The organism is Pantoea phytostimulans, from assembly GCF_046118715.1.
In the GTDB taxonomy this organism is placed as follows: Bacteria; Pseudomonadota; Gammaproteobacteria; order Enterobacterales; family Enterobacteriaceae; genus Pantoea; species Pantoea phytostimulans.
The window spans coordinates 1,152,908-2,075,653 of record NZ_CP173698.1 but is presented as its reverse complement, the minus strand read 5'-3'; the positions used below and the strand labels follow the sequence as shown (position 1 = coordinate 2,075,653).

At 51.3% G+C, this 922,746-nt stretch carries 806 protein-coding genes, 14 tRNA genes, 2 other RNA genes, 7 pseudogenes, 1 riboswitch and 2 other annotated features (2 of these 832 only partly in view); of the genes and pseudogenes, 492 read left to right on the top strand and 337 right to left on the bottom strand.

The genetic code is table 11. The features are described 5' to 3' along the window. From bamB to ACF2G4_RS09605, 4 genes are all read left to right on the top strand, one after another. Positions 1-770 carry the 3' portion of an outer membrane protein assembly factor BamB gene (gene bamB / locus ACF2G4_RS09620; RefSeq protein WP_243077407.1) on the top strand. 412 nt of this gene lie to the left of the window's left edge, so 770 of the gene's 1,182 nt are visible here — the last part of the coding sequence; the start codon falls outside the window, past its left edge; it ends in the stop codon at positions 768-770. A gap of 172 nt (positions 771-942) precedes the next feature. Beyond that, positions 943-2,430, top strand: coding sequence for a ribosome biogenesis GTPase Der (gene der, locus ACF2G4_RS09615; RefSeq protein WP_215845870.1), 1,488 nt, complete (start codon positions 943-945; stop codon positions 2,428-2,430). A 73-nt stretch (positions 2,431-2,503) separates the two neighbouring features. Next, entirely contained in the window at positions 2,504-2,701 is a 198-nt protein-coding gene (locus tag ACF2G4_RS09610) for a zinc ribbon domain-containing protein (protein ID WP_409074738.1), read from the top strand. 359 nt (positions 2,702-3,060) lie between these two features. Next, positions 3,061-5,502 (top strand): glucose/quinate/shikimate family membrane-bound PQQ-dependent dehydrogenase, encoded by a 2,442-nt coding sequence (locus ACF2G4_RS09605; RefSeq protein ID WP_409074737.1) that lies wholly within the window; start codon positions 3,061-3,063, stop codon positions 5,500-5,502. Between the two features lie 47 nt (positions 5,503-5,549). On the opposite strand, the gene ACF2G4_RS09600 is transcribed toward ACF2G4_RS09605, so the two are convergent. From ACF2G4_RS09600 to xseA, 3 genes are read right to left on the bottom strand one after another with little or no spacing between them, the layout of a single operon-like run. After that, positions 5,550-5,882, bottom strand: coding sequence for a protealysin inhibitor emfourin (locus ACF2G4_RS09600; RefSeq protein ID WP_243077410.1), 333 nt, complete (start codon positions 5,880-5,882; stop codon positions 5,550-5,552). After that, positions 5,879-6,892: a M4 family metallopeptidase gene (locus ACF2G4_RS09595; RefSeq protein WP_409074736.1), complete on the bottom strand. Its 1,014-nt coding sequence runs from the start codon at positions 6,890-6,892 to the stop codon at positions 5,879-5,881. Before ACF2G4_RS09595 ends, ACF2G4_RS09600 begins: the two co-directional genes overlap by 4 nt. Positions 6,893-6,940: 48 nt before the next feature. Then, positions 6,941-8,314 (bottom strand): exodeoxyribonuclease VII large subunit, encoded by a 1,374-nt coding sequence (xseA, locus tag ACF2G4_RS09590; protein WP_409074735.1) that lies wholly within the window; start codon positions 8,312-8,314, stop codon positions 6,941-6,943. A gap of 168 nt (positions 8,315-8,482) precedes the next feature. Here xseA and guaB point away from each other — a divergent pair, with 168 nt between their 5' ends. The 3 genes from guaB (at position 8,483) to ACF2G4_RS09575 (ending at position 12,478) form a co-directional block, all read left to right on the top strand. After that, on the top strand, positions 8,483-9,949 hold the full coding sequence (gene guaB / locus ACF2G4_RS09585) for an IMP dehydrogenase (protein WP_215845877.1): 1,467 nt from the start codon (positions 8,483-8,485) through the stop codon (positions 9,947-9,949). Positions 9,950-10,020: 71 nt separating this feature from the next. Then, positions 10,021-11,601 (top strand): glutamine-hydrolyzing GMP synthase, encoded by a 1,581-nt coding sequence (gene guaA / locus ACF2G4_RS09580; protein WP_215845878.1) that lies wholly within the window; start codon positions 10,021-10,023, stop codon positions 11,599-11,601. 103 nt (positions 11,602-11,704) lie between these two features. Beyond that, a complete protein-coding gene (locus ACF2G4_RS09575; RefSeq protein WP_243077414.1) occupies positions 11,705-12,478 on the top strand; it encodes a DUF3750 domain-containing protein in 774 nt (257 codons plus the stop codon). Positions 12,479-12,512: 34 nt separating this feature from the next. On the opposite strand, the gene ACF2G4_RS09570 is transcribed toward ACF2G4_RS09575, so the two are convergent. The 6 genes from ACF2G4_RS09570 to ppk1 all read right to left on the bottom strand — a co-directional run bounded on the left by ACF2G4_RS09570 (position 12,513) and on the right by ppk1 (position 18,790). Continuing rightward, complete coding sequence (locus ACF2G4_RS09570) at positions 12,513-12,692, bottom strand: DUF2158 domain-containing protein (protein ID WP_215848229.1); 180 nt, start codon at positions 12,690-12,692, stop codon at positions 12,513-12,515. Between the two features lie 27 nt (positions 12,693-12,719). After that, entirely contained in the window at positions 12,720-14,153 is a 1,434-nt protein-coding gene (gene mgtE, locus ACF2G4_RS09565; RefSeq protein WP_409074734.1) for a magnesium transporter, read from the bottom strand. A gap of 123 nt (positions 14,154-14,276) precedes the next feature. Continuing rightward, positions 14,277-14,462: a YfgG family protein gene (locus tag ACF2G4_RS09560; protein WP_409074733.1), complete on the bottom strand. Its 186-nt coding sequence runs from the start codon at positions 14,460-14,462 to the stop codon at positions 14,277-14,279. A gap of 97 nt (positions 14,463-14,559) precedes the next feature. Next, on the bottom strand, positions 14,560-15,159 hold the full coding sequence (gene tehB / locus ACF2G4_RS09555) for a tellurite resistance methyltransferase TehB (protein ID WP_370661482.1): 600 nt from the start codon (positions 15,157-15,159) through the stop codon (positions 14,560-14,562). A gap of 41 nt (positions 15,160-15,200) precedes the next feature. Continuing rightward, positions 15,201-16,724, bottom strand: a complete 1,524-nt coding sequence (gene ppx / locus ACF2G4_RS09550; protein ID WP_215845882.1) for an exopolyphosphatase — start codon at positions 16,722-16,724, stop codon at positions 15,201-15,203. Positions 16,725-16,729: 5 nt separating this feature from the next. Next, positions 16,730-18,790 carry a polyphosphate kinase 1 gene (ppk1, locus tag ACF2G4_RS09545; protein ID WP_243077416.1) on the bottom strand — a complete coding sequence of 687 codons (2,061 nt, stop codon included), beginning with the start codon at positions 18,788-18,790 and terminating at the stop codon, positions 16,730-16,732. Positions 18,791-18,940: 150 nt separating this feature from the next. On the opposite strand from ppk1, the gene ACF2G4_RS09540 reads away from it, so the two are divergent. Genes ACF2G4_RS09540 through pstB form a run of 3 tightly spaced genes read left to right on the top strand, consistent with a single transcriptional unit; the run spans position 18,941 to position 23,448 of the window. Beyond that, entirely contained in the window at positions 18,941-21,037 is a 2,097-nt protein-coding gene (locus tag ACF2G4_RS09540) for an ABC transporter permease subunit (protein WP_409074732.1), read from the top strand. Beyond that, the gene (gene pstA, locus ACF2G4_RS09535) at positions 21,034-22,668 is read left to right on the top strand and encodes a phosphate ABC transporter permease PstA (protein WP_409074731.1); all 1,635 of its coding nucleotides are present in this window, start codon (positions 21,034-21,036) and stop codon (positions 22,666-22,668) included. The genes ACF2G4_RS09540 and pstA overlap by 4 nt, the downstream gene beginning before the upstream one ends. Before the next feature lie 12 nt (positions 22,669-22,680). Further along, a complete protein-coding gene (gene pstB / locus ACF2G4_RS09530; RefSeq protein ID WP_332625176.1) occupies positions 22,681-23,448 on the top strand; it encodes a phosphate ABC transporter ATP-binding protein PstB in 768 nt (255 codons plus the stop codon). Between the two features lie 39 nt (positions 23,449-23,487). Here the strand turns inward: pstB and purN are convergent, their stop codons facing one another. Both purN and purM read right to left on the bottom strand, forming a co-directional pair. Continuing rightward, positions 23,488-24,126 (bottom strand): phosphoribosylglycinamide formyltransferase, encoded by a 639-nt coding sequence (purN, locus tag ACF2G4_RS09525; RefSeq protein ID WP_215845887.1) that lies wholly within the window; start codon positions 24,124-24,126, stop codon positions 23,488-23,490. After that, positions 24,123-25,163, bottom strand: a complete 1,041-nt coding sequence (purM, locus tag ACF2G4_RS09520) for a phosphoribosylformylglycinamidine cyclo-ligase (RefSeq protein ID WP_243077420.1) — start codon at positions 25,161-25,163, stop codon at positions 24,123-24,125. Before purM ends, purN begins: the two co-directional genes overlap by 4 nt. 229 nt (positions 25,164-25,392) lie before the next feature. Here purM and upp point away from each other — a divergent pair, with 229 nt between their 5' ends. From upp to hda, 3 genes are all read left to right on the top strand, one after another. Beyond that, positions 25,393-26,019 (top strand): uracil phosphoribosyltransferase, encoded by a 627-nt coding sequence (gene upp / locus ACF2G4_RS09515; RefSeq protein ID WP_215845890.1) that lies wholly within the window; start codon positions 25,393-25,395, stop codon positions 26,017-26,019. Positions 26,020-26,209: 190 nt separating this feature from the next. Continuing rightward, positions 26,210-27,493 (top strand): uracil permease, encoded by a 1,284-nt coding sequence (gene uraA, locus ACF2G4_RS09510; RefSeq protein ID WP_243077421.1) that lies wholly within the window; start codon positions 26,210-26,212, stop codon positions 27,491-27,493. A 93-nt stretch (positions 27,494-27,586) separates the two neighbouring features. Beyond that, positions 27,587-28,288 carry a DnaA inactivator Hda gene (gene hda / locus ACF2G4_RS09505; protein WP_243078467.1) on the top strand — a complete coding sequence of 234 codons (702 nt, stop codon included), beginning with the start codon at positions 27,587-27,589 and terminating at the stop codon, positions 28,286-28,288. Between the two features lie 10 nt (positions 28,289-28,298). On the opposite strand, the gene arsC is transcribed toward hda, so the two are convergent. Together arsC and ACF2G4_RS09495 are read right to left on the bottom strand one after the other, a co-directional pair. Next, entirely contained in the window at positions 28,299-28,646 is a 348-nt protein-coding gene (gene arsC, locus ACF2G4_RS09500) for an arsenate reductase (glutaredoxin) (RefSeq protein ID WP_409074730.1), read from the bottom strand. 5 nt (positions 28,647-28,651) lie between these two features. Continuing rightward, a complete protein-coding gene (locus ACF2G4_RS09495; RefSeq protein WP_215845894.1) occupies positions 28,652-30,115 on the bottom strand; it encodes a M48 family metallopeptidase in 1,464 nt (487 codons plus the stop codon). 754 nt (positions 30,116-30,869) lie between these two features. On the opposite strand from ACF2G4_RS09495, the gene ACF2G4_RS09490 reads away from it, so the two are divergent. From ACF2G4_RS09490 to ACF2G4_RS09475, 4 genes are all read left to right on the top strand, one after another. Further along, a complete protein-coding gene (locus ACF2G4_RS09490; protein WP_215845896.1) occupies positions 30,870-31,475 on the top strand; it encodes a DsrE family protein in 606 nt (201 codons plus the stop codon). Positions 31,476-31,495: 20 nt separating this feature from the next. After that, complete coding sequence (locus ACF2G4_RS09485; protein ID WP_215845898.1) at positions 31,496-32,104, top strand: DsrE family protein; 609 nt, start codon at positions 31,496-31,498, stop codon at positions 32,102-32,104. Positions 32,105-32,378: 274 nt separating this feature from the next. Beyond that, on the top strand, positions 32,379-33,977 hold the full coding sequence (locus tag ACF2G4_RS09480; RefSeq protein WP_409074729.1) for a sensor domain-containing diguanylate cyclase: 1,599 nt from the start codon (positions 32,379-32,381) through the stop codon (positions 33,975-33,977). Positions 33,978-34,043: 66 nt separating this feature from the next. Continuing rightward, on the top strand, positions 34,044-35,111 hold the full coding sequence (locus tag ACF2G4_RS09475; RefSeq protein WP_215845899.1) for an AI-2E family transporter: 1,068 nt from the start codon (positions 34,044-34,046) through the stop codon (positions 35,109-35,111). A 42-nt stretch (positions 35,112-35,153) separates the two neighbouring features. On the opposite strand, the gene bcp is transcribed toward ACF2G4_RS09475, so the two are convergent. Together bcp and ACF2G4_RS09465 are read right to left on the bottom strand one after the other, a co-directional pair. Continuing rightward, positions 35,154-35,621, bottom strand: a complete 468-nt coding sequence (gene bcp / locus ACF2G4_RS09470; RefSeq protein WP_215845901.1) for a thioredoxin-dependent thiol peroxidase — start codon at positions 35,619-35,621, stop codon at positions 35,154-35,156. Between the two features lie 157 nt (positions 35,622-35,778). Next, a complete protein-coding gene (locus ACF2G4_RS09465) occupies positions 35,779-36,360 on the bottom strand; it encodes a glycine cleavage system transcriptional repressor (RefSeq protein WP_215845903.1) in 582 nt (193 codons plus the stop codon). Positions 36,361-36,503: 143 nt separating this feature from the next. Here ACF2G4_RS09465 and dapA point away from each other — a divergent pair, with 143 nt between their 5' ends. From dapA to ypfH, 6 genes are all read left to right on the top strand, one after another. After that, positions 36,504-37,382 carry a 4-hydroxy-tetrahydrodipicolinate synthase gene (dapA, locus tag ACF2G4_RS09460; RefSeq protein WP_215845905.1) on the top strand — a complete coding sequence of 293 codons (879 nt, stop codon included), beginning with the start codon at positions 36,504-36,506 and terminating at the stop codon, positions 37,380-37,382. A gap of 14 nt (positions 37,383-37,396) precedes the next feature. Beyond that, the gene (bamC, locus tag ACF2G4_RS09455; RefSeq protein WP_215845907.1) at positions 37,397-38,428 is read left to right on the top strand and encodes an outer membrane protein assembly factor BamC; all 1,032 of its coding nucleotides are present in this window, start codon (positions 37,397-37,399) and stop codon (positions 38,426-38,428) included. Positions 38,429-38,572: 144 nt separating this feature from the next. Next, positions 38,573-39,286: a phosphoribosylaminoimidazolesuccinocarboxamide synthase gene (gene purC, locus ACF2G4_RS09450; RefSeq protein ID WP_215845909.1), complete on the top strand. Its 714-nt coding sequence runs from the start codon at positions 38,573-38,575 to the stop codon at positions 39,284-39,286. Between the two features lie 130 nt (positions 39,287-39,416). After that, complete coding sequence (locus tag ACF2G4_RS09445; protein WP_215845911.1) at positions 39,417-40,283, top strand: neutral zinc metallopeptidase; 867 nt, start codon at positions 39,417-39,419, stop codon at positions 40,281-40,283. Beyond that, positions 40,280-42,256, top strand: coding sequence for a tRNA(Met) cytidine acetyltransferase TmcA (locus ACF2G4_RS09440; RefSeq protein ID WP_409074728.1), 1,977 nt, complete (start codon positions 40,280-40,282; stop codon positions 42,254-42,256). Before ACF2G4_RS09445 ends, ACF2G4_RS09440 begins: the two co-directional genes overlap by 4 nt. A gap of 73 nt (positions 42,257-42,329) precedes the next feature. After that, the gene (gene ypfH, locus ACF2G4_RS09435; RefSeq protein ID WP_409074727.1) at positions 42,330-43,010 is read left to right on the top strand and encodes an esterase; all 681 of its coding nucleotides are present in this window, start codon (positions 42,330-42,332) and stop codon (positions 43,008-43,010) included. 31 nt (positions 43,011-43,041) lie between these two features. Here ypfH and ACF2G4_RS09430 read toward each other — a convergent pair whose 3' ends face one another. The 3 genes from ACF2G4_RS09430 to ACF2G4_RS09420 are packed head-to-tail and all read right to left on the bottom strand — an operon-like array spanning position 43,042 to position 44,748. Further along, positions 43,042-43,227, bottom strand: coding sequence for a YpfN family protein (locus ACF2G4_RS09430; RefSeq protein ID WP_047715355.1), 186 nt, complete (start codon positions 43,225-43,227; stop codon positions 43,042-43,044). 23 nt (positions 43,228-43,250) lie between these two features. Then, complete coding sequence (dapE, locus tag ACF2G4_RS09425; protein WP_409074726.1) at positions 43,251-44,378, bottom strand: succinyl-diaminopimelate desuccinylase; 1,128 nt, start codon at positions 44,376-44,378, stop codon at positions 43,251-43,253. 1 nt (position 44,379) lies between these two features. Beyond that, positions 44,380-44,748, bottom strand: coding sequence for an ArsC family reductase (locus tag ACF2G4_RS09420; protein WP_215845917.1), 369 nt, complete (start codon positions 44,746-44,748; stop codon positions 44,380-44,382). Positions 44,749-45,118: 370 nt separating this feature from the next. Here ACF2G4_RS09420 and ypfM point away from each other — a divergent pair, with 370 nt between their 5' ends. After that, positions 45,119-45,181: a protein YpfM gene (gene ypfM, locus ACF2G4_RS09415; RefSeq protein WP_215848231.1), complete on the top strand. Its 63-nt coding sequence runs from the start codon at positions 45,119-45,121 to the stop codon at positions 45,179-45,181. 180 nt (positions 45,182-45,361) lie between these two features. Here ypfM and acrD read toward each other — a convergent pair whose 3' ends face one another. From acrD to narQ, 3 genes are all read right to left on the bottom strand, one after another. Further along, on the bottom strand, positions 45,362-48,478 hold the full coding sequence (acrD, locus tag ACF2G4_RS09410; protein WP_215845919.1) for a multidrug efflux RND transporter permease AcrD: 3,117 nt from the start codon (positions 48,476-48,478) through the stop codon (positions 45,362-45,364). Between the two features lie 184 nt (positions 48,479-48,662). Further along, the gene (locus tag ACF2G4_RS09405) at positions 48,663-49,283 is read right to left on the bottom strand and encodes a response regulator (protein ID WP_215845921.1); all 621 of its coding nucleotides are present in this window, start codon (positions 49,281-49,283) and stop codon (positions 48,663-48,665) included. A gap of 68 nt (positions 49,284-49,351) precedes the next feature. After that, on the bottom strand, positions 49,352-51,040 hold the full coding sequence (gene narQ, locus ACF2G4_RS09400; RefSeq protein WP_409074725.1) for a nitrate/nitrite two-component system sensor histidine kinase NarQ: 1,689 nt from the start codon (positions 51,038-51,040) through the stop codon (positions 49,352-49,354). Positions 51,041-51,287: 247 nt separating this feature from the next. On the opposite strand from narQ, the gene ACF2G4_RS09395 reads away from it, so the two are divergent. The 8 genes from ACF2G4_RS09395 (at position 51,288) to nudK (ending at position 58,474) form a co-directional block, all read left to right on the top strand. Next, complete coding sequence (locus tag ACF2G4_RS09395) at positions 51,288-51,560, top strand: YdgH/BhsA/McbA-like domain containing protein (protein ID WP_409074724.1); 273 nt, start codon at positions 51,288-51,290, stop codon at positions 51,558-51,560. 273 nt (positions 51,561-51,833) lie between these two features. Continuing rightward, positions 51,834-53,339 (top strand): L-asparagine permease, encoded by a 1,506-nt coding sequence (ansP, locus tag ACF2G4_RS09390; protein WP_243077431.1) that lies wholly within the window; start codon positions 51,834-51,836, stop codon positions 53,337-53,339. Positions 53,340-53,513: 174 nt separating this feature from the next. After that, positions 53,514-53,984 (top strand): ferredoxin-type protein NapF, encoded by a 471-nt coding sequence (gene napF, locus ACF2G4_RS09385; protein WP_409074723.1) that lies wholly within the window; start codon positions 53,514-53,516, stop codon positions 53,982-53,984. After that, positions 53,977-54,255 carry a chaperone NapD gene (locus ACF2G4_RS09380; protein WP_215845928.1) on the top strand — a complete coding sequence of 93 codons (279 nt, stop codon included), beginning with the start codon at positions 53,977-53,979 and terminating at the stop codon, positions 54,253-54,255. Before napF ends, ACF2G4_RS09380 begins: the two co-directional genes overlap by 8 nt. Further along, positions 54,252-56,738 (top strand): nitrate reductase catalytic subunit NapA, encoded by a 2,487-nt coding sequence (napA, locus tag ACF2G4_RS09375; RefSeq protein ID WP_409074722.1) that lies wholly within the window; start codon positions 54,252-54,254, stop codon positions 56,736-56,738. The genes ACF2G4_RS09380 and napA overlap by 4 nt, the downstream gene beginning before the upstream one ends. An 11-nt stretch (positions 56,739-56,749) precedes the next feature. Next, on the top strand, positions 56,750-57,181 hold the full coding sequence (gene napB / locus ACF2G4_RS09370; RefSeq protein ID WP_243077434.1) for a nitrate reductase cytochrome c-type subunit: 432 nt from the start codon (positions 56,750-56,752) through the stop codon (positions 57,179-57,181). 7 nt (positions 57,182-57,188) lie between these two features. Further along, positions 57,189-57,773, top strand: a complete 585-nt coding sequence (napC, locus tag ACF2G4_RS09365; protein WP_215845933.1) for a cytochrome c-type protein NapC — start codon at positions 57,189-57,191, stop codon at positions 57,771-57,773. A 122-nt stretch (positions 57,774-57,895) separates the two neighbouring features. After that, on the top strand, positions 57,896-58,474 hold the full coding sequence (gene nudK, locus ACF2G4_RS09360) for a GDP-mannose pyrophosphatase NudK (RefSeq protein WP_215845934.1): 579 nt from the start codon (positions 57,896-57,898) through the stop codon (positions 58,472-58,474). On the opposite strand, the gene ACF2G4_RS09355 is transcribed toward nudK, so the two are convergent. The 8 genes from ACF2G4_RS09355 to ACF2G4_RS09320 are packed head-to-tail and all read right to left on the bottom strand — an operon-like array spanning position 58,464 to position 66,405. Continuing rightward, positions 58,464-59,429 carry a ribokinase gene (locus ACF2G4_RS09355; RefSeq protein WP_409074721.1) on the bottom strand — a complete coding sequence of 322 codons (966 nt, stop codon included), beginning with the start codon at positions 59,427-59,429 and terminating at the stop codon, positions 58,464-58,466. The genes nudK and ACF2G4_RS09355 overlap by 11 nt on opposite strands. Continuing rightward, the gene (alsK, locus tag ACF2G4_RS09350; protein ID WP_409074720.1) at positions 59,426-60,322 is read right to left on the bottom strand and encodes an allose kinase; all 897 of its coding nucleotides are present in this window, start codon (positions 60,320-60,322) and stop codon (positions 59,426-59,428) included. The genes ACF2G4_RS09355 and alsK overlap by 4 nt, the downstream gene beginning before the upstream one ends. Next, positions 60,319-61,011, bottom strand: coding sequence for a D-allulose 6-phosphate 3-epimerase (gene alsE / locus ACF2G4_RS09345; protein WP_243077437.1), 693 nt, complete (start codon positions 61,009-61,011; stop codon positions 60,319-60,321). Before alsE ends, alsK begins: the two co-directional genes overlap by 4 nt. Beyond that, positions 61,011-62,075 carry an ABC transporter permease gene (locus tag ACF2G4_RS09340; RefSeq protein WP_243077438.1) on the bottom strand — a complete coding sequence of 355 codons (1,065 nt, stop codon included), beginning with the start codon at positions 62,073-62,075 and terminating at the stop codon, positions 61,011-61,013. Before ACF2G4_RS09340 ends, alsE begins: the two co-directional genes overlap by 1 nt. Before the next feature lie 14 nt (positions 62,076-62,089). Continuing rightward, the gene (locus ACF2G4_RS09335) at positions 62,090-63,079 is read right to left on the bottom strand and encodes an ABC transporter permease (RefSeq protein WP_243077439.1); all 990 of its coding nucleotides are present in this window, start codon (positions 63,077-63,079) and stop codon (positions 62,090-62,092) included. Beyond that, positions 63,072-64,580, bottom strand: coding sequence for a sugar ABC transporter ATP-binding protein (locus tag ACF2G4_RS09330; RefSeq protein WP_215845940.1), 1,509 nt, complete (start codon positions 64,578-64,580; stop codon positions 63,072-63,074). Before ACF2G4_RS09330 ends, ACF2G4_RS09335 begins: the two co-directional genes overlap by 8 nt. A 2-nt stretch (positions 64,581-64,582) precedes the next feature. Further along, positions 64,583-65,563: a substrate-binding domain-containing protein gene (locus tag ACF2G4_RS09325; protein WP_243077441.1), complete on the bottom strand. Its 981-nt coding sequence runs from the start codon at positions 65,561-65,563 to the stop codon at positions 64,583-64,585. An 11-nt stretch (positions 65,564-65,574) separates the two neighbouring features. Next, a complete protein-coding gene (locus ACF2G4_RS09320; protein ID WP_243077442.1) occupies positions 65,575-66,405 on the bottom strand; it encodes a DeoR/GlpR family DNA-binding transcription regulator in 831 nt (276 codons plus the stop codon). Between the two features lie 491 nt (positions 66,406-66,896). Here ACF2G4_RS09320 and ACF2G4_RS09315 point away from each other — a divergent pair, with 491 nt between their 5' ends. Then, a complete protein-coding gene (locus ACF2G4_RS09315) occupies positions 66,897-67,970 on the top strand; it encodes a DUF1176 domain-containing protein (RefSeq protein ID WP_243077443.1) in 1,074 nt (357 codons plus the stop codon). Here ACF2G4_RS09315 and ampH read toward each other — a convergent pair. The 3 genes from ampH to tal all read right to left on the bottom strand — a co-directional run bounded on the left by ampH (position 67,967) and on the right by tal (position 72,295). Further along, a complete protein-coding gene (ampH, locus tag ACF2G4_RS09310; RefSeq protein WP_243077444.1) occupies positions 67,967-69,130 on the bottom strand; it encodes a D-alanyl-D-alanine-carboxypeptidase/endopeptidase AmpH in 1,164 nt (387 codons plus the stop codon). The genes ACF2G4_RS09315 and ampH overlap by 4 nt on opposite strands. 150 nt (positions 69,131-69,280) lie before the next feature. Further along, positions 69,281-71,281, bottom strand: coding sequence for a transketolase (gene tkt, locus ACF2G4_RS09305; RefSeq protein WP_215845943.1), 2,001 nt, complete (start codon positions 71,279-71,281; stop codon positions 69,281-69,283). 63 nt (positions 71,282-71,344) lie between these two features. Continuing rightward, complete coding sequence (gene tal / locus ACF2G4_RS09300) at positions 71,345-72,295, bottom strand: transaldolase (RefSeq protein ID WP_215845944.1); 951 nt, start codon at positions 72,293-72,295, stop codon at positions 71,345-71,347. A 350-nt stretch (positions 72,296-72,645) separates the two neighbouring features. Here tal and maeB point away from each other — a divergent pair, with 350 nt between their 5' ends. Further along, on the top strand, positions 72,646-74,925 hold the full coding sequence (maeB, locus tag ACF2G4_RS09295; RefSeq protein ID WP_409074719.1) for an NADP-dependent oxaloacetate-decarboxylating malate dehydrogenase: 2,280 nt from the start codon (positions 72,646-72,648) through the stop codon (positions 74,923-74,925). Positions 74,926-75,091: 166 nt separating this feature from the next. On the opposite strand, the gene hemF is transcribed toward maeB, so the two are convergent. Together hemF and amiA are read right to left on the bottom strand one after the other, a co-directional pair. Next, positions 75,092-76,012 (bottom strand): oxygen-dependent coproporphyrinogen oxidase, encoded by a 921-nt coding sequence (gene hemF, locus ACF2G4_RS09290; RefSeq protein ID WP_243077446.1) that lies wholly within the window; start codon positions 76,010-76,012, stop codon positions 75,092-75,094. 39 nt (positions 76,013-76,051) lie between these two features. Continuing rightward, positions 76,052-76,903 (bottom strand): N-acetylmuramoyl-L-alanine amidase AmiA, encoded by an 852-nt coding sequence (gene amiA / locus ACF2G4_RS09285; RefSeq protein WP_215845949.1) that lies wholly within the window; start codon positions 76,901-76,903, stop codon positions 76,052-76,054. A 223-nt stretch (positions 76,904-77,126) separates the two neighbouring features. Between amiA and ACF2G4_RS09280 the strand changes: the two genes are divergently transcribed. From ACF2G4_RS09280 to ACF2G4_RS09235, 10 genes are all read left to right on the top strand, one after another. Beyond that, positions 77,127-77,552 (top strand): GNAT family acetyltransferase, encoded by a 426-nt coding sequence (locus tag ACF2G4_RS09280; RefSeq protein ID WP_243077447.1) that lies wholly within the window; start codon positions 77,127-77,129, stop codon positions 77,550-77,552. Next, entirely contained in the window at positions 77,548-78,006 is a 459-nt protein-coding gene (locus ACF2G4_RS09275) for a DUF2919 family protein (protein WP_409075969.1), read from the top strand. Before ACF2G4_RS09280 ends, ACF2G4_RS09275 begins: the two co-directional genes overlap by 5 nt. Positions 78,007-78,086: 80 nt before the next feature. Next, positions 78,087-78,704 (top strand): RpoE-regulated lipoprotein, encoded by a 618-nt coding sequence (locus tag ACF2G4_RS09270; protein ID WP_409074718.1) that lies wholly within the window; start codon positions 78,087-78,089, stop codon positions 78,702-78,704. Between the two features lie 282 nt (positions 78,705-78,986). Next, the gene (locus tag ACF2G4_RS09265) at positions 78,987-80,003 is read left to right on the top strand and encodes a sulfate ABC transporter substrate-binding protein (protein WP_243077450.1); all 1,017 of its coding nucleotides are present in this window, start codon (positions 78,987-78,989) and stop codon (positions 80,001-80,003) included. After that, a complete protein-coding gene (cysT, locus tag ACF2G4_RS09260; RefSeq protein WP_409074717.1) occupies positions 80,003-80,836 on the top strand; it encodes a sulfate/thiosulfate ABC transporter permease CysT in 834 nt (277 codons plus the stop codon). Before ACF2G4_RS09265 ends, cysT begins: the two co-directional genes overlap by 1 nt. After that, positions 80,836-81,711, top strand: a complete 876-nt coding sequence (gene cysW / locus ACF2G4_RS09255) for a sulfate/thiosulfate ABC transporter permease CysW (RefSeq protein WP_215845955.1) — start codon at positions 80,836-80,838, stop codon at positions 81,709-81,711. Before cysT ends, cysW begins: the two co-directional genes overlap by 1 nt. Further along, positions 81,701-82,789, top strand: a complete 1,089-nt coding sequence (gene cysA, locus ACF2G4_RS09250; RefSeq protein ID WP_409075921.1) for a sulfate/thiosulfate ABC transporter ATP-binding protein CysA — start codon at positions 81,701-81,703, stop codon at positions 82,787-82,789. The genes cysW and cysA overlap by 11 nt, the downstream gene beginning before the upstream one ends. A gap of 190 nt (positions 82,790-82,979) precedes the next feature. After that, positions 82,980-83,861, top strand: a complete 882-nt coding sequence (gene cysM / locus ACF2G4_RS09245; protein ID WP_409075920.1) for a cysteine synthase CysM — start codon at positions 82,980-82,982, stop codon at positions 83,859-83,861. Positions 83,862-84,031: 170 nt separating this feature from the next. Further along, complete coding sequence (locus ACF2G4_RS09240) at positions 84,032-84,712, top strand: response regulator transcription factor (protein ID WP_215845960.1); 681 nt, start codon at positions 84,032-84,034, stop codon at positions 84,710-84,712. Further along, the gene (locus ACF2G4_RS09235) at positions 84,709-86,055 is read left to right on the top strand and encodes an ATP-binding protein (protein ID WP_409075919.1); all 1,347 of its coding nucleotides are present in this window, start codon (positions 84,709-84,711) and stop codon (positions 86,053-86,055) included. Before ACF2G4_RS09240 ends, ACF2G4_RS09235 begins: the two co-directional genes overlap by 4 nt. A gap of 98 nt (positions 86,056-86,153) precedes the next feature. Here the strand turns inward: ACF2G4_RS09235 and crr are convergent, their stop codons facing one another. The 5 genes from crr to cysZ form a co-directional block, all read right to left on the bottom strand. Further along, a complete protein-coding gene (gene crr / locus ACF2G4_RS09230) occupies positions 86,154-86,654 on the bottom strand; it encodes a PTS glucose transporter subunit IIA (RefSeq protein WP_215845963.1) in 501 nt (166 codons plus the stop codon). Positions 86,655-86,696: 42 nt separating this feature from the next. Further along, positions 86,697-88,424, bottom strand: coding sequence for a phosphoenolpyruvate-protein phosphotransferase PtsI (gene ptsI / locus ACF2G4_RS09225; protein WP_215845965.1), 1,728 nt, complete (start codon positions 88,422-88,424; stop codon positions 86,697-86,699). Between the two features lie 159 nt (positions 88,425-88,583). Then, positions 88,584-88,841 (bottom strand): phosphocarrier protein Hpr, encoded by a 258-nt coding sequence (gene ptsH / locus ACF2G4_RS09220; RefSeq protein ID WP_003848868.1) that lies wholly within the window; start codon positions 88,839-88,841, stop codon positions 88,584-88,586. A gap of 389 nt (positions 88,842-89,230) precedes the next feature. Beyond that, positions 89,231-90,202, bottom strand: a complete 972-nt coding sequence (cysK, locus tag ACF2G4_RS09215; RefSeq protein WP_409075918.1) for a cysteine synthase A — start codon at positions 90,200-90,202, stop codon at positions 89,231-89,233. Between the two features lie 141 nt (positions 90,203-90,343). Beyond that, on the bottom strand, positions 90,344-91,111 hold the full coding sequence (cysZ, locus tag ACF2G4_RS09210; protein WP_243077453.1) for a sulfate transporter CysZ: 768 nt from the start codon (positions 91,109-91,111) through the stop codon (positions 90,344-90,346). 217 nt (positions 91,112-91,328) lie between these two features. Here cysZ and zipA point away from each other — a divergent pair, with 217 nt between their 5' ends. The 3 genes from zipA (at position 91,329) to ACF2G4_RS09195 (ending at position 94,628) form a co-directional block, all read left to right on the top strand. Continuing rightward, the gene (gene zipA / locus ACF2G4_RS09205; protein WP_215845966.1) at positions 91,329-92,315 is read left to right on the top strand and encodes a cell division protein ZipA; all 987 of its coding nucleotides are present in this window, start codon (positions 91,329-91,331) and stop codon (positions 92,313-92,315) included. A gap of 74 nt (positions 92,316-92,389) precedes the next feature. After that, the gene (gene ligA / locus ACF2G4_RS09200) at positions 92,390-94,408 is read left to right on the top strand and encodes an NAD-dependent DNA ligase LigA (protein WP_215845968.1); all 2,019 of its coding nucleotides are present in this window, start codon (positions 92,390-92,392) and stop codon (positions 94,406-94,408) included. Between the two features lies 1 nt (position 94,409). After that, the gene (locus tag ACF2G4_RS09195) at positions 94,410-94,628 is read left to right on the top strand and encodes a DUF3820 family protein (RefSeq protein ID WP_215845970.1); all 219 of its coding nucleotides are present in this window, start codon (positions 94,410-94,412) and stop codon (positions 94,626-94,628) included. 36 nt (positions 94,629-94,664) lie between these two features. On the opposite strand, the gene ACF2G4_RS09190 is transcribed toward ACF2G4_RS09195, so the two are convergent. Further along, positions 94,665-95,675 (bottom strand): bile acid:sodium symporter family protein, encoded by a 1,011-nt coding sequence (locus ACF2G4_RS09190; protein WP_243077454.1) that lies wholly within the window; start codon positions 95,673-95,675, stop codon positions 94,665-94,667. Between the two features lie 95 nt (positions 95,676-95,770). On the opposite strand from ACF2G4_RS09190, the gene ACF2G4_RS09185 reads away from it, so the two are divergent. Next, complete coding sequence (locus ACF2G4_RS09185; RefSeq protein ID WP_215845972.1) at positions 95,771-96,691, top strand: LysR family transcriptional regulator; 921 nt, start codon at positions 95,771-95,773, stop codon at positions 96,689-96,691. Here the strand turns inward: ACF2G4_RS09185 and ACF2G4_RS09180 are convergent. From ACF2G4_RS09180 to ACF2G4_RS09160, 5 genes are all read right to left on the bottom strand, one after another. Then, positions 96,688-97,032, bottom strand: a complete 345-nt coding sequence (locus ACF2G4_RS09180) for a FlxA-like family protein (protein ID WP_243077455.1) — start codon at positions 97,030-97,032, stop codon at positions 96,688-96,690. The genes ACF2G4_RS09185 and ACF2G4_RS09180 overlap by 4 nt on opposite strands. Before the next feature lie 173 nt (positions 97,033-97,205). After that, positions 97,206-97,281: transfer RNA gene (locus tag ACF2G4_RS09175), tRNA-Lys, on the bottom strand. A gap of 4 nt (positions 97,282-97,285) precedes the next feature. Beyond that, positions 97,286-97,361: transfer RNA gene (locus tag ACF2G4_RS09170), tRNA-Val, on the bottom strand. Positions 97,362-97,402: 41 nt separating this feature from the next. Next, positions 97,403-97,478 (bottom strand) — tRNA-Val (locus ACF2G4_RS09165). Between the two features lie 51 nt (positions 97,479-97,529). Beyond that, positions 97,530-97,605 (bottom strand) — tRNA-Val (locus ACF2G4_RS09160). 271 nt (positions 97,606-97,876) lie between these two features. Between ACF2G4_RS09160 and gltX the strand changes: the two genes are divergently transcribed. After that, the gene (gltX, locus tag ACF2G4_RS09155; RefSeq protein WP_215845974.1) at positions 97,877-99,292 is read left to right on the top strand and encodes a glutamate--tRNA ligase; all 1,416 of its coding nucleotides are present in this window, start codon (positions 97,877-97,879) and stop codon (positions 99,290-99,292) included. Positions 99,293-99,327: 35 nt separating this feature from the next. On the opposite strand, the gene ACF2G4_RS09150 is transcribed toward gltX, so the two are convergent. Both ACF2G4_RS09150 and ACF2G4_RS09145 read right to left on the bottom strand, forming a co-directional pair. Further along, a complete protein-coding gene (locus tag ACF2G4_RS09150; protein ID WP_215845975.1) occupies positions 99,328-99,681 on the bottom strand; it encodes a YfeC-like transcriptional regulator in 354 nt (117 codons plus the stop codon). A 110-nt stretch (positions 99,682-99,791) separates the two neighbouring features. Continuing rightward, complete coding sequence (locus ACF2G4_RS09145) at positions 99,792-100,580, bottom strand: formate/nitrite transporter family protein (protein WP_215845976.1); 789 nt, start codon at positions 100,578-100,580, stop codon at positions 99,792-99,794. A 372-nt stretch (positions 100,581-100,952) separates the two neighbouring features. Here ACF2G4_RS09145 and ACF2G4_RS09140 point away from each other — a divergent pair. Both ACF2G4_RS09140 and ACF2G4_RS09135 read left to right on the top strand, forming a co-directional pair. Then, a tRNA-Ala gene (locus tag ACF2G4_RS09140) sits at positions 100,953-101,028 on the top strand. Positions 101,029-101,074: 46 nt separating this feature from the next. Next, positions 101,075-101,150: transfer RNA gene (locus tag ACF2G4_RS09135), tRNA-Ala, on the top strand. Positions 101,151-101,251: 101 nt separating this feature from the next. Here the strand turns inward: ACF2G4_RS09135 and ACF2G4_RS09130 are convergent. The 5 genes from ACF2G4_RS09130 to ACF2G4_RS09110 form a co-directional block, all read right to left on the bottom strand. After that, complete coding sequence (locus ACF2G4_RS09130; protein ID WP_243077456.1) at positions 101,252-102,865, bottom strand: rhodanese homology domain-containing protein; 1,614 nt, start codon at positions 102,863-102,865, stop codon at positions 101,252-101,254. Further along, on the bottom strand, positions 102,858-103,448 hold the full coding sequence (locus ACF2G4_RS09125; protein ID WP_332627317.1) for a cysteine dioxygenase: 591 nt from the start codon (positions 103,446-103,448) through the stop codon (positions 102,858-102,860). The genes ACF2G4_RS09130 and ACF2G4_RS09125 overlap by 8 nt, the downstream gene beginning before the upstream one ends. Then, the gene (locus ACF2G4_RS09120) at positions 103,445-104,425 is read right to left on the bottom strand and encodes an ABC transporter substrate-binding protein (RefSeq protein WP_409075917.1); all 981 of its coding nucleotides are present in this window, start codon (positions 104,423-104,425) and stop codon (positions 103,445-103,447) included. The genes ACF2G4_RS09125 and ACF2G4_RS09120 overlap by 4 nt, the downstream gene beginning before the upstream one ends. Further along, the gene (locus ACF2G4_RS09115; RefSeq protein WP_243077458.1) at positions 104,425-105,510 is read right to left on the bottom strand and encodes an LLM class flavin-dependent oxidoreductase; all 1,086 of its coding nucleotides are present in this window, start codon (positions 105,508-105,510) and stop codon (positions 104,425-104,427) included. The genes ACF2G4_RS09120 and ACF2G4_RS09115 overlap by 1 nt, the downstream gene beginning before the upstream one ends. 205 nt (positions 105,511-105,715) lie before the next feature. Next, positions 105,716-106,909, bottom strand: a complete 1,194-nt coding sequence (locus ACF2G4_RS09110; RefSeq protein WP_243077459.1) for a NupC/NupG family nucleoside CNT transporter — start codon at positions 106,907-106,909, stop codon at positions 105,716-105,718. Between the two features lie 367 nt (positions 106,910-107,276). On the opposite strand from ACF2G4_RS09110, the gene ACF2G4_RS09105 reads away from it, so the two are divergent. Next, entirely contained in the window at positions 107,277-108,518 is a 1,242-nt protein-coding gene (locus tag ACF2G4_RS09105) for an Nramp family divalent metal transporter (RefSeq protein ID WP_215845981.1), read from the top strand. A gap of 51 nt (positions 108,519-108,569) precedes the next feature. Here ACF2G4_RS09105 and ACF2G4_RS09100 read toward each other — a convergent pair whose 3' ends face one another. Beyond that, positions 108,570-108,941 (bottom strand): DUF2502 domain-containing protein, encoded by a 372-nt coding sequence (locus ACF2G4_RS09100; protein WP_243077460.1) that lies wholly within the window; start codon positions 108,939-108,941, stop codon positions 108,570-108,572. A 175-nt stretch (positions 108,942-109,116) separates the two neighbouring features. After that, complete coding sequence (mgrA, locus tag ACF2G4_RS09095) at positions 109,117-110,106, bottom strand: L-glyceraldehyde 3-phosphate reductase (protein WP_243077461.1); 990 nt, start codon at positions 110,104-110,106, stop codon at positions 109,117-109,119. Positions 110,107-110,324: 218 nt separating this feature from the next. Here mgrA and ACF2G4_RS09090 point away from each other — a divergent pair, with 218 nt between their 5' ends. Both ACF2G4_RS09090 and glk read left to right on the top strand, forming a co-directional pair. Next, the gene (locus ACF2G4_RS09090) at positions 110,325-111,974 is read left to right on the top strand and encodes a thiamine pyrophosphate-binding protein (RefSeq protein ID WP_409075916.1); all 1,650 of its coding nucleotides are present in this window, start codon (positions 110,325-110,327) and stop codon (positions 111,972-111,974) included. A 162-nt stretch (positions 111,975-112,136) separates the two neighbouring features. Further along, complete coding sequence (glk, locus tag ACF2G4_RS09085; RefSeq protein ID WP_215845987.1) at positions 112,137-113,102, top strand: glucokinase; 966 nt, start codon at positions 112,137-112,139, stop codon at positions 113,100-113,102. A gap of 34 nt (positions 113,103-113,136) precedes the next feature. On the opposite strand, the gene ACF2G4_RS09080 is transcribed toward glk, so the two are convergent. Together ACF2G4_RS09080 and ACF2G4_RS09075 are read right to left on the bottom strand one after the other, a co-directional pair. Then, the gene (locus tag ACF2G4_RS09080; protein ID WP_215845988.1) at positions 113,137-113,859 is read right to left on the bottom strand and encodes a LytTR family DNA-binding domain-containing protein; all 723 of its coding nucleotides are present in this window, start codon (positions 113,857-113,859) and stop codon (positions 113,137-113,139) included. Beyond that, entirely contained in the window at positions 113,856-115,526 is a 1,671-nt protein-coding gene (locus ACF2G4_RS09075; RefSeq protein ID WP_332627350.1) for a sensor histidine kinase, read from the bottom strand. The genes ACF2G4_RS09080 and ACF2G4_RS09075 overlap by 4 nt, the downstream gene beginning before the upstream one ends. Before the next feature lie 278 nt (positions 115,527-115,804). Here ACF2G4_RS09075 and ACF2G4_RS09070 point away from each other — a divergent pair, with 278 nt between their 5' ends. Then, positions 115,805-116,329: a GNAT family N-acetyltransferase gene (locus tag ACF2G4_RS09070; RefSeq protein WP_215845990.1), complete on the top strand. Its 525-nt coding sequence runs from the start codon at positions 115,805-115,807 to the stop codon at positions 116,327-116,329. Between the two features lie 118 nt (positions 116,330-116,447). Further along, positions 116,448-117,683 carry an alanine transaminase gene (alaC, locus tag ACF2G4_RS09065; protein WP_215845992.1) on the top strand — a complete coding sequence of 412 codons (1,236 nt, stop codon included), beginning with the start codon at positions 116,448-116,450 and terminating at the stop codon, positions 117,681-117,683. A 39-nt stretch (positions 117,684-117,722) separates the two neighbouring features. Here alaC and ypdK read toward each other — a convergent pair whose 3' ends face one another. The 3 genes from ypdK to ACF2G4_RS09050 form a co-directional block, all read right to left on the bottom strand. Beyond that, a complete protein-coding gene (ypdK, locus tag ACF2G4_RS09060) occupies positions 117,723-117,794 on the bottom strand; it encodes a membrane protein YpdK (RefSeq protein ID WP_006120362.1) in 72 nt (23 codons plus the stop codon). A gap of 202 nt (positions 117,795-117,996) precedes the next feature. Continuing rightward, positions 117,997-119,025, bottom strand: coding sequence for an efflux RND transporter periplasmic adaptor subunit (locus ACF2G4_RS09055; protein ID WP_409075915.1), 1,029 nt, complete (start codon positions 119,023-119,025; stop codon positions 117,997-117,999). A 6-nt stretch (positions 119,026-119,031) separates the two neighbouring features. Beyond that, positions 119,032-120,633 (bottom strand): MFS transporter, encoded by a 1,602-nt coding sequence (locus ACF2G4_RS09050; protein WP_409075914.1) that lies wholly within the window; start codon positions 120,631-120,633, stop codon positions 119,032-119,034. A 151-nt stretch (positions 120,634-120,784) separates the two neighbouring features. On the opposite strand from ACF2G4_RS09050, the gene ACF2G4_RS09045 reads away from it, so the two are divergent. The 4 genes from ACF2G4_RS09045 (at position 120,785) to ACF2G4_RS09030 (ending at position 123,378) form a co-directional block, all read left to right on the top strand. Beyond that, a complete protein-coding gene (locus ACF2G4_RS09045; protein ID WP_243077466.1) occupies positions 120,785-121,570 on the top strand; it encodes an IclR family transcriptional regulator in 786 nt (261 codons plus the stop codon). A gap of 7 nt (positions 121,571-121,577) precedes the next feature. Beyond that, entirely contained in the window at positions 121,578-122,030 is a 453-nt protein-coding gene (locus ACF2G4_RS09040; protein WP_409075913.1) for a universal stress protein, read from the top strand. 9 nt (positions 122,031-122,039) lie between these two features. Continuing rightward, positions 122,040-122,843, top strand: coding sequence for a hypothetical protein (locus tag ACF2G4_RS09035; protein WP_409075912.1), 804 nt, complete (start codon positions 122,040-122,042; stop codon positions 122,841-122,843). Between the two features lie 253 nt (positions 122,844-123,096). Further along, a complete protein-coding gene (locus ACF2G4_RS09030; protein ID WP_215846001.1) occupies positions 123,097-123,378 on the top strand; it encodes a hypothetical protein in 282 nt (93 codons plus the stop codon). Between the two features lie 72 nt (positions 123,379-123,450). Here ACF2G4_RS09030 and ACF2G4_RS09025 read toward each other — a convergent pair whose 3' ends face one another. Then, positions 123,451-123,618 (bottom strand): hypothetical protein, encoded by a 168-nt coding sequence (locus ACF2G4_RS09025; RefSeq protein WP_215846003.1) that lies wholly within the window; start codon positions 123,616-123,618, stop codon positions 123,451-123,453. 263 nt (positions 123,619-123,881) lie between these two features. Between ACF2G4_RS09025 and ACF2G4_RS09020 the strand changes: the two genes are divergently transcribed. Then, positions 123,882-124,757: an SMP-30/gluconolactonase/LRE family protein gene (locus ACF2G4_RS09020; protein ID WP_409075911.1), complete on the top strand. Its 876-nt coding sequence runs from the start codon at positions 123,882-123,884 to the stop codon at positions 124,755-124,757. 67 nt (positions 124,758-124,824) lie between these two features. Here ACF2G4_RS09020 and ACF2G4_RS09015 read toward each other — a convergent pair whose 3' ends face one another. Further along, positions 124,825-126,045 (bottom strand): MFS transporter, encoded by a 1,221-nt coding sequence (locus ACF2G4_RS09015; RefSeq protein WP_215846008.1) that lies wholly within the window; start codon positions 126,043-126,045, stop codon positions 124,825-124,827. A 268-nt stretch (positions 126,046-126,313) separates the two neighbouring features. On the opposite strand from ACF2G4_RS09015, the gene ACF2G4_RS09010 reads away from it, so the two are divergent. Then, the gene (locus ACF2G4_RS09010) at positions 126,314-126,553 is read left to right on the top strand and encodes a hypothetical protein (protein WP_215846009.1); all 240 of its coding nucleotides are present in this window, start codon (positions 126,314-126,316) and stop codon (positions 126,551-126,553) included. Between the two features lie 36 nt (positions 126,554-126,589). Here ACF2G4_RS09010 and ACF2G4_RS09005 read toward each other — a convergent pair whose 3' ends face one another. Then, positions 126,590-127,489 (bottom strand): DMT family transporter, encoded by a 900-nt coding sequence (locus ACF2G4_RS09005; RefSeq protein ID WP_215848233.1) that lies wholly within the window; start codon positions 127,487-127,489, stop codon positions 126,590-126,592. 178 nt (positions 127,490-127,667) lie between these two features. Between ACF2G4_RS09005 and ACF2G4_RS09000 the strand changes: the two genes are divergently transcribed. The 27 genes and pseudogenes from ACF2G4_RS09000 (at position 127,668) to ACF2G4_RS08870 (ending at position 159,716) form a co-directional block, all read left to right on the top strand. Beyond that, a complete protein-coding gene (locus ACF2G4_RS09000; RefSeq protein WP_409075910.1) occupies positions 127,668-128,537 on the top strand; it encodes a helix-turn-helix domain-containing protein in 870 nt (289 codons plus the stop codon). Positions 128,538-129,207: 670 nt separating this feature from the next. After that, positions 129,208-129,705: a type VI secretion system contractile sheath small subunit gene (gene tssB, locus ACF2G4_RS08995; protein ID WP_243077470.1), complete on the top strand. Its 498-nt coding sequence runs from the start codon at positions 129,208-129,210 to the stop codon at positions 129,703-129,705. A gap of 34 nt (positions 129,706-129,739) precedes the next feature. Continuing rightward, entirely contained in the window at positions 129,740-131,287 is a 1,548-nt protein-coding gene (gene tssC / locus ACF2G4_RS08990; protein ID WP_409075909.1) for a type VI secretion system contractile sheath large subunit, read from the top strand. A 10-nt stretch (positions 131,288-131,297) separates the two neighbouring features. After that, positions 131,298-132,635 (top strand): type VI secretion system baseplate subunit TssK, encoded by a 1,338-nt coding sequence (gene tssK / locus ACF2G4_RS08985; RefSeq protein ID WP_409075908.1) that lies wholly within the window; start codon positions 131,298-131,300, stop codon positions 132,633-132,635. Continuing rightward, positions 132,632-133,285 (top strand): type VI secretion system protein TssL, short form, encoded by a 654-nt coding sequence (tssL, locus tag ACF2G4_RS08980; protein WP_409075907.1) that lies wholly within the window; start codon positions 132,632-132,634, stop codon positions 133,283-133,285. The genes tssK and tssL overlap by 4 nt, the downstream gene beginning before the upstream one ends. 3 nt (positions 133,286-133,288) lie before the next feature. Continuing rightward, on the top strand, positions 133,289-135,004 hold the full coding sequence (locus ACF2G4_RS08975; protein ID WP_409075906.1) for an OmpA family protein: 1,716 nt from the start codon (positions 133,289-133,291) through the stop codon (positions 135,002-135,004). Positions 135,005-135,019: 15 nt separating this feature from the next. After that, positions 135,020-135,511 (top strand): type VI secretion system effector Hcp, encoded by a 492-nt coding sequence (gene hcp, locus ACF2G4_RS08970; protein WP_215846017.1) that lies wholly within the window; start codon positions 135,020-135,022, stop codon positions 135,509-135,511. A 301-nt stretch (positions 135,512-135,812) separates the two neighbouring features. Continuing rightward, positions 135,813-138,452 (top strand): type VI secretion system ATPase TssH, encoded by a 2,640-nt coding sequence (tssH, locus tag ACF2G4_RS08965; RefSeq protein WP_409075905.1) that lies wholly within the window; start codon positions 135,813-135,815, stop codon positions 138,450-138,452. Further along, a pseudogene (locus ACF2G4_RS08960) lies at positions 138,445-138,994 on the top strand (type IV secretion protein Rhs). The gene tssH and the pseudogene ACF2G4_RS08960 overlap by 8 nt, the downstream one beginning before the upstream one ends. Beyond that, complete coding sequence (locus ACF2G4_RS08955; RefSeq protein WP_409075904.1) at positions 138,988-139,455, top strand: putative T6SS immunity periplasmic lipoprotein; 468 nt, start codon at positions 138,988-138,990, stop codon at positions 139,453-139,455. Before ACF2G4_RS08960 ends, ACF2G4_RS08955 begins: the two are co-directional and overlap by 7 nt. 337 nt (positions 139,456-139,792) lie before the next feature. Next, complete coding sequence (locus tag ACF2G4_RS08950; protein ID WP_409075903.1) at positions 139,793-142,339, top strand: type VI secretion system Vgr family protein; 2,547 nt, start codon at positions 139,793-139,795, stop codon at positions 142,337-142,339. Next, positions 142,336-144,213, top strand: a complete 1,878-nt coding sequence (locus ACF2G4_RS08945) for a lipase family protein (RefSeq protein ID WP_409075902.1) — start codon at positions 142,336-142,338, stop codon at positions 144,211-144,213. The genes ACF2G4_RS08950 and ACF2G4_RS08945 overlap by 4 nt, the downstream gene beginning before the upstream one ends. Further along, positions 144,210-144,956 carry a hypothetical protein gene (locus ACF2G4_RS08940; RefSeq protein ID WP_409075901.1) on the top strand — a complete coding sequence of 249 codons (747 nt, stop codon included), beginning with the start codon at positions 144,210-144,212 and terminating at the stop codon, positions 144,954-144,956. Before ACF2G4_RS08945 ends, ACF2G4_RS08940 begins: the two co-directional genes overlap by 4 nt. Positions 144,957-145,103: 147 nt before the next feature. Next, positions 145,104-145,850 carry a hypothetical protein gene (locus ACF2G4_RS08935; RefSeq protein WP_409075900.1) on the top strand — a complete coding sequence of 249 codons (747 nt, stop codon included), beginning with the start codon at positions 145,104-145,106 and terminating at the stop codon, positions 145,848-145,850. Positions 145,851-146,053: 203 nt separating this feature from the next. Next, the gene (locus tag ACF2G4_RS08930; protein ID WP_409075899.1) at positions 146,054-146,809 is read left to right on the top strand and encodes a hypothetical protein; all 756 of its coding nucleotides are present in this window, start codon (positions 146,054-146,056) and stop codon (positions 146,807-146,809) included. Between the two features lie 35 nt (positions 146,810-146,844). Next, on the top strand, positions 146,845-147,111 hold the full coding sequence (locus ACF2G4_RS08925; RefSeq protein ID WP_409075898.1) for a PAAR domain-containing protein: 267 nt from the start codon (positions 146,845-146,847) through the stop codon (positions 147,109-147,111). A gap of 3 nt (positions 147,112-147,114) precedes the next feature. Continuing rightward, positions 147,115-148,272, top strand: a complete 1,158-nt coding sequence (locus ACF2G4_RS08920; RefSeq protein ID WP_409075897.1) for a hypothetical protein — start codon at positions 147,115-147,117, stop codon at positions 148,270-148,272. Further along, complete coding sequence (locus ACF2G4_RS08915; RefSeq protein WP_409075896.1) at positions 148,259-151,672, top strand: ImcF-related family protein; 3,414 nt, start codon at positions 148,259-148,261, stop codon at positions 151,670-151,672. Before ACF2G4_RS08920 ends, ACF2G4_RS08915 begins: the two co-directional genes overlap by 14 nt. Further along, positions 151,672-153,267, top strand: coding sequence for a type VI secretion system protein TssA (gene tssA / locus ACF2G4_RS08910; protein WP_409075895.1), 1,596 nt, complete (start codon positions 151,672-151,674; stop codon positions 153,265-153,267). Before ACF2G4_RS08915 ends, tssA begins: the two co-directional genes overlap by 1 nt. 51 nt (positions 153,268-153,318) lie before the next feature. After that, complete coding sequence (locus ACF2G4_RS08905; protein ID WP_409075894.1) at positions 153,319-154,059, top strand: hypothetical protein; 741 nt, start codon at positions 153,319-153,321, stop codon at positions 154,057-154,059. Between the two features lie 13 nt (positions 154,060-154,072). After that, positions 154,073-155,836 carry a type VI secretion system baseplate subunit TssF gene (gene tssF / locus ACF2G4_RS08900; RefSeq protein WP_409075893.1) on the top strand — a complete coding sequence of 588 codons (1,764 nt, stop codon included), beginning with the start codon at positions 154,073-154,075 and terminating at the stop codon, positions 155,834-155,836. Further along, positions 155,791-156,891 (top strand): type VI secretion system baseplate subunit TssG, encoded by a 1,101-nt coding sequence (gene tssG / locus ACF2G4_RS08895; protein ID WP_409075892.1) that lies wholly within the window; start codon positions 155,791-155,793, stop codon positions 156,889-156,891. Before tssF ends, tssG begins: the two co-directional genes overlap by 46 nt. After that, the gene (tssJ, locus tag ACF2G4_RS08890; protein ID WP_409075968.1) at positions 156,872-157,408 is read left to right on the top strand and encodes a type VI secretion system lipoprotein TssJ; all 537 of its coding nucleotides are present in this window, start codon (positions 156,872-156,874) and stop codon (positions 157,406-157,408) included. Before tssG ends, tssJ begins: the two co-directional genes overlap by 20 nt. Next, a complete protein-coding gene (tssE, locus tag ACF2G4_RS08885; RefSeq protein WP_409075891.1) occupies positions 157,401-157,850 on the top strand; it encodes a type VI secretion system baseplate subunit TssE in 450 nt (149 codons plus the stop codon). Before tssJ ends, tssE begins: the two co-directional genes overlap by 8 nt. A gap of 64 nt (positions 157,851-157,914) precedes the next feature. Next, complete coding sequence (locus tag ACF2G4_RS08880; RefSeq protein ID WP_409075992.1) at positions 157,915-158,139, top strand: hypothetical protein; 225 nt, start codon at positions 157,915-157,917, stop codon at positions 158,137-158,139. Next, a pseudogene (locus ACF2G4_RS08875) lies at positions 158,078-158,284 on the top strand (GIY-YIG nuclease family protein); the annotation flags it as partial. The gene ACF2G4_RS08880 and the pseudogene ACF2G4_RS08875, both read left to right, overlap by 62 nt. Before the next feature lie 46 nt (positions 158,285-158,330). Then, complete coding sequence (locus tag ACF2G4_RS08870; protein WP_409075890.1) at positions 158,331-159,716, top strand: VasL domain-containing protein; 1,386 nt, start codon at positions 158,331-158,333, stop codon at positions 159,714-159,716. A 35-nt stretch (positions 159,717-159,751) separates the two neighbouring features. On the opposite strand, the pseudogene ACF2G4_RS08865 reads toward ACF2G4_RS08870, so the two are convergent. The 3 genes and pseudogenes from ACF2G4_RS08865 to ACF2G4_RS08855 all read right to left on the bottom strand — a co-directional run. Next, positions 159,752-159,859, bottom strand: a pseudogene (locus ACF2G4_RS08865) (integrase); the annotation flags it as partial. A 138-nt stretch (positions 159,860-159,997) separates the two neighbouring features. After that, positions 159,998-160,072 (bottom strand) — tRNA-Arg (locus ACF2G4_RS08860). A gap of 73 nt (positions 160,073-160,145) precedes the next feature. Continuing rightward, on the bottom strand, positions 160,146-161,075 hold the full coding sequence (locus ACF2G4_RS08855; RefSeq protein ID WP_409075889.1) for a formate/nitrite transporter family protein: 930 nt from the start codon (positions 161,073-161,075) through the stop codon (positions 160,146-160,148). 242 nt (positions 161,076-161,317) lie between these two features. Here ACF2G4_RS08855 and ccmA point away from each other — a divergent pair, with 242 nt between their 5' ends. From ccmA to mlaA, 10 genes are read left to right on the top strand one after another with little or no spacing between them, the layout of a single operon-like run. Further along, complete coding sequence (gene ccmA / locus ACF2G4_RS08850) at positions 161,318-161,929, top strand: cytochrome c biogenesis heme-transporting ATPase CcmA (protein WP_409075967.1); 612 nt, start codon at positions 161,318-161,320, stop codon at positions 161,927-161,929. A gap of 4 nt (positions 161,930-161,933) precedes the next feature. Then, positions 161,934-162,593: a heme exporter protein CcmB gene (gene ccmB, locus ACF2G4_RS08845; RefSeq protein ID WP_243077490.1), complete on the top strand. Its 660-nt coding sequence runs from the start codon at positions 161,934-161,936 to the stop codon at positions 162,591-162,593. A 58-nt stretch (positions 162,594-162,651) separates the two neighbouring features. After that, positions 162,652-163,392 carry a heme ABC transporter permease gene (locus ACF2G4_RS08840; protein ID WP_215846031.1) on the top strand — a complete coding sequence of 247 codons (741 nt, stop codon included), beginning with the start codon at positions 162,652-162,654 and terminating at the stop codon, positions 163,390-163,392. Further along, entirely contained in the window at positions 163,389-163,622 is a 234-nt protein-coding gene (ccmD, locus tag ACF2G4_RS08835) for a heme exporter protein CcmD (RefSeq protein ID WP_409075888.1), read from the top strand. Before ACF2G4_RS08840 ends, ccmD begins: the two co-directional genes overlap by 4 nt. Further along, entirely contained in the window at positions 163,619-164,104 is a 486-nt protein-coding gene (gene ccmE, locus ACF2G4_RS08830; protein WP_215846035.1) for a cytochrome c maturation protein CcmE, read from the top strand. The genes ccmD and ccmE overlap by 4 nt, the downstream gene beginning before the upstream one ends. Beyond that, complete coding sequence (locus tag ACF2G4_RS08825) at positions 164,101-166,059, top strand: heme lyase CcmF/NrfE family subunit (RefSeq protein ID WP_409075887.1); 1,959 nt, start codon at positions 164,101-164,103, stop codon at positions 166,057-166,059. The genes ccmE and ACF2G4_RS08825 overlap by 4 nt, the downstream gene beginning before the upstream one ends. Beyond that, positions 166,056-166,613 (top strand): DsbE family thiol:disulfide interchange protein, encoded by a 558-nt coding sequence (locus tag ACF2G4_RS08820; RefSeq protein ID WP_215846038.1) that lies wholly within the window; start codon positions 166,056-166,058, stop codon positions 166,611-166,613. Before ACF2G4_RS08825 ends, ACF2G4_RS08820 begins: the two co-directional genes overlap by 4 nt. Then, the gene (locus ACF2G4_RS08815) at positions 166,610-167,074 is read left to right on the top strand and encodes a cytochrome c-type biogenesis protein (protein WP_215846039.1); all 465 of its coding nucleotides are present in this window, start codon (positions 166,610-166,612) and stop codon (positions 167,072-167,074) included. Before ACF2G4_RS08820 ends, ACF2G4_RS08815 begins: the two co-directional genes overlap by 4 nt. Further along, positions 167,071-168,282, top strand: coding sequence for a c-type cytochrome biogenesis protein CcmI (gene ccmI, locus ACF2G4_RS08810; protein ID WP_215846040.1), 1,212 nt, complete (start codon positions 167,071-167,073; stop codon positions 168,280-168,282). Before ACF2G4_RS08815 ends, ccmI begins: the two co-directional genes overlap by 4 nt. A gap of 35 nt (positions 168,283-168,317) precedes the next feature. Further along, positions 168,318-169,085 (top strand): phospholipid-binding lipoprotein MlaA, encoded by a 768-nt coding sequence (gene mlaA / locus ACF2G4_RS08805; protein ID WP_215846041.1) that lies wholly within the window; start codon positions 168,318-168,320, stop codon positions 169,083-169,085. 101 nt (positions 169,086-169,186) lie between these two features. On the opposite strand, the gene fadL is transcribed toward mlaA, so the two are convergent. Beyond that, on the bottom strand, positions 169,187-170,470 hold the full coding sequence (gene fadL, locus ACF2G4_RS08800) for a long-chain fatty acid transporter FadL (RefSeq protein ID WP_243077493.1): 1,284 nt from the start codon (positions 170,468-170,470) through the stop codon (positions 169,187-169,189). A gap of 358 nt (positions 170,471-170,828) precedes the next feature. Here fadL and ACF2G4_RS08795 point away from each other — a divergent pair, with 358 nt between their 5' ends. From ACF2G4_RS08795 to sixA, 4 genes are all read left to right on the top strand, one after another. Further along, the gene (locus ACF2G4_RS08795; protein WP_215846045.1) at positions 170,829-171,125 is read left to right on the top strand and encodes a YfcZ/YiiS family protein; all 297 of its coding nucleotides are present in this window, start codon (positions 170,829-170,831) and stop codon (positions 171,123-171,125) included. A gap of 164 nt (positions 171,126-171,289) precedes the next feature. Beyond that, on the top strand, positions 171,290-172,600 hold the full coding sequence (gene fadI, locus ACF2G4_RS08790; RefSeq protein WP_409075886.1) for an acetyl-CoA C-acyltransferase FadI: 1,311 nt from the start codon (positions 171,290-171,292) through the stop codon (positions 172,598-172,600). Continuing rightward, entirely contained in the window at positions 172,600-174,717 is a 2,118-nt protein-coding gene (gene fadJ / locus ACF2G4_RS08785) for a fatty acid oxidation complex subunit alpha FadJ (RefSeq protein WP_409075885.1), read from the top strand. Before fadI ends, fadJ begins: the two co-directional genes overlap by 1 nt. Positions 174,718-174,917: 200 nt before the next feature. Continuing rightward, the gene (sixA, locus tag ACF2G4_RS08780; RefSeq protein WP_215846050.1) at positions 174,918-175,400 is read left to right on the top strand and encodes a phosphohistidine phosphatase SixA; all 483 of its coding nucleotides are present in this window, start codon (positions 174,918-174,920) and stop codon (positions 175,398-175,400) included. A gap of 34 nt (positions 175,401-175,434) precedes the next feature. Here sixA and smrB read toward each other — a convergent pair whose 3' ends face one another. After that, complete coding sequence (smrB, locus tag ACF2G4_RS08775) at positions 175,435-175,983, bottom strand: endonuclease SmrB (protein ID WP_215846051.1); 549 nt, start codon at positions 175,981-175,983, stop codon at positions 175,435-175,437. A 159-nt stretch (positions 175,984-176,142) separates the two neighbouring features. Between smrB and prmB the strand changes: the two genes are divergently transcribed. The 6 genes from prmB to ACF2G4_RS08745 are packed head-to-tail and all read left to right on the top strand — an operon-like array spanning position 176,143 to position 180,747. After that, on the top strand, positions 176,143-177,075 hold the full coding sequence (gene prmB / locus ACF2G4_RS08770) for a 50S ribosomal protein L3 N(5)-glutamine methyltransferase (RefSeq protein ID WP_215846053.1): 933 nt from the start codon (positions 176,143-176,145) through the stop codon (positions 177,073-177,075). A 45-nt stretch (positions 177,076-177,120) separates the two neighbouring features. After that, positions 177,121-178,206, top strand: a complete 1,086-nt coding sequence (gene aroC, locus ACF2G4_RS08765; protein WP_215846055.1) for a chorismate synthase — start codon at positions 177,121-177,123, stop codon at positions 178,204-178,206. 4 nt (positions 178,207-178,210) lie between these two features. After that, a complete protein-coding gene (gene mepA / locus ACF2G4_RS08760) occupies positions 178,211-179,032 on the top strand; it encodes a penicillin-insensitive murein endopeptidase (protein WP_409075884.1) in 822 nt (273 codons plus the stop codon). An 8-nt stretch (positions 179,033-179,040) separates the two neighbouring features. After that, the gene (locus tag ACF2G4_RS08755; RefSeq protein ID WP_243077495.1) at positions 179,041-179,844 is read left to right on the top strand and encodes a sulfite exporter TauE/SafE family protein; all 804 of its coding nucleotides are present in this window, start codon (positions 179,041-179,043) and stop codon (positions 179,842-179,844) included. A gap of 43 nt (positions 179,845-179,887) precedes the next feature. Then, positions 179,888-180,433, top strand: coding sequence for an elongation factor P hydroxylase (locus ACF2G4_RS08750; RefSeq protein ID WP_243078470.1), 546 nt, complete (start codon positions 179,888-179,890; stop codon positions 180,431-180,433). A 32-nt stretch (positions 180,434-180,465) separates the two neighbouring features. Continuing rightward, on the top strand, positions 180,466-180,747 hold the full coding sequence (locus ACF2G4_RS08745; protein WP_215846060.1) for a YfcL family protein: 282 nt from the start codon (positions 180,466-180,468) through the stop codon (positions 180,745-180,747). 23 nt (positions 180,748-180,770) lie between these two features. Here the strand turns inward: ACF2G4_RS08745 and mnmC are convergent, their stop codons facing one another. After that, complete coding sequence (gene mnmC, locus ACF2G4_RS08740; RefSeq protein ID WP_409075883.1) at positions 180,771-182,780, bottom strand: bifunctional tRNA (5-methylaminomethyl-2-thiouridine)(34)-methyltransferase MnmD/FAD-dependent 5-carboxymethylaminomethyl-2-thiouridine(34) oxidoreductase MnmC; 2,010 nt, start codon at positions 182,778-182,780, stop codon at positions 180,771-180,773. Positions 182,781-182,934: 154 nt separating this feature from the next. On the opposite strand from mnmC, the gene fabB reads away from it, so the two are divergent. Together fabB and ACF2G4_RS08730 are read left to right on the top strand one after the other, a co-directional pair. Then, the gene (fabB, locus tag ACF2G4_RS08735) at positions 182,935-184,155 is read left to right on the top strand and encodes a beta-ketoacyl-ACP synthase I (protein WP_215846062.1); all 1,221 of its coding nucleotides are present in this window, start codon (positions 182,935-182,937) and stop codon (positions 184,153-184,155) included. A gap of 235 nt (positions 184,156-184,390) precedes the next feature. Further along, positions 184,391-185,575 carry an MFS transporter gene (locus tag ACF2G4_RS08730; protein ID WP_243077497.1) on the top strand — a complete coding sequence of 395 codons (1,185 nt, stop codon included), beginning with the start codon at positions 184,391-184,393 and terminating at the stop codon, positions 185,573-185,575. Here ACF2G4_RS08730 and ACF2G4_RS08725 read toward each other — a convergent pair. Then, positions 185,538-186,974 (bottom strand): PLP-dependent aminotransferase family protein, encoded by a 1,437-nt coding sequence (locus tag ACF2G4_RS08725; RefSeq protein WP_409075882.1) that lies wholly within the window; start codon positions 186,972-186,974, stop codon positions 185,538-185,540. The two genes, ACF2G4_RS08730 and ACF2G4_RS08725, sit on opposite strands and share 38 nt — an antisense overlap. Before the next feature lie 87 nt (positions 186,975-187,061). On the opposite strand from ACF2G4_RS08725, the gene ACF2G4_RS08720 reads away from it, so the two are divergent. Further along, the gene (locus ACF2G4_RS08720; RefSeq protein WP_409075881.1) at positions 187,062-187,517 is read left to right on the top strand and encodes a rhodanese-like domain-containing protein; all 456 of its coding nucleotides are present in this window, start codon (positions 187,062-187,064) and stop codon (positions 187,515-187,517) included. A gap of 10 nt (positions 187,518-187,527) precedes the next feature. Here the strand turns inward: ACF2G4_RS08720 and flk are convergent, their stop codons facing one another. The 4 genes from flk to ACF2G4_RS08700 all read right to left on the bottom strand — a co-directional run bounded on the left by flk (position 187,528) and on the right by ACF2G4_RS08700 (position 191,620). Next, the gene (flk, locus tag ACF2G4_RS08715) at positions 187,528-188,568 is read right to left on the bottom strand and encodes a flagella biosynthesis regulator Flk (RefSeq protein ID WP_332627267.1); all 1,041 of its coding nucleotides are present in this window, start codon (positions 188,566-188,568) and stop codon (positions 187,528-187,530) included. Between the two features lie 111 nt (positions 188,569-188,679). Further along, complete coding sequence (locus ACF2G4_RS08710; protein WP_243077501.1) at positions 188,680-190,185, bottom strand: tripartite tricarboxylate transporter permease; 1,506 nt, start codon at positions 190,183-190,185, stop codon at positions 188,680-188,682. A 10-nt stretch (positions 190,186-190,195) separates the two neighbouring features. Next, positions 190,196-190,627 (bottom strand): tripartite tricarboxylate transporter TctB family protein, encoded by a 432-nt coding sequence (locus tag ACF2G4_RS08705; protein ID WP_243077502.1) that lies wholly within the window; start codon positions 190,625-190,627, stop codon positions 190,196-190,198. Positions 190,628-190,639: 12 nt separating this feature from the next. Next, positions 190,640-191,620 carry a tripartite tricarboxylate transporter substrate binding protein gene (locus tag ACF2G4_RS08700; protein WP_243077503.1) on the bottom strand — a complete coding sequence of 327 codons (981 nt, stop codon included), beginning with the start codon at positions 191,618-191,620 and terminating at the stop codon, positions 190,640-190,642. 119 nt (positions 191,621-191,739) lie between these two features. On the opposite strand from ACF2G4_RS08700, the gene tctD reads away from it, so the two are divergent. Together tctD and ACF2G4_RS08690 are read left to right on the top strand one after the other, a co-directional pair. After that, on the top strand, positions 191,740-192,411 hold the full coding sequence (gene tctD, locus ACF2G4_RS08695; RefSeq protein WP_409075880.1) for a transcriptional regulator TctD: 672 nt from the start codon (positions 191,740-191,742) through the stop codon (positions 192,409-192,411). Further along, complete coding sequence (locus ACF2G4_RS08690; protein ID WP_409075879.1) at positions 192,402-193,784, top strand: sensor histidine kinase; 1,383 nt, start codon at positions 192,402-192,404, stop codon at positions 193,782-193,784. The genes tctD and ACF2G4_RS08690 overlap by 10 nt, the downstream gene beginning before the upstream one ends. On the opposite strand, the gene ACF2G4_RS08685 is transcribed toward ACF2G4_RS08690, so the two are convergent. After that, a complete protein-coding gene (locus ACF2G4_RS08685; RefSeq protein WP_409075878.1) occupies positions 193,771-194,670 on the bottom strand; it encodes a DMT family transporter in 900 nt (299 codons plus the stop codon). The two genes, ACF2G4_RS08690 and ACF2G4_RS08685, sit on opposite strands and share 14 nt — an antisense overlap. A gap of 94 nt (positions 194,671-194,764) precedes the next feature. On the opposite strand from ACF2G4_RS08685, the gene ACF2G4_RS08680 reads away from it, so the two are divergent. The 16 genes and pseudogenes from ACF2G4_RS08680 to ACF2G4_RS08605 form a co-directional block, all read left to right on the top strand. Further along, a complete protein-coding gene (locus ACF2G4_RS08680) occupies positions 194,765-195,544 on the top strand; it encodes a helix-turn-helix domain-containing protein (RefSeq protein ID WP_409075877.1) in 780 nt (259 codons plus the stop codon). 55 nt (positions 195,545-195,599) lie between these two features. After that, positions 195,600-196,733 (top strand): 4-phosphoerythronate dehydrogenase PdxB, encoded by a 1,134-nt coding sequence (gene pdxB, locus ACF2G4_RS08675; protein ID WP_215846072.1) that lies wholly within the window; start codon positions 195,600-195,602, stop codon positions 196,731-196,733. A 196-nt stretch (positions 196,734-196,929) separates the two neighbouring features. Continuing rightward, positions 196,930-197,940 carry an aspartate-semialdehyde dehydrogenase gene (locus ACF2G4_RS08670; protein WP_215846073.1) on the top strand — a complete coding sequence of 337 codons (1,011 nt, stop codon included), beginning with the start codon at positions 196,930-196,932 and terminating at the stop codon, positions 197,938-197,940. Then, positions 197,940-198,743 carry a tRNA pseudouridine(38-40) synthase TruA gene (gene truA / locus ACF2G4_RS08665; RefSeq protein WP_243077506.1) on the top strand — a complete coding sequence of 268 codons (804 nt, stop codon included), beginning with the start codon at positions 197,940-197,942 and terminating at the stop codon, positions 198,741-198,743. The genes ACF2G4_RS08670 and truA overlap by 1 nt, the downstream gene beginning before the upstream one ends. Before the next feature lie 29 nt (positions 198,744-198,772). Continuing rightward, positions 198,773-199,435 carry a DedA family protein gene (locus ACF2G4_RS08660; protein ID WP_215846074.1) on the top strand — a complete coding sequence of 221 codons (663 nt, stop codon included), beginning with the start codon at positions 198,773-198,775 and terminating at the stop codon, positions 199,433-199,435. 148 nt (positions 199,436-199,583) lie between these two features. Continuing rightward, complete coding sequence (gene accD, locus ACF2G4_RS08655) at positions 199,584-200,495, top strand: acetyl-CoA carboxylase, carboxyltransferase subunit beta (RefSeq protein ID WP_215846076.1); 912 nt, start codon at positions 199,584-199,586, stop codon at positions 200,493-200,495. A gap of 95 nt (positions 200,496-200,590) precedes the next feature. Next, positions 200,591-201,862, top strand: a complete 1,272-nt coding sequence (folC, locus tag ACF2G4_RS08650) for a bifunctional tetrahydrofolate synthase/dihydrofolate synthase (protein ID WP_215846077.1) — start codon at positions 200,591-200,593, stop codon at positions 201,860-201,862. Next, entirely contained in the window at positions 201,852-202,592 is a 741-nt protein-coding gene (dedD, locus tag ACF2G4_RS08645) for a cell division protein DedD (protein WP_243077507.1), read from the top strand. Before folC ends, dedD begins: the two co-directional genes overlap by 11 nt. A gap of 259 nt (positions 202,593-202,851) precedes the next feature. Beyond that, entirely contained in the window at positions 202,852-203,337 is a 486-nt protein-coding gene (gene cvpA / locus ACF2G4_RS08640) for a colicin V production protein (RefSeq protein ID WP_243077508.1), read from the top strand. 37 nt (positions 203,338-203,374) lie between these two features. Next, complete coding sequence (gene purF, locus ACF2G4_RS08635; RefSeq protein WP_215846080.1) at positions 203,375-204,892, top strand: amidophosphoribosyltransferase; 1,518 nt, start codon at positions 203,375-203,377, stop codon at positions 204,890-204,892. A gap of 106 nt (positions 204,893-204,998) precedes the next feature. Continuing rightward, on the top strand, positions 204,999-205,568 hold the full coding sequence (locus ACF2G4_RS08630; RefSeq protein ID WP_409075876.1) for a UbiX family flavin prenyltransferase: 570 nt from the start codon (positions 204,999-205,001) through the stop codon (positions 205,566-205,568). 259 nt (positions 205,569-205,827) lie between these two features. Next, entirely contained in the window at positions 205,828-206,610 is a 783-nt protein-coding gene (argT, locus tag ACF2G4_RS08625) for a lysine/arginine/ornithine ABC transporter substrate-binding protein ArgT (RefSeq protein ID WP_243077510.1), read from the top strand. 181 nt (positions 206,611-206,791) lie between these two features. After that, positions 206,792-207,478, top strand: a complete 687-nt coding sequence (locus ACF2G4_RS08620; RefSeq protein ID WP_215846081.1) for a histidine ABC transporter permease HisQ — start codon at positions 206,792-206,794, stop codon at positions 207,476-207,478. Next, positions 207,475-208,191, top strand: coding sequence for an ABC transporter permease (locus ACF2G4_RS08615; RefSeq protein ID WP_409075875.1), 717 nt, complete (start codon positions 207,475-207,477; stop codon positions 208,189-208,191). The genes ACF2G4_RS08620 and ACF2G4_RS08615 overlap by 4 nt, the downstream gene beginning before the upstream one ends. A gap of 9 nt (positions 208,192-208,200) precedes the next feature. Next, positions 208,201-208,974: a histidine ABC transporter ATP-binding protein HisP gene (hisP, locus tag ACF2G4_RS08610; protein WP_243077512.1), complete on the top strand. Its 774-nt coding sequence runs from the start codon at positions 208,201-208,203 to the stop codon at positions 208,972-208,974. 32 nt (positions 208,975-209,006) lie between these two features. Next, a pseudogene (locus ACF2G4_RS08605) lies at positions 209,007-209,210 on the top strand (cytochrome C biogenesis protein CcdA); the annotation flags it as partial. Between the two features lie 30 nt (positions 209,211-209,240). Here the strand turns inward: ACF2G4_RS08605 and ACF2G4_RS08600 are convergent. Next, positions 209,241-210,140 carry a TIGR01777 family oxidoreductase gene (locus ACF2G4_RS08600; protein ID WP_215846084.1) on the bottom strand — a complete coding sequence of 300 codons (900 nt, stop codon included), beginning with the start codon at positions 210,138-210,140 and terminating at the stop codon, positions 209,241-209,243. A gap of 181 nt (positions 210,141-210,321) precedes the next feature. Here ACF2G4_RS08600 and yfcF point away from each other — a divergent pair, with 181 nt between their 5' ends. Together yfcF and yfcD are read left to right on the top strand one after the other, a co-directional pair. Further along, complete coding sequence (gene yfcF, locus ACF2G4_RS08595; RefSeq protein WP_215846086.1) at positions 210,322-210,963, top strand: glutathione transferase; 642 nt, start codon at positions 210,322-210,324, stop codon at positions 210,961-210,963. A 112-nt stretch (positions 210,964-211,075) separates the two neighbouring features. After that, positions 211,076-211,591 (top strand): NUDIX hydrolase YfcD, encoded by a 516-nt coding sequence (gene yfcD / locus ACF2G4_RS08590; protein ID WP_215846088.1) that lies wholly within the window; start codon positions 211,076-211,078, stop codon positions 211,589-211,591. 127 nt (positions 211,592-211,718) lie between these two features. Here the strand turns inward: yfcD and ACF2G4_RS08585 are convergent, their stop codons facing one another. The 3 genes from ACF2G4_RS08585 to ackA all read right to left on the bottom strand — a co-directional run bounded on the left by ACF2G4_RS08585 (position 211,719) and on the right by ackA (position 216,809). Further along, positions 211,719-212,981: a 4-aminobutyrate--2-oxoglutarate transaminase gene (locus ACF2G4_RS08585; protein WP_409075874.1), complete on the bottom strand. Its 1,263-nt coding sequence runs from the start codon at positions 212,979-212,981 to the stop codon at positions 211,719-211,721. A gap of 411 nt (positions 212,982-213,392) precedes the next feature. Next, complete coding sequence (pta, locus tag ACF2G4_RS08580; RefSeq protein WP_215846091.1) at positions 213,393-215,537, bottom strand: phosphate acetyltransferase; 2,145 nt, start codon at positions 215,535-215,537, stop codon at positions 213,393-213,395. A gap of 69 nt (positions 215,538-215,606) precedes the next feature. Further along, positions 215,607-216,809, bottom strand: coding sequence for an acetate kinase (ackA, locus tag ACF2G4_RS08575; protein ID WP_332627251.1), 1,203 nt, complete (start codon positions 216,807-216,809; stop codon positions 215,607-215,609). A 335-nt stretch (positions 216,810-217,144) separates the two neighbouring features. On the opposite strand from ackA, the gene yfbV reads away from it, so the two are divergent. From yfbV to ACF2G4_RS08560, 3 genes are all read left to right on the top strand, one after another. Then, positions 217,145-217,597 (top strand): terminus macrodomain insulation protein YfbV, encoded by a 453-nt coding sequence (gene yfbV / locus ACF2G4_RS08570; protein ID WP_215846095.1) that lies wholly within the window; start codon positions 217,145-217,147, stop codon positions 217,595-217,597. A 150-nt stretch (positions 217,598-217,747) separates the two neighbouring features. Next, positions 217,748-218,242, top strand: a complete 495-nt coding sequence (locus tag ACF2G4_RS08565; RefSeq protein ID WP_215848236.1) for a YfbU family protein — start codon at positions 217,748-217,750, stop codon at positions 218,240-218,242. 13 nt (positions 218,243-218,255) lie between these two features. Then, positions 218,256-218,915 carry a sugar phosphatase gene (locus ACF2G4_RS08560; protein ID WP_409075873.1) on the top strand — a complete coding sequence of 220 codons (660 nt, stop codon included), beginning with the start codon at positions 218,256-218,258 and terminating at the stop codon, positions 218,913-218,915. 22 nt (positions 218,916-218,937) lie between these two features. Here ACF2G4_RS08560 and yfbR read toward each other — a convergent pair whose 3' ends face one another. Next, a complete protein-coding gene (gene yfbR, locus ACF2G4_RS08555; protein WP_409075872.1) occupies positions 218,938-219,537 on the bottom strand; it encodes a 5'-deoxynucleotidase in 600 nt (199 codons plus the stop codon). 70 nt (positions 219,538-219,607) lie between these two features. Continuing rightward, positions 219,608-220,825 carry a pyridoxal phosphate-dependent aminotransferase gene (locus ACF2G4_RS08550; RefSeq protein WP_215846100.1) on the bottom strand — a complete coding sequence of 406 codons (1,218 nt, stop codon included), beginning with the start codon at positions 220,823-220,825 and terminating at the stop codon, positions 219,608-219,610. A gap of 963 nt (positions 220,826-221,788) precedes the next feature. Here ACF2G4_RS08550 and lrhA point away from each other — a divergent pair. From lrhA to ACF2G4_RS08470, 16 genes are all read left to right on the top strand, one after another. Beyond that, positions 221,789-222,712, top strand: a complete 924-nt coding sequence (lrhA, locus tag ACF2G4_RS08545) for a transcriptional regulator LrhA (protein WP_215846102.1) — start codon at positions 221,789-221,791, stop codon at positions 222,710-222,712. Between the two features lie 658 nt (positions 222,713-223,370). After that, on the top strand, positions 223,371-223,808 hold the full coding sequence (locus tag ACF2G4_RS08540) for an NADH-quinone oxidoreductase subunit A (RefSeq protein ID WP_332627244.1): 438 nt from the start codon (positions 223,371-223,373) through the stop codon (positions 223,806-223,808). A gap of 15 nt (positions 223,809-223,823) precedes the next feature. Further along, positions 223,824-224,501, top strand: coding sequence for an NADH-quinone oxidoreductase subunit B family protein (locus ACF2G4_RS08535; protein ID WP_215846106.1), 678 nt, complete (start codon positions 223,824-223,826; stop codon positions 224,499-224,501). 117 nt (positions 224,502-224,618) lie between these two features. Then, entirely contained in the window at positions 224,619-226,418 is a 1,800-nt protein-coding gene (nuoC, locus tag ACF2G4_RS08530; RefSeq protein ID WP_215846108.1) for an NADH-quinone oxidoreductase subunit C/D, read from the top strand. A 2-nt stretch (positions 226,419-226,420) separates the two neighbouring features. Then, complete coding sequence (gene nuoE / locus ACF2G4_RS08525; RefSeq protein WP_243077517.1) at positions 226,421-226,936, top strand: NADH-quinone oxidoreductase subunit NuoE; 516 nt, start codon at positions 226,421-226,423, stop codon at positions 226,934-226,936. A gap of 2 nt (positions 226,937-226,938) precedes the next feature. After that, positions 226,939-228,279, top strand: a complete 1,341-nt coding sequence (nuoF, locus tag ACF2G4_RS08520; protein WP_215848237.1) for an NADH-quinone oxidoreductase subunit NuoF — start codon at positions 226,939-226,941, stop codon at positions 228,277-228,279. A gap of 109 nt (positions 228,280-228,388) precedes the next feature. Then, the gene (nuoG, locus tag ACF2G4_RS08515) at positions 228,389-231,112 is read left to right on the top strand and encodes an NADH-quinone oxidoreductase subunit NuoG (protein ID WP_332627238.1); all 2,724 of its coding nucleotides are present in this window, start codon (positions 228,389-228,391) and stop codon (positions 231,110-231,112) included. Continuing rightward, positions 231,109-232,086 (top strand): NADH-quinone oxidoreductase subunit NuoH, encoded by a 978-nt coding sequence (nuoH, locus tag ACF2G4_RS08510; RefSeq protein WP_215846110.1) that lies wholly within the window; start codon positions 231,109-231,111, stop codon positions 232,084-232,086. Before nuoG ends, nuoH begins: the two co-directional genes overlap by 4 nt. Before the next feature lie 11 nt (positions 232,087-232,097). Then, a complete protein-coding gene (nuoI, locus tag ACF2G4_RS08505) occupies positions 232,098-232,640 on the top strand; it encodes an NADH-quinone oxidoreductase subunit NuoI (protein WP_215846111.1) in 543 nt (180 codons plus the stop codon). A gap of 10 nt (positions 232,641-232,650) precedes the next feature. Then, on the top strand, positions 232,651-233,202 hold the full coding sequence (nuoJ, locus tag ACF2G4_RS08500) for an NADH-quinone oxidoreductase subunit J (RefSeq protein ID WP_215846113.1): 552 nt from the start codon (positions 232,651-232,653) through the stop codon (positions 233,200-233,202). Further along, entirely contained in the window at positions 233,199-233,501 is a 303-nt protein-coding gene (gene nuoK, locus ACF2G4_RS08495; RefSeq protein WP_013509877.1) for an NADH-quinone oxidoreductase subunit NuoK, read from the top strand. Before nuoJ ends, nuoK begins: the two co-directional genes overlap by 4 nt. Continuing rightward, entirely contained in the window at positions 233,498-235,333 is a 1,836-nt protein-coding gene (gene nuoL / locus ACF2G4_RS08490; RefSeq protein ID WP_215846115.1) for an NADH-quinone oxidoreductase subunit L, read from the top strand. The genes nuoK and nuoL overlap by 4 nt, the downstream gene beginning before the upstream one ends. Positions 235,334-235,546: 213 nt before the next feature. Continuing rightward, positions 235,547-237,067, top strand: coding sequence for an NADH-quinone oxidoreductase subunit M (gene nuoM / locus ACF2G4_RS08485; protein ID WP_409075871.1), 1,521 nt, complete (start codon positions 235,547-235,549; stop codon positions 237,065-237,067). Between the two features lie 6 nt (positions 237,068-237,073). After that, a complete protein-coding gene (gene nuoN / locus ACF2G4_RS08480) occupies positions 237,074-238,531 on the top strand; it encodes an NADH-quinone oxidoreductase subunit NuoN (RefSeq protein ID WP_409075870.1) in 1,458 nt (485 codons plus the stop codon). A gap of 122 nt (positions 238,532-238,653) precedes the next feature. Further along, entirely contained in the window at positions 238,654-240,000 is a 1,347-nt protein-coding gene (locus ACF2G4_RS08475; protein ID WP_409075869.1) for an HdeD family acid-resistance protein, read from the top strand. 34 nt (positions 240,001-240,034) lie between these two features. Next, a complete protein-coding gene (locus ACF2G4_RS08470; protein WP_215846122.1) occupies positions 240,035-240,484 on the top strand; it encodes a GNAT family N-acetyltransferase in 450 nt (149 codons plus the stop codon). Positions 240,485-240,541: 57 nt separating this feature from the next. On the opposite strand, the gene ACF2G4_RS08465 is transcribed toward ACF2G4_RS08470, so the two are convergent. Further along, positions 240,542-242,200 carry a glucan biosynthesis protein D gene (locus ACF2G4_RS08465; protein WP_215846124.1) on the bottom strand — a complete coding sequence of 553 codons (1,659 nt, stop codon included), beginning with the start codon at positions 242,198-242,200 and terminating at the stop codon, positions 240,542-240,544. A 335-nt stretch (positions 242,201-242,535) separates the two neighbouring features. On the opposite strand from ACF2G4_RS08465, the gene elaB reads away from it, so the two are divergent. Further along, positions 242,536-242,847 (top strand): stress response protein ElaB, encoded by a 312-nt coding sequence (gene elaB, locus ACF2G4_RS08460; RefSeq protein ID WP_215846125.1) that lies wholly within the window; start codon positions 242,536-242,538, stop codon positions 242,845-242,847. A gap of 252 nt (positions 242,848-243,099) precedes the next feature. Continuing rightward, the gene (locus tag ACF2G4_RS08455) at positions 243,100-244,296 is read left to right on the top strand and encodes a nicotinamide mononucleotide deamidase-related protein YfaY (RefSeq protein ID WP_243077520.1); all 1,197 of its coding nucleotides are present in this window, start codon (positions 243,100-243,102) and stop codon (positions 244,294-244,296) included. Between the two features lie 53 nt (positions 244,297-244,349). Here the strand turns inward: ACF2G4_RS08455 and yfaE are convergent, their stop codons facing one another. The 4 genes from yfaE to ubiG form a co-directional block, all read right to left on the bottom strand. Then, positions 244,350-244,610, bottom strand: a complete 261-nt coding sequence (yfaE, locus tag ACF2G4_RS08450; protein WP_215846126.1) for a class I ribonucleotide reductase maintenance protein YfaE — start codon at positions 244,608-244,610, stop codon at positions 244,350-244,352. Between the two features lie 2 nt (positions 244,611-244,612). Beyond that, entirely contained in the window at positions 244,613-245,743 is a 1,131-nt protein-coding gene (gene nrdB, locus ACF2G4_RS08445) for a class Ia ribonucleoside-diphosphate reductase subunit beta (RefSeq protein ID WP_215846127.1), read from the bottom strand. Positions 245,744-245,820: 77 nt separating this feature from the next. Then, positions 245,821-248,106 (bottom strand): class 1a ribonucleoside-diphosphate reductase subunit alpha, encoded by a 2,286-nt coding sequence (gene nrdA / locus ACF2G4_RS08440; protein ID WP_243077521.1) that lies wholly within the window; start codon positions 248,104-248,106, stop codon positions 245,821-245,823. Between the two features lie 468 nt (positions 248,107-248,574). Next, on the bottom strand, positions 248,575-249,303 hold the full coding sequence (ubiG, locus tag ACF2G4_RS08435) for a bifunctional 2-polyprenyl-6-hydroxyphenol methylase/3-demethylubiquinol 3-O-methyltransferase UbiG (RefSeq protein WP_243077522.1): 729 nt from the start codon (positions 249,301-249,303) through the stop codon (positions 248,575-248,577). 177 nt (positions 249,304-249,480) lie between these two features. Here ubiG and gyrA point away from each other — a divergent pair, with 177 nt between their 5' ends. Together gyrA and rcsC are read left to right on the top strand one after the other, a co-directional pair. After that, the gene (gene gyrA, locus ACF2G4_RS08430) at positions 249,481-252,156 is read left to right on the top strand and encodes a DNA topoisomerase (ATP-hydrolyzing) subunit A (protein ID WP_243077523.1); all 2,676 of its coding nucleotides are present in this window, start codon (positions 249,481-249,483) and stop codon (positions 252,154-252,156) included. Positions 252,157-252,490: 334 nt separating this feature from the next. Further along, positions 252,491-255,343: a two-component system sensor histidine kinase RcsC gene (gene rcsC / locus ACF2G4_RS08425; RefSeq protein WP_409075868.1), complete on the top strand. Its 2,853-nt coding sequence runs from the start codon at positions 252,491-252,493 to the stop codon at positions 255,341-255,343. Positions 255,344-255,397: 54 nt separating this feature from the next. Here rcsC and rcsB read toward each other — a convergent pair whose 3' ends face one another. The 3 genes from rcsB to ACF2G4_RS08410 are packed head-to-tail and all read right to left on the bottom strand — an operon-like array spanning position 255,398 to position 259,878. After that, positions 255,398-256,048, bottom strand: a complete 651-nt coding sequence (rcsB, locus tag ACF2G4_RS08420; protein ID WP_215846130.1) for a response regulator transcription factor RcsB — start codon at positions 256,046-256,048, stop codon at positions 255,398-255,400. A gap of 1 nt (position 256,049) precedes the next feature. Further along, positions 256,050-258,704, bottom strand: a complete 2,655-nt coding sequence (rcsD, locus tag ACF2G4_RS08415; protein WP_243077525.1) for a phosphotransferase RcsD — start codon at positions 258,702-258,704, stop codon at positions 256,050-256,052. Between the two features lie 19 nt (positions 258,705-258,723). Continuing rightward, the gene (locus ACF2G4_RS08410) at positions 258,724-259,878 is read right to left on the bottom strand and encodes an MFS transporter (RefSeq protein ID WP_409075867.1); all 1,155 of its coding nucleotides are present in this window, start codon (positions 259,876-259,878) and stop codon (positions 258,724-258,726) included. Positions 259,879-260,614: 736 nt separating this feature from the next. On the opposite strand from ACF2G4_RS08410, the gene ACF2G4_RS08405 reads away from it, so the two are divergent. The 6 genes from ACF2G4_RS08405 to ompC all read left to right on the top strand — a co-directional run bounded on the left by ACF2G4_RS08405 (position 260,615) and on the right by ompC (position 287,874). Next, a complete protein-coding gene (locus tag ACF2G4_RS08405) occupies positions 260,615-278,851 on the top strand; it encodes an Ig-like domain-containing protein (protein WP_409075866.1) in 18,237 nt (6,078 codons plus the stop codon). Between the two features lie 364 nt (positions 278,852-279,215). After that, positions 279,216-281,132: an Ig-like domain-containing protein gene (locus ACF2G4_RS08400; RefSeq protein ID WP_409075865.1), complete on the top strand. Its 1,917-nt coding sequence runs from the start codon at positions 279,216-279,218 to the stop codon at positions 281,130-281,132. A gap of 309 nt (positions 281,133-281,441) precedes the next feature. Next, the gene (locus ACF2G4_RS08395; protein WP_409075864.1) at positions 281,442-282,797 is read left to right on the top strand and encodes a TolC family outer membrane protein; all 1,356 of its coding nucleotides are present in this window, start codon (positions 281,442-281,444) and stop codon (positions 282,795-282,797) included. Between the two features lie 26 nt (positions 282,798-282,823). Next, entirely contained in the window at positions 282,824-284,989 is a 2,166-nt protein-coding gene (locus ACF2G4_RS08390; RefSeq protein ID WP_409075863.1) for a type I secretion system permease/ATPase, read from the top strand. Next, positions 284,986-286,155, top strand: a complete 1,170-nt coding sequence (locus tag ACF2G4_RS08385) for an HlyD family efflux transporter periplasmic adaptor subunit (protein WP_332627217.1) — start codon at positions 284,986-284,988, stop codon at positions 286,153-286,155. The genes ACF2G4_RS08390 and ACF2G4_RS08385 overlap by 4 nt, the downstream gene beginning before the upstream one ends. Before the next feature lie 597 nt (positions 286,156-286,752). Then, positions 286,753-287,874, top strand: coding sequence for a porin OmpC (gene ompC / locus ACF2G4_RS08380; protein ID WP_215846143.1), 1,122 nt, complete (start codon positions 286,753-286,755; stop codon positions 287,872-287,874). Positions 287,875-287,939: 65 nt separating this feature from the next. Here ompC and ACF2G4_RS08375 read toward each other — a convergent pair whose 3' ends face one another. Continuing rightward, positions 287,940-288,083: a hypothetical protein gene (locus ACF2G4_RS08375; RefSeq protein WP_243077530.1), complete on the bottom strand. Its 144-nt coding sequence runs from the start codon at positions 288,081-288,083 to the stop codon at positions 287,940-287,942. Between the two features lie 177 nt (positions 288,084-288,260). Here ACF2G4_RS08375 and ACF2G4_RS08370 point away from each other — a divergent pair, with 177 nt between their 5' ends. The 4 genes from ACF2G4_RS08370 to ACF2G4_RS08355 all read left to right on the top strand — a co-directional run bounded on the left by ACF2G4_RS08370 (position 288,261) and on the right by ACF2G4_RS08355 (position 291,931). Continuing rightward, a complete protein-coding gene (locus ACF2G4_RS08370; RefSeq protein ID WP_409075862.1) occupies positions 288,261-288,509 on the top strand; it encodes a hypothetical protein in 249 nt (82 codons plus the stop codon). Next, positions 288,490-289,527, top strand: a complete 1,038-nt coding sequence (apbE, locus tag ACF2G4_RS08365; protein WP_409075861.1) for an FAD:protein FMN transferase ApbE — start codon at positions 288,490-288,492, stop codon at positions 289,525-289,527. Before ACF2G4_RS08370 ends, apbE begins: the two co-directional genes overlap by 20 nt. A gap of 17 nt (positions 289,528-289,544) precedes the next feature. Then, on the top strand, positions 289,545-290,186 hold the full coding sequence (gene alkB / locus ACF2G4_RS08360) for a DNA oxidative demethylase AlkB (RefSeq protein WP_409075860.1): 642 nt from the start codon (positions 289,545-289,547) through the stop codon (positions 290,184-290,186). Positions 290,187-290,278: 92 nt separating this feature from the next. Then, positions 290,279-291,931, top strand: coding sequence for a multidrug ABC transporter permease/ATP-binding protein (locus ACF2G4_RS08355; RefSeq protein ID WP_409075859.1), 1,653 nt, complete (start codon positions 290,279-290,281; stop codon positions 291,929-291,931). Between the two features lie 141 nt (positions 291,932-292,072). Here ACF2G4_RS08355 and ACF2G4_RS08350 read toward each other — a convergent pair whose 3' ends face one another. Together ACF2G4_RS08350 and ACF2G4_RS08345 are read right to left on the bottom strand one after the other, a co-directional pair. Then, complete coding sequence (locus tag ACF2G4_RS08350; RefSeq protein WP_409075858.1) at positions 292,073-292,801, bottom strand: 4'-phosphopantetheinyl transferase; 729 nt, start codon at positions 292,799-292,801, stop codon at positions 292,073-292,075. A gap of 71 nt (positions 292,802-292,872) precedes the next feature. Continuing rightward, entirely contained in the window at positions 292,873-293,076 is a 204-nt protein-coding gene (locus ACF2G4_RS08345; protein WP_215846155.1) for a hypothetical protein, read from the bottom strand. A gap of 206 nt (positions 293,077-293,282) precedes the next feature. Between ACF2G4_RS08345 and ACF2G4_RS08340 the strand changes: the two genes are divergently transcribed. Continuing rightward, a complete protein-coding gene (locus ACF2G4_RS08340; RefSeq protein WP_409075857.1) occupies positions 293,283-293,831 on the top strand; it encodes a GNAT family N-acetyltransferase in 549 nt (182 codons plus the stop codon). 40 nt (positions 293,832-293,871) lie between these two features. Here the strand turns inward: ACF2G4_RS08340 and ACF2G4_RS08335 are convergent, their stop codons facing one another. From ACF2G4_RS08335 to ACF2G4_RS08320, 4 genes are all read right to left on the bottom strand, one after another. Further along, the gene (locus tag ACF2G4_RS08335; protein WP_243078471.1) at positions 293,872-293,949 is read right to left on the bottom strand and encodes a hypothetical protein; all 78 of its coding nucleotides are present in this window, start codon (positions 293,947-293,949) and stop codon (positions 293,872-293,874) included. 176 nt (positions 293,950-294,125) lie between these two features. Beyond that, positions 294,126-294,202: transfer RNA gene (locus ACF2G4_RS08330), tRNA-Pro, on the bottom strand. 73 nt (positions 294,203-294,275) lie between these two features. Next, on the bottom strand, positions 294,276-296,030 hold the full coding sequence (gene yejM / locus ACF2G4_RS08325) for an LPS biosynthesis-modulating metalloenzyme YejM (protein WP_215846159.1): 1,755 nt from the start codon (positions 296,028-296,030) through the stop codon (positions 294,276-294,278). A 14-nt stretch (positions 296,031-296,044) separates the two neighbouring features. Beyond that, positions 296,045-296,272: a YejL family protein gene (locus ACF2G4_RS08320; RefSeq protein WP_215846161.1), complete on the bottom strand. Its 228-nt coding sequence runs from the start codon at positions 296,270-296,272 to the stop codon at positions 296,045-296,047. 158 nt (positions 296,273-296,430) lie between these two features. Between ACF2G4_RS08320 and yejK the strand changes: the two genes are divergently transcribed. Then, on the top strand, positions 296,431-297,435 hold the full coding sequence (gene yejK / locus ACF2G4_RS08315; RefSeq protein ID WP_215846163.1) for a nucleoid-associated protein YejK: 1,005 nt from the start codon (positions 296,431-296,433) through the stop codon (positions 297,433-297,435). Between the two features lie 116 nt (positions 297,436-297,551). Here the strand turns inward: yejK and ACF2G4_RS08310 are convergent, their stop codons facing one another. Beyond that, positions 297,552-298,460, bottom strand: coding sequence for a LysR family transcriptional regulator (locus ACF2G4_RS08310; RefSeq protein WP_215846165.1), 909 nt, complete (start codon positions 298,458-298,460; stop codon positions 297,552-297,554). Positions 298,461-298,590: 130 nt separating this feature from the next. Between ACF2G4_RS08310 and ACF2G4_RS08305 the strand changes: the two genes are divergently transcribed. After that, positions 298,591-299,916, top strand: coding sequence for an MFS transporter (locus tag ACF2G4_RS08305; RefSeq protein ID WP_243077537.1), 1,326 nt, complete (start codon positions 298,591-298,593; stop codon positions 299,914-299,916). An 18-nt stretch (positions 299,917-299,934) separates the two neighbouring features. Then, on the top strand, positions 299,935-301,023 hold the full coding sequence (locus ACF2G4_RS08300) for a tartrate dehydrogenase (protein ID WP_243077538.1): 1,089 nt from the start codon (positions 299,935-299,937) through the stop codon (positions 301,021-301,023). A gap of 85 nt (positions 301,024-301,108) precedes the next feature. On the opposite strand, the gene rplY is transcribed toward ACF2G4_RS08300, so the two are convergent. Both rplY and ACF2G4_RS08290 read right to left on the bottom strand, forming a co-directional pair. Beyond that, complete coding sequence (gene rplY, locus ACF2G4_RS08295) at positions 301,109-301,393, bottom strand: 50S ribosomal protein L25 (RefSeq protein WP_215846167.1); 285 nt, start codon at positions 301,391-301,393, stop codon at positions 301,109-301,111. A gap of 122 nt (positions 301,394-301,515) precedes the next feature. After that, a complete protein-coding gene (locus tag ACF2G4_RS08290; protein ID WP_215846168.1) occupies positions 301,516-303,270 on the bottom strand; it encodes a DEAD/DEAH box helicase in 1,755 nt (584 codons plus the stop codon). 155 nt (positions 303,271-303,425) lie between these two features. On the opposite strand from ACF2G4_RS08290, the gene rsuA reads away from it, so the two are divergent. The 3 genes from rsuA to ACF2G4_RS08275 all read left to right on the top strand — a co-directional run bounded on the left by rsuA (position 303,426) and on the right by ACF2G4_RS08275 (position 305,995). Beyond that, positions 303,426-304,145: a 16S rRNA pseudouridine(516) synthase RsuA gene (gene rsuA / locus ACF2G4_RS08285; protein ID WP_215846169.1), complete on the top strand. Its 720-nt coding sequence runs from the start codon at positions 303,426-303,428 to the stop codon at positions 304,143-304,145. 11 nt (positions 304,146-304,156) lie between these two features. After that, positions 304,157-305,350: a Bcr/CflA family multidrug efflux MFS transporter gene (locus ACF2G4_RS08280; protein ID WP_243077539.1), complete on the top strand. Its 1,194-nt coding sequence runs from the start codon at positions 304,157-304,159 to the stop codon at positions 305,348-305,350. A gap of 324 nt (positions 305,351-305,674) precedes the next feature. Then, entirely contained in the window at positions 305,675-305,995 is a 321-nt protein-coding gene (locus tag ACF2G4_RS08275; protein WP_332627210.1) for a hypothetical protein, read from the top strand. A gap of 13 nt (positions 305,996-306,008) precedes the next feature. On the opposite strand, the gene yejF is transcribed toward ACF2G4_RS08275, so the two are convergent. The 9 genes from yejF to yeiP form a co-directional block, all read right to left on the bottom strand. After that, complete coding sequence (yejF, locus tag ACF2G4_RS08270; RefSeq protein ID WP_409075856.1) at positions 306,009-307,613, bottom strand: microcin C ABC transporter ATP-binding protein YejF; 1,605 nt, start codon at positions 307,611-307,613, stop codon at positions 306,009-306,011. Further along, a complete protein-coding gene (locus ACF2G4_RS08265; RefSeq protein WP_409075855.1) occupies positions 307,614-308,636 on the bottom strand; it encodes an ABC transporter permease in 1,023 nt (340 codons plus the stop codon). After that, a complete protein-coding gene (locus tag ACF2G4_RS08260; RefSeq protein WP_215846173.1) occupies positions 308,636-309,727 on the bottom strand; it encodes a microcin C ABC transporter permease YejB in 1,092 nt (363 codons plus the stop codon). Before ACF2G4_RS08260 ends, ACF2G4_RS08265 begins: the two co-directional genes overlap by 1 nt. An 11-nt stretch (positions 309,728-309,738) precedes the next feature. After that, positions 309,739-311,544 carry an extracellular solute-binding protein gene (locus ACF2G4_RS08255; RefSeq protein ID WP_409075966.1) on the bottom strand — a complete coding sequence of 602 codons (1,806 nt, stop codon included), beginning with the start codon at positions 311,542-311,544 and terminating at the stop codon, positions 309,739-309,741. Between the two features lie 65 nt (positions 311,545-311,609). Then, a complete protein-coding gene (locus ACF2G4_RS08250) occupies positions 311,610-313,172 on the bottom strand; it encodes a cyclic di-GMP phosphodiesterase (protein WP_243077543.1) in 1,563 nt (520 codons plus the stop codon). Between the two features lie 224 nt (positions 313,173-313,396). Further along, entirely contained in the window at positions 313,397-313,972 is a 576-nt protein-coding gene (mepS, locus tag ACF2G4_RS08245) for a bifunctional murein DD-endopeptidase/murein LD-carboxypeptidase (RefSeq protein WP_409075854.1), read from the bottom strand. A 516-nt stretch (positions 313,973-314,488) separates the two neighbouring features. Then, positions 314,489-315,196 carry a phosphatase PAP2 family protein gene (locus ACF2G4_RS08240; protein WP_215846179.1) on the bottom strand — a complete coding sequence of 236 codons (708 nt, stop codon included), beginning with the start codon at positions 315,194-315,196 and terminating at the stop codon, positions 314,489-314,491. A gap of 44 nt (positions 315,197-315,240) precedes the next feature. Beyond that, positions 315,241-316,218 carry a CobW family GTP-binding protein gene (locus tag ACF2G4_RS08235; protein ID WP_409075853.1) on the bottom strand — a complete coding sequence of 326 codons (978 nt, stop codon included), beginning with the start codon at positions 316,216-316,218 and terminating at the stop codon, positions 315,241-315,243. 81 nt (positions 316,219-316,299) lie between these two features. Further along, on the bottom strand, positions 316,300-316,872 hold the full coding sequence (gene yeiP / locus ACF2G4_RS08230) for an elongation factor P-like protein YeiP (RefSeq protein ID WP_215846182.1): 573 nt from the start codon (positions 316,870-316,872) through the stop codon (positions 316,300-316,302). Positions 316,873-317,035: 163 nt separating this feature from the next. On the opposite strand from yeiP, the gene ACF2G4_RS08225 reads away from it, so the two are divergent. From ACF2G4_RS08225 to fruA, 4 genes are all read left to right on the top strand, one after another. Next, on the top strand, positions 317,036-317,290 hold the full coding sequence (locus tag ACF2G4_RS08225) for a YkgJ family cysteine cluster protein (protein WP_243077546.1): 255 nt from the start codon (positions 317,036-317,038) through the stop codon (positions 317,288-317,290). 273 nt (positions 317,291-317,563) lie between these two features. Continuing rightward, positions 317,564-318,694: a fused PTS fructose transporter subunit IIA/HPr protein gene (fruB, locus tag ACF2G4_RS08220; RefSeq protein ID WP_409075852.1), complete on the top strand. Its 1,131-nt coding sequence runs from the start codon at positions 317,564-317,566 to the stop codon at positions 318,692-318,694. Further along, the gene (fruK, locus tag ACF2G4_RS08215; protein WP_215846185.1) at positions 318,691-319,629 is read left to right on the top strand and encodes a 1-phosphofructokinase; all 939 of its coding nucleotides are present in this window, start codon (positions 318,691-318,693) and stop codon (positions 319,627-319,629) included. Before fruB ends, fruK begins: the two co-directional genes overlap by 4 nt. Before the next feature lie 16 nt (positions 319,630-319,645). Beyond that, positions 319,646-321,343 carry a PTS fructose transporter subunit IIBC gene (gene fruA, locus ACF2G4_RS08210; protein ID WP_243077548.1) on the top strand — a complete coding sequence of 566 codons (1,698 nt, stop codon included), beginning with the start codon at positions 319,646-319,648 and terminating at the stop codon, positions 321,341-321,343. Positions 321,344-321,400: 57 nt separating this feature from the next. Here the strand turns inward: fruA and nfo are convergent, their stop codons facing one another. Both nfo and ACF2G4_RS08200 read right to left on the bottom strand, forming a co-directional pair. Then, on the bottom strand, positions 321,401-322,246 hold the full coding sequence (nfo, locus tag ACF2G4_RS08205) for a deoxyribonuclease IV (RefSeq protein WP_409075851.1): 846 nt from the start codon (positions 322,244-322,246) through the stop codon (positions 321,401-321,403). A gap of 54 nt (positions 322,247-322,300) precedes the next feature. After that, complete coding sequence (locus ACF2G4_RS08200) at positions 322,301-323,356, bottom strand: YeiH family putative sulfate export transporter (RefSeq protein ID WP_409075965.1); 1,056 nt, start codon at positions 323,354-323,356, stop codon at positions 322,301-322,303. Positions 323,357-323,459: 103 nt separating this feature from the next. Between ACF2G4_RS08200 and ACF2G4_RS08195 the strand changes: the two genes are divergently transcribed. From ACF2G4_RS08195 to ACF2G4_RS08175, 5 genes are all read left to right on the top strand, one after another. Further along, positions 323,460-323,840: a YkvA family protein gene (locus ACF2G4_RS08195; RefSeq protein WP_215846187.1), complete on the top strand. Its 381-nt coding sequence runs from the start codon at positions 323,460-323,462 to the stop codon at positions 323,838-323,840. Between the two features lie 9 nt (positions 323,841-323,849). Further along, positions 323,850-324,716, top strand: coding sequence for a DNA-binding transcriptional regulator YeiE (yieE, locus tag ACF2G4_RS08190; protein ID WP_332627204.1), 867 nt, complete (start codon positions 323,850-323,852; stop codon positions 324,714-324,716). A 209-nt stretch (positions 324,717-324,925) separates the two neighbouring features. Continuing rightward, positions 324,926-326,392, top strand: a complete 1,467-nt coding sequence (locus tag ACF2G4_RS08185) for an amino acid permease (RefSeq protein ID WP_215846188.1) — start codon at positions 324,926-324,928, stop codon at positions 326,390-326,392. 189 nt (positions 326,393-326,581) lie between these two features. Continuing rightward, positions 326,582-327,655 (top strand): iron ABC transporter permease, encoded by a 1,074-nt coding sequence (locus tag ACF2G4_RS08180; RefSeq protein ID WP_215846189.1) that lies wholly within the window; start codon positions 326,582-326,584, stop codon positions 327,653-327,655. Next, the gene (locus ACF2G4_RS08175; protein WP_409075850.1) at positions 327,652-328,440 is read left to right on the top strand and encodes an ABC transporter ATP-binding protein; all 789 of its coding nucleotides are present in this window, start codon (positions 327,652-327,654) and stop codon (positions 328,438-328,440) included. Before ACF2G4_RS08180 ends, ACF2G4_RS08175 begins: the two co-directional genes overlap by 4 nt. A gap of 205 nt (positions 328,441-328,645) precedes the next feature. On the opposite strand, the gene fghA is transcribed toward ACF2G4_RS08175, so the two are convergent. The 3 genes from fghA to ptrR form a co-directional block, all read right to left on the bottom strand. Further along, on the bottom strand, positions 328,646-329,488 hold the full coding sequence (fghA, locus tag ACF2G4_RS08170; RefSeq protein ID WP_243077551.1) for an S-formylglutathione hydrolase: 843 nt from the start codon (positions 329,486-329,488) through the stop codon (positions 328,646-328,648). A 12-nt stretch (positions 329,489-329,500) separates the two neighbouring features. Next, entirely contained in the window at positions 329,501-330,625 is a 1,125-nt protein-coding gene (locus tag ACF2G4_RS08165; protein WP_215846191.1) for an S-(hydroxymethyl)glutathione dehydrogenase/class III alcohol dehydrogenase, read from the bottom strand. A gap of 84 nt (positions 330,626-330,709) precedes the next feature. Next, positions 330,710-331,621, bottom strand: a complete 912-nt coding sequence (ptrR, locus tag ACF2G4_RS08160; protein ID WP_215846193.1) for a putrescine utilization regulator PtrR — start codon at positions 331,619-331,621, stop codon at positions 330,710-330,712. Between the two features lie 105 nt (positions 331,622-331,726). On the opposite strand from ptrR, the gene ACF2G4_RS08155 reads away from it, so the two are divergent. The 7 genes from ACF2G4_RS08155 (at position 331,727) to mglC (ending at position 339,973) form a co-directional block, all read left to right on the top strand. Further along, on the top strand, positions 331,727-332,854 hold the full coding sequence (locus tag ACF2G4_RS08155; RefSeq protein WP_409075849.1) for a YbfB/YjiJ family MFS transporter: 1,128 nt from the start codon (positions 331,727-331,729) through the stop codon (positions 332,852-332,854). A gap of 125 nt (positions 332,855-332,979) precedes the next feature. After that, positions 332,980-333,645 carry a GTP cyclohydrolase I FolE gene (gene folE, locus ACF2G4_RS08150; protein WP_215846194.1) on the top strand — a complete coding sequence of 222 codons (666 nt, stop codon included), beginning with the start codon at positions 332,980-332,982 and terminating at the stop codon, positions 333,643-333,645. A gap of 49 nt (positions 333,646-333,694) precedes the next feature. After that, positions 333,695-334,855 (top strand): DUF418 domain-containing protein YeiB, encoded by a 1,161-nt coding sequence (yeiB, locus tag ACF2G4_RS08145; RefSeq protein ID WP_409075848.1) that lies wholly within the window; start codon positions 333,695-333,697, stop codon positions 334,853-334,855. Positions 334,856-335,002: 147 nt separating this feature from the next. After that, entirely contained in the window at positions 335,003-336,043 is a 1,041-nt protein-coding gene (gene galS, locus ACF2G4_RS08140) for an HTH-type transcriptional regulator GalS (protein ID WP_409075847.1), read from the top strand. Between the two features lie 313 nt (positions 336,044-336,356). Beyond that, entirely contained in the window at positions 336,357-337,352 is a 996-nt protein-coding gene (gene mglB / locus ACF2G4_RS08135) for a galactose/glucose ABC transporter substrate-binding protein MglB (protein WP_215846198.1), read from the top strand. A 70-nt stretch (positions 337,353-337,422) separates the two neighbouring features. Next, positions 337,423-338,943 (top strand): galactose/methyl galactoside ABC transporter ATP-binding protein MglA, encoded by a 1,521-nt coding sequence (mglA, locus tag ACF2G4_RS08130; protein ID WP_243077555.1) that lies wholly within the window; start codon positions 337,423-337,425, stop codon positions 338,941-338,943. Positions 338,944-338,962: 19 nt separating this feature from the next. After that, positions 338,963-339,973, top strand: a complete 1,011-nt coding sequence (gene mglC, locus ACF2G4_RS08125; protein ID WP_215846199.1) for a galactose/methyl galactoside ABC transporter permease MglC — start codon at positions 338,963-338,965, stop codon at positions 339,971-339,973. A 39-nt stretch (positions 339,974-340,012) separates the two neighbouring features. Here mglC and sanA read toward each other — a convergent pair whose 3' ends face one another. From sanA to metG, 6 genes are all read right to left on the bottom strand, one after another. Further along, positions 340,013-340,738 (bottom strand): outer membrane permeability protein SanA, encoded by a 726-nt coding sequence (sanA, locus tag ACF2G4_RS08120; protein WP_243077556.1) that lies wholly within the window; start codon positions 340,736-340,738, stop codon positions 340,013-340,015. A 135-nt stretch (positions 340,739-340,873) separates the two neighbouring features. Then, entirely contained in the window at positions 340,874-342,571 is a 1,698-nt protein-coding gene (locus tag ACF2G4_RS08115) for an NAD-dependent malic enzyme (protein WP_215846201.1), read from the bottom strand. A gap of 292 nt (positions 342,572-342,863) precedes the next feature. Beyond that, positions 342,864-343,754, bottom strand: coding sequence for a cytidine deaminase (gene cdd / locus ACF2G4_RS08110; RefSeq protein ID WP_215846202.1), 891 nt, complete (start codon positions 343,752-343,754; stop codon positions 342,864-342,866). 117 nt (positions 343,755-343,871) lie between these two features. Next, a complete protein-coding gene (locus ACF2G4_RS08105; RefSeq protein WP_215846203.1) occupies positions 343,872-344,564 on the bottom strand; it encodes a CidB/LrgB family autolysis modulator in 693 nt (230 codons plus the stop codon). Next, positions 344,557-344,946, bottom strand: a complete 390-nt coding sequence (locus tag ACF2G4_RS08100) for a CidA/LrgA family protein (RefSeq protein WP_409075846.1) — start codon at positions 344,944-344,946, stop codon at positions 344,557-344,559. The genes ACF2G4_RS08105 and ACF2G4_RS08100 overlap by 8 nt, the downstream gene beginning before the upstream one ends. Before the next feature lie 160 nt (positions 344,947-345,106). Beyond that, on the bottom strand, positions 345,107-347,140 hold the full coding sequence (metG, locus tag ACF2G4_RS08095) for a methionine--tRNA ligase (protein ID WP_409075845.1): 2,034 nt from the start codon (positions 347,138-347,140) through the stop codon (positions 345,107-345,109). Between the two features lie 163 nt (positions 347,141-347,303). Between metG and apbC the strand changes: the two genes are divergently transcribed. Continuing rightward, positions 347,304-348,416 carry an iron-sulfur cluster carrier protein ApbC gene (gene apbC, locus ACF2G4_RS08090; RefSeq protein WP_243077559.1) on the top strand — a complete coding sequence of 371 codons (1,113 nt, stop codon included), beginning with the start codon at positions 347,304-347,306 and terminating at the stop codon, positions 348,414-348,416. Here apbC and ACF2G4_RS08085 read toward each other — a convergent pair. Further along, positions 348,413-348,868 (bottom strand): GNAT family N-acetyltransferase, encoded by a 456-nt coding sequence (locus ACF2G4_RS08085; protein ID WP_409075844.1) that lies wholly within the window; start codon positions 348,866-348,868, stop codon positions 348,413-348,415. The two genes, apbC and ACF2G4_RS08085, sit on opposite strands and share 4 nt — an antisense overlap. Positions 348,869-349,207: 339 nt before the next feature. Here ACF2G4_RS08085 and ahpC point away from each other — a divergent pair, with 339 nt between their 5' ends. Both ahpC and ahpF read left to right on the top strand, forming a co-directional pair. Further along, complete coding sequence (ahpC, locus tag ACF2G4_RS08080; protein ID WP_215846206.1) at positions 349,208-349,771, top strand: alkyl hydroperoxide reductase subunit C; 564 nt, start codon at positions 349,208-349,210, stop codon at positions 349,769-349,771. A 71-nt stretch (positions 349,772-349,842) separates the two neighbouring features. After that, on the top strand, positions 349,843-351,411 hold the full coding sequence (ahpF, locus tag ACF2G4_RS08075) for an alkyl hydroperoxide reductase subunit F (protein WP_409075843.1): 1,569 nt from the start codon (positions 349,843-349,845) through the stop codon (positions 351,409-351,411). 51 nt (positions 351,412-351,462) lie between these two features. Here the strand turns inward: ahpF and ACF2G4_RS08070 are convergent, their stop codons facing one another. Both ACF2G4_RS08070 and ACF2G4_RS08065 read right to left on the bottom strand, forming a co-directional pair. Beyond that, on the bottom strand, positions 351,463-352,422 hold the full coding sequence (locus ACF2G4_RS08070; RefSeq protein ID WP_243077562.1) for an AEC family transporter: 960 nt from the start codon (positions 352,420-352,422) through the stop codon (positions 351,463-351,465). A 119-nt stretch (positions 352,423-352,541) separates the two neighbouring features. Further along, the gene (locus ACF2G4_RS08065; protein ID WP_243078474.1) at positions 352,542-352,739 is read right to left on the bottom strand and encodes a yippee family protein; all 198 of its coding nucleotides are present in this window, start codon (positions 352,737-352,739) and stop codon (positions 352,542-352,544) included. A 361-nt stretch (positions 352,740-353,100) separates the two neighbouring features. Here ACF2G4_RS08065 and ACF2G4_RS08060 point away from each other — a divergent pair, with 361 nt between their 5' ends. Beyond that, positions 353,101-353,580, top strand: a complete 480-nt coding sequence (locus tag ACF2G4_RS08060) for an Hcp family type VI secretion system effector (RefSeq protein ID WP_215846209.1) — start codon at positions 353,101-353,103, stop codon at positions 353,578-353,580. A 264-nt stretch (positions 353,581-353,844) separates the two neighbouring features. Here ACF2G4_RS08060 and ACF2G4_RS08055 read toward each other — a convergent pair whose 3' ends face one another. Further along, positions 353,845-354,372, bottom strand: a complete 528-nt coding sequence (locus tag ACF2G4_RS08055; RefSeq protein ID WP_409075842.1) for a DUF2778 domain-containing protein — start codon at positions 354,370-354,372, stop codon at positions 353,845-353,847. Positions 354,373-355,363: 991 nt separating this feature from the next. Next, positions 355,364-355,454: riboswitch (TPP riboswitch) on the top strand. A 31-nt stretch (positions 355,455-355,485) separates the two neighbouring features. On the opposite strand from ACF2G4_RS08055, the gene thiM reads away from it, so the two are divergent. The 3 genes from thiM to fbaB all read left to right on the top strand — a co-directional run bounded on the left by thiM (position 355,486) and on the right by fbaB (position 358,272). Beyond that, positions 355,486-356,277: a hydroxyethylthiazole kinase gene (gene thiM, locus ACF2G4_RS08050; protein ID WP_409075841.1), complete on the top strand. Its 792-nt coding sequence runs from the start codon at positions 355,486-355,488 to the stop codon at positions 356,275-356,277. Further along, positions 356,274-357,074: a bifunctional hydroxymethylpyrimidine kinase/phosphomethylpyrimidine kinase gene (thiD, locus tag ACF2G4_RS08045; protein WP_409075840.1), complete on the top strand. Its 801-nt coding sequence runs from the start codon at positions 356,274-356,276 to the stop codon at positions 357,072-357,074. The genes thiM and thiD overlap by 4 nt, the downstream gene beginning before the upstream one ends. 145 nt (positions 357,075-357,219) lie before the next feature. After that, the gene (gene fbaB / locus ACF2G4_RS08040; RefSeq protein ID WP_215846217.1) at positions 357,220-358,272 is read left to right on the top strand and encodes a class I fructose-bisphosphate aldolase; all 1,053 of its coding nucleotides are present in this window, start codon (positions 357,220-357,222) and stop codon (positions 358,270-358,272) included. Between the two features lie 219 nt (positions 358,273-358,491). Here the strand turns inward: fbaB and ACF2G4_RS08035 are convergent, their stop codons facing one another. From ACF2G4_RS08035 to ACF2G4_RS07975, 13 genes are all read right to left on the bottom strand, one after another. Next, entirely contained in the window at positions 358,492-359,178 is a 687-nt protein-coding gene (locus tag ACF2G4_RS08035) for a GntR family transcriptional regulator (RefSeq protein WP_243077566.1), read from the bottom strand. 101 nt (positions 359,179-359,279) lie between these two features. Then, entirely contained in the window at positions 359,280-360,740 is a 1,461-nt protein-coding gene (locus ACF2G4_RS08030; RefSeq protein ID WP_409075839.1) for a mannitol dehydrogenase family protein, read from the bottom strand. Positions 360,741-360,807: 67 nt separating this feature from the next. Next, entirely contained in the window at positions 360,808-362,091 is a 1,284-nt protein-coding gene (locus ACF2G4_RS08025) for an MFS transporter (protein ID WP_409075838.1), read from the bottom strand. An 80-nt stretch (positions 362,092-362,171) separates the two neighbouring features. Continuing rightward, entirely contained in the window at positions 362,172-363,182 is a 1,011-nt protein-coding gene (locus ACF2G4_RS08020; RefSeq protein ID WP_215846222.1) for a Zn-dependent oxidoreductase, read from the bottom strand. 10 nt (positions 363,183-363,192) lie between these two features. Next, on the bottom strand, positions 363,193-364,407 hold the full coding sequence (gene manD / locus ACF2G4_RS08015) for a D-mannonate dehydratase ManD (protein ID WP_215846223.1): 1,215 nt from the start codon (positions 364,405-364,407) through the stop codon (positions 363,193-363,195). 161 nt (positions 364,408-364,568) lie between these two features. Beyond that, complete coding sequence (yegS, locus tag ACF2G4_RS08010) at positions 364,569-365,468, bottom strand: lipid kinase YegS (RefSeq protein ID WP_215846225.1); 900 nt, start codon at positions 365,466-365,468, stop codon at positions 364,569-364,571. A 216-nt stretch (positions 365,469-365,684) separates the two neighbouring features. After that, positions 365,685-367,067, bottom strand: a complete 1,383-nt coding sequence (gene yegQ / locus ACF2G4_RS08005; protein WP_409075837.1) for a tRNA 5-hydroxyuridine modification protein YegQ — start codon at positions 367,065-367,067, stop codon at positions 365,685-365,687. A 132-nt stretch (positions 367,068-367,199) separates the two neighbouring features. Further along, positions 367,200-367,907, bottom strand: coding sequence for a two-component system response regulator BaeR (baeR, locus tag ACF2G4_RS08000; protein ID WP_409075836.1), 708 nt, complete (start codon positions 367,905-367,907; stop codon positions 367,200-367,202). A 6-nt stretch (positions 367,908-367,913) separates the two neighbouring features. Beyond that, a complete protein-coding gene (gene baeS / locus ACF2G4_RS07995; protein WP_243077569.1) occupies positions 367,914-369,302 on the bottom strand; it encodes a two-component system sensor histidine kinase BaeS in 1,389 nt (462 codons plus the stop codon). Further along, the gene (locus ACF2G4_RS07990; protein ID WP_215846229.1) at positions 369,299-370,705 is read right to left on the bottom strand and encodes an MFS transporter; all 1,407 of its coding nucleotides are present in this window, start codon (positions 370,703-370,705) and stop codon (positions 369,299-369,301) included. Before ACF2G4_RS07990 ends, baeS begins: the two co-directional genes overlap by 4 nt. 11 nt (positions 370,706-370,716) lie before the next feature. Next, positions 370,717-373,794, bottom strand: a complete 3,078-nt coding sequence (gene mdtC / locus ACF2G4_RS07985) for a multidrug efflux RND transporter permease subunit MdtC (RefSeq protein WP_409075835.1) — start codon at positions 373,792-373,794, stop codon at positions 370,717-370,719. Continuing rightward, complete coding sequence (locus ACF2G4_RS07980) at positions 373,791-376,913, bottom strand: MdtB/MuxB family multidrug efflux RND transporter permease subunit (RefSeq protein WP_243077570.1); 3,123 nt, start codon at positions 376,911-376,913, stop codon at positions 373,791-373,793. The genes mdtC and ACF2G4_RS07980 overlap by 4 nt, the downstream gene beginning before the upstream one ends. Beyond that, positions 376,913-378,145 carry an MdtA/MuxA family multidrug efflux RND transporter periplasmic adaptor subunit gene (locus ACF2G4_RS07975; RefSeq protein WP_409075834.1) on the bottom strand — a complete coding sequence of 411 codons (1,233 nt, stop codon included), beginning with the start codon at positions 378,143-378,145 and terminating at the stop codon, positions 376,913-376,915. The genes ACF2G4_RS07980 and ACF2G4_RS07975 overlap by 1 nt, the downstream gene beginning before the upstream one ends. 365 nt (positions 378,146-378,510) lie before the next feature. Here ACF2G4_RS07975 and ACF2G4_RS07970 point away from each other — a divergent pair, with 365 nt between their 5' ends. Together ACF2G4_RS07970 and ACF2G4_RS07965 are read left to right on the top strand one after the other, a co-directional pair. Continuing rightward, entirely contained in the window at positions 378,511-379,473 is a 963-nt protein-coding gene (locus ACF2G4_RS07970) for an aldo/keto reductase (protein ID WP_332627185.1), read from the top strand. Between the two features lie 238 nt (positions 379,474-379,711). Beyond that, positions 379,712-381,055 (top strand): carbohydrate porin, encoded by a 1,344-nt coding sequence (locus ACF2G4_RS07965; protein ID WP_215846242.1) that lies wholly within the window; start codon positions 379,712-379,714, stop codon positions 381,053-381,055. A gap of 197 nt (positions 381,056-381,252) precedes the next feature. Here the strand turns inward: ACF2G4_RS07965 and yegD are convergent, their stop codons facing one another. The 3 genes from yegD to ACF2G4_RS07950 form a co-directional block, all read right to left on the bottom strand. Beyond that, a complete protein-coding gene (yegD, locus tag ACF2G4_RS07960; protein WP_332627184.1) occupies positions 381,253-382,605 on the bottom strand; it encodes a molecular chaperone in 1,353 nt (450 codons plus the stop codon). A 71-nt stretch (positions 382,606-382,676) separates the two neighbouring features. Continuing rightward, positions 382,677-386,015, bottom strand: coding sequence for a diguanylate cyclase (locus tag ACF2G4_RS07955; RefSeq protein WP_332627183.1), 3,339 nt, complete (start codon positions 386,013-386,015; stop codon positions 382,677-382,679). A 165-nt stretch (positions 386,016-386,180) separates the two neighbouring features. Continuing rightward, on the bottom strand, positions 386,181-386,795 hold the full coding sequence (locus tag ACF2G4_RS07950) for a phosphatase PAP2 family protein (RefSeq protein ID WP_215846246.1): 615 nt from the start codon (positions 386,793-386,795) through the stop codon (positions 386,181-386,183). Positions 386,796-387,079: 284 nt separating this feature from the next. Between ACF2G4_RS07950 and udk the strand changes: the two genes are divergently transcribed. The 3 genes from udk to asmA all read left to right on the top strand — a co-directional run bounded on the left by udk (position 387,080) and on the right by asmA (position 390,220). Beyond that, positions 387,080-387,721 (top strand): uridine kinase, encoded by a 642-nt coding sequence (udk, locus tag ACF2G4_RS07945; RefSeq protein WP_243077574.1) that lies wholly within the window; start codon positions 387,080-387,082, stop codon positions 387,719-387,721. A 77-nt stretch (positions 387,722-387,798) separates the two neighbouring features. Further along, a complete protein-coding gene (gene dcd / locus ACF2G4_RS07940) occupies positions 387,799-388,380 on the top strand; it encodes a dCTP deaminase (RefSeq protein ID WP_243077575.1) in 582 nt (193 codons plus the stop codon). 16 nt (positions 388,381-388,396) lie between these two features. After that, positions 388,397-390,220 carry an outer membrane assembly protein AsmA gene (gene asmA / locus ACF2G4_RS07935; protein ID WP_409075833.1) on the top strand — a complete coding sequence of 608 codons (1,824 nt, stop codon included), beginning with the start codon at positions 388,397-388,399 and terminating at the stop codon, positions 390,218-390,220. Positions 390,221-390,232: 12 nt separating this feature from the next. Here the strand turns inward: asmA and ACF2G4_RS07930 are convergent, their stop codons facing one another. Next, complete coding sequence (locus ACF2G4_RS07930) at positions 390,233-391,807, bottom strand: TerC family protein (RefSeq protein WP_243077577.1); 1,575 nt, start codon at positions 391,805-391,807, stop codon at positions 390,233-390,235. Positions 391,808-392,597: 790 nt separating this feature from the next. Here ACF2G4_RS07930 and wbaP (ACF2G4_RS07925) point away from each other — a divergent pair. The 31 genes from wbaP (ACF2G4_RS07925) (at position 392,598) to ACF2G4_RS07775 (ending at position 432,113) form a co-directional block, all read left to right on the top strand. Beyond that, entirely contained in the window at positions 392,598-394,031 is a 1,434-nt protein-coding gene (gene wbaP / locus ACF2G4_RS07925; protein WP_332627181.1) for an undecaprenyl-phosphate galactose phosphotransferase WbaP, read from the top strand. 285 nt (positions 394,032-394,316) lie between these two features. Further along, a complete protein-coding gene (locus ACF2G4_RS07920; protein WP_215846252.1) occupies positions 394,317-395,456 on the top strand; it encodes a polysaccharide export protein in 1,140 nt (379 codons plus the stop codon). An 8-nt stretch (positions 395,457-395,464) separates the two neighbouring features. Beyond that, positions 395,465-395,899 carry a protein tyrosine phosphatase gene (locus ACF2G4_RS07915; RefSeq protein WP_215846254.1) on the top strand — a complete coding sequence of 145 codons (435 nt, stop codon included), beginning with the start codon at positions 395,465-395,467 and terminating at the stop codon, positions 395,897-395,899. Between the two features lie 12 nt (positions 395,900-395,911). Next, positions 395,912-398,089 carry a tyrosine-protein kinase Wzc gene (gene wzc, locus ACF2G4_RS07910; protein WP_332627180.1) on the top strand — a complete coding sequence of 726 codons (2,178 nt, stop codon included), beginning with the start codon at positions 395,912-395,914 and terminating at the stop codon, positions 398,087-398,089. Between the two features lie 353 nt (positions 398,090-398,442). Then, positions 398,443-399,360 (top strand): glycosyltransferase family 2 protein, encoded by a 918-nt coding sequence (locus tag ACF2G4_RS07905; RefSeq protein WP_215846260.1) that lies wholly within the window; start codon positions 398,443-398,445, stop codon positions 399,358-399,360. A gap of 78 nt (positions 399,361-399,438) precedes the next feature. Further along, on the top strand, positions 399,439-400,191 hold the full coding sequence (locus ACF2G4_RS07900) for a glycosyltransferase family 2 protein (protein WP_243077582.1): 753 nt from the start codon (positions 399,439-399,441) through the stop codon (positions 400,189-400,191). A 49-nt stretch (positions 400,192-400,240) separates the two neighbouring features. Next, positions 400,241-401,275 (top strand): glycosyltransferase family 4 protein, encoded by a 1,035-nt coding sequence (locus ACF2G4_RS07895; RefSeq protein ID WP_243077583.1) that lies wholly within the window; start codon positions 400,241-400,243, stop codon positions 401,273-401,275. Between the two features lie 88 nt (positions 401,276-401,363). After that, positions 401,364-403,580: a phage tailspike protein gene (locus tag ACF2G4_RS07890; RefSeq protein ID WP_409075832.1), complete on the top strand. Its 2,217-nt coding sequence runs from the start codon at positions 401,364-401,366 to the stop codon at positions 403,578-403,580. A gap of 152 nt (positions 403,581-403,732) precedes the next feature. Further along, positions 403,733-404,995, top strand: coding sequence for a colanic acid biosynthesis pyruvyl transferase WcaK (gene wcaK, locus ACF2G4_RS07885; protein WP_215846263.1), 1,263 nt, complete (start codon positions 403,733-403,735; stop codon positions 404,993-404,995). Between the two features lie 4 nt (positions 404,996-404,999). Then, positions 405,000-406,223 (top strand): glycosyltransferase, encoded by a 1,224-nt coding sequence (locus ACF2G4_RS07880; RefSeq protein WP_243077585.1) that lies wholly within the window; start codon positions 405,000-405,002, stop codon positions 406,221-406,223. Then, the gene (locus ACF2G4_RS07875) at positions 406,220-407,560 is read left to right on the top strand and encodes a lipopolysaccharide biosynthesis protein (protein ID WP_243077586.1); all 1,341 of its coding nucleotides are present in this window, start codon (positions 406,220-406,222) and stop codon (positions 407,558-407,560) included. The genes ACF2G4_RS07880 and ACF2G4_RS07875 overlap by 4 nt, the downstream gene beginning before the upstream one ends. Positions 407,561-407,963: 403 nt before the next feature. Further along, positions 407,964-408,860 (top strand): UTP--glucose-1-phosphate uridylyltransferase GalF, encoded by an 897-nt coding sequence (gene galF / locus ACF2G4_RS07870; RefSeq protein WP_215846269.1) that lies wholly within the window; start codon positions 407,964-407,966, stop codon positions 408,858-408,860. Between the two features lie 52 nt (positions 408,861-408,912). Next, positions 408,913-409,926, top strand: a complete 1,014-nt coding sequence (gene galE / locus ACF2G4_RS07865) for a UDP-glucose 4-epimerase GalE (protein ID WP_409075831.1) — start codon at positions 408,913-408,915, stop codon at positions 409,924-409,926. A 544-nt stretch (positions 409,927-410,470) separates the two neighbouring features. After that, on the top strand, positions 410,471-411,886 hold the full coding sequence (locus ACF2G4_RS07860) for a mannose-1-phosphate guanylyltransferase/mannose-6-phosphate isomerase (protein ID WP_409075830.1): 1,416 nt from the start codon (positions 410,471-410,473) through the stop codon (positions 411,884-411,886). Between the two features lie 14 nt (positions 411,887-411,900). Beyond that, on the top strand, positions 411,901-413,280 hold the full coding sequence (gene cpsG / locus ACF2G4_RS07855) for a phosphomannomutase CpsG (protein ID WP_409075829.1): 1,380 nt from the start codon (positions 411,901-411,903) through the stop codon (positions 413,278-413,280). Between the two features lie 23 nt (positions 413,281-413,303). Continuing rightward, the gene (gene gmd / locus ACF2G4_RS07850; protein WP_409075828.1) at positions 413,304-414,344 is read left to right on the top strand and encodes a GDP-mannose 4,6-dehydratase; all 1,041 of its coding nucleotides are present in this window, start codon (positions 413,304-413,306) and stop codon (positions 414,342-414,344) included. Position 414,345: 1 nt separating this feature from the next. Next, positions 414,346-415,248 (top strand): NAD-dependent epimerase/dehydratase family protein, encoded by a 903-nt coding sequence (locus ACF2G4_RS07845; protein WP_409075827.1) that lies wholly within the window; start codon positions 414,346-414,348, stop codon positions 415,246-415,248. After that, on the top strand, positions 415,224-416,390 hold the full coding sequence (locus ACF2G4_RS07840) for a glycosyltransferase family 4 protein (RefSeq protein ID WP_409075826.1): 1,167 nt from the start codon (positions 415,224-415,226) through the stop codon (positions 416,388-416,390). The genes ACF2G4_RS07845 and ACF2G4_RS07840 overlap by 25 nt, the downstream gene beginning before the upstream one ends. Continuing rightward, a complete protein-coding gene (locus ACF2G4_RS07835) occupies positions 416,387-417,499 on the top strand; it encodes a glycosyltransferase family 4 protein (protein WP_409075825.1) in 1,113 nt (370 codons plus the stop codon). The genes ACF2G4_RS07840 and ACF2G4_RS07835 overlap by 4 nt, the downstream gene beginning before the upstream one ends. Positions 417,500-417,635: 136 nt before the next feature. Beyond that, complete coding sequence (gene gndA, locus ACF2G4_RS07830; protein WP_409075964.1) at positions 417,636-419,042, top strand: NADP-dependent phosphogluconate dehydrogenase; 1,407 nt, start codon at positions 417,636-417,638, stop codon at positions 419,040-419,042. Positions 419,043-419,230: 188 nt separating this feature from the next. Continuing rightward, on the top strand, positions 419,231-420,610 hold the full coding sequence (locus ACF2G4_RS07825; RefSeq protein ID WP_409075824.1) for a glycosyltransferase: 1,380 nt from the start codon (positions 419,231-419,233) through the stop codon (positions 420,608-420,610). After that, on the top strand, positions 420,607-421,803 hold the full coding sequence (locus ACF2G4_RS07820; protein ID WP_409075823.1) for a hypothetical protein: 1,197 nt from the start codon (positions 420,607-420,609) through the stop codon (positions 421,801-421,803). Before ACF2G4_RS07825 ends, ACF2G4_RS07820 begins: the two co-directional genes overlap by 4 nt. 165 nt (positions 421,804-421,968) lie before the next feature. Further along, on the top strand, positions 421,969-422,721 hold the full coding sequence (locus ACF2G4_RS07815) for a glycosyltransferase family 2 protein (RefSeq protein WP_409075822.1): 753 nt from the start codon (positions 421,969-421,971) through the stop codon (positions 422,719-422,721). Between the two features lies 1 nt (position 422,722). Then, a complete protein-coding gene (locus ACF2G4_RS07810; RefSeq protein WP_409075821.1) occupies positions 422,723-423,358 on the top strand; it encodes a phosphodiesterase in 636 nt (211 codons plus the stop codon). Further along, positions 423,355-423,984: an HAD family hydrolase gene (locus tag ACF2G4_RS07805; RefSeq protein ID WP_409075820.1), complete on the top strand. Its 630-nt coding sequence runs from the start codon at positions 423,355-423,357 to the stop codon at positions 423,982-423,984. Before ACF2G4_RS07810 ends, ACF2G4_RS07805 begins: the two co-directional genes overlap by 4 nt. After that, entirely contained in the window at positions 423,981-424,703 is a 723-nt protein-coding gene (locus tag ACF2G4_RS07800) for a sugar phosphate nucleotidyltransferase (RefSeq protein WP_409075819.1), read from the top strand. Before ACF2G4_RS07805 ends, ACF2G4_RS07800 begins: the two co-directional genes overlap by 4 nt. Continuing rightward, the gene (locus tag ACF2G4_RS07795) at positions 424,690-425,010 is read left to right on the top strand and encodes a hypothetical protein (protein ID WP_409075818.1); all 321 of its coding nucleotides are present in this window, start codon (positions 424,690-424,692) and stop codon (positions 425,008-425,010) included. Before ACF2G4_RS07800 ends, ACF2G4_RS07795 begins: the two co-directional genes overlap by 14 nt. A gap of 311 nt (positions 425,011-425,321) precedes the next feature. Continuing rightward, entirely contained in the window at positions 425,322-426,122 is an 801-nt protein-coding gene (locus tag ACF2G4_RS07790) for an ABC transporter permease (protein WP_409075817.1), read from the top strand. 11 nt (positions 426,123-426,133) lie between these two features. Then, positions 426,134-426,877 (top strand): ABC transporter ATP-binding protein, encoded by a 744-nt coding sequence (locus tag ACF2G4_RS07785; protein ID WP_409075816.1) that lies wholly within the window; start codon positions 426,134-426,136, stop codon positions 426,875-426,877. A 22-nt stretch (positions 426,878-426,899) separates the two neighbouring features. Further along, on the top strand, positions 426,900-428,174 hold the full coding sequence (locus ACF2G4_RS07780) for a class I SAM-dependent methyltransferase (RefSeq protein ID WP_409075815.1): 1,275 nt from the start codon (positions 426,900-426,902) through the stop codon (positions 428,172-428,174). Positions 428,175-428,297: 123 nt separating this feature from the next. Then, positions 428,298-432,113 carry a glycosyltransferase gene (locus ACF2G4_RS07775; protein ID WP_409075814.1) on the top strand — a complete coding sequence of 1,272 codons (3,816 nt, stop codon included), beginning with the start codon at positions 428,298-428,300 and terminating at the stop codon, positions 432,111-432,113. Positions 432,114-432,240: 127 nt separating this feature from the next. Here the strand turns inward: ACF2G4_RS07775 and ACF2G4_RS07770 are convergent, their stop codons facing one another. From ACF2G4_RS07770 to hisL, 13 genes are all read right to left on the bottom strand, one after another. Then, positions 432,241-433,539 carry a succinylglutamate desuccinylase/aspartoacylase family protein gene (locus ACF2G4_RS07770; RefSeq protein WP_332627171.1) on the bottom strand — a complete coding sequence of 433 codons (1,299 nt, stop codon included), beginning with the start codon at positions 433,537-433,539 and terminating at the stop codon, positions 432,241-432,243. Between the two features lie 110 nt (positions 433,540-433,649). Beyond that, a complete protein-coding gene (locus tag ACF2G4_RS07765) occupies positions 433,650-434,447 on the bottom strand; it encodes an ABC transporter substrate-binding protein (RefSeq protein WP_243077602.1) in 798 nt (265 codons plus the stop codon). A 65-nt stretch (positions 434,448-434,512) separates the two neighbouring features. Continuing rightward, positions 434,513-434,989 carry a YbaK/prolyl-tRNA synthetase associated domain-containing protein gene (locus tag ACF2G4_RS07760; RefSeq protein ID WP_409075813.1) on the bottom strand — a complete coding sequence of 159 codons (477 nt, stop codon included), beginning with the start codon at positions 434,987-434,989 and terminating at the stop codon, positions 434,513-434,515. Further along, on the bottom strand, positions 434,976-435,311 hold the full coding sequence (locus ACF2G4_RS07755) for a helix-turn-helix domain-containing protein (protein WP_409075812.1): 336 nt from the start codon (positions 435,309-435,311) through the stop codon (positions 434,976-434,978). The genes ACF2G4_RS07760 and ACF2G4_RS07755 overlap by 14 nt, the downstream gene beginning before the upstream one ends. A 365-nt stretch (positions 435,312-435,676) precedes the next feature. After that, positions 435,677-436,288 (bottom strand): bifunctional phosphoribosyl-AMP cyclohydrolase/phosphoribosyl-ATP diphosphatase HisIE, encoded by a 612-nt coding sequence (gene hisIE / locus ACF2G4_RS07750; RefSeq protein ID WP_409075811.1) that lies wholly within the window; start codon positions 436,286-436,288, stop codon positions 435,677-435,679. Further along, positions 436,282-437,058 carry an imidazole glycerol phosphate synthase subunit HisF gene (gene hisF, locus ACF2G4_RS07745; RefSeq protein WP_215846291.1) on the bottom strand — a complete coding sequence of 259 codons (777 nt, stop codon included), beginning with the start codon at positions 437,056-437,058 and terminating at the stop codon, positions 436,282-436,284. Before hisF ends, hisIE begins: the two co-directional genes overlap by 7 nt. Next, positions 437,040-437,777: a 1-(5-phosphoribosyl)-5-[(5-phosphoribosylamino)methylideneamino]imidazole-4-carboxamide isomerase gene (hisA, locus tag ACF2G4_RS07740; protein ID WP_332627167.1), complete on the bottom strand. Its 738-nt coding sequence runs from the start codon at positions 437,775-437,777 to the stop codon at positions 437,040-437,042. Before hisA ends, hisF begins: the two co-directional genes overlap by 19 nt. Then, entirely contained in the window at positions 437,777-438,367 is a 591-nt protein-coding gene (gene hisH / locus ACF2G4_RS07735) for an imidazole glycerol phosphate synthase subunit HisH (RefSeq protein ID WP_215846293.1), read from the bottom strand. The genes hisA and hisH overlap by 1 nt, the downstream gene beginning before the upstream one ends. Then, a complete protein-coding gene (gene hisB, locus ACF2G4_RS07730) occupies positions 438,367-439,434 on the bottom strand; it encodes a bifunctional histidinol-phosphatase/imidazoleglycerol-phosphate dehydratase HisB (protein ID WP_215846295.1) in 1,068 nt (355 codons plus the stop codon). The genes hisH and hisB overlap by 1 nt, the downstream gene beginning before the upstream one ends. Then, entirely contained in the window at positions 439,431-440,507 is a 1,077-nt protein-coding gene (hisC, locus tag ACF2G4_RS07725) for a histidinol-phosphate transaminase (protein WP_409075810.1), read from the bottom strand. The genes hisB and hisC overlap by 4 nt, the downstream gene beginning before the upstream one ends. After that, positions 440,504-441,808: a histidinol dehydrogenase gene (gene hisD, locus ACF2G4_RS07720; protein WP_409075809.1), complete on the bottom strand. Its 1,305-nt coding sequence runs from the start codon at positions 441,806-441,808 to the stop codon at positions 440,504-440,506. The genes hisC and hisD overlap by 4 nt, the downstream gene beginning before the upstream one ends. 3 nt (positions 441,809-441,811) lie before the next feature. Beyond that, the gene (hisG, locus tag ACF2G4_RS07715) at positions 441,812-442,711 is read right to left on the bottom strand and encodes an ATP phosphoribosyltransferase (protein ID WP_215846300.1); all 900 of its coding nucleotides are present in this window, start codon (positions 442,709-442,711) and stop codon (positions 441,812-441,814) included. A 49-nt stretch (positions 442,712-442,760) separates the two neighbouring features. Then, positions 442,761-442,881, bottom strand: a sequence feature (His leader region). Next, the gene (gene hisL / locus ACF2G4_RS07710; protein WP_100396937.1) at positions 442,857-442,904 is read right to left on the bottom strand and encodes a his operon leader peptide; all 48 of its coding nucleotides are present in this window, start codon (positions 442,902-442,904) and stop codon (positions 442,857-442,859) included. (Overlaps the previous feature by 25 nt.) Positions 442,905-443,097: 193 nt before the next feature. On the opposite strand from hisL, the gene ACF2G4_RS07705 reads away from it, so the two are divergent. Next, positions 443,098-443,925, top strand: coding sequence for an SDR family oxidoreductase (locus ACF2G4_RS07705; RefSeq protein WP_215846302.1), 828 nt, complete (start codon positions 443,098-443,100; stop codon positions 443,923-443,925). Between the two features lie 164 nt (positions 443,926-444,089). Here ACF2G4_RS07705 and ACF2G4_RS07700 read toward each other — a convergent pair whose 3' ends face one another. Genes ACF2G4_RS07700 through puuD form a run of 3 tightly spaced genes read right to left on the bottom strand, consistent with a single transcriptional unit; the run spans position 444,090 to position 446,710 of the window. Next, positions 444,090-445,367, bottom strand: a complete 1,278-nt coding sequence (locus ACF2G4_RS07700; protein ID WP_409075808.1) for an NAD(P)/FAD-dependent oxidoreductase — start codon at positions 445,365-445,367, stop codon at positions 444,090-444,092. A 27-nt stretch (positions 445,368-445,394) separates the two neighbouring features. Next, positions 445,395-445,952, bottom strand: a complete 558-nt coding sequence (gene puuR, locus ACF2G4_RS07695; protein ID WP_215846329.1) for an HTH-type transcriptional regulator PuuR — start codon at positions 445,950-445,952, stop codon at positions 445,395-445,397. Beyond that, entirely contained in the window at positions 445,949-446,710 is a 762-nt protein-coding gene (puuD, locus tag ACF2G4_RS07690) for a gamma-glutamyl-gamma-aminobutyrate hydrolase (protein WP_409075807.1), read from the bottom strand. Before puuD ends, puuR begins: the two co-directional genes overlap by 4 nt. Positions 446,711-446,913: 203 nt before the next feature. Here puuD and ACF2G4_RS07685 point away from each other — a divergent pair, with 203 nt between their 5' ends. Beyond that, complete coding sequence (locus tag ACF2G4_RS07685) at positions 446,914-448,329, top strand: glutamine synthetase family protein (protein WP_252515248.1); 1,416 nt, start codon at positions 446,914-446,916, stop codon at positions 448,327-448,329. Between the two features lie 378 nt (positions 448,330-448,707). Further along, positions 448,708-450,066 (top strand): APC family permease, encoded by a 1,359-nt coding sequence (locus ACF2G4_RS07680; RefSeq protein ID WP_409075806.1) that lies wholly within the window; start codon positions 448,708-448,710, stop codon positions 450,064-450,066. Between the two features lie 122 nt (positions 450,067-450,188). On the opposite strand, the gene ygbI is transcribed toward ACF2G4_RS07680, so the two are convergent. Further along, on the bottom strand, positions 450,189-450,950 hold the full coding sequence (gene ygbI / locus ACF2G4_RS07675; RefSeq protein WP_409075805.1) for a DNA-binding transcriptional repressor YgbI: 762 nt from the start codon (positions 450,948-450,950) through the stop codon (positions 450,189-450,191). Positions 450,951-451,219: 269 nt separating this feature from the next. On the opposite strand from ygbI, the gene ltnD reads away from it, so the two are divergent. From ltnD to ACF2G4_RS07650, 5 genes are all read left to right on the top strand, one after another. Further along, entirely contained in the window at positions 451,220-452,125 is a 906-nt protein-coding gene (ltnD, locus tag ACF2G4_RS07670; protein ID WP_409075804.1) for an L-threonate dehydrogenase, read from the top strand. Continuing rightward, positions 452,125-453,390 (top strand): 3-oxo-tetronate kinase, encoded by a 1,266-nt coding sequence (gene otnK, locus ACF2G4_RS07665; RefSeq protein ID WP_409075963.1) that lies wholly within the window; start codon positions 452,125-452,127, stop codon positions 453,388-453,390. Before ltnD ends, otnK begins: the two co-directional genes overlap by 1 nt. Beyond that, complete coding sequence (locus ACF2G4_RS07660; protein WP_409075803.1) at positions 453,383-454,027, top strand: aldolase; 645 nt, start codon at positions 453,383-453,385, stop codon at positions 454,025-454,027. The genes otnK and ACF2G4_RS07660 overlap by 8 nt, the downstream gene beginning before the upstream one ends. Beyond that, positions 454,027-454,812 (top strand): HPr family phosphocarrier protein, encoded by a 786-nt coding sequence (locus ACF2G4_RS07655; protein ID WP_409075802.1) that lies wholly within the window; start codon positions 454,027-454,029, stop codon positions 454,810-454,812. The genes ACF2G4_RS07660 and ACF2G4_RS07655 overlap by 1 nt, the downstream gene beginning before the upstream one ends. A gap of 128 nt (positions 454,813-454,940) precedes the next feature. After that, entirely contained in the window at positions 454,941-456,299 is a 1,359-nt protein-coding gene (locus ACF2G4_RS07650; RefSeq protein ID WP_409075801.1) for a GntP family transporter, read from the top strand. A gap of 115 nt (positions 456,300-456,414) precedes the next feature. Here ACF2G4_RS07650 and sbcB read toward each other — a convergent pair whose 3' ends face one another. Further along, positions 456,415-457,833, bottom strand: a complete 1,419-nt coding sequence (gene sbcB, locus ACF2G4_RS07645) for an exodeoxyribonuclease I (protein WP_409075800.1) — start codon at positions 457,831-457,833, stop codon at positions 456,415-456,417. A gap of 200 nt (positions 457,834-458,033) precedes the next feature. Here sbcB and dacD point away from each other — a divergent pair, with 200 nt between their 5' ends. Together dacD and ACF2G4_RS07635 are read left to right on the top strand one after the other, a co-directional pair. Beyond that, the gene (dacD, locus tag ACF2G4_RS07640) at positions 458,034-459,197 is read left to right on the top strand and encodes a serine-type D-Ala-D-Ala carboxypeptidase DacD (RefSeq protein ID WP_215846425.1); all 1,164 of its coding nucleotides are present in this window, start codon (positions 458,034-458,036) and stop codon (positions 459,195-459,197) included. 85 nt (positions 459,198-459,282) lie between these two features. Further along, positions 459,283-459,747: a GyrI-like domain-containing protein gene (locus ACF2G4_RS07635; protein ID WP_409075799.1), complete on the top strand. Its 465-nt coding sequence runs from the start codon at positions 459,283-459,285 to the stop codon at positions 459,745-459,747. Positions 459,748-459,822: 75 nt separating this feature from the next. Here ACF2G4_RS07635 and ACF2G4_RS07630 read toward each other — a convergent pair whose 3' ends face one another. The 3 genes from ACF2G4_RS07630 to ACF2G4_RS07620 are packed head-to-tail and all read right to left on the bottom strand — an operon-like array spanning position 459,823 to position 463,547. Continuing rightward, positions 459,823-461,037 carry a c-type cytochrome gene (locus ACF2G4_RS07630; protein WP_409075798.1) on the bottom strand — a complete coding sequence of 405 codons (1,215 nt, stop codon included), beginning with the start codon at positions 461,035-461,037 and terminating at the stop codon, positions 459,823-459,825. Further along, positions 461,034-462,800 carry a GMC family oxidoreductase gene (locus tag ACF2G4_RS07625; protein WP_409075962.1) on the bottom strand — a complete coding sequence of 589 codons (1,767 nt, stop codon included), beginning with the start codon at positions 462,798-462,800 and terminating at the stop codon, positions 461,034-461,036. Before ACF2G4_RS07625 ends, ACF2G4_RS07630 begins: the two co-directional genes overlap by 4 nt. Further along, positions 462,801-463,547 carry a gluconate 2-dehydrogenase subunit 3 family protein gene (locus ACF2G4_RS07620; RefSeq protein WP_332627159.1) on the bottom strand — a complete coding sequence of 249 codons (747 nt, stop codon included), beginning with the start codon at positions 463,545-463,547 and terminating at the stop codon, positions 462,801-462,803. 208 nt (positions 463,548-463,755) lie between these two features. Between ACF2G4_RS07620 and ACF2G4_RS07615 the strand changes: the two genes are divergently transcribed. Then, a complete protein-coding gene (locus tag ACF2G4_RS07615; RefSeq protein WP_409075797.1) occupies positions 463,756-464,814 on the top strand; it encodes an FUSC family protein in 1,059 nt (352 codons plus the stop codon). A 160-nt stretch (positions 464,815-464,974) separates the two neighbouring features. After that, the gene (tmaR, locus tag ACF2G4_RS07610) at positions 464,975-465,295 is read left to right on the top strand and encodes a PTS system regulator TmaR (protein WP_215846430.1); all 321 of its coding nucleotides are present in this window, start codon (positions 464,975-464,977) and stop codon (positions 465,293-465,295) included. Positions 465,296-465,349: 54 nt separating this feature from the next. On the opposite strand, the gene ACF2G4_RS07605 is transcribed toward tmaR, so the two are convergent. Beyond that, positions 465,350-466,417 (bottom strand): LacI family DNA-binding transcriptional regulator, encoded by a 1,068-nt coding sequence (locus ACF2G4_RS07605; protein ID WP_409075796.1) that lies wholly within the window; start codon positions 466,415-466,417, stop codon positions 465,350-465,352. A 94-nt stretch (positions 466,418-466,511) separates the two neighbouring features. Here ACF2G4_RS07605 and ACF2G4_RS07600 point away from each other — a divergent pair, with 94 nt between their 5' ends. Beyond that, on the top strand, positions 466,512-467,285 hold the full coding sequence (locus tag ACF2G4_RS07600; RefSeq protein ID WP_243077622.1) for a YdcF family protein: 774 nt from the start codon (positions 466,512-466,514) through the stop codon (positions 467,283-467,285). Positions 467,286-467,303: 18 nt separating this feature from the next. Here the strand turns inward: ACF2G4_RS07600 and ACF2G4_RS07595 are convergent, their stop codons facing one another. Both ACF2G4_RS07595 and ACF2G4_RS07590 read right to left on the bottom strand, forming a co-directional pair. Further along, entirely contained in the window at positions 467,304-468,230 is a 927-nt protein-coding gene (locus ACF2G4_RS07595) for a ketopantoate reductase family protein (protein ID WP_332627156.1), read from the bottom strand. A gap of 68 nt (positions 468,231-468,298) precedes the next feature. Next, positions 468,299-468,604 (bottom strand): helix-turn-helix transcriptional regulator, encoded by a 306-nt coding sequence (locus ACF2G4_RS07590; protein WP_215846435.1) that lies wholly within the window; start codon positions 468,602-468,604, stop codon positions 468,299-468,301. A 141-nt stretch (positions 468,605-468,745) separates the two neighbouring features. Here ACF2G4_RS07590 and fusA point away from each other — a divergent pair, with 141 nt between their 5' ends. Then, on the top strand, positions 468,746-470,842 hold the full coding sequence (fusA, locus tag ACF2G4_RS07585; protein WP_332627155.1) for an elongation factor G: 2,097 nt from the start codon (positions 468,746-468,748) through the stop codon (positions 470,840-470,842). Positions 470,843-470,866: 24 nt separating this feature from the next. Here the strand turns inward: fusA and ACF2G4_RS07580 are convergent, their stop codons facing one another. Together ACF2G4_RS07580 and ACF2G4_RS07575 are read right to left on the bottom strand one after the other, a co-directional pair. Further along, on the bottom strand, positions 470,867-471,646 hold the full coding sequence (locus ACF2G4_RS07580) for a phosphate/phosphite/phosphonate ABC transporter substrate-binding protein (RefSeq protein WP_409075795.1): 780 nt from the start codon (positions 471,644-471,646) through the stop codon (positions 470,867-470,869). Beyond that, positions 471,639-472,607 carry a fatty acid desaturase gene (locus ACF2G4_RS07575; protein ID WP_409075794.1) on the bottom strand — a complete coding sequence of 323 codons (969 nt, stop codon included), beginning with the start codon at positions 472,605-472,607 and terminating at the stop codon, positions 471,639-471,641. Before ACF2G4_RS07575 ends, ACF2G4_RS07580 begins: the two co-directional genes overlap by 8 nt. A 214-nt stretch (positions 472,608-472,821) precedes the next feature. On the opposite strand from ACF2G4_RS07575, the gene ACF2G4_RS07570 reads away from it, so the two are divergent. Continuing rightward, positions 472,822-473,844, top strand: coding sequence for an LLM class flavin-dependent oxidoreductase (locus ACF2G4_RS07570; protein ID WP_243077627.1), 1,023 nt, complete (start codon positions 472,822-472,824; stop codon positions 473,842-473,844). Between the two features lie 111 nt (positions 473,845-473,955). Here the strand turns inward: ACF2G4_RS07570 and ACF2G4_RS07565 are convergent. Then, positions 473,956-474,031, bottom strand: a tRNA-Asn gene (locus ACF2G4_RS07565). Positions 474,032-474,397: 366 nt separating this feature from the next. Here ACF2G4_RS07565 and ACF2G4_RS07560 point away from each other — a divergent pair. Beyond that, positions 474,398-475,519 carry a Gfo/Idh/MocA family protein gene (locus ACF2G4_RS07560; protein WP_215846440.1) on the top strand — a complete coding sequence of 374 codons (1,122 nt, stop codon included), beginning with the start codon at positions 474,398-474,400 and terminating at the stop codon, positions 475,517-475,519. Between the two features lie 53 nt (positions 475,520-475,572). On the opposite strand, the gene ACF2G4_RS07555 is transcribed toward ACF2G4_RS07560, so the two are convergent. From ACF2G4_RS07555 to ACF2G4_RS07540, 4 genes are all read right to left on the bottom strand, one after another. Continuing rightward, positions 475,573-476,403, bottom strand: a complete 831-nt coding sequence (locus ACF2G4_RS07555; protein WP_215846441.1) for a glycosyltransferase family 8 protein — start codon at positions 476,401-476,403, stop codon at positions 475,573-475,575. 17 nt (positions 476,404-476,420) lie between these two features. After that, positions 476,421-477,803, bottom strand: coding sequence for a D-arabinono-1,4-lactone oxidase (locus ACF2G4_RS07550; protein ID WP_409075793.1), 1,383 nt, complete (start codon positions 477,801-477,803; stop codon positions 476,421-476,423). A 75-nt stretch (positions 477,804-477,878) separates the two neighbouring features. Beyond that, complete coding sequence (locus ACF2G4_RS07545) at positions 477,879-478,517, bottom strand: TetR family transcriptional regulator (protein ID WP_243077629.1); 639 nt, start codon at positions 478,515-478,517, stop codon at positions 477,879-477,881. A gap of 190 nt (positions 478,518-478,707) precedes the next feature. Further along, a tRNA-Asn gene (locus ACF2G4_RS07540) sits at positions 478,708-478,783 on the bottom strand. 506 nt (positions 478,784-479,289) lie between these two features. On the opposite strand from ACF2G4_RS07540, the gene ACF2G4_RS07535 reads away from it, so the two are divergent. The 27 genes from ACF2G4_RS07535 to ACF2G4_RS07405 all read left to right on the top strand — a co-directional run bounded on the left by ACF2G4_RS07535 (position 479,290) and on the right by ACF2G4_RS07405 (position 515,419). Beyond that, complete coding sequence (locus tag ACF2G4_RS07535) at positions 479,290-480,213, top strand: sugar ABC transporter substrate-binding protein (RefSeq protein WP_409075792.1); 924 nt, start codon at positions 479,290-479,292, stop codon at positions 480,211-480,213. A 32-nt stretch (positions 480,214-480,245) separates the two neighbouring features. Continuing rightward, positions 480,246-481,730, top strand: coding sequence for a sugar ABC transporter ATP-binding protein (locus ACF2G4_RS07530; protein ID WP_409075791.1), 1,485 nt, complete (start codon positions 480,246-480,248; stop codon positions 481,728-481,730). Positions 481,731-481,753: 23 nt separating this feature from the next. Beyond that, positions 481,754-482,779: an ABC transporter permease gene (locus ACF2G4_RS07525; protein ID WP_243078480.1), complete on the top strand. Its 1,026-nt coding sequence runs from the start codon at positions 481,754-481,756 to the stop codon at positions 482,777-482,779. A gap of 836 nt (positions 482,780-483,615) precedes the next feature. Then, positions 483,616-484,533 carry a nitrogen assimilation transcriptional regulator NAC gene (nac, locus tag ACF2G4_RS07520; RefSeq protein WP_215848252.1) on the top strand — a complete coding sequence of 306 codons (918 nt, stop codon included), beginning with the start codon at positions 483,616-483,618 and terminating at the stop codon, positions 484,531-484,533. A 1,033-nt stretch (positions 484,534-485,566) separates the two neighbouring features. Beyond that, positions 485,567-486,526, top strand: coding sequence for an HTH-type transcriptional regulator Cbl (gene cbl, locus ACF2G4_RS07515; RefSeq protein WP_243077631.1), 960 nt, complete (start codon positions 485,567-485,569; stop codon positions 486,524-486,526). Between the two features lie 153 nt (positions 486,527-486,679). Then, positions 486,680-488,137, top strand: coding sequence for an NAD-dependent succinate-semialdehyde dehydrogenase (locus ACF2G4_RS07510; protein WP_243077632.1), 1,458 nt, complete (start codon positions 486,680-486,682; stop codon positions 488,135-488,137). Between the two features lie 676 nt (positions 488,138-488,813). After that, positions 488,814-490,283, top strand: coding sequence for an aldehyde dehydrogenase family protein (locus tag ACF2G4_RS07505; RefSeq protein WP_409075790.1), 1,470 nt, complete (start codon positions 488,814-488,816; stop codon positions 490,281-490,283). Between the two features lie 31 nt (positions 490,284-490,314). Next, entirely contained in the window at positions 490,315-490,983 is a 669-nt protein-coding gene (locus ACF2G4_RS07500) for a haloacid dehalogenase type II (protein ID WP_409075789.1), read from the top strand. A gap of 10 nt (positions 490,984-490,993) precedes the next feature. Then, positions 490,994-492,271 carry an NAD(P)/FAD-dependent oxidoreductase gene (locus tag ACF2G4_RS07495; RefSeq protein WP_409075788.1) on the top strand — a complete coding sequence of 426 codons (1,278 nt, stop codon included), beginning with the start codon at positions 490,994-490,996 and terminating at the stop codon, positions 492,269-492,271. 167 nt (positions 492,272-492,438) lie between these two features. Further along, on the top strand, positions 492,439-494,043 hold the full coding sequence (locus ACF2G4_RS07490; protein WP_243077636.1) for an ABC transporter substrate-binding protein: 1,605 nt from the start codon (positions 492,439-492,441) through the stop codon (positions 494,041-494,043). Between the two features lie 34 nt (positions 494,044-494,077). Further along, positions 494,078-495,031, top strand: a complete 954-nt coding sequence (locus tag ACF2G4_RS07485) for an ABC transporter permease (protein WP_243077637.1) — start codon at positions 494,078-494,080, stop codon at positions 495,029-495,031. After that, on the top strand, positions 495,031-495,882 hold the full coding sequence (locus ACF2G4_RS07480) for an ABC transporter permease (protein WP_243077638.1): 852 nt from the start codon (positions 495,031-495,033) through the stop codon (positions 495,880-495,882). Before ACF2G4_RS07485 ends, ACF2G4_RS07480 begins: the two co-directional genes overlap by 1 nt. Next, a complete protein-coding gene (locus ACF2G4_RS07475) occupies positions 495,879-497,543 on the top strand; it encodes an ABC transporter ATP-binding protein (protein ID WP_215846456.1) in 1,665 nt (554 codons plus the stop codon). The genes ACF2G4_RS07480 and ACF2G4_RS07475 overlap by 4 nt, the downstream gene beginning before the upstream one ends. A 256-nt stretch (positions 497,544-497,799) precedes the next feature. Continuing rightward, entirely contained in the window at positions 497,800-499,131 is a 1,332-nt protein-coding gene (locus tag ACF2G4_RS07470) for an NAD(P)/FAD-dependent oxidoreductase (RefSeq protein ID WP_409075787.1), read from the top strand. Between the two features lie 10 nt (positions 499,132-499,141). Then, entirely contained in the window at positions 499,142-499,984 is an 843-nt protein-coding gene (locus ACF2G4_RS07465) for a GNAT family N-acetyltransferase (RefSeq protein WP_409075786.1), read from the top strand. Further along, positions 499,984-500,910 carry a 2-hydroxyacid dehydrogenase gene (locus tag ACF2G4_RS07460; RefSeq protein ID WP_409075785.1) on the top strand — a complete coding sequence of 309 codons (927 nt, stop codon included), beginning with the start codon at positions 499,984-499,986 and terminating at the stop codon, positions 500,908-500,910. The genes ACF2G4_RS07465 and ACF2G4_RS07460 overlap by 1 nt, the downstream gene beginning before the upstream one ends. A 19-nt stretch (positions 500,911-500,929) precedes the next feature. Continuing rightward, positions 500,930-502,063 carry a M20 aminoacylase family protein gene (locus ACF2G4_RS07455; protein ID WP_243078482.1) on the top strand — a complete coding sequence of 378 codons (1,134 nt, stop codon included), beginning with the start codon at positions 500,930-500,932 and terminating at the stop codon, positions 502,061-502,063. 113 nt (positions 502,064-502,176) lie between these two features. Beyond that, entirely contained in the window at positions 502,177-503,490 is a 1,314-nt protein-coding gene (gabT, locus tag ACF2G4_RS07450) for a 4-aminobutyrate--2-oxoglutarate transaminase (RefSeq protein ID WP_215846462.1), read from the top strand. Between the two features lie 139 nt (positions 503,491-503,629). Beyond that, a complete protein-coding gene (locus tag ACF2G4_RS07445) occupies positions 503,630-504,142 on the top strand; it encodes an Lrp/AsnC family transcriptional regulator (protein ID WP_243077642.1) in 513 nt (170 codons plus the stop codon). Between the two features lie 203 nt (positions 504,143-504,345). Continuing rightward, positions 504,346-504,804 (top strand): GNAT family N-acetyltransferase, encoded by a 459-nt coding sequence (locus tag ACF2G4_RS07440; protein WP_215846463.1) that lies wholly within the window; start codon positions 504,346-504,348, stop codon positions 504,802-504,804. An 18-nt stretch (positions 504,805-504,822) separates the two neighbouring features. Then, the gene (locus tag ACF2G4_RS07435) at positions 504,823-506,868 is read left to right on the top strand and encodes a hydantoinase/oxoprolinase family protein (protein WP_409075784.1); all 2,046 of its coding nucleotides are present in this window, start codon (positions 504,823-504,825) and stop codon (positions 506,866-506,868) included. A gap of 1 nt (position 506,869) precedes the next feature. Then, positions 506,870-508,831: a hydantoinase B/oxoprolinase family protein gene (locus ACF2G4_RS07430; protein ID WP_409075783.1), complete on the top strand. Its 1,962-nt coding sequence runs from the start codon at positions 506,870-506,872 to the stop codon at positions 508,829-508,831. Between the two features lie 64 nt (positions 508,832-508,895). Continuing rightward, the gene (locus ACF2G4_RS07425; RefSeq protein WP_243077644.1) at positions 508,896-510,677 is read left to right on the top strand and encodes a thiamine pyrophosphate-requiring protein; all 1,782 of its coding nucleotides are present in this window, start codon (positions 508,896-508,898) and stop codon (positions 510,675-510,677) included. A 119-nt stretch (positions 510,678-510,796) separates the two neighbouring features. Then, on the top strand, positions 510,797-511,639 hold the full coding sequence (locus ACF2G4_RS07420) for an oxidoreductase (RefSeq protein WP_215846469.1): 843 nt from the start codon (positions 510,797-510,799) through the stop codon (positions 511,637-511,639). A 345-nt stretch (positions 511,640-511,984) separates the two neighbouring features. Further along, a complete protein-coding gene (locus ACF2G4_RS07415) occupies positions 511,985-513,427 on the top strand; it encodes an amidase (RefSeq protein WP_409075782.1) in 1,443 nt (480 codons plus the stop codon). After that, positions 513,427-514,737: a purine-cytosine permease family protein gene (locus ACF2G4_RS07410; protein WP_409075781.1), complete on the top strand. Its 1,311-nt coding sequence runs from the start codon at positions 513,427-513,429 to the stop codon at positions 514,735-514,737. Before ACF2G4_RS07415 ends, ACF2G4_RS07410 begins: the two co-directional genes overlap by 1 nt. After that, positions 514,730-515,419, top strand: a complete 690-nt coding sequence (locus tag ACF2G4_RS07405) for a cysteine hydrolase family protein (RefSeq protein WP_409075780.1) — start codon at positions 514,730-514,732, stop codon at positions 515,417-515,419. Before ACF2G4_RS07410 ends, ACF2G4_RS07405 begins: the two co-directional genes overlap by 8 nt. Positions 515,420-515,732: 313 nt before the next feature. Here ACF2G4_RS07405 and ACF2G4_RS07400 read toward each other — a convergent pair whose 3' ends face one another. Then, entirely contained in the window at positions 515,733-517,898 is a 2,166-nt protein-coding gene (locus ACF2G4_RS07400) for a putative bifunctional diguanylate cyclase/phosphodiesterase (protein ID WP_409075961.1), read from the bottom strand. 314 nt (positions 517,899-518,212) lie between these two features. On the opposite strand from ACF2G4_RS07400, the gene phnF reads away from it, so the two are divergent. From phnF to phnE (ACF2G4_RS07330), 14 genes are all read left to right on the top strand, one after another. Further along, on the top strand, positions 518,213-518,926 hold the full coding sequence (gene phnF / locus ACF2G4_RS07395; RefSeq protein WP_409075960.1) for a phosphonate metabolism transcriptional regulator PhnF: 714 nt from the start codon (positions 518,213-518,215) through the stop codon (positions 518,924-518,926). Then, positions 518,926-519,375: a phosphonate C-P lyase system protein PhnG gene (phnG, locus tag ACF2G4_RS07390; protein WP_409075779.1), complete on the top strand. Its 450-nt coding sequence runs from the start codon at positions 518,926-518,928 to the stop codon at positions 519,373-519,375. The genes phnF and phnG overlap by 1 nt, the downstream gene beginning before the upstream one ends. Continuing rightward, positions 519,372-519,947, top strand: a complete 576-nt coding sequence (gene phnH / locus ACF2G4_RS07385) for a phosphonate C-P lyase system protein PhnH (RefSeq protein ID WP_409075778.1) — start codon at positions 519,372-519,374, stop codon at positions 519,945-519,947. Before phnG ends, phnH begins: the two co-directional genes overlap by 4 nt. Continuing rightward, positions 519,947-521,023 (top strand): carbon-phosphorus lyase complex subunit PhnI, encoded by a 1,077-nt coding sequence (locus tag ACF2G4_RS07380; protein ID WP_409075777.1) that lies wholly within the window; start codon positions 519,947-519,949, stop codon positions 521,021-521,023. The genes phnH and ACF2G4_RS07380 overlap by 1 nt, the downstream gene beginning before the upstream one ends. Beyond that, on the top strand, positions 521,016-521,864 hold the full coding sequence (locus ACF2G4_RS07375; protein ID WP_409075776.1) for an alpha-D-ribose 1-methylphosphonate 5-phosphate C-P-lyase PhnJ: 849 nt from the start codon (positions 521,016-521,018) through the stop codon (positions 521,862-521,864). The genes ACF2G4_RS07380 and ACF2G4_RS07375 overlap by 8 nt, the downstream gene beginning before the upstream one ends. Continuing rightward, a complete protein-coding gene (phnK, locus tag ACF2G4_RS07370) occupies positions 521,854-522,615 on the top strand; it encodes a phosphonate C-P lyase system protein PhnK (RefSeq protein ID WP_409075775.1) in 762 nt (253 codons plus the stop codon). The genes ACF2G4_RS07375 and phnK overlap by 11 nt, the downstream gene beginning before the upstream one ends. Positions 522,616-522,625: 10 nt before the next feature. Next, positions 522,626-523,330 carry a phosphonate C-P lyase system protein PhnL gene (phnL, locus tag ACF2G4_RS07365; protein WP_332627132.1) on the top strand — a complete coding sequence of 235 codons (705 nt, stop codon included), beginning with the start codon at positions 522,626-522,628 and terminating at the stop codon, positions 523,328-523,330. Continuing rightward, on the top strand, positions 523,327-524,463 hold the full coding sequence (gene phnM / locus ACF2G4_RS07360; RefSeq protein ID WP_409075774.1) for an alpha-D-ribose 1-methylphosphonate 5-triphosphate diphosphatase: 1,137 nt from the start codon (positions 523,327-523,329) through the stop codon (positions 524,461-524,463). The genes phnL and phnM overlap by 4 nt, the downstream gene beginning before the upstream one ends. 11 nt (positions 524,464-524,474) lie before the next feature. After that, complete coding sequence (gene phnN, locus ACF2G4_RS07355; RefSeq protein WP_332627130.1) at positions 524,475-525,026, top strand: ribose 1,5-bisphosphokinase; 552 nt, start codon at positions 524,475-524,477, stop codon at positions 525,024-525,026. Further along, positions 525,023-525,793, top strand: a complete 771-nt coding sequence (phnP, locus tag ACF2G4_RS07350; protein ID WP_409075773.1) for a phosphonate metabolism protein PhnP — start codon at positions 525,023-525,025, stop codon at positions 525,791-525,793. The genes phnN and phnP overlap by 4 nt, the downstream gene beginning before the upstream one ends. 80 nt (positions 525,794-525,873) lie before the next feature. Continuing rightward, a complete protein-coding gene (phnC, locus tag ACF2G4_RS07345; protein WP_409075772.1) occupies positions 525,874-526,704 on the top strand; it encodes a phosphonate ABC transporter ATP-binding protein in 831 nt (276 codons plus the stop codon). A gap of 26 nt (positions 526,705-526,730) precedes the next feature. After that, on the top strand, positions 526,731-527,660 hold the full coding sequence (gene phnD, locus ACF2G4_RS07340) for a phosphonate ABC transporter substrate-binding protein (protein WP_332627128.1): 930 nt from the start codon (positions 526,731-526,733) through the stop codon (positions 527,658-527,660). A 251-nt stretch (positions 527,661-527,911) separates the two neighbouring features. Next, complete coding sequence (gene phnE, locus ACF2G4_RS07335) at positions 527,912-528,772, top strand: phosphonate ABC transporter, permease protein PhnE (protein WP_409075771.1); 861 nt, start codon at positions 527,912-527,914, stop codon at positions 528,770-528,772. Then, the gene (gene phnE, locus ACF2G4_RS07330; RefSeq protein WP_409075770.1) at positions 528,769-529,653 is read left to right on the top strand and encodes a phosphonate ABC transporter, permease protein PhnE; all 885 of its coding nucleotides are present in this window, start codon (positions 528,769-528,771) and stop codon (positions 529,651-529,653) included. The genes phnE (ACF2G4_RS07335) and phnE (ACF2G4_RS07330) overlap by 4 nt, the downstream gene beginning before the upstream one ends. Here phnE (ACF2G4_RS07330) and ACF2G4_RS07325 read toward each other — a convergent pair. Then, complete coding sequence (locus ACF2G4_RS07325; RefSeq protein WP_409075769.1) at positions 529,607-532,204, bottom strand: ATP-binding protein; 2,598 nt, start codon at positions 532,202-532,204, stop codon at positions 529,607-529,609. The genes phnE (ACF2G4_RS07330) and ACF2G4_RS07325 overlap by 47 nt on opposite strands. A gap of 143 nt (positions 532,205-532,347) precedes the next feature. Here ACF2G4_RS07325 and ACF2G4_RS07320 point away from each other — a divergent pair, with 143 nt between their 5' ends. The 6 genes from ACF2G4_RS07320 to ACF2G4_RS07295 all read left to right on the top strand — a co-directional run bounded on the left by ACF2G4_RS07320 (position 532,348) and on the right by ACF2G4_RS07295 (position 538,847). Next, complete coding sequence (locus ACF2G4_RS07320; protein WP_409075768.1) at positions 532,348-533,862, top strand: sugar ABC transporter ATP-binding protein; 1,515 nt, start codon at positions 532,348-532,350, stop codon at positions 533,860-533,862. A gap of 10 nt (positions 533,863-533,872) precedes the next feature. Continuing rightward, positions 533,873-534,856 (top strand): ABC transporter permease subunit, encoded by a 984-nt coding sequence (locus ACF2G4_RS07315; protein WP_215846489.1) that lies wholly within the window; start codon positions 533,873-533,875, stop codon positions 534,854-534,856. Between the two features lie 396 nt (positions 534,857-535,252). After that, on the top strand, positions 535,253-536,191 hold the full coding sequence (locus ACF2G4_RS07310) for an ABC transporter substrate-binding protein (RefSeq protein WP_215846491.1): 939 nt from the start codon (positions 535,253-535,255) through the stop codon (positions 536,189-536,191). Between the two features lie 46 nt (positions 536,192-536,237). Continuing rightward, a complete protein-coding gene (locus tag ACF2G4_RS07305) occupies positions 536,238-536,921 on the top strand; it encodes a D-lyxose/D-mannose family sugar isomerase (protein WP_215846493.1) in 684 nt (227 codons plus the stop codon). Between the two features lie 11 nt (positions 536,922-536,932). Then, on the top strand, positions 536,933-537,793 hold the full coding sequence (locus ACF2G4_RS07300; RefSeq protein WP_215846494.1) for a ketose 1,6-bisphosphate aldolase: 861 nt from the start codon (positions 536,933-536,935) through the stop codon (positions 537,791-537,793). Between the two features lies 1 nt (position 537,794). Continuing rightward, positions 537,795-538,847 (top strand): carbohydrate kinase family protein, encoded by a 1,053-nt coding sequence (locus ACF2G4_RS07295; RefSeq protein WP_215846496.1) that lies wholly within the window; start codon positions 537,795-537,797, stop codon positions 538,845-538,847. On the opposite strand, the gene ACF2G4_RS07290 is transcribed toward ACF2G4_RS07295, so the two are convergent. Further along, positions 538,784-539,527, bottom strand: coding sequence for a response regulator (locus ACF2G4_RS07290; protein ID WP_215846498.1), 744 nt, complete (start codon positions 539,525-539,527; stop codon positions 538,784-538,786). The two genes, ACF2G4_RS07295 and ACF2G4_RS07290, sit on opposite strands and share 64 nt — an antisense overlap. A 428-nt stretch (positions 539,528-539,955) precedes the next feature. On the opposite strand from ACF2G4_RS07290, the gene ACF2G4_RS07285 reads away from it, so the two are divergent. Together ACF2G4_RS07285 and ACF2G4_RS07280 are read left to right on the top strand one after the other, a co-directional pair. After that, positions 539,956-541,254: an NCS2 family permease gene (locus tag ACF2G4_RS07285; RefSeq protein ID WP_243077662.1), complete on the top strand. Its 1,299-nt coding sequence runs from the start codon at positions 539,956-539,958 to the stop codon at positions 541,252-541,254. Positions 541,255-541,572: 318 nt separating this feature from the next. Beyond that, a complete protein-coding gene (locus tag ACF2G4_RS07280) occupies positions 541,573-541,998 on the top strand; it encodes a hypothetical protein (protein ID WP_409075767.1) in 426 nt (141 codons plus the stop codon). A gap of 86 nt (positions 541,999-542,084) precedes the next feature. Here the strand turns inward: ACF2G4_RS07280 and ACF2G4_RS07275 are convergent, their stop codons facing one another. Then, positions 542,085-543,539 carry an AMP nucleosidase gene (locus tag ACF2G4_RS07275; protein WP_215846499.1) on the bottom strand — a complete coding sequence of 485 codons (1,455 nt, stop codon included), beginning with the start codon at positions 543,537-543,539 and terminating at the stop codon, positions 542,085-542,087. A gap of 353 nt (positions 543,540-543,892) precedes the next feature. Here ACF2G4_RS07275 and ACF2G4_RS07270 point away from each other — a divergent pair, with 353 nt between their 5' ends. The 16 genes and pseudogenes from ACF2G4_RS07270 to ACF2G4_RS07195 all read left to right on the top strand — a co-directional run bounded on the left by ACF2G4_RS07270 (position 543,893) and on the right by ACF2G4_RS07195 (position 560,102). Beyond that, on the top strand, positions 543,893-545,008 hold the full coding sequence (locus tag ACF2G4_RS07270; RefSeq protein WP_215846500.1) for a branched-chain amino acid ABC transporter substrate-binding protein: 1,116 nt from the start codon (positions 543,893-543,895) through the stop codon (positions 545,006-545,008). A gap of 203 nt (positions 545,009-545,211) precedes the next feature. Next, positions 545,212-546,126: an ABC transporter permease subunit gene (locus tag ACF2G4_RS07265; protein ID WP_243077664.1), complete on the top strand. Its 915-nt coding sequence runs from the start codon at positions 545,212-545,214 to the stop codon at positions 546,124-546,126. A gap of 10 nt (positions 546,127-546,136) precedes the next feature. Continuing rightward, entirely contained in the window at positions 546,137-547,420 is a 1,284-nt protein-coding gene (livM, locus tag ACF2G4_RS07260; protein WP_215846504.1) for a high-affinity branched-chain amino acid ABC transporter permease LivM, read from the top strand. Then, a complete protein-coding gene (locus ACF2G4_RS07255; RefSeq protein ID WP_215846506.1) occupies positions 547,413-548,291 on the top strand; it encodes an ABC transporter ATP-binding protein in 879 nt (292 codons plus the stop codon). Before livM ends, ACF2G4_RS07255 begins: the two co-directional genes overlap by 8 nt. Next, a complete protein-coding gene (locus ACF2G4_RS07250; protein WP_409075766.1) occupies positions 548,284-549,030 on the top strand; it encodes an ABC transporter ATP-binding protein in 747 nt (248 codons plus the stop codon). Before ACF2G4_RS07255 ends, ACF2G4_RS07250 begins: the two co-directional genes overlap by 8 nt. Before the next feature lie 119 nt (positions 549,031-549,149). Continuing rightward, positions 549,150-550,559 carry an EmmdR/YeeO family multidrug/toxin efflux MATE transporter gene (locus ACF2G4_RS07245; RefSeq protein ID WP_243077666.1) on the top strand — a complete coding sequence of 470 codons (1,410 nt, stop codon included), beginning with the start codon at positions 549,150-549,152 and terminating at the stop codon, positions 550,557-550,559. 194 nt (positions 550,560-550,753) lie between these two features. Then, on the top strand, positions 550,754-551,866 hold the full coding sequence (locus ACF2G4_RS07240) for a lactonase family protein (protein ID WP_409075765.1): 1,113 nt from the start codon (positions 550,754-550,756) through the stop codon (positions 551,864-551,866). A 270-nt stretch (positions 551,867-552,136) separates the two neighbouring features. Beyond that, positions 552,137-553,771, top strand: coding sequence for an ABC transporter ATP-binding protein (locus tag ACF2G4_RS07235; RefSeq protein WP_409075764.1), 1,635 nt, complete (start codon positions 552,137-552,139; stop codon positions 553,769-553,771). A 138-nt stretch (positions 553,772-553,909) separates the two neighbouring features. Continuing rightward, entirely contained in the window at positions 553,910-554,383 is a 474-nt protein-coding gene (locus tag ACF2G4_RS07230) for a MarR family winged helix-turn-helix transcriptional regulator (RefSeq protein WP_409075763.1), read from the top strand. Positions 554,384-554,517: 134 nt separating this feature from the next. Then, complete coding sequence (locus ACF2G4_RS07225) at positions 554,518-555,849, top strand: NAD(P)/FAD-dependent oxidoreductase (protein ID WP_409075762.1); 1,332 nt, start codon at positions 554,518-554,520, stop codon at positions 555,847-555,849. A 51-nt stretch (positions 555,850-555,900) separates the two neighbouring features. Next, the gene (locus ACF2G4_RS07220; protein WP_409075761.1) at positions 555,901-557,574 is read left to right on the top strand and encodes a peptide ABC transporter substrate-binding protein; all 1,674 of its coding nucleotides are present in this window, start codon (positions 555,901-555,903) and stop codon (positions 557,572-557,574) included. Between the two features lie 98 nt (positions 557,575-557,672). Next, positions 557,673-558,623, top strand: coding sequence for an ABC transporter permease (locus ACF2G4_RS07215; RefSeq protein ID WP_409075760.1), 951 nt, complete (start codon positions 557,673-557,675; stop codon positions 558,621-558,623). Positions 558,624-558,632: 9 nt separating this feature from the next. Further along, positions 558,633-559,517, top strand: coding sequence for an ABC transporter permease (locus ACF2G4_RS07210; protein ID WP_409075759.1), 885 nt, complete (start codon positions 558,633-558,635; stop codon positions 559,515-559,517). Between the two features lie 106 nt (positions 559,518-559,623). After that, positions 559,624-559,785 (top strand): hypothetical protein, encoded by a 162-nt coding sequence (locus ACF2G4_RS07205; protein WP_215846517.1) that lies wholly within the window; start codon positions 559,624-559,626, stop codon positions 559,783-559,785. A 73-nt stretch (positions 559,786-559,858) separates the two neighbouring features. Continuing rightward, positions 559,859-560,023, top strand: a pseudogene (locus ACF2G4_RS07200) (PKHD-type hydroxylase); the annotation flags it as partial. Further along, positions 559,959-560,102, top strand: a complete 144-nt coding sequence (locus ACF2G4_RS07195) for a hypothetical protein (RefSeq protein ID WP_409075959.1) — start codon at positions 559,959-559,961, stop codon at positions 560,100-560,102. The pseudogene ACF2G4_RS07200 and the gene ACF2G4_RS07195, both read left to right, overlap by 65 nt. A gap of 135 nt (positions 560,103-560,237) precedes the next feature. Here ACF2G4_RS07195 and ACF2G4_RS07190 read toward each other — a convergent pair. The 3 genes from ACF2G4_RS07190 to ACF2G4_RS07180 all read right to left on the bottom strand — a co-directional run bounded on the left by ACF2G4_RS07190 (position 560,238) and on the right by ACF2G4_RS07180 (position 562,041). Next, positions 560,238-560,313, bottom strand: a tRNA-Asn gene (locus ACF2G4_RS07190). Between the two features lie 103 nt (positions 560,314-560,416). Continuing rightward, entirely contained in the window at positions 560,417-561,193 is a 777-nt protein-coding gene (gene mtfA / locus ACF2G4_RS07185) for a DgsA anti-repressor MtfA (protein WP_409075758.1), read from the bottom strand. 170 nt (positions 561,194-561,363) lie between these two features. Next, positions 561,364-562,041 (bottom strand): hypothetical protein, encoded by a 678-nt coding sequence (locus ACF2G4_RS07180; protein WP_409075757.1) that lies wholly within the window; start codon positions 562,039-562,041, stop codon positions 561,364-561,366. Positions 562,042-562,647: 606 nt separating this feature from the next. Here ACF2G4_RS07180 and ACF2G4_RS07175 point away from each other — a divergent pair. After that, positions 562,648-563,346: a phosphohydrolase gene (locus ACF2G4_RS07175; protein ID WP_215846520.1), complete on the top strand. Its 699-nt coding sequence runs from the start codon at positions 562,648-562,650 to the stop codon at positions 563,344-563,346. 78 nt (positions 563,347-563,424) lie between these two features. Then, the gene (locus ACF2G4_RS07170; RefSeq protein WP_243077674.1) at positions 563,425-563,676 is read left to right on the top strand and encodes a hypothetical protein; all 252 of its coding nucleotides are present in this window, start codon (positions 563,425-563,427) and stop codon (positions 563,674-563,676) included. A gap of 89 nt (positions 563,677-563,765) precedes the next feature. On the opposite strand, the gene dcm is transcribed toward ACF2G4_RS07170, so the two are convergent. Continuing rightward, positions 563,766-565,145 carry a DNA (cytosine-5-)-methyltransferase gene (gene dcm / locus ACF2G4_RS07165; RefSeq protein ID WP_409075756.1) on the bottom strand — a complete coding sequence of 460 codons (1,380 nt, stop codon included), beginning with the start codon at positions 565,143-565,145 and terminating at the stop codon, positions 563,766-563,768. Between the two features lie 82 nt (positions 565,146-565,227). Beyond that, a complete protein-coding gene (locus ACF2G4_RS07160) occupies positions 565,228-567,105 on the bottom strand; it encodes a hypothetical protein (protein WP_409075755.1) in 1,878 nt (625 codons plus the stop codon). Between the two features lie 385 nt (positions 567,106-567,490). Here ACF2G4_RS07160 and ACF2G4_RS07155 point away from each other — a divergent pair, with 385 nt between their 5' ends. The 5 genes from ACF2G4_RS07155 to ACF2G4_RS07135 all read left to right on the top strand — a co-directional run bounded on the left by ACF2G4_RS07155 (position 567,491) and on the right by ACF2G4_RS07135 (position 569,767). Continuing rightward, positions 567,491-567,967, top strand: a complete 477-nt coding sequence (locus ACF2G4_RS07155; protein WP_243077676.1) for a very short patch repair endonuclease — start codon at positions 567,491-567,493, stop codon at positions 567,965-567,967. A 67-nt stretch (positions 567,968-568,034) separates the two neighbouring features. Next, on the top strand, positions 568,035-568,310 hold the full coding sequence (locus ACF2G4_RS07150) for a hypothetical protein (protein ID WP_215846524.1): 276 nt from the start codon (positions 568,035-568,037) through the stop codon (positions 568,308-568,310). Between the two features lie 21 nt (positions 568,311-568,331). Continuing rightward, positions 568,332-569,243, top strand: a complete 912-nt coding sequence (locus ACF2G4_RS07145; RefSeq protein ID WP_243077677.1) for a DUF808 domain-containing protein — start codon at positions 568,332-568,334, stop codon at positions 569,241-569,243. A gap of 33 nt (positions 569,244-569,276) precedes the next feature. Beyond that, the gene (locus ACF2G4_RS07140; RefSeq protein WP_256449269.1) at positions 569,277-569,408 is read left to right on the top strand and encodes a hypothetical protein; all 132 of its coding nucleotides are present in this window, start codon (positions 569,277-569,279) and stop codon (positions 569,406-569,408) included. A gap of 179 nt (positions 569,409-569,587) precedes the next feature. Then, positions 569,588-569,767: a YodC family protein gene (locus ACF2G4_RS07135; RefSeq protein ID WP_215846525.1), complete on the top strand. Its 180-nt coding sequence runs from the start codon at positions 569,588-569,590 to the stop codon at positions 569,765-569,767. A gap of 85 nt (positions 569,768-569,852) precedes the next feature. Here the strand turns inward: ACF2G4_RS07135 and ACF2G4_RS07130 are convergent, their stop codons facing one another. From ACF2G4_RS07130 to ACF2G4_RS07120, 3 genes are all read right to left on the bottom strand, one after another. Beyond that, positions 569,853-571,073, bottom strand: a complete 1,221-nt coding sequence (locus ACF2G4_RS07130) for a glycosyl transferase (RefSeq protein WP_215846526.1) — start codon at positions 571,071-571,073, stop codon at positions 569,853-569,855. A 42-nt stretch (positions 571,074-571,115) separates the two neighbouring features. Further along, the gene (locus ACF2G4_RS07125; RefSeq protein WP_243077678.1) at positions 571,116-571,898 is read right to left on the bottom strand and encodes a mannosyl-3-phosphoglycerate phosphatase-related protein; all 783 of its coding nucleotides are present in this window, start codon (positions 571,896-571,898) and stop codon (positions 571,116-571,118) included. 491 nt (positions 571,899-572,389) lie between these two features. Next, on the bottom strand, positions 572,390-572,626 hold the full coding sequence (locus ACF2G4_RS07120; protein ID WP_215846528.1) for a DUF2525 domain-containing protein: 237 nt from the start codon (positions 572,624-572,626) through the stop codon (positions 572,390-572,392). A 316-nt stretch (positions 572,627-572,942) separates the two neighbouring features. Here ACF2G4_RS07120 and ACF2G4_RS07115 point away from each other — a divergent pair, with 316 nt between their 5' ends. Next, positions 572,943-573,101 carry a YqaE/Pmp3 family membrane protein gene (locus tag ACF2G4_RS07115; protein WP_215846529.1) on the top strand — a complete coding sequence of 53 codons (159 nt, stop codon included), beginning with the start codon at positions 572,943-572,945 and terminating at the stop codon, positions 573,099-573,101. A 63-nt stretch (positions 573,102-573,164) separates the two neighbouring features. Continuing rightward, positions 573,165-573,359 carry a protein DsrB gene (gene dsrB, locus ACF2G4_RS07110; RefSeq protein ID WP_215846530.1) on the top strand — a complete coding sequence of 65 codons (195 nt, stop codon included), beginning with the start codon at positions 573,165-573,167 and terminating at the stop codon, positions 573,357-573,359. Between the two features lie 77 nt (positions 573,360-573,436). Here the strand turns inward: dsrB and ACF2G4_RS07105 are convergent, their stop codons facing one another. From ACF2G4_RS07105 to fliF, 15 genes are all read right to left on the bottom strand, one after another. Beyond that, a complete protein-coding gene (locus ACF2G4_RS07105; protein ID WP_409075754.1) occupies positions 573,437-575,143 on the bottom strand; it encodes a methyl-accepting chemotaxis protein in 1,707 nt (568 codons plus the stop codon). Between the two features lie 152 nt (positions 575,144-575,295). After that, positions 575,296-575,931 (bottom strand): transcriptional regulator RcsA, encoded by a 636-nt coding sequence (gene rcsA / locus ACF2G4_RS07100; protein WP_215846532.1) that lies wholly within the window; start codon positions 575,929-575,931, stop codon positions 575,296-575,298. A 632-nt stretch (positions 575,932-576,563) separates the two neighbouring features. Beyond that, positions 576,564-577,349: a flagellar biosynthetic protein FliR gene (gene fliR, locus ACF2G4_RS07095; protein WP_243077679.1), complete on the bottom strand. Its 786-nt coding sequence runs from the start codon at positions 577,347-577,349 to the stop codon at positions 576,564-576,566. Next, positions 577,349-577,618: a flagellar biosynthesis protein FliQ gene (gene fliQ / locus ACF2G4_RS07090; RefSeq protein WP_215846533.1), complete on the bottom strand. Its 270-nt coding sequence runs from the start codon at positions 577,616-577,618 to the stop codon at positions 577,349-577,351. Before fliQ ends, fliR begins: the two co-directional genes overlap by 1 nt. A gap of 26 nt (positions 577,619-577,644) precedes the next feature. Next, positions 577,645-578,376, bottom strand: coding sequence for a flagellar type III secretion system pore protein FliP (gene fliP, locus ACF2G4_RS07085; protein ID WP_243078486.1), 732 nt, complete (start codon positions 578,374-578,376; stop codon positions 577,645-577,647). Next, positions 578,376-578,774: a flagellar biosynthetic protein FliO gene (fliO, locus tag ACF2G4_RS07080; protein WP_215846534.1), complete on the bottom strand. Its 399-nt coding sequence runs from the start codon at positions 578,772-578,774 to the stop codon at positions 578,376-578,378. Before fliO ends, fliP begins: the two co-directional genes overlap by 1 nt. Before the next feature lie 2 nt (positions 578,775-578,776). Continuing rightward, a complete protein-coding gene (gene fliN / locus ACF2G4_RS07075; protein WP_215846535.1) occupies positions 578,777-579,184 on the bottom strand; it encodes a flagellar motor switch protein FliN in 408 nt (135 codons plus the stop codon). After that, entirely contained in the window at positions 579,177-580,184 is a 1,008-nt protein-coding gene (gene fliM / locus ACF2G4_RS07070) for a flagellar motor switch protein FliM (protein WP_215846536.1), read from the bottom strand. Before fliM ends, fliN begins: the two co-directional genes overlap by 8 nt. Before the next feature lie 4 nt (positions 580,185-580,188). Further along, positions 580,189-580,674, bottom strand: coding sequence for a flagellar basal body-associated protein FliL (gene fliL / locus ACF2G4_RS07065; RefSeq protein ID WP_215846537.1), 486 nt, complete (start codon positions 580,672-580,674; stop codon positions 580,189-580,191). A gap of 129 nt (positions 580,675-580,803) precedes the next feature. Further along, positions 580,804-582,063, bottom strand: coding sequence for a flagellar hook-length control protein FliK (locus tag ACF2G4_RS07060; RefSeq protein ID WP_409075753.1), 1,260 nt, complete (start codon positions 582,061-582,063; stop codon positions 580,804-580,806). Then, complete coding sequence (gene fliJ / locus ACF2G4_RS07055; RefSeq protein WP_215846539.1) at positions 582,060-582,503, bottom strand: flagellar export protein FliJ; 444 nt, start codon at positions 582,501-582,503, stop codon at positions 582,060-582,062. Before fliJ ends, ACF2G4_RS07060 begins: the two co-directional genes overlap by 4 nt. A 32-nt stretch (positions 582,504-582,535) precedes the next feature. Continuing rightward, positions 582,536-583,897 carry a flagellar protein export ATPase FliI gene (gene fliI, locus ACF2G4_RS07050; protein WP_215846540.1) on the bottom strand — a complete coding sequence of 454 codons (1,362 nt, stop codon included), beginning with the start codon at positions 583,895-583,897 and terminating at the stop codon, positions 582,536-582,538. Then, the gene (fliH, locus tag ACF2G4_RS07045; RefSeq protein ID WP_215846541.1) at positions 583,897-584,589 is read right to left on the bottom strand and encodes a flagellar assembly protein FliH; all 693 of its coding nucleotides are present in this window, start codon (positions 584,587-584,589) and stop codon (positions 583,897-583,899) included. The genes fliI and fliH overlap by 1 nt, the downstream gene beginning before the upstream one ends. Next, entirely contained in the window at positions 584,582-585,574 is a 993-nt protein-coding gene (gene fliG, locus ACF2G4_RS07040; protein ID WP_215846542.1) for a flagellar motor switch protein FliG, read from the bottom strand. Before fliG ends, fliH begins: the two co-directional genes overlap by 8 nt. Further along, the gene (fliF, locus tag ACF2G4_RS07035; protein WP_243077681.1) at positions 585,571-587,301 is read right to left on the bottom strand and encodes a flagellar basal-body MS-ring/collar protein FliF; all 1,731 of its coding nucleotides are present in this window, start codon (positions 587,299-587,301) and stop codon (positions 585,571-585,573) included. Before fliF ends, fliG begins: the two co-directional genes overlap by 4 nt. A 233-nt stretch (positions 587,302-587,534) precedes the next feature. Between fliF and fliE the strand changes: the two genes are divergently transcribed. The 3 genes from fliE (at position 587,535) to ACF2G4_RS07020 (ending at position 590,136) form a co-directional block, all read left to right on the top strand. Beyond that, positions 587,535-587,846 carry a flagellar hook-basal body complex protein FliE gene (fliE, locus tag ACF2G4_RS07030; protein WP_215846543.1) on the top strand — a complete coding sequence of 104 codons (312 nt, stop codon included), beginning with the start codon at positions 587,535-587,537 and terminating at the stop codon, positions 587,844-587,846. Between the two features lie 567 nt (positions 587,847-588,413). Continuing rightward, positions 588,414-588,575, top strand: a complete 162-nt coding sequence (locus ACF2G4_RS07025) for a YnfU family zinc-binding protein (protein WP_215846544.1) — start codon at positions 588,414-588,416, stop codon at positions 588,573-588,575. Positions 588,576-589,917: 1,342 nt separating this feature from the next. Next, a complete protein-coding gene (locus ACF2G4_RS07020) occupies positions 589,918-590,136 on the top strand; it encodes a hypothetical protein (protein ID WP_409075752.1) in 219 nt (72 codons plus the stop codon). 32 nt (positions 590,137-590,168) lie between these two features. Here ACF2G4_RS07020 and ACF2G4_RS07015 read toward each other — a convergent pair whose 3' ends face one another. Beyond that, the gene (locus ACF2G4_RS07015) at positions 590,169-590,369 is read right to left on the bottom strand and encodes a hypothetical protein (RefSeq protein ID WP_243077683.1); all 201 of its coding nucleotides are present in this window, start codon (positions 590,367-590,369) and stop codon (positions 590,169-590,171) included. 320 nt (positions 590,370-590,689) lie between these two features. On the opposite strand from ACF2G4_RS07015, the gene ACF2G4_RS07010 reads away from it, so the two are divergent. After that, the gene (locus tag ACF2G4_RS07010; RefSeq protein WP_215846547.1) at positions 590,690-590,938 is read left to right on the top strand and encodes a hypothetical protein; all 249 of its coding nucleotides are present in this window, start codon (positions 590,690-590,692) and stop codon (positions 590,936-590,938) included. Positions 590,939-591,002: 64 nt separating this feature from the next. Here ACF2G4_RS07010 and ACF2G4_RS07005 read toward each other — a convergent pair whose 3' ends face one another. Continuing rightward, positions 591,003-591,635, bottom strand: a complete 633-nt coding sequence (locus ACF2G4_RS07005) for a helix-turn-helix domain-containing protein (protein ID WP_409075751.1) — start codon at positions 591,633-591,635, stop codon at positions 591,003-591,005. Positions 591,636-591,771: 136 nt separating this feature from the next. Here ACF2G4_RS07005 and ACF2G4_RS07000 point away from each other — a divergent pair, with 136 nt between their 5' ends. The 3 genes from ACF2G4_RS07000 (at position 591,772) to ACF2G4_RS06990 (ending at position 592,860) form a co-directional block, all read left to right on the top strand. Beyond that, complete coding sequence (locus tag ACF2G4_RS07000; protein WP_215846549.1) at positions 591,772-592,158, top strand: hypothetical protein; 387 nt, start codon at positions 591,772-591,774, stop codon at positions 592,156-592,158. Then, entirely contained in the window at positions 592,139-592,480 is a 342-nt protein-coding gene (locus tag ACF2G4_RS06995; RefSeq protein ID WP_347568896.1) for a hypothetical protein, read from the top strand. The genes ACF2G4_RS07000 and ACF2G4_RS06995 overlap by 20 nt, the downstream gene beginning before the upstream one ends. A 113-nt stretch (positions 592,481-592,593) precedes the next feature. Further along, on the top strand, positions 592,594-592,860 hold the full coding sequence (locus ACF2G4_RS06990; protein ID WP_215846550.1) for a hypothetical protein: 267 nt from the start codon (positions 592,594-592,596) through the stop codon (positions 592,858-592,860). 36 nt (positions 592,861-592,896) lie between these two features. On the opposite strand, the gene ACF2G4_RS06985 is transcribed toward ACF2G4_RS06990, so the two are convergent. After that, positions 592,897-593,136 carry a DinI-like family protein gene (locus ACF2G4_RS06985; protein WP_215846551.1) on the bottom strand — a complete coding sequence of 80 codons (240 nt, stop codon included), beginning with the start codon at positions 593,134-593,136 and terminating at the stop codon, positions 592,897-592,899. Between the two features lie 179 nt (positions 593,137-593,315). Between ACF2G4_RS06985 and iraP (ACF2G4_RS06980) the strand changes: the two genes are divergently transcribed. Next, positions 593,316-593,615, top strand: coding sequence for an anti-adapter protein IraP (gene iraP, locus ACF2G4_RS06980; RefSeq protein ID WP_215846552.1), 300 nt, complete (start codon positions 593,316-593,318; stop codon positions 593,613-593,615). A gap of 192 nt (positions 593,616-593,807) precedes the next feature. On the opposite strand, the gene ACF2G4_RS06975 is transcribed toward iraP (ACF2G4_RS06980), so the two are convergent. Further along, the gene (locus ACF2G4_RS06975) at positions 593,808-594,131 is read right to left on the bottom strand and encodes a DUF6388 family protein (RefSeq protein ID WP_332627327.1); all 324 of its coding nucleotides are present in this window, start codon (positions 594,129-594,131) and stop codon (positions 593,808-593,810) included. A 322-nt stretch (positions 594,132-594,453) separates the two neighbouring features. On the opposite strand from ACF2G4_RS06975, the gene yedD reads away from it, so the two are divergent. Then, the gene (gene yedD / locus ACF2G4_RS06970) at positions 594,454-594,924 is read left to right on the top strand and encodes a lipoprotein YedD (protein WP_243077686.1); all 471 of its coding nucleotides are present in this window, start codon (positions 594,454-594,456) and stop codon (positions 594,922-594,924) included. Between the two features lie 393 nt (positions 594,925-595,317). Here yedD and amyA read toward each other — a convergent pair whose 3' ends face one another. The 4 genes from amyA to fliD form a co-directional block, all read right to left on the bottom strand. Then, positions 595,318-596,802 carry an alpha-amylase gene (gene amyA, locus ACF2G4_RS06965; protein WP_243077687.1) on the bottom strand — a complete coding sequence of 495 codons (1,485 nt, stop codon included), beginning with the start codon at positions 596,800-596,802 and terminating at the stop codon, positions 595,318-595,320. Positions 596,803-596,906: 104 nt separating this feature from the next. Next, positions 596,907-597,272 carry a flagella biosynthesis regulatory protein FliT gene (gene fliT / locus ACF2G4_RS06960; RefSeq protein ID WP_409075750.1) on the bottom strand — a complete coding sequence of 122 codons (366 nt, stop codon included), beginning with the start codon at positions 597,270-597,272 and terminating at the stop codon, positions 596,907-596,909. After that, a complete protein-coding gene (gene fliS, locus ACF2G4_RS06955; protein WP_409075749.1) occupies positions 597,272-597,682 on the bottom strand; it encodes a flagellar export chaperone FliS in 411 nt (136 codons plus the stop codon). The genes fliT and fliS overlap by 1 nt, the downstream gene beginning before the upstream one ends. Before the next feature lie 12 nt (positions 597,683-597,694). Continuing rightward, positions 597,695-599,116 carry a flagellar filament capping protein FliD gene (gene fliD / locus ACF2G4_RS06950; protein WP_409075748.1) on the bottom strand — a complete coding sequence of 474 codons (1,422 nt, stop codon included), beginning with the start codon at positions 599,114-599,116 and terminating at the stop codon, positions 597,695-597,697. Positions 599,117-599,455: 339 nt separating this feature from the next. Between fliD and ACF2G4_RS06945 the strand changes: the two genes are divergently transcribed. The 10 genes from ACF2G4_RS06945 (at position 599,456) to ACF2G4_RS06900 (ending at position 609,588) form a co-directional block, all read left to right on the top strand. Next, positions 599,456-600,739, top strand: coding sequence for a FliC/FljB family flagellin (locus ACF2G4_RS06945; protein ID WP_409075747.1), 1,284 nt, complete (start codon positions 599,456-599,458; stop codon positions 600,737-600,739). A gap of 165 nt (positions 600,740-600,904) precedes the next feature. Beyond that, the gene (locus ACF2G4_RS06940; protein WP_409075746.1) at positions 600,905-601,873 is read left to right on the top strand and encodes an HNH endonuclease signature motif containing protein; all 969 of its coding nucleotides are present in this window, start codon (positions 600,905-600,907) and stop codon (positions 601,871-601,873) included. Between the two features lie 143 nt (positions 601,874-602,016). Next, a complete protein-coding gene (locus ACF2G4_RS06935; RefSeq protein WP_215846557.1) occupies positions 602,017-602,739 on the top strand; it encodes an RNA polymerase sigma factor FliA in 723 nt (240 codons plus the stop codon). Positions 602,740-602,789: 50 nt separating this feature from the next. After that, complete coding sequence (fliZ, locus tag ACF2G4_RS06930) at positions 602,790-603,293, top strand: flagella biosynthesis regulatory protein FliZ (protein WP_409075745.1); 504 nt, start codon at positions 602,790-602,792, stop codon at positions 603,291-603,293. Between the two features lie 139 nt (positions 603,294-603,432). Further along, entirely contained in the window at positions 603,433-604,419 is a 987-nt protein-coding gene (locus ACF2G4_RS06925) for a D-cysteine desulfhydrase (protein WP_409075744.1), read from the top strand. Positions 604,420-604,523: 104 nt separating this feature from the next. Continuing rightward, the gene (tcyJ, locus tag ACF2G4_RS06920; RefSeq protein WP_409075743.1) at positions 604,524-605,324 is read left to right on the top strand and encodes a cystine ABC transporter substrate-binding protein; all 801 of its coding nucleotides are present in this window, start codon (positions 604,524-604,526) and stop codon (positions 605,322-605,324) included. Further along, positions 605,324-605,992, top strand: a complete 669-nt coding sequence (gene tcyL / locus ACF2G4_RS06915) for a cystine ABC transporter permease (protein WP_215846561.1) — start codon at positions 605,324-605,326, stop codon at positions 605,990-605,992. The genes tcyJ and tcyL overlap by 1 nt, the downstream gene beginning before the upstream one ends. Then, positions 605,989-606,741 (top strand): L-cystine ABC transporter ATP-binding protein TcyN, encoded by a 753-nt coding sequence (gene tcyN, locus ACF2G4_RS06910; RefSeq protein ID WP_243077692.1) that lies wholly within the window; start codon positions 605,989-605,991, stop codon positions 606,739-606,741. The genes tcyL and tcyN overlap by 4 nt, the downstream gene beginning before the upstream one ends. A gap of 228 nt (positions 606,742-606,969) precedes the next feature. Then, positions 606,970-608,061: an acyltransferase family protein gene (locus tag ACF2G4_RS06905; protein ID WP_409075742.1), complete on the top strand. Its 1,092-nt coding sequence runs from the start codon at positions 606,970-606,972 to the stop codon at positions 608,059-608,061. A 441-nt stretch (positions 608,062-608,502) separates the two neighbouring features. Continuing rightward, the gene (locus ACF2G4_RS06900) at positions 608,503-609,588 is read left to right on the top strand and encodes an acyltransferase family protein (protein ID WP_409075741.1); all 1,086 of its coding nucleotides are present in this window, start codon (positions 608,503-608,505) and stop codon (positions 609,586-609,588) included. 2,686 nt (positions 609,589-612,274) lie between these two features. Here ACF2G4_RS06900 and putA read toward each other — a convergent pair. Beyond that, positions 612,275-616,222 (bottom strand): trifunctional transcriptional regulator/proline dehydrogenase/L-glutamate gamma-semialdehyde dehydrogenase, encoded by a 3,948-nt coding sequence (gene putA, locus ACF2G4_RS06895; protein ID WP_409075740.1) that lies wholly within the window; start codon positions 616,220-616,222, stop codon positions 612,275-612,277. Between the two features lie 449 nt (positions 616,223-616,671). On the opposite strand from putA, the gene putP reads away from it, so the two are divergent. From putP to phoH, 5 genes are all read left to right on the top strand, one after another. Beyond that, positions 616,672-618,156 (top strand): sodium/proline symporter PutP, encoded by a 1,485-nt coding sequence (gene putP / locus ACF2G4_RS06890; RefSeq protein WP_215846564.1) that lies wholly within the window; start codon positions 616,672-616,674, stop codon positions 618,154-618,156. A gap of 195 nt (positions 618,157-618,351) precedes the next feature. Continuing rightward, complete coding sequence (gene efeU, locus ACF2G4_RS06885; RefSeq protein WP_409075739.1) at positions 618,352-619,179, top strand: iron uptake transporter permease EfeU; 828 nt, start codon at positions 618,352-618,354, stop codon at positions 619,177-619,179. Between the two features lie 54 nt (positions 619,180-619,233). Next, positions 619,234-620,352: an iron uptake system protein EfeO gene (gene efeO, locus ACF2G4_RS06880; protein ID WP_409075738.1), complete on the top strand. Its 1,119-nt coding sequence runs from the start codon at positions 619,234-619,236 to the stop codon at positions 620,350-620,352. Between the two features lie 2 nt (positions 620,353-620,354). Next, the gene (efeB, locus tag ACF2G4_RS06875) at positions 620,355-621,629 is read left to right on the top strand and encodes an iron uptake transporter deferrochelatase/peroxidase subunit (RefSeq protein ID WP_409075737.1); all 1,275 of its coding nucleotides are present in this window, start codon (positions 620,355-620,357) and stop codon (positions 621,627-621,629) included. Between the two features lie 576 nt (positions 621,630-622,205). Beyond that, positions 622,206-622,994: a phosphate starvation-inducible protein PhoH gene (gene phoH, locus ACF2G4_RS06870; protein ID WP_215846568.1), complete on the top strand. Its 789-nt coding sequence runs from the start codon at positions 622,206-622,208 to the stop codon at positions 622,992-622,994. A 138-nt stretch (positions 622,995-623,132) separates the two neighbouring features. On the opposite strand, the gene ACF2G4_RS06865 is transcribed toward phoH, so the two are convergent. Continuing rightward, positions 623,133-623,220, bottom strand: a tRNA-Ser gene (locus ACF2G4_RS06865). Between the two features lie 11 nt (positions 623,221-623,231). After that, the gene (locus ACF2G4_RS06860) at positions 623,232-623,450 is read right to left on the bottom strand and encodes a hypothetical protein (protein WP_243077699.1); all 219 of its coding nucleotides are present in this window, start codon (positions 623,448-623,450) and stop codon (positions 623,232-623,234) included. Between the two features lie 13 nt (positions 623,451-623,463). Between ACF2G4_RS06860 and phoA the strand changes: the two genes are divergently transcribed. Beyond that, complete coding sequence (gene phoA / locus ACF2G4_RS06855) at positions 623,464-624,870, top strand: alkaline phosphatase (RefSeq protein WP_409075736.1); 1,407 nt, start codon at positions 623,464-623,466, stop codon at positions 624,868-624,870. A gap of 147 nt (positions 624,871-625,017) precedes the next feature. Here the strand turns inward: phoA and msrA are convergent, their stop codons facing one another. From msrA to eptA, 5 genes are all read right to left on the bottom strand, one after another. Next, the gene (gene msrA / locus ACF2G4_RS06850; RefSeq protein ID WP_215846570.1) at positions 625,018-625,551 is read right to left on the bottom strand and encodes a peptide-methionine (S)-S-oxide reductase MsrA; all 534 of its coding nucleotides are present in this window, start codon (positions 625,549-625,551) and stop codon (positions 625,018-625,020) included. Between the two features lie 60 nt (positions 625,552-625,611). After that, on the bottom strand, positions 625,612-626,178 hold the full coding sequence (locus ACF2G4_RS06845; RefSeq protein WP_215846571.1) for a flavin reductase family protein: 567 nt from the start codon (positions 626,176-626,178) through the stop codon (positions 625,612-625,614). Positions 626,179-626,515: 337 nt separating this feature from the next. Next, complete coding sequence (pmrB, locus tag ACF2G4_RS06840) at positions 626,516-627,607, bottom strand: two-component system sensor histidine kinase PmrB (RefSeq protein ID WP_215846572.1); 1,092 nt, start codon at positions 627,605-627,607, stop codon at positions 626,516-626,518. Then, a complete protein-coding gene (gene pmrA / locus ACF2G4_RS06835) occupies positions 627,604-628,284 on the bottom strand; it encodes a two-component system response regulator PmrA (RefSeq protein WP_243077701.1) in 681 nt (226 codons plus the stop codon). The genes pmrB and pmrA overlap by 4 nt, the downstream gene beginning before the upstream one ends. Next, positions 628,281-629,921 carry a phosphoethanolamine transferase EptA gene (gene eptA / locus ACF2G4_RS06830; RefSeq protein ID WP_243077702.1) on the bottom strand — a complete coding sequence of 547 codons (1,641 nt, stop codon included), beginning with the start codon at positions 629,919-629,921 and terminating at the stop codon, positions 628,281-628,283. Before eptA ends, pmrA begins: the two co-directional genes overlap by 4 nt. Positions 629,922-630,441: 520 nt before the next feature. On the opposite strand from eptA, the gene otsB reads away from it, so the two are divergent. From otsB to ACF2G4_RS06740, 18 genes are all read left to right on the top strand, one after another. Beyond that, positions 630,442-631,230: a trehalose-phosphatase gene (gene otsB, locus ACF2G4_RS06825; RefSeq protein WP_332627103.1), complete on the top strand. Its 789-nt coding sequence runs from the start codon at positions 630,442-630,444 to the stop codon at positions 631,228-631,230. Then, on the top strand, positions 631,227-632,663 hold the full coding sequence (gene otsA / locus ACF2G4_RS06820) for an alpha,alpha-trehalose-phosphate synthase (RefSeq protein ID WP_215846574.1): 1,437 nt from the start codon (positions 631,227-631,229) through the stop codon (positions 632,661-632,663). The genes otsB and otsA overlap by 4 nt, the downstream gene beginning before the upstream one ends. 1,007 nt (positions 632,664-633,670) lie before the next feature. After that, positions 633,671-634,021 (top strand): flagellar transcriptional regulator FlhD, encoded by a 351-nt coding sequence (gene flhD / locus ACF2G4_RS06815; RefSeq protein ID WP_215846575.1) that lies wholly within the window; start codon positions 633,671-633,673, stop codon positions 634,019-634,021. Continuing rightward, positions 634,021-634,599 carry a flagellar transcriptional regulator FlhC gene (gene flhC / locus ACF2G4_RS06810; protein WP_215846576.1) on the top strand — a complete coding sequence of 193 codons (579 nt, stop codon included), beginning with the start codon at positions 634,021-634,023 and terminating at the stop codon, positions 634,597-634,599. The genes flhD and flhC overlap by 1 nt, the downstream gene beginning before the upstream one ends. Before the next feature lie 131 nt (positions 634,600-634,730). Beyond that, positions 634,731-635,618: a flagellar motor stator protein MotA gene (gene motA, locus ACF2G4_RS06805; RefSeq protein ID WP_215846577.1), complete on the top strand. Its 888-nt coding sequence runs from the start codon at positions 634,731-634,733 to the stop codon at positions 635,616-635,618. After that, entirely contained in the window at positions 635,615-636,559 is a 945-nt protein-coding gene (motB, locus tag ACF2G4_RS06800) for a flagellar motor protein MotB (protein WP_215846578.1), read from the top strand. The genes motA and motB overlap by 4 nt, the downstream gene beginning before the upstream one ends. 10 nt (positions 636,560-636,569) lie before the next feature. Further along, positions 636,570-638,552 carry a chemotaxis protein CheA gene (gene cheA / locus ACF2G4_RS06795; protein ID WP_409075958.1) on the top strand — a complete coding sequence of 661 codons (1,983 nt, stop codon included), beginning with the start codon at positions 636,570-636,572 and terminating at the stop codon, positions 638,550-638,552. A gap of 23 nt (positions 638,553-638,575) precedes the next feature. Then, on the top strand, positions 638,576-639,070 hold the full coding sequence (cheW, locus tag ACF2G4_RS06790; RefSeq protein WP_215846579.1) for a chemotaxis protein CheW: 495 nt from the start codon (positions 638,576-638,578) through the stop codon (positions 639,068-639,070). Between the two features lie 282 nt (positions 639,071-639,352). After that, positions 639,353-641,020 (top strand): methyl-accepting chemotaxis protein, encoded by a 1,668-nt coding sequence (locus ACF2G4_RS06785; RefSeq protein ID WP_409075735.1) that lies wholly within the window; start codon positions 639,353-639,355, stop codon positions 641,018-641,020. Positions 641,021-641,386: 366 nt separating this feature from the next. Beyond that, entirely contained in the window at positions 641,387-642,949 is a 1,563-nt protein-coding gene (locus ACF2G4_RS06780) for a methyl-accepting chemotaxis protein (RefSeq protein ID WP_409075734.1), read from the top strand. 108 nt (positions 642,950-643,057) lie between these two features. Further along, complete coding sequence (locus ACF2G4_RS06775; protein WP_215846582.1) at positions 643,058-644,734, top strand: methyl-accepting chemotaxis protein; 1,677 nt, start codon at positions 643,058-643,060, stop codon at positions 644,732-644,734. An 82-nt stretch (positions 644,735-644,816) separates the two neighbouring features. Beyond that, positions 644,817-645,689: a protein-glutamate O-methyltransferase CheR gene (gene cheR, locus ACF2G4_RS06770; protein ID WP_215846583.1), complete on the top strand. Its 873-nt coding sequence runs from the start codon at positions 644,817-644,819 to the stop codon at positions 645,687-645,689. Further along, on the top strand, positions 645,689-646,738 hold the full coding sequence (locus ACF2G4_RS06765) for a chemotaxis response regulator protein-glutamate methylesterase (protein ID WP_215848260.1): 1,050 nt from the start codon (positions 645,689-645,691) through the stop codon (positions 646,736-646,738). Before cheR ends, ACF2G4_RS06765 begins: the two co-directional genes overlap by 1 nt. 39 nt (positions 646,739-646,777) lie before the next feature. Then, positions 646,778-647,167 (top strand): chemotaxis response regulator CheY, encoded by a 390-nt coding sequence (gene cheY, locus ACF2G4_RS06760; protein WP_215846584.1) that lies wholly within the window; start codon positions 646,778-646,780, stop codon positions 647,165-647,167. Between the two features lie 9 nt (positions 647,168-647,176). Then, complete coding sequence (cheZ, locus tag ACF2G4_RS06755) at positions 647,177-647,818, top strand: protein phosphatase CheZ (protein ID WP_215846585.1); 642 nt, start codon at positions 647,177-647,179, stop codon at positions 647,816-647,818. 212 nt (positions 647,819-648,030) lie between these two features. Continuing rightward, positions 648,031-649,179, top strand: a complete 1,149-nt coding sequence (gene flhB, locus ACF2G4_RS06750) for a flagellar biosynthesis protein FlhB (protein ID WP_243077707.1) — start codon at positions 648,031-648,033, stop codon at positions 649,177-649,179. Next, a complete protein-coding gene (flhA, locus tag ACF2G4_RS06745) occupies positions 649,172-651,271 on the top strand; it encodes a flagellar biosynthesis protein FlhA (RefSeq protein ID WP_215846586.1) in 2,100 nt (699 codons plus the stop codon). Before flhB ends, flhA begins: the two co-directional genes overlap by 8 nt. Beyond that, a complete protein-coding gene (locus tag ACF2G4_RS06740; RefSeq protein WP_215846587.1) occupies positions 651,271-651,663 on the top strand; it encodes a flagellar protein FlhE in 393 nt (130 codons plus the stop codon). The genes flhA and ACF2G4_RS06740 overlap by 1 nt, the downstream gene beginning before the upstream one ends. Positions 651,664-651,713: 50 nt before the next feature. Here the strand turns inward: ACF2G4_RS06740 and argS are convergent, their stop codons facing one another. Together argS and ACF2G4_RS06730 are read right to left on the bottom strand one after the other, a co-directional pair. Further along, positions 651,714-653,444, bottom strand: a complete 1,731-nt coding sequence (gene argS, locus ACF2G4_RS06735; RefSeq protein WP_409075957.1) for an arginine--tRNA ligase — start codon at positions 653,442-653,444, stop codon at positions 651,714-651,716. 186 nt (positions 653,445-653,630) lie between these two features. After that, the gene (locus tag ACF2G4_RS06730; RefSeq protein WP_256449270.1) at positions 653,631-653,753 is read right to left on the bottom strand and encodes a hypothetical protein; all 123 of its coding nucleotides are present in this window, start codon (positions 653,751-653,753) and stop codon (positions 653,631-653,633) included. A gap of 314 nt (positions 653,754-654,067) precedes the next feature. Between ACF2G4_RS06730 and ACF2G4_RS06725 the strand changes: the two genes are divergently transcribed. Next, positions 654,068-654,628, top strand: a complete 561-nt coding sequence (locus tag ACF2G4_RS06725; RefSeq protein ID WP_243077708.1) for a VOC family protein — start codon at positions 654,068-654,070, stop codon at positions 654,626-654,628. Here ACF2G4_RS06725 and ACF2G4_RS06720 read toward each other — a convergent pair. Beyond that, positions 654,625-655,770: a MalY/PatB family protein gene (locus ACF2G4_RS06720; protein WP_409075733.1), complete on the bottom strand. Its 1,146-nt coding sequence runs from the start codon at positions 655,768-655,770 to the stop codon at positions 654,625-654,627. The genes ACF2G4_RS06725 and ACF2G4_RS06720 overlap by 4 nt on opposite strands. Positions 655,771-655,856: 86 nt before the next feature. Here ACF2G4_RS06720 and cutC point away from each other — a divergent pair, with 86 nt between their 5' ends. Then, complete coding sequence (gene cutC / locus ACF2G4_RS06715; protein WP_215846590.1) at positions 655,857-656,609, top strand: copper homeostasis protein CutC; 753 nt, start codon at positions 655,857-655,859, stop codon at positions 656,607-656,609. A 167-nt stretch (positions 656,610-656,776) separates the two neighbouring features. After that, entirely contained in the window at positions 656,777-657,628 is an 852-nt protein-coding gene (locus tag ACF2G4_RS06710) for a hypothetical protein (RefSeq protein ID WP_215846591.1), read from the top strand. A 27-nt stretch (positions 657,629-657,655) separates the two neighbouring features. Here the strand turns inward: ACF2G4_RS06710 and ACF2G4_RS06705 are convergent, their stop codons facing one another. Next, entirely contained in the window at positions 657,656-658,753 is a 1,098-nt protein-coding gene (locus ACF2G4_RS06705) for a glycerol dehydrogenase (RefSeq protein WP_215846592.1), read from the bottom strand. Positions 658,754-658,922: 169 nt separating this feature from the next. Between ACF2G4_RS06705 and ACF2G4_RS06700 the strand changes: the two genes are divergently transcribed. After that, entirely contained in the window at positions 658,923-659,546 is a 624-nt protein-coding gene (locus tag ACF2G4_RS06700; RefSeq protein ID WP_409075732.1) for a LysE family translocator, read from the top strand. A gap of 18 nt (positions 659,547-659,564) precedes the next feature. Here the strand turns inward: ACF2G4_RS06700 and cmoB are convergent, their stop codons facing one another. The 4 genes from cmoB to ACF2G4_RS06680 form a co-directional block, all read right to left on the bottom strand. Further along, a complete protein-coding gene (cmoB, locus tag ACF2G4_RS06695) occupies positions 659,565-660,533 on the bottom strand; it encodes a tRNA 5-methoxyuridine(34)/uridine 5-oxyacetic acid(34) synthase CmoB (protein WP_332627098.1) in 969 nt (322 codons plus the stop codon). After that, positions 660,530-661,258 (bottom strand): carboxy-S-adenosyl-L-methionine synthase CmoA, encoded by a 729-nt coding sequence (gene cmoA / locus ACF2G4_RS06690; RefSeq protein WP_215846595.1) that lies wholly within the window; start codon positions 661,256-661,258, stop codon positions 660,530-660,532. The genes cmoB and cmoA overlap by 4 nt, the downstream gene beginning before the upstream one ends. An 82-nt stretch (positions 661,259-661,340) precedes the next feature. Then, the gene (locus tag ACF2G4_RS06685; RefSeq protein WP_332627097.1) at positions 661,341-661,736 is read right to left on the bottom strand and encodes an MAPEG family protein; all 396 of its coding nucleotides are present in this window, start codon (positions 661,734-661,736) and stop codon (positions 661,341-661,343) included. Between the two features lie 68 nt (positions 661,737-661,804). Beyond that, a complete protein-coding gene (locus ACF2G4_RS06680) occupies positions 661,805-662,626 on the bottom strand; it encodes a DUF72 domain-containing protein (protein WP_215846597.1) in 822 nt (273 codons plus the stop codon). A gap of 220 nt (positions 662,627-662,846) precedes the next feature. On the opposite strand from ACF2G4_RS06680, the gene aspS reads away from it, so the two are divergent. From aspS to ruvB, 6 genes are all read left to right on the top strand, one after another. Then, complete coding sequence (gene aspS / locus ACF2G4_RS06675) at positions 662,847-664,625, top strand: aspartate--tRNA ligase (protein ID WP_215846598.1); 1,779 nt, start codon at positions 662,847-662,849, stop codon at positions 664,623-664,625. Then, positions 664,625-665,056, top strand: coding sequence for a dihydroneopterin triphosphate diphosphatase (gene nudB / locus ACF2G4_RS06670; protein ID WP_215846599.1), 432 nt, complete (start codon positions 664,625-664,627; stop codon positions 665,054-665,056). The genes aspS and nudB overlap by 1 nt, the downstream gene beginning before the upstream one ends. Before the next feature lie 241 nt (positions 665,057-665,297). Then, positions 665,298-666,041 carry a YebC/PmpR family DNA-binding transcriptional regulator gene (locus ACF2G4_RS06665; RefSeq protein WP_243077766.1) on the top strand — a complete coding sequence of 248 codons (744 nt, stop codon included), beginning with the start codon at positions 665,298-665,300 and terminating at the stop codon, positions 666,039-666,041. 37 nt (positions 666,042-666,078) lie between these two features. Next, positions 666,079-666,606, top strand: coding sequence for a crossover junction endodeoxyribonuclease RuvC (gene ruvC, locus ACF2G4_RS06660; protein WP_409075731.1), 528 nt, complete (start codon positions 666,079-666,081; stop codon positions 666,604-666,606). 97 nt (positions 666,607-666,703) lie between these two features. After that, entirely contained in the window at positions 666,704-667,318 is a 615-nt protein-coding gene (gene ruvA, locus ACF2G4_RS06655) for a Holliday junction branch migration protein RuvA (RefSeq protein ID WP_215846602.1), read from the top strand. A gap of 8 nt (positions 667,319-667,326) precedes the next feature. Further along, positions 667,327-668,331: a Holliday junction branch migration DNA helicase RuvB gene (gene ruvB / locus ACF2G4_RS06650; RefSeq protein ID WP_243077767.1), complete on the top strand. Its 1,005-nt coding sequence runs from the start codon at positions 667,327-667,329 to the stop codon at positions 668,329-668,331. Here ruvB and znuB read toward each other — a convergent pair whose 3' ends face one another. Further along, positions 668,332-669,117: a zinc ABC transporter permease subunit ZnuB gene (gene znuB / locus ACF2G4_RS06645; protein WP_215846603.1), complete on the bottom strand. Its 786-nt coding sequence runs from the start codon at positions 669,115-669,117 to the stop codon at positions 668,332-668,334. After that, positions 669,114-669,869 (bottom strand): zinc ABC transporter ATP-binding protein ZnuC, encoded by a 756-nt coding sequence (znuC, locus tag ACF2G4_RS06640; RefSeq protein ID WP_409075730.1) that lies wholly within the window; start codon positions 669,867-669,869, stop codon positions 669,114-669,116. The genes znuB and znuC overlap by 4 nt, the downstream gene beginning before the upstream one ends. 77 nt (positions 669,870-669,946) lie before the next feature. Here znuC and znuA point away from each other — a divergent pair, with 77 nt between their 5' ends. The 3 genes from znuA (at position 669,947) to lpxM (ending at position 673,351) form a co-directional block, all read left to right on the top strand. After that, positions 669,947-670,894, top strand: a complete 948-nt coding sequence (gene znuA / locus ACF2G4_RS06635; protein WP_243077768.1) for a zinc ABC transporter substrate-binding protein ZnuA — start codon at positions 669,947-669,949, stop codon at positions 670,892-670,894. 15 nt (positions 670,895-670,909) lie between these two features. Beyond that, a complete protein-coding gene (gene mepM / locus ACF2G4_RS06630; protein WP_215846605.1) occupies positions 670,910-672,241 on the top strand; it encodes a murein DD-endopeptidase MepM in 1,332 nt (443 codons plus the stop codon). Positions 672,242-672,367: 126 nt separating this feature from the next. After that, positions 672,368-673,351 (top strand): lauroyl-Kdo(2)-lipid IV(A) myristoyltransferase, encoded by a 984-nt coding sequence (gene lpxM, locus ACF2G4_RS06625; protein WP_409075729.1) that lies wholly within the window; start codon positions 672,368-672,370, stop codon positions 673,349-673,351. Positions 673,352-673,388: 37 nt separating this feature from the next. Here lpxM and ACF2G4_RS06620 read toward each other — a convergent pair whose 3' ends face one another. After that, positions 673,389-674,621: an MFS transporter gene (locus ACF2G4_RS06620; RefSeq protein ID WP_409075728.1), complete on the bottom strand. Its 1,233-nt coding sequence runs from the start codon at positions 674,619-674,621 to the stop codon at positions 673,389-673,391. An 86-nt stretch (positions 674,622-674,707) separates the two neighbouring features. Continuing rightward, positions 674,708-676,150: a pyruvate kinase gene (gene pyk / locus ACF2G4_RS06615; RefSeq protein WP_215846607.1), complete on the bottom strand. Its 1,443-nt coding sequence runs from the start codon at positions 676,148-676,150 to the stop codon at positions 674,708-674,710. Between the two features lie 330 nt (positions 676,151-676,480). On the opposite strand from pyk, the gene ACF2G4_RS06610 reads away from it, so the two are divergent. From ACF2G4_RS06610 to ACF2G4_RS06590, 5 genes are all read left to right on the top strand, one after another. After that, entirely contained in the window at positions 676,481-677,800 is a 1,320-nt protein-coding gene (locus ACF2G4_RS06610) for a tyrosine-type recombinase/integrase (RefSeq protein ID WP_409075727.1), read from the top strand. A gap of 150 nt (positions 677,801-677,950) precedes the next feature. Continuing rightward, complete coding sequence (locus tag ACF2G4_RS06605) at positions 677,951-678,235, top strand: hypothetical protein (RefSeq protein WP_409075726.1); 285 nt, start codon at positions 677,951-677,953, stop codon at positions 678,233-678,235. 1,332 nt (positions 678,236-679,567) lie between these two features. Then, a complete protein-coding gene (locus ACF2G4_RS06600) occupies positions 679,568-680,056 on the top strand; it encodes a hypothetical protein (RefSeq protein WP_409075725.1) in 489 nt (162 codons plus the stop codon). Between the two features lie 745 nt (positions 680,057-680,801). Beyond that, positions 680,802-683,321, top strand: coding sequence for an AAA family ATPase (locus ACF2G4_RS06595; RefSeq protein WP_409075724.1), 2,520 nt, complete (start codon positions 680,802-680,804; stop codon positions 683,319-683,321). Next, positions 683,318-685,138 (top strand): hypothetical protein, encoded by a 1,821-nt coding sequence (locus tag ACF2G4_RS06590; RefSeq protein WP_409075723.1) that lies wholly within the window; start codon positions 683,318-683,320, stop codon positions 685,136-685,138. The genes ACF2G4_RS06595 and ACF2G4_RS06590 overlap by 4 nt, the downstream gene beginning before the upstream one ends. 833 nt (positions 685,139-685,971) lie before the next feature. Here ACF2G4_RS06590 and ACF2G4_RS06585 read toward each other — a convergent pair. After that, positions 685,972-686,841, bottom strand: coding sequence for a MurR/RpiR family transcriptional regulator (locus ACF2G4_RS06585; protein WP_409075722.1), 870 nt, complete (start codon positions 686,839-686,841; stop codon positions 685,972-685,974). A 370-nt stretch (positions 686,842-687,211) separates the two neighbouring features. Here ACF2G4_RS06585 and zwf point away from each other — a divergent pair, with 370 nt between their 5' ends. Next, the gene (gene zwf, locus ACF2G4_RS06580) at positions 687,212-688,687 is read left to right on the top strand and encodes a glucose-6-phosphate dehydrogenase (protein WP_243077772.1); all 1,476 of its coding nucleotides are present in this window, start codon (positions 687,212-687,214) and stop codon (positions 688,685-688,687) included. A gap of 191 nt (positions 688,688-688,878) precedes the next feature. Then, entirely contained in the window at positions 688,879-689,517 is a 639-nt protein-coding gene (locus tag ACF2G4_RS06575) for a bifunctional 4-hydroxy-2-oxoglutarate aldolase/2-dehydro-3-deoxy-phosphogluconate aldolase (protein ID WP_215846609.1), read from the top strand. A gap of 36 nt (positions 689,518-689,553) precedes the next feature. Here ACF2G4_RS06575 and purT read toward each other — a convergent pair whose 3' ends face one another. Next, positions 689,554-690,732, bottom strand: a complete 1,179-nt coding sequence (gene purT / locus ACF2G4_RS06570) for a formate-dependent phosphoribosylglycinamide formyltransferase (RefSeq protein WP_243077773.1) — start codon at positions 690,730-690,732, stop codon at positions 689,554-689,556. A gap of 165 nt (positions 690,733-690,897) precedes the next feature. On the opposite strand from purT, the gene ACF2G4_RS06565 reads away from it, so the two are divergent. Then, a complete protein-coding gene (locus ACF2G4_RS06565; RefSeq protein WP_409075956.1) occupies positions 690,898-691,554 on the top strand; it encodes a tellurite resistance TerB family protein in 657 nt (218 codons plus the stop codon). A 115-nt stretch (positions 691,555-691,669) separates the two neighbouring features. After that, the gene (locus ACF2G4_RS06560; RefSeq protein WP_409075721.1) at positions 691,670-693,733 is read left to right on the top strand and encodes a prolyl oligopeptidase family serine peptidase; all 2,064 of its coding nucleotides are present in this window, start codon (positions 691,670-691,672) and stop codon (positions 693,731-693,733) included. Here ACF2G4_RS06560 and exoX read toward each other — a convergent pair. Beyond that, positions 693,727-694,395, bottom strand: a complete 669-nt coding sequence (gene exoX, locus ACF2G4_RS06555) for an exodeoxyribonuclease X (protein WP_243077775.1) — start codon at positions 694,393-694,395, stop codon at positions 693,727-693,729. The genes ACF2G4_RS06560 and exoX overlap by 7 nt on opposite strands. A gap of 2 nt (positions 694,396-694,397) precedes the next feature. Continuing rightward, a complete protein-coding gene (locus ACF2G4_RS06550) occupies positions 694,398-694,628 on the bottom strand; it encodes a DNA polymerase III subunit theta (RefSeq protein ID WP_215846612.1) in 231 nt (76 codons plus the stop codon). A 151-nt stretch (positions 694,629-694,779) separates the two neighbouring features. Between ACF2G4_RS06550 and copC the strand changes: the two genes are divergently transcribed. Genes copC through ACF2G4_RS06535 form a run of 3 tightly spaced genes read left to right on the top strand, consistent with a single transcriptional unit; the run spans position 694,780 to position 696,417 of the window. Then, positions 694,780-695,157, top strand: a complete 378-nt coding sequence (gene copC / locus ACF2G4_RS06545) for a copper homeostasis periplasmic binding protein CopC (RefSeq protein ID WP_409075720.1) — start codon at positions 694,780-694,782, stop codon at positions 695,155-695,157. Positions 695,158-695,160: 3 nt separating this feature from the next. Then, positions 695,161-696,036, top strand: a complete 876-nt coding sequence (gene copD / locus ACF2G4_RS06540) for a copper homeostasis membrane protein CopD (protein ID WP_409075719.1) — start codon at positions 695,161-695,163, stop codon at positions 696,034-696,036. Positions 696,037-696,069: 33 nt separating this feature from the next. Beyond that, positions 696,070-696,417, top strand: coding sequence for a YebY family protein (locus ACF2G4_RS06535; protein WP_215848264.1), 348 nt, complete (start codon positions 696,070-696,072; stop codon positions 696,415-696,417). 376 nt (positions 696,418-696,793) lie between these two features. On the opposite strand, the pseudogene ACF2G4_RS06530 reads toward ACF2G4_RS06535, so the two are convergent. The 3 genes and pseudogenes from ACF2G4_RS06530 to ACF2G4_RS06520 all read right to left on the bottom strand — a co-directional run. Next, positions 696,794-697,178, bottom strand: a pseudogene (locus ACF2G4_RS06530) (transposase); the annotation flags it as partial. Positions 697,179-697,369: 191 nt separating this feature from the next. Next, positions 697,370-699,301, bottom strand: coding sequence for an acyltransferase family protein (locus ACF2G4_RS06525; protein ID WP_409075718.1), 1,932 nt, complete (start codon positions 699,299-699,301; stop codon positions 697,370-697,372). A gap of 886 nt (positions 699,302-700,187) precedes the next feature. Beyond that, entirely contained in the window at positions 700,188-700,484 is a 297-nt protein-coding gene (locus ACF2G4_RS06520) for a tyrosine-type recombinase/integrase (protein ID WP_409075717.1), read from the bottom strand. A 453-nt stretch (positions 700,485-700,937) separates the two neighbouring features. Between ACF2G4_RS06520 and ACF2G4_RS06515 the strand changes: the two genes are divergently transcribed. After that, positions 700,938-702,023 (top strand): acyltransferase, encoded by a 1,086-nt coding sequence (locus ACF2G4_RS06515; protein WP_332627073.1) that lies wholly within the window; start codon positions 700,938-700,940, stop codon positions 702,021-702,023. A 631-nt stretch (positions 702,024-702,654) separates the two neighbouring features. On the opposite strand, the gene ACF2G4_RS06510 is transcribed toward ACF2G4_RS06515, so the two are convergent. Both ACF2G4_RS06510 and ACF2G4_RS06505 read right to left on the bottom strand, forming a co-directional pair. Next, positions 702,655-702,885, bottom strand: a complete 231-nt coding sequence (locus tag ACF2G4_RS06510; protein ID WP_243077777.1) for a hypothetical protein — start codon at positions 702,883-702,885, stop codon at positions 702,655-702,657. A 281-nt stretch (positions 702,886-703,166) separates the two neighbouring features. Continuing rightward, positions 703,167-703,931: an SDR family NAD(P)-dependent oxidoreductase gene (locus tag ACF2G4_RS06505; RefSeq protein ID WP_243077778.1), complete on the bottom strand. Its 765-nt coding sequence runs from the start codon at positions 703,929-703,931 to the stop codon at positions 703,167-703,169. Between the two features lie 321 nt (positions 703,932-704,252). Between ACF2G4_RS06505 and ACF2G4_RS06500 the strand changes: the two genes are divergently transcribed. The 3 genes from ACF2G4_RS06500 to ACF2G4_RS06490 all read left to right on the top strand — a co-directional run bounded on the left by ACF2G4_RS06500 (position 704,253) and on the right by ACF2G4_RS06490 (position 705,149). Continuing rightward, positions 704,253-704,495, top strand: a complete 243-nt coding sequence (locus ACF2G4_RS06500; protein WP_243077779.1) for a hypothetical protein — start codon at positions 704,253-704,255, stop codon at positions 704,493-704,495. Between the two features lie 3 nt (positions 704,496-704,498). After that, entirely contained in the window at positions 704,499-704,819 is a 321-nt protein-coding gene (locus ACF2G4_RS06495) for a phage repressor protein (protein ID WP_215846617.1), read from the top strand. 117 nt (positions 704,820-704,936) lie between these two features. Continuing rightward, a complete protein-coding gene (locus ACF2G4_RS06490) occupies positions 704,937-705,149 on the top strand; it encodes a DUF1272 domain-containing protein (RefSeq protein WP_243077780.1) in 213 nt (70 codons plus the stop codon). A 237-nt stretch (positions 705,150-705,386) separates the two neighbouring features. Here the strand turns inward: ACF2G4_RS06490 and ACF2G4_RS06485 are convergent, their stop codons facing one another. Beyond that, entirely contained in the window at positions 705,387-706,121 is a 735-nt protein-coding gene (locus ACF2G4_RS06485; RefSeq protein WP_409075716.1) for a class I SAM-dependent methyltransferase, read from the bottom strand. A gap of 134 nt (positions 706,122-706,255) precedes the next feature. On the opposite strand from ACF2G4_RS06485, the gene ACF2G4_RS06480 reads away from it, so the two are divergent. Then, positions 706,256-706,903: a metallophosphoesterase gene (locus ACF2G4_RS06480; protein ID WP_332627069.1), complete on the top strand. Its 648-nt coding sequence runs from the start codon at positions 706,256-706,258 to the stop codon at positions 706,901-706,903. 3 nt (positions 706,904-706,906) lie between these two features. On the opposite strand, the gene rsmF is transcribed toward ACF2G4_RS06480, so the two are convergent. The 3 genes from rsmF to yebS all read right to left on the bottom strand — a co-directional run bounded on the left by rsmF (position 706,907) and on the right by yebS (position 712,264). Beyond that, the gene (rsmF, locus tag ACF2G4_RS06475) at positions 706,907-708,340 is read right to left on the bottom strand and encodes a 16S rRNA (cytosine(1407)-C(5))-methyltransferase RsmF (RefSeq protein ID WP_252515264.1); all 1,434 of its coding nucleotides are present in this window, start codon (positions 708,338-708,340) and stop codon (positions 706,907-706,909) included. Positions 708,341-708,411: 71 nt separating this feature from the next. Then, positions 708,412-711,051, bottom strand: coding sequence for a PqiB family protein (locus tag ACF2G4_RS06470; RefSeq protein WP_243077783.1), 2,640 nt, complete (start codon positions 711,049-711,051; stop codon positions 708,412-708,414). Next, the gene (yebS, locus tag ACF2G4_RS06465) at positions 711,020-712,264 is read right to left on the bottom strand and encodes a membrane integrity lipid transport subunit YebS (RefSeq protein ID WP_243077784.1); all 1,245 of its coding nucleotides are present in this window, start codon (positions 712,262-712,264) and stop codon (positions 711,020-711,022) included. Before yebS ends, ACF2G4_RS06470 begins: the two co-directional genes overlap by 32 nt. Before the next feature lie 211 nt (positions 712,265-712,475). On the opposite strand from yebS, the gene ACF2G4_RS06460 reads away from it, so the two are divergent. From ACF2G4_RS06460 to htpX, 4 genes are all read left to right on the top strand, one after another. Beyond that, the gene (locus ACF2G4_RS06460; RefSeq protein WP_243077785.1) at positions 712,476-712,976 is read left to right on the top strand and encodes a GAF domain-containing protein; all 501 of its coding nucleotides are present in this window, start codon (positions 712,476-712,478) and stop codon (positions 712,974-712,976) included. 96 nt (positions 712,977-713,072) lie between these two features. Beyond that, the gene (proQ, locus tag ACF2G4_RS06455) at positions 713,073-713,765 is read left to right on the top strand and encodes an RNA chaperone ProQ (protein ID WP_243077786.1); all 693 of its coding nucleotides are present in this window, start codon (positions 713,073-713,075) and stop codon (positions 713,763-713,765) included. Positions 713,766-713,784: 19 nt separating this feature from the next. Next, positions 713,785-715,830, top strand: coding sequence for a carboxy terminal-processing peptidase (gene prc, locus ACF2G4_RS06450; protein WP_409075715.1), 2,046 nt, complete (start codon positions 713,785-713,787; stop codon positions 715,828-715,830). Positions 715,831-716,073: 243 nt separating this feature from the next. Beyond that, positions 716,074-716,955 (top strand): protease HtpX, encoded by an 882-nt coding sequence (htpX, locus tag ACF2G4_RS06445; RefSeq protein WP_215846625.1) that lies wholly within the window; start codon positions 716,074-716,076, stop codon positions 716,953-716,955. A 52-nt stretch (positions 716,956-717,007) separates the two neighbouring features. Here the strand turns inward: htpX and ACF2G4_RS06440 are convergent, their stop codons facing one another. After that, the gene (locus ACF2G4_RS06440; protein WP_243077788.1) at positions 717,008-718,384 is read right to left on the bottom strand and encodes an MFS transporter; all 1,377 of its coding nucleotides are present in this window, start codon (positions 718,382-718,384) and stop codon (positions 717,008-717,010) included. A gap of 197 nt (positions 718,385-718,581) precedes the next feature. Here ACF2G4_RS06440 and kdgR point away from each other — a divergent pair, with 197 nt between their 5' ends. Further along, positions 718,582-719,373: a DNA-binding transcriptional regulator KdgR gene (gene kdgR, locus ACF2G4_RS06435; protein ID WP_215846626.1), complete on the top strand. Its 792-nt coding sequence runs from the start codon at positions 718,582-718,584 to the stop codon at positions 719,371-719,373. 30 nt (positions 719,374-719,403) lie between these two features. Here kdgR and ACF2G4_RS06430 read toward each other — a convergent pair whose 3' ends face one another. Beyond that, on the bottom strand, positions 719,404-719,640 hold the full coding sequence (locus ACF2G4_RS06430; protein ID WP_215846627.1) for a YobH family protein: 237 nt from the start codon (positions 719,638-719,640) through the stop codon (positions 719,404-719,406). A gap of 213 nt (positions 719,641-719,853) precedes the next feature. Here ACF2G4_RS06430 and ACF2G4_RS06425 point away from each other — a divergent pair, with 213 nt between their 5' ends. The 5 genes from ACF2G4_RS06425 to rlmA all read left to right on the top strand — a co-directional run bounded on the left by ACF2G4_RS06425 (position 719,854) and on the right by rlmA (position 722,983). Continuing rightward, positions 719,854-720,126, top strand: coding sequence for a YebO family protein (locus ACF2G4_RS06425; protein WP_215846628.1), 273 nt, complete (start codon positions 719,854-719,856; stop codon positions 720,124-720,126). Between the two features lie 17 nt (positions 720,127-720,143). Continuing rightward, entirely contained in the window at positions 720,144-721,154 is a 1,011-nt protein-coding gene (locus tag ACF2G4_RS06420; RefSeq protein WP_409075714.1) for an MBL fold metallo-hydrolase, read from the top strand. 520 nt (positions 721,155-721,674) lie between these two features. Beyond that, positions 721,675-721,749 carry a DUF2627 domain-containing protein gene (locus ACF2G4_RS06415; RefSeq protein ID WP_110866451.1) on the top strand — a complete coding sequence of 25 codons (75 nt, stop codon included), beginning with the start codon at positions 721,675-721,677 and terminating at the stop codon, positions 721,747-721,749. Between the two features lie 81 nt (positions 721,750-721,830). After that, entirely contained in the window at positions 721,831-722,040 is a 210-nt protein-coding gene (gene cspE / locus ACF2G4_RS06410) for a transcription antiterminator/RNA stability regulator CspE (RefSeq protein WP_003852684.1), read from the top strand. 139 nt (positions 722,041-722,179) lie between these two features. Then, the gene (gene rlmA / locus ACF2G4_RS06405; RefSeq protein ID WP_243077790.1) at positions 722,180-722,983 is read left to right on the top strand and encodes a 23S rRNA (guanine(745)-N(1))-methyltransferase; all 804 of its coding nucleotides are present in this window, start codon (positions 722,180-722,182) and stop codon (positions 722,981-722,983) included. On the opposite strand, the gene ACF2G4_RS06400 is transcribed toward rlmA, so the two are convergent. The 4 genes from ACF2G4_RS06400 to manX form a co-directional block, all read right to left on the bottom strand. Beyond that, positions 722,980-723,438: a DUF986 family protein gene (locus ACF2G4_RS06400; protein WP_215846630.1), complete on the bottom strand. Its 459-nt coding sequence runs from the start codon at positions 723,436-723,438 to the stop codon at positions 722,980-722,982. The two genes, rlmA and ACF2G4_RS06400, sit on opposite strands and share 4 nt — an antisense overlap. An 89-nt stretch (positions 723,439-723,527) precedes the next feature. After that, entirely contained in the window at positions 723,528-724,373 is an 846-nt protein-coding gene (locus ACF2G4_RS06395) for a PTS mannose transporter subunit IID (protein WP_243077791.1), read from the bottom strand. Between the two features lie 15 nt (positions 724,374-724,388). Continuing rightward, positions 724,389-725,189, bottom strand: coding sequence for a PTS mannose/fructose/sorbose transporter subunit IIC (locus tag ACF2G4_RS06390; protein WP_409075955.1), 801 nt, complete (start codon positions 725,187-725,189; stop codon positions 724,389-724,391). 66 nt (positions 725,190-725,255) lie between these two features. Continuing rightward, positions 725,256-726,215, bottom strand: a complete 960-nt coding sequence (manX, locus tag ACF2G4_RS06385) for a PTS mannose transporter subunit IIAB (RefSeq protein ID WP_332627066.1) — start codon at positions 726,213-726,215, stop codon at positions 725,256-725,258. 508 nt (positions 726,216-726,723) lie between these two features. On the opposite strand from manX, the gene ACF2G4_RS06380 reads away from it, so the two are divergent. Further along, positions 726,724-728,292 (top strand): TerC family protein, encoded by a 1,569-nt coding sequence (locus ACF2G4_RS06380; protein WP_409075713.1) that lies wholly within the window; start codon positions 726,724-726,726, stop codon positions 728,290-728,292. Positions 728,293-728,384: 92 nt separating this feature from the next. Here ACF2G4_RS06380 and ACF2G4_RS06375 read toward each other — a convergent pair whose 3' ends face one another. The 5 genes from ACF2G4_RS06375 to pabB form a co-directional block, all read right to left on the bottom strand. Further along, on the bottom strand, positions 728,385-729,947 hold the full coding sequence (locus ACF2G4_RS06375) for an EAL domain-containing protein (protein WP_409075712.1): 1,563 nt from the start codon (positions 729,945-729,947) through the stop codon (positions 728,385-728,387). Between the two features lie 240 nt (positions 729,948-730,187). After that, positions 730,188-731,552, bottom strand: coding sequence for an L-serine ammonia-lyase (locus ACF2G4_RS06370; RefSeq protein WP_215846635.1), 1,365 nt, complete (start codon positions 731,550-731,552; stop codon positions 730,188-730,190). Positions 731,553-731,794: 242 nt separating this feature from the next. Then, positions 731,795-733,024 carry an MFS transporter gene (locus ACF2G4_RS06365; RefSeq protein ID WP_409075711.1) on the bottom strand — a complete coding sequence of 410 codons (1,230 nt, stop codon included), beginning with the start codon at positions 733,022-733,024 and terminating at the stop codon, positions 731,795-731,797. An 88-nt stretch (positions 733,025-733,112) separates the two neighbouring features. Next, positions 733,113-733,682, bottom strand: a complete 570-nt coding sequence (locus ACF2G4_RS06360) for a CoA pyrophosphatase (RefSeq protein WP_409075710.1) — start codon at positions 733,680-733,682, stop codon at positions 733,113-733,115. Then, a complete protein-coding gene (gene pabB, locus ACF2G4_RS06355) occupies positions 733,683-735,041 on the bottom strand; it encodes an aminodeoxychorismate synthase component 1 (RefSeq protein WP_409075709.1) in 1,359 nt (452 codons plus the stop codon). A 109-nt stretch (positions 735,042-735,150) separates the two neighbouring features. Here pabB and ACF2G4_RS06350 point away from each other — a divergent pair, with 109 nt between their 5' ends. Then, complete coding sequence (locus ACF2G4_RS06350; RefSeq protein ID WP_215846638.1) at positions 735,151-735,342, top strand: YoaH family protein; 192 nt, start codon at positions 735,151-735,153, stop codon at positions 735,340-735,342. Positions 735,343-735,387: 45 nt separating this feature from the next. Here ACF2G4_RS06350 and ACF2G4_RS06345 read toward each other — a convergent pair whose 3' ends face one another. Next, complete coding sequence (locus ACF2G4_RS06345; RefSeq protein ID WP_243077795.1) at positions 735,388-735,732, bottom strand: RidA family protein; 345 nt, start codon at positions 735,730-735,732, stop codon at positions 735,388-735,390. A gap of 274 nt (positions 735,733-736,006) precedes the next feature. On the opposite strand from ACF2G4_RS06345, the gene ACF2G4_RS06340 reads away from it, so the two are divergent. Then, on the top strand, positions 736,007-736,870 hold the full coding sequence (locus ACF2G4_RS06340) for a manganese catalase family protein (RefSeq protein WP_332627063.1): 864 nt from the start codon (positions 736,007-736,009) through the stop codon (positions 736,868-736,870). A gap of 75 nt (positions 736,871-736,945) precedes the next feature. Here ACF2G4_RS06340 and ACF2G4_RS06335 read toward each other — a convergent pair whose 3' ends face one another. The 3 genes from ACF2G4_RS06335 to ACF2G4_RS06325 all read right to left on the bottom strand — a co-directional run bounded on the left by ACF2G4_RS06335 (position 736,946) and on the right by ACF2G4_RS06325 (position 738,336). Next, entirely contained in the window at positions 736,946-737,299 is a 354-nt protein-coding gene (locus ACF2G4_RS06335; RefSeq protein ID WP_409075708.1) for a biofilm development regulator YmgB/AriR family protein, read from the bottom strand. 211 nt (positions 737,300-737,510) lie between these two features. Next, entirely contained in the window at positions 737,511-737,750 is a 240-nt protein-coding gene (ycgZ, locus tag ACF2G4_RS06330; protein ID WP_215846639.1) for a regulatory protein YcgZ, read from the bottom strand. A 277-nt stretch (positions 737,751-738,027) separates the two neighbouring features. Further along, positions 738,028-738,336 (bottom strand): hypothetical protein, encoded by a 309-nt coding sequence (locus tag ACF2G4_RS06325; protein WP_332627061.1) that lies wholly within the window; start codon positions 738,334-738,336, stop codon positions 738,028-738,030. Positions 738,337-738,898: 562 nt separating this feature from the next. Between ACF2G4_RS06325 and ACF2G4_RS06320 the strand changes: the two genes are divergently transcribed. From ACF2G4_RS06320 to rnd, 5 genes are all read left to right on the top strand, one after another. Continuing rightward, a complete protein-coding gene (locus ACF2G4_RS06320; RefSeq protein WP_409075707.1) occupies positions 738,899-740,809 on the top strand; it encodes an ATP-dependent DNA helicase in 1,911 nt (636 codons plus the stop codon). Positions 740,810-740,854: 45 nt separating this feature from the next. After that, positions 740,855-741,556, top strand: a complete 702-nt coding sequence (tsaB, locus tag ACF2G4_RS06315; protein ID WP_243077799.1) for a tRNA (adenosine(37)-N6)-threonylcarbamoyltransferase complex dimerization subunit type 1 TsaB — start codon at positions 740,855-740,857, stop codon at positions 741,554-741,556. Positions 741,557-741,612: 56 nt separating this feature from the next. Then, positions 741,613-742,206, top strand: a complete 594-nt coding sequence (locus ACF2G4_RS06310) for a Slp family lipoprotein (RefSeq protein WP_215846642.1) — start codon at positions 741,613-741,615, stop codon at positions 742,204-742,206. A gap of 208 nt (positions 742,207-742,414) precedes the next feature. Continuing rightward, the gene (gene fadD / locus ACF2G4_RS06305; RefSeq protein WP_409075954.1) at positions 742,415-744,088 is read left to right on the top strand and encodes a long-chain-fatty-acid--CoA ligase FadD; all 1,674 of its coding nucleotides are present in this window, start codon (positions 742,415-742,417) and stop codon (positions 744,086-744,088) included. 103 nt (positions 744,089-744,191) lie between these two features. After that, a complete protein-coding gene (rnd, locus tag ACF2G4_RS06300) occupies positions 744,192-745,313 on the top strand; it encodes a ribonuclease D (RefSeq protein WP_409075706.1) in 1,122 nt (373 codons plus the stop codon). Between the two features lie 54 nt (positions 745,314-745,367). Here rnd and minE read toward each other — a convergent pair whose 3' ends face one another. Genes minE through minC form a run of 3 tightly spaced genes read right to left on the bottom strand, consistent with a single transcriptional unit; the run spans position 745,368 to position 747,188 of the window. Next, positions 745,368-745,637, bottom strand: coding sequence for a cell division topological specificity factor MinE (gene minE / locus ACF2G4_RS06295; protein ID WP_031374622.1), 270 nt, complete (start codon positions 745,635-745,637; stop codon positions 745,368-745,370). Between the two features lie 3 nt (positions 745,638-745,640). After that, positions 745,641-746,453 (bottom strand): septum site-determining protein MinD, encoded by an 813-nt coding sequence (gene minD / locus ACF2G4_RS06290; protein ID WP_243077802.1) that lies wholly within the window; start codon positions 746,451-746,453, stop codon positions 745,641-745,643. A 33-nt stretch (positions 746,454-746,486) separates the two neighbouring features. Continuing rightward, entirely contained in the window at positions 746,487-747,188 is a 702-nt protein-coding gene (minC, locus tag ACF2G4_RS06285; protein ID WP_215846645.1) for a septum site-determining protein MinC, read from the bottom strand. A gap of 154 nt (positions 747,189-747,342) precedes the next feature. Here minC and ACF2G4_RS06280 point away from each other — a divergent pair, with 154 nt between their 5' ends. From ACF2G4_RS06280 to ACF2G4_RS06270, 3 genes are all read left to right on the top strand, one after another. Beyond that, positions 747,343-747,618, top strand: a complete 276-nt coding sequence (locus tag ACF2G4_RS06280) for a YcgL domain-containing protein (RefSeq protein WP_215846646.1) — start codon at positions 747,343-747,345, stop codon at positions 747,616-747,618. A gap of 313 nt (positions 747,619-747,931) precedes the next feature. Further along, on the top strand, positions 747,932-748,588 hold the full coding sequence (locus tag ACF2G4_RS06275; protein WP_215846647.1) for a fumarylacetoacetate hydrolase family protein: 657 nt from the start codon (positions 747,932-747,934) through the stop codon (positions 748,586-748,588). A gap of 64 nt (positions 748,589-748,652) precedes the next feature. Then, positions 748,653-749,099, top strand: coding sequence for a YcgN family cysteine cluster protein (locus tag ACF2G4_RS06270; protein WP_243077803.1), 447 nt, complete (start codon positions 748,653-748,655; stop codon positions 749,097-749,099). An 81-nt stretch (positions 749,100-749,180) separates the two neighbouring features. On the opposite strand, the gene dsbB is transcribed toward ACF2G4_RS06270, so the two are convergent. Next, on the bottom strand, positions 749,181-749,711 hold the full coding sequence (gene dsbB / locus ACF2G4_RS06265; protein ID WP_215846648.1) for a disulfide bond formation protein DsbB: 531 nt from the start codon (positions 749,709-749,711) through the stop codon (positions 749,181-749,183). 448 nt (positions 749,712-750,159) lie between these two features. Between dsbB and fadR the strand changes: the two genes are divergently transcribed. Beyond that, the gene (fadR, locus tag ACF2G4_RS06260; protein ID WP_243077804.1) at positions 750,160-750,879 is read left to right on the top strand and encodes a fatty acid metabolism transcriptional regulator FadR; all 720 of its coding nucleotides are present in this window, start codon (positions 750,160-750,162) and stop codon (positions 750,877-750,879) included. A 48-nt stretch (positions 750,880-750,927) separates the two neighbouring features. On the opposite strand, the gene ACF2G4_RS06255 is transcribed toward fadR, so the two are convergent. Then, positions 750,928-752,463, bottom strand: a complete 1,536-nt coding sequence (locus tag ACF2G4_RS06255) for a SpoVR family protein (RefSeq protein WP_215846649.1) — start codon at positions 752,461-752,463, stop codon at positions 750,928-750,930. Between the two features lie 507 nt (positions 752,464-752,970). Here ACF2G4_RS06255 and ACF2G4_RS06250 point away from each other — a divergent pair. Further along, on the top strand, positions 752,971-754,272 hold the full coding sequence (locus ACF2G4_RS06250; RefSeq protein WP_215848269.1) for a D-amino acid dehydrogenase: 1,302 nt from the start codon (positions 752,971-752,973) through the stop codon (positions 754,270-754,272). 19 nt (positions 754,273-754,291) lie between these two features. After that, entirely contained in the window at positions 754,292-755,362 is a 1,071-nt protein-coding gene (dadX, locus tag ACF2G4_RS06245) for a catabolic alanine racemase DadX (protein WP_409075705.1), read from the top strand. Here the strand turns inward: dadX and ACF2G4_RS06240 are convergent. The 6 genes from ACF2G4_RS06240 to yeaG form a co-directional block, all read right to left on the bottom strand. Then, entirely contained in the window at positions 755,355-756,548 is a 1,194-nt protein-coding gene (locus ACF2G4_RS06240) for a multidrug effflux MFS transporter (protein WP_215846650.1), read from the bottom strand. The genes dadX and ACF2G4_RS06240 overlap by 8 nt on opposite strands. 139 nt (positions 756,549-756,687) lie before the next feature. Continuing rightward, positions 756,688-758,154 carry an undecaprenyl-phosphate galactose phosphotransferase WbaP gene (gene wbaP, locus ACF2G4_RS06235; protein WP_215846651.1) on the bottom strand — a complete coding sequence of 489 codons (1,467 nt, stop codon included), beginning with the start codon at positions 758,152-758,154 and terminating at the stop codon, positions 756,688-756,690. A gap of 377 nt (positions 758,155-758,531) precedes the next feature. Beyond that, on the bottom strand, positions 758,532-758,765 hold the full coding sequence (locus tag ACF2G4_RS06230) for a DUF1480 family protein (RefSeq protein WP_215846652.1): 234 nt from the start codon (positions 758,763-758,765) through the stop codon (positions 758,532-758,534). A 77-nt stretch (positions 758,766-758,842) separates the two neighbouring features. Beyond that, entirely contained in the window at positions 758,843-760,570 is a 1,728-nt protein-coding gene (locus ACF2G4_RS06225; RefSeq protein ID WP_215846653.1) for a potassium/proton antiporter, read from the bottom strand. 372 nt (positions 760,571-760,942) lie between these two features. Further along, a complete protein-coding gene (locus ACF2G4_RS06220) occupies positions 760,943-762,217 on the bottom strand; it encodes a YeaH/YhbH family protein (protein ID WP_409075704.1) in 1,275 nt (424 codons plus the stop codon). A gap of 93 nt (positions 762,218-762,310) precedes the next feature. Continuing rightward, the gene (gene yeaG / locus ACF2G4_RS06215; protein ID WP_215846655.1) at positions 762,311-764,245 is read right to left on the bottom strand and encodes a protein kinase YeaG; all 1,935 of its coding nucleotides are present in this window, start codon (positions 764,243-764,245) and stop codon (positions 762,311-762,313) included. A 424-nt stretch (positions 764,246-764,669) separates the two neighbouring features. Between yeaG and ACF2G4_RS06210 the strand changes: the two genes are divergently transcribed. Continuing rightward, positions 764,670-765,419 carry a MipA/OmpV family protein gene (locus ACF2G4_RS06210; RefSeq protein WP_243077806.1) on the top strand — a complete coding sequence of 250 codons (750 nt, stop codon included), beginning with the start codon at positions 764,670-764,672 and terminating at the stop codon, positions 765,417-765,419. Between the two features lie 72 nt (positions 765,420-765,491). Then, the gene (locus ACF2G4_RS06205) at positions 765,492-766,343 is read left to right on the top strand and encodes an aldo/keto reductase (protein WP_409075703.1); all 852 of its coding nucleotides are present in this window, start codon (positions 765,492-765,494) and stop codon (positions 766,341-766,343) included. A 27-nt stretch (positions 766,344-766,370) separates the two neighbouring features. On the opposite strand, the gene ACF2G4_RS06200 is transcribed toward ACF2G4_RS06205, so the two are convergent. Then, positions 766,371-767,246: a D-hexose-6-phosphate mutarotase gene (locus tag ACF2G4_RS06200; protein WP_409075702.1), complete on the bottom strand. Its 876-nt coding sequence runs from the start codon at positions 767,244-767,246 to the stop codon at positions 766,371-766,373. A 76-nt stretch (positions 767,247-767,322) separates the two neighbouring features. Then, complete coding sequence (gene gapA / locus ACF2G4_RS06195; RefSeq protein WP_215846659.1) at positions 767,323-768,321, bottom strand: glyceraldehyde-3-phosphate dehydrogenase; 999 nt, start codon at positions 768,319-768,321, stop codon at positions 767,323-767,325. A gap of 342 nt (positions 768,322-768,663) precedes the next feature. On the opposite strand from gapA, the gene msrB reads away from it, so the two are divergent. Both msrB and ACF2G4_RS06185 read left to right on the top strand, forming a co-directional pair. Further along, the gene (gene msrB / locus ACF2G4_RS06190) at positions 768,664-769,074 is read left to right on the top strand and encodes a peptide-methionine (R)-S-oxide reductase MsrB (RefSeq protein WP_215846660.1); all 411 of its coding nucleotides are present in this window, start codon (positions 768,664-768,666) and stop codon (positions 769,072-769,074) included. Between the two features lie 5 nt (positions 769,075-769,079). After that, positions 769,080-769,361, top strand: a complete 282-nt coding sequence (locus ACF2G4_RS06185) for a YeaC family protein (protein ID WP_243077808.1) — start codon at positions 769,080-769,082, stop codon at positions 769,359-769,361. Between the two features lie 48 nt (positions 769,362-769,409). On the opposite strand, the gene pncA is transcribed toward ACF2G4_RS06185, so the two are convergent. The 3 genes from pncA to sppA all read right to left on the bottom strand — a co-directional run bounded on the left by pncA (position 769,410) and on the right by sppA (position 772,996). Continuing rightward, positions 769,410-770,018 carry a bifunctional nicotinamidase/pyrazinamidase gene (gene pncA / locus ACF2G4_RS06180; RefSeq protein WP_215846662.1) on the bottom strand — a complete coding sequence of 203 codons (609 nt, stop codon included), beginning with the start codon at positions 770,016-770,018 and terminating at the stop codon, positions 769,410-769,412. A 16-nt stretch (positions 770,019-770,034) separates the two neighbouring features. Continuing rightward, positions 770,035-771,048 (bottom strand): asparaginase, encoded by a 1,014-nt coding sequence (gene ansA / locus ACF2G4_RS06175; protein ID WP_215846663.1) that lies wholly within the window; start codon positions 771,046-771,048, stop codon positions 770,035-770,037. A gap of 85 nt (positions 771,049-771,133) precedes the next feature. Next, positions 771,134-772,996: a signal peptide peptidase SppA gene (gene sppA / locus ACF2G4_RS06170; protein WP_215846664.1), complete on the bottom strand. Its 1,863-nt coding sequence runs from the start codon at positions 772,994-772,996 to the stop codon at positions 771,134-771,136. A 174-nt stretch (positions 772,997-773,170) separates the two neighbouring features. Here sppA and ACF2G4_RS06165 point away from each other — a divergent pair, with 174 nt between their 5' ends. The 4 genes from ACF2G4_RS06165 (at position 773,171) to ACF2G4_RS06150 (ending at position 776,632) form a co-directional block, all read left to right on the top strand. Further along, complete coding sequence (locus ACF2G4_RS06165; protein ID WP_215846665.1) at positions 773,171-773,722, top strand: NAD(P)H nitroreductase; 552 nt, start codon at positions 773,171-773,173, stop codon at positions 773,720-773,722. A gap of 319 nt (positions 773,723-774,041) precedes the next feature. Further along, positions 774,042-774,377, top strand: coding sequence for an AIR synthase-related protein (locus tag ACF2G4_RS06160; protein WP_409075953.1), 336 nt, complete (start codon positions 774,042-774,044; stop codon positions 774,375-774,377). Between the two features lie 21 nt (positions 774,378-774,398). Beyond that, entirely contained in the window at positions 774,399-776,321 is a 1,923-nt protein-coding gene (locus tag ACF2G4_RS06155) for a DNA topoisomerase III (protein WP_243077811.1), read from the top strand. Next, on the top strand, positions 776,318-776,632 hold the full coding sequence (locus ACF2G4_RS06150; protein WP_409075701.1) for a DUF1496 domain-containing protein: 315 nt from the start codon (positions 776,318-776,320) through the stop codon (positions 776,630-776,632). The genes ACF2G4_RS06155 and ACF2G4_RS06150 overlap by 4 nt, the downstream gene beginning before the upstream one ends. 27 nt (positions 776,633-776,659) lie before the next feature. Here ACF2G4_RS06150 and xthA read toward each other — a convergent pair whose 3' ends face one another. The 7 genes from xthA to ACF2G4_RS06115 form a co-directional block, all read right to left on the bottom strand. Continuing rightward, positions 776,660-777,466, bottom strand: coding sequence for an exodeoxyribonuclease III (xthA, locus tag ACF2G4_RS06145; protein WP_215846668.1), 807 nt, complete (start codon positions 777,464-777,466; stop codon positions 776,660-776,662). Positions 777,467-777,684: 218 nt separating this feature from the next. Further along, positions 777,685-777,812, bottom strand: a non-coding RNA gene (locus ACF2G4_RS06140) — RtT sRNA. Between the two features lie 37 nt (positions 777,813-777,849). After that, positions 777,850-777,977: non-coding RNA, RtT sRNA (locus ACF2G4_RS06135), on the bottom strand. A 37-nt stretch (positions 777,978-778,014) separates the two neighbouring features. After that, positions 778,015-778,099: transfer RNA gene (locus tag ACF2G4_RS06130), tRNA-Tyr, on the bottom strand. Between the two features lie 42 nt (positions 778,100-778,141). Then, a tRNA-Tyr gene (locus tag ACF2G4_RS06125) sits at positions 778,142-778,226 on the bottom strand. 143 nt (positions 778,227-778,369) lie between these two features. Further along, positions 778,370-779,218 (bottom strand): formyltetrahydrofolate deformylase, encoded by an 849-nt coding sequence (gene purU, locus ACF2G4_RS06120; RefSeq protein ID WP_243077812.1) that lies wholly within the window; start codon positions 779,216-779,218, stop codon positions 778,370-778,372. Positions 779,219-779,274: 56 nt separating this feature from the next. Beyond that, positions 779,275-779,730, bottom strand: a complete 456-nt coding sequence (locus ACF2G4_RS06115) for a YchJ family protein (RefSeq protein ID WP_243077813.1) — start codon at positions 779,728-779,730, stop codon at positions 779,275-779,277. Between the two features lie 97 nt (positions 779,731-779,827). Between ACF2G4_RS06115 and rssA the strand changes: the two genes are divergently transcribed. The 5 genes from rssA to ACF2G4_RS06090 all read left to right on the top strand — a co-directional run bounded on the left by rssA (position 779,828) and on the right by ACF2G4_RS06090 (position 785,335). After that, complete coding sequence (gene rssA, locus ACF2G4_RS06110) at positions 779,828-780,733, top strand: patatin-like phospholipase RssA (RefSeq protein ID WP_243077814.1); 906 nt, start codon at positions 779,828-779,830, stop codon at positions 780,731-780,733. A gap of 99 nt (positions 780,734-780,832) precedes the next feature. Next, entirely contained in the window at positions 780,833-781,849 is a 1,017-nt protein-coding gene (rssB, locus tag ACF2G4_RS06105) for a two-component system response regulator RssB (RefSeq protein WP_215846669.1), read from the top strand. Between the two features lie 192 nt (positions 781,850-782,041). After that, positions 782,042-782,950: a UTP--glucose-1-phosphate uridylyltransferase GalU gene (gene galU, locus ACF2G4_RS06100; RefSeq protein WP_215846670.1), complete on the top strand. Its 909-nt coding sequence runs from the start codon at positions 782,042-782,044 to the stop codon at positions 782,948-782,950. Positions 782,951-782,972: 22 nt separating this feature from the next. Further along, a complete protein-coding gene (locus tag ACF2G4_RS06095) occupies positions 782,973-784,313 on the top strand; it encodes a UDP-glucose/GDP-mannose dehydrogenase family protein (protein ID WP_243077815.1) in 1,341 nt (446 codons plus the stop codon). A 14-nt stretch (positions 784,314-784,327) separates the two neighbouring features. Then, positions 784,328-785,335, top strand: a complete 1,008-nt coding sequence (locus ACF2G4_RS06090) for an NAD-dependent epimerase (protein WP_215846672.1) — start codon at positions 784,328-784,330, stop codon at positions 785,333-785,335. Between the two features lie 101 nt (positions 785,336-785,436). Here ACF2G4_RS06090 and hns read toward each other — a convergent pair whose 3' ends face one another. Further along, complete coding sequence (gene hns, locus ACF2G4_RS06085) at positions 785,437-785,844, bottom strand: histone-like nucleoid-structuring protein H-NS (protein WP_409075952.1); 408 nt, start codon at positions 785,842-785,844, stop codon at positions 785,437-785,439. Positions 785,845-786,270: 426 nt separating this feature from the next. On the opposite strand from hns, the gene tdk reads away from it, so the two are divergent. Continuing rightward, a complete protein-coding gene (gene tdk, locus ACF2G4_RS06080) occupies positions 786,271-786,891 on the top strand; it encodes a thymidine kinase (RefSeq protein ID WP_215846673.1) in 621 nt (206 codons plus the stop codon). Between the two features lie 56 nt (positions 786,892-786,947). Here the strand turns inward: tdk and adhE are convergent, their stop codons facing one another. Further along, entirely contained in the window at positions 786,948-789,635 is a 2,688-nt protein-coding gene (adhE, locus tag ACF2G4_RS06075) for a bifunctional acetaldehyde-CoA/alcohol dehydrogenase (RefSeq protein WP_332628220.1), read from the bottom strand. A gap of 460 nt (positions 789,636-790,095) precedes the next feature. On the opposite strand from adhE, the gene ACF2G4_RS06070 reads away from it, so the two are divergent. From ACF2G4_RS06070 to oppF, 7 genes are all read left to right on the top strand, one after another. Then, the gene (locus ACF2G4_RS06070; RefSeq protein WP_370661485.1) at positions 790,096-790,743 is read left to right on the top strand and encodes a YchE family NAAT transporter; all 648 of its coding nucleotides are present in this window, start codon (positions 790,096-790,098) and stop codon (positions 790,741-790,743) included. A 578-nt stretch (positions 790,744-791,321) separates the two neighbouring features. Continuing rightward, complete coding sequence (locus ACF2G4_RS06065; RefSeq protein WP_409075700.1) at positions 791,322-792,944, top strand: ABC transporter substrate-binding protein; 1,623 nt, start codon at positions 791,322-791,324, stop codon at positions 792,942-792,944. 161 nt (positions 792,945-793,105) lie between these two features. Then, positions 793,106-794,746 (top strand): oligopeptide ABC transporter substrate-binding protein OppA, encoded by a 1,641-nt coding sequence (oppA, locus tag ACF2G4_RS06060; protein WP_243077818.1) that lies wholly within the window; start codon positions 793,106-793,108, stop codon positions 794,744-794,746. Positions 794,747-794,837: 91 nt separating this feature from the next. Continuing rightward, entirely contained in the window at positions 794,838-795,758 is a 921-nt protein-coding gene (oppB, locus tag ACF2G4_RS06055) for an oligopeptide ABC transporter permease OppB (protein ID WP_215846676.1), read from the top strand. Between the two features lie 14 nt (positions 795,759-795,772). After that, the gene (gene oppC / locus ACF2G4_RS06050; protein ID WP_243077819.1) at positions 795,773-796,681 is read left to right on the top strand and encodes an oligopeptide ABC transporter permease OppC; all 909 of its coding nucleotides are present in this window, start codon (positions 795,773-795,775) and stop codon (positions 796,679-796,681) included. Between the two features lie 11 nt (positions 796,682-796,692). After that, positions 796,693-797,706, top strand: coding sequence for an ABC transporter ATP-binding protein (locus tag ACF2G4_RS06045; RefSeq protein WP_215846678.1), 1,014 nt, complete (start codon positions 796,693-796,695; stop codon positions 797,704-797,706). After that, positions 797,703-798,704, top strand: coding sequence for a murein tripeptide/oligopeptide ABC transporter ATP binding protein OppF (gene oppF / locus ACF2G4_RS06040; RefSeq protein WP_243077820.1), 1,002 nt, complete (start codon positions 797,703-797,705; stop codon positions 798,702-798,704). Before ACF2G4_RS06045 ends, oppF begins: the two co-directional genes overlap by 4 nt. 45 nt (positions 798,705-798,749) lie before the next feature. Here the strand turns inward: oppF and ACF2G4_RS06035 are convergent, their stop codons facing one another. Both ACF2G4_RS06035 and cls read right to left on the bottom strand, forming a co-directional pair. Continuing rightward, the gene (locus ACF2G4_RS06035) at positions 798,750-799,073 is read right to left on the bottom strand and encodes an HI1450 family dsDNA-mimic protein (protein ID WP_215846680.1); all 324 of its coding nucleotides are present in this window, start codon (positions 799,071-799,073) and stop codon (positions 798,750-798,752) included. A gap of 44 nt (positions 799,074-799,117) precedes the next feature. Further along, positions 799,118-800,578, bottom strand: coding sequence for a cardiolipin synthase (gene cls / locus ACF2G4_RS06030; protein ID WP_215846681.1), 1,461 nt, complete (start codon positions 800,576-800,578; stop codon positions 799,118-799,120). Between the two features lie 162 nt (positions 800,579-800,740). On the opposite strand from cls, the gene ACF2G4_RS06025 reads away from it, so the two are divergent. Continuing rightward, positions 800,741-800,914, top strand: coding sequence for a YciY family protein (locus ACF2G4_RS06025; RefSeq protein ID WP_215846682.1), 174 nt, complete (start codon positions 800,741-800,743; stop codon positions 800,912-800,914). Between the two features lie 31 nt (positions 800,915-800,945). Here the strand turns inward: ACF2G4_RS06025 and ACF2G4_RS06020 are convergent, their stop codons facing one another. Both ACF2G4_RS06020 and ACF2G4_RS06015 read right to left on the bottom strand, forming a co-directional pair. Next, positions 800,946-801,119 (bottom strand): hypothetical protein, encoded by a 174-nt coding sequence (locus ACF2G4_RS06020; RefSeq protein ID WP_215846683.1) that lies wholly within the window; start codon positions 801,117-801,119, stop codon positions 800,946-800,948. A 71-nt stretch (positions 801,120-801,190) separates the two neighbouring features. After that, positions 801,191-801,487 (bottom strand): YciI family protein, encoded by a 297-nt coding sequence (locus ACF2G4_RS06015; protein ID WP_215846684.1) that lies wholly within the window; start codon positions 801,485-801,487, stop codon positions 801,191-801,193. Positions 801,488-801,690: 203 nt separating this feature from the next. Between ACF2G4_RS06015 and tonB the strand changes: the two genes are divergently transcribed. Continuing rightward, positions 801,691-802,446, top strand: a complete 756-nt coding sequence (gene tonB / locus ACF2G4_RS06010) for a TonB system transport protein TonB (protein ID WP_243078493.1) — start codon at positions 801,691-801,693, stop codon at positions 802,444-802,446. A gap of 151 nt (positions 802,447-802,597) precedes the next feature. Here the strand turns inward: tonB and yciA are convergent, their stop codons facing one another. The 4 genes from yciA to ACF2G4_RS05990 form a co-directional block, all read right to left on the bottom strand. Next, the gene (gene yciA / locus ACF2G4_RS06005; RefSeq protein WP_215846685.1) at positions 802,598-803,020 is read right to left on the bottom strand and encodes an acyl-CoA thioester hydrolase YciA; all 423 of its coding nucleotides are present in this window, start codon (positions 803,018-803,020) and stop codon (positions 802,598-802,600) included. 69 nt (positions 803,021-803,089) lie between these two features. Then, entirely contained in the window at positions 803,090-803,626 is a 537-nt protein-coding gene (locus ACF2G4_RS06000; RefSeq protein WP_409075699.1) for a septation protein A, read from the bottom strand. A 56-nt stretch (positions 803,627-803,682) separates the two neighbouring features. Further along, positions 803,683-804,417, bottom strand: a complete 735-nt coding sequence (locus ACF2G4_RS05995) for a YciC family protein (RefSeq protein ID WP_243077823.1) — start codon at positions 804,415-804,417, stop codon at positions 803,683-803,685. A 27-nt stretch (positions 804,418-804,444) separates the two neighbouring features. After that, on the bottom strand, positions 804,445-804,861 hold the full coding sequence (locus tag ACF2G4_RS05990) for a YkgJ family cysteine cluster protein (protein ID WP_215846687.1): 417 nt from the start codon (positions 804,859-804,861) through the stop codon (positions 804,445-804,447). A 254-nt stretch (positions 804,862-805,115) separates the two neighbouring features. Here ACF2G4_RS05990 and ompW point away from each other — a divergent pair, with 254 nt between their 5' ends. Next, complete coding sequence (ompW, locus tag ACF2G4_RS05985) at positions 805,116-805,748, top strand: outer membrane protein OmpW (protein WP_243077824.1); 633 nt, start codon at positions 805,116-805,118, stop codon at positions 805,746-805,748. Between the two features lie 53 nt (positions 805,749-805,801). On the opposite strand, the gene ACF2G4_RS05980 is transcribed toward ompW, so the two are convergent. From ACF2G4_RS05980 to ACF2G4_RS05955, 6 genes and pseudogenes are all read right to left on the bottom strand, one after another. Beyond that, entirely contained in the window at positions 805,802-806,116 is a 315-nt protein-coding gene (locus tag ACF2G4_RS05980) for a BON domain-containing protein (protein ID WP_215846688.1), read from the bottom strand. A 144-nt stretch (positions 806,117-806,260) separates the two neighbouring features. Beyond that, a complete protein-coding gene (gene trpA, locus ACF2G4_RS05975; RefSeq protein WP_243077825.1) occupies positions 806,261-807,064 on the bottom strand; it encodes a tryptophan synthase subunit alpha in 804 nt (267 codons plus the stop codon). Then, positions 807,064-808,254 (bottom strand): tryptophan synthase subunit beta, encoded by a 1,191-nt coding sequence (trpB, locus tag ACF2G4_RS05970; RefSeq protein ID WP_215846690.1) that lies wholly within the window; start codon positions 808,252-808,254, stop codon positions 807,064-807,066. The genes trpA and trpB overlap by 1 nt, the downstream gene beginning before the upstream one ends. Before the next feature lie 47 nt (positions 808,255-808,301). Continuing rightward, a complete protein-coding gene (trpCF, locus tag ACF2G4_RS05965) occupies positions 808,302-809,663 on the bottom strand; it encodes a bifunctional indole-3-glycerol-phosphate synthase TrpC/phosphoribosylanthranilate isomerase TrpF (protein ID WP_409075698.1) in 1,362 nt (453 codons plus the stop codon). Positions 809,664-809,665: 2 nt separating this feature from the next. Beyond that, a pseudogene (gene trpD, locus ACF2G4_RS05960) lies at positions 809,666-811,259 on the bottom strand (bifunctional anthranilate synthase glutamate amidotransferase component TrpG/anthranilate phosphoribosyltransferase TrpD). Continuing rightward, positions 811,259-812,821 (bottom strand): anthranilate synthase component 1, encoded by a 1,563-nt coding sequence (locus ACF2G4_RS05955; RefSeq protein ID WP_332628205.1) that lies wholly within the window; start codon positions 812,819-812,821, stop codon positions 811,259-811,261. The pseudogene trpD and the gene ACF2G4_RS05955 overlap by 1 nt, the downstream one beginning before the upstream one ends. A gap of 23 nt (positions 812,822-812,844) precedes the next feature. Further along, positions 812,845-812,949: a sequence feature (Trp leader region), on the bottom strand. A 154-nt stretch (positions 812,950-813,103) separates the two neighbouring features. On the opposite strand from ACF2G4_RS05955, the gene rnm reads away from it, so the two are divergent. Beyond that, complete coding sequence (gene rnm / locus ACF2G4_RS05950; protein ID WP_215846695.1) at positions 813,104-813,988, top strand: RNase RNM; 885 nt, start codon at positions 813,104-813,106, stop codon at positions 813,986-813,988. A 12-nt stretch (positions 813,989-814,000) separates the two neighbouring features. Beyond that, a complete protein-coding gene (locus ACF2G4_RS05945) occupies positions 814,001-814,621 on the top strand; it encodes an L-threonylcarbamoyladenylate synthase (protein WP_215846696.1) in 621 nt (206 codons plus the stop codon). A gap of 5 nt (positions 814,622-814,626) precedes the next feature. Here ACF2G4_RS05945 and ACF2G4_RS05940 read toward each other — a convergent pair whose 3' ends face one another. After that, the gene (locus tag ACF2G4_RS05940) at positions 814,627-815,274 is read right to left on the bottom strand and encodes a serine protease (RefSeq protein ID WP_409075697.1); all 648 of its coding nucleotides are present in this window, start codon (positions 815,272-815,274) and stop codon (positions 814,627-814,629) included. 765 nt (positions 815,275-816,039) lie between these two features. Here ACF2G4_RS05940 and rluB point away from each other — a divergent pair. Then, on the top strand, positions 816,040-816,930 hold the full coding sequence (rluB, locus tag ACF2G4_RS05935; protein WP_215846698.1) for a 23S rRNA pseudouridine(2605) synthase RluB: 891 nt from the start codon (positions 816,040-816,042) through the stop codon (positions 816,928-816,930). A 64-nt stretch (positions 816,931-816,994) separates the two neighbouring features. Here the strand turns inward: rluB and cobO are convergent, their stop codons facing one another. Next, complete coding sequence (gene cobO / locus ACF2G4_RS05930; RefSeq protein WP_409075696.1) at positions 816,995-817,585, bottom strand: cob(I)yrinic acid a,c-diamide adenosyltransferase; 591 nt, start codon at positions 817,583-817,585, stop codon at positions 816,995-816,997. Beyond that, positions 817,585-818,346, bottom strand: a complete 762-nt coding sequence (locus tag ACF2G4_RS05925) for a YciK family oxidoreductase (RefSeq protein ID WP_409075695.1) — start codon at positions 818,344-818,346, stop codon at positions 817,585-817,587. Before ACF2G4_RS05925 ends, cobO begins: the two co-directional genes overlap by 1 nt. Before the next feature lie 175 nt (positions 818,347-818,521). On the opposite strand from ACF2G4_RS05925, the gene sohB reads away from it, so the two are divergent. After that, on the top strand, positions 818,522-819,568 hold the full coding sequence (gene sohB, locus ACF2G4_RS05920) for a protease SohB (protein ID WP_215846701.1): 1,047 nt from the start codon (positions 818,522-818,524) through the stop codon (positions 819,566-819,568). A gap of 41 nt (positions 819,569-819,609) precedes the next feature. On the opposite strand, the gene ACF2G4_RS05915 is transcribed toward sohB, so the two are convergent. Beyond that, positions 819,610-819,858: a DUF2498 family protein gene (locus tag ACF2G4_RS05915; RefSeq protein WP_215846702.1), complete on the bottom strand. Its 249-nt coding sequence runs from the start codon at positions 819,856-819,858 to the stop codon at positions 819,610-819,612. Between the two features lie 371 nt (positions 819,859-820,229). Here ACF2G4_RS05915 and topA point away from each other — a divergent pair, with 371 nt between their 5' ends. The 4 genes from topA to acnA all read left to right on the top strand — a co-directional run bounded on the left by topA (position 820,230) and on the right by acnA (position 827,934). Next, a complete protein-coding gene (topA, locus tag ACF2G4_RS05910) occupies positions 820,230-822,827 on the top strand; it encodes a type I DNA topoisomerase (protein WP_409075694.1) in 2,598 nt (865 codons plus the stop codon). Between the two features lie 189 nt (positions 822,828-823,016). Beyond that, positions 823,017-823,991 carry an HTH-type transcriptional regulator CysB gene (gene cysB / locus ACF2G4_RS05905; protein WP_215846703.1) on the top strand — a complete coding sequence of 325 codons (975 nt, stop codon included), beginning with the start codon at positions 823,017-823,019 and terminating at the stop codon, positions 823,989-823,991. A 494-nt stretch (positions 823,992-824,485) separates the two neighbouring features. Beyond that, positions 824,486-824,644 carry a YmiA family putative membrane protein gene (locus ACF2G4_RS05900; protein WP_215846704.1) on the top strand — a complete coding sequence of 53 codons (159 nt, stop codon included), beginning with the start codon at positions 824,486-824,488 and terminating at the stop codon, positions 824,642-824,644. Between the two features lie 608 nt (positions 824,645-825,252). After that, positions 825,253-827,934: an aconitate hydratase AcnA gene (gene acnA / locus ACF2G4_RS05895; RefSeq protein WP_409075693.1), complete on the top strand. Its 2,682-nt coding sequence runs from the start codon at positions 825,253-825,255 to the stop codon at positions 827,932-827,934. 31 nt (positions 827,935-827,965) lie between these two features. On the opposite strand, the gene ribA is transcribed toward acnA, so the two are convergent. Further along, positions 827,966-828,559, bottom strand: coding sequence for a GTP cyclohydrolase II (ribA, locus tag ACF2G4_RS05890; protein WP_215846705.1), 594 nt, complete (start codon positions 828,557-828,559; stop codon positions 827,966-827,968). Positions 828,560-828,786: 227 nt separating this feature from the next. Between ribA and pgpB the strand changes: the two genes are divergently transcribed. The 5 genes from pgpB to yciH all read left to right on the top strand — a co-directional run bounded on the left by pgpB (position 828,787) and on the right by yciH (position 832,404). Continuing rightward, positions 828,787-829,551 carry a phosphatidylglycerophosphatase B gene (gene pgpB / locus ACF2G4_RS05885; protein ID WP_409075692.1) on the top strand — a complete coding sequence of 255 codons (765 nt, stop codon included), beginning with the start codon at positions 828,787-828,789 and terminating at the stop codon, positions 829,549-829,551. Between the two features lie 128 nt (positions 829,552-829,679). Then, positions 829,680-829,988: a LapA family protein gene (locus ACF2G4_RS05880; protein WP_215846707.1), complete on the top strand. Its 309-nt coding sequence runs from the start codon at positions 829,680-829,682 to the stop codon at positions 829,986-829,988. Positions 829,989-829,994: 6 nt separating this feature from the next. Beyond that, positions 829,995-831,164, top strand: a complete 1,170-nt coding sequence (gene lapB, locus ACF2G4_RS05875; RefSeq protein ID WP_215846708.1) for a lipopolysaccharide assembly protein LapB — start codon at positions 829,995-829,997, stop codon at positions 831,162-831,164. A 197-nt stretch (positions 831,165-831,361) separates the two neighbouring features. Then, entirely contained in the window at positions 831,362-832,084 is a 723-nt protein-coding gene (pyrF, locus tag ACF2G4_RS05870) for an orotidine-5'-phosphate decarboxylase (protein WP_409075691.1), read from the top strand. Next, entirely contained in the window at positions 832,081-832,404 is a 324-nt protein-coding gene (yciH, locus tag ACF2G4_RS05865) for a stress response translation initiation inhibitor YciH (RefSeq protein ID WP_332628196.1), read from the top strand. The genes pyrF and yciH overlap by 4 nt, the downstream gene beginning before the upstream one ends. Positions 832,405-832,485: 81 nt before the next feature. Here yciH and osmB read toward each other — a convergent pair whose 3' ends face one another. Further along, on the bottom strand, positions 832,486-832,701 hold the full coding sequence (gene osmB / locus ACF2G4_RS05860) for an osmotically-inducible lipoprotein OsmB (RefSeq protein WP_031374546.1): 216 nt from the start codon (positions 832,699-832,701) through the stop codon (positions 832,486-832,488). 338 nt (positions 832,702-833,039) lie between these two features. On the opposite strand from osmB, the gene araD reads away from it, so the two are divergent. The 3 genes from araD (at position 833,040) to ACF2G4_RS05845 (ending at position 835,959) form a co-directional block, all read left to right on the top strand. Then, positions 833,040-833,738, top strand: coding sequence for an L-ribulose-5-phosphate 4-epimerase (gene araD / locus ACF2G4_RS05855; protein ID WP_409075690.1), 699 nt, complete (start codon positions 833,040-833,042; stop codon positions 833,736-833,738). 229 nt (positions 833,739-833,967) lie between these two features. Beyond that, entirely contained in the window at positions 833,968-834,951 is a 984-nt protein-coding gene (gene kdgT, locus ACF2G4_RS05850) for a 2-keto-3-deoxygluconate transporter (protein ID WP_215848272.1), read from the top strand. Positions 834,952-835,092: 141 nt separating this feature from the next. Next, positions 835,093-835,959 (top strand): crotonase/enoyl-CoA hydratase family protein, encoded by an 867-nt coding sequence (locus ACF2G4_RS05845; RefSeq protein ID WP_215846711.1) that lies wholly within the window; start codon positions 835,093-835,095, stop codon positions 835,957-835,959. Between the two features lie 15 nt (positions 835,960-835,974). Here the strand turns inward: ACF2G4_RS05845 and pdeR are convergent, their stop codons facing one another. The 5 genes from pdeR to ACF2G4_RS05820 all read right to left on the bottom strand — a co-directional run bounded on the left by pdeR (position 835,975) and on the right by ACF2G4_RS05820 (position 845,003). Further along, positions 835,975-837,960, bottom strand: coding sequence for a cyclic di-GMP phosphodiesterase (gene pdeR, locus ACF2G4_RS05840; protein WP_409075689.1), 1,986 nt, complete (start codon positions 837,958-837,960; stop codon positions 835,975-835,977). 158 nt (positions 837,961-838,118) lie between these two features. Then, positions 838,119-838,409: a YbdD/YjiX family protein gene (locus ACF2G4_RS05835; RefSeq protein ID WP_215846713.1), complete on the bottom strand. Its 291-nt coding sequence runs from the start codon at positions 838,407-838,409 to the stop codon at positions 838,119-838,121. After that, positions 838,402-840,468, bottom strand: coding sequence for a carbon starvation CstA family protein (locus tag ACF2G4_RS05830; RefSeq protein ID WP_215846714.1), 2,067 nt, complete (start codon positions 840,466-840,468; stop codon positions 838,402-838,404). Before ACF2G4_RS05830 ends, ACF2G4_RS05835 begins: the two co-directional genes overlap by 8 nt. Positions 840,469-840,650: 182 nt before the next feature. Then, a complete protein-coding gene (locus ACF2G4_RS05825; RefSeq protein ID WP_243077841.1) occupies positions 840,651-842,585 on the bottom strand; it encodes an exoribonuclease II in 1,935 nt (644 codons plus the stop codon). Positions 842,586-842,699: 114 nt separating this feature from the next. Further along, positions 842,700-845,003 carry an FdhF/YdeP family oxidoreductase gene (locus ACF2G4_RS05820; RefSeq protein ID WP_409075688.1) on the bottom strand — a complete coding sequence of 768 codons (2,304 nt, stop codon included), beginning with the start codon at positions 845,001-845,003 and terminating at the stop codon, positions 842,700-842,702. A 262-nt stretch (positions 845,004-845,265) separates the two neighbouring features. Between ACF2G4_RS05820 and ACF2G4_RS05815 the strand changes: the two genes are divergently transcribed. Then, positions 845,266-846,852, top strand: coding sequence for a PTS transporter subunit EIIC (locus tag ACF2G4_RS05815; protein ID WP_243077843.1), 1,587 nt, complete (start codon positions 845,266-845,268; stop codon positions 846,850-846,852). Between the two features lie 279 nt (positions 846,853-847,131). Beyond that, the gene (gene iraP / locus ACF2G4_RS05810; protein WP_215846716.1) at positions 847,132-847,461 is read left to right on the top strand and encodes an anti-adapter protein IraP; all 330 of its coding nucleotides are present in this window, start codon (positions 847,132-847,134) and stop codon (positions 847,459-847,461) included. 88 nt (positions 847,462-847,549) lie between these two features. On the opposite strand, the gene ACF2G4_RS05805 is transcribed toward iraP (ACF2G4_RS05810), so the two are convergent. The 3 genes from ACF2G4_RS05805 to ACF2G4_RS05795 form a co-directional block, all read right to left on the bottom strand. After that, positions 847,550-847,876, bottom strand: a complete 327-nt coding sequence (locus ACF2G4_RS05805; protein ID WP_243077844.1) for a four-helix bundle copper-binding protein — start codon at positions 847,874-847,876, stop codon at positions 847,550-847,552. 180 nt (positions 847,877-848,056) lie between these two features. Continuing rightward, complete coding sequence (locus tag ACF2G4_RS05800; RefSeq protein WP_409075687.1) at positions 848,057-850,468, bottom strand: membrane-bound PQQ-dependent dehydrogenase, glucose/quinate/shikimate family; 2,412 nt, start codon at positions 850,466-850,468, stop codon at positions 848,057-848,059. Positions 850,469-850,652: 184 nt separating this feature from the next. After that, positions 850,653-851,714 carry an FUSC family protein gene (locus tag ACF2G4_RS05795; RefSeq protein ID WP_409075686.1) on the bottom strand — a complete coding sequence of 354 codons (1,062 nt, stop codon included), beginning with the start codon at positions 851,712-851,714 and terminating at the stop codon, positions 850,653-850,655. A gap of 95 nt (positions 851,715-851,809) precedes the next feature. Here ACF2G4_RS05795 and aroD point away from each other — a divergent pair, with 95 nt between their 5' ends. Next, the gene (gene aroD, locus ACF2G4_RS05790) at positions 851,810-852,676 is read left to right on the top strand and encodes a type I 3-dehydroquinate dehydratase (RefSeq protein ID WP_409075685.1); all 867 of its coding nucleotides are present in this window, start codon (positions 851,810-851,812) and stop codon (positions 852,674-852,676) included. Between the two features lie 70 nt (positions 852,677-852,746). Here aroD and betA read toward each other — a convergent pair whose 3' ends face one another. From betA to betI, 3 genes are read right to left on the bottom strand one after another with little or no spacing between them, the layout of a single operon-like run. After that, complete coding sequence (gene betA / locus ACF2G4_RS05785; RefSeq protein WP_243077848.1) at positions 852,747-854,435, bottom strand: choline dehydrogenase; 1,689 nt, start codon at positions 854,433-854,435, stop codon at positions 852,747-852,749. A gap of 24 nt (positions 854,436-854,459) precedes the next feature. Then, complete coding sequence (betB, locus tag ACF2G4_RS05780; RefSeq protein WP_409075684.1) at positions 854,460-855,932, bottom strand: betaine-aldehyde dehydrogenase; 1,473 nt, start codon at positions 855,930-855,932, stop codon at positions 854,460-854,462. A gap of 14 nt (positions 855,933-855,946) precedes the next feature. Further along, a complete protein-coding gene (gene betI, locus ACF2G4_RS05775) occupies positions 855,947-856,540 on the bottom strand; it encodes a transcriptional regulator BetI (protein ID WP_243077849.1) in 594 nt (197 codons plus the stop codon). A gap of 246 nt (positions 856,541-856,786) precedes the next feature. Between betI and ACF2G4_RS05770 the strand changes: the two genes are divergently transcribed. From ACF2G4_RS05770 to ACF2G4_RS05760, 3 genes are all read left to right on the top strand, one after another. Further along, positions 856,787-858,817 carry a choline transporter gene (locus ACF2G4_RS05770; protein WP_243077850.1) on the top strand — a complete coding sequence of 677 codons (2,031 nt, stop codon included), beginning with the start codon at positions 856,787-856,789 and terminating at the stop codon, positions 858,815-858,817. A 121-nt stretch (positions 858,818-858,938) separates the two neighbouring features. Beyond that, positions 858,939-860,252, top strand: coding sequence for an MFS transporter (locus tag ACF2G4_RS05765; RefSeq protein WP_409075683.1), 1,314 nt, complete (start codon positions 858,939-858,941; stop codon positions 860,250-860,252). A 136-nt stretch (positions 860,253-860,388) separates the two neighbouring features. Then, complete coding sequence (locus ACF2G4_RS05760) at positions 860,389-861,285, top strand: LysR family transcriptional regulator (protein WP_215848275.1); 897 nt, start codon at positions 860,389-860,391, stop codon at positions 861,283-861,285. Here ACF2G4_RS05760 and ACF2G4_RS05755 read toward each other — a convergent pair. The 7 genes from ACF2G4_RS05755 to sapA all read right to left on the bottom strand — a co-directional run bounded on the left by ACF2G4_RS05755 (position 861,282) and on the right by sapA (position 868,938). Then, positions 861,282-862,400, bottom strand: coding sequence for a CMD domain-containing protein (locus ACF2G4_RS05755; RefSeq protein ID WP_409075682.1), 1,119 nt, complete (start codon positions 862,398-862,400; stop codon positions 861,282-861,284). The two genes, ACF2G4_RS05760 and ACF2G4_RS05755, sit on opposite strands and share 4 nt — an antisense overlap. A gap of 341 nt (positions 862,401-862,741) precedes the next feature. Beyond that, positions 862,742-863,530: an enoyl-ACP reductase FabI gene (gene fabI, locus ACF2G4_RS05750; RefSeq protein WP_215846734.1), complete on the bottom strand. Its 789-nt coding sequence runs from the start codon at positions 863,528-863,530 to the stop codon at positions 862,742-862,744. A gap of 142 nt (positions 863,531-863,672) precedes the next feature. Beyond that, on the bottom strand, positions 863,673-864,476 hold the full coding sequence (gene sapF, locus ACF2G4_RS05745) for a putrescine export ABC transporter ATP-binding protein SapF (protein WP_243077862.1): 804 nt from the start codon (positions 864,474-864,476) through the stop codon (positions 863,673-863,675). Between the two features lies 1 nt (position 864,477). Next, a complete protein-coding gene (sapD, locus tag ACF2G4_RS05740; RefSeq protein WP_215846735.1) occupies positions 864,478-865,473 on the bottom strand; it encodes a putrescine export ABC transporter ATP-binding protein SapD in 996 nt (331 codons plus the stop codon). Next, positions 865,473-866,363, bottom strand: coding sequence for a putrescine export ABC transporter permease SapC (gene sapC / locus ACF2G4_RS05735; RefSeq protein WP_243077863.1), 891 nt, complete (start codon positions 866,361-866,363; stop codon positions 865,473-865,475). Before sapC ends, sapD begins: the two co-directional genes overlap by 1 nt. Continuing rightward, positions 866,350-867,315, bottom strand: coding sequence for a putrescine export ABC transporter permease SapB (sapB, locus tag ACF2G4_RS05730; protein ID WP_215846736.1), 966 nt, complete (start codon positions 867,313-867,315; stop codon positions 866,350-866,352). The genes sapC and sapB overlap by 14 nt, the downstream gene beginning before the upstream one ends. Continuing rightward, complete coding sequence (gene sapA / locus ACF2G4_RS05725) at positions 867,316-868,938, bottom strand: ABC transporter substrate-binding protein SapA (protein ID WP_332628158.1); 1,623 nt, start codon at positions 868,936-868,938, stop codon at positions 867,316-867,318. It abuts the gene before it with no gap. A 171-nt stretch (positions 868,939-869,109) separates the two neighbouring features. On the opposite strand from sapA, the gene ACF2G4_RS05720 reads away from it, so the two are divergent. Further along, positions 869,110-869,298, top strand: a complete 189-nt coding sequence (locus ACF2G4_RS05720) for a hypothetical protein (protein ID WP_409075681.1) — start codon at positions 869,110-869,112, stop codon at positions 869,296-869,298. On the opposite strand, the gene pspF is transcribed toward ACF2G4_RS05720, so the two are convergent. Further along, positions 869,295-870,299, bottom strand: a complete 1,005-nt coding sequence (pspF, locus tag ACF2G4_RS05715) for a phage shock protein operon transcriptional activator (protein WP_409075680.1) — start codon at positions 870,297-870,299, stop codon at positions 869,295-869,297. The genes ACF2G4_RS05720 and pspF overlap by 4 nt on opposite strands. 164 nt (positions 870,300-870,463) lie before the next feature. Here pspF and pspA point away from each other — a divergent pair, with 164 nt between their 5' ends. From pspA to tyrR, 7 genes are all read left to right on the top strand, one after another. Next, a complete protein-coding gene (gene pspA / locus ACF2G4_RS05710; RefSeq protein ID WP_215846738.1) occupies positions 870,464-871,129 on the top strand; it encodes a phage shock protein PspA in 666 nt (221 codons plus the stop codon). A 36-nt stretch (positions 871,130-871,165) separates the two neighbouring features. Continuing rightward, positions 871,166-871,393 carry an envelope stress response membrane protein PspB gene (gene pspB, locus ACF2G4_RS05705; protein ID WP_215846739.1) on the top strand — a complete coding sequence of 76 codons (228 nt, stop codon included), beginning with the start codon at positions 871,166-871,168 and terminating at the stop codon, positions 871,391-871,393. After that, complete coding sequence (gene pspC / locus ACF2G4_RS05700; RefSeq protein ID WP_215846740.1) at positions 871,390-871,740, top strand: envelope stress response membrane protein PspC; 351 nt, start codon at positions 871,390-871,392, stop codon at positions 871,738-871,740. Before pspB ends, pspC begins: the two co-directional genes overlap by 4 nt. A 56-nt stretch (positions 871,741-871,796) precedes the next feature. Next, on the top strand, positions 871,797-872,042 hold the full coding sequence (gene pspD / locus ACF2G4_RS05695) for a phage shock protein PspD (protein WP_215846741.1): 246 nt from the start codon (positions 871,797-871,799) through the stop codon (positions 872,040-872,042). Further along, complete coding sequence (locus ACF2G4_RS05690) at positions 872,023-873,420, top strand: YcjX family protein (protein WP_409075679.1); 1,398 nt, start codon at positions 872,023-872,025, stop codon at positions 873,418-873,420. The genes pspD and ACF2G4_RS05690 overlap by 20 nt, the downstream gene beginning before the upstream one ends. After that, positions 873,417-874,469 (top strand): YcjF family protein, encoded by a 1,053-nt coding sequence (locus ACF2G4_RS05685; RefSeq protein ID WP_409075678.1) that lies wholly within the window; start codon positions 873,417-873,419, stop codon positions 874,467-874,469. The genes ACF2G4_RS05690 and ACF2G4_RS05685 overlap by 4 nt, the downstream gene beginning before the upstream one ends. A 169-nt stretch (positions 874,470-874,638) precedes the next feature. Continuing rightward, on the top strand, positions 874,639-876,204 hold the full coding sequence (gene tyrR / locus ACF2G4_RS05680; RefSeq protein WP_243077868.1) for a transcriptional regulator TyrR: 1,566 nt from the start codon (positions 874,639-874,641) through the stop codon (positions 876,202-876,204). Positions 876,205-876,283: 79 nt separating this feature from the next. On the opposite strand, the gene tpx is transcribed toward tyrR, so the two are convergent. After that, on the bottom strand, positions 876,284-876,787 hold the full coding sequence (gene tpx / locus ACF2G4_RS05675; protein WP_215846743.1) for a thiol peroxidase: 504 nt from the start codon (positions 876,785-876,787) through the stop codon (positions 876,284-876,286). Positions 876,788-876,939: 152 nt separating this feature from the next. On the opposite strand from tpx, the gene ycjG reads away from it, so the two are divergent. Further along, entirely contained in the window at positions 876,940-877,923 is a 984-nt protein-coding gene (gene ycjG / locus ACF2G4_RS05670) for an L-Ala-D/L-Glu epimerase (protein WP_409075677.1), read from the top strand. Here the strand turns inward: ycjG and mpaA are convergent. Continuing rightward, a complete protein-coding gene (gene mpaA / locus ACF2G4_RS05665) occupies positions 877,898-878,605 on the bottom strand; it encodes a murein tripeptide amidase MpaA (RefSeq protein WP_409075676.1) in 708 nt (235 codons plus the stop codon). The two genes, ycjG and mpaA, sit on opposite strands and share 26 nt — an antisense overlap. A gap of 156 nt (positions 878,606-878,761) precedes the next feature. Between mpaA and ACF2G4_RS05660 the strand changes: the two genes are divergently transcribed. The 3 genes from ACF2G4_RS05660 to ACF2G4_RS05650 all read left to right on the top strand — a co-directional run bounded on the left by ACF2G4_RS05660 (position 878,762) and on the right by ACF2G4_RS05650 (position 881,975). Then, positions 878,762-880,381, top strand: a complete 1,620-nt coding sequence (locus ACF2G4_RS05660; protein ID WP_409075951.1) for an ABC transporter substrate-binding protein — start codon at positions 878,762-878,764, stop codon at positions 880,379-880,381. 118 nt (positions 880,382-880,499) lie between these two features. Continuing rightward, positions 880,500-881,483, top strand: a complete 984-nt coding sequence (zntB, locus tag ACF2G4_RS05655) for a zinc transporter ZntB (RefSeq protein ID WP_215846746.1) — start codon at positions 880,500-880,502, stop codon at positions 881,481-881,483. A gap of 354 nt (positions 881,484-881,837) precedes the next feature. Further along, complete coding sequence (locus tag ACF2G4_RS05650) at positions 881,838-881,975, top strand: hypothetical protein (protein WP_243077870.1); 138 nt, start codon at positions 881,838-881,840, stop codon at positions 881,973-881,975. A gap of 50 nt (positions 881,976-882,025) precedes the next feature. On the opposite strand, the gene ttcA is transcribed toward ACF2G4_RS05650, so the two are convergent. The 3 genes from ttcA to ACF2G4_RS05635 form a co-directional block, all read right to left on the bottom strand. After that, positions 882,026-882,961 carry a tRNA 2-thiocytidine(32) synthetase TtcA gene (gene ttcA / locus ACF2G4_RS05645; RefSeq protein ID WP_215846748.1) on the bottom strand — a complete coding sequence of 312 codons (936 nt, stop codon included), beginning with the start codon at positions 882,959-882,961 and terminating at the stop codon, positions 882,026-882,028. A 256-nt stretch (positions 882,962-883,217) separates the two neighbouring features. Further along, positions 883,218-884,636, bottom strand: a complete 1,419-nt coding sequence (locus ACF2G4_RS05640; RefSeq protein WP_409075675.1) for an amidohydrolase family protein — start codon at positions 884,634-884,636, stop codon at positions 883,218-883,220. A gap of 9 nt (positions 884,637-884,645) precedes the next feature. Further along, positions 884,646-885,608 (bottom strand): ABC transporter substrate-binding protein, encoded by a 963-nt coding sequence (locus tag ACF2G4_RS05635; protein WP_409075950.1) that lies wholly within the window; start codon positions 885,606-885,608, stop codon positions 884,646-884,648. A gap of 537 nt (positions 885,609-886,145) precedes the next feature. On the opposite strand from ACF2G4_RS05635, the gene ACF2G4_RS05630 reads away from it, so the two are divergent. Further along, on the top strand, positions 886,146-887,126 hold the full coding sequence (locus ACF2G4_RS05630) for an isopenicillin N synthase family dioxygenase (RefSeq protein ID WP_409075674.1): 981 nt from the start codon (positions 886,146-886,148) through the stop codon (positions 887,124-887,126). A 399-nt stretch (positions 887,127-887,525) separates the two neighbouring features. Here the strand turns inward: ACF2G4_RS05630 and ACF2G4_RS05625 are convergent, their stop codons facing one another. Next, positions 887,526-888,182, bottom strand: a complete 657-nt coding sequence (locus ACF2G4_RS05625; protein WP_409075673.1) for an MgtC/SapB family protein — start codon at positions 888,180-888,182, stop codon at positions 887,526-887,528. A gap of 183 nt (positions 888,183-888,365) precedes the next feature. Between ACF2G4_RS05625 and ACF2G4_RS05620 the strand changes: the two genes are divergently transcribed. Then, the gene (locus ACF2G4_RS05620; RefSeq protein WP_215846752.1) at positions 888,366-888,641 is read left to right on the top strand and encodes a DUF333 domain-containing protein; all 276 of its coding nucleotides are present in this window, start codon (positions 888,366-888,368) and stop codon (positions 888,639-888,641) included. A 32-nt stretch (positions 888,642-888,673) separates the two neighbouring features. On the opposite strand, the gene ACF2G4_RS05615 is transcribed toward ACF2G4_RS05620, so the two are convergent. Beyond that, positions 888,674-889,666 (bottom strand): 2-hydroxyacid dehydrogenase, encoded by a 993-nt coding sequence (locus ACF2G4_RS05615; protein WP_332628140.1) that lies wholly within the window; start codon positions 889,664-889,666, stop codon positions 888,674-888,676. Between the two features lie 156 nt (positions 889,667-889,822). On the opposite strand from ACF2G4_RS05615, the gene ACF2G4_RS05610 reads away from it, so the two are divergent. Genes ACF2G4_RS05610 through ACF2G4_RS05600 form a run of 3 tightly spaced genes read left to right on the top strand, consistent with a single transcriptional unit; the run spans position 889,823 to position 892,961 of the window. Further along, a complete protein-coding gene (locus tag ACF2G4_RS05610; protein WP_409075672.1) occupies positions 889,823-892,444 on the top strand; it encodes a YdbH family protein in 2,622 nt (873 codons plus the stop codon). Then, positions 892,441-892,629: a YnbE family lipoprotein gene (locus ACF2G4_RS05605; protein ID WP_215846753.1), complete on the top strand. Its 189-nt coding sequence runs from the start codon at positions 892,441-892,443 to the stop codon at positions 892,627-892,629. Before ACF2G4_RS05610 ends, ACF2G4_RS05605 begins: the two co-directional genes overlap by 4 nt. Positions 892,630-892,640: 11 nt before the next feature. Further along, the gene (locus ACF2G4_RS05600; RefSeq protein ID WP_215846754.1) at positions 892,641-892,961 is read left to right on the top strand and encodes a YdbL family protein; all 321 of its coding nucleotides are present in this window, start codon (positions 892,641-892,643) and stop codon (positions 892,959-892,961) included. 84 nt (positions 892,962-893,045) lie between these two features. On the opposite strand, the gene azoR is transcribed toward ACF2G4_RS05600, so the two are convergent. Then, a complete protein-coding gene (gene azoR, locus ACF2G4_RS05595) occupies positions 893,046-893,645 on the bottom strand; it encodes an FMN-dependent NADH-azoreductase (RefSeq protein ID WP_215846755.1) in 600 nt (199 codons plus the stop codon). Positions 893,646-893,902: 257 nt separating this feature from the next. On the opposite strand from azoR, the gene hrpA reads away from it, so the two are divergent. Continuing rightward, positions 893,903-897,805, top strand: a complete 3,903-nt coding sequence (gene hrpA, locus ACF2G4_RS05590; RefSeq protein ID WP_409075671.1) for an ATP-dependent RNA helicase HrpA — start codon at positions 893,903-893,905, stop codon at positions 897,803-897,805. Between the two features lie 130 nt (positions 897,806-897,935). Here hrpA and ACF2G4_RS05585 read toward each other — a convergent pair whose 3' ends face one another. From ACF2G4_RS05585 to rstA, 5 genes are all read right to left on the bottom strand, one after another. Next, entirely contained in the window at positions 897,936-898,745 is an 810-nt protein-coding gene (locus tag ACF2G4_RS05585) for a serine protease (protein ID WP_243077877.1), read from the bottom strand. 269 nt (positions 898,746-899,014) lie between these two features. Then, a complete protein-coding gene (gene asr / locus ACF2G4_RS05580; RefSeq protein WP_215846757.1) occupies positions 899,015-899,431 on the bottom strand; it encodes an acid resistance repetitive basic protein Asr in 417 nt (138 codons plus the stop codon). A gap of 171 nt (positions 899,432-899,602) precedes the next feature. Beyond that, on the bottom strand, positions 899,603-901,090 hold the full coding sequence (locus tag ACF2G4_RS05575) for a carboxypeptidase M32 (protein ID WP_243077879.1): 1,488 nt from the start codon (positions 901,088-901,090) through the stop codon (positions 899,603-899,605). A gap of 21 nt (positions 901,091-901,111) precedes the next feature. Then, entirely contained in the window at positions 901,112-902,413 is a 1,302-nt protein-coding gene (gene rstB, locus ACF2G4_RS05570; RefSeq protein WP_243077880.1) for a two-component system sensor histidine kinase RstB, read from the bottom strand. Further along, positions 902,410-903,135 (bottom strand): two-component system response regulator RstA, encoded by a 726-nt coding sequence (gene rstA / locus ACF2G4_RS05565; RefSeq protein ID WP_409075670.1) that lies wholly within the window; start codon positions 903,133-903,135, stop codon positions 902,410-902,412. Before rstA ends, rstB begins: the two co-directional genes overlap by 4 nt. Positions 903,136-903,316: 181 nt before the next feature. On the opposite strand from rstA, the gene ACF2G4_RS05560 reads away from it, so the two are divergent. Continuing rightward, positions 903,317-903,730: a hypothetical protein gene (locus ACF2G4_RS05560; protein WP_215846761.1), complete on the top strand. Its 414-nt coding sequence runs from the start codon at positions 903,317-903,319 to the stop codon at positions 903,728-903,730. Here ACF2G4_RS05560 and ACF2G4_RS05555 read toward each other — a convergent pair. Continuing rightward, positions 903,727-905,118: an amino acid permease gene (locus tag ACF2G4_RS05555; RefSeq protein ID WP_243077881.1), complete on the bottom strand. Its 1,392-nt coding sequence runs from the start codon at positions 905,116-905,118 to the stop codon at positions 903,727-903,729. The genes ACF2G4_RS05560 and ACF2G4_RS05555 overlap by 4 nt on opposite strands. 204 nt (positions 905,119-905,322) lie before the next feature. Then, positions 905,323-906,279 carry a DUF1471 family protein YdgH gene (ydgH, locus tag ACF2G4_RS05550; protein ID WP_215846763.1) on the bottom strand — a complete coding sequence of 319 codons (957 nt, stop codon included), beginning with the start codon at positions 906,277-906,279 and terminating at the stop codon, positions 905,323-905,325. 542 nt (positions 906,280-906,821) lie between these two features. Between ydgH and pntA the strand changes: the two genes are divergently transcribed. Beyond that, complete coding sequence (gene pntA, locus ACF2G4_RS05545; RefSeq protein ID WP_243077882.1) at positions 906,822-908,351, top strand: Re/Si-specific NAD(P)(+) transhydrogenase subunit alpha; 1,530 nt, start codon at positions 906,822-906,824, stop codon at positions 908,349-908,351. Between the two features lie 3 nt (positions 908,352-908,354). Continuing rightward, positions 908,355-909,743 (top strand): Re/Si-specific NAD(P)(+) transhydrogenase subunit beta, encoded by a 1,389-nt coding sequence (pntB, locus tag ACF2G4_RS05540; RefSeq protein WP_409075669.1) that lies wholly within the window; start codon positions 908,355-908,357, stop codon positions 909,741-909,743. Positions 909,744-909,803: 60 nt separating this feature from the next. Here pntB and uspE read toward each other — a convergent pair whose 3' ends face one another. Both uspE and ACF2G4_RS05530 read right to left on the bottom strand, forming a co-directional pair. Next, positions 909,804-910,760, bottom strand: a complete 957-nt coding sequence (gene uspE, locus ACF2G4_RS05535) for a universal stress protein UspE (RefSeq protein WP_215846766.1) — start codon at positions 910,758-910,760, stop codon at positions 909,804-909,806. 118 nt (positions 910,761-910,878) lie between these two features. Further along, on the bottom strand, positions 910,879-911,631 hold the full coding sequence (locus ACF2G4_RS05530; RefSeq protein WP_409075668.1) for an FNR family transcription factor: 753 nt from the start codon (positions 911,629-911,631) through the stop codon (positions 910,879-910,881). Positions 911,632-911,944: 313 nt separating this feature from the next. On the opposite strand from ACF2G4_RS05530, the gene smrA reads away from it, so the two are divergent. After that, positions 911,945-912,511 carry a DNA endonuclease SmrA gene (smrA, locus tag ACF2G4_RS05525; protein WP_243077883.1) on the top strand — a complete coding sequence of 189 codons (567 nt, stop codon included), beginning with the start codon at positions 911,945-911,947 and terminating at the stop codon, positions 912,509-912,511. On the opposite strand, the gene ACF2G4_RS05520 is transcribed toward smrA, so the two are convergent. Further along, positions 912,508-913,428 carry a LysR substrate-binding domain-containing protein gene (locus ACF2G4_RS05520; RefSeq protein WP_243077884.1) on the bottom strand — a complete coding sequence of 307 codons (921 nt, stop codon included), beginning with the start codon at positions 913,426-913,428 and terminating at the stop codon, positions 912,508-912,510. The genes smrA and ACF2G4_RS05520 overlap by 4 nt on opposite strands. A gap of 328 nt (positions 913,429-913,756) precedes the next feature. Here ACF2G4_RS05520 and ACF2G4_RS05515 point away from each other — a divergent pair, with 328 nt between their 5' ends. Next, positions 913,757-915,091 carry an aromatic acid/H+ symport family MFS transporter gene (locus tag ACF2G4_RS05515; protein ID WP_243077885.1) on the top strand — a complete coding sequence of 445 codons (1,335 nt, stop codon included), beginning with the start codon at positions 913,757-913,759 and terminating at the stop codon, positions 915,089-915,091. Positions 915,092-915,158: 67 nt separating this feature from the next. Beyond that, positions 915,159-916,499 carry a VOC family protein gene (locus tag ACF2G4_RS05510; protein WP_243077886.1) on the top strand — a complete coding sequence of 447 codons (1,341 nt, stop codon included), beginning with the start codon at positions 915,159-915,161 and terminating at the stop codon, positions 916,497-916,499. 41 nt (positions 916,500-916,540) lie between these two features. Here the strand turns inward: ACF2G4_RS05510 and ACF2G4_RS05505 are convergent, their stop codons facing one another. Then, positions 916,541-916,975 carry a DoxX family protein gene (locus ACF2G4_RS05505; protein WP_409075667.1) on the bottom strand — a complete coding sequence of 145 codons (435 nt, stop codon included), beginning with the start codon at positions 916,973-916,975 and terminating at the stop codon, positions 916,541-916,543. Positions 916,976-917,166: 191 nt separating this feature from the next. Between ACF2G4_RS05505 and ACF2G4_RS05500 the strand changes: the two genes are divergently transcribed. Further along, positions 917,167-918,687: a carboxylesterase/lipase family protein gene (locus ACF2G4_RS05500; protein WP_409075666.1), complete on the top strand. Its 1,521-nt coding sequence runs from the start codon at positions 917,167-917,169 to the stop codon at positions 918,685-918,687. A 214-nt stretch (positions 918,688-918,901) separates the two neighbouring features. After that, positions 918,902-920,563, top strand: a complete 1,662-nt coding sequence (locus tag ACF2G4_RS05495; RefSeq protein WP_409075665.1) for a methyl-accepting chemotaxis protein — start codon at positions 918,902-918,904, stop codon at positions 920,561-920,563. Here the strand turns inward: ACF2G4_RS05495 and ACF2G4_RS05490 are convergent. Beyond that, positions 920,512-921,402, bottom strand: a complete 891-nt coding sequence (locus ACF2G4_RS05490) for a LysR substrate-binding domain-containing protein (RefSeq protein WP_409075664.1) — start codon at positions 921,400-921,402, stop codon at positions 920,512-920,514. The genes ACF2G4_RS05495 and ACF2G4_RS05490 overlap by 52 nt on opposite strands. A 126-nt stretch (positions 921,403-921,528) precedes the next feature. Between ACF2G4_RS05490 and ACF2G4_RS05485 the strand changes: the two genes are divergently transcribed. Together ACF2G4_RS05485 and ACF2G4_RS05480 are read left to right on the top strand one after the other, a co-directional pair. After that, complete coding sequence (locus tag ACF2G4_RS05485) at positions 921,529-922,695, top strand: methionine aminotransferase (RefSeq protein ID WP_409075663.1); 1,167 nt, start codon at positions 921,529-921,531, stop codon at positions 922,693-922,695. Between the two features lie 13 nt (positions 922,696-922,708). Beyond that, positions 922,709-922,746 carry the beginning of a transporter substrate-binding domain-containing protein gene (locus ACF2G4_RS05480; RefSeq protein WP_243077892.1) on the top strand. The gene runs 742 nt beyond the window's last position, so the window shows 38 of its 780 coding nt (coding positions 1-38); its start codon is at positions 922,709-922,711; its stop codon lies beyond the right edge, outside the window.

Genomic DNA, 922,746 nt, shown 5'->3' with positions numbered 1-922,746 from the left:
GCGACGGCGCGGTTGCCTGGCAAACTAAAGTGGCTGGCGAAGCGCTATCACGTCCGGTTGTCAGCGATGGTTTAGTGCTGGTTCATACCAGCAACGGCATGTTGCAGGGTCTGGATCAGAGCAGCGGCGCAATCAAGTGGAGCGTCAACCTTGATATGCCTGCACTCTCTCTGCGTGGTGAATCTGCGCCAGCCGTGGCGTTCGGCGGTGCGATTGTTGGCGGTGATAATGGCCGCGTCAGCGCAGTGATCTTGAATCAGGGGCAGTTGATTTGGCAGCAACGTATTTCGCAGCCAAGTGGCGCAACTGAAATTGATCGTCTCAACGATGTTGATACTACGCCAGTTGTCGCTAACGGTGTGGTTTATGCCCTGGCTTACAACGGTGATTTAACGGCGTTAGATCTGCGTTCAGGTCAGATTTTGTGGAAACGTGAAATCGGCGGTGTGAAAGATCTGATTGTTGATGCGGGTCGCATTTACCTGGTTGATCAGGATGACCGCGTTATTGCGTTGAACACAGATGGTGGCGTAGCGATTTGGCGTCAAAGCGATCTGCTGCACCGTAACCTAACGTCGCCAGTTTTGTACAACGGCTACATCGTTGTGGGTGACAGCGAAGGTTATCTGCATTGGATGAATACCACGGATGGCCGCTTTGTTGCCCAGCAGAAGCTGGACAGCTCTGGCTTCCAGACAGAACCCGTGGTGGCCAGCGACAAGTTACTGATCCAGTCAAAAGATGGTGAGGTTTATGCGATTACCCGCTAAAGGGTAAGCGTCAGGTAGGTGAAATCCTTCCATGAAAACGGCTCCTGACTGATCAGGGGCCGTTTCGTTTTTAGTCAGGCATGGTATTCTTTGCGCCTTAAGCCTGAACTTAGCGGCAAGAACCGTTATAATCACGCCATTCAGGCGATTAATTATTTATTGAGGCATTGTTATGGTACCTGTGGTCGCGCTAGTTGGGCGTCCCAATGTGGGAAAATCTACGCTATTTAACCGTTTAACCCGCACACGTGATGCGCTGGTAGCGGATTTTCCTGGACTGACTCGCGATCGCAAATATGGTCGCGCCGAAGTGGAAGGGCGCGAATTTATTGTCATCGATACCGGCGGTATTGACGGTACTGAAGATGGTGTCGAAGTGCGTATGGCGGGGCAATCGTTGCTCGCGATTGAAGAAGCTGACGTCGTATTTTTTATGGTGGATGCACGTGCAGGCATGATGCCAGCTGATCAACAGATCGCAAATCATCTGCGTTCACGTCGCAAAGCCACTTTCGTGGTCGCTAACAAAACTGACGGACTCGATCCTGATTCAGCCGTTGTCGATTTCTACTCGATGGGTTTGGGTGAGATTCACGCTATCGCTGCTTCCCATGGCCGCGGCGTCACCAGCCTGTTAGAAACCGCGCTGTTGCCGTGGATGGAGCAGGTTGAGCCAGTTGAAGTCACGGAAGAGGAAGAAAACGAAGCTTACTGGGCAGCATTGGCGGCGAAAGAGAGCGATGAGCTGGCGGAAGAGGAAGAGGAAGAATTCGACCCAACCGGTTTGCCAATCAAGCTGGCTATTGTTGGCCGTCCTAACGTCGGTAAATCAACCCTGACTAACCGTATCCTCGGCGAAGATCGCGTGGTGGTATACGATATGCCGGGCACGACGCGAGACAGCATTTATATCCCAATGGAGCGTGATGGGCGCGAATACGTACTCATCGATACTGCAGGTGTGCGTAAGCGCGCCAGAATCTCCGATACCGTTGAGAAATTTTCAGTCATTAAAACGCTGCAAGCGATTGAAGACGCTAACGTGGTGATGTTGGTGATCGATGCGCGTACCGGTATTTCTGATCAGGATCTTTCCCTGCTGGGCTTCATTCTGAACAGTGGGCGTTCATTGGTGATCGTAGTCAATAAATGGGATGGCCTGTCACAGGAAGTGCGTGACGAAGTGAAAGAGACGCTCGATTTCCGTTTGGGCTTCATCGATTTTGCTCGCATCCACTTTATTTCTGCGCTGCATGGCAGCGGCGTGGGTAATCTGTTTGAATCGATTACCGAAGCTTACGACTGTTCGACTAAACGTGTTAACACCTCGTTGCTGACGCGTATCATGAACATGGCTGCTGAAGATCATCAGCCGCCGTTAGTACGTGGTCGTCGCGTGAAACTCAAGTATGCGCATGCTGGTGGTTATAATCCGCCAATCGTCGTGATCCACGGTAATCAGGTGAAAGACCTGGCAGACTCTTACAAGCGCTACCTGATGAACTACTTCCGTCGTTCTCTGAATGTGATGGGAACGCCGATTCGTATTCAGTTCAAAGAGGGTGATAACCCGTACGAAGGTAAACGTAACCTGCTTAATCCAACGCAGATGCGTAAACGTAAACGTTTGATGGCGCACCTCAAGAAAAATAAAAAATAAGCGTTAATAAAAGAGGGCCAATTGGCCCTCTTTTTTTGGCTTGAGCAGCCAACTCATAAGGCGAGGTGCGGTTATGAATGTAACGTGTGAAAAATGTCAGCAGACGCTAACGCTGAGAGAAGGTGTGTTTATCTGTGAAGCATGCGGCTTCCATTTGCCGGCACAAGCGGTCTGTCCAGATTGTCTCCAGCCACTGAACGTACTAAAAGCGTGCGGTGCAGTGGATTACTTTTGCCCTCAGGGTCATGGATTAATTTCCAAAAAAGAGTGAAATTTATACCCCTTAGCGCGTGACACATTTTTTTACTTCTATAAACAAAACGCTGCCATTGGCGGGAAGCGTGTAATTTTAAACACTTAACCTCATCTTTGTAGCAAAAATGCTATTGCATCGTAACTACCGCGTTATAGATGTTCACCTCTTAATGTACCAAGTGGTACAATCCTGCCGCTTTGTGAGGCAGAGCCAGACGATTCTTTATGTCTACTGGCTCACATAGCCTGCATCACGGACGCGAGTCCGTTCAAATTCGATTTAAAATAAAGTGATATCCAATGCATTAGCCTCAGTTACGTCTTCATTCGTTTACTGAGGCGCGGGTGCTTTATTTTTTCAGGAGAGTTAGTGTTATGGCTGAAACATCGTCCCGCTCCGGCAAAGGATTGGGAATATGGTCTGTACTGCTCGGACTGGTGCTGCTTGCCATCGGTCTGTTCTTCGCTATCGGCGGCGGTAAACTCGTCGGTCTTGGCGGAAGCTGGTACTTCTTAATTGCGGGTATCGTCACGATTTTGTCGGCGATTCAGTTCTTCCGCCGTAAATCTTCCGCAGTGACGCTGTTTCTGCTGATGTTTGTCGGCACCTTGATTTGGTCGCTTTTTGACGCTGGTTTAGTGTTCTGGCCGCTGGTTTCGCGTCTAATGGTACCAACAGGGCTGATGATCCTGGCCTTTTTAACGTGGCCTGCGCTGCGTAAACGTGAAGGCAAAGCCTCGCTGGCTAAAATTTCTTATGTGCTGTCTGCCGTGTTAGCTGTGGGTATGGTGGTGACATTTGTTCAAATGTTCCAGCCTCATCCGACTGTCGCCGCCACTGGCGAGCAGTTGCCGCTTATCCCTGTTGATAAAGCGAAACAACAGAAAGACTGGGATAATTATGGCAATACGCCGGAAGGCAGCCGCTTTGTTGCATTGGATCAGATCACCCGCGACAACGTAAAAGACCTTCAGGTTGCCTGGACTTTCCGCACGGGTGATATTCCAGACAGTCCAACCGGTAACGGTGCAGAAGATCAGGAAACGCCGTTGCAGGTAGGAAACACGGTTTATATCTGTACTCCGCATAACAACGTCATTGCAGTAGAAGCAGACAGCGGTAAGCAGATTTGGAAACGTGAGATCAATGCACAGGCTGAAGTATGGCCTCGCTGCCGCGGTCTGGCGTACTTTGATGCGACCAAACCTTTGACCCAGCCGTCAAAACCGGACTCAACACCAGTGACTGCGGTGAATTTGCCAGCCGGCGATACCTGTCAGCGCCGTATCCTGATGAATACGATCGATGCGCGCCTGATTGCTATCAATGCTGACAATGGCGAATTGTGCCAGGGCTTTGGCAACAACGGTCAGGTCGATCTGAAAGCGGGTCTGGGCCAGGCGCCTGATCCACAATATCAGCTGACTTCTGCCCCGACGCTTGCGGGCACCACCGTTGTCGTTGGTGGTCGCGTGGCGGATAACGTTCAAACCGATATGCCTGGTGGCGTACTGCGTGGATTTGACGTTATCACCGGTAAAATGCGTTGGGCGTTCGATCCAGGTAATGTGGATCCGAATGCGATCCTGATGCCAGGTAAAGATTTTGCACGCAGCACGCCGAACTCTTGGGCACCTATGTCCTATGATCCGGCTATGAACACCGTGTTTATCCCAATGGGCAGTTCGTCAGTGGATTTGTGGGGGGCTAACCGTAACGAGCTTGATCACAAATATGGCGCTTCTGTGCTGGCACTGGATGCGACTACCGGTAAAGAGAAGTGGGTTTATCAGACCGTTCATAACGATCTGTGGGACTTTGACTTACCGATGCAGCCTAGCCTGATCGATTTCCCGATGAAGGACGGTAGCACGAAACCTGCTGTGGTTATCGGTGGTAAGACTGGCATGATTTTCGTGCTGGATCGCATGACAGGTAAGCCGTTGACCAAGGTCGAAGAGCTGCCAATGCCGCAGGGCCACATCCCGAACGAGCAATACACCAAAACTCAGCCTCATTCGACCGGTATGCCACAGATTGGCAACCAGACGCTGAAAGAGTCTGACATGTGGGGTGCAACGCCGTTTGATCAGCTGGTGTGCCGTATCGGCTTTAAATCAATGCGTTATAACGGGCTGTTTACTGTACCAGATACGGATAAATCCCTGAGCTTCCCAGGTTCACTGGGTGGGATGAACTGGGGCAGCATGTCGACCGATCCGAATAACAATCTGTTGTTCGTTAACGATATGCGTCTGGGCCTGTGGGTGCAGATGATCCCAGCTGATACCAGTAAGATTTCACGCGGTAGCAACGGCGGTGAGGCCATCAATACGGGTATGGGCGCGGTTCCGCTGAAAGGCACGCCATATGCGGTTAACAAAAACCGCTTCATGTCACCGCTGGGCATTCCTTGCCAGGCTCCGCCATTCGGTACGCTCTCTGCGATTGACATGAAAACGCAGAAAATTGTTTGGCAGGTGCCAGTGGGTACCGTGCAGGATACCGGTCCATTTGGCATCAAAATGCGCGTGAAAATGCCAGTCGGTATGCCAACGCTGGGTGGTACGCTGGCGACGCAGGGCGGGCTGGTGTTTATCGCCGGTACGCAGGATTACTATCTGCGCGCTTTCGACAGCTCAACCGGTAAAGAAGTATGGAAAGCACGTCTGCCAGTGGGCAGCCAAGGCGGCCCAATGAGCTACGTTTCACCGAAAACCGGTAAGCAGTACATCCTCATCTCGGCCGGTGGCGCACGCCAGTCGCCAGATCGTGGTGATTACGTAATTGCTTACGCATTACCTGATAACAAGTAATGTGAAGTAATGAAAAGGCCGACAGCAATGTCGGCCTTTTTTTATGGCTATTCGCCGTCACGCCAGAGCGATTCGAGTTCGGGTGGCGCAACCTGTTCCGGTATCAACAGGACCAGGGTACCGACCTCTTGATGCGTGGCATAGTGAATTTGAATACGAAAATAGCGCTGATCCCCGCGCCCAACCTGAGCGGCTTTCTCCTCCGGCTCGCCCAATGGCATTGCCTGTTCAAGCACATGACACACGCGCTGCTTTTGCGGATCAGGAAGCTGGCCTAGCGTGAAACGTCGCTCACCGCGTAGACCCGGGAAAAAAGCGATGCCGCCTTCACGTGCCACGACAATGACCGCATCGTCGGTGAGTGGGGGAAGATCACTCATAATATGCCAACCTCTTTCCATGCATTCTCAATTGCGCTGCCAACTGAACGATTGAAACGCTTTTCAGCGTGCTTCACAGTAAATTGAGCAAAGGTTTTAAAATCGGCATCCTGTGGCAGCTCTTTATCGCACAAGGTGTCGTACCAAGCCTGACCAGCCAGTTCCCATGCATAACCACCCAGCGCTTTTGCCGCGAGATAAAAAGCGCGATTAGGGATACCAGAATTGAGGTGCACGCCGCCGTTATCATCGCGGGTCTGAATGTAACCATTCATATGTGCGGGTTGCGGGTCTTTGCCAAGCATCGGATCGTCATAAGCCGTGCCGGGTTCTGACATGGAACGTAATCCACGACCCTTGATGCCCTCTGCCAACAAGCCTTCACCGATAATCCAGTCAGCCTGATCGGCGCTCTGCTTCTTGCTGAACTGTTTGACCAGTGAGCCGAACACGTCTGAAAGTGACTCATTCAGTGCGCCAGCCTGCTCAAAATAGATTAACCCGGCTTCATTTTCAGTCACGCCGTGCGCCAGTTCATGGGCGACCACATCAATAGCGATAGTGAAACGATTAAAAATCTCACCGTCGCCATCACCAAACACCATTTGCTGACCATTCCAGAAGGCGTTCTGATAATTTTTGCCGTAATGAATGGTGCCTGGCAGCTTAAGCCCTTGGTTATCGAGGGAGTTACGCTTATAAACCTGCCAGAAAAAATCATAGGTGGTGCCAAGATAATTCCAGGCTTCTTCAGCCGCAATGTCACCATTTGACGACTGACCTTCCTGACGAATCAGTTTGCCTGGCAGCGTTTGCTCATTTTGCGCGTCGTAAATTTCACGTTCGACCTGACCGCCTACAGCGGTTTTTACCCCAGTGGGTTTATGCCAGGGTTCAGCCATCAAATGTTGGACATGGGTTAATGTACGGCGCGCTTCTTCCTGCTGATGGCCAGAACCGTGCGCAATGATTTTGCTTAAGATGTAAGGGGGAATAACACTGAAAGCCATTTCCAACTCCTTGGCACGATGAATGTGCCAAAAAGTATAGTAACGACCTCAGGAAGTTGTTTTGAGGCGACGCGGTTTTTCGGGCAGAAGCTTTGTGACCTGGCTTTCTACCCAACCATCATCGAGTCGGGTGCGAAGCAAATCGCCTTCATGAAGCTGACCACGGTTTTTTACTACCTGGCCGGCGGTATCGGTGGTGACGCTAAAACCACGTGCCAGCGTGGCTAAAGGGCTAACGCCTTCAAGCTGAGCGGCTAAGGTGCCGAAGCGCTGTTTATCGCGGTTCAGCAATTTTTCCATGCTTTGTTGCAGACGATAATGGCAGTTTTGCAGTGATTGCTGCGCATGAAACAGACGCTGCTGAGGTTGCTGCGCATTTAACCGCTGCGTTAAGCGATCTTGCTGGCGCGTCGCCGTACGCAGACGTGTGTCAATGGCATCATCCAAACGCTGCTGGAGGCGATACAGGGCCGTTTGCTGACGCGCCAGACGCAACTGTGGATGTTGCTGCTGCAAGCGATGATCCAGCCGACTAAACAGGCGCTGCTGACGAGCCAGATAATAATCCATGGCCATTTCCATCCGCTGCTGCTGAGCCTGCAACTGACGCAGCAGTTCAATCTGATTGCGGCTGACAATTTCTGCGGCAGCAGAAGGCGTTGGCGCTCGCAGATCGGCAACAAAATCGGCAATGGTCACGTCAGTTTCATGGCCTACTGCGCTGACGATAGGAATGCGACTGGCAAAAATAGCGCGTGCGACACGCTCATCGTTGAAACTCCATAAATCTTCCAGTGAGCCACCGCCGCGGCCCACGATCAAGACATCACATTCGTTGCGCAGGTTTGCTACTTCAATCGCACGAACAATCGCGGCGGGGGCATCTACACCCTGAACGACGGTCGGATAAATCACAATGGGCAAGGAAGGGTCGCGGCGATGCAACACACGCAGCACATCATGCAGCGCTGCGCCGGTGGAAGAGGTGATCACGCCAACCTGTTTCGCCGGGTCCGGCAAGGCTTGTTTATGCTGTGGCTCAAACAGGCCTTCACTCGCTAGCTTGGTTTTCAGCAGCTCAAATTGCTGCTGCAACAAACCTTCACCTGCGGGATGCATGCTTTCGATAATGAGCTGATAGTCGCCGCGTGGTTCATACAGCGTGATATTGGCGCGGACTAAAACCTGCTGTCCGTGTTGCGGACGAAAGGTAACGCGACGATTACTGTTACGGAACATGGCGCAGCGTACTTGGGCGCCGTCATCTTTAAGCGTGAAGTACCAGTGACCCGAAGCGGGTTGAGTGAAGTTTGAGATCTCCGCGCTCAGCCAAACCAGGCCCATCTCTTTTTCCAGTAGCTGACGCACCGTGGTATTGAGGCGGCTGACAGTAAAAATATTGGCAGTTGGAGGTAGCGACATGTGACGAAGATCAAATTCCAAATCAGCAGGTTAATTAGTCGATACTACAGGGCTGATACAGCGGATCAAGACTTTTTCTTAAATAAAGCTGGAGGCAATCGATTACGCCCTGTATAATGCCGCGGCAATATTTTATCTATTCTCATTCACCCGAGGTGGAGTATTGCCATGTTAAGAATCGCTAAAGAAGCACTCACTTTCGACGACGTTTTGCTCGTTCCTGCACACTCCACCGTCTTGCCAAATACGGCTGACCTCAGCACTCAGCTGACCAAAAATATCCGTTTAAACATTCCTATGCTTTCCGCTGCCATGGATACCGTGACTGAAGCGGGCTTGGCCATCGCGCTGGCGCAGGAAGGTGGTCTGGGCTTCATTCACAAAAATATGTCGATTGAACGCCAGGCGGATGAAGTTCGCAAAGTTAAAAAACATGAAAGCGGCGTAGTAACCGAACCACAAACCGTGCTGCCAACTACCCCGCTGGCAGACGTGAAGGCGTTGACTGAGCGCAATGGCTTTGCAGGCTACCCGGTTGTAAACACCCGCAACGAACTGGTCGGTATTATTACCGGTCGTGACGTTCGCTTTGTGACTGATTTAACGCAGCCTGTTTCTGCGGTCATGACGCCGAAAGAGCGTTTAGTGACGGTGAAAGAGGGCGAAGCGCGTGACGTTGTTCTGCAAAAAATGCATGAAAAACGTGTTGAGAAAGCGCTGGTGGTGGATGATAGCTTCCACCTGCTGGGCATGATCACTGTCAAAGACTTCCAGAAAGCGGAACGTAAACCAAACGCCTGTAAAGACGCTCAAGGCCGTCTGCGTGTGGGTGCTGCTGTTGGTGCCGGTGCTGGCAACGAAGAGCGTGTTGATGCGCTAGTAGCGGCAGGTGTTGACGTGCTGCTTATCGACTCCTCCCATGGACACTCTGAAGGGGTACTTCAGCGTATTCGCGAAACCCGCGCAAAATACCCAGATCTCGAAATCCTTGGCGGTAACGTGGCAACCGGAGCGGGCGCATTAGCGCTGGTAGAAGCAGGTGTGAGCGCAGTAAAAGTCGGTATCGGCCCTGGCTCAATCTGTACTACGCGTATCGTTACCGGTGTGGGTGTACCTCAGATCACTGCAGTTTCCGACGCAGTAGAAGCCCTGGAAGGGACCGGCATTCCTGTTATTGCTGATGGAGGCATTCGCTTCTCAGGCGACATTGCAAAAGCTATCGCAGCGGGCGCATCTTGTGTGATGGTCGGCTCCATGCTGGCGGGTACTGAAGAATCACCTGGTGAAATCGAGCTGTATCAAGGCCGTTCATTCAAATCTTATCGTGGTATGGGTTCACTGGGTGCGATGTCTAAAGGCTCATCTGACCGTTACTTCCAGACTGACAATGCCGCAGACAAACTGGTGCCGGAAGGTATCGAAGGTCGCGTAGCCTATAAAGGTCGTCTGAAAGAGATCGTTCATCAGCAAATGGGCGGCTTGCGCTCTTGCATGGGTTTGACCGGCTGCCCAACCATTGACGATCTGCGTACCAAAGCTGAATTTGTTCGCATCAGCGGCGCGGGCATCAATGAAAGCCACGTACATGATGTGACCATCACCAAAGAGTCACCGAACTACCGCATGGGTTCATAATCCCGTAAGATTTCCCGCCCGGCTCAACCCGGGCGCTTTTATTATCAAGTCACCGTTCTGGAAACACCTCAATGACGACGGAAAATATCCATAAGCATCGCATTCTGATTCTCGATTTTGGTTCTCAATATACTCAACTGGTTGCACGCCGCGTACGTGAACTGGGTGTGTACTGCGAACTCTGGGCATGGGATGTCACCGAAGAGCAGATCCGCCAGTTCAATCCCAGCGGCATCATCCTTTCCGGCGGCCCGGAAAGCACCACCGAACTCAACAGCCCACGCGCACCTGAATATGTCTTCACCGCTGGCGTACCGGTGCTGGGCGTTTGCTACGGCATGCAGACCATGGCGATTCAGCTGGGTGGCAAAGTTGAAGGGTCTAACGAGCGTGAATTTGGTTATGCTCAGGTTGAAGTGACCACCAAAAGTGCCTTGGTTCGCGACATCGAAGATGCGATCAGCGCCACAGGCAAGCCGCTGTTGGATGTGTGGATGAGCCACGGTGACAAAGTCACGGCAATCCCCGCTGACTTCGTGACCGTTGCCAGCACTGAAACCTGTCCGTTTGCCATCATGGCCAATGAAGAGAAACGTTTTTACGGCGTGCAGTTCCATCCAGAAGTGACGCACACGCGTCAGGGTCTGCGTATGCTTGAGCGTTTCATTATCGATATCTGTGCATGTGAAGCGCTGTGGACACCGGCAAAAATCATCGAAGACGCTGTTGAACGTCTACGTGTGCAGATTGGTGACGATAAAGTCATTCTTGGCTTATCAGGTGGCGTGGATTCTTCCGTTACCGCTATGCTGCTGCACCGCGCTATTGGCGAGCGCCTGACCTGCGTATTTGTCGACAACGGTTTGCTGCGCCTCAATGAAGCAGAGCAGGTAATGGATATGTTTGGTGACCACTTCGGTCTGAACATCATTCACGTACCGGCTGAGATGCGCTTCCTTGACGCGCTGGCAGGTATTGACGAGCCAGAAGCTAAACGCAAAACCATTGGCCGCGTGTTCGTTGAAGTGTTTGACGAAGAAGCGACCAAGCTGACTGAAGTGAAATGGTTGGCGCAGGGTACCATTTATCCTGATGTTATCGAGTCTGCTGCTTCTGCTACCGGTAAAGCCCATGTGATTAAATCACACCATAATGTGGGTGGCCTGCCGAAAGAGATGAAGCTGGGTCTGGTTGAGCCGCTGAAAGAGCTGTTCAAAGACGAAGTGCGCAAAATTGGTCTGGAGTTGGGCCTGCCTTACGACATGCTTTACCGCCATCCGTTCCCGGGTCCAGGTTTGGGCGTGCGCGTACTGGGCGAAGTGAAGAAAGAGTATTGCGATCTGCTGCGTCGTGCCGATGCGATCTTCATCGAAGAGCTGCACAAAGCCGATCTCTACAACAAAGTCAGCCAGGCCTTTACCGTGTTCCTGCCGGTACGTTCAGTGGGTGTGATGGGCGATGGCCGTAAATATGATTGGGTTGTTTCACTGCGTGCTGTTGAAACCATCGACTTCATGACCGCACATTGGGCGCACCTGCCTTATGAGTTCCTTGGCCGCGTTTCCAACCGCATTATCAATGAAGTTAACGGTATTTCCCGCGTCGTTTACGATATTAGCGGCAAACCACCGGCGACCATTGAATGGGAATAAGTTTCTGACTTATCCTGAGATGCGTTGATGATTAAATCGCCAGTTCAATCGCCAGATTGACTGGCGATTTTCTTTCTCTGCCTTTACTTACCGGGATAACCACATGCTTCCACTAAAAGTGTTCAGTCTCTGTTTTCTTGCTGTATTGCTGCTATCACTGGGTGCAAGTATTGCGCAGGCGACACGGCATAGTGATGCGCCAAGCCAGGGCGGCTGGTGGTCTGCACGACGTGATTCTGCCGGGATTGCGCCCGATCCACGTGCTTACGCCAACTTAGCGATTGTGCAGGTTTATGCTGCGCCGACCTATGGCTGGAAGGGCGCGGTGGCGGTGCATCCATGGATTATCTTTAAACGTGCCGGGGAAACGCAATACAACCGCTACGAGGTGATCAGTTGGGGCAGCGGGGATAAAGTACGACGCAACACCAATATCGCCGATGGATACTGGTACGGTGCGAAACCGCGCTTGCTGGTAAATCATCGCGGACCTGAGGCTGAAGCGATGATTCCTCAGATTGAAGCAGCCATTAAATCGTATCCCTGGCCGCAGACATATCATGCGTGGCCTGGTCCCAACAGCAACACTTTTCTGGCGCACATTGGCCGCGACGTTCCTGCGCTAAAACTGGATCTGCCCGCTAATGCGTTGGGAAAAGATTACCGTCCGCTGTGGCGCCCAATTGGCTTGCCGCCGTCTGGCAGAGGTGTGCAAGTCTCTGTTTTGGGCGTGGCGGGCATTACGCTTGGTGCGGAAGAGGGCTTTGAACTTAACATTTTAGGCTTGAATATGGGGCTGGATTTTACGCCATTTCGCCTGCGTTTGCCGTTCATTGGCGGGATAGGTAATGACAACCTTCAGCAAGATAATCCGTAATGCAAAAAACCCCGTAAAAGCGGGGCTTTTTTGATTAACAGACGCCGAAATCACCGTCTTCGTGATACACATTCACGCTGTCGGCCTTTACTTCAATTTCCTTTTTTGTCGCGTCGTCTACGCGTGCGCACCATAACGTATCGCCTTCCACTCGCAGAACTAACATCTTTGGTCCGCCGGTTTTTGCTTGTACAAAATCATCAATATTAAACATCATTTCTCCATCCTGTTGTTATGTGAATCAATGCTTTATTAAGAAAACGGTTGCCAGGCCAAGGAAGATAAAGAAGCCGCCTGTATCGGTGATAGCGGTAATCAACACGCTGGAACCAATCGCCGGATCGCGCTTCATTTTGGTCATCACCAAGGGCACCAGCACGCCCATTAATGCTGCAAGCAGCAGGTTAAGCACCATCGCCAGCATCATCACGCCACCCAGCGCAACATTGTCATACATCAGCCACGTTACCAGGCCCATGATGCCACCCCAGAAAAGACCGTTAATCAAGGCAACGCCCAATTCACGGACAATCAGAAAAGAGAAGTTACCAGGCTCAACCTGGTGCAGAGCAAGGGCGCGAACAATCATGGTAATGGTCTGATTACCGGTATTGCCGCCAATGCCGGCAACAATTGGCATCAACGTTGCCAACGCAACCAGTTGTGAAATAGTTGACTCAAACAAGCCGATAACGCGTGAGGCGACAAAGGCGGTACACAGATTAAGTGCCAGCCACGCCCAGCGATTGCGAACAGATTTACGCACCGGCGCGAAAACGTCTTCTTCCTGGCTGATACCGCCCATTTTACGGATATTGCTTTCGTTCTCTTCGTTCACCAAATCGATAACGTCTTCGATGGTGACGCGGCCAATAAGCTTGCCTTTGGCGTCGATGACCGCTGCGGATATTAAATTATAGCGTTCAAAGGCGCTGGCAGCGTCTTCGGCTTTGTCATTGAGTTGAAAGGTCGTGGGGCGCGTGTTCATCACTTCAAAAACACGTTTTTGCGGTTGATTAAGCAGAATATCAGTTAGTGGCAACTCGCCTAGTAACTGATTTTCTTTGGTCGTGATAAACAGTTTATCGGTACCGGTCGGCATGCTCTTACGATGACGTAAGAAACGCTGCACGGTGGCTAAAGTGACATCGGCACGTACCGTCAGGATATTGAAATCCATGACTCGCCCGACGCGATCGCGGTCAAACTGCACCACGTTGAGCATGCGAGCGCGCAATCCGGGTTCCAGCTTGGTGAGCAGGCGTCCAGTGAGATCGCGCGGCAGATAGCGTGCCAGCCAGACTTGATCATCAATATCCAGCGGCTCAATGGCGCGCAGAATATCGTGATCGCTCATCTCTTCGGTCAGGCTGGCCCAGACCGTTTCGGAGGCTTCAACTAACACATGACCGCGTCGTTCATTCGGCACTAAACGCCACAACGCCTGGCGTTCTTCTTCAGGTAACGCTTCAAGAATATCGGCCAAATCTGCGGCATGCAGTTGGATAATATCCTGTTCGAGCTTTTCGCGTTGAATCGAATTTTCACGTTGCTGTTCAGGGCTGAAGTCGCTGGATTTCTCCAGCAGCGCATCAACCAGATCGTGCTCACTGAGCAGCAGCGTCAGAATACGATGACGTATTTCACTTAAAAGTTGAGAGTGAGAGGCAGACATATTGAGTCCCTTTTGTCTGAAAGCACCAGCACGAAGTGTAGCGTTTCGTTTGCAAAAGGGATGCAAAAAATCACACTGTCATTTGGACAGCGTTTTACTTATTCATGTGAAAAACACGTTTAGCTAACGGGAATTGTTGACGCTAAGGCTTACCGGTTCATGCATGGATTTTTTTTGCTGATGATGTTCGAAAGCAGCAGGCATGAGAAAAATCAGGCGACTAACAAGGATGATAAAACTGATCAACAGAACAATCCGGGTCATGGTACCGGTTTTCTGACGTCTTCGAGGGGATAAAGCGCTGTTCACGCGGGTGGTTCCTGTAATGACCCAAATGGGCGATTGCAATATTTAGTCACAGTCGCCGGATGAAATCAATCGCTGTCTAAAAAAACAGCGAAAATAATCAGTAGCTGGCTTTTTGTGCCAGCAGCGTAGCGAAACGGCAGTTAATGCGATTGCCATTTTCGTCAGTACGATGCAACTGTCCGAGGTTTTCGTTGTACTTAAGAATGTGCCAGTTGCGGTAATAATTGCTGAGTTCACCCGATTTAAAGGCAAAGGAAAAATCAGCCGGGCAGGGCGTATCATCAGTATTCATGGCTGCCACAATCAGATTGAAGCCATATTTTACCGTGCTGGCCTGCATGTCTGCGATCAACTGCGGAATGGTTTCTGGTTGAAGGAACATCATCACCACCGTAGACAGCACAAAGTCGTAGCCGCCATTAAAACGCGTGTTGTTGAGATCGCGCTGTTCGGTATGAATCCCCTGTAAACCCTCTTCCGCGATGATGCTATTCAGGCGCGCCAGACTCTGCGGATTATGATCCCAGGCGGTGACATCAAAGCCTTGCTGATTGAGAAACAGCGTGTTGCGGCCATTGCCACAGCCAAGATCCAACGCTTTACCCACCTTGAGCTGAGGAAAGGCTTCCAGCACTTCGGAGTGGGTTGGCGTCAGGCCATATTTTTCAGTAAAAATGTTCTGTTTTAATGTCGTCATAGTCATTATTTCAGTGTTGTGGGCGCTAAACGCCCACATCATCAGGCTTCTTCGAGAATCAGCTTCCAGCCGGTTACATCATTCCAGTAAATCTGTTCGCGCTCTAAATCGAGCTGTACCAGATTATTTTGGCTAAGGAAGCCCGTCGGGAACGTTAAGGTCCAGTGTCCATCATCACAGCGTAGTTTGAGTGAATCTGGGCGGGTTGTCGCCTGGCGCTGATTGTTCAGCAGCGTGCCCAGGCGCAGCAGAAAGATAAGCGGAACAAACTGCTTTTTCTTAAACAGCGTCACCCGTGGCAGTTCATCCACCTTGACGGCTTTGCGATGAAACCTTACCAGCGCCGCCAGCAGCATTTGTTGATCCTGATTAAAACCCGGCATGTTGGTGTTTTGCAGAATATAGGCCGAATGGCGCTGCAAGCCGCTGTGGTTGATGGTTAACCCGACTTCATGCAGCATCGCCGCCCATTTCAGCAGCGCAGCTAATTGTGGATTAGCCAGCTTGGGATGCTGATCGCGCCATTGCAGATAAAGCTGCTCGGTGGTTTCCAGTACGCGACGGGCTTGATCGCTATCTATTGCATAGTGATTAGCCAGACTTTGCGCTGTGCGGCTGCGAATATCCTGGTGACGGAAGCGTCCTTCCATTTCATACAGTACGCCTTCACGCAGCGCACCATCAGAAAGGCGTAATTCGCGGATCGCCAGCGCATCAAACACACCACAAATAATCGCCAGTCCCGGTACGAAAACGCTTTTACGCTCTTCGGATAAACCGGGCAGGCTCAAGGCTGCAAAAGATTTATGCTTCATGACTTCGTCATAAAGCATTTCAAGGCGTTCAGGCGTAATCAATTTCTCTTTCTCGCCCATCTCTTGCAGCACTTCACAGGCAGCTTTTATGGTGCCAGATGCGCCCAGCGCATACTGCCAACCGTGCAAGCGATATTGCCACGCCAGCGTTTCAAGCTTTTGCGCCGCCGCTAAACGCGCACGGCGGAAATTGTCGCGATTGATCTCCCCTTTAGGGAAATAGAGTTGAGAAAAACTGACGCAACCCATGCGGCGGCTTTCCACCAACTGTGGTTCGAAATCTTCACCGATCACCAGTTCTGTTGAACCACCGCCGATGTCTATCACCAGCTTGCGGCCTTTTTCCGGCTGGGTATGTTCCACGCCCATGAAAATCAGACGCGCCTCTTCGTGGCCGGAAATCACTTCAATCGGATAAGGGATCACGTCTGCAGCGCGCTGCAAGAAGGTTTCCGCATTGACGGCCTGACGCAGCGTGTGGGTGCCGACAATGGTGACATTGCTGGCTCTGAAGCCCTGTAAACGCTCAGCAAACAGCGCCAGACAGCTCAGGCCGCGCTCCATTGCCTCTTCGCTCAGACGATTATTCGCGTCAAGCCCGTCAGCCAGATGCACGCGCTGCTTCAGGCGGCCCAGCACCTGCATAGCGCCATCAACCACACGGGCAATAACCATGTGGAAACTGTTCGAACCGAGGTCAATCGCCGCAAACTCTTGAGGTTTAGGCGTACTCTTCTGGGAAATTGGCATAGGATTTATTCAGGTTGTTCCAGTTTCTTGATGTAATCATAGATCGCCAGCTGCGAGCGCACTTTACGACGGTTGCCGCGCGAAACGTATTGGTTACTTAATTCTTTATCAATAATGCGCGCTTTCACCGTATCACTTAACTGAAGAGCAATGATATCGAGGATGCGCTGCTTAATTTGCGGGTCGAGAATCGCCACCGCCACTTCAATTCGGTAATCGATGTTACGCGTCATCCAGTCCGCAGAAGAGAGGAACACTTTCTTATCGCCGTTGTTCTCAAAAATATAAACGCGATCGTGTTCCAGGTAACGATCAACAATACTGGTGACGCGAATATTTTCGCTGATGCCGGGCAGATCAGGGATCAGCGAGCACATTCCGCGCACCAGCAAGTTGACTTTAACCCCAACGCTGGACGCTGTATAAAGCCGATCAACCAGTCCTTTGTCCACCAGATTATTAATTTTCAGAGTAATGCCGGACGGCAATTTTTGCTGCGCGTTAGCGATCTCTTCATCGATCAACTGATACAACATCCGACGTGAGTTTTGCGGGGAAACCATCAAATGCTCAAACGTCACCGGACGATAGGGATTCTCAATAAAGTTAAACACGCGACGCACTTCATTCGTGATGCGCGCATCTGCCGTCAGTAAAGAATAATCAGTATAAAGACGGGCTGTTTTCTCATTAAAGTTGCCGGTGCCGATGTGCGCATAACGCACAATATCTTCACCCTCACGGCGCGAGATCAAGAAGAGCTTGGCGTGGATTTTCAGGCCCGGCGCTGAGAAGATCACATGTACACCCGCTTCAGTCAGGCGCTTTGCCCAGTAGATGTTGGCTTCTTCATCAAAACGCGCTTGCAGCTCAACCACCACCGTGACTTTTTTACCGTTATAAGCAGCGTGAATCATCGCATCCATAATGCGTGAGTGTTTTGCGACGCGATAGATATTGATTTTTATCGCCAGCACGCTGGGATCAAACGAAGCCTGACGCAGCAATTCCAGGACATGCTCAAAGGTGTGATACGGATAATAGAGCAGGACATCGCGGTTACGAATCGCATCAAAGCCGTTGCGGAATCCATCAAAGCCAATATGGCGAATTTGCGGCAACGGTCGGTTGACTAAATTGTTTTTACCGACATTGGGGAAACTGATGAAGTCTTTGAAATTGTGATAGCGGCCGCCCGGTAGCACGGAGTCAAAGTTGGTAATCGACAGTTTATGACACAGCAGTTCTACCATGGTATCGGGCATGTCGCGCTGGTAAACGAAACGCACCGGTTCTGCTGTTAAACGCTGTTTCAGGCTTGAAGACATCAGCTCCAGCAAGCTGGATTCCATCTCTGTCACCAGATCATATTCCGCATCACGCGTCATCTTCATCGAATAGGCGTTGAGCGCATCGTAGTCATAAAAGCCTTTGAAAATATCATCCAGGCAATAACGCAGGATGTTATCTAAAAGAATCATGGGTTTGCGTCGGCGCGGTGATTCAGCAGGCAAGTTAACGAAGCGCGGTACTTTATCTGATGGAATTTCTAACAGCGCATAGCGAATGTTCTCGCCACGAATAATTTCAACCGCCAAATAGGTGTAATCGTCTTTAAGGAATTCGGTCAGATCAGTTTCATGGGTAATTAAAATCGGGGAAATGTGCTGGCGAAGTTCGTGTTTGAAGTAGTGGCGCAGCCAGACTTGTTGATTCGGTGAAAGCTGACGTTCATTGATCAGGAATATTTGATTACGTGCCATTTCCAGCAGCAGATCGTTATAAAGCGTATCAAACTCTTGGTCAGATTTAAGCACTCGCTGTTGGATTTTTTTGAATAAATGACGCGGCGTGCTGGCGGAACCTTGCTCTTCACCAATAAGAATGCGGCGCTTGAGATCGGCGAAACGCACTTTATAGAATTCATCAAGATTGTTGGAGTAAATGCCCAAAAACCGCATGCGTTCGATCAGTGGATTGCTTTTGTCCGCTGCTTCCTGCAAGACACGTTCATTGAAGGATAACCAGCTTAATTCTTTTTCAATATATAGCTTTACCTGACCCATTCTTACTCCGTATCGCGGTTGCAGGACTGAAGATCCAGTATCCACCATCATTATGGCGAGAGTATGGCAAGCTTGTCCAACGTCAATAGTTGTCTTATCAACCAGCTACGGGCAACATAGCGGCTTATTTTCCGCTGCATTTAGGACCGCATGAGCGTAAACCACATTCCCGTCCAGTTTAGCGACCGCCGACGTCGTGCGATCGACCGTTTAACGCGGCGACTGGTCACGTCTTGTGGCATCGCAATCCTGTTGCTGATGTTGCTGCTGTTCTTTTGGCTGATTTGGGTGGTGACGCCGCTGTTCAGCGCGCCCAGCATGCAGTCGGCTAATACGCAACAGTTGTGGGATCGTGCGCCTGCGTTGGCGATAGGTAATGATGGCAGCAATGGTTGGCGTATCAGTACTTCAGGCACCGCCCGTTTTATTCCGCTCAATGGGCAACCCGCCGATCATGCTTTGACATTGACGCCTGCGCCGCGTGACGTGGTATCCAGCGCCGATCGTCAAACACTATTGCTCAACCTGCAAGGCGATTTATTGCTGCTGCAACCGACCAGGCAAAGCGGCGAGGCGCAATGGCGTTTCCCGCTGGGTGATAAACCCTTTCATCTGCCGCAGGGCGCGGTAAAAAAAATGTCGCTGGCGTCGCTGAATCAAGGCCAATGGCGTATTGCGGCCCTGACCGAAAATGGGCTGAGCATCCTGACGCTAGGCACCGATCGTCAGGCAAATGCCATCAATTTGCCGCTGCCCCATGTCGATCAATTTATTCTCTCGCCGCAAGGCGATCTGCTGTACACCAGCGAAGGCAATGTCCTGCGCGTCTGGCAACTGGATAATCAGCAAGCGCTGCTGCGTGAAACCCAAACGCTGTCGCAGATGCCGCAGAGCCTGCACATATTAACCGGCGGAAAAACATTGCTGATTCAGGATGAAACGGGAATTACTCAATGGTTTGCAATTGCGGGGGAACAAGGCCCGCGTCTGCATCAAATTCGCACCTTTGAGCACAGCGCAGGCAACACGCAGATCATTACCGAATCTCAGCGCCGTGTATTCGCCACCTACTCAGAAACGGGCAGGGTGAAGCTGTTTGCCAGCAAGCAGAATGGCCCCATTTTGCAGCGTCAGCTTGAACCCGGAATTCTGCACGCGCAATTCTCGCCGAGTGGCAACAGTTTACTGATAGAACGCAAAGGCAGTTGGCAGACCGTTAAGCTGGATAATCCCTGGCCCGATGTCACCTGGCGGAGTTTCTGGCAGAAAATTTGGTACGAAAACTATCCGAAAGCTGATTGGGTATGGCAATCCACCGCCGCAGGCGACAGTTATCAAGCCAAGTTCAGCATAATGCCGATGGTAGTTGGTACTTTAAAAGCGGCCAGCCTGGCGTTGGTGTTTGCCACACCGCTGGCCTTAGCCGCTGCGATGTACACCGCCTGGTTTATGGCGCCGGGTCTACGCCGCTGGGTTAAACCCGCCATTGAGATGATGGGCGCGCTGCCAAGCGTGGTGATTGGGTTGATTGCCGGTTTATGGCTGGCACCGCATATCAGCCAGGCGCTGATTGGCGTACTGTTGCTGCCGCTTACCTTAGCCGCCAGCCTGCTGCTGTGTGGCGTGCTCAGCGCGCGTCTACCCGCGCGTTGGCGTCAACCGGGACGTGAAGTCTTGCTGCTGCTGCCGTTGTTGCTGCTTGTCACCTTGCTGACGCTGTGGCTGCCGACCTTGGTAATGCGTGATGCAGGCGAGTGGATGCCGCATTACGAGCAGCGCAATTTGCTGGTCGCCGCATTAGCCATGGGTTTTGCGCTGGTGCCGCTGATCTTCACACTCGCCGAAGATGCGTTGTTCAGCGTGCCCGCTCAGCTCGGGCAGGGCTCGCTAGCGTTAGGCGCAACGCCATGGCAAACCTTAACCCGCGTGGTCTTACCGGGTGCCTCAGCCGGTATTTTTGCCGCGCTGATGATCGGCTTTGGGCGTGCGGTTGGCGAAACCATGATTCTGCTGATGGCAACGGGTAATACGCCGCAAAGCGAGGGTGGCTTATTCAGCGGCCTGCGCGCCTTATCCGCCAATATTGCTATTGAAATGCCTGAAGCGGCGGTGGGCAGCGCGCATTATCGTATTCTGTTTTTAAGTGCGTTGATGCTATTGATTTTTACCTTAGTGATTAACACCATCGCCGAGCTGATCCGCCAGCGTTTGCGTCAGCGTTACAGCCAGCATGAGGAACAAGCATGAGGGCGATAAGACAAAATAACCGCTGGCGCTGGCTAACCGCAGGCGCTGTCACGGTTTGTCTGTTGGCGTTCGCGCTCCTGATTGCCTTGCTGGCATGGCAGGGCGCACGCGTTTTTTGGCCGCAGCCTGTGGATCTTTACACCTTCACTCAGCCTGATGGCAGCGAAAGCCGCTTACTGGGCGAAACCGTGGAACATCAAAAGCAGTTTCCGGCCCCCGCGGATGAGCAGGGCAATAGCGCAGGCCATGTGAATCGTTATCTGATAAAAACCGGTAACCGCGATTGGGATGCGCCCGATTTTCGCGTTGCCTACAGCCGCGAACCGGCTGAGGTGAGCAGACCTAAAGATATTTTGGTATTGCAACGCCGCAGCCACGGCAATGCTTACGGCTGGTTAGTTGGCCTGCGTGAAGATAATGAAGTGCTTACTGCGCAGAACATCCATGCGCTGCTGCGTCAGCGTTTGGCTCAGGTTCATACCATGATTCGTGAGATAAACCAGATTCGGCGCATCGATATGGCGCGGCTCAACAAGCAATTAGACATGTTGGATGAACAAGCTGAGCGCCAGCGACAGGCTAATCAGTTTGATATGCAGGTGCAGTCAGAATATCAGGCTAATCAGGCGGCATTACAGCGGCGCTTTGACCACCTCAGCGCGACGCTGGGGAGATTGCAGCATGAAAGTCAGCGCGACGTGCTGATCCTGCGTGATGTGGAAGGCAATAATCATGTGATTCCGTTGACGCAGATTGTTGACGTATGGACACCCAATGCCCTCAACCTTAATGAAAAGCTGCTGCATTTTGTGCAACAGCTCTGGCATTTTGTCAGCGATTCAGCCGCAGACGGCGAAAGTGAAACCGGCGCATTTCCCGCTATTTTTGGCACGGTATTAATGGTGCTGTTGATGTCAGTGGTGGTGATGCCGTTCGGGGTGGTTGCTGCCGTCTGGCTGCATGAATATGCCGGACGTAATGCGCTGACGCGTCTGGTGCGTATTGCGGTGGTGAATCTCGCGGGTGTGCCTTCAATTGTCTATGGCGTATTCGGCCTCGGCTTCTTTGTCTGGGGCGTTGGCGGCACGCTCGATCAGCTGTTTTACAGTAACGCATTACCCAATCCAACCTTTGGTACGCCAGGTTTGTTGTGGGCAGCATTAACGCTGGCGCTGCTGACATTGCCGGTGGTGATCGTCGCGACCGAAGAGGGCTTGTCGCGCATTCCAAACAGCCTGCGCCAAGGTTCGCTGGCATTGGGTGCCTCGCAGGCCGAAACCTTGTGGCATGTGGTCTTGCCGATGGCGATTCCGGCAATGCTCACCGGTTTGATTTTAGCGGTGGCGCGCGCTGCCGGTGAAACGGCACCGCTGATGCTGGTGGGCGTCGTAAAAATGGTGCCTGAACTGCCGGTAGATGCTGTTTTCCCCTATCTGCATCTTGACCGCAAGTTCATGCACCTCGGTTTTCAGATTTACGATTTAGCGTTTCAAAGTCCAAACATCGAAGCCGATCGGCCAGTAGTGTTTGCTACCGCACTGCTGCTGGTGCTGATCATTCTGTCGCTAAATCTGCTGGCAATGGGCCTGCGTCACCGTCTGCGTGAGCGCTATCGCCTTATGACTCAATAACAGGCTATAACTATGACGCCCGAAACTGACATTGCGCTGCGTGTAAACCATCTTTCGCTGTGGTACGGCGAGCGCCAGGCGCTGCAAGATATCTCGCTGCAGGTGCCTAAAAATCGCATCACCGCGCTGATTGGTCCCTCTGGCTGCGGTAAATCAACGCTGCTGCGCTGCTTCAACCGCATGAATGATGTGATCGATAACTGCCGAATTGAGGGCGAAATCTTGCTCGACCAATGGGCGATTATGAATCCTAACCAGGATCTTTCTGCCTTACGTCGGCGGGTCGGCATGGTGTTTCAGCGGCCTAATCCTTTCCCTAAATCGATCTATGAAAACGTGGTGTATGGCTTGCGCTTGCAGGGCGTGCGCGATAAGCGCGTGTTGAATGAAGCCTGCGAACGCGCGCTGCGAGCGGCGGCACTGTGGAGTGAAGTGAAAGATCAGCTGGGCCAAAATGCGCTAAAGCTTTCTACCGGTCAGCAGCAGCGATTGGTGATTGCCCGGGCGATTGCTATCGAGCCAGAAGTGTTGTTGCTGGATGAACCGACTTCCGCGCTGGACCCGATCTCCACGTTGGTGATTGAAGAGCTGATGACCACGCTAAAGCAGCACTTCACGCTGGTGTTGGTAACACACAACATGCAGCAGGCTTCGCGCGTATCTGATTACACAGCCTTTATGCACAACGGCGCATTAGTAGAGTTTGATGAAACCGATCGGATTTTCACTACGCCGAAAGAGCGTCGCACGGAAGATTACATTACCGGGCGCTACGGTTGAGGAAACCAAAAGGAGAAGCCTGGGCTTCTCCTTGGAAAATCATTCGTGGGCGTGCCCTTGTGGCGGAAGCTGTTCGCCATCCAGCCAGGCTTTTCCGTCGCGCATCGTCAATCGTCCTTCGATAAACCAGTTAATCACCAGCGGATAAATGGCGTGTTCCTGATGCTGAACGCGTTGCGTAATCTCTTGCTCACTGTCTTCAGCAAACACCGGCACTTTGGCTTGCAAAATAACCGGGCCGCCATCCAGTTCATCAGTAACGAAATGCACTGACGTACCGTGCTCGGCATCACCATTTTCCAGCGCCTGACGATGCGTATGCAGGCCGGGATATTTCGGCAGAAGGGAAGGGTGAATGTTCAGCAGGCGATCGTGATAACGCGCCACAAAAGCGCTGCTTAAAATACGCATGTAGCCGGCTAACACCACCAGATCGGGTGCGTAAGCATCGATCTCTGTCATCAGCTGGCGATCAAAAGCTTCACGATCGGCGAAGTCGCTGGCGGCTAACGCATGTGTCGGCACGCCGGCTTCTTTAGCCCGTACTAAACCAAAGGCAGAGGCTTTGTTGCTGAACACGGCAGCGACACTGCCGTGAACACGCCCGCTTGCGCAGGCGTCAAGGAGGGACTGAAGATTACTTCCGTTACCGGAAATCAGCACAACCAGTTTTTTCATCCGTTAATAACCACACGCTCTTCAGAGTCAGAGGCGTTAATCACACCGATTTTCCACGCTTTCTCACCGGCTGCGCTCATCAGTTCAACCGCTTTGTCAGCATCAGCTGGGCTCAGCGCAATCAGCATGCCCACACCGCAGTTAAAGGTGCGGTACATTTCGTGACGGCTAACGTTACCCGCCTGCTGCATCCAGGTGAACACAGAAGGCCACTGCCAGCTCTTCTCGTCAATCACCGCTTGCGTATTGTCAGGCAACACGCGAGGAATGTTTTCCCAGAAGCCGCCACCGGTCAGGTGACAGATAGCATGCACGTCAATCTGCTCGATCAGGCTGAGGATATTTTTCACGTAGATGCGGGTCGGTTCGAGCAGGTGGTCAGCCAGCGGTTTGCCATCCAGCTGTTCAACCAGCGGATCGGTGTTGCTGACTTCAAGAATCTTGCGCACCAGCGAGTAACCATTGGAGTGCGGACCGCTAGAGCCCAGCGCAACCAGCACATCGCCATCTTGCACTTTGCTGCCGTCAATTATTTCGGACTTCTCAACCACGCCGACGCAGAAACCCGCAACGTCGTAGTCTTCTCCGTGATACATGCCTGGCATTTCAGCGGTTTCACCGCCAACCAGCGCACAACCCGATTGCAGACAGCCTTCGGCGATACCGGTGATCACGGCAGATGCGGTTTCCACATCCAGCTTGCCGGTCGCGTAGTAATCCAGGAAGAACAGCGGCTCAGCGCCTTGCACAATCAGATCATTAACGCACATTGCAACCAGATCAATGCCGATAGCATCGTGGCGCTTGAGATCCATCGCCAGACGCAGCTTGGTACCTACGCCATCGGTGCCGGAGACCAGCACGGGTTCACGGTATTTTTGCGGCAGCGCACAAAGCGCACCGAAACCGCCCAATCCACCCATTACTTCCGGGCGACGAGTCTTTTTCACTACGCCTTTAATACGGTCAACCAGAGCGTTACCAGCATCAATATCAACACCGGCGTCTTTATAGCTGAGAGAGGTCTTGTCGGTCACTGCGAGGTCCCCACGCGAGTTGCGGTTGGTGGTTAAAATAAAGCGCGGCAATTCTAACAGCGCAGGCAAACGTTTGCGAGTCTCAGATTGCGCGCCATGCGATTTTAATCAATCCTTATTTTATTGCGGTAAAACTTTCCTCTTTGCGCAAGGGCATATGGCGCAAACAAGAAAAGGCGGTATAATCCCGCGATTTTTTTTTAGCTCAACTCATTCCGGGAGAACACCAATGAAGATCGTGGAAGTCAAACACCCGCTGGTCAAACATAAACTGGGCTTGATGCGTGAGCACGATATCAGCACGAAGCGTTTCCGCGAGTTGGCCTCGGAAGTAGGCAGCTTGCTGACCTACGAAGCCACCGCAGATTTGGAAACCGAAAGCGTGACCATTGAGGGCTGGAATGGCCCGGTGCAAGTCGATCAAATCAAAGGTAAAAAAATTACCGTAGTGCCAATTCTGCGTGCCGGCCTCGGTATGATGGAAGGCGTGCTAGAGCATGTTCCGAGCGCGCGTATCAGCGTAGTGGGTGTCTACCGTGATGAAGAGACGCTGGAGCCAGTGCCGTATTTCCAGAAGCTGGTTTCTAATATTGAAGAGCGTCTGGCACTGGTGGTTGATCCCATGCTCGCCACCGGCGGTTCGATGATTGCCACCATCGACCTGTTAAAGAAAGCGGGCTGTAGCAGCATCAAGGTGTTGGTCTTGGTCGCCGCACCAGAAGGGATTGCCGCACTGGAAAAAGCGCATCCTGATGTTGAGCTGTACACCGCGTCTATCGATCAGGGATTAAACGAAAAGGGATATATCATTCCTGGACTCGGCGATGCCGGAGACAAGATTTTCGGAACCAAATAAAGAAAGCAGCCGGCGAGAGAGTCGGCTTTTTTTTGGCAAAAATAAAACAACATCATCTCCAAATATCTCGCGCTGCAGCAAGGCGGCAAACGATCTCAAACCGTTGAGCTTACTTAAGTAAGTGGGTCGGGTGAGCGAGAGCAGCCATCGCAACGGCAATGCGCGGTATACAGGAGACAGGGGATTACTGATGACACGTCGCGCCATTGGCGTTAGCGAACGACCGCCGCTACTGCAAACTATTCCACTCAGCCTGCAACATCTGTTCGCCATGTTTGGCGCAACGGTTTTGGTGCCTATTTTGTTTCACATCAACCCGGCTACGGTGTTGCTGTTCAATGGTATTGGCACGCTGATTTATCTGTTCATCTGTAAAGGTAAAATCCCCGCCTATTTAGGATCGAGCTTTGCTTTTATTTCACCGGTGCTGCTGCTGTTACCGTTGGGTTATGAAGTGGCGCTTGGCGGTTTTATTCTGTGTGGCCTGTTATTCTGCCTGGTGGCGTTGATCGTCAAAAAAGCAGGAACCGGCTGGCTCGATGTGATGTTTCCGCCCGCAGCCATGGGCGCTATTGTTGCGGTCATCGGCCTTGAGCTGGCGGGCGTAGCGGCGAATATGGCGGGATTGTTACCTGCTGAAGGCAGTTCGCCAGACAGCAAGACGGTAATCATCTCCTTGGTTACGCTGGCCGTCACGGTTTTTGGTTCGGTGCTGTTTCGCGGTTTTCTCGCCATTATCCCGATTCTGGTGGGTGTGCTGGTGGGCTACGCGCTCTCCTTTTTTATGGGCATTGTCGACTGGACCAGCGTTTACAACGCGCCATGGTTTGCGTTGCCGACCTTTTATACCCCACGATTCGAATGGGTGGCGATGCTGACAATTCTACCGGCTGCGCTGGTGGTCATTGCTGAGCACGTTGGGCATCTGGTGGTGACAGCGAATATCGTGAAAAAGGATTTGATCCGCGATCCCGGTTTACACCGTTCAATGTTCGCCAACGGTTTATCGACCATGATTTCCGGCTTCTTTGGTTCTACGCCTAACACTACTTATGGCGAAAACATCGGCGTGATGGCGATTACGCGTGTTTACAGCACATGGGTCATTGGCGGCGCAGCTATCTTTGCCATCTTGCTCTCATGCGTTGGCAAACTTGCGGCAGCGATTCAGGCAGTGCCAGTACCGGTAATGGGCGGCGTATCGTTACTGCTTTATGGTGTTATCGGTGCTTCAGGTATCCGCGTGTTGATCGAATCCAAAGTGGATTACAACAAAGCGCAAAACTTGATCCTCACCTCGGTGATTCTGATCATTGGCGTGAGCGGCGCGAAAGTGCACATCGGCGCGGCTGAGTTGAAAGGCATGGCATTAGCGACGCTGGTTGGTGTTGGGCTGGCGTTGATTTTCCGCGTCATCTCACTACTGCGACCGGAAGAAGTGGTGCTGGACGCCGAAGAAAAAAGCGGCCATTAAGACCAAAGCGGGGCAGGGAAGCCTCATTCATCTCTTTTTAAAAACTGTGGTAGACTTCCCCGGTTTTTAGCTTGTTCGCTTGCTGAGGTGCTTCTGAACACGCCGGCACAATTATCATTGCCACTTTATTTACCTGACGACGAAACCTTTGCCAGCTTCTGGCCAGGGGAAAACCCGTCGCTGATTGCTGCGTTAAAGGGTGCTCTCACTCAACATCATGGCAGCTATCTCTATTTCTGGTCACGCGAAGGCGGAGGACGCAGTCATTTGCTGCACGCCGCGTGCGCTGAAATGTCTGCGCGTGGTGAAGCGGTTGGCTACGTTCCGCTGGATAAACGCACCTGGTTTGTACCGGAAGTCTTAGACGGCATGGAACAGTTGGCGCTGGTCTGTATCGATAATATTGAATGCATTGCAGGTGAAGCTGAATGGGAAATGGCGATCTTTGATCTCTATAACCGCATTCTGGAAACCGGTAATACGCGTTTATTGATCACCGGCGATCGCCCACCGCGACAACTCAATCTACATTTACCCGATCTGGCTTCGCGCCTCGATTGGGGACAAATCTACCGTTTACAGCCGCTTTCTGATGAAGACAAGCTGCAAGCGCTGCAATTGCGCGCCGGTTTGCGTGGATTCGAACTGCCGGAAGATGTGGGACGCTTCCTGCTCAAGCGTCTCGATCGTGAAATGCGAACGCTGTTTGAAACGCTGGATCGGCTTGATCGCGCCTCCATCAGTGCACAGCGCAAGCTGACCATTCCTTTCGTTAAAGAGACGCTCGGCCTTTAACACTCCGTTTTTAAAGAATGTCGAGCACCGCTTCCGGTGGTCGACCCAGCCGCGCCTGCTCGCCGTTGATCACAATTGGCCGCTCAAGAAGCCTGGGATTCGCCACCAGCGCGTTAATTAACTCACTTTCACTTTTGTCAGCCTCACCGAGCGCCAGCGCTTTATAGAGATCTTCTTTATTGCGCATGAGCTGCCGTGCGCTGTTCATACCGAGCTTTTTCAACAAAATTTGCAGTATTTCACGATCCGGTGGGGTCTCCAGATAAAGCACCACTTCCGGTTCAATGCCGCGTGCTGTGAGCAGTGCCAGCGTTTCGCGGCTCTTGCTGCAGCGCGGGTTGTGATAAATGGTCACCATTATCGTTATCCTTTTTGATACTGCTTAAAGCGTTGTTGCAGCTGACGTAACTGGTCAATGCGCGCATCATAACGCGCTTGCTGCAGACTACCGAGTGGAACCTGGGTGCTGGCACGGCTCAACGCAGAAATGGCTTGATCGAGCTGGCCGTTAAGCGCCAGACTTTCCGCTCGCGCCGAAAGTTCTTCATCATTCAAACCCTGTTGTGCAGAGGCCTGCGCCAGCAAATCCCAGCCATTGGGATCATCTTTATTCGCCCAGGTATAGCGATTCAGGATGCGGCTGGCATTGGCGGGTTGTTTGGCTTCGACGTAGGCATTGGCTAGGTTGAGCTGTACCACCGGACTGTTTTTCGCGCCGCTTGCCCCGTTGAGTAAGGCTATCGCCTGCTGCGGCTGATTCAGCCCAATTTCGATATCTGACATGATATCGAGAAACCAGACGTTATTCGGCTGCTTCGCCAGCAAGGGCGCGATGATCTTTTTCGCATCGCCATAACTTTTAGCCTGTAAAAATTGTACCGCTTTCCCATATTGCGAGGCCATTTGTTCGCGTGCGTTGCCATTAGCATATTGGCTGAGCAGTTCGTCGGTCAGCTGATTGCGCCCCGTGGCATACATTCCCAGCGCACGTACCTTGGCCATATAAAAGTCTTCGGTAGATTGCACGACGACCGGACGCATCTGATTAGCTCGGTTGCGTGCATCGGCGAGACGGCTATCGGGCAGCGGGTGTGTCAATAAAATTTCGGGCGGTTTGGAGGAGAAACGCGTCTGATCGGCGAGCTTTTGCAGAAAATTAGGCATCGCCTGGGGATCGAATCCGGCGCGTTGTAAAACCTGAATACCAATGCGATCGGCTTCCTGCTCATTGCCCTGAGTAAAACTGATAATCCCTTGTTGCGTGCCTGCTAGCGTACCGGTCAGCGCCGCCATTCCGGCTTGCGGGTTCGCCATTGCTAACAGAATCGATCCCAGCGCACCAACCCAGGTTAGCGGCGCATTGCGTTTTTGATCTTCCATGGCTCGCGCCAGATGGCGCTGGGTGACGTGGGATATTTCATGCGCGACCACCGAAGCCAGCTGGCTCTCGTTGTCGGTATAGCGAAACAGCGCTGAATGCAGCACCACGTTACCGCCGAAAAAGGCGAAGGCGTTGAGTTCATCATTTTGAATCAGGAAAAAGTGAAACGGCGTTTTTACCGAATCTGCATGTGCGACCAGCCGCTGACCGAGCTGATTAATATATTGGTTAAGCAAAGGATCATTGATCAGCGGTGCACTGGCTCGAAGCTGGCGCACGTAGAAGTCGCCCATCTGTAATTCTTGATTAATGGAAAGGGTCGATCCGGCAGTCGTGCCTATATCGGGCAACGAATCACTGACATCGGCACTGGCAGGTGCCAGGCTGGTCAGCATCAAAGTGGGAATGAGCGCGGCGAGCAGCGTTTTCTTTAACCGGTTCAACATGATGTAATCCTGTAGAGAAGCCCTGAGATTGGACAGGTGCGCAGCGGTAATGTTCTTTTTTTTAAGGGGGTAATCACGCTTCGCGCCTATCTTAACCACAGCCCGGTAAGAAAGAAATGTGGTTTTCTGCCAAAGCACGCGCTCCTTGTTAACCTAATGGGCTAAGTTGCAGCAAAAAATTGAATGTCTTGTTAAGGTCAACGAAAGTTAAACACTTGCCATATTGCGCAGCGCTATTCAGGAATACAGAGAATTATTGCGGTGTATTCTTATCGCTAATCAGCAAAAATGTTTAAATATCCGTTATTGCCCAAGAAACAGCGTCAGCTTCGAAATTACTTCGAATTAAAGTTATGTAAATTTACTCAAAAAAATTGAATGTGGCATGTTTTTTCCAGGTTTACTCTGAAAAAATAGCGCAAAAAGATAAAGAATTAACTGAGGTTGTATTGCTGTTTTTTATCGTGTACGTCAAGTTTCAAAATTATCAGGAATAATAATTGGTAGTATAAAAGCTAATTGATGGTCAATTTGTCTTTGCTTGCGTGGGAAATTAAGGGCCATGAATAAGACAAGCAAGGGTTGATGTACCATCCAGGAATTTGTTTAATTGTCGCTGATAATAATATTTAGTGGAAACTATAATTTGATTTTGCGCATTTCGTGAGGGCGCTCACTTTCATTGTGCTGTGATATAGATAAGCCCTATTCAAAAAATGAATCTGCAACGCGTTATTTGCATGAGAGGATATCTATGCGTTCAGCTGTATCTTACGCGCTGATTGCCATTATTGGTGGTGCTATTGGCGCGGGCGTTACGCAAAGTGGCGTAATTTATGAAAAGGTCATGCGGCATTTCACGGCACAACCCAGCGACCCTGAAGGTTTCTGGAGTACGCCAGCGGTAGAAGGTTACGGTAAAATACATTACGAAGCGGATGCAGCCTTTAAACCGGTCGCAGGATTGAGTAATAAAATCGTATTCCAAATTACGCGTAGCGATGGCGCAATGACCGACCCTAATTTAGGTCTGGAGCGCGTCGCACGCGTCGTTAATCTTTATATCGCCTCGGGTGTGCCCGCGGACCAGTTGAAGTTTGTGGTATCAGTAACGGGCGACGCAACGCCTGCCATGTTGGATAACGCGCATTTCAAACAGTTTTACGGCATTGATAATCCGAATATCAAACTGATCAATGAACTTAATAAAGTTGGCGTGAAGGTTTCCGTCTGTGATCAATCGGTGGCATTCCACCATTACCCTAATGACTGGATTGATAAATCAGTCGTCCATGCACTTTCCAGCCCAACCACGGTGTCAACTCTGCAGAATCAGGGTTATGCATGGCTACAAATGTAAAGTAAACAGGAGAGTAAGCGATGCGTCCAGCAGCGTATATTGTGGTGGCAGCGGTAGCCGGATTTATTGGTGGCAATGTTTTACAATTACCGGAATTAGTGGATAAGGTTAGCGGGAAATTTGCAGATAATAAATCTGAGCCTGCCGATTTTTGGAGCACACCGGCAATTGAGGGGTTTGGAAAAATACATTATGTTGACACGCCAGCTTTTAAACCTGGGTCAGTAGATGGTCTGAGTAATAAAATTGTTTTCCAGATCAACCGCAGCGAAGGCGATATTCGTCAGCCTAATCTCGGTCTGGAACGCGTAGCGCGCGTCACCAATCTTTATTACGCAGCGGGCGTGCCGCTCGATCAACTGAAATTTGTCGTCTCAATCAACAGCGATGCGGTTCCTGCGGCGTTGAGCAATGATCAATTCCGCAAAACCTACGGCGTAGATAACCCAAACCTCAAACTGATCAGCGAACTGAAAAAAGCCGGTGTTCAGGTATCAATTTGCGATCAATCTGTGGCTTTCCACAATTATCAGCGCGACTGGATTGACCCCATGGTGACGCATACAATTTCCAGCGGTACTACCGTTGCGACCCTGCAAAACAGTGGTTACGCTTTCTTGATGTTGTAATTTTCCTCTACAGCGGCGTCACTGCCGCTGTCATCCTTTCACGCTTTCCTCGCCTTATTTTCCCGCTTCTGACGTTTTGCCCTAAAAGAGCTTCAGGCAATTAGCACCAGTAAAATCCTTGCTTTCGGGCTGCGTCGTCCGGCTTAGACGTGCTCTTATTGGGTTTCAAGGTGTACACTGAAACCGTAAATGACCAGGGCACGCTGTAAACACTAACAAAAATAACAGAGTCGGGCAGATCAATAATGAATGATTTCACTGTGGCGGCAACGCCATGCTAATGCGACTACGTCCAAAAACGGACCTGCGCACGCTGATCGCGGTATTGGTTATCGCCAGCATTGTGGTGACCTTGACCAATGCCATGTACGCCACGTGGCGCGTGCAGCGTATGGTGTTGATCGACAGCACGCTGGAGGCGAATCGCGCTTATGCAGCAAAGCTGGCGTCGACGACTGAAATCTTTTTCCAACTGGCGCAGTCACAGCTGCATTACAGTGCGAAACAGCTCGGCAATGATTTCGATGATGTTAAATTGCTCACGACTGAGGTCGACCGGCTGCGTGAGCAAACCAGCAGCTTCAACTCGGTGGCGGTGGTAGACACAAATGGCATTGTTAAAGCGATCTCTCCCGAATCGCTAACGTTGAAAGGTATGCATCTCACCAGCGATGCCTCAAAAGAAGCGCTGGCTGTGCGCCAGCCTGTTATCAGTAAACCGACCCTTTCAGCCGCCAACAATCTGATCGTTTTTGTCTCCTGGCCGATATGGGATGGGGAAGGGCGCTATCTTGGCTATATTGGCGGCACCATTTATCTCAAAAAGAAAAGCATTCTGAACGCGCTGTTGGGCCAGCAATTTTATCGCGATGGCTCCAGCGTTTATGTTATCGACAGCAATAATCAGGTGCTTTATCACCAGAACAGCCAGCTGATTGGCAAAGTGCTGCCAGCCATTATTAGCGAGCACGAACGAGAAGAGAAACCCAACGGCTCGCTGCAGATTTCCAGCCGTGACGAAAAAACGCGGTTAGCGGGATATGCCATTGTGCCCACCACCGGTTGGATGGTTGTGACGTTCAAACCAATGGATGTCACATTGGAACCGCTTTCCGGCTTATTAATGAAGGTGCTCAAGCATTCCGTCCCCTTTGCGCTGTTAACGCTGCTGGTGGCGGTAATATTGGCGCGGCTGATTGCGCTGCCGCTGTGGCAGCTTGCTCGCAAAGCCAGCAAGATGGATGCGCAAAGCGTATCCACAGAAATCAGCGTTATTCGCGCCTGGTATTTTGAAGCGGCGCAGGTAAAACGCGCACTGTTAACCGGCATTGGCCTGGTGCAGGAGAAGATCGGGCGGCTTAACTCGGAAGCGCAAACCGATCCCCTTACCCAACTGTTTAATCGCCGCGGACTCAATGCGGTATTAGATTATTACCAAACGATGCGCCAACCTTTTGCGGTGCTGGCATTGGATATCGATCATTTCAAACGGGTTAACGATACGTGGGGTCACGATGTTGGCGACAACGTGATACAACAGGTCGCCCGCACATTAACTGCCAGCGCCCGGCAAACGGATGTAGTGTGCCGCAACGGTGGCGAAGAATTTTTGATGCTTCTGCCCGGCAGCGCCGCCGATGAAGCCAGCGTTCTGGCGGAACGCGTGCGTAAAAGCATAGCCAATGCCTGGATAGAAGAAGTGGGCAACATTACCCTTTCTATTGGCGTAGCGGCGTGGTGCGGGGAGGACGTTGCGCTTGAGGTCACGCTTAAGCAAGCCGATGCTGCGCTCTATCAGGCAAAACAAGCGGGCCGTAACTGCGTGTGCGTGTCAGGAAAAAGCGTATCGCTGTTAAGCCAGACGCCGCACTAAGCACCTTTTCAGGCCAGTAATATCCGGTACAATCGTCGTCCTTTATGACGTCATGGATAGAAAGGTATGCTGGCTTTATTGATTCAATGGTACAAACGCCGTTTCAGCGATCCGCAGGCTATTGCCCTGTTGGTGATCCTGCTGGCCGGTTTCTGCATCCTTTTCTTTCTCAGCGGATTACTCGCGCCACTGCTAGTCGCGCTAGTGTTGGCTTACTTGCTGGAGTGGCCAACCGCGCGTTTACAACGTGTTGGCTGCACTCGCAGCTGGGCCACGACGATTGTGCTGGTACTGTTTGCCGGTATCTTGCTGGTGCTGGTCTTGATTGTTGCCCCGGTCGCCTGGCAACAGGGCATCAACCTGACGCGTGATCTGCCCAATATGCTCAACAAACTTTATGTGTTTGCAGCGGGCTTGCCGAAGCGTTTTCCTGCACTGGTTGACGCAGGCATTATCGATCTGATCGTAGAGAATTTGCGTAGCCGCTTAAGCGGCGTTGGCGATTCGCTGGTCAAGTATTCCCTGGCCTCATTAGTGGGCTTGATGACGCTGATGATTTATTTGGTGCTGGTGCCACTGATGGTGTTTTTCCTGTTGAAAGACAAAGATCAGATGCTGAATGCGGTGCGACGCGTGCTGCCACGTAATCGCGGTTTAGCCGGTGTGGTGTGGCAAGAGATGAACCAGCAGATTACCAATTATATTCGCGGCAAAGTGCTGGAAATGGTGGTGGTGGGTATTGTCAGCTGGCTGGCATTTTTGTTTCTCGGCCTCAATTACGCCTTGTTGCTGGCGGTATTGGTGGGAATATCAGTATTAATTCCCTATATCGGCGCAATGTTAGTGACCATTCCGGTGATTGGCGTGGGGCTGTTTCAGTGGGGACTCGGCAGCGATTTCTGGACCATGTTCATTGTTTATTTAGTGATTCAGGCGCTGGATGGCAATATTTTGGTGCCAGTTCTGTTCTCGGAGGCGGTTAATCTGCATCCGCTGGTGATTATTCTTTCGGTAGTGATTTTCGGTGGAATGTGGGGTTTCTGGGGCGTGTTTTTTGCTATCCCACTCGCGACGTTAGTGAAGGCGGTGGTGCATGCCTGGCCCGATGATTTACTGGAGGAGCATAAACGGTAAGAAACGGGGCGCGGCAGCGATGATCGCCGCGCCCGCAGTACATCAGGCAGACTGAATGTAATCCAGTACGATGTCGTGGTGATTTGACGTTTTGAAGTCGTCGAACACTTTTTCGATTTTGCCATTCGCATCAACCAGAAAGCTGATGCGGTGAATGCCATCATAGGTTTTGCCCATGAAGGTTTTCTCACCCCAAATGCCAAATTGCTCACTTACCTGGTGATCTTCATCAGAGAGCAGCGTGAAGTTCAGCAACTCTTTCTCGATAAAGCGTGACAGCTTTTCCGGTTTGTCGGTGCTGATACCCAACACTTCCACACCCGCCATTTTCAACTTATCCATGTTGTCGCGCAGACCGCAGGCCTGAACGGTACAACCTGGCGTCATTGCCTTCGGGTAGAAGTAGACCAGAACGCGCTGTCCCTGGAAGTCGGTCAAATTTACTTGTTCGCCGTCCTGATCGGACAAGCTAAATTTCGGTGCAGTATCACCGGCTTTCAGTGGATTCATCACATCTCTCCATTTTTTAATCATGCTGTGGGTAATACACCATCTGACGAGAAACTGCCAAATGGAAATTACCATCAGGGGGTATTTCACCACATAGCTTTAGGCCGCTAAGCGACAGCAATGCGGAGAAATAGCTCCGGTTTAGCACGTGCACAGCTTAGCGCGTGGACGTCACCTGCTCGACACTTTCTACATCCGACATACTGTAAAGTCGCAGCGTGCCTTGGGCATTCAGCTCCTGACAAAGCGCGTTAAACGCCTGTTCAAATGGCGCACCTTCGGTTCGCGTTGGGCTGTGGGCAGTCATTTGAATATAGAGCGTTGGCGGCTGATTGTGTTGAGCGGGCGTAATGCGCGAAACCAATTCAGCAATATTCATCTGGTGTTTATCGATCAAATCGGTAAAGCGCTCGATGATATGTGGCGAGTCGGGCACTTCAACCTGTACCAGCGCAGTATCCGGCATCGGCGGACGCACCTTTGCGTTCGTGCGTTTCATCACAATCAGCAATTCCAGCTCCGCGCCTTTAAGCGGCAGAGTCGATTCAATCAGCGTGATGGCGTTCCAACTGCCCGAAAGCAGCATGATAAAAGTGAATTCATCCCCAAGCATGGCAAGACGGCTGTCTTCGATGTTGCAACCGCAGCTGCTGACATGGCGGGTAATCGTATTGACGATTCCCGGGCGGTCAACACCCAACGCAGTGATGACCAAATGGTGGGGCTGAGATTGCGGCAAAATGGGTTTTCCTATGCATTCGCTAATAACTATAAGGTAAACATAAAAAAAACTGCTGACAAGCGCCGGAATGGCGTGGCTTGCTTGCTTTTCACTAAGCGTAAAACGTACCATGAAGCACTTGTTTGTCGAGGGGATCGCCAATGTTTACGGGAAGTATTGTTGCACTCATCACGCCGATGGATGACAAAGGTAATGTCTGCCGTGCGAGTCTGAAAAAACTGATTGATTATCATGTCGCCAGCGGAACTGCGGCGATTGTTTCTGTAGGCACCACCGGTGAATCCGCCACGTTAAGTCATGACGAACATGGAGATGTGGTTCTGCAGACGCTTGACCTGGCTGATGGACGTATCCCGGTGATTGCCGGAACCGGGGCAAATGCCACCGCAGAAGGTATCTCTCTCACCAAACGCTTCGAAAATTCCGGCGTTGTCGGTTGCCTGACCGTCACGCCTTATTACAACCGTCCTACGCAGGAAGGGTTGTATCAACACTTTAAAGCTATCGCCGAAAGCACCAGCCTGCCGCAGATGTTGTATAACGTCCCTGCGCGAACGGGCTGCGACATGCTGCCGGAAACCGTGGCGCGCCTCGCTGAAATTAAAAATATTATCGGAATCAAAGAGGCGACCGGGAACTTATCGCGTGTTAGTCAGATCCAAGAGCTGGTTGATGATGAATTCATCCTGGTCAGCGGTGACGATGCGTCTGCACTGGACTTCATGCAACTGGGCGGCAAAGGCGTTATTTCCGTGACGGCGAACATCGCTGCGCGTGAAATGGTTGAACTTTGCACCCTGGCGCAGCAAGGCAACTTTGCTGAAGCACGCCATTTGAATCAACGTCTGATGCACCTGCATCAGACGCTTTTCTGTGAACCCAATCCGATTGCGGTGAAATGGGCTGCAAAACAGCTGGGATTAATCGCTAACGACACGCTGCGTCTGCCGATGACGCCACTGACAGCAGCAGGCCAGCCGAAGGTGGAGCAGGCGCTGGTTAAAGCGGGTTTGCGATAATTTAGGGAGAATGAATGAATTACTCAGTTAAGCGGTCAACAGTTGCCACAGTGGTGGGGCTTTCCACCCTGATGCTGTTGTCGGCATGTTCGAGCGATCAGCGTTATAAGCGTCAGGTCAGTGGGGATGAATCCTATCTGCAGGCCAGCGAATTGCACGAACTTAAAGCGCCAGCCGGGATGATTTTGCCGGTTCAGCGTGGTGACTACGACGTTCCACGCACGACCAGCAATGCGGCTGTTGGCAAACAGCTTGATATTCGTCCACCGGCACAGCCTTTGGCGTTGATGAACGGCACGCGTGCCCAGTTCAGCAGCAATACCGGCGCATTAATGATTGAAAACAGCCGTGGCTCGGTCTGGCCGCAAGTGGTTAACGTGGTGCAGTCTTACAAATTCCCGATTGCCTCACGTAACGATGCGGGTCAGGAGCTGAGCACTGATTGGGTACAGTGGAATCGTGCCGACGAAGACGAACAATATCGTGGCCGTTACCAGATCAGCGTTCAGTCACAAAGCTATCAGCAAGTGTTAACCGTGCGTCTGCTCGAACTGCAGCAGAACGGCAAAACCATCACTTCGCCAGTACAAGTCCAGCGTTATACCGCGCAGATGTTAAATGACATCAGCACCGGGTTGGACAAAATTGACACCGCCAGTGCCAATGCTGCCGCAGGTCGTGTCAATGGTGCCATCGATGTGCAAAGCGGCGCCGATGACACCGGTTTACCGATGCTGGTTCTGCGCACGCCATTCAATGTAGCCTGGCAGCGTCTGCCAGATGCGATGAAACGCGTCGGCATGGAGGTCACCGACAGCAATCGCTCACAAGGCAGCTTGAACGTGACTTACAAAGCGCCGGGCAGCAGTACGTGGGATGAAGTGGGTGCCAAAGATCCTGAACTGCCAAACGGTGATTACAAAGTGCAGGTCGGCGATCTCGACAACCGCAGCAGCCTGCAGTTTATCGATCCAAAAGGGCACGTGCTAACCCAGTCGCAAAACGATGCGTTGGTCGCGGTGTTCCAAGGCGCGCTAAACAAATAAATTGCTTTAGGCCGGAGATTCTCCGGCCTTTTTATTTTGTTTTTGGCATAATAGCGCGCGGCGAAGTAAACGATTGCGTAGGCGCAATCGCCGCAGCGGCTCAAGCCGTTGAACACCGGTTATTTCATGTTTGGAGTTAACAAAATGCAAAAGCGAGCTGAGTTGTATCGCGGTAAAGCGAAAACCGTATACAGCACCGACAATCCGGATCTGCTGATACTCGAATTCCGCAACGATACGTCAGCAGGTGACGGGGCTCGAATCGAGCAGTTCGATCGTAAAGGAATGGTAAACAACAAATTTAACCATTTTATTATGACCAAGCTGCAGGAAGCGGGCATTCCTACCCAGATGGAAGCGCTGCTTTCTGACAACGAAGCGCTGGTGAAAAAGCTGGAAATGGTGCCGGTTGAGTGCGTAGTGCGTAACCGTGCGGCAGGTTCACTGGTTAAGCGTCTGGGCGTGGAAGAGGGCATGGTACTCAATCCGCCACTGTTCGATCTTTTCCTTAAGGATGACGCCAAGCACGACCCAATGGTCAATGAATCTTACTGCGAAACCTTTGGCTGGGTGAGCAAAGAGAATCTGGCTCGCATGCAGGAACTGACCTTCAAAGCCAACGACGTCCTGAGCAAACTGTTTGATGATGCTGGCCTGATTCTGGTCGACTTCAAACTGGAGTTCGGTCTGTTCAACGGCGAAGTGACGCTGGGCGATGAGTTCTCGCCAGACGGCGCGCGTCTGTGGGACAAAGAGACCCTGGATAAAATGGACAAAGACCGTTTCCGTCAGAGCCTTGGCGGTGTGATTGAAGCCTATGAAGCGGTTGCACAGCGTCTGGGCGTGAAACTCGACTGAGTGACGTTGATCTGATGCGGTAAAAAGAGGCGCTTCGGCTCCTCTTTTTCATTTTGCAGCAAAGCTGGTGATTGCTCCGGCGTGCAACTAAAATCATGCCATCTAAGCAAAACGCGAAATGGAGTGAAGCATGCGCTGGCAAGGGCGTCGCGAAAGTGACAATGTAGAAGATCGACGTAATCAGTCGTCGGGTTATGGAACAGGACGCCAAATTCGAATCCCGCGCGGCAAAGGCGGTATCGTGCTGCTGATTGTGGTCGCAGTGGCAGGATATTATGGTTATGACCTGACAGCGTTGTTAACGGGTGAGCAAGTTGCGCCATCCAGTCAGCAACAGCAGCGCAGCATCAACAGCAATCAGGATGAGGCGGCAAAATTTACTTCAGTGATCCTGGCGACCACAGAAGACACGTGGGGCAAGCTGTTCAAGCAGATGAACAAGCAATATGCACCGCCTAAACTGGTGATGTATCGCGGTGCTACCCGTACCGGCTGCGGCACGGGCCAATCCGTGATGGGCCCCTTTTATTGCCCCGCTGATCAAACGGTTTATATCGATCTCTCTTTCTACGATGAGATGAAAAGCAAACTCGGCGCGGGCGGTGACTTTGCGCAAGGGTATGTCATTGCGCACGAAGTCGGCCACCATGTGCAGAAGCTGCTTGGCATTGAACCCAAAGTGCGCGAAATGCAGCAAAATGCCAGTCAGGCGCAGGTTAATCAGCTGTCAGTGAAAATGGAACTGCAGGCTGACTGTTTTGCCGGTGTTTGGGGTCATTACATGGAGCAGGAAAGAATCCTCGAAGTGGGCGATCTGCAAGAAGCGTTGAATGCAGCCGAAGCGATTGGCGACGATCGTTTACAGCAGCAAAGCCAGGGCCGCGTGGTGCCAGACAGCTTTACGCACGGTACGTCGCAGCAACGTTATACCTGGTTTAAAAATGGCTATGACAGCGGCAATCCCGGTCAGTGTAATACGTTCGCGAACAACAAATGACGCTTGAGGAAATCAGCCGCCAGATGCAGCAAGCAGGCATTCGGCGGCTTTGCGTTATCAGCGGCGAAGCGGATTGGTGTTTATCTACGGCACAAAACTGGCTCAACAGATTAACCGGTGACTGGCTGTGTATCAGCGCGTCGCCGCTGTTTTCCACGCTACACTGCGCGCCCGGCGCACTACGTACCTTGCTGGGTCGCGAATTTCTTCACGCTGTGTTTGATGCCCGTCAGGGATTTCATGCTGAAGCCTTTGCTGCCCTCGTCGGTACGCTGAAAGCAGGAAGCTGGCTGTTACTGCTGGCGCCCGCCTGGCGCGATTGGCCCGGGCACACTGACAATGACAGCGTGCGCTGGGGCGATGTAGCAGAACCGATTGCGACGCCAAATTTCATTCATCGCCTGCAGCAGCTTATCGACGTGAACGAGCATATTGTACTGCATCGTCAAGAACAGAACCTGCAGATTACCCCCTTGCCGATGCTAGCCAACTGGCAATGTCGGGCACCGCAGCAACAGCAAGCTATTCTCGCGCAGCTTATTAATCAATCCAGTGGCGTCGCGGTTATCACTGCAGCGCGCGGACGCGGTAAATCTGCCTTAGCAGGCATGCTGGCACAGCAAAATACCCGCTGTTTAATCACCGCGCCGGCAAAAGCGTCCACCGAGGTGCTGGCGCGTTTTGCCGGCGAGCATTACCACTTCATGGCACCTGACGCCATTCTCGAACAGGCGACAACGCCAGACGCTGACTGGCTGATTGTCGATGAGGCCGCTGCTATTCCTGCGCCGCTGCTGCATGCGCTGCTGGCGCGTTTTCCGCGGGTATTGCTGACGACCACGGTGCAAGGCTACGAAGGCACAGGCCGGGGTTTTATACTGAAATTTTGTGCCGAACTGGCGCAAGTTACCTATTTCACGCTGGATGAGCCGTTGCGCTGGTCGCGTGCCGATCCGCTCGAAAAATGGCTTAATCAGGCGCTGATGTTTGAAGATGCGTTACCGGCGCCAGTAAACCGTGATGCATCCATTCAACGGCTCAACATGGCAAGCTGGCCCGAAAACCAAACGCTGCTTGAGACGGCTTACCGCTTGCTGACCAGCGCGCACTATCGCACTTCGCCAGTAGATTTACGGCGACTGCTAGATGCTCCCGGCATGCATTTGTGGTTAGCCGGTGACGCGCCAGGTTTAACCGGCGCATTATGGCTGGTGGAGGAGGGCGGTTTATCTATCGATCTTGCGCGCGCTGTTTGGGCGGGGCGACGGCGACCACGCGGCAACCTGATCGCACAATCATTGGCTGCCCACAGCGGATTTGTCGAGGCTGCCACGCTGCATTCATTACGTATTAGCCGTATCGCCGTCGCGGCAGAATGTCGCCGTCAAAAGATCGGGCTGGCCTTGGTTGAGGCAGCGCGCGCTGCCGAACTGGGCTGCGATTACCTTTCGGTCAGCTTCGGCTACACTGAATCTCTCTGGGCTTTTTGGCGCGCCTGCGGTTTTACCTTGGTGCGTATCGGTAGCCAGCGCGAGGCCAGTAGCGGCTGCTATGCGGCGATGGCGATTCGTGCCATCACACCCGCGGGGCAAAAGTTGCAAGATGCTGCAGCGTTGCAGCTTGCGCGCGACTGGCCCGTTTTACAGCGCCATATCAATATCAAACTCGCGTTGGTGCCCGTAAAGCAATGGTTTACTGCTCAAGATTTACCGCTGGTCGCCGGTTTTGCATGGGCGCTGCGTCCCTTCGAAGCCAGTTTGCCGGTATTGCAGCGTTTAATCAGCGCGACGGATCGGCCGGTTTCACTGCTTCGGGCTGCCGTTGAGACGCCTGATGCGCTAAGCGCACTGGCAAAGCAAGCTGGATTAAGCGGACGCAAAGCGATCGTCTCGGCGTTACGCCAACAGGCAGCCGATGCGCTTGTCGCGCTGGATGCAAAAAGCGCGGAGGCTCTGCGTCAGCAATGGCAATAATTCCACAGACTCGTTCAAATATTCCCAATATCATTTACTGCGCCGCGGCGTAAAGTAAATGAAGGAGGTCAATATGGCATTGCAATACGTTATCGTTCAGCAGCCGGTTAAGGCTGCACAACTCTTTTTGCTTTATCACGGCGTTGGCGACAATCCTGATGCGATGGGTGAAATCGGCAACTGGTTTGCCCGAACGTTCCCGGAAGCCTTGGTCGTATCGGTAGGTTCGCCAGGCTTGAGTCGTCAATGGTTCGCTGAAGCGCCAACCCACGATCAAAGCGAGCAGCAGCGAGTGAATGCCGCACTGCCGCAATTTGTGGATTCGGTTCGTCATTGGCAGCAGGAAAGCGGCGTACGCGCGGAAGCAACGGCGCTGATCGGTTTTTCGCAGGGCGGCAGCATGGTGCTGGAAGGCGTGAAAGCCCATACCGATTTAGCGGGGCGCGCGGTTATCTTCAGTGGGCGTTTTACGAGCCTGCCGGAAAAGGCCAGCACCCGCACCACGATTCATTTGATTCATGGAGAAGATGACGACGTCATTCCAGTGCAACATGCTGAAAAAGCGGCGCAGTCTCTGACCGCGTTGGGTGGCGATGTCACTCTGGATATTGTGGAGGATTTGGCGCATGCCATTGACGATCGCAGTATGCAGCTGGCATTAAATCATCTGCGTTATACCGTACCGAAGCGCTATTTTGATGAAGCGTTAAGTGGGGCGAAACCGGGTGATGATGATGTCATCATGATGATGTGAAACAGCCCTCGCGTTGGCGAGGGCTGTTGAATCACTTTTTCTTGGGCCAGTCGTCGTCGTCCCATTTATCGTTGAAATCACGATGCGGCGGCAGGTCCGGTTTGTTATCCATAAATTTCTTATGATCAATGCGCTTCAGATCTTTATAGACGTTCATCAGCACGCCGACCATCAGCAGGATCACTAAGATCCACCAGTAATCTTTAATAAACTCCATTTCCCCACTCCTTACGATCGCGATCAGGCGATCAATTGTTCCATGATGCGCTGGTACATTCGGCTCAACATTTGTAGGTCGGACGCCTTCACGCACTCGTTAATTTTATGAATTGTGGCATTTACCGGGCCCAGCTCAACCACCTGCGCGCCCATGCGGGCGATGAAACGACCATCCGAGGTTCCACCGGTGGTTAACAGTTGCGGCTTAATCTCATTATAGTGCGCTATTGCGTTGACCACGGCATCGACCAATTTGCCGCGTGAGGTCAGAAACGGTTGGCCTGATAATTTCCACTCAATGGTGTAACGCAGCTGATGGCGATCCAGCAGTTCGGCGACGCGCTGGCGAATCGTCACGTCGGTCGATTCTGTGCTGAAGCGGAAGTTAAACTGCACAAACAGCTCGCCAGGGATCACATTGTTACTGCCGGTTCCGGCCTGCACATTGGCAATCTGCATGCTGGTTGGCGGGAAAAATTCGTTACCGCGATCCCATTCCACGGCCGCCAGTTCAGCGAGTGCAGGCAGGGCGCGGTGTACCGGGTTATCCGCCAGGTGCGGATACGCCACATGGCCTTGAACACCGTGAACGGTGAGGTTGGCGGTAATCGAACCGCGACGACCATTTTTAACCACATCACCCACGACTTCAGTGCTGGACGGCTCGCCAACCAGACAATAATCCAGGCGTTCGTTACGTGCCATCAAGCGTTCAACCACTTTCACCGTGCCGTTGGCCGCGCTGGCTTCTTCATCGGAAGTAATCAGAAACGCCAGGCGCCCTTTATGCTGCGGATGCGCGGCGACGAAACGTTCAGCCGCCACCACCATTGCGGCCAGCGAGCCTTTCATGTCTGCTGCGCCGCGTCCAAACAGCATGCCGTCACGAATAGTAGGTTCAAAAGGAGGATTAATCCAACGGTTCGCATCACCCGGCGGAACGATATCGGTGTGGCCGGCAAACGCCAGCGTTTCGCCTTGTCCACGCGTCGCCCAAAAGTTCAGGGTGTCATCAATGTTCATGGTTTCGATATGAAAACCAATCGCTTCCAGGCGCGCAATCAGCAGCGCCTGACATCCGGCATCATCTGGGCTGAGAGAAGGACGACGGATAAGCTGCTGTGTCAGCTCAATGACCGGACAAAACATATTATGACTTCTCCTGGATAAAGTTCTGGTAAGTAGTTTCGTTAAAGCCGAGCAGTAGCGAACCCTCTGGCGCGCGTAACAATGGACGCTTGATAATGGCGGGTTGCGCCAGCATCAACGCTTTGGCGCTATCAGCATCCGTGATCGCTTCACGTTCGGCTTCCGGTAACTTACGCCAGGTCGTGCCGCGCGTGTTCAGGAGCTCTTGATACCCCAGCGTGTCAATAAACTGCTGTAACTGCTCATCGTTCAGGCCATCTGCGCGGTAATCATGAAAACGATAGTCGATGCTGGCAGCCTCTAAAAAGCGGCGGGCTTTTTTAATCGTGTCGCAATTTTTTATTCCAAACATCGTCCAATGCGCTGTCATCGCTGGTTCCTGTCATAAAAGTAAAGCGCGAGTTTAACATAGTGTGATCCTATGCGGCATCTGACCTCTGTTAGAGAAGGGAAAACAAAGCTTAACTAACCCTGCGAAAGCGGTTTCAATATCGTCCTAAATTGTTACTTACTTCATCATTATCATTCTAAGAATTTCCTCATGTACAAAATTTATGCTACCGCTGGGTTAAAAATAAATAAATCCTGTCGCCTTAATAAGTTGCTGAAATGTGCGTCAGCAATCATATCCAGCAAAGTAAAGCTTTTATTCGCCTCTGCCGATAGTGATAACAGGTGTAAACGTATTCACTTGAAGAAAAAACAGGCGTAAAATTATCAGCACAATAAGAGAGGTTTTTATGATTGATACAGAAATGGGGAACTGGAAAGAATTTATCGAAGCGATGTTACGCCACAAGTAACACGTGATGAAAAAAGCAGGGTATTTCCCCCCTTGCTGAAATTCTGACTACACACATAAAAAGGCAGCCATGATAATGGCTGCCTTTGTTTTTTCATGACACAACTCAGGTCACATTGATCTTGCTCGCTGAGTTCTGTCTCGAATTTACTTCACGATGCCGCTTTACGCTGGCCAGACGTTAATCATGCGGTTTATCACGCGCCGGAAAACGGCGACGCACCACCACAAAAAACAGCGGGACAAAAAATATCGCTAGCACTGTGGCTGAGATCATCCCGCCCATCACGCCTGTGCCGACCGCGTGCTGACTACCGGAACCCGCACCTGAACTGATTGCCATTGGCAGCACGCCAAAAATAAACGCCAGCGAGGTCATCAAAATAGGACGCAGGCGCTGCCGCGAGGCTTCCAGCGTCGCTTCAATCAGCTCTCGGCCTTTGCTGTTCATCTCATTAGCGAACTCAATAATCAGAATGGCATTCTTGGCCGATAAGCCAATCACAGTTAATAATCCGACCTGGAAGTAAACGTCATTCTCCAACCCGCGCATCCAGGTCGCGATTAACGCACCCACCACACCAAGCGGCACCACCAGCATGACCGAGAAAGGTATCGACCAGCTTTCATACAGCGCCGCCAGACACAAGAACACCACCAACAGAGAAATGGCATACAGCGCTGGCGCTTGCGAACCGGACAAGCGTTCCTGATAGGATGCGCCAGTCCACTGAAAGCCAACGCCCAGCGGCAGCGCATTCACCAGCTTTTCCATCTGGTCCATTGCCGCACCGCTGCTGACGCCAGAAGCCGCTTCGCCGACTATCTCCAGCGAGGAATAGCCGTTGTAGCGTTCAAGTCGCGGTGAGCCGGTTTCCCAGCGGCTGGTGGCAAAAGCAGAGAAGGGCACCATGCGCCCACTGCTATTGCGTACATACCATTTGTTAATATCACCGGGCAGCATGCGGAATTCAGGTGCGGCCTGCACATAGACTTTCTTAACGCGACCGCGATCAAGGAAGTCATTAACATAGGTTGAACCCCACGCGGTGGTCAGCGTGTCATTAATCGTATCGATTGAAACACCCAGCGCCTGAGCTTTACGCTCGTCTACATCAATTTGCAGCTGCGGGCTGTCATCCAAACCATTGTGACGTACGCGCGAAAGCAATTTGTCGCTACCCGCCATCTCCAGCAATTTGTCGCGCATGGCCATTAACTGGCTATGTCCGGCACCTGCATGATCTTGCAACTGCATGTCAAAGCCTGATGAGCTGCCCATACCGGTAATCGCTGGAGGGCTACTGGCTATCACGCGACCTTCCTTGATTTTCTGGAATGCGGCAGTGGCGCGCTCAATGATAGCGAATGAGGTGCGATCGGCGCCCGGACGCGCTTCCCAATCTTTTAGACGGACAAACAGACGCGCAACGTTTTGACCATTTCCGCCGGGACCTGCACCGATGGTTGAAAACACCGACAACACATTCTCTTTTTCTTGCGTCATGTAGTAGTTCTCAACCTGGGCCACCACGTTAGCGGTTTGCTGCAAAGTTGAACCCGCGGGTAATTGCACCTGCGTCAGGAAGACGCCGCGATCTTCCAGCGGTAAAAACGAGGTCGGTAATTTAATAAACAGAAACGCCATCACGCCAATAATGCCCAGGTATAACACTAACCAGCGGCCGCCTTTCATCAGGATGCGGGCCACGCCACGTTCGTAACGCTCAGCATTGGTGTTGAAGTGACGATTGAACCAGCCGAAGAAGCCACGGCGTTCATGGGTTTCGCCTTGCGCTATTGGCTTCAGTAACGTGGCACAGAGTGCCGGTGTGAGGATAATTGCCACCAAAACCGACAGCACCATCGCTGACACGATAGTGATCGAGAACTGACGATAGATCGCGCCTACGGTGCCGCCAAAGAAAGCCATCGGCACAAACACCGCCGACAGCACCAGAGCAATACCGACCAGCGCGCCCTGTATTTGCCCCATCGATTTTCGCGTGGCGGCCCGCGGCGATAAGCCTTCCTCGCTCATGATGCGCTCAACGTTTTCCACGACGACGATGGCATCATCCACCAACAGACCAATCGCCAGCACCATGGCAAACATGGTTAATGTGTTGATACTGAACCCACAGATGTATAACACGCTGAATGTGCCAAACAGCACCACCGGCACGGCGATGGTGGGAATCAAGGTGGCACGAAAATTCTGCATAAACAGGTACATCACCGCGAACACCAGCACGATCGCTTCAAGCAGCGTTTTTACTACGTCTGTGATCGAGGCTTTGACAAACGGGGTGGTTTCATAAGCGATCTTGGCTTCAAGCCCATGAGGAAAATAGTGCGACAGTTCTTCAATACGCGCACGCACCAGCTTGTCGGTATTCATCTCATTGGCACCGGAAGCGAGCTTAACGCCCAGGCCAGAAGCTTGTTGGCCGTTGTAACGGCTGAGGTAATCGTACTTCTCCGCGCCCAACGCGACGCTTGCAACATCGCCCAGCGTGACGACTGAACCATCAGGATTATTCTTCAACGTGATCGCTTTGAATTGCGCGGGCGTTTGCAGCATTGATTGCGCATTCACCGTGGCGTTCAGGGCTTGTTTATCCACCGCCGGTAAACCGCCGACCTGGCCCACGGCAACCTGGGCATTCTGCGATTCGATGGCGCTAACAACATCATCTGTCGTCAGGGAATAGGCAATTAATTTATTGGGATCAAGCCAAATGCGCATCGCATATTGTGAGCCGTAAGCATCTACCTGACCCACACCGTCAATACGACTCAGCGGGTCCTGAATGTTACTGGCGACATAATCTGCAATATCCTGCTTGTCCATGCTGCCATCGGTTGAGACGAAAGCGACCATCAATATATTGCTGTCACCGGTTTTATTGACGGTAACGCCCTGCGATTGAACGGCTTGCGGCAGTTTACGTAACGCAGATTGCAGCTGGTTTTGCACCTGCTGGCGGGCTTCATCAGGATCGGTCCCGGCGGTAAACGTCAGCGTGATTTGTGCCTGGCCGGTGTTGCTGCTGTTGGATGACATGTACATCAGGTTATCGATGCCTGTCATGTTTTGCTCAATCACCTGCGTCACGGTGTTTTCCAGCGTTTCTGCGGATGCGCCGGGATAGTTAGCCGTGATACGAACGTTAGGAGGAGCCAGATCGGGGTATTGCTCAATAGGAAGTGAAATGATGGACAACGTGCCACAAAGACACAACAAAATCGCCAGAACCCAGGCAAAAATGGGACGGTCGATGAAAAAATTCGACATCGAATCGACACTCCTTAGCAGCGTATCGTCATTATTATAAAAAACGGTTCCTTAATGAAAAGGACGCGAAGCAGGGGGGAGGGAAACGCTATCATCCACGATTTCCTGCCGTAACCTACTCTACGTGCGACATTATGGTAAATCGTGGAGAAATTGTGGAGAAAGTGTAAAACAGCCCGGTAGGTTAATTATTTCTGCTCTCCAGCCACATCACAGTAGCCGCAACGCGTGAGCGCACATCAAGTTTGCGCAGCATATTGCGGATATGTACTTTCACTGTTTCTTCAGAAATATGCAGGGTGGTAGCGATTTCTTTGTTTGATAATCCGCGCGCCACTTCCTGCAACACATCAAGTTCACGTTCTGTCAGCTGGCGAAACGGATTGGCACTGTATTGACGCGTAGCGAGATAATTTTCAACCGCTTCACTGAAAACTTTTTGCCCCTGCGCCGCCTGCATAATCTGACTAAGCAACATGTCGGGATCGCTATCCTTCAGCAGATAACCATCAGCACCCGCATCCACCATGGCGTAAATATCGCTACGGGCATCCGAAACGGTGAGCACCAAAATACGTGATGAAATCCCTTCATGGCGCAGCGCTTTTAAGGTATCCAGCCCCGACATGCCTTTCATGTTCAGGTCGAGCAGGATGACATCGGGTGTCAGGCGACGCGCTTCGGCCAGCGCTTCGGTGCCGTTATTTGCTTCGGCTACCACTTCCAGCCGAGGCTCAAGCGTCAGCAGTTGGCGGATGCCACGGCGCATGAGCGGATGATCATCCACAATCATTAAGGTCAGCATGTTTACTCCCGGTAAAAAGGCGCTGTCGTGCCTTGAACAGTCTGTTTGCGGTTACGCTTTTTATCTCGCTATTCAAGCGGATGAGGCGGACGCGGCGAAAAGCGCAACGCCACCTGTGTTCCCTGCGCTTGCGCATTGATGCTTAAGCTGCCCGATAGTCGTGCAGCCCGTTCTGCCATTGTGGTTAAGCCGTAATGTCCCGGCGGTTCATCGAGGCTGGCAATGCCGACGCCATCATCGGTGATGGTCAGCAGATGCTCACCCTCGTCGGTTCGCTGATACTCCACCGCAATTTTGCTCGCGTTAGCATGACGAATGGCGTTCACGACTGCTTCGCGCGCAATCTGCAACACGTGCACCTGCTGCTGTGCATCAAGGCTTTGTAATCCCGGCTGATAATCAAAACTGATTTGCGCATCAACCTGCTCTTGCAGCGGCAAAATCATCGCCTGCATTGCTGCGACTAAATCGGCTTGTTCGATAGTCAGACGAAAGGTCGCCAGTAATTCTCGCAGCTGACGATAAACATCGGCTAGCGCACGATCAAAGTCTGCGATGATTGTATGTGCGGCATGATCAGATTTATCCACGGTGCGGCGTAACAGCGTAAGTTGGATACGTAAAAATGAAAGCCCCTGCGCCAGCGAATCATGCAGTTCGCGCGCAATAGTGGCGCGCTCCTCAATCAGCAGCATCTGTTGATATTGCTTTTGAGTTTGCCAAATCCAGATGGCGCGCCCCAACATGGCCGCCAGGCTGCGCATTAACGCTTCAGGTGGTTCGCTATCAGACGCTTGCCAGCACAGTTCGCCAATTTGCTGCTCGTCCTGCTGCAATGGCACGCGCTGCCACGCTTTTTCGCTGCGACTCACACCCGCGCAAAACAAAAACTTGTCACTTTCCAGCCGAATTGCCTCTACCTTTTCATTCGCCAGCACGTTCGCTAGCACACTTTCAAATAGCGCGGGATGCAGCGGGCTGGCGGTCAACATTTGCGAGCTGTTGTACAGCAGCGAAAGGGTGCGATTAGCTTCGGTTAGATCGCTTGTTTTCGTCCGTACCGTGCTTTGCAACAGCTGATAATGCGTTTGCAACCGTGATGCCATGCCGCTAAAGGTTTGCGACAGCACCTTGAGTTCATTTTCCTGCACGACATTCAGTGGAGGAAAAGCGAAATTACCGCTCTCAATGTAGCGACTGGCAGTAACCAGTGCGTTCAACGGGCCAACCACTTGCTGGCGGGTAAAACGAATCGTCATCAACGCCAGCGCCACAATGGCGATCAAGCCCACCAGGCTACTGACAGCGACCAAATGCATCTTCACTTCAGCGTAATGCTGCAATCCCAGCACGAAACGATCAATTTCGTTGACGTAAATTGCGACCTGCTGTTGATAGAGGTTGGCATCACCCTGTTGCAGATTTTGTTGCAGCTGCGGCCAGGCGCTGCGCAGTCGGTGATAGCGATTAATTACTTCTTGCGGTACCCAAGGGCGATCAAGATTGTGTAATGCCGGTGCGTCCAGCGTCTGCTGGTAAAGAGTTAAATGATGCGCGAGCTGTTGCGGTTCACGCGTGGCGTCCCACGCCAAACGATAGCTCTGCATACGTAAAGAACCGGCCAGATTGATGGCTTCCGCGTCGCGCAGGCTGCTGGAAAGCGTGATCAGGGCCAAGCCAGTGCTCAACAGTGATAGCAGAACGATAGCGGTAAGCGCTTGGGCAATACTGCGAGTAACAGAACGTTTCACAATCACCTTAATATCCCTGGTTTGAGCGCGGGATTATAAAAGAGTCGGCGTACCGCGCCAAGCAACGCCCCGCAATATTCAGACAGACTGTTACAGGTTGTACAAAAAACAACCTAAACTGACAGTATCCAGGATTAAAAACCTGGTGGTGGTTAAAGATTAAACAAGTTTACAGTGTGACCATGTTGGCTTTCATTATGGCGCTAATAATTCATACCGTAATAACCGAAATCATCTTGCTTAGGAGCATCCCATGAAAAAACTGACTGCAGTTCTGGCCGGTGCCCTGCTGGCTTCTGCTTCATTTACCGCCCTGGCGGCCGCGCCTGTTGATCGAGAGCAGGCGCAAGGCATGCAAAGTTTAGGCAGCGTTTCTGTCTCCAGTGTAAGAGGTTCTATGGATGACGCCACAGAACAACTTTCACAAAAAGCCGAAGAGATGGGCGCAAGCCATTACCGTGTTATCGGTGTTGATAATCCAGGCGATTCCAGCTTGTGGACCGGCACCGCAGAAATTTATCGTTAATCTCGATCCGCTTTCCATCCCTGTAGCTTTTACCGGCCCGCCAATGGCCGGTTTTTTTGTGCGTTAAAAACCCTTCTTACAATTCAACCTGTGCATCCCGGCGGTATATTTTGCTTCGTTCACGCAGAACGGGTAGGATTCATCGCCGTAAATTCCCGCGCCGCTTTCTTCTCACTCACAGGCTGGCGCACAGAGGAAAATACCCCATTTCGCACGGTTTAACGCAAACGATTGGTTTGCCGTGGATTGATGGTCAGGACAAACAGGAAAGCTATGAAATCTACAAAAAAATCAGCAGCCGAGATGCGCGCTGCGAAAAGACGCTGGCTGAACTCTCATGACACCGGCTACCAAAAAGCGATGGGCAACCGTCACGTTCAAATGATTGCGATTGGTGGTGCCATCGGTACCGGCTTGTTTCTCGGTGCTGGTGCGCGTTTACAAGCGGCTGGCCCGGCGTTAGCCATCATCTACTTAGTCTGCGGTATCTTCTCTTTCTTTATCTTACGTGCTTTGGGCGAACTGGTTTTACACCGTCCAAGCAGCGGCAGTTTTGTCTCTTACGCACGCGAATTTCTCGGTGAAAAAGCGTCATATGTGGCTGGCTGGATGTACTTCGTTAACTGGGCAATGACCGGTATCGTGGACATCACCGCCGTGGCGCTTTATATGCATTATTGGGGCGCGTTTGGTGATGTGCCGCAATGGGTATTTGCCCTTGGCGCGCTGGCCATTGTTGGCACCATGAATATGATTGGTGTGAAATGGTTCGCTGAAATGGAGTTCTGGTTTGCACTGATCAAAGTGCTGGCGATCGTGGTTTTTCTGGTGGTGGGTGTGGTGTTTTTGGGCACCGGCAAACCGTTGGATGGCAATACCACTGGCTTCCATTTGATCACCGATAATGGCGGTATGTTCCCGCACGGCTTGCTGCCTGCATTGGTCTTGATTCAGGGTGTCGTTTTTGCCTTCGCTTCTATCGAGTTGGTCGGAACGGCCGCTGGCGAATGTAAAGATCCACAGACCATGCTGCCTAAAGCGATCAACAGCGTGATTTGGCGTATTGGCCTGTTCTACGTTGGCTCGGTTGTTTTACTGGTGTTATTACTGCCGTGGAATGCGTATCAGGCGGGTCAAAGCCCGTTCGTTACTTTCTTCTCGAAACTCGGTATGCCTTACATTGGTAGCATCATGAATATCGTCGTGCTGAGTGCCGCGCTGTCGAGTCTGAACTCGGGCCTCTATTCAACTGGCCGTATTCTGCGCTCTATGTCGATGGGCGGCTCGGCGCCAAAATTCATGTCAAAGATGAGTGGACAGCAAGTCCCTTACGCCGGCATTTTGGTCACCATTGGCGTTTACATCATTGGCGTGGTGCTGAACTATTATGTGCCGTCGCAGGTGTTTGAGATTGTCCTGAACATCGCTTCGCTGGGCATCATCTCTTCATGGGCATTTATCGTGGTGTGTCAGTTGCGCCTGCGTAAAGCGATCAAAGAGGGCAAAGCGGATGATGTTAGCTTTAAGCTGCCAGGCGCGCCGTTTACCTCGTGGCTGACGCTGCTGTTCCTGTTCAGCGTCCTGGTGTTAATGGCATTCGATTATCCAAACGGTACCTACACCATCGCCTCAATTCCGTTGATTGCTGTGGTGCTGGTGCTCGGTTGGTTTGGCGTGCGCAAGCGCGTTAATGCCATCGCTCAGACCGAACATGATCATCTGCACAGCCATGATGATGATGTTAAACCCAGCAAACTGGCCGATGAATCCTCGCACTAATTTGCGTTGATCCTCCGTTAAAGCCAGCCTTCGGGCTGGCTTTTTTGATCTCGCCTCATACTGCTTCCCCTTCCTTTGATCCACCTTCAGGAATTACTCCCTTCGAGTGATATACCCCTGTAAACCCTCAGGCTATTTTACGCGCCAACACACTATTCATTCGACGAGGGCGCAATGGCGCTGTCACGCAGGGGATTTTTAACCGGGCAACGACGCACGAGTACGCCGAACGGTTTCACTTTGCCTTGGTGGCGTCATCAACCCGGCTGTGATGGCTGCGCACGCTGTGTTGACGCGTGCGACACGCAAATTATTGTTCTGCTTTCTGGCAGCGAGCCGCAGATAGATTTTTCACAAGGTGAATGCACCTTTTGCGGTGCCTGCGCGGATGCTTGCCCACAGCCGTTATTCACCTTACGTGATGCTCAGCCTTGGCCACTCAGAATAAAAATTGATGAGCGCTGTATCGCTTTTCAGGGCGTGAACTGTCGCAGCTGTCAGGAGAGTTGTGAGCAGCAAGCCATAACATTCCACTTCAACAGGTTGGGCGTAGCGCAACCGGAAGTTCACCCCGAAAACTGTACCGGATGCGGCGCCTGCATCGCGCTTTGCCCGGTCTCTGCAACAGGATTAGCGCATGCGTAATGAAAATAGCTGGCATGTTTGCGGCCTGGTAATTCAGGCGCGCGCGGCGGATATCGCCGCAGTGCAGTCAGCGTTACTGGCAATGGATGACGCGGCAATCGCGGCGGCATCAGAAGAGAAAGGCTCGCTGGCCGTGACGTTGGGCGCACCCGATGCCGCCAGCCTGCTGAGAAATATTGAGTCAACGCGAGAGATTCCCGGCGTGTTAGCCGTTTCGCTGGTCTATCACCAGCAGGATGAAGAGCTGGAACAGAGTAAGGAAGCATCATGAGCGTAAGTCGTCGTGATTTTATGAAAGCTAACGCGGCGGCTGCGGCCGCGATGGCCGCCGGTTTAACCATCCCGACGGTGACGCAAGCCACGCCTGGCATGGGTGAACCGATTCGTTGGGAAAAAGCGCCGTGCCGCTTTTGTGGCACCGGCTGCGGCGTGCTGGTAGGAACGCAGAATGGGCGTGTGGTGGCCTCGCAAGGCGATCCACAAGCAGAAGTGAACCGCGGTCTGAACTGTATCAAAGGCTATTTCCTGCCCAAGATCATGTATGGAAAAGATCGTCTGACACAGCCTTTGCTGCGCATGATCGACGGACGTTATGACAAGAACGGCGAGTTTTCCCCGGTTTCCTGGGATCAAGCATTCGACATCATGGAGGAAAAATTCAAAGCAGCGCTGAAAGCCAAGGGGCCAGAATCGGTAGGCATGTTCGGCTCAGGTCAGTGGACGGTATGGGAAGGTTATGCCGCCTCTAAATTGATGAAAGCCGGTTTTCGTACCAATAACCTTGATCCTAACGCGCGTCACTGCATGGCATCAGCGGTGGTGGGTTTTATGCGCACCTTCGGCATGGATGAGCCAATGGGCTGCTACGATGATATCGAACAGGCCGACGCCTTTGTGCTGTGGGGCTCAAACATGGCCGAGATGCATCCGATTCTCTGGTCACGCTTGACAGCGCGCCGCCTCAGCAATGAAAACGTCAAAGTGGCGGTGCTTTCAACTTACCGTCACCGCAGCTTTGAATTAGCCGACAATGCGATGGTCTTTACGCCGCAGACCGATCTGGTGATCATGAATTTCATCGCCAACTACATCATTCAAACCAATCGGGTCGACAAAGATTTCCTGGCACGTCACGTCACCTTACGTAAAGGCGCAACGGATATTGGCTACGGTTTGCGTCCTGGCGATCCACGTCAAAGCACGGCGAAAAACCCGGACAGCGGTGATTCAACGCCGATCAACTTTGATCAATTTGCCCGACACGTCTCCGAATATACCGTTGAGAAAGCCAGCCAGATGAGCGGCGTGGAGCAGGATCAACTGCTGGCATTGGCTGAACTTTATGCCGATCCAAACGTGAAAGTGGTTTCATACTGGACCATGGGTTTCAACCAGCACACGCGCGGTGTCTGGGCAAATAACCTCTGCTACAACCTGCATTTGCTGACCGGTAAAATCTCGCGTCCCGGCACCGGCCCGTTCTCGCTGACCGGCCAGCCCTCCGCCTGCGGTACAGCGCGTGAAGTGGGTACGTTTTCCCATCGGCTGCCCGCTGATATGGTGGTGAACAATGATAAGCACCGGGCGCTGGCTGAAAAGCTGTGGAAGCTGCCGAGCGGCACCATTCCCGCCAAAATCGGTTTACATGCAGTGGCGCAAGATCGCGCACTGAAAGATGGCAAGCTCAACGCCTATTGGTCAATGTGTAACAACAACATGCAGGCCGGGCCAAACCTCACCGAAGATCGCATGCCTGGTTGGCGCGATCCGCAAAACTTCGTAGTGGTCTCCGATCCTTATCCCACCGTCAGCGCCTTATCTGCGGACCTCATTTTGCCTACCGCAATGTGGGTAGAAAAAGAGGGCGCGTATGGCAACGCCGAGCGCCGCACGCAGTTTTGGCATCAGCAGGTCAAAGCGCCGGGCGAAGCAAAATCTGATCTCTGGCAGATCGTGAATTTCTCTAAACGCTTCAGGTTAGAAGAGGTGTGGCCGGAAGAACTGCTGGCGCAGGATCCCAGTCTGCGTGGCAAAACACTTTATGACGTGCTTTACGCAAATGGTCAGGTTGACCGGTTTCCGCTGAGTGAAGTGGCAGACGATCGCCTGAATGATGAAGCACGTGCGTTTGGCTTCTATCTGCAAAAAGGCTTGTTTGAAGAGTACGCCAGCTTTGGTCGCGGTCATGGTCACGACCTTGCGCCGTTCGATGCTTATCACGAAGCACGTGGCTTGCGCTGGCCCGTGGTGGAGGGAAAAGAGACCCGCTGGCGCTACCGCGAAGGTTACGACAGCTACGTGAAAACCGGTGAAAGCGTGCGTTTTTATGGCCAGCCAGACGGCAAAGCGGTGATTTTTGCGCTGCCGTACGAGCCACCAGCGGAAATGCCGGATGAGGAATACAACTTATGGTTCTGTACCGGTCGCGTGCTGGAACACTGGCACACCGGCACCATGACGCGCCGCGTGCCGGAGTTGCATCGCGCTGTGCCGGAAGCGCTGCTTTACATTCATCCGCTGGATGCGAAATCGCGCGGTTTACGCCGTGGCGAGCAGGTGCGTGTGGTTTCACGTCGCGGGGAAACTTTCGCTCATGTGGAAACGCGGGGTCGTAACCAACCGCCGCAGGGGCTGGTTTTCATGCCGTTTTTTGATGCGGGTGTGATGGCGAACAACATTACGCTGGACGCGACCGATCCGCTCTCAAAACAGAACGATTATAAAAAATGCGCCGTTAAGCTGGTTAAAATTTAAGGCAGGACGCAATGAAAACGATCATTACCTTTATCACTCTTGCCGCTCTGATACTGGGCGGCGCAGTCTGGGCTAACGAAAGCGCCGATCTCTCCTCCTCGCCGGAAGTTAACGCTGGGCACCGTGGCGCGATTTTTCAGCCGAAGCAGCAGGGCAGAATGCCACTAAACTATGTCAACCAACCGCCGGTGATCCCGCACAGCGTGGAGGGTTATCAGGTAACGAAGAATGTGAACCGTTGCCTGCAATGTCACGGTACACAAAGTTATCTCACCACCGGTGCGCCGCGTGTCAGCCCAACGCACTTCACCGATCGCGACGGCAGCGTAAGCAGCAGTGTATCGCCGCGTCGCTACTTCTGTTTGCAGTGCCATGTACCGCAAACCGATGCCAAGCCGATTGTCGAAAACAGCTTCCGGCCTGCCGCCGGTTTTGGCCGGTGAGGCGAGGATGAAACAACGACTTTTACGCCTGTGGCGCTGGTGGCGACGTCCAAGTCGTCTTGCGCTTGGCACTTTACTGCTGATTGGCTTTGGCGCAGGCATCCTCTTCTGGGGCGGCTTCAATACCGGCATGGAATTGACCAACCGCGAGCAGTTCTGTATCGGCTGTCATGAGATGCGCAACAACGTTTATCAGGAATATATGCAAACGGTACATTACAACAACCGCAGCGGTGTACGCGCAACCTGCCCGGATTGCCACGTGCCGCATGAATGGGGCCCGAAAATGATCCGTAAAATTCAGGCGAGCAAAGAGGTTTATGCCAAGATTTTTGGCCTGATTGATACCCCACAGAAGTTTGAGGATCACCGTATCAAGTTGGCGCAGAACGAATGGCGCAGGATGAAGAACAACAATTCGCAGGAGTGTCGAAACTGCCACAACTTCGATTACATGGATTTCACCCAGCAGAAAACCGTTGCGTCGAAAATGCATGCTAAAGCGGTAGAAACCGGGCAAACCTGTATCGACTGTCACAAAGGCATCGCGCACCACTTGCCAGATATGAAAGATCAGCCAAACGGCTTTTAACCCCATTAGCGCATCGCCGCTCGCGGTGCGCTAAATTCTCTTTCAGCACCAGTTTCAGATAGTTTTCTGAACGGCACCGTCCTATGATGTCAGGCTCCCCTTAAAGACGTAGCGGAGACTTCATGTCGTTAAAGATCAATATCATCAAAGATAAGTTGCTGTCTGAGAACTGGTTTGTTCTGCGCAACTTCACCTATGAACTCACCGATAAAAAAGGTGAAGTGCTGCGCCACAAACGCGAAGTTTACGACCGAGGCAATGGCGCCACAATTCTGCTCTACAACCGTGATAAAAACAGTGTGGTGCTGACGCGCCAGTTTCGCATCGCGACCTACATCAACGGTAATGAAAGCGGCATGCTGATTGAAGCCTGCGCAGGATTACTCGATGACGATTCGCCGGAAGATTGCATTCGTAAAGAGGCGATAGAAGAAACCGGTTACGCGGTGGGCCAGGTAGAAAAACTCTATGCCTGCTATATGTCGCCGGGTGGCGTAACGGAACTGATTCATTTCTTTGCCGCTGAATATAATGATTCGCTGCGCGACAACGCGGGCGGCGGCGTAGAAGATGAAGATATTGATGTGCTGGAAATGACATTCCCTGATGCACTCGCGATGGTGAAAGATGGGCGCATCCGCGACGGCAAAACCATCATGCTATTGCAGCACGCCCAGATTGCGGGCTGGCTTAAGCCTTAACATCTTCAGCCAGCAGATTAGGTTGGCATTCCGGATGCGCGTGCAGACGCGATAAGGCTTCCGCGTAGGACGGCATAGAATGTGCCGCGCCTGCGCGCTCTACGCACACCGAAGCAAACGCCGCCGCAAATAAAGCCGCCTGTTCCAGCGATTCGCCCGCCGCCAAACGTGCAGCAAGCGCACCGTTAAATGCATCACCTGCACCGGTAGTGTCCTGCGGCGTGGCGGGAAACAGGGGAATACGTAACTGCTGGTTTTCCGTAGAAAGCAGCGCGCCGGCGGTACCCAAAGTAATGATCACCTGACGTGCACCTTTGCGATGCAATATTTCTGCGGCGCGTTGTGCACAGGAGATATCGGTTATCGTCACGCCTGTTAACAGCGTCGCTTCCGTGCTGTTGGGCGTCAGTAAATCAACCTTGGCGAGCAGCCTGTCGCTGATCTTCTGAAACGGTGCTGGATTCAGAATGACGAACGTGTTCGCTGCACGGGCGTTATCAATCATGCGGGTTATTGCACTAAGATTATTCTCCAGCTGCACCAGGAGAATATCTGCCGCGGCTACCGTTGGCTGACAGCGCGTCACTTCGGCGGCGGACACGGTTAAATTCGCGCCCGGATAAACCGAAATCATATTTTCCGCATCGTTACCGGCGACATAAATCAACGCATTGCCGGTGGGTTTTTCTTTACACGTAAACAGCGTAATCGCATCAAAGCCGGTCTTTTCCAGATGGCGTCGGGCAAACGTGCCAAAATCATCATTGCCGACTTTACCGATGTAATGCACCCGAGCGCCTGCCCGCAACGCGGCGGTGGCCTGATTTGCGCCTTTACCGCCGGGCCCCATCATGCTGTGTTGCGCAATCAGTGATTCACCCGGCAGCGGAAAGCGCGTCATACCGGCGACAACATCAAGGTTGAACGATCCAAAAACACAGACTTTGCCTTTCATTCTTCACTCCTGAAGCGCCGTTCGGCTGCGAGGCAGGCGCCACGACAACCGGTATGATCGGTAGCATGGCTGAAAATAATCTTCAGACCCTCGCGCGTTACCGGTGGACGCAGATGTTGCTGAATACGGCTGCGCAAGCTAGCCAGCGGGAAATCTGTCATCGACAGCACGCCACCGCCAAGAATCAAATATTCTGGATCGAGAATATTCATCTCAGTAGCAATGAGTTCCGCTAAGCGTTGCACAAACGCCTGCAAATCCGGGTGAGCGCCCTGTAGGGTGAACAGTTGCGACATGTCGGTTTCAGCCGCATATTTAGCGGCCCAGCGGCTCAGCCAATGCCCGGAGGTTAAGGTTTCCGCGCATCCCATGTTGCCGCAAGGGCAGGGCAGGGAATTACCGGACAACGGCACATGCCCCAATTCTCCTGCGCCACCATGATGACCGTGATAAAACCGACCTTCCAGCCACAAGCTGTTACCCATGCCCGTACCGGGATACAAACCTACCGCGCAGTTTGGCACCGGATCGATCTGCATTAAATCCCATAGCATCAGGTGGTTAACGTCTTTATCCATTGCCACTGGAACCTTTAGCCTGTGACTGAGCATGGCGGCAACCGGCTGGTTATCCAGCGCCTGAATAAAGGGCAGTGAAATAACCTGCTGCCGGTCGCGACTGAGAATGCCGGGTAAACCGAGCATCACACCGCTAACCGGCTGCTGTTCTAAGGTTTCACTGATGACATTGCCCAGCGCGGCGAGCGCATCCGGTTGTTGCGCCCAGCTGGCGGTGGACACTTTACGAAAGCCGGACCATGCCCGACCTTCTTCCATCAGCTGCAAGCGTGTACTGGTGCCGCCAATGTCAATGCCAAGCCAGCGTGATTTCATGCCGACTCCTGCTGCAAGCCCTGCGCCGTATCGATACTGTCGCGCATCATGGTCCAGGCGGTAGCGAGATCGTCATGAATAGTAAACAGGCCGGATGTGCCGACAATGAGCACTTCTGCACCTGCGTCCAGCAAAGTGCTATAGGTGCGTTGATTACAGGAGCCATCAATTTCAATTAAATAGCGATGGCCATGCGCCAGCTTCAGCGCTTTTAGCTCCTGAATTTTTTGCACCATTTCTGGAATGAAAGGCTGCCCGGCGTAGCCCGGATCGACGGTCATCACGGTGATCTTGTCGAGCAGATGAATGTAGTGATGAATAAACGAAACCGGTGTGGCCGGGTTCAGTACGATACCCACTTTTTTTCCCAGGCTACGGATGTGATTAATCACCCGAAACGCGTCGCGGTTGATGGTCTCAGCGTGTGGGCAAATATAATCTGCCCCGGCTTTGGCCACGGCTTCGATAAAATCGTTGGGATGCTCCACCATTAAATGCACATCAATGGCTACTGGCGTATGGGGGCGAATCTGCTCAATGAAAAACGGCGACAGCGTAATATTTTTTACGTAGTGACCATCCATAATGTCAACGTGCAGGAAGTCTGCTCGCGAGTTCAACACAGACAATTGCTGCTTGATCTCCATTAAATTCATGCACATCAATGACGGAGAGATTTGAATACGCATCATACTTCCTTTTTGTGAGTCAGAGGATTTAACGCCGTGCTCAGCAGTTTGCTGCGCTTAACGGCACGGCTTTCATTGAGTCGGGCTTTACCCTGTTTAAAGGCCAGCACCACGATTAACACCGCTCCCCACATGGCGAGGCTGACGTGCTGGCTGATGTTCATTAAGTTGAAGCCGGTAGAGAGGATTTGCAGCGCAACCAGTGCCAGCACCACGCCGGTGACGCGTCCGAATCCGCCATTGGGATCGGTGCCGCCGAGGATGATGGCCAGCACGGTCAGCAATAAGTAGGCGTCGCCGTAACCCATTCGCGCCGAATTGAAGCGTGCCATCATGATCAGCCCGGCCAGCACGCACAGCAGGCTAGAAATGACATACACCAGCACCACCATGCGATGCGTATTCACGCCACTAAACCAGGTGGCGTTGATATTGCTGCCACCCATGTAAATGCATTTACCTGCACGGGTTTTACCAAGGAACAGAGCCAGCAGCGCGGCGGCAATCAGGAATACCCACAGCGGCAACGGCACGCCCAGCAAGGTGTTGGAACCCAAGGCGCGCACCACGGCGGGCATACCGCTTACCGCTGCACCTTTGGTCAGCCAAATACCAATGCCGTTGATGGTCATCATGGTGGCGAGCGTAACCAGAATCGGATGAGCGCCAATACGCGTTACCATCACGCCAGTTATCACGCCAATCACAAGGGCGATGATCATCGCGCCAATCACCGCCAGCGCCAGCCATAACAGTTGCTGACCTGTGCTGGCACCCTCTGGCAGCATGCTCAACAGCACCCACGCAATAAATAAGCTGGTCAGGTTAGCGGTGGTAATAATCGCCAGATTCAGGCCACCACTTAAAATGGCGATGAACATGGCCAGCGTCAGCAAGCCCAGCTCCGGCAGCTGAAACGCCATGCTGAGGAAGGTCGAGTCAGTCAGAAAACGGCCCGGCAGCAAGATACTGAACAGCGCCAGTGCAAACGCGATCAGTAACATCAGTCCAATATTGGTGCCGTCCGGTTTCAATGCCGATAACGATGCAGAAAATCTTTTCATAGCGCCTCCTTCCGTCAGACAAAACTAACGTCAGTTTCTTTGCGTTTTTTGTAGTGAGTGACAGCAATCGCCACCATGATTACGCTGCCGACCACAATGTTCATGAAGTAGTTAGAGACGCCAATCAGGTTGAGGCCATTTTTTAGGATGGCGATCAGGAACACGCCCATCAGTGTGCCGCTAACCGTGCCTTTGCCGCCCATCAGGCTCGCGCCGCCCAGCACCGTTGCTGCCAGTACATCCAGCTCACCGCCAACCAACGCATTCGGTACCACTTCACCCATGCGATAGACCTGTACCAATCCGCCAATCGCCGCCATTGCACCCAGCCAGCCGTAAGCGAACAGGTGAATCAGGCCAACCCGAATACCCACGCGCCGCGCCGATTCGGCATCACCACCCACCGCATAGAGCTGACGGCCTAAATGGGTTTTGTTCAGCATCACGGCGGTGAGTGCGGCAATAACCAGCATGGTGATCAGCGGCAAACCGACCTGGAAAGTTTGACCCTGCCATTCAAACGGCAGCACGTTACGCAACGTGATCCACCAATCCGGCAGCGCATACAGACTGCGTCCGCCCGTCATCCACATCAGCAGGCCAAACAGCAGCGATTGCATACTGATGGTGATAATGATCGACACCACTCGCAGCGTGGTAATCAGCCAGGCGTTGAGCACGCCAAACAGCGTGCCGCAGACGACCGCCAGCACAATGCTCAAAAGGGCGTTATCAAACTGGTAGTGCACAAACAGGGAGGCGATCAGGTACTGCACCACCGAAGCCACCGCAGCAAAGGAGATATCGATGCCGCCAGTGACCAAGACAACAAACAATCCGAGGGCGAAAATGCCGGTTACGGCGTAGCTTTCCGCCAGGTCTAACAAATTTTGCACGCTGAGAAACTGGTCGCTGGCCACTGAGAAAAAAACAATAAATGCCAGCAGCACCCAAGTGAGCCAACCCTGACTGGAATGTGGGCGTAAACGAGAGAAGTCAGGCATTGATCACCTCCGCCAGCTGTTGTTGTTCAACGGTATCGGGTTGATATTCGGCATGAATGGTGCCGTCGCGAAAGTGCAGAATACGGTCGCAGTTGTACCAAACTTCCGGTACTTCGTCGGAAATCAGGATGATCGACAATCCTTCACGCGCCAGTTCGTGGATTAATTGATAGATGCTGGCTTTTGCACCGACATCTACGCCAACGGTTGGCGAGTCGAGGATCAGAATACGGGGTTGCGTCAGCACCCATTTTGCCAACACGATTTTCTGCTGATTACCGCCAGAAAGGGTGGAAATGGCCAGGTTGGGATCGGTCACGCGTACGCCGAGCTGCTGAATCCACTGTAAGATCAGCTTGTTCTTGCGGTATTCGTCAATAATGTGAAAACGGTTTTGCAGCTTGTCGAGGATCGGCAGCACCATGTTGTCGGCCACCGATTGCTGCTGCACTAAACCCAGTGTCAGCCGATCTTCGGATACGTAACCTATCCCGGCTTTGATGGCATCTTCATGCCCACGAAAACGTACTGGTTTGCTGTCGAGCCAGATTTTACCGCTGTCCGGTTTGGTCATACCAAACAGTGACAGCGCCAGTTCAGTGCGCCCGGAGCCAAGCAGGCCGCATAACCCCAACACTTCGCCTTCGAACAGACGAAAACTCACATCGTGATATTGCCCGGCGCGGCTTAACCGCTCGACTTCGAGCATCACGCGGTCAGGATTGTGAGAAGGGGATTTCAACGAGTAATCCAGCTTTAGGCCGGTCATGAGTTCGGTCAGATGGTGCGGAGTCATATCACGCGCTGACCAACAGCCCATTTTGCGACCATCTCGGATAACCGTCACGCGGTCGGATATTTCCAGCACTTCATCGAGTCGATGGCTGACAAACACCACGCAAATGTTCTTCTCTTTCAAATAGCGCACGGTGCGCAGCAGCTGGTTGACTTCGGTGCGCGTCAGCGACGCGGTGGGTTCATCCATAATCACCAATCGGGCATCTGCGACCAGCGCGCGGCAAATCGCCACCTGCTGACGCTGAGCGATGGAAAGCTCCGCCACTTTTAGATCTAAATTCAGGTCGAAATTTAGCTCTTCAACAATACGCTGTGCGCTGGCACGCAGTTTTCCTGCGCGATGCCAGCCAAACAGACCACGCAGATTGTGTTCGAAACCGATGTTTTCGGCGACGCTTAGGTTCGGAAACAGTGACAGATCCTGATAAATCACCTGGATACCAAAGTCACGCGCCTGACGCGATGTCAGCCTGGAAAAACCCTGGCTGCTGTTGCCAAGGCGGATCTGGCTGCCACTGTCCGGGGCATGCACCCCGGAAATGACTTTGATTAACGTACTCTTGCCACAGCCGTTGGTTCCGGCAAGGCAGTGCACTTCGCCTTCCAGTAGTGTTAGCGAAATATCGCTCAGTGCGCGGTTACCGCCAAACGTCTTTGACAGATTGTCGAGGACGATGAGCGTCTGTGGTTCGACACGTTCCATGGTTACAGCCCCAGTTTGATCAGTTTCGGCAGGTTGGCTTTGTCCAGGCTTTCGGTGTTGTTACCGATGATGGTGTGATTAGCTTCATCCACGTTGACGTTGCCCAAGCCTTCGATAGTCATACCCTGTTTAATCGGCTGGTTTTTCTGCATCATTTCGGCGATCCGTACAAACACTTCGCCAGCCGTTTCCGGGTTCCAGATATAGCCACCTTTGATCGCACCGCGATTTACCAACTGCGCGCCTTGCCCCGGACTAAACGCACCAATAACGCAAACCTGGTTGATTTTATTGCGGTTCATCACGGCCCGACCGGCACCAATTGGGCCTTGCGAGCCGAAGGCCATGATGCCTTTCAGATCGGGATATTTAGACATCAGCTCGTTGGTGGTGCGAATTGAGTCATCCAGCGATTCGCCCACACCAAACTTGTCGGTCACCATCTGCATTTTTGGATAGTGTTCTTTTTGGTAATTCAGCGCAGCGTCAGTCCATTCCTGATGCAATGGCACGGTCAGGCTGCCGACGTACATGGCGTATTTGCCCTCTTCGTGCATACACTGTGCCAGCGCTTTCATGTGGTTGATGCCATGCGTGGGTGCGTCAACCAACTCGAAATCCCAGTTGGCATACTTCTGACCTGGTGATTCGTGCGTGATCACTTTTATTCCGGCGTCACGGGCACGTTGCAGCACCGGCTCCAGTACTTTCGGATCGTTGGGTACCACACCAATAATGTCGACTTTCTGCGCAATCAAATCTTCAATTGCACGTACCTGCAACGCTGGGTCAGCCGCCGTTGGGCCAACCATCCAGGCATCAATGCCACTTTTTTCCGCCTGGCTTTTAATGCCCGCTTCCATGGCGTTAAACCAGGGAATACCACCAATTTTCACGACGATGCCCATGCGTAATTTGTCCGCAGCTTGGGCCTGAACAGCAAACAAGGCGATGAGAGAACAGGCGATAAGATGTTTTTTCATAAAGACTCCGTTTAATTTTTTATTAGCTGCATTGACTGCGAGCGTTGTGAACAATCAATAATATTCACACCGTTCCACGCCAGTTCTTGTTCCAGCTCTTTATCTTTTAATTGGTCAGTAATGAGAAAATCCACATCGCGATAATGACAAATACGCGCGAATGAGGGTCGTAAAAATTTACTGCTGTCCATCAACAGATGTTTTCTTTCTGCTGCCAGAATCATTTGCTGTTTTAAATGCGCGTTATGTTCATTGCCTTCACGTAAATAACCGTCGTTACCTAAACTGCTACAGGAAAAAAAGATCTTGTTTATTTGAAACTCTTTTAACGGCTGCTCGGCAACAATGCCGTGGAAATCTTCATAGCGGTCAGAATATTCCCCGCCTAAGCAAATGGTGCGAATACTGCCGCGTGCTGCCAGCGTCTGCACAATACGTAATGAATTGGTTAATACCGTTAATTCAATATCGGGTAATTGCCGAGCCAAATAAAAACAGGTGGTACTGCTATCGAGTAATAAACAATCTCCCACGCTGATAAAATCGAGCGCACGTTTGGCAATCGCCATTTTGGCATCGACGTGTTCATTTATTCTTTGGCGAAAAGATAATTCATATTCATTTATGGCTCGGATATTTCCCTGAATATTGGCTGCTTGCCTTTTAGGCAGTACTGCACCGCCATGGCTACGTTGTAACAGGCCGCGTTTTTCTAATTGGTTTAAATCTCGACGAATGGTTTCCTGCGAAACATGACACAGTGAAACTAATTCGGTGACGATAACCCGACCATTAATTGTTAATTCATCAATAATTCGCTGCTGGCGTTCAATCGGCAACATGCTGGCCTCCGATGACAATAAAGTACTGGATGGCGCACGGCAAAAATGTGTCCTGGACACGACTCCACAGGGCAATATTTGCTGTGCGAGAGCAAAGTGATGTTTATTAAGTTTTTATGAAAATTTGGAGGGGGCGTACAAATAAAATGTGATTGATATCACGAAAAAGGCGGTATTAACGGCGATGTCCATGATCGACTCACGTTATAAGCGAGAAAGGGGCAATGACTATAGCATGACCGTATTTGACCGTTTCTGTGTATTTGACCGATTCGAGAACAGAGCAAATTGTCCGATGAATCTGATTGAGCGAAAGCGCTGCAAAAACGATGATGTTTTCCTAAGCTTCACTCTTTACGGCTTATCACGATGATGAACGCTTTTTAGCCAGTTAATAACGCTTTCTGGGCGCGGTCACAGATTCCGGTCTTCTTTGGGTTCGCCGTTGCGTTATCATCTCCACTTTAAAGATTTGGGGACCGGTTTTCTTAATGTTGCATTGGATTAAATCGCTGTTAGTGTTGTCTTTTCTTTTTGTTGCCAGCGTGCGGGCCGATCCACTGCAAAAGTCATTTTCTGACTGGCAGATGACCTGCAACAATGCGGCATTTTGCGTGGCACGCAATATTCCGGGCGACAATGGATTAGTCATGACGATTTCGCGCCACGCCGGGGTGAACGATCGCCCGTTGCTGCGTATCGACTACGGCAGCGCCTACAGCGGTGAGCTGCCTGGCGGTGATCTGAAAGACAACCTGCTGATTGATCAACGCCGCCTGAAACCCGACCTGAAACACTGGACAGTCGAACCCCATCATCTCGCTACCAGCAACGCCATCGCCATCGACGAATTTCTTGATCTGGTCATGGAAGCCAAAAGCCTGCAACTCACGTTTGATCCCAAAGCCCTTATCTCCCTGCGCGGCATGAAGGCGGCGCTGCTGCTGATGGATGATGTGCAAGGGCGTGTTAACGGCATGAGCGCTTGGATAAAGCGCGGCGATCGCGCAATCTGGGATGTGCCGCCGCAGCCTAAAGTGCCTGCGCTGCCAGAGGCGCTACCGCAACCTGCGGCGCTGACGCGAGAAGAAACCAGCGGTTTAATCGATTACGGCACCTGGCGCGTTAACACCGATTCCTGTTCGCTTGATCCGATGCGGCGTGAAGTCAGCGTGTCGCCGCTCACTGATACCAAGGCATTGCTGTTGGTGAGCTGTGAAATGGGGGCATATAACGTGATTGATTTAGCTTTCGAAGTGACGCGCGAGCAGCCTTATGTGGCGCGGGGAATTAGCCTGACGCTGCCGTTTACACCGCCAACCATTAATGAACGTCAACTTGAATTGATCAATGCTGAATACGATGCGGCAACCGGACAGCTTTATACCTTCGGAAAAGGTCGCGGTTTGGGCGATTGCGGTTCAGCATCGCGCTGGCAGTTCGATGGCAACAGTTTCGTGCTGGCGGAATATGCTGAGGAATCAACGTGCGACGCGTGGCACAGCAGCGATGACTGGCCCACGTTGTGGGTGAGCCAGTCGCGTTCCACTCCTCAGCAGCGTTAAGGAATGGCTTGAACCATCATGGGTGAACCGATTTGGTTGCCGACCAGTTCAGCCAGCATGTTATTTACGCCATCACTCATGGGTGTAAAGCGGGTCAGCGGAGAACGCGTAACCACGACAAACACGCCGATGTTATGCTGCGGCACCATCGCCATATAGGTAATGAAGCCACCACCGCCGCCGGTTTTTTGAATAATACCCGGACGACCCTCTTTTGGCCCCATATAAACCCAACCCATGCCCAGCGCGTCGGCTTTGCCCGGCACATCCATACCTTGCACTTTCTGCAGCTGACTGCGCTGATAAATCAGCGTCTGCATACGATCAACCTGCGGCGTACGTCGGCTAACGGCTGAATTCAGGAACTGCTGCATCCAGCGGCCCATATCATCTGGCGTGGAGTAAACGCCGCCGCTGCCAATTGCCGCCAGCGTATTATTACAGGGGCTGGCACCTTTCTCAGCCACCATTAAACGTCCGCACTGCTCTGGTGAAGGCGTAAACGTTGTGTCCTTCATGCCCAGCGGGCGAGTAATCAATTGCTGAAACAGCGCGGGATAGGGCATGCCTGCGGCGCGTGACAACGCATCGCCCAGCAAATCGTAACCGAGATTAGAGTAGGCTGCATCGGTACCCGGTGCCGCTTTCAGGTTTGCCTGTGGCAACCAGTTCCAGCGTTCGCTGCGCGTAGGCCAGACGAATACGGGACGATGAGGTTTCCCGCCTGGCTGCTCACGTGGCAGGCCGCTGGTGTGAGTCGATAAGTTGATCAGACGAATAGGTTGGCCGTTGTAGCTGGGTACGCGCGTGCCGGGCGGTGCATATTTACTCAGCGGATCGTCAAGGCGAATTTGACCGCGCTCCGCCATTTTAACCATCACTTCGCTGGTCATCAGTTTGCTCAGCGAGGCGATACGGATCAGGGAATCTTTTTGTGGGCGAACGTTATTACCTGGACGGGTATCACCAAAGCTGGTGAATACGCGCTGATTACCGTCAATGGCTACCAGCGCCATGCCGGTTGCGCCGCTGCCGTAAAAGATGTGTTCGGCATAGCGATCAACGATTTGCGAAGCCAGTAATGGATCGGGCGCGACCTGCGCCATGCTTTTTAATGGAAGCAGAGAAACCATTAAGGCCAGTAAATAAGATGTGCGCATTTTCAACAGACGAGAGTTCGCTATAAGAATCGGATGGAAATCTATAGTAATCAGTTTGGGCGAGACAGGAAGAGGGGAGAAAAGATTTTTTTATGTTTCAGGCTATGAACTGAAATGGCCCTTCCCGGCTAAGCGGGAAGGGCGAAAGCATTAAACCGGCTTGAGTAATGCTTCGGCATGGCTAACAATATTTTCAATCGTGAAGCCAAACTCCGTGAACAGCTTGCTGGCAGGCGCAGACTCACCAAACGTGGTCATGCCGACGATGGCACCATCAATACCCACGTATTTGAACCAGTAATCGGCAATTCCGGCTTCCACGGCAACACGCGCTCTCACCGTTGATGGCAGCACAGATTCACGATAGGCGCTGTCCTGGGCATCAAACAGATCGGTTGACGGCAGCGACACCACGCGAACTTTGTGGCCGCCCGTTGTCAGCTTCTCTGCAGCGCCCAGCGTGATTTCCATCTCGGAACCTGTTGCGATCAGGATCACTTCCGGCGTACCGTCACAATCTTTCAGCACGTAACCGCCGCGCGCAATGTTGTCGATCTGCGTTTGCGTACGCTCCGGTTGCGCCAGGTTTTGACGCGACAGAATTAACGCGGTTGGACCATGATGACGCTCAACGGCGGCTTTCCACGCCACAGCCGTTTCAACCTGGTCGCAAGGACGCCAGACGCTCATATTAGGCGTCAAACGCAGGCTGGCGAGCTGCTCAACCGGCTGGTGCGTTGGGCCATCTTCACCCAAGCCAATGGAGTCATGGGTATAAACCATGATATGACGCGCTTTCATCAATGCTGCCATACGGGCCGCGTTACGTGCGTACTCCACAAACATCAGGAAGGTGGCGGTGTACGGCACAAAACCGCCGTGATGGGCGATACCATTGGCAATCGCGGTCATACCAAATTCACGCACGCCGTAGTGAATGTAGTTACCGGCGTGATCCTCTTTAATCGATTTGGAACCTGACCAAATGGTGAGGTTACTTGGCGCGAGATCCGCAGAACCGCCAAGGAATTCTGGCAGCAGCTTGCCGTAAACTTCCAGCGAGTTTTGTGACGCTTTACGGCTGGCGATTTTTTGCGGATTTGCCTGCAGGTCAGCAATAAATTTCGCGGTATCCGCTTCCCAGGTCGATGGCATTTCGCCATTCATGCGGCGGAGAAATTCCTGCGCCAACTCCGGGTGGGCTTGCTTGTAGGCGTCCAGCTTGGCATCCCACGCTTTTTCGTGCTCTGCACCGGCTGTTTTCGCATCCCATTGCTGATAAATATCTTGTGGGATTTCGAACGGCGGATAATTCCAGCCGAGCTTTTTACGTGTCAGCGCGACTTCTTCTTCGCCCAGCGCCGCGCCATGCGCCTCTTCTTTACCTGCCTTGTTCGGTGAACCGAAACCGATAACGGTGCGGCAAATAATCAGCGACGGCTTATCGGTAACGCTCTGCGCTTCTTTAATCGCCTTGCTGATGGCTTCGGAATCGTGCCCATCAATATCGCCGATCACATGCCAGTTATAGGCTTCGAAGCGCTTATGGGTATCGTCGGTAAACCAGCCTTCTGTTTCACCGTCAATGGAGATGCCGTTGTGATCGTAGAAGCCAATCAATTTGCCCAGACCCAAGGTGCCGGCCAGTGAACACACTTCGTGTGAGATACCTTCCATCAAACAGCCGTCGCCCATGAACACATAAGTGAAGTGGTCAACGATCTCATGATCGGGACGGTTAAACTGGGCGGCTAAGGTGCGCTCGGCAATCGCCAGGCCCACGGCATTGGCCAGACCTTGACCCAGCGGGCCCGTGGTGGTTTCTACGCCCGGTGTATAACCAATTTCTGGGTGGCCCGGCGTTTTTGAATGCAGCTGGCGGAAGTTTTTCAGCTCTTCAATCGGTAAATCGTAGCCGCTCAGGTGCAGCAGGCTATAAAGCAGCATTGAGCCGTGACCGTTGGAGAGAATAAAACGGTCACGATCAAGAAAAGCGGGATTGGTTGGATTATGTTTCAGGAAATCGCGCCATAACACTTCCGCGATGTCCGCCATGCCCATGGGTGCGCCGGGATGGCCTGAGTTTGCTTTCTGTACCGCATCCATACTTAATGCACGTATCGCGTTCGCCAACTCTCTGCGTGATGACATAGGGTTCTCCCTTGTTATACCTGCGGGCGAGAAAGGTCTCGCCCACGAATAATGTGATGAAAACTACAGACGAGCAGCCAACACATCTTCAAGTTTCTGCTGATCGACAGCAAACTGGCGGATGCCTTCAGACAGTTTTTCTACTGCCATAGGATCCTGATTATGTTCCCAACGGAATTCCGCTTCAGAGAGCGACGCCGGCTGGTGGAAGCCTTCAGTAGAAGGTTCAAGTTTACGTTCTAACGGCGCATCGCTGTTTTGCAGCTCTTCCAACAGGTTGGGTGAAAGGGTCAGGCGGTCACAACCTGCCAGTGCGATGATCTGTTCTACTTTACGGAAGCTCGCGCCCATGATGATGGTGCTATAGCGATGCTTTTTGTAGTAGTCGTAGATACGACGCACAGATTTCACGCCGGGATCTTCATCGGCTACATACGGGTCCAGCGGTTTACGGCTGTTGTACCAGTCATAAATACGTCCCACGAACGGTGAAATCAGGAACACGCCAGCTTCGGCACAGGCACGCGCTTGAGCAAAAGAGAACAGCAGCGTCAGGTTACATTTGATGCCGTTTTTCTCCAGCTCTTCTGCGGCACGAATACCTTCCCAGGTTGACGCCAGCTTGATCAAGATACGAGAGCGATCAATGCCATACTCTTCGTACAGGCGAACCAGTTTTTCTGCTTTGGTGACACACATGCCACGATCGAAGGAGAGGCGCGCATCCACTTCGGTCGAAACACGGCCTGGTATGCTTTTCAGGATTTCCATACCGAGGTTAATGGCCACTTTGTCGCTGGCATTGATGATCTGCGTCTCTTTGCTGCCGCCTTGCTTTTTGGCGTAGTCGATAGCGTCATCAATCAAATGTTTATAGGCGTCGAGACCGGAAGCTTTAAGGATGAGGGAAGGATTGGTCGTAGCGTCTTCAGGATGGTAGTTGCGAATCGACTCGATATCGCCACTGTCCGCCACGACGGTGGTGAACTGTTTTAGGGCTTCTAGCTGGTTCATCTCTAAACTCCTTGAAAAGAAATCATTAAAGCGAAAAGGGGACACCTTTGGCCTCGCAGCCGTTCTGTTTCCGGTAACACAGGCTCATAACCTTGCAACAGACACTTTCGTATGAAAATGCGGTTTCTCTGATTGTTGCCAGGGGAATGGAGCGAAATTGCCGTCATGCGGTGTTAAACCGTGGGGTGCGCCTTATTCCACCTATAAGCATAGCAGCCGAAGCAAATGACGCTGGGGGAGCTGTGACAATCTGTGCCGTTTAACAATGAGCTTCTTTGAGCGCCTTCACCGTCTTGCTGCGTAATGATTCCTATACTGGTGCGACTTTCCCTGGCGACTAAGGATGCCAAATGGATGATCAACTGAAGCAAAGCGCGCTCGATTTTCATCAATTTCCTACCCCCGGCAAGATTCAGGTTTCACCCACTAAACCGTTAGCGACGCAGCGCGATCTGGCGCTGGCCTACTCGCCAGGCGTGGCAGCACCCTGTTTGGAAATCGCTAAAGATCCGCTGGCGGCGCACAAATACACCGCACGTGGCAATCTGGTAGCGGTGATCTCAAATGGCACCGCAGTGCTGGGTTTGGGTAACATCGGCGCGCTGGCGGGTAAACCAGTGATGGAAGGTAAAGGCGTCTTGTTCAAGAAATTCGCGGGCATCGACGTGTTCGACCTCGAAATTGATGAGCTGGATCCTGACAAGCTGATTGAAATGATTGCCGCACTGGAGCCGACATTTGGCGGCATTAACCTTGAAGATATCAAAGCGCCCGAATGTTTTTATATTGAACAGCAGCTGCGTAAACGGATGAAGATTCCGGTGTTCCACGACGATCAACACGGCACCGCAATTATCTGTACCGCCGCGGTGATCAATGGCTTAACCATCGTCAATAAAGCCATTTCTGATGTACGACTGGTGGTCTCCGGTGCGGGCGCTTCTGCTATCGCCTGCCTGAATTTGCTGGTGGCGCTGGGATTGCAGAAGCACAACATTGTGGTCTGCGATTCAAAAGGGGTGATTTATCAAGGTCGTGAAGAGAACATGGCGCAGACCAAAGCGGAGTACGCCATCAAGGACAACGGCAAGCGTAAGCTGGAAGAGGTGATTACTCATGCAGACATCTTCCTTGGCTGTTCAGGACCAAAAGCACTGACGCCAGAGATGGTGGAAAAAATGGCCAAAGATCCGTTGATATTGGCGCTGGCAAACCCGGAACCCGAAATCATGCCACCGCTGGCAAAAGCGGTGCGGCCTGACGCGATTATCTGTACCGGTCGCTCTGACTTCCCTAATCAGGTCAACAATGTGCTGTGCTTTCCCTTTATCTTTCGTGGGGCGCTTGATGTCGGGGCCACGGCCATCAACGAAGAGATGAAGCTGGCGGCGGTGCATGCCATTGCGGCGCTGGCCCAGGCTGAGCAGAGCGATGTCGTCGCGTCGGCGTATGACGATCAGGATCTGAGCTTTGGCCCGGAATATTTGATCCCCAAACCGTTTGATCCGCGCTTAATCGTGAAAATCGCGCCCGCCGTGGCTAAAGCGGCGATGGAGTCTGGGGTTGCGACACGGCCCATTCAAGACTTTGATGCCTATCGCGAACAGCTCACTGAGTTTGTTTATAAAACCAACCTGTTCATGAAGCCGATTTTTTCCCAGGCACGCAAAGCGCCAAAACGCGTGGTGTTAGCCGAAGGAGAGGAGATTCGTGTGCTGCATGCAACGCAAGAGCTGGTGTCGCTTGGCATGGCAAAGCCGATTCTCATTGGGCGTCCTAACGTCATTGCGATGCGCTTACAAAAGCAGGGCTTGAAAATTGAGGCGGGTAAAGATTTTGAGGTGGTGAACAATGAATCCGATCCGCGCTTCAAAGAATACTGGAATGAGTATTACCAGATCATGAAGCGGCGTGGGGTTTCACCGGAAGAGGCGCAGCGCGCGGTAATCGGCAATCCCACACTGATTGGGGCCATCATGGTGCATCGTGGTGAAGCCGACGCGTTAATCTGCGGCACTATCGGCGATTATCGTAAGCATTATGAGGTGATTGAAAATGTATTTGGTTTTCGTGATGACGTGAAGGTGGCGAGTGCCATGAACGCATTGCTGCTGCCCAGCGGCAATACGTTTATCGCTGATACCTACGTCAATGAAGATCCAACGCCAGACCAGCTCGCAGATATCACCTTGATGGCCGCTGAAACCGTGCGGCGATTTGGTATTGAACCGCGGATTGCACTGCTGTCGCATTCCAGCTATGGGACCTCCAATGCGCCAGGCGCACGTAAAATGCGTGACGCGCTGGCGCTGATTAAACAGCGCGCGCCAGAGCTAGAAATTGACGGTGAAATGCACGGCGATGCGGCGTTAATTGAAAGCATACGCCGCGACGTAATGCCGGATAGCCCGCTGAAAGGGACGGCGAACCTGTTGATCATGCCGAACGTCGAAGCGGCGCGTATTAGTTACAACCTACTGCGCGTATCCTGTTCGGAAGGTGTCACGGTCGGGCCGGTGTTGATGGGCATTACCAAGCCGGTGCATATATTGACGCGCATCGCCTCGGTGCGGCGGATTGTCAATATGGTGGCGTTGGCGGTGGTAGAAGCACAGACCCAACCTTTATAACCTGCCTTCATACTTGGCGCTGTCTCTGCATTGGCTGCAAGCAATCATCCGAATCGCTGACATCAGTAAGCGCATCGGAATGATTGCTTTTGCCGCCTTGATACAGCGCCCATTATTTTGGCAGGCTGAGCGCAAGTGAATCGCGCAATGGCAAGCTGCGATGCCGTTACTTTCGCGGATTAAGCGAAAGCCAGTCGCGAACGGGTAAGAAATCACGGTACAGCGCCGCTTCTGGCGAGTTCGCTTCAGGTTGGTAATCATATTCCCACCGTACCAGCGGTGGCATCGACATCAGGATCGATTCGGTGCGACCGCCAGTCTGCAAACCAAACAGCGTGCCGCGATCCCACACCAGATTGAACTCGACATAACGTCCGCGGCGGTACAGTTGGAACTGGCGCTCGTGATCGCCCCACGGATGATCTTTACGACGTGCCACAATCGGTTGATAGGCGTCAAGAAAACCGTTGCCAACCGCCTGCATGAAGTTGAAACAGTGTTCAAAATCAGGCGCATTCAGGTCATCAAAAAACAGCCCGCCAATGCCGCGCTGCTCGTCACGGTGCTTGATGTAAAAATAGTCATCGCACCATTTTTTGTAGCGTGGATAGACCTCTTCACCAAACGGCTGGCACAGATTAAAGGCAGTTTGGTGCCAGTGCAGCGCATCCTCTTCGAAACCGTAAAAGGGCGTGAGATCAAAGCCGCCGCCAAACCACCACACCGGTTCGGCACCCGGTTTTTCGGCAATAAAAAAGCGCACATTGGCGTGGCTGGTAGGAACATAGGGATTGTTAGGGTGGACCACTAACGAAACGCCCATCGCTTCAAAACTGCGTCCCGCCAGTTCAGGGCGGTGTGCGGTTGCCGAAGAGGGCATTTGGTCGCCATGTACATGGGAAAAGTTGACGCCCGCCTGCTCAAATACCGCGCCATTACGCAGCACACGGCTACGTCCGCCGCCGCCGCCTGGGCGTTGCCAGCTATCTTCGACAAATTTGGCACTGCCATCTTCGGCGGCGAGGCGGTGACAAATATCCTCCTGCAGCTGCAGCAGAAAGGCTTTTACGCGGGAAATATCAGACATGCATATCGCTTACTGTTAAAAAATTTGGCGTGATTATACCTAAGCCGGGCGACGATCGTACTCATCAAAGTAGTTGACGATGCCATTGGCGATGGCACTGGCAATTTTTTGCCGAAACGCGCTGGTGCCGAGTAACTGCTCTTCGCGTGGATTAGTAATAAAAGATGTTTCGACCAGCACCGAGGGAATAGAAGGCGATTTCAGCACCGCAAAAGCCGCCTGCTCGGTATGCTGACTGTGCAGATGATGCACAGGGCGAATCTGATCGAGCACGTGTTTACCCAGCGTCAGGCTATTTTTTATGGTGTCGGTTTGCACCAAATCGAACAGAATTTGCTGCAAATAGTGATCTTGCTGCTGCACTTGCGCGCCGCCAATTTTATCAGCGTCGTTTTCTCTTTTTGACAGATAGCGCGCCATGGTGCTGCTGGCCCCGCGATTCGAGAGCGCGAAAACCGACGCGCCGTTGGCGTCTGGGCTGGTAAAACCATCGGCATGAATTGACATGAACAGGTTGGCACCGTGTTGATGGGCAATTTCCACGCGCTGATAAAGCGGAATAAAGTGATCGCTGTCGCGCGTCAGACGTACTTCGATGCGCGGATGATCCTGCAACTGGCGGCGTACATTGTTAGCAATTTCGAGCACGATATGTTTTTCTTCAGATCCTTCACCGCCGACCGCACCGGAATCGATGCCGCCGTGGCCCGGATCGATCATCACGATACGCTTGCCGTTTTTAGCGGATGGAGCCGGCTGCGAGTGACGCGATGAGGCGCGCAGCGTCGTCTCTTGTTCTTTCGCCATTACGCCGCGCGGCGACAAAATGGCCAACGCGATGCCGGAAAGCAAGAGTTGGCGGCGGTTGGTCAAATGCTTGAGCAATTTCATGTGCAAATCCATTAGCGTAGCGAGAACAGAGAAAATAGTGCCCAGTGTTATATCGTAACGTTATGCCACTCGCGAGCACGGAACTATTTCAGGGCTTTACTTTGTATTTCAGCTCGCGAACAGAAAAAACCGTTGTTTTTCTCCGCGCTCGGCTTTTCCAGGGTTGCGCAGCGCAAAGAATGCGTGATAATCAGCAAATTGTGCTTAATTGCAGGTAAAGACGATGGAAATCCGCGCCTTCCGCCAGGAAGATTTTGAAGAAGTGATTACGCTCTGGGAACGTTGCGATTTGTTACGTCCATGGAACGATCCTGAAATGGATATCGAACGTAAGATGAATCACGACCCCGAACTTTTCCTTGTGGCCGAAGTGGGTGGGGAAGTGGTTGGCACGCTGATGGGCGGTTATGATGGCCATCGTGGTGCTGCTTATTACCTGGCCGTGCATCCCGATTATCAGGGACGTGGCTTTGCCAATGCGCTGATGAATCGCCTGGAAAAAAAACTGATTGCGCGCGGTTGTCCGAAAATCCATCTGATGGTGCGCGAAGAGAATGATCAGGTGGTGGCGTTTTACGAGAAGCTGGATTACGAACCGGTTGACGCGATGCTGCTGGGCAAACGATTGATAGAAGATCGTGAGTATTAATGTGCTGAAATATCTGCCGGATGAATATGACGGCAAAGGGCAGCTTCGGCTGCCGTTTCTTTTTTGGCCGATTATGCTGTTGCTGGCGCGAACCTGGCTGCTGCTGGTGATGGCGGGCGCTTCACGACAACAAGGTAACAATCTCCTGGCGCTATTTTATCCCGATCGACAGGCTTTTTGGATCGGGTTGGCGTTAGGCACACCGGCGCTGCTCGGTATGCTACTGACCGGTTATCGCACCCGCTGGCCGCGCCTGTGGCAATACTGGCGCAACGTGCTGCTGTTATCACTGTGGGTTAATTTGCTATGGCAAGGTGTTCAGTTCACACAGGGCGATCTATTGAGTTCTCCGCTGCCGCTGCTGTTAACGCTGTTTGATCTGCTGGCGCTGCTCTGGCTCCAGTTCAATACCCGGCTGCGCGACTGCTTTTCACCTGAACATCATCTCGAATAAACTTTTTGCCGCTTTACGACTCCAATCAGTTCCGCCACTGAGCATTTCATTTACTGAGTATTTCATTAACAGGAGTTTGCATGAAAGCTGTTCGTTCCACGCTACTGATTGTCGCCGTTATGCTGAGCGGCTGCGCCAGTTCCGGCTCCGGCGCTAACAGCAGCCAGCAGGTAAGTTGGTGGAATCCGCTGAGTTATCATTGGTCATCGGCGTTGCCGTGGAACTGGTTTGGCGCATCGCTAACCGCTACCGAACAAGGCGTCGGCGGCCTTAATGCCGCGACACCCATGACCGAAAGCGCCATTAAAGAGGGGCTGAACGGCAATTACGACTTGCGTCAGGGCATGCGCGGTCAGAATGGTGAGGTTGTTTCCTTTTGGCAGGCGCTAGATGAAGGCCAGGTTAAGCTGGTGATTTACGGCCAGAGTCGTGTTGAGCGCGTTGAAGTCATGGACGCCAATATCGTTAGCAGCGATGGCAGCAAAATCGGTGATGCTTTCAGCGATAAATACAGCAAAGCCTTCAACAACTGTGCGTTGGCTTCCGGTCTGGATAGCCGGGATGTTGAGTGTCGCGCACCGGCCGGCCAGCATTTACGCTATGTTTATAGCGGAGAAGGGCACGGTCCAGAAGGCTTGATGCCGTCAGATGACACGCTGAAAAACTGGAAGCTGAGCAAAATAATTTGGCAGCGCTGATGCTTTAATCAACTAAAACTGTTCAACAGTGATTCAGTGCAGAAAGGGCTGAATCACTGAACTAACATCGCCGCTGTCTGCAATATCGCTGCATTAAAAGCGCAAAGCCTCACTCCCCGCCAGGCATTACTGAATCCCACATAAACTTTGCCAGTGTCTTATGCTTTTTTCGACTTTGAAATCATCAAACGATATATAAAACCGTTACAGGTTTTCACTGAGTTATAAATAAACTGGTGCCTCAGCGGGCGAGATCCGCATCAAACTTTTTCAGGGTGCCAAATGACTCTTAAAGCGATGAAAAAAATCGTTAGCGGTATCGCGTTGTCACTGAGCCTGGCAGGCGCAGCTAACGCAACTGAATTGCTTAACAGCTCTTACGATGTTTCACGTGAGCTGTTTGTTGCCCTGAATGCGCCGTTTGCCACACAGTGGGATGCTACTCACCCCAACGATAAGTTGTCGATCAAGATGTCACATGCGGGCTCATCCAAACAGGCGCTGGCTATTCTGCAAGGTCTGCGCGCTGATGTCGTGACTTACAATCAGGTCACTGACGTGCAGGTGTTACATGACAAAGGCAATCTGATCCCAGCCGACTGGAAAACCCGTCTGCCAAATAACAGTTCCCCGTTTTATTCCACCATGGCGTTTCTGGTCCGTAAGGGAAATCCAAAGCAAATCCATGACTGGTCCGATTTAACCCGTAAAGACGTAAAGCTGATCTTTCCTAATCCTAAAACTTCAGGCAACGGGCGTTACACCTATTTGGCCGCGTGGGGCGTAGCGAATAAAGTGGACGGCGGTGATAAAGCCAAAACAGAAGCATTTATGACCCAGTTTTTGAAGAATGTAGAAGTGTTCGATACCGGCGGACGCGGGGCGACAACCACCTTTGCTGAGCGAGGCTTGGGTGATGTATTGATCAGTTTCGAATCTGAAGTGAACAACATTCGCAATCAATATGGCAAAGATGACTACGAAGTCGTGGTGCCAAAAACCAATATTCTGGCGGAGTTTCCGGTGGCGTGGGTCGATAAAAATGTCGAGCACAACAACACCGCAGAGGCCGCTAAAGCTTATCTGAACTTCCTGTACACGCCGGAAGCGCAAAAAATCATCACGCAATATTACTATCGCGTGAGCAATCCACAGCTGATGGCTGAACAGAAAGACCGCTTTCCGCAAACCGATCTGTTCCGGGTTGAGGATGCGTTCGGCAGTTGGGATAACGTAATGAAAACCCACTTCGTCAGCGGTGGCGAACTGGACAAACTGTTAGCGGCGGGGCGTGGATAATGTTTGCAGCTAGCCAAAAACGGGTTCTTCCCGGCTTCGGACTCAGCCTCGGCACCAGCCTGCTGTTCACCTGTTTAATTCTACTGCTGCCGATCAGTGCAGTGCTCATGCAACTATCGCACATGACGCTGCAGCAATATTGGGATGTGATTACTAATCCGCAGCTGATCGCGGCGTATAAAGTCACGTTAATTGCAGCTGGTGTGGCATCACTGTTTAACGCCGTGTTTGGCATGTTGATGGCGTGGATTTTAACGCGCTACCGTTTTCCAGGACGCACCATTCTTGATGGTTTGATGGATTTACCCTTTGCGCTGCCAACAGCGGTGGCGGGTTTAACCCTGGCTGGTCTCTTCTCGGTCAACGGCTGGTACGGTCAATGGTTTGCTCAGTTTGATATCAAAATTTCTTACACCTGGATTGGTATTGCCATCGCCATGGCGTTTACCAGCATCCCGTTCGTTGTTCGTACAGTGCAACCGGTGCTGGAAGAGTTAGGCCCGGAATATGAAGAAGCGGCAGAAACTTTAGGCGCAACACCGTGGCAGAGCTTTCGCCGCGTCGTGCTGCCCGAAGTGGCGCCCGCATTGCTGGCCGGCACCGCGCTGTCGTTTACCCGTAGCCTAGGCGAGTTTGGCGCCGTGATTTTCATCGCCGGTAACATCGCGTGGAAAACCGAAGTGACTTCGCTGATGATTTTTGTGCGTTTACAGGAGTTTGATTATCCTGCGGCCAGCGCTATCGCCTCGGTGATTCTTGCTGCGTCGCTGCTGCTGCTGTTTGGTATTAATACCTTGCAGAGCCGCTTTGGTCGCCGTCTGGGAGGTCAGTAATGGCAGAGATTACGCAAATCAATCGAGCCGACCGTCAGCCGGTGAATTGGGGCAAATGGTTTTTGATTGGCACAGGTGCGCTGATCTCCATTTTGCTGTTAGTGGTGCCGATGGCTTCAATTTTCTACGAAGCGCTCCATAAAGGATTGGGCCTGACTTTCAGCAACTTGATGGATGGCGACATGCTGCATGCCATCTGGTTAACGGTGCTGGTAGCGCTGATTACCGTGCCGGTTAATTTGGTCTTCGGCACGCTGCTGGCCTGGCTGGTAACGCGTTTTACCTTTCCGGGTCGCCAGCTGTTACTGACGATGTTCGATATTCCGTTTGCAGTTTCGCCGGTGGTGGCGGGGCTGATGTATTTGCTGTTCTGGGGCGTTAACGGCCCGGCGGGCGGCTGGCTGGATGCGCATAATATCCAGGTCATGTTCTCCTGGCCTGGCATGGTGCTGGCGACAATCTTTGTCACCTGTCCGTTTGTGGTGCGTGAACTGGTGCCGGTGATGCTGAGCCAGGGCAGCCACGAAGATGAGGCGGCGGTGTTACTGGGCGCGTCCGGTTGGCAGATGTTTCGCCGCGTAACGCTGCCCAATATTCGCTGGGCAATGCTGTACGGCGTGGTGCTGACCAACGCACGCGCAATTGGAGAATTTGGTGCGGTCTCGGTGGTTTCGGGATCGATTCGTGGCGAAACCTATACTTTGCCGCTTCAGGTTGAATTACTGCATCAGGATTACAACACGGTAGGCGCATTTACGGCTGCTGCGCTGTTGACCCTGATGGCGATAGTGACGCTGTTTCTGAAAAGCATTGTGCAATGGCGCTTAGAGCATCAGCACAACCGCTCGCAACAGGAGGAAAATCATGAGCATTGAGATTAAACAGATCAATAAATCATTCGGTCGCACATCGGTGCTGAACGATATCTCTTTGGATATTCTTTCTGGCGAGATGATGGCGCTGCTGGGGCCGTCCGGTTCAGGCAAAACGACGCTGCTGCGTATTATTGCCGGGTTAGAACATCAAAACAGCGGACAAATTCGGTTCCATAACAAAGATGTGAGCACGCTGCATGCGCGCGATCGTCAAGTGGGATTCGTGTTCCAACACTATGCGCTGTTCCGCCACATGACGGTGTTCGACAATATCGCCTTTGGCCTGACGGTGCTGCCGCGCCGCGAGCGTCCTTCTGCGGCAGAGATTAAACAGCGTGTGACGCGTTTGCTGGAGATGGTGCAACTGGCTCATCTGGCAAACCGTTTTCCGGCTCAGCTGTCGGGTGGTCAGAAGCAGCGAGTGGCGCTGGCGCGTGCGCTGGCAGTTGAACCACAAATCCTGCTGCTCGACGAACCTTTCGGCGCGCTGGATGCGCAGGTGCGCAAAGAGTTGCGTCGCTGGCTGCGTCAGTTGCATGAAGAATTGAAATTTACCAGCGTGTTCGTGACTCACGATCAGGAAGAGGCGATGGAAGTGGCCGATCGTGTCGTGGTGATGAGCCAAGGCAACATCGAACAGGTGGGTACGCCAGACGACGTATGGCGCGATCCATCGACCCGTTTTGTGCTGGAATTCCTGGGCGAAGTGAACCGCTTTGATGGCGAAATCCACGGCTCGCAGTTCCATGTGGGTGCGCATCATTGGCCGCTGGGCTACACGCCAGCGCATCAAGGCAAGGTCGATCTGTTCCTGCGTCCATGGGAAATTGACGTTTCTCGTCAGAGCAGCCTTGAAACGCCGCTGCCGGTACAAATTTTAGAAGTCAGCCCACGCGGCCATTTCTGGCAGCTGGTGGTGCAGCCGAGCGGCTGGCAGAGTGAGCCTTTCGCGCTGGTGTTTGAAGGTGACCAAACGGCGCCAATCCGTGGCGAACGCCTGTTTGTCGGATTACAACAGGCGCGTCTCTATCAAGACAAAACGCCGCTGCGCCCTGTTGCCTTTGCTCAGAGCGCCTGATATTTTCTTTTCAACACAGGGCGGGAGCGAATCCCGCCCTTTTTTACTTTTCTTCTTTAAAACCTAAACCATTCAAGTCGCAGGAAGGCGGCAAGCGAGTTAGCTGACGGAAGCCACTGGCTGGAATCAGCATGGGCAAATAACGCGTTTGTGACTTGGATATAAAAGGTTTTTTTCCGGGAAATGCACCGTGACAACTCTCGAAAATACCATCGGCAACACGCCGTTGATTAAATTGCAGCGCCTCACACCCGCCAACGGCAGCGAAGTTTGGCTGAAAATGGAAGGCAATAATCCCGCTGGTTCGGTGAAAGACCGCGCCGCCTGGTCGATGATTAATCAGGCCGAATTGCGTGGGGATATTAAACCAGGCGATCGCTTGATAGAAGCCACCAGCGGTAATACCGGTATCGCTTTAGCGATGATTGCCGCCATGAAAGGTTATGCGCTGCGTCTGCTGATGCCCGAAAACATGAGTCAGGAACGGCAAGATGCGATGCGTGCTTACGGTGCGGAGTTAATATTAGTTAGCCGCGAGCAGGGCATGGAGGGGGCGCGTGATTTAGCGCAAGAAATGGCTGCACGCGGCGAGGGTAGGGTGCTCGATCAGTTCAACAATCCTGATAATCCACTGGGTCATTACCAAACTACCGGCCCGGAGTTGTGGCAACAATCACACCAACGCATGACCCATTTTGTTTCCAGCATGGGCACCACGGGTACTATTACCGGTGTGGGACGTTACCTCAAAGAACATAAAACCGGTGTGCAAGTGATTGGTCTGCAGCCAAGCGAGGGCAGCAGTATTCCCGGTATCCGCCGTTGGCCTTTGGCGTATCTGCCTGGTATTTATCGTCCCGATTTAGTGGATGATGTGATGGACATGTCGCAGCAGGAAGCCGAAGAAACCATGCGTGCGCTGGCAAGAAGAGAAGGCATTTTCTGTGGCGTAAGCTCAGGTGGCGCAGTAGCCGGCGCTTTACGCATTGCCGCTGCGCATCCTGGCAGCGTCGTGGTCGCGATTATTTGCGATCGTGGCGATCGTTACCTTTCAACCGGCATTTATCGCTAATTTCCCGCTTTCTAAAAAGGCTTGTTGGCTCAATTAGGGCCAACAAGCCTTTTTTGTCTATAGTCAGCTTGAGAATCTTCTGGCGCTAAATCCGTAAGGATCGCGTAAAACCAGCTGCGTCCGAGGCTGGTTCAGGACAGAATAGCCGCAATTTTGTACGAGAGATAAAAATGAAAATTCTGCTTGTTGATGACGATTTAGAACTGGGCACCATGTTGAGCCAATATCTGATTACGGAAGGCTTTGATGCACATCTGGTTTTAACCGGAAGTGCGGGTGTTGAAGGCGCGCTTTCTGGGCAATATACCGCCATTATTCTCGATATCATGCTGCCAGACATGAGCGGCATTGATGTGTTACGCCAGATTCGCCAGAACAGCCGCATGCCAGTGATCATGCTAACCGCCAAGGGCGATAATATTGATCGCGTTATTGGCCTGGAAATGGGCGCTGACGATTATGTACCCAAGCCATGCTATCCGCGCGAGCTGGTTGCGCGACTGCGCGCCGTGCTGCGTCGCTTTGAAGAGCAGGCACCCTTGCCGGATAAAAAGGAGCTGCTGCGCTGGGGCGAGTTGACGCTGAACCCGGCTACGCGCATGACCGAATGGCAGGGCAATGCCTTCGATCTCACGGCCTCAGAATTTAATCTGCTTGATCTGCTGTTGCGTGCGCCCGATCGTGTGGTGTCAAAAGATGAGTTATCAGAGAAGGGATTAGGGCGACCGCGTGAAGCATATGATCGCAGCGTTGATGTGCATATCAGCAATATTCGTCAGAAGCTCAGCGCGTTAACCGCAGATAGCGTCAATATTGAAACCGTTCGCAGCATTGGTTATCGCATTCGATGAAATACAGCTATCGCGGACGCATGTTCTGGAAGATCCTCATCGGCTTCTGGGTAGTGTTCGTTATTATTAGTCAGTTGATATGGCTTGGGTTTTCCATTTCGGGTAATCGTCATGAGCCGCCAGAAGTCATCGCTATTCGTCGTATTGTGAATTTGCAGATGGCCTCGGTAGTTTCAGTGCTTGAGCGCGGTGGTCCAAGCTCGTTGAATGACATGATGGCGGATTGGGAACCCAACGATCGCCAGTTCTTTAAAATCCTTCAGCATGACAAACCGGTACAAGGTGAAATGTTGCCGGAAGGATTCAACCCACCCTTTGAAGGGCATATTCCTGATGTGATTGTGCGCTGGGTAAAAGGCGCGGACGGTAAACAGTACGAGCTGCGCTACGATGTCAAAGGCATGCGCGAAGATAGCCGAATGGATATGCCGCACAGTATTCTGAATATCCCCACACCGATGTTTATTTTTGCCGGCGCGGTAGGGCTGCTGTTCAGTTTGCTGTTGGCGTGGAACCTGACACGGCCAATGCGTCAACTGCGGGAAGGATTCTCCCGCGTCGCAGACGGCGATTTAAGCGTGCGACTCTATCCGATAATGCGTAAGCGCCATGACGAACTTTCAAGCGTAGCGCAGGCGTTTGACGCGATGGTAGAGCGGCTTGATACCTTGGTGCGTACCCGCGAAGAGTTGCTGCATGATATTTCTCATGAGTTGCGTTCACCGCTGGCGCGCTTGCAGTTGGCAACCGGCCTGGCGCGACAAACGCCTGAAAGCGTTAACGCATCGCTGGATCGCATTGATGAAGAGGCGCGGCGGCTGGATAAAATGATCGGCGAGCTGCTTACGCTCTCGCGCGCTGAGCATGAAAGCATGCCGGATGAGCAGTACTTTGATCTGACCGGACTGCTGCATGCCGTGGTGACGGATGTGCGTTATGAAGCGCAGATTCCTGGCGTGAAAGTTGATTTTTTTGTCGATGAAAATGCAGATTATACCGTGCGCGGCAATGCTGAGTTGGTTCGGCGTGGGGTGGAGAACGTGTTACGAAACGCGCTGCGCTTTTCAATGAAGGGACAACATATTGAGGTGCGTTTGCAGGCCGAAAACCAATGGTTGGCGATTCGCGTCTGCGATCAAGGGCCGGGCGTTGATGAAGAGAAACTCTCTAGCATCTTCGATCCCTTTGTTCGGGTAAATTCACCGCTGATGGGCAAAGGATATGGTTTAGGACTGGCGATAGTCCGCAAAGTCGTTCTGGCGCATCATGGTGAAATCAAAGCGCTGAATCGCCCAGAGGGCGGGTTGGAATTAACGATTCGCCTACCGCGTTGGCAGCTTTAAAACTCTCTTTGCTGCGTTAACCCAGCACAAAGCGTAGTCACGTTTTATTATGAACAAAAACGGCACCCGAAGGTGCCGTTTTTCAATTCTGATGTCGCTTACTTCTTAATGCGAATCACCGGCGTTTCGCCTACGGTGACCTGGCCAGTCAGCTTGATCATTTCCTTGATCTCATCCATGTTGGAGATGACAACAGGTGTAAGGGTTGATTTTGCTTTCTCTTCCAGCAACGGTAAATCGAACTCAATAATCACATCGCCTTTTTTGACCAGCTGGCCTTCTTCAGCGATACGTTTGAAGCCTTCACCTTTCAGTTCAACCGTGTCGATGCCGAAGTGAACAAACAGCTCGATACCATTTTCAGACTCGATTGAAAAAGCGTGGTTAGTTTCAAAAATCTTGCCGATTTTGCCATCAACCGGTGCAACCATTTTGTTGCCGCTCGGTTTGATTGCGATTCCATCGCCTACAATTTTTTCAGCAAACACCACATCTGGTACGTCTTCAATGTTCACGATTTCGCCTGACAGAGGCGCTACGATGTCAATTGTCCCAGCGCTATCTGTTTTATCGCCAAAAAGTTTAGAAAACAAACCCATGATCTTCTCCTAAGCAGTAATTTGGGGCCAGCATCTAGCGGATCAGCAGAGCGTTTTTTCTTTGATGAACTTGTTAACCAGGTTCATTAAATCTTCCGCTGTAGGTTGAGCCAGAGCCTGCTCCGCCAACTCCTTCGCATCTTCAAAATTCGTATTACGAATAATTTTCTTGATGCTTGGGATAGAAATGGCACTCATGCTGAATTCGTCCAGCCCCATTCCCAGTAACAGTAGTGTAGCACGTTCGTCACCTGCCAGCTCACCACACATGCCAGTCCACTTGCCTTCAGCATGAGAAGCATCAATGACTTGCTTGATTAAGTTCAGCACGGACGGCGTCATTGGGTTATACAGGTGCGATATCAAATCATTACCACGATCAACCGCCAGAGTATACTGCGTCAGATCGTTTGTCCCAATACTGAAGAAATCGACTTCCTTCGCCAGATGACGCGCAATGACCGCAGAAGCGGGTGTTTCGACCATAATGCCGACTTCAATGGTCTCATCAAATGCTTTGCCTTCTTCACGCAATTGCGCTTTCAGCAGCTCCAGTTCCGCTTTCAGGCTGCGAACTTCTTCAACCGAAATGATCATCGGGAACATGATACGCAGCTTACCAAAGGAGGATGCACGTAAAATAGCGCGCAGCTGCGCATGCAGAATCTCTTTGCGATCCATAGCAATACGAATGGCGCGCCAGCCGAGGAAGGGGTTTTCTTCTTTCGGCAGGTTCATGTAAGGCAGATCTTTGTCACCGCCGATATCCATGGTACGCACAATTACCGCTTGCGAACCCATGCCTTCAGCGACAGCTTTATACGCCTGGAATTGCTCTTCTTCGGTTGGCAGTGAATCGCGGTCCATAAACAAGAATTCAGTACGATACAGGCCTACGCCTTCAGCACCGTTACGCTCGGCACCGGCGATATCGCGTACCGTACCGATGTTGGCGCAAACTTCAACCTGATGTCCATCCAGCGTGATAGCAGGCAGATCTTTCAGTTTGGCTAATTCATGTTTTTCAGAGAGATATTGTGTTTGAACGGCTTTCAGCTCATCCAGTTTTGCTTCATCTGGATTGACATAAATGGTGTTATTTACGCCATCAATGATCAGGAAATCGCCGTTTTTGACTGAAGTGGTAACATTACCTGTACCCACAATCGCTGGGATCTCGAGAGAACGCGCCATGATTGAGGTATGTGAAGTACGACCACCCAGATCGGTGATAAAGCCCAGCACCTTTTTCAGGTTTAGCTGCGCGGTTTCTGATGGGGTCAAATCTTTAGCCACCAGAATGGATTCGTCTTGAATAGCACTCAGATCAACAATGTGCAGACCTAAGATGTTTTGCAGTAAACGCTTACCAATATCGCGTACGTCAGCGGCACGCTCTTTCAGGTATTCGTCGTCCAGCTCTTCTAACGCTTTCGCCTGGCCATCAATCACCGAATAAGCCGCAGCATCTGCGCTGGCGTGCTCTTTCTTGATGAGGTCAATGATTTCCTGCTCCAGCTCTTCGTCTTCCAGCAACATGATGTGGCCTTCGAAGATGGCAGCTTTCTCTTCACCGAGGGACTCACCCGCTTTGACTCGAATAGCTTCCAGTTGAATGGCCGCTTTGCCGCGTCCTTCGAGGAAGCGCTGAACTTCCTGCTCAACCTGGTCATCAGAAATCTTTTTGCGGTTGATGACGATCTCGTCTTCTTTCAGCAGCAGAGCTTTGCCGAAAGCGATACCTGGTGATGCTAAAATGCCTGAAATCATAACCCTACCTTTTAATCACGATGGCTGATTGACTCTTTGCGGTGCCATTGTCACGGGACACGTACTCTACGGAAGCAATATCGCGGACAAGTTGTCCGCGATCAAGATGTTTGCACTCAATGGCGCAGAGGAGTCAGTTTTCTGAAAGCGAAAAGGAGATTACTCCAGTTCTGCCATCAATTTAACCAGATGCTCAACTGCTTTCTGCTCGTCTTCACCTTCCGCGGAAAGAGTAACAACGGTGCCTTGAGTCAAACCCAGAGTCTGAAGTTTGAACAGGCTTTTTGCGCTCGCTGATTTACCGTTAGAGGTCACGGTGATTTCTGACTGAAAAGCTTTGGCTTCTTTAACAAATTGCGCAGCTGGGCGAGTATGCAGACCGTTTGGCGCGGTAATGGTAACTTCTTGCTGAAACATTCTATTTCCCCAACGTTATCAGGATTGGTGTTATGAATCTAAAGTCTAGCCTGGAGCCAACACTTTAGCCTGTGTAGGTGCGCTGGTATAGCGTCAAGCTGACCAATTAATGCGCATGAATGAGTTATTCATTCCAGAAAAGCATCACAAAACAAGTCGAGGGCTTTTCTGTTTTTAATTATGCCGTGATTCGCCGTTTCGCCAAATCCGTAAATCGATTCAGCTTGATCCATTTCAAGAATGGATTAATTTCAGGCATCGAAATAATTGGCTGTCTAAATACCAGAGCCGCATCATTGAAATCAATCTGCAGGGTAGTGAAAGTGAGATCTACACCACAAAAAAGCACCCATTTGGGTGCTTTTTTCGGCAATTTCAGACTATCAGCCTTACTGCTGAAGCTCTTTTTCAGTGAAGAGATCGGCAAACAATGCGGTGCTGAGATAGCGCTCGCCGGAAGAGGGGAGAATGACAACAATATTTTTGTTGGCGAAGGCTTCGTCTTCTTGCAGTTTTAGTGCTGCAGCAACCGCGGCACCCGAAGAGATACCTGCCAGAATGCCTTCTTCTTCCATCAGCTTACGCGCCGTGCTGATCGCCTCTTCGTTAGAAATGGCAACCACGCGATCAACCAAATCCAAATCAAGGTTGCCTGGGATAAAGCCCGCGCCAATACCCTGAATTTTATGCGGACCTGGTTTGATCTCTTCGCCTGCCAGCGCTTGAGCGATAACCGGTGAATCGGTTGGCTCTACAGCAACAGTGATGAGCTCTTTCTTGCCTTTGGTATTTTTGATGTAACGACTTACGCCGGTCAATGTACCGCCTGTACCCACGCCGGCGATGAACACATCAACTTCGCCATCGGTATCTTCCCAGATTTCTGGACCGGTCGTTTTTTCATGGATTTCTGGGTTGGCTGGGTTGCTGAACTGCTGCAGCAGCACATATTTATCGGGATCGGTGGCTACGATTTCTTCCGCTTTACCAATTGCGCCTTTCATACCTTTGGCGCCTTCGGTCAACACCAGCGTTGCGCCCAGCGCTTTAAGCAGCTTGCGGCGCTCAACGGACATGGTTTCAGGCATGGTCAGTGTCAGCTTATAGCCACGAGCGGCAGCCACGTAAGCCAGCGCAATGCCCGTGTTGCCGCTGGTGGGTTCAACCAATTCAACACCCGGTTTTAAAATACCGCGTTTCTCTGCGTCCCAAATCATATTGGCACCGATACGGCATTTTACGCTGAAGCTCGGGTTACGGGATTCTACCTTCGCCAGGATGCGGCCGTTACCGATGCGGTTCAGTCGAACCAATGGCGTATGACCAATTGTCAAAGAGTTGTCTTCATAGATCTTACTCATAGCCTGCCCTTAACTGTATGAATTATTGGGAACCCTCAGAGCATACCTTTTCTGCTCCCCTGCGGAAGGAAAGAAATCGCATATCTATATGTCAGGTGGCAATAAGCCCTGAAGAAAAATGCATAAGGCAGGCTGATAAGTTTAACGCAGGTCAGCGCGAACCAGGTCAGCGCGGTAGCGATCAACCCACATCGCCGTGGCGCCACAGACGGCAACCGGCATAATGACAAGGTTAATAATGGGGATCATAGTAAACAGGCTGACCAAGGCGCCAAACTGCATATTGGCCGTTTTGTGCTGGCGTAGCGCATTACGCATTCGCGGGAAGCTGACTTTATGGTTATCGAATGGGTAATCACAATATTGTATCGACAGCATCCACGCGCTGAACAAAAACCACAGCAGCGGCGCAACGGTTTGACCGAAGCCGGGAATAAAGTACAGCAGCAGTAATCCCAAAGCTCGCGGCAGGTAATAACCTAGCTTTTGCAGTTCGCGTTTCATAATGCGTGGAATATCTTTCATCATGCCGAGCCAACCGCTGTCCGGCAGCGGTTTACCGGTTAAACGACCTTCTAACTGTTCGGCCAGCAAGCCGCAAAAGGGGGCAGCAATCAAGTTTGCAATGGTCGAGAAAAAGTAGCTAAACACCAGCACAATGGAAATAACAGACAGCGGCCAAAGCAGGTAACTTAGCCACTGCAGCCAGTCAGGAATCTGTGCCATCAGCGCAGGAATCCAGTTACCAAGGCGATAGAACAGCCATGTAAAGGCGCCCCCTAATATCACGATATTGACGAGTAAAGGGATAACCACAAAACGGCGGATGCCTGGCATACGCACCAGCTTCCAACCGCGACTAAAGTAATGCACGCCGTTAAACGATGAGACAGAATTCTCACGATCCATAAAGGCAATTCTCCTGAAGATGTTAAGGCACGAGCATAATAACCTGGCTTTTTCTCATGGTAAGATGCCGTTTGGGTAAAAAAACAGCGAAAAAGCGTGGGCGTCCTACTTATTTGTCAGAAAATACTGCACAGACTTGCACTTGTGTAGCAGGGCAAATACAGTTAGAGGATAAAGTTTGCCGCGGTGGCAAGGTATTGGAACAACAGAGAATACAATGATGCAGGATTTGCGTCTGATATTAATCGTTGTTGGCGCGATCGCCATTATAGCGCTCCTTCTTCACGGGCTGTGGACCAGCCGTAAAGAGCGCTCGTCAGTGTTCCGCGATCGCCCGCACAAACGTCTAAAACAACGTGACGAACATGATGATGAGAACCTGAGCGACGACGATGAAGAAGGCGTCGGCGAAGTGCGTGTGCGCAACGAGCGCCCAAGCCATCAGGAACCGCGTTTTGACACTATTCGTGAGCCACAGCCGGAGGCGCCGCAAAAGCCAGCGCCAACGCAGCCTGTGCGCCAACCTGCGGCACGCCCTGTTGCGCCTCAGCCTGAAAGCGATCCGCTTCTGGCACCCGCGCCGCAGCCAAAACCGCAGCCGCGTCCTGAACCGGTTCCTCAGCAGCCTGCTGAGTCGCCGTTCATTCCGCAATCAATTCAGGCCGATCCGCTGTTGGATTTAGATCCACTTGAAGCTGCACAACCTGAACCTGCCTATCAGGCGGAGCCGGAGCCAGAGCCAGAAGTGATTGCTGCGCCTGAACCGGCGAAAGCGCCGGCGAACAAACCGAAAGAAGCAGTTTTAGTGCTGCACGTAGCGGCACATTCTGGTGGTGAGTTAAACGGCGAAGCGCTGTTGCAGGGTATTTTGCAGGCGGGCTTCCAGTTTGGTGAAATGAACATTTTCCACCGTCATTTGAGTCCAGCAGGAAGCGGCCCTGTGCTGTTTAGCCTGGCGAATATGGTGAAACCGGGTTCATTCAATCCCGATGGCATGACTGACTTCTCCACGCCAGGCATCTCCATCTTTATGATGGTGCCGTCCTATGGCGACGCACATCAGAACTTTAAGCTGATGCTGCAGTCAGCACAGCGCATCGCAGACGATGTTGGTGGTGTGGTTCTGGATGATGAACGTCGCATGATGACACCGCAAAAGCTGGAAACTTACAAAGCTCGCATTCGCGAAGTGGTAGACGTTTAGGTTCGACGCGCACAATTAACACACGTTTTTAGCAAACCCCCGCTTGTCGGGGGTTTTTTATCTGATGGGGCTTTATGAAATCTGTTCAGGATCACATCACCGAGCTGCGCACTACGCTGCGCCATCACGAATATCTTTATCACGTTATGGATGCGCCGGAAGTGCCGGACGCTGAATACGACCGCATAATGCGTGAGTTGCGAGCGCTTGAAGAGCAGCATCCCGACCTGATTACACCTGATTCGCCCACGCAACGCGTTGGTGCTGCACCCTTGACCGTATTTGAACAAGTGCGTCATGAAGTTCCCATGCTGTCGCTGGATAACGCTTTCGATGAAACCAGTTTCCTCGCGTTCAACAAACGCGTGCAGGATCGCTTAAAAAGTAGCGATGACATTACTTACTGCTGCGAATTAAAGCTGGATGGTTTGGCAGTGAGTTTGTTGTACGAAAACGGTTTGTTGATCCAGGCGGCAACGCGCGGTGACGGTACCACTGGTGAGAATATCACGGCTAACGTGCGCACCATCCACGCCATTCCGTTACGTCTCAAAGGCGATAACATCCCGGCACGTCTTGAAGTGCGCGGCGAAGTTTTCATGACGCAGCGCGGTTTTGAGAAGTTGAATAACGAAGCGCGCCGCACCGATGGCAAAGTGTTTGCCAACCCGCGCAATGCAGCTGCGGGCTCGTTACGTCAGCTTGATCCGCGCATTACGGCTAAACGCCCGCTCACCTTCTTCTGCTACGGTTTTGGCTTGTTAGAGGGTGGGGAAATGCCGCACAGCCACATGGAGCGGCTACAACAATTTAAAGCCTGGGGCTTGCCGGTCAGCGATCGCATTCGCCTTGCACGTAATGCTGAAGAAGCACTGGCATTTTACCGCGAAGTCGAGCAGCAGCGTCCGTCGCTGGGTTTTGATATTGATGGCGTCGTCATCAAGGTAGATTCACAGGCGTTGCAAGAGCGTTTAGGTTTTGTGGCGCGTGCGCCGCGTTGGGCGATCGCCTTTAAATTCCCGGCGCAAGAGCAGATGACCTTTGTGCGTGACGTGGAATTCCAGGTGGGGCGCACTGGCGCAATTACGCCGGTTGCGCGCCTTGAGCCGGTCCAGGTAGCGGGCGTGATGGTCAGCAACGCTACCTTGCATAATGCCGATGAGATTGAGCGCCTCGGTTTACGCATTGGTGACAAAGTGGTGATTCGCCGCGCGGGTGATGTTATTCCGCAAGTCGTGAATGTCGTGACAACGGAGCGCCCTGATGATGCGCGTGAGGTGACGTTCCCAACCCACTGTCCGGTGTGCGGCTCCGACGTAGAACGTGTTGAAGGGGAAGCAGTGGCCCGTTGTACCGGCGGCCTGATTTGTGGGGCGCAGCGCAAAGAGGCGCTTAAACATTTCGTGTCCCGACGTGCCATGGACGTTGATGGAATGGGTGACAAGATCATCGATCAACTGGTGGAAAAAGAGTACGTCAAAACGCCCGCCGATCTGTTCCGCCTTACCGCCGGTAAATTAACTGGCCTTGATCGTATGGGGCCAAAATCGGCACAGAACGTGGTTGATGCGTTGGAAAAAGCCAAATCCACTACGCTAGCGCGTTTCCTGTATGCCTTAGGGATTCGTGAAGTCGGTGAAGCCACAGCGGCGAACCTGGCAGGCCATTTTGGCGATCTGCAGAAAGTCATGGATGCCGATCTGGATGCACTGATTGCCGTGCAGGATGTCGGTAAAGTGGTGGCAGCACATGTGCGCAATTTCATGGAAGAGGAGAGTAACCGGGAGGTTATTCGCCAGCTAACTGATGATATTGGCATTCACTGGCCGCAGGTTGAAGTGGTCAACGCTGAAGAGATCGACAGCCCGTTTGCCGGAAAAACGGTGGTTTTAACCGGCTCGCTCTCACAGATGAACCGTGATGATGCAAAAGAGCGTTTAATTGCGTTAGGTGCCAAAGTAAGCGGCAGCGTATCGAAGAAAACCGACTTGCTGATTGCTGGCGAAGCCGCGGGTTCTAAGCTGGCTAAAGCGCAAGAGCTGGGCATTGAGATCATTGACGAAGCTGAAATGATCCGCCTGCTAGGAGTATAAATTGGACAAACAGCAACTGGTTGAGATTGCCAATACCGCCATGCCGTTCGGCAAGTATAAAGGCCGGATGCTGATCGATCTGCCCGAACCTTATCTGCTGTGGTTTGCCCGCTGCGGTGACTTTCCTTCAGGTCGCTTGGGTGAAATGATGCAGTTCACGCTAGCGATTAAGATTGAAGGTTTAGAAGGGCTGGTGATGCCGTTAAAACGCAGTGAATAAAAAAAGCCCGCTTCTGCGGGCTTTTTATTGGTGTCATTATTTCTGAGATTCAACAACCGTCGCTTTAACCTGCTGCGCCAGCTGCTTTTCATTGGTTTTCTTATAACGTCCGGCGATAAACGAGCAGACCATTAACTGCACCTGATGGAAGATCATCAGCGGCAGCACAATCATTCCTATTGCGCTGGCCGGGAACAGAATATTGGCCATTGGCACACCGTTCGCCAGGCTCTTTTTCGAACCACAGAACAACACTACAATTTCGTCGGCACGGCTGAAGCCAAACAGGCGTGACGCTAAGTAGTTGATCAGCAGTGCAAAGAACAGCAGCAGCACACAACCTGCAAGGATCCACAGCAGCGTATCAATACCCACGCGATGCCAAATGCCGTTTACAACCGCTTCACTGAAGGCGGAGTAGACGACCAACAAGATGGATGTCTGGTCAGTTTTTCCAATCAAACCACGATGTTTTTCGACCCAACCCGCAATCCAGCGACGCGACAGATGACCTAACACGAACGGTACCAGCAGCTGCAACATGATTTTGCCAATCTGTTCCAGACCGTCGGTTGGCGCGCTGCTGTGAACATCCATCACCAAATTCACCAACAGCGGGGAGATAAAGACACCCAGTAAACTGGACGCTGATGCGCTGCAAACCGCTGCAGCCACGTTGCCGCCCGCCATGGAAGTAAAGGCGATGGCCGACTGCACTGTTGCCGGCAGAATGCATAAATACAAGAAGCCGGTATAAATTTCTGGACCGACATTGACCGGATGCCACCACACCAGCAGTAAACCGAGAACAGGAAATAACACAAAAGTGCTACACATGATCCACAGGTGAAGCTGCCAGTGGCTGCTACCCGCAATAATTTTTTCACGTGAAAGCTTGGCGCCGTGCATAAAGAACAGCAGGGCGATTGCGGCGGTGGTCAGGTATTCAAAGAAATCAACAAAGCCTCCTTTTGCCGGTAAGAAAGAGGCGAGCAGCACGGTAATGATGAGTTTGATCATCATCGGGTCGATGCGTAAAAATCCCATTGTTAAAACTCGGTTAAAATTACAATGAACCGATTGTGCGTTAAGCGGGTTTAGAAATAAAATTGATTTATTGCATCAATCTATGAGTAATTTCGATGAATTACACATTACGTCAACTTCGCACCTTCGTCGCTGTTGCCCATCACGGCGGATTTAGCCAGGCGGGACAGGCGATCGGACTGAGCCAGTCTGCAGTGAGCCACAGCATTAAAGAATTAGAAGCTGAAATTGGTGTGCGTTTGCTGGACCGCACCACGCGTGAGGTTAAGTTGACTGAGGCGGGACACCAACTGGCTTCACGCATGGAGCGCTTGCTGGAAGAGATGAATACGACGCTGTTAGATATTCGCAGTTATGGCGAGCAACGTAGTGGAACTGTACGCATAGCCGCTAGCCAAACTATCTCCGCGCATTTGATGCCGCAATGCCTGGCATCGAGTCAGGAAAACTTTCCTGACATCAAAGTGATCCTTCATGACCGCGTGCAACAATGGGTTTTACAAAGTGTTCGTAACGCAGAAGTTGATTTCGGTATTGTTATTGGTCCGCTTAACGATGCGGATTTTAGCTGTCTGGCGATTCTTGATGAACCTTTCTTATTACTGTGCCGCAATGACGATCCGCTTGCGAGTGTTGAACAAGCGCAGTGGGCGATGCTCAACCAGCGCGTAATGGTATTGCAGGATTATGCCTCGGGAAGTCGTGTGTTAATTGATGCAGCGCTGCGTACACAAGGTGTTGATGTCGAGGTAGTACAGGAGATTGGTCATCCCGCGACACTTTTCCCCATGGTAGAAGCAGGCATTGGCATTAGCATTTTGCCTGCGCTTGCTTTGCCTTTACCCGCAGGACGTGCATTAACGGTGCGACGCTTATATCCCGAAATTAATCGCAGCCTGACACTCATTAAACGTAAAAACCGTTCGTTAACACCTGCGGCGGAAGCGATATGGCAAGAAGTGCGTCAGCAGGCCACGCTGCTGACGCAACAACGCGCGCTTAAGCCGGCGTTTTAAATGTAGACATCTATCTGATTACTGCTCGTCGGGCGATTTACACCGTCCGCCTTTATTTCACTGCTTTGCTTTGCACTGTCGGTTTGCTGCTGCGCTTGCTCAGCCTGTTTTTGCTCAAGCTGTGCAATTTGCGCTTCCAACATGGCAATTTGCGACTCATACATCTGCTCCATTTCAGATTTTTGGTCGTCAGTAAGATCCTGATTGTCAGATAACTCTTTTATCTGTTTGGTGACGCTTTGGATTTGTTTATTCAACGCTGAGATTTGAGAGGTGACACTTCCACCACCACTGCTGCCGGTACTAACGGCACTGCTTAAAATGCCAGATATTGAGGACATGGTTTTCTCCTTGCAAATAGACATTATCGTTATCGGCGAGGGCGATCATGGCTTGAGTGCCTGGAGTGTTAAGATTTGGAAAAGGTGGGGAAGGGCGATTCAGTCGAACCTGCACGTTTGAGACCTGTGCAGCAGAAACGAAAAAAGCGCCTGAAAGGCGCTTTTCTCTGAATTGGTGGGTCGTGCAGGATTCGAACCTGCGACCAATTGATTAAAAGTCAACTGCTCTACCAACTGAGCTAACGACCCGAAGTGGTGGGTGATGACGGGTTCGAACCGCCGACCCCCTCCTTGTAAGGGAGATGCTCTACCAACTGAGCTAATCACCCACTTCGGTACTGCTTAACAAGAGCGTCATCTGACTAAGATATGGTGGGTGATGACGGGTTCGAACCGCCGACCCCCTCCTTGTAAGGGAGATGCTCTACCAACTGAGCTAATCACCCATATCTTATCTCTTGTTCACTGCGGGCCAACTCTAAACGTTAATTAAAGAGTGGTGGGTGATGACGGGTTCGAACCGCCGACCCCCTCCTTGTAAGGGAGATGCTCTACCAACTGAGCTAATCACCCCCGCTGTGTGGAGTCGCATTATAGGGATAGTTGATTTTGAGTCAACGGTTTTTAAAACTTAAATGTTCGTTCGGTTTAAATTTAAACATCCTGGAGCGCTTTTAGCCAATGTGCTGGTTTTATTAGCAGAAAGGAACCCTTTCATCAGGCCCAGTTAGCTCGCATGCATTGAGGATTCACCACCAGATGCTAGAATGTGCGCACTGTTTTTCGCGTCTAACCCGTTTTTTGTCATTCAGACAGAGAACCCGCGCATTTAAGGCAATACTCAATGAAAATCAAAACTCGCTTCGCGCCAAGCCCGACCGGCTATTTACATGTGGGCGGCGCTCGTACCGCACTCTATTCCTGGCTTTTTGCTCGTCATAACCAAGGCGAGTTTGTTCTGCGTATCGAAGATACCGATCTTGAGCGTTCAACGCCGGAAGCCATCGAAGCTATTATGGATGGTATGAACTGGCTGAGCCTCGACTGGAATGAAGGCCCCTATTATCAGACCAAACGTTTTGACCGCTACAACGCGGTAATTGATGAAATGCTGGAAGCGGGCACGGCCTATAAATGTTACTGCTCGAAAGAGCGTCTGGAAGCGCTGCGTGAAACGCAAATGGCGAACGGTGAAAAACCGCGTTACGACGGCCGCTGCCGTGACAGTCATGATCATCACGCTGCGGATGAACCTTGCGTAGTGCGTTTCCGCAATCCACAAGACGGCTCAGTGATCTTTGACGATCAGATTCGTGGACCGATTGAGTTCAGTAATCAGGAGCTGGACGACCTGATCATTCGTCGTACTGACGGATCACCGACGTATAACTTCTGTGTGGTGGTAGATGATTGGGATATGGGGATCACGCACGTTATTCGCGGTGAAGATCATATCAACAATACGCCACGCCAAATCAATATCCTGAAAGCGATTGGCGCAGAAGTACCTGTTTATGCGCACGTATCAATGATCCTGGGCGACGACGGTAAAAAACTGTCAAAACGTCACGGTGCTGTGGGTGTTATGCAATACCGCGATGATGGCTATCTGCCTGAAGCGCTGCTCAACTATCTGGTGCGCCTGGGATGGTCACATGGCGATCAGGAAATTTTCAGCATTCCAGAGATGAAAGAGCTGTTTACTCTGGATGCTGTTAGCAAATCAGCGAGCGCTTTCAATACGGAAAAGCTCCAGTGGCTGAATCACCATTATATTAATACGCTGGCGCCAGAATATGTGGCGACACATCTGCAATGGCATATTGAAGAGCAGAAAATTGATACGCGTACCGGCCCTGAACTGGCGAAACTGGTGACGCTGCTGGGTGAGCGTTGCAAGACGCTAAAAGAGATGGCGGCCACTTGCCGTTATTTCTATGAAGATTTCGCTGAGTTTGATGCTGATGCTGCCAAAAAACACCTGCGTCCGGTAGCGCGTCAGCCGCTGGAAGTGGTTCGCGATAAACTGGCTGCTATTAGCGACTGGAATGCTGAGAATGTCCATCAGGCGATTCAGGATGCCGCTGATGAATTGGAAGTGGGTATGGGCAAAGTAGGTATGCCGCTGCGTGTCGCTGTTACTGGCGTGGGCCAATCACCGGGTCTTGATGTGACCGTAGAAGCGATTGGTCGTAGTCGTAGCGTAGAGCGTATCGAAAAAGCGCTGGCCTTTATTCGTGAGCGCGAGGCACAAGCCTAAAAATAAAGCCGGAAGCATCATGCTTCCGGCTTCTTTCACTCTTCGCTAATTCCAAGACGCTGCAAAACGCCTTTTATTCCTTCCCGCAAAATCAATGCAGCTAACATATCTTGTTCAATTGACGTCATTTGCTGGACAGAACTTATTAATAACGCAGGTAATGAATTAGGTTGAGCACCATAAATGGCGGCGGGCTCATTCAGGTTACGTGTTGACTGGATAAAGCTTTTAACGCGTTCATCAATATGAATCAATCGCGCCTTACCGCCTTGTACACCCGGCTTTGGTGTAGTGGTCCAGTTCTCACGCTTGATCCATTTATTCACCGTCTGCCGACTGTAACCCGTTTCAACTGCAAGCTCTTCGGGGGTTAGCCATTCCTTTTTCACGATGCTGTCCCTGTTCAATACATTAGCTCTACATATTACAGCAAATCGTAACGTGTGAAAGTAACTCAAGAGGAAATTGCCTTTTGCCTGTCGACAAAAGGCAGGAATATTTATTGAGCAGCGCTGGCTTGCTCGCTTGCAGGGCGGAAAGCAAGGAAATAAGTGAGGCCAACGAAAATTGCACCCCCTACGCCATTACCCAAAAACACGGCAATAAAGTTAGGGAAATATTCAGCCCAGCTCATCTGTCCTGCAAAGATAGCCGCAGGAATGATAAACATGTTGGCGACAACGTGTTGGAAACCGATGGCGACAAATGCCATGACCGGAAACCACATGCCAAAGATTTTGCCCACAACATCTTTGCTGGCAAAAGCCAGCCAGACAGCAAGACACACCAGCCAGTTACAACCGATACCAGAAATAAAGGCGTGCAGAAAATCAGCATTGGCCTTCGCTGTGGCGATGGCGACGGTTTTCTTTAAATAGTCTCCCTCAGTCATGCCAAGCATGTGACCAAAGAACCAGGCAACCGCAACGCTGCCAAGGAAATTGGCCAACGTCACCCACAACCAGTTACGCAGTACGCTGGCTAAGCTAATACGGCGAGCGAACCACGCCATTGGCAGCAGCATCATGTTGCCGGTTAACAGTTCTCCGCCCGCCAACACCGTCAGAATCAATCCTACCGGGAAGACGGCTGCGCCTAAAAAGCCGCCGAACGAACCCCAATCTGCGGGTAAAGAGTTAATAACATGCAGATCAAGTAGAAAACCGGTGGCGATGAAGGCCCCAGCCATGAAACCTAAAAGCATTAAGGTACTGAAGGATGCACGGCTTTTAACCACGCCGGCTTGAATCGCCAGTTGAGCGATCTCTTTTGGTGTATGCAGCGACATATTATCTCAATCGTTTTTTGAATAGTGGAGCGTCAAACGCCTGGTAGAAGCGCGGTGCACAGGAAGATTTCCCCGCAGCCGCTTAATTAGCACGCTAAGTTTCACATGTCATTTCGGTGAAAACAAGAAAATTCCCATAACATATTTAACGGCTATTTAACTTGAGGTAGCTGGAATATTCTGTCTTTATTTGCAGTTATGTAAGCAGAAAATTGAGTGGAGTGAGGCGCTTACTGCAGCGGTAGCGCGCCATTGCGGGATGATTGCCGCCTTTTTCAGCGATCGAACACAGAAAGTGATTTTGCCGTTGACACTCCGAAGGGGGTTTCATATTATGCCGTCCGTCGCTTCACGCGACAGTTTTTACGGCTCGGGGGTATAGCTCAGCTGGGAGAGCGCTTGCATGGCATGCAAGAGGTCAGCGGTTCGATCCCGCTTATCTCCACCAAACTTCTTCCCAAGAGTTTGGCGCGGTAAAAACGATGTTCAGATGTGGGGGTATAGCTCAGCTGGGAGAGCGCTTGCATGGCATGCAAGAGGTCAGCGGTTCGATCCCGCTTATCTCCACCAAACATTTAAGACCTGATTTCTCAGGCATTTCAAAAAATATCTGTAAAAAAGGCGACATTGCTGCCGCCCCTGTTGTGATATCTCTTTTTTGCGCCATATCGCTACGCTGGCACACCTTCCTGCTGAACTTTCAATACGCGGAATCCGTGTGTTCCATCACGATCTAACTGCGCAACCAAACCATATTCCCAATCTAAATAAGCCTGCATGACGGCGGGTTCGATATCGGTGCCTTCATAAGGACGACGATAACGATCAATTGCCGGTGATAACAGGTTTTGCTCACCCGTTTCGGTAGGTAAATTGGCGTTGCGCCATGCCGCGTTTCCGCCTTCCAGTACATAAACAGGTTTACCGGTGAGCGCTGCGACGTGATCTACTGCGTATCCTGCTAGCAGGCTACTGCCGCAGGTTAAAACATAACGATCAGCTGCGGGCAGTGCGCTGTTTCCCTGTTGCTGAAGCGTCGAGCGAAGCAACCAGGCGGCGCCAGGAATATGGCTTTTCACGTGATTAGCGCGGGTAGTGAAATCCAGTACCTGCGTATTGTTCTGCGCTAACCATTCGGAAAGCTGCGTAGGCGAGATAAATTCTGCCGCTGGTGCGGATGGAACCTGGGGTTGCCAGCCGCCTTGTTGGCTAAAGTCTTGTGCGGTTAATCCATCCAGCACGGCCACCTGCCAGCCCAGTTGCGCTAGCCACGATGCCGTCATATTGGCGCGAACACCTTCATCATCAAGCAGAACAATCCGCGCGCCCCGTACGCTAGCGTAATGATCGGTCTCCTGAATTAGCTGCCCACCAGGCACTGAACGACTGCCGGGCAGGTGACCAGCAGAAAACTCCTCGCCATCGCGTACGTCAAACAGATAAGTGGTTGCCTCCTGCTGCCAGCGCGCCAGCGCGGATTTATCAAGACGCAAAACGCCTGCCTGATCGGCTACTCGTCGCGCCTGAGCTGCTGCTTGACGTTGCGCAGTATCGCTGGTGGCGCCATAACGTCGTGTTTGAGCGTGATCCAACGATAATCCTGCAAGCTTCCAGCCAATGGTGCCATTACGTAACGCAAATACCGGATTACGAATCCCGGCATTCACCAGTGATTGCGTTCCAATAATGCTGCGCGTTCGGCCAGCGCAATTCACAATCACCGTGGTAGCGGGTGAAGGGGCTAAATCTCGCACGCGCAGCACTAATTCCCCGCCCGGCACGCTTACACCGTCTGGAATACTCATGGTGTGATATTCGTCATAACGGCGAGCATCCAGCACCACCACATCAGCCTTCTCGCGCAGCAGCGCATTGACATCTTCAGCCGTCAGCGAAGGCGTCTGATTGTGATGCTCAACTAACTCACCAAACGCTTTACTCGGCGAATTGACATCAATAAACAGCTCGCCACCAGCAGCTTTCCAGCCGTCAAGATCGTCTTTTAGCAACGTAATATTGCTGTAGCCCCAACGTGTTACACGTTCTGCCGCCGCCTGGGCTAAGCCCTCGCCATTGTCATAAAGTGTGATGGCTGTATCACGACGAGGGATCCGATCGAGCCATTCCAGTTCCAGTTTGGATAGCGGCAGATTGACGGCAAACAGTGGATGACCTGTGGCATAAAGCGCTTCATCACGCACATCGACTAACGCAATTTCCTGCTGTTGGCGCAGTGCCTGGATAATGTCTGCGGCATCGCGCAGGGGAAAAGTCTGTTCAGCCATGTGAAAGGTCCCAAATATTAGGTAAGTAACGGTTGCTGTAGCCGGAGATAAACGTTTTTTCGCTGCCATCTTCGCGGTAGACCGCTCGCTTCACGGCACCAATGTTTGCGCCATAAACGTGAATGCTGATAGAAACGCGATCGTCGAATGCATTGCTCACGCGATGAATGTCACCCACGCGAGGTGATACGGCTTCAACCTGGCCTGGTTCAAGTCTCACCGGAACGCCTTCTTCCGCCAAACCATGCGGCGTAAGGCAAAAGGATTGTGAAATTTCTGCGCCACGCAGCATGCCAATCAAGCCCCAAACGCGATGATCGTGAATCGGCGTTTGCTGGCCTGGCCCCCAGACAAAACTCACTACTGAAAATCGCTGCTGCGCGTCTGCATGCAGCAAATATTGCTGATAATGTTCAGAATGTGGCTGAGTAAAGGTTTCATCCAGCCAGTCATCCTGTTGCAGCAGCGGACGCAACAGCTCGCTGCCTTTTTCCAGAATTTCTGCCTCCTGCGGCTGGCTATCCAGCAGGGCAGCAAGCTGTGCGACAAAGTCGCGTAAGCGGTGATGTTGTAATTCACTCACGATTTGTCTCCTGCAGCGTGTTTGGCAATTTGATTGGCTCCCGCTGACAGGCTGAAGTCAAACGCATCGCTGACATTAACCACGTGTGGCAACACGTCGTAGCGATGGAAAAAATCAGCAGATTTTTGCAGCGTAGGAATGAGTGATTGATCAAAAACCAGCGGTCGAATGCGCGCATCGGCAATCCAACTCTGCGTGATGCGGGCCGGCATATTCAAGGTTTTGCCCAGCACAATGGCAAACTGTTGCGGATGCTTTTCTGCCCAGACCTGCGCTTTCGCCAGGCGCGTGAGTAAGTCCGCAATCGCCTGGCGTTTTTCAGGATTGCTCAGCGCCTCTTTGCGCGCCAGCGCATAGGAATAGCCAGACATCACGCCTTTACCGCCGCCATTGGGTACGCGAACGGTGCCATCAACCTGGGTTGAAGTGGCAATATAGGGCTCCCAAGGCGCCCATGCCGAAACTGCACCGGAGGTCAGCGCGGCACGACCGTCAACCGGGCTCAAAAAGCGCAGCGTAACGTCCGAAGGTTTAAGTCCGGCGCGCTCCAGCAAGCCAAGGATCAAGTAGTGTCCCCATCCGCCACGGTTTACCGCAATCTGCTTGCCCTTGAGATCCTGCAAGCTTTTGATACCCGCATCAGGACGGGTTAGCAGCGCAATGCTGTCGGGATTATTCTGCCAGGCGCCGACCGCTTTTACCGGTGCGCCCGCAGCATAAACAAACAAAAACGGTAAATCGCCGGTAAAGCCAACATCCAGGGCGCCAGCATTCAGCGCTTCCTGCACCGGCGCCCCAGAATCAAAGGCGGTGAGTTTCAATTCATAAGGAAGATTATCCAGCTCGCCAGAGGCTTTAAGCGCGGCGAAGCGATCGCCTTTTACATCGCCTAAGCGTAGTGCCACTTTTTCCGCTGCAAACAGGGGATTCAGACTCAGTGCCAGCGTTAAACCAGCAAAAAGGGCCGCCCGTCGCATCAGGCGCTCCTTCTTTCGCTGCCCAACGCGGCAACTTTTTCGCGGGTTAGCGGAATCAGTTCACGACCATATTCCAATGCGTCATTCAGCGGATCGAAGCCGCGAATTAAGACGCTGTCGATGCCAAGGCGATAGTAGTCCAGCAAAGCATCGGAAACCTGATCAGGCGTGCCGACCAGCGCCGTGGAGTTGTAGCCACCGCTTACCAGTTTTGCGATGCCGGTCCACAACACTTTATCGTGACGATCGCCCTGATTAGCGGCATCCAGCAAACGCTGTGCGCCAACGCTTTGTGGTTTTGGCAAGCCAAAGGTATAGCCGCTTTCTGCCAGCTGCAGACGCGCGGTTTCATGGATATGTTCGGCGCGCTCCCAGGCTTCTTTTTCCGTGCTGCCCAGTATCGGTCGAAACGAGATGTTAAATTTAATCTCGCGATGATGTTTTGCAGCAGCAGCGCGCACGCTGCGAACCGTTTCGGCTGCACCCGCCAGCGGTTCGCCCCATAAAGCAAAGACGTCTGCATGGCGTGAAGCGACATCAATCGCTTCCTCAGAGGATCCACCAAAGTAAACCGGAAGATGATTTTGCACCGGTTTGATGGCTGAAAACGCCTTTTCAGCCTGATAGAAATGGCCGTCGTGATCGTAAGCTTCACCAGATGTCAGGCTCTGTTTCAGGACACTGAGAAATTCGTCAGTGCGTGCATAGCGTTCGGCTTTATTGAGGTAATCACCGTCACGACGCTGTTCACTGTCGCTGCCACCGCTAATGATATGCACCGCCAGTCGTCCATCAGTCAGATGATCAAGCGTTGCCAACTTGCGTGCTGCCAGCGTGGGCGAGACAAAGCCGGGGCGATGCGCGAGCAAAAATTTAATGCGTGACGTATTAGCTGCCGCATGAGCGGTGACGAGGAAACCATCGGGTTGATCAGACCAATATCCAACCAGGATACGATCGAATCCAGCCTGCTCATGAGCGCGGGCAAAATCGGCGATATAGTTTTTATCGAACAGCGGTCCGCTGGCAGGAATGATTTCGGAAGCCAGGCGATGGCCAATCATACCGAGAAACTGAATGCTCATTTTTTTCTCCTGATGTTAAGTCATGAAGAAAAATTACGGGCTGAGCGGCACAGGATGGAAATTCGTTATTGTGCAAAGGATTTGCGTTATCTGGCGAAAGGCGGCGTGCGGCGGCGAGAGAACGTTTATAGCGGATATAACCGATGGGAATAACTCAGAAGAAAAGGGCGAGTCAGGCTCGCCCTTTGTCTTTATGAATCGAATTTTATGACCAAGCCAATACCAGGCCGGCAATGGCGGCAGACAACACGCTGACCAGGGTTGAGCCGTACAGCAGCTTCAGGCCGAAGCGTGAAACCACATTACCTTGCTCTTCGTTCAGACCCTTAATGGCACCGGCTACAATCCCGATAGAGGAGAAGTTAGCGAAGGAAACCAGGAACACTGAAAGAATACCTTCTGAGTGCGGCGACAGCTGACCCGCCACTTTCTGCAGATCCATCATTGCCACAAACTCATTGGAAACCAGTTTGGTTGCCATGATGCTGCCCACTTGCAGCGCTTCCCCCGAAGGCACACCCATCATCCAGGCAAACGGGAAGAAGACGTAACCCAACACACCCTGGAAGCTAATGCCGAAGATAAGATCAAACAATGCATTCAGGCCGGAAATCAGGGCGATAAAACCGATCAGCATCGCCGCTACGATAATCGCGACGCGGAAACCGGCGAGGATATATTCGCCCAACATTTCGAAGAAGCTCTGGCCTTTATGTAAATCCTGTAATTGCAGATCCTCTTCGCTGTCTATGCGGTACGGGTTTATCAGCGATAGCACGATAAAGGTGCTGAACATGTTAAGCACCAGCGCGGCCACCACATATTTTGGCTGCAGCATCGTCATGTACGCGCCGACGATTGACATCGACACAGTAGACATGGCTGTTGCTGCCATGGTGTACATGCGGCGTTGTGACATTTTGCCGAGAATATCCTTATAGGCGATGAAGTTTTCTGACTGTCCCAAAATCAGAGAGCTAACGGCGTTAAAGGATTCCAGCTTACCCATACCATTAACCTTTGACAGCACGGTACCGATGCCACGAATAACCCACGGCAGAATGCGGAAGTGCTGAAGAATACCGATCAGCGCAGAGATAAAGACAATCGGGCACAACACATTAAGGAAGAAGAAGGCGAGGCCTTTCTCACTCATGTTGCCAAAAACGAAGTTCGTCCCTTCTGCGGCGTATTTCAACAGATGGTCAAATATCCCGGCAAAACCTTGCACAAATCCAAGACCTGCTTCGGAGTTAAGGAAGAACCACGCCAGCAAGACTTCAATAACCAGAAGCTGAACGATGTAACGAATGCGAATACTTTTACGATCGTGGCTGACCAACAAGGCCAACACGCCGACTACCACCAGTGCTAAAAGAAAATGCAAAACAGGGGACATGTTTGCTCCAAATTTGAGGAGAGTTGTATTTTGCTGCGTATTCTATGTAACGCGTTACTTAAAAACGAGATCTGTTCCACAATATAAGTATTCGCTATCACGCTATTTCTCAGAAAACTCTCACCGATCACGTCTTGTTTACAAAAAGTACACAGCGAATATCCACAAACTTATTGTCTATAATTTGAACCGCGAGTAGAGTGAAACGGTTGTTCACATTTTATCAGCACTTTCTTTGCCTCAAGGTATAGCAAAGGCTATACTTTATAGCACTATCTATTAGAACAATAATCATAACCAAATTTTAATGGTAAAGGCGGACCCGTAAACTGCACGGGTGAACTTACGTTCAGACAGGATAGAAATTATGTTTGAAAGCCGTGCCGCCGAGCGAGCCGCTCGCGGAGCAAGAAAAGTAAAACTTGCATTGTTAGGGCCCGCGTTTATCGCCGCTATTGGCTATATCGATCCGGGTAACTTTGCGACCAATATTCAGGCTGGTGCTGCCTATGGCTACAAATTGCTGTGGGTGGTGGTCTGGGCCAACATCATGGCGATGTTGATCCAGTTAATGTCAGCCAAGCTGGGCATCGCCACAGGTAAAAACCTGGCGGAGCACATCCGAGATCGCTTTCCCCGGCCTGCAGTCTGGTTTTATTGGGTGCAGGCGGAGATCATCGCCATGGCCACCGATCTGGCTGAATTTATCGGTGCAGCACTCGGTTTCAAATTATTATTAGGTATCTCGCTGATGCAAGGCGCGGTGCTCACCGGTATCGCCACTTTCCTGATATTGATGCTACAAAGCCGTGGGCAAAAACCGCTTGAGCTGGTAATTGGTGGCTTGCTGCTGTTTGTTGCAGCGGCCTATATCGTTGAGCTGTTCTTCTCGCAGCCCAAAGTCAGCGAACTGGTAATGGGGATGGCGCTGCCATCATTACCGACTTCTGATGCGGTATTCCTTGCGGCTGGCGTATTAGGCGCAACCATCATGCCGCACGTTATCTATCTGCATTCAGCATTAACCCAAGGTGACACGCGCGGCACTAAAGGCGAGCGATATTCCTCAACTAAGTTAGATGTGGCGATTGCCATGACGATTGCCGGCTTTGTGAATCTGGCCATGATGGCGACGGCCGCGGCGGCATTTCACTTCAGCGGCCACAGCGGAATCGCCGATCTTGATCAGGCTTATCTCACGCTGCAACCGTTATTGGGCCATGCCGCAGCCACCGTGTTTGGTTTGAGTCTGGTGGCTGCCGGTCTTTCATCAACCGTGGTGGGAACACTGGCGGGGCAGGTGGTGATGCAAGGCTTTATCCGCTTCCACATTCCGCTGTGGGTACGTCGTACCGTGACGATGTTACCCTCATTTATTGTGATTTGGGCCGGCTGGGATCCCACGCGCATTCTGGTGTTCAGCCAGGTGCTGCTGAGTTTTGGTATCGCGCTGGCGCTGATTCCGCTGCTGTCATTTACCGGTAATCGCGAAATTATGGGCGATGAGATGGTGAATTCACGTTTGATGCAAAACGCCGGACGTTTAATCGTACTGCTGGTGGTGGCGTTGAATATCTATCTTTTGGTCGGTGAAGTGTTAGGTCTGTAGCCCTTCCGCCAAAACAAAAAAAGCCCGGTTATTGTTAACCGGGCTTTTTTATTAATGACGATGGTCCCAATGATCGTGATGGTCATGACGATCGTGGCGGTCGTGATGATCACGACGATGTTCATGTTTCCAGCGGCGCTCACGCTCTTTTGCTTGCCAGTGGCGTTCGCGCTCCCTTTCTTGATGGCGACGCCACTCTTCATGTCGCCACCAGCGGCGATCATTATAGGAGTAACGATCGTTCCACCAGCGCGGTTCGCGCCAGCGACCACCGTCCCAAAAGTAACCGCGACGATCGCGATCGCCAAGATGCAGCGTGACGCCAGGCGCCAGGTCGATTGAAGCACTTGTTGCTTGAGCTGTGTGAATCGCCAGCGGCGACAGGCTTGCCAGCAAAGCGGCAAACAGAATTGCACGTTTCATAATTATCTCCTAATCAGTAGCTTGTGACCGCTACCGTGGCGCTATTCTGCCATTTTACTGCCAGCGTATCGTTTAGATTTTGTCTGAATGTTGTAGGGATAATCTTAATTGAGAATTTTCTGGCGGGGAATATGCCCGGTGAAAACCGGGCGAGAAAGCGGTTACACAAGATTTATTACGCTAAAGCAGCTTCAATCGCCGCCAGTTCTGCTTCGCTGAACTGACGTTGCGCTAACATTTCAACGGCATCGTCAATCTGCGCAGTTTTACTGGCACCAATCAACACTGACGTTACGCTTTCATCACGCAGTACCCAAGCCAACGCCATCTGTGCCAGCTTTTGATCACGCTGCTGCGCCACCACATTCAGCTTACGCACTTTTTCCATTTTCTCATCGGTCAGCTGGTTTTCCTGCAAGAATTTACTGCCGCTGGCAACGCGTGAATCTTCCGGGATGCCTTGCAAATAGCGATCGGTTAACACGCCGCCCGCCAGCGGTGAAAAGGCGATACAGCCAACACCGTTATCTTTCAGCGTGTGCAGTAAACCGTGTTCCGGCGTGCGTTCGAACATCGAATAGCGCGGCTGGTGAATCAGGCATGGCGTGCCGAGATCGCGCAAAATAGCAATGGCTTCAGCCGCGCGATCGGCGGGGTAATTCGAAATAGCGGCATACAGCGCTTTGCCTTGACGCACCACATGATCCAATGCGCGCATCGTTTCTTCCAGTGGCGTCTCTGGGTCAGGACGGTGGTGATAAAAGATATCGACATATTCCAGCCCCATGCGTTTCAGGCTTTGATCAAGACTGGAAACCAGATATTTGCGTGATCCCCAATCGCCGTAAGGGCCATCCCACATGGTGTAGCCCGCCTTGGTCGAGATAATTAATTCATCACGATAAGGTCGAAAATCTTCGCGCAGGATACGGCCAAAGTTCTCTTCCGCCGAACCCGGTGGCGGGCCGTAATTATTAGCCAGGTCAAAATGGGTGATGCCACGATCAAAAGCATGGCGCAGCAGCGCACGGCTATTATCGACGCGCGTACTGTCGCCAAAGTTATGCCATAACCCCAGCGAAATGGCTGGCAATTTGAGGCCACTACGGCCGCTGCGGCGGTATTCCATCTGTTGATAACGATCGGGATGCGGGAAAGAGGTCATACAGCGTTCCTGTCTCAAACGAGATAATGAGCCGAAAGCATAGCAGTGTATACGTTTACACTTAGTCGCAACGCGTCATGGATCTCACATTTACGGAATTATCTGCCATCGTAACGTTAGCTTGCCAACTAATCCCCGGCGATGCGCGTCGAATTTCTCGCTGATTCAGCGTCATGTTGGATACTCAAAAGGACAATCTCCCAAAGGATGATCTGATTATGGCCTCTTTTACCGTTGGTGATTATTTACTGAAACGCCTGCAGGAGATGGGTGTGAACCATCTTTTTGGCGTGCCAGGCGACTACAACTTGCAATTCCTTGATCGCGTCATCAGCCACCCTGAAATAGCCTGGGTTGGCTGCGCCAATGAACTTAATGCGGCCTATGCCGCCGATGGTTACGCACGTTGCAACGGCGCTGCGGCGTTACTGACGACTTTTGGTGTCGGTGAACTCAGCGCCATTAATGGCATTGCGGGGAGCTACGCAGAATACCTGCCGGTGATCCACATTGTTGGCGCGCCTTCCAGCAAGGCACAGCAGCAGGGTGATTGCGTTCACCATTCGTTGGGTGATGGCGACTTTGGCCATTTCATTCGTATGGCGCAGGAAGTCTGCGTTGCCACCGCGCAGCTCAGTGCAGAAAACGCCACGGCAGAAATTGATCGGGTCATTATTAGCGCGATGCAGGCAAAGCGACCGGGATATTTGATGCTGTCGGTGGATGTGGCGCAAATCGACGTTGAACCACCAACCCAGCAGCTGAATTTTACTCTTCAATCCTCACCGCAAGCACGCGTTGATTTCCAGTTGGCTGCGGAAACGTTGTTATCTTCAGCTCAGCGCGTCTCATTGTTAGCCGATTTTTTGGCGTTGCGCTGCCAGCAACAAGCTGCGCTGACTGATCTCCGGGCTGAACGTGCCATTCCTTGCGCCAGTTTGTTGATGGGTAAAGGGGTGCTGGATGAACAACAGCCCGGTTATGTCGGTACCTACGCAGGTAAAGCCAGCGAAGGCAATGTCAGCGCGTTAATTGAGCAGGTTGATGTCACGATCTGCGTTGGCGTGCGTTTTACCGATACCCTGACAGCAGGCTTTACCCAGCAATTTACCGCCGAAAAGCTTATTGATTTGCAACTTGAAAGCGCCAGTGTGGCGGGACAACACTTCGCGATCGGCATGGATGAAGCCCTTGAAGTACTGCTCACGCTGTTTCAGCGTTATGCATCACGCTGGTCACTTGCGCCAGCGGCTTTACCCTGCATACCCGTTGAAGATGCGGCTTACATCAGCCAAAACGCGTTCTGGCGTGCGATGCAAACATTTATCCAGCCGGGCGACATTATCCTTGCTGATCAAGGCACCGCTGCTTTTGGTGCGGCTGCGTTGCGTTTACCTTCACAGGCGCAATTGCTGGTGCAGCCATTGTGGGGTTCAATCGGCTATACTTTACCGGCAGCTTTTGGCGCACAAACCGCCAAACCTGATCAGCGCGTTATCTTGATTATTGGTGATGGTTCGGCGCAGTTAACCATTCAGGAACTCGGTTCGATGCTGCGTGATAATCAGCAGCCGATCATTTTTCTACTGAACAATGAAGGTTATACCGTTGAGCGTGCAATTCATGGCGCAACACAACGTTACAATGATATCGCCCAGTGGAACTGGACGGCGCTGCCGCAAGCCCTTAGCCTGCACGGCCAGGCGCAGAGTTGGCGCATCAGTGAAACCGTACAGTTACAAGCAGTGATGGCGCGACTTGCCGAGCCGCAGCGGTTGACATTGGTGGAAGTCGTTATGCAGAAAGATGACCTGCCGCCCCTGCTGCGTAAAGTCACGGCGTGCCTGAATCAACGTAACAGCGGATAAGATTCAGAAAGTTGCCGCTGTGCACTGCGTGCTATCGCGGTTAGGCTGTGCATCACCTTGAGTTAGACGCTCACCTTTCCCACCGGTGAGCGTTGTTGTTTTATGGGCAGGATTTTATAGTGTCCTCCAACTCTTAAAGACCCCAAGCGGAGCAACAGAAGAATGACAACCTATGCCTTGGTCGGCGATGTCGGCGGCACAAATGCCCGTCTCGCCTTGTGTGAGGTGGAAAGCGGCAGCATCTCCCAGGCCAAAACATTCTCAACATCAGAATACGACAGCCTCGAAGCCGTCATCCGCCATTATCTTGATGAACAAAAGCAGGACATTAAAGATGGCTGTATTGCCATTGCCTGCCCCATTACCGATGACTGGGTTGAAATGACCAACCACGACTGGGCGTTCTCAACGCGCACGTTAAAAGAGAACATCGGTTTCGAACACCTTGAGATCATTAACGACTTTACCGCGGTATCGATGGCGATCCCGATGTTAAGCGCTGAAAACATGATTCAGTTTGGCGGCAAAGAACCGATCAAAGATAAGCCGATTGCGATTTATGGCGCAGGCACCGGTTTAGGTGTCAGCCATTTAGTCCACGTGGATAAACGTTGGGTTAGCCTGCCGGGCGAGGGCGGCCACGTCGATTTCGCGGCAAACAGTGAAGAAGAAGATCAAATTCTGGAAGTGCTGCGTGAAGAGTTGGGCCACGTTTCAGCTGAGCGCGTGCTCTCGGGCGCTGGCCTGGTGAACCTTTATCGCGCTATCGTGAAAGCGGATCATCGCGTACCGGAAAACCTGAAACCGAAAGATGTCAGCGAACGTGCTCTGGCCGACAGCTGCATTGATTGCCGTCGTGCATTGTCGCTGTTCTGCGTCATCATGGGCCGTTTTGGCGGTAACCTGGCGTTGAACCTTGGTACTTTCGGTGGCGTGTATATCGCTGGTGGCATCGTGCCGCGCTTCCTGGAATTTTTCAAAGCGTCTGGCTTCCGCGCCGCGTTTGAAGACAAGGGTCGCTTCCGCGATTACGTGGCGGATATCCCCGTCTACATGATCACTCACGATCAGCCGGGCTTGTTAGGCGCAGGCGCGCATTTGCGTCAGACACTGGGACGCGAGCTTTAACGTTTTAAAACGGCCTGCGGGCCGTTTTTTTTCGCTATAAACGCATCAGTTGGCGGAAGGTTTTCACCTTGCTGCGACTCACCGGCACCTGAAATTCAAGATCGCGCAGTTTCAGCAGATAGGTATTGTTGAACCACGGCTCAATCTCACGAATCTTATTGAGATTCACACAGTAAGAGCGGTGGCAGCGGAAAAACTGTTGCTCGGGCAGGCGGGAACAAAATTCACTGATGTTCATCGACATCACATAGGCTTCGCGTCGGGTATAAACAAACGTCAATTTTTCATGCGCTTCGACGTAATAAATATCATTGACGTCAGTAACGATGATGCGCTCATCCTTTTGCAAATTTACGGTCTGCGAGACATGGGCGGCAGGCGTTTGCGTATGCTGCTGTTGCCAGGTCGCCTCCAGCTTGCTGAGCATAGTGACAATGCGTGATTCGTGATAGGGCTTAAGAATGTAGTCAAAAGCCTCAAGTTCGAACGCCTCCACAGCATGTTCTTTCCAGGCAGTAATAAAAACAATCAACGGTTTATGGGCGAACTGATTAATATTCTTCGCCAGCAACATGCCGTCCAGCGACGGGATATTGATGTCGAGAAAGATCACATCAACGCGATGTTGTTGCAGGTATTTCAGGACATCCAGTCCATCATCAAAACAGGCTTCAATGTGAATTTGGCTGTGTTGCTGAATCATCCAGCTTAACTCTTGCTGGGCTAAAAATTCATCTTCAACGATGATCGCTTTCACGCAAGGCTCCCCACCAGTAACTGGCCGTTTTTACTCAAGGTGAAAGAAATTTCTGTGCCGGGTTGGTGGCGCACAAGGGTTAATCCCTGACCGGATAACAGCTTTACGCGGTGATGCACATTAAGCAGGCCAATCTTATTTCCAGGCATCTCATCACGTGCCACTCGCGCTATCACATCGTCACTGATTCCTTGTCCGGTATCGCGCACTGAAATACGCACCCGATCGCCTAAATCCCTGACGCTTAGCGTGACCACACCTTTGCCTTTACAGGGCTGAATACCGTGTACGATGGCATTTTCCACCAGCGGCTGAATCAGCAGGCTCGGCAGCGAAAAGTGCAAATCCTCATCGACGTCATAAATCATGGTGAGCTTGTCACCAAAGCGTGCCTGCTCTATCGCAATGTAATCTTTGACCTGCCACAACTCTTTTTTAATATCGATGATTTCATCGTCATTAAGCTCAAGGTTGTAACGCAAATAGCGAGAAAGGTTGATCACTAACTGGCGCGCCGTATCGGGATTTAAGCGAATGGAAGAGGAGATTGCGTTCAGTGCGTTAAACAGAAAATGGGGATTTATTTTACTCTGCAAAGCACGCAGTTCCGCTTTATTGGCCATCTCACGTAGCTGTTCGGCGCGTGACACTTCTAATTGCGTAGAGATGATTTGCGACAGGCCAATCGCCATCTCTTTTAACGATCCCGTAATGCGGTGAGCGCGGCGATAGTAGATTTTCAGCGTGCCGGTGACTTTGCCCTTCTCCCACAGTGGGATCACAATCATCGAATGAATGTCTTTGGTTCGATGCGCTTCATCGTTGTTTCTGATGATTATTTTTCCACTGGCAATGGCCTGTGCAGTGGTGGGGCTGATGTCATCGTCGCCGTGCTGATAGTTTTTTTCGCCATAACCGACATAGGCCAGAATCTGCTGTTTGTTGGTCATTGCCACCGCATCTGCTTTGATATCACGTCGAATAATATCGCAAACTTTACGCAATGATTCGCTGTTAACCTGACGAAACAGCGGCAAGGTTTTATTGGCGATATCCAGCGCCAGCTTGGCCTGCCGTGCGGCGATTGCCTCTTTTTCACCTTCGACGCTTTGCACCAGCAACACGATCAAGCCAATGCTGGAGGCACCTAAAATCATCGGTAGCGCGATTTCAGACACAATCGCTAAACCAACAGAGGTGGGGCGCGCCCACAGCACGATCAAAAGCATCGTCAGGCTTTCGCACAGCATGCCGCCAAGAATACCGACGCGCCAGCGATGCTCTTTTAACACCCGACGATTAATGCCGCCAGCCACAACCCCGGCAATGATGCTGGTAATGAGGCAAGGCACCGAGGTCACGCCGTGGATATCGATCAGGAAGCGATGCAAACCCGCGATAATACCGGTGGCGATGCCGACCCAAGGACCAAACAGAATGCCGCCGGCCATCACCGCTATCACGCGGACATTAAGCAGTGAACCGTCTACCTCAACGGCTGACCAGGTGCTGAACAGCGCAAACAGTGAAAAGATGCCGGTGACGGCCACTTTCTCCAGCGGCGTGTGTTCATCTTTTTGCAGCAATTGGCGAAAAAGGCGAGTGCGCGTCAGAAAAAACAGGCAGATCAACATCAACGCGGCACGATCAAACACCGCCAGCAACATCGTGAAGTGGGAAGACACAGGCGACTCTTGGTAGGAAAAGGTGATAGCCATGATAAAAAATGTGATCGCGATCCGCTAGCTGCGATCAACGTTAAGCGCGATGTTTCTTCGCCAGATCAATTTATCTGCTTAAAAATCACAAAAGAGGAAAGGTTGAGTGATAAAAAGGGGATCTGTTTTTCATGTGCGAGACGCTGGTTGTCAATCAACCGGTTTGCTATGTTGCCAGGACAAAGCGTGCCAGTAACCACTAACTCGCCGCGAACGGGAGCAGAGTAATGCACTTAACCACATCCAGATTAATTTTAAGTACGTTGAAGTCTGAAGACTGGCAGCTGTTTCGCGCCGTACATGAAGACCACACCACCATGACGTGGGTGAGTGAAATTCCTGATGAGGCCGACCTGCGCCAGCGTTTTCACGAGCGCCTCGCACCATGGCAAACCACCAGTTTTCACATGTTGTGTCTGGTCGCGCGGCGGCGCGATAACGGTGAAGCTATTGGCCTGTTTGGTTGTAGCCCGGAATGGGCGCCTTATCGTCAGGCGGAAGTGGGCTACATGCTGTTAAGCCGTCATTGCGGCCAGGGTTTTGGCAGTGAAGCGCTGGCGGCGCTGTGTGAGTTTTTGCTCAGAGCTGATTTTCACAAACTCAAGGCGATGGTGATTGAGGGCAACTGGCCGTCGCGGCGGATTCTGGAAAAAAACGGTTTTCAGCTTGAAGGTACACTGCGGGATAATTATCTGCTAAACGGTCGTTGGGTAAACGATTGGGTGCTGGGTCGGCTGAATCAGGAAAAATAAAATAATTTTCTGCGGCTCTCGACAAACTTGTTATCGCCACGTTATGTTCTTGTTCAGGTCACCGCAGTGACCAGCGTCGCTCGGACGGTCCGGGCGCTAACGTAATCCAGAGGACTCCATGGCTGATAACAGCACACCCCGTCGTTTCTCGCGTATCGAACGTTTACCTCCGTATGTTTTCAATATCACTGCCGAACTGAAGATGGCTGCGCGTCGACGCGGCGAAGATATTATCGACTTTTCGATGGGAAATCCTGACGGCCCAACGCCGCCCCATATCGTGGAAAAGCTGTGTCAGGTTGCCCAGCGAGACGACACGCATGGCTATTCAACGTCCAAAGGCATTCCACGCCTGCGTCGCGCCATTTCGCGCTGGTACGCCGAGCGTTACGAGGTTGAAATCGATCCAGAATCGGAGGCCATTGTCACCATCGGTTCGAAGGAAGGTCTGGCGCATCTGATGCTGGCTACCCTCGATCACGGCGATACCGTGCTGGTGCCAAATCCCAGCTATCCGATTCATATCTATGGTGCGGTGATTGCGGGTGCGCAGGTGCGTTCTGTTCCACTGGTGGCGGGCGTTGATTTCTTCAACGAACTGGAACGCGCCATCCGTGAAAGCTATCCCAAACCCAAGATGATGGTGCTGGGCTTCCCGTCCAATCCCACCGCACAGTGCGTGGAACTCGATTTCTTCGAGCGCGTCATTGCGCTGGCTAAACAGTACAACGTGCTGGTGATTCACGATCTTGCCTACGCTGACATCGTCTATGACGGCTGGAAAGCGCCGTCGATTATGCAGGTGCCCGGCGCCCGCGATGTGGCGGTAGAGTTCTTTACCTTGTCAAAAAGCTACAATATGGCGGGCTGGCGAATCGGTTTCATGGTTGGCAACAAAGAGCTGGTTTCAGCGCTGGCGCGGATAAAAAGTTACCACGATTACGGTACCTTCACGCCGCTACAGGTTGCTGCCATTGCGGCGCTGGAAGGCGATCAGCAATGCGTGCGCGATATTGCCGAGCAGTATAAACGTCGACGTGATGTGCTGGTAAAAGGGCTGCACGAGGCGGGCTGGATGGTCGATAATCCAAAAGCTTCAATGTACGTTTGGGCCAAGATTCCCGATCACTATGCGCATCTGGGTTCGCTGGAGTTTGCTAAACATCTGCTGCAAGAAGCGAAAGTTTGCGTCTCGCCGGGCATCGGTTTTGGTGATTACGGCGATACCCATGTGCGATTTGCTCTGATTGAGAACAGCGATCGTATTCGACAGGCGGTGCGGGGAATTAAAGCGATGTTTCGCGCCGATGGCATTTTGCCGGGCAGCGTAAAAAGTCTGGAAGAAGAGGCGTAAAAGCCAACTGGGGCGACAGCGATGTCGCCCCCTGCGGCGTTACAGCATCAGCACAAACGTGCCAACCCACAGCAACACGAAAAACGAAATTCCCATCAAGGCATATTTCACAAAACAACTCCTCTGAGCGGTTACGATGATGGCGATCCCCGGCCAGCGCAACGCGAACAGATTGAGAACAAGGTCTCCGCTTACTACCACGAAACGCTTTTTCTCGGGTCGATCTGAGCAACTCAGAACAGGATCGGGCGCTAATTTACGCGGATTCAGTCGTAAATGAAATAGGGTGATACTGAGATATTACTCACAAAATTTAACGCACCTGAATTTCAGGGATCGCGGACATGCCTACCCGTAATTGCGCCAGATTTTGCTGCTCGCTATCCAGCACGATTTTCACTGGCAGGCGTTGAACGACTTTAGTGTAGTTACCTGTTGCGTTGTCGGGAGAGATGGCAGAAAAGGTGGCGCCGGTGGCTGGAGCAATGCTGTCAACGCGGCCTACAAAGGTTTTACCGGGTAGCGCATCCACTGTCACGTTAACGCGCTGACCTGGCCGGACATCCGCTAATTGCGTCTCAAGATAGTTGGCGGTGATGTAAGTTTGCTGCAGCGGGACGACCGCCAGCAGGCGAGTGCCAGCAGAAACGTAGGCACCCAAACGCACGGATCGTTGACCCACCATACCCGCCACAGGCGCAATGATGCGCGTGTAAGAGAGATTAAGTCGCGCCTGATCAACGCTGGCTTTAGCCGCTGCGACATCGGCTTCTGCCGAACTCACTGCTGCCTGCAACACGCCCACCTCTTTCATTGCTGAGGCTAATGCCGCCTGACTTTGGCGCACCGCCGCCTGTGCTGAGCGCTGGGTCGAACTGGCTTTTTGCTGATCATCAGCCGCCACGGTGCCGCTTTTATACAGGCGATTGTAGCGATCGGCACTTTGTCCGGCGTATTGCGCAGATGCCTGGCTGGCCGCAACGCTGGCTTTTTGCTGATCAATCACGGATTGCTGCTGTTCTAGCTGCGCCTGGCTGCTGAGCAGTTTGGCCTGGCTCACTTGCAAATCTGCTGCGGCACTTTCCAGTGCCACGCGATAATCTCGATCGTCCAGCGTTGCCAACACGTCGCCCGCTTTTACCTGCTGGTTATCCTGCACATTTACACTGGCGATATAGCCTGACACTTTTGGCGCAACTAACGTGTAGTCGGCATTGACGTAAGCATCATTGGTGCGGTGATCGTTGCCGGTCATCGCAGACCAGACAAAAAAGGCCATGACCAGTAAAACCAGCAATAGCAGGCTCAGCAGCACAGTTTTTCTCATTACTAAAGCACGCATATTCAATTATCTCGACGTCGGTGATACGGGTTGAATCAAAGTTTGTGGTGGCCAGACGCGCTTCGGCACAATGGCTGTCAATAAAAGCAGGAAGGCGGCAAAGCCAATCAGCAGCAGCCAGGTATCGCTAAGACTCAATACCAGCGCCTGATGCTTTATTAATGTTGCAAAACCACTGAGGTTTTCGGTCGCGCTAACGCTGCCGTCAGGCAACAGCGGATGGCTACTGTTGGCCTGGCTACTCTCTGACGCGGTCATTAACCACGAACGGTTGGCCGCGTTGTTGATCAAAATATTGGAGTGAAACTGCTCACGGTGGCTAACAAACCAGCTCACTAACGTTGATGCCGCAATGCTGGAAAAACCACGCACGGTATTAAACATTGCCGAGGCAAAAGGCCCCTCCGGCGGTGCGACCACGCTGGTCGCGGTCATCAATATCGGCAAGATCACCATCGGCTGTCCGAAAGCTTGCAGGATTTGAATCAGCCAAAAGTTATCTCGCGCCCAGTCGCTGGTGATCTGCATCCCCAAAAGAGAGGAAGTCACTAAACATCCCAGTCCCGCCGCCAGCATCCAGCGACAGTCAATCCAGCGAATATTGAGCAACGCCGCAATCAGTGGGGCGATGAGCAACTGCGGCAGGCCGATGGTTAACGCCAGCGGTGCAAACTGCACAGTACGGAAACCTTCAACCTGAGCAAAGTAAGCGGAAGGCAGGGCAGATCCTGAAAGCGAAACGATCAATACGCCTGCCAGCGCCAGTAATCCATGTGTCAGATTACGGCGTTGCAGCATCTGTAACTTAAACAGGGGCAGCGGATGAAACCATTCGTTAATCAGGAACACCACAAACAGCGGCAGCGCGGTCAGCAGCATGCCGGCAATTAACGGCGAATCGAGCCAGTCGAGACGTTCACCTTGAGTGAGCACCAGGATCAGCAGTGACATGGCGCTGCAGCCGGTGAGCATGCCAAACAGATCAATCTGCTTAAAACGTTCAATACGCAGGGGATCCTGTGGCAATCCGTAGCCAATCAATACCATTGCGATAAGCATCGCGGGCACGACTTGCCAGAACACAAACATCCAGCTGACATCATCGGTCCAGAACGCCGCCAACGATGCGGCCATATTAGGGCCAAACGTCGCGGTTAAGGCATAAGCGCCAAGACCATACAGTTTTAGCGGTGGCGGCAGAAAGCGCAACGCAACGGTCATCAGCATCGGCGGCAGCGCACCGCCAAATAAACCCTGTAATACGCGTAAACCGATAAACATTGCCGGGGTTGGCATCAATGGCAGCAGAATGCCGGTCAGCATAAAACCCGCCGCCACCGTTAATGTGAAGCGGCGTAGCGAGAAGGTAACGGCAAACCAAGGCGCGATCATCATCGCCGCCACTTCGGCGGCCTGATAAGCAGAAATTATCCAGCTACTTTGATCGTAGCTGATGCCGGTAGCCGCACGAATATCAGCTAAAGCGATATCGGTAACGCGATCGTTTAATCCCGAGGTCAGTGCAGCAATTAATACGCCGATCAAACCCAGCGCAAGGCGCAGAGTAAAAGGATGGAGCGCCGGCGCGGGGGCTGGCTTGACGGTCATAGCAGGTGATCTCTTGTTTTTATGATGCAGTGTATTGCGATGTGATACAGGTCGTAATCTTACATCCCGATATGCTGTATTGCAATGTGGTACAGGCTGTAAAAAGTGTTTTTTTCGCGTTACAGTAGGGCAGCTCAAACAGGACGACGCTATGGCTCAACTTCCATCCAGCCGCGAGGATGAAAAAACCGGTGGTATTCAGGTTATCGCTCGCGCAGCAAAAATCTTAAACGCCCTGGGAGAACATCCAGGCGGCATGAGCTTGGGAGAAATCGCGCAGGCGGTTGATTTACCCCGCTCAACGGTACAACGCATTGTTGCGGCGCTCGACAGTGCGCAATTGGTACGCAGTACCGGCGCAGGGGGTTTGCGACTTGGCCCGGCGCTGCTCAAACTTATTTCAAGCGTGCACACCGATGTGGTGGATTTAGCGAAGCCGCTGCTGGAAAAATTGTGCGCCGACATCAACGAAACCGTTTCACTGGCGCGCGCCAGCGGCACGCAATTGGCTATCGTGCATTATGTGGTGGCAACGCGTGAACTGCGCGTAGTGCCGCGTATAGGGTTGAATCTTCCGCTTTACAGTACGTCTGGTGGTCGGGCATTGCTGGCGTTAGAAAGCGATGAAGATGTGCGGGTTATGGTGGGTGAAGCTTACCGTGAACTCACTGAAATGACGGTGAAAACCCTGCCTCAATTGCTTGAACGAATCGCGGAAGTACGTGAAACCGGCATCTCTTACGATCGGGGTGAAACGCTGGAAGGCATCTCCACCATGGCGGTGGCGCTAGACACGCTGTTTGGCCGTTTCTCTGTCTCTTTACTGGTACCGACTGCACGATTTCTTAAGCACGAAGCTCGCTATCGTGAAGAAATACTCAAGTGCAAAGACGCGCTGGTGCGCGAAATTGGCAAAATCGCCGCTGTAGAAGGATAACCCTTTGATGAAAACCTTGTTAATGGCCATTGATAATTCGCCGGTCTCTGAAAAAATTATTTCGTTGGCCACTGATGAAGCGCTGGCGCATAACGCGCAGGTTGTGGTGCTGTGCTGCATTGACCCATCTTATTCCTCTTGCAACCAACCGATTGAGATTGATGCAGGTGAAGATCCCGCTGATTTCCTTGCCGCGCAAGATGAGCAAAACAGTGCCGAGATGGTGGTGCGCCGTGCATTGGCATTACTGTTACGTGCTGGCGTAAATGCGCGCGGAATGATCCTGGCGGGCGAAGCGGCTGATACCATCATTGCCCAGTCGGAACAGCTTCAAACCAGCATGATTATTATGGGTCGTCGCCATCTTTCATCCTTTAATCGCTTACTGAAAGGATCAGTGAGTGCTTCTGTGATTGAACGAGCCCATTGCCCGGTTTTAATTGACGTTCGTAAGGACTAACTTTTCCGCATGACCTCTCTGTTCATCATTACGCTGGTGGCTTTTGCGCTGCTGGCGTTGATTATCATCGTGCTGATAAAAACGACGCGACTGCGAGCCTGGCAAGGCGTGCTTATTTTTGTTTTTCCGCTGCTCCTGGCGAATTTAATCTGGTTCAGTTGGGTACAACCCAAGCAGCAGCAAGCGCAGCAGCGCGAAAAAGCGGTGCTGCTGCTGTCACAAACGCCCGGTTATCGCGTTTTACAACAGCAGGAACCTGCGCTGTGGCAATTGCTGGTACAGGAGCTCTTGCACAAAACCCGTGCGGGTGAATCACCGCAGCAGGCGATTGGCGAACTGCGTGGTTGGCTGGCGGATGTCATTAATCAGCGTTTGATGCGCGCATCAGATAAAGCCGTCGTAAATTATATCGGTGTTTCAGTGCAGGAGATGCAGGCGCTGAACCAGCGCGATCCGCAGCTCTGCTTTCGCTATCTTTATCCGCAAGTTAGCGGCGGTGTGAATGTTGAGAAAACCCTTTCTGCCGAGTTGAATAAACTGGACGCGCAGGCGATGGAACAGCTGTTGCTGGCCAGCACTGGCGCGGAACAGCCAATGGATAAAGTCACAGCCCAGCGGGATCTGCAAAATATCGTGGCACATCTCTATAAAAAATGGGGAGATAAGCTGCAGCAATTGAACATGCCAGCCGATACCGCTGTAGATCGTTCATCAATGTGCGTGATGTCGATCGATCTTTATAGCGCGATTCTCGCATTACCTGACAAGCAAGCGGCCAATTTGCTTCGTAGAATGATTGCACTTTCCGGCTAGCAGGCAAAAAAAAACCCGCTCAGCGCGGGCTAGAAAGGTCAAGATGAGTTTTTCTTCTGGATTTTACCTGGTGTGGTACAGACTTCGTTTTGTCTGAATGCATCTTGTCACGCCGTTGATGATAGATATAGCCGTTTAATCTTATTGATTTAATCGGTGAAATCTCGTGATATTGAAAGAATTCGCGCATTAATCCTATGGATGCGTCTGCTGTAGCGGCTTACACTGCGCGGCAATGTGAGGACATGAAAAAATGAATAAATTATTAACCGGCGCACTGGCGCTTATTCTGTTGAGCGGTTGTACTGCCAACAAACCGGGAGCATTTGAACGCATTGATGAAGATACCCGTTCAAATACAGTGCAATATCGTTTTGATCCAGAGAAAGTTAATAAAGACGCGCTGGACATTGATCTGGCGGAATATTGCAATAAGAAAGGATTTGATAAAGTTGAATCTTTACCGGCGCAGGATAGCCATATTCCAGGTCTGAAGAAGGCTTGGTATCAATGTAATTATGCGGTGAAGAGTTAATAAAATAAGGGCGGGATACATTGTCCCGCCCTGATCTTGTTTTTATTTTATGCTGTGTGAAATCTTTGCCCGTTAGCGGCGATGATACCCGCCATGGTTATTGCCATGATAACCGCCGTGATGCCCTCCATGATAACCTCCGCCTCCATGATATCCGCCGCCGTGTCGCGGTCCAATGATACAGCCGCTAAGTAAAGTAATTAGCGCAAACACCGAAGCGACTTTAATAATATTTTTCATGGAAAGTTCTCCTCTTTTCCGATGACTACGACACTACGCCGGAAAAATGGAGTGAAGATGCACAAAATGTAGAGTTATTTAGAGAGATATTTCGGAGTATTACAAAGTGCGGTTTTTTGCAGCAAGAAAATATAATCCAATCAGAATTCACTGAATAGAAAATACTATCGGCGAGAATAGTCCTAAAATCAAGAGAAAATAATTCTCATTTCGGGCGAAATTGCCGCTACATTATTATCAGGTTATCTGATTGGGAGAGAGCAATGCCACATACAGTTAAAACAGCGTTAGCTTTACAAGCTGAATTAGGCGAATGCCCGTTGTGGTCAGTCAAGGAGCAGGTTTTATGGTGCGTTGACATTCTGGCACCCGCTATCCACTGCTTTGATCCACGCAGTGGTGAAGTGAAGACCTTTCCGCAGGTTGAAGAAGTGGGATGCATTGGCTTACGGGAAGAGGGCGGCTTGATTGCAGCGCTTCGTAGCGGTGTGTGGTTGCTGGATGCGCAAGGCAAGCCACAACGCAAAGTGGCAGACAATCCGGGCGTTGCGGCGAAAAGCCGTTTCAACGACGGACGCGTCGATCCCTGGGGCAACTTTTGGTGTGGCAGTCTTTGGGAACCACAAGACAAAAACGGTGGCCTGCTGTGCCGAGTCAATTCAGCGTTGGAACTGGAAGTAAAAGCGCGTGACATAAAAATCTCAAACGGCCTGGCTTTTTCCGCCGATCGCCGCTGGATGTATCACAGCGATACGCCGAACGAGGTGTTATATCGCTATCCGTTGAATGAGAGCGGCGAACCGGGCGAACGCGAACTCTTCCGCCGTTTTGATGCAAAAGGCGGTTTGCCCGATGGCGCCGCGGTCGACAGTGAAGGCTTTTACTGGTCTGCGCAATTTGATGGCGGGCGCGTAGTGCGTATCGATCCCAACAGCGCAGAGATTGTTGATGAAATCGCCCTGCCAGTGAAATGGCCCACCATGGTGGCGTTCGGAGGCGCGGATTTGAAAACGCTCTATATCACCAGTTCACGTGAAGATCGTACCGAGGAAGAGCTGGCACGCTACCCGCAATCAGGCGACATTTTTTCGGTGGAGCTTGATATTGCAGGTCTTGCTGAGCCGCTGTTTCGCGGCTAAAACGAAAAAGGGCTGCAACGCATGCAGCCCTTTTTTCAGCACTATTGTGCCGCAGGGTATGTGCGGATCAGTTGCGCTGTAACAGCTGCTTGCCGGGGGCATCACGCTGCGGTAGACGAACGGTCAATGACAAAAACAGTGAGATCACTAATAACGTCATAATCAAGCTGAAGGTGACAGTGAATCCACCGAACAGCGAAGCCACCAGCGATCCCATCACGCTACCAATACCAAAGCCGAGATAAATTAATCCATAGTTTTTGGTCAAATTATTCAGGCCGAAGAAATCACTGACCAATGACGGAAACACGGTAATCGTGCCGCCGAAACTAAAGGCGACACAGGCGACTGATAAGAAGAAGGTGGTTTCATTCATCTGGGTGAAGAGCAATACGCTCATACCGGTCAGTGACACAATCTGCGCCAGTGAAATGACGCGAATACGCGCCATCTTATCTGACAACACGCCGAGGATTAAACGGCCGCTGAGGTTAGCAATCGCAATCACCGTTACCGCGTTTGCAGCAGTTTGCGTTGTCAAATGCACCAAGCCTTCACCAATATCTTTCGCCACCCCGATAACGTACAAACCGCTCATGCAGGCAGTCAGGAACATCAACGCCAACATCCAGTACTGCGGTAAGCGTACCGATTGCGCCAGCGTGTAATCACGTGTCCGTTCGCGAATGGCATTCGCTGCGCTTTGTTGTGGTGCTTCACGCATCATCAAGGCACCGATGATAATCATCGACATCGCCAGCAGACCCCAAATAATGAAGGTTTGCTCCAGACCAAAGCGTGTGAGCAGCGCGCCACAGATGAATTTGAAACCCAGGCTTCCCAAACCATATGCACCAATCGCACAGGCTGAAATCATGCCTTTCCGCTCAGGAAACCACTTAACGCAGTTCGATAATGTCATCAGATAACCCGCGCCATCCGCCAGACCCACTAAAATACCGGCGCTGAGATAGAGCATCATCAGGTTGTCCGCATGGGCTGTCAGCCAAAAGCCCAGCGCCATTAAAATGCCCGCGCCAATCGTCACGTTACGTACGCCAAACAGTTCCTGCAATTTACCCGCCAACGACGACGCGACAGCCAGACCCAGGCTGAGCAGTCCAAACGAGAACGCCACCTGACTGACTGAGGCATCCAGTTTTTGTGATAACTGCCCGTTGAATAAACTCCAGGTGTAAACCGAACCCAGTGCAAACTGCGTAATCACGGTGCCGATCAGGGTAAGCCAGCGCGTACGCTGGTAAGACGCTTGTTGAGTCTGATTCATGACTTATCTCTCCCGCCTGGGAATCTGGAAACTGCATTCAGGTTACTTCAGGCTTTCGCGCGTAGGAGAAACAACGGAATGAACGCAACGGTAAACGGAATGAAATGCCACTAAGCGGGTATGAACGGTTTGTCCCGCCAGATGTAACCGAAGCGGCAAAGTAATAAGTAATGGTAATTAGCCGTAAGATAATGTTTCAATCAGCGCGTTGCGAAAGCAAGTTTGTAGTTTTTTTGCCAGGCTAAGGGTTCACTTATCAGGAGGAAATATGAAAGACCGTACATATGAATCCGTTACCAGCGAGAATGAAGTGTGCTGCATTATCGGTCAGGCTGTGATTGAACTGAGCGTAGAGCAACAGCCGGTAACAAAGTCGACTCTGGCGTTGAAGCTGCTGTCGATGGCCGATCGTGATAGTGACGATGAGCGTGTGTTGCTTTACTGGATTGCGCGTAAAGCCATCAATCAACCACAGAAACTTAATATAAACCAACAACAATGGGCCTGACACTCAACAGAATGCGGGCCGAAACCCGCAATCCAGTCAAGCAATAGCGCGGCGACGGATCGTCGGCCAGCGGGCAAACATCACTAAATTGCCCAGCAAGATCATGACAAGGCCAAGGATGGCGCTTGCGTGCCAAACATACCCTTCATAGCGGGTTGATAATGCCAATGCGACCAGCGGGAACAGCAGCGTGCAATAGGCGGCCTGACTCGATCCAATACGGCCTACCAACGTAAAATACGCAGCAAAGCCAATCACCGAGCCAAATATTGCCAGATAACTTAATGCCCCCAACCATTGCACGTTCCAGGTAGGTTGCAGCGATTCACCTTGCACCAGCGATAACGCCGCCATCACTAACGCGCCATAGAGCATGCCGTAACTGTTGGTGGTCAACACATCGCGTTTCACGCGCTGATGGCGATTACTGATCATATTGCCAAACGAAAAGCCCAGCGTACCGAGTGCGCTTAATCCAATGCCCCACAGCAACTCGGCTGAAGCTTGGGTGTCACGCAGGTCATGCCAAAACAGGGCGACGATACCGCCAATACCCAGCAAGGCGGCGGGGAAGAGGCGTGCTGAAGGTCGTTGACGAAAGAAGATCCAACTGTTGAGAGCGTTATACAGCACCGCCATCGAAAAGATCACCGACTCCAGTCCACTGCTGATCCACGCGGCTGCATGATAAAAACAGACAAAGTTGAAGCCGAAAACACAGCAGCCTTGTAACAGGCAAAACAGGTGATCGCGCAGCGTTAAGCTCTGCAGGCGTTTGAACAGACGCAGCGCCACCAACATCACCCCAGCAGCCAGTAGAAATCGCCAGAACACCGCCACGGTGACAGCACTGCCGCCCGCAGCCTGTTGTGCGTAAATGGCAATCCAGGTGGTGCCCCAAATGATGACGACGGAAAGGTATAAAAACAGGTTCATTGCGATTCTCCATACCAGAATGGGCGCAGTGTATGCCGCCTCTGGCAGGCTGGCTTGCACCGGGCTGCGCTGAACTTGCAAATTCTTGCGCATTTTTCGCAGTCGTCCCGATGAGACCTGTTTTCTGTCCGCCTTCCGCCGTAAACTCACCGCATGTGTTTAAGGGACCGATGCGACGATGAGCACCTACCAGACGTTTGATATTCTGCAACGCGCCAATGCGCAGTTACGCGATACGGTGCATTTAAATAGCGGTGTTCAGCTGGCGGCGTGGTTTAACCGTGGCGTGCGGGTGACCAATCTCAGCGATCATCACACGCTCAGTCTCTACGTTGCCGACGGTTATGACACATGGCATAAAACGCCGCACGGCTGGCATAACGGCGGCGGCCCCGATCGCTTTTGTTTAATGCCCGCAGGAACCGAATCCACCTGGGATGTGCGAGCAAACTTGTCGTTTGTACACCTTTACTGTACCGAAACTCAGATGCGCCAGCTGGCGGAACAGACGTGGGATCGCAGTCCTGCGCGGCTCACGCTCGATCAAAAAGTGTTCGCCGATGACGATCGTATCACCCAACTCTATCGCCATTTTTTGCTGAGCTGCGACTGGCAACAGCCCGCTAACCAGCTCATGCTGAGCAGCGCCTCAACGCTGCTTCTGACACATCTGTTGCAGCAGTACAGTGACGTTCAATGGCAATTACCGCAGGTGCGTGGCGGGCTGGCACCAGCGGTACAGCGTCGGGTGATGGAGTTTATTGACGCGAATCTCGATCAACCTTTAACGCTCGCGGAGCTGGCGCAGGAAGCAGCCTTAAGTGAGTTTCACTTTGCCCGCATGTTCCGTCACGCCGTTGGCGAGGCACCTCATCAATTTATTATGCGTCGCCGCATGCAGCGCGCACAGCAATTGTTGGCACAGCCGCAGCTTTCACTTACTGATATTGCATTACGCTGTGGGTTCTACTCTTCCAGTCACTTCAGTAATCGCTTCCGCCAGGTTCACGGTGTTTCACCCTCTGTTTATCGCCAAGGGATGGGCTGAAGCTGATAAGAAATATCGGTGCACTTCAGGCGTTCTGCGCCATGTCTATCGGACTCATATCTCTCACTGCGGGAAGAGATATGAGCAAGCCACACCGTCAACCTTTCTGATTTCCCCGGCGAGTATCAATAAGCCTTATTTAAGAAAAAAAATAAAAAATATTGCTTCTTAGGTCACACGCTATCTTCCGTTTACCCGGTAATGGACGAGATCTCATTTTTAATAAAAAATTAAAAAATCAGATCCCTCATGAGATTTGGGTTTTCTGCACAATTTTTAACCTTAAGTCAAATTGATCATTTGCCGTACACCCTTATTCCATGGGCCTTGCAGAGACGTCGTAAGAAATTTCTTATAAATCAGAAAGATGATCTCTTTTTGCCACATGCATTATTTGAAATATTAGGTTACATAATTTTACTTCCAATCACACAACTAACGTTTCTAAACTCCGTCCATAGGGGATTATCCGAATTTTTTCTTTTCAGATAAATACCCAAAAAACACAGTGTCAGCATGCTAGTGAATGGAATGTGCTTGCTTTTGACGCCTGTTTTTTGATTCACGTCGGATGATGTGAACAGGGGGGTTGTGCTGGCATGGTAAGCCGTTCTTATTAATTTCTCACTGGTATTGACCGTTTCTATTACTCCATAGAACAGGGACAGCCATGTCTAATTCCTATCAATCCGAGATCCCAAAGGCTCGCGTTAATATCCAACTGAGTGTGCATACCGGCGGTGCGCAGAAGAAAGTCGAATTACCTCTCAAACTGATGGTGATGGGCGATTACAGCAACGGTGCCGAGCAACGTCCGGCGTCTGAGCGTGAAAAAGTCGACGTCAATAAAAACAACTTCGACAGCGTGCTCGCCGAATTCTCCCCCTCCGTCAATCTTTCTGTAGAAAACACCCTGGCCGGTGACGGCAGTGAAGAAAACGTCAGCCTCTCTTTCGCTCAGATGAAAGACTTCGAGCCGGAGCAGGTAGCCCGTCAAATCCCGCAGCTCAAGGCGATGCTTGCCATGCGTAATCTGCTGCGCGACCTGAAGGCTAACTTGCTGGACAACGCGACCTTCCGCAAAGAGCTGGAAAAAATCCTGCTTGACCCAACGCTTAGCGCAGAACTGCGTAATGAGCTGTCTGCCCTGGCACCAAAACAAGCCTGAAGGTCGTGATGTTTAACGGATTAACGAAGAGAAGATGCTGATGTTTGTGAAAAATGAAAATGCTGCCGGCGGGGAAAGTATCGTGCCGGATCGCCCGGAAGCAGGTGGTGTGTATGCCACCCTGTTTGAAAAAATCAACCTGAACCCGGTGTCAGAGCTGAGTGCGCTTGATATCTGGCAGGACAACCAGGCAATGTCGGATGCGACGGCCGATGAGCGTCTGACCGCCGGCATGCAGGTGTTTCTGGAGTGCCTGAGCAAAGCGGGTTCAAAAGTTGAAAAGCTGGACAAAACCCTGATTGACCACCATATCGCCGAGCTGGATTTTCAGATTAGCCGCCAGTTGGATGCAGTCATGCATCATCAGGAATTTCAAAAGGTTGAGTCTTTGTGGCGCGGGGTGAAGTCCCTGGTCGACAAAACCGACTTCCGTCAGAACGTCAAAATCGAACTGCTGGACGTGTCGAAAGATGACCTGCGTCAGGATTTTGAAGACGCGCCGGAGATTATTCAGAGCGGATTATACCAGCACACATATACCGCAGAATACGATTCTCCGGGCGGAGAGCCGATTGCCGCGCTGATTTCTGCCTACGAGTTTGATGCCTCTGCGCAGGACATGGCGCTGCTGCGTAATATCTCCAAAGTGTCCGCTGCCGCCCATATGCCGTTCATCGGTTCTGCGGGTCCGAAATTTTTCCTTAAGGACAAAATGGAAGAGGTCGCGGCTATCAAGGACATTGGTAACTACTTCGACCGCGCCGAATACATCAAGTGGAAATCCTTCCGCGAGACGGACGATTCCCGCTACATCGGTCTGGTGATGCCGCGCGTGCTGGGCCGCCTGCCATACGGCCCGGACACTGTGCCGGTGCGCAGCTTCAACTACGTCGAAGAGGTGAAAGGCCCTGACCACGATAAATACCTGTGGACCAACGCTTCCTTTGCCTTTGCGGCCAATATGGTGAAAAGCTTCATCAGCAACGGTTGGTGCGTGCAGATTCGCGGCCCGCAGGCCGGCGGTGCGGTGCAGGACCTGCCGATCCACCTGTATGACCTGGGCACCGGCAATCAGGTGAAGATCCCGTCTGAAGTGATGATCCCGGAAACCCGCGAATTTGAATTCGCCAACCTCGGCTTTATCCCGCTGTCGTACTACAAAAACCGCGACTACGCCTGCTTCTTCTCGGCTAACTCCGCGCAAAAGCCGACGCTGTATGACACGGCGGATGCGACGGCTAACAGCCGTATTAATTCCCGTTTGCCGTACATCTTCCTGCTGTCGCGTATTGCGCACTACCTGAAGCTTATTCAGCGTGAAAATATCGGCACGACGAAAGACCGTCGTCTGCTGGAGCTGGAACTAAACACCTGGGTACGCACGCTGGTGACTGAAATGACCGATCCGGGCGATTCACTTCAGGCGTCACACCCGCTGCGCGATGCGAAAGTGACCGTAGAGGATATTGAAGATAATCCGGGCTTCTTCCGCGTGAAACTGTATGCGATCCCGCACTTCCAGGTTGAAGGCATGGACGTCAACTTGTCGCTGGTTTCCCAGATGCCGAAGGCTAAGGCATAGACAGAAAACGATGAAAATTTATCGTCCACTGTGGGAAGACGGGGCCTTTTTGGCCCCACAACAGTTTCAGCAGCAGGCGCTGTGGGATGCGCATGTGACCGACACGGTCGCACGTATGGGGCTGGCTCACCCCTGGGGCGTGGTGGCCGCTTCGTTTGATGATGCCGGACTGGCCTTGTCCCGCCTCAATGCCACCCGTCTGGTGGTGCGATTTGCGGATGGCACGCTGGTGGATACCGACCTGTCGGACAATCTGCCGCCGGTCTGTGATCTGTCCGCCGCACAGGCGCAGGATGCCGTAGAAGTGCTACTGGCGCTGCCGTTGCTGAGTGCCAACGGCGGCAATCTTGATGACGGGAGAGACAGTGAACGCCCCCGCAGGTGGAAAGCCGAGCGGGTGCCGGTGCAGGAGCTGGCCGGAAACGAACGCGGCGAACTGGCCATCCTTCGCCATGCGATGACACTAAGGTTGTCTACACAGGAAAATACCGCCTGGCTGACCTGTCCGGTAACACGCCTCGTGCGCAATGCTCAGGGGCAATGGAGTCGGGATCTGACCTTCATTCCGCCGTTGCTTTCTCTTGCCGCGAGCCCGCTGTTGATAGCGGAACTGGGTGACATTTATAAACGCCTTCAGGCACGACGCCAGCGCCTGATGGCTATGCGGCGTGAAAGCAACGAACGGATGGCCGACTTTGCCGTTGCGGATGTTTCTCTGTTCTGGTTGCTGAATGCCCTGAACAGCGCTGAGCCGGTACTGGCAGAACTGCTACAAAATCCCACCCGTCACCCCGAACTGCTGTATCGCGAACTGGCCCGTCTGGTGGGCAGTCTGCTGACGTTCTCACTGGAGCATGACGCCGCCGATATTCCGGTTTACCGGCATGAAGCGCCGGAGCAGGTATTCCCGCCGTTGCTGACGCTGCTCGATAACCTGCTCGAGGCCAGCCTGCCATCGCGGGTAATCAGCATTCATCTCGAGCGAGACGAGCAGATCTGGAAAGGATTACTGCACGATGCGCGTTTGCGTGAAGGGGCGGACTTCTACCTTTCCGTGCGTGCTTCCATGCCGAACCATGATCTGCAGGTGAAATTCCCGCAGCTATGTAAGGCCGGCAGTTTTGATGATGTTTCCGAGGTGGTGAACGTGGCCCTGAGCGGCATGGTGATTAAACCGCTCAGCCATGTTCCTGCGGCCATCCCGCTGCGCCTGGAGAACCAGTATTTTGCGCTGGATCTGAGTACAACTGCCGCCCGAGCCATGCTGGAGGCCGGCAGTTGTACCTTCTACACCCCGCAATCGCTGGGGGATGTGAAACTGGAACTTTATGCGGTGCTGCGTACATGAAACCCTCCGATTTGAGCCAGATAGAACGCATTTTTTACCCCGGCTGGCTGATGGCGAGCCAGTTGCGCGGTGGGCAGGAAGTCCGGGACGGTGAACGGCTCTACCGGCAGGCCCGCCGCCTGGTGGAAGAGGCCCGTACCGCGCTGGCCGATGCGGGGTACAGCGAAACCCAACGGGATCACATGGTGTATGCCCTGTGTGCCCTGCTGGATGAAAGCGTACTCAACCGGGGCACGTCTGATGATGGTTATCTGACCTGGCACCGCGATCCGCTGCAGGCGTACTTCTTTAGCACGCTTAACGCCGGTGAGGAGTTATGGGAAAGGATCCGCATGCTTCTCAAAGAAACTGCGCCCGATACGGCGGTGCTGACCTGCCTGTACCGTACGGTGCAACTGGGCTTTGTAGGGCAGTACCGTGCACAGGATGACGAACGCCGTGAGGATGTAGTGCGCAGGTTGGGTCAGCGAGTGCCACCGTTTCAGCTTGCCCACGATGCGCCGGTTATCGTCAGGGCATCGCGCCTGCGCAGCGGTCGCCGGTGGTACTGGCTGTCCTGGTTTGCCGGCACCGTGGTGCTGGTCGCGCTCTGGTTTTTCCTCTCCTCATCTCTTACCGAGATGGTGAACCAGATAATCAGGCCGGGGTAAGCGATGCGTGATATTTACCGGGCTCTGCTGCCAGCACTGGCGGGTCTTTTTGCCCTGTGGCTGATACTGGGGTTCTGGCCACTCTCTGTGAGTAGCCAGGTGGCGCTTTGCCTGCTGGTTGTCCTGGTCTGTGGCGTCGTGCTGTGGCGGGAGTGGCGAGTATCGCAACGCCGTCACGGAACGGTTAATCACGTGACCGAGGACAGTCTGCCGCCGGAGGACTTCCAGGGGGCGGTCATCCTCGCCTGCGGGGACTCTGCGGCGCTGTTCGGGTCCGAAACCCAACACCGTGAAACCCGCCAGGGGTGGTACCTGCGGGTCAATGATGCAGAACAACTCCCTTTGCTGGTGCAACACCTGAGCCTCGTGCGACCGGCGCTGGTGTCACAGATTTCCGTACTGCTGGCGACGTTGCCTGAACACCATCACAGCCCGGATGATTTTACCCAGTGTCTTCGGGGCTGGCAGCGTGCTGTGGTGCAGTGTCGCCCGTGGCTGGGCGGTTTGCCACCCGTATGGTCCGTGACCTGGGTTTCACCGCCAGGGGCTTGTGTGCAGGAAGTGCCGGTCTGGTTTACCACGATCAGTCACCGTGCTGGTATTCAGGTCCATCAGCCCGGGCAGGGAAACCGGCAGCTTGCTGACTGGCTCAATGAAATCGAGCCCTCCGGGCGCTTTAGTCGCCTGAGTCAGGCGCTGTGGCTTAACAGCCTGCTGGGCTGGCAGGGGGGTCAGATAGACAGTTTGCTGACAGCCCGGCAGGGAGAACTGCCCGCACTGAAGATTTGTGCACAGGGTTTTTGCATGGTGCCGGTCAGCGGGCAGGCCAATAGCCTCTGGCAACAGCATATTGCCGGCATAACGGCATTGCCGCCGGAGCGGGTGGATTCTGCAGACCCGCTTCCTCTGCCAGAACTGCTGCTTCCGGGTCTGCCGCGTCGCAGGGGTATCAGTCGACGGATGGCGTTCTGGCGTCATGTGGGCCTGCTCGCAGGCGTTTTCCTCGCGCTGGTGATGCTAGCGTCTTTTATCAATAACCAGCGTCTTATCCGCAGCGTGGGCGACCATCTTGCACTCTACTATCGCCTCAGTGGCGAGCCTCCGGCACCAAAATCGCAGGCTCAACAGCGCCTGCAGGCTGACGGTCGCCTGCTGGATGACTGGCAGCGTCGGGGAGAACCGCTGCGTTATCGCATGGGCCTGTACCAGGGATTGCGCCTTGTGGCACCTGTTGAGGCGGCGGTCAGTGACTGGGCTCCGCCAGTCCCCCCGGCACCTGTTATCCAGAAAATCGTACAGGGACCGAAAACGGTTCGCCTCGACAACCTGTCGCTTTTTGACTCCGGCAAAGCGGATCTGAAGACGGGGTCCACCAAACTGCTGGTGAACTCCCTGGTGGGTATCAAGGCCAGGCCGGGCTGGTTGATTGTTGTCAGCGGACATACCGACAACACCGGCAATCCCCCCCTCAATCAGACACTCTCGCAGAAACGCGCCGAAGCGGTGCGTAACTGGATGCGCGATACCGGCGACGTGCCCGAAAGCTGTTTTGCGGTGCAGGGCTACGGCGAAAGCCGGCCTGTTGCAACCAATGATACCCCGGAAGGCCGTGCGCTTAACCGGCGTGTCGAAATCAGTCTGGTACCGCAGGCAGATGCCTGCCAGATGCCCGATACAAAACCAGCGTCACCGGATGAACGTGACGTTTTAACTCAATAAATGGAGAAGTAAACCATGGCAATTCCTGTTTATCTTTGGCTCAAAGACGATGGCGGTGCGGACATTAAAGGGTCCGTAGACGTTAAGGACCGTGAAGGCAGTATCGAAGTGGTTGCACAGGAACACACTCTGTACATCCCGACCGATAACAACACCGGCAAGCTGACCGGAACCCGCATTCACACCCCGTTCCTGTTCACCAAAGAAATCGACTCGTCCAGCCCGTATTTGTACAAAGCGGTAACGACAGGCCAGACGCTGAAATCTGCTGAGTTCAAGTGGTACAAAATCAACGACGCAGGCCAGGAAGTGGAGTACTTCAACACCAAGCTTGAAAACGTGAAACTGGTGAAAGTCGCGCCGAAAATGCACGACATCAAAGACCCGGGCTACGAGAAGCATAACCACCTCGAAGCGATCGAACTGCGTTACGAGAAGATCACCTGGACCTACAAAGACGGCAACATCATTCATTCCGACTCGTGGAACGAACGCGCCACCGCCTAAGTTACTCGTCATATTTCGTGCGGTAACGGCGTTGGCTGCGTTCGCTTACCCCGGTCACTTACCGCTGTAAGCTCCCGGGGATTCGCGTACTTGCCGCCTTGTTACCGCACGAACTATTTAGAGTAACCACTCAGACGGGCAGTCCGTTCTGCCCGCCTTTTTCTTTGCTGAGCGCCTGCGTGACGGACGTTGAGCAAAGAAACCCACAAACTGCCAGCCTGACCGCATGCGCTTTGGTCCCCCTGAACGGGAAACAGCGAGGGGCGGTAGCGTGTCCGGCAGTTAATAAAGAGAGAGAGTTATGGAAAATCCAGCCATCCTGTTGCGACGTCTGAACCCTTACTGCGCCCGCGCCATGGAAGGGGCGGCCTCCCTGTGCCAGACCCGCGCCCATGCGGAAATCCTGCCGGAGCACTGGCTGCTGAAACTGCTGGAACAGGGCGAGGGCGACCTCACGGTGCTGGCGCGTCGCTACGAATGGGATATGGACGCGCTGTGGCAGGATTTGCTCGGCTGGCTGGATACACTGCCACGCTCGGTGCGCGGGCGACCGCAGCTGTCTGACAATATTCAGACGCTGATGCAGCAAGCCTGGCTGATTGCGTCACTTAACGGAGAAGCGCAAATGCGCAGTGTCCATCTGCTGATGGCGCTTATCGGTAAACCAAAACTGGCACGCTGCGACGGTCTGTGGCCGCTGCTGACGCTGGGGCAGAGCCAGCTGGAGTCTCTGCGACCGCTGCTTGATGCGCAGTCGGACGAGCGACCGGAGGTTCAGCAGGCAGCAGAGCTGGCGCAGAGGCACGTCGGCGAGGTCGAATTCGTTGGCCGCCCGGTGGGCGCTGACGTCAAAGAGGGTGAACTGAACCCGGCGCTGCAAAGCGCACTGGATAATTTCACCCTCGACGTTACCGCCAAAGCGAAAGAGGGCAAGATTGACCCGGTGTTTGGTCGTGATACTGAAATTCGTCAGATGGTGGATATTCTCTCAAGACGTCGTAAGAACAACCCCATTCTGGTCGGCGAACCGGGTGTCGGTAAAACGGCCCTGGTGGAAGGTCTGGCGCTGCGCATTGCCGAGGGCAATGTGCCTGAATCGCTGAAAACCGTCAGCCTGCGTACCCTTGACCTTGGCCTGCTGCAGGCGGGCGCGGGGGTGAAGGGGGAGTTTGAACAGCGTCTGAAAAACGTCATCGATGCGGTGCAGCAGTCACCTACCCCCATTCTGCTGTTTATCGACGAAGCGCACACCATTATCGGTGCGGGCAATCAGGCGGGCGGGGCGGATGCCGCCAACCTGCTAAAGCCGGCTCTGGCGCGTGGCGAACTGCGCACCATCGCGGCCACTACTTGGTCTGAGTACAAACAGTATTTTGAACGTGACGCTGCCCTTGAACGCCGTTTCCAGATGGTGAAAGTCGACGAGCCGGATGATGAGACCGCCTGCCTGATGCTCAGGGGCCTAAAATCCCGCTACGCCGAACACCATGGTGTGTACATCACTGACGATGCGGTGCGCGCTGCCGTCACGCTGTCCCGACGCTACCTGACCGGGCGCCAGTTGCCGGACAAAGCGGTCGATTTGCTGGATACCGCGAGCGCCCGGGTGCGCATGAGTCTTGATACCGTGCCGGAAGCCATCGCTCATCTAAACGCGCAGATGACCGCGCTCACGCTGGAAGAGCAGGCGCTGCTGGAAGATACCGCTGTCGGCGGTCATTCCCAGGGTGAGCGGCTGGATACCATTAAAAAATTGCGTCTGGTATTGAGTACGGATATCGCTACACAGGAACAGCGTTTCGTGCAAGAAAAAGCGCTGGCAGAACAGCTGATGGTTTGCCGTCAGGACATCAGCCGTCAGGCCGACATCCACGACCTGCAGCAACAGCTGGAAACGCTACAGCAGGATAATGCGCTGATTCAGGTGGATGTGGATACGCGTACTGTCGCCAACGTGATTGCCGACTGGACCGGCGTGCCGCTCTCCTCATTAATGAAGGATGAGCAGACTGAACTGCTGAGTCTGGAGCATGAAATTGGCAAACGCGTGGTGGGCCAGGATGTGGCGCTGAACGCCATTGCGCAGCGGCTGCGCGCCGCCAAAACCGGACTCACCTCAGAGAACGGCCCGCAGGGCGTGTTCCTGCTGGTCGGCCCGAGCGGCACCGGTAAAACCGAAACCGCGCTCACGCTGGCGAATGTGCTGTACGGCGGCGAAAAGTCCCTTATCACCATCAACCTGTCGGAGTACCAGGAGCCGCACACCGTCAGCCAGCTGAAAGGGTCGCCGCCGGGCTACGTCGGCTACGGTCAGGGCGGCATACTGACTGAAGCGGTACGCAAGCGCCCGTACAGCGTGGTGTTGCTTGATGAAGTGGAAAAAGCACACCGTGACGTGATGAACCTGTTCTACCAGGTGTTCGACAGGGGTTTTATGCGTGACGGAGAAGGGCGTGAAATCGACTTCCGTAACACCGTTATTCTGATGACCTCGAACCTTGGAAGTGACCATCTGATGCAGCTGCTGGATGAACAGCCGGATGCCACCGAAGGCGACCTGCACGAACTGCTGCGACCGATCCTGCGCGCCCACTTCCAGCCGGCGCTGCTGGCACGTTTTCAGACGGTGATTTACCGCCCACTGAGCGAGCCGGCAATGCGCACCATTGTAGAAATGAAGCTCGGCCAGGTCAGCAAGCGCTTACATCGCCATTACGGTCTGACCACCCATATCGACGAGAGTCTGTTCGACGCCCTGACGGCTGCCTGTCTGCTGCCGGATACCGGTGCGCGTAATGTCGACAGCCTGCTAAACCAGCAAGTTTTGCCGGTGCTGAGCCAGCAGTTACTTACTCATATGGCCGCGAAGCAAAAACCAAAATCGCTGACGCTGGGATGGAGTGATGAAGAAGGGATTGCGCTAGAGTTTGCTCATGGCTGAAAAAAATCAGGATAAAGCAAAAGAAGGTAGTGTCAGGTTACTGATGACAGGTGAAATACAGCTGGCACAGTCGGTATTTGCGTCAACGATTGAGTATGCAAGCGTGTGGATCCACAAGGACAGCTATCTGCCGTTTAATCTGCAGAATGAAAATACGGCAATGACACCGAACGGTGAGCTGTATTTTCGTAATCAGTACCATGATGACTTTTCGCTGTCGACCGATGATATGCAGCATCTCTTTATCCATGAAATGAGCCACGTCTGGCAACGGGCCAGAGGGATGAATGTGATTGGTCGGGGACTTGTCAGCTGGCTGGTGAGTTATCGTTATACGCTTGATGGCCGGTTGTTAAGTGATTACCCGATGGAGCAACAGGCGCAGATCATTGCGGATGATTTTACGTTGCAAACTCAGGGATATAAGGTATGACATCGATTGTGGGGGGGGTAAAAATCCAACCATTACTCTGGATGGAAATACTACGGAGTCAGTAATACGTGAACAATACAAAATTGCATTACGGGGGTTCCCATGGTGAAAGTGTATGGCTTTCGTATGTTTTGGTCAGTTGTTTTTTCTGGCATGTTTCTGTTGATATTAACTGGATGCCCTGGTCCGGGAGACAGGTTTATCCCGCATGAAAGCACTTCTGTTAGTAAACAGGGAAATAACATATGTTTTAACGTTATTGATGCTCAGGATTACCAACCTGCTGACATAGGGATAAATCCACGAGAAACCCCCTCTAAGGAAAAAGATTTTAATTTTTCTCCTGGCCTCACGATCGTTGATGGGAAGTTATGTATCCCCCCTTCTTTTTATTATTTCCCTGATAATGGGAAGTTCATTGTCGAATATATATTAATTTCAAAGAAACATGATGATGAGCCACGGAAGTTCGTTGTCGGCGTGGGGATAGATCATGGGAAGGTTTATAATTTTCCGTTGACCGATCGTGAAATTGCAAGGCCGTATGGTTCAATTCAGGTGTCTGAATAATAAATATATAAATTACTCTCCAATGACCAGGCCATCATCGCAGTTAATTTATTAAAATTTTAGCCTTATTTCTGCTCATCATCGCCGGAATTATGTTTCTTCCTGATGCTTTTATTTACACATCTGTTAAGCATTTTATTTCCGTCAGGAGCGATGGTGAATACGCGATGAATAATTTTAAGATAAACGTGTTGCTGATTAAAACCCTCGCCTGCGCCCTCGGGGCTGGAGCCGTAATCACTCTTTTTCGTACTCGCTGAGTACCCCTGATTAAACCTGTTACTTGCCCTTCGGCAAGAATGTCATGGACTGCAGGTTATCCCATGGAGTCAATATCATGAGTCTGACAGATACGCTTAAAAATACCCTGTCTGCGTTAACTGAAGGCGGAATAAACCGCTACCGTCTGGATATTCCATCCTGTACAGCATCACTGGATGTGGAAACTTTCAGCGGCAAGGAGTTCATGAGTGAGCTTTATTACTATCAGGTTATCTTTACCAGCAGTAACCAGAATATCAGTTCAGCGCAACTGTTGACCAAGCCGGTCAGGCTGACCATGGGAACCGGGCCACTGATGGGGCTGACCGGGCAGAAAGTAGTGCATGGGGTGGTAACGCATTTCAAGCGTATCAGCGGTTCACGCGATCAGGCGACGTACCAGATTATTATCGAGCCATTCCTGTCTCTGCTGCGCAAGCAATTTCGTACCCACCGCTTTTTTGTCAATAAGTCGGTACCGGAAGTTGTCACCGAAGTATTGCAGGAGCACGGCCTGAAAGGCTGGGAGTATGAGTTCACCCTCAAAGCCGACTATCCGAAGCGTGAACAGATTAACCAGTATCAGGAAAATGACTTCGCGTTTATTGAGCGTCTGCTGGCCGAAGTGGGGATTTTTTACTTCTTTACCCTGCAGCCGGACACCCAGACCGAAGTGGTGCACTTCGCAGACAAGCAGAGTGCGTGGACGTTCGGTAAATCTTTGCCACTCAACAGCCCGTCAGGGATGAGTGATAATGCGGCGGATTCGGTATGGGGCATTAACGTCAGGCATAACGTGGTAGAAAGTACGGTGACGGCCAGTGATTACAATCATCGTGAAGCGCAGAAAGTCCTGACATCCGCACCGGCGGATATGACCCGCGGCGACGGGGAAGGAAACACCTACGGCGATGTGTACCACTATCGTCCGCGTCATCTGGACAGTGGCGACAAAATTACCCCCACCGCTGAGACCGGCAACTTCTGGGCACGCATGGAGCATGAACGCTTCCTGTCCACCCAGACAACGGTCACCGGCAGCAGTACTGATGGGACCCTGAGCCCGGCGCAGGTGCTGACCATCACCGAAACAGTTCTTGCGCCCACCTTGCCTTCGGCAACAGAAAACGGGCTCATCATCGTGAATGCCGGCTACACCGCCAGCCGCAAGAATGCCCTGCGTGTCGAATGGACCGCAGTACCGTACAGCGAAACCCGCTGCTGGCGTCCGCCGGCTAAAAAACGCCCGGTCATCAGCGGTACGCTGACAGCCCGCGTCACCAGCGCTAAAGACAATGATATGTATGCCTGGCAGGATGAAGCCGGCCTGTACCGGGTGAAATTTGACGCCGACCGCGATGACAAAGGCCAGGGCATGGAAAGCATGCCGGTGCGTTTCGCCAAGCCTTACGGTGGGGACAAGTACGGCTTTCACTTCCCGCTGATACAGGGCACTGAAGTCGCGATTGCCTTCCACGAAGGTGACCCGGACCGGCCGTACATCGCCCATGCTATGCATGATTCCCGTCACCTTGACCACGTTACTGAAGCCAACAGCACGCGAAATGTTATCCGCACCGCAGGCCTGAACAAGCTGCGGATGGAAGACAAGCGCGGCGAAGAGCACATCAAACTCAGTACGGAGTACGGGGGCAAGACACAGCTTAATTTAGGGCACAACGTGGATGATGACAGGCTGCTGCGTGGTGAAGGGGCTGAATTGCGGACGGATGACTGGGTGGCCATTCGCGGAGGTAAAGGAGTGTTCATTTCGGCCGATGCACAGCAAGGCGCACAGGGGCGAATGATGGACATGGAAGAGGCGATACAGCAGCTTAAAAACGCGCTATCGCTGGCAAAAAGCTTAAGCAACATTGTTCAGAAGGCTGAAGCTACGCGAGGTGATTCAGGCTCCCAGGAAGAACTTAATAATGCTCTGGATGATCTGAAGCAAGCAGGTATCTTGGCGCATGCTCCTGACGGCATTGGGATTGTTAGCCCTAAATCGGTGCGTGTAGCTTCAGGTGACGCAAGCGTCGGTCTAATGTCAGGAAAAAATACGGATATCAGTGCCGGGGAGTCAATTACGCTTGCTGCTACCAAAACAGTCAGTGTGTTTGCGCAGGCTGCAGGAATGCAACTGTTTGCAGGAGCCGGGAAAGTGGATATCCAGGCTCAGGGAGGAGAGCTTAACGCAGAGGCGCAGCAGGACATCACGATAAGCAGCTCCGAAGGGAAAGTCACCATGAATGCCAGCCAGGAATTATCGATTACCTGTGGCGGAGCATATATCAAACTCAGTGGCGGGAATATCGAACTGGGTGCGCCGGGAAATATTTTACTGAAATGTACTAATGCTCAAAAAATGGGACCGACCACGCTGAATACCCCACCGCGTACATTCCCGAAAGGGTACGGCGAGGGTTTCACATTAAAAGATCCCGAGAGCGAAGAAATTCAACCCTTCACGTTTTTTAGGATAACAACCGGGGAAGGTGAGATTTATGAAGGGGTTTCTGATGAGCAGGGAAAAACAATGCGGGTGTTCACAGCGATGCCATCGGCTTTGAAAGTTGAGTTTCCTGATGAAGAAATGGTTGATAGCAAGGAAGAGCTGTCATGAGTACAGCAACTACGTCTCTCGAATGCAAATATCCGGATGCCTGGACAGGTAAACAAAAAAAATATTGGGTTGAGATTCAACTGCTGGATGAGCTTGAGAATCCCATTCCCAATATGCCATATGTGGCTGAGAATGCAGCGACCCGAAGTCAGTGTGCTTCTTACACCGGCAAAAGTGACGCCAGCGGTATTATTCGAATAGAGGGACTACATCCTCTTGAGCTTATTTTGCATATTGAGGCAAACCCGCTTGCTGAGGAGATGGAAAAAAGAGCGTTACGACGCATTGGGCGGGCTGAGGATGATTCCACTGTAAAACCCAAAGCAACTGTTGAAGGATACGAGTATCGTTATCTGAAAATAGGCCAGCTGTGCAATGCTCTTCCTGAGATGATGCCGGAATGGAAAGATAAAGAAAATCCACCTAAATACCATTTCCCCGACACCCGGTTTGCCGGGCAGACGATAAAAAATCTTAACTGCCGGTACGTTTTTGAAGTCTGCCCATTTCGGGCATGGTCATTAATACTGCACCATCAAACGGATTATTCGATAGTTAATGCCTACAACTTTGGGATAATGGCCAATCTTTCTTATTCCAGAGAAGTCCAGATTATTCATTATTTCGAGCGTGAATGTGTCGATCTCTCTGCTGCGCCAAAATTAAGTGATGCGAACGATTATTACGCCGTTGTCAAAGATGTCCCATTTAGCCAGCGTTATATTAATCCGCGATTCTCCACCACCGCCGGGAATATTATTGAGCATGATACCCAGTTATTTTATATTTCTAACGATGAACATGTCATTGTTGCCTGGCGAGGTACTCAGGAGCCGAGGGACTGGTTGACGGATATAACCTTCAGCCCACAGGAGTGTCCATCTTACCTTGCACCAACGGGTAAAATTCATAAGGGTTTTTTAGATGCTTTTGAGTGCGCTAAGGATAAGTCACCTTCGAGTTTTGATGATATAAAATCATTTATAAGTCAAAAGAAACAATTATTTTTATGTGGGCACAGTTTAGGAGGTGCGTTGGCCTTAATTTATGCCGCAGAGTTAAAATCGATTCAACCCTTACTCTACACCTATGGCATGCCGAGAGTTTTTACCGCCGACGCTACCCTTCAGCTTACGGATGTGACTCATTACAGGCACGTTAACGACTCGGATACCGTTACCAGCGTTCCACCTGATGTTAACCTCTATAACTGGTTTTATGAGGTATATGGTCCCATAGGATCCGTACTTGGCACTACGTGGTCTATTGCAGAACTGTTCTCACAAAAGATTACAGGCATCACAATGGGGGATTGTTTCTGGCACCATGGTGACATTGTACTGTTCTATTTCACCACCCAGGTGGTGGAAAGTTTGCAATGTGAAGGCTCGATGAGTGCCCCCCATTGTAGAAAGATAAAATATCGTTTACCTAAAAAAACAAAATATTATTTAATTCCTTCTCTAGCAGAAGATAAAAATATCTCGGCGAAAATTCAGGATATACAATTTATTCGCTCTTTAACACCCGACAGCATGAAGACGTTTTTCCCGAAAAACACCAACCCGGATTTGGACTCCGTGTTAACCAATCCGCTAAACCATTCTATGCCGTCAGCCTATCTACCGTATATCAACAATCAACTGGTGGAACTGGTGTGTCCTGATGCTCCCTGGAAACGGAAACAGAGCAACGCTACATTCGAAAAACAGATGTCAGACTCCGGCATCCCGGATAATGAACAGGAAAGAAACCGGCTGTTTGCCGCGTTGCAACGCTTGGTGGTTGAAACCCTGAAAGTCACAGAGCAGATGCCTGAAGGAGGGCCAGCCTTTGAGCGTTTCCGCAAGACAAAACAGGAATACGATGAATGAAAAGGACTAATATATTATACCTGCTACCGTTATTAGCACTTAGTGGTTGTGCGCTAAGCGAAGAGCTTTCTCCGCCACCGGATGGTAAAACTGTAAAAATTGTCGTCGTTAAACCCGCTGATATCGATATTCTGCCGATGGATGTGATTTATCGCTCGGAAAAATGCAGGGACAAAATATTTACCTCAACAGGAGCGGTAAGTTCACGGGCTGGTTATCATCTGCTTACCGTACCTTTTAAGTCAGAAATGGGTAGTGGCACCGTAAGTAACCGTGTTGCATTGGACGGTGGCGGTCAGTGTGAATGGAAGCTCAGCAATATTCGTTTCCAGTTTAAGTTCAGCGATATGACGAAATTTGGGGCTGGTATTAAAAAGAACATTCCTAATGATATAGTTTTTGTTTTTGACAACAACTCTCCTCCCCGTGGGAATGGGCATTATGAAGATGTCTATGGGGATATAAAAATAAAAAATGATTACTATCCCTTGGTTATATATGATCGCATTATTGATCATGCGAAAACTCTTAGTATTGAAAGTGAAAGGATGCTGACTTATAAGGTTCATGATGGGAGGAGTATTTTTTTTGAGCCTCATGTATATTCTGATAAACTTGTAAAGATATTAGGTCCGGAAAAAATTGGCGATAATACACTTTCAATTTATCCAGATGGAACTCAAACCATCAAGAAAAAAGGTTCTTACCCGCTCGATTTTAAAAAACTTAATGAAATAAAATGAATTTGCTTATGTGTAGTCTCGATGTATATAAGCTGATTTTGGCCTTTTTATATTATTCAGTACATTATTATTGAGGATTTACGTGGCTAAAATAATTAAACCGAAGGTCTACCTTTGAGCGCTTCCGTAAAAAAAGGAATATGATGAATGAAAATAGTTATTGTTCTTTGCCTGTTACCTTTATTAGCGCTTAGTAGCTGTGCACTAAGTGAAGATCTATCTCCGCCACCGGATGGTAAAACTGTAAAAATTGCCGTCGTTAAACCCGCAGATGTAGATATTCTGCCGATGGATGTGATTTATCGCTCGGAAAAATGCAGGGACAAAATATTTACCTCAACAGGAGCGATAACTTCCCGGGCTGGTTATCACCTGCTTACCGTTCCTTTTAATCCGGAAAAAGGGAACAATATAGTGAGTAACAATATTGCGCTTGATGGCGGCGGCAAATGTGGGTGGACACTCAGCAATATTCGTTTTCAGTTTAAGTTTAGTGATATGACGAAGTTTGGTGCGGATATTAAAAAAAATATTTCTAATGATATTGTTTTTGTTTTTGATAAAAACGCCCCACCTCGTGGGGATGGGCACTATGAAAATATACTTAGCGATATTGTAATTAAACAGGATTATTACCCCCTTATTAGAAATGATCGGATGATAGATCATGCTAAAATCCTTAGGCTAATTAATAAAGATATGCTGACTTATAAAGTTAGTGATTCAAAAAGTATTCTTTTTGAGCCTAACGTCCACTCTGATAAGGTTGTTAATGTGTTAGGACCAGAGAAATTTGGTGAGGATTCTATAACCACATATCCTGATGGTACTCAAACAACTAACGCAAAAGGTCCCGACCCGCTTAATTTTGAAAAACTAAAATTGATAAAATAAATTTAGCAACTTTAAAAAATTAACCAATATCTAAATAGTATTGCGTCATTCTTAAACACAAAGACGCAAAGAGTTCTGAGACGCATTCGAAAAACAGATGTCAGATGCCGGCATCCCGGATAATGAACAGGAAAGAAACCGGCTGTTTGCCGCGTTGTAGAGCCTGCGCTGGAGCGCTTCCGTAAAAAAAAGGAATATGATGAATGAAAATAGCTAATGTTCTTTTCCTGTTACCTTTATTAGCGCTTAGTAGCTGTGCACTAAGTGAAGATCTATCTCCGCTACCGCATGGTAAAACTGTAAAAATTGCCGTCGTTAAACCCGCAGATATAGATATTCTGCCGATGGATGTGATTTATCGCTCGGAAAAATGCAGGGACAAAATATTTACCTCAACAGGAGCGATAACTTCCCGGGCTGGTTATCACCTGCTTACCGTTCCTTTTAATCCGGAAAAAGGGAACAATATAGTGAGTAACAATATTGCTCTTGATGGTGGCGGCCAGTGTGAGTGGAAATTAAGCAACATAAAATTTGATTTTCAATATCATAACATGCAAAAATTTGGGGGAGGGGTTAAGAAAAATATACCCGGTGATATTGTTTTTGTTTTTGATAAAAATGCACCTCCTCGGGGAGATGGGAATTATGATGATGTTTGTGGTGTTATAGAAATACAAAAGAATTACTACCCTTTAATTAGAAGAAAAAATACAGATGAGGATGTGTTAATTCTTAGTGTGCAAGGGCAACCCATGCTGACTTATCGTGTTCATGAAGCAAATAGTATTGTATTCATTCCTGTTTTCCATTCTGATATGGTTGTTAACGCAACCCCACCCAAAAATAAAGGTGATGGATACACTCTCTCTTACCCTAATGGAGAGAAAATAATAGATCATCGCTTTTCAAACTCAGAAAAAATGAAATATGACTTCGTTAAACAGAAAAGCCATTAAAATATTTATAATAGAAATATCGAGGTAAATAAAATATGTCTAAAGGTTTCGTGTTGCTCGGCGATAAAACCACTCACGGTGGTGAAGTAATTTCTGCATCATCGACTATGGTCGTCAATGGTAAAAAGGTAGCTCTTATCGGTGACGAAATAAGTTGCCCGGTAGAAGGTCACGGTACTAATCAGATCATTGAAGGTTCACCGGAATGGTCATCCGATGGCAAAGCAATTGTAGTGGATGGTTGCCATTGTGAATGTGGTTGCCAGGTAATGTCTAGCGCACCGGATTGTGCAATAGGATAAGTTATGGGCTGGGAACGTCAGAAATCCACCGTTGCAGATTTGCCCGAGGAACCCTCTCTTATTCTGTGGTTTATTGGTGGTGTCGCTACTCTGGTGGTCGGAGTGTTGTTATTTGTGCTTCATGTAAATCAGTTATCGGGACCTCTGCAACAATATAACCCGTGGTCTGTTGCAGCAGGTCCGGTGCTTGTCTGGTTTTTCCTCCTTTGCTTGCGTGGCTGGCGTTATAACAGCGCTTTTGAAAAGCATAGATTTGAATCGGATGAAGCAACTTATGCCCAGCAGCAATGGACCGCCTGGGCAGGGCGTCATATGGCTGTACTGCAAAGTGGTGTCATTCTACCCGGATTCTTGACCCCTGCGACGCTACTTCAGGCTCCTGCGGAACTTGAGCAACATGTTAAACAAGTCAGGCGTATCAGCCTTCAGAAAAATAAAAATGGACTTTCTTTATTGATCAATAGTGTACGCGAGATGATAGATCAACTTCCTGTTGATTTACCCCTCAGCGTAGCATTGCTGACGGACTCCCGGAGCGAAGAAGCAACACTGCAGAAGTTCTTTTCTGAAACCTGGCAGCAAAATATAACTTCTGACCGCCCGGTTCCTTTGGTGGAAATTCTGAAATCAAAATCTTTCCTCTCAATTGATGAGCGGCTGAAGTCACCGACACTCTCTGTGGAGCTTATCCTCATCCATCAAATGGAAGGGAAAGATCGGTACAGCGATGCTCTGGCTACTCTATTACTGGCCTCTGATGATGTTACCGCAAGGTATCAGTTAAGCCATAGTGCTCGCATCCTTCGGCCAATGTCTTTAGGCACGTCTGCTCTTCATGATGAGCTCACCATGTTTTTTTCCACACAGACTCAGGCGAACTCCACACGCTGTATTATAGGTGATCGGGTCGGTTGGGGAGACAGCTTTTCTACATTGTTGAATGTCAGTAAAGAATATGGCGGGAGCTGGAAAGCTGATCAACTTCACTGGCTGGAGAATCATGTCGGCATAAGTGGCCCCTTTTCTCCATGGGTGATGGCTGCGTTCTCCAGTGGCGTGGCAGGTCTTCAACATGCTGATTGCCTGGTGCTTTCTGGAGACGAAGAACAGAGTTTTATTACTACCGTGACAACAGGGAATCAAAATAATGACAACGGATAGTTCAGTGTGGCGCGGAGGCTGGAGTGGTTACGGTTTAACGGCGGTGATTGCTGCAGCAGTAGCCTGGTGCGTCTGGCATTATGGGAACAGAATTGGCTTGAATACCACGGGAATGAAATGCCTTGGCTTTGCAGGAGCCATGATCCTCCTGATGTTATTTCGACATGGAAAAATCATCGGGCTGGCAGTTCAACAACGCTGGCACCGCTTCCAGGCAAAACGCAAGGATGAATTGCCGGATGACGAATCCCGAATAGCACAAACTCCTCCCCGCAACGTCACCGTCGCTGAAATCCGTGAATCTATGCGTAATCTTTATGGTCGTAGCTGGACACGCAAAGTCCGCATCCTGCTTATCACGGGCACGGCTGGTGAGGTGGAGCAGTTAACTCCCGGGTTAACCACTCAATACTGGCAGGAAGATCGCGGCACATTGCTGCTGTGGGGCGGGGATCTCAATACGCCCGCAGACAGTGCCTGGTTAACTGCGCTGCGCAAACTGCGCCGCCGTCCGGTGGATGGCATGGTGTGGGTCACTTCAGCGTTTGACCAGCTCTCAGCCCCCGGACTGGAACGACCGCTGCCGGTTCCATCTGAAAGCACCATGGATACGCTGGCGCATGCCATCAGCGATCATATGGATGTGCTGGGCTGGAAGCTTCCGTTGTATGTCTGGTCCCTGCACCCGCGCGCTGGTAAGCAGGAAGGACGCATTACTCAGGCGACCGGTTGTCTGTTGCCTGCCGGTTGTCGCACCGAAGGGCTGGCAGAACAACTGTCCGCCCTGACGCCGGACTTGACCTCGCAGGGCCTGCAGCAGACCTGCGGCGAGGTGAAACATAACTTCCTGCTGATGCTTGCCGACCAGCTTAGCCGCGAACCGGAGAGCGTGACTGCGCCGCTGTCGGTGTTGCTCAATCCGTACCGTCCGCTGCCGCTAGCGGGCGTGGTGTTCAGTCAGGTTTCTGCCGGTGCTGAACGTGCTGTGCAGCACCACTGGGGCAGAGATAAGCGCTGGGATGTGTTACCCGATTCTGTCCGCGACCTTCCCGCCGATCTTCGTCCGCGTCAGCCCGGTATCCGCTGGTGGCGGGTCATGCTTTATGTACTTGCGCTGTTGATGGTGTTGTGGGGCGCCTGGATGGTGGTTTCCTTTATCAACAACCGTAACCTGATTGTCAGCGCGCAGACGCAGGCTGCACAGGCCTCAGAGCAAAAGCAGCCGCTGGCTGACCGTCTACTGGCGTTGTCAGCATTACAGAAAACACTGGCCCGCCTGCAGTACCGCTCAGAGCAGGGAGCCCCTTGGTATAAGCGTGCCGGTCTCAACCGTAATGATGAACTGCTTACCGCCCTTTGGCCTCGCTATCGCGACAGCGCACAACCGCTGTTACGTGATGCGGCCGCTGACCATCTGACAGCGCAACTGGATGCGTTTGTTTCATTGCCGCCGGACAGTCCCTTGCGTGAGAAAATGGCAAAAACCACCTATGACCAGCTTAAACTTTACCTGATGCTGGCCCGCCCGAAACATATGGATGCGGCCTGGTTCAGCACCGCGCTGCTGCATGACTGGCCGAAGCGTGAGGGTGTGAAAGACAGTATCTGGCAAGGCCTGGCCCCGTCGCTGCTGTCGTTTTATGGCGCACAGCTGGTCACACATCCTGAGTGGATACTGCGGGCTGATGAAAACAGGGTCAGCCAGGCGCGTTCCCTGCTGGTTCGCCTGATGGGCGTGCGTAACAGCGAATCGACCCTGTACCAGAAGATGCTCTCGCAGGTGGCACACCTCTATGTCGATATGCGCCTCGAAGACATGACCGGCGATACCGACGCCGGCCGCCTGTTCAGCACCACAGAAATCGTGCCGGGAATGTTTACCCGGCAGGCCTGGGAGCAGTCGGTACAGCCCGCGATACAGAAAGTGGTGAAAGCGCGCCGGGACGAACTCGACTGGGTACTCACTGACAGTAAGCGTCAGGTGAGTAAACAGGATGAAACCTCGCCGGAAGCGCTGAAAAAGCGCCTGATGGAGCGTTACTTTGCCGATTTTAGCAGCGCATGGCTGGCGTTTCTCAACAGCCTGCGGCTTAACCGCGCGGCCACGCTGTCTGACTCGATTGACCAGCTGACCCTGATGGCCGATGTACGTCAGTCGCCTCTGGTGGCGCTGATGAACACCCTGAACGTGCAGGGGCGCACCGGTCAGACCGGCGAAGCGATTTCGGATTCTCTGGTGAAGTCGGCGAAGAATCTGCTGGGTGGGGACAATAAGGATGCGATTGACCAGAGCGCTGGCGTTCACGGTCCGCTGGACGCGACCTTTGGCCCGGTGCTGGCGCTGATGGACAAAACCCGCTCTGGCACGCAGCTCCAGAGCCTCCAGTCTTATCTGACCCGGGTGACGCAGGTGCGCCTGCGCCTGCAACAGGTGACCAACGCGGCCGACCCGCAGGCCATGACCCAGACCCTTGCTCAGACGGTATTCCAGGGCAAGGCGGTCGACCTGACCGAAATCCGTGACTACGGCAGCCTGATTGCCGCCGGCCTCGGGCAGGAGTGGAGCGGTTTTGGGCAGACAGTATTTGTGAACCCGTTGGAGCAGGCCTGGCAGCAGGTACTGACGCCGGCAGCAGACAGCCTGAACGCCCAGTGGCAACAGGCGGTGGTCAGCGACTGGAACAGTGCTTTCGGTGGGCGCTATCCCTTCAGTGATGCCAGCAGTGAGGTTTCCCTGCCGTTACTGGCGAAATACCTGAATACCGACTCGGGCCGTATTGCCCAGTTCCTGCAGACGCGGCTTAAAGGCGTGCTGCACCGGGAAGGGAGTCGCTGGGTGCCAGACAGCATGAATTCACAGAGGCTCACGTTTAACCCGGCCTTTCTGAAGGCCATTAACACGCTGAGCCGACTCTCTGACGTTGCCTTCCCGCAGGGCAATGCCGGGATGCATTTCGAACTGCGTCCGGGCACGGCGAGTGGGGTGATGCAGACCGACATGATTATCGACAGCCAGAAACTCACCTACGTGAATCAGATGCCAGCATGGAAACGCTTTAGCTGGCCTGCGGATACCGAAGCGCCGGGCGCGACATTAAGCTGGATAAGTACCCAGGCCGGCACCCGTCTGTATGCCGATGTTCCGGGGGCCTGGGGGTGGATACGCCTACTGGATAAGGCCTCTGTCAGCGACAATTCGGGCGTGGCCAGTAGCTACAACCTGCGTTGGAAAGCGCAGGACGGGCGCAACCTCAATTACACGTTGCGTACCGAAGCCGGAGAAGGTCCGCTGGCTTTGCTTAAGCTGCGCAACTTCCGCCTGCCGGAGAAGATTTTTAGTGTGGATACCTCGCAGATGCAGGCTTCCTTGTCAGGGTCAGACGCAGAGGAGATGTACTGATGCCATCACTTCATTCCCTACTCAGTGCCTGCCAGGCAGAACAGGTGTCGTTACTACAGCAGACGCGGGAGCGGGTTGCGCTGTGGGGCAACTGGCTGCTGCCGGTGTCCGGCACTTCACCGGCCGGAGAGGACCCCAGCTATGACGATGATTTCCAGCAGATGCGAGAAGAGGTCAATAAGCTCACCGGTGCGGACACGGAACTCGTCTGCCGGCTTGCCGAGAAACTGCTCACCACCACGGCAAAAGATATCCGGGTCGCCACCTACTACTGCTGGGCGAAACTGCACCGGGAAGGTGAGGGTGGGCTTGCTGACGGACTGGAACTGCTGGCCGGGTTGCTGGAACGTTTTGGTGCACAACTGCATCCCCGGCGTGAACGTAGCCGCAAAGCCGCACTCGAATGGTTAGCGGGTTCACGGATGGTGGACAGCCTGTCCCTTTATCCGGAAGTGGTCAGGAGCGATGCGTGCCGTACTGTGGGCGCACTTTTACTGATGGCGCAGTTAGCTGGAAAGGAGCCGGAGGAAAGCAGGCCACAGCTGGGCGGTTTGTACAGCGCGCTGGCCTCCCGCCTGGTGAGTGCCGGCGGTGTTAATGCCGTCGTCCCGCAGAACGCCAGTGACGCGACAGCTTCTTCTTCAGCTCCCCACGGTCACACACCTGAACTGGGCCGCATCACCTCCGGGCAGGATTTGCTGGCACAGGGGCGTACATTAACCGCTTACCTTCAGGAACAGCCCGGCGGCTGGCTTGCTGCACACCACCTGATGAAAAGCTTGCGACACGACACGCTGGCGGAACTGCCTGTGATGGCGGGTGACGGGCGTACCCGCATTGAGCCGCCCAAAGCGGACCAGCGCGCGCTGCTTAAACGCCTGTACCTGCAGCAGAGCTGGAGCGAAATACTGGAGCAGGCCGACAGCCTGTTCTCTCGCGGTGCCAATCACCTGTGGCTCGACCTGCAGTGGTATATCCATCAGGGGCTGGTGAAGTCGGGTCAGAGTGTGCTGGCTGACATGATTGCCGCCGACCTGAAAGGGCTACTGACTCGTCTGCAGGGACTTGAAACGCTGGCCTTTAATGATGGTACCCCGTTCGCAGATGAAGTGACCCAAAGCTGGATACAGCAGAGTGTTATGGAGTCAACCAGCGCCTGGGATGGTGGAGTGACCGCCGTCCCGGACAGCAGCGCTGACAGCGATATTCTGCAACTGGAACCGGAAGCACTCGCCCTTGCTGACAGTGACGGCACTGAGGCGGCGCTGAACTGGCTGCAGAACCGGCCTGGTATTACCACCGCCCGCCAGAAATGGCTGGTGCGCCTGCTGATGGGACGTATTGCGGAGCAGTACGGTAAAAATGAGCTGGCGACACACCTGTTCTCTGAACTGGGTTCACAGGCGGAGGGGTTGACACTTGCGCAGTGGGAACCTGGGCTGTTGTTTGAAGTGCGTGCGCGTCATCTGAAACTGCTGCGTATGAAAGCCGGGCGCAGTGAAAGCGACAAAACCCGTCTGCAGCCGGAAATGGAACACCTGCTTGCCGGACTGATAGCACTCGATCCGGTGCGGGCGGCTGTGTTGTGTGGCTAACGGTTACCAATTTTTTTGAATATGCCAGATGTTTTATGGAAGTTAAAATAAATGAAAATCGTAAAAATGGTTGCCTGTTTAGGTGCTTTGCTACTGCTTTCGGGTTGCACTGTAGTGTTGTGGGGCGGGAACAAAGTTGCTGACAAACGTACGGAAAAACATGTACAGGTTCAGGATAATGTCGATGGGGTATTTCAGTATAAAAACCTTGCAGCATCAGTTTTACAGGGAGAATCCAAAATCACACTGGATATACCCCCGGAAGGGATCGCTTTTTTGGGAGAAAAAAACATTTATATTCTGACCCGAGGAGCAACAGAACTCATGTCCTTAGATAAGATCTCGACCTTGGTAGCTCTGGTTTCAGGTTTTGAAAAATATGATGGTGTAAGGCTAAAGCTCACATCTTCCGGAAAAGATGATGCTGTAATGCATTTTTCTGACACCCTTGTGGTTTGGGTTGATAAAAGTTACGGCCGTATTTCTGATTACGAGCTTAATATTATTAAGTCGGCAGGTTTTTGGAACAATGGTGGCAGGTATGTTAAACAAGTACATATAGAAGGCGTTATTATTCCCAGAGGGAAGAATAATAATATATTCAGTAAAACGGATTTTTTGGATAAGAAACACAAAGTTCAATTTTATTCAGAGGATAACTCAACTAACTTCCATCCCTTAAATTTGGCGACAAACGTAGTGTTAACACCCTTCACTGCCGTTGCTGATATTATTTTTTTTCCGATATCTCTCCGTTTATTAGGGCTCATCAGTAACCCTTCTGTACATTAAAGCCTGGACTTTTATGGACGACTTAACCCTGCGTTATTACGATGCGGAAATGCGCTATCTGCGTGAAGCCGCGAAAGAATTTGCTCAGACGCACCCGGACCGGGCAGCCATGCTTGACCTCGATAAGGTGGGGACACCCGATCCGTATGTGGAGCGCCTGTTTGAAGGCTTTGCCTTCTCGATGGGGCGGCTGCGCGAGAAAATTGATGATGATCTGCCGGAACTGACCGAAGGGCTGGTCAGCATGCTCTGGCCCCACTATCTGAGGACCATTCCGTCGCTGTCCGTGGTCGCGTTCACCCCCGAGTTACCGTCAATGAAAATGGCCGAACGGGTGCCGGCCGGGCTTGAGGTTCACTCACAACCCATCGGGCCCAAAAACAGCATCTGCCGCTACCGGACCACCCGCGACCTGATGCTCAATCCGCTCAGCGTGTCCGGTGTCACTATGACGACCGAGCCGGACGGTCGTTCACTGCTGCGGATAAGCTTTGCCTGCAGCCAGCAGGCCGACTGGTCGCAGGCTGATTTGAGCCGTCTGAGTCTCTATCTGTCGGCAGAGACACCGGTCAGTAGCCATCTGCACCTGATGCTCACCCGACGGCAGGCGGCCATGTATATGCGTCTGCCGGGGCAGACTGACCGCATCCATATTGATGGCTATTTTTCGCCGGGCGGTTTTGGTGAAGAAGAGGGGTTGTGGCCTAAAGGTGATACCGCATTCAGCGGTTACCAGCTGCTGCTGGAGTATTTCACCTTCCGTGAAAAATTCATGTTCGTCCATCTTAACGGACTGGAGGGCATTACGCCTCCAGCGGGTGTGGCGTACTTTGATATTGAAGTGGTACTGAGTCTGCCATGGCCATCAGACCTGCCGGTTACGGATGACGCCCTTCGTCTGCACTGTGTTCCCGTAATCAACTTGTTCACGCTGGAGGCAGACCCGCTCACCATCACCGGGCTGGAAAGTGACTATCTGCTCAGACCCAAACGCCTGCAGGACGGGCATACCGAGATTTATACCGTTGATGCCGTGATGGGCTCTGGCCGTACCGGTGATGCCGAATATGTGCCGTTCAGCAGTTTTCGTCATAAAGGCGGCATGATGCGCCGACATGCCCCTCCGCGCTATTACCACACCCGCGTGAAGCGTGGGGTCACCGGCCTGCACGATACCTGGCTGATACTGGGCGGGCAACAGTGGGAGAACGACCGTAGCGTGGCAAGGGAAACGGTCTCCTTACGTATCACCGGTACCAACGGTCAGCTGCCGCGTCGTGCCCTACAGAGCACGCTACTTGACCGTTGTGAACAGGTGGTGCAGACAAACGTTTCCGTCAGAAACCTCTGCAAGCCCACGCTGCCGGTGTATCCGCCGGCGGAAGACCGTTTTCACTGGCGCGTGCTCAGTCATTTGGGGGCGGGTTTTCTTAACATGATGAGCAGTGCAGAAGTGCTGCGCGGTACGCTGGCGCTGTACAACTGGCAGGAGGATGAGCTGAATAATCGTCGCCTTGAGGCCATACAGCACGTGGAGCACCACCGTATTCAGCGCTTTGAGGACGGTTTCCTGCTGCGCGGTCTCGATATCGAGGTGACGCTCGACGGCAACGGCTTTACCGGCGAAGGGGACGTGCATCTGTTCGGGGAGCTGCTCAACCGTTTCTTTGCCCTCTATACCGATATGAATCAGTTTAACCAGCTCACGCTGATTGTTCAGCCAGAAGGAAAATGCATCCGGTGGAAAGAGAATCACTGTCCGCGCCTGCCCGGCTGATGGCACAGCTGGGTGACCGGCTGCCACACACCCACTTCTACCGTTTCTGCCAGCTGCTGGAACAAAGCCAGCCGGACCAGCCGGTTATCGGCAGTCACTGGCAGGTCCGTCACGAGCCGGTACGCTTCCGTCCGCATCCGGGAATGGGCTTCCCGGCATCGGAAATCAAAGGGCTGGAGTTACCGGAACAGCCGCATCTGCCACCGACCGTCAGGGTGACCTTTATGGGGCTCTACGGGGTGGAGTCGCCGCTGCCCACGCATTATATCGACGATATCACCCAAAGGCGGGAAGGGCATGAGGCTACGGCGGATTTCCTCGATATCTTCAATCATCGTCTAATTGCCCAGTATTACCGCATCTGGCGCAAGTACTCGTATCCGGCCACGTTTGAGGCCGGGGGAAAAGACAGGACTTCGCAATACTTGTTAGGTCTGGCGGGGCTTGGCATCGATGGTTGTGCAGAAAGCATCGCCACACCGATCTCCCGCTTCCTTGCACTGCTGCCGGTGATGTTGCTGCCGGGCCGCACCGCAGAAGGCATGATCTCGCTGGTGAGTCTGCTCGCACCGGATACCCGGGCGCAGGTCTGGCACCATGACCGGCGGCGTATTGCGCTGAAAAAGCCGCTGGCGATGAGTGTCCGTCAGCCGGTCAGCCTGAAGGGCCGCCCGGTCATGGGGGCATACGGGACTGACGTTAACAGTCAGGTGTTGATGCGTCTCACCAGCACCAATCCGGCAGAAATCAGAGGCTGGCTACCGGGCGGCGTCTTGCACACTGACCTGATGGCATTACTGCATGTTTATCTGGGGGCTCGCCTGGATGTCCGCCTGCAGTTGTGCGTGGACAGAACTCTGCTGCCCGATGCCCGAATGTGCAGCACACCCGGTTCTGCCGATGCGCAACTGGGACGCACGGCGGTAATGAAGCCGCTGGGAGCCGCAGGGGTACAGACAAACAAAAACCTCATTATCAATCTGGGGCGCTATGAGCGTGTTCAGGAAAACATTTATCGAAGGGAGGCCGATGAAGATGGCGATTATCACTGGTAAAGCCATGCGACTGGTTCTGTCGTCAGGATTTATGCTGCTGCTTGCTGGCTGTGGACTGACCCAGAAAGTGACCGACGGCACGGTGGCCGTGACCCAATCTATTTTTTATAAGCAGGTGAAAACCCTGCATCTTGATATCCGCACCCGTGAAGCGGTGAACAATAATGCCCGCGGGGAGGCACTTGCCACCGTGGTGCGTATTTACCAACTGAAAGACCGTAAAGCATTTGATAGTACGGATTACTCGTCCCTTTTCGCCGATGACAGTCAGGCTCTTAAGGCGGACCTGTTGGCAGCGAAAGATATTCACCTGCGGCCAGGCAGCGCAGTGATGGTGGATATGCCGATGGACGAGCACGCGCAGTATGTGGCGATAGCGGGGATGTTTATGTCCCCTGACACCATGAATAACACCTGGCGGATGGTGCTCTCCCGCAATGAGCTTGACCCGGATAAGCCGCGCATCATCGAAGCGGGTGATAACCGCCTGACGCTCATACCCGTGAGGGATGACTGATATGCCGCGCCCGTCTTTGTACGAGATATTGTACGGTAACTTCATCGGTGAGCTCGATTTACATCAGGTCAGCGAAGAAAACCAAGTCATTTTGTCCGTTCTCGATAACATGCAGCGCATCCTCAACTGCCGTGCCGGTACGCTGGCCCATCTCCCCGATTATGGCCTGCCGGATATGACGAAAATCCTGCAGGGCATGCCGGGTACGGCCCACCAGTTGATGGGTACGCTTTCAGGCGTACTGTTGAAGTACGAGCCGCGCTTGAAAAACGTTGACGTGGTGATACTGGAGCAGACTCAGCCCGGCGAATTACGTTATGCCATCGACGCAGAGCTGAAAGGCTTCGGGTTGGTGCGTTATGGCACGGAGTTTATGCCTGAGGGGAAAATACTGCTGCGGCACCTGAAGCAACAGCAGCTTATTGACCAGCAGGCCTTTTAATCATAGTGCGCAATAGCGGCTAAACAGACATAAAAAATACAAATGAAAATTAAGGGAATAACGCGTGGCACGAAGAAAAAAAGATGATAATGCGCTGGGCGTAATTCTGGTTATTCTTGGCGTTATCGCCTGGGGGATTTACGTCGCGGTAAGAGCACTGATTAACGTTAATGAGCGCTTTATTGATTCGGTATCAACGCCAGCCGGAATTATTGCTACCTTCTTTGGCGCCAGCTCTGGGGAAAACGCTGCACGACCATCTGGAACGTTACCGCATCAACTGGATTAACTTACGTAAAGAGTTTTTCCGCGTAGAGCTCAGCAAAATCATTAACGAGGTGGAACGTCACCACGGGCGGGTTGAATACATTGCTGACCCAATGGCACTGCAGTATCTGCAGAGTCTCGACTATGCAGAAAGCGAAGCCGCATAAACGATAACCTTCAATAGCTCCCGGTACGACAAATGGACAACTGGTCATGAATGACATCCCCCCACGTAAAATAAAAACCGGTGGCGACCCACGCACGCTTCCGGATTATACCGCCCTGCGCGAAGAACTGAGCAAACTGACGCATCCGGCGCGCCCGGATGTGAACTGGCGTTATGCCGAAAAACTTTGTCTTTCGCTGTTTGAACAAAATGGTGTGGAGTTACAGACAGCGGCCTGGTACACGCTGGCCCGTACGCAACAAGCCGGTCTGCTCGGTCTGAACGAAGGTCTGGCGATACTGGAGGCGCTGTTAAGCCATCAGTGGGGGACGCTGTGGCCGCAGCCAGTACATGCCCGCATGGAAATCCTCAGCAGTCTGAGTCAGCGTCTACAGCAACTGATGCGCTCGCTCCCGCTAAATTACAGCGACCTCAGCCAGTTGTATCGGGTGGAGCAACTGCTTACCAGTCTGGGGAAGGTGCTGCAGCGCCTGGAGCTTAAGCACCTGAGCCAGCTCGACACGCTGCGTACTCTGATGCATAACAGTGCTGTCCGGCTGGAAAAAAACAGTGTCGGTGCATCTGGTACTGGTGCACCCGGTGTTGTACTCCCCACAACGGGTATAAATAGCCCAGGAACATCCGTTGATACACTGCCAGGCATTCCAGATGCAGAGAAAAACGTGCCGAACAATGCGGTGAAGTGGGTGTATGTGGCGGAGCCGGAACAACAGCTAAATGTGGAAGTACTCTCGGCAATACCTGCACCGGTAAAAAAGTGGAAATCTTTCACTGCCGGGATGTGTTCCATGCTGGTGATAAGCATAGTCGCAGTGTGGAGCTGGCAGTATCTTCACCGGTCAGACCCGCTACAGACTCAGTTTGCTGCTTCACTGGCTCCGTTACCCGCAACACTCACGCCTGCACAGTTGGATGTGATACGCCATCAATCGCCGCTTCCACAAACAGTAATAGCACAAACACAGCAGAAGCTTGCCCTGCTGGACCAGCTTCCGCCTGACTGGAATATTGACTACAGTCGACAACTTGTAGAACAGGCTCAGACTCTGTGGCCGGAACAGGCTAAGCCCCTGATACAGCATTGGCAACAACAGCTTAGTGCTGTCGCATTGCCAACAGAGCAGCTGAATGGCTGGTATCAGGGAATGACAATGCTACAAAAACTGAGTGACAGGCTAAACAGGCTTGATGAGCAGAAGGGTAAATACATGACGGTCAGTGAACTGAAGTCAGTAGTATTTTCAACTATGCAGTCGTTTAATCAGGCCATACCGGCTGAGGAGCAACTGCGGGTATTGTCAGAAAACCCTGCTGGAGTACCTTTACCTGCTGCTGCCAAGGCTCAACTGGAGATGCATCTGAAACAATTGACTGCCCGTTATGCTGAGATCAAACAGAACTTATCGGAATAAAAACGGTGCTAAGAATTATCAGTGATTCAGTTCGTTATTTTTTTGCCTGATGCAGACACATAAAGGTACAGGCCATTACCGTCTGAAACCCTGTAGGGCTTATCTTTCGGCTTAGCCGCGTCTGTCTGTTTAATGATGAGCAATGGGTAAAATTTCTTACCCGGAATTTTTACCCAGGCAAAAGACAGGCTGTCAACGAACTATGGCGAACTGCTATTTATGGGGGAGTGCTTTGTGAGTAGGGTTTGGCAAACGACTTCGGAAGGTGGCGAACCGTGGTATGGCGTCCCCTGCAGGGATCGAACCTGCAACTAGCCCTTAGGAGGGGCTTGTTATATCCATTTAACTAAGGAGACGTCGGCGGGCAGTATAGCGCAGTTATGCGCCAAATTAACCACGCCGAGGTGCGTTTGCTCATTCCATCGACAATTAGCCTTCAGACTGCTGTTTCTGGCGACGCTTCTCCTCTTTTTTCTTTTCTGCTCGCATCTTAGCTTTGGCTGTTTCGCTCATATCATTACGAATCTGTGCATGACTGATCAGGGCGAAAATCAATGTGCCGCCGGTAATATTACCCAGCAGGGTAGGTAAAGCAAAAGGCCAAAAGAACGCTTGCCACTCAATAGCGCCGCTAAACACTAAATAAAGCACTTCAACCGAACCTACCACAATGTGTGCCAGGTCGCCGAGCGCCACTAGCCACGTCATCATGACAATCACAAACAACTTAGCCGCACCTGCATAGGGAAACATCCATACCATGGTGGCGATGATCCAGCCGGAAATAACGGCATTGGCAAACATTTCACCCGGCGTATTTTCCATCACTTTTTGACTAATGACGGTAAATGCCTGACGCGTTGCATCATCAAAAATGGGCATTTCGGTAAAGGCTAATGCACCTAATGCTGTGCCAATCAGGTTACCGAGCAACACGATGCCCCACAAACGCAGCAGCAGACCAACATTGCTCATCGTGGGTTTGTGCATCACAGGCAAAACAGCGGTAACGGTGTTTTCAGTAAAAAGCTGCTGCCGCGCCATAATGACAATCACAAAACCGAAGGTATAACCCAGATTCTCGAGCAGAAATGCACCCGGTACGCCGTCGAGATGGACCTGGAAAATCCCTTTGGCCATCAGTGATGCACCCATTGATAAACCCGCGGCAATCGCTGACCACAACAAGGCCATACCGTCGCGTTCTAGCTCTTTCTCGCCATCCTGACGTATCTCTTCGTGAATGGCGGCGGCGCGGGAAGGGAGTGCTTCTTCATCTACTTCAATATCGGTGCCTTCTTCTTTTTCATCGCTATCAACATCGTTATGGCCGTGATCTATACCTGATGAACCCTTCATATTTTCTCCTGGTGACAATGCCAACGCGTAATAAGCGTAGACGTTTTTTGCCAATCAAAAATGTAACTGCATTCGCGAATAAGGGTAACAAGGTTTTAACGTTGCTGGATTTTTGGGCAGTTATTGATCTGATGCGCACGAATACGCCCTTTGAGGTAGGACGCGGTGGCCGCTCAGACTTCGGCCCACAGCATCATTGTGGTATTATTCGCGCCTCATTTATCTGGTGCGATTCCCCCTTCATGTTGGAAGTCATTAATCTTTCTTGCGTCCGCGACGAGCGTGCTCTTTTTCATGAGCTGACCTTTTCTGTGGCGGCAGGCGATATCGTGCAAATTGAAGGGCCGAATGGCGCGGGTAAAACTTCTTTGTTGCGTCTGCTGGCGGGATTAAGCCGCGCTGAGCAGGGCGACGTAATGTGGCAATTACAGCCTATTCGCCAACAGCGCGAAATATGGCATCAGGCGATGCTTTATCTCGGCCATCATCCTGGCGTAAAAGCGGTATTGTCGCCGCTGGAAAATCTGCGTTTTTACCATCGCGATTGCGATGACGAGCTAATTTTTGATGCACTGGAAAGCGTTGAATTGCTGGGTTACGAAGAGGTGCCGGTGGCGCAACTTTCCGCAGGACAACAGCGTCGTGTGGCCCTGGCCAGATTATGGTTAAGTCACGCTTCGCTGTGGATTTTAGATGAACCGTTAACCGCCATCGACAAAGCGGGTGTAGAAAAATTAATGGCGAAATTTGCTCAACATGCCGATAACGGAGGCGCGGTCATTCTGACCACGCATCAGGATCTGCCAGACAGCCTTGCACGCGTGCGTAAGATTCGCCTGAGCGGTGCGGAGTGACGTGATGCTAATCCGTGTTATCCAGCGCGAGCTGCGTATTGCCTTTCGCAGCGGCGCAGAAGTGATTAACCCGCTGTGGTTTTTCCTGATTGTGATTACGCTGTTCCCGCTGGGCATTGGGCCCGATCCGCAACAGTTAGCGCGCATCGCGCCGGGTGTCGCTTGGGTGGCTGCCTTGCTAGCCTCGCTGCTGGCGCTGGAGCGCTTGTTCCGCGATGACTTTATGGATGGTTCGCTGGAACAGTTATTGCTGTTGCCCACGCCGTTGCCGCTGACCGTGGTTGGCAAAGTCATTGCCCACTGGCTGGTCACTGGCTTGCCGCTGATTGTGTTATCACCGCTGGCGGCGTTGCTGTTATCTCTGGATTTTCGCGGCTGGAGCGCAATGGCGCTGACCCTGCTGCTGGGAACGCCAACCCTGAGTTTTTTGGGTGCGATTGGCGTCGGATTAACGGTAGGACTGCGTCGCGGCGGCGTGTTGCTTAGCCTGCTGGTATTACCGCTGGCGATTCCCGTTTTAATTTTTGCCAGCGCAGCGATTGATGCGGCAGGGCAGGGATTACCCATCAGCGGTTATCTGGCGATCCTTGGCGCAATGCTGGTGGCGAGCGCCACCCTGGCCCCTTTTGCTACCGCCGCAGCGCTGCGCATTACGCTGCATTAAATTGCGCACGCCTTAGACGTGTCGATAACGAATTTATCTTTACTGTGAGCAATTCATCATGTGGAAATGGTTACATCAACTGGCGAAGCCTGAGCGGCTTTATCAGTTCTGCGGTCGCTTAGTGCCGTGGTTCGCAGTGGCGGCAATCGCCACGCTGCTTTTCGGTTGGGTGTGGGGATTCGGTTATGCGCCTGCGGATTATCAGCAGGGTGACAGTTTCCGCATCATGTACATTCACGTTCCCGCAGCCATGTGGTCGATGGGTGTTTATGCTTCTATGGCGATTGCCGCTTTTATCGGTTTGGTCTGGCAGATGAAAATGGCCGATTTAGTGTCGGCGGCAATGGCACCGGTGGGTGCGGTATTCACCTTTATTGCGCTGGTCACCGGTTCCGCCTGGGGCAAGCCAATGTGGGGAACCTGGTGGATTTGGGATGCACGCCTCACTTCCGAACTGGTTTTGCTTTTCCTTTATATGGGTGTGATTGCGCTCTATCACGCCTTTGACGATCGTCGTACTGCCGGACGTGCAGCTGGGATCCTGATTTTGGTTGGCGTGGTCAATCTTCCTGTTATTCATTTCTCTGTCCAGTGGTGGAATACCCTGCACCAAGGCTCATCGGGCATGATGCAGCAGGCAATCGCGCCTGAAATGCGTACACCGCTGCGCTGGTCAATCATTGGGTATCTGCTGGTGTTCGCCTCTTTAACGTTAATGCGTTTGCGTAACCTGATTCTGTTAACGGAACGTCATCGTCCTTGGGTCGCTGATATCGCTAAGGGAGGACGCAAAGCATGATGCCCGCATTCAATTCCTGGCAAGCGTTCTTTGCCATGGGCGGCTACGCCTTTTATGTCTGGCTGGCCGTGGTCTTCACCGTTATTCCTTTAACGGGCCTGGTGTTACACACGCTATTGCTTCGCCGCCGTTTGCTGACGGAAATTCGCCAGCGTGAATCCAGGGAGCGCCGTATCCGTGCGGCGAAAATGAAAAAAGCCGTCACTGAAGCGGCAGGAGAAAAAATGTGAATATCCGTCGTCGTAATCGCCTCTATGTTGTGGTGGCGATTTTGGTCGGACTTGGCCTCGCCACCACGCTGGTAATGTACGCGCTGCGTTCCAATATCGACCTGTTTTATACCCCAAGCGAAATCCTGTATGGCAAAGGCGAAGCTCGCCAAAAGCCAGAAACGGGCCAGCGTTTGCGCGTGGGTGGCATGGTGATGCCGGGCAGCGTGAAGCGTGATCCAAAATCACTTGCCGTTTCGTTTAAGCTTTACGATGCCAATGGCGTGGTCAGCGTCAGCTTTGAGGGTATTCTGCCTGACCTGTTCCGCGAAGGGCAGGGCGTGGTGGCCCAGGGTGTGCTGGAGGAGGGCAACCTCGTGAATGCCAAAGAGGTGTTGGCTAAGCATGATGAGAAATACACGCCGCCAGAAATCGAAGACGCAATGAAAAAGAATCACAACGGCCCGCAGTCAATGTATCAACAGCCGGGTAAACAGTCATGATGCCAGAGATTGGAAGTTTCCTGCTCTGTCTGGCTTTAGGCCTTTCTCTGCTGCTGAGCGTTTATCCTTTATGGGGTGCATTGCGTCAGGATGCCCGGCTGATGGCCATGGCGCGTCCGCTCTCTTACGGACTTTTTGCCGCTATCGCGGCGGCGTTTATGGTGCTGGTTTACGCCTTTATTGTTAACGACTTCACCGTCGGCTACGTAGCAACCAACTCCAATACGCTGCTGCCGGTCTACTACCGCATCGCCGCCACCTGGGGGGCACATGAAGGTTCGCTGCTGTTGTGGGTTTTACTGCTCAGCACCTGGACATTAGCCGTTGCGCTGTTCAGTCGAGGCATGCCACAGGACGCGCTGGCGCGTGTACTGGCGGTGATGGGCATGATTAATCTTGGCTTCCTGCTGTTTATCATCCTGACTTCAAATCCGTTTACCCGCACGCTGCCAGACTTTCCGATTGATGGGCGCGATCTTAATCCAATGCTGCAGGATATCGGGTTGATCTTCCATCCGCCGCTGCTCTATATGGGGTATGTCGGTTTCTCGGTGGCCTTTGCTTTCGCCATTGCTTCACTGATGGCAGGCAGACTCGATACCGCATGGGCGCGCTGGTCACGTCCATGGACCACTGCAGCGTGGGTGTTTCTGACTATTGGTATCGTACTCGGTTCTGCGTGGGCCTATTACGAACTTGGCTGGGGCGGCTGGTGGTTCTGGGATCCGGTTGAAAATGCCTCGTTTATGCCATGGCTGGCGGGCACGGCATTGATGCACTCGCTGGCGGTGACAGAGAAGCGTGGAACCTTTAAAGCCTGGACGGTATTGCTGGCAATCACGGCTTTTTCTCTTAGCCTACTGGGCACGTTTTTGGTGCGTTCGGGCGTACTGGTATCGGTTCACTCGTTTGCGTCCGATCCCGCGCGTGGCATGTTTATTCTCGCATTTTTGGTGATCGTGATCGGCAGTTCACTGCTGCTCTACGCAATCAAGGGTGGCCAGGTGCGCAGCCGGGTACAAAACGAAGCCTGGTCCCGCGAATCCTTCTTGTTGGGGAACAACGTATTATTGATTGCGGCGATGCTGGTGGTATTGCTGGGCACGCTGTTACCGCTGGTTCACAAGCAGCTTGGCCTTGGTAGCATCTCAATCGGTGAACCCTTCTTCAACACAATGTTCACTTGCTTGATGGCACCTTTAGCGCTGATGCTGGGCATTGGGCCGCTGGTGCGCTGGCGTCGTGATGAGCCACAGAAACTGGTGAAGCGTCTGGCACTGGCGCTGATCGTGACGCTGGCTTTTTCAATCTTCATGCCGTGGTTATTACAAGATCGTATTGAAGCGATGACTGTTGTGGGTCTGCTGATGTCAGTATGGATTATTGTTCTGACGCTGATGGAACTGCATGAACGTGCTACGCATCGTCACCGCTTCTTTGCTGGGTTGCGCCATCTAACGCGCAGTCATTGGGGCATGGTGCTGGGCCATTTAGGCGTAGGCGTCACGGTCATCGGCATTGCCTTTAGCACCCAATACAGCGTCGAGCGCGACGTGCGTATGAATGCTGGCGACAGCGTGGACATCCACAGTTATCACTTTATCTTCCGTGGCGTACAGAATCTTGAAGGGCCAAACTACAGCGGCGGCGTCGGAACCATCGAGGTTACGCGCAATGGCAAGCCGGAAGCGATGCTGCAGGCAGAAAAACGTTTTTACACCGCTTCACGTAACATGATGACTGAAGCCGGCATTGACGGCGGCATGAGTCGCGATCTTTATGCCGCGTTAGGCGAACAGTTAGATGACGGTTCCTGGGCGCTGCGCATCTATTACAAACCCTTCGTGCGTTGGATTTGGTACGGCGGCGTGTTTATGGCGGTGGGCGGCCTGTTCTGCTTGTTTGATCCGCGCTATCGCTCGCGTAAAAAAGCCAAACGCGAGGAGCTGGCATGAACAAGAAAATCCTGTTTATTCCCTTAGTATTATTTCTGCTGCTGGCGGCTGCGCTGTTGTGGCAGTTGTCGAAAAACGCAGAGGGCGACGATCCTACTCGGCTGGAATCAGCTTTGATTGGCAAGCCGGTGCCGCTGTTCAAACTCGAAGCGCTCGACCAGCCAGGCAAGATGTATGACCAGCGCGTGCTAACGGATGGCAAGCCGATTCTGCTCAACGTCTGGGCAACATGGTGCCCAACCTGTCGCGCTGAGCATCAATATTTGAATACGCTGGCGGAGCAGGGCATTCGCGTTGTTGGCCTGAACTACAAAGATGATCGCAACAAAGCGGTAACCTGGCTCAACACGTTGGGCAATCCCTACGCGCTGAGTTTGTATGATGGCAACGGTATGCTCGGTCTCGATCTTGGGGTGTATGGCGCGCCTGAAACCTTTCTTATTGACGGCAAAGGGATCATTCGCTATCGCCACGCGGGTGATATGAACGATCGCGTCTGGCTGCAAGAAGTGAAGCCGCTGTGGATCAAATACAGCAAGGAGGCGGGAGTATGAAACGTCTCGTATTACTGATCTGCGGAATGTTATTTAGCATCAGCTTGTGGGCGGCTATTGATACCTACAAATTTGATTCTGTGGCGCAGGAAGAGCAATACCGTGATTTAACCGCCTCGCTACGCTGCCCAAAATGTCAGAACAACAGCATTGGCGATTCAAACGCGATGATTGCTGCCGACATGCGTTTGAAGGTGTATGAGCTGATGAAGCAGGGACAAAGCCGTCAGCAGATTATTGATTACATGGTGGCGCGTTACGGTAACTTTGTGACCTATGAGCCGCCGGTCACGCCTTCAACCCTTATTCTGTGGGTGGGGCCCGCACTGTTTGTGGTGCTGGGCGGATTAATGATTATTCTGCGCAGTCGCCAGCGCAATTCGCGCAGCGAAAGCGAACTGGACGAAAGCGAACAGCAGCGTCTTGACGCGATTTTGAAGTCAGACAGGAAGCCGCAATGAGTGCATTTTGGATCACCCTTTTACTGTTATTGCTGGCGGCGTGCGCGCTGTTTATCGGTGCCGGTTGGCGACAACGTCTGGCCAGTGATGGCGAACGCAATCAGCTGAACAAAGATTTTTACCAGCAGCGACTGGATGAGTTGGCGCAGGATGAAGCCCAAGGTGTAGTGGCCGAACGGCCAGTAATGGAGCGCGAGCTGCAACAAACGCTGTTGACCGATATTCCAGATAACGATGCCGCACAGGCTCATAGCAGCAGCCGCTGGGTACTTTTACCGGGCGTGATAGTGCTGATTGCCGTGTCGCTGGGCACTTATCTGAAAACGGGTGGGCTGGCGCAGACAAGTGGATGGATGCAGGTAAAGCAAGCGTATCCCGCACTGCGCGCACGCGTCATGGATCCGCAAGCTCAGCCGCTTAGCATGGAGGAGCTGGCGCAACTGCAGCTAGGGCTGCGCAGTGCGTTGCAATCTGAACCTAATAATATGAATGATTGGGCCATGCTGGGCCGTCTCGGCATGGTGCTGAATAATGCCACCACCGCCAGCCAGGCTTTTGAGCATGCTTTACAGCTCGCGCCTAATAATATCGATTTGAAACAAGACTATGCTGAGGTATTAACCCGCTCCAGCGATCCACAGGATAACCGTCAGGCGGGTTTAATTCTGCGCGATCTGCTTAAAGACGATCACAGTAATGTGCGTACGTTAAGCCTGCTGGCGTTTAATGCGTTTGAGCAGCAGCAATATGTTCAGGCGATTGGTGCCTGGCAAACTATGCTGAAATTGATACCGGCTGACGATCATCGTCGTACCATGATCGAACGCAGCATTGAACAAGCAAAAACGGACGCAGGACAGCAAAATATCCAACTGGCACTGACAGTTACTCTCTCTCCGCAGGCAGAAAAAATGTTACCGCAGGGCGGAGTCATGTATATTTCTGTTTCTGACGGTGTTTCACCGGTGCCTGTGGCCGTTAAGCGTATGCCGCTAAGCCACTTCCCGTTATCGCTGACGCTGGATGACAGCAACGCTATGATGCCAGATCGCCTGCTTTCGGCGCAGCATCAGGTGCAAGTTCGAGTGCGTATTTCCCGCGATGGCAGTGCCAATCCGCAGTCAGGTGATTGGTTTGGTCTGAGCGAGAAAACACCTTGGGACGGTCATCAGAACATGGCTGTGGAGATTAATCAGCAGCAGCCCTGAAGCGATACATTTTTCATCCGCACAGGGAGATAAAAATGGTTTACCGCCTGACCAGTTTGGTTTTGGCCAGTGTACTTCTGGTGGGTTGTGCCAGTTCAAAGCCGGATAACAACGATGAGCCTGCGCAGCGCAGCGATCCGTTTGAAGGCTTTAACCGCACGATGTTTAACTTTAATTACAACGTGCTGGATCCTTACGTCTTACGCCCTGTTGCGGTTGCCTGGCGTGATTATGTGCCGGTGCCTGCGCGTACTGGATTAAGTAATTTCCTCGGTAACCTGGAAGAACCGGCTAGCATGGTCAACGCCATTTTGGTCGGCGAACCGCGCGATGCAGGCATTCACTTTACCCGCTTCTTTCTGAACAGCGTGTTAGGTTTGGGTGGATTCATTGACGTAGCGGGCAAGGCGAACCCGGCGTTGGCGCGTGAAGAGCCTCACCGTTTCGGGACGACATTGGGTCGTTACGGCGTAGGTTATGGCCCGTATGTTGAGTTACCCGCTTACGGCAGCTTCACTATCCGTCAGGATGGTGGTGACTATGTTGATACGCTTTATCCGCTGCTGGGTTGGCTAACCTGGCCAATGTCGATCGGTAAGTGGACGCTGGAAGGTATTGAGACGCGCGCGCAGTTGCTGGATTCCGATGCGATTCTCAAGCAGCAAAACGATCCTTATGCCTTTATTCGTAACGCTTATTTCCAGCGCCACGATTTCCTGGCAAACGGTGGCAAGCTGAAACCGCAAGAGAACCCAAATGCAGCAGCGATTCAAGACGATTTAGGTGACATTGATTCGCAATAGGTTTATTCGCACGCGATGAATTGACCGTAAACGGTATTAAACAAAAAGGCGACTTCATTGAGTCGCCTTTTTTGATCGCTTCTTTTGGATGAATAAAGGTATCAGAACTTATAGTTAAAGTTCGCACCATACAGCCAGGCTTTACCTGAAGAATTAAAGGTATATGGCCCTTCTTTAACCGTGACGTGTTGGCCGTGCATGTAGGAAATACCGACGTCAACCGAGGCATCTTCATTAAACGCGTAAGAAGTACCCGCGCTCAGCCACAGGCGATCTTGATCGGGGATGGAGATAGAACGCTTATCAGCCGGAACCGGGCTGTCATCAAAGGCGATACCGGTACGGAACGTCCAGTTCTCATCGTAGGTATAGGTTGTACCTAAAGCCAGGCGGTAGGCATCGCGGAAGCTCTCATCTTTATAAAAGAGGGTTTGACCGTTAGAGCCAGTGGCTTTCAACTCCTGGAATTGACTCCAGCTGGTATACGCCAGGCTGTAATGCACCGCCCACTGTGGCGCCACTTTATGCCAGCCCGAAAGCTCCCACATTTCAGGCAAATTCAAGGTTAACGCACCCGGAATCGTAGAGCCGCCTGTTGCGTAAGGCAGACCTAAATTACGCGCCTGATTCACAGCGTTGACGTAGGTTGGCAAGTCACTTTTGTAATCGCCATCAAAGTCGATTTTAACTTCTGAACGGTAGGTAAAGCCGAAGCGGTTATTTTGATCCACTTCATACAAAATACCGGCATTCCAGCCGTAACCCCATTCATCACCTTTCAGATGAGCAATTTGCGTATTTGCCGGCACGCCCAGCGCCGGGCCAGATTCACCGGCATAGCGTTCAATTTTCGCTTTGGCATAAACCGCATCAAAACCCACACCGAAGCTGAAGTGTTCATTTAAACGATACGCTGTACTGAGATTGAAATTGCCGGTCAACAAGTCCGTTTTACCGCCGTAAGCGCCTGCGGTGTAACCGTCATTGAATTCGGTCGCCAATCCATAATTGGAGGTTGCGGATGCGCCAATCCACCATTGATCGTTAATGGGTTGTACGTAATGAATATTCGGCACCCATTGATTAGGGGCAATATTATTCGCATCCAGGCTGCGTCCGCTTTGACTGGTACCGCTGATGTTTACATCAGGTGCTATATAGACTGCGCCAATTGAAAAAGCGGGGCGATCCATAAGTGCCATAGTGGCCGGATTACGGCTGGCTGATGCGGCGGTATCACCCATTGCGCCTTCGCCAGAATATGCGCGTCCTAAACCAATAGAAGAAAACTCATTTAATTGAAATCCAGCTGCGTAAACGTGTGAAGAGACGAGTGCTACTGCAGCCGCCACGGCTGACTTTGCAAACAGGTTTTTATGGTTCATGACCACAACCTCATGTGAATTATTATTTAACGCTGTAAATTCGCGTAACAAGGGTCGGCGGATTCCAGGGTCTGACATAAAACGCACTTATCAGACCAGTGCGGCAAGTATAGGTCTGACCTGTGTGTATGTTGCAATATTGTTTTTGAAATATTTCCAAATTGATCGATGGAATTTCGATCTACTTAACAAAACCAGAAATAACAGACGCAGCATAATCTCTCAAATTTGTTTTGGATCAAATTTTATTGTGATATTCGTCACTTAGCGAGACTGTCATGGCGCAAAGTATACCGAAGGCGTAAAATTTTGGGCGTAAAATCACGCAACTCGACGAATTAATCGTCAGGAGAAAACGATGACTGATGCCATTAAAAAATGTAGCGCAACCGAAACCGCAGCCTGCTGTTGTGTCGATGTCGGCACCGTCATGGATAACAGTGATTGCACCGCAACTTGGTCAGAATGGTTTTCGCAACGAGCTGATGCTGACAAAAAATTACAATATCTCAGCGATAAAGCACGTCAAATTGAATCAGAACCTTGTGACATTAATGCCCGTTTCACAGAAGAAGCAGGCGGCATAAAACTTGATATTGATTTTACTTTCTCCTGCCAGGCCGAAACCATGATTTTTCAACTCGGTTTGCGCTAATCCTCTCCAACGCCGCAACCTGTGCGGCGTTTTTCATTTTCGTGTTTCCCTTCGCAAATTTATCCTTTCCGTATTGGCGGCAGAACCGCTTGTGGTTAACACTGATGAGCAGGTCAGACCTCTTTTGGCAATGATGCCTCGGTCCCGATTCACAGGTGAAAACAATGAGTAAAGCGCAGTCATTGCTGACGCGTGATGGTGAGCGCATCGCCATAACCCACGGATTACGCACGCCTTTCTTACGCCAGGCCAGCGGCTTTCATGGCATTCCCGCTGTAGAATTAGGCCGCATGCTGATAAGCGAACTGATGGCGCGTAGCGAATTGCCGGTTGAAGTGATTGAGCAACTGGTGTTTGGCCAAGTGGTACAAATGCCGGAGGCGCCTAACATCGCCCGTGAAATCGTTCTTAGCAGCGGCTTAAGTGTTCATACCGATGCTTACAGTGTCAGCCGTGCTTGCGCGACCAGTTTTCAGGCAGTCGCTAACGTTACGGAAAGTTTGCTGGCGGGCACGATTTCGGCGGGCATTGCTGGCGGCGCAGATTCCTCGTCAGTGTTGCCAATTGGCGTGAGTAAAACCCTGGCGCGGGCGCTGGTGGATATGAACAAAGCGCGCAGCTTCTCGCAAAAATTGCAGATTCTGCGTCGCTTGCGTCCGCGTGATTTACTGCCAGTACCGCCTGCGGTAGCGGAATTTTCAACTGGGCTACGCATGGGTGACACAGCAGAGCAAATGGCAAAAAGCCATGGCATTACGCGTGAAGCACAAGATGCGCTAGCACTGAGATCGCATCAGCGCGCTGCAAAAGCCTGGCAATCAGGCGTGCTGAATCAAGAAGTGATGGCCGCTTTTGTGCCGCCGTGGAAAGCGCCGATTGATCAAGACAACACGGTGCGGATGGATGCCAAAGCAGAAGATTATGCACGTTTGCGTCCCGTCTTTGATCGTCAGCATGGCACAGTGACTGCGGCCAACAGTACGCCGCTTACCGATGGCGCTGCTGCGGTGGTTTTGATGCGAGAAGGGCGTGCGCGTGAGCTCTCGCTTAAACCGCTGGGCTATCTGCGCAGCTACGCGTTTACTGCCATTGATGTCTGGCAAGATATGTTACTCGGCCCAGCTTATGCTTCACCGCTGGCGCTGGATCGCGCCGGTATTACTCTGAATGATTTGACCCTGATAGATATGCACGAAGCCTTTGCCGCACAAACCTTAAGTAATTTGCAGATGTTCCGCGATGAGCGTTTCGCCCGTGACGTACTTAATCGTCCTCACGCCTTAGGCGAGGTCAATGAAGAACATTTCAACGTGCTCGGGGGGTCTATCGCGTATGGGCATCCTTTCGCTGCCACCGGCGCACGCATGATCACCCAAACCTTGCAGGAACTGCGGCGACGCGGTGGCGGCTTAGGCTTAGTGACCGCCTGTGCTGCGGGCGGATTAGGGGCGGCTATGGTTTTGGAGGTCGAATAATGGAACAGAACGCTTTTCATTTGCAGATGCGCCTCGACCACGTTGGCATTATCACTATCGATGTGCCTGGCGAAAAGATGAATACCCTAAAGGCAGAATTCGCTGCGCAGATAGCGGCCATTATTGGTGAGGCACGCCGCAATAAACAATTGGCAGGCTTGGTGCTGATCTCGGGTAAGTCAGACAACTTTATTGCGGGTGCAGACATTAGCATGATTGATCGCTGCCAGACGGCGCAGGAAGCCGAAGCGCTGGCGCGACAAGGCCAGGAAGTGATGGCATCCATCGCGGCGCTGCCTTTTCCTGTGGTGGCGGCGATTCATGGCGCGTGCCTGGGCGGCGGTCTTGAACTGGCGTTGGCCTGCGATGCGCGCATCTGTTCACTGGATGATAAAACCCGGCTGGGGCTGCCAGAAGTGCAGCTGGGTTTACTTCCCGGCTCAGGCGGAACACAGCGTCTGCCGCGTTTGATCGGCGTGCAACAGGCGCTGCCGCTGATGCTGACCGGTAAAACGTTGCGCGCTAAGCAAGCGCGTAAGCTTGGCGTGGTTGATGATGTTGTGCCGCAGGCGATCCTACTCGAAACCGCGATTGCACGTGTGAAGCAAGGCAAGAGCAATCACCGCATTTTGCCGATGCGCGATCGTTTGTTACAAGGGCCGCTTGCCCGCCAGGCGCTGTTTGCGCTAGCAAAACGCCAAACCGAAAGCAAAACGCACGGCAATTATCCTGCAGCAAAACGGATTATCGATGTCGTGCGAATCGGGCTGGAGCAGGGCAGCCGCGCCGGTCATGACGCTGAAGCGCAGGCTTTTAGCGAACTGGCAATGAGTCCCCAATCTGCGGCTCTGCGTAGCCTGTTTTTCGCGTCGACAGCGTTGAAAAAAGAGCGTGGCGGAGAGGCTGAAGCGCGGGTCATTCAGCGTGTTGGCGTATTAGGTGGCGGCTTGATGGGCGGCGGCATTGCAAGCGTCAGCGCTATCAACGCGGGTTTGCCGGTGCGTATCAAAGATATCAATCTTGCTGGCGTTAATCATGCCCTGCAAACCAGTTGGGAGCTGTTGAGCAACAAGGTAAAACGCCGCCATCTCAGCGCAGCGCAGCGCGATCAGCAGATGGCGCGTATTACCGGCGGCACCGATTATCAGGGCTTTTCGCAGCGTGATTTGGTGATCGAAGCAGTTTTCGAAGATCTGGCTTTAAAACAGCAAATGGTCAGCGAAGTTGAAGAGCATTGTCTGCCGCACACTATTTTTGCGTCAAACACGTCATCATTACCGATTGCTCATATTGCGGCTAACGCGCAGCGTCCCGAGAACGTTATCGGCCTGCACTATTTTAGCCCGGTGGACAAAATGCCGTTGGTTGAAGTGATTCCGCACGCAGCGACGTCTGAATACACGCTGGCCAGCACCGTGGCGCTGGCGCGCAAGCAAGGCAAAACTGCCATTGTGGTGGCCGATAAACCGGGTTTTTACGTTAACCGTATTTTAGCGCCCTATATAAATGAAGCGATGCGTTGCCTGCTTGAAGGTGAGCCGATTGATCATATTGATCGTGCGTTGGTGAAATTCGGTTTCCCCGTTGGGCCGATCCAGCTACTGGATGAAGTAGGCATCGATGTTGGCAGTAAAATCATCCCGATTTTGCAGCAGGCTTATGGCGAGCGTTTTGCGGCACCCGATGCTTTTGACGTTGTGTTAAAAGAGGGACGAAAAGGGCGCAAAAACGGCAAAGGTTTCTATTTATATGGCACGGATCGCAGACAGAAAAAGCCCGACACGTCGATCTATACCTTGTTGAAGGTAAAAGCGGCGGCAAAACTCGATGAAACACAGATCGCTGAACGCTGCGTAATGATGATGCTGAACGAAGCGGTGCGTTGTCTGGATGAACAGGTGATTCGCCTGCCACGCGATGGCGATATTGGTGCAGTATTTGGGATTGGATTTCCGCCGTTTTTGGGAGGGCCGTTTCGCTATCTCGACCAGCTTGGCGCAGCACACGTCCTGAACACATTAAACCGCCTTAAGCAACAATATGGCGAGCGATTTACCCCGTGTGAGGCGCTGGAAAAGGCAGCGCAACAGCAGCAGAAATTTTACATTTCTCTATAAAATGGAATAACCGCACCGATTCAGCGGGTTAGACCGGTGCCGCAAAAGTCTGCGGCACCGCACGGTTCTGAGATGTGCTTATTTAATAAACAACCGGTTGACTATACTGAAGCCATTAAGGTACAACACAGCGTTCATTCGCAGAATGAAGAGTCAGACGCTCAGCGTCGGGCGATGTCGACAAACTACAGCGGTGCTTTATGCAAGTTTTTATCATGCGTCACGGCGATGCAGCTCTGGAAGCAGCAAGCGATTCAGTCAGGCCTTTAACGCTTTGTGGATGTAATGAATCACGCCAAATGGCGAGCTGGCTCAACAGTCAAGCGCCAGACATTGAACGTGTTTTAGTAAGCCCTTATTTGCGCGCGGGGCAAACGCTCTCAACAGTTCGTGAAGCGTTGTCTCTGCCTGTCGAAGAGGACGTGTTACCTGAGTTGACGCCTGGCGGCGATCCGGGTTTGGTGGCGTGCTACTTACAGACGCTGGCAAATGAAGGCGTGAAATCAGCATTGGTGATTTCGCACTTGCCGTTGGTGGGTTATCTGGTTTCTGAACTCTGCCCGCAGGAAGCGCCGCCGATGTTCGCCACTTCTGCTATTGCCTGTGTGGATTTTGATGCCAGCCAGAGCGAAGGCAAATTAAAGTGGCAGGTCAGTCCGTCAAAACTGGCGAAAGCTATTTAATGCCCATGGGCCGAATGATCGGCCCAATCCCTTCTCAAGGTAGCTCGGGCGGTTGCCACTCTTCAATTTCAATCAATACCAGCAGCGCAGCATCGCCGCCGAACATCTTGGGTGCCTGATGAAAAGCCATGACAAACGGATGCTGAGCCAGCCATAACGGCGTTTGCTGTTTCAAAATATGCTTACCGTGGCCGGTCATCACACTGGCGCAAAACAGATGTTCTCGTCGACAGGCTGCAATCAATGCGCCTAATTCCTGCTTAGCCTGCTGCTGCGTTAAACCATGCAGATCGAGAAATATCTCTGGCGTATAGTCGCCACGCCGCAATTTTTTCAGTTCAAAATGGCTGACATCGGCACGTACATAGCGCGTTGCGCCTTCTGTCGACAGCAGCGGCTGGAATTCATCAGAGAAATAATGACTATTATCTGCCTGCTCGGAAAGCAGGCGTTTCGTGGGCACTTGGCGGGTTTTCACCACCGGTTTGTGCACGATCGTGTCTTGTTTCAGCTTACGCGTGCCGGTCATCAATTGGCGAAACAGCGATTTATCGTCCTGGCTAAGGGGCGTTTTTTTACTCATGGCGGGTAAATTATGTCAGAAAAGGCTGTTTTCAGCGGATGGCGTTACCTTACCGTTAAGTGTCATTAAATGTCAGCTTTTTCACCTCACCGCGCTGAATTCTCTCCGGCTTCATGGCACACTATCGGCCGATTTAGCAAAAGGCCTGCGGAGGGCTACGTGGACAAAATTTTCGTCGATGAGGCAGTGAACGAACTGCACACCATTCAGGACATGCTGCGCTGGGCGGTTAGCCGCTTTTCCGCTGCCGGAATTTGGTACGGACATGGCACAGACAATCCTTGGGACGAAGCCGTTCAGTTAGTCCTGCCGTCCCTCTGGCTACCGCTCGACATCCCTGAAGATATGCGTAACGCGCGTCTGACCGCCAGCGAGCGTCACCGCATCGTTGAGCGTGTAATTCGTCGCGTTAACGAACGTATTCCGGTTGCTTATTTGACCAACAAAGCCTGGTTCTGTGGTCACGAATTTTACGTTGATGAGCGCGTCTTAGTGCCGCGTTCACCGATTGGTGAACTGATTGATAACCGTTTTGCCGGTTTAATCAGTGAAACGCCACATCACATTCTGGATATGTGTACTGGCAGCGGCTGTATCGCCATTGCCTGCGCTTATGCCTTCCCAGAAGCCGAAGTGGATGCGGTAGATATCTCTACCGATGCGCTGGCTGTCGCCGAACAAAACATTGAAGAGCATGGCTTAATTCATCACGTCACGCCGATCCGCGCTGACCTGTTTCGTGGCCTGCCTGAATTAAAATATGACCTGATCGTTACCAATCCGCCGTATGTGGATGCGGAAGATATGGACGATCTGCCAAACGAATATCGCCACGAACCGGAACTTGGTTTGGCTGCGGGCAGCGACGGTTTGAAACTGGTACGCCGCATTCTTGCCTGCGCGCCAAATTACCTGAGCGAGCAGGGCGTGTTGATTTGCGAAGTGGGCAACAGCATGGTGCACATGATCGAACAATATCCTGATGTGCCGTTCACCTGGCTGGAATTTGATAATGGCGGCGACGGCGTGTTCATGCTGACGCGCCAGCAGATTGTCGACGCACAACATCATTTTTCTTTTTTCAAAGACTGAAAGCGGGGCGAGTGCTCGCTCTGAGAACCGTAACAAGGAATCAAAATGGCCGGAAACAGCATCGGACAATTTTTTCGAGTAACCACCTTTGGTGAGTCCCACGGTATTGCGCTGGGCTGTATTGTTGATGGTGTGCCGCCGGGCATTCCGCTCACCGAAGCCGATATTCAGCACGATCTCGATCGTCGTCGTCCGGGTACGTCACGCTACACCACGCAGCGCCGTGAGCCCGATCAGGTGAAAATTTTGTCTGGTGTGTTCGAAGGCATCACCACCGGCGCTTCGATTGGCTTGTTAATTGAAAACACCGATCAGCGCTCGCAGGATTACAGTGCGATCAAAGATCTGTTCCGTCCCGGCCATGCTGATTACACCTACGAACAGAAATATGGCCAGCGCGATTACCGCGGCGGCGGACGATCTTCCGCTCGCGAAACCGCAATGCGCGTAGCGGCAGGCGCCATTGCCAAAAAATATCTGCACATGAAGCACGGCGTAGTGGTGCGCGGCTATCTGGCACAGATTGGCGATGTCGCATGCGAGCTAAAAGATTGGAGCATCGTGGAAGAAAATCCGTTTTTCTGTCCGGATGCTGACAAGCTGGAAGCGCTGGACGAATTGATGCGCGGTCTGAAAAAAGAGGGCGACTCCATCGGCGCCAAAGTCACGGTGATGGCTGAAAACGTTCCACCAGGTCTTGGCGAGCCGGTGTTTGATCGTCTTGATGCTGATTTAGCCCATGCACTTATGAGCATTAATGCCGTAAAAGGTGTTGAAATTGGTGATGGCTTTGCCGTCGTTAATCAGCGTGGCAGTGAACATCGTGATGAGATTCGTGCCAACGGTTTCCAGAGCAATCATGCGGGCGGCATTCTTGGCGGCATCAGTAGTGGTCAGGTGATCAGCGCTAACCTGGCAATGAAACCGACGTCCAGCATTACCGTGCCCGGTAAAACCATTACCCGCGAGGGTGAAGAAGTGGAGATGATCACCAAAGGTCGCCACGATCCCTGCGTAGGGATTCGCGCGGTGCCGATCGCTGAAGCGATGATGGCGATCGTGTTGATGGATCATCTGCTGCGTCAGCGTGCGCAGTGCGCTGATGTCAATTCCACTGTGCCGCGCTGGTAATTCAATGAAACGTCTTCTGCTCACGCTTTCCGCGCTGGTGATTAGCGCATCCAGCCTGGCGGCAACGCCTTGGCAGCGTATTCAGCAGCCGATTGCGGGTGCGCCGCAGTCAGTCGGCGGCTTTGCTAATGGCTGTATTGTGGGTGCGCAGGCTTTGCCGCTTAATGCACCAAATTATCAGGTGATGCGTCAGGATCAGCGACGCTATTTTGGACATCCTGATTTGATTCAGTTCATTCAGCGCTTAAGTACTCAGACGCATAATTTGCAATTGGGCAATGTGCTGATCGGCGATATGGGCATGGCAGCGGGCGGACGTTTCAGCAGCGGACACGCCAGTCATCAATCAGGATTGGATGTGGATATTTGGTTGCAGCTCCCCAAAACGCGCTGGTCATCGCAGCAGTTGTTGAAGCCGCAACCGCTGGATTTGGTTGCGCCCGGCGATAAAAACGTCGTCGCGCGCCACTGGCGTCCAGAAATTGACAGCTTGATCAAACTGGCGGCGAAAGATGAAGAAGTATCACGTATCTTCGTCAATCCAGCGATCAAAAAGCAGCTTTGTGCCGATGCAGGGAACGATCGTGAATGGCTGCATAAAGTTCGTCCCTGGTTTGCGCATCGCGCTCACATGCATGTGCGTCTGCGTTGTCCGCAAGGCAGCAGTGAATGTCTCGATCAAGCTCCGCCACCGCCGGGCGATGGTTGTGGCGCAGAGCTACAGAGCTGGTTCTTACCCAAACAACCCGGTTCAGCGCCTGTAAAACGCGAACCGCCGCCGCTGCCAGCGGCTTGTCAGGCATTACTGGATAAACATTTACTGTAAGGGATGTCATGGATTGGTTCGTCGTCAGCCCGCTGCTGGTTGGGCTGCTGTTCTTTGTTGCCATGCTGGCGGGCTTTATTGATTCTATTGCGGGTGGCGGTGGCTTGTTAACGGTGCCTTCATTGCTGGCGGCGGGCCTTTCTCCCGCGCAGGCATTGGCGACCAACAAGCTGCAATCAGTGGGCGGTTCGTTCTCTGCCAGCCTCTATTTTATTCGTCGCGGCGCGGTCAAATTAAACGAACAATGGCTCAACATCGCCATGACCTTTGTCGGGTCGGTGATCGGTGCCGTGCTGATACAGCGGCTTCAGGCTGATATGTTACGTCAGGTTTTACCGATCTTGCTGATTGCGATTGGGTTGTGGTTCCTGTTAATGCCTCGCATTGGTGAAGAGGATCGCGCGCGTCGCCTGTACGGTTTGCCGTATGCGTTGATAGGTGGCGGAACTATCGGTTTTTACGACGGCTTCTTCGGCCCCGGTGCCGGTTCTTTTTACGCGCTGGCTTTCGTAACGCTGTGCGGCTACAACCTCGCTAAAGCCACCGCCCACGCCAAAATTCTTAACTTCACCTCCAACTTTGGCAGCCTGCTGTTTTTTATGTTTGGCGGCAAAGTGGTGTGGGGAACCGGCGTGATTATGATGCTCGGCGCATTCTGCGGCGCGCGTCTCGGCGCAAGATTGGTGCTGACGCGTGGTCAGAAGCTGATTCGTCCGATGGTGGTGATTGTCTCAGCGGTAATGAGTATCAAACTGCTGTGGGACAGCCACGGTAGCAGCATTATGGCGTGGTTCGCCACGCTGCACTTGTAATGGATGATGCCAAATGGCGCCTATTTCCTCTCAAAATGACAGCATGAACACAACACATCACTATGAGCAGCTGGTTACGCTGTTTGATCGCTGCTTCAGCGACGACTTTCAGACCCGTCTAATTAAAGGCGATGACGAACCGATCTATCTTCCGGCAGATGCCGAATCGCCGTGGAACCGCGTGGTTTTTGCTCACGGTTTCTACGCCAGCGCGCTGCATGAAATCTCACATTGGTGTATTGCCGGTGAAGCACGCCGCAAACTGGTTGATTTTGGTTATTGGTATTGCCCGGATGGCCGCGACGCGTTGACGCAAAGTCAGTTTGAAGCGGTAGAAGTGAAGCCGCAGGCGCTGGAATGGATGTTTTGTGTTGCGGCAGGCTTTCCCTTCAACGTGAGTTGTGACAATCTCGAGGGAGATTGTGAGCCGGATCGCATTGCTTTCCAACGTAAGGTTCATGCTCAGGTCATGTCTTATTTGGAGCAGGGTATACCCGCACGACCCGCGCGTTTTATTGCAGCATTAGCTAAATTTTATGGCAGGCCTTCGTTGACGGCCTCACAGTTTCCCTGGCCGGAAGATCTGTGACCTGTGAAGGCACATCAAAAAGAGGAATTGAGATGATCGCAGAATTTGAAGCGCGTATTCTGGCCCTCATTGACGACATGGTTGAACACGCCAGCGACGATGAGCTGTTTGCCAGCGGTTATTTAAGCGGCCACCTCACGCTGGCTGTCGCAGAAATCGAACGACTGGATGAGCACACGCCTGAAGCATTACAGATTCACGTTACACGCAGTCTGCAGAATGCGATTGCCGCAGGCGAGTTATCACCGCGCGATCAAGCGCTGGTGGTAGGCATGTGGGACAATCTGTTTTTGCAGGCGCGCAAATCGGCCTGAATATGCAGGGCGGCATGCCGCCCTCAACCCACTTTTTTACCTTTCAGCAGTTTTCTCACCCAATAACGATTCGGATTAAGCGCTGCTAACGTAGCGGCATCTAACGGCTGCGGTTCACCTGCCAGTTGCGCCGCCAGCACTTCTGCGGCCAAAGGCGCGCTGCACAAACCGCGCGAACCCAGCGCACCAAACAGATAAAGTTGTGGATAATGTGGCGCATCAGCGATATCGCCATTTTGCGCACGCTGTGCCGGTAAATCCTGATATTGCGCCAGCGTGGCGGCATAGTCTGGCGCGCTACCGACCATCGGTAAGTGATCGCGGGTTGCGCAACGCACGCCGATACGCGCTTCCCCGGCACTGACATCAACCTGCTTAGCCCAGGGGCTTTCAGGCAGGCAATGAAGTAAACGCGTACGGTTTTCCTGCTGATCGGCTTCGCGATAATCAGATTCGGTTTCACCACGACGGTAGCTGGCACCGATGCAGTGCGTGCCAAATTGCGGGCTGATCGGCGTTAAATAGCCGTCGTAACAGAGTACTGTTTGCAGCGCGTCCAGTCCCGGCGTAGAAGGCACATGACTCACCTGGCCCGCCACCGCGTAAACCGGAAGCTGCTCGGTTAACGAAAAGTCCGTTAAGGCGTGTCCACTCGCCAGCACCACAGCGTGATGCTGCACTGCAGCAGAATCAGCAAACTGTAACGTCCAGCTTTCTTCCTGATAAGTCATATCAGTCACACGATGCAGCCAGTGAATCCGCAAGCCTTGTTCTTCACCGCGAGCCAGCATCGCGGCAGTCAACTCTGCCGGGGAAAGCCAGCCGCCTTGCGGATAAAAAATCCCGCCGCAGCCCAACGGTAGATTGGCCAACGCTTCAGCCTGCTGTTGATCCACGCCATGCGCTAACGCATCGGGCAAGGCCATCTTCAGCATCTGGTCAATTTTCGCCGCGCTTTTTTCATCCCATCCCAGTTGCAACACGCCGCTCCAGCTGTGCTCATATTGAACCGGTAATTGATCGTATAAACGACGCGCGAAACTGAAAGCGGTAGGGAAAAAGGTCGCAAGTGCGGGATCGTGTTGATTGAGCAACGGATAAAGCGCGCCCTGACGGTTGCCTGACGCGCCCAGCGCGGGCGCGTCATCGGCGCAGTAAAGCGTTACGCGCCAGCCTCGTCGCAGCAAAGCCAGCGCCAGCGTCGCGCTGGCTACGCCGCCACCGATTAAGGCGATCTCCCGTTGTCGCGCGGCGGGTCGAGAATACCAGGGTTGGCGCACAAGTAGCGCGGGTGCGGCCGCGAGTTGACCGCATAGCATTTCACGTTTAGGTCCAAAACCTTTGCGTCGCGTGACGGCGAAACCGGCGTCTTGTAATCCACGACGGACAAAACCAGCGGCGGTAAACGTGGCAAACGTGCCGCCATGCCGTAGCAATGTTGCCATGGCGTTAAACAATTCTGGCGTCCACATATCTGGGTTTTTCGAGGGGGCAAAGCCATCCAGAAACCATGCATCAACCTGACGATAAAGGCTGTCATCGAGGCTATGAATTAATGCATTAATATCGCCTAACCACAGGTCAAGGGTGATGCGTCCGCCATCAAAAAGCAGGCGCTGACAGCCGGGCAGAGCGATCGGCCATTGCTGTTGCAATTGTTCTGCCCACGGGGCGAGTTCAGGCCAATGCCGCAGTGCCGCGATTAAATCATTCTGCGTTAAAGGAAATTTCTCAAAGCTAATGAAATGCAGACGCTGCAATCTGGCATTGGGTTGCTCAATGCGAAATGCCTCAAAGGCTTGCCAAAGCGTAAGAAAATTGAGCCCGGTACCGAATCCACTCTCAGCAACGATCAATAAATCTCGCTCATGATGGGCGAAACGCTGTGGAAATTGGTTGCCGCCAAGGAAGACATAACGCGTCTCTTCAAGGCCGTTATCGTTAGAGAAATAGACATCTTCAAAGGCTCGGGAAACAGGTGTACCCTGTTCATTCCAGCTTAGTTCGGCGTGTTCGACCGGCGTTGATTTCACGGCAAAGGCTCATTTTTCAGGCAGTGGCGCGATTTTAGCGACCAGCGTGACATGACGCAAATTTACAAAAGGAAATGGCTGATCGGACTTGTTCGGCGTACAAGTGTAAGCTAGAGTGCACGTCAATCCAAAAGATGTGGAAGAGGACTATTGAATGAAACGTGCGGTGATTACTGGCTTGGGGATCGTTTCCAGTATTGGTAATAATCAGCAAGAGGTGCTGGCATCTCTGCGTGAAGGCCGTTCTGGCATCACATTTTCTCAAGAGATGAAAGATTCCGGCATGCGTAGTCACGTCTGGGGTAACGTTAAGTTAGATACCACCGGCCTCATCGATCGCAAAATCGTGCGTTTTATGAGTGATGCGTCCATCTATGCTTATCTTTCCATGGAAGAAGCGATTAAAGATTCTGGCCTGACCAACGAAGCCTATCAGAACAACCCACGTGTGGGTCTGATTGCCGGTTCAGGTGGCGGTTCTCCGCGTTATCAGGTGTTCGGCGCAGACGCAATGCGTAGCCCGCGTGGCCTGAAAGCAGTAGGTCCGTATGTCGTGACTAAAGCGATGGCGTCAGGCGTTTCAGCCTGTCTGGCTACACCTTTCAAAATTCACGGTGTGAACTACTCAATCAGCTCTGCCTGTGCGACCTCTTCACACTGTATCGGTAATGCGGTTGAGCAAATTCAGCTGGGCAAACAAGACATCGTGTTTGCTGGCGGCGGTGAAGAGTTGTGCTGGGAAATGTCCTGCGAATTCGACGCCATGGGCGCGCTTTCTACCAAATATAATGAAACGCCTGAAAAAGCTTCTCGTACCTATGACAACGACCGCGATGGCTTTGTTATCGCAGGCGGCGGCGGCATGGTTGTGGTCGAAGAGCTGGAGCACGCGCTGGCACGTGGCGCGCACATCTACGCTGAAATCGTAGGCTACGGCGCAACATCCGACGGCGCAGACATGGTTGCACCATCAGGCGAAGGCGCAGTGCGCTGCATGAAGATGGCGATGCAGGGCGTTGATACCCCTATCGATTATCTGAACAGCCACGGTACTTCAACGCCAGTGGGCGATGTGAAAGAGCTGGGTGCAATCCGTGAAGTGTTCGGTGATAACACGCCTTACATTTCTGCAACCAAAGCCATGACCGGTCACTCATTGGGTGCAGCTGGCGTGCAGGAAGCGATTTATACCCTGCTGATGCTGGAGCACGGCTTTATTGCGCCAAGCATTAACATCGACTCGCTGGATGCAGCGGCAGAAGGCATGAACATCGTGACTAAGCCGACTGAAAAAGCGCTGAAAACCGTTATGTCTAACAGCTTCGGTTTCGGTGGCACCAACGCGACTCTGACGATGCGTAAGTATCAGGCTTAAGGTTTCACCTCATCTTTACCTCAAGGGTCGGCTTGCCGGCCCTTTTCTTTGACATAATTCTAACCCCTTGCCAGAATTCCTTTTCGCTCGACTGTGGTGTAGTCCTGCCTTAACGACCATTCTCGTTACGTAAGCGTTCACGTTAACCAACGCATAAATCTTCTGTTACGACAGAAGGCGCGCGCGTCGTTGGTTTTTGCCGTCATGGCACGTCTCAGAACAAGGAGTTACGTTAATGTCCTCTTCAGCCGCTGAATCGCAAGTTCAGTCGACCTTTCCTTTGGCTTGCACCTCGCTGGCCGTATTCCTGACTTATCTCACTGCGGGCCTGGCTTTGCCGGTTATCCCGCTCTATGTGCATCAAGAGTTAGGAATGAACAACGTGATGGTGGGCATCGCGGTTGGCATTCAGTTCTTTGCCACTTTGCTCACGCGGGGTTTTGCCGGACGTCGAGCCGATCAGCATGGCGCAAAACTCACCACACAACACGGCATGTTAGCGATAGCCTTAGTGGGGCTGGCTTACCTCGCTGCTGCGCTGCTGCCGGTGCCAATAGAGGCGAAGTTCGGCTTGCTGTCGATAGGTCGTTTGCTGCTCGGCTTTGGCGAAAGCTTGCTGCTGACCGGGAATCTGACATGGGGCATGGGTTTAGTTGGGCCAAAGCGTTCTGGTTTGGTGATGTCATGGAACGGCATGGCGATTTATGGATCGCTGGCAGCGGGCGCGCCACTCGGCTTGTTGCTGCATCAGCAGGGGGGTTTTGCGCTGTTGGGCGCGGTTGCCGTCGTGCTGCCGCTGATTGCGCTGGGGTTGAATAATTGGATCAAAGCCGTGCCGGTTGTCGGCGGCGAGCGGCCTTCGCTGTTCAGCGTGGTACGCAGCATTTTTCAGCCGGGGCTCGCGCTCGCGCTGCAAGGTGCCGGTTTTGCGGTGATCGGTACTTTTACCTCGCTCTATTTTGCTGCACAACACTGGGGCAATGCGGGCTTTACCCTTACCGCATTTGGCCTGGCGTTTGTGCTGGTGCGTCTCCTATTTGGGGGCTTGCCGGATCGGTTGGGTGGCGTAAAAGTGGCGATGATTTCGCTGCTGGTGGAAGCCTGCGGATTGCTATTGCTGGGACTGGCAACGCAAAGTTGGATGGCATTAATGGGGGCTGCTTTGACCGGCTGCGGTTGCTCACTGATCTTCCCGGCGCTGGGCGTAGAAGTGATTAAACGCGTTTCTCCGCAGGTGCGCGGCACCGCGCTTGGGGGCTTTTCTGCATTCCAGGATGTCGCTTACGGAGCCAGCGGGCCGCTCACCGGATTGCTGGCGACCGCGCTGGGTTACGGTTCTGTCTATTTGGCAGGTGCGTGCTGCGCGGTGCTCGGGATTTTAGTTACCTGGCGCTTTGCGCGTCAGCCGCAAACAGCTTAGTCAGCTTGTCACATCCGGCAACGATTTCGCCGGGTGTGAGCGCAGAAAAGCCCAGTAGCCAACCTGGCTGTCGAATATCACTGGTATATAACGGGCTTAGCCTCGGCAGTTGCAATCCTGCTTGCGCGGCGAGGTTGGTCAGCCTCGCTTCATCTCCCTGCTTCAGTGATACCGCCATTTGCAAGCCGCCTGTGCGGGCCATTGGCGTGATCCACGGCGCAAGGCGCTGCTCAATTTGCTCTATTAGCAGGTCGCGGCGACTGCGATAAAGCTGCCGCATTAAACGCAAATGGCTGGTGAAGTGACCTTGCTGCATAAACTCGGCGGTAATCGCTTGCGGCAACAGGGCGCTGTGTCCATCCATGACGCTGCGCGCCTGACCGAGAGGTATCACCAGTTCAGGGGGTACCACCATCCAGGCCAGCCTCAGTGAAGGAAACAGTGATTTTGAAAACGTCCCTAGCGTGATGACGCGACTATGCAAATCCAGTCCTTGCAGCGCTGGCGTCGGGCGTTCGTCATAGTGAAATTCACTGTCGTAATCATCCTCAATTAGCCAGCTGCGATGACGCCGCGCCCAATCAAGCCAGGCTAAACGGCGCGCTAAACTCATGGTGACACCCGTTGGATAATGATGCGCAGGCGTCAGATACATCAACTTTGCTGCCCCAGAGTGAAGTTTCGCGCCTTCCTGATCCAGCGCAATGCCGCGACAGTTTGCACCTGCCGCGAGAAAAGCATTACGCGCGCCGGGATAGCCCGGTTCCTCCAGCCAGACTTCATCACCCGGATCGAGAAACATCAGCGCCAGCAGCTGTAGCGCCTGCTGTGAACTGGTGAGCATGATCACCTGTTCGGGTTGGCAATGTATGCCACGCGACAAGGCCAGATAATCTGCCACCGCATGGCGTAAAGGCTGATAACCCAGCGGATCGCCGTAACCCATCACCGCGCTGCCAAGCGAACGCTGCACAGTGGCGCTGATTCGCCGCCAGATTTGCTGAGGAAAGGCGCGAAGTTCTGGCGAACCGGCGGCAAAAGCCTGTGGAAAGAGCGGATCCTGGCAACCCCCGGTTGCTAATACACGGTTACCGCGCAGGGAGAAGTGAGGCAGTTGCGTTAACGCCGTGCTGCGCGCTTTATTGGGCATGGTGATAGCCACAAAACTGCCGCGCCCGATTTCACGTCGTAAATATCCTTCGCTTTCCAACTGCGCGTAAGCCGCTTCCACCGTCACACGCGACAGGTTTAAATCCGATGCCATTTGTCGCGTCGAGGGCAGCTTTTGATCCACGGACAAATGGTGATTCGCTATCGCCAGACGCAGCGTGGCGCACAAACGTTCACGCAGTCCGCCCGACGCTTGATGATGGAAGAGTTGCAGCAGCGGTGTGCTCATATTGGTCTTATTGTGAGAGATAAATGGGTATCAATGAGCAGTCCACTTTGCCGTAAACTGGCTGCACTTCACAACAGGAGAATCACCATGTCATCTGTATTACGTTTTCCGCCCGTTTCTTCGCAGCAAAGTCTGGCGTACCTGGAAACCAAATTGGCTTATTACACGGATGCGTGGGATCTCGCCGAAGATTTGGCGCAGCAGGTGAGTGAAATTGTGGTGATCGATGCACGATCAGCGGAGATCTATCGCGCTGGGCACATTTGCGGCGCCATCAGCTTTCCTCATCGCATTATGGATGAAGCATCAACAGCACAGTTAGATCACAGTAAACTCTATGTCACTTACTGCGATGGCATCGGCTGCAATGGCTCAACGAAAGCGGCGTATAAGCTCGCCACCTTGGGTTTTCAGGTGAAAGAGTTGATTGGCGGCCTGGATTTTTGGAAGCGCGATGGCCATCCGATGGCGTGGGGTAATGCGCCAGGCGAATGGCCAGGCGCAATTTCAACTACAGGCGATGCCGCATCATGCGGCTGCTAATGCAGCGTCTTTAAAGGACGATCCACAATAAAAATGCAATCACCAGCAAGGCGATGAAGATGACCAGCAACGGCCGCTGCGCCAGCGGTTGGAGTGACGGCGGCAAGGAGGCCGCAACGGGTGCCCAGATTGGCTGAGGTTTGATTTCACTGGCGGCCAAAGGCTGCTCAGACATTTTTTCAGCCCGACGTGAGAACAAAAAGTTCAGCAGATCCTGCGTTTGGGTAGGCGTAAGCACCGTTTGCGGTGTCGCCTGGAATCGCTGCTGGCTGTAATCCTCCATCATGCGCTGTTCGGTCTGCGCCAGCGGCTGCTTCAGCGAGGCTTCCAGCAGTTGCAGCGTTGGCGCGCTGTGCTGACTCAGGGTTTGACGCACCTGTAAATATTGCGTCAGCAGCGGGAAATGGCGTGATGGGATCGGATCGCCGCTGGTAAGGTTCACCAGTTTCAACGCTGAGGCCCACAATTTGCCGCTGGATTCGCCCGTTGCGGCGGCCAAACGAATGATCTGTTGGTTCAGGGTGTGATGCTCAGCCGGTAACAGGCTGCGATCGCTGGAGCGCGTTTGCTGCGGCTGCGGAATCGCCATTTGGCCATTTTGCAGCATGGTCAGCACCTGACGTAGCTGATCCTGACTCAAGGCACTTAAAACGGTTTGACCAAACTGCTGCCGAATAAAGTCGCTCACCGCCTGACGATTGTTGCCCTGCGGCAGTAAATCGGTTAGCTGGGTCATCAACTGGCGCGTCGCGTGGCCGGTTTGTGCTTGCGTCAGGCGCACCGTGAGGTATTGCTCGGCAGCAGGAAAATGACGTGACTGCAACTCGGCGTCACTCTTCACATTCACTTCACGGCGTATACCAGACCAAAGCTCAGGCGCTTTAAGATTGCTCAGCGACAAAATGCGCACAATCAGGCGTTCCAACGTTGTGCGTTGCGCAGGAGAGAGTGGCTGTTCTCCAGGCGCAGAACCGGGACGAGGTGCGCCCGTTTGCGGATTTACAGATGAACGATCGCCGACCGGCACACCGGGGCCGCTAACAGGTTGCATGGCGGATTCCTTGGGGAAAACAGAACAGCGTGGGGTGCGCCGGAATGAGAATGCGCCATGATAACAAAAGCCCCCGGGAAATCCCACGGGGGCGCTTGCGTTTCGGTGGAATTACTCAGGGATGAGCTTCAGGCGCATACGGCGCCAGCGCTTCCAGGCAAAAGGCACCACCAAGACGGCAACCGCTAAGATCAGCAGCACTTTGCAAATCAGACTTTCCCACAGGATCGGCAAATTACCGTTACTGATTGAGAGCGCGCGCCGCAGATTCTGTTCCAGCATTTCACCTAAGACAAAACCCAGGATCAGCGGAGACATGGGGAAATCCATTTTACGCAGAATATAACCAAAAACACCCAAGCCAACCATTAACAGCAGATCAAACGTGGTGCTGTGAACCGCATAGACGCCCACGGCGGAGATGGCCGCAATGGTGGGGACCAAAAACCACAGCGGAATCGTCAGCATGCGGGCAAACACGTTGATCATGGGAATGTTCATGATCAACAGCATGACGTTGCCAATCAACAGTGCGGCGATCAATCCCCACACGATGTCTGGCTGTTCAATAAACATCGCGGGACCGGGCGTGATGTTGTAGAGCGTTAACGCCCCCACCATGACTGCGGTGGTGCCTGAGCCGGGAATGCCCAGCGTAAGCATTGGAATAAAGGATCCGCAAGCCGATGCGTTGTTTGCCGCTTCTGGCGCCGCCACGCCGCGAATATCACCTTTACCAAACTGGTCGCTGCCGCTGATTTTCTTTTCAGTCATGTAAGCAATGGCGCTGGCGATGGTGGCACCTGCGCCGGGTAACACACCGACGAAGAAACCGATAAACGACGATCGCAGCGTGGCACCGGCCGTCATCGCGGCCTCTTTCATGTTGAACATCATGCGACCGCTGGCGCGCACCGCTTTCTGCCCAGAATGGGTGGATTCCAGCATCAACAAGATTTCACTCACCGAGAACAGACCAATTACCACCACCACAAACTGAATGCCATCAGAAAGATGCACACTGTCGAAGGTAAAGCGGTAAACGCCGGTATTCGCATCAACGCCCACGGTCGCCATGCCGAGACCGATTAATGCGGCCAGAAAAGATTTCAACGGATTTTGACTCATCATGCTGCCGAGGCAGGCAATCGCGAAAACCATCAGCGCAAAATATTCAGCCGGACCAAATGCCAGTGACCAGTTTGCCAGGAGCGGGGCGAATAAAATAATGCCGAGAATGGCAATGGTGGAGCCGACAAAGGAACTCACCGCGGAAATCGACAACGCTACGCCCGCTTTGCCTTGCTGCGCCATCGGATAGCCATCCAGCGCCGTCATAATGGCACCGGCATCGCCTGGCACATTCAGCAAAATGGATGAGATGCGACCCCCATATTCACAACCGATATAGACCGTTGCCAGCAAGATCAGCGCCGATTCCGCCGGCAAATGCAGCGCGTAAGCCAGCGGCATTAAAATAGCGACGCCATTGATCGGGCCGAGACCCGGCAACAATCCCACAATGGTGCCAATAAAACAGCCGATCAAGGCGATTATCAGGTTTTCGGGCGTCATGGCGACGGCGAAACCCTGCATCAAAAAAGACCAGGTATCCATGATATTCTCCTTAACTCAGCCAGCTGCCCATGGGCAGCGTCACGTCCAGCAAGCGGTCAAAGGCGTAAAACAGCGTCAACCCCATGATCACGCCGGAAAGCGCTGCCGCCCACCAACGTGCACCAAACAGCATGCCGATGCCAAACGTCAACAACGTGGTGCAGAGCGCGAAACCCAGTGTTTCAAATAGCCAGCCATAAAGCATCAGCATCAGCGCCAGTGCGACTAAACGCTTTAATGTGCCCTGAGTAGGCCATTGAATGGTGTCTGGTTTACGAAACAGCATCAGCAGGGCGCAGATCGCCATCAAACCCAAAATCGTCAGGGGAAAAGGGCGCGGGCCAACCGGTTCGTAGCTGTATTCGCTCTGAATTTGCCAGGCTATCACCATGCCGCCGAGGCAAAGTGCAAGCCAAATAGCCGCAAAAATACGATCGCTCATCATGTGCTCCGGTTATTTAGCCAGGCCGAAAGATTTCGCCTGATCGCGATAAGAGGCGACCTGATTTTTGACATAGCTGTCGAGTTCTGCACCAAACAGGTTGAATTCAAACAGACCGCGCAGATCGCGCTGTTTTTGAAATTCCGGCGTATTCACCATCTTTTTAAAGGCGTCTTGCCACCATTGATACTCGGCATCGCTGACTTTTGGACCCAAATAGAAGCCGCGAATAATCGGCCATTCGATGTTAAAGCCCTGTTCTTTAGCGGTCGGCACATTCGCCAGCGGGCCAGGCAAACGTTTATCCGCCATCACAGCCAGCACGCGCATTTTTCCACCTTGCAGATGCGGCACCATTTCGCTCATGTCGCCAGAAACCACCTGAATATGATTACCCAACAGCGCAGTAACCGGCTCGCCGCCACCTTCAAACGCGACGTAACGCATCTTGCGCGGATCAATGCCTGCTTCACGCGCCAGCAGCGCGGTTTTCATCCAGTCCTGACTGCCAATAGATGCGCCCGCGCCAACCACCACTTTGGTGGGATCTTTCTTCATCGCCTCCATCAGCTCACCAAGCGTTTTCCATGGGGCATCTTCACGCACTGCAATCATGCCGTAATCGGTGCCGACTGCTGCCAGCCACTTCACGTCGTCTACTGAATAGCGACCAAATTTGCCTTGAGAAAGGTTAAGCAGCGAGCCGCCGGAGAAGGCGACCACCGTGCCCGCTTCGGCGGGGCGCTGCGCAATAATGGCGTTGTAGGCAACCGCACCCACGCCGCCGGGCATGTAAGTGACGCGCATCGGTGAATCGATCTGTTTTGTCTCCTGCAATGACACTTGCAGGAGTTTGCAGGTCAGGTCAAAGCCGCCGCCAGGCTTGGCAGGCGCAATACATTCAGTACGTTTGGGCGCATCGGCGGCAAAAGTAGCGGGAACCAGTAATGCCAGTAGGGTTGAGGCTAAGGTGGTGCGGATTATTTTTTTCATCTTTCGCTCCCTTGTTCTTCCAGAGTGTGATTTCTGCCGAATATTCGGCGTTGCTGAATTGTTAAAACAGTTACCTTTCATTTACCTTTCACTGCCCGGAAATAATGACAGGATGTGATATGCGTCTCTTACTGGTTGAAGATACGGTTGAGCTGGCGCGCTGGTTGCAGAAAGCGCTAACGCAAAAAGGATTTGCCGTGGATTGGGTTGCGGATGGTGTAGCGGCGGATCACATGCTGCACAGCGAGGAATATGTTCTGGTGGTACTGGATGTTTCGCTGCCGCGTATGGATGGTATTGAGGTGCTAACGCGACTGCGTCGGCGCGGAAAAAATGTGCCGGTTTTATTGCTGACTGCGCGCAGCGCGCTCGACGATCGGGTGCGCGGCCTGAATCAGGGAGCCGATGATTACCTCACTAAACCCTTTGAGCTGGATGAACTGGAAGCGCGGTTACGGGCACTGTTACGGCGTAGCCAAACGCTTTCTGCGCAAAACCAGGCGCTAGGCCAGTTGACACGCGATCCTGAAGGCTATTTTTTGCTGGCGGACAAGCCGCTGGCGTTGACCCCGCGCGAAGCCAGCATACTTACAACCTTGATGCAGCGACGAGGGCGCCCGGTTTCACGCCAGCATCTTTATGAACAAACGTTTACCCTGGCTGATGATGTCAGCCTGGAAAGCATTGAGCTTTACGTACACCGGGTACGTAAGAAACTGGCCGGTAGCGATGTCGCGATTGTGACGCTACGCGGTCTGGGATACAGCCTGGAAACGGTGCCATGCGGCTAATCCGTTCACTGCGTGGCGAATTACTGGCGTGGTTGGGCTTGCCGCTCACGTTGTTGTGGGGTTTGTCGGTTTATACCCATTATCAAAGCGGGCTGGCTGCAGCCAATCAGGCTTATGATCGCTCATTGCTGGCCTCGGCGCGCACCGTTGCTGAACGCTTGGTGGTACGTAATCGTCATCTTGAAGTGGATGTGCCTTGGGTCGTGCTCGACAGCTTTGAGCGCAACATGAACGACCAGCTGTTTTACCAAGTGATTTCGCCGCAAGGTAAAACGCTGTCAGGTTATGACGACCTGCCGCCGATTCCACCCCATCACGCGCTTTCAAACGACTGGCCCGCGCTGGTGCATTTTTATGATGGCCGCTATCGACAGCAACCGATTCGCCTTGCTGCACTTTGGCAACCCATCAGCGAGGCGGGGGCAGAAGGTATGGCGCTAATTATCGTGGCTGAAACACTGAATTCGCGTCAGGAGTTTGCCCAAGGATTAATGCGTACGGCGCTGCTGAGTCAAAGCGTGCTGGTGCTGATGACGCTGTTACTGGCGGGATTGATGCTGCGACGCGTACTGCGTCCATTACGACGTCTATCGCGCATTGTTTTACGCCGCGATGTTAGCGAGTTAACGCCGCTTCCATCGTTGCCTTGGTCAGAATTACAGCCGTTGATTATTGCTTTTAATCGCTATCTTGAGCGGTTGCGTGGAATGATGGCGCGTCAGGATCGTTTTAGCGCTGACGCAGCACATCAACTGCGTACGCCGCTAGCAATCCTCAAAACTCAGGTAGGTGTCGCGATGAGCAGCAATTGCCCCGAGCAGTGGCGAGAGAGTTTACAAGGAATGCGACACACGCTGGATGACACTATTTTGCTCACCGATCGATTACTGCAACTGGCGCAAATAAAAGCGCGTCACGGCGAAGAGAAACAGCTGCCGCGCGTCGATTTAGCGGAGATCCTGCGGGATGCCTGTTTCAGCGGTTACACGGCGGCCCGGAACAAGCAGATCGATTTAGGTTATGAAGGCGATGAGAACAGCGAAGTCAAAGGGGATCGCCTGCTGCTGGGCGAGTTATGCGCCAATCTGCTGGACAATGCCATCAAATACACGCCGCTGAACGGGGTAATTACGGCAAGGCTACAGGGGAAAACATTAGAAATAGAAGACAGCGGGCCGGGCATCGACAGTGCGGAACAGGAAAAAGCCTTACAGCCCTTTTCCCGACTTGATCATGGCAGCTTGCAGCCTGGCGCAGGAATAGGATTGGCGTTGGTGCAGGATATTTGTGCATGGCATGGAGCGTTGATTGTCATGGATCGCAGTCCGCTACTGGGCGGACTGCGCGTCACTATCGCGTTTAAATCCGAGTGATACGGCTCGGTTTACGACCTGACAGCGGTGTTTTCAAACGCTGTGCCAAAATCACGCCAAACAGTGTCAAACCTCCGCCAATCCAGTGATAACTGTGCAACTGCTCATGCAGGAACAGCACGGCAATCAGCGCAGTAAATATCGGAATCAGATTCATAAATATAGTGGTGGTGCTGGCACCTAAACGCTGTACGCCATGAATCCACAAGAAAGGCGCAATGATTGAAGCAAACAGGCCCGCGAACGCCACCAACGGGATATTATGCAGATTCAGTGTTACGTCGGGTGCAAATAAAAAACCGGGTAACAGCAGCAGTACGCCAAACACGATCTGCATGTATAAGCTTTGCCAGATCGGCAGCGGTATTGCCCAGCGCTTGGTCAGCACACCATAAAGCGCATAAGAGGCGGAAGCCGACAGCATCATTAACTCACCTTTGCCTAATCCATGACTCAGCAACAGCGGTAAATTTCCCTCGCTGACCAGCCAAACTAAACCGGCAAATGAGATGATGCTGCCAAAAAGAATCCCCACCGTCGGGGCAATGCGCAGGATCACTACGCTTAACAGCACGGTAAGCAGCGGAATTAATGCGCCGATGATCCCCATAAACAGTGCACTGACGCTGTGCGCGGCGTAATAAGCCAGGCTTTGATACAACACCATGCCCAGCAGCCCAAGCAGCAGCAATTGCCCCAAATGCGGTTTAATCTGTCGCCGCTGACGCCATACGCCAGGCAAAATAAACGGCGTTAACACCAGCAGCGCTAACAGCCAGCGATAAAAAGAGATGGCGGCGGGATCAATAGCATCCGCCGACAACTTACTTACGATCGAATTGATCGACCAGATCATCACCGCAATCAGCGGAAACAAGAAACTCATAACGCTCTCCCGATACAGAATGGGCGCAGTGTACGCTTGTCCGGTTTTATTCAGATAGTTAATATCGGACAAAAATCTTTAATGACCGGACATAATGACTTCACAAATCACTTACCAGGCGCCAGTTGATGCCAATGCGCTGCGCTACTTCTTTCGTTTTGAGCAGGCCAATGCGCAAACCGAATATTTGCCGCACGCGCATAGCTGGGGCCAGGTGATCTTTGTGAAAAGTTATGTGCTGGAGATGCGGGTAGAAGGTGAACGGCTGCTCACGCCTGCCGACATCCCTATTTGGATCCCGCCGGGGCGAGTACACAGCAGCTATAATCATCGGCAGGCCCAATTTCGCACCTTTAACCTGGCCGCCGATCTGTGTGAAGGGTTGCCGATCAAAGCGTGCTTGCTGATTGTCGATCCGATCGTGCATGCCATTATGGATGAATTCGCCCGAGAGGAAATTGTGCTGCCCGTCAGCGACGAGCAGTTGCGGCTGTGTAATGTACTGCGCGACCGCTTGCGTCTCGCAGCCGTTCAGGAAAGCTATTTGCCTACGTCGGAAGATAAATTTTTGGCGCCAGTGCTGCACGCGCTGGAGGCCAACCCCGGTGATAACACTACGCTAGCAGCGTGGGCGGCCCGCGTTTTTACCACAGAACGCACGCTGGCGCGCCGCTGTCATCAGCAGCTCAATATGTCATTCAGCGAATGGCGTCAGCGGCTGCGTTTTTTGCGGGCGATTGCGCTGCTGGAGCAGGGCAACAGCGTGCAATCTATTGCTCACGATCTCGGATATAGCTCCGCTTCTGCGCTGATTGTCATGTTTCAACATCAAGCGGGCACCACGCCCGATCGCTACCGCACGCGGTTAGGCTAACGCGTGGCTTTGTGCCAGAATAACGCCCTTAAAGACAACAGACAGGAAAGCCGTGGTGAAGATTCTCGTCGATGAAAATATGCCTTATGCCCGTGAACTGTTCAGCCGCACCGGAAACGTGCTGGCGGTGCCGGGTCGTCCTTTACCGGAAGCCGAACTGGCAGATGCCGATGGCTTGATGGTGCGTTCAGTTACCAAGGTGAATGAAGCCTTGCTGGCGGGTAAACCGGTGAAATTTGTTGGTACCGCAACGGCGGGCACCGATCACATCGACGAAGTGTGGCTGCAACAGGCGGGGATCGCTTTCTCTGCCGCGCCGGGTTGTAACGCCATTGCCGTGGTGGAATATGTCTTTTCGTCGCTGCTGTTACTGGCGGAACGCGATGGTTTTCAACTGCGCGATCGCACAGTCGGCATCGTCGGCGTTGGCAATGTCGGCGGACGTTTACAGAAACGTCTTGAAGCCTGGGGCGTGAAAACCGTGCTGTGCGATCCGCCGCGCGCCGATCGTGGCGACGACGGCGATTTTTTGTCGCTGGATGAGGTGGTTAAACAGGCTGATATCCTGACTTTCCACACACCACTCTTTAAAGACGGACCGTATAAAAGCTGGCATCTGGCTGATTTAGCACTGTTGATGGCTCTTAAACCCAATACCATTCTCATTAATGCTTGCCGCGGCCCGGTGGTCGATAACGTCGCGCTGCTGGAAGTATTGAACATGCGATCGGATCTCAGCGTGATACTGGATGTATGGGAACCGGAACCGGATCTTTCATTGGCGCTGCTCGATAAAGTTGATATCGCCACCGCCCATATCGCGGGCTACACGCTGGAAGGTAAAGCGCGAGGTACCACGCAAGTGTTTGAAGCCTGGAGCGCGTTTATCGGGCAACCGCAGCAGGTGCCACTGAGCGAGTTATTACCGACACCGGAGTTCAGCAGCATTACGCTGCAGGGCGCGCTTGATCAGCCAACGCTGAAACGGCTGGTGCATCTGGTGTATGATGTGCGCCGCGACGACGCGCCTTTACGTAAAGTGGCGGCGCAACCCGGTGAATTTGATCGCCTGCGCAAGCAGTATGAAGAGCGCCGCGAATGGTCTTCGTTGCAGGTGATCTGCAACGATCGCGACGCTGCCGAGATGCTGGCGAAGCTGGGTTTTGATGCGCATTTGCAGGAGAGCTAATCTCATTTCCTTGTAATTTCCGTTGCAGAAAGGCGGCAAATGAGTGAACGCCAGGCACTTACCACAGTAAGTGGACAGGGTAAGCGCGAGTAACCAACGTATCTGCAATACGAAATATGACCGGGAAAAATCCGAATCCTTGGGCGGTGAATATCACCGCCTTCTGTTTTTATGTCATTGTCTGGAGTAAACCAACATGTCTGACGGCTGGAATATTGCGCTATTAGGCGCAACAGGCGCAGTAGGGAACGCTTTACTGGAGCTGCTGGCTGAACGCCAGTTCCCGGTTGGAGAATTGTATTTGCTGGCGAGTGAAAACGGCGCAGGTGAAACTAAACGTTATGAAGGCCGTTCTGTTCTGGTTCAGGACGCGGCAGGTTTTGACTGGTCACAAGCGCAGTTGGCGTTTTTTGTAGCCGGTCGTGAAGCCTCTTCGCGCTATGCAGATGAAGCCGCTAACGCGGGTTGTTTGGTTATCGACAGCAGCGAACTGTTTGCGCTGTCACCAGACATTCCGCTGGTAGTGCCAGATGTGAATGCGCACGTTTTGGCGGATTATCGCAATCGCAACATTATCTGCGTGGCCGATAGCCTGGTCAGCCAGTTGCTTACCGCACTCAAACCGCTGACTGACGCCGCCGGTTTAGGCCGCTTGCAGGTAACAAATTTGATTTCGGTTTCCAACCACGGCAAAGCGGCAGTGGATGCATTAGCGGGTGAAAGCGCGCGTTTGCTGAATGGCGTCCCGGCAGATAACCATTTTTATGGCCGCCAGCTGGCCTTTAACTTGCTGCCACAACAGGCCGATGCCGAAGGCAGCGTGGAGAGCGAACGTCGTCTGATCGATCAGGTACGTAAAGTGCTGCAAGACGAAGGCTTACCGATTGCGGTCACCAGCATTCAGGCGCCGGTGTTTTATGGCAACGCGCAAATCGTTCATGTTGAGAATCTGCGTCCGCTCTCTGCGGAAGAAGCGCGTGCTGAACTGGCGCTCACCGCTGATATCATCCTGAGCGAAGAAGATCAGGTGCCAACGCCTGTCACCGATGCATCAGGCAACAATGAATTAAGCATTGGCGGCGTGCGTAACGATTACGGTATTCCTGAACTGCTGCAGTTTTGGTCAGTCGCCGATAACGTCCGTTTTGGCGGTGCGTTAATGGCAGTGAAAACGGCGGAAAAGCTGGTGCAGGAGTATATGTACTAATGTCCGACAGTCAGACACAAAAACTGGCGCTCGGCATTGAGTATGACGGCAGCCGCTATTACGGCTGGCAGCGTCAGCAAGAAGTGCGCAGCGTGCAGGAAAAGTTAGAACGTGCGCTGTCAAAAGTGGCAGATCATCCGGTCACTGTTTTCTGCGCCGGACGCACCGATGCTGGCGTGCACGGAACCGGTCAGGTCGTGCATTTTGAAACCACATCGCAACGTGCTGACAGCGCATGGACGTTGGGCGTTAACGCCAATTTACCTGCAGACATCGCGGTGCGTTGGGTAAAATCGGTGCCGGATGAGTTTCATGCGCGGTTTAGTGCAACCGCCCGTCGCTATCGCTACCTGATATACAACCAGCGCTTGCGTCCGGCCGTGCTGAGCCGCGGCGTGACACATTTTTATCATCCGCTGGATGCTGAAAAAATGCAGCGTGCTGGGCAATGTTTGCTAGGGGAGAATGACTTCACCTCATTCCGCGCGGTGCAGTGTCAATCTCGTACGCCATGGCGCAACATGTTGCACCTTAACGTGACGCGTCAAGGGCCGTACGTCATCGTGGATATCAAGGCCAACGCCTTTGTGCATCATATGGTGCGTAACATTGTTGGCAGCCTGATGGAAATTGGCTGCGGCAATCAGCCAGAATCGTGGATGGCTACGCTGCTGGCAGCCAAAGATCGCACGCTGGCGGCGGCGACAGCCAAAGCTGAAGGGCTTTATCTGGTGGCGGTGGATTATCCATCCCACTTTGCGTTACCACAGCCGTCGATGGGACCGTTGTTCCTCGCGGATTAACCAAAAATTTAGGACAGGAAGAGAGCGTTATGGAGTTTATCCATTTTGTGGTCGATTTTATTTTGCACATTGATGTGCATTTGGCTGAATTGGTAGCGCAGTACGGCATTTGGATTTACGCCATTCTGTTTCTGATTTTGTTCTGCGAAACCGGTTTAGTGGTGACGCCTTTTTTACCAGGCGACTCACTGCTGTTTGTGGCCGGTGCGCTGGCGGCATTGCCGGGTAACGATCTCAATGTGCATCTGATGGTGACACTGCTGGTGATTGCGGCAATTCTCGGCGATGCGGTTAACTACACCATAGGTCGACTGTTTGGCGAGCGGTTGTTTAGCAACCCGAATTCCAAAATTTTCCGTCGCAGCTATCTGGATAAAACCCACGCGTTCTATGCACGTCACGGCGGCAAAACCATTATTCTGGCGCGCTTTGTGCCTATCGTGCGTACTTTTGCGCCATTTGTCGCCGGGATGGGGCATATGTCATATCGCCACTTCGCGTTGTTTAACATCAGCGGCGCGTTGTTATGGGTATTACTCTTTTCCTATGCGGGTTACCTGTTTGGCGATCTGCCGGTGGTACAGGAAAACCTCAAACTCTTGATCGTCGGGATTATCGTGGTCTCAATTTTGCCGGGCGTGATTGAAGTCTGGCGTCATCGTCGCCAGGCGAAGCAGCAAAAACAGCCGTAAGCGGCAAGGTTGCTCAGGGGTAAGACCAGATTTTTATCCACAGTCTGAACGGGTTGTGGTTTAATGAGCGAAATTTCCCGTCTGCTGAAGCCGTTTTCAGCAGCATCAAGACGACTGGACCAGGTCAGTTTCAACAGAAAGGTCATCAATGAGCTGGATTGAACGCATTCTTAACAAAAGCAATATTACGCCTGCTAGCCGTGCCAGTATCCCGGAAGGGGTTTGGACCAAATGCGATAGCTGTGGACAGGTACTTTATCGTGCCGAACTGGAGCGTAATCTTGAGGTCTGCCCGAAGTGTGACCACCATATGCGCATGCGCGCACGCGAACGTCTCACCACTTTTCTCGATCAGGGAACGCTGGTGGAGTTGGGCAGCGAGCTGGAACCGAAGGATCTCCTGAAGTTCCGTGACTCGAAAAAGTATAAAGATCGTTTGGTAGCCGCACAAAAAGCTACCGACGAGAAAGATGCACTTATCGTAATGAAAGGCCAGTTGCACAGCATGCCAGTGGTTGCGGCAGCATTTGAATTCACCTTCATGGGTGGCTCAATGGGGTCTGTGGTTGGCGCACGCTTTGTGCGTGCAGTTGAGCAGGCGCTGGAAGATAACTGTCCGCTGATCTGCTTCTCTGCCAGTGGCGGTGCGCGTATGCAAGAAGCGCTGATGTCGCTGATGCAAATGGCGAAAACCAGTGCAGCGCTGGCAAAAATGCAGGAGCGTGGTCTTCCGTACATCTCTGTGCTGACCGACCCAACCATGGGTGGGGTTTCTGCCAGCTTCGCGATGTTGGGCGATCTCAACATCGCGGAACCGAAAGCGCTGATCGGCTTTGCCGGCCCTCGCGTTATCGAGCAAACCGTACGTGAAAAACTGCCGCCGGGTTTCCAGCGCAGTGAGTTCCTGATTGAAAAGGGTGCGATTGATATGATCATTCGCCGCCCGGAAATGCGTTACAAACTGGCAAGCCTGCTGGCCAAAATGATGAATCTGCCGGCACCGCTGCTCGATGGCGACCAGTCTGCATCAACGACTGAGCCAGAAAGCAACGACGCCTGACAGGAGATAGAAAGGCGCGCCTGTCGCGCCTTTCACCAATGCACCGCATACCTCAGCGCTGATTCAGCCAGGTATAATTGAGCAAAACGGGACATATGGACAATCTTCACCTTCCTCAAGCCACGTCGCCTTTGGCCACGTGGCTTTATTATCTTGAGCACCTTCATTCTCAAGCTATCGACATGGGGCTGGATCGTATTCGCCAAGTGGCGCAACGTCTGGACCTGTTGAAACCTGCCTCTTTTATTTTCACTGTCGCCGGCACCAACGGCAAAGGCACTACGTGTCGCACCCTTGAAACACTGCTGATGGCGGCGGGTTATCGGGTAGGCGTCTATAGCTCGCCGCATCTGGTGCGTTATACCGAGCGCGTACGCGTGCAAGGACAAGAGCTGACTGAGGCGCTGCACACCGCCAGCTTTGCTGAAATTGAAGCCGGGCGTGGCGATATTTCGCTGACGTATTTCGAATACGGCACGTTATCGGCGCTGAAGCTGTTCCAACAAGCGCAGCTCGATGTGGTGATCCTCGAAGTGGGCCTTGGCGGTCGTCTGGATGCCACCAATATTGTTGATGCTGATGTTTCGGTCATCACCAGCATTGCGCTCGATCACCTTGACTGGCTGGGGCCGGATCGTGAAAGCATTGGCCGTGAAAAAGCAGGTGTGTTTCGCGCAGGCAAGCCCGCTATTGTTGGTGAGCCGGATATGCCGCTTAGCATCGCTGCGGTCGCCAATGAGAAAGGCGCACAGCTGATTCAGCGCGATCGTGACTGGTCTTATCGTCAACAGGCAGAAAGCTGGTCGCTGCGAGATGCGTGGGGCGAGCTGAATGATTTACCGCTGCCGCAAGTGCCGTTGCCGAATGCCGCCAGCGCTATCGTGGCGCTGCGTGCTTCCGGTTTAAACGTCAGCGAAGACCAAATTCGCGCTAATTTACCGCTGGCTATTTTGCCTGGTCGCTTTCAAACAGTAAGCGAATCGCCGCGCGTTATCCTGGATGTGGCGCACAATCCTCATGCGGCAGCTTACCTTGCATCTCGCCTTGCGACGTTAGCGAATAAAGGTGCGGTGCATGCGGTGGTTGGCATGCTGCATGATAAAGATATTGCCGGCACGCTGGCCGCTTTAGCGCCTCAGGTTAATCACTGGTATTGCGCGCCACTGGATGGCCCACGTGGTGCAACGGCCCAACAGCTGATGTCACATTTACCGCAGCAGGCGCAGGCCTTTGCTGACGTAGAGCACGCCTGGCAGCACGCACGCGAGCAGGCGAAGCCACAGGACATCGTACTGGTGTGTGGATCGTTCCACACCGTGGCACAGGTCATGGAATCGATGGAAACGGAGAAAGGGCGTGGCGAGTAAGTTTCAAAACCGTCTGGTCGGTACCATTATTCTGGTCGCGGTTGGCGTGATTGTGCTGCCGGGGCTGCTGGATGGACAGAAGAAGCATTATAAAGAAGAGTTTGCCGCGATCCCGTTGGTGCCTAAAGCAGACGATCAGCAGGACAGCGAAATGGTACCGCCGGTAACGCAGTCACTGCCTGCACAACCGCCGGAAGGCGCGGGTGCCGCCGTTGATAACAACGGTGGTAAATCCAATAGCGTGGCTGAGCATGGCAGTATCAAACCTGGCGATGACAGCCAGCCGAGTGTGGTGACACCACCACCGGTGCATCAGACTGCGCCGTCCCAGCCGGTCAGCCAACCTAAACCGAAGCCGATTGAGCCGCCAAAACCTAAACCTGTGGAACAGCCGAAGCCAAAACCTGTGGAGCAGCCAAAACCGAAACCGGTTGAGCAACCCAAGGCGGCAGAACAGCCTAAAACCACGGAAAGCAGTGCGCCAACGGGTCAGGCTTATGTGGTGCAGCTCGGTGCGTTGAAAAATGCCAGCAAAGTAAACGAAATTGTTGCACAGCTGCGTTTGTCGGGTTATCGCGCCTTTACCGTTCCGTCTTCGCCGGTGCAGGGACAAATTACCCGTATCTATGTCGGCCCGGATGCGTCAAAAGCCAAAATGCAAGAGGCGGTTTCTGAGCTCAAAAGTATCTCCGGTTTAGGCGGTGTGGTTAAGCCATACAGTGCACACTAAAAAGGGTTATTGATGCTGCTTATAACAACAATAGGCAGCATCTTTTTAGTGATAGCATTTACGGTTAAAGAGTGGAAATCAGGTGAAATGATTTGATTTTCAACGGGTTAATAAATTGTAAGTCCATTGGGCGAGTGAAGATTTTTTCATCGCCTTTTTTATGGAAACAGAACTGGAAAACCGCTACGCAAACGTTTTCTTTTTCTGTTAGAATGCGCCCCGAACTGGATGCAGGGGCGCAATTGCGCTGGAAGTATTCATGATCTGGATTGATTACGTCATTATTGCGGTAGTTGGTTTTTCGGCTCTGGTCAGCCTGGTTCGCGGGTTTGTCCGGGAGGCCTTATCTCTCGTTACCTGGGGATGTGCGTTTTTTGTCGCCAGTCATTATTACGCCTTTCTTGCAGTCTGGTTTACAGGTTTTGACGACGAACTGGTTCGTAACGGTATCGCCATCGGTGTGCTGTTCGTTGCTACCCTAATAGTGGGCGCGATCGTGAACTACGTTATCGGCACGCTGGTAGAAAAAACCGGCTTGTCGGGAACCGACCGAGTATTGGGCGTCTGTTTCGGGGCGTTGCGTGGTGTGCTGATCGTAGCCGCTATGCTTTTCTTTCTCGATACATTCACGGGGTTTTCAAAAAGCCCCGACTGGCAACAGTCTCAACTCGTTCCCCAGTTCAGTTATATAATCAGGTGGTTTTTTGATTACCTGAAAAGCACGTCGAGTTTTTTACCCCGGTGACGCCATCGGGAGTGCGGCTTAATGAGGAAATGACAACATGTGCGGTATTGTCGGTATCACCGGTTTCATGCCGGTAAACCAGTCGATCTATGACGCGTTAACGGTGCTCCAGCACCGCGGGCAGGATGCCGCAGGCATTTGTACTATCGATGCGCTGAATTGCTTCCGCCTGCGTAAGGCAAACGGTCTGGTCAGCGACGTTTTCGAAGCACGCCACATGCAGCGTTTGCAGGGCAATATGGGCATCGGTCACGCACGTTACCCAACGGCGGGCAGCTCCAGTGCCTCTGAAGCACAGCCATTCTACGTAAACTCGCCGTACGGCATTACTCTGGCACATAACGGTAACTTGACCAACGCGCATGAACTGCGCGCACGCCTGTTTGAAAAGGGCCGTCGTCACGTTAACACCACCTCAGATTCTGAAATTCTGCTGAACATTTTTGCGGCAGAACTGGATCGCTTCCCGCATGATCCGCTGGAAGCTGACAATATTTTTGCCGCTGTGGCTGCGGTGCACCAGCAGGTGCGCGGCGCCTATGCTGTGGTTTCGATGATTATCGGTCACGGCATGGTTGCCTTCCGCGATCCAAACGGCATTCGCCCGCTGGTATTGGGCAAACGCGTTATCGCAGATGGCCGCACCGAATACATGGTCGCTTCTGAAAGCGTCGCGCTTGATACGCTAGGCTTTGAATTTATCCGTGACGTTGCGCCGGGTGAAGCCGTCTACGTTACTGAGCAAGGGCAGCTTTCAACGCGTCAATGCGCTGAAAACCCAAAGAGCAATCCATGCTTGTTTGAGTATGTTTACTTCGCTCGCCCAGACTCTTTCCTCGACAAAATTTCTGTCTACAGCGCACGTGTTCGCATGGGCACCAAGCTGGGCGAAAAGATTGCACGTGAATGGGAAGATCTGGATATCGATGTGGTGATTCCGATCCCGGAAACGTCAACCGATATCGCGCTGGAAATTGCGCGCATTCTGGATAAACCGTATCGCCAGGGTTTTGTGAAAAACCGCTACGTTGGCCGTACCTTTATTATGCCAGGCCAGCAGTTACGTCGCAGCGCGGTTCGCCGCAAGCTGAACGCTAACCGCGCCGAGTTCCGTGATAAGAACGTCTTGTTGGTCGATGATTCCATTGTGCGTGGTACCACCTCAGAACAGATCATTGAGATGGCGCGTGAAGCGGGTGCAAAACGTGTTTATCTGGCTTCCGCCGCCCCGGAAATCCGTTTCCCGAACGTGTACGGCATTGATATGCCGAGCGCAACTGAGTTGATTGCTCACGGCCGTGAAGTGGATGAAATCTGCCAGTTGATCAAAGCGGATGCGCTGATTTTCCAGGATCTTGATGATTTGATCGAAGCGGTACGTGAAGAGAACCCAGACATCACGCAGTTTGAATGCTCGGTGTTCAACGGCATCTACGTGACGAAAGATGTTGATCAACAGTATCTGGAATATCTCCAGTCGCTGCGTAATGACGATGCAAAAGCAATTGCACGTCAAAACGAAGTGGAGAATCTGGAACTGCATAACGAAGGGTAATCTCCGGCGTTGATGCAAAAAGAGAAGGCGAGAGAAATCTCGCCTTTTTTATTTATTCCTTAAGCCGCGTTATGATGGCGCACTCAAAAAATAGCAAGGCTGAACTATGAAACGACTCATCATTGGCATCTCGGGTGCAAGCGGCGTGATTTATGGCGTGCGCATGTTGCAGGTTTTGCAGCAGGTCGCTGAGGTGGAAACGCATTTAGTGATGAGCAATGCGGCGCGCCAAACGCTGGGTTTGGAAACCGATTACAACGTACGCGAAGTACAAGCGCTGGCTAATGTGGTGCATGACGTGCGCGATATTGCGGCAAACATCTCTTCAGGATCGTTTAAAACGCTTGGCATGGTCATTCTGCCATGCTCAATGAAAACCTTATCTGGCATTGTTCACAGCTACAGCGACTCCTTGCTAACGCGCGCTGCCGATGTCGTACTCAAAGAGCAGCGCAAGCTGGTGTTATGCGTACGCGAAACGCCGCTGCATGTCGGTCATTTACGCATGATGACCACCGCTGCTGAGCTCGGTGCGATCATCATGCCGCCGGTTCCCGCTTTTTATCATCGCCCCGTTACGATTGATCAGCTCGTAGATCAAACAGTTAACCGTGTTATTGACCAGTTTGACATCGAATTACCGCACGATCTCTTCACGCGCTGGCAAGGTGCATAGCATTAATTAATTGCACCTTTATGGTGCGTAAGCGCGCCGAAGATCACTGTTCGTGCATTTGATGCACCAAAAGTTAACAGCGTCTCTTTTTCTGGATGACATCACTGATATATTCCTCCTACACGCCTAGCGATTTCGCCTATGTAGCGTAACGTTTAGTGCGCGGATAACTTGCAGAACTGGCATGAAACATGCAGATTAATTTGCGCAAACACATCACGTAGCACATAACAAAAAGCACTTCACTTGAGGGTAATCTATGAAAAAGCGTGTTCTGGCTCTTTCTCTGATGCTGGGCTTGACCAGCGCCGCCAGCGTGTTCGCCGCGGTGCCGGGTTCAATCCGTATTGGAACTGATCCAACTTACCCGCCGTTTGAGTCGAAAAACGCGCAAGGACAGTTAGTCGGCTTTGATATCGATCTCGCCAACGAAATCTGTAAACGTATCAACACCAAGTGCACCTACGTTGAAAGCGATTTTGATGCGCTGATCCCATCGCTGAAAGCGAAAAAAATTGATGCCATTATCTCTTCACTTTCCATCACAGCTAAACGTCAGGAAGAAATCGCCTTTTCTGAGAAGTTGTATGCCGCTAACGCGCGTTTAGTCGCGCCGAAAGGGTCAACTATCCAGCCGACCATTGATTCGCTGAAAGGCAAAAACATTGGTCTGCTGCAAGGCACCACGCAGGAAACCTACGCCAATGAAAACTGGCGTGCGAAAGGCGTTACCGTAACGCCTTATGCTAATCAGGATCTGGTTTATCAGGATCTGAATGCAGGCCGCATCGATGCCGCTTTCCAGGACGAAGTGCAGGCGAGCGAAGGTTTCCTGAAACAACCGGTTGGTAAGAATTACACCTTTGCGGGTCCAGCAGTGAAAGATGACAAAATCTTTGGTGTAGGCACCGGTATGGGCTTGCGCAAAGATGATGCCGAGCTGAAAACTGCCATCGACAAAGCTGTCGATGAGATGCGCAAAGATGGGACTTACGACAAAATTGCTAAAAAGTACTTTGATTTCAATGTATACGGTGACTGAGTAAAACCTGTCTACTTTATCCCTGGTTCTTTGTGACACCGACGAGCTGGCTGTGCTCCATCCTCTCATGATCCACGAGGCTAAGCGCACCAACCGTCTGTGATACTGATTACCGGGATAAAGCTGCCCGCTGTGAATGGCGGGCAGCTATCCGTTTTCACCCCATGACAGGATCATTTTCATGCTGTATGGCTATTCTGACGTAATTCTTAGAGGCACCTTAGTCACGCTGGAGCTGGCGCTTAGTTCAGTGGTGCTTGCGGTTGTCCTTGGACTGCTAGGCGCAGGCGCTAAAGTCTCTCGCAATCGTCCATTAGCGATGATCGCTAATGGCTACACTACCTTGATTCGTGGTGTTCCAGACCTCGTTTTAATGCTGCTGATCTTCTACGGTTTGCAGATCGCTCTTAACCAACTCACCGATGCACTCGGACTAAGCCAGTTTGATATCGATCCGATGGTGGCCGGTATTATTACGCTCGGCTTTATCTACGGCGCTTACTTTACCGAAACCTTCCGTGGCGCATTTTTAGCGGTGCCAAAAGGGCAGATAGAAGCGGCAACGGCATTCGGTTTTACCGGTTCGCAGGTTTTCCGCCGTATTTTATTCCCGGCGATGATGCGTTATGCGCTGCCTGGCATTGGCAATAACTGGCAGGTGATTTTGAAAGCGACGGCGCTGGTGTCGCTGCTCGGACTGGAAGACGTGGTTAAGGCTACGCAGCTGGCGGGCAAAAGCACCTGGCAACCGTTCTATTTTGCGATTGTCGCTGGGGTGATTTATTTAGTGTTTACCACACTGTCGAATGGTGTGTTGTGGTGGCTGAATCGCCGCTACACGGTGGGTGTTAAAAGGGCAGAGTTATGATTGATATTATTCAGGAATACTGGAAAGCACTGCTCTGGACTGATGGTTATCGTTTCACCGGCGTGGCGATCACGCTGTGGCTGTTGATCCTTTCGGTCGTGATTGGCGGTTGCCTGGCCGTGTTGTTAGCCATTACGCGCGTCTCGCCAAACCGTTGGGTAAGTACGCCGGTATGGCTGTTCACGTACGTCTTCCGCGGCACACCGCTTTATGTGCAGCTGCTGGTATTTTATTCCGGCATGTATACGCTGGAGATTGTGAAAGGAACTGAGCTGCTAAACGCTTTTTTTCGTAGCGGGCTGAACTGTACATTACTGGCTTTCACGCTGAATACCTGCGCTTACACCACCGAAATTTTTGCCGGGGCTATTCGTTCCGTGCCGCATGGTGAAATTGAGGCCGCGCGTGCTTACGGCTTTTCAAATTTCAAATTGTATCGCTGCATCATTCTGCCTTCTGCGCTGCGCACCGCTTTGCCGGCCTACAGCAATGAAGTGATATTGATGCTGCACTCCACGGCGCTGGCGTTTACCGCCACGGTTCCCGATTTGTTGAAAGTGGCGCGTGATATCAACTCCGCCACCTATCAACCCTTTACCGCATTTGGTATTGCCGCCGTGCTTTATCTGATTATCTCTTACGTGTTGATCAGCTTGTTCCGCCTCGCGGAGCGTCGCTGGCTGGCGCACGTGAAACCCTCTTCATCGCATTGAGTAAGACATATGGCTGAAAATAAATTAAGCGTCACCGAATTGCACAAACGTTACGGTGAACATGAAGTGCTGAAAGGGGTCTCATTGCAGGCCGATGCTGGCGACGTGATCAGCATCATTGGGTCATCCGGTTCAGGGAAAAGTACCTTTTTACGCTGCATCAACTTCCTCGAAAAGCCGAGTGAAGGCACCATTGTGGTTAACAATGAGCAGATCGCGCTGGTGCGCGACACCGATGGACAGCTAAAAGTCTCTAACAAAGAGCAGCTGCGTTCACTGCGTACTCGCCTGACCATGGTGTTCCAGCACTTCAATCTCTGGAGCCACATGACAGTGCTGGAAAACGTGATGGAAGCGCCGATCCAGGTGTTGGGCCTGAGCAAAGCAGAGGCGCGCGAACGCGCCATTAAATATCTCGATAAAGTCGGCATTGATGCGCGAGCCTGCGCTAAATATCCGGTACACCTTTCTGGTGGACAGCAGCAACGTGTTTCGATTGCGCGCGCGTTGGCGATGGAGCCGGAAGTACTGCTGTTTGATGAACCCACCTCGGCACTCGATCCCGAATTAGTCGGTGAAGTGCTACGTATCATGCAAAAGCTGGCTGAAGAGGGCAAAACCATGGTGGTGGTGACGCATGAAATGGAATTTGCCCGTCACGTTTCCAGCCACGTTATCTTTCTGCATCAGGGCAAGATCGAAGAGCAAGGGCCGCCAGCCGAACTGTTTGGCAACCCAAAAAGCACACGCTTGCAGCAATTCCTCAAAGGTTCACTGAAATAAACGTTTTCCCGCGTCTTCGGGCGCGGGATCGTTACCTGCCAATGTATGCCGGACACAACTTTTGGATGGCGCTAATTCCAGCGGTTATGTTGCCGTTTTTCGACATCGTTGGTGCGGCGTAGGCTTACACCAGGCTATGAGTGTTTGCTGGCTTATTGACGTTTATTCACCACGTACCGCAGCCGAATCACGGTAAATTGCGCGAGTCAGTAAATTCACCGCTGGCATTGCAGTAAAAATAACGGGAGCGTCAGGCTCCCGATGAGTTACGTTTTTACGACATCCTGCAGGGCTTCTTGCAGATCATACCAGCGGAAGCCGAAGCCCGACGACTCCAGCCTTTTCGGCAAAACATGTTGTCCACCTAATACCAATACCGATGATTCACCCATCATCAACTTGATGGCGCTGGCTGGCGTACGCATAAAAGCGGGGCGATGCATAACATGGCCAAGCGTGGCAGCAAACTGTTCATTCCGAACCGCGTAAGGAGCAACCATGTTAAACGGGCCGCTCAACGCCTCATTATCTAACAGCCAGAGAATGCCATTCACCATGTCGTCGATATGGATCCACGGCATATATTGTTTTCCGCTGCCGATAGGGCCGCCAATACCCAATTTGAACGGCAACTTCATTTTACTTAATGCGCCACCTTCCTTGGCTAAAACGACGCCGGTTCGTAGCAGGCAAACACGGGTGCGATCGCTTTGTGCGCTAAGCGCCAACTGTTCCCAGCGGGCGCATAAAGTGTGCTGGAACTCTTCGTGGCCCGGATCCTCTTCCGTTAATACCAACTCACCGGTGTTACCGTAAAAACCGGTGGCTGAACCTGAAATCAATACCTTTGGTGGCGTGGTGCTGGCATTAATCAGTGAGGTAATTCGCTCGGTGATTTGCCAACGGCTTTCACACAATTGCTGTTTATGAATTTCTGTCCAGCGCTTATCGGCAATCGGTTCGCCAGCGAGATTGATCACGGCATCGACGCCATCAAGGTTTTGCTGTTGCGCCAATCCAGACCAAAACGCGACGTTATCCCCCAACTTTTCGCGTGCGCTGACGACGTCACGCGTGACAACGCTGATGTGATGACCCAGCAGTTGTAAACGAGGAATGAGGTGGCGACCAATCAATCCAGTACCACCCGTAATGAGAATATGCATGTTGCGACTCCTTATACTTTTTGTTTTCCGCTGTAATCAGCATAGAAGAGTGCGAGAGGAGTAGCGTGAGCCGCTTCGAGGTTTCATGCGGAACAGGCAAACATCGGACCAGCCGGGCGTTGCCTTTGTAAATAAAAATCGGTAAACATGATGCAACCCTGATAGCTATTTGAGGTAGCAGATGAATTACCCGTCCATCACCCTGTGGTCTGATTCATCGTTTTTTAGTCCTTACGCCATGTCGGTTTACGTTGCATTAACGGAAAAAGGCGTTCCCTTCAGCCTTAAGCGTGTCGACTTGTCTCAAGACCAACAATATTCAGCCGATTACCGTGCGCTGTCATTAACCTGTCGCGTGCCTGCATTACAAATCGATGATCTGGTGCTGAGCGAATCCTCCGCTATCAGCGAGTACCTTGAAGAGCGGTTTCCTGCGCCCGAATTTGAACGTCTTTACCCAAAAAATCGTGAAAATCGTGCGCGAGCACGCGAAGTTCAGGCGTGGCTGCGCAGTGATTTTATGCCGATCCGTCAGGAGCGTCCCACTGAAGTGTTATTTGCTGGTGAACGCTTTGCGCCGTTGACGCCCGCAGCGCAACAGGCGGCTGAAAAACTGATTGCTGCTGGCGAACGCTTGTTACCGGAAGGGCAACAGAACATGTTTGGCGAATGGTCTATTGCAGATACCGATTTAGCGGTGATGTTGAATAGACTGGCGCTGCATGGCGATAACCTGCCGATAAAACTACAGCATTACGCTGAATTTCAGTGGCAACGCGCCTCTGTACAGTTGTGGTTGGCTGAAAGCGGCAAAAAACGGTAAAGATCGAGGCTTGCTCAAGCTAACGGAAGTGATTACCTTACGCCACACTATTATAAAGACGTGGCAATAACAGTGCGTGCAACAGGGCATGCCAAACAGGAAAGGGTTACGGATGGTGGATCAAAAGGGTGGCGACATTGAGTGGGTCGATATCGTTAGCGAAGAGAATGAGGTCGTAGCACAGGCAACGCGTGCGCAAATGCGTGCACAGTGCCTGCGCCACCGCGCCACCTACATCGTGGTACACGATGGCATGGGTAAGATTCTGGTACAGCGCCGTACCGAGACAAAAGATTTTATGCCTGGCATGCTGGATGCTACGGCAGGCGGCGTGGTGCAGAGCGGTGAAGACCTGTTGGAATCCGCACGCCGTGAAGCGGAAGAGGAGTTAGGTATTGCTGATGTCCCATTCGCGGAGCATGGCAAATTCTACTTCGAAGATCAGCACTGTCGCGTGTGGGGCGGGTTGTTCAGTTGCGTTTCTCACGGCCCTTTTGCCATGCAAGAAGCCGAAGTTGATGAGATTTACTGGATGACGCCGGATGAAATCACTGCGCGTTGTGACGAATTTACCGATGATTCGTTGAAGGCGCTTTCATTGTGGATGAGCCGCAACGGCGAAAAATAATTCGCTTACTCTTCTCGCAGTGAAAGGCATTTTCGCCAGTACGATATAAACCCAACTGCGTCCGCCGCTGTTCTGCGGTGGACGCTTATTTCTCCTTAATCTCTCTGATCAAATGCGTGGCTCAGTATTAGTATTCATGCAGAATATTTTTAAGCAGCGTGAGGGCGGCGCGGAACTGAGTATCGGGAATGGTAAGCGGATAAAGAAAGCGGATCACGTTGCCGTGAACGCCGCACGTCAGCAACAATAAACCCTGCGACAATGCCTGTTGCTGGATTGCTCTTGCCGTCTCAGCACAGGGTTTCCCGTTATCATTGTGAAATTCAGCTGCAATCATTGAGCCGCGTCCTCGTACCTCAACCAGCGCTTTACAGCCTGCACTATGCAACGTTTCAATCAGTTCACTGCCGAGTTGATTGGCCCGCTCGCACAAATTCTCTTCAGCAATGACATCCAGCACTGCCAGCGCAGCCGCGATTGCGGGTGGGCTACCGGCATAAGTCCCGCCCAAACCGCCCGGTGAGGGTGCGTCCATGACTTCAGCACGACCCGATACTGCAGAGAGCGGCATACCGCCGGCCAGACTCTTCGCCATCGTGATCAAATCGGGTTTTACGTCAGGGTAATATTCACTGGCGAACAGTTTACCGGTACGGGCGAAGCCACATTGGATTTCATCGGCAATTAACAGGATGTTGTACTCATCGCATAGCTGACGCAACGCCGTAACAAAATCAGCGGGGGCAACATTGAAGCCGCCTTCGCCCTGAATCGGTTCATAAATAATGGCGGCGACGTGTTGCGGACTGATATCGCAACGGAAAATAGCGTGCAAGCTTTCCAGTGCGTCTTCAACGCTGCAATCGTAAAGCGCGTTCGGATAGCGGGCATGAAATACAGAACCCGCGAAGGGACCAAAACCGGTTTTATAAGGGGTCACTTTGCCTGTCAGCGACATTGTCATGTAAGTGCGACCATGAAATGCGCCGGTGAAAGCGATAATGCCCGGCCGGCCGGTTGCTGCACGAGCAATCTTCACGGCGTTTTCAACCGCTTCAGCGCCGGTAGAAAAGAAGGTGGTTTTCGCCGGACCGGCAATCGGCACGCGCTGATTCAGTTGCTCTGCCAGCTTAATGTAGTTTTCGTAAGGCACGATCTGAAAAGCGGTATGGGTGAAGCAATCGAGCTGCTCTTTTACTGCGGCGATCACTTTTGGATGGCGATGCCCGGTGTTTAGAACTGCGATACCGGCACTGAAATCGGTATATTCTCGGCCTTGATGATCCCACAGCGTGGCATTTTCGGCCTTCACTGCATAGAAATCACACATGACGCCGACGCCGCGCGGTGTGGCTTTGAGACGACGTGCGTGCACTTCACTGTTGCTCATAAGTTGACCTCGTTGTGGTTGCAAAGCTTACTGGGCGATCTGCTGGCGCCAGGGTAAAAGAAGCCCTTGCCAACGGCACGCTGAACAAATTCTATATCGCCTACGGCAGATATACAGCCGCCTGCCTTGCTGATGCAAATCGTCAGCGATTCACTCGGTTCTGAATGAATAGCACATCACAGAAATGGGCTGCATTTGTTTTCTGGTATGCCGAAAAGGGGTGAGTAATGTTGCTTAAAGCGCGGAGCGGGAACGGTGTGAAATTCTGAAGTGCAAAGTGGGATGGGGATGATGTCTGCGTAAATTAATTATGCAGGGTGGAAGCGTTGGCGATCGTGGTTGAATGGCGTATCACTTACTTGCGTCATCTAAATAAAAAGAGCATGCATTGCTGCATGCTCTCATCACATTTTAGCCTTCAGCTTGCTGAGACTGAATTGCGGTTAACGCGATGGTGTAGACAATATCATCCACCAGTGCGCCACGAGAAAGGTCGTTGACCGGCTTGCGCATACCTTGCAGCATTGGCCCGATGGAAATCAGGTCGGCTGAACGCTGTACCGCTTTGTAAGTGGTATTACCCGTGTTGAGATCCGGGAAGATAAACACGGTGGCGCGACCCGCAACCGCTGAGTTTGGTGCTTTAGATTTCGCCACATCTTCCATAATAGCCGCGTCATATTGCAGCGGGCCATCAATCACCAGATCAGGACGTTTTTCCTGCGCAATGCGCGTGGCTTCGCGTACTTTTTCTACATCGCTACCGGCACCAGAATTGCCGGTTGAGTAAGAGATCATCGCTACACGCGGATCGATACCAAAGGCTTTTGCTGAATCAGCTGATTGAATTGCAATCTCTGCCAGCTGTTCAGACGTTGGGTCTGGGTTGATGGCGCAGTCGCCATAAACCAGAACCTGCTCTGGCAGCAGCATGAAGAACACCGATGAAACCAGGGAGCTGTTTGGCGCAGTTTTAATCAGCTGCAGCGGTGGACGAATGGTGTTGGCAGTGGTGTGAACCGCGCCAGAAACTAAGCCGTCGACTTCGCCGCTTTCCAACATCATGGTGCCCAGCACCACGTTATCTTCTAACTGCTCCTGTGCAACAACTTCGGTCATGCCTTTGCTCTTACGCAGTTCCACCAAGCGCGGTACGTAGTTTTCACGTACCACTTCTGGATCGACAATGACAATGCCACTGCCTAATTCAACGCCTTGCGCAGCAGCAACACGCTGGATCTCGTCTGGATTTCCCAATAATACACAGGTTGCGATACCGCGTTCGGCACAAATCGAAGCAGCTTTAACGGTGCGCGGCTCATCGCCTTCTGGCAATACGATGCGTTTACCGGCTTTACGCGCCAGTTCGGTCAGTTGATAACGGAAGGCTGGCGGTGACAGGCGGCGGCTGCGCTCAGAAGTCGCCGTCAGTGACTCAATCCAGTCGGCATTAATGAAGTTGGCAACGTATTCCTGCACTTTTTCGATGCGTTGAGTATCGTCAGCGGGCACTTCCAGATTGAAGCTTTGCAAGCTGAGTGAGGTTTGCCAGGTGTTAGTTTTCACCATGAACATTGGCAATCCCGTCTGGAAAGCACGTTCGCACAATTTAGCGATACGCGGGTCAATTTCATAGTTACCTGTCAGCAGAATGGCACCAATTTCGACGCCATTCATAGCGGCCAGACAGGCAGCAACCAGCACGTCTGGGCGATCGGCTGAAGTCACCAGCAGTGAACCTGGGCGGAAATGTTCCAGCATGTGCGGCAGGCTTCGTGCACAGAACGTCACCGACTTAACGCGGCGAGTCTGGATGTCACCTTCGTTGATAACGCGCGCATTCAGATGGCGGCACATATCGATAGCGCGTGTCGCAATGAGCTCGAAGCTCCATGGTACGCAACCCAGCACCGGCAGCGGGCTGTCGGAAAACAGCTGCTTAGGATCAATATTCGCGATGCTGGCTTTAGAGGAGTCATCAAAAATTTCGGACAGATCAGGACGAGTGCGGCCTTGCTCATCAACCGGTGCGTTGAGTTTATTAATAATAACGCCGGTGATGTTTTTGTTCTTTTTGCCGCCAAAGCTGCTTTGGGTTAACTCAATACGCTCTTTTAACTGTTCGGTTGAGTCGTTACCCAACGCCATAACAAAGACGATTTCTGCGTTTAGCGTTTTAGCGATTTCATAGTTGAGCGCGGTAGCAAACTGATGTTTACGCGTCGGCACTAAACCTTCAACCAGCACCACCTCCGCATCCTGCGAATTAGCATGATAGCGGGCGATGATCTCTTCCATCAACACATCTTGCTGGTTAGAACCGAGCAGCGATTCCACGCGCGACATCTGTAAAGGCTCAGCCGCTGGGATAGAGGAATTTTTGCGAATGATAGTGGTGGTTTGATCGGGCGTATCACCGCCGGTACGCGGCTGAGCAATAGGTTTGAAGACGCTGAGGCGAACGCCTTTGCGCTCCATCGCACGAATAACGCCAAGGCTGACGCTGGTCAGGCCGACACTGGTGCCGGTCGGAATGAGCATAATTGTACGTGACACGATTGAACCTCTCAGGTATTGCAGGGTGTCAAAAACAACTCCGCCAGCATGAGCTGACGGAGAAAAGCGTTAAGCGGTGAGACGCGCGGCGTCTTGGGCAATGACCAACTCTTCGTTGGTCGGAATCACCAGCGCGGGACGCGTACCTTCTTTATTAATGTAACCTGACTTACCAAACCGTGCCGCCAGGTTGCGTTCGTGATCAACCTCAAAACCGAGCAGACCCAGTTTTTTCAATGCCAGTTCACGCACCATGGCGGCGTTTTCACCAATTCCACCGGTGAATACCACTGCGTCCAAACGGCCTTCCATCAAGGCGGTGTAGCTGCCGATATATTTGGCAAGACGATGACAGAAAACGTCCATCGCGCGCTTAGCATCTTCTTTGGTTTCGTAATTATCTTCAACATAACGGCAATCGCTGGTGACTTCGGTCAGGCCCAGCAGGCCAGATTCTTTGGTCAGCAATTTATTGATGGCATCTACGCTCATGCCCAGCGTGTCATGCAGGAAGAAGATGATAGCGGGATCGATGTCGCCGCTACGTGTTCCCATGACCAGACCTTCAAGCGGGGTCAAACCCATTGAGGTATCAACGCACACGCCATTGCGGATAGCTGACACAGAACCGCCGTTACCCAAATGGCAGGTGATAACGTTGAGTTCTTCCAGCGGTTTATTAAGCATTTTTGCTGCTTCATGGCTGACATAGAAGTGGCTAGTGCCGTGCGCACCATAGCGACGGACGCCATGTTCTTTATAAAGTTTGTAGGGAAGAGCATAAAGATATGACTCTTCCGGCATTGTCTGATGGAAAGCTGTATCAAATACCGCGACATTCTTATCGGACAGGTGCGGGAAGTTTTTCATCGCTTCATCAATACCGATAAGGTGCGCAGGGTTATGCAATGGAGCGAAAGAAGAAGCATCTTTGATGCCCTGAACCACATCTTCAGTAATAATGACGGATTGGGTCAGTTTCTCGCCGCCGTGAACTATGCGATGACCAATTGCAGCGATTTGTGCCGAAAGCTCTGGTTTTTGTGCCAGAATGGTTTTAACAATGTAATTGAGTGCTTCACTATGCGCCGCGCCAGCACCTAATGGTGCTTCCTGTTTTTGACCATCCAGTTTCCATTTAATACGTGCCTCAGGTAAATGGAAGCATTCTGCAAGGCCAGAAAGGAACTCGTCGCCGCTGGCAGGATTTAGGATGGCAAACTTCAGAGAAGAACTGCCGCAGTTCAGGACCAGTACTAGCTTACTCGACATGGAAGTACCTATTTGTTAAAAGTGGCTAAAAAAAACGCAGTCAGACTATCAGCGTAGCCCATGAAAGCTGGTAGATTAATGATAAACATCATGCGCTAGTCAAACGATGACTTTACGCAAAAAATTTCGGTAATTTTACGCAAAAATTTGAAGTCTATTTATCGAAACAGGACTCAGGCCATTTCCCGGTGGTGCTAGCCGCTTCCAAAACCGTATCGAAACGGCGTCAGAATAGCTGGAGTCCTGTTTAAAGACAAAAACATTTGAAGGATGTTACGTAAAGTTGTGTGGTTATAACTATCTTTTAAAGTTTGCAGTAATAGTTGAGGTCCGCTATGGCGAATGAATCTGGCAGTACCAGCTGGTTCCGTATTTTTCAACGCGGCCAGCACTATATGAAGACCTGGCCAAGTGACAAACGCCTTGCGCCAATATTTCCTGAAAATCGCGTGTCGACGGCAACCCGCTTCGCCATTCGTTTTATGCCGCCTCTTGCGGTGTTCACCTTGACCTGGCAAATTGCGTTAGGCGGCCAGCTTGGACCCGCTGTTGCAACCGCGCTGTTTGCCTGCACGCTACCCATGCAAGGCTTGTGGTGGCTTGGTAAGCGCTCTGTTACACCTTTGCCGCCCACGCTACTGAACTGGTTTCATGAAGTTCGCGCCAGGCTGGAGGAGGCGGGGCAGGCAATTGCGCCGGTCGAGGGTAAGCCAACGTATCAGGCATTAGCTGATGTTTTAAAACGCGCCTTTAAACAGCTGGATCGCACCTTTCTCGACGATCTTTGATTGGACATGGGTTCTTCGCAGGTAAGAATTCGCCTTGAACCCGCGTCTAAATCAAAGAAAAGTGATGCTGTCATACCTGTATTGCTAACCCTGTGTAATCATTTCTCTATCGTATAAAACTTAAGCGCCTTTTAGGCCTCGGAGTAAATGATGGAAATGACCCATGCACAGCGATTAATCCTGACCAATCAATATAAAATTATGGCGATGCTGGAACCTGAAAACGCCGAACGCTTCCGTCGCTATCAAACTATCATCGAACGAGGTTACGGCTTACAGATGCGTGAGCTGGATAAAGATTTCGGTGAGCTCACTGAAGAAACCTGCCGCACCCTCATTGATATCATGGAGTTGCACCACGCGCTGCATGTTTCCTGGTCAAACCTCAAGGAAAAAGAGCAGCTTGAAGAGCGTCGCCTGGCCTTTCTCGGCTTTGATGCAGCCACCGAAGCACGTTATCTCGGTTATGTCCGTTTTATGGTCAATACCGAAGGGCGATACACCCAGTTTGATTCAGGCACGCACGGCTTCAATGCACAAACGCCAATGTGGGAAAAGTATCAACGCATGCTAGCTTTGTGGCAGACTTGTCCTCGTCAATACCATTTGAGCGCGAATGAAATTGCGCAAGTAATCAATGCCTGATGAGGAGTGACGTGTGACGTACAGCGGTTTTTTGTTTGATTTAGATGGCACTTTAGTGGACTCGTTGCCTGCAGTAGAGCGCGCGTGGAGCAACTGGGCAGCGCGGCAGGGTATCGCGGCAGACGACGTTCTGGCGTTCATTCATGGCAAACAGGCAATTACGTCGTTACGTCATTTTATGGCTGGTCAGTCTGAGGAGGCTATTCAGGCTGAGTTTTTGGCGTTAGAACAAACCGAAGCGAAAGACACGGATGGCGTACAGGCATTACCTGGCGCTAAGGCGCTACTGTCTACGCTGAATGAATTGCAAATTCCTTGGGCAATTGTGACGTCAGGTTCCGTTCCGGTCGCCCACGCACGCCATAAAGCGGCTGAATTACCGCAGCCTGCCGTTTTCATCACCGCTGAACAAGTCGTGAAAGGCAAGCCAGAGCCCGATCCTTACCTTTTAGGTGCAAAGAAATTAGGCTTATCGCCTGACGTATGCGTCGTCGTTGAAGATGCACCAGCCGGCGTTTTATCAGGTCTTAATGCGGGATGCGCCGTGATTGCAGCTAATGCACCAGCGGATACGCCACGTCTTAATGAAGTGACAATTCAGCTGACATCACTGGAATCATTAGTCGTGACGAAATTGGCTGACGGTCAATTTACATTGAGTACACAGAACTAAGGGGCGGCTAAGGCCGCCTTTATTACAGCGGCGTGTCCTGTGAAATTTCATCCAGCGACAGGCTGAAGCTAGGAATGAACACCTCTACAAAATAATCCATTTCTGGCGAACGGCGCTGCGCTAACGTTTTTTCCAGCCGTGCTTTCGCCAGTAAAAACTCATTGTTACCTGCAGATAACTCCTCCAGGCATTTTACATAGGCGCAAAGTGCGTCCGCCTGCTTTACTACTGCTTGTTCTTCAACGCCATGCAGATGTTCATCAATCAGCGGGCGGTAAACGTCCTGGAACTCTGCCGGCAGCATTTCAATCAGTTTTTGCTGTGCAATTTTCTCAATTTTTTTATATTCATGGGCAATCTGCGCATTGTAATACTTTACTGGCGTGGGCAAGTCGCCAGTTAATACTTCACTCGCATCGTGATAAAGCGCCAGCATTGCAATGCGATCTGCGTTGAGATTGCCATTAAATTTTTTATTTTTAATGACAGCCAAAGCATGCGCCACCATGGCTACCTGCAAGCTATGCTCGGAGACATTTTCCGTGCGCACATTGCGCATTAACGGCCAGCGATTGATGAGTTTGAGTCGGGAAAGATGAGCGAAAAAATGGCTTTGAGTCATGGATGATCCTGTTTGCAGGCAGGGGAAAGACCAGCTTTCCCCGAAATACAAACAGTATACGCGGGCGTGATTACTGACGGTAGCCTTGCAGGAATCGGCCAAATTTATTGATCGCCATCTCTAGATCGTCAACGCGTGGCAGCGTCACGATACGAAGATGATCTGGCCAAGGCCAGTTAAAGGCGGAGCCTTGTACTAACAACACCTTTTCTTGCAGTAAAAAATCCAAAACCATTTTTTGGTCGTCAAAAATATTGAATTTTTTTGCATCAATACGCGGGAACATGTAAAGCGCACCTTGCGGCTTCACACAGCTGACGCCGGGAATATCATTAATGAGTTCCCAGGCACGCTGGCGCTGCTCATATAAACGTCCGCCCGGCACAATAAACTCGCTGATGCTTTGATAACCGCCTAATGCAGTCTGAATGGCATGTTGTGCCGGAACGTTGGCACACAGGCGCATAGACGCAAGCATCTCCAGCCCTTCGATATAGCCTTTAGCATGCTTTTTCGGACCGTTTAATACCATCCAGCCTTGGCGGAAACCGGCAACGCGATAGGTTTTAGAGAGTCCGTTAAAAGTTACGGTCAGGAGATCGGGTGCCAGCGCAGCGATTGAGTGGTGTTGCGCGTCGTCGTAGAGAATCTTGTCGTAGATCTCATCAGCGAAAATAATCAGGTTATGCTGACGCGCGATCTCAACCACTTCCAGCAGCAACTCTTTGCTGTATACCGCACCGGTAGGGTTATTCGGGTTAATAATCACAATACCGCGAGTACGCGGCGTGATTTTGCTGCGAATATCGTCCAGATCAGGAAACCAGCCAGCTGACTCATCACAAAGATAATGCACTGCTTTTCCGCTGGATAGCGACACAGCCGCTGTCCATAACGGATAATCGGGTGCAGGCACCAGCATTTCATCGCCACTGTTTAGCAGCGCTTGCATGGCCTGAACAATCAGTTCAGAAACACCATTGCCGATGTAAATATCCTCAACCGTAACGTCTCGCATATCACGCGCTTGATAATGCTGCATGATGGCTTTACGCGCTGAATAGAGACCTTTGGAATCACAATAGCCTTGTGAGCTAGGCAAGTTGCGGATGACATCGACCAGAATTTCGTCAGGTGCCTCAAAGCCGAACGGTGCTGGGTTACCAATGTTCAGCTTAAGGACTTTGTTACCTTCTTCTTCGAGACGCTTAGCTTCTTTTAAGACCGGACCGCGAATGTCATAGCAAACATTTTCCAGCTTTCCGGATTTATCAATTTGAAAAGTCATTATTACCGCCTTTATGGGCAGAATCCTTTTACCTGCCACTGAAATCAAACCAGCACAATGTACTCTCCTGCTGAACACAAAAGAAGGGTGCTAACCGGTTTTGGCGCGTTAAGCATCTTTTCATGCGAGCCGTGGCGCAAAAAATATTCTCAGTCGTTTAATTTAGTCAAATGAACTAATAATATTGTTTTATTTGGCATTTTTAACCAATCCATAAAAAAGGGCTGTAAAGTCATTAATCCAGATTTTTAATACTGAATTTGCCATTTTCAATTTTTAAAAAAGGCTTGAGTAAGATAGATGCCAATTGAAATAGTTAAGCGATATTGCATTGATGGGTGTTTTGTGAGCAGTGGTGAATTGATGCACTTATGTAATGTGATTTACAGCTGGTAATTATTGTCATTCATGCAGTGAATAACCAGAATTGTACGCTGTCGTAAGGTCCAGCGCGGGCGTAGCAAGGAAGACTTCAGGCATGTCTTCTCACTTTGTTTGTTTTTTCAGAAATGAAAAGGTTAAAAAATAGCCAGTAGTGTGGCAGGATAGGTGAGAAAGGGGGTTACAACAAAATTTACAGCGCTTTTCACAAAAACATTTCCATTTTGACGTCAAAAATGATTAAGTATAATTTATTATTTGATGCCACTATTTACCGAGCATCATAAAAGTACGCCGTTCTTTTTTTGTCCCGCAATCACTGTTTCGGCGGGATTTAGACAACTACGCAGCTTACTGCATTTGCGCACCCAGCGCCTTCGGCTCAGAAGTTGTATCTGTCTAAACGATACTGCTTTGCCCAATTATGCGGGTTTGAGCTTTCGTTAATATTCGTTCGACCACTTTTTGTGGCAGTCTTCACACAGGGCTGCCATTAAGCACCATTACCGCTTATCACTTTGATGAGATGTGTAATAACACCAGGGTAGTAGTTCGTAAAAATCTAATAAGTGAAGAAAAAACATGACTAATGCAAATCGTCCGATACTCAATCTCGACCTCGATCTGCTGAGAACTTTTGTGGCTGTTGCGGATTTGAATACGTTTGCGGCTGCAGCTGCAGCGGTCTGCCGAACCCAGTCAGCGGTCAGTCAGCAGATGCAACGTCTGGAGCAATTGGTAGGTAAAGAGCTGTTTGCCAGACATGGACGTAACAAACTGTTAACAGAACACGGAATTCAGCTCTTAGGTTACGCCAGAAAGATTCTCCGCTTCAATGATGAAGCCTGTACTTCTTTGATGTATAGCAATATTCAGGGTGTCCTGACCATTGGCGCATCTGATGATACATCCGACACCATTCTGCCGTTTTTGTTGAACCGCGTGACATCGGTTTATCCAAAACTCGCTATTGATGTCCGCGTTAAACGCAATCCATTCATGATGGAAATGCTGAATCAGGGTGAAGTGGATTTAGTGGTGACCACCTCCAGTCCAGGTAACTTTACCTATCAGGTTCTGCGTACATCGCCAACGTTGTGGTATTGCGCAGCGGATTACATTTTCCAGCGAGGTGAAGCTATTCCATTGGTTCTGCTTGACGAGCCCAGTCCGTACCGTGATATGGCTATTGATCATCTCAACGAGGCGGGCATCCCATGGCGTATATCGTATGTGGCTTCCACATTGGCAGCAGTACGTGCGGCTGTTAAAGCGGGCTTGGGTGTAACAGCGCGTCCGGTAGAAATGATGAGTCCAGAACTGCGTGTTATGGGTGCTGCCGAAGGCTTACCAGTGTTGCCAGATACACAATATCTGCTGTGTCGTAATCCTAATAGCGATAATGAACTCGCATTGGCTATCTTCAACGCAATGCAGTCAACCAATGATCCCTACAATCTCAGCGCTAATCCAGACGGTACTTTATTACTGGATGACGAAGAGTAAATTCGCTGCTAATACTGTCTCTGGTTCCGTTTTGAGCAATTGTTAAAAGCGATCAAAATAAGCCTCTTGTTCTTTTATCAGAATGAGAGGCTTTTTTTATATTCCTTTCTCCTCATCGTATCCGTTATTTGTCCCCCTTTAACGTCCCGTAATAATCCTCAAATGAAATTATTTTCATTTTTACTGCTTGTTGAAACCTTCAATCCGAAAAAACGGAAAAAACATTCCAAAACGCAGTGCTGATTGTTGGTTTTTAGTGCGTAAAGGCCAGAAGTGTGTCCTGGATCAAGAAAATACCCCTGCTAAGGGGAAGGAAAACGACGCGAATCCTGTCAAAATATGTTTGTTAAATGCACGATCCATGCATGTGAATACCCGCTACACTAAAATTAACCCTACAGACTGAAGCGATTTAGCTGGCATGAGGGGCATCATTTGTTAATAATATGATGCAGCTGTAAAATAATGTTTGGATACTTTTGTCAAAGTTGACAAAAGGTTATAGAAAGGAGTAAAAAACCCCATAAAATTGCTGCTTATTTGATAATGACGGCAAAGTTTATAAGGTTTTTCATCCTTCCCTTGAATCGATGTGGTGAGTTTGCTGCCAGAACCCGTGCAGGATGCCAGCGCCACTTTTGATGAGTAAGCAAAGAGTATGTCAACAACCACCGAAATCATCGCTCAGCATTGGGCGTTTATCGTATTTATCGTCATTGCATTTGGCCTTTGCGCTTTTATGTTGACCGGAGGATGGCTGTTAGGTGGCAGAGCACGCGCCCGCTACAAAGACACGCCTTTTGAATCTGGTATCGAATCCGTTGGTGATACACATCTCCGCCTTTCGGCGAAATTCTATCTGGTTGCGATGTTCTTCGTAATTTTCGACGTCGAAGCCCTCTTTTTATACGCATGGGCGACTTCAATCCGTGAAAGCGGCTGGGTCGGCTTTGTGGAAGCCGCAATTTTCATTTTGGTGCTCCTGGCGGGCTTGGTCTATCTGGTGCGCATTGGTGCGTTAGATTGGGCTCCTGCACGTCGCCGCATCGTGGTTAAGACCAACACGATCAGTCACACCAATCCTCACAAGCAGTAAAAGAGAGGCAATAAGATGGACTATACGCTCACCCGCATAGACCCGAACGGTGGTGACAACGACCGTTATCCTCTGCAAAAGCAGGAAATCGTCAGCGATCCGCTGGAGCAGCATGTTCATCGCAGCGTCTACATGGGCAAACTCGAAAATGCCCTGCACGATATGGTGAACTGGGGACGCAAAAACTCCCTTTGGCCGTACAACTTTGGTCTTTCCTGTTGCTACGTTGAAATGACCACCTCCTTTACCGCAGTGCATGACGTTGCGCGTTTTGGAGCAGAAGTTATGCGTGCATCTCCGCGCCAGGCTGACTTCATGGTGATCGCCGGTACGCCATTTACCAAAATGGCCCCGGTAATTCAGCGTTTGTATGACCAAATGCTGGAGCCGAAATGGGTGATCTCGATGGGGGCCTGTGCCAACTCTGGTGGCATGTACGATATCTATTCAGTGGTTCAGGGTGTGGATAAATTCCTGCCGGTAGATGTGTACATTCCAGGTTGTCCACCGCGTCCAGAAGCTTATATGCAGGCGTTGCTGCTGCTGCAAGAGTCGATTGGTAAAGAACGCCGTCCACTTTCATGGGTGGTAGGTGATCAGGGCGTGTATCGCGCCAATATGCAGCCAGAGCGCGAAAGAAAGCGTGGCGAGCGTATCGCGGTTACCAACCTGCGTACTCCAGACGAAGTTTAAGCTAACCGTACACGGATGGATTTAGCGCCCGCAGCATAATATTAAAATTTAATGCACGGCCCCATCCTGACGCCTTCATTTGAGCGCCTGATTACAGGCCGGAATGGTGAGTAACGTATGACAGATTTGACCACGCAAGATCTCGCTCAGCCAGCATGGCAAACCCGGGATCACCTGGATGATCCGGTGATCGGCGAGTTGCGTAACCGTTTTGGGCCGGATGCCTTTACCGTTCAGGCCACCCGCACCGGCATTCCGGTTGTTTGGGTGAAGCGTGAACAGTTACTGGAAATCACCGAATTTCTTCGTAAATTAGCTAAGCCTTACGTCATGCTGTATGACCTGCATGGCATGGATGAGCGTTTACGTACCCACCGCGCAGGCTTACCTGCTGCGGATTTTTCCGTTTTCTATCATCTGCTGTCGATTGAGCGTAACCGCGACATCATGCTCAAAGTCGCTTTATCAGAAAACGACATGCACGTGCCAACCCTCACCAAACTTTTCCCGAATGCCAACTGGTATGAGCGCGAAACGTGGGAAATGTTTGGCATTACCTTTGATGGTCATCCGCACCTGACGCGCATCATGATGCCGCCAACGTGGGAAGGTCATCCGCTGCGCAAGGATTATCCTGCTCGTGCAACCGAATTCGATCCTTTCGAGCTGACTAAGCAGAAAGAAGATTTAGAAATGGAAGCACTGACCTTCAAGCCAGAAGAGTGGGGCATGAAGCGCAGTACCGCCAACGAAGACTTTATGTTCCTTAACCTCGGTCCAAACCATCCTTCAGCGCACGGTGCTTTCCGCATCATTTTGCAGCTGGATGGTGAAGAGATCGTCGACTGTGTTCCAGATGTGGGTTATCACCATCGCGGCGCAGAGAAAATGGGTGAACGTCAGTCATGGCATAGCTACATTCCTTACACCGATCGCATTGAATACCTTGGTGGTTGCGTTAACGAAATGCCTTACGTGCTCGCAGTTGAGAAACTGGCTGGCATCGTCGTGCCGGATCGCGTGAATGTGATTCGCGTTATGCTTTCCGAGCTGTTCCGCATTAACAGTCATCTGCTTTACATCTCCACCTTCATACAGGACGTTGGCGCAATGACGCCCGTGTTCTTCGCCTTTACCGATCGTCAAAAAATTTACGATGTGGTGGAAGCAATCACCGGTTTCCGTATGCATCCGGCGTGGTTCCGCATTGGTGGTGTTGCGCACGATCTGCCGAAAGGCTGGGAACGTTTGCTGCGTGATTTCCTCGACTGGATGCCGAAGCGTCTGAAAGAGTATGACAAAGCAGCGTTACGTAACTCCGTGTTGATGGGCCGCTCACAAGGTGTTGCCGCTTACAATATGGAAGAAGCGCTGGCATGGGGCACAACCGGTGCAGGTTTACGTGCCACCGGACTGGATTTTGACGTGCGTAAATGGCGCCCTTATTCAGGTTATGAAAATTTCGACTTCGAAATTCCTGTGGGCGCAGGCATCAGCGATGCTTACACGCGCGTGATGTTGAAAATGGAAGAGATGTGGCAGTCGCTGCGTATTCTGGAGCAATGCCTGAAAAACATGCCGGCAGGCCCGTTCAAAGCGGATCATCCGCTGACTACGCCGCCACCGAAAGAGCGCACGCTGCAGCACATTGAAACCCTGATCACCCACTTCCTGCAGGTTTCCTGGGGCCCGGTTATGCCAGCCAATGAATCCTTCCAGATGATTGAGGCGACCAAAGGAATCAACAGTTACTACCTGACCAGCGATGGCAGCACCATGAGCTACCGCACCCGCGTGCGTACGCCGAGCTTCCCGCATCTGCAGCAGATCCCTTCCGTGATCCGAGGCAGCCTGGTATCCGACTTGATCGTGTACCTCGGTAGTATCGATTTTGTTATGTCAGACGTGGACCGCTAATTATGCACGATCAACACATTGCCGTTAAAACGATCGACCCAAACGAGGTCTTCGTGCTGAGCGCGGAAGAGCATCACGCCATCGAGCACGAGAAACATCATTATGAAGATGCGCGCGCCGCGTCCATCGAAGCGCTGAAAATCGTGCAAAAGCAGCGCGGTTGGGTGCCGGATGGTGCGATTCATGCCATTGCTAAGGTGCTGGGAATTCCGGCCAGTGATGTGGAAGGCGTGGCGACTTTTTACAGCCAAATCTTTCGCCAGCCGGTGGGTCGCCATGTGATTCGTTATTGCGACAGCGTGGTCTGCCATATCACCGGTTATCAAGGTATCCAGGCTGCGCTGGAACAGAACCTGAGTATCAAACCGGGACAAACTACCGCAGATGGCCGCTTCACATTGCTGCCAACCTGTTGTCTCGGCAATTGCGACAAAGGGCCGACCATGATGGTGGATGAAGATACCCACGTTCACTTAACGCCGGAAGCTATCGCCTCATTACTGGAGCAGTATCAATGACAATCAAACAGATCATTCGTACTGCCGAAACGCATCCGCTGACCTGGCGCATGCGCGAGGATAAGCAGCCGGTATGGCTTGAAGAATATCGCAGCAAAAATGGCTACGCTGGCGCAGAGAAAGCGCTAAATAGCATGGCGCCTGACGAAATTGTGGCGCAAGTCAAAGATTCTGGTCTGAAAGGACGCGGCGGTGCAGGCTTCTCTACCGGCTTGAAATGGAGCTTGATGCCGAAAGATGAGTCCATGAACATTCGTTACCTGCTGTGTAACGCCGATGAAATGGAACCCGGCACGTACAAAGATCGCCTGTTGATGGAACAGATGCCACATCAGTTGGTGGAAGGCATGCTGATCAGTGCTTTCGCGCTTAAAGCCTACCGTGGCTACATCTTCCTGCGCGGTGAGTATATTGAAGCCGCAGTGAATCTGCGCCGTGCCATTGCGGAGGCCACCGAAGCTGGTTTCCTTGGTAAAAATATTCTCGGCACCGGTTTTGATTTTGAGTTAATTGTTCACACCGGCGCAGGACGTTACATCTGCGGCGAAGAAACGGCGCTGATCAACTCGCTGGAAGGTCGTCGTGCTAACCCGCGTTCTAAGCCACCTTTCCCTGCCAGCGCGGGTGCATGGGGCAAACCGACGTGTGTTAACAACGTTGAAACGCTGTCGAACGTGCCAGCCATCCTTGCCAACGGCGTAGAGTGGTACAAAGGCATTTCGAAAAGTGACGATGCTGGCACCAAGATGATGGGTTTCTCCGGTCGCGTGAAAAATCCAGGCGTTTGGGAACTGCCGTTTGGCATTACCGCTCGTGAAATTCTCGAAGATTATGCTGGCGGCATGCGCGATGGTTTGCGTTTCAAAGCCTGGCAGCCAGGCGGTGCGGGCACTGACTTCCTGACCGATGAGCATCTCGATCTGCCGATGGAGTTTGCCAGTATCGGTAAAGCGGGCAGTCGTTTAGGAACGGCGCTGGCGATGGCGGTCGATCACGAAATCAACATGGTTTCGCTGGTACGTAACCTGGAAGAGTTCTTTTCGCGTGAATCGTGCGGTTGGTGTACGCCTTGCCGCGACGGTCTGCCGTGGAGCGTGAAAATCCTGCGTGCGCTGGAGGAAAAGCAAGGCCAGCCGGGGGATATCGAAACCTTACTGCAGCTTTGCCGTCAGTTGGGCCCAGGCAAAACCTTCTGCGCACACGCGCCGGGTGCCGTTGAGCCGCTGCAAAGCGCGATTAAATATTTCCGTGAAGAGTTTGAAGCTGGCATTGCGCCGCAGGTGTTTGGCAATACCCGTTCAATCGGTGGTATCCAGCCAAACCTGCTGAAAGCACGCTGGTAATTCGCCGCAGCACACGGAACCAGGCCTTGCGCCGCTGTTCCTGACGCGTTCAGGAACAAGAATATGATTAACGCTCGTTTCTGACGAGCCTTACGGAAGCATGTTCACTATGGCTACAATCCATGTAGACGGTAAAGAGTATGATGTGAACGGAGCGGACAACCTGTTGCAGGCTTGTCTCTCTCTGGGCCTTGATATTCCTTATTTTTGCTGGCACCCGGCGCTGGGAAGCGTGGGCGCCTGCCGCCAATGTGCGGTGAAGCAATTCCAGAATGCCGAAGATACCCGCGGCCGCCTTGTCATGTCCTGCATGACACCGGCTTCTGACGGCACCTTTATTTCTATCGACGATGGCGAAGCCAAAGAATTCCGTGAAAGCGTGGTTGAGTGGTTGATGACCAACCACCCGCACGATTGTCCGGTATGTGAAGAGGGCGGTAACTGCCACCTTCAGGACATGACCGTGATGACCGGCCATAGCTTCCGTCGCTACCGCTTCACCAAACGTACCCATCGCAATCAGGATCTCGGCCCCTTCATTTCTCATGAGATGAACCGCTGTATTGCCTGTTATCGCTGCGTGCGTTACTACAAAGATTATGCGGATGGCACCGACCTCGGTGTTTACGGCGCACATGACAATGTCTATTTCGGTCGCCCGGAAGATGGCACGCTGGAAAGCGAATTCTCCGGTAACCTGGTCGAGATCTGTCCGACCGGCGTGTTCACCGATAAAACGCATTCAGAACGCTATAACCGTAAATGGGACATGCAGTTCGCGCCTAGCATCTGCCAGCAATGCAGCGTCGGCTGTAACACCAGCCCTGGCGAGCGCTACGGTGAATTACGTCGTATTGAAAACCGCTATAACGGTACGGTAAACCACTACTTCCTGTGTGACCGTGGCCGTTTTGGTTATGGCTACGTCAATCTCAAAGATCGCCCACGTCATCCTGTCCTGTTACGTGGCAATGATTGGGTCACGCTCAATGCTGAGCAAGCGGTCAACGCGGGTGCTGACGTATTACGCCAGGCGAAGAAAGTGATCGGTATCGGTTCACCACGCGCCAGCATTGAAAGTAACTTTGCGCTGCGCGAACTGGTGGGTGCTGAAAACTTCTCTACCGGCATGCCAGCAGGTGAGCAAGAACGTCTTGAACTGATGCTGAAAGTATTGCGTGAAGGCGGAATCTACACGCCAGCGCTGCGCGAAATAGAAAGCTATGATGCCGTGCTGGTGTTGGGCGAAGATCTGACCCAAGTCGGTGCTCGCGTTGCGCTTTCTGTGCGTCAAGCGGTAAAAGGCAAAGCGCGTGATATGGCCGCAGCACAGAAAGTTGCTGATTGGCAAATCGCCGCCATTTTGAATATCGGTCAACACGCTAAGCATCCGCTGTTCGTGACTAACGTCGACGAAACTCGCCTTGATGATATTGCGGCGTGGAGTTATCGCGCGCCGGTTGAAGATCAGGCGCGTTTAGGCTTCGCAATTGCCAATGCGCTGGATGAAACCGCGCCAGTGGTCAGCGATTTTGACAAGAGCCTGAACGGTAAACTGGATGTTGTCGTGCAGGCATTGGCTGGCGCGAAAAAACCGCTGATTATTTCGGGTACCCATTCAGGCAGCACCGCAATGATTGAAGCCGCTGCCAACGTCGCTAAAGCGTTGAAAGCGCGCGGCGCCGATGTTGGCATTACCTTGCTGGCTGGACATGCGAACAGCATGGGATTGGGCTTGATGGGCGGTCAGACGCTGGACAGTGCGCTGGAACAGCTGCGTAATGGTGAAGCTGATACGCTGGTCGTGCTGGAAAACGATCTCTATCGCCATGCGCCTAAAGCGCTGGTGGATAATGCTTTGTCCAACGCAACCAACGTCATCGTGGTCGATCATCAACGTACAGCAACGCTGGAAAAAGCGGGTTTAGTTTTCTCTACCGCGAGCTTTGCTGAAAGTGATGGCACCTCAATCAACCATGAAGGTCGCGCTCAACGCTTCTTCCAGGTTTACGATCCGGCCTACTACGACAATAGCATCGTGATGCTGGAAAGCTGGCGCTGGCTGCACTCGCTGCATAGCACACTGGAAAGCCGCCGCGTTGACTGGACCCAATTAGATCACGTCATTGATGCAGTAGTGGCCAAGCTGCCGCAGCTGAAAGGCATTAAAGATGCGGCACCTGATGCGAGCTTCCGTATTCGTGGTCAGAAACTGGCTCGTTCTCCGCACCGCTCAAGTGGACGTACTGCTGCACGCGCCAATATTAACGTGCATGAACCACGTCAGCCGCAAGACAAAGACTCTATGTTTGCCTTCTCTATGGAAGGGAATAACCAGCCATCAGCCGCACGCTCGCAGATTCCCTTTGCCTGGGCGCCGGGTTGGAACTCACCGCAGGCGTGGAACAAGTTCCAGGCTGAAGTGGGGGGCAAATTGCGTAATGGCGATCCAGGTGTACGTCTGTTTGAAGCCAGCGAAGCGCAATTGCCGTGGTTCAGTACGGTGCCTGCTTCCTTCGCAAGTAATGATGGATGGCGTGTTGCGCCTTACTATCAACTGTTCGGTAGCGAAGAGATGTCACAGCGTTCGCCAACCTTCCAGAAGCGGATGTCACAGCCGATGCTGGTGATTAACCCGGACGATGCAGCGAAACTGGGTGTGAACAATGGCGCAGCCGTTGAGTTCACCTGTTTCGGTGAAACACTGCGTCTGCCGGTACGTTTTTCAACCGCGCTGCAAGCAGGGCAGGTGGGTCTGCCGCTGGGTATGCCGGGCGTTCCGCCATTCCTGGCAAACGGCCAAATTGACAAACTGCAGGAGGCGGCGCAATGAGCTGGTTAACACCGGACGTTATCGACATTCTGCTGGCCATCGTGAAAGCCGTAGTGATTTTGCTGGTGGTGGTGGCCTGTGGCGCGTTTATGAGTTTTGCCGAGCGTCGTTTGCTCGGCTTGTTCCAGAACCGTTACGGACCTAACCGTGTCGGCTGGGGCGGCTCGCTCCAGCTGGTGGCGGACATGATCAAAATGTTCTTTAAAGAGGACTGGGTCCCGCCGTTTACCGATCGCTTCATCTTTACTTTGGCACCGGTTATCGCCTTCGTTTCGCTGTTGTTAGCGTTTGCGATTGTGCCGGTTTCGCCGACCTGGATGGTGACAGACCTGAACATTGGTCTGCTGTTTTTCCTGATGATGGCGGGACTTGCGGTTTACGCCGTGCTGTTCGCAGGTTGGTCGAGTAACAACAAATACTCATTGCTTGGTGCCATGCGTGCCTCGGCGCAAACGCTGAGTTACGAAGTGTTCCTTGGCCTGTCGCTGATGGGCGTGGTTGCGCAAGCGGGTTCATTCAACATGAATGACATCGTTAATAGCCAAACCCATCTCTGGAACATCATTCCACAGTTCTTCGGCTTCCTGACCTTTTGTATTGCAGGCGTTGCGGTATGTCACCGTCATCCATTTGACCAACCTGAAGCAGAGCAAGAGCTGGCCGATGGTTATCACATTGAATACGCCGGGATGAAGTTTGGTCTGTTCTTCGTCGGCGAATACGTTGCGATTACCACGGTATCGGCGCTGATCGTTACGCTGTTCTTTGGTGGATGGCATGGACCTTTCCTGCCGCCGTTCATCTGGTTCGCCTTGAAAACGGCGTTCTTCATGATGATGTTCATCCTGATACGTGCTGCGCTTCCGCGTCCACGCTATGACCAGGTGCTGTCGTTCGGCTGGAAAGTGTGTCTGCCGTTGACGCTGTTGAACCTGCTGGCGACCGCCGCAGTGATTCTCTACACAGCGCAGTAAGGGGTTAACAAATGACTTTAAAAGATATTGTCGTTGGCTTCGGCACGACAGTTCGCAGTATCTGGATGATAGGCATGCATGCCTTCGCCAAACGCGAAACGCAAATGTACCCGGAAGAGCCGGTTTATCTGCCACCCCGTTATCGCGGTCGTATCGTGTTAACGCGCGATCCAGACGGTGAAGAGCGTTGCGTTGCCTGTAATCTGTGTGCGGTAGCCTGTCCGGTAGGCTGTATTTCATTACAGAAAGCGGAAACCAAAGACGGTCGTTGGTATCCAGAGTTTTTCCGCATCAACTTCTCACGCTGCATTTTTTGTGGCCTGTGTGAAGAAGCTTGTCCGACAACAGCGATTCAGCTGACGCCGGATTTCGAACTCGGCGAGTTTAAACGTCAGGATCTGGTGTACGAGAAAAACGATCTGCTGATCTCTGGTCCGGGTAAATATCCGGAGTACAACTTCTACCGCATGGCGGGTATGGCGATTGACGGTAAAGATAAAGGTGAAGCTGAAAATGAAGCTAAACCTATCGACGTCAAAGGCTTATTACCTTAAGGAGCGAGGCATGGAATTTGCGTTTTATCTTTGCGGACTGGTGGCGGTGCTAACGACATTGCGCGTTATTACTCACACTAATCCGGTACATGCGTTGCTGTACCTGATCATTTCACTGTTGGCGATTGCGGGTGTGTTCTTCTCGATGGGCGCCTACTTTGCGGGTGCGCTGGAAATCATTGTCTACGCGGGTGCCATCATGGTGCTGTTCGTGTTCGTGGTGATGATGCTGAACCTGGGCAAAGCCACCGAGAGCCAGGAACGTGAATGGCTGAAGCCTTCGCTGTGGATTGGCCCAGGCATCGTGTCGCTACTGCTGTTAGCGGTAATGGTCTATGCCATTCTGACGGCAAACGATCAAGGCATTGACGGCAAAATTATCGATGCGAAAGCGGTCGGCATTAGCCTGTTTGGTCCTTACGTTTTAGCCGTTGAGCTGGCATCAATGCTGCTGTTGGCTGGTCTGGTCGTCGCGTTCCATATTGGTCGCGAAGAGCGTCAGGGCGAAGTGCTGAGTAATCGCTCAGTAGATGCACAGCAAGCGAATAAGGAGCAAGCATGATCCCTCTACAACACGGATTGATTCTCGCCGCCGTGCTGTTTGTCCTCGGACTGACTTCACTGGTACTGCGTCGCAACCTGCTGTTCATGCTGATTGGTCTTGAGATCATGATCAATGCTGCAGCGCTGGCGTTAGTGGTGGCGGGCAGTTACTGGGGACAAGCTGACGGTCAGGTAATGTATATCCTGGCAATCAGCCTTGCTGCAGCCGAAGCCAGTATTGGCCTGGCGCTGCTGCTCCAGCTTTATCGTCGTCGTCAGACGCTGAACATTGATACTGTGAGCGAGATGCGCGGATGAATCTTCTCTATTTAACTGTACTGTTTCCGTTAATTGGCTTTTTGCTGTTAGCGTTTTCTCGCGGTCGCTGGTCAGAGAACTTGTCGGCAGCGGTTGGCATGGGATCGGTTGGACTGGCCGCGCTGGTAACGGTGTATGCGGGCTTTGATTTCTTTGCCAACGGCCAGCAGATTTTCACCCAGCCACTGTGGACGTGGATGCAGGTCGGCAACTTTGATATCAAAGTGAATCTAACGCTGGATGGACTGTCGCTGACCATGCTGTCGGTAGTAACCGGCGTGGGTTTCTTCATCCATATGTTTGCATCCTGGTATATGCGCGGAGAAGAGGGTTATTCTCGCTTCTTCGCTTATACCAACCTGTTTATCGCCAGCATGGTTGTTTTGGTACTGGCCGATAACCTGATGCTGATGTATCTCGGTTGGGAAGGCGTAGGTCTCTGCTCTTACTTGCTGATTGGTTTCTATTACAGCAATCCAGAAAACGGCAAAGCGGCGATGAAAGCGTTTATCATCACGCGCGTCGGTGACGTCTTTCTCGCGTTTGCGCTGTTCATTCTCTACAACGAGTTGGGCACGCTGAACTTCCGCGAGATGGTGGAGTTAGCGCCGGCACACTTCGCCGCCGATAACCATATGCTGCAATGGGCAACCTTGATGCTGTTAGGTGGCGCGGTGGGTAAATCTGCTCAGCTGCCATTGCAGACATGGTTAGCCGATGCGATGGCAGGTCCAACACCGGTTTCGGCACTGATCCACGCCGCTACCATGGTCACGGCCGGTGTTTACCTGATTGCCCGTAGCCACGGCTTGTTCCTGTTAACGCCGGAAGTTCTGCATCTGGTTGGCATTATTGGTGCTATCACGCTGGTGCTGGCAGGTTTTGCTGCTCTGGTGCAAACCGACATCAAACGCGTTCTCGCCTACTCCACCATGAGCCAGATTGGTTACATGTTCCTGGCGTTGGGCGTGCAGGCGTGGGATGCAGCTATTTTCCATCTGATGACGCATGCTTTCTTTAAAGCGTTGCTGTTCCTCTCTTCAGGCTCCGTTATTTTGGCCTGTCACCATGAACAGAACATCTTCAAAATGGGCGGCCTGCGTAAAAGTATTCCGCTGGTATATACCTGCTTCCTCGTTGGCGGTGCCGCTTTGGCTGCGCTGCCGCTGATTACCGCAGGCTTCTACAGTAAAGATGAGATCTTGTTTGGTGCATTAGCCAACGGCCATATCAACCTCATGGTTGCCGGTTTGGTCGGCGCGTTCCTGACCTCTATTTATACCTTCCGCATGATCTTCATCGTTTTCCACGGCGAAGAGAAAATCCATGCGCATGCCGGCAAAGGCATTACCCATCATCTGCCATTGATTGTGTTGCTGGTGCTGTCGACCTTTATTGGCGCGTTAATTACGCCGCCATTAGCGGGTGTGTTACCCGCCAATGAGTTTGGTGAAGAGGGCAAGGTAGGTCTGGAAATCGCCTCAGGCGTGGTTGCGGTTGTTGGTATTCTGATCGCCGCTGCGCTGTGGCTGGGCAAACGCCAGCTGGTGACCAGCATCGCCAACAGTGCGCCGGGTCGTTTCTTCGGCACATGGTGGTTTGCTGCCTGGGGCTTTGACTGGCTCTACGACAAAGTATTCGTTAAACCTTATCTGGGCATTGCGTGGCTGCTGAAGCGTGATCCGCTCAATGGTTTGATGAACTTGCCTGCGCTGCTTTCACGTATCGCCAATAAAGGATTGGTGGTGAGTGAAAATGGTTACCTGCGCTGGTATGTCGCATCAATGAGCGTGGGTGCCGTGGTGGTGCTGGCGCTGATGTTGGTGATTTAAAGGTTAATGCGTGGGATGAGGTCTCGATCTCATCCCAGAACGAGATTGTAAAATTACCTGAGATATTAGGGCGTCATCGGCGAAGCCAGTTTACTTAACGCCAGCGCACAGCAACCGGAGCGTACTAACGTACGTGAGGAATGCGGGCACTGCCGGGAACTAAAGTGGCGAGCAAGATAGCCCGCTTAGGATCATAAAAGGGAACAAAACGCCGTGTTACTACCTTGGCTAATCATAATCCCCTTCGTCGGTGGCTTGCTCTGCTGGCTAACCGAGCGCCTCGGCGCGAAGGTGCCACGCTGGATCGCCCTGATCACCATGGGGCTGACATTGGCGCTTTCGCTGCAATTGTGGTTGCAGGGAGGCTATTCACTCACGCAGGCAGCGGGTATTCCGCAGTGGCAATCGAGTTTCTCAGTGCCGTGGATCCCTCGCTTCGGCATTAGCTTCCATCTGGCTATTGATGGCCTGTCACTGCTCATGGTGGTGCTGACAGGTTTGCTCGGCCTGATGGCGGTGCTCTGTTCCTGGAACGAAATCAATAAGTATCAGGGCTTTTTCCACCTTAACCTGATGTGGATTTTGGGTGGGGTCATCGGTGTGTTCCTCTCCATCGATATGTTCCTGTTCTTCTTCTTCTGGGAAATGATGCTGGTGCCGATGTACTTCCTCATCGCACTCTGGGGTCATAAAGCCTCCGACGGCAAAACCCGCATTACCGCAGCAACCAAATTCTTCATCTATACCCAGGCTTCCGGTCTGGTGATGTTGATAGCGATTCTCGGCTTGGTATTTGTGCATTACAGCGCGACTGGCGTCTGGACGTTTAATTACGAACTGCTGCTGAACACGCCGATGTCAAAAACCGTTGAATATCTGCTGATGCTGGGCTTCTTCATTGCCTTTGCGGTAAAAATGCCGGTGGTGCCGTTACACGGCTGGTTACCGGATGCACACAGCCAGGCACCTACGGCAGGTTCGGTTGACCTCGCCGGCATTTTGCTGAAAACCGCCGCTTACGGTTTGTTGCGCTTCAGTCTACCGCTGTTTCCTAATGCGTCGGCAGAGTTTGCACCTATCGCTATGTGGCTGGGTATTGTCGGCATTTTCTACGGTGCATGGATGGCCTTTGCACAAACCGATATCAAACGCCTGATTGCTTACACCTCAATTTCGCATATGGGCTTTGTACTGATTGCGATCTATACCGGAAGCCAGTTGGCGTTCCAGGGTGCAGTGATTCAGATGATTGCACACGGCCTGTCCGCCGCTGCGCTGTTCATCTTGTGTGGTCAGTTGTATGAGCGCTTACACACGCGAGACATGCGTGAGATGGGCGGTTTATGGTCGCGCATTAAATGGATTCCTGGTCTGTCACTGTTCTTTGCGGTCGCTAATTTGGGTATGCCGGGCACCGGTAACTTTGTCGGTGAATTCATGATCCTCACCGGCAGTTTCCAGGTTGTGCCGGTCATTATCGTGATTGCGACCTTCGGTCTGGTATTTGCTTCTGTTTATTCATTGATCATGATGCAGCGCGCCTATTACGGCGAAGCGAAGTCAAAAGAGCCGCTGCCGGGCATGTCCCCACGCGAGTTCGGGACGATTGGTGTGTTAGTGGTGCTGTTGGTGTTGTTGGGTATCTATCCACAACCGATTCTGGACACCTCGCACGCTGCAATGAGCAATATTCAGCAGTGGTTTACCGCTTCAATTTCAACTACAAGGCCGTAATTCGCCATGACAATAACTCCTCAACAATTGATCGCGTTGCTGCCGCTGTTGATCGTCGGATTGACGGTGGTGGTTGTGATGCTGTCCATTGCCTGGCGACGCAACCATTTTGTTAACGCCACGCTAACGGTGATTGGCCTCAATCTCGCGCTGTTCTCGCTTTACTTTGTTGGCCAGGTTGGCCCAATGGACGTCACGCCGCTGATGCGCGTGGATGGCTATGCCATGTTCTATACCGCGCTGGTGATGCTGGCGAGTCTGGCAACCTGTACCTTCGCCTATCCCTGGTTGGTCGGGTTCCCAGACAACAAGGATGAGTTCTACCTGCTGGTGCTGATTGCTGCACTGGGCGGTGTCGTGCTGGCGAGTGCCAACCATCTTGCTTCGTTGTTCATCGGTATTGAACTGCTGTCGCTGCCGCTGTTTGGCTTAATTGGTTACGCTTTCCGACAGAAACGCTCGCTGGAAGCGGCACTGAAATACACCATTCTGTCGGCAGCAGCATCATCGTTCCTGCTGTTTGGTATTGCACTGGTCTACGCTGATTCAGGCAGCCTGAGTTTCGTTGAGCTGGGCAAGAGCCTGAATGACACCATGATTCAGGAGCCGCTGCTGTTGGTGGGCTTGGGCATGATGATCATCGGTCTCGGCTTTAAACTGTCGCTGGTGCCGTTCCATCTTTGGACGCCAGACGTTTATCAGGGTGCGCCAGCGCCGGTTTCTACTTTCCTGGCCACCGCCAGTAAAATTGCCATTTTTGGCGTGATCATGCGTCTGTTTATGTACGCACCCGTCACTGATAGTGAAGCAGTTCGCACGGTGCTGGGCATCATCGCCTTTGTGTCGATTCTGTTCGGTAACTTGATGGCGATCTCGCAGAGCAACATCAAGCGCCTGCTGGGCTACTCCTCCATTGCGCACCTCGGTTATCTGCTAGTCGCGTTGATCGCGGTGAAATCACATCAGCTGTCGCTGGAAACCGCCGGTGTTTATCTGGCCGGTTATCTGTTCAGCAGTCTTGGCGCGTTTGGTGTGGTTAGCTTGATGTCCAGCCCTTATCGTGGCCCGGATGCAGATTCGCTTTACTCTTACCGCGGTCTGTTCTGGCATCGTCCGATTTTGTCAGCGGTGATGACAGTGATGATGTTGTCACTGGCAGGTATACCAATGACCTTAGGCTTTATCGGTAAGTTCTACGTTATCGCCTCTGGCGTCAGCGCTAACCTGTGGTGGTTGACCGGCGCGGTCGTCGCCGGTAGTGCCATTGGCCTCTATTACTACCTGCGCGTTACGGTGAGCTTGTATCTTAGCCCGCCGGAACTGCACACCCGTGATACACCGGCTAACTGGGCGTTTACCGCTGGCGGTGTTGTGGTACTGATCTCCGCGATATTGGTACTGCTGTTAGGTATTTATCCGCAGCCGCTGATTAATCTGGTGCAGATTGCTCAGCCGCTGATGTAAGCAAAGCCGTGAAATAGCCGAATCAGGCCCTTTGGGCCTGATTTTTTTTTGCCTGTAATCTGACAATCCTGCCTGTCGTTGCTAATTTTTAATCAGTGTTGAATTCGCCGCGCAGAGGTTTTGTGATCAAGCTGATCTTTCTATTAACCGGTGCACAGGTGCTGCGCAGGCGTTGGTATTGGCTGGCGATTGGCGGCGTCATTCTGTTGGCCTTTGCCTTGTTGATCCTTTACGACATTGGCAGCGATGGCTTGTTATCGGTGCCGTTAGACACGCTGGCGATTTTGTTCATCATCGAAGGCGTGGTGCAGATGGTCTTGGCAATGACCAGGGAGATGCTCATCGACTGGCTAACCCTGCTCAAAGGCGTGGGGTTTTTATTTATCGCCTTTCTGATCTTCGATATCCCGGAAGATAACAATGATGTTTCAGCGTTGCTGTTTGGCATCGCTTTCTTTCTCGACGGCTGTTTTCGCATCGCGGCTGCGCTGGTACTGCGCGGCGTACGTTGGCAAAAGCACTGTTTTACGGGTGCCATAGAATTGCTGCTCAGCGTAGTGATCATCAGCGACTGGCCATTCCATCATCATATTGCGGTACCACTTTGCTTTGCGCTGCTGCTGTTAAGCATTGCGACCAGTTTATTGTTAATGGCGCGTCAGGCGCGTTTGCTTACCGAGGAAAGTTCAGTCACCGTACTGCCGCTGTTTCAGGCTGCAGGATTACGGCGCTGGCACGGTAGCCGCTACGATCATCCCAGCTTTCCCGATTTGCCGCCGTCGCAAACGTTAACGGTCTATGTCTGGACACCGGTGGGTTCCAGTGTGGTACGCGAGCGTTATCGTATTATTGACCGTTATATCGCTGCGGTGGATCACAATGGGGTGATTTCCACTGGCCACGCGGCGCTAGAAGCGGGCGATAATCTCTATGTCAGCCACTATCCGCGTGACGAAATCGATCGCGACAGCGGTAATTTTCGCGCCGTGCTGCGTGCCGGAGAACACAATGATGTTGCTGGACGTTTTCTGCCTTCGCTGGCAGAGGAAGTCGCTGGCTGGTGTCGGCCTGACAAACAGGTTATTTTTCCGCACTACAACTTAATTGCATTACAGCATTACTGGCAGCGCTATAGCGCCGACAGCACCTATAACCTTACGGCGCGTAATTGCTCATCCACCGTAGTTCAGGCGCTGGACGTGGCTCTGGAAGGCATTTTAGCCAGGCAGCCCTATGCTGGATTTCGTCTGTTAAGCGATCCCAACTTTTGGTTATTGGGCGTGGTACGTGGCCGTGCTGAAGAGATGACGTGGACGCCGGGTTTGGTATTGGATTATGTCAGTTTGCTGAAAAGGGTCATTGAACCTCAGTCAAGCCAGTTGTGGCCGATTCGCTTGTGGCAAAGTTTACGGTTGCGATATGTGCTGTGGCAGCAGAAAAGGGTGCCGTCGCGCAGTATTATCAAATGACGTTCAAAGCGAATACCGTCAATAAGGAAAAAAGATGGAAATTACCTGGCTGGATCTTCATCATCGCGATTTAACCGTACAGCAGCTTTATGCGTTGTTGGCGTTACGCTGTGAAGTGTTTGTGGTTGAGCAAATGTGTCCCTATCTCGACGTTGATGGTCAGGATTTAATGGCTGAAAATCGGCATTTGTTAGGAATGCGTGGCGATGAGCTGGTGGCTTATGCACGAATTCTTTCACCGTTAGATGAGATCAGCCCAGTGAAAATTGGTCGGGTGATTGTTTCGGATCAGGCTCGTCGCATCAATCTGGGGAATCGTCTGATGGAGCAGGTGCTGGTGAGCTGTAAAAAACAGTGGCCGGACTCCCCGCTGTTTCTCTCTGCCCAGGCACATCTGCAAAAATTTTACGGACGACACGGTTTCCTCCCGGTCAGTGAGGAGTACCTCGAAGATGATATTCCGCACATTGATATGCAGAAATAATCGGTAGACAGAAATAAGAGATAAAAAAACGGCGAGGAATGTTCCTCGCCGTTCTGTTTAGCCCGGCGTCATCTGCCGATCATCAACGTGTTTACGTTGATCTGGCGGCGGCGGGAAATATTGATAAAGCCAGGTTTCACTCAACGTCTCATCCTTGGTACGCAGGAACAGACGCATTTCGACCGGCTTGGTTGAGTCGCTGTTGGGATACCAGTCAAACAGAATGCGATAACCATTGATCGGCTCGACATAAAGAATCTCAACCTGCTTAAACGTACCAGAAGAAACGGTAATTACCGGTTCAATCCCTTTCGGCGCAGCAGCTTTCAAATCGCCACCGACGAAGTCGATAGCAAAACGGCGGCACCAGGTATCAGGGAAATGTTCGCCCGGAGCCCAGCCTTCTGGGAAGCCGCCAATACCGGTACGCGTAGCATCAACGCGCGCCAGCCCACTGCGAACCGGTGGTAAGCCACTCCAGTACAACTTGTAAGAGAAGCTGAATTCGCTACCAGCTTTTACCGGTTCGGTGGGTTGCCAGAAGCAGACAATGTTATCCAGCGTTTCACCGGTGGTAGGGATTTCCATCAAATTGATGGCACCTTTACCCCATTTTCCCACCGGTTCAACCCACAGGCTTGGACGTTTGTCATACCAGCCAATCACATCCTGATAATCCTTAAAGTCATGGTTCAGCTGCAGCAAACCAAAACCGCGTGGGTTTTCATCTTCATAAGCGTTGAACTGAAGGCGCTGCGGATTATTCAAGGGGCGGGCAATCCATTCGCCTTTTCCGGTCCACATCGCCAGGCGATCGGAGTCATGGATCTGCGGATGATAGGTATTGCACATGCGGCGTTCATTGGTGCCGCAGCTAAACATGCTGGTCATTGGCGAAATGCCAAGCTGACGGATCTCTTTACGCGCGAACAGGTGGTTTTCAACCTCCATCACCACGCGCTTCTCTTCGCAATGGATGATGAACTTGTATGCGCCAGTCAGGCTGGCACCATCTAACAGGGCGTAGCAGGTGAAGGTGGTGTCATCTGCATCCGGCGTTTCAAACCAAAACGCGGTGAAGTCAGGGAATTCTTCCTGGCCGTTGCTGAAGGTATTTACCGCTACACCACGCGCCGACAAACCATACTGGAAAGTGTCATCAACGGCGCGGAAGTAACTGGCACCTAAAAATGAAACGATGTCACGGCGTGCCAGTTCAGGCTTTTTAAATGCACGGAATCCAGCAAAGCCGAGGTCATTTTTGCCTTCAAGCTGTTTGGTATCGACTTTGGCATTGTTGTAGTTGAACAACTCCGGGCGAAAGTGAATTTCGCGGGCCTGGCGGCTATCGCCATCCACCGAGAACATACGGATGCGGCGCTTAAAGCCCATGCCAACGTGAAAGAATTGCACATCCAGTTCGCGGTCAGGAATGGTGTTCCACAAGGAGTGATTCGCATCGTACTGAATTTCGTTGTAGGCCTGCGGCGTTAACGTAGCCAGTGTTTCAGGCAACGCACCCGGCGCGCCACCCCAAGGTTGCTTCGCCAAACTGGCCGCTTGCTTCTTCAATACGTCGAAATCGAAGCGTACTGCGGTTCCGTCAGCAATGCCATCTTCTGCCCAGGCGGATTGCGCAAACAGCGTCGACAGGCCAGTCATACCGCTAACAGCGGAGAAGGCCATTGACGCTTTCATAAACATTCTTCGATTCATGCCAGAGATCTTTCCTTAGCTGTTCGAGTTTGTCGTGACTGTCGTGCGAAATGCACTTTCATGGCCTGATAATCGCAGGCAACAGGAGGGTACGACAGCCGGGTAGTTGAAAAATTCAGTCCGAACAAAATTTATCAGATTAATCAAAGAAGCGAAGGGAAATTGTCGGCTGACGCGCCTGGCTTACACTTCTTTGCATCGATAAAAGCGTAGCGTGAAAAGAAAAATCACGTTAACAAATGAAAACTCGGGTGATTCCTGGTAAGTGAAAGCGGCAGAGCGCAAATTAGTGGCTATAGTTAAGGAACTGCTTTGCAATGTACACGGAGGAAACAATGGTAAAAGAGACTGAACCGTTTGAGACTGGCCTGGATGATGATTTAGCGCTGCTGACAGAAACGCTGGAAGAAGTGTTGAAGTCATCGGGCGATCCGGCCGACCAGAAATACATTGAGCTCAAAACTAAAGCGGAGCAGGCGCTGCATGATGTTAAATCACGCGTCAGCCAGGCGTCAGATAGCTATTATTATCGCGCCAAACAAGCCGCTTACCGCGCTGATGATTATGTACATGAACAGCCCTGGAAAGGCATCGGTATCGGCGCCACCGCCGGGCTGGTGCTTGGGCTGCTGCTGGCGCGTCGTTAAGCTGCGTCAGACGTTATAAAACGGCGGGTTTTCCCGCCGTTGCTCTATGTTGCCTGTCACTTTGACCCACGCACAGCGTCGGTATCATGATGTTTACCCCGAAAGATTCCCCTCACGATTTGACTGCTGTTTTGTCCGCCAATGTGGCACAACTCTGCCGCTATACACTAAAACCGCCTATTCGCATGCGATCGATTGTGTTTCGTCGGCAGGCTTTCTAAAGTGGAACCCTCGGCAAAAGGAGAACGATACGTGATTAGAGTAGAGATGCTGTCAACCGGTGATGAGGTACTGCATGGCCAAATCGTCGATACCAATGCGGCCTGGCTGGCCGATGTGCTGTTCCAGCAAGGTTTACCCATGACCAGTCGAAGCACGGTAGGCGACGCCATGGATTCACTGGTTGAGACTTTGCTGGCACGCAGTCACGAAGCCGACGTATTGATTGTTAATGGCGGACTTGGCCCCACCAGCGACGATCTCAGCGCGCAAGCCGCAGCAAAAGCCTGCGGTGTAGAACTCAAAATGCAGCAAGAATGGCTGGAAAACATGGAAGCCTGGTTTGCCAGTCGAGGCCGCATCATGGCACCGAGCAATCGCAAGCAGGCGGAAATACCGGCCAATGCTGAGATGCTGGATAATCCCGTCGGCACTGCCTGCGGTTTTGCGCTACAGCTCAATCGCTGCTGGATGTTCTTTACGCCTGGCGTACCCTCTGAATTCAAAACTATGGTTGAGCAGCAAATCATTCCGCGTTTGAAAAGTAAGTTTGAACTGCCTGAACCGCCGCTTTGCCTGCGCCTGACCACCTTTGGTCGCGGCGAAAGCGATCTGGCAGCGGAGCTGGAACCGCTGGCCCTGCCAGAAGGTGTGGTGATGGGTTATCGCTCTTCCATGCCGATCATAGAAATCAAACTTACCGGGCCGGCCAGTCAGCGCATCGCGATGGAGCAGGTTTGGCAACAGGTTCGGCTGCAACTGGCTGAATGCACCATTTTTGAAGGCACCGAAGGATTTCCCGCCTTGTTAGCGCGTGAATTAAAAGATCGGGATCTGCAGTTGGCGATCAGTGAACAATTCACGGCGGGTCTGCTGAACTGGCAGCTAGCCTCAGCTGAGGTGCCGCTCAGTGCCGCAGAAGTTCTGCCGCAGCAGGCTGAAACACTGGAAGATCAGGTAACACGCACAGCAAGCGTGGCAGCACGGCAGCAGACGCCGCTGGCGTTGTCTGTGGGCGCATTAGAAGAAGGCGAAGTCGCTATCGCACTGCATACGCCTGAAGCGACGTGGGGACAGCGAGTGAAGTTTACACACGGACGGCATAATCAGGAGACGCGGCAGAAAGTGGTGGCGATGATGGCAATGAACATGCTGCGCCGCTGGCTACACGGCAGCGAAGTCAGCACCGGCCACGGCTGGATTGATATTCTTGAAACGGTGAAGCGTTAAATAACCCGGTAAACTAAAGCACAACGGGCGCCTACGTAAGGCGCCCGTTGTGTTTATAGCGCGATCTCAATCTCACCTTTGGCTCGGCAACAACAGGGAAGAATCTCGCCCTGTTCCACAAACGCCAGCGGCGTCTCGGCATAATACACTTCGCCTTTGAGCAAGCGCGTACGGCACGATCCGCAATAACCTTCCCGACACTGAAATTCCACACAAATATTTTGTGCTTCAAGCATTGCCAGCAGATTGGGATGATCGTCTGCGCACTCCAGCCGGGTGCCGGAAGTGCGCAGAATAACGATGGAGCGACTCATGCTTACAGCTGGAAGTCGTCGAAGTCGTTTTCACCCACTTCAGAGTCGATTTGGCCGACCAGATAGGAACTGACTTCTACTTCCTGCGGTGCAACCTGAACGTTATCAGACACCAGCCATGAGTTAATCCATGGAATAGGGTTAGAGCGCGTCTGGAACGGTAAATCAAGGCCGACCGCCTGCATACGAATATTGGTGATGTACTCAATGTACTGGCACAAAATGTCTTTATTCAGGCCGATCATTGAGCCGCCACTGAACAGATATTCCGCCCACTCTTTTTCTTGCAGCGCCGCTTTCTTGAATAGCTCAAAACACTCTTCACGACATTCAGCCGCAATCTCTTTCATTTCTGGATCGTCTTCACCGGTGCGCAGCAGGTTCAGCATGTGCTGAGTGCCGGTCAGGTGCAGCGCTTCATCACGGGCGATCAAACGAATGATTTTGGCGTTGCCTTCCATCAGTTCGCGCTCGGCAAAAGCAAAGGAGCAGGCGAAACTAACGTAAAAGCGAATGGCTTCCAGCGCATTGACGCTCATCAGGCAGATGTAGAGCTGTTTCTTCAACGCACGCAGGCTAACGACAACCGTTTTGCCGTTGATCTCATGCGTACCTTCACCGAACAAGTGCCAATGGCTGGTCATCTCGATCAGGTCATCGTAGTAGCCGGAAATATCTTCCGCACGGGCCAGGATCTGCTCGTTGGTCACGATGTCATCAAACACCACCGCGGGATCGTTAACGATGTTACGGATGATATGGGTGTAAGAGCGCGAGTGAATCGTCTCGGAGAACGCCCAGGTTTCAATCCAGGTTTCCAGCTCTGGGATCGAAATCAGCGGCAACAACGCGACGTTCGGGCTACGACCCTGAATCGAATCCAGCAGCGTTTGATATTTCAGGTTGCTGATAAAAATGTGTTTTTCATGCTCGGGCAACGCCTGATAATCGATACGATCGCGTGAAACATCGATTTCTTCTGGACGCCAGAAAAAAGAAAGTTGCTTCTCGATCAGTTTTTCAAAAATGTCATATTTTTGCTGGTCAAAGCGCGCCACGTTAACCGACTGACCGAAAAACATCGGCTCTTTCAGCTGGTCATTTTTGTTTTGTGAAAAGGTGGAGTAGGCCATAAAAACTGTCCAAAAGTAGACGGGACGCGCAAGAGTCCCGTGAAATGACTAAGGCGGGATAAGCTCCCGCCTGACCGTTAGATTTTACACGCGCCGCTTTCGCAGCCGTCATCCTGGATTGAAGGTGCCATGTCATCCTGCGCATCTTCAGCCCCGTCACGGGTGTTTTGGTAGTAAAGCGTTTTCACGCCGAACTTATACGCCGTCAGCAGATCTTTCAGCAACTGCTTCATTGGCACTTTGCCGTTGGCAAAACGCGAGGGATCGTAATTAGTGTTCGACGAAATTGCCTGGTCGATGAACTTCTGCATCACGCCAACCAGTTGCAGATAACCGTCGTTGTTTGGCATTTCCCACAGCAGTTCATACTGATCTTTCAAACGCTCATACTCTGGTACCACCTGACGCAAAATCCCGTCTTTAGAAGCTTTGATACTGATATGACCGCGTGGCGGTTCAATGCCGTTGGTGGCATTGGAGATCTGCGAAGAGGTCTCAGACGGCATCAGCGCAGAGAGCGTTGAGTTGCGCAGACCATGGGTTTTGATCTGCTCACGCAGGCCATCCCAGTCCAGATGCAGCGGCTCGTTGCAGATGGTATCGAGATCTTTCTTATAGGTGTCAATCGGCATAATGCCTTGCGCATAGGTGGTTTCATTGAACCACGGGCAGGCACCTTGCTCTTTCGCCAACTCATTTGAGGCTTTCAGCAGGTAGAACTGAATCGCTTCGAAAGTTTTATGCGTCAGGCCATTGGCACTGCCATCAGAGTAGCGCACGCCATTTTTCGCCAGATAATAAGCGTAGTTGATTACACCTATACCCAAGGTACGGCGGCCCATTGCGCCACGCTGTGCGGCTGGGATCGGGTAATCTTGATAGTCGAGCAGGGCATCCAGCGCACGAACTGCCAGCGTTGCCAGCTCTTCCAGATCGTCCAGGCTTTCAATCGCACCCAAGTTAAACGCTGACAGCGTACACAGCGCGATTTCACCGTTCTCGTCGTTAACATCGTTCAGCGGCTTGGTCGGCAGCGCGATTTCCAGACACAGGTTGGACTGGCGAACCGGCGCGATGCTGGCATCGAACGGGCTGTGTGTGTTGCAGTGATCGACGTTCTGAATGTAGATACGGCCGGTTGAAGCACGTTCCTGCATCATTAAGGAGAACAGATCCACCGCTTTAACGCGCTGTTTACGGATGCTGTCGTCTTTTTCATATTTGGTGTAAAGACGTTCGAACTCATCTTGATCGGCGAAGAACGCGTCATAGAGGCCCGGCGTGTCTGACGGGCTGAACAGGGTAATATCTTCGCCTTTCAACAGGCGCTGATACATCAGCTTGTTCAGCTGCACGCCGTAGTCCATGTGACGTACGCGGTTGCCTTCAACGCCACGGTTGTTTTTCAACACCAGCAGGCTTTCAACTTCCAGATGCCACATTGGATAGAACAAAGTCGCTGCGCCGCCGCGAACACCGCCCTGAGAGCAGGATTTAACGGCCGTCTGGAAGTGCTTATAGAATGGGATACAACCGGTGTGGAACGCTTCGCCACCACGAATTGGGCTGCCCAGTGCACGAATACGGCCTGCATTGATACCGATACCGGCACGCTGCGAAACGTATTTCACAATGGCGCTGGAGGTGGCGTTGATAGAGTCGAGGCTGTCGCCACACTCGATCAATACGCAAGAGCTGAACTGACGCGTTGGCGTACGCACACCAGACATAATTGGCGTCGGCAGTGAGATCTTGAAAGTTGAAATCGCATCGTAGAAACGCTTGATGTAATCCATGCGGGTATCACGCGGATAACCGGAGAACAGACACGCTGCAACCAGGATATAGAGGAACTGCGCACTTTCGTAGATTTCGCCCGAAACGCGGTTCTGCACCAGATATTTACCTTCCAGCTGCTTAACCGCCGCGTAGGAAAAGTTCATATCACGCCAATGGTCGATAAACGCGTCCATCTGCTCGAACTCTTCAACGCTGTAGTCTTCCAGCAGATGGCTATCGTATTTGCCCTTATCAACCATGCTGACCACCTGGTCATACAGTTTTGGTGGTTCAAACTGGCCGTAAGCTTTTTTACGCAGGTGGAAAATCGCTAAACGAGCAGCGAGGTACTGATAGTCCGGGGCATCGCGAGAGATCAGGTCTGCAGCGGCCTTGATAATGGTTTCATGAATGTCAGAGGTTCTGATGCCATCATAAAACTGAATGTGGGAACGCAGTTCAACCTGTGAAACGGAGACGTTGTTCAGCCCTTCAGCTGCCCAGTCCAGCACACGGTGAATCTTGTCGAGGTCAATGCGCTCCTGGCGGCCATCGCGTTTAGTAACGAGCAGACTTTGGTTCATGTCGCGTTTTTACCTTTGCGTGAGTATCCAAAAATTAAAAGAAATCCCGGTTTATACACAGCATATTCATTGTGAATAATGTTGTGGATAAACACTACATCTAGGGGTTCAGGGGGAAATTCATAACAATATGGGGGCATATTCTAGTAATTTGCTGCAGCTTAACAAGAGGAAAAAATGATGATTCTGGGCTTGTTTTTTTTGCGAAATTTCCTAGGCCGCGTGTTGTAAGGCCCGCCATCGTGTCAACCGGTTTGATAAAAAATTCCCTTTCTTGAGCGACCGCTGATTTTTCATTCATTACTGACGTTTTTCCAATCTATGGGCTAGCGGCTCACTCAATGGATCGAAAAACGTATCGTTAATCAGCGCGGGTTATGCATTTAAACGGTGGGTAAAGGATTCGCTAAGCAAAGGGGAGGAGAATAAATGACAGCGGGCGCGCAAACGGGTTGCGCGCCACACAGATTAGTTTTTGCTGTGACGCGTGTGGATCATGTAGTTCACATCCACGCCGCGGCCCAGACGAAACTTATTGGTTATCGGGTTGTAGTGCAAGCCGATGATGTTCTGCTCGCGCAGCGGGGTTTCATCTACCCAACCCAATAACTCTGAGGGCCGGATAAACTTTTTCACATCGTGCGTGCCGCGCGGCACCATACGCAGCACATATTCCGCACCAAATACCGCCATCAGCCAGGCTTTGGGGTTGCGGTTGATGGTGGAGAAGAAGACTTCGCCGCCCGGTTTCACCAGACGCGCGCAGGCATGAACCACCGAGCGCGGATCGGGAACGTGCTCCAGCATCTCCATGCAGGTCACCACATCATATTTTCCGGCGTGGGTTTCCGCGTGATCCTCCACGGTTTGCTGAATGTAATCGAGCTTCACGCCCGTTTCCAACGCGTGCATACGTGCCACTTCCAGCGGTTCTGCGCCCATATCGAGCCCGGTAACCACGGCACCCTCGCGCGCCATGCTCTCGGCTAAAATGCCGCCACCGCAACCGACATCCAGCACGGTTTTACCAAATAAGCCGTTGCTGTGTTGCGCAATATAACCAAGGCGCAGCGGATTAATGCGGTGCAAAGGTTTAAATTCACCCTCGAGATCCCACCAGCGTGAGGCAACGGCCTCAAACTTGGCAATTTCCTGCGCATCGACGTTCTGCTGATGATTCTGCGGCTGTGCATTCATTGAATCGTAACTCCTGACAAAATGTTGACTGAGTATAAACGCTTAAGCCGTTGCGGCGCACCTCTCAGACATAAGGAAAAGCGGGTGAAATAGGTGGTTAACGTTCACCAGATGAATGCAGTGTGATATACTTTCGCACCTTTAAAATCCGGGATTAAGTAGAGGGATAGCGGCTCCATGAGCGACCTTGCGAGAGAAATTACACCGGTCAATATCGAAGAAGAGTTAAAAAATTCTTACCTCGATTACGCCATGTCGGTCATCGTTGGCCGAGCCTTACCCGATGTGCGTGACGGCCTGAAGCCGGTGCATCGCCGCGTACTCTTCGCGATGAGCGAACTGGGTAACGACTGGAATAAACCCTATAAAAAATCTGCCCGCGTTGTCGGTGACGTTATCGGTAAATATCACCCACACGGTGATTCCGCCGTTTACGACACCATCGTACGTATGGCCCAGCCTTTCTCCCTGCGTTACATGCTGGTGGACGGTCAAGGCAACTTCGGCTCCATCGACGGCGACTCCGCTGCTGCGATGCGTTATACCGAAGTACGCATGTCCAAAATCGCCCACGATCTGTTAGCTGACCTGGAAAAAGAGACCGTCGATTTCGTACCGAACTACGACGGGACTGAACAAATTCCTGAAGTTCTGCCGACAAAAATTCCTAACCTGCTGGTGAACGGTTCGTCCGGTATCGCGGTAGGTATGGCGACCAACATTCCGCCGCATAACTTGCGCGAAGTGATCAACGGTTGCCTGGCGTATATCGAAGATGAAGACATCAGCATTGAAGGGCTGATGGAGCACATTCCGGGGCCTGATTTCCCGACTGCCGCCATCATCAACGGACGTCGTGGCATTGAAGAAGCTTACCGCACCGGTCGCGGCAAAATTTATATCCGTGCTCGCGGTGAAGTTGAAGCAGATGCAAAAACGGGCCGTGAAACCATCATCATTCATGAACTTCCTTATCAGGTGAACAAAGCGCGCCTGATTGAGAAGATTGCGGAGCTGGTGAAAGAGAAGCGCGTTGAAGGCATCAGCGCACTGCGTGACGAGTCTGATAAAGACGGCATGCGCATCGTCATCGAAATCAAACGCGATGCGGTGGGTGAAGTGGTGCTGAATAACCTTTATTCACTGACGCAGCTGCAAACCTCGTTCGGCATTAATATGGTGGCGCTGCATCAGGGCCAGCCTAAGATTATGGCGCTGAAGGAGATTCTGGAAGCCTTTGTTCGCCATCGTCGTGAAGTGGTTACGCGTCGTACCATTTTTGAACTGCGTAAAGCGCGCGACCGTGCGCATATCCTTGAAGGCCTGGCGATTGCGCTGGCTAACATCGATCCTATCATCGAGCTGATTCGCCGTGCGCCAAACCCGGCGGAAGCGAAAAGCGGCCTGATCTCGCAGTCATGGGCGTTGGGTAACGTTTCAGCCATGCTGGAGCGTGCAGGTGATGATGCAGCACGTCCAGAATGGCTTGACGAGCAGTATGGTATTCGTGAAGGTCAATATTATCTGACCGAACAGCAAGCGCAGGCGATCCTTGATTTACGTCTGCAGAAACTGACCGGACTTGAGCATGAAAAATTGCTCGACGAATACAAAGCGCTGCTTGACCAGATTGCTGAGTTACTGCATATCCTGCAAAACGCAGAACGCTTGATGGAAGTGATCCGCGAAGAGCTGGAGCTGATGCGCGATCAGTTCGGTGACGAGCGTCGTACTGAAATCACTGCAAACAGCGCGGATATCAACATCGAAGACCTGATCAATCAGGAAGACGTTGTGGTCACGCTGTCGCATCAGGGTTATGTGAAGTATCAGCCATTAACGGATTACGAAGCGCAGCGTCGTGGCGGTAAAGGTAAATCTGCGGCGCGAATCAAAGAAGAAGACTTCATTGATCGTCTGTTGGTGGCTAACACCCACGACACCATTCTGTGCTTCTCAAGCCGTGGTCGCCTCTACTGGATGAAGGTTTATCAACTGCCTGAAGCCAGCCGTGGCGCACGTGGTCGTCCAATCGTCAACCTGCTGCCGCTGGAAGCCAACGAGCGCATCACCGCAATTCTACCGGTGCGTGAGTACACTGAAGGCTTCAACATCTTTATGGCTACCGCCAGCGGTACCGTGAAGAAAACCGCGTTGAAAGAGTTCAGCCGTCCACGTAGCGCCGGTATTATTGCCGTCAATCTGCGTGAAGATGATGAACTGATTGGCGTAGCGTTGACCAACGGCAGCGATGAAACCATGCTGTTCTCCGCCGCAGGTAAAGTGGTGCGCTTCGCAGAAACCGCTGTGCGTGCAATGGGTCGTACTGCATCGGGTGTTCGCGGCATCAAGCTGGCGGAAGGCGATCGCGTTGTATCGCTGATTGTGCCACGTGAAGATGGCGCGATTCTGACCGTAACGCAGAATGGTTACGGTAAACGTACCGCTAACTCGGAATACCCAACCAAGTCGCGTGCGACGCAGGGCGTTATTTCGATCAAAGTTACCGAACGTAATGGTCCGGTCATTGGTGCGTTACAGGTCGTTGATAGCGATCAAATCATGATGATCACCGATGCAGGTACGCTGGTACGTACGCGCGTTTCAGAAGTCAGCGTCGTGGGCCGTAACACCCAAGGTGTGATACTGATTCGTACTGCAGAAGATGAAAACGTGGTTGGATTGCAGCGCGTTGCCGAGCCGGTTGAAGAAGAAGAGCTGGATTCAATCGACGGTAGCGTCGCGGAAGGTGATGAAGACATCGCACCGGAAGCGGATATCGATAATGCCGATATTGACGAAGCCGATCTTGAAGACGAAGATGACGCACCGGCTGCTGACGAAGAAGAGTAATCTTTCCGCAGCAAGTTAGGTTCGTCATAACAACGGCAGGTCAGGGGAAACCCGGCCTGCCGTTTTTTTTGCTTTATTTTTCAGCGTAATGAGGGTCACTTTATATCCGAATAAATCCAGCGGAGAAGCGTATCCCATTGCTAAGGAACTCCACATCCAAACGGATCGGCTGCACCTCATTTTTTCCCGACGGGCAAATTGTCTAAAAGCACATTCAAAGATTCCCAAATAGCCCGGCTAACCCGCGCCCGGCTGGCTTTTTTCGCGTGATAAAGCTAGTGTATGGGCATTCCAAATTCATCATGCGATTAATCTTGCCAACTGCGAGTTTCCTTTGAAATATCCTGTCTCATTTCGCACTACACTTCGCATTTCGCGCTACCTGTTCAGAGCGCTGGCGCTTCTGATCTGGTTGTTAGGCGCGGTACTGACCTCGTTTTACATCATCAGTGTACTGCACGATAAAGAGAATCAGGTGCGTCAGGAATTCGCCAGTAATTACGGCCTGACAGAGTGGTATATTCGCCACTCAGCAGACATGATGCGTGAGCTGAAATTTATCACCGAAAACCGCTTAACCAATGCCAGCAATGGGCTGGATGTCTTAACCGGTATGATGCCCGGCAAATCAACGCAGCCTCAATTCACACCGCTGTTTTCCGATGGCGATTGCACCTCAATGAGTAATACCTGGCGCAATTCGTTGGATTCTTTGAGTTATTACATTAATTACTGGAAGAGTAATTTCGCCTCTTCTTATGAACTCAATCGGGTGTTCTTTATCGGTGGTGAAAATCAGTGTCTTGCTGATTTCACCATTGGCAGCAGCAATATTGATCGTGAGCGCAGCCTAAAGTCATTGCGTGAACACGTACTGCGCTATCGAAACAGCAATGAAGAAGAGCGACGTAATCCGATGTACTGGATTAATAACAGTACCCAACCGGGCGTGGGCAACTTCTATATGGTGGTGCCGGTTTATGTGGCGAATAAACTACAGGCATTGTTGGGTGTTGAACAAAATATTCGCCTGGATGAATTCATTCAGCCCGGCAATTTACCTGTTGTGGCCACTATTCTCGATGAGAATAATCGACCGTTAATCTCTTCACGGCGTGGTGGCGTGGGTTTCTCAATGGATGACCTGCCGGATGATAAAACCTGGTTTGGTTATCTCGACGGTTATCGCCAGTTAGTCCTGAAAAAGCCGCTGCCGCCATCAGACTTAAATGTGGTGTGGTCGGTCTCCACCCATGTGCTGGTTGACCAATTAAAGCTGATGATGATCAACGCACTGCTGCTCAATATTTTTAGCGCGGTGCTGTTATTTACCTTAGCCTGGCTGTTTGAGCGCCGCATGTTCCTGCCTGCTGAAGAGAACGCGCATCGGCTGGAAGAACATGAACAGTTCAACCGTAAAATTGTCGCGTCGGCGCCTGTGGGCATCTGTATTTTGCGTACCAGCGATGGTACCAACATCCTCAGCAATGAACTGGCTCATAACTATCTGACCTTACTGACGCAAGAAGATCGCCAGCGACTCAACGAAATCATTGGCGGCCAACAGGTCAATTTTGTCGATGTGCTTACCGGCAGCAATACCAACTTGCAAATCAGCTTTGTTCACTCTCGCTATCGCAATGAGAACGTCGCGATTTGCGTGTTGGTGGATGTCTCCGCGCGTGTTCGCATGGAGCAGTCATTGCAGGAAATGGCGCACGCGGCAGAGCAGGCCAGCCAGTCCAAATCGATGTTTCTCGCCACGGTCAGCCATGAATTGCGTACGCCGCTGTATGGCATTATCGGCAACCTCGATCTGCTACAAACTAAGAAATTGCCAAGCAGTGTCGATGCGCTGGTCACGGCAATGAATAACTCTTCCAGCCTGCTGCTTAAGATCATCAGCGACATTCTCGACTTCTCGAAAATTGAATCGGAACAGTTGAAGATTGAACCGCGCCCATTTGCGCCACGTGAAGTGATCACCCATATTGTCGGCAACTACTTATCGCTGGTGGTGAAAAAACGCCTGACGCTTTATTGCTTCATCGAACACGACGTGCCGCAGGCGCTGGATGGCGATCCGTTGCGCCTGCAACAAGTCATCTCTAACCTTCTTAACAACGCCATCAAATTTACCCATACCGGCTGCATTATTCTGCATGCCTATGTATTGGACGGTTATCTGGCGTTCCGCGTGCGCGATACCGGCGTGGGCATTCCCGCAAAAGAGATGCCACGGCTGTTCGATCCTTTCTTCCAGGTGGGTAATGGCGTGCAGCGTAATTTCCAGGGGACCGGATTAGGCCTGGCAATTTGTGAAAAACTGATCAACATGATGGATGGTGATATCGAGGTCGATTCTGAACCCGGCATGGGCAGCCAATTCATTGTGCGTATTCCGATCTACCAAGGTCAGCAACCCTCGCCGCCACTGCTGGAGGGTATGCAAGACAAAACCATTTGGCTGGCGATGCGCAATGAGTACTTAGCCGAATTTATCACGCGGCAGTTGCAGCAGCAGGGCCTTCGCGTGGCTGAATATCTGGGCAAAGTGGGCAATGACGACGTGCTGCTGGCCGATTATGAGTTGGAAATGGATGCGCCATTGCGTGCGGTTATCACCTTTGACGGCGGGCATGCTGATATGCCGCGCGAACGTCAGTCGGGACGTTGGGTTCACAGCACCGCCACGCTGCATGAGTTGCCGACGCTGCTGGCGCGTATCTACCGCATTCCAGTAGAAAACGAAGCCGCAGATGCGTTGTTGTTAGCCGGTGCCGTGGAGGAGAAGGTAAACAACGACGACATTATGGTCCTGATCGTCGACGATCATCCCATAAACCGCATGTTGCTCTCTGAACAACTTGGCACATTAGGTTATCAGGTCAAAACGGCTCAGGATGGTGTGGATGCGCTTAATGTATTGAGCCGCAATGAGATCGATATCGTTCTAACCGACGTTAACATGCCTAATATGGATGGCTATCGCCTGACACAGCGCTTACGCCAGTTGGGCCATGTGTTCCCGGTAGTGGGCGTCACGGCCAACGCCTTAGCGGAGGAGAAGCAGCGCTGTATGGATGCGGGCATGGACAATTGTCTGTCGAAACCGGTGACGTTAGATGTACTGAAGGTTACGTTAGCGATTTATGCGGATCGGGTACGGAAAACGCGGGAAGGGTAGAGCGGTAGGGCAGAATGAAAAGGCGGTGCTGAGTGCACCGCCTTCAGGAACAGCTTAATCTCTTTCGACTTGCGTCGCGCTAACAGAAGATAAGTAGTTCAGCAGGGCAATATCATTTTCCACGCCCAGCTTCATCATCGCCGACTTTTTCTGGCTACTGATGGTTTTAATACTGCGATTCAGTTTCTTAGCAATTTCAGTCACCAGGAAACCTTCCGCAAACAGACGCAGTACTTCACTCTCTTTTGGTGACAAACGCTTGTCGCCATAACCACCAGCACTGATTTTCTCCAGCAGTTTTGCCACGCTTTCTGGCGTATATTTCTTGCCTTTCTGCAGTGCAGCCAGTGCTTTCGGCAGGTCAGTTGGTGCACCTTGCTTCAGCACAATTCCTTCAATATCAAGATCCAATACTGAACTCAGAATTGCCGGGTTATTGTTCATGGTCAGAACGATAATCGACAGGTCTGGATAGTGACGTTTAATGTATTTAATCAGTGTAATGCCATCACCATACTTTTCACCGGGCATTGAAAGATCGGTGATCAGAACGTTAGCATCCAGTTTGGACAAGTTGTTAATCAGCGCTGTTGAGTCTTCGAACTCACCTACAACGTTAACCCATTCAATTTGTTCCAGAGATTTTCGGATACCGAAAAGAACAATTGGATGGTCATCGGCAATAATTACGTTTAAGTTATTCATCTTATTGGTTACCTTGCTGCAGCAGTTGTTTGACATAAGCGTCAATATCACTGGTGGTATTTGTAATGTTTGAATCGTCACACGCTTTAATGTGTTGTTCTAACTCTTCACAAAGCTGTTTACCTGGCGTCAAATTGAGCATGGCAAACACGCCTTTTAGGCGATGCGCTGTCTGAGCAAGCGAGGCGTAGTCCTTTTCCGCCGACTCAGTATACAGTCTCTTTACATCATCCGGTACTGTCTCAGTAAACAGCTGGAAATAGCCCCCGCTCATAAGCGGTGTAGCAGCCTCTTCTTCGGCGTCATCCTCCATAACATCATGGGACAATTGCTTCTCAATCAGCGCCAGCAACGCATCCAGTAACGCGCTGCTGAGATTGAAATTAACCCGATATTGCTGTTCGTTCAGTGCGTGATAACCTAACTCATCCTCAGCCAGCAACAAAGCCCAGCCGCTGAGTTTCGCCGGATCGTCAGTCACTAATACGTCATGATCTTGTCCTGAAATACGCTCATCCGGCGTGAGACAACGTGCGCCCCAGCTCTCTAAATGGCGACATACGATTTTGTGCACATCCTCCACGGCAATTTCTACCAGTGCGGTCACGCCGTCGAGAATTTTCTCTTCTTCCTCAACGCTTTTTTGCTCCAGCGCCAGCGGCAACTGCATATTGTAGCGTGTGCCGATGTCAGCTTTTGCCACAATTTCCAGACTACCACCCATCTGCTTGCACAGCTGTTTGCACAGGAAAAATGCCATGCCGGAAGCTTGTCCATAACGATCCTGGCTGGTGTCGCCAAGGAACGGGAAATCAACGTTTGCCAGTTCATCAACCGTTAATCCAGCGCCGGTATCAACCAGTTCGATAGTTAGACGATCGGCACGCTGCTCCAGCGCTTTGACATCCAGTGAAATCTTGCCCCAGCGCGTGGTCGTTAAGGCGTAATGCATCAGCGTGGTCAAAACCTTACGCAATGCGCGACGATCGCCGAAACGCATCTCATCGTTGGGCTGATGATTATTCATCACCAGCGAAAGCCCTTTACGGCGCATCAGTGGCAAGCTTTCCAGCGCGATCTCATCCAGCAGATCTTGCAGATTAAATACCGTGGCATCTGGCGACCAGTCATGCGCTTCAAGGCGATTCAGCAGCACAATATCATCGACAAGGCGCGATAATCCCTGGCTCTCATCCAGCACGTCAAGCACGGTTTCGTCTTCATCGCGCTGGCTCAGCTGTACCAGTTGCGTCACCATTTTTTCCAGCGGCAGGTTGAGCGCGTGACCCAGATTCTGCAGCAATTGCTGACGCATCTGATGGTTACGATCCAGAACTTGCTGCGCTTTTTGCAGCTTCTTATTAACCAGTAATTCCCGATCCTGATCGCGCATCATAAACAGTTGGGTATGCGGCGACAGCATGCTGCGCGCGTGGCGAATCTCATACACTTCGTTGTTAATGGTTGCCTGCAAAACGCCCTGATGCTGATCGGACATATTAATGATTTTTTGCAGATTAAGATGCGGCAAAAGATGTTCTGCGATCTTATTACTCAAAATGGTGCGGTTGCTGGCGAAGTCATAAACCAGTAAACCGACCGGCAAACTGGCGACGATCTCTTCATTTAACACCCGCAGAGAATCAAGCTCTGCAGTCTGATTCTCACTGGGGCGCAGTGATTGCTGACGCAGCAGCGCCATCCCGGCAAGGGAGAGCAGGAACAGCAGCAGATTAATCAGCAACGGCCACAATAGGTTGTGCAATGTATCAACAAATAACCGGGTAACAGGGACGTGGTAAATCAGCTGCAGCGAGGTGCTGGGCAACGTGGCAGCAATTTCAAGATTGGGATTCGCTAACGTGATTTGCGTGCTTTCTGCTGTTTCTTCATCGCTGCTATTGGTCAGCGCTGTATCCTGACGCAGCTGGAAATTTTCCAGCGGCATATTTTGCGGAATCAGATCGTTAATCGGCAGATCAAACGCCACCACCGTTGCCAGATGTCCCGGCTGATTAAAGGTGGTGCGCACCGTAAAGTAGTGATCGTTTTGAAACGCCAGATGGCGCAACGGCGAGAAGCTTTCGCGCTCATCCAGCGCATTCGCCTGCTGAAGCATCTCGGCACGGCGGCCATCCACCAGCGAGCTAATCGCGCTCTCTTTATAGCGCGTCGCCATATCTTTCAGCGGCAGCGTAGAAATCATGATCAAGCTGTTATCCTGACCATTCAGGAAATACATCGACCAGGTCGGATTTTCTGCGCCCCATAACGTATCAAGGTAGTTTGACATGCGCATGGTCATATCAAGCGTGCTGCTGTCATGAGAGCCAAAGATCAGCGCTTCCGTTTTACGACGGGTTTTTTCGAGATAATAGACATCCGGGCGCAGACGCGTCTCTTGCAAGCTGCTGCTTGGCGCCGTTCCTGCCGCGCTGGTGGCGAGGTTCTCGTATATCTGCCAGGTGGCAAAACGATACGCATCAATACGCTTTTGCATTGCGCGCGCCACATCAGTCATGGCATAGCGTTTCTCAGTAAGCCAGGCATTAACCGAGTTGTGGATAACAAAGCCCAGCGCTAATAGCAGCACCAGATTAAACACTAAAAAGAAGCGGGTGACATTGCCGGATGTCAGGGGAAACTTGTAGAACATAGCGTCTCAGATACCTGAATTATCGCGCAACCAGTCGCGCACTGGCGGCCACAGCTAACAGTAACAGCGCAATCAGCAAAAACGCGCCGCTGAGGCTGATCCATTGGGAAATGAATCCGATTAAGGCCGGACCTGAGAGAATACCCGCATATCCCAGTGTTGTCATGGCGGATATCGCCAGATTTGCCGGCATATCTTGTTGTTTCCCTACCGCATTGAAGAGCATAGGCACCGTGTTTGCTAAGCCAAAACCCACCAGCAGAAAGGCGAACAGCGCCATTTCAGGCCAGGGTAACAATACCGCTAATGTCATGCCTGCCGCCGCCGCCAAAGCGCCCGTCAGCATCACGGGATAGCGACCAAAGCGGTTAATGATTTTGTCACCGCTGAAACGTCCCAGCGTCATCGCAACCGAAAACAGCGCATAGCCGAGACCTGCGTGAGCGGGTGCCATCTCCGGGCTTTGCAGCAGCAGCAGCGCACCCCAGTCGAGCACCGCGCCTTCTGCCAGAAACAGAATAAAGCAAAGCGCACCGAGAAAGGCGACCCAGCCACGCGGGATCACTAACCAAGGTTGTTCGGGCTGATGCAACCGTTTATTCATAAAATTTGGCAGGCGCCAAACCAGTAACAGCAGCATAACCACCATGACAATCAGTACGGAGGTCAGCGGCGTAAGCGCGGCGCTTAACAGTAAGCTCACCGTACCTGCGCCCAAAATGCCGCCCAGGCTAAAAAAGCCATGAAAGCCAGACATCATTGCCCGACCTGACGCTTTCTCTACCTCAACGGCTTGGTAGTTCATTGCCACATCCAGCGTACCTAAACCCGCACCAAACACCATCAGCGACGCTGCCATTAAGGCCAATGAATCTGCCGTGGCTAATAAAGGCATAACTGACAACACAACAAGTGTTGAAAGCAGCATGACGCGACGACAGCCGAAACGACCGACCAGCGTACCGGTAACCGGCATCGCTGCCAGCGAACCAATGCCTAAACAGAGCAATAACGCGCCCAATGAGGCACCGCTTAACTGCAAGCGATCGCGTGCAAAAGGCACCAGCGGCGCCCATGCAGACATGCCTAATCCGTTGATCAGAAAGATGATGCGCGTGCCCCAATAAAGGCGGCTGTTCTGTTTATTTTGCTGTGCGGCGTCCAGTGCGGTCATAGGTAAAATTCATTAGTAGCAAAGCGGCCAAGTGTAACATCGAAGCCGCTTTTATCTGCTCGCCATTCGCTTTTATTAGGCGATTTTCAATAGCGAACTGTCGGCAAAAAAGGGAGTTTACCGACTTTTTTCGCGTCGCGATTCTTTTCCAGAACTTTCCTGGCATCACCGTCATCCACAAGGTGGACTTAACCCAAATTTCTTCGCGCAATTTCAGTACGTTACTTTATTAAAAAAAAGTAAACCGAGATCAAAAATGTGCGCCGCATCACCCAGTGAAACAAATTTTATTAGCCGCTTGCCACCTTTTTAATCACTCTTTTTCAACCTCTTTAAGCAGTTATAGGAAACAGCTGGCAACAAATTGATATGAGAAAACAAAGATAAAGCGCACCCATTCATCTTTCTAACGCGAATTTTGTTAATGATAACCAAATTAAAACATAACAAAATCTGTACATTAAAGTTGATTTTTCTGTTCGTTACGTCAAAGATTGATCAGGTAGAAATCTGAAAATTTATGTATAAAAAAATAAATTAAATTAAAAATTCACCCAACCAGCAAGGCTCATAGCCGGTCGCTGAAAATAATTGGCCATAAGGCCTTTACATTCGCCAGGCAAGACGCTTTCTGCATCGCAGAAAGTGAGGTAATGCGTGGATCTTAAAAGCATAAATCTAATTTATGATTTTGAATTCAGTATATTAGCTAATCTGGTGGAGTAGGGGTTACAACATGGCAGAACTCACTCAAGGCCGAGTCGATATCATTTCTCGTGAAAACGGCACACTGATCTCTCAGTCCAACGGCGGTTTAACTCAAACAATTAACCTCGCAGAACCTAGCATAGTGCGCATCAACGGCACGCGCGCCATGGTGGTTCAATACGAACGTCAGGGTGACGATCTTATTCTGCATATGCGCGACGGCAGCACCGTACGCTATCAGAAATTTTTCTTTGACGATGTCGAAGGCGAACACAGCGAACTGGTTTTTGATGATGGCGTAAATCCCCCGGAACACGCGCTGTTTCCCACCACAGCGGAAGGCACAGACCTGGCCGCTGCGTCAGTTACACCTACCTATGAATCTCTCAACAGCGTTGATCCGCTGCTGCTGGCTGAAAATGCCAATATTTCAGCGGGTGTCTTAACCGCCGGCGGTTTAGGTGTGCTGGGTCTGGCGGGTATCGCCATCGGCGCAGCGGGCGGTGGTGGTGGTGGTGGCGGCGGTGGTGGCAATGACGGCGGCACAGACAACCCTGCGCCAGGCACCCCGACTATCAGCATCAATCCCTTTGCCGGTGACAATGTGCTGGATAACGCGGAAAAAACCGCGACGCAAACCCTCAGCGGTAACACCACTAACGTGGAGGCGGGCCAGCTGGTCACCATCACGCTGGGCGGTCAGAACTACAGCGCCACTGTCGGTGCGGATGGCAGCTGGAGCATCAACGTACCTGCCGATGCGTTAGCTGCATTAGCCGCGGGTAACACCAGCATCAGCGTTTCCGTTAACAACGCGGCGGGCACCGTAGCAACCAGCGATCTAGCAATCACAGTGGAAGCGCCGCCTGTGACCGAACCCGGCACGCCAGTCATCAGCATCAATCCATTTGCGGGTGACAACGTGCTGGATAACGCTGAAAAGACGGCAACACAAACCATCAGTGGCACCACCTCTAACGTGGAGGCGGGCCAGCTGGTGACTATCACGTTGGGCGGGCAAAGTTACAGCGCGACGGTGGGCGCAAATGGCAGCTGGAGCGTAGGCGTTCCCGCCACGGCGCTGGCAGCGCTGGCAAGCGGCGCGAATGTGATTAGCGTTGCGGTTAATAATGCAGCCGGTACGCCAGCTGAGAGCAGTCTCAATATCACAGTGAATGGTGTGGACAGTGAGCCTGATTCACCGGTGATTAACATTGCTCTGTTTGCGGGCGACGATATCCTGGACAACAGCGAGAAGGGCACAGCGCAAACACTTTCTGGCACAACCAGCGATGTTGAAGCGGGTCGAGTGGTGACGATCACCCTTGGCGAGCAAACCTTCTCCGCCACGGTTAACGCCAATGGTAGTTGGAGTGTCACTATCCCGCCTGAGGTTTTGTCAGTACTGGCTGCAGGTTCAGTCACGATCACCGCGACGGTAAGCAACGCCGCAGGGATTGTAGTGACAGAAACGCGCGAAGTTTCTGTGGAAGCGCCAGGAATCCCTGCTGAGCCTGGCGTTACACTCGCCACACCTTTTGGCGATGGCGTACTCGATCCGGGTGAAAAAGAGATTGCACAAACACTGAGCGGTTCTACCACCAATATCGAAGCGGGTCAGACAGTTACCGTTACGCTCAATGGCACGAATTATACCGCCTTGGTGGCTGAAGACGGCAGCTGGAGCGTGGTGCTTCCTGCTGACGCATTGGCTGCGCTGGCTGCGGGTAATGCCACGCTGACTATCAGCGTGACCACCGCGAACGGAACCGTGGTTAGCGAAGATTACAACTTCCTGGTCGGCACGCCAGCCGTAACGGAACCGACCATCACACTGGATAACTTCGCCGGTGACAACGTTCTCGATGAAACGGAAAAAGGTCTTGGGCAAGTTCTCAGCGGTACGACCACCAATGTTGAGGAAGGTCAGTTTGTCACCTTAACGTTGAACGGCCAGGTTTATAGCGCTGCCGTTGGCGCGGAGGGTAACTGGAGTATTACGTTACCGCCTGCGCTGTTGCAGTCGCTGGCAGCGGGAGAGTTGACGCTGGCCGTGAGTGTCTCGAATGCGTCTGGCGGCACCGCCACCGGAACGGTGGACGTCACAGTAGAAGCGGGACCGCCGACGATTGCGGCGGCAGTGTTTGCTGGCGATGGTGTGCTTGATGCCACTGAAGCGGCTGGCCCGCTGACGTTGAGTGGGACAACCACGGGCGTAGAAGCGGGAAATACCGTGTCAGTGACGTTCAACGGCAATAATTACACGGGCATCGTTGGGCCGGATGGCAGTTGGAGCATTGCGCTGCCTGATGGTGTCTTGGCCGATGTAGCGCCGGGCGCTGCATCGCTGGTGGTCATCGTCACCAATAATTCAGGCACCGAAGCCACGCAACAAATTAACTACACGGTTGCCGCGCCTGAGCCACAGCCAGGCGATCCGGTTATTAGCGTTGATGCTTTCACCGGCGATGATGTGCTGGATAACAGCGAAAAGGGCAGCGATCAAACCGTAAGCGGTACTACCACTGACGTCGAAGCCGGGCAAGTGGTCACGCTGACGCTCAACGGGCAAAGCTACAGCGGCACGGTGGAAAGTGACGGCGCATGGAGCATTAACGTTCCTTCTTCTGCGCTGACTGCATTGGCAACCGGCACTGCGAGTTTCGCTGTCAGCGTGAGCAACGCGGCAGGAGATGTTGCCACAGTTACCCATGACGTCACTGTCAATGCCCCGTTGCCGACTCTTAGCGTAAATGCTTTTACTGACGACGGCGTGCTGGACGGCATCGAGCAGGGCAGCGATCAAACTCTGAGCGGCAACACCACCAACATTGAAGCGGGTCAAATCGTTACGGTCACGCTGGGCGGTGAATCGTTCACCAGCACCGTTGCCGCAGATGGCAGTTGGCGTGTGACTCTGCCAGCCGCTACCCTTGGCACGTTAGCGGAAGGCACTAACACCGCTTCGGTCAGTGTCACCAATGTGGCAGGTGAGACGGCCTCCAGTGATTACAACTTCACCGTTACGCTGCCAGTCACAGCCGAACCAACCATTACAGTGAACGCCTTCGCCGGTGATGACGTGCTGGATGTGGGCGAAAAAAGCAGCAGCCAGACGTTGTCCGGTACCACTGAAAACGTTGAGCAAGGTGCAGTTGTCACCGTTAGCCTGGACGGCCAAAGCTGGAGCGCCACGGTCTCTGGCAATGGCAGTTGGAGCGTGAGCATTCCGGCTGAGGCGCTCGCCTCTCTGGCAGCAGGCAGTGCCACACTTGGCGTTTCTGTAGCCAGTGCTCAGGGCACTGCAACCGCGTCACGGACTTTCACTGTCGAAGCGCCGGATGGCGTATTAACGGTGAATCCGATCAGTGATGACGGCTATTTGAATGCGGAAGAAACCGCCAGCCCGCTGCAAATTACCGGGCAGGCAGAGAATGTGGCAGAAGGCGCCGTTATCACGGTTAATTTCAACGGTACGGATTACAGCGGTACGGTTGACGCGCAAGGTAACTGGAGTGTCACCGTCCCTGCTGACGCGCTGACCGGCTTGCAAGATGGCATCCAAACCCTGCAAATCAGCGCAACGGACAGCAACGGTAATCCAGCCAGCAGCAGTGCAACGCTCAATGTTGTCGTAGAGAACATTCCAGATGTCAGCGTAGGCACATCAGTACTGACCGATGGCACGCTGGACGCCACGGATGCTGCCAGCGACCTCAATCTCAGCGGCAGTACTGGCGCAACCGGCGCAGGCCAGACGGTAACGGTGAATGTAGGCGGTACCGATTACTCCGCTACCGTGAGTGAAGATGGAAGCTGGACGCTAACGCTGCCAGCAGCAGATTTGCAGGCGCTGCCACAGGGCGCGAGCACCGTCACCATTACTGCCCGCGACGCAGCCAATAACACCAATGTTGAAACCCTGAACTTTACCGTCGATACCGGTCCGGGCACGCCAGCTGAACCGACTATCAGCGTTAACATCTTTGCTAACGATGACCTGCTGGATAACAGCGAAAAAGCCACCGACCAAACGCTCTCTGGATCGACCACCAATGTCGAAGAAGGACAGGTAGTTACGCTTACGCTCAACGGACAAACTTACAGCGCACAGGTTGATGCTGAAGGTAACTGGAGCACCAGCGTCCCAACGGCTGACTTAATTGCACTGGCCGCGGGCACGGCAACGGTTGATGTGAGCGTCACCAACGTTGCTGGCGCAACCGCCACCAGCAGCCACGACTTTAGTGTTGCCCCAGCTGAAGGTCTGCCGGGCATCATCACCATCAGCGAACCCTTAAGCAGCGATGGCTATCTGAACGCTGACGACGCCACGCAAGATCTGATCATCACCGGAACGGCTGTTGGCGTGGCGGAAGGCCAGCTGGTAACGGTGAGCTTCAATAATGTGAACTACAGCGGCAGCGTAGCGGCTAACGGAAGTTGGTCCATTACCCTGCCGTCTACAGCCTTTGCAAATATTGCTGATGGGCTGCAGCAGGTTACCGCCAGCGTGACGGATGCTAACGGTGCAGTGGTCAGCGACCAGGCGGGATTAACGGTTGCCGTTACTGCTCAACCGCAAGTTAATCTGGATGAAACCGCCTTCAGTGACGGTGTGCTAAGCGATGCCGAAGTCGGTAGCGATCAAATTCTTAGCGGCACGACGGGTTTGCCCGGTGCAGGACAGCGGGTTGAAGTCGAACTCAATGGGAAAGTTTACAGCAGCGTGGTGAATGCGGACGGTTCCTGGAGTCTTTCGCTGCCTGCAGCCGATCTCGCTTTGCTGGCGCAGGGGCCGAATAGCCTGACGGTTACTGTTACGGATGCCGCGAACAACAGCAACAGCGAAACCATCAATTTCACTGTGGACAGCCTGTTACCGGTGCTAAATCTTGGCCCTGTCGCGGGTGATGATGGGGTATTAAACAGTGAGGAAATAGCCAGCGGCCTGCCGCTTACCGGTTCAGGCTCTGCGCCGGGTGACGTGGTGACGGTGTCGCTTAACGGCGCAAACTATAGCGCAGTAGTAGGCAACGATGGCAACTGGACGGTAAACGTGCCGGCTGAAGCGTTGCAAACGCTGGCAGACGGCAGCAGTTATACCCTGACCGTTACCGTAAGCGATGCCATTGGTAACGTAATCAGCCAGTCACAAACGCTGACCGTGGATACGCTCGCCCCAGCAGGCAGCATCAATGCGCCTGGCGGGGACGGCATTCTGGGTGCCAACGATCTGTCAGAGCCGCTGATTCTCAGCGGCACCGGTTCACCGGGCGACAGCGTGACCGTTACGCTCAATGGCCAAAGTTATACCGCGATTGTCGCGGATAATGGTCAGTGGAACACCTCTGTACCCACAGCCGATCTTGCCGCGCTCACCGATCCTTCTTATCCGGTTAGCGTGACAATTACGAATGCCGTGGGGAATAGCACCACGCAAGACACCACATTGACCGTGGCGACGACGCCACCACCGCTGACGGTGGGTGATTTGGGCGGTGATGGTGTCATCAATGCGGGAGAGGCTCAGCAGCCGTTAATTGTGACCGGCGTCGGTAGCAGCGGCGACACCATTACCGTGAGTCTGAACGGTCAAACCTATAGCACGGTTGTGGGCGATAACGGCAGCTGGAGCGTCAGTGTGCCTGCGGCGGATGTGGCGCAAGTGCCTAACGGGCCACAATCGGTTGCCGTCACGGCAACCGATGCCAACGGCAACACCACAACGGTTACTGATACGCTGGAGTTTGCGACGACGCCACCGCCAGCCACAGTGACGCAGCCTGCCAGCGATGGCTACATCAATATTGGTGAACACACCCAAGATTTAGAACTGAATGGCGCAGGCGGCACGCCAGGCAATAATGTCTCGGTGGTGTTTAACGGTGACACCTACACCACCACCGTTGGCAATGATGGCAACTGGTCGGTGACCGTACCGGCAGAAGCTGTCAGCCAGTTGGGTGATGGTATCTATCCCGTGACCGTCACCATCGATGATCAATATGGCAACAGCACCACCGTGGTCTCGGATGTCACCGTAGTAGCAGAAACCGCACGTACCTTAACCATTGCGCCGGTAACGGGTGATGATGTTATCGATCGCGCCGAGCAACTCAGCGATGTATTGATTACGGGTACAACAAACGTACCCGCGGGACAGCCGGTACTGCTCTCAATTAACGGGCAAACTTATGATGGCGTCGTTCAGCCTGGCGGAAGCTGGAGCGTCACGCTGCCAGCCGGTTCGCTGGGCGGCGTTGGCACCAAAGCTTATACCGTTACCATTACTGATGCAGCAGGCAATCAGGCCACTGGCAATGGCGAACTTTCAGTCGTTACCACCGCCGATCCGGTGCTGGCGATTGCGCCCATCAGTGAAGACAACGCCTACAATGCCGCCGAATCGGCCAGCGATCTGATCATCAGCGGCAGTTCGGCGAATCTGCCCGCAGAGACTATCGTCACCGTTAATGTCGGCGGCGTGAGCTATTCCAGTGCGCTGGATGAAAGCGGCGGCTGGTCGATCACCGTACCGGCGGCGATTGCCAGTGAGTTGGATCAGGGCAATCAAACTATTACCGTTACCGCGGGCGGCGTAGAGGTGACGCAAACCGTGCTGATTGCGACCACGCCATTAGCCGCACCCGTTGTTGAAACGCCGTTTGATGACGGCGTGTTAAACAGCAACGAAGTGAATGTCCCTCAAACCCTGAGCGGCACCGCAGCGGCAGGGCAAACCGTCACCGTCACGGTGGGGGATAATAGCTATCCCACCACAGTGGACCCGCAGGGGAACTGGAGCGTTAACATCCCACCGAGCACGTTACAGGGGCTGGGACAAGGTGCTAACACGGTTATCGTTACGGTCAGTGATGCGGCTGGCAATGCCACCAGCACCACCGTGCCGATCACGGTTGACACCGGTACGCCAACAGCCACCATCAACCCTGTTGCTGGAGACGGCATCATTAATGCGGCTGAAGCAGAAAATGATGTGCTGGTGCGCGGCAGTGCCGCACCTGGCAGCAGCGTCAGTGTGGAACTGAACGGCGAAACTTACGCCGCCACGGTGGCGCAGGATGGCAGTTGGGTGGCCACCTTGCCAGCCGCCGATCTGCAAGCGCTGGCGGAGGGTCGCTACGATCTGAACGTCACGGTGACGACAGCGAACGGCAATAGCGGCACCACCTCTTCCGCACTGACTATTGATACCACTGCGCCGACTTTCGTCTTTAATTCGCCAGCTGGCGATGGCGTTCTTAACGCCAGCGAACAGGCAAATGGCGTCACCTTCACCGGCAGCGGCAGCGCCGGCGATAACGTCAGTCTGACGCTGGATAATGTGACGTATACCGGCACGGTAGATGAAAACGGTCAGTGGGCGCTGGATATTCCTGCCAGCAACCTGGCGGGCCTCACTAATGGTAACTATCCCATTACGGTGATCGTCAGCGATGCTGCGGGCAATACCGCGAGCGAGACCCGTAATCTGACGGTTGATACCAGCGCTCCGCCATTGGTCGTCAACCCGGTTAGCGGCGATTACAACCTCAACACCAACGATCTGACGCAACCGCTGACTATCAGCGGATCGGGTCAAAACGGCGATCAGGTGAGTGTGAGCCTGAACGGTAAGTTTTACCGTACGCAGGTGGGTGTGAATGGATTGTGGTCGTTGCAAATTGCACCCACCGATCTACAAGCACTGCCGCCGGGTACGAATCCCCTGACGATTACCCTTACGGATGCACAGGGCAACCAAACAACGGTCACCAGCGACCTGAATGTGGCGACCGATCCACTGGTGCTGCCGACCATTACGGTTGATAGCGCAGGCTTCGCCGGTGATGGCATCTTAAACGCCGCAGAACAGCAGCAACCGCAAACGCTGAGTGGTTCAACCACCAATGTTGAACAAGGCCAGCAGGTTTCCGTCACGCTGGAGGGTACAACCTACACCGGCGTAGTGGGCGCAAACGGTGAATGGAGCATTATTCTACCTCCGGCGGCGTTGGCAACGCTGGCTGACGGTAGCCAAACACTGACAGTGAATGTGATCAACGCCGTGGGCAATACCAGCAGCGGTGAAGCGACATTCACTGTTGATAGCAGCGTGGGTGGCGTGGCTTTGGCACCGGTGAGCGGCGATAACTATCTCAATGCCGCTGAAGTTGGCGGTGAGGTTACCTTTGGCGGTAGCACCAGTAACATTGCGGCGGGCAGCATCGTTACGGTGAACGTAAACGGGGCGGATTATTCCACCACGGTCGGCGCAGATGGAAACTGGACACTGACACTGCCTGCGGGCACCTTCAGCAACGTTGCGGAGGGTGTGCTGACTGTGACCACCACCGTCACCGATGCTAACGGCCTGACATTGGCCTCACAAACTGACACGCTGAATGTTCTAACCACCACGCCACCAGCTACCGCAGGTGTGGCGTTTGGCGATGGCATTCTCAATGCAGATGAAGCCGCTGCTAACGGGGCGATCAGCGGCACAACCGGCGTCGGCAATCCGGGCCAGGTAGTGACTATCTCCCTGAATGGCGTGGATTACAGTGGGCTGGCTGACGCAACAGGCGCCTGGCAGGTTTCGATCCCGGCCGAAGTGTTGGCAGCGCTGCCCAATGGCAGCATGCCATACAGCGTCACCGTGACCGATATTGCTGGCAACAGCAGTAGCGCCCAGGGCACTTTTGAGGTCAATACGCTGCCGCCAGCGTTAACCCTGAATGAGCCAGCGGGCGACGGCATCCTCAATGCCAATGAAGTCACGCAGCCGCTGAATCTCACCGGCACCAGTGAAGGCAATGCGCTGATTTCAGCCACCTTCAATGGCACCACTTACAGCGTTAACGCCGATGCAGACGGCAACTGGACACTGCCTGTGCCGGCAGAAGCGTTTGCCGGAGTAGTCAACGGTAGCTATCCGCTGACCGTCACGGCCAGCAATGCGGCAGGTAATGTCACCACTGAAGTCAGCAGCTTAACGGTGAAAGCCGATGCTGCCAGCCTACCGACGTTGGCCCTGAATCCGTTTGCCGGTGACAACACGGTGGATGGCGCAGAACGACAAACCGATCAAATCCTTTCCGGAACCACCACGAACGTAGAGGCGGGCCAGATCGTGACGTTGACGATTGGCGGTCAACCCTTTACTGGCGTCGTGCAAGCGAGTGGCGACTGGAGCCTGACTGTCCCTTCCGGTGTGCTGACGGCGTTGGCCGATGGCACGGCAACTTATACAGTGGCCGTCAGTGATGTGGCGGGCAACGTGGCATCGGGTAATGTGACGATTACCGCTAACAGCACGGCATCTGGCCTGTCGCTGGATGCGCTAAGCGGTGATAACTATCTGAATCTGAATGAAAGCGCGGATCCGTTGATTGTGACGGGCACCTCGGCCAACGTCGGCGAAGGCGGCATCGTCACGCTGTTGCTGAACAACGTGGGCTACAGTGGCGTGGTCTCTGCGACAGGAACCTGGAATATCATTGTGCCTGCCGAGGCGCTGGCAAACCTGCCGGATGGACCACAGACCCTGACGGTGACAGCAGCAGACTCAACGGGCGCAACCCTCAGCAGCACCGCCACGCTGAATGTGATCATCAATAACTTGCCTGATGCAGCCATAACCACGCAATTGGGTGGCGGTACGCTGAATGCCACGGATGTCGGCTCTGCGCAAACCCTGAGCGGCTCAACTGGCGTCACGGGCGATGGTCAAGCGGTCAGCGTGACATTAAACGGCACTGACTACAGCGGTACGGTCGATGGCAACGGCAACTGGAGCATTACGCTTCCTGCTGAGGCGCTGGATGCACTGGACGAAGGCACCACGGATTATGTTGTCACGGTAAGTGATGCAGCAGGGAACACCAGCGCGGTAAACGGCAGCGTCGATATTGATCTCACACCACCCACCCTTACCCTGAGCGCGGTGGCGGGAGATAACGTCGTCAATGTGGCTGAAAGCGCTGAGGTCATTACCCTGACCGGTAACAGCGATGCAACGGGCCAAACGGTGACCATTACCTTGAATAATCAGGTCTGGACCACCACCGTGGGTAACGATGGCAACTGGAGCCTGGATCTGCCCGCCGGTGTGCTGGCGGGTGTGCCTGCTGGTGCATACACGTTGACCGCCACGGTCAGCGATGCGGCAGGCAACAGTTTCACTGAAACACGCGAGATCAATGTTGCCACTGGCGAGCTGGCGATCAGCATCGAACCGCCGTTTACGGAGGGTTATCTGAGTCAGGCTGAGGCGGGGCAAAACCAAACGCTGAGCGGCACGACTGGCGTTACCGGTGAAGGACAAACCGTTACGGTAACGCTCGGAGGAACGGATTATCCTGCTGAAGTGGATGCCAATGGTAACTGGACGCTGACCTTAGAGAGCAGCGTGCTGCAAGGGCTTGATCAAGGTATCACGACGCTTGTGGTTAACGTTGCGGATGCCGCCGGCAATACAGGCAGCCTGGAAAGCAGCGTGACGGTTGATTTCGTTGCGCCAACGCTGACCGTTAATGACATCGCGGATGATAACGTCATTAACTCGATTGAAGTTTTGCAGGAAATTCCAATCAGCGGCACCGCGTCGTTAGCGGATGTCGGACAAACCGTGACCGTGACATTTAATGGTCAGGCTTATCAAACGCTGGTGCTTTCGGATGGCACCTGGAGCGTGAATTTACCGGCCAGTGCAATACAGGGCTTAACGGATGGCGATTACCCGGTGGGGATCTCGCTGACCGATGCGGCGGGTAACACCACCAACATCAGCCAGACCGTGACGCGTGATGCCGATGCCGTTGATCTTCCTACCTTATCGGTGGGTGCGATCAGTGATGATAACTACGTCAATCGCGTTGAGGCGGGTGAGGCGCTGACGATCAGTGGCACCAGCACCAATCTGGCTGAAGGGCAACTTGTCACTGTCACGCTGAATGGTCAGAGCTACAGCGGGACAGTCGAGGCGAATGGTAACTGGACGGCGACAGTGCCCGCTGCAGATGTCGGCGCGCTGGCGGATGGTGAGCAGGTTATCGTGGTGACTGCCGCAGACAGTTCAGGTAATCCAGCCAGCAGCAGCAGCAGTTTTGTGGTGGTTGCCAGCGAGGCTGTTCAGCCCACGCTCAGCGTCAATGTGGTAGCAGGTGATGATGTGATCAACGCCAGCGAGGCGGGAGAAACCTTGGTGCTGAGCGGCAGCAGTACGTTACTGCTGCAAGGCACGGAAGTGACTGTCACGTTGAACGATATCGATTACAGCACCACCATTGATGCAAACGGAAACTGGAGCGTTTCAGTGCCGGCTGACGTTGTCGCTGATCTACCGCAAGGGGCATTAACCCTGACGGTTACGGCGAATGATGAAGCGGGCAACCCGGCAAACATCAGCCACGATGTTACGGTGAACAGCGATCTGCCCGCCTTGAGTGGTATTTCACTCAGCGCAGGTGACACCTTAAATCTTGCCGAGTCGCTGCAGGATTTGGTGGTCAGCGGCACCACTGAAGCCAATCTTCCGGTTTCAGTGACGCTCAATGGCATCACTTACACCACCACAGCCGCAGAGAATGGCAGCTGGAGTTTGTCGATTCCTGCGGCCGATCTGCAACAGTTAGCGGATGGCGGAACCACCCTGAACATTGCGGTAACGGATGCCGATGGCAACACCGCCACCGATACCGCTGATCTTAACGTGGCCTTTAATACGCTGCCTACACTGACGCTGGAGCTGCCGTTTGGCGATGCCTTGCTCAGTCAAGCCGATGTGGGTATTGAACAAACGCTGAGCGGCACTTCCAGCGAACTCGCTGAAAATACGGTAATCACCGTAGATATTGGCGAACTCCGCTTCACCACGCAGGTTGGCGCAGATGGCAGTTGGAGTCTGACGCTGCCAGCCAATACGTTGACCGCTGTCGCTGATGGCATTATTCAGCTTACCGTAACGGCCAACGATGCAGCGGGTAACCCGGCACAAGCGTCTGCCAGTGTGGAAGTTCTTCAGACGCCGCCAGCGCTGCCAACAATTGGCGAGACACAGTTTGGCGATAACGTGATTAACAGCACGGAAGCGGGAACGGTACAGTTGATTACCGGCACCATCGACGCCAGTGATGGGCAAACCGTGACGGTGAATGTGGATGGCAATCCACTCACAGTCACCGTTGATGCTAACGGTAACTGGACAGCCAGCTTGCCGCCAACGCTGATCACCAGCCTGGGTAACGGAACGCACACCCTCACTGTGGTCACTACCGACCGTGCGGGCAACACGTCCGAGGCAACACAAGACTTTACCTCGGCCATCACCGCCATAGCTCAACCCACGCTCGATACACCGTTTGGCGATGGACGCATCAACGCTGACGAAGCCGCGGCAGATGGAAGCCTTACCGGCAATCTCAACATTGATAATGCAGCATCAGTGAGTGTCAGCCTGAACGGAACGGTTTACCCCGCCACGATTAATGGTGACGGTACCTGGTCACTGGCGTTGCCCACAGAGTTGCTGCAAACCCTGCCCGATGGCACCTGGCCAGTCACGGTAACGGTCACCGACAATGTCGGGAATACCGCCTCAATCGACGGCTCGGTGCAGGTGGTGGTAAACACCTTGCCAGACGTGACCCTGAACCTGCCCTTTGGTAACGGTGCGCTGGATGCGACGGAAGCTGCAACCGCGCAAACGCTGAGTGGAACAACGGGTATCACGGGCGCAGGCCAGGCGGTCGGCGTGACCATTGAGGGCCTGAATAACGACCAGCCATTCAACGCCACCGTGCTTGAAGACGGCTCATGGACATTGACGTTAAGCCCCGCCGATTTGGCGACCCTGGCGAATGGCACGCACACCATCAGCGTTACGGCGACAGACATTGCGGGCAACAGCGACACGACATCACTGGATGTAATTACCGCTGTCACTGCTCCAGCACCGACCTTCGCGCCGAATCAGTTTGGCGATGATAACGTGCTCAACATCAGCGAGGCCGCTAGTGGCCTGACGCTAACGGGTACCACAGGTAGCACCGGGGCCAATCAGGCAGTGAGTATCACGGTCGATGTTAACGGCACGCGTTATACCGGTAACGTGAGCGAGCAAGGTGAGTGGAGCGTCAATATACCGGCAGGTGCGCTGAGTACGCTGGCCAATGGCAGCCATACGCTGAACGTGACGGTGGTTGATGCCGCAGGTAACAGCGTGACCTCGCCGTTTACCTTTACTTCCGATCTCACCCCGCTGCGCCCAACGGTTGACGCACAGTTTGATGATGGCTTCATTAATGCGGCTCAAGCCGCAGAAGACTTCACGCTGAGCGGTACCACCGGTAAAGCGGGAGCAGGTCAGACCGTGACTGTCACCATGGGTGATGAAAGCTATTCGGCAACGGTCGATGAAAACGGCGGCTGGACGGTGCTCATCACGTCTGAAGAATTGGCCGATTTTGCAGATGGCAGTTATCCCGTTTCGGTGACAGCAACGGACGTTAACGGCAATACGGCGACAATCAGCAATACCTTGGTGGTCGATACCACGCCACCGACGATCACCGTTAATGCATTTGCTGGCGACAATGCGCTGAATTATGCCGAAAGTATCCAGCCACAAGTTCTGAGTGGCTCGGCAACGGGCGCGCAAACGGGTTCAGTGCTAACCGTGAGCTTAAACGGCACTGCGTTGGGTACGGCAACGGTAGGAAGTGATGGCACATGGAGCCTGACTTTAACGCCAGCGCAGTTGGCAACCTTCACTTCAGGTTCTAACACCGTCACCTTTACCGTTAGCGATCTGGCGGGTAACCCAGCGACGGAAACTGTCACCTATGCAGTGGATCTCACACCGCCACCGGGACCATTGGTAACGCTGGGTGCAGTTTCTGGCGATAACATTGTCAGCACGGTTGATCAGGCGCAGGGATCGGTAGCCATCACTGGCACCTCCGCAAACCTGGGCGCGGGCGGCGTGGTTAATGTGGTGATTGGCACCACAACCTACACCACAACCATTGATGGCAGCGGTAACTGGAGTACTTCCGTGCCGGCCACCGCTTTTGGCGATAGTGATGGAAACGTAGCGGTAACGGTCAATGCCAGCGGCGCTAACGGTTCTGTCACTACCGGCGGCAATGTGGTGGTTGATCTTACGCCGCCAACGTTGACGATTAACAACTTCGCCACTGACAACGTGGTCAACGCCAATGAAAGCGAGGTACGTCAATCCATCAGCGGGACGGCTTCCACTTCGGAAGTGGGGCGCACCGTGGTGGTCACGCTCAATGGCAAAACCTACAACGCCATTGTGCAGGGTGACGGTAGCTGGTCTACCAATGTTCCCGCAGCGGATATGCAGGCGCTGGCTGACGGTTCGCAAACTATCACCGCTCAGCTCAGCGATGCGGCAGGTAACGTTACCAATGCCAACGAAGCTATCACTGTAGATACCTCAGCACCGCTGATTGAACTGGACGCGTTCTTAGGCGACAACCTGATCAACGCCGCCGATATTCTGGCAACGCAGGTGTTAACCGGCAGAGCGCCTGGCGCGGAAGGCGAAACCGTTTATCTCTATGCAGGCGACAGCGCGCCCCTTGCCTCGGCGGTGGTGGCTGCTGATGGCACGTTTAGTCTGGATCTCTCGCCACAGGTGCTGGGCAGCCTGACGGAAGGCGCGCTGGTGTTTGGCGTGCGTGTCACTGATGACGCTGGCAACCAAACGGATGCCACATTGACCGTTAACAAAGTGGTCAACGCAGCGTTGAATCTGGTGGTCGACTCGGTGTTTGGCGACGGAACCTTGAGTGCCGTCGATACCACCGTCGCGCAGATCATCAGCGGTACCGCAGAATCGGCTGGCGTTGGAGCGATCGTCTCCGTGGTCGTGGGCGGCACTTCGCTCACTGCATCGGTGGGTCAGGATGGCAAATGGGCCATTGTGGTCCCGCCAAACGTGCTGGATCTGCTCACCGATGGCCAGTTAGCGTTGGATGTTACCTTGACTGATGCCGCTGGCAACAGTCGCACCGTAGGTGAAACGGTCACCGCCATTGTTGATGCGGTACCCGTGGTGGGGAATCTCGTCGGGCTGTTTGGTGGCGATAACCTGCTGAATATTGCGGAAGCTGCGGCGGGCCAGTTAATCGGTGGCGTCATTGAAAACGCCGCGGAAGGTTCGCAGGTCACCGTGACTTTCGGCAGTCGCAGTTATACCACGACGGTGCAGGCTGGCGGCAACTGGAGCATCACGCTGCCGACGGGCGATCTGACCTCCTTGTTGAATGGTGATTTGACATTGGGTGTGAGCGTGACAGATGTCGCGGGTAACGTGGCGTCCAGCAGCGCAACCATCGGCATCTTTACCCAGCAACCGTCCATCAGCCTGACGTCGCTGTTTGGTGATGGCATCCTGAATCTGGTTGATATTGCGACCAATCAGACCATCAGCGGTGTGGTAAACAACGTCGCTGCCGGATCAACAGTCACGCTGAACGTGGGCAACAGCCAGGTTACGGCGCAAGTCGGTACCGGCGGAGCCTTTAGCGCGACGGTCACGCCAGACATTCTTTCTACTCTGGCGCAAGGCAATCTCACCGTGGGTGCCAGCGTGACGGATGCGGCGGGCAACACGGCCTCAACCAGCGCAGGTATTCGCGTTGATACGATTTTGCCCACCATCTCGGTCAATCCGCTGTTTGGCGATGGTTTGTTAAATGTGGCAGATGCACTGGTGAGCCAGGTGATTGGCGGCGTTGTTGGCGGGGCAGAAGCGGGATCGCGCGTGGTGGTTTCCATCGGCGGTCAGCAATATGCAACGCTAACCGATGCCAGCGGTAACTTTAGCGTTTCGCTCTCGCCAACGCTGTTACAAGGCATTGCGGATGGCAACCTGACGGTGGGCGTGAGCGTCACCGATACCGCAGGCAACACCACCAGCACCACGGCAGGCGCGCTTGTAGGCATTCATAACGTACCGAAAGTGGTACTGAATCCGCTGTTTGGCGATGGTGTACTCAACCTTGTGGAGTCATTGGTCACACAAACCGTGAGTGGTACGGTCACGGGCGTGGCGGGTGGTAGCACGGTACGACTGGCGATTGGCAGTATTAGCGCTACCGCAACAGTCAACAATGATGGCACCTTCTCGACGCAGTTAACGCCAGACCTGCTCGGTACGCTGTTAGGCGGCAACTTTACCGTCAGCGCCTCGGTGACTGATGTCGTAGGTAACACCACCACCACCCTTGCCGGTGTTCAGCTGGCAATTGGCAACCAGCCGACATTAACCCTTAATACGGTGTTTGGCGATGGCGTGTTGAGTGCAGGCGATTTGGCCTCTAACCAAACCATCAGCGGCTCCAGTAGCAATCTGGCTGCGGGTTCAACCGTGAGCGCAACGCTGAACGGCGTAACCTACACCACTAAAGTGGTCAGTGGTGGTAGCTGGAGCATCAGCGTGCCAAAAGCCGATCTTGCCGCGATCGCTGATGGCACTAAAACAGTGGCCGTCACCGCCACGGATGCTTACGGCAACGTGGCAAACGGCAGCGGCAATCTCAGCGTGATTAGCCATGTCGCCCCAACCGTTGCTATCACCTCGCTGTTTGGTGATAACGCGCTCAGTGTTGTCGATGTGAAAACAACGCAAACCATCAGTGGTACCGCCACCAATGCGGAAGGTTCGGTGATTCGCGTTACGGTGGGATCACAAACGTATAGCACCACAGTTAACGGCAGTGGTGCCTGGAGCTTGTCGGTATCGCCGGCTAACCTTGCGGCGATTGCAGATGGAACCTACACGGTGTCAGCCAGCGTGACCAACAGCGTGGGCAGCAGCGGCAGTGGAACAGCAACATTGGGCGTAGCCAGCCATAGCACCCCAACGGTTGGGCTTAACAGCTACTTCGGTACGGATGGCTACCTCAATATCGCTGAGTCCAATGTCGCGGAAACCATTAGCGGCACCAGCACGAATGCGGTGGGTGGGCAAGTGAGCGTCACGCTGGGTAGCACAACGTTAACCGGCACGATAGGGGCTAACGGTGTCTGGAGCATCAGCGTCCCGTCAGGAGTCTTGAAAGCGATTCCCGATGGCAGCCAGAACATGGTTGTTACCGTACGGGATATTGGTGGCAACACCGTCACCACCAACAGCGCCTTTAATGCCTTGTCGCATAATGCGCCGCTGGTGGGAGCCGATCCGGTGCTCAACATAGTGACCTCGCTGCTAACCGGATTTACGGTGAACGGAGGATCGTTATATGCAGCGCAGGGCTCAGTCGTGAAGGTCACGCTGCTCAATTCATCCGGCGGGCTTTCTAATGTCAGTGTTACTACCACCACCGATGCACTGGGTCGCTACAGCGCCAGGTTCACTTCCGGGCAGTTATTGTCGTTAAGTGGGTTGGTTCTCTCTGCGCTGACTGCGGCGCAAATAAGAATCACCGATGCGGCAGGCAACACCTCAGCGTCAAATGTCACGCTGCTGCTGGGATCGTTGCTGGCGGTGCCTGCTGCGACAACAGCTTTCAGCACGCTTTCTGTGGATGACACCGCGACAGTGGCTGCCGTTGCCGATCACAACTCAACTGCGTCAACCAGCACGGAAGCGACGACAAACGCCAAAGTGGCTGCAGTGGCGGCTTCCAGCCTGGTCACGGAAGCGGACACTGCCAGCGATATCTCGACCACCAGCAGCACTGAAACCCAGGATGCCACGGCAACCGCAGGCGTGACGGCGGTTGCCGATGATCAAAGTTACACCATTGGTGGCGTGGTGATCACGCTGGCGGACGGCACCACGGCAGAGGGCGCATCGGTAACGGGTAGCGCAGGTGATGACACGGTTAACGTCAGCACCCTGAACTTCACCCATATTGATGGCGGTGCGGGCACCGATACCCTGGTGCTCAACGGCGATCATATGACCTTGGATCTTACCTCGCTGGGCCTGAAAGTAGAGCACATTGAAGTGCTGGATTTGGGTACAACCGGCACCAACGCGGTGAAACTCGATCTCAATGAAGCACTTAACATTACTGATAAGCAGAGTGATGATTTGGTGATCAAAGGGGCTGATGGCAGTCAGGTGACGTTGGCAAATACCAATGGCGGCGTGTGGGAAGTCACTGGACAGCGCACCGTGGAGGGACAAACCTTCGAGGTTTATCACAACTCGGCGCTGAGCAGCGATAACACCTTGGGCGATGTGTTAGTGCAACACAACTTGCAGGTACATGTGGTGTAAGCCCGCATTGTAACGGTAAGAGGTACTGATGAATCAGCGAGTGTGTGAGCACTCGCTGATTTTTTTTATTTGCGGTTCGTGATAATCAATTTTCCAGATTTTCGCCACTATCCATCAATTGAATGAAAGATTAGGGTAGGTGCAACTGCACAGTGCAAGGCTGTGCGATGCATAAAACCGGACGTTGGTATTTTACTTTTCTCTTCTGCTGAGACTTATTCATTAATCCTTGTTACCTACGGGTAACCCGTTCCGACCAGCGGAAACGGGCCGATGCGTCTGGCCTGAACCTAATCCTGTCCGCGAGTAAATATCAATATCTCTGATGGCTTGCGGCTAATGTTCTTTTGAATCGAGGTTACCTATGTCCCAACGTGATGATTATCGTGCTGTTCGGCTAGAGTCGATCTTTCAGGCTGCCGTCAGCGATTTTGCCCTGTCTGATGTCGCAACAACATCCACTTCTGTGGCGCGTGCCAGCAGTGTGGTCGCCAGTTCAGATTCAGAGGGGCAAACATCAGCGGTTAGCCTGAATACGCTGGCGGTCAGCGCGGCAGACACGCAGGCACCGGCCGCGCTGCGTCCCTACGAACCGATCGCGATGGATGGCGTCATTGCGGGTTGGGAAGCCAACAATCGGGTGCATTTACGCGGCCAGGCGGTGGGCGAAGCGGGATCAACCGTGACCCTCACGTTTAACGATCAAAGCTGGCAGAGCACGGTGAATAAATGGGGCTACTGGAATGCCTCAATGCCGGCTGAAGCGTTGAAAGGATTGCCAGATGGCAACTACAGCCTAAAGCTGACTATCACCGATAAAGCCGGTAACAGCACCGAAAGCACAGTAGACTTCGGACTTTATGTGGATAAAACCATTAAGCCAACGGTCACGGTTGACACCATAAGCGGTGATGACGCGGTAAGCATAACAGAAGCTGTTTACGGCGTGGATATCACCGGCAGTGCCACGCATATGGCGACGAATTCAATCATCAAGCTGACGCTAGGCGATAAAACCGTGACCGGCGCGGTGGGCAGTAACGGGCAATGGATCGGCCACTTTAGCTCTGACGATCTGCAAGCGTTACAGGATGGCGTTTACAGTCTGAAAGTCACGGCCGTTGATGCCAACGGCAAATCCAGCACGGTGACTCACGACTTAACGCTGCTGACTCACTTGAGCAGCGTACCGAAAATCCATTTCGATAAAGTCACTGATGACAACGTGATTAACCTGGCTGAGTCAAAACAGGATCTGTTGATCAGCGGCACGCTTTCAACGGTGGCAGCGGGCCAGGCGTTGGTATTGAAAGGCGGTGATGGCGTTGAACATCACGCGACGATCGGCGCAGATGGCCATTGGCAGGTGCTGATTGCTGCGGCAGATGTCGACAAATTTATCTCAAGCGGCGAAGTGCGCGTTTATGCCATTGATGCGGCGAACAATTACACCGACAACATACTTAACCTTAATATTCATACTGTTTTAACGCCGATCTATTACGAGATGAATATTGGCGGTGATATGACGCTGAACTATGAAGAAGCGCAGCATGGTCTGACTTTCTATATCGAAGGTGTTAAGGAACTCGAAATAAACGGCAAAACCTACTTGCCGGAGCAGGGGATGATCACCCTTCCCAAGGATGATTTGATGGCGTTGTTGGATGGCGACGTCACCGCAACGGCTCATCGTTGGGATGATTATGGCAACAGCGATACACAAACGCTGGATCAGTTCTTCAAGGTTGCGGTACATGACTTACCCACGCTCACGCTCAACACGCCGTTTGATGACAACGTCATTGATGCCGCTGATGTGAATACCTGGCATCTGATTCAAGGCAGTTCCAGCCATCTTGATCAGGGCAGCATCGTCACGGTAACGCTGGGCGATCAAAGTTACAGTGCGGCGGTCAAGGCGGACGGCAACTGGGCTTTGACTATTCTTGCAGGTCAGCTGGCGCCGCTGGATGAAGGTCAATATGAGATGAAGGTGACGGCGAAAGACAGTGCGGGAAATGTGGCCAGTGCCAGTCAGAACGTCACGGTGGATACGCATGACGCGTCGGCAACGACGCTCAGTACGCTGAAGATGGATGACGTGATCGATGCATTTGGCACCTCCGCCACGGTGACGTCAACCGCCGCAACCTCCACCACAGAACCCGCCATCGCAGCCGCCTCACATACAGCAATCGACAGCAATTTGGTTGCCGATTCGCCTTATACCCTGGCCGATCACTTATGGCAGCACAGTGCAGCGCAGATAATGGCCTGAACCTGCTGTTATATAAAGTAAACGCCACTATGCAGACAGGTTTGGTAAGCCTGTCTGCATGGATTAATGGAAAAGGCATCGCTCAAAAATCGCGCTAAAAACAAAAATATTAACAATTTCAGCCATTTTTAGCAGGACTAAGCGCGTATTCTGATCTATTAATGTTAAAGGTCGCTTAGCGTTTGGCTTTCGAACCATAAAAAATAAAGGTATTCAATCAAGTACTACGCCGTACGCGGCGGGTTCTTTTCGTACGCTTAAATCACCGGGAAAACACAATGACGATAAGAAAACCTGTTGGTGTTAATAATGAACAAAGCGCGAATGACCTTGTTTTTATGCGCCCTAAACGGCGTAGTGTTAAGCGCGGCCGTAGCCGCACCGTTACCTAAAGCGGAATTTAACTGGCGTGCTGCGCCGACTGAAGAACAAATTGCCACCTTAACGCTGCGGGATGCCATTCTTCGTGCTTTTGCCCGCAATCCAAAAATATCGGAAGCGGCGGCGCAAATCCATGTCGGTGAAGGCGATTTAGATGCCGCAAAAAGTGCATGGTATCCACAAATCTCACTGCAAGGTGCGGCGGGACGTTCACATCAAACTGACTCAGCCGGTAGCCTGAACAATAATGGTTCCGGCGGTATTACGCTGAGCCAGCTTTTATATGATTTCGGACGCACCGGCGGTGCCATTGACGAGCAACATGCGCTGTCTGATGCTTATCGTTATAGCCTGTTTGATTCCATGACCACCGTTGCGGAAGATACGCTGCAAGCCTACCTCGAAGTAAAACGTTATCAGACGCTCTCCGTCACCGCGCAAACCAATATCGCCTCGCTGGAGCGGGTACGTGATATTGCCAAACTGCGCGCCGATGCGGGACTCAACTCTCAATCTGATGTACTGCAAGCGCAAACGCGTATTGCGGCGATGCACGCCACGCTGGAGCAATATCGCGCCCAACTGCGTTCTGCTAAAGCACAGCTCACCGTGTTGACCGGCGTAGTACCGGAGAATTTGCCAGAGCTGCCGCAGGCACTGCTGACTCAACAAATCACGCTTGATAAAATCGCCTATGAAAACAGCGCTGCGGTGCGTAGCGCGCAATCTAAGCAGGAAGCGGCGCGCGAGCGGGTACGTCAGGCGCAATCGGGTCATTATCCCACCATCAAAGTGCAGGCCGGACGCACCCGTTACGAGAATGATCGGCAATCCTATTGGGATGATGAAGTCCAACTGCAAGTTGAGGCACCGCTATACCAGGGCGGTGCGGTCAACGCCAAAACGCAGTCAGCTGAAGGCGAACGTGAAGCTGCACAGGCCGCCATCCAACAAGCCAAACTCACCATTAATCAGAATGCCTCAACCGCCTATGCCGACATGATTGGCGCACAACAACGCCAGCAGGCAGGTGAAGTACAGCTGGAAAGTGCCGATCACACCCGCAACGTCTATGCGGATGAATACCGCCTCAGTAAACGAAGCCTGAACGATCTGCTCAGCGTGGAGCAGGATGTGTTTCAGGCGGACAGCTCGCGCATTACCGCGCTTTACGATGGTTGGGATGCCACCGTCCGCTATGCCGCTGCCGTGGATAATCTGCTCGATATCATGGGTATCGATCGTCAGAAGAGCAGCGGCGATCTTCTTCCTTCGCTGCAATAGCGCGTTCCCGTTTAAAGGCGTTAACTATGAGTGCACAAAATTTGAATACCGATAACTGGATTGCCGCCATGCTGCGTGTTGCGGCGCGTTTCGGTAAGCCCGCCGATGGCAAAACGCTGCGTCAGCAGATGCGTTGGTTTGAACATCTTCCCGTCGCACAGCAGTTAGAGCGGCTTTCTGGCCTGCTTGGTCTGCATCTCACCATGGTGCCGCAGAACAAACTGCGCTGGCGTCAGGAGATCACGCCGGTAGTGCTGGTGTTGGAGAATGGCAGCGTGGCGGTGCTGGAAGGCATTGATGCTGAAGGCAGCGCACGTTACTGGCTGAGCGAAGGCGGCGATGTGGTGCGTGAAGGCGAGCTGGCGCAGCTGCTAGCACGTGCGCAAGGCGACGTCGGTGTGGTCGGCGTTGCTGCACGCGGACGTGATGCACGCATCGATGAGTTCGTTCAGCCGTATGAGGAACACTGGTTCTGGAAGAACTTTCGCGGTATGGGACGGCGCATCACCGAGATCTCACTGGCTTCGGTCATCAGTAACGTGCTGGCGCTGGCGGGCATTCTGTTTTCGATGCAAGTGTATGACCGCGTAATCCCGGCGCAATCGCAAGCGACGTTATGGGTGCTGTTTGCTGGCGTATTGATTGCGGCAGCCATCGAATATCTGATTCGCCTGATGCGTACTCAGGTCTCTGATTTGATGGGTAAACGCATTGACCTGAAAGTGTCAGCCATGCTGTTTGCCAGGGCAATGAGTATTCGCAACGAATCACGGCCTAAATCCACCGGCTCTTTTATCTCGCAATTACGCGAGATCGATCAGGTGCGCGAACTGCTGACTTCTACCACCGTCGGCGCGGCGGCAGATCTGCCGTTTGTGATTTTGTTTCTGTTTATCATGTCATTTATTGGCGGCTGGCTGGTGTTAATCCCACTGGCGGCTATTCCGCTGATCGTCATTCCGGGCCTGTTGGTGCAGATTCCGATGGCGCGGCTGGCGAAAGAGGGGTTGCGTGAAGGGGCATTGCGTAATGCGGTGCTGGTGGAAACCATTGAAGGTATCGAAGATATCAAAGCGCTGCAGGCTGAACCCTATTTCCAGCGCCAGTGGGAACAGACGCACGAAGTCAGCGCGGCAATCAGTAATCAGCAGCGGTTATGGGGCGCACGTCTAACCGGCTGGGCAGCAACCGTACAGCAGCTGACCTACGCGGGCATGTTGGTGTTTGGCGTCTATTTGATCCTCGATTCGCAAATCACTACCGGTACGCTGGTGGCCTGTAGCCTGCTTTCATCACGCACCATCGCACCGCTGATGCAGTTAACCATGGTGTTCTCGCGCTGGCAGCATGCCAAAACGGCGATGAAAGGATTGGATGAATTACTCAAGAAACCGCTCGACCAGCCCGATGCCGCCACGCTGGCCCATTGTCCGACGCTTACCGGACAATACGATCTGCGTAACGTGCAATACAGCTATGACGAAGAGAACGAGAAAAATGTCCTCAGCGTGCAGCAGTTCACTATCAAACCGGGCGAGAAAATTGCCATTCTCGGCAAGGTCGGTGCAGGTAAGTCAACCTTGCTGAAGATTCTGGCCGGCCAGGCGCTGGCTACGCAGGGCAAAGTGATTGTCGATGGTGTCGATATTGAACGCATCGATCCCATCGATTTACGCCGCCAGCTCGGGTGGCTTTCCAATGATTCGCGGTTGTTCTTCGGCACACTGCGCCAGAACCTGATGCTGGGAAATCCCCATGCCAGTGAACAGGAAATGCTCCAGGCGTTACGGATCAGCGGTGCGCTGTCGCTGGTACAGCAAGACGCTGCCAGCCTTGATCGCATTATTAATGAAGGCGGGCGCGGCTTGTCGGGTGGTCAACGACAAATGGTGATGCTCAGTCGGCTGATCTTGCGTCAGCCGCAAGTGGTGTTGCTGGACGAACCCACCGCCGCGATGGATGAACAGCTGGAAGAGCATGTCATTCGCCAGATGCAGGGTTGGATCAGTGGCCGTACGCTGGTGCTGGTGACGCATCGCCCGGCGCTGTTGAAAATGGTCGATCGCATTGTGGTCATGGACAACGGGCGCATTATCGCTGATGGACCACGCGATGAAATTTTACGTCGTGCCACCGCGCCAGCAGCGGCATCGAATCCCACGCCCGATCCCACCAAAGGAGATGCCGCATGAGTCTGGTAATGATTGATAAAGACCTTGCGCGCCACGAACGCCGGACTTCGGCCATTATCTGGCTCTGCACCGCTGCGCTGGCGCTGTTTCTGATTTGGGCCCACTTTGCGATTCTGGATGAAGTCACGGTGGGAACAGGCAAAGTAACGCCGTCGAGCCGTGGACAGGTCATTGATAGTCTGGATGGCGGCATCGTTGAACAGCTTAACGTGCACGAAGGCGATATCGTTGAAAAAGGGCAGGTTTTAGCAAAACTTGATCCCACTCGCTTTCAGTCTAATTTTGGTGAAGCGCAGGCGAAGGTGCGCACGCTTCGCGCCTCGTCTGAACGCCTTGATGCCGAACTTTCGGGTACACCCTTGAAGTTCGGCCCGGAAACCCTGCAAGAGCCGCAACTGGTCGCGCGTGAAACACAGCTGTATGAATCTCGCCGCCGTAACCTGACCGAAACCATTAGCAATCTACAGCAGTCAATGCGGCTGGTGCAGGATGAGTTGCGTCTGACGGAACCGTTGGTCGCCAAAGGCGCTGCGGGGCAGGTTGAAGTGATCCGTCTGCGACGTCAGGTGAGTGATTTGCGCGGCAAAATTGATGAAGCGCGCAACGATTATCTGGTGCGAGCGCACGAAGAGCAGGTCAAAAATAATGCGGAACTGGATGCGCAATTGCAGGTAGCGGCGGGTAAAGAAGATCAGCTGACCCGCGCTACGCTCTATTCGCCGGTACGCGGGATCGTTAAAGATATTCAGGTCACTACGGTAGGCGGCGTGCTGGAGCCAGGCGGCAAGTTAATGGAGATTGTGCCACTGGAAGATCAGTTGCTCATTGAAACACGTATCAACCCGCGTGACATCGCCTACATTCGTCCCGGTTTAGCCGCAGTGGTTAAGATCACCGCCTATGATTCGTCCATATACGGTGATCTACCCGGAGAGGTCGAAATTGTCTCGCCAGATACCCTGCAAGATGAGGTAAAACGTGACCAATATTACTATCGCGTTTACGTTCGCACGCAAAAAGCGGAATTAACCAACCGAGCGGGACGCAAATTTCCTATTGTGCCGGGCATGGTGGCAAATGTGGAAATTAAAACCGGTCAGAAATCGGTGATGGATTATCTGCTTAAACCATTGAACAAGGTAAAAGAATCAATGCGCGAGCGGTAATATATCGATCCAGCGATTAATTCAGCATGCTTTATTACGGTGATAAATTAAGTTGGAAATTATTTGCTAATTCACTTAATAATGCGTGCTGGATTTAACTTTTCATGCGAAAAACAAGCGGCATTATTTTAACTCAATTAATTAAGTTTACGTTTTATACGGCTTGAGTGAATTTCAGGCAAAAAAATGCCGGACAAACAATGTCCGGCGGGTAATAAGGGTAAACATATCATTCGGGGTGAATGAAGGTAATAATGAAATAAATGATGATAGCGGGATCTATTGTATTCCCTGATGGCTCATAAGTTTTATCATTCAGTGCTCAGATGGCTTGTTAATTAAATGGTTGATATTAAACGATATAAAATTGGGTTATCATTTTGTGCTATATTTTTTACCGATATGTGCTGGTTATTAGTTCCCCAAAATTTACACTTGGAAATAACTGTTTCGCATTCTGAAACAGTTTCGGAAATTTAGTAGCATTTTCGTGATGGATTATTACCCGTTATAAAAGAACAATGGCTTGCCGGCTGAATTTTTAATCGTTCAGTTAGCAGTGGCAAATTATAAAGGCACATTACAGAGGGTAATAAAATGAAACGTCGCGTTCTCTCCCTGATGATCCCTGCGTTGCTGGTCGCCGCAGGTTCAGCAAACGCAGCTGAAATCTACAATAAAGACGGCAACAAATTAGACCTGTTCGGTAAAGTTGACGGTCTGCACTATTTTTCTGATAACGACGGCTCAGATGGCGATCAGTCTTATCTGCGCTTTGGCTTCAAAGGCGAAACGGAAGTCAGCGATCAAGTCACCGGTTATGGTCAGTGGGAATATCAGGCTGCGCTGAACACCGCAGAGTCTGAAGGCACCGCTAACAGCTTCACGCGTGTTGGTTTCGCGGGTGTGAAATTCGGTGATGCGGGTTCATTCGATTATGGCCGTAACTACGGCGTGGCGTATGACATTGGCGCATGGACTGACGTGCTGCCAGAGTTTGGTGGCGATACCTACGGCGCGGACAACTTCATGTTCCAGCGTGGCAATGGTATGGCGACTTACCGCAATACTAACTTCTTCGGCCTGGTTGAAGGCTGGAACTTTGCTGTGCAGTATCAAGGCAAAAACGGCGACGGTGATGAATCACCTAATGGCCGTGACGTTCTGGGTCAGAACGGCGATGGTTGGGGTCTGAGCACGACCTATGATCTGGGCTCTGGTTTTGGTATCGGTGCGTCTGTATTCCAGTCTGATCGTACTAACGATCAAAATGGTCAGAGCGCAACTTATGCCGATGTTCTGGGTCGCGGTGATAAAGCAGAAGCTTACACCGGCGGTCTGAAATATGACGCCAATAACATCTACCTGGCCGCGATGTATACCAAGTCCTACAACGCAACCCGCTTCGGTTCCAGCGATTCTGCACTTTACGGTTATGCCGATAAAGCGGAGAACTGGGAATTGGTTGCGCAGTATCAGTTCGACTTTGGTCTGCGTCCATCACTGGCTTACGTGACGTCTCGCGGTACCGATATTGAAGGTCAGGGCAAACAGAACCTGAAGAAATACATTGATGTAGGCGCGACTTACTACTTCAACAAAAACATGTCCACCTATGTGGATTATCAAATCAACCTGTTGGATGACAACAACTTCACCGATCAAGCCGGTATCAATACCGACGACGTGGTGGCGCTGGGTCTGGTTTACCAGTTCTAAGCTGTCAGGGAGCGTGGCGGCAAGCCGCGCTTCCCCGTTCATAGACTTACGCTATCACTCGAATTCTATTCCTCGGCCCGCCACTTTTTCGGCTTCGGCGCGGTATTGGCCGGCGGAACGCTTCCTTCAAATGCTGCACCTGCCAGTGTGAACGCTGAAAAACTCAGCCATTGCTGCCAGCCTGTACGCTTCGATAATGATTTTTCCATTCCACACCTCTCAGAGATAAACCCTGATTCAACAGTGCAGAATTCATGCCAGCTTGAAGGCTCTCAATGCCACGGCTTCGGTGAGGATTCTGATAGACTTTGCCCGCGTTTAAGGCGCGTAAATGCCCTTTTTTGGTGCGGGTATGCTTAATGCTGGCGCGGTTGAGAAGGAGCCATATGCCTGTTGCGCTTTTGCTGCCAAATTTTGTAGCTACTAAAAGCGAACAAGCCAAGAGCCACTATGAGAATCATATAAATCATATTTTGCCTCTTTGGATTCAGCGCCCAGCTGCGAGCGGAAGCCTCCATGCTGGCAAGAGGTTGCCAAAGGATCAAGATGATTTTCACGGCTTTACAAGATATTTATGCTTTGTATTAGATTGGAATATAGTTTTACAGGTGAGGAATGATGCGTATTCAGATTAATCTGCTATTGGTGCTGTTGGCAACTTTTTTAGCAGTGAGTTGTGAGCAAGCTTCTACATCGCCGGCCATGGTGTTAGAAGGTAAAACCATGGGAACCGTCTGGCGGGTAAGCATGGCAGGCATCGATGCAGGACGTAAAGCCGCGCTGCAGCAGGTAATTCAGCACCAGCTTGATGCCGATGACGCCGAGCTTTCAACCTGGAAACCGGACTCAACGCTGTCTCGTTTTAATCAAAACAGCAGCCGCGCGCCGCAGCCGGTAAGCAGCAACATGGCGGATATCGTTACGGAATCATTGCGTATCGGCAATAAAACCGCCGGCGCGATGGATATCACCGTGGGGCCTTTGGTGAATCTGTGGGGATTTGGGCCTGACAAACAGCCGACACAGACGCCCACTGAGGCACAAATTGTTGCAGCCAAAGCGCAGACCGGTTTACAACATTTGCGGGTAATCCAGGGTGTTGACGGGCAGTGGCTGCAAAAAGATCTGCCGGGTTTGTCTGTGGATTTATCGACGGTAGGTGAAGGATTTGCTACCGATCATCTGGCGCGCCTGATGGAACAGCAGGGCATCAACAATTATCTGGTGTCAGTCGGCGGTGCGGTTTTGAGTCGCGGTAACAATGCCAGCGGCCAACCGTGGCGCGTGGCGATACAGAAACCCACCGATCGTGAAAATGCAGTACAGGCGCGTGTCGCGCTGCAAGGACATGGTATCAGCACGTCCGGCAGCTACCGCAACTATTATGAACTGGATGGCAAACGTATTTCCCACGTGATCGATCCGCTGACCGGACGCCCGATCGAACATAAACTGGTCTCTGCTACGGTTATTGCGACCACTGCGCTGGAAGCCGATGGCTGGGATACCGGGTTAATGGTATTGGGCAGCGAAAAAGCCAAAGCGCTGGCGATAAAAGAGCAGCTCGCGGTCTATTTGATCAGCAAGCAGGGAGATCAGTTTGTCAGCTGGATGTCACCGCAGTTTGCTGCTTTCCTGATTAAGCCTGAATAATATGTTGGAGAACCAAGATGCTCGATCTCTTTAGTGAAGATGAACCCTGGCAAGAGCCGCTGGCAGAAGGCGCGGTGATTTTGCGCCGTCGCGCCCGCGAAATCGCGGGCGTGTTGTATCAGGACATTTTGGCGATCGAAGCGCAAAATCCTTTTGCTCATCGCATTACGCCAGGCGGCCATCGTATGTCAGTTGCCATGACTAACTGCGGGGATTTCGGTTGGTCAACCGATTCACGCGGTTATCAATACAGCGAGCAGGATAATCAAAATGGCCAGAAATGGCCGCCAATGCCGACATTGTTTCGCAGTTTGGCTCAGGAAGCGGCGCATGAAGCGGGTTTTTCGCGGTTTAACCCTGACGCGTGTTTGATCAATCGTTATGAACCTGGCGCTAAATTGACGCTGCATCAGGATAAAGATGAGAAGGATCTGCGTCAGCCGATTGTTTCTGTGTCGTTGGGTTTACCGGCTGTGTTTCAGTTTGGGGGTTTTGAACGCGGCGACAGCACGCAGCGCGTGTTGTTGGAGCATGGCGACGTCGTGGTGTGGGGCGGCCCATCGCGGCTGCGTTATCATGGAATTTTACCGTTGAAACCGGGCGTGCATCCGCTGGTGGGTGCCTTCCGTTATAACCTGACTTTCCGCCGCGCCTATTGATCTTTGGCGCATGCGGACGGGCTGCGAATAACTATTGCTATCATTCCGCATCGCTTTAAACTGCAGGCTGTTTTTGTCTGCTGGATCTTTTTATGACGTTGCTAAACGTTGTTTTTCGCCAGTTTCGCTGGCCATTTATCGGGGTTATTTTTCTCACCTTGTTGAGCGCGGTGTTGGGTATTGGCATGATCGCCTTTATCAACCGTGAAATGATCGTCGCCATCAATACCTCTTTCAGCGTGTTGCCACAGTTCCTGTTTCAGCTATTGCTGCTGATGGCCGTGACGCTGGCCTCGCAGCTGGCGCTGACCCTGCTTGGACATCAGTTTGTCTGGCGCATGCGGGGCCAGTTTATTAAACGTATTTTGGACACCCACGTTGAGCGCATTGAGCAGATTGGCAATGCGCAGTTGCTGGCAGGATTAACCAGCGATGTGCGCGCCATTACCATCGCCTTTGTGCGTCTGCCGGAGCTGATTCAAGGCATTATCATTACGCTGGGTTCTGCGCTTTATCTCGCCTGGCTCTCGCCCAAAATGTTGCTGGTCACCAGCGTATGGTTGGCTATTACGCTGATCGGCGGGTGGTTACTGGTGTCGCGGGTTTATCAGCACATGGCCAAATTGCGTGAAGTGGAAGATAACCTTTATCGCGATTACCAAACGGTGATTGAAGGACGTAAAGAACTTCAGCTCAACCGCGAACGCGCCAGGCTGGTTTACGAAACGGTTTATCAGGAAGACGCCAATACCTATCGTCACCACATTGTGCGTGCCGATACCTATCACCTCAGCGCAGTGAACTGGTCGAATATCATGACGTTGGGTGCTATCGGCATGGTATTTTTTATGGCCAACAGCCTGGGTTGGGCCAACACCGCCGTGGCGGCAACGTTCTCGCTAACGCTATTGTTCCTGCGCACGCCGCTGCTTTCTGCCGTGGGCGCATTGCCGACCTTACTCAGCGCACAGGTCGCCTTCCGTAAATTAAACGCCTTCGACTTAGCGCCCTTTGAACCCGACTTTCACACGTTGCCCGCGCTTTCTGACTGGCACACGTTGGAACTGCGCGATGTGCGTTTTCATTACGGCGAAAACGGCTTCAAGGTGGGACCGATTAACCTGACGCTGCGTCGTGGGGAATTAGTTTTTCTGATTGGTGGCAACGGCAGCGGAAAATCGACGCTGGCGATGTTACTGACGGGCCTCTATCAGCCACAATCTGGGCAACTGCTGCTCGATGGAAGGGCGATAGAGGCTAGCGATCTCGATAACTGGCGCAAGCACTTTTCGGCAGTATTTACCGATGTGCATCTGTTTGATCAGTTAATCAGTCGCGAAGGTGTGCCAGCAAACCCGGCGTTGGTGCAGCAGTGGCTGGAGAAGCTGAAGATGCAGGACAAGCTGAAGATTGAAGGCAATAAAGTCCTGAATCTGCAGTTGTCGAAAGGGCAGAGCAAGCGTTTGGCGCTGCTACTGGCGGCGGCAGAAGAGCGTGATGTGCTGTTGCTGGATGAATGGGCGGCCGATCAGGACCCGCATTTCCGACGTATTTTCTACCGTGAGCTGCTGCCATGGTTACAAGAATCGGGCAAAACCGTGTTTGCTATCAGTCATGACGATCATTACTTCACTCATGCCGATCGCTTGCTGGAAATGCGTGACGGGCAGCTAAGTGAACTCACCGGTAATGAGCGTGATATAGCCACGCTGGACGCGGTAAAACGTACGGATACCGGGCTTTAACGCCAGATGGCAAAGCTTAGCGAAAACAGATATTGGTCAGGCGACAGCCAAGTGCGTTAGGGTTAAGGCCAGCGGAAGTCTGTTTTTCTGCTATCCTGGAATTCCTCTGTCGTCTGTGTTTATACCGGCTTAGCCTACTTGCTAAGCCGGTTTTTTAATTTCATGGGCAAGCAGAGTGATGACCTCGCGATCCTGCAAGTGAAATTCCGCGCTTAACTCGGTCCCTTTGTTAAACACGTCATTAAAACGGTGAGTTAATCGCAGCGTAGCGCGCTGTGCCGCTAAATCAACGTCAACCAGCTCAGCGTGATGAAAGTCCATCGGTTGATAGAGTTGCGGCCACAAAGCTTTATAAACACTCTCTTTCAGCGAAAAAAGCAGCGTAGCGGCCAGCGGAAAATCCAACGGTAAGCGCTGTAAACAGCTGCGCTCTGCTGAACCCATTAACATTTCCGTCGTTTCCTCTGCGGTCGTTGCTGACATCTGCTGCTCCACATCCACACCTATACACAACGGTTGCTTTGTCGCAGCCAATACCACAATTCCTGTGCTGTGCGACAGCGATGCCTGCACACCGGCTGGCCAAAGTGGAGAGCGATCTGCTGCATTACTTAAGATAAAGTCAGGTTGGCCTAATCGCGTGAAGACTTCACGGGTCAGCATCCGGCTGGCAAGATATTCCGCTCGGCGCTTTTTAACCGCACTTTGGATGCGCAGCGGCAAAGGAAGCTGCCATTCTCCGCAGAGTGCATCCTGATAGTGGGCAACGTCAAAGCGACCGATCGCCAGCAGCGGATCGCTGTCGTTCATGTGTTGAGAAAGCACAAAGCCGCTTGCAGGAAGCGGCAGGGGAATTTTAGGGTAACGCATGCGGCATCACGATTAAGGCGAAAGCGGCATTTAATCAGTCTGCTGCCGCAAGGGCAAGTTGCCTGGAAAAGTCAGTCGTTGGGCGGGATGGCAAAACTTTTCAGTGAAACGACAAAGTGGTGATGGCCTTTACTAATGCGCGCACCGCGATCGCACCAGTGTGACGCGAAACGAAAGAAATCGTCGCTACCCATGTCGTAAGCCAACTCAACTTTGCTAATGCCTGAATGCAACATCTCTTCTGCATCTTTTAGGCTTTTCGCTTTGATGACCATAAAATTTTCCGTCAAAAATCAGGGGACTTTAGAGTAGGGTAGTTATGTGACGGTTTTGTTTCACTTTAATGAAATGCTGTCACATTGTGTCTGTTATATGATCTTGAACACGGTTGCTTGCCGAAACTATCTCTTTGAATGTATTAATGAATGGACGCAACCTGTGGCACTTTTCTGAAAGTGAGTTCAGCAACAAAGGAGAGGATATGGAAATACCGCAACTGGACACATCTCGCTTGTTATTACGTCCTCTGATCAGAGAGGATGCGGTGCAGATTCAACAGGTTTTTCCTCGCTGGGAGCTGGTGCGTTATCTCACCCATCTTGTTCCCTGGCCCTATCCCGAAGATGGCGCGCAGCAGTTTGTTTGCGGCTCGGCCTTGCCTGATATGCAAAAAGGGGTTGCCTGGCACTGGAGCATTCGGCCACGCACTCAACCGGAAAAACTAATTGGTCTGATTTCGCTGCGGCTGGGTGAAGAGGACAATCGCGGGTTTTGGTTGATCCCGGAGTGGCAAGGGCAGGGCTTGATGAGTGAGGCGTGTCAGCGCGTTACCGACTTCTGGTTCCGCGATCTCCAGCAAACGTGCCTGCGGGTGCCGAAAGCCGCCGATAATTTGGCTTCACGTCGAATTTCCGAAAGCAGCGGTATGCGGTTGGTTTGGTCGGGACGTAAAGCGTATGTCGCGGGCGAAATGGACGCAGAAATCTGGGAAATCAATCGCGAAGAGTGGTTTCGCCGCCACGGCGAATAAAATGAAAAAGGCCGCGCAACAGTGGGCGGCCTTTAGTGGGTTACTTCTTGTCTGGCTGTGGACTCTTATCGCCAGACTCTGGTGCTTCCGATGGATCGTCTTTTTCGACTAAATGCATAATCTCTCCTCTCGTTACCCACACAACCTTGAGTATAGACAGGAATGCTCAGTTAAAAGGGATTTCAACGATAAATGTGACAAGCAGATGAAAGTATTAAAGAAATAATGCGTTTTTTTGTATTACCGCTTTCAGGCATAAAAAAAGCAGCCATAAAGGCTGCTTTTCAGGGAATTTGGTCGGCACGAGAGGATTTGAACCTCCGACCCCGGACACCCCATGACCGTGCGCTACCAGGCTGCGCTACGTGCCGAACTGTGGGAAATGAGTCTACTGAAAATTGCTGTGAATGCAAGTTCTCAACAGACTAACTGCCTCATAATTAATCAGTTTGCAATAAAGCGCTTCTCTTCCGTGAGAACTTGCAACAGCAGCGCTAACTGCGGTTTATGATCTTTGAGGGCATTTCCTTGTGCATCATAGGCGCGATAGCTGCCGTTGTTATTCAGCACCAGCGTCACCTGCGGTGTCGTGATAACTAACTTGTTCTCTTCGCTGCTGGCGACCCAGTCATGACGGCGTTGCACAGCAAAAAGATCTTCGCCCTGAGAATAATTGACCGGATTGGTGCGCACATGCAGCAGGCGTTGCATCAACGTAGCCATCACGTCTTGATGATCGGTCAGGCGGCTAACCGTCTGAGCTGGCGTGTCTGGCCAGTGGATGACTAACGGAACCTGCAGATTTGCGCGATTACCCGAGCTGTCAACATTACCCTCCAACGCCAGTCCGCGCTGGGCGGTTATCACCACGACGGTGTTTTTCAGCAAATCTCGCTGCTCTAACGTGGTCAGCACATTATGAATCTGATCGTCGATCGCGGTGCTCTGACGAAGATAGCTACGCTGGCGCGCCTTGGCATTATCACTGCTGAGATTGACACCATTCAGTGCGACCCATGAGAACCACGGATTACCTTCGCCTTTCTGCTGATTTAACCAGTTTTGCCATTGCGTCACGGTGGCGCTGTTTGGCTGACTGTTGCTGGCGGGCAACGAATAGTCGGTCAGCAATGCCTGGCGATAAAGCGGCAGATTAAAGCCGTCAGACGAGAACAAACCAAGCTGATAACCCTGGCTGCTCAACGCGCCGAGCAGCACCGATGGCGTACGCGACGCCAGCACGCCATTCATATAGCTTGAGGAGATGCCATAAAACAGGCCAAACAGCCCTTTTTCAGGCGTATCGCCTGCACTAAAGTGCTGCGTAAACCGCACATTATCATTGGCGAACTGGTTCAGTTCAGGCAACGCTTTTGCCATGCTGGCGCTGTTCAGGCCATCGACCGTAATCACCAGCAGATTGTTGCGCGTACCCGCGTCGCGGAAAGTGATATCACTGAGTGGATATTGCACTGACAGCGCTTCAGGATCGCCTTGCTGCACCAGTCGACGCTGATACTCCTGCGCATCCAGCAAGCCATGACGTTCAAGAAAACGGCGTGCCGTCATCGGATAAGAGAGCGGTAAGTTGGCGCGCTGCATGGTAATCGGACGATAGAAGTTAGCATCCGCCCAGATATACATCAGGTGACTGGCGAAAAAGGCGCTGATAAACAGCGCCGCCAGCGGCTTGCCAAAGGAGCGACGATTAAGGCTGCGCAGCTTCTGCCAGCTCCAGGTAGCGAACAGCATTTGCACCAGGAAGATCAGCGGCACGCTGATAAACATTAGCTGCCAGTCACGCGCCATTTCGCTTTGGTCGGGGTTAATGACCAGTTCCCAGACCACGGGATTGAGGTGCAAGTGAAAGCGGCTAAACACCGCGCTGTCCACCATCACCAATGTTAATCCGGCAGTGGCCACCACCGCCGATAACACCCTTAACAGGCGCTGCGACATCACCACGAAGGTGAGTGGGAAGATAATCAGCAGATAAGCCGCAAAGACGATAAAGCTGAAGTGGCCAATCCAGCTGCTATAGGCGTAAATACGCCCAGTCAGCGAAGAGGGCCAGTCGGCGACCAACAGGTAGCGACTGCCTAAAATCAGCGCGAATAAAATATTAAACAACGCAAACCAATGCCCCCAGCTGATCATCTGGGAGACTTTTTCGCGGTAGCGCTGCCGGTTGGTTACCATATTATGAGATCAAATTAATGAGCGTTATCGTCACGGACTGAAGACTGCAAAGCTTCAGCGAAAGATCGGGCCAGTGAACGGCGTTGAGCCGGGGCCACATCGTTGTTGATCAAATTGGTGACCATGTTCCCCAACACCATCAGGGAAAGGTCGGTTGGCGCCTGGTCTTTTTCCAGAACCTGCACCATTTTCGCGAGGAGTTGTTCTACGCGTTCGTCACTATAACGGGATGATTGTGGCATATCGTCGTCTAATCTCGTTTCAAAAGGCGATATATTACCGTAACAACGCGGTTTTTTCCGCACTTTTATCGAAAGCGCACCGTTGGTTTTACGCATGGAGTTGAAAGCCATTGCAGGCGGTGATTGAATACGCGCCTGAGCTTAAAGGAGAGTCTACCATGAGTCTGGATATCGACCAGATTGCCCTGCATCAGTTAATCAAACGTGATGAGAATCAGTTAGAGCTGCTGCTGCGCGATTCCTTGCTGCCCGCGACGAAAACAGTTGAGTCGATGGTGGAAGAGTTGCACCGCGTTTACAGCGTCAAAAGTAAAGCTTACGGCCTGTTTAATACCGACAGCGAACTGGCGGAAGCGCTACGCAACTGCCGCAAAGGCAACGATGATTTTCTCGCCTTCAGCCGTGCAGCTACCGGCCGTCTGCGCGATGAGCTGGCAAAATATCCGTTTGCCGAAGGTGGCGTGGTGCTGTTTATCCAGTATCGCTATCTGGCGGTGGAATATTTGCTGGTAACGGTGCTTAACAGCCAGTCCAGCATGCGTGTTAATGAGCAGATGGATATCAGCAGCACCCATTATCTGGATATTAATCATGCCGATATTGTGGCACGCATTGATTTAACCGAATGGGAAACCAATCCAGAATCGACTCGCTATCTGACCTTCCTGCGTGGTCGGGTTGGGCGTAAAGTGTCTGATTTCTTCATGGACTTCCTCGGCGCAGAAGTCGGTTTAGATACCAAAGCGCAAAACCGTGGCTTGCTGCAGGCGGTAGACGATTATTGCGACGAATCGAACCTGGATAAAAACGAACGTCAAAATTACCGTCAGCAGGTTTACACCTACTGCAACGATCAACTGCAGGCGGGCGAAGAAATTGCTTTGGAAGATCTTTCAAGCGAACTGCCGCCATTAGGCGAAAAAACCTTTCAGGCGTTTACCCAAGAGCAGGGTTACGAGCTGGAGGAACACTTCCCCGCAGACCGCAGCACGTTGCGTCAGTTAACCAAGTTTGCAGGCAGCGGTGGAGGATTAACGTTGAATTTTGATGCCATGCTGCTCGGCGAGCGAATCTTTTGGGATCCGGCCACCGACACGCTGACCATTAAAGGAACGCCACCGAATTTGCGCGATCAGCTACAGCGTCGTACCAGCAGCAAGTAACTGAAAAGCCGGGCACATCCTCGCCCGGTTTCCTTTGAAACAGGACATTTTCTTTTCACCTATTTTTTTTGAAGTATCTCAAACAAATTAAAGATGATTTGAAATCAGCATTGCCCTCAGAGTGGCTGAACCAACATCGCTTTGTTCTCTGATAAAATCTGCAGTAAGGCCATGACGTTGGGTTCATCGTTGCCTTTTAGCCAAGCGACACTCAGCGGCAGTTTTTTTACTTTTTCATCAATGCTGAGTGAAATATAGGTCACGCCTTCGCTGTTAATATTGCGAAACGACGTGGGAACGATCGCTAATCCCAGCCCGGCAGAGACAAAGCTTAAAATGGTCTGCTTCTCTTCAGCAAATTGCGCAATATGGGGCGTAAGTCCAGCGGATTTAAAGATATTCATGGTCAAATCGTGGCTATGCGGTCGGGTCCTGCGCTCCGGCACAATCATCGACTCCTCTTTAAAGTCCATTACGCTAACCACGTCTCTGTTCGCCAGGGTGTGATTCACCGGCACGGCAAGCACGCAGGTTTCGCGGGTAATTAAGCGCATATCAAGGCGGGCATCGAGACTTTCCGGTGGCCGAATAAAAATCATATCCAGCCAACCCGATTTTAAACGGGGAATAAGGTTAACCGTTTTGTCTTCGCTTAAATGAATATCCGTATCTGGGTAAATTTGCATAAAGTGATTTAACAGGTGGGGAATTAAACCCTGTGCTGCGCTATCAATGGCGCCAATACGCAATACTTTCCTGCCACGTTTATTTGCTGCTCTAAATCTCAGCGCAAGCTCATCAAATTGCGTCACCAACTTTACCGCTTCATCAAAAAATTCTACGCCTTCTTGGGTTAATGCCACGTTGCGGGTTGAACGGTTTAACAACCGCACGCCAAGGTCCTCTTCCAGCAAGCGAATAAAGCGACTTAGTGACGCAGGCATCATTTCCATTCTTTGTGCTGCGCGGCCAAAATGGAGATCCTGGCCTACCGCAATGAAGCATCGCAATTGATTTATATCCATAAATTTTCCGCTCGCTCATTATTCAAATAATTTATATAAACCCGCGCCAATGATAACCCTCAGTAAATCGGCATACTGAGCTCGAACACAAAAAAATAACATTCCCTACACAAACCTGGAGCACTTTAATATGAACTCTCACCTCGAAAAAAGGGTGATGCGTAAAGTAACTCTACGCATTGTGCCCTTCATTATGCTGCTTTATTTCATCGCTTTTCTTGACCGCGTAAATATTGGCTTTGCTGCGTTAACCATGAATCAGGATTTAGGTTTTTCGCCAACGGTATTTGGTTTGGGCGCAGGTATCTTTTTTCTGGGTTATTTTTTGTTTGAAGTACCGTCCAATCTTATTTTGCATAAAGTCGGGGCACGTATTTGGATTGCCCGCGTGATGATCACATGGGGATTGGTTTCGGCCTGCATGGCTTTTGTGCAAGGCACGACCAGTTTTTATATCTTGCGCTTTTTACTGGGCGTGGCCGAAGCTGGATTTTTTCCCGGCATCATTCTTTACCTTAGTTTCTGGTTTCCGGCAGCGCGCCGTGCGCAGGTCACGGCCATTTTTATGGCGGCAGCTCCCCTCTCAACGGCGTTGGGTTCCCCGCTTTCGGCGGCGCTGTTGGAAATGCACGGCTTGCTGGGTTATGCCGGCTGGCAGTGGATGTTCATGTTGGAAGCCGTTCCTGCGGTGATCTTCGGCGTTGTGGTGCTGTTTTTTCTGACCGATCGTCCGGCGAAAGCCAAATGGTTGACTGACGAAGAGCGCGCATGGTTGCAGAACACTATGCAGGCTGAAGAGCAGGCGAGGGCAGTAAAACAGGGCCACAGCAGCGTTTGGCGCGGCCTGGCCGATCGTCGTGTATTCGCGCTGGCGCTGGTCTATTTCGGCACTTCAGCCGGGCTTTACACGCTGGGCATTTGGTCGCCTCAGATCATTCACTCCTTCGGCGCGTCGTCGATGAACATTGGTTTTCTCAATGCGTTTCCAGCGGTGATCGGCGTAATCGCGATGATCCTCTGGGCGCGTCATTCCGATCGTACCGGTGAACGCAGTTGGCACGTGATAGGGGCCTGTTTGCTGGCTGCGGCGGGGCTAATCTACGCCGGTAATGTCAGTTCGCTGCTGGCAGTGATCCTGGCCTTAACGCTGGTCACGGTAGGTATCAGTTGCTCAAAACCGCCGCTGTGGAGCATGCCAACGCTGTTTCTTTCAGGCCCGGCTGCGGCGGCAGGCATCGCCACTATTAATTCCATCGGCAATCTGGGCGGCTTCGTAGGACCGATGATGATTGGCGTTATTCGCCAGCAAACGGGCGCCTACACGTGGGGGCTCTATTTCGTCGCCGGTTTGCTGGCGCTCTCTGCTGTGATCGTTTTCCTGCTGTCTGCCAATAGCAAAACTCCGCAGGCGGCTGAGCTGGCTCATCCTAAAACTCCTCATGCTAAAACCCATTAATTGATTCTGGAGAATCCTATGCGTACTTATTCTATTGCTGCTATTCCTGCTGACGGTATCGGCCCTGAAGTGATCTCTGCGGGCATTGAGGTGCTGCGCGCGCTGGAGCGTCAAAACAGCGGTTTGAAATTTGCCGTTGAAACCTTTGATTGGGGTTCGGATTACTATAAACAGCACGGCGTGATGATGCCGGAACAGGGGCTGCAAACGCTGAAGAAATTTGACGCCATTTACTTTGGTGCGGTGGGCGCACCAGACGTTCCCGATCACATCACGTTATGGGGCCTGCGTTTGCCGATTTGCCAGGGCTTTGATCAATATGCCAACGTGCGCCCAACCAAAATTCTGCCGGGGATTACGCCACCGCTGCGTCATTGCGGACCTGGCGATCTCGACTGGGTGATTGTGCGTGAAAACTCGGAAGGGGAATATTCGGGTAACGGTGGTCGGACACATAAAGGCTTGCCGGAGGAAGTGGGAACAGAAGTCGCGATTTTTACCCGCGTTGGCGTCACCCGTATTATGCGGTATGCCTTTAAACTGGCTCAGTCGCGTCCGCGCAAATTGCTGACGGTCGTCACCAAATCGAATGCGCAGCGACACGGCATGGTGATGTGGGATGAAATTGCGGCTGAAGTGGCACTGGAATTTCCTGACGTGAAGTGGGACAAAATGCTGGTGGATGCGATGACGCATCGCATGACGCTACATCCGCAAAGCCTGGATACCATTGTCGCCACCAATCTGCACGCCGACATTCTCTCTGACCTGGCCGGTGCGCTGGCGGGTAGCCTTGGCGTCGCGCCAACAGCGAACATCGATCCTGAACGACGTTTTCCTTCTATGTTTGAACCGATTCACGGCTCAGCTTTTGATATCACCGGCAAAGGCGTGGCGAATCCGGTTGCCAGTTTCTGGACTGCGGTGCAGATGCTCCAGCATCTCGGTGAACATGACGCGGCAGCGCTGGTTATGGAAGCGATCGAAAATGTGTGTGCAAAAGGGATATTGACGCCAGATGTGGGCGGCACGGCGAAAACAGCGGATGTGACGCGGGCGGTAGTGGCATTTATTGAATCGAAGGTGCAAGTGGCAGAAATCGCGTAAGCGCTAGCCGAACCCGACAAGATTGCAGGCAAAATAAAAGGGCCGGTTTCTCAACCGGCCCCTCTACTTTCAACCCATTCGGCGATTAAGCGCGAACGAAGTCGATGTGGTGCAGTTTTGGCTTGAACGGGTGACGCTGAACAGCCTGCACTTTAACTTTAACTTCTTTACCATCAACAACCAGAGTGATGACTTCGTCGTAGAAGCCAGGCTTGGTCTGCTGGTTCATTACGGAATCGTGATCCAGGTCGATAGCAACAGCGGCTTCATTACCACCATAAATGATAGCTGGGAAGCGGTTCGCTGTACGCAGGCGGCGGCTCGCACCCTTACCCTGCTCTTTACGTTCTACTGCATTGATAGTGAACATTGATATTTCTCTTTATGATTCCTGCTACAGGCGACCCAGCAACAGGAGGGTTATTCAAAATCGCTGATGCACATGCAAAAGCGGGCGGCATTATAGCCCTTATGCCAAAGGCGGGCAAATGATTATCCCAGTTCATTTGCGCGGCGAAAGCGGCCTTGATAATCAAACACCTTCTCACGAATCTGCCAAAAACGACCTTTGGCGCGCGCCACCACGAAGTCGGGATGACGCAGCAGCGGTTGTAAAGCCAATACATCCGCAGCGGTTTGCCAACCCAACGGCACGCCGGGCGCACGTTGATGCGGGCGCATAAACAGCTGCTCAAACGCTTTACGTTGCGCAGGGCTTTGCAGCCGAAAACGTTCGCTAACGCTGGTGCCGTCTTCATCAAAATAGGTGGCTTTCAGCCATTCGCCTTTGTCATCGCGGCCTTGTTCCAGTGTCATGCCGCCGCAGCGCAATACCAAGGCATCCTTGAGCTTCAGCGCCGCTTTTAACATGTCGTCAGGGTCGACCAGAATTTTGTCGCACTGATGGCAGCGACGTGCGGCAATGTCATTTTCCGCTCCGCAGTCAGGACAACTTTTAAAGCGAAACCGATAATCGCACTGTTCACGTTCGCCCTCATCATCTTCCAGCACGCCCTGACAACGGCGACCAAAGTGTTCAATGATCATGCCATCAGCGGTGGTTTTACCCCAAAACGTATTGGCAAAACCGCAGGCCGGACAGAAAACCTGCACCGGCTGATTATCGCTTGCCCCTTTGGGCGCGCCCACTTCTGGCGTAAACAGATCGTGGGGATTGCCAGCGTAGTCCAGAATCAAACAGTCGGTTTTGCCCGGCGACAGGCGCAAGCCGCGCCCGACGATCTGCTGATATAGACTCACCGATTCGGTCGGGCGCAGAATGGCAATCAAATCGACATGCGGTGCATCAAAACCGGTGGTCAATACTGCGACGTTCACCAGAAACTTCAGCTGCTGCGCTTTAAACGCCAGGATTAGCGCATCACGCTCTTTAGCCGGTGTTTCTGCCGACACTAAGGCGCTGTTATCGGGCAGCAAACGCAAAATCTCACGTGCGTGCTCAACGGTTGAGGCGAAAATCATCACGCCAAGGCGATCTTCAGCAAATTCGACGATCTGACGAATAATGTGCGGGGTCACACGCTGTTGCTGCTTCAATTCGCGATTCAGATCGGCCTCGCTGAATAACCCGTTGGCTTGTGCAGTCAGGCGGCTAAAGTCGTATTGCACCACCGGCATATCGAGTCGCTCTGGCGGCACTAAAAACTGGTGCTTGATCATGTAACGCAGCGGTAATTCGTAGATGCAGTCACGAAACAGCGCTTTTTCATCGCCGCGTACCATGCCGTGATAGTGGAAATGATAAATCCAGCCTTTGCCAAGACGGAAGGGCGTGGCGGTCAAGCCGAGCAGGCGCAGTTGCGGATTGTGTTGGCGCAGATGCGTGAAAATTTGCTGATATTGGCTGCCGCTGTCATCACCAATGCGATGACACTCATCGACAATAACCAACGAGAAGGCGCTGTCGAACTGAGCAAGGTTACGTGCCACCGATTGCACGCTGCCAAACACTACCTTGCGCTGACTCTCTTTGCGTTGCAGGCCCGCCGCGAAGATGTCGGCTTCCAGGCCGTACGCCTGATATTTGGCATGGTTCTGCGCCACCAGCTCTTTAACGTGGGCCAGAACTAACACCCGGCCACGCGCCAGCCGCGCCAGTTCCGCAATCACCAGACTTTTTCCCGCGCCGGTAGGTAACACAATCACCGCGGGTTGATTATGACGACGGAAATACGCCACGGTGGCATTAACCGCATCCTGTTGATAAGGGCGTAAGGTAAAAGACATGCTCATCACTTTTATAAAAACAGCCGTAATTATGCCATGAAAGCGCAGCAAACGCTCTGTCAGGCAGCGTCGGTTCAGGCTATACTTCCCGCACAATTTCAACGGTTAAAAACACCGTTTCAGTTTCCCTCCGCAGTAACAGGCAAAACGAATTCATGCGACTCGATAAATTCATCTCTCAGCAACTGGAAGTCAGCCGTGCCATCGCTGCACGTGAAATCCGTAATCATAAAGTGACCGTCAACGGTGAAGTGGTGCGTGACACCGCGTTCAAACTGCTGCCCGATCACGCGGTAGAGTTCGACGGCAATGTACTGCAGATGCAGACTGGCCCGCGCTATTTCATGCTGAATAAACCGCAAGGCTACGTCTGCGCCAACGACGATCCCGATCATCCAACCATTCTCTATTTCATTGAAGAACCGATGTCGTTCAAGCTGCACGCAGCTGGCCGCCTGGACATTGATACCACCGGTTTAGTGTTATTGACGGATGATGGACAATGGTCACACCGTATCACTTCACCGCGTCACCATTGTGATAAGACTTACCGCGTAACGCTGGAGGCACCGATCAGCGATGAGACGGAAGCGCAGTTCACGGCGGGCGTACAGCTGCATGGTGAAAAGAATCTGACGCAGCCTGCACAGTTAGAAATTATTACTCCCACTGAAGTGCTGCTAACCATCAGTGAAGGACGTTATCACCAGGTCAAACGCATGTTTGCCGCAGTCGGCAACCGTGTAGTGGGATTACATCGTGAGCGGATTGGCGAGATAGCGCTGGGCGAGGATTTAGCGCCGGGTGAATACCGTCCACTGACCGAAGAAGAGATTGCCAGCGTCGGCTTGCCCGATGAACTAAAACAAAAATAGCGGGAGTTTTTGTGCGCAAGGAAAAAAATTCACCGGTGGGATTAGTGGTTATCCTCGGTTTATTGGCGATGTTAATGCCGTTATCGATTGATATGTATCTGCCTGCAATGCCGCAGATCGCCCGTGAGTTTGCGGTGTCGGCGGGTAGCGTGCAAATGACGCTGAATCTGTACATTCTCGGCTTTGCCATTGGGCAGCTGGTGTACGGGCCGCTGGCCGACAGTTTTGGCCGCAAGCCGGTGATCACCTTGGGCACCTTGATTTTTTCCTGCGCTGCGGCAGCCTGTGCGCTGTCGCAATCTATCGATCAGCTGATTGCCATGCGCTTTCTCCATGGTTTATCTGCCGCCGCCGCCAGTGTGGTGATTAACGCCTTGATGCGTGACAGTTACTCGAAAGAGGACTTTTCGCGCATGATGTCGTTTGTCATGTTGATCACCACCATCGCACCGCTATTGGCCCCGATTGTTGGCGGTTGGTTGCTGCTGATTTGGAACTGGCACGCCATTTTCTGGGCACTTTCTTTCGCCGGTGTGATTACCGCCATACTGGTAGCCACCCAGATCCGTGAAACGTTAAAACCGGAACAGCGGCAGCGCTTTAACCTGCGCACCACGCTCGGCAATTTTGTCACGTTGTTTCGCCATAAACGCGCGTTCAGTTATATGTTGTCGAGCGGCTTCTCATTTGCCGGCTTGTTTACTTTTCTCAATGCCGGGCCTTTTGTTTATATCGAGCTTAACCACGTCTCGCCGCAAAACTTTGGTTACTATTTTGGCCTCAACGTGATTTTCCTGTTTGTGATGACGCTGATTAACAGCCGCGCCGTGCGCCGTTTCGGTCCAGTCGCGATGTTTCGTTTAGGGCTGTTGATTCAGTTCTGCATGGGCGTTTGGCTGCTGGTCGCCAGCGCGTTGAATCTGGGATTTTTACCGCTGGTTTTCGGCATAGCGATGTTTATTGGTTGTGTATCGATGGTCTCATCAAACGCCATGGCGGTGATTTTGGATGAGTTTCCGCACATGGCTGGCACGGCATCTTCGCTGGCGGGAACGCTGCGTTTTGGCGTGGGTGCGTTAGTGGGTGCATTGCTTTCACTGGTGAGCTTTACCAGCGCCTGGCCCATGGTCGGCACCATTGCATTGTGTTCGACGATTTCTATTCTGCTGTTTCTCTACGCTTCCCGCCCACGCGCTGCTGCCTGATCCAGGCACAGCCGTTTCGTTCTGCACCAAACCCTTTCGTCATCACACCCAGAATCGGGTGTGATGTTTCTTTTATGTGAAAAAATATAACCAAAAAAGTAATAGCATTGCGTCTAAAATGATTGTTAAGTGCTGCTGAACGCGGTACATATAGCCTAAATTGCGAGATCACTCGCAAAAAATAAAATTTCCGACATGCAGTGTTTTGAAACGAGAAGACAAGCCTTGACGTCCGTATTCTGTTTTGACCGGGAAAAGGGATTCACTGCGCTACTCGCTGTTCGTCGTGAATTGAGAGTCGATCTCTGGGGGACATAACTAATTATGCTGCAACTTTCGATTGTGCATCGCCTGCCACAGCGTTTTCGCTGGGTCAGCGATCATCACAGCGCCATCGAAGCTGATGATGGGGTGACAGATGAACAGGATATTATTGCGCTACGCCTAATCAGCCACGATGGACATCCTGCCTGGGAAATTTTGCATCAGCTAAAAGAGGTACTGGCCGCAATTCAGGTCGATGGCAAAGTCGCTGAGTGCGAAGGGCAGCCTTGTTTATTCATCCAACGCAGCGACGAAAGCGCCACCAACTGTTGCTTAAAAAATCAGGGTGTTGCGATTGCTGAGACCTTTCACGGGCACTAATTTACAGGTAAAGCTAACCGGCACTCAGCTGTGCAGAAGCCAGCAGCTCACGCGTGTAGGCTTCACCCGGCGCAGCAAACAGTTTTTCGCATTCTCCCTGTTCAATCACCTCGCCCTGGCGCAGCACAATCAGCTGATGGCAGAGCGTGCGCACCACATCTAAATCATGACTAATAAACAGATAACTCAACTGACGTTGCTGCTGCAAACGACGCAGCAGCGTCAGGATCTGCTTTTGTACGGAGCGATCGAGTGAGGATGTGGGTTCATCCAGCACCATCAAATCCGGTTCTAACACCAGCGCACGCGCAATGGCAATGCGTTGCCGCTGCCCACCGGAAAACTCAACCGGATAACGATGGCGGCTTTCGGCCTCCAAACCGACTTCTTCCATTACTGCGATAACCTGCGATTCCTGCTGTACAGCGCTGAGAGCAGGACGATGCACGGCTAATCCTTCAGCGATAATTTGCTGCACCGTCATGCGGGGATTGAGTGAAGAGTTGGGATCCTGAAACACCACCTGAATGCGCCGACGCAGTGGCAACAGCTGCTTGCGCGGCATGTGATGCAGCGGGTGTCCATCGAACCAAATTTCGCCTTGTGCCTGAATCAGCCGCAACAGCGCCAGCCCGGTAGTGCTTTTCCCGGAACCCGATTCGCCAACCAACCCCAGACTTTCACCCCGTTTCAGGCTAAAGCTGAGGTTATGTAATGCCACCTTTTCGCCGACCTGACGCTTGAATAATCCGCGGCGCAGCGGGAAAGCCACGCGCAGATTTTCCACTTGCAAAATCACGGGCGCATCGCTGGCAAGGGGCAGGGCACGACCTTCCGGCTCGGCGGCCAACAGCTGTTGCGTGTAGGGATGTTGGGGCTGATTAAGCAGCGTTTGGCAGCCATTGTGCTCAACCACACTGCCGTGACGCATCACGCTGACGTTGTCTGCCAGTTGACGCACAATGTGCAGGTTATGGGTAATGAACAACATGCCCATATTGAGTTCGCGCTGCAATTCACGCAGTAAATTAAGGATTTGCGCCTGCACCGTTACATCCAGCGCTGTGGTGGGCTCATCGGCAATCAACAGTTTTGGCTGGGTGAGTAAAGCCATGGCAATCATGACGCGCTGGCGTTCACCGCCGGAAAGCTGATGCGGAAAATCATTAAGCCGCGAAGCGGGCTGACGGATGCCAACGCGATCGAGACAGGTGATAATTTCTGCTCGCGCTGCTTCCCGCCGCATGCCGCGATGCAGCGAAAGCACTTCATACAGCTGTTTTTCAACGTGGTGCAAAGGGTTAAGCGACACCATCGGTTCTTGAAAAATCATCGCTATTTGATTACCGCGAATGCCGCGCAGCACACGTTCCTCGGCATGCAGCAGATCGTTGCCTTCGAACAAAATCTCTCCGCTGGGATAGGCAACCGATGAGGTGTGCAGCAGGCGCATCACCGACAACGCGGTCACGCTTTTACCCGAACCCGATTCCCCCACCAGCGCCAGCGTTTCACCGGCGTGGATTTGCAGTGAAACATCGTTGACCACCGGACGAAGCGTTTCGCTCCGGCGGAATGCCACAGACAGATGATTAATAGCAAGCAGCGGCGAAGTCATTTAGATTCCTTTGCTGGGATCAAAGGCGTCGCGCACCGCTTCGCCGATAAAAATCAGTAGCGACAACAAGATCGCCAGCGAGAAAAAGCCCGACAAGCCAAGCCATGGCGCTTGCAGGTTATTTTTACCTTGCAGCAAAAGCTCACCCAGCGAGGGTGAACCGATTGGCAGCCCAAAACCCAGAAAGTCGAGTGAAGTCAGGGTGGTAATCGATCCGCAAAGAATAAACGGCAGAAAAGTCAGCGTAGCCACCATCGCATTGGGCAGAATATGGCGCAGCATAATGCGGCCATCGCTGACGCCCAGCGCTTGCGCCGCGCGGATATAATCGAAATTACGCGTTCGCAAGAATTCGGCCCGCACCACGCTGACCAGGCTCATCCAACCAAAAATCACCGTCACCAAAAGCAGCCACCAGAAGCCAGGCTGGATTACGCTGGAAAGCAAAATCAGCAGGAACAGCGACGGCATGCCAGACCAGACTTCAATCAGACGCTGCCCAACCAGATCGATTTTGCCGCCAAAGTAGCCTTGTATTGCGCCAATCACAATGCCGATCACGCTGGAGAACAGCGTCAGCATCAAGCCAAAAAGTAACGAAATTCGCGTGCCGTATAATAAGCGTGCCAGCACATCGCCACCGTTGGCGTCGGTACCAAGCCAGTTTTGCGCGGATGGTGGAGAAGGAAACGGAACCTGGCTGGAATAATTAATGGTGCTGTCGCTAAAACGTATCGGCGCCCATATCGCCCAACCTTGCTGCGCAATGCGCTGCTGTAGCCAGGGATCTTGATAATCGGCGGCAGTGGCCAGCTCCCCACCATAATCGGTTTCACTGTAGTTAAAAAACAGTGGTGCATACCAGCGATGCTGGTAGTGAACGACCAAGGGTTTGTCATTGGCGATCAGCTCGGCGCAGAGTGAAAGCAAAAAAAGGAGAAAAAAAACCCACAGTGACCAATAGCCACGCCGGTTATCACGAAAGCGCTGCCAGCGCTGCTGATTGATAGGAGATAATGTCATCAGCGGCCCTCGAAATCGATACGCGGATCGACCAATGTGTAGGTCAAATCACTGAGAATATTCATCAGCAAGCCAATCAAAGTAAAGATATATAACGTGCCAAACATCACCGGATAATCGCGTTGAATGGTGGCATCGTAACCCAGTAAACCCAGCCCGTTCAGCGAGAACATCACTTCAATCAATACCGAGCTGGTGAAGAACATACTGATAAAGGTGGCGGGGAAACTGGCGATCACCAGCAGCATCGCATTACGAAAAACGTGATGGTAAAGAATGCGCCGTTCCGGCACGCCTTTGGCGCGCGCCGTGACCACATATTGCTTGCGAATCTCATCAAGAAAGGCGTTTTTGGTCAGCATGGTTAAGGTCGCAAACCCACCGATAACCGTCGCCAATACCGGCAAGCTGATGTGCCAAAGGTAGTCCAGCACTTTGCTGTACCACGGTAAGCTATCAAACTGCGGCGAGGTTAATCCACGCAGCGGAAACCAGTCGAGATAACTGCCGCCAGCGAATAACACAATCAACATGATGCCAAACAGAAAAGCGGGAATGGAGTAGCCAATGATGATAAAGGTGCTGCTCCAGATATCAAAGGCGCTGCCGTTGCGCACCGCTTTTTTGATGCCCAACGGAATGGAAACCAGATAGATAATCAACGTGCTCCATAATCCCAGGCTAATGGAGACCGGTAAACTCTCTTTGATCAGATGCAGCACCGATGCGCTGCGAAACAGGCTGTCGCCAAAGTCGAAGCGGACATAGTTCCACAGCATCTCGACGTAGCGCTGCCATAAGGGCTTATCGAAGCCGTAACGCTGTTTGATTTCTGCAATCACTTCCGGGTCAAGCCCGCGTGCTCCGCGGTATTGATTGTCGCCAGGATTGACATGATTGAGGCTGGCGCGTGCGCCGCTGTTATCTGCGCCGCCGCCGGGTAATCCGGTAGTTTGTCCAAACTGAATGTTTGCCAGCGCCTGATCAACAGGACCGCCGGGCGCTATCTGCACAATAAAAAAATTGAGGGTGATAATTGCCCACAATGTTGGAATGATCAGTAAAAACCTGCGTAGGAAGTATGCCGCCAACTGCGTTCTCCTTAGCGTTGATCAGCCGGTAAACGTGCGGCTTTGTTCACGTCATACCACCACGTATCGAGCCCGTTGCTGTAAGCGGGTTTGATGGCAGGATGAGAATATTTATCCCAGTAGGCTAGCCGCTGTTCAGCATTGAACCACATCGGAATCATATAGGCATTCCACAGTAAAATACGATCTAACGCTTGGCCCAGCGGTAACAACGCTTTGGCATCTCCCTGATGCGTCATAATCGTTTTCACGAAGTGATCAACAATGGGATCTTTTACGCGTGCGGTATTCCACGATGAGGCGATGTATTCCGATTGCCAGCTGGTTTGCAGGCTGGAGGAGGGCGTTGGCATGGCTAAATAGGCGGTAGAAATCATATCGTAGTCGCCTTCACGCCAGCGACGCAGATATTGCGAGCTGTCGATCTGACGCAGCGTCAAGCTGATCCCTAAGCGGGACAAGCTGTGCTGAAACGGCAACGCCCACTCATTGTTGGTGCCGCCGCGCAGCAGCAACTCAACCGTAAAGGGTTGGCCCGTTTTATCGTTTATCAGGCGCTGGTTTTTAATGCTCCAGCCCGCCTCTTTCAATAGCTTCAGCGCTTTCAACAAATTACCACGATCGTAACCACTACCATCGGAATGGGGCGGGGCATATTTTTGTGTAAACAACTCAGGCGGCAATTGCGCTTTATAAGGCGCCAACAGCGCCAGTTGGTCGGCATCGGGGAGACCGCTGGCAGCATATTCCGTATTCTGGAAATAGCTGCTGGCACGCTGATAAGCGCCATAAAACAGTGCCTTGTTCATCCATTCAAAATCAAACGCTAAGCCCAGCGCCTGTCGCACCCGGCGATCGCTAAACAGCGGCTTTTCATTGTTGAACGCCAGCCAGCGCGTGTCGGTTGAGGCAGTATTTGGCGTGGTCTCTTTGACGATATGGTGATTACTGAAGTTGCGCCCGCGATATTGCGTAGCCCACTTTTTAGCGGATGACTCTTCGCGCAGATCAAACGCACCGGCTTTAAATGCTTCGAAAGCCACGTTATCGTCGAGATAATAGTCGTAACGTATCTGATCAAAGTTAAAGCGTCCGCGATTCACCGGCAGATTGGCTGCCCAGTAATTTTTTACCCGGCTGTATTCAATAAATTGGCCCAATTTCCAGTTACTGACACGGTAAGGGCCGCTCGATAACGGCGGGCGACTCAGCGGTTCGTTAAACTTTTTATCTTGCCAAAATTTCTGTGAAATCACAGGCAACGTCATCAGGCCAAGCAATAAATCTCTGTCTGGTTTTGGCAGGTCAATGCGCACCGTCAAAGGATTGAGCGCCTTCACGTTAACGCCTCTGTAAACCACACGAAATTGCGGCACGCCTTCGCTCATGAACTTTCCAAAAGTGAAAGCCACATCATTGGCAGTGATGGGCGTACCATCCTGGAATTGCGCGCGTGGATTGAGGGTGATTTCCATCCAGCTAAAATCGCTGGGATAGCGAGCGGATTCAGCAATCAGCGGATAATAGCTGCCGGGTTCATCATCAGAGTTGGTGAACAAGCGATCATAAAGTGTGTCGGTATTGACGCCGGGATTGCCACGCGAGGCGAAGCGATTGAAGTTATCGTAAGTTCCTACCACCGCCATGGTGATTTTACCGCCTTTGGACGCAGCGGAATTGACGTAATCGTAATGCGTGAAATTAACGGCATACTTTGGCTCACCGAGATCGGCGATGGCATAACTTTCCTGAATCGTTGCCGCGTATAGCGGGGCAATAAAAGTGCAAAGCAGCAAGGTTAAAAAGCGAAGCAGTATAAGCATGGCGCTCTCTTGTCGGTCATAGCAACAAAGCGTAGCAGTATCCTAATCCCAACGGCAGGTCAGGCGCTGTGAAGCTCAAAGTAGTCGATTAACGGTTCAGGCCGCAAGGGTCTGCTGAAGATGTAGCCTTGCAGATGGGTAACACCGCGATTGATCAGCCAGGCGGCCTGATCGCCGGTTTCTACCCCTTCTGCGACCGTTTTCATCTTCAGCTGCTTTGCCAACTGCAACACGGTGTCCAAAACAGGCGATGTCACGGTTTCCGTCCCGATGCTTTGCACAAAACCGCGATCAATTTTCAAATAATCGAAGGCATATCTTTCCAGATAGATCAGCGCGCTGTGGCCGGTGCCGAAATCATCTATGGCGATTTTGATGCCCTGACGATGCAGCCAACTAAACAGTTCACCGGCGCTTTTATCACGCACAATGGTGCGCTCAGTAATTTCAAATACGTAGCTGAAATGATCGACAGGCATGGCTTTCATCCAGCACAGAACGTCATCGCGAAATGTCTCGGAAGCCAGATGCAGCGGAGAAATATTCAGTCCCATAATGGTGCCGGCAGGAACGTGGCGGCTCAGCAGATGTGCATCACGTGCAACGAGCTGGAACAGGTGACGTGTCAGCGGAATGATCAGATTTTGCGTTTCAGCATAATTAATAAACACATCAGGCGGAATGGCGCCCTCGGTAGGATGCGTCCAGCGGAGCAACGCTTCTGCGCCATAAGGCTGACCGTTATAAGAAGTGATCAGTGGCTGATATTCCACATGAAACTCACCCCGTTTAATCCCTTGCAGAATCTCTTTTCCCGGCTGTTTACACAGCGAAAACAGCAACCAGCAGACGCCGCCCACCAGCAGCGAAAGCAGCGTTCCACTCAGAAAGATGAACTGGTAATCGCTGCGTGACAAGGTTGAGCCATACAAAACAAATTGCAGCGGAAAACCGGATAACTGAAGCTGCATCAGCGAAGGCGGCAAATCATCATTTTTAGTGACTGCCTGCTGCCAACTGGTGATGGCACTGTTTTGTGCTTCCAGCGCCATGCCTGAAATCTCAGGATGATACGAAGCCAGCAGCTGATACGGTTCCAAACTTAAATTGAGCGTGGCAAACACGCCTGACTGCGTGCTGCCGGGATTTTTCAGCCAGATCGCCACAGCCGGTTTGGACGGTTGCAATGGTGTGCCGCTTAATAACTGCAAATCGGTGTCGCGCGCGGGATCGGTCTGTGCAGAGATAATATTCAGCGGCAGAAAAAAGCTGCCGGTGGCAGATGAGCAAAAGGCGTTGCCGTCTTTGACCAGCAAGATAGCACGAAGATTACCGGCAAAAGCTGCGCGCGACGTTAACTCACGATTAATCGCGTGGCAGTTAGCATGACTAAAAGGCAGAAGGGGATTGAGGGTGTTATCGATCAAGGTCGTCAACGAATGTTGCAGTGCATCTCGGCTATTCACTAATAACTGGTGGTGCTGCTTTTCGCGATGATGCCAGGTCAAATTTAATAATATTGAGGTAAATAAAACAAAGAAGACAACGCCGATAATCGCGCTACTCCAGGCGATACGACGAGGAAAAGTGGCATGGCGCATCAGCGCCGCTGACAGTGGCATGAGGTGCTTCCTCTGATTCTGTTTTTATTATTTAACTGCACACAGCTGCTCTGATGTAAGCGAATGAGAATATAACGAGATGACGGACAAAGTCTTGTTATTCTTCTGATAAACAATCACTTTTTTTTACATTTACAGAAAGGATTTAGCATTTAAAGACGAAAAAAAACGCTGCAAAGCAGCGTTAGATTTTCTCTGGCTGAGAAGGTGTTCGAAGCGAGGCGTTAAGTAGGGTTACGACTTAATACTCGACGGCCTTCGCGGTAGCGCTTCTTCCAGTAATTATCGTTCAGATTTGAGATCATCACACCACTGCTGGTGGAAGCATGAACGAAATTGTCGTTACCGAGATAGATACCCACATGACGACCCGTAGAACCTGCGCGGAACAGGACAAGATCGCCTGGACGCAACTTGGTGCGAGAAATCTCTCTGCCGGTATCTTGCTGCTCTGAAGTTGAGCGCGGTAAATCTAAGCCAAACTGTTCGCGGAAGGTGCGCTGAACAAAGGCGGAGCAATCAATACCCCGTTTGGTATCACCACCAAGACGGTAACGCACACCTTTCCAGACGGCATATTGATCCATGATGCGCGTCTTAACATCGACGTTGCGCACCATTTCTTCAAATTCATCCTGAGACGCTTGAAGTAAAAAACCATTCTGGTTGTTAACTTCATGATTCTCGTTATTCTCGTTATGTCCATCATACGTACTACTACAAGCTGAGAGCAGAGTTGCCAGCGCCATTGCGGGCACGATCCGCCAAATATATCTCAGAATTGGTTGAGACTTGACCATTATTCGGGTTTTCCTTCGATGTCCTTACGACAAGATTGTCGCTAGCCAGATGACAAAACGGAATGAGATTAATAAGCGAATCAGCCTAAGACAATTCCTTAATTACTAAATTGTGTTAATGACCACAATTTCACAGTAAAAAAAGGCCGAATTTTCTGCTGCTGTTGCCTCACTGCGACTGAGGTTAACCGATTACAGAGGCCGTGGCGAGTGCTTTTAATCAAATTCTTATAGGTTTTTTTGATATGAATCAATCTGTAACAGAGTGCCTACTTTATCAGCAATTATCAGGAAATAATGGAGGGAACAGCGCGTTAAACTGGCGCTAATTCGCGGTCTAGCTGGGATTTTAAGAGTTTTTACGCTGGACAGGGTAATTGACAGAAGATTTAGCCACTAAAAAGGACATAACTTTTTTGTTTTACCCTTTTTTGGTTAGCTTGCTAATAATATATTTAAGTTTTTAATAAGCGCGGGCGGTACAAATAATTGCCGTTTATCGCCCGCGCTAATCAATTACACCTGTGGCTTATATTTGCCCGGTAGTTTTCGATAAAACCAATTCACTACTGCATCACTGGCCGGCGTTAATAACCACCAGCTCAGCCCGACTAATACCACCGAAAGCGAGCCCACCGCCACATCGGTAAACCAATGTGCACCGGCCATCACGCGTGGCAATGAAAATATAATCACGATAGCTGCGGCGATGAGAAAGGCGCGTGAACCAAAATAACGCCACATGAAGCAGGCAAAGATAATGAGCATCATGCCGTGGTCGCCAGGGAAACTATTTTTCGATGCATCTTTAGCTGGAATGCCCGTCAACTCACTGACGCGATGTACATTGTCAAAAAACAGCGTTGGGCTGGCATGTTGCACCGGTATTAAATGACCAAGCTGATTCAGGATAACCGCTGTGAGTAGCATGGTGATGCCAATTGCCAATAGCTTGCGGCGACCCTGCGGTGTCTCGCGACGCCAGAACGACAGATAGAGCAATCCCATCGCCAGTAGCGACACAAGATCAAAGCCACGAAAATTGGTGATTGCCACCAGTAAGGCAAATCCAGGATGCGCAACCATCTGATCGTTAAAAGTAAAAAATATCGTTTTATCCACGCCGAACCAAAAACCATGTTCAGGCGGTAAATACCACGATAAAAACAACACAACACCCAATGCGTTAAGCAAAAGGATCGTAACAAGACGAGTAGCGTGCATAGTCCAACTCATGATTTAAAAAATAACCGCAGAACCTAACCTGGTTAGCGTAAACGACACTTCAACAATGCGGATTGTAGTTCATTCCAGTTAGATGACTGTGAATGGATCATTTCCACCCGGCTATCAACAGGCGCAGAAGCATACGTTTCGATATGCAGATCTTCGCCTTGCCGGTTAATGCTCACCGTACCATCGGCAATTCGCAGCACACCTTTAACCCGATCAACCGGCGCTAAACGTGCCCATTCCAGCAGCGGAATGGTATCGAAAACCGTTTCGCTATCAAAAATCCAGCCGCAGGCAGCGTAGCCTTGGCCTTCATTAAGGGCGCGACGCCAGCGTGACTGGCCCTCCAGGCGCAGCGCAGCGATACCGCTGGCGGGAGCCGGGGCGTGATGGTGATGTTCTGGTTGAGGAATAGGGCGAGGTGAACCGCGAGGCGTGTCTAATAATGATAGGGATATTTGACCGAATTGCGTCGTCACAAACGGGCGACCTTGAAGAAATTGTTCCTGCCAGCGTTGCAATGCCAGGCGATCGCTCTCATGCCAACGGTCGCTTTTGTTTCCCACAATAATATCGGCAGCCACCAGCTGATCGCGAAAATTCTCGTTTGCAACCACTCGCGCATCCCCAAGTTGACGTGCATCGAGCAGGGTAATTGTGGCGTTAAGTTGCAGCCAGGGTTGATAAACCTCTGCGCTCAGCATGGATAACAGCTGGCGAGGATGGCCTAAACCGGTGGGTTCTATCAGTAAGCGATCCGGCTTGTTCTGCTTTAATAACATGTTGAGGCCAACCTGCATTGGCAAGCCGTTTACGCAACACATGCAGCCGCCAGGAATCTCCTTCAGCGTCGCACCACGATTAGCTAACAGCGCGCCATCAATGCCAATCTCACCGAATTCATTAACCAGCACCGCCCAATTTTCATTTTCAGGTTTATTGGCCAGCAAATGCAGCAAAGTAGTGGTTTTGCCGCTGCCTAAAAAGCCGGTAAGAAGGTTAACGCGTGTCATGCTAAAAGCTCCGATAACAAAATCGCCAGGCTAAAGATGTTATCTTATAACATTGTCACCTGGCGAGAATCGTGGCGTGATTTAGTCAGCACGCCCCATGTAACGGCGTTCAGCGATATGAATGCGGATACGATCGCCATTGCTGAGGTATTCCGGCACCTGAATCGCCAGACCGGTGCTCATTCCTGCCGGTTTGGTGCGTGCACTGGCAGAGGCTCCTTTAATGCCCGGCGATGTATCAACAATTTCCATGTCAACGGTTTGTGGCAACTCTAATGCCAGCAACTGACCCTCCATTGTCAGCACATGAATGCCAGGAATGCCGCCTTCTGGAATAAACAGCAGCTCCTCTTCGATTTGCTCTTTTTTAAAGGTATAAGGCGTGTAATCTTCGTCATCCATAAAGACATACTCATCGCCGTCTATATAAGAGAAGGTCACGCTACGGCGGCTAAGTGAAATCGCTTCAATCAGATCGTCACCTTTAAAGCGCTCTTCCACTTTCATTCCGGTACGAACATCGGTGAAACGCATTTTATACAGCGTGGCCGCACCGCGCGCGCTTGGGCTTTGAACATCAATATCTTTAACCAGCAGCAGCTTTCCATTATGGGTCACCGCCATCCCTTTTTTGATTTCATTGGCTTTTGGCATTGCAGTTCTCGCTTTCTCTGAGATTGAATTGCGCGACACGTTACTCGCGCCGGTGAAAACAGGCAATATGCCGCGCAGGTATTTTTATGGACGCTGAGAGAAGGATGGCAAAAAGCGAACTGGGCTGCTATTGTCGCGGCGAAATTCTCTGCTGGAGTGCATCATGCAATGCCGTAGTCAGTGCGGTGCCTGTTGTACGGCGCCCTCCATCTCTTCACCTATTCCCGGCATGCCCAATGGCAAACCCGCGAACACGCCCTGTGTTCAGCTTGATGACGATTTGCGCTGCAAGCTTTTTGGTTCGCCTTTACGCCCAGCAGTGTGCGCGGGTTTACAGCCCGATCGCGAAATGTGCGGCAATTCGCGCCACGATGCGATGCTTTATCTGATACAACTGGAAACCGACACCGCGCCATAATTTGCTGAAGTTTGCTGATTCTTCAAAGATTAAACGCGTTGCGTTTACAGCAGGGCGTCAGCTACACCCTCAATAAAATCCTCATTAGACTGTGAAATGTGCGTGGCTTCAAAAATATGCTACGCCGTTTGCGCATTTTCTTGCCTGCTTGAATGCGCTGTACCAGAATCCTTGAAACGTTTCAGCGTTGTCTGCGAAACCATCTTCGTAGTGGGCAGCGTCTATTTTTGCCATCAAGCTGAAACGATTCAATTTCAGCAAGCGAGGAGAATTATGTTCCAGCTCGAATTGCAGGCTATCCACACCGGGGCCAGCGCGCAAAACAAAGAAGACGCTATTCGTCAGGTTGCTGCGGCGCTGACCGCTGCCGGAAACGTCGCAGAAGGCTACGTTAACGGCATGCTGGCGCGCGAACAGCAAACCTCTACTTTTCTCGGTAATGGCATCGCCATACCACACGGCACCACCGACACGCGTGACTTAGTGTTAAAAACGGGCGTGCAGGTATTTCAGTTTCCGCAGGGTATCGCCTGGGGCGAAGATCAAACCGCCTATGTCGCTATTGGTATCGCCGCGAAGTCTGACGAACACCTTGCGCTGCTGCGTCAACTCACCCATGTATTAAGCGATGACAGCATTGCCGATCAGCTAAAAACCGCCTCGGCTGAAGAGCTGCGTGCGCTGTTAATGGGGGAGAAACAAGCTGCTGAATTCAGTTTTGATACCTCATTAATCAGCGTCGATGTGGCAGCAAAAGATTTAATCACGTTGCAGGCGCTTAACGCCGGACGTTTACAGGCTGCGGGTGTGGTGGATGCGAGCTACGTTGCCAACGTAATTTCTGCTGCGCCGTTAAGCCTTGGTCAAGGCATCTGGCTGAGCGACAGCGCCAGCGGTAATGTGCGCAGCGGCGTAGCAGTAAGCCGTGCAGCAACGCCGTTTGACCATCAGGGCGAGCAGGTTGCCATGCTGGTGAATGTGGCAGCCACTGACGATCGTCCGCTGGAGGTGCTGGGCTATCTCAGCACGCTGCTGCTGAACAACAAAGCCGATCGTTTAATCAAAGCAGATGCCGCTGGCGTTTACGCGTTGCTGACCAGTGAAGTCGATGAGCAGGCAGAAGTCTTAACCGCCGAATTTACTATCCGTAACGAACATGGTCTGCACGCGCGTCCGGGCACCGCGCTGGTTAGCGTGATCAAACAATTTAATAGCGACATTACCGTGACTAACCTTGATGGCAGCGGTAAGCCAGCTAATGGCCGTAGCCTGATGAAGGTTGTGGCACTTGGCGTGAAAAAAGGCCACCGCCTGCGCTTTACTGCCAGCGGCGAAGATGCACAACAAGCGCTAACCGCCATTGAAGAAGCGATCACCAGCGGTTTAGGCGAGGGGGCAGCATGAGCAGACGCGTAGCAACCATTACGCTAAATCCCGCTTACGATTTAGTCGGCTATACACCAGAGATCGAACGCGGTGAAGTCAACCTGGTAAAAACCACCGGTTTGCACGCGGCGGGTAAAGGCATCAACGTCGCGAAAGTACTGAAAGATCTCGGCATTGATGTGACCGTCGGTGGCTTTCTGGGTAAAGAAAATCAGGATGGTTTCCAGCAGTTATTCAGCGAGCTGGGCATCGCTAACCGCTTTCAGGTAGTGCCAGGCCGAACGCGCATCAACGTGAAGCTCACTGAGCAAACCGGTGATGTAACTGACCTGAACTTTTCAGGATTTAACGTGACTTCACAGGACTGGGATCGCTTCACCAGCGACTCGCTAACCTGGCTCGGTCAGTTTGATATGGTCTGCGTTAGCGGCAGCCTGCCGGAAGGCGTTGATCCCGCAGCGTTTACCCAATGGATGAGTGACTTACGTACCCTTTGTCCGTGCATCATTTTCGACAGCAGCCGTGAAGCGCTGGTAGCAGGCTTGAAAGCGGCGCCATGGTTGGTCAAACCAAACCGTCGCGAGCTGGAAATTTGGGCGGGTCGCAAACTGCCTACGCTGCAGGATGTGATTGGTGCTGCACACGAACTGCGCGAGCAGGGCATTGCGCATGTCGTCATTTCTCTGGGGGCTGAAGGTGCACTGTGGGTCAATGCTTCAGGTGAATGGCTGGCTAAACCGCCAGTGTGTGACGTTGTCAGCACGGTAGGCGCAGGCGATTCCATGGTCGGCGGCTTGATTTATGGTTTGCTGATGCGTGAATCCAGTGAACACACACTGCGTCTTGCGACGGCGGTGGCGGCAATGGCCGTCAGCCAGAGTAACGTGGGCATAACCGATCGTACTCAGTTGGCCGCAATGATGGCGCGCGTCGACTTAAAACCCGTTAACTAACAGCAGGAGAGCGATAATGAAAACGCTGCTGATAAAAGATCCTTCACTGGGTCTGGCTTCCGCTTACATGGCAAAACAGCGCCTTACCGCCGCGGCGGCGCAGGCGGGTCTGACAATCACTGAAAACCCGGCAGAGGCCGAACTGGCGATCGTCATCGGTCATGAAATTCCGAATGACGCGGCGCTGAACGGCAAATCTGTCTGGCTGGGCGATGTGCAGCAAGCTGTACGTGAGCCAGAACAATTCCTTAGCCGGGCAAAAGCCGAAGCCAAAAGTTGGCAGGCGACAGCGGAAGTGGCGGCACCTGCTACCACTGCGCAGGCTGGCGGTCAAAAACGTATCGTAGCGGTAACCGCTTGTCCGACGGGCGTCGCGCATACCTTTATGGCAGCCGAAGCGATCCAGTCTGAAGCCACTAAACGCGGCTGGTGGGTAAAAGTTGAAACCCGCGGTTCAGTGGGTGCGGGCAACGCCATCACGCCAGAAGAAGTGGCCGCAGCCGATCTGGTGATCGTCGCCGCTGATATTGAAGTCGATCTGGCGAAATTTGCCGGTAAGCCGATGTACCGCACATCAACCGGTTTAGCGTTGAAGAAAACGGCACAAGAGCTGGATAAAGCAGAAGTCGAAGCGAAACCGTATAAACCTTCTGGTGCGCAGGGCAGTAACAGTCAGGAAGACAAAAAAGAGGGTGGCGCAGGCGCGTATCGTCACCTGTTAACCGGCGTTTCCTACATGCTGCCGATGGTGGTAGCGGGCGGTTTGAGCATTGCGCTCTCTTTCGCCTTTGGTATTACCGCGTTTAAAGAGCAGGGCACGCTGGCGGCGGCCTTGATGCAGATTGGCGGCGGTAGCGCCTTCGCCTTAATGGTGCCGGTGTTGGCAGGTTTCATCGCCTTCTCTATCGCTGACCGTCCGGGTCTGACGCCAGGCTTGATTGGCGGCATGCTGGCGACCAGCATCAACGCCGGTTTCCTTGGCGGAATCATCGCGGGCTTTATTGCCGGTTATGCTGCCAAACTGATCAGCAGCAAAGTTAAGCTGCCACAAAGTATGGAAGCGTTGAAACCAATATTGATCATCCCGCTGTTTGCGAGCTTGATTACCGGCCTGCTGATGATCTATGTGGTCGGTAAACCGGTTGCTGGCATCATGAGCGGCTTGACAACCTGGTTAGCAAATATGGGCACTGCGAATGCGGTCCTGTTGGGCGCGATCCTTGGCGGCATGATGTGTACCGATATGGGCGGCCCGGTGAACAAAGTGGCGTACGCCTTTGGTGTGGGTTTGTTGAGTTCACAAACCTATGCGCCAATGGCCGCCATTATGGCAGCCGGTATGGTTCCACCGCTGGCGATGGGTTTAGCCACGCTGGTTGCACGACGCAAGTTCAACAAAGGTCAGCAGGAAGGCGGCAAAGCGGCGCTGGTTCTTGGATTGTGCTTTATCTCTGAAGGTGCGATCCCGTTTGCGGCGCGTGATCCCATGCGCGTCCTGCCATGCTGCATTGTCGGCGGCGCGGTGACCGGTGCTATCTCCATGGCAATTGGCGCCAAACTGATGGCACCGCACGGTGGCCTGTTCGTGCTGTTGATTCCTGGCGCGATTACCCCGGTGTTGGGTTATCTGCTGGCGATTGTGATTGGTACGGCAATCGCGGGCCTGAGTTATGCAGTATTGAAACGTTCAGAAGAAGAGTTGGTGAAAGCCTAATTTCTGCGGAAATGCATCAGCAAAAATGAAAGGGAGCCGGTTGGCTCCCTTTTTTATTCAAGCTTGCTGCTGCGCCTTCAGCCAGGCAATTTCATCTTTCCAGATATCAGGATTGATGGTTTCCAGAATCAGTGGAATGCCATCGAAACGCGAATCTTTCATTAACCAGCTAAACACGGTTTTACCGATGTTGCCTTCGCCAAGACTGTTGTGACGGTCTACTCGGCTGCCGAAAGCACTTTTCGCATCGTTCAGGTGCATGCCGCGCAGATACTTAAAGCCAACGATGCGCTCAAATTCAGCGAAGGTGGCAACGCAGTCCTCTTCAGTGCGCAAATCGTAGCCACCCGCAAAGGCGTGACAGGTATCAATACAAACGCCAACACGCGATTTGTCTTCAACATGCTCGATGATGGTGGCCAAATGCTCAAAGCGGAAGCCCAGATTGCTACCTTGCCCTGCGGTATTTTCAATCACCGCTGTCACGTTTTGGCTTTTATCCAGCGCAATATTGACCGATTCCGCGATGCGCTTCAGGCAGGCTTCCTCTTCAATCTGCTGCAAATGGCTGCCCGGATGGAAATTAAGTAAGGTCAGTCCTAACTGATCTGCTCGCTGCATCTCATCCAAAAACGCGTCGCGTGACTTTTCCAACGCATCCATCACTGGATGCCCCAGGTTAATCAGGAAGCTGTCGTGAGGCAGGATTTGCTGCGGGCCGTAATTGTATTTTTCACAGGCGGCGCGAAAAGCATCGATCACCTCAATGGAAAGGGGAGCCGCTTTCCACTGACGCTGATTCTTGGTAAACAGAGCGAAGGCGGTGGCTTCAAGCTCATGAGCGCGAATCACTGCCTGGTCCACACCGCCAGACGCGCTGACGTGTGCGCCGATATATTTCATGCCGTTCTCCTGAAGTGGCTATGCACAGATGAACCGGCATGATACCCGATGCGCTTAGCCCATGAAATGTTGCGCCAGCAGATTGATACCACCGCCGCCCACGATCAGCCAGCTAAACACCATCGCCCCTAACAGCAGCGGTTTGATACCGGCATTGCGCAGTGCGCTGAAGCGCGTGGTTAATCCCAGCGCGGCCATCGCCATGGCCAGCAATAAATTTGCCAGTTGATTAAGCGCGGTGACAGCGTAGGCGGGCAATATATGCAATGAGTTGAACACCGCGACCAGCACAAACAACAGAGCAAACCACGGGAACGTCACGGGTCCCTGCGTCTGCGTACCGCGCTGCTGGCGACGTAATACGCCGCCAAGGCATAACAGAAACGGTGCCAGCATCATCACGCGCAACATTTTCGCAATCACTGCGCTGTTTTCTGCATCCGGGCCAAGCGCGTGACCCGCCGCGACAACCTGCGCCACTTCATGAATGGTCGATCCGGTAAAAATACCAAACTGCGTCAGGCTGAGAGTTGGAAAAAGGGCGTGCGCCAGCGGCCACAGCAGAGGATAGATAAAAATAGCCAGCGTACCGAACAGCACCACAGTAGCGACGGCTACCGCGACTTTAGACGGTGCTGCTTTTATCACCGGTTCTGTGGCTAATACCGCAGCGGCACCACAAATACTGCTGCCTGCGCCAATCAACCACACCGTGTCGCGGTCCAGTTTCAACAAACGCCTACCGAGCAGGCAGGTTATAAAAAAGGTGCTGCTTAAGGTCAGCGCATCAATCACAATGCCGCTCACACCTACATCGGTGATTTGCTGCAGGGTAATACGGAAGCCAAACAGGATAATGCCAAGGCGCAAGAGTTTTTGCTTGGCCAGCGCCACGCCAGCATCGCAATGCGTTGCCAGCGGAGAATAAATGCTGTTGCCCACGACAATGCCCAGCATGATCGCCAACGTTAACGCGCCGAGGCCAATGCCGCTAAGCCAGGGTTGATTCGCCAGCCAGGCTGCCGCTGCGGCAATCGACGCGGTCAGCAGTAAACCGGGAAGCCAATGCTGAAAAGGTAGCTGCGTTTTGTTGAAAGTGAGTTCGGTCATCATCGTTGCTCCTGTTTGAAGTTCGATCATGCTGCTCACTAGCTTAAAAGTGAAATTGATAATATATTTAATATTAACCGGTATAAGTAATAAGGCAGGGAATATGCTGTTTGGAAGACTTCGCCGCTGGGCCGCCTTGATTAAACGAGATGTTTTAACCTTGTGGTTTGCCTGTCGCGATCCGCGTACGCCATGGTGGTTCAAATTAATTTCGGTGGGATTGGTCGCGTACGCGCTTAGCCCGATTGATTTGATCCCCGACTTCATCCCCATCGTTGGTCTGCTGGATGATGCGATTATTATCCCGCTCGGCGTGATGATCTTGCTGAAGTTGCTGCCGCGTGAAATACGTATCAGCAGTATCGAAAGTGCCGAAGTTCAACGTGCGCGTGGCAAAAAAGTGGTCAGCGGGTTCGGATTGATCCTGATGTTGCTGATTTGGCTCGGCGTATTGGTTTATCTTGTAAACCATTACGCAATGTAGGGGAAACGCATGCATATTACGCTGCGTCAGGTTGAAGTGTTTACCGAGGTATTAAAAAGCGGCTCGACAACGCAGGCTTCGCAAGTGCTGGCGTTATCGCAGTCTGCGGTCAGTGCCGCGCTGGCCGATTTGGAAGGACAGCTGGGTGTACAGTTGTTTGACCGTGTCGGTAAACGACTGGTGTTGAATGAACATGGTCGTCTGCTCTATCCGCGCGCTGTGGGTTTGCTGGAACAGGCGGGAGAAATTGAGCAGCTGTTTAAAGAAGACAACGGCGCTATTCGTATCTACGCCAGCAGCACCATTGGTAACTATTTACTGCCGGGCATGATTGCCGGTTATCGTCGTGACTTCCCCGGTTTGCCGCTGGAGCTGAGCGTCGGCAACAGTCAGGACGTGATCAATGCAGTGTCAGATTTTAGGGTCGATGTTGGGCTGATCGAAGGTCCGTGCCACATGACTGACTTGGTCAGTGAGGCCTGGCTGGAAGATGAACTGGTGGTGTTCGCCGCGCCAGATGCAGAGATTTTGCAGCAGCCAGTAACGCTGGAGTCATTGGGTGCGGCGCCATGGATCTTGCGCGAGCGTGGATCCGGCACGCGTGAAATTGTCGATTATCTGCTGTTATCGCATTTGCCCTCTTTCCAACTGGGCATGGAGCTTGGCAATTCAGAAGCGATCAAACACGCAGTACGTCATGGCATGGGTATTAGCTGTTTATCGCGTCGGGTGATCAGTGATTTGCTCGATGCAGGAACGCTGGTGGAGCTGAAAATTCCACTGCCGCGCCTGACGCGCACCCTTTATCGTATTCATCATCGTCAAAAACATATCTCAAAAGCGTTGACGCGTTTCCTCTCCTATTGCCGCGAATAACGCGTTCAAGCAACCTGTAAGCCTCATGCGTGAGGCTCCATCTTCTGGCTTAACACTGGCCTTAAGCCTGAATATTGCCGGTAAAAAGAGTGGGTGCTAATAATTTCGCGTCTATCATGAAGGTAACTTATAACAGCGCACCTTTGCTATACAGAGCAGGCTTAGCTGCTACAATCGCGCCTCATTTTTATCTGACGTAGCGTTTACACATGCATAACGACTCAAATACAACACAACAGCCTGCGTTAAGACGTGCGTTGAAAGCGCGTCATCTGACGATGATCGCCATTGGGGGTTCGATAGGAACCGGCCTGTTTGTCGCTTCGGGTGCCACCATTTCTCAGGCGGGGCCGGGCGGTGCGCTGCTCTCCTACGCGCTGATTGGCTTGATGGTCTATTTCCTGATGACCAGCCTTGGCGAATTGGCAGCCTTCATGCCGGTTTCCGGTTCTTTTGCGACCTATGGCGCAAAATATGTTGAAGAAGGCTTTGGTTTCGCCCTTGGCTGGAACTACTGGTACAACTGGGCCGTCACCATCGCTGTTGATCTGGTCGCTTCGCAGTTAGTGATGAATTACTGGTTTCCCGACACGCCAGGCTGGATCTGGAGCGCGCTGTTCCTCTGCCTGATGTTCCTGATGAACTACATTTCTGTAAAAGGATTTGGTGAAGCAGAATATTGGTTCTCACTGATCAAAGTCGTTACCGTCGTCATCTTCATCGTGGTTGGCGTACTGATGATTACGGGCATTATGCGCGGTGCAGAAAACGCGGGTTGGCATAACTGGCAGGTAGGCGATGCGCCGTTTGCCGGTGGATTTGCTGCAATGATAGGCGTGGCGATGATTGTCGGCTTCTCCTTTCAGGGCACCGAGCTAATCGGGATTGCGGCGGGTGAATCAGAAGATCCGGGGAAAAACATTCCGCGTGCGGTGCGTCAGGTGTTTTGGCGTATCCTGCTGTTTTATGTGTTTGCCATTCTGATTATCAGTCTGATTCTGCCGTATACCGATCCACAATTGCTGCACAACGACATCAAAGATATCAGCGTCAGTCCGTTTACCTTGGTGTTCCAGAATGCCGGTTTGCTTTCAGCGGCAGCGGTAATGAATGCGGTGATTCTGACTGCAGTGTTATCAGCAGGTAACTCGGGCATGTACGCCTCAACACGCATGCTTTACAACCTGGCGAGCGAAGGCAAAGCGCCGCGCATCTTCGCCAAACTGTCGAAAGGCGGTGTGCCGCGTAATGCATTGTGGGCCACAACCGTAGTCGCGGGCCTCTGTTTCCTGACGTCGAAGTTTGGTAATCAAGAGGTCTATCTGTGGCTGCTGAATACCTCAGGAATGACAGGTTTCATCGCCTGGTTGGGTATTGCGATCAGTCATTACCGCTTCCGTCGTGGCTATGTGGCGCAAGGGCGCGATCTCAACGCGTTGCCTTATCGTTCAGGTTTCTTCCCGTTGGGACCGATTTTCGCCTTCGTGCTCTGCCTGATTATCACGCTAGGCCAAAACTATCAGGCATTTCTTAACGACAGCATTGACTGGTATGGCGTGGCGGCCACCTACATTGGTATTCCGCTGTTCCTGATTATCTGGTTTGGCTACAAGTTGACGCGCGGCAGCCGGTTTGTGAAATACAACGAAATGGAATTTCCGACGCATAAAGACTAATTGATGATGCAAAATAAAAAGCGCGGTGTTTAGGCACCGCGTTTTTTTTTGCTTTATTTGCACCAGATTAGCCAGTCAAATTGATAATTATTATCATCTGCACTATTGTGGCTGCGTTTTCTGTCCGGCCTGGCACTATTTCGCTCCGTTCGGAATTATTCACCATTGGTAAGAACAACAGGGTTAATCATGACAACGGAATCTTCACTGATTACGCAAAGGGATTCTCACAGCACCATAAGCCGTTATCGGCAGACGCTGCGTCGCCGCATGTTGTGGATTGGCGTACTGCTTTTAGCCATTTTGGCTTCGCTGATTCTTGACTTCACGTTGGGACCCGCCGGGCTTTCATTACCTACATTGTGGAACGCACTGCTGCATCCCGCTGGCGTGGACGCCGGTACGCGCGTCATCGTCTGGGATATTCGCTTGCCCTATGCGCTGATGGCGATTGTTGTCGGCTTTTCACTCGGCCTTGCCGGTGCTGAGATGCAAACCATCCTCAATAACCCGCTGGCGAGTCCGTTCACGCTGGGCGTCTCTTCAGCGGCGGCCTTCGGCGCGGCGCTGGCGATTGTGATGGGAATTGGCATTCCCGGTATTCCCGCACAATGGTTTATCTCCGCCAATGCGTTTGTATTCGCGCTGTTTGCCGCGCTGATGCTGGATGGTGTAACACGTTGGACCCGAGTTTCCTCTTCGGGCGTGGTGCTATTCGGAATCGCCTTGGTTTTCACCTTTAACGCGCTGGTCTCAATGATGCAGTTCATCGCCAGCGAAGATACGTTACAAGGTTTAGTGTTTTGGACCATGGGCAGTTTGGCCCGCGCATCATGGGAAAAACTGGGTGTGTTAAGCCTCGCTTTCGGCCTGTTGGTGCCGTTCTCCCTGTTAAGCAGCTGGAAGCTGACCGCACTGCGTCTGGGGGAAGATCGTGCAGTGAGCTTTGGTATCGACGTACGCCGTTTGCGCCTCGCGACCTTGCTGCGCATCAGTATTCTTTCCGCGCTGGCGGTGGCATTTGTTGGGCCAATTGGCTTTATTGGCCTGGTTGCGCCGCACATTGCCCGCATGATGTTTGGCGAAGATCACCGCTTTTACCTGCCCGCCAGCGCATTAACCGGCGCGCTGGTGTTATCGATGGCCTCCGTTGCGTCCAAAAACCTGATTCCCGGCGTTATCATTCCGGTTGGCATTGTGACTTCGCTGGTCGGCGTGCCGTTTTTCCTCAGTATTATTTTGCGTCATCGGGGGAATGTATGATGGCAGGTCTGACATTACGCGGCTTTAGCACCGGCTACCCTAAAAGCAAAGTGATTGAGAATCTTGACGTGGCGCCTTTGCCGCGTGGTGAAATTACCGTGCTGTTAGGCCCCAACGGCTGCGGTAAATCGACGTTGCTGCGCGCGCTCGCCGGGCTGAATAAGGGCCGTGGCGAGATGTGGCTCGACGACGAAGAGTTAATGACGCAGCCGTTTGCCCGTCGCGCACAACGCGTGGTTTATCTGCCGCAGTCGCTGCCCGCAGGCGTGCACTTGCATGTGCTGGAATCGATTATTGTTGCACAGCGTGCTTCAGGCGGTTTACACAGTGCCGCCAGCGAAGCGGAAATTTTGCATCTGCTGGAGCAGTTGGGTATTGCGCATCTGGCGATGCGTTATCTTGATCAACTTTCCGGCGGCCAAAAACAGCTGGTGGGGTTGGCGCAATCGCTGATTCGGCGTCCGGAATTGCTGCTGTTGGATGAGCCGCTTAGCGCATTGGATCTGAATTACCAGTTTCACGTGATGGATCTGGTCCAACGCGAAACCGCTCAGCGTAATATCGTCACCGTGGTGGTAGTGCATGACATCAATATCGCATTACGGCACGCGCAGCATGCTTTGATGCTGAAAGAGGGCAGGTTGATTGCTGAAGGTCAGCCAGACAAAGTGATTACGTCGGAAACGCTGGCGCAAGTTTATGGTGTAGAAGGGCGGATTGAGCACTGCTCACGTGGCATGCCGCAGGTAATGATTGATGGATTAGTGCGCGAAGCGTTGGTTTGAGTTAGCGAAAAGTCGTTTGTCCCCCATCCCGTCCTTCCCCCGCAACGCGGGGGAAGGAGATGCTGCCAAATGTAAACTCGGTGACAGCATGTGGCAGCGTCTTCCTCCCCCACGCGTGGGGGAGGACCGAAGTGGGGGACAGCGAGTACCTAACCCTAAGTGCGAGCACCTAACCCTAAGTGCTAGCATCCAAAAGTATGCGTACTTACACGAGCAGATGCTGCGCATGGAAGCGCAGATGATCCTCAACAAAACTGGCGATAAAGAAGTAGCTGTGATCGTAACCCGGCTGGATCCGCAGCGTCAGCGGGAAATCCATCTCCTGCGCGATCGTTTCTAAACGTTCCGGCTGCAGCTGATCGGCAAGAAACTGATCGCTGTCGCCCTGATCGATCAGGATAGGCAAGCGGTGCTGCACTTCACGCATCAGATGACAACTGTCATATTCACGCCACGCATCACGATCTTCACCTAAATAAGCCTGAAACGCCTTTTGTCCCCAAGGCACATCACTTGGATTAACAATGGGTGCGAACGCAGAAGCGGAAGCAAAGCGACCGCCAAGACGCAGCGCCAGCATCAGCGCGCCGTGTCCCCCCATCGAATGGCCCATAATTGACTGGCGTTCACTGACCTTGAAATTGTCAGCGATCAGCGCAGGCAACTCTTTGCTCAGGTAATCGAACATGCGGAAATGGCTCGACCAGGGATGTTGGGTGGCGTTGAGATAAAATCCTGCGCCCTGACCCAAATCGTATCCTTCGTCGTTTGCCACCTGATCACCGCGCGGACTGGTATCCGGCATGATCAACATCAATCCCAGTTCCGACGCTACGCGCTGCGCACCCGCTTTGGTGGTGAAGTTTTCATCATTGCAGGTCAGCCCGGCAAGGAACCAAACCGCAGGCGGTGGCGCGTCGCCTTTGGGGCTCGGCAGATAAATGCTGAACGTCATCGGGCAATTTAACACGCCCGATTGATGACGCCAGCGCTGCTGCCAGCCGCCAAAGATGCGGTGCTCTTCCAAAAGCTCCAGTGTAGATGCCATAACGCCTCCTGATTACTTTTTAAAATGCACCACAGAACGGATTGATTTACCTTCGTGCATTAAATCAAAAGCGTCGTTGATCTCTTCCAGCGGCATGGTATGCGTGATGAAATCATTCAGGGCAAATTTGCCGTCGAGGTAATCCTGCACAATGCCTGGCAGCTGGCTACGGCCTTTCACACCACCAAAGGCGGAACCGCGCCATACGCGACCGGTTACCAACTGGAAGGGACGGGTAGCAATCTCTTCACCTGCACCCGCCACGCCGATAATCACCGATTCGCCCCAGCCTTTGTGGCAGCATTCCAGCGCTGAACGCATCACGTTGACGTTGCCGATACACTCAAACGAGAAATCCACGCCGCCATCGGTCAGTTCAACAATCACATCCTGAATGGGTTTTTCGTAATCTTTCGGATTGATCAGATCGGTGGCACCCAGTTTGCGCGCCAGATCAAACTTACTGGTATTCAGGTCAATGCCGATGATGCGACCGGCTTTCGCCATTTTCGCACCAATAATTGCCGACAAACCGATGCCGCCCAGACCGAAGATTGCAACGGTGTCGCCTTCTTTCACTTTAGCGGTGTTCATTACCGCGCCCATGCCGGTGGTTACGCCACAGCCGAGTAGGCAAACTTCTTCCAGTGGCGCTTCTTTGCTGATTTTTGCCAGCGAAATTTCTGGGATCACGGTGTATTCAGAGAAGGTAGACGTGCCCATGTAGTGAAAAATAGGCTTGCCGTCTTTGTAGAAGCGGGTGGTGCCATCTGGCATCAAACCTTTACCCTGTGTGGTGCGAATCGCCTGACACAGGTTGGTTTTGCCAGAAAGACAGAATTTACACTTGCCGCACTCGGGTGTGTAGAGCGGGATAACATGGTCGCCGACTTCGACGCTGGTTACGCCTTCGCCCACGGCTTCGACAATGCCGCCGCCTTCGTGACCGAGAATGGCCGGGAACACGCCTTCAGGATCTGTGCCCGATAAGGTGTAAGCATCGGTATGGCATACGCCAGTCGCAACGATACGTACCAGCACTTCACCTTTTTGTGGTGGCATCAAATCCACTTCTTCAATTTTCAGTGGTTCGCCAGCAGCCCAGGCAACAGCGGCACGGGTTTTAATCATGTTCATGCAAATCCCTCTTCAATCAATGTAACGCGCCAGAAATGATCGCGTACGGATGGTCGTGATGGTTTAAAAATAGTGGCGGAAGCGTTATTCCGCCGCTTTCAATGGATGCATCAGCTCATCGTTAAGCGGACGATCCTTAAATTGTTCAATGATTAAATATTTCAGCGCTTCAACGTTGGGGGTGAAAGCGTCACGTCGCCACATCAACCAAGTGGCGGTATCACGGTATGCCGGCGGCAAGCTGTGCGCTTGAACCCGGCCGCGATCGGGCATCTGTTTCAGCACCGAAGAGGGAATCATCGCGACGCCTGCGCCGCCTGCCACACAGGCCAGCATCGCATGATAAGACTGAATTTCCATCACGCTGTTGGGCGCGGTGTGGCTGTCGCGATACCAGGCTTCTAGCTTGACGCGGTAAGAGCAGCTGTTGCGAAAGGCGAACAGCGTGTCGGCTTGTGCATCGCGCGCGTTGGTGATCGGCGCATGATCAAGACTGGTGATCAATGTCATCTCTTCGCGAAAAGCGATGCAGCCGTTGAGATCGTCGTGTTGAACTGGGCCATCCACCAGCGCGGCCGCCAGCGTACCTTCACGGACTCGCTCAATGATTTCACCCGACGTGCCGGTGATTAATGAGAGTGCCACGCTGGGAAAGCGCTGGTGGTAAGCCGCCAGTAAGCCGGGCAGGCGGGTTGCAGCGGTGCTTTCCATCGAGCCGAGCGAAAAATTACCGGCAGGTTCACCAGTACGCGCCATGCTCATCGCTTCATCACTCAACGCCAGAATGCGCTGCGCATAATTAAGGAAGTTGTGGCCCATGGGAGATAAGCGAATGCGCTGTTTCTCACGAATAAACAGATCTACGCCCAACTCTTCTTCCAACTGACGCAGACGCGTGGTGAGATTAGAGGGCACGCGATGCAGTTGTTCTGCCGCGCGCGCCAGCGAACCGCTTTCGGCAACGGAACAGAACATACGTAACTGAACTAAATCCATATCTTCTCTTCTCGTAAACAACTTGGTTAATATTATTCACTTTCCGTGAGTTTAAACATCGCGCATGGTATAAGCAAGTCAGAATAAAACATCAGGAGCTGGGAAATGGCGTTCCGTGTCGCGCTTAGCGCGTTTATTACTTTGTTTGTGGCGATGGGCATTGGACGTTTCGCCTTTACACCGCAGGTTCCCTTGATGATTCAGGCGAATCAGCTGACGCTAACCAGCGCCAGTCTGGTGGCCGCGCTGAACTACCTCGGTTATTTATGTGGATCGTTTGATGCAATGCGCGCGCATCGACGCGTTGAACTTCGCTTGCAAATGGGCATCTGGGGAGCGGTGATTTTAACGCTGCTTTCTGCCGGCGCCAGCGGTCCATGGCTGCATGGTTTACTCCGTTTCGTGATTGGCTGCGCCAGCGGTTGGGCAATGGTATTGGTCGCGGCCTGGAGCAACGAACAGTTGCATCATTATGGTCGTCCGGGCTTATCCGCCGCAGTCTTTGCCGGACCAGGATGCGGCATTTTTGTCAGCGGTTTGCTTGCGGTGTTGTTACACAGCTTTCAGGTCAGCGCGTCGCTGGCGTGGGCGGCTTACGGCGCGTTAGCCTTGGTATTAGTGGCGTTGATTGCCCGTTATTTACCGCGTCGTGGAGAGTTACATCGGCCCGATCAAATGCCCGAGCCGTTAGTTATGAACGGCAAGCTTAAACGCCTGGTCTGGAGTTATAGCCTGGCGGGATTTGGTTACATTCTGCCCGCGACGTTTTTATCGCAAATGGCCGCAGCGCGCTTTCCTGACAGCGTTTTTGCTCAGTTTGTCTGGCCAATCTATGGCGGGGCATCGGTGATTGGCATTGCTATCGCTATCTTGACGCGTGGCTGGGGTCGCAGCAATACGCGCCTGGCGCTGGCATTGTGGGCGCAGGCGTTGGGGGTGCTCGCTGCTGCTGCGCTGCCGGGATTTAGCGGTTTGCTGATTGGCGCGTTATTAGTGGGGGGCGGCTTCCTGGCCGTGGTGCAACTGTCGCTGCTTTATGCACGCGAATTAGCGCCACAGCACATGCGCTATATGGCAGGCATGCTCACCACCGGTTACGCGCTGGGGCAGTTAGTGGGGCCAATTTTGTCTTCGCTTTCGACCGCGTGGTTACATCGCCTCGAGCCAGCCTTGTGGGTGGCGGGTGCGGGATTGCTGGTGGCGGGACTGTTGGTTTGGCGACGATCAGCATGAAAAGCTTTCATCACCAATCTTATTGATTGCTGGATTACCGCTGCGGAAAGTTTCACAATACGCGCTCAGAAATTCGGCCCGCGGGGAAACACCAGCGGGCGCATCACCTGCCGGAGAAGAGTAAGATGAGTACCTTAAGTCAGGAAGCCGCCCTGGTTCACGAAACGCTGCTGGCGCGAGGCCTGGAAACGCCATTACGTGCGCCAACGCGTGAAATGGATGACGAAACCCGCAAAAGCCTGATCGCTGGCCACATGACTGAAATCATGCAGCTGCTGAATCTGGACCTGGAAGATGACAGCCTGATGGAGACCCCGCATCGCATCGCTAAAATGTATGTGGATGAAGTTTTTTCCGGCCTCGATTACGCCAATTTTCCAAAAATCACCGTCATTGAAAACAAAATGAAGGTAGATGAGATGGTGACAGTGCGCGACATCACATTGACCAGCACTTGCGAACACCATTTCGTGATCATCGATGGCAAAGCCACCGTGGCGTATATTCCCAAAGATAAAGTGATTGGCCTGTCAAAAATCAACCGCATCGTGCAGTTTTTTGCACAGCGCCCACAGGTGCAAGAGCGTTTAACACAACAAGTGCTCGTGGCGCTGCAAACGCTGCTGGGCACCAATAATGTGGCAGTGTCGATTGACGCAGTGCATTACTGCGTGAAAGCGCGTGGCGTAAAAGATGCCACCAGCGCAACCACCACAACCTCGCTTGGCGGTCTGTTCAAATCCAGTCAAAACACCCGTCAGGAGTTCCTGCGCGCGGTACGTCATAGCTGAGTCTGAAGGCGGATGAGTTCTTCATCCGCCCCTAATTTCTGGATGCCACATGCAACGCTACCTCGCGCTGGATTTCATTCGTGGATGTGCCATTCTTGGCATCCTGCTGCTTAATATCGTCGGCTTTGGCTTACCCGCCGCCGCCTATCTTAATCCTGCCTGGCACAACAACCTCAGCACGCCAGATATCTGGACGTGGGCGCTGCTTGATGCTTTCGCCCAGCTCAAATTCCTGACCTTATTTGCATTGCTATTTGGTGCAGGCCTGCAAATGCAGTTGCCGCGCGGAAGCCGCTGGCTGACGGCACGCTTATCCCTGTTGGTTTTGCTGGGTTTTATTCATGGCGTCTTCTTCTGGGAAGGCGATATCTTGCTGGATTACGGCATTATTGGTTTGGTGGTGTGGCGAATGCTACGCGACGTCCCCGCGACGCGTGCCTTGTTTCATACGGGCGTGCTGCTTTATTTGATTGGCTGCGCGGTGTTGCTGGTATTTGGTTCAATCTCCGATCCTGAACCCACGCGTTCATGGCTGCCTGGCGCCTCAGACTTACAATATGAGCAGTTTTGGAAATTGCAGGGTGGATGGGAAGCGGTACAAAATCGCCTTGATCATCTTTCATCCGGTTTAATGGCGCTGGCCTCGCAGTATGGCTGGCAGCTGGCGGGATTAATGATGATCGGTGCCGCGCTGATGCGCAGCGGCTGGTGGAAAGGGGAGTATTCTCCGCAGCATTATCGCCGTACCGCAGCGATAATGCTGGGCATTGGCTTTACCATTGCGATTCCCGGCGTGCTGGCGCAATGGCTACTGCACTGGGAATTTCGCTGGACCGCTTTTTACCTGCAAGCACCACGCGATCTCGCCAGCCCGTTTATTAGCCTGGGATATGCTGCGCTGTGCCTCGGTTTCTGGACACAGATTTCCCGTTGGCGCATCAGTTACATGATTCAATGCGTTGGCCGTATGGCATTGAGCAACTATTTGCTGCAAACGGTGATCTGCACCACGCTGTTTTATCGTTTTGAATTATTCATGCATTTTGATCGGCTCGGCTTGCTGATGCTGGTTCCGGCTATTTGGCTGGTTAATATTCTGTTTTCTGTCATTTGGTTACGCTTCTTCCCGCAAGGCCCTTGTGAGTGGATTTGGCGTTTCCTTACCCGTCTGGCTGCGGGTAAACCCTCCGCGCAACTTCCCAACAGATAATGACAGAGGTCACAAAGGTTGCAGAATTGTATGTAACCGTTTTCATTGATGTGACGCAATTCACGCTGTAGCGTCTTCGCCCCTGACAAAATAGCGCCGGTATTCTTACCGGCGTGATGCCTTTCTCTTCCTCTGTGGAACTGCTGCATGATAACGATTCGTGATGTTGCCCGTCAGGCTGGCGTGTCGGTGGCGACCGTCTCGCGCGTACTAAATAATAGCAGCGCGGTCACCTCTGAAACCCGTGATGCCGTGTTACAAGCGGTTGATGCGCTGGGTTATCGCCCTAACGCCAATGCTCAAGCCCTGGCAACACAGATCAGCGATACCATTGGTGTCGTGGTCATGGACGTCTCGGATCCTTTTTTTGGCGCGCTGGTTAAAGCGGTGGATACCGTGGCGCAGCGCGTACACAAGCATGTCTTGATCAGCAATTCCTGGCATCAGGAGGAGAGAGAGCGCAACGCCATTGAGGTGTTGATACGTCAGCGCTGCAATGCATTGGTGGTGCATGCGAAAACGCTTTCAGACCATGAACTGGCAAATTTCATGCAGCAGGTTCCCGGTATGGTGGTTATCAACCGCATTGTGCCGGGTTTTGAATCACGCTGTGTCAGTCTGGATAATGTCACCGGTGCATTAATGGCCTCCAGAACGCTTTTGCAACAAGGACATACGCGCATTGGCTATCTCTGCTCAAGTCATCCTATTGAGGACGTAAGCCAGCGGCGTGAAGGCTGGGTGCAGGCGATGAGCGAGCAAGGCATTCGCCCGCAGGAGAGCTGGATTGCCAGCGCGGAGCCTGATATGCAGGGCGGCGAAGCAGCAATGGTAGAGCTTTTAGGCCGCAATCTTAATTTGAGTGCGGTGTTTGCCTATAACGACAGCATGGCAGCAGGTGCGCTCACGGCACTCAAAGACAACGGTATTCAGGTGCCACAGCATTTTTCTGTCATTGGCTTTGATGACATTCCTATCTCGCGTTACACCGATCCTCAATTAACCACTGTACGTTATCCCATTGTTTCTATGGCTAAATTGGCGACAGAGTTGGCATTGCAAGGCGCTGCAGATTTACTGGATGAAAGTGCGACGCACATTTTCATGCCGACGTTAGTGCGTCGTCACTCAGTGGCGCAAAAGCAAAATGTGGACTCCGTCACTAATTCAGGCGATTCAGCCATGTAACCGTTTTCAATCTGTGATTGTATTCACAGTTAATTAACATGGCCCTCACTATGATGGCAGCGTCTTACCGGACTGAAACATTATGTAACGCCACCGCAACGTCGAAGGGCGTGGTTTCAGCAGCCGATTAAAAGGGTTCACAACATTTTTCAGGAAGCGTTAGCGCACAGGGAAGTCAGGTTTGGATGGCAATCCAGCGGCTTAGCATAACGTTTTAGCGTATCCCGCCTTGCCAAATTATTTTACCGATTGTTCTCCCGTCGCTCTGGCGCGGTAGAGCTAAAAAGACCCTGCATAAAAAACCGGAGATACCATGAATAAGAAGGTTTTCACGCTCACAGCACTGGTTGCCAGCATGATGTTTGGTGCAACTGCTCACGCAGCTGACACCCGTATCGGCGTTACCATTTACAAATACGATGACAACTTCATGTCAATGGTGCGCAAGGATATTGAGAAAGAAGCGAAAACGGTGGGCGGCGTGCAGCTGCTGATGAACGACTCGCAGAACGACCAATCCAAACAGAATGACCAAATCGACGTTTTGATGGCGAAAGGCGTGAAAGCGCTGGCTATCAACCTGGTTGACCCAGCAGCTGCCGCCGTAGTCGTGGATAAAGCGCGCAGCAACGACGTACCGATTGTGTTCTTCAACAAAGAACCTAACGCCAAAGTTTTGGCTGGTTACGACAAAGCTTACTACGTCGGCACCGACTCTAAAGAATCGGGCATCATCCAGGGTCAGCTGATTGAGAAGCACTGGAAAGCCACGCCAGCATGGGATCTGAACAAAGATGGTCAGATTCAGTTCGTGTTGCTGAAAGGTGAACCGGGCCATCCAGATGCCGAAGCACGTACCAAATACGTGATCGACACGCTGAACAAAGACGGCCTGAAAACCCAGCAGTTAGCGATGGATACGGCAATGTGGGATACCGCACAGGCTAAAGACAAGATGGATGCCTGGTTATCGGGTCCTAACGCCAAAAAAATCGAAGTGGTTATCGCTAACAACGATGCGATGGCAATGGGTGCTGTTGAAGCGCTGAAAGCGCACAACATGACTTCTGTACCGGTATTCGGTGTGGATGCATTGCCAGAAGCGTTAGCGCTGGTTAAATCGGGCGCGCTGGCCGGTACTGTGTTGAATGATGCAGAAAACCAGGCAAAAGCCACGCTGGATATCGCTAAAAACCTGGCTGATGGCAAGCAAGCACTTGAAGGCACTAACTTCAAGATGGTTGATAAAATCGTCCGCGTACCTTACGTACCGGTTGATAAAGAAAACCTGTCGCAATTCCAGAAATAAATTTGAATCCGGGCGCGGTGAATACCGCGCCTTTTTCACGTGACCACCGTTTTTTTAAGCCAGGTAAATTATGGCCAGTGATAATACGACCGCGCAGCGTGAATATCTGCTGGAAATGACTGATGTCAGTAAATCATTTCCGGGGGTAAAAGCTTTAGATAATGTGAATTTAAAAGTGCGGCCTCACTCCGTTCATGCATTGATGGGTGAAAACGGCGCCGGTAAATCAACATTATTAAAATGCCTGTTTGGTATTTATAAGAAAGACACGGGAAGTATCCTGTTTCAGGGTAAGGAAATAGATTATAAAAGTTCTAAAGAGGCGCTGGAAAATGGCGTTTCAATGGTGCATCAGGAATTAAACCTGGTTCTTCAGCGCACCGTAATGGATAACATGTGGCTCGGACGTTATCCACGCAAAGGCTTTTTTGTCGATCAGGATAAAATGTATCGCGATACCAAAGCGATATTTGATGAGCTTGATATCGATATTGATCCGCGCGACAAAGTGGCTAATCTTTCCGTCTCGCAAATGCAGATGATTGAAATTGCCAAAGCGTTCTCTTACGACGCGAAAATTGTGATTATGGATGAGCCGACTTCCTCGTTAACCGAGAAAGAGGTGAATCACCTGTTCACCATTATTCGTAAACTGAAAGATCGCGGCTGTGGCATTGTTTATATTTCTCACAAGATGGAAGAGATATTCCAACTGTGTGATGAAATTACTATCTTGCGCGACGGTCAGTGGATCGCCTCTCAGCCACTGGAAGGGCTGGATATGGACAAGATCATCGCTATGATGGTTGGGCGTTCATTGAATCAGCGCTTCCCCGATAAAAGTAATGTACCTGGCGAGACCATTCTTGAGGTGCGTCATTTGACCTCCTTGCGTCAGCCTTCGATTCGCGATATTTCATTTGATTTGCGTAAAGGGGAGATTCTCGGTATTGCCGGTCTGGTGGGCGCTAAAAGGACTGATATTGTCGAGACACTGTTTGGTATTCGTGAAAAGTCGGGCGGCACCATTAAGCTGCACGGTAAAGCGATCAATAACCACAGCGCCAACGAAGCCATTAACCATGGTTTTGCGCTGGTAACGGAAGAGCGTCGCTCAACCGGGATTTATGCGTATTTAGATATTGGCTTTAACTCGCTTATCTCCAATATCAAAAAATATAAAAACAGTATGGGGCTGCTGGATAATAAACGCATGAAAAGCGATACCCAATGGGTTATCGATGCCATGCGTGTTAAAACGCCAGGCCACCATACGCAAATTGGTTCCCTTTCCGGGGGTAACCAACAAAAAGTTATTATTGGTCGCTGGTTATTGACCCAGCCTGAAATCCTGATGCTTGATGAACCTACACGCGGCATTGATGTTGGCGCGAAGTTCGAAATTTACCAGTTAATTGCTGAGCTGGCGAAAAAAGAGAAAGGCATCATTATTATCTCTTCCGAAATGCCCGAGCTATTAGGCATTACCGATCGTATTTTGGTAATGAGTAACGGCATGGTAGCAGGCATTGTTGAAACTAAAACGACCACGCAGAACGAAATATTGCGTTTAGCGTCATTACACCTTTAATGAAGCAAGGGCTGTTAACATGAAAGCGACTACAAAAAAGAATGCGCTAACCTGGTTGAAAGAGGGCGGCATTTACGTTGTGCTGCTGGTTTTATTGGCCATTATTATTTTCCAGGATCCGACATTTTTAAGTTTAATGAACCTGAGTAATATTCTGACCCAATCCTCGGTGCGTATTATTATCGCGCTGGGTGTAGCGGGTTTAATTGTTACGCAGGGTACCGACCTGTCAGCGGGTCGTCAGGTGGGCTTAGCGGCTGTTGTGGCAGCGACTTTGCTACAGGCGATGGACAACGCCAATAAAGTTTTTCCTAACATGGATACCGTACCGATTCCCTTGGTTATTGTGACCGTGTGTATTATCGGTGGCGTTATTGGTCTGGTGAACGGCGTGATTATTGCGTACCTGAAAGTGACGCCATTTATCACCACGTTAGGCACCATGATTATCGTTTACGGCATCAACTCGCTTTATTACGACTATGTTGGCGCATCGCCAATTGCCGGTTTTGATGCAGGCTTCTCTAAATTTGCGCAAGGATTCCTGCGCTTTGGCGACTTTAAGCTTTCGTTTATTACGTTTTATGCCGTGATTGCCATCGTGTTTGTCTGGATCCTGTGGAATAAAACCCGTTTCGGCAAAAACATCTTTGCTATCGGCGGTAACCCAGAAGCAGCAAGAGTTTCCGGCGTGAACGTGCCATTAAACCTGATCATGATCTATGCGCTGTCAGGGGTGTTCTATGCCTTCGGCGGTATGCTGGAAGCGGGGCGTATCGGCTCGGCGACCAACAACCTTGGCTTTATGTACGAACTTGATGCTATCGCAGCGTGCGTGGTAGGCGGCGTCTCCTTTGCCGGCGGTGTCGGCACCGTGGCGGGCGTAGTTACCGGTGTGTTGATCTTTACCGTCATCAACTACGGTTTGACCTATATCGGCGTGAACCCGTATTGGCAGTACATCATCAAGGGCGGCATTATTATCTTTGCCGTTGCGCTGGATTCACTGAAATACTCGCGCAAAAAGTAATTTCCGCAATAACGAAAAAGCGACCTTCGGGTCGCTTTTTTATTTGGCTGGCTTCTGCTTCTGCTCTTGTTCCAGCAGCTGTTCCGGCGTCACTGCAGGATAGCTTTGCGCATCTTCAGGTATTTCACGCACCGCCGGAATCGGCACCAGTGGGCCTAAGAAACGCGGTTCACGCTTCATGACAAACAGATCGCTTAACGCGCCTAACCGCGCCGCAACCTCACGTGCGCGAACGCTCAGCATATTTTTAGGCGAGGGCACGGCATAACATTGCGCCTGAATCCCTAAGTGCAGCGCAATAAACAGTGCGCGTTCACAGTGAAAGCGTTGAGTAATAATAATGAAGTCATTGGTATCAAATACTTTACGAGTACGCACAATCGAATCCAGAGTACGAAAACCGGCATAATCCAGCACGATGTCAGCAGGATCGACGCCCGCTTTGATTAAGTCACGGCGCATTGTCATTGGCTCGTTGTAGCTCTGTAAAGCGTTATCCCCGCTCAGCAGCAGATAATTCACCTTGCCGCTGTTATACGCATTGAGCGCACCCTGCATGCGATAAAGGTAATACTGATTAATGACGCCGGTTCGATAATATTTGGCTGTGCCTAATACCACACCAACCTGACGATGCGGCAATGCCGAAACATTCTCATAAATGTAGGGAGCGGTTTTCCAGCTAATCCAGCGATCGAGGCCAATAGCAGTCCCCACCATGAATAAGATGATGAAAAGCAGACCAATGAAAACGCGTTTCAACATGCGCGTGGGCACTCAACGTCAGGATAATTTGATGGGTCAAGGCTACTTGAGGTACATCGGGGAAGCAAGTTTGCGCCGGTTGGCTGATGCAAAATTAGGCAGTGCCGGATCTGATTCGACCCGGCACTCAAGCCGTTAAATGGAGGTACGACGATAATGACGATACTGCGGCAGCCAAAAGTTATTCGAAATAGCCAGTGACAGCACATCTTCTGACGTAACAACAGCAACGCCCGCGAGCTGTGCGGCCTTGCCTACTTCCATCGCGATGATTTTCGACACACCCTGAATATCTTTGATTTCTGGCAGCACCGGCCCTTCTCCGTCATTCACCAGCGGTGAACAATCTGCAAGGGCGCGACTGGCGGTCATCAACATGGTGTCGGTAACGCGGCTGGCACCTGACGCAATCACACCTAAACCGATACCTGGGAAGATATAGGAGTTATTACACTGCGCAATCGGATAGGTTTTGCCGTTCCAGCTTACCGGTGAGAACGGGCTACCGGTGGCGACCAGCGCGGCTCCGTCAGTCCAGGCGATAATATCCGCAGGCGTCGCTTCAACACGTGACGTTGGGTTGGAGAGCGGCATGACGATAGGACGCGCGCAATGTTTGTGCATCTCGCGAATAATCTCTTCGGTAAACAGGCCCGGTTGACCCGAAACACCAATCAGAATGTCTGGCTGCGCATTGCGCACCACATCCAGCAGCGAAATAGCGTCGTTGGTAACGTCCCACCCTTTGAGGTTTTCACTCTTTTGCACCAGCTTGCTCTGGAAGTTGAGCAGGTTAGGCAGTTTATCCGTTAACAAACCAAAGCGATCAACCATCATGACGCGGCCGCGTGCTTCGTCGTCGCTTAATCCTTCTGATTTCATCTGAGCGATAATCTGCTCGGCGATACCACAACCGGCTGAACCTGCGCCCAGGAATACCACTTTTTGCTCGCACAAACGACTGCCTGCAGCACGGCTGGCGGCAATTAATGTCCCGACGGTAACGGCGGCGGTGCCCTGAATGTCATCGTTGAAGCAGCAGACTTCATCACGATAACGCTCCAGCAGTGGCATAGCGTTCTTCTGCGCAAAATCTTCAAACTGCAACAGCACTTTCGGCCAGCGGCGCTTAACGGCCTGAATAAAGTCATTCACAAACGCATCATACTCTTCACCGGTAATGCGCGGATGACGCCAGCCCATATAGAGCGGATCGTTCAGCAACTGCTGGTTATTGGTGCCGACATCCAGCACCACCGGCAAGGTGTAAGCGGGAGAGATACCGCCACAAGCGGTGTAGAGCGAAAGCTTACCAATTGGAATACCCATGCCGCCGATACCCTGATCGCCCAAGCCAAGAATGCGCTCGCCATCAGTGACCACGATCACTTTCACGTTCTGTTTAGTGGCGTTTTGCAGCATGTCTTCGATGTGATCGCGGTTCGGGTAAGAGATGAACACGCCACGCGCGCGACGATAAATTTCTGAGAAGTGTTCGCACGCGGCGCCGACGGTTGGGGTATAGATGATCGGCATCATCTCTTCAAGATGATTATCCAGCAGGCGGTAGAACAGGGTTTCGTTGGTGTCCTGGATATTGCGCAGATAGACGTGCTTATCGTTATTATTTTTGAAGTCCTGGAACTGACGCCAGGCGCGCTGCGCTTGCTCTTCAATACTTTCTACCGCTTCAGGCAGCAAACCTCTAAGGTTAAATTCATTACGTTCTTCGAGGGAGAAGGCGCTGCCTTTATTCAGAAGGGGAAATTCCAGTAAAATCGGGCCTGCGTAAGGGATGTAAAGCGGACGTTTACTTTCGTAGTCGAGTTCCATGCAATGATGCTCCGGTTGCGGTAGTGTCTGGCGTGACGCCGGAAAGGTAACGCCAGTTTTTTTCCCCATCCTGATTCAGGCTGCTGATGCATTGGCCGCGCTTATTTATCTCAATGAATAACCAAAGCAAACTATCAAGGGCAGACGCGTTTGGCAGTACTGCAATGCAGCGCAAATCAATCTGGGTAATTGTTATAACGTGAATTCTGGCGCCAGATCCTAGTAATTTTCCCGCAGAAGTACAGCACTTGTTAATAAAAGGTCACAAAACTGCTGGCGGTATGACAAAAGGTTATGCTTTGTGCAATTCAACCTGCAACAGTTCGTTGCAGCCCAGCGCCTGAAGCGTTGCTTGTGTCGCGGCAAACTGACTCAGCGTGGCATCTTTCACTTCCGCTAAAACGGCGCTTTTTACTTGATCGCAGGCTTCACCGTGCATGTTCAGCAGGATCAACGCGGCCTGTAACGGCGGCAGACTTGGATTGAACGCCGCATTTTCAGCATAACGGCCAGTAATGGTTCGCCCTGATGCGGTGATCAGCGCAACACCGCTGTGAGACTGGCTATAAGGCGCATGGCTGGCGTTAGCAGCAGCAACGGCAGCTTGTACCAAGGCATCACCTTCTGCGCGGTAGCCGTGATCCACTTCATCCATCAGTAATTCTGTGATTGCCAGATCGCGTGGGCCAAAGGCATCGGGGAGGTAATCGGCCAGCGTGCTGATTGCACGTTGAGGCAGGCTGATACGAATCGCGGTGCCGCTGTTCAATTCGTTCATAAACTGACGGCAATGACCACATGGCGTGTAATTTACGGTGATGGTTTCCAGCCGCCGCTCACCGCGCAGCCAGGCATGGGTGATAGCGCTCTGCTCAGCGTGAACGGTTTGTTGCAGTGGCGCACCGACGAACTCCATATTGGCACCGAAATACCAGTTGCCGCTGATACCGCGCGCAATAGCCCCGACATTGAAATGCGAAACTGTGGCTACCGCGCAGGCAGCCGCCAGCGGTAACAACGCAAGCGCCAGGTTATCGGTATCCAGTTGCGTTTGCTGTTGCAGATTGGCGACCTGTGTGGCTGTCAGCACAGCGTGAAAATCAGGATCATCCAAAATCGGGCGAAGCGCAGTTTGCAGCGTTGACGGCAACGCGTCGAAAGCAGCGAGGAAACGTGGGTGCATGAAAGCCTCTTAAATCATCAGGAAAAGGTGCCGGATAACGGTTATATGTGATCCCCGTCGCTCTGACAATGCAACCTGGTTTGCTTGTTTCAACTTTGCGAGATCTCTCGCAAAGTTTTAGCCAAACCAGTGCATCATCAGCGGAAAGAGAAAGGGCGCAAGCAGCGAAGTAATAATGCCGCAGATCACCAGCGCCAACGAACTGAAAGCACCTTCCTGAAAATCAACCTCGGCGCTGCGTGCAGTACCCAGCGCGTGCGAAGCATTGCCAATCGCTAGCCCCCGTGCCGCCTTGGTTTTAACCCCCAGCAGGTTAAGCAGCATGTGGCCAAACACCGCCCCTAAAACGCCGGCAATAAGCACGCAGATAGCGCTGATGGCGGGAATACCCTGCAGCGAGCCAGAAACCGCCATCGCAATCGGCGTGGTGACAGATTTAGGCATGATGGTGGCGGCAATCTCAGGTGTTGCACCCATCCATAAGGCAATTGCGGTGCCGGAAACCATGGCAGTCACGCTGCCGATAAAGCAGACGCTGATAATTGATTTCCAGCGAGCACGAATCTGATGCATTTGCTCATACAGCGGTAGCGCGAGCGCAACAACAGCAGGCTGCAACAGCTGATTAAGGATCTGGCTGCCAGCAAAATAGCGGGTGTAAGGAATGTGCAGCAGCAGCAGAATCGGGATGATAATCGCCATGGCGACCAGCAGCGGATTGATCAATGAGATTTTCAATCGCTTAGCCAGTCGACGTGCAATGTAAAAGGCCGCGATGGTCAGCGGCAGCGACCACCAAATATCAATCATCGCGCGGCTCCTTTACAGGACGCGTATGCAGTTTGTGTGTGCTCAATCCCACCACCGTTAACACCAGAAAAGTGCTGACGACGCAGGAGACCACGATTGGACCAAACTGCTCGGTCAAAATATCGGTATAGCTCATTACGCCTACGCTGATCGGCACAAACAGCAGCGCCATATAACGAATGATGAGATGACACCCGGGTTTAACCCACTTTACCGGCAAAATTCGACAAGCCAGCAGGGCGAATAAGATCAGCATACCAATGATGCTACCGGGAATAGTGATAGGCAGTAACAGCGCGATGCTATTTCCCGCATATAAACAGAGATAAATAATGATGAAGGCGCGCAGGTAGCGCCAGATGACAGACAGCACGGTGGGCATGACAGGCTCCTGTTTTTACTGAGCTTCATCATACGCATTAACTGCTTAGCGTGCTAGCGGTCACATTTACGCGGGGAAACGTTGCGTTACTGACTGGAATAAAAGGAGAAAGACGGATTTGAAGAACACTCTCTCCCGCTGAGGGAGAGAGTGAAAAAGCTTACTTAACCGGCATGCCTGGCACTGCACCGCTGTCCACAGAGAGCACGAACAGATCTTTGCCGCCAGGACCCGCAGAAAGCACCATGCCTTCGGAGATGCCAAAGCGCATTTTACGCGGTGCCAGGTTGGCAACGATGATGGTCATTTTGCCGACCAATACCGAAGGATCGGGATAGGCTGCGCGAATGCCAGAGAAAATCTGACGCTTCTCACCGCCCACATCCAAATCCAGACGCAGCAGTTTGTCAGAGCCTTCGACCAGCTCAGCTTTCTCGATCAGCGCAACACGCATATCCACTTTAGCGAAGTCATCAATGGTAATGGCATCACCAATCGGTGCATCGGCCAGCGGGCCGGTGGCCGCAGGTTTGTTCGCGACCGCAGCATCTTCTTTTGACGCTTCAATCAGACCATTTACTTTGGTCATTTCAATGCGGCTATAAAGTGCTTTAAACGGTGCCACCTGATGATCCAGCAGCGGTTGCTGAATGGCATCCCAGCTTAGCGCTGAGTTTAGGAACGCTTCGGTGCGTTCGCTCAGCGATGGCAGCACGGGCTTCAGCCAGGTCATCAATACGCGGAACATGTTGATGCCCATAGAACAGATCGCCTGCAGGTCAGCATCGCGGCCTTCCTGCTTCGCCACCACCCAAGGAGCCTGCTCGTCAACGTAACGGTTGGCGATATCGGCCAGCGCCATAATCTCACGGATAGCACGGCTGAATTCGCGGTTCGCCCAGGCTTCACCAATTTTCTCTGAGGCATCCAGGAAAGTTTGATACAACGCCGGATCGGCCAATTCGCTGGCGAGCTTGCCGTCGAAACGCTTGGTGATAAAGCCCGCGTTACGTGAAGCCAGATTCACCACTTTATTCACGATGTCAGCGTTCACGCGCTGAACGAAATCTTCCAGATTCAGGTCGATATCATCGATGCGGGAAGAGAGCTTCGCTGCGTAGTAATAACGCAGGCTGTCGGCATCAAGGTGTTGCAACCAAGTGCTGGCCTTGATGAAGGTGCCGCGTGATTTGGACATCTTCGCACCGTTTACGGTCACATAGCCGTGAACGAACAGGTTGTTTGGCTTGCGGAAGTTGCTGCCTTCCAGCATTGCTGGCCAGAACAGGCTGTGGAAGTAAACAATGTCTTTACCGATAAAGTGATAGAGCTCAGTGGTGGAATCTTTTTTCCAGAACTCATCAAAGTCGATGTCGCCGCGCTTGTCGCACAGATTTTTGAATGAGCCCATGTAACCAATTGGCGCATCCAGCCAGACGTAGAAATATTTGCCCGGCGCATCGGGAATTTCAAAGCCGAAATAAGGCGCATCGCGGGAGATATCCCACTGTTGCAGGCCCGACTCAAACCACTCCTGCATTTTGTTAGCGACCTGCTCCTGCAGCGCGCCGGAACGTGTCCAGGCTTGCAGCATTTCGCTGAACGAAGGCAGATCAAAAAAGAAATGTTCAGAGTCACGCATTTCCGGTGTCGCACCAGAAACCACCGATTTAGGCTCAATCAGCTCAGTTGGGCTGTAAGTTGCGCCACAAACTTCGCAGTTATCGCCATACTGATCGGGTGACTTACAATTCGGGCAGGTGCCTTTTACAAAGCGATCGGGCAGGAACATGCCTTTTTCAGGATCGTACAGCTGAGAAATGACGCGGTTTTTAATGAAACCGTTCTCTTTCAGGCGGCCATAGATCAGTTCTGACAGCTGACGGTTTTCATCGCCATGCGTTGAGTGATAATTGTCATAGCTGACATTGAAACCCGCGAAATCCGCTTCATGCTCTTGTTTCATTTCAGCAATCATCTGCTCTGGCTCAATGCCAAGCTGCTGCGCTTTGAGCATAATTGGCGTGCCGTGCGCATCATCAGCGCAGATGAAATAAACCTGATTGCCACGCATTCGTTGGTAACGCACCCAAATGTCTGCCTGGATATGCTCGAGCATGTGGCCGAGATGGATTGAACCGTTCGCGTAAGGCAGTGCGCACGTTACCAGAATTTTTTTAGCGACTTGAGTCATAGTTTGCGTAGCTTTCTGTTGATTGAAAAAACGGGCTTAGATGTTAACCGAAGCCTACTCCGGCGTAAACACAAGCGGCGTACGCTTCATCATCGTGGGCTTCTGATAGTATTGACAATACACCGCTGAAATACAGCGTTAGAAAAATGAAAAAGGAGTGGGGATGACATCACAATCCCGAGAACCGCATACACCTGAAGCTCTGCGCGCCGTTGTTGTCGGCGTGCTGAACAGCTTTGAACATCCAACCCTCAAACGCAACCTTACCGCGATCAAGGCGCTGCACCATGTTGCTCAGCTGGATGGCAAACTGCATATCGAGCTGGTTATGCCCTTTGCCTGGACCAGCGCCTTTGAGGAGCTGAAAGCGCAAACCAGCTCTGAGCTGCTGCGTTTAACCGGTACGCGCGCCATTGACTGGCGGCTCAATCACGATATTGCCACCCTGAAGCGCGTGAAAGGTCAGTCGGGTGTAAAAGGGGTAAAAAATATCGTTGCCGTCAGTTCTGGCAAGGGCGGCGTCGGTAAATCCAGTACCGCTGTCAATATGGCGCTGGCTCTCGCGGCAGAAGGCGCACGCGTGGGTATTCTGGATGCGGATATTTATGGCCCTTCAGTGCCCACCATGCTTGGCACTGAAAATGAACGTCCAACCTCGCCGGATGGCACGCACATGGCACCGATTATGGCGCATGGCCTTGCCACCAACTCTATCGGTTATCTGGTCACCGATGATAACGCGATGGTGTGGCGCGGGCCGATGGCCAGTAAAGCACTGATGCAGCTGTTGAACGAAACTTTGTGGCCCGAACTCGATTACCTGGTGCTGGATATGCCGCCAGGAACCGGTGATATTCAGCTCACGCTGGCGCAAAATGTTCCGGTAACGGGTGCGCTGGTAGTGACCACGCCGCAAGACATTGCGCTGATTGATGCACGCAAAGGCTTGGTCATGTTTGAAAAAGTGAATGTGCCGGTGCTGGGTATTGTGGAAAACATGAGCATTCACATTTGCAGCAACTGTGGCTTCCATGAACCGATTTTTGGTACCGGCGGCGCTGAAAAACTGGCAGAAGATTACGGTACGCGATTGCTGGCGCAGCTGCCGTTGCATATTAATCTGCGTGAGGATCTGGACGACGGTGAACCCACGGTTATTCGTCGCCCTGAGAGTGAGTTTACTGCGCTCTATCGCCAGTTAGCCGGGCGGGTTGCCGCTCAGCTTTACTGGCAAGGCGACGTCATTCCTGACGACATCGCCTTCCGCGCGATTTAACCCACGCCCGATCCGCTGGCGAACGCTGACGCCAGCGGATAATGCATCAAGACATATTTCCCCTGATCGCCTTCACCCTGAGCAATCATTTGCCAGCCGTGTTGCAGGTAAAATGCCTGCGCCGCCTTATTCATTTGCAAGCATTTCAGTGCGCCCGTTGAGGTAAAGCGCGCTTGCACCACTTCCAGTAAGGCGCTGCCGACGCCACGTCCTTGATAATCGGGATCAACATACAGGCTATGTAGAAAGTTATCGTTCTCCAGCAATCCTGCAAAACCCACACGATGTCCTTCTAACTCAGCGACCAATATCGTTTCGCCAATAATTACTGCATCGAAATCCTCAAGCTTCCAATGGCTGCCATCAATCCAGTGCCAGTTTTCACGGCGTGAAGCTAAAAAGAGGGTGCGCAGGAAAGGGCGATCGGATTCAGTAAACAATCGAATGTGCACAAGTCAGCTCCTAAAAACATCTTTTCTACAAAGCTAGCAGCTAAGTTGAGAAATGATAAACCGCGTTAATACAGCGAGATTACGTGTAAACTGCGCAGCGGTGCCATTTACTCGGCTTACTTCCCGTTGCAGATGTGCTGGCTGTTCGCACGCATCCCCTTTGAGCCAAATGCCAAGGGTTTGCGCGCTTGCCGCCTTTTTGCAACGCGGGATAGGTAGAGTAAAGATTGATAAAATCGGCGTTTGATAGCTTTCGTTTATTTGATTGATAACGACTGCATATTAGATGTTGGCCCAAAAATTCTGTAACGTGCATCACATCTTTTAACGGAGGCCATCATGTCTATTATCAATACCAAAATTAAGCCGTTTAAAAACGCAGCATTCAAAAACGGCGAATTCATCGACGTAACCGAGAAAGACGTTGAAGGTAAATGGAGTGTTTTCTTCTTCTATCCAGCTGACTTCACCTTCGTTTGCCCAACTGAGCTGGGTGATGTTGCTGATCATCACGAAGAATTCCAGAAACTGGGCGTAGATATCTATTCTGTTTCTACCGACACCCACTTTACCCACAAAGCCTGGCACGGTTCTTCTGACACCATCGCAAAAATCAAGTATGCGATGATCGGCGACCCAACTGGCGCGCTGACCCGCAACTTCGAAATCATGCGTGAAGCAGAAGGTCTGGCCGATCGTGGTACCTTCATCGTTGACCCAGAAGGCATCATTCAGGCAATCGAAATCACTGCTGAAGGCATTGGCCGTGACGCATCTGACCTGATTCGCAAAGTTAAAGCGGCTCAGTATGTGGCTTCTCACCCAGGTGAAGTGTGCCCAGCTAAGTGGAAAGAAGGTGAAGCAACGCTGGCTCCATCTCTGGATCTGGTTGGCAAAATCTAATCCCGCTTTAGCCCTTCGATCTTTCTCTCATCGGGTGCTACGGCACCCGATTTTTTGACCAGGAACTCACTATGCTCGACACAAATTTGAAAACCCAACTCAAGGCCTATCTTGAGAAATTAACCAAGCCTGTTGAGTTGATTGCCACACTGGATGATGGCGCGAAATCAGCAGAGATTCGTGATCTGTTGGTCGATATCGCGGGACTTTCTGAGAAAGTCAGCTTCCGTGAAGAGAACGATCGTCAGGTTCGTAAACCCTCATTTTTAATTACTAATCCAGGCGCAGATCACGGTCCACGTTTTGCGGGTTCGCCGTTAGGCCACGAATTTACTTCACTGGTGCTGGCATTGCTGCAGACCGGTGGACATCCATCCAAAGAAGCGCAGAGCCTGTTAGATCAGGTTACTGAGCTGGATGGCGACTTCCATTTCGAAACTTACTATTCGCTGTCATGCCACAACTGCCCTGACGTCGTTCAGGCGCTGAACCTGATGGCCGTGTTGAATCCGCGCATCAGCCACACCGCGATTGACGGTGGCCTGTTCCAGAACGAGATTCAGGAACGCAACATCATGGGCGTGCCAGCGGTTTACCTGAACGGTAAAGAGTTTGGTCAGGGCCGTTTGAGCCTGGCGGAGATTGTCAGCAAAGTAGACACCAACGCGGATAAGCGTGCGGCAGAAGAGTTAAACAAACGTGAAGCCTACGAAGTGCTGATCGTCGGCAGCGGCCCAGCGGGCGCAGCGGCAGCGATTTACTCCGCACGTAAAGGCATCCGCACCGGTTTGATGGGTGAACGTTTTGGTGGTCAGGTGCTCGACACCGTTGATATCGAAAACTACATCTCCGTACCAAAAACGGAAGGTGCAAAACTGGCGGGTTCACTGCGCGCACACGTTGATGATTACAACGTTGATGTGATTGAAAGTCAGAGCGCCATCAAACTGATTCCGGCTGCGGTCGAAGGCGGTTTGCATGCGATTGAAACCGCGTCGGGTGCAGTGCTGAAATCTCGCAGCATTATCCTGGCGACCGGCGCACGATGGCGCAATATGGGTGTGCCGGGCGAAGAAGAATATCGCACTAAAGGCGTGACTTACTGCCCACACTGCGATGGCCCACTGTTCAAAGGCAAACGCACAGCTGTGATTGGCGGCGGTAACTCTGGTGTTGAAGCGGCAATTGATCTGGCAGGTATTGTTGAGCACGTCACCCTGCTGGAGTTTGCTGGTGAAATGCGCGCCGATCAGGTGCTGCAGGATAAACTGCGCAGCTTGAAAAACGTTGACGTGATTCTGAATGCACAGACCACGGAAGTGAAAGGCGATGGCAGTAAAGTGACCGGTTTACAATATATTGACCGCACCAACCAGACCACGCATGAGCTGCCGCTGTCCGGTATCTTTGTTCAGATTGGTTTGCTGCCAAACACACCATGGCTGGAAGGCGCGGTTGAGCGTAACAAGATGGGCGAGATCATCATCGACGCAAAATGCGAAACCACTCTGAAAGGCGTGTTTGCTGCGGGTGACTGCACCACCGTACCGTACAAGCAAATCATCATCGCCAGCGGTGAAGGCGCCAAAGCCTCACTCAGCGCGTTTGATTATTTAATTCGTACGCAATCAGCTGAGTAATTAACGCACTCGCTACGCAATAACCCCGGAACCTCTGTTCTGGGGTTTTTTTTAGTATCCCGCTAACGACATGAGCATCATCCACACCGGCGTGGTTATGGCTGCAAATATCGTGGAAAACAGCATACTGGCCGCTGCCGGGCCGGTAATGACATTGAACTTCTGCGACATCAAATAGACATTCACACCCACCGCCATTGAACCCAACAACACCACGACTTTGCTCTCCAGCGGCGGTAAATCAGTTAACCACGCAATAGCCCACACCGTCATCGGTTGCAGAATCAGCTTCAGCAGACAAATGGTATAACTCTCTTTTAATCCTTCACGCACCCGGTAATGCGCCAGGCTCATGCCCAGCGTGATCAGCGAGAGCGGTGCGGCGATGGAGGCCAGCATGCGTAGCGGTTCCGCCGCAATTAACGGCAGGGGGCGCTGTAAAAAACTCCAAATCGTGCCGCTTAAAATGCCGATGATCAATGGATTTTTCAGCACGCTAATCAAGGTAAGGCCTAAACCTTTTAAGGATAAGTTGCCGTGCTTAGCCCATTCCACAGAAAGGGTGAGCAGCGTCCAGAGAATCAGGCTGTTAAACACCAATACCAGCGCCACCGAAGGCAGCGCTTCGGCTCCCAACAGCGCCGTTGCTACAGGAATACCCAGCATCACGTTATTCGAGAAAATGCCGCCGAGCGCAAACACCGAACCGGCAACCCCATCTAGCTTAAATAAGCGTGTCGCGAGAGCACGCCCAACAATAAACACCAGCAAGCAGCTACCGAAAAAAGCCAGCAACAGGCGAAAGTCCACCGGTGGGCTTTTATAAAAATCGCTCATGACGCGAAATAACATGCAGGGCAGGGCGACGTTGAACACAAAGCGGTTCATGCCCTCGCTGATGCTGGCAGGCCATTTACCAAAGCGGGTCAGACAAAAACCGATAAAAATGAGTACAAACAGCGGGGCTGACAAATAGATCTGATGACTTAGCGTATCCAACAAGGTAGACATAGGCGACTGAAGGTAAGTGTCTCAATAGTTTTAAGACTAACAGGTTGTCGCTGAAGGTGTAACCTGCTGAATGGCTTAAGGTAGGTAACGCGTCGGCACGTTATCCTTGAACGGTAAAACTAACCCAACCAGCGACGTGCTTGTTCATCGCTGATATCGCGGTAATAAATCCGATGGATCATCTCCCCGCAACTTTTGCAGCTGGCAGTAATATAAGTAGAAAGATAAGTTCGGCCATTAGGCGAAACTGCACCCTGACGGGTAATATTAATCTCGTGCCAGCGGTGCCGATGGGGAATAAACGCTAAGAATCGCATCATACTTCCTGAAAGTATAAAGTTCCGTCTTTATTGTCTTCTTAACTCCTTGAAAAAATGCTCTTTTCTCTATGTTTTGCGCAGGTTCTTTATTATTTATAATTCAGCTAATATTAGGGTTTAATTAAATTATCGTTGTAAGCTATTTCTGATTAAATTATTTCCATTCGTTTTTAAACCCGCTGCATTAAGCCTGTTTTTAAGGGGGGAAGGGTTGATCGAGATCATGCGATACGCTTCAAGATAACATTTATCTACCTTGCTTTAGTTTTCACGCTTCCTTATGCTGCAAGCCGTAACAATGACTCGGGGTGCCGCTTTCTACCAGGAAAGGACTAACAATAAAAGGACGAAGTAACATATGCCAATTCCAGCTTACCTATGGCTTAAAGACGATGGCGGCGCATTGATCAAAGGCTCTGTTGACGTTCATGGACGTGAAAACAGCATCGAAGTGCAGGGTTTTGCACACGGTGTAACTCTTCCTGTTGACCCGACCACTGGCAAAATCACCGCCACTCGTTCACATATGCCTGTCAGTTTTGAGAAGGAATTCGATGCATCAAGCCCGTATCTTTTCAAGGCTGTGACAACGGGACAAACACTCAAATCTGCCGAAATCAAATGGTATCGCATTAGCGATGCAGGCCAAGAGGTTGAATATTTCAATATGCTCTTCGAAGGCGTGAAGATCGTTTCTGTTTTGCCGGGGATGGCAAACATCAAAGCTAGCAGCGGGCAAACTAATCACGTTGAATCGGTTGCAATGATGTATGAAAAAGTGACCTGGCGTTACACTGATGGCAATATCCAGCACTCTGATGCATGGAATGAAAGATAAAATAAACTGGGCTAAGCCCGGTTCTTATATTTCTTGAATAAAAACAGAGATATAATCATAGTTAGTATTGTTTCGATGAGAGACATTGCCACCAACATTTGACCAAATGCTCCTTCAGCATCGTGAAAGCCTAATTCAGATGTAAAATCAATAAACCACGAGGTGTTAGATTTAATTACTGGTATAAATATTTTATAGTTCAACCACATAAATAAAAAAAACATCAAGGCGAAGGATAGCGTCTTCTTCGGAATCACTGATGATTTAGCACACACCGGAAACTCCTCCGTCGATTACTTCAATCGTTCCATACGAATACAATTGTGTTCCGGGGATGTTTGTATTTCCATATGTATAAGTCATTAGCGCCTGCCTTATTTTAATGAAGTCACTACGGTGCTGTAATGTTATACATCCCTGAGAAATCCCTGCCGGACCAATTGGATGCAATCTAAAATTCCCCCTTTCTACGCCATCAATGAATGTTTTGTCATCAACGTGTGAATCTTGTCTAAATAGTCCAAACCATTCCGAGTGAATTACGGGGGTATCTGTTGGCCATGTCCAAGCCTCACGGCTCATTGTGTACAGCATGGACTTAAACCCATTAACAGGACGTTTCACGATGTGATAGCGACCAAGCGGGATCGGCCCTTTGAAAGGTATAGCGGCACATGCGGCATTGTTGCGATACTGATCATTGCCAGAAAACGCCATAAAGTGCCCTATACCTGGTAGTATGAGGGGAGAGAATTGTGCGCCTGTAAGAATAAACTTTCCGTTGATTGCCATTTGGCTTTAATCCCTTATTAGTAATCCACTCTTATGATAAGGTTTTTATTGTTGATTTAAAGAAATCATCAAAATTAACAGCGTATTAATTACAATTTCAAAAGCTTTTAGCACGATGGTAGGCTCTGCCAGGGGCTCAGTCACGCTTCATAAAGAGTACTTGGTTAACCTCATCACAACGCGTTTGGTGAGTATTGCCTGATAAGGGATAGGTAGGGAGGCAAGGGAAATAAATTATATTTGCTGAGATAAAATTTAGGATCGTCTTTTAATACATAAATTAGCTGGGGCCTCAGCCCCAACTCCTGACAGATTCATCAATCGACGTTCTAGAGGTATTTGATGGTTTCTTATCGCAGGTTAACGACGGAACTAAAGGACGCTATAGCAACCTTCGCCGTATGATTGTTTTTGCAGGTTCTGATGCATACAGCAAGTTACGTTTTCATACGTCGATGAAAAGTGCATTCCAATATGTTAGTCCACTTGATGAAGGAAATATCATTACACAGAGACGTGAAATCTTACCCAACGTTAAAACATTCACAATGCCTGGCATTGCAGTTGACGTAGTTAAAATCACAGACCCACTTCTAACATAATGGCGAAGATTGATATTCAAGATGACGAAGGAAATAGCCTTATCATCGACAAAATCAACGACAGAATGTTGGTTAGCTTGATTAATATCAGCCGATTAGCAGCACATTACAAAATAACTCCGCAACTTGTAGCCTTAAGAACCTGCAAAACAATTATTGATGGTGAAGGGAAGCCTTATCGGAGTTTGGTTACGGCGGTTAATTCGCCAGTTAGAAAATAGAGTAAAACGCCTTAATGATTGATCCTCGCACTGCGGGGATTTTTGTATAGGGCTTCTGCGCGTTATCAAAGCGGTCAAAGTGGGATACAAAGCGGTTTACAAGCTGGGATCAACTCACCTATGATTGCACTGAGTGATTGAGCAATTATTATAAAAATATGCTTATCTATCAATGACTAGGGGTGCCTTTTAGGCTGAGATATACCCTTTGAACCTGATCTGGATTAATGCCAGCGTAGGGAAGTCTGATGCCTGACCGCATTTGCCTTCTTGTTCGCCGGTTGGGAGTTATGATGACACATCAACCTGAACACCTTTCTGACGCGCACGTCGCGCGTATCCTGCATCAATTTCGCCAACACGCGCCGCTGGTTCATTGCATGACCAATGATGTCGTGCAAACCTTCACGGCCAATGTACTGCTGGCGCTCAACGCGTCGCCTGCCATGGTTATCGATCCTGAAGAAGCTGCGCAATTCAGCGGCTTTGCCGACGCGTTGCTGATTAATGTGGGCACCTTAACGCAGGATCGTCAACTCGCTATGCAAGCCGCCGTTACCGCCGCCAATCAAGCTGGCACGCCATGGACACTTGATCCGGTTGCGGTGGGCGCGCTCACGTTACGCAGCGCATTCTGCCAGCAATTGCTGAGTCAAAAACCCGCCGCTATTCGCGGTAATGCCTCTGAAATTTTAGCGCTAGCGCAGCAAGCTGCGGGCGGGCGAGGCGTTGATAGTTTGCATCAGGCCGATGCCGCAGTGGCAGCCGCTCAGCAGCTTGCTCGCGATTATCACACCCTTGTGATCGTCACCGGCGAAGTTGATTACGCCACTGATGGCTCACGCACCTTAACCATTTCCGGCGGTAGCCCACTGATGACACGCGTAGTCGGCACGGGCTGCGCGTTATCGGCGGTAGTTGCCGCTTTCAGCAGCCTGCCGGGCGATGGCTTGCTCAACGTTGCCTGTGCATGTCGGGTGATGGCGCTGGCAGGGAAAAAAGCGGCGGCGCAAGCGCAAGGGCCGGGCACCTTTGTCGCCGCGTTTCTTGATGCGTTATGGATGCTGGAGGTGGCAGCATGAAGCGCATTAACGCCTTAACCATCGCCGGCACCGATCCCAGTGGCGGAGCCGGGATCCAAGCCGATCTCAAAGCTTTCTCTGCGTTAGGCGCTTATGGCACCAGCGTTATTACTGCGCTGGTGGCGCAAAATACCTGCGGCGTGCAATCGGTTTACCGCGTGGATCCTGACTTTGTCACGGCGCAGTTGGATTCAGTGCTGGATGATGTGCGCATCGATAGCGCGAAAATCGGCATGTTAGCGGAAACCGCGATTGTGGAGCGCGTGGCTCAGCGCCTGAAACGAGCCAGTTTACCCTTTGTCGTGCTGGATACGGTGATGGTGGCCAAGAGCGGCGATGCACTGCTTTCACCGGATGCAATTGCCAGCGTGCGTGAACTGTTATTGCCACAGGTTTCACTGATTACCCCGAATTTGCCAGAAGCCGCCGCACTGTTAAATTGTGCAATTGCGCACAACGAAGATGAAATGCTGACGCAGGGTGAAGCGCTGCTGGCGTTGGGTTGTCAGGCGGTGCTGATGAAAGGGGGACACCTGAGCAATGAGGAAAGCCCGGACTGGCTGATTACGCGCTCAGCTCAGCAACGTTTTACCGCACCTCGTGTGAATACGCGTCACACACACGGCACCGGTTGTACGCTTTCGGCGGCGCTAGCGGCGCTGCGTCCACGCCATCAAAACTGGCAGGAGACGTTAACGGAAGCCAAAGCCTGGTTGCAGCAAGCCTTGTTACACGCTGATTCACTGGAAGTGGGCAAAGGCATTGGGCCGGTGCATCACTTCCATCAATGGTGGTAAGGAGAGAGACTAAAACGGGGCTTTTTCCTGGGGATCCGTCTGAAAAATGGAGTCAGCAATTTGCGTCATAGCGTGAATAAGGTCCAGGCTGTGGGGGTCGAATCGGCGGGTGCCGGTTCACCCTCGACAGCTAACAGGAGTTGACATGACGGACATCGTACAGTTATTGGGCAAAGAAGCGGATTCCCTTCTTCAACATCGCTGCATGACCCTTCCAGCGGAAAGCCTGTATTTACCAGGCGCGGATTTCGTTGATCGGGTAATGATCGACAACAACCGTTCTCCTGCGGTACTGCGCAATATGCAAACGCTGTATAACACCGGTCGCCTGGCGGGAACCGGTTATCTCTCTATTCTGCCGGTCGATCAGGGTGTAGAGCATTCAGCTGGCGCCTCGTTTGCCGCTAATCCGCACTATTTTGATCCCAAAAACATTGTTGAACTGGCGATCGAAGCGGGCTGTAATTGCGTAGCATCAACCTACGGTGTATTGGCTTCCGTATCGCGTCGTTATGCGCACCGCATTCCATTTTTAATGAAGCTTAACCACAACGAAACGCTGAGTTATCCGGCGCAATACGATCAAACGCTGTATGCCAGCGTCGATCAGGCGTTCAACATGGGCGCAGTAGCGGTTGGCGCGACTATTTACTTCGGTTCAGAGCAATCACGCCGCCAAATTGAAGAAATTTCTGCGGCTTTTGAGCGCGCACATGAATTGGGCCTGGTCACAGTATTGTGGGCTTACCTGCGCAATAACGACTTTAAAAAGGATGGCGTGGATTATCACTCCAGTGCGGATTTAACGGGTCAGGCGAACCATTTGGCGGCGACGATTGGTGCCGACATCGTTAAGCAGAAAATGGCGGAAAACAACGGCGGCTATAACGCGGTGAAATTTGGTCATACCGATGAGCGCGTTTACACCAAGCTGACTACTGAAAATCCCATCGATTTGGTGCGTTATCAGTTAGCAAACTGCTATATGGGCCGCGCCGGGTTGATCAATTCGGGTGGCGCGTCAGCGGGTGAAACAGATATTGCCGAATCAGTGCGTACCGCCGTTATTAACAAACGTGCCGGAGGCATGGGATTGATTCTGGGACGTAAGGCGTTCAAGAAATCGTTGAAGGATGGCGTCGCGCTGATAAATGCAGTGCAGGATGTTTATTTGTCAAAAGAGGTGACGATTGCGTAAGGAGTGAGTCCTCTGCGCGCTGCCCCCCATCCCGGCCTTCCTCCGCGAAGCGGGGGAAGGAGACGCTGCCACATGCCGTCTCATCACTAACATAAAGCAGCATCTTCCTCCCCCATTTATGGGGGAGGATTGAGGTGGGGGACAAACGACCTCGCACTTCAGAGGATTGAGGTGGGGGCAAACGGCCTCGCACTTCAAAAGAATAAGGGGACAAACGACTCAAGGCCCTTCAAACCATTCACTGTTGCGTTCGGCAATGGGCGTTATTGAGAAAATCATCTCTTGTAGATGGCGGCGCATCGCTGCTTCTGCGGCATCAGCATCATGAGCTTGTAGCGCTGCGAAAATTTCCTGATGCTGCTCAATCAAACTTTCCGGGGGGGAAACTTCACTCAAGGTTAAAAAGCGCACCCGATCCATCGCCGCCTTGATATTTTCCACCGTTTCCCACGCCAGCGTGCAGTTGATGCTCTCAGCAATTAAACGGTGAAACTCATCATCCAGGCTAAGAAATGCCTGGCTGTCATGCCGCTCAGCAGCCATTTTTTGCAATTGCAAATTGTGTTCCAGCGCCATCAAAGCCGGCGACGCGATCTCCACTGCGGCACGGCGAACCACCGCAATCTCCACTGCTTCGCGGATGAAACGCCCATCGGCTACGCGCTTAGCGGAAATCTTACGCACGAAGGTGCCACGTTGTGGCAGCACCTGTACCAATCCGGCTTCTGCCAGCTTAATAAAAGCTTCACGTACCGGCTGACGTGAAACATTGAAGCGAGCAGAAACTTCTTTCTCAGAGAGCAACGAACCGGGTTGAATCACACAGGTGACGATATCTTTGCGCAGATAACGGTAAATCTGCTGGTTCACTGGCTCGCTGGTGGTAATGGTATAGGCGATCGTCATGCGGCAATGTCCATATTACGGCTGACATAAGCCAGCCCGTAGAGAAAGAATCAGTCTAATCAGCACGCTGCATCTGCGCCAGTGCTTTTGCTACCGCACAATCATGCCGCGTTCATTATTTGATGTACGGTAGCGCGGGCGCCTTGCTGCACCAGTTGCTGATAAAAATGCGTTAATCGGGCAACAAAGTCACCATTTTGTGCCAAATCTTCGCCAAACACCGCGTTCATCCCCAACAAAGCCCGCACGCGAGCTTCACCGTCTTCGCTGTTTTTCACACACTCGGCCAGCGCATTTTTCAGAGGATCTCGTATCTCAATCGGCTGGCCTTGTTCATCTACACCGCCGACATAACGCATCCAGGCGGCAATGCCAAGCAGCAGCAGGTCGCAGCGGCTGCCGTTACGCAGGTGCCAGCGCAGACTATCCAACATCCGTTGTGGCAACTTTTGGGTGCCATCGGTAGCGATCTGATAAGTACGATGTTTAATCGCGCGGTTTTCATAGCGGGCGATTAACGAGTCGGCGTAGGCTTGCAAATCTACCCCTTGAGTGCGCAAGGTTGGCGCTTGCTCATCCACCATTAATGCGCGAGCGGCAGCCCGGAAGTGGCTGTCACCCATGCAATCGCTGATGTGTTCGTAGCCCGCCAAAAAACCCAAATAGGCGAGGAATGAATGGCTACCATTCAGCATCCGCAGCTTCATCTCTTCAAAAGGCAGTACATCGTTTACCAGTTCGGCACCGGCTTTTTCCCACGCTGGGCGGCCGCTGACAAAGTTATCTTCAACCACCCACTGAAAAAACGGCTCTGCTTCTACGGCCACCGGATCCTCCGAACCCAGACGTGCGGTGAGCTGCTCGAAAGCGCTTTCAGTCATGGCAGGTACAATGCGATCAACCATCGTGGAAGGGAAAGTGATGTGTTGCTGAATGTAGTCGGCTAAATCGTCATCCTGACGCTGCGCCAGTTGCACAATCACATTGCGCGTGACATGGCCATTTTCCGGCATATTGTCACAAGACATCACGCTAAACGGCGCTAACCCGGCGTCGCGACGGCGGCGGATTGCCGCCAGTATCAGGCCAGGCAAAGAGCGTGGCGCGTCTGGCTGGGCAAGGTCATGCACGATATCAGGGTGATCTGGATTGAGATCACCGCTGGCAGGTAAATGGCAATAACCCTTTTCCGTAACGGTCATCGAAACAATGGCGACGTCTGGCTGGCTCATGGCGTCAATCACCGCCTCGATTCCGTCGCCTTTGCCGTGCAGCGCAGCAGTGATCACGCCAATTACGCGGGTCTTCAGCGAGTCGTCGGCCATCTCTGTCACGGTGTAGAGCAAATCCTGTTCACGCAGCGCCTGAATAAGTGCGCCGCTGTTGAGATTCACTTCGCAATAGCCCCAATCTGAACCTTGCTCAGCCAGCTTGTCGCTGCACAGCGCCTGATGGGCGCGGTGGAAGGCGCCAAAGCCAATATGCACCATACGTGTTTTAAGTTTGCTACGGTCGTAGCGCGGGCGCTGAACGTCAGCGGGAAGGCGATCGATATCTAACATAGTCTGTCCTTATGGCAAACGGGGCGCCATGCGCCCCGTAATCAGTAATGCATTAACCGCGTCCTGCTTAAACCGAAACCGGTTTGTCGATGGTTTTCGGACTGCGAATCACAAACAGCACCAGGAATGCACCCACGGCGGCGACACATCCCGCCAGGATAAAGGCGCTGTCGAACTTGCCGGTGTGCTGCACAATGAAGCCGGTCACGATGGGACCGATGATGCCCGACAAACTGCCCACCAGATGAATAAATCCACTGATGCTGCCGACGCGGCTTTTGTGCACGACATCCTGAATAATCGCCCAGTAAATCGCGCCGGTGATGTAGAGGAAGAAGATCGATATCGACATCATCATCACGGCAGGCACCACATCTTTTATCGTACCCGCCAGTGCGACACAAATGGCGGCAGCAAACAGTGAGACCACTAACACAATTTTACGTGACAACAGCAACTTGCCAGTGATGTTGAAGATTTTATCGGAGATCCAGCCGCCGAGTGCCAGGCCGATAAAGCCAACAATCCACGGAATCATCGTCGTGATGCTCATGGCCTTGATATCCAGGCCATGTGCCTGCACCAGATAGGCCGGGAACCAGCTCAGGAAGAAGAACAGAATGTAGTTGTAACAGAAGAAGGCAAATGCGGTGACCAGGATAATGGGCTGACGCAGATAATAGCCAAAGGGATGGGCAGTTTGCGAAAGGTCAGCTTCATCATTCGGGTTTTCAGCCTTCATGTGATCAATCAGCGCACGCTCTTTTTCAGTCACCAGCTTGCTTTTTGCCGGGTTATCCGCCGCAAAGAACAGCCAGATGGTCATCCAAACCAACCCGATGCAGCAGACGATAACAAACGCCGGACGCCAACCGTAAGCAAGTGCCAGATAACCGATGATTGGACCGGCAACCGCGCCGCCCAGCGGTGAACCGGCGCTCAGCAAACCCATGGCGGTTGCTGCCTGTTTTTTCGGAAACCAGCCGTTAATGGCTTTGTTCGCCGAGGCGCAAATTGGGCCTTCCGCCATGCCGAACAGCACGCGCAGAATCAACAGTGACCAGAAACCGGTGGCCAATGCGGTCATGCCGCAAAAAATTGACCAAGCGCCAACAGCCACGGCGAGCACGATTTTTGGCCCAAATTTGTCGGTCGCCAGGCCACCAACAAAGTTAAACAACGCATAGCCGAAGAAGAAGCTACCGAAAATCATGCCGAACTGCTCAGCATTAATCGCCAGATCTTTTTCCACCATTGGAACAGTCAACGACAGCGCTACGCGATCGAGGTAGTTGATCATGTAGACAAGGAACAGCAGCAATACGAGGGTCCAGCGCAGATTCTTGAACATAGAAACTCCGTGATCTGTTTTCTACTTGTAATAGGCCGGCGGGTACGTACCGGCAGAGGACACCTGGTGTTCAGGCTAGGTTAACGCATTTGAAGAATCACCTTGCAGCAGGTACGTGGATCTTTTTCGAACAGCGTCATCGCACGTTCGATGTCGTGCAAAGGGAAATAGTGTGTGACCAGCTTCTCCGGCTGGATTAACCCTTTTTCCATCCATTCAATGACCTGCGGAAAGCGATGGCTGTTCAAACGCGAGGTAAACAGCGACAGCTCCTTGCTGGTTAAACTTTGCTGAGTAATGCTGCACGGCTCGCCGGAAAAACCGAGTAAACCGATGCGCGCAGCCGGTGAGGCGAGGGCGGCCGCTTCAGCCAAAATCGTAGGGTGGCAGGCAGCATCAATAATCAATGTTGGCTGTAACCCTTCTAACTGCGCTGCCAGCGGCACGTCAGCGTTGTTAAAGACGCGATCCGCACCGTTCTGCAACGCTAATTCCAGCCGCTCAGGCAGACGATCCACCACCAATACCTGATCCACGTTATAGACGCCTTTCAGCACCTGAATGGCGGTTAAACCCATCGGGCCTGCGCCGTAAATTAACGCAACATCTTGCTGCTGCGGCTTGAGAAACGCAGTGATGTTTGCCGCAATGGTGAAAGGCTCAACCAAACTGGCCAGTTTGTCGGGAATTGAGGCGGGCAGACGATACGCATTTTTCGCCGGAGCCACCGCATATTCACTGAAGCCGCCGTCGCGATGCACGCCAATGACCTGTAATTCCTTGCACACATTTGGCCGGCCTACTGAACACGGATAGCAAGCGCCACAGCTCACCACTGGGTCGACCGCCACACGTTCACCGAGGCGCACAGCATCAACGCCTTCGCCTAAAGCATCAATCACGCCAAAAAACTCATGGCCAATGACGCGGGGATATTTGGCAAACGGATTATGACCATGCCAGATATGCACGTCAGATCCACAAATACTGGCAAACTGCACCTTAACCCGCACTTCACCCGCAGCGGGTTGCGGCATTGGACGTTCGGCCAGCACCAGCTCGCCAGGTTGCTCAATAACGACACTTTTCATTGTGTTCTCCTTACCAGTTCCACAGCGTGCCATCTTCGAGGCGGGCTACGGGTAAATAGGCAGGTTCATAGGGATACTTCGACGCAAGTTTTTCATTGAAGTCGATGCCTAAACCCGGTTTGTTGCCCGGATGCATGTAACCATCTTCGAACGTCCAGTTGGCGTCGAACAGTTCCATCATCTGCTCGGAGAAGCCCATATATTCCTGAACGCCGAAATTGGGTACCCACAGGTCAAAGTGCAGCGCAGCAGCCATGCAAACCGGAGAGAGATCCGAAGGGCCGTGCGAGCCGGTGCGAACCTGATACAGCGAAGCAAAATCGGCAATACGGCGCATACCGGTGATGCCGCCTGCGTGGGTAATGGTGGTGCGGATATAATCAATCAGCTGCTCTTCAATCAGCTGTTTACAATCCCAGATGCTGTTGAACACTTCGCCTACCGCAATTGGCGTGACGGTATGCTGACGGATCAGACGGAAACACGCTTGGTTTTCAGCAGGTGTCGGATCCTCCATCCAGAACAGGCGGTAATCTTCCACGCTTTTTCCGAAGCGCGCGGCTTCAATTGGCGTCAGGCGATGATGCATGTCATGCAGCAGATGCTCGTCAAAGCCAAACTTATCGCGGATCGCTTCAAATAGCTTTGGCGTAAAATCGAGGTATTTTTCGGTTGACCATAATTGCTCTTCTGGCCAGTTACCTTTGGTAGCAGGCTCATAAGCCAGACCTTTGCCTTTTGCCATGCCGTAAGTGGTTTTCATTCCGGGTACGCCGCATTGGGCGCGAATCGCTTTAAAGCCCAGCTCTTTATGTTTGGCGTAATCGTCCATCACTTCATCAATAGAATGCCCGGTGGTGTGGCAATAGACCATCACGCCGGTGCGCGATGCGCCACCAAGCAACTGATAAAGCGGCATGTTGGCGGCTTTGCCTTTGATGTCCCACAGTGCCATATCCACGGCAGAAATCGCAGACATGGTGACAGGGCCACGACGCCAGTACGCGCCTTTGTAAAAGTATTGCCAGATGTCTTCGATTTGATGCGCATCGCGGCCAATCAACTGCGGGCAAACGTGATCTTTCAGATAGGAGGCAACAGGTAATTCACGGCCATTCAGCGTCGCGTCGCCAATGCCAGTTAAGCCTTCATCGGTGGTGATCTTAAGGGTGACAAAGTTTCTGCCTGCGCAGGTTACAAACACTTCCGCGTTAACAATTTTCATCGATGTAAGCCTTTATCCAGCGTTCAATGATGAAAAAATACGCGCATTAATACTACCATACAAGTTGATGTAGCGAAGTTGTGAACAGAATCACACTGTGCTTAACAGATAAGGGGAAGCTGCAAAGAGAAAAGGGCGGCGCACCGCCCCTTGAGCCAGCATCAGGCTAATAGCGGACACTGTGGTGGTAAGCGACAACTCAGCGCGCCGGGCAGAACATCGATATGAAACTCACGGCCCGACAGCGGCTCGCCATCAAGGTTGAAGGTCATTTCATGCGGCGAAAGAATATGCAGCGATTGCAGCTTCTTTCTGACAATGCCTGGATTGTCATCGTCGCCGGTCAATGAGTGCATCAATGTGGGCAACAGTTCCTGTGCGGTAACAATGCTGATATCGAGTTGCCCATCGTTGATCAGCGCCGAAGGACATAAGCGTTGTCCGCCGCCTGCCTGACGCCCATTGCCGATGCCGATCACCAGCGCATCGCCTTGCCAGTGAAAATCTGGCCCGCTGATTTCGCAACTGTCGGCTTTCAGGGTATCCATGCGCATCAGCCCATGAATAAAGTAAGAGACGCCGCCGAGTGCAGACTTTAACTTCTCTGGCGTTTCAGTGGTAATACGCGTACCAAAGCCGCCGGTTGCCATGTTGATAAAATAACGATCCTGATTCACGCGAGCCAAATCGATCATGCTGGCTTTGCCCTGAATCGCCAGGCGCAACGCCGGTTCCATCTCGGCGGGAATGCCGACGCTGGTGGCGAAATCATTGGCGGTGCCCAGCGGCAGGATACCTAAAACAGGGCGCGCTGAAGCCTCGATAGCGGCCAGAGCAGTCGCAATTTCGTTGATAGTGCCATCACCGCCGCCTGCAACTACGGTTTCAGCTTCCAGCGTAATGGCTTCATCTAAATAGCGCTGTCCATCACCTTTCTCCCAGGTGACGCGCACAGCAATATTAAAGCCTTCATCACGCAGTGTATTGATAGCTGCGCGCAGATCTTCGTTACCTGCGCCTTTGCCATTGAGGATCAGTAGCGTTAGCGAATTTTTGTCCATTATTTTTTCCTGGAAGATCAGCTCAGAGCAAAGGTTATAGCACAGCTGAGGCTGTAAAAAGATTGGCGAATGGGAGAAAAAGAAAACCCGCGCGGGGGAGCCGGGCGGGTGAATGAGGTGGTTCCTGGTAATACTTGCTTTATTGTTACTCGTTCGAAGCAGGCGCGACTATAAAACAGGGCGAAGCGGCGGTCTGTGATCCTACTCTAACTTCGTCTAAATGTTTCCAAGAGTTAACGTTTTGCCATGGGGATCACGCGTGCTTAGACCTTCGGTGAAATTTCGCAGCAGTAAACTAAATGACAAATCAATCGTTTCTGGCACCTGCATCCAGACGCGATGTCCGTCACCGGGCGCAACATCGATCGCTTCGCCGCGCGCATTTTGCAGGGCATCCAGCGTACAGATCAGATTGCCTGAAGGGGTCATAATTTCCAGACTGTCATGCAGCATAAACTTATTTTTCACCGCGACTTCTGCCCAATTGCCACGGCGTTCGCCGGTAAACTCGCCAACAAATTGTTGTCGCTCGGAGATCGAATAACCTTGCTGATAATTTTGATAGCTGTCATGCGTGTGGCGCCGTAAAAAACCTTCGGTATAGCCGCGATGCGCCAGGCCTTCCAGCGTCATCAGCAGTTCAGGATCAAAGGGGTTACCGCTGGCTGCATCGTCAATGGCGCGACGATAAACCTGAGCGGTGCGCGCGCAGTAATAGAATGATTTGGTGCGGCCTTCAATTTTCAACGAATGCACGCCCATTTGACTCAACCGCTCAACGTGCGCCACAGCGCGCAAATCTTTGGAGTTCATAATGTACGTGCCGTGTTCATCTTCAAATGCACTCATTACTTCGCCCGGCTTCATCTTCTCTTCCAGCAAGAAAACCTTATCGGTGGGCTGACCTTTACCCAAGGTCGGTGTGATATTTTGCACCTCAACCGGCTGATAAATTTCAACAATATTACCTACCTCATCCTGCTTGCCTTCTTCCACTTTATACTCCCAGCGGCAGGCATTGGTGCAGGTTCCCTGATTGGGGTCGCGTTTATTCATGTAGCCAGAAAGCAGGCAGCGGCCGGAATAGGCCATGCACAGCGCGCCATGCACAAACACTTCCAGCTCCATTTCTGGCACCTGCTGACGGATGTCGGCGATCTCTTCCAGCGACAGCTCGCGAGAAAGGATGACGCGCGTTAATCCCATTTGCTGCCAGAATTTCACCGTCGCCCAATTCACGGCGTTAGCCTGCACGGAAAGATGGATTGGCATCTGGGGAAACGCCTCTCTGACCAGCATGATCAAGCCTGGATCGGACATGATCAACGCGTCCGGCTGCATCTCTATCACTGGCGTTAAGTCACGTATAAAGGTTTTAAGCTTGGCGTTATGCGGCGCGATGTTCACCACCACATAGAATTTTTTACCCAGCGCGTGTGCTTCGTTGATACCTTGAGCGAGGATTTCGTGGGTGAATTCATTGTTGCGCACCCGCAGACTGTAGCGTGGCTGGCCAGCGTAAACTGCGTCAGCACCATAAGCAAAGGCATAGCGCATGTTCTTCAGCGTTCCCGCTGGAGAAAGAAGTTCTGGTTTCAAAGGTTTTCTCACTGATGTCAGGTCAGCATGCCGCCGACTACGGTGGCACGTATAGGGCCGTGGATAACGGCCCTATAAAAGGTGCGGAATTGTAGGCTGTGAGCAGCCGTAGGTAAATTGATCCAAATCAATCTAGATCAAATGACAGAGATCGGCTTCCCAGCGGTATCCCATGCCATACACCGCACGGATAAAGGGCTGCTCGCTGTCGAGATTCTCCAGCTTGCGACGCAGGTTTTTGATGTGGCTGTCGATGGTACGATCGGTAACGACGCGATAATCGTCATAGAGATGATTTAGTAGTTGTTCGCGTGAGAACACTTTGCCCGGCTCCAGCGCCAGGGTTTTCAACAAGCGAAACTCGGCGGGGGTCAAATCCAGCGGTTGCTCGCGCCAGCTGGCCTGGAAACGGCCTTCATCAACTTTCAGTAGCGACGATTTCTGCGCCTCTTCCGGCGAACGTTTTACCCGACGCAGAATAGTTTTAACCCGCGCCACCACTTCACGCGGGCTGAACGGCTTGCACACGTAATCGTCGGCACCGATTTCCAGCCCCAGCAGGCGATCAATCTCTTCGGTTCGCGCTGTCACCATGATGATTGGCAATTCAGAGAAGCGGCGGATTTCCCGACACAACGTTAAGCCATCGGTGCCGGGCAGCATCAAATCCAGCAGCAGTAAATCAGGCGGCGAGTGCTGAACGTAATCCAGCACCTCGTTGCCGTGCGCGATATGGTGCGTGCGGTAATTGGAAGCCTGAAGATAATCAATCATTAACTGGGCCAATTTTGGCTCATCTTCCACGATAAGAATTAGCGGGTCTTGTTTTTCCTGGCTCATAATCTGCTACGCATGAGGAACATAGCGCAATTGTAGCGTGATTTTCAGGCCACCTAAATCAGAGTGCTCTGCAGAAATATTGCCGCCGTGTGCTTCGGCGATATTTTTACAAATCGCCAGTCCCAAACCGGAGCCGCCGCTGGCACGATTACGTGAGCCTTCGGTACGGAAGAAGCGTTCAAAGATTTGCGTCTGATGATCGCCATCAACGCCGGGCGCGCTGTCGTCAAAGGTCAGCGTCCAGTAAGGTGCTTCATAAGCAATGCGTACCTGCACGCTGCCGCCCGAATCGGTATAACGCAGGCTGTTTTCCAGCAAATTGGTAAACAGCTGCATCAGCCGATCGGGATCGCCAAAGAACGGCGCCTGTGCTGGCAAAAACAAATTCAATGTTAAGCCATGTGAACGATAGCGTTCGGCGAAGCTGCCCGCCGTGACTTCCAGCAGCTGCACTAAATCGGTGGCCTGTTTACGATAGGCGAGGGCACCTTCATCTGAAAGCGAGAGTTGATGAAGATCGTCCACCAGTTTGGTGAGCACCACCACTTCACTTTGTAGCGAGCCGATCGCTTCGGGCGTCAGCTTACGCACGCCATCCTGCATCGCTTCCAGTTCACCACGCAGAATAGCCAGCGGCGTGCGTAGCTCATGCGAGATGTCGGCCATAAAGGCGCGACGCATGCTTTCGTTCTTCTCCAGAGAGCTGGCGAGACGATTGAAGTCATGCGCCAACTGACCCAACTCGTCATGGCTGCTGACTTCAACCCGGCTGGCAAAATTGCCTGCCGCCAAATGATGAGTACCATCGACAAGGCGTTTCACGGGTGCCAGCAATCCGCGAGCGATGATCCATGTCACCAGCGCGGCCAGCAGCGCTGACAATCCCACGATATACCAGCTGGTTCGCCGCTGTTGCTGATCAAAGTTGATATCGGTACTGCGCGTCAGGCGCTCCGGTGGCGACCCGATCACCCAACCGACAATCTTGCCATTGGTCAGCGTGATATTGCGGCGCGAACCCTCTTGTGGAACTGGCGATCGCGGGCCAACCAGCACTTTATATTGCTGATCGATAACCCAAAACTGCGTGCGCCAGCCATGCGGCGGCAGCTGGTTGTTGCTGTCGGGGTTTTGCTCCAGCGAGCGCAGAATATTAAACACCAGCCGATCGTTATTGCGCACGAAATCCCAGTTACCATGCTGCTCATATTGGTCTGCCAATGCATCACTGAGCATGTTCAAACGTTGCTCATTGCCACGCTTGATGTAATCGACAAAGCCATGTTCAAAACTGAGGCGCACGCCCCAATGCATGGTGATCAAAACCAGCATGCAGGTGGCGAAAATCGCCATAAAAAGTTTGGCGCCAATCCCGAGGCGCAAGGTCGGTTTCATTCACTTCTCCGACGTCGCATATCGACGTTTTTACTGAGATCTTTGGGTACACGCCAGAACACCAGCGCGGGCAGGATAATGATCAGCGCCATACACAAGTAGGCATAGACAAACATCTGGTGGCTGGCTGCGCTGTCGCTCGCCGCATCCTGACCCAATGCGCCCAATAACAAACCGGCGATGGTGACGCCAATACTCATGGAAAGCTGCATGATCATCGACAGCAAGCTGTTGCCGCTGGAGGCGAGCTCATCGGGCAGCTCTTTCAACGTCAGGGTGTTCATGGAGGAGAAGCGAATCGCGTTGACCATGCCTTGCAGGAATAACACCAGCGGCAGTAGCCAAATCCAGCCCATTATTGCCACCAGCGGAAACAGCAACACCACCAGCGCGAGTCCAATGGTGGAGCCGACCAGCACGTTGCGGTAGCCAAACACGTTGACGATGCGCACTACGATGCGTTTCATGCCCATGTTACCAAGCACCATCGGGATCATCATCAATCCCGCATGAAACGGGCTGTAGCCCATGCCGATCTGCAAGAAAATGGGTGTCATAAACGGCAACATGCCGCTGCCGATGCGGCCAGTGAAGCTGCCGAGCAAGCCAATGGAATAGACGCGATTGTCGAACAGTTTCAGGCTAAACAAGGCGCGTTCGTTGCCGCGTGCATGCATCAAATAAAAAATCAGCGAGAAGAAGCCAATCAGGATCATTGCACCGAGCAGCAACGCTGAACCGCCGCTGCTGCGTTGACCATCAAGCGCCAGCGTCAGCGTGGCCATCCCGGCGGCCAGCAGCACAAAGCCGAGGAAATCGAAGCGTCGCGTCGGCATAGAATAGTTCGGCATCAGCATGATAGTTGCAATAGCGCCAATGATGCCGACCGGAATATTGATTAAGAAGATCCAATGCCAGCTGGCGTATTGCACCAGCACGCCGCCCAGCGCCGGGCCAAGTAGCGGGCCGATTTGTCCTGGCAGCGTGACAAACGTCATCGCCGACATATATTGTTCACGCGGGACGATTTTCATCACCGTTAAGCGCCCGACCGGCACCATCATGGCACCGCCAATGCCTTGTACCACCCGCGCCATCACCAGTTGATCGAGGGTGGCAGAAAACGCGCACAGCAGCGATCCGAGGCTGAACAGAACGATGGCGGTAAAAAAGATATTACGGACACCGAAGCGGTCGGCCAGCCAGCCGCTGACGGGCAACATCACCGCCACCGTTAACAGATAAGAGACAATAACCGAGTGCATATGCAGCGGGCTGACGCCAAGATCGTGCGCCATCGACGGAATCGCAGTATTGACGATGGTGGTGTCCAGCGTCTGCATAAAGAATCCGAAAGCGACAATCCACAGCTGCCAGCGAACTGTCGCGTTCTGCGTACTCATCAAGGCGTCTCCTAATTTTGTGTAGCGTTAACGGCGTGATGTCGTTTTTTACGGCGCAACTTATCCATCATTAAATAGACCACCGGCGTGGTGTAAAGCGTTAACAGCTGGCTCATGACCAGGCCGCCCGCAATAGTGATACCAAGCGGTTGGCGTAGCTCCGCGCCGTCGCCGCTGGTTAACATCAACGGCAGTGCACCAAACAGCGCTGCCAGTGTGGTCATCAGAATCGGGCGAAAACGCAGCAGGCACGCCTGGAAAATCGCGTCACGCGCGCTGAGATTGCCGTTGCGTTCCGCATCCAGGGCAAAGTCCACCATCATGATGGCATTCTTTTTGACGATGCCAATCAGCAGTAAAATTCCGATCAGCGCAATCAAACTGAATGGCGTATCGAACAACTTTAGCGCCAGCAAGGCGCCCACGCCTGCTGAAGGCAAAGTCGATAAGATCGTCAGCGGATGGACATAGCTTTCGTACAGAATGCCCAGCACGATATACACCGCCGCAATCGCCGCCAACATCAACCAAACCTGGCTGCTTTGTGACTGTTGGAAGATTTGCGCGGTGCCGGCAAAACTGCCGCGCACGCTGCTGGGTACGCTGATCGCCGTCATAGTACGATCAATCGCTTCTGACGCCTGCGACAGCGAAATGCCTTCCGGCAGGTTGAATGAAATGGTGGATGCCGCCGATAACCCTTCATGGTTTACCGACAGCGGTGCGTTAGCCGGCTGCCACTTGGCGAACCACGACAGCGGAATCGCTTTGCCTTCGCTGTTAATCACGAACATCTGGTCCAGGGCGCTGATGTCTTGGGTGTAGCGCGAATCCACTTCCATCACCACTTTGTACTGGTTGAGCGGCTGATAAATAGTGGAAATCTGTCGTTGACCAAAGGCGTTATTCAACAAGCTATTGGCATCGGTAACGTTTATTCCCAAACGCGCCATGCTTTCGCGGTCATAAGTCAGCGCCATTTCGCTGCCTTTGTCTTGCTGATCGGAGTTCACGTCAGCTAACTCGGGCAGGGCAGCAAAGGCCTGGCGAATCTTCGGTTCCCAGGTTCGCAGGTCGTTGAGATCGTCTGACAGCAGCGAATATTGATAGCTGGCATTGGATTCACGCCCACCAACCCGAAGATCCTGCACCGCATTGAGATAGAGGTTTGCGCCAGGTTCTTTCGCCAGTTTGATTCTCAGCCGTGCAATTACTTCCTGCGCGCTTTCGCTGCGCTCCGACAGCGGCTTCAACGAAATAAACATTGAGCCGCTGTTGGTACGCATACCGCCAGTAAAACCGACCACGCTTTCCACCGCCGGATCGGCCCCTACGATGGTCATAAAGTCTTGCAGCTTGCTGCGCATCGCCTGAAACGAAATACTCTGGTCGGCAGAGATAAAGCCAGAAAGACGGCCGGTATCCTGCTCGGGCATAAAGGTTTTGGGAATGCTGATAAACAGCCAAACCGTTAGCGCGATGGTGCCAAAAAAGAGCAGTAGTACCCAACGGGCATGATTGAGCACCAGATTTAGGGAACGCCCATAACCTTGCTGGATCGCCATCAAGATGCGACCAAAACCGCGCTGGCGCGGTTGGCTACGCGGCGCGTGGGGTTTGAGCAAATAGGCGCACATCATTGGCGTTAGGGTGACGGAGATGAATAACGAAATGACAATCGCCACGGAAAGCGTAATCGCGAATTCAGCAAAAAAGCGACCAATCAGGCCGCCGATCATCAGCAATGGCAGGAACACGGCAACCAGCGATAAGCTCATCGATAGCACGGTAAATCCCACTTCCCGCACGCCTTTCAGCGCCGCCGCCAGCGGCTTCATGCCAGCTTCAACATGGCGCGAAATGTTTTCCAGCACCACTATCGCGTCATCCACGACAAACCCAGTAGCGATGGTCAGCGCCATCAGCGACAGGTTATTCAGACTGAAGCCGCACAGATACATCGCCGCAAAGGTGCCGATCAGCGAAACCGGTACCGCCGCCGCAGGGATCAGCGTGGCGCGACCTGAGCGCAAGAAAACAAACACCACCAAAATCACCAGCACCACTGCAATCACCAGCGATTGCTCAACTTCATGCAGCGACGCACGAATGGTTGGTGAGCGATCCTGCGCCACCTGCAAATCAATGGCGGCAGGGATCACTTCATGCAGTTCTGGCAGCTCCGCGCGGATGTGATCCACGGTATCAATAACGTTGGCTTCTGGCGTTTTTCGCACCACCAGCAGCACCGCAGGTTTACCGCGCGACATCCCGGCGTTGCGCACGTCCTGCACCGAGTCTTCGACGGTGGCGACATCCGACAATTTTACCGCTGCGCCCTTGTTGTAATGCACCACCAACGGCTGATATTCACTGGCCGTTTGCAGTTTGTCATTAGTGCGCAGCTGCCAACGCTGTTCGCGGTCGTCCAATGCACCTTGCGGGCGGCGCTGGTTGGCATTCGAGATCGCTTCACGTACTGCATCCAGCGAAACGCCCTGATTAAACAGCGCTTGTGGATTCAACGCCACGCGTACCGCAGGGAGCGAACTGCCGCCGACGGTGACATCGCCGACGCCTTCAATTTGCGCCAGCTTTTGCGCCAGCTGCGTTGAGGCGTAATCATAGAGCTGGCCCGGATTATAGGTATCTGAGGTCAGCGTCAGGATCATGATCGGCGCATCAGAAGGGTTGGCTTTGCGATAAGTTGGACGGCTTGGCATGCCGGTTGGCAACAGGCTTTGCGCAGCATTAATGGCGGCCTGCACATCGCGCGCCGCGCCGTTGATGTCACGATCAAAATCAAACACCAAAATGATGCGCGTGCTGCCCAGTGAACTGGTGGACGTCATTTCGCTGACGCCTGCAATACGCCCCAGTGAACGCTCCAGCGGTGTTGCAACGGATGACGCCATGGTTTCCGGCGCCGCGCCTGGCAGCGAGGCGGAAACGACAATGACCGGAAAATCAACCTGTGGGAGTGAGGCAACCGGCAGTAAGCGAAAGCCGAGGATGCCCGCCAGCGCAATCGCCAGCGTCAATAAAGTGGTGGCGACAGGCCGATGGATAAACAACGCAAAGAATTTCACCCTTGCGCCTCCGAATGATGAAAACGGCGGCGCGTAGCATGAGCCAGACGATCAAACAGCAGATAGATTACCGGCGTGGTAAACAACGTCAGAATCTGGCTGAGGATCAAGCCGCCAACCATCGCAATGCCAAGCGGATGACGCAATTCAGCACCAACGCCGGTACTGAGCATCAGCGGCAACGCGCCCAACAAGGCTGCCAGCGTGGTCATTAAAATCGGGCGGAAGCGCAGTAAACAAGCCTGATATATGGCGTCATAAGGTGCCATGCCTTGTTCTCGTTCAGCGGCCAGCGCAAAGTCGATCATCATGATGGCGTTTTTCTTCACTATCCCGATCAGCAAGATGATGCCGATAATGCCGACAACATCCAGCTCGTTGCCACTCAACATCAGCGCCAGCAATGCGCCAACGCCTGCGGTTGGCAGAGTTGAAAGAATGGTAATCGGATGGATAAAGCTTTCGTACAACACGCCCAGCACGATATACATCGCGACAATAGCGGCGACGATCAGCCAAACAGTGCTGCTCAGCGCTGCTTCAAAGGCCAGCGTGCTGCCCTGAAATTGCGTCATTACGTCTGAAGGCATACCAAGCTGTGCTTCGGCTTGGGTGACGGCGTTGACGGCATCTTCCAGAGAATAACCCTCGCCAATGTTGAACGAGAAGGTGGCAGAGGGAAACTGGTCGAGATGGCTGATGCTAAGCGGCGTATGACGCTGCTCAACCGTGGCAATCGCGCTCAGCGGCACGCTGCCGCCTTCACTGCTGGCCAGACGAATCGCATCCAGACTTTGCAGCCCTGGCGTGGCGTGATTGTCCTGCTCCAGCACCACCCGATACTGATTGGCCTGCGTATAGATGGTTGAAATCAGCCGCTGACCAAAGGCGTTGTACAGCGCGTTATCCACATCGGCCATGCTGATGCCTAACCGGCTGGCGCTGGCGCGGTCGACATTGACGTAGGCTTCCAGTCCTTGATCCTGCCAGTTGCTGCTGACATCTCGCAGCTGCGGCAAGGTATTCAATTCAGCTAATAACGCGGGCACCCAAGTACTTAACGATTCCAGCGATCCCGATTGCAGCGTGAACTGATAAGGCGTGCGGCTGGCCTGTGTTTCAATGGTTAAATCTTGCACCGCTTGCAACCACAGCTGTACGCCAGGAATCTGACTCACCTGCTGCTGCAGTCGCTGCTGTACTTCGGGAATACGATCTTCGCGCTGATTGAGCGGTTTGAGGTTGATCTGCAAACGCGCGCTGTTCAAAGCTGCGTTGGTGCCGTCAACGCCGACAAAGGAGGTCAGGCTCTGCACCGCCGGATCTTTCATAATAACGGACGCCACATCGCGAGTGCGTTCCGCCATATTGGCGTAGGAGACAGATTGTGGCGCCTGCAACGTGCCCTGAATAATGCTGTTGTCCTGCTGTGGGAAGAAGCCTTTTGGAATCGCAATCCAGAGCAAAACGGTTAAAGCCAGCGTGCCGAGCGCAACGGATAACGTCAGCCAGGGATGATTTAACACGCGCGTCAGACCCCGGCCGTAAACGGCAATGATGCGATCAAACATCGCTTCGCTGGCGCGGGAAAAACGGTTCTGCTTACGCAGCGATTCGGCGCTAAGCATGCGTGCGCACATCATCGGCGTGAGCGTCAGTGACACAATCCCTGATATCAAAATCGCTATCGCCAGCGTAACCGCAAACTCCCGAAACAGACGCCCAATCACATCGCCCATAAACAGCAGCGGGATCAGCACTGCAATCAGCGATAAGGTCAGCGAGATAATGGTAAAACCAATTTCCCCCGCGCCTTTAAGCGCGGCGGTTAGCGGTTTCTCCCCTTTTTCGATGTAGCGCGAGATGTTTTCGATCACCACAATCGCATCGTCCACCACAAAACCGGTGGCAATGGTTAGCGCCATCAGCGTCAGGTTGTTGATCGAGAAGTCGAGGAAATACATCGCGGCAAAGGTACCAATCAGCGACAGCGGCACCGCCACAGCAGGAATAATAGTGGCAGGAATGTTGCGCAGAAACAGGTAGATGATCATGACGACCAGCGCCATAGCCAGCATTAACTCATGCTGCGTATCGCTGACCGAGGCGCGAATATTGGTGGTGCGATCGGTCAGTACTTTGACGCTAACCGATTTGGGCAAAGTGGCGGTCAGCGCTGGCAGCATAGCGTTAATGTTGTCGGCGGTGGCGATGATATTCGCGCCCGGCTGACGCTGCACATTCAGCACAATCGCCGGATCGCGATTTGCCCACGCGCCCAGCCAGCTGTTTTCTGCCCCTTGTTCGATGGTCGCGACATCGCCTAATCGAACCGGCGCACCATTGGTATAGCTGATAATCAACTGGCGATAATCTTCTGCTGATTTCATCTGATCGTTAGCAGAAAGCGTGATTGAGCGAGTCGGACCGTCGAGGCTGCCTTTGGCTGAGTTGACGTTGGCGTTGCTGATGGCGCTACGCACCGTTTCGCTGGTTAATCCCAGCGCCGCTAATGCCTGTGCGTTCATTTTTACGCGCACCGCCGGGCGCTGTCCGCCCGAAAGCGTGACCAGGCCAACGCCGGAAACCTGTGAAATTTTCTGCGCGATGCGCGTTTCCACCATGTCCTGAACTTGCGTCAGCGGCATACTGCTGGTGGTAACGGCAAGCGTCATAATCGGCGGATCGGCAGGATTGACCTTGCTGTAAACCGGTGGATTTGGCAGATCATTCGGCAACAGATTGGTCGCCGAGTTAATCGCGGCCTGAACTTCTTGCTCAGCCACATCAAGCGGCAGCGTAAGCTGAAACTGTAGCGTAACCACCGATGCGCCGCCGGAGCTTTGCGAGGCCATCTGCTTCAGACCGGACATCTGACCAAACTGACGTTCGAGCGGAGCGGTGATAGAAGAGGTCACCACATCAGGGCTGGCACCCGGATAAAGCGTGACTACCTGAATTGTCGGGTAATCGACTTCGGGCAGCGCCGACACCGGCAAAAAACGGTAGCCGAGCACGCCCGCCAGTAATAGGGCAATCATCAACAGTGTGGTGGCGACCGGGCGCAGAATAAACTGGCGTGACGGCCCACCGCTGGACTCAGGAGGCTGCACCTGCATTAATCACGCTCTCCTTTTGACGGCAAGGTTGCGCGGCTATTGCGCGCGGCGGTGCTTTGCGGCGCAATGACTTCTACCTTCGCACCTTCAGTCAGGCGATCTAATCCGTCGGTGACGACTTTTTCACCGGCATCTAGCCCGGCGGTGATCACCACTTTCTGGCTGTCCTGTAATCCTGCGGTCACACTTTTTTTGCTGACCTTGTTCTCACTGTTAACTACCCAGACAAAATGACCTTCGTTGCCCATTTGCAGGGCAGCGGTGGGGATCACGATCGCATCTTGTAACGTGTTGACCTTCAAGCGTGCGTTAACGAATTGGTTTGGAAACAGCAGATCATCTTGGTTATCAAAACGCGCTTTGATTTTTATGGTGCCGGTGGTGACATCGATCTGGTTGTCCAGACTCAACAACGTACCGGTAGTGATCAGGTTTTGATTACTGCGATCCCAGGCTTCAACCAGCAAGGGCTCGCTGCTTTTTTGCGCGTTTACTATTTGGCTAATGTTGTTTTCCGCCACGCTGAAGACCACATCAATCGGATGCGTTTGCGTAATGATGACAATGCCAGTGGTATCACCGCTGGTGATATAGTTGCCGACATCGACCTGTTTCAAGCCAACGCGTCCGTCAATGGGTGAAGTAATGCGGCTGTAAGTGAGGTCAAGTTGAGCACTGGCCACGCTGCCTTCGTCGGCTTTCAGCGTGCCCAACGTTTCATTCACCAGCGAACGCTGTGTATCGAGTTCTTGCTGCGAAACCAACGACGTTTTCGCCAGCTTTTCAAAACGCGCTAAATCGCGACGGGCGTTGGCGAGCGTTGCCTGATCTTTCGCCAGCTGGCCTTGCGCCTGCGTTAAGGCGACCTGATAAGGCCGCGGATCAATTTCCGCAAGCAGTTGGCCCGCTTTGATTTGCTCTCCTTCGGTGAAATGAATAGCCACTAAATCGCCATTCACTCGACTGCGTACCGTAACGGTGTTTGCTGCGGTGACTGTCCCTAATCCGCTGATAAATTGCGGCACGCTCTGCGTCGTCGCGCTTGCGGCTTGCACCGGTGCAAGTGGACGGCGAGCGTTGGCTCCGCCTTTACCACGCTGCGGCTGCGCATCAGCCTGGGTGTCGGTATTCGGTTGCGTTGGGTGTTGCCACCAGTAATAAGCGCCTGCTGCTGCGGCAATTACCACCAGCACAATCAGGCTTTTTTTAGTAAAAGGATTTCGGGTGCTCATCGTTTTAATTGCTCTCCAGCGGTGTCGTAGTCCCATCAGGCAGGTGAAAAAAAGGGCAACCTGCAAACGACATCATTGTAATCGCCTCTGCCAGGCAGAAGTTGAAGGAAATAAGGATAACTGTCAGGTCAGGGTAAGTATTCATTTTCTGACACTATTCCATCTGGAATTGGCATTAACGATTCATTTCTCTTTGCGATACCCTTCAGACTTCAAGCTGCATGAACGTTAACGGCACGCGTTGCCCCGGACACTGACTTAAGTCAGTTCGCGAGGATTCACACGTTTGCCGCCTTCCTGCAACTTGAATTAACCAGGGTACAGGCTGATTACATACCGTCTCGATTCGCTTACAGGAGAAACTCATGAGTCACGTTGAAACCCGGCAGTTAGGTAATAGCGGCATCAATGTTCCGTTATTAACGTTTGGTGGCAATGTCTTTGGCTGGACCGTTGACCAGAACACCTCATTTTCGTTGTTGGATGCGCTGGTGGAGAAAGGATTAGGGTTTATTGATACTGCCGACGTTTATTCACGTTGGGTGCCTGGTAACAAAGGCGGTGAATCGGAAACGATTATTGGCAACTGGCTGAAGAAAAGCGGCAAGCGTGACAGCATTGTGCTGGCGACCAAAGTGGGCATGGAGCTTTCACCTGATAAAAAAGGGCTGAAACCGCAATACATTCGCCAGGCCGTGGAAGAGTCGTTACGTCGCCTGCAAACCGATTACATCGATCTTTACCAGGCGCATCGGGATGATGAAGAGACACCGTTAGCGGAGACGCTGACCGCCTTTGATTCATTGATCAAAGAAGGAAAAGTACGCGCCATTGGCGCTTCAAACTATGGTGCAGCGCGATTGCAGGAAGCATTACAGATCAGTGAACGCGAAGGGTTAGCCCGCTATGAAACGTTGCAACCCGAGTACAACCTTTACGATCGTGCAGGTTATGAAGCAGAGCTGGAAAAAGTAGTGACGGAGCACGGTTTAGGCGTCATCAACTATTACTCACTCGCCAGCGGCTTTCTGAGCGGTAAATATCGTATTGCCGCAGATGCCTCTAAAAGCGCGCGCGGACAAAGCGTGATAGAAAAATACCTTAATCCTCGTGGATTAAAAATTCTTGCGGCGCTGGATGAGATCAGCAGCGCGCATCACGTTTCGCCCACTCAGGTTGCGCTTGCCTGGCAAATTGCCCGTCCGAGCATAACAGCACCGATTGTGAGTGCAACATCGCTTAAGCAACTGGATGACTTGGTGGGTGCCACGCAACTGAAGTTAACGCAGTCAGAAATTGAACAACTGGCAGCAGCCAGCCAAAAATGAGCAACAGGGGCGGATGCGCCCCTTTTTATTCGTCATCATCCCGATTCTTTTTATCAACATCGCGTGTGATAAAAAATGCGAAATGTCTGCATAGAATGACCAATAAGCGATCTCATTCACAAATGTGCTAACGCACTGCTATTTTGCTGAATCGTGCGCACTTTTTTATAATTATTGAACTTTTCTTAACACTATCCTCCGTGAGTCCTTCCCAGTAACTCACATAAGAATAATTCTCATGAAAAGTAAAAAAGCAGTGCAACGCTTTCCGCTGCGTCGCGTCGCGACCGGCACCTTAATGTTCGCGATGTTAAGCGGATCGGCGATGGCAGCCGACGCGCTGAGTTCTGACTCAGAGTGGATGTTTGGTGATTGGGGCGGTTACCGAACGCAGCTGCAAAACGATGGCATTAAATTCGATGTTAATTACACCATGGAAAGCGCGGCAAACTTAGCGGGCGGCGCTGACACCAACACCACCATGCGCTACAGCGACCAATGGTCGTTTGGCACCAATTTCGACCTGGAAAAACTGCTTAACTGGCAGGATGCGGAATTCCAGATGACAGTCACTAATCGTGACGGACAAAACCTGTCAGAGCAGGTTGCTGACAAGCGCACCGGTATGTTGTCCTCCGTGCAGGAGGTCTATGGACGTGGCCAAACCTGGCGTCTGACGCAATTCTGGCTGCGCAAAGGCTTGTTCGATAATGTGGTGGATATCAAAGCGGGTCGCGTCACTGTGGGCGAAGATTTCGATAACTTTGATGGCAATCTGTTCCAGAACCTGGCGCTCGGTAGCGGTCAGGCAGGGAACTGGCGTGGCGATCGCTGGTTCAACTGGCCGGTTTCGCAATGGGGCGGCCGCATCAAGCTGAATATTACGCCAGAGGTCTTCTTCCAGGTCGGTTTCTATAACCAGAACGCAGCGAACTACGATCGCGGTGATGGTTTCCGCCTTGATACCAGCAATTCTGAAGGCAATATGGTGCCGGCAGAATTAGGCTGGACGCCAACCTTTGGCCCGCAAAAATTACCAGGTAATTATCGTCTTGGCGGTTATTACTCATCAGCCAACGGTGATGTGTATGGCAGCTGGCGCAACGGTGCGTATCAGGATAAAGACCACGCCTATGGCGGCTATCTGTTGTTGCAACAACAGTTGACGGCGCAGGATGGCGACGTTAATCGCGGTATAGGTGTACGCGTTCAGGCGGTAATGAACGACCACAAAACATCAAAAACCGACAACTATCAATCTATCGCGTTTACCTGGAAGGGGCCGTTTGATGCGCGTCCTAAGGATGAGATTGGTATCGGTGCCGCACGCATTCATGTGAACAGCGATTACACCCGCTCGCTGCGTCAGCAGAATGGCGCTAACGGCGAAACCGATTTTGATAGCCCAACCTATCTGCCGGTTCAGGAGGGTTCTGAATACAACTATGAAGTCTATTACAACGCGAAAGTCACTAACTGGATGTCGCTGCGTCCTAACCTGCAATATGTCACCGCGCCGGGTGCAGTGAGCGAAGTGAAGGATGCGTTTATTGGTGGGATTAGCGCGAATATCGCGTTCTGATTGGATAGCATAAAGGCGAGCAGTGCTGTCACGCATAAAGAGAGCAACAGAGCGCTTCAGTTAAGTTAGCGGGGCGGTTCCACAGGGAGGTGAGCTCGCTTCGCAAGCAGATGCGCTAACTTTGGCTTCTCTCTCAAGCCAAAGTAAAAAAAAGCGGCCCTTGAATGGGCCGCTTCGCTATGTAGAGTATGCAAATGCTAAGCAAACATCACTTCAGCCCATCTCGCTAATCCTGCTGTAACCGAGGCGAAATCATCGCCGCCAGCGATTGGCGTATCCGGTAAAGCTTGCTGCAACGCGGCGCGCAGCAGAGGAGAACGGGCGCTACCGCCGGTGAGATAGATAACATCGGGTTTAATGCTGCTGGTAGCAAGCGCCAGATGAACCTGCTCAAGGATTTTCTCTAGCGGCTGGTTGATTGCCTCGCGCAGCATCTCTACGCTGATTGCCGCCTGCAAAGAAGGTGCAATAAAGTCGAGCGCTGCGTCAGTTTCGATGCGATCTGACAGCGCAATTTTGCTCTCTTCTGCGGCACGCACCAGACGATAACTGAGTTTCTGTTGCCACACTTTCAGCAGGCGTGCGACAACATCGCCATTTTCGGCATCACGGACGAGATCGCGCAGCAACTTACCGCAGGCTGCCGAGTAAAACTCACTCTGAGCGGGAACGTCATTGATCGCAACTGCATTCCACCAAGGCAAAGCGGGCAGGGCGGTGCCTTTTTGGGTATTACCGCCGAGCCCGAGCAACGGCATCAGGGTTTTAAACGCGAGAGTAATATCGAGATCGTTACCGCCAACGCGGCAACCGCTGTGACCAAGCAAGCTTTCACGGCGATCGGATTGATTACGCCATTGTGGCCCCATCAGCAGCATTGAGCAGTCTGTCGTACCACCACCGATATCAACGACCAGCACGCGTGTCTCTTTTTCCAGCGTTGCTTCAAAATCAAGTCCTGCCGCTACCGGTTCGAACTGAAATTCCACATCACGGAAACCGGCGCGCTTCGCTGCACGCAGCAAGATACCTTCTGCCTGTTGGTTCGCGTCTTCACTGCCCAAGCCCTGAAAGTTAATTGGACGGCCAATGACGGCTTGATCGATCGACTGATCGAGTTGGCTCTCACCTTGCTGGCGAATATGCAGCATCATGGCGCAAACCAGATCTTCAAACAGCGCGATCTGCTGTGGCTTCAGGCCGCTGGCACCCAGAAATGATTTAGGCGATTTAACGAACCACACATCTTCAGGATCAACCATATAGTGTTGCAGCGCGGTAAGACCAAACTGCACGCTGCCGGGCAGGACATCGATGTCCTCTTCGCGGTTATAACGCAGCGCACGCTGCAATAACGCGGTGGTTTCACTGTCAGGGGTAGCGACTTGATGATGGCGATACAACCATTCGCTAATGGATTCGCGCGTTGGTGCACAGATCATTGAAGGCAGCAGGCGCTGACCATTTTCCAGCGTCAACAGACGCGGCGCGCCGTTTTCGCTTACCGCAATAGAACAGTTAGCCGTGCCGTAATCAAATCCTATGAACATTCTCGCCCCCATGCCGGAAAAAAGGGGGCGACTTTAGCGCAGCTTTAAGAAGCTGGCAAGACACTGTCTGATCAATCGTCCTGGGATAAAACCACGCTGGCCGCCAGGCTGCTCAATGGCTGACGCTCGGCGATGGCGCTGCCCCAGACGCCATGAACATCCAGGCTGGCCAAGGTATTTAATACCGCAGGCACGGTAACTGGACCGGCCAAAAGCGCAATATTTCGTTGTTCGGCCTGGCTTTGAATAATCGACACCAGCATTTCGTCCATCAAATTGGTATGCACGTTAGCCACCAGTTCAGGAGCCAGTAGCAAACAATCGATCATGTCGCCGGTGAGTTGATTGAAGGCGTCAAGGTTACGTCCAAAATGCTCAAGCATGATGCAACAGCCGCTTTGCTGTAACTGGAGTAGGGAAGCCTGAAGGCGATCGCTGCCGTTTATTACGTTTGCCGCGTTAAGCGCGAAACCGCTGCGACTGGATGACAAACCCGCTTCGTTAAAACGTTTGCAGAGACGTTGTACGAACTCAACATCATGCAGCGCGTTGGTATTCAGCGGCAAAATCACGGAGATGTTGTTGTCATTCAGTGCGTTAATATCGTGGCGGAAAAAGGCTTCAACAATATTGTTATCGAGCAGACGCTGCAGCGCTTCATCCGGCAAATTATTGCGTAACAGCGATTCGTCGATAAGCGTGCCGTCAGCAGTGAACAGCTGAACGTCCAGTAGCCAGAATGAGGTGAGTTTAGGCGTTTGCGGCGGGGCAATTGCCCAGGCAGAGAGCTCAACCTGCAAGTCGTTGAGCGTTGTGGCATCGAGTCGCTGATTGCTGCCCGCTAACGGCAACTGATGTTGTTCATAGACAACATAGCGCCCACGACCGCTGCGCTTGGCGTTGTAACAGGCAATATCCGCTTGCGATAACACTTCGCTGCTGTGGCAGTTTTCAGCAGAAATCTGTGTTAACCCGGCGCTGGCACCGACCTGATAAACTCGCCCAAGCCACTGAAAGCGGTAGTCATTCACCGCGCTGACGATACGCTGCACCACTTCGCGTGCCTGATCGACCTGGCATTCTGGCATTAGCAGAGCAAACTCATCGCCGCCAAGGCGTGCAAGGAAATCACTGCTGCGCAGACGATGCTGCATTAACTCTGAAAGCTCACGTAACAGGGCATCGCCGGCGGCGTGTCCGGCGGTGTCATTGACCGCTTTGAACTTATCGAGATCGATAAAGACCAGAACATGCTGGTGCTGATGCTCAGCCGCATCCATCAGTAAGAGTTTGAGCTGGTGCTCGAAACTGGCGCGATTGGGCAAACGCGTCAAGGTGTCGTGTAAGGCGCTGTAACTCAGACGCTTCATGACTTTGCGCGATTCACTGACATCCTGAATAACCATCACGGCGCCCATTTCTGCGCCTGCCTCAGATTTAAGCGGCGTGATGCTGTAATGGATATCCATTTTTTCACCTGCTGGCGTATGCAATACCAAATCTTCCACTAAATCGGGTGTGGTTTTTTCAGTTGGCAAATGGCACAGCAGCAGATTTTCAATTTGTGGACCGTGGCGTCCCTGCGTGATGTGCAACAGTTCACTCAGCGGTTTGCCTGCGGCATCCTCTTGCGACCAACCACTAATCTGCTCAGCAATCGGGTTCATAAAGGTAACGCGCATCTCTTCATCGGTGCTGATGACCGCTTCGCCGATGGAATCTAGCGTGATCGCCATACGCTCCTTTTCCTGGAACAGCGCTTCGTTAAGATTGCGCAGCGAAGTGATGTCCTGACAAATGCCCAGCATTCGTTCAATGCGGCCTTCCTGGCTCAGGATGCGATTGGCTTGCGTACGCAGCCAGCGTTCGCCGTCAGGCAAAGTGATGCGATATTCCATTTGGAATGCACTGCGTTTCTCAATGGCCTGTTGGATAGTTAGCGCAGCATGTTCACGATCGGCCGGGTTCATCAAGTGCAGCCATAAATCGTAGCTCGGCGATTCGTGAGGTGCGAGGCCAAACAGCGCATACATCCGCTTGTCCCACAACATTTCACCGGTCAGTAAGTTCCATTCCCAAACGCCGATGCCGCCGGCTTCATTGGCCAACGTGATACGTTCCATCAGGCGACGATTAACTTGTTCACTCTGCTTGAGCTCAGAAATATCAATGATCTGTGCAATGAAGTAGAGCGGCTGATAGGCGGCATCACGCACCAGCGAAACCGTCAGGCGCGCCCACACAATTTCATTGTCCTTGCGGAAATAGCGTTTTTCCAGGGTGTAGGAATAGATCTCACCTTTTAACAGTTTATCGACCTGGATGAGATCGTTACTGAGATCGTCGGGATGCGTCATTTGCTGGAACGTCAGGCGCTTTAGTTCATCTTCAGGAAAGCCCAACGTCTGGCACAGCGAATGGTTCACCTGCAACCAGACACCCTGCGGTGAGACCAACGCCATGCCGATAGCGGAATATTCCATGGCATGACGGAAACGGGTTTCGCTTTCACTGATATGGTTCTTTTCACGACGAAACGCATCCATCACCAGCGACATGACATGGCCAGGAATCAACACCAGCAAGAACGGCAGCCAGCTGCTGATTTGATCGAACTGGCTGCTACCGCGACCCACTGTAACGAGGTCAAATGCCAGCAGCATTGAGATAAAACAGGCGTTGAGGAAAAACAGCACGAAGGCTTCAAGTTTCGATAAACGTACCGCACACCAGAACAGGATCACCACAATAAAGGTGAACGGCCACGGCAGAAAACGCAGTGCCAGATAGCTGGCGGTAAGCGTCACCAGCAAGGTGATCAGCAATTCAACTGAGTGGTGTTCTTGAAAGTTACGGCGCTTTAGGGGCCAGGGAAACAGCAGCAATACTGGCCCAAGTGCCAACATGCCAATAACTTCAGAAATGACCCAAGTATAAAAGAAGGGAACCGAGGCCTTACCACTGACCTGCAACATCCACATGGCTAATACGCCGCCAATGAGCGGTGTAACAATGCCAACGGAAAAAATAAACCGTGCCCAGTCAATCAAGGTGTTAAGCGGTGCCCGGCGATCAAGCAGCAGACGCAGTAATATCCCACCCAGCACTGCTTGCACTGAGTTGAGTAAAGCAAATTTCAAATTGGAAAACGCGGGGCCAATAATCAAGGCGTTAGCGAAAGCTGTGCCAATGACACAACACAGCAATAATAAAGGAACCTGACGCGATGGACAGCGAAAAACCACCACCGTCATTAATGCGGTAGAGAACCACAGCGGGGAGATTTTGCCGCTCACCATGATCAGCTCAAGGCAAAATAGCGTGAGAAAAAAAGCGGTGATGCCCAGCATCAATCCGTTTAAGACGCTGTTTGGTGTTTTGTTTTGCGAGGACAAAATATCAATGGTCATGCATAAACCCAGCTGCGTGCACCGCTTCGCAGTGGCGAAATATGCACCTGTTATTCTCTTTCGGGCATGCTAGCACATTCAGCAAAGAATACTGTCGCGAAATCACTTTTGTGCGTTATTCGGCGGATTGACTGGCCTTTTATCAAAAAAAGGCCATCACATTGATTATTGGCGGAAAAGATCGGCGCGGGAAAACGGTTTTTCTAAGCCTGCCAGATTCGCAGAAAAGCGTTCAAGGAACTGCTGCGTTGTAGCGACGCGACCCTGTCCCAGCAGCAACAGGGGGACTAATAACACAACGCTGACCTGCGGCCAGCTAAAACCTTTTAAGGCAGTGCGGCGCTGAGAAATCAGGAAAGCCGTGCTTAAGGTAAAGCCCAGCAGTAAACCAGTAACGACTTCGCTTTTTGAGTGTGCATGGATAACCAGCCGCGAGAACCCCACCATCAGCGGAATCAGGTAGCCCACGCCGAGAGCAAACCCACGCCATAAACTCGACCAGCGGCCAGAAATCAGCCACAACATCACGGGCCATAAGGTGGCGGACATGGCACTATGACCACTGAAACCGGTGAAATTATAATGAGCACTGCCAATACCAAAGCCGAGAAACAGAATTTTTGACAGGCTAACAAACAAGCCAGCCAAACCAAACGCCACGATCCAATAGAGCACCGTGCGGCGATTATCACTTTTCCAGGGCAGAATCAGTGCGATGATCACCGCCGTCGGGATCAGCAACATACTGTCGCCAAAATAGGTCAAGGTCTTCCAGAGCATACGACTCCTTGTGAATTAGTCAGGCACGATGATTTCCGCAATCATTCGGCGAAAAAAGCGTTTCGCCAACGCCGCTAAATTCAAATCGAGAGGGTAGCTAGTTTATCGATGAAATGATTAGCTTCCAAAGGGGAAATTCTGAAAAGCTTCTGGCGCCATTTCTCTGGCATCAAAACGCCGAAATCCCTATACTTAGCGCGAACTCACCCTCTCCATTTAGGCCCGCTGGCTGGGCGCGCATTCCGTGTACAGTCATTGGCTCCAGTTATCAGGTCTTTAAAAGTATGACTGACAAGTCTCATCAGTGCGTGATTGTTGGCATTGCCGGTGCTTCCGCATCCGGTAAAAGTTTAATTGCCAGCACGCTCTATCGTGAAATCCGTGATCAGGTTGGTGACGAGCACATCGGGGTCATTCCTGAAGATGCTTATTACAAAGATCAAAGTCACCTCACCATGGAAGAGAGGGTTAAAACAAATTATGACCATCCGAGTGCGATGGACCATGATTTGTTGCTGCAGCATTTGCGTGCAGTTAAAGCCGGAGAAGATATTCATCTGCCGGTTTACAGCTACGTTGAGCACACGCGTACCCAGGAATCTATTCATCTCAAACCCAAAAAAGTCATTATCCTGGAAGGTATTTTGCTGCTGACCGATTCGCGTCTGCGTCAGGAACTTAACTTCTCAATTTTTGTCGACACACCTCTCGATATCTGTTTGATGCGCCGCATGAAACGTGACGTCAATGAACGAGGTCGATCGATGGATTCAGTAATGAGCCAATACCAGAAAACGGTGCGCCCAATGTTTTTGCAATTCATTGAGCCGTCCAAACAGTATGCCGACATTATCGTGCCGCGCGGCGGGAAAAACCGTATTGCGATTGATATCCTTAAAGCCAAAATCAATCAGTTTTTCGAATAACCCACGTCCAACTGGACGTGACGCGAACGGTGCGCTGTAGTAACCGTTCGCTACACTTACGTCATGGAGTTACGTCAATGAGATTATGCGACCGCGACATCGAAGCCTGGCTTGATAACGGTAAGCTGGCGATTACGCCGCGCCCACCGGTCGAGCGTATTAATGGCGCCACGGTCGACGTGCGTTTGGGCAACCAGTTCCGTACTTTTAGCGGTCACACGGCGGCATTTATTGATCTGAGTGGGCCAAAGCAGGAAGTTAGTGCGGCGCTGGATCGCGTCATGAGCGACGAAATTGTGCTGCCGGAAGGGGAAGCCTTTTTCTTGCATCCTGGCGAACTGGCGCTGGCGGTCACGCTGGAATCAGTCACTATTCCAGACGATTTAGTCGGTTGGCTGGATGGCCGCTCTTCGCTGGCGCGTCTCGGATTAATGGTGCACGTGACCGCACACCGTATCGATCCTGGCTGGCAAGGTCGCATCGTGCTTGAGTTTTATAACTCCGGTAAATTGCCGCTGGCGCTACGTCCCGGCATGCTGATTGGCGCACTGAGTTTCGAGCCGCTCTCCGGCCCCGCTGCGCGACCTTATAACCGCCGCGAAGATGCTAAATACCGTGGCCAGCAGGGTGCTGACGCCAGCCGTATCGACAAAGATTGATTTCACTGAGGATGTCATGAGAAGAGTGATAACCACGCTGGCCATCTTGTTAGTGGTGGTCGTAGCGGGAATGACCGCATTAGTATTACTGGTGAATCCCAACGACTTCCGTGCCTATATGGTGCAACAGGTTGAGCAACGCAGTGGTTATCACCTTGAACTGCAAGGCGATTTGCGTTGGCACGTCTGGCCGAAGATGAGCATTCTGGCCGGCCGCATGAGTTTAACCGCGCCTGGCGCGGCGCAGCCGGTGGTTTCAGCAGAAAACATGCGGCTCGACGTGGAACTCTGGCCACTGCTGTCGCATCAACTGAGCGTGAGTCAGGTGATGCTCAAAAACGCCGTGGTACGCGTAACGCCCGATAGCGCTGCAAAAGCGCCGCAAAACGCGCCGCAAGGGCCGCGTAATGCGCAGACTTCCACTTCATCTAACGGTTGGTCATTTAATATCGGTCAATTGCAAATCGCCGATAGCCTGCTCATTTGGCAGCAAGCGGGCGGCGACGAACTTAACTTCCGTAATTTTAATCTCAACCTTGATCAAGACGACAATAAACAGGCCACGATTGCGTTGAATACCAGCGTGACGCGTAATCAGCGCAGCGCAACGGTGAACCTAAAAGGTGAGCTGGATGCGTCGCAATATCCACATCGCCTGAGCGGAAAAGTTGATCAGCTCGATTACGCGCTTGCCGGTGCCAATATCCCGCCACAGGGAATAAAGGGTTCGCTGAGCTTTGAGGGCAGCTGGAATGGTGATAACCAACAATTTTCAGTCGCTAATTTACAGCTGACAGCTAATGACAGCGCACTCACCGGCAATGCCGAAGGAAGCCTGGCGCTGCCACAGCGTTTAGCGCTTAATCTTCAGGCTACCGCTCTGAATTTAGATAATTTGATGGCGAATGCCCCCGTGAATGAGGCTGAAGGTGCTCAGCACGCCACGGTTGCGCGCGCGCCTGTGATTGCCGAGCCACGAGAAAGAAACAATGCCGATTCACCGCTTAACACCCTGGATCTGGCACTGAAGCTTCAGGCTAAGAGTGCGGTTTGGCGTGGTCTGGCGCTCAGTGATTTACAGCTTGATGCCAGTAATCAGCAAGGTCTGATGACGGTGAGTACCTTGAAAGGGGCGCTTGGGTCGGGCAGTTTCTCTCTGCCGGGAACCGTTGATATTCGTCAGCCTGAAACGCGTGTCAGTCTGCAGCCAGAGTTACAGCAGGTTGCCATTCAGCCGCTGCTTAAAGCGCTGGAATTACCCGAATCGCTGCAAGGGACGGTGAGCTTGTCCGGACAACTTTCGGGTGAAGATCTGACCGTTGAGGCCGCGAAAAGAAACTGGCAGGGCAGGGCGGCAATCAGCGCCAACGATCTCACCCTGGCACAAATCAATCTGCAACAAATGGTACGCCGCGCTGTGGCACGTATCAGTAATCGTGTAAGCAGTGAAGACAAGGATGGGCAGGGCATTAAACAGATTGCGGGTCAGGTTGTACTTAATCGCGGCGAATTGGACTTTAGCGAGCTAACGGGCAGCGGCCCGCATCTTGCGCTGCAAGGCAAAGGGCAGGTGAATCTTCAGCAACAACTGCTGGATATTACGCTCGGCTTGAAACTCAGCGGCTGGACGGGTGATGATAAACTGGTCACTGCGCTCTCAGAGCAGACCATTCCACTGCGCATGTTTGGTCACTGGGACAATGTGCAATATTCATTACCTGTTGATGATGTCATTCGTAATCGGCTACAAAATGAAGCGAAGTCGCGGTTGAATGAGTGGATTGATCAGCAGCAAGATAATGACGACAAGCGGAATATTAAAAGTTTATTGCGCCCTTAATGGGCGCGCTTATTACACTTCGTAATCCGCTTCTGTTTTCTGTTCAACGATCTCAACCTTTTGCACGCGATGGTTTTCCACCTGCAAGGTACGCAACAGGTAATTGCCCACCTGTAACTCTTCACCCTCTTGGGGAATATGTTGCAGGCTATCCATCAATAAACCCGCCAGCGTGTGGTAGCTGCGCTTATCATCCAGCGGCAATTTTACATACATCGCGAGATCTTCCAGTGGCATGTGTCCGTTAGCAATCCAGATGCCTTCGCCATTTTGCTGAATGTCATAACGCGCATCAATTTCCCCCGCTTCATTGGGTAAATTACCCGCGATGGTTTCCATCACATCACTCAATGTCACCACGCCTTCCACAGAACCAAATTCATCCACAACAAAAGCGAAGTGCGTATGCGCCTGGCGAAACTGTTCAAGCGCCAGCAGCAATGTTAAGCGCTCTGGAAAGATTAACGGCTGGCGTATCAGGGCGCGTAAATCTAAAGAATTCTGATGCAGCGATTGATGAAGCAGATCAATAACATGTACAACGCCCAGCGGCTCGTTGGCGTTATCCGTAATTAACAGGCGAGTATGTTGGTTGCGGTCGAGTCGCGCCATAATCTCAGCCGGGTCGTCATTCAGATCGATATGTTCCACATCATGACGTGAGGTCATAATGCTGTTTACATGTCGCTGACCTAAGCCCATCACGCGCGCAATCATGACACGTTCCTGACGGTTAAACAGCACATGGGATTCGCTGTCAGCGATCAACGATGACGTTTTAGCATCCAGATCGGCGCGTTCAGATTCACCCCGTAATAAATGCAGTACGGCTTCAGCGGTACGCTGCCTTAAAGGACGACCGGCAGACAAAACGCGACGACGATTAAATTGCGCTAATTGATTGAGGGCTTCAATCAATACTGAGAAACCTATAGCGGCGTACAGATAGCCTTTGGGGATCGCAAAGCCAAAACCTTCAGCAACCAGACTGAACCCAATCATCAGTAAGAAGCTCAGGCAGAGAATGACAATTGTTGGATGGCTGTTGACGAAGCGGGTGAGAGGCTTGCTGGCAAGAAGCATTAGCAGAATTGCAATAGTGACTGCGGTCATCATGACAGGCAAATCGTTAACCATACCGACGGCGGTTATTACAGCATCCAGCGAGAAGATGGCATCCAGAACCACAATTTGAGCCACAACTGGCCAGAATTTAGCACCGCCTTTTTGTTGACCATCATCGTTATCGCTGCCTTCAAGGCGCTCATTCAGCTCTGTTGTGGCCTTAAATAACAGAAAAACGCCACCAAACAGCAACATAAGGTCACGTGCGCTGAAAGCGTGGTTCCAGAGGGTAACCAGCGGCTGAGTCAGCGTAACCAGCCAAGAGAGCGAGGCGAGCAGGAGTAACCGACACACCAGCGCAAGTAACAAACCTATCACGCGAGCGCGATCACGGAGCTTTCCTGGCAGCTTCTCAACCAGAATCGCAATAAAAACTAAGTTATCAATCCCCAGCACTAACTCAAGAACGATAAGCGTGACTAATCCTGCCCAAAGCGAAGGATCGGTTATTCCCTCCAACATGCCTTATTCACCTGAATGTATAAAAATGAGTTTTATCTGATGATAGTGAAGCTTAAAGCAAGCTACAAATAGCGCCTGGCTTGGCATGCTCTTAAGTGACCTGAGATTGTTCTTATCTGGTAACGTATCAAGCTAATCACGTTGTATTAAATTGGCAAACAATACAAGGACGCGCAGGCGAGTAAATAAAATTCATGAGGATCTTATTTCTCAGTAATTCTTATACGATTTGGTGGGGGTAGGGATATGGAAAAAATCTGAAAATTAGAGAAAAGATTGCACGCCGTGACTGATATCAATACTAATGGCTGGTAGTCTTTTTCCTAAAATAGTGCAGGGAAGGCGGGGCCTACTTGTAAACAAGCCAGTAATAACTAGTATAGCAACGGGTTAGTAAATGTCTGCGCTAATGAGACAATTCGCGCAGTGATTCGGCGTTTAATGTCATGAATTGTGATCTCGTCCTCTAAAAGTGGCGATTTGCATCTCATTTTAGTGGATAACCGGCAAGGAAATATGACGAGCAGCGGTATTGGCAGCGACAGCCAAGGGCGGTAGCGTGCCTGAATTGCTTTTCTCGTTTATTAAACAGACGATTACCGCGCAGGAAAAAGTCGGACTAATCTGTTGGTATTTATAACAATTTTCTTGTTTTTATTGGTAAGAGCATTGGCGTAAACGCCGCAGGAGCTCCCCTAAGAAACGATTCAACCTGAACATTCATCACTGCTCATTTAATACACAAGGTTGGGGCGTTACGGGTTTAAGGAAATAAAATAAAGAGTTAAATATGCGCGATACAGAATTTACGTTTAAAAGTCTTATCACCAAATTATTGTTAGCTTTTTCAGATTTAATTTGTTTCAACGCAGCTTTATTTATTGCGATGGCGCTTATTAATATGATGTCTGATTCACCTTTGGCAGATATTTCTGAAAAAGAACTCAATTTAAAAATAGCCACACACATTTGCTTATCAATTATTAGCGTGGGTTGGTTCTGGGTAAGGTTGCGTCATTATACTTACCGCAAACCTTTCTGGTTCGAATTAAAAGAAATTTTTCGTACCATTCTTATATTTTCTGTTATTGATCTGTCGATCACGGCATTGTCTCAATGGCAAACTTCGCGCTTCCTTTGGATATTAACTTGGATATTAGCGCTGATTTTAATTCCAAGCTGTCGCGCACTTTCTAAGCGCCTGTTAAATAAATATGGCTTGTGGAAAAAGCAAACCATCATCATCGGCAGCAACAAAAATGCCCATGAAGCCTGGCAAGCGCTGCAAAGCGAAGAAGTGATGGGCTTTGATGTCATCGCCTTCTATGACGTCGACGGTAGCGGCCCTCATGGCAGCATGTCTGGCGTGCCGGTGCTGCGTGACGAGCAAGAGCTGTGGAATCTGACGAATAGCGAAACGCAGTTTATCGTGGCGGTTGAGTTCGAACAGAGCCAGTACCGCGATATGTGGCTGAAATCGCTGGCAATGCATAATTGCCGTTCAGTCTCTGTTATTCCAACGCTGCGTGGCGTGCCGCTTTACGGTACGGATATGGCTTATATCTTCAGCCATGAAGTGATGATTCTTCGTGTGCAGAATAACCTTGCAAAACGGACATCGCGTTTCCTGAAACGGGCTTTCGATATCGTCGGTGCGCTCTCAATCATCTTGATGCTGCTGCCTGCACTACTGGTACTTGGCTTCCTGGTGGGCCGTGACGGTGGTCCGCCAATTTATGGTCATGAACGTGTAGGTTTGGGTGGACGTAAATTCAAATGTCTTAAATTCCGTTCGATGGTGATTAATTCGAAAGAAGTTTTAGAAGAAGTCCTGCGTACCGATCCCATCGCACGTGCGGAATGGGACAAAGACTTCAAATTGAAGAACGATCCACGTATCACCAAGGTCGGTCACTTTATTCGCAAAACCAGCCTCGATGAATTGCCGCAGCTCTGGAACGTTGTGCGTGGCGATATGAGCCTGGTAGGACCGCGCCCAGTAATTGAAGATGAACTCTGTCGTTATGCCGGTGATGTTGATTATTACCTGATGGCAAAGCCAGGCATGACGGGATTGTGGCAGGTCAGCGGCCGTAATGACGTTGATTATGAAACACGTGTGTACTTCGACTCGTGGTATGTTAAAAACTGGTCTCTGTGGAATGATATCGCCATTCTTTTTAAAACAGTGGGTGTCGTACTGAAGCGGGATGGCGCGTATTGATCAGAGGGCGAGAAGGAGAGCGTAACACGGGCGCTCTCTTATTTAATGCCGTTGTTAGGTGTGTCGTTAGCTGCCCTCTTCAAGGACGCGTTAAGTCGTCATTTATAACGGGTAATGATGGGTTCGCCTTATTTCGCCTTGTTGACCGGCAGCTACAAAAAAGACAGGAGCAAGGATAATGAACGACAAGTTCAGTGCTTAATTAGGTAGTTTTTACTTTTTGTTGGACGCTTACACAGCGGCGTATTCGCCTCTATCAATCAATAACTGATAGCGAAGATCTAAATGATTACAATCAAAATGAAATTGATACCTTTACTGGTATCCGCCACTTTTCTCTCAGGGTGTACGATCCAACCAGGTCAGCACCTTTCCACATCGGGAAAAGATGTCATTGAGCAACAGGATAGCAACTTTGACATCGATAAATACGTCAACGTTTTTCCATTAACACCGCGTCTGGTCGAGCAGATGCGTCCTAAGCCGCTGGTTGCCCAAGCCAACCCAGCGTTGCAGAACGAAATTCAGAGCTATGAGTATCGTATCGGTGTCGGCGATGTTCTGACTGTCACCGTGTGGGATCACCCTGAGTTAACCACGCCAGCAGGTCAATACCGCAGCGCCAGCGATACCGGCAACTGGGTACATTCCGATGGTACGATTTTCTACCCATACATAGGTCGAGTTCGCGTAGCGGGCCGCACTGTGGGTGATGTACGTAATGAAGTTGCACGCCGACTTGCACAGTACATCGAAAGCCCGCAGGTTGATGTCAGCATCGCCTCGTTCAAATCACAGAAAACCTACGTGACCGGTTCGGTAACGACATCAGGTCAGCAGCCGATTACCAACGTGCCATTGACCATCCTTGATGCTGTCAATGCCGCTGGCGGTCTGACTGCAGATGCAGACTGGCGTAACGTTGTGCTTACGCACAACGGTAGCGAGCAACGTGTTTCCCTGCAGGCGTTGATGCAAAACGGTGATCTGAGCCAGAACCATCTGCTCTATCCAGGCGACATTCTGTACGTACCTCGTAACGATGATCTCAAAGTCTTCGTCATGGGCGAAGTCAGACAGCAAACTACCCTCAAAATGGATCGCAGCGGCATGACGCTGGCAGAAGCATTGGGTAACGCACAGGGCGTAGATCAGACCACGTCTGATGCAACCGGCGTGTTTGTTATCCGTCCGATCCGCGGCACCAATCGCACTAAGATCGCCAACATCTATCAGTTGAATACCCGAGATGCGGCATCGATGGTGATGGGTACCGAATTCCAACTGGAACCTTATGACATCGTTTATGTCACCTCCACGCCGCTCACGCGTTGGAACCGCGTAATTTCGCAATTGCTGCCAACCATCGCGGGCATCAACGATGCGAGCGAGGCCGCACTGCGTTTCCGCAACTGGTCTAACTAGGTTCAACCATGATTACGTCCGTGTTAGTCGTGTGCGTTGGCAATATATGTCGCTCTCCCACCGGGGAGCGCTTGCTCAAACGTGCGCTTCCTCAGACTCGGGTAGCCTCGGCAGGGCTAGGTGCCCTAAAAGGTTATCCGGCAGATCCGACCGCCAGCGATGTGGCCGCCATTCATGGGCTGTCGCTTGAAGGTCATGAGGCTCAGCAGTTAACGGCAGAGATGTGCCGTGACTATGACCTGATTCTGGTGATGGAGAAGCGTCATGTGGAGCAGGTCAATCGCATCGACCCGGCCGCACGTGGCAAAACCATGTTGCTTGGGCACTGGCTCAATCAACGAGAAATTGCGGATCCGTACAGAAAAAGCCGTGAGGCCTTTGAAGAGGTTTACGGGTTACTGGAAAACGCTACCCAGAAATGGGTCAACGTATTAAGCCGATAGTTGGGATTATCCATGAATATAAAAAACAAGGTTATGACCGCGCCGAGAGAGGATTCGAATGGATGGGATCTGGCGCATCTTGTGGGACAGCTTATTGATCACCGCTGGATCATTGTTGCGGTTACCGCCTTCTTTATGCTGGTGGCAACGCTCTACACACTGTTCGCTACACCGATTTATAGCGCTGACGCTTTAGTTCAGGTTGAGCAGAAAAATGCCAGTTCGGTACTGAACGATCTGGACAGCCTCATGCCGGCTACGCCAGCATCCGATACTGAGATTCAAATCCTTGAGTCTCGTATGGTTATCGGTAAAACCGTGGCTGATTTGGGATTAGATACTGTTGTTGAGCAGAACTACTTCCCGGTTATCGGTAAAGGTTTGTCGCGTCTGATGGGCAATAAACCATTTGATTTGGCTATCTCGCGTCTGGAAATTCCACGCACCATCGATAAACGTACCGTAGAACTGGAAGTAACTGGACCAGACTCTTATACCGTTTCTAAAGATGGTGATGAGCTGTTCAAAGGTAAAGTTGGCCAGCTGGAAACGCATGGCGATGTCACCATGCTGGTGAGCGGCATTAATGCTGATGAAGGCACGAGCTTTAATGTCACTAAGCTGAACGAATTGCAGGCGATTAATTCAGTGCTTGGCAATCTAACTGTTGCGGACAAAGGTAAAGATACAGGTGTGCTGGGACTTCAGTATGTGGGTGAGAATCCAGAGCTGATCAGCAAGGTATTAAACCAGATTGTTAACAACTACCTGTTACAGAACGTTGAACGTAAGTCTGAACAAGCAGAGAAGAGCCTTGAGTTCCTGCGTAAACAGTTACCGGAAGTCCGCTCTAAACTGGACGTTGCTGAAGACAAGCTGAACACCTTCCGTCGTCAGAACGACTCGGTTGACCTGTCACTGGAAGCGAAATCGGCTTTAGATTCATCTGTTAGCGTGCAGAGTCAATTGAATGAACTGACGTTCCGCGAAGCTGAAGTTTCTCAGTTGTTCACTAAAGATCACCCAACCTACCGCGCATTGCTGGAAAAACGCAAAACGTTGGAAGGTGAGCAGGCGCAGCTGAACAAGAAAATTTCAGGCATGCCGCAGACGCAGCAAGAGATCTTACGTCTGACGCGTGATGTGCAGTCAGGTCAGGAAATCTACATGCAGCTGCTGAATCGCCAACAAGAGTTAGGCATCAGCAAAGCCAGCACCGTGGGTGATGTTCGTATCATCGATGGCGCCGAAACGGCTAACTCGCCTGTTGCACCGAAGAAAGCCTTGATTATCGCTGCAAGTTTGATCTTTGGTCTGTTTGTTTCGGTTGGCCTGGTGCTGCTGAAAGCCTTGCTGCATCACGGTATTGAAAACCCGGACCAGCTGGAAGAGTTGGGCATGAACGTCTATGCCAGCGTCCCGCTTTCCGAATGGCAGCGTAAGAAAGATACCGAAGCGCTGGCGCGCCGTGGCAATAAGGTGAAAACCGATCCGCACGACACGCTGCTGGCATTAGGGAATCCAACTGACCTCTCTATTGAAGCGATTCGTAGCCTGCGTACCAGCCTGCATTTCGCTATGATGGAAGCCAAGAACAACATCCTGATGATTACCGGTGCGAGCCCGGGTATTGGTAAAACCTTTATCTGTGCCAACCTGGCAACGCTGGTTGCAAAAGCGGGCCAGCGCGTCCTGTTCATCGATGGTGACATGCGCCGCGGCTATACCCATGAGCTGCTGGGTGCAGAGAACAAGTCTGGCTTATCCAATATTCTTTCTGGCAAAACTGAATTCAATCCAGCAATGATTCAGAAAGGCATTTACGGCTTTGACTTCATGCCACGCGGTCAGGTGCCACCTAATCCATCTGAGCTGCTGATGCACCGTCGCATGGGTGAGCTGCTGGATTGGGCGAGCAAGAACTACGATTTGGTTCTGATCGATACACCACCGATTCTGGCCGTCACCGATGCCTCAATCATCGGTAAGTTGGCAGGAACTTCACTCATGGTGGCGCGTTTTGAAACCAATACCACTAAAGAAGTGGATGTCAGCTTCAAGCGCTTCGCACAAAACGGCATTGAAATTAAAGGCGTGATCCTTAACGCCGTGGTCCGTAAAGCGGCCAATGCTTATGGTTACGGTTATGACTATTACGATTACGAGTATGGCAAACCAACCAAAAGTTAATCATTGAGTGAATAAAGGGGCGGTTTGACCGCCCCTTTTTATGTCGTTATTTTCACTCACACTAGACAAAAGCTGACCTGCGCAAAATCCCGGTAATGTTGTATTAAGATCTTTTTAAGGGTTGTAAAAGCATTAATACATTGAGTCTTCAATGGCCATTTTATAACTTTTGCCTGACAAATTTCCTGTCGCCGCGTTGTATTTCCTTCTAGTTAAAAAACAGTTTATCGATTGCAGCTGTAGGAAAAGTGGCGATCAAAGCGTCGCCAACAAATTAGGACATCACCGGTTATCCTTGGTCATCCATACGTTATATCTTTGAATTTGGAACTGTTTTTAATGAGGTGCTGGTAATGAAGGATATTCGCTTCTCCATCGTAATTCCCGCTTATAATGCGTCAGAATCGATTGTGACGACGCTGGATTGCGTCAAGGCGCAAAGCTATCGCAATTTCGAAGTGATCATTGTGGATGACAAATCCATTGATGCTGCCGCGCTGGCAGAGGTGGTTCGCAGCGAGCGTTATCAGGATTTGGACATTAATCTGGTGCTCTCTGAGGTCAAGCTCAACGGTGCCGGTGCACGTAACAAAGGCATTGAGTTAGCCACCGGCGATTACGTCAGCTTTCTGGATGCCGATGATGAATGGCATGCAGATAAACTGCTTCATGTCAGCGAGAAAATTGCTCAGCTGGACGCGCAGGGCAAGCAGAACTTCATCATCTTTAGCCAGGTAAATATTTATCAGGATGGCTCTTTTCTGAAAGTGATGCCGATGCAGCCGCCTGGTAAAGATGAAACGGTCGCTGAGTATCTGTTCGGCTGTTACGGCTTTATTCAGACCAGCACTATCGTGTTGAAGCGTGAAGATGCGGCCAAAATCCAGTTTGATACGCGCTATATTCGCCATCAGGATTATGACTTCTGTATTCGCGCCGATCGCATGGGCTACGACTTCGTTATGATCGCTGCGCCTTTAGCTAATTATCATCTGGTGACCAAATTTGGTTCCAAGCACAAAGGCGAGTCAGTGAAGTATTCGATTTTCTGGCTGGATACGATGAAACCGCACCTTACCTCGCGTGACATTCACACCTATAAAGCCTTTAAACTGCCGCTGCGCTACAAAATGGACGGCAATTCGCTGATGGCGAGCCTGAGCTTTGCGCGCTATTTCTTCCTCACCAATAAAGACAACCGCGCTTACTTTATGAATCGCCTGAAAGACAAGGTGAGAGCGCGCTTTGGCGGAGAAAAAGCGCTTTCCTGACGCAGTTTTGCTCATCATTGCTCCTGAAAGCAGGAGCAACCCTTTGGATACACTTTTTTCTTTTATTCAGGTATGAAGATGAATAATCAAGTTGGAACCGTCGGCATTGTTATGCCTATGTACAATGCACGTCAGACGGTATTACGCGCCGTGCAATCGGTTATCAATCAGAGTCACACAGACTGGCACCTTTACCTGATAAACGATAAATCTACCGATGACTCGCTGGCGTTCGTGCGCGAAAATTGTCAGGATGCACGCATCACCATTTTGGATAACGCCGTTAATATGGGCGCCGCCGAGACCCGCAATGTCGGGCTGCGTGCGGCTAAAGAGGAGATCATCGCTTTCCTCGACAGCGATGACGAATGGCATGCTGACAAGCTGGCGCAGCAAGTCGCAGCGATTGCCGCTGGGGATGATTTTGTGATCACCGAGTATCACTACAAAACCCAAAAAGCTGACCACGACATCACCTATTCAAAACCCTACCTCCAACAAGAAAATTTCGTGAAGAAGCAGTACCGCGTCTGTTTTTCATCGGTCTGTTTCCGCCGTCCGCCGCAGGGTATTTTTTTCCAGCGCAAAGGCCACGAAGATTTCCTGTTTCTCTACGAATTGTTCAGTCGCTACAAGCAAGCACGCGTTATTCAGACAATTCTTGTCAATTATTACGAATTAGGTGATTCACTTTCGCGCAATAAGAACAAAGCGGCGAAGTGGCACCTTGAATTATTAAGAATTATCTATAAAAACAATCCGTTAAAAATCTATTACTATTACGGCTGGTATATGGTGAATGGTGTGCTGTTTACCTTGAAGCATCGTTAAGCCGATCGGCAGGATTGTCTTTTACTCATTTTGAGGTGGATTGCGTTACATGAAAAAAATTGTCCTGGTGATCAAAGATGCCTACTCGTATGCGGGCACCGAGAACATCTGTAACTTCATGTCAGAGTGTCTTGGCGAAACGCACGATGTCACCGTTTACTCGTTGGAAGGCAGCGGAAAAACCTTCTATCCCTTTGAGCATGTGAAAGAGATCGTTAGCTTTGAGGGACACAGTAATCCGATTAAAAGCGCCGTCAGCCGTATCCATGAGGAAGATTTTGATACCGTTTTCCTGATCAGCATGGGTCGCCTGAGTGTGATGTTCGCTTTCTGGAACCTGATGTCGATGAAGAAAAAACGCGGCAAAGCCTACGCGTGTGAACACATTGCAATTAATTCCTTCAGTAAACCCATCAAATTCCTCAAGTATCTGCTGCTGCGCTACTACGATCGCGTAATTGTGCTGACCGATAAAGATCATCAGGTTTTTAATCGTTGGCACATTCCTAGCAAACAAATCCCTAATCCTGTGGTGTTTAAAGCCTTTCAGCGCCAGACGCGTAACCGTCAGGCATTAGCTGTGGGCCGTTTAGATCATCAAAAGGGATTTGATCTGTTGCTGGATATCTGGCGCGACTTCGCCAAAACCCATCCTGACTGGACGCTGGTGATTGCCGGTGATGGTGAACTGCGTCAGCAGTTGCACGATCAGGCCGCGGTATTGGGTATCACAGACAGTGTTAATTTTGTCGGCAAAGTCAGCAATATCAATGATTACTACCGCGACAGCGATATGGCGCTGATGACGTCACGCTATGAAGGCTTACCGCTGGTGTTACTCGAAGCGAAAGCATGGTCGCTGCCGGTGGTGGCCTATGACTGCCCAACTGGGCCACAAGAGATCATCAATCACGGTGAAGATGGATTTCTGGTTCCCATGAACGACAAAGCGGACTTTCTGGCACGCATGAACCAGCTGGCCAGTGATGATGCGCTGTTCTATGCCATGAGTGAAAAAACAAAAGAAACCGCGCTGAAATTCGACGGTAATCAAATCAAGCAAAGCTGGCTGGCGTTGGTTTAACTCGGGTAAATCCTACCCAATTGCAAAATGCCTCAAGGGACTAAGCCTTGGCCGATAACACGGCCTCATTAACCACGGGATATGTTGCATGAAAAGAAGAGAAGTGTTGCAAAGCGCAGCCTCAGCCATTGTTGGTGCCCTCTCTGTGAGCACCTTTTCCAGCTACGCAGCAAAAAGTAATGGTATTGCGCTTAAGCCGGTTGATGCCACCGCTGTACCCAAAAGCGACGTACCGATCTTAACGCCAGAAAATGTCTATGCCATGCCACCTCAGTTCTGGCAAGGTTTTGAAGGTAAATTATGGATTGGCAAAGCGGGCAGCGATGCCAGTAAAGCAGGTAACCAAATTCCTGTTTTTTTGCGTGATGCCAACGGTAAAGTCTCTGAGATCAGCCAGCCCATTTCGCTGAACAAAGGCAACTTTGCGCAATTCATTCATGACAATGCCGCGTTGATCGCCGATCCGTCGCATTCCATGGCTGTTGAGGACAGCAACGGTCAAACGCTGTTTAACATTGCTGATGTGAGCCGTCCAGGGCAGGCGGATTTTAGCCAACGGCTGGCACAGCCCACGGGTTATCAGCTGATTGGCGAAATTCCTTCGGTGGAAGAGCTGCGTAAAACGCGTCCGCTGTTTGAAGGAGCAAAAATCAAGCTGAAAAGCTGGCACGCGGGCCTTGAAGTTGGCGGCGGTGAGTTCGTCGGCAGTTTCCAGGATGCGAAAGATGATGACGGCGTTAATTTTGCAGGGCAGGGTTTTCACTGGCGTCGCGTTATTGAAGATTACAACCGCCTGACGCTGTTTGATTTTGGCGCGATTGCAGATGGCAAAACAGATACCGCGCCTGCGATTAAAGCGATGTATCAATGGTCGCTAGCCGCTGATCTGCAGATTTGCGTGCAGTTCCCGGCAGGTACCTTCTTTGTTACGGCCTGTGATTTTGGCCCAGATAATATGCGCTTCTTCCGTATTTCGGGCGCGATGGTGAACTTCGGTTATTTTCCTGCGACCACTTTGGTGTCCGACGGTAAATCCGATTTTATCTTCAAAGTTAATGCTCGCTGGGTGGAAATCTCCAACCTGATTTTCAACGGCAACACGGATACCCATCCCAACCAGCAAGGCTTGTTTAGCAACAGCTGTCCGGGAGGACAATTCTTCCGCGGCTCATGTTTACGCTTCACGCATGTGGGTGGCACGGCATTGAGCCTGCTGGATACGCTGGATTGCAAAATCGACCAATGGTACGCGTCACGCTGTACCGGTGATGTCATCAAAGCCGGTTGGTCTGGCCAGAAAAAAGGCAACTGGGATCACAGTACGGCGATTGAGCTGTCGAATTTCAACGCCCAAAACTGTCGTGGCGGCAAGGTGTTGAATCTGCCGCGCTGCGCTCAGTCCATCATTCATAATGGCTGGATCGAGCACTGCGACTATCCCGGAGACATCTCTAACGGGCAATGGATTGTTGATGCACTCAGCCTGGAAGATTGTAAAAACCCGCTGATAGCGCACAACTCGCGCTTGAACATGCGTCAAACCAGCCTGCAATCAGGCAGTTGGATTGATAACTCTTCGCAGGGCGATCGCTGGCTCAGTGTTTGGGAAATGGGTTCGACGCGGGTTGAATCTTACGGTGTCGCCATTGATGGCAGCCTAAATTACAACTACATCACATCGCGCTGGCGGTTGGAAAATAACTCGAACCAACAAACCTGGTTTGAGCTGGGTAGTCTTTATTCCCCTGATGTCGGTGATTCATGGGAAATCGAAATTTTTGGCCAGTCGCAATTCAATAACGGTACTGACTCGCAGCCGTTAATGAATGTCGTGAATGACAAAACAACCGGTGGCCGTGCGGTGATCCATGTTCAACGCAAAAAGGGCAAGTCGGAAGCCAGCTGGTCTGCCGAAGGAAGCTGTCCGGTGGTTGAGGTGCGCTACGTTGCGCAGCACGACACCGATGTGCGTGTTTTCGTCAAGCTGGCAGGCTGGACGCCTGCCGCAGTGGTATTGGTGAAAAGCACCGGCAAAACGCGCTTTGATACCGGCCGCTGCGCCCGCGTTAACGCCAAAATGGTGCCCGCCAATCCGCCGGGCGGCGAGGAAAGCAAAAAAGCGCCTCAGCGTTTCAGCCTGCACAACGGGAAAGCGGGCATTGGCGCGAACGAAGAGGGCGATCTGCTTATTGCCTCGCGTCCGCTTTCTGACGATCAGGTTGATACCAGTAAGCCTGCAGGATTTGTCTCGGTAGTCATTAATGGCAAGCAGGTCGCGATGCCTTATTTTGCCATCAAGTCATAGCATTTAAACGGGCCGCCACAATGGAGGCGGCCTGCAGTTTCAGGAGCGGGTTTTTGGGTTTATTTGCCTTATTGCAGTGCTTTAACAGAGTTCACTTTGCCAGTTTGGAAGATGGCGGCTTGCAGAATTAAAAAAATTTATTTGGAGTTTTTATGAAAATTTTATTGGTGGGTAACCATACCTGTGGGAATCGTGGGGATGGCGCGATTCTTCGTGGACTGATTGATTCGATGCAGTCCGCGCGTAGTGATCTTGATATCGATGTCATTAGCCGTTATCCAACCAGCTCTGGTTATTTGCTTCAACAGCACATTCAGCAAGACTCGCTGTTTTTGCACAACAGCAAGTCAGGTAAAGGATTGGTCGGTTCAGTAAAGCGTAAAGTCGCGAACCGTCTGATGCCTGACATCATGATGGCGCACTTGGGCAAAGGCGGCTTGTATAAATCCTTTTCTGTACCAGCGCACCTCAAAGCCTTTACTGAAAGCCTGAAACAGTACGATGCAATTATTCAGGTTGGCGGTTCATTCTTCGTCGATCTGTATGGCGTTACCCAGTTTGACCATGCGCTGTGTGCCTTGATGGCGAAGAAGCCGATTTACATGATTGGTCACTCAGTCGGCCCGTTCCAGAATCCTCGCGTTAACGCCCTGGCGAACTTTGTGTTTGACCGCGTAAACAGCCTGGTATTGCGTGAATCTGTCAGTCTTGATCTGATGAAACGCGATGGTGTGACTAGCTCTAAAGTTGCTGCCGGGGTTGATACCGCGTTTTTGGTTAAAGCGCGTGAAGTTGAAAATCCAAGCCATAACTTGCGTCACTGGCAATCTATTATCAGCGCGCGCAAAACGATCGCCATTACCGTGCGTGAACTGGCGCCGTTTGACAAGCGTCTGGGTGTGACCCAGAAAGAGTATGAAGAGGCTTTTGGGCGCGTCATTAACGCGATGATTGCCGAAGGCTATCAGGTTGTGGCTTTCTCAACCTGTACCGGCATCGACAGCTACGCGAAAGATGACCGCATGGTGGCGTTAACGTTACGCGATCACGTTGCACAGCCTGAGCATTACCATGTCATCATGGACGAATTCAATGACCTTGAATTGGGAATCCTTTTAAGCCACTGTCATTTGACGATCGGCACTCGCCTGCATTCCGCCATTATTTCCATGAACTTCGGCACGCCAGCCGTTGCGATCAACTACGAGCACAAGTCGATGGGTGTGATGAATCAGCTTGGTTTGCCGCAGATGGCAACGGATGTCAAAAGCCTGATGGATGGTTCGCTGATCGACAAGGTTAAGACCGTTCTTGCTGATTACGACAACATCAAGCACAAGGTCGACACGGCCGTTGCGAATGAAAGGGAAATTGGCAATCGGATCACTGAAGAGATTCTCAAAGTATTAGGGTAATCAGATGAAGCTGACTTTTTTCACCATGCGTTTCCCGGTTGCCTCCGAAACCTTTGTTTTGAATCAGGTAACCCATTTTATTGATGCCGGTTACGATGTGGAGATTATTTCGGTATTTCCCGGTGATTTGGTGAATCGGCACGCTGCCTTTGATGAGTATGGGCTGGCGGCTAAGACACATTATCTGTTGCCGGAAGAGAAAGTCTCGCTGGTGGATAAGCTGATCCAGCGCCTCAAGCTGGTCTTGCCGAAGATAACCAAATCTTCGCTGCTTCGTTCGCTCAATGTGCGCCGCTATGGCGCACAATCCAGCAAACTGTTGTTGCCATCAATTGTGGCAAATGCGTCCCAGATTTTCACTGCTGATGTGTTTCTGGTGCATTTTGGCTATGCAGGTGCGCTCGCCAATAAGTTACGCGAGTTGGGCGTGCTGAAGGGCAAACAGGCCACCGTGTTTCACGGTGCTGACATTTCACGTCGACACATTCTGGAGGAGCACAAACACGATTACATCAATCTGTTTGAGCAGAGCGAACTGATGTTGCCGATCAGCCATTTATGGGAGAACAAGCTGATTGAGATGGGTTGCCCGCCAGAAAAAATTCATGTTACCCGCATGGGAATTGAGCCTGAGAAATTTAATTTTCAGCCGCGTCAGGGATTTCATAAACCTTTGCGGATTGTCTCGGTTGCACGTCTCACTGAGAAGAAAGGACTGGATGTCGCGGTGAAAGCGAGCGCAATTTTGAAACAGCGCGGTGGCCAGTTCCAGTACACCATTATTGGTAATGGCGATCAGGATGAGATGATGCGCGGCTTTATTGCCGAAGAGGGCATGGAAGATTGTGTGACGATGCCAGGCTTCAAGCCGCAGAACGAGATCCGCAAAGCATTAAGCGAGGCTGATATCTTCCTGCTGCCGTCTAAAACGGCTGCCGATGGTGACATGGAAGGCATTCCCGTGGCACTGATGGAAGCCATGGCGGTCGGTTTGCCGGTGGTTTCTACCTTTCATAGCGGCATCCCTGAGCTGATTGAAAACAATGTTTCCGGCTGGTTAGTTGAAGAAGATGACCCGGAAGCGCTGGCGGACACCTTGCTGAAACTCTCACAAGGAGAAGTAGATGTCGTGCCGGTAGTGGCAGCGGCTCGACACAAAGTTGAGACCGAATTTAATCAGCATATCGCTTATGGCGAGCTGGCACAGATTCTGGAGCGATTGGTGTGAGTGGATTTAAGTCACAGGCGATTTGGTTGTTTGGCAGCACCTGTTTTTCGGCGGTGCTGCAGGTTGCACAACTTAGCCTTCTCGCCCGTAAGCTGGAAACCCATGAACTGGGGCTTTTAGCCATTATTAACGCCATTCTGGCCGTAGCGGGTGTCCTTCAGGATATGGGCATGAGCAGCTATCTCGTGCACCGTCAGAACATTACTCGCCGCGAGCAGAGCACCATTTACTGGGTGAACGTCTCACTCAGTTTATGTACTGGCTTGATCATGCTAGCGATTGCCTTTCCGGTTGCCTGGTTCTATCACCTGCCAGAGCTGGTTGGTCTGATCATGTTGACCAGCCTGAACTTTCTGGTGTTGGGGCATTTGTCGCAATACCAGGCGCACTACATCAAAACCAAGCGGATGGTCTCGCTGGCAAAAATTGAGATGGGCACCAAGCTGTTCGCCTTTCTGTGCGTAGTGGCTATGCTGCAATACACCTCGCTTACGGTGGCCGCGGCCATACTCGGTCTATTCATTAACGCCTTTACCCGCATCATTTGCATGATTGTGCTGGGCGAGAAATCATGGCGTCCCACGTGGGAATTTGATAAAGCGACCTTTATTGGCGCGGTGCGTTACGGTAGCTATCAGCTGGGATCGCAGACGATCAATCAGTTACGTACCCAAGCCGATGCGCTAGTGGTGGGTAAAGTGATGGGCGCGGAGATGCTGGGGGTTTACTCACTGGCGAAAGAGCTGGTATTACAACCGCTGAAGCTGGTTACACCAGTGATTAACCGTTTAGCGCTACCGCGTTTTGCAGAGAAACAGCAGGATCCTGAACAGCTTAAGAAACTGTTCCTGAAGGGAACGCTGGCGATTATGTTGTTCAGCAGCGCCATGTATTTTGTTATCGGCGTCTTCTCTCCGGTTATCGTGCGTGTGCTGTATGGCACATCCCATGAGCAGGTTTATCATCTGATCCCGCTGATGTTGTTGTTTGGTATGCTGCGTCCAATGGGTGGTTTGACCGGGGCGATTTCGCAAGCGAACGGTCGCACTAACGTGGAGTTCTACTGGAACATTGTCGCGAGCCTGGTGGTATTAGGGGTATTAGCCACGACCTTCCTTTGGCCAAATGTCCTCTACGTTGCATTAACGCTCTCTATCTCTCAGGTATTGATTTCCGCGCTGGCACATCCTTTCTTTATCAAGCCGGTGATTGGTATTCGCTTTATGCCCTATGCGCGTCAGTGGATGTCAGTTTCAGTGGTGTTCGTTGGGCTAATGATGCTGATTAATCACTTCAATTTGTTTGTAATGCCGGAGTGGTTTGAGCGCTGGTTGTAATGCCCTGTTCCCCCGAAGAGTCCGTGTGTAGAAACGCAGCTTAACAAGGGGACGAACGGAGCAATACCTGGCAAGCCTGGCTAAGCTCCGGCGATGTAAGTTCAGGGTATATAACATCAAATTATACGGGTGACACGGTGTCGCCCGTTTCTTTTTTTGGCTGGCCTCAGGGCGTTTTCTTATTTCATGACGGATCGGATTTGTGTCCAACCGGATCGAATTTCATTTGGCGATTACTGATTGTCTTTCCTCATATTCTGCACGTTCTGTCCCTAGGTAAAAAGCCGAATTTCCATGATTTGACAGTCAGTTAGTGTAGGATTTTCAGATAAAGATTATACTTGCAGCTCTGGCCGATCCTGCATAATCGATCCACATCTTCACTTCATTAAACGGAATAAACATGACCAAGCTTAAAGCAGTAATCCCGGTTGCGGGTCTCGGTATGCATATGCTCCCTGCGACTAAAGCCATTCCGAAAGAAATGCTGCCTGTTGTCGACAAACCGATGATTCAATACATCGTGGATGAATGTGTTGCAGCGGGCATCAAAGAGATTGTGCTGGTCACCCATGCTTCCAAAAATGCGGTGGAAAACCACTTTGATACGACTTACGAGCTGGAAGCATTGCTTGAAGCGCGCGTTAAGCGTCAATTGCTGAGCGAAGTACAATCAATCTGTCCTCCGGGCGTTACCATCATGAACGTGCGTCAGGCACAACCATTAGGTCTTGGTCACTCCATTTTGTGTGCCCGCCCAATGATTGGTGATAATCCGTTCGTCGTGGTACTGCCAGACGTGCTGCTGGATGATTCCACCGCTGACCACCTGCGTTATAACCTGGCAGCGATGGTTGCACGCTTCGAAGAAACCGGTCACAGCCAGGTGCTGGCGAAACACATGCCAAACTCTGATCTCTCAGAATACTCGGTGATTACCACTGAAGAACCTATCGACAACCCAGGCGATGTTAGCAGCATCACCAACTTTGTTGAGAAGCCAGAAAACCCGGCTGAACTGAATTCCGATCTGGCTGCGGTAGGTCGCTATGTTCTTTCTGCTGATATCTGGGCAGAACTGGAGCGTACCGAGCCAGGCGCGTGGGGTCGTATTCAGCTGACCGATGCTATCGCCAGCCTGAGCAAGCAGAAAACGGTAGACGTTTCGCTGTTAACGGGTAAAAGCTTCGACTGTGGTCGTAAGCTGGGTTACATGCAGGCATTCGTTTCATACGGCCTGCGTAACAACGCACAAGGTCGCGATTTCCGCGAAGCTATTCAAAAGATCCTGGCGAAGTAACCTTCAACATTCACGTGCCGCGTGTTTACGCGGCAGACTGAAAGGAGTTCACATGGCTATTTTAGTAACGGGCGGCGCAGGCTATATCGGCTCCCATACGGTGCTGGCATTGTTGCAGCGTGGCGACGACGTTGTTGTGCTGGATAACCTGTGCAATGCCTCGCGCGAAGCCATCAGTCGCGTAGAGACGTTGTCTGGCAAGAAAGCCACCTTTGTTGAAGGCGACATTCGCGATCGCGCCTGCTTGCGCGATCTGTTCGCATCTAATGATATCTCTGCCGTGATTCACTTCGCCGCGTTGAAAGCGGTAGGTGAATCAACGCGTATGCCGCTTGAATACTATGAGAACAACGTAGCGGGCACCGTGGTGTTGCTGGAAGAGATGCGCAGCGCAGGTGTCTGGAACTTTATTTTCAGCTCTTCTGCCACCGTCTATGGCGCAGATGCGCCGGTTCCGTACGTAGAAACTACGCCGATTGGCGGAACGACAAGCCCGTATGGCACCTCGAAGCTGATGACTGAATTTATCCTGCGTGACTTCGCCAAAGCCGATTCAAACTTCAAAGCGATTGCGCTGCGTTATTTCAACCCAGTTGGCGCACATGAATCAGGCGAAATTGGTGAAGACCCAACAGGTATTCCAAACAATTTGCTGCCTTACATTGCGCAGGTTGCGATTGGACGTTTAGAAAAGCTGGGCGTGTTCGGTGGTGATTACGATACGCCAGATGGCACCTGCCTGCGTGATTACATTCACGTGGTTGACCTGGCAGAAGGGCACCTAAAAGCGCTGGATCACTTAAGCAAGGTGGAAGGGTATAAAGCCTATAACCTTGGCGGCGGCAAAGGTTTCTCAGTGCTGGAGATGATTAATTCATTTGAGAAGGCTTCTGGTAAGAAGATTCCATTTGAGATCAAACCGCGCCGCGACGGTGACCTGCCGGCGTTCTGGGCTGATGCGTCGCTGGCCAATGATGAGCTGGACTGGCGTGTGACGCGCGGCATCGATGAGATGATGCGTGATACCTGGAACTGGCAGAGCAAGAATCCTAATGGTTTTAAATAACCGTTAAGCTTTATCCAACCAGCCCGGCTAAATGCCGGGCTTTTTAATGTCTAAAATGCGTAAATCATTCGATAAATCAGTATTAATTTAAAGATTATTCGTGAATTTCCAGGGCAGATGAAAGCATCAAATACAGATTTATCCTGGGCAGGTTTCACTTAAAAAGTGCTCGAATAGCCGCATTGTGCTGTCGATCAAGGCTAAAAAGGCAATGTTCTACTATGCTGTTTTTTCGATAATTATTGCCCATTGTTGGCTCATTATATTTGTTAAATGTGCCTAATGCTTTCATCGCTAACAAATAAACAATAGGCATGTTATTTCTGCCGCACAAAATGTACTATTTGCGGTGGTCTTAATACTCGAATGGGGTTGTGTAAATTATAACCAACACATGAAAGTATTAATCATCAATAGATCTGTTTCTTACACAGCGTATTGGTTGCTGCAAGCCAAGGGCGGTAGCGTGGCTGTTTATTCATTTGAATAAAGATTGACCCGCTTTAAATGCAATAGCACGTTTAAAACTGTTAGAGGATGTGGAATGTTACTTCCCGTAATCATGGCCGGGGGAACCGGCAGCCGCTTATGGCCCCTTTCCCGAGAATTGTATCCAAAGCAGTTTATTTGCCTTCACGGTGAACACTCCATGCTACAGGAAACGGTCAATCGCCTTTCGGGTATTGAGGCGCGCGCGCCCATGGTGATTTGTAACGAAGAGCATCGTTTTCTTGTTGCTGAGCAATTACGACAAATTAATAAGCTCTCGCACAATATAATTCTGGAGCCGGTTGGCCGTAACACTGCACCTGCCATCGCGCTTGCGGCATTGAACGCCGTTGAGCAGGGTGATGATCCGGTTCTGTTAGTGTTGGCTGCAGACCATGTGATTGAAGATCGCGCTGCATTTCATCATGCAATCAAAACGGCTACTGCCTATGCCAAGCAAGGTAAACTCGTCACATTCGGTATTGTGCCAACCGGTCCAGAGACCGGTTATGGTTACATTCAACGTGGAGAAGCGTTGCCGGGTGAAGAAGACGCACCTTATGCAGTACAGCGCTTTGTCGAAAAACCGAATTTAAAAACCGCTGAACAGTATCTTGAGTCAGGGGAGTATTATTGGAACAGTGGCATGTTCATGTTCCGCGCTAAGCGTTATCTGCAAGAGCTTGAAAAATACCGTCCTGATATCCTTGAAGCCTGCCGCCTTGCTATGGCTAACGTGAAGGAAGGCAATGACTTCATCAGCATTGATAAAGATGACTTTATCGCTTGCCCCGATGAGTCTGTCGACTATGCCGTTATGGAACAGACCGATTCCGCTGTGGTGGTTCCACTTGCAGCAGGTTGGAGCGATGTAGGTTCCTGGTCAGCATTATGGGAAGTTAACGATAAAGACGCTCATGGTAATTCCTTAAAGGGCGACACTTTTCTGCACAACACTAAAAATTGCTACATCAACAGCGAAGACCAGTTGGTTGCAGCGATTGGTGTGGAAGACCTGGTCATCGTAAACACCAAAGATGCCGTATTAGTGGCACGTAAGGACCAGGTACAAGACGTAAAACGCGTGGTGGAATTCCTTAAAGGGGAATGTCGTAGTGAGTATCGCCGCCATCGTGAAACCTATTGGCCTTGGGGACGCTGTGACTTGGTGGTGAATACTGGCCGTTTCAACGTTAACCGGATCACTGTAAAACCGGGTGAAGCTTTCGATTTGCAGATGCACTATCACCGTACAGAACACTGGGTAATTCTATCTGGCACCGCGAAAGTAACCATTCAAGACAAGTCACTGTTAATGACAGAAAACCAGTCTACTTTTATTCCAATTGGCCATCCGCATACGCTGGAAAACCCAGGCAAAATCCCTTTAGAGCTTCTGGAAATACAGTCGGGATCTTACTTGGGCGATGACGACCTTATTCTTATAAAAGAACAGTTTGCAAGTAAGTAAGGACAGAAGAGATCATGGCAGCACTGACCTGTTTTAAAGCTTATGACATACGTGGTGAGCTTGGTACTGAACTAAACGAAGATATTGCTTATCGTATTGGACGCGCATACGGCGAGTTCATCAAACCTAAAACCATCGTGGTTGGTGGTGATGTGCGCCTTACCAGCGAGCCATTGAAGCTTGCATTAGCAAACGGTTTAAGGGACGCGGGTACCGATGTTTTAGATATCGGTATGAGCGGCACTGAAGAGATTTACTTCGCCACGTTCCACTTAGGTATTGATGGCGGCATTGAAGTCACTGCCAGCCACAATCCAATGAACTACAACGGCATGAAGTTAGTACGTGAAGGTGCTCGACCAATTAGCGGCGATACCGGCCTACGCGATGTGCAGCGTCTGGCAGAAGCAAATGACTTTGCTCCGGTTGAAGCAAGCAAACGTGGCACCTACAAACAGATTTCTGTATTGGATGCCTACGTTGACCATTTGATGAGCTACATCAATCTCGCTAACTTTACCCAACCGATGAAGTTAGTAATTAACTCCGGCAACGGTGCTGCCGGGCATGTTATCGATGAGATTGAAAAACGCTTTCAGCAAGCGAATGCACCCGTTTCCTTTATTAAAGTGCATCACGCAGCTGACGGTAACTTCCCGAACGGAATTCCTAATCCATTGTTACCTGAATGCCGTAAAGATACGGCTGATGCGGTGCGTGAACATAAAGCCGATTTGGGTATAGCCTTTGATGGCGATTTTGATCGCTGCTTCCTGTTTGATGAGAATGCTGAATTTATCGAAGGCTATTATATCGTTGGTTTGTTAGCTGAAGCATTTTTGAAAAAAGAGCCTGGCGCTAAAATTATCCATGATCCGCGTTTAACCTGGAACACGATCGATGTGGTCACCAAGGCGGGTGGCATTCCGGTAATGTCTAAAACTGGACATGCGTTTATTAAAGAGCGTATGCGTGAAGAAGATGCAGTTTATGGCGGAGAGATGAGCGCACATCACTATTTCCGTGATTTCGCTTATTGTGATAGCGGAATGATTCCATGGCTGCTTGTCGCAGAATTATTAGCGGTGAAGAATTTATCACTTTCGCAAATGGTATCTGAGAGGATGAAAGCATTCCCTTGTAGTGGCGAAATTAATTATAAAGTGGTAAATGCGAAAGAAATTATTAGTGCGTTAACTGAAAATTATTCTGTGAATTCAAAAAGTAAAGATGAAACCGATGGTATTAGCCTTGAGTGCTCAGAATGGCGATTTAATTTAAGAACTTCAAACACTGAGCCTCTGTTAAGACTGAATCTTGAAACGAGAGGTGACGTCAAAAAGTTAGCTCAATTACTTGTTGAATTTGATTCATTAATTAAAGCTCATCAATAACATTTTTTTGAAATAGGTTACAAATGACTAATAAATCAGCAGTTGTTACAGGTATTACTGGCCAAGATGGTGCATATTTAGCCGAATTATTACTCGATAAAGGTTATAAGGTTTTTGGAACTTATCGTCGTACGAGTTCAGTAAATTTTTGGCGTATAGAAGAGTTGGGAATTAAATCTAATCCTAATCTTCATTTAGTTGAATATGATCTTACTGATTTGTCATCCAGTATTCGCCTGTTACAAGAAAGCCAAGCAACAGAAGTTTATAATCTTGCAGCGCAAAGCTTCGTTGGCGTTTCATTCGATCAGCCTCTGACAACTGCCGAAATTACCGGTATTGGTCCTGTTAATCTGTTAGAAGCTATTCGTATTGTAAATCCAAAAATTCGCTTTTATCAGGCATCAACCTCAGAGATGTTTGGTAAAGTTCAGGCAATTCCACAAAAAGAAGACACGCCATTCTACCCACGTAGCCCATACGGCGTTGCTAAGCTGTATGCACATTGGATGACCATCAATTATCGCGAAAGCTATAACATTTTCGCTTCAAGCGGCATCCTGTTTAACCACGAATCTCCTTTGCGTGGGCAGGAATTCGTTACGCGTAAAATTACTGATTCCGTTGCTAAGATAAAACTCGGCAAGTTAGATGTACTTGAGCTGGGTAACATGGACGCAAAGCGTGACTGGGGCTTTGCTAAAGAATATGTAGAAGGGATGTGGTTGATGCTGCAGGCAGAAGAACCCGATACCTTCGTACTTGCAACTAATCGTACTGAAACTGTACGTGATTTTGTTTCAATGGCATTCAAAGCGGTTGGCATCGAATTGCGCTTTGAAGGCAAAGATGATCAAGAAGTTGCGATTGACGTTGCATCTAACAAAGTGGTCGTTAAGGTTAACCCTAAATTCTATCGTCCTGCAGAAGTAGAATTGCTGATCGGTGATCCTCAGAGAGCTAAAGACATTTTAGGCTGGGAACCAAAAACGACTTTGGAAGAACTGTGTGCAATGATGGTTGAAGAAGATCTTCGCCGTAACAAACAAGGATTCTCGTTTTAATATGAATAATGGCAAAAAAGCATTGATCACCGGGATCAAGGGCTTTACTGGCCGTTATATGGCAGCGGAGTTATCCGCTGCCGGATATGAAGTGTATGGCCTTGGTTCTACTCCCGCAAATGACCTCGAAAATTATTACGTAGCAGACCTGACTAAAATATCTGAAGTAAAGGCAGCTATTGATCTGATCTCACCGGACGTAGTGATCCATTTGGCAGCTATCGCTTTTGTCGGCCATGATGACGTAAATGCATTTTATAACGTCAATATTTGTGGGACACGTAATCTCTTACAAGTTTTGTCTGAGCTTGAAAAGCTGCCAGAGGCCGTCTTATTAGCAAGTAGCGCGAATGTTTATGGCAATACTACGCCAGGAAAACTCAGTGAAGAAAGTAATGTTAATCCGGCTAATGATTATGCAGTAAGTAAAGTTGCTATGGAACACATGGCAAAGTTATTTAATAACAAGCTTCCCATTATCATTACAAGACCATTCAATTACACAGGTGTAGGTCAAGCTGATAATTTTTTGATTCCAAAAATAGTAAAACATTTTAGAGAAGAAAAAGACGTTATTGAATTAGGTAATATTGATGTTTGGCGTGATTTTTCTGATGTAAGATACCTTGCACGTTGTTATATGGCTCTTCTGTCTTCAAAAGCAGCAGGGCATATCGTTAATGTAGCATCTGGCGAAATGTTCTCATTACGTGAGGTTATTACTCTTTGTGAGGAATTAACCGGAAGAACTATTGAAATCAAAGTTAATCCGCAATTCGTTCGAGCCAATGAAATAAAAGAGTTATGTGGTGATGTTAGCCTTTTGATGGAGTTAACAAATAGTAAGCTATCTAAAATCCCTCTAAGAGAAACATTAAAATGGATGTTAGAAGCCAAAAGTTAAGTGTTGTCTTCTCAACAGACTGTATTAAATATCCTTTAACGGGTATTGGGCGCTACGCGTTTGAGCTTGCTAATGAATTGCAACGCCGAACAGAAAAAGTCGATTTAACTTTCATACACGGTACTCGAATTCGTGATTCTCTTGCAGTTGCAAGCGAATCTGCGCAATCTGTTCAATCGCTTAAACGAAAATTACAAAAAAGCAAAATAGTAAGTGAAGTATATCGCCTCACATTTCCAGTAGCAAAATCAATTGCTTTAAAAAAATATAAAGATCACATATTTCATAGCCCTAATTATTATCTTCCACCTAAAGTTAATCATGCTGTGGCGACGTTTCATGACCTTTCAGTATTTCATTGGCCGCAATTCCATCCAGCAGGACGCGTGCATTTGATGCAGAAAGAACTTAGGAACACGATTAAACGTGCAAGCATGTTGATCACCGACTCTGATTTTACCAAAAACGAATTAATGGAATTTTTTGGGGTTGAATCAAAAAATATTACTGTAGCCCCTTTAGCCTGTAATGCTAATTTTCATCCGCGTCTGAAAGTCGATGTTGAATCAGTACTGGCTTATTATAAGATAAAATGGCGCCAGTTTTTTTTATATACTGGCACCATTGAGCCACGTAAAAACATCCTTACTTTACTTCGTGCTTATGACAGGTTATCTCTCCAAGAAAAAAGAGCTTATCCGCTCGTAATTAGCGGTTATAAAGGTTGGGAAAATGAAGCATTGTTCAAGCTGTTTAACAAAGGTGAATCTGAAGGCTGGCTTAAATATTTAGGATTCGTGCCGGGAAAAGATCTTCCTGTTCTATTTAGCTCAGCAACTGCTTTTGTTTTTCCCTCAATTTATGAAGGGTTTGGCCTGCCCGTGCTCGAAGCCATGGCTTCGGGGACGCCAGTGATTTGCTCGAATGCGACCTCTTTACCAGAGGTAGTTGGCAATGCTGCATTAATGCATGACCCCGAAGATATTGAAACCTTAACTAATTATATAAAAAAAATGATTGATGATTCAGAAATTAAAAGTGAGATGATTAAGGCTGGATTAGCACAATCACGGAATTTTTCGTGGTCACATTGCACGGATAAAACAATTGAAGCTTATGAGCAGGTTGCTAGATTTATATGATAAAGGTTCTACATTGTTATAAAACGTATTATCCAGATACCTTTGGAGGAATTGAGCAAGTAATCTATCAACTTGCTGAAGGAGGAGTCAAAGAAGGTATTAAATCGACAGTATTTACTCATAGCCCAAACTTTACAGAAAAAGAATCGATTTTTGATCACCATACAATTCATCGTGTAAAAACAGTATGTGAATTAGCCTCTACGCCTTTTTCACTCTCGGCAATTAGTGAATTTAAAAAGTTGGCGATGAATGCTGACGTAATTCATTATCATTACCCTTATCCTTTTATGGATTTAATGCATTTTGCAGCTCGAATTAATAAACCTTGCGTAGTAAGTTATCATTCAGACATTGTAAAACAAAAAACGCTGGCTAAAATTTACTCTCCTTTGATGAATAAATTTCTCAGCAGTGTTGATGCAATTGTTGCCGCCTCGCCAAACTACGTTAAAACGAGTCCTGTATTATCGAATTATTTAGATAAAGTTTCTGTCATTCCGTATGGATTAGATGAAGAATTTTATTTGAACCCTGCCAAAGAGTGTATGAATAAGTGGGGCGCTAATTTTCCTGATGGTTTTTTTCTTTTTATCGGCACCTTTCGATACTATAAAGGTTTACATATACTTATAGATGCTGCGAAAAATAGTTCTTATCCCATTGTTGTTGTTGGCGCTGGCCCTATAGAACAAGAATTAAAAAAACAGGCTAAAGAATTAAACGTAAATAACATACATTTTTTGGGCGCATTAGGTAACGATGATAAAGCAGCGCTTCTCGCTCTTTCTACCTGTATTGTTTTTCCATCGCATTTACGTTCAGAAGCATTTGGCATTTCATTGCTTGAAGGAGCTCTTTATTCTAAGCCTTTAATTTCAAGCGAAATTGGTACAGGTACGACCTATATAAATATTGATGGCGAAACGGGTTTAGTTGTCCCGCCAGGCGATGCGGCTGCATTACGTAACGCTATGGATATAATCTGGAATGATAAGGTTTATGCAACGAAGCTGGGTAAGGGCGCAAAAGCACGTTTTGAGCAACTTTTTACTGCTGAGAAAATGGTTAAAAGCTATACCGATCTTTATAATTCCCTGATTAAATAGGGCTTATTTACAGATATTTTCCTTTTAGCTATCGCACCAATGTCTACCGCATTCTCGTTAACCTGAGTTAACATGTTTGCCAGTTTTGTTCACAAACCTCGGCGTTTGTGGAGTGTCCCTCAGACAGGAGTATATGATGTCCAAGCAACAGATCGGCGTTGTAGGTATGGCAGTAATGGGCCGCAACTTGGCTCTTAACATTGAGAGCCGCGGTTACACTGTTTCTATCTTCAACCGCTCACGCGAAAAGACTGATGAAGTCATCGCTGAGAATGAAGGCAAAAAACTCTCACCTTACTACTCCATTGAGGAGTTCGTTGACTCATTAGAAAAACCACGCCGTATCCTGCTGATGGTGCAGGCGGGAGAAGCTACTGACAAAACTATCGCTTCACTGACTCCGCATTTGGATAAAGGCGACATCCTTATCGATGGCGGCAACACTTTCTACAAAGACACCATCCGTCGTAATAAAGAGCTTTCTGAGCAAGGCTTCAACTTCATCGGAACCGGCGTTTCCGGTGGTGAAGAGGGTGCCCTGAAAGGTCCATCCATCATGCCTGGCGGTCAGAAAGAAGCGTATGAACTGGTTGCACCGATCCTCGAGAAGATTGCTGCCCGTGCTGAAGGCGAAGCCTGCGTAACCTATATCGGTCCAGATGGCGCTGGTCACTATGTGAAGATGGTGCATAACGGTATTGAATATGGCGACATGCAGCTGATTGCTGAAGCTTATTCACTGCTGAAAGGCGCACTGAATCTCAGCAACGAAGAACTGGCTAAAACCTTTAGTGAGTGGAACGACGGCGAGCTGAGCAGCTACCTGATCGACATCACCAAAGATATCTTCACTAAGAAAGATGAAGACGGAAAATATCTGGTTGATGTAATTCTGGATGAAGCCGCGAACAAAGGCACTGGTAAATGGACTAGCCAAAGCTCACTGGATCTTGGCGAGCCACTGTCGCTGATCACTGAATCGGTGTTCGCACGTTACTTGTCTTCTTTGAAAACTCAGCGCGTTGCAGCGTCTAAAGTTTTAAGCGGCCCAGAAGCAAAAGCCTTCACCGGTGACAAAGCTGAATTCACCGAGAAAGTGCGTCGTGCTTTGTATTTGGGTAAAATCGTTTCTTACGCTCAAGGCTTCTCACAGCTGAAAGCAGCATCAGATCAATATAGCTGGGATCTGCATTACGGTGACATTGCTAAGATCTTCCGCGCGGGTTGTATCATTCGCGCCCAGTTCCTGCAGAAGATCACCGATGCCTATGCAGACGACGCGAGCATTGCAAATCTGCTGTTAGCACCTTACTTCAAGAACATCGCTGATGAATACCAGCAGGCGCTGCGTGATGTGGTTGCTTATGCTGTTCAAAATGGTATTCCAACGCCGACCTTCTCAGCTGCGATTGCATACTACGACAGCTATCGCTCAGCAGTTCTGCCGGCTAACCTGATTCAGGCCCAGCGTGATTATTTCGGTGCGCATACTTATAAGCGTACGGATAAAGAAGGTGTATTCCATACGGAATGGCTTGATTAATGTAGTCACTAACCTGGTTAGCAAATAATTAAATAAAGCACATCTATGGATGTGCTTTTACATTTAAAAAGATAGTTGTTCTAAAAAGCAAGCTATTAATAAGATGGTTATAAAAACATAATCAAGAAAAAATAAAAATCCCAATAATTAATATTTGGCTTTGCATTCTTGTGAACAAAGGATAGAGAATGATTTATTACGATATTACAGATATTATTAACCATTCGAGATTTTCAACTAAAGTAAGTGGTATTCAACGAGTTGTACTTGAAGGTTTAAAAGGTTTAGATGGTGAAAATACCATATTTTTTATCAGTCCGATCACTGGGAAAACATATGAAGTAAATGGATTAGGTCAGATTGATTTAAATGATCTCAGTCCGTTTATCAACCTGTGGATTTATGCCGATTTATATATATCTAAATCAGAAGAAAATATTGACAAGTATTTTCAAAAAATACGCGGATTAGGTAGGAAAAAGAAAGCCGTAAGTGATGCTTATTTCTTGTTTTCCAAGATACCTAGTGTAAGAAAAATTAGTCATAAAGTTATAATAAAGTATTTAAAAAATCGCATTAGCCTCTATCCTGGTTTAAAAGTTACTGAGTTTAGCAATTTTAAAGAAGAAGCATCGGTCGCTTTGTTTGGTGGAGTCTGGAACTTTCAGAGTCAGTATCAGGAATTGTTTAATTCAAAATTACACAGCCTGCGAAAAATATTTATGGTGTACGATATGATCCCAATCGTATCACCCTATGTTCCAGATGAACTAAAACAAATGTTCAAAGAATATATTCCTTTTGTACTCGAGTATGCAGATAAGATTGTCGTTAATTCGCAAAGTTGTCGCAATGACCTAAGCAACTATTGTGTTAAACGAGGTGTTACCCTTCCGGATATAGATGTAGTTCACCTTTCTCATAAATTACCTGATACATCGAAAGAAAGAGATGTGGAAACAAAAGCAGAAATGGATTTTGAATATCCACTTCGAGTCAGGAAATTAAAAAATGAGCAATATGCTTTTTGCGTTGGTTCAATAGAATCACGAAAAAATCATGTCAATTTATTATTAACATGGATTAAGTTTTTCAATAGTTCAGAATATGCAAATCAAAAATTGGTCATAGCGGGTAAATGGTTATGGGATACGGATGCCTTTGCTAATCAGCTAAGCTCTACAGGCAATGTATATGGTAGTGTCATTATAATGCAAGATGCTTCGGATGCAGAAATAGGAGAACTATATCGTAATTGCCGATTTACCGTTTATCCATCTCATTATGAAGGTTGGGGTTTGCCTTTAGGAGAGTCGTTAGCGTTAGGTAAACCTTGCTTACATTTTGATAACTCTTCTCTTAAAGAAGCGGGCTATGGTATGACGATAGCTGTTGAATATCCGAATTACAAAAAATACTATCAGGAGTTCTCTAAATTGATGAGTGATGATAGTTATCTTAATGAAAAAGTTAATTTAATCGAATCTAATAAAAGTAAGTTACGTAGCTGGAAGGACTTCTCTACAGACATTAAAAAAATCTTTATTCATGAAGAGGAAATTCAATGAGTGAAAATGGGAAGATGATTTGGTTCGGAAATAATGCTCCAGAGGGAAGCGTTAGTTTAAACACAAGATTTGTTGTTAATATTGATACCAGACTGTCCCATGAGCATTATCACAAATATAATGATATAAATTTTGTAGAGGCGCCAATATCAAATTATAAGAATTGGCCATTTATACTTGATGAACTTTTCAAACTTAGCTATGGAAAAACAAAGTTCTCAATTAAATTTAGATCATCTTCTCCTATATTCTCTATTCCTAAGTTTTATAAGCAAATTTATAATTTATCTGCGGGAAGCGCAGAATTTCTAAGTCTAGAAAAAGGCGAGGCAGTAGGCGGGTTTATTATTCATTTTACAGCAACCAGACGAAATTTTGATGTTTCTAGAAATTGGACGTTTGGTATTCTATGGGATGGGAAAAATGAAAATTACTTACAGACTTATGTTGATAGTGTCACCAGACAGCTTTCATCAGGATCACAAATCGAATTAATTATTTGTGGGCCACAGCCTGGATTTGCTATCAACATTGACCACACTGTCATAACCGCTGATCAAGATACTGAAAAATACGCAAATATTTCGCGCAAGAAAAACTTAATCATAAAAAATGCGAAATATGAAAATATTTGCCTGGCACACAATAGATATCAAATTGATAATAATTTTATTAAATCATTTGACCGGATAGGTCATGATTATGATATTTGTGTTATTAAACAAGTGTTAAATGAAACCGGGGAAAGAGTGCCGGATTGGGTCTCACAAGCCTCTGATCAACGATTAACAGCAAATTACTTACTTACCTATGGTGAGTATTCGCCCTATATTTATGTTCCGGGTGGATTAGTAATTGGGAAAAAACATGTGCTGGAAAACTTCCTCTTCAACGACCTTGGTACATGGAACATGGCTGAGGATGTCGAATTATCACAAAGATTGATGGCTAACGATTATATTCCACGCATAAATACTAAGACAGTTGCGAAAGTATTGCAGTTGAGAAAAGAAATAATCGCAGACTTTAAAAAACCAGATCTGAATAATTTTTATCATAATATAGATTTGTTTCAAGGGCATAAAACGGCATATAAACGGTATGGGGATTATATAATAAGAAACTTATCAGTGTTACTAACTAACCCAGCATCTTTATATAAAAAAATAAAGTCAAGATTGAATGATAATTAACTTGTCATGTTTGATCATGTCTGCCTACTCTACCTTGTGGCAGTATCCTAAAAGAAGGGATGAGTTTTTATCTTATTACTTCTAATAATATTTATATCAAATTTAAATATGCTTCTAAAATTTAACTTTAAATTTTAAGTAGTATAAATAAAAAGGTTATTTAAGATGAATATTGTTATCCCAATGGCAGGCGCTGGAAGCCGTTTTGCAAAAGCAGGTTATGTTGACCCTAAACCTCTAATTAAGGTTCATGGTATTCCTATGGTTAAACTCGTTATTAATAATCTTAAACCATCAAGGCCACATAAATTTATTTTCATCGTGCAGCGAGCACATGATGAGAAATATCATTTAACAGCGCAACTAAAGCATTGGGAACCGACTTGTGAAGTTATATATACAGATGGCCTAACAGAAGGTGCCGCCTGTACAGTCTTATTAGCTAAAGACTTAATTAATAATAACGAACATCTGATGATTGCTAATAGTGACCAATTTGTAGATTGTAACATAGATGATTATATCGCTGAGATGGAAAAGCATGATTATGATGGAATTATCATGACCATGAAAGCGGATGATCCAAAGTGGTCTTTCGTTGGGTTCAATGAAAATGGTAAGGTCAATAAAGTCGTTGAAAAGGAAGTCATATCAGATGAGGCCACTGTTGGAATTTATAATTTCAAAAAAGGCGCTGATTTCGTAAGAGTAGCAAACGAGATGATCATCAAAAATGATCGCGTAAATAATGAATATTATGTTGCACCCTCATACAACTACCTTATTAATGAAGGTGCGGATATTGGCATATTTAATGTTGGTTCTGAAGCTAACGGTATGTATGGTCTAGGAATTCCTAGTGACTTAGATCTTTTTCTAAAACTTGAATTGTCACATAAAGCGACTCAAGGAAGTTAATATGGAAATAATTAGCCACCGTGGTTATTGGAAGACAAAGCAAGAAAAAAATACGCTTGAAGCTTTTGAACGTTCATTCGAGCTTGGTTTTGGAACAGAGACAGATGTAAGAGATTTCAATGGTGAGCTCGTTATCTCACACGACATTCCCACGGGAAATGAAATAACTCTTTTACAGTTTTTAAAGCTTGTTGCTGGTAAAAACGTTTCGCTAGCGCTAAATATTAAAGCTGATGGGTTAACACAAAAATTAAGCGATGCATTGTCACTTTTTGATATAAAAAAGGCATTTGTATTTGATATGTCCGTGCCTGATCAATTAGGTTACTACAGACATGGCGGAATCGAATTTTTTTCGAGAGCTAGTGAGTATGAGCCTGTAATATCATTGTATAAAGAATGCCATGGAGTTTGGTTAGATGCTTTTGAATCTATTTGGTACGATATGGATTATATCGAAGCATTACTAAGAGATGGCAAAAAAGTGTGCATCGTTTCCCCTGAATTACATAATAGAAACAACTTTAAAGATCTTTGGAGCATGCTTGCGCACTCAAATTTTATCAATTCTGAAAATTTAATACTTTGTACTGATCTTCCTGAGGAAGCTCAAAACTACTTTAAGGTGTCACTATGATAAAGGCTGTCATTTTCGATATGGATGGCGTGCTCATTGAGGCGAAAGATTGGCATTATGAAGCTTTGAATAAAGCGTTGAATCTTTTTGGATTTAATATCAGTCGATTTGATCATCTTACAAAGTTTGATGGCCTCCCTACCAAAGATAAACTAAATATTCTTACTACAGAATACTCATTGCCGATTGAATTACACTCATTTATAAATGAGATGAAACAAAATTATACAATGGAAATTGTTCATACCAAGTGTAAACCGCTTTTTATACACGAATATGCGCTATCGAAATTAAAAATGGAAGGGTATAAGTTAGCTGTAGCATCTAACTCAATTAAAAACACCATTATAACCATGATGGAGAAAGCAGCGCTGTCAAATTATCTCGAAATAATGCTTTCTAACGAAGATGTTGTAAAAGGAAAGCCTGATCCCGAAATCTACACGAAAACTATTAATCTTCTCGGCTTGACACCGGAAGAATGTGTTGTTGTCGAAGATAATGAAAATGGCATTCGTGCGGCCAAAGCAGCAGGAGCGCATGTTTTGATTGTTAACGAGGTTACAGATGTTATTTATCGCAACATAAGACAGTTCATAGACTCGGTCGAGGAAAAAAAAGCATGAATATTCTAGTGCTTGCTGCGGGTGAACATTACATTGATAGCGATGATAAAAATTACCCTTTTTGCTTGTCTGAATTCTTAGGGAAACCATTAATTCAGTTGATTGCAGATCAAATTAATTTTAATACAGGGAAAACTGTATTTCTTTTTCAAGATAAACATATTAAAAAGTACCGACTTGATAATATTGTACAGCTGCTTTCCAATGGCAAATTCCATTCTGTGTCAGTACCAGAGGATACGGCAGGTGCTGCATGCACAGCGTTACTCGGTGTAGTAAGTCTTGATCAGGATGAACCTTTACTTATTGTTAGCGCTAATCAATTGCTTGATATTAATTATGAAAGCTTCGCTTCATCTATGAACGATTCTAACAACGATGCAGGAACTGTCATTTTTGATTCTGTTCATCCGCGCTATTCGTATGTCGTACTTGAAAAAGATATTGTTGTTGAAGCCTCTGAAAAAAATCCAATAAGCCGTAATGCTACTGCTGGCGTTTATTGGTTCAAAAAGACAGCTTTTTTTACTGATGCAGTGAAACAGATGATAAGAAAAGATGCACGGGTTGATAATATGTTCTATATCTGCCCATCTTTTAATGAGCTTATATTACGTGGAATGAAAATAGGCGTACAAAAGATCGAAACATCCCAATATCATCCCTATAAATCAATTTCTCACTTTGAAAGTCGTAAGGCCGTCAATGAAAAACTATAAACTTTCAGATATGAAAGGTGGCTGGATCGTTGGAGGTTTTGAACCTACAGCCTACTCAACCTTGGACTGTGAAGTTGCGGTTAAGTACTATAAAGCAGGTGATACTGAGAGCGAGCATTTCCATAAAATCGCAACTGAAATTACGTGTATAGTATCGGGAGAAGTTATTATGTGCGGCAAAAATTGGTCGACTGGAGATGTTATTGTCTTATCACCAGGGGATATCACCTCATTCAAAGCAGTAACCGATACAATTACTACCGTCGTAAAATTACCCGGCGCGCTGAATGATAAGTATACAGTGTAGCAAAAGAATTAACCATGTCATGTGCACGAGTCTCGGCATTGCATTGAGTATAATTGTTAACCCCATTTTCCTGGCACAACATCATGAAAGCTAATATCTAAAGCTGCTCTCTTCAGCTCCTAATGAGATTTTTTGATTGTTGAAATATTTTCTTACTTAATACATCAAAATAACGTAAACGCATGTGTTTTTGAATTTCAGCTTTAATATTAATCTGAAATTTTAGCGCGGGCGGGGATTTTTAGGGCATAACTGTTGACTACATGATAGTGCAACTTAGAATACATAACTTTTAATAGTGGAATAAAATAATGCAAGGTAGTTTTACGCGAGTTGCTCTGAAAGATATTGTAGGGGCATTGGGGCGTTATTCGTTAGTTGGAATGCTTGGCTGGCAAGATGTGAAGCAGCGATATCGTCGTTCGGCATTAGGCCCTTTCTGGTTGACTATTAGTATGGGCGTGATGATAGGAACCATAGGTATTGTCTTTGGTTCCATCTTCAAAACGTCTTTAGAAGAATTTTTACCGTTTCTTGCGAGTGGTATGATTCTCTGGTCTTTTTTTACAACGGTTGTGAATGAAGGCTGTGCAGGATTTATTAATGCTGAAAGAATTATAAAGCAGTTACCTATTCCACTCTTTGTGCACATATTAAGGATCATTTGGAGGAATATAATTATATTATGTCATAACGTAATTATTCTCCCTCTTGTTTTTATCGCCGTGGGTAAGCCGCTTACACTTAATATATTCTTTGTAATACCTGGATTTATATTGGCTACATTGAATCTTACCTGGATTGCTTTGATGTTAGGTATATTATGTGCTCGATACCGAGATTTGCCTCAAATAATTACAAGCGTATTAAATGTTATTTTTTATTTCACGCCGATTATGTGGATGCCACATTTAGTACCACAACGCGCAGGTGAATTAATCTTAGGTCTGAATCCTGTCTATCACTTAATGGAAATTGTAAGAGCTCCATTACTTGGACAGATGCCTGGTAGCTCAAGCTGGATTACATGCCTAATTATTGCTGCTTGCGGATGGCTAGTTACTATTTTCGTCTATGGACGCTATAAGCGTCGTATCGCTTACTGGTTATAAGAAGATTTATCATGGCTTCGGTAGAATTCAAAGATGTATGCGTAGATTTCCCTATCTATAACGCTAATGGACGTTCACTTAAAAAGCGCTTAATGCAAGTGGCCACCGGTGGCCAGTTGGGCTCAGATCCACAAGGGCGTGTAATTGTCAGAGCAATTGATCATCTGTCATTTACGCTCAAAGACGGTGACCGTGTAGGTTTACTTGGACACAATGGTGCTGGTAAAAGCACATTGTTGCGTCTTCTTAGTGGGGCTTATGAGCCTTCTTCGGGCACTGCTGTAAGCCGTGGGGAAGTAGGATCACTAATAGATATCTCTTTAGGGATTGATGTTGAAGCAACAGGAAGGGATAACATCTTTTTACGAGGAGGCTTATTAGGCCGCACTCGAGCAGAGATTAGCGAAAAACTTGATGAAATTATTGAGTTCTCAGAGTTAGGTGATTTTGTGGATATGCCGGTTAGAACCTACTCTTCTGGGATGCATTTGCGTCTTGCTTTTGCTGTTTCAACCATTGTTCGTCCTGAGATTTTATTAATGGATGAATGGCTCTCTGTTGGAGATGAGGCTTTTAAGCATAAAGCGGAGTCCCGATTATCTGAAATGGTTCAGGCAACCAATATTTTGGTCATTGCATCTCATTCTAAAAGTATGATCATGAAATCTTGTAACCGCGCAATATGGCTTGAACACGGCAAGATATTGATGGATGGGAATGTCGAAGAAATTTGCTCACGTTATTTCGGTAAGTAAAATATCATAGAGGATAAATACTATGGTCATTACATCAGATTTATGTGAGTCAATGGGTTTAAATTCTTCTCAAGCTATGCTGAAGAAAAAACCCACATGGATCGCAGGTAATATATCAGAGTTTGATCAGCCTTTATTGATAGGATTAACGAAATTATTAAAACCTAAAAAGGTTGTTGAAATAGGTGTGGCAAGCGGCTGGAGTGGATGCCTTCTTATAGAGGCTCTGTCTCAAAATGGGCTACCTGCACAGTATGTAGGCATAGATTTATCCTCAAAATATTATTTAGATAGTAGTCGAGATACAGGGTCAGCAATTTTAGAGATGTTCCCGAAAGTCAATATTGGCTATGAGTTATTGCTTGGATCTCATGCAATAGACAATCTAAAGGAAATTGGTAATGGGATTGATTTAGCATTTATAGATGGAGATCATCGGCATCCTTGGGCAATTTTAGATTTCTTATCCCTCCTTCCAAACTTAAGTCCTAAATCTTATGTCCTTATTCATGATTTGAACCTTTCGACTTACCCAAGGCATGAGCAAACTAACAGAGGGCCTAAATATTTATTCGAATGCTGGCCATTTGATAAAATTCACTCCTCACAAAATTTGCCCATGATTGGAGCTGTTAAGATGCCGGAATTGATAGACAACCAATTCCTTACTCTAATTCTTAACACGACTTGTACACCGTGGGAAACAAATGTTGATCAAGCTATATTAAATAAAATTTCAGCATCGATTGGTTTGCATTACGGCGAGATTTGGGGAGAGAAATTCAGTAATGCTTTCCATAAAATGAATGTTGGCGCTTATAATAATCATGCTGATAATATTGAAAAAGACTTCATTGAACAGTTAATACAAGTTGTTTCACGTAATCCCTATTCTTCTTCACATTTAGCAATGTTGGAATGCGCAACCCTTGTTTATCCTGATTCTGGCAGACTATACCATCATTTATCGGTTTTAAAATATCGCAACAATGATGTTGAAGAGGCTATAAAATTTTCACTAAATGCTGTTAAATTTTCCAAAACAAATGCACACTTTATTTCATTTCTGGGTGAGCTTTACTGTGCTACAAATGAATTAGCAGAAGCTGAGCGTTGTTTGGTTTCCGCAATTGAATTGCAGGAAGATGTAGCAATATTCCACTATCGACTAGCGCATCTGTACGAAAAATCTGGCCAGCTTAAAGATGCGATTTTTTCAGCGCGTCGCGCATGTGAATTGTTACCTAACAATAGTCATTTTGAGAAATATTTTAATCACTTATCAAGCTCGTTATAAAACCTTCCTTCTCTGGGTATATCATGAATAAATTAATTATTTAAAATGATGGTTTTATCATTTTTTTATAATTAATTTCAAATGTTATAATTATATAATGTTTGATATTTTGAACGGATTAATATGAAAAATATAGTGCACATTAAGATTTCTGATAAAGGTTGGATTCTTGAAAAGTTAGCAAGTGAACTAGCTACTAGATTGCCATATGTAAGCTATGGTCTTGAACACGATTCAAATTCTGAAATTCAATATTACATGACATATGGATGTCATCAGGAACGCGTATCACCAATCGAGGTGGCGTTATTTACTCATAAAGAAGATGTTCCTTCAGCTGCAGATAAATTTGATAAAGTTGCTTCTAATGTCGATTTTTGTGTCGCACAGTCAATAAAAACTGAATCTATTATTCGGGAGCTTGGTTTATCTAACGTTGAAACAATTTCTCCAGGTGTTGATCTTAATATTTTCTCACCAGTGGTTCGAATTGGAGTCGTAGGCAGAACTTACCATACAGGGCGTAAAGGCGAAAAACTTGTTGCTCAGGTGATGGATATTCCAGGTATTGAATGGCACTTTACTGGGGAAGGTTGGCCAGGTCCTGCTAACTTTATTGAAGAATCTAAACTACCTGATTTTTATAGGTCGCTAGATTACATTCTGGTACCTGCATTAATAGAAGGTGGCCCTATGTGTGTGCTTGAGGCACTTGCTAGCGGCTGTAAGGTTATAGCTTCTCCTGTGGGTTGGGTTCCTCAATTCCCACATATTGAGTTTAAGCTCGGTGATGCGAGCGATTTACGTCGCGTACTTTTGGAAGTAGTTGAAGAAAAGCTTGCCCTAAGAAAAAGCGTTGAAAACTATACTTGGAAAGCATGGGCTGATAAGCATCACAACCTTTTCACTCGATTGCTGAATCGCGATCCTCTTATCGAAAAAAATAATAATGAGCAGCGAATCTTTACTCCTGAAATTGTTCCTCATCAACAGGAAAGTAAGCTAAGCGTATTGGTAGCCGTACATGGTGCTGAAATGACAACGTCTTTGGGAGGGCCCTCCGTTCGTGCCCCGAAGACGGTTGAGGCATTGCGGCAATTAGGTACAGACGCTAATTTCGTATCAAATAGGAATTTTTCGACAGAAGGCGTGGATCTCGTTCATGTTCTCAATGTGTGGCATCCTGACGAGTGTGAAGTTTTATTGAGGCAAGTTGAGAAAAATCAACGACCTTCGGTTCTCTCTCCAATATTTTTGGATTTGTCTGAGCTTAATTTTTATAATGTCAGGGTCAGAAAGATTCTTTCAGATAGTGAAAATATTGAGGATGCGCTTCATGACCTTTCAATACTTTGCAATGAAAACACTAATCATCGTTCTTTACCATTAACAGCACGAGAGCCTTTTCCTAATTACTTTTTGGCAATCCGTCGCTTAGCTACATATTCAAATCATCTCATTCTACTTAGTCACCATGAGAAATCTTTACTCAAACAAATAGGCGTTAACCATCCTTCAACAAGTATAGTAAAAAATCCTGTCAATACTGTTGTCTTCGAAAGCGGTGATCCATCATTATTTAAAAATGCTTTTGATGTTCAGGATTATGTTTTATGTGTGGGTCGAATTGAATCTAGAAAAAATCAGGCACTTCTGGCATTAGCATTAAAAGATACCGGTATTCCGCTAGTTTTAATTGGACATGAGGCTGATGCTAAATATGCCGATTTAATTAGGAAATGGGGAGACGATAATGTGATCTTCGCCGGGCGTATAGAGGCGAACAGTCCTATGTTAGCTTCTGCATTTTCTGGCGCTAAAGTTTTTTGCTTACCTTCCTGGAGTGAGGGGGCACCATTAGTTGCACTCGAAGCTGCTGCTGCAGGTTGTAATATGGTTTTAAGCGATCGCTCATCTGAATCTGAATATTTCGGTGAATTGGCTCGTTATGTAAATCCAGCTGATGTTAGTGATATCCGACAAAAAATTCTTGACGCTTGGAATGATTCTGAGCTTACTAATTCTTGCCGCTCCGATAAACTTATGCATAAGATGCGAACGGAACACAGTTGGGAAGCTTATGCTCGTCAAACTCAAGATGCCTATAAAGCTGCTTTATCTTGTCAAGCTAAGAAACCGGCTCTATTAGAGTCAAAAGAAAATAAACGTATTTTTGTTGATCTTACAACGTTAGCTCATCATAACGCTACGCCTACGGGTATTGCGCGTGTAGAGAGTCGTTTAGCAGAAGAGTTAGAAAAATTCTATGGGGTTAATGTTAATTTTATCCTTTGGAATTCTCGTTATGGTAAGTTCATTAAAGTGGAATATGCGGATTTAATTAACGCAAGAATCAAAGATTTTGCTGGTGAAAATATCCCCGGTTTTCCTCCTGGTATTCCAAAATCAAATGTGCATTTCAAAAGTGATGATTTAATCCTGATATTTGGTGGGGCTTGGATAAGAAACTCTAATTATTTAAGAGATCTTCAGAGTCTTAAGAAAATGCATGGTGTCGCTGTTGTTAGTACCGTATATGATATAATTCAACACAAAATGAAATACTTGTTTCCTGAGGGTGTTGGTGAACAGTTTGCTGTTAATTGCAAAAAAATTATATCAATTTCAGATATGGTAATTACATGTTCTGAGCAGAGTCGAAGTGACATTGTTGATTTTTGTATAGAAACCCAAACCCCACTTTGTCCTGTTTCTGTATTTAGGTTAGGTGACGAACCTGTTCATGCTGACTCGAATAATGATATTGAGTTCTACAGAGAGGGGCTCTCAGAATTAGCAGTTGATGATAAATTCGTAATGTTTGTTAGTACTATTGATGTTAGAAAAAATCATTCATTACTACTAATGTTATGGAAAGGTTTAATTAGTGAATATGGTGACGACGTACCTAAATTAGTATTGGTTGGTAATGTTGGTTGGCGTGGTGAGGAATCGGTTAATATACTGAATAACAATCCCGCATTGAAAAATAAAGTTTTGATGCTGCACGGCATCCAAGACTCAACCCTTGATTGGCTTTATAAACATTGTTTATTCACTGTCTTCCCTTCCCGATATGAAGGGTGGGGATTGCCAGTGGCTGAAAGCTGTCGTTATGGTAAGTTTTGCCTTGCTTCAAACGCAGGTTCCTTGCCAGAAGTTGCACCTGGTTGTGCAGAATATATTGATCCTTTAGATTGTATTGCTTGGTATAAGGCATTGCAGAAGTACTGCTTCGACCCTGCTTTGTTAGCACAAAAGACAAAACTTGCTATGAAATATCAACCAACTAACTGGCAACAAACCGCTCAGCAAGTTATCAACTCTATAAAAGATGTTTGTGCTTCGACTCGGCTCGAATCTCTAAATATAAATGGAGAAATTTGTTTTTCAGCTAAGACACTGCCGGGAATGCTCTCAAGTGATAAATTTACCTTAGACGGGTGGTATCAGATTGAAAACACGGGAACCTGGACCTCAGGTAATGAATCATATATTGGTTTCCAATATGATGAGCAGCCGACCAGTGAACTAGCCTTAACTATTACAGCGTTTGGTTATGTCCCGACCTCTGAAGCGATCATCGTAAATGTATTTGTCAATAATGTGATGGTTGCAAAATGGGAAGTTGATGGTAAACGTACTAATCTTACTGCACCAATCGATTCTTCTATTTTACAAAGTTCTAAAAATATAATTGTTAGGCTTGAAATTGAAAATCCGCGATCACCTTCAGAGTTTGGTTCTAATGATACTCGTATGCTTGGTTTGCATGTTATTAGCGCGAATTTGATTAATGGTTCTCCTGTTTCTGACGTTATTCAGCGTTCATTGTTTAAAGCAGAAGGCGGACAAAAAAATAGGTTAATTCACACGTTACGGATTTCTAAACGTGTTGAGAATAAGCTTAGACAAATAAAGCGCAGGTTAACCAGTTAAATTATTTGTTCACTAACTATTTAAATAACCATTAATAATTGCCTGCTTCCTTATATTTTATTGAAAGAAGCAGGCATTTCTCCGGATATGTATTAAATAGTTTTAATAGAATCCCATGAACTATATATCACCCCACCAACAACTCACCGCTTCTAACCTCATTCTCGCCCGCCAACCTCACTACTAGCATCCCCGCCGTAGCAAAGCGTACCCAATGTCGTGCATACAAAATTCCGCCAAACTCAGCCACAAGCGGCGTTACTTGATCAGTCACCGGATCGATAATCTCCGCGACGACTTCACCCGATCGGATATGCGCGCCTAATGGTTTACGATGCAGGATTAATCCCGATACGGGTGAATGGATATACTCGCAACCCGACAACGGCGTAGGCGGATTTTTCAGGGCAGGGGAAGCGGTAGCAGTACCTTCGCTATAGCGCTCTTTGATCACGCTCGACTCATCGGCCGCTTCAATCATATTCGGTGCGCTTAAACCAACACCATTTTCAGCGTTAACACTCACATCTTCGCCGCCAGAGCTCACCGACACTAATTCGTCGCCACCAATGACAGGCGCGGCGACTTCAACGGATACCGTAGGTTCGCTACCGCCAATATAGCCACCTTCTTGCAAAGCAGAAATAATCGCATCCGCATCTTTCTCAGCCTGCTCCGGACAGACATCACGCACACCACGCAACTCCAGCGTCACCGGTAACAAGCCACGCGGCATCGGGTATTCTTTGCCGAAAATGTCTGCCAGTGTTAACCAAGGCTCGCAACAAGCTTCATCAAAGGGTTCACCACCCGAAATCTGTGCCAGCAACTGGACTTCGCTGCCCAGCCAACGCGCCAGCGGCTCAATATCTGGCCAGGCATGTGGCGTGGTGTATAAATGCGGCACGGCTTCCCAGTCACAATGCAGATCAATCATTAAATCGGCCTGGCTTGCCATACGCATCAAGGTAAAGCGCTGCGCATCCAGTTCGGTTTTAGGAATGGTGTCGCGGTAGTGAAGGTCGATGGCGTTACGAATCAGTCTTTTATTATCATACTCACTTTGCGTAAACGAACCTGAAAGCTTCTCCGCTAGCGCCTCACCTAAAGACGGAAACTTGCGATTAAAGTCCTGACCAGAAAGTGTATGGAATCGGCCCAAATGTGTGCCATGCCAATGCTGGCTTAACGCCAAAGGGTTCGCGACGGGTACCAGCGTAAAGGCTGCTTTTAACTGGCCAGCACATTCCAGAGCTTGTAAACGCTTCTTTAAAAACCACGCAACCGCCATGCCGGGCAGTTCATCGCCGTGTAAAGCCGCCTGAATATAGACCTGTCGTTTATTGTCTTCGCCGAAGTGGAAACTAATAATTTCGCGTTGAGTGCCTAACGATGCGCTTAGCAGAGGATGATGTTGTTGATGCATATCGGTCCTGTAATCGGCTGCGGGCGAGAAATGTAACGCCCTCTAAATGAGCATAAAAAGAAAAGTATAGTGCTGAATAACAACAGGCGGCACAAATGCCGCCTGTGATATCACTGCTGAATTGAGATATCAGTCGCGAAATAGGATTTCTGAATCTTATCGAAGGTGCCGTTTTTCTTGATTTCCGCGAAGGCGTTATCAAGCGCGGTTTTCAGCTCGGCATCGCCTTTACGTAAGCCGATTGCTGTACCAGGACCAATAATCGGATCTTGCACAATTGGGCCAGCCAGCTCGAAATCTTTACCTTGTGGATGCTTCAGAAAGCCAATAGCGGCCTGAGCGGCATCGGTGAAGACCGCATCCAATCGACCTGAAATCAAATCGCTTTCCACCTGCGCCTGATCGCCATACGGAACCACGGTCACGCCGTGCGGCTGCCATTTTGCCAGCGCATAACGCTCCTGCACGGTACCTTGCTCAACGCCAACCGTTTTGCCTTTCAGCGCTTCAGCCGTGGGCAAAATACCCGAGCCTTTGCGGGCAATCAGCTGGGTGTGGGTGTCATACAGCGGCACGGTAAAGTCAATTTGCTTCATTCGTTCTTCGGTGATGCCCATGTCTGAAAGGATGGCATCAAATTTACGCGCCTTAAGCGCAGGGATCATGCCGTCGAACTGGCTTTCTACCCAGACGCATTTAGCCTGCATTTGCTCACACAAAGCATTACCCAAGTCGATATCAAAACCAACCAGTTTGCCCTGTGGCGTTTTTGATTCAAAAGGAGGATAGGTGGGATCGACAGCGAAGCGTACCTGTTCAATTTTTGCCTGCGCGCCGAATGCACAGCCTGCCATCATCGCCATAACCAGCGTCTGACGCAGACGTGTTTTAGTGAAAAAATTTGCCATTATAAGGTCTTCTTTATTCGTGATGTTGAACAATGAAGATTACCTTTCACCTCTGGTGATGGCAATTACTGGATTATTTTCACTACGTTAGCATTACTGAATGTACGGTAATCCTCTGTATTCATTATTACCGAGTAGTCCAGCAAACCGGCGTTGAAGGCAATCTCGCTATAACGTTCAAACAGCAACGGATCAACAACCAGTTTTAATGCCGGATGAAAACTAAACGGCGGAATCGCGCCAAACACGCAGCCCGTCAGCGAATCCACTTCGGCTGGGCTGGCCAGCGATGCACGGCGTCCGCCAACAGCATCCGCCACTTTTGCTAAATCCGCTTGTTGATCGGCGGGTAACACCGCCAGCACATGCTGTTTAATGCCGTTGCCTTTCACATGACACACCAGCGCTTTGGCGCCTTGTCCCACTTCAGTACCGCGAACAGCAGCCACCGCTTCGCATTTGCCGGTGGCTTCATGGTTCATCAGCCGATAACGCGCTTGATGCTGATTAAGCAGGGCGATCAGTTTTTCATGTGTGGTCATTGGACTCTCCATGATCAGCAAGCTGGATTAATAATGTTTTCAGCATATGCGGTTGGCGAGGTAATACGCCTAACTTAAGCCCTAAAGGTTTAAATACTCGATTTAAGGTGCTTAGCGTGGTGTTCTCTTTATCCTGCTCAATATCAGATAACGTTCGACGGTTGATGCCCACCAGTGCGGCATAGCGCTCTTGCGAGAATCCCAACACCTTTTTATGTAGTTGCATTAATAACTCGCCTTGCGGCAGCTTATCCCCAATAAGCTGCTGAAGCAGTTCAAGCAACATGGCTTCACGCTGAAAAGGCGATATTGTTTTCTTCATAGTCGCCATCCTTCGATTCGTTGGTCTAAATAATCAAAACCAATAGCCGGCAAATTCAAAATTGAGCACCCATTTGCTGCGCATATTCCAGGTTGTAGCTTGCATATTTGTTACGATCTATAGGGTCAATGGCATAGTTGAATTAGAAGGCGAGGGCGGCGGCGCTTTCACGGCCTTTGCGTGGCTCTTTGACGTCCAGAAACGCAATATCGTGCCATTGATTACCGACAAACAATTGCAGGGTTAACATGCCGCGCCTCTGTTGAGCAGTATATTGCTCAATATTAGCGTTTTGAGGTTTTTTTGAGGAAAATACTGCTCAAAATTATCATATGTCCACAATTTTGAGCAGCATATTGCACAATTTACTTATGACGAGATCGCAGGTTTGCGATGACGGTGCTGAAGTCCAGATCCTGATCCTGCAATAACACCAGCAGGTGATAAATCAAATCCGACGCTTCGTTGGTCAGCTCATGGCGATCGTTGACGGTGGCCGCCAGCGCGGTTTCAACGCCTTCTTCACCCACTTTTTGCGCGATGCGTTTGGTGCCGCTGGCATAGAGTTTTGCGGTGTAGGAGCTTTCTGGATCACCATTTTTACGTGAAGCCAGCAGCTGCTCCAGCTGATACAAGAAAGTCCAGTCTGGCGCAGCGGGTGAAAAGCAGCTTGACGTGCCGAGATGGCAGGTTGGGCCAATAGGATTCGCCAAGACTAGCAGCGTATCGTTATCGCAGTCAGGTGTGATACTCACGGTTTTCAGGAAGTTGCCTGAGGTTTCGCCTTTGGTCCACAAGCGATTTTTGGTGCGCGAGAAAAAGGTGACGTTGCCTTCTTGCAGCGTTTTTGCCAGCGCTTCTTTATTCATATAACCGTGCATCAGCACTTCGCCTGATACGCTGTGCTGTACGATTACCGGCATCATGCCTTGCGTTTTGTCCCAATCAAGTTGGGCCAGTTGTTGAACAGTTAACACGCGCGAATCTCCACACCGTTGTCGATCAGAAAGCTTTTTAGCTCACCAATATTGATAATCTGTTTGTGAAACACCGACGCGGCCAGTGCGCCATCGACGTTGGCCTGTTCAAAGGCCTCAAGGAAATGCTGCATAGTGCCCGCGCCGCCAGAAGCGATCATTGGTACTTTACAAACTTCACGCACTTTTTTCAGCTGCACCAGATCATAGCCGTTACGCACGCCATCCTGGTTCATCATGTTTAACACGATTTCGCCCGCGCCGAGTTTCTGCACTTCCTGCACCCAATCCAGCGTTTCCCATGTGGTAACACGGGTGCGGGATTCGTCGCCGGTATATTGATTGACGTGATATTTACCGGTGCTTTCATCAAACCAGGTATCAATGCCCACTACAATACACTGCACACCAAAGCGGTCAGCAAGGCGGGTGATTAAGGAAGGATCGGCCAGCGCGGGCGAGTTAATGGAAATCTTGTCAGCGCCGAACTCCAGAATGCGCGCCGCATCTTCGGCAGATTTGATACCGCCCGCCACGCAGAACGGAATATCGATCACTTCAGCAACGCGTGATACCCAGCTTTTATCCACCACACGACCATCGGATGATGCTGTAATATCGTAAAACACCAGTTCGTCTGCGCCTTCTTCAGCGTAACGCTGCGCCAGCGGCACGATATCACCAATGATTTCGTGATTACGGAACTGAACGCCTTTGACGACCTGACCGTCACGTACATCGAGACAAGGAATTATCCGTTTTGCCAGCATGAGATTGCCTCCGAAACTGTGAATTTGCCTTCCAACAATGCGCGTCCAACGATCACGCCCTGCACACCGCTGCTGCGGAGCGCGGCGATGTCGCTCAGTTCGCCGATGCCGCCAGATGATTGAAATGCAATCTCTGGATAGCGCGCAGTCACTTCCTGATACAGCGCCACGTTGGAGCCAGTTAGCGTGCCGTCACGCGAAATATCGGTACACAATACATGCTTCAGGCCAACGGGCTGGAATTGCTCAATGACGTCTTCCAGCGTCACGCCAGCGGCTTCTTGCCATCCGCTGATCGCCACTTCTTTGCGATTATTCGCGTCAATGCGCACGTCTAATGCCAACACAATGGCCTCAGCGCCAAACTCTTTAAACCACTGCTTCACTTCTGCTGGCTCTTTCACCGCCGTGGAACCGACTACCACACGGCTTGCACCCGCATCCAGCAGGGCTTTGACATCTTCGCGGGTGCGAATACCACCACCGACCTGCACGATGGCATCAACGCCATTCAACAAGGTTTTCAGCAGGGGAATCTGGCGCTTTGCCGGATCTTTTGCACCGGTTAAATCCACTAAATGCAGCACCGCTGCGCCCTGGCTGGCGTATTCCTGCAAACGCGGGAGCGGATCGCTGCCGTAATCACGCTGCTGACCATAATCACCCTGATGCAGGCGAACCACTTTGCCGTCAATTAAATCTAACGCGGGGATAATCATCACATCTCCAGGAAGTTTTTCAGCAACTGCGCGCCCGCTTTGCCAGAGCGTTCTGGGTGGAACTGCACGCCGAAGAAGTTATCTTTTTGCAGCGCCGCCGTGAACGGTAAACCGTAATGGCATTGCGCGATGGTGCTGGCGTTAACCGGCATGGCATAGCTATGGACAAAGTAGAAGTAGCTGCCTTCGTCAATGCCACGGAACAGATGATTACCCGCTTGCGCGGTGATCTGGTTCCAGCCCATGTGCGGCAGCGGCAAACCTTGCGTATCCATCAGCGAAACCGGTTCGTCAACAATGCCCAGCGTTGGAACACCGCCGTTCTCATCACTGCCGCGCCCCAGCAACTGCATGCCGAGACAAATGCCCAGCACCGGTTGAGTACAGGCTTTGATTAGCTCGATAAGGTCACGCTCTTCAAGCTGCCCCATTGCCGCTTTGGCGGTGCCAACGCCCGGTAAAAACAGCTTGTCGGCACGCAGTACCACGTCAGAATCGCGGCTAACAATCGGCGTATAACCCAGGCGTTCAACCGCCCATTTCACCGAAGAAAGGTTGGCGCAGCCGGTATCAAGGATCACCACATTCATCACAGCACTCCTTTGGAACTCGGCAGGGTGTTGCCATCCACGCGAATCGCCTGGCGCAGCGTGCGGCCAAAGGCTTTAAACAGACTTTCAACGCGATGATGATCGTTTTTACCTTTGGTTTTCAGGTGCAGCGTGCTCATCATGCTGTAAGAAAGCGAGCTGAAGAAGTGCTCAACCATTTCGGTGCTGAGATCGCCAACGCGTTGATAATTGAATTCAGCTTTGAACTCAATGTGTGGGCGGCCAGAGATGTCTAATGCACAGCGCGCCAGGCATTCATCCATCGGCAAAACAAAGCCGAAACGGCCAATGCCACGCTTGTCGCCCAACGCTTTTAACAGCGCTTCGCCCAGCGCCAGGCCGGTATCTTCAACGGTGTGATGATCGTCAATGTAGAGGTCGCCTTTGACTTCGATATTCATGCGGAAGCCACCATGCACCGCAATCTGATCCAACATGTGATCGAAAAAACCGACGCCAGTGTTGATCTTGCTGCTGCCTTCGCGGTCTAACCAGACTTCTACTTTGACTTGGGTTTCTTTGGTGTTGCGGTTCACCAACGCGTAGCGGTCACGCTTAGTCAAACGCTGCTCAATGGCGCGCCAGTCTTCACCTTCGGCGCCATAGCGGATTGCCTCAATACCCATGTTCTCCGCGAGCTGAACATCAGTCAGGCGATCGCCAATCACATAGCTGTTGGCTACATCAATGGCGCCTTCAGCCAGCCACGCATCAACCATTTTGGTTTTTGGCTTGCGGCAATCGCAGTTGTCATCCGGCATGTGCGGGCAGATCAGCACATCATCAAATTGAATGCCTTGCGATGTCAGGATTTGCATCATCAGGTTGTGAGGGCCATCGAAATCCGCCTGCGGGAAACTCGACGTGCCTAAACCATCCTGATTGGTGATCATCACCAGACGATAACCGGCGGTTTGCAGCGCCAGCAAAGTAGGGATCACGTTGGGTTCAAATGCCAACTTGTCCATGCGATCCACCTGAAAATCGGCAGGCGGTTCAGAAATAATGGTGCCGTCGCGGTCAATAAAAAGGGTCTTCTGGCTCATGCTTGCTCCACAGATAAGGCTTGCAGCGCGGCGATCACTCGCTCGCACTCTTCACGCGTGCCGATGGAAATGCGCAGGCATCCCGACAGGCCCGGATTTTTGTTTTGGTCACGCAAGATAATGCCCTGATCCCACAGCGTTTTGAATACCGTTGGCGAATCAGTGAAGCGCGCCAGCACGTAGTTGGTGTCACTGGCAAAAGTTTGCTCGACGCAGGCGCACTGAGCGAGCTGCGTTAGCAGCCAGCTGCGGTTGTCGTTTAACTGGGCAACGTGTTCGCGCATCAATGTAATGCCTTGCTCGCTCAATGCCTGAGCCGCTACATCTGCCACCGGCGTGGCCAGTGGATAGGGCGCAATCACTTTCAACAGCAGATCGATAACCGGCTTGTTTGCCAGCGTAAAGCCGCAGCGTAAACCCGCTAGCGCAAAGGCTTTCGACAGAGTGCGCAGCACAACTAAATGTGGATAATCTTTCAGCCAACTGGTCAGCGTCGCTTCCGGGCAGAACTCAATATAGGCTTCATCTGCTACCAATAGCGCTTTACCGGCGGTCATATCCAGCAGCTGGCGAATATCATCCGGGTTGATCAGGTTGCCGGTAGGATTGTTCGGACTACAAAGATAGACAATCTTCACGCCTTCCAACTTGTCGGCAATCGCGGGTAAATTCAGTTGCCAGTTATCAAGCGCCGGAACGGTGCGATACTCAATGCCGATGGTTTCGGCGCTGACGCTGTACATGCCATAGGTGGGGGGACAAAACAGAATTGCGTCTTTGCCGGGTTCGCAAAAGGCGCGCATCAGCAGTTCAATGCCTTCATCTGCACCACGGCTTGCCAACACGTTTTCAGGCTGCAATCCGGCATAGGCTGCGTAGCGTTCAATCACTAATTTTGGCTGGCATTCTGGATAACGATTCAGCGTCTGCTGCGAAAGCTCAAACGGCACCGGAAGCGGAAACTCGTTGGCGTTGAGCCACACATCACCCTGACCACCCAAGCGACGCGCCGACTGATAGGGCGTCAAAGCACGCACGTTTTCGCGCGCCAAATCTTCAATATTCAGGCTCATGCTTGCTCCTTCAGTGCGGCAACGCGCAGGGTAACGGCATTTTTATGGGCATCTAACTGTTCAGCAGCGGCCAGGGTTTCGATGGTAGCGGCAAGGTTCATGAAACCTTGTGGCGTCAGCTCTTGTACCGTCATACGTTTCTGAAAATCCGCCAGTCCCAGGCTGGAACAGGTTGCGGTATAACCATAGGTTGGCAAAACGTGATTAGTGCCTGAAGCGTAATCACCTGCAGATTCTGGCGACCAGTCACCGAGGAAAACCGAACCTGCACTGGTAATGGAATCCACAAGTTCACGCGGCTGGCGCGTTTGAATGATCAAATGCTCAGGGCCATAGGCATTGGAGATTTCCACGCATTGCGCGATATCACGCGCCACAATCAAACGGCTGCTTTCCAATGCCTGGCGAGCAGTCGCCGCACGCGGCAGTTGCGCCAGTTGTTGTTCTACTGCCTCGGCGACACCTTCAGCCAGGGCTAAAGAAGGCGTCAACAAGATGACCTGTGAATCGGGTCCGTGTTCCGCTTGTGACAACAGATCAGAGGCGACAAACGCTGGCGTTGCGCCTTCATCAGCAATCACCAGCACTTCCGATGGGCCGGCAGGCATATCAATTGCCGCGCCATCTAAACGCTGGCTCACCTGACGTTTGGCTTCGGTAACGTAAGCGTTGCCGGGCCCAAAAATTTTGTCGACGCGCGGCACGGTTTCAGTGCCAAAGGCGAGGGCAGCGATGGCTTGTGAACCGCCAACCTGGAACACTTCTTCTACGCCACACAGCTTCGCAGCATAGAGGATCTCATCAGCAATTGGCGGTGGAGAGCAAAGCACCACACGGCCACAACCCGCAATACGCGCTGGCGTTGCTAACATCAGCACGGTGGAGAACAACGGCGCGGAACCACCGGGAATATACAAACCAACCGATTTTACCGGACGCGTAATTTGCTGGCAGCGCACGCCGGGCTGCGTTTCAATATCGACTGGCGCGAGGATCTGCGCATTGTGAAAGGTTTCAATATTGTTCACCGCAACAGCCATCGCCTGTTTCAGCGTGTCGCTTAATCTGGCGCTGGCCTCTTCAATTTGCTGCGGCGTGACGCGCAAGTTTTCAACCTGCGCCTTATCGAAGCGCGCGCTAAAAGTGCGCAACGCTTCATCACCGTTGGTTTTAACCTGATCAAGCACGTCGCGAACGGTTTGAGTGATGCTTTCTGAGGCGGCGATTGCCGGACGCATCAGCAGCGCCTGCTGCTGTTCCTCGCTACATTGCTGCCAGTTGATTGGGGTTGCAAAGGCCATGGCTTACTCCATCATCTTCTCAATCGGCAGCACTAAAATTGAGCTGGCACCCAACGCCTTCAATTTTTCCATGGTTTCCCAGAACAGGGTTTCGCTGCTGACCATGTGCATCGCCACGCGAGATTGATCGCCGGCTAAGGGCAGAACGGTAGGACGCTCGGCACCAGGCAGCAGCTTGATCACTTCTTCCAGACGATCGCTGGGTGCGTGCATCATGATGTATTTCGACTCACGCGCTTTAATGACGCCCTGAATACGCGTCATCAGCTTGTCGATCAGTTCCTGTTTCGCACCTGGCATCTCGCCGTCACGCTGAATCAGGACGGCTTTCGAACGATAGATCACTTCAACTTCACGCAGGCCGTTGGCTTCTAACGTGGCACCGGTTGAAACCAAATCACAAATGGCGTCTGCCAGGCCAGCGCGAGGCGCAACTTCAACGGAACCATTCAGCATGCAGGTCTTAAAACTCACATTTTTTTGATCGAGGTATTTTTTTAGCAGGTGAGGATAAGAGGTGGCGATACGCGAGTTGTGCAAGCATTGCGGGCCGGTATATTCATCATCTACCGACATCGCCAGTGACAGGCGACAACCGCCAAAATCCAGGCGACGCAGTGTAAAGTAGCGTGGATCTTCGCCTTGTGCGCGGCGGGTCAGCAGTTCTTCTTCCAGCACGTTTTCGCCAATAATACCGAGGTCGACCACGCCATCCATCACCAGGCCAGGAATATCGTCATCGCGCACGCGCAGAATGTCGATAGGCATGTTCTCCGCAAACGCAATCAGGCGCTGCTGCTGAAGGTTGATTTTAATGCCACAGCGCGCCAGCAGTTCGCGTGAATCATCACTCAAACGGCCAGATTTCTGCATAGCTATGCGTAAACGGGTGTTATCTAACATGGTTCCTGTCCTCTTAATCCTGTCCTGAATGTTTCGGTTGCGTCAGCCCATAAAAAAACCCCCGGAAGACGATCTTCCGGGGGTTCTCTTGCGTTCACACCACTGGAAGATCTTAACAGTCTCCCAGCACACATCGCCTGAAAGACTAGTCAGGATGATGGTGATGATGGTGGTTAAACTGAACGCGTGTCATATAAATTCCGTTGATGAATGAGTATTCATTTATGTGCTAATTAACCTAACCAGGATGAACTCGATTGGCAACCCTTTTTTAACGTTACCAACAGATTCATTTCAGAAAGCACCGAAACTCTTTTGAGCTGGTTTGCAATGCGCCTCAGCACTAGTATGAATAACATCTTGATGCGCAAAGCCAGGAGTCAGATATGAAGAAGGTCGCAATAATAGGTTTGGGATGGCTAGGCATGCCGCTGGCGATGGCGTTAACGGCACGCGGCTGGCAAGTGACTGGCAGCAAAACCACACCGGATGGCATCGACGCGGCACGGCGCTGCGGCATTGAAGCTTTTCAACTTGAGCTCACGCCAGAAATGATCTGTGAGGCTGAAGATCTTGAGCCGCTGTTAAATGTGGATGCGCTGGTGGTGACTTTGCCCGCCAGCCGAACGGCCGAAGGTGGCGAGAAATATCTGCAAGCGGTACAAAACGTGGTGGACAGCGCACTGGTGTATAACGTCCCACGCATTATCTTCACTAGCTCTACATCGGTCTATGGCAATGCTTCCGGCGTGATGCGCGAAAACAGCCCACTTCAGCCAGAAACGGTGGCAGGAAAAACGCTGGTGGAATTGGAAAACTGGCTGCATAACTTGCCGGGCACCAGCGTAGATATCTTACGGCTGTCAGGACTAGTTGGACCTAAACGCCATCCTGGCCGCTTCCTGGCCGGTAAAAAAGATGTCCCAAATGGTTCACAAGGCGTGAATTTGGTCCATCTGGACGATGTAGTAGAGGCCATTATGCTGCTGTTGCAAACCCCAAAAGGTGGCCGAGTGTTTAACCTTTCCGCGCCAAAACATCCTACCCGCGCAGAATTTTACCCCAGCGTTTCAAAGCAGCTAGGACTTGAGCCACCCCAGTTCTTGCCGACTGAAGGTCAAGACAGCGGCAAACTCATCGATGGCACGCGCATCTGTAGCGAGCTGGGTTTTGAATATATTTATGATGATCCGGTTAAAATGCCTTTGGAGTGATATAAGTTTCGTGCTGCTTCGCCTCATAAACACAAAAGTTCTTAATAGCGTCTTATTTATAACGGACAGGAGAACATAATGGGTAGATGAGCCCGAGAAACCTTCCCCCCTTGTAGGGGAATGTTAGATGGAAGAAAGCGAGCACAATTCTGCAATATAAACCCTTACACCCCTAATCGATCCCGTATCGCATACCACACCGCGCCCATCGCGGTTAACGGTACTTTGAATCGTCGTCCGCCGGGGAAGGGTAGGTGAGGTAAATTGGCAAAGGCATCAAAGCGCTCTGCATCGCCGCGCAGGACTTCGCTGATTAACTTGCCAGAGAGATGTGTGCAGGTGACGCCGTGTCCACTGTCGCCCTGCATAAAATAGACGTTATTCTCCAGGCGGCCAAACTGCGGCATGCGCGACAAGGTCAACAGGAAATTCCCGCTCCAGCCAAACGCCAGTTTCACATTCTGCAACTGAGGAAAGGTACGATGAAGTTTTGGGCGAATAAGTGCTTCAATATCTTGTGGATCGCGCGCACCGTAAACCACGCCGCCGCCGTATAACAGGCGGTTATCGGCGGTAAGGCGGAAGTAATCCAGCAGGTAGTTACAATCTTCCACGCAGTAATTGTTGGGCAGCAGCGACAGCGCCTGATCGCGACTCAACGGCTCGGTTGCGACAATTTGTGAGCCGCACGGCATGCTTTTGCTGCTAAGGCGTGGTTCGACTTTGGTCGGCATGTAAGCGTTACCGGCAAAAATCACAAATTTTGCTGTGACTTCTCCCTGCGCTGTTTTCACTCGATTCGGCGAGCCATAAACCACGTTCAACGCGGCAGATTGCTCATAGATGCGGCCGCCGTGGCGGCGAATCGCTTCTGCTTCGCCTAGCGCCAAATTGAGCGGATGTAAATGTCCGCCACGCTTATCCAGCAGGCCACCAATATAGCGCTCGGTCGCGACTTCCCGGCGAATGCCGCGTTCATCTAAAAGTTCAAGATCGTGATTACCATATTGCGCCCACAACTTTTTCTGATTGCGCAGGTGGCCCATTTGACGCGCATTTAATGCCGCAAAAATGCCGCCGGGGCGATAATCACAGGCGATCGCATAACGATCAATACGATCACGGATGATCTCGGCACCTTCAAACATCATGCTGCCGAGCATGCGCGCGCTCTCTTTCCCGTAACGCTGTTCAATCACATCGACGTCACGGCTGTAAGAGTTCACCACCTGGCCGCCGTTGCGACCGCTGGCGCCATATCCGACGCGGGCCGCCTCCAGCACTACCACGTCATAACCCGCTTCGGTCAGGTAGAGGGCAGCGGATAAACCGGTAAAACCGCCGCCAATAATGCAAACGTCACATTGAATACTCTCTTGCAATAGCGGCCACGGTTCATGAGGATTGGCTGTTGCAGCGTAATAACTCTCCACGTAATTCATCACAACCTCCTCAAAACGCAATTTTCATTAAAAATTGGCGGGCGTATGGGCACTGATAATGCGACATATGTGATCGGTGGTGTTGGTAAAGCTGTGCGGCAAACCGGTGTCGATAACGTAACTTTCACCCGCATATAAATGAAAACTTTGCCCGTTCACCACTAAGGTGATTTCACCTTCCAGCAGCGTGCCGGTCTCTTCGCCGGGATGACGCAATTTCTCTCCCGTGCTGGCGCCGGGCTGATAGGTTTCCAGCAGCATGCCCAGTGTGCGGCGGCTCTGCCCGTTATGAATGAGCTTGAGCGACACGCCCTGGCTACCGATCTCCAGTAAATCGTCCGGGCGAACGATGATTTTTGGCGTTGAATCCGCTTTGGCTTCAGAGAAGAACTCCGACAGCGATAAGCCATATACTTTTAATAATTTCTGTAAGGTGCTTACCGCCGGGCTGACTTTATCCTGCTCTATGGTGCTAATTGCGCTGTGTGTTAAACCTGCAAGTTCAGCGACGCGGCGCTGAGACAATCCCAACTCTTGCCGGATTTGCGATAAACGCCTTCCGGGGGCCAGAGTGGCATCATTCATGTTCTCTTTTCCTTGTGGTAACGGATTGCGGCCTGAATAAATCCATCGAACAACTGACGTGACGTTGCCGAGCTTTCCGCTTGCCATTCAGGGTGCCACTGCACCGCCAAGGCAAAGGGATGATGCTGCAGGCTGACCGCTTCAATCAGCCCGTCGGGCGCGCGCGCTTCGATGCGTAATTGTGGACCCAGCTCGCGGATCCCTTGTTGATGCAGTGAGTTTACTGTCAGCGTGGTGCTGTCGAGCAGGTTGCTGAGCAAGCCATCTGGCTCAACCGTGACGGTATGCGCTGACGCATATTGCTGATCAAGCGGCTGAGAATCATCTTCATGATGACGCTGAAACTGGCGATGCTGGCTGATCTGGCGATACAGCGCGCCACCATTGGCAACCACAAGTTCTTGCATACCGCGACAAATGCCGAACAGCGGCATCTTTTTACCCATGGCATGCGTAATCAAACTAAAAGCCAGCCGATCGCGGCCAGGATCGCTATGCAACTCTTTGCCTTCTTCACCATATTGCCAGGGTTCGATATTGCTGGGGCTACCGGTGAGCAATACGCCATCCAAAATCGTCATAGCGTTTTCTAATAGATGAGGGGCATGCATTAAATGATGGGGCAGGGCAAGCGGGACACCGCCCGAGACCAACACGGCATCAAGATATTTGTTATGCACCGTTTGCGTGGGATGACCGCCTTTATCGATCTGGCACATCGTTACGCCAATCAAGGGTTTGTCAAAAATAATGCCCATTTTTCCCCTCACTTGCTGTTCGAAATATCACCCGAAAAAGCGCGATTGGTGCTTAAGTGTGCAATATTTTGTCAATCTAGCAATCTGTTGCGGGTTCTTCAAACAGATTTGTTACATTTGCACACTTTTTGTGTTGGCGCTATGTTAGAAGGGTGGCTGTTATTTTGAGCATTGCGCAAACCATTTACGGGGCGGGTGAGATCATGACAAACCTGGTAGAAGTAGAAGACTTTACGCGTCATAGCGAAGAGAGACGAACCAGCGCGTTCCAGCTTGAGGTGAAAGCCTGGCTGGAGCGCCATCCTGAAACGCAGTATGTCGACATCTTATTAAACGATTTAAATGGAGTCTTTCGCGGTAAACGCATTCCGGTTTCCGCGCTGCTTAAACTTGAAAAAGGCTGTTACTTTCCGGCATCGGTGTTTGCCATGGATATTCTCGGCAACACAGTAGAAGAGGCCGGTCTCGGACAATCCCTCGGTGAACCTGATAATCTGTGCCTTCCTGTTCTCAATACGTTAGTTCCTTCCGCTTCCGATCCTGAACACATTGCGCAACTGCTGTTAACCATGCGCAACCAAGATGGCACTCCCTTTGACGTTGAACCCCGAAATGTCCTCAATCAACTGTGGCAGCAGCTACGCAATCGAGGCTTGTTTCCGGTGGTAGCGGTAGAGTTGGAGTTCTATCTGGTGGACAAAAAGCGTGATGCGGAAGGCTTTATTCAGCCGCCTTGTTCGCCAGGCAGCGATGAGCGCAACATGCAGAGCCAGGTTTACTCAGTGGATAATCTCGACCACTTTGCCGATGTCCTGCGTGACATTGATGAGATAGCCAAACTGCAGGGCATTCCTGCCGATGGCGCGCTGGCAGAAGCGTCGCCAGGCCAGTTCGAAATCAACCTGCATCACACTCGCGATGTGCTGCAAGCCTGCGATCACGCTATACAGCTAAAACGCCTGATACGTCAGGTGGCCGAAAACCACGGTATGACCGCAACCTTTATGGCTAAACCTTATGAAGAGTATGCGGGCAGCGGTATGCACGTACATATCAGCATGCTGGACGCCGCCAATCACAACGCTTTTGCCTGTGATGACGGCAGCGATTCGCCGCTGCTCAAACGCGCGCTGGCGGGAATGATTGATCTCATGCCCGCATCAATGGCGCTGCTGGCACCTAACGTTAACGCTTTTCGGCGGTTTGTACCGGAAGCCTATGTGCCGTTGCAGGCATCGTGGGGCCATAACAATCGTACCGTGGCGCTGCGCATTCCCTGTGGCGATGTCGAGAATCATCGCATCGAATACCGGGTTGCTGGCGCGGATGCCAATCCCTATTTAGTGGTTTCGGCGATTTTAGCCGGCATGCTGCATGGATTGGATACGCAACTGCCGCTACCGCATCCGGTGACTGGCAACGGTCATGAAGCAGAAGGTTTGGCGATTCCTATACGTCAAAGCGATGCTTTATATGAGTTCGAGCAGAGCTATCCGCTGCAAAAATTATTAGGCGAGCGCTTTGCCAAAGTATGGTACAGCTGCAAGAATTATGAGCTGATGCAGTTCGAGCGGTTGATCACTGCCACCGAAATTGACTGGATGCTTAAAAATGCCTGAGTAATATTTTGCATTTGGTGCCGCAACATCTTGTGCTGAGCCAATTGTTTGAGGCAGAATATGCGCGCTGCAAAAATGACATATAACCGACGCTTACCGCGCCGGTTATTTTTTTTGCACATTGTTTTTACTGACAGGTTTTCGCTGACTTAACCGAGGCCGGGCACGCACCCGGATAGATAAACACTGAAAACACGCTTAAGCGTGAGATTGAGGATTCAAAGATGGGGATGTTTTCCACACTGCCAGCCTATGCTGGTACGCGTTTTCGTGATGACTACGGCGCCACGCGTTCTACACACCTTACTCCCTGTCGCATCTTGCGCAGTTGCCCCGTGACTCAACCTGGCCAGGTTGTCGCACAGGAGGCAATGAAGCATGTCGCTTAATACCTCTGCAGCACCTCAGCGTGCGCATCTGAAAAAATCGCTGACCTTACTTCCGGTCGTCATGATGGGCTTAGCCTACATGCAGCCTATGACCCTTTTTGATACGTTTGGTATCGTCTCTGGGTTGACCGATGGTCACGTTGCCACCGCTTATGCGTTTGCACTGATTGCGATTCTGTTTACCGCCGTGAGCTACGGTAAGCTGGTACGCCGCTTCCCCTCTGCGGGCTCCGCTTATACTTACGCGCAAAAGGCCATCAGTCCGCACGTCGGGTTTATGGTGGGCTGGTCATCTTTGCTGGACTATTTGTTCATGCCGATGATCAACATCCTGCTGGCAAAAAACTATTTTGAAACACTGGTGCCCGGCATTCCTTCGTGGATTTTTGTCGTGATGCTGGTGGGCTTCATGACGCTCTCGAATCTCAAAGGCATCAAAACCGTTGCCAACTTCAACAGCATTATTGTGGTGCTGCAGGTTGTGGTTATGGTCGGTATCACGGCGATGGTGATTTACGGCGTAGCAAACGGCGAAGGCGCGGGCACCTTGACCAGCAGCAAACCTTTCTGGTCAGAAAATGCCCATGTCGTGCCCATGATTACCGGCGCGACGATACTCTGCTTCTCCTTCCTTGGCTTTGATGGAATCAGTTCCCTGTCGGAAGAGACCAAAGATGCAGAACGCACCATTCCACGCGCGATCTTCCTGACAGCGTTGATTGGTGGTGTAATCTTTATCATTGCCTCGTACTTTTTGCAGCTTTACTTCCCGGACATTACCCGCTTCCAGGACCCGGATTCGTCACAGCCAGAAATTATGCTGTTCGTTGCCGGTAAAGCGTTGCAGGTCGGTATCCTGATCTTCTCGGTGGTCACGGTACTGGCTTCAGGTATGGCGGCACATGCAGGCGTTTCACGTCTGATGTATGTCATGGGTCGTGATGGTGTGTTCCCAGAGCGCTTCTTTGGTTACATCCATCCGAAGTGGCGTACGCCGTCTCTGAACGTGCTGCTGGTGGGTGCGGTTGCCTTGATGGCGATTAATTTCGACCTGGTCACGGCAACAGCGCTGATTAACTTCGGCGCGTTAGTGGCGTTTACCTTTGTGAACCTGTCGGTGATTGCGCAGTTCTGGATCCGTGAGAAGCGTAACCGCACGCTGAAAGATCACTTCCAGTTCCTGGTGCTGCCGCTGCTCGGTGCAATGACAGTCGGTGCACTGTGGATCAACCTGGAAGAGAGTTCGATGGTTCTGGGCCTGATTTGGGCGACTATCGGTATTCTGTATCTGGCGTTTGTGACTCGCAGCTTCCGTAATCCGGTGCCGCAGTTCAGCGAAGAGATTTAAGTAAACCGCTCTATTCTTTTAAAGTGCGAGGTCGTTTGTCCCCCACCTCGGTCCTCCCCCATACATGGGGGAGGAAGACGCTGCAAAATGCCCACTCTGTACCTGCATGTGGCAGCATCCCCTTACCCCGCAATCACCAGTTCCCATTCTCCTTTATTTAGCGATTCCCGCGCCGCACCACTTAGCTGTTTATCCGTAATAATGGTGTCGAACTGCGCCAGCGGCAGGGCTAAAAACGTTGCGATTTTGTTGTACTTCGAGCTGTCGCTCAGCAACACGCGCTTGCTGCTCACTTCGCTGACCGTCTGCTTCACCGTCACTTTGTCTTCATCTGGCGTGAACAACCCGCGCGGTCCCCAGGATGACGAGGAAATAAACGCGATATCGATCGCCAGATGCCGCAAACTGCGCGCGGCCGCTTCCCCCACGCAGGAACGATTTTCCCGGCAAACTGTGCCGCCTGTGTGAATTACCCGACAGCTACTGGCCTCCATCAACAAATTCGCCACCATAAAATCATTGGTTACCACCAGCAAGTCATCACGATCCACCACCTCACGTGCCAGCGCCAACGTGGTGGTGCCAGCATCCAGGTAGATACAGCTGTTACGCGGAATATGTTGCGCGGCTAATCGACCAATCGCATTTTTTTCATCGTTAAACAGGGCTGTTTTCGTTAGATGCGAAGGTTCCGCCGCCAGCCGATCGGCTGAACGCACACCGCCCGACACCGACAGCACTGCACCTTGCTCTTCCAACTTTTGCACATCACGACGAATTGTCATGTGTGAAACACCGAGTCGATCGGTCAGTTCGGCAATACTCACCACGCCACGCTCGCCAACCAGCGCCAAAATTTGTTGATGTCGTTCGACGGGAATCACATCGGCTCCTTGAAAGTTATCATTTTTTCACATTGTAAGGGTTTTACTCTTTAACGCGAATAGAAATTTCTTAGCCTGACAGGGACGGTAATGGCTACATATCCGCTTGCAGCAAGGCTTGAGCGAGAATGTTCTGCTTTGTGAATATTTGTTGTTTTCGCGGTATGAAGTTATTTTTTGTGAGTTGGCGCGCATTTTTTCGCCCGGCAACCTGTCAGGATTAACATCAACAAACAAATAATCACTTAATTTAACAGCGGAGGCCTACGGTGCCAGTCTCAAATATCTGTGTTATCGGTTTAGGTTCAATGGGAATGGGTGCAGCGCAATCGTGTATCCGTGCAGGTTTAAACACATGGGGCGTGGATCTCAATCCCGCTGCACTGGAAACACTGCGTCAGGCTGGCGCACGTGACGCACAAACCTCCGCTGACAGCTTTGTTGATCAGCTCGACGCGGTGTTGCTGCTGGTGGTCAATGCCAAACAAGTCAACGCTATTCTGTTTGGTGAGAACGGTTTGGCAGCAAAGCTGAAGCCCGGCACGCTGGTAATGATCTCTTCTACTATCTCGGCACAAGACGCGCAGCAGTTTGAGCAAAAACTGGCGGAACACCAGTTACTGATGCTGGACGCGCCGGTATCCGGTGGCGCAGCCAAAGCTGCCACCGGCGACATGACGGTAATGGCATCAGGCAGCGAAGCGGTGTTTGCACAACTGCAGCCCGTGCTGGATGCAGTTGCGGCGAAAGTCTATCGCGTGGGCAATGAAATCGGCCTTGGCTCTACCGTTAAAATTATTCACCAGCTGCTGGCTGGCGTGCACATTGCGGTGGGCGCGGAAGCGATGGCGCTGGCAGCGCGTGCGGGCATTCCACTCGATACCATGTATGACGTGGTAACCAACGCTGCCGGAAACTCCTGGATGTTTGAGAACCGTATGCGTCACGTCGTGGAGGGCGATTACAGCCCCAAATCGGCTGTCGATATCTTTGTAAAAGATCTCAACCTGGTCGCTGATACCGCCAAATCATTGCATTTTCCGCTGCCTTTAGCCTCAACCGCACTGAATATGTTTACCGAAGCCAGCAACGCAGGCTATGGCCGTGAAGATGACAGCGCGGTAATCAAGATTTTCAGCGGCATTACGCTGCCACAGGCGCAGGAGAAAGCATGATGCGTTTGGGTGTGATAGCTGACGACTTCACCGGTGCGACCGATATCGCCAGCTTTCTGGTGCAAAACGGTCTTCCTACTATTCAGTTTAACGGCGTGCCGGATAACAGTGATGCGCTGGACGCGCAGGCAATTGTGATTAGCCTGAAGTCACGTTCTTGCCCGGTTGACCAGGCCATTGATCAGTCGCTGGCTGCTTTGAAATGGCTGCAACAGCAAGGCTGCGAACGTTTCTACTTTAAATATTGCTCCACGTTCGACAGCACAGCACAGGGCAATATCGGCCCGGTGACCGATGCACTGTTAGCGGCGTTGGATGAAACGCAAACGGTGATCTGCCCGGCGCTGCCGATTAATGGCCGCACGGTTTATCAAGGGCATCTGTTCGTGGGTGAGCAGTTGTTGTCCGAATCGGGTATGCGTCACCATCCGGTCACACCGATGACCGACAGCAATTTGCTGCGATTAATGGAGCGTCAGGCAAAAGGCAAAGCAGGGCTGATTGCCGCACCCATCCTCGACCAAGGCGCAGTGGCGGTGCGCACCAAGCTTGATGAACTGCGTCAGCAAGGCATTAACTATGTGGTGATCGATACCTTAAATGAGCAGCATCTGCTGACCCAAGGTGAAGCGCTGCGCGATATGCGTTTGGTTACCGGAGGTTCAGGTTTAGCGATCGGCCTGGCGCGTCAATGGGCGCAAGCAGGCAGCGATCGCCGCGAGGCGGAAGAGGCGGGGCGTCCGCAAGGCAGCCGTGCCGTGGTGATTTCCGGTTCCTGTTCGCAGATGACCAACTGGCAGGTCGCGACTTATCGCCAACAAGCGCCAGCCCAGGAAGTGTTAGTTGAACGCTGTCTTGAGGATGCAGAAAGCTACGCGCAACAGCTGTGTGACTGGGTTGAAGCAAACAGCCATCAGCCGTTAGCGCCGCTGTTATTCGCCACCGCAGATGCGCAACAGCTGCAAGCTATTCAGCAGAAATACGGTTCGCAACGCAGCAGTGAAGCGGTGGAATCACTGTTTGCCGCGGTAACGCGAGAATTAAAAGCACGTGGCTGGCAGCGTTTTATTGTTGCAGGTGGTGAAACATCTGGCGTGGTAGCGCAAAGCCTGGGCGTGACCGCTTTTCACATCGGCCCAACTATTTCGCCTGGCGTGCCATGGGTACGCGACATCCAGCAGCCGCTTTCACTGGCGCTGAAGTCCGGTAATTTTGGTGATGAGCAGTTCTTCCGCCGCGCACAAACGGAGTTTTTCCATGACTGAGCAATTTTCTTCGAGCGAACAGCAAGCCCGCCTTGAGATGGTGAAGCTGGGTGCCTCCTTTTTTCAGCGCGGTTACGCGACAGGATCTGCCGGTAATCTGTCGCTGTTGCTGGAGGATGGCAATCTGCTCGCTACACCGACCGGTTCTTGCTTAGGTGAACTGGATGGTAATCGCTTATCAAAAGTGACGCTGGAAGGCGAATGGATTTCAGGCGACAAGCCTTCAAAAGAGATCGCGTTTCACCGCGCGCTCTATCTGAATAATCCCGACTGCAAAGCGGTGGTGCATCTGCACAGCCATTACCTGACGGCGCTCTCCTGTCTGCAAGGATTGGATAGCGAAAACTGTATTCGACCGTTCACGCCTTATGTGGTGATGCGGGTTGGCGATGTGCCGGTAGTGCCCTATTACAAGCCGGGCGATCAGCGTCTGGCGGACGATTTGGCGCAACTGGCGGGAAAATATCGCGCCTTCCTGCTGGCAAATCACGGGCCGGTGGTGGTCGGTAAATCGCTGCGTGAAGCAGCAGACAACACCGAAGAACTGGAAGAGACCGCACGGCTGATGTTCACGCTGGGTGACCGTGCCATACGTTATCTGACAGATAGCGAAGTGGCGGAATTAAGGAGCCGATAATGCCAAAGTTTGCTGCTAATTTATCTACTCAATTTAACGAAGTCCCGTTTTTAGCGCGCTTTGCTGCCGCCGCCGAAGCCGGATTTGAGGCGGTGGAATTTCTGTTCCCCTACGATTATCCCGCTGCGCAGTTGAAACAGCTGTTGGATGAGAACCAGCTCAAACTGGTGCTGTTTAACACCGCTGCCGGTGACGTAGCGGCGAGTGAATGGGGTGTTTCTGGCATTCCTGGCCGCGAAGTTGAGGCCAAGGCGGACATCGACCGTGCGCTGGAATACGCGCTGGCGCTGGCGTGCCCACAGGTGCACATCATGTCTGCGACCGTGCCAGAAGGCGCAGATCGTCAGGCATATGTTGATACCTTTATCAGCAATATGCGTTACGCCTCCGAGCAGTTTGCACCGCACAACATCACCTTGCTGATTGAAGCGCTGAACCCGAAAACCAAACCGAATTATCTCTATTCCAGCCAGTATCAAACGCTGGAAATGGTTGAGCTGATTGATCGGCCTAATGTCTTCACCCAGCTCGACCTGTTCCATGCTCAGCTGGTGGACGGCAATCTCAGCCACTTAATTCGCCACCACGCAGGCCGTTATCGCCACGTGCAGATCGCCTCGGCGCCCGATCGTCACGAGCCGGATGAAGGTGAAATCAATTATCCCTATCTGTATGCATTGCTGGATGAGGTCGGTTACGACGGCTGGATCGGCTGCGAATATATTCCGCGCGGCAATACGCAAGAAGGCTTGGGTTGGTTTAAAGACTGGCGTACCCGCCGCTAAATCCTTTTAAAAAGACCACATCGGTTAATTTGCAATCGATGTGCGTCGCTTTGTACCTAAAATCCACCAGTTAGAAATCTGCAAAATATTTAACTTGCTGAAAAATATAAATAATTAGAGGTCTGCCGATGTCCACTACCTTCTTGTTATCCATCGCGCTAGTCAGCGTGATATTGCTGTTACTTCTGGTGATTAAAGCCAAAGTTCACCCTTTTATTGCTTTATTGATCGCAAGCTTATTTGTGGCGATCACCACGGGCATTCCTGCTGAAAACATCATGAAAGTGATACTCGGCGGCATGGGGAATTTGCTGGGAAGCATTGCGGTAATCATCGTTTTAGGGGCGATTCTGGGGGCGATTATCGAAGCTTCAGGCGGCGCTGATGCGCTGGCAAACCGTTTCGCCAGGCTATGTGGGCCGCAACGTATGGTGGCAGCATTAACCATTGTCGCCTTCATTCTGGGCTTACCCGTATTTTTCGATGTCGGTTTTATCATTGTCGTGCCACTGATTTATGGTTTTACCAAAGTGATGCGCGTTTCACCGCTGAAGTTTGGTTTACCAATGGCGGGAATGATGTTGATGGTCCATGTTACGGTGCCAACACATCCAGGCCCGGCGGCGGCAGCGGGATTACTGAATGCTGATTTGGGCTGGTTGATGATGTTGGGTATCGCGATTTCAGTGCCAGTGGGCGTCGTCGGTTATTTCGCGGCAAAAGCGTTAAACCGCAAAAAATATCATCTTTCAGTACAGGTTCTTGAACAGCTGCAACTGACGGAATCGGCCGATCACGCTTCATCGACACGTGATAAAAACGTGCCGGGCGCCATGTTGATCGCCAGTTTAATTGTTCTGCCGATTTTGTTGATCATGTTGGGAACATTACTGCCTCCACACCTGACACCAGGCAGTTTGCCGTTAAAAGTCCTGACCTTAATAGGGTCGCCAGGTATAGCGTTGCTGATTACGTTGTTGCTGGCATCCTGGCTGCTCGGCTTGCGTCGTGGCTGGACCACAGAAAAGCTAGAAACACTGTCGAATAAGGCGATTTCAACTGCAGCAGGTGTCATTTTGGTGTCAGGCGCGGGGGGTGCATTTGGTAAAGTGCTGGTGGAATCTGGGGTAGGTAAAGCGCTGGCCGGTTCACTGCAAACCATTCATCTTCCCTTGATCCCTGCTGCCTTTATTTTGTCGTTGGCACTGCGTGCTTCACAGGGATCAGCCACAGTAGCAATCGTAACCACGTGTGGATTATTAAGCACCGCCGTGACGGGGTTAGGCGATATGCAGCTGGTGCTGGTGGCGCTTTCAGCCTGCTTCGGCGCATTAGGTTTATCTCACGTCAACGACTCTGGATTCTGGGTGGTAACGCGTTATTTAGGTTTGTCGGTAGCGGACGGTTTGAGGACCTGGACAGTGCTAACCACGGTGATGGGATTAAGCGGTTTTGCCCTGACTTGGTTAGTGTGGGCATTTATCTAGATTTGTCGCTGCATATCGAAGCGTCTCCTTCCCCCGCTTTGCGGGGGAAGGTTGGGAAGGGGACAGCGCGCCTCGCACTCAATCAGCACTCAACTCAACATCAGTCGCACTGACTTTAAGAAACCAGTTCTTGCGCATATAAATAGAGCGCTTTCAATTGCCCCATTTTTTCCTGATCCGCCTCATGCAAACTCGCCAGCGACTCCAGCTCCAGTAAAAACGCCTGCACTTTCTCAGGATTCAACACTTCACGACGATGCTGTAACCAGCGCTGTTGCTCGGCATCATCCAGCGTGCCGGGAAAGTTGCGGGCACGATAGCGGAACAGTAATTTCAATACGCGCGCGCTTTCAAAGGTGAGATCTATGGCCGGCAAGTTCTGCGGTGTAGTCTGGCGAATAATATTCATACCCGCTCGATCCGCGTCGCTAAAGAAACCGTCATAGAGCTGGGCGTCGACATCCTCTGAGGGCGTAAACGGCTCCGCTTCGGCAAACAAAGTGACTGCTTTCTCTCGCACATCAGGTTGCTGGCGCAGCAGCGCAAGATTAGCCAGACAGCGATCGCGATCAATCCCCAAACGGTCTGCATCTTCAGGACGCAAGGTATTCGCCGGGGCCAGCACCGGGCATTTATTAATATGCACCAGCTTGATGGGCACCGAGGCTAATTCACCCAAGTCGCTTTTGCGCATATACAAACGCTCGCGTAGCGTGTCGGCATCCAACTCCAGCAGCGGCCTCATGTCACCCGCCAGATCAACCACGATCAGGGCGTTACGATTATCGGGATGCCAGGCGAGTGGCACAATCCAGCTGGTATTGCCGCGTGCAGCACCGAACATGCCGGAAACGTGCACCAGTGGTTTCATTTGCGGGATGTCGATTAATGTCATGAGTTTGTTTTTGTTGCGATGCGTAAACAAAAATTCAAACAGTTTGGGCTGCTTCTCTTTTACCAGCTTCGCCATCGCCAGCGTGGCGTAGACGTCAGACATCGCATCGTGGGCATTTTCATGCGCGACGTCGTTGGCCTTCGTCAGGTGTTCCAGGCGGAAACTGGGAAAGCCATCTTCATTTTCTGGCCAATTGATGCCGTCAGGGCGCAGCGCATAGCAGGCGCGCATGACATCAAGCAGATCCCAGCGCGAATTGCCGTTTTGCCAACTCCAGCCGTAGGGATCAAAGAAATTGCGGTAAAAAATATTGCGCGTCACTTCGTCGTCAAAGCGCACGTTGTTATAGCCCACCACACAGGTTTGCGGCTCGGTAAACAGCGTATGAATACGTTCGGCAAACTCAACTTCGCTTACACCGCGCGCCATGGCGATTTGCGGTGTGATACCGGTGATCATGACCGCTTCCGGCTGAGGCATATAATCATCCGGCGGGCGGCAATAGAATACCTGCGGTTCGCCAATCGGGTTGAATTCACTGTCGGTGCGCAAGCCAGCGAACTGGGCCGGGCGATCCAGCGAAGGACTGGTGCCAAAGGTCTCATAATCGTGAAACAGAAAAGTTAAATCCGAGGGCACATCGTTGTCCTGTATAGAGGAAAAACCAGTGCTCAGGATAGTCTCCTGCGTCCGTCAGCACAACTGCGTCGCTGTGCGATGCGAGGCAAGTCGCTGCGATCATACTTTTTTTCAATTTAATTAAACCTTCTCAATGCTTTTGCCGTAAAACGTGCGGCTGTTCTGTTTCGTAACCCATTTATGCAATTAAGGATGAAGTGTTGAAAAGGCGTCTGTTGATCACTGTAACTGCTACTGTTTTTTGGGCATCGCTGGCACACGCCGACGACATGCCGTTTCCTCTGACGCCGCCTGCCGTTGATGCGGCTTCATGGGTCTTAATGGATGCCACCACGGGACAGGTATTGACCGCCGGAAATCCTGACGAGCGCCGCAATCCTGCCAGCCTGACCAAACTCATGACCGGCTACGTCGTCGATCGCGCTATCGATCAAAAGAAAATTACGCGTGATGACATCGTAACCGTCGGTAAAGACGCCTGGGCGGCGGGCAATCCGGTCTTCAAAGGTTCATCACTGATGTTCCTTAAGCCAGGCGACAAGGTAAGCGTGCGGGATTTAAGTCGCGGCGTCATCATCGATTCCGGGAACGACGCCTGCGTGGCGCTGGCCGATTACGTGGCGGGCAGCGAAGAGAGCTTCGTCAAGATGATGAATCACTATGTCGACAAGCTCGGTTTACAGAATACCCATTTTGAAACGGTGCACGGTTTGGATGCGCCAGGTCAGTTCTCTAGCGCGCTGGATATGGCAAAGCTTTCACGGGCCATTATCGATGGTGAACCCGATTTTTATGCCATGTACAGCGAGAAAACGCTCTCCTTTAACGGCATTACGCAAAATAATCGTAACGGCCTGTTGTGGGATAACAACCTGCATGTTGATGGTCTGAAAACCGGTCACACTGAAACGGCGGGTTTTAATATTATCGCTTCCAACGTGGTGGGAAAACATCGGTTGATCGCGGTCGTCATGGGCGGCAAAAGCCCAAAAGGGCGCGAAGAGCAGGCGCGTAAACTGCTGGTTTGGGGCCAAAATACGTTTGATACCGTACAACTGTTCCATGCGGGTAAGAAAATAGGCAGTGAAAACGTCTGGTATGGCAATCCGCATCAGGTTGATGTCGGCACTGCGAATGACGTTTATCTCTCATTACCGCGCAGCGAAATTAAGAATGTGAAAGCAAAATACGTTCTCAATCGCAATGAGCTCGATGCGCCGCTCAAAGCCAATGAAGTGGTCGGCGAGATTCAGGTGATGGATAAAGATAAACAACTGGCGAGTTATCCGCTGGTTACGCTAAAAGCAGTTGATGAAGCTGGCATCATTACGCGCATCAAAGATTATCTGAAACAGAAGCTCTGAACCGCGTTTGTGGCATAACGCAAGGTGCGCCGCAGGCTGCTGTGGCAGAGTGGGTGCATCTAAAGCCACAAACAGAGGAGAGGAGATGGACGTTAAAATTGTAGAACGTACCGCAACGCCTTGGGTCGGTTTTCACCTGGTTGGGCCTTTTGAAGAGACCGCGCCAGAAGGATTTACACGCTTAACGGCATGGGCCGGGCAGCAAGGGATCAGCGGCGAATGGATGGGGATTTACCACGGTAATCCCAATAAAGTTGCGGCATCGCAGTTGGAAATCGATACCGTGATTGGTGTAGAGGCTGATTTCGATTTGCTGCCAGCCGCTGAAAATGGACCGCACAAAGGCGTGCTGGCGGGGGGCAAATATGCGGTGGCGCGCGTGATTGTGGAAGACGGCGACTTTGCTAAACACTGGCTGACACTGTTTGAGCAATGGTTGCCGACCAGCGGCTGGCAGGTAGATGATCGTCCTTGTTTTGATCACTATCTTAACGATGGTTCGCAAAGCGGCGTCTGGGACGTTGATCTCTACATTCCGGTTAAAAAATAATTTAGTGAAGATAATGTAAAAGGGCAGCCAAACGGCTGCCCTTCTTATATTGCGCTTTCAGGTTATTACTTGCGGTTATTGCAAGCTCTCCTTCATCTTTTTAACGTCTCCGGCATCGACCGGCGACGCAGCATTACCCCAGCTGTTGCGAATGTAAGTCAGCACCGCTGCGATATTCTCATCGCTTAAGGTTCCGGCAAACGCGGGCATTGCAGGTGCAGTTGGACGGACATCGGTCTCTACGCCACGGCTTCCTGCGAGCACTACGCGCATCAGTGAGGTAGCATCCGCTTGATTAAGCAGTGGATTATCTGCCAGTTGCGGGAAGATATTTTTCTCACCACGCCCGCCAGGGCTGTGACAGGCTGAACATTTGGCTTCGTAAATAGTGGCACCCATTTTCATGCGTGCATCACTTGCCGCCAGCGGCTCAGGTTTCTCCTCGTCGCTTTTCTCACCTTCTTTCAGGTAAACCGCAACCGCATTGAGATCCTCTTCATGCCAGTGTTGCGTGGAGTGGCGCACCGCATCGGCCATCGGCCCGGAAGCAATATCATAACGATTCACGCCGGTACGCAAGTAACTGACAATATCCTGCTGTGTCCACTTACCTAAACCGCGGTGATCGCTAGCGGTAAGGTTGGGCGCATACCAGCCTTCAACCACTTCGCCGCCGAGCAGATCACTTTTGTCTCCGCCTAACAGATTTTTCGACGTATGACAGGTGCCGCAATGGCCCAGCCCTTCCACCAGATACGCGCCGCGATTCCATTCCGCTGACTTGTTCGGATCGGGCTTGAACTCACCCTGGGTAAAGTTGATCCAGTTCCAGAACAGCAAACTGGTGCGGATGTTGAACGGAAAGGGCAATTGATTGGTTTCAACCGGATGATCGATCGGTTGCAGCGTTTGCATCCATGCCCACAAATCTTGCAAATCCTTTTCCGACATTTTGGTGTAGGCAGTAAACGGCATTGCGCCATACAAGCGTTTACCGTTGTGACCTACACCTTCATTCATGGCGCGACGAAAATCATCGTAGCTCCAGTTACCAATGCCGGTTTCGCGGTCTGGTGTGATGTTAGCGCCCACCAGTACACCAAACGGCGTTTGTAACTTTACGCCACCGGCAAAAGGCTGTTGTTCATTGCTGGTGTGGCACGCCGTACAATCGCCTAATGTGGCGATGTAATTGCCACGGGCGATTTGATCATACTCCGGCTGCGCCTGGGTATTAAAGCTCAGCGCCATCAGCAAGGCAGCGGCGGAGAGAAGCGGTGATGTTTTCATGCGCTGATCATCTCCCCCGGACGTTTTAAATAGTGCTGACGAATATCGTGGGCCGCTTTGAAAGCCAGCGCGCCGACGGTGCCAGTGGGGTTGTAACCGGGATTCTGCGGAAAAGCCGAGGCGCCCACCACAAACAGATTCGGGACATCCCACACTTGCAGATGTTTGTTCACCGAGCTGGTGCGCGGATCGGCACCCATGATGAATCCACCGACCACGTGGGAAGATTGATACGGCACGCTGCTCCAGTGTCCGGTCATCGGCTTGACGATCATTTCACGCGGGTTCATCGACTTAGCAATCTCCGCTACCTTGTTGGTGCAGTACTGCGCCATCTTCAGGTCGTTTTGCGCAAAGTCGAAGGTGATGCGCAGCAGCGGGCGACCATGCGGATCTTTGTAGTTGGGATCCAGCGACAAATAGTTGGTGCGCGTGGTGTAGCTGCTGGCTTCACAGCCAATCGACATGGTGCTGAGGTAGTTATCTTTCAGCGTCTGCTTCCACTTCGATCCCCACTTCGGCGTGTTGGGCGGTAAAGGCCGATTACCAATCGGCGCGGCACCAATCGGCGTGACGCGAATACTGCCGCCGCCAAAGAAGCCAAGCCCGCTGTGATCGAAGTTATCGTTATTGAACTCGTCGATGCCCATGCCAACCGCACCCGCCCCGATAAAGGGGTTGAAGTTCTTGTTATCAAAAAACAGCGTTACGCCATTGGCGGTTTGGTAAGCGTAGTTGCGCCCGGTAGTGCCTTTATTAGTGACCGGATCGTAGGCTTCGCCAATGCCAGAAAGCAGCATCAGTCGCACATTTTCAAAGGTAAAGGCCGCGACAATGACAACGTCAGCAGGCTGCTCCCATTTATCGCCAGAAGAGTCGATATAGGTCACGCCGGTGGCTTTTTTACCGCTGGAATCGGTCAGCACTTCCAACACTTCGCAGCTGGTGTAGGCGGTGAAATTCGGTTTACGCATCAGCGCTGGCAATATCGTGGTAATGGCGCTGGCTTTTGAATAGTTAGCGCAGCCGTAGTTGGTACAAAAGCCGCAGAAGGTGCACGGGCCCATCGTGACGCCATAGGGATTGGTATAAGCTTCGGAAACCAGCGAAGAGGGCACCGGAAAAGGCTTATAGCCAAGATTTTTGGCGGCGTCTGCAAACAGCGTTGGGCCATAAGGCTGGCGCAGCGGAGGCGTAGGGTATTCACCCGACCTCGGCCCTTCAAACGGATTCCCGCCTTCGCGCACGTCGCCATTGATATTGCCTGCGCGTCCTGAGGTGCCTGCCACACGCTCGAACTGCATATAATGCGGCTCCATCTCTTCCCAGGTTGTCCCCCAGTCTTGCAGCACCAGCTCATCAGGCATCGCGGCAGCGCCGTAACGATCGGTCAGGTAGGATTTAAGATGGAACTCGTGGGGCTGAAAGCGGAAGGTAATCCCAGCCCAGTGGTTACCCGCGCCGCCCGTGCCGTTGCCGGGGTGAAACGATCCCCAGGTGCGCATCGGTAACGCCGTTTGTGACGGATTATTGCGCATGGTGCAGGTATTTTGTTTGGTGCGCAGCATTAACTCTTCGCGCATCACATAGCGCAACTCATCCGTGACGGTGCCGATGTTAAAATCGCGTGCAGTATCGCGCCACGGCCCGCGTTCAATACCGATCACGTCCAGTCCTTCATCCGCCAGTTCATTGGCAATGATCGAACCCGCCCAGCCGAGTCCAATCACTACGACGTCTGTTTTAGGCAATTTTTTCATGATTTATCCTTTCGCTTTCCATTGCGCAATGCTGATCGGTTCAAGGTGCAAGTCTTCGTTATGTCGCTCGATATAGTCGCGATAGTCATAACGCGCGCCTGGGAATCCCAGCATTTTCCACGACACCATCTCTTTGTTGCCGCCATAAATCGGGTCGGCAAAAAAGCCTTCCATGGTGTTATTCAACACTTCCAGGAACAGCGATTGGGCATCGAACCCATCAAAATGCACTTTACCTGCTTCCATATCGTGCAGCAGCGCGTCTTGCTGTTCTGGCGTTAGGTCAGCGAAGTTTTTCTGCGAGGTGGTTTGCACATAGCGATTGAGTGCGGCTAAACCTTGACGATAACGCTGCTGCGGCACCAAAGCGGATTGGTCGCCCTGTTCGCTGGTGCCTTTCTGGAAAGGGCCTTCCATGTAGAGGCGCTCGAACGTGCCGTAAGACCCCTTGAGCTGGCGATCAATAAACACGGCACAACCCGCTTCTTTACCGCCAATGCTCAGTTCATCGTTGGGGATCAAGCGGTCTACCAGCGCTTCTACCGTGCGGGCTTCTTCATCGGTAAAAAACAGCCATCCTTGTTGATCAAAGGTTTCGGGCGGGTTGTCACTAAACGGCGTCCAGCCGGGCGATCCTTTCAACGACACGGCATCGGCGGCCTGGCTCACGCTGGCGGCAACGCCTAGCGCAGACCACGTCAACACTTGCCGTCGCGTGACTCCCGGCAGGGTTTTGGCTCTTTTTTTCATGATGCTTCCTTAATCAATGTTAAATAAAAAATGAAACTCAAATAAACAGTTACTCGTTTGTTTTATGGTTGGTTTATGTTTGTAATCTGTTTGTTGATTATTGTAAGTAAACGTCAAAACTGTTTTGAAATGTAGAAGTGTCGCTAAGCCTTAGCAAATCTAAGGGTTAGAATAAGGCACGAAATGATCCAACAGCTGGAAAGCCGTTTTGCGCCCTGATAAGCCCATATCGAAACTCGAATTTTGGTTCTACCGCCATTACCGCAGCGTGCATGGCGTGCGCATCGCTATCGCTTTTTTACTGACCTTTCTGTTTGTGCGCATGACCGGTATTCCTGAAGGAACCTGGCCGCTGATCACTTTAGTGGTGGTGATGGGACCTATCTCGACGTGGGGCAACGTTTTTCCGCGCGCCATACAACGCATCTGCGGCACCTTTGCCGGGTCAATATCGGGTTTGATTGCGCTAAAGCTGGAGCTGGTTTCACTGCCGGTGATGCTGGTCTGGTGCGGCGTTGTGATGTTTGTCTGCGGCTATCTCACGCTGGGTAAACATCCTTACATGGCGTTGCTAATTGGTATTACGCTTAGCGTAGTGGTGGGGGCTCCAGCGGGTGACTTCACTGTGGCGCTGTGGCGCGGGGGCGATGTGATTCTCGGGTCGCTGCTGGCGCTGCTGTTCAGCGCTATCTGGGCACAGCGCGCCTACATGCACTGGCGCATTCAGCTGTCAGATTCGCTGGAGAAGATCGCCACTATTTATCACGCCGGTTTCTCGCCTAATCTGGTTGAGAAACCACGTCTGAATAAGCCGCTTGGAAAATTACTCACCACTATTATCAAGATGCGTGCCTTGCTGGAGCCTTCCAGTAAAGAGACGCGGATACCCAAATCGGTGTTTGAAGCGATTCAAACCATCAACCGTAATATGGTGTACACCGTTGAAATGCAGATCAACGCGTGGTGGGCATCGCGTGAAAGCCATCTCATCTTACTGAACGCATCGACGTTACGCCGCACCCAGCAGATGACGGAAAACGCGCTGCGCGCGCTGTCGCGCCTGGCGGTATGCGGTGAAACCGAAGAGGTGATCGCTACCAGTCATGAGCTGGCAGAGATTACGCGTGAATTGAAGCAGTTAATTGCCGATGCAGGCAGTGAAAGAATTGAGGAGACGCCGATTTACGGCTACGTCTGGATCAGTCTGGAGCTGGCGAAACAGCTGGAAAGGATGAATGATTTACTGCGTTTGGCGCTGCGCAAATAATCACCTCAGACAATGACTTAATGTGAAACCCGCTTTCTTTGCGCTAAGATAAGAGCCAGTCTGAATTTAGCTGTGAAAATTGCTTACAAGGCTGGCTAGCCGCTAAGCTGATCGTTTTGACTCTCTCCCTGCGACAGCAGGCTCAAAGAAAGGTGCCATCATGGAAAATGCCAAGCAATCATTTCAGGACGTACTGGAGTTCGTACGTATGTTCCGCCGCAAGAACAAACTGCAGCGTGAAATTCACGACAACGAAAAGAAAATTCGTGACAACCAGAAGCGTGTGCTGCTGTTGGACAACCTGAGTGAATACATTAAACCCGGCATGAGCATTGAGGCGATTCAGGAAATCATCGCCAGCATGCGCGTTGACTATGAAGATCGCGTTGACGAATACATCATTAAAAACGCCGATCTGTCGAAAGAACGTCGTGATTTGTCGAAAAAGATTAAAAGCATGGGCGAACCGAAAGCGCAGTAAATTAAGCCGATGTAACACCTACAGACTTGAAAAGTGCCCAAGCGGGCACTTTTTTTATGCCTTGTGCTCAGCCAGACGTCGCGCAATCTGTTGCAACTGCTGCGCCATTTCCGGTAAATCCTGCTTGCCGTTACCTGGCGCAGCCGTGGATTCCCGCAATACCAACGCGGTTTTCAGTTCTGCCATCGGCAGTGCTTCTCCGCGCAGCTGCGCTAACAATCGATCCACGCTGACTTCACCCAGCCGCTGTAAATCCTGACGTACCGTGCTCAGCGGTGGCTGATACCACGCGCTTTCCACTGTATCGTCGTAGCCCATGACGGATATTTCACCAGGCACAGTGACGCCATGCTGATGCAGCGCGCGCATCGCACCCAGCGCCATTTGATCGTTTGCCACCAGCAAGGCTTGCGGTAAATCGTGGGGAAGTTGAGCCAGCAACGCCCGATAACCCGATTGCGCGCTCCAGTCACCGCGCAGTATGCAGTGTGGCGTTAGCTGATGCGTCGCCAGCGAGGCGATCCACGCTGCTTCACGCTGGCGTGCCGACACCGACTGTTCCGGCCCGTTCAGCAGACCTATTTTCTGGTGTCCCAGTGATACTAAATATTCAACTGCCGCTTGCGCACCTGCAGCATTGGGATACTGACACTGCGCCACTGCCGCCTGCGGCTCAACATCTAAAAACAGCGTCGGCTTTGCGCCGCACAACGTTTGAATCTGCTCTGCCTGTGGCGCGCTAAGCGGTAGGTTGATCAGCAAGCCATCAACGCGCTGCGCCAGCAGTTCATTTATCGTGGCTTCCGCCTGATTGCCGCTGTCCATGGCAATCACCAAATGATACCCGGCGGCTGCGGCACGCTGCTGGATCGCAGACGCAATCTGTGCCGGTGCCATTAACGCTAAGTCGCTGGTGGCAAGCCCCAGCGTGCGGGTGGCTTTTCCCGCCAGCTGTTGCGCCACGCGGTTCGGCACATAATTAAGCTGCTGCATCGCCGCTTCGACTTTTTCACGCGTGCGCGGTGAAACTTGTTCAGAGCGATTAAGCACGCGAGAAACGGTTTGATAGGAGACGCCAGCCAGTTGGGCCACGTCATCAAGGGTCACGGAGCGGGAAGTCATTGAACTCTCCTGAAGATAGAGCGGCGAGTGTAGCAAATTTTCCAGCCAGCATGCCGGGAGAGCGGTACACTGCGCGCTGCACAGGAGAAAAAATATGCAACTCAGCGACAACGAAATTCAGGATATCAACGTGATTGCCGCCTGGCTGGCGCTTGATGACATGCCGCATCAGGGTGAAATCAGCGCTGATCTGGCTATTCTTGCCGGCCATTCGGTGTTACCCAATATCGAAGGTGCGGTGGCGCTGGCGAAAAAATTTGATCTGCCTCTCTTGATCAGCGGAGGAAAAGGGCATGCCACGCCGGTATTAGCCGAAGCGATGGCAACGCATCCGTTTTACCGTCAAATTGATACCCAGGACATGGGCGAAGCGCAGATGCTGGCAGCCATTGCCCGCACCTTCGCGGCACTAACGGATCAACAGTTGCTGTTAGAAGGTGCCTCGCGCAACTGCGGCGAGAACGCGGCATTCAGCCAGCGTTTGCTGGATGAAAAAAATATTCAGCCGCAGCATGTGGTGTTGATTCAGGATCCGCTGTTGCAGCGTCGTACGGATGCGACATTCCGCTGGCAATGGCGCGATCGTGCAGATGCGCCGCAGTTCATCAACTGGCCGGTATTTACGCCACAGCTGATTCTTGACGCGGGCATGGCGCGCATTATTGGCGCACCACCGCAGGGATTGTGGTCGCTGGAGCGTTTTCTTTCGCTGCTGATGGGCGAAGTGCAGCGTTTACGCAATGACGAACAAGGTTATGGGCCGCGAGGCAAAGGCTTTTTCGGCGAGGTTGAAATGCCAGATGAGGTGGATGCCGCGTGGCAAAGGCTGATGCATCTGCCTAATATTCAGGGACGCATCAGCCGTTAAAGGCTAACAATTTACCGGTTAATGTGCGTGATGCTTAGTCTGTAAATAGACCTGCAAATTGACGTTTACCGCATTCAGCAACGGCGCATTAATGCCGTTGCGTTTGGCGCGTAACAGCAGGTCGCCAATGATTTGATCCGCTTCGATGTCAAAACCTTGCGTCAAATCGCGGTACATTGAAGAGGTCATTGGCGTGGCAGGATTACTCAATACTTCAAAAATCTTCGCTGTGATAGCTGGACGCGGTTGATAACCTTCCGCGCTGATCACCGCAAGAATCTCACTAAAAATGCTCTGCAGCAGCGCTTCGCCGCCCTGAGATTGCAAAACCTGTTGCGTGTTGCCGCGTGCCAGCGCGCACACCGCACCAAGCGTACTCAACAGCAGCCATTTTTCCCACAGCTCGCTGATGATGTTGTCGGTGAAAAAGGTCTCCACCACGCTCTCTCGCAGGGCGTCATCAATTCGCTGCAACCGCGCATCATTGTTGCCATCCAGTGCGCCGTAGTAAATTTGGTGAAGCGGGGTCATCTGTACCACTTCGCCATTTTTGCCTAGCGTCGCGTTGATTTTGCACAAACCGCCAATCACCTTGTCTGCGCCAAAGTGCTCGCACAGCGTATCAATGTGGCGCATTCCGTTGAGAATCGGCATGATCAACGTGTCAGGCCCAACGGCTGGCGCGATATCCTCCAACGCCTGCTCAAGAGCAAAACTCTTCACCGTGATCACGATTAGATCGTAATATCCGTCCAGAGAGCTGGCCTGCACCAGTTGCGGTTGCAGTGTTTCAGTGCCTTGCGGCGTCTGTAAAATCAGCCCGGTCTCCCGCAGCTGAGTCAAGCGGCGCTCACGCACCAGAAACGTCACGTCTTGTCCCGCTTGCGCCAGACGTGCGCCAAAATACCCGCCGGTTGCGCCGGCCCCAACAATCAGAATGCGCATGCTATTTTCCCTTGCCTGAAAACCTTTACCTTAAAACCTGACGCGTAGGGTTGCCAGCCATCAAATGCTTAATTATGTGCGATGGCGGTCAACAAGGTTTGGAGCAAGCCGGGAAAGCGCTGGTCAAGATCGTCCTGTCGTAACGAAATCAGATTTTCCCGGCCCATCGGTCGTTGCCAGATCACGCCGCTGTCGCGCAGCACGCGCCAATGATGCGTCATGGTCGATTTTGCTACCTCGCCGCGCAACGCGCCACAAGGCTGTTCACCTTGTCGTGCCAGCGTCTGCACAATCTCCAGTCGCAGCGGATTTCCTAATGCAAACAAAACATTCTCGAGGCGGATTTGCTCCGCTTCCGGGTGATTCGCAATCATAAATTCCTGTGTAGTGATCTAAATTTGATGAATTATAGCTCAAACTGTACGTATATATACGTACCATTGGTCTAAGCTTGCTGACGCAGGTGAGCAAATGGTGCTCATCGCATTAATGGTCAAAATGACTAAGGACGCATCATGCCCCGACCCCTTCCACTCGCACGTTACCGCAACATCGGCATCTCCGCGCACATCGATGCCGGTAAAACCACCACCACCGAGCGCATTTTGTTTTATACCGGAATGAGCCATAAGCTGGGGGAAGTGCACGATGGCGCTGCAACAACCGACTGGATGGCGCAGGAGCAAGAACGCGGCATCACCATAACATCCGCCGCGGTGAGTTGCTTCTGGCCTGGCATGAATGGCAGCTTTGAGCCGCACCGCATCAACATTATCGACACGCCCGGACACGTTGATTTCACCATCGAAGTTGAACGGTCGATGCGCGTTTTGGATGGCGCGGTAATGGTTTACGACGCGGTAGGCGGCGTACAGCCGCAATCAGAAACCGTTTGGCGTCAGGCCAATAAATACCGCGTACCGCGTTTAGCCTTCGTTAACAAAATGGATCGCCAGGGCGCAGACTTTTTCCGCGTTGTGCAGATGATGCAGGATCGCCTTAAGGCGCATCCAGTGCCGATTGTGATTCCGATTGGCAGCGAAGAGCATTTTGTCGGCGTGGTTGACCTGAATAAAATGCAGGCGATTTACTGGGATGATGCCACGCAAGGCATGACGTTTAGCTACGGTGACGTCCCGGAATCGTTGCGCGAACAGGCGCAAGTCTGGCGCGAGAAAATGGTGTCGGCTGCGGCGGAAGCCAACGAAACGCTGACCGAAATCTGGCTGGAAAAGGGCGATCTCAGTGAAACAGAGGTCATTGAAGGGCTTCGTCAGCGCACGTTGCTTGGCGAGATTCAGCCGATGCTGTGCGGCAGCGCGTTCAAAAACAAAGGTGTTCAGCGCATGCTGGATGCGGTAATTGAGCTAATGCCGTCGCCCGCCGATATTCCGTCGGTACAAGGCGTGGATGAACATGGCAAGATCGTTGAGCGTCACACTGACGATGACGAACCGTTCTCAGCGCTGGCGTTTAAATTAATGAGCGATCCTTTTGTGGGGCAGCTGACTTTTGTGCGCGTCTATTCAGGCGTGCTGCGCAAAGGCGACAGCGTGTATAACGCGGTAAAAGGCAAGAAGGAGCGCATCGGTCGCATTGTCCAGATGCATGCGAATGCCCGACACGAAATCGATGAGATTCGTGCCGGTGACATTGCGGCGTGTGTGGGATTGAAAGAGGCGACCACGGGCGAAACGCTGTGCGATCCCAACGCGATCATTACGCTTGAGCAGATGGAATTCCCGGAACCGGTGATTTCGCTGTCGATCGAGCCAAAAACCAAGGTCGATCAGGAGAAAATGGGGCTCGCGCTGCAACGTCTGGCGGCAGAAGATCCTTCGTTCCACCTGCATACTGATGAAGAGTCGGGCCAGGCGATTATCTCTGGCATGGGCGAACTGCATCTGGAAATCATCGTTGACCGTCTGAAACGGGAATTTGGTGTTGAAGCCAATATTGGCCGTCCGCAGGTCACTTACCGTGAAACCTTGCGCAAAGCGGTACATGACATTGAAGGCAAATTTGTGCGTCAGTCTGGCGGTAAAGGGCAATATGGACACGTGGTGCTGAGCCTGGAACCACAACCAGCGGGCAACGGCTTTGCTTTTGTCGATGCCACCAAAGGCGGTGTAGTGCCACGTGAATACATTCCTTCCGTTGAGAAGGGGATTCGCGAAGCGCTGAACAGCGGTGTGCTGGCGGGTTATCCGATTGTGGATATCAAAGCGACATTAACGTTTGGTTCTTACCACGATGTCGATTCGTCTGAGATGGCGTTCCGCATGGCCGCGATTTTGGGCTTCCGCGCCGGGGCAAAATTGGCCGATCCGGTGATCCTTGAACCGATCATGAAGGTTGAGGTGGAAACACCGGAAGAGTACGCGGGCGGCATTATGGGCGATCTCTCCTCTCGTCGTGGAGCAGTACAGGGCATGGATGAGCATTTTGGCGGGCGCATTATTCGCGCTGAAGTGCCGCTGTCTGAGATGTTTGGCTACTCGACCAATGTGCGTTCGCTGACGCAAGGCCGGGCAACTTACAGCATGGAATTCCATCACTACGCGCAGGCACCACGGCAGGTTGCCGACGCGATCATCGCCTCACGTAAATAAGCATAATGCGGCAGGGAAGCCGCGTTATAGCTGTGCAACGCCAAGCCTGACGGCGGCCTGTTCCCATTCCTGCACGGGGTGATAAAAATGCCGATCGACCTCACTGAAGTGACTTATCAAATTAGCCGCACACACCGCCCGATACCTCTCATCCTTGACCAACGCTGCCAACGCACTGCGCAACTCTGCCAGCGTGGCGTCTGAGGTGGCAGTTGAGGTGATCAACGGCAGCGCGGGCGACAAGGGCGTTTCCCCGATAATCGCCAGCCCATGTTGCTCTTCCGGTGCATAGCGTTGCAGCAAAGCCCAGGTTACGCAATCGATGGCAGCAAGATCGGCTGCTCCCTTACGCAGCGCCGCCAGCGACAGGCGATGACCGCCGCTGAAAATAACCTGCTTAAAGGCGACAGATTGCTGCGCCACGACATAGAGCAATGCGTTATAGCCTGAGTGAGAATCTGCGCTGTTACAGACTGCGCGGCGTCCGTGAAAATCTGCCAGCGTTTTGGTTTTGTCTTGAGCACGCGCCACTAAAAAGCTGCGATAGCATGCGCCTTCACACCCCGCTGCCGTAGAGTGGAATACGCCCACTAACTTGACGTCGGGCAGGCTGCTGACCAGCGGATAACCACAGGTTTGGCTCAATAACAGCCGCGGATCCTGCCAATGTGCCAGCAGATTGTCCGGCCAGATAATCTGCGTTTCAAGGCCGCGCTGTGCCAGCAAATCGGCAATCGCCTGCGTCAACTGCCGGGTTGCGGCGTGGTCAATGTCGTACATCGGCAATGAAAGCTGTTCAGTCATGCTTTTTCTCGCTACGTCGTCCTGGATGAGCATTCACAGCCACCGGTTTCGCCCAAAACTGGCGCAACCACACTGCGTATCCGCCCACGCGAAAACCGTGATTGCGCTGGTGATAGCTTTCACGGTAAAGCAGATACAGGTGGCGCAGGCCATACCAGGGCACGCCTGGCAGATCGTGATGCACTGAATGATAGTTCAGGTTGAGAAACAGAATTCGCCAGACCAGCGCCGCTTCGTTGTTCACCGAGCGCGCCAGCGGTTCTTCCGCCGCTTGATGCTCAAGAAAAGAGCGCACTTTGGTCAGCGCCAGCGCCGGATAACTCACCGCCGCCATGAACCACAGCGGCGAAAATCCTTGTTGCGCCATCCAGCTAAACAGCGCTACCAGCATCGTCCAATGCAGCACCCACATCACTAGCGCGGGCAGGTTGAAAGTGTATAGCGCCAGCCACACCGCGTTAAACGTGCCGAGCACATCCAACAGCGGGGCGATGAGCAGGCGACCAAAAAAGGTATTGCGCAGGTGAATAACCTGTTGCTGCCAGCGCGGCAGTTGTGCCCAGCGCGTCGGCGAAAAGTAATAGGTTTCAGGATCGTCATCCGGCTCGGTCAACGTGTGGTTACGGTGATGCGCCAGATGCGAATCGCGGTACAAACCAAACGGATACCAGACCGCCAGCGGCAGCATGCCAAACAGCTGATTAACGCGTGGCCAGCGAGTCGGATGGCCATGAATCAACTCATGCTGTAGCGACATATACCAAGCGGTGAACCAAATCAGCAGCAAGGTTGCAGGCAGTAAACCCAGCGTTTGCCAGTGGATCAGCGTGGCGAACCAGCCGCCATACACAGTAATAATCAGCAGCCAGGTTGGCAGTTCGCTGCGCCATAGCCAGCTGCGAGCGAGTTGGTGAAGCAGCTGGCGCTGCTGAGCATTGAGGTAGCCGGGAGATGTTTTCAACCTGTTCTGCCTGAGAAACGTTGCATGATTCACAGACGATGTAAGAAAGGCGGGAGAAAGACAAAGACCTTAATTTTCTTAGCTATGTCGAATTTCTCGAATGTGGGGTTGAAAGAAATTGACTATCAGTGGCGGCCCGGCTGGCGTAACCTTTCTGCATCAAGAATTGTCTTATGACGCGAGGGCGAAAATGGCCCACCTGGAGAAGTCACACATGAAAAAAATTGGTTTTTTATCCTTTGGTCACTGGACGCCGTCTTCACAGTCGGCGACGCGTTCAGCGCAAGACGTGTTGCTACAATCGATCGATTTAGCCGTAGCGGCAGAAGAATTGGGTGCTGATGGCGCTTATTTCCGTGTGCACCATTTTGCTCGCCAGCTCAGCTCGCCTTTCCCGCTGTTAGCGGCTGTCGGTGCACGCACCAGCAAAATTGAAATCGGGACTGGCGTCATTGATATGCGCTATGAAAATCCACTCTATATGGTGGAGGATGCCAGTGCCGCTGACCTGATTTCCAACGGCCGCCTGCAACTGGGCCTGAGTCGTGGTTCGCCAGAGCAGGTGATTGATGGCTGGCGCTACTTTGGTTTCGAACCGAAAGCGGGCGAAACGGATGCCGATATGGGACGTCGTCACACCGAAGAGTTTTTGGAAGTACTGCGTGGCGAAGGGTTCGCTAAACCGAACCCACAACCGATGTTTGCGAACCCGCCGGGCTTGCTGCGTCTTGAACCGCTATCGGAAGGATTGCGCGATCGTATCTGGTGGGGTTCAGGCTCCAACGCCACCGCAGAATGGGCGGCGAAAATGGGCATGAACCTGCAAAGCTCGACGCTGAAAGATGATGAAACTGGTGAACCGTTCCATATTCAGCAGGCAAAACAGATTCGCGCCTATCGTGCAGCCTGGAAAGCTGCAGGGCATCAGCACGAGCCACGTGTTTCCGTTAGCCGCAGTATCTTTGCTTTGGTGAATGACATGGACCGCGCCTATTTTGGTCGCAGCGGACAGGAACAGGATTCCGTGGGTTTCCTTGATGAGAAAACGCGCGCCATCTTTGGTCGCAGCTACGCGGCAGAGCCGGAAGCGCTGATCAAACAGCTGGCACAGGATGAAGCGATTGCCGAAGCCGATACGCTGCTGCTTACCGTGCCGAACCAGCTTGGTGTGGCGTATAACGCACACGTGATTGAAGCTATTTTGAAATACGTTGCGCCGGAACTCGGCTGGCGTTAACACCTGTTGCCGCGGCCTGGCCGCGGCTGACGCACCGTCAATCAAAAGTGCGTCATGAAAAACAGGCAATAAAAAGCCCGGTCTTTTTGCAAAGACCGGGCTTTTCGAATTTGGCTCCTCTGACTGGACTCGAACCAGTGACATACGGATTAACAGTCCGCCGTTCTACCGACTGAACTACAGAGGAATCGCTTGAACGGGGCGCATGTTAACGGCACCCCATGTTCTTGTCAAAGCTCTTTTTCACAAAATCGTCTGACTGCTGAAATATACGCCAATCACGCCTTTTGCCAGTAAAAATCGGCCTGATCTGCATCGTCTAAAAAATGCCTGCCTGTGAAATGAAATTTCTGGAACGCTTCCATTTTAGCCGCGTTTTATGAGGTGATTGTGAGGTGTTAAGAAGAGACTTAATGCTTGTCAGCATGCAGTTTAAATGGTTCTCACCGATAGTTTTTTATCATCATCACATTTATTTCATTTCTACTTTGAAAAGCGTCTAAATGAAATTTACATTCCGCTTTAATCTCATATTTAACCGGCGGAGTAAAAAATGAATAAAGTCAGAATCGGCATGATTGGCAGTGGCTATATTGGACGTTGTCACGCAATTGCCTATGCGCAAGCGCCCACGGTTTTTGCCCTTAAAGGCGAAATTGTGCGTGAAATGCTGGCAGAGGTGAACGCAGATTTAGCCGCAAAACAGGCTGCCACCTTTGGCTTTAGCCGCTCCACTGGCGACTGGCGCGAGCTGGTACGCGATCCCAACATTGATGTTGTCGATATCTGCGCACCAAACTTCCTGCATAAAGAGATGGCGCTGGAAGCGATTCGTCACGGCAAACATGTTTACTCAGAAAAGCCGCTCTCCCTGACGGTTGCGGATGCTGAAGAGATGGTGGCGGCGGCCAACGCGGCGGGCGTGAAAACGCTGGTGGGCTTCAACTACATGAAAAACCCCACCAGCCAGCTGGCGAAAGAGATTATTGCGCGCGGCGAAATCGGTGAAGTGGTGCATTTTTACGGTACGCACAACGAAGATTATCTGGCTAAACCAGAAACCCCACTCGACTGGCATTGCCAAAAAGCGCTGGCAGGATTAGGCGCGCTGGGCGATCTGGCGGCGCACATCGTCAACATGGCGCACTATTTGGTGGGCGATATTGCTGAAGTGAGCGGCGATATGATGACGGTGATTAAATCGCGCCCTAATCCTAAAGATCTCAGCCAGCACGTGGCGGTTGAAAATGAAGATCAGGCCAGTGCACTGCTGCGATTTAACAATGGTGCGCACGGCGTAATTGAAACCTCACGCATCGCCTGCGGCAGCAAAATGGGGCTGACTTATGTGGTCACTGGTACCAAGGGCACGCTGCGTTATACCCAGGAACGCATGGCCGAAATTGAGCTTTATCTTCACGATGATCCCGCGGGACGTCAGGGATTTAAGACGATTTTAACCGGCCCGGCGCATCCCGATTATGCCAATTTTTGTATTTCGGCGGGCCACGGCATCGGTTTTAACGATCAGAAGACAGTAGAGATCCGCGACTTAATCAACGGCATCGCGGCGGGCGACAAAATGTGGCCTGATTTCGCTGAAGGCTTACAGGTGCAGAAAGTATTGGAAGCGATTGCGGTCTCTGCTATGGAACGTAAATGGATGCCGGTGTGAGGTTTAGGTAGAGAGTAAATAGCCTGCCTCCACAAGGGAAGGCAGGCTGCACATTAACGTTCTGCGCTTTTTTCCCACCAGAGTTTATCCAGCGCGTAATACCGGTCACGCTCGATTTCCGGCTGATCTAAATCGCGGTTCCACGGCTTAGCCAGAATGTAGTGCAGATTCTTCACTTCATCGCCTTGCCACATTTGGCTGTGCTGAAACGGCAGTGTTTTCAGTGCATTGTAGATGTAAGGCAGCACCAGCCAACGTCCTTCAAACACCTCATTCAACAAATCTTGCTCAGAGAAGGCGTAAGCACTCAAATCATCGATAGCGGCGATGCGCTGCTCCAGCGCTTCAAACACCGCGTTATCAGGCTTAAGTACCAGAAAACCGCCGTTGAGATAATTGTCGAGCTCGGCGGGTGCCGGCTCACCGCGATCCTGCCAGGTATAATGGCACGCTTCCGGCTGCCAGCTGGCGGGGTAAGAGGCAATTTTATTGGGATTACAGCGGCAAGCGTGACACGCCGCCAGCTGATTATCACCGAGATCCAGCGTAAACAGCTCATCCATGTTTTGCAGTACCAGCATGTCGGCGTCTAAAAACACCACGCGCTCACACTCGGTGAGCTGCCAGGCACGCAGTTTGGTCCAGACTTCACCAAACTGGGCGGATGCGTAGTGCTGATCCAGGTCATCACGCGGATAGAGCGGGTCAACATGGTGAATAACGCAGCCTTGTGCCTGCAAATCTTCGCGATCGGCTAAGGGGATCGCATCGGTGGTCATCACCACCAGCGGCCAGCGTGTTTCGCTCTGTTTCAGCGAGCGGTGCAGCGCTTTCACGCCGACTAAATAATCGGGTTGAGTCAACAACGTTACCCAAGCAAACATGATTTTCCCCGTTTAATTCAATCAAAAAGTGTATTGATGTAGTCGTTACTGAAGCGAAGCTGTGGATCGAGCTGACGGCGCAAGGCGCGGAACTCATCCCATTTAGGGTAGATTTCTCGCCACGTGTAGCGCTGGTCATCGTAGTATTTACCCCAATGCGGACGACCGCCTTCTTCGACCAGCAGTTTTTCTATTTCTGTCAAAAAATGCAGCCCATCCTGCGAAAGTGAACCGTCATCGGCGTAATAAACCACAAAGCCAAAATAGCAGGTAGGGCGCTGGTAAGAAGGGCTTAGCCAGGCGGATGACGCGCCGGTACAGCGCAAAATAATGGGATAATGCATGTGTGGACGATTTTCTGCATACCAGCTTTTGACCTTGCTGATGATGGCGGGCGTGTTTTCCAGCGGGACGCCAATTTCCACATTGATCTGCGGCACCGCAATGCCACGGCAAAATAATTGGTAGATGTCGCCCGTAACATCGGTAAAGTCACGGAAACGGGTCACGGTGCGGAACTGCTTACCGCCTTTACCGTGAATCTGCGTATCGCGATGCATGTGTGCCAGGGTTTGGTCGATGGTGTCGTTCAGGCTGTCGTCACCGGTATTCGCGTGCTCTACAACCTGACGATGGTTCTGCTCATAGCGCTGACATTCAGCGTCACTGGCTTCGTGAGCATTCCAGACATGCATCAAGTTGTCATCGACAAACCACCAGGCTTTGCTCAGCGGATATTCGTCGTTCCAACGCGGTAAATCTTGTTCAAGGTTATCGGCGCTAACGGCAAATTTATGGCAGGTAAAAATGCGGAACGGCTCAGTGCGCAACGTCACGGCGGTGATAATGCCCAGTGCGCCCAGCGTGACCTGTGCAGCGGCAAAATCATCATCGCCACGGTCAAATTCACGCAGCGAGCCATCGGCGAGCACCATGCGAATGCGCAGCGCTTCATCCGCCAATGAACTTTGCTGTAATCCCTGGCCGTGCGTGCCGGTAGCCATCGCACCCGCCAGCGTCTGCACTGCAATGACGCCGGGTGACGATCCCAGCATCCGATCCATTTCCGTCAGTGTGCGATAAACCTGTTGCAGCGGCGTAGACGCGCCAAAAGTAACGCTGTTTTCATCGCTGGCGATCAGGCCGGAAAGGGCACTGAGATCCAGCAGTAAATCGTTCTCGCCCACATGTAGCATTCGGCCAGGCGAAAGTTTGCTGCCAACCACGCGTACCTGGCATTGTGACTGGCGAAGTAATTGCTGAAGTTCCGCTTCGTTTGCCGGACGTTTTACCTGCTGACGGCTGCCAACCTGAGCGTTTTGTGCCCAGTTCCACAGTGCGTCATCTTGTGGTTCAACATGAGTTTGGCGAAGCGGATAAAGGCGGGCGTCTCTGCTCACAACTGCATTCCTGTTTTAAGGTATTTGCGGGTTCGTCTATCAAGCGTAGACCATTACTTACACGGGCTGGCTTTGCTAATCGTGCTTGCGGATGTAGCGTAACGTTGCTGTCACCGCGAGGTGACGATTTCGTTGGATGCTCTCCTCTTCGTTGTTGTCCGGGCTGAACAACGCATTAAAGGTATAGCGATTTGATACGTGGTGGACGCAAATACTGCTGATCAGGCGATGCACATCGATGGTTTGCACCTCTTTAATGAACAGGCCTTGCTGCTGACCGCGCGTCAGGATGTCATCCAGCAGATCCAGCGCACTGCGATTAAGTTCTTTAATGCGTGCGGATTGGCTGATGTAGCGGCCACGCAGCAGGTTTTCGGTACAGACTAAACGCATAAAATCGGGGTGCGAAACATGGTAATCAAAGCTGGCTTCGACCAGTTTAGTCATCGCGATTTCGGGTGACATGACGGCCAGATTCAGGCCCGTTTCATGCTGGCGAATCGCCTGATAAACCTGCTCAAGCACCTCAATATAAAGCTGCTCTTTAGTGCCAAAGTGATACACCACCATGCGTTTGGTGGTTTGCGCGTTCTCAGCGATCTGCTCCATGCGCGCACCCTGCATACCGAACTCAGCAAAGGTTTTTAATGCACCTGCGACAATGCGTTTTTTTAGCCCTTCCGGGTCATTTTTTCGTTTTGTAATATCCGACATGGGGCTCAGTAACAGGAGTAATGAAAGGGATACTTTAACACAGCCGCGGCTTGATGCTTTTGGCAGCAGAGGCGACTGCGGTAATTCTGCCAGGAACCCGATGCCCGTTTGCTCGCGTCGAAACCGCGAAAACACCGCGCGAAGAAAACAAAAAGCCCGCTCAGGTTTCCCTGAGCGGGCTTTTCAAATTTGGCTCCTCTGACTGGACTCGAACCAGTGACATACGGATTAACAGTCCGCCGTTCTACCGACTGAACTACAGAGGAATCGTTTGAACGGGGCGAATATTAACGACGCTGCTGCGGGTTGTCAAAGCCCTCTTTGTCTTATTGCGTTCAAGTGCTCGTAAAAGCAGCGGATTGCCGCATTTTTATGGTATTCGCCTGCTTTTCAATCTGCCAACGAGATCTCACTTTAAGCGCATTTCTCTGTAGATGTTAGAGGCGTGTCAAAGTTTTGTTATTTGACGATGTTAAAACAATCATTTCAGTGCTTTTATGATAAAAATTTCAAAACGCCAATATATGGAACAAATGAACTGCTTATGGTCACTGAGGAAATTAAGTGAAAAAAGTGAAACGCGATTTTGAAATTAAATGGTTTGAGATCAAGAGATTGTGAAAAGTAGTTGTCGGTCACAAAAATGCGTTAAACCGAAAGTCTTACCTTAACAAACTGATAAAAAACGCCAGCAGTGTTGAATGAATGTAAAAGATATTTTTCATTCGCGGTGTCAACTCACTGAGCAAGTTAACAATAAAGAAGGGTTCCTATGAACATTAAAAAAACGATCGTTGCTTCACTGTTAGCCTGCATGTTGCCCGCCGCCGCAATGGCAAAAGATATTCAAGTTGGCGTCTCTATGGCGCTGTTCGATGACAACTTTCTGACCATTATCCGTACCTCAATACAGAAAGAGATGCAGAAAGATGGTGTAAAAGGCCAGATCGAAGATGCCAAAGGTGATGTGGCGCAGCAGTTACAGCAGGTACAGAACTTCATTGGTCAGGGCGTAGACGCCATCATCGTGAACCCAGTGGATACCAACGCGGTGAAACCGATCATGGATCAGGCCACCAAAGCGGGTGTGGCGCTGGTGTTCGTTAACCGTCGTCCCCAGGCTGAGCTCACAGACAAAATGGCTTATGTCGGTTCCGATTCTGAACTGGCCGGGCGTTTACAGATGGAAGCGCTGGCTAAAGCGATGAATGGTAAAGGCAACGTAGCGATTCTGCTGGGCGATCTGGCAAACGAAGCGACGCGTGACCGTACTAAAGGGGTAGAAGCGGTGGTCGCCAAATATCCGGGTATCAAAGTGGTACAGAAGCAAACCGCGAAATTTATGCGTAACGATGCGGTTGATGTGGTGAGTAACTGGATGACCGCAGGTGATGAGATTACCGCCATTGCCTCTAACAATGACGAAATGGCCATCGGAGCGTTACAAGCGCTGGGCAAAAATCCGGATCACATTTTGATTGCTGGCGTCGACGGCACGCCTGATGCCTTGCAAATGCTGAAGCAAGGCAAAATTGTTGCCACTGTGTTCCAGGATGCCAAAGGTCAGGGTGAAGGCGCGGTGCAAACGGCGATAAAATTGGTTAAAGGCGAGAAAGTGCAGAAGGTAGTCGACATTCCTTATCAGCTCATCACGAAAGACAACATGGAACAGTTTACTTCTCGCAATCTGAAATAGTCGTTCCCGACTTAGCCGTACGGAGGTGATGTATGACCGCTTTTGCGCTTGAAGCCGAAGGTATCAGCAAATTTTTCCCGGGAGTCAAAGCACTCGACAACGTCTCGCTGCGCGTGCGTTCGGGAACGGTGCATGCCTTGATGGGCGAAAATGGCGCGGGCAAATCCACTTTAATGAAGTGCCTTATCGGGATGTACCGTCCCGATATGGGCACCATCCGCATTAAAGGGGAGCCGGTGCAGTTTCAGGACACGATGGACGCGTTGCGTTCCGGCATTTCGATGATTCACCAAGAGTTGAATCTGGTGCCGTACATGACAGTCGCTGAGAACATCTGGCTGGGACGTGAACCGATGAAGTTTGGCTTCGTCGATCACGGCAAGCTTAACCAGATAACTCAGGAGCTGTTAAACAGACTGAATATTCGGTTGAAAGCCGATCGGATGGTGGGCGAGCTCAGCATTGCGTCGCAGCAAATGGTCGAAATTGCCAAAGCGGTGTCATGGAATTCAGACGTCGTGATCATGGATGAACCCACTTCCGCGCTGACGGAAACCGAAGTTGCCCATCTGTTTACCATTATTCGCGACCTGCGTGAGCAGGGCAAAGCCATTATCTATATCAGCCATAAGATGGATGAGATTTTCGCGATTACTGACGAAGTCAGTATTTTCCGTGATGGCAGCTGGATTGGCAGCAACCAAACCTCGGCGTTTACACGCCAGTCGCTGATCACCCAAATGGTGGGGCGTGAACTCACCCAGCTCTTCCCGAAATTCAACAATGCCATCGGCGAAGATGTGCTGACGGTGCGTAATCTCACCTGCAAAGATCGCTTCACCGACATCAATTTTACGCTGCGTAAAGGGGAAATCCTCGGTGTTGCGGGACTGGTTGGCGCAGGGCGCAGCGAGGTGATGGAAAGTCTGTTTGGTATGGAGAGTTTTGACAGCGGCGAAATGCTGATTGATGGCGTGCCGGTGAATATCGATTCACCCTCGACAGCGATTGAGAAAGGCATGGCGTTTCTGACAGAGGATCGTAAAAAGTCCGGGCTGTTTCTGGTGTTGTCGGTGATGGAGAACATGAGCATCGTCAACATGCCGGAATACAGCGGCAAAAGCGGCTTTGTCAGTCACGTGAAGATGGCGCAGGACTGCATGGAGCAGATTCGTCGTCTTAACATCAAAACGCCAACCATGGATCAGATCATCAATAACCTCAGCGGCGGTAATCAGCAGAAAGTGTTGATTGCGCGCTGGCTGCTGGCTCAACCCAAGATTTTGATTCTGGACGAACCGACGCGCGGTATTGACGTCGGGGCGAAAGCTGAAATCTATCGCTTGATCAGTGAACTGGCGAATCGTGGCGTGGCAATCATCATGGTGTCGTCTGAACTGCCGGAAATCCTCGGCATGAGCGACCGCGTGATGGTTATGCACGGCGGACGTATAACCGGCATCCTCGATAAAGAAGACGCCGACCAGGAAACCATTCTGTCGTTGGCATCTGAGTGAGGCGTGAGAAAACTATGAGCAATATGAAAGTGACTGCCAATCCGGCATCCCAGCAGCAACCCTCTTTTTTCACCAATCTGCGGCACAAGCTGCCCAGAGATACCGGCATCTTTATCGTCATGGTCGGTATCGCATTAATTTTTGAAATGGCCGGTTGGTACGTACGCGACCAATCGTTCCTGATGAACACTAACCGTTTGATTTTGATTCTGCTGCAGGTTGCGATCATCGGCATTATCGCGGTTGGCGTGACACAAGTCATTATTACCACCGGCATCGACTTGTCCTCCGGCTCGGTCATTGCCCTGACAGCCGTGGTGGCAGCGAGTCTTGCGCAAACGTCTGACAGCCTTTCACCGATGTTCCCGTCGCTGGTGAATATGCCTGCGGCAATACCGATTGGTGCCGGGATTGGGGTCGGATTACTGTGCGGCCTGGTCAACGGCGTATTGATTACCCGCACCGGCATTCCACCGTTCATTGCCACGCTGGGCATGATGGTTTCTGCGCGCGGCCTGGCACAGTATTACACGCAGGGTAATCCGATCAGTTTCCTCTCCGACAGCTTTACTTCAATCGGTCAGGGCGCAATGCCGGTGATTATCTTTTTGGTGGTGGCTTTTCTGTTCCATATCGCACTGAAGCATACGCGCTACGGAAAATATGTTTATGCCATCGGCGGTAACATGACCTCGGCGAAAGTCTCCGGTATTAACGTGAACAAATATTTGATCATCGTTTATACCATCGCGGGCGCACTTTCTGGCCTGGCAGGCGTGGTGCTGGCGGCTCGCGTCAGCAGCGGACAGTCAAGCATGGGCATGGCCTACGAACTGGATGCGATTGCGGCAGCCGTCATCGGCGGCAGCAGCTTAATGGGCGGCGTCGGCCGCATTACCGGTACGCTGATTGGCGCGGTGATCCTCGGATTGATAAAAAGCGGATTCACCTTCATTGGCGTGGATGCTTATATTCAGGACATCATCAAAGGCATCATCATCGTCGCGGCTGTCTCCATAGATATGCATCGTAACCGCAAAAAACGCTGATACGCTGCCACATGCAGGTACAGAGCGGGCATATTGCAGCATCTTCCTCCCCCATATATGGGGGAGGATTGAGGTGGGGGACAAACGACCTCGCACTCCCGCGAGGCGGGGGAAGGAGACGCTGCCACATGCGGGTAATGAGCGGGTATATCGCAGCGTCTTCCTCCCCCATTTATGGGGGAGGACAGAGGTGGGGGACAAACGACCTCGCACTCCCGCGACGCGGGGGAAGGAGACGCTGCCACATGCTGGTATAGATCGGACATATTGCAGCGTCTTCCTCCCCCATTTATGGGGGAGGACAGAGGTGGGGGACAAACGACCTCGCACTCCCGCGACGCGGGGGAAGGAGACGCTGCCACATGCTGGTATAGATCGGACATATTGCAGCGTCTTCCTCCCCCATTTATGGGGGAGGATTGAGGTGGGGGACAAACGACCTCGCACCTTACGATCATAAGATTAACCACTGATAACGTTTACATCATATTAACTTCTGGATATCTGTTAAGGCAGTCTCTACGCGTCTTTGATGCGCCCTCCTGGATCGAACTGCACTAAAAGTGTACGACCAGCCATCACTTTTTTGCACATCTGACTCGCAACTTCTGCACCATATCAGTGCGCGCCCCTAAGTTATTTGATGCCATCACTCATGCTTTGTGCTTATTAACCCGTAAGAGGTAATTAGAAACGCTTATTTTCCGGGCCGTTAGAATAACTCTGGCTTTTCTAAGGCACCTCATCTTGCAACCTGGCCTGCATATTGCAATTTCCTTCACTACAAAGTGGCTGGCTCGACCAGCTAACTATTCGGGGAAGGTGACGGAGGCATGATGAATTTAAGACGACTGAAGTACTTTGTTAAAATCGTCGATATCGGCAGTCTGACTCAGGCAGCAGAAGTGCTGCATATTGCACAGCCTGCGCTCAGCCAGCAGGTCGCTACGCTGGAGAATGAACTGGATCAACAATTGCTGATCCGTACTAAGCGCGGCGTAACGCCAACCGAAGCAGGTAAAATTCTCTATGCTCACGCACGCACTATTCTGCGTCAGTGTGAGCAGGCACAAACAGCCGTGATCAACGCTGGACAGGCGTTGAATGGCCAAGTCTCGATTGGCCTTGCACCCGGAACAGCGGCCTCTACGCTGACCATGCCATTGCTGCAAACGGTCCGCGAACAATTTCCAGATGTGCTGGTGTATCTGCACGAAAACAGCGGCAGTTCACTCAATGAAAAAGTGATGAACGGTCAGCTCGATATGGCAGTGTTGTACGATCGCGCGCCGACGGCCGGTATTAACAGCATCCCATTAATGAAAGAAGAGCTTTATCTGGTGGGTGCGACTGATTGTCCTGGCAGCACCGTGGATCTGGCGGATGTCGCGCAGATGAGCCTGTTTTTGCCACGTGATTACAGTGCAGTGCGCAAACGCGTTGACGAAGCATTCTCACTGCGTCGTCTGAGCGCGCGCATTATTGGTGAGATTGAATCTATTTCCACACTGACTGCCGCCGTGGCCAGCGGCATGGGCGTTACCGTGTTACCCGAATCCGCCGCGCGTTCGCTAGTGGGTTCAACCAATGCCTGGATGGCGCGCATCAACAGCCCATCGCTGAATCTGCCGCTGTCGCTAAACGTCTCCGCACGTTTGCCGCTGTCACCTTCAGCGCAAGCAGTAAAAAATATTCTATTGTCGTTATTGAATAAGCCACTGACAGAAGAGCGCGAGCTGATGCTAGTGAGCTGATTTGTCGGTTTGCGGACCGACCAGCCGCTGGTGGTGGATGCCCTGTGTGGGCATTTCACGCTTGCAGCGGGCTAAGTTCAGTGCACGGAGTGCGGATTTCGCTTGCAGCGGATTTGCACTGAGAATATTCCGCCCGCCAGGCGATAGGGAGTTTCATCTGCTCCGGGCAGGCGGACGTGTTAAGGGGCTTACGCCAGCCCCTTAACAATCCCGGCGTCCGGCAGACTCCGCGCCACGCTTCGCGCGGTTCCCTCGTCACTCACCCGGCCTGACGGACCGGCCGGACTCGCCGTCCTGGCTCGACCCAGCCTCTTCGCGGCATCCCTGCCGCTCGCCCTGGCCTCCGTTCTTTCCTCAGCGCACCGTATGCCTCCGGCATCCACCGCCTGCCGCTTCCTCTTCTTTCTTACATACATCCTCGTCTGAAACTCCGATGCGCCAAAAATAAACTCAAAACTCAGTTCATAAAACTAAAGCCCACAGACAGGTCTGTAGAAATTCAGTCATCGAAGACGCGAGAAGGCGGGATGGGTTTATGAGATTCACAGCAGTGCAAAACATAAAAGAAAAGGTGCCGCTGCTGCAGCGGGGGTTGCCAGAGGCCATTTCACTCGCCGAGAGAATGAGGGATTTCAGGACGAGCGGCAGGGATGCCGCGATGAGGACGGGGTGAGCCAGGGATGGCGAATCCGTCCGGTCCGTCAGAAATCGTGAAAAAGCGAGGGAACCGCGAAGCGGCGAGGGGGCTGGCCGGAAGCGCGGGTCAAGGGTTGCCGCTCAGCAACCCTTGTCGGTCGCCCGCAGGGAGGAAATGAAACTGCCCGGTTGGCGGGCGAACGAAAAAGCCACCGCGCCTGGTTCGGCGCTTTGAACTCAGGCGCCGGTTCGCGCCCCGAACCCAGGCACCGGTTCGCACCCCGAACCCCCTCCACTTATTCCCTAAAGTCATATAAGAATCTTTTTTATTATTTGTTGTTATCAATAATAGTTCTTACCATCTGAAGAACAGGTTTCGTAAAGGGAGGTAAATATCGTGAATTTCCAGCAACTTAAAATCATTCGTGAAGCGGCCCGCTGTGAGTTTAACTTAACGGAAGTTGCGAATACGCTGTTTACTTCCCAGTCGGGAGTGAGTCGTCATATACGCGATCTGGAAGATGAGCTCGGTGTAGAGATTTTCATCCGTCGCGGTAAGCGTCTGTTGGGGATGACTGAGCCGGGCAAAGCGCTGCTCACCATTGCCGAACGCATTCTTGATGAGGCGGGCAAAGTGCGGCGTCTCGCCGATGTCTTTACCAACGAAACCAGCGGTATTCTCACCATCGCCACTACCCATACTCAGGCGCGTTACAGCCTGCCGCGTGTGATCAAGGCGTTCCGTCAGCTCTATCCCAACGTGCGCCTGGAGTTAAACCAAGGTTCGCCGCAGGAGATCGTCACCATGTTGTTGGCAGGCGAAGCGGATATCGGTATCGCCAGTGAACAGCTGGTGAATAATTCTAGCCTGGCCGCCTTTCCATGGTTCAGCTGGCATCACGCCTTGTTGGTGCCGAAAGATCACGAACTGGTGCAGCAGCAGCCGGTTTCACTCAGTAAACTCAGCCAGTATCCACTGATCACCTATCGTCAGGGCATAACAGGCCGTTCGCGAGTTGACCGCGCATTCCAGGGCGCGGGCTTACGGCCTGATATCGTGCTGAGTGCGCAGGACTCCGACGTAGTAAAAACCTATGTAAAACTCGGTCTTGGCGTCGGTATTCTCGCTGATCAAGCCTGTGAGCTGGATGAGGGTGAAGATCTGGTACGTCTGGATGCAACACATCTGTTTGAAGCCAGCACTGTGTGGCTCGGTCTGAAGCGCGGCCAGCTCCAGCGCAATTACGTCTGGCAGTTCCTGGAGTTGTGTAATGCCAATCTGTCGCTGGAAGAGATCAAGCGTCAAGCGCTCTCTTACACCAGCGATGAAGAACCGGTACTCGATTTCCAAATTTAAGCAAAAGCGCCCGGCAAGGCTGGGCGCGTTCCACGGCATAAAATTTTTTTTCCGCATTGAAAACTCCCTGAACTTCCTTTCTCATCCCGTAGAAAAACATCCTGCGCTGACGCGACGCGATAAAGTGAAACAAAACCATCACGAGGGGATGTTATGTCGCGGATACAACTTAAAGATGGCGATCTGCTGCGCCAGCAGGCGCTGTTTGGCGGACGCTGGCAAGACGCACATCAGGGCGAAACGCTGCCGGTCATTGATCCAGCCACCGGTGAAACCATTGCCACCATACCGGCGTTAGGCCGGGAAGAAACCGAACAAGCTATTGCTCATGCCGATGCAGTACGCATCAGCTGGGGAAAAACGCCCAATGCTGCTCGCGCAGCGCTGCTGGAAAAATGGCATCAGCTGATTATTGATAACGCGGATGACCTGGCAATCATCATGACCGCTGAGCAGGGCAAACCGCTGGCGGAAGCCAAAGGCGAAGTACTGTATGGTGCCAGCTTCGTGAAATGGTTTGCCGAAGAGGCGCGCCGCATTTATGGCGATACGATTCCTTCTCCCAGCGACGATCGCCGCATTCTGGTATTGAAACAGCCGGTTGGGGTGGCAGCCGCCATCACGCCGTGGAATTTCCCTATCGCCATGATCACCCGCAAAGTCGCTCCGGCTCTGGCGGCGGGCTGCCCAATTATTGTGAAACCTTCAGAGCTGACACCGCTTTCTGCGCTGGCCTTGGCGGTTCTGGCAGAGCGCGCAGGCTTTCCCTCCGGCGTGTTGCAAGTTGTCACCGGTTTGCCCACCGAGATTGGTGCGGCGTTAACCGAAAGTCGCACTGTACGCAAAATCTCCTTCACCGGTTCCACCCGCGTTGGTCAGTTATTGATGCAGCAAAGCGCCGACAGCATCAAACGCCTTAGCCTGGAATTAGGCGGTAATGCGCCATTGATTGTGTTTGATGACGCCGATATCGACATCGCTGTAGCCGGCGTCATGGTGAGTAAATTCCGCAATGCGGGGCAAACCTGCGTCTGTGCTAACCGCATCCTGGTGCAACGTGGCATCTATGAACGTTTTTCAGCGCGTCTGTTGGAAGCGGTAGCAACCTTAAAAGTGGGCGACGGTTTCACGCCAGGCAGCACCATCGGGCCGCTGATCAATGAGCGTGCGGTTGAAAAAGTTAACAGCCATATCGATGATGCCCTTAGTCAGGGCGCGACATTGCTCACAGGCGGAATCAGCCAGGGCAACGGAACTTATGTTCAGCCGACGGTGTTAGGTGACGTCACGAACAAAATGCGTATAGCTCATGAAGAAACCTTCGGCCCAGTGGCACCGCTGTTTATTTTTGATGACGAAGAACAGGCGATTGCAATGGCGAACGATACGCCATATGGCCTTGGCGCCTATTTCTTCACGGAAAATATTCGTCGCGCCTGGCGTGTCGCCGAGTCGCTGGAATTTGGTATGGTCGGATTCAATACCGGTGCTATTTCATTAGAGGTTGCGCCCTTTGGCGGGGTGAAATTATCAGGAATAGGCCGCGAAGGTTCACGCTACGGAATAGATGAGTATCTGGAACAGAAGACCTTCCATATCGGTAGCCTCTGATATCCCCGTCCTATCCCCGTCATACTTCAGGCTGCAGGTGCGTTGGCTGCACGCGTTCGCCCCGGTCACATACTTATGTATGCTCCCGGGGACTTACGCGCTTGCCGCCTTCCTGCAACCTGAATTATTCAGGGGATACACAGCGTTAATTTCCTAATTAAAGCTGCCGGTGCAATGGTTGCATGCCTGTCTTCGAACTGAATTATTTAGGGGATACACAGCGTTAATTTCCTAATTAAAACAGCCGGTGCGTTGGTTACATACCTTTCTTCGACCTGAATTATTGAGGGAATACGTGAAGGTATTCACATAATTTAAAAATTAGTATTAGCAAGTAACTAATTAAAAAGCGCCTGCAATTAATAATATGGGCGTTTTTATGTTGTGCGTTGCATCCAGTTTTACGCGTCCTCTCCCTTTTAGTGCAAGTTTCGTGCATGGCGCACCAAAGCGATGCAAATATTTTGTGAAGTAAATCATCTGTTTAAATGTTCGGCAATTCCGCAAATTTTGCTGCTGTAATACGGCAGAAAATTTTTTTGCGCTGTTTTAAACGCATTTTTATTTTTTTCGTGGCTGGCATACTTTCTGCATTAGCTTATTAACATTGAATATAAGTCGCGATGAAAAGCTAATTAATCAGCGAGTGATGGGTGTAACAAATAAGGATTCTTCCATGTTAAGTTTCGACCCTGAAAAAGTCTCTCTTCCTGTTGGTCATTATATTGATGGCCAACATGCTCAGACACAAGGCGCGCCGTTTGCGGTCAAGCGGCCTTCCGATGGCAAAGTCTTTGCCACGATCAATGAAGCCCAGCCGGATGATGTTGATCGCGCAGTGAATAGTGCGCACCAGGCACTGAAAACCAGCGGCTGGTCGAGCTGTTCACCGCGTGAACGTGGTCGCGTATTACGTCGCTGGGCCGATCTCATCGAGCAAGACAGCTTATTAGCGCAACTTGAATCGCTGGGTTCAACCCGTCCAATCAGCGATGTGGTGCAGCACGAAATTCCGTTCACCGCAGAAGCCATTCGTTTCTACGCCGAATGTGCAGACAAATACAGCGGTGACCTGTTTCCTACCCGTGAAAGCAGCCTCGGGATGCTGATCCCTGAACCTTATGGCGTGATTGGTGCCATTACGCCATGGAATTTCCCATTGTCGATGGCGTCATGGAAATGCGGCCCGGCGCTGGCAGCAGGAAATGCTGTGGTACTGAAGCCTTCAGAACTGACGCCGTTTTCAACTGTGCGCATGGCTGAGCTGGCAGTGCAAGCAGGATTACCCGCTGGCGTACTGAACATTGTGCAGGGCAGCGGCGCGGTGACTGGCAGTGCCTTGGTAAAACATCCGCTGGTGCGCAAAGTTTCGTTCACCGGTTCAACGTTAACCGGCGCCCGCATCATGAGTGATGCCGCGCAGTTTGGCATGAAGCCGGTCACGCTGGAGTTGGGCGGTAAAAGCCCGCAGCTGGTGTTTGATGATGCGGGCAATATTGATCAGCTGGCGCAACGTATTCTTCGGGGCTTCACCGCTAACGGCGGACAAGCCTGCGTCGCGGGCACCCGCTTGATTGTACAGCGAGGCATTGCCGATCCGCTGGTTGAACGTTTAGCCGCGCTGTGCCGCGAAGTTCAGCCTGGCGTAACCTGGAACGATCAAAGCCGCTATGCGCCACTGATCGACGAACGCCAGGGCAACAAAGTCTGTTCGGTTATCGAGGCAGCAAAAGCGCAGGGCGCAGAAGTGTTGGTGGGCGGTGAACGTTTTGCTAACACCGACGGCGGCTGGTTTTGGCAGCCCACCTTGCTGAGCGGCGTGGCGCAGGATAATGCCGCCGTGCAGCAGGAAATTTTTGGCCCGGTGTTGACGGTGCAAACCTTTGACGACGAAGAGCAAGGTTTAGCACTGGCGGCGCATGAGATTTATGGTCTGTGCGCCGGGGTTCACACCATGAGTTTACCGCGCGCCCTGCGTGCCATGCGCGCCATTGAAGCGGGCACCGTGTGGATCAATCGCTACGGCCGCTCCGGCGACTTCATTATTCCAACCGGCGGGTTTATCGGTTCAGGCATCGGCAAAGATTTAGGCCGTCAGGCGTTTCAGGCCTGCCAACGCCAGAAAAGTGTACTCATCGATTTTTAAACTAAACATCTGACAATGACGAGGTTGTTTCATGGCACTGTTTAAACCTAAATACATCACTTTTGACTGTTACGGCACGCTGATCTTCTTTGATATGGCCGGTGCCGCAGAACGCTGTTTCTCTGAGCGCGTAGCGCCAGAAGCGATGAACGCATTTACCACCGATTTCGCCCGCTATCGCATGGATGAAGTGTTAGGCGCGTGGAAGCCTTATTACGACGTAGTGAGCAACGCTCTGCAGCGCACCTGCAAAAAATGGGGCGTGCGTTGGGATAAAGCTGACAGCGACTTCATCTATACCGATTGCGCTACCTGGGGCCCGCATCCAGACGTGCCCGCCGGGCTGGCTAAAGTGGCAAAAGAGTTCCCGCTGGTGCTGCTGACCAACTCCATGAATGACCTGATCCCGCATCATGTTCCGCGTCTCGGTGCACCGATTCACATGACCATCACCGCAGAAGAAGTGGGCGCTTACAAGCCGCAGATGAAAGGCTTCGAATACATGCTGGAGAAGCTCGATTGCCGCCCAGACGAAATTTTGCATGTCTCTTCCAGCCTGCGATATGACCTGATGACCGCGCACGATCTCGGCATTACCAACAAAGTCTGGGTGAACCGAGGGCACGATCCCGCCAATCCGGCTTATGGCTACACCGAAATCAAAGACATTGGCGGCCTGCCTGGCGTCGTCGGACTCTAAGGACCACGTAATGAAACTCGAATCGTTCTGGCAAGCCACCGCCCCCGCTTTTACCGGCGCGGCCAAAGAATCACTGCCTTCACAGGCTGATGTCGTGGTAATCGGCGGCGGGTTTACCGGCATCTCGGCGGCGCTCAATCTGGCACGCAGCGGCGTCAGCGTGGTGGTGCTGGAAAGCGGCGAGGTAATGAGCCAAGCCTCAGGGCGTAACGGTGGGCACTGTAATACTGGCGTAGCGCAGAATTTCGCTTCGCTGGTGGCGAGCCAGGGCGTAGAACAGGCCAGCCGCTTCTATCGTGCTTACGACGAAGCGGTGAGCTATGTCGAGCAGCTCACGCATGAAGAACAGATCGATTGCGATTTTCGCCTGTGCGGCAAAATCAAACTGGCGAGTAAAGCGTCCCATTTCGCCGGTCTACGCGAAGCCTGGGAATTGATGCGCCGTACTGTTGATCCAGAGATTGAACTGCTCGGCAAAGAGGAGATTCATCGCGAAGTGGGCAGCAACGATTTCCACGGCGGATTGTTGCAAAAGCGCGGCGGACAGATGCACATGGGCAAGTTTGGTGTGGGGCTGGCGAATGCGGCTGCACGCCACGGCGCAAAAATTTATCCGCATCATGCAGTGACCGGGCTGGAGCGCCTCGACGGCTATCGCCATCGCGTGCAAACCGCTCAGGGTGAAATCGTTGCCGACAAAGTGTTGATGGCAACCGGCTGCTCAACGGAAGGGCCATTTCCCTGGTTCCAGCGCCGCATCGTGCCGGTGGGCAGTTTCATCGTGGTAACGGAAGTGTTAGGCGACGAACTGCTGCGTCAGGTCTTGCCGCAGGATCGCACGTATGTCACCTCAATGAACCTCGGTAACTATTTCCGCACCACCGCCGACCGTCGCTTGGTGTTTGGTGGCCGGGCACGCTTTGCTGTCAGTAACCCTACCTCCGATTCACGCAGTGGAGAGATCCTGCGTAATGCGTTCGCCACGCTGTTTCCGCCGTTGAGCAAGGCTCGCGTGGCGTATTGCTGGGGCGGCATGGTGGACATGACCGCCGATCGCCTGCCACGCGCCGGTGAACAGGATGGCCTGTTTTATTCACTCGGTTACAGCGGTCACGGCACGCAGATGTCAGTGTGGATGGGGCGCGTAATGGCCGACTTGCTGGCTGAAAAAACCAATCAGAATCCCTGGCAACGCGAAACGTGGCCTGCCTTGCCTGGTTATCACGGCAAGCCATGGTTTTTACCGCTCGCCGGGCTGTATTACAAGGCCAAGGACCGGCTCTCCTGATTTCCCGTCCTGTTTCAGGCTGCAGGGGCGTTGGCTGCATGTGCTCATCCGAATCACTTACTTCAGTAAGCGCATTGGAATGTGCCTGATTGCCGCCTTCCTGTAACCAGGAACCGTGAGGGAATCGATTATTGAACGCTTATTGAATGCTTATTGAGGGTCTACAGATGGGTAAATTTGATAAAGATTCTGGCGCAGTAAATCCGGCACTGACGCGGATGATCACGGAAGGATCACTGTCCCGCCGCAGTTTAATGAAGTTGTTGTCGGCAGGCGCCGCAATGAGCAGTGGTCTGATGGGTTTTCCACAAGTGGGCTTTGCTGCTGAGAACCCTGTGAAGGGCGGCAAGTTGCGCGCGGCGATGTCAAACGCCTCCGCCACCGACACGCTGGACCCAGCAAAAAGCAACAACAGCGGCGACTACACGCGTCAATATATGTTCTATAACGGCCTGACTGAGCTGGATAAAAACCTTGCCGCCAAACCGGCGCTGGCAGAATCGATTGAATCAACGGATGGCATTACCTGGCAGATCAAACTGCGCAAAGGCGTCACCTTCCACGACGGCAAGCCGCTCACCGCCAAAGATGTTATTTATTCGTTGAGCCGCCACAAAGATCCCGCCGTCGCATCAAATGCTTTTAAGCTGGCCGATCAGTTCAAAACCTTCACGGCAGTCAATGATAATGAAGTGCAACTGGTGTTAAGCAGCGCCAACTTCGACGTGCCCTACATGCTGGCTACGCCGCCGTTCCTGATCGTTCAGGATGGCACCAAAGATTTTACCAAAGGCATCGGTACTGGCCCGTATGTCTGTAAAGAGTTCTCGCCGGGCACCCGTTCGGTGGGAACGCGCAACCCCAATTATTTCAAACCCGGCTTGCCGCATCTGGATGAAGTTGAACTGCTGGGCGTGACCGATCAGGCCGCACGCGTCAACGGCATGATGTCGGGCGATTTGCACATCGTCTCAACGTTAAGTGCCGCCGATTGTAAACGCATCAAAGCCACCAGCGATTTTGGCGTGCTGGAGAGTAAATCTGGCATGTACACCAACCTGATTGTGCGCACGGATGTGAAGCCAGGCAGCAACGAAGATTTCGTGTTGGCGATGAAATATCTGCAACCCCGCGAAATGCTGGTGAAAACCGTGCTGCAAGGTTATGGCGATGTCAGTAACGATACGCCGGTTCCGCCTTGGCATCCGCTCTACAACGCCGATCTCAAACCGCGTCCACTTGACCCAGAAAAAGCCAAATTCCATATCCAGAAAGCGGGCATGACCGGCGCGACGGTTGAGATTATCACCACGCCAAATATCGAAGGCTCGAACGAAGGCGGCCAGCTGATTCAGCAGGTATCGCGTAACACCGGCATCAATTTCAAAGTGCGCCGCGTGCCTTACGACGGTTACTGGTCAACCCATTGGACCAAAGATCCGGTGGGCTACGGCTCCATCAACCCACGGCCCACGCTGGATATGCTGTTTTCGCAGTTCTACATGTCGAGTGCGCCCAACAATGAATCGGGCTGGAAGAATGATCAATTCGATCAGCTGGTGGTGACTGCACGCGGCGAGCGCGATCAGGCCAAACGCAAACAGATGTATGGCGATATGCAGAAACTGATTTATGACCACTGCGGCACCATCATCCCAACGTTTATCAGCTCCACTGATGGTTACAGCAAGAAAGTGAAGGGTGTAGAAGCCTGGCCGTCGGGCATGATGATGGGCTATCGCTTCCACGAATTCGCCTGGCTCTCCGCTTAACCTGTTAACCGCTACCGTGAAAAGGAGTACGCCGATGAACCGATACATGATGTTCCTGATTGCCCGGCGTGTTGGCGCGGGCATCCTGACCTTACTGATCGTCTCGGCGGTGGTGTTTTTTATCACCAGTATGCTGCCGGGTGATGCGGCGCAGATGATCCTTGGGCAAAACGCTACCTCGGAAACGGTAGCGGCGTTGCGTCAGCAGTTGGGCTTGGATCAGCCGCTGCTGATGCGTTATTTCAGTTGGCTGGGTGGCATGATGCAGGGCGATTTTGGCACCTCATTTGCCAGCCATCTGCCGGTTTCACAATTAGTGGCGCAGCGCATTCCCGCCACCTTTGAACTGGCGGGGATCACCACGCTGATCTGCGTGCCGCTGGCGTTGATTATCGGCATTGTGGCGGCAATGAATCGGGGTTCAAGGCTGGACCGTGCTCTGGTGATTGGCACCATGGCAACGGTTGCGGTGCCCGAGTTTTTAGTCGCGACCGTGGCGGTGCTGATCTTTGCGGTGAAACTGCATTGGGTCTCTGCGATGTCGTTTGGCAGCCCGGATATGGATTTAATCAGTTATCTGAAATCCTACGCGCTGCCGGTGCTCACGCTGTGCTGCGTGCTGGTGGCGCAGATGGCCCGCATGACGCGAGCCGCCATTATCAACCAGCTCGACAGCCCCTATCTGGAAATGGCGCTGTTGAAAGGCGTCTCGCCGCTGCGTGCAGTGCTGCGTCATGCGCTGCCCAATGCAGTTGGCCCAATTGCCAACGCCATATCGCTGAGTCTCTCCTACCTGTTTGGTGGCGTCATTATCATCGAGACCATTTTTAGCTATCCCGGTCTCGCCAGCCAACTGGTGGATGCGGTCAGCAACCGCGATCTGCCGGTGGTGCAACTCTGCGTGATGTTGTTCGCCGCCTCGTATCTGGTGCTGCTGCTGGCGGCAGACATTCTCACCATCGCCTTTAATCCGAAATGGAGAAGCTAATGAATACGCTGCTGCTTCCCTGGCGTTTCTTTCAGTCGTTGTCGATTTCAGGCCGACTGGGTTTGTTGATGTCCCTGTTTTGGTTGCTGATGGCGGTATTCGGTAATCAACTGGCACCGCACAACATTGATGATATCGGTGGCGGCCCGTTAATGGGCGGCGTAACCGCTGATAACGTGTTGGGCACCGATTATTTGGGCCGTGACATGCTGAGCCGCATTTTGTATGGCGCAAAATTCTCCATCGGCCTGGCGCTGAGCGCCGCGTTGCTGGCGAGCGTGATCGGCACGTTGCTGGCGCTGCTGGCTGCGATGGCGGGGCGCTGGCTGGAAGAGGTGCTGGGTCGCGTCAACGATGCACTGCTGGTGCTGCCGGGCAAAGTACTGTCGCTGATGATCGTCGCCGTGTTTGGTTCCTCGCTGCCGATGCTGATTCTTACAGCGGTATTCACGTACTGGCCGGGCGCATTCCGCATCGCGTTTGCCATGGCCAGCAGCTTACGCAGCATGGATTACGTACGTGCTTCACGGCTGCGTGGCGAAAGCCGCTGGTATGTCGCGATCCACGACATCCTGCCCAATATGCTGCACCCAATGTTGACCGACTTTGGTTTGCGCTTTGTCTACATCGTATTGCTGCTGAGTGGTTTGAGCTTCCTCGGCCTTGGTGTGCAACCACCGTACGCCGACTGGGGCACCCTGGTACGCGAAAATATTCAGGGCCTGTTTGATGGTTCTCCTGCGGTGTTAATGCCTGCGTTGGCGATTGCCAGCCTGACCATTGGTGCCAACCTGTTCATCGACAGCTTACAAGCGATGCGTCCCATGACATTAGCGAAGGAGGGAGCATGAACGTGATGCCACATACGGCAATGCCGGTGATTTCAGTCGATAAGCTGCGCGTGACGGCGCAGACCGACAGGGGTGAAGAGATCGATCTGGTTTCAGACATTCGCTTCACGGTGCAAAAGGGCGAAGTGCTGGCGCTGATTGGCGAGTCTGGCTCGGGTAAAACCACCATCGCAATGGCGTTAATGGGCTACGCTCGCAGCGGTTGCCGTATCGCCGAGGGCAATATTCACGTGGCCGGAACCGATGTGAACAGCCTGACGCCCGCGCAGCTGCGCGCGTTTCGCGGCAACAAAGTCTCTTACATTGCGCAAAGTGCGGCGGCCTCGTTCAATCCCGGCATGAAGATTCTTGATCAGGTGATTGAGCCCGTAGTAATTCACGGCACCATGACGCGCAAAGACGCGAAAGCCAAAGCGATTGGGCTGTTTCGCGAGCTGGCGTTGCCGAACCCTGAAACCATCGGCGACCGTTTTCCGCATCAGGTTTCTGGCGGACAGCTGCAACGTTTAATGACGGCAATGGCGCTGATTGGCGATCCTGACGTGGTGATCCTTGATGAACCCACCACCGCATTAGACGTCACTACCCAGGTTGAAGTTCTGAAAGCGTTTCGCCGCGTAGTAGCACAGCGTGGCGTGACGGCAATTTATGTCAGCCACGATTTGGCGGTGGTCGCGCAAATGGCGGATCGCATTCTGGTGCTGCTGCGTGGACAAATTGCCGAATATGGCAGCACCGCACAGCTGATTGGCGCACCGCAGGCGGAATACACCCGCCTGTTGATGGATGCTGCTCAGCAGAAAGAGCGCCCAAGCAACTGGTGTCCGGTAGAAGCCGATATCCAGCCACTGATGGAAGTGCGCGATCTGTCGGCGGGTTACGGTCCGCGGGGTAGCGATGGTTATCCAAAAACCCGTATTCTTGAAGAGATCAATCTCAAGCTGTGGAAAGGCCAGGCGATTGGCATCATCGGCGAGTCGGGCTCCGGGAAAACCACGCTGGCCCACGCAATTGCCGGGCTAAACGCGCCGAGTCACGGCCACATTCTGTTTAATGGGCACTATATTTCGGGCGATATGCATAAGCGTCCCGATAACGAGCTGCGCCGCATTCAGTATGTGTTCCAGATGGCGGATACCGCGTTGAACCCGTCGCACAGTGTTGAACGTATTCTTTCGCGCCCGCTGACGCTGTTTCATGGCTTGAGCGGTGCGGCGCGCCAACAGCGTTTATATCAACTGCTGGATCTGGTGAAGCTACCACGTAGTGTGTTGTGGCGTCGCCCTTGGGCGCTGTCGGGCGGTCAAAAGCAACGCGTTAACCTGGCGCGTGCGCTGGCTGCAGAACCCGATTTGATTCTGTGTGATGAAGTGACCTCAGCGCTGGATACCGTGGTCGCTGCCGCCGTGCTGGATTTGATCAGTGAGCTGCGCCGCGAGCTGGGCTTGTCGGTACTGTTTATCAGCCACGATATGCACGCAGTACGCGCGGTGTGTGATGAGATTGTGGTGATGAAAAGCGGCCGCATCGTGACGCAGCTGTCGCGTAATGATTATGACAAGCCAACCAGCGAGCTCTATTTCGAGCGCCTGAAACGCGCCGTGCCGGAGTTAAGGCAAGGTTGGTTGGATGAGCACGAAGAGATTTTGAAGGCGGAATAACGGAAGGGTGCTTTCACTGGCGGGTGCGCGCTGCCCTTAGAGGGTGCTGGCTTTCCCCCACCTCGGTCCTCCCCCATTAATGGGGGAGGAAGACGCTGCTTTATGCCCGCTCAACACCCGCATGCGGCAGCATCTCCTTCCCCCGCCAGCGGGGGAAGGCCGGGATGGGGGACAGCCAGCACAAACGAAGGCAGCCCGCACAATTTATTCAGGGTGACTACACCCATCCAATAAGCAAAAAAGAGGTAGCAACGCTATGCCTGCACCGATTCGATATGTACAGGACAGTGCAAATTTCCCAGACGCCGCAGATGTGGTCGTCATCGGCGCCGGTATTGCCGGTTCAGCTGCCACGTGGGAACTGGCGAAACAGGGTTTAAAAGTGGTGTTAATCGAAAAAGGTTTGGTTGGGGCGGAGCAATCCAGCCGTAACTGGGGCTGGTGTCGCCAACAAAACCGCGACGAACGCGAATTACCGCTGATCATCCATTCGCTCCAGCGCTGGGGCGAACTGAACCAGGAAACGGGTGAAGAGCTGGGTTTCCGCCGCAGCGGGCTGGTTTACGCCACGCGCATCGAAACAGACATCGCCGCATGGGAAAAGTGGGGCCAGATGGCCAAAAACTACGGCGTGCGCAGTGACATGCTCAGCGCTGAACAGGCCAAAGCGATGACGCCCGGCAGCACCACTGCCTGGCTTGGCGGCGTTTCGTCACCCACCGACGGACACGCCGAACCGCGGCTGGCCGCGCCGGGATTGGTCATCGGTGCGCAGCGTCTCGGCGCAATGGTGTTTCAGCAATGCGCGGTGCGCGGGCTGGACATCTCCGCCGGGCGTGTCAGCGGCGTCTGGACCGAACGCGGCTTGATCAAAACCAATCGGGTCATCTGCGCAGCGGGTGCCTGGACTTCCATGTTCTGCCGTCGTCACGGCATCGACCTGCCGCTGGGCAATGTGATCGGCACCGCGTTCCGCACCCAACCGATTGAGCAAGCCATCGGCATGCCGCTTTACACACCAGGCTTCGCCTGTCGTCCACAGCTGGATGGCAGCTACACGGTTTCGGTATCGGGACGCGGGCGTTTAGAGCCGGGCGCACAGGGGCTGCGCTATGCGCGTCAGTTCTATCCCACCTTCAAAAGTCGCCGCAAGAATCTCAAACTTAACCTCGGCTTTAAGCCGTTCTTTGACGGCCCGGAAGCGATGGGGCGCTGGGAATTTGATGCGCAATCGCCGTTTGAGCGAATGCGCATTCTTGATCCTGCCGCCGACGCGAACATTGTGCAGGAAGGGTTGAATGCGATGCGCAAAGAGTATCCGGCGCTGGCCAACCTCAAGCTGGCGCAGTCGTGGGGCGGCATGATCGACAGCACGCCAGACGCGATTCCGGTGATTTCAACCGTGGCAAAACTGCCGGGACTGGTGTTATCGGCAGGCTACAGCGCCCACGGATTTGGCATTGGGCCGGGCGCGGGTCGTCTTGCCGCCGATCTCGCCACCGAGTCCACGCCGATTGTTGATCCCACACCCTATCGTTACAGCCGTCTGGTTGATGGCAGCGGCTTAGAAACCCCGGGCATGATGTAAGGAGACAGCAATGAATATGACCGTACGCAATATGACAGCGGGCGATGTCGACACCTGTTTTACCCTGACGCAAGCGTTGAAATGGCCGCATCGCCGCGAAGACTGGCAGCTGGCGCAGCAGTTGGGTGAAGGCGTGGTGATTGAAGAGCACGGCAAACTGATCGGCAGCGCGATTCTCTGGCGCTGGGGCGACAAAGCCGCCACCATCGGATTAGTGATTGTAGATAACCAGCAGCAAGGACGCGGTTTAGGCAAGCAGCTGATGCTGGCGCTGCTGGAAAAAGTGCCGGGCTATAACGTCAGGCTGCACGCCACCGAAATGGGTAAAGGGCTGTATGAGAAGCTCGGGTTTGTCACCTGCGGCAGCATCCGTCAGCATCAAACGCGGGCGCTGGCTGCGGTACCAAACGTTGTCATTCCTACCGCATTGCAGCTGCGTAGCGCGGTCGAAGCCGATCATGCCACGCTGGTAGCGTTAGATCAGCAGGCGCACGGCATGCTGCGCCCTGCGTTATACCAGCACCTGATTGCTGATAATCAGACCATCGTGCTGGAAAATGCCCAACAGCAAATTCAGGGCTTCGCCAGCCTGCGCCGTTTCGGTCATGGCTGGGCGATTGGCCCAGTGATCGCGAAAGAATTACCGGTTGCTCAGGCGTTAATTACTGCGTTGATGCAGGGCCTGGGCGGTGAATTCATTCGCATTGATACCGATGGCGCGCTGCCGCTGGCGGAGTGGCTGACTACGCTCGGACTGGAACAGGTGGATGCGCCCACCATCATGGTGCGGGGAACGCCCTGGACGCCACAAGGCATGCAGGCGTTTGGGTTAATGACCCAGGCGATGGCCTGATGCATATCGTTTATAAATCGGAACCTGAACGCGGTCTGCTTTGGCAGGCCTGGCTAGCGCAGCACGCGCCAGATATTCAGCTGCATCTGTGGCCCGACATCGGCGAGGCGGATCAGGTTGAAATCCTGGTGGCGTGGCAGCCGCCGGCTAATATTCTTGCCACCTTTCCCAACCTGAAAGTACTGTTTTCGGTGGGGGCGGGCGCGGATCAGTTTGATCTCTCTGCACTGCCGCCCGATCTTCCGGTTGTGCGGATGATTGAGCCGGGCCTGACGCAAGGCATGGTTGAATACATCGCCTTTTCGGTGATTGGCCTGCATCGCGACATGCCGCGCTATTTCCAGCAGCAGCGCAATCAGCAATGGCGGGCGCATAACGCCATTCCTGCGTCACAACGCCGAGTTGGCATCATGGGATTAGGCGAACTCGGCCAGGCTGCCTTGAAACAGCTGGTTTCCATGGGATTTGATTGTGCCGGCTGGAGCCGCACAGCACGCGAAATCGAGGGGGTGCGCTGCTGGCATGGCGACGATCAGCTGGCGGATTTCCTTGCCCACAGCGACATTCTGGTTTGCCTGTTGCCGCTGACCTCCACCACCCGAGGCTTGCTCAATGCTGAGCTGTTCCGCCAGTTACCTTACGGCGCGGGATTGGTGCAGGCCGGACGCGGGCCCCAGCTTAATGAAAACGATCTGCTGGCGGCGCTGGCAAGCGGTCAACTGCGCGCCGCAGTGATAGACGTTACCGATCCCGAGCCGCTGCCTACGGAACATCCTTTCTGGTCACATCCTGCGATTTGGTTAACGCCACATATCGCCAGCCAAACGCAAACCGACAGCGCCATTGCGGCACTGTTGCAAAATTTGCGCCGTTATCAGCGTGGTGAACCGATGATCGGTTTAATTGATCGCTCGCGAGGCTACTGAAATGAATCTTGAGATCGCTATTGAACCCTTAGTTGCGCTGCGCCGCGATCTGCACGCGCATCCTGAGCTGGGCTATCAGGAGCAACGCACCAGCGATATCGTGGCGAACTTCCTTCAGGCATTGGGCATTGAGGTCTATCGCGGACTCGGCAAAACCGGCGTGGTAGGCGTGCTGAGAAAAGGGCAAAGCAGCCGCATGATTGGCCTGCGCGCCGACATGGACGCTTTGCCGATGCAGGACAACGGCGATGCGCCGTGGAAAAGCACCCATGCTGGTGTTTGTCACGCCTGCGGTCACGATGGTCATACGGTGATGTTATTAGGGGCCGCCGAGCAGCTGGCGCGGCACACTGATTTTGACGGCAGCGTCTGCTTTATCTTTCAGCCTGCCGAAGAAGGGCAGGCGGGAGCCAAAGCGATGATTGACGATGGCCTGTTCACGCGCTTTCCATGCGAAGCGGTGTATGCGATTCACAACTGGCCGGAACTGCCGCTGGGTGAAATCCACACCCGGCCCGGCGCCATCATGGCGGCGGCAGATCGTTTCGACATCACGGTAAAAGGGGGCGGCGGTCATGCTGCACAGCCGCATCTCACCCGCGACACCTTGCTGGCGACCAGCGAACTGGTGGTGCAATTGAATACCCTGGTGGCGCGTGCGCTGGATCCTTGCGAACCGGCACTGCTGACGGTGACGCGGATGCAGGGCGGATTCTCGCACAACATGATCCCGGCGGAAGCCAGCATCACGGGCACCGTTCGCACCTTTAGCCCGGCGGCGCAGGATGTTATCGAAACGCGGCTGCGCCAGATGGCAGAACACGTCACGGCAGCGCATGGGCTCAATGTCGAGGTCAACTATCTGCGTTATTACCCGGCCACGGTCAACAGCGAAACTGAAGCAAATTTTGCCTTGAACGCCGTGAAACAGGCGGGTTTTACTGCCGAAACCGCTCGACAACCCGCGCTGACCTCAGAAGATTTCGCGTTTATGTTGCAGGCCAAACCCGGCGCTTATCTCTGGCTGGGCAGCGCGCCGAGTAAGCCGCTGCACCATTCTGCTTACGACTTTAATGACGCATTGATCCCTTACGGCATCAATGCGTTTGTCGCGCTGGTTCGTCAGGCGCTGAGTGAGAAATTTCCCTGCTGATTGACGCAGGATTTTGACAGGAAATGCCGCTGCTCAGGTTATTACAGCAGCGTGCGAATCCAACCGCTTGCGATACTTGAGCCAATCGAACGTTACGTGGATAGGGGTTGAAAATGCAGAATGTTATGGAACAGCAAACATATTCGGATAACGCTGTGTTACTGGATGCGCGTGAGCAGAATGTGCCGCGTGGCGTCGTCACCGCGCATCCGCTGGTCATTGAACGCGCCAAAGGCAGTGAAGTCTGGGACGTTGAAGGCAATCGCTATCTGGATTTCGTCGGTGGCATTGGTGTGCTTAACGTCGGTCATAATCATCCGGCGGTGGTGAATGCGGTGACGCGTCAGCTTGGTTTGGTGTCGCACGCCTGTTTTCAGGTGGTAGCGTATCCGGGTTACATCGAACTGGCGCAGCGCCTGAATAAACTGGTAGGCGGCGATGAAGCCTATAAAAGCGTGTTCTTCACCAGCGGCGCAGAAGCGGTAGAAAATGCGGTAAAAATTGCCCGCGCTCACACCCAACGTCCAGGCATTATCGCCTTTGACGGCGCGTTTCACGGTCGTACGCTGCTCGGTGTCACACTCACCGGCATGAGCGCGCCCTATAAACAAAACTTCGGCCCATTCCCTGGCGAAATCTATCGCTTACCCTTCCCAAACCCGCTGCATGGCGTGTCGGAAGTCGATTGCCTGAAAGCGCTGGATCAGCTGTTTGCGGCGCAGATTCTGCCCGAACGCGTAGCGGCAATCATCATTGAGCCGGTGCAGGGCGACGGCGGTTTCCTGCCAGCCGGCCCCGCTTTCATGCAGGCGCTGCGTCGTATTACTGAGCAACACGGCATTCTGTTGATTTGCGATGAAGTGCAAACCGGCTTTGGTCGTACCGGCAAGATGTTTGCCTTCGAGCATTTGGGTATCAAACCGGATCTGGTCACCGTGGCAAAAAGCCTCGGCGGCGGCTTACCCATCTCTGGCGTCGTGGGTAAAGCAGCGATCATGGATGCACCAACACCGGGCGGTTTAGGCGGTACTTACGGCGGTAACGCGCTCGCTTGTGCAGCGGCGCTGGCGGTGCTGGATCTGCTGGAAAATGACAACCTGCTTGAGCGTTCAAATCAGCTTGGCGTACAGCTGAATGCGCGCCTGCGCCAGCTGGCAGAGAAGTATGCCTGTATCGCGGATGCGCGTGGGGTTGGCTTTATGCAGGCGGTGGAAATTCTGGATTATGAAACCGGTCGTCCTGACGCGGCATTGACGCAGAAGATTCTGGATTGCGCCTGCCAGGAAGGATTGCTGCTGATTAAATGCGGCCTGCATCGCAACGTGGTGCGTTTCCTTGCTCCGCTGGTCACAACTGATTCACAGTTGGAAGAGGCGTTACATATTTTCGATATCGCCTTGGCACGTGCGACTGGACGCTTGGGCTAACATTTGCTTCCTCATTGATATTATTGAAATAATTTGAAAACTTCCCGATGGTAAGACCACTGCGTGAGGCTGGCGCATTGACCTTAAAGCGTGGTATATCTTCGGGAGGTTAAACCTAAATGGTTAACAATGAGGTGCTATGAACGGCTTAATGAAATTAGACCGCATCGACATCAACATCCTGGTGCAACTGCAAAAAGATGGCCGTATCAGCAATGTTAATCTCGCCGATGCCGTAGGCCTCTCGCCCAGCCCTTGCCTGCAACGGGTTAAACGGCTGGAACAGGCGGGATTCATCACGGGCTACGAAGCCCACATCAATCTGACCAAAATCACCGATTCCGTGACGGTTTTTACCGAAGTTACGCTGTCGGGCCATCGCCGCGAAGATTTCATGAAATTTGAAAGCGCGATGCGTGATGTGGATGAGCTGATGGAGTGCCATTTAATTACCGGCGGCTACGACTATTTGCTGCGCTTTATTACCCGCAGCATTGAACATTACCAGGAAGTGATTGAAAAGATGCTGGATGCGCAAATCGGCATCGATAAGTACTTCAGCTATATCGTGATTAAATCCCCGATCATGAAAAGCAGCGTGCCGTTGCGGTCGCTGATCGCCAAACACAATCCAATAGAGTTTGGTGCATAAGCTTTTCTCTTGCCCAGCCCTTTCCCTCTGAGCGAAAGGCTGGGTAAGGAGAAAATTACACCGTTTCCCGATAAAACTTCACGCAGCATAAAATTTCTTTCCTGCCCAAAATTCCCTTTATCTTAATGGTTAACGCGGCCGCTTCAGCCTGGCTGTGCAGACCAACGCTTTTAAACTGATCCCAACCGATACAAGGAGTTGTCATGACCCTCTTACACATTGCTGATCAACAGTGGCAGCGCGATGACTTCACCCTTTCTACCGAACGGCAGCGGCTCGATCTCGACTGGATTCACATGCAGTTATCCGAACGCTCGTACTGGGCAAAAGGTCAGCCGCGCGAGAAAACCATGCGGGCCATTGCGGGCTCGCTGCCGTTTGGCCTTTATCACCACGCTTCACACCAGACTACGCAAATCGGCTTTGGTCGGTTAATCACCGATTACACCCGTTTCGGCTGGCTGTGCGATGTGATGATTGATGAGAACTGGCGCGGACACGGGCTGGGAAGCTGGCTCGCGACCTGCGTGCGTGAGCACAAAGAATTGCAAACGGTGCATCGCTGGATGCTTTCAACCAACGATGCCCATCAGGTTTATCAGCGACTCGGTTGGCGAGTGGTGCAAGAGCCACACAAGCTAATGGAATTTCCTCTCTCCTGACTCTGGAGTTAACTCAACATGCGTTACCGCGTTGGCGTGGATATTGGCGGATCGTTTACCGATTTTGCCGTGTTGGATCAGCACACTAACCAGATTCATACCCTGAAAGTGCTGTCGCGCCCGGATCAGCCGGGCAGTGAAATTCTCACCGGTCTGGCGCAGTTTCAGCAGCGCGACAACATTCAACCCAGCGAAATCAGCTACTTTACCCATGGCACCACCGTCGGCATTAACGCTGTTATTCAGCGTAAAGGTGTGCGGCTTGCGCTGTTCGCTACTGATGGATTTTGCGATGTGCTGGAGCTGGCGCGCCTGAAAATCCCCCATATTCACGATCTGTTTTCACGCCGTCCGGCGCCGCTGATTTCCCGCGATCGGGTTTTCGCCATCCGCGAACGCACCGATCGTGACGGCAATGTGCTTCAGCAGGTTGATCGTCAAAGCGTGCTCGACGCGATTGAAGAAGCGCGCGCCGCAAGTTGTCAGGGCATTGTGGTCTCGCTGCTTCACAGCTACCGCAATCGCCATAATGAAGCTGCGGTAAAGGCGATCATTACTGAGGTCGCACCCGAGTTACTCACGTCCTGTTCCGCTGATATCTGGCCGATTATTCGCGAGTACGAACGCACTATTACTGCAACCATCAACGCCTACGTACAGCCGATGGTGATCAATTATCTCGAATCGTTTGAAAATGCGTTGCGCACCATGGGCGTGACGCCACCGCCGCGCATCACCAAATCTAACGGTGGCGTAATGGGTGTGGAGCAGGCGAAACGTGAATGCGTGCAAATGGTGTTATCTGGCACCGCGTCGGGCGTGATTGGGGCCAGCTATCTCGCCAGCGCCTGCGGGTTCGATAATATTCTCAGCCTGGATATCGGGGGCACCAGCGCAGATGTGGCGGTGATCATTAAGGGTGAAGTCGCGCAGGGCAACGGCGAAATCATTGGTGATTTCCCGATCTACATTCCTTCTGTAGCAGTAACCTCGGTAGGGCAAGGCGGCGGCTCGCTGGCGTGGATTGACGGGCAAGGCGTGCTGCAAATGGGACCGGACAGCGCCGGTTCGCTGCCGGGACCGGTCTGTTTTCAGCGCGGCGGCACACAGCCCACCGCCACCGATGCCTTTGCCGCCTGCGGCATGATCGGCCATGGCGATCTTGGCTATAACGCAGTAAAAGTCGATATTGCTGCGGCTCGCACCGCGTGGCAACCGCTGGCCGAAGCGCTGAATATCTCCATTGAAGAGACCGCCGAAACGGGCATTCAGCTTGCCGTTTCCAGCATGTACAGCGACACCAGCGGCTTGCTGTCGCGCTTTGGCCTCGATCCGCGTGAGTTCTGGTTCCTGGCGTTCGGTGGTGCAGGCCCAATGATGGGCTGTTTCCTGGCGCGAGAACTCAACATGAAAGGGGTGATCGTGCCGCCGACGCCTGGCGTGCTCTCCGCGCTCGGCGGTTTAGTGGCAGATATTCGCAACGATTTTATTCGCACGCTCTACAGCGATCTCAATCGGCAACTGGCCGACAAACTGGCGACCGAAGCGGAGACGCTCAGCCAACGTGCACGCCATTGGCTAACGCAGGAGCACGGCGCTGAAATGCCTTATAGCCTGCAGTTCAGCGCCGACATGCGTTATCGCGGTCAGTCGTTTGAAATCGACGTGCCGCTTGAGCAGGCATGGCTGGCACAGGCAGACGTCAACGCGCTTCACGCGGCTTTTGATCGGCAGCATCAGCAGATGTTTGGTCATTGTGATGCCGATGCGCCGGTTCAACTGATCAACCTGCGTTTGGTGATCAGCTCGCCAACGCCTAAACCGGCGTTAAATCGTTTACCCCTCGCCAGTGAACCGGTCAACGCGATGAAGCAGGTTCAGGCGTGGATTGATGGTGCGTTTCATCAGGTTGATGTGGTGTTACGCAATACGCTGCTTGCGGGTCATCAATTTAACGGCCCGGTGATTGTCGCTCAGGATGATTGCACCACCTGCGTGCCGCCGGGGATGACGGTGAAGGTGGATGAATTTGGCAACCTGCTGATCACGGCGCTGGAGGCATAACATGGCTATTGATGGACGTAACTTACAGATTCTCGCGAACTACTGCGCTGCCGCCGCCGATGCGATGGCATTTACTCTGATGCGCACCGCGCACTCCACCTTCGTGAAAGAGACCGAAGATTTCTCCTGCCAAATTGTTAGCCGCGAGGGATTAGCTTTCGCTTCACCGCGCAGCTTTGGCGCGCCCTGGTACAGCGGTATTGATTACGCGCCGGTACTGGCGCTGATTGACGATTATGCCGAAGGGGACATCTGCATCACCAATGATTCCTACGCAGGCAATGTGGCGACGCATTCGCCCGATATACACATCTGGAAGCCAGTGTTTCACCACGGTGAAATCGTCTGCTTTGTGGTCGGTCACATTCATAACACCGACGTAGGCGGTGCGGTGCCTGCTTCACTGTCGCGCTCGTTGACCGACATCGTGCAGGAAGGCATTCGTATTCCGCCGCTGAAAATCATGCGCAACGGCGTTTTAAACGAAGACGTGGCGCGCATCATGCGCCTTAACGTGCGTGTACCCGATCAAAACTGGGGTGATTTTAAAGCGCAACTCGCCTCGGTGAACGTCGGCGAGCGCAAAATCCACGACATTATTGCCCGTTTTGGTATCGATGATTTTTTACAGGGCATTGAAGGCATTCTCGATTACGCCGAACGCCAGGCGCGCACCATTATTGCCACCATCCCGGATGGTGAATATTTCTATGCTGATTACGCCGATGAAGATGGCGAGGGCGGTTATCCGTGTCGCGTGGCGATCACCTTGCGCGTGCACGGCGAGACGCTGGAGCTGGATTACACCGGCAGCGATCCGCAACTCACTTCGTCGCTGAATATGCCCACCGGCGGGCGCGAGCGTCATCCGCTGGCGCTGGTCGGCGTGACGTATGTGCTTTCAACGCTGGATCGCAACCTGCTATTGAACGCCGGAACGCTGCGTCCAACACGCGCAATTTTACCGCCTGGCACGATAATGAATTGCGAAGCGCCAGCGGCAGTTGGTATGCGCTCACTAACCTGTGCGCTGTCGCAAATCGCCACTGTCGGCGTATTTTCTCTGGCAATGCCGGATCGCTTACCCGCCAATTCGCCCGGCGGTAACTCCATTATGAATATTCGCACCAGTGATGCGCAAAACCGCAGCGTGGTGGCCTCGTTGGGACCCGTCGGCGGCGGTGCTGGCGGCACGCCGCGCCACGATGGTCCAGAAGGTTCCGGCGGCTTATCCGCCTTCCTGAAAAATACGCCGATCGAAATCAACGAAGCCGAAGTACCCATCCGTTTTATCCGTTATGGATTGGCGCAGAACAGCGCGGGCGCGGGAAAATACCGTGGCGGGCTGGCAACCGAAATGGCGTTTGAACTCTTCTCGCCAGACACAACCATCACCGCCCGTAATCGTAATCGCTCAGTATTTGCGTCAGCAGGTGCGGTGGGCGGCCAGGCGGGTGCACTATCCCATTTCCGCACGCTGCGTGACGGCAAGGTGATTGAGCATGGCAACACCGATGTGATCAAATGCCAGCCAGGCGATGTGGTTGAGGTGCGTGGTCCCGGCGCGGGCGGTTACGGCTTGGCTGCACAGCGCGATCCGCAGGCGGTGTTAACGGATGTACGCTGCGGGTTTCTCAGCCTGGACGCGGCACGCAGCCAATATGGTGTGGTGATAAGAAATGATGAAATCGATGTGGCCGCGACGGCAGATTTACGGGTGAACCTGCCGCAAAGCGTTACGCAGCATTTCGATCACGGTGCGGCCCGCAGCGCCTTTGAAACGCTCTGGACGCCTGCGCGTTATCAATTGCTGACCGCTTTTTTAGCGGATGCGCCCATCAGCTGGCGTCACTTCCTGAAAACGCAGGTATTCCAGGCGGTGGAGGAAGTAGGCGAAACGGCGGATATGACGCAAATATTCAGCGCGTTACGCCAACGCTATCCGGCCATGTCGAGTAAATAACTGAGGCTGCGCATTGTCGTCTACGCTTTAAGTCTGCAACAGACACTAAAGGGAGAACGCGACGATGAGCAGCAAAACCAGTGATTTTTTTGTCAAGCGCCTGAAAGAGTGGGGCGTGACGCGTATTTACGGTTATCCGGGCGACGGCATTAATGGTGTACTGGGCGCGATCCAACGTGCCAATAAAAACGGCGATGGCATCGAATTTATTCAGGTGCGTCATGAGGAGATGGCCGCATTTATGGCCGCCGGACACGCGAAATTTACCGGAGAATTGGGCGTCTGTTTGTCCACTGGCGGCCCAGGCGCAACCCATCTTCTCACCGGCCTGTACGATGCCAAAATGGACCACGCGCCGGTGTTAGCCATTGCCGGGCAAGCGGAAGTGACTGCTCGTGGGGCCAGTTATCAGCAAGAAATGAACCTCGATCGCGTTTTCTCTGACGTCGCTAATTTCGTGCAAGAAGCGGCGTCGCCCGCACAGGTGCGCCATTTGATTGACCGCGGCGTGCGCATCGCCATTGCGCAAAACGGCGTTGCGGTGCTGATCATTCCCAAAGATATTCAGGATGAAGAGTGGCAAGCACCGCAACATCTGCACGGCTTCACCCATTCCGGGCCCGGTTATCAGCGGCCTAAAGTTGTGCCTTATGAAGCCGATTTACAGCGCGCCGCTGAGGTATTAAACGCGGGAAAAAAAGTGGCGATTTTAATCGGCGCGGGTGCAAGAAACGCGGCGGTGGAAGTGGTGCAGGCGGCGAATGTGCTGGGTGCAGGTGTTGCGAAGGCGCTGCTCGGCAAAGATGTGCTGCCGGATGACGCGCCGTTTGTCACCGGCTCGATTGGCCTGTTGGGAACGGAGCCTTCGTGGAAGCTAATGCAGGATTGCGACACGCTGCTGATGATAGGCAGCGGCTTCCCGTGGACGGAATTTTTGCCCAAAGAGGGCCAGGCGCGTTCGGTACAAATCGATATCGATCCCGCTATGTTAGGTCTGCGTTATCCGAATGAAGTTAACCTTCACGGTGATGCCGCCGAAACGCTGCGTGCGCTGTTGCCGCTGCTGGAACATAAAGACGATCGCAGCTGGCAGGAAGAGATTGCGGTGCAGGTGCAAACCTGGTGGAAGCAGATGGAAGATCGGGCACATGCCCCGGCGAATCCGGTTAATCCGCAGCGCGTGGTATGGGAGATGTCGCCGCAGCTGCCGGAAAACGCCATTGTAACCTCCGATTCCGGTTCCTGTGCTAACTGGTTTGCTCGTGACTATCGCGTCAAACAAGGTCAGCGCGCCAGCTTGTCGGGTGGCCTCGCCTGCATGGGTGCCGCGGTGCCGTATGCGATTGCCGCTAAGTTTGCTCACCCGGAAAAACCGGTGGTGGCGCTAGTGGGTGATGGCGCCATGCAGATGAACAACATGGCTGAGCTGATCACCATCCAGAAATACTGGCAACAATGGGCCGATCCCCGTTTGATTGTTTGCGTATTCAACAACCAGGATCTCAATCAAGTGACCTGGGAGCAACGCGTGATGGAAGGCAATCCGCGCTTTGACGCTACGCAGCAGTTACCGGATGTGAAATATGCTGAGTTCGCGGAAACACTCGGCCTGCGTGGGATCTTTGTCGATAATCCCGATGCGTTGGCCAGCGCCTGGCAGCAAGCGCTGAGTTCAGATCGTCCGGTGGTTTTAGAAGTGAAAACCGACCCTGAAGTCGCGCCGCTGCCGCCGCATATTACCTTCAAACAGGCCAAAGCCTTTATGGCGTCAATGGCGAAGGGCGATCGCGGTGCCGCACAGATCATCAGCGATACGGCCAGCCAACTGTTTCATAAAAAGTCATAACAGCATGGAAGGTTAAATAGGCGCTAAAGCGTGCCGCTACTTTTAATTGTCTCTTCCCCCGGATGCGTCCGCATCCGGGTTCAAAATAAATCGTTAGAAAAAACAGGGGAGTTCCCATCATGGCTGCAAACAAAAGCCCGGTATGGTTTATTTCAGGATGCTCGACCGGTTTTGGTCGCGAGCTGGCACAACAAACCATTGCGCGTGGATTCAACGTGGTGGTGACGGCTCGCGATCCCGCTAAAGTTGCGGATCTGGTCGAGGGGCACGACAATGCATTAGCGCTGGCGCTGGACGTCACGCAACAAGCCAGCATCGACAAAGCCGTCAGCGCGGCGCTGGAAAAATTTGGCACCGTAGATGTGCTGGTCAACAACGCCGGTTATGGTTATCAAAGTTCGGTTGAAGAGGGCGAAGAGCAAGCGATTCGCGACCAGTTCGATGCCAACGTGTTTGGCCTGTTTGCCCTGACGCGTGCGGTGTTACCCGCTATGCGTAAAGCGCGCAGCGGCCATGTAATCAACATCACTTCGGTGGCTGGATTCATCGGTTTTGCCAGCTCAGGCTATTACTCAGCCAGCAAACACGCGGTGGAAGGCTGGTCCGATTCACTGGCTCAGGAAGCGGGCCCGTTGGGTATCAACGTCACCTGCATTGAGCCTGGCCCATTCCGTACCGATTGGGCGGGACGCTCGCTGCATCAAACGCCGAGTAAATTGCCCGACTATGCTGAAACGGCGGCGGCGCGCATGAAGTCCACGTCAGAATACAGCGGCACCCAAAAAGGCGACCCGGCCCGCGCGGCGAAAGCGATGATCGCAATTACCGAACACGATAATCCGCCGCGCCACTTGGTATTGGGCGCGTGGGGATATGAAGCGGTAACGGAAAAACTGAAAGAGCGGCTGGCTCAGATCGAGGCCTGGAAACAGACTTCGGTGGAGACAGATTTTCCTGAGTAGTTTTCAAAGAATGACAGGGCTATCCAGACGCTTTGCTAAAATCCCTGGCTAAATAGAATGTGACTCTGGCTGCTCATCAAAATGCGCACCTGTGAATAAACCTCGCTAATTCAGCGAGGTTTTGTTATTGCCATCAACGTTCCCCCAAATAGCGCATCGCTGCGCCATTAGCGTGCCCATCAGTCAATCCAACCTCGAATTGCGCAACCGAAAGTTATTATAAGAATTCGATCTTGTATCCAAGAGCGTATCCCGCCTGAGATCCACGCGTGCTACCCAGCCCTGCTCGCTTTATGGCACGCTTAATGCAACTCACCTTGCGTAATCATTTTGGCGAGGTGAACCATGTTCGACCCTTTATTAGATGAAGATGCGACCACACTGGCGAAGCTGATCCGCGATGGCGAAGTCTCTGCACGAGAAATCACTCAGGCGACGCTGGAACGCATGGAACAGCGTGAGCCGCACATTCACGCGTTTTGCACGCCGACACCCGATATTGCGCTGGCGCAGGCGAAATCTGTGGATGCTAAACGCGCCCGTGGCGACACGTTGGGCGCCTTGGCAGGCGTGCCTTTTGCCGTCAAAGATCTGATCTGCACCGCAGGCGTTAAAACCACGTCAGGCTCGGTGGCTTATAAAGATTTTATTCCTGAAGATGACGACATTACCGTTGAGCGTTTGCTGGCTGCCGATGCCGTGATGCTGGGCAAAACCACAGCCCCTGAATTTGGTTACAGCGGTGTGGGTCATAATCCGCTGTTTCCGTCACCGCGTAATCCGTGGGATCTCAACATGACGCCCGGCGGTTCCAGCGCCGGTTCCGGTGCAGCACTGGCTGCGAGAATGTGCCCGCTGGCATTGGGCAGCGACGGCGGCGGTTCGGTACGCATCCCTGCTGCGCATTGTGGTGTCTATGGATTTAAAGCCTCAATGGGCCGCGTCCCGCTGTGGCCGGGCTGCCGTGATGAACGCTATCCCGGCGTCTCTAGTTGGGAGTCGCTGGAGCACATTGGCCCGATGACACGCACGGTGCGCGATGCGGCTTTAATGATGTCGCTAATGGCCGGGCCAGACATGCGCGATCGCCACTCCATTCCCTGTAGCGATGTTGACTGGTTAGCGGCACCGGAAATGCCGCTGAGGAAATTGCGTATCGCCTTTAGCGCTGACTTTGGCTATGTCGCGGTCGATCCTGAGGTGCGGAAAGTCGTCAGCGCCGCCGCAGAGCGCTTTGCCCGCGAGCTGGGCTGTGAGTTGGAACTCGCCGATCCCGGCTTCAGCGATCCAGGTGCCGCGTTTGGTGCGCTGGTGGCGCTGGAGAGTGACTTAACCGGCATGCGCAAGATGATGAGTGAACAGGGTGAAAACATGTCGCCACATCTGGTCGCGATGCTGCAACGCGAATGGCGCGCTGAAACCTTTACCGATGCCATCGCTACCCGTAAAGCGGTAAGCAACAGCTTATGGCGTTTTATGCAGCGCTACGATCTGCTGATTACCCCAACCTTAGCCACGCCACCGTTCCCGCTCAACATGCAAGGCCCGGAAATCATTGATGGCCGCATGGTGCGCAGCGATCACTGGTTGTCTTTCTGCTTCCCGTTCAATTTTACCGGCCAGCCAGCTGCATCAGTGCCCGCCGGATTGACTGCCAGCGGCCTGCCGATCGGCCTGCAAATTGTGGGACGCCATCTTGATGACGCCTTAGTGCTGGCGGCCAGCGCCGCGTTTGAACGTATTCAACCGTGGAACCACCATCAACCCGCTTTCACAGGAATCGCCTAATGAAAAATCAATCATCCCCTGCGTTAGAGCAGGAATTTGAACATGAGCCGGTGCCCGTGACGCACCGTCATTCTACGGGTTCCGTCTCTGCGGTGTGGTTTGGCTTCCCGATGATCCTCACCAACGCATTGTTTGGTGGCATGATCACCTGGCATCTCGGTTTTTGGCCGGCGCTGATTGCCATTCTGCTGGGGAATTTGGTGCTGTTTGCCTATGTCGGCGCGCTGAGTTGGCTGGCGGGCAATACCGGAATGAACTTCGCGTTGCAGGCTAAACGCACCTTTGGCAGCAAAGGCTACATTTTGGTTTCTGGCTTTCTCTCCACGGTGGTGATCGGCTGGTACGCCTTCCAGACTGGCCTGACTGGCACGGTAATTAATCAAACCTTTGGCTGGAACGCGCTGGCGGTTACGGCATTCGCAATGGTGCTTTATACCGGCGTCACCTTCCTTGGTGTGCGGGCGCTCTCGGTATTAGGCATGATTGCCGCGCCGCTGTTTGTGGTGCTAGGCGTAGTGGCGCTCTATTTTATTGGCAAAGATCACGACTTTAGCACCATCACCGCTTTCCAGGGCAGCGCCAGCGTGGCGGGCGCAATGAGCATGGGCACCGCAGTCACCATGGTGGTGGCGGGCTTTGCTGATTCCGGCACCATGACCGCAGATTTTACTCGCTGGTCCAAAAATGGACGCTCTGCGGTAGTTGCAGCATTTTCAGCGTTTCCGGTGGCAAATGTCATCTCTTACCTGTTTGGCGTGGTGATTGTCGCGGTAGGCGCAGCGGTCGATCCGCTGAATAACGGTGGCAACTTTCTGCCGATGTTAATGGGCCACAGCGCAATCCTTTCCACCATCGCCTGCTTGTTCGTGTTTATCAATCTTGGTTCGGTCTGCACCCATTGTCTTTATAACGGTGCGGTGGGTTTCAGCCATCTGTTCAGCAGCAAAATGCGCTTATGGACGCTGATTCTGGGCGCAATCGGCGGCATGTTGGCGCTGGCGGGAGTCTGGTCTTACTTCCTTGAATGGCTGAGCTTGCTGGGCATTGTGGTGCCGCCGTTTGGTGCGGTAATGATTGTTGATTTGATTTTTATGGCCAAATTCAGCGAACAGCGTAAAGCGCAGCGTTTCAGAGGAAGCGCCTTCGCCGCTTGGGCAATCGGCAGCTTGTGTGCGGTGATTGCACACGTTGAGTTTCCTCAGTTTGGCGAAGCGGTGATTGGCCTGGTAACGGCCGCGCTGAGTTACAGCCTGATTATTAAGCTGCGGGGCAAAGCGCCGCAACCGATGATGGAGAAAGAGAATGCCTGAGTTCAGTGTTAATTCCACGCCTTACGCCTGGCCGTTTGATGGCAGCTTTAGCCCAGCCAATACCGCGCTGGTGATTATTGATATGCAGACCGATTTCTGTGGAGTAGGCGGTTATGTCGATAGCATGGGTTATGACATTGCGTTAACGCGCGCGCCAATCGAACCGATTAAAGCGGTGCTGGCGCGGATGCGTGCGCTTAACTTTCCTATCATTCATACGCGAGAAGGGCATCGACCCGATCTCAGCGATTTGCCAGCGAATAAGCACTGGCGTTCAAAGCGCATGAATGCTGAGATCGGTGGCGCAGGGCCGTGCGGGCGGATATTGACGCGCGGTGAACCAGGCTGGGAAATCATTCCTGAACTGGCGCCGCTACCGGGCGAGGTGATTATTGATAAGCCCGGCAAAGGATCGTTTTACGCCACCGATCTGGAACTGGTGCTGCGCAGTCGTGGAATCCGTAATTTGATTCTTACTGGCATCACAACCGATGTCTGCGTCCACACCACGCTGCGTGAAGCCAACGATCGCGGTTTTGAGTGTCTGGTGTTAGCCGATTGTTGTGCAGCGACAGAAGTGAAGCACCACGAAGCGGCATTAAGCATGATTCATATGCAAGGCGGGATTTTTGGTGCGGTGGCCAGTTCAGCCGCGTTGCTGGATGGGTTGCATTCCGCATAATGCGCTGCCATCCCACCAGCGTCTGCTTATCTGCCCTTTCCTCCGCGTGCGGGGGAAGGTTGGGATGGGTTGCATTCAGCGTAATGCGCTCCCATCCCACCAGCGTCTGCTTATCTGCCCCTTCCTCTGCGTGCGGGGGAAGGTTGGGGTGGGTTGTATTCAGCGTAATGCGCTCTCATCCCACCAGCGTCTGCTTACCTGCCCCTTCCTCCGCGTGCGGGGGAAGGTTGGGATGGGGGACAGCGCGCAGAGGATAAAGGCAGCGCAGACAACCGTTGCCAACCATCAGCTCGCTGAAATAAAAGCATAAACATCAACCCGGACGTATCATGCTCACAATTTCCTCTACCGGCACCGCCTTACTGAACAGGTAGCCCTGAAGTTGATTACATCCGGCATCGGCCAGTGCAGACATTTGCCCCTGCGTCTCAACGCCTTCAGCCGTCACTGTTAATCCCATGGCATGCCCCAGTTTCACCACCGACTCGATAATCGCCACAGAATTCTCCGCCACGCCCAGCGATTGCGTAAACGAGCGGTCAATTTTGATTTTATCGACCGGAAACGTGCTGAGGTAATTCAGGCTGGAGTAGCCGGTGCCAAAATCGTCCAGGGCAATACGGAAACCGGCTTCACGCAAAGCCACGATAATCGCCCGCGCCTCGTGCTCATCCTCAATCAACACACCTTCAGTGATTTCCAGCTCAATAAAATGAGGATCGCCACCCGCTTGCTGCACAACATCCATGACCCGCTGCACAAAACCGGTGGTACGGAACTGAACCGGTGACACGTTTACCGCCACAATTAAACCGTTAAACCGCTGCTGGGTTTTACACGCCTCGCGTAATACCCATTCGCCGAGCGGAATAATCAATCCCGTCTCTTCAGCAATCGCAATAAATTCGCCGGGCGAGATCTCGCCCCGTTCAGCATGTTTCCAGCGAAGTAACGCTTCGATGGTCACTACCTGCTGACCGCTAATGTCCATTAGCGGTTGATACCATACTTCCAGCCCTTGGTAGCTTTGCAGGGCGGCACGCAAATCTGCCGCGATGGTTTGCCGGGTTTGAACCGACTCATCCATGGCGCGCTCAAACTGACGATACTTGCCGCGTCCGCTGCTTTTGGCTTCATACAACGCGATATCGGCTTTGCGCATGAGCTCTAGCCGATCTAAACCATCTTTCGGTGCCAGCGTCAGTCCAATACTGGCACCGCTCCAGACTTCGCTGCCAAACAGGGTAAACGGTTGGCTTAATTCATCAACGATGCGCTGCGCCAGCGCCTGAACTTGCCCGATGTTATCGACATCCGGCATCACCACAATGAACTCGTCGCCGCCGATGCGCCCCACGGTATCGCTGGCGCGGACTAAGGCATTCAGACGATGCGCCACCGCGATGATCAGTTCATCTCCGGCGTGATGACCATGGGTATCGTTGATGGTTTTAAAGCGATCAAGATCAATCAACAGCAGCGCAACGCGCTGCTCCTGCCGCGCTGCAAGCGCCAACGCCTGGGTCAGGCGATCTTCCACCAGGGCACGATTCGGCAGGCCAGTTAATACGTCATGAAACGCCAAATGCTGTGCCTGCGCCTCGCTGGCTCCCAGCTTCAGCATCGACTGCGACAGGTTAAGCGATGAGGTCCACAATCTGCGCACCATGTAAATACAGAGCAGGGTAATAACCAACACCGCAATGCCGGTGGTGGGGCCAACCGTCCGCAGCATTTGCGCGCCGGGGCGGGCAGGGATCCAATTGATATAGCCGACCGCTTCACCGGCTTGTGAAACGATTAAATAGCGCGCCAGTGTGCCGGGTTTCGGCGTACCGTCAGAGAAATGCAGGCCCGCTAACTGATTACGCTCCGCCAGTCCTGCCAGGTAACCATCATCTAAAAATTTCAGGCTGATCAGGCGAAAGTTCGCGCCAGGCTGATTGTCACGCTTGATATCTCCGACTGCTAAAGCGGCGGCCCGCCCGCCAATCTGTGCATAATCAACCCCATCCTGATGCTGAGAATTGTGGATCAGTGGGCTTTGCAACACATCTTGCACTAAACGATCTTCGCTCTCGATCGTCACTGCCTGTCCGTCACGCCAGATCCGAGAAACACGGTTTTGCGCATCCAGCACCATCACCACCTGATGATCAAACATTTCATAGAGCCAGCTGCCGACGTTTTCATCCAGCCAGCGCGGGTCAGTCTGCGCCTGCGCCAGGTGCTGTTCAAACGGCGACCAGCGCGACAGGCTGCGCAACTGCCGCAAATGCTCATTCAGGCTCTGCGAAAAAGAGGCTTCTATCATGCGCTGCTGCTGCTGTTTTGCTTCACTATTGGTTAAGGAGGTGCCAAGAAACAGCGCCATGCCTGCGCCAATGAAGGTAAGAAGCAGAATGGCAATCAGCGGCAGTAATACCTGTCGAACGAAAGTGCGGCGAAAATCACCAGAAAGTTTGATGCTGTTAATCATTTTAAGAGTTCGCATAACAGAGAGGGTTCAGGTTAAAAACTAGCAGAATCCTGCTAACCTGCACGTTAACGCACCAAGCAGCTTGTTGTTGAATTGCCACCAAAATTTGAGTAACGCCTCGCAAACTTAACAGTTAAGTGATTTTTATCAGAAGCGGGTCCGTTGACCTGTGATCATGCTGTCTTAAAGCAAATTCATCGTGGCGTCATTCATCAGTCACCGTTCTGTCATCTAAAAACTTCATGGTAATGCCATCACGCAGCGCCCTTTTCAGCTGCCTTTATTTCTCATTAACGCGTGAGGATTTGATCGTGATGGAGTTATCCAGACATCCGACCACTGTGTATCAGGCTGTTGCCGCCCAACTGGAACAGGCGCTGCAGCAACGTTACCGCTGTGGTGATTATCTGCCTTCTGAGCAGCAACTGGCCGATCACTACGCAGTGAATCGCCATACGCTGCGCCGTGCGGTGGATGAACTCGTGCACAAAGGGTTGCTGCAGCGTCGTCACGGCGTGGGCATTTTGGTGCTAATGCGACCCTATAACTATCCGCTGCATGCCCAGGCGCGCTTCAGTCAAAACCTGTTGGAGCAGGGTAGCCATCCCACCAGCGAGCGGCTGTTAGCGGTATTGCGTCCCGCCAGCAACGAGGTCGCCAGCGCGTTGGCTGTTGCCGAAGGCGATAACGTCATCCATCTGCGGACGCTGCGCCGGGTTAATGGCGTGCCGGTCTGCGTGATCAATCATTTCCTGCCCGATCTCAGTTGGTGGACGCTACTTCAGCGTTTCAACAGCGGATCGCTGCACGATTATCTCTCTCAACACACCGGTAAACATCTGGTCCGCACGCAGACGCGAATCAGCACCCGCCGCGCGCAGGCCAAAGAGTGCAAACAGCTGGAGATTGCACTGCAATCGCCTCTGCTGTGCGTGCGCACCCTGAATAAAACCATCGATGGCGCCATGGCGGAATACTCCGTCAGCGTAACGCGCGGCGACATGATTGAACTCACTCTGGAGCATTAATGGAACAGCAAACCGCCCGCCAGCACTGGCTTTCGGTGCTGGCACACAGCAGTGCAGCCAATCTCAAGGCGCACTGGCAGGCACTCAATCTTCATCCTGCTTTCACCCTGATCCGTCCGGCAGAAATTGGCCTGACGCGCCTGCAAGCGCGAATGGGTGCCAGCGGCAACCGCTTCGTGATGGGCGATGCTACCGTCACGCGCGCCGTGGTGCAGTTGGAAGATGGCACCTTGGGTTACAGCTATCTGTTGGGACGAGATAAAGCCCAGGCTGAGCGCTGCGCGCTGATCGATGCGTTGATGCAGCAGCCGGAATTTCGCGCGCTGTTACAGGAAAAAGTGATTACGCCGCTGGCGGCCTTACGTGATGAGCAGCGACAGCTGCGCGCACGCGAAATAGCCAGTAGCAAAGTGGACTTCTTTACGCTGGTACGCGGAGATAATGAATGACTTTACTGGCAAGTTTTAACCATCCGGTGGCTGATGCGCAGTGCGCCTTTCGCCGCATCCTCAAAGCGATGAGCGAGCCAGGCGTGATGGTGTCGCTGCCGCTGCAACAGGGTTGGGGTGCGTTATCGCCCGCTGCCACTGCGGTGTTACTGACATTGGTGGATCAGGAAAGTCCGCTGTGGATCGATGCGAAAATAGATAATGAACAGCTTCGCAGCAACCTGCGTTTTCATACCGGCGTACCGATTAGCGACAGCTGTGGTGCGTCGTTTGCCCTAAGCCACGCCACTTCGCAACCCAATCCCGCCGATTTTGCGGCAGGCGATAACCTGTCGCCGGAGAAAAGCACCACGCTGATCATTGAAGTGCCTTCACTGAATGGCGGACTGACGCTGCGCTTGTCGGGGCCGGGCCTACGTGAAACACGCGCCATTGCGCCTCAGTTGCCGGAGAGCGTGCTGGAATATCTGCGCACCCGACCACATCCGTTTCCACAGGGTGTTGATCTGATCTTCACCTGTGGCGAAGCGATGATGGCGCTGCCGCGCTCTACCGACGTGGAGGTCTGCTGATGTATGTTGCGGTGAAAGGGGGCGAAAAGGCGATTGCCAATGCCCATCAGTTACAGGCTGATTTGCGTCGCGGTAGCCGAGACGTCGCCGAGCTAGGCTGTGATCAGGTCGCCCAACAGTTGGGTTTAGCGGTGGATCGGGTGATGACCGAAGGCGGTATTTACGATCCTGAGCTGGCTGCGCTGGCGATTAAACAAGCCAGCGGCGACTTAGTCGAGGCGATTTTCCTGCTGCGCGCCTATCGCACCACCTTGCCACGTCTGGCGGAAAGCACGCCGCTGGCAACCCGGCACATGCGCATCGAGCGGCGGATTTCAGCGGTCTACAAAGATTTGCCTGGTGGCCAGGTTTTAGGCCCCACTTACGATTACAGCCATCGACTGCTCGACTTCACATTGTTGGCAAACGGTGAAACACCCGCCGCACCGCGAGACGATCAGGCGCTGCCGCAGCGTTGCCCGCACATGTTTAGCATGATGAGTGAAGAAGGGTTAGCGGCCAGTGAAAAGGATGATGGCAGCGAACCCACCGATATTACTCGCGAGCCGATCGGTTTTCCCGCTTCGCGTGCCGCCCGTTTGCAACAACTGGTGCGCGGCGACGAAGGTTTTCTGCTGGCGTTGGGCTACTCCACGCAGCGCGGTTACGGTCGCACCCATCCCTTCGCCGGCGAAATTCGCACCGGCTATCTCAGCGTCAGCATCTGCCCGGAAGAGCTCGGTTTTGAGCTGGAGATCGGCGAACTGCTGTTGACCGAATGCGAAATGGTCAATGGTTTCACCCATAACGGCGAACAGGCACCGCAGTTTACCCGCGGCTACGGCCTGGTATTTGGTCGCGCCGAACGCAAAGCGATGGCGATGGCGTTAGTGGATCGCGCGTTGCAAACCCGCGAACACGGCGAGCGTATCACCAGCCCGGCGCAAGACGAAGAGTTTGTGCTGTCGCACGCCGACAACGTTGAAGCGGCGGGCTTCGTTTCCCACTTAAAACTGCCGCACTACGTCGATTTCCAGGCGGAGCTGGAACTGCTGAAGCAGCTGCGTCAGGATCATCAGGAGCGTAACCATGGCTGAGTTAAGCGGCTACAACAACGGCTATCTGGATGAGCAAACCAAGCGTACCCTTCGCCGCGCCATTCTAAAAGCGGTGGCGATCCCCGGTTATCAGGTGCCGTTTGCCGGACGTGAAATGCCAATGCCTTATGGCTGGGGCACGGGGGGTATTCAGGTCACCGCCAGCATCATTGGCGATCAGGATGTGTTGAAGGTGATTGACCAGGGCGCAGATGACACCACCAATGCGGTGTCGATACGCCGCTTTTTCCAACGCGTCAGCGGTGCGGCAGTGACAGAGCGCACGGTGGATGCAACGCTGATTCAGACGCGCCACCGTATCCCGGAAACGCCGCTGGAGGAGGATCAGATCCTGATCTATCAGGTGCCGATCCCGGAGCCGCTGCGCTTTATCGAACCGCGTGAGACTGAAACCCGCACCCTGCACGCTTTGGAAGAGTACGGCATCATGCAGGTGAAACTCTATGAAGACATCGCGCGTTACGGCCATATCGCCACCACGTATGCCTATCCGGTGAAAGTGAATAATCGCTACGTCATGGATCCTTCGCCCATTCCTAAATTCGACAACCCGAAAATGAACATGATGTCGGCGCTGCAACTGTTTGGTGCCGGACGCGAAAAACGCATCTATGCGTTGCCGCCCTACACCAAAGTAGAAAGCCTGGATTTTGACGATCATCCCTTTAGCGTGCAGCAGTGGGAAGCGCCTTGCGCGCTGTGCGGCTCGCGTCACAGCTACCTTGATGAAGTGGTCATGGATGATCAGGGCACACGCATGTTTGTGTGCTCGGACACCGATTTTTGCCATCAGCAGCAGGAACAACATCATGCACAGTGAACAGCCGCTGCTTGCGGTGAATAATCTCACCCACCTTTACGCGCCGGGCAAAGGTTTTGAAGCGGTGAGTTTTGACCTCTATCCCGGCGAAGTGCTGGGCATTGTCGGGGAATCGGGTTCGGGCAAAACTACGTTGTTGCGCAGCCTATCAGCACGCTTAACGCCGCAGCAGGGCACGATTTTATACGGTGAACATAACCTGTACCAAATGAGCGAAAGCGACCGCCGCCGCTTGCTGCGTACCGAATGGGGCGTGGTGCATCAGCATCCGCTGGACGGGTTACGTGCGCAAGTCACCGCAGGCGGCAATATCGGTGAACGATTAATGGCGGTGGGGCATCGTCATTATGGTGAGATCCGCGCTGAAGCCAGCCACTGGTTGCAGGAAGTCGAGATTGCAGCGAACCGCATTGATGATTTACCCACTACCTTCTCCGGCGGTATGCAGCAGCGTTTGCAGATTGCCCGCAACCTGGTGACGCAGCCGAAACTGGTGTTTATGGATGAGCCTACCGGTGGGCTGGATGTGTCGGTGCAGGCGCGCTTGCTGGATATGCTGCGCACGCTGGTGCGTGAACTCAATCTGGCGGTGATCATTGTCACCCACGATCTCGGCGTGGCGCGGTTGCTGGCGCATCGCCTGCTGGTGATGAAACAAGGCCGGGTGGTAGAAAGCGGCTTGACCGATCGGGTGTTGGACGATCCACATCATCCTTATACCCAACTGCTGGTCTCCTCGGTGCTTAATTAAGGTGATGAACATGACCACACAACTTCGCGTCGAGCAGCTGTGCAAAACGTTTGTGCTGCATAACCAAAACAGCGTGGCGCTGCCGGTGTTACAGGACGCCAGCCTTGAAGTGAATCAGGGGGAATGCGTGGTGCTGCATGGCCATTCGGGCAGCGGAAAATCCACGCTGTTGCGCGCGCTATATGGCAATTATCAGGCCAACAGCGGTCATATCTGGCTGCAACACAGGGGCGAATGGATGGATATGGCGCAGGCCCCGGCGCGCCAGATTATTGCGATTCGCCGCGATACGATCGGCTGGGTAAGCCAGTTTTTGCGGGTGATCCCGCGTGTGCCAACGCTGGAAATTGTCATGCAGCCACTGCTAGAACGGGGCGTTGAGCGCGCCTTTTGCGAGCAGCGCGCCAAAGAACTGCTGACGCGCCTCAACGTGCCAGAACGTCTGTGGGCGCTGCCACCCTCAACCTTTTCTGGCGGCGAACAGCAGCGCGTCAATATTGCCCGCGGCTTTATCGCTGATTATCCGGTGCTGCTGCTGGATGAACCCACCGCGTCACTCGACAGCGCCAACAGCGCGGCGGTGGTGAGTTTGATTGAACAGGCACGCACACGCGGTGCGGCGATTGTCGGTATCTTTCACGATCAGGCGGTGCGCGAGCGGGTGGCGGATCGCCTGCACGTTATGCAGCCGGTTAGCTCGGGAGCGGAAGCATGATCATCAATAACGTCAAACTGGTACTGGAAAAAGAGGTGATCGCCGGATCGCTGGAGATGCGTGATGGCTTTATCGCCAGCTTTAGCGAAACCCGCAGCCAACAGCCGGGCGCGCTGGATGGCGAAGGCGCGTTTCTGCTGCCCGGTTTAGTTGAGCTGCATACTGACAATCTCGATAAATTTTTTACCCCGCGCCCGAAAGTTGACTGGCCAGCGCATTCCGCGATGAGCAGCCACGACGCGCTGATGATCGCCAGCGGCATCACCACAGTACTGGACGCGATTGGCGTCGGCGACGTCCGTGATGGCGGCCATCGGCTGGATAATCTCAGCAAAATGATTGATGCCATCCGCGACAGCAACCGTAAAGGGGTAAATCGCGCGGATCACTTGCTGCATCTGCGCTGTGAATTACCGCATGCCAGCACGCTGCCGCTGTTTGAAGCCTTGATGAGCACGCCGGAGCTGGCGCTGGTGTCGCTGATGGATCATTCGCCCGGCCAGCGGCAATACGTTTCGCTGGAAAAGTATCGGCAATATTTCCAAGGGAAATATCATCTCAACGATCAGCAGATGGATGAATTTGAGCGCGAGCAGTTAACGCTGGCGGAAGCCTGGTCACAGCCCAACCGTCTGGCGATTGCTGCACGGTGCCGTGAGCAACAGATTACGCTCGCCAGCCATGATGATGCCACCGTGGCGCATGTTGAAGAGTCGTTTGCCGTTGGCAGCACCATCGCTGAATTTCCGACTCAGCTGGAAGCGGCGCGCGCTTCACGCCATCGCGGCATGCAGGTGCTGATGGGTGCGCCGAACATTGTGCGCGGCGGCTCGCACTCCGGCAACGTCGCCGCCTGGGAGCTGGCTTCACAGGGTATGCTGGATATTCTCTCGTCAGATTACTATCCCGCCAGCCTGCTGGACGCCGCGTTTCTTCTGGCGGCTGACGATCGCAATGGCCTGAACTTGCCGCAGGCGATTGCGCTGGTGACGTGTAATCCCGCCCGGGCGATCGGACTGGATGATCGTGGCGTGATTGCTGAAGGTCGCCGCGCCGATTTAGTGCTGGCGCACACCGAACATGGTCATCCGCATATCCGCCACGTCTGGGCCAAAGGGCGGCAGGTTTATTGATGGCCGCGCCAATGTCATCACCGCAGAAGGCAAGGCTGATTTGGCTAATTGGGCCGTCGGGATCGGGCAAGGATAGCCTGCTGAATGCTTTGCGAGAAGCGCCGCCAGCAGGGTTGATGATTGCCCATCGCTACATCACTCGCGCCGCCGATGCTGGCGGTGAAAACCACGTTGCCCTCACCGAACAGGAGTTTACCCGCCGCGCCGCGCTGGGCTTTTTCGCGATTCGCTGGCAGGCGCATGGCTTTCATTACGGCATCGGCAGCGAGATTGATCTTTGGCTGGCGCGCGGTCAAAACGTACTGGTGAACGGCTCGCGGCTGCATTTGGCGCAGGTCATGCAACGTTACGGTGAACAACTGATGCCGCTCTGTCTTGAAGTCTCGCCGCCCGTGCTGGCAGCACGCTTACGCCAGCGCGGCCGGGAGAGTGAAGCGGAAATTGTGCGGCGACTGGATCGCGCCACACAGCCGCAACCGGATGGATGCTTACTGCTCAATAACGATGGCGCGCTGAGCCAGACGGTGCAGCAGCTGCGTCAATTACTCGAGGCATACCGATGAAACTGACCTTTCTCGGCACTGGCGGTGTGACTGCCGCACCGCTGTTTGGCTGCGACTGCCAGGCCTGTCACCGCGCCAGGCGCGATGAAAAACGCAAACGCGCACCCTGCAGTGCGCTGATTGAAGCGGGCAGCGAACGTATTTTGCTGGATGGCGGTTTACCGCTGTTGCATGAACGTTTCCAGCCCGGAGAACTGACGCGCATTCTGCTGACGCACTATCACATGGATCATGTGCAGGGTTTATTTGCGCTGCGCTGGGGTGTCGGCACGCCGATTCCGGTGTGGGGCCCGCCCGATGAGAAGGGCAGTGATGACCTGTTTAAACACCCCGGCCTGCTGGATTTCCGCCCCTCACTTACGCCGTTCGTGCCGCATCAGTTTGGCAATCTATTCGTCACGCCACTGCCGTTGCAGCATTCACGGCTCACACACGGCTATCTGTTTGACTGGCACGGCATGCGGCTGGCGTGGCTGTGCGATACCTGCGGCCTGCCGCCGGAAACGCGTGATTACCTCATTGGGCAACCGCTGGATCAGCTGGTGCTGGACTGCAACGATCCGCCGCGCAGTGACGCGCGCAATCACAACGATGTCCAACTTGCGCTGGCGATTATTGATGAGCTTCAGCCACGTCAAGCGTGGCTCACGCACCTCAGTCATGAAATGGATAACTGGTTAGCCAACCATTCGTTACCTGAACATGTTCAACCGGCACGCGACGGTTTGACACTCTTTTTGGGTGCCGATCAGCCTGTCACAGTTTGATCACTTAACTGTCATTCAGCATTCATCCCGTATCGCCTTAATAAGCGCAGACCTTACAGACCGCAATTACGGAGAAGATCATGGCACAGGCGCTTCTGAAAACGGTGGTGGACAACGATCTGCCACTGGCCAGCCAGACCGGGCAAAAAGTGTTATCGGTGCAGGGGTTATGCAAAGCCTACGGTGAAAACCGGGTGCTGGATAACGTCAGTTTTGATCTCCATGCGGGCGAACTGGTCGCCGTGGTGGGGCGTTCAGGCGCAGGAAAATCGACGCTGCTGCACATGTTGAACGGCACCATTGAGGCCACTGACGGCGCGATTGTCAGCCTGCGCCACGGCCAGGCCGATCGCGATGTGGTGACGCTCAACAGCCGCCAGATGCGCGAATGGCGCAGCGAATGCGGCATGATTTTTCAGGATTTCTGTTTGGTGCCGCGTCTTGACGTGCTGACCAACGTGCTGCTGGGCCGCCTGAGCCAGACCGCCACCCTGAAATCGTTCTTTAAAGTCTTTTCTGACGCTGACCGCGCACACGCCATCGAACTTTTACAGTGGATGAACATGCTGCCGCAGGCGCTGCAACGCGCCGAGAATTTGTCGGGTGGTCAGATGCAGCGCGTGGCGATTTGTCGAGCGTTGATGCAGAACCCAAAAATCCTGCTGGCCGATGAGCCGGTGGCTTCTCTGGATCCGAAAAACACCAAGCGCATCATGGATGTGTTGCGTCAGGTCAGCGAGCAGGGCATCAGCGTGATGGTCAACCTGCACTCCATCGAACTGGTGAAAAGTTATTGCACCCGTGTGATTGGCATTAAGCGCGGCGTGGTGCTTTTCGACGGACATCCTTCCCAACTCACCGACGGCCTGCTGCACCAGCTGTACGGTGATGAAATTAATCAGCTCCACTAACTTCCATGGCAAGAGAAAAACTTCGAATGAAACTGACTTCATTAGCTTTAGTGACTGGCGCTTTGATGACCTTTGGCGTTAACGCAGCGGATGCACCGAAACAGCTGAATCTGGGCATTTTAGGCGGTCAAAACGCCACCCAGCAGATTGGCGATAATCAGTGTGTAAAAAGCTTTTTTGATAAAGAGCTGAACGTGGATACGCAGATGCGTAACGCGTCAGACTATTCGGGCGTGATTCAGGGGCTGCTGGGCGGCAAGATTGATATGGTACTGAGCATGTCGCCCGCGTCGTTTGCCTCAGTTTATCTGCAAGATCCAAAAGCGGTAGATATCGTGGGCATTGTGGTGGATGACAAAGATCAGTCCCGCGGTTATCACTCGGTGGTGGTGGTAAAAGCCGACAGCCCGTACAAAAAGCTGGAAGATTTGAAAGGCAAAGCTTTTGGGATGGCGGATCCCGATTCGACGTCGGGCTTCCTGATGCCGAACCAGGCATTTAAGAAAGAGTTTGGCGGCAGCGTCGATGACAAATACAACAATTTCTTCTCCAGCGTCACCTTTTCGGGTGGCCACGAGCAGGACATTCTCGGCGTGTTAAACGATCAATTTGCCGGTGCAGTGACCTGGACGTCGCTGGTGGGCGATCGCAGCACCGGTTATACCTCGGGTGCCTTTACCCGAATGATGCGTATGGATCAGCCCGATTTAATGAACAAAATCCGCATTATCTGGCAGTCGCCGCTGATTCCTAACGGCCCGGTGCTGGTCAGCAATAAGCTGCCAGCAGAGTTCAAAGCCAAAGTAGTGGCGGCGATCAAAAAGCTGGATAAAGAAGATCACGCCTGTTTCGTGAAAGCGGTGGGCGGAGAGCAGCATATTGGTGAAGCAACGCTAGCGGATTATCAGAATGTGATTGATATGAAGCGTGACCTGATGAAGGGCAGCCGCGGGTAATTTAGCGCCTTAGCGCGCTGAATCGGTGCGCGCTGTCCCCCATCCCGACCTTCCCCCGCGAAGCGGGGGAAGGAGACGCTGCCCCATGCAGCTTCAATACTCGCATGTGGCAGCATCTTCCTCCCCCATGTATGGGGGAGGACAGAGGTGGGGGACAAACGACCTCGCACTTATGGGAGCGAGGTGGGGGTAAGTGACCTCGCACTTATGGGGACCGCACGCACAGACTTCAACTTATGCGAGAAAAGCTTTTGACTGACTTCGAACGTTATTACCAACGCATCCGCAGCCAACAGAAACGCGACTCGCTGCTCTGGTCTTTGTTGCTGGTGGCGCTCTATCTGGCTGCGGGCAACGTGGCGGAATTCAATCTGATTAACGTCTGGCAATCGCTGCCTAACTTTTTTGATTACATCCGCGAAATCGTTCCGGTGCTGCATCTGCCGCTGCTGTTCGCCGATGGAAAAACGGAAGGCTCGCTGGCGTATTGGGGTTATCGCCTGCATATCCAGTTGCCGCTGATTTGGGAAACGCTGCAACTGGCGCTGGCTTCCACAATAATTGCCGTCTGCGTTGCCACGGTGCTGGCCTTTTTTGCCGCCGACAACACGCAAATGCCCTTAAGCGTACGGTTTGCTATCCGTTCTGGGGTAGCCTTTTTGCGCACCATGCCAGAACTGGCGTGGGCGGTGATGTTTGTCATGGCCTTTGGCATCGGCGCTATTCCGGGCTTTATGGCGCTGGCGCTGCACGCCATCGGCAGCCTGACCAAGCTGTTTTACGAAGCGATAGAATCCGCTTCCGATAAACCGGTGCGCGGCCTCGCAGCCTGTGGTGCCAGCAAGTTGCAACGCATACGCTTCGCCTTCTGGCCGCAGGTCAAACCGGTATTCCTCTCCTACAGCTTTATGCGTTTAGAGGTCAACTTCCGCTCCTCAACCATTCTCGGTTTAGTGGGCGCAGGCGGCATCGGACAAGAGCTGATGACCAATATCAAACTTGACCGTTTCGATCAGGTCAGCATCACATTACTGCTGATTATCGCCGTGGTTTCGCTGTTGGATACCGTTTCTGGTCGCCTGCGTCGCCGCGTAGTGGAGGGTAAATCATGATTGCGCTTGCACCCGATGTCGCGAAACTCAAGCAGCAACACAGCGCGTTGTTTGCCGTGCAAAACCGTTATCTGCGCCGCATTGGCCTGATTGCCCTCGCGGTGCTGCTTTATTACCTGTTCTTTTTTTCTGTCTTCGGCATTGAGTGGAGCCGGTTGGAAAACGGCGTTCAACAGTTAGGCCGCTATTTTTTGCGCATGTTTGTCTGGCAGGATTTCGCCAACTGGCCGTTTGGTTATTATCTGTCCCAGATAGGGATCACGCTGGCGATTGTGTTTGCTGGCACGATTACCGCCTCGATCATCGCCTTGCCGCTGTCGTTTCTGGCGGCACGCAACGTGATGCACACGCGCATCAGCTGGCCGATTGCGCTGCTGGTTCGTCGCATGTTTGACCTGCTGCGCGGCGTAGATATGGCGATATGGGGGCTGATCTTTGTGCGTGCGGTAGGCATGGGGCCGCTGGCGGGTGTGTTGGCGATTGTGATGCAAGATGTGGGGCTGCTCGGCAAACTTTACTCCGAAGGGCATGAAGCGGTAGAGCGCTCGCCAAGTCGTGGCTTGGGCGCATTGGGCGCAAACAGTTTGCAAAAACATCGCTTCGGCATCTTTACCCAATCCTTTCCCAGTTTCCTGGCGCTGAGTCTCTATCAGATAGAATCCAATACCCGATCGGCGGCGGTGTTGGGTTTTGTTGGCGCGGGCGGCGTGGGGCTGGTTTACGCTGAAAACATGCGCTTGTGGAATTGGGACGTAGTGATGTTTATTACCCTGATTTTGGTGGTGATTGTGATGGCGATGGATGCGATCTCCAGCCGCCTGCGCAAACGCTACATCATTGGGAAAACGGTGCCGCTGTGGCAGCCTGCTGCGCGCGACTAAGCCGCTCGCTGCGCTGCCATGCGCGCTGTAACGCCTGCACTAATTGCGCCTCCTGCCAGGGTTTCGCCAACCGTTCGCACAGCGGTAGCGTCACGGGCTGGTGGCGCAGATCCTGACCGCTGATTAACAGCGTCGCCAACTGCGGCCAGTTCTGCTGCGCCTGGCGAATCACCTCCGCCCCGTTGATTTCACCCGGTAGCATCAAATCACTGATCAGCAGATCGATATCCGGCGTCTGGCGCAGCAGATTCAACGCGCTTTCGCCATCGCCGCACTCCAGCGTCAAATAGCCCAGCTGATGCAGATGTTCGCATAAGGTTTGCCGCACCGCCGGTTCATCATCTACGACTAACACCAGCCGATCGCCCGCCGCGTCGGGTTGCGGTGGCGCGACAACGGCGGCGGTGGCGGCGGTTTCAGGTGCGCGTGGCAACAGCAGGCGAACAGTTGTGCCTTGCCCCGGCGCAGTTTCCAGTTCAATTTGCCCGCCCGATTGACGAACAAAACCGTACACCATCGACAAACCCAATCCGCTGCCACTGCCGGTGGCTTTGGTGGTGAAGAACGGCTCAAACACCTGTTCGCGCACCTCCGATGACATACCGCTGCCGTGATCAATCACCTCAATTGTCACCCTGTCGCGCTTCTCACCCTGTTCCAGACGCCGCTGATTCCAGATACGCAGACGAATCTCACCGCTTTGCTGCGCCATCGCATCGCGCGCGTTGACCACCAAATTCATCAACGCATTCTCTAACTGACTGGCGTCGATCCACGCGGGCCAGCCAGGACGCTGGGCATCAATCACCAGCTGTTGTCCGGGCAACAGCGAATGCTGCAACAGGCCTTGCAGGTTATCCACCAGCGTTACCACCGACACCGCATTGGGATGCAGCGCCTGTTTGCGAGAAAAAGCCAACAGGCGCTGGGTCAGCAGCGCAGCCCGATCGGCGGCCTGACGTGCACGATCAATGCGGCTGGCAAGGGACCCCGGCGGCAGTTGGCCTTGGGTTAACGCCAGGCTGCCGATGATCACCGCCAGCAGATTATTAAAATCATGGGCAATGCCACCGGTCAGCTGACCGACCGCTTTCATTTTTTGACTGTGCACCAGCGCTTCTTCCAACGCTTTACGCGCGCTGCGCTCCAGCACGGTATTCACCATGCCGCGCCGTGGTACCGGGCTGAAACGCAACTCCAGCGTGCGGCCGTCAGCCAGCCGGATCTCCTGCGGCTCACCCAATCCGTGCAGATGAATATCCAGCCGCTGTAACAGCAGTTGGTAATGCAGCCCGCGATGCAGATCACGCGGCGCAATGCCCAACAGCTCGGCGTATTGCGCATTCCACACCACTAATCGCCCACTGTTATCAAACAGCGCAAAGCCATCGCGCATCGCCAAAAAGGTCGACTCAAGCTGATTACTTTTCTCTTTTAACAGGCGTGAAGTGTGGGCTAGCGACGCGGTGTTACGCGCAAATACGTTAAAGGCGCGGGCCAAATCGCCCAGCTCATCGCGACGTTGCAGCCCGGGCACGCTGACATTCTGTTCGCCTTGCGCTAATCGCGTCATCGCCCCGGCAATCGCCGTCAGGCTGGAACCTAAATTGCGATAAATGTAATAACCGGCGTAACAGGTAATCGCCAGCGCCAGCAGCACAAACAACGCGATAAACCCGATGATTGAATCAAGCTCCTGATGGGTGGCCAAAGTGCGCGTTTCGCTCTGCTGCGCCACTTGCTGCACATAGGCGGTGATGTCTTCATTGAGCATCGCCACCAGCGCTTTGATGCGATAAGTCGCGTAGGCAATGGCTAAATCACTCTGCTCCAGATCCGTCGCCAGCGGCACCAGTTGCTGCTGGGCCGTTAATAAGCGTTGCACGTGATCTGCCAAAACGCCGCGAGCAGGCGCGCTGCGCCACGCCATCATCACTTCACCTAATTGATCGATGGCGGCGACCGGTGAAGGCGTGCGAATCGCCACGGTAAGCAGCTGCTCAGTCTGTTGACGCAGCGCGGCATTCGGGGCAAGCGCCGCATTTTTTAAGGCGAGCTGATTAATATGACTGAGCAGCAGTTGGGATTGCCACAGGCCGCTGAGCATCAGGTTACGTTGCAGATGGCGCTGATGCCCGGTGCGCAATAGCTGAGTAATGGTTTGCTCAAGCATTAGGCTGCGCGCACGGATACGCGCCACCCGCTCTGGCTGGCGTGACGCCATCGGGGCATTCGCCAGTAAGGAGAGCGACTGTTGCAGCGCCTGCTGATTTTGCTGCAGGCGCAACGATTCACTTTGGTATTCCAGCGCGCCCACCACCTGTGACAACCGTACCGCCGCGGTGGCGACATTGGCGGTATCACGCGCCAGCGCCAGGCTGCCGTTCATGTCCGCCAGCGTTTGCGCCTGCGCCTGCTCCTGAATCGCCCCGGCATGGCGAAACCCGAGAATCGCGACCGCGCTCACCATGAGCGTGACGCAGACCACCAGCAAGTTAAACAGCAGCAGGCGGCCTCGGGCCCCGGCCTGCCACGGATAATCGCGCTGCATACATCGTCTCCCTTACCGCGCTAATGGGGCGAGTATAAGAGCGGGGCCGCGGGCAAATATGACAAATATGAATGGGTGCTGACATTTTCCATTTATCTGGCGTTGCTTTACTGCTGGCATTCATAGTCAGCAGGAGCGGGCAGATGACAGCCACACCACTACTGGAAATGCGGAAAATCACCCGCCGCTTCGGCAATTTCTACGCCTTGAAAGGTGTCGATCTCACGGTTTATCCTGGTGAAGTTCACGCGCTGATGGGGGAGAACGGAGCCGGAAAAAGCACCTTGATGAAAATCCTGGCAGGAGCCTATAGCGCCAGCAGCGGGGAAATTTTAATTGACGGCAAAGCCTACACGCTTAAAGGGCCCAAAGAGGCGTTAGCGGCAGGCATCACCCTGATTTATCAGGAAATCAATCTGGCACCGAATCTCACGGTGGCGGAAAACATCTTTCTTGGCAGTGAAATCACCCGAGGCGGCATGGTGAAGCGGCGCCAAATGGCCGATGAGGCGCAGCAGGTGATTGATCGACTGGGCGCGCAGTTCAGCGCCAACGACCTGGTTAACCGCCTCAGTATTGCTGAACAACAGCAGGTGGAAATCGCCCGTGCGCTGCATCGCAACAGCCGCATTTTGGTAATGGATGAGCCTACCGCTGCACTCTCTAACCGCGAGACCGAGCAGCTGTTTGCGCTGATCAAGCGCCTGCGCGGTGAAGGCATGGCGATCATCTATATCAGTCATCGCATGGCGGAAGTTTATGAGCTGTCGGATCGCGTCAGCGTGCTGCGCGATGGCGAATATGTTGGCAGCCTGACGCGGGAGAATCTCAACGCCAGTGAGCTGGTGCGCATGATGGTCGGCAGGCCGCTCAGCGATCTGTTCAATAAAGACCGCAACATTGCGATGGGTGATATTCGCCTGGCAGTGAATCATCTTGGCGATGGAGGCAAAGTGCATCCCAGCAGCCTGGCCGTGCGCGCGGGCGAAATCGTGGGGTTAGCCGGGCTGGTCGGTGCCGGACGCAGTGAGCTGGCGCAGCTGATCTTTGGCGTGCATAAGCCGAAAGAGGGCGAAATCTGGGTAGATGGTCAAAAAGTCACGATTCATTCGCCCCGTGATGCGATTGCGCGCGGCATCGGTTTTCTTACCGAGAACCGCAAGGAACAAGGTCTGTTTCTGGAGATGGCGGCGATGGAGAACATTGTGATGGCCACGCTAGAACGCGATGCCAATTATGGCCTGCTTGATCGTCGCAAAGGGCAAAAAATCGCTAACGATGCCATTGCCAACCTCAACATTCGTGTGCCGCATGCGCAAGTGCGGGCCGGCGGTTTGTCTGGCGGTAATCAGCAGAAGCTGTTGATTTCGCGCTGGGTATCAATTGGCCCACGTATCTTGATTCTCGACGAACCGACGCGCGGCGTTGACGTCGGAGCCAAAAGTGAAATTTATCGCATGATGCAGGAGATGGCGCGCCAGGGCGTAGCGATATTAATGATCTCCAGCGAGCTGCCGGAGGTGGTGGGTATGAGCGACCGCGTTTACGTGATGCGCGAAGGCAGCATCGCTGGTGAGCTGGAAGGCGATAACATCAGTCAGGAAAACATTATGACGCTGGCAACCGGTGCGCACAGCGCATCCCCGCTTGAAGTGTGAGGAGAAAACCATGACAGCACCAACCGCACGCGCCAAAGCGCCGACACTGAAACGCGCCCTGATGGGCGATTTGCTGCAAACCATCGGTATCTTGCCGATCTTGATCCTGATCGTCGCGATTTTTGGTTTTGTGGCACCCAACTTTTTTACTGAAGCAAACCTGCTGAACATTACGCGTCAGGCCTCCATCAATATCGTGCTGGCGGCGGGAATGACCTTTGTGATTCTGACCGGCGGGATTGATCTGTCAGTGGGATCGATGCTCGGCACCACTGCGGTGGTGGCGCTGGTGGCGTCGTTGGATCCGATGCTGGCCTCGTTGACGATTCCCATGGCGCTCGGCGCCGGGCTGATAATGGGGCTATTCAACGGCATTTTAGTGGCATGGGCCGGACTACCTCCGTTTATTGTCACGCTCGGTACTTACACCGCATTGCGTGGTGCCGCCTATTTGCTGGCGGATGGTACCACGGTCATCAACTCCGATATTAATTTTGAATGGATAGGTAACGGTTATCTCGGCCCGGTGCCGTGGCTGATTGTGATCGCTTTTGCGGTGATTGCGCTGTGTTGGTTTATTTTGCGCCGCACCACGCTGGGCGTTCACATCTACGCGGTTGGCGGCAACATGCAAGCCGCGCGGTTAACCGGGATTAAAGTCGGCGTGGTATTGGCGTTTGTTTATGGCATGAGCGGCTTGCTATCAGGTTTGGGCGGATTGATGAGCGCGTCACGGCTGTATAGCGCCAACGGCAACTTAGGCGTGGGCTATGAGCTGGATGCGATTGCAGCGGTGATCCTCGGCGGCACCAGTTTTGTCGGCGGTATTGGCACCATCACCGGCACGCTGATTGGCGCGCTGATTATCGCGACGCTGAACAACGGCATGACGCTGATGGGGGTTTCCTATTTCTGGCAGTTGGTGATCAAGGGCGCGGTGATCATTATCGCGGTGTTGATCGATAAATATCGTACACGTCATCACGTGAGTTGAACGATGGGTGAGGAGCGCGCTGTCCCTGGTGAGGTGCGCGCTGTCCCCCATCCCAGCCTTCCCCCGCGAAGCGGGGGAAGGAGACGCTGCCACATGCAGGTACAGAGTGGGCATTTTGCAGCATCTTCCTCCCCCATGCATGGGGGAGGACCGAGGTGGGGGACAAACGACCTCGCACTTATGGGGACCGAGTTGGCAAACGACTCCCGATAAAAATTTTTACCCTACGCCATTCAGCGGTTGGCAATCATAACTACCCAAAATATTTCAGGTTGCAGCAAGGCGGCAAACGAATCCATCTCGATGAGCTGACGGATGTCAGTGATTCACTTGGATAAGTGAAGCCAACACATCTGTAGCATGGAATATGACGGGCAAAACAGCAGGAGAAGCACAATGCGTTTTAATCCGATCGTAACCGGGCTGCTGGCGGCGACGCTGTTCAGTGCTGGCGTGGCTCAGGCGAAAGAACTGAAATCTATCGGCGTGACGGTGGGCGATCTCGCTAACCCGTTCTTCGTACAGATCACCAAAGGCGCGGAGATGAAAGCGCGTGAACTGGCGGGTGACAAAGTCAACGTCACGCTGGTCTCCAGCGGCTACGATCTGGGGCAGCAGGTTGGCCAGATCGATAACTTTATCGCCGCGAAAGTGGACATGATTATCCTCAACGCCGCCGATTCCAAAGGCATTGCACCGGCGGTAAAACGTGCGCGTGATGCTGGCATTGTGGTGGTTGCCGTCGACGTTGCCGCTGATGGTGCCAATGCCACTATTACGTCCGATAACACCCAAGCCGGAGAAATGGCCTGTAAATATATTTCCCAGCGCCTGAAAGAGACCGGCAGCGTGGTGATCATCAACGGCCCACCGGTCTCTGCAGTGCAAAACCGCGTGGAAGGCTGCATGACCGAATTTAAACGTCATCCCAACATCAAGCTGCTTTCCTATAACCAAAACGCCAAAGGCAGCCGTGAAGGCGGCTTGGAAGTGATGACCGGTTTGCTCTCGGCTAATCCAAAAATTGATGCAGTTTTTGCCATTAACGATCCCACCGCGATCGGTGCCGATCTGGCGGCGAAACAGGCCCAGCGCAGCGAATTCTTTATTGTTGGTGTCGATGGATCACCGGATGGCGAAGAGGCACTGAAGCGTAAAAATTCCCTGTTTGTCGCAACGCCCGCGCAGGATCCACAAGTGATGGCGGCGAAAGCGGTGGAAATTGGTTACGACATTCTGCAAGGCAAACCGGCGCCGGATAAACCGGTGTTGATTCCGGTCAGCATGATCGATCGCAACAACATCGGCGGCTACAAAGGCTGGACGGTGAAATAACCCGCATGCGGCATGTCATGATGCCGCCTGTTTCGGAGGTTCGACCATGCAACGTTCCGAAGTCAACACCATCTTGCAACTGACGCGTGAGTTCTTTATGCGTCAGGACGTTCATTTGCCGCCATGGGCAGATTACGGCCTCAGCCAGTGGCGTGCGCTTGATCGCGCTTCAGCATCAGAATTGCTGGCGCTGCATCTCGGCTGGGATGTGACCAGCTTTGGCGAAGATGATTTCCAGCAAACCGGCCTGACGCTGTTCACCCTGCGCAACGGATCGCCGGGCGGCAAACCCTGGCACAAACCCTACGCCGAAAAGATCATGCACGTGCGTGAAGCTCAGGTGACGCCGATGCATTATCACCCGCAAAAGATGGAAGACATTATCAATCGTGGTGGCGGCAATCTTATCGTCACGCTGCACAACCGCGACGGTGATGGCCTGGCGAACACACCCGTCAACGTCACGCTGGATGGCCTCAGCCAAACGCATGCCGCCGGTTCACAGCTGCGTTTATCGCCAGGCGAAAGCGTTACGCTGGTGCCGGGCATCTGGCACAGCTTCTGGGGCGAAGAGGGATTAGGTGATGTGCTGGTAGGCGAAGTTTCCATGCCCAATGACGACGACCATGACAACGTGTTTCTTACGCCGCTGGCACGCTTCAATCCGATTGATGAGGATGAACAACCGCGCTGGCTGCTCTGTAACGAATATGACCGCTGGCTAACCTGAAGGAGTAAAGCATGGCATTGATCTCTTTAGCGCAGGGCCTGGCCCACGCGCAGCAACACGGTTATGCGTTGGGTGCATTTAATGTTATCGACACCCATTTTCTGCGTGCGCTGTTCAAGGCAGCTGAGCAGCAGCGTTCGCCGTTTATCATCAATATCGCGGAGGTGCATTTCAAATACATCACCCTTGATCATCTGGTGGAAGCGGTGCGTTTTGAAGCGGCGAAACATGCTATTCCGGTGGTGCTGAATCTCGATCACGGCCTGCATTTTGAGGCGGTGATGCAGGCGATTCGCCTGGGCTTTACCTCGGTAATGTTTGATGGTTCAACGCTGAGCTATGAAGAGAACCTGCGTCAGACGCGAGAAGTGGTAAAGATTGCGCATGCGGTAGGCGTGTCGGTGGAAGCGGAGTTGGGTGCAGTAGGCGGCGATGAAGGCGGCGCACTGTTTGGCGAAGCGGACAGCGCAAAATTTACCGACCCGAACCTCGCGGCCGAGTTTGTGCGAGAAACCGGTATCGACACTTTAGCGGTGGCGATTGGCAATGCGCATGGCAAATACAAAGGCGAGCCGAAACTCGACTTTGAGCGGCTGGCAGCGATACGTCAGCAGGCGGGCGTGCCGCTGGTGTTACACGGTGGATCAGGGATCAGCGACGCCGATTTCCGTCGCGCTATTGAACTGGGCATTCATAAAATCAACTTTTATACCGGCATGTCGCAGGCGGCGCTGGGCGCGATCGATCAGTGCATGTCCTCGCGTAACACGCGCTACGACGAGTTTGCTGAAATGCTAATGGCAGTGGAAACGGCAATCAGCGAGATTGTCATGCAACAGATGCAGATTTTCGGCAGCAGCGGGAAGGCGTGAGATGGCGGGGCGCAGCGGCATCCTGGCCGCCGGTATCATGCTGGTGGACTATGTTCACCGCATTAATCTCTGGCCTCAACAAGGCTGGTTGGCCGAAGTCAGCCACAGTGAAAAAGCGGCAGGCGGTGCGCCGCTTAATGTTCTGGTGACACTGTCACGTATGCAGTGCCAATTGCCGCTGGCGGCGATTGGCTTGCTGGGCGAAGATGCCGACGGCGATTACCTGATGCAGGTGATGGATGAGGCGCAGATTGATCGGCGTGCGGTACAGCGTTCGCAAACGCTAGCGACGTCTACCAGCCAGGTAATGACCGCGCCCGATGGTCAGCGCACCTTTTTCTACGCGCCAGGCGCCAATCGCCAGCTGGATATTCCTCATTTTGACGCGCTAAACGATCGCTATCGCATATTTCATTTGGGGTATTTGCTGCTGCTGGAAAGCCTCGACCACGCTGATGAAACGTTTGGTACACGCAGTGCACGATTACTGGCAATGATGCAGCAGCGTGGTTATTACACCTCTTTAGATTTGGTCTCTCGCGCTGGCGATAATCGTCCGCTGATTCTGCCGTCGCTGCGCTGGCTGGATTATTTGATCATTAATGAACTGGAAGCGGAGGCGCTAACGGGTATTACGTTACGAGGCAGTGAAGGCATCCAGCCGCCTGACGCATTCGCCGCTGCCGCCCAGTGGCTGATGGAGCAAGGCGTGCGGCAACGGGTGATTATTCATGCGCCTGAAGGGGCGTGGGGACGCGAGGTCAACGGCGCGGGTGTTTGGCAATCTTCATGGCAGCTTAGCGCGGAAGAGATTGTGGGAAGCGTGGGCGCAGGCGATGCCTTTTGCGCAGGCGTGTTGTACGCCACGCATCAAGGCTTTGATATGTTGACGACGCTGCGACTGGCGCACACCTGTGCCTGTTTTAATCTGCACGCCGCCAATGCCATTGACGGCATTCGTCCACTTGATGAGATGCAGCGCTGGATGGATCAGGCGATCTGCGTGGAGAGCCGCGCCGTTTCTGGTTTCACCACATCCGCAGAAAAAACGTAACCCAGACCGCGAATAGTACGAATTAAATTAGGTTGGTGTGGATTAGTTTCGATTTTTCGGCGCAAACGCATGATCAGCACATCAATGGTGCGATCGAACACATCAAGGCTTTCGCTGTGGGTTAACTCCAACAGCTGATCGCGTGTCAGCACTTTGCGGGCATGTTTCACCAGCGCCCGCAGCAGCGTGTATTCGCCCTGCGTAAGCGGTACCGATTCTCGCTGAGGATTAAGTAACTGACAGCGCGCTTCATCTAACTGCCAGCCATTAAAGCGCCAGCCATCATAATCTGAATCCTGACAAACCAGGCGAGTACCGCGCCGCAGCGCAGCTTTGGCACGCGCCACGACCACGCGCGGATTGAACGGCTTGGCAATGTAGTCGTCGGCACCCATCTCCAGACCAATCACCATTTCCGCTTCCGATCCCATGCCGGTCAACATGATGACCAAAACATCGGGACGCTGTCGCTGGAGCTGCTGTAGCACCAACAAGCCGTTGGTATCGGGCAGCATCATATCCAGCATCACCAGTGAGATCTCAGGGTGTTGCGCCAGCATGGTCAGCGCCTCTTTGCCCTGATGGCAGCTATAAACATTGAACACATGTTCACTCAGCACGTCCTGCAACACTTCGCAGACGGCACGATCGTCATCCACCACCAATATCGCTGGCTTCATTGCGCGGCCTCAATGTTACGAAAGGGGTAAGTCAGGAGTGTACACAGCCGTAAAAACAGCGCTGATTCAGCAAGCTGAAACGTGACCGATATCGCCTGCCAAAGCGCTGAATCGTGCGTCAGCTCAGAAATTTCTTGTGGAAAAAGCGGCGTGCAGGAAAACGATTGCGCAGCATTGGTGCGTTGCACCATAATCGCGCCTTGTTTTGGTTCAGAATAATCTTAAGAGTTGTTGCGCAACGCTTTTTTACGCTGCGCAACTTATGGCATAGCAATTGCTATGTCCTGATGTGATGTTCTGAAGCAAGGACAAAAGTTCGAGACGGAAGAGCGTGCAACCGTCAGTGCCTTTTACATAAAACAACGCGCATGCAAACCACATTGGCAAGGGAGCACCCATGAAAATGGCGTCTCCGCTAACGAGAGATGATGATGTTAGATAAATTATTCAAGCTCAAAGCTCACAACACAACAGTCCGCACTGAGATCATCGCCGGGATAACGACTTTCCTCGCGATGGCTTACATCTTGTTTGTTAACCCCAGTATTCTCAGCGCAACCGGCATGGATAAAGGTTCGGTGTTCGTGGCGACCTGCCTGGCGGCGGCGATCGGTTCGCTGCTGATGGGCCTGATTGCCAATTACCCGATTGCGCTGGCACCAGGCATGGGACTGAACGCTTTCTTTACCTACACCGTGGTGTTGCACATGGGTTACACCTGGCAAATAGCGTTGGGCGCTGTGTTCTTGTCGGCGGTGATTTTCTTCGCATTATCACTGTTCAAAATCCGCGAATGGATCATCGCCAGTATTCCGCTGCCACTGCGTGCGGGCATCGCGGCTGGGATTGGCTTGTTTCTGGCGATCATTGCGCTGGAAGGCGCCGGTATTGTGGTGGATAACCCCGCCACGCTGGTGGGCATTGGCGATCTAACCAAACCGGGGCCGCTGCTGGCAGTGTTGGGCTTTATCATCATCGTAGTGTTGGAAGCACGCCGCGTGACCGGTGCGGTGCTAATTGGCATTTTGGTGGTGACATTTATCTCAATGGGCATCGGTTTGTCGCCGTTTGCCGGGGTGTTTTCTGCGCCGCCATCCATCGCACCCACCTTTTTGCAGCTGGACATTGCCGGTGCGTTTAACGTCGGCCTGATCAGCGTGATCTTCGCTTTCCTGTTCGTTGACGTGTTTGATAACACCGGCACGCTGCTGGGCGTGACTAAACGTGCAGGCTTAGCCGATGAGAAGGGCAACGTACCGAAAATGGGCCGTGCGCTGATTGCCGACAGCGCAGCTGCGCTGTTTGGTTCGCTGCTGGGCACGTCAACCACCACCAGTTACGTAGAATCAGCGGCGGGCGTCAGCGCCGGGGGCCGTACCGGCTTAACCGCGATTGTGGTGGCGATTCTGTTTTTACTCAGCCTGTTCTTCTCACCGCTGGCCTCCAGCGTACCGGTATTTGCCACCGCGCCTGCGCTGCTGTTTGTGGCGGTATTGATGGCTTCGGGCCTGGCTGAGATTGACTGGAAAGACATCACTACCGCTGCACCGGTAACGGTAACGGCGTTAACCATGCCGTTAACCTACTCGATTGCTAACGGTATCGCTTTTGGTTTTATTACCTGGACCGTGGTGAAACTGTTGAGTGGCCGTACCAAAGAGGTCAATGTCGCACTGATCGTTCTGTCGATCCTGTTTGTGATTAAACTGGGGTGGCTGAGCGCCTGATAACCCCTCTCCGCCGCTGTTTATTTCGCAGCGGCGGGTTCGCCCCTTCACTGCCATTTCGCCTTCTCTTACTGGCTGATTGATCATTTTTGCGCAGCCGCTTCCAGAGCATAATAAATCCCCTGTTTCTTCTGCGATTAAGCGATAGTTTTGTCGTGTCTGAGGTTTTTGACCGAATCCTAAATTGCTGCGGTTTTACCGAAACGTGGAATGATTAAACTGCGGCAATCTGTTTCACTCTCTGTGCGACAGATTCCGGCGTGAACGAATACGACGCGGGAGACACATTCAGACGTGTCGGCGTTGCAGGGGAAAATAATGGATTATTTTTATGGAAGGTTTGAGCAGTGGGAACCGTTTACGTTTAATGGCGCTCGCTGCCGTGGAGGCAATAACATGGAAAAACTGGAAAAACGCATTGAGCGAGTCGAGCAGGATTTGCATCAGGTCAAAATTGATATAGCGGTGTTGACCGAGCGGTCGCAAACATTTGCGACAAAGGCTGATCTTGAAGTGATTCGAAGTGAGCATGGTGCATTCAAAAAAGAAGTGATTCAAAGATTCGACAACATAGACAAAAGATTCGACGCTATAGACAAGAAGTTCGACACCATAGATAAGAAGTTCGACGCCATAGACAAGAAATTCGATGCCCTTAATAACCGAATTATCTGGACAATGATGGTTCCTTTAACGCTGTTTGTGGTGGGGTGGTTCATTAAAACCGCGGTGCTTCACGTTTAGTTCTCGGCTGTCGATATGGCTAATCATCAATGCGGGACCTGCCCGCATTGATTGCTGTCGTGACGAGGCTGAAAGCGAACAAAACCTTATCTGAACGGCGGTTCGTTAAAGGTTCGCAGTTTCCGTGAATGCAATTTATCCCCTTCGGCGCGCAGCAGTTCTACCGCTTGAATACCGATCTGTAAATGTTCCGAGATTGCGCCTTCGTAAAAACGGTTTGCCTGACCCGGCAGTTTGATTTCTCCGTGCAGCGGTTTGTCAGAAACGCACAGCAACGTACCGTAAGGCACGCGAAAGCGATAACCCTGCGCGGCGATGGTGGCGCTTTCCATATCCACTGCCACCGCACGGCTCAGGTTGAAGCGCAATGCAGAGGCGGAGTAGCGCAGTTCCCAGTTGCGGTCATCGGTGGTAACCACGGTTCCGGTACGCAGGCGCTCTTTCACTTCTTCACCTGGCATGCCGCTGACCGATTTGGTGGCATCATAAAGCGCGCGCTGCACTTCGGCGATGCTTGGGATCGGGATATCTGGCGGCAATACGCTGTCGAGCACGTGATCGTCACGCAGGTAAGCGTGAGCCAGTACATAATCGCCAATGCGCTGACTTTCACGCAGTCCGCCACAGTGGCCAATCATCAACCAGGCGTGTGGGCGGATAACAGCTAGGTGATCGCAAATGGTTTTGGCATTCGACGGGCCAACGCCAATGTTGATCAAGGTGATGCCGCGACGATGAGGGGAAGTGAGATGCCAGGCAGGCATTTGGTGTTTCTTCCATGCTAAATCAGAAAGCATGGCGTCGCTGTCCGCGGTATCGGCGGTGAGCACCACATCACCGGCACAGACCAGGCTGTCGTAAGCTGTGTTGGGATCGCGCACCTGCTCAATAGCCCAGCGCACAAACTCATCAACATAGCGCGTGTAATTGGTGAACAGCACAAACGGCTGGAAATGTTCTACTGACGTGCCGGTGTAATGGCGCAGGCGCGCCAGCGAAAAGTCAGTGCGCAGTGCGTCAAAGTGGGACAGCGGGAAGCGCGCATCGACGTTGAACAAGCCATCAGCCGTTTCATCGCCAATCTGTGACAGTTCAGTGGTGGGGAAATGGCGCGCAATACCGGCGCTCATCGAGCGATCCAGTGACAAATCTGAACCATCAATCACGTAAGGATAAGGGATCTCTTGCGCTGATGGGCCGACTTCAATATCCACTTCATACTCTTTTTCCAGCATCGCTAACTGCTCGGCGATGTAATGGCGCAGCAGGGCTGGACGCGTAATTGAGGTGCTGTAACGGCCGGTGTGCGTAAAGCGTCCCCACGCGCGGGTGCGGTTTTGTTGCGGGCCATCGCCGTGCCAGCTGATGCGCAGCTCAGGGTAAACAAACAGACCTTGTGCGCGTGCCGCATAGTCAGGCAGCGTGCCATCTTCGGTGAAGGCTTTGATGGCAGTACGCAGGGCGTTTACCGATTCATCATATAAACGCTCAAGCTCATCAAGCGCCTGTTGGCTGGTCAAATTTTTCCGTTGTGTAGGCATAGCTTCTCCTTGGGGGTTTACAGCGAATTATCCTCAGCTTAGCGGGTTTGACGCTGGCTTTGGTTAATAATCTGTGATCAACCGCATTTTGCACCAACGTGGTGCTGGTGAGTTAGCCAAAGCACTCTATCGTTAGTGATCAAGTGGAAGCGAAAGGCGCTCAACGCCCCCAAATTCACCCTTCAACGTAAGATTTCGTCACAAACAGTGACTTTTGGCGAGATTATTGCTTACGAATTAACCGTGGCCACTCCCGGCCGCAGAATGTTCTCAAAGTGCTCCCCAGTCAGTGTATTCAGAAGTTGATTTCTCCCTATTTGGCATTCGCGCCTAACCGTGTTGAGGATGACAGCATGTCTGTGAAATTGATCAAGTTACCGATGAAACTCGTACTTGCAGGGTGTTTAACCACCGCGTTTTATGCACAGGCCGATATCAAGATTGGCGTGGCCGGCCCGTTTTCTGGCCCTAATGCCACCTATGGTGCGCAGTACTGGAAAGGCGCCACGCAAGCAGCCGAAGACATCAACGCCGCAGGCGGCGTGAACGGCGAGAAGATTGTGCTGGTGCAGGGCGATGATGCCTGCGAACCCAAGCAGGCTGTTTCTGTGGCTAACCGCTTGGTCGATCAGGATAAAGTGATGGCGGTGGTCGGCCACTTCTGCTCCTCATCAACCATGCCAGCGTCAGAAGTGTATGACGAAGCGGGTGTACTCACGATTACGCCAGGTTCAACCAACCCCAAAATTACCGAGCGCGGCATGAAATCGATGTTTCGCATGTGTGGACGTGATGACCAACAAGGCGCGATTGCCGCCAATTACATGATCGATACGCTTAAAGCCAAGAAAGTCGCGGTGATCCACGACAAAGATACTTACGGACAAGGCTTAGCCGATGCGACCAAAGCCGCATTGGAAAAACGCGGTGTGAAAGAGGTGCTGTATGAAGGCTTGTCGCGGGGCGAGAAAGACTTTAACGCGCTGGTGACTAAGATTGCTCAGGTCAATCCTGATGTGGTCTATTTCGGGGGATGTCATCCAGAAGCCGGGCCGCTGGTGCGTCAGATGCGTGAGCAGGGCGTGAAAGCGAACTTCTTCTCAGGCGACTGTATCGTAACCGAAGAGATGGTCACCGCCGCAGGTGGGCCGCAATACACCAAAGGCGTGTACATGACCTTTGGTAACGATCCGCGTCAAATCCCCGCAGGCAAAGCGGTGATTGAGAAATTCCGTGCCGGTGGTTTCGAACCGGAAGGATACACCTTGTACGCCTATGCCTCGATTCAGGCGATTGCCGCTGCGTACAAAGGCGCAGGCAAAGATAACGAAAAAGCCAGCGAGTGGTTGAAAGCCAATCCAGTCGATACTGTCATGGGACAGAAATCCTGGGATGGTAAAGGCGACCTGAAAGTCTCCGACTACGTCATTTATCAGTGGGATGATAAAGGCAAATACCACCAACTCTAATTTAATCGTCATTCTTCACGTTACGGGCGCGTTGGCTTCACTTGCTCACCCCGGTCACTGACGATTGTCAGCTCCCGGGGATTCCCAAGCTCACCGCCTTCCTGCGACGTGAATAATTTAGGGTAATGAGATCGCGCCTCGCTTGCGGGCGGGGCGAATTTCCAATGAGCCAGCGGTTTGGCTCTTTGCGGTGAGACTTCGCTATGGACGCTTTTTTCCTGCAGCAAATGATTAATGGCCTGACGCTGGGCGCGGTTTACGGCCTGATCGCCATCGGCTACACCATGGTTTACGGCATCATCGGCATGATTAACTTCGCCCACGGTGAGGTTTACATGCTCTCAGCCTACTTGTGCGCCATTGGTCTGGCGCTGCTCTCCTCTTTCGGTATTCACTCCTTTCCGCTGCTGATCTTCGGCACATTGCTCTTCACCATCGTGATTACTGCCGTTTATGGCTGGACGATTGAGCGCATTGCTTATCGTCCGCTGCGTAACTCCACCCGCTTAGCGCCGCTGATTTCGGCGATTGGCATGTCGCTGATATTGCAAAACTACGTGCAGCTGAGCCAGGGGCCGAATCAGCAAGGCGTGCCGACGCTGTTAACCGGTGTGCTGCGCATGGAGTTTGATGGCGGTGTGGTGCAGATCACCTGGACCAAAGTCTTTATTCTGATCGCCGCGGCGTGCGGCATGGCGCTACTAACCTGGATCATCCAGTACACGCGGTTGGGCCGCATCTGTCGTGCCGTGCAGCAAGATCGGCGCATGGCTGCCATTCTCGGCATTAACACCGATCGGATCATCTCACTGGTGTTTGTTATTGGCGCATCAATGGCGGGGCTGGCGGGCGTGCTGGTCACTATGAACTACGGCACGTTTGATTTTTACGCCGGGTTCATCATCGGCATCAAAGCGTTTACCGCCGCAGTGCTCGGCGGTATCGGCTCGTTGCCCGGCGCGATGTTAGGCGGCCTGCTGCTGGGCGTGGCGGAGGCGCAGTTCGCCGGATTGGTGAATTCTGACTACAAAGATGTGTTCTCTTTTGCCCTGCTGGTGGTGATTTTGATCTTCCGGCCGCAGGGATTACTGGGGCGACCGCTGGTAGCGAAAGTGTGAGGAAGCAGGCATGAGTGAAACCATTCAGGGAATCAATCTTCGCCATACGCTGCGGGAAACGGTGCTGGCAGGATTTATTGCGTTGATCGTATTTGGGCCGATTGTCGGCATCGTGTTAGACGGTTATCAGTTTCAACTTGAGCCGCTGCGTGTGGCGCTGCTGGTTGCCATTGTGATGGCGGGACGTTTGCTGTTTAGCCTGTTTATGCAAACCACTCAAGGTAAAAAACTGCTGCGAAAATTTGCAGATGTGGATGATGGCGTTTACGTGCGTGAGCCAGGCTACCGCTCACGTTTGCGCTGGATTATCCCGCTGCTGCTGATCGCCGCCTGTGTTTTCCCGGCCTTCTCCAGCAAATATCTGTTAACCGTGGCTATTCTCGGGCTGATTTATGTGCTGCTCGGGCTGGGGCTGAACATTGTGGTCGGCCTTGCTGGGCTGCTCGATCTCGGTTATGTGGCGTTTTATGCCATTGGGGCATATGGCCTGGCGCTGGGTTATCAATATCTCGGCCTGGGATTCTGGAGCATGTTGCCGTTGGCCGCATTGATGGCGGCCTGTGCTGGCGCGTTGTTGGGCTTTCCGGTGTTGCGTATGCACGGTGATTACCTGGCGATTGTCACGCTGGGGTTCGGTGAAATCATTCGATTGGTGTTAAACAACTGGCTCGCATTTACCGGCGGCCCCAATGGCGTTTCCGTGCCGTCGCCGACCTTTCTCGGGCTGGAATTTGGCCGTCGCGCTCGTGAAGGCGGCGTGCCGTTTCATGAGTTTTTCCATCTCAGCTACAACCCGAATATGAAGTTTATCTTTATCTATGCGGTGCTGGTTCTGGTGGTGTTACTGGTGCTGTTTATTAAGCATCGCCTGACGCGTATGCCCATCGGCCGCGCCTGGGAAGCGCTGCGCGAAGATGAAATCGCCTGCCGCGCGATGGGGCTGAATCACGTGTTGGTTAAACTCTCCGCCTTCATGCTGGGCGCCTCAACCGCTGGCATTGCTGGGGTGTTTTTTGCCAGCTATCAGGGTTTTGTCAATCCCACCTCGTTTACCTTTTTCGAATCCGCGTTGATTCTGGCGATTGTGGTGTTGGGCGGGATGGGATCAACGCTGGGCGTGGTGCTGGCAGCCTTTGTGCTGACCGTTGCGCCAGAGCTATTGCGCAGTTTCGCCGAGTATCGTGTACTGCTGTTTGGCATGTTGATGGTGTTGATGATGATTTGGCGTCCGCGTGGTCTGGTGCGCACCAGCCGCGTTGGCGTGCCGCTGCGCAAAGGGGTTCGCCATGACTGATGCGATTTTGCAGGTGGATAATTTGATGATGCGCTTCGGTGGCATCAAGGCGTTAAACGATGTCAGTTTGAAAGTTGAGCGCGGTTCCGTCACGTCACTGATTGGCCCCAATGGTGCCGGGAAAACCACCGTGTTCAACTGTTTAACCGGTTTTTACCGTGCCAGCGGTGGGCGGATACAGCTAAATGCGAATCAGCGCTCCACCGATGTGATTCAGGTACTGGGGGAGAAAATCCATCCCAGCGACTGGATTAACCCGACGCAACTTGGATCGCGCGTCTGGTACAAAATGTTTGGCGGGGCGCATTTGGTGAACCGCGCTGGGCTGGCGCGTACCTTTCAAAACATTCGCCTGTTCCGGGAAATGTCAGTGATTGAAAATCTGTTAGTGGCGCAGCACATGCTGGTGAACCGCAACTTACTGGCGGGCGTGTTTAATACGCGCGGCTATCGTGCAGCAGAGAACCTGGCGCTGGATCGCGCCTTTTACTGGCTGGAGATGGTGGATTTGGTGCCAACCGTCAACCGGCTGGCGGGCACGCTCTCCTACGGTCAGCAGCGGCGTCTGGAGATTGCCCGCGCCATGTGTACGCAACCGGAACTGATCTGCCTGGACGAGCCGGCGGCAGGGCTGAATCCCGTCGAAACTGATGCGCTTAGCGCTATTTTGCACCGGCTGCGTGCCGATCACCGTATCAGCGTGCTGCTGATTGAACATGACATGCCAATGGTGATGAGCATCTCCGATCACATCGTGGTGCTCGATCACGGTGATGTTATCGCCCAAGGCACACCGCAACATATTCGGCACGATCCACGGGTAATCGCCGCCTATCTGGGCGTGGATGATGAGGAGGATGCGCATGGCTGACGTATTAGCATTTGAGTCGGTAAATGTGTTCTACGGACCGCTGCAGGCGTTAAAAAACGTGTCACTGACGGTTGCGGAAGGGGAAACCGTGGCGTTGATTGGCGCAAATGGTGCCGGGAAATCAACCTTGTTGATGTCGATTTTCGGCCAGCCGCGTATCGCCAGCGGTGAGATTCGCTATCGCGGTGAACCGATCAGTCATAAATCGACCCATTTCATCGCGGCAAACGGCATTGCGCAGGCCCCGGAAGGGCGGCGCATTTTTGCCGACATGACGGTGGAAGAAAATATGCAGATGGGCACCATCGCCATCGGCAACCGTCATCAGAAAGAGGATTTGGAACGGATGTACGCGCTGTTTCCACGCTTGCTGGAGCGCCGCAAGCAGCGGGCAATGACGCTTTCTGGCGGTGAACAACAGATGCTGGCGATTGCGCGTGCCTTGATGAGTCGTCCAAGCTTGCTGCTGCTGGATGAACCAAGTCTGGGCTTGGCACCGATTGTGGTTAAGCAAATCTTTACTATTTTGCGTGAATTGACCGCGCAGGGCATGACGCTGTTTCTGGTGGAACAGAATGCACGTCATGCGTTGAAGCTCGCCGATCGCGGTTACGTGATGGTCAATGGCGAGATTCGACTGAGCGGCAGTGGAGCAGAATTGCTGAATAATGAAGAGGTCCGCAGCGCTTATCTCGGCGGCGGAACAGATCATGCCGCGGGTGAAGTTAAAATATTGTAATAATGTCTGAATTGGGCGAGGAAACACTTTGCATAAATTCTCGCCCCCTATCATCATAAGATCTCCTGTCCAATCTCTTCTGATTTGGTATTCCCTTGCAAAATCCTGGCGTAGCAGTGATGCAGGCGATCAAGCGTACTGCGTGGTATCCCAAACGTCGCGCTTATCGCACGCTTTATTGGCGTGAGATCTCGCCATTAGCAGTGCCTATCTTTATCGAAAACCTCTGCGTCTTATTGATGGGCGTATTGAGCACCTTCCTGGTCAGCTGGCTGGGCAAAGAGGCGATGGCGGGCGTTGGCCTGGCTGACAGCTTCAACATGGTGATCATCTCCTTTTTTGCCGCTATCGATTTAGGCACTACGGTGGTGGTGGCCTTCAGCCTGGCGAAGCGTAACGGTAAACGCGCCCGAGCCGCGACGCGCCAATCTTTAGCGATGATGACCATGCTGGCGTTTGTGCTGGTGATCGCTATTGAGTTCTGGGGACATCTGATTATCGATCTCATTGCTGGTGCGGCCGATCCCAAGGTGAAAGCGTTGGCGCTGAGTTATTTGCAGATCTCGGCATGGAGCTATCCTGCTGCGGCTATTACGTTAATCGGCAGCGGAGCACTGCGCGGGGCAGGCAATACCAAAATCCCAATGCTGATTAACGGCGGCATGAATATCCTGAATATTGTCATCAGTAGCGTGCTGATTTACGGCTGTTTTTCCTGGGACGGGCTGGGCTTTGTCGGCGCGGGATTGGGCTTGACGATCACCCGTTACATTGGCGCTATCGCAGTGATTTACGTGCTGATGATCGGCTTTAACGCCTCGCTGAAAATCTCGTTGAAAAGCTATTTCCGCCGCTGGAACAGCAATATTTTGTTTGAGGTATTGAGCATCGGCGTACCCGCCAGTATCGAATCGGTGCTGTTCAATGGCGGTAAATTGTTGACGCAAGTGTTTGTCGCTGGCATGGGAACCAGCGAAATCGCCGGTAACTTTATCGCCTTCTCAATCGCTTCCTTGATCAACCTGCCGGGCAATGCACTCGGTTCCTCCTCAACGATTATTACCGGTACCCGGCTCGGAAAAAATCAGGTGTTCCAGGCGGAGCGGCAGGTCAGGCATGTGTTCTGGCTGGCAACGATCTGCCTTACCGGGATGGCGATGCTAACTGTGCCGCTGGCAGGGATTCTGGCGCGCTTCTACACCAGCGATCCAGAAGTGATTAATGTGACGCAGCATTTGATTTGGCTCAACGCCTTGTTCATGCCGATTTGGGCAGCGTCGTGGGTACTGCCAGCCGGGCTGAAAGGCGCACGCGACGCACGTTACACCATGTATGTTTCGATGTTCAGCATGTGGTGCGCCCGCGTGGTGGCCGGTTATCTGCTGGGAATCGTCCTTGGTATGGGCGTAGTGGGCGTTTGGCTTGGTATGTTCCTCGATTGGGCAGTGCGCGGCATTTTCTTCTGGTGGCGACTGAACAGCGGAAAATGGCTGAATAACTACCGCAAAATGGTGGCGAAAAACGGGTAATCTTTTTTCCCTCTCTTGCATTAGTGAGAGAGGGAAAAACACCTTGGCGCTCACCCCCTCACAATGCCAATCTTATGCGTAAAATTTCAGTCAGTTGCACAGTGCAGCACGGCGATTCCCTGACTAGCGTTAACAGCGCTCCGCATCGACGGAGACAATAAAAATCGTATCCTACGCAATGAACAGGTGAATATATGGCAGGTATTAAACCGCTGCTGGCTTTGCTGCCACTGCTGTGCAGCGCCCCGTTGTGGGCGAGCACCTTCGTTTATGTCTCAAATGCCGACTCCGGCAGCGTTTCGCGTTATCAACTCAATCAACACTCGGGCGCGCTTAAGTGGCTGGGTGATACGCCTGCAGGCAAAAAAATCATGCCATTAGCCGCCAGTCCCGATGGCAAACACTTATACGGTGCGTTGCGCAGTCCACCCTATTCGATTGTGAGCTGGCGGGTGAATCGGCAAAACGGTGCCCTGGATAAGCAGGCGGTGGCGCCGGTTGACGCCAGTTTCCCCTTTATCACCACCGATAAAACAGGCCGTTATCTGCTTGCCGCCTCTTACGATAGCGATATCGTGACCAGTAACCGCATCGATCCTCAAGGCATCGTCACCGCTAACGTGACGGGACGATTTCATACTGGGCCGCATGCCCATTCAGTCATACCCGATGCCAGCAACCATTCGCTTTACGTCGGTAATCTCGGCGCAGATCGGCTGCTGCAACTCACACTGAGCGATCAGGGCGGCATCACGCCAGTGGGTAAAGGGTACGTAGCGGGCGAGAAAAACAGTGGCGCGCGCCATTCGGTGATGTCGCCCGATAACCGCTTTGTTTACAACCTGGCGGAGATGAGCGGCACCGTGACGCAATATTCACGCGCGGCAGATGGCGCTCTGAAAGAAGTGCAGCGTTGGCCGAATGCGGTCGCCGAGAAGTATGGCTTGCAGCACGGCGTACAACGCCCGGCAGGTTACAGCGATCCCACGCCACGCATCTGGGCTGCTGACATTCAAATTACCCCCAATGGTCATTTCCTCTACGTTACTGAACGCACCTCCAGCACCGTCAGTGGTTATCGGGTTGACCCATCATCCGGTGCATTAAGCTTGATCGGCAGTTGGCGCGTAGAAAAACAGCCACGCAGCATCGCTATTGATGCACAAAGCCAATGGCTGATTGCCAGCGGTGAAAAAAGCGCCGTGATTGGCAGTTATGCCATTCATCCTCAAAGTGGCGCGTTGCAGCGGGTCGCTGAAGCGCCAAGTGGCAAGGGCTCAAATTGGGTGACACTGATTTCACACTGAGTTGTTTTCACATCCGGTTTGTTGGCTTTACGTTTATTCGCCGGTGCTAAGTGCATCGGCTTTTTCTTAATCATTCCGCCGACCGGTTGGAAATAAGTAAAAGCTATTATTTCCCGCGGGTAGATCTGTGTCATTTTTTAATGGACATCGTCAATTAAATAACTCTCTTCATCGCTTTGCGACTCTGACTTAAATAGCGTTTCCGTTCGGTGATATTTATTCTCGCTTTCCTGTTTACTCAACAGTTATTTAGCCAGGAGAAAGAACGATATGGAAAAAAGCTTCGATAACGGCTCGCCGCTGTTTAGCGTACGGCAGCTTTCTGTGGCGCTTCCGGCGGGAATGGATCGTCAGTTTGCGGTGGAAAACCTCAGTTTCGACCTCGCAGCCGGTGAAATCCTGTGTATTATCGGCGAATCCGGCTCTGGCAAATCCGTCACTGCCCATGCGGCGATGGGATTGCTACCCCGCGCGTTGCAGATCACCAAGGGCGAAATTGTACTGCGCGGCCAGAATTTACTGACGCAATCGCCTGAAACCCTGCGTCAGTTACAGGGCCGCACGATTGCCATTATCTTTCAGGACCCGCTGTCCGCCTTGAATCCACTGATGACTATCGGGGCGCAAATTATAGAAGTGATGGAGTCACATAATGTGGGTGATGCGCCGTCGCGACGACAGAAAATGTTGTCGCTGTTAGACGAAGTGGGATTACCCGAACCCGAACGCATGCAGCATCAATATCCGTTTCGTTTGTCCGGTGGGCAACGTCAACGTGTGATGATCGCCATGGCATTGACGCTGGATCCTGATGTGTTGATTGCTGATGAACCGACTACCGCGCTGGATGTCACCACGCAAGCGCAAATCCTTAAGCTGATCCGCGAGTTACAACAGCGTAAAGCGATGAGCGTGATGTTTATCACTCACGATTTTGGCGTGGTCGAAGAGATTGCCGATCGGGTGATTGTGATGGAAAAGGGCAAGATGGTGGAATCAGGCCCGGCACAGCGCGTTTTACGCCATCCGCAGCATCCCTATTCGCGCAAACTGATTGCGGCGGTACCGCGCTTACAGCAGCAGGCGCGGACACGTAATGCGCTTTCTCCGCAGGTGCTTGAAGTCAAAGCGCTGTGCAAAACTTATCGTAGCGACAGCGGTTGGTTTAGCCGTAGCCGGGAAGTGACCGCACTGAACAAGGTGAGTTTCAGCCTGAAAAAAGGCGAAACCTTAGGTATCGTCGGCGAATCGGGTTCGGGAAAATCTTCGCTGGGGCGCGTGCTGCTCAAGCTGTTGCCTGCCGACAGTGGTGAAGCGATCTTTGATGGACGTGACATTTTACCAATGAGCGAAAGCGCTTTTCGTCCACTGCGTCGCTGGATACAAATGGTGTTTCAGGACCCGTTTGCTTCACTCAATCCCCGCCATACCATTGGCACCATTCTCTCGGCTGGCCCGCTGGCGTTGGGCGGCATGAGCCAGACAGAAGTTAAGCGCAAAGCGCAGCAGCTGTTGAGCCTGGTGGGGCTGGAACCCAGCGCCTGGGAACGTTACCCGCATGAGTTTTCCGGTGGTCAACGCCAGCGTGTTGGCATTGCCCGTGCGCTGATGTTTGACCCGGTGTTGCTGGTGGCAGATGAGTCGGTTTCCGCGTTGGATGTCTCAATTCAGGCGCAGGTGCTGGCGTTGCTAAAAGAAGTGCAGGAAAAAACCCAGGTCGCGATGATTTTTATTACCCACGATCTGCGCGTTGCCAGCCAGGTGTGTGACGAAATTGCGGTGCTGTACAAAGGGGAGATTGTCGAACAGGGCACGCCACAGGCGGTTTTCCAGCAGCCGAAACACGCTTATACCGCACAGCTGGTGGCGTCGATTCCAGGCGAAGCCTCGGCCATCGCGTCTTAAGTGGAATCAGAAAAAGCTATGACGAAACAGGTTGTGATCGTCCACTAAGTCGCCAATGCTGCAAACAGGTTGCAGTTGGATGAAAACGTCGCTAACCCTTTCTTCTTGATGGTTTTTTTAACCAGCGTGGAGGTCGACATGATGGCAGCAACAGCAGTTCCGGTTCATCCGCAAGACGTTAATCTCGGTGTGCTTGGCACCATGCTGAGTTACTGGGTGCGCAGCGTGAATATTGCCGTTTCGCGTGACCTCGATGAGCAGCTATCTGGGCTGGAGGTTGCGCGCGGTACGGGAAAAATCAGCACGTTACTGATTATCGATCATCATCCTGGCATTCGCCCTTCGCTGATTGCTGAAGTCATACAGCGCGACCGTTCCGCAATGGCGCGTTTGATTGACCAAATGGAGCAGCAGCAACTGCTCACACGTCAAACGGGTGAACAGGATCAGCGCTCCCAGGCGCTGTTTCTCACGCCACGAGGCGCCGCATTAGCACAACATGTTCGCCAATTAACTCAGCAGCAGGAAGATCGCTTTTTCCGCCATTTAACGGCACAGGAAAAAAAGTCAGCGATTAAACTGCTGAAGAAAATCATGCGTTATTCTCCCTGACTTTCCGCTTTATCACTGAATATCTCTCGCTACGTGGAAGGTTTAATTCTGCTTGGTAGCGCCAGCTTTTGTCTTTATTTTGGGTTCACCTGAGAAATTGGGCGAAATAACGTAGGGCAACCGCGAGTATTTATATGCCAGGTCCATTTGTTGTACCCGTTCATGGGGATGTGGAATGCCCGACAAAGGTGGATGTTGTGGTCATTGGCGGTGGCATTATTGGCTGCTCCACCGCACTGGAAATTGCTGAGCAGGGCATTAGCGTGGCGCTGTGTGAAAAAGGGGGCATTGGGCAAGAGCAATCGAGCCGAAACTGGGGCTGGGTGCGGCTTTCGCGTCGCGATCCGCGTGAAGTGCCGCTGATGGCAGCATCATTACGTATTTGGCAAACCCTGAATCAGCGCATCGGTGCAGAAACGGGCTATCGGCGCGCGGGCATTGTCTTTCACTGTGCCGACGATGAGGCTTTTCAGCAGCATCAACGCTGGACGCGTCATCTGGAAGGCTCAGAATATAACGCTGAAATGGTTGATCGTGCTGGCTTTGAACGTCTGTTTCCGGGGCAACGCTTAGCCGGTGTTGGGGCGTTATATACCCCAGATGATGGACGCGCCGAACCGCAAAAAGCGGCCCCGGCGATAGCTGAAGCCGCACGCAAGCAGGGCGCATCGATTTTGACGGAGTGCGCAGTGCGCGGCATTGATACTGCTGCCGGACGCGTCTGTGGCGTATTTACCGAGCGGGGGTACATCGCCTGTCAGCAAGTGGTGTTGGCTGGTGGTGCCTGGTCAAGCTTGTTTGCAGGTCGCCTCGATTTGCGTTTACCGCAGTTAAAGGTATTGAACAGCGTAGTGCGGACCGAACCGCTCGCGGGTGGCCCCGAGACGGCTGTATGGGCGCGGGATTTTGCGGTGCGCAAACGTCTGGATGGCGGTTACACCATCGCGTCCGGGCATGAAAGTCAGGTTGATATCGTGCCGAAAACCTTCCGCTTCGCCCGTGATTTTATTCCTGCGCTACGCCATGAATGGGGTTCGCTGCGTTTGCGCCTGGGTGGACGCTTCTTTGATGAACTGCGCATTCCCGATCGCTGGGAGATGGATGAACCCAGCCCGTTTGAATATTGCCGGGTACTCGATCTACCGCCGTCGAGAACCTTAACCGACAAGGTACTGGATCAGCTGCGTCAGCAACTTCCCGCCTTCGCTAATCTCAAAGTCGCCCAGCGTTGGGCGGGCTGCATTGACGTACTGCCTGACGCGATTCCGGTGATCTCTCCGGTTGAACGTTATCCCGGTTTGTATATGGCGACCGGCTTTTCCGGCCACGGTTTTGGAATTGGCCCGGCGGCGGGACGCCTGATGGCTGATCTGGTGTTGGGTCGCCAACCGGTGGTGGATCCCCGTGCATTCCGCTTTTCGCGTTTTAGTGACGGCTCAAAAATTGAAATTATCACCGGCTTTTGACTTGTCGGGCGAGACTGCCCGACGTTGCGTTCCCTGACCTGAGGAAAAAAGATGAGCGATAAGTTTGCGGATCACCTGCCCCCTATTTCGCGTCGGCAGGCATTGATTTATCTGGCATCGGGTACGGCGGCGCTGGCGATGCCTTCGCTGTTTGGCGGTAACATGGCACGTGCGGCGATGCCCGGCGCAGGTAAGGGTGGGCAAATGGTCGTGGGCTTTTCGCAGGAGCCGACAGTGTTTAACCCTTTAATGCCGCATATTGAGGTGGATGATGGCCTGCATTTTAGCCTGTTCGATCAGCTGATTGGTGTAGATGACAAAGGCAATTTGTTTCCTAAACTGGCGACAGAAGTGCCGACGCTGGAAAACGGTGGTATTAGCGCGGATGGCCTGAATTTCCATCTCAAACTGCGGGATAACGTGAAATGGCACGACGGTAAACCTTTCACCGCGGAGGACGTGAAATTCACGTTGGAGCTGCTGGTAGATGCCAACTTCCGCAGTTGGACGCGTACCGGGCATGAACTGGTGCGCGACATTAAGGTGGTGTCGCCAACCGAAATTACCTGGCGGATGGAGAAACCGTACTCGCCTTATACCTCTATTCTGGCCGCAACTTTTATTGTGCCTAAGCATGCTTTCGACGGCGTAGCCGATAAAAACACCGCCCCTTTTAACACGGCACCCATTGGTACCGGCCCTTTTAAGTGGCAGCAGCGCGTGCCGGGCGATCACATTGAGCTGGTGGCAAACAAAAGCTATTTCCTCGATGGCCCGATGCTGGAACGGCTGATCTATAAATACATCCCCGATCTCAATGTGATGTATACCCAGTTCGCCTCCGGTGATATCGATGTGGTGGGCTTGCAGTGGATCACCGCCGATCACTATGACGAAGCGAAGAAGCTGCCCAATAAAGTGGTGGATGTGTTTCAAAGCGCCACCATTGAGAACTTTGCGTTCAACCTTGGCAAGCCGCAGTTTCAGGAGCTTGCCGTGCGCGAGGCGCTGTATTACGCCATCGACAAACAGACGATTATCGACGCGCTCTATTACGGTTTGCCGAAGCCGACCGAAACCTATATGCCGATGCAGTCATTTTATTTCAATCCCGACCTGCCGAAGCATGAATACAATCTCGATAAAGCCAAAAAGCTGCTCGATGATGCGGGCTGGAAACCGGGCGCGGGGGGTATTCGCGAAAAGAATGGCGTACGGCTGTCGTTCAGTAATTCCACCACCGCGGGCAATCATCTGCGCGAACAGATGCAGCAATTTATCCAGCAAAGTTTTCAGGAAATTGGCGTGGAGATGAAAATTGCTAACCTGCCACCGGCAGTGATGTGGGGCGATTTCTGGATGCTGTCAAAATATGACAGTGCGATTGTCGGACTGAACTATCTCACCGGTTCCGATCCCGATACCGCTAATTACATGCATTCAACGTCCATTCCCGCGCAGGGCGGTGCAGGGCAGAACGTGTTCCAGTATAAAAATCCAGAAGTGGATACCTTGCTGGTTCAGGGTGCAGCAGAGTTTTCGCCAGAAAAACGTAAGGCAACTTACCTGAAAATCCAGGCGCTGGTGCGTAAGGATCTGCCGGTGTTAACGCTGTTTACCTTCGCTAACGTGCGCGGCTACAAGCAGGGCGCAGAGAACATTACGCCAAATATCAACGTGCGTATCGACAGTTGGAACGTGAACAGCTGGGGCTGGAAAGCCTAATGGGTTAACGCGTTTTGCTTCACCTTAAGCCTCTTTTTCCGCTTAAGAGGCTTAAGGGCGGCGCAAACCAGTGGTACATCGCTCTGAGGAGAATGCGTATGGCAGCTTTTCTGTTGAGACGCGTGGGGCAGAGCCTCATTCTGCTGTTTTTGGTTTCGATCATTGGCTTTACGGCACTGAATTTGGCACCGGGTGGCCCACTCTCGCAATTTGCCTTAACGCCGGGCATGACGCAGGAAGCGATGCAGCGTATTGCTGAACAGATGGGACTCAATCGTCCTTTGCCGGTGCAATATTTTGACTGGTTAAGCCATCTGGTGCGCGGCGACTGGGGGCGTTCTTACCGCGACGGTGAACCGGTGTTGCGCATTATCTTCTCGCATCTGCCTGCCACGCTGTTGTTAATGGTGAGTTCAATGGTGCTGTCGATTACCATCGGTGCCTTGGCGGGAATCAAGAGCGCGACCCAGCGCAACAGCCTATTCGATCAGGTTTCCACACTCTCCTCAATGATCGCGCTGTCGATTCCCACTTTCTGGTTCGGTCTGGTGGCGATCTATTTCTTCTCGCTAAAGCTGCAATGGTTGCCCGCTGGCAATATGTATACGGTGGGCGATGGGTCGGTGCTGGATGTGTTGCGTCACTTGATCCTGCCGGTTTTGGTGCTGACCTTCGTGGATGTGGCGATCTGGAGCCGCTACATGCGTACCGCCACGCTGGAAGTGATTCATCAGGACTTCGTCAAAACAGCTCGCGCCAAAGGTGTGCCGCCGCGTCGGGTGCTGATGAAGCATGTGGTCGGTAACGCGCTTTTACCGATGATCACGCTGGCGGGCATGCAGCTTCCTACGGTGCTGGGCGGCGCGTTAGTGGCAGAAACGGTATTCACCTGGCCTGGCATGGGACGGCTGTTCCTGGACAGTTTGGGGTACAGCGATTATCCGGTGGTGATGGGGCTGCTGATGTGTTCAGCCTTGTTGGTGTTAGTGGGCAATTTACTGGCTGACGTAATAACCGCGCTGGTCGATCCGCGCATTCGTCCAACCTGAGGTGAATATATGGCTTCTTCAGTATTAGCACCGTCGGTGATCAGAGTGCGCTGGTGGCACAACCGGACACTGCAGCGTTTTATACAGCATCGCCTGGCTTGTGCCAGCCTGATCATCATCATTCTCATGGCGCTGGCCTGCGCCTTCGGCCCGCTGCTGCTGCCGTTTGACGATCTGTTTATTGATCTGCGTGCGCGCTTTGCGCCACCGATGACCGGTTATCACTGGTTGGGCACCGATCCGTTAGGCCGTGACGTGTTGGCTCGCTTATTAATGGCGGGACGTATTTCACTGCTGGTTGGTTTTTTCGCCATGGTACTTAGCATTATGCTGGGCACCGTTGTCGGCATTGTGGCGGGCTATTACGGCGGGCGGATGGGTGCGCTGTTAATGCGCATCGTAGATGCTTTTCTCGCTTTCCCAAGTGTCTTTTTGCTGCTGGCGCTGGCTGCGTTTATCAAACCCAGCCCGGCGATGATCACCGTGATTATCGCCGTAACCAGCTGGATGGAGGTGGCGCGTATTGTTGAGGCAGAAGTCCGCTCGCTGCGTGAAAGGGAATATATTCTAGCAGCCAGAATGCTTGGCTTATCTGGGCGATGGATTATGTTTCGCGAGCTGTTACCCAATGTCGTGGGGCCGATTATCGTCGCTGCCACATTGACGGTGGCACGCGCCATTCTGCTGGAGGCGTACATCAGTTTTCTCGGTTATGGCATTCAACCGCCGTTGCCAAGCTGGGGCAATATGCTCAACGGGGCACAGCAATATTTGCTGCGTGCACCGTGGCTCGCTTTGGTGCCTGGCATTGCCATCACGCTTGCAGTGACCTGCTTCAACTTCATTGGCGACGGATTACGCGATGCGCTCGACAGCCGCAGTGATAAATCTTAGTGGCGCGGCTTAGTTGATTTTTGGTAAAGCAGCGCAGAAATTGGTGGTTCTGATCTGCGTTGAAAACCGGTTAACTCAAACCATCAACCCTTGAGGAGACGACAAAATGAAACACCTAAAAGCATGGTTTGAGGCCTGGCTGGCAGCCGATCGCTCAACCAACGCAGACGCCAGTGAATCGACCCTGGATAGTGAGCTTCTGTTCCCCATCAGCCAACTTTATGGGCTGGAGTATTATCCCTCCATTCACCGCTATCATGAAAAATAGCCGCTGTTGCTGCTTAACCTCTTACTTAACCATGTAAAGGCCCGCTTAGATCCGCGGGCCTTTTTTTGTCCATTTTGCTGCTGCGTTGCCACGTACTCTTTCAACACCGCTGCTTAATCGTTATGCGCAGAATGAAACCTACGGCTTTCACGTTGATGGCGTGGTGCGCAGCAATGGTCAAAGTGGCTGGATGCGAACCGATCTCTCCACCACGCTGTTTCTTTCTGAGCCTGAAAGCGCGTTTTGGTAAAGAAGAGGAGATTTTGTCGCTGCTTAACCTTTATCATAATGTATTGCGTGGCTGGACGGACGTTTAAGACGTTGCATCAGGCAGAGCAGGAGAGGTGTGCAGCGGCTGCGGTAAGAGGGCTGCTTTGTGGCAGCACCTTTTCATCAGGCTGTTTTAGGCACAAAAAAAAACAGACATCCGGGGATGTCTGTTTTTTCGAATTTGGCTCCTCTGACTGGACTCGAACCAGTGACATACGGATTAACAGTCCGCCGTTCTACCGACTGAACTACAGAGGAATCGTTGGAACGAGGCGAATATTAACGGCGACGTCTGAGGGTGTCAACAGCAAAAAATACATTATCATTCAACTGGCTAGCTTTAGCACAAAGCGATCGCGATTTAAGCAGATTCTGATGCATTTGCCGTCAGGCGGCTTAAGGGATCTTGTTGATAAAACTGGCGTAAGTGCTGATACATCGCTGGAAAACGTTCAGCTAACAGATCGGGTGCGGTGAAGAAATATTCGGATAGCACCGCAAAGCATTCAGCAGGATCGCTGGCGGCGTAGGGATCGATACTTGCCGCCTGTTCGCCGACCAGCTCAACTTCGCTTTCGATCTCTTCCATTGCCGCACGTAAATCCCTTTCCCACAGCGCGACTTCGCGCAGCGGCATCAGCGGAATACCGCTGGTGTAGCCGCTTCCACGGGCATCCAGTTTGTGCGCGACTTCGTGAATCACCAGGTTGTAGCCGGAGAGATCAAACGAATCCTGAATATCCTGCCAGTTCAACACCACCGGACCTTGCGTCCAGCTTTGTCCGGCATGCACCGCAGGAGCACTGTGTACCAGTCCCGCTTCATCCTGCCAGTTGTCATGCACGGAAAAGGGTTCGGGATAGATCAGCACGTCGTGAAAACCATCCAGCCAATCCAGGCCTAACGTCAAAACGGGCAAACAGAACAGCAGGGCGATGCGCACGCTGCGTAACGCGTCGAGCTGCACGCCATCCAGCAGAACCAGTTTTTTCTGAGAGAGAAACCGCTGCGCTAACAGCACCAACGCTCGCTGTTCGTCATCGGTAAGAAGAGTAAAGATCGGTTGCGCCAAACCTTGCTGCCACGGCAGCTCGGCCAAAGCCGTATCAACATGCGTTTTCCAGGGCCAGGTAAACATCACAGCACTCGCTCAGAATCAGATGACCACGCTATCCTGACGCGCCAGACATAAAAATGCCAGCATCGAAACATCATGCTGGCAAGGTTTGTTTGGTGACAGGGACAAGGCACCTATTCAAACGGGTCGGACTCAAAATGTCTGTGATTCAACCCGCAAAGCGCGATGAATTAGTCTCTTTCAACGCGTTGAAATTCCACCACCCACACCCACGGATTCACTTCCCAACTGGTGGCGCCATACTGCTTTTGCCACGCTTTACGGTAGGCTTCTTTGGGCGATTCTGAATTCATATTCATGGTGAAGAAGTTATTGAGGAAGTGGGAATCGGTCTGCACCCCTTCCGCCATGATGTCATCTTCACTAATATCCTGGATCTTTTCGGCACGTACGCCCGTGATCTGCAGATTGATGCGGCTCGCCCAACGCGGCATGTGGATGGCGGTTTGCCAGCCAAACTGCTCGCCTTCAGTGTCGTTCATCGAATGATGGCCTAATTCATTGCTGTCGGCACGATACTGGCAAAATTCGGGCAGGCGGAACGGCGTAGGATCGCGCTCATACTCCGCCAGGGCGCTTTCAGGCACAATCGGCCCACGCCAGGTTTCTCGCACCCATAAAATATCACCCGGTTTGCCATAAGGGCATTGATAGCTGATGTCTGTCATCGCCATCATTTTGTAACCATGCAAATGGTTTGCACTGACATCAAAGGCGTGTACACCTTCATGGTTATCTTGTCCTGGACCGAACGCCTGCGTTTTCATAATGCGCCGGGTTTGCGTCTGCTGACCAACCAGCAAGGCTCGAACACGCTGCTCGGAAAAAAGAATCGGCCGTTCTTTCATTGAGTACCTCTTTTTATTAGTAGAACCCGGTTACTGCGGTAAGCATTTTTCGCTGAATGCGCTCTAGCATAGAGCGTATATATCATTTTGCTTAATAATTTGTCGCCTTATTATCAGGCGGCTGCTGCGTATTTTGGTCTTAAAAAAGAGCAAAATGCAAAATTCGAACCAAACCCGCCAGAATAATTTGTGTTAGGCGGCTAATTGCCCAGATACAGTACGTTATAACGGCAAAAATGGGAACCTTTTCAGATTTGTTAACCTGTCCGAATAGCCTGTTTCCGTGATAGCGCGCAGCGACGAGCGCCAGCCTGAATTTGGCAGAAAAAAGCATTAATGTTGTAAACCATTACCGATCTTAAACTGATTCATTTAACTACAATCACTTAAGGAAATGCTTAAAAGAGGATGATTTGCGGTTATTAACGGCGAGAAATGCTATATAAATGATCGAGATCCCACTTTCCTGCCTGAAATCTCCGGCAGCGCCGCTCTTTTCCACAGCACTGTAAAAAAAGTGTCATTAGCCAGTCGTTATGATGGCCTGCCGTTCGCGACGCCTCTTTTTTCCGGGGTCGCGCATAAAACACTACAGGGAGATGGATTATGTCACTCACTCTTTGGCAATCCCGCTTTGAAAGCTGGTTTCAACTCAATTGGGTTCATGACGATAAGGCTCACGATATTGCGCATTTACGCCGCGTATGGATGAGTGCGCAACGGATCATGGCGGACAGCGAAGCTAATCCGCTGGTGGTATTGACCGCCTGTTATTTCCATGATGTGGTGAATCTGGCTAAAAACCATCCTGAGCGGCATCTGGCTTCCACCTATGCAGCGAGCGAAACGCAGCGGATTTTACAGCAGGAATTTATCGATTTTCCTGCTGAGTTGATCGATGCCGTGGCACACGCGGTAAAAGCGCACAGCTTTAGCGCGGCCATTATGCCGGAGACACTTGAAGCAAAAATTGTGCAGGATGCTGACCGACTGGAATCATTAGGGGCTATTGGGCTGGCGCGCGTGTTTTATACCGCCGGTGCCCTTAACCGTCCGTTGTTTGACAGCGAGGATCCGCTGGGAAAAGAGCGTGAGCTAAATGATGTGCACTGGACGCTTGATCACTTCCAGAAAAAACTGCTGCGCCTGCCGGAGACTATGCACACCGCGACGGGTAGGGCAATGGCGGAGCATAACGCCGATTTCCTGGTGCGCTACATGGCAAAGCTGTGTGCGGAATTACAGGGCAATTTAGTCAGCATGGATGAGTCCGTATTACGCGATTTCACGCCTTTGCGCGCTTAATATTAAATTTTTGTGACAGTCTGTTAATCGAAACGGTCATCCGGTAGCGTGATAGCCAGAACAATAAGGAGTACCACGATGACCGAAACTGTTAATTTAACGATAAAAATCGATCCTGCGCTAAAAGAACACCTCAAACAGCTGGCGCTTGAAAACGAAATCTCAATGAGCCAAGAGATTGTTCAGCGACTTCAGACCAGCCTGCAAACTCAGCAACATCCTGCGGTGGATAATCAGGATCTTGTTGAAGATGTTCCCAGCCCGCTGACATCAGCGGAGGTCAAACAACTTCGTACACTGTTGAAAAAGCAGACCAAGAAGAAGAAGTGAAAAAACCATAATGAAAAACCCGTCAATTGACGGGTTTTTTTTGTCCTTCATCAAGCTGCGAGCACACCCGCGAAAAGGGAGAGACGCGTTTAGCGTTTTAGACTGCGGATATGCGGTAACAGCAACTGGGCGACGGCGGCAAAAACCGGAACCACTACCGAGTTGCCAAACTGCTTGTAAGCCTGGGTATCAGAGACGGGAATACGGAAGGGTTCGCTGCCAGGTACGTCAAAACCCATCAGGCGTGCGCATTCACGTGGCGACAAACGACGCGGACGACGTGCCATGTTCGCAACATTTTGAAAATCCGCTTCCCCGACCACGCTATCCCAGCCGCGATCAATAAGAATTTCAGATCCATCCTTGTAATAGCGCGCCGACAGCGTTCGCACGCAGCAGTGAATATTACGCGGGTCGTTGAGGCCAAAACCAAAACCGTTGCCTTTGGCTTTATGCTTTTTTGCGTAGTTATAGAGATAACGCCAGAGATGTGGAGAAAGGGTATATTTCTCTTCTGGTTCGCTCTCCAGCAGGCTTTGCAGGCTGGGTACTTCAGCTGGAAAATGCTGGCGAATATCACGCAACGTAAAGGCGCGGCTGCCGGCAATATCACGACGAATACCCACCAGAACGATACGTTCACGATGCTGTGGCAGGAAGTGACGCGCATCAATGATTTTGGCATCAGGCGCATTGGCGTCTGCATCGGCTACGTCGTAACCCAGCTCATTCAGCGTCTCCATAATGATGGCGAAAGTGCGGCCTTTATCATGACTTTTCAGGTTCTTGACGTTTTCCAGTACGAAAAACGGCGGTTTTTTAGCAGCCAGAATGCGCGCTACATCGAAAAAAAGCGTGCCCTGAACCTGACACTCAAAGCCATGCGCGCGACCCAACGCATTTTTTTTGCTGACGCCTGCCAGTGAAAAAGGCTGACAAGGAAAACCCGCCAGTAGAACCTGATGATCGGGGATTGTCGCGTCGATATGCTGATAAACCGCTTCATCACCTGACACATCGGCAGGTTGCGTAACCTGACGAATATCGCTGTTAAAGGTGTGCTCTTGCGGATCGCTGTAATGATTGGCTTTGTAAGTACGAACCGCTTCTTTATTCCATTCGCTGGTGAAAACACATTTGCCGCCAATCGCCTCAAATCCACGACGAATGCCGCCAATGCCGGCAAACAAATCGACGAAACGGAACTCTGGCGCATCATAATGAGCCGGACGCGTGGGCAGCAGATTTTGCAGTAATAATACTTCCTGCGCAGAGAGCGTTGGCAGCGCCGTTTTGCCCTGACGAATGCGATTAAGCAGTTGAGGTGTCCAGTCCTGATAACCCGCATCATGCAGGCGCATGACAATATCGCGTACCGAATAGATCGCCAGCACGTGGGTTAACAGGGTCATTTCATCAGATGGCGAAGCGGGGGAGAGACGTGGTTCAGCGGTCGCGGCGGCGTGCATGCGTTTATCCTTAACAGTGAAGCGCCTATGCTAACACTCCTTACGCGCCGAAGAAATTGGCGGGACGTGCCCGCCAGTGAGATCAGGCTTTTAACTTTCTCATTTCGATACCAAAAATCTGCCCGTTGATGCGTACTTTAAGGCAGCTGGTCGCTTCATCAAACTCAGCCACTTTGCCACTGGTGCCGTGAATAATCAGCTCTTTGTTATTGTTATAGCCAAAGCCGACGCTTTTATTGCCGGTCCAGTGTTGCTCAAAGCAGACCACTGGCGTGGCATCCAACTCAGCACTTTTTTCCGGCTCACATTTCGTGAAGCTTTTGCGGAACAGAAAATGCACGCCGGCTTGATAACGATCCACGCCGTTGGTCTCTAATAACGCGATGCTTTGGCCGGTATATTGGCCGATCTTCACATAGATTTTGCAGGCTGAGCTTCCACCTTCAATGTGTACCTGAATAACCGGGGAAGAGCCTTCGCCGTGCCAGGTGGCGTAAGGTCCGCCGCTGGTGGCCTGAATCGCAATATATGCTGCGCCCTGCGCGGTTCTCTGCGAATAATCATTTTGTGTTTCCCCGACGGTACTATATCCACCGGAGCCCACAATTTTAATATTGAGCTGATTAGATTCGGTGGGAAAAGCGACCTCGCCCAAATAAAACCAGACGTCCTTATTAGTGCGGTTATCCATGCGATGTTGAGAGGTAACGTAGTCATAATTTAGCGAACCATTCAGGATCATCCCCCAGTTCGCCATCTCCACGTTGCCCTCTTCATATTCCGACAGCCAGCGCTCGCCCTCCGGTGTGAAATCGACTTTACTTCCGCTTTGTAGATTTTTCTGCGTCATGATAATACGGGCGTAAGCGAGTTTTAACGGGTTGGCACAATCCTCCAGATTGAAGGTCTCAATGATCCACTGACCGTTCGAGAGATCGCCGGGAAATTCTGTGTGTTCGATCCAGCCGTTACGAATAATGGATTGCGTACAGCGCGGAATATCTAAAGCAGGGAACAAGGTGTTGTGCTGGATATTAAAGTTGGCCAGTTCAATCGCCGTTGAATGATCCCATACGCCTTGCGCTTGACCTGACCAGCGTGCATAGACAATGGCATTTTGACAATAGCGGCCATAAAATTGATCGAATTTGCAGTCAAGGGTATCGATAATATCCAGTGCACGTCCGCCGAGGTAGCGGAATTCTACGCAGCTCAAACGTAAAAACTGGCCACCGGGAATAATGTTTTTAAAGAAGCCTTTGGTATTGGCAACCGTACTGCCGTCACCCTTGCTTTGGCCTTTAACAACGAAGCCCGATATCTCCACATAGCGCGCTTTTACTGAGAACATCACTTCGTTATTTTTCTGATCGGAAAGCAGCGTTGTTGAGGCAAAAAAGCCAAAGTTAACCGGTGCGCCAGAGATTTTAAATCGGGCAATCTCTTTTGAGGAAATATCAAACTTCGACAGCAAAAATACGCCAGCGGTAAAACGAATGCCGGTTGCAGGATTATTTTTCTGCGACCAGTCAAACATACGCGTTACCGCTTCAAGACAATCGACTTTACCGTCTGGGACGGCACCAAAATCGATAACCGTCACGTTGTTATAATCCAGAACGACTCGCTTCCAGCGCGCTTTTTCCGGCGTGACGATGTTCAGGCCAAAATCTTCTGCAGTGGTTTTATCTGCAGCATCGTAAACAAAAAGGCCACCGCCCCTGTTTGTGTCGGTGTTGTATTCCAATACTGAGGCAAGTTCTCCCGGCTGAGTCGGCTCGGTGCTGCGTAACTCAGCGATGTTTTTTAATTGCGTAATGCCCGCCCCATTACTGCTATTTAGGCTCGCCAACTCCACTATAATTTTGCCGAAATCAATGCCTTTACCGCTTTTATCTAAAACGGTGAGCGAGTTACTGTTATCAGCGCTAACGGTGACGTCATCTGATTTATTCGTCATGGTGCTTTCCTTAATAAATGGTCAAGAAGCGTTAAAGTCTTTATTAGTATAAGTACTTGAAAAATAATATTTATGTGCGTGCCGCCGTTAACCGGAGTAAAATATGTAGTCTTATTTTTAATCAGCGGTAACGGATTGAATTGTGTCGATAAGCGAAGCGGAAGATTTACGCTTTACAGATTATTCGCAGCACTCTTTTATGCATCGTTGGACCGAAAATAGGGCCAAAAAAGGATTTACAGACAGGAGATTGTGCAGCATGGCAGCATTGTCAGGTTGAGAACCCTTGTCAGTGGCTTATTAATAGCGTCGCCGGATTGACGCTAACACTGTCGATTTTCGTGGCTCAGGCTAAAGTTGAAAGACCAGTCAAAAAGGAGACGCCATGGCCGACGTTCACTCTAGCGAGATACGCAGCAAAAACATGCGGGCTATCCGCCAGCAGGACACCGCGATTGAGCAGCGCATTGCGCTCTTACTCAAAGATCGGGGGTTTACTTACCGCGTACAGGACAAAAACTTACCGGGACGTCCCGATTTCGTTCTGCTGGAGCAGCAGGCGATCATCTTCGTCCATGGCTGTTTTTGGCATCGTCATCATTGCTATCTGTTTAAAATTCCGGCCACCCGCACCGAATTCTGGATCGGTAAGATCAACAGCAACGTAGAGCGTGACCAGCGCTATGTTAAGCAACTGCAGGAAAATGGCTGGAAGGTTCTGATTATCTGGGAATGTGCACTGCGCGGAAAGCTGCGTCTCAGCGATGAAGATTTGCAGGAAAGGCTGGAAGAGTGGCTGCTGGTGATGAAGGAGAACGCTGAGATTGATCATCAGGGAATTCACCATTACCGCGCCCCCTGAACTTGCAGCCTTGCCAATCAGCAACATAATTGGTTAGATCTCCGCTTTCTCCGTGAAGGATCCTGTAATGAGCAGCATTAAACTGACCGTTAAACGCCTTTATCAGATCCGTGATGAGCGCATGGTAAACACCAAAGCGACAGCGCGAATTTATGTGGGCGATACGCTTATCGCCACGGAGGAAGTGACAGGGTTAACTGAGAGTCCAGTAAGTAAGTATCTGCATGCACAGACGAAAGCGGGAGAAGCGGTGCGTGTGGAATGGGATTGTGAGGGCATCGCCGAGATGTCAGTTGCCGAAATTGAGCGCTGCCCATGTTGTCAGCATAACGAACCGGAATAGAACCGGCATAAGGATCGCATTTTGGCAGGAACGAGTTTACTGACTTTATTAGATGATATTGCAACACTTCTGGATGATATTTCCGTCATGGGAAAAGTGGCGGCCAAAAAAACGGCAGGCGTTTTAGGTGATGATTTATCGCTTAACGCTCAGCAAGTGACGGGAGTTAAAGCCAATCGTGAGCTGCCGGTTGTGTGGGGCGTTGCCAAAGGATCATTTCTTAATAAGTTGATTTTAGTGCCGCTGGCGCTGGTGATCTCAGCGTTTGCCCCTTGGCTGATTACGCCACTTTTGATGATTGGCGGTGCCTACCTTTGCTACGAAGGCGTAGAAAAGGTTATGCACAGTTTGCAACATGATAAACAGCAAAAGTCACCGGAAGCGCGACAGGAGCGTTTGGACAAACTGACCAAGCAGGATCCGCAAGCGTTCGAAAAAAAGAAAATAAAAGGGGCGATACGCACGGATTTTATTTTGTCTGCGGAAATTGTCGCTATCACGTTGGGCATTGTCTCCGAAGCACCCTTAATGAATCAGGTCATCATCCTGGCCGGCATCGCCATTCTCGTTACTGTTGGGGTGTATGGCATCGTCGCGGCTATCGTGAAAATCGATGATTTAGGTTTCTGGCTGCGAGAAAAGCCTTCGCGCATGGCGCAGGGAATTGGCAGCTTTTTGCTGGCGACCGCGCCCTGGTTAATGAAGATTTTATCGGTCGTTGGCACTATCGCCATGTTTTTAGTGGGCGGCGGCATTGTGGTGCATGGCATCACGCCGCTGCATCATTTTATTGAAGAAGCCACTGCTGGATTTGGCGGACTGATTTCAAGCTTATTAAGCAACGGTGCCAATCTGGTACTCGGTTTTATCATTGGGTCGATCGTGCTGTTAGGCGTAAATCTGATTGCAAAAATGCGTGGGAAATCGGTATAAAGCGCGCTGAAATTGCGTAACGGGAGCAAAAAAATGAGCGATGACATGTTTGAATTTGATATTGATGCACAGCTTGAGCAGGCTGAAGCGAAAGCAGAGAAGAAGGCCAACGAAGTGCCTGACGATCTCGGCGATGAAGCAGATTGCGAAGGCTGCAAAATCTAATTCTTGTTAAAGAGTTTCTTTAAAAGCGGATAACAAATGTTATCCGCTTTTTTTATTTTCAACATATCCATCTGCTTAATTCTGAATTCGCCATTTTTATGTGTGCCTTAACAGGCAAGAACCCTTTTCGCCTGCTATAAAGAAAACTGTTCATTAAAAAGTCAAACGGAGGGCGCAACATGGTTTTTGCAATCAGTGAAGAAGTTCAGCATAAGGAAGGCGGGCAAACGATGGTTGTCACCGGTTATGCCAGCGGTATGGTCGAGTGTCGTTGGTATGACGGCTACGCGGTGAGAAGAGAAGCTTTCCGTTCTGATGAGCTGAGTCATTCAACACCGTCACAACAGTTGGCAAGTTGATGCGTTTTTTATCCGCCGCTTCCCTGCGGCGGGTGTCTTAGCCTTAACAATCTCATCCCGTTTTAGACTTCACCCTCTAGCCCCATCACACGTTACCTTCGTTATCCTCTTCCACGGCCTGATAAATACGCTGTAGGATGTCAGGGAATGCAGACTGCACACGACTCCAGCTTGGAATAAACGGCTTGTCATTAGGGCGTTCTATGAAGGCCTGTCCCGCTTCAAGAATCGACTGTGTAAACATCTCAACGGCCGCTTCTTCTACATGCTGTTCAAACTTCAGACCATTCATCGTCGCTTCGTGATTGTAGATTTCCATCATATCGAGTGCGTTACGGTAATAGGTGGCTTTCAGCACGCGGAAAGAATCACTGGTAAGCGGCACCCCCATGGTGGCGAGTTTACGTAGCAGCGACTGTACGATATCGCTGCTCATTCGTTTCAGTCCGCCCGTGCCATCTTCTTCCGCCAGCGGCTGGTGTTTGTGATCGTAGTTGTCGGCTATTTCGACCTGACACGTTTGTCGCGTGGTGTAATTACGAAATATTTCCGACAGCACGCCAATTTCCAGACCCCAGTCACCCGGAATTTTTATGCCGTTCAGCACGTGTGTACGCATGGCAAACTCACCCGATAATGGGTAACGAAAACTGGAAAGGTAATCGAGATAGTCAGAATGGCCGTACACTTTTTGCAGCGAACGCAGCAGTGGGCCAACCAGTAAACGCCCAACACGACCATTTAGTTTGCCATCTGCCACGCGCGCATAGAAACCTTTGCAAAACTCATACTGGAACGACGGGTTCGCCAGCGGATAAAGCAGGCGCGCCAGCATGCCGCGTTCATAGGTGACGATATCGCAGTCATGGAGCGCCACACAGCTGGTGCGGTCAGAAGCCAGCGTATAGCCAGTACAAAACCAGACGTTGCGGCCTTTGCCGGGCTGGCTGGGCGACAAGCCCTCTTTGTCTAATTCTGCATCTATCGCTTTCAAACGCGGGCCATCGTTCCATAAAATTCGATGGCGCTGTGGCAAACGCGAGAAGAATTCCCGGGCATGTAAAAACTGCTCGCGGTCAGCGCGATCAAGACCGATGACGATCTCATTGAGATAAGGTACCTGGGCTAGTTCATCAACAATATTGCTCAGTGCCGGGCCTTCCAGCTCAGAAAACAGTGACGGCAGAATTAAGCCCATTTTGCGCTTACGGGCAAAGCGTACCATCTCTTTTTCAAGCGACTCCACGCTGCGGTGGGTGAGGTTATGGAAGTTAGTGACGACGCCATTCTGATAAAAATCACTCATCGCATTATCCTTATGGTATGCAGCGGCTGCCGCAAATTGAGGCTAAGTAAGAAAATAGTCCAGACCTTCGCACCAGCCTTCGGGGCCATAGTGCGCGGTGTGATAGATATGTTTGAGATCTTGTCGTGTCAGGCGCACCGGCGTTTTACTGTAGCCTTTGATCACCACCGCGTAGTCGACGGCATCCAGCATGGGTGCATCGTTTGGGCCATCACCCAACCCAATAGTGACCCGAGGTTCACCTGACTGCTGGCTAAGTAACCAGCGTAGCGCTTCACCTTTCCCGCTGCCCGCCGGCATCACGTGCCAAAAGCGACCGCCCTGCGTTAATGTCAGATTGTGTTGCGTGAGTTCGCTGTGAAAGGAAGCAAAAGCTTCTTCGCTGTCACGCCAGACCAGCACCTCTGACGCGTCGCGCTGGCGCGATAGTGCGGCGTCAGCCTCGCTGAGTCCTGTCATCGCCGAGACTTCCCGATCGGTAAAATTGTGAAATCCAGTGAAGCGATAACGACTTTGTAGCAGCGATAAACGGTGGCACAGCGTTTCATAGTCTGCGCTGTCAGCGGGCAGGCGGATCCGTTCTGAAGGATCGAGTTGGATCAGCGCACCGTTTTCAGCAATGAACGGTGCGCCCGTAATACCGAGTTTCTTTTGCAACGGCAGAATTTCCGCCGCGGTTTTACTGGAGCAGATCACCAAAGGAATTTGGTGTTGTTGCAACTGCTCAAGCCATTCCTCAGCGGGATCCCAGCTATAGCTGTGATGGTCGAGCAGGGAACCGTCTAGATCGGTCACAATCATTAATGGTTGTTGAAGCGTAGGCATCGTAAGGCTCCTTTCATCACATTCAACGCCCCGTCATTCTTCACGCTGCAGGTGCGTTATCTACATTACTCGACACGTTTGTGCGTCAGCGAAATGCAGGTCAAACCGATTTCGCCTACTGTGTCATTCGTTTGCCGCCTCGCTGCAACGCAAATTATTCAGGGTATAAAGCAACGATTTTTCAATATTATAGTTGAATCTTAGTTGCACTTTCGCCGAACACTCACCTTATGAATATCCAGGAATAATCTTAAAACGTAACGGCGTTTACGGGTATGTTGCACGTTTCTTGCGCGCTCTAGCGCTTGGTACGCAAGGTGTTTTCGGTAACAGTGACATCAAAATAGCGGTTTGTGTGGCAGGTTTGTGCAGGGTTAAGACTTGTCTTAAGTCAGGAGAGGCGTAGTCTGCAGAGGTGTTAAGAATTCCCTGGTGTAACGAATTGAATTTTTTACCCGGCCATCCCGCCGGGTATTTTTTTGGAAACGATTTCAACGATTCATTTCACTGCTGGTGCAGTCGTGAATATCAAGTTCAAACGCTTCAGCGATTTCGGTGTAAGCCTCAAAATGCCTGCTATCCAGCTTTATTCCACGATGGGATGGATCAAAATCCATATAATCGCGAACATCGCCCGATGTTTTCACCTGGATTGCTTCTAATAGCGCATCCACGTCCACATTCAAAGCCCGCTGTGCGTCATCGCTAGACTCTTTTGCCGTTGCCATAATCTGCCTCCTGAAGGCGAGATGATATTTGAGTATAGACGGCGGCGGGGAAAGCGGAATGTGGAATGACAGGCAAAAAAAAGCCCGCGCTGCGCGGGCAAAAATCCTTGTTACTTTTAGGTTGACTGCGCCTATAGGGGTTGGTGCAGTGCTAAGAAGTGTAAAAGGTTTTCGCGTTAGAAATCTTGTCGTGAAACGTTAAGGAAGTGAAATTTCCTAATCTTACTCATCTTTACCTGCTTTTTTGCTTAAAAGCAGGAGAAACGGCTATATTTAACGACAAAGCTGTTTTTAATCAACACCTCAAGGAGCGACCATGGATATTATCCGCATCATTATTGCTATTTTGTTACCCCCGCTGGGCGTCTTTATGCAGGTCGGTTTTGGCGGAGCATTTTGGCTAAACATCCTGTTAACGCTGTGTGGCTACATACCCGGTATCATTCACGCCGTCTGGGTGATTGCTCGCCGCTAAACGCTACATGGAAGCCATTGTTCGTTTAAACTGTGACTCAGGAAATAATCAGGAGAAATGAGAATGAAGGTGAATGACCGTGTCACGGTAAAAACGGATGGCGGCCCGCGCAGGGTTGGAACCATTTTGGCCGTGGAGCCGTTTAACGAAGGCACCATGTTCCTGGTGGCATTAGAAGATTATCCGCTGGGGATATGGTTTTTTAATGAAACTGAACAGGCTGACGGAATCTTCGTTGAACCTTATGAATCGGCCTGATAACCGCGTTTGCAAAGAGAAAAGGTGCGCCATGACGCACCTTTTTTATGGCTTCAACCTGCTAACGACAACAGTAATCAGAAGGTTTCCCAGTTGTCATTTCCCGAGGCTAATGCCGGGCGGGATGCGAGCACAGGTGATTTTTGTGCGGGTGAGGGCGCGCGCGTTGCGAGCGCCTGCGCTGGCGAGTCATGCAAACGGAAAGCGGAAACCGCCTGCGTCAATTTACCTGCCTGATCCTCCAGCGAGGAGGCGGCGGCAGAAGCCTCTTCCACCAGTGAAGCATTTTGCTGCGTCACATTATCCATTTCAGTTACAGCAAGACTCACCTGCTGAATACCTCGGCTCTGTTCATCCGATGCCGCAGCGATCTCCGCCATAATGTCTGTCACGCGGCGCACCGCTTCGACAATTTCACTCATCGTGGAACCGGCTTCACCGACCTGATGAGAGCCGTCATTAATCAATGTCACTGATTCGGCAATCAGGGTTTCAATCTCTTTCGCTGCTTGTGCACTGCGCTGAGCCAGATTACGTACTTCGCTGGCAACCACGGCAAAACCACGGCCTTGCTCACCGGCGCGTGCCGCTTCTACCGCAGCATTTAGCGCCAGGATATTGGTCTGGAACGCAATGCTGTTAATGACATTGGTAATCTCAGCAATCTTCTTCGAGCTGCCTGAAATGTTAGTCATGGTCTTCACGACGCCACTGACCAAATTACCGCCGCTGCGTGCTTTACCGGACGCATCCGCGGCCAACTGGCTGGCGTGATGCGCGTTCTCGGCATTCTGTTTCACCGTGGCGGTCAACTGCTCCATGCTGGCAGCGGTTTGTTCCAGTGCTGCAGCCTGCTGCTCGGTACGAGAAGAGAGATCGGTGTTACCGGCTGAAATTTCGCTGGAGCCTTGGTAAATGGCTACTGCGCCTTCACGAACAGTGCCAACGGTCTTCACCAGGGATTGCTGCATAAGCTGCAAATTATGGATCAGCGATCCAATCTCACTGCGGCCATGCGGCAGGGAAGGGGCGGTTAAATCACCTTGGGCGATGCGTTCAATGCGTGAAACTGACTGGCGCAGTGGATTAATGATCACACGACGCAAAAATACAAAGGTCAGCAGCACTAATATCAGCGCGGCAGCAAACGCAACGGCCATGGCAATAAAGCCAATACGCGATTGGTGCTCCGCTTCCACGTTAATCGACTGCGCGCGGTCGGTACGAATTTTGATCGCCTTCAACAGGACGTCGTTATAGGCGGCATCCAGCTTTTGTGTAACGTCAGTTTCCTGCGCGATAATGCCTTCAAAGCTGCCTTGCTTACCGGCATTGATCATCGGCACCAGGCCTTTATCAACGTACTCATTGAAGCGCGTGGTTAACGCGACATCCAGGTCCATATCGGCTGCCGATTTTACTTTGCGGTTTATGTAAACTTTGAAGCCATCTTTCGCCTGCTGGATGCGTTTCTCAGTAGCGGCAACGTTAGCGCGAAACACATCCATTTCACCGATACGTGCGGCAGCACCAGCCTGGATAATGGTTAAACGAGCGGTACGCAGATGGTTTGAACTATTAGAAATACCCATGCGCACCTGGATTTCTTCAGTGGCATTTTGAAGTGACTGATTGCTTTGAATAAGAAAGTAGCTGGCGAGTCCAATACAGAGTGCGAACAGCAGCAGAATGCCGCCGAAAATCATACTAAACAGGGGAACGAGTCGAAGATTTTGCCAGATGCTCGGCTTGTATTGCCCATCAATAACCTGTGCTGTGTTCATATCCTTGCTCTCTTGAGATTGTTGTTATGAAGCTAACATCGGCAATTCAGAGAAAAGGATTAGGAGATTAAGTGAGATCTGGCTCCCACTTTAAAGCAAAGAAGGGGCAAAAAAAAACCGACCTTAAAAGGTCGGTTCTTTCAGTAGGGTTATTATCTCACATTGACATAAATACCCGAGGTGACATTATCGGTCAATCGCACCACATGATAAATTACTTGTTTGTTGTGGGTTTTGATCTTGCGCTTAATATTACCTTTGTGTGATGAAACTGTTTTAGCTTTAATTTGCATCTTGTCGGAAATTTGAATGGTGTCATGGCCTGACATCCACATTTTCAACATATTCGACTCAGTCTGGCTCAGCGTTAATGGATGAATGTCCAACCCAGAGGAAATACGCGGAGATTGATTGAGTTTCTTCTGCAAATAAGTACTCAGTAAGGAATCCAGTGTGGATGTCTTTATCGATTTTGACGTAATAATCAGGTTCTTACGAACGTAGAGGTATTCCTCAAAATGGATATTACTGATGGCCATAAATATAAAAAACAGTGTTTCAGGGTGCTGCATAATAATACTGCGAATGCGTTCGCTGGAATCAGGTTCATGAATGAAGCAATCTTCATTAATAAAAACGACACCAGGTTGTAATTGTTCACAACGTTGCTGTAATTGTTCAATGTCAGAGGCTGAAGTAATATTTTTCCTCTTAACACCTTTAGAGGACATATAATCTGATAATCCCAGGCGTGTGTAGTTGCAGGAATCCATAATAATCGTTGGCATGTTAGCGACCCTCACCAATTTGTTATCCGTTTAAATCAACGATGAATTACGCGTTGCGGTACGAGAGAGATTTCTAAGACACTTTTTTATTCTGCTCATGCAGTGTGGCAACAGGCAAACGCCTGTAAAAGTCTTCTTCCCTGACCCGTTCTGCAAAATATTTTTTTACGTGCTGCTGTGACGTCACCCATCTCTCCAGCAATAGTGGGAATTGCTGGGGAGTACCGAAGTACGGGTAAATCCTGTTTTGGGAGCGTTGTCACTATCGCCGAAAATCCGGAGTTATCTGATAGGACAAATCTTAAAAACATTTACTTCACGAAAGTGTGACGTATCAGCGCGTGTTGACAATGCCGGAAAAAACATTTCCTGACAAGAAAAATTATCGAAAGATTTTTTTTGTGCAATTTCAACGTATTGCCGGATTTATCAACAATTCCACAGAGTTATGCTTTCTGTGAACCGCCTAACTAAAATACGCGAAGCAGGGTTTAATAAGAATTATTTTCAGACTGACGGCACATTTATCAGAATTTCCTTAGTTGATTTCTGAGAAAATTGGTTCAGAAAATGCACTGATGGTATCAAATTACTTAAGTATCGCAGAGGGGCAGTAGTTAGATACTTAATGTTTAGGGACGGGATAGTTCGGTGAGAAACAGTGCGAGTAAATCAAATACTTCACTGAATAAATGCTCGCAGAACGGGGCAAGTAGTGGCATTAACAGGCTAATAGTGAGAATACCCACTGTTAAGGTAATCGGGAAGCCAATTGCGAAGATTGATAACTGTGGTGAAACGCGGTTTAACAAACCTAGTACCAAGTTTAGCATGAGGAGCAAAACGATTAAGGGTAACGCTAACATCATGCCATTAAGGAAAATTAAGCCCGCCGATTTTACCAATGCCATAAAGGCGTTGGCATTTATCGTGGTTCCGCTGATGGGCAGTGTATGAAAACTGTCCGCCAATAACGAGATTAGCCACAGGTGACCATTGAAGGTCAGGAACAATAACATCGCCAGCATGTCGAGAAAACGCGCAAGCACCGGCATGTTCAGGCGACTGCCCGGATCAAAAAAGGTCGCGAACGACAATCCCATCTGCAAACCAATCACTTCACCCGCTGTTCGTACTGCTGCAAAAGCAAACTGCATGGTGAAACCCAGCGCGGCACCAATCAGAATTTGTTGGATCAGAATCCAGAAACCTGCGGGAGAAAACAGCGTGACCTCAACAGGCGGCAGCATGGGCATCAATAACCAGGTGATCATCACGGCCAGACCAATTTTGACCCGATTACTAATGGAACGTTCACTGAGAAGGGGGGCGGTTGCAAACAGCGCCAGCAAACGCACCAGCGGCCAGTAAAACTGACTCACCCAGTGAACAAGTTGGCTACTGTCGAGAGTAATCATCAGCCGATGATGTAAGGCAGATTGGTAAAGACGGTGCGAATGTAATCCAGCACCAGGTTCAGCATCCACGGGCCCGCAATAATGCCAGTAGCAGCGACCGCAAGAATTTTTGGAATAAACGACAGTGTCTGTTCGTTAATCTGGGTTGCGGCTTGCAGCAGGCTGATAAATAAACCGCTGACCAGCGCAGCCAGCAGCAGCGGTGCAGCCAGCATCAGCGCAACGCGCATCGCTTCTTGCCCCATCACCATTACCGATTCGGGTGTCATGTCATGCTCCAGTCAGAAAAGGGGAATCAGGAATAGAAGCTTTGCGCCAGCGAACCGACCAGCAATTGCCAGCCATCCACTAATACAAACAGCATCAACTTAAACGGCAGTGAAATGGTGGCAGGCGGAACCATCATCATCCCCAGCGCCATTAACACGCTGGCGACCACCAAATCGATAATCAGGAAGGGAATGAAGACGGTAAAGCCAATCTGGAACGCCGTTTTCAGTTCGCTGGTCACGTAAGCAGGCAGCAGGATACGCATCGGTACGGCTTCAGGGCCAGCAATAGGTGGTGTATTAGCCAGGCGGGCAAACAGCGCTAAATCTGCTTCTCGCGTCTGGCGCAGCATAAAGTCGCGCAGCGGTTGCGCCCCTTTTTCAATCGCCACGTCCATGGTGATCTTGTCCTGGCTGAAGGGCAGGTAAGCATCCTGATAAATCTTGTCGAAGGTCGGCGCCATAATAAAGAAGGTCAGAAACAGCGACAGGCCCAGCAAAACCTGATTAGGCGGTGCAGAAGGCGTGCCCAGGGCGTTACGCAGCAGGCCAAAAACGATAATGATGCGGGTAAAGCTGGTCATCATCAGCAATACCGCGGGGATAAACGTCAGCGCGGTGATAAACACCAGCGTCTGCACCGGCAGTGACCAGCTTTGACCGCCATTGGCTAACGGATGACTCACCAAACCCGGCAGTTGGGCATGGGCAACCGGTGCCAGCAACAGCAGCGGCAGAAGAGAAAGCAGTCGACGCATCATGGGTGTTTTCCGGGACGTTTAACCAGATTCTGTAGCAGTTGGCGAAAATCTTGTGGCGCAGCGCCTGATGGCGCATTTTCTTCCGGCGCAGCAGGCGGCAACGTGTGCAAATGGGTGATGTGCTGAGCGGTGACGCCAAGGACCAGGCGCGCATCGGCAGTATCAACAATCACAACGCGTTCACGCTGACCGACCTGAACACTGGCGGTCATTTTGAGTTCCTGGCTGCTGACCTTCTTCGGTGCGAAACCGAGGCGGCGCGCCAGCCAGGCAAAAGCCAGTATCAACAATACAATCCCGGCTAACACGCTGCTGACTTGCGTCACTACAGAACCGGTAGAAATCGCCTGCGTTTGCGGCGCGGCGGGATGCAGTGTTTGAGACTGGTTATTCATTATTAACGACTCAGGCGACGCATACGTTCAGAAGGGGTGATGATATCGGTGATGCGCACGCCATATTTGTCGTTCACCACCACAACTTCACCTTGAGCAATCAGGTAACCGTTGATCAGGATATCTAAAGGTTCACCCGCCAGACCATCCAGTGACACCACTGAACCTTGCGTCAGGCGCAGCAGCTCTTTGATGGTCATTTTGGTACGGCCCAGTTCCACGGTGAGTTTCACCGGGATATCCATAATCAGATCGATATCCTGCAGCGAGCCAGAGATATTGCTGCTCTCGAATGTTTTAAACACATCGTCGCTCTGTGGCGCGCTGGTGCCAGCTTGTTCGTTCATTGCCTCAGCCCACAGATCGTCCGCAGAGATGTTGTCATCGGACGGTTTCTTGCTGTCACTCATTGGGCTGTTCCTCGTTCAGCGAATTCAAAATCGGGTTAATCAGATGTTCGACACGCAGGGCATATTGGCCGTTGATCGTGCCATATTGGCTGGTTAATACCGGCACGCCATCCACATGGGCGATGATGCGCTCGGGCTTCTCAATCGGCAGTACATCGCCTGGCTTCAGCTGCAAAATGCGTGACAGACGCAGTGAAGTCTCAGCAAAGTGCGCAATCAGCTCCAGCTCAGAGTGCTGAACCTGCTTCACCAGGTTATCGCGCCAGTGATTATCTTCCTGACGGGAGTTTTCCAGCGGCGGGTTCACCAGCAGCTCGCGCAGCGGCTCTATCATCGAAAACGGAATACAGATATTAAATTCACCGACCAGGTTACCAATCTCCACCTGGAACGGCGTGTTAACCACGATGTCGTTCGGTGAAGTGGTGATGTTGGTGAATTTTACCTGCATCTCTGAACGTACATACTCTACGTCCAGCGGGTAAATGGCTTTCCATGCATCACTGTAACCATCCAGCGCCAGCTTCAGCATACGGCGGATAACGCGCTGCTCAGTGTGGGTAAACTCACGGCCTTCCACTTTAGTCGGGAAGCGACCATCACCACCAAACAGGTTATCAACCGCGATAAACACCAGGCTGGGTGAAAACACCACCAGCGCAGTGCCGCGTAGCGGCTTCAGGTGGATCAGGTTCAGGTTGGTTGGCACCGGCAGGTTGCGGGCAAACTCGTGATACGGCTGAATCTTGATCGCACCCACAGAAATATCAGGGCTACGGCGCAGCAGGTTAAACAGCGCCATACGGAACTGACGAGCAAAACGCTCATTAATAATTTCCAGCGCCTGCAGACGTTCGCGTACTACACGGCGCTGTGTATTCGGGTCGTAAGGACGAATGTCGCCTTCCGGCCCTTTCTGAATCTTTTCATCTTCCTTGCTGTCACTGTCGCCGTTGAGTAGCGCGTCAATTTCAGCTTGGGAGAGAATGCTATCGCCCATTGATTCACCTCAAAATGAAGGCAGTAAACAGCACGTCGTTCACGGCCTGCGGAGGTTGACCTTTTACCAGTGGTGGAGACAGTGCCTGTTTGATTTGCTCAACAAGCGCTTGCTTTCCTTGCTCTGACGCTAGCGCATTCGCGCTCTGACGTGAGAGCAGTAGCAGCAGACGGCTGCGTACCTCAGGCAGATAGTCATTCATCCGACGACGGGTGTCCTCATCCGGCAGACGCAGGGTAAAGCCTACGTACAGCACGCGGTCAGGATCGTTGTCGGGATTGACCAGGTTAACCGTAAATGTATCAAGTGCAAAAAATACCGGGGCGGCAGGTGGTTCGACTTTCGCGACTTCCGGCTTATCGCCCTCGTGTTTATTCATCATTCGCCAGACTGCATAGCCTGCCACGCTACAAGCGGCCAGCGTTACCACCAGTAACACCGGAATTAAGATTGAACGTTTGCGGCCTTTAGCTTTCGCGTTTTCAGACATTTTTGCAGTTACTTCCTGTGAATTATGGGCAAGCCTCTCGGCTCACCTGAACAGATTATCCCGCGTCTTAAGTCAAACAATGGGAAGAAAAGACGCGAGTTTTACGCTTACCTTCAGCGTTTGTCGCTGTCAGGCAAAGGTGTCGACGGCGCCGTTGCCTGCTACACGCGCCTGGAGGGCGGCGGGCACAGCAATCGGCGTGATGTCATTATCACTGTCCTGGGAGAGGGAGAAGCGGCCATGTTGTCCATCGCGGCGCGCCTCCTGCTGCTGCTGGAAGCTCTGGCCTTGCGCGGAACTGTCACTGCTTACCTGACTCTCACCCAGGTTAATGCCGCTCTCTGCCAGCGCATGACGCAGCTGCGGGAGGGCAGCTTCCAGCGCCGCCCTTACGTGGCTGTGGCTGGAAACCATATTTAACTGTGCCGTGTCGTTATCCAGTTTCAGGCTGATCTGGATGGCGCCAAGGTCTTCAGGATGCAAACGCAACTCTGCGTTCTGCTGACCGTTACGGCTGAACATCACAATTTGCTGGCTCAGCGCCTGCTGCCATTCGTTGCTGCCGAGCTGCGCATTCAGCATCGGGGTTGATGGCGTATTGGTCGTCGCTGAGGCATTCAGCGGTGCGGTCAGCGAACTGGCACTGGAGATCGGTGCGCTGGTCACCAGCAAATTATCGCTGGTGCTGTTTTTAGGCGCGGACTGATCATCCTGCTTGCTCAAGCTGCTCAACACCTGTTGAAAGCTGCTGTCGAGATTCAGCGCATTGCTGTTGTTATTACTGCTTACCGCCGCCGTGTTGCTGGCTGCCACAGGGGTTTTACCCATCAGCGCGCTGTTGTCACTGGCTTTGCTGCTTTTACCTTCAGGCGCCTCATCTTTGCTGGTCAGCGCGCTGTTCACGGCTTGCGACAGCGATGACAGCGTATTGCGGCGCACATCGCTTTGTGTCAACTCGCTGCTGGCAACGGCGGGCGTTGCATTGTTAGCGGCTGCTGCCGGTAACATGGCAAACAGTGCCTGCACGTTTTGCATCTCACTGGCGCTTAATGTACTGGCGTCTTGCTTATCTTTATCATCGGCTGATTTCGTGGCGGCTTTAATATTTTCCGGCTTCAGCAACGCATTCACTGCATCGGGATTTTCCAGCGCTGCCAGCAGCGCATTCAGCGCGCTGGTCGGCTTGGTATCCGCTTCGCTTTCTTCAAGTTGATCAGTTAATTGCGTGACTTTCCCAGGCTGTTTGGCCAGCGTTAATAATTGATTACCCAGCGCCGTCAGGAAGTCCTGCGGCATCGCATCGGCACCCGATAAAATGTCTGTGGACATTGAAGTATCAGCATCACCGGTAGCCACGGTCTGCGTGCTAAGTGTTGGCAGCGTAATCATTCGGCTCTCCTAAAGGCGGCCCGTTGGGCAAATTCATCCATCCGTTTCTGATCGAGACGGTTTTCTTGTTGTAAGGCGGTTTCAGCCGCGCGCGTGATCAACGTTTGATAGGCGTTAAGCCGCTGTTGTTTCTCACGCCAGTTCACCAGCGCCTGCTCAAGGCGCTGATTCCAGTGCTGTAATTGGTTGCGGTGCTGCTCAATGGCTTTTTCCAGCGTTTGGATAAACTGGTGATAGTTGGTCCAGCGGTTATTGGCGATACCGGTCGACATGTTGTCGTTGAGCTTATTGCGGTATTCATCCTGATAATCGAGCAGCATGGTGAGTTGCTGATCAGCGGCTTGCTGACCACGACGCATGTCGCCTAAAAAAATCACCGCTTTTTCCAGATCCTGCTCCGCAAGATCACGCAGTGTGTCGATGGCATTTGCAGTTTTCATTGCTGTTACCTCACTGATTAACCGAACGTGTCTTAACCAAACAAAGCATGAAGATGCAGACAGGCGTCGTCGTAATCGCTGCGTTCAAAAATGCCTTGTTGCAGGAAAGCTTCCATTTGCGGATAGAGTTTGATGGCTTTATCCAGCATCGGGTCGCTACCCGCAGCATAGGCACCGACACTGACCAAGTCGCGGTTGCGCTGGAAGCTGGAGAGCAACTGCTTGAACTGGCGTACCCGCGCGTAATGGTTTTCATCAATCAGCGAGGTCATGGCACGGCTGATTGAAGCTTCGATATCTATCGCGGGATAGTGACCCGCTTCCGCCAGACGGCGAGACAACACGATGTGACCATCCAGGATCGCACGTGCGGAGTCCGCGATCGGGTCTTGCTGATCGTCGCCTTCGGTCAGTACGGTATAAAACGCAGTAATTGAACCGCCGCCATCAATGCCGTTACCGGCGCGTTCTACCAGAGCAGGGAGCTTGGCAAACACGGAAGGTGGATAGCCTTTGGTGGCCGGTGGTTCGCCGATCGCCAGCGCGATCTCACGCTGCGCCATGGCGTAGCGCGTCAGGGAATCCATGATCAACAGCACATGCTTGCCGCGATCGCGAAAATCTTCGGCGATACGCGTAGCGTAAGCGGCACCTTGCATACGTAATAAAGGAGAAACATCGGCGGGAGCGGCAATCACCACTGAACGGGCACGACCTTCCGCACCCAGAATGTTCTCGATAAAGTCTTTTACTTCTCGTCCACGCTCACCGATCAGACCCACGACAATCACATCAGCTTCGGTGTAACGCGCCATCATGCCGAGCAACACACTTTTACCCACGCCGGAACCGGCAAACAGCCCCATACGTTGACCGCGTCCCACTGTAAGCAGCGAGTTGATGGCGCGTACGCCGGTATCCAGCACGTCAGTGATTGGGGTACGTTGCAACGGGTTAAACGGTGGGGTGATCAGCGGTGCGCGGTAGCCGGTGTCGGGTGACGGCAAACCGTCGAGCGGACGACCGCTGCCGTCCAGCACGCGGCCTAATAGCTGCGGGCCCAGCAGTAATTGTTTACCTGCCTGTGGGTTTTCACTGGTCTGGCGTGCATACACGCGTGCGCCGGGCAAAATGCCATCCACTTCTTCCAGCGGCATTAAAAACAGTTTCTGACCGTTAAAGCCCACCACTTCACTTTCAACTTCGGTGATCTTCTTGCCATCGTTACGTTCAATCACGCAGGTCGCACCGAGCGGCAGCTGCAAACCGGTCGCTTCCAGTACCAGACCGGTCGCGCGGGTTAAACGGCCATAGCGGCGAACCGGCTGAACTTGTGCAATGCGGCCTTCAAACGCGTCGAGCGCGCCAAGCCAGCGATTAAGACGCGTGGTCATTACAACTCTCCTGGCGCAGCAAGGCGGCACAGTTCCTGCCAGCGCGTGGCCACGCTGGCGTCGAGATCGCCATCTTCCGCGCTGAGTTTACAGCCGCCCGGATGCAGCGTGTTATCGGCCAGCAAACGCCAGCCGTGCAGATCCAGCGTTGGCCCCAGCGTCTGCTCAATACGTTGCAGATCGTCAGGATGCACCCGCAGCTGCGGTTTGCCGCTGAACATCGGTTCCTGTTGCAGCAAGCCTTGAATTTGACGCAGCAGGGCGCTGCCATCCACCGTGGTGGCCTGGCCAATCACAGAGCGCGCCGCTTCCAGCGCCAGCTGCATCAGACGCGCCGCGATGACGCTGTCCAGCGATTCAAGCGTGTTCTGGAATTCAGTCACCAACTGCTGCATACGCGCCTGAAGCGGAGCATGCTGCTGCTGGGCATCGGCTAAACCCTGGGCAAAACCGGCGTCGTAACCGGTTTTCTGACCTTCCGCAAACCCTTGCTGATGACCTTCGTTATAACCCTGGCCTTGCGCCTCTTTGCGCATTTGCTGCTGCATGCGTTCGAGCAGTTGCTGTTGCTCGTCTACTTCATTTTCAAACGATTCGATCTCTGGCAGCGGTTCTGGCTCGGGCGCATCACTACGACCTAAATCGTTGGGCTGCCACAACTGCCACGGGCGCGCGGAAAATGCATCAGACATACGTTTCCTCGCTGCTGCCCACTACCATTTCGCCAGATTCTGCCAGGCGGCGTACCACCAACAGGATCGCTTTCTGTTCGTTCTCGACGGCAGACATACGTACCGGACCGCGGTTGGCCAGATCGTCGCGCAGGATATCGGCAGCACGTGCCGACATGTTCTTGAGGAACTTCTCGCGCAGCGGCTGCTCGGCACCTTTCAGGGCGATCAGCAACTGCTCGGATTCCACTTCCTGCAACAGGCGCTGGATGCTGCGATCGTCCACTTCGACCAGGTTTTCGAACAGGAACATCTCGTCGATGATCTTCTGGGCCAGCTCGCCATCGAAATCGCGAACCGCTTCGATAACCGCTTCTTCCTGCTGGGTTTTCATCAGGTTGATAATTTCTGCTGCGGTTCTCACGCCGCCCATCTTCGCACGCTTGAGGTTGGTGCCATCCAGCAAGCCGTTGAGCACTTCGGTCAGCTCCGCCAACGCTGCAGGTTGAACGCCGCCGAAGGTGGCGATACGCAGCATGACGTCGTGACGTAAACGCTCGTCGAACAGCGCCACAATATCTGCCGCCTGACCCCGTTTGAGGTGGACCAGAATGGTGGCGATGATTTGCGGGTGCTCGTCGCGAATAAGGTCGGCGGCGGCCTGCGGTTCCATAAAGTTCAGCGTTTCCATACCGCTGGTGGTTTCGCGCGTTTCGAGAATGTCCTCCAGCAAGCTGGAAGCACGCTCTTCGCCCAGCGCTTTGACCAACACCGAACGCAAGTATTCGTTGGAGTTGAGGCTCAGCGCTGCAAACTGCTCGGCGTCGGCTTCAAACTCACGCAACACCTCGGTCAGCTGTTTGTGTGAAACCTGACGCATATTGGCCATTGCCGCGCTGAGGTGTTGGACCTCACGCTGATTCAGGTGCTTGAAAACTTCCGCAGCGCGCTCTTCGCCAATGGTCATCATCAGAATGGCGCTTTTTTCAGTACCGGTCAGACTCATAGTTCTTTACTCATCCATTCGCGAATGACCAGCGCGACGACGCGCGGATCGTTTTCAGACATGTCGCGGATACGCTGGCTCAAGACTTCAGCGCTCATGCGGTTGTTTGATTTACGTTCCTGATCCAGCTCATCTTTGCTGAGCTGAACGTTGAAGGCTTCTTCATCTTGCGGTGCAGCGGCAGCGCGTGCTGCAACAGCTTCAGCGGCAGCTTTCTCTTCTTCTTTCTTACGCACCAGATGCGGACGCACCAGCTTGCGATAAAGGATGAAGGCGACCAGCGCAATCAGCAGCCACTTACCGGCGCTCATCAGCTGATCAAAGAAGGCTTGCTGCTGCCAGAACGGCAGATCACCCACGGTTGGCTCGGTAGTATTGAACTGCGAGTTCACCACGTTGATGCTGTCGCCACGCGTTTGCGAATAACCCATCGCTTCACGGGTTAAGTCTTCAATCTGCTTCAGCTGCTGCTCGTTCAGCGCAACCGATTTGCCTTTGTCATCTTCGCGGTAATTCACTACCACAGCGACAGAAAGGCGCTGCACGTCGCCAACGTTCATTTTGGTATGGCGGATGGTGCGATCTAACTCGTAGTTAACGGTATCGTCACGACGCGAATTGGTTGGACCGGCGCTGGCAGCGGTGCTGGTGGTGCTGCCGTTGTTTTGCGCGTTCGCATTTTGCCCGTTAGCGTTCTGACCATTGGCTGCGTTTGCATTAGTGTTCGGCGCATTGACCGGCGCAGTATTGGCTGGCGCAGGTTGGTTCGATAACGCACCCGGCACGCCGCCTGGATAAGGACTGCCCGATTGATCGCTGGTGCTGGTTTGGCGTGAGCGAATCGCTGTGCTGTCGGGTTGGGCGTTTGGCTGATACTTCTCGTCCGTCTGCTCGCTGGTATTAAAGTTGATTTGCGCCGTAACCTGAGCATGCACATTTCCCTGACCTAAAATAGGATTCAGGATCGCTTCAATACGCTGCTGGAAACGGGCTTCGACTTCAGCGGCATATTTCAGCTGCGCGTCATTCAGGTCACGTCCGGCGGCATCAGAGCGGGTCAGCAGACGTCCAGCCTGATCGACAACTGTCACGTTGCCCGGCGGTAAACCCGCTACGCTGCTCGATACCATATGCACGATGGCCTGAATCTGGCCTTCATCCAGCGCACGGCCAGGTTGCAACGTTAAGGTGACGGACGCGGAAGGGGCTTTCTGCTCACGGACGAACAAGGTTGGTTTTGGCATCGCCAAATGCACCCGGACGGCTTTAACGGGACCGAGCGTTTCGATAGTGCGTGCCAGTTCACCTTCCAGCGCACGTTGATAGTTCACCTGTTCACTGAACTGGCTGATACCAAACTTTTCTTTATCTAACAGTTCAAAGCCAACGGATCCGCCTTTCGGCAAGCCTTGCTGAGCCAGACGCAGACGCAGTTCATGCACCTTCTCGTCCGGTACCATTAATGCGCCACCGCTTTCGGCGAAGCGATAAGGAATGTTCATCTGGGTAAGCTGAGTAACAATCGCGCCGCCGTCTTCATCGGACAGGTTGTTGTACAGCACGCTGTAGCTCGGCGCTTTCGCCCATAACACCAATGCAAAAACCACCGCGATGGTAGCTGCGGCGGCGATAATTAACGGAATACGCGGGTTAGCGCGCAGGCGGGCAAAAAGGTCACTTAAGCCTTTCTTTTCTTGATCCTGTGTGGCGGCTGCACTCGCATTCATGACCGATTCCTGCCTGACGTAATTGACCGGGTTAGTTGTGATGGCAAAACAGACTCCCTGACCTGCGTAAATAAAATTTCCACTTCAATGCCGGGCATTATTTGATGAATCGCAAAATTTGATGGCTGGATAAGCTGGGTTTTTTGCAGTCATTTAGAGGGTTTGTCTCATTGACAATGTGATAACTTTTCCAGCGTAGAAAAAATCCCACTGTCTTCAATAAGGTATCGGCAATGACCATTCAGGCAATCGACGGCGTTCTGCAGCAGCTGCAAATGACTTCGCTGCAGGCGAGCAATAAAAGCAGCGAAGCCACTCATCAGATTGATTTCGGCGCAACGATGAAAGCAGCGCTGGATAAGATCAGCGAAACCCAAACCACCGCCCGCTCGCAGGCGCAAGATTTTGAGATGGGTAAACCGGGTATTGCGCTGAATGATGTGATGGTCGATCTGCAGAAATCGTCAATTTCAATGCAGATGGGAATTCAGGTCAGGAACAAACTGGTGTCAGCTTATTCCGACATCATGAATATGCAGGTGTAGCGGATTAACTGGGTGATATAAAAGGGAAATTCGCTTAGATCGCTGCTGTGTGGGACACTGATAGGACACATTCATTCAGTTTTTCATTCATTATGCATCTTGAGACTGGCAAATTTTGCGGGTACTTGAGAGCCTTATCTGTGGTCACTTAAGTTGAATCTGAACCTCTTGAGCTTGCTGAAAGGCGTCTCATTGGGCTAGAAGTAAAGCAGCGTAATCAATTGAATTTATTATCTAACCGCCTACGGGCGGCTTTTTTATTGTCAGCACGATTCATTTTAGCGAAGGTATCAAATCGAAAGTAAAGGCGTAGGCGATGGGGCTCATCCGTGAGCGTTTCCCTGGCAGGAATCCATTTGTTGACGAAGTGATAGTCAAGGATTACTAACTTATCACACTCAAGGCAATAAGTAGTAAAACAAATACATCTTTTGGGGTTTTGAAGATATTACAGTTTTGCAAAATAAGCAGAAATTATGATCTAACGTAAGATTAATCATCATGAGTTGATTAAAAAACAATCATCGGTGTTACGATTAGTCTCATTCATAAAAAAGGCCGAATACCATGTCCTACTTCACTCAGGTAATGGACCGTATCGCCAGAATCAATACTGACGCCAAGTGCCCAACATGCGGGAAAACGTCTAAGCAGTCCGTTACAAAAGTTTCGAAAGAGCAGGCTTTACTCTGTCCGCACTGTAAATCTCTCTTCGTTATCCATGGATAAAACATCCAAAACACTAAGCCGCCTGAGGGCGGTTTTTTATTGCATCCTCCGATAAGGGATGCGGTTAGCCTTGCTGTGAAGCGTTGCGAATGAGAGACAATAAGTCCTGAGCAAGTATCGAATGCCTGCTAATCAGGCAGCGTGGCCCTTAGTTTTTGACGTCGTGAAGACAGTGATAAACCCAGACTTACTTTAGGACCATCAAATGTCACTGTCTCGTCCAATGCACACGTAATAGGGGTAAAAAAAGCCCACATTTGAGCAGGCACTTTTACGATAAATTAACGCGGTCTATTAACTTCTCAGTTATCGGCCGCCAGAAGAGGATCCTTAATTTATATTTCTGACGTAATGACAAATATGATCCTGGTTTTTAGCGTACTTGCATTGCAAAGCTGAAAAAACCCGCGTAGGGCGGGTGTGAAAGCTACTCACTAAGTCATCGCGTGTTGGGCTCGCATTCAATTAAAACACGAATAGATATATTAGTCGCGAAAGGACGATAGATTAGGAATTATCAAGAATATATGCGCCGATAATAATTTGTTAGAAGATTAATTACTGATTTTTATCTTTAGTTTAATAGACAGTTGTTTTTTATTGGGAACGGTAAGGATAAGTGGGGAATAACGCTTCTTTATGGGGTGTTATTGTGATTTATTTATTCATTATCTATGGCTTAAAATAAGCATGGTGTGGGATGAGCCTATTGGTTTAAGAAGGTTTTCTTGGGTTGTCGTGATAAAAAAACCCGCAAGAAGCGGGCGTAAAAAATTTCAAACTATTCTCTCTACTGCAACACCTTATTGTTTTCATCTGTAGGCTAGAGTAATGCTATAAATATTGATACCAAAGATATTGGAGTTAATCTTTTCGACAGGAACGAATATTGTGATGGTAGTAAAAGATTAGTCGAGAGAAATAAGAAGGTTATTTTTATCATTGTTGTACTTTACAGAGTGTTACGGATTCATAACTTACCGCTGGCAGTGTAAATTTAATGATTTTTAACAGGCATGTGATGGAACTCAACCCACAATGTTTCCTGTACTCGGTGGTTTTATGAATATGCAGAGTAGCTATTTAATCCTTTAAAAGTACGAATTAAATTTCCTGACCGGTTTTGTATCAGATAAAAAGGGCATTCATGATGAATGCACCGGATTTGCCGGCTGTTGATCGGCTAAATAGTCATAACAAAGGGATAGCTTGCCATCCGTTTTTGCTTACTTAATCACTTTGCTCAATCATGACCAGACACATCCCCGTGACATCGGGTGAATGAGGTGAACTATACTTTTCTCGAGACAGGTTAACTATTTACCCCTGAACGGAGAAAGAGATGATTGATCTGAGAGAGATGAACGAAAAAATTCACCAGACGCTGAAAGGTAACGAACCGGAAAATTACGATGCTGATACAGCGCAGCGGGTTTTAGACGTAGTAAGACCTTACTGGCAAGAAGGCGATGAAACGGTACACAACGATATTCTGCAAAAATTGTCACGATTAGAAGAGTCGGGCATTCCCTTTCCTGAAAACTATCAGCAGTCGCTGTAAACAAATACGCCCCTCAACAGGGGCGTATTTGATTAAGTAGCGGTGTAAGGATCCTTTTTATCATCCTCGCTGTCATCATTTTTACGCGGCACTTCGCCGTGATCTTTCGGCGCATCTGTTGCCGGATGATCGTCCTCTTCATAGGCATTACCTGCGTTTGGTGCGGCCTCCGGTAAACTTTTGCTGACATCACCTTCGCGTTTACGCTCTTCATTTGTCTGATGTTTATGCATTGCTCGCTCCTTTTGTCCAGTGCATAAAGTCTAGACGAGGCTGCCTGATCCGGCGTTACGAAGTTGTCATGTAGCTGCAAAAATGCATAAAAAAGCCCGCATCGGGCGGGCTAAAGTAATTTTTATCTCTCGATCGTTTTACTAAGCGCATTCGCTGTGCGCGTATAGCTGGCCCATGCTATACCCGAGATGTTAAGCGGGGAATGGACAAATCAGCCATAAATTGCCTCTATGCGGCATCTTGAATATCGATTAATAAATTCGATTGAAAGGATTGATAAAAAGCATATAGTAACCTGCGTTACTGGGAGGTCGACAATATGTTACGTGATTATTTAAAGATTGATGCTGAAGACAAATTAGTTGAGAAGGGCACTTTGCGGACCAACAATCGTGGGCAGGAAGATGTCACCGAATGGACCATTGTAAACCACAGCGGTGAAGAAAAAGGTGTGGTGGCGTTGTTTGATAAACTCAGCAATCGCCGCTCGTATCGGGTCAGCTATCGTATTATGCAGACCGATCTACAGGGCAAAGTGGTGGTCGATCATTTAACCGACGTACTGTAAGTTTACCCTGAACGTTAATGACCCAATCCTTAAGCAAAAAACCGCGCTATGGCGGTTTTTTTGTTTAACGCTGTCGATAGCGCCGCAACTCAATAATTGTTCCCGCCAGTTGTAACTTTTCCTGATGTGAATGCAATACCGGGTAATCGATGTTTGCCGGTGCCAATTCGAATTGCGGTACATCATCAATTTTCCCACGCGGGCGATAGGTGCGTAGCAGGGCGTTATCAGACTGAAAGACCAGAACCGTATCACCGGGCAGCGGCACCAGCTGCGGATCAATAATCACTACATCTCCCGGCAGATAAGCCGGCGCCATAGCATGGTCTTCAATACGCACGGCAAACGTGCCCTTCGATAATCCTCTTTCGCTGGATAAAACAGGTTCAAGGTGAGCATATTTTCCCTCTGTCCATTGCTGGATATCCGCTAGCGCGATCAGCGGAATGGCGCTGAAGCCTGTCTCAGTTGGCGAGCGATCAAAGATCGGGCCTTCGCCATCAATCAAATAAGCGGGTGCGCATTCCAGCGCTTCTGCCAGCCGAAGTAAGTTTTCACCCCTTGGCAATGTCTCATCTTTTTCCCACTGCGATATCGCAACGTGGGAAACCTTAACCTGAACAGCGAGCTGTTTCTGAGTCAGCTCCTGTGTTTTGCGACGCAATAAGATGCGGTTACCTGTCGTTTCGTTTTTCATTAGCTTGACTTTTTGCATAAGAGAGGCTTAAGTTTACTTAACCATGGTACTTAAGTAAACTTAAATACATGGCGCAGTGTGTCTGTGCGACCCGGTTGTTTTGCTCCAGACACCTTACCAGCAAGAGAGGTGGAGCATGGAAAGTAGTTTAATTACCAGTGTAGGAGCCTTAGTTCTCGGTGGGGGCGCAGCGGCACTATTTTGGAAGCCGCTGCTGGCAGGGATCGCCTCAATTGTGACCAGCAATCGCGCAGGTGGCGAAATCATTACCAGTTACAAAGAGCAGGTGATGTTGTTAAAGGAAGGAAATTTGTTGCTGCGCGAGGAGAACGATGAATTGCGTGAGCGGCACGATAAAAATCTTCGTCGAATTTCCTTGCTTGAATCAGATCTACGCATCATCAAAAACGCGCTTGGCATTTTGCTGGCGATGACGGAAGCCGACCATAACGATAAGTTTCGTAATGAAGTCGATCGGCTTATTACGACTCTGGAGGATCGCAATGATGGTTCAAATAGATAACAATTTTGGCCCTACTAATAACAAGCGCAAAGTTATTCTCGGCGGGCTGTTTCTGGGGTTATCGATGATCTGTATCATCATGACCATTATGTTTTTGTATGTAAGTCATGCGGCTAATCAGCGGGTTAATCAGATTCGGGCGGATTATCGCGAAGTGGCTGATCGACGAGATGCGCAGGTTGAACAGTTAAGTACGCAGGTTAACAACTTGCAGCGCAAACTCGATTTATTGCCCGATCGTACGGCCAGCAAGACAGCAGATAAAGTGAAGGAAGTGGTGAAGTCCGATGAGGCGAATATGATCTCATCGGAGAGGAAATAGCAGCTTCCGATTATTCCTAATGCGGCTTCGCTATTTTCGACTATCTTTAAATCTCCAGGCAACATTTTATTGGGTAAAAAGCCATTGAATAACTAACCAAAAGGAAACATAGCATGAGTGATTCAGTTGAAACTAAAAGCAAGACAGATTATCTGCGCGATGTGACTTCTCAGTTAAAAGAGATGCGTCACTATGCGCAAACCAACACCGAAACACTCTCCAGCCATTGGTTAGCATTTGACGCCGGTGAATACAAAGATAAGGTTAATGCGGACCGCGTTGACGCGCTGCTGAACAAACAGGGAAAGCTGTTGGAAGATTTGGATGCGGCGATCCAGGATATTGAAATTGAGATCAATCACAGCGAGCAGGAGAGTTAATATCTCCCGCTGACTGTCGCGGTGGCTGAGAAGGAGTTACTCGGCCACCAGCCACATTTCCGCTTCGTCAAACATCTCTTCGACGATGCGGGCAATGGTAGCTTTATCATTCTTACTTAAATCGGTATCTATAGCGTTACGTTCCATCGGCTTAACCTTAACTTCAAGATCAGGAAACACTCGATGCACGCGCTTTTCCAGCTCTTGCAAAATCATTTCGCGAGCGCCAGGTAAACCCGCAACGTTACGCTTATCGTAAATCAATTCCACAAACATAATGGCAATCCGTAGAGGGCAAAATCGCCCGCACATAATACTGTAAATAAAAACAGTAGCAAGATGTCGCGAGCGACAGAGACAAAATATTTTATGTCGTTTAGTAATTTGTGCTGGTCTGGAGTAATGTGGACGGGTCAAAACGACATATTGGAATTACTGACTTCAGGAGAAGTGCAATGCGACAGCTGGTTATAGATATTCTGCTTAAAATGGCAAAGATGGATGTCGACGCCAAAGAATTGACAGCGCAGACCGAAGCGCAAACTTTGTTAATCGCCGCATTGCTGATTCAGGCAAAACAAGACAATTCGCTCACCATCACCGAAACGGTGCAAGATGCGATCGTCACGGCTTCACGCTCTTCAACTGAGTTTTTGCAATCTGATGTAGATTTGCTGTTGACGCACATTAATCGTTTGCTGGCAGTGGCGAAATACGTCGAAGTGAATGGCAAGGCAGAAACAGAAGGGGAGTAAAAAAAATTAGCCTCTGGAGGTGGAAATCCAGCAACACCTCCAGAGGCAGTGCAAAAGCACTATTCGTTCAAGGACAATCGCGACCGAAGTCGTGGGTCAAACTTATACAAGTTTTGTCTTGTTGTACAATTTAATTGTGACGATTTCGACTGGTTGGAGGTGTTTTTAAAGTGCACCTTTAACCCGATTGCCTTATAGCTCATTCTTGATGCAAAACTCTTCCCACGTCATACCCAACGATTCGGCATGTGATTTGAGATAAGTCTCGATCGCGTCCGCCGCTACCGCTTTATCTGGTTCAGCCAGCTGAATAGAAAAGATCATCCCATCGAGATTTTTTTGACGTAAAAACGCAGCGTAGATGCGTTCGGCATGCCATTCGCGCAACTGTCGCAGTGATAAGTTTGCGGCGCGCGCATCGCTTTCGGTAAGTTCATCAAGGGCTTGCTGGAAATCGGCGTGGGCGGCGAAAAACATGTCGCGCGCCTGGGCATAATAGGCTTCTGGCGTTTTCATCATTACGTTCCTGAAAGTCTGTTGCAGCGCGCCAGTGTAGCCTGTTGCAATCGTATTGTCAGGAATCCGATACGCCGCTAAGTAGATGAAGGGGCATTCTGTTGAAACTTCTATACTCGCTTGCATATTATGGCGGCAGATTGCGCAAACGTTCGAATTATCTCCAGGCGCTGTCACGCTTTGCTGCATGTTGATGAGCCGTAAAACAGCGAAAGAGAGAAGAAAGCGGCATTGAAAGCGGTTACGGATGCGCAGATATCTTGCGTAGCTTAGTGGAAAAATTATAACGTAGCCGCCATTGATGCGAGCTTAGGGATTAAAGATGAAAAAGTGGATGCTGATTGCGGTACTGGCGCTGGGCGGCTGTGCCCAAATCGATAACTATAAAAGCGCGGTGAAAACGCCAGCGCCCGCCAGTTTGCAAGGCAACTGGCAAACCGTTGGGCCGCAAGGCGGTTTGATTAGCGATCAAGCCATTGCCAGTTTGATCATTGATTCTGATGGCAGCACGCTGGATTGTCGCCAATGGCAGCGCATTATCGCCAAGCCGGGGAAATTAACCTTGCTGAGCGGTGATTACGTTAACGTAAATCGTCAACTGCGCGTTATGCCGCTGGTGGTGGAAAACGGCGAACTGAAATATGACGGTTTGACGCTGCGTAGAGTGGATCGTCCAACCGTAGATTGCCAAAAAGCGCTGGATGAAGTGGCCAAACAGCCTGATGCAGCGGTGATTCAGAATATCGAACCAGAACTGCTGCGCACAACGATTACACAGAATAACGAGAAGTAAGTTCCGAGTGTAATGCTAGGGTAGCTGCACTGCTTGGATTACTCCTCTGCGCGCTGTTTGGATTATTCCTCTGCGCGCTGGCCCCCATCCCGACCTTCCCCCGCAAAGCGGGGGAAGGAGACGCTGCCACATGCAGACTCAATACTCGCATTTTGCAGCATCTTCCTCCCCCATGTATGGGGGAGGATTGAGGTGGGGGGCAAACGACTTCATCTGCGCGCTGGCCCCCATCCCGGCCTTCCCCCGCAAAGCGGGGGAAGGAGACGCTGCCGCATGCAGCTTCAATACTCGCATAGGGCAGCATCTTCCTCCCCCATGTATGGGGGAGGACCGAGGTGGGGGACAAACGACTCCCTACTGAAAAGGACCGAGGTGGGGGACAAACACGCCAAACTACTTCTTATCAACCACCCAGACGCTCACGCTGCCGCCGTTACACAGAAAAACTGCGTTACCTTCTTCATCGGTAGTGACTGTTTCCAGGCGATGACCTAAATAATCGCTCCAGGATTTGCCAGCATAACCTGCGCCCATCGCCACCGTTTTCTCACCCTCATCACCGTTTGACATGATAACCACACAGCCGGGATGTTCTTCCGTGCCGCTGCGACTAAACGCCACGCAGTTCGGATGATCAAAATAGTCGGTTTGCGCGCCCCAGCCGTAGATCTGGCGGGCACGAATCAAGTTTTCCAGTTCAGCGATCACCGGTATCTGAATGTTATACATCTCGCCATCATCACCTTCATCTTCATAGTTGGCCCCAAACAGGTCAGGGTAGAAAATTGTCGGCACGCCTTGTTCGCGCAGCAAAATCAGCGCATACGCCAGCGGTTTAAACCATGACTCAACGGGCGCTTCCAGTGATTGCAACGGCTGTGTATCGTGATTAGCAACGATGGTCACGGCATGCCAGGGATCGGCGACCACCAGTGAATTTGCAAATATCTGGCTGAGGTCATATTCACTTCCTTGCAGAGAAGCCTGATGGAAGTTCAAGTGCAGCGGCGCATCAAACAGCATGGTTTTTCCGTCAACCTGCTCGATATATTGCTGCAATTTATCAAGTTCATGCGCCCAGTATTCGGCCACGATAAACATCGGTTCGTTGGCGACATCCTGAATGTGATCAATCCATTCTTTATAAAACCAGGCAGGAATGTGCTTCACTGCATCCAGACGAAATCCGGTGCAGGGCAGTTGTTCCATAATCCAACGCGCCCAATACTTTAATTCTTCACTCACCGCGTTGTTACGGAAGTCAATGTTGGCACCCATCAGATAATCAAAATTGCCGAGTTCATTATCAACCTGGTCGTTCCAACCTTCGACCGTGTAATCATTGATGATTTTGAACACGCCGTTTTCGTCGGGATTTTCGATATGATCCACGCCGCTAAAGCATTTGTAATCCCAGATGAATTTTGAATATTTGCCCGCGCGCGCCGGAAAGGTGAAGCGCGTCCAGGCCTCACACTCGAGTACTTCATCATCAATCTCTTCTCGGTTATCAGGATTGACGCGGTTAACCTTTATTTTCTCCTTTTCATCAGCGCCAATTTTATGATTCAGCACCACGTCCATGACCACGCCAACGTTGTGGCTGCGCAGCGTATCAACAGCGGCTAATAACTGCTGCTTGTCACCATATTTGGTGGCAATGCTGCCTTTTTGGTCAAATTCACCCAGATCAAACAGATCATAGGTATCGTAACCTTCAGAATCTGCACCCGATCCCCCTTTGTAGCTGGGTGGAAGCCACGCCATTGTAATACCGATTTCACTCAACCAAGCCGCTTTCTCTGCAACTTCTGGCCACAGTTTGCCGCCTTTCGGGTAATACCAATGGAAAAACTGCAATAAGGTTGGGTTTTGCATCGCTGCACTCCATGAGGGATGATGAAAATCAAGTATGGAGTAAGCGGGAAAAAAGGCGCGTCGCGCTGAAAAATATATCTGCGCGACACGTTAAAGGCAGGAAACTAGGATTGGGTTTCGCGCGGCACCATCACAATACCGCCTTGCTTACCGTAAGCGGAAAGCACGGATTTCTGACGTGAAGATTGACCGACCAGCGAGGCCAGCTCATCCATACGTATCTGCAACAGACGCTTCACTTCAGCTTCATTATCAAGGATATGACGTAAGACGGGACGCAGCTGATCCAGAACCTGAACAGAAGGCGCGGCGTCCTCTGTTGAACGCGCTAATTTCTGCACCGCGCTGACATAATCCATCTCTTTGCTAATCAACGCTTCCCATTCGCCGTCGGTTGCAAGGCGCAGCATCCCCTGGCTTAGCGTCAGTAACTGTTGGTAAGTCGTAATCAGATGCGGTGCAAGAGTCATTAAACGGCGTCCTGAATCAGGGGTTGAGGTTGCGCAACTTCTTTCCAGGCGTCGGCAATATTGCGTAGCAGGCTTTCGACTTCTTCGATGGCTTCTACGTCATTGTGTAGATTGGCTTGTAACAGACGACGTACCATGTAGGTGTAAAGACCCAGCAGGTTATCTGCAAGTTCATCACCGCTGTGATCGTCGAGGCCTTGTTTCAGTCCGCTTTCAATAATATTGATCGCTTTTGAGAGGGAAAGACCTTTTCCCTCAATGTTGCCGTCCTGTAAGAACAGGCGGGCACGCACCAGCGCGCTAAGCGCACCGTCGAAAAGCATCACAACCAGCTGATGCTGGCTGGCGCTCATCACGGCGCTTTCGACGCCGATTTTTGCATAGGCTTTCGTGCCATTTGCGCTGTACATGTTTACTCCTTATTACGATGAGCTGCTGCTGGAGCTTGTGGAAGTCGCAAACTGCTGAGTTAAGTAGTCGCTGGTGGTGTTCAGCGAACTCATGAGCACGTCTAACTGGGTAAACTGCGCTTTATAGCGCGCCACCAGATTATCGATACGCGTGCTCATGGTGTTGTACTGATCGGTCAGGTTATTCAGGGTTTTACTGACGCCGTCAGTCGCCGCCTGAATAATGCCGGTTGATGAGAGCCAGCCGGTCAAATTCGTCGCGATGGTGGTGGTGATACCGGTGGTTTTGCCGTCACCAACGATCATCTCTTTCACACCGTCCGGATCTGCACTCAGTGCGGTGTCCAGTTTGTCAGAGTCGAGTTCTAACTGGCCGCTGGTAGGATCGGTGGTGATGCCAATCTGCGCCATAGTTTTATAGGTCGATGAGCTTTGCGCATTGGTCAGCATGGTTTTTAACTGGGTCTGGATGGTACGCAGCGTACTGTCGCCCAGTAACGCACCGTTGCTGGAGTCTTGCGCATCAGCGCCGACATCAACTGCGGTGTATTTAGTTAATGTAGTGAATTGATCCAGCAAGGTATTGTAAGCATCGACCCAGCTGGTAATGGCGCTGTTCGCTTTTGACGTGTCTTTGGTGATCGTCAGCGTCTGGTTACCGGTTGTGGTGTCATTGAGATTCAGCGTGACGCCTTCCAGGGCATCACTGATTTCGTTGCTGCTGTTTTCAATCGCCACGTTGTTCACGGTGAGCTTGGCGTTTTGCGCCGTCACACTTTCGGTCATCGCATTGGTGGTGGTTGAAGCGTCATAACCCACAACGGCTTGTAACGTATCGTCGCCCGTGACTTCAATTTTGCTGACGGCGTTGTCGCTGCCGGTTTCGCTGGAGGTCATTGATAAACGATAACTGCCGTCACCCACTTTGATAATCGTGGCGGTGACGCCTGCATCGGCGCTGTTGATCGCATCGCGCATGCCGGTCAGTGAGGTTTGTTCGGCGGTTAGCGTGATGCTTTTACTGGTGCCATCGGTCAGGGTGATGGCCATTGTGCGGCTGGCAGCGCTGTCACCCAATGCAGTGGTGTTGCTGGTTTGCACCGCTGACGTCAGGGTTTGCGCCTGCGCCAGCTGCGTTACGCTGACGGTGTACTTACCGGCCACGGTGCTACCTGATGTGGTGGCGCTAAATGCGCTGGAACTGCTGGTTGCCGAAGTGGCGGTAAACAGATCGGCATCATTCAGTTTGGTGTTGGCGGTTTGAAACGTCGTTAATGCACTTTTCAGCGTGCCGTAAGCACTCAGCTTAGAGGTATACGCGGACTGTTGCGTGGTAATCGGCGTCAATGACGCTTTCTCTGCAGTGGTCAGACTATCCAGAATAGTACTTAAATCGAGGCCTGAACCGATACCTAAGGTAGAAATACTAGCCATGTTGTTTCCTTTATATGGTCGACACGGAGTTTGAATACCGGTGTTATCGGCTTTTATTAAGTAAAGTTTAAGGTTATTTACGCATCGCTAATAAACCGAATAGGACATATAGAGAAGGGTATTTCGGCGACTAGAAAAATGTTCAATTAACGCTAAAGAAGTTCTGAGGGTGGGCGATAAACATTAGCGTGACAGGAACCAGCAGAAAAAGTTGGCCTGGTCCTAAAAAAAATTCTAAAGGTTGTTCAAGGGCAGACGATAACAACATTGACGGCGTTGAAGCCGGCGGGTTGAAGCCCACACCTTAACCGAAAGACTTGATTAACAGGAAAATTTATCATGGCCCAAGTCATTAATACCAATAGCCTCTCGCTGATCACTCAGAACAACATCAACAAGAACCAGTCTGCTCTGTCTACTTCTATCGAGCGTCTGTCTTCAGGTTTACGTATCAACAGCGCTAAAGATGACGCTGCTGGTCAGGCAATTGCCAACCGTTTCACCTCTAACATCAACGGCCTGACTCAGGCTGCTCGTAACGCCAACGACGGTATCTCTGCTGCGCAGACTACTGAAGGCGCACTGTCAGAAATCAACAACAACTTACAGCGTGTACGTGAACTGACCGTACAGGCACAGAACGGCACCAACTCTGATTCTGACCTGTCTTCAATCCAGGACGAAATCAAATCACGTCTGGACGAAATTGACCGCGTTTCTGGTCAGACTCAGTTCAACGGCGTGAACGTGCTGGCTAAAGACGGCAAAATGTCAATCCAGGTTGGCGCTAACGATGGTCAGACTATCGATATCGACCTGAAGCAGATTGATTCTTCTACTCTTGGACTGAAAGGTTTTTCTGTATCAGGTAACGCGCTTAAGCTCAGTGATTCGATCAAACAAGTGGGTGAGAGCGGTTCACTTAAAGACGTGAATTTATCATCAGTAGCAACTGAATTGGGTGTCGATGCAAGCACATTGACCTTAAGCAATGTTCAGGATGCTGATGGCGCAGCAACTTCATCTTACGTTGTAACTTCAGGTGATAAAAATTATTCAGTATCTGTTGAAGATACTAGCGGAACAGTAACATTGAACCATGCTGACGTTACTTATGAAGATTCAACAACAAGCAGCACTGGAACATTACAGGATCAATTGATTCAGGTTGGTGCTAACTCTACTGGTGGTGCTGTTGGTTTCGTAGCGATTCAGGGTAAAAACATGAGTCTGAGCGCTACTGCAATTGCTAACTCCGGGGATGCAGCCGGTACACAAGATACTGCGGAAGACGTTAACGATATTTCAGATACCGCAAATACAGCAATTTTCTCTGGTACATCTACTGCAGACCCATTAGCTCTGCTGGATAAAGCCATTGCTCAGGTTGATACCTTCCGTTCAAGCCTGGGTGCGGTACAGAACCGTCTGGATTCAGCGGTAACTAACCTGAACAACACCACCACTAACCTGTCTGAAGCACAGTCTCGTATTCAGGATGCTGACTACGCAACCGAAGTTTCAAACATGTCTAAAGCACAGATCGTTCAGCAGGCGGGTAACTCAGTGTTGGCGAAAGCTAACCAGGTTCCACAGCAGGTTCTGTCTCTGCTGCAGGGCTAATCGCTCTCTTGAAAGACGTAAAAACCTCGCTTCGGCGGGGTTTTTTTATTTATTGGGGATTATTCCTAAACGAAACCGTCCTGTTACAGATCCTCTCCGATCTGCCGATAACTTCTTTTACAACAACACAACGATTGATCCTTTTTTCCGACTTCTGGAGTGTCTATGCGCTTCAATTATGACTTGTTACCGGGTGAGCTGCTGACCTTCGAAGAGATCGCCTTACGCTACTCCCAGCAATACCCTGATGATAAAGAGTTAACGGCACGCGCTTTACTCAGTCCCAGCACCAGCTTCCGCACGCTGAAAATTCGCGCGGTATTTGCCCATGAAGAGAGCAACAGTCCACAAGAAGATTTGCTGTTCATCTCTAACGACAATGAGCGCAAAAACTATCTGCGCCGTTTTGAGCACTATTTAAAGCAGCAACTGCCGTTTCTCTATTTCCGCCGCAGCGAGCAGGGCAAAAAAGAGAATCTTTGGCAGGTAATGGGAGAGAGTCGGGTTTACGCGATGATCGATCCGCACTCCGCGGTGGCGCAGAATCTGCTGACCAGTCGCGGCTATAAGCTGGTGCTGATGCGCCAGGATGAAGAAGAGGAGTACTGGCAGCTGTTTAACCCGCAGGCCAATCCCTGTTTCCCGCAGTCGCGACGCATTCAGTTCATTGTGGTTCTCAGCACGCCGCAACATAAAGTGCCCACAGCGGTAATGCCAGGAACAGAAGTGGGGCGGCGCGTCAAAGCCAAAGTGCTGCAACGCGCCAGTCAGACAGAATTCACCGCCGCAGTTAAAGCGCGCTATGGTGCCTGCGTGATCACCGGCACGCGTCTTACCGATCGTCATAACTGGCCGTGGGTTGAAGCCTGTTATATCGATACGCGTGAAAACGAAGAGGGCTTTTTAGCCGACAACAGCGTGGATAACGGATTGTTTTTACGCAGTGATTTGCAGCGTTTATTCATTAACCGATTGATTAATATTGATGGTGAATCGGGACGGATTTATTTTCATCCGGGTGAAGAAGTGCTTGAAAGTATAAGCCCGTTTTATCAGGCGCTGGAAGGGCAGACCTGTGCATTGTGGGATGCTGTGCCGTCGGGCACGCGGCAGCGCCTGCTCGCGCTGCGCTAATCTATTTCACAGGGGGCGTAATCGTCGCCTCCTGATATAACAAATTTGAAATAACCTCGATTTACCCCGCCTATTCACCCAATCAAAAACCCTACAGAATTGGATAATCATGCCGATAACTTCATTAACGCAGGGTAGTCAACGTGAACAATCTCTATACCGCCGATGGCGTGATGGATAAGCATTCGCTCTGGCAGCGTTACGTTCCTCTGGTGCGGCACGAAGCGCTGCGCCTTCAGGTGCGTCTGCCAGCCAGCGTTGAGCTTGACGATCTGCTGCAAGCAGGTGGCATTGGTCTGTTGAATGCCGTGGAGCGCTATGACGCGCTGCAGGGCACCGCCTTTACCACTTATGCAGTGCAGCGCATTCGTGGCTCAATGCTGGACGAGCTTCGCAGTCGGGACTGGGCACCACGTAGCGTTCGTCGTAACGCACGCGAGGTAGCCGGTGCCATGCATCAGGTAGAACAGACGTTGGGGCGTGCTGCTACCGAGCAGGAAGTGGCTCAACAGTTGAATGTTTCGATGGAGGAGTACCGGCAGATTCTGCTGGACACCAACAACAGCCAACTCTTTTCCTACGACGAGTATCGAGAAGAACACGGCGACAGTGCGGAGCTGGTGACGGAAGGCCACGAAGAGGCTAATCCGCTTCATCAGTTGTTAGAAGGGAGTCTGCGTGAGCGCGTCATTGAAGCGATCGAAGCGTTACCCGATCGCGAAAAGATGGTGCTGACACTGTACTACCAGGAAGAACTGAACCTGAAAGAGATTGGCGCGGTGCTTGATGTAGGGGAATCCCGAGTCAGCCAACTGCACAGTCAGGCGATCAAACGCCTGCGTGCCCGACTTACGGGAGCGCGCTAGCAGTATCAGTTCCTGGCGATTCAAAAATATAAGAAACCGGGGACTCAGCAATGGGAGCCAGAACCAAAGCCAGACCGTTAAGTCGTTATCTTAAAGACTATAAACACAGCCAAAGTCATTGTTCGCATTGTGGCAAGGTATTAGATCGTATGGCGCTCGTTTTTCGCGGTCAGATCATCAATAAAGAGGCCATCGCTCGGATGGACCAAATGATTGATGAACCACTGTGGCTGAAACTTCAGCCCGAACTGACCGCGTTATGTCGTTTTTGCAGCGACATTTTTTGTAATACCCATCCAAACTATTTCGACATTATGGCGTTTAAGCAATATTTGTTCGAACAGACTGAAATGAGCCCCAGCACCATACGTGAATACGTGGTGCGGCTACGTCGGCTGGACGACATGTTGAAAGCCAAAAATTTCCCTGCCGACAGACTGCAAGGTAATAGCTGGCATGAGTGTCTGGAACGTGATTTACCGGATGCGGGTAATAACAATTACCGCATTGCGTTGCGTAAGTACGACCAATTTTTGGGTTGGCAGCAAAACTGAGGGGCCATTCGCGGCTGAATGGATAGCACGCGAGCAATGAATAGTTGCTCGCGTGCAGCGCCTCGCAGATTTACGGATGATCCTTTCCTCATCTTCTGCAACACTGTAAAGATCATTGCGCAATGCCTTGGAGGCAGCCTTGTCTTTACATCTTATTCATCAATTTCCTCGTCTGGAACTGCTGGGCGCACCCACGCCGCTTGAGCATTTACCCCGACTTTCCGACTATCTTGCCCGCGATATCTTTATAAAACGTGACGATGTCACGCCAGTGGCGATGGGCGGCAATAAACTGCGTAAACTCGAATTCCTGGCCGCTGATGCGCTGCGTGAAGGGGCCGACGTGCTGCTGACTGCGGGCGCAATCCAGTCCAACCATGTGCGGCAAACCGCGGCCGTCGCCGCTCGGCTGGGTTTGAAATGCGTTGCCCTGCTTGAAAATCCGATTGGTACTGCCTCAGAAAACTACCTCAGCAACGGGAACCGCTTGCTGCTCGACCTGATGGATGCCGAAATCGTCATGGTTGATGCCTTGTATAATCCTCATGAACAACTCGCTGAACACGCCACGCGGCTTGAAGCGCAGGGTTTCCGTCCGTATGTGGTGCCGGTGGGCGGCTCGAATACGCTTGGCGCGTTGGGTTATGTTGAATGCGCACAGGAGATTGCGCACCAAAGCGAAGGTGTGGTGGATTTCGCCGCTGTGGTGGTGGCATCAGGCAGCGCTGGAACCCACGCGGGTTTAGCGGTGGGTCTGGAGCACTTGCTGCCAGAAACTGAGTTGGTTGGCATAACGGTTTCACGCACAGTAGAAGCGCAGCTGCCAGTGGTCGAGCGCATTCGTCAGCCGCTGGCAACACAATTAGCGCTAACCGCCAACGCGCCCATCACGCTCTGGGATGATTACTTTGCACCCCGCTACGGCGAGCCGAACGAAGAGGGCATGGCGGCGGTAAAACTGCTGGCGCGCCTTGAAGGTATCCTGCTCGATCCAGTTTACACTGGCAAAGCAATGGCGGGATTGCTGGATGGCATCAGTCAAAATCGCTTCCGCCGCGAAGGCCCGCTGCTGTTTATTCATACGGGCGGCGCACCGGCGTTATTTGCTTATCACCCTTCAGTCTGATACAGCAGGAAAAATCCAGTTTATAATCTAAAACTTACTCAGTAAGGCTCGGCAGCAAACGCTGCCGCACAACACACATCACATACTAATAAATTGGGGTGAATATGGTTTTTTCTCGTGTACGTCGCCAACTGGCGCTGGGCGTTATGGCGATGGCGCTGGTCGCCGGCGTTAACGTCAATACTTTCGCGGCAGAAAATTTGCTGTATAAAGTGAAAGATCGCGGCACGTTACTGGTTGGCCTTGAAGGAACGTATCCGCCGTTCAGCTTCCAGGATGAAAGCGGCAAGCTGACCGGTTTTGAAGTGGAGTTCGCCGAGCAGCTGGCGCAGCACCTTGGCGTGAAGGCCAGCCTGAAACCGACCAAATGGGACGGCATGTTGGCTTCGCTGGATTCGAAGCGTATCGACGTGGTCATCAATCAGGTCACCATCTCTGATGACCGTAAGAAGAAGTATGACTTCTCCACGCCTTACACTGTTTCTGGTGTCCAGGCGCTGACCATGAAAGCCAAAGCGGGCACCATCACTAAGCCTGAAGATTTGTCCGGTAAGAAAGTGGGTGTCGGCTTAGGTTCTAACTACGAGCAGTGGCTGCGAGATAACGTTAAAAACGTGGATATTCGTACCTACGATGATGACCCAACCAAATATCAGGATCTGCGCTCAGGCCGTCTTGATGCGATCTTGGTTGATCGTCTGGCTGCGTTGGATCTGGTGAAAAAGACCGGCAACACCATGGCCGTGGCGGGTAATGCGTTTTCACGTCTGGAATCGGGTGTGGCGCTGCGTAAAGGCGATGATGATCTGCTGAAAGCGATTAATCAGGCGATTGCCGATATGCAGAAAGATGGCTCACTCAGCAAGCTGTCCGAAAAATGGTTCGGCGCGGATGTGACTAAATAATGCAGGAAAGCTTACAACTGGTGCTGGATTCAGCACCCTTTTTATTAAAGGGCGCGCTGTTCACGCTGCAACTCAGCATTGGCGGGATGTTTTTCGGCCTGGTGCTGGGTTTCATCCTTGCGCTGATGCGCCTGTCGCACTTGTGGCCGATAAGCTGGCTCTCCCGCATCTATGTGTCGATCTTCCGTGGCACGCCGCTGATCGCGCAACTGTTTATGATTTATTACGGTTTGCCGCAGTTCGGCATTGAGCTGGATCCGATCCCGTCGGCGATGATTGGCTTGTCGCTTAATACGGCGGCGTATGCGTCAGAATCATTGCGTGGCGCAATCTCTGCGATTGAACGTGGCCAATGGGAAGCGGCCGCCAGTATCGGTATGACGCGTTGGCAAACGCTGCGTCGCGTTATTCTGCCTCAGGCTGCGCGTACGGCATTGCCGCCGTTAGGTAACAGTTTTATCAGCCTGGTAAAAGACACGTCGCTGGCGGCAACCATTCAGGTGCCGGAACTGTTCCGTCAGGCGCAGTTGATCACCTCGCGGACGTTGGAAGTATTCACCATGTATCTGGCAGCATCATTGATCTATTGGGTAATGGCAACGCTGTTGTCCATGCTGCAAAACCGTCTGGAAGATCACGTTAACCGTCAGGATCGGGAGTCGAAATGAGTGCCATTGAAGTGCGTAAACTGGTCAAAACCTTCAACGGCCAAACGGTGCTGCACGGCATTGATCTTGACGTTGCCTCCGGTGAAGTGGTGGCGATTATTGGGCCGAGCGGCTCGGGAAAAACCACCTTACTTCGCAGCATCAACCTGTTAGAAGTTCCAGACAGCGGTCGCATCAAAGTGGGTGACATCACCATTGAAGCCGCGCTGGCGCAGAGTAAACAGAAAGAGCAGGTTCGTCGTTTACGTCAGCAGGTGGGTTTTGTCTTTCAAAGCTTCAACCTTTTTCCTCACCGTTCGGTACTGGAAAACATCATCGAAGGTCCGGTGATCGTAAAAGGTGAACCGAAAGCAGAAGCGATAGCCCGAGCGCGTTCACTGCTGGAAAAAGTGGGATTGCAGGGCAAAGAGGAGAGTTTTCCTCGTCGTCTTTCGGGCGGACAGCAGCAGCGTGTGGCAATCGCCCGTGCGCTCGCGATGCGCCCGGAAGTTATCTTGTTTGATGAACCGACCTCTGCGTTGGATCCCGAGCTGGTTGGCGAGGTGTTGAATACTATACGGGCGCTGGCAGAAGAGAAGCGCACCATGGTGATCGTCACACATGAAATGAGCTTTGCCCGCGACGTAGCCGATCGCGCTATCTTCATGGACCAGGGCCGTATCGTTGAACAAGGTGACGCGAAGGCGTTGTTTAGCAATCCGCAGCAATCACGTACCCGCCAATTCCTCGAAAAGTTCCTGAATCAGTAATTATCTCGCCTTCCGCCAGGAAGGCGCATTACTGCTGTTAACTATTTCATCCAGGTATTATCTGAAAATAACGCAGAGATATGAGTGTAACTTCCTGAATTAGACCTTAATTCGGACAAACCTTGCTCGCTTAAACCCTGAAATTTTCCTTTTGGGATTCCACCTCATTGTGACTTTTTTTATAAATCTAAATAATTCTTTACAAATACATGGCATCAGGACATCACAATGAGTACGCCAGCGAAGAAAGAAGTTCTTTGGATTAACACCTTGAAAGGGGGGTGTATTTTGCTGGTGGTGTTACACCACACCATCATCACGACCTTTGCGCCCTCACTGCATTATCTGACTGCAGGCATTGCGCCAGCTGAATGGTGGGTCGCCTTTAATAAGTATCTCTCACCTTTACGAATGCCAGCCTTTTTCTTCGTTTCTGGTTTACTGGCCTGCAGCTCCATCGTCAAAAAAAGCTGGCAGGACGTTTTTACAAAAAAATTCAGCAATATCGTTTATCTTTACCTGTTATGGGGCGTGATTCAGTGGCTCTCTATTCACTACATCGCGACACATCTGGGTGAAAAGCTTTCGGGTACCAAGAATGCGGCTTACGCCGATACGCCGCTGGAGTTTGTGAAGCTGCTGATGCTGTCAATGACCAGCTTATGGTATCTCTACGCGCTGGCAGGTTTTTTCCTTGCTACCAAGCTGTTCCACAAACAAAAGATCGCCCTGGTGGTGTTGGCATTAGTGGCGAACTATGCGGCCCAATTCAATCTCATCCCCGGATGGGGCCCGGCCAGCGTGGCACAGAACTATCTCTATTTTCTGCTCGGCGTTTTCTTTAGCCAGGCGCTGGTTGAGTTAAGCAAGCTGGAAGGCCGCCACTGGGTGTGGTTAGCCGCGATCGCGCTAGTCGGCATTGCACATCATGCAGTCGGCCATTATAAAAATCCGTTCTATAGCTTACTGACCATCGTATTTGGCATCGTGCTGTGCCGCTTCCTCAATGAGCGCTTTAACATGGCATGGCTGAACTGGATTGGCCGCAACACGCTGCAAATCTATGTTTTGCACCGTATCTTCATTGAACTGCTGGGCCTGAGCGCGCTGACGCTGGCATTACATTATGGTTGGTTTGGCACGGCAGCCTTCAGTTGGACGTGGGCGTTAGTGATGCCAGCGTGCGGTGTCACGCTATGCGTGCTGATCTCTTTAGCGGTATGGTCAATACTTAATCGTGGTCCGGGACGCATGCTGTTTGTGTATCCGCGTTTACTGCGACAGCCCGTTAAACCTGAAGAGGTGCCTGGCGAACGTTAATCCCGATAAGGCCAGATATTCTGGCCTTTTTTATTTCATTCCTACACGTAATCCTACCCATTTAATTCTGCATAGCATATGTTTTATATTCTCGTTAAACATTTTGACGCATCTGACAAATCTTTTCTACTCGCCCACTTTATTCTGGTTTAATTGCCCTTAGGTTTCTCTCATTTAAATATGCTGCAGGCGATAATAGCCAAATTCATTTTCACTTCTTAGTGTTTAAAATTAAGCAGGATTATTTATGCGCAGCTAATGTAAAGAAACATGAGATAGCGTAAATAACTGTTTGTAACAGGGCCACTTCAAGACTTTTAAGAGTTTCGCTACATTCACCCATCCTTCATTGGCGAATAATCACCTAATAATTCTAAAAACCTAGTGCAATACCTCGCATTGTTTATTCAGCATTCTGTACCACACAGCAGGAGTCAATAAATGAACAACATCAAGTCAGATGAAATATTGTGGGTGAATACCCTAAAAGGCGCCTGTATTCTGTTGGTCGTGCTGTATCACACAGTATTGCCTGGGTTTGAAAGCACGCTGAAATATCTCTCTGCGGGATGGATTCCTGCTGAAATATGGGTGCAGTTTAATACTGTTTTGTCGCCGTTACGAATGCCAGCTTTTTTCTTTGTTTCTGGTTTATTGGCGACGAATGGAATTATGAAGCGGCCATGGAAACAGGTATTCACCAGCCGAATTACTAATCTATTCTACCTTTATATATTATGGGGATTCATTCAATGGTGGTCGATTGTTGGCATATCCACTGAAATTACCGGTCAACGTATTTCTCAAAACTTAAACGCTGCTTATGCAGGTTCTTTATTTGAATTTCTAAAATTAACCTTTATGGCCATGAGTACTTCCTGGTATTTGTACGGATTGGCGATATATTTCCTGTGTGCGAAGATGTTTCGCCAATATAAGTTGGCGCTGTTTATCGCGGCGGTGGTCCTTAACTATCTTGCTGTCGAGAAAATCATTCCGTATTGGGGACCGCAAAGCGTTGCGCAATATTTTCTGTTCTTTTTATTGGGCGCTTTTTGCAGCAGCACCATGTTGCGTCTCAGCGAATGGCGTCGTGAGAACTTCATGCCTTGGGCAATCTTGGCGGCGCTGGCCGGTATCCATGTGATTTTTGGACTCGATAAAAGTCTGTTTACCTGCATTATCGCGGTGTTGTTTAGTGTGGCCGCCTGTCGCTGGCTAAACCAGCATTTCAGTATGTCTTACATGAACTGGATTGGACGCAACACGCTACAAATTTATGTGATACATCGCATCTTCATTGAGTTCTTTGGCATGTCGGCGATTTTGTTTGCCCAACGTCACCATCTGTTTGAACAGGCCTGGTTTTCGTTTATATGGGCGTGCTTCTACCCGTTGGCTATCGTGGCCCTTTGTTCACTCTGTTCGGTTGCTGTGTGGTCGCTCACCAACCGTGGATTGGGGCAATCGCTGTTTATTTTCCCAACGTTGATTGGGATGAAGCGGAACCGCAGTCCGTCGGTGTAGCGGAGGGAGGGTGCCCAATGTGGGCACTTTCACGCTTGCAGCGGGCTAAGGTCAGTGCACGGAGTGTGAATTTCGCTTGCAGCGGGCTGTGCAGGTGCCTCACTCCGGGAAGATGCCTCACTTCGTGAAGAGGGCTCACTCCGTGAAGATTCCGCCCGCCAGGCGCTGGGCAGTTTCATCTGCTCCGGGCAGGCGGACGTGTTAAGGGGCTTACGCCAGCCCCTTAACAATCCCGGCGTCCGGCAGACTCTGCGCCACGCTTCGCGCGGTTCCCTCGTCACTCACCCGGCCTGACGGACCGGCTGGACTCGCCGTCCTGGCTCGACCCAGCCTCTTCGCGGCATCCCTGCCGCTCGCCCTGGCCTCCGTTCTTTCCTCAGCGCGCCGTATGCCTCCGGCACCCCACCGCCTGCCACTTCCTTTTTCTTTCTTACATACATCCTCGTCTGAAACCCCGATGCTTCAAAAATAATCTCAAATCTCAAATCTCAAATCTCAAATCTCAAATCTCAAATCTCAAATCTCAAAACTCAGTTCATAAAGTTAAAGCCCACAGACAGGGCTGTAGAAATTCAGTAACCGAAGATGTGAGAAGGCGGGATGGGTTTATGAGATTCACAGCAGTGCAAAACATAAAAGAAAAGGTGCCGCTGTTGCAGCGGGATCTGTCAGAGGCCATTTCACTCGCCGAGAGAATGAGGGATTTCAGGACGAGCGGCAGGGATGCCGCGATGAGGGCGGGGTGAGCCAGGATGGCGAATCCGTCCGGTCCGTCAGAAATCGTGAAAAAACGAGGGAACCGCGAAGCGGCGAGGGGGCTGGCCGGAAGCGCGGGTCAAGGGTTGCCGCTCAGCAACCCTTGTCGGTCGCCCGCAGGGAAGAAATGAAACTGCCCGGTTGCCGGGCGAACGAAAAAGCCACCGCGCCGGTTCGGCGCTTTGAACCCAAGCGCCGGTTCGCGGCCCGAACTTCGTGAAGAGGGCTCACTCCGTGAAGGTTCCGCCCGCCAGGCGCTGGGCAGTTTCATCTGCTCGGGCAGGCGGACGTGTTAAGGGGCTTACGCCAGCCCCTTAACAATCCCGGCGTCCGGCAGACTCCGCGCCACGCTTCGCGCGGTTCCTTCGTCACTCACCCGGCCTGACGGACCGGCTGGACTCGCCGTCCTGGCTCGACCCAGCCTCTTCGCGGCATCCCTGCCGCTCGCCCTGGCCTCCGTTCTTTCCTCAGCGCGCCGTATGCCTCCGGCACCCCACCGCCTGCCACTTTCTTTTCTTTCTTACATACATCCTCTTCTGAAACTTTGATGCCTCAAAGCTCAAAGCTCAAAGCTCAAAGCTCAAAACTCAAAGCTCAAAGCTCAAAGCTCAAAGCTCAGTTCATAAAGTTAAAGCCCACAGACAGGGCTGTAGAAATTCAGTAACCGAAGACGCGAGAAGGAGGAATGGGTTTGTGGGATTCACAGCAGCGCTAAACATACAAGAAAAGGTGCCGCTGCTGCCGCGGGGTTTGCCAGAGGCCATTTCACTCGCCGAGAGAGTGAGGGATTTCAGGACGAGCGGCAGGGATGCCGCGATGAGGGCGGCGTGAGCCAGGGATGGCGAATCCGTCCGGTCCGTCAGAAATCGTGAAAAAACGAGGGAACCGCGAAGCGGCGAGGGGGCTGGCCGGAAGCGCGGGTCAAGGGTTGCCGCTCAGCAACCCTTGTCGGTCGCCCGCAGGGAGGAAATGAAACTGCCCGGTTGGCGGGCGAACGAAAAAGCCACCGCGCCCGGTTCGGCGCTTTGAACCCAAGCGCCGGTTCGCGGCCCGAACTTCGTGAAGAGGGCTCACTCCGTGAAGGTTCCGCCCGCCAGGCGCTGGGCAGTTTCATCTGCTCCGGGCAGGCGGACGTGTTAAGGGGCTTACGCCAGCCCCTTAACAATCCCGGCGTCCGGCAGACTCCGCGCCACGCTTCGCGCGGTTCCTTCGTCACTCACCCGGCCTGACGGACCGGATGGACTCGCCGTCCTGGCTCGACCCAGCCTCTTCGCGGCATCCCTGCCGCTCGCCCTGGCCTCCGTTCTTTCCTCAGCGCGCCGTATGCCTCCGGCACCCCAACGCCTGCCACTTCCTTTTCTTTCTTACATACATCCTCGTCTGAAACTCCGATGCTCCAAGACTCAGTTCATAAAACTAAAGCCCACAGACAGGTCTGTAGAAATTCAGTCATCGAAGACGCGAGAAGGCGGGATGGGTTTGTAAGACTCACAGCAGCGCTAAACATACAAGAAAAGGTGCCGCTGCTGCAGCGGGGTTTGCCAGAGGCCATTTCACTCGCCGAGAGAATGAGGGATTTCAGGACGAGCGGCAGGGATGCCGCGATGAGGACGGCGTGAGCCAGGATGGCGAATCCGTCCGGTCCGTCAGAAATCGTGAAAAAGCGAGGGAACCGCGAAGCGGCGAGGGGGCTGGCCGGAAGCGCGGGTCAAGGGTTGCCGCTCAGCAACCCTTGTCGGTCGCCCGCAGGGAGGAAATGAAACTGCCCGGTTGGCGGGCGAACGAAAAAGCCACCGCGCCCGGTTCGGCGCTTTGAACCCAAGCGCCCGGTTCGCGCCCCGAACTTAAGCGCCCGGTTCGGCGCTTTGAACTCAGGCGCCGGTTCGCGCCCCGAACCCAAGCGCCCGGTTCGCGCCCCGAACCTCCATCCTTACCCGATGGTCATCAGACTGGCATTCCCACCTGCGGCAGCAGTATTCACACTCAGTGAGCGCTCAATCAGCAACCGCTCCAGCAGCAAATTAGTTTCACCACGCGCAAAGCCCTGCACCGAAACAATCGCGCCGTTGCGCGCAGCAATCTGTTCGCAGAGCGTGCGGAGCTGATCGGCATCTCCATGATAAATCACCGCATCAAACGCTTCCGCCAGCGGATCTTTCGCCAGGCTAACGCGGGCTTTCACTGCGGCAGGCAGGCTTGCCAGCAAGGTGCGATGTAATTCGTCATCCGGCCACACCGCTGTGCTGCCGACGCTGGTTACCGCAGCCAGCTGAATTAACGCATCCTGCTGGTTATCGGCCAGACACAACACGCTGTCGCGCGGTAACAGTGAGAAGGTGTTGCGCTCGCCGGTTGGGCCAGGCAGCAGACGTACCGTTCCGGCCTGCGCCAGATCGGCATACTGTTGACACAGCATCGCCAACTCCGGCTTCTCTTTTGCCCACTCGCTCAGCGCCTTATGCGGTTCCAGCAGCGCCTGACGCAGCGTGCTGTCTGCCGGGCGTTCAGCATCCTGACGATCAAAGGTCAGACGCAGCGCGCCATCCGGGCGGTGAGAGAGCAAGCGATAGAGGTAAAGCGGGCCACCCGCTTTCGGGCCGGTTCCAGACAAGCCTTCGCCGCCAAAGGGCTGCACGCCCACCACCGCACCCACCATGTTGCGGTTAACGTAAAGGTTGCCGACTTTGGCATTGGCCGTCACCTGCGCGATGGTTTCATCGATGCGCGTGTGGACGCCTAGCGTCAGCCCGTAACCAGAAGCGTTAATGTGATCGACCAGTTTAGGTAAATCGTTGCGTGTGAAGCGCACCACATGCAGCACCGGACCAAAAACTTCTTTATCCAGATCACTGACCTGATCCAGTTCAATCAGCGTTGGTTTGATAAAGGTGCCGGTTGCCCACTCTTTACTGTCCTGCGGGTTTTCCTGCACGGCCTGATACACGGCGAAGCCTTTATTGCGCATCGCCTGAATGTGACGCTCAATGTTCTCTTTCGCTTCGGCATCAATCACCGGACCGATATCGGTTGAGAGACGCTCAGGATTACCCATACGACATTCTGCCATCGCACCGCGCAACATTTTGAGGGTGTGATCGGCAACATCGGCCTGGATACAGAGCAAACGCAAGGCAGAACAGCGTTGACCGGCGCTGTCAAAGGCCGATGCTACGATATCCGTCACCACTTGTTCAGTCAGCGCCGAGGAGTCGACGATCATTGCATTCATGCCGCCGGTTTCTGCAATCAGTGGGGTAGGACGGCCTTGAGGATCAAGGCGACCCGCCAGATTACGCTGCAGCAGCGTGGCGACAGCGGTTGAACCGGTAAACATCACGCCACGTACGCGCTCATCGCCGGTCAGCTGTGCGCCAACAGTTTCACCCTGGCCGGGCAAAAGCTGCAACACGCCAGTTGGAACGCCTGCATCCAGCAGAATCTGCACCGCCTGTGCGGCAATTAATGGCGTTTGCTCAGCCGGTTTAGCCAGCACGCTGTTACCCGCCGCTAACGCAGCAGCAATCTGGCCGGTAAAAATCGCTAATGGGAAGTTCCACGGGCTAATACAGACCACCGGGCCTAATGGACGATGCGTTTCGTTGTCGAAATCATCGCGCACCATGCCCGCATAGTAATAGAGGAAATCGACCGCTTCGCGCACTTCTGCAATGGCATTGTTGTAGGTTTTACCCGCTTCACGCACCAGGATGCCGAGCAGCTGTTGCATCTGGCTTTCCATGATCTCTGCAGCGCGTTCCAAAATGGCAGCACGCTCTTCCGGTGGCGTTGCGAACCAGATCGGACCCGCATTCACGGAGGCATCCAGTGCTTGCGACACTTCCTGCTCGCTGGCTTCACGTACGTGGCCCACAACATCATTTGGCGTGGCAGGGTTAATGACGGCATGGGTTTCACCCGCGATCAGTTCGCCATCAATAATCGGCTGTGCCACAGTGGGATGTGCCGCGCTGCTGAGCAAGGCGCTGGACAACGACGCAAGGCGGTGCTCGTTGGCCATATCCAAACCGGCAGAGTTCACACGGTATTTGCCATAAAGCTCACGTGGCAATGGAATCTTCGGATGCGGCAGGCCAATAGCCCCTTCGCTGGCACCCATTTTTTCCACTGCGCTGACCGGATCGGCTACCAGCTCATCAATTGGTAACGACGTGTCAGCGATGCGGTTAACGAATGAGGTATTGGCGCCGTTTTCCAACAGACGACGCACCAGGTAAGCCAGCAGTGTTTCATGCGTACCTACCGGCGCATAAATGCGGCAAGGTCGATTCAGTTTGCCATCCGCAACTTTGCCCACCACCTGCTCGTAGAGCGGTTCGCCCATCCCGTGCAGGCACTGGAATTCATACTGGCCTGGATAATAGTTATTGCCCGCCAGCTGGTAAATTGCCGCCAACGTATGCGCATTGTGGGTCGCAAACTGCGGATAAATCAGGTTCGGCACCGACAATAATTTGCGTGCGCAGGCCAGATAAGAGATGTCGGTATACACCTTGCGGGTATAAACCGGATAACCTTCCAGGCCTTCCATTTGGGCACGTTTGATTTCGCTGTCCCAATAGGCGCCTTTTACCAGACGGATCATCAGGCGACGGCGACTGCGTTGCGCCAGATCGATCAATTCATCAATCACAAACGGGCAGCGCTTCATGTAAGCCTGAATCACAAAGCCGATACCGTTCCAGCCTTCCAGTTCCGGCTCGAAGCAGAGTTTTTCCAGCAGATCCAGCGACAGCTCCAGACGATCGGCTTCTTCTGCGTCAATGTTAATACCGATGTCATAAGAGCGCGCCAGCAGCGTCAGCGATTTCAGAATCGGATAAAGCTCTTCCATTACGCGTTCATATTGCGCGCGGCTATAGCGTGGATGCAGCGCAGAAAGCTTGATCGAAATGCCAGGGCCTTCATAGATGCCGCGCCCGTTTGAGGCTTTGCCAATCGCGTGAATCGCCTGTTGATAAGAGACCAAATAGGCTTTGGCGTCGCTGGCGGTCAGCGCGGCTTCACCCAGCATGTCGTAGGAGTAGCGGAAACCCTTCTCTTCCAGCTTGCGGGCATTCGCCAACGCTTCAGCAATGGTTTCGCCCGTAACGAATTGCTCACCCATCAAGCGCATCGCCATGTCTACGCCTTTACGAATCAGCGGTTCGCCGCTTTTCCCGATAATACGGTTAAGCGAATGCGAAAGATTCGCTTCGTTATGGGTAGAAACCAAACGACCGGTAAACAATAAACCCCAGGTTGCCGCGTTGACGAACAGGGAAGGGCTGCGGCCAAGATGCGATTGCCAATTGCCGTTGCTGATTTTGTCGCGAATTAACGCATCGCGGGTAGGCTTGTCAGGAATACGCAACAGCGCTTCCGCTAAACACATTAGCGCAACACCTTCCTGAGAAGAGAGAGAGAACTCCTGCAACAGGCTTTGCACCATCCCAGCGCGCCCAGTTGCCCCTTTTTGGTGCCGGAGCTTGTCAGCCAGCTTGTAGGCTAACTGATGGGTTTTTTCTGCCAGCGGAGCAGGAAGACGCGCCTGTTCCAACATCATCGGTACCGCATCCGTTTCGGGCCGACGCCAGGCGGCAGTCACCGTAGAACGCGTAACCGACTGCGGCAGAATCTGCTCAGCGAAGTCAAGGAACGGTTGATGGGACTCGTCTGGCGCGGCTTCATCACCTTCTGCCGCGGCCAATGCCGACAGCGGAATTTCCGGCAGTGAAGTGCCCGTTTCAAGCTGGCCAAGATAGTTAAAAATCGCTTGCTTGATCAGCCAGTGCGGCGTGCGATCGATGCGTTGTGCGGCCAGTTTAATGCGCTCGCGAGTCGCATCATCCAGTTTTACACCCATGGTGGTTGTACCCATGACTCCAGTGCTCCTTAAAAGTGGTTCGGTACGGCGTGGCCAGCACTATCACTCATGTTGCAACTTTGTGCAACCATGTTAATCGTGAGTCAGATAGCAAGTTTTCCACGTCGTCGAATGTTAAATTTCAAAATGCGGCACAGATCTTGCTGCAAGAATCTGGCCAACGTGGCAGGCCAGAGAAACCGCGGGTTTTATAAGAACGTTCTTGGGTGCAACTCCAGATCTGTGAGCGAGTGCAACCTCTGAGCAATTTTTCGCAAACGGTTAGTGAAATCGCTGTAGCGCCTGTGTTAAATCCATTGTGCGCGTCACGCCTTTCCGGCAGGATACTGCGCCTCGGGGAAATGGCTCATGCCCTGATGAGGATACGCTGCCTGGTTACCCCGTTCCGGCAACCACCAGCAAGCGATTTCTCTGGGGAAATTAAATAATAAATGGAGAGACAGATGAGTATAAGCACACCAATGTTGGTGACCTTTTTGATTTATATTCTCGGGATGATACTGATTGGCTTTATTGCCTACCGTTCAACCAAGAATTTTGATGATTATATTCTGGGTGGTCGTAGCCTCGGTAGCGTTGTTACAGCCTTGTCCGCAGGGGCATCTGATATGAGCGGCTGGCTGTTAATGGGGTTGCCAGGTGCCATTTTCATTTCTGGTATCTCCGAGAGTTGGATCGCTATCGGCCTGATTATTGGCGCATGGCTAAACTGGAAAATTGTAGCGGGTCGCCTGCGTGTTCAAACGGAGCACCACAACAATGCCCTGACGCTGCCAGACTTCTTCTCCAGCCGTTTTGAAGATCACAGTAAAATTCTGCGTGTCATCTCCGCGATCGTTATCCTGGTTTTCTTCACTATCTATTGCGCCTCGGGCGTGGTGGCCGGGGCGCGCCTGTTTGAAAGCACCTTTGGCATGAGTTACGAAACCGCATTGTGGGCTGGCGCCGCAGCGACCATCCTCTATACGTTGGTGGGCGGATTCCTGGCGGTCAGCTGGACCGATACCGTGCAGGCCAGCTTGATGTTTTTTGCGCTGATTCTGACGCCTGTCATTGTGATTATCTCGGTCGGCGGCTTCTCAGATTCACTCGCAGTGATTGAAGCCAAAAGCCTCGAAAATATCGACATGCTGAAAGGGCTGAATTTTGTTGCGGTGATTTCGTTGTTGGGCTGGGGCTTGGGCTACTTTGGGCAACCGCATATCCTGGCGCGCTTTATGGCAGCGGATTCGCACCGCTCCATTCGTACCGCACGCCGCATTAGCATGGCCTGGATGATTTTGTGCCTGGCAGGTGCCGTTGCGGTCGGCTTCTTCGGCATCGCTTATTTCCAGAACAATCCATCACAAGCAGCAGGCGTGAGTGAAAATGGCGAACGCATCTTTATCGAACTGACGCGCATTCTGTTTAACCCATGGATCGCCGGTATCCTGCTTTCCGCCATTTTGGCAGCAGTGATGTCAACGCTGAGCTGCCAACTGTTGGTCTGCTCCAGCGCCTTGACGGAAGATCTCTATAAAGGGCTGTTTCGCAAAAACGCCAGCCAGAAAGAGCTGGTTTGGGTAGGGCGCTTAATGGTGCTGTTGATTGCGATAATCGCCATTGCGCTGGCTTCGAATCCAGAAAACCGCGTACTGGGTCTGGTGAGCTATGCCTGGGCAGGTTTTGGTGCTGCCTTTGGTCCGGTTGTGCTGTTCGGCGTTTGCTGGAAGCGCATGAACCGCAATGGCGCGCTGGCCGGTATGATTATCGGTGCCGTTACGGTGTTGGTATGGAAACAGTATGGCTGGCTGGATCTGTATGAAATCATCCCAGGCTTCATTTTTGCCAGCATCGCAATTGTGGTTTTCAGCCTGATGGGCCGTGCGCCGTCAGCCGAAGCCATGAAACGTTTTGATGCGGCAGAAGCGGAGTTCCAGACGAAATAACCTGCTTTCCTACCGAAGCCCGCCTTCTGACAAGGCGGGCTTTTTTTATGGCTTGTTACAAAGCTTCTTGCGACAAAAGCGAAATAATCTCACTCAGCAACTTGTTTTTTACTCAGCGATAATGATAATCGAACTCGTTTAGATTTACGAAAATTTACTTGTTATTGACGCTGCTTAACATTCAAGAGGTTGGCGATGTTTGTTCCGTTTCTCATCATGCTGCGTGAAGGCTTAGAAGCCGCATTGATTGTCAGCCTGATCGCCAGCTATTTGAAGCGCACCCAGCGTACTCAATGGTTTCCTGCCCTGTGGGCTGGCGTATTTATTGCCGCTGCGCTCTGCCTTGCGCTAGGTATCTTCATCAACGAAACCACCGGCGAATTTCCGCAAAAGCAGCAAGAGCTGTTTGAGGGCATCGTGGCCGTCATTGCGGTGGTGATTCTGACCTCAATGGTGTTTTGGATGCGTAAAGTGGCGCGCAACATCAAAGGCGAGCTGGAGCAGGCGGTCGATCAGGCGCTGACAAAAAAGGGCGGCGGCGGGCTAGCGCTCGTGTTGATGGTGTTTCTTGCGGTGGCGCGGGAAGGGCTGGAATCGGTATTTTTCCTGCTGGCTGCCTTTACGCAAGATGTTGGATACGCGCCACCGATCGGTGCGGTGCTAGGCCTGGCCACGGCGGTGATACTCGGCATGCTGCTCTATTGGGGCGGTATTCGGCTGAACATGGCGCATTTCTTTCGCTGGACCAGCGTGTTTATTTTATTTGTCGCGGCGGGTCTGGCGGCGGGTGCGATACGCGCTTTTCATGAGGCGGGCCTCTGGAACCATTTTCAGGATGTGGCCTTTGATCTCAGTGGCACCTTATCTACGCATTCGCTGTTTGGCACCTTGCTGGAGGGCATATTGGGTTATCAGGAGGCGCCAAGCATTAGCGAAGTCACGGTCTATTTCTGCTATCTGATACCGTTTTTACTGCTTTTTTTCACGCCAACGCGACCGACCACATCAGCTGCCGTGCGCTAAGCCATTACTGAGCGCGCACCTCGCGCTCGCCATAATCATTAAAGGGACAGAATTATGATGACGCTTTTCCGCCGCAAGGCACTGCTGGCTTCGCTGCTGGCTATCTCTGGTTCAGCCGCAGCCGCAGCCGTTCCGCAGGTGACCGTTAGCGTGAATGACAAACAGTGTGAGCCGATGTCACTGACGGTAAAGGCGGGTAAAACCCAATTCCTGATCAAGAACAACAGCCAGAAAGCGCTGGAATGGGAAATCCTGAAAGGTGTGATGGTGGTCGAAGAGCGCGAAAACATTGCACCGGGCTTCAGCCAGAAAATGACGGCCACGCTGGAGGCTGGCGAATATGACATGACCTGCGGGCTGCTGAGTAATCCGAAAGGTAAGCTGATTGTCGAAGCCAGCGGTACAGCAACAGCGAAAAAGGGCGGCGATGTGATGCAGCTGGTTGGCCCGATTAGCGAATATAAAGCTTACGTTACCGGTGAAGTCGCACAGTTGGTTAGCGGCACGCAAGCCTTTACCGATGCGGTAAAAGCGGGCGATACAGAAAAAGCCAAAGCGCTGTTTGCCCCGACTCGTCAACATTACGAGCGCATTGAACCGATTGCAGAACTGTTCTCCGATCTCGACGGCAGCATTGATGCCCGCGAAGATGACTATGAAAAGAAAGCGGAAGATCCTAAGTTCACTGGTTTCCACCGTCTGGAAAAAGCGCTGTTTGCGGACAACAGCACCAAAGGTATGGAAGGTTATGCTGATCAGCTAAACAAAGATGTATTGGATCTGCAAACGCGCATCAGTGAGTTGGCTTTCCCGCCAGCAAAAGTTGTGGGTGGTGCCGCCGGATTGATTGAAGAGGTCGCTTCCAGCAAGATTTCCGGTGAAGAGGATCGCTACAGCCGCACCGATTTGTGGGACTTCCAGGCCAACGTTGATGGCGCACAGAAGATTGTTGAACTGCTGCGACCTATGGTAGAGAAAGCCAATCCACAGTTATTGGCGAAAGTGGAGGGTAACTTCAAAAAAGTCGATACCATTCTCAGCAAATACCGCACTAAAGAGGGCTTCGAATCTTATGAGAAGCTCACTACCGCTGACCGTAACGCGCTGAAAGGCCCGATTACTGCACTGGCAGAAGATCTCTCTTTACTGCGTGGAACCCTGGGTCTGAATTAAGCATGAGCAATCAGCAGGATGACGCGCAACCCGCGCGTCGTCGTTTATTAAAAGGGTTAGGCTTGCTGGGAGGCGCGGCGGCGTTAGGCGGCGGTTGCCCGTTTCATGCTGCCGCCGAAAGCTTTTCTCCCGGCACGGTGACACCCAATGCGCGCCAGCAGGTGCAACCGTTTTATGGTCAGCATCAGGCGGGCATCATTACGCCACAGCAGGCATCAATGATGCTGGTGGCGTTTGACCTGTTGGCCAGTGACAAAGCCGATCTGCAACGCTTGTTCAGATTGCTCACGCAGCGTATCGCCTTTCTGACCACGGGCGGGCCCGCGCCAGTCGTCACAAACCCGCAACTACCGCCAATGGATTCAGGCATTTTAGGGGCGCAGATTGCGCCTGATAACCTTACCATCACCGTTTCGGTAGGCACGTCGCTGTTTGATGAACGCTTTGGTTTAGCTGCGCATAAACCAAAAAAGTTGCAGGTCATGACGCGCTTTCCTAACGATTCGCTCGACGCGAATCAATGCCATGGCGATCTGCTGCTGCAAATTTGCGCCAATACTCAGGATACGGTGATTCACGCGCTGCGCGACATTATCAAACACACGCCCGATCTGCTCGGCGTGCGCTGGCGGCGTGAAGGCTTTATCTCAGATCACGCCGCACGCAGCCTGGGCCAGGAGACGCCGATCAACCTGCTGGGTTTTAAAGATGGTAGCGCTAATCCCGATAGTCATGACGCTGCGTTGATGAAGCAGATGTTATGGGTCACTGATGACCAGGATGAACCCGCATGGGCGCGCAACGGCAGTTATCAGGCGGTGCGTATCATCAGTTTCCATGTGGAAATGTGGGACCGTACACCATTGGGCGAGCAGGAGACCATTTTTGGGCGTGAGAAGCTGAGCGGGGTGCCGCTGGGCATGAAGCACGAACGCGATGTGCCGGATTACAGTCGCGATCCTGACGGTGAAGTCATTGCATTAGATGCGCATATCCGTTTGGCCAATCCACGTACCCCTGAAACTGACAGCAGTTTGATGCTGCGACGCGGTTACAGCTATTCAGCCGGCATCTCTGCTTCTGGTCAGTTAGAAATGGGCCTGCTGTTTGTCTGTTATCAGCACGATTTAGAGAAAGGGTTTATTACGGTACAGAACCGGCTGAATGGCGAAGCGCTGGAAGAATATATTCGTCCGATCGGTGGCGGATATTTTTATGTTTTGCCCGGCGTTGCTGATGAGCATCATTATTTAGCGCAATCGCTACTTGAAGCCTGATAGCATTTTAGCCACCACCTTCTGCTGCGCCGTCGGCAGGAGGTTTCTCGTCTTGCATCTGCCTTCTGAGTTTATTCAGGCAAAAATTTACGGATTCTCCTAATTTTCCCCAATAAAGATGAATATGGTAACTATCTGTTAAATATACTTAATTTAATTTAAATGCGTAAATTTCTTACCCCGAATTACGCAATTTCTTTGCCGTCAGGTAAAATTAGAGTTGCAAACCCACGTGAAGATGATGCAATTTAATCCTTAAGCGTAATCAGACGTGTTGATGTATCACACTGGAGTTCGCGCATGGGTCGAACCTTATATGGACAGCTAAATGTAATTACCGCATCGCAATTTTTTGCGAGGGCTAATTTTCCCCTTGAACTCCACTTCTCTGACCTTTTCTTTCCAAATCGAATTCTTCGTTGTCCGGTGTACAGCAATGCTGTTGCGCTGCTGCATACCTTTCTTCATGGTCATCACGGCTTACAAGGAAGCCAATCAAAACCTCTAAAGCGTTCACGTAATCGCAAAGGGCCAATAGCCTGGAGCGGGAAATGAAACCAACTGTAAGGTGCCACTATGGGAAGACAGAAAGCAGTGATCAAAGCGCGTCGAGAAGCCAGACGAGTGCTTCGCAATGACTCTCGCAGTCATCGTCAGCGTGAAGAAGAATCGGTCACTTCGCTGGTGCAAATGGGTGGGTTAGATTCAATAGGCATGGCACGCGATGCGCGTGACCGGGGGCCAATTGAAGCTCGAAATGAAGCTCAGGCGCACTATCTCAACGCCATAGAAATGAAACAGCTGATCTTTGCAACTGGTGAAGCAGGTTGCGGTAAAACCTGGATCAGCGCCGCGAAAGCGGCTGAGGCCCTGATTCATAAGGATATCGACAGGATAATCGTCACGCGCCCGGTGCTACAGGCGGATGAAGATCTGGGGTTCCTCCCCGGAGATATCTCAGAGAAATTCGCTCCGTACTTCCGACCGGTTTATGACATTCTGGTTAAACGTCTTGGCGCATCCTTCATGCAATATTGTCTGCGTCCAGAAATCGCCAAGGTAGAGATCGCGCCATTTGCTTATATGCGCGGACGTACCTTTGAAAATGCGGTCGTTATTCTGGATGAGGCGCAAAACGTCACCGCCGCGCAGATGAAAATGTTTCTTACACGCCTTGGCGAAAACGTCACGGTAATCGTTAACGGTGATATTACCCAGTGCGACTTGCCCGCTGGGGTGCCTTCCGGTCTCGCAGACGCGTTAGCGCGTTTCGAAGAGGACGAGATGGTTGGCATTGTCCGTTTCGGCAAAGGGGATTGTGTACGTTCGGCGCTCTGCCAGCGTACGCTGCATGCTTACAGTTAGTCGTTGATTGTACTAGAGTTCGATTGAGTTGATGTAGCGCAAAACCCGGCTTCGGCCGGGTTTTTTTATGCCTTTATTATAAAAATAAAACGCAAAAAAAAATGCCTGAACAGATGTTCAGGCATTTCTTTGAAATGTTGGCGGTGAGAGAGGGGTTCGAACCCTCGATACGTTGCCGTATACACACTTTCCAGGCGTGCTCCTTCAGCCACTCGGACACCTCACCACATTTTTTTGTTAACCGCGCTGGGTCAACGGGGCGGTACTATAGGGATCAGGCATAAAACGGTCAAGCACTATTTTTCTCTTTTCTTCTATTCGCTTAAGCTCTGAACGAATCGCTGTAGCGCTGCGCAGCTTGCTGATTTTGTCATCAAAATGACATCCTGCCGACACAAAAATATCACCAAACCGTCGCAAACTTAGCGCCTGAAATCTCTGGTAATTATTGCTCATAAGGAAAGACAACATGACTCAGGCTCGCTTATTGACGCTTTCTCTGCTCACCAGCTTACTCGCCACCTCCGCCATTGCTGAAACAAATACCTATTCTCGCGCAGCACAAGGGGATCTCAGTCAGCACGGCGGAGCCCGACGTTTAACTGGCGATCAGACTGAAGCGTTGAAAGCATCGTTACGTAATACCACCGCGAAAAACGTGATTTTACTGATTGGCGATGGCATGGGTGATTCAGAAATCACTGCTGCGCGTAACGTAGCAGAAGGGGCGGGCGGTTTTTTCAAAGGCATTGATGCGCTCCCGCTTACCGGACAATACACGCACTATTCACTGGATAAGAAAACCCATAAACCAAATTACGTTACCGATTCAGCAGCCTCAGCCACTGCCTGGGCAACCGGCACCAAAAGCTATAACGGCGCAATTGGCGTAGATGTGAACGGCAAAGATCAGGTCACGCTGTTGGAGTTGGCGAAAGCAGCGGGCAAGGCGACCGGTAACGTTTCGACCGCTGAGTTGCAGGACGCGACACCCGCCGCGCTGATGGCGCATGTCACGTCACGTAAATGCTACGGGCCGGAAAAAACCAGCGAGCTTTGCCCGACTAACGCGTTAGAACAGGGCGGTAAAGGCTCGATTACCGAGCAGATGTTGAAAACGCGGCCGGATGTCACCTTAGGCGGTGGCAGCAAGAGTTTTAATGAGGTGGCGAAGGCGGGTGATTATCAGGGGAAAACACTGAATGAGCAGGCCCAGGCGCTGGGCTATCAAATGGTCAATGACTGGCAAGGGTTGACCCGTATTACTACCGCCAACCAGCAGAAACCGCTGCTTGGGTTGTTTTCAGCGGGCAACATGCCTGTGCGCTGGCAAGGGCCAAAAGCCAGCTATCACGGCAATATTGATAAGCCGGTAGTCACCTGCGAAGTGAACAAGGATCGTCCGGTCGCAACACCTACGCTGGCGCAGATGACCTCGAAAGCCATTGAATTATTGAAAACCAATGAGAATGGCTTCTTCCTGCAAGTAGAAGGCGCTTCCATTGATAAGCAGGATCACGCGGCGAATCCTTGTGGTCAGATTGGTGAAACCGTTGATTTGGATGAAGCGGTACAGCAGGCGCTGGCGTTTGCGCGTGAAGAGGGCAACACGCTGGTAGTGGTGACAGCGGATCATGCACACAGCAGTCAGATTGTTGAAAATGGCACTAAAGCACCAGGCTTGACCCAAGCCGTTAATACCAAGGATGGCGCGATTATGACCATTAGCTACGGCAACTCAGAAGAAGATTCGCAGGAGCATACCGGTTCACAATTGCGTATTGCGGCTTATGGGCCACATGCAGCAAACGTAGTGGGTTTAACCGATCAGACGGATCTGTTCTTTACGCTGCGTGATGCGATGGCGTTGAAGTAAGGCCGGGCAGCACCGCAATGAGCATAGTGCAGTGTCTTCCTCCCCCCTTTATGGGGGAGGAACGAGGTGGGGACAGCGCACATCTCATAAAAAACGCGCTCTCCCGAAAGAGTGCGCGCCTCAATCAAAAACCACTGCGTCGAAAAACTACGCTTTCACGCGGTTAGCAAAACTTTTACGCAGCTTCTGCAATTTAGGTGGGATCACCGCCATGCAATATCCATTGCGCTGACCGGCTCCTTCCCAGTAATCCTGATGATACGCTTCGGCGGGATACCACTCTTTCAGCGGTTCAATGGTGGTCACCACCGGCACGGAATGATCCGCTTGAGCACGCTCAATGGCAGCACGCGCTTCCGCTTCCTGTTCTGCATTAGCAGGGAAAATTGCTGAACGATACTGTGTGCCAATATCATTGCCCTGACGATTAAGCTGGGTCGGATCGTGAGTCACAAAGCTAATATCCAGCAGGTCACCATAGCTCACTTGCTCTGGATCGAAACCGATACGAATCGCCTCTGCATGACCGGTTGCGCCGCTGCAGACTTGTTCGTAGGTGGGATTGGGACGTGCGCCGCCGGTATAACCACTTTCAACGGACTCAACGCCAATCACATCCTTAAATACCGCTTCGGTACACCAAAAACAGCCGCCTGCGATCACTGCGTATTCGATTGCCATAATGCTTTACTCCTGTCAGGTCGAAAGGAAACAGGTGGGGGCGCGGTGCGCGCATTTCAACTAAATCAGCATCTCTGGCTTAAAATCCTTGCTCTTATCCAGCATCTTATCGCCCATGATGGTGAAGCGGCCTTCACCGGTGTAGTGCAGCGTCGTGGGAAATTCGGGCTGTTCCGCAACGTGCGCTTTAACGATTTCAAAGATAAACAGGTTGTAGTTATCGACCATGGAATCGTCGTAAAGCTGACATTCAAAACTGGCAAAACACTCAGCAATTAATGGCGCACCTACGCTGTGTGCCGGTTCGGCTGTTAAACCAAAGGCATCAAACTTATCGAGTTTATCGCCATGGCTGTTTCCGATAGCCACAACTTTATCGATGAGTTCAGCCGTAGGGAGATTCAACACGCATTGCCCACTGTTACGGATCAGTTCGTGGCTAAAGTTCATGCTGGATATCATGCAGCCCACCAGCGAGGGAGAAAACTCCAAAACGGTATGCCAGCCGAGCGTCATGATGTCGCTCTGCTCCTCGAACTGCGAACTCAGCAGCAGCACCGGTCCAGGTTCAAGATATTTACGTGCTTTGCTCACGGGGAAGGTGTATTTGTGCATTCGTTGACTCATGGCTGCGCCTCTTTGATCAGAACCTAGCCATTAAGTGTAGAAGCCAAAAAAGAAGGCGGCTGAGCCGCCTGATTAAGATGTGATTAACCCCGCGTCAGAACGAGCGACCGACGCAGGGCTGAAGAGGCGCAGCACGAATAAGTTCAATGACCTGTTGTTTATCAGTTGCCAGGCCGTAACGTTGTTTTACTGGCCTAAGGTTTCCTTAATCTCCCGCTGGGATACTCTCCTCACTGTATAAAGGAGAGAACCATGAAACAGATTATTAATTCCACCAGCGAGATGGCGACACTGCTGTTTAGCCTGTTGGTTATTGTCGCTTTCCTTCACATTTGGTTTACGGCTTAACCTGGGGTGGCAGGCTAAACTTCACCCATGCCCGGCAGCCTGAAGTGTGACGGCGATTCTCCAGGAAAAACTGACTTTTATGTAGCTGAACGATGCGGCTGACGATGCTCAATCCCAATCCAATGCCGCCATAACGACTGTCCATCCGAATAAACGCTTTGCTGAGTTCGCCACTTTTACTTTCATCTATGCCGGGACCTTCATCTTCAACAATCAATGAAGGATGCGGCGCGTGGGTCACTTGCAGAGTAATGGTGCTGGCATGCGGGCTATAACGATGTGCATTTTCGACTAAATTACGTAACAGCATTTTCAATAGCGTGGCATCGCCACGAACAAACACTTCCTCTGCAACAACCAGCTTTAGCGACTGCTGATGAACCGCCAGCATGGTGCTGAGTTCATTCTCCATCGGCAGGACCACATCCTCAATTAACCCCACGTTTTGATAAGTACCCGACGTAAAAGATTGACCGGCGCGCGCCAGTTGCAGCAGTTGCGTCACGCTGTTGGTCATCTGATCAAGTCGCTGTAACAGCGGCTGCACGTTGATGTGGTTTTTGCGTTCAATCAACTCCAGATGCAGTCGCAACCCCGCCAGCGGGGTACGCAGTTCATGCGCCACATCCGCCGTAAAAAGCCGTTCTCGCTCGAGGCTGGTGGTCAGACGTGAAACCAGCTGGTTTATCGCCTGCGTCACGGCATTGATTTCGCGTACCGAACTGTCAGAGCGAAGCGGATCAAGATCTTCTTCGCTACGCTGTTCCAGCTGGCGTTGTAATTCTGAAAGCGGGCGGGTAATCCATTTCACCGCTTGATAGCAGAGCAGCAGCGTCATAATGATCATCACCAGGCTTGGCACCGCCAGGCTGGCGACGGCTTCATGAACCTCTTTCTCAACATGGCGATTCATGTTGCGATTTTCCAACGTCGCTTCAACCAAAAACTGAATTTGCTCTTTGCTTTCATGCCAGAGCCAGGCAACGCTAATCAACTGGCAAAACAGCAAAATTAATCCAATCGCCAGCAATAACCGAAAACGCAGCGTACTGCCGTTGTGCTGCTTAATAACGTTTCTCATTGGGTCTCATTGTGTTTAAGCGGCTGCACCAGCGCATAGCCGAAGCCTCGCACCGTGCGGATGGCGCCTTTGCCGATTTTGTCGCGCAAATTATGAATGTGGACTTCGAGTGTGTTGGTTGAAGGCTCGGTCTCAAAGTTATAGATATCCTGATAAAGGATCTCGCGGTGTACCGGGTTGCCCGCTTTAAGCATCAGTCGTGACAGGATGGCGAACTCTTTTGGCGTCAAATCCAGCAGCTGTTCGGCAAGATGGATTTGCCGGTGTGTCATATCCAGCGTTAAGTTGCCGACCTGAACCTGGCTGTCACCCTGGTTCACATGACGGCGGATCAGTGCCCGAATACGCGCTAACAGCTCATCAAGAGAAAAGGGCTTGATCAGATAATCATCAGCGCCCGCATCCAGCCCTGCAATGCGCTCACTGATGCTGTCGCGGGCGGTCAAAATCAGCACCGGCACTCTTTTTTTCTGTCGGCGCAGACGCAGTAAAAAGTGCAGACCATCTTCATCGGGCAAGCCCAAATCCAGCACCAGCAGACTATACATGCCGCTAGCGAAATGCGCTTCAGCGTCACGTACCGTGGAAACGCCATCACACACGTAACCTTCGCCTTCCAGCGCTAACATTAAACCCTGCAACAGCAGGGCATCATCTTCCACGATCAGAATCTTCATTTCGGTGTACTCCGACACATCGTCAAAATGTCATCCGCGGGCTTATATTCATGCGTGGCGGTGCCGGTTAATCCCAGCACGGTAGAAAACAGATTATCCTGCGAAAAATCATCTGTCGCCGCCAGTTTGCTCAGGCAAGACGCATTCACGCCATAACGATGCTGATAATCATCCGATAACCACAGCAGCATCGGAATATGCTTTTGTGTTGATGGCGCAATCGCATAGGGCAAACCGTGCAGATAGGCGCCGTTTTCACCCAATGATTCTCCGTGATCGGAAAGGTAAACCAGGCTGGTAGTGAACTGCGATTGATGCGCACGCAACAGTCCGATCGCCTTATCAACCACGTGATCAACATACAGCAGGGTGTTGTCATAGGTATTCACTAACTGCTGCTGCGAACAATCCTGAATCTGATTGGTTTCACAGGTTGGCGTGAACTGACGAAACGACGGCGGATAGCGATGATTATAGGTCGGGCCATGGCTGCCAATGGTATGCAGCACGATGATGCCGTTGCCTTTGAGCTGATCAATGTACTGCTCCAAACCATGAAACAGCACGTCGTCATAGCATTCACCTGCAATGCACATGCCGGGTAGATTCAGGCTGGTCATATCCTGATGCGGTACGCGGTCGCAGGCACCTTTACAGCCGCCATCGTTTTCATTCCACAGCACGCTGATCCCGGCGCGTTGAATAATATCCAGTAAACCTTCCTGATGGCTGGCCAGCGTTTCGTCATAATGCGCGCGCGGCATATTGGAAAACATGCAGGGTACCGACACCGCGGTTGCGGTTCCGCAAGAAACCGTGTGCGGGAAATAGATCACCTGATCTTTTGCCAGCAGCGGATTAGTTTGACGAGCGTAACCGGACAAAGAGAAGTTATCAGCCCGCGATGTTTCCCCTACGATCAAAATCGTCAGGTTCTTTTTTCCGCCTATCATTTGCGGTTGCTGGTGGGCGTCTTCACCAATCCTCACCAGCGGCAAATTCTCTAATTGATGGTGCCGGTAATAGGAGAGCGAGGCGGCAATGCTGTTGGAAGGGCTCAGCGCTTTAACCAGTTCGCGATGATTACGAAACAGTGAGGCGTAATCTTTATAGAACAGCAGGGCGACTAACAGAATGAGCGCAGTAGAGAGCGCAATACTGATCAGGCGATAGAGCAAACTTTTCCAGTAAACGGCCGGTTTTTTAATGCGTACCAGAAAAGCCAACAGCGCCATCAGGCCGCCCGTCAGCAGCAACGCAAACAACAATTGAGGCGTTATCAGGGCATAGCTTTCAGAAACGGTGGTGTCCAGCATGTTTACGATCATCGAACGGTCAACAATGATGCCGTAGGTCTGGATGAAATATTGCGCCGAAGCCGATAACAAAATGAACAGCGCAATGACAACGCGGTCCAGCCACAGAAAGGAAGCCAGCGTGACAACGATGTTGATCACACTGAAAGCGACCAGCGGCATGGAAACAAACACCAGCACCGCATGAAGATCTGTCAGCGGCAATATCGCCAGTACCTGCCGGTAATAAGCAATGTTGAGGAAAACTGAAATATAAACAGAGAACAGAATCAGAAAAGTCAGGCGGTTTAGCACGGGCCTTTTCAACGGCAGCAAGGACATGGAAAGCACCAAATAATCAACAATGTGCAAGAGGTTGCCGATTTAAGATTAGGAAAACCTTAAGAAGCTTAAGCTTTGGCAATTAACGTCATGGGGTTGCTGAACGGTTTACACTTGGTGGATATCACGCGTTCAGAAAGCGTTGCCTGAAGCAAAGAGCGGGGCACTGCAACAGCCAAACATTGATACCGTTCTCCATTTCGAAAAATTCAAAAAATAAGCGTAGCGGCTGGCACAACATATGCATATTTGTGGCAAAAACCGACTTAGCATCTACACTTTACGTCACGATGTATTTTTACAAGATGGCGTTATCAGCAAAAACGTATGCGTTTAAGGAGCGTGACTCATCATAACGGTGTGGTTTTTGGTTCTCCCTCCTTGCCCCCCGAATTGGCCTTGTGTCACCCCTGTTGCTGGTTTCCCCCTCTTTCAGAGACATCCTCTGGTTTTTAAGTCATCACGCGGTTAGCGTTGATAACCATTTTTTACAAGCAAATTGGAACAAAGGAGAAGACACGTGACCCAAGCGGCAAATCACTCTGCCACGTTACCGTCATTGAGCGGCGGTCTGTATGCCTTCTTTTTTGATGTAGATGGCACGCTGGCAGCGATTCAGTCCCGGCCAGAATCTGTGTTCATCCCTGCTAACGTCATTGATCAGCTGCAGCAGCTCTCGTCACTCTGCAACGGCGCATTAGCGCTGGTATCAGGACGACCGATTGCGCAACTTGATGCTTTATCCGCACCGTTAAAAACGCCTGCAGCGGGCGTACATGGTGCCGAACGGCGTGACTCACAAGGCGAATTTCATCGGATTACGTTGCCGGTAGAAGTGGAACAAACGTTACGAGAAGAGTTACAGCACGCCATGGCGCAATGGCCAGGAACGCAGCTTGAGAGTAAAGGCATGGCCTTTGCACTGCATTATCGTCAGGCGATGCAGCATGAACAGGATGTGATGCGTTTGGCTGAACAATCGGTGAAACGTTTTCCAGGACTGGCGCTTCAGCCAGGGAAATGTGTCGTCGAGATCAAACCGCAAGGCATAGATAAAGGCGCGGCCATTCGCGACTTTATGCAAAAACCCCCTTTTACCGGACGCATTCCGGTATTTATTGGTGATGACCTGACGGATGAGAAAGGATTTCTCACGGTAAACGCCATGCAGGGTATTTCCGTTAAGGTTGGCGAAGGCGCAAGCCAGGCGCGCTATCGACTGAATGATGTCGATGCCGTCTACGGCTGGCTGGAGCGCAGTTTATTACAATTAAAACATGACAACGTCGGTAAGGAGTTTAGGTTATGAGTCGTTTAGTGGTTGTTTCTAACCGTATAGCTATTCCTGATGGGTCAAAATCCAGCGCAGGCGGCTTGGCTGTCGGTATTCTTGATGCGTTGAAAAGCACCGGCGGCCTGTGGTTCGGTTGGAACGGTGAAATTAGCGAATTTTCTGGTGAAGAAGAAGATGATACTGCCCAAGTGGAACACGACGGCATTACTTACGCCTCTTTTCCACTGAGTCAGAACGACTATGATCTTTATTATTGCCAGTTTTCTAATACTGTCATTTGGCCCGCTTTCCACTACCGTCTGGATTTAGTCCAATTTCAGCGTGAAGCTTGGGACGGATATTGTCGGGTTAATGAAGAAGTTGCCCAGCGTTTAAAACCGCTGATTAAACCAGACGATATATTATGGATTCACGATTATCATCTGCTGCCTTTTGCGGCGGCCTTGCGTAAAGCGGGAATTAAAAACCGCATCGGCTTCTTCTTACATATTCCATTCCCTACGCCAGAGATCTTTAATGCACTGCCGCCGCATCAGGAATTGCTGGAAATGCTGTCTGAGTATGATCTGTTAGGTTTCCAGACTGAATCAGATCGCGTGGCTTTCCTCGACAGCATGAGTCAGCTCACTCAGATGCAAAATAAAGGCAATAATTTGCACCGTGCCTTTGGTAACACCTTTATGACCGAGGTGTACCCAATTGGTATTGAGCCGGACAGCATTAAAGAGATGGCAGAAGGGCCGCTACCGCCAAAAATGGCGGCGATGAAGCGCGAATTAGGCGATGCACGCAATATCATCGCCTGTGAACGTCTCGACTATTCCAAAGGTTTGCCAGAGCGTTTTCTGGCCTACGAAGCGCTGCTGGAAAATTTCCCAGAACACCGCGGCAAGATTCGTTATTCGCAAATTGCGCCTACCTCACGCGGTGACGTGCAGGCGTATCAGGACATTCGTCATCAGCTGGAAACCGAAGCCGGCCGTATCAACGGTAAATACGGTACGCTCGGCTGGACGCCGCTCTATTACCTCAACCAGCACTTTGATCGCCGTCTGTTAATGAAAATCTTCCGTTTAACGGATGTCGGTCTGGTTACGCCGCTGCGTGATGGCATGAACCTGGTGGCAAAAGAGTACGTAGCGGCGCAGGACCCTGATGACCCGGGTGTGCTGGTGTTGTCGCGTTTCGCTGGCGCCGCTAACGAACTGACATCTGCCTTGATCGTAAACCCTTACGATCGTGATGAAGTGGCGGCTGCACTCGATAGAGCCATTACGATGCCGCGTACTGAAAGGATTTCGCGCTACAACGACATGATGGCGGTGCTACGTAAAAACGACATTACCGCATGGCGTGAGCATTTCCTGAAAGATTTAGAAAGCCTCGCATCGCGCGATGATGAACAGGCATCAGAGAACAAAGTGGCAGCTTTTCCTAAGCTTGCTTGATTGATCTCAACAGCAGCACGCCAGGGACGGCATGCTGACACACTTTGCCCGGGTTAATCGGCTACATATCCTTCACTTTCCCTCTCTAACGCCTACTAACGTGACTAAACAATTAATCAGCGCAGCGAGATAATTTAGCTGCACTTTAGCTAAATAGCCTTCTGTCGCGTCTTTATCGCCATTCATACGCTTTTTTCTGCCCGATCCCTAAAGTTTTTACTACCAGCGCCGATAGTTCTTACGCACAAATGTATACATTCCACGATTCATTCATTCTGCTTATGTAACCCATTGTTACATCTGCTGTCTTACGCTAAACACTCATGCCCGACTGTTAACGTTTCGTTGCCTGAAAGCAGGAAAACCCCGCACCTTGCCTTAACGCTCCCATTACTCACACTGCGTAACATTACCTATAAGTGATTAATTTAAAAGAAAATTACTCGAGGGTTATTTGGAATATTATTCTACTTATACTGTTTACGGTGGTCTTAAATAGGGCATTAAAACCATTAACACAGATAAAAGATCGCCTTAACTTCTCCCTCTGCAAAATAGAGTGCGAAAAGTCTTAATAAAACCTTTGAAAGGACTAATTAAGGCGTTTATAAGGGAAATTTGTACAAAAAGTAATCAGCTGGTTGGTGATGGTGAAGCGTTACTGAAGAAATTTGCCTTAAAAGTGTGATCCACGTCACACTTTATCTAAAATTTCACGGGAGTGTCGTTGTATGTAGAAATCAGACGATATAGATTTGCCTTGTTTTAAGAATAGTCTTAAAAAATGTAAGAAGACGTCACGGAAGATGGTTACAAACTCAAGAATAAAATGGCCTGGAGTTTTGACTTTAGACTGGTTCGGTTTCTCCAAAGAAACGAGACAGACTTCAATGACCATATGCTTTAAATGATTTTATTTTTGCCATCTTTAGATTTACCAACCAGCAGCTCGATACGCAGATATATATTTGCGGAAGTGTTTTGTCGCATCTCTCAGGATGGAAAAAATGGGCACATCTGAATTACTAAAACATATTTACGATCTTAACTTGTCATATTTGCTGCTTGCGCAGCGTTTAATAAACCAGGAAAAAGCGTCTGCAATGTTTCGCCTTGGTATTGATGAAAAGATGGCTAATGCTTTATCTGAATTAACGTTGCCAGAAATGGTTAAATTAGCAGAAACGAACCAATTGATTTGTCAGTTTCGCTTTTCCGACAGCACGCACATTAATCGCCTGACGCAAGAATCTCGTGTGGATGATTTACAACAAATTCATACGGGTATTTTATTATCCAGCCGTTTATTGCGTAATGCGTCTAAAGATGACGCGCCTGCTAAGAAGAGGGCGATGTAATGTCTGAGAAAAGTATTGTTCAGGAAGCACGTGATATTCAGCTCGCGATGGAGCTGATCACGTTGGGTGCTCGCTTGCAGATGTTAGAGAGTGAAACCCAGCTAAGTCGTGGTCGCCTGATTAAGTTATATAAAGAGTTGCGCGGCAGCCCACCGCCAAAAGGGATGCTGCCTTTTTCTACCGACTGGTTCATGACCTGGGAACAAAATATTCACGCGTCGATGTTCTGTAACGCCTGGAAGTTCCTGTTGAAAACCGGTTTGTGCAGCGGCGTTGATGCCGTCATTAAAGCGTACCGTCTTTATCTTGAACAGTGTCCGCAAGCAGACGAGGGCCCGCTGTTGGCGCTCACGCGCGCCTGGACCTTGGTACGATTCGTTGAAAGTGGCATGCTGGAATTAACAGACTGCAAATGCTGCAATGGTAGCTTTATTAACCATGCGCATCAGCCTGTTGGCAGCTTTGTATGCAGCCTTTGCCAGCCGCCATCACGTGCCGTAAAAAGACGTAAACTTTCTGCAGATACTGCCGATATCTTTCCACAACTGCTGGATGAACCGGTTAAACACGCCGTTTAAGTTTGTTCGCACTGTGGAAGCCATCCAGCAGCGGTTAATACCGCTGCTTTTTTTTTGCTTCCGATTTGCTAACAACCATTGCGGCTTTCTGGCTTAACTTCCCCAACACGTTACGGACGTAAGGAATTTTTGTGCTGATAATTTTGGGTTATATCGTGGTGTTAGCGTCCGTGTTGGGCGGCTACGCGCTGGTAGGCGGCCACTTGGGCGCGCTTTATCAACCCGCTGAATTATTAATGATCGGCGGAGCCGGGTTAGGGGCCTTTTTGGTCGGTAACAATGGCAAGTCTATTAAGAAGACCTTAAAAGCGCTGCCGCTATTAATGCGGGGTTCTAAATATAACAAAGCCATTTATATGGATTTAATGGCATTGCTGTACCGCCTGATGGCGAAATCACGCCAGCAAGGCATGTTATCGCTGGAAAGTGATATTGAAGATCCCAGTCAGAGTGAAATTTTTGCTAATTATCCGCGCATTTTAGCCGATAAGCAGCTGGTGGATTTTATTACTGATTATTTACGTCTAATGGTCAGCGGCAACATGAACGCGTTTGAAATTGAAGCGCTGATGGATGAGGAAATTGAGACCTACGAACACGAGTGTGACGTACCGGCTCAAAGTATAGCGGCGATAGGGGATGGCTTACCGGCATTCGGCATCGTGGCCGCGGTGATGGGAGTGGTGCACGCATTGGCTTCAGCCGATCGTCCGGCAGCCGAGTTAGGTGCGTTAGTGGCCCACGCCATGGTCGGCACCTTCTTGGGGATTCTGTTGGCGTATGGCTTTATTTCACCGCTCTCTTCGGTGCTGCGTCAGAAATGTGCTGAATCTACCAAGATGATGCAATGCATCAAAGTGACGTTGCTCTCAAGCCTGAACGGGTATGCGCCGCAAATTGCCGTGGAGTTTGGTCGTAAAACCTTGTACTCGGCTGAACGTCCCTCTTTCAGCGAGCTGGAAGAGCACGTGCGTAACGCGAAGAACCCGGCGAAACAGACTTCGGATCAGAGCTCATGAATAACGGCAATCGCCCAATTGTGCTGGTTAAAAAGCGCAAGTCTCACAAACATGAAGGAAGTCATGGCTCGTGGAAAATTGCCTATGCCGACTTTATGACGGCGATGATGGCGTTTTTTATGGTGATGTGGCTGCTTTCAATCGCTAGCCCAAAAGAGCTGGTGCAGATTGCCGATTACTTCAAAACGCCCCTCAAAGTGGCGTTAAGTGGCGGGCCACGTAGCAGCGACAGCGTTAGCCCGATTCCGGGTGGCGGTGAGGATTACACCCAGAAAACCGGTGAAGTCAAAAAAGAACCGAATCTGGATGGGGAGAAACGCAAGCTGGATGACATTCGTCTGAATCGCCTGCGCGAAAAACTCGACCAGCTGATTGAGGCCGATCCGCGCCTTAAAGCGCTGCGTCCGCATTTGATTATCAACATGGTGGAAGAAGGGCTGCGCATTCAGATCATCGACAGCCAAAATCGACCGATGTTTAAAACCGGCAGCGCCGAAGTAGAACCTTACATGCGCGATATTTTGCGCGCCATCGCGCCGGTGCTAAATGACATTCCTAACCGCATTAGTCTGGCCGGGCATACCGATGATTTTCAATATGCTGGCGGCGATCGGGGATACAGCAACTGGGAGCTTTCAGGCGATCGTGCCAACGCTTCCCGTCGCGAATTAGTGGCTGGCGGCCTCGACAGCGGCAAAATCTTGCGCGTGTTGGGCATGGCCGACACCATGAAATTGAAAAACCGTGGCGGCAATGACGCTGTTAACCGCCGCATTAGTTTACTGGTGTTGAACCACGACACCGAAGCGGCAATAGAAAAAGAAAACGCAGAAAGTGATGCCGTCCAGATCAGCGATCCGGCGGCAATTGAACAGATTACCGCACCGCCAACACCAGAAGGCAGCGCGGTGAATACAGCAGCCCCGTCACAACCGAGGTGATCCCGTGAGCATGGACATCAGCGATTTTTACCAGACGTTTTTTGATGAAGCCGATGAGCTGTTAGCGGATATGGAACAACACCTGTTGGGACTTGATCCCCAGGAACCAGACTCCGAACAGCTTAACGCCATCTTCCGCGCCGCCCATTCTATAAAAGGCGGAGCCGGTACTTTTGGCTTTACGGTATTACAGGAAACCACTCATATCCTGGAAAACATTCTGGATGGTGCTCGTCGCGGCGAGATGCAGCTCAGCACCGACATCATCAACCTGTTTTTGGAAACCAAAGATATTATGCAAGAACAGCTCGATGCCTATAAAACCGCGCAAGAGCCAAACGCGGAAAGCTTCAAATATATCTGTGAAGCGTTACGCCAGCTGGCGTTAGAGGCAAAAGGTTTACCGGCCAACGTCGCTGTGCCCGCTGCTGCTGCGCCCGTCGAGGTTGCACCAAGCACCGGTGGGTTGCGTGTCCAGTTAGTCGATCTCAAAGAGCGCGAAGTCGATTTGATGCTGGAAGAGATGGGCAACCTCGGCACGTTAAGTAACGTGCAGAAGGGCAGCAACTCTCTGGAAGTCAATATTGACGGCGTCGGCAAAGATGACATCGTTGCGGTGCTCTGTTTCGTGATTGATGAAGCGCAAATTCGTTTCCCTGAAGCGGCTCAAGTGGCTGAAGCGCCAACCAGCGCACCGGTCGTTGCCGCACCTGTTGTGGCAGCCGTTGAAACCGCGACCGTGACAGACATTCCGGTTGCGGCTAAACGCGAAAGCAAGCGCGTTGCTGCGCCCGCCAAAGCCAGCGAATCCAGCAGCATTCGTGTTGCGGTTGAAAAGGTCGATCAGCTGATTAACCTGGTCGGTGAACTGGTGATTACCCAGTCGATGCTGGCACAGCGTTCCGGTGAACTTGATCCTGTCGCACATGGCGATTTGCTGAACAGCATGGGACAGCTGGAGCGTAACGCCCGCGACCTGCAAGAGTCGGTGATGTCGATTCGTATGATGCCGATGGAATATGTATTCAGCCGCTTCCCGCGACTGGTGCGCGATCTTGCCAGTAAGCTGGGCAAGGAAATCGAGCTAACGCTGCTTGGAAGTTCAACTGAACTCGATAAGAGCCTGATCGAACGCATTATCGATCCGTTAACCCACTTAGTGCGTAACAGCCTCGATCACGGTATTGAAACACCTGAAAAACGCCTGGCTGCAGGCAAAGTGACCACCGGTAATTTAACACTGTCGGCGGAACATCAGGGGGGCAATATCTGCATTGAAGTCTCTGATGATGGTGCCGGTCTGAACCGTGAACGTATTCTCGCTAAAGCGCTCTCTTCTGGCCTGCCGGTCAGCGAAAACATGAGCGATGAAGAGGTCGGCATGCTGATCTTTGCACCTGGCTTCTCTACCGCTGAGCAGGTGACTGATGTGTCCGGGCGCGGCGTTGGCATGGACGTGGTGAAACGTAATATCCAGGAAATGGGTGGCCACGTTGAAATCGCGTCGAAGCAGGGCAAAGGCACCACCATCCGTATTTTGCTGCCGTTGACGCTGGCGATCCTCGACGGCATGTCCGTTCGCGTCGCTAACGAAGTGTTCATTCTGCCGCTTAATGCGGTAATGGAATCGCTCCAACCGCGTGCCGAAGAGCTGAAACCGTTGGCGGGTGGCGAATGCGTGCTGGAAGTACGCGGTGAATATCTGCCACTGGTGGAATTGTGGAACGTATTTGATGTGCGGGGCGCGAAAACCGAAGCGACGCAAGGCATCGTCGTCATTCTGCAAAGCGCCGGCAAGCGTTATGCGCTGCTGGTGGATCAACTGATTGGTCAACATCAGGTCGTCGTGAAGAATCTGGAAAGTAACTATCGTAAAGTGCCGGGCATCTCTGCGGCCACCATCCTTGGCGATGGTAGCGTGGCGCTGATCGTGGATGTTTCTGCGCTGCAATCACTCAACCGTGAAAAACGTGTGGCTGGCGCTGCCGCCTGATTGATAAAGAAAGGGTAAATAACATGACTGGAATGGCAACCGTGACAAAAATCGTTGGCGAAACCGTCGGCCAGGAGTTCCTGGTCTTCACGCTGGGCGATGAAGAGTACGGCATTGATATCCTCAAGGTTCAGGAAATTCGTGGTTACGATCAGGTAACACGTATTGCGAATACGCCAGAATTCATCCGTGGCGTCACCAACTTGCGTGGCGTAATCGTGCCGATTATCGATCTGCGCGTGAAGTTTTCCCAACCGGATGTGGAGTACAACGACAACACGGTAGTGATCGTGTTGAACCTGGAAAACCGCGTAGTGGGTATCGTGGTTGACGGCGTGTCTGATGTGCTGTCATTAACGCAAGACCAAATTCGTCCTTCACCAGAATTTGCCGTGACCATGTCTACCGAATACCTGACAGGGCTTGGCGCACTCGGCGATCGCATGCTGATTTTGGTCGACATCGAAAAGTTGCTGAGCAGCGATGAGATGGCGTTAGTGGATGGGCTGCGCGCCTGATTCTGCAATCACGGATCGGCCTTTGGTCGGTCCGTGATAGATCTGTCCTACTTCAAGTCGCTGATGCGTTGGCTGCTCTTACTCACCCAAATTAATGTCTGTGGTCAACTCATTGGGGCACTCGTTTACCGCCTTCCTGCGATTCGAAAGATTTAGGGTATAGTTCATTACTGAAACATTCACTTATAAATCAAATAATAATAGTTATCCTCTCTCTAATTTCTTCTCTCTGCTTGCCGATAATTCGTTCGTCTTTTATTACACACTTTTTCAGGGTCAATCATGTTATCAAAAGTCCGTGTTGTAACCAGTTTACTGCTGGTGTTACTGATGTTCGGCTTGTTGCAGCTCATTTCCGGCTCAATTTTTTATAAAGCGCTAAGCCACGATAAGCAGAGTTTCGCGGTGTCACAGTTAGCGAGCAAAAATACTGATGCGCTAAATGATGCTTATATGAACCTTAACCAGAGTCGCGTTGCATTGACTCGCGTTCAGCTTCGTATGGCAACCAGCAAACTGTCCGGTAAAGAGGCCGATGTTGAAGCGTTGTTTAGCGACAGCCAACGTTTTCAGGAGCGTGGCGCTAGCTTCTATAAAACCTTTAAAACCACGCCAGATACGCCGGGACAAAATACCCAGCTCAATAATCAGCTGGATGAATCCTACGCCGCGTATGCTGCTGCGTTAGGTCAACTGCATTCAGCGTTGATGGCTGAAGATATGGACGGTGCGGCTAAAGCGCCCGTTGCACCGAGCCAGAGCGCTTTCCTGAAAATTTATACCGACTGGCGTACCGATCAAAACCGTCTGACCGCTGCGGGTGTCGAAGAAAACGCCCATGCTTACGATCGCATGTTAGGGATCCTCGGTCTCATCACAGCGCTGGTTATTATTATTATTGCGTTGTGTTGGGTCGGGATGCGCCGCGTGCTGATCAATCCGCTAAACAGCAATATCACCCATATCCAACACATTGCTCAGGGTGATTTGACCCAATCTATTGTGGTGGAAGGGCGCAATGAAATGAGTCAGTTAGCCGCGAGTCTGCATGAAATGCAGCAGTCGCTGGTGCGCACTGTGAGCAACGTGCGAGACGGTTCAGATGCCATTTTTACGGGCGCGAGCGAAATCTCAGCCGGTAACAACGATCTCTCTGCGCGTACAGAGGAACAGGCCGCTTCGCTGGAGCAAACCGCTGCCAGCATGGAGCAACTCACCGCGACCGTGAAGCAGAATGCTGAAAATGCACGTCAGGCATCCAAACTGGCGCTGAGCGCCTCAGAAACCGCGCAGAAAGGCGGTAATGTGGTGGATGGCGTGGTGAAAACCATGAGCGATATCGCCGGAAGTTCCAAGAAAATTGCGGATATTACCAGCGTGATCGATGGCATCGCCTTCCAGACTAATATTCTGGCACTGAACGCTGCCGTAGAAGCTGCGCGTGCTGGAGAGCAGGGACGAGGTTTTGCCGTAGTTGCCGGTGAAGTGCGTAATTTGGCCCAGCGCAGTGCGCAAGCCGCAAAAGAGATCAAAAGCCTGATCGAAGATTCTGTGAATCGTGTTAACACCGGCTCTGCATTAGTGGGCACCGCAGGCGAAACCATGAGTGATATCGTCAGCGCGGTAACGCGCGTCACCGATATCATGGGTGAAATCGCGTCGGCGTCAGATGAGCAGAGTCGCGGTATTGATCAGGTAGGCCAGGCGGTAACAGAGATGGATCGCGTGACCCAGCAGAATGCCTCGCTGGTAGAAGAATCGGCTGCTGCAGCGGCTTCCCTGGAAGAGCAGGCCAGCCGTTTGAGTCAATCGGTTGCGGTGTTTAAAGTTCGCCGCGAGCAGGCTGTTCAGACGTTAACTAAGCCGATCCCGATTGCTGCGCCTACGTTGAATACACCGCGTAAAGCATTGACTACGCCGGTTAATGATACGAACTGGGAAACGTTTTAAGCATTCTCTTTAGTACCGTGATGCGGGATTTTACACTCGCATCGCATTCAACATCCCGTGCTTTTCAGACGAAAAGCACGGGCCACTGCGTAAAGATGGCATAAACAGCGCCCTGTGGCGGACGCTTTACGCCGCGACCGAGCTTCCCACCTTCATAACCGCAACGTGCCGTTTGTTTTTAACATGTCTTCTCACGCCTTCCCTGAACGCATTACCCATCCCGCCGCAAATACCCACACAAAATAAACGACTACTTAGATTAATTACAAAAGTCAGTTGTTTTGTAAAACAGGGAAAACCCACTAACAAATCCCATTTCAGCGCCGATATAGCCGCTGCACCTTAACCAATTTTCCGGGGAAAAAGATGTTGAAACGAATAAAAGTGGTGACCAGCCTGATCGCAGTCTTGGTGATTTTTGGCGCTTTACAGTTACTTTCGGGCAGCCTGTTTTGGTCGGCTTTAAACAAAGATAAAGAAGCCTTCGCACTGTCGCAAATCTCAACACGTAACGTCACAGCAATGAGCGATGCGTGGATCGAACTTAACCAGACGCGCACTGTGCTCAACCGCGCGATGTTGCGTTTGCAAACCAACATGGCGTCGAAAATCAACGGCGGCAATCTAAATGACCTGATTAATCAGGCAAAACAACAGCTGGCAGTAGCCGATCGCTCTTTCCAGGTTTATTACAACTTACCGGGCACGCCAGGGTTCGATAACGTTATACGCGATCGCCTCGAGGCGGATTACGCAAATTACCATGATGGCTTAAAAGCGATGCTGGAACGTTTGCAGGCCAACGATCTGGAAGGGATGTTCAAACAGAACATCGAACAGAAACAGAACGACATGAAAGTCAGCTACAGCGAATGGCGTGCAAAACAGACTGAGCTTTCTGAGCAAGGTTTATTACAGAACCAAAAAGCCTTTACGCAGATGATGTGGTTGCTGGGTATTGTGGCGGCCTCGGTGATTGCGGTAATCGCTGCATGCTGGTTTGGTCTGCGTCAGGTTTTGATTCAGCCGCTGCATCGGGTGCTGGAGCATATTCGCGCTATCGCTGCGGGCGATTTAACCCAACCGATTAGCGTGGAAGGGCGCAATGAAATGAGCCAGCTGGCGGCAGGTTTGCAGGAAATGCAGCAGTCGCTGATGAACACCGTCAGTGATGTGCGCGACGGCTCTGACGCAATTTTTACCGGTGCGAGCGAAATCGCGGCAGGAAATAACGACCTTTCTGCGCGCACCGAAGAGCAAGCGGCCTCGCTGGAGCAAACGGCTGCCAGCATGGAACAGCTTACCGCAACGGTAAAACAGAACGCCGACAACGCCCGTCAGGCCTCGCAATTGGCACTGACGGCATCTGAAACGGCACAGCAGGGCGGCAAAGTAGTGGATGGTGTGGTCAGTACCATGAAAGAGATTGCCGGCAGTTCGAAGAAAATCGCCGACATTATCAGCGTGATTGATGGCATTGCTTTCCAGACCAACATCCTTGCACTCAACGCGGCAGTAGAAGCGGCTCGCGCCGGTGAGCAGGGCCGGGGTTTTGCCGTGGTGGCCGGTGAAGTCCGCAGTCTGGCGCAGCGCAGCGCCCAGGCAGCGAAAGAGATCAAAGGCTTGATCGAAGACTCGGTGGCTCGCGTCAACAGCGGTTCGTTACAGGTGGAAAGCGCCGGTAGCACCATGAGTGACATCGTCGGCGCGGTGACACGCGTAACCGACATCATGGGTGAAATCGCCTCTGCGTCTGACGAGCAGAGTCGCGGCATTGAGCAGGTGGGCCAGGCGGTGACTGAAATGGATCGCGTGACCCAGCAAAACGCCTCGCTGGTTGAACAATCTGCGGCGGCGGCGGCGGCACTTGAACAGCAAGCCAGCGCATTAACGCAGGCCGTTTCGGTGTTTAAAACGGTTCGCACATAACCTCGGTATCTCCTTTCGGCGGCGGCGGGTCCAATCCGTGCCGCCGCACATAAAGTTCCCTTCACTCGCGCCGATAAACAGAAGTGAATCGCAACCAATGAGGTGTTTATGTTTAGTCGAGTACGAGTTGTCTCCGGCCTGCTGTGCGTGCTGGCATTATTTGCCTTGCTACAGCTGTTTTCCGGGGGAATGTTTTTCAAAACGGTAAGTTCTGACAAAGAGAACTTCGCTTATAACCAACGTCTGAGCACCTTACAGCAGGCGATGGGCACCTCATGGGTATCACTGGTTCAGGCACGTAACACCCTGAACCGTGCCGGGATCCGCTATCTGCAAGATGCACAAATGTCCGGTTCCGGTGCCAGCGTTAAAGAGTTAGTGGCGCTGGCCAGCAGCGAATTAAAACGCGCAGAACAGGGCTTCGATACCTTCAACGCCAACCTGTCAGAAAAAGGCAAAACCGCAGAAAACGTGTTGACGCTGCAAGCTAACTACAAGGCGTATCACGATGCGCTGGCTGAGCTGATCGTGTTTTTGAACAGCGGCAACTTCAAAGGATTTATTGACCAGCCTACGCAAAGTTACCAGGACAAATTCCAGACAGATTACGACGCGTGGATGCGTTACAACCTGGTGCTCGCCAAGCGCGGTGTGGAAGCCAATAACGACGCTTATCAACGATCTATCTCTATCGTGATTGGCACATTGTTCGTCACGCTTTTGGTGATTGTGCTGGTGTGGAATGTGATGCGCAGCGTACTCATTCGCCCGCTGAAACAGAGCATGGAACATATTCAGCATATTGCGCGTGGTGATCTGACTCAGTCCATTGACGTTACCGTGCGTAACGAAATCGGTGAATTACTGAGCTCATTGCAAAATATGCAGCAAGAGCTGGTGCGCACTGTACGGACGGTGCGTGATGGTTCCGATGCGATCTATACCGGTGCCAGCGAAATCGCCGTAGGTAATAACGATCTCTCTTCACGTACCGAGCAACAAGCGGCCTCGCTGGAGCAGACCGCTGCCAGCATGGAGCAGCTGACTGCGACGGTGAAGCAGAACGCGGAAAATGCGCGTCAGGCTTCGCAACTGGCCCTTAACGCCTCCGAAACCGCGCAGCAGGGCGGCAAAGTGGTGGATGGCGTGGTCACTACGATGAAGGAAATCGCCGGTAGCTCGAAGAAAATCGCGGACATTACCAGCGTGATTGATGGTATCGCCTTCCAGACCAACATCCTCGCCCTGAACGCCGCTGTGGAAGCCGCACGTGCCGGTGAACAGGGTCGTGGCTTTGCGGTGGTTGCCGGTGAAGTACGCAGCCTGGCGCAGCGTAGTGCGCAGGCTGCAAAAGAGATCAAAGGGTTGATTGAAGATTCCGTGAGCCGCGTTAATACCGGTTCGGTGCTGGTGGAAAGCGCTGGCGACACCATGAGCGAGATCGTCAGCGCGGTGACGCGCGTTACCGACATCATGGGCGAGATCGCCTCTGCATCTGACGAACAAAGCCGCGGTATCGACCAGGTTGGCCTTGCCGTGACTGAAATGGACCGCGTCACGCAGCAGAACGCCTCGCTGGTTGAAGAGTCCGCAGCGGCGGCCGCAGCCCTGGAAGATCAGGCCAGCAACTTAAAACAAGCCGTATCAGTGTTCAATATTGGTAAAGAATTTGTCGCCCAGGCCGTTAACAAGACAACGGCGCCAAAAACTCTCCGATTGGATGCGCCGCTGGCGGTTGCCCGTCAGTCTGGTTCTCGTAGTGACGATAACTGGGAAACCTTTTAATCGCCTGGATGGCCCAGCCCTGAAACAGGGTTGGGCATAGCAGCAGATCGTTAATGTGTTTAGTTCAGTGCCAGGTGCAGAAATGAAGAAATCGACGTTATTGGATCAAAGTGAGGCGACGACGCTGCTGTCGCAAATGGTTCAGCGTTTACCGCTCTCAGATACGCATTTTCGTCGTATCAGCCAGTTGATTTATCAACGAGCAGGTATTGTGCTGGCCGATCACAAGCGCGAAATGGTTTACAACCGTTTGGTTCGCCGCCTGCGCACGCTGAACATAGATGATTTTGGTCGTTATCTGGCGTTGCTGGAACACGATCCTAACAGCGCTGAATGGCAGGCATTTATTAATGCATTAACCACCAACCTGACGGCGTTTTTCCGCGAGGCGCACCATTTTCCTATCCTCGCTGAACATGCACGTAAGCGGCAGGGCAGTTTCAATGTCTGGAGTACCGCTGCGTCTACCGGCGAAGAACCTTACTCAATCGCCATGACGCTGGCTGAAACGCTGGGTAGCGGGCCGGGTAAATTTCAGGTCCATGCCAGCGATATCGATACGCAGGTTTTAGAGAAAGCCGTGGCAGGTGTTTATCGCCATGAAGAGTTACGCACGTTGTCACCGGCGCAGTTGCAGCGCTTTTTCCTGCGCGGCACCGGTCCGCATGAAGGCATGGTACGGGTACGGTCTGAACTGGCCAGTACGATCACCTACGCCCAGCTTAATTTGCTGGCGAATGACTGGAAGGTGCCGGGGCCGTTCGATGCGATTTTCTGCCGCAACGTGATGATCTATTTCGATAAAGAGACGCAAGAAAAAATTCTGCGTCGGTTTGTCCCGCTGTTGAAGCCAGGCGGCATTCTGTTTGCTGGTCACTCAGAGAACTTTAGTCAAATCAGTAAAGAGTTTTGGCTGCGTGGGCAAACCGTCTATGGACTGACTAAGGAAAGATGATGAGCAAAATCACCGTGATGTGCGTGGATGACTCTGCGCTGATGCGTCAGTTGATGACGGAAATCATCAACAGTCATCCCGATATGGAGATGGTTGCTACCGCGCCCGATCCTTTAGTTGCCCGCGATTTGATTAAGCAGTTCAACCCGCAGGTACTGACGCTGGACGTAGAAATGCCGCGCATGGATGGGCTCGACTTTCTGGAAAAGTTGATGCGCTTACGTCCAATGCCGGTGGTGATGGTTTCTTCGCTGACCGGTAAAGGCTCGGAAATCACGTTGCGAGCTCTGGAGTTGGGCGCGGTGGATTTTGTCACCAAACCGCAGTTGGGTATTCGTGAAGGCATGCTGGCTTACAGCCAGATGATAGGCGACAAAATACGTGCGGCGGCGCGAGCGCAATTGCATGTGCGTACCTCAACGCCGGTGCCGGTCAAGCTGAAAGCGGGGCCGCTGCTGAGCAGCGAAAAGCTGATTGCGATTGGATCGTCAACCGGCGGTACCGAAGCGATTCGTCACGTGCTGCAACCGCTGCCGGCCACCAGCCCAGCGCTGCTGATTACTCAGCATATGCCGCCCGGGTTTACCCGCTCTTTTGCTGAACGCCTGAATAAGCTGTGCCAGATCACGGTGAAAGAAGCCGAAGATGGTGAGCGAATTCTTCCCGGTCACGCCTATATTGCGCCCGGCGCGATGCACATGGAGTTGGGCCGTAGCGGCGCTAACTATGTGGTGAAACTCAATGAAGGGCCACCGGTTAATCGGCACAAACCGTCAGTAGATGTGCTGTTTAGATCGGTGGCGAGTAACGCTGGACGCAACGCGGTGGGCGTGATTCTCACCGGGATGGGCAACGACGGCGCGGCGGGGATGCTGGAAATGCATCGTGCTGGCGCCTGGACCATCGCCCAAAGCGAAGCCAGCTGTGTGGTATTTGGCATGCCGCGTGAGGCAATTGCCGCAGGCGGCGTGAGCGAAGTCGTGGATTTAAGCAACATCAGTCAGCATATGCTGGCGAAAATTAGCGCCGGACAGGCATTGCGTATTTAACAGGCCCGTCCTGCCGGGCGAGATAACACAGGAGTAGATATGGCTGATAAAAACATGCGCTTTTTAGTGGTAGACGACTTCAACACGATGCGTCGTATTGTGCGTAACCTGCTAAAAGAGCTGGGCTTTAATAACGTAGAAGAAGCAGAAGATGGCGTTGATGCGCTGGCTAAACTGCGTGCAGGTGGCTTTGACTTTGTCATCTCCGACTGGAACATGCCGAATATGGATGGTCTGCAACTGTTGCAAACTATCCGTGCAGATGCAGCGATGAGCAGCCTGCCAGTTTTGATGGTCACCGCGGAAGCGAAGAAAGAGAACATCATTGCTGCCGCGCAGGCCGGTGCCAGCGGCTATGTCGTTAAGCCGTTCACTGCGGCGACGCTTGAAGAGAAATTGGGCAAGATTTTCGAAAAACTGGGCCTGTAAGGAGATGTGATGAGCGACCTTCCGAAATCAACTGAGGATGCCTCGGCACACGACATTATTAGCCGCATTGGCTCGCTCACGCGTATGTTGCGTGAAAGTCTGCGCGAGCTGGGGCTTGATCAAGCCATTGCCGAAGCCGCCGAAGCAATTCCTGATGCCCGTGATCGTCTGGACTATGTGGTTCAAATGACGGCGCAGGCCGCTGACCGTGCGTTAAACTGCGTGGAAGCGGCACAACCGCATCAGGACAAAATGGAAGCCGGCGCAACCCAGCTGAAAGGGCGTTGGGATGCATGGTTTGAAAACCCAATCGAACTGGCCGATGCACGTGAGTTGGTGACGGATACGCGCGAATACCTCGGTGCCGTGCCAGGTCACACGTCCTTTACCAACAAGCAGCTGCTCGAAATCATGATGGCGCAGGATTTCCAGGACCTTACCGGTCAGGTGATCAAGCGCATGATGGATGTGATTCAGGAAATTGAGCGCCAGTTATTAATGGTGCTGCTGGAAAACATGCCTGAAGTCAGCGCCGAGAAGCGTCAGGAAGGCACCAGCCTGCTGAACGGGCCGCAGATTCACTCCGATGCACCGGGCGTGGTCGCGAACCAGGATCAGGTTGATGATTTACTGGATAGCTTAGGCTTTTGATTTTGCTAAGGGTGTTTTACCTCCCAGTGTGGCGTTAAGTCGTTCAGGCTTAACGTCACACCGGCAGTTAGAAAGGTCCGCTTAACGGCGGACTTTCATCCCATCTCTTTTCCATCCGCAAAAGAACAGCGCTTTTGCGCGTCTTATCCCCGCTTTAACCAAACTCAAATTTGGCATCCTATGCTCAGAATTCCACTCCACCGAGGTTTTTCGTGGCTGATAGCGACGAGGACAAAACAGAATCGCCCTCGCCCCACCGACTTGAGAAAGCGCGTGAGGAAGGTGATATTCCGCGTTCGCGCGAGCTGACGTCACTGTTAATGCTGCTGGCTGGCATCATGATCCTGTGGATGGGCGGCAACATGATGGCGCATCGATTAGCGGGCATGGTGGCTGCGGGTCTCCATTTTGACCATGGCATGGTGACGGATGACAAAATCATCATTGCCCATATCAGTAGCCTGATCGGCCAGGCAATTCTGGCGCTGCTGCCTTTAATGGGTGGTTTGGTGTTAGTGGCGATTGCTTCTCCGATGCTGCTTGGCGGTATCGTCTTCAGCGGCAAGTCGATCAAAGTTGATTTCACCAAGCTCAATCCGTTGCCAGGTTTTAAGCGCATGTTTGCCGCGCAGGCCTGGACTGAACTGTTTAAAGGGATTTTGAAAACCATCCTGGTGGGGTCGGTAGGCGTTTGGTACATCTTGTCACACTGGCCGGAAATGCTGCGTTTAATCAGCGAGTCGCCAACCAGCGCGCTGATTCACGGCATGGATATGATTGCGGTGTGCTGTGCATTAGTGATCCTTGGGCTGGTGCCGATGGTGGGTTATGACGTTTTTTGGCAGCTCTACAGCTATTACAAAAAACTGCGTATGTCTCGCCAGGAAATTCGCGATGAACACAAACAACAAGAGGGCGATCCGCACGTTAAAGGGCGTATTCGTCAGCAAATGCGCGCCGCTGCGCGCCGTCGCATGATGGCTGATGTGCCAAAAGCCGACGTCATCGTGACTAACCCAACGCACTATTCTGTGGCGCTGCAATATAACGAGAAAAAAATGAGTGCGCCGAAAGTCGTCGCAAAAGGCGCAGGGGAAATTGCTTTGAGAATTCGTGAACTGGGGGCTGAACATCGCATCCCGGTTTTGGAGGCACCGCCGCTGGCGCGTGCGTTGTATCGTCATACTGAAATTGGTCAACATATTCCCGGCGCGCTGTATGCGGCGGTGGCGGAAGTGCTGGCGTGGGTTTGGCAGTTGCGTCGCTGGAAACGCGAAGGCGGCCTCATCCCAACCAAACCAAAAGATCTGCCGGTTCCGGTAGATATGGACTTTGCAGGAGAGAACAGAAACGATGGCTAATCTGGCCGCAAAATTGCGTTTACCGGGAAACTTTAAAGATATGCAATGGCAGGTATTAGCCGGTCCGGTGCTGATCCTGATGATTCTGTCGATGATGGTGTTGCCTCTGCCACCGTTCATCCTCGACCTGTTGTTTACCTTTAATATCGCGCTCTCCATCATGGTGCTGCTGGTGGCGATGTTTACCCAGCGCACGCTGGAGTTCGCGGCGTTCCCTACCATTCTGCTGTTCTCTACCTTACTGCGACTGGCGCTGAACGTCGCCTCAACCCGTATCATCCTGATGGAAGGGCATACCGGCGGGGCGGCAGCGGGCCGGGTGGTGGAAGCGTTTGGCCACTTCCTGGTGGGCGGTAACTTCGCCATCGGTATCGTGGTCTTCATCATTTTGGTGATCATTAACTTTATGGTTATCACCAAAGGTGCGGGCCGTATCGCCGAAGTGGGCGCGCGCTTCGTGCTTGACGGGATGCCCGGCAAGCAGATGGCGATTGATGCCGACCTCAACGCGGGTTTGATTGGTGAAGAGGAAGCCAAACGCCGTCGTATGGAAGTGACGCAAGAAGCGGACTTCTATGGTTCGATGGACGGTGCCAGTAAGTTTGTGCGTGGTGATGCTATCGCGGGCATCATGATCATGGTGATTAACGTGATCGGCGGCCTGTTGGTGGGTGTGGTGCAGCATGGTATGGATGTCGGTCATGCGGGTGAAACGTACACGCTGTTGACTATCGGTGACGGCCTGGTTGCACAGATCCCCGCACTGGTCATTTCAACGGCAGCGGGTGTTATCGTAACGCGTGTAGCGACCGATCAGGATGTTGGCGAGCAGATGGTTGGCCAACTGTTCAAGGATCCCCGGGTATTAATGCTGAGTGGCGGCGTCATCGGTCTGCTTGGTCTGGTGCCGGGTATGCCAAATCTGGTGTTCCTGATGTTTACCGCTGCGCTGTTGGGTCTGGCGTGGTGGCTGCGCGGACGTGAAATGCAGCCGAAGAAAAGTGCCGAGGCGACCAACAGCATCAATAAAACCCAGAATACCCCGGCAACCGCAGCGACTGCGGAAGCGTCCTGGACTGACGTGCAACTGGAGGACACGCTGGGCATGGAAGTGGGTTATCGCCTGATTCCGATGGTCGATCACCTGCAAAATGGCGAGCTGTTAGGCCGTATCCGCAGTATTCGTAAAAAAGTGGCGCAGGATGTTGGCTTCTTGCCGCCGGTGGTGCATATCCGTGACAACATGGAACTGCCGCCTGCGCGCTACCGTATTCTGATGAAAGGTGTGGAAATTGGCAGCGGTGATGCTTATCCAGGACGTTGGATGGCGATTAACCCAGGCACGGCGGCAGGGACTTTGCCGGGCGAAGCCACGGTGGATCCCGCCTTTGGTCTGGCAGCAATCTGGATTGACAGTGCGCTGAAAGAGCAGGCGCAGATTCAGGGCTTTACCGTAGTTGAAGCCAGTACCGTGGTCGCTACGCATCTGAATCATCTGATTGGTCAATACGCCAGCGAGCTGTTTGGTCGTCAGGAAGCGCAGCAGTTGTTGGATCGCGTAACGCAAGAGATGCCGAAACTCACTGAAGATTTAGTGCCAGGCGTGATCTCCCTGACCACGATGCACAAAGTACTGCAAAACTTGCTGATAGAACGTGTATCGATTCGCGATATGCGCACCATTATTGAAACGCTGGCGGAACATGCGCCGATTCAGAACGATCCACAAGAACTCACCAGTGTCGTACGCGTAGCCTTGGGCCGCGCGATTACGCAGCAGTGGTTCCCGGGTAATGATGAAGTGCAGGTTATTGGTCTGGACGCTACGTTAGAGCGCTTGTTATTACAGGCGTTACAAGGCGGGGGTGGACTTGAACCGGGCCTTGCCGATCGTCTGTTAAGCCAGGCGCAAGATGCATTGCAACGCCAGGAGATGCTGGGCGCGCCGCCAGTATTGTTGGTGAATCATCCGCTACGTGCGTTGCTGGCGCGCTTCCTGCGCCGCAATCTGCCGCAACTGGTGGTGCTGTCAAACATGGAGCTGAGCGACAATCGCCAAATTCGCATGACGGCGACCATTGGAGGCAAATAATGAAACGCTGGCTGTGGCTGCTGTGCATGTTACCGCTTTGTTCCCAGGCTGCGGGCGGCGCATGGCACGCGAGCGCTAATGGCCCGCTGTTGGCGAATCGAGGCGGCTGGCAACGTTCGCAGCCTTTACTGCCGCCGAAAAATACAGACGGTTATATCGACGTTGTGAACTGGCGTTATCAACTCAGCAAACCTGCGCCAGCGGGACTGGAAGTGAAGCTGTGCGCAGCGCAGCGCTGCACTTCGCTTGACGGAGGCAGCGGCAGCACTCGCGGCCTGGCGCATCTGTCGGCAGACGAAACCTTGCATATGGTATTTGGTTTTGCCGGTACGGGACGTTTGCCGCCGGGCTTGCGCGTGGTGAGCAGTGAAGTGATGGTGAACTACCGCTAAGACGCGGTGAAATGCATAAAAAACCCCGCCGAAGCGGGGTTTTTTTGTGTTTACATACGTTCGACGGTTTGGATACCCAAGGTATCGAGACCTTGCTGCAAGGTTTTAGCAGTAAGCGCCGCTAGCTGCAAACGGCTCAGGCGGGTACGTTCTTCTTCCGCGCTGAGAATGGGGCAATGCTCATAGAAGCCAGAGAAGAGACCCGCGAGGTCATACAAGTAAGCACACATCACATGCGGCGTACCATCACGCGCGACTTGGGTGATCACTTCTTCGAACTGCAACAAGCGGGTCGCCAGCAGCGCTTCGCGATCTTCAGTGATAAACAGATCGGCATCCAGCGTTTCTGCATCGATACCCGCTTTGCGGAAGACCGACAGCACGCGAGTGTAGGCATACAGCAAGTACGGGGCAGTATTGCCTTCAAAGGCCAGCATGTTATCCCAGTCGAAGATGTAATCCGTGGTACGGCTTTTCGACAGGTCAGCGTATTTCACGGCGCCAATACCGACGATTTCCGCCAGCTGTTTCACCTCTTCTTCACGCATCTCGGGATTTTTCTCACGCACCAGCGTGTAAGCACGCTGATAAGCTTCATCCAGCAGATCGGCGAGTTTAATGGTGCCGCCGCTACGCGTTTTGAAAGGACGTCCATCTTTACCTAACATCATGCCAAACGCATGGTGCTCAAGCGGCACATTCTCCGGGACATAACCCGCTTTACGCACGATAGTCCATGCTTGCAGCAGATGCTGATGCTGACGAGAATCGATGTAATACAGCACACGATCGGCATGCAGTGTTTCATAACGGTATTTGGCACAGGCAATATCGGTAGTGGTGTAAAGGTATCCGCCATCCTTTTTCTGGATGATAACGCCCATGGGATCGCCTTCTTTGTTCTGGAACTCATCCAGAAACACCACGGTTGCGCCTTCGCTTTCGACGGCTAAGCCTTTCTCTTTCAGATCGCTGACGATGCCTGGCAGCATATCGTTGTAGAGGCTTTCACCCATGACATCTTTACGGCTCAGCGTCACGTTCAGACGGTCATAAATTTTCTGGTTCTGACTCATGGTGATGTCGACCAGCTTCTTCCACATCTCACGGCAATAGGCATCGCCACCTTGCAGTTTTACCACGTAACCACGTGCACGCTCGGCAAACGCAGGATCTTCGTCATAGGTACGTTTCGCTTCACGATAAAACTCTTCCAGATCTGCCAGCGCCATTTCTGCATGATCTTCGTTCTGCTGCTTCTCAAGAAAGGCGATCAGCATGCCGAACTGCGTTCCCCAGTCGCCAACGTGATTAGCACGAATCACGTTATGTCCCAGAAACTCCAGCGTGCGTACGGCGGCATCACCGATGATGGTGGAGCGCACGTGACCAACGTGCATCTCTTTCGCGACATTGGGCGCAGAGTAATCGATCACGATAGTTTGAGGTTCAGCCAGCGTCACGCCTAAACGAGGCAAACGCAGCGCTTGCTTAGCGTTTTCAGCCAGCCATTGACGGTCAAGGAAAATATTGATGAAGCCCGGTCCGGCAATCTCAACTTTGCTGGCGATGCCTGTCAGATCAAGATTCTGCAACACGGTCTCAGCTAATTGTCGCGGCGCTTGTCCCAGTTTTTTCGCCACGGCCATAATGCCGTTTGCCTGATAATCACCAAACTGAACCTTGGCTGACTGACGAACCTGAGGTTCGCAATCGGCGGGCGCGCCGGCTAAAACCATTGCCTGACTGACTTTTGCGGAAAGAAGTGCCTGAATATTCACCGAGTTACCTTCATATGCTGAAAAACGCTCGTCTGAACGATGACGAGCCGTCATCATCATCTTGCCTGGCGTTAATGACCCAGACAAAACGGAAAAAAATGAGGGGGAAAGTATACGTGAATTGTCTGTGGGCGTCAGCAGTTGGATAAAGCAGGGAAACAGAGCCTAAAATGTTTCCCGCTTGATTTAACGACGGCGCAGATGGCGGCGAGGATTTTTAACACTTTTGTCTTCACGCACCTTCCAATGGCGGGAAATAGCAAATCCCATCAGTGCGATTAGGACTGCGACAACAATTAGCATGGTCATTGAGCTATTCCTTTGAGTTGTGTTAGGTCAAATTTATAAGAAAGACCGCATGGCTGCAATTGTTCTCTGCCCAAATAAGACTTATCTCATTGTATTAAAGAAGCTGATACAAAACATGTAGTTAAGGTGTTTTCATCCAGAAACTGCTGGACCTAAAGAGAGGATAAATCCGAATTAAAAGGTCTGTTTATATCCTTTTGCGGCAATTTACGCGTCAAATCGGATGAATCCTACGCTTTTGGTGTCCCTAACTCAGCGCTGACAGCATGTTATATTGATTAGAAATATTGCATTATTTAAGGAGATTTTACGCAGTGAAGAGCACTTTCCCCCCACAATTAGACGATTTAAAGGCAGATTTAGTGCGATTCGAGAAATCGTTAGAGAGTTTTTCTGAACGCTTAGGTCTCTCATTAGGCGATCTCGAATCTGATCACATTGCTGTTCGTTGTCACCAAAACGCAACGGCAGAGCGCTGGAAGCAGGGTTTTTTACAAATTGGCTGCCAGTTTTCTGAAGCGATGATCAACGGCCGGCCGATTTGCCTGTTTAAGTTACATCAGCCCATTCAGGTCGCTGGCTGGCAACTGGACGTGATTGAACTGCCTTGGCCAGGTGAAAAACGCTATCGTCATGAAGGGTGGGAACATGTTGAAATCGTCCTGCGCGGCGAACCTGAAACGCTGGGCATGCGAGCGATGGCGCTGTTATCAGATGACGCGCTAACGCAGCCGGGCATCTCATTTAAAACCAGTTCGCCGAAAGGAGAAAATGAGCGTTTGCCCAACCCGACCTTAGCGGTAACAGATGGGCAAACCACAATAAAGTTTCATCCGTGGCGACTGGAAGAGATTGTCGCCAGCGAGGCAGATTAAACGCGGGCGTTGACGGCTTTGCCCAGCCGCACTACCGCTTCTTCCAGCAGCGCACGGGTGCAGCCAAAATTCAGCCGTACAAACTTATCATCGCCAAAGTCACGACCTGGTGAAAAGCCAAGTCCATATTTTTCAAAATAGAGCGCCGGGCTGGCGACGTTGAGTGCGCTGGCATCGATCCAACCCAAATAGGTGGCTTCGGGTGATGTCATCGTCAGGCCCGGCAGCGCATTAACCTGCTCGACCAGCCAGTCGCGATTACGCCGTAAATAGACGAGTTGTGCTTCTAACCACGCATCGTCGTCCCGCCACGCGGCTTCGGCAGCAACCAGCGACAGAATATCCACGGAAGGGACAATGCCCTGACGCACGCGATTGAAGCGGGCACGTAATTCAGCATTAGGAATGATCGCCAGTGAAGCGCCCAATCCGGCGATGTTGAAGGTTTTTGAGGGGGAAATAAGCGTAATGCTGCGCTGCGCGGCATCTTCACTGAGCGAGGCGAAAGGAATGTGCTGCACGCCCGGTTCCAGCAATAAATCGCAGTGAATTTCATCGGTGCAAACAATCAAATCATGTTGCTGAGCAAAAGCAAGCTGCGCTTCCAGTTCATCACGACGATAGACAGTTCCGCCAGGATTCTGTGGGTTACACAGCATCAGTAATTTCTCTTTGCCACTCATCTGTTGGTTGGCGGCATCAATGTCCATGACCCAACGATGCTCGTTAAGCACTAACGGCAGATTCAGCTGGCCGCGTTCAGCGAGTTTGGCAGCACCGCGAAAGGGCGGATAAATGGGCGTTGGCGCAACGGTGATTTCATCGGCTGCGGTAAACGCGCGAACCGAAATATTTAACCCGCTGACGACGCCCGGTAATGGAACGATCCATGCCGGATCGACGTGCCACTGATAGCGCGAGGCGAAGCGCTGAACGGCAATATCAATCAAACCGTTTGGCTTATCGCCATAGCCAAAAATTCCATGTTCAACGCGGGCTTTGATCGCGTCGATAATGCACTCGGGCGAACGGAAATCAGTATCAGCTACCCACAATGGCAGAATGTCCTGGTCCGCATATTTGTGCCATTTAAGGCTATCGCTGTGACGACGGTCTATCCGTTGGTCAAAATTGAATGCCATAGTTACCTTTCCGCGTAAAATCATTCCAGCAGTCAGACTAACCGATGAACTTGGTTCGAACCAGACGTCATGTAAAGGAGAAGAGAATGACCAAACTGGAAATTTGTTGTTACGGCGTGGATTGCGCAATGACCGCGCAGCAGGCTGGAGCCGATCGCGTTGAGCTGTGCGCAGCGCCGCGTGAAGGGGGATTAACACCCTCGGCTGGGACGCTGGAAGCAGCCCGACGCGAACTTTCGATTCCGGTTCATCCGATTGTCAGGCCGCGCGGTGGCGATTTTTGCTATACCGCCCGCGAATTTGAAGTAATGAAATCGGATGTGGCGTTGATCCGTGAATTGGGCTTTCCGGGGCTGGTGGTGGGAATGCTGGATGAAGATGCCCACATCAACCATGCGCAAATGCGGCAAATCATGGCGCTGTGCGACGGCGTTTCAGTGACATTCCATCGTGCATTTGACCTGTGCCATAGTCCTAAACGTGCATTGAAGGAGTTGACCGATCTCGGCGTCGCGCGCATTCTGACTTCAGGCCAGCAGCAAAGCGCGGAAAACGGAATTGCATTGTTGAAGGAACTAAATGATCTCAGTGAAGGTCCTATTATCATGGCAGGTGCAGGCGTTCGCCTGAGTAACCTACAGAAGTTTCTCGATATGGGCATTCGTGAAGTTCACAGCTCGGCCAGCCACCTTGTGGTATCGCCGATGCGTTACCGAAAAGCCGGTGTTTCAATGTGTTCTGAAGCTGAAACCGATGAGTTCAGTCGCTATTGCGTAGATAGTGATGTGGTGGAAGCGATGAGAAGTGTGATGCAGATGAACAGCGTTCGGGTCGCCTGAATCACCCCAGATTTTGCCGCGCAGCACGCCGATCATTGACGTGATGTTTGCAAGTACCAAACCCCAGCACGCTTGCTGGGGTATTTTTTGCCTGCTATTTACGCTTTTTCCCGCCGATAAACGCCGTTGCGATTACACTTAACGTACTGTTGTCTGGGACTTACATCATGAAAAGCTTCCTGATCTCTGCCGTATCCTTGTTAGCGGCTGCGTTGAGCAGTCCACTTTTTGCGGCCAGCAATTGCGGACCACAAAGCGGCGTCATTGCCAGCAGCAATAACTGGATTATGTTAGGCGGCAGTGCGAAAGGTGCAGTGCGGCAGGTCATCGCCGGAGAATTTGGCAAAGATGTAAACTCGCAAAAACGCGTGCTCGGTCAGTTTGATCCCTGCGGCGATTTGATGGTTGCCGATGTCAGCTATGACAAGAATGAGCGCAACGTGATTCTCAGCATGGAGCAACATATTGCTCGTGTACAAGGCGGTTGGGTTGCAGAGTATGCCTATTTGGTCAAGGTGCTGAAGGAAGGCAAAGAAGTGGTGGTCGACAATCGTCAGGGCACCATCAACTGGCAAATGGGCAAAAACGGTAACATTGTCAGCTCCTCAGACAAATTCATCAGCATGGGACAAAACGGTTTCACTGACACCACGTATCGCTACGACGCACAGTATCGGCTGGAAAAAAGCGTGGCGCGCGGCACCGATGAAATGACCAACGGTGAAAACCATTATCGCTGGAATCCGCAAGGTTTAGTGGTAAGCGCCAGTTCATCGCGCAGCAAAGATACCTATACCTACGATCAGCAATTCCGTGAGTTGCGCCTTAATGGCACTGCCAGCACACCGGTCAGTACAATCCGTTCGGTAGATGAGTGTCAATTGTGGGACGAAGTGGGAAACTGCACACTGAGTTACCTGCACGAAACCGAAATTTTCGATAAAGGCACGATTGAGCGACACCTTAGCTCAGCATACAAATATCAGTATTGGGATAATCCGGCAGCGTCAGAAGAATAGGGCGATCCACCGATCGCCCCGAACAGATTAGTTAACTGTTTTACTAAACGCGTCCAACGCCACAATCGCATTAGCGATATCTTCCGGCGAGAGATTCGGGTTGAGGTTTTTCAGCGTGTCGCCGTCACTGTTGGCTAGCGCACCGATTTTAACTAAATTCTCCCAACTCTCGTTTTCCAGATGCAACGCTTTCAACGTGGTAGGCATATTGATGGAGCGATAGAAGCGAATATAGCGGGCAATCTCTTCATCCGGGCGCTGTTCTAATACCATTTGCGTTAACGTGCCGTAAGCGACTTTCTCGCCGTGCGTGAGGTGATGAATCTCGCCGTCGATGGCCGTAAAGCCGTTGTGGATCGCATGGGCACCCGCCAGTCCACCATTTTCAAATCCTAAACCGGAAAGCAGCGTGTTAGCTTCCACTACCGCTTCCACCGCAGGGGTAACACGTTTCTCACTGACGGCAGTATAGGCACTGAAACCCCATTTCAGCAGCGTTTCTTCACAGGCACGCGCAATCGCCAAACCGGCAATGGTGGGATCGCCGTTGACCATTGATTTCGCATGTGAGCGGGCCACGGCTTGTGCTTCGACCCAGGTTGCCAAACCATCGGCAATACCTGAAGCAAACAGTCGCGCAGGCGCATTGGCGCACACGGCGGTATCGACCAACACCAAATCAGGGTTTTTGTTGTAAAAGCGATAGCTTTCAAACACGCCGCTGTCGGAATAGATCACTGAAAGGGCGCTACAAGGCGCATCGGTTGAGGCGATCGTCGGCACAATCACCACCGGCTGCTTCAATTCGTCAGCAATGGCTTTCACCGTATCCAGCGTTTTACCGCCGCCAAGGCCAACAATCACGTTACAGCCTTGCGCTTTGGCTAATTCGCTCAGGCGGTTAATTTCGTTGCTAGAGGCTTCGCCATTGAACTGTTGCCAGACGAAGTCAATATTGGCGGTTTTCAGCGCCTGTTGTGCACGCTCACCAATCAATTTCCAGACGATATCATCCGCGACCAGAAAAGCATGATTGCCCAATTCAGCGATGTAAGGACCCAGTTCGTCCAACACACCAGCGCCTTGCACATATTTACGGGGTGAAGAGAAGATAAATTTACTCATGATCACAACTCCTTGATATGAAAATAGAAGGCCGATATCAGCCTGGCACAAAATGCTTTCGCTGCTTTAGTACTAGTTGGGGTAATGAAAATACGTCTCATTTATTACGTTAAGGTTACACCAGCCACAGATCTTGCTATGTTGTGCTGAATCAATCAGGACGCTATACATGACCACGACTTTGATCTCTTTTCTGTTCGCCATTACGATTTTGACGCTAACACCAGGATTCGACACCGCGTTGGTACTGCGATCTGCTGCGGCGCAGGGATGGAAGCGTGCCAGCGTGACGGCATTGGGCGTGACGTTAGGCTGTTTGCTTTGGGGTGTGGCAGTGGGATTAGGATTGGGCGCGCTGCTGCTGGCCTCTGAAATAGCCTACAATTTGCTAAAATGGCTGGGCGCAGCGTATCTGCTCTATCTGGGATTGAAGCTGCTGTTTAACCCTCGTAGCCAACCTGAAGACGTTAAAAGCAGCGATTCCGCACAGCAGCGTTATCTCACCTGCTTTAGCCGTGGATTGCTCGGTAACCTGCTCAACCCCAAAGTGGGGGTTTTCTACGTGACCTTTTTGCCGCAATTTATTCCTGCTGGCGCGTCGGTGGCGTTATGGTGCACGTTGATGGCGCTGGCGCATATGCTGTTGGGCTTGGTGTGGAACGCGGTGCTGATAGGGGGCAGTCACTATTTTGCCCGCCATTTGCGTCAACCCAGCATCTTGAAAATAATGGATCGTTTGACGGGTTGCGTGTTTATTGGATTTGCGGCGAAGCTGGCCTTTTCTCGTCGGTAACAGCCTCGCCGGTAAAGATTACGGCTTGGTGGCGACTAACACGGCACGCAGCGGAGCGGGATAACCTTCCACCGTTTTGCCTGGATCGTTGGGATCCAGGAACTCGGCCAGCGATTCGCTGATCATCCAGTCGGTGCGGCGCTGTTCATCGGTGGACGTTACCGCATAATCCACGATACGCACATCAACGAAGCCGCTTTTTTCTAGCCAGCTTTTCAACGCTTCGGCAGACGGAATAAAGAATACATTACGCATCTGCGCATAACGTTCGCCTGGCACCAGCACCTGATTCACATCGCCCTCGATCACCAGCGTTTCCAACACCAGTTCACCACCGCTCACCAGCTGATTTTTCAGCTGAAGCAGGTGATCCAGCGGCGAACGGCGATGATAGAGCACGCCCATGGAAAATACGGTATCAAAGGCTTGTAAAACGGGCAGTTGTTCAATGCCGATGGGCAGCAGATGTGCACGCCGATCGTCATTCAGCAGTTTTCGCACCGCCTCGAACTGGCACAAAAACAACTGCATGGGATCGATGCCCACCACGAAATGTGCGCCTGCACCGATCATGCGCCACATGTGATAACCGCTGCCGCAGCCCACATCCAGAACCGTACGACCGGCTAACGAGGAGATGTGCGGTAACACCCGTTCCCATTTCCAGTCAGAACGCCATTCCGTATTAATTTCAGTGCCGTACAACGAATAGGGGCCTTTGCGCCACGGCATCAGGTTGCGCAGCAATTTCTCAATGCCTTGACGATGACGATCGCTTATGTCGTCGCGATCCGCGCTCACGCTGTGTAATAAATCCAGACGTTGCGGCTCAAGCAGCGGTAAATATTCCAGCGACTTATACCAGTCGCGGAAGTGTCCATGCAGGTTTTCACGTTGCCAGGTGCTGATTTGCCCAGGCAAAACTTCAAGCCATTGGGCGAGCGGGCCGACGGCAATTTGCTGATAAAAACGGCCAAAATCGATCATTTCAACGCCACCAACGAACCAAAATTAAAACACTGGAACCACAGCTCAGCATGCGAAAAGCCCGCCGCTTTCAGACGTGCTTTATGTGCTTCCACACTGTCAGTCAGCATCACGTTTTCTAACATGCTGCGTTTTTGGCTGATTTCCAGCTCGCTGTAGCCGTTAGCGCGTTTGAAATCGTGATGCATGTTGAACAGCAGTTCACCCACTTCCGCATCTTCAAAGCTGAACTTCTCAGAGACCACTAACGCACCGCCCGGATTCAGACCTTGCCAGATCTTCTTCAGCAGCGCTAAGCGCGCTGGCGGTTCAAGGAATTGCAGCGTGAAGTTAAGCACCACCATTGAGGCGTTGGTAATCTCGATATCGCGGATATCGGCTTCCAGCACCGTGACCGGTGTGTCAGCGCGAAACGCATCAAGATGGCGACGGCAGCGCTCGACCATTGCCGGCGAGTTGTCCACGGCAATAATGGTACAGCCCGGCACGTGAATATTGCGGCGCACCGATAAGGTCGCCGCGCCTAACGAACAGCCAAGGTCATAAACCTGGCTATCGGGCTGAACGAAGCGTTCTGCCAGCATGCCAATCATCGAAATGATGTTGGAGTAGCCGGGCACCGAGCGCTGAATCATGTCGGGAAAGACTTCAGCCACGCGCTCGTCAAAGGTCCAGTCGCCCAGTTTATCAATGGGCGCGGAAAATAGCGTATCGCGGTCAGACATAACGAAAAATCCGAAGAGAGGACGGAAAGGGCGCTATTCTGGCAGAAACTGCCGCAGGCTGCACCCGTTAAGCCTGCACCGTTTAATGTAGCGTCACCACCAATTCCCACGGCAGGTAAATCAGGTTGAAAATGGCCATGCCGCACAGGGCAAAAAGCGTGAGCATCATGCCATATTTACGTCCTTTCATGACGCTGTGACGTAAACCGTGAGCGTGAAGTAAGCGACCCATGAAAAACAGCAGTGCAGTCAGATGAATCATCCAGATGTCCGCGCCGTTCATTTCCATGACGATCAGCAGCAGCAACGCAAGCGGAATGGTTTCGATGGCATTTCCATGAATGCGAATCGCCATTTTCAAATCGTAAACGCCGCCATCACCATAAGCCACGCGATATTGCCGGCGGTGGCGCACCACATCCAGCGTAAACTTCATCACTAACAAGGCACCTAACACCACATACAACGCGCTAACCATTAAAACTCCAGAAATCGTGCTAAGGCAGCCATTCTAGCCAGCCAGGCGTTCACTGTCCCGCTGAATACTTAAAACAGTGAATCCTGTTGCGGCCAGTCGGGCCCGCTACCGATGCTGGGATCTAACTGCTGTAACTGCGGCCAAAGCGCTTGTATCAGCGGAAAAACCTCCCCCATATCGGGGGTGTGTAGAAAGAGCAGGGGATCGCTGTTTTGCTGCCATTCCGCCAGTTTATTCAGCCAAATTTGAAACAGCGGTACGCTCTCTTCCACACTGTCGCTGCCGATAAACCGCACCATCGGCTGTGATCCCGTGCGCAGTGCATGGGGCGGAACGCGCGGTTTTTGCTGGCGCGCATGCAGTGCAGCGGGATGTTGCGAGGTTGAAGCATGCACCGGCCGGCTGTCGAGGATGACGCGATTAACACCGCGTTCCAGCAGCCCGCTATTTAATCTGCGTTCCGCTTCCCCTTTGGCAAAGAATTCGGGATGTCGAACCTCAACGCCATAAGAGAAACGGCGCGGCAAGCTGTCCAGAAACTGCCACAGTTGATCGAGTTGTTGCGGTGAAAAGCGGGCGGGCAACTGCAACCAATATTGCCCGATGCGATCGGCAAGAGGATCGAGCAGACGCAAAAATTCCTCGAGCAAATCATCGCTGTGCTGTAACGCGGCCTGATGACTAATGGTGGCAGGGAATTTGAAGCAGAAGCGGAATTCATCATGTGTCATGTCGCGCCAGCGCAATACCGTTTCAGCATTCGGTAACGCGTAAAGCGTGGTGTTACCCTCAACACAGTGAAAGAGGCGCGCATAATCCGCCAGGTTCTCAATTCCCCAACGTTTCCAGTGCGAATGCTGCCATTGCGGCAGGCCGATACGAAGCGTCACGCCATTTCTCCTGGCTCAAAGTCGATGACAAATTATCCTTTATAGTAGCCAGTAGGTGCAAACAGGCGAAATGCAGTAATGAAATGCCCGCTTTGGCGCGGCTCTACTTATCCTGTTTGCCTTTTTCCATTATAATGACCGCCTTTTTTGCGACAGCATCTCAAATGGTTACGCGGCCTGATGCTGTCAGCTGCAGCGGTGAAGTTTAAAGGATGGTGTTATGCGTTCAGAATATTGCGGACAGCTCAATCTGTCTCATGTAGGTCAGCAAGTCACTCTTTGCGGCTGGGTCAACCGCCGTCGCGATCTGGGAAGCCTGATATTTATCGATATGCGCGACCGTGAAGGCATCGTGCAGGTGTTCTTCGATCCCGATCGTCAGGATGCTTTCAAGCTGGCGTCTGAACTGCGCAACGAATTCTGTATCCAGATCACCGGAACCGTGCGTGCGCGTGACGACAAAAACAAAAATGCCGAGATGGCAACCGGCGAAGTGGAAGTGTTTGCTGAAGCGCTGACTATCATCAACCGCTCCGAGCCGCTGCCACTCGACTCCAATCAGAACAACAGCGAAGAAGCGCGCCTGAAATACCGTTACTTGGATCTGCGTCGTCCAGAAATGGTTCAGCGTTTGAAAACCCGCGCGAAAATTACCAGCTTCGTGCGACGCTTTATGGATGATGAAGGCTTTCTCGATATTGAAACCCCAATGCTGACCAAAGCCACGCCAGAAGGTGCGCGTGACTATCTGGTGCCAAGCCGCGTGCATAAAGGCAAGTTTTATGCGCTGCCGCAATCACCTCAGCTGTTCAAACAGCTGCTGATGATGTCGGGTTTTGATCGCTATTATCAAATCGTTAAGTGCTTCCGTGATGAAGACTTACGTGCCGATCGCCAGCCAGAATTTACCCAGATTGATGTGGAAACCTCTTTCCTGAGCGCACCACAAGTGCGTGAAATTATGGAGCGTTTAATCCGTAATCTTTGGCAAGATGTGAAAGGTGTGGATCTGGGTGCGTTCCCGCAGATGACCTTTGCGGAAGCGATGCGCCGTTACGGCTCAGACAAGCCAGACCTGCGTAACCCAATGGAACTGATTGACGTGGGCGACCTGCTGCAAAACGTCGAATTCCAGGTGTTCTCTGGTCCGGCTAACGATCCAAAAGGTCGCGTTGCCGCGCTGCGTGTGCCAACCGGTGCCCAGCTGAGCCGCAAGCAGATTGATGAATACGGCAAGTTTGTGGAAATTTATGGCGCCAAAGGCTTGGCGTGGATGAAGGTCAACGATCGTGCGAGTGGCCTTGAGGGCGTTCAAAGCCCGGTGGCGAAATTCCTGAATGCGGAAATCGTTGAAGAGATTCTGAATCGTACCCGCGCACAAGATGGCGACATCATTTTCTTTGGTGCTGATCGCGCCAAAGTCGTGGCTGATGCGCTGGGCGCGCTGCGTCTGAAAGTGGGGCGTGAGCTGAACGTCACTGATGAGAAAGCCTGGGCACCGCTGTGGGTGATCGACTTCCCGATGTTTGAAGAAGATGAAGAGGGCGGCCTGGCAGCGATGCACCACCCATTCACTGCGCCGAAAGAGATGAGCGCAGAGCAGCTGGCAGCAGATCCTACGCTGGCAGTAGCCAATGCCTATGACATGGTGATCAATGGTTATGAAGTGGGCGGCGGTTCGGTGCGTATCCATCACGGCAAAATGCAGCAAACCGTGTTCAGTATTTTGGGTATCGAAGAGCATGAGCAGCGTGAGAAGTTTGGCTTCCTGCTGGATGCGCTGAAATTTGGTACGCCGCCGCACGCAGGTCTGGCGTTTGGTCTGGATCGTCTGACCATGCTGCTGACCGGCACCGACAATATTCGCGACGTCATTGCGTTCCCAAAAACCACTGCCGCGGCGTGTCTGATGACTGAAGCCCCTAGCGAAGCCAACCCCGCTTCGTTGCTGGAATTAGGTATTCAGGTCGTTAAGAAAGAAAAGCCAGAGTCGAAATAATGGTGTACAAACACCCGGTTTCAGTGCTGGTGGTTATTTATGCGCAAGATACTGGCCGGGTGTTAATGCTGCAACGGCGTGACGATCCCGATTTTTGGCAATCAGTCACGGGTAGCCTTGAGGCGGGAGAGATCCCCCTTCAGGCTGCACAGCGAGAAGTGGAAGAAGAGCTAGGGATTGATGTGTTGGCTGAGCAATTAACGGTAGAAGATTGTCAGCGTCAGATTGATTTTGAGATCTTCCCGCATTATCGCCATCGTTATGCGCCGGGAACAACGCACAATCGCGAACACTGGTTTCGGCTGCAACTGCCAAATGAACGCGATATTGCGCTGACTGAGCATCTTGCTTTTCGCTGGATTGCACCCGCAGACGCAGCAGTACTGACCAAGTCCTGGAGTAATCGCCAGGCAATTGAAGAATTTACCTGAATGTCTGCCGCCGCGCGTTTTTTCGGTGGCAAATTCGTTAAGGTTTTAATGTTACCGGTGCAGGCTCACTGAACTGCACCTCAGAATGAAACAGTCGGGCGTAATCGGCGCAGCGAGGTTGCTGACCGCCAGCGCAGAGCAACCGGAGCGTACTTCTGTACATGAGGATTGCGAGCACTGCCGGAAAGCAAAATCGTTAGCAAGATAGCCTGCACCATGCCAAGTTCGGAGAAAATGTAAAATGGCAGGACACAGTAAGTGGGCAAACACCAAGCACCGTAAAGCAGCGCAAGACGCTAAACGTGGCAAAATCTTCACCAAAATCATTCGTGAACTGGTGACCTCAGCCAAGCTCGGCGGTGGTGATCCTGGCTCTAACCCGCGTCTGCGCGCCGCAATGGACAAAGCGCTGTCAAACAATATGACGCGTGACACCATGGATCGCGCCATTGCACGTGGTGTGGGCGGCGATGATAACGCCAACATGGAAACCATCATCTATGAAGGTTACGGCCCGGGCGGCTCAGCCATCATGATTGAATGCCTGAGCGATAATCGCAATCGTACCGTTGGCGAAGTGCGTCACGCCTTCACCAAAACCGGCGGTAATCTCGGCACTGATGGATCGGTGGCGTATCTGTTCAGCAAGAAAGGCGTGATCTCTTATGAGCCAGGCCGCGATGAAGATCAGGTCATGGAAGCGGCGCTGGAAGCCGGTGCTGAAGATGTGGTGAGCTACGATGACGGCACCATTGATGTCTTTACCGCGTGGGAAGAGATGGGCGCTGTACGCGATGCGTTGGAAGCTGCTGGCTTCAAAGCGGATACCGCAGAAGTGGCGATGATCCCTTCAACCAAAGCGGAAATGGATGCGGAAACCGCGCCAAAACTGCTGCGTTTGATCGACATGCTGGAAGATTGCGATGACGTGCAGGAGGTTTATCACAACGGTGAGATCTCCGACGAGGTCGCGGAAACGCTGTAATGGCGTCAGGCTATAAACACATAACCGGAGGCGCGTAATGGCGATCATCTTAGGTATCGATCCCGGTTCGCGTATCACCGGTTATGGCGTGATTCGTCAAACAGGTCGCCAGCTTACCTATTTAGGCAGCGGCTGTATTCGCACTAACACCACAGATTTGCCTCCGCGCCTGAAGCTGATTTATGCAGGCGTTAGCGAAATCATCACTCAGTTTGCGCCTGACTACTTCGCCATCGAACAGGTGTTTATGGCAAAGAATGCTGATTCTGCGTTGAAGCTGGGACAGGCGCGTGGCGCGGCGATTGTCGCTGCGGTAAACCATGATTTGCCGGTGTTTGAATATGCGGCGCGTCAGGTGAAGCAAACCGTGGTGGGAAAAGGAAGCGCAGAAAAAGCACAGGTACAGCACATGGTGCGTACTTTACTGAAACTGCCTGCAAATCCACAAGCGGATGCAGCGGATGCGTTGGCAATTGCAATAACCCATTGTCATATCTCGCAAAATGCGGTGAAAATGAGCGATAGCAAACTGGTAATGACCCGCGGCCGTTTGCGAACGACCTAATTGCGAGGGATCACGCAAGCGATACAGGCTGGATATTCATCCAGCCTTTTTTATGTTATAAAATCCGCCACATACTCTTTATAAAGGAAGTGTTCAGGTGATAGGTCGTCTACGGGGCAATATTTTAGAAAAGCAGCCGCCGCTGGTGCTGATTGAAACCAACGGTGTGGGTTATGAAGTACACATGCCAATGACCTGTTTTTATGAGTTACCTGAACTCAACCATGAAGCGGTGATTTTTACCCATTTCGTGGTGCGTGAAGACGCACAGCTGCTGTTTGGCTTCAACAGCAAGCAAGAGCGCGCTTTGTTCCGCGAGCTAATTAAAGTCAATGGCGTGGGGCCAAAACTGGCGCTGGCGATTCTTTCGGGTATGTCGGCTCAGCAATTTGTTAACGCGGTGGAAAAAGAAGAGATCGCTGCGTTGGTGAAACTGCCAGGCGTAGGCAAGAAAACTGCCGAACGTTTGGTTGTTGAGATGAAGGATCGCTTCAAAGGCATGCATGGCGACCTGTTTGGCGGCGATTCAGCTTTTGCCCTGACCACGCCAAGTACCGCGCCGGCGACCAATGACGCAGAAGGCGAAGCGGTTGCAGCGCTAGTAGCGCTGGGTTATAAACCGCAGGAAGCGAGCCGCATGATCAGCAAACTCGGCAAACCTGATGCGGATTGCGAAACACTTATCCGCGAAGCGCTTCGCGCTGCCATTTGAGGTAATTCATGATAGAAGCCGATCGCCTGGTCTCTGGAGCCAGCGTTATTGAAGATGAAAGTATTGATCGCGCGATTCGCCCTAAGCTGCTGGCCGAATATGTTGGCCAACCGCAGGTGCGAGAGCAGATGGAGATTTTCATCAAGGCGGCGCAATTGCGCGGCGATGCGCTTGATCATTTGTTGATTTTTGGCCCGCCGGGTTTAGGTAAGACCACGCTGGCAAATATCGTTGCTAATGAAATGGGCGTGAACCTACGCACAACATCTGGTCCCGTATTAGAAAAAGCGGGCGATCTGGCGGCGATGCTCACTAACCTTGAGCCTCACGATGTTCTGTTTATCGATGAAATCCATCGTCTGTCACCGGTTGTGGAAGAAGTGCTTTATCCGGCGATGGAAGATTACCAGTTAGACATCATGATTGGTGAAGGGCCGGCTGCACGCTCCATCAAGCTTGATTTGCCCCCCTTTACCTTGATTGGCGCCACGACACGAGCGGGTTCATTGACTTCGCCGTTGCGCGATCGCTTCGGCATTGTGCAGCGTCTTGAGTTTTACCAAGTTAAGGATTTGCAGCACATTGTCAGCCGTAGTGCAGCCTGTTTAGGGTTGGCGTTGAGCGATGAAGGGGCGTTGGAAATAGCACGCCGTTCGCGTGGCACACCGCGTATTGCAAACCGATTACTACGACGTGTTCGTGACTTCGCAGAAGTGCGAGCCAACGGTGATTTAAGCGGTGAAGTCTCATGTAGCGCGCTGGACATGTTAAATGTCGACAGCGAAGGATTTGATTACATGGACCGTAAACTTCTGCTGGCGATCATTGATAAATTCACTGGCGGCCCGGTTGGCCTGGATAACCTGGCGGCTGCGATTGGTGAAGAGCGCGAAACCATCGAAGATGTGATTGAACCGTTCTTGATCCAGCAAGGTTTTATTCAACGCACACCACGCGGCCGAATGGCCACGCAGCATGCTTATCGTCACTTTGGTATAACGCGAGAAAGCTAATTACACCGCCGGCTTGCGCACCATGCTGATGATGAACAGGATGGCGGCGCACAGCACCACAGAAGGGCCGGCTGGCGTATCGTAAAAGGCGGAGAAAGTCAGTCCGCCTGTCACCGCAATAATTCCGATGATCACCGCAATACCTGCCATTTGTTCGGGCGAACGCGCAAAGCGGCGCGCCGTGGCAGCAGGAATGATCAGCAGCGACGTAATAATCAGCGCGCCGACAAATTTCATTGCCACACCAATGGTTAGGGCAGTCACCAGCATCAGTATCAGACGTGTGCGCTGGATGTTAACCCCATCGACTTGTGCCAGTTCTGGGCTAATAGTCATCGACAATAGCGAGCGCCATTGCCACGCCATTACGGCCAACACCAGCACCACGCCTGCGCCCATAGTCCATAAATCTTCAGGCGTTACCGCCAACAGGTCACCAAAAAGATACGCCATTAAGTCAACGCGTACGTTTTTCATCAAGCTGACAACGACCAAACCCAGAGAAAGTGCACTATGGGCCATAATCCCAAGCAGCGTATCGATGGCAAGATGCGGACGACGTTCCAGCCAGACCAAACCCAGCGCTAAGCAAACGGTGACCACTATCACGGCATAATAAGGATTAACGCTGAGCAATAAACCAAAGGCTACGCCGAGCAGTGATGCGTGTGCCAGCGTATCGCCGAAGTAGGACATCTTACGCCAGACAACAAAAGAACCCAGCGGTCCGGCCGCCAGCGCTAACATCACGCCACCTAACCAGCCCGGTAATAACAACTCAATCATGATGGACCTTGTCCTCTGCGTAAAACGATACGTCCTTGAAGATCGTGACGATGATTATGGTGATGACGATAAATCGCCAGTTGTTGTGCCTCACGTGGGCCAAACATGGCAATAAACTCGGGATGCTGAGATACCGCTTCAGGTGTGCCTGAACAGCAAATGTGATGATTCAGGCACAGCACTTCGTCGGTTTTAGCCATCACTAAATGCAGGTCATGAGAAACCATCAAAACACCGCAGTTGAGTTCCTTGCGTAACTGATCGATTAAGTCATAAAGCGCGACCTGACCGTTTACATCAACACCTTGGGTAGGCTCGTCAAGGACCAAGATCTGCGGCTGATTAAGTAGGGCGCGTGCCAATAAAACGCGCTGGGTTTCACCACCCGAAAGCTTTTGCAGCGGTGATTTCAAAAGATGGCCCGCCTGAACACGCTTTAATGCAGGCAGAATGTCTGCAGCTGTGCTGCCGCGAGACAGACGCATAAAGCGTTCAACGGTGACCGGCAAAGTCGGATCAATATGCAATTTTTGCGGGACATAACCGATACGCAAACCCGCGGCTCGCTGGACGTTGCCGGAATCAGGCGCTAATAGCCCTAAAACTACGCGTACAAGCGTGGATTTACCCGCACCATTTGGGCCGAGCAGAGTAAGAATGCGGCCTGGCTGCAAGGCAAGGCTAACGCCAGATAACACCGTGCGCTGACCATATTTTACCGATACGTTTTCAAGAGTTACGAGTGAGGACATAGTATTTACAGGTTGCACACAATTTAGAATGTTATAATATCACATCCCATCACTTACTCACGATGGAAAGTCGCATTATGTTACATAAAAAAAAGGGTCGCTTCTTCGCCTTTTCTGCCTTCTCCTTAGCGGCTGCAATGTCGCTTCCTGCACACGCTAATATCGTTGCCTCAATCAAGCCTGTGGGGTTTATTGCCGCGGCCATTGCCGAAGGTGTGACGCCCGTTGATGTTTTGCTGCCAGATGGCGCATCAGAACACGATTATGCTTTACGCCCCTCTGATGCAAAACGCTTAAAAAACGCGGACTTAGTGGTTTGGGTCGGCCCTGACATGGAAGCGTTTATGAGCAAATCAGCGGCGGAATTACCCGCTAAAAAAAATCTCGAAATTGTCGATATACAAGGAGTTAGTGCGTTATTGATTAGCGGTGATGATGAAGATGAGCACCACGAACAAAATAAATCTGAAGATCAAGACTCGTCTCACCATCATCATGATCACGGACAATATAATATGCACGTGTGGATGTCCCCAGAGATAGCAAGGAAAACCGCGGTTGCAATCCATGGAAAATTATTGGAACTTATGCCGCAAGATAAAGCCAAACTTGACGCCAACCTGCAGCAGTTTGAGACAGAATTGGCGGATACGGACAAACGCATTGGCGCGCAACTCGCACCGGTCAGGAACCAAGGGTATTACGTCTTTCACGACGCTTACACTTACTTTGAGAAACACTACGGACTTTCGCCCACTGGGCATTTTACCGTAAATCCTGAGATCCAACCGGGCGCACAGCGTTTACATCAAATACGAACACAGTTGGTTGAGCAAAAGGCCGTTTGCGTCTTTGCTGAGCCACAATTCAGGCCGGCAGTCATCGATGCTGTTGCCCGGGGAACGCAGGTGCGTAAAGGCACACTCGACCCATTAGGCACAGACATCAGCTTATCAAAAGACAGCTATATGAAATTTCTCTTACAGCTGTCAAGCCAGTATGAGACCTGCCTGAAAGGAGCTTAGAGGAAAAGGTAAAAAGTGCAGCAGTTAGCCCGCTCTGTCGCCCTCGCATTTAATAATTTGCCGCGCCCCCACCGCGTAATGCTGGGTTCATTAACTGTTGTGACATTGGCCGTCGCCGTGTGGCGGCCTTATGTCTACCATCCTACCGATGATGTGATGCCGATTGTTCGAACCATTGAGTTGGACAAAAACGAGCTTCGCACGTTGTTACCGGAAGCCAGTGAGCCGATTGATCAAAGCACACCAGAACCGGATGATGAATTGCCAGCGGACGACATCGATAAAGATGTCCCTGAAACCAGCGGTGTCCACGAATACACCGTTTCTTCTGGCGATACATTGAGTAGTGCCCTTAATCAATACGGAATCGATATTAGTAATATCAACGCATTGGTGAGCAGCGATAGCGATCTGCGAAATTTACAAGTGGGCCAGCAACTTAGCTGGACGCTGGCCGATGATGGCAGCCTGAAAACGTTGTCTTGGGAAATTTCTCGTCGTGAAACCCGCACCTATGAGCTTACCGATACAGGTGGCTTTAAGATGCAGTCTGAAATGCAGAAGGGCGAATGGCGAAACAACGTATTGCAAGGTGAAGTGCGGGGTAGCTTTGCCGCCAGCGCACAGCGTGCTGGCTTAAGCAGCAGCGAAACCAGCGCCGTAATTAAAGCACTGCAATGGCAAATGGATTTCCGCAAACTGCGTGCAGGCGATCAGTTCAGCGTATTGATGTCGCGTGAAATGCTGGATGGCAAAAGTGCGCAAAGTCAGCTGTTGGGCGTGCGTTTGCGCTCGGGTGGTAAAGATTATTACGCTTTCCGTGCAGAAGACGGCAAGTTTTATGATCGTAATGCATCGGGCCTTGCTCGTGGGTTTATGCGTTTCCCAACCGTTAAACAGTATCGCGTTTCATCGAACTTCAACCCACGTCGTTTGAATCCGGTCACGGGGCGCGTCGCACCGCATAAAGGTGTCGATTTTGCCCTGCCAATCGGTACGCCAGTGCTGGCGGTAGGCGATGGTGAAATTGTTGTCGCGAAGAACGGTGGTGCAGCAGGTAACTATGTGGCGATTCGTCATGGTCGTCAGTATATGACGCGCTACATGCACATGAAGAAAGTGTTGGTGAAACCAGGGCAAAAAGTGAAGCGTGGCGACCGTATTGGTTTGTCAGGTAACACGGGACGCTCAACCGGTCCACACCTGCATTTCGAAATCTGGATCAACAACCAGGCGGTAAATCCTCTGACGGCGAAACTGCCGCGTATGGAAGGATTGACCGGCAAAGAGCGCACCCAGTACATGGCTCAGGTAAAATCCTGGCAGCCTCAGTTGGGACTTAAGTAAGCGTTTTTTGAGCAGGAATGCGAAAAACCGACGGTTATTCCGTCGGTTTTTTCATATCTGGTGCGGGATGATTGCAAATTTGCACGTCGCCACTATCATTAGCCGGTCATTGATTGAGGCGAGTGCATGGAAACCCGTAAAAAAAATAACATTGAGTTTATTCCCGTTTTTGAACGTTCATTTCTCAAACCTAAATACTGGGGCAATTGGCTGGGGATTGGTGCCTTAGCGGGTATGGCGATGTTACCTGCCAAAGTGCGCGATCCTATCCTGGGTAAATTAGGGCGGTTCACGGGTAAATTTGCTAAAGGCGCGCGGCGCCGTGCCTTGATCAATCTCTATTACTGCTTTCCAGAATTGAGTGAAGAACAGCGCGCTGAAATTGTTGATCGCATGTTTGCCACTGCGCCTCAATCCATGGCCATGATGGCAGAGCTCGCCATACGTGGCCCGGGACGTGTTCATCAGCAGGTTGAATGGCATGGTCGTGAAATTATCGACCAGATGCAGGCTGAAAAGCAGAATGTGATTTTACTCGTACCACACGGTTGGGCGGTGGACATTCCTGCGATGCTGCTGGCTTCAGAAGGCCAACCGATGGCAGCCATGTTCCACAATCAAAGTGATCCTTTGCTGGATTACGTCTGGAACAGTGTGCGTCGTCGCTTTGGTGGTCGTCTGCATGCACGCAATGACGGCATTAAACCTTTTATCGGTTCGGTGCGTCAGGGCTATTGGGGCTATTATCTTCCCGATCAGGATCACGGCGCTGAGCACAGCGAGTTTGTCGACTTTTTTGGCACCTATAAAGCGACGTTACCGGCCGTTGGCCGCCTGATGAAAGTGTGTCGGGCACGCGTGGTGCCGCTGTTCCCGGTTTATAACGAAAAGACCCATAAACTGGAAATCTATGTACGCCCGCCAATGGATGATTTACTCGACGCAGATGACTACCATCTGGCGCGCCAGATGAATGAAGAAGTCGAAGTATTCGTTCGACCGCATCCAGAACAATATACGTGGATTTTGAAGCTGCTTAAAACGCGCAAAGAGGGCGATATTGAACCTTACCAGCGCGATGAGCTTTATCCTCGTCATCCTCGTAAGTAACAAAAAGGCCGCTGTTGCGGCCTTCCTCTCAAGAAGCTTATAGAGAAGTCACCTGAGCACGTTTTTTACGTTCTCGCAGAAACAGCGTGACTAATCCAAACCACAGCACACCGCTAATAAAATTGATCAGGCTAAACCAAGGCGTGCCGCCGCTGAAATAGCCACTTTTCGCCAGCTCAATGCCGATAGCCAGCGTCATGATGCTGATCATTCCAAGCATTGCTGCCACGCTGCCTTTGCCCTCGCTGCTGGCGTAAAGCGTTAAGCGATACAAACCCGCGTTAACCATGCCTGCACCAAATGCATATAGGCTCAGACCAGCGGTCAGGAACAAATAGCTGTGGCTGTTTAGCAGGCTTGCCAGTAAAGCGATGCTCAATCCAATAAGAATCGGCCAGGCGGCAAATTTTACCGGTTGCTCGATAGGCACACGTCCTGCCAGCTTGCTCAGCGTCAGGTTTCCCGCAATCATTGCCAGGAAAACAGGCAGTTGCAGCAATGCGTATTGCATACGCGATAAGCCTTCATCGTGCATTAAAATCACCGGTGACAAGGCAACCCACGTTAGGATCGGAATAAACACTAATCCAATAGCAAACGAGCCATACATCACCTGACGATCTTTCGCCAGCCGCGCATAGCTGCGGGCCAGATTAGGCAACGCCACGGAGTGGCTGCGATCGCCTGCGGTTTCTGGCATAACACGCCACAACACCACAAAAGCCAGAATGCTGCAGGCTGCAAACAGCCAAAACATGCTGCGCCAGCTGCCAACCGTTAACCATGCGGCTCCGGCTAAAGGACCCGCCAGTGGCGCAAGCAGCGCGACATTAGCCATCAGCGCCATCATGCGCACCGCTAACGCCTCATCAAATGCTTCCTGAATGGCGGCATAGCCCACCGCGCCAATGAAGCAAAGGCTAATACCCTGCACAAAGCGCAGGCTAACGAATTGCGTAATATTGTCGACCCAAGTAGTTAAAATACAGGTAGCAGCAAAAAACAGAATGCCAAATAACATGACGGGACGACGGCCAAACTTGTCTGACAGCGGTCCCAGCAGCCATTGCAGCACGACGCCGCCCATTAAATAGGCTGTTAATGAAGTAGAAACCCATTCTGGGCCGACGTTGAATTCGTTTGTCACGATCAGCATGCCGGGCTGAATCATGTCATGCGCAATATAGGTGGCAAATTCAAACAGAACCAACGCCAACGGAAACAGCAATATGCGTCCGCTCAATTGGCTGATGGGTTTAAAGCGGGCCATCTGGCCTCCTTGTCAGAAAAATAAAAACGCGACTGCCAGGCAGTCGCGTTGTCCATCATACTAAAGCCGCTGTCAGGTGCGTGAAATTAATCCACGCGCAGAATACGACTGGTATTGGTGGTGCCGGTGGTGCTCATCACATCGCCTTGAGTCACAATCACCAAATCGCCTGAAACAAGGAAGCCCTTGTCGCGCAGCAGGTTTACCGCATCATGCGCAGCAGCAACGCCGTCATTGTTGCTGTCGAAAAACACCGGCGTGACACCACGATAAAGCGCGGTCAGATTCAACGTACGCTCGTGACGTGACATGGCAAAGATCGGCAGGCCAGAAGTAATACGTGATGTCATTAATGGCGTACGGCCCGATTCGGTCATGGTGATAATAGCGGTTACACCTTGCAGATGGTTTGCTGCGTACATTGAAGACATGGCAATCGCTTCTTCAATGTTGTCAAACTGCACTTCTAAACGGTGTTTAGAAACGTTAACGCTGGGGATTTTTTCTGCGCCTAAGCAGACTTTTGCCATTGCAGAAACGGTTTCAGCTGGATACTGCCCAGCCGCGGTTTCTGCTGAAAGCATCACTGCATCCGTTCCATCCAATACGGCATTGGCAACGTCCATGACTTCTGCGCGAGTCGGCATTGGATTGGTGATCATCGATTCCATCATCTGAGTTGCGGTGATGATGGTACGGTTCAGCTGACGAGCACGGCGAATCAAGGCTTTTTGAATACCGACCAGTTCTGGATCGCCGATCTCCACACCGAGGTCGCCACGCGCAACCATCACGACGTCAGACGCCAAAATGATATCATCCATCGCTTCCTGGCTTGCTACGGCTTCAGCTCGCTCAACTTTAGCCACCAGCTTCGCTTCACAGCCCGCATCGCGTGCCAGACGGCGCGCGTAGTTCATGTCTTCACCACTGCGAGGGAACGACACGGCGAGGTAATCGACGTTAATTTTTGCTGCAGTAATAATGTCTGCTTTGTCTTTCTCGGTCAGCGCTTCTGCTGACAGACCGCCGCCCAGCTTATTAATGCCTTTATTGTTGGACAGTGGGCCGCCAACCGTGACTTCGGTAAACACTTTCATGTCCTGAACTTCGAGGACTTTCAACTGCACACGACCATCATCAAGCAGCAGGATATCGCCAGGCACCACGTCGGCAGGCAAGCCTTTATAGTCGATGCCAACACGCTCTTTATCGCCTTCGCCTTTGCTCAGATTAGCGTCAAGCAAGAAGCGATCGCCAATGTTCAGGAAAACTTTGCCTTCTTTGAAGGTAGATACGCGAATTTTCGGGCCTTGCAGGTCGCCCAGAATGGCCACATGGCGACCCAATTTGGCGGCAATTTCACGCACTTTATCGGCGCGCATTTGGTGATCTTCTGGCGTGCCGTGGGAGAAGTTGAGTCGCACAACGTTTGCGCCAGCAGCAATGATTTTTTCGAGGTTATTATCGCGATCAGTCGCTGGGCCGAGGGTTGTTACGATCTTGGTTCTTCTGAGACGTCGAGACATTGTAGGTTCCTTAGGTTAACAGCCTGAAGTGAAACACTCTTTATTCACTTTAAGGCCCATTATGTGCATACATACTCACACAGAAGTCATTATTATTCATTCGAGCCTGTCGGTCCCTATCTGTTCCTTGCTTAAAGGAGAACAGAAATGACACGCTTCGCTGATACAATACTGATACAAGTGCCTGAAGTCATCACCTTGTCTATCTTAGCGAAACCTTATTTGATTAGACGCAAGGGGTCAGGCCGTTACACTGTGCGCCTCCGTAAAGTAGGAAGTACCACACCAATAATAAGTATCGGACTAAGGACAACAAGCAGGAGCCTCGCTATGACCCATCTCAACGAACTTGCAGCCACAGCCAAGGCGTTTCTCTTGGATAACCCTGAGGCGACCACTGAGGAGCTTAGAGAGCATCTCAAAGATATGGCTGAGAGTTTACTCGCTGATGCCTCAGATGATTATTGGGATGGCGTAGAGGTATCACATCTACATGACGCTAAAGCTAATCTTCGTGAGATAGCGGCTAAGCATTCATTGTCGATTGAACAACATCATCACTTGGCGGCATCCCTTAAGGTCATCGATGCGGCACAAAAGCGGGTGAATGAGGGAGACGCTGGGCCTCTGCTGGATATTCTCAAAGGGTTTGAGGCTACTAATGTTGTCCATAATGGCGACTCTACGACGATTCTGAAGAAGGTGCAGGGTAGTCATCCGTCAGAATTAACGAGGAAGCGTCTGGAGCCTGAGGTGAGACCTCTTGAGTTCGATGAGCTGTCATCTATTTATATTGCTGAACACTCCGTCAATCTGCTGCCGGGTTCGCAACGTGACATTCAGTCTGCTCATAAGACTCTCAAGCGGTACGCTAAAGGCATCGACTGGAGGACACATACGAGAGCACAGGTAGTAACCTTACGAGATGCTATGCGTGATTCCAGTTTGGCTGACTCAACGGTCAATAAGATGATGGCTAAGTTATCGGCTGTTATGAATTGGGCGGTCCAGAACGGACACATCGAAAAGGATTACACCAAGGGCCTGAAGGTAAAAGGAGTAGTGAGTTCACGTAGAGCGTTCACTGAAAATGAATTAGCTAAAGTGGTCAACACTGTTACTGATGAGCGGGAACCCCATAAGCGCCTGTTTGGGATGCTTGCTGTCATCACAGGGGCAAGGTGCGGTGAGCTTACTCAATTGACCAAAGCTGATGTAGTTAATGAAGCGGGGCATCTGTGTATCGACATCAATGAGCGAAACGGCAAGACCTTAAAGAACAAGGGAAGTGCTCGCGTAGTCCCTCTGATTGATGGTGCTTACGGCTTCAACCTCAATGAGTTCTCTGAGTGGGTCAATGCGCTACCTGATGACAACAGTCTGGTTTTCGGTATGTCCCGTGATATTGCGTCTAAATGGTTCAACGAAAAGGTGCTACCTAACGCATTGCCAGACCGCGATAAGAACCTTGTATTGCATTCATTGCGCCACACGATGGCTACCCTGATGAAGCAGGCTGAGGTTGCAGAGAGCACCGCTCAGGACATCACAGGACACACCAACTCTTCGATTACCTACGGTTTATACGGCAAGGCTCGAAGCGTAAATGTGATGGCTGAAGCGCTACGGAAGACTTTTGGTATTGCTTAGAGTCCATTACGATGAAGTAACGAAATGAAGCACGATGCCTGCGCATGGGTGAGTTGAGGGCTAAGGACACAGAGGGTGTCTATAGCACTATCAAGACCGGTCAATATGACATCGTGAAGAGTGACACGCCGGAAGCTATGAGGAAATAGAATGAAAATAAATATCAGCAAGGAAAACAAGCCGTCCTACGAGTGCATGGTTATCGCCGAAACCTCACAGGAGCTTGCTCTGAGGGCTGAAGAGGGTTGGGAAAAGAAGCATCACTGCTATACCGGATTTATATTCTTGACCTTCGCCGTGGAAGCTATGTTTATTTTCTACAGGAAGCAAGCTGACCCAAGCTATGTGAAAAAGGATAAATTAGCACGTCCTGAATTTCATAAAGAGCCCCTTAAATTATGCAGCATGCCAAATATTACGGGGCAACGGGATTAGCAGTTTCTTAGGAGTTGATTTATCGTGAGGGACTCAATTGCTCATGGGGACGCTTACGAATCTTTATTTGAACACTCACTATCTCATACCAAGAGTGGTGATGAGTTAACTAGGGAGGCCTTAGGGGTTCATTCAGAGCAGTTTAGAGCTATTACGTATGACGCCTTAGTGAAGGGCATTGAGGCCGCCAAGCGAATTGATGCTCTAATATGCGACCAAGGTTATCCTCTAAGCCAAAAAGATTATGACGATGAATATAGAACTCACCTGATGCCAGCTTTTGGGGTCAGTGGTGTTTCAACGTGGTGAATCTACAGGGAATGTCAACAAGAATCTCATGCGACTCACTAAAGGGAGATACCCATAATTTATCTTTATCTCAATCTAATTTACCGTGTTCGTAATGCTGTAGCCACTGAGGACCGATTGGAAACCACCTCGACACGCGCCATGCTTTTACCTAGAGCAGCCTTAACGAACATCCCATTAACACGTAACTCACCGTACCTTTCAGGGCGGGTAACAGTAGACACCACACGGGCTTTCAGTGCAGCAAGCTGATTAATGACGTCCTTCTTTAGTGGCGCTAGAAATTGCGATAACAGTGCTGGGTGAGTGAATTGATTACGAGTACGTGCGTTTAAAGACGTAAGCTCACAGGGCGGAAACTCAGAGTAGTACCTTAATGTTATCAATTAGGGGCTTTGAGGACCCATAGATGACCCTGAGTTAGGAGATATTATTGTTAATAAATAATCTCCATCCTAAAGGACAACTTTAGGACCTGAAGATAATCATCAAGAAGAATCCTTATTAATCAAAGGGTCTTGATGACTGCCTTTAGGTTGTCCTGTTGTAGCCTATAACCTTCAGAATTTCTCTTCAGAAATCCATGCGACTCACTAAAGGAAGAGAACCATGAGACCCACTATAGGGAACATCGCAACGCCTCTCCCACCGTTACCATTGAGCAAGGTCCTTTCTGGTCCCTTCACGCACTGCCATTCTCTACTAGTGAGGGCCTTGCTCGATGCATAATGTCTGACCATCAACATCTCCTTATTAGTGTCTCAGGTTCCTCCCGCCTCTGTAACAGCAAGCCTTCTGCATGGCCTCTGTGTCTAACAGGCGGGAATCCTTTTTGATACCAACAAGCGAGACCTCAATGGTCCCTCTAAGTATCATCTAAAGCCTTCACACGGCTAATCATCATCACCATCAAATCAGTCTTTATGTATACGCCTTCATGCCGCTATCAGTTCCCTCGTCGTGGGTCTGGTTGGCTGGTAGTGGGTGTGACATGAGGGCGTAACCATAAGGAATGCCGATTTCATGATTATTAATAAATTATCTGCAAACCAAATCGCGTACCTTAACAGAGCCATGACAGACGGTGAGGGACTCATTGAAATCGGTGAGTTAGCCCGTGGTCTTGGTAAGCAGAAAGGCCATGTTATAAGGAAACTGGAGAAGTCATTTGACGAGTCTTTACTTTCGAAAATGGAAAGTAAGGATATTCAGCTTACTGGCTTCGGTAAGCGTGAGGTTAAAACCTACATGCTGGATTACAAGACCGCTGGCGCAATAGCTATGAGCTACGACCTTCAGTTGGGCTTGGAAGTCCTTAACATTCTTGAGGATTCACTCAATACTATCCAGGTCATGACCTTTGAAGCTGCAAAAGGTAATACCGCAGAGGCCCTCAGGGTGTCCGCTGAATTCGCTGAGAGGCACAGGGCGCGTTTAGAGTACCGTTCGGATGCAACTGAAAAAGAGGACCGTAGCACGGCTCTGAGGCGCTTAGGGCGTAAAGGCCTGTAAGTATGTAACTATTATTTATCAGGTGTAGGAAGATTGAGCCACGGTCCAGTCGACAAGACGTCAGGTTTCCTAATTATCCCTACACGGAGATTTTTAGGCCTGTTGGGCATTGACCTGAATGGTCATTAAGGCCGCTCCATTAACTTAGGCTAAGCGGTGTCTGTTACGCGTTCAGCGATGCCTATAGCGCCCTATGCTTTAATTTTACAAAATTTTATATATTTAATTTCAAACGGCCTTTCTTTCGTCTTTTAGTTGATTATCTGCTCGCAAATTACCTGATCAGTGTCATCAGCATCTATGACGTTTGTTAGCGGCTATGAGCGAAAAGCAGACTTACCGTTTGAAGATAAAGCCTGTCATGGAGTAATGGTTACACTACAAATTAAAAGCTGTCGTGAACAATAGAAAGCGGACTAATCAAATGTCCTTAGCTTCAGTAAAAGCAAAGTTAATAGTTTCTTAAAGGCGTGAGCTTAGCGTTAGCAAACACCAGATATACTCATTGGCTATTATCAATATCTTTCATCGGCCTAAGCGGAAGTATCAAGGCTGCTAGTTAAATCGCAAAAAATGCACAGTTAGCATGATACTCAAAAACTGCGGGCTCGGAATTTGCGCCATTTTTTTGATGTCAATAGGATTTAAGGATAAAAAATAAATAATTTTATTGAGTTTTGCGAGCAAATGTAGATCATGAAAAGTAATGTATGACCACCAACAAAAGAGCAGGGAATAAAATCACATGATTATCAATGAAAGAAGAGTTTTATGTACTACTGAAAAAGGATATACCAATGAAAGAGAAGAACAGATCGGTAAACTAAGAGCTTACTTCGAGGTTTTAGATTCTGGAGAAATAATACCCATCAATTCAGGAGAGTTTTTTTGTGAGACTGAGCAGGTTTTTGTAACAAGCGGATATACAGAAATAAAGAATAAATTTAATGAGGAATTATTTGAAGCTATATGCATACCAACTAGTTTTGAACAAAAGGACGGTAATTGTAAGTATGTAACTAGGGCAAATTCTTGTGAAGAAATAAAAGGTTTGCAGGTTTGTCAAATATTTAATAATGAAATACCATTACCAGATGACTCTAATATTATTGTTAATCAATCTCCTTCAACTAAAACTATAATGCTAGAAAAAGATGAATACCTTTACGGACCATTTGACTTCACAGAAATGTATGATGAGAAAACAAACAAAACAACATTAAGCTTAACCTCGATTACTACCCCCCTTAGTAAGATACCGCAATACCATATAGCAAAGATCCCGATGCATAAATGTATGGCCTATTTATCATCAAAAAAATCTAACGAAATTCGCTTCATTTCTAATATTAAAAAATGTATTGAAAGTGCAGATGAAGAGATTGACTTCATTACAGATGATCAAATAATTTCAACATACGGCAATAAGATCGCACAAAGTTCAGATATTAGAAGTTTTACAAAAGGCACTATAGCTCAAATAAGAAAGCATTATTCATCGCATAAAGAATATAGAGCGTTCCCACAAAGATTCATTAGGCTTTTTCAATGCTTAGAAAAAGCAAGCGCTTGGGACGAAACTAGAGCAGATTTAATACAGAGTTTTTTGTCGACAGATAAAGGGAAGGAAATAATTAGTGATTATATTTCAGAAAATAAAGAGGACTTTTTCAAAAAGGAAAGAGTTGTCTTTCTGGAGCAGCTTGAAAAGGACAATGTAGAATTAAAAAATATAATAGAAGAGCTCAAATCCAAAAAAGAGAGCTTAGAGTCTGATATAAGGAAGAGAACTAAAGAAATAAATGACTTGGATGCGCTTAATGGTTCTAATCTCGCTGGAGCAACTGACGAGCAGAGAAAGAAAATTGAATCGCAAACTCTATATGAGAAAGAAAAACTGGATGTTCTAATCAATGAAATTAAAGCGCTTGAAATAAAACATAAAGCCTTGAAGAAATATGAAAATCTTGAAGTTGAAATCAAAAATCATGAGGATGCAAGAGATAGGGCCAGAGATAAAAGTAAGGAAATGAACGAACAAGTAAATGAAGTAGCAGCCAGGCTAAGAGAAAGCAATGAAATGCTCATTAGCAAGCTCATTAAGCTCAAGCCTGAAGTTGATGCTTTATGTGGACTAAGACCAAACGCGCAAGTTAAAACGCTAGATTATAATGCAGGTCAAAACAAGATATTCATTTCTAATAAGGTTGAAGATATTCGAGAAGAAATAATTGATAATGTATTAGAATCATTAAATACGCAAGGAAGAAAAACAGATTACATTACAGCAGCAAACATTCTGACAACTATTTCACAAAGCCAATTTACCCTATTCAGTGGTTTGCCGGGCACAGGTAAAACTTCACTGGCAAAAATGATTGGAAACTCATTGGGTCTAAAAAATAGATTTTTGAATATACCCATTGCTCGAGGATGGACTTCTTCAAGAGATATTTTGGGTTTTTATAATGCATTATCTCAATCATTCTCTCCCGCTGCAACTGGGTTATATGAGTTAATATCGCATTTAGATGATGAGTTAACAAAGGTTGAAGAGCCTGCCGCGGCAATTGTTTTGTTGGACGAGTTTAACCTTTCACAACCTGAACATTACTTCAGTCCATTTCTAGAAATGTCAGATCCTGAATCAAAAAGAATTTTAGCCACGGGAAATCCAGAAAAACCTTATTTAAAAGTTCCTGAATATCTTCGATTTATTGGTACAATTAATCAAGATGAGTCTGTCCAATCTTTAACCCCTCGATTGATTGACCGAGCTGCTATAATTAATTTTGATAACTTCGACTCTGACTACGACTTGAGTGTAATTGGCGATGACAAAATATTCGATCTGAAAGCTGAAACCGTGGGTGGAAAGGAACTAATTGAAATATTCAAAGCAGATAGTTTAGAGTTACCACAGGATATTGAGAAAACGCTTCAGTCTATTGTTCATTTACTGAGAGAGGATAGGGTAGAATTCGGTTCGCCCATAATTGCTTCCTATAGAAAGATTAAGGCCATTCGCTCCTTCTATAATGTAGCTGGCCCCTTAATGTCCACAGAAAGCCGTTATTTGGCATTGGATTATGCGATTTGCCAACATATTATTCCTTTACTTAATGGTTATGGACAAGGTTTTGGTAAAAGACTTGATAATCTCTTAACTTCGCTCCCTCAAGAAATGGATAAATCCATAAAAACATTAAAGCGCATTCTAGCTGTAGGAAATCAGAATATGTATGCTTATGGATATAACTTATGATTGAATGGCGAGCTTATATAAATGAATTAGATGAGTCAGGAAGCTTAGATCTTATAGCTTGTAATAAAGTTGAGGTAAGGGAGATTGATAGCTTATCATTTGTGATAATCCTAGAACAGGCTGACTTCACTATCTTAGGAGCTCCTTTTATAGTTATAGGTGATATTCCTGTAGCAGTGGTATACGATGGTAATAATGAAAGTGGTGATTACATCTATATATCGAAGGAGCCTTTATCTTCATGGCAATCAAAATACTTTTATAATTTCTTTGGTGAAACCGAAGTTTTTTTATCTTTTGAAAAGAAACGCGTATCGTTTAAGAGCGTAAGATTTGACATTTTGGCAAGAAAAGAAAATGCGATCTTAGCTGAAAAAATGTTAGGTTTTCTCACTGAGAATATGGAAGATGCAGTAGCAATTTGCTTTTCTAGGAGCAAAGCTGGCTCCAAACTGGATGGTGATGAAAATCACCACTTCAATAAGTTAGATATAATACAAAAAGCGATTTTATTCTTTGAAAGATCATTGCCTAGCTTTTCTAAAGAAAATAAGCATTCATTAAAAAATGAGCTTGTTCTAGCTCTTCAAGGTAATCCAACTGGTCCTGATTCTATCTATTGGGCTTTATCAAATTTAGATAAGCTCTCTGCTGCAACGCATGAAAATGTAAACGTGTCTTTTAATAATAGAGGATATTTTTTTGAAAGGCTTCCCAAAGAGGTAAGTGTTAAAGATTATGATTTGTTTGAAAATAGAGTCATAAATCACTTCTTTGCACATGCGGAAAATTTCCTTATTTATTTGATTGGAATGTATAAAGATAAGATAGAATCAAAAGGAACTCATCCTTATTCTGAATTTATCAGATTTGATCATACCATGACAAGATTTTCTGATATGGCAATAAATATAAAAATCAAAGATATAGAAGGGTTAATTTTTCGTATTAAAATGGTTAAGCATAGTTACAGTAAAACTATCCCTTCAAAAACGAATAAATTAACCTTGCCGAGATTAACATCATATGTTGCTAAGAATTCACATTATCGTGAAGCTTTTAGTCTTGTTGAAAGCTGTTATAGATCAAATGCGCCAAAGTTAGATGGTAATAATATTTTATTAGGCCTTAAAAACCTATCAATAATTTATGAAATCTCAAGCTTAATACTTATCCACAAAATAATTTTAAATACATTCAATGTTAATCTTGTACAGCAAGGTTACCGTGAGTACTCTGAAGACTTACCATTTGGAGGCATAGAGAAGAACCGGCCTAACGGCTTCGTTAATAATTATTTCTCTTACTCTAATGAAGAGTATAATATTGAGCTTTTTTATGAGGCAAAAATATATCCTTTAAGCTCAAATAGTCGCACTGGTGACTTTATTGACACCAGCAATAAAATAAGAAATGGTTTTGGGAAGCATCATTTTTGCCCTGACTTTATATTAAAAATAGATTCAAAAAAATGGGGTAGACCTTTAAATTTGATTCTTGATGCTAAATATAAAGACCTAGAGACTATAAAAGATTACGACATCTTGCCTCTTACCAGTAAATATTTACTCAACATACATTCTATCGACAATAAAGGCTTTTTAAAAATATCTCCGATTGATATGTTAATTATTCTCTTTGCTCATCAAAAAAAAGGAAGGGTACTAAGGACTGTCTCTCAGAGGCATTGTATCACTGGAGATAACCCGGTACTGCCGCAATCAACTGGCATTTTCTTTTTTCCAGAAGACACTTATTTACTAGAGGAACACTTACAGAGCCTAATAATTCACATGGATAAAATTTATAAAACTTGAATATTTAGATGAGATTATTGCTAATAATTACGCCCAAGTGGTTTGAGGAGCAATTATTCTTCTCTACAATAATTAACATACTGTGTTGTTTGCAACGCTTTTTTCTGTCAATGAGTGGTCAGCCAGCTAAGTATGTGCCATTAAAATGCGTACCTACGTAGAATTGATTACCTTTGCTGCTAAGGATGTTGATGGTGTCGAAGTGAGCCTACCGCTCATCACTCAATTATCATGGAAAGAGTAGCCAGCGATAAAGTAAGAACCTAAAGGTGTCCCTCAAAGGATGCCTTTAGATCTGCTATTGATAGGTTATAGCAATGGGATGTCAGGTAAGCCAAGGATATTGCTAATGAATACATCCTTCATAGTTATTATGTAGGGCTATTGGTTATAAACCTACTGTTATCCCACTGGCTTGAGGCTGAGGATGGACCTTAATGAAAATTCTACAGAAATTTCTGAGAGGGTATCTAATAGAAGAACTTTACCCAAAAGTCCCCCATAGGCTTCTCAGCGAGTAATAAAGGGGGGACCCATTCGATGTGCGTTAGGTTTGGTCATTGGTAACGAAGGGAAGCCGTTCAAGTGACACAAGGACGCCACAAGGTGATACAAGAAGTGATACAAATGCTTGACTCCTAACCGGGCCTCAGGCCAGACTACAAGCCACTTCAGGCAATCCTATCGCCGCTCCGTTCTTCTGAGACGTCTTGACATGAAGGACTCCGTTAACAATTTAGCATGTCCCTTCGTTTGGACACGGTGTGGTCGTTTATTCTATATGATCGACAGGGTGTGATACGACTCACATTGTAAATGTGATGTTAATTTTTTTATGAGGCGTCTTTATCCAGCCGAAGCGGCTTGTCATAACGCGACTCTTTTAAAGCGTCTTTTACCCTTTTTAGATTTTCACGGAACGGCGTACCGCGCTCCAGTGTAAATCCGGTGGCTAAAACATCGATCACGGTTAACTGCGCCAGGCGTGACACCATCGGCAAATAAACATCAGTATCTTCCGGTACATCAAGCACCAGCGCCAGCGTAGCGTGCTGGGCAAGAGGTGAGTCAGTAGAGGTGATGGCAATCACTGTGGAACCGTTTACACGCGCCAGGCGAGCCAGTTCTACCATATTTTTTGTGCGTCCAGTATGTGAAATGAGAACAAACACTTCGTCCACACGACTATTTATGCAACTCATGCGCTGGATCACAATATCTTCCGACCAGATGACGGGCAAATTAAAGCGCAGAAATTTACTGAATGCGTCATGGGCTACCACAGCAGAAGCACCGAGACCAAAGAACGCCACTTTATGCGCTTTGGTCAGATGCAGCACCGCCTGATGAATTGCGTCCATATCCAACTGATTGCGCACGCGTTGCAAGCCCGCGAGGGCGGAGTCAAAAATCTTATGGCTGTAGCTTTCAACATCGTCGTTCTCTTCGACATCGCGGCTCACCCAGCTGTGACCTTTAGCCAGACTTTGCGCCAGGTGCAGTTTAAAGTCGGGAAAACCGCGCGTACCCAGGCGATGACAAAAACGATTCACCGTGGGTTCACTGACGTCAGCGGCTCGCGCCAGCGTGGCGATGCTGGAATGAATAGCATCCTGTGGCGCAGCAAGAATTTGTTCGGCTACTTTGCGTTCAGATTTGCTTAGCGCAGCCAGCTGCGCCCTGATGTTATCCAGCATATTCATAACCCAATGAGCGTTATCACTTTTATCGATTTCAATTATTGCTGTCGCTCAAAGCAATTAACAGGGAATATAGCGCGTTAGCAATAGCAACGACGCAATGTCGGACAAGTTCGACAGGCTTTTTTTTGACATAATTCACCCCGGATTGGGTTTTGCTCTGACAACATCAGATACAGAAAAAATCAGGTAAAGCGCACGTGACAACACACGCGCAGGCGCAATCCGGTACAGAGTTAACGCTGTTTACCCCAGCGATCCGGTTTACCTGGCTCGGGGAAAAAAGTACATTGTGCTGAAAGAGAATTACAACATGGACCCGGTTGCTGAGGACGCATCGCCACCGGGTTTATCCTGCAACGAGGAGAGGAAAATGGCGGTAACACAAACAGCCCAGGCATGCGATCTGGTGATTTTCGGTGCCAAAGGCGATCTTGCACGCCGTAAACTGTTGCCTTCACTGTATCAGCTGGAAAAAGCGGGTCAGATTCATGAAGAAACTCGCATTATCGGCGTAGGCCGTGCTGAGTGGGATAAAGCGGAATACACCAAAGTCGTTCGTGAAGCGCTCGAAACTTTTATGAAAGAGAAGATTGACGAAGCGCTGTGGGATAAGCTTAGCGGCCGTCTCGATTTCTGTAATCTCGATGTGAATGACACCACGCATTTCCCAAAACTGGGCAAAATGCTCGATCAAAAAAATCGTACCACCATCAATTACTTTGCTATGCCACCCAGCACGTTTGGCGCAATTTGTCAGGGCCTCGGTACCGCTAAACTCAATGCCAAACCCGCTCGCGTTGTGATGGAAAAGCCACTCGGCACTTCTCTGGACACCTCGAAAGAAATCAACGACAGCGTGGGCGAGTATTTTGAAGAGAGCCAGGTTTTCCGTATTGACCATTACCTCGGCAAAGAAACCGTACTCAATCTGCTGGCACTGCGTTTCGCCAACTCTATCTTCGTAAATAACTGGGATAATCGCACAATCGATCACGTGCAGATTACCGTCGCGGAAGAAGTGGGCATCGAAGGACGTTGGGGTTACTTCGACAAAGCGGGTCAGATGCGCGACATGATTCAGAACCACTTGTTGCAGATCCTGACGATGATTGCCATGTCGCCACCTTCTGACCTCAGCGCGGACAGTATTCGCGATGAAAAAGTCAAAGTGTTGCGTTCACTTCGCCGTATCGATCAAACCAACGTACGGGACAAAACCGTACGTGGACAATACACCGCAGGTTTCGTACAAGGTAAAAAAGTGCCGGGTTACCTGGAAGAAGAGGGTGCCAACAAATCCAGCGCCACTGAAACCTTTGTGGCGATTCGCGTAGATATCGATAACTGGCGCTGGGCGGGCGTGCCGTTCTACCTGCGTACCGGTAAGCGTTTGCCAACTAAATGTTCTGAGGTTGTGGTCTATTTCAAAAATCCTGAAATGAACCTGTTTAAAGATTCCTACTCAGAACTGCCACAAAACAAACTGACCATTCGTTTGCAGCCGGATGAAGGTGTGGATATCGAGATTCTGAACAAGGTTCCTGGCCTCGATCACAAGCACAAACTGCAGACAACGAAGTTGGATCTGAGCTACTCCGAAACCTTCAACCAGTCACATCTGGCGGATGCGTATGAACGTTTGCTGCTGGAAACTATGCGCGGCATTCAGGCGCTGTTTGTACGTCGCGATGAGGTGGAAGCAGCGTGGACGTGGGTAGATTCGATTATCGACGCATGGGCGGCCGATGGCGACTCTTCCAAGCCTTATCAGGCGGGAACCTGGGGGCCGGTGGCTTCCGTCGCCATGATTACCCGTGATGGACGCTCGTGGAATGAGTTCGAATAACTAAAACAAGTTGGCCCGCCGCGTGCGGGCCTTTTTGTATCTGGCGTTGCTTCAAATAATTGAACTGGCGTTTCAAAAATCGGTGAGTTCAATGGACGGCCCGGAAGCCAATCATGTATGGTAGTTGCGCTAATTCACAGGGTTGTCAAAGTCGGGCGGCTAAATCCGACATTCTCAAGCAAGGGGAAGTGATGAAAAACTGGAAAACGAGTGCAGAACAGATTCTGAAAACCGGACCTGTTGTCCCGGTTATCGTGGTTAACAAGCTGGAACACGCAGTACCCATGGCGAAAGCGCTGGTGGCGGGCGGTGTGAAAGTATTGGAAGTGACGCTGCGCACGCCTGTCGCGATGGATGCATTACGCGCGATGATCAAAGAAGTGCCAGACGCGATTGTCGGTGCGGGCACCGTGCTCAACACGCAGCAGCTGCAAGAAGTGACCGAAGCGGGCGCTCAGTTTGTTATCAGCCCGGGCATTACCGAATCACTGTTGAAAGCAGCGGTGGATGGCCCGGTTCCCCTGATTCCGGGTATCAGTACCGTCTCTGAATTGATGACTGGCATGGATTATGGTCTGCGCGAATTTAAATTCTTCCCGGCCGAAGCCAATGGCGGCGTGAAAGCGTTACAGGCGATCAGCGGGCCTTTCCCGCAGGTGCGCTTCTGCCCAACTGGCGGCATCTCGCCGGCCAATTATCGTGACTATTTGGCGCTGAAAAGCGTGTTGTGTATTGGCGGTTCATGGCTGGTGCCGAACGATGCGCTGGAAGCTGGTGACTGGGATCGTATTACTCAGTTGGCGCGTGAAGCTGTCGAAGGCGCGAAATAACCGGCGTGCGGTGAGCGCGAAGCTCACCGCATGGCATTAACCCTGAACGGTGATTGACGCCGCGCTGGCCACTGCACGTGCAATCGCCTGATCGGTCGTCTCTCCGCTGGCCAACGCCACACCTAAGCGACGCTGTCCATCAATCTCAGGCTTGCCGAACAGACGAACCTGTAAACCTGCGCCCAGTGCCGCTTCGACATTCACGAATTGAATGTTTTGACTGGTGAGTTGCGGCAGAATAACGGCCGAGGCCGAAGCGCCGTATTGACGAATACCGCCAATCGGTAAACCCAGGAAAGCGCGAACATGCAGGGCGAACTCAGAAAGATCCTGCGAAATCAGCGTGACCATGCCGGTATCGTGCGGGCGCGGTGAAACTTCACTAAACACCACATCATCACCACAAACAAACAGTTCAACGCCAAAAAGGCCATATCCGCCGAGCGCTTTTACCACTTGCTCAGAGATGGCTTGCGCACGCTTCAGCGCCAGTTCGCTCATCTTTTGCGGCTGCCAGGATTCGCGATAATCTCCCTCTTCCTGACGATGCCCAATGGGCGCGCAGAAATGAATGCCATCCACTGCACTGATCGTCAGCAGCGTAATTTCAAAATCAAACTTCACCACACCTTCTACGATCACGCGACCTGCGCCGGCACGGCCGCCTTGCTGCGCGTAATCCCACGCTTTGTCCAGCTGGCTGGCTTCACGAATAAAGCTCTGACCTTTGCCGGATGAACTCATCACCGGCTTAACGATGCAGGGGAAACCGATTTCAGCCGCGGCTGCATTGAAATTGGCCTGGGTATCGGCGAAGCGGTAACTGGACGTTGGCAGTGACAACTCTTCAGCGGCAAGGCGTCTAATGCCTTCGCGATTCATGGTCAGACGTGCGGCACGCGCCGTTGGCACCACGCGCTGACCAAGCTGCTCCAGCTCAACCAACTTTTCGGTGGCGATAGCTTCGATTTCCGGCACCACAAAATCCGGTTTCTCGAGTGCAATTAATGCGGCTAACGCGTCGCCATCCAGCATGTTGATGACGTGGCTACGATGCGCAACGTGCATCGCTGGCGCATCGGCATAACGATCGACGGCAATCACTTCCACACCCAAACGCTGACATTCCAGCGCCACTTCTTTGCCCAGTTCGCCTGAGCCCAACAGCATCACACGCGTTGCAGCAGGGCGCAGCGCAGTTCCGAGAGTCGTCATAAATTCACCTAAGCAGTCAAAATGCGCGCGCAGTATAAACGAAAACGTTTGCGTACTCATCCTTCTCTGTTGTCTGCACGCTTTTTCCTTACTTTTCTCGCTCTGACGTTTCCTGACATCCTGGTTGTCAGGATGGGGAGCTAACAACACGATCAGGAGTGGATGATGAATAACTGGTTGCAACAAATTCAGTCGGTATTGGCGAAGAAAAGTGGAAGCGGAAAATCGTCTGGCGGATTAAGCGACATGCTGGCCCCCGGCGCGTTGGGAGGCTTAGCGACGATGTTGATCGCCAGCAAGTCGTCACGCAAGCTGCTCACCAAATATGGCGGAAAAGCACTGCTGCTTGGCGGGGGTGCCGCAGCGGGAGTGGTATTGTGGAATAAGTACAAACAGCGCATACGCGAATCCCATCAGGACGAGCCTGGCTTTGGTACGGCGCAGACGCCGGTTGATCTTCGCGCTGAGCGGCTGGTTACCGCGCTGGTCTTTGCTGCAAAAAGTGACGGCCATATTGACGAGCAGGAGCGCGCAGCCATCGAACAAAATATTCACCAATCAGGTTATGGTCAGGATGCAGAGCGTTTGATTCAGCAGGCGATGAATCGTCCGCTTGATCCTCAATGGTTGGCAGCGGAGGTGAAAAATGAAGAAGAGGCGTTGGAACTCTACTTTCTCAGCTGTGCGGCGATCGATGTTGACCATTTTATGGAGAAAAGTTATCTGTCGGCATTGGGTGATGCACTGAAGATTCCCCAGGATGTTCGCGATGATATTCAAAAAGATATTGCTGAGGAAAAAGCCCGCTTACCAGCCAGCTAATCTGCCTCTGGCGACAAAAAATGGCCTGTCACCGCTCCGTTTACATGTCTTCGCTTGGCATCTTCGGTCAGAGATGCCACGCTTACAGATCATTACTTTCACGGAGACGGATGTCATGAAAGCACCCATTGCGAAAAAAATTCCTCATGAAATGTCGCTGCATGGTGAAACGCGCGTCGATAATTATTATTGGTTGCGCGATGACAAACGTGAAAACAGCGAAGTGCTCGATTATCTGCGAGCAGAAAATAATTACGGCAAGAAAATCATGGCTTCGCAGCAGCCGCTGCAAGATCGGATTCTTAAAGAGATCATTGGCCGCTTGCCACCGCAGGACCATTCAGTGCCTTACGTAAAAAATGGCTATCGCTACCAAAGTCGTTACGAAAGCGGCAATGAATACGCAGCCTATTATCGGCAGCCCGCCAGCAGTGATCCTGACGATGAGTGGACGCTATTACTCGACGCCAATCAGCGTGCTTCCCACAGTGATTTTTACACGATGGGCGCGTTACACATCAGTCCAGACAATAAAGTCATGGCGCTGGCAGAAGATTTTCTTTCGCGGCGTCAATACGGCATTCGCTTTCGCAACCTGCAAAGCGGCAGTTGGTATCCTGAAGTGCTGACAAATGCCTCTTCCAGCTTCGCCTGGGGCAATGATTCGCGTACGGTTTATTATGTGCAAAAACATGCACAAACTTTGCTCTCGTATCAGGTGTGGCGACATGAGCTGGGTACGCCACAGGCGCATGACCAGTTAGTTTACGAAGAGAAAGATGATACGTTTCATCTCAGCGTACATAAAACCACCTCGAAGCAATTTATTCTGATCGTGCTTTACAGCACTACAACCAGCGAAATTCAGTTAATAAATGCTAATTTCCCTGATGCCCAGCCGCAGGTGTTTTTGCCACGCCGCAAAGATCATGAGTACAGTCTTGATCACTACGATCATCAGTTCTTCATTCGATCAAATCGAGACGGCAAAAACTTTGGTTTGTACCGCACACGTTATCTTGCGGAGTCGCGCTGGGAGACCATTATTCCAGCACGCGACCATGTTGTGATGGAAGATTTTCAGCTCTTCACCGACTGGCTGGTGGTAGAAGAGCGGCAACGCGGTTTAACCAGTTTGCGTCAGATCAACTGGGCAAGCGGTGAAACCAGCGGTATCGCCTTTGACGATCCCACTTATGTGACCTGGCTGGCGTACAATCCAACGCCGCGTACCAGTAAACTGCGTTATGGCTACTCATCCATGACCACGCCAACCACGCTGTTTGAGCTGGATATGGATACTGGCGAGCGTCGTATTCTTAAACAAAGCGCCGTCAGCAACTTCAATGCAGACGATTATAAAAGTGAACATCATTGGATTACTGTCAGTGATGGCACTGAAGTGCCGGTATCGCTGGTGTATAACCGTAAACACTATCAGCCCGGCCAAAATCCGATGCTGGTCTATGGCTACGGCGCTTATGGCAGCAACATGGACGCAGATTTCAGTGTCAGCCGCCTGAGCCTGCTGGATCGTGGATTTGTCTATGCGCTGGTGCAGGTGCGTGGCGGCGGTGAACTGGGGCAGCAATGGTACGACGGTGGGCGTTTACTGAATAAGATGAACAGCTTCACTGATTTCATTGATGTTACTGATGCGCTAGTCAAACGCGGATTCGCCCATCCTGAGCGACTCTTCGCCATGGGCGGCAGCGCAGGGGGATTATTAATGGGCGCGGTAATCAACCTGGCGCCTCAGCGTTTCCATGGTGTGGTCGCGCAGGTGCCTTTTGTGGATGTAATCACCACCATGCTTGATGAATCGATCCCGCTGACTACCGGTGAATATGATGAGTGGGGCAACCCCAACGATGCGGAGTATTATCGCTACATTCGACAATACAGCCCGTATGATAACGTTGAGGCAAAAGCTTATCCGCATCTGCTGGTCACCACCGGCCTGCATGATTCCCAGGTGCAATATTGGGAACCTGCAAAGTGGGTCGCAAAGCTCAGAGAGCTGAAAACTGACAATAACCTGCTATTGCTCTGTACCGATATGGATTCCGGTCACGGCGGTAAATCGGGCCGTTATAAAGCTTATGAAGGCGTGGCGATGGAGCTGACCTTCATTATCGCGCTAGCGCAGGGCAGCTTGCCCGAAGCACACGATTACTGAGCCTGACTGAGATATTTACGCAGCGCCTGCCGCAACGGTGGGCGCAAATCTTTGACGTTATCCAGCATCCATTTTAAATATCCCGGATCTTTCCTCGCTATCACTGCCACGGCTTGCCCACGATATTTGCCAAACGGCAACACATCGCCTGACTGCTCTGCAGGCTGACAGCGCTGCATCATTTGCGCCGCATCCCAGCCAGAGGCTTCCATAATGCGAATCAACAGCGCAGCAGTGACATAACAGTCATAAAGCGCACGGTGTGCATGCAACTCAGCAGGTGGCGTCACCTCAAGTTTCAAACTGTGGCGCAGCGCCTGATTACCATATTTGATGCCAGGCCACAGCTGACGCGCCAGTGTCATCGTACAAATCCATTCGCCATGCATTTCCGGCAACATGCGGCGATCAAAACTGGCATTGTGTGCGACGTAAAACGGGCTGCCATGATAGCGATCAATCGCTTGCTCAATGGTCGGTTTTCCGATCACCATCGCTTCGGTAATGCGATGCACAGCCATAGCCTGGCGACTGATGGGGCGATCGGGTGAGATTAAATCGCTCATTGGATTAACGATCTGCCCATCGATCACGTCCACCGACGCAACTTCGACAACCCCGCCCTGTAAGCCGCAGGTTTCGGTATCAATCACTCGCAACATAATTATTTCTGCTTCGGTTCGTAGGGCAGGCGAGACAGGCTCAATGAGGCTTGGCGGTAATGCATTAACCGCTGACGAAACCAGTCACGCAGCGCTTCAGGCTGTTCGTTCGCCACCATTTCGGCCACGACTGGCATGTTATAACGCTCTTTGAACGCCACGCCGGCAGCGGCTAAATCGACGTTCACTTTGTCTTTCTCTTCCTGCGAAAGCAGGGCAAGGTTCTGACTCATGGGGTTCTCCTGATGATGTCGGGCAAAAGTAATGTTTTCCCCGGTTTGAATCAAGGGTAAAGGATCGCACTGCTGGTCTCGACACCCTAAAAACAGCAGCGTATCCTTGCGCCACGTTTGCCGTGTCAGTTGCATTTAAAAGGATGATCTCATGCAGAAAACCCGTGTTTCGCGAGTAGTAATCTCACTGATTGCTACCAGCGCGCTAGCCTTTAGCCAGTTTGCGTCCGCACATGCACATCTTCAGTCATCCGTGCCCGCAGCCAAAGCCGACGTGACGCACTCAACGAAATCGCTGACACTGACCTTTACGGAAGATGTCGAAGCCGCATTTAGCGGCGTTGAGATCGTCGATGCGCAACAGAAACCTGTCGCCAGCGAGAAGACGAAGCGCGATGCTAAGCAGCACGATCGTCTGGTTGTTGAACTCGCTCAGCCGCTTCCGGCAGGCCATTATCAGGTGAACTGGCATGTGTTGTCGGTTGATGGTCATAAAACCAAAGGCAGCTACCGCTTTAACGTGAACTGATCGGTGACAACGTTGTGGGTTTTGCTGCGCATGTTGCATTTTATCGCCGTGATGGTACTGACGGGTAGCGCATTTTACACGGTCTTGCTGGCACCTGCGCGCTATCGCCATGCGCTGGCGGGACATTTGCATCGCGTGTTGCAGTGTAGCGTCTGGCTGGCTTTAACAAGCGCGCTGGCGATGCTGGCAGCACAAAACGTGTTGATGAGCGGCGACTGGCATAATCTCAGCGACGTCGATATTTGGTTAGCCGTGTTCGATACGCGGTTTGGTGCGGTATGGCAATGGGAAATCCTGTTTGGGCTGGGCGGATGTTTCACGTTGCTGCTGCGTGGCCGCGTTCGTCAGCAAGCTTTGCTGTTGTTCGGCATTTTACAGTTGTTATGCCTGGCGTTGATTGGTCACGCCGCCATGCACGATGGCGTTGCAGGCATGTTGCAGCAGATAAATCACGCGCTACATTTGATAGCTTCAAGTTTTTGGGCTGGTGGACTGCTTCCACTGTTACTGCTAATGCGAGAAGCACGGCGAATTGATTATCGAACTGATGCCATCCGTACCATGATGCGATTTTCTCGTTATGGTCATCTCGCGGTGGCATTGGCATTGATAACGGGACTGATTAACAGCCTGGTAATTGCTGGCTGGCCGCTGATCTGGCGCGATAATATCTACGTCACGCTGTTGCTGTGCAAAGTGGCATTGGTGACAATAATGGTGCTGGTGGCCTTAATAAACCGTTACTGGCTGGTACCACGTTTTCGCCTGGCGGGCAGCGGTACGCAGCAAAAATTTATTCGCATGACGCAGCTCGAATTGCTGTTGGCATGCGGGGTGGTTGGACTGGTTAGCGTATTTGCTACGCTTTCACCAGCCTGAATGTGAACAAAACGAATGTGTACAAGGTAGGCTATTTTGTTGAAGAAAGTGATTCCCGCAATCCTGTTGTTCTCTGTCTGCGGCCAGGCGCTGGCGGCTCAAATCATTACCGTTAGCCGCTTTGAGATCGGCAAAGATAAGTGGCCCTTTAACCGCGAAGAAGTGATGTTGACCTGTGAGAAAGATGGCTCGCTTTTCGCCATAAACCCCAGCACTCTGATGCAGTATCCGCTTAACGATCTTGCTGATGCACAATTCAAAGCGGGGCAGGTGAAAGCCCAACCCATCAGCGTGATTCAAACCGAAGATAAAGCCAATCCAGGCAACATGATGAGCTTGCAGCCTATTGTTGATCGTGCTCAGGCGCTGTGCGGTAAGTAAATTCTCAGGGTGCAGCGTTGCGTTGCACCCGTTTCATGCACTTTTCTGCCGTCCGGATCACAAACTGATCCGCTTTCTGCCCCTCACAGCCCGGTCGGCTGGAAAATCTACCACTCTGTTCTAATCTTAAGATGCAAGGCGAAACCGCCTTCATTAATGCCAACTTTTAGCGCACGGCTCCTCGAGAGCCATTTCCCTGGACCGAATATAGGAATCGTATTCGGTCTTTTTTTGCCTGTTTGATTTAGAACGACTTTATTTCAGTGGTAACGAAATTTCCCGAATTTTTCCCGAAAACACCATATTCGATTCAAACCATCACATATTCCTACCCACGTGAATCAAGATACTTTTTGGTCATAGAAAGGTTCTTGTGTCCGAATAACCTATAAGCATCCTCCTCAGGATAATACGCTCTGAGCTTCCCTGTTATCGAGAACTGTTCCGGGAGTTTGACATTAAGAACGCGGTAGTCTTTTTAATATTTAAGTTTAAATTTCAATTGATTGTGTGCTTTTCCTAAGCTCGCAAATTTCATTTTGTTCGGGAATGACAGGAGATGTCTTGAGTGTTTTGCTCCGTCACTCTTCACGAAATTACTTAATCCATCACGTCATTGTGGAAAGGCCAATATCTATAGCGCTGGCTGCATCTGCAACGGTGTAGTTTTGTTCAACAACCAATTGAGAGGATTCGCGTTTGATCTCTGCGCTGAAATCTCTTTTTTCATTAGTGCACCTGTAAAGTTCTGAGGTGAGCAGATCACCTCTGTTCAGATGGCAAAATTCAGTGTGCAACTACAGATGCAAACGAGGCGGACATGAGAATGGAATAGGCACTTTTAAATCATCCGGACACGCCAAAGGAAGGAAAGGTACCAGATGAGGGTAATGACGTTTAAAATATAGAAGGAATAGCCTCTCCAATGAGAGGCTTATTAATACTAATTTTATTATTTAGCGCTAGCTATAACAGAAGGTAAACTACTGCCGAGGAATTTGGCTCCAGACTTTGTCAAATGTGCAGCGTCAAAGAAAATCGGCTGTAAGTCATCAGTTAAAACATGGCAACTATCAGCGCTAGGGCAGGTCAGGCTCATCATATTGACATATGTAACGCCTGAAACCTTCATGATTGAATTATTGATTCTGTCTGATTCTCTGTTTCTAAATTTGGTCGCGTAGGTTTCAACGCCACTTAATCTTCCAAAAGAGTTAATGAGATCCACACTGCTCTGCGATAGAACCTTATTTCCGAAAAGATAGATTTTAGCTTTGGTTTTTCTTGAGATTTCATCAATTGAATATTGAATCTTAGATAATGAATATGGCTCCCACTTCATTGCAATAAAAATCTTGTCAGCCTTGTCTAATATTCCTTCTAATAAAAGGTCATCCATTTGTTTATCGCAAATCTTTGCTATATGAGGGAATTGCATTATTTGCTTATTTTCTTTACTCCAGTATTCCGGCCTTTCTGCAACTTTAATGTATGGCGCGCCACATTTATATAAAATAGTTCGTGCAACTACATCATACTTCTCAATTACCCCTGACTCAGTCAGCATATTTATAATATCAGCAGATTGAGAGTCTCCTAAAATTAGCAACCTCGTTTTTCCATTATTATCAAAATCTTTCTTCTTGGCGAGCGACTCTTGGTTACTCCAAACATATCTCTCTGCTTGATGCTTATCAAAATCATTAACATTCTGAATTTGTTGAGGCAATCGCCACACCCACCCTTTGTCAGCCCAACTCCTTGCAGAAGGAACCATAACCACCATTGCTGCACATGAACATGCTAGGCAGAAAGCAGGGCCAGAAACCCTGAAAGTATTCGGATTTCGAAGCGGTTTTTCAATGAACCTGTGCATGGGAACTGCTATGGCGAATGAAAAGAGTGTCAGCAATAGTCCACTTGAACCAGAGAACTCCTTCACTAATATATACTGTGCAAATACCATTACTGGCCAGTGAATAAGATAAAGAGAATAGCTGATTTCCCCTATATAACTGACAGGCCGCAGAAATAGTGCTTTAGCCATTAATGTCTTGTCACCAGACAGTATGATTAGCATTGCGCCAAGTACCGGCGTTAAGGCATTCACCCCTGGGAAAATTGTGTTGGCTGAGTAAGCAAAAATGGGATAGGAAACCAAGGCTATCCCAGCCGTGAATAAAAACGTATGCGCACGATCAATCTTATTAAATAACTGTGAGCGCCTAAATAAGAAAACTAATCCGCCCGCTATAAACTCATAAAAACGATACTGAGTCAGATAGTAAGCACCGGTCGAATCATTATTGATAGCATAAATCGATAGAGCAAACCCGGCGCAGGTGATAGCTAATGCACCCACAGACACCGCGCCTTTGCCGAATCTTGCCAATATCAGTAGCAATGCTGGCCAGATTAAATAGAACTGCAATTCAACACTTAATGACCAAGTATGCAAAAGTGGTTTAAGTATTGATGCAGAATCGAAGTAGTCAGCACTCATCCAGAAAAATATGTTTGATATTCCGAATAATGCGAAAACAGTGGAGCCGGACATCTTTTCGAAATCAATTGGCGAAAAGACTAAGAAAGCGACGATGTAGGATATAGCGATGGTACTTAATAGGGCCGGAAAAAGCCTTCTCGCTCTCCTTATATAAAAGTCAGAAAAGCTGAATTTATGATGTGAATCGTCCTTTAAAATTCCGCCGGTTATTAAATAACCACTGATAACAAAAAATACATCAACCCCGACAAAGCCGCCAGTAAAAGGCCAGACAGCAAAGTGATATAGCATTACCGAAATTACCGCGATCGCACGAAGGCCATCAATGTCACCACGGTAAGCTTTTACCGTCTTTGCGTTATCAACATCACTCAACATTACTTAATCCATTTTGTGTGGCTTTTTAGCCTTTATCTGATTGAACGCTCTGCGGGGCCTGATTATAGGATAGTTTCCTTTACACAATCCATATGAAACCTAACAAATTCCTTATCATTGCAACACTTTCAAAAATCGGTCTCGACCACCCTAATCGAATTCACCGATCGACATTGCTGTGTATATATACAGTTTTTATCGGCGGAGGATATCATGGCTCGAAGAAACGACGTAGGTACAGCATTCCGGCAGGCAATAGAGTTAGGCGGGGAGAGCGGCAGACGCTTATTACCACTGCATTCCAGAGAAAGCTTGTGAGATTAATCAGGTCTGGACGCTACAGGAGTGCAATCACTGGATTGCATATTATCTGTCGGACTTCATGGAGCTGATTACGGACAATCCGCATAACCGCACCTGGACTCTAAGCAACATGGGCTTTGTGAGGTAGGTATGGGATTCGTATCACCTGCACAGGATTACATTGAGTCGCGGCTCGACCTTAACCAGCTGTTAGTGATTCAACCAACTGCTACGTTGCTCACTGCAAGCGATGAAGGATTCGTACTCATTGACCGGACGCTACCGGTAAAAATAGGTGACAAGATCGCGTATAACTTTTTGGGCGAAGCGGCGAGCGGGAGATTTATGTATCAGACCATCATCACTGAAGAGGGTGAGGCGATAGAGGGAGAGTCACTGGAGGATGTGACTATAGTGTTGCCACAAAAAAAGAGGTGCTTTTGTTATTTAACTGACTGATTCATAGTAAAAAATTCTTACACCGCAAGCGGAAATCTTATTCGTTCGTTTTTTGTTCAGTATTTGGCATTAATGACTTATCGTAAATTAACGAGTTAAACCCCCCATCTTGTTACTCTCTGTTCTACTCTGCTGGAATCTGTGCCGCCACTTTATCGCCATTATTCTTAGCCATTAACGCCAATGGATTACAGCGAATTGCATCTTCCAAATGATCAGGTGCGAAGTGGGCATACCGCATTGTTACCCTGATGTCTGAATGTCCCAGGATGCGTTGCAGAAAGATGATATTTCCCCCGGCCATCATAAAGTGACTGGCAAAGCTGTGATCTAGAGTGTGGCTCATATTGCCATCAGGTAACTCAATGCCTGCCGGACGAATGACGCGATAAAACTGGCGATAACGCTCAGCAAAAAACAATGTCTTTACCTTGAAGCTCTTTATCCAACGCATCGACTACCGGCACCGTGCATCTCTTTTTCCCCACGGTATTAATGAAACTGATTTTTTGGGCGATAACTGCGATGCCTTTAAGCTGGCGCTTAACTCCAGCGGCAACCGGTTGAGGCTTGATAATCAGCGAATAATCGGGGTTGCAGTGAACCGAACAAGCTGCAAAGAGTTTTTAAATTTATGCCTCGGTCAGCGTGATGATAATAGATATCTGATGCAATCCATTTTGAAGGTGTGTTCAGTGTGTCAAGCCAGGCGGGATGGTGCATGAGTTAGAGTTTTGTTGGTTAGAGAGTGAACGCAAATGAAACCTACAGAACCTGACAGATATCGTTTTTCTTTGGCTATTAAGTTTCAGATGATATAAATGCACCTTCTTTACACTATCAAAACGATAAAATTACAAACAGAGCTGCTTATATGAAATCTAATTTACTGAGAAGCGTGCAAGCTCTCAGAGGCCTGGCTGCATTAAGTGTCATGTTTTTCCATTTCCGATGGAATTTGAACAGTACTTATCCGGGAATAGGAGACATGCTATTTGGCTGGGGTGCAACTGGGGTGGATTTGTTTTTTTTGATTAGTGGATTTGTAATTACTCTGTCAGCTAAAAAAGCTGTTCCGGGTGTTCGCGGCGCTTTAAATTTTCTTAAAGGCCGTGCCTTACGTATATTACCCGCATACTATATCATTTTGTTAATTACCTTTTTCTTGTCCGGTGCTATGAGCACATTTCATTATCCTGATAAAACGCTTAATTTTATCAGCGCTCTAATTTTTCAACCTATTTATCAATATAATGGGCCTTTCTATCTAGATGACAGTGGTATGTATGGTATTCGCTGGACTCTCAACTATGAACTCTATTTTTACATAATTGTTGGGCTGTTAATTGCTGTGCCATTTCGTAAGCTGACTACTTGGCTATTCTTTTTTGCAACACTTATTGTAATACCTCTGGTTGGGTTTAATTCTTTTACTTTTTCACCTGAAGGTTATCAAACAGGAGTAGCGCAGCTAAATTTTGTGACAAATCCAATGATATTCCTTTTTATTGCAGGTGTGTTCATTGGCCTGCTTTATCCGCTGCTTAGCCGGTTAAACGGGGTAATGATGGTATGTTTACTTGCAGCATCATTTACAATGACTTTTGTTTTATTTCGTAATGGTATGTTTGTTGGTCACGGACTGCTTAGTTCTGGCTGGCTTTATTTTCTGATTTTGATGACAGCCATTGGTTCTGAAAAAATAATCGGGAAATACATTCCTGAATTCTTAATTAGGCTTGGCGATATCTCTTATTCTCTTTACCTGATACACACACTAATGAATACCGGCATTGGTAAAAGATTTGGAAGTATCGGAATTGAAGATGGTTTGTCAAGGTTCTTCATCTCATGTGTTCTTTCTCTGATTTTGGCCTGGCTTTCATGGCGTTTTATTGAAAAGCCTTTTCTTTCAATGCACAGGATAAAAAGCCAGCAAGAACAACCGCAAACAGCTTAACATTTTATATAGATTGCCTTTCTCATAAGGAAGGCAATTTTATTGTCGAAGAAGCCTATTAACTTCCCCATAACCTCTTAATATTTTCCCATTTTAAAGACAGTCGAAAACACCTCCGGCTCAGCGTCGATAATTGCTATCTACTAAATTCTCGCAAGAGAGGGCGTTTCACATCATTGGGGTTGCACCGGCCCATAATATTTGGAGCACGTGAAGTGACGATTGCTTGCACGGTTTGAAGGTGTTTGATTAAGCGTCGGCCTGTCTTCATCGGTAATGCTGCCGAGCAACTGCTGCGTCTGCCACGGCTGCGTTTTGCCATTGGCTTCGCTGAAGCGTGCTGCCTTATCTGCTTCTCAAGTAAGTGATAAGCGCGGTTCATCGCTGCAATCTGAGCCTTCTTTTCGGCATTGAGTCGATTACGGCGGTGAAATTTTTCATAGGTAGGATAAAGTTTGCAATGGCTTTGGTCTGTTCAACATGCGTAACCAGAGCGAGTTTAGCAACGCGATGGTTGCCAGTGCTTTGTTAGCGATAAGCTGAGCAGGCTCGCCGTCGTTGTACAGGCGCTCTTATGAGCTGAACTAAAAAAAACCGCCTCAGTGGGCGGCGGCTGTTTCGAGTGAAATAATTAACTTAACATCGTCGGCTGCCAGTGATTTATAGCAGCTATGACTTCACTCTCATTTAATGGCGCATTATGGGCGATAAGATATTGTGCTGGGCCATAGGAGAATACCGTTAATTCATAAGGCTCATTATCGAGCGTAATGCTGTCAGGAAAATCAGGAACACCTTCATACTTTTGGAGGGTGACTAAAGGTTCTGGTTTACCTTTAAATATCAACATGTCATGTTTCATTTTCCTTACTCCTTGTTATGCAGCGTGCCTAACTACTTATTATAGAATTACAGTGAGATGTTGCGCGCTGTGAGAATTACCGGTAATAAACGTCTCGATATCACAAGATCATTACGTATTTTGTTCTGCTGTTCACATAATCCCGCACATATCACTGAATCATTTGCCGTCCAAGGACTTTATCGACGACCAAAACTTACCTAAGCGGCATGTTCTGTGCCTGTGTATCTCTTTGCCACCTAGCCGGGAAAAAGGCGGCATCTGAAGCGCCGCCACTATCCTTAAGCCTGCTTTGGCTGACCATTTGATGCCGTAATGCCGCCATCAACCGGTAGATTCACGCCGGTGATGTAGCGCGCATCATCGCTGGCGATAAATGCAATAGCGCTGGCAATATCTTCTGGCTCGCCCGCGCGTCTTAAGGGAATACGATCATAAAATTTGTTCAGTAATTCCTGATCGTCTTTCATATCTTCGGTTAAATCAGTCAACGTAAATCCGGGGCAAATAGCGTTCACGCGTACATTGTCTGCGCCGTAATCCATTGCCAGCGATCGGGTAAAGTTGGTTACCGCGCCTTTCGCCGCATTATAGACACTCATTCCCCAATCACCGCCTAATCCTGAAACAGAGGAGATATTGACGATATTGCCTTTAGTCTTTAATAACGCCGGGACAAAATAGTGCACACAGTGGAATACGCCATCCAGATCGACTTTCATCAATTTTTTCCAGTCGTCGAGTTCAATTTCATGGATGCGACCTTGCACTACCACGCCGGCGTTGTTAACTAAAACATCAACGCGACCATATTTATCCTGTACGCTTTCCGCCAGGCTTTTTACCTGTTCAGCCTCAGAAACATCACAAGGCACCACAAGGTGATCTCCCTTGCTTAACGATGCCAGTGTGGTTTCAAGTTTATTCTCAGTGCGACCGACTAAAACGACAGAAGCCCCTTCGTCAGCAAAACGTTTAGCGGCGGCTTCACCGATGCCGGAACCTGCGCCAGTGATCACAACGACTTTTCCTGTAAATCTGGACATGTTGCCTCCTTACTGATGGCGTTACTTTTGGCGTTAAACATACGAGGATCAAGCCTGGCATTCATGCCGTGGAGTTCAAGCGAAGCAGAAAATGTAGCCGTAACATTTTGTGTTTGAATACTCAGCCTGTTCGCTATAAAGCTGATGAGCTGCAGAAATAGGCTTTTTTATAACAGCGCTAAACGTCAGCGATTGAATCCACCACAGAGAAAATAAATTCCATTAATGATCAATCGACTACCTCAAAATCTTAGCGTCTCGCTTGATCATATCAATCGATTGCGATTACTGTGTTTATATACAGCTAAATTGTGAGGGATAATGATGAGCAGAAGAGACGACATTGAGTCAGCGTTTCGGGCAGCCATTGAGATAGATGCGCGTGGACGACAGATTGTGACAACTGATGAGTTTTGCCGACAGCTTGCAAAGCGCAACCACAGCTGGAGCCACGGTGAGTGCAACAAATGGATTGAGTATTATCAAAGTGGTTTTAAAGATCTCACGCCTTATGAAAACGTCCACCGTATATTTGCGCTGCGTAATATGGCTTACGTGAGGTGATCGATGGCATTCGAATCACCGGCACAGGATTATATCGAGAGTCGCCTTAATCTTAATGCTTTGTTTATTCCGCATCCTGAAAATACCTTCAGAGTCGATACCTGTAATGGTTTTGTGTTGATAGATCGTGCCGCGGCTCTCCGCGCAGGTGACATGATCGCTTTCCAATATGATGGTCATTCGATGCTGGGAAAAATAGATCACGACAGGATCACGCCTGTTGAAGGCGAAGCCATCCAGGGCGAGGCGCTTGAAGCTGTAATTGTTCTGGGAAAAATGTGTTGCGAAGTGCTGAAGGTGTTTGAGCCAGATGTGCCGATTTAGCGGTAAATAAAGTCATCAGCATCATGTCCTACGGATGCGCATTCATGTCCATAAATGGTCTCGACATGGCTGTGACAGACTGAGATGCTCTGTTGAAAATAAACAGGGGAATTTTACATGCTTGAACTGCGACCTAACTGCGAACATTGTGATACCGACTTACCAGCCGAATCGCGTGAAGCGCTGATCTGCTCGTTTGAATGCACTTTCTGCACGGCCTGCGCTGAGCAACACTTGCAGCATATCTGTCCGAACTGTGGCGGCGAACTGGTGCGGCGCCCGATCCGACCCGCTGAAAAGTTAATAAAATATCCTGCAAAAACGCGGTAATGAAAACAGGCTGATTTAGAAAGATGTGAGTGATAGTTAATATCATTCAACCTGTTTGCCCGGTGTTGTTTGGCCGGTATTGTTTGGCAGGTATTGTGCCGATAAAATCCTGTTGTCCCTTAAAATCGCGAACACCTTTGATGAGTGCCGAAGATAAGCGCCGGAAGGGGCATCACACAAAAGCTGCTGTCTTGAGTGATGATCTCTATTTGGCAAAGCGCTTAACCGAAAACACGCTTAACGCGGTTCATGTGCAGCCAGCAGAAACAGCATGGGACGCTCTCGCTCTTCAGCTAAAGCAGGATTAATCGCAATCTGCTCATCAGTCGGGCCCCATTCATTAAGATGATCAATGATGAAACCGTGGGCAATCAACGCATTGATCCAGCTTGAAAGCTTACGATGCTGCTTTTTCACCCCTTCAGCAAACCAATGACTAAAACGTTCACCTTCTTGCTGATAATGGTTCACAGGCCAGGATTTTGCTTGCTGCGCATCCTCTATCCAGCCTTGCTGATGAGGTGCTGTATAAATGGGATGTTCGCAGGAAAACAGCAGTTTTCCACCCGGTTTCAAGGCTGTAAAAAGCATGGAAAACAGCCCATCAATATTTTCCAGATAATGCAGCGCCAGTGAACTGTAAGCCAGATCGTAATGTGCACCGGGAAGTTGCAATGTTTCCAAATCGACACGCTGATAAACGATGCGTTCGGCATCGCCCAATGAGTGAGCCTTCTCCAACATTTTTTCTGAAACATCCAATCCCAACACGCTCGCTGCGCCTTGTTCAATCGCATAACGGCAAAACCAGCCGTAGCCGCAACCCAAATCAACCACCTTTTTATCGTGTAGCGTTGGAAGCAGTGCACGCAACGCGGGCCATTCTGGTGCGCCATCCAAACCCTTTACTGATCGATCCAGCGTGGCGTAACCGGAAAAAAACTGCGGATCGTCATAAATATTTTGGCTCATTGAACACTCCTTTTTTGCAGAGCAAAGAAGTGTAGGGCGATCAACGCTGGGTTAACAGGGCTGACATTGAGCGCGATCACAGCGTCTATAATTTTAATTATCTGCATTTCACGTTTTCAGCCCAGGGTTAAACGATGAATTATCAATATCTGAACGGTGAGAACTGGCAAAAGATTTGGATCGTGGGTGACTTGCACGGATGCCGTAGCCAACTCGATACCTTATTACAGGCACATGACTTCGATAAGCAGCAAGATTTGTTGATTTCTGTGGGTGATTTGATTGATCGCGGCCCTGACAGCTTAGGCTGCTTAGCGCTACTTGAAGAGCCGTGGTTCCGTTGCGTACGGGGAAATCATGAAGAAATGGCGCTTAATGCGTTACAGGGTCACGAATCGCAGTTATGGGAGATGAACGGCGGTGGATGGTTTTGGCAGTTAAAAGGCGCAGAAGTAATTACTGCGCGACATGCCCTTAATCGATTAAAAGAGATACCGCTGATACTGCATCTGCAGCTTGAAGAGCAGATTGTGGTGGTTGCGCATGCCGATTATCCAGCGGAACATTATGCCTGGGAGCAGGCGGTAAACTGGCATGACGTGGTGTGGAGCCGCAGGCGTATTGACGGTTTGCAGCAGGGAAGGCGCGACACAATACCGGGTGCCGATGCCTTCTACTTTGGACATACACCGCTCCAGCACCGGCTCGACGTAGATAATCTTCACTACATCGACACTGGCGCGGTGTTTGGTAACCATCTTACGTTGGTACAGGTGCAGTAATAATCAGCGGAACAGCCGTCCATCACGTACCAATTCTCGTGGGTAACTATTTTTAATGCGGCTACCCACTTTCTTGGCTAAACCCAGTGGTTGCTGCTGATAGGTGACAATCATTTCATCTCGCGTGGGCGCGACTTCAGGATAGACATCGCGACCGTGATACCACTCTTCCGCTTCGGCTGCGCTGAGCTCGAAAGTCTGATTTTCGTCTGGCTGCGCCAGCGCAATCACAGCTTCATGTTGCCAGCGATACCCTTTGGCGAATGTCTCAGCCAGCTTCAGACCAATGCGTGAAAAGCGTACTTTGCCAAGCATGGGCGTAACGTGAGTGGGGAAAAGCCAGATTTCTTTGTCGCGTTGCCAAAGCGTCAGCGATGCGTCCCACGTCAAAGAGACCGCTGCGGCAGCCTGAACGATCTCGCTTTCCAGCTTACGGCTGACATGTGAAAAAGGCAGTTTACCGACTTTATAGGTTGGTTCAGGCATCGGCTCAACAGAAGCCAGCTTGCGCAGACGCGCCACAAAAAAGCCTTCGCTGTCGAATAAGTGTGGGAAGACGTGCAGATAGCCTTCTACCGTCGCGGCCTGAGCTGCGCCCGCGAAAAGATCGTTAAGTGGCGTGATTTCAACGGCATCAGGATAGCGTTCCAGCAGCCAGGCAATGACCTGCTGATTTTCAATCTGATTTAGCGTACAGGTGGAGTAGACCAACGTGCCACCCGGCTTTAAGGCATGGAAAGCGCTATCGATCAAATCGCGTTGCGTTGCAGCAATCTCAGCGGTGCTCTCTAACGACCAGTTCTTCATTGCATCGGCATCTTTACGAATGACGCCTTCACCCGAACAGGGCGCATCAAGCAAAATAGCATCGAACATTTCAGGCAGCGCAGGTCCGAAAACGCGGGCATCGAAATGCGTCAATGCTGTATTACTCACGCCACAACGGCTGATATTAGCGTGCAAGACTTTTACACGACTGGATGAGAATTCATTAGCGAGGATCACGCCGTGATTATTCATTCGCGCTGCGATTTGAGTTGTTTTTGATCCCGGGGCAGCGGCCATGTCCATGACTGTTTCCGCATTGCTGACGGCATCAAACAGCGCTGTCACGGGCAACATCGAGCTGGCTTCCTGAATGTAGAACAGGCCACTCAGATGTTCTGCCACGCTGCCTAAGGGCAAACTTTCATCTTCTCGCGTAATCCAGAATCCTTCATCGCACCAGGGAACCGGCGTTAATTGCCAGTCATAATGGGCGGTTTGGGCCAGGAAATCAGCGACGCTGATCTTCAACGTATTAATGCGAATGCTGCGACGAAGCGGTTGCTGACAAATGGCAACAAATGCCTCGAACGCGGCTTCGTCCGGCAGGTTTTGGCGCATTAAGGTGAGAAAATCGGCGGGTAAAAGCGAAGAAGAGTCCGACACAGGCAATATCCAATAGAAGCAAAGGCGGGAAGTGTATCACGCAGAAATGAAACGGGCAGCCAGGCTGCCCGTTTTGCTTACGGTTGATTGGGATCCGGTATCGCTGTGCCCCAGTTGCGCCACGCTTTCGGCGCTTCATCCTGCAACAGGAAGTGTTTATTCGCCGTGGCCTGCGGAGCCAGCGGCACCGTTGGCGGCGTGGCAAACTGAATGCCGCCGCGAATAAACTGCTGGAACGTCCCCGTTTTCACCACGCCACCGACCAGGCCGAAGTCGAGGTTATAGCCGGAAGCCAGCCAAAACACGGAGTTGTTGCGCACCAGATGTTGATATTTCTTGCTGATGCGCAGAGCGATTTGTACGCGATCGGCCATGTTGCCCAGCGATGTACCGGTCACGGTACCCACTTCTACGCCACGGAACAGCACGGGAGTCCCCAGCGACAACGAGCCCGCTTCAGACGCATCGACATAGATATTCAGACCGTTGAGGTAACGCGAATCGGTGATGGTGCTTTCCTGCAGCTCGAAAATACGTGCGGCATTGCCTTTGCCGGGATCAACGTTAACGTAGGGCTGCAACAAGGTTTCCAGATGATTCACGCCGGTAGCGGAGATCTCTGGAGATACCACCGAGAAGCGGCTACCGTTGCGCGCAAAATCCTGAACGTATTCGGGATAGAGCACCGCTTTTGCAACAACCTGATTGTTGTCTTTACTCAGCGACAGCGATTCAACCTGTCCTACATTAATGCCAAGATAACGAATAGGCATGCCAGCAGACAATTTGCTGCCATCATAGGTGTGCAGGGTAATTTGGCTACCCACCGCACGCGCCGCCGTTTCAGAAGGATAAAGCACGCGTTTAGCGCCTTTATTTGAAACTGCACCACTCATATTATCGAAACTGATCGCACCTTTAAGGGCACGATTAAGTGGCGATGCCTGCACGGTCAACCCGCTGCCGTTGAGCTGGACGCGCGCGCCTCCTTCAGCCCAAAATACGCTTTCATTGGTCAGCAGCTTGCGATATTCAGGCTGGATGTGTACCGCGATTTCAAAAGCATTTGCCCGCGGTGTCACTTTAGTTATTTCACCCACCTGATATTTACGGTAAAGCACCACAGAACCTGCCTGAACGTCCGGCAAGCTGTTCGCCGTTAGCATTAATGTGGTAGACGGGCCATCGCCTGTAATGCCTTCGGCTGCTTTATCTGCATCAGCAAATAGCGGGTAGTTTGCTTTCACATTACCTTGCTTGCCTGGGTCTAAACGGATGCCACCGTCAACCCACTCACGGGCGCTGGCACCGATCACTTGCATACCGTCCAAACCAAATTTCACATCAAGACGACTGTTAACGATAAATTTACTGTCGCCATGTACCAACTGGCGATATTCAGGATTAACGGCAACCACAAAATTAACGCCATTCTCATCCAGACTTCGCGACATCACTTGCCCAATCTGCATGCCGTGCAGCATCAACGGTTGACCGGCGTCGACACCGTAACTTTCTGGTGCGCTTAATTTAACGGTAAGCACGTTCGGTTTTTGCAACAGCGATTCGTTTGCTGGCAGCACGGCAAAATGCTGTTGTGGTTGACCTTCACCGGGAATCAGTTCAAACGTATTGCCGGTTAACAAGCTGCTAAGGCTGGTATCGGTCAGACTAATTTTGGGACTGCGCATTTCAATACGCGTTTCGCTACGCATCAGGCCGACTACCGAAGGATCAATCGTTAATTCGCCGGTGACTTTACCGCCATCTTTCAGATTCAGCTTGGTGAGCGTGCCTACTTCAAGTCCTTGGTACATCAGCGGCGTGCTGCCCGCTTTTAGATTGTTGCCATTTGGCAGATCTAACGAGACGGAAACGCCACGCTGGCTTTGCGCTAAATCGGGATAGAGCTGATAGTTTTGATCGGCTTTGGCGGTTTCAGCACCGTCGGGTGAATCAAACGCAATAGCGCCATTAACCAGCGCTGCCAGGCTCTCAAGCTTCACTTTCGCGCCACTTAAACTGATATCAGCATTGACGCCAGAGACATTCCAGAAACGGCTGGTGGTTTTCACCAAATTATTGAAACGACGATCAATCAGGACATCAATGCTGACGCCATCGGTATCATTATTGATGCTGTAGTCGTAGACCCGTCCTACTGGAATTTTGCGGTAGTAGACCAGCGATCCTGTACTCAGCGCGCCTAAATCGGGTGCATGCAAATGGATCAATAACTCGCCAGTATTAACCCGGTATTTAGGCTGAGTATCCAGTGCAGTGAAATTTTCGCTGGCTTTGCCTTTGCCTGGCATCATGCCTATGTAATTACCCCCAACCAGCGCATCTAAGCCAGAAACCCCCGCCAGCGAAGCTTTCGGCGTGACCAACCAAAATTGCGTATCTTCACGCAGTGCATCGCGCATATCGCTTTTGATGCTGGCCTTGATCTGAATACTGCGATAGTCATCACTCAGATTGATGCCCTGTACGGTGCCCACTTCAACGCCTTGATAACGTATTGGCGTGCGTCCCGGCACGATGCCATCCGCCGTCTGGAAGTTAATTGTGATAGTGGTGCCGCGCTCTTGATAATTTGTCCACAGCAGCCAGCCCGCAATCAACATTGCGATAATCGGCAGCAGCCAAAAAGGCGAAATTTTACGCTTGTTGCGCAGCGTGGCGTTAGTCGGTGTAGTCGGCGTTTCCTGTTGCATGTGCATCCCAGAGCAGGCGGCTGTCTAGCCACTCAACAGACATAATGGTCAGGATCACGGCGGCGCCAAAATATAAAGCGGCCGGTCCCATGGTAAAAGCCAGCAGTTGATCGCGATTGACCAACGACATGGTTAATGAAATGACAAAGAGATCCAGCATTGACCAGCGTCCAACCCAAGTCACTACACGCAGCAAGCGAACGCGCGTTTTCAGGCCTTGTTCACACCGGAAATGAATGCTGAGTAGCAGCGTTAACATCACCAATACTTTGGTAAAAGGCACCAAAATACTGGCAATGAAAACGATGGCGGCGACCGGAATATTGCCGGAGCCTAATGATAAAATACCGGAGAAAATGGTGTCTTCACGCCGCGAACCGTTGAGATAGACCACTGAAATGGGCAGTAAATTGGCGGGAATGAGCAGCACAATGGATGAAATCAGCGCAGCCCAGGATTTTTGCAGGCTGTGACGGCGGCGAAAATCCAGCGGGGTATGACAGCGTGGACAGCGTCCGCGTGCATCGGGGACACCGGTATTGTGGCAATTCAGGCAAACCTGAAGTTTATCACGCGCGGCGTTGCCGGGTTTCTGCGGATAAAAGTGGTCCCATAATTGCTCAATATTAAGGTGAATCAGCGTTATTAAGCTTAAAAGCGTCAACGCAATATAGGCCGCTAAGCCATAGCCCAACTCCAGCGTCGCATAATCCTGAACTTTGATAGAGGCAACGGCAATGCCAATCAAATAGATATCCAGCATTACCCACTCTTTGAGCTTTTCAAGCATCAATAAAACGGGGCGCAGATTCATGCCAAGTTTGTGACCGATACCGAGATAGCAAATACCCGCAACGAGCGTGACAGGCGCGCCAATAGTACAGAACGCCACCATAGAAGCTGTTAACACGTCACCTTGTTGCGTCATCTGCACAACGCCTTCCAGCAGGTTGGCATTGATGCGCATGCCGAGCAGGCGAATATCAACCAGCGGCAGGCTAAAAGCGAAAGGCATCAACACAATCATGGTGGCAGCCATCGCCATTAATCGGGTTATAGACCAGTCGTGCCCGCTCATAATTTGCGCATTGCAGCGAGGGCAATATGCAGACTGGTGCGATTTCACATCCGGTAAGGAAAAAAGGGTATCGCATTGCGGGCAACGCTGATAACGTGCGTGAGGCAATGTCTGGCTGATAGCGTGAATTTTCATAGGGTGATGCAAGTTTCGCTCATCGTGTGTGACACAAATCGGTCGTTAAGACGTTGCCGGTGTGCTGGTTTCGGGCATCACGCTTCGATCCACAGAATGCTAAGGTTATAGCAACTAACGCTATGATTCACCTTGTCGCTCTGGATATTTAGTGCTTATTTTTAACGAGCGAACCTAAACTCGCTCAGTTGTCATTGGTAATGGTTAAATAATGAACAAAAATGCCTTTTACGCCGATTTGAATCGCGATATGCGCGCCTTGCTGGCCGGAGAAACGGCCTTTCTTGCCGCGATGGGTAATTTTAGCGCGCTGTTGTATGAGCGTCTCGATGGCGTGAACTGGGCAGGTTTCTACCTGCTAACGGAAGCTGACACCTTAGTGTTGGGGCCGTTTCAGGGCAAGATTGCCTGTGTACGAATCCCTGTAGGCAAAGGGGTTTGTGGAACTGCACTGGCTGAAGACAAAGTGCAACGCGTTGATGATGTGCATGCATTCCCAGGTCATATCGCCTGTGATGCTGCAAGCAACGCGGAAATTGTGATTCCTCTGAAAGTGAATGGCACTCTGGTTGGTGTCCTTGATATCGACAGTGTTGAATACAATCGCTTTGATAGCGATGACGAAGCGGGGTTAGTCACCCTTACTGATGGGCTTTGCGAAGTGCTTGCGGGCAGCGACTTAGAAAAATATCTGCAGCTGACGCGCAGCTAATCGACTGGATCACATGGCATTTAGCGATGTTGTCATTATAATGTCGCCTGTTCATGCCTGCTCTGGTCGGCAAACCCGTTGTAATCAGGAAATTTCATGGAAAATCAACCTAAGTTGAATAGCAGTAAAGAAGTCATTAGCTTTCTGGCGGAGCGCTTTCCGCACTGCTTTAGCGCTGAAGGCGAAGCGCGTCCGCTCAAAATCGGCATCTTTCAGGATCTGGTAGAGCGTGTTCAGGGCGAAATGGGTCTGAGCAAAACTCAGTTACGCTCTGCGCTGCGTCTTTATACCTCTAGCTGGCGTTATCTGTACGGCATTAAAGCCGGTGCAACGCGTGTTGACCTCGACGGTAACGCCTGTGGCGTATTGGACGAGCAGCATGTAGAGCATGCGCGTAAGCAGCTGGAAGACGCCAAAGCGCGTGTTCAGGCGCAGCGTGAGCAGCAGCGTGCCGCCCGCCGTGAAGCGGGTGAAGGTGAAGAGGGCGCAGCAACACGTCGTCCCCGCAAACCTGCACCTCGCAAGCCCGCTGAAGGCGATGCTGCGCGTAAACCGCGTCCGCAAGCTGAGCGTGCGACAGCTTCACAGAATCGCAAACCGGCGCCACGCCCGGAGCAGCCTAAACCCATCACTGACACCTCAACTTTACAACCCGGCCAGAGTATTAAAGTTAAAGCAGGCAAAAGTGCAATGGACGCTACCGTTCTGGAAGTATCGAAAGACGGCGTTCGGGTACAGCTCGCTTCCGGCATGGCAATGATTGTGCGCGCAGAACACTTACAGTTCTGAAACGGAGGCTGACCCCGGCATGAACACCCTTTTTAAAATTGGACTTATTGCGGGCCTGCTGTTGTCAGGCCCTTCCTTTGGTGCGGAGAACATTACCCGCGCCGACCAGATTCCACAGCTACACGAAGATGCGCAAGATCCCACCGTCAGTGAACGTGTTACCTCACGTTTTACGCGTTCACACTATCGTCAGTTCGATCTGAATCAGGATTTTTCAGCGAAAATTTTTGATCGCTACCTGAATATGCTCGATTACAGCCATAACGTGCTGTTGGCGTCCGATATTGCCCAGTTTGCTAGCAAGAAAACCACGTTGGGCGATGAGCTGAGAAGCGGCAAGCTGGACGTATTTTACGATCTCTATAATCTGGCGCAGAAACGCCGCTTTGAGCGCTATCAATATGCGCTGAGCGTGCTGAACCGCCCAATGAATTTCACTGGCAATGACACCATCGACATTGACCGTGCCAAAGCGCCCTGGCCGAAAGATCAGGCTGAGCTGAATGCGCTCTGGGATGCGAAAGTTAAATACGATGAGTTGAGCCTTAAGCTGGCAGGCAAAGACGACAAAGAGATTCGCGAAGTGCTAACCAAGCGCTATAACTTTGCCATTCGTCGCCTGGCCCAAAGTAACAGTGAAGACGTTTTCCAGCTGGCAATGAACTCTTTTGCTCACGAAATCGATCCGCACACGAACTATTTATCGCCACGCAACACTGAACAGTTCAATACCGAAATGAGCCTTTCACTGGAAGGTATTGGCGCGGTGTTGCAAATGGATGATGATTATACCGTCATTAACTCGATGGTCGCAGGTGGACCCGCAGCGAAAAGCAAATCGATTACGGTGGGCGATCGCATTGTAGGTGTCGGCCAACCAGGCAAGCCAATGGAAGATGTTATTGGCTGGCGTCTGGACGATGTCGTCGCAAAAATCAAAGGTCCGAAAGGCAGTAAAGTTCGCCTTGAAGTGTTACCCGCCGGTAAGGGCACCAAAACCCGCACTGTTACGCTGACGCGCGAAAAGATTCGTCTTGAAGATCGTGCTGTGAAGATGTCGGTGCATAACGTCGGTAAAGAAAAAGTGGGCGTGCTGGATATTCCAGGCTTCTACGTTGGCCTGACTGATGACGTTAAAGTGCAACTGCAAAAACTTCAGAAGCAGAATGTCGACAGTATCGTTATTGACCTGCGTACCAACGGTGGCGGGGCCTTGACGGAAGCCGTTTCATTGTCCGGTTTGTTTATTCCAAGCGGCCCGGTTGTGCAGGTGCGTGACAATAACGGTCGCGTACGTGAAGACAGCGACAACGATGGCGTTGTTTATTATAAAGGCCCATTGGTTGTACTGGTTGATCGCTTCAGTGCTTCCGCTTCTGAGATCTTTGCTGCAGCTATGCAGGATTACGGTCGCGCGCTGATCGTCGGTGAGCCGACCTTCGGTAAAGGCACCGTTCAGCAGTATCGCTCGCTGAACCGTATTTATGATCAAATGTTACGTCCAGAATGGCCAGCGCTGGGTTCAGTGCAGTACACCATTCAGAAGTTCTATCGCATCAATGGCGGAAGTACGCAGCGCAAAGGTGTGACGCCTGATCTGCTGATGCCAACCGGCGTAGAAGCGGCGGAAACCGGCGAGAAATTTGAAGACAACGCATTACCGTGGGATAGCATTAATGCAGCAACCTACGTTAAATCTGGCGATGTTAAGCCGCTGGTTCCGCAATTAACGAAAGATCACGCTGATCGTATCGCTCAGGATCGTGAATTCCAGTACATCATGAAGGATATTGCGCGTTTCAATGCGATGAAGGAGAAACGCAATAGGGTCTCCCTCAATCTTGCTCAACGTGAGAAAGAGAACCATGAAGAAGATGCGTTACGTCTGGAACGAATCAATGCGCGTTATCAGGCTGAAGGCAAGAAACTGCTGAAGAACCTGGACGATTTGCCGAAAGATTACAAAGAGCCCGATCCTTATCTGGACGAGACGGTAAATATTGCCAACGATCTCGCGAAGATGGATAAGGCCCAGCCAGAAGCACAAGCGGCTAGCGCGAAGTAGCCTCTAAGCGTTAATAAAAGCACCGCCTGGCGGTGCTTTTTTTTGTCTGCGATTTGGTATTTTCGGTCACTAATTAGCGTGGCTAAACGAGATGAAATTTTGCGCAGCGGGCAAAACAAGAGTAAATGTAAAGTTATGTCTTTTTAGGCACTTAAACATTAAGGTTGCTTGAAAACCCGCGCAATGCTCATAGGATATGTATCCGCGCATATGCGCGTGAACCACTGAGGAAGATTAACAAATATGATGCGTATTGCTCTTTTCCTGATGACCAACCTGGCTGTGATGTTGGTATTCGGGCTGATTCTCAGCCTGACAGGGATCCAGTCAAGCAGTGTTCAAGGCCTGATGATTATGGCAGGTCTGTTTGGCTTCGGCGGTGCGTTTGTTTCACTGCTGATGTCGAAGTGGATGGCGTTGCGCTCGGTCGGCGGTGAAGTGATTGAACAACCACGCAATGAAACAGAGCGTTGGTTGGTTGATACTATTGGTCGCCAGGCGCAGCAGGCAGGTATTAAGATGCCGCAAGTCGCGATCTATCATGCACCGGATATCAACGCCTTTGCTACCGGCGCACGTCGTGATGCGTCGTTGGTGGCGGTTTCAACCGGTTTACTGCAAAACATGAGCCGTGATGAAGCAGAAGCGGTACTGGCACACGAAGTGTCGCATATTGCCAATGGCGATATGATCACCATGACGCTGATCCAAGGCGTGGTGAACACCTTCGTGATCTTTATTTCACGTATTCTGGCGCAAATCGCGTCTGGCTTTATGTCAGGCAATCGTGACGGAGAAGAGAACAGCAACGGGAATCCGCTGGTCTATTTTGCGGTCGCAACTGTGCTGGAACTGGTGTTTGGTATTCTTGCCAGCATCATTACCATGTGGTTCTCTCGTCATCGTGAATTCCACGCGGATGCGGGCTCGGCCAAACTTGTCGGTCGTGAAAAGATGATTGCTGCACTGCAACGCCTGAAAACCAGCTACGAACCGCAGGAGCCAAGCAGCATGATGGCTTTCTGTATCAACGGTAAAGGCAAGTCGTTCAGTGAGTTATTTATGTCTCACCCGCCGTTGGACAAACGCATTGAAGCGTTACGTAGCGGTCAATATCTGAAGTAATTCGCACTAAATGAAAAGGCGACGGAAACGTCGCCTTTTTTGTGCCTGACGATCAGCGGGTCGCGCGGTCTTGTGTCATGCGCGACAGGCTAATGATTGCCGCTATGCTGGAAAATGCCCCTGCCAACAGCAGCGATGCATGAGTGCCATTATCACCAAACAGGTTAAATAACAGTGCAACCAAGGCCGCTCCCATGCTTTGGCCTAATAATCGTGCCGTGCCCAGCATGCCACTGGCACCGCCGCTGCGATTACCTGGAGCCGAAGTGATAATCGTATGATTATTTGGCGATTGAAACAGACCGAAACCTGCCCCGCACAGCACCATGCGCCAGATGATATCCCAGTCCTGCGGTTGTGAAGGCAACATTGCCAGCAAGAACAAACCCGCCGCGAACACCGCCAAACCAATTCCACCCAATAAGCCTGCATGAAAGCGTTCAATCAAACGCCCCGCAATAGGCGCTAATACCATGGTTGCCAGCGGCCACGGCGTCAATAGCAAGCCCGTTGCCACTTCATCCCGGCCTAAAACGTTTTGTAGGAAAAAGGGCAGTGAAACCATTGCCAACATCTGGGCGCAAAAAGAGCAGACTGACGTGCCCAGCGACAGGCTAAAGATCGGAATGCGCAGCAGATCAACCGGCAGCAACGGTATCGGCATACTCAGTTGGCGACGGATAAAAAACCAGCCGACAATGATCAACGCGATAACTTCGCCAGCCACCAGCAGATGACTCAGTCCCTGCGAAAAGCCGCTTAACGCTGAAATCAGCAGTCCAAAGAACAACGCATTCATGATGGCGCTGGGAATATCGAATTTCTGTGATTTGGTTTTTTGCGTGTTGTCCGGTAAATAACGCAGAGCGAACCACAGCGCAATCAAGCCAAGCGGAATGTTAATCAGGAACAGCCATTTCCAGCTTGCCACCGAAAGTATGGCTGCGGCTACGGTCGGGCCTGCGGCCGTCGAAACTGCCACGATCAGCGAATTGATCGCCATGCCGCGTCCCAGATATCGCTGAGGATAGATGATGCGTATCAGCGCCGTGTTCACGCTCATTAATGCAGCACCACCAAACCCTTGCAGTACGCGAGCAAAGGTTAACATCGTCAACGAAGAGGAGAGGGCGCAAAACAGCGAAGTGGCGATAAACATCGCCAGGCCAACCTGATAAACGCGCCGATAACCCAGCATATCACCCAAAAATGAGAGCGACAGCAGCGAAACGATGATTGCGATTTGATAGGCATTCACAATCCACACGGATTCAGCCGGGCTGGCGTTCAGCTCGCGGGAAATCGTGGGCAAAGCCACATTTGCAATCGCGCCATCCAGCACCGCCATAGTAATGCCTAAGGCGATAGTGAGAATGGCACCATAACGTTGCGGAACCGGTAATCCGTCTTGAGCAAGGGAAGGAGACATAGAGCTGAGTAGCGCCAATAAGTAAAGTAGGTGAATATCATCATGCTAATGAATTCACAGAGCAAAAGCATCGCGTTTACGCATAAATTTTATCTTAAAATATGTCTTGTGACGTAAACGATTGCCGTCGTGCCGGGCATAACTCTATACTGGTCCCTCGTTCCGTTTTTTTTGAAACATATTTGGAAAGGTGCAAGATGTCCTTAGCTGATAACGACAAACAGCCCGATTCGGTCTCCTCGGTACTGAAAGTGTTTGGCATTTTGCAGGCGCTCGGCGAAGAACGCGATCACGGTATTACAGAACTCGCGCAGCGCGTGATGATGTCAAAAAGCACCGTGTACCGCTTCCTCCAAACCATGAAGTCACTCGGTTACGTTACGCAGGAAGGTGAAAGTGAAAAATATTCGCTGACGCTTAAACTGTTCGAGCTGGGAGCCAAAGCGTTGCAAAACGTTGATCTGATCCGCAGTGCTGACGTGCAGATGCGTGAGCTGTCGCGGCTGACGAAAGAGACCATTCATCTCGGTGCGCTGGAAGAAGACAGCATTGTCTACATCCATAAAATCGACTCGCTGTACAACCTGCGTATGTACTCACGCATCGGCCGCCGTAATCCTTTGCATACCACCGCCATTGGCAAAGTGTTATTGGCATGGCGCGATCGCAGTGAAGTAAAAGAGATTTTGAGCGAAGTTGAGTTTAAACGCAGTACGGCCAACACGTTGGTCAGTGCGGAATCTTTGCTTGAGGTTCTGGACCAGGTAAAAGTTCAGGGTTTCGGTGAGGACAATGAAGAGCAGGAAGAGGGTTTACGCTGCATTGCGGTGCCGGTGTTCGATCGTTTTGGCGTCGTGATTGCCGGGCTAAGTATCTCTTTCCCAACGATTCGCTTTTCTGAAGATGCAAAACAGGATTATGTGGCGATGCTGCATCGGGCGGCACGCACGCTTTCTTCTGAAATGGGATATCATCAGTACACATTCTAAAAAAGCGGGCTGATTAGCCCGCTTTTTTAATTAATTATCAACCACTTCACCACTTTTCTTCAGTAGCGGGCAATCTGTAACGCCAACCACACCGCTGTCGGTATGCAGATATTGTGCGGTAATCACGCCACGCGCAGTCAGGTAACTACACTGCAATCCCAGCCCGGCAGCGTTTTTATTACTGCCTGTCAATACACCGTAGCCGGTGAGAAGCATTGCCATCCAGATAACGCCGATCACCACGATCGCCCGAATAAAAAGTTTCATTTTGTCTCCTTGTGATACATAACGCAGCTATCCGCTTATTGCTGCTACTCGTGATAATAACAGCATGCCTCGCTTTTCTCGCTGAATCGATCAGAGATAACTGAAACGGGAAAATCTGCATTGCAGCCGTACCCATTACCATTTGGCCTTGCTACAGGTAGAATGCGCGGTTGAACTGTTCTTTAGCATAAGCAAGGGTAAGACGAGGCCGTTATGAATGATTTAGCCGCAAATTCGGGTCCACTGGTCAGTTATGGCGTATGGATTATTATCCTGATCGTGGCGTTTATCGCCTGGTTTTTCATCAACCGGGCCAGCGTACGTGCCGGTGAGCAGATTGAGCTGTTGCAATCTCTGCTGGAAGAACAAAAAAAGCAAAACACCTTGTTGCGTCGTTTAGTCGATGCTCAACCGGGCGCCGAAGAAAAGAAACATGGGGAAGAACAGGATAAGCGAGATTTTATTCGTCTGATTCCAGAACGTTAATCATTAATGGAGGCTGGATGGCTTGGAAAAATCCCTGGTTTGATGGAAGTAAACCGCACCATACACCTGAAGGCTTTCGCAATCTCGAACCTGATTTGCGCCAGAGCGGTGATTTAAAACGCTGGCGCAAAGAACGCAAAGAACAAGGCCTGCCGCACCCGCCGAAGGCGGGTTATCCCGCTTTTATTGAGCATTGGTGTCATCCCGCAGATTTAAGCGGAGAAGACGATCGCGTTTGGTGGCTGGGTCATGCCGCGTTGTTGCTGCGTCTGAATAAGCACTACATCTTAATCGATCCCGCGTTGTCAAAGCGCGCATCACCTTTTGCTTTTGCCGGGCCGCAGCGGAAAACGCCGTCGCCGCTCGATATCCACCATTTGCCTCGGCTTGATTACGTCTTAATTTCGCATAATCACTACGATCACCTTGATAAACCTACGGTGAAACGTATTGCGCGCCGCTTTCCACAAGCCAGATTTATTGTTCCGCTGGGATTAGCGCGTTGGTGCCATCAGCATGGTTTACGTCATGTCCATCAACTGGACTGGTGGCAGCATACCGAGTTTGCCGGTATCCGCATTGATGCTGTTCCTGCGCGCCACTGGAGCATGCGAACAGTGTATGACCGAAATCGCTCTTTATGGTGTGGATGGGTAATCAGAACGCCAACCCTGCGTTTTTGGTTTTCAGGAGACAGCGGATATTCTGAAAAACTGCCTGAGATAGCCAAACGGCTGGGACCTTTTAATCTTGCAGCGTTGCCTGTGGGTGCTTACGCACCAAAATGGTTCATGGGGGGGCAACACATGGACCCTGATCAGTCTGTGTCACTGTGGCGTGCCATCGGAAAACCTTTGACCATTCCCATTCACTGGGGCGTGTTTGAGTTAGCTGATGAATCACTGGATGAACCCCCCGCAGAGCTCATGCGCGCCCTACAAAGTGCAGGAGAAGATAACACCCGTTTTTCAGCATGGCGAATAGGGGAAAGTCGGGGGCTGGAGAATATCGACCAGGATAAATCCTAAAGCATCAAAATTAAATCGTGTGCAATTTAATTTTGTTCAATATCAATTTTTCACACATTTAGAAAAAATGGTAATAAACAATAGGTGCGCAATTGCTTTTAATTGGGGCAGCTGTAAATCCTCTTTCCTGATTTTGGTGCAATATCATATTAAAAATGTACGGATTAAATAGCGTTGTACAAGATTAACGCTTCGCTTATTCGCAACTCACTTGTAAGTCAGTTTAATTTAACTTTAGCATTGCCATATTAATGAAATATAGTTTTCTTAAGGTTATCCATTGGTTTAGCGCGCTTTAGTTTTGTTCGTGAAGCGTTGGTATCAGCGTTAACTGGCTCTGATGAATAGTGACTATCCTAATTTTCAATAAACGCCGACTCTGTTTTGTACCAAGATGGACAAAGTCTGCGAGCTGTTTGGCAATTATGTGTTAAGCATCAATTGTCGATTAAAAATGGCTTGCCATTAATTTACAGATATGTGATAACAATTCGTAGGTTAACGAGGTACAGTCCTGTTTATGTATGGCATCTTCAGTAAAGAAGTTACGAGTAAAGACGTTGACGTTGAATACCGCTTCCTTGCCGAACCTTAATAAGTGCCTCATTCAGTAATGTCTCTGGTTTCTCTGTAGGTCAGCCTTCGGGCAAAATAAACATTCTAAGGAATTTGCAAAATGGCAAAGATTAAAGGTCAGGTTAAGTGGTTCAACGAGTCTAAAGGTTTTGGCTTCATTACTCCTGCTGACGGCAGCAAAGATGTGTTCGTACACTTCTCTGCTATCCAGGGCAATGGTTTCAAAACCCTGGCTGAAGGCCAGAGCGTTGAGTTCGAAATTCAGGACGGCCAGAAAGGCCCAGCTGCAGTTAACGTAACTGCTATCTAATTTCGTCCACAGACCTGGTGCTTTGCACCGCTGACACGAATCTTAAAGCCCTGACCCATTGGTCGGGGCTTTCTTTTGCTTTCGATGCAGCAGGGTTCAGAGTACACTTCGGCGCGTTATTTTTTTTCCGGAGTGCTTCATGTCGTTGATTTGCCCGCTTTGTCATCTTCCTCTTTTGCTTAACGATCGCAGCTGGCACTGTGAGAATCGTCATCAATTTGATCAGGCAAAAGAGGGCTACGTCAATTTGCTGCCCGTTCAGCATAAAGGGTCGCGCGAACCCGGTGACAGCGCAGAAATGATGCAGGCGCGGCGCGAATTTCTTCAGGCTGGGCATTATCAACCACTACGCGAGCGTGTCGTTGAACTGCTCGCCGGGCATCTTGGTCAGACAAGTGTGCAATTGCTGGATATCGGTTGTGGCGAAGGGTATTACACCGCAGCCATGGCCGCGCATTTCACCGGGCAGGTTTATGGGCTTGATGTAGCGAAAATGGCGATTCGCCTCGCTGCTAAACGCTATCGGGATATCCTGTTCTGCGTTGCGTCCAGTCAGCGATTGCCTTTTGCAGACGCTTCACTCGATGGCATTGTCAGAATTTATGCCCCCTGCAATGAAACTGAGCTGGCACGAGTGATAAAACCGGGCGGCGTTATCCTTACAGTGACGCCAGGCGCGCACCATTTACAGCAACTTAAAGCGCTGATTTATCGAGAAGTACAATTGCATACGCCAGAAGAAAAAGTCTATGCAGGTTTTGAGCAAGCAGCGCAACATTCGCTGCGCTACAGCATGACCTTGAGCGGTGGCGATGCGGCGAAACTTTTACAAATGACGCCGTTTGCCTGGCGTGCGCGGGAAGAGGTTTGGCAAACCCTGCAACAAACCAACACTTTTGAGTGTGATGCCGATTTCACGTTGACGCTCTGGCGCCGAGATTAACGCGCTTCAACTAACGTCTGATAGATGCGTTCCAGATCGTCGAGTTGCTGCACAGCGATTAACAAGCGGCGCTGCTCCAGTTGCATAACCAGAATGCCATCTTCGGAAAGATTGATGCTTTGAATGCGGGTGTAATCAATCCACACGCCCGCGTAAAACAGCCCCTGATTTTTCATGAGCAGTTTCGGCTTACGCAGCCAAAACAACCAAAATGCCAGAAAGCACAACACCAACAGCAGTGTGGTTGTTTGTTGCGGGCCTTGGTGTGAAACATTATTCCACAGCAGAATGAGCAGCAGGCCGATAAAAATCAGGCTGTCTATTTTGTGTCGACGGCGTAAGGAAACGCGCAACAGAGTAGGGCCACGTCGACGCGGTAAAACAGCTTCATCATAAACAGCGAAGATCAGCAGTGCAGCAATACAGAGCACGATGATAGCGTCGGTCAGTGACATTATTCTTCCTCAAACGAAATTATCTCAACCGCTCAGGCTCAGATAAGTACGCTAAAAAATCGGGAGCTAACGCTCCCGACATTTCACATTTACAGACCTAAAAAGCCGATCCAGTAACCAAAAATACCAAGGGCAAAGAAGCCAACGATGATCCACAGCGCATTGACCTTGCGGCGTAACAGCCACATGCAGCCGAACGTCAACAGCAATGGCACCACGCCAGGCATCAGCTGATCAAGGATGGATTGCACCGTCGTTACCGTGGTTTTCCCGGTCTGATCGGTGATACGTGATACCACCAACGGGATATTCACGTGCGTCCACTTGTTTACCAACGCGCCCATGACAAACAGGCCAAGAATCGACGCGCCCTCCGTCAGTTTTTGCAGGAAGCCGCCGCCCATATCGCTGACAATATCAATCCCTTTGCGATAACCGTATGCCACACCGTAGTAACGCGTAAGCAAGCGGGCAACGTTGAACAGGATAAAGAACAGTAAGGGCCCCAGCAGGCTGCCGCTCATGGCGATTCCCGCGCCCAAGGCGGCAAACACCGGACGTACAGTACCCCAGAAAATAGGATCGCCTACGCCTGCCAAGGGTCCCATTAATCCAACTTTGAGACCGTTAATTGCGCCATCATCAATGGCTGCACCGTTAGCACGCTGCTCTTCCATTGCCATGGTAACGCCTAACACTGGCGCTGCCACGTAAGGATGGGTATTAAAGAACTCAAGGTGACGCTTAATTGCCTGTTTGCGATCGTCATTGTTCTCAGGATAGAGACGACGAATGACCGGCACCATTGAAAAACAGAATCCCAACGCCTGCATGCGTTCAAAGTTCCATGAACCCTGAAACAGGTTTGAACGCAGGAATACCGCACGTACATCGCCTGGCGTCAGCTTCTTCTCAACCTTTGTGATATCTACCATGTTGTCACCTGTTCCTTAATCAAGTTCGTTGTCGAGGTCATTAGCTGACGGACCTGCGGCAGGCGCACCGGCCACGCGGTTATATTTAGGACTAAGCTGGATATACAGCACCGCCATCACAACGCCAATCACGCCCAGCGCGACCAGGTTGAAGTCGGTGAAAGCCGCAGTAACGAAACCCAGATAGAAGAACGGCATCAGGTAGCCTGCGCGCATCATATTAATGACCATCGCATAACCTACGACCACGATCATGCCACCGGCGATGTTCAAGCCGTTGGTGACCACTTCAGGGATGGAGCTGAGTAATGCATGAACCGCACTGGTGCCGACTGAAATCGCCACGATCAACGCAGGAATGGCAATACGCATCGCTTGTAACAGCAAGGCCGAGACGTGGATCCACGATATAGCCGTGAGATTACCTTTCTCTGCTGCTTTGTCAGCAGCATGTTGAAAGGCTACGGTAAGAGTACGAACAATAATCGTCAGAACTTGTCCAGCAGCCGCTAGCGGAATGGCCAGTGCGATACCCGCACCCACGCTTTGACCACCGGCAATAACCAGTATGGTGGAGATAATTGAGGCGAGGGCGGCGTCAGGCGCTACGGCGGCCCCAATGTTCATCCAACCCAGTGCAATCATCTCCAGCGTACCGCCGATAATGATCCCGGTTTTCATATCGCCCAGCACGGCACCAATCAAAGTACAAGCCACCAGCGGACGGTGAAATTGAAACTCATCAAGAATGGACCCCATACCGGCAATACAGGCGACGATAAATATTAAAACAATTTGTAGTGCGGATATTTCCATCATACTTCTTGTCCTCAGCAGGATAGCGAAATTGAGCCTACTCGCGCAGGCGCATGTGGCTGCAAATTACGCGTTAACCTTCGCAATGAGATCCATCATTTTCAGTTTCGGGTCGTTGGAGACTTTGCGCACTTCCAGCTCAATGTTGCGTTCATTTAATTTGCGGAAAGCGGCGATATCTTGCTCATCGACCGATACCGCGTTATTCACTTGTGTTTTGCCCTGGCGAAATGCCATGCCGCCGATATTAACGGTTTTAATATCGACCCCTTGTTCAACGACACGCAGTACATCGGTAGGATTGGTAAACAGCAGCATCACGCGGTCACGTCCATATTTCGGGTTGTTCCAGACGCGAACCATTTTGTCGACATCAACGACGTGTGCCGTTACGCCGGGCGGCGCAACCTGAGTCAGCAGCGTTTTACGCACATGATCCTTGGCGACTTCATCACTTACGACGATGATGCGGTTAACGTTAGTCTCTTTTGTCCAGCGGGTAGCAACCTGGCCATGAATCAATCGGTCATCGATGCGTGTCAGACCAATCTTCATATGGTCACCGGGTGCCATAGGTTGTTGTGGTTGTGCTGCAGCGGGAGCGGCCTTAGCGGGAGCAGGTTCTTCCTCTTTGGCTTTAAGCGCTTTTACGCCTTCACGTCCCGTTTCCACGGCGATGGCAACCAGTTCATCAAAACCCGGATCGTCATCGCGCGCCATCAGCGTTTCCACTAACATGGGAATGTTTACCCCAGCCACGACGTCATGATTCTCTTTATCAACTACCACGCGGCTGGCCGCGTTAAAAGGGCTGCCGCCCCAGGTATCCACTAAAAATAACACGCCTTTTGCGGTATCCAGCTCTGCAAGACGTGCCTGATATTTCTCGATAAGCGTTTCTGCATTTTCACCGGGCACGAAGTCGATCCATCCGACATTCTCCTGCTCACCCAACAGCATTTCTGCTGTTTTAAGCAGTTGTTCGGCTGCCCAGCCGTGTGTACCAATTACAATAGCAATGGTCACGTGCTACCTCCGTTCGCTAGAGAGGTTCATCTGAAGTGAATGAACCGTTAAGAGTTATCGCTTCGGTTACATCAAAATAGGTGTAGCCTGATCATTTGGATACGTTTGAAAATTCATCAGTTAACGGTATTCGGGCTAGAAGTTCGCGATTTATTTTAGTGATCGAAAAAATAAATTATGTGATGTTTGTCAGTTATTCAGCGCCTAACTTCTGGAATTTGAATTTTCAGCACGCTTACGCCATCACGCAGCAGATTGTAAAGGTAAGAAAATTTTTTGACGCCATTGCACTAACTGTTACATTAACGATCTGTTTATTATTCAGGAGTAACGGGCATCAGCCCACCTTTATGGATCGTCACCGACGTCGCTTAACCTGTTCTTTGCGCCTTCTGGCGCGTCATTTCACGCCTGACGGCGTATTCACTGCTCATTCAAATGCATTTTTGTCACGCCCAATGGTGCTGGCACACTCTCGCGCAATCTGTTCCTCGTTCAGGAGTCATTAATGGAAATTCTATTCGACCCCTCAATTTGGGCGGGTTTACTCACGCTTGTCGTGCTGGAAATCGTTTTAGGCATCGACAACCTGGTGTTTATCGCCATACTGGCCGACAAACTGCCACCGAAGCAGCGTGATAAAGCGCGTCTGATCGGTTTGTCACTGGCCTTGGTCATGCGTTTGGGTTTGTTGTCGCTGATCTCCTGGATGGTGACGCTAACGCGGCCCCTATTCAGCGTAGGCGATTTCAGCTTTGCTGGACGAGATTTAATCTTGTTGGCAGGGGGGCTGTTCTTGCTGTTTAAGGCAACGATGGAACTGCATGAGCGGCTGGAAAACCGTCAGCTTGAAGGTTCAGGTAATCGTGGCTACGCCAGTTTCTGGGCGGTGGTGACGCAAATTGTGGTGTTAGATGCGGTGTTCTCACTCGACGCGGTGATTACCGCTGTAGGTATGGTAAACCACTTACCGGTGATGATGACCGCCGTGGTCATTGCCATGGGTGTGATGTTGTTGGCGTCAAAGCCGCTGACGAATTTCGTCAACGCGCATCCAACCGTAGTGGTGCTGTGTCTGAGCTTCCTGCTGATGATCGGTTTGTCGCTGGTGGCGGAAGGTTTTGGCTTCCACATTCCTAAAGGGTATCTCTACGCTGCCATTGGCTTCTCAATCCTGATTGAGATGTTCAACCAGATTGCACGTCGCAACTTCATTCGTCATCAGTCGCATCGTCCCATGCGTGAACGTACCGCAGAAGCTATTTTGCGCTTAATGGGTGGAAGAAATCGCGCGCAGCCAACAAGCAGTGAAGAATCAGCCTTAGCCGAGGCGATGCCACAGGAAGCGTTTAAAGATGAAGAACGCTACATGATCAATGGTGTTCTGACGCTGGCATCACGTTCTATTCGTAGCATTATGACCCCGCGTGGTGAAATTTCTTGGGTAGACGCCAATCGTCCGGTTGATGAGATACGCGTTCAGCTGCTTGATACGCCTCACAGCTTGTTCCCTGTATGTCGCGGTGAACTGGATGAAATCGTCGGTGTAGTCCGGGCGAAAGAGCTGTTAGTGGCGCTGGAACACGGTATAGACGTAGCGTCCTTTGCTGCAAATACGCCGACCATTGTTGTGCCGGAAACGCTGGATCCGATCAACCTGCTAGGTGTTTTGCGTCGTGCCAAAGGCAGTTTTGTTATCGTTACCAACGAGTTCGGTGTAGTTCAGGGTTTAATTACCCCGCTAGACGTGTTGGAAGCTATCGCCGGTGAGTTCCCGGATGAAGATGAAACGCCGGATATCATCGCAGATGGCGACGGTTGGTTAGTAAAGGGTGGGACGGATCTGCATTCATTGCAGCAGCTACTCGACTTTCATGAGTTGGTCAATCCTGAAGAGGATCATGCATCACTGGCCGGTTTATTGATTGCTCAGAAAGGTCAGCTGCCGCTGCCGGGTGAAGTTATTGATATCGCGCCACTGCATTTCCAAATTATCGAAGCGACAGATTATCGTGTTGACCTGGTGCGTGTGACCAAGGACAAGCCTTACGATGAAGATGAAGAACAGCAGGCGTAAAGCGAAATAATCGAACTTAAAACGCACCGTTGATCGGTGCGTTTTTTTTGATTTATGTTTTGGTCGAAGCAGTGAAAGAGCAGGTTAAATTATTAAGCTTCAATGTCACTTTGATGGTGTTCCAGCCATGCCGGGAAATCTCCCAGCGGCATCGGGCGCGCATAATAATAGCCTTGCAGATGATCAACGCCACGCTCTCTTAAGTAGGCCGCTTGTTCCGCTGTTTCAACACCTTCTGCCACCAGACTGATATTCAGGCGCTGCGCCAGCGATATCACCATATCCGTTACGGTAGCGTTAATTGCATCGGTGCCAATTGCAGCGGTAAAAATCTTGTCGATTTTCAGAACATCCGGCTTCAAATCTTTTAGGTAGGAAAGCGAGCTGTGTCCAGTTCCAAAATCATCAATCGCCAGCCGAACGCCAATCTCATGCAGCTGAGAAATCACTGATTGATCGACGACCGGCAGCGCATCCCGCTCGGTTAATTCAACAACCAACTTCGGCACGGGGTTAGCCGGCCACCAAAGGTGCTGCAGATCCTCTACAATCGCCCGATTGCGGAAGTGGCTGGCAGCGACATTAATGGCAATATGAAAGGAAGGGCAACGCGGCAGGATAGGTAAATGTGCAACGACCTGATTCAGTACAAAGCGGGTGAGCGGAGCAATCAAATTCTGACGCTCAGCCAGCGGAATAAACACGTCGGGTGCAATCCAGCCCTGCCGCGCGTTATGCCAGCGCAGCAGTAACTCAATGCCATCGCACTCGCCTGTTTTGGCGTTGATCAGAGGCTGGCAGTAAACCATAAATTCGTTAGCCGTAATGCCATAGCTAATTTGCCAGCTCAGACTCATGCGATTAGCCGTTGCCAGCCAGACGATATAACCCATTAGCAGGCTTAACAGTAACGCTAGCGGAAGCTGGGAAGGCAACGTCGCCAGTGCCAGTCGCGTAGGCGATGGGCCATACAGCGTGATACTAAATGGATAACGTAGCGACGCTTCGTTGTAGCTCACCTCATCCTCTGAAGGCACTGTTGGTTCAATCAGCGGATTGCCATATTCCAAACTGTCGCCATTAACGTTAAGAATCGCTCGCTCAACCCACGGCAATTGAGGCTCAAGCAGATAATTGCTCATCAACTCAATATTAATGACCTGCAATATACCGGAGTGGTTATCGATATTTTTAGGTGTCCAGAGCAGCAAAACCGGTGAGCCTTTTAGCAAAAAATTATCGGTTGATAACATCATGCGCTGATTATTAATGGCGAGTTCAGGGTAATTCTGACTGAAAGGAATATCGCGAGGACCATAAATACTGGAGCAGTAAATGGTGTCATTTTCCACCAGCAAAATAGCGCGCACAGTTTGTGAGGCGGCTATTTTTTCGATCAGCGGAAAGCGTACATCACTGCAAGAAACGCCCACCAGTCCCAGCGTGTTATTCGCTGAAACATCTAACGGCGAGAACATCCGATCAAAACGCATAATGGCGTTATCGGCAAAATTAAGTGCTCGCTGCTCTATACGTGACTTCTCTTCAATAAAGCGAAAAGCCAGAGTCAATATAAGAACGATGGCGGCGATCACCAGCGCAATAAGCAAGCGCTTACGCCTGAATTGTCCAACAAATTGCTGGGCCATGAGCATCAGTAACCACCTTCCCAAGAGCAAGAGAAATCCAATATAACGGGGTTGTTATCGGCACGACACGGTCCAGGTTTAGGCCATGTTCCTGAAAACGGCACTGAAAAAAGCGGTATTAGAAAATTGCGCGACCCTCAAGTCGCGCGGAAAATTACTTTACATAATTCCAAGGGGCTGAGATAGCGGAGGATGCGGATTTGAAAACGATTGCACGTAAATTAAGCATTTTGCGTATCGCTTAATTTAATCACACTGGACCTTAATCGCCAAACCACCGCGCGAGGTTTCGCGATATTTCGCATTCATATCTTTACCGGTTTCATACATTGTTTCGATAACTTTATCGAGCGACACGCGCGGTTCGCTGGTACGACGTAGCGCCATACGCGCCGCATTGATCGCCTTCACTGAAGCAATCGCATTGCGCTCAATACAGGGAACCTGCACCTGACCCGCAACTGGATCGCAGGTTAATCCCAGGTTATGTTCCATGCCAATCTCTGCGGCGACGCAGACTTGTTCCGGGCTGCCACCGAGCAATTCGGCTAAGCCTGCTGCGGCCATAGAACACGCCACGCCAACTTCTCCCTGACAGCCTACTTCGGCACCAGAAATGGAGGCATTCATTTTGTACAGCACGCCAATGGCGCCTGATGCCAGGAAGTAGCGGATAAAGATATCCGGCGTAACGGTTTCGATAAAATGATCATAGTAAGCCAACACAGCGGGCACGATACCACAGGCACCGTTAGTTGGCGCAGTCACCACCCGTCCGCCAGCAGCATTCTCTTCATTAACTGCCAAAGCAAACATATTGACCCAATCGATAACATCCATCGGATCGTTGGAGTGCTTGTGAGAAGAGACTAAAAGACGACGCAGGGACGCCGCTCGACGCGGCACTCGCAGCGGACCCGGCAACACGCCTTCAGTATTTAAACCCCGATCAATACAGGCCTGCATGGTTTGCCAAATAGTCGTGAAGTAGGCGTATATTTCATCACGTGAATGCAGCGCCAGTTCATTCTTCATGACCAAACCAGAAAGCGATAAGCCGGTTTCGCGACAGTGCGCTAACAGATCTTTAGCGGAGTGGAAGGGCCAGGGAACCGACACCTCGTCTAGCGCAGATTGACCAAAATGCTCTTCATCGACGATGAAGCCGCCGCCGATGGAATAGTAGGTTTTAGACAGAATTAACAGGTCGCCGGCAAAAGCAAGTAAGCGCAATCCGTTTTCATGCAGCGAGAGGTTCTCACCGCGGAAAACCATGCCGCCTTCGCGAGGAAAATCGACTTCATGCGCGCCCTTAGCCAGCAACAGACGTTCACGCTGCTCAACGTCTTTAATAAAAGCAGGAATAGCATCAATGTTGACGCTGTCCGGTGATTCACCTGCTAATCCCAAAATAATGGCGATATCAGTGTGGTGACCCTTGCCGGTCAAAGAGAGTGAACCGTAGACGTCAACCGCAATCCGTGTCACATCATGCAGCTTTCCCTGTTCTGATAATAAATCCACAAACTGTTTACCGGCCTTCATCGGACCAACAGTATGAGAACTTGATGGGCCAATGCCCACTTTGAACATGTCGAAAACGCTAATCACAGGTGACACTCCTCACAAATTATTCTAAGTCTGCCGAAGCAGTTTATGGCGCTAATAGTAACCATCACCAACCAGAAAGCAGTAGCTTTTCGCATGAAAAAAACTAATTAAAAAGGCGAGAAAATATTATCGTTCTGGCGGACTGCATACCGCAAAGTTTAGGACATGGGGCTAAAGGAAACTGGGCGTGACCGAACAGAACAATCACAAAGAATGCGAAGCCCCTGTCCAGGTCTGGCACATCACGTCGTGGTGTTATCGAGACGTCGAATTGCGGGTGTCAGGCTCGCGGCCAGTGTGGCAATCAGCACTGCGGCGGCTGAAGCCAGCAGTACGTTCATATTGCCAAAATGCATAGCCAGCGGGCCAGCGGCGACTTCGCCTACAGGAATGGCCACAAATGAACCCATCGCGTCCCAGGCATAGACGCGTGCCAGTTTATCGGGGGCGATATGTGTTTGTAGCGAATGTGCCCAAACGACACCAAACTGGCCAAATCCCACGCCGGCGATGAAAAATGCAGCCATCAACAGTAAAGCAGAAGGAACCAAACTCAGCACGATAATGGGTAACGCACAAAGAGCGACCAGCAGAGTGCCAACAAACAGCTCCCGGCGTGGACGCCATCGAAGTGCAATAAAAGATCCAACAAACAATCCCAGACTTTGTGCCGCTAAGCTCATTCCCCAGCCTGCTCGGCCAAAGGTTGAATCAGCTACAACAGGTCCGATTACCATCATCACGCCACTAAACGCGGCGTTAACAAGGGTGAACTGAACCACGATAATCCACACCCAGGCGCGGCTAATAAATTCTCTCCAGCCGTCTCGCAGATCGTGAAGGATATTGCTGTTCGGTTCTGCAGACGCAACCTGGCGCGTGCTTATCAGGGTATAAAGTGGCGCGGAAAGGGCGAACCCCAGCGCATCTATAGCTAATCCCCATCCGGGGCCGACCGCGCTGGTTAATAATCCGCCCAGCGAGGCACCAATGACGGTTCCCGCGTAAACGCCGAGTTGAATAAATGCGTTGGCTTCACGAAGAGCATGCGCAGGGACGATTTGAGGCACCATTGCCGAAGACGCTGGCAGTGCAATACCGGCAGCGGCGCCGTTAAAAGCGCCAAGTACGGCTAACGACACAATGGTCGCGGATCCGTCGAGCACCGTCCACGCAACGACTGCCTGAGAGAGTGCAGCCATCATTGAAGATGAAAACAGAACAACGCGCCGGGAATAGCGATCAGCGAGTATGCCGCCAATCAATAAAAAGACGATGTTAAAAACAGAACGTGCGGCAACGACAAACCCTAATTCCCCGGTTGATCCACCGATGTCCAAAACCGCAAAAGCCAGTGCAATAGGCGCAATGGCATTTCCTAAGACGGTGAGGAAACGCGCAGTAAACAAATATCGAAACGAAGGGTAATGGAATGCACGACCAGAAGAACAGGCTATTACTGTGTCGTTCAATGTCTTCTCCGAAAAGGGTCTTTTTAAAGCATAAAGAGCGGCTTTTGGTCAACATACTGTTGCCGGTTTTACCGCCAATTGTGCATCGTTAGAAGGCGATCTGCTGGCTGAGAGCGCGAATGATGCCAGCGGTCATGCCCCAAACGAGGTAATCCTCATAAATTGAGAGCCAAACTGGATGTCGAATACCGGCACGATGAATAGTTAACGAGGAATATCGGCTCAGCTGCAACGCTTCCGCTAATGGCATTTCAAAAGCGCTTTGTACTTCATCAGGATTGATCCGCAAAGAAATTGTTGCGGGTATAATGCCCACAACCGGTGTTACCTGAAAACCGGTGCTGCTGGTGACTGCAGGTAAGCTGCCGAGTATCTCGACCTGGCTAGGGTCGATGCCCACTTCTTCATACGCTTCTCGTAATGCCGTAACGATCAACGATTCATCGCTGGCATCCTGCATGCCGCCAGGAAACGCGACCTGGCCTGCATGTTTGCGCAGGGCGTGGGATCGTTGTGTTAATAACAATCCAGGCTGTTCACGCGCGATAATCGGCACTAAAACCGCAGCATGACGGCCTGCCAGGCGGTGCGTTTGCTGCAGCGGCTGATGCAAGATAAAGCGACTACGAAAGGCTTCAAGCGTCAGTGAAGGTGTCATTTACTCTCCCTGCTCAAGGGTCGGCAAAATGCGGCTCACCTTGTGAAAGGTTTCTTGATACTCCGCGTCCAGTTCACTGTCTGCGACCAGACCGCCGCCTGCGGAACAATAAAGCTGCTGCGCTTCGGCAATCAGTGTACGAATGGCGATACTGGTATCCATGCGGCCGCAAAGGCTGAGATAACCGATGCTACCGCACCATGCATTACGGCGCTGCGGTTCGAGTTCATCAATAATTTGCATTGCACGGATTTTGGGGGCGCCGGTGATTGAGCCACCGGGGAAGCAGGCGCGCAATAAATCTGTGGCGTGCAAAGTGTTAGGTAATGTGGCGCGAATGGTGCTGACCAGATGATGCACCGCCGGAAAAGGCTCAACGATAAATAATTCCGGCACGCTGACGGAACCGGGCAACGCGACACGTCCAATATCGTTACGTAGCAGATCGACAATCATCAAATTCTCGGCGCGATCTTTTTCAGAGGCGGCAAGCTGCTCGGCTTGCTGGCGATCGGCGGCGGGATCGTCCATTCTTGGGCGCGTTCCTTTGATGGGACGCGTTTCAATCACACCCTGGTCAAGCGCCAAAAAGCGCTCCGGCGACAGGCTCAGAATCGCACTGTCGGGCAGACGCAAGAATGCGCTGAACGGCGCGCGATTAGCGTGGTTAAGCGTGCAAAACGCCTGCCATTCGTCACCTTGATAGCTTGCCTGAAACCGCTGCGCAAAGTTGACCTGATAACAATCGCCCGCCTGAATATACGCCTGCACCGCTTGGAAGCGTTTGGCGTAGTCGTCGTAGCTGAGATTGGATTGCCAGCTGCTGTTAAGCGAAAAGGGTAGGGCAGTGCGCTCAGGCCATTTTTCAAGCCATGCCAGGCGTGCCTGTAGATCATTCAGCGCAATCAGCGTGAGGGAGTGTAAATGGTGATCGGCGATTAACGCCCAGTCATAAATGCCAACCGCCATGTCGGGCGTATTGAGATCGGCTTCGGCCATCTCTGGCAACGGTTCAAATCGGCGACCCAGATCATAACCAAACAGGCCCAGCGCCCCACCTTGAAAAGGCAGATTGGCATTGGATGTTGGCTTTATGCCAAGGGCATCGCACTGCTGTTGCACCAGTTGTAACGGACAACCCGGCGTGTCAATAACCTGATCACCCTGACAAACAGTGGTCAGCAGCCCGCGTGTGGTTAAGGTCACGCGCGGATCGGCGGTGAGAATATCAAAACGGTTATCGGCGTGATCGGCATTGCCAGAAGAGAGCAACATTGCCCAAGGAAGATGTGCTATGCGGGCAAAGCGCTGGGTAAGCGCATCCGGGGTATACTTTAAGCTGAGGGTTTCTACAATCATCGGGCAAAAGATCAAACGTCAATGAGGGCGCTAGACTGACATATTTTTAACGCACTAGCACCTGTTAGTTCCACGTGGAATAATGTCCGCCCAAAACCAGGAGTAGAACATGTTTACAGGTTTACCGGCACTTTCTCACGAACAGCAGCAGCAGGCAGTTGAGCGAATTCAGGAGTTGATGGCGGGCGGCATGTCTAGCGGTCAAGCCATCACTCAGGTTGCTCAAGAAATTCGTCAAAATCATAAAGGCGAGCAAATTCGAGCGCTCTTTGAAGATGAAGACGAGGATGAAGAAGTCTGACGCCCGCCGTTTTGCTTACTTCAGTTTCGTCTATTTCAGTATGGTTTAAAGAGCAGCAATAATTTTGATTTCAACTTTGTATTTTGGGTTCATTAAACCGGCCTGAACCGTACAGCGAACGGGGGCGTTATCGGGGGAAACCCATGCGTCCCAGGCGCGATTCATTGCAGCAAAATCGGCTTTGTCGACCAGAAATAGGGTGGCATCAAGGATTTTGCTTTTATCACTTCCCACGCGCGTTAACAGTGCGTCAATAACAGCGAGAGCATTTGCCGTTTGCTCTTCCGCATCTGCATCCAGATTTTCCGGCACGCTGGTGTAATAAACAGTGTCATTGTGAATCACGGCTTCGGACATGCGGTGTTCCGGGTCAATACGCGTAATGCTCATGTTCTTCTCCTTAGTTTTAAGTCGATTAGCCTGACATAACTCTGCCATTGCTGTCATCTTTTGTTAAAAACAGACGTAAAAGCCATCACTGAAAGCATTGGCTTCTCTTTTTTAGAGATGAATTCATAAAAAATATACCCGCTTAATTATCTGAAATTGAACTAAAAATCCGAAATATACAAATGAGAATCCTTATCGTTACGCTTTTATTCTCAGCGACCTCGTTCCAGGCTTAATGGGCTGCTTCAGGCGAATCACTTACCAGGAGAAGAACATGTTTCATCATTCATCAAAACTTCAGTATCCCGTCCGTGTCGAAAAGCCCGATCCCGAGTTTGCGATGTTGCTGCAACAAGCGATTGGTGGGATTGAAGGCGAGATCCGTGTTGCGATGCAGTATTTCTTTCAGGCGATGGGCGCACGCGGCGATGCGCGCATTAAAGATCTACTGATATCAACGGCAACAGAAGAGTTAGCCCATATTGAAATGCTTGGCCATGCTGTTGCGCTTAATCTGGAGGGTGCACCGCTTTCTTATCAGGAAGCTTCTGCAAAAGATCCGGTGGTTAATGCGATTCTGGGCGGAATGAATCCGCGTCATATATTGTCATCTGGCCTGGCTGCGATGCCGGTTAATGCAAACGGCGTATCATTCGATATGAGTCACATTTATGCTTCTGGAAACGTCGCGGCGGACATGTTGGCGAACGTTACCGCGGAAGCAACAGGCCGCGTGCTGGCTACCCGCTTGTACAATCTTACGGAAGATAAGGGAATGAAAGATTTCCTCTCTTTCCTGATTGCTCGCGACACAATGCACCAGCAACAGTGGCTGGCGGTCATTGAGGATATGGGCGGATTGAGTGCTTCTCTACCCATTCCTAATAGTTTCCCGCAATCTGAAGAGGCGCAGGAACATTCCTATTACTGCCTCAATACTTCATTAGACAAACCACTGCCTAAAGGACGCTGGAGTGAAGGACCGGCATTTGATGGAGTGGGCGAATTTAGTGCGAAAGAGCAGCCTGATATTTTGGGTGAAGAACCTGTTTTAGGGCATGCTCGTGCGGGGTCAGGTGCGCAGTCGGAACAAATGCTTTCAGCATCTGCATCATCGCCTTCTGTTCTGAAAAAATAATCATCTGAGCCTGAATGCTCAAGTCATAAAAAAACCGGCATTTGCCGGTTTTTTTATGCTGATCTAAATGTAAAATCAAAACCCATGATCGTCGGGTGTTTTGCTGACAACCCTTTCCAACAGCGTTCTTAGCAGATCCTGTTTTACGTGATCAGAACTGCTTTCCAACTCAGCAATAATAAAAAGAATAATCGCTTTATTACTGACATGCCCATTAGCCATTTCAACTCGCTCTACAATCGCATTTAAAAGCTGAGTTTCTGGAGAATACCTGTCTCCGCTATCTGAAAGAGAGGCGGAACTATTATTAATGATTGTGCTGTGCTGCATTACAATATTCTCGACTATAATTTGTTGTTTTTCGGAAGCAATCCAGTGTTTATTTTCATCAGCGCTGGTTGTTAAAACTATATATATGACGCGCGCCAATTGACGATTCGGCGCTTTACGATCTCTTTCTGAAATGATAAGGCATTTTACTTTTCTCTTTTAGAGATAACTGAATCCCAAAAGATTATTAATTATTGGATGAAACTTTCAAGGATAAGCCGTAAAGGCAGGCGCAAAAACGTCTTTTATTCATTTCTCTTTTCGCTGAGTAAAATTAATGGATGAACCCAGTGAATGAGCGATGAAATCATCAGCGGCCAAATAACAGACCAATCAAAACATGATAATGACGTTCTTCTTCAGCGCTTGAGGCAAGTTCAAGACGGCGCACTAATTTGGTACACAAGGATTTGCGATTGAGATTGCCGCCTGCACGAAGAATCTCGACAACAATCTGTCCCAGGGTTTCTTGCTGGGAGGGTAGCGAAGCCTTGTTAAAATAGCGGGCAATGTCGTTTGCGGAATTCGGTACGAGTCCGTTCTGGCGCATGTTCTACCCTCAATATGTCATCATTTGGTGATCGGCGTTTTCTGAGGCGAAAGTTATACAAAAACTAAACCTTTGTACAGGGATTCGTTAAAGCTTAGGGATTTAATTTTAACGTTAAGAAACCATTTAAGGATAAACAATCACTTAAGTCACAGCTATGAACTAATATTTTTTTGATCAGAAAAGCGGATCGGCTGAGGGTGTTCAGGATTTGTCTTGCTTGAGGAAGGAGAAAGCAGATGCACAGAGGGGTGCATCTGCCGGAAAGCGCTACAGGTTACTCTTTTAAAGCGCTTTGCTGCAGCCAAAGATCGGTACCAAATATACGGTTTCCCTCTTTGGGTTGACCGGTAAGCGTGAGCCAGTTGAGCTCAGCGCGATTGCGGTTTGCCGGCTGCAAGAAGCTTGATAACCATTTCCGCGCGTCATAAATGAGTTGTAGACGCGCATCACTGCTCTCCACCTCGGCCATCAAAGTCAGTTTATTCATCAACGCATCGACACTGATTTGCTGATCGTTAACGGCGAGACTTACCGCTGCTTCACCAATAACGGCATGTCCTTTTTGTTCATCATGAAATAGCAAAGTTGTACCTCCGTTATATTGATGTTGTAGTGATTTACCTAGTGTTGAAATTTAAGCCTAGCAGAAAATAATGATTTTGGGAGCGACGTTGTTGGCTTCAGCTTATAACAGCAATAGGCAAAGGTTGTTGACACTATTATTATCGCTGCAATTTTCTGGAATAAATCGCGAGAATCCGTAGTGAATAAACGCTGATAATTCGTCGTGATATGAACTGCAGATAATCACTTATTTTTATTGAGGTTTATGCGTCATTTAGAGGGCTAATTGCTTTAATTAATAAGGCTGAAAAAAGAGAGGGTTAACCGGTGATTAAAAACAAATATATTTAATGCTTGTTTTAATTTCGGCTTCAAGTCGATTCTCCTCAATTCTTTTCGCGTCTGAATCGGCTTGTCTTTCAAAAATAATATTTTACAACGCGTAGCATAAAGGGGGAGGTAACTGTTTAATTGCTTAAAGAACAAGGGTTAATACAAACGTTACGATAATTCGGGCCTTTTGCTTAACGCCTACAATACTGACATAATTACAGTGTTTTTGCTGTTCTTTGAGAGGGTATGTGGCAGACGATTTTGCAGTGGATGGCGCGCTTGCGCAGGCGATTGCTGGTTTTAAACCCCGTGAAGCGCAGCGTGAAATGGCGCAGGCGGTCTCAGAAGCCGTAAAAGGCTTGGGCGAACTGGTGGTAGAAGCGGGAACCGGTACAGGAAAAACTTATGCATATTTAGCCCCAGCGTTACGTGCCGGTAAAAAGGTTATCGTTTCCACCGGCTCTAAAGCCTTGCAGGACCAGCTTTATAGCCGCGATCTGCCCACCATTGCCAAAGCGCTGAAGTTCACGGGCAAAACGGCCTTGTTAAAAGGGCGCTCAAACTATCTTTGTCTTGAACGTCTGGAACAGCAGTCCATGGCGGGCGGCGATTTGACTATTCAGGCGCTGACCGATCTTGTCACATTACGTGGATGGTCATCGCAAACCGCAGATGGTGATATCAGTAGCTGTGGTGGCGTAACGGAAGATAGCCCAATCTGGCCTTTGGTCACCAGCACCAACGACAATTGCCTCGGCAGCGACTGCCCACTCTATAAAGAGTGTTTTGTCGTTAAAGCGCGGAAACGTGCCATGGATGCTGACGTCGTGGTGGTGAATCACCATCTGTTTCTGGCTGATCTGGTGGTTAAAGAGAGTGGCTTTGCTGAATTGATCCCTGAAGCTGACGTAATGATCTTCGATGAAGCCCATCAGTTGCCTGATATTGCCAGCCAATATTTTGGCCAACAACTTTCCAGCCGCCAGCTTTTGGATCTCGCCAAAGACATCATCATTGCTTATCGCACTGAAGTACGCGATGTACAGCAACTGCAAAAATCAGCCGATCGCCTGGCGCAATGCGCGCAAGATTTTCGCTTATCCTTGGGCGATCCGGGCTATCGCGGCAATTTGCGGGACTTACTCAGCGATAACAATATCATGCGCATGTTCACCTTATTAGATGATGCGCTGGAGCTCTGTTACGACGTTATAAAAATGTCGCTGGGTCGTTCCGCTTTATTGGATGCCGCTTTTGAGCGTGCCGCTCTTTATCGGACTCGCCTGAAACGGCTGCGCGCCATTAGCGAACCCGGCTTTAGTTATTGGTATGAATGCACTTCACGGCATTTTACCCTGGCGTTGACGCCGCTTTCTGTAGCGGAACGCTTCCGCGAAGTCATGGATAATCGCAAAGCTGCATGGATTTTTACCTCCGCCACGCTGGCGGTCGATGAAAAGATGGATCACTTTGCCGATCGCTTAGGCGTGAATCAGGCGAAAAGCCTCATCCTCAACAGCCCGTTTGATTTTTCCCAACAGGCGCTGCTTTGCGTGCCGCGTCATTTGCCTGAACCCAATCGCCCCGGCGGTGCGCGTCAACTGGCGCAGATGATGAAACCGCTTATTGATGCCAATAAAGGGCGCTGCTTCTTTCTTTGCACCTCTCACCTGATGATGCGTGAGCTGGCGGCAGAGTTCCGCGCCTCAATGACATTGCCAGTGCTGGTGCAAGGTGAGACCAGCAAAGGCCAGTTGCTCAAACAATTTATTGAGAAAGGCAACGCGTTGCTGGTTGCGACCAGCAGTTTCTGGGAAGGCGTGGACGTGCGGGGAGACGCGCTTTCATTAGTTATCATCGATAAATTACCGTTCACATCACCGGAAGATCCGCTGTTAAAAGCGCGCATGGAAGATTGCCGCATTCGCGGCGGCGATCCGTTTGCGGATGTGCAATTACCGGATGCGGTGATTACGCTGAAACAGGGCGTCGGTCGTCTCATTCGTGATACCGAAGATCGGGGGGTGTTGGTGATTTGCGATCAGCGTTTAGTCTCGCGTCCTTATGGCGCCTTGTTCCTTAACAGCCTGCCACCCACGCCGCGTACGCGTGATATTGGCCGTGCTATTGCGTTCATTCGTCAGCAACCGACAGCGTAATTTTGTGCTAAGATGCGCGCCGTTTTTGAATCTCCAGAGGTGGTTATGTCTGCCCGAATTTTAGCGCTGGATACCGCGACAGAAGCGTGTTCAGCCGCGTTGTTAAATCAGCAATACATTGATGCTCGCTTTGAAATTGCGCCGCGCGATCATACGCAGCGTATTCTCCCGCTGGTTGAAGAATTATTAGTGGCACAGCAGCTTGAATTAACCGAGCTAGATGCGCTGGCTTTTGGTCGTGGCCCTGGCAGTTTTACCGGCGTACGTATCGGCATTGGCATCGCACAAGGTTTAGCGTTTGGTGCAACGCTACCGATGATTGGTGTATCGACTTTAGCCACGCTAGCGCAAGGTGCCTGGCGTCAACAGGGCGCCAGCCGGGTGTTGGCTGCCATTGATGCGCGTATGGGTGAAGTTTACTGGGCCGAATATCAGCGTGATGAGAAAGGCGTATGGCAGGGTGAAGCCAGTGAAAGCGTACTATCGCCAGAGGCGGCGTTAACACGCATGCAGGCGCTGGAAGGCGAATGGCACACCGCTGGCACCGGTTGGCAAGCCTATCCTGAATTACAACAAGGTCATGCGCTGCAACTTACTGCAAGTGAAGTTTTGCTTCCGGCTGCGCAAGATATGCTGCCATTAGCACAACAGGCGCTTGAGCAGGGCAAAACGGTTCTGCCTGAACATGCGGAACCGACTTACTTGCGTAATGAAGTCGCCTGGAAAAAATTACCGGGCCGCGAATAGCCACGCAACTTATTGTTATGCGACCAGTCTAAACAATTATTATCTGGAGATCGCCTATGTCAATTTGCCGTAAGAGCCTGTCGGGCCTGTTGTTGACCTGCACGCTGATTTTAACGGGTTGTGTTTCCATTCCGGACAACATTAAAGGCGGCTCGGCGCTCCCGCAGCAAGATCTATTGCGCGTGATGAATGATCCAGCCATTTATAAAGGTCAGGAGTCACGTTTTGGCGGCAAGGTGGTCAACGTGAAGAATCTCAATGGCAAAACCCGCCTTGAAATTGCGACCCAGCCACTGGATGATAGCGCACGTCCACGCCTTGGCGCGGCTTCCGTTGGACGGATATACGCTGATATTCATGGCTTCGTCGATCCCGTCGACGTAAAAGACCAGTTTGTTACCGTGCTAGGAGCCATCAAAGGCACTGAAGCGGGAATGATTGGTGAAGCCAAATATAACTTTGTCGTGATCGATGTGCGGGGTTATCAACGCTGGCATTTAACCAAACAGGTGATGTCGCCACCGCAACCCATTGATCCGTGGATTTGGTACGGACCAACGCGGCATCGTGCCGGTTATTGGGGGCCAAATCCTTATTGGGGCATGTACAGCAGCGGTCCCGCTCAGGTGGAAACTATCCTGACAGAATAGATCTGGCTCGTTTAATTTTTCAGCCCGGTCGCAGCGCGCGTAACCGGGCTTTTTTATTGTGCTTTTTCACTGGCACGAAATTTAGTGATGAACTTCGCAACCTCTAAAGGCCGAAATACGCAGACTGGTACAATCAGTTAAAATATTGTTAACAAACCAGTTGGGCGAGGCGGCGATGGGAATACAACATGATTATCGGGGTGCATCCTTGAATAAGGTTTGGCTAAAACGCTATCCGGCTGATGTTCCGGCTGAAATTAGTGCAGATCGTTATACCTCCTTAGTGGATCTGTTTGAGCAAGCCGCAAAGCGCTACGCTGAACAACCTGCGTTTTGGAATATGGGTCAAAAAATGACCTACCGTCAACTGGAGCAAAAAAGCCGGGCTTTTGCCGCTTATTTACAAAATGCGTTGAAGCTTAAACCCGGCGATCGTGTAGCGTTAATGATGCCAAATCTACTGCAATATCCAGTGGCACTGTTTGGTGTATTGCGTGCGGGAATGGTGGTGGTGAATGTTAACCCGCTTTATACCCCGCGCGAGTTAAAGCATCAGCTCAACGACAGCGGGGCCAGCGCGATTGTCATCGTCTCTAATTTTGCGCATACGCTGGAAAAAGTGGCGGCGGAGACCCAAGTTAAGCACGTCATCCTGACGCGAATGGGTGATCAACTGGCGCCGGTAAAAGCGACGCTGGTTAATTTCGTGGTTAAATACATTAAGCGTCTGGTTCCCAAATATCATCTACCGGGCGCGATCTCTTTTCGCAGCGTAGTGCAGCTTGGCGCTGACATGCCGTATCAACGCCCTGAAATCAGCAATGACGATTTAGCCTTTCTGCAATATACCGGCGGCACCACGGGCGTAGCGAAAGGGGCGATGTTGACGCATCGCAACATGCAGGCCAACCTCGAACAGACCCGCGCGACTTATGGCAAAGTGCTGCGTGACGGTAAAGAGTGCGTTGTCACGGCATTGCCGCTTTATCACATCTTCGCTTTAACAGTTAACGGACTGCTCTTTTTGGAGCTGGGCGGACAAAATTTGCTCATCACCAATCCACGCGATATTGCCGGTTTCGTGAAGGAAATGGCCAAATTTCCGTTCACCGCGATCACTGGCGTCAATACTTTGTTTAACGCCCTGTTGAACGACGCGGAGTTTAACAAACTCGACTTTTCTACGCTGCGCCTTTCTGCAGGCGGCGGTATGGCAGTGCAAAAAGCGGTGGCAGAGCGTTGGGAAAAACTGACCGGGCACTATTTGCTGGAGGGGTATGGTCTGACAGAGTGTTCGCCGCTGGTTTCGGTTAATCCTTATGACATCAGTAGCCACACTGGCAGCATTGGCTTGCCTGTTCCATCAACCGACGTTCGGGTGTTGGATGATGCGGGTAATGATGTTCCGCCAGGTGAACCGGGTGAGCTGTGCATTCGTGGCCCGCAGGTGATGTTAGGTTACTGGCAGCATCCAGACGCCACCGCTGAAGTGCTTAAAAATGGCTGGCTCCACAGCGGTGATATTGTTACCGTTGATCAGGAAGGATTTATCCGCATTGTCGATCGTAAAAAGGATATGATTCTGGTTTCCGGTTTCAATGTTTATCCTAACGAAATTGAAGATGTGCTAATGCAACATCCTAAAGTGCGTGAAGCTGCGGCCATTGGCGTACCCAGTGATTTATCCGGCGAAGCAGTGAAAGTCTGCATCGTAAAAAAGGATCAGTCTCTGACCAAAGAAGAGTTGCTTGATCACTGTCGTCGCCAGTTAACCGGTTACAAGGTGCCAAAAATTATCGAGTTCCGCGAAGAATTGCCAAAGACCAACGTCGGCAAGATTCTACGCCGGGAATTGCGTGATGAGGCGAAACCCAGCGCCTAATGAGCCTCAACACATTTACAGGTTGAACGCCGGCGATGACCGGCGTTTTTATTGCTTTTAACATGGAGCACCGCGCGTTGTTTGCTGCGGTGGAAAATTGAACGTGAACTATTCCCTGATTGACCAAGATGATCAACTGGCTTTGGTGTGCCAAAAAGCGCGCCGACATGCCGCTGTGGCGCTCGACACTGAGTTTGTCCGCACCCGCACCTATTATCCGCAATTGGGCTTGATTCAACTGTTCGATAATGAACAGCTGGTTCTGATCGATCCTTTAAAAATCAGTGACTGGTCCGCTTTTATTGATTTACTGACTGACACCAAGGTCACTAAATTTTTGCATGCCGGTGGCGAAGATCTTGAAGTCTTCCTGCATCGTTTTGGCGTATTGCCGCAGCCGATGATCGACACGCAAATCCTGGCCGCGTTCTCCGGTCAGCCGCTTTCATGGGGCTTCGCTTCAATGGTTGCGCACTTCACTCAGGTTGAACTGGATAAGAGCGAATCGCGTACCGACTGGCTGGCGCGCCCATTAACGGAGCGCCAATGCATTTATGCAGCAGCAGATGTGCATTATCTGTTGCCAATCGCTCATCAGCTGATGGCGTTAACCACCGAAGCGGGCAATATGGCTGCTGCGCTAAGCGAGTGCGACAACCTTTGTCAGCGTCGTCTGGATGCGCTGGTACCAGAAGATGCCTGGCGCGATATCACCAATGCCTGGCAATTGCGTCCACGCCAGTTGGCGGTACTGCAACGCTTAGCTGCGTGGCGTTTGAAAGTGGCGCGTGAAAAAGATATGGCAGTTAATTTTGTCGTGCGCGAAGAGCACTTATGGAAAGTGGCGCGCTTTATGCCGGGTTCATTGGGTGAACTGGATCATCTGGGTTTGTCAGGCCATGAGATTCGTTTTCACGGTAAAACGCTGGTGGCGCTGGTTGCTGAGGCGCAGGCGCTGGATGAAAGTGAACTTCCGCAGCCGCTGGGTAATCTGATCGATCATCCGCACTACAAGCAGGTATTCAAAGCGATGAAAGCGTTGGTGCAGCAGGTAAGTGAAGAGAGCGGATTTAGTCAGGAACTGTTGGCATCACGTCGACAGATTAATCAGGTATTGAGTCAACACTGGGGATTAAAGCCACAGGGACGTCTACCCGAATTGCTGACAGGATGGCGGGGCGAGCTGTTAAAGCCGGGTATCGATAAAATTCTGGCTGACGTTTAGTCTCTTGAACTTTCCCCTGCAACAGCGCAGGGGAAATTCAGGAAACGGCTGGTGTCATTTAGTCACTTCTTCCGTTTCCGGTAAGGTCACGTTCAGCTCCAGAATTGAGATGTCATCTCCTTTCTGATCGAGTTGGACAGTAACCATTTCCGGGTCGATCTTCACGTATTTGCAAATCACTTCCAGAATGTCGCGCTTAAGTTGCGGAAGATAGTGGGGCTCACTGTCGCCCCTTCTGCGTTCTGCCACGATAATCTGTAGCCTTTCCTTGGCTATATTGGCAGTGTTCTTCTTCCGGGATAAAAAGAAATCGAGTAATGCCATGGTTTATCCCCCGAACAGGCGTTTCAGGAAACCCTTCTTCTCTTCTTCAATAAAGCGGAAGGGGCGAACTTCACCGAGTAACCGTTCAACGGTATCGGCATAGGCTTTGCCAGCATCAGATTCGCTGTCGAGGATCACCGGCTCACCTTGGTTGGAGGCGCGCAAGACAGATTGATCTTCTGGGATCACACCAACCAGCGGAATGCGCAGGATTTCCAGCACATCTTCCATGCTCAGCATGTCGCCACGACTGACGCGGCCAGGGTTATAACGGGTTAATAGCAGGTGCTCCTTAACGGGATCCTGGCTGTTTTCAGCACGGCGAGACTTGGAAGAGATGATGCCAAGAATACGATCCGAGTCGCGTACTGAAGATACTTCTGGGTTGGTAGTAATGATCGCTTCATCTGCAAAATAGAGCGCCATTAATGCACCGGTTTCGATACCTGCTGGTGAGTCGCAGACGATGAAATCAAATTCCATGGTCGCTAAATCATTCAGAACTTTTTCTACACCTTCACGTGTTAACGCATCTTTATCGCGCGTTTGTGAAGCGGGCAGAATGTAGAGCTGCTCGGTGCGCTTATCTCTGATCAACGCTTGATTCAGTGTGGCATCGCCTTGAATGACATTGACGAAGTCATAAACAACACGACGTTCACAACCCATAATCAAATCAAGATTACGCAGACCAATATCAAAATCGATAACTACCGTTTTTTTGCCTTTCTGCGCTAAACCGGTGGCGATGGCCGCGCTTGACGTGGTCTTACCAACGCCCCCTTTACCGGATGTAACTACAATAATGCGTGCCATAAATGTTGATTTCCTTAACGAAAGAAAAGGGGCCTAATTAAGTGTCTGGATAGTCAGCGCGCCATCCTGAAGCGAGAGGCGCGCGGCTTTACCAAAAAATTCTTCCGGGATCTGATCCATAATCCAGTATTCGCCGGCAATTGAGACCAACTCTGCAGCCAGGTTGGTACAAAAAATCTGGCAATCGCGATCGCCGCTGGCACCCGCCAGCGCCCGCCCGCGCATCATGCCGTAAATATGGATATTGCCATCGGCAACCAGTTCTGCCCCGGCGCTGACGCTGCTAGTCACGATCAGATCGGCATTGCGCGCATAGATTTGCTGACCCGAGCGAACAGGTGTGTTGACGATGCGAGTTTTAGTGGCAACCGGTTCGGCCACGATCGGTTTCGCTTCTGGCTCTGGGGGTTCGCTGCGCTTTTTCCCCTCTTTACCTTCTGCCAAAACGGGCAAACCCGCACGGACGATCATCCGCTTTAGCGCTTCGTTTTTGCAGCCACTGACGCCAACAATACGCAAACCTGTTGCCAGCACCGCCTGTTGCAACTGTTTCCAGTTCACATCCCCGGTTAACGTCGCAACATTCAACACCACCGGTGCGTTTCTCAGAAAATCTGGAGCCTGGTCAATCTTGTCTTGAAGTGCCTTGCGAATCACCTCAGGATCGTGGTGATGCAGATGAACGACAGACAGGGTGAAACTGCTACCTTTGAATTCGATTGGCGTTTGCGACATCTGTCCCGACTCAGTCCTGTTTTCACTACCGTTTGCTAAGCGATGATAAATCCATCATTTTACAAAAACGGTGAATATTCGAAGTACTGCAAGCATGTTATAGTTACAGCTATATTCAGACAAGCCTCATTGCGGGTTAATTCGAGTAAAAAATATGTTTTGTGTGATCTACAGAAGTCCAATGCGTGATCAAACTTATCTCTATGTTGAAAAAAGAGACGATTTTTCAAGGGTGCCGGAAGCGCTGCTCAAAGGCTTTGGTAAGCCAAAGCTGGCAATGGTGCTAACGCTGGAAGGGCGCGACAAACTGGCTAATGCGGATATCAATAAAGTTAAGCAAGGTTTAAGCGAACAAGGCTATTATTTGCAGCTTCCACCACCGATTGAAAATTTGCTAAAAGTTCATCTTGGATCGGATAAAAAAGATTAATTCGGATTCATCTGTAAATATAATTATCTGATCAGCTCTTTCTTAGCGAATTATATTTTTTACAACTTTACATTATTAACAGCGGCGTAATTACGCCGTTATTAGCGTTATTTTTTATGTCCTCCGGTAATGTTTCTGCGCACTTAATCGCCACTGTCGTCGACAAATTAACGGTTTTTGACAATTTCCACATACCTTACCGTTAAAAGCATCTTATTATTTGCCGACGAGGTTGGCTTTCTGACCAACGCGTGCGCACTCATCAATCTGCCAGCATCGCTGGCGCCACACCTAACAAAAGCAGGGGATTAGCATGTATCAGCATCGTAACTGGCAAGGCGCTCTGTTGGACTATTCGGTTAACAAAGTGGTTTGCGTCGGCAGCAACTATGCGAAACACATTAAGGAAATGGGCAGCGCTACGCCAACTGAGCCGGTGGTGTTTATTAAGCCGGAAACGGCGTTGTGTGATTTGCGTCAGCCGCTGTCAATTCCCAGCGCCTTTGGTGAGGTTCATCACGAAATCGAACTGGCGGTTCTCATTGGGGCCACATTGAAACAGGCAACCGAAGAACATGTGGCAAAAGCGATCGCCGGATACGGTGTGGCGCTGGACCTTACCCTGCGTGACCTGCAAGCTGGATTCAAAAAAGCGGGCCAGCCTTGGGAAAAATCAAAAGGATTTGATAACTCTTGTCCGCTGTCGGGTTTTATCCCTGTATCGGAGTTTAGCGATCCACAAAATGTTGAGTTGAAGCTGGTGGTTAATGGTGAGGTTCGACAGCATGGCAATACGTCGGATATGATCCATAAAATCCTGCCGCTGATTGCGCATATGAGTCAGTATTTTACCCTGCGCGCCGGAGATGTGGTGCTAACCGGTACGCCGGAAGGTGTCGGCCCAATGCATTCTGGTGATACCCTGGAAGTGTCGTTGGCGGGCCACGGAATTAGCACCCGCGTATTGTAAAAACTTGCATCGCCGCACCAGAGGCTTTATAAGGTGCGGTTTGATTTAACGCAGGACATTGATCATGACTGACACCCCTTTCTGGCAACATAAACGCCTGGCACAAATGAGCGATGAGGAATGGGAATCCTTATGTGATGGTTGTGGTCAGTGCTGCCTGAACAAACTGCAAGATGCCGATACGGATGAGATCTATTTCACCAACGTCGCCTGTAACCAGCTCAATATTAAAACCTGCCAGTGTCGCAACTACGAACGCCGTTTCGAACTGGAAGAGGATTGCATCAAGCTGACGCGGGAAAATCTCACCACGTTTAACTGGCTACCGCGTACCTGCGCTTACCGTTTGTTAGGCGAAGGCAAAACCTTACCTGCATGGCACCCTTTACGGGCTGGCTCAAAAAAAGAGATGCATGCACAGCGGATTTCGGTGCGTTACATTGCGGTACGAGAAAGCGAAGTACGCGATTGGGAAGACCACATCATTGACCGGCCCGATCGTAACGGCTAGGTTTTGCAGTGAAGAATGAAATAACAAAAGATCGCATAAGAAAAAGGCTGCCTCAGGCAGCCTTTTTGCGTTTAGCGCAGGTTAGCGGCTAAAAAGATCGCGACGCTTGGCTTTGAAAGGCTGAGCAATCAGCACCAATAATCCGACCAACAGGTAAGCCCCAAACACCACAATCATCCATTGCGGCATGCTCAATGTCATAAAGGTCCAGCTGCGTTCTGCACAATCGCCGCTGGCAACAAACACAGCGGGCAGCCATTTATCTAAGGGGAGCCAGGTTGGAAAGCGTGCGGCAAAATCACAGGTTGTAAAAGGATTCGGGTGCAGCTGAATCATGGTGTGTTCCCATGAAAGACGCAATCCTTCCCACGCGCTGTATAACCACATCAACAGGGCGACTAAACGTAATGGTGATTTTGGTGCAAGGGCGCCGACAATTCCCGCGCCCATCACTCCGAAGAGTGCGTTGCGTTCATAAATACACATCACGCAGGGTTTTAAACCCATAACATGTTGGAACCACAACGCCGTCAGTTCCAGTGCCAGTGCCGTTAGAGCCAGTAATAACCATGCTCCACGACCACGAGAACATTGATTTAGATATCGCAACATATTGCATTCCCTGTAAACGTTAATGCTCCGCAGTGTAAACCAAAAGCGTCTCTACGCCAGCCTGGCTTCTCGTAAAATCATGTACAAACATGACGTAATATTGATCCTGGCTAGCTGAAGCGTTGGAAACGCGGCAAGTGAATTTAGTCTGTGTCGGCATACTGTGGGTGATAGATCGCCAGGAAGAAGATGACCACGCTGGAGAGCACCGCGCTAAAAAGTTAGCGCATCAAAAATACTGCATTATCCTTTTGATGTTTTTACAGGTGAGTCTCAAAAAATCCTATTCAGGTAGGGCTGAGGCAAATCACTGTATGGGATGAGAAAAAAAGCGGCTGAATTTTGCGTCAGCGCCCGCTTTTAATAGTTTCGCAGGCTATATCCGCTATAGGGCGTCTGGTATGATGAGTGCCCATCATGATAAAGAAAGCAACGAGAACAAACTGCTATGGTCATTAAGGCTCAGAGCCCAGCGGGATTTGCTGAAGAATATATTATTGAAAGCATCTGGAATAGCCGCTTTCCGCCGGGATCAATTTTGCCTGCTGAGCGTGAGCTTTCTGAATTGATTGGGGTAACGCGCACCACGCTGCGAGAAGTTTTACAACGCCTGGCGCGTGATGGATGGTTAACCATTCAACACGGTAAACCTACTCGCGTTAATGATTTTTGGGAAACGTCAGGACTCAACATTCTTGAAACGCTGGCACGACTCGATCACGATAGCGTGCCGGTTTTGATCGATAATCTGCTGTCAGTGCGCACCAATATTTCGTCAATTTTTATCAGCCGCGCGCTACGTCATCACCCTGAAAAAGCCAGAGAAGTGCTGGAAACCGTCGCGATTGCTGAGGATCACGCTGATGCTTACACCGAGATGGATTATCGCGTATTTCGCGGTCTGGCTTTCGCCTCGGGTAATCCTATCTATGGCCTGATTCTTAACGGTTTGAAGGGGTTGTATACCCGTGTTGGGCGCCATTATTTCTCAAGCCCAGAAGCGCGCCAGGTTGCACGAGATTTCTATCAAAAGCTGTTGAGCCTGTGTGACGGACAACCCGCTCAAGATGAAATTGTTGAAACCGTAAGAAATTACGGACGTCGCAGTGGCGAAATCTGGCACAGCATGCAAAAAAATCTGCCCGATGATTTAGGCAGCAAGCGATAAATATAAAAAAACCGGACATCCCATCCGGTTTTTTTACGCTGCATAAAATTAAAGCGGGCTGCCTCGCGCTGGATTTCGATCCAACAGTTCAACGCTTCCATCTTCATTCTGCTGTTCCAAAATTACATCAAATCCCCACAAACGGTGCACATGTTTGAGCACTTCACGACGGCTTTTATCCAGCGGCGTGCGGCTTTGTGGCACATAGCGCAGCGTTAACGAGCGATCACCGCGTAAATCAACGTTGTAGACCTGAATATTAGGTTCAAGGTTGCTGAGATTGTATTGCGCCGAAAGCTGTTGGCGAATCGCTCGGTATCCCGCCTCATCGTGAATGGCTGCAATTTCCAGATAATTATTGCGGTCATCATCCAGCACAGTGAACAAACGGAAATCACGCATGATTTTAGGTGACAGGAATTGGCTGATGAAGCTTTCATCTTTGAATTCACGCATCGCAAAATGCAGCGTTTCAAGCCAGTCCGATCCAGCAATGTCTGGGAACCAGTAACGATCTTCTTCGGTTGGCGTCTGACAAATACGCTTGATGTCCTGGAACATCGCAAAGCCCAGCGCATAGGGATTAATGCCGTTGTACCAAGGACTGTTATAAGGCGGTTGGAACACCACATTGGTGTGGCTGTGCAAGAACTCCATCATGAAGCGTTCAGACACTTTCCCTTCATCGTAAAGGTGATTTAGGATGGTGTAGTGCCAGAACGTCGCCCAGCCTTCATTCATCACCTGCGTCTGTTTTTGTGGATAAAAATATTGGCTAACTTTGCGAACGATACGCAGAATCTCGCGCTGCCACGGTTCGAGCAACGGTGCATTTTTTTCCATGAAATAGAGCAGGTTTTCTTGCGGTTCAGAAGGGTAGCGAGCAGCTTCAACCTGCACCGTCTCTTTCTCGCGACGCGGCAAAGTGCGCCACAGCGTATTTACCTGACTTTGCAGATACTCTTCGCGGCTTTTCTGTCGCGCCTTCTCTTCCTGCAACGAAATCTTCTGAGGACGCTTATAGCGATCAACGCCGTAATTCATCAGCGCGTGGCAGGAATCCAGCAGCCGTTCAACAACTTCTACGCCGTAGCGTTCTTCGCAGTCGGTGATGTAATTCTTAGCGAATAGCAAGTAATCAACAATCGAACTGGCGTCGGTCCAACTGCGGAAAAGATAATTATTTTTGAAGAAAGAGTTGTGACCGTAGCAGGCGTGCGCCATCACCAGCGCCTGCATCGTCATGGTGTTTTCTTCCATCAGATAGGCAATACAAGGATTAGAGTTGATCACAATCTCGTAAGCCAAACCTTGCTGGCCATGTTTGTAGCGCTGTTCAGTTTCGATGAATTTTTTGCCAAAGGACCAGTGCGCATAATTGATAGGCATGCCGACACTGGAGTAGGCATCCATCATTTGCTCGGAGGTGATCACTTCGATTTGGTGTGGATAGGTATCGAGCCGATAGAGTTTGGCTACGCGGTCAATCTCAGCAAGATAGACATCAAGTAAATCAAATGTCCAGTCTGGTCCGTCACTGAGTCGTTTGCTGTCCTTAATGGGCTCGTCAAAGATAGTCGTCATAGCGCACCTCTGTTTTAGCAAACTGGCTTACCCTTATGGGTAGCCCGTTTCGGTTATTTAAGGCTTCATCCTGAGAAAGAAAAACCTAAAAAACTGAGCGAACACTTCAATGATAGCCCACTGTCGCCTATCCGAAACCGGAACTCAAACGAATTTATTTGGCAGAAAATCATTTCGAAACTTATGCAGGTAAATTTTACAACCTTATATTTCTCCACTGCCTCTATTGTCAGGATAATATCCTGTTTATAAGTACAATGTATGGGGTTGGCTTATTCTCCTGATAAAAGATGAATTAACTAAAGCCATCGTCATTAATTCCCGCATTTATGGAAAAAGACGCATAAATCACTAATTTTCTACCATTGATAAGATTTTAGTTACCAGTTTGATAAAAAAGATGTGAAATAGTTGTATGAATTTGAGGGTAATTCCAGCTAAATCATTGCGCTGAATATATCCTTGAGATTAGTGAATTATGCTTTACATCTTGCGGCGGGGGGCGATATGCACGTAGTGATTCTCGGTAGTGGTGTTGTTGGCGTAGCCAGCGCTTGGTATCTGGCGCGAGCGGGACATCGGGTGACGGTAATTGATCGACAGTCAGCAGCGGCAATGGAAACCAGTGCAGGAAATGCAGGCCAGATTTCGCCAGGCTATGCGGCTCCCTGGGCTGCGCCCGGCGTCCCGCTCAAAGCCGTTAAATGGATGTTCCAGCGCCATGCACCGCTGGCGATTCGTCTGGATGGCAGCAGCTTCCAGCTGGAATGGATGTGGAACATGCTGCGTAACTGCGATATGAGCCACTATCAGCAGAACAAGAGCCGCATGGTGCGTATCGCTGAGTACAGTCGCGATTGCCTGAAAGCCTTACGCACTGAAACCGGTATTCTCTACGAGGGTCGTCAAGGTGGAACCTTGCAACTGTTCCGCACTCAGCAGCAATTCGACAGTGCCAGCAAAGATATTGCCGTGCTGCGTGATGCGGGAGTGCCTTATGAGTTATTGCAGTCTCACGAGCTGTCACGCGTTGAACCAGCATTAGCGGCAACGCAGCATAAGCTCACCGGTGGATTACGTTTGCCGAATGATGAAACCGGTGACTGTCAGCTTTTCACGCAGCGCCTGGCCAAAATGGCAGAAGAAGCGGGTGTGGAATTTCGTTTTAATACCTCAGTGGATCATCTCCTGTGCAATGGTAATCGTATTTACGGGGTGAAATGCGGAGAAGAGGTGATTAAAGCCGACAGCTATGTTGTAGCGTTTGGCTCTTACTCGACTTCCTTACTGAAAAACATCGTCGACATCCCGGTTTATCCCCTGAAAGGTTATTCACTGACCATTCCTATCAAGAACGCCGATGCCGCACCCGTTTCAACAATCCTGGATGAAACCTATAAAGTTGCCGTAACGCGCTTTGACGATCGCATTCGTGTGGGTGGGATGGCCGAAATTGTTGGATTTAACACCAAACTGTTAGAGGCAAGGCGAGAAACGCTGGAGATGGTGGTAAGCGATCTTTATCCTGAAGGCGGTCATATTGAGCAGGCTAGTTTCTGGACGGGTTTGCGCCCAATGACGCCAGACGGTACACCGATTGTTGGTGCGACGCCGCTCTCTAATCTTTATCTCAACACCGGTCACGGTACACTGGGATGGACAATGGCGTGCGGTTCCGGCCAACTGCTGGCTGACCTTATTTCCGGTAAGAAACCGGCAATTGCGGCGGATGATTTATCCGTGTTCCGTTACTTACCCGGATTCAACGCGAACGCATCGCCGTTACGCAACGCTAACGCAACCCGTTAAGCTTTCAGGGAGAGGAAGAATGTCACGTCCCATTGTCGCCACCATTAATCAACAGGCGCTGCGGCATAATCTGGCGATTGTTCGCCGTGCTGCTCCACACTCACGCGTCTGGTCGGTGGTTAAAGCCAACGCCTATGGTCACGGTATTGCGCGTATTTGGCAGAGCCTGGCCGAAACGGATGGCTTTGCGCTACTCAATCTGGAAGAGGCCATTTTGCTGCGTGACCAAGGCTGGAATAAACCCATTTTGTTGCTGGAGGGGTTTTTTCATGAACAGGACCTGCCGTTAATTGACCGTTACCGATTAACCACCAGCGTACACAGCAACTGGCAGATCAAGGCATTAGCGAATGCGCAATTGTCGGCACCGATTGATCTCTATGTAAAAGTGAACAGCGGGATGAACCGACTCGGGTTTCGCCCTGAGCAAATCAATGGCGTTTGGCAGAAACTGCGTGCGTTGAAAAATGTGGGTGACATGACGCTGATGGCTCACTTCGCCGACGCTGAAAACCCTGAAGGAATTATCGAACCGATGCAGCGTATTGAACGCGCTGCAGAAGGCCTCAGCGCACCACGCTCATTATCTAACTCAGCGTGTACCTTGTGGCATCCCGAAGCCCATTATGATTGGGTGCGTCCCGGTATCGTCTTATACGGCGCTTCACCAAGCGGTGACTGGCAGGATATTGCCAGCAGCGGCTTGCAACCGGTGATGAGCTTAACCAGCGAGATCATTGGGGTGCAGCAGTTAAATCCTGGCGACGGTGTGGGATATGGTTATCGTTACCATGCACAGCAGGCGCAGCGCATTGGCGTGGTGGCATGCGGTTATGCCGATGGCTATCCGCGTCATGCGCCATCCGGCACGCCTGTTTGGGTTGATGGGGTGGTAACCCAAGTCGTGGGGGCAGTATCGATGGATATGATTACCGTCGATTTAACGCCTTGTCCGCAGGCAGGAATAGGATCGAAAGTGGAGTTGTGGGGCGACCAGGTGAAAATCGATCAGGTTGCAAAAGCAGCCGGAACGGTGGGTTATGAGCTGATGTGTGCTCTTGCGCCACGCGTTCCGGTCGAGGTTATTTAAGCGCGGTCAGCGTACCCTGAATTGTTTTACTGCAGCGCCAGGCAATTAACGCCAGCGCTGCACCTAACAACATCATCCACGCCAGCGACATTTTCTCAGCCAGTGGCAGAGTAACAATCACTAAACTGCCCGCTGCGCCGCCCGCCATCTGAATAAAACCCTGCAATGCTGAAGCCACACCTGCCTGCTGCTGATAAGGCTCTAGCGCGTAACTGGTGGCGGGACCCACAGTAAAGGCTAATCCTGCTACGGAAACAGCGACCGGCAGCATATAGAGTGTCCAATGCGTTTGAATCGATGCGGGCAGCAAATACATGCCTGCCATCAGCAGCAACGCGCCGAGCAGCATGGTAATAAATCCCATCGCCAGACAAAATGGGCGGCCTGCTTTGCGAATCGCTTTATTAACAAACACGCTAACCAGCATGATCCAAAACCCATTAGCGCCAAAAGCGAAAGAGAACTGCAGAGAAGATAAACCGCCTTCTGTCATCAAAACATGCGGTGCCAGCGAAACATAGGTCAATACCATGCCAAGTGCGCCAGCGTTGGCAAAGGCAAAAGCCAGGAAACGCGGCTGACGCAAAATTGCAGCGTATTGCGCCAGCGGCAGGCCTTTTACCCGCAGCGTATTGGCGGGACGGGTTTCCGGTAACCAGAAGATCACTAATACCGTGATCAGCGCAGCGTAACCGCACAGGAACCAGAAGGGCGCGCGCCAGTCAAATGCGCTGGCCAGTAATCCACCCAGCAACGGTGCCAATGCCGGAACGATATTCAGCGCGCCATTCAGAAATCCATAAGCACGCGCGGCGTCATCGCCGCTTAAGCGATCACGTACGCCGCTGAAGGCCACCACCGCGGTACAGCAAACTGCGCAACCTTGTACCAGACGCGCAATCAGGAACAGCGGCCAGGAAGTGGCTGTGGCAGCAATGATGCTGCCGATGATGTAGAGCGCCAGGCCAATCAGGGCAATAGGTTTGCGGCCATAATTATCAACCAGCGGGCCGGTAACGAGCTGTCCTAACCCCATTACCAGCAAAAACAGCGGAATGGTAATCTGAATCAGGCTGACGGGCGTAGCTAAACCTTCAGCAATTTGAGGCAGAGTGGGCAAATAAAGATCGATGCCTAAAGGCGCTAACAGCACCAAGCTTAATAACAATAACGTAAATTTTTGCATAGCAACCAGAGGGTAAAACGTTCGTTAAAACGAGGCGAAGAGGGTAATGACTCAGCAGGCAAAAGGAAAGAAAATAAACGCGCATAAAATGCGATGCCTGCTGTTAACAGGCATCGCATTTTAAAGAGATATCATTAACTCAGTAAGCGCCATCACGGCGGAATACCACACCTGCGGTTTTAAACAAGATAGCGATATCAGTCCACAGCGCCCAGTTTTTGACATACCAGGAATCGAAATAGACGCGGGTATCATAATCGATGTCGTTTCGCCCACTGACCTGCCATAAACCGGTCATACCGGGCTTCGCCATCAGATAGTAATCGACATCGCCAGCGTAACGCGCCAGTTCAGCTTCAACAACCGGACGTGGCCCCACTAAACTCATTTCACCCCGTATCACGTTCCATAATTGCGGCAGTTCATCAAGACTGGTTTTACGCAGAAAACCGCCAATTTTGGTAATGCGGGGATCGTTCTTAAGTTTGAAGTCTTTATCCCATTCAACACGCGCCTCTTCGCTGGTGGCGAGCAAATGTTCCAACACTTCTTTCGAGTTAGTTACCATTGAACGGAACTTCAGGCATTTAAACTTTTTACCATCCTGACCAATGCGTTCATGACCATAAATTGCGTTGCCGCCGTCCCGTTTTACCATTGAGCAGAGCAGAGCGAAAACGGGCGCCAGAAACACCAGCAATATTGAGGCGACCACGATATCAAAAGCGCGTTTAAGGAAGCGTGACGAATGCTTAGCAAGGTTATTGCTGACACGCAAAATCATCACTTCATGGCTAAAAATGAACGACATATCGGTGCCATACAACGGCACGCCACGCAGGGTAGGAATAACTGAAACACTACGGCAATTCATTTTGGAGAGGAATTTCAGCCAACGGTCACGCATCGGCTGCTGCTCATATTCCATCGCTACGATGAACTGGATATTGTCACGGTCAATGGTCTGCCAGTTAATGTCCTTCCAGGCCACCACCGGGACGCCATTTACGCTCTGCTGCTTTGGCACGTCATCAATTGAGATAAACGCCTGCACGTTGTAGCCAAGAATCTCTTCGCTTTGCAATGCCGCATACGCTTCGGTGGCGTTCTTACCCGAACCAATGATGATGGTGTCTTTTTGCCATTGGCCGGCTTTGTTGATCGCTCGTTTCACGAATGCACGCATCAGCGGCAGAAGAATCAGCGCGTAGGTCCAGCTGAAGACCCACACCATGCGTGAAAAATCCCACTTAGAAAAAGCAATCAGGGCGAGATCGAGCAGGGAGAAGACGAACAACGTTTTAACGACTTCTTTCAGCTCGAACCAAAACGGTTTGCGGTAAGTGTAGTGACGTAATCGAACCCAGAACCAGCCAGTACACATCACTGACATAATAAACTGTGCGGTAAAACGGTATTCGATTTGATGCGGAGGAATAAACGAATCCAGCTCTCCCCAAATACCCTGGATTGTGGCGGCGGATAAAAATAGCGCCAAATTTAAAGCAATAAGATCGGAAAAACTTAAGGCAAACTTCACGATGATGTTTTTACGTGTTCCGCTCCATGAGCGGCTCGCGTCATTCATTACTAATGTACTTGCCATAAAACCTGCTCTCTTCTTCAAGTAAAAGATGGCCTGACCAGAATCAAGTACGCGTTCAGGAGTGGGCTACTGAAAATAATTAAATATATTTTCAGTCTGTTACAGTCATTAGAGCCAAAGTTGCTGCGTCGAGGGCGATGGGAAAAATCGTGACATCCATCACGAAAAACTGCAGCGTTGTTTAAGAGTATGCAGGAGATATTTGATAGAGTTAATACGGAACTATTCTGAAAACCAAAAAATGCACTAAAGTTTAATTGGGTTATCTTATTGAAAAGAGAGGATAAAACCTTTTTATTCGAAGTTGGAACTAATAATTTTAAGACTCATTTTCAGAATTACCGCCAAATATGTTATCTGGCGGTAAGTATTCCGGGTCAGGCTGGTTTTCTTAATACCCAACGATCGCCTTCTTTATCGTAATGCGCTATTTCCAGATCCACGGGATTATCATCTATCCACGCAGGAACGCTGGTCTCTTGATCCCAGCCATCAAGCTGATAACTTAAGCCGGGATTGGTCTGGCAGGGAATGCTGACGGTTTCAAAATTCTCGCTGTCGAACTCGGCATCAATTATTTCGTAACGGCCAATTTTAACGACGTGTCCCATTCAATTCTCCCGTTTATACTGGGTTGAATATTTAGCTTAGTGGGTTTATGCCGAATTACGAGCCTGATTTTGTAGGATTAATCCTTGTCTTCTGCTGGACGTACGCCGATTTTCACAATGCGATTGTCCTCTTTTTCTGCAACGGTCCAGGTTAATTGCTTCCATTCCATATGGTCGCCAACTACCGGGGTTCCGCCGAGCATATTTAGCATTAGCTGCCCGAGCGATTGTTGATCATTGGTCTCTTCATCAAGTTCCAGACCGTAGATTTGCGCGATATCTCGTAAACGTGCTTCCGCGTCGAGAATGAAGTCTCCAAAGAAACGTTGATCTAATGAAACAGGCGGCGATTGGCTAAACATCTTGCCCAGTGCGGGCAGGTCGCGCTCACGTCCAATGACGCAGATCACATCGTTTTCTTTTAAACGCGTTCCGCCATTGGGGTGCATCAATACGTTGTCTCTGAACAGGGCAGCTATCCTGGTTTCACGCGGCATTTGGAGATCGCGAAGTGCTGCTCCCACACACCATTTGTCCGCGCTCAATTGATAGACAAATTGTTCCCACGGGTTTTCCGGGTGAATGTCCAGGCCAATGCGGCTAATAGGAGAGGCCGTTGGCGGCACGACTACTTTGGCTTTCTTCGCAGCAAAGCCAAGCGAAGTACCTTGTAGCATTAAAGAGACCAGCACCACAAAGAAGGCGATATTAAAATAGAGCGAGGCATTTTCTAAGCCTGCCATCATCGGGAACACCGCCAAGATAATCGGTACGGCGCCGCGTAAACCTACCCAGCTGATAAATATGCGCTCACGCCCGGTAAAGTTACGAAACGGTAACAGACCAATAAACACCGAAAGCGGGCGCGCCACCAGAATCAGCCACAACGACAAAATCATGGCCGGTACGGCGATATGCCAAAGATCGGATGGGGTGACTAACAGACCCAACACGATAAACATGCCGATTTGGCTTAACCATGCCATACCATCGAAGGTTTGTAAGATGCCGTGGCGGTTGCGGATTGGGCTATTCCCTAATAAGAACCCGCACAGGTAAACCGCCAAAATGCCGCTGCCTTCCAGCATGGTAGTCAGGGCGAAGACTAAGATGCCGCCGCTTAACGCCAGTAAAGGATATAAGCCGCTGGCCAGGTTGATACGGTTTATCAACTGTTGCAACGCCCAACCGCCGCCGAGTCCCAGCGCAATGCCTAAACCAAACTGCTGAATCAGATGAACCAAAAACATCCAGTCGAGGCCGGTTTGCCCCTGCTGGATCATCTCAATCAACGTGATGGTAAGAAACACCGCCATTGGATCATTACTGCCCGACTCGATTTCCAGCGTTGAGCTGACGCGCTCATTAAGACCTTTATCGCCAAGTAGTGAAAATACCGCCGCAGCGTCAGTGGAGCCGATGATTGCGCCAATCAGGAAGCCCTGCATCATGTCCAGATTGAATAGCCATGCGGCGACCAGGCCGGTTAATCCCGCGGTAATCATTACGCCGACGGTGGCAAGCGAAAGCGCCGGGCCCAACGCAACTTTAAAAGAGCTGGCTTTGGTGCGCATTCCCCCATCTAACAAAATGATCGCGAGTGCCAGGTTTGAGATGAGGTAAGCCGCAGGATAGTTATCAAAGGCGATGCCGCCAATGCCATCGACACCGGTCAACATGCCCAGCGCAAGAAAGATAACCAGAATAGGGATGCCTAAACGTGAGGAGAATGAACTGAGTAAAATGCTTGAAGCAACCAGCACAGAACCAATGATAAACAGACTATAAACAATATTGTGGTTCAAACCCGGTCTCCTGCGGTAATAAAGGCGGTATCAGCGAGTGTGGCAATATTCCATGCTATGTATGAAAGATAATGTTTTATCAATGAGTTGTCATCGTCAATATTCTAATTATATTAAATGTTAATAACCCTGCAGAATAGGATTAATGTGAAGAATGAAGGGGTTGGCGAGCCAGACGAAGAAAAGAGGGTATTTTTGCAGGTTATTCAAAGGATAAAATAGAGAGGCCAGCCTCTATCCAGGAACGTTAAGCAGAAGATCGGTTGACTAGACCCGCTTACCCCGGTCTCTTACCTCAGTAAGTTTTCGCGAGATTCACAGACTAACCCGCAGACAACAACTTAACTTCTCGAAAAAGGCTGGCTAAGTTACTCAGGCTTCGGCAGCCTGTTTATGAAACAGTTCGCGGAACACAGGATAGATATCTTCTGGCTCACGAATATGCTGAATAGCAAAGTTATCAAAGGTTGATTGCAGGTGCTCATACTCACGCCAGAGCGTTTGATGCGCACGTCGCGTAATTTCGATGTAACTGTAGTAACGCACCACCGGCAGAATATTTTTGGCTAATATTTCATGACATAACGGTGAATCATCTGCCCAGTTATCGCCATCAGAAGCTTGCGCAGCATAAATATTCCATTGAGCCGGGTCGTAACGCTCTTTTACCACTTCATCCATTAATTTCAGGGCGCTGGAAACAATAGTGCCGCCCGTTTCCTGCGAGTAGAAGAACTCCTGCTCATCAACTTCTTTCGCTTGGGTATGGTGGCGAATATAGACCACATCTACGTTCTTATAGGTTCGGCTCAGGAACAGATAGAGCAGAATATAAAAACGCTTCGCCATATCTTTAGTGGCCTGATCCATTGAACCTGAAACATCCATCAAGCAAAACATCACGGCCTGGCTGGAAGGTTCTGCACGTTTCTCGAAGTTCTTGTAACGCAGGTCAAACGTGTCGATAAACGGGACGCGTTCGATACGTGCCCGCAGTTCAGCTATCTCCTTACGCAGCCGCTCTTCTTCAAGTAACTGGGCAGGCTCCGCTTTCTCTACAGAAGTCAGCGCATCTTCCAGTTCATGCAACATGCGGCGTTTACCTGCCGTCATGGCTGTGCGACGCGCCAGCGAATTTTGCAGTGAGCGCACCACACTGATATTGGCGGGCACGCCGTTTGAAGTGAAACCGGCGCGATGCGTCTTATATTCGTTCAATTGCCGATGCTGATTTTTGCGCAAGTTCGGTAACGCTAAATCTTCAAACAGCAGATCAAGGTATTCATCTTTTGAGATTTGAAAAACGAACTCGTCCTGGCCTTCACCATCCTGACTGGCGTTTCCCTGACCACCGCCGCCACCGCCGCCGCCTTGCGGCCGCTCAATGCGATCGTTTTGGACAAAGTGATCATTGCCGGGATGAACGCGATGGCGGTTACCGCCGCGTCCCTGATGAAAACTTGGCTCGTTAATATCATCAATGGGAATTGAAACGGATTCTCCACTCTCAACGTCAGTAACCGAGCGCTTGTTGATGGCCTCGGAAATCGACTGCTTGATTTGTGACTTATAACGGCGCAAGAAGCGCTGACGGTTGACCGCGCTCTTGTTTTTGCCGTTCAGTCGGCGATCGATAAAATAGGCCATAGTCTTCCCCCAAACTACATTGTAAGCAGGTCGGGCATGCCCGACCTTGAACCTTTACCAATGTCACAGCATCGGCTTGCTTACAGGCTTTGATTAGGACGATTTGCGCACACGCAGATACCATTCGCACAGCAGGCGAACCTGTTTGCGGGTATAGCCTTTTTCCATCATGCGATCGACAAAATCATCATGTTTTTTCTGTTCATCCGTAGAGGTTTTGGTGTTGAATGAAATCACCGGCAATAACTCTTCCGTGTTAGAGAACATTTTCTTCTCGATGACGGTACGAAGCTTCTCATAGCTGGTCCAGTTTGGATTGCGGCCATTGTTGTGTGCACGGGCACGCAAGACAAAATTCACAATCTCATTACGGAAGTCTTTCGGGTTACTGATCCCGGCCGGTTTCTCGATTTTTTCCAGCTCAGCGTTGAGCGATTCACGATCAAACAGCTGCCCGGTATCAGGGTCACGATATTCCTGATCCTGGATCCAGAAGTCTGCGTAGGTCACGTAGCGATCAAAGATGTTCTGACCATATTCGGAGTAAGACTCCAGATAGGCCGTTTGAATCTCTTTGCCAATGAACTCAGCATATTTCGGAATTAAATAGCCTTTCAGATGTTCCAGATACTTCTCGGCCTGATCTTGCGGGAACTGTTCACGCTCAATCTGCTGTTCAAGTACATAGAACAGATGCACCGGGTTAGCGGCAACTTCTACATGGTCGAAGTTAAATACGCGTGAAAGGATTTTAAAGGCGAAACGTGTTGATAGTCCGTTCATGCCTTCGTCTACGCCCGCGTAATCGTGGTATTCCTGCCAGGATTTCGCTTTAGGATCGGTATCCTTCAGGGTTTCGCCATCATAAACGCGCATTTTTGAGTAGATACTGGAGTTCTCAGGATCTTTCATGCGCGACAAGATGGAGAAGCGAGCCAGCGTTTCCAGCGTGCCCGGTGCGCAAGGCGATGTCGCTAATTCACTGTGATTCAGCAACTTCTCATAGATCTTGATCTCTTCGGAAACGCGCAGGCAATAAGGCACTTTAACGATGTAAACACGGTCAAGAAACGCCTCATTATTTTTGTTGTTACGGAACGTCACCCATTCAGATTCGTTTGAGTGCGCCAAAATAATGCCGTTGAACGGCAGGGCGGAAATACCTTCGGTACCGTTGTAGTTACCTTCCTGCGTCGCGGTTAACAAAGGATGCAGCACCTTAATTGGCGCTTTAAACATTTCGACGAACTCCATGATGCCTTGGTTCGCACGGCACAGCGCACCAGAATAACCGTAAGCATCAGGATCGTTTTGAGCGTGGTTTTCCAGTTTACGGATGTCCACTTTACCCACAAGCGCAGAAATATCTTGGTTGTTTTCATCGCCTGGTTCAGTTTTAGCGATGGCTAACTGTTCCAGAATCGACGGCCAAACTTTTACGACTTTGAAGCGGGTGATATCGCCACCAAAGTCATGCAAACGCTTAGCGGCCCAAGGGGACATGATGGTGCCAAGGTAACGACGCGGTACGCCATACTCTTTTTCAAGGATATTGGCATCTTCTTGCGGGTTAAACAGGCAGAGTGGATGGTCGTTTACCGGGCTGCGCTCGCCATCTGCGCTCAAAACGTAAATGGGCACACGCTGCATTAATGCTTTAAGGCGTTCAGCCAGCGAGGACTTACCCCCACCAACCGGTCCCAGTAAATAGAGAATTTGTTTCTTCTCTTCAAGCCCTTGAGCGGCGTGTTTCAGATAGGAAACGATTTGTTCGATCGCTTCTTCCATGCCGTAAAACTCTTCGAACGCTGGATAGCGTCCCATCACACGATTGGAGAATATTCTGGAAAGGCGTGGCTCTTGAGCAGTGTCGACCATTACTGGCTCACCTATAGCCATTAATAGTCGCTCTGCAGCATTAGCGTATGCACTGCGATCTTGTTTACAGGTAGCAAGAAATTCCTGCAGTGTGAACTCTTCGTCCTTGGCAGCTTCATAACGCTGACGATAGTGATCGAATATATTCATAGCGATGCCCGTCCTTTCGTTTTTAGCACAGGTAAAGGAGCGTAATTAGTTGCTCATGCAGCTCCCGGAAAATATTCTCTATTGAGTACAGCAACCCTTATGCCAACCTGACGTCTTTTAATCCGGATACACAATTCTTATGGTTACTCTGCTCGTACAAAAAAGTCTCGTCTTACTTCTAACTGTAGAAGGCATTTAAGAAATTTCCTCCGCGTATTGAGATGATGTAGTGATATATCAATAGCAAAGTCATTTAATTGCAAAACAACCTTGTCAGGAAAAACGGCGTTGAGGAGGAGAAATTTAACCATTCATGCCTTCTTTCAGCGATGAATGCTAAGCCTGCTCCAGATAACGGTTAAACCCGTGAAAAAAAGCCGTTAGACTCCATGGGTGATTGTTATATTTATGGAATGAATAAATTGTGAACCAATTCAAACTTAAAGCCCTTGCTGCTCTTTTACCTTGTTCTTTACTCTTTAATGTCGCCCAGGCTGCACCCTTATCACTTGGTGCATCAGTAATTTATGCTGAATCGCCTTATCGTGGCGGACAGGATCGTTACATTCCCGTACCGGTAATTAATTATGAAGGCGAGAACTTCTGGTTCCGTAGCCTGCAAGGCGGCTATTACCTCTGGAAAGACCCACAAAATCAATTGTCATTAACGCTGGCTGGCTCGCCGCAACAGTACGATCCTGGTGACAACGATTTGGGGGATATGAAACATCTGGATAAGCGTCGCATGACATTAATGGGCGGCGCAACGTATCGCCATACCGCCGATTGGGGCATTGTGCGCACCGCATTGCTGGGTGATGTGCTCAATAACAGCAACGGGATTATTTGGGATCTGACTTACCTGTACCGCTTCGAGATGGGTGATTTTTCCGTCACGCCAGGCATCGGGGCGATGTGGAACAGCGCTAACCAGAACCGCTATTATTATGGTGTTTCAGGTCATGAGAGCGCGCGTACCGGCATTGATCGTTATGACCCAGACGACAGCTGGTCACCCTATCTTGAACTCAGCGCCAGCTATCAAATCTCACCGCAATGGAATGCCAGTGTCATCGGACGCTATACCCGTTTTGACAGTGAGATCAAAGATAGCCCAATGGTTGATAAAAGCGGCCAGGCTACACTCTGGACTGGCATCAGCTATACCTTCTGATTATGCACCAAATGAGGGCATTTTATGCCCTCTGCTCTTTTCTGGTGCCTTAAAGTGATGCAGGAGAGCAGAATGAACAAAACAGTCACCTTTGCTAGTCAACATACCCTTCCCGCAATAGGTCAAGGCACTTGGTTTATGGGCGAAGATAACGCCCATCGACAGCAGGAAGTCAAGGCGCTGCAAGCCGGACTCGATTGTGGACTCAAGCTTATCGATACGGCTGAAATGTATGCAGATGGCGGCGCAGAAAGCGTAGTGGGAGAAGCCTTACAAGGACGACGCGATGAGGCCTTTCTGGTTTCCAAAGTTTATCCGTGGAATGCGGGCGAGTATGACGCTATCGAAGCCTGTGAGCGCAGTCTTGCCCGGCTCAAGACCGATCGTATCGATCTCTATTTATTGCATTGGCGTGGCAATGTACCGCTAGAGGAGACCATCAGAGCGATGGTCTCGTTGCAACGGCAGGGTAAAATTCTGCATTGGGGCGTTTCGAATTTCGACATCGACGACATGATGGAATTGTGGAGCGAATCGGGCGGTGAACACTGCGCGACTAATCAGGTGCTTTACCATCTTGCTTCACGGGGCATTGAATATGATCTGCTGCCTGAATGTCAGCAGCGTAATCTGCCCGTTATGGCTTACTGTCCGTTGGCTCAGGCTGGACGTCTACGCAACGCGTTATTCTCGGATGCTGCATTAGAAAAAATTGCACAGCAAAAGGGCATAAGCGTGGCGCAATTATTGTTGGCTTGGGTCATACGCAAAGCAGGCGTTCTTGCTATTCCAAAAGCCAGTTCGATCGCGCATGTTCAGGAAAATGCTGCGGCGCTGGATATTGAATTGACGGATGAAGATCTGTTTCTCATCAATCAAGCCTTTCCGCCGCCGCCGCATAAATTACCGCTGGATATTGTTTAAATGTGAAAAAATTAAACGACGTCGCCGCTACGCTTTTTTGCGTAAACGAAAAGTTGTTCCTAATCGCGCAGGTTTCTCGCCTGCGCTACGCAGGGGTGTATTGATGCGCGCTGTTTCTACACAGACCAGCGTTCTATACCCATCGTTCGCCATATCCGCCATGCTACAAGAAAGCTCAACGCCGGGGTTCCAGGTAACAACATCGCTGTGATGGTGATGATAAACCTCAATCAGACGTTGTCCTGCTTTATCGTGAATCACAGAGCAATCTTCAGCTTGCGTGAAAATACGATCAACACGTCCCGGATAACGCTGCTTACCCTCGCTGGTGCCCTGAACGTTGTTTTCAACTTTATCAATATAGGTTTTGCCCAGACCGCTGACTTCAACCTCAGCGATATCCGCCACGGTAAAATAGCTGTGCAGCGCTGCTGTCGCTTCAAAATCGCCGTGCGCTTCTAATTCGATTTCGCAATGTTGACCTAAACGAAAACGGGCAAACAGGGTGAAATCATGTGGCCATAGCTTTTTGGTTTGTGCATTACTTTCCAGCACAAAGGTCAATATCACACCTTCATCGTTTTCATCGTGTGCGGAGAGTGTCCAGGTTTGATTGCGGGCAAAGCCGTGGGCGGGTTCACCTGCCGGGCCAAACCACGGCCAGCAAATAGGCACACCGCCACGGATCGCTTTACCGGGTAAGAAGGGGGTTTTATCGCTCAACCAAATCACCGGTTTTTCGCCGCTGGGTTGCCAGGCAATTAAATGCGCGCCCTGCAGCGTAATGGCAGCGCGTACTTTAGGATGGCTGATGACAATCGCAGGCAGATCGCCCACCTGACGTTGCGACAGATAAGGCGTAATTTGAGTCACAACGGGCAATGAAAAGAGTTTGTCTTGCATGTGCGAATCCTTCCTGTGCGGACCATAAAAAAAGGGCGACCGAAGTCGCCCTTATTCTCAACACTGTCTGGCTATCTTATTTAGAAGAAACCAGTGCAATCAGGTCGAGTACCTTGTGCGAGTAGCCAGTTTCGTTATCGTACCAGGAAACCAGTTTCACAAAGTTATCATTCAGCGCGATACCGGCTTTAGCATCGAATACTGAAGTCAGCGTTTCGCCGTTGAAATCGGTAGAAACCACTTCATCTTCAACATAGCCCAGAACGCCTTTCATATCGCCTTCTGATGCTGCTTTGATAGCAGAGCAGATTTCTTTGTAAGAAGCAGGCTTCGCCAGACGTACAGTCAGGTCAACGACTGAAACGTTAGGGGTTGGAACGCGGAACGCCATACCGGTCAGTTTGCCATTCAATTCTGGCAGAACTTTACCAACGGCTTTAGCTGCGCCAGTTGATGAAGGGATGATGTTCTGAGATGCGCCACGACCGCCGCGCCAGTCTTTGTGAGACGGGCCATCAACAGTTTTCTGCGTTGCCGTAGTCGCGTGGACGGTGGTCATCAGGCCTTCAACGATGCCGAACTGGTCGTTGATAACTTTAGCCAACGGCGCCAGGCAGTTGGTGGTGCAAGATGCGTTAGAAACGATATCCTGACCTTCGTATTTATCGAAGTTGGCACCACGTACAAACATTGGGGTGTCATCTTTAGACGGGCCAGTCAGAACGACTTTCTTAGCACCAGCAGTGATGTGTTTACGGGCAGTTTCGTCGGTCAGGAAGATACCGGTTGCTTCAGCAACAACGTCAACACCAACTTCGTCCCACTTCAGGTTAGCCGGATCTCTCTCAGCGGTAACACGAATTTTCTTACCGTTAACAACCAGCGCGCCATCTTTCACTTCAACGGTACCGTCGAAACGACCATGAGTTGAGTCAAACTTCAGCATGTACGCCATGTATTCAGCGTCGAGCAGGTCGTTGATAGCAACGATTTCGATGTCTGAACGCTGTTGAGCAGCACGAAAAACGATGCGACCGATACGGCCAAAACCGTTGATACCTACTTTGATAGTCATATATTCCACCAGCTATTTGTTAGTGAATAAAAGGTTGGCTGTAAAATTACAAAAACCTTACCAGGCGTCAAGCGGAATCGTGTCAATTGTTGCGACAGGTCAATCCACTCAACAGGAATAATTCGTTGCGCAAACGCTTGCGCAACGAATATATCATTGCGCTTCGTTAACACCATCGCCGAATATAAAGGGATACCTAAGATAAAAGGTGATCAGAGTCACAAATCTACGTTGTGGAGGTCTCGACGAAAGGATGAGCACGAAATAAGACCCGACTAATGTTGTTCATTTGTTAGAATAGTAGTCGATTTTTTCAGAATGACACCCTCCGGAATCTCTTAAATGGCTAAAGAAACCGCACCCGAAGCAAAAATTGCGCAATTGTCTGAAATGCAGCGTTACGTTACTCAGCATCGTGGCACAGAACCGCCTTTCAGCGGCGCGCTATTGCAAAACAAACAGGACGGCATTTACCACTGTCTGGTGTGTAATTCACCGTTGTTCCTCTCTGAAACAAAATATGACTCAGGTTGTGGCTGGCCGAGCTTTTACGAGCCCGTCAGTGACGAAGCGATTCGCTATATTGAGGATGACTCACACGGCATGCAGCGTATTGAAATTCGTTGTAATAACTGTGATGCGCACCTTGGGCATGTTTTCCCAGATGGCCCACAGCCTACCGGCGAGCGCTATTGTGTGAATTCAGCCTCGTTGAACTTTACCGATGAGCAAGGCGAACAAACAGAAGGGTAATGGCAATGAAGCAAGAACTTGAAGCCATGCTCAATGCGATGACGCCAGAAGTCTATGAGCGGCTCTCTACTGCGGTTGAAACCGGCAAATGGCCTGATGGTGTGGCGCTAACATCAGAACAGCGTGATAACTGCATGCAGTTAGTGATGTTGTGGCAGGCGCGTTATAACGAAAGCCCGCAGCATATGAGCATTGGCAAGGGTGGCGAAATGGTGATGAAATCCAAGAAGCAGCTTAAGGAAGAGTTTGGCATAGAGCCAGATATCACTCGCATCAACTTGCATTAAAAAAAGGCTGGCGATTAAGCCAGCCTTTTTTAGTTTTTGCCTGCTGTTCTAAATCAGAACCGCACCTTGCGCAGCCATCTGCGAAAAGGCGATTTCGCTGTCATCAGGGTTGAGGTTTACACCACGGCAACCTTCTTTAACCACGTCGACCTGATAGCCCAGCTCAAGGGCATCCAGCACGCTGTATTTCACGCAATAATCTGTCGCCAGCCCTAACATGACCAGATGCGTGATACCGCGTTCACGCAGCCAGCTGTCGAGTTCTGTTTTACGGCGATGCCCATTATCAAAAAAGGCGCTATAGCTGTCGACATCCTGGTCCTGACCTTTATGGAACCTGGCATCAAATAAGCTGGTATCGAGTCCGGGATGAAAATCAGCGCCTTTCGAACCCTGAATACCATGATCTGGCCACCAAATTTGTGCTAAACCATTCAGCTCGCCAAGGGTATAAACCGGTTCACCTGACACGGAAGCAAAACTGCCGTGATCTGCCGGATGCCAGTCTTGTAACGCCAAAACACATTCACCGTTTTGATGGAATTCACGCGCATAGCGATTAGCCACCTCAACGGTTTTATCGCCCTCGTGAACCGCCATCGGGCCGCCCGGACAAAAGTCGTTTTGAATATCAATGATGATAAGTGCCCGTTTCATTACCAGTCGCTCCATATCAATCTTCGGTCAGTTCGCCACGCAAATTTTGCTGCATTTTGGCACGAATTTGCTCGCTTGACAGATTTTGGCTAAGTAAAAAATGCAGCTTGGTTAATGCTGCTTCTACGGTTAAGTCGAACCCACTGATCACCCCTGCATGCTCAAGCGCGTTACCTGTAGCGTAACCGCCCATGTTGACCTTGCCTGAGATGCACTGGGTTAAATTCACCACAACAATGCCGCGATCGCTAGCCTGCTGCAGCTCGGCTAAAAATTCAGCATTTTGCGGTGCGTTACCCACGCCATACGATCGCAGGATAAGGGCTTTAACTGGCTGGCGCAGGAAGTTTTTCACCACGTCAGCGGAAATGCCAGGGTAAATAGTCACCACGCCAATGGGCTGCGGCGTAATGGTATGAACAATCAGTTCGCCGACGCTCTGAGGTGCGGGAGGCGTATTCAATTTACGAATATGAATGCCCGCCTCCAGAAGGGCTGAAAGGTTAGGGGAAGCGAAAGCATTGAATCCGTCAGCATGCGCTTTCGTTGTACGGTTGCCACGGTAGAGCGTGTTGTTGAAAAACAACGCGACTTCGTTGATAGGATAATTTGCCGCGACATACAGTGAGTTCAACAAATTTTGTTGGCCATCTGAGCGCAGTTCTGCCAAAGGAATTTGCGAACCCGTAACGATAACTGGCTTGGCTAAATTTTCCAGCATAAAAGAGAGTGCTGAGGCAGTGAAAGCCATGGTATCGGTACCATGTAGAATCACAAAACCATCATAATGATCATAGTTTTGACGAATATCTTCAGCAATCGATTGCCAGTCTTGCGGCGTCATATCTGAAGAGTCAATTAATGGCTGATATTCATGAATGGTGAAATCAGGCATTTCAGGACGGTGAAACTCAGGCATATTGGCGAGCTGCTGCTGCAGATGTCCTGAAACCGGAATGTAACCTTGGGCAGAACGTTGCATACCAATGGTACCGCCCGTATAGGCTACATAGATGTTTTTCTTTTGCATTATCAAACTCAGACTTGCCTTAAAACGCGCAGTATAAGGGCTATAGCGGGGAAAAGCAGCCCAGCCAGTGGCCGGGCTGCGAGGTTTATCGCACTACGCCACAGTTTAAACAGAAGGCGTAACGATTTTGTGGATCGTTAAGGTGATCAAACATACCCGGCTGATTTTTTACTGCGCTCATCACATCTAACATTGGCGCGGGTAACCAAGCTTTCAGCGTATCAGGCAGCACGGCTTGTACCGATGCATTTACCTGACTCAACATCATATCAATGAAAGTTGGATCGTCCTGGTACCAGCTGAGCTGCGGATTAGCAACTTTCGCCAGTTCGCCGGCTTTTTTCACAGCATCATCAAAATCACCCAACGCATCCACCAGACCATTGGCTTTTGCATCGCTACCCGTCCAAACGTGGCCTTGCGCAATGGCATCAATCTGCTCTGGCGTTTTATGGCGCGATTTCGCCACTAAGCCGACAAAGTTGTGATACCCATTCTCGATGGTTAGCTGCATCATTTGCTGTACTTCTTGCGGCAGCGCTTTGGTCAGCGCGATATCGGCAAGCGGCGAAGTCGCCACACCATCAGTATGCACACCAAGCGTATCCAAACTGTTTTCCAGCGTATTGATCACCCCAAAAATACCAATGGAACCCGTAAGCGTGCTCGGGTTAGCTACGATGTAATCTGCTGGCGTTGAAATCCAGTAACCACCAGAAGCTGCCATACCGCCCATGGAAACCACCACCGGTTTACCGGCTGCATGCGCCGCCGCCAACTCTTCACGAATCGCTTCCGACGCTGTGACGCTTCCACCGGGACTGTTTACCCGCAGAATGATGGCTTTAATTTTCGGGTCGAGGCGAGCATCACGAATCTGTGCTGCCGTCGTATCACCACCCACATTGCCCGGCGACTCTTCACCATCCATGATTGCGCCGCTGGCCATGACCACCGCAATGTTGCCATCTTGCTGTGCGTTTGTAGGTTTCACGCTGTAATCGTAAATACTGACATTGTGATAGTCATTGTTCTGCTTATTCAGACCAAAGGCTTTCACCAACTCCTGATCGGCAGCAGCACGCGAGTCCAGGATGTCGACCAGTTTGTTATCCAGTGCATACTTGGCGGTATCACCGTTTACAGCTTGCAACCCGGCAATTATCGCCGTCGCACCCGGGAACAGTTGCTCAGGCGTAATCTGACGATTTGCGGCAACCGTGTTCAGGTAGTTTTGCCACAATTGTCCCACCCAGCGACTGTCCGCATCACGTGCTGCTGGCGACATGTCATCGCGCAGGAAAGGTTCTACAGCAGATTTATAGGTGCCCACTCGGAACACGTGTGAAGTGACTTTGAGTTTCTCCAGCAGCGATTTGTAATACAAACCGTTGGTGGCGAAACCGTGAAGATCAACGGTACCTTGTGGCGACAGGTAAATCTTATTGGCGTAGCTGGCGAGGTAATATTGCGCCTGACTGTAGCTGTCGCCTAATGCGTAGATAGGCTTGCCGCTGTCACGGAACTCGCGCAGTGCTTTGCCAACATACTGCAGCGAAGGTTGATCGCCACCCGCAAAATCACGCAGATCAAGTACCATACCTTTAATGTTTTTATCATCTTTGGCCTGGCGAATTGCGTCCACGACATCAAACAGTGAGTTCTCTTGTAGACGATCGCTGCTGGCACCCAGCAACTGACGACCAATCTTGCTCAAACGATTGCTCACCGAAGGTTTATCGACCAGCACACCATTTAGGTCAACTTTCAGAGCACCTTGCTGCACGGGAGCTGAACTATTGCCAGAACCACTGACCTGTAACCAAATCCCCACACCTACCACAATCAAAAAAATCAGGAATAAATTAAGAATAAATTCCCTGATAAAATTCAATACCCGCCATGTCCAGCGGAACAGACCAGCAATTATTCGCCACAATGTGCGCATCAGACTCTCCATATTCGTGTAGCCGGAAGTGGCCGCCGCGCGGACCAGGCCTCCTTTGACGACCTCATCCTAATGAGCGGCGTGCTAAAAGTCAGCAGGAAATCACTGCGGACTGTTACAAAAAATCTGGCTGTGCCAGGATTAAAACAGCATGACATACAACAGGAGAAAAACATGGATGCGCTTGAATTACTGGTAAATCGACGTTCGGCTTCGCGTTTATCTGAACCGGCCCCTGCCGGAGAGGCGTTAGAGAATATTCTCCGGGCAGGTATGCGCGCGCCGGATCACGGTACTCTGCAACCGTGGCGCTTCATTATTGTCGAACAAGAAGGGCGTGATCGCCTGAGCAAACTGCTGGAAAAAGCGGCTCGTGAAAAGCAGTTGGATGATAAAGCTATCGATAAAGCCACGCAGTCTCCTTTCCGTGCCCCGATGATTATTACGGTGGTGGCACATTGCCAAGAGCATCACAAGGTGCCGCGCTGGGAGCAGATCGCTTCAGCCAGCTGTGCCGTGATGGCGATGCAGATGGCGGCCGCAGCACAGGGATTTAATGGCATCTGGCGCAGTGGTCCCTGGACCGACGACGAGACTGTACGTGACGCTTTTGGTTGCCGTGAACAGGACGCCATTGTGGGTTTCCTTTATTTAGGTACGCCACAACTGAAATCCAGCACCACTGTTGTCCATCCTGACACGACGCCCTTTGTCAGTTATTTCTGATAGGCATCCAACACACTTTAAAGCAGGGTGCCGCTTGGCCCTGCATCTTTGAATGGATCCTGTGCGAATGATCGAGAACCTGTCAGACCACGCTTACGCTTAAGGTCTCGCCAGGCTAACATAGCGCCATCATTTTCAGCGTTGTTAACTGTACGAATCTCAGCACAAGGATCCCTACATGTCAGAATGTATTCGCCTGACACAATACAGCCATGGAGCGGGCTGCGGCTGTGATAAATCGCCGCGCGTGTTAGACAAAAAGCGCATTAATGTTTTTCCGCAATCCTCAGCTTTCGCAGAAATTGCGGGCGAGGATGGGATGACCGATGTGACCGGTTTTGGTCTGTTTGGCCATCTTAGCGAAGTGTGCCAGGGCTCGTCATTGCGCGCGGAAGTTCAGTTTGAACAGATTCCGACGCTAGCGGGCGTCGATGTCTTTATTGCTGCAGGTGCCGTGCCGAACGTAACGTTACCAGCGGCAACGGACGCGTTGCGCTGCGATGCTCAAACATTTGGCGGATTGCGGGTGGCGTTTCATCCGCTGGCAATTGAAGCACACCGCCATTGTGCAAAATCACCCCCTGTTCATGTCAGCACGATGTGTAACTTGCTGCCTGCTGACGCGCAAGTGCCCGTTATAACCGTTGTTCCCTGAAGTTAAGGATTGCCTGAGTAAATGCGTTTGTTTATTGCGGAAAAACCCAGTCTTGGTCGGGCGATTGCCGACGTTCTGCCAAAACCCCATCGCCGTGGCGACGGCTATATTGCCTGTGGTAACGATCAAATTGTAACCTGGTGCGTTGGGCATCTATTAGAACAGGCGCAACCCGATCACTACGATAGCCGTTACGCTCGTTGGTCACTGGCGGACTTACCTATTATTCCTGAAAAATGGCGTTTGCAACCACGTCCTTCCGTTGCGAAACAGCTCAAAGTTGTCGAAGGGTTACTGAAGCAAGCCGATGAAGTTGTCCATGCTGGCGACCCGGATCGCGAAGGTCAATTGTTAGTGGATGAAGTGCTTGATTACTTGCAGTTGCCTGCCGAAAAACGCAGCAAAGTGCAGCGTTGTTTGATCAACGATCTTAATCCATCAGCGGTGGATCGTGCGGTCAATCGGTTACGCGAAAATCGCGAATTTATTCCGCTGTGTGTTTCTGCATTAGCGCGCGCGCGCGCAGACTGGCTTTATGGCATCAACATGACCCGGGCCTGGACATTGTTAGGCAGAAACGCCGGATACGACGGCGTGCTTTCGGTAGGTCGTGTTCAAACGCCGGTTCTGGGTTTAGTCGTACGCCGTGATGAAGAGATAGAAAACTTTATCCCAAAAGATTACTTCGAAGTAAAAGCGCATATTGTCACGCCTGAAGAGATGCGTTTCACGGCCAATTGGGTGCCAAGCGACGCTTGTGAACCCTGGCAAGACGAAGAGGGCCGATTGCTCAACCGCACGTTGGCTGAACACGTCGTTGCGCGTATTGCGGGAAAACCGGCGCGGGTGACGGCTTACAGTGATAAACGTGAAAGTGAAACGGCACCTTTGCCATTTTCACTTTCCAGCCTGCAAATTGAAGCGGCAAGACGTTTTGGATTAAGCGCTCAAACGGTTCTTGATACGTGTCAACGCCTGTACGAAACGCACAAACTCATTACGTATCCACGTTCCGATAGCCGTTATTTGCCCGATGAGCATTTTGCCGGCCGTCATGCGGTATTAAAGGCTATTCAGGCGCATCAACCGAATCTTACGCCGCCCGGCGACTTTAGCGCAGATCGCAAGAATCGCTGTTGGGATGATAAAAAAGTGGATGCGCATCATGCAATTATTCCGACTGCACGTTCCAGCGCCGTCAAGCTAACCGAAAATGAACAAAACGTTTACGGATTAGTCGCGCGTCAATATTTAATGCAGTTTTGTCCTGATGCGCTTTTTCGTAAATGCACTATTGAACTGGATATTGCTGGTGGCAAGTTCGTTGCCAAAGCGCGTTTTCTGGCGGAAGCGGGTTGGCGTGCTTTGCTGGGCGGTAAAGAGCGAGATGAAGAGAACGATGGCACGCCGCTGCCAGTGGTAGCTAAAGATGATGAACTGCTTTGCGAGCAGGGTGAAGTGTTAGCAAAACAGACTCAGCCGCCACGACCGTTTACTGATGCCACGCTTTTATCAGCCATGACTGGTATCGCGCGCTTCGTGCAGGATAAAGAATTAAAGAAAGTGCTGCGAGCAACCGATGGTTTAGGGACCGAGGCTACGCGTGCAGGCATTATCGAGCTGTTATTTCGCCGGGCGTTTTTAGTGAAGAAGGGGCGTTCAATCAATGCGACTGAGACGGGTCGCGCGCTGATTCATTCTCTTCCCGATTTGGCGGCAAGACCCGATATGACTGCGCAGTGGGAATCAACCCTGACACGTATCAGTGAAAAAGCCTGTCGCTATGATGAGTTCATGCATCCGCTGGTGCACACGCTAACGGGTTTGATTCAGCAGGCTAGACAGCAGCCTTCGGGACATGCCTTTCGTGGTTTACCTTCCACCGGCAAGAAAAGGCCTGCAGCCAAGGCTAAGGCTAAACGTAAAACCAAGGAGACAGGATGAGACGTAATTCTGCTTTAGCGTGTTTGATTATGATGTTGATATGCGCCACGGCGCAGGCAAATAATCGGCATGAACAGTACAACCAAGGTCAGGCCAGTCAAGGCGGCAATACAAATGTGGTGGTGGACTTGCCGCCAGAAGCCTGGACGCAAGGGCAAAACCGTCAGCCTAATTGTTTGAAGTGCTGTATTTTTGATAATCGTAATTATACCGAAGGTGCCGTGGTGAAATCTGAAGGCGTGCTGTTACAGTGCGCGCGGGATGAGCAATCCATTGGCACAAACACTCTGATATGGAAAATCATCAAATAAAAAAGCGTGGCCTTGGCCACGCTGTGATTAAAACTGAAAAGTAGACCAAATCGGCGCGTGATCGGAGGGTTTTTCCATACTGCGCAATTGATAATCGATACCCGTATCAGTACAACGTGATGATAATGGCTGACTAGCCAGAATTAAGTCGATGCGCAAACCGCGGTTGTCATCAAATCCTTTGGAACGATAATCAAACCATGAGAAACAATCTGCCGTTTCAGGATTTTTATCGCGCCAGGTATCCACTAAACCCCACTGCAGCAATCGGTCCATCCATTCACGCTCTTCAGGCAGGAATGAACATTTTCCGGTGCGCAGCCAGCGTTTACGGCTCTCTTCACCAATACCAATGTCTAAATCTGTGCTGCTGATGTTCATGTCACCCATGATTAATACCGGTTTATCTGCGGTGTGGTTTTCTGTCAGATAACTTTGCAGGTCACGGTAAAATTTCTCTTTAGCAGGAAATTTAGTCGGGTGGTCGCGGCTTTCGCCTTGCGGGAAGTAGCCATTTATAACGGTAATATCGCCCATTGGGCTAGGAATCTCAGCCATGATCAGACGGCGCTGTGCCTCTTCGTCATCGCCAGGAAAGCCACGGCGTACAGAGACAGGCTGAACCTTCGTTAACAATGCCACGCCATAATGGCCTTTCTGGCCGTGATAAAAGACGTTATAGCCCAGTTTTGCCACATCCTCGAGCGGAAACATATCATCATGGACTTTCGTTTCCTGTAGACCGATGACATCGGGCTGATGTTTTTCCACCAACGCTTCCAGTTGATGTGGGCGCGCGCGCAATCCGTTGATGTTAAATGAAACAAATTTCATGGTGTCGACCATTGTTCAGCAAATGATGCGCTGGATGGTAGCGATTTTCAGGGAGAATGTCATGGTTGAGCGGGCGAGATTATCTGTTGCAGTTTTGTCTCTTGCTGATTAACACAGTGAACTTGACGCTCGGCGTAAACCTTCGGTCGAAACTTCTCATCCTTCTCATATAGAGCAGGTTGAATTTTTCATTTGAGGTGGAATCGGAGTATCTGAGAGGGTGGTGGGAGAAGGATTATGCGGCGCGCTGCGCCTTCCCTGCGGGCCGCGCTGAAGCGCGTTGTCTCGCTACGCTCGGCTCGAACCTTCGGTCGAAGCTTCTCATCCTTCTCATATAGAGCAGGTTGAATTTTTCATTTGAGGTGGAATCGGAGTGTCTGAGATGGTGGTGGGAGAAGGATTATGCGGCGCGCTGCGCCTTCCCTGCGGGCCGCGCTGAAGCGCGTTGTCTCGCTACGCTCGGCTCGAACCTTCGGTCGAAGCTTCTCATCCTTCTCTTGTAGAGCAGGTTGAATTTTTCATTTGAGGTGGAATCGGAGTATCTGAGATGGTGGTGGGAGAAGGATTCGAACCTTCGAAGTCTGTGACGGCAGATTTACAGTCTGCTCCCTTTGGCCGCTCGGGAATCCCACCAGGGATATAATCTTATGAGCTCAGGCGAAGAAACGATTCAGATGGTGGTGGGAGAAGGATTCGAACCTTCGAAGTCTGTGACGGCAGATTTACAGTCTGCTCCCTTTGGCCGCTCGGGAATCCCACCATGGCCTGAATCTTTGTGCCTGAAGGCGGGGCGCATCATACCAAATGGGCAATGGGTGTAAAGCGCCCATGTTGAAATGATGAATCGTTTGCCCACTTTTTACGCGTAGCGCTGAATTCCCAAGCAATTCAGCGCTAAAGCGTTTAAAGAATAATCGTGCGGTTGCCGTAAACGAAAACGCGTTGGCCAAGAACTTTATATAATGCATTGCTTAATACATTTTTTTCTACGTCGCGACCGGCTCGCATCATCTCATCCGCGGTATAGCTGTGATCCACATTAATCACGTCCTGCATGATGATTGGGCCTTCATCAAGATTATCATTCACATAGTGCGCGGTTGCACCGATGATTTTAACGCCGCGTTCATAGGCTTGATGATAAGGGCGCGCCCCGATAAAGGCAGGCAAAAACGAATGGTGAATATTGATAATTTGATTGGGGTAACGCTGAACAAAAGCGGGCGTTAATACGCGCATGTATTTCGCTAATACCACGTAATCGGGCTGATACCGATCAATCTCTTCTACCATGCGGTTATCATGCTCTTCACGCGTCAATCCTTCATGGCTTACCAGCGCAAAAGGAATATCGAAGCGTTCAACTAAAGAACGTAAAGTATCGTGATTACCAATAACAGCCGCAATTTCCATATCCAGACCGCCAAAAGCACTTTTCATCAGCAGATCGCCAAGACAATGCGCTTCTTTAGTCACCAAAATTACAACGCGACGACGTCCAGCGCTGTGTAATTCGCGGACTGAACCTTGGGGCAGGGCACTATCTAAATCGGCTAGCAGTGTGTTGTCGTTAAAAATCCCTTCCAGCTCAGTGCGCATAAAGAAGCGCCCGGTGCGATGATCAACAAACTCATTGTTTTGCACGATATTGAGTTCGTGCTTGTAACAAATATTAGTGATTTTGGCGATCAGACCTTTTGCATCGGGACAAATGGTACGTAGAACTTTTCTTTGCATGGTTTGCGCTTGCATCTCAATAAGAGTCCTGTCAAAGCATTAAGGGTAAAACTGTTGTGCTGGTGGCTCACTCAGCCGCAACACTTCTTGTATTTTTTATCGGAGCCACACGGGCAGCGATCGTTGCGCCCTAACTCCGGCGCTGTTCCATCAACATAGTACCAGCGTTGATCCTCGCGAAGAAAGCGTGAACATTCATAGAGAGCGTGAATGCTGTTTTTTTCGCGGTATCGCGCAAAAAAGGTAACGAAAGCTTCATTATCATGGCTTCCGATAATACAACGAGTTACATTCAGACTTAACCATTCGGTGCCGGGAAAACTTTCAGATAAAAGCCCTGCAAGAGTGGATTCACGTTTGGCTGGATGCCAGGTCGAGACAAGGTAAGCAGCATCTTGCTTAGCATAAGCGCTGTAACGTGAACGCATGAGTTGTTCAGCAGTTGCCGGGGTTTGATTGCCTTTCAGAAAGGGCTCACAACATAGGCTATACTGCTTTCCGCTGCAGCAGGGGCACTTTTCAGACACGTAAGCTCCTGAGAGTGTGAAGAAGAAAAAATAATAAGCGCTATGGTAGCCGACCCCAAGCTGCGAAGCTATGTATTGAAGCAGGACCAGAGAACAGATGAGAAAAGTAAAAGTTGGATTGGCACTGGGTTCAGGCGCAGCCAAAGGATGGGCACATATAGGTGTAATCAAGGCCCTTGAACGCGCCGGCATTGAAATTGACGTTGTTGCTGGATGCTCTGTCGGGGCTTTAGTCGGTTCGGCTTACGTGAATAACCGATTAGCCGTGATGGAAAAGTGGGTCAGCGCCTTTAGCTATTGGGATGTCATTCGTCTGATGGATGTCTCTTGGCAACGCGGCGGATTACTGCGCGGTGAGCGGGTATTTAATCACATCCGACAGTTGATCCCACATGATTCTATTGAAGCCTGTAACAAGCCTTTTGGTGTCGTGGCGACCAATCTCAGCACAGGGCGGGAATTGTGGCTCACTGAAGGTGATCTTCATCAGGCTGTGCGTGCTTCCTGTAGTATGCCAGGCTTATTACCACCTGTCGGCTACAATGGTTATTGGTTAGTCGATGGCGCGGTAGTCAATCCTGTTCCTGTCTCGCTGACGCGAGCAATGGGTGCTGATATCGTTATTGCTGTTGATCTTCAACATGATGCACACTTAATGCAGCAAGACTTGTTATCGGTTACACCGCAAAACAGTGAGGAAGAAGCTGCTGCGGCTGCGTTAGACTGGAGAAGTAAGCTGCGTCAGCGTCTGGTGAATTTTACCCAGCGTCGCGCATCACAAACGCCTGGAGCGATGGAAATTATGACAACATCAATTCAGGTTTTGGAAAATCGCCTTAAACGCAATCGCATGGCAGGTGATCCTCCCGATGTTCTTATTCAGCCGTTTTGTCCGCAAATTTCCACACTGGACTTTCATCGAGCCGAAGAAGCTATTGAGGCAGGTAAGGCCGCTGTTGAGAAAAAAATGGATGAACTTTTACCGCTGGTCCGCAGTAGATAATCAGGTTGTTCATTCACAGATGTCACTTCGGTCAATTCTGAAAGGCGCAACTGCGTTTTATGAACCACTATTGAATTATCTGGTACGCAGGGGGAGAGAATGGAAAAACCACTAATCGGCAAAAAGATACTCATTGTCGAAGATGAGGCCGTTTTCCGTTCGTTGCTGGACCAATTTTTGTTATCGATGGGTGCTGTGACGTTACAAGCGGAAGACGGTGTAGACGCGATAGCGCAGCTACAACAGCACACTGTTGACCTTATAATTTGTGATCTTGAGATGCCGCGTATGAACGGCATTCAGTTTGTGGAGCATATTCGGACACGGGGTAATAGTGTACCGGTGTTGGTTATCTCAGCCACAGAAAACATGGCTGACATTGCCCATGTCTTGAGATTAGGTGTACAGGATGTGCTGCTCAAACCGCTGAAAAACTTTGAACGCTTTCGTGAAGCGGTATACGAATGCCTTTACCCTTCGATGTTTACCTCTAAAGTCGAAGAGGATGAACAGCTGTTTCAGGACTGGGACGCCTTAGTTCGTGATCCCAAAGCCGCCGCAAAATTGCTTAAGCAACTTCAGCCGCCGGTACAGCAAAATATCGCCAATTGCCGCGTCAATTATCGTCAGTTAACCATGGCTGAGCAGCCGGGCTTGGTGCTGGATATTGCCGCGCTATCTGACAAAGATCTGGCTTTCTATTGTTTGGATGTTACCCGAGCAGGCGACAATGGCGTTCTGGCTGCGCTGCTCTTACGGGCGCTGTTCAATGGCTTGCTGCAAGAACAGTTGTCGGGACAAAAACAGCTGCTTCCTGAACTCAACGGTTTGCTCCGGCAGGTAAATCTACTCTTGCGGCAAGCAAACCTGAGCGGTCAGTTTCCGCTCTTAGTGGGTTATTATCACCGCGGTTTGAAAAATTTGATATTGGTTTCAGCAGGTTTAAATGCCACTTTGCATGTTCATGCCCATCAAATTCAACTCAGTAATGGGGTTCCCCTTGGCACTATGGGAAGTACCCACCTCAACCAGATCAGTCAGCGTGCAGACACCTGGCAATGCCACGTATGGGGCGCTGGTGGCCGCATTCGTCTGATGTTATCTGCTGAAGAATAGACAGAAAAACAAAATTCTCCTGGCGCTGGAGACAGGTCCAGGAGATGGCTTTACACTTGGGTAATAGTCTTAATTTCTGCGGATTCACTTCTTCCAGGATAAATCCGTTCGATAGTAACTGATATACTCATTTCCGAATTTAAACCGACATATCAAGTATTAACTTGAACGGCCTATAAGAGAGGTATCTTAATGTCTGCCTATAAGTCCAAAGTAAAAAAAGCGGTAATCCCGGTAGCTGGTTTGGGTACACGCATGTTGCCTGCCACTAAAGCGATTCCGAAAGAGATGTTACCGCTGGTCGATAAGCCGTTAATCCAGTATGTCGTTAACGAGTGTATCGCGGCTGGAATTAATGAAATTGTGCTGGTAACGCACTCTTCTAAAAACGCCATTGAGAACCACTTCGATACCAGCTTTGAATTGGAATCCATGTTGGAAAAACGTGTTAAGCGTCAGTTGCTGGATGAAATTCAGTCTATCTGTCCTCCACATGTCACCATCATGCAAGTTCGACAAGGTATCGCTAAAGGCCTTGGCCATGCGGTTATGTGTGCGCATCCACTGATCGGTGATGAGCCTGTTGCGGTTATTCTGCCGGACGTGATCATCGATGAATATGAATCAAATCCGACCAAAGATAACCTGGCAGAAATGCTGAGCCGTTATGAAGAGTCTGGCCGCAGCCAAATCATGGTTGAGCCTGTTGCCGATGTAACCGCTTACGGTGTGGTAGATTGCCAGGGCGCAGAACTGAACCCAGGTGAAAGTGCTCCGATGGTTGGCGTTGTTGAAAAACCAAAAGCGGCTGAAGCACCTTCAAATCTGGCTGTAGTAGGACGTTATGTTCTGTCTGCTGATATCTGGCCACTGCTGGCTAAAACGCCTCCAGGTGCGGGTGGTGAAGTTCAGCTGACTGACTCCATTGCTATGTTGATGGAAAAAGAAACCGTTGAAGCTTACCACCTGAAAGGTGTTAGCCATGACTGCGGTAACAAACTGGGCTACATGCAAGCTTTCGTTGAGTATGGTGTTCGTCACTCAGTATTGGGCAAAGATTTCTCTGAATGGCTCAATAACGAGATCGGCAACAAAAAGTAATTTATAAACACGGGATAACTCAATGAAAGTCACTGTATTTGGTATCGGCTATGTCGGTCTGGTTCAGGCTGCGGTGTTGGCCGAAGTCGGACATGACGTTCTGTGCATTGATGTCGACGAAAACAAGGTCGAAAACCTCAAAAAGGGCATCATCCCTATTTTTGAACCAGGTTTGACGCCGTTAGTAATGTCTAATTACGAAGCGGGCCGCCTTAAGTTCAGCACCGACGCTAAATTGGGCGTCGATCATGGTGTGATGCAATTTATTGCTGTGGGCACGCCACCCGACGAAGATGGTTCTGCCGATCTAAAATATGTTACCGCCGTGGCACGAACCATTGCGCAGCACATGAACGATCATAAAGTGGTTATCGACAAATCTACCGTTCCTGTTGGAACCGCAGATAAAGTGCGTTCGGTAATGGCTGAAACACTGCAGGCGCGTGATGCTAACATCAGTTTTGATGTGGTTTCTAACCCTGAGTTTCTTAAAGAAGGTGCTGCGGTAAATGACTGTATGCGCCCAGAGCGCATCGTTGTCGGCACCGACAATGATGAGGTGGTAGAACTGTTACGCGAGCTCTATGAGCCGTTTAACCGTAACCACGATCGCATGATTTTGATGGATATCCGAAGTGCAGAACTGACTAAGTACGCCGCGAACTGCATGCTGGCGACTAAAATCAGCTTCATGAATGAGATGTCGAACCTCGCTGAGCGCTTAGGCGCAGATATTGAAAAAGTGCGCCAGGGTATTGGATCTGATCCACGCATTGGCTATCACTTCATCTATCCAGGCTGTGGTTATGGCGGCTCATGCTTCCCGAAAGATGTACAGGCACTGATTCGCACCGCTGAGTCAATTGGCTATCAACCACGCCTTTTACAGGCCGTGGAAGATGTGAATGACAACCAGAAGAATAAGCTGCCTACGTTCATTAAGCGTCACTTCGGCGACAACCTGAGCGGTAAGACCTTTGCTTTGTGGGGTTTATCGTTTAAGCCGAACACCGATGACATGCGTGAAGCCTCCAGCCGTGTGCTGATGGAAACACTGTGGGAAGCGGGCGCGTCGGTTCAGGCTTTTGATCCTGAAGCAATGGATGAAGCGCAACGCATCTATGGTCACCGCAGCGATCTTAAGCTGATGGGTACCAAAGAAGCAGCATTGCAGGGCGCTGACGGGCTGGTGATTTGTACGGAATGGCAGAATTTCCGTGCACCTGACTTTGACGTCATCAAAAATGCACTGAAAGAACCCGTGATTTTTGATGGTCGTAACCTGTATGATCCAGAGCGTACAAGCAAACGCGGTTTCGTTTATTATGCAATCGGCCGCGGAGCGTCCATCAATATTGCGTAATTGACGAGGGATTTATGAACTTTCTGGTAACCGGCGCCGCAGGCTTTATTGGATTTCATGTTAGCCAACGCTTGTTGGCCGCCGGTCACCAGGTTGTCGGAATCGACAACCTGAATGACTATTACGACGTCAACCTCAAAAAATCCCGCCTCGATTTAATAAAGCACTCTCCCGATTTTAATTTTATTGAACTGGATTTAGCCGACCGTGAAGCTATGGCTTCACTTTTTCAGCAGCATCAATTCCAACGCGTCATTCATCTTGGCGCGCAGGCAGGGGTTCGTTACTCAATTGAAAATCCCGGCGCCTATGCAGATGCTAACCTCATTGGCCATCTCAATGTTCTTGAAGGATGCCGTCACCATAAAATAGAGCATCTGCTCTACGCATCCTCCAGTTCGGTATATGGTCTCAACCGTAAAATGCCTTTCTCTACCGACGATAGCGTTGACCATCCTGTATCGCTTTATGCGGCGACTAAAAAAGCCAATGAGCTGATGTCGCATACCTATTCGCATCTTTATCAATTACCGACCACAGGATTGCGCTTCTTCACCGTATACGGTCCTTGGGGACGCCCCGATATGGCATTGTTCAAATTCACACGGGCGATGCTCGCCGGTGAAGCCATTGATGTTTATAACCAAGGCCAAATGAAGCGTGATTTCACTTATATTGATGACATTGCTGAAGCCATTGTGCGTTTGCAGGATGTCATTCCGCAGAAAGATGATAACTGGAGCGTAGAAACAGGCTCGCCTGCTACCAGTTCTGCGCCTTACCGTGTTTATAATATTGGTAACAGCCATCCAGTGACATTAATCAGTTACATTGAAGCAATTGAAAAAGCGCTGGGAATCACCGCCATTAAAAATTTAATGCCAATGCAGCCTGGCGATGTACTTGAAACCAGCGCCGATACGCAGGCTTTATTTGATGCGATTGGCTTTAAGCCGCAAACCAGCGTTGAAGAGGGCGTTAAGCGCTTTGTCGATTGGTATCGTGACTTTTATAAAATTTAAAGATAAAAAAAGGAAGCCTTGGCTTCCTTTCCCTGATGTGTAAAAGGCAGGGTCTGTAATCGATCAAAATGACCCGCCAAATTACGAAGCACTCACTGCTATTAAAGCAAAAAGTCTTCTAGCTGTTTACCTTGTTCTTCAAGGGCTTTTTTAATAACGGCTGGAGTACGACCTTGACCTGTCCAGGTTTTGGTTTCGCCATTTTCATCAACGTACTGATATTTTGCAGGACGTGCTGCACGCTTGGCTTTGCCTGAGGTTTTGGACTCAGCTAATGCGCTGAGCAGCTCATTAGGATCTATACCATCTGCCATCAGCATTTCACGGTATTGTTCAAGCTTACGCGTGCGCTCTGCGTTTTCCGCTTCAACTTGAGATTCTTCCTCGCGGCGTTCATTCACCACAACTTCCAGTTTCTCCAGCATTTCTTCAAGCGTTTCAACTGTACATTCTCTGGCTTGAGCACGCAGAGTGCGGATATTATTAAGAATTTTAAGTGCTTCGCTCATTGTCCTGATCTCTGAATAATGAATAAAAGAGTTGTTCTGCCCGCTAATAATAGTGTTGGCAAAAAATAACTTCAACAGCAAATTATGTTCATGAGTTAATGAGGGATATTAAATTCATCTTTGAGAGACATAACCTAAACGAGACGCTAAGAAATTACTGAGTAGAAAATTTATATATCCAGAAACCTTATATAAAATAAGGTGTCATTTATTTTATGACTAAAAGTGATGATTACTGACTTAAAGACAGCCTTATGTACTTTTAGTTTCAACGAAAGTTCTCCCGCTCACTAAAATAGTGGGGCATTAATAGCCGATTAGCTGAGCAGTTGTACAATACATCACCATTAATTCTCAGCGGCGTGTTTGATCGTTTGTGCTAAAATGGCCGGCATTCTGTTTCGTCCAAACTGAGATTCAGCTCATATGGCTCAACTCTATTTTTATTATTCCGCTATGAATGCCGGGAAGTCGACTGCGCTATTACAGTCATCTTACAATTATCAGGAACGTGGTATGCGGACGTTGGTTTATACCGCGGAGATAGACGACCGTTTTGGTGTGGCTAAAGTCAGCTCCAGAATTGGTCTTTCATCACCTGCTTCGCTTTATAATTCAGAGACTAAGCTTAACGTTGATATTGCCGCAGAACATGCGCGTCAGCCCGTGCACTGCGTTCTGGTTGATGAGAGCCAGTTCTTAACGCGCGAACAGGTTAAAGCGTTATCAGACGTCGTTGACGACCTTGATATCCCGGTGCTTTGTTATGGGTTACGCACTGATTTCCGCGGTGAGCTTTTTACGGGCAGTGAATATCTACTCGCCTGGGCTGACAAGCTAGTGGAACTGAAAACGATCTGCCATTGCGGGCGTAAAGCCAGCATGGTGCTGCGGTTAGACAGCAACGGCAAGCCTTTTAGTGAAGGAGAGCAGGTAGTGATTGGCGGTAACGAGCGCTACATTTCTGTATGCCGTAAACATTATAAGCAGGCAATTGACCAAGGCTCGCTCCAGGCGATACATGGAACACGGTCTGTTGAAACGTGATCGCGAAGTAACAGAAACAAAAAACCCGCCGCAGCGGGTTTTTTATTCATAAGCAATTACGCTTTTTTGGTTTTCTTCTCAACTTTCACGTCTTTCACCGGTTGAGCCGCAACGGCCTCTGCGATGCTTGAGAACGGTTCTACATATTCACGACCGTAGAAGGTATCCAGCATGATCTGTTTCAATTCAGCAATCAGCGGATAACGCGGGTTGGCGCCTGTACATTGGTCATCAAATGCGTCCTCTGCCAGTTTATCGACCTTCGCAAGGAAATCTGCCTCCTGAACGCCAGCTTCGCGTATAGATGTCGGGATACCCAGTTGCGTTTTCATCTCATCAAGCCATGCCAGCAGTCTTTCAATTTTCTGCGCAGTACGGTCACCTTCACGACTCAGACCTAAATGGTCAGCGATTTCCGCGTAGCGACGACGGGCTTGCGGACGATCGTACTGACTAAATGCCGTTTGCTTGGTTGGGTTGTCATTCGCGTTATAACGGATGACGTTAGCAATCAGCAGAGAGTTAGCCAGACCGTGCGGAATATGGAATTCAGAACCGAGTTTGTGTGCCATTGAGTGACAAACGCCCAGGAAAGCATTAGCAAATGCGATACCCGCGATGGTTGCCGCATTATGTACGCGCTCGCGTGCAACCGGATTCTTAGCGCCTTCCGCATAGCTGGTGGGTAAATTCTCTTTCAATAATTTCAAGGCTTGTAATGCCTGGCCGTCAGAGTATTCATTCGCCAGCACCGAGACATACGCTTCAAGAGAGTGAGTGACTGCATCCAGGCCACCAAAAGCGCAAAGTGAACGCGGCATATCCATCACCAAATTGGCATCAACAATGGCCATGTCAGGTGTTAAAGCATAATCAGCTAATGGATATTTTTGACCTGTTGCATCGTCAGTGACCACAGCGAATGGCGTAACTTCTGAGCCTGTACCCGATGTGGTGGTAATCGCAACCATGCGCGCTTTTACACCCATTTTTGGGAATTTATAGATGCGTTTACGGATATCCATAAAGCGCAGCGCTAACTCTTCAAAATGGGTTTCAGGATGTTCGTACATCACCCACATAATTTTGGCCGCATCCATTGGTGAACCGCCGCCTAGCGCGATAATCACGTCAGGTTTAAAGCTGTTCATCTGTTCTGCGCCTTTACGTACGATGCTGAGCGTAGGATCGGCCTCAACTTCAAAAAATACTTCTGTTTCGATGCCGTGAGATTTAAGCACTCGCGTAACCTGGTCGGCATAACCGTTATTGAACAGGAAGCGGTCGGTCACGATGAATGCACGTTTTGCGCCATCAGTAGCTACTTCTTCCAGGGCGATAGGCAGCGAACCACGACGGAAGTAGATAGACTTCGGAAGTTTATGCCACAACATATTTTCAGCTCGCTTGGCGACAGTTTTCTTATTGATAAGATGTTTGGGTCCAACGTTTTCTGAGATGGAGTTGCCACCCCATGAACCACAACCTAATGTCAAAGACGGCGCAAGTTTGAAGTTGTACAAGTCGCCGATACCACCTTGCGAAGCGGGCGTATTAATCAAAATACGCGCGGTTTTCATTTTATCGCCGAAATAGTGTACGCGCTCAGTTTGGTTATCTTGATCGGTATAGAGGCAAGAGGTATGACCGATACCGCCCATCTCTACCAGTTTTTCGGCTTTGCTCACCGCATCCTGAAAATCTTTTGCACGATACATTGCTAATGTTGGTGAGAGTTTTTCATGGGCAAAAGGCTCTGACTCATCAACCAGTTTCACTTCGCCAATGAGAATTTTGGTATTCTGCGGCACTGAAATGCCTGCCATTTCAGCAATTTTCACTGCGGGCTGGCCGACAATGGCGGCATTCAACCCACCATTTTTCAGGATGATACCTTGAACAGCGCTTAACTCTGCGCCCTGCAGCATATAGCCGCCATGGCTTGAGAAGCGTTCACGTACGGCCTCGTAGACAGAATCCACCACAATGACGGATTGCTCAGAGGCACAAATCACGCCGTTATCGAAGGTTTTAGACATCAGGATAGAAGCGACAGCGCGTTTGATGTCTGCGGTTTCATCAATAACGACAGGGGTATTACCTGCACCCACACCAATGGCTGGCTTACCGGAACTGTAAGCGGCTTTCACCATGCCGGGGCCACCGGTCGCAAGGATCAGGTTGATATCTGGGTGATGCATTAACTGATTCGACAGTTCCACAGACGGTGTATCAATCCATCCAATGATATCTTTAGGAGCGCCAGCGGCAATAGCGGCCTGCAGGACAATATCTGCAGCTTTATTGGTGGCATCTTTTGCACGTGGATGAGGCGAGAAAATAATTCCGTTGCGGGTTTTAAGACTGATTAGTGCTTTGAAAATCGCGGTTGAGGTTGGGTTTGTAGTCGGAACGATACCGCAAATCAACCCAATCGGTTCCGCAATGGTAATCGTACCGAAAGTATCATCGGTATTTAACACACCGCAGGTCTTTTCATCTTTATAGGCGTTGTAAATATATTCAGAGGCGAAGTGATTTTTGATGACCTTGTCTTCAACAATTCCCATGCCGGATTCGGCTACAGCCAATTTTGCCAGAGGGATACGGGCGTCGGCGGCGGCGAGGGCGGCAGCGCGGAAAATAGCGTCAACCTGTTGTTGAGAAAAGTTGGCGTATTCACGCTGGGCTTTTTTTACACGTTCAACCAGTGCATTAAGTTCAGCGACATTAGTAACGGCCATGATGCTCTCCTGAAGGAAGTTAAACTTTTTAGTAAACAAGCCTGACCACTGAGTATAGTTCCGCTGCGTTAATGCGACGGTAACAGTTAAATTGTCAGGCTTTTCAGCTGCTTAATAAAAAATTCATACCATTCTGGGTGGAGCGCCCTGAATGCTTTTGATGCGGAAAGATTACCTGGTTTGAGGTAGGAGAATAATGATCTGGATCAATTTACATGCAAGCTGACACCATTCAGCTAACGGAAGCGTTTGAATCAATGCATCGGTTATTAAGTAATCACCTGAATGGCGGGCATAATTTGACGTATAGCGGCATGAACCATCACGATTTTAATATCTGGATGATCAAACCATATAAAACGCAAAATGACAGAATAAATACCTGAGAGACGCGCTGGCTTAGGCTTGGCTTTTGCCTTACATTAGGCGCGATTTTTTTCATTCTGGAATGGAGTTCATCGTGAACCCTGCGCTGTTAGATTTGTCTGGTTATGTTAAGTTTTTTGTGGGCCTTTTTGCTCTGGTTAACCCGGTGGGTATTATTCCGGTATTTATCAGTATGACCAGTTATCAGGGCGCAGCCGAACGCAATAAAACCAATCTTACGGCTAACCTGGCGGTGGCGATCATTTTATGGACTTCGCTGTTTTTGGGCGATGCCATTCTGCATATATTCGGTATTTCCATTGATTCATTCCGTATCGCGGGTGGAATTCTGGTTGTCACCATTGCAATGTCGATGATCAGCGGCAAGCTGGGTGAGGATAAGCAGAATAAGCAGGAAAAAACCGAAACGGCAATCCGCGAAAGTATTGGCGTTGTGCCCTTGGCGCTACCTTTAATGGCCGGGCCAGGCGCAATCAGTTCAACAATTGTGTGGAGTACGCGTTATCACAGTTGGCTTAATTTATTAGGTTTCAGCCTTGCTATAGCGATTTTTGCGTTTTGCTGTTGGTTGTTATTCAGGGCGGCGCCGCTCATGGTGCGTGTACTTGGCCAAACCGGTATTAACGTTATTACACGCATTATGGGTTTATTGCTCATGGCACTGGGTATTGAATTTGTCGTTACCGGAATGAAAACACTCTTCCCCGGATTAGTCGGTTAAAAAAGTACGGCTTATTTTTCCTGTAAAAGGAAAAAGCGAACCATAAAGGTGCAATATTCCCTTTTGTTGCACCTTTATGATGCAGGTATTCGTCTTGCTAAACATAGCCTGCCTATTATCATATTCATTACTACAGCCGCAGCATTGAAAATAATTATGTGATAATCATCACATGATAATCCTCTGTATATTGTTTTCTTCACGTTACTAAAAACCATGTTTATCTGCTAATCCCTCTTTTATTACCACTCTCTTGACGCTTTCCCGCATTATCACTAAAAAAATACATAATTGTCATTTTGTGAGCGTATTAACGTCATCATTAGGTTTTAAGTCTTATTTTTCATGCGCTTAATCTATTTTTAGGCTAAAAATTAACACTTTCGCCCAAGCAATTCTCATGATAAAAGAGAATCAGGTAACATTTTTGTTATTTTGCTTTGGCGCCCTTCGAATGCTTCTGATAATTTCGTCGCTCCAAAAAAATTTTACCGATCAGACAAAAGTGAGAACGATTTTTGCTTAAAGGCTATCGGGATTTATAAATTTAAGGTTGGCGCTGTCGAATGATTGGGATAATGAACTCGCAAAAAACTGTGATGCATTTAGCCATGAGCTTAACGCTCGTCATGCCCCTCACTTACGCTGCAACGGTTCCTGATGACATCAAGCTTGCGCCTAATCAACAAATTGTTATTAACAATGGCAGTGAAGTGGCTTCACTCGATCCGCATAAAACCGAAGGTGTACCTGAATCAAATATTATTTTGAATTTACTTGATGGATTGGTGAATACCGACAACGCCGGCAATGTCGTGCCGGGCGTGGCGGAATCATGGCAAAACCAGCAGGGCAAAGTCTGGGTCTTCACGCTGCGCAATAACGCTAAATGGAGCGACGGCAAACCCGTCACTGCGCAAGATTTTGTCTATAGCTGGCGCCGACTCGCCGATCCTAAAACCGCTTCGCCTTATGCAAGCTATCTGCAGGCTGCGCATTTTACGAATATAGATAACGTCCTTGATGGTAAAATGTCACCCGAGCAACTGGGTGTAAAAGCGCTAGACGATCGGCATCTGCAAATCACCTTGAGTGAGCCAGTGCCTTATCTGGTTGCTATGCTGGCACATACCGCAATGAAACCGGTCTACGCACCCGCCATAAAACAGTGGGGTGAAGCCTGGACACGTCCAGAACATTACGTGGGCAATGGCGCATACACCTTGAGCGACTGGGTGGTGAACGAGAAAATCGTGCTGAAGCGCAATCCGCTTTACTGGAACAATGCACGCACTGTGATTGAGCAGGGCACCTTCTTACCCATTGCTTCCGAAAACAGTGACATCAATCGCTACCGCAGTGGCGGCACTGATATCACTAACAGCGCGGTTCCGCCTGAAATGTTCAAGCGCCTGCAGGGTGAGCTTGGCGATCAGGTCAAAGTCAGCCCGCTGCTCTGCACCTTCTATTACGAGATAAATAACAAGAAGCCGCCATTTAATGATCCTCGCGTGCGCGCGGCCATCAAAATGACGTTAGATCGCGATATCATCGCCAATAAAATCATGGGGCAAGGGCAAATTCCTGCCTATAGCTTCACGCCGCCCTTTACCGCAGGCATGACATTATCGCCACCGGCGTGGTTTGAGCAATCACAGCAGCAACGTAATGAACAAGCGAAGAAATTGCTCGCTGAGGCCGGTTTTGATGCTAAAAATCCACTGCGGTTCACGTTGCTTTATAACACGTCAGATCAAAATAAAAAGCAGGCGATTGCGGCGGCATCGATGTGGCAAAAAAATCTTGGCGCAACAGTTAATTTGCAAAATCAGGAGTGGAAAACCCTGCTCGAAACGCGTCACCAGGCACAATACGATGTCGTTCGCGCAACATGGTGTGCGGACTACAACGAACCTTCCACTTTCCTGAATATGCTGATCAGTAATGCCTCAATCAATACGGCTTTTTACAGCAGCGAAAATTTTGATCGGCTAATGGCTCAATCCCTTAACGCCAGTGATGAAGCACAGCGCGCAGCGCTCTATCAGCAAGCTGAAACACAACTCGACAAAGACTCACCAATTGTGCCAGTTTACTACCGCGTTAGTGTAGGTCTGGTGAAACCTTGGGTGGGCGGGTTTACCGGCACCGATCCGCAAGACATGACAGACCTGAAATACTATTTCATTAAACAACATTAAGTCGCGAATTTACCTGGCGAGACAGCCGGGAAGTTAGCGACCGTAAAGGCCACCATTCGGGGTCGATGACATCCTCAGGTGCTCACACCGAGGATCCCGGAAACGGGGGACGCCAAGGCGGAACAATGCCTGGGTGAAAATAAAAAAACTGGAGTGTAATAATGAACAACATCACGAAGAAAAGCCTTATCGCAGCAGGTGTGTTCGCGGCGATGAGCGCGCTGGCAGGGAACGCTGTTCAGGCGGCATCAGTGCCATCTGGCGTTGAATTAGCGGCAAAGCAAGAACTGATTAAGGGTAATGGCGATGAAGTGCAGTCGCTGGATCCGCACAAAATTGAAGGTGTGCCTGAATCAAACGTTAACCGCGATTTGTTAGAAGGTCTGTTGATCAGTGATGTTCAGGGTAAACCTGTTCCGGGCGTGGCTGAAAGCTGGGAAAATAAAGAGGCTAAAGTCTGGACTTTCCATCTCCGTAAAGACGCCAAATGGTCTAACGGTGAGCCCGTTACCGCACAAGATTTCGTCTTTAGCTGGCAGCGCCTGGCCGATCCAAAAACGGCTTCCCCTTACGCCAGCTATCTGCAGTACGGCCATCTGCTGAATGTTGATGACATCATTGCAGGCAAGAAAAAACCGTCTGAGCTGGGCGTAAAAGCCATTGATGACCACACGCTGGAAGTGACGTTGAGCGAAGGTGTGCCTTATTTCTATAAGCTGCTCATTCATCCCTCTATGTCACCTGTATACAAACCAGCAATTGAAAAATTTGGTGATCAGTGGACTCAGCCGCAAAACTGGATCGGCAACGGCGCATTTAAGCTGGAATCACACATTATCAACGAACGTATTACGCTGGTTCGTAACCCGCAGTATTGGGATAATGCCCATACCGTGCTGAATAAAGTGACGTTCCTGCCAATCTCTTCAGAAGTCAGCGATGTTAACCGCTACTTCTCAGATAACGGCAGTGATATGACTTATAACAACATGCCAATTGAGCTGTTCAAAAAGCTACAGCGTGACAATGGCAAAGAGCTGCATGTTGATCCTTATCTCTGTACTTATTATTACGAAATCAATAACCAGAAAGCGCCGTTTACCGATCCACGCGTTCGTGCTGCGCTGAAGCTGGGTATCGATCGTGACATCATCGTAAATAAAGTCCTGGCGCAAGGCCAGATGCCGGCTTACAGCTTCACGCCTCCGGCAACCGATGGCATGGATATTCTGCCGCCAGACTGGTTCAAATGGCCGCAAGAAAAACGTAATGAAGAAGCGAAAAAATTGTTAGCTGAAGCGGGTTACACGGCGGATAAGCCGTTGACCTTCAACCTGCTGTACAACACCTCCGATTTGCATAAGAAATTGGCAATCGCAGCATCTTCTATCTGGAAGAAAAACATTGGCGTTAACATCAAGCTGGAAAATCAGGAATGGAAAACCTTCCTGGATACGCGTCATCAGGGGAACTTTGATGTTTCACGCGCGGCATGGTGTGCTGACTACAATGAACCGACTTCATTCCTGAACATTATGTTGTCAGACAGCAGCAACAACACCTCGCATTACAAGAGTGCTGACTTCGATAAAGCGGTACATGAAGCCTTAAGCGCAGCAGATGACAAAGCGCGCGCGGCAGATTATCAGCAAGCTGAACAGGTTCTTGATAAAGATTCAGTGATTGTACCGCTGTTCTATTACGTGAACGCGCGTCTGGTGAAACCTTATGTCGGTGGTTATACCGGTAAAGATCCACTGGACAACGTCTACGACAAAAACTTGTATATCATTAAACATTAATAGCACACAGGCTATCGGCAGCGGCGGCGCTTCTCGCGCCGCCTTTTTTAGTTTTATTGCGTTGTGAAGCAACAGCCTGGTGGATACGGCAATGTTAAAATTCATTCTGCGTCGATTGCTTGAAGCAATCCCGACGCTCTTCGTCTTGATTACGATCTCATTTTTTATGATGCGCCTGGCGCCCGGCAGCCCATTCAGCGGCGAGCGCACATTATCGCCAGAAGTCATGGCCAACATTGAGGCGAAATATCACCTCAACGATCCGATCGGTAAGCAATATCTGGATTATCTGGTTCAGCTCGGTCATGGCGACTTTGGCCCATCATTTAAATACAAAGATTACTCCGTGAACTACCTTGTCGCCCACGCCTTCCCGGTTTCGGCCAAGCTTGGACTGGCGGCCTTTTTGCTGGCAATGGTGCTGGGTGTGACGGCGGGTGTGGTCGCCGCTTTGCGGCAAAACAGCCTATGGGATTACGCCGTGATGGGGGTGGCAATGACCGGCGTGGTGATACCCAGTTTTGTGGTCGCGCCGCTGCTGGTCTTGGTATTCGCGATCACGCTGAAGTGGTTACCGGGTGGTGGCTGGAACGGCGGACAATGGAACTACATGCTGCTGCCGATGGTAGCCCTTTCGCTGGCTTACATCGCCAGCATCGCGCGTATTACCCGTGGTTCGATGATTGAAGTCATGCACTCTAACTTTATTCGTACTGCCCGCGCCAAAGGCTTGCCGCTGCACCGTATCGTTTTACGCCATGCGCTGAAACCCGCACTGCTGCCTGTTATCTCCTATATGGGACCGGCTTTTGTCGGCATCATCACCGGTTCAATGGTGATCGAGTCTATTTACGGTCTGCCAGGCATAGGCCAGCTGTTCGTCAATGGCGCATTAAACCGCGATTACTCGCTGGTCATGAGCCTGACGATTCTGGTCGGTGTGCTTACCATTGTATTTAACGCGATTGTCGACGTGCTTTATGCCGTCATCGATCCAAAAATTCGCTACTGATTCTGGAGTTCGCCATGATGTTGAGTAAGAAAAACAGCGAAGCTCTTGATGCATTCAGTGAAAAACTGGAAGTAGAAGGGCGCAGCCTTTGGCAGGATGCGCGTCGCCGCTTTATCCATAACCGTGCAGCATTGATCAGTTTGTTGGTTCTGCTGTTGATCACGCTGTTTGTCATCATTGCACCGATGCTGTCGCAGTTCGCCTATGACGACACCGATTGGGGCATGATGTCCGCAACGCCAGACACCACGTCAGGACACTGGTTTGGCACCGACTCTTCGGGACGTGACTTGTTAGTGCGCGTTGCCATTGGCGGTCGAATTTCCTTGATGGTAGGGATTGCTTCCGCGTTGATCGCGGTGATTGTCGGCACGTTATACGGTTCGGTTGCCGGTTATCTCGGCGGGAAAACTGACTCGGTCATGATGCGTATTCTTGAAATACTGAACTCATTTCCGTTCATGTTCTTCGTCATTTTGCTGGTGACTTTCTTTGGCCGTAACATTTTGCTGATCTTTGCCGCCATCGGCATGGTTTCGTGGCTGGATATGGCACGTATTGTACGTGGTCAAACCCTGGGACTAAAACGCAAAGAGTTCATAGAAGCAGCGCATGTTGGCGGCGTCTCAACGTTCAACATTGTGTTACGTCATATCGTGCCGAATGTGCTTGGCGTGGTGGTGGTGTACGCCTCTTTGCTGGTGCCGAGTATGATTCTGTTCGAATCATTTCTGAGCTTCCTCGGCTTAGGTACGCAAGAGCCGCTCAGCAGTTGGGGTGCGTTGCTCAGTGACGGCGCCAATTCAATGGAAGTCTCTCCGTGGCTGCTGTTTTTCCCGGCGGGTTTCCTGGTCGTTACGCTGTTTTGTTTTAACTTTATCGGCGATGGCCTGCGTGATGCCCTCGACCCGAAAGATCGTTAAGGAATTTCCCGATGACTATTCATGAATTTCAGCCAGCCCTGGCTGCCCGTTCGGGAAGTGATCTGCTGTTAGATGTTAAAGATTTACGCGTCACCTTCGATACGCATGATGGCGATGTCACCGCCGTTAATGACCTGAATTTCTCACTGCGTGCTGGCGAAACGCTGGGTATTGTCGGCGAGTCTGGTTCAGGCAAATCACAAACCGCTTTTGCATTAATGGGGCTGTTGGCGAAAAACGGCCGCATCGGCGGTTCGGCGATGTTCAACGGCAATGAGATTCTCAATCTGCCCGAGAAAAAGCTAAATAAACTGCGTGCCGAGCAGATTGCCATGATCTTTCAGGATCCTATGACATCGCTCAATCCCTATATGCGCGTGGGTGAGCAGTTGATGGAAGTGCTTAAGCTACACAAGGGCATGAACAGCGCACAGGCGTTTGAAGAGTCAGTGCGCATGCTAGACGCAGTAAAAATGCCGGAAGCGCGCAAGCGCATGAAGATGTATCCGCATGAGTTTTCTGGTGGTATGCGTCAGCGCGTCATGATCGCTATGGCGCTGATGTGTCGTCCAAAGTTGCTGATTGCAGATGAACCTACTACAGCGTTGGATGTGACAGTGCAAGCGCAGATCATGACGTTGCTGAACGATCTGAAGCGTGAGTTCAACACGGCCATTATCATGATCACCCATGATCTGGGTGTCGTGGCCGGGATCTGCGACAAAGTGCTGGTCATGTATGCCGGACGTACCATGGAATATGGTCGTGCGCGCGATGTGTTCTATAAACCGGCACACCCTTATTCGATTGGCCTGCTCAATGCCGTTCCGCGTCTGGATGCAGAAGGTGAGAGCCTGACGACCATTCCAGGCAATCCACCCAATCTGCTGCGCCTGCCGCAAGGTTGTCCGTTCCAGCCGCGCTGTCCTCACGCCATGGACATCTGTACCCAAGCGCCGCCGCTATTACCGTTTGAAGAGGGACGTTTACGCGCCTGCTTCAAACCGGTGGAGGAATTAGTATGAGCACCGTAGCTGAGAAAAGAGTGTTGCTTGAAATCGCCGACCTGAAGGTGCATTTCGATATCAAAGATGGCAAACAGTGGTTCTGGCAGCCATCAAAAAGCTTAAAAGCGGTGGACGGCGTCAGCCTGCGTTTGTACGAAGGCGAGACGCTGGGCGTGGTCGGAGAGTCAGGCTGTGGCAAATCCACCTTAGCGCGTGCGATCATCGGCTTGGTAAAAGCCACAGATGGCCGCGTTGCGTGGTTAGGGCGCGACCTGCTGGGACAAAGTGAAGAGGAGTGGCGCAAAGCCCGCAGCGATATCCAGATGATTTTCCAGGATCCGTTGGCTTCACTGAACCCGCGCATGACCATTGGCGACATCATTGCTGAGCCGCTGCGCACCTATCATCCCAAAATGGCGCGTCAGGAAGTCAAAGATCGCGTCAAAAATATGATGATGAAAGTAGGGTTACTGCCAAACCTGATAAACCGTTATCCGCATGAATTTTCAGGCGGCCAATGTCAGCGTATTGGTATTGCGCGTGCGCTGATTCTTGAGCCAAAGCTGATCATTTGTGATGAGCCGGTTTCAGCGCTCGACGTGTCAATTCAGGCGCAGGTGGTCAACCTGCTACAGCAGTTACAACGTGAAATGGGCTTGTCACTGATCTTTATCGCGCACGACTTGGCTGTCGTGAAGCATATTTCCGATCGTGTCCTGGTGATGTATCTCGGACATGCTGTGGAATTAGGCACTTACGATGAGGTTTATAGCAATCCGCAGCATCCTTACACCAAAGCGTTGATGTCTGCGGTGCCCATTCCCGACCCGGATCTGGAAAAAAACAAGCAGATTCAATTGCTGGAAGGTGAGCTGCCTTCGCCAATTAATCCGCCATCCGGCTGCGTGTTCCGCACCCGATGCCCGATTGCTGGACCAGAGTGTGCGAAAACGCGTCCATTACTGGAAGGCAGTTTCCGCCATGCGGTCTCTTGTCTCAAGGTCGATCCGTTATAAAACAAAACGCCGGGCAGTTACCCGGCGTTTCTTCATCATTGGCGCTTATTCACGCCACAAGATATGGCACAGTTTATTATCTTTCTCGCGGCACAGCAGAACGCGCGCAAACACATCAGTAATCGGTTCACCGTCCGCTTCACCTAATCCGATCACGACTTCTGCGAAGAAGTCTGGATTCAGATCGTAATCAACATGTTCAGACCAGTCTTCAGACGGATCGAACAATTCTGCGCCGCCACGCTCTTCGAATTGTAAATTGAAGAGGATGATATCCGCCGGATCGAGGTTGTCACCTGCCAGTTCGAGAAAAATATCGTAAGCCTGTTCCAGGGTTTCGTCTTCGGTAAGGCGATTATTTAAATCCATGATCTATCCTGTTGCCCAAGGGCGTTTACACAATTTTGCTCGTTTTACAGTAAAGGACTAAAGAAGTAAAACAGTCGTTCAACGATACGTTGCCACCAGGCACGTTTCGCCCAGCGCTTGCCATCCAGCAGTCTTGAGCGGGCGATGTAATCATCCTGAACACAAGCAAGGTCGCTGCCAAAGCCTGCATCATCGACCACTAAGGTGATCTCAAAGTTGAGCCATAAGCTGCGCATATCCAGGTTAACCGTACCGACCAGGCTGAGTTGCCCATCAACCAGCACGCTTTTGGTATGCAGCAAGCCATCCTCAAACTGATAAATCTTAACACCCGCTTCCAGCAACTCACTGAAAAAGGCGCGGCTGGCCCAGCCTACCAGCAGTGAATCATTGTGGCGTGGTACCACAATGCTAACATTCACGCCACGTAAAGCTGCGGTGCAGATCGCATGTAACAGATCGTCGCTGGGCACGAAGTAGGGCGTGGTCATGATCAATTGCTCACGCGCGGAGTAAACTGCGGTTAACAAAGCCTGATGAATCATGTCCTCGGGAAAACCTGGACCCGAGGCGATAACTTGTACCGTGTGACCACTCTCTTTTTCGAAAGGCATGATGTTGCGATCGGGTGGCGGCGGAAGAATGCGTTTGCCGGTCTCAATTTCCCAGTCACAGCTAAAGACAATGCCCATTGCGGTTGCCACGGGGCCTTCCATGCGCGCCATCAAATCGACCCATTGTCCTACGCCTGCGTCCTGTTTGAAAAAGCGTGGATCCACCAGATTCATGCTACCGGTATAAGCAATATAGTTGTCGATTAATACTACTTTGCGGTGCTGGCGGAGATCCATACGGCGCAGAAACACACGCAACAAGCTGACCTGCAACGCTTCGACCACATCAATGCCCGCATTGCGCATCATTCCTACCCAAGGGCTGCGGAAGAACGTTACGCTGCCCGCTGAATCCAGCATCAGACGGCAATGTACGCCACGCCGTGAGGCAGCCATCAAGGACTCAGCAACTTCATCCGCCAGGCCACCGGGATGCCAGATATAGAACACCATTTCAATGTTATGACGAGCGAGCTGAATATCACGAATCAGCGCCTGCATGACTTCATCGGAGCTGGTTAACAGCTGTAGCTGGTTGCCTTTTACGCCTGCAATGCCCTGACGGTTTTGACACAGCTGAAAAAGTGAGCGTGCTACGTCGCTGTGTTCGGTGGCAAATATTTCACGACATTGTTTAAGATCGTTCAGCCACCTTGCGGTTGAAGGCCACATGGTGCGCGCACGCTCGGCGCGCCGTTTACCTAAATGTAGCTCGCCGAACGACAGATAAGCGATAATGCCAACCAACGGCAGAATATAGATAATTAACAGCCAGGCCATGGCTGAGGTCACGGCACGACGCTTCATCAGTACTCGCAGCGTGACTCCGGCAATCAGCAGCCAGTAGCCAAACAGCAATAACCAACTGATAAGCGTGTAAAAAGTGGTCATTAAGTGGACGTCCTGTTCGCGCTTTGGTCTGAGAAGTTTACGTGCAGATGTCGGTCAGTGAAACCCTTTATCGTTGACCCTTCACGATAAGAGATACGATTTGGCATTGGCGTACAGATCTCTATAATGCGTCCGCGTGATATCGATGTCAGAGAGGAAGTCATGAGACGAAGCAAAAATGAAGTAGCTCGCTGGAGAATGTTACGTCAGGCTCACCGCCGCCGCTCGCGTTGGCTGGAAGGGCAGTCACGACGCTATAAGCGCATTCACGGCATTCGGCATCAACTTGCTCAGCAGCAACGTCGTTCCATTCTGTTCATTACGCAAATTTTATAAAATAAAAAAGCCGCACGATGCGGCTTTTTTATTAATGTCCGGTCATCACTAATTTTAGGTTGACCAGCTGTAGCGCGGCGGCAAGAACAATCAGCATGACAATCAAATGCTTTCTACGCTTCCAGCCATGTTTGCGCCACAGCATAATCGCTGAGCCAATCAGTACAGCAATAACCAACAGCAGCGCCAAAATAACCATTTGCATAATGCAGAGCCCAATCAAAAAAAATGGCTTCTGCGCTGATGCTCAGAAGCCATTTTTATATAATGCGGAAATTAAAAAACGCGTTTGAACGGCTTTACCGCAACGTTCTTATATACGCCTGCGGCAATGTAAGGATCATCTTCAGCCCAGGATTGAGCGGTTTCCAGTGATGGAAACTCAGCAATAACCGTTGAACCCGTAAAACCCGCTACACCCGGATCGTTGCTGTCAACAGCGGGCATGGGTCCAGCAATGATCAGGCGACCTTCTTCATGCAGCAGTTTCAGGCGTGCGAGATGTGCAGGGCGCACGGCGTTACGTTTTTCCAGTGAGTCGGCATTGTCTTCTGCATAAATGACGTAAAGCACTTGGTAGCTCCGATTAATTCTTCTGAATTTCGCAACACGTTAAGTGATCGTTAATCAGAGTGCAAACGAAAGAAGAGATGCGCAACTTTAGTGAGCATCCAGGGTTTAAAAAACGCTTTTCTTTCAACCTGGCTGCAGCAGTTATTGAAACTGATTGCTATTTGCATTTAAAATCGCTGCTTCACTCAATGACTGCGATTGTTATGACCACGCTGACTATGCCATTACCAAAACGCACGCCGATTTCCATGTTACTTTCCGTTGCATTACACGGCGCGGTGATTGCAGGCGTCCTTTATGCCTCGTATAACCAGGTTATTGAAGTTCCTAAGGCGTCGCAGCCGATCAGCGTAACGATGGTGGCTCCAGAAGTGCAGCCTGAACCGGCACCGGCTGTTGTACAACCGCCACAACCGGAACCGCAACCTGAGCCAGAGCCTGAACCGGTTCCTGAGCCACAGCCTGCGCCGGAACCGCCTAAGCCTGTGCCCGTTCCCATTCCTAAGCCCGAACCGAAGCCGAAGCCGAAACCTAAGCCAGAACACAAACGCGAGCAGCCGAAGCGCGAAGTGAAACCGCGTCAGGAAAGTAAGCCGCAGGCGAATCCCTTTAAGCAAGAGGCGCCGACGACACAAACTAAGCCGACTACTGCGCCTAAAACGAATCCTGCGCCGACACAATCGGTCTCAAATGGACCCAAAGCGCTGAATGTCAGCAAACCTGCTTATCCCGCACGTGCTTTTGCGTTGCGTATAGAAGGGCGCGTTCGTGTGCAGTTTGATGTGGATAGCGATGGCCGCGTTGATAACATCCGCGTGCTCTCAGCGGAGCCGCGTAATATGTTTGAGCGAGAAGTGAAGCAGGCGATGAAGAAGTGGCGTTATCAGAGTGGTCGTCCGGGACAAAATTTGACCATGAATATCGTGTTCAAAATGAACGGTGGCGCAAGTATCGAATAACCGTTCTTTATTGAGGATGGTGTAATGTGGGGGCGTCCGACAGTTAACGCGTTTTTCTGTTAACCATCGGACTCACCTTCCCAGACTCGGACGTTGAGAGTTTTCAACCTTATCCGTTAGATTTCGCCAGCACAGTTTATTTCAACGTCACTCAGGCATGGGGTTGCTGATTGGCTCGGCCTTGCGGCAGTGGACGAGAGTTTCCTTCATTATCCACCGCAACATAAATAAACACCGCTTCCGTCGCGCAATATGTCTGGCCAATCGGTTCTGACGAGACTTTCTTGATCCATACCTGAACGTTAATCGTCATGGAGCTGTTGCCAGTGCGAATGCAATTGGCATGGCAGCTCACGACATCTCCCACAGCGACCGGCTTGAGGAACGTCATACCGTCCACACGCACTGTCACTACGCGTCCTTCTGCAATTTCCTTAGCCAGAATTGCGCCGCCCATGTCCATCTGCGACATGAGCCAGCCACCAAATATATCGCCATTGGCATTGGTATCCGCCGGCATGGCTAAGGTACGCAACACCATTTCGCCTTGCGGCAACTTATGCTTATCGTCCATTGCTTCAGTTTCTTATGCAGGTGATGGCGGCAGGCGCCAAAAATTGCCCGGCGCGTACCGGGCGAATCATTATTTTTGTTCTTGCGGCATCTGTCGCCAGATGTAGAGTCCGCTGAATAAGGTAAACAGCAGAGTAAGGCCGGTCAAACCAAACACTTTAAAGTTAACCCAAACTTCCTGAGGCAACCAAAAGGCCACATAAATATTTGCCAGGCCGCACATCAGAAAGAACATCGCCCAGGCAACATTCAAGCGACGCCAGATGGGGCCAGGAAGCTGCAGTTCTTTACCTAACATGCTCTGGATCAGCGGTTGTTTCATGAAAAATTGGCTAAACAGCAATGCCAGCGCGAACAGGCTGTAAATCACCGTCACTTTCCATTTAATGAACTCATCGTTATGGAAAACCAGGGTCAATGTGCCAAACACTGCAACCAGCACAAAGGTAAAGATAGTCATTTTCTCTAGCTTGCGATACAGCACCCAGCTAACAACCAAGGCTAAGCCTGTCGCAACGATCAGCGCGCCGGAGGCGACAAAGATGTCGTACATCTTGTAGAAAACGAAAAAAACCACCAAGGGAAGAAAATCGAGTAACTGCTTCATAGTCATTCCAGTAAAGGCAGAGGCGTTAGTTGATGCGCCCGCAGGCGCACCCACAATTAACGTAACAGCATATAGAGCCGGTACAGGTAGATAATCAAGACAACGGAAACCAGATTGCCCACTGCGGTCAGCATTACTGAAGTTACATTTACCGGCAGCACGGTCAAAGAGGAGAAGAAGAACATAACCGCGATTTTTGCCAGCAGCCAAAGAATAATAGCCGGAGCAATGAGCTTCATATTCTGCCACGCCATACGCATGCTGGCGCGCATAGACGCGAATACACCCATTTTTTCACTGGCTAACATCACAGGTGCCAGCGAAAACAGAATCGCAAAAATCACGCCCGGGATTAAAACCACCATGAAGCCGAGTTGAACCAGCAAGGTGATGAGGAAGGTTTGCAGTATCAGTTTCGGCAGCAGCGGAGCAGAGGCACCAATTGCACGTAAGGCGCTAACGCGTTGACCGGAAGAGACCATTGGGATCAGGCACAGCATGCCACCTAACAGCAAGGCGTTGCCCACCAGCGCGGCAAAGGTGCCCGCGGCGGAAGCGCGAAGTAATACACGCTGCTGTTCGGGTGACATATTCTGAACCATGTCAAACAGAGAAGTGGCGCTGGAATCGCCTTGTTGCAAAATCGCCAATTGATCTTCACCGGGCGTCATCACGTGCGCCAGCATGACCGTGATAAAAGCGGTCAACAGCGACATCAGCACGACAGTTAATAACTGGTGGCGAAAAAAATTTCCAGTGTCACGGTATAACGAGCTTGCCGTGATAGACATGTACACTCCTTGGAGAAACCGGGTTGATTAACCCGGCGATTGTACATGTTCTGGCAGCTCGCTGGCACCCGCCGCGGCATAACTTTCTGTCATCACAGGTAAAGATGGGTGAAAAAGTGCTGGAAGACCGTGACGCGCTCTGGCGCGATCGCAAGCTTCGTTCCACTCACCATTTTCACCGGACATGGCAAACTCTCGACAAGGTGTTGGCCGCTGTTCATAAATACCGCAAGAAACGCACCCGCCGATTTCACCCTCTAACGCGATACAGCGTGGTGTACGCGTATTGGTGCCGATCATGTTGCGCATCAACAGGCTGAGAGGTTCAGTTAATTCTGTGGGCACAACGCCGCCCGCGTCTTGAGCTTCAGCCCAGTAAAAAGAGACACGGAAGTGGGCGCAACAGGCGCCACAGCTGATACATGGATTTGTTATTTCGCTCATTTGATCGCCAGCTACTCCTGAGCATCGAACCAAAATCACCAGAGAAGATAAGCAAAATAAGCGGGGGCAAATTTTTCAGCAAGCTCTATTTTCAACATCATGGCTCCGTCTAAATTGATCTAAATCAATCCTTTGTTTTTTAAGCAAATTAGTCGAAATGATTTGGATGCATTTTTCAAAAAATCGCGTTAAACCTTTGCCGACAAATAAATGACAACATCTTCCCACGATTAAAATTCTGCAAAGGAGCGACCATGAAACTGGCAAAATGCGCGATGCTACTGACTCTGGTATTACCTCAACTGGCACTGGCTCATCAGGCTGGCGATTTTTTTATGCGTGCAGGCAGCGCAACCGTACGACCAACCGAAGGATCGGATAATGTGCTGGGCATGGGATCATTCTCCGCCAGCAATGATACGCAGCTTGGCCTGACTTTTACCTATATGGCAACGGATAACATTGGCGTGGAACTACTTGCAGCGACGCCGTTCCGCCACAAAGTGGGTCTGGGACCAACCGGCACGTTGGCTACGGTGCGCCAGTTGCCGCCAACGCTGATGGCGCAATACTATTTTTTTGACAGCAAAAGCAAAGCGCGCCCCTATATCGGCGTAGGTATTAACTACACCACGTTTTATGATGCCGATTTTAATAACACTGGACGCGATGCCGGTTTAACTGATTTGAGCGTTAAAGATTCGTGGGGTATGGCGGGACAAGTTGGATTGGATTACCAGATTAACCGCGACTGGATGCTGAATGCTTCGGTGTGGTACATGGATATTGATACAGAAGTGAAGTTTAAAGCAGGCGGTGAGCAGCAGAACATTAATATGCGTATCGATCCTTGGGTATTTTTCTTCGGTGCGGGTTACCGTTTCTGATAAAAGAAAAAAGGCCGCTTTTCATAGCGGCCTTTTTAGTGGTGAACAATGTGCTATTTAATTTGCATGTTATTCACAACAGATTTCACACCCGCTACGCTTCGCGCCACTTCTACCGCACGATTCGCCATTTGTGGCGAACTCACAAAACCGCTCAGCTGAACTTTTCCTTTGAAGGTTTCTACATTGATTTCAGTGGATTTCAGCGAGTCATCTTTCAAAAGCTGACCTTTAACTTTAGTCGTTACCACAGTGTCATCAATATAACCGCCGGTGCCTTCTTTAGTTGGTGTCGGCGCACAGGCGCTCAGTGTCAGCGCAACCACACTCGCAATCAACGCACCTGTCAGCACTTTAAACCATTTCATTGCTTCTCTCCCTGTCACAAAGGTGATGCGACGTTACCATAACGGCGCGAGTTAATTGTGGTGCAAGAATTCAATAATGGGCAACTGCGAGGAGATAAAAAGAGAAAGAAATCATGCCTTACCGCACGATAAGGCATGATTTTGTTAGCGGCTGGCTGCTTTCAAATTGCTGACGAACGCTTTGAGCTCGCTCAGCATCACGTCAGGTTGTGCATGATTCTTTTCGATGATCTTCACAATCGCCGATCCGGAGATAGCACCCGCTGCACCTGATGCAATGGCTTCTTTCACCTGACCAGGTTCAGAGATACCAAAACCCTGTAAAGGCGGGGCCGCATTGTATTCACGCAGTTTGGTGATCAGATGATGCAGCGGCAGGCTGGCGCGATTCTCAGCACCGGTTACGCCGGCACGTGACAGCAGATAAGTATATCCACGGCCATGTGAAGCGATCTCACGCAATAAATCATCGCTGGCGTTTGGTGGGCAAATGAAGATTGGCGCAACATTATGGCGCAGGGCGGCCTGACGGAAGGGCGCAGATTCCTCAACCGGCACATCAGCAACTAATACAGAATCCACACCAGCTTCTGCACAGCGTGCATAAAACGCATCAATACCATTCGCAAACACCAGGTTGGCATACATCAGTAAGCCAATAGGTAAGTCGGGATATTTTTGACGAATGCTTGCCAACATTTCGAAACATTGAGCCGTCGTGGTACCCGCAGCGAAGGCACGCAATGTTGCGTTTTGAATTGTCGGGCCATCAGCCAGCGGGTCGGAAAAGGGAATGCCTAACTCCAGCGCATCTGCACCGCCTTCAACCAGCGCATCAATTACGCGCAAAGAGAGTTCAGGTGACGGATCGCCCAAGGTGACGAAAGGAACAAAAGCACCTTCTTTGTTCGCTGCCAGACGCTTGAACAGTTGATCATAACGTTCCATCAGATTTCTCCCTGCGCTGTCAAAATATCATGAACGGTGAAGATGTCTTTGTCGCCGCGACCGGAAAGGTTGACCACAATAAGCTGCTCTTTTTCAGGATCAGCCTGAATAATTTTCAGTGCATGCGCCAGCGCGTGTGACGATTCCAGTGCGGGGATAATGCCTTCGGCACGACATAACTGTTTAAACGCAGCCAGGGCTTCATTATCAGTGATGGATACGTAGTCGGCACGGCCAATGCTGTTCAGGTGTGCATGCTGAGGGCCAACGGACGGGAAATCGAGACCGGCAGAAATCGAATACGACTCTTCAATCTGTCCATCTTCTGTCTGCATCATTGGCGCTTTCATACCGAAGTAAATGCCAACGCGACCATGTTTCAGCGGAGCACCGTGCTCGCCGGTTTCAATGCCGTGTCCTGCTGGTTCAACGCCAATTAACTTCACGCTGGTATCATCAATGAAATCAGCAAACATACCGATAGCGTTTGAACCGCCGCCCACGCAGGCGATCACGGCATCTGGCAAACGGCCTTCTCTTTCAAGGATCTGCTTTTTAGTCTCTTCACCAATCATGCGTTGGAATTCACGCACAATAGTTGGGAAAGGATGAGGGCCAGCAGCGGTGCCCAACATGTAGTGCGCGGTTTCATAGCTACCAGACCAGTCGCGCAATGCTTCGTTACAGGCATCTTTCAGGGTCGCGGATCCGCTGTGAACAGGGATCACTTCCGCACCCATCAAACGCATACGAAAGACGTTAGGCGACTGACGCTCGACATCTTTGGCACCCATGTAAATGCGGCATTTCATGCCAAGCAGTGCACAAGCCAATGCCGAAGCTACGCCATGCTGCCCGGCACCGGTTTCGGCAATAATTTCGTTTTTACCCATGCGCTTCGCTAACAGCGCCTGACCCAGAACCTGGTTAGTTTTATGCGCGCCGCCGTGCAGCAGATCTTCACGCTTCAGGTAAAGACGCGTTTTGGTGCCTTTAGTCAGGTTTTTACACAACGTTAACGCTGTGGGACGTCCCGCATAGTTCTTCAACAAATCAGTGAATTCAGCCTGAAACTCAGGGTCTTTTTGCGCGTCAACAAACGCTTCTTCCAGCTGGCGCAAGGCTGGCATCAGGATTTGCGGTACATACATACCGCCAAATTCGCCAAAATAGGGATTCAGTAACGTCATTTTTTCATCTCTCTTTTTCTGACCCGCAGCAACGCGGGTCCGGCAAATCAATAGGCGCGAAGCGTCTGGAACACGGCCGCAATTTTGCTGGCATCTTTAATCCCCGGCGAACTTTCCACGCCAGAGTTAAAGTCGAGACCCGCACAACCTTGTCGTGCCGCTTCAACGCAGTTGTCAGCACTTAATCCGCCTGCCAATAATACATTATCGAGCTTTTGGTCTTGCAAAAGTGACCAGTCAAAGCGCTGACCGCTGCCGCCGTTTCCGTTATCAAAGACATAGCGATCAACATGTGGCCAGTCGCGTTCCGGTAAAGCACCTTCAATACGCAACGCTTTCCAGATTTTCACGGATGCAGGTAACGCTTGCCGTAATTCAGCGACGTAAGCACGGTCTTCATCGCCATGAAGCTGAATCGCAACCAGCTGTAACTCTGCTGCTTGCGTGACAACGTCACTAATTGCAGCGTTGCGATAAACACCTACATAGCTCAGTGGTGCGCCTGCTATCACCGTTTTTGCTTTGACGCTGTCCACATAACGTGGCGAGCTTTCAACGAAAATCAGACCACCAAAAATCGCACCGGCTTCGTACGCAGCGCGCGCATCTTCAGCTCGCGTTAGCCCACAGACTTTATTGCTGCCCAGCGTGACGCGACGCACCGCGCTTTGTAAATCATCTTCTTCCATCAGGGCAGAACCGATCAGGAAACCATTAGCAAAATGACTAAGCTCACGAATATCGGCGTAGCTGTTAATACCCGATTCGCTGATGACAGTTACGCCATGCGATAAACGTGGCGCCAGTTGGCGAGTCCGATTGAGATCAATCGACATATCACGCAGATCGCGGTTATTAATACCCACCACTTTGGCTTCCAGCGCAATGGCACGCTCCAGCTCATCTTCGTTGCTGACTTCCGTTAGCACGCCCATTTTCAGGCTGTGCGCTACCGCGGCGAGCTGACGATATTGATCATCGTCCAGCACCGATAGCATCAGTAAAATGGCATCTGCCTGATAGTGACGGGCTAAATAAATTTGATACGCATCGATAATGAAATCTTTGCACAATACCGGCTGAGTAATCGCTGCGCTAACAATGGGCAGGAAAGCAAAATCACCCTGGAAGTATTTTTCATCGGTTAATACCGACACGGCAGAAGCGTAATGACGATAAACGCCTGCAATGGCTGCCGGATCAAAATCAGCGCGAATCAAACCCTTAGAAGGTGATGCCTTTTTGCATTCTAAAATAAAGGCAGTACGCGCTCCTTGCAGTGCATCGTAGAAATTACGCGATGCCAGTTCTACGCTGTTTTGAAAGCTGGACAGCGGCTGCTGCTGCTTACGCGCTTCAACCCAAACCGCTTTATCCTGAACAATTTTTTCTAACACTGTACCTTGCATGGTTATCCTCTTGCTGCCAGAGCGACCACGCGCTCGTAAGCCTGCCCGCTACGGATTGCGGCGAGCGCACGCTGTGCATTTTCACGCAAATCTTCATTGCCAAATACTTTGAGCAGCATAGCCACATTCACGGCAACGGCTTCCTCGTGGGCCTGCTCGCCATTACCCTGGAGTAAACGTGTAAGAATGTCACGGTTTTCTTCCGGCGTGCCGCCTGCCAAGGCTTCCTTGGGATGGAAGCCGAATCCAAAGTCTTCTGGCGACAGCAGGTAACGCGTAATTTCGCCATCACGCAGTTCCGCTACGTGCGTTACATCATGCAGCGCCACTTCGTCCATGCCACCTCCATGAACCACAGCGGCACGCTGATAACCCAATACTTTTAATGTCTGCGCAATAGGAAGCACCAGCTCTGCGCTGTAAACCCCAATCACGGCCAACGGCGGGCGCGCGGGATTTATCAGCGGGCCGAGCACATTAAACAGTGTGCGGGTTTTGAGCTGCTGGCGAACCGGCATCGCATGGCGGAATCCAGTGTGATATTGCGGAGCAAACAGGAAACAAACGTTCAGATCATCCAGCGCTTTACGCGCCTGCTCAGCAGGCATATCCAGATTAATGCCAAATGCAGCCAGCAGATCGGATGAACCCGACTTGCTGGAGACGCTGCGGTTGCCATGCTTCGCCACTTTCAGTCCACAGGTCGCGGCAACAAATGCGCTGGCGGTAGAAATATTAATGCTGTTGCTGCCGTCACCGCCGGTGCCAACGATATCGGCAAAGGCATAATCGGGACGCGGGAAGGGTTTAGCATCTTCCAGCAAGGCCGTTGCGGCACCCGCAATCTCCTCTGGCTTTTCGCCGCGAACTTTCATCGCGATGAGCGCTGCGGCTAACTGTGTTGGCTCGAGCTGCCCGGTAATGATTGCGCTGAATAGCTGATGGCTTTCAGCCTGATTTAGCGTCTGCGCCTGGTAAAGTTTTTCCAGAATAGTATGCATTTTGTTCTCCCTGTTACTTCGCCAGCGCCCAAGCCAGCGTCTGCTCAAGCAGACGTGCGCCTTGAGTAGTCAAAATGGATTCAGGATGGAACTGGAATCCGCAAACACGATCTGCATCGTGGCGCACTGCCATCACCATGCCGTTAAAGCTGGCGTTGACCGTTAATTCGTCGGGTGTGTTGCTGCCAACCAACGAGTGATAACGCGCCACTGGCAGCGGATTGCTCAGGCCAGAAAACATCGCTTCACCGTCATGCGTGATAATGGATGCTTTGCCGTGCAGGATTTCGCCCGCCTGGCCCACGTGTCCGCCATAGGCTTCCACAATGGCTTGATGACCGAGGCAAATGCCAATAATCGGCAGGCGACCCCGCAGCACACGAAGCAGCTCAGGCATGCAACCGGCATCTTTCGGTGCGCCCGGGCCTGGTGACAACATCAATACCGGGTTCTCCATACGCTGCAGATGGTCGATCAGCAATTCTGCAGGTAGGTTGTTGCGATAAATCACCACGTTGTGACCGAAAGTCCGCAACTGGTCGACGAGGTTATAGGTAAATGAGTCGATGTTATCGAGCAGCAGAATATCGGCCATCAGAAAATCTCCTTGCAGTGATGGGCTGTTGCAATGGCGCGCAACACCGCGCGGGCTTTATTGCGGCTTTCATCCGCTTCAGCTTGGGGATTGGAATCCAGGACGACGCCAGCACCGGCTTGCACGGTGGCAACGCCGTCTTCAACGTAGGCAGAGCGAATCACAATGCAGGTGTCCAAGTCGCCGTTAGCGGTGAAGTAACCCACTGCGCCGCCGTAACTGCCACGACGTGAACCTTCCGCAGCGGCAATGCGTTGCATCGCGCGGACTTTTGGCGCGCCGCTTAGCGTGCCCATATTCATACAGGCGCGATAGGCATGCAGCACGTCAAGATCCTCGCGCAATGTGCCCACAACGCGTGACACTAAATGCATCACAAAGGAATAACGATCGACTTTAGTCAGATCGGCGACATAGCGGCTGCCGGGCACGCAGATACGTGCTAAATCGTTACGCGCCAGGTCAACCAGCATCAGATGCTCAGCCAACTCTTTATGGTCGGTGCGCATTTCAAGTTCAATGCGGCTGTCGAGATCGCGATCCAGCGAACCATCAGCATGACGACCCCGCGGGCGCGTCCCGGCAATCGGGTAGATTTCAATCTGGCGTGAAGTTGCGTCATATTTCAGCGAACTTTCCGGCGATGCGCCAAACAGCGTGAAATCCTGATCCTGCATGAAGAACATGTATGGGCTGGGATTACTGCTTTTCAGCGTGTCATACGCTGCCAGCGGCGACGGGCAAGGCAGCGAGAAGCGGCGCGAAGGTACAACCTGGAAAATCTCGCCAATGCGAATCGCTTCCTGCATGTCGCGTACCACTTCGCAATATTCTTCGTCACTTTGATTAGTGTTCAGCGTCATCTGTTCAACAGATTGAACCGGTAACGGCGCTGCTGGCTGCAGCATTTGGCCATGCAACTGTTCAATACGCCCTTGTAGGCGTTGGAATTCGCTGGTGGAGGGGCTGAACAGGCTAGCCTGCAAACGTGCGCTGCGTTCCTGATGATCCAGCACTAAAAGGGTTTCAGCTAAATAGAAGCAGTAATCAGGACAGCGCTGATGACTTTCCAGTTCGGGGAGTTCTTCAAAGCCAGCCACTAAGTCGTAAGCAAACAGACCGCCCAGCAGCAAAGCTTCACGTTCATCGGCGGGTGCGTTCACCAGTTGAGGAATCAAACGCAGCGCATCGAATACGGAAAGCGCCTGTAAGCGGGAGTCTTCATCTTGCAGCGCTTCTGTGGTGGGAAAGGTTAAAACTCGTCCATCGGGGCGCGCTTCAATCTTCACGGAGTCCGGTAGCACGGCATCCAGCAGCGGCAGCAGCGCGCGGCCATTTTCCGAAAGCGCTTGTAAGGTGACGTTATTGCCAAGCGCACTGATACGCAGGGCGCTGTCAACGATCAGCAAGCTTTTTAGGTTACGTTTACTGTCGATATCCGCAGATTCAAGCAGCAAGGTTGCCGGGCGTGCGCCGCATAACTGATGAAACACTGCGGCCGGATCTTCGCGATAGGGCGCGGTGCCGGTAATCAACTTCACTGTAGGTTTCGCATTTGGCATGATGAATTCTCTGAATTTCGCTCGAAAAAAAGCCCGCTCGGTGGCGGGCTCAGGTATCTGCACAGCGTTTACGCTAGTTGTGCACGACGACGTCGCCCGTATCTGGGAACATCGCGCCACCAACCGTTTAAAAGCGTACGAACAACAGCCATGATTAAATACCCGTTACGTGTGAACTTGTGTACTAGTTAACGGGTTCATGGCTTAAATGTCAATACACTTTTTCTCTGACCGCCAAAATCGTTATCATGCTGGCCAGTTTAGATTTTTACTGGAGTTAGCTTGAGCGATATCGCCCGTTTCCCTATTTATGATTTACACAGCCACACGCGGGCATCTGATGGCTTTCTCACGCCGCAGGCCCTTGTGCAGCGCGCTGTTGAGATGCGTATTGGCGTTTTAGCAATTACGGATCACGATTCAGTGGGCGGCGTTACGGAAGCGCAGCAGGTGGCTATTGATCAAGATTTGCCCATCAAAGTTGTGGCTGGCGTTGAGATTTCAACGGTGTGGGAGAACCATGAAATTCATATTGTCGGACTCAATATTGATATTCACCATCCAGTAATGAGCACTTTTTTGGCTGCACAGCACGATCGCCGTCAGACACGTGCCGAACATATTGCGGAACGACTGGAAAAAGCACAGATTCCCGGCGCGCTGGCGGGTGCAACGCGTTTGGCGGAAGGTGGCGTGATCACGCGTGGCCATTTTGCCCGTTTTCTGGTTGAACAAGGACGGGCGGATAATTTTGCGCAGGTTTTCAAATCTTACCTGGCGCGCGGTAAAACCGGCTATGTCCCGCCACAATGGTGTACAATTGAACAAGCTATTGATGCAATTCATCATTCTGGTGGTTGTGCCGTGCTGGCTCATCCCGGACGTTATGGACTGTCCGCAAAATGGCTTAAGCGCTTAGTCGCTTATTTTCGCGATGCCGGCGGTGATGCGATGGAAGTTGCACAATGCCAGCAAGCACCTAATGAGCGCACACAGCTGGCGCAATACGCCAGAGATAATGGGTTAGCTGGTTCACAAGGTTCTGATTTTCATCAACCCTGTCCGTGGATTGAATTGGGACGCAAATTATGGCTGCCCGCAGGCGTCGAGCCGGTCTGGGAACGTTTTCCGGCTTTGGCACCTGCATCTGATTGCACGGAAAGGTGACACGAGGTTTCTATGAGTCAATTTTTTCATATCCATCCTGACAATCCGCAGCCTCGCCTGATTAATCAGGCCGTGGAATATCTCAATAAAGGCAGCGTGATTGTTTACCCCACCGATTCTGGCTATGCCTTGGGGTGTCGTTTAGAAGAGAAGGGCGCAATGGAGCGCATTTGCCGTATTCGTCAGCTGGATGGCAATCATAATTTCACCCTGATGTGCCGTGACTTATCTGAGTTATCAGTCTATTCACAGGTCGATAATTCCGCGTTTCGTCTGCTAAAAAACAACACGCCGGGGAATTACACCTTCATCCTGAAAGCCACCAAAGAAGTTCCGCGCCGCCTGATGAGCGACAAGCGTAAAACCATTGGCCTGCGCGTGCCGTCAAATCCAGTGGCTCTGGCGCTGCTTGAAGCGTTAAATGAGCCAATGATGTCGACCTCTTTGATTTTGCCAGGCAATGATTTCACCGAATCAGACCCAGAAGAGATTCAGCACAGCATTGGCAAATTGGTCGATCTGATTATCGATGGAGGAACGTTGGGGCAGCAGCCAACCACGGTAGTTGATTTGACGCATGATGCGCCTGAGATCATCCGCGAAGGCGTTGGCGATACCCGTCCGTTCCAGTAATTTCCTCAGGCACCGCGCGTCGGTGCCTGACCAATATTTGTCTGCAGCCAATCTTTGAAATCACGGTAGGGAATATAGAGCGAAACGTCTTTAAGTATGATCTTTCCGCTGCGACCATTTTTAATGGCGTCTGTATATCCCACAATAACACCACCCAGCGTTTCATCGCGGTTATAAACACCGCCGCCAGACATCCCTTGCACCACTCCCGCATTTGAAGCCATCGCCATACAAGGACTTTTATTCCAATTATTCCGAATGGCTGTGCGCGCTAAATTAGTGCCCGTTGATTCCACAGGCAAGGCGGAAATAAAGCTGTAGCCATACATTTTTATTGAATCGCCAATATCACTGTTACGGAATTTGGCTAATGTCTTTGCGTCATTCTTGTGATAAATAATCGCAAGATCGCAATAAGGATGATAGGCCTTTACGCGTTGAACGGCATATTTCGCAACGTGTGCGGCTGTCAGGCTATATTCAGGTGTGAGGGGGATGCTGCTGCCCAAAGTGCCAAGACCAAGGATCGTCGGGATGCCGGTCACGCTCATGTCTACGTGCTGCATCGCCGTTCGACTGTACTCGGTTTGGCCCACAGAACAACCGCTCAAAGCCAGCGCGATAAACGCTGGGCACAGAAACAGTTTTTTCATGGTTTTTTCTTTATTTAGGCATGTCTTTAATATCCCTGGTGAGGATTTTCGACATGCAATATCAGGTTCATCACTGAACCGTATTAACGCAACAATTCCGGATGCGCCGGTTTATTGTATTAATGAAGAAGCAAAATATTTATTAATGAAGCATGAGATATAATTTAATTTTTGGATGAATGGCGTTAATCTTTCACTCTGATTTTTTTGCTCTTCGGGATTGAATTGTACACATTTAATAAAGCTGTACAATTCAATAAAATTAATATTAGACAAATAAACCTGAATATCATGATTTAATTCAACCTATGGTGCATTAAGTTTGATAATTTATTTTTTATCAATATCACATGCCAGATAAAATCAATTAAACGATACATTATGCTGCCAAGCTCTTTTTTTATGGTTTAAATGATGTATGTGAAATGCCAGTGGAGTTTAAGATACCGTTACTTATTGAGTTGTCAGTACTTTTAATTAAATCATATTGTTTAATAAATTTAATGCTCACTAAGTATAAAGTTTTCGATATTGCTGTTTTGAGTGCTGCTCGAAATAGTAAATAAGTCGTGTTTAACGACGAGTTATTAGGCGTGAATTATCGCCAATTAACACTATTATTAGGAAGAGTGCCATCTTCATAAACCGCGTTACATCAGGGTTAAATGTCTGTATAATAGGCCAAACTTTTTAAGTTAACTTGTTGATTTGAAAAGACTTATCACCCTACCGTGACGCCTGGGAAGGCGACAATGAGGAAGCTCAATGAGCGAAAAGTTACAGAAAGTATTAGCGCGTGCCGGCCATGGTTCGCGTCGTGAAATCGAAACAATGATCGCCGCCGGACGCGTCAGCGTTGATGGCAAACTGGCTACGCTAGGCGACCGTATCGAAAACAGTAAAGCCCTTAAAATTCGCATTGATGGTCATCTGGTCTCGATTGCCGAATCCGCAACGGAAGTCTGTCGCGTTTTGGCATATTACAAACCAGAAGGTGAACTTTGCACCCGTAGTGACCCTGAAGGTCGTCCAACCGTCTTTGATCGTTTGCCGCGACTGCGCGGTTCACGCTGGATTGCTGTTGGTCGTCTGGACGTCAATACGTGTGGATTGATGCTGTTCACTACTGATGGTGAGCTGGCAAACCGTCTGATGCATCCAAGCCGTGAAGTTGAACGTGAATACGCCGTGCGTGTATTTGGTCAGGTAGATGACGATAAAATCCGTCAATTGAGCAAAGGCGTGCAGTTGGAAGATGGCCCAGCCGCTTTCAAAACTCTGCGCTTTGGCGGCGGTGAAGGCATTAACCAATGGTATAACGTAACGCTGACCGAAGGACGTAACCGTGAGGTACGTCGTTTATGGGAAGCGGTTGGCGTGCAGGTGAGCCGTCTGATGCGCGTGCGTTATGGTGATATTCATCTGCCGAAAAACTTGCCACGTGGCGGTTGGACCGAGCTGGATCTTCCTGCGGTCAACTACTTACGTAATTTGGTCGGTATGGATGACGAAACGGTTACCAAACTGGTTGTTGAGAAAGATCGTCGTCGTACCAAGGCTAACCAAATTCGTCGAGCCGTGAAACGTCACAGCCAGACCGGAACTGCGCAGCGTCGTCCTACCGGCGGCAAAAGCAGCAAACGAACGTCTTCTTAAGTTTCCTGTTCATCTAAACGCAGCTTAACCGCTGCGTTTTCTTTTATTACCCGCTTATTCTTTATTACCAGTCAATTCCTTGCTGCGCCTGAATGCCGACATCAAAAGCGTGTTTAACCGGACGCATCTCGGTCACTGTGTCAGCCATTTCCATGAGGCTGCGATGGCAACCACGTCCTGTAATAATGACGCTTTGTTGCAAAGGACGCTGAACAAGTGCAGCAATCAGCTCCTCAAGCGGCAGGTAATCCATACTGGCCATATAAGTGATTTCATCAAGGATCACCAAATCAAGATGGCTATCTGCGAGCATGCGTTTGGCCTGTTCCCATACGGCTAAACAGGCATCGGTGTCAGCCTGACGATTTTGCGTTTCCCAGGTAAATCCGGTCGACATCACCTGAAACTCAACGCCATGTTGCTCCAGCAGATTGCGCTCGCCGTTAGGCCATTCGCCTTTTATGAACTGGATTGCGCCGACACGCTTACCGTGACCGCAAGCTCGCAATGCAGTACCAAATGCCGCCGTGGTTTTGCCTTTACCATTGCCGGTGAAAACCATCAGAATACCGCGTACCTCGGTCGCGGCGGCAATGCGTGCATCAACGTGTTCTTTTAATCGTTGCTGACGTTGCTGGTGGCGATCTTCACTCATTATTCAGCTGCTCCCGGTTTTCGGCCTGGCTGGGCATCAAAACTCATACCGGTTTTACGACGGCTATCATCACCCATCAAATAAAGATAGAGCGGCATTAAATCGGCTGGGGTTTTTAGCTTGTTGGCATCTTCCTCAGGGAAGGCGCTGGCTCGCATTTTTGTGCGCGTTCCACCCGGGTTGATACAGTTTACCCGCAAGTGCTGATTTTTATATTCATCAGCCAATACTTGCATCATACCTTCAGTAGCAAACTTCGACACGGCGTAAGCACCCCAGCCGGAACGCCCGGTGCGTCCTACGCTGGACGTAGTAAAGATCAGTGAGCCTGCATCCGATTTTAACAGTAGCGGCAGCAACGCCTGTGTGAGATAAAAAGTGGCATCGACATTTATCTTCATGACTTGTTGCCAAACGTGAGGATCAAGCTCAGCCAGCGGGACAATCTCACCTAAAATACCCGCATTGTGTAATACGCCATCTAAGTGCGAAAATTGCAGTGCCAACTGTTGAGCAATGTGTTGGCAATTTTCTGGCGTAGCTTGTACCAGATCGAACACCACGCTGTGCGCGGGTCGCTTGTTTAACTGATTGATTGCCTTCTCGGTGAGCTGAAGTCGCTCAAGATTGCGTCCCAGCAGAATGACTTCCGCGCCGTAGCGCGCGTAGGTTAACGCGGCTTCACGGCCAATACCGTCAGAAGCGCCGGTGACGAGAATAATTCGATTATTGAGCAAATCGCTTTTCGGTTGATAGTGCACAGGGAAATCCTCTAGCGAAGGTCAAAGTGTTTTCGTTTTATGCCTCAATTTCATGTGATGTGCAATCATCGACAGGCGCATTCTGTGCCAGGTGCTGGCATTTCAGGCGACGCTTGGGTGTAAACAAGTTAAACTATTCTATTGTCTCTAATTCTCTGTTTAATAAGGCGACGTAATGGATCTTCTTGCAAATTATGGACTCTTTCTCGCAAAAGTTGTGACGTTGGTGATTGCCGTCGCGGCTATTGTGCTGATCATCATGAATGCGACGCTGCGCAAACGCGGTCAAAGCGGCCAGCTGCGTCTGACACATCTGGGTGATGATTATCAGCAGATGAAAGACGATGTGCAGTTAGCGAAGATGAAACCGCAAGTGCAAAAACTGTGGTTGAAAAATCATAAGAAAGCTGAGAAGCAGAAAGCAAAAGCGGAAAAGCGTGCGGCTAAGCAGGGTGAAACCGAAATCGTGAAGCCGACACTGTATGTCATCGATTTCAAAGGCAGCATGGACGCCAGCGAAGTGACTTCATTACGAGAAGAAATTTCAGCCGTGTTAGCTGTAAAACAGAGCGGTGATGAGGTGTTGTTGCGTCTGGAAAGTCCTGGCGGGGTGGTTCATGGTTATGGTTTGGCAGCGTCACAGCTGCAACGCTTGCGTGATGGTGGCCTGCGCGTTACGGCTGCTGTTGACAAAGTTGCGGCTAGCGGCGGTTACATGATGGCTTGTGTGGCCGATCGTATTGTCGCCGCGCCGTTTTCCATAATCGGTTCGATTGGCGTTGTCGCTCAAATTCCAAACTTTAATCGTCTGCTTAAACGTAACGACATTGATGTGGAATTGCATACTGCTGGCCAATACAAACGTACGCTAACGCTGTTTGGTGAGAACACCGAAGAAGGACGTGAAAAATTTCAGGAGGATCTTAATGAAACACATGTGCTGTTTAAAGATTTCGTTCATGAAATGCGTCCATCATTGAATATCGATAACGTGGCTACCGGTGAACACTGGTATGGACGCCAGGCATTAGACTTGGGTTTGATTGATGAGATTGGCACCAGTGATGATCTCATTATTCGTCAAATGGATAGCTTTAATGTACTGGGCGTTCACTACGCGCGTCGTCGCAAGATGATTGACCGCGTTACGCATAGCGCCGGTTCTGTCGCCGAGCGACTATTAATGAAGCTCTGGCAACGGGGTGAAAAGCCCTTGTTGTAAGATATAACCCGGCGAGAGCCGGGTTTTTTAATGCGGTGGTTTTACTCCAGGTGATATTGAGATGATAACGCGACCGCGAGATATTTAAACACGTTAAACACCGCCGTTGTTTTCGCTGTAGGGATCTCATTCTCATCAAGAAAAAAGGGACCGCGAAACACGAAAACCTCACCGTGCTGTACCACGTCTGTCGCTTCCATTCCGGTAAAATAATCATCATGCGCTTTGATCATTACGTTGGCTTTTTCCAGCAACGCGTGGCGTGTAATAGCCTGGGTATCGTTCTGCATTTATTCATTCCTTTTTGACAGCCTCTTAATCCTTTCTATATTACTTGCGAGCCTCACTGTTCGACAAATGGTCGCAATGACTGAAAAATTGGCGCAAATTTAGCCTGAGTGCTAATTAAGTTGCGTAACAGATTTTATCAGGTAGAGTGTGGGCGATTCAGATTTCAGGGAGATCGCACCAGGAAGTGTGATTATGTCAGGTGGAAAAAGCGATTTTAATCATAAAGTTGCATCACGCCATGTTGTCTGACCTGAGATTGATCCCGCCGCCTTGAAATGTTAAACAGGCGCAGCAATATTGAACCCGATGGGTTTTTGGGCATCAAATCCTCTCCCGTTAAGCAGGACGATTTCATTAGGTAAAGGTAAATATGGGTAAAGCACTCGTTATTGTTGAGTCCCCGGCAAAGGCCAAAACAATCAATAAATACCTCGGCAATGACTACGTGGTTAAATCCAGCGTTGGTCATATTCGAGATCTGCCGACCAGTGGTTCAACCGCTAAAAAAAGTGCTGACGCTTCGACAGATAAAAAAGTTAAAAAAGTTAAAAAAGATGAGAAAGCCGCGCTGGTTAGCCGCATGGGCGTCGATCCTTATCATGGCTGGGAAGCGGATTACCAAATTCTGCCAGGCAAAGAAAAAGTCGTCGCTGAATTAAAAGCGTTAGCAGAAAATGCAGACCACATTTATCTCGCAACTGACCTTGACCGCGAAGGGGAAGCCATTGCCTGGCACCTGCGGGAAGTGATCGGGGGAGATGACAAGCGCTTCAGCCGCGTGGTGTTCAACGAAATCACCAAGAATGCTATTCGTCAGGCTTTTGAAAAGCCGGGCGAACTCAATATTGACCGTGTAAATGCTCAGCAGGCGCGTCGTTTTATGGACCGCGTTGTGGGTTACATGGTTTCTCCCTTGTTATGGAAAAAAGTGGCGCGTGGATTATCCGCAGGCCGCGTGCAATCTGTTGCCGTTCGTCTGGTGGTTGAGCGTGAACGCGAAATCAAAGCGTTTGTGCCAGAAGAGTACTGGGAAGTACAAGCCAGCCTGACCACGCCGAAAGGCGACGATCTGCCAATGGAAGTCTCGCATCATAATGACAAAGCATTCCGCCCGGTAAACCGCGAGCAAACGCATGCTGCGCTAGCGCTGCTGGAAAAAGCGCGTTATGAAATTGTGGATCGTGAAGATAAGCCGACCAGCAGCAAACCTGGCGCACCGTATATCACCTCGACATTGCAGCAGGCAGCCAGCACACGCTTGGGCTTTGGCGTCAAGAAAACCATGATGATGGCGCAGCGCCTGTATGAAGCAGGACACATCACCTATATGCGTACCGACTCAACCAACTTGAGTCAGGATGCGGTTGCTATGGCGCGTGGATATATTGAAAGCAACTTTGGCAAAAAATACATGCCGGAGTCTGCCAATACTTACGCCAGCAAAGAGAACTCGCAGGAAGCGCACGAAGCAATTCGTCCTTCTGATGTGGAAGTGATTGCAGAGCAACTTAAGGACATGGAAGCGGATGCGCAGAAGCTGTATCAGCTAATCTGGCGTCAATTCGTGGCCTGTCAGATGACGCCAGCACAATATGATTCCACTACGCTGACAGCGGCGGCGGGTGACTATAAATTGAAGGCCAAAGGACGCACGCTGCGTTTTGACGGCTGGACAAAAGTCATGCCTGCGCTGCGCAAGAACGATGAAGATCGTACATTGCCTGCCGTTAACGTGGGCGATGTGCTCGATCTGCAACAGCTGATGCCAAGCCAGCACTTTACCAAGCCGCCAGCACGATTTAGCGAAGCGTCCTTGGTACGTGAGCTAGAAAAGCGCGGAATCGGTCGTCCTTCCACTTATGCTTCCATCATTTCTACCATTCAGGATCGTGGTTACGTACGCGTCGAAAACCGTCGTTTCTATGCTGAAAAAATGGGTGAGATCGTTACCGATCGTCTGGAAGAGAACTTCCGTGAATTGATGAATTACGACTTCACTGCGCGCATGGAAAACAACCTTGATCAGGTTGCGAATAATCAAGCGAAGTGGAAAGCGGTGCTCGACAACTTCTTCAGTGATTTCAGCCAGCAACTTGAGCAAGCTGAAAAAGATCCTGAAGAGGGCGGCATGCAGCCTAATCAGATGGTGTTAACCAGCATTGATTGTCCCACCTGCAGCCGTCCAATGGGTATTCGTACCGCCAGCACCGGTGTATTCCTCGGCTGTTCTGGTTATGCGTTACCGCCTAAAGAGCGTTGCAAGCAGACCATCAACCTGATTCCAGAAAATGAAGTGCTCAATATTCTGGAAGGCGATGATGCGGAAACCAATGCGCTGCGTGCTCGTCGTCGTTGCCAAAAATGTGGCACGGCAATGGACAGCTACTTGATCGATAATCAGCGTAAGCTGCACGTTTGTGGTAACAATCCAGAGTGTGACGGTTACGAAATCGAGCAGGGTGAATTCCGCATTAAAGGTTATGACGGCCCGATTGTTGAATGTGAAAAATGTGGCTCTGAAATGCACCTGAAGATGGGGCGTTTCGGCAAATACATGGCTTGCACCAACGACGAGTGTAAAAACACCCGTAAGATATTACGCAACGGTGATGTTGCGCCGCCGAAAGAAGATCCGGTTCCTTTACCAGAACTGGCATGTGAAAAATCGGATGCGTATTTCGTTTTACGTGATGGTGCAGCGGGCGTTTTCCTGGCAGCAAATACCTTCCCTAAATCGCGCGAAACGCGTGCGCCGTTGGTAGAAGAGTTACAACGCTTCAGCGACCGTTTGCCTGAGAAATTGAAATACCTGGCTGAAGCCCCGGCTGCGGATCCAGAAGGCAACAAAACCATGGTGCGATTTAGTCGTAAAACTAAACAGCAATATGTCTCTTCTGAAAAAGAGGGCAAAGCTACCGGTTGGTCCGCCTTCTATATAGAAGGCAAGTGGCAAGAAGCGAAGAAGTAATCCCCTAAAAGGCCAGCGCTCGCTGGCCTTTTTCATTCCCTTATATCAATAAGTTCTACATTTGTTATCTAAATGATATAGTGGTTATAGCATTTCCGACCTTTCTGATTCCGGATATTCAGCACGCTGTTTAGGCGACTTTATGTCAGCCGGGGATGCGACTCTGTAGCTTACTGGGATAGAACATATATGAAATTACAGCAGTTGCGCTATATCGTTGAAGTGGTTAATCATAATTTAAACGTATCCTCGACCGCGGAAGGTCTTTACACTTCGCAACCTGGCATCAGTAAACAAGTGCGCATGCTAGAAGATGAGTTAGGGGTACAGATTTTTGCCCGTAGCGGAAAGCATCTCACCCAGGTTACCCCTGCTGGCGAAGAGATTATCCGCATCGCTCGAGAAGTCTTATCAAAAGTAGATGCGATTAAATCTGTGGCGGGTGAACACACCTGGCCCGATAAAGGATCGCTTTACGTAGCTACGACACACACTCAGGCTCGTTATGCTTTGCCCGGCGTGATTAAAGGGTTTATAGAACGTTACCCGCGCGTATCGCTGCATATGCATCAAGGTTCACCGACTCAAATTGCAGAAGCCGTTTCGAAAGGGAATGCAGATTTTGCTATTGCTACTGAAGCGCTGCATTTGTACGACGACCTGATCATGTTGCCTTGTTACCACTGGAATCGCGCAATTGTTGTTACGCCTGATCATCCCTTAGCGGGCAAAGCACAGGTTACGATTCAAGAGCTGGCAGATTTTCCGCTTGTTACCTATACCTTTGGCTTTACTGGGCGCTCTGAACTTGATACCGCTTTTAACCGTGCGGGATTAACACCACGGATCGTTTTCACTGCAACCGATGCTGATGTGATTAAAACCTACGTTAGATTAGGATTAGGCGTGGGTGTCATTGCCAGTATGGCGGTTGATCCGGTGTCAGATCCTGACCTTGTAAGGATTGAGGCTGCGGAAATATTCACCAATAGCACAACCAAAATTGGTTTCCGACGAAGCACCTTTCTGAGGAGTTATATGTATGATTTCATTCAACGTTTTGCGCCACATTTGACTCGTGATGTGGTGGATGCCGCGGTTGCATTACGTTCTAATGACGATATTGAAGCGATGTTTAAAGACATAAAGTTACCGTTTAAATAATCACCTCACTGATTAATTTTGTTTAAGGCTGCCTTTGGCAGCCTTTTTTATTGCTAGTTGTTAGCGCCAGATGAAGATGGATAAGTTTCATTATTTTTTTGTAAATGAAACATCGATCACATGTTTCTTTATTGATGTTCATTAATTGCGAATCAGTACACATTTTTAACCATACCGCTTTGCGGCACGCCAGGATTATTCCCATACTCCAGTTATGACTTGATTTGGAAGCGCTTTTAATAAGGGTTTTAAATTTATACAATAGTTTTAACTGGTACTAATTCCATTTTAAGCCAAATTTTTGCTGTAATTGTTTAATAATAAAAGAGGGGAGAAGTTAATGATTACTTAAGTTTTTTAGTTATTTTGATAAATAGCGTTAATCGTTGTACTCAATAAAAATAACTGGATTTTTGGTCTTAACGAGTTTAGGATTCGTCCTAATTCTTCATCGGTGTTATCAATCATTTTATTGAGAGTGATTATCAAAAACTATGAATACGAGAATAACTGTACAACCGGATTTTCCGGCTAAAAGCACCAAGGTTGAGCGTTCTGGCAATACTCGTCGCAAAGCTTGGTTGACCATTTTTGCTGCTTCCGCACTGTTTTGGGTAGTCGTAGCATTAACGATCTGGCGTATGTGGGGCTAAGCCATGTGGGCAAATACACTCAGCCATAAACGTTCTTTGACCGCGCGCCAGCACAAACCTTCTGGCTGTAAGTCAAAAGAGGTTGGCGCGAAGCAGGAATTTGCATCAATCCCAGACTCTTGGGAGTTGAGTGACACCCAACGCCATTTCATCGAGTCTTTCATGGACCCGAAAGCGAAATAATATTTAAGAAGTAAGTAATTAATTACTTAGTGAAAATCTTTTCTTACCGGTTATTCCGGCGGGCACTTTAAAAGCCCAGTCTTTATCACACTCAGTTTAAAAAGTTTTCACCCTTTTCAGGGATGATTTCATGACTTTTTGCGCCAATTTTCAGTGAGGAGTGAATTTATGAATATGATAAAAATGTCTTGGTTCAGTGCTTACGCCTTCTCATTTGCGTTTTGGTCTGCGGCTGTATGGATCGCACTATAATTTGAATTAAAACACCTCTTTCTGATGCCTCGTGTCCTGCACGGGGCATTTTCGTTTGCGTTTGATTGTAGCAAATCGTGTTGTAATCAAAACGTTAACGAAATTGTGGTCTATCTTTAACATAAACCTTGTTTTCACTGAGGTTTAAAGATCACGATTATAAAGGAGGAACTATGTCGTTTACCCTACGCGAGCAGAGTCAGGAAACACTGCAGGTCGACAATCAAACCTATCATTTTTTTAGTCTGCCCCTCGCTGCTCAACACCTCGGCAACATTGATCGCCTTCCTAAGTCTATGAAAGTGTTGCTTGAAAACCTGTTACGTTGGCAGGATGGAGATTCTGTTACGGCAGAAGATATCCAGGCGCTGGTTGATTGGCAAAAAGATGCACATGCCGATCGCGAAATTGCCTATCGTCCTGCGCGTGTGCTCATGCAAGATTTTACCGGCGTGCCTGCTGTTGTAGATTTAGCCGCTATGCGAGAAGCGGTAAACCGCCTCGGTGGTGATGTCGCAAAAGTTAATCCGCTTTCCCCTGTAGATTTAGTCATTGACCATTCCGTCACGGTTGACCATTTTGGCGATGATGATGCGTTTGAAGAGAACGTTCGTTTGGAAATGGAGCGCAATCATGAACGTTACGTTTTCCTGCGCTGGGGGCAAAAAGCCTTTGATAAATTCCGCGTTGTCCCGCCAGGAACAGGTATTTGCCATCAAGTTAATCTCGAATATCTTGGCAAATCTATCTGGCATGAAAACCTGAACGGAAAAGAGTATGCCTGGCCCGATACTTTAGTCGGTACTGATTCGCACACCACCATGATCAATGCGCTGGGCGTATTAGGCTGGGGTGTGGGAGGGATCGAAGCTGAAGCGGCCATGCTCGGACAGCCGGTTTCCATGTTGATCCCTGATGTTGTCGGCTTTAAATTAACCGGTAAATTACGTCCTGGCATCACTGCCACAGACTTGGTATTAACTGTCACGCAGATGCTACGCAAACATGGCGTAGTGGGTAAGTTTGTTGAATTCTACGGTGATGGTTTAGCTGATTTGCCGCTGGCTGACCGCGCAACTATTGCCAATATGGCACCAGAATATGGCGCAACCTGCGGTTTCTTTCCCATTGATGAAGTGACATTAAGCTACATGACGCTAACCGGTCGCGAAGTCGATCAGGTGGCGTTGGTTGAAGCCTATGCAAAACAGCAGGGCATGTGGCGTAACCCTGGCGATGAACCTATTTTTACCAGCACGCTAGCGCTGGATATGAATGAGGTCGAATCGAGCCTGGCGGGTCCTAAGCGTCCTCAGGATCGCGTCTCACTGGGAGATGTTCCCGCTGCATTTGATGCCAGCAATGAACTTGAAGTCAATCAGGCACAAAAACCGCACAAGATTATTAATTACACGGACAGTGAAACCGGCTTAAGCCATGAGCTTACCGACGGCGCGGTTGTTATTAGTGCCATAACGTCATGCACTAATACTTCTAATCCAAGTGTCCTTATGGCGGCCGGTTTATTGGCTAAAAAAGCTGTTGAGCGCGGCCTCAAGCGCCAGCCGTGGGTTAAAGCGTCCCTGGCACCGGGTTCGAAAGTGGTTTCAGATTATCTGGCGGTGGCGCAGTTGACGCCTTCTTTGGATAAGCTTGGCTTTAATTTGGTGGGTTACGGCTGCACGACTTGCATCGGTAACTCAGGCCCGTTGCCTGATGAGATTGAATCTGCCATTAAAGAAGGTGATTTAACCGTTGGCGCGGTGCTTTCTGGTAATCGCAACTTTGAAGGCCGTATTCATCCGCTGATCAAAACGAACTGGTTGGCCTCGCCGCCGTTGGTGGTGGCGTATGCGTTGGCTGGAAACATGAAGATCAATCTGCAAACCGATCCGCTTGGTCACGATCACACAGGGCAGCCGGTTTATCTAAAAGATATCTGGCCATCACCGGAAGAAATTGCTACTGCTGTTCAGCAAGTTACCAGTGACATGTTCCATAAAGAGTATGCCGAAGTGTTCGATGGCACACCGGAGTGGCAGGAGATAAAAGTCAGCGAAGCGGCCACCTATGACTGGGATGAAGGCTCGACCTATATTCGGCTTTCACCTTTCTTTGATGATATGGAGAAAGAACCCAAGCCGGTTAAAGACATCAAAGGCGCACGCGTGCTGGCAATGTTAGGTGATTCGGTGACAACCGACCATATCTCTCCAGCAGGTAGCATTAAAGCGGAAAGCCCAGCAGGACGCTACTTGATGTCGCATGGTGTAGAACGCAATGACTTTAACTCTTACGGTTCGCGTCGTGGTAACCATGAAGTAATGATGCGCGGCACCTTTGCAAATATCCGTATTCGTAATGAGATGGTGCCCGGCGTAGAAGGGGGTTACACCAAACATCATCCGAGTGGCGAAGTGTTAGCGATTTACGATGCGGCGATGAAATACCAGGCCGAAGGTGTCCCCTTAGCGGTGATTGCGGGTAAAGAGTATGGATCGGGATCAAGCCGTGACTGGGCAGCCAAAGGGCCTCGTTTACAAGGCGTACGCGTAGTGATTTCGGAGTCATTTGAGCGAATTCACCGTTCAAATCTGATCGGTATGGGAATTTTGCCGCTGGAATTTCCACCGGATACCACGCGTAAAACGTTAGGTCTGACCGGGGAAGAGTTGATTGACGTTGAAAATCTGGATCAATTGCAGCCCGGCTGCACGGTGAAAGTGACCTTAACGCGTGCTGACGGTAGCAAGGAGCTGCTGGAAACGCGGTGCCGTATTGATACAGGTAATGAGTTAACCTATTACCGAAATGACGGCATCTTGCACTACGTGATACGCAACATGCTTAATTGATAAAAAAGCCGGGTAATCCCGGCTTTTTATTTTATCCCTTCGGCAGTAGATGACCCATCTTAGCTGCCTTGGTGTCAAGGTAATGGGCATTTTTGGGATTGCGACCAACAACCAACGGCACACGCTCCACAATGTTAATCCCAGCTTCCGACAGAATTTCTACTTTGCGTGGATTATTAGTTAACAATCGCACTTCATTCACCCCGAGCAGTTTGAACATATCTGCGCACAGCGTAAAATCTCGCTCGTCAGCAGCAAAGCCTAATTGATGGTTGGCTTCAACCGTGTCGTAGCCTTTATCTTGAAGCGCATAGGCGCGAATTTTGTTCAGCAGCCCGATATTTCGGCCTTCCTGGCGGTGATACAGCAGCACACCGCGACCTTCTTCAGCAATTGAATTCAACGCGGCTTCAAGCTGAAAGCCACAGTCGCAACGCAAACTGAAAAGCGCATCGCCTGTCAGGCACTCAGAATGGACGCGCGCCAGAACCGGATCGTTATCATTGATATCACCAAAGACCAGCGCGACGTGGTCATGGCCGGTTGCCAATTCTTCAAAACCTACCATCAGGAAATCTCCCCATGGCGTTGGCAGTTTGGCTTCTGCCACCCGTTTAAGCTGCATGTGACTCTCCAGAACCTTCAGAGGATGCACTATCATCATGATAGCGCACGGGCGAGTGTAGCCCGACAAACGTGTAATATTGTGCCACAACCCACTGGTGGGCTGGTAATCTGTCAGAGCGATTGTAGTGATAAAGCACAATTATCCAATCTGCAATGGTTATGTTATTCTTTTTTAAGCTAAAGTTATTCATCAGAGATGAATTAAGTTCTCTAAAAGGAAAACGGATGTTTAAGATTTCACGCCGCACCACCTTGGGGATGCTGCTGTTGTTAATAATGCCGCTGGCGGTTTGGTTATCTGGCTGGCAGTGGCAACCGGGTGAAAGCGGTGCGGTTTTAAAAATCTTATTCTGGATGACCGAAACTGTCACCAGTCCTTGGGGAACCCTGACCAGCCTGTTACTCAGTGCATGGGTCATGTGGTGTCTGCGTTTTAGATGGAAGCCCGCTATTTTGCTGTTGCTGATTATGAACGCCACCATTCTGGCAGGGCAGTACACCAAATCCTTCATTAAAGACCAGGTTCAGGAACCGCGGCCTTATGTCGTATGGTTAGAGCACAGTCATGGTCTGGATGACAAAGCGTTCTACGAACTAAAACGCCATCAGCGCAGCCAAATGGTTAATGATTTAATGGCTGACGATACGGTGTTACCCGGCTGGCTAAAACATCACTGGGCGCAAGAGACCGGTTTTGCTTTTCCTTCCGGGCATACCATGTTTGCGGCCAGTTGGGCTTTGCTGGTAATTGGATTGCTGTGGCCGCGTCGCCATTACAAAACGGTTGTGGTTGTCTTTATCTGGGCCAGCGCGGTAATGGGTAGCCGCCTGTTGCTGGGCATGCACTGGCCACGTGATTTAATCATGGCCACTGTATTGTCATGGGTGTTGGTAACCCTGGCCACCTGGCTGGCACAACGTTTTTGTGGGCCGCTTAGCCTGCCGCCCGAAGAACAAAAAGAGGTACAAGAGCGTGAACCTGAATTGTAATTCCACGCGTAGACCCCATATCATTGATTGTGCTTGCGTAAAAACGAATCGCCTGATGCTGCTGGGAGCAGCATTTTTGCCGTAGTTTTGGCATAATTCCACCCGACAACCTCACAACAGGATGCACTGTGAAATATTTGCTGATTTTTTTAGTGGTTTTGGTCATTTTCATCATCTCCGTCACATTAGGTGCGCATAACGACCAGGTCATCACCTTTAACTATCTGCTGGCGCAGGGCCAATTCAGTATCTCTACATTATTGGCAAGCTTGTTTGGTGTAGGCTTCTTGTTGGGCTGGGCAATTTGTGGATTGTTTTGGTTACGTGTTCGCGTTTCCCTGGCGAATGCGCAGCGCAAAGTAAAGCGTATGCAAGCACAAATTGAACAGGGCAGCACGACAGTGACGACCACATCGTCATCGGCTGCCCGGGAATAATAATCCATGCTTGAATTGCTGTTTCTGTTGCTTCCGGTTGCTGCTGCTTACGGCTGGTATATGGGTCGACGTAGTGCACAACAGGATAAGCAGCAGGAAGCGAACCGTTTATCCCGCGAGTATGTTGCCGGCGTTAACTTCCTGCTCTCTAATCAGCAAGACAAAGCCGTTGATCTCTTTCTAGACATGCTTAAAGAAGACAGCGGCACAGTCGAAGCTCACCTGACACTGGGTAATTTATTCCGTTCTCGCGGCGAAGTTGATCGCGCTATTCGCATACACCAGTCATTAATGGAAAGCGCTTCACTGAGCTACGAGCAGCGCTTACTTGCGATTCAGCAATTAGGGCGTGATTACATGGCGGCCGGATTGTATGACCGCGCCGAAGATATGTTCAAACAGCTCACTGATGAAACGGATTTTCGCATCGGTGCGCTGCAGCAATTATTGCTGATTCACCAGGCAACAAGCGACTGGCAGCAGGCGATTGAAGTCGCTGAACGTTTGGTGAAACTGGGCAAAGATAAGCAGAAAGGTGAAATAGCCCATTTTTATTGCGAGCTGGCTTTGCAGGCGATGAGCAGCGACGATCTTGATCGCGCTATGAGCCTATTGAAGAAAGGTGAAGCAGCCGATCGTCAAAGTGCACGAATCTCTATCATGATGGGACGTATTCTGATGGAGAAGGGCGATTACGCAAAAGCAGTGGGGCATTTACAGCGCGTACTCGATCAGGATAAAGAGTTGGTGAGTGAAACGCTGCCAATGCTAGAAACCTGTTTTCAACGGCTGAATCAGCCAGACGCGTGGGCAGAATTCCTGCAACGCTGCGTTGAAGAAAATACGGGCGCCGCCGCTGAACTGTATATGTCCGATATACTTGAGCAGCAGCAGGGACCAGAAGAAGCTCAGCTTTATATCAATCGGCAGTTACAACGTCACCCAACCATGCGAGTGTTTCATCGTTTGATGAATTTTCACCTACACGAAGCTGAAGATGGTCGCGCCAAAGAAAGTTTGATGGTTTTACGTGACATGGTTGGCGAGCAGATTCGCACCAAGCCACGCTATCGCTGCCAGAAATGCGGCTTCACTGCGCACGCACTTTACTGGCATTGTCCTTCTTGTCGCACATGGTCCTCTGTGAAGCCTATTCGAGGACTCGACGGTCAATAATCATCAATAGCCAGCGTTGGTGATTTACTTTCATTATAGTTACAACATACTAAAAGCCTAAAGCTCTCGAAACCTACGCATCTGTGCAGTTTGTCGTCTAACAGGCGGGAACAGCGATTGTGATGGCCCGACACCGCAGGTAAAATGCCTGCCGTTTGTCTATTGCGCCCATGGGTGCCCACTGCAGAGGAAATGCCATGCCTTCACCCCAAACTGTGACCGCTTCGCCGATTCTGGTGGCTCTCGATTACCATGACATCAATAGCGCATTACGCTTTGTTGACCAGATCGATCCCGGTAGCTGCCGACTGAAAGTGGGCAAAGAGATGTTTACGCTGTTTGGCCCTTCATTGGTGAAAGATTTACAGCAACGCGGTTTCGATATCTTTCTTGACCTGAAGTTTCACGATATTCCCAACACGACAGCGCATGCGGTTGCCGCGGCTGCCGATCTGGGTGTCTGGATGGTCAATGTCCATGCCAGCGGTGGGGCACGCATGATGAATGCTGCACGTGAAGCTCTGGTTCCGTTTGGAAAGGATGCACCTTTACTGATTGCTGTGACAGTACTGACAAGCATGGATGCAGACGATCTGAAAGGATTGGGCATCACACTGTCACCGGCAGAACAGGCAGAAAAACTGGCCAAATTAACCCGTGAGTGTGGACTGGATGGTGTGGTCTGTTCCGCACATGAAGCGGCACGTTTTAAACAGGTCATTGGATCAGATTTCGCTCTGGTTACGCCAGGTATTCGCCCGGCAGGCAGTGATGCAGGCGATCAACGCCGTATCATGACACCAGAGCAGGCGAAGCAGGCAGGTGTTGATTATATGGTGATTGGACGCCCTATTACCCAATCGACCAATCCCGCTGCTACGTTGCAATCAATCTTAAAAAGTCTGGAGGATGCCTCATGAATCGCGATAACCCGCTGGTTTACTCAACGGATACAGGTCGTATAGACCAGCCGCAGCAGAAAGTTGAGCGACCTAAAGGTGATGGCATTGTTCGTATTCAGCGTCAGACCAGCGGACGAAAAGGCAAAGGCGTCTGTTTGATTACCGGTATTGATCTGGATGATGCCGCATTAACACAGCTTGCTGCCGAGCTTAAGAAAAAATGCGGTTGCGGTGGCGCATTAAAAGAGGGCGTTATCGAAATCCAGGGTGACAAGCGCGACTTACTCAAGAGCTTACTGGAAGCAAAAGGCATGAAGGTAAAGCTGGCAGGCGGCTAAAATGAAAAAAATCGGGCTACTAAAAGTAGCCCGATGAGTATGTAGATGCATTGCGTAGCCGTGTTTTATTTTAATGCGGTCTTAATGGACTTGATGACCGATAATACCACCTACCGCTGCGCCACCGACGGTGCCGAGCGCGCTGCCGTTAGTTAGCACTGAACCACCAATCGCACCGGCACCCGCACCAATTGCGGTATTACGGTCACGTTTAGACCAGTTAGAACAACCGCTTAACGCGACGACTAAGGTGGTAGCAAGGACAGCTGCTGTAATACGTTTCATTGTAATTGTCATAAACTTCTCCATTAGTGTGCTCACAGAGGCAACACCTTAAGTATAGCTTCGAAATTAATTTCACTCGTCGTCGCCGAGTTATTGCCACATCCTTGAAGGCAATGCATCGGCTTTCATCATGATGACCGACGAGTAATCAGCAAAGCTCAGACAGGTCCGCTCTTTGTCTGAGAGGATTTTAAGCGTTCTGCGAAATTTCCGAAGATAGACAATTCCTAATTCACTCCACAATTTTGCTTTCACAGCTAATTCATTCTGCGTTTATAGCGATTTGCTCCATAACCTTTTGCCCGCTGGCTCCGCACACTTTAGGGACGATGATCTGCAGGAGAAAAGGAATGCTGGAACAGCTTAAACAGCAGGTTTTGGAAGCGAATCTGGACTTGCCAAAATATAATTTAGTCACTTTTACCTGGGGCAACGTCAGCGCTGTCGATCGTGAGCAGGGCTTGCTGGTGATTAAACCCTCAGGAGTCAGCTATGACGTGATGAAGCGCGACGATATGGTTGTGGTTGACCTTGCGAGTGGCGACGTTATAGGAGGGGATAAACGGCCATCTTCAGATACCGCAACGCACCGTGCACTTTATCTGGCGTGGCCCGAAGTGGGCGGCATTGTGCATACCCATTCGCGCCATGCCACCATTTGGGCGCAAGCCGGGCGTGTCATCCCTGCCTGGGGAACGACCCATGCTGATGACTTCTACGGTGAGATCCCGTGTACACGGGCAATGCGTGATGATGAAATCAAACATGAGTATGAGTGGAATACCGGCCAGGTGATTATCGAAACCTTTGCTGAACGTGAGCTTTCTCCCAGCGCGATTCCCGCTGTGCTGGTTAATTCGCATGGGCCTTTTGCCTGGGGCAAAGACGCGCATGCTGCGGTACACAGCGCCGTTGTGCTGGAAGAAGTCGCTTATATGGGGTTATTCAGTCAGCAATTGACCGCTAATTTGCCACCGATTCAGCAAACGCTGCTCGATCTCCATTACCTGCGCAAGCACGGCGAAAACGCGTGGTATGGACAAAAGTAACTGGCTAACAGGGATGTAACCCATCCCTTCTTGCTGTATCGCTGTTTACACAAAAACGGATAGGGCGATCACGATCATGTTTATTAAAACAGCTCACCTATAAAAATAAAACGCTGTTTCAAATTTATAGGCAGGATCACTGTTTTTGTTTCTTAATGTCATTACTTTGCTGTCATCGCCTTCGGGCACAACTCACATCTTCCTCTGGAACAGCAAAGGTGACACCAATATGCATATCAAACGTGCGATAGATAAAATCCCTGGCGGCATGATGTTGATACCGCTATTTCTCGGCGCGCTTTGTCACACCTTTTCCCCCGATGCCGGAAAATATTTTGGATCGTTCACCAACGGATTGATGACCGGGACGGTACCTATTCTGGCTGTGTGGTTTTTCTGTATGGGTGCATCGATAAAAATCAGCGCGACGGGAACGGTATTGCGTAAGTCCGGTACGTTAGTGCTGACCAAAATTGCCGTGGCCTGGGTAGTCGCGGCCATCGCCTCACGCATGATGCCGGAGAACGGTGTTGAAGTCGGCATGTTTGCTGGACTTTCTACGCTGGCTTTGGTCGCCGCGATGGATATGACCAATGGCGGCCTTTATGCCTCGATTATGCAGCAATATGGTTCCAAGGAAGAGGCGGGCGCATTTGTTCTGATGTCGCTGGAATCAGGTCCACTGATGACTATGGTTATTCTTGGCACAGCCGGCATAGCATCATTTGAACCCCACGTCTTTGTCGGTGCAGTTCTGCCCTTTATTGTCGGTTTTGCTTTAGGAAATCTTGATCCAGAATTGCGAGAATTCTTTGGCAAAGCGGTCCATACGCTGATTCCTTTCTTCGCGTTTGCTTTGGGCAATACCATCAATCTGGCCGTCATTGCTGAAACGGGTCTGCTCGGTATCATGTTGGGCGTCGCAGTGATTATCATTACCGGCATCCCATTAATTATTGCCGATCGTGTAATCGGAGGCGGAGACGGAACCGCAGGTATTGCCGCATCGAGTACGGCAGGAGCCGCCGTTGCTACGCCAGTATTGATTGCAGAAATGCTGCCACAGTTCAAACCGGTTGCACCAGCTGCGACCGCGCTGGTCGCGACATCGGTTATTGTAACGTCTGTTCTGGTCCCGATTATCACCGCGATATATTCAAAACGCGTTAAGCGTTCGCAGGTTGTTGTCAGCCAGCGCGCGGCTATTAAGTAACCCACCTAATCAATCCCCGACCCTAAGTCGGGGAAATCTCTGGATTTTGTTTTATAAATCAATCTCTCATTTGGTCTGGCCTCACTCTGCATTACGCTGATGTGGCGTAAAAAACGCATCTAATAATCAGAGGATGAGACTATGACAGTTATTAACCAAGCAACTTGCAGATTGTTTACCGAAGTCGGACATACCACACAGCTGGTGGCGTACTACGAAGAAGGACGACGCACCATGTGGATGATGTTGCGGGCGCAGCCGCGTCCTAGCTTCAACCATGAGCTGATAGAGGAAATCATGAATTTGAGCTATGCCGCACAGCGTTCTGGCTTACCGATTGATTTCTGGGTAACCGGTTCTTTGGTACCGCAGATGTTTAATGCGGGTGGCGATCTGCGTTTCTTCGTTGAATGTATTCGTAACAATCGCCGTGAAGCTTTACGTGCTTATGCCAGAGCCTGTGTGGATTGCATTCATTCTGCAGCACGCGGTTTTGATACCGGCGCGGTGACGCTAGCGATGATTGAGGGCAGCGCATTAGGCGGTGGCTTTGAAGCGGCGCTGGCGCATCACTTCATTCTGGCGCAGAACAATGCACGCATGGGATTCCCTGAAATTGCCTTCAACTTGTTCCCTGGTATGGGCGGTTATTCATTGGTGGCTCGCCGCGCAGGCATGAAACTGGCAGAGGAGTTAATTTGTGAAGGTGAATCTCACAGTGCGGAGTGGTTTGAAACGCGAGGACTGGTCGATAAAGTCTTCCAGCCGGGCGACAGCTATCGTGCAACACGCACATTCATTGATACGTTGCGTCCGAAGCTGAATGGTGTGCGGGCTATGCTCAAAGCGCGTCAGCGCGTGCTGCAATTAACACGCGCTGAGTTGATGGATATCACCGAAGATTGGGTCGATTTTGCCTTTACCATTGAGCCAAAAGATATTGCTTACATGGAACGTTTGGTGCAGTTACAAAACCGCCACAGCGCCTCGTTGCGTAAAGCGGGATAGTGATGTAATCCAGCGTTAAACGCGGGCAGGATGCTTAGCCAGCCAATGCCCAAACTGCTCTGCGGGCATTGGTTTTGCGTAGTAGTAACCCTGACGCCCATCAACGCCACTATTGAGGATAAATGCTTCTTCAGCTTTTGTTTCAATGCCTTCGGCAATCACTAACAGATCGAGAGCCTTGGCGACGGCAACGATCGCACGAACCAGCGACTGAGAAACAGGCTGTAAGTTGATATCACGTATAAAACTTTGATCGAGCTTGATGGCATTGATTGGCACACGTGCTAATTGGGAAAGTGACGAATAGCCTGTACCAAAATCGTCAAGATGGACCTGGGCGCCCAGATCCTGGAACTTTTTCATTAGCGTCAGCGCTTCAGCTTCATTCTCAATCAAGCAGCTTTCGGTTAATTCGATATCGATTGGACAATCACTTAAACCGCCATCGGCCAATGCCTGTTTTAAATCGCTATAAATGCTCTGATCCAGCAGTTGTCGCGCAGAAACATTTACGGCTACGCGCAGTTCAATGCCTTGTTGACGCCAGGTGAGGATCTGTTTCAGCACATTGAGCATGACCCAGCGGCCCAGCGGCACAATCAGGCCAGATTCTTCCGCATAGGGGATAAATTCAGCCGGGGAAACCAAGCCTCGTTCCGGTGAGTTCCAGCGCACTAACGCTTCCGCGCTGCGTATCTGCCCATCGCTGTCGACTTTAGGCTGGTAAAAAACCGTTAAATGATCCAGCTCCAGCGCTTTACGAAGGTTGGTATCAAGCCATAAATATTCAAATACGCGTTGGTTCATCTCAGCGGCGAAAACACAATATTTACCGCGACCATTCTCTTTTGCGTGATACATCGCAGTATCAGCATTGCGAATCAGGCTTTCACGGTCTTCGCCATGCAGCGGGGCAAGGGCAATACCAATGGAGCAGCCGCTATAAACCTCAATGAGTCCAATGCGGAACGGTAAACGCAAACGCTCCAGAATGCGAGACGACATCGCTTCCAGCGCCGCCTGGCTAGTATGTTCAGCCAGCACCACGAATTCATCACCACCCAGACGTCCCAGCGTTTGATCTTTACCCAAACAGCTAAGAATCGCCAAAGAGACAGCTTGCAGCAGTTGATCGCCAAACATATGGCCGTAAGCGTCGTTAACTTTTTTGAAATTATCCAGATCGAGATAAACCACACCGGTTTCATCGCCGCCTGCTTGCTCTAGTGCCAGGCTCATTTGTTGATGAATTGCGTTGCGATTAGGCAATCCGGTCACCGTATCGGTGTTTGCCAGCACCCGTAGACGTTCCTGGGCCCGTCTTTCCTCGGTTATGTCCGTTCCTGAACAGATGAGGAAAATTTCATTTTTTCCGCTACCGCTGTGCACGAACTTATTACGAAACAGAAACAGTCGCTGGCCTTTTTTAGTCTTCACCCAGCGTTCAACTTCGTAGGAATTGCCGTCGCGAAAGAATCCGGCGATGTTGCGGCGTGATGCTGCAGCTTCCTGTTTACTCATAAACAATTGAAAGACGTTGCGCCCAATCACTTCATGTTCATTCAGGCCGGTATATTCTTCACTGAGGCGATTAAAACGTTGAATATTGCCGCGCTGATCGAGAATCACGATCACCGAATTAGCTTCTGAAACCACTTGCTCAGCAAATGAAAGACCCAGCGTCAAATCACGTGCCACGGCAGAGGTATCACCCCACGCAGAAGCCGTTCCGCCCCAGGATGACTGGTTTACCTTGCGGCCCACCAAGTGCATCGGAACCGGCACGCCGTGTAGCGGCAGCGTAAGATTAATTGTCGAGGTGATCACTGGCATTGCGCGGATTAAACTGGCCTGGCCCGGCGTCAGCGGCAGGGCAATGTTGGTATTTGACGATTCGTCTTCAGCAAAATGCAGCGCATCGCTGTCCGCGGTTAGACGCCAATGAGGGCTGGTTGTACCAAATAAGGTATACAACAAGGTTTGCCCTTGTTCATCGGTCATGGAACTTCCTCCGGGAAGTGCTCTGCAGGCGTTATCTCATTATTTTAGCAACAGTATTCATCATCTGACGCGAGCACAAGATGCAAACTGAATATATTTTGTTGTCCAGCTATGAATGGCACAAAAAAGCCCCGTAAAAACGGGGCGATGGCGTTGATTTAGCAAGGGCATTTACCCAGTTTCCCCGCTTGGCTTGGAAAGCGAGCATCCAGGCAATAACGATGAAAATCTCGCTCTGTCATTGCTGTCTGATCGGGATGATGGTTCTGCATATGCTGTAAATATTTTTGATAATCCTGAACGCCGACCATTAAGCGAAAGCTCTGTTGTAAACCTTGCCACAGCGCGCGCCAGCTAAATTTCGCCGTATCTGGCGCTGATAGCCGCTGGCAACGTTCAATTTGCCATACGCCTTGTGGACGTGTAGCACGATGAATGGCATCAAACATGACGCACCTCCTTACGTAACGCTGGCTCAGATTCATGGGTAGTCGGCACGTTACTGCGCAGGGCGCGACGAATAACAAACACCGCAGCGATTAACATCGTGACCGCCACCAGCATGAAGAATCCACACAAAGCGGCATTGATTTGGTTGCTAAAAACGATGGTTTGCATATCGGCTACAGTTTTTGCTGGCGCAAGAATCACGCCTTCATCTAAACCTCTACGGAATTTATTTGCCTGCGCAAGGAAACCGATCGAAGGTTTTTCATGAAAGATTTTCTGCCAGCCCGCAGTCATTGAAGTAATAAACAGCCAAATCGTGGGCAGAATCGTGACCCAGGCGTAACGCTGTTTCTTCATCTTAAACAGCACTACCGTTCCGAGGATCAACGCCATTGAAGCCAGCATCTGGTTACCAATACCGAACAGTGGCCACAAGGTGTTGATACCGCCAAGCGGATCGACTACACCCTGATAAACGAAAAAGCCCCATCCCGCGACAGCTACCGAGGTACCGGCCATGTTACCTAACCACGAACGGTTGTTGGCCATTGAGGGCACCACGGTGCCGACCAAATCCTGCACCATAAAGCGGCAGGCGCGTGTGCCTGCATCAACAGCGGTAAGAATAAACAGCGCTTCAAACAGAATGGCGAAGTGATACCAAAACGCCATCATGGCGCGGCTGTTGAACACTTCCGTAATGATATGCGCCATGCCAACCGCAAAGGTCGGTGCGCCACCGGCCCGTGATAGAATCGATCCTTCACCAACGTCACGTGCAATGCCGCTCAACACTTCTGGCGTTACCACAAAGCCCCAGCCGTTAATGACCTGAGAGGCATTTTCAACCGTGGTGCCAATCAGCGCTGCCGGAGAGTTCATGGCAAAGTAGACGCCCGGATCCAGCACCGATGCACAGATTAACGCCATGATGGCGACAAAGGATTCCATCAGCATCGCGCCATAGCCGATAAAGCGAATATGACTTTCGCGCTCGATCAGTTTTGGCGTAGTACCGCTTGAAACCAGCGCATGGAAACCAGAAATCGCGCCACAGGCAATGGTAATAAACAAGAAGGGGAAGAGCGCGCCGGAGAAGACCGGGCCGGTGCCGTCAATGAATTTCGTCACCGCAGGCATTTTCAACTCTGGCATGGCAAACACGATGCCAATCGCCAAGCCAACGATCACACCAATTTTAAGAAAGGTTGAGAGATAATCACGCGGCGCTAACAGTAACCAAACCGGCAGCACCGAAGCGATAAAGCCGTAAATTACCAAGACCCACGTCAGTGACGTGCCTTTCAACGTAAAAAAGGGCCCCCAGTAGGGATGTTGTGCCACGTCGCCACCGTAGATAATCGCGGCCATCATCAGCACAAAGCCAATCAACGAGACCTCAGCGATTTTACCGGGGCGGATAAAGCGCATGTAAACGCCCATAAACAGCGCGATCGGTATGGTGGCGGCAATGGTAAACAGTCCCCAAGGACTGTCCGCTAAGGCTTTCACCACGACCAACGCCAGCGCCGAGAGAATAATGATCATTACGCCCAGCGCACCCAGCATAGTAATCACACCAGCAAAAGCGCCTAACTCCTGACGCGCCATTTCACCCAAGGAGCGTCCGTCACGGCGCGTGGAAATGAACAGAATCAAAAAGTCCTGCACTGCGCCAGCCATCATTACGCCGACCAGAATCCAGATTGTGCCCGGTAAGAACCCCATTTGGGCCGCTAAAATTGGGCCAACCAGCGGACCTGCGCCAGCAATGGCAGCAAAGTGATGGCCAAAAAGCACCCATTTGTTGGTTGGGACATAATCCAGCCCGTCGTTAAGACGTTCGGCAGGTGTGAGGCGACGGTCGTCCAGTTCAAAAATGTTGCGCGCAATAAACAGGCTGTAAAAGCGATAAGCGATGCTGTAGCAGGCGACAGCGGCAATGACCAGCCAAACGGCGTTGACGTGCTCGCCACGGTTTAAGGCGAGCATGGCAAACGCGCCCGCGCCGATTAACGCCACCGCTAACCAGATGACTCCGGTTTTGACGTTTTTCATGACTAACTCCTTGTAGGGATCGAGAGAGAGGCGATCGAAAACAACGAGTTAAACTTAATGTAATGGAATGTAAGTGGAAGTTAATCGATAGAGAAGTGTGAGGCGAGGTACAAATTTAACATTTAGGCAAATAATTTGGGGAAAGTGCGGGACAACCTGAGTTGTCCCGCAAATTTTCATGCTTATACCGCTGGGCGAGCCACAACGCTACGTGTTTCCATGCGCACTTCAGCGATGGTCACGTCAATAACGTCGGTGACGCGGAAAGCGACTTCACCTTTGATCTGAACCGTGCCGTTTTCCTGGCTGCAGACCAGTTCATCACGCACCGCGTGAATAAACGGGGCAGGGATAAAGGCGACCGCGCCGAACTCCAGCAAACGGACGCGCATACCGCCACGTGACACATCAATAATTTCGGCACTGAATTTACGATCGCTGCCAGCGAACGGCGACAGATAGCGCGCATACAGCCAGTCACCGACATCGCGTTCAGCCATGCGATTCAGACGACGACGCTCACTCATGGTCACGGTCAGCGCGCTATCCGGGCGAGCAATGTCATCACCCCGGATAATCGCTTTCAGCAAACGATGGTTGATCATGTCGCCAAATTTACGGATCGGCGAAGTCCAGGTTGCATAAGCTTCCAGGCCTAAACCAAAATGTGGGCCTGGTTCAGTGCTGATTTCAGCGAAAGTCTGGAAGCGACGAATGCGGCTGTCGAGGAACTGCGTTGGCTGCGCATCGAGTTCACGACGCAGCACGCGGAAGCCTTCCAGCGTAGTGATCGCTTCCGCATCCACGGTGATGCCGTGTGCAGCCAGCACTGTTGCTGCTTGCTCGGCATTGGTCGCATCAAAACCGGCATGAACGTTGTAGATACCAAAGCCGAGGCGTTCACGCAGCACTTTGGCCGCGCAGACGTTGGCCAGGATCATCGCTTCTTCGACAATGCGGTTAGCGATGCGGCGTGGCTCGGCAATGATCTCCAGCACTTCGCCTTTTTCACCCAGAAGGAAGCGGTAATCTGGACGATCTTTAAACACCAGCGCATGGGTTTGACGCCATTCGCCGCGTGCCAGGCAGATGCGATGCAACAGTCGAATCTGGTTCGCGATCGCTTCGTTCTCGGGTTGCCATTCGCCGCTGTTTTCCAGCCAGTCAGAGACGTCGTCGTAAACCAGCTTGGCTTTAGATTCAATCCACGCAGCAAAGAACTGTGGATCTTCGCCTAAAGTGCCGTCTTTTGCCACGGTCACGCGGCAAGCCAGCGCTGCACGGCGCATATTCGGACGCAGCGAACACACATCGTCAGAGAGTTCGCGTGGCAACATTGGAATATTGAAGCCTGGCAGATAGTTAGTAAACGCACGTTGCGCCGCCACTTTATCGAGCTGGCTGCCTTCTGGCACGTAAGCGGTGGGGTCGGCGATGGCGATAGTCAGACGCAGCGCGCCATCGTTCAGTTCCTCAACGTACAGCGCATCATCCATATCTTTGGTGCTGGCGCTGTCGATGGTGACGAAATCCAGTGCGGTGAGATCTTCACGCGTCAGTTTCTCATCCATCATTTCGCCAAAGCCAACGTCTGGCGCTTCACGCTCAAGGTTATGGCGCGACAGCGTCACCCACCATGGCGCAAGGTGATCGTCAGCTTTGATAATAAATTCGGTCAGTTCAGCATAAAAACCGCGGTCGCCTTTTAGCGGGTGGCGGCGCATCTCAGCCACTGCCCAGTCGCCAGCTTGAAAATCATGTGTCACACCACGGGCCGGGCGGCACTGGATGGCATCTTTCAGCAGCGGATGATCCGGGACAATTGAAAGACGATCGTCTTTCTTCTGCACGCGGCCAACAAAGCGGCTCAGAAACGGTTCAACCAGCGTTTCTGGTTCAGCACTTTCACGGTCTTTATCGCTATGGATGATGGCAACGATGCGGTCACCGTGCATCACTTTCTTCATCTGCGGAGGCGGGATGAAGTAGCTTTTTTGCGCATCAACTTCGAGGAAGCCGAAGCCTTTTTCAGTGCCTTTTACCACACCTTCGGCGCGAGGCGTTTGCGAGTGGAGCTTCTCTTTGAGCTGCGCGAGCAGCGGGTTATCCTGGAACATAATTTTTTTAGTTTCGTGGCCTAAGAGCGGCTGACAGTTTTACGCGAATCGGGGTCGCGCGGCAAGGCAAAAAGCCGCTTAGCGCGGCTTTTTAACAATGCTGTAACAAGGGTTTTAGGCAATTCGCTGACCGGGAAGTGCCTGTGAAAGTTCGAGTTTTACCGGTACCGATTTCGAGGTTGGCGTACCGCTGCCGTCACCAAAGCTATTGAGTGGGACCAGCGGGTTGGTTTCGGGATAATAGGCCGCGAGATTGCCGCGCGGAATATTGTATGGCACCAGCTTGAAGCCGCTGACGCAACGCGTAATTCCGTCGTTCCACAGCGTTTCGATATCAACCAACTCACCTTCACTGAAACCCAATTCGGCCATGTCATCAGGGTTAATAAACACCACTTCGCGCTGGCCGTACACGCCGCGATAGCGATCATCGAGACCGTAAATCGTGGTGTTGTACTGGTCGTGGGAACGCAGAGTTTGCAGGGTAAACGGCACGTCAGCACTCAGGTTGGGAAACAGTGACGTTGGCAGTGCTGCGTGGCTAAATTCTGCTTTTCCTGACGGCGTATTAAAACGCAATTCCGCTGCGGCATTGCCCAGATAAAAACCGCCCGGCAGGTCGCATTTTTCATTGAAATCAGTGAAGCCTGGGATCGTGGCGGCAATATGATCGCGGATCAGGTTGTAATCACCGGCCAAATCCAGCCATTTTACTTTGTCATCACCGAGTACTGCGTGTGCAATACCTGCCACAATCGCCGTTTCTGAACGCTGCGTATCCGCCAGCGGCATGCCGATACCTTCAGAGGCGTGCACCATGCTGAATGAATCTTCCACAGTAATGAACTGATTGCCGGTCGCCTGCTCGTCACGCTCGGTGCGACCCAACGTCGGCAGAATCAATCCTTCATGCCCCGGAACCAAATGGCTGCGGTTCAGCTTGGTACTGATGTGCACCGTCAAACCGCAACGCGACATCGCTTCTTCGGTAATCGGTGAATCTGGCGCTGCTGCAGCGAGATTACCGCCTAAAGCGATCAACACTTTGACTTCATCACGTAGCATGGCATTCAAGGCTTCAACGGTGTTATGGCCTGCTGCACGTGGGGGTTCAAAATCGAAATGTTTGCCCAGCGCATCAAGGAACGGCTTAGCCGGTTTCTCATCGATGCCCATGGTGCGGTTGCCCTGAACATTACTGTGACCGCGAACCGGACACAGGCCCGCGCCTTTTTTACCCAGTTGCCCAAACAGCAGTTGTAGGTTAGTGATCTCACGAACCGTATCAACCGAATGTTTGTGCTGGGTAATGCCCATCGCCCAGGTACAAATTACCCGGTCGGCGCTTTGATAAATCGCCGCGGCTTCACGGATCTGCGCCTCAGTCAGACCTGATTGCGCCACGATCTGCGCCCAATCGGTGTTATCAACTGCTGCAAAGTACGCTTCAACGCCTTGCGTTTTGGCATTCAGAAAAGCCTGATCGAACAAGCCACTTTCACCCGCAGCCAGACGCGCACGGTGCGTTTCCAGCAGCGTCTTCACCATGCCGCGTACCGCCGCCATATCACCCCCCAAATTCGGTTGGTAATAAGCCGAACTGATGGTGCCCGCTTTAGACGTCATGACTTCAAGGGGTTTTTGTGGATCGGCAAACCGTTCCAGACCGCGCTCACGTAGCGTGTTAAAGGTTACGATCTTCGCGCCATGATCGGCAGCGTGACGCAGGCTGTGCAGCATGCGTGGATGGTTCGTTCCCGGGTTTTGACCGAAGACAAAAATCGCGTCAGCGTGGTCAAAATCATCCAGGCGAATCGTGCCTTTACCTACGCCGATACTGCGCTTCAGGCCAGTACCGCTGGCTTCGTGGCACATGTTGGAGCAGTCAGGGAAGTTATTCGTGCCCATCAGGCGGCCAAACAACTGATAAAGCCAGGACGCTTCATTACTGGCGCGGCCGGAGGTGTACAGCTCCATTTGATCAGGATTATCCATCGCCTTGATATGGCGTGCAATTAGCGCGAACGCCTCATCCCAGCTGATGGGTTCATAATGATCGGTTTCGGCGTTGTAACGCAGCGGATGCGTTAAACGGCCCTGATATTCAAGAAAGTAATCACTCTGCGCGTAAAGCGTATTAACGCTGTGCTTAGCAAAGAAGTCCGTATCGACGACACGACGTGTCGCTTCCCAGGTGACCGCTTTTGCGCCGTTTTCGCAAAAGCTAAACGTACTTTTGTTGTCATCGCCCCATGCGCAGCCTGGGCAGTCAAAACCGCGGGCTTTATTCATGCGTAGCAGATTACGCATATTTTTCAGTGCAGCTTTGCTGTCAAAGACGAAACGCGTGGTAGCTTCCAGTGAACCCCAACCGCCCGCTGCGGCACGGTAAGGTTTGATTTTGCGTTTAAATTTCATAATGAGTGCAGGCTTATTTTTATTGGAAAATATTGTAGAAAGTTTGTTATCAGGATATGGCCTGATGGTGAAGGGAAGTGTGCCGCTCTGCATAAAAGTTGTCTAATTGATTGACTTAATGGTGCGATAGTCACTGTTTATCGTGCATTTGACTTAAATGTGATGTTGGTCAAATTTTACTCGCGTTTAACCCGGCGTTTACGGGTGAAGTTTCTACATCGCGCTAATACTGTTTTTTCACAACAGAAGAGGGCGCGATACCATGAAACAGCTGACCAGCCAGATTCATGCTTTTGGCAAAGCGTTGATGATGCCGATCTCGGTCATTGCCGCTGCGGGGATATTTCTTGGATTGGCAGCAGCAATGCAAAATCCGGCGATTACCGGCGATGCGTTTGCGCAGATGCAGGTTCCACAATTAATCATTGGCTTTATCCGCAAAGTTGCTGGCGCGCTGTTCGCTAATTTGCCGGTGTTTTTTGCCGTGGCCAGTGCCATCGGTTTGGCCAAAGCAGAAAAACCCACGGCGGCTTTTGCAGCCGTGATTGGTTACATTGCGATGAATGTCGGTATCAATGCCACGTTGGCCGCCAAAGGCTTAACTGCCGCTACGACCACGCCAGAAGCGTTACAGCAGGCGGGCATGGATCAAACCACGGCGATGATGACCTCGGCGGAATACATCGAGATGCTGGGCGTCTTCACCTACAACATGAGTGTGCTCGGCGGCGTCATTGCTGGCTTAGCAACAGTTGCGCTACACAATCGTTTCTACACCCAGCAGTTGCCCACGGCGATCAGCTTCTTTGGAGGGCGTCGCTTTGTGCCAATTGTCACCGTGGTCTGTTTACCGCTCATCGGTGTGCTGTTAGCAATGATATGGCCAACCATAGGTCAGGGCATTGCCTGGATCGGTCAGATGATTGGTAAAAGCGGACAATATGGCGCTTTTCTGCTAGGTGCCTTCGAGCGCATCCTGATTCCTACCGGCCTGCACCATATTCTGAATGAAACGGTGCGTTTTACGCCGATTGGCGGTATGGCGACTGTTGATGGCCAAAGCGTTGTCGGTGCATTGAATATCTTTAATACCTCTTTAACCCATCCTGGCATGATTCCAGATGAAACCATTCGCACTGCCACCCAGTTTCTTGCGCAGGGAAAAATCCCAGTAATGATGTTTGGTTTACCCGCAGCGGCGCTGGCGATTTATCACACGGCAAGGCCAGAGCATAAGCAACGCGTCAAGGCGCTGGTGATGGCGGGAGCATTAACCTCTTTTACTACCGGTATCACTGAACCGCTGGAGTTCTGTTTCATCTTCGTTTCGCCGGTGCTTTATTTACTGCATGCCTTCCTGACCGGCCTCTCATTTATGTTGATGTCGATGCTGCACTTGATGATCGGGAACGTTCAGGGTGGCGTTATCGATTTAGTCGTATTTGGCATGCTCGGCGGCAGCAAAACGCATTGGTGGTGGACGCTGGCGTTGGGCGTGATTTATGCACCGCTCTATTACTACGCTTTCCGCTTCGTCATTACCCGAATGAACGTAGAAACGCCAGGCAGAGAATCTGAGGATGAAAAACCGCAGGTGGTTGCTGCCAACGAGCGCACCCAAGTGATCATCAGCGGTTTAGGCGGCCATGCGAATATTGAGGATGTTGATTGCTGTTTTACGCGTTTGCGCGTCCGGGTTAAAGATATGAAGGAAGTCGTTGATCAGACTTTAATGAGCACTGGCGCTAATGGAATAAACCGTGTCAGTAATAACGATGTCCAGGTCATATATGGCCCGCAAGTTGAAAAAATTGCGAATGAAGTAAAAACAGCATTGGGTGTAGCCTAAAAGCGAAGCGGCAGAACGTTGAAAGGTTCTTGCGGTTTATTCTCTCCGCGTTGCAGCAGGGTTATCTGTTCACTGTTGCAACGTAATTAATGTTGAGTATATAAGCTTCTTTTATGGGTTTAATTTTATTAATCTTATCCACAGTAGATAGGCGCGGTTAATTACCTGAAAACAGCACTCTGGTCTGACCATGTGGCATATTCCCCCCTTTTTCAGGTAAACTCTGTATGTTCAGCGCTAAGCGCTCATTGTTTTTCTGAATAAAAGACTGGAGGTCAGATGAATAATGTCATACTGAGTATGCTTGCTAAAATTTCGAATATGGATGCTCAAGCTAAACAGCTAGCCGCTCGAGTAGAAGCGCAATCTCTGATGATGAGTGCCTTGCTTTTGACCATCGGCCAAAATGGTGGACTGAGCGAACTCATTGGCAGCGTGAATAAAGCCATCAACTCTGTCATGGTTGATCCCTATGATCCCTATCGACCTGAAGCAGAACTCCTGCTGCAAGAGTTCCAGGATATGGTTAGAGTTTCCCAAATGATCGCCAAAGAAAATGCTGTGCTTAACTCCGGCGATACAGGCCCTTTTGATGCAAAAAATGCCTAAAATTATTAATGCTGACTTTCACGCTTAGTGATCTTTTATAATTCACCACCAGTAATAAACCGCCTTTTCAGGCGGTTATTCACGTATGTTAAGCGGCCATTTTGCGGCATGCTTCAGCGCAGTGTAGACACGCTTTTGAGCATTGCTGGCAATGATCATGCTGATGTTTCCCACACTCTTCGCCGCATTGCTGACAAATATCCGCGCAAATTGCACATAATGCTTTTGCGGCATCGCTGTCCAGTGCCATAAATTGCGCGCTTAAACGACAGAGGCTGGCGCATTGTGTATCCAGTCTGATGCAATCCCGCATCATTTCTAAATTCTCTTCTTTTAAACAGGATGCGGCACAATTATCACAGGCGGCAGCGCAGAAATAGCATGCTTCGATGCAATGACGATATTGTTCAATCATATTTCCTCCTCAATTTATTCCACCTTAAGTCTGAAAATAAAACCGACTTTATGCAAATCAGTAATATGTTAATAACTATTTCAGCGGCTGGTTTATTATATCTAACAATAAAAAACCTCTTTTTACTTTTAAGTAAGGGGAATAAGCAGGGCTGAAAAAAGCACAGCCCAAAGAAAATATTTAATGAGAAGGCAGCGCATAAGCCATCACAGAATCCCCTGAGGCTGTACCCAAACCTCCGTGTCCTCCCGCCGCAATAACCACATATTGTCTGCCATCTTCACCTTGGTAAGTCATCGGCGTAGCCTGGCCGCCTGCCGGTAAGCGGGTGCGCCACAGTTCTTTTCCGCTGGCTTCATCATAAGCACGCAGATAATTATCGGCCGTTGCCCCCATGAAAATCAGTCCACTTTGAGTAATGACGTTGCCGCCCATCATAAAGATGCCGGTTGGCAGCGGAGCGTTAGTATGTGTACCGAAAATATTCATATCGCGCGTCGTGCCAGCCGGACGTTCCCAGATGATTTTGCGGCTGGTGAGGTCGATGGCGTATAACTTGCCCCACGGCGGTGTGCTACACGGGGCACCTAATAGGCTGAGCCAGGGTTTGACGACTGCCGCCCAAGGCGTGCCATATTCAGGACCCACCGCGAATTCCTTAGGTTTTGGATAAGGTTGACCGCTGGCCCAGCCTGCCCATTTCTGCATCAGACCTTGCTTAATAGCGTCGTCACTTTTCATCATTTGCATGGTGAAAGGGATATAGCTGGTATTGGCAATCATGACATTATGGCGCGGATCAATTGATGCACCGTACCAATCCATTACCCCATCAAAGGCAGGATAAGCGATGGAAGTTCCCGCTGCTGGTGGCGTGAAATTACCCTGATAACGGTAACGGTGAAACTGAATGCGGCACCAAAGCTGATCAAACGGCGTAGCACCCCAAGTGTCGGTTGCTTTTAATACGGGCGGGGCAAGGTTGGGCATACCCACGGAATCAGGCTGCGTTGGTGAAAGATGTTCGCCCGGTAATGAGGGCGAGGTGGGAACAGATTTTTCATTCACTTGAGCCAGCGGCTTACCGGTTCGACGATCCAGCAAGAACAACTGCCCCATCTTTGTGGTTTGCACCAGCGCATGCACACCTTTTCCATCTGAAGTGGGCAGGTCAACTAACGTTGGACCAATCGGCAAGTCAAAGTCCCATACGTCATGATGCACCGTCTGGAAATGCCATTTTTCTTCGCCGCTATGAATGTCGAGTGCAACGATTGAGCTTGAATATTCTTCGTCAAAAGTGCGTCTTCCCGCACCGTAGTAATCCGGTGTGGCGTTACCCAGCGGAATATAAATCAAACCCAATTTTGGATCGGCGGTGTAGGTTCCCCAGCCGTTTGGTGTACCGCGTGTATAGGTTTCACCCGCTTTTAACGGCGCATTCGCTGGATTTCGACCCAAATCCCACGCCCAACTCAATTCACCGGTTTTCTCATCATAGGCACGCACAACGCCTGAGGGTTCGCCCGTGGTTTGATTATCATATATCCAACCGCCTAACACGATACGACCTTCCATCACCATCGGCTGCGAAGTGATGTAATGAAATCCAGGCGGCACGTTGCCCATGTGATCGGTAAGAGAGACATAACCATGTTGACCAAAAGATTCGCACGGTCTGCCGGTGCGTGCGTCCAGCGCTACCATGCGCGCATCCGCCGTAGTCGTAATGATTTTCTGTGGGCAGGTCGCATCACTATCAACCTGGCTCCATGCCACACCACGGCAGGCAAGGTATTCATTAGCTGAAGTATTCGATTTCGGATCAAATTTCCAACGCTGTTTTCCTGTGGTGGCATCCAGCGCAATCACTTCACGATGAGGCGTACAAATGTACAAGCTGTTGCCCACTTTAATGGGTGTCACTTCAAAACTGAACTCACGTCCTGCCTTGTCTTCGCCTTTACGCATGACATCACCGGTGTCATAACGCCATGCCGGTTTTAATTCATTTACGTTCTGCGGCGTAATTTGCGTTAGCGGAGAAAAGCGTTGTCCAGCCGCCGTGCGCCCGTAATGTTTCCAGTCATTGCCGTTATCTTCAGTGGCTGAGCGCTGAGCAGATTGCACGGCGGGAAAGGGGAGATGATGAACAAAGCGGGCGTCAGTGACTTGCCAGCCGCTGTAAAGAATGCCGCCGATAGAGAGAAGATAAATCAATGCGGCAGCCAACGTTGAACGGCGTTGAGCAGCAGCCGTGATGATTGGACGCACAACCCAAGGCATGCAGAGCCAAATGCCAAGAATTGCTGGCGCCAGAAGACGAGGCATTAATTGCCAGCCATCGAGTCCCACTTCCGTTAATGACCACACCACACAAATCAAAAAAGTGATCAAATAGAGCCAGATACCTGACGAGCGACGCCGTAAAAGTTGAATGCCGCTGATTAAGAAGCCAATACCAAACAGCAGATACCACGGCGTGCCGCCTGAAAAAGCCAGCCAGCCTCCGAGTATCAAATAAGCTAAACCAAACAAGCTGACCAAAAGACCACTTAGCGTTGGCCAAAAACGCAGCGATGTTGATGCCACAATACATCCCTCTGTAAAAGATTGTCAGTAAAGCCTATAGAAAAACTGACACTTTGCAGACGGCATGCTTTAAATCACACGATTTTTCCAAAATACGCCTATTTTTCAATGCGATTTAATTGGTAAATTATTGTCTCTGAAGTTTTCGAACCCTTATCGGCATACCGTTTCCGGGTTCATTAATTCAATATAATGATTCAGGATCGGACTTTTTATTGTCGCTAAGTCGGATTTGTAATGCCGTCGCCAAACGGGTGAATAAGATTGCGGCTAATGCGTAGGCTCCGCCAATTGCCGTTGCAGTCAGGCGATCGGCTGCCACATTTCCCTGCGCTAACCCGGTCAGTGAAATCATAAATACCACCATCAGGGTGACGAAAAAGGTAAAGACAAAATAGGAGCCGGTTGCCAGGCGATAGGAAAGGGTAAACGCGATGTAACCTGAAACGATAAAACCGCATGCCAGCACGGCAAGTTGTGGGAAAAGGTAGGTCAGGACGCCCGCCGACAAACAGCCCAGAAACGTGCCAAACAGCCTTGCCGGCACCCGCAGCAGTGATTCTTGATAGTGGTTGCGCAAACACAACAGCAGAGTCATACCGGTCCAGTAGCCATTCTTCAGGTGATAAAGTTCAACGGTGAACAGCGCCATCCCCATCGACAATAAACCAAACAGCACTGACCAGCGCAGATGGAGTTTGTGGCGTTGTTTTAGCGTCTCCTGACGCAGAAAGGAGAACAGTGAAAATCGGCTCACCCACTGCAAATGAAAATGACCTTTGCTCAACAGCAGGCAAATTATTGTTAACTGTACCAAGCCGCCGATGGAAATAAGCAGCGCTCGGTGAGTGGCATGCGCCATATCGCCAGGAAAGTAACCTGAGACCAGAAAGGCGATCGCCGCTTGCAGGAATACCCAACCCGCGGTGCCATCGATACCCGTGATGATGGCGTAGGCCGCGGTATAAATCATGGCCAGGCTGATGTAGAGCGGCAACACCGATCCCGCCATGGCGCCCAGCCAGGATGAGAAACCGAGTCCCACCACGGTTGCCAGCAGCAATTTAAATGAAGAGCCTTCCCAGGTTTTACTGGCACCAAAGGCCAGCGGCAAAGCACCGCTGGCAATGACGCTCGCTTCGGCAACATGATTTAACAGAAATCCGCCGATAAAAATCAGCATCAGTGCAGGCAAACAACAGAGGCCCAGCCGCAGGTCGTGCTTCAGTCCGGCATCCACTTTCATATTTATTCTCTCCTTGCTTCTCTCTTGCCTATCTTAAAAGTGTGAACCAGATCTTAAAAACTGAAATGATCATACCAAAGCGAAAGGAGACATTAATGTTAAACGCACCCACAGCGATTTTACTGGCGATGGCGGTTTCTGTTTGCGCGACAGACGCCAGTGCTCAAGAGCCAGAGTCGAAAAAACAGCAGGTTCAGCCGCTTCAGGTAGGCAATGTGCGCATTGGTCAGGGACAACCCGCGATTATCGTTTCGACCTCAGGGCAGGATGAAGCCAGCGTGCTGCAAGAAACTGAGCAAGCCGCGCGCACGCATGAAGTGAGTATCGTTGAACTGCGTGTTGATAAACTCGCTTTTGCTATGGATGGACCGCGCGTCGCTAAATTGGGCCAGTCGATGCGCCAAAAACTGAACGGTAAGCCGTTGCTGCTGACCTTTCGTACCAAACAGGAAGGGGGAGAAAAAATGCTGGACGATGCGCGTTATACGCAACTTTATCAGCAATGGTTGGCCGCGGGATTCGCTGATATGGTTGATATTGAGATGCGCATCGGTGAGCAACCAATACAAAAGCTGGTGGCAGAATCGCGACAGCAAAAGGTGGCGGTGATCCTCTCTTATCATGACTTCAATGCGACGCCGTCTAATGAAGAGATGTTACAGCGTCTGGAATGGCAAGCCGCGCACGGTGCTGATGTGTTGAAAATTGCTGTGATGCCGAAAACGCCAGAGGATGTGAATCGCTTAACGTCTGTCACCTGGCAAATGCGACAGCACAGTGATAAGCCTTTGCTGACAATGGCAATGGGAGGAAAGGGGACAATTAGCCGTATCGCGGGTGAAGTGTATGGCAGCAATCTGACGTTTGGTAACTTGGGAAAAGCGTCTGCTCCCGGCCAGTTGGACGTGAATGTACTGTATCAAACATTGAAAGCGCTGCATCAGGCGGGTCAGGATAGTTAACCAAGTCGGTTAACAGACAAAAAAAGCGCCAACAACTTAGCTGTTGGCGCGAGTGCAATATGGGTGATCGTTATGCGTGTTGATTTGCGCGCTTTGGCTCTGTACGCACTGGCGTATCGCCCGCCACAAAGTATTTCGCTGTGCTGCGCGGTAACTGATGACCACGAATACGGTCAGCAATTTTCTCGCCAATCATAATGGTGGTGGCATTCAGGTTACCGGTGATGATCAGCGGCATAATGGATGCATCCACTACACGCAATGATTCCAGGCCGTGAACGCGTCCATCGCCATCAACCACCGACATCGCATCGGTACCCATTTTACAGGTACCGCAAGGGTGATAAGCCGTTTCGCCATGATTACGCACAAACTCATCCAGCTGCTCATCGGTCTGGCAATCAAGACCCGGGCTGATTTCGCGACCGCGATATTTATCCAGCGCTGGTTGCTGAATGATCTCTCGGGTGATGCGAATGGCATCACGGAACTCGTGCCAATCCTGTTCAGACGCCATGTAGTTGAACAGAATCGAAGGATGCTGGCGCGGATCGCGTGATTTCAACCGCACATGGCCCCGACTTGGCGAACGCATCGAACCGACATGACATTGAAAACCATGCGCATCAACCGCATTAGAACCGTTGTAGTTAATCGCAACCGGCAGGAAGTGATACTGAATATTCGGCCAAGCGAACTCTTCGCGGCTTCGAATAAAGCCACCCGCTTCGAATTGGTTACTGGCACCGAGGCCGGTGCCATTTAACATCCATTCAGCACCGATTTTCGGCTGGTTCCACCACTTCAATGCCGGATAAATAGAAACCGGCTCTTTGCATTCGTACTGCAGGTACATTTCCAGGTGATCCTGTAGGTTTTCACCCACGCCAGGCAGATCCTGTACCACAGGAATATCGAACTGCTTCAGCAAAGTCGCCGGGCCAACACCCGAGCGCTGTAAGATCTGCGGCGATGCGATCGCGCCTGCACACAACAACACTTCACGACGCGCATGAGCTTTATGTGAGGTGTTACTCTCACCCACCAAATATTCCACGCCGACAGCACGCTTGCCTTCGAACACGATGCGGTCGGTGGTGGCATGCGTGATAATTTTCAGGTTGGTACGGCCTTTAGCTTGATCAAGATAGCCGCGCGCGGTGCTGGAGCGACGACCTTGTGGTGTTACGGTGCGATCCATTGGACCAAAACCTTCCTGCTGATAGCCGTTGAGGTCTTCAGTACGCGGATAACCCGCTTGCACGCCCGCTTCGATCATCGCTTCAAACAGCACGTTATTACCCGCTTTTGGCGTTGCCACGCAAACCGGGCCGTCTCCGCCGTGATAATCGTTTGGCCCGATATCACGGGTTTCGGCTTTGCGGTAGTACGGCAGGCAATCCAGATAGCTCCACGATTCCAGGCCCGGCTCTTTGGCCCAGCCATCGAGGTCCATCGCGTTGGCGCGGATGTAGCACATACCATTAATCAGCGACGACCCCCCTAAGCCTTTGCCGCGACCACATTCCATGCGGCGGTTGTTCATGTAAGGTTCAGGATCGGTTTCGTAAGCCCAGTTGTAGCGTTTTCCCTGGAGTGGATACGCTAACGCCGCAGGCATTTGGGTGCGGAAATCAAAACGATAATCTGGACCGCCTGCTTCCAGCAGTAGAACGTTTACAGTGCTGTCTTCGGTCAGGCGTGTAGCTAAAACATTCCCTGCGGATCCGGCTCCGATGATGATGTAATCAAATTCCATTCGTCGTTCCTCAGGTTGGAATAATTAAAATATTGACTGAAAACGTGACAGTTCGACCTGCACAGATTTCACTTGGGTGTAGTTTTGCAGCGTCATCAGGCCATTTTCACGACCCACGCCGGAATGTTTGTAACCGCCGACCGGCATCTCTGCCGCCGATTCACCCCACGTGTTAATCCAGCAAATGCCCGCTTCGATTTGATGAATCACGCGGTGCGCACGATTCAGATCCTGCGTCACAACGCCCGCAGCCAAACCAAATTCGGTGGCGTTGGCGCGGCGTACCACTTCTTCTTCGCTCTCGTAACTCAAAATTGACATCACCGGGCCGAAGATCTCTTCACGCACAATTTTCATCTCGTCGTGACAATCGGTGAACACGGTGGGGGCAACCCAAGCTCCCTGATCAAAGCCCGCGCCAGTAAGGCGTTTGCCACCGCACAGCACGCGCGCCCCTTCAGCGATACCTGACTCGATATAACGCATGACATTATCGCGATGGCTAAAGCTCACCAGCGGACCAAAGTTGGTTTCCGGCTGGCGCAAATCGCCAGGTTGGATGCGTGCCACGCGCTCAGCGATTTTCGCTTCGAATGCCGCTTTCAGCGGGGCAGGGATAAAGACGCGAGTACCATTGGTGCAAACCTGACCTGAACTGTAGAAGTTGGCCATCATGGCAATGTCGGCAGCCAGATCGAGATCGGCATCATCAAAGATGATCAGCGGAGATTTGCCACCTAGCTCCATGGTGACCTCTTTCAGCGTAGATCCCGCTGCATTAGCCATGACTTTCTTGCCGCTGGCGACGCCGCCGGTGAACGAGACTTTATCGATGCCGGGATGTTCAGTCAGCAGCTGACCTGTGACTTGTCCGGTGCCCGGCAGCACGTTAAATACGCCATTTGGCACGCCAGCTTCGGTGTAGATTTCTGCCAGTTTGAGCGCGGTTAATGGCGTCACTTCGCTGGGTTTGAAGATCATTGCGTTACCCGCAGCTAATGCGGGTGCGGATTTCCATAGCGCGATCTGGATGGGGTAGTTCCAGGCACCAATGCCTGCCACCACGCCCAGCGGTTCACGGCGGGTATAAACGAATGAAGTATCACGCAGCGGGATCTGCTGGCCTTCCAGCGTGGGGATCAGGCCAGCATAATATTCCAGCACGTCGGTGCCGGTGACGATATCCACGCTGACGGTTTCGCTATACGGCTTACCGGTATCGAGCATCTCCAGCTCAGCTAATTCGTCGTTACGCTCGCGCAAAATATCAACCGCACGGCGCAAAATGCGTGAGCGCTCCATTGCGGTCATGGCTGCCCAAACTTTTTGACCTTTTTGCGCCGCAGCAACGGCACGATCAACATCCGCTACACCTGCCTGATGCACATCAGCCAACACTTCGCCATTGGCCGGATTGATGGTTTGGAAAGTTTCGCCTTCGGTCGCGGCTACGTAAGCACCATCGATATATAATTTTTGCTCGGTGAACAGGGACATATCTTCTCCTTCCTTTATTCGTGCTCGCCAGCCAACTGCTGACGGATGAATTGTGTGGTCAAGGTTCTGGCCGCGTCTGGATTGAAGGGCTTACCGCTTAATGCGGCACGTAGCCATAAACCGTCAATCAATGCGGCTAAGCCATAAGCCGCCAGACGCGCCTTATCGCGGGGGATTTCACGACGGAACTCTGCTGCCAGCGTTGAAAACAACCGACTGCTACTGACGCGCTCAAGGCGATTGAGCTGGGGTTGATGCATGCTGCTGGACCAAAAATCCAGCCAGGCCTTCATGGCGGCGTTGTGCACCTGCGTTTCGTCAAAATTGCCTTCGACAATCGCGCACAAGCGCGCTTCTGTGCTGGCATCAGCCAAAGGCCGCAGCCTGGCGGCAACCGCATCACGCAGTTGGCGGGTCACGTCGCGCATTGTGGCTTCTAATAAGCCATTTTTGTCTTTGAAGTAGTGACTAATGATCCCGGTCGACACGCCTGCACGGCGCGCAATCTGGGCGATAGTTGCATCATTAATCCCGACTTCATTAATTGTGCTCAGGGTCGCATCAATCAGTTGCCGACGTCTTATCGGCTGCATCCCCACCTTTGGCATAACTCCAACTCCACCCTCAATTCGAGCCACTATTAAAACTTTTTTTGATTGCACGTTCAATATAAAAAGAAAAGTTGTTAGGATGCTGTGCTTCAGTTGTTACGATAAACGCAGCGGTGGGAAGCGCAATACAACGCCGTAGCGCAGATAAAATTTTGGCAATAAAAGGGAAGGATACGAGTCAGACATCGCCTGGCTTTGAAGTAAGTTCTTGATATTTTGCAGTAAATTAACCAGAGGTAATCGATGATTAATTCACCTGCCAGTGAAAAAGACAGAATCAATCCTGTTGTGTTTTACACGTCAGCCGGACTGATTCTGACATTTTCACTTGTGACAATTCTTTATAGCGATTTGGCCGCAAGCTGGATCTTAAAAACAGTAAACTGGGTTTCTGCGACGTTTGGCTGGTACTACATGTTATCCGCCTCACTCTATATCGTATTTGTGCTCTATATGGCCTGTTCGCGTTTTGGTGCGATCAAGCTTGGCCCGGAACAATCAAAACCTGAATTCAGCGTACTGAGTTGGTCGGCCATGCTGTTCGCCGCCGGTATCGGTATCGACCTGATGTTTTTCTCGGTGGCTGAGCCGGTTGCGCAGTACATGCAGCCGCCAGAAGGGGCGGGGCAAACCATGGAAGCGGCTCGCCAGGCAATGGTCTGGACACTGTTCCACTATGGCTTAACCGGTTGGTCGATGTACGCCTTAATGGGAATCGCGCTGGGTTACTTTAGCTATCGCTACAACTTGCCATTGACCATCCGCTCGGCGCTATATCCTATTTTTGGTAAGCGAATCAATGGGCCAATCGGCCATACCGTGGATATTGCTGCTGTAGTCGGCACGATTTTTGGTATTGCCACGACATTAGGCATCGGTGTGGTTCAGTTGAACTACGGACTGAAAGTCTTGTTTGATGTTCCTGAAGGGCTGACCGCGCAAACGGCACTGATTATTTTGTCTGTGGTCATTGCGACGATTTCCGTGACGTCCGGCGTGGACAAAGGGATCCGCATACTTTCAGAGATCAACGTGGCGCTGGCGCTGGGTTTGATCCTGTTTGTGCTGTTTATGGGCAATACTGAATTCCTGCTGAATGCGCTCGTGCTGAACGTGGGCGATTACATTAATCGCTTTATGGGCATGACGCTGAACACCTTTGCTTTTGATCGTCCAACCGAATGGATGAACAGCTGGACACTCTTCTTCTGGGCGTGGTGGGTTGCCTGGTCGCCGTTTGTTGGCTTGTTTCTGGCGCGTATCTCTCGTGGTCGTACTATTCGTGAATTCGTACTGGGAACGCTGATTATTCCGTTTACCTTTACGCTGTTGTGGCTGTCGGTATTCGGTAATGCCGCGCTGTACGAAATCATTCACGGTGATGCAGGATTTGCTCAGGAAGTGATGGGCCATGCGGAACGCGGCTTCTATAGCCTGCTGGCGCAATATCCCGCCTTTAAGCTGAGTGCTTCCGTGGCAACGATTACCGGTATGCTGTTTTATGTCACTTCAGCCGATTCTGGCTCGCTGGTGCTTGGCAACTTCACTTCGAAGCTGAAAGACATCAACAGTGATGCACCGAACTGGTTACGTATTTTTTGGTCAATTGCCATCGGCGTATTAACCCTGAGTATGTTGATGACCAACGGTATTTCGGCGTTGCAAAATACCACGGTAATCATGGGGCTGCCGTTCAGTTTTGTGATGTTCTTTGTGATGGCGGGTTTGTATAAATCGCTGAAAATTGAGGATTACCGTCGGGCCAGCGCCTCGCGTGAAACTGCTCCCTATCTTGCGGCGGCAAATGATCGTCTGAGCTGGAAAAAACGCCTGTCACGTTTGATGAACTATCCCGGCACACGTTATACCCAGCAAATGATGGAAACCGTGGTGTTCCCGGCGATGCAGGATGTTGCGAAAGAGCTGGAACTGCGTGGCGGTAAAGTGACGCTGGAAAGCGTGCCAGCCGATGAAGCTAACCCGATCGGCTATCTCGATCTGCGGGTGAATTTGGGTGAAGAGCAGGACTTTGTTTATCAGGTCTGGCCGCAACAGTATTCGGTCCCGGGCTTCACCTACCGCGCACGCAGCGGTAAATCAACCTATTACCGCCTGGAAACCTTCCTGCTGGAAGGCAGTCAAGGCAACGATTTAATGGATTACAGCAAAGAACAGGTGATTATCGATATTCTCGATCAGTACGAACGCCACCTGAACTTTATCCATCTTCATCGTGAAGCGCCGGGCAACAATATTACGTTCCCCAACGTCTAACGCGCATGGCACAGGCCGGAGAATCTTTCTCCGGCTTTTTTCAGTTCTACGCTGACCCGCAACGTCAACAAATCATCTATCTTTAAGGCGTTATGTCTCATTGATTTTGACAGGGAGTCGTATGAAAAAAATCCTCAGCACGTTTCTTCCGCTTTATGCCACCACATTGTTGATGCTGCTAGGTTCCGGCCTTCTGACTACCTACGTTTCGCTGCGGCTGGCGCATGAGCAGGTTAATGGTGCGCTGATTGGTGCCATCATCGCGGCTAACTATGTCGGTTTGGTCATTGGCGGCAAAGTTGGGCATAACCTGATTGCCCGCGTGGGCCATATCCGTGCTTACGTCTCCTGTGCTGGCATCATTACCGCCTCCGTGATTGGACATGGTTTGACAGACTTCATCCCGCTGTGGGTTTTTCTACGCTTGATCATCGGTCTTTGCATGATGTGCCAGTACATGGTGCTGGAGAGTTGGTTGAACGATCAGGCTGAATCTTCGCAGCGTGGCGTCATTTTTGGTTTTTACATGGTGGCGACCTATTTAGGCTTAAGTGGCGGGCAGGTTTTACTGACGCTGCAAAGCAGTTTTGGCGTCAGCACCTTGCTGATTGTGGCACTCTGCTTTGCGCTGTGTCTGGTGCCTATCGCCTTGACCACTCGCACCAACGTACAGGCGATGTCGCCCGCGCCAATGGAGCTGGGCTATTTCATTCATACCATTCCTAAACTGCTGGGCACCACGCTGATTACCGGCATGGCGGTAGGGGCGTTTTACGGATTAGCGCCGGTGTATGCCAGTAGTAAAGGCTTTTCAACCGCACAAACCGGCCTGTTCATGAGCTTAACGATATTTGCCGGGCTGGTGTCGCAATTTCCGCTGAGCTGGCTCTCTGACCGCTACGATCGCCAGCGCTTGCTGTTCTTTATCGCCGTGCTGTTTGCTATTAGCGCATTGCCGCTGGTCTTGCTGCCGCACCTGACGTTTGGCTGGTTGTTGGGCGTCTCTTTTATCGCCAGCATGATGCAATTCTCGCTCTATCCGTTACAGGTTGCGTTAGCTAACGATCAGGTCGCAGCTGAACGTCGTGTTTCTTTAACCGCCTGCCTGCTGATGGCATTTGGTATTGGTGCCAGTATTGGGCCGCTGATCGCTGGCGCACTGATGCAACCGCTCGGTAGCAATATGCTTTATCTCTGTTTCATGCTGTGCGCGGTAGCCATTGCTCTGTTAAGTTACACCGCTAAACATATTCCGATGCCGACCACCGAAGTACCGTTACCGCACGTGGTATTGCCAGACAGTTTGGCAACTTCACCGTTGGGTGCGGCATTAAATCCGACGCTTGAAGAGGAGGTGATTCAGGCATCGATGGGGAGCAATGAGGGTGAAGTCGAGGAGCAGAAGGCCAATCAGCCGCCTGAAAAGGGGGTTTAAATTGACATAAGCGTCGTCCTAAAAGAACATCTCTTCGCTGCTCGTCGATATTTAACCTACTGACGAGCAGCCACGCTTAAATATTACTTATTAGCCACGATATAGCCTTATCGTAACTTACTGAATGGTAAGGTTTATGGACATAAAACAGCTCATCTATCTCTGCAATCTAGAGCGCGAACGTCATTTTGGACGCGCCGCCGAAGCCAGTTTCGTTACTCAACCGACCTTATCGATGCGGCTCAAAAATCTTGAGCGTGAACTAGGATTGTCGTTGATTAACCGCAGCAACAACTTTGCTGGATTTACGCCTGAAGGCGATCGCGTTTTAGCCTGGGCGCGAGAAATTGTCTCAGTTTATCAAGGCTTGAAGCTGGAAGTTGAATCCCTCAAGCACGGCGTTAACGGTACCTTGCGTGTGGGCGTAGTGCCGCAATGCAGCGTCGCGCTACCGCAACTCCTCAAGGCCGTTAAAGCGCGCTACCCGCAGCTGGATTACCGTATCGCGGTGCTCAGCGCCGATCAGCTGTTGGAGGCATTAAACAGCCATACCGTTGATGTCGGCATTGGTTTTTTTGAAATGGCAACACTGCGGGAGCTGCATTTCCAAACCGCCATGCTCGCTGATCGTGGTGTTGAGGCCGTTTTTCATCCCGAACATTTTCCTGATCTGCTGCAGCATGAAACGCTCACTTTGCAAACCCTGGCGCAACAGCCGCTCTGTCTGGCCGAGCCGACGCGTTACTTCCGTCGCTATCTGGATATGGCGTTCCGAGAAGCTACTTTTACTCCGCGCGTGATTGTTGAAAGCGCATCGATTATGCAGTTGTTGCAGTGTACGCAAGTGGGATTGGGTGTATTGGTCTCGCCGATAGGGCATTTACTGCCGGAATCGCTGCACGGTTTAGCCCAGCGTCCGATTAATGTAACAAAAATGCCGCGAGAGGCGGCATTAGTGATTGCGGAGCCGGGGCGCGCAACGCCGCTGGCTCAGCATTTCTTTGATGAAGCGCGTGGATATGTTACGGCTTAACGCGCCTCGCCCAGTGCGAAGTAGAGCCGACTGTTCCAGTTACTCAGCGCAACCGCCTGAATTAAATCAAACAACGCGGATTGATCCCATTCACGACTGAGTAATGGCTGCAATTGTGCTGCACTAAAGCGTTCTGGCGTGCGGGTGAGCTGCGCCGCCAGCGTAACGATCTGCTGCTGTTCTTCACTTAGCTCAGCCTCATCCACTGATGCAATCAACGCGTCATCTGGGAAACTGTGTTGAAACGCCCAGCGGCTACCGAGAATACGTGCACTGGCGGCTTGCGCCAAACGGGTTGATGGATTGGGTTCTAGCCGCTGATTCAACATTGCCCAGCCATACAGCGCCGCCGGATCGTGCGCTAACACCCACACCGCATCGGTAAGTTCTGTAATGGGCTGACAGAAAGTGATGGCTGCCAGCTGCTCGGCACTGGCGTAGCGCAATTCAAGAGGCTTAAGTGTGGGCAGCCAGGACGGTGGTTGGCCAAAGCCTCTGCTATCTGCGTCAGGCGGTGGCGTGATACCCGGCAACCAACGTACCGGCAAGCCCTGCAGCGCATGTATTCCCGCGACCACTCGCGCCTGATAACAGACAAAACCGATCAGCTGATTCAACGTAACAATATCAGGCTCGGTTAATCCCACCGCATCCAGCGCGGTAATGGACGCTGCGTTAATAACCTCAGGCTGCATGGCTAACTGGCGTGCATATTGTGTGATCTGAGTTAGCCGATTATTACTTTCACGTGATGAATCAGGCCCCGGCAACGGATTCAGGCGAGCTGAATAGTGATTGCACAAACGCTGTACGCCCGTTACCTGCGCCACGGTCAGCGCGGTGCTGAGTCGATCATACAAGGTCAGCGTGTGCGTCAACGTCGGCGCTGAGCTGTCAGGAAAAAGTAGCTGGCTAAGATCGCGTGCTGCCAACAGTGCAGGCTGATTATCAAGCAGCAGCGACTGCAGCGCAGATGTCTCTTGCTGCAAACCGAGCAGGAAGCGATCGTCAATGTGGGCAGCTTCGGGAACCAGCGGTGCCGCTTGTGAGTTACGCGGGCTGGTCTGGCTCTCGTAAAACCAGTGGTTATGGCCAGGGTAGCGGCGATGTTCCATGGTTAATCCTTTTGCAAATTCAGGTTCGTCGCAGCTGAGCAATAATCTGAAAACAGCGCGGCGACGAAGGGCTGACTTATCGTCGCCGAAGGGCAAGCCAGGGCAAAAGATTGTTCGGTGATAATTAATAGCGATTGAATATAACGACGACTAGCCCGACATCATTCAAACTGCAGATAGGTTGGGCGGGCTTCTTCGCCCCAGCCTTACCAAAGTAAGCTCCTGGAGCTGATAAGCTTGCTGCCTTTCTGCAGCGCGGATGATTTGGGGTATAAATGATGCAAAAGAAAAGGGCGAGTCAGACTCGCCCTTAAAACTGATTTCACGATTTATTGCAGAACTTACTTCAGTTCCAGCTCGTTCATGGCAGCAATGCTGAAGCCGCCGTCAACGTGAACGATTTCGCCGGTGATGCCGCCAGCCAGGTCAGAGCACAGGAAAGCTGCTGAGTTGCCGACATCTTCGATGGTTACGGTACGACGAATCGGGGTTACCGCTTCGCAGTGTGCCAGCATTTTACGGAAGTCTTTGATACCTGAAGCTGCCAGGGTACGAATTGGACCCGCAGAAACGGCATTCACACGTACGCCTTCTGGACCCATCGCGTTCGCCATGTAGCGCACGTTGGCTTCGAGAGAAGCTTTCGCCAGACCCATCACGTTGTAGTTCGGGATAGCGCGCTCAGCACCCAGGTAAGAAAGCGTCAGCAGCGCTGAGCTTGGGTTCAGCATCTCGCGGCACTCTTTCGCCATCGCAACGAAGCTATACGCGCTGATGTCGTGAGCAATGCTGAAACCTTCACGGGTTACGGCATTCACATAATCACCCACCAACTGGTCGCCTGGGGCAAAACCAATGGAGTGAACGAAACCGTCAAATTTCGGCCAGGTTTTTGCCAGTTCAGTGAACAGTGATTTGATGCTCTCGTCTTCTGCAACGTCGCACGGCAGAACGATGTCGGAACCCAAATCTTTAGCAAACTCTTCCACACGACTTTTCAATTTGTCGTTTTGGTAGGTGAAAGCCAGTTCTGCGCCCTGTTTGTGCATCGCCTGTGCAATACCGTAGGCGATGGAAAGTTTACTGGCAACGCCAGTAATCAGAATGCGCTTACCGGAAAGAAAACCCATAGCTGTAATCCTTATGGTCATTGTTGTTGGCGGTCGCATTGATTAAAAAGTAGGCGACCGACGTTAATCGACGTGCGGATTCTAGCACGTCTCTTTGTGATCGGGTAAATCGACCCGTTATTTCCGCGACAGGCAGCAAAAATCAGTGCTCGCGGCGCCAGGCTTCGGCGGTCAGTGCTTCACCGAAATGGCTGGCAATAAGTCGCTTGGTCAGGTCATGCAGGGGAGACGCCAGCACATCGGCGGTGCCACCACGCTCAACCACTTCACCTTGATGCATAACCAGAACCTGATCGCTGATGTGTTTCATCATACCGAGATGCTGGGTGACATAAATATAGGCGATACCGTGTTTGTCCTGCAGTTCCAGCATCAGATTCACCAGTTGCGAACGCATTGTCATATCCAGTGAAGCCAGCGCTTCATCCGCAACAATCACTTTGGGTTGAAGAATTAACGCTCGAGCCAGACCCAGACGCTGCTTTTGCCCTGGTGCCAGCATGTGTGGGTAATAACCGGCATGGTCACGCAGCAAACCCACCTGACGTAACGTGGCAATAATGCGCTTTTCTCGCGCTTCAGCATCAAGTTCGGTATTAAGCCGCAAGGGGAAATCAAGGATTTGGCTAACACGCTGGCGCGGGTTAAGCGAATTCGAGGGGTCTTGAAAGATCATGCGAATGCGCTGGCTGCGATAGCCATAATCGCCATATTCCAGGGCGTGATCGTCAATCAGGATTTCGCCTTCGCTCGGCGGGATCATGCCGCTCAGCATCTTCGCTAAGGTCGATTTTCCCGAGCCGTTTTCACCGATAATCGCCAGCGTCTGTTTTTCACGCAGCGTGAAACTCACTGATTTTACCGCCTCAACATGTTGACGGCGAAACAGTCCGGTGCGATAGCGAAATGTTTTGCTGAGATTGCGCACTTCCAGCAGCGTTTCCATGCTATTGGCCCTCCATGTTCAACGGGAAGTGGCAGGCATAGAGATGCGATTTAGTGCCGGTCAGGCGTGGTGTTTCTACACATTTGCGTTGCGCGTAAGGACAGCGTGGGCCCAGACGGCAGCCAATTGGTAAGCTTTCTAACGATGGGATCGCACCGGAGAGCGTATTCAGACGACTTTTATGCGGCAGTGAACGGCCGAAATCAGGCATCGCGCGGATCAACGCTTGCGTATAAGGATGGTGCGGTACAGACATTAAATCTTCACTTTGCGCCGTTTCTACGGTTTGCCCACAATACATGACGTTAATACGATTGGCCCAATGGCTCATGGTGCGCAAATCATGACTGATCAGCAAAATGGTGGTGTTGTTATTTTGATTCAGGCGGCTCAGCAGACGGAAAATTTGCGCCTGTGTAGTCGGCTCCATCGCATTCGTGGGTTCATCGGCAATCAGCAGGCGTGGCTGGTTCGCCAGCGCGATCGCAATCATCACTTTTTGGCATTCGCCATCGGTCAGCTCATAGGGGAAGCTGCGCATAATGTCTTTGTGATCTTTAATGCCGACGCGATGCAATAATTCAATAGCACGCGTTTTGCGCCAGAACCAAAAGCGCCGATACCAACGTCCTTTATAGGTCCAGCGTGGAATCGCCTGCATCAACTGGCGACCAACACTTTCCGATGGATCAAGACAGGCTTGCGGCTCCTGAAATATCATTGAAACGTTGTGACCAATAATGCGACGACGTTCGCGCGGCGACAGGCGCAGCAAATCGATATCGTCAAATACCATGCGGTCTGCTGTCACGCGCCAGTTGTCCTTGGTTACGCCGCAAATGGCTTTGGCAACCAAACTTTTGCCCGAGCCCGATTCGCCGACCAGGCCGCGAATTTCCCCTTCGGTCAACGTCAAATTAATGCGATCAACGGCTTTTACCGGGCCGTCAGCAGTCATAAATTCAATCGTCAAATTACGAATATCAAGTAACGGCATTATTCCACTCCCGCTTCGACGGCACGACGCATGCCGTCACCGAGCAGGTTAATAATCAGTATGCTGACCATCAGCGCCGCGCCGGGTAACATCACCGTCCAGGGTGCCACATAAATCAGCTCCAGCGAATCACCCAGCATGGCGCCCCATTCAGGCGAAGGCAGTTGCGCGCCCAGATCGAGAAATCCCAATGCTGCAATATCCAGTATCGCCATAGATAACGCGCGCGTTATCTCACTGATCAACATGGGCAACACGTTCGGCAAGATCGCATAGCGCAGAATATTGCGGCTGGTGGCACCATCAAGCCGCGCCGCCACCACATATTCTTTCTCCAGTTCATCGTGTACCGCGCTGTAAATGGCGCGCACCAGCCGTGGCATCAGCGCCAGCCACACGGCGAGCATTGCGTGTTCCAGACGCGGCCCAAGAAACGCGACCACGATAATCGCCAACAGCAGCGAAGGAATCGACAGCAAGGTATCCAACACATGATTCATCACGGCCGATCGCACGCCATGCGTCATTCCCGCTAATACACCCAGCACCAGCGCCCAGAATGCGGCAAACAGCGTAACGAGAATGGCGGAGCCCACTGTAGGGGCAACACCGCTCAGCAAGCGACTTAATACATCACGACCTAAGTCATCAGTGCCCAAGAAAAAAGAGACATCGCCGTAACGTGACCATGAAGGCGGCAAGAGTTGATAACCGAGAAACTGCTGATCGATGCCGTAAGGCGCCAGCAAGCCGCCAAACAAACACAGCAGCAGCACGGCACCAAAGCCGTACAAGCCAATCATGGCGGGTGTATCGCTATAAAAGTGGTGCCAGCTCTGACGAAATGCGCTGGGCAGTCGCTTCTCAGCGTAGATATTATCTGAGGGCATACCACTCCTTATGTTTTAACGGATTCATCGCCGCACCCACTACATCAGAGATCACATTAATCAAAATGACTAAGCCACCAATTACCATGACACCTGCGGAGATGGCTGCGTAATCTTGTTGGCGAATGGCGTTGATTAGCCAGCGGCCCAAGCCTGGCCAGTTGAATACCATTTCGGTGATCATCGCCAGCGTGAGCATGGTGGAAAACTGCAGACCAAGACGCGGAATCACCGGCGGCAAAGCGTTATGCAGGACGTGGCGACGAATCACTGTTAAGCGCGATAAACCGCGGGTGGCGGCCGCTTTGACATAGTTTTTATCCATCACTTCACTGGTGCTGGTACGCAGCAGACGAATCACTTCGGTGGTGGGCACAATCGCCAGCACTGTAACGGGCAAAATCATGTGATGCAGCACGCTGATCAACATCTCATGGCGCCACGGCGATGGGCTTATCCAGGCATCAATCAGGGCAAATCCGCTGACGTTTTGCACCGGATAGAGCAGATCGTAACGGCCCGAAACCGGCAGCCAGCCCAGCGTTAACGAGAAAAACAGCGTTAACAACAGCGCCAGCCAGAACACTGGCATGGAAAAGCCGAGCAGCGCCAGCGCACTGATGATTTTGTCCTGCCAGCGGTTACGCATCACACCCGCGCAGATACCCAGCGGAATACCCAGCAGCAACGCCAAGATAAACGCCAGAATGCACAGCTCCATCGTCGCGGGGAAGACTTCACGCAGCTGTAATCCGATCTCTTGACCGTTGGTACTGGAAAGACCAAAGTCGAGTTGCAACATGCCTTTGAACCAAAACCACCAGGCATCCATCAGCGATGCGCCTTCCAGCGGCGCATTCGGCGTAAAATAGCTCAAACTAAAGCTCACCAGTGACAGAAGAAACAGCGTGATCACCAGCAGCAACAGGCGACGCAGAATATAGATAATCACTTAAGGCTCCTCTCGCTCATCACGATAGACACCGGCAAACGAGGCGTTGCCAAACGGGCTCAACACCAATCCTTTAATATCGTGGCGATACGCCTGCAAACGCAGCGACGACGCCAGCGGCAGCACTGGTAGCTCCTGCGCCAGCATCTGCTGAACACGATCGTAGTTATCAATTCTTCCCGCCAACTGTTGCGTCAACAGCGCGTCTTGCAACGTTTCATCGAAGGCTGGCAAACACCAGTGCGCGTAATTAGTTTGCGAACGAATGGCGGCACAGCTTAATAGTGGGCGGAAAAAACTGTCAGGATCGTTGCTGTCGGTAGCCCATCCCGCCAGGGTTAAGTCATTATTCATTGACATAAGCTGGGCTTCCTGGAACCTTCCCTCAACTGGCACGATAGTGACGCTAACGCCAACTTGCGCTAAATCCGCCTGTAACAGTTCAGCAGTTTTTAACGGGCTGGGATTCCAGGATTGTGATGACGAAGGCACCACTAAACGCAGATGCAAATCTGTAACACCCAGCGCTTCCAGTGCTGCGCGTGATTTTTTGGGGTTATATTCCGTCACGCGTGCATTGTTGTCATAAGCCCAGGATGCGCGCGGCAAAATCGACGCGGCGGTTTCGGCTGTGCCGTAATAAATCGACTCCATCAGACGTTCATTGTTAATCGCCAATGCCAGCGCATGACGCACTTCAGGGCGGTCTAACGGCGCTTTACGCGTATTAAACGCCAAATAGGCAATGTTCATACCGGGACGCAATGTCATGCGCAGACGTGGATCGTCGCGTAAAATACTGAGCTGGCTGGCGGCGGGGTAGGCGAGTACGTCGCATTCGCCGGTCAGCAGCTTAGATAAGCGTCCTGTGCCGCCAGCACCGAGATCGATCACCGCCTGTTGCAGACGCGGCACGCCTCTCCAGTACTGCGGGTTGCGTGCCAGACGAATATATTGACCTGTACGGTACTCGCTGAGCTGGAACGGCCCGGTGCCAACTGGCTGGCGATCCAGTTCTTCCTGACGACCTACAGCGCTGAGCTGATCGGCATACTCTTTCGATAAGACAGGCGCATAGTGCGTAGCCATATGCCAAAGAAACGAAGCATCCGGGCTATTGAGCCGCATCTCAACGGTGTTGTTATCGATTTTTTTCACGCTTTGCACTGAATCGGCAAATTGCAGGCTGTCGAAATAGGGATAACTGCCGCCGTTAACGTTATGCCAGGGATGTTTGCGATCAAACATGCGAGCAAAACTGAACACCACATCATCAGCATTAAGCGTCCGTGTGGGTTTGAACCAGTTGGTCTGCTGGAAATGCACGCCCGAGCGCAAGTGAAAACGGTAGGTCGCACCGTTATCGCGCACTTCCCAGCTTGCGGCCAGATCAGGTTTCAGCCGATACGTGTAAGGGTCGACGTCCAGAAGACGGTCATAGAGCTGGGCAGCCAGCGTATCAACCGCTAAGCCGCTGCTGGCCATTTGTGGATTAAACGTGCTCAGCGTGCCGTTAACGCAATAAACAAAGCCGCTCTGGCGAATGTCGCCCGCAGGTGCAGACCACGCAGGCGCACTCAATACACTGAGGCTGAGCAACAGCGAAAAGATTAGTTTGGACATAGAACTCAACGATTTTGAGGCATTACGCTGAGTGTATAGCAAAGCAGCCTTTGTCCAAAATCTGTGGCGCTGGCAGGTCGATTATTATTCGCTGCGGCGCAAAAAGTAATCACAGTGTTAGTGTGGAAATGAGAAAAATTCTCAATTAGAGCTTTACAGATGATAATAGGAATGATTATTATTCATCTGCGCTTCGACGGTGGCTCTACCGAAGAAGAGCACGACATTGCTCACAACGGTGCGCACTCATACATGATTGAAACTCGCTTGCCGCCTTGCCTCAGCGCAAAATATTTTGAAAAAACCGGTGCGCATTCACACGTGATTGTAAGGGCGGACGCGGCGTTGGCTGCGCGTTAACTCACATCGTCCCTTGCCTGAATACCGTGTTTTTTCATCATGGCGCGAAGCTGGTGGTAAGTGACACCCAACAAGCTTGCTGCGCGGCGCTGATTATATTTCGCTTGCAGTAAACCAGCTTCGACTAACTCACGTTCCTGCTGATTCTGCCATTGGCGCAAATCAACCGGTAAAGCAGGAAGGTCGGCGAAATCCGTTTTGATGTCAGTCACTTTATTAGGCTCGCCACGTGACGCAAACGGATTGATGATGATCTTTTCCAGCATCTCTTCACTGCTGTTATGACGATAAACCGAGCGTTCAACCACATTCTTGAGTTCGCGCACGTTTCCCGGCCAGCTATGATCCAACAAGGTTTTGCGCGCTTCATAGGTGAAACCCGGAAACAGCGGTAAGCCCAGTTCCCGACACATCTGGATAGCGAAATGTTCTGCCATGACCAATATATCGCTGCGCCGTTCACGCAGTGGCGGTAGCTGCACCACATCAAAGGCCAAACGATCGAGCAGGTCAGCGCGAAATTTTCCTTCCGCCGCCATCACCGGCAAGTCTTCGTTGGTCGCGCATACCAGCCGCACATTGATCTGCAAAGACTGATTGCCGCCTACGCGCTCCAGTTGCCCATATTCAATGACGCGCAACAGCTTTTCCTGCACTAACATCGGCGCTGCGCCTAATTCATCCAGAAAAAGTGTGCCGCCATCAGCGCGCTCAAAGCGGCCAAAATGACGTTTTTGCGCGCCGGTAAAGGCGCCCGCTTCATGACCAAACAGTTCAGAGTCGAGCAAATTTTCATTAAGCGCAGCGCAGTTCAAAGAAATAAACGGACCTTGCCAGCGATCGGAAAGATAGTGCAAACGGCTGGCGATCAACTCTTTGCCCGTCCCGCGTTCGCCAATGACCAACACCGGCTTTTCCAGCGGTGCCAGCTTTGACACTTGCTCAAGCACCTCCAAAAAGTTGTTGGATTCCCCCAACAGATTATCTCTTTGCTCTGACATGATGAAATTCGCCATCCGTTAATCAAATTGACTACAACGAAGTAGGGTTTAAGTGTAGTGATTTTTTAAAAGTCAGCAATATCAGGATGATAAAAACTGGCACGCATCTTGAATTAAGTAATCAGCGCATGACGCACATATGACTTTTAAAGAGGAACATCATTATGGGTATTTTTTCTCGTTTCGCCGATATCGTAAACGCTAACATCAACTCGCTGCTGGAGCGTGCAGAAGATCCGCAGAAACTGGTACGCCTGATGATTCAGGAAATGGAAGACACGTTAGTTGAAGTTCGCTCAACTTCAGCACGCTCACTGGCTGAAAAGAAACAGCTGAGCCGTCGTATTGAGCAGGCTGAAATCCAGCAGTCTGAATGGCAGGAAAAAGCTGAGCTGGCGCTGCGTAAAGATAAAGATGATTTGGCCCGTTCTGCGTTAATCGAAAAACAGAAGCTTACCGATTTGATTGCCACCTTAACGCAGGAAATCAGCCTGGTTGAAGAAACGCTGGAGCGTATGAAAGGCGAAATCGGCGAGCTGGAGAAAAAACTCAGCGAAACGCGGGTTCGTCAGCAGGCATTGACGCTGCGTCATCAGGCGGCTTCTTCTTCACGTGATGTCCGTCGTCAGCTCGACAGTGGAAAAATCGATGAAGCAATGGCGCGCTTTGAATCTTTTGAGCGCCGCATCGATCACATGGAATCTGAAGCGGAAAGCTACGGTTTTGGTAAGCCTAAAACGCTGGATCAGGAATTTACTGACCTCAAAGCGGATGACGAAATTAGCCAGCAGCTGAATGCGCTGAAAGCCAAAATGAACCGCAGCGAATAAATTCACATAATTGCGAATACTGATTAAGGAGAGTCAATGAGCGCACTTTTTCTTGCCATACCGTTAACGATTTTCGTGTTGTTCGTTGCGCCGATCTGGTTATGGCTGCATTACAGCAACAAACGTAACGGCGGATCGGAGCTGTCGCAGAGTGAAATTCAGCGTTTACAGCTCGTCACCAAAGATGCGCAGCGCATGCGCGACCGCATTGAGGCGCTGGAAGCGATTCTTGATGCGGAGCACCCACATTGGAGGCAGCCATGATGAAAGGACGTAAGTTGTGGCGCATACCCGATGAGGGAAAGTTAATGGGCGTGTGTGCTGGCTTAGCTGAATACCTCGACATTCCGGTGCGTTTGTTACGGGTCATTGTGGTGTTATCGCTGTTCTTTGGCCTGTTCGTGTTTACTGTTATCGCCTATTTTGTTTTGGGTTTTGTGTTAGACGTAAAACCCGCTGATGCTGCGCCGAACGAACGCCAGCCGAGCGCCAGCGAACTGCTGGATCAGCTAGAAACCGCCTTGCAGCATGACGAGCGCAGCGTGCGGGATATCGAGCGCTACGTCACTTCAGAAACCTTTAGCGTGCGTAGCCGCTTTCGTCAGATTTGATTTTCATCTTTCACGGGCCTGTTTCAGGCCCTTTTGCTGACTCCTCGGAGGTGTTGATGTCACTACGTTCATCTGCTTTTCGCCATCGCGCGGCACCCGCGTTGAAGTCGGCGGCTAAATTCATCATTATCAATGCTGTCACCTACGGTCCCGCCGGCGTTACTGGTTGGGCAGTGAAATCCGTAGCGCGTCGTCCTTTACGTCTTCTGCTTTCACTGGCGCTGGAGCCGCTGCTGAAACGCGTGATGAACCGGGCGGCATCGCGCTTCATCAAGGAAAAAGATGAAAAGACTGCAAACTGAATTAACAGCGTTGATGAATCGTGGGGTTGATCGCCATCTACGTTTAGCGGTAACCGGGTTGAGCCGCAGCGGGAAAACTGCATTCATCACTTCGTTGGTCAATCAACTTCTTAATGTTAACAGCGGCGCACGATTGCCGCTGTTTTCCATGGTGCGGGATGAGCGTCTGCTGGGCGTAAAGCGCGTCCCGCAGCGTGACATGGGCACGTCACGTTTCACTTACGATGAAGGACTGGCGCAGCTTTATGGCACGCCGCCGTCCTGGCCAACACCTACGCGCGGCGTCAGCGAGATGCAGTTGGCACTACGTTATCGCCCCCGCGATTCGCTGATGCGTCACTTCAAAGATACCGCCACGCTTTATCTCGAAATAGTCGATTATCCGGGTGAATGGCTGCTCGACCTGCCGATGCTGGCGCAGGATTACACTGACTGGTCACGGCAAATGAATGGCTTGCTGCAGGGCGATCGCGCTGAATGGGCAAAACCCTGGCGCGAAATGTGCCAGCAACTCGATCCTTTCGCGCCTGCTGATGAAAATCGACTGGCCGATATCGCTGCCGCCTGGACCGACTATCTGCATCGCTGCAAATCTGAAGGTTTGCACTTTATTCAGCCGGGCCGCTTTGTTTTGCCGGGCGATATGGCGGGTGCGCCTGCGCTGCAATTCTTCCCATGGCCAACCGGCGACGATGCGCAAGCCAGCAAACTGGCGCAGGCCGATAAAGGCAGTAATTTTGCCATGCTACAACAGCGCTTTCATTACTATTGCCAACACGTGGTGAAGGGCTTCTATAAAAATTACTTTCTGCGCTTCGACCGCCAAATAGTGTTAGTCGACTGCCTTCAGCCACTGAACAGCGGGCCGCAGGCGTTTAACGATATGCGGCTGGCGTTGACCCAGCTGATGCAGAGTTTCCATTACGGGCAGCGGACGCTGTTCCGCCGACTCTTTTCACCCGTGATTGATAAGCTGCTGTTCGCCGCCACGAAAGCCGATCACATCACCAGCGATCAGCACGGCAACATGGTTTCACTGTTGCAGCAGTTGGTTCAGGACGCCTGGCAAAATGCCGCCTTTGAAGGCATTAAAATGGATTGCATCGGTCTGGCGTCAGTGCAGGCTACGCAAAGCGGTTTAGTTGATCACCGTGGTGAGAAAATCCCGGCGCTGCGCGGTCATCGACTTGATGATAATGAACCGCTTACCGTGTATCCGGGCGAAGTGCCACCGCGCTTGCCGGGCAATGCTTTTTGGCAGCAGCAGGGTTTTCAGTTTGAGCAATTTCGCCCACAACAACTGGATGTTGATCGTCCGCTGCCTCACATTCGCATGGATGCTGCGCTGGAATTTTTATTGGGAGATAAACTGCGATGAGCGATCCATTAAAACCTCGTATCGATTTTGCTCGCCCGCTGGATGATGCGCGCGAAATGCCGTTGCGTCCCGCGCAGGCATTTGAAGAAGATGCACAAGCCGCCTTTCTTGCCGTGAAAGAGGATGATGTCAACGTCGAAGAAGAGGGTGCAGGTGAGCGAGCAGTTGAGGCGGCACTCAAACCAAAACGCAGTATTTGGCGAAAAATGGTCGGCGCTGGAATCGCTATTTTTGGCATAAGCGTAGTTGCCCAAGGGGTGCAATGGACGCATGATGCCTGGCTGGAACGCGACTGGTTTTCGCTGGGTAGCGGCGTAGCGGGTGGATTAATCATTGCCGCTGGCGTCGGTGCGTTAGCCAGTGAGTGGCGGCGTTTATACCAGCTACGTCAGCGTGCCGAAGAGCGTGATGTCGGGCGTGAATTGCTGTATAGCCATGGCATCGGTCAAGGCCGGGCGTTTTGTGAAAAACTGGCGAAGCAGGCGGAGCTTGATCAGGCGCATCCCGCGTTACAGCGCTGGCAAGCGTCGCTACACGAAACCCATAACGACAGCGAAATTGTGCGCTTGTATGCCCAGCTGGTGCAACCGGTGTTGGATCGTCAGGCGCGTCGTGAAATAAGCCGTCATGCCGCTGAATCAACATTGATGATTGCGGTCAGTCCGCTGGCGTTGGTCGATATGGCCTTTATCGCCTGGCGTAATTTGCGCCTGGTGAACCGCATCGCCGCTATCTACGGCATTGAGCTCGGCTATTTTAGCCGGATCCGTTTGTTCCGCTTAGTCTTACTCAACATGGCGTTTGCTGGCGCTTCTGAACTGGTGCGCGAAGTGGGAATGGATTGGGTATCGCAGGATATTGCGGCAAAGCTTTCAGCACGCGCTGCGCAAGGCATTGGTGCAGGTTTGCTAACAGCGCGATTGGGTATCAAGGCGATGGAGTTATGCCGTCCGTTGCCTTGGTTGGAAGAAGATAAGCCGCGTTTAGGCGATTTCCGCCGTGAACTTGTTGGGCAACTCAAAGAGGCGCTGCAAAAAAGCAACGCTTAACGCCGCGTTGATCGACGCGCGCTGAGTTATCGCAGCGCGCATATTACTCATCTCGCCTAAATCCTCGCCACAGACACAAAAACTGTCAACTTTTCCTGACAGATCTCTTTCTGTCACGCGCTAAGTTAGCGTATTATCGCTGAATCTTAACCTGTTTAAGGCCATCGCAATGCGTTTGGAAGTCTTCTGTCAAGACCGCATCGGTTTGACGCGCGAACTGCTTGACCTGTTGGTGGCGCGTAATATTGATCTGCGCGGCATCGAAATCGCGGCCTTGGGCCGTATCTATCTAAATTTCTCAGCGCTGGAATTCGAACAGTTCAGTAATCTTATGGCCGAAATCCGCCGTACACCGGGCGTGACGGATGTGCGCACTGTCACGTACATGCCATCTGAACGCGAGCATCGCGCCTTGAGCGCTTTGCTGGTTGCGATGCCCGAACCGGTGTTTTCTATCGATCTCAAAAGCAAAGTAGAACTGGCTAACCCAGCCGCCCTAAACCTGTTCAATCTCGACGAACAGAAAATGCGTAACTTCAGCGCGGGCAACCTGATCAACGGCTTTAACTTTATGCGTTGGCTGGAGAGCGATCGGGTTGAAGCTCAGGCGCAGCATGTGGTGATTGAAGGGCGTGATTTCCTGATGGAAGCGCGTCCTATTTATCTCACAGCGGAAGAGGGCCAAGGCGATCAGCCGGTGGGCGCTATGGTGATGCTGAAATCCACAGCGCGCATGGGACGCCAGCTGCAAAACCTGATTGTTACCGATGAATCAGAATTCGATCATATCGTTGCTGTTACGCCGAAAATGCGTCAGGTGGTCGATCAGGCGCGCAAGTTAGCGATGCACGATGCGCCGCTGCTGATTGTGGGTGATACCGGCACCGGCAAAGATATGCTGGCGCGTGCCTGCCATCTGCGCAGTGCTCGCGGTAAAATGCCGTTCCTGGCGCTGAACTGTGCCTCATTGCCGGATGAAGTCGCGGAAAGCGAACTTTTTGGCCATGCAGCGGGGGCGTACCCCAATGCGCTGGAAGGCAAAAAAGGCTTTTTTGAGCAGGCTAATGGTGGTTCGGTGCTGCTGGATGAAATTGGTGAGATGTCGCCACGTATGCAGACTAAACTGCTGCGTTTCCTCAATGACGGCACTTTCCGCCGCGTTGGGGAAGAGCACGAGGTTCACGTTAACGTTCGGGTGATCTGTGCGACGCAGAAGAATTTAATTGAGTTAGTCCAGCGAGGCGAATTTCGTGAAGACCTGTTTTATCGACTGAATGTATTAACGCTGAATCTGCCGCCGCTGCGCGATCGCCCTCAGGACATATTGCCGCTCACGGAGATGTTTATTGCTCGCTTCGCGGATGAGCAAGGTATTCCGCGTCCTCGGTTGTCGCCACAGTTAGCCCCTTTCTTAATGCGTTACAGCTGGCCGGGCAATGTGCGTCAGCTGAAAAATGCACTCTATCGCGCGCTGACTCAGCTTGAAGGATATGAACTGCGACCGCAGGACATTGTTCTGCCAGAGCAGGCGCTGGATGTGGCGTTGGGCGATGAAGCCATGGAAGGGACGCTGGATCAAATTACCAGTCGTTTCGAGCGATCCATTTTGACGCGTCTCTACATTTCCTATCCGAGTACGCGCAAGCTGGCTAAACGTTTAGGCGTTTCGCATACGGCTATTGCGAATAAGCTGCGTGAATATGGTTTGGGGCAAAAGCGTACGGAAAGTGAGTAGCCTGTTCTGAATAAGCAGCCACGAATCAAAGACTGAAAATAAACGTAAAAGCGGATAACCAGGTTATCCGCTTTTTTTATTACTTCAGTACAGCCAGTGCCGCGTCGTAATCAGGCTCATTGGTGATTTCATTCACCAGTTGGCTGTAGATAACATTGTCATTCTCATCCAACACCACCACTGCGCGAGCCGTTAAACCCTGCAGTGCGCCTTCCGCAATTTCGACACCATAATCTTGTTTGAACTCAGTGCCACGCAGAGTAGACAACGTGATGACGTTGTTCAGGTTATCTGCACCGCAGAAACGCGACTGAGCGAAAGGTAAGTCAGCTGAAATACACAGCACCACGGTATTGTTCAATTCGCTGGCGAGCTGATTGAATTTGCGTACCGATGTTGCACAAACGCCGGTATCAACGCTTGGGAAAATGTTCAGAACTTTGCGTTTTCCTGCATACTCAGAGAGCGAGACATTTGCCAGCGTCTTTGCAACCAGCGTAAAAGGCTTGGCGCGCTCGCCCGCTTGTGGGAACTGACCTGCAACCAGCACGGGCTGATCTTTGAAATGAACTGTCTGGGACATAGATGTTCCTTTTTATGATGGAATAATTGCCGAAAAATTTGCGTAAGATGAAATATAGTCATTGTTTATGACATATTTTTTAAGGGTTTACGAGTGCATTCGTCGTACTACGCTCAGGGCTAAGTCGCCAGTGAGCTGATTAAGGAGAGGTGATGAGAACGGTAAAAAGTTATCCCGAAGCCTGGCCGTTACACACGCCGTTTGTGATTGCACGTGGAAGTCGTACCGAAGCTAAAGTTGTGGTGGTTGAACTGGAAGAAGCCGGTATCAAAGGTGTGGGTGAAGCGACACCTTATGCACGTTACGGTGAAAGCGAGCCGTTAGTGTTGGAACAGATCGCCACGCTGCTGCCGCAACTCCAGCAAGGTATGACACGTGAAGCGTTGCAATTGGCGCTTCCCGCTGGCGCAGCGCGTAATGCCATTGATTGCGCATTGTGGGATCTGGCGGTAAATCAGCGGCAGCAATCGTTGCTGCAACTCAGCGGCATGACCGCGCCCGATTCGGTCGTCACCGCACAAACTGTCAGTATTGATGCGCCGGAAGCGATGGCCAGTAGCGCGTTGGCCTTATGGCAAAATGGGGCGACGTTGTTAAAAATCAAGCTGGACAACAGCTTCATCACTGAACGGCTAATCGCGATACGTGCCGCGGTGCCGGACGCAACCTTGATCGTTGATGCTAATGAATCATGGCATGCAGAGGGATTGGCGGCGCGTTGTCAGTTATTAGCCGATTTGAATATCGCGATGCTGGAGCAGCCGCTGCCAGCAGGGGAAGATGCCGCGCTGGCGACCTTTATCCATCCGCTGCCGATTTGCGCTGACGAAAGCTGCCACACGCGTGACAGCCTGCCTTCACTGCGTGGTCGCTATGAAATGGTTAACATCAAACTGGATAAAGCAGGCGGGCTAACGGAAGCATTAGCCCTGGCCGATGCCGCCAGCAAAATGGGGTTCGAGGTGATGCTGGGCTGCATGCTTTGTACTTCACGCGCCATTCGTGCAGCGTTACCGTTGGTGTCAAAGGCGCGTTTCGCCGATTTAGACGGTCCAACCTGGCTCGCAGTGGATGTTGAACCGGCACTGAAAGTGCAAAACGGCAGGGTGATTATTGCTGCCAGCGCAGTAAATTAATCATCATGTCAAGGTAGGTTTCCGTGGCTTCATCCACGGAAATCACCGGCATCTCCGCTGTTACGCAGGGCAAACTCAGGTCGTTACACCAGCTGCCAAAGGAGCCCGGCGTGTCATAACCGATGGCGCTCACGCGGGGCAACGCGGTGTGCTGTGCCAGCCATTCACCCACTGCAACCTGATGAGGATCGTCAATACAGGCCAGAGGTTCATGCCACGAGACAATCCAGGCCGGTTTGAGCTGATGAATCAATGCGCACAGCGCCTGCGTTTCGGGTTCCGACGAGGGATGCGTGCCGGTAGATAACCTGACATCGCGATCGTCAGCCACGCTATTCCAGCGGTACACCGTATCGGCCGATTGCCAGTTAGCCGCCGGAAAGTTGCGATTGAGATCGACACCATTGGCATTAGCGCGTAATCCAAGCTGGCATCCATCTGGATTCACTGCCAGCACGACATGATGACGACGGAGATGATCGGGCAAGCTCCGCATGGCAGCAGAGAGCGTGGCAATTGTCGCGTTTTCATCGCCATGCGTGCCCGCCAGAATCAAACCACTGTCTGCATCGGCCTGCGGCGCGGGGAACCAAAGCAGCGGTGCGCCCAACACCGATTTGCCATAAAGCTGAAACGGAACATCCAGTTTGCCTCGCAGCGATCGCGGGTGTAATGACGACATGTTCACTCTCTTTGAAGGGGTTTACCCTAAAAGTAGCTGAAAAGCCTGCGCGGGAAAATAGCTATTTATCAATCAGCAATTTGCGCTAAAGTGCCCGAGGACAAGCTGCGTCAGACAGGGTCTGATGCAGCGCTTCTTTGGGGTAAAGAGGTGATGATGATCAACACGTTTCGCATGACGTTGGCGGCGCTCAGCCTGGCCAGTGTTATCTCGCCCGCGCTGGCGGCCAATGTACCGGCGGGTGCACAACTCGCCGATAAACAAGAAATCGTACGCCATATAAAAGATGAACCCGCTTCGCTCGATCCTGTGAAAGCCGTGGGATTACCTGAAATTCAAGTGATCCGCGACCTGTTTGAAGGTCTCACTAACCAGGACGCACACGGGAAAATCGTGCCGGGCGTGGCGCAAAGCTGGAGCAGCAGCGACAACAAAACCTGGATTTTCACCCTGCGCAACACGGCTCGCTGGTCAAATGGTGAGCCGGTTACTGCGCACGATTTTGTCTACAGCTGGCAGCGGCTGGTCGATCCTAAAAATAGCGCGTCTTTCGCCTGGTTTGCCGCTCTTAGCGGCATTGAAAATGCGACAGCGATCACCAAAGGTGAAATCAGCCCAGACAAACTTGGCGTGACTGCGCTGGATAATCAGCGTTTGAAAGTGACACTGGATCGCCCGGTGCCTTGGTTTCCAAGCCTGGTTGCTAACGTGGCGCTGTTCCCGGTACCACAAAAAGTGGTAGCGAAAGAGGGCGAAAGCTGGACATCGCCGGGCAAATTGGTGGGCAATGGCGCGTATCAGCTCAGCGAACGAGTGGTAAATGAAAAAATTGTGCTGACGCGCAATCCGCAATATTGGGATAACGCGCATTCGGTGCTCTCTAAAGTGACGTTTTTACCGATTAACGAGGAATCCAGCGCGACCAAACGCTATCGCTCTAATGACATCGACATCACCGAATCTTTCCCCAAAAACATGTATGCGCTATTGAAGAAAGAATTACCGGGCGAGGTGTATACACCGGATCAACTCGGCACCTATTACTACGCGTTTAATACACAAAAAGGACCCACGGCGGATGTGCGGGTGCGCAAGGCGCTGTCCTGGAGTATTGATCGCAGCATTATTGCAGAAAAAGTAGTGGGAACCGGCGAAAAACCGGCCTGGCACTTCACGCCAGACGTGACCGCAGGATTCAAACCGCTGGACTCCATTTTACAGCAGCATCCACAAAATGAGCTCAATGCCCAAGCCAAAGCATTACTGGCATCAGCAGGGTATGGACCTGAAAAGCCTTTGCATCTCAAGTTGCTGTATAACACCTCTGAAAGCCACCAAAAGATTGCCATTGCTGTCGCCTCGATGTGGAAAAAGAATCTCGGCGTTGACGTCACGCTGGAAAATCAGGAGTGGAAAACCTATATCGACAGCCGAAACAGCGGTAATTTTGATGTGATTCGCGCTTCGTGGGTGGGTGATTACAATGAGCCGTCAACTTTTCTTAGCCTGCTAACATCTGGCAACACTAGCAACATCGCACGCTTTAAAAATGAGGATTACGATGCGGTGATGGCAAAGGCCAGCAGTGAAACCAGCGAACAAGCCCGCAACGTCGATTACAATCGTGCAGAGCAAATCCTTGCCGATCAGGCCCCCATTGCGCCCATTTATCAATATACCAATGGCCGTTTAATCAAGCCGTGGGTGAAAGGTTATCCCATCACCAACCCCGAAGATGTGGCCTATAGCCGCGAACTCTGGATAGAAAAACAGTGATCCTGCCGCGGCCTGTTCACAGGCCGCGTTCTGACATTTTTACTCACAGCCAGAAGATTGCATCTGTTTGCTGCCACGCTAGACTGTATCGTATTGATTTTGGTAGTGAGGCTCCATCGTGGATGTGATTGAAGGCAAAGCGTTACAAGTTTCAGATGCCATTATTGCTTGTCAGCTTGACGGTAAGGGTGGCCAGATTGCCATCGAAGATAAAGATATTATTCACTGCGAGAAGCCGTGTTGGCTCCATCTAAATTACACCCATCGCCAAAGTGCCGAGTGGTTGCAATCTACGCCGCTGCTGCCTGATTCAGTGCGCGATGCGCTGGCGGGAGACAGTATGCGTCCGCGCGTTAGCCGGTTGGGTGACGGGTTCATGATTGTGCTGCGTAGCGTCAACCACAACAGTGATTCACGGCCAGACCAGTTGGTTGCTATGCGGATGTTTATCAACGATAAGTTGATCGTCTCAACCCGTCGCCGCAAAGTGTATGCAGTAGATGAAGTGTTGACCGATCTGCAGAATGGTAATGGTCCGGTGGATTGCGGTAGCTGGCTGATAGATATCTGCGACACCTTAACCGATCACGCCAGTGAATTTATCGAAGAGCTGCACGATAAAATCATCGAGATGGAAGATGCACTGCTTGATCAACGCATTCCCGCACGGGGCGAATTGGGCTTACTGCGTAAACAACTGATCGTCATGCGGCGCTATATGGCACCGCAGCGTGATGTTTATGCACGCCTCGCCAGTGAAAAATTACCCTGGATGGATGATACCGAACGCCGTCGCATGCAGGAAATTTCGGATCGTTTAGGGCGTGGTCTGGATGATTTAGATGCGGGTGTTGCGCGTACTGCGGTGCTGGCAGATGAACTCGCGTCAGTGATGGCGGAATCGATGAACCGTCGGACTTACACCATGTCATTAATGGCGATGATTTTCTTGCCCGCGACCTTCCTGACTGGCTTGTTTGGCGTCAATTTAGGCGGCATTCCCGGTGGCGAATGGCGCTACGGTTTCAGCGTTTTTTGCTTTCTGTTGGTGGTATTAGCCTTGGGTGTAGCGGGCTACCTCAAACGGCGACGCTGGCTTTAAAAATTGCTTAAAGAGGGTTATCAGCATGTTATAGAAACGTTTTTATCGGACAGATGATGGAGAAAGGGCGATAAAAACTGATCGATATCAATAACGCCGAACGCCGATTGTCGCAAACTCTCTTCCGCAGGTGAATGCAACGTCAAGCGATGGGCGTTGCGCTCCATATTGTCTTACTTCCTTTTTAGAATTATTGCATAGCACATTATAATTCGAATCATGCCGGCCTTATCCGCCGGCTTTTTTTTTGCCCGCCTGGCTCAGCCGCACATTCTTTCCTATGCTTAAGTACATACGATAAGTACAGACGAAAAATACATTCGAAAAGTGTCCACGCAACAGAAGGAGAACGGCATGAACGCGATTATCGCCAGCGAACCGATTCCAACTGACCCAACGCCAATCCCCGATCCGTTTCCACAACCTCAGCCGCAACCCGATCCACCCAACCCTGACTTCCCGCCGGTTATGGATCCGCCGCCGCACAGATAAAAAAGGGCGCGCTGTTATGCAGCGCGCCCTCTCTGTTTCTACGTTGAATTTTACTTAATCTGTAGCACATCCAGTCGCGTACTCAGGACTGGCGACTCTTCCTCTTCCGCGCGCCAGCCAATCGGCTGCACCGGTAAGGTTTCCCGGTCAAACGCTAAATCGCCACCATCCACCACGGCATCGCCGTGTTTGATGCCTTTGAAGTCAAACAAATTGATATCAGCCATATGCGATGGCACCACGTTTTGCATTGCGCTGAACAGGGTTTCAATACGACCGGGATAACGTTTATCCCAATCGCGCAGCATATCTGCTACGACCTGACGCTGCAGGTTCGGCTGTGAACCACACAGGTTGCAAGGGATGATTGGATACTGGCGCGCCTCAGAGAAACGAATAATATCTTTTTCACGACAGTAGGCCAGCGGGCGAATAACGATGTGTTTGCCGTCATCGCTCATGAGCTTCGGCGGCATTCCTTTCATTTTTCCGCCATAGAACATGTTCAGGAACATCGTCTGCAAAATGTCATCACGATGATGGCCTAAGGCGATCTTAGTGCAACCCAACTCACTCGCGGTTCGATAAAGGATGCCACGACGCAAGCGAGAACACAGCGAGCAGGTCGTTTTGCCTTCAGGGATCTTATCTTTGACGATGGAATAGGTATCTTCCTCGACAATCTTGTACTCAACGCCCTGTGATTCCAGATATTCCGGCAGGATGTGACCCGGAAAACCGGGCTGTTTCTGATCGAGATTCACCGCCACCAGGCTGAAATTGACGGGCGCACTTTTCTGCAAGTTACGCAAAATTTCGAGCATGGTGTAGCTGTCTTTGCCGCCGGAAAGGCAAACCATGATGCGATCACCTTCTTCAATCATATTGAAGTCAGCAATGGCAGAACCGACATCACGGCGCAGGCGCTTCTGCAGCTTATTAAGGTTGTACTGCGCTTTCTTTGTATCTTCTTGACTTTGTTGCATTTAATTATTGCCTGACATTGAGGTGAGCACCCGATAAACGCGCTGCGTCAGCACGTGACCCGGTCACTAAATAGAGCGACATCGACTATGCACAGTATGGTACGGATTGCGGCGATGAAAGCCAGCATGATTTTAGCGTAAGCCGGCGTGTTCACCGACAGGCCTGTCAGGTCCTCCTTGCGATAAGTTTCCCCCTCTATCCTCTGTAATTAAACGCTATTAAGGCTTTGAATGAACCGACAAAGCCTTAACGCCATCAGTTTACATTTGCCCGCTGTTGCAAAATTTTTACAGCCTCTGCCGCCTCGCGTCCCAGCTCAGCCAGATCGACGCCGGGAATCACATCATCTTCGACAATCACTTTTCCCTGGCAGAGCAACATTTTCAATGCCGCGCGTCCGCCACACGCCACTGGCCCGATAGCACTATCATGCAGGCCAAAATAGCGCGGATCGTCAAGTCGATAGACAGCGATGTCAGCCGCCATGCCCGGGCGAAGTTCCCCCGTATCCAATCCTAATATTTGCGCACCGCCAGACGTTCCCCAACGCACCACATCTTCAATCGTGGCGGCATCGCCGCCGCCTTCAAAGGTTCCGCCCGCGTAACGCGGTTTCGCCAGCATCCCTTTACGTGCGCGCTGTAATTGCCATGCTGCATGGGTTTCGCTTTGCATATCTGCGGCTTCATTAGAGGCGGCACCATCCACGCCAATGGAAATTTTCACACCCGCTTGCTCCAGCCCAATTAAATCAGCGATACCGCTACCAAGCCGCGCATTGCTTTGCGGGCAGTGAGCAATACCTGAGCGCGATGCACCAAGCATCGCAATCTCTTCAGGCAGCAATTTGACCAGATGAGCAAACCAGACATCCTCACCAATCCAGTCATGTTCGGCGCAAAACTGCAAAGGCGTCATGCCAAATTTTGCTTTTGCCGCATCCAGATAATCGACAGTCTCTGAGAGATGGCTGTGTAAACCAATGCCAAGTTTTCGCGCCAGGCTGGCGCTTTCACGCAATTCTTGCGGCGTAGTTGAATGCAATGTCGTTGTGGGTGCCATAACCACGCGGCGCATGGCATGTTGGCTCGGTTGATGATAGCGCTGAACCAGCCGTTCGACGTCCTCCATCCATCGATCAAATTTTTCAGGCCGTAAGGCTGTCGGTAAGCTGCTTTCGAGTCCACGACTTTGGGTGGCGCCGCCCCGGCATAAAACAAAACGCACGCCTAATTTCTGCGCTTCATCAAACAGAATCTCAGCGCCATCAAACGGCATATCGGGCCAATAAAGGTAGTGGTGATCGGCAATCGTGGTGCAACCAGAACGCACCAGTTCAATTAAACCCACACGCGTCGCCACGCGAAAGGTCTGCTCATCGAAAGCGCCACGAAAACGGTAGGGCGTGGCAGCCAGCCACGCGCCCAGACTCTGATTCAACCCTTGCGGCTCACCTTTTAGCAGTGATTGAAACAGATGGTGATGAGTATTTACCCAGCCGGGATAGACAACACAATCTCGGGCGTCGACCAGCCTCTCTCCCTGTTGGCATGTCAGGCTTCCCATTTCAGTGATAATGCCTTGCCGGATGCGAATATCACTTGCAGTGCTGCGCGGCTGTTGGCGGTTTCCCGTGAGAATCGCATGGCAATTTTTGATCAGTAGCGCGTCCATTCTTTCTCCTTACAGGGCAGGCTGCGGGTAAAACTGGGTCGTAAACGCGCTCTGCCAGTTAACAGATTTATTCAGCAGGCCAGCGTTAACCATAAAATCTCGTGTTGCCTGCCAGCGTGCAGGTGTCATGGCGCCAATTCCTTGCTTAGCCGCATCGCCGCCCTCAATGAGATGTAACGTTTTGAGCTGTCCAACGCCAAAGGCCAGCACGGCATCGGTCATTTGTGGATTCTCTTTTTTTATCAGGGCATTACCGGGTTTAGGATCGCTAAGATAAGATTTCCATCCTTCCATTGATGCGGCAACAAAGCGTTTCATGACCTCCGGTTTTTCTGCCAGCAGATCGTCGCGCGTGACCAGAATGCCGCCATAAGCGGGATAGCCGTAATCGGCAAAAAGATAGAATTTACTGTCCGGTTGAACGGCTTTGATCTGCTGAACTTCTGAAGTGGCATACGCCTGCTGCGCCGTATTTTTATCGGCGAGAAAAGGCTGCATGTTGAAGGTATAAGGGCGAACCTGAGCGTCGCTGAGCTGATATTTGCTTTTCAACCATGGCCACCAGCTGGCTTGACCGCTGGCAGACACTAATACGGTTTTGCCTTTCAAACTCGCCAAAGAATCAACATCGCTGTGGGTGATAATGCCCTGTGGATCAAACTGGAAGGGCGCGGCAATCGCTTTCAGGGGAAAGTTTTTCGCAATGCCCTGCAGTACCTGAAGGTCATAGCTGATGATGACATCTGCACGCTTTGCCAGCAGCAGCGTCATGTTATTAAGTTGCGGCCCACCAGAACGCACCTCAACATCAAGGCCATATTTTTTATAAATTCCGGTGGCAACAGCTTGGTAATAACCCCCTTGTTCTGCTTGCGCAACCCAGGTTGTTTGTAGAACCAGTTTGTCTGCGGCGTGAGAGAGGGCGCTAGCACTCATCGCGAAGGTGAAAAGAGATAAACGGAATAACGACATTGACATTGTAACCCCCAATTCAAGCATGAAAATGCCATCAGGGGATGAGTGGCTAAGCGTTGTGCTCGCGATGCTTATCATCGCCCCCTGACGAGGTACAGCCGAAGCTGCAGAGCAATGTCCCACATGGATTCTGCTGCCATGTTGACCGCTTATACTCTGAAGTTTTTGTTGCAAGCCACATGCCAGCTACAAAACGGCGAGTGTATCTCAGTGATTATGAAAGTAATTTTAAAAAAAACAGAAAAATCCACTGAGGAGCAGAGTCGCCATTAAGCACGCTAATGGCGCAAAAGGTGCAGAAATGCACATTCTTAGTGCATAAGCAGCGCTTTTGGGCAGCCAAAAAATATCAACGACCTGATTAATAAAGAATTTATGAAGTGGCACAGCACTTGCTTAATGACCAGAGAGTAGAAGCTGTCAGCCGATATCATTCTCGGTGGGTCATTGCTCAATCACGTAGTTGTGAAGTGAGGCTTTGACCCGTCGCTCAGGCGTGGGTCATTCGTTGAAAATCGTTAACGAGGTAGACCAATGACCAATACATCAGCTTATGCATTACATGAGTTATCAAAAGAATCGCGGATGGGCGCGCGAGGCGTGGAAGCAGCACGCGAAGTGCGCATTATCGACCTGACCGATTTTGACCAGCGCAAAGAGGAAATAGCCGATCAGGTATGGCAAGCCGCCACCGATATCGGTTTCTTTCAGGTTTCCGGTCATGGTATTGCTGTTGAAGAGATCAATTCAGCTTTCGCGAATGCAGAGCGATTCTTCGCATTACCCGAAGCCGATAAAGCTCGTCATCCTTTGCGACGTAACGCAGGGTGGGAATATCGCTCGCAAATACGCCCCTCAACCGGTAAACCCGATCAAAAAGAGTCTTATCAGATTACCCGGCCACGTATGGAAGGGCTGTGGCCTGACGATGTCACGTTGCCGGGCTTCAAACAGCGCGCGCTGACGTTTGAACGCCAATGCTGGGAAGTGGGAATGAAATTATTATCCTGCTTCGCCATTAAGCTGGGCATGGCTGAAACGTTCTTTACTCAAGCGCATGATCCGTCTCGTGAGACGTATCAAAGCACCTTACGCATGCTGCACTATTTTGCCATTAGTGGCGAACCGGATGGCCCGTGGCGTGCGGGTGCGCATACTGATTTCGATTGTCTGACGCTGCTTTTTCAACGTGATGGACAAGGTGGGCTTCAGGTCTGTCCAGGCAAAGAGATGGATGAACAAGTCTGGACGCCGATTGAACCGTCAGAAGGGCTGATCACCTGTAATATTGGCGATATGCTAATGCGCTGGAGCGATGACAAACTGCCGTCTAATTTTCATCGGGTTAGTAATCCATTGCCGGGCGAATCGGTTCCAGCTCGCTACAGTCTGGCCTTTTTTTGCCAGGCCAATGAAGATGTTATCATTGAAGGCCCGGAGAAAAAGTATCCTGCCATCTCTGCAAAAGAGTATCTGGCGCAGCGGATCAGCGCGAACTTCTCAGGTAAGTATTGATTAACAAGAATGCCCGGTTACGCCGGGCATTTCTCGCTATGACGCTTGCGCTTACCGTGATCGCTAAGCTTAGGTCGAGCCCGCCATATCACCACCAATGATCCAGACCGATTTATCAACCAGCGCATCGACTGTGTCACAGAGCGCAACCGCAACAGGAGGGGGAGTGATTTAACTGCTTTTTAAGCTGAATCATTGCCGCTCGGCACCGACTGATTGTGACGTTGTCACTCAGAAATATTTGATGTGTTTCAGGCGGTAACGCTTCGCTGTGCTGATTCAGCAAGCGCAAAGCACGCTGGCGTTGATGATCAACGCTTAACCGAAAGCCGGAGTTAAACACCGCATTCTCTTCTGAGTGGTAATAGCTCACGCAAGGGTATCTCATTTTAATGAGATTCAAATCAGTTCAAGCGACTGCACCCCTTTGATTTCCATGACTTTCTCATAAAGGTGCGCATCTTTGGTTTTGTGTGACAACGTCACATGAACGCTAAGTTCACATAAGCCCGTTTCTGGATTGCGATTTACCACAGTAATATGTCCATAACGAATGCCTTCACGCTGTAACACCAATAACACCAGCGGCACGCTTTTCGCTTTGAGGAACACCACAATGGTATGATGTTTGCCTATCAGTAGATGGCTCAGACGGCGGAAGACTTCCAGCACCACTAAAGCTAAAACCGTGCCGTAAATGCCGATTTCATACATGCCGCTACCAATCACTAAACCGATTGCGGCGGTCACCCAAAGTCCGGCGGCGGTGGTTAAGCCCTTAACTACCTGCTTTTGGATGAGGATAGTACCCGCACCCAAAAAGCCCATGCCGCTAACGACTTGCGCAGCGATACGGCTGGGATCCAGAGAAACATGTTGATCGTTGAGCATATCGGCGAAGCCATATTTCGATACCAGCATAAACATCGCGCTGCCTATCGCCACTAAGATATGGGTGCGCAAGCCCGCTTCTTTGGCCCGCATCTGGCGTTCCATCCCAATTAATCCACCTAACACGCCGGCAAGGGCGATGCGGATTAGCATATCCGTTAACATGGCTTTTCTCCGAAATATCAGAACCGTTTTTAATCTGTCAAACCAGGCATGGCGCTAAACAAGATAATTCTGCTTGTAAAGCTAGCCAGGAAATTTTGTAAAAAGCTGTTTCACCTCTCGACCCCTTGCGCTGCCTGACATATGCTGACTCCGCCCCTAACCTCAATTCCCGGAGTTTGACTGATGAAAGCTGCCACCCTTCTGCTGGCCGGCGCCGCTTTGTTGCTATCCGCCTGTAGCAGCAACAGTGATGACAATGAACCGCCACAACAAGCTACCGCCGCCCATATCCAACCCCACGTTGTGATGTCTTCTTTAGCCGAGAGTAATTGTGCGGGTGCCGGTGGAACATTGGCGTTTTCGCATCAGTTAGATGGTTCACGCGTGGGGATGTGCCAGTTGGTTAATGGCCGCCGCTGTGATGAACAAGCGTTGATTGGCGGACGCTGCGCACGTTAACGTAGAGGGCCGGCTAAACCGGCCCGCGTCTTTTACGCTGAAAGCTGGTTAGGGCAAGATTCGCCTTTTTCGAGCTGGCTGAGATTACTCAGCGTAGTTTGTGATATTGCCGTCAACGCTTCGGCAGTCAAAAAAGCCTGATGTCCGGTAAACAGCACGTTATGGCAGGCTGACAAACGGCGGAAAACATCATCTTGAATCACGTCATTTGATTTGTCTTCAAAGAACAAATCCCTTTCGTTTTCGTAGACATCCATGCCAAGCGAACCGATCTTTTGCTGTTTCAATGCATCGATTGCTGCTTGTGAATCGATTAAACTGCCGCGACTGGTATTAATGATCATCACGCCATCTTTCATCTGGCTGAAAGCGCCTGCGTTGAGCAGATGATGATTCTCGGGGGTTAACGGGCAATGCAGCGTAATCACGTCTGACTCAGCAAACAGCGTTTTGAGGTCAACATATTCGGCGCCTAATTCCAGCGCTTGCTGGCTTGGGTAAGGATCATAGGCCAATAAGCGCATACCAAATCCCTTCAAAATACGCATCGTCGCCACACCAATTTTGCCGGTGCCGATCACGCCTGCGGTTTTGTTATGCATGTTAAACCCGGTTAAACCGTCCAAAGAAAAGTTGGCATCTCGGGTGCGTTGATAGGCACGATGAATGCGGCGATTCAGTGTCATCATCAGGCCAATCGTATGTTCCGCCACGGCTTCGGGCGAATAGGCAGGAACACGCACCACGTTGAGGCCCAACTCAGCCGCGGCGGCTAAATCCACATTATTGAAACCAGCACAACGCAGTGCGATGTGCTTAACACCTAACGCAGCCAACTCCTCAAGCACCGGGCGGCTACCATCATCGTTCACAAAGATGCACACAGCATCACAGTCCACGGCATTTTTGGCCGTGGATTCGGTCAGCAAAAAGTCGAAAAAAACCAGTTCGTAGCCATACTCCTGATTCACCTGCTCGAGATATTTCTGGTCGTAGTGTTTGGTGCTGTAAACCGCGATTTTCATCGTTTTGCTCCTGCATACGGGGATATTCCAAGGATAACGTGTTCTGCCGCGCTTTGCTGAATCTGCTTCATCATCTCGCCAGCAATCCTTCACCTTGTGCGCGTAACATGCCATCATCTTTGTCAGGATACTGTAAGAAAAAGGATTATTGCTGTCATGCCGCGGATTTTCCGTCGACGACTTGCTGCGATTCTGGCGCTGATTCTGCTGGTGCTGGGTTTATTGCTCACCATCACACAATGGCTGCCGCGGCTGGTCGGCATCTGGCTGCCTCCTGAAACACGCATCGAACTGGAAGGCACGCCACGCTGGCGCGACGGCGGCGTGTGGTTTCCTCACATTCGCTATCTGACAGGCGATTGCGTCTTAGCTTCGGTTGAACACGTTTCACTGGGGTGGCACCAGTCACGTTGGCGGCTCAACGCGGGGCAAGTCAGTGTAAACAGTGAATGTCTGCAACACATTCCTGCCACAAACGATAATCCCTCTGCACCCAAAAGTCTGGCTGAATGGCAAGCCATGCTGCCTGGCGCCGATCTGCATATTGATCAACTGATCATTGCACCCTGGCAAGCGTATGCCGGTCAGTTGGATCTGGCGCTAGAGAGCGGTCAGCAGCAGTTGCATTATCAGGGCGACAACCTACAGCTTGAGGCGACGTTAAAAGGTCAGCAGCTCAACATTCAGCGACTGACGTTTAAAAATGGCGCACTCCCTGAACCGGTTACCGTAAGTGGTCAGCTGGAGTTACCGAAATTCGCCGATGGCTTACCGGTGAACGGTAACGTGAGTGGGCAACTGTCACTGGGGGCACTCCCCGATCCGCTTGACGTCACGCTTGACTGGCAACAGCAGCAAGGCATGTTAAAAGTGATGATGCAGGGTATTCCGCAGCCGTTGTTAAGTTTGCCGTGGCAGGCCAGCGCGCAGCAGATCCACATCGAAAAAGGGCAATATTACTGGCCGCTGGATGCACAGCCGCTGTCGGGCTTTATCAACCTGACGCTGGATAACTGGCAAGCCGGGCTGGAAGCTGCGCGCATAACAGGCCGACTTAATCTGTTAACCCAAGGGCGCGGCGGCAAAGGCAACGTCGTTTTAGGGATCGGGCCGGGTCATCTGAGTATGACGCAAAGCCAGCTGCCGTTTCAGCTCACCGGCGAAAGCAAGCTCGCGGAGATGCAGCTGTACGGCACCATTCCAGGTGAGCTCAGCGGCTCGGTTCTTGATCCGTTGTTGACGTTAAAACCTGGCGCGCTTCTGCGGTTGCGCGGGCGGTTGCTGGCCACGCTGGACGTTGATGAAGCCCGCTGGCCGTTGGCCGGCGTGCGACTCTCTTCGCAAGGTATTGATGGTCGATTACAGGCGATTCTAAAAGCCCACGATCCCAGCTTCGGAAAGTTTTTGCTTCACCTTGATGGCCGGGCAAATAATTTCTGGCCAGATAAAGGCGAATGGAACTGGCGTTATTGGGGGGGCGGCGAAATGTTGCCGCTCAATGCAAAGTGGGATGTGAAGGGCACTGGCGGCTGGCAGGATACGTTGATTCATCTCGATACCTTATCAACGGGGTTCAATCAGCTGGAATATGGCATGGTGCAGGTTAGTAAGCCGCGTTTAACGCTGACGACGCCGGTTAACTGGCAGCGAGATGTGCAACGCCCGTCGTTTGATGGCGGGTTCAAAATGCAGTCGGGGCAAACGCAGTTTAGCTACGGCGGCTGGTTACCCAACTCAGATCTGGAATTTAAAGCCAAAGGGCGCGATCCAAGCCACTTTATCTGGCGCGGTGAGCTAAAGGCAGGCGATATTGGCCCATTGCGCGTCCACGGTCGTTGGGATGGCGAACGCCTGCGCGGCGAAGCCTGGTGGCCAGCACAATCGCTCACTGTTTTTCAACCTTTACTGAGTCAGGATCTGAAGATGAAAATTCAGTCCGGTGAGCTGCGCGCGCAGATCGCCTTTTCTGCCGCGCCGGAACAAGGTTTTGAAGCGGGCGGACACTGGACGGTCAAACAGGGCAGCGTCTGGACGCCTGACAGCCAAATCAATGGCGTCGATTTCTCATTGCCTTTCCGCCTTAAGCAGCAGCGCTGGCAACTGGGCGTGCGCGGCCCGGTTTCACTGCGTATCGCTGAGGTAAAAAATCAGTTTGCCCTGCAGAACATACGTGCCGATTTGCAGGGGGCTTATCCCTGGACGGAATCACATCCGTTAACGCTGCAGGACGTCAGCCTGGATTTGCTCGGCGGGCAAATTACGTTGCCATCGTTACGCATGCCGCAACACGAGGTTGCTCGTGTTGCGCTGCGTGATATCAGTTTGAGTGAGCTCATTACCGCCATCAAACCTAAGCAGTTTGCTATGTCCGGCAAGGTTAACGGTGAATTGCCGCTGTGGCTTAATCATCAACGCTGGCTGATTGAAAAGGGTTGGATTGCCAACAGCGGGTCGCTGACATTCAGGCTGGACAAAGACATGGCTGATGCGATTACCAGCAACAATATGGCAGCGGGCGCGGCAATGAGTTGGCTGCGTTACATGGAAATTTCCCGCTCGTGGGCCACCATCAATCTGGATAATCTGGGCGACCTGACGATGGATGCGCAGGTGCAAGGGATAAGCCGCTTCAGCAATCGTAATCAAACCGTTAATCTCAACTATCGTCATCAGGAAAATCTGTTCCAGCTATGGCGCAGCCTGCGTTTTGGCGATAATTTGCAATCCTGGGTGGAGCAAAACGCCACCTTGCCATCGAAAAAGGACCCTCAACCATGAGCCTTAGGGCATTACTGGTTTTAGCCGCCGGGCTGCCGCTGATCGGATGCGTGCCGCGCATTGAAGTCGCCGCACCCAAGGAGCCGATCACAATCAATATGAATGTAAAAATTGAGCATGAAATTCATATCAAAGTGGATAAAGACGTGGAAGCGTTATTGAAAAACCAGAGCGATCTGTTCTGAGGAGAAACTGCATGAAACGCATCAGCGCCGTGCTGCTTTTGGTCTGGATAGTTGCCCAACCGGCGTGGGCGATCACGCTGGATGAAGCGCGCCAGCAAGGTCGGGTAGGCGAAACGCTTTCCGGTTATATCGCTGCCCGTGAGCAGGATAATGAAACGTTGGCTTTGGTTAAGCGCATTAATGAAGGACGCAGCGTGCAGTATCAGCGCCTGGCGCAGCAAAACAATCTCACCACCTCAGACGTGGCCAGCATTGCCGGGCAAAAACTGGTAAGAAGGGCCGAAGCGGGTGAGTATGTGCGTGGGATAAACGGACAGTGGCTAAAGAAGTAACCGTCGCGACAGCATTTATTCACAGGTTAACGCGCATAAAAAAGCCGGGCATTAAGCCCGGCAAGGTACAACGGCATCAAAAGCTTAAGCAGCAACAATCTGCTTGATTGCATCTTTAGCATCTTCAGTGGCTTTGGTTGCCACTTCTGGACCGTAAGCGATGCCTTCAGCGAAGACGAAATCAACGTCGCTGATACCGATGAAGCCAAGGAACAGCTTCACGTATGGCGTTAACAGGTCAGAAGCGGTGTCTTTATGAATGCCACCACGGCTGGACAGGATGACTGCGCGCTTACCTTTAACCAGACCTTCTGGGCCCGCTTCGGTGTAACGGAACGTGACGCCAGCACGCGCAATCAGGTCGAAGTAGTTTTTCAGCTGCGTTGGAATGTTGAAGTTGTACATAGGCGCAGTAATAACAACCACGTCATGGGCTTGCAGTTCAGCGATCAGCTCATCAGACAGCGCCAACGCTTCTTGCTGACGCGGTGTCAGTGGAGCGTCAGACGGGCGCAGTGCGCCAACCAGTTCACCATCCAGTACCGGAATCGGGTTTGCTGCCAGGTCACGAACGGTAACGTCGTCACCGTTGGCTTTAGCCTGGTCAACGTAGAAGTCAGCCAGTTGGCTTGATTGTGAATAGCCTGCAAGGATACTGGATTTCAGAACTAAAACTTTGCTCATGGTATTTTCCTGTCTGTTATGCGGAAGGCTTCCCGCTCAATGCTTTACACTCTACGGATATCAGCGGCACGGTGAAAGCGCAATATTTCGAGATCTATGTTCGAATTTATTGAATAAGCTTCACGTGCGCCCGGTCTCGGCAACGCCTGAAATGTGCTATTATGCGCACAATTATTTTATTGAATCAGCTGGTTATCCCAGCCCCATTGGGCGCTGTATTTCACAGCGACACCGTCTGAGTAAGGTACGTCATTACTATGTCATCACCGGATAATTCTTCTCTCGCGCCGCTCTGGTCGCGGCTTGATGCTGTGATGCTGCGCGATCGGCAGCGTTTGCAGCGTCGTTTGCATGGCGCAAAAAAAGTTAAAAATAGCGAAGCGCAACAAGGGATTGTGGCGGAGCTGGAGCAAGATTTTGCCGCAGCTGAACAGCGTGTTGCACAGCGCATCGCGGCCACGCCAACCATCACTTTCCCCGAAAATTTGCCGGTCAGCCAAAAGCAGCAAGAGATTGCTGACGCGATTCGCGAACATCAGGTGGTGATCGTGGCCGGTGAAACCGGTTCGGGTAAAACCACGCAGCTGCCAAAAATTTGCTTAACGCTGGGACGCGGCGTGAAAGGGCTGATTGGCCACACGCAGCCACGTCGCCTGGCTGCACGTACCGTAGCGAACCGTATTGCGGATGAGCTGGATACCTCGTTGGGTGGCTGCATCGGTTACAAGGTGCGCTTTAACGATCAGGTCAGCGAAACGACCCAAGTGAAGCTGATGACTGACGGTATTTTGCTGGCAGAAATTCAGCAAGACCGCCTGCTGCTGCAATATGACACCATTATTATCGATGAGGCGCACGAGCGCAGTCTTAACATCGATTTTCTGTTGGGTTATCTGCGCGAGCTGTTGCCGCGTCGTCCCGATCTGAAAATCATCATTACTTCAGCCACTATCGATCCACAGCGTTTTTCACGTCACTTTAATAACGCGCCGGTAATTGAAGTTTCAGGCCGTACTTATCCGGTTGAAGTGCGTTATCGCCCGATTGTGGAAGACGCTGACGATGGCGACCGCGATCAGTTACAAGCCATTTTCGATGCCGTTGATGAGCTGGGCCATGAAAGCGCCGGTGATATTTTGATATTCATGAGCGGCGAGCGTGAAATCCGTGATACCGCGGATGCACTCACCAAGCGTGACTTACCGCATACCGAGATTTTGCCGCTCTACGCGCGCTTATCCAATGCTGAGCAAAACCGCGTGTTTCAGTCGCACAGCGGACGTCGCATTGTGCTGGCAACCAACGTGGCAGAAACCTCGTTGACCGTGCCGGGTATTAAATATGTTATCGATCCCGGCACCGCGCGTATCAGCCGCTACAGCTTCCGTACCAAAGTGCAGCGCTTACCGATTGAGCCAATTTCTCAAGCGTCGGCAAATCAGCGTAAAGGGCGTTGCGGGCGCGTATCGGAAGGGATCTGTATTCGCCTGTTTTCCGAAGATGATTTCCTGAGTCGCCCGGCCTTTACCGATCCTGAAATTTTGCGTACCAACCTGGCTTCGGTAATTTTGCAGATGACCGCGCTGGGATTAGGCGATATCGCTGCGTTCCCGTTTGTGGAAGCGCCCGATCGCCGCAATATTCAGGACGGCGTGCGCCTGCTGGAAGAGCTGGGCGCACTGACGCTGAACGAAGAGGATGGGCACTACAAACTCACCCCTTCAGGACGCCAGCTGGCGCAGTTGCCGGTCGATCCGCGTTTGGCCCGTATGGTGCTGGAAGCGCAAAAATATGGCTGCGTACGTGAAGTGATGATTATCACTGCGGGCTTGTCGATTCAGGATCCGCGTGAACGTCCGGCGGAGAAAAAGCAGGCTTCGGATGAAAAACATCGCCGCTTCGCTGATAAAGAGTCCGATTTCCTCGCCTTCGTTAATCTGTGGAATTACCTCAGCGAGCAGCAAAAGGCGTTGTCCGGCAATCTGTTCCGTCGCCAGTGTAAAACCGATTTTCTTAATTATTTGCGCGTGCGCGAATGGCAGGACATTTACACGCAACTGCGTCAGGTGGTACGTGAACTGGGGATCCCTGTTAACAGCGAACCCGCTGGGTTCCGCGAAGTTCACTGTGCATTGCTGACAGGTTTGTTATCGCATATCGGCCAAAAAGATGCCGACAAGCAAGAGTTTACCGGCGCACGCAATGCACGCTTCGCCATTTTCCCGGGTTCTGGTTTGTTCAAAAAGCCGCCCAAATGGACAATGGTGGCTGAACTGGTGGAAACCAGCCGCTTGTGGGGCCGCATCGCTGCACGCATCGATCCAGAATGGATCGAGCCGCTGGCACAGCATTTGATCAAACGCAGCTACAGCGAACCGCATTGGGAGAAGGCTCAAGGCGCGGTGATGGCGACGGAAAAAGTCACGCTTTATGGGCTGCCTATCGTTGCGGGCCGCAAAGTCAATTATGGTCGCATTGATGCGACATTGAGCCGAGAGCTGTTTATCCGCCATGCGCTGGTGGAAGGTGACTGGCAGACGCGTCACGCCTTTTTCCGCACCAACCAGAAGTTGCGCAGCGAAGTCGAAGATTTGGAACACAAATCACGTCGTCGTGACATTTTAGTCGATGATGAAACGCTGTTTGCGTTCTATGACCAGCGCGTCGGCAAAGAGGTGGTCTCCGCTAAGCATTTCGACAGCTGGTGGAAGCGGGCCAGCCGCGAGAATGCGGAACTGCTCAACTTTGATAAGCAGATGCTGATCAAAGAGGGCGCGGATAAGGTTAGTCAGCTCGACTACCCGAACTTCTGGCATCAAGGCAATCTCAAACTGAAGCTGAGTTATCAGTTTGAACCCGGCGCCGATGCGGATGGCGTGACGGTGCATATTCCGTTGCCGCTGCTGAATCAGGTTGAGGATCAGGGTTTCGAATGGCAGATCCCAGGTATTCGCCGCGAACTCGTCATTGCGCTGATTAAATCGCTGCCGAAGCCGCTGCGCCGTAATTTGGTGCCCGCACCCAACTATGCCGACGCCTTCTTAGGTCGCGTGACCGCGATGGAAATGCCGCTGTTGGATGCGTTAGCGCGAGAGTTTCGTCGTATGACCGGCGTCACGCTGGAACGTGAAAACTGGCAATGGGAACAGGTGCCCGATCATCTCAAAATGACCTTCCGCATTGTCGATGAACACAATCGTAAGCTGCAGGAAGGCAAAGATTTGACGGCGCTGAAAGCGCAGCTTAAAGGGAAAGTGCAGGAAACATTGTCGAAAGTGGCAGATGACGGGCTGGAGCAGAGCGGCCTACATATCTGGAGCTTTGGTGATTTACCGCGCAGCTATGAACAGAAGCGCGGCAGTTATCAGGTAAAAGCCTGGCCAGCGCTGGTGGATGAAAAGGATAGCGTCGCGATTCGCCTGTTCGACAGCGAGCAGGAGCAGCAGAAAATGATGTGGCGCGGTCAACGCCGCTTGCTGCTGCTTAACATCCCGTCGCCGGTTAAATATTTGCACGAGAAACTGCCGAACAAAGCCAAACTGGGACTCTATTTCAATCCGTACGGCAAAGTACTGGAGCTGATAGATGACTGTATCGCCTGCGGAATCGATAAGCTGATCGCAGAGGCGGGCGGGCCAGCCTGGCAACAGGACGATTTTGCCCAGCTGCATGAAAAAGTTCGCGCTGAGCTGAATGAAACGGTGGTCACCATCGCGAAGCAGGTTGAGCAGATCTTGACCTCCGTGTTCAACATCAACAAGCGTTTGAAAGGGCGTGTTGATATGACGCTGGCTCTGGCGCTTTCCGATATCAAAGCGCAGATGAATGGCTTGGTTTATCGCGGGTTTGTCACAGGCAACGGCTGGAAACATTTAGCGGATACGTTGCGCTATTTGCAGGGCATTGAGCGTCGGCTGGAGAAATTGCCTGTCGATCCGCACAGCGATCGTGCGCGCATGCTCCGTGTGCAGGCAGTTGAGCAGGCTTATCAGGCATGGCGCAATAAACTGCCGCCACAGCGTTTGGATGACGAAGAGGTGCTGAATATTCGCTGGATGATTGAGGAGTTAAGGATCAGCTTATTTGCTCAGCAGCTTGGCACGCCTTATCCGATCTCAGATAAACGTATTATGCAGAGCATGGAGCAAATTGCCGGATAGGTGTTTGGCATCAATGCGTAATAAGTCATAAAGCCTCGGCCACAAGGATGTGGCGGGCGAGGCTAAATATGGATTGAAGCCTTATCAACGCGTGTCGGTTATTGCTGTCACATGCGCTTTTGCCAAACGTTTACTGCGCCAGTGCTTCCAGTTTATCGCGGAACGACGTCACGGAAATGGCGCGATTATCCGCCAGATAACGATCTTTAGCCGCCGGGGCTGAACTCTGCACCGCTATCAATTGCCAGCCTTTATCACCATTCAGTAACAGAGGCGATCCGCTATCGCCGGGCAGCGTATCACATTGATGTGATAGCACCGCGCGCTGCGCCCAGCCCGTAATCACACAGTCGCTGTGCGAGTAGAGCGTATCAAGGTGATCTTCCGGGTATCCCGCTTGTGTCACTTTACGATCGGCTTGTTTCAACGCGGCAGTAAGATCGCTGCGCGAGCCTTCAAACAGCGGAATAGGTGTAATAGCCGAGGGCGGATTACGCAGAATCACTAAGCCGTAATCAAGCGGAGCCGCATTGCTCGGGACGATCCATCCTTCGCCATCAGCCTTCAAACGTTTAGCCAGTGAAGGTTCAACGCGCGCATCAATATCGTGGATTTCATAGCGCCAGCCTTTATCGCTGGCCATAAAACGCAGCGCCACCGGTTTATCAAAATTACCGGGCGGGGTTAACAAACAGTGACCAGCAGTTAACGCCAGATGGGGTGAAATCAGCGTAGCCGTGCACAGGTTGCCGCTCTCGGTTTCAAGTTGACCGATGGCATCCCAAGGTACAGCGGTGATATCGCTGATCGCTTTACGGTGATCTTTACCAAAGAACAGCGTCTTGATCTCGTCAGGATTGGGCGCGTCATCATCTTCATCGGCATGTACAACGGTGTTAAAACTGAATAATCCAACAAGTAACAAGATAGCCAGGCGCATAGTTCTCTCAATGGCGAGAATAAGTAGAGGATAAGGTCATCACGCTTGAGCGATAACTATAGTCGGTGAGCGGTTAAAAAGGGAGTTTTATTGGGATTATCAGCACACTACAACGACTAAATAAAAAAGCAGGCTGCGACTACGCCGCACAGGATCATCACAATCAATATAATTTCGAAGCGATAGCGATGCACCATTTCAGCCACTCCATTAAACAAACACCCGGCAAAACCGGGTGCTTTTAATCATTCACGCTTCAGGACTAAGCCTTATTTTTTAGCAGCAGCTTTCACAACTTTTTTGTGATGAACTTTTTTAGCAGCCTGCGCTTTCTGCGGAGCGGCTTTCTTCACAGCTTTTTTGTGATGAACTTTCTTAGCAGCCTGCGCTTTCTGAGCCGCATCTTTCTTCATCGCTTTCTTGTGGTGAACTTTCTTAGCGGCCTGTGCTTTTTGAGCGGCATCTTTCTTCGCCACTTTTTTGTGATGAACTTTTTTAGCAGCCTGCGCTTTCTGGGCAGCCGCTTTGTGATGTTTCTTGTGTGCAGTTTTATGCACAGTTTTTGCTGGCGCTGCGGTGGTGGTTGTGGTGGCAGCAGCAGCTGGCGCAGCTGTTGTTTCAGCAGCGAAAGCAACAGAAGAGATACCCATAGCAGCGGCGATCACCAGCGCAAATAATTTTTTCATTGCAAAATTCCTCGGACGATTTTTTCATGTGTAGCCCACTGCGGGGCCGGTGAAAAGACTATATGCAAAACCCGTCACGGCTTCCGTGGGTGATTGGTATCGGCGTGTAACGGATTGTACGAAGCGAGGAAGGCAATGAGAAAAGAGGGCGGCCAAACGACCGCCGAAAGCTTAGTTGTGCAGATAACGTTGTTCAAGATGCTGACGGAAATAGTGTGGATTAAGGGCTTCGCCAGTGGCGTTCAACAGCAGTTGCTCGGTTGAAAAACGGCTGCCGTGCTGCCAGATATTCTGTTGTAGCCAGTTAAATACCGGCTGCAAATCCCCTTCACGAATCAGCTCACTTAACTGCGGAATCGCTTTTTTCACCGCCTGGAACAGCTGCGCCGCGTACATCGCACCCAGGGTGTAGGTCGGGAAGTAGCCGAATGCGCCGTCGGTCCAGTGAATATCTTGCATGCAGCCGTCGCGATAGTTGCCGCGGGTATCAATGCCCAGCGACTGCTGCATTTTCTCATCCCATAAGGCAGGAATATCGTCAACTTCAATCTCGCCTTCGATCAGCGCTCGTTCGATTTCGTAACGCAGCACCACGTGTGCTGGATAGCTCAGCTCATCGGCATCTACGCGAATATATCCCGGCTTCACCTGCTGTGTTAAACGAACAAAGTTATCAGACTGCAGTGCGGGCTGGTCACCCATCTGTATCTTTACCTGCGGCAACATGCGCTGCAGAAATTCGCGGCTGCGGCCCAACTGCATTTCCATGAACAGACTTTGCGATTCGTGAATGGCAGTGGAACGTGCGAGCGCTACCGGCTGACCACGCCACTGCTGCGGTAAGTTTTGCTCGTAACGCGCGTGGCCGGTTTCATGGATGACGCCCATCATGGCGCTGAGGAATTCATTCTCGTTATAACGCGTGGTGATGCGTACATCTTCCGGCACACCACCGCAAAATGGATGGGCGCTGACGTCAAGACGACCATGATTAAAATCGAAACCCAGCACTTTCATGATATCCAGACCCAGTTCGCGTTGCGCGTTAACGGGGAAAGGGCCTTTCGGATGGATAATCTCCTGCTGCGACTGCTTCTCCACCACTTGCTGGAGGAGGTCCGGTAACCAGGTTTTAAGCTCACCAAATGTGCTGTCGAGTTTAGCGCTGGTCATGCCTGGCTCGAAGACATCCAGTAGCGCATCGTAGCGCGAGCTGCCGTTGGCATCGGCACGCAGTTGGGCTTCTTCGCGGCTTAAGCGAACCACTTCTTTCAGGTTGGCAGAGAAGCCTTTCCAGTCGTTAGCGGGACGCTGCTGACGCCATGCATGTTCACAATGTGAACCGGCAATCGATTTTGCTTCAACCAGCGAGGCGGGCAAGAGTGTGGCTTGCTGATAAGCGCGGCGTATTTCCAGTAAATTAGCGCGATCAACGTCGTTCAGCGACTGCTGCTCTGCTTCCTGAATTAAATCACCGACGCGTTTGTCGGTTAAAATTTCATGCTGTAATACGCTCATTTCGGCCAGTGCTTCACCGCGCGCACGACTGCCGCCCGGCGGCATGGTGGTTTGCATATCGCAACCGGCAATGGCAGAAAGATGGCTGAAACGAGAAAGACGCTGAAAGATGGCGCTAAGTTGTTGATACGCTGAGGACACGTAGGGCTCCTTGTGGAAGTTTTAACGCAGCGGAATGTCCCGCAAGGGTAGATCAACCGGCCAGCAAAAGCGAACGCTGGCACCGCCGAGCGGGCTGCTTTCAATGGCGACATTGCCGCTTAACGCTTGAGCGATAGAATAGACAATCGCCAGACCCAGCCCGCAGCCGCCAGTGGCGCGGTCGCGGCTGGGATCAAGACGAACAAAAGGTTCAAACACCCGTTCGCGCTCCTCAAGGGGAATGCCGGGGCCATCATCTTCAACCTGTAAAAAGCCCAGCGAACCGTCAAACCACAAGCTGATACGCAGCCGCTGCTGCGCATAGCGCAGCGCATTGTTGACCAAATTGTCCAGTACACGCTCCATTAATCGAGTATCTGAAACGCCGTAATTTTCTCGTTGAGGTAAATCCAGATCGATTTGCGTGTGAGGATTAATCGCGCGGAAATCATCAAGCCGCTCGCGCAACCAATTGGCCAGATCCAATGATTTAAGATTTAAATCGACACGCGGACGATCGAGTCTCGCATAGGTCAGCAGCTCTTCAATTAAGCTTTCAAGCTGGCCGATATCACGATTCAATGCCGCTAGCTCCGCTTCCGTTAGGTTATCGCTCATCTCGAGCCGATAGCGCAGCCGCACCAATGGCGTGCGCAATTCATGGGCAATGCCATCAATCAGCTGCTTCTTGCTGGCCACCAGCGTATTGATGTTTTCGGCCATCTGATTAAAGGCAATACCTAAGCGAAACAGGCTGGAGGTGCTGTCAAAATGGGTACGGACATCCAGTTCTCCTCGGCCAAATCGTTGCGCTGCTTTTTCTAAGCGCTGCATCTCTTTCCAGTGCGGACGCATCCAGATGAAGACCGGTAGCGCCAGCGACATGCCGATGAACACCAGCAGTGCGATGTCCAACAGCCGCATTTGATGAAGGTAGAACAGATAGGGAATGGGGCCGACAGATAAAACGTAATGGCTGCGCGGGATATGCTGCAAGAAAGTATATTGATCGTCGAGGGCGACGATTTCACCCGCGTGCAGGCGCCGCATATCGATCTCATCAAGCTGATATTTACTCATCGGTTCAATATGCAGATCAAACGACAAACCGAGATCGAGACTTTTAACGGTTTTATTCCAGTCGCGTGGTGGAATTTCACGCAGTTCGCTGCGGATTAAATAGAGCGAGCTGGCCATCAAGTCATTCATTGATTGTCGCCCGGCACGTTCAGCGGTGAATTTGTAGACCAATCCCACCAGCAACGTCATCACCAGAAAGCAGACAAACAGCAGCAGATAAAACTGGATAAAAAGCTTTCTCATACTGAACGGGTATCCCACGCCTGCGGCGCAAAAAGATAGCCTTTGTTACGAATGGTTTTTATGCGAAAAGGTTCGGTTGCACTGTCATGCAGCTTTTTGCGCAGGCGCGAAATGGCGACATCAATACTGCGATCCAAGCCATCGTAGCTTACGCCGCGTAAGGTTTTCAGCAGCGCATCGCGGTTGAGGATCTGTCCGGCATGGTTGGCTAAAAACCACAACAGCTCAAAATCAGCGGTGGAAAGGGCGATCTGCTCATCGAACAGCGTCACCTGGCGATTGAGTGCGTCGATGGTTAGCGAGCCGAAACGCAGCATTTTATGCGGTGCGATGATCGCAGGGGCTTCGCCAGGCTGACTTTGCTGTGACTGACGCAAATGCAGACGCAATCGAGCCAGTAAAACAGCCGGGGGCGTGGTTTTAAGGATGTAATCATGCGCGCCCATCTCAAGCGCCAGGATGTGGTTCATGTCGCTGTCGAGCGACGTCAGCAACACAATGGGACCTTGCCAATTTGCACGCAAATCACGGCAAATTGTCATGCCATCTTTGCCCGGCAACATGATATCCAGCATCACCAGATCCGGTTGTTCCTGGGCAATGGTTGCCTCGGCACGATCCCCGCGCGTTTCTACAATGACCTCAATATCATGACGTCCCAGATAAGCGGCAATCAGTGATCCCACTTCAGGTTCATCTTCAACGTAAACGATTCTGTTCATATTTTACTAACAAGGCATGTAAGTATGGAATGCAGCATAACTTTTCCTGGTCCTGAGCTCTACGCGACCGCACGAAATATCCTTATGTTACTGGTATAGAACCCGCAAAATGTGCCATCATTAGCCCTGCGTTTTTTGCGCAAGTTTCGGAACCGTAACGATAAACATGAGGAGCGTGAGTGTGTCTGATAAAGAGCTGGCATCAGCCATATACAGTGACCGCATCTGCTTCAATTACAGTGATTTTCTTTCCGCATCTTGCAAGAAACGTTGGAGTTTTGTTGATGCCATTTATGGCGTGCTGCCGATCTTCGGCATGGTGACACGCAAATCTGCGCACAGTTTACAGGCCACTGACGAGCACCTGAAAGAATTAGCATTACAAATCATTTCAACTCAGGTCAGCGACGAAATTAACATCGCACGTTTGATCACCCTTGCTGAACAGCAGCACATTAACCGCTTTGATATCCAGCTTCCTTATCCGCTCTCCGAGCAGCAGCTCGACAGCATCCAGCAGGAATACCGCAAGCCGGTCGATTTAACACAGCAGGTTGACCTGCTGTGTGTCTCCATTCCCGAACAATCACATTAATTCGTTAGCTGCCACATTGCGGGCAACGTGGCAGCAATCAACAATCCCATTGCTACGCGCTCAAGCGACGTAAGCGCAATATCGCTTCGCCCGCCACGACGGGCAAACAGAAACAGCAGCAGACCCGGCGCATAAAGCACCACTGACATCAGTAGATGCAGGGGACCAGAGGCATAAAGCAGCCAAATGCCATAAGTGCTGGCACCGATGCCGATAGCCATTGGCAGCGGTTGACCTTTTCCTCGCACCACTTTAATCAGATACAAACCCACTAGCAGATAGGGCACCAGAATCATTTCTGAGGCGATATTAAGCAGCGTATTATAATCAGCCTTTGTCAGGGCAATAAGGATCAGGCAAACCTGAACGCTCCCGTTGGTCAGCCAAAGCGAGGCTGATGGGGCGTTGCGGCTGTTTTGACGTGCAATACTGCGCGGAAACGCGCCTTGCTGCGCAGCGATAAAGGGAACTTCTGCTGCCATTATCGTCCAGCTCAGATAAGCGCCACAGACGGACACAATCAATCCGGCAGCAATCACTGCATCACCCCAATTTCCCATTAAATGCGTCATCAGACCCGCCATGGAAGGATTACGCATTTCTGCCAGTTCTGCTCGCGGCACAACGCCTAATGAAAGCAACGTCACCAGTAAATAGACCAATAACGCGGCAAGCACCGCCAGCAAGGTTGCACGGCCTACATCTTTTTTATTGCGTGCCCGAGAGGAAACAACCACTGCGCCTTCAACCCCGATGAAAACCCATAAGGTGATCAGCATGGTTTGCTTGATCTGTTCCCACAGCGGTTGGCCAAGCGTGACGCCGGAAAAATCAAAGTGGAATCGGTCGTAATTGAACGCCATCACCGCCAGGACAATGAACAGCAAAAGGGGGATCAGTTTACCTAAAGTGGCTAAAAGATTGATGCTGGCTGCGGTTTGTACGCCACGAAGCACCAGACAATGCACCAGCCAGAGCAAAACGGACGCCCCCAACATCGCTTGCCAGGTATTGCCATCGCCAAAAACAGTGTGATCGGGTGTGTCGGTGAAGAAGCTCAACGCGGAAAAAACGATCACCAGATAAGAGACGTTGGCGATAACCGCGCAAAGCCAATATCCCCACGCCGAGCAAAACCCCATGAGTTCGCCAAATCCTGCTCGCGCATAGGTGAATATGCCGCCATCTAGCTCGGGTTTGAGACGCGTAAGCATCAACATAGCCAACGACAGAAAAATAATCCCTACGCCCGTGATCAACCAGCCAATCAGCAACGCCGCCGGACCGGCTACGGCCGCCATGTTCTGCGGCAAGCTGAACACGCCTGCACCCAGCATAGAACTGAGCACCAACGCCGTTAAGGCACTAAGACCTAATTTTTTCTCCAAAACATCCTTCCTGCTAGCATAAGTGGCTGGGTAAAACGGCATTTATCGAATTTATATCGTAGCTTAAGCGACAGGAACGATGAAATACCCTGAAAAGCAGGCGGAAGATTTTACGGAGTGCTGAATGAGATGGCAATGCGTGAATATGCAAAAGCGGGCAGGGATTATGCAAATAACAGGGCGGCGGGCGCCGCCCTGAGAATCTTACTTAAAGATGTCTGCGGTAACAGTCAGGTTACCGCCACTTTGGTTCTGCCATTGACGCGTCACGTGATAGAACTTAGCGCCTTTATCGGCTGCACGTTTAGCGACTTCTTCAGAAATTTCGGTAGGCGATCCAAAATGCCCGGTGAAGGTCACGGTATCAAATGGCTGCATCTGCGCAGCGGTAATGGCGTTGACTTCCTGAACTGATTTACCGTTTGCCAAATTTACCGTGTAACGTTTACCGGTGGAGCTTTGTGTTTCGAAGAAGCGTCCAACATTGTTGCTTGGTGTTTCTGAAGACGCAACATTAGGAATCTCGACATTCTTCGCTGCCGCGCCGCCCGCAGCGATAGCCGCTTTACCGGCTTCGGAATTGGCTGGGATCAGGTTAGGACTTTGCACCTTGCGCGCTTTGGCATCCGCTTTATAAACGTAAGCCGTAACGTATTGATTACCGCCGTTGTTGGCATCAATCTGGCGCACGATAAAGAAGGAGGCTGCACCTTTCTCTTTGGCTGCTTTAGAGATGGCGTCATTGACATCCGGCTGGCTGGCAAAGAAACCGCTGGCTGATACGGTATCGAAAGGTTCAAGCATGAAGGCTTCATTTTTTGGCAATTCTTTCACGCCATTGAAGCTACGGTATTGATGTTTGTCACTGTCTGCATTAGCGGCATCGGCTTTGTAGAGATCGGCTGTCACGCGCCAGTTGCCGCTGTTTCCGTTGCTGTCATTGATGCCCTGAATGTAATAAGAGGTGGCGCCCATCTCATCTGCGCGCTTTGACACCGCGTCGGCAGCGTCGCCAATCGCGTTGAAACGGCCGGTGATATTAATACGTTCGAATGGCTTCAACGCGGCCGCTTTTTCCGGCGTCAGTTCCTGCGCAGCATATGCGTTAGCTGCTAACAGAGATAACAAGGTCGTCGCCAGAATGGTGTTCTTCAGCTTCATAAAAATGATCCTTCGCCTTACGCAAAAATGAGTACGAAAACGTGCTGGACTCTTGATGTATAACAGATTAGCCGCTGATTATTGCATGTTATAAACAGGCTGTCGCAGCCATTTTTTGCGGCATATCTCGTTAATGAAGACTCTTTTTTTCATTCATCTATGACGAAAAGATATTATGGCTGCGATCAGCGTCAATTAACCTGTTTAAGTGGTAAGGCTTAACGTTGTAACAGTTAATATATTGTTAAATAACGGTTTTTGTCGATGCGATGTGCGTCATGACACGATTTTGCTTAGCAGATAATTTTATTTAAGAGTCGATTAGCAGTGTTAAAGCACGGGATTTATTCTCTGAGACTGAATAATTGTGTGAATGTCATAAGTATGCGTTATGAGTGTAGATCGGCAGACATATTTTCAGTAGGTTATAAATACTTCGAAACAAATGCATTTCATTTATAAGCGCCTGAAACCGTGTTTCAGGCGTTGTACTGTCATGCAGGTAACAGGCGATCATCCTTTAACCGATAAAAGGGAACATTATGTTAATTGGAATTCCCAAAGAGCGGTTGTTAAACGAATCGCGCGTGGCTGCCACGCCGAAAACCGTTGAACAACTGATTAAGCTGGGTTTTAGCGTCACTGTCGAGCATGACGCCGGTAAGCGTGCAAGCTTTGATGACGAAAGTTATCGTCGCGCCGGCGCGACACTGACTGACAGCCAGCAGGTGTGGCAATCTGACATCGTCCTTAAAGTGAACGCACCTGATGATGCAGAGATTTTACTGGCGCGTGAAGGCAGCACCTTAGTGAGTTTTATTTGGCCAGCGCAAAATCCCGATCTGCTGGAAAAACTGGCGGCGCGCAATGTAACTGTCATGGCGATGGATTCAGTGCCGCGCATTTCACGCGCGCAGTCGCTTGATGCACTGAGCTCAATGGCAAACATTGCGGGTTACCGAGCCATTGTTGAAGCCGCCCATGAGTTTGGCCGCTTTTTTACCGGTCAAATCACGGCAGCGGGTAAAGTTCCTCCCGCTAAAGTCATGGTAATTGGCGCTGGCGTAGCTGGACTTGCGGCAATTGGTGCGGCAGGCAGTTTGGGCGCTATCGTGCGTGCCTTTGATACTCGCCCTGAAGTAAAAGAGCAAGTACAGAGCATGGGTGCCGAATTTCTCGAGCTCGATTTCGAAGAGGAAGCGGGCAGCGGTGATGGCTATGCCAAAGTCATGTCAGAAGCCTTTATCAAGGCTGAAATGGCGCTGTTTGCCAGCCAGGCGCAGGATGTTGACATTATTGTTACCACCGCGTTGATTCCCGGCAAACCGGCCCCCAAACTGATCACCGAAGAGATGGTTGCCAGCATGAAACCGGGCAGCGTCATCGTTGATTTGGCGGCACAAACTGGCGGTAACTGCGCGTTAACCGTTGCCGATCAGGTTACTGTGACGCCTAATGGCGTGAAAATCATCGGTTACACCGATCTGCCAAGCCGTTTACCTACGCAGTCGTCCCAGCTTTATGGCACCAATCTGCTTAACCTGATCAAACTGTTATGCAAAGAGAAAAACGGCGAGATCGCTGTCGACTTTGATGACGTTGTGGTACGTGGCGTTACTGTGATTCGCGAGGGAGAAGTGACCTGGCCAGCTCCGCCGATTCAGGTTTCTGCTGCGCCTAAAGCGGCACCCGCTGCTCAACCGCTGAAAAAAGCGGAGGCAAAACCCGCTTCTCCAACACGTAAATACCTGCTGATTGCGCTGGCTATCGTGCTGTTCGCTTGTCTGGCAAACGTAGCACCGAGTGAATTCCTGTCGCACTTCACCGTCTTCGCGCTCTCCTGCGTGGTGGGTTATTACGTGGTGTGGAATGTCAGCCATGCGCTTCATACACCGCTAATGTCAGTCACCAACGCCATTTCCGGCATTATCGTGGTGGGAGCGGTGCTGCAAATGGGGCACGGTGGATGGGTTACGTTTATTTCCTTTATTGCGGTGCTGATCGCCAGCATCAATATTTTTGGTGGCTTTACCGTCACTCAACGCATGCTGAAAATGTTTCGTAAGGGGTAACACATGTCTGGCGGATTAGTGACTGCAGCATACATTGTTGCCGCAATTTTGTTTATTTGTAGTCTGGCTGGCCTCTCAAAACATGAGACGTCCAAGCGGGGCAATACCTTTGGTATCAGCGGCATGGCAATTGCGCTGATCGCCACCATTTTTGGCCCAGACAGTGGCAACGTGGTCTGGATTCTGTTGGCGATGGTGATTGGCGGTGCAATTGGTATTCGTCTGGCGAAAAAAGTTGAAATGACCGAAATGCCAGAGCTGGTGGCTATCCTGCACAGCTTTGTGGGTTTGGCGGCGGTATTGGTTGGTATCAACAGCTATATCGATCATGCCCCCGGTTTGCCGAATGTGATGGAGAATATCCATCTGACCGAAGTGTTTATCGGTATCTTTATTGGTGCAGTGACCTTCACCGGTTCTCTGGTGGCGTTTGGCAAACTCTGTGGCAAAATTTCGTCGCGTCCATTGATGCTGCCACATCGGCACAAGCTGAACTTGCTGGCGTTGGTGGTTTCATTCCTGCTGTTGCTGTGGTTCGTTAATACCGACAGCTCAGGCGCGCAGGTGTTTGCACTGTTTGTCATGACTGTCATTGCATTGGCGTTTGGCTGGCATCTGGTGGCCTCCATCGGCGGTGCAGACATGCCGGTCGTGGTTTCGATGCTGAACTCCTATTCAGGTTGGGCGGCGGCGGCGGCAGGTTTTATGCTGAGCAATGATTTGCTGATCGTTACCGGCGCGCTGGTTGGCTCTTCGGGTGCCATCCTCTCGTACATTATGTGTAAGGCGATGAACCGATCGTTCATCAGCGTTATTGCTGGTGGATTCGGTACTGATGTCAGCGTAGCAGGCGAGAGTGACGAAGCGGGTGAACACCGTGAAATCACGGCTGAAGAAACGGCAGAAATGTTAAAAGCCTCCACGTCGGTCATCATCACACCTGGCTACGGTATGGCGGTGGCACAGGCGCAATATCCTGTCGCTGAAATCACCGACAAATTGCGCGCGCGGGGTATCAAAGTTTGCTTTGGTATTCATCCGGTCGCAGGACGTTTGCCTGGTCACATGAACGTATTGCTGGCCGAAGCCAAAGTACCTTATGACGTGGTGTTGGAAATGGATGAGATCAACGATGACTTTAGCGATACCGACACGGTGCTGGTGATTGGTGCTAACGACACTGTAAACCCGGCAGCACTGGAAGATCCACGCAGTCCAATTGCGGGTATGCCAGTGCTTGAAGTGTGGAAAGCGCAAAATGTTATCGTCTTCAAACGTTCAATGAATACCGGCTACGCTGGAGTGCAGAACCCGCTGTTCTTCAAAGACAACACACACATGTTGTTTGGCGATGCAAAAGCCAGCGTTGAAGGCATTTTAAAAGCGTTGTAATCATTAGGTATGCCATAAAAAAGGCGGCTCTATGAGCCGCCTTTTTTTGTTGAGAAGAGATTAATCTTCCTCATCTTCCTCATCGTCTAAATCAATCGGTGAAGTGAAGTCATCTGGCTTTATTGCCAGCAAATCACAACGAAGATGATCAATGACTTGTTCGGCAGTATTACCGAGGAATGCGGCGGACAATCCAGTGCGCCCAATAGTGCCTAACACCACGATACCTGCGCTGAGATGACCGGCTAAATCAGGAATCACTTCTTCCGGCAAACCTTTCGCGACGTGTGTGAACTCTTCACCAATTGAGAACTTCTGGCGTAACGCTTTCATTGCCACTAAATGCTGGCCGCGAATGGCGTCGTTATAAACGCCGGGATCGAAATCAGGCAGTTCAATGGCGATATTAATGGGTGTGATGGGATACGCGCCAACCAAATGGACTTCGGTATGATTCACCATATCGGCAAGCAGTTTTGTTTCGCGGATCAGCTTTTGGTTCAATCCATCATGATGCGGCTCTTCGCTGGCGAGATTGACCGCGACAATCGCTTTACCGCCTTCCGGCCAAGGCTGATCTTTTACCATCCAGACCGCGCAAGGACATTTACGCAGCAAATGCCAGTCGGTAGGGGTGAAAATCACGGATTCGAGACGATCGTGCTGATGCGCCATCTTCAGGACTAAATCATGTTTCTGGCTTAGCACTTCCTGAATAATGGCTTCATAAGGGCGATTATGCCAAATAACCTTTATTTCAATCTCTATACCCGCGTCCAGATACGCTTGCGCCTGCTCACGAATCCATTCAGTTCGTTGGCTGATAACGCCCTGACGCATTGATGAGCGCTCATCTGGCGACAGCAGCGTGGTCATCTCATAAGAGAAATCATAGATAGGCAAAAAGGCTTTGATTTTGCCGCCAATGAGTTGGTTGAGATAAACCGCACGACGCAGCGCTGGCTGATCGTCCTGCTGAGCATCAATGGCAACCAGAATATTTTGGTAGCGTGACATAAGGGCATTCTCCATACACCAAAGCAATTGGATTAAAGATAGCCTATGTTTATGACGGGAAGAAGGGAAAAAGTTGTTGCCGGATCAATAAAATAACATTTATCGACCCGGCAATTATCTATGCAGCCTGGTAACTCTGGCCGGCTAATTCAGCCAGTAAAGCGTGGTTTTCAATCGTGATGTATTTTCCTTTAACCGCCAGCATTCCGCTTTTTTGGAAGCGTCCCAGCAAGCGGCTAATCGTTTCTACCGTCAAACCAAGGTAATTACCGATATCTCCGCGCGTCATGGTGAGGCGAAATTCGCGCTGTGAGAAACCCCGTTGACCAAAACGGCGAGAAAGGTTCCAAATAAAGGCGGCTAAACGCTCTTCTGCATTCTTTTTGGAGAGCAGTAAAATCATGTCCTGATCGCCTTTGATTTCACCACTCATCAAACGCATCATTTGCTGACGCAGAGCCGGCATTTTGCCAGAGAGATCGTCCAGCGTTTCGAAAGGAATTTCGCATACCATTGCCGTTTCTAATGCCTGAGCAAAACTTGGATGGTTGTTGCCCATAATGGCGTCGAAACCCACTAAGTCGCCAGCAAGATGGAAACCGGTGATCTGTTCGTCGCCCTGTTCGGTAATGGTGTAACTTTTAATGGTGCCGGAGCGAATAGCATAGAGCGATTTTAAATCATCGCCGGCTTTGAAGAGAGTTTGACCTTTCTGTATCGGTTTTTTACGCTCAATAATGTTGTCGAGCTGATCCAGCTCATGTTCGTTTAGCGTAAAAGGGATACATAACTGACTGATGCTGCAATCCTGGCAGTGAATAGCACAACCGCCTGACTGAATACGACGAATGCTGCGTTTTTCAGGGATCATAATGGTTAGCTCTACGATAATTGACTGCGGTCAATTTTAACATTTTTCAGCCCGAAGGGAACTCATCCGAGCAGTATTATCCTCACCAAGTGTAAGGATGGATTTTCCAGGCGGGAAGGGCGGCATGACGGGCCTTGGCGGTATTAAAATGTGTCATGTGTCACGAAATGTTGCCGCTTTATTGATCTCACGCACACATTTTCTTTTGATATTCTTAAGTAAAAAACAGCTTTAGCGCAGGTATTCCGCTTTTTGCTACTCTCTCTGACGGGGTCTATATTGCGACCCATCATTATATTAGGTGTGAAAAACCATGAACCTTGATGAAGACAATATTTTTCGAGATGCCATCGGTGATGTCACTCCACTGAAAGATACAGCCAACACCTTGTGGTTAAAATCCCCTTCAACCAAAGCTCCGCGTCCAACTCAGGCAGAAGCGGAGCAGGATAATTTCCTGACACGCGGCTTTCTCGATATTGTGCCGCTGGATACCTTGCTGGAATACAAGGCTGACGGTATTCAGCAAGGCGTGTTAGATAAACTCCGTAAAGGGGAATATCCACTTGATGCCAGCCTAAATCTGCTGCGACAGCCAGTTGAAACCTGTCGTCAGGCAGTGTTTAGCTTCATCCAGCAGGCGAGAAAAGAGGGACTACGCAATGTACTCATCATCCATGGCAAAGGGCGTGACAACGAATCTCATGCAAACATCGTACGCAGTTATCTTGCGCGCTGGCTAAAACAATTTGATGAGGTTCAAACCTTTTGCGTGGCGCAAGCCCAGCATGGCGGCAGCGGGGCGCTCTATGTCGGCATGCGCAAAACCGACAAAGCGCGCCTGGATAACTGGGAAAAGCACGCCAAACGCAGCCGCTAACTGTGAAATTTGCGAATCGTTGACATCAGTACTTCTGTACTCAAACTCAACGTATTGCCGGTGCGGGTGATGATTCCCACCGGCTCGCCCGCACCAGAAGAATTAATCGGCAATGCACATACGGCATTATGCGTGAGATCCTCTTTAATGGCGCCAGAAGGGACGAACCAAATATAGTCGTAACGCAGCGCAAGCTGTCGGGCAAGCGATGTTGAGGAAGTCTCAACACAATTAGGCGGCAATACGCAGCCTTGTTCATCAAGCATCTGCTGCGCAATCCGGCGTGGCGCCGTTCCTTCCGGTGAAATCACGACCGGCCATTGCATCGCACGGGATAATGTGACGTTGTCACATAAAAGGGGGTGTTCAGGACGAACAACCAGCTTAAGTGATTCCAGAAACAGCAGCTCATAAGTTAAACCTGCCATCATTTCGCTATCAGCCATTCGGCCAATACCAATGTCAAATTCGCCCGCTCTCAGTCCCGCTAATAAGACATTATTGTGCAGGGTTGCGACCTGTACCGTGGTATGCGGTTGCAGTTGATGAAAACGATCCAGAATTTGCGGCAACATACCCATCGCCGCTGTGGTTAGTGCGCCTAAGCGAATGATGATAGGGCGGTCAGTGAGCGGTTCATTAAAGCTTTGACCCGCATGGTTTAGCGCATCCAACACTTTTACGGCGTGTGTCAAAAACTGTTCGCCCATGGTAGTCAGCTGTGCGCCTAGTCGACCCCGCTCAAAAAGCCGAACGCCCGTTAACTCTTCCAGTTCATTCAATGTTTTCGACAGGGCAGGCTGGCTCAGGCTCAGCGTTTCTGCCGCTCTGCCTAAAGTGCCTTGCTGCGCGACGGCAACAAAAGTATGTAAGTGGCGCAGTCGTATGCGCTGATTAAAGATAATGTTTTTGTCCATTGTTCAAACTTAATGACAAACTCAAGAGGCTGGCAACCCTAAAAAATGGATTCTGTTAACTTTGCTGCAAAATAACATTAACAAATGAATTCTTAAATCGGAATACAGCAATAAGCTGCTGAATTTGATAAGAACGTGCGACAAATATATTCGAGTAAGGATGCATGGTAGACATATTACAATCAATCACTTACCAATAAAAAGGTTGAATAATTCTCAATATCATATAAAAATCGGGCGTTTTATTGTTAACGATCGGCTATCATTAGCGCCGTTTTTTTTACCAAAACTGATGTCTAATCCTGATCGCGAAGTGAGGAGTATTTCAGTGACCAGCGTCGAGGCGGTGGATGTTCGCCAGTTAATAAACCAACGTGCTTTAAGCCGTTGGCAGAAACGGTTAATCGCATTGTGTTTCATTGTGGTTGCCCTCGATGGCATGGACATCGCAATTATGGGATTTATCGCGCCAACGCTTAAAGCTGCGTGGGGCGTGACCAATCATCAGTTAGGCGTGGTCATTAGCGCAGCCTTAATAGGATTGGCTATCGGTGCAATGGTTGCCGGTCCGCTGGCCGATCGCTATGGGCGTCGAATGATGATTATCCTGAGCGTATTCTTTTTTGGCCTCTGGACGTTAGCGACCGCGCTATCGCAAAACATTGAGCAGATGATGTTGTTCCGCTTCCTGACGGGGCTTGGATTAGGGGCTGCAATGCCCAATGTCGGCACGTTAGTGGCTGAATACGCACCAGAACGCCGCCGCGCTTTTATCATCACCGTGGTGTTTTGCGGATTTACCTTTGGTGCTGCCAGCGGAGGCTTTGCTGCTTCGTGGTTGCTGCCTCGCTACGACTGGCATTCCGTTTTGTTGCTGGGCGGGATTCTACCGTTGATCGTGCTGCCGTTTTTGCTGCGCGGCCTGCCTGAATCTGTACGCTTCCTGATCAGTCGGCGCGCGCCTGCAGCGCGGATACATGCCATTTTGGAGCGTATGTTGCCTGGCACCACACGCCCAGACACCGATTTTCATGCGGTAGAAGCCGTTCCACAGCATAGCGGTGCCATCAGTACGGTTGTTTCTCCGCGCTACCTGTTTGGTAGCCTGATGCTGTGGGGCGGCTATTTTATGGGCTTGTTCCTGGTGTATCTGATTGGCAGTTGGTTGCCGTCGTTGGTCAATACTTTGGGGATGTCGGTTACGGAAGCCGCGATCATTACCGCCATGTATCAAGCTGGCGGCACGCTGGGTTCGCTGTTCGCAGGTTGGTTAATGGATCGCTTTAACGCCAACCTGGCCTTAGCGGGCATCTATTTCTGCGGGGGTATTGCAATTGTAGCGCTGGGTTTCTCACCGGCACAGGTCGGTATTATGAGCGGCATCGCCTTTTGCAGCGGCTTCTGCTTCAACGGCGCAAATACGGGAATGAATGCACTTTCTGCCAGCTATTATCCCACGCATGCGCGTGCTACCGGCTCCAGCTGGATGCACGGCGTTGGGCGCATTGGTGCCATTCTTAGCGCTTTTATCGGCGCAGAAATGCTGTCGCTGGGCTGGTCATTTAATTCCATTTTCCTGCTACTGGCTATTCCCGCTGTCATCACAACCCTGATGTTGATCTTAAAAAATCGCTACGGCTTTAAGCCGATCACAAATTCGTGATTTTTTCCGCTGGCATCAGCGCGTTGCATTAAAGTAGCTGCAACGTTCTCGGTGTCAGGTGGATAAAATGGACAACTTTCAAAGTGCGGACGCAATTCGCACACGCTTCTCTAAAGCTATGTCGGCCCTTTATCAGCAAGAAGTTCCGCAATACGGGACGCTGATGCAGCTGGTTATGACCGTCAACGAACGCACATTAGAAGCCAATGTTGGCCTAAAAAATCGTCTTTCTGCGTCAGATGAACTCAGCCGACTTAGCGTTGAACGTCACGGCGCTATTCGTGTCGGCACCGCTGACGAACTCTCCATGCTGCGACAGATGTTTGCCATAATGGGGATGTTTCCCGTGGGCTACTACGATCTTTCTCAAGCGGGCGTGCCGGTGCATTCCACCGCGTTTCGGCCCATCAGTGACACAGCTTTACGCCGCAATCCTTTTCGTGTTTTCACTTCACTGCTTCGCCTTGAATTAATCGACGATGAGCTGCTGCGCAGAAAGGCCGCAGAAATCCTTGCGGCGCGGGATATCTTTACGCCGCGTTGCCGCCAACTGATTAAACAACACCAGCAGCAAGGCGGATTGCACGCAGACGATGCGGCCATGTTTGTTGATGAAGCGCTGGAAACCTTCCGCTGGCATTCTCATAGCAGCGTTGACAGCGCCACCTATCAGGCTTTGAATCAGCAGCATCGACTGATCGCTGATGTTGTCTGCTTTCCAGGCTGCCACATCAATCACTTGACCCCGCGCACGCTGGATATTGATCGCGTGCAGGAGATGATGCCGTCACGCGGCATTGAACCCAAAACGTTGATAGAAGGTCCGCCGCGCCGTCAGGTGCCTATTTTACTGCGTCAAACCAGTTTTAAAGCGCTGGAAGAGCCGATAACCTTCAAAGATGGACATCATGGCACGCACACGGCACGCTTTGGCGAAATTGAACAGCGCGGCATAGCACTCACGCCTAAAGGGCGAGCGCTCTATGATCAACTGCTGAATAACGCAGGCAGCGGCAGCGATAATCAGCAGCATCAGCAGCATTTAGCGAGTGTGTTTGGTGCTTTTCCTGATGATGAAATTACGCTCCGCCAGCAGCAGCTCGCGTGGTTTGATTATCGTCTTAGCGAGAAAGGGCTGGCATCGCCGCCGCGCCAGCATGATGCGTTAGAAACGCTGATTGCAGAGGGCCGTGTTATCGCCGATCCCATTACGTATGAGGATTTTTTACCTGTCAGCGCTGCGGGGATTTTTCAGTCCAATCTAGGCGACAAGTCGCAGGCCAGATCGGCAGGCAAGGCCAGTCGTTCCAGCTTTGAACAGGCGTTAGGCAGTGAAGTCATCGATGAAATGCAGCTGTATGCAGATCGACAGCAGCGTTCATTACAGCGCTGCGGTTTAGAACAGTAAAAAAGAAAAGGGCGACATTGCTGTCGCCCCTTCATTTCTTATTATTGCAGGCGCGTATCGCGCACCAGCGTATATTTTCCCGCACCCATCAACATTATCACCAGCGCACCTAAAAAATAGAGCGCTTCGGTTTCCAACGACCATGCACCGACATCAGAGCGATGCCATACATCGCCGCTCTTCACCAGCAACGTCGCCACCAGCATATTGATTGCAATGATGAAGGCAGCGGGACGGGTAAATAAGCCAATGATGATCATGATGGGGGCGATTATTTCCCCGATGTAAGCACCGTAAGCGATGAAATCCGGTAGACCCTTTTGCGTAAGAAGGCGCGCAATCCAGCCGACGCCGTGAATAACTTTGAACTGGCCATGAAAAAGCAGCAAGCCACCAAATGTTAATCGTAACAATAGCTTACCCATTTCGGGATGATCGGCCATTCGCACAAACAGTTGGTTGATGCCACTGAACATGCGTCACGCTCCTCTACCGGATTGAATAAACAAATCTAAAGAAAAAATCGTTTACTGCATATTCAATAGTTTTGATTATCTTGTTCAGACCTTTCAACCAACCTTCGGCATATTCTGCAAATGTGTCTCAGACATAGACAATGTCTTAAGCCCTGCAAATAATGGAAAGATGCTTTAACAGGGAATCAGTGATGAAAAATGAAACAGGTCTGAGGATCATGACTGCGGAAGGCGAGTTACGAGGGAGCATGGATGATGATCTCTTTGTCTTCAAAGGTATACCTTATGCAGCCGCGCCAGAAGGCCCGCTTCGCTGGCGATCGCCGCAGCCGGTAAAGCCGTGGCAAGAGGCGCGCGATGCCACCACGTTTGGTGCTGCCAGTTGGCAGAACCGTGAATATTGCCTGGCCGTAGGCGGTGGCGATCCAGGAAATTTCAGTGAAGATTGTCTCTATCTTAATGTCTGGACACCGGACATTGAGCCGGTAAAACCGTTACCGGTCATGGTCTGGCTGCACGGTGGCGGTTACACCATCGGCGCGGGCGGTTTAGCCCCCTATAACGGTAAACCGTTAGCATCACGTGGCGCGGTGGTGGTTACGGTAAATTATCGTTTAGGCCATTTGGGATTTTTTGCCCATCCGGCGCTGGATAAAGAGTACCCCGCCAACGGCGTAGTGAATAACTTTGGTCTGCTTGACCAAATCGCTGCTCTGCAATGGGTACAGCGCAATATTCCTGCTTTTGGTGGCGACCGCCGCAACGTCACACTTTTTGGTGAGTCATCGGGCGCGCGCAGTGTTCTGTCACTCTGCTGTTCTCCTTTAGCCGAAGGACTCTTTCATAAAGGAATTGTGCAAAGTGCTTACAGCTTGCCGGACACGCCGCGCAAAAAAGCGTTGCAGCAAGGCGTCAGCGTGGCAAAACACTTTGGCCTGACGGAAAATGCCAGCGCCGAACAGCTGCGTGATCTCCCCGCAGATGCGTTCTGGTCTCTGGAACAGCCACTGATGATTGGCCCGGTTCCCATAGCCGGAGATGCTGTATTACCTAAGCCGATGCTGGAAACCTTTTTCGCCGCCCGGCAACATCGGATTCCGCTTATCGCTGGCAGTAACAGCGATGAAGCCAGCGTGCTGGAATTTTTTGGTGTGAATGCCACAGCCGTATTGCACCAGCTGCGTGATAAAAATCGGATGCGCTATCGCCTGCTCAAATGGCTGTATGACATTCATGACGACCAGCGTTTGGGCCGAGCCGTTGCGCGCGATATGGCATTTAGCGTGGTGCCTTGGCTGGTGATGCGGGCTCAGCATAATATTGGTATGCCTGGCTGGCGTTACTGGTTTGATTATGTCTCCGAAAACGCCCGCGATCTTTATCCTCACGGCACCTGGCACGGTAATGAAGTGCCTTATGTGATGAATACCTTGGCTCAGATGCCGACCGCCAATGATAATCGCGCCTATACCGCGAAGGACAAGGCTTTTTCTGACCGGGTGTGTGCCTACTGGTTTGCATTTGCCCGCGATGCCAGCGAATTCAAACACCAGCTTGAGGGGGAAGTTCCCTGGCCAGCCTGGCATCCGGGTGAGGACGTTACGTTATCGCTGGGCGATGAGCGCGAAGATCGCATTGTGCTGAAGCGTAACTTTATGAAGGCGCGTATGCGGCTGTTTCGCCTGATGATGACGCACATGGTCAAACTTTAATAAGCTTGCTAATCATCAAGTGGCGTGAATGAAATCCGGTTCGTCATTCCAGGCTAACTTGATGATTATTGGTTGTGTTACCCATGTCACTAAAGAATAACGCAACAATAAATTAGCCAATAAAACCGTTACATCTTCCCCATTCCCTGCCGATAAATTCTCTATGCCCGCTTAAGCTGGGCCAACGTCGGTTATCACCGTAAAGGATTTAGGTATGGGAATTCTCAGAAACTTCAGCATTCGTGCTGTCATGCTTACCGTTCTCGGGCTGTTTTGTCTGCTCTGGAGCGCTGTCGGTCTGTTCAGCATTCACGCATTGGGCTCACTCAGTGAAGGCAACGACGTCGATCGCCATTTGGTTGAGCAGATGACTGTCTTGAGCAAAGGAAACGATCAATATTTTCGCGTGGTTACACGTTTGTCACGTGTAATGGAAGCCAAAGCGGCGGGCACCACGCTTGCGGATACCGCCTATGCGCCTGCACAACAGGCGCTTGAAAGCATGGCGCAGCAGCTGGTGCGTTTTAAGCAATTAGCCCCGGGTCCAATGCGTGCTGAAGTTGTGGACGGCGTGATCAGCAACTGGCAAAAACTGCTGGACGAAGGTGTGGCCTTACAGCTGCAACGCGCCCAGCAAGGATCGTTGGAGGAATATCGTCAGCAGGCCAATAACGTTACGCCTGCGTTGAGCCGCGCGTTTGGTGCCAGCGCGGAGCAGTTTAATCAGGCTGCCGGCGTTAAGCTTGATGAAACGCGCGTTGCAGTTGATGGCCTGACCGCCGTGACAAAAGTGATCATCATGGTGGCGGTGATTACAGGATTGGTGATTTTACTGTTCACCGATCGCTATCTGGTGGCGATGTTGGTGAAACCGCTGGACCGTGTGCGTGAGCATTTTGCCGTCATCGCCAAAGGCGATTTGAGCCAGCCGGTACAGGAATTTGGTCGCAACTGCGTCGGCAAATTAGTGCCGCTGTTGAGCGCAATGCAGGACAGCCTGCGCGAAGCTGTCAGTGCTATTCGCAGCGGTACCGAAAATATTTCACGCGGTGCGGCAGAAATTTCAGCGGGTAATAACGATCTCTCTTCACGTACCGAAGAGCAGGCGGCCGCGCTTGAACAGACCGCTGCCAGCATGGAGCAGTTAACGGCGACGGTGAAATTCAATGCCGACAATGCACGTCAGGCCAGCTCGCTGGCAGAAACGGCGTCAACCACAGCGCAACGCGGAGGAAGTCTGGTCAGCGAAGTGGTCAGTACTATGCAGGGCATTTCTGGCAGCTCGAAAAAGATTGCTGAGATTACCAGCGTCATTAACGGTATCGCATTCCAGACCAATATTCTGGCTCTGAACGCAGCGGTTGAAGCGGCGCGAGCGGGTGAGCAAGGTCGTGGTTTTGCCGTGGTCGCCAGCGAAGTGCGCAACCTGGCGCAGCGCAGTGCTGGCGCAGCAAAAGAGATTGCGACGCTAATTGAGGATTCCGTTCAGCGCGTTGAAAAGGGCGCGGAATTGGTTGGTACCACGGGTATCACCATGAATAACATTCTCAAATCAGTACAGGATGTGGATGTGATCATGAAGCAAATCGCAGCCGCTTCTGAAGAGCAGAGCAAAGGCATTTCCCAGGTTGGTACCGCAGTAACAGAAATGGACAGCGTGACGCAGCAGAACGCCTCACTGGTGGAGGAAGTCTCAGCCGCCGCTAGCGCACTGGCGCTGCAAACCGAAGCGCTGCAAGCCTCGGTTGCCAAATTCCGCCTTTCCAATGCTCATCACGAGGTGCGTCCGATAACAAAAAGCGCGCCACCAAAAGCACCGTCTCTTCAACCGTTGACTAAACCTGCCGTCGATAACGGCGAATGGGTTACTTTCTGAGACTGACACAACCACGCCACCAAATCCGCCAGGAAAGGTGGCGCTTCAGCCGACGATCGCTGTAATAAACTGTAGGCTGCACCGGTTTTCACACCGCCAGCGAAAGGCGCAACCAGTCTGCCGCTGGCGATATCGTTTTCGACCAGATTGATATCCGCCATTGTAATGCCAAACCCCTGAATGGCGGCGCTAATGGCCAGATCCATGGTGGCAAAGTGCTGATTACGTTTCATGGTGAGCGCGACCTGCTGCGCATCCAGCCATAATTGCCAGTCACGGGTATCGTTGGTGGGGTGCAAAAATGTCATGCCCGCTACATCCTCAACCCTGGCAGGTAGCGGCAATCCTGTCGCCATCACGGGCGTTACCGACTCCTCAAATAACAGCATGGCTTCGGGCTGCGGTTTGCCGTAGACAATCGCAGCATCGAAATTATCCAGTTGCGACACATGATCAAGCGTGGTGGTTAAGGCGACATGCAACTCGGGCCGTGCTTTTTCTAATGAAACCAGTCGGGGAACCAACCAACGCATGGCGCAGGTGGGCGCTTTAAGGCGAATGCTGATGTGGGTGCGGCTGGCCTTTTCCGTCGCGCTCAACATCAATTCAAATCCCTGGCGCAGCTCTGGTAACAGCGCCGCGCCTTGCGGCGTCAGACGTAAGCCACGTGCATGGCGATCAAATAACGCAAAGCCAAGCCAGCTTTCCAGCGCGGCGATTTTGCGGCTAACCGCGCCTTGTGTGATGCACAATTCACTGGCAGCGTGAGTCAGATTCTCATGACGTGCTGTCACCAGAAACGCGTGAATAGCATTAAGCGGAAGGGATGAGCGTGTCACGTTAACCTCGAGCTATGCATTATTGTCATGGCTATTATGACAACAATTCGCTTGTCGACTCAAGCCATACTCAGTTGAATAGAAATCTACTTGCCGTCGCTTTTTATGCATTCAACCGGAGTAAACATGTCCCTGGAAACGCCCGTACAGATCTCCTCGAAACTGCCGGATGTCGGTACCACCATTTTTAGCGTCATTGGTCAGCTCTCGGCCCAGCATAAAGCGATTAATCTTTCGCAGGGCGCGCCTAATTTCCCTTGCGATCCGGCGTTGGTTGAAGAAGTTAGCCGTGCCATGCGTGAAGGTCATAATCAATACGCCTCAATGACCGGTTTGCCCGCATTGCGAGAGGCGTTGGCGAATAAAGTCGAAACGCTGTATGGCCAACGCTACGATGCGGCGAGTGAAGTGTTAATAACCGGCAGCGCAAGCCAGGGCATTTACATGGCTATTACTGCGCTGGTCCATCCGGGTGATGAAGTGATTTTTTTTGAACCGGCTTTCGACAGCTATGCGCCGGTGGTGCGTTTGCAAGGCGGCAAACCGATTGGCCTGAAATTACAGGTACCAGATTTTGCGATTAACTGGGATGAATTACAGGCCGCGATCACGCCACGCACCCGCATGATCATTATCAATACGCCACATAATCCCAGCGCGCAGGTTCTCACTCCAGACGATCTTGATCGCCTGGCAGTTTTAACGCGTAACACTGATATCGTGGTGCTGTCCGATGAGGTGTACGAACACATTCTGTTTGACGGGCGTAAGCATTGCGGCATGGCAACGCATCCAGAACTCGCCGAGCGCAGCGTTATCGTCTCCTCCTTCGGCAAAACCTTTCACGTTACCGGCTGGCGCGTGGGGTATTGTCTGGCACCGACCGCGCTGATGACTGAGTTGGTAAAAGTGCATCAGTTTATGATGTATGCGGCGGATACCCCGATGCAGGTCGGTTTCGCGCATTATCTGCAAAAGGCTGAAAACTATCTTTCTCTGTCGCGGTTTTATCAGGAAAAGCGCGACCGCCTGCTGACATTGATGAAAGATTCACCGTTCAAGCTGCTGCCTTGTGCCGGCTCCTTCTTTATGTTGGCCAGTTACGGACATTTCAGTGACGAATCTGATAGCGAAATGGTAAAACGTCTCATCGTCGATCACGGTGTGGCGACCATCCCGCTGTCGGCGTTTTATATGGATGGCACAGACAATAAACTTATTCGTCTCTCGTTCGCTAAAGATGATGCAACGTTGCAAGCTGGCGCCGCTGCGCTGTGCAACGTAAAACAATAATCAGGGGTCAGTAATGAAAAAAATCAATACGCTGTTTCTCGCTCTGGGCAT

Coding starts and splice junctions, on each gene's coding strand:
- ACF2G4_RS08730 (WP_243077497.1), top strand. CDS start 184,391: ATGTCCTCTTCAGCCGCTGAATCGCAAGTTCAGTCGACCTTTCCTTTG.
- yfcD (WP_215846088.1), top strand. CDS start 211,076: ATGGTGGATCAAAAGGGTGGCGACATTGAGTGGGTCGATATCGTTAGC.
- ACF2G4_RS07820 (WP_409075823.1), top strand. CDS start 420,607: ATGAGTGAAAATGGGAAGATGATTTGGTTCGGAAATAATGCTCCAGAG.
- yfbR (WP_409075872.1), bottom strand. CDS start 219,537: ATGACTCAAAGCCATTTTTTCGCTCATCTTTCCCGACTCAAACTCATC.
- trpB (WP_215846690.1), bottom strand. CDS start 808,254: ATGACGTTACTGAATCCCTATTTTGGCGAATTTGGCGGTATGTATGTA.
- ACF2G4_RS08200 (WP_409075965.1), bottom strand. CDS start 323,356: ATGACCGAACTCACTTTCAACAAAACGCAGCTACCTTTTCAGCATTGG.
- metG (WP_409075845.1), bottom strand. CDS start 347,140: ATGACTCAAGTCGCTAAAAAAATTCTGGTAACGTGCGCACTGCCTTAC.
- cysA (WP_409075921.1), top strand. CDS start 81,701: ATGAGCATTGAGATTAAACAGATCAATAAATCATTCGGTCGCACATCG.
- azoR (WP_215846755.1), bottom strand. CDS start 893,645: ATGAGCAAAGTTTTAGTTCTGAAATCCAGTATCCTTGCAGGCTATTCA.
- dsbB (WP_215846648.1), bottom strand. CDS start 749,711: ATGTTGCGATATCTAAATCAATGTTCTCGTGGTCGTGGAGCATGGTTA.
- zwf (WP_243077772.1), top strand. CDS start 687,212: ATGGCGGTAACACAAACAGCCCAGGCATGCGATCTGGTGATTTTCGGT.
- crr (WP_215845963.1), bottom strand. CDS start 86,654: ATGGGTTTGTTTTCTAAACTTTTTGGCGATAAAACAGATAGCGCTGGG.
- ruvB (WP_243077767.1), top strand. CDS start 667,327: ATGATAGAAGCCGATCGCCTGGTCTCTGGAGCCAGCGTTATTGAAGAT.
- ACF2G4_RS09145 (WP_215845976.1), bottom strand. CDS start 100,580: ATGTCGCTGCATACACCAAAAGAGATCGCTCAACTGGCGATTCAAGCC.
- tpx (WP_215846743.1), bottom strand. CDS start 876,787: ATGTCCCAGACAGTTCATTTCAAAGATCAGCCCGTGCTGGTTGCAGGT.
- efeB (WP_409075737.1), top strand. CDS start 620,355: ATGAGCAATCAGCAGGATGACGCGCAACCCGCGCGTCGTCGTTTATTA.
- tssG (WP_409075892.1), top strand. CDS start 155,791: ATGCATCCGGTGGAAAGAGAATCACTGTCCGCGCCTGCCCGGCTGATG.
- fadJ (WP_409075885.1), top strand. CDS start 172,600: ATGGAACAGAACGCTTTTCATTTGCAGATGCGCCTCGACCACGTTGGC.
- ACF2G4_RS06340 (WP_332627063.1), top strand. CDS start 736,007: ATGTTTCATCATTCATCAAAACTTCAGTATCCCGTCCGTGTCGAAAAG.
- efeO (WP_409075738.1), top strand. CDS start 619,234: ATGATGACGCTTTTCCGCCGCAAGGCACTGCTGGCTTCGCTGCTGGCT.
- ACF2G4_RS09075 (WP_332627350.1), bottom strand. CDS start 115,526: ATGTTGCTGGCGGTGTTTGATCGTGCCGCGTTGATGTTGATCTGCCTG.
- ACF2G4_RS06160 (WP_409075953.1), top strand. CDS start 774,042: ATGACCGATGTGACCGGTTTTGGTCTGTTTGGCCATCTTAGCGAAGTG.
- yeaG (WP_215846655.1), bottom strand. CDS start 764,245: ATGAATATATTCGATCACTATCGTCAGCGTTATGAAGCTGCCAAGGAC.
- rstA (WP_409075670.1), bottom strand. CDS start 903,135: ATGAACAGAATCGTTTACGTTGAAGATGAACCTGAAGTGGGATCACTG.
- ACF2G4_RS06620 (WP_409075728.1), bottom strand. CDS start 674,621: ATGGCCCGCTTTAAACCCATCAGCCAATTGAGCGGACGCATATTGCTG.
- ompC (WP_215846143.1), top strand. CDS start 286,753: ATGAAACGTCGCGTTCTCTCCCTGATGATCCCTGCGTTGCTGGTCGCC.
- pmrA (WP_243077701.1), bottom strand. CDS start 628,284: ATGAAGATTCTGATCGTGGAAGATGATGCCCTGCTGTTGCAGGGTTTA.
- ACF2G4_RS07160 (WP_409075755.1), bottom strand. CDS start 567,105: ATGACGAATAAATCAGATGACGTCACCGTTAGCGCTGATAACAGTAAC.
- ACF2G4_RS08540 (WP_332627244.1), top strand. CDS start 223,371: ATGTCAACAACCACCGAAATCATCGCTCAGCATTGGGCGTTTATCGTA.
- ACF2G4_RS07315 (WP_215846489.1), top strand. CDS start 533,873: ATGACAGCACCAACCGCACGCGCCAAAGCGCCGACACTGAAACGCGCC.
- otsA (WP_215846574.1), top strand. CDS start 631,227: ATGAGTCGTTTAGTGGTTGTTTCTAACCGTATAGCTATTCCTGATGGG.
- fliP (WP_243078486.1), bottom strand. CDS start 578,376: ATGCGTCGACTGCTTTCTCTTCTGCCGCTGCTGTTGCTGGCACCGGTT.
- ACF2G4_RS08395 (WP_409075864.1), top strand. CDS start 281,442: ATGAACAAAGCGCGAATGACCTTGTTTTTATGCGCCCTAAACGGCGTA.
- yciA (WP_215846685.1), bottom strand. CDS start 803,020: ATGGACGATAAGCATAAGTTGCCGCAAGGCGAAATGGTGTTGCGTACC.
- ACF2G4_RS09355 (WP_409074721.1), bottom strand. CDS start 59,429: ATGAAAGGCAAAGTCTGTGTTTTTGGATCGTTCAACCTTGATGTTGTC.
- exoX (WP_243077775.1), bottom strand. CDS start 694,395: ATGTTGCGAGTGATTGATACCGAAACCTGCGGCTTACAGGGCGGGGTT.
- ACF2G4_RS08920 (WP_409075897.1), top strand. CDS start 147,115: ATGGGCTGGGAACGTCAGAAATCCACCGTTGCAGATTTGCCCGAGGAA.
- ACF2G4_RS07445 (WP_243077642.1), top strand. CDS start 503,630: ATGAACGGCTTAATGAAATTAGACCGCATCGACATCAACATCCTGGTG.
- ACF2G4_RS08975 (WP_409075906.1), top strand. CDS start 133,289: ATGCGTGATATTTACCGGGCTCTGCTGCCAGCACTGGCGGGTCTTTTT.
- sapF (WP_243077862.1), bottom strand. CDS start 864,476: ATGGAAACGCTGCTGGAAGTGCGCAATCTCAGCAAAACATTTCGCTAT.
- glk (WP_215845987.1), top strand. CDS start 112,137: ATGACAACCTATGCCTTGGTCGGCGATGTCGGCGGCACAAATGCCCGT.
- baeR (WP_409075836.1), bottom strand. CDS start 367,907: ATGAGCCAGGAAAAACAAGACCCGCTAATTCTTATCGTGGAAGATGAG.
- nuoL (WP_215846115.1), top strand. CDS start 233,498: ATGAATCTTCTCTATTTAACTGTACTGTTTCCGTTAATTGGCTTTTTG.
- guaA (WP_215845878.1), top strand. CDS start 10,021: ATGACGACGGAAAATATCCATAAGCATCGCATTCTGATTCTCGATTTT.
- ACF2G4_RS08565 (WP_215848236.1), top strand. CDS start 217,748: ATGGAAATGACCCATGCACAGCGATTAATCCTGACCAATCAATATAAA.
- oppA (WP_243077818.1), top strand. CDS start 793,106: ATGAACAACATCACGAAGAAAAGCCTTATCGCAGCAGGTGTGTTCGCG.
- ACF2G4_RS08030 (WP_409075839.1), bottom strand. CDS start 360,740: ATGTTAGATATCGATCGCCTTCCCGCTGACGTTCAGCGCCCGCGCTAC.
- ACF2G4_RS06395 (WP_243077791.1), bottom strand. CDS start 724,373: ATGGTAGATATCACAAAGGTTGAGAAGAAGCTGACGCCAGGCGATGTA.
- ACF2G4_RS07860 (WP_409075830.1), top strand. CDS start 410,471: ATGTTACTTCCCGTAATCATGGCCGGGGGAACCGGCAGCCGCTTATGG.
- ACF2G4_RS06020 (WP_215846683.1), bottom strand. CDS start 801,119: ATGCAAATGGTTATTTTGGCGCTGCTGTTGGTTATTGCTGTACTGATT.
- ACF2G4_RS09110 (WP_243077459.1), bottom strand. CDS start 106,909: ATGTCCCCTGTTTTGCATTTTCTTTTAGCACTGGTGGTAGTCGGCGTG.
- guaB (WP_215845877.1), top strand. CDS start 8,483: ATGTTAAGAATCGCTAAAGAAGCACTCACTTTCGACGACGTTTTGCTC.
- ACF2G4_RS09610 (WP_409074738.1), top strand. CDS start 2,504: ATGAATGTAACGTGTGAAAAATGTCAGCAGACGCTAACGCTGAGAGAA.
- ACF2G4_RS09090 (WP_409075916.1), top strand. CDS start 110,325: ATGGCCTCTTTTACCGTTGGTGATTATTTACTGAAACGCCTGCAGGAG.
- ACF2G4_RS06345 (WP_243077795.1), bottom strand. CDS start 735,732: ATGAGCATTACGCGTATTGACCCGGAACACCGCATGTCCGAAGCCGTG.
- ahpC (WP_215846206.1), top strand. CDS start 349,208: ATGTCTATTATCAATACCAAAATTAAGCCGTTTAAAAACGCAGCATTC.
- fabB (WP_215846062.1), top strand. CDS start 182,935: ATGAAACGTGCGGTGATTACTGGCTTGGGGATCGTTTCCAGTATTGGT.
- pstA (WP_409074731.1), top strand. CDS start 21,034: ATGAGGGCGATAAGACAAAATAACCGCTGGCGCTGGCTAACCGCAGGC.
- ahpF (WP_409075843.1), top strand. CDS start 349,843: ATGCTCGACACAAATTTGAAAACCCAACTCAAGGCCTATCTTGAGAAA.
- bamC (WP_215845907.1), top strand. CDS start 37,397: ATGAATTACTCAGTTAAGCGGTCAACAGTTGCCACAGTGGTGGGGCTT.
- ACF2G4_RS08535 (WP_215846106.1), top strand. CDS start 223,824: ATGGACTATACGCTCACCCGCATAGACCCGAACGGTGGTGACAACGAC.
- ACF2G4_RS07325 (WP_409075769.1), bottom strand. CDS start 532,204: ATGCAGCGCGATTATCCGTGGCAGGCCGGGGCCCGAGGCCGCCTGCTG.
- nfo (WP_409075851.1), bottom strand. CDS start 322,246: ATGAAATATATCGGCGCACACGTCAGCGCGTCTGGCGGTGTGGACCAG.
- ACF2G4_RS07965 (WP_215846242.1), top strand. CDS start 379,712: ATGAAAAGTAAAAAAGCAGTGCAACGCTTTCCGCTGCGTCGCGTCGCG.
- folC (WP_215846077.1), top strand. CDS start 200,591: ATGGACAATCTTCACCTTCCTCAAGCCACGTCGCCTTTGGCCACGTGG.
- betA (WP_243077848.1), bottom strand. CDS start 854,435: ATGGAATTTGATTACATCATCATCGGAGCCGGATCCGCAGGGAATGTT.
- ACF2G4_RS07545 (WP_243077629.1), bottom strand. CDS start 478,517: ATGTCGGATATTACAAAACGAAAAAATGACCCGGAAGGGCTAAAAAAA.
- tcyL (WP_215846561.1), top strand. CDS start 605,324: ATGCAGGAAAGCTTACAACTGGTGCTGGATTCAGCACCCTTTTTATTA.
- ACF2G4_RS06550 (WP_215846612.1), bottom strand. CDS start 694,628: ATGAGTCAGAACCTTGCCCTGCTTTCGCAGGAAGAGAAAGACAAAGTG.
- ACF2G4_RS07950 (WP_215846246.1), bottom strand. CDS start 386,795: ATGCTCTGGAAGACCTTGACCTATTTTGGCGACAGTATGTTGCTGATC.
- znuC (WP_409075730.1), bottom strand. CDS start 669,869: ATGTCCTCACTCGTAACTCTTGAAAACGTATCGGTAAAATATGGTCAG.
- ACF2G4_RS08685 (WP_409075878.1), bottom strand. CDS start 194,670: ATGAGTTTCTTGTTTCCGCTGATTGCGGTGATGATCTGGTCGATCAAT.
- ACF2G4_RS09480 (WP_409074729.1), top strand. CDS start 32,379: ATGCTAATGCGACTACGTCCAAAAACGGACCTGCGCACGCTGATCGCG.
- ACF2G4_RS05495 (WP_409075665.1), top strand. CDS start 918,902: ATGGGAATTCTCAGAAACTTCAGCATTCGTGCTGTCATGCTTACCGTT.
- acnA (WP_409075693.1), top strand. CDS start 825,253: ATGTCGTTTACCCTACGCGAGCAGAGTCAGGAAACACTGCAGGTCGAC.
- yieE (WP_332627204.1), top strand. CDS start 323,850: ATGCATATTACGCTGCGTCAGGTTGAAGTGTTTACCGAGGTATTAAAA.
- sapC (WP_243077863.1), bottom strand. CDS start 866,363: ATGCCCTCAGATAATATCTACGCTGAGAAGCGACTGCCCAGCGCATTT.
- ACF2G4_RS08235 (WP_409075853.1), bottom strand. CDS start 316,218: ATGACACGCGTTAACCTTCTTACCGGCTTTTTAGGCAGCGGCAAAACC.
- fliG (WP_215846542.1), bottom strand. CDS start 585,574: ATGAGTCTGACCGGTACTGAAAAAAGCGCCATTCTGATGATGACCATT.
- ACF2G4_RS07400 (WP_409075961.1), bottom strand. CDS start 517,898: ATGATTAACAGCATCAAACTTTCTGGTGATTTTCGCCGCACTTTCGTT.
- ACF2G4_RS05660 (WP_409075951.1), top strand. CDS start 878,762: ATGATCAACACGTTTCGCATGACGTTGGCGGCGCTCAGCCTGGCCAGT.
- cls (WP_215846681.1), bottom strand. CDS start 800,578: ATGACCACTTTTTACACGCTTATCAGTTGGTTATTGCTGTTTGGCTAC.
- ACF2G4_RS08185 (WP_215846188.1), top strand. CDS start 324,926: ATGCATAACGACTCAAATACAACACAACAGCCTGCGTTAAGACGTGCG.
- fliZ (WP_409075745.1), top strand. CDS start 602,790: ATGGGAGCCAGAACCAAAGCCAGACCGTTAAGTCGTTATCTTAAAGAC.
- ACF2G4_RS07230 (WP_409075763.1), top strand. CDS start 553,910: ATGATGGCAGCAACAGCAGTTCCGGTTCATCCGCAAGACGTTAATCTC.
- galU (WP_215846670.1), top strand. CDS start 782,042: ATGTCTGCCTATAAGTCCAAAGTAAAAAAAGCGGTAATCCCGGTAGCT.
- fliQ (WP_215846533.1), bottom strand. CDS start 577,618: ATGACACCCGAATCGGTAATGGTGATGGGGCAAGAAGCGATGCGCGTT.
- phnK (WP_409075775.1), top strand. CDS start 521,854: ATGCACAGTGAACAGCCGCTGCTTGCGGTGAATAATCTCACCCACCTT.
- ACF2G4_RS09280 (WP_243077447.1), top strand. CDS start 77,127: ATGGAAATCCGCGCCTTCCGCCAGGAAGATTTTGAAGAAGTGATTACG.
- ACF2G4_RS08290 (WP_215846168.1), bottom strand. CDS start 303,270: ATGTCTTTTACCTTACGCCCTTATCAACAGGATGCGGTTAATGCCACC.
- ACF2G4_RS09000 (WP_409075910.1), top strand. CDS start 127,668: ATGAGCACCTACCAGACGTTTGATATTCTGCAACGCGCCAATGCGCAG.
- ACF2G4_RS08925 (WP_409075898.1), top strand. CDS start 146,845: ATGTCTAAAGGTTTCGTGTTGCTCGGCGATAAAACCACTCACGGTGGT.
- betB (WP_409075684.1), bottom strand. CDS start 855,932: ATGTCCCTGTTCACCGAGCAAAAATTATATATCGATGGTGCTTACGTA.
- aroD (WP_409075685.1), top strand. CDS start 851,810: ATGTTAAACGCACCCACAGCGATTTTACTGGCGATGGCGGTTTCTGTT.
- nuoJ (WP_215846113.1), top strand. CDS start 232,651: ATGGAATTTGCGTTTTATCTTTGCGGACTGGTGGCGGTGCTAACGACA.
- ACF2G4_RS07705 (WP_215846302.1), top strand. CDS start 443,098: ATGAAGAAGGTCGCAATAATAGGTTTGGGATGGCTAGGCATGCCGCTG.
- ACF2G4_RS06205 (WP_409075703.1), top strand. CDS start 765,492: ATGAACAAAACAGTCACCTTTGCTAGTCAACATACCCTTCCCGCAATA.
- ACF2G4_RS09575 (WP_243077414.1), top strand. CDS start 11,705: ATGCTTCCACTAAAAGTGTTCAGTCTCTGTTTTCTTGCTGTATTGCTG.
- ACF2G4_RS08355 (WP_409075859.1), top strand. CDS start 290,279: ATGACGTTGCTAAACGTTGTTTTTCGCCAGTTTCGCTGGCCATTTATC.
- ACF2G4_RS06995 (WP_347568896.1), top strand. CDS start 592,139: ATGATGGTTCAAATAGATAACAATTTTGGCCCTACTAATAACAAGCGC.
- ACF2G4_RS09340 (WP_243077438.1), bottom strand. CDS start 62,075: ATGAAAAGATTTTCTGCATCGTTATCGGCATTGAAACCGGACGGCACC.
- tcyJ (WP_409075743.1), top strand. CDS start 604,524: ATGGTTTTTTCTCGTGTACGTCGCCAACTGGCGCTGGGCGTTATGGCG.
- cheW (WP_215846579.1), top strand. CDS start 638,576: ATGACTGGAATGGCAACCGTGACAAAAATCGTTGGCGAAACCGTCGGC.
- ACF2G4_RS07475 (WP_215846456.1), top strand. CDS start 495,879: ATGAACGTGATGCCACATACGGCAATGCCGGTGATTTCAGTCGATAAG.
- pspC (WP_215846740.1), top strand. CDS start 871,390: ATGATGAAAGGACGTAAGTTGTGGCGCATACCCGATGAGGGAAAGTTA.
- cysZ (WP_243077453.1), bottom strand. CDS start 91,111: ATGGATCGTGAGAATTCTGTCTCATCGTTTAACGGCGTGCATTACTTT.
- ansP (WP_243077431.1), top strand. CDS start 51,834: ATGAAATCTACAAAAAAATCAGCAGCCGAGATGCGCGCTGCGAAAAGA.
- ACF2G4_RS08745 (WP_215846060.1), top strand. CDS start 180,466: ATGATCGCAGAATTTGAAGCGCGTATTCTGGCCCTCATTGACGACATG.
- ACF2G4_RS09115 (WP_243077458.1), bottom strand. CDS start 105,510: ATGAGCATTCAGTTTCTCGGTATGATTGGCCATCGCCTGGCTTCCGAA.
- yejF (WP_409075856.1), bottom strand. CDS start 307,613: ATGACTTCGCCGCTGCTTGCTATTAATCATCTGTCTGTGGCATTCCGC.
- mlaA (WP_215846041.1), top strand. CDS start 168,318: ATGGTTTACCGCCTGACCAGTTTGGTTTTGGCCAGTGTACTTCTGGTG.
- ACF2G4_RS07285 (WP_243077662.1), top strand. CDS start 539,956: ATGATGTTAGATAAATTATTCAAGCTCAAAGCTCACAACACAACAGTC.
- pspA (WP_215846738.1), top strand. CDS start 870,464: ATGGGTATTTTTTCTCGTTTCGCCGATATCGTAAACGCTAACATCAAC.
- napB (WP_243077434.1), top strand. CDS start 56,750: ATGAAAACGATCATTACCTTTATCACTCTTGCCGCTCTGATACTGGGC.
- znuA (WP_243077768.1), top strand. CDS start 669,947: ATGTTACATAAAAAAAAGGGTCGCTTCTTCGCCTTTTCTGCCTTCTCC.
- ACF2G4_RS07205 (WP_215846517.1), top strand. CDS start 559,624: ATGAAACACCTAAAAGCATGGTTTGAGGCCTGGCTGGCAGCCGATCGC.
- ACF2G4_RS07535 (WP_409075792.1), top strand. CDS start 479,290: ATGAACATTAAAAAAACGATCGTTGCTTCACTGTTAGCCTGCATGTTG.
- ACF2G4_RS06610 (WP_409075727.1), top strand. CDS start 676,481: ATGACCCATCTCAACGAACTTGCAGCCACAGCCAAGGCGTTTCTCTTG.
- zipA (WP_215845966.1), top strand. CDS start 91,329: ATGATGCAGGATTTGCGTCTGATATTAATCGTTGTTGGCGCGATCGCC.
- cysB (WP_215846703.1), top strand. CDS start 823,017: ATGAAATTACAGCAGTTGCGCTATATCGTTGAAGTGGTTAATCATAAT.
- tctD (WP_409075880.1), top strand. CDS start 191,740: ATGCGTCTCTTACTGGTTGAAGATACGGTTGAGCTGGCGCGCTGGTTG.
- ACF2G4_RS07240 (WP_409075765.1), top strand. CDS start 550,754: ATGGCAGGTATTAAACCGCTGCTGGCTTTGCTGCCACTGCTGTGCAGC.
- ACF2G4_RS07755 (WP_409075812.1), bottom strand. CDS start 435,311: ATGAAGAAAACAATATCGCCTTTTCAGCGTGAAGCCATGTTGCTTGAA.
- ACF2G4_RS06985 (WP_215846551.1), bottom strand. CDS start 593,136: ATGTTTGTGGAATTGATTTACGATAAGCGTAACGTTGCGGGTTTACCT.
- yfbV (WP_215846095.1), top strand. CDS start 217,145: ATGGCGAATGAATCTGGCAGTACCAGCTGGTTCCGTATTTTTCAACGC.
- ACF2G4_RS07420 (WP_215846469.1), top strand. CDS start 510,797: ATGGCTGCAAACAAAAGCCCGGTATGGTTTATTTCAGGATGCTCGACC.
- hemF (WP_243077446.1), bottom strand. CDS start 76,012: ATGTCTGATATTTCCCGCGTAAAAGCCTTTCTGCTGCAGCTGCAGGAG.
- ubiG (WP_243077522.1), bottom strand. CDS start 249,303: ATGAATGCACAGCCGCAGAATCATCAGCAGAACGTCGATGCGCAGGAA.
- cheY (WP_215846584.1), top strand. CDS start 646,778: ATGGCTGATAAAAACATGCGCTTTTTAGTGGTAGACGACTTCAACACG.
- phnP (WP_409075773.1), top strand. CDS start 525,023: ATGAAACTGACCTTTCTCGGCACTGGCGGTGTGACTGCCGCACCGCTG.
- tehB (WP_370661482.1), bottom strand. CDS start 15,159: ATGACGACATTAAAACAGAACATTTTTACTGAAAAATATGGCCTGACG.
- ACF2G4_RS07235 (WP_409075764.1), top strand. CDS start 552,137: ATGGAAAAAAGCTTCGATAACGGCTCGCCGCTGTTTAGCGTACGGCAG.
- rlmA (WP_243077790.1), top strand. CDS start 722,180: ATGTCGTTGATTTGCCCGCTTTGTCATCTTCCTCTTTTGCTTAACGAT.
- ACF2G4_RS09045 (WP_243077466.1), top strand. CDS start 120,785: ATGGCTCAACTTCCATCCAGCCGCGAGGATGAAAAAACCGGTGGTATT.
- ACF2G4_RS08585 (WP_409075874.1), bottom strand. CDS start 212,981: ATGAGCAACAGTGAAGTGCACGCACGTCGTCTCAAAGCCACACCGCGC.
- ACF2G4_RS08815 (WP_215846039.1), top strand. CDS start 166,610: ATGAAACGTCTCGTATTACTGATCTGCGGAATGTTATTTAGCATCAGC.
- uraA (WP_243077421.1), top strand. CDS start 26,210: ATGACACGTCGCGCCATTGGCGTTAGCGAACGACCGCCGCTACTGCAA.
- ACF2G4_RS07470 (WP_409075787.1), top strand. CDS start 497,800: ATGCCTGCACCGATTCGATATGTACAGGACAGTGCAAATTTCCCAGAC.
- ACF2G4_RS08335 (WP_243078471.1), bottom strand. CDS start 293,949: ATGCATTTAGTCGAAAAAGACGATCCATCGGAAGCACCAGAGTCTGGC.
- ackA (WP_332627251.1), bottom strand. CDS start 216,809: ATGTCGAGTAAGCTAGTACTGGTCCTGAACTGCGGCAGTTCTTCTCTG.
- ACF2G4_RS06595 (WP_409075724.1), top strand. CDS start 680,802: ATGATTATCAATGAAAGAAGAGTTTTATGTACTACTGAAAAAGGATAT.
- ACF2G4_RS06150 (WP_409075701.1), top strand. CDS start 776,318: ATGAGACGTAATTCTGCTTTAGCGTGTTTGATTATGATGTTGATATGC.
- ptsI (WP_215845965.1), bottom strand. CDS start 88,424: ATGATTTCAGGCATTTTAGCATCACCAGGTATCGCTTTCGGCAAAGCT.
- ACF2G4_RS05795 (WP_409075686.1), bottom strand. CDS start 851,714: ATGAAAGTGGATGCCGGACTGAAGCACGACCTGCGGCTGGGCCTCTGT.
- ACF2G4_RS07225 (WP_409075762.1), top strand. CDS start 554,518: ATGCCAGGTCCATTTGTTGTACCCGTTCATGGGGATGTGGAATGCCCG.
- ACF2G4_RS05770 (WP_243077850.1), top strand. CDS start 856,787: ATGATTAATTCACCTGCCAGTGAAAAAGACAGAATCAATCCTGTTGTG.
- ACF2G4_RS09040 (WP_409075913.1), top strand. CDS start 121,578: ATGAAAACCTTGTTAATGGCCATTGATAATTCGCCGGTCTCTGAAAAA.
- ACF2G4_RS09570 (WP_215848229.1), bottom strand. CDS start 12,692: ATGTTTAATATTGATGATTTTGTACAAGCAAAAACCGGCGGACCAAAG.
- ACF2G4_RS07430 (WP_409075783.1), top strand. CDS start 506,870: ATGGCTATTGATGGACGTAACTTACAGATTCTCGCGAACTACTGCGCT.
- ACF2G4_RS07975 (WP_409075834.1), bottom strand. CDS start 378,145: ATGAGCACCCGAAATCCTTTTACTAAAAAAAGCCTGATTGTGCTGGTG.
- ACF2G4_RS05980 (WP_215846688.1), bottom strand. CDS start 806,116: ATGAAATGGTTTAAAGTGCTGACAGGTGCGTTGATTGCGAGTGTGGTT.
- phoH (WP_215846568.1), top strand. CDS start 622,206: ATGGGAAGACAGAAAGCAGTGATCAAAGCGCGTCGAGAAGCCAGACGA.
- ACF2G4_RS07580 (WP_409075795.1), bottom strand. CDS start 471,646: ATGACTGAACAGCTTTCATTGCCGATGTACGACATTGACCACGCCGCA.
- ACF2G4_RS06705 (WP_215846592.1), bottom strand. CDS start 658,753: ATGAGTAAATTTATCTTCTCTTCACCCCGTAAATATGTGCAAGGCGCT.
- ACF2G4_RS08870 (WP_409075890.1), top strand. CDS start 158,331: ATGAATGACATCCCCCCACGTAAAATAAAAACCGGTGGCGACCCACGC.
- ACF2G4_RS08305 (WP_243077537.1), top strand. CDS start 298,591: ATGAACTCTCACCTCGAAAAAAGGGTGATGCGTAAAGTAACTCTACGC.
- pntA (WP_243077882.1), top strand. CDS start 906,822: ATGTTAATTGGAATTCCCAAAGAGCGGTTGTTAAACGAATCGCGCGTG.
- ACF2G4_RS09030 (WP_215846001.1), top strand. CDS start 123,097: ATGAATAAATTATTAACCGGCGCACTGGCGCTTATTCTGTTGAGCGGT.
- ACF2G4_RS06420 (WP_409075714.1), top strand. CDS start 720,144: ATGGCTTGGAAAAATCCCTGGTTTGATGGAAGTAAACCGCACCATACA.
- pabB (WP_409075709.1), bottom strand. CDS start 735,041: ATGATTGTAGAAACCCTCAGCTTAAAGTATACCCCGGATGCGCTTACC.
- phnD (WP_332627128.1), top strand. CDS start 526,731: ATGAAACTGACTTCATTAGCTTTAGTGACTGGCGCTTTGATGACCTTT.
- ACF2G4_RS09595 (WP_409074736.1), bottom strand. CDS start 6,892: ATGGCTTTCAGTGTTATTCCCCCTTACATCTTAAGCAAAATCATTGCG.
- ACF2G4_RS06200 (WP_409075702.1), bottom strand. CDS start 767,246: ATGCAAGACAAACTCTTTTCATTGCCCGTTGTGACTCAAATTACGCCT.
- ACF2G4_RS05505 (WP_409075667.1), bottom strand. CDS start 916,975: ATGTTCAGTGGCATCAACCAACTGTTTGTGCGAATGGCCGATCATCCC.
- ccmB (WP_243077490.1), top strand. CDS start 161,934: ATGCTAATCCGTGTTATCCAGCGCGAGCTGCGTATTGCCTTTCGCAGC.
- znuB (WP_215846603.1), bottom strand. CDS start 669,117: ATGATTGAGTTGTTATTACCGGGCTGGTTAGGTGGCGTGATGTTAGCG.
- fliJ (WP_215846539.1), bottom strand. CDS start 582,503: ATGAAAACTGCAAATGCCATCGACACACTGCGTGATCTTGCGGAGCAG.
- flhC (WP_215846576.1), top strand. CDS start 634,021: ATGTCTGAGAAAAGTATTGTTCAGGAAGCACGTGATATTCAGCTCGCG.
- ACF2G4_RS07620 (WP_332627159.1), bottom strand. CDS start 463,547: ATGAAAAAAAGAGCCAAAACCCTGCCGGGAGTCACGCGACGGCAAGTG.
- ACF2G4_RS07405 (WP_409075780.1), top strand. CDS start 514,730: ATGCCTGAGTTCAGTGTTAATTCCACGCCTTACGCCTGGCCGTTTGAT.
- purN (WP_215845887.1), bottom strand. CDS start 24,126: ATGAAAAAACTGGTTGTGCTGATTTCCGGTAACGGAAGTAATCTTCAG.
- ACF2G4_RS06250 (WP_215848269.1), top strand. CDS start 752,971: ATGCACGTAGTGATTCTCGGTAGTGGTGTTGTTGGCGTAGCCAGCGCT.
- alaC (WP_215845992.1), top strand. CDS start 116,448: ATGGCTGATAACAGCACACCCCGTCGTTTCTCGCGTATCGAACGTTTA.
- tdk (WP_215846673.1), top strand. CDS start 786,271: ATGGCTCAACTCTATTTTTATTATTCCGCTATGAATGCCGGGAAGTCG.
- lpxM (WP_409075729.1), top strand. CDS start 672,368: ATGGAAACCCGTAAAAAAAATAACATTGAGTTTATTCCCGTTTTTGAA.
- cysW (WP_215845955.1), top strand. CDS start 80,836: ATGGCAGAGATTACGCAAATCAATCGAGCCGACCGTCAGCCGGTGAAT.
- phnH (WP_409075778.1), top strand. CDS start 519,372: ATGACTTTACTGGCAAGTTTTAACCATCCGGTGGCTGATGCGCAGTGC.
- ACF2G4_RS08855 (WP_409075889.1), bottom strand. CDS start 161,075: ATGAAGGGTTCATCAGGTATAGATCACGGCCATAACGATGTTGATAGC.
- sapA (WP_332628158.1), bottom strand. CDS start 868,938: ATGTCCAAACTAATCTTTTCGCTGTTGCTCAGCCTCAGTGTATTGAGT.
- rcsA (WP_215846532.1), bottom strand. CDS start 575,931: ATGCCAACGATTATTATGGATTCCTGCAACTACACACGCCTGGGATTA.
- ACF2G4_RS07135 (WP_215846525.1), top strand. CDS start 569,588: ATGGTTTTTGCAATCAGTGAAGAAGTTCAGCATAAGGAAGGCGGGCAA.
- rstB (WP_243077880.1), bottom strand. CDS start 902,413: ATGAGAAAGCTTTTTATCCAGTTTTATCTGCTGCTGTTTGTCTGCTTT.
- ACF2G4_RS05755 (WP_409075682.1), bottom strand. CDS start 862,400: ATGGAACATCGCCGCTACCCTGGCCATAACCACTGGTTTTACGAGAGC.
- minC (WP_215846645.1), bottom strand. CDS start 747,188: ATGTCGCAAACGCCAATCGAATTCAAAGGTAGCAGTTTCACCCTGTCT.
- ACF2G4_RS09120 (WP_409075917.1), bottom strand. CDS start 104,425: ATGCGACGGGCGGCCCTTTTTGCTGGTTTAACGCTGGCACTGAGTCTG.
- yfaE (WP_215846126.1), bottom strand. CDS start 244,610: ATGAGTCGCTCCATCGTTATTCTGCGCACTTCCGGCACCCGGCTGGAG.
- cmoA (WP_215846595.1), bottom strand. CDS start 661,258: ATGTCTGACCGCGATACGCTATTTTCCGCGCCCATTGATAAACTGGGC.
- ACF2G4_RS09180 (WP_243077455.1), bottom strand. CDS start 97,032: ATGTCCTCAATATCTGGCATTTTAAGCAGTGCCGTTAGTACCGGCAGC.
- ACF2G4_RS07655 (WP_409075802.1), top strand. CDS start 454,027: ATGCCAAAGTTTGCTGCTAATTTATCTACTCAATTTAACGAAGTCCCG.
- msrB (WP_215846660.1), top strand. CDS start 768,664: ATGGCTAAAGAAACCGCACCCGAAGCAAAAATTGCGCAATTGTCTGAA.
- efeU (WP_409075739.1), top strand. CDS start 618,352: ATGTTTGTTCCGTTTCTCATCATGCTGCGTGAAGGCTTAGAAGCCGCA.
- argT (WP_243077510.1), top strand. CDS start 205,828: ATGAAAAAGCGTGTTCTGGCTCTTTCTCTGATGCTGGGCTTGACCAGC.
- ligA (WP_215845968.1), top strand. CDS start 92,390: ATGAAATCTGTTCAGGATCACATCACCGAGCTGCGCACTACGCTGCGC.
- ACF2G4_RS07410 (WP_409075781.1), top strand. CDS start 513,427: ATGAAAAATCAATCATCCCCTGCGTTAGAGCAGGAATTTGAACATGAG.
- ACF2G4_RS07280 (WP_409075767.1), top strand. CDS start 541,573: ATGGATTATTTTTATGGAAGGTTTGAGCAGTGGGAACCGTTTACGTTT.
- minE (WP_031374622.1), bottom strand. CDS start 745,637: ATGGCATTACTCGATTTCTTTTTATCCCGGAAGAAGAACACTGCCAAT.
- ACF2G4_RS06495 (WP_215846617.1), top strand. CDS start 704,499: ATGGCATTCGAATCACCGGCACAGGATTATATCGAGAGTCGCCTTAAT.
- ACF2G4_RS07170 (WP_243077674.1), top strand. CDS start 563,425: ATGACCGAAACTGTTAATTTAACGATAAAAATCGATCCTGCGCTAAAA.
- yfcF (WP_215846086.1), top strand. CDS start 210,322: ATGAATTACCCGTCCATCACCCTGTGGTCTGATTCATCGTTTTTTAGT.
- ACF2G4_RS09330 (WP_215845940.1), bottom strand. CDS start 64,580: ATGGAACGTGTCGAACCACAGACGCTCATCGTCCTCGACAATCTGTCA.
- ruvC (WP_409075731.1), top strand. CDS start 666,079: ATGGCGATCATCTTAGGTATCGATCCCGGTTCGCGTATCACCGGTTAT.
- ACF2G4_RS08225 (WP_243077546.1), top strand. CDS start 317,036: ATGCAATGCCGTAGTCAGTGCGGTGCCTGTTGTACGGCGCCCTCCATC.
- ACF2G4_RS07310 (WP_215846491.1), top strand. CDS start 535,253: ATGCGTTTTAATCCGATCGTAACCGGGCTGCTGGCGGCGACGCTGTTC.
- ACF2G4_RS05520 (WP_243077884.1), bottom strand. CDS start 913,428: ATGGACAAAAACATTATCTTTAATCAGCGCATACGACTGCGCCACTTA.
- hisC (WP_409075810.1), bottom strand. CDS start 440,507: ATGAGCCTGAATATTGAAGATTTGGCGCGCGAAAACGTGCGTGCTTTG.
- tkt (WP_215845943.1), bottom strand. CDS start 71,281: ATGTCATCACGCAGAGAGTTGGCGAACGCGATACGTGCATTAAGTATG.
- ACF2G4_RS06280 (WP_215846646.1), top strand. CDS start 747,343: ATGTTTTGTGTGATCTACAGAAGTCCAATGCGTGATCAAACTTATCTC.
- alsK (WP_409074720.1), bottom strand. CDS start 60,322: ATGAAATCACGCTGGCTTGGCATTGACATTGGCGGCACCAGTACACGC.
- yejK (WP_215846163.1), top strand. CDS start 296,431: ATGAGTCTGGATATCGACCAGATTGCCCTGCATCAGTTAATCAAACGT.
- cheZ (WP_215846585.1), top strand. CDS start 647,177: ATGAGCGACCTTCCGAAATCAACTGAGGATGCCTCGGCACACGACATT.
- ACF2G4_RS06390 (WP_409075955.1), bottom strand. CDS start 725,189: ATGGAAATATCCGCACTACAAATTGTTTTAATATTTATCGTCGCCTGT.
- hisF (WP_215846291.1), bottom strand. CDS start 437,058: ATGCTGGCAAAACGGATAATTCCTTGTCTCGATGTACGTGACGGTCAG.
- dadX (WP_409075705.1), top strand. CDS start 754,292: ATGTCACGTCCCATTGTCGCCACCATTAATCAACAGGCGCTGCGGCAT.
- ACF2G4_RS08840 (WP_215846031.1), top strand. CDS start 162,652: ATGTGGAAATGGTTACATCAACTGGCGAAGCCTGAGCGGCTTTATCAG.
- folE (WP_215846194.1), top strand. CDS start 332,980: ATGAGTACCTTAAGTCAGGAAGCCGCCCTGGTTCACGAAACGCTGCTG.
- ACF2G4_RS08175 (WP_409075850.1), top strand. CDS start 327,652: ATGATGGCAGGTCTGACATTACGCGGCTTTAGCACCGGCTACCCTAAA.
- ACF2G4_RS06220 (WP_409075704.1), bottom strand. CDS start 762,217: ATGGCCTATTTTATCGATCGCCGACTGAACGGCAAAAACAAGAGCGCG.
- ACF2G4_RS08930 (WP_409075899.1), top strand. CDS start 146,054: ATGAAAATAGCTAATGTTCTTTTCCTGTTACCTTTATTAGCGCTTAGT.
- ACF2G4_RS09050 (WP_409075914.1), bottom strand. CDS start 120,633: ATGACCGTCAAGCCAGCCCCCGCGCCGGCGCTCCATCCTTTTACTCTG.
- phnG (WP_409075779.1), top strand. CDS start 518,926: ATGGAACAGCAAACCGCCCGCCAGCACTGGCTTTCGGTGCTGGCACAC.
- nuoN (WP_409075870.1), top strand. CDS start 237,074: ATGACAATAACTCCTCAACAATTGATCGCGTTGCTGCCGCTGTTGATC.
- ACF2G4_RS08390 (WP_409075863.1), top strand. CDS start 282,824: ATGAGTGCACAAAATTTGAATACCGATAACTGGATTGCCGCCATGCTG.
- ACF2G4_RS09190 (WP_243077454.1), bottom strand. CDS start 95,675: ATGGGATTTTTACGCATCGACCCGATGATGATCAAACTCATCATTACC.
- arsC (WP_409074730.1), bottom strand. CDS start 28,646: ATGGTGACCATTTATCACAACCCGCGCTGCAGCAAGAGCCGCGAAACG.
- ACF2G4_RS07635 (WP_409075799.1), top strand. CDS start 459,283: ATGGACGTTAAAATTGTAGAACGTACCGCAACGCCTTGGGTCGGTTTT.
- ACF2G4_RS06230 (WP_215846652.1), bottom strand. CDS start 758,765: ATGGGACACGTCGTTAAAATTGGCCGTTACGAAATAATTGATGCCGAG.
- ampH (WP_243077444.1), bottom strand. CDS start 69,130: ATGCGCACATCTTATTTACTGGCCTTAATGGTTTCTCTGCTTCCATTA.
- accD (WP_215846076.1), top strand. CDS start 199,584: ATGAGCTGGATTGAACGCATTCTTAACAAAAGCAATATTACGCCTGCT.
- ACF2G4_RS08370 (WP_409075862.1), top strand. CDS start 288,261: ATGCCTGTTGCGCTTTTGCTGCCAAATTTTGTAGCTACTAAAAGCGAA.
- pyrF (WP_409075691.1), top strand. CDS start 831,362: ATGCCTTCACCCCAAACTGTGACCGCTTCGCCGATTCTGGTGGCTCTC.
- ACF2G4_RS06590 (WP_409075723.1), top strand. CDS start 683,318: ATGATTGAATGGCGAGCTTATATAAATGAATTAGATGAGTCAGGAAGC.
- bcp (WP_215845901.1), bottom strand. CDS start 35,621: ATGAATCCACTGAAAGCCGGTGATACTGCACCGAAATTTAGCTTGTCC.
- pdeR (WP_409075689.1), bottom strand. CDS start 837,960: ATGACCGATGAACAAGGGCAAACCTTGTTGTATACCTTATTTGGTACA.
- ACF2G4_RS06185 (WP_243077808.1), top strand. CDS start 769,080: ATGAAGCAAGAACTTGAAGCCATGCTCAATGCGATGACGCCAGAAGTC.
- ACF2G4_RS05760 (WP_215848275.1), top strand. CDS start 860,389: ATGGACATAAAACAGCTCATCTATCTCTGCAATCTAGAGCGCGAACGT.
- ACF2G4_RS07215 (WP_409075760.1), top strand. CDS start 557,673: ATGGCAGCTTTTCTGTTGAGACGCGTGGGGCAGAGCCTCATTCTGCTG.
- ACF2G4_RS05945 (WP_215846696.1), top strand. CDS start 814,001: ATGAGTCAATTTTTTCATATCCATCCTGACAATCCGCAGCCTCGCCTG.
- ACF2G4_RS09320 (WP_243077442.1), bottom strand. CDS start 66,405: ATGTTGCCGATTGAACGCCAGCAGCGAATTATTGATGAATTAACAATT.
- ACF2G4_RS05990 (WP_215846687.1), bottom strand. CDS start 804,861: ATGAGCGAAATAACAAATCCATGTATCAGCTGTGGCGCCTGTTGCGCC.
- asmA (WP_409075833.1), top strand. CDS start 388,397: ATGAGAAGAGTGATAACCACGCTGGCCATCTTGTTAGTGGTGGTCGTA.
- mglC (WP_215846199.1), top strand. CDS start 338,963: ATGAAAGCGACTACAAAAAAGAATGCGCTAACCTGGTTGAAAGAGGGC.
- ACF2G4_RS07980 (WP_243077570.1), bottom strand. CDS start 376,913: ATGCAGGTGCAGCCTCCTGAGTCCAGCGGTGGGCCGTCACGCCAGTTT.
- ptrR (WP_215846193.1), bottom strand. CDS start 331,621: ATGGATTTAGTTCAGTTACGTATGTTCTGTTCCGTTGCCGAAAGCGGT.
- ACF2G4_RS07795 (WP_409075818.1), top strand. CDS start 424,690: ATGAAAAACTATAAACTTTCAGATATGAAAGGTGGCTGGATCGTTGGA.
- cobO (WP_409075696.1), bottom strand. CDS start 817,585: ATGAGTGAAGATCGCCACCAGCAACGTCAGCAACGATTAAAAGAACAC.
- ACF2G4_RS07180 (WP_409075757.1), bottom strand. CDS start 562,041: ATGAAAGAACGGCCGATTCTTTTTTCCGAGCAGCGTGTTCGAGCCTTG.
- manD (WP_215846223.1), bottom strand. CDS start 364,407: ATGAAAATTGTTAACGCGGAAGTGTTTGTAACCTGCGCAGGCAGAAAC.
- ACF2G4_RS08180 (WP_215846189.1), top strand. CDS start 326,582: ATGACAACGGAATCTTCACTGATTACGCAAAGGGATTCTCACAGCACC.
- ACF2G4_RS06685 (WP_332627097.1), bottom strand. CDS start 661,736: ATGGTTAGCGCGTTGTATGTGGTGTTAGGTGCCTTGTTAGTGATGAAG.
- pspB (WP_215846739.1), top strand. CDS start 871,166: ATGAGCGCACTTTTTCTTGCCATACCGTTAACGATTTTCGTGTTGTTC.
- ACF2G4_RS07440 (WP_215846463.1), top strand. CDS start 504,346: ATGACCCTCTTACACATTGCTGATCAACAGTGGCAGCGCGATGACTTC.
- ACF2G4_RS08905 (WP_409075894.1), top strand. CDS start 153,319: ATGAAAATCGTAAAAATGGTTGCCTGTTTAGGTGCTTTGCTACTGCTT.
- ACF2G4_RS07245 (WP_243077666.1), top strand. CDS start 549,150: ATGCAGGCGATCAAGCGTACTGCGTGGTATCCCAAACGTCGCGCTTAT.
- ACF2G4_RS08550 (WP_215846100.1), bottom strand. CDS start 220,825: ATGACTTTTCAAATTGATAAATCCGGAAAGCTGGAAAATGTTTGCTAT.
- cysK (WP_409075918.1), bottom strand. CDS start 90,202: ATGAGTAAGATCTATGAAGACAACTCTTTGACAATTGGTCATACGCCA.
- hisD (WP_409075809.1), bottom strand. CDS start 441,808: ATGGCCTTTGCAACCCCAATCAACTGGCAGCAATGTAGCGAGGAACAG.
- ACF2G4_RS06515 (WP_332627073.1), top strand. CDS start 700,938: ATGAAATCTAATTTACTGAGAAGCGTGCAAGCTCTCAGAGGCCTGGCT.
- nuoC (WP_215846108.1), top strand. CDS start 224,619: ATGACAGATTTGACCACGCAAGATCTCGCTCAGCCAGCATGGCAAACC.
- ACF2G4_RS07560 (WP_215846440.1), top strand. CDS start 474,398: ATGAATAAAGTCAGAATCGGCATGATTGGCAGTGGCTATATTGGACGT.
- ACF2G4_RS07905 (WP_215846260.1), top strand. CDS start 398,443: ATGAAGGATATTCGCTTCTCCATCGTAATTCCCGCTTATAATGCGTCA.
- ACF2G4_RS09100 (WP_243077460.1), bottom strand. CDS start 108,941: ATGAAACGTGCAATTCTGTTTGCCGCTTTGCTGGCAAGCCTGTCGCCG.
- ACF2G4_RS07125 (WP_243077678.1), bottom strand. CDS start 571,898: ATGCCTACGCTTCAACAACCATTAATGATTGTGACCGATCTAGACGGT.
- ACF2G4_RS06740 (WP_215846587.1), top strand. CDS start 651,271: ATGAAACGCTGGCTGTGGCTGCTGTGCATGTTACCGCTTTGTTCCCAG.
- yedD (WP_243077686.1), top strand. CDS start 594,454: ATGAAAAAGTGGATGCTGATTGCGGTACTGGCGCTGGGCGGCTGTGCC.
- aroC (WP_215846055.1), top strand. CDS start 177,121: ATGGCCGGAAACAGCATCGGACAATTTTTTCGAGTAACCACCTTTGGT.
- ACF2G4_RS08710 (WP_243077501.1), bottom strand. CDS start 190,185: ATGGATACCTGGTCTTTTTTGATGCAGGGTTTCGCCGTCGCCATGACG.
- ACF2G4_RS07275 (WP_215846499.1), bottom strand. CDS start 543,539: ATGCCTACACAACGGAAAAATTTGACCAGCCAACAGGCGCTTGATGAG.
- ACF2G4_RS08115 (WP_215846201.1), bottom strand. CDS start 342,571: ATGGAACTCGACTACGAAAGTAAACGTCCGCTTTACATCCCTTACGCA.
- ACF2G4_RS06975 (WP_332627327.1), bottom strand. CDS start 594,131: ATGAAAACGCCAGAAGCCTATTATGCCCAGGCGCGCGACATGTTTTTC.
- tssE (WP_409075891.1), top strand. CDS start 157,401: ATGACTGATATGCCGCGCCCGTCTTTGTACGAGATATTGTACGGTAAC.
- ACF2G4_RS07255 (WP_215846506.1), top strand. CDS start 547,413: ATGACTGATGCGATTTTGCAGGTGGATAATTTGATGATGCGCTTCGGT.
- ACF2G4_RS06665 (WP_243077766.1), top strand. CDS start 665,298: ATGGCAGGACACAGTAAGTGGGCAAACACCAAGCACCGTAAAGCAGCG.
- rsuA (WP_215846169.1), top strand. CDS start 303,426: ATGCGACTCGATAAATTCATCTCTCAGCAACTGGAAGTCAGCCGTGCC.
- alsE (WP_243077437.1), bottom strand. CDS start 61,011: ATGCGTATTCAAATCTCTCCGTCATTGATGTGCATGAATTTAATGGAG.
- otnK (WP_409075963.1), top strand. CDS start 452,125: ATGCGTTTGGGTGTGATAGCTGACGACTTCACCGGTGCGACCGATATC.
- ACF2G4_RS07380 (WP_409075777.1), top strand. CDS start 519,947: ATGTATGTTGCGGTGAAAGGGGGCGAAAAGGCGATTGCCAATGCCCAT.
- oppC (WP_243077819.1), top strand. CDS start 795,773: ATGATGTTGAGTAAGAAAAACAGCGAAGCTCTTGATGCATTCAGTGAA.
- ACF2G4_RS09445 (WP_215845911.1), top strand. CDS start 39,417: ATGCGCTGGCAAGGGCGTCGCGAAAGTGACAATGTAGAAGATCGACGT.
- ACF2G4_RS06025 (WP_215846682.1), top strand. CDS start 800,741: ATGAGACGAAGCAAAAATGAAGTAGCTCGCTGGAGAATGTTACGTCAG.
- ACF2G4_RS07900 (WP_243077582.1), top strand. CDS start 399,439: ATGAATAATCAAGTTGGAACCGTCGGCATTGTTATGCCTATGTACAAT.
- phnF (WP_409075960.1), top strand. CDS start 518,213: ATGGAGTTATCCAGACATCCGACCACTGTGTATCAGGCTGTTGCCGCC.
- kdgR (WP_215846626.1), top strand. CDS start 718,582: ATGTCCTTAGCTGATAACGACAAACAGCCCGATTCGGTCTCCTCGGTA.
- ACF2G4_RS07765 (WP_243077602.1), bottom strand. CDS start 434,447: ATGGCAAATTTTTTCACTAAAACACGTCTGCGTCAGACGCTGGTTATG.
- ydgH (WP_215846763.1), bottom strand. CDS start 906,279: ATGAAGCTGAAGAACACCATTCTGGCGACGACCTTGTTATCTCTGTTA.
- ACF2G4_RS08025 (WP_409075838.1), bottom strand. CDS start 362,091: ATGTTCAAGAATCTGCGCTGGACCCTCGTATTGCTGCTGTTCCTTGTC.
- lrhA (WP_215846102.1), top strand. CDS start 221,789: ATGACTAATGCAAATCGTCCGATACTCAATCTCGACCTCGATCTGCTG.
- ACF2G4_RS07930 (WP_243077577.1), bottom strand. CDS start 391,807: ATGTTGGAGGGAATAACCGATCCTTCGCTTTGGGCAGGATTAGTCACG.
- dcm (WP_409075756.1), bottom strand. CDS start 565,145: ATGCACGCCGCCGCGACCGCTGAACCACGTCTCTCCCCCGCTTCGCCA.
- acrD (WP_215845919.1), bottom strand. CDS start 48,478: ATGTCGAATTTTTTCATCGACCGTCCCATTTTTGCCTGGGTTCTGGCG.
- yebS (WP_243077784.1), bottom strand. CDS start 712,264: ATGAAAATTCACGCTATCAGCCAGACATTGCCTCACGCACGTTATCAG.
- ACF2G4_RS05640 (WP_409075675.1), bottom strand. CDS start 884,636: ATGGACGCGCTACTGATCAAAAATTGCCATGCGATTCTCACGGGAAAC.
- ACF2G4_RS09395 (WP_409074724.1), top strand. CDS start 51,288: ATGAAAAAACTGACTGCAGTTCTGGCCGGTGCCCTGCTGGCTTCTGCT.
- ansA (WP_215846663.1), bottom strand. CDS start 771,048: ATGCAAAAGAAAAACATCTATGTAGCCTATACGGGCGGTACCATTGGT.
- ACF2G4_RS05825 (WP_243077841.1), bottom strand. CDS start 842,585: ATGTTCCAGGATAACCCGCTGCTCGCGCAGCTCAAAGAGAAGCTCCAC.
- gabT (WP_215846462.1), top strand. CDS start 502,177: ATGCAGAATGTTATGGAACAGCAAACATATTCGGATAACGCTGTGTTA.
- ACF2G4_RS05845 (WP_215846711.1), top strand. CDS start 835,093: ATGACAGTTATTAACCAAGCAACTTGCAGATTGTTTACCGAAGTCGGA.
- fliF (WP_243077681.1), bottom strand. CDS start 587,301: ATGAATGCGAGTGCAGCCGCCACACAGGATCAAGAAAAGAAAGGCTTA.
- ACF2G4_RS08915 (WP_409075896.1), top strand. CDS start 148,259: ATGACAACGGATAGTTCAGTGTGGCGCGGAGGCTGGAGTGGTTACGGT.
- ACF2G4_RS08350 (WP_409075858.1), bottom strand. CDS start 292,801: ATGCGTTACCCTAAAATTCCCCTGCCGCTTCCTGCAAGCGGCTTTGTG.
- ACF2G4_RS06275 (WP_215846647.1), top strand. CDS start 747,932: ATGTATCAGCATCGTAACTGGCAAGGCGCTCTGTTGGACTATTCGGTT.
- alkB (WP_409075860.1), top strand. CDS start 289,545: ATGCTCGATCTCTTTAGTGAAGATGAACCCTGGCAAGAGCCGCTGGCA.
- ccmD (WP_409075888.1), top strand. CDS start 163,389: ATGATGCCCGCATTCAATTCCTGGCAAGCGTTCTTTGCCATGGGCGGC.
- tssH (WP_409075905.1), top strand. CDS start 135,813: ATGGAAAATCCAGCCATCCTGTTGCGACGTCTGAACCCTTACTGCGCC.
- ACF2G4_RS06430 (WP_215846627.1), bottom strand. CDS start 719,640: ATGAAACTTTTTATTCGGGCGATCGTGGTGATCGGCGTTATCTGGATG.
- hrpA (WP_409075671.1), top strand. CDS start 893,903: ATGTCATCACCGGATAATTCTTCTCTCGCGCCGCTCTGGTCGCGGCTT.
- nudB (WP_215846599.1), top strand. CDS start 664,625: ATGGTGTACAAACACCCGGTTTCAGTGCTGGTGGTTATTTATGCGCAA.
- ACF2G4_RS06350 (WP_215846638.1), top strand. CDS start 735,151: ATGTTTACAGGTTTACCGGCACTTTCTCACGAACAGCAGCAGCAGGCA.
- ACF2G4_RS07195 (WP_409075959.1), top strand. CDS start 559,959: ATGGTCAAAGTGGCTGGATGCGAACCGATCTCTCCACCACGCTGTTTC.
- purU (WP_243077812.1), bottom strand. CDS start 779,218: ATGCAAGCGCAAACCATGCAAAGAAAAGTTCTACGTACCATTTGTCCC.
- ACF2G4_RS08165 (WP_215846191.1), bottom strand. CDS start 330,625: ATGAACATGATTAAAACCCGTGCCGCTGTTGCCTGGGCTGCTGGCGAA.
- ACF2G4_RS05530 (WP_409075668.1), bottom strand. CDS start 911,631: ATGATCCCTGAAAAACGCAGCATTCGTCGTATTCAGTCAGGCGGTTGT.
- oppB (WP_215846676.1), top strand. CDS start 794,838: ATGTTAAAATTCATTCTGCGTCGATTGCTTGAAGCAATCCCGACGCTC.
- ycgZ (WP_215846639.1), bottom strand. CDS start 737,750: ATGCGCCAGAACGGACTCGTACCGAATTCCGCAAACGACATTGCCCGC.
- ACF2G4_RS07220 (WP_409075761.1), top strand. CDS start 555,901: ATGAGCGATAAGTTTGCGGATCACCTGCCCCCTATTTCGCGTCGGCAG.
- tssF (WP_409075893.1), top strand. CDS start 154,073: ATGGACGACTTAACCCTGCGTTATTACGATGCGGAAATGCGCTATCTG.
- ACF2G4_RS08615 (WP_409075875.1), top strand. CDS start 207,475: ATGATTGATATTATTCAGGAATACTGGAAAGCACTGCTCTGGACTGAT.
- hisB (WP_215846295.1), bottom strand. CDS start 439,434: ATGAGCCAGAAGACCCTTTTTATTGACCGCGACGGCACCATTATTTCT.
- ACF2G4_RS09005 (WP_215848233.1), bottom strand. CDS start 127,489: ATGAACCTGTTTTTATACCTTTCCGTCGTCATCATTTGGGGCACCACC.
- ACF2G4_RS05830 (WP_215846714.1), bottom strand. CDS start 840,468: ATGAAAAACGTCAAAACCGGAGTCATCTGGTTAGCGGTGGCGTTAATC.
- ACF2G4_RS05900 (WP_215846704.1), top strand. CDS start 824,486: ATGAATACGAGAATAACTGTACAACCGGATTTTCCGGCTAAAAGCACC.
- dapA (WP_215845905.1), top strand. CDS start 36,504: ATGTTTACGGGAAGTATTGTTGCACTCATCACGCCGATGGATGACAAA.
- mepA (WP_409075884.1), top strand. CDS start 178,211: ATGAAACGTCTTCTGCTCACGCTTTCCGCGCTGGTGATTAGCGCATCC.
- phnL (WP_332627132.1), top strand. CDS start 522,626: ATGACCACACAACTTCGCGTCGAGCAGCTGTGCAAAACGTTTGTGCTG.
- hisG (WP_215846300.1), bottom strand. CDS start 442,711: ATGTTAGATAACACCCGTTTACGCATAGCTATGCAGAAATCTGGCCGT.
- ACF2G4_RS06900 (WP_409075741.1), top strand. CDS start 608,503: ATGAACAACATCAAGTCAGATGAAATATTGTGGGTGAATACCCTAAAA.
- ACF2G4_RS05510 (WP_243077886.1), top strand. CDS start 915,159: ATGGACAACTTTCAAAGTGCGGACGCAATTCGCACACGCTTCTCTAAA.
- topA (WP_409075694.1), top strand. CDS start 820,230: ATGGGTAAAGCACTCGTTATTGTTGAGTCCCCGGCAAAGGCCAAAACA.
- yegD (WP_332627184.1), bottom strand. CDS start 382,605: ATGTTCATAGGATTTGATTACGGCACGGCTAACTGTTCTATTGCGGTA.
- adhE (WP_332628220.1), bottom strand. CDS start 789,635: ATGGCCGTTACTAATGTCGCTGAACTTAATGCACTGGTTGAACGTGTA.
- ACF2G4_RS08155 (WP_409075849.1), top strand. CDS start 331,727: ATGGCGTTCCGTGTCGCGCTTAGCGCGTTTATTACTTTGTTTGTGGCG.
- fadR (WP_243077804.1), top strand. CDS start 750,160: ATGGTCATTAAGGCTCAGAGCCCAGCGGGATTTGCTGAAGAATATATT.
- galS (WP_409075847.1), top strand. CDS start 335,003: ATGATAACGATTCGTGATGTTGCCCGTCAGGCTGGCGTGTCGGTGGCG.
- ACF2G4_RS08620 (WP_215846081.1), top strand. CDS start 206,792: ATGCTGTATGGCTATTCTGACGTAATTCTTAGAGGCACCTTAGTCACG.
- fghA (WP_243077551.1), bottom strand. CDS start 329,488: ATGGCATCTACACTGGAGCTTTTGGAAGAGCACCGCATCTTTGGCGGC.
- ACF2G4_RS07845 (WP_409075827.1), top strand. CDS start 414,346: ATGAATAATGGCAAAAAAGCATTGATCACCGGGATCAAGGGCTTTACT.
- fusA (WP_332627155.1), top strand. CDS start 468,746: ATGCCCCGACCCCTTCCACTCGCACGTTACCGCAACATCGGCATCTCC.
- yegS (WP_215846225.1), bottom strand. CDS start 365,468: ATGGACAAAAATTCGCTAACGCTACTGATCCTCAATGGCAAAGGCGCA.
- fruK (WP_215846185.1), top strand. CDS start 318,691: ATGAGCAGACGCGTAGCAACCATTACGCTAAATCCCGCTTACGATTTA.
- ACF2G4_RS08955 (WP_409075904.1), top strand. CDS start 138,988: ATGGTGAAAGTGTATGGCTTTCGTATGTTTTGGTCAGTTGTTTTTTCT.
- ACF2G4_RS06775 (WP_215846582.1), top strand. CDS start 643,058: ATGTTTAGTCGAGTACGAGTTGTCTCCGGCCTGCTGTGCGTGCTGGCA.
- fliL (WP_215846537.1), bottom strand. CDS start 580,674: ATGTCTGAAAACGCGAAAGCTAAAGGCCGCAAACGTTCAATCTTAATT.
- ACF2G4_RS05485 (WP_409075663.1), top strand. CDS start 921,529: ATGTCCCTGGAAACGCCCGTACAGATCTCCTCGAAACTGCCGGATGTC.
- ACF2G4_RS08100 (WP_409075846.1), bottom strand. CDS start 344,946: ATGCCCACCGTGCTGTCTGTCATCTGGCGCTACCTGCGCGCCTTCATC.
- ACF2G4_RS06720 (WP_409075733.1), bottom strand. CDS start 655,770: ATGGCATTCAATTTTGACCAACGGATAGACCGTCGTCACAGCGATAGC.
- cspE (WP_003852684.1), top strand. CDS start 721,831: ATGGCAAAGATTAAAGGTCAGGTTAAGTGGTTCAACGAGTCTAAAGGT.
- maeB (WP_409074719.1), top strand. CDS start 72,646: ATGGATGATCAACTGAAGCAAAGCGCGCTCGATTTTCATCAATTTCCT.
- ACF2G4_RS05765 (WP_409075683.1), top strand. CDS start 858,939: ATGAAAAAAATCCTCAGCACGTTTCTTCCGCTTTATGCCACCACATTG.
- ACF2G4_RS05915 (WP_215846702.1), bottom strand. CDS start 819,858: ATGCAGAACGATACCCAGGCTATTACACGCCACGCGTTGCTGGAAAAA.
- putP (WP_215846564.1), top strand. CDS start 616,672: ATGAGTATAAGCACACCAATGTTGGTGACCTTTTTGATTTATATTCTC.
- ptsH (WP_003848868.1), bottom strand. CDS start 88,841: ATGTTTCAGCAAGAAGTTACCATTACCGCGCCAAACGGTCTGCATACT.
- gndA (WP_409075964.1), top strand. CDS start 417,636: ATGTCCAAGCAACAGATCGGCGTTGTAGGTATGGCAGTAATGGGCCGC.
- sixA (WP_215846050.1), top strand. CDS start 174,918: ATGCAAGTTTTTATCATGCGTCACGGCGATGCAGCTCTGGAAGCAGCA.
- ACF2G4_RS07815 (WP_409075822.1), top strand. CDS start 421,969: ATGAATATTGTTATCCCAATGGCAGGCGCTGGAAGCCGTTTTGCAAAA.
- ACF2G4_RS06765 (WP_215848260.1), top strand. CDS start 645,689: ATGAGCAAAATCACCGTGATGTGCGTGGATGACTCTGCGCTGATGCGT.
- ACF2G4_RS05650 (WP_243077870.1), top strand. CDS start 881,838: ATGAACGCGATTATCGCCAGCGAACCGATTCCAACTGACCCAACGCCA.
- flhD (WP_215846575.1), top strand. CDS start 633,671: ATGGGCACATCTGAATTACTAAAACATATTTACGATCTTAACTTGTCA.
- ACF2G4_RS09010 (WP_215846009.1), top strand. CDS start 126,314: ATGAAAGACCGTACATATGAATCCGTTACCAGCGAGAATGAAGTGTGC.
- ACF2G4_RS07790 (WP_409075817.1), top strand. CDS start 425,322: ATGCAAGGTAGTTTTACGCGAGTTGCTCTGAAAGATATTGTAGGGGCA.
- ACF2G4_RS09185 (WP_215845972.1), top strand. CDS start 95,771: ATGAATTACACATTACGTCAACTTCGCACCTTCGTCGCTGTTGCCCAT.
- ACF2G4_RS06575 (WP_215846609.1), top strand. CDS start 688,879: ATGAAAAACTGGAAAACGAGTGCAGAACAGATTCTGAAAACCGGACCT.
- ccmI (WP_215846040.1), top strand. CDS start 167,071: ATGAGTGCATTTTGGATCACCCTTTTACTGTTATTGCTGGCGGCGTGC.
- smrA (WP_243077883.1), top strand. CDS start 911,945: ATGAACCTTGATGAAGACAATATTTTTCGAGATGCCATCGGTGATGTC.
- ACF2G4_RS07785 (WP_409075816.1), top strand. CDS start 426,134: ATGGCTTCGGTAGAATTCAAAGATGTATGCGTAGATTTCCCTATCTAT.
- ACF2G4_RS06500 (WP_243077779.1), top strand. CDS start 704,253: ATGATGAGCAGAAGAGACGACATTGAGTCAGCGTTTCGGGCAGCCATT.
- ACF2G4_RS05630 (WP_409075674.1), top strand. CDS start 886,146: ATGACCAATACATCAGCTTATGCATTACATGAGTTATCAAAAGAATCG.
- ACF2G4_RS09035 (WP_409075912.1), top strand. CDS start 122,040: ATGACCTCTCTGTTCATCATTACGCTGGTGGCTTTTGCGCTGCTGGCG.
- rcsB (WP_215846130.1), bottom strand. CDS start 256,048: ATGAATAACTTAAACGTAATTATTGCCGATGACCATCCAATTGTTCTT.
- ACF2G4_RS05620 (WP_215846752.1), top strand. CDS start 888,366: ATGAAAGCTGCCACCCTTCTGCTGGCCGGCGCCGCTTTGTTGCTATCC.
- ACF2G4_RS08670 (WP_215846073.1), top strand. CDS start 196,930: ATGTCTGACGGCTGGAATATTGCGCTATTAGGCGCAACAGGCGCAGTA.
- ACF2G4_RS09600 (WP_243077410.1), bottom strand. CDS start 5,882: ATGAGTGATCTTCCCCCACTCACCGACGATGCGGTCATTGTCGTGGCA.
- ACF2G4_RS07115 (WP_215846529.1), top strand. CDS start 572,943: ATGGATATTATCCGCATCATTATTGCTATTTTGTTACCCCCGCTGGGC.
- fbaB (WP_215846217.1), top strand. CDS start 357,220: ATGACGGACATCGTACAGTTATTGGGCAAAGAAGCGGATTCCCTTCTT.
- tssL (WP_409075907.1), top strand. CDS start 132,632: ATGAAACCCTCCGATTTGAGCCAGATAGAACGCATTTTTTACCCCGGC.
- nac (WP_215848252.1), top strand. CDS start 483,616: ATGAATTTAAGACGACTGAAGTACTTTGTTAAAATCGTCGATATCGGC.
- ppx (WP_215845882.1), bottom strand. CDS start 16,724: ATGCCAATTTCCCAGAAGAGTACGCCTAAACCTCAAGAGTTTGCGGCG.
- ACF2G4_RS08320 (WP_215846161.1), bottom strand. CDS start 296,272: ATGCCACAATCATCCCGTTATAGTGACGAACGCGTAGAACAACTCCTC.
- nrdA (WP_243077521.1), bottom strand. CDS start 248,106: ATGAACCAAAGTCTGCTCGTTACTAAACGCGATGGCCGCCAGGAGCGC.
- pspD (WP_215846741.1), top strand. CDS start 871,797: ATGTCACTACGTTCATCTGCTTTTCGCCATCGCGCGGCACCCGCGTTG.
- ACF2G4_RS05955 (WP_332628205.1), bottom strand. CDS start 812,821: ATGCCAAATGCGAAACCTACAGTGAAGTTGATTACCGGCACCGCGCCC.
- ACF2G4_RS05720 (WP_409075681.1), top strand. CDS start 869,110: ATGATTATTATTCATCTGCGCTTCGACGGTGGCTCTACCGAAGAAGAG.
- ACF2G4_RS05635 (WP_409075950.1), bottom strand. CDS start 885,608: ATGTCGTTATTCCGTTTATCTCTTTTCACCTTCGCGATGAGTGCTAGC.
- ACF2G4_RS07025 (WP_215846544.1), top strand. CDS start 588,414: ATGTCCTACTTCACTCAGGTAATGGACCGTATCGCCAGAATCAATACT.
- ACF2G4_RS06165 (WP_215846665.1), top strand. CDS start 773,171: ATGGATGCGCTTGAATTACTGGTAAATCGACGTTCGGCTTCGCGTTTA.
- ACF2G4_RS05685 (WP_409075678.1), top strand. CDS start 873,417: ATGAGCGATCCATTAAAACCTCGTATCGATTTTGCTCGCCCGCTGGAT.
- hisP (WP_243077512.1), top strand. CDS start 208,201: ATGGCTGAAAATAAATTAAGCGTCACCGAATTGCACAAACGTTACGGT.
- ACF2G4_RS06065 (WP_409075700.1), top strand. CDS start 791,322: ATGAACTCGCAAAAAACTGTGATGCATTTAGCCATGAGCTTAACGCTC.
- tcyN (WP_243077692.1), top strand. CDS start 605,989: ATGAGTGCCATTGAAGTGCGTAAACTGGTCAAAACCTTCAACGGCCAA.
- ACF2G4_RS07020 (WP_409075752.1), top strand. CDS start 589,918: ATGATTGATCTGAGAGAGATGAACGAAAAAATTCACCAGACGCTGAAA.
- ACF2G4_RS08405 (WP_409075866.1), top strand. CDS start 260,615: ATGGCAGAACTCACTCAAGGCCGAGTCGATATCATTTCTCGTGAAAAC.
- cpsG (WP_409075829.1), top strand. CDS start 411,901: ATGGCAGCACTGACCTGTTTTAAAGCTTATGACATACGTGGTGAGCTT.
- ACF2G4_RS07495 (WP_409075788.1), top strand. CDS start 490,994: ATGAAACTCGAATCGTTCTGGCAAGCCACCGCCCCCGCTTTTACCGGC.
- tyrR (WP_243077868.1), top strand. CDS start 874,639: ATGCGTTTGGAAGTCTTCTGTCAAGACCGCATCGGTTTGACGCGCGAA.
- ACF2G4_RS09240 (WP_215845960.1), top strand. CDS start 84,032: ATGAAAATTCTGCTTGTTGATGACGATTTAGAACTGGGCACCATGTTG.
- araD (WP_409075690.1), top strand. CDS start 833,040: ATGCTGGAACAGCTTAAACAGCAGGTTTTGGAAGCGAATCTGGACTTG.
- ACF2G4_RS05940 (WP_409075697.1), bottom strand. CDS start 815,274: ATGAAAAAACTGTTTCTGTGCCCAGCGTTTATCGCGCTGGCTTTGAGC.
- ACF2G4_RS06905 (WP_409075742.1), top strand. CDS start 606,970: ATGAGTACGCCAGCGAAGAAAGAAGTTCTTTGGATTAACACCTTGAAA.
- pmrB (WP_215846572.1), bottom strand. CDS start 627,607: ATGAGAAACGTTATTAAGCAGCACAACGGCAGTACGCTGCGTTTTCGG.
- ACF2G4_RS05600 (WP_215846754.1), top strand. CDS start 892,641: ATGAAACGCATCAGCGCCGTGCTGCTTTTGGTCTGGATAGTTGCCCAA.
- ACF2G4_RS07150 (WP_215846524.1), top strand. CDS start 568,035: ATGAGCAGCATTAAACTGACCGTTAAACGCCTTTATCAGATCCGTGAT.
- ACF2G4_RS09265 (WP_243077450.1), top strand. CDS start 78,987: ATGACTCTTAAAGCGATGAAAAAAATCGTTAGCGGTATCGCGTTGTCA.
- fliN (WP_215846535.1), bottom strand. CDS start 579,184: ATGAGTGACAGCAAGAAACCGTCCGATGACAACATCTCTGCGGACGAT.
- tssB (WP_243077470.1), top strand. CDS start 129,208: ATGTCTAATTCCTATCAATCCGAGATCCCAAAGGCTCGCGTTAATATC.
- ACF2G4_RS06945 (WP_409075747.1), top strand. CDS start 599,456: ATGGCCCAAGTCATTAATACCAATAGCCTCTCGCTGATCACTCAGAAC.
- ACF2G4_RS08465 (WP_215846124.1), bottom strand. CDS start 242,200: ATGAATCGAAGAATGTTTATGAAAGCGTCAATGGCCTTCTCCGCTGTT.
- udk (WP_243077574.1), top strand. CDS start 387,080: ATGACTGACAAGTCTCATCAGTGCGTGATTGTTGGCATTGCCGGTGCT.
- oppF (WP_243077820.1), top strand. CDS start 797,703: ATGAGCACCGTAGCTGAGAAAAGAGTGTTGCTTGAAATCGCCGACCTG.
- ACF2G4_RS08340 (WP_409075857.1), top strand. CDS start 293,283: ATGGAAATACCGCAACTGGACACATCTCGCTTGTTATTACGTCCTCTG.
- baeS (WP_243077569.1), bottom strand. CDS start 369,302: ATGAAACCGACCTTGCGCCTCGGGATTGGCGCCAAACTTTTTATGGCG.
- ACF2G4_RS06785 (WP_409075735.1), top strand. CDS start 639,353: ATGTTATCAAAAGTCCGTGTTGTAACCAGTTTACTGCTGGTGTTACTG.
- ACF2G4_RS07305 (WP_215846493.1), top strand. CDS start 536,238: ATGCAACGTTCCGAAGTCAACACCATCTTGCAACTGACGCGTGAGTTC.
- mglB (WP_215846198.1), top strand. CDS start 336,357: ATGAATAAGAAGGTTTTCACGCTCACAGCACTGGTTGCCAGCATGATG.
- tmaR (WP_215846430.1), top strand. CDS start 464,975: ATGGAAAATGCCAAGCAATCATTTCAGGACGTACTGGAGTTCGTACGT.
- ACF2G4_RS07000 (WP_215846549.1), top strand. CDS start 591,772: ATGGAAAGTAGTTTAATTACCAGTGTAGGAGCCTTAGTTCTCGGTGGG.
- ACF2G4_RS08690 (WP_409075879.1), top strand. CDS start 192,402: ATGCGGCTAATCCGTTCACTGCGTGGCGAATTACTGGCGTGGTTGGGC.
- nuoE (WP_243077517.1), top strand. CDS start 226,421: ATGCACGATCAACACATTGCCGTTAAAACGATCGACCCAAACGAGGTC.
- ACF2G4_RS07685 (WP_252515248.1), top strand. CDS start 446,914: ATGACAAACCTGGTAGAAGTAGAAGACTTTACGCGTCATAGCGAAGAG.
- napA (WP_409074722.1), top strand. CDS start 54,252: ATGAGCGTAAGTCGTCGTGATTTTATGAAAGCTAACGCGGCGGCTGCG.
- ACF2G4_RS07630 (WP_409075798.1), bottom strand. CDS start 461,037: ATGAAAACATCACCGCTTCTCTCCGCCGCTGCCTTGCTGATGGCGCTG.
- ACF2G4_RS09405 (WP_215845921.1), bottom strand. CDS start 49,283: ATGCTGACCTTAATGATTGTGGATGATCATCCGCTCATGCGCCGTGGC.
- ACF2G4_RS05585 (WP_243077877.1), bottom strand. CDS start 898,745: ATGCGCCTGGCTATCTTGTTACTTGTTGGATTATTCAGTTTTAACACC.
- ACF2G4_RS08240 (WP_215846179.1), bottom strand. CDS start 315,196: ATGCACGCTACTCGTCTTGTTACGATCCTTTTGCTTAACGCATTGGGT.
- ACF2G4_RS08705 (WP_243077502.1), bottom strand. CDS start 190,627: ATGAGCGATCGTATTTTTGCGGCTATTTGGCTTGCACTTTGCCTCGGC.
- ACF2G4_RS09440 (WP_409074728.1), top strand. CDS start 40,280: ATGACGCTTGAGGAAATCAGCCGCCAGATGCAGCAAGCAGGCATTCGG.
- thiD (WP_409075840.1), top strand. CDS start 356,274: ATGAAGCGCATTAACGCCTTAACCATCGCCGGCACCGATCCCAGTGGC.
- ACF2G4_RS07500 (WP_409075789.1), top strand. CDS start 490,315: ATGGCACTGTTTAAACCTAAATACATCACTTTTGACTGTTACGGCACG.
- ACF2G4_RS09380 (WP_215845928.1), top strand. CDS start 53,977: ATGCGTAATGAAAATAGCTGGCATGTTTGCGGCCTGGTAATTCAGGCG.
- tsaB (WP_243077799.1), top strand. CDS start 740,855: ATGTCTGCCCGAATTTTAGCGCTGGATACCGCGACAGAAGCGTGTTCA.
- ACF2G4_RS07480 (WP_243077638.1), top strand. CDS start 495,031: ATGAATACGCTGCTGCTTCCCTGGCGTTTCTTTCAGTCGTTGTCGATT.
- ACF2G4_RS05690 (WP_409075679.1), top strand. CDS start 872,023: ATGAAAAGACTGCAAACTGAATTAACAGCGTTGATGAATCGTGGGGTT.
- ACF2G4_RS09235 (WP_409075919.1), top strand. CDS start 84,709: ATGAAATACAGCTATCGCGGACGCATGTTCTGGAAGATCCTCATCGGC.
- mgrA (WP_243077461.1), bottom strand. CDS start 110,106: ATGACCTCTTTCCCGCATCCCGATCGTTATCAACAGATGGAATACCGC.
- fadL (WP_243077493.1), bottom strand. CDS start 170,470: ATGAACCATAAAAACCTGTTTGCAAAGTCAGCCGTGGCGGCTGCAGTA.
- ACF2G4_RS05835 (WP_215846713.1), bottom strand. CDS start 838,409: ATGTTTGATGCCATTCATCGTGCTACACGTCCACAAGGCGTATGGCAA.
- ACF2G4_RS07805 (WP_409075820.1), top strand. CDS start 423,355: ATGATAAAGGCTGTCATTTTCGATATGGATGGCGTGCTCATTGAGGCG.
- pyk (WP_215846607.1), bottom strand. CDS start 676,150: ATGTCTCGACGTCTCAGAAGAACCAAGATCGTAACAACCCTCGGCCCA.
- ACF2G4_RS08935 (WP_409075900.1), top strand. CDS start 145,104: ATGAAAATAGTTATTGTTCTTTGCCTGTTACCTTTATTAGCGCTTAGT.
- ACF2G4_RS09495 (WP_215845894.1), bottom strand. CDS start 30,115: ATGTTGAACCGGTTAAAGAAAACGCTGCTCGCCGCGCTCATTCCCACT.
- ycjG (WP_409075677.1), top strand. CDS start 876,940: ATGAGAACGGTAAAAAGTTATCCCGAAGCCTGGCCGTTACACACGCCG.
- ACF2G4_RS08375 (WP_243077530.1), bottom strand. CDS start 288,083: ATGGAAAAATCATTATCGAAGCGTACAGGCTGGCAGCAATGGCTGAGT.
- ACF2G4_RS08720 (WP_409075881.1), top strand. CDS start 187,062: ATGTCATCTGTATTACGTTTTCCGCCCGTTTCTTCGCAGCAAAGTCTG.
- fliD (WP_409075748.1), bottom strand. CDS start 599,116: ATGGCTAGTATTTCTACCTTAGGTATCGGTTCAGGCCTCGATTTAAGT.
- fliO (WP_215846534.1), bottom strand. CDS start 578,774: ATGAATAACCAGTCTCAAACACTGCATCCCGCCGCGCCGCAAACGCAG.
- ACF2G4_RS08940 (WP_409075901.1), top strand. CDS start 144,210: ATGAAAAGGACTAATATATTATACCTGCTACCGTTATTAGCACTTAGT.
- der (WP_215845870.1), top strand. CDS start 943: ATGGTACCTGTGGTCGCGCTAGTTGGGCGTCCCAATGTGGGAAAATCT.
- ACF2G4_RS06425 (WP_215846628.1), top strand. CDS start 719,854: ATGAATGATTTAGCCGCAAATTCGGGTCCACTGGTCAGTTATGGCGTA.
- ACF2G4_RS06845 (WP_215846571.1), bottom strand. CDS start 626,178: ATGAGTCAACGAATGCACAAATACACCTTCCCCGTGAGCAAAGCACGT.
- ACF2G4_RS07810 (WP_409075821.1), top strand. CDS start 422,723: ATGGAAATAATTAGCCACCGTGGTTATTGGAAGACAAAGCAAGAAAAA.
- tssJ (WP_409075968.1), top strand. CDS start 156,872: ATGGCGATTATCACTGGTAAAGCCATGCGACTGGTTCTGTCGTCAGGA.
- ACF2G4_RS05500 (WP_409075666.1), top strand. CDS start 917,167: ATGAAAAATGAAACAGGTCTGAGGATCATGACTGCGGAAGGCGAGTTA.
- minD (WP_243077802.1), bottom strand. CDS start 746,453: ATGGCACGCATTATTGTAGTTACATCCGGTAAAGGGGGCGTTGGTAAG.
- ACF2G4_RS07555 (WP_215846441.1), bottom strand. CDS start 476,403: ATGTTTGCTTGGGTAACGTTGTTGACTCAACCCGATTATTTAGTCGGC.
- ACF2G4_RS09475 (WP_215845899.1), top strand. CDS start 34,044: ATGCTGGCTTTATTGATTCAATGGTACAAACGCCGTTTCAGCGATCCG.
- nuoK (WP_013509877.1), top strand. CDS start 233,199: ATGATCCCTCTACAACACGGATTGATTCTCGCCGCCGTGCTGTTTGTC.
- ACF2G4_RS05605 (WP_215846753.1), top strand. CDS start 892,441: ATGAGCCTTAGGGCATTACTGGTTTTAGCCGCCGGGCTGCCGCTGATC.
- ACF2G4_RS06510 (WP_243077777.1), bottom strand. CDS start 702,885: ATGAAACATGACATGTTGATATTTAAAGGTAAACCAGAACCTTTAGTC.
- ccmA (WP_409075967.1), top strand. CDS start 161,318: ATGTTGGAAGTCATTAATCTTTCTTGCGTCCGCGACGAGCGTGCTCTT.
- cheR (WP_215846583.1), top strand. CDS start 644,817: ATGAAGAAATCGACGTTATTGGATCAAAGTGAGGCGACGACGCTGCTG.
- iraP (WP_215846716.1), top strand. CDS start 847,132: ATGAATAATGTCATACTGAGTATGCTTGCTAAAATTTCGAATATGGAT.
- hisA (WP_332627167.1), bottom strand. CDS start 437,777: ATGATTATCCCCGCGTTAGATTTAATTGACGGCAAAGTGGTTCGCCTG.
- ACF2G4_RS07680 (WP_409075806.1), top strand. CDS start 448,708: ATGTCGCTTAATACCTCTGCAGCACCTCAGCGTGCGCATCTGAAAAAA.
- ACF2G4_RS07650 (WP_409075801.1), top strand. CDS start 454,941: ATGTCCACTACCTTCTTGTTATCCATCGCGCTAGTCAGCGTGATATTG.
- sohB (WP_215846701.1), top strand. CDS start 818,522: ATGGATCTTCTTGCAAATTATGGACTCTTTCTCGCAAAAGTTGTGACG.
- ACF2G4_RS07600 (WP_243077622.1), top strand. CDS start 466,512: ATGCAACTCAGCGACAACGAAATTCAGGATATCAACGTGATTGCCGCC.
- yeiP (WP_215846182.1), bottom strand. CDS start 316,872: ATGCCAAAAGCCAATGAAATCAAAAAAGGGATGGCGGTGACCCATAAT.
- ACF2G4_RS06310 (WP_215846642.1), top strand. CDS start 741,613: ATGTCAATTTGCCGTAAGAGCCTGTCGGGCCTGTTGTTGACCTGCACG.
- yejM (WP_215846159.1), bottom strand. CDS start 296,030: ATGGTAACCAACCGGCAGCGCTACCGCGAAAAAGTCTCCCAGATGATC.
- ACF2G4_RS09420 (WP_215845917.1), bottom strand. CDS start 44,748: ATGACAGCGCATTGGACGATGTTTGGAATAAAAAATTGCGACACGATT.
- ACF2G4_RS07375 (WP_409075776.1), top strand. CDS start 521,016: ATGGCTGAGTTAAGCGGCTACAACAACGGCTATCTGGATGAGCAAACC.
- ACF2G4_RS08020 (WP_215846222.1), bottom strand. CDS start 363,182: ATGAAAAGTGTCGTTATTGAGCAACCTGGCGAGCTGGTGCTGGCCGAA.
- ACF2G4_RS08795 (WP_215846045.1), top strand. CDS start 170,829: ATGACTGATGCCATTAAAAAATGTAGCGCAACCGAAACCGCAGCCTGC.
- asr (WP_215846757.1), bottom strand. CDS start 899,431: ATGAAAAAATTATTTGCGCTGGTGATCGCCGCTGCTATGGGTATCTCT.
- ACF2G4_RS07595 (WP_332627156.1), bottom strand. CDS start 468,230: ATGCGCATTCTGATTGTTGGGGCCGGCGCAACCGGCGGGTATTTTGGC.
- iraP (WP_215846552.1), top strand. CDS start 593,316: ATGCGACAGCTGGTTATAGATATTCTGCTTAAAATGGCAAAGATGGAT.
- ACF2G4_RS09315 (WP_243077443.1), top strand. CDS start 66,897: ATGTTGCATTGGATTAAATCGCTGTTAGTGTTGTCTTTTCTTTTTGTT.
- upp (WP_215845890.1), top strand. CDS start 25,393: ATGAAGATCGTGGAAGTCAAACACCCGCTGGTCAAACATAAACTGGGC.
- ACF2G4_RS08250 (WP_243077543.1), bottom strand. CDS start 313,172: ATGCCACTGTCAGCGGCGCTGATGCGCCATGCCACTTTTCCTCGTCGT.
- ACF2G4_RS07415 (WP_409075782.1), top strand. CDS start 511,985: ATGTTCGACCCTTTATTAGATGAAGATGCGACCACACTGGCGAAGCTG.
- ACF2G4_RS08055 (WP_409075842.1), bottom strand. CDS start 354,372: ATGGCAATCAACGGAAAGTTTATTCTTACAGGCGCACAATTCTCTCCC.
- ACF2G4_RS06605 (WP_409075726.1), top strand. CDS start 677,951: ATGAAAATAAATATCAGCAAGGAAAACAAGCCGTCCTACGAGTGCATG.
- ACF2G4_RS09070 (WP_215845990.1), top strand. CDS start 115,805: ATGCACTTAACCACATCCAGATTAATTTTAAGTACGTTGAAGTCTGAA.
- truA (WP_243077506.1), top strand. CDS start 197,940: ATGTCCGACAGTCAGACACAAAAACTGGCGCTCGGCATTGAGTATGAC.
- hisH (WP_215846293.1), bottom strand. CDS start 438,367: ATGAATGTGGTGATCCTTGATACCGGCTGCGCCAACCTTTCTTCGGTG.
- trpA (WP_243077825.1), bottom strand. CDS start 807,064: ATGGAACGTTATGATCAACTGTTCAAGCGTCTGGCAGCGAACAAAGAA.
- nrdB (WP_215846127.1), bottom strand. CDS start 245,743: ATGGCCTACTCCACCTTTTCACAAAACAAAAATGACCAGCTGAAAGAG.
- ACF2G4_RS06440 (WP_243077788.1), bottom strand. CDS start 718,384: ATGTCTCCTTCCCTTGCTCAAGACGGATTACCGGTTCCGCAACGTTAT.
- ACF2G4_RS08755 (WP_243077495.1), top strand. CDS start 179,041: ATGGATTGGTTCGTCGTCAGCCCGCTGCTGGTTGGGCTGCTGTTCTTT.
- ACF2G4_RS09055 (WP_409075915.1), bottom strand. CDS start 119,025: ATGCGTGCTTTAGTAATGAGAAAAACTGTGCTGCTGAGCCTGCTATTG.
- fabI (WP_215846734.1), bottom strand. CDS start 863,530: ATGGGTTTTCTTTCCGGTAAGCGCATTCTGATTACTGGCGTTGCCAGT.
- gapA (WP_215846659.1), bottom strand. CDS start 768,321: ATGACTATCAAAGTAGGTATCAACGGTTTTGGCCGTATCGGTCGCATC.
- phnC (WP_409075772.1), top strand. CDS start 525,874: ATGGCACAGGCGCTTCTGAAAACGGTGGTGGACAACGATCTGCCACTG.
- ACF2G4_RS07465 (WP_409075786.1), top strand. CDS start 499,142: ATGAATATGACCGTACGCAATATGACAGCGGGCGATGTCGACACCTGT.
- xseA (WP_409074735.1), bottom strand. CDS start 8,314: ATGTCGCTACCTCCAACTGCCAATATTTTTACTGTCAGCCGCCTCAAT.
- ACF2G4_RS08950 (WP_409075903.1), top strand. CDS start 139,793: ATGAGTCTGACAGATACGCTTAAAAATACCCTGTCTGCGTTAACTGAA.
- elaB (WP_215846125.1), top strand. CDS start 242,536: ATGGTAAAAGAGACTGAACCGTTTGAGACTGGCCTGGATGATGATTTA.
- ACF2G4_RS08725 (WP_409075882.1), bottom strand. CDS start 186,974: ATGAGCACACCGCTGCTGCAACTCTTCCATCATCAAGCGTCGGGCGGA.
- ACF2G4_RS08035 (WP_243077566.1), bottom strand. CDS start 359,178: ATGACGATCGCCTATACCATTACCACCAGCGAGCCAGTGAACCAGCAG.
- ACF2G4_RS06380 (WP_409075713.1), top strand. CDS start 726,724: ATGGAAATTCTATTCGACCCCTCAATTTGGGCGGGTTTACTCACGCTT.
- ACF2G4_RS08820 (WP_215846038.1), top strand. CDS start 166,056: ATGAACAAGAAAATCCTGTTTATTCCCTTAGTATTATTTCTGCTGCTG.
- ACF2G4_RS07660 (WP_409075803.1), top strand. CDS start 453,383: ATGACTGAGCAATTTTCTTCGAGCGAACAGCAAGCCCGCCTTGAGATG.
- ACF2G4_RS08060 (WP_215846209.1), top strand. CDS start 353,101: ATGCCAATTCCAGCTTACCTATGGCTTAAAGACGATGGCGGCGCATTG.
- pntB (WP_409075669.1), top strand. CDS start 908,355: ATGTCTGGCGGATTAGTGACTGCAGCATACATTGTTGCCGCAATTTTG.
- ribA (WP_215846705.1), bottom strand. CDS start 828,559: ATGCAGCTTAAACGGGTGGCAGAAGCCAAACTGCCAACGCCATGGGGA.
- ACF2G4_RS06700 (WP_409075732.1), top strand. CDS start 658,923: ATGACCACGACTTTGATCTCTTTTCTGTTCGCCATTACGATTTTGACG.
- ACF2G4_RS08265 (WP_409075855.1), bottom strand. CDS start 308,636: ATGACATTATCTCCTATCAATCAGCAGCGCTGGCAGCGCTTTCGTGAT.
- mgtE (WP_409074734.1), bottom strand. CDS start 14,153: ATGTCTGCCTCTCACTCTCAACTTTTAAGTGAAATACGTCATCGTATT.
- ACF2G4_RS08195 (WP_215846187.1), top strand. CDS start 323,460: ATGCTGTTTGGAAGACTTCGCCGCTGGGCCGCCTTGATTAAACGAGAT.
- fliS (WP_409075749.1), bottom strand. CDS start 597,682: ATGTACAGCGCAAATGGCACGAAAGCCTATGCAAAAATCGGCGTCGAA.
- flhA (WP_215846586.1), top strand. CDS start 649,172: ATGGCTAATCTGGCCGCAAAATTGCGTTTACCGGGAAACTTTAAAGAT.
- ACF2G4_RS08310 (WP_215846165.1), bottom strand. CDS start 298,460: ATGGATATAAATCAATTGCGATGCTTCATTGCGGTAGGCCAGGATCTC.
- ompW (WP_243077824.1), top strand. CDS start 805,116: ATGAAACTGGCAAAATGCGCGATGCTACTGACTCTGGTATTACCTCAA.
- ACF2G4_RS07510 (WP_243077632.1), top strand. CDS start 486,680: ATGTCGCGGATACAACTTAAAGATGGCGATCTGCTGCGCCAGCAGGCG.
- ACF2G4_RS08385 (WP_332627217.1), top strand. CDS start 284,986: ATGAGTCTGGTAATGATTGATAAAGACCTTGCGCGCCACGAACGCCGG.
- ACF2G4_RS06035 (WP_215846680.1), bottom strand. CDS start 799,073: ATGGATTTAAATAATCGCCTTACCGAAGACGAAACCCTGGAACAGGCT.
- tssC (WP_409075909.1), top strand. CDS start 129,740: ATGCTGATGTTTGTGAAAAATGAAAATGCTGCCGGCGGGGAAAGTATC.
- ACF2G4_RS07760 (WP_409075813.1), bottom strand. CDS start 434,989: ATGACCACACATGAAAAACTGATCGCCCTGCTTAATCAGCATCAAGCG.
- tonB (WP_243078493.1), top strand. CDS start 801,691: ATGACCACGCTGACTATGCCATTACCAAAACGCACGCCGATTTCCATG.
- ACF2G4_RS07010 (WP_215846547.1), top strand. CDS start 590,690: ATGTTACGTGATTATTTAAAGATTGATGCTGAAGACAAATTAGTTGAG.
- ACF2G4_RS06090 (WP_215846672.1), top strand. CDS start 784,328: ATGAACTTTCTGGTAACCGGCGCCGCAGGCTTTATTGGATTTCATGTT.
- ACF2G4_RS09015 (WP_215846008.1), bottom strand. CDS start 126,045: ATGAATCAGACTCAACAAGCGTCTTACCAGCGTACGCGCTGGCTTACC.
- putA (WP_409075740.1), bottom strand. CDS start 616,222: ATGGGTACAACCACCATGGGTGTAAAACTGGATGATGCGACTCGCGAG.
- ACF2G4_RS08825 (WP_409075887.1), top strand. CDS start 164,101: ATGATGCCAGAGATTGGAAGTTTCCTGCTCTGTCTGGCTTTAGGCCTT.
- ACF2G4_RS07915 (WP_215846254.1), top strand. CDS start 395,465: ATGATTACGTCCGTGTTAGTCGTGTGCGTTGGCAATATATGTCGCTCT.
- apbC (WP_243077559.1), top strand. CDS start 347,304: ATGACATCACAATCCCGAGAACCGCATACACCTGAAGCTCTGCGCGCC.
- wbaP (WP_332627181.1), top strand. CDS start 392,598: ATGCGCGATACAGAATTTACGTTTAAAAGTCTTATCACCAAATTATTG.
- ACF2G4_RS08470 (WP_215846122.1), top strand. CDS start 240,035: ATGGAAATTACCTGGCTGGATCTTCATCATCGCGATTTAACCGTACAG.
- ACF2G4_RS07270 (WP_215846500.1), top strand. CDS start 543,893: ATGTCTGTGAAATTGATCAAGTTACCGATGAAACTCGTACTTGCAGGG.
- wbaP (WP_215846651.1), bottom strand. CDS start 758,154: ATGGCAAGTACATTAGTAATGAATGACGCGAGCCGCTCATGGAGCGGA.
- rssB (WP_215846669.1), top strand. CDS start 780,833: ATGGAAAAACCACTAATCGGCAAAAAGATACTCATTGTCGAAGATGAG.
- eptA (WP_243077702.1), bottom strand. CDS start 629,921: ATGTCCTTGCTGCCGTTGAAAAGGCCCGTGCTAAACCGCCTGACTTTT.
- cysT (WP_409074717.1), top strand. CDS start 80,003: ATGTTTGCAGCTAGCCAAAAACGGGTTCTTCCCGGCTTCGGACTCAGC.
- ACF2G4_RS07770 (WP_332627171.1), bottom strand. CDS start 433,539: ATGCATCAACAACATCATCCTCTGCTAAGCGCATCGTTAGGCACTCAA.
- sanA (WP_243077556.1), bottom strand. CDS start 340,738: ATGTTGAAACGCGTTTTCATTGGTCTGCTTTTCATCATCTTATTCATG.
- ACF2G4_RS07955 (WP_332627183.1), bottom strand. CDS start 386,015: ATGACCATTGATATTTTGTCCTCGCAAAACAAAACACCAAACAGCGTC.
- smrB (WP_215846051.1), bottom strand. CDS start 175,983: ATGAGTAAAAAAACGCCCCTTAGCCAGGACGATAAATCGCTGTTTCGC.
- ACF2G4_RS07435 (WP_409075784.1), top strand. CDS start 504,823: ATGCGTTACCGCGTTGGCGTGGATATTGGCGGATCGTTTACCGATTTT.
- fliE (WP_215846543.1), top strand. CDS start 587,535: ATGACCATTCAGGCAATCGACGGCGTTCTGCAGCAGCTGCAAATGACT.
- pncA (WP_215846662.1), bottom strand. CDS start 770,018: ATGAAACGGGCACTTATCATCATTGATATTCAAAACGACTTTTGTCCG.
- ACF2G4_RS05820 (WP_409075688.1), bottom strand. CDS start 845,003: ATGAAATTTAAACGCAAAATCAAACCTTACCGTGCCGCAGCGGGCGGT.
- ACF2G4_RS08750 (WP_243078470.1), top strand. CDS start 179,888: ATGAACACAACACATCACTATGAGCAGCTGGTTACGCTGTTTGATCGC.
- ACF2G4_RS08700 (WP_243077503.1), bottom strand. CDS start 191,620: ATGAAAAAAATAATCCGCACCACCTTAGCCTCAACCCTACTGGCATTA.
- ACF2G4_RS09105 (WP_215845981.1), top strand. CDS start 107,277: ATGTTTGAAAGCCGTGCCGCCGAGCGAGCCGCTCGCGGAGCAAGAAAA.
- ACF2G4_RS07570 (WP_243077627.1), top strand. CDS start 472,822: ATGAAAAAAATTGGTTTTTTATCCTTTGGTCACTGGACGCCGTCTTCA.
- ACF2G4_RS05805 (WP_243077844.1), bottom strand. CDS start 847,876: ATGATTGAACAATATCGTCATTGCATCGAAGCATGCTATTTCTGCGCT.
- flk (WP_332627267.1), bottom strand. CDS start 188,568: ATGCAACCTGTTAGCGGCCCCGGTGTGCCGGTCGGCGATCGTTCATCT.
- ACF2G4_RS06045 (WP_215846678.1), top strand. CDS start 796,693: ATGACTATTCATGAATTTCAGCCAGCCCTGGCTGCCCGTTCGGGAAGT.
- ACF2G4_RS06270 (WP_243077803.1), top strand. CDS start 748,653: ATGACTGACACCCCTTTCTGGCAACATAAACGCCTGGCACAAATGAGC.
- ACF2G4_RS06375 (WP_409075712.1), bottom strand. CDS start 729,947: ATGCTCATGGCCCAGCAATTTGTTGGACAATTCAGGCGTAAGCGCTTG.
- mpaA (WP_409075676.1), bottom strand. CDS start 878,605: ATGTCGTCATTACACCCGCGATCGCTGCGAGGCAAACTGGATGTTCCG.
- ACF2G4_RS09020 (WP_409075911.1), top strand. CDS start 123,882: ATGCCACATACAGTTAAAACAGCGTTAGCTTTACAAGCTGAATTAGGC.
- ACF2G4_RS06585 (WP_409075722.1), bottom strand. CDS start 686,841: ATGAATATGCTGGATAACATCAGGGCGCAGCTGGCTGCGCTAAGCAAA.
- ACF2G4_RS06485 (WP_409075716.1), bottom strand. CDS start 706,121: ATGAGCCAAAATATTTATGACGATCCGCAGTTTTTTTCCGGTTACGCC.
- trpCF (WP_409075698.1), bottom strand. CDS start 809,663: ATGCAAGGTACAGTGTTAGAAAAAATTGTTCAGGATAAAGCGGTTTGG.
- ACF2G4_RS06255 (WP_215846649.1), bottom strand. CDS start 752,463: ATGACGACTATCTTTGACGAGCCCATTAAGGACAGCAAACGACTCAGT.
- ACF2G4_RS06505 (WP_243077778.1), bottom strand. CDS start 703,931: ATGTCCAGATTTACAGGAAAAGTCGTTGTGATCACTGGCGCAGGTTCC.
- ACF2G4_RS06480 (WP_332627069.1), top strand. CDS start 706,256: ATGAATTATCAATATCTGAACGGTGAGAACTGGCAAAAGATTTGGATC.
- ACF2G4_RS06490 (WP_243077780.1), top strand. CDS start 704,937: ATGCTTGAACTGCGACCTAACTGCGAACATTGTGATACCGACTTACCA.
- ACF2G4_RS07015 (WP_243077683.1), bottom strand. CDS start 590,369: ATGCATAAACATCAGACAAATGAAGAGCGTAAACGCGAAGGTGATGTC.
- yeiB (WP_409075848.1), top strand. CDS start 333,695: ATGCAACGCTACCTCGCGCTGGATTTCATTCGTGGATGTGCCATTCTT.
- dapE (WP_409074726.1), bottom strand. CDS start 44,378: ATGTTTTGTCCGGTCATTGAGCTGACACAGCAGCTTATCCGTCGTCCT.
- ACF2G4_RS07485 (WP_243077637.1), top strand. CDS start 494,078: ATGAACCGATACATGATGTTCCTGATTGCCCGGCGTGTTGGCGCGGGC.
- ACF2G4_RS07005 (WP_409075751.1), bottom strand. CDS start 591,635: ATGAAAAACGAAACGACAGGTAACCGCATCTTATTGCGTCGCAAAACA.
- ACF2G4_RS07175 (WP_215846520.1), top strand. CDS start 562,648: ATGTCACTCACTCTTTGGCAATCCCGCTTTGAAAGCTGGTTTCAACTC.
- ACF2G4_RS07505 (WP_409075790.1), top strand. CDS start 488,814: ATGTTAAGTTTCGACCCTGAAAAAGTCTCTCTTCCTGTTGGTCATTAT.
- puuR (WP_215846329.1), bottom strand. CDS start 445,952: ATGAATGATGCCACTCTGGCCCCCGGAAGGCGTTTATCGCAAATCCGG.
- xthA (WP_215846668.1), bottom strand. CDS start 777,466: ATGAAATTTGTTTCATTTAACATCAACGGATTGCGCGCGCGCCCACAT.
- cvpA (WP_243077508.1), top strand. CDS start 202,852: ATGATCTGGATTGATTACGTCATTATTGCGGTAGTTGGTTTTTCGGCT.
- phoA (WP_409075736.1), top strand. CDS start 623,464: ATGACTCAGGCTCGCTTATTGACGCTTTCTCTGCTCACCAGCTTACTC.
- wzc (WP_332627180.1), top strand. CDS start 395,912: ATGAATATAAAAAACAAGGTTATGACCGCGCCGAGAGAGGATTCGAAT.
- uspE (WP_215846766.1), bottom strand. CDS start 910,760: ATGTCACGCTACCAAAATATTCTGGTTGCCATTGATGCTCAGCAGGAC.
- tal (WP_215845944.1), bottom strand. CDS start 72,295: ATGAACCAGCTAGAAGCCCTAAAACAGTTCACCACCGTCGTGGCGGAC.
- hns (WP_409075952.1), bottom strand. CDS start 785,844: ATGAGCGAAGCACTTAAAATTCTTAATAATATCCGCACTCTGCGTGCT.
- rssA (WP_243077814.1), top strand. CDS start 779,828: ATGAGAAAAGTAAAAGTTGGATTGGCACTGGGTTCAGGCGCAGCCAAA.
- hcp (WP_215846017.1), top strand. CDS start 135,020: ATGGCAATTCCTGTTTATCTTTGGCTCAAAGACGATGGCGGTGCGGAC.
- proQ (WP_243077786.1), top strand. CDS start 713,073: ATGGAAAATCAACCTAAGTTGAATAGCAGTAAAGAAGTCATTAGCTTT.
- ACF2G4_RS07250 (WP_409075766.1), top strand. CDS start 548,284: ATGGCTGACGTATTAGCATTTGAGTCGGTAAATGTGTTCTACGGACCG.
- cutC (WP_215846590.1), top strand. CDS start 655,857: ATGACCAAACTGGAAATTTGTTGTTACGGCGTGGATTGCGCAATGACC.
- phnE (WP_409075770.1), top strand. CDS start 528,769: ATGATTGCGCTTGCACCCGATGTCGCGAAACTCAAGCAGCAACACAGC.
- ACF2G4_RS06600 (WP_409075725.1), top strand. CDS start 679,568: ATGATTATTAATAAATTATCTGCAAACCAAATCGCGTACCTTAACAGA.
- purT (WP_243077773.1), bottom strand. CDS start 690,732: ATGACGACTCTCGGAACTGCGCTGCGCCCTGCTGCAACGCGTGTGATG.
- msrA (WP_215846570.1), bottom strand. CDS start 625,551: ATGGCAATCGAATACGCAGTGATCGCAGGCGGCTGTTTTTGGTGTACC.
- sppA (WP_215846664.1), bottom strand. CDS start 772,996: ATGCGCACATTGTGGCGAATAATTGCTGGTCTGTTCCGCTGGACATGG.
- fliM (WP_215846536.1), bottom strand. CDS start 580,184: ATGGGCGATAGCATTCTCTCCCAAGCTGAAATTGACGCGCTACTCAAC.
- fadI (WP_409075886.1), top strand. CDS start 171,290: ATGAGTAAAGCGCAGTCATTGCTGACGCGTGATGGTGAGCGCATCGCC.
- osmB (WP_031374546.1), bottom strand. CDS start 832,701: ATGACAATTACAATGAAACGTATTACAGCAGCTGTCCTTGCTACCACC.
- ACF2G4_RS08600 (WP_215846084.1), bottom strand. CDS start 210,140: ATGCATATTCTCATTACGGGTGGTACTGGATTGATTGGTCGCCACCTC.
- gltX (WP_215845974.1), top strand. CDS start 97,877: ATGAAAATCAAAACTCGCTTCGCGCCAAGCCCGACCGGCTATTTACAT.
- ACF2G4_RS07130 (WP_215846526.1), bottom strand. CDS start 571,073: ATGAGTGATTTTTATCAGAATGGCGTCGTCACTAACTTCCATAACCTC.
- ACF2G4_RS08400 (WP_409075865.1), top strand. CDS start 279,216: ATGTCCCAACGTGATGATTATCGTGCTGTTCGGCTAGAGTCGATCTTT.
- ACF2G4_RS07530 (WP_409075791.1), top strand. CDS start 480,246: ATGACCGCTTTTGCGCTTGAAGCCGAAGGTATCAGCAAATTTTTCCCG.
- apbE (WP_409075861.1), top strand. CDS start 288,490: ATGATGCGTATTCAGATTAATCTGCTATTGGTGCTGTTGGCAACTTTT.
- ACF2G4_RS09485 (WP_215845898.1), top strand. CDS start 31,496: ATGCGTCCAGCAGCGTATATTGTGGTGGCAGCGGTAGCCGGATTTATT.
- fliR (WP_243077679.1), bottom strand. CDS start 577,349: ATGATTACTCTCGACAGTAGCCAACTTGTTCACTGGGTGAGTCAGTTT.
- ACF2G4_RS07835 (WP_409075825.1), top strand. CDS start 416,387: ATGATAAAGGTTCTACATTGTTATAAAACGTATTATCCAGATACCTTT.
- htpX (WP_215846625.1), top strand. CDS start 716,074: ATGATGCGTATTGCTCTTTTCCTGATGACCAACCTGGCTGTGATGTTG.
- ACF2G4_RS07120 (WP_215846528.1), bottom strand. CDS start 572,626: ATGGCAACGGCAAAAGAGTCTAGCGATGACGCACAGCGGGCTTTGAAT.
- rluB (WP_215846698.1), top strand. CDS start 816,040: ATGAGCGAAAAGTTACAGAAAGTATTAGCGCGTGCCGGCCATGGTTCG.
- rplY (WP_215846167.1), bottom strand. CDS start 301,393: ATGTTCACTATCAATGCAGTAGAACGTAAAGAGCAGGGTAAGGGTGCG.
- cmoB (WP_332627098.1), bottom strand. CDS start 660,533: ATGATCGATTTTGGCCGTTTTTATCAGCAAATTGCCGTCGGCCCGCTC.
- yciH (WP_332628196.1), top strand. CDS start 832,081: ATGAATCGCGATAACCCGCTGGTTTACTCAACGGATACAGGTCGTATA.
- ACF2G4_RS07825 (WP_409075824.1), top strand. CDS start 419,231: ATGATTTATTACGATATTACAGATATTATTAACCATTCGAGATTTTCA.
- ACF2G4_RS07290 (WP_215846498.1), bottom strand. CDS start 539,527: ATGAAGCCAGCGATATTGGTGGTGGATGACGATCGTGCCGTCTGCGAA.
- ACF2G4_RS07895 (WP_243077583.1), top strand. CDS start 400,241: ATGAAAAAAATTGTCCTGGTGATCAAAGATGCCTACTCGTATGCGGGC.
- ACF2G4_RS07590 (WP_215846435.1), bottom strand. CDS start 468,604: ATGATTGCGAATCACCCGGAAGCGGAGCAAATCCGCCTCGAGAATGTT.
- nuoI (WP_215846111.1), top strand. CDS start 232,098: ATGACTTTAAAAGATATTGTCGTTGGCTTCGGCACGACAGTTCGCAGT.
- puuD (WP_409075807.1), bottom strand. CDS start 446,710: ATGGGCATTATTTTTGACAAACCCTTGATTGGCGTAACGATGTGCCAG.
- ACF2G4_RS07300 (WP_215846494.1), top strand. CDS start 536,933: ATGGCATTGATCTCTTTAGCGCAGGGCCTGGCCCACGCGCAGCAACAC.
- ACF2G4_RS09025 (WP_215846003.1), bottom strand. CDS start 123,618: ATGAAAAATATTATTAAAGTCGCTTCGGTGTTTGCGCTAATTACTTTA.
- ACF2G4_RS08630 (WP_409075876.1), top strand. CDS start 204,999: ATGAAACGACTCATCATTGGCATCTCGGGTGCAAGCGGCGTGATTTAT.
- napF (WP_409074723.1), top strand. CDS start 53,514: ATGGCGCTGTCACGCAGGGGATTTTTAACCGGGCAACGACGCACGAGT.
- ACF2G4_RS07060 (WP_409075753.1), bottom strand. CDS start 582,063: ATGATTACGCTGCCAACACTTAGCACGCAGACCGTGGCTACCGGTGAT.
- cdd (WP_215846202.1), bottom strand. CDS start 343,754: ATGCACCCACGTTTCCTCGCTGCTTTCGACGCGTTGCCGTCAACGCTG.
- ACF2G4_RS08065 (WP_243078474.1), bottom strand. CDS start 352,739: ATGCGATTCTTAGCGTTTATTCCCCATCGGCACCGCTGGCACGAGATT.
- ACF2G4_RS08070 (WP_243077562.1), bottom strand. CDS start 352,422: ATGTCTACCTTGTTGGATACGCTAAGTCATCAGATCTATTTGTCAGCC.
- pspF (WP_409075680.1), bottom strand. CDS start 870,299: ATGTCAGAGCAAAGAGATAATCTGTTGGGGGAATCCAACAACTTTTTG.
- fruB (WP_409075852.1), top strand. CDS start 317,564: ATGTTCCAGCTCGAATTGCAGGCTATCCACACCGGGGCCAGCGCGCAA.
- ACF2G4_RS07890 (WP_409075832.1), top strand. CDS start 401,364: ATGAAAAGAAGAGAAGTGTTGCAAAGCGCAGCCTCAGCCATTGTTGGT.
- amyA (WP_243077687.1), bottom strand. CDS start 596,802: ATGCAAAACCCAACCTTATTGCAGTTTTTCCATTGGTATTACCCGAAA.
- tssK (WP_409075908.1), top strand. CDS start 131,298: ATGAAAATTTATCGTCCACTGTGGGAAGACGGGGCCTTTTTGGCCCCA.
- fliH (WP_215846541.1), bottom strand. CDS start 584,589: ATGTCTGATGCATTTTCCGCGCGCCCGTGGCAGTTGTGGCAGCCCAAC.
- ACF2G4_RS06525 (WP_409075718.1), bottom strand. CDS start 699,301: ATGTTGAGTGATGTTGATAACGCAAAGACGGTAAAAGCTTACCGTGGT.
- dcd (WP_243077575.1), top strand. CDS start 387,799: ATGAGATTATGCGACCGCGACATCGAAGCCTGGCTTGATAACGGTAAG.
- ACF2G4_RS07460 (WP_409075785.1), top strand. CDS start 499,984: ATGCATATCGTTTATAAATCGGAACCTGAACGCGGTCTGCTTTGGCAG.
- ACF2G4_RS09540 (WP_409074732.1), top strand. CDS start 18,941: ATGAGCGTAAACCACATTCCCGTCCAGTTTAGCGACCGCCGACGTCGT.
- ACF2G4_RS09430 (WP_047715355.1), bottom strand. CDS start 43,227: ATGGAGTTTATTAAAGATTACTGGTGGATCTTAGTGATCCTGCTGATG.
- betI (WP_243077849.1), bottom strand. CDS start 856,540: ATGCCAAAGGTGGGGATGCAGCCGATAAGACGTCGGCAACTGATTGAT.
- thiM (WP_409075841.1), top strand. CDS start 355,486: ATGATGACACATCAACCTGAACACCTTTCTGACGCGCACGTCGCGCGT.
- ACF2G4_RS07105 (WP_409075754.1), bottom strand. CDS start 575,143: ATGAACACAGCACAGGTTATTGATGGGCAATACAAGCCGAGCATCTGG.
- motB (WP_215846578.1), top strand. CDS start 635,615: ATGAATAACGGCAATCGCCCAATTGTGCTGGTTAAAAAGCGCAAGTCT.
- ACF2G4_RS09605 (WP_409074737.1), top strand. CDS start 3,061: ATGGCTGAAACATCGTCCCGCTCCGGCAAAGGATTGGGAATATGGTCT.
- ACF2G4_RS07210 (WP_409075759.1), top strand. CDS start 558,633: ATGGCTTCTTCAGTATTAGCACCGTCGGTGATCAGAGTGCGCTGGTGG.
- kdgT (WP_215848272.1), top strand. CDS start 833,968: ATGCATATCAAACGTGCGATAGATAAAATCCCTGGCGGCATGATGTTG.
- dsrB (WP_215846530.1), top strand. CDS start 573,165: ATGAAGGTGAATGACCGTGTCACGGTAAAAACGGATGGCGGCCCGCGC.
- ACF2G4_RS05610 (WP_409075672.1), top strand. CDS start 889,823: ATGCCGCGGATTTTCCGTCGACGACTTGCTGCGATTCTGGCGCTGATT.
- ACF2G4_RS06860 (WP_243077699.1), bottom strand. CDS start 623,450: ATGAGCAATAATTACCAGAGATTTCAGGCGCTAAGTTTGCGACGGTTT.
- galF (WP_215846269.1), top strand. CDS start 407,964: ATGACCAAGCTTAAAGCAGTAATCCCGGTTGCGGGTCTCGGTATGCAT.
- ACF2G4_RS05615 (WP_332628140.1), bottom strand. CDS start 889,666: ATGAAAATCGCGGTTTACAGCACCAAACACTACGACCAGAAATATCTC.
- ACF2G4_RS07840 (WP_409075826.1), top strand. CDS start 415,224: ATGGATGTTAGAAGCCAAAAGTTAAGTGTTGTCTTCTCAACAGACTGT.
- ACF2G4_RS07320 (WP_409075768.1), top strand. CDS start 532,348: ATGACAGCCACACCACTACTGGAAATGCGGAAAATCACCCGCCGCTTC.
- gyrA (WP_243077523.1), top strand. CDS start 249,481: ATGAGCGACCTTGCGAGAGAAATTACACCGGTCAATATCGAAGAAGAG.
- tssA (WP_409075895.1), top strand. CDS start 151,672: ATGCCATCACTTCATTCCCTACTCAGTGCCTGCCAGGCAGAACAGGTG.
- ACF2G4_RS07920 (WP_215846252.1), top strand. CDS start 394,317: ATGATTACAATCAAAATGAAATTGATACCTTTACTGGTATCCGCCACT.
- mtfA (WP_409075758.1), bottom strand. CDS start 561,193: ATGTTTACCTGGCCCTGGAAAACGCATGTTGATACGGCTTTGGCCGAG.
- ACF2G4_RS09490 (WP_215845896.1), top strand. CDS start 30,870: ATGCGTTCAGCTGTATCTTACGCGCTGATTGCCATTATTGGTGGTGCT.
- fruA (WP_243077548.1), top strand. CDS start 319,646: ATGAAAACGCTGCTGATAAAAGATCCTTCACTGGGTCTGGCTTCCGCT.
- ACF2G4_RS07295 (WP_215846496.1), top strand. CDS start 537,795: ATGGCGGGGCGCAGCGGCATCCTGGCCGCCGGTATCATGCTGGTGGAC.
- pstB (WP_332625176.1), top strand. CDS start 22,681: ATGACGCCCGAAACTGACATTGCGCTGCGTGTAAACCATCTTTCGCTG.
- ACF2G4_RS09325 (WP_243077441.1), bottom strand. CDS start 65,563: ATGAAAAAACATCTTATCGCCTGTTCTCTCATCGCCTTGTTTGCTGTT.
- wcaK (WP_215846263.1), top strand. CDS start 403,733: ATGAAAATTTTATTGGTGGGTAACCATACCTGTGGGAATCGTGGGGAT.
- ppk1 (WP_243077416.1), bottom strand. CDS start 18,790: ATGGGTCAGGTAAAGCTATATATTGAAAAAGAATTAAGCTGGTTATCC.
- ACF2G4_RS09130 (WP_243077456.1), bottom strand. CDS start 102,865: ATGGCTGAACAGACTTTTCCCCTGCGCGATGCCGCAGACATTATCCAG.
- ACF2G4_RS08300 (WP_243077538.1), top strand. CDS start 299,935: ATGCGTACTTATTCTATTGCTGCTATTCCTGCTGACGGTATCGGCCCT.
- amiA (WP_215845949.1), bottom strand. CDS start 76,903: ATGAAATTGCTCAAGCATTTGACCAACCGCCGCCAACTCTTGCTTTCC.
- mglA (WP_243077555.1), top strand. CDS start 337,423: ATGGCCAGTGATAATACGACCGCGCAGCGTGAATATCTGCTGGAAATG.
- ACF2G4_RS07880 (WP_243077585.1), top strand. CDS start 405,000: ATGAAGCTGACTTTTTTCACCATGCGTTTCCCGGTTGCCTCCGAAACC.
- lapB (WP_215846708.1), top strand. CDS start 829,995: ATGCTTGAATTGCTGTTTCTGTTGCTTCCGGTTGCTGCTGCTTACGGC.
- ACF2G4_RS06460 (WP_243077785.1), top strand. CDS start 712,476: ATGAACAAAAATGCCTTTTACGCCGATTTGAATCGCGATATGCGCGCC.
- mepS (WP_409075854.1), bottom strand. CDS start 313,972: ATGGTCAAGTCTCAACCAATTCTGAGATATATTTGGCGGATCGTGCCC.
- ACF2G4_RS07990 (WP_215846229.1), bottom strand. CDS start 370,705: ATGAGTACGCAGAACGCGACAGTTCGCTGGCAGCTGTGGATTGTCGCT.
- ACF2G4_RS06240 (WP_215846650.1), bottom strand. CDS start 756,548: ATGCAAAAATTTACGTTATTGTTATTAAGCTTGGTGCTGTTAGCGCCT.
- aspS (WP_215846598.1), top strand. CDS start 662,847: ATGCGTTCAGAATATTGCGGACAGCTCAATCTGTCTCATGTAGGTCAG.
- nudK (WP_215845934.1), top strand. CDS start 57,896: ATGTCGTTAAAGATCAATATCATCAAAGATAAGTTGCTGTCTGAGAAC.
- ACF2G4_RS07970 (WP_332627185.1), top strand. CDS start 378,511: ATGAGTCACGTTGAAACCCGGCAGTTAGGTAATAGCGGCATCAATGTT.
- ACF2G4_RS06730 (WP_256449270.1), bottom strand. CDS start 653,753: ATGACCATGCTAATTGTTGTCGCAGTCCTAATCGCACTGATGGGATTT.
- ACF2G4_RS06565 (WP_409075956.1), top strand. CDS start 690,898: ATGAATAACTGGTTGCAACAAATTCAGTCGGTATTGGCGAAGAAAAGT.
- pgpB (WP_409075692.1), top strand. CDS start 828,787: ATGTTTAAGATTTCACGCCGCACCACCTTGGGGATGCTGCTGTTGTTA.
- fliI (WP_215846540.1), bottom strand. CDS start 583,897: ATGACCACGCGTCTTAATCGCTGGCTTGGCGCGCTCGACGCGTTTGAA.
- ACF2G4_RS06990 (WP_215846550.1), top strand. CDS start 592,594: ATGAGTGATTCAGTTGAAACTAAAAGCAAGACAGATTATCTGCGCGAT.
- ACF2G4_RS06400 (WP_215846630.1), bottom strand. CDS start 723,438: ATGTCACTGACCGACGCTATCATCGTGCTCTGTATTGCTGCACTGCTG.
- ACF2G4_RS08410 (WP_409075867.1), bottom strand. CDS start 259,878: ATGACCGCACTGGACGCCGCACAGCAAAATAAACAGAACAGCCGCCTT.
- ACF2G4_RS07155 (WP_243077676.1), top strand. CDS start 567,491: ATGGCCGACGTTCACTCTAGCGAGATACGCAGCAAAAACATGCGGGCT.
- ACF2G4_RS08275 (WP_332627210.1), top strand. CDS start 305,675: ATGCTGCAACTTTCGATTGTGCATCGCCTGCCACAGCGTTTTCGCTGG.
- ACF2G4_RS07490 (WP_243077636.1), top strand. CDS start 492,439: ATGGGTAAATTTGATAAAGATTCTGGCGCAGTAAATCCGGCACTGACG.
- sapD (WP_215846735.1), bottom strand. CDS start 865,473: ATGCCGTTACTTGATATTCGTAATTTGACGATTGAATTTATGACTGCT.
- galE (WP_409075831.1), top strand. CDS start 408,913: ATGGCTATTTTAGTAACGGGCGGCGCAGGCTATATCGGCTCCCATACG.
- ACF2G4_RS07605 (WP_409075796.1), bottom strand. CDS start 466,417: ATGACTTCCCGCTCCGTGACCCTTGATGACGTGGCCCAACTGGCTGGC.
- ACF2G4_RS05625 (WP_409075673.1), bottom strand. CDS start 888,182: ATGTTAACGGATATGCTAATCCGCATCGCCCTTGCCGGCGTGTTAGGT.
- ACF2G4_RS08945 (WP_409075902.1), top strand. CDS start 142,336: ATGAGTACAGCAACTACGTCTCTCGAATGCAAATATCCGGATGCCTGG.
- ypfH (WP_409074727.1), top strand. CDS start 42,330: ATGGCATTGCAATACGTTATCGTTCAGCAGCCGGTTAAGGCTGCACAA.
- ACF2G4_RS05815 (WP_243077843.1), top strand. CDS start 845,266: ATGAAACAGCTGACCAGCCAGATTCATGCTTTTGGCAAAGCGTTGATG.
- phnN (WP_332627130.1), top strand. CDS start 524,475: ATGTCATCACCGCAGAAGGCAAGGCTGATTTGGCTAATTGGGCCGTCG.
- cheA (WP_409075958.1), top strand. CDS start 636,570: ATGGACATCAGCGATTTTTACCAGACGTTTTTTGATGAAGCCGATGAG.
- ACF2G4_RS06095 (WP_243077815.1), top strand. CDS start 782,973: ATGAAAGTCACTGTATTTGGTATCGGCTATGTCGGTCTGGTTCAGGCT.
- ACF2G4_RS06940 (WP_409075746.1), top strand. CDS start 600,905: ATGCGCTTCAATTATGACTTGTTACCGGGTGAGCTGCTGACCTTCGAA.
- ACF2G4_RS06470 (WP_243077783.1), bottom strand. CDS start 711,051: ATGCAACAGGAAACGCCGACTACACCGACTAACGCCACGCTGCGCAAC.
- purF (WP_215846080.1), top strand. CDS start 203,375: ATGTGCGGTATTGTCGGTATCACCGGTTTCATGCCGGTAAACCAGTCG.
- ACF2G4_RS08680 (WP_409075877.1), top strand. CDS start 194,765: ATGACTTCACAAATCACTTACCAGGCGCCAGTTGATGCCAATGCGCTG.
- ACF2G4_RS08660 (WP_215846074.1), top strand. CDS start 198,773: ATGGAGTTTATCCATTTTGTGGTCGATTTTATTTTGCACATTGATGTG.
- ACF2G4_RS07780 (WP_409075815.1), top strand. CDS start 426,900: ATGGTCATTACATCAGATTTATGTGAGTCAATGGGTTTAAATTCTTCT.
- ACF2G4_RS06780 (WP_409075734.1), top strand. CDS start 641,387: ATGTTGAAACGAATAAAAGTGGTGACCAGCCTGATCGCAGTCTTGGTG.
- ACF2G4_RS09270 (WP_409074718.1), top strand. CDS start 78,087: ATGAAAGCTGTTCGTTCCACGCTACTGATTGTCGCCGTTATGCTGAGC.
- nuoH (WP_215846110.1), top strand. CDS start 231,109: ATGAGCTGGTTAACACCGGACGTTATCGACATTCTGCTGGCCATCGTG.
- gmd (WP_409075828.1), top strand. CDS start 413,304: ATGACTAATAAATCAGCAGTTGTTACAGGTATTACTGGCCAAGATGGT.
- ttcA (WP_215846748.1), bottom strand. CDS start 882,961: ATGCAACAAAGTCAAGAAGATACAAAGAAAGCGCAGTACAACCTTAAT.
- ACF2G4_RS08345 (WP_215846155.1), bottom strand. CDS start 293,076: ATGGTCATCAAAGCGAAAAGCCTAAAAGATGCAGAAGAGATGTTGCAT.
- ACF2G4_RS06710 (WP_215846591.1), top strand. CDS start 656,777: ATGAAAAGCTTCCTGATCTCTGCCGTATCCTTGTTAGCGGCTGCGTTG.
- napC (WP_215845933.1), top strand. CDS start 57,189: ATGAAACAACGACTTTTACGCCTGTGGCGCTGGTGGCGACGTCCAAGT.
- ACF2G4_RS09335 (WP_243077439.1), bottom strand. CDS start 63,079: ATGCCTGACTTCTCTCGTTTACGCCCACATTCCAGTCAGGGTTGGCTC.
- ACF2G4_RS07700 (WP_409075808.1), bottom strand. CDS start 445,367: ATGAATTACGTGGAGAGTTATTACGCTGCAACAGCCAATCCTCATGAA.
- ACF2G4_RS07140 (WP_256449269.1), top strand. CDS start 569,277: ATGAGCGATGACATGTTTGAATTTGATATTGATGCACAGCTTGAGCAG.
- copC (WP_409075720.1), top strand. CDS start 694,780: ATGCAGAAAACCCGTGTTTCGCGAGTAGTAATCTCACTGATTGCTACC.
- phnM (WP_409075774.1), top strand. CDS start 523,327: ATGATCATCAATAACGTCAAACTGGTACTGGAAAAAGAGGTGATCGCC.
- ACF2G4_RS07800 (WP_409075819.1), top strand. CDS start 423,981: ATGAATATTCTAGTGCTTGCTGCGGGTGAACATTACATTGATAGCGAT.
- ACF2G4_RS06560 (WP_409075721.1), top strand. CDS start 691,670: ATGAAAGCACCCATTGCGAAAAAAATTCCTCATGAAATGTCGCTGCAT.
- livM (WP_215846504.1), top strand. CDS start 546,137: ATGAGTGAAACCATTCAGGGAATCAATCTTCGCCATACGCTGCGGGAA.
- ACF2G4_RS06000 (WP_409075699.1), bottom strand. CDS start 803,626: ATGAAGCAGTTACTCGATTTTCTTCCCTTGGTGGTTTTTTTCGTTTTC.
- ACF2G4_RS07425 (WP_243077644.1), top strand. CDS start 508,896: ATGAGCAGCAAAACCAGTGATTTTTTTGTCAAGCGCCTGAAAGAGTGG.
- ACF2G4_RS06155 (WP_243077811.1), top strand. CDS start 774,399: ATGCGTTTGTTTATTGCGGAAAAACCCAGTCTTGGTCGGGCGATTGCC.
- rcsD (WP_243077525.1), bottom strand. CDS start 258,704: ATGTTCTACAAGTTTCCCCTGACATCCGGCAATGTCACCCGCTTCTTT.
- fliT (WP_409075750.1), bottom strand. CDS start 597,272: ATGACTCTTGCACCGCATCTGATTACGACTTACCAACAGTTACTGACG.
- ACF2G4_RS07525 (WP_243078480.1), top strand. CDS start 481,754: ATGAAAGTGACTGCCAATCCGGCATCCCAGCAGCAACCCTCTTTTTTC.
- ACF2G4_RS08105 (WP_215846203.1), bottom strand. CDS start 344,564: ATGATTGATATTTGGTGGTCGCTGCCGCTGACCATCGCGGCCTTTTAC.
- purC (WP_215845909.1), top strand. CDS start 38,573: ATGCAAAAGCGAGCTGAGTTGTATCGCGGTAAAGCGAAAACCGTATAC.
- prc (WP_409075715.1), top strand. CDS start 713,785: ATGAACACCCTTTTTAAAATTGGACTTATTGCGGGCCTGCTGTTGTCA.
- ACF2G4_RS06360 (WP_409075710.1), bottom strand. CDS start 733,682: ATGACACCTTCACTGACGCTTGAAGCCTTTCGTAGTCGCTTTATCTTG.
- ACF2G4_RS07775 (WP_409075814.1), top strand. CDS start 428,298: ATGAAAAATATAGTGCACATTAAGATTTCTGATAAAGGTTGGATTCTT.
- nuoG (WP_332627238.1), top strand. CDS start 228,389: ATGGCTACAATCCATGTAGACGGTAAAGAGTATGATGTGAACGGAGCG.
- ACF2G4_RS05995 (WP_243077823.1), bottom strand. CDS start 804,417: ATGTCTATCACGGCAAGCTCGTTATACCGTGACACTGGAAATTTTTTT.
- ACF2G4_RS07265 (WP_243077664.1), top strand. CDS start 545,212: ATGGACGCTTTTTTCCTGCAGCAAATGATTAATGGCCTGACGCTGGGC.